Source organism: Pseudomonas sp. H2_D02 (genome assembly GCF_054677635.1).
This window is the reverse complement of the sequence record NZ_CP162816.1, coordinates 4,943,702-5,854,047: the sequence shown is the minus strand read 5'-3', so window position 1 is coordinate 5,854,047 and position 910,346 is coordinate 4,943,702. Positions and strand designations below refer to the sequence as shown.

The 910,346-nt window shown below is 60.6% G+C and carries 771 protein-coding genes, 16 tRNA genes, 3 rRNA genes, 2 other RNA genes, 56 pseudogenes and 2 riboswitches (2 of these 850 running past the window's edge); of the genes and pseudogenes, 480 read left to right on the top strand and 368 right to left on the bottom strand.

Annotated features, from left to right (window positions below; all coding sequences use genetic code 11):
- Together AB4N42_RS26795 and zapE are read left to right on the top strand one after the other, a co-directional pair.
- On the top strand, nt 1–446 hold the 3' portion of the coding sequence (locus tag AB4N42_RS26795) for a tryptophan--tRNA ligase (RefSeq protein ID WP_030138571.1). The gene continues 910 nt to the left of window position 1, outside the view; only the last 446 of its 1,356 coding nucleotides appear in the window; its start codon lies off the left edge, out of view; it ends in the stop codon at nt 444–446.
- Between the two features lie 100 nt (nt 447–546).
- Nucleotides 547–1,641 carry a cell division protein ZapE gene (gene zapE / locus AB4N42_RS26790; protein ID WP_217861294.1) on the top strand — a complete coding sequence of 365 codons (1,095 nt, stop codon included), beginning with the start codon at nt 547–549 and terminating at the stop codon, nt 1,639–1,641.
- A gap of 190 nt (nt 1,642–1,831) precedes the next feature.
- On the opposite strand, the gene AB4N42_RS26785 is transcribed toward zapE, so the two are convergent.
- Entirely contained in the window at nt 1,832–2,728 is an 897-nt protein-coding gene (locus AB4N42_RS26785; protein WP_187293302.1) for a GlxA family transcriptional regulator, read from the bottom strand.
- Between the two features lie 243 nt (nt 2,729–2,971).
- On the opposite strand from AB4N42_RS26785, the gene AB4N42_RS26780 reads away from it, so the two are divergent.
- Nucleotides 2,972–4,108, top strand: coding sequence for an acyl-CoA dehydrogenase family protein (locus tag AB4N42_RS26780; RefSeq protein WP_030138564.1), 1,137 nt, complete (start codon nt 2,972–2,974; stop codon nt 4,106–4,108).
- A gap of 129 nt (nt 4,109–4,237) precedes the next feature.
- Here the strand turns inward: AB4N42_RS26780 and AB4N42_RS26775 are convergent, their stop codons facing one another.
- Nucleotides 4,238–5,278, bottom strand: a complete 1,041-nt coding sequence (locus tag AB4N42_RS26775; protein ID WP_198796609.1) for an NADP(H)-dependent aldo-keto reductase — start codon at nt 5,276–5,278, stop codon at nt 4,238–4,240.
- Nucleotides 5,279–5,523: 245 nt separating this feature from the next.
- Here AB4N42_RS26775 and rplM point away from each other — a divergent pair, with 245 nt between their 5' ends.
- The 8 genes from rplM to AB4N42_RS26735 all read left to right on the top strand — a co-directional run bounded on the left by rplM (nt 5,524) and on the right by AB4N42_RS26735 (nt 10,849).
- The gene (gene rplM / locus AB4N42_RS26770) at nt 5,524–5,952 is read left to right on the top strand and encodes a 50S ribosomal protein L13 (protein ID WP_003205365.1); all 429 of its coding nucleotides are present in this window, start codon (nt 5,524–5,526) and stop codon (nt 5,950–5,952) included.
- A 14-nt stretch (nt 5,953–5,966) separates the two neighbouring features.
- Nucleotides 5,967–6,359 (top strand): 30S ribosomal protein S9, encoded by a 393-nt coding sequence (rpsI, locus tag AB4N42_RS26765; protein ID WP_003228056.1) that lies wholly within the window; start codon nt 5,967–5,969, stop codon nt 6,357–6,359.
- A gap of 256 nt (nt 6,360–6,615) precedes the next feature.
- The gene (gene petA, locus AB4N42_RS26760; RefSeq protein ID WP_030138562.1) at nt 6,616–7,209 is read left to right on the top strand and encodes a ubiquinol-cytochrome c reductase iron-sulfur subunit; all 594 of its coding nucleotides are present in this window, start codon (nt 6,616–6,618) and stop codon (nt 7,207–7,209) included.
- On the top strand, nt 7,209–8,420 hold the full coding sequence (locus tag AB4N42_RS26755; RefSeq protein ID WP_030138561.1) for a cytochrome b: 1,212 nt from the start codon (nt 7,209–7,211) through the stop codon (nt 8,418–8,420). The genes petA and AB4N42_RS26755 overlap by 1 nt, the downstream gene beginning before the upstream one ends.
- Nucleotides 8,420–9,202: a cytochrome c1 gene (locus tag AB4N42_RS26750; protein WP_030138560.1), complete on the top strand. Its 783-nt coding sequence runs from the start codon at nt 8,420–8,422 to the stop codon at nt 9,200–9,202. The genes AB4N42_RS26755 and AB4N42_RS26750 overlap by 1 nt, the downstream gene beginning before the upstream one ends.
- 152 nt (nt 9,203–9,354) lie before the next feature.
- The gene (locus tag AB4N42_RS26745) at nt 9,355–9,972 is read left to right on the top strand and encodes a glutathione S-transferase N-terminal domain-containing protein (RefSeq protein WP_030138559.1); all 618 of its coding nucleotides are present in this window, start codon (nt 9,355–9,357) and stop codon (nt 9,970–9,972) included.
- A gap of 16 nt (nt 9,973–9,988) precedes the next feature.
- The gene (locus tag AB4N42_RS26740) at nt 9,989–10,402 is read left to right on the top strand and encodes a ClpXP protease specificity-enhancing factor (RefSeq protein ID WP_030138558.1); all 414 of its coding nucleotides are present in this window, start codon (nt 9,989–9,991) and stop codon (nt 10,400–10,402) included.
- Nucleotides 10,403–10,594: 192 nt separating this feature from the next.
- Nucleotides 10,595–10,849 (top strand): nucleoid-structuring protein H-NS, encoded by a 255-nt coding sequence (locus tag AB4N42_RS26735; RefSeq protein WP_460116427.1) that lies wholly within the window; start codon nt 10,595–10,597, stop codon nt 10,847–10,849.
- A 61-nt stretch (nt 10,850–10,910) separates the two neighbouring features.
- On the opposite strand, the gene AB4N42_RS26730 is transcribed toward AB4N42_RS26735, so the two are convergent.
- From AB4N42_RS26730 to AB4N42_RS26715, 4 genes are all read right to left on the bottom strand, one after another.
- Nucleotides 10,911–11,489, bottom strand: a complete 579-nt coding sequence (locus AB4N42_RS26730; RefSeq protein ID WP_030139689.1) for a BON domain-containing protein — start codon at nt 11,487–11,489, stop codon at nt 10,911–10,913.
- Complete coding sequence (locus tag AB4N42_RS26725) at nt 11,486–12,079, bottom strand: phosphoheptose isomerase (protein WP_007928463.1); 594 nt, start codon at nt 12,077–12,079, stop codon at nt 11,486–11,488. The genes AB4N42_RS26730 and AB4N42_RS26725 overlap by 4 nt, the downstream gene beginning before the upstream one ends.
- A 99-nt stretch (nt 12,080–12,178) precedes the next feature.
- A complete protein-coding gene (locus AB4N42_RS26720) occupies nt 12,179–12,541 on the bottom strand; it encodes a YraN family protein (protein WP_030139688.1) in 363 nt (120 codons plus the stop codon).
- Entirely contained in the window at nt 12,541–14,352 is a 1,812-nt protein-coding gene (locus AB4N42_RS26715) for a penicillin-binding protein activator (protein ID WP_460115574.1), read from the bottom strand. The genes AB4N42_RS26720 and AB4N42_RS26715 overlap by 1 nt, the downstream gene beginning before the upstream one ends.
- A 355-nt stretch (nt 14,353–14,707) precedes the next feature.
- Between AB4N42_RS26715 and rsmI the strand changes: the two genes are divergently transcribed.
- The 18 genes from rsmI (at nt 14,708) to lpxC (ending at nt 34,185) form a co-directional block, all read left to right on the top strand.
- Nucleotides 14,708–15,613, top strand: a complete 906-nt coding sequence (gene rsmI / locus AB4N42_RS26710; RefSeq protein WP_460115573.1) for a 16S rRNA (cytidine(1402)-2'-O)-methyltransferase — start codon at nt 14,708–14,710, stop codon at nt 15,611–15,613.
- Nucleotides 15,614–15,687: 74 nt separating this feature from the next.
- Nucleotides 15,688–16,041: RNase P RNA component class A (rnpB, locus tag AB4N42_RS26705), an RNA gene on the top strand.
- 309 nt (nt 16,042–16,350) lie between these two features.
- Nucleotides 16,351–16,806, top strand: a complete 456-nt coding sequence (gene mraZ, locus AB4N42_RS26700) for a division/cell wall cluster transcriptional repressor MraZ (protein ID WP_003205355.1) — start codon at nt 16,351–16,353, stop codon at nt 16,804–16,806.
- Nucleotides 16,803–17,750 carry a 16S rRNA (cytosine(1402)-N(4))-methyltransferase RsmH gene (gene rsmH / locus AB4N42_RS26695; RefSeq protein WP_030139685.1) on the top strand — a complete coding sequence of 316 codons (948 nt, stop codon included), beginning with the start codon at nt 16,803–16,805 and terminating at the stop codon, nt 17,748–17,750. Before mraZ ends, rsmH begins: the two co-directional genes overlap by 4 nt.
- Entirely contained in the window at nt 17,747–18,040 is a 294-nt protein-coding gene (gene ftsL / locus AB4N42_RS26690) for a cell division protein FtsL (RefSeq protein WP_003178214.1), read from the top strand. The genes rsmH and ftsL overlap by 4 nt, the downstream gene beginning before the upstream one ends.
- A complete protein-coding gene (locus AB4N42_RS26685) occupies nt 18,040–19,779 on the top strand; it encodes a peptidoglycan D,D-transpeptidase FtsI family protein (protein WP_181287711.1) in 1,740 nt (579 codons plus the stop codon). The genes ftsL and AB4N42_RS26685 overlap by 1 nt, the downstream gene beginning before the upstream one ends.
- A complete protein-coding gene (locus tag AB4N42_RS26680; RefSeq protein WP_217861299.1) occupies nt 19,779–21,242 on the top strand; it encodes a UDP-N-acetylmuramoyl-L-alanyl-D-glutamate--2,6-diaminopimelate ligase in 1,464 nt (487 codons plus the stop codon). The genes AB4N42_RS26685 and AB4N42_RS26680 overlap by 1 nt, the downstream gene beginning before the upstream one ends.
- A complete protein-coding gene (locus AB4N42_RS26675) occupies nt 21,235–22,602 on the top strand; it encodes a UDP-N-acetylmuramoyl-tripeptide--D-alanyl-D-alanine ligase (RefSeq protein WP_323154176.1) in 1,368 nt (455 codons plus the stop codon). The genes AB4N42_RS26680 and AB4N42_RS26675 overlap by 8 nt, the downstream gene beginning before the upstream one ends.
- Nucleotides 22,602–23,684, top strand: coding sequence for a phospho-N-acetylmuramoyl-pentapeptide-transferase (mraY, locus tag AB4N42_RS26670; RefSeq protein ID WP_030139681.1), 1,083 nt, complete (start codon nt 22,602–22,604; stop codon nt 23,682–23,684). The genes AB4N42_RS26675 and mraY overlap by 1 nt, the downstream gene beginning before the upstream one ends.
- A gap of 5 nt (nt 23,685–23,689) precedes the next feature.
- The gene (gene murD / locus AB4N42_RS26665) at nt 23,690–25,036 is read left to right on the top strand and encodes a UDP-N-acetylmuramoyl-L-alanine--D-glutamate ligase (protein ID WP_030139680.1); all 1,347 of its coding nucleotides are present in this window, start codon (nt 23,690–23,692) and stop codon (nt 25,034–25,036) included.
- Nucleotides 25,033–26,250, top strand: coding sequence for a putative lipid II flippase FtsW (ftsW, locus tag AB4N42_RS26660; RefSeq protein WP_030139679.1), 1,218 nt, complete (start codon nt 25,033–25,035; stop codon nt 26,248–26,250). Before murD ends, ftsW begins: the two co-directional genes overlap by 4 nt.
- Nucleotides 26,240–27,310, top strand: coding sequence for an undecaprenyldiphospho-muramoylpentapeptide beta-N-acetylglucosaminyltransferase (gene murG / locus AB4N42_RS26655; RefSeq protein ID WP_030139678.1), 1,071 nt, complete (start codon nt 26,240–26,242; stop codon nt 27,308–27,310). Before ftsW ends, murG begins: the two co-directional genes overlap by 11 nt.
- Nucleotides 27,303–28,763 carry a UDP-N-acetylmuramate--L-alanine ligase gene (murC, locus tag AB4N42_RS26650; protein ID WP_030139677.1) on the top strand — a complete coding sequence of 487 codons (1,461 nt, stop codon included), beginning with the start codon at nt 27,303–27,305 and terminating at the stop codon, nt 28,761–28,763. Before murG ends, murC begins: the two co-directional genes overlap by 8 nt.
- Nucleotides 28,760–29,725, top strand: a complete 966-nt coding sequence (locus AB4N42_RS26645) for a D-alanine--D-alanine ligase (protein WP_030139676.1) — start codon at nt 28,760–28,762, stop codon at nt 29,723–29,725. Before murC ends, AB4N42_RS26645 begins: the two co-directional genes overlap by 4 nt.
- Before the next feature lie 3 nt (nt 29,726–29,728).
- Nucleotides 29,729–30,595 carry a cell division protein FtsQ/DivIB gene (locus tag AB4N42_RS26640; protein ID WP_030139675.1) on the top strand — a complete coding sequence of 289 codons (867 nt, stop codon included), beginning with the start codon at nt 29,729–29,731 and terminating at the stop codon, nt 30,593–30,595.
- Nucleotides 30,596–30,610: 15 nt separating this feature from the next.
- Nucleotides 30,611–31,870 (top strand): cell division protein FtsA, encoded by a 1,260-nt coding sequence (ftsA, locus tag AB4N42_RS26635; RefSeq protein WP_003205342.1) that lies wholly within the window; start codon nt 30,611–30,613, stop codon nt 31,868–31,870.
- 97 nt (nt 31,871–31,967) lie between these two features.
- Nucleotides 31,968–33,161: a cell division protein FtsZ gene (gene ftsZ, locus AB4N42_RS26630; protein WP_030139674.1), complete on the top strand. Its 1,194-nt coding sequence runs from the start codon at nt 31,968–31,970 to the stop codon at nt 33,159–33,161.
- Between the two features lie 112 nt (nt 33,162–33,273).
- Entirely contained in the window at nt 33,274–34,185 is a 912-nt protein-coding gene (gene lpxC / locus AB4N42_RS26625) for a UDP-3-O-acyl-N-acetylglucosamine deacetylase (protein WP_030139673.1), read from the top strand.
- Between the two features lie 235 nt (nt 34,186–34,420).
- On the opposite strand, the gene AB4N42_RS26620 is transcribed toward lpxC, so the two are convergent.
- The 5 genes from AB4N42_RS26620 to AB4N42_RS26600 form a co-directional block, all read right to left on the bottom strand.
- Nucleotides 34,421–35,917, bottom strand: coding sequence for a GGDEF domain-containing protein (locus AB4N42_RS26620; RefSeq protein WP_030139672.1), 1,497 nt, complete (start codon nt 35,915–35,917; stop codon nt 34,421–34,423).
- A gap of 145 nt (nt 35,918–36,062) precedes the next feature.
- The gene (locus AB4N42_RS26615; protein ID WP_198796647.1) at nt 36,063–37,430 is read right to left on the bottom strand and encodes a heavy metal sensor histidine kinase; all 1,368 of its coding nucleotides are present in this window, start codon (nt 37,428–37,430) and stop codon (nt 36,063–36,065) included.
- Nucleotides 37,417–38,091, bottom strand: coding sequence for a heavy metal response regulator transcription factor (locus tag AB4N42_RS26610; RefSeq protein ID WP_030139690.1), 675 nt, complete (start codon nt 38,089–38,091; stop codon nt 37,417–37,419). The genes AB4N42_RS26615 and AB4N42_RS26610 overlap by 14 nt, the downstream gene beginning before the upstream one ends.
- 9 nt (nt 38,092–38,100) lie before the next feature.
- Nucleotides 38,101–41,211: a multidrug efflux RND transporter permease subunit gene (locus AB4N42_RS26605; RefSeq protein ID WP_460115572.1), complete on the bottom strand. Its 3,111-nt coding sequence runs from the start codon at nt 41,209–41,211 to the stop codon at nt 38,101–38,103.
- Entirely contained in the window at nt 41,208–42,365 is a 1,158-nt protein-coding gene (locus AB4N42_RS26600; protein WP_323154179.1) for an efflux RND transporter periplasmic adaptor subunit, read from the bottom strand. The genes AB4N42_RS26605 and AB4N42_RS26600 overlap by 4 nt, the downstream gene beginning before the upstream one ends.
- 342 nt (nt 42,366–42,707) lie before the next feature.
- Between AB4N42_RS26600 and AB4N42_RS26595 the strand changes: the two genes are divergently transcribed.
- Nucleotides 42,708–42,965 (top strand): hypothetical protein, encoded by a 258-nt coding sequence (locus tag AB4N42_RS26595; protein ID WP_030139668.1) that lies wholly within the window; start codon nt 42,708–42,710, stop codon nt 42,963–42,965.
- Nucleotides 42,966–42,992: 27 nt separating this feature from the next.
- On the opposite strand, the gene AB4N42_RS26590 is transcribed toward AB4N42_RS26595, so the two are convergent.
- Nucleotides 42,993–43,961, bottom strand: a complete 969-nt coding sequence (locus AB4N42_RS26590) for a LysR family transcriptional regulator (RefSeq protein ID WP_030139667.1) — start codon at nt 43,959–43,961, stop codon at nt 42,993–42,995.
- Nucleotides 43,962–44,286: 325 nt separating this feature from the next.
- Between AB4N42_RS26590 and AB4N42_RS26585 the strand changes: the two genes are divergently transcribed.
- The 5 genes from AB4N42_RS26585 to AB4N42_RS26565 all read left to right on the top strand — a co-directional run bounded on the left by AB4N42_RS26585 (nt 44,287) and on the right by AB4N42_RS26565 (nt 54,155).
- Nucleotides 44,287–45,852, top strand: a complete 1,566-nt coding sequence (locus AB4N42_RS26585; protein WP_460115571.1) for an efflux transporter outer membrane subunit — start codon at nt 44,287–44,289, stop codon at nt 45,850–45,852.
- A 10-nt stretch (nt 45,853–45,862) separates the two neighbouring features.
- The gene (locus AB4N42_RS26580) at nt 45,863–48,043 is read left to right on the top strand and encodes an FUSC family protein (protein WP_460115570.1); all 2,181 of its coding nucleotides are present in this window, start codon (nt 45,863–45,865) and stop codon (nt 48,041–48,043) included.
- Nucleotides 48,033–48,233 (top strand): DUF1656 domain-containing protein, encoded by a 201-nt coding sequence (locus AB4N42_RS26575; RefSeq protein ID WP_003205331.1) that lies wholly within the window; start codon nt 48,033–48,035, stop codon nt 48,231–48,233. Before AB4N42_RS26580 ends, AB4N42_RS26575 begins: the two co-directional genes overlap by 11 nt.
- Nucleotides 48,234–48,243: 10 nt before the next feature.
- Complete coding sequence (locus AB4N42_RS26570) at nt 48,244–49,107, top strand: efflux RND transporter periplasmic adaptor subunit (protein WP_198796597.1); 864 nt, start codon at nt 48,244–48,246, stop codon at nt 49,105–49,107.
- 83 nt (nt 49,108–49,190) lie between these two features.
- A complete protein-coding gene (locus AB4N42_RS26565; protein WP_460115569.1) occupies nt 49,191–54,155 on the top strand; it encodes a dermonecrotic toxin domain-containing protein in 4,965 nt (1,654 codons plus the stop codon).
- A gap of 27 nt (nt 54,156–54,182) precedes the next feature.
- Here the strand turns inward: AB4N42_RS26565 and AB4N42_RS26560 are convergent, their stop codons facing one another.
- Both AB4N42_RS26560 and AB4N42_RS26555 read right to left on the bottom strand, forming a co-directional pair.
- Nucleotides 54,183–55,007: an SDR family oxidoreductase gene (locus tag AB4N42_RS26560; RefSeq protein ID WP_431146102.1), complete on the bottom strand. Its 825-nt coding sequence runs from the start codon at nt 55,005–55,007 to the stop codon at nt 54,183–54,185.
- A 34-nt stretch (nt 55,008–55,041) separates the two neighbouring features.
- The gene (locus AB4N42_RS26555) at nt 55,042–55,506 is read right to left on the bottom strand and encodes a hypothetical protein (protein ID WP_030139661.1); all 465 of its coding nucleotides are present in this window, start codon (nt 55,504–55,506) and stop codon (nt 55,042–55,044) included.
- Nucleotides 55,507–55,667: 161 nt separating this feature from the next.
- Between AB4N42_RS26555 and AB4N42_RS26550 the strand changes: the two genes are divergently transcribed.
- On the top strand, nt 55,668–58,490 hold the full coding sequence (locus AB4N42_RS26550) for an RHS repeat-associated core domain-containing protein (RefSeq protein WP_460115568.1): 2,823 nt from the start codon (nt 55,668–55,670) through the stop codon (nt 58,488–58,490).
- A gap of 143 nt (nt 58,491–58,633) precedes the next feature.
- Here AB4N42_RS26550 and AB4N42_RS26545 read toward each other — a convergent pair whose 3' ends face one another.
- The 13 genes from AB4N42_RS26545 to yaaA form a co-directional block, all read right to left on the bottom strand.
- Nucleotides 58,634–60,085, bottom strand: coding sequence for a mannose-1-phosphate guanylyltransferase/mannose-6-phosphate isomerase (locus AB4N42_RS26545; protein ID WP_198796593.1), 1,452 nt, complete (start codon nt 60,083–60,085; stop codon nt 58,634–58,636).
- Nucleotides 60,086–60,303: 218 nt separating this feature from the next.
- Nucleotides 60,304–60,969 (bottom strand): alginate O-acetyltransferase AlgF, encoded by a 666-nt coding sequence (locus AB4N42_RS26540; protein ID WP_030139657.1) that lies wholly within the window; start codon nt 60,967–60,969, stop codon nt 60,304–60,306.
- A gap of 14 nt (nt 60,970–60,983) precedes the next feature.
- On the bottom strand, nt 60,984–62,159 hold the full coding sequence (locus tag AB4N42_RS26535; RefSeq protein ID WP_030139656.1) for an alginate O-acetyltransferase: 1,176 nt from the start codon (nt 62,157–62,159) through the stop codon (nt 60,984–60,986).
- An 11-nt stretch (nt 62,160–62,170) separates the two neighbouring features.
- Nucleotides 62,171–63,736, bottom strand: coding sequence for an MBOAT family O-acyltransferase (locus tag AB4N42_RS26530; RefSeq protein ID WP_407682754.1), 1,566 nt, complete (start codon nt 63,734–63,736; stop codon nt 62,171–62,173).
- A gap of 220 nt (nt 63,737–63,956) precedes the next feature.
- On the bottom strand, nt 63,957–65,093 hold the full coding sequence (locus AB4N42_RS26525) for a mannuronate-specific alginate lyase (RefSeq protein ID WP_217861307.1): 1,137 nt from the start codon (nt 65,091–65,093) through the stop codon (nt 63,957–63,959).
- Nucleotides 65,094–65,104: 11 nt separating this feature from the next.
- Nucleotides 65,105–66,556 carry an alginate O-acetyltransferase gene (locus AB4N42_RS26520; protein WP_030139653.1) on the bottom strand — a complete coding sequence of 484 codons (1,452 nt, stop codon included), beginning with the start codon at nt 66,554–66,556 and terminating at the stop codon, nt 65,105–65,107.
- Between the two features lie 12 nt (nt 66,557–66,568).
- Nucleotides 66,569–68,158 carry a mannuronan 5-epimerase AlgG gene (gene algG / locus AB4N42_RS26515; RefSeq protein WP_198796592.1) on the bottom strand — a complete coding sequence of 530 codons (1,590 nt, stop codon included), beginning with the start codon at nt 68,156–68,158 and terminating at the stop codon, nt 66,569–66,571.
- Nucleotides 68,159–68,184: 26 nt separating this feature from the next.
- Nucleotides 68,185–69,669, bottom strand: a complete 1,485-nt coding sequence (locus AB4N42_RS26510) for an alginate export family protein (RefSeq protein WP_460116420.1) — start codon at nt 69,667–69,669, stop codon at nt 68,185–68,187.
- Nucleotides 69,670–69,674: 5 nt separating this feature from the next.
- A complete protein-coding gene (gene algK / locus AB4N42_RS26505) occupies nt 69,675–71,159 on the bottom strand; it encodes an alginate biosynthesis TPR repeat lipoprotein AlgK (RefSeq protein WP_217861308.1) in 1,485 nt (494 codons plus the stop codon).
- A gap of 15 nt (nt 71,160–71,174) precedes the next feature.
- On the bottom strand, nt 71,175–72,344 hold the full coding sequence (locus AB4N42_RS26500) for an alginate biosynthesis protein Alg44 (RefSeq protein WP_030139649.1): 1,170 nt from the start codon (nt 72,342–72,344) through the stop codon (nt 71,175–71,177).
- Between the two features lie 35 nt (nt 72,345–72,379).
- Entirely contained in the window at nt 72,380–73,861 is a 1,482-nt protein-coding gene (alg8, locus tag AB4N42_RS26495; RefSeq protein ID WP_407682753.1) for a mannuronan synthase, read from the bottom strand.
- A gap of 100 nt (nt 73,862–73,961) precedes the next feature.
- On the bottom strand, nt 73,962–75,278 hold the full coding sequence (locus AB4N42_RS26490) for a nucleotide sugar dehydrogenase (RefSeq protein ID WP_030139647.1): 1,317 nt from the start codon (nt 75,276–75,278) through the stop codon (nt 73,962–73,964).
- Nucleotides 75,279–76,088: 810 nt separating this feature from the next.
- Nucleotides 76,089–76,868 (bottom strand): peroxide stress protein YaaA, encoded by a 780-nt coding sequence (gene yaaA / locus AB4N42_RS26485; RefSeq protein WP_030139646.1) that lies wholly within the window; start codon nt 76,866–76,868, stop codon nt 76,089–76,091.
- A gap of 239 nt (nt 76,869–77,107) precedes the next feature.
- Here yaaA and AB4N42_RS26480 point away from each other — a divergent pair, with 239 nt between their 5' ends.
- The 6 genes from AB4N42_RS26480 to AB4N42_RS26455 all read left to right on the top strand — a co-directional run bounded on the left by AB4N42_RS26480 (nt 77,108) and on the right by AB4N42_RS26455 (nt 82,416).
- Entirely contained in the window at nt 77,108–78,232 is a 1,125-nt protein-coding gene (locus tag AB4N42_RS26480; protein ID WP_030139645.1) for a polysaccharide deacetylase family protein, read from the top strand.
- A gap of 334 nt (nt 78,233–78,566) precedes the next feature.
- Nucleotides 78,567–79,961: a PhoH family protein gene (locus AB4N42_RS26475; protein ID WP_030139644.1), complete on the top strand. Its 1,395-nt coding sequence runs from the start codon at nt 78,567–78,569 to the stop codon at nt 79,959–79,961.
- Between the two features lie 258 nt (nt 79,962–80,219).
- A complete protein-coding gene (moaC, locus tag AB4N42_RS26470; RefSeq protein ID WP_030139643.1) occupies nt 80,220–80,693 on the top strand; it encodes a cyclic pyranopterin monophosphate synthase MoaC in 474 nt (157 codons plus the stop codon).
- Nucleotides 80,690–80,932, top strand: a complete 243-nt coding sequence (moaD, locus tag AB4N42_RS26465) for a molybdopterin converting factor subunit 1 (RefSeq protein WP_030139642.1) — start codon at nt 80,690–80,692, stop codon at nt 80,930–80,932. The genes moaC and moaD overlap by 4 nt, the downstream gene beginning before the upstream one ends.
- 3 nt (nt 80,933–80,935) lie before the next feature.
- On the top strand, nt 80,936–81,388 hold the full coding sequence (moaE, locus tag AB4N42_RS26460; RefSeq protein ID WP_030139641.1) for a molybdopterin synthase catalytic subunit MoaE: 453 nt from the start codon (nt 80,936–80,938) through the stop codon (nt 81,386–81,388).
- A gap of 251 nt (nt 81,389–81,639) precedes the next feature.
- Nucleotides 81,640–82,416 carry an ABC transporter substrate-binding protein gene (locus AB4N42_RS26455; RefSeq protein ID WP_198796588.1) on the top strand — a complete coding sequence of 259 codons (777 nt, stop codon included), beginning with the start codon at nt 81,640–81,642 and terminating at the stop codon, nt 82,414–82,416.
- Between the two features lie 126 nt (nt 82,417–82,542).
- On the opposite strand, the gene AB4N42_RS26450 is transcribed toward AB4N42_RS26455, so the two are convergent.
- From AB4N42_RS26450 to AB4N42_RS26430, 5 genes are all read right to left on the bottom strand, one after another.
- On the bottom strand, nt 82,543–83,169 hold the full coding sequence (locus tag AB4N42_RS26450; RefSeq protein ID WP_407682752.1) for a helix-turn-helix transcriptional regulator: 627 nt from the start codon (nt 83,167–83,169) through the stop codon (nt 82,543–82,545).
- An 86-nt stretch (nt 83,170–83,255) separates the two neighbouring features.
- Nucleotides 83,256–84,383 carry an NAD(P)/FAD-dependent oxidoreductase gene (locus AB4N42_RS26445; protein WP_407682751.1) on the bottom strand — a complete coding sequence of 376 codons (1,128 nt, stop codon included), beginning with the start codon at nt 84,381–84,383 and terminating at the stop codon, nt 83,256–83,258.
- Between the two features lie 86 nt (nt 84,384–84,469).
- Nucleotides 84,470–85,417: an ornithine cyclodeaminase family protein gene (locus tag AB4N42_RS26440; RefSeq protein ID WP_460115567.1), complete on the bottom strand. Its 948-nt coding sequence runs from the start codon at nt 85,415–85,417 to the stop codon at nt 84,470–84,472.
- A 155-nt stretch (nt 85,418–85,572) separates the two neighbouring features.
- Nucleotides 85,573–87,051, bottom strand: coding sequence for an ATP-dependent RNA helicase RhlB (gene rhlB / locus AB4N42_RS26435; RefSeq protein ID WP_460115566.1), 1,479 nt, complete (start codon nt 87,049–87,051; stop codon nt 85,573–85,575).
- Nucleotides 87,052–87,149: 98 nt separating this feature from the next.
- Nucleotides 87,150–87,806, bottom strand: coding sequence for an alpha/beta hydrolase (locus tag AB4N42_RS26430; protein ID WP_030139635.1), 657 nt, complete (start codon nt 87,804–87,806; stop codon nt 87,150–87,152).
- 472 nt (nt 87,807–88,278) lie between these two features.
- Here AB4N42_RS26430 and AB4N42_RS26425 point away from each other — a divergent pair, with 472 nt between their 5' ends.
- The 4 genes and pseudogenes from AB4N42_RS26425 (at nt 88,279) to AB4N42_RS26410 (ending at nt 92,441) form a co-directional block, all read left to right on the top strand.
- The gene (locus AB4N42_RS26425; protein ID WP_030139634.1) at nt 88,279–89,310 is read left to right on the top strand and encodes an amino acid ABC transporter substrate-binding protein; all 1,032 of its coding nucleotides are present in this window, start codon (nt 88,279–88,281) and stop codon (nt 89,308–89,310) included.
- Nucleotides 89,311–89,375: 65 nt separating this feature from the next.
- Nucleotides 89,376–90,558, top strand: a pseudogene (locus tag AB4N42_RS26420) (amino acid ABC transporter permease).
- Nucleotides 90,559–90,568: 10 nt separating this feature from the next.
- Nucleotides 90,569–91,666 (top strand): amino acid ABC transporter permease, encoded by a 1,098-nt coding sequence (locus AB4N42_RS26415; protein ID WP_030139632.1) that lies wholly within the window; start codon nt 90,569–90,571, stop codon nt 91,664–91,666.
- 10 nt (nt 91,667–91,676) lie between these two features.
- Nucleotides 91,677–92,441 (top strand): amino acid ABC transporter ATP-binding protein, encoded by a 765-nt coding sequence (locus tag AB4N42_RS26410; RefSeq protein ID WP_003178331.1) that lies wholly within the window; start codon nt 91,677–91,679, stop codon nt 92,439–92,441.
- Between the two features lie 40 nt (nt 92,442–92,481).
- Here the strand turns inward: AB4N42_RS26410 and AB4N42_RS26405 are convergent, their stop codons facing one another.
- Together AB4N42_RS26405 and AB4N42_RS26400 are read right to left on the bottom strand one after the other, a co-directional pair.
- Entirely contained in the window at nt 92,482–92,982 is a 501-nt protein-coding gene (locus AB4N42_RS26405) for a type II toxin-antitoxin system MqsA family antitoxin (RefSeq protein ID WP_334596989.1), read from the bottom strand.
- The gene (locus AB4N42_RS26400; RefSeq protein ID WP_334596990.1) at nt 92,979–93,290 is read right to left on the bottom strand and encodes a type II toxin-antitoxin system MqsR family toxin; all 312 of its coding nucleotides are present in this window, start codon (nt 93,288–93,290) and stop codon (nt 92,979–92,981) included. Before AB4N42_RS26400 ends, AB4N42_RS26405 begins: the two co-directional genes overlap by 4 nt.
- Nucleotides 93,291–93,456: 166 nt before the next feature.
- On the opposite strand from AB4N42_RS26400, the gene AB4N42_RS26395 reads away from it, so the two are divergent.
- The 5 genes from AB4N42_RS26395 to AB4N42_RS26375 all read left to right on the top strand — a co-directional run bounded on the left by AB4N42_RS26395 (nt 93,457) and on the right by AB4N42_RS26375 (nt 97,370).
- The gene (locus AB4N42_RS26395; protein WP_198796581.1) at nt 93,457–94,116 is read left to right on the top strand and encodes a FadR/GntR family transcriptional regulator; all 660 of its coding nucleotides are present in this window, start codon (nt 93,457–93,459) and stop codon (nt 94,114–94,116) included.
- Entirely contained in the window at nt 94,106–95,434 is a 1,329-nt protein-coding gene (locus AB4N42_RS26390; protein ID WP_407682748.1) for a CynX/NimT family MFS transporter, read from the top strand. Before AB4N42_RS26395 ends, AB4N42_RS26390 begins: the two co-directional genes overlap by 11 nt.
- An 85-nt stretch (nt 95,435–95,519) precedes the next feature.
- Complete coding sequence (locus AB4N42_RS26385; RefSeq protein WP_460115565.1) at nt 95,520–95,990, top strand: nuclear transport factor 2 family protein; 471 nt, start codon at nt 95,520–95,522, stop codon at nt 95,988–95,990.
- A 41-nt stretch (nt 95,991–96,031) separates the two neighbouring features.
- A complete protein-coding gene (locus AB4N42_RS26380) occupies nt 96,032–96,355 on the top strand; it encodes a GIY-YIG nuclease family protein (RefSeq protein WP_460115564.1) in 324 nt (107 codons plus the stop codon).
- Nucleotides 96,356–96,434: 79 nt separating this feature from the next.
- On the top strand, nt 96,435–97,370 hold the full coding sequence (locus AB4N42_RS26375) for a glutathione S-transferase family protein (RefSeq protein WP_198796577.1): 936 nt from the start codon (nt 96,435–96,437) through the stop codon (nt 97,368–97,370).
- 142 nt (nt 97,371–97,512) lie between these two features.
- On the opposite strand, the gene AB4N42_RS26370 is transcribed toward AB4N42_RS26375, so the two are convergent.
- Nucleotides 97,513–97,869 carry a glutaredoxin family protein gene (locus AB4N42_RS26370; protein WP_030139624.1) on the bottom strand — a complete coding sequence of 119 codons (357 nt, stop codon included), beginning with the start codon at nt 97,867–97,869 and terminating at the stop codon, nt 97,513–97,515.
- Nucleotides 97,869–98,873 (bottom strand): nucleoid-associated protein YejK, encoded by a 1,005-nt coding sequence (gene yejK / locus AB4N42_RS26365; RefSeq protein ID WP_030139623.1) that lies wholly within the window; start codon nt 98,871–98,873, stop codon nt 97,869–97,871. Before yejK ends, AB4N42_RS26370 begins: the two co-directional genes overlap by 1 nt.
- A 394-nt stretch (nt 98,874–99,267) precedes the next feature.
- On the opposite strand from yejK, the gene AB4N42_RS26360 reads away from it, so the two are divergent.
- Nucleotides 99,268–99,549, top strand: a complete 282-nt coding sequence (locus AB4N42_RS26360; RefSeq protein ID WP_030139622.1) for an HU family DNA-binding protein — start codon at nt 99,268–99,270, stop codon at nt 99,547–99,549.
- 190 nt (nt 99,550–99,739) lie between these two features.
- On the opposite strand, the gene rlmF is transcribed toward AB4N42_RS26360, so the two are convergent.
- From rlmF to AB4N42_RS26335, 5 genes and pseudogenes are all read right to left on the bottom strand, one after another.
- Nucleotides 99,740–100,765 (bottom strand): 23S rRNA (adenine(1618)-N(6))-methyltransferase RlmF, encoded by a 1,026-nt coding sequence (gene rlmF / locus AB4N42_RS26355; protein WP_198796575.1) that lies wholly within the window; start codon nt 100,763–100,765, stop codon nt 99,740–99,742.
- 832 nt (nt 100,766–101,597) lie between these two features.
- Nucleotides 101,598–104,444 carry a valine--tRNA ligase gene (locus AB4N42_RS26350; protein ID WP_460115563.1) on the bottom strand — a complete coding sequence of 949 codons (2,847 nt, stop codon included), beginning with the start codon at nt 104,442–104,444 and terminating at the stop codon, nt 101,598–101,600.
- A gap of 232 nt (nt 104,445–104,676) precedes the next feature.
- Complete coding sequence (locus AB4N42_RS26345; RefSeq protein ID WP_030139619.1) at nt 104,677–105,042, bottom strand: hypothetical protein; 366 nt, start codon at nt 105,040–105,042, stop codon at nt 104,677–104,679.
- Nucleotides 105,043–105,049: 7 nt separating this feature from the next.
- On the bottom strand, nt 105,050–105,478 hold the full coding sequence (locus AB4N42_RS26340) for a DNA polymerase III subunit chi (protein WP_460115562.1): 429 nt from the start codon (nt 105,476–105,478) through the stop codon (nt 105,050–105,052).
- 60 nt (nt 105,479–105,538) lie between these two features.
- Nucleotides 105,539–107,030: pseudogene (locus AB4N42_RS26335) on the bottom strand (leucyl aminopeptidase).
- A 313-nt stretch (nt 107,031–107,343) separates the two neighbouring features.
- On the opposite strand from AB4N42_RS26335, the gene lptF reads away from it, so the two are divergent.
- The 8 genes from lptF to pdxJ all read left to right on the top strand — a co-directional run bounded on the left by lptF (nt 107,344) and on the right by pdxJ (nt 115,830).
- A complete protein-coding gene (gene lptF, locus AB4N42_RS26330) occupies nt 107,344–108,465 on the top strand; it encodes an LPS export ABC transporter permease LptF (protein WP_030139616.1) in 1,122 nt (373 codons plus the stop codon).
- On the top strand, nt 108,458–109,519 hold the full coding sequence (lptG, locus tag AB4N42_RS26325; RefSeq protein WP_030139615.1) for an LPS export ABC transporter permease LptG: 1,062 nt from the start codon (nt 108,458–108,460) through the stop codon (nt 109,517–109,519). The genes lptF and lptG overlap by 8 nt, the downstream gene beginning before the upstream one ends.
- A 236-nt stretch (nt 109,520–109,755) precedes the next feature.
- Nucleotides 109,756–111,555 (top strand): translation elongation factor 4, encoded by a 1,800-nt coding sequence (gene lepA / locus AB4N42_RS26320; RefSeq protein ID WP_030139614.1) that lies wholly within the window; start codon nt 109,756–109,758, stop codon nt 111,553–111,555.
- A 5-nt stretch (nt 111,556–111,560) separates the two neighbouring features.
- Nucleotides 111,561–112,415 carry a signal peptidase I gene (gene lepB / locus AB4N42_RS26315; RefSeq protein WP_217861321.1) on the top strand — a complete coding sequence of 285 codons (855 nt, stop codon included), beginning with the start codon at nt 111,561–111,563 and terminating at the stop codon, nt 112,413–112,415.
- 184 nt (nt 112,416–112,599) lie between these two features.
- Nucleotides 112,600–113,289, top strand: coding sequence for a ribonuclease III (gene rnc / locus AB4N42_RS26310; RefSeq protein WP_030139612.1), 690 nt, complete (start codon nt 112,600–112,602; stop codon nt 113,287–113,289).
- Nucleotides 113,282–114,184 carry a GTPase Era gene (gene era / locus AB4N42_RS26305; protein ID WP_030139611.1) on the top strand — a complete coding sequence of 301 codons (903 nt, stop codon included), beginning with the start codon at nt 113,282–113,284 and terminating at the stop codon, nt 114,182–114,184. The genes rnc and era overlap by 8 nt, the downstream gene beginning before the upstream one ends.
- A 168-nt stretch (nt 114,185–114,352) precedes the next feature.
- Nucleotides 114,353–115,036: a DNA repair protein RecO gene (gene recO, locus AB4N42_RS26300; protein ID WP_030139610.1), complete on the top strand. Its 684-nt coding sequence runs from the start codon at nt 114,353–114,355 to the stop codon at nt 115,034–115,036.
- A 50-nt stretch (nt 115,037–115,086) separates the two neighbouring features.
- Nucleotides 115,087–115,830 (top strand): pyridoxine 5'-phosphate synthase, encoded by a 744-nt coding sequence (gene pdxJ / locus AB4N42_RS26295; RefSeq protein WP_460115561.1) that lies wholly within the window; start codon nt 115,087–115,089, stop codon nt 115,828–115,830.
- A gap of 189 nt (nt 115,831–116,019) precedes the next feature.
- On the opposite strand, the gene mltF is transcribed toward pdxJ, so the two are convergent.
- A complete protein-coding gene (gene mltF, locus AB4N42_RS26290) occupies nt 116,020–117,480 on the bottom strand; it encodes a membrane-bound lytic murein transglycosylase MltF (protein WP_460115560.1) in 1,461 nt (486 codons plus the stop codon).
- 287 nt (nt 117,481–117,767) lie between these two features.
- Between mltF and purL the strand changes: the two genes are divergently transcribed.
- The gene (gene purL / locus AB4N42_RS26285; protein WP_460115559.1) at nt 117,768–121,664 is read left to right on the top strand and encodes a phosphoribosylformylglycinamidine synthase; all 3,897 of its coding nucleotides are present in this window, start codon (nt 117,768–117,770) and stop codon (nt 121,662–121,664) included.
- A gap of 4 nt (nt 121,665–121,668) precedes the next feature.
- Complete coding sequence (locus AB4N42_RS26280) at nt 121,669–121,980, top strand: NGG1p interacting factor NIF3 (protein WP_460115558.1); 312 nt, start codon at nt 121,669–121,671, stop codon at nt 121,978–121,980.
- Nucleotides 121,981–122,224: 244 nt separating this feature from the next.
- Here AB4N42_RS26280 and nagE read toward each other — a convergent pair whose 3' ends face one another.
- The 7 genes from nagE to AB4N42_RS26245 all read right to left on the bottom strand — a co-directional run bounded on the left by nagE (nt 122,225) and on the right by AB4N42_RS26245 (nt 131,239).
- On the bottom strand, nt 122,225–123,934 hold the full coding sequence (gene nagE / locus AB4N42_RS26275) for an N-acetylglucosamine-specific PTS transporter subunit IIBC (protein ID WP_460115557.1): 1,710 nt from the start codon (nt 123,932–123,934) through the stop codon (nt 122,225–122,227).
- Between the two features lie 33 nt (nt 123,935–123,967).
- Nucleotides 123,968–126,481, bottom strand: coding sequence for a phosphoenolpyruvate--protein phosphotransferase (gene ptsP / locus AB4N42_RS26270; RefSeq protein WP_460115556.1), 2,514 nt, complete (start codon nt 126,479–126,481; stop codon nt 123,968–123,970).
- A 52-nt stretch (nt 126,482–126,533) separates the two neighbouring features.
- Complete coding sequence (locus AB4N42_RS26265) at nt 126,534–127,556, bottom strand: SIS domain-containing protein (protein WP_030139603.1); 1,023 nt, start codon at nt 127,554–127,556, stop codon at nt 126,534–126,536.
- Nucleotides 127,537–128,643: an N-acetylglucosamine-6-phosphate deacetylase gene (nagA, locus tag AB4N42_RS26260; RefSeq protein WP_217861323.1), complete on the bottom strand. Its 1,107-nt coding sequence runs from the start codon at nt 128,641–128,643 to the stop codon at nt 127,537–127,539. Before nagA ends, AB4N42_RS26265 begins: the two co-directional genes overlap by 20 nt.
- A 17-nt stretch (nt 128,644–128,660) precedes the next feature.
- Nucleotides 128,661–129,392, bottom strand: coding sequence for a GntR family transcriptional regulator (locus AB4N42_RS26255; protein ID WP_030139601.1), 732 nt, complete (start codon nt 129,390–129,392; stop codon nt 128,661–128,663).
- A gap of 604 nt (nt 129,393–129,996) precedes the next feature.
- A complete protein-coding gene (locus tag AB4N42_RS26250) occupies nt 129,997–130,503 on the bottom strand; it encodes a L,D-transpeptidase family protein (protein ID WP_030138556.1) in 507 nt (168 codons plus the stop codon).
- A 184-nt stretch (nt 130,504–130,687) separates the two neighbouring features.
- Entirely contained in the window at nt 130,688–131,239 is a 552-nt protein-coding gene (locus tag AB4N42_RS26245; protein ID WP_030138555.1) for an NUDIX hydrolase, read from the bottom strand.
- 146 nt (nt 131,240–131,385) lie between these two features.
- Here AB4N42_RS26245 and AB4N42_RS26240 point away from each other — a divergent pair, with 146 nt between their 5' ends.
- From AB4N42_RS26240 to AB4N42_RS26230, 3 genes are read left to right on the top strand one after another with little or no spacing between them, the layout of a single operon-like run.
- Nucleotides 131,386–131,985: a CoA pyrophosphatase gene (locus AB4N42_RS26240; protein WP_030138554.1), complete on the top strand. Its 600-nt coding sequence runs from the start codon at nt 131,386–131,388 to the stop codon at nt 131,983–131,985.
- Between the two features lie 16 nt (nt 131,986–132,001).
- Nucleotides 132,002–132,526, top strand: coding sequence for a gamma carbonic anhydrase family protein (locus AB4N42_RS26235; protein WP_198796568.1), 525 nt, complete (start codon nt 132,002–132,004; stop codon nt 132,524–132,526).
- Nucleotides 132,523–132,732, top strand: coding sequence for a DUF1289 domain-containing protein (locus AB4N42_RS26230; RefSeq protein WP_030138552.1), 210 nt, complete (start codon nt 132,523–132,525; stop codon nt 132,730–132,732). The genes AB4N42_RS26235 and AB4N42_RS26230 overlap by 4 nt, the downstream gene beginning before the upstream one ends.
- 173 nt (nt 132,733–132,905) lie before the next feature.
- Here the strand turns inward: AB4N42_RS26230 and AB4N42_RS26225 are convergent, their stop codons facing one another.
- Both AB4N42_RS26225 and AB4N42_RS26220 read right to left on the bottom strand, forming a co-directional pair.
- Nucleotides 132,906–133,523: a Pr6Pr family membrane protein gene (locus AB4N42_RS26225; protein WP_030138551.1), complete on the bottom strand. Its 618-nt coding sequence runs from the start codon at nt 133,521–133,523 to the stop codon at nt 132,906–132,908.
- Between the two features lie 30 nt (nt 133,524–133,553).
- Nucleotides 133,554–133,784, bottom strand: coding sequence for a VF530 family protein (locus tag AB4N42_RS26220; protein ID WP_030138550.1), 231 nt, complete (start codon nt 133,782–133,784; stop codon nt 133,554–133,556).
- A gap of 507 nt (nt 133,785–134,291) precedes the next feature.
- Between AB4N42_RS26220 and AB4N42_RS26215 the strand changes: the two genes are divergently transcribed.
- A complete protein-coding gene (locus AB4N42_RS26215; protein ID WP_198796566.1) occupies nt 134,292–136,706 on the top strand; it encodes a glucose/quinate/shikimate family membrane-bound PQQ-dependent dehydrogenase in 2,415 nt (804 codons plus the stop codon).
- A 300-nt stretch (nt 136,707–137,006) separates the two neighbouring features.
- Here the strand turns inward: AB4N42_RS26215 and purT are convergent, their stop codons facing one another.
- From purT to AB4N42_RS26195, 4 genes are all read right to left on the bottom strand, one after another.
- Nucleotides 137,007–138,188, bottom strand: coding sequence for a formate-dependent phosphoribosylglycinamide formyltransferase (gene purT, locus AB4N42_RS26210; RefSeq protein ID WP_030138548.1), 1,182 nt, complete (start codon nt 138,186–138,188; stop codon nt 137,007–137,009).
- Nucleotides 138,189–138,277: 89 nt separating this feature from the next.
- Complete coding sequence (locus AB4N42_RS26205) at nt 138,278–138,745, bottom strand: preQ0 transporter (protein ID WP_030138547.1); 468 nt, start codon at nt 138,743–138,745, stop codon at nt 138,278–138,280.
- 261 nt (nt 138,746–139,006) lie between these two features.
- Entirely contained in the window at nt 139,007–139,792 is a 786-nt protein-coding gene (locus AB4N42_RS26200) for a siderophore-interacting protein (protein ID WP_460115555.1), read from the bottom strand.
- Entirely contained in the window at nt 139,789–140,358 is a 570-nt protein-coding gene (locus AB4N42_RS26195; protein WP_030138545.1) for a PadR family transcriptional regulator, read from the bottom strand. Before AB4N42_RS26195 ends, AB4N42_RS26200 begins: the two co-directional genes overlap by 4 nt.
- A 429-nt stretch (nt 140,359–140,787) precedes the next feature.
- On the opposite strand from AB4N42_RS26195, the gene AB4N42_RS26190 reads away from it, so the two are divergent.
- The 8 genes from AB4N42_RS26190 (at nt 140,788) to AB4N42_RS26155 (ending at nt 149,091) form a co-directional block, all read left to right on the top strand.
- Nucleotides 140,788–141,279, top strand: a complete 492-nt coding sequence (locus tag AB4N42_RS26190; RefSeq protein ID WP_198796563.1) for a CS1 type fimbrial major subunit — start codon at nt 140,788–140,790, stop codon at nt 141,277–141,279.
- 113 nt (nt 141,280–141,392) lie between these two features.
- Nucleotides 141,393–143,927: a CS1-pili formation C-terminal domain-containing protein gene (locus AB4N42_RS26185; RefSeq protein WP_030138543.1), complete on the top strand. Its 2,535-nt coding sequence runs from the start codon at nt 141,393–141,395 to the stop codon at nt 143,925–143,927.
- Between the two features lie 139 nt (nt 143,928–144,066).
- The gene (locus AB4N42_RS26180; RefSeq protein WP_198796561.1) at nt 144,067–145,314 is read left to right on the top strand and encodes a hypothetical protein; all 1,248 of its coding nucleotides are present in this window, start codon (nt 144,067–144,069) and stop codon (nt 145,312–145,314) included.
- 39 nt (nt 145,315–145,353) lie between these two features.
- Nucleotides 145,354–146,598 carry a hypothetical protein gene (locus tag AB4N42_RS26175; protein ID WP_030138541.1) on the top strand — a complete coding sequence of 415 codons (1,245 nt, stop codon included), beginning with the start codon at nt 145,354–145,356 and terminating at the stop codon, nt 146,596–146,598.
- A gap of 60 nt (nt 146,599–146,658) precedes the next feature.
- Nucleotides 146,659–147,402 carry a molecular chaperone gene (locus tag AB4N42_RS26170; RefSeq protein ID WP_334596997.1) on the top strand — a complete coding sequence of 248 codons (744 nt, stop codon included), beginning with the start codon at nt 146,659–146,661 and terminating at the stop codon, nt 147,400–147,402.
- A 38-nt stretch (nt 147,403–147,440) separates the two neighbouring features.
- Nucleotides 147,441–147,923 carry a CS1 type fimbrial major subunit gene (locus AB4N42_RS26165; RefSeq protein ID WP_030138539.1) on the top strand — a complete coding sequence of 161 codons (483 nt, stop codon included), beginning with the start codon at nt 147,441–147,443 and terminating at the stop codon, nt 147,921–147,923.
- Between the two features lie 41 nt (nt 147,924–147,964).
- Nucleotides 147,965–148,456, top strand: coding sequence for a hypothetical protein (locus AB4N42_RS26160; RefSeq protein WP_030138538.1), 492 nt, complete (start codon nt 147,965–147,967; stop codon nt 148,454–148,456).
- 164 nt (nt 148,457–148,620) lie between these two features.
- The gene (locus AB4N42_RS26155; RefSeq protein ID WP_410002279.1) at nt 148,621–149,091 is read left to right on the top strand and encodes a CS1 type fimbrial major subunit; all 471 of its coding nucleotides are present in this window, start codon (nt 148,621–148,623) and stop codon (nt 149,089–149,091) included.
- A gap of 19 nt (nt 149,092–149,110) precedes the next feature.
- Here the strand turns inward: AB4N42_RS26155 and AB4N42_RS26150 are convergent, their stop codons facing one another.
- Nucleotides 149,111–152,218: a transglycosylase domain-containing protein gene (locus tag AB4N42_RS26150; protein ID WP_460115554.1), complete on the bottom strand. Its 3,108-nt coding sequence runs from the start codon at nt 152,216–152,218 to the stop codon at nt 149,111–149,113.
- Nucleotides 152,219–152,618: 400 nt separating this feature from the next.
- Between AB4N42_RS26150 and AB4N42_RS26145 the strand changes: the two genes are divergently transcribed.
- The 6 genes from AB4N42_RS26145 to AB4N42_RS26120 all read left to right on the top strand — a co-directional run bounded on the left by AB4N42_RS26145 (nt 152,619) and on the right by AB4N42_RS26120 (nt 158,543).
- Nucleotides 152,619–153,077: an REP-associated tyrosine transposase gene (locus AB4N42_RS26145; RefSeq protein ID WP_407682731.1), complete on the top strand. Its 459-nt coding sequence runs from the start codon at nt 152,619–152,621 to the stop codon at nt 153,075–153,077.
- Nucleotides 153,078–153,637: 560 nt separating this feature from the next.
- Nucleotides 153,638–155,059 carry an amino acid permease gene (locus AB4N42_RS26140; protein WP_323154213.1) on the top strand — a complete coding sequence of 474 codons (1,422 nt, stop codon included), beginning with the start codon at nt 153,638–153,640 and terminating at the stop codon, nt 155,057–155,059.
- A 150-nt stretch (nt 155,060–155,209) separates the two neighbouring features.
- On the top strand, nt 155,210–155,584 hold the full coding sequence (locus tag AB4N42_RS26135; RefSeq protein ID WP_198796557.1) for a GtrA family protein: 375 nt from the start codon (nt 155,210–155,212) through the stop codon (nt 155,582–155,584).
- On the top strand, nt 155,581–156,531 hold the full coding sequence (locus AB4N42_RS26130) for a glycosyltransferase family 2 protein (protein WP_217861334.1): 951 nt from the start codon (nt 155,581–155,583) through the stop codon (nt 156,529–156,531). The genes AB4N42_RS26135 and AB4N42_RS26130 overlap by 4 nt, the downstream gene beginning before the upstream one ends.
- Complete coding sequence (locus AB4N42_RS26125; RefSeq protein WP_460115553.1) at nt 156,528–158,063, top strand: glucosyltransferase domain-containing protein; 1,536 nt, start codon at nt 156,528–156,530, stop codon at nt 158,061–158,063. Before AB4N42_RS26130 ends, AB4N42_RS26125 begins: the two co-directional genes overlap by 4 nt.
- 123 nt (nt 158,064–158,186) lie before the next feature.
- Nucleotides 158,187–158,543 (top strand): polysaccharide synthesis protein GtrA, encoded by a 357-nt coding sequence (locus AB4N42_RS26120; protein WP_217861336.1) that lies wholly within the window; start codon nt 158,187–158,189, stop codon nt 158,541–158,543.
- A gap of 577 nt (nt 158,544–159,120) precedes the next feature.
- On the opposite strand, the gene AB4N42_RS26115 is transcribed toward AB4N42_RS26120, so the two are convergent.
- From AB4N42_RS26115 to AB4N42_RS26090, 6 genes are all read right to left on the bottom strand, one after another.
- The gene (locus tag AB4N42_RS26115) at nt 159,121–160,740 is read right to left on the bottom strand and encodes an FMN-binding glutamate synthase family protein (RefSeq protein WP_198796553.1); all 1,620 of its coding nucleotides are present in this window, start codon (nt 160,738–160,740) and stop codon (nt 159,121–159,123) included.
- Between the two features lie 238 nt (nt 160,741–160,978).
- Nucleotides 160,979–162,385, bottom strand: coding sequence for an ATP-binding protein (locus AB4N42_RS26110; protein WP_030138528.1), 1,407 nt, complete (start codon nt 162,383–162,385; stop codon nt 160,979–160,981).
- Nucleotides 162,382–164,181 carry a DAHL domain-containing protein gene (locus AB4N42_RS26105; protein ID WP_460115552.1) on the bottom strand — a complete coding sequence of 600 codons (1,800 nt, stop codon included), beginning with the start codon at nt 164,179–164,181 and terminating at the stop codon, nt 162,382–162,384. Before AB4N42_RS26105 ends, AB4N42_RS26110 begins: the two co-directional genes overlap by 4 nt.
- Nucleotides 164,178–165,137: a cytochrome-c peroxidase gene (locus AB4N42_RS26100; RefSeq protein ID WP_460115551.1), complete on the bottom strand. Its 960-nt coding sequence runs from the start codon at nt 165,135–165,137 to the stop codon at nt 164,178–164,180. The genes AB4N42_RS26105 and AB4N42_RS26100 overlap by 4 nt, the downstream gene beginning before the upstream one ends.
- A 40-nt stretch (nt 165,138–165,177) precedes the next feature.
- Nucleotides 165,178–167,052 carry an EAL domain-containing protein gene (locus tag AB4N42_RS26095; protein WP_217861339.1) on the bottom strand — a complete coding sequence of 625 codons (1,875 nt, stop codon included), beginning with the start codon at nt 167,050–167,052 and terminating at the stop codon, nt 165,178–165,180.
- Nucleotides 167,049–169,340, bottom strand: a complete 2,292-nt coding sequence (locus AB4N42_RS26090; protein WP_460115550.1) for an EAL domain-containing protein — start codon at nt 169,338–169,340, stop codon at nt 167,049–167,051. The genes AB4N42_RS26095 and AB4N42_RS26090 overlap by 4 nt, the downstream gene beginning before the upstream one ends.
- Nucleotides 169,341–169,567: 227 nt before the next feature.
- Here AB4N42_RS26090 and AB4N42_RS26085 point away from each other — a divergent pair, with 227 nt between their 5' ends.
- The 4 genes from AB4N42_RS26085 (at nt 169,568) to AB4N42_RS26070 (ending at nt 172,724) form a co-directional block, all read left to right on the top strand.
- The gene (locus tag AB4N42_RS26085) at nt 169,568–170,935 is read left to right on the top strand and encodes an HD domain-containing phosphohydrolase (RefSeq protein WP_460115549.1); all 1,368 of its coding nucleotides are present in this window, start codon (nt 169,568–169,570) and stop codon (nt 170,933–170,935) included.
- Between the two features lie 215 nt (nt 170,936–171,150).
- Nucleotides 171,151–171,567: an NUDIX hydrolase gene (locus AB4N42_RS26080; RefSeq protein ID WP_030138427.1), complete on the top strand. Its 417-nt coding sequence runs from the start codon at nt 171,151–171,153 to the stop codon at nt 171,565–171,567.
- 24 nt (nt 171,568–171,591) lie between these two features.
- On the top strand, nt 171,592–172,230 hold the full coding sequence (locus tag AB4N42_RS26075) for a LysE family translocator (protein WP_047230397.1): 639 nt from the start codon (nt 171,592–171,594) through the stop codon (nt 172,228–172,230).
- A complete protein-coding gene (locus AB4N42_RS26070) occupies nt 172,227–172,724 on the top strand; it encodes a GNAT family N-acetyltransferase (protein WP_217861341.1) in 498 nt (165 codons plus the stop codon). Before AB4N42_RS26075 ends, AB4N42_RS26070 begins: the two co-directional genes overlap by 4 nt.
- A 159-nt stretch (nt 172,725–172,883) precedes the next feature.
- On the opposite strand, the gene metR is transcribed toward AB4N42_RS26070, so the two are convergent.
- The gene (gene metR / locus AB4N42_RS26065) at nt 172,884–173,801 is read right to left on the bottom strand and encodes a transcriptional regulator MetR (protein ID WP_060740854.1); all 918 of its coding nucleotides are present in this window, start codon (nt 173,799–173,801) and stop codon (nt 172,884–172,886) included.
- Nucleotides 173,802–173,910: 109 nt separating this feature from the next.
- On the opposite strand from metR, the gene metE reads away from it, so the two are divergent.
- Together metE and AB4N42_RS26055 are read left to right on the top strand one after the other, a co-directional pair.
- The gene (gene metE, locus AB4N42_RS26060; protein ID WP_460115548.1) at nt 173,911–176,223 is read left to right on the top strand and encodes a 5-methyltetrahydropteroyltriglutamate--homocysteine S-methyltransferase; all 2,313 of its coding nucleotides are present in this window, start codon (nt 173,911–173,913) and stop codon (nt 176,221–176,223) included.
- A 267-nt stretch (nt 176,224–176,490) separates the two neighbouring features.
- A complete protein-coding gene (locus tag AB4N42_RS26055; RefSeq protein ID WP_460115547.1) occupies nt 176,491–177,510 on the top strand; it encodes an alpha/beta fold hydrolase in 1,020 nt (339 codons plus the stop codon).
- Nucleotides 177,511–177,543: 33 nt separating this feature from the next.
- On the opposite strand, the gene AB4N42_RS26050 is transcribed toward AB4N42_RS26055, so the two are convergent.
- Nucleotides 177,544–178,425, bottom strand: a complete 882-nt coding sequence (locus AB4N42_RS26050) for a LysR substrate-binding domain-containing protein (RefSeq protein WP_431146041.1) — start codon at nt 178,423–178,425, stop codon at nt 177,544–177,546.
- Nucleotides 178,426–178,585: 160 nt separating this feature from the next.
- On the opposite strand from AB4N42_RS26050, the gene AB4N42_RS26045 reads away from it, so the two are divergent.
- From AB4N42_RS26045 to AB4N42_RS26020, 6 genes and pseudogenes are all read left to right on the top strand, one after another.
- Entirely contained in the window at nt 178,586–180,223 is a 1,638-nt protein-coding gene (locus AB4N42_RS26045) for a 5-guanidino-2-oxopentanoate decarboxylase (protein ID WP_460116419.1), read from the top strand.
- On the top strand, nt 180,220–181,668 hold the full coding sequence (locus tag AB4N42_RS26040; RefSeq protein WP_460115546.1) for an aldehyde dehydrogenase family protein: 1,449 nt from the start codon (nt 180,220–180,222) through the stop codon (nt 181,666–181,668). Before AB4N42_RS26045 ends, AB4N42_RS26040 begins: the two co-directional genes overlap by 4 nt.
- A 216-nt stretch (nt 181,669–181,884) precedes the next feature.
- Complete coding sequence (locus AB4N42_RS26035; protein WP_030138436.1) at nt 181,885–182,988, top strand: extracellular solute-binding protein; 1,104 nt, start codon at nt 181,885–181,887, stop codon at nt 182,986–182,988.
- Nucleotides 182,989–183,686: 698 nt separating this feature from the next.
- Entirely contained in the window at nt 183,687–184,595 is a 909-nt protein-coding gene (locus tag AB4N42_RS26030; RefSeq protein WP_460115545.1) for an ABC transporter permease, read from the top strand.
- A pseudogene (locus tag AB4N42_RS26025) lies at nt 184,592–185,441 on the top strand (ABC transporter permease). The gene AB4N42_RS26030 and the pseudogene AB4N42_RS26025 overlap by 4 nt, the downstream one beginning before the upstream one ends.
- A 15-nt stretch (nt 185,442–185,456) precedes the next feature.
- Nucleotides 185,457–186,513, top strand: a pseudogene (locus AB4N42_RS26020) (ABC transporter ATP-binding protein).
- Nucleotides 186,514–186,689: 176 nt separating this feature from the next.
- Here the strand turns inward: AB4N42_RS26020 and AB4N42_RS26015 are convergent.
- A complete protein-coding gene (locus AB4N42_RS26015; RefSeq protein ID WP_030138440.1) occupies nt 186,690–187,619 on the bottom strand; it encodes an AraC family transcriptional regulator in 930 nt (309 codons plus the stop codon).
- Between the two features lie 329 nt (nt 187,620–187,948).
- On the opposite strand from AB4N42_RS26015, the gene AB4N42_RS26010 reads away from it, so the two are divergent.
- Nucleotides 187,949–188,302: a putative quinol monooxygenase gene (locus AB4N42_RS26010; RefSeq protein ID WP_030138441.1), complete on the top strand. Its 354-nt coding sequence runs from the start codon at nt 187,949–187,951 to the stop codon at nt 188,300–188,302.
- A 41-nt stretch (nt 188,303–188,343) separates the two neighbouring features.
- Entirely contained in the window at nt 188,344–188,577 is a 234-nt protein-coding gene (locus AB4N42_RS26005) for a hypothetical protein (RefSeq protein ID WP_030138442.1), read from the top strand.
- A 66-nt stretch (nt 188,578–188,643) separates the two neighbouring features.
- Here the strand turns inward: AB4N42_RS26005 and AB4N42_RS26000 are convergent, their stop codons facing one another.
- From AB4N42_RS26000 to AB4N42_RS25955, 10 genes are all read right to left on the bottom strand, one after another.
- Nucleotides 188,644–189,264 (bottom strand): flavin reductase family protein, encoded by a 621-nt coding sequence (locus tag AB4N42_RS26000; RefSeq protein ID WP_258649175.1) that lies wholly within the window; start codon nt 189,262–189,264, stop codon nt 188,644–188,646.
- Between the two features lie 289 nt (nt 189,265–189,553).
- Nucleotides 189,554–190,003: a heme utilization protein gene (locus AB4N42_RS25995; RefSeq protein ID WP_460115544.1), complete on the bottom strand. Its 450-nt coding sequence runs from the start codon at nt 190,001–190,003 to the stop codon at nt 189,554–189,556.
- 301 nt (nt 190,004–190,304) lie between these two features.
- A complete protein-coding gene (locus AB4N42_RS25990; protein ID WP_030140849.1) occupies nt 190,305–191,624 on the bottom strand; it encodes an MFS transporter in 1,320 nt (439 codons plus the stop codon).
- A gap of 425 nt (nt 191,625–192,049) precedes the next feature.
- Nucleotides 192,050–193,375, bottom strand: a complete 1,326-nt coding sequence (locus AB4N42_RS25985; RefSeq protein WP_334597011.1) for a sigma-54-dependent transcriptional regulator — start codon at nt 193,373–193,375, stop codon at nt 192,050–192,052.
- A complete protein-coding gene (locus AB4N42_RS25980) occupies nt 193,368–195,134 on the bottom strand; it encodes a sensor histidine kinase (protein ID WP_407682714.1) in 1,767 nt (588 codons plus the stop codon). Before AB4N42_RS25980 ends, AB4N42_RS25985 begins: the two co-directional genes overlap by 8 nt.
- Before the next feature lie 76 nt (nt 195,135–195,210).
- On the bottom strand, nt 195,211–196,707 hold the full coding sequence (locus AB4N42_RS25975; RefSeq protein ID WP_460115543.1) for an RHS repeat-associated core domain-containing protein: 1,497 nt from the start codon (nt 196,705–196,707) through the stop codon (nt 195,211–195,213).
- Nucleotides 196,688–198,022 carry a hypothetical protein gene (locus tag AB4N42_RS25970; RefSeq protein ID WP_460115542.1) on the bottom strand — a complete coding sequence of 445 codons (1,335 nt, stop codon included), beginning with the start codon at nt 198,020–198,022 and terminating at the stop codon, nt 196,688–196,690. The genes AB4N42_RS25975 and AB4N42_RS25970 overlap by 20 nt, the downstream gene beginning before the upstream one ends.
- A gap of 1 nt (nt 198,023) precedes the next feature.
- A complete protein-coding gene (locus AB4N42_RS25965; RefSeq protein WP_460115541.1) occupies nt 198,024–200,855 on the bottom strand; it encodes a toxin TcdB middle/C-terminal domain-containing protein in 2,832 nt (943 codons plus the stop codon).
- A 31-nt stretch (nt 200,856–200,886) separates the two neighbouring features.
- Nucleotides 200,887–202,443 carry a SpvB/TcaC N-terminal domain-containing protein gene (locus AB4N42_RS25960; protein WP_460115540.1) on the bottom strand — a complete coding sequence of 519 codons (1,557 nt, stop codon included), beginning with the start codon at nt 202,441–202,443 and terminating at the stop codon, nt 200,887–200,889.
- 341 nt (nt 202,444–202,784) lie between these two features.
- Entirely contained in the window at nt 202,785–204,308 is a 1,524-nt protein-coding gene (locus AB4N42_RS25955; RefSeq protein ID WP_217861355.1) for a fumarate hydratase, read from the bottom strand.
- Between the two features lie 541 nt (nt 204,309–204,849).
- Here AB4N42_RS25955 and AB4N42_RS25950 point away from each other — a divergent pair.
- Together AB4N42_RS25950 and AB4N42_RS25945 are read left to right on the top strand one after the other, a co-directional pair.
- Nucleotides 204,850–205,956, top strand: a complete 1,107-nt coding sequence (locus AB4N42_RS25950; RefSeq protein WP_030140844.1) for a GGDEF domain-containing protein — start codon at nt 204,850–204,852, stop codon at nt 205,954–205,956.
- The gene (locus AB4N42_RS25945) at nt 205,949–206,896 is read left to right on the top strand and encodes an iron-sulfur-binding ferredoxin reductase (protein WP_217861356.1); all 948 of its coding nucleotides are present in this window, start codon (nt 205,949–205,951) and stop codon (nt 206,894–206,896) included. The genes AB4N42_RS25950 and AB4N42_RS25945 overlap by 8 nt, the downstream gene beginning before the upstream one ends.
- 174 nt (nt 206,897–207,070) lie before the next feature.
- Here AB4N42_RS25945 and pyk (AB4N42_RS25940) read toward each other — a convergent pair whose 3' ends face one another.
- The gene (pyk, locus tag AB4N42_RS25940; RefSeq protein ID WP_460115539.1) at nt 207,071–208,522 is read right to left on the bottom strand and encodes a pyruvate kinase; all 1,452 of its coding nucleotides are present in this window, start codon (nt 208,520–208,522) and stop codon (nt 207,071–207,073) included.
- 357 nt (nt 208,523–208,879) lie between these two features.
- On the opposite strand from pyk (AB4N42_RS25940), the gene AB4N42_RS25935 reads away from it, so the two are divergent.
- Together AB4N42_RS25935 and AB4N42_RS25930 are read left to right on the top strand one after the other, a co-directional pair.
- Entirely contained in the window at nt 208,880–209,254 is a 375-nt protein-coding gene (locus tag AB4N42_RS25935) for a tetratricopeptide repeat protein (RefSeq protein WP_030140841.1), read from the top strand.
- Nucleotides 209,255–209,525: 271 nt separating this feature from the next.
- Entirely contained in the window at nt 209,526–209,885 is a 360-nt protein-coding gene (locus AB4N42_RS25930) for a PilZ domain-containing protein (protein WP_323155568.1), read from the top strand.
- A 278-nt stretch (nt 209,886–210,163) separates the two neighbouring features.
- Here AB4N42_RS25930 and AB4N42_RS25925 read toward each other — a convergent pair whose 3' ends face one another.
- Entirely contained in the window at nt 210,164–210,529 is a 366-nt protein-coding gene (locus AB4N42_RS25925) for a DUF6124 family protein (protein WP_460115538.1), read from the bottom strand.
- Nucleotides 210,530–211,064: 535 nt separating this feature from the next.
- On the opposite strand from AB4N42_RS25925, the gene AB4N42_RS25920 reads away from it, so the two are divergent.
- Nucleotides 211,065–211,436: a hypothetical protein gene (locus AB4N42_RS25920; RefSeq protein WP_030140838.1), complete on the top strand. Its 372-nt coding sequence runs from the start codon at nt 211,065–211,067 to the stop codon at nt 211,434–211,436.
- A 461-nt stretch (nt 211,437–211,897) separates the two neighbouring features.
- On the opposite strand, the gene AB4N42_RS25915 is transcribed toward AB4N42_RS25920, so the two are convergent.
- Nucleotides 211,898–212,113 carry a DUF6124 family protein gene (locus AB4N42_RS25915; RefSeq protein WP_309475713.1) on the bottom strand — a complete coding sequence of 72 codons (216 nt, stop codon included), beginning with the start codon at nt 212,111–212,113 and terminating at the stop codon, nt 211,898–211,900.
- Nucleotides 212,114–212,851: 738 nt separating this feature from the next.
- Between AB4N42_RS25915 and AB4N42_RS25910 the strand changes: the two genes are divergently transcribed.
- The 5 genes from AB4N42_RS25910 to AB4N42_RS25890 all read left to right on the top strand — a co-directional run bounded on the left by AB4N42_RS25910 (nt 212,852) and on the right by AB4N42_RS25890 (nt 228,295).
- Nucleotides 212,852–215,980 carry a hypothetical protein gene (locus tag AB4N42_RS25910; protein ID WP_460115537.1) on the top strand — a complete coding sequence of 1,043 codons (3,129 nt, stop codon included), beginning with the start codon at nt 212,852–212,854 and terminating at the stop codon, nt 215,978–215,980.
- Nucleotides 215,981–216,137: 157 nt separating this feature from the next.
- The gene (locus tag AB4N42_RS25905) at nt 216,138–219,782 is read left to right on the top strand and encodes a Tc toxin subunit A (RefSeq protein ID WP_460115536.1); all 3,645 of its coding nucleotides are present in this window, start codon (nt 216,138–216,140) and stop codon (nt 219,780–219,782) included.
- A gap of 5 nt (nt 219,783–219,787) precedes the next feature.
- Nucleotides 219,788–223,840 (top strand): Tc toxin subunit A-related protein, encoded by a 4,053-nt coding sequence (locus tag AB4N42_RS25900; RefSeq protein ID WP_460115535.1) that lies wholly within the window; start codon nt 219,788–219,790, stop codon nt 223,838–223,840.
- A gap of 5 nt (nt 223,841–223,845) precedes the next feature.
- A complete protein-coding gene (locus tag AB4N42_RS25895; protein ID WP_460115534.1) occupies nt 223,846–225,780 on the top strand; it encodes a hypothetical protein in 1,935 nt (644 codons plus the stop codon).
- The gene (locus AB4N42_RS25890; protein ID WP_460115533.1) at nt 225,698–228,295 is read left to right on the top strand and encodes a hypothetical protein; all 2,598 of its coding nucleotides are present in this window, start codon (nt 225,698–225,700) and stop codon (nt 228,293–228,295) included. Before AB4N42_RS25895 ends, AB4N42_RS25890 begins: the two co-directional genes overlap by 83 nt.
- Before the next feature lie 9 nt (nt 228,296–228,304).
- On the opposite strand, the gene AB4N42_RS25885 is transcribed toward AB4N42_RS25890, so the two are convergent.
- The 6 genes and pseudogenes from AB4N42_RS25885 to AB4N42_RS25860 form a co-directional block, all read right to left on the bottom strand.
- A complete protein-coding gene (locus AB4N42_RS25885) occupies nt 228,305–229,636 on the bottom strand; it encodes a DUF58 domain-containing protein (RefSeq protein WP_460115532.1) in 1,332 nt (443 codons plus the stop codon).
- Nucleotides 229,637–229,820: 184 nt separating this feature from the next.
- Nucleotides 229,821–230,825, bottom strand: coding sequence for an AAA family ATPase (locus tag AB4N42_RS25880; RefSeq protein WP_030140831.1), 1,005 nt, complete (start codon nt 230,823–230,825; stop codon nt 229,821–229,823).
- Nucleotides 230,822–231,986, bottom strand: a pseudogene (locus tag AB4N42_RS25875) (DUF4350 domain-containing protein). Before AB4N42_RS25875 ends, AB4N42_RS25880 begins: the two are co-directional and overlap by 4 nt.
- On the bottom strand, nt 231,983–233,518 hold the full coding sequence (locus AB4N42_RS25870; protein WP_431146004.1) for a DUF4129 domain-containing protein: 1,536 nt from the start codon (nt 233,516–233,518) through the stop codon (nt 231,983–231,985). Before AB4N42_RS25870 ends, AB4N42_RS25875 begins: the two are co-directional and overlap by 4 nt.
- The gene (locus tag AB4N42_RS25865; RefSeq protein WP_217861367.1) at nt 233,505–234,479 is read right to left on the bottom strand and encodes a stage II sporulation protein M; all 975 of its coding nucleotides are present in this window, start codon (nt 234,477–234,479) and stop codon (nt 233,505–233,507) included. The genes AB4N42_RS25870 and AB4N42_RS25865 overlap by 14 nt, the downstream gene beginning before the upstream one ends.
- A pseudogene (locus AB4N42_RS25860) lies at nt 234,476–235,200 on the bottom strand (RDD family protein). The gene AB4N42_RS25865 and the pseudogene AB4N42_RS25860 overlap by 4 nt, the downstream one beginning before the upstream one ends.
- Before the next feature lie 184 nt (nt 235,201–235,384).
- Between AB4N42_RS25860 and sbcB the strand changes: the two are divergent.
- Nucleotides 235,385–236,812 carry an exodeoxyribonuclease I gene (gene sbcB, locus AB4N42_RS25855; protein ID WP_198797903.1) on the top strand — a complete coding sequence of 476 codons (1,428 nt, stop codon included), beginning with the start codon at nt 235,385–235,387 and terminating at the stop codon, nt 236,810–236,812.
- A gap of 119 nt (nt 236,813–236,931) precedes the next feature.
- Here sbcB and mvaT read toward each other — a convergent pair whose 3' ends face one another.
- Nucleotides 236,932–237,309 (bottom strand): histone-like nucleoid-structuring protein MvaT, encoded by a 378-nt coding sequence (gene mvaT / locus AB4N42_RS25850; RefSeq protein WP_030140826.1) that lies wholly within the window; start codon nt 237,307–237,309, stop codon nt 236,932–236,934.
- A 305-nt stretch (nt 237,310–237,614) separates the two neighbouring features.
- On the opposite strand from mvaT, the gene purU reads away from it, so the two are divergent.
- On the top strand, nt 237,615–238,463 hold the full coding sequence (purU, locus tag AB4N42_RS25845; RefSeq protein ID WP_030140825.1) for a formyltetrahydrofolate deformylase: 849 nt from the start codon (nt 237,615–237,617) through the stop codon (nt 238,461–238,463).
- Between the two features lie 71 nt (nt 238,464–238,534).
- Nucleotides 238,535–238,714, top strand: a complete 180-nt coding sequence (locus AB4N42_RS25840; RefSeq protein WP_030140824.1) for a hypothetical protein — start codon at nt 238,535–238,537, stop codon at nt 238,712–238,714.
- Nucleotides 238,715–238,718: 4 nt separating this feature from the next.
- On the opposite strand, the gene AB4N42_RS25835 is transcribed toward AB4N42_RS25840, so the two are convergent.
- Genes AB4N42_RS25835 through AB4N42_RS25825 form a run of 3 tightly spaced genes read right to left on the bottom strand, consistent with a single transcriptional unit; the run spans nt 238,719 to nt 241,616 of the window.
- Nucleotides 238,719–239,714: a lysylphosphatidylglycerol synthase transmembrane domain-containing protein gene (locus tag AB4N42_RS25835; protein ID WP_030140823.1), complete on the bottom strand. Its 996-nt coding sequence runs from the start codon at nt 239,712–239,714 to the stop codon at nt 238,719–238,721.
- Nucleotides 239,711–240,484, bottom strand: a complete 774-nt coding sequence (locus AB4N42_RS25830) for a DUF2334 domain-containing protein (RefSeq protein WP_431145997.1) — start codon at nt 240,482–240,484, stop codon at nt 239,711–239,713. Before AB4N42_RS25830 ends, AB4N42_RS25835 begins: the two co-directional genes overlap by 4 nt.
- 10 nt (nt 240,485–240,494) lie before the next feature.
- Nucleotides 240,495–241,616, bottom strand: coding sequence for a glycosyltransferase family 4 protein (locus AB4N42_RS25825; RefSeq protein WP_030140821.1), 1,122 nt, complete (start codon nt 241,614–241,616; stop codon nt 240,495–240,497).
- A 310-nt stretch (nt 241,617–241,926) separates the two neighbouring features.
- Between AB4N42_RS25825 and AB4N42_RS25820 the strand changes: the two genes are divergently transcribed.
- Complete coding sequence (locus AB4N42_RS25820; RefSeq protein ID WP_030140820.1) at nt 241,927–243,414, top strand: helicase HerA-like domain-containing protein; 1,488 nt, start codon at nt 241,927–241,929, stop codon at nt 243,412–243,414.
- A gap of 139 nt (nt 243,415–243,553) precedes the next feature.
- Here AB4N42_RS25820 and AB4N42_RS25815 read toward each other — a convergent pair whose 3' ends face one another.
- Nucleotides 243,554–244,009 (bottom strand): DUF721 domain-containing protein, encoded by a 456-nt coding sequence (locus AB4N42_RS25815; protein ID WP_030140819.1) that lies wholly within the window; start codon nt 244,007–244,009, stop codon nt 243,554–243,556.
- A gap of 308 nt (nt 244,010–244,317) precedes the next feature.
- Here AB4N42_RS25815 and secA point away from each other — a divergent pair, with 308 nt between their 5' ends.
- The 3 genes and pseudogenes from secA (at nt 244,318) to AB4N42_RS25800 (ending at nt 249,491) form a co-directional block, all read left to right on the top strand.
- Nucleotides 244,318–247,059, top strand: coding sequence for a preprotein translocase subunit SecA (gene secA, locus AB4N42_RS25810; RefSeq protein ID WP_030140818.1), 2,742 nt, complete (start codon nt 244,318–244,320; stop codon nt 247,057–247,059).
- 120 nt (nt 247,060–247,179) lie between these two features.
- Nucleotides 247,180–248,398: pseudogene (gene argJ, locus AB4N42_RS25805) on the top strand (bifunctional glutamate N-acetyltransferase/amino-acid acetyltransferase ArgJ).
- A 148-nt stretch (nt 248,399–248,546) separates the two neighbouring features.
- Nucleotides 248,547–249,491, top strand: a complete 945-nt coding sequence (locus AB4N42_RS25800; RefSeq protein ID WP_030140816.1) for a Nudix family hydrolase — start codon at nt 248,547–248,549, stop codon at nt 249,489–249,491.
- Nucleotides 249,492–249,608: 117 nt separating this feature from the next.
- Here the strand turns inward: AB4N42_RS25800 and AB4N42_RS25795 are convergent, their stop codons facing one another.
- The 3 genes from AB4N42_RS25795 to AB4N42_RS25785 are packed head-to-tail and all read right to left on the bottom strand — an operon-like array spanning nt 249,609 to nt 253,193.
- Complete coding sequence (locus AB4N42_RS25795) at nt 249,609–250,190, bottom strand: cob(I)yrinic acid a,c-diamide adenosyltransferase (protein WP_217861369.1); 582 nt, start codon at nt 250,188–250,190, stop codon at nt 249,609–249,611.
- Nucleotides 250,191–250,192: 2 nt separating this feature from the next.
- Entirely contained in the window at nt 250,193–252,229 is a 2,037-nt protein-coding gene (locus AB4N42_RS25790) for a sensor histidine kinase (protein WP_030140814.1), read from the bottom strand.
- A gap of 46 nt (nt 252,230–252,275) precedes the next feature.
- The gene (locus AB4N42_RS25785; RefSeq protein ID WP_030140813.1) at nt 252,276–253,193 is read right to left on the bottom strand and encodes a putative 2-dehydropantoate 2-reductase; all 918 of its coding nucleotides are present in this window, start codon (nt 253,191–253,193) and stop codon (nt 252,276–252,278) included.
- A gap of 142 nt (nt 253,194–253,335) precedes the next feature.
- Here AB4N42_RS25785 and AB4N42_RS25780 point away from each other — a divergent pair, with 142 nt between their 5' ends.
- Both AB4N42_RS25780 and AB4N42_RS25775 read left to right on the top strand, forming a co-directional pair.
- The gene (locus tag AB4N42_RS25780; protein ID WP_030140812.1) at nt 253,336–253,821 is read left to right on the top strand and encodes a YajQ family cyclic di-GMP-binding protein; all 486 of its coding nucleotides are present in this window, start codon (nt 253,336–253,338) and stop codon (nt 253,819–253,821) included.
- Nucleotides 253,822–253,950: 129 nt separating this feature from the next.
- Nucleotides 253,951–254,793 carry a mechanosensitive ion channel family protein gene (locus AB4N42_RS25775; protein ID WP_030140811.1) on the top strand — a complete coding sequence of 281 codons (843 nt, stop codon included), beginning with the start codon at nt 253,951–253,953 and terminating at the stop codon, nt 254,791–254,793.
- A 166-nt stretch (nt 254,794–254,959) separates the two neighbouring features.
- Here the strand turns inward: AB4N42_RS25775 and AB4N42_RS25770 are convergent, their stop codons facing one another.
- Entirely contained in the window at nt 254,960–256,216 is a 1,257-nt protein-coding gene (locus AB4N42_RS25770; RefSeq protein ID WP_030140810.1) for an OprD family porin, read from the bottom strand.
- 819 nt (nt 256,217–257,035) lie between these two features.
- Here AB4N42_RS25770 and AB4N42_RS25765 point away from each other — a divergent pair.
- Nucleotides 257,036–257,461 (top strand): HIT domain-containing protein, encoded by a 426-nt coding sequence (locus tag AB4N42_RS25765; protein WP_198797896.1) that lies wholly within the window; start codon nt 257,036–257,038, stop codon nt 257,459–257,461.
- Between the two features lie 3 nt (nt 257,462–257,464).
- On the top strand, nt 257,465–257,671 hold the full coding sequence (locus AB4N42_RS25760; protein WP_217861372.1) for a SlyX family protein: 207 nt from the start codon (nt 257,465–257,467) through the stop codon (nt 257,669–257,671).
- A gap of 69 nt (nt 257,672–257,740) precedes the next feature.
- Here AB4N42_RS25760 and AB4N42_RS25755 read toward each other — a convergent pair whose 3' ends face one another.
- Entirely contained in the window at nt 257,741–258,346 is a 606-nt protein-coding gene (locus AB4N42_RS25755) for a cold-shock protein (protein ID WP_030140807.1), read from the bottom strand.
- Between the two features lie 394 nt (nt 258,347–258,740).
- Between AB4N42_RS25755 and AB4N42_RS25750 the strand changes: the two genes are divergently transcribed.
- The 18 genes and pseudogenes from AB4N42_RS25750 (at nt 258,741) to AB4N42_RS25665 (ending at nt 272,545) form a co-directional block, all read left to right on the top strand.
- Nucleotides 258,741–259,214 (top strand): Dps family protein, encoded by a 474-nt coding sequence (locus tag AB4N42_RS25750; protein ID WP_460115531.1) that lies wholly within the window; start codon nt 258,741–258,743, stop codon nt 259,212–259,214.
- A gap of 206 nt (nt 259,215–259,420) precedes the next feature.
- Entirely contained in the window at nt 259,421–259,762 is a 342-nt protein-coding gene (locus AB4N42_RS25745; RefSeq protein ID WP_407682695.1) for a ribbon-helix-helix domain-containing protein, read from the top strand.
- Between the two features lie 208 nt (nt 259,763–259,970).
- Nucleotides 259,971–260,192 (top strand): FmdB family zinc ribbon protein, encoded by a 222-nt coding sequence (locus AB4N42_RS25740; RefSeq protein WP_003178589.1) that lies wholly within the window; start codon nt 259,971–259,973, stop codon nt 260,190–260,192.
- 75 nt (nt 260,193–260,267) lie between these two features.
- On the top strand, nt 260,268–262,043 hold the full coding sequence (gene aspS, locus AB4N42_RS25735; RefSeq protein ID WP_181288678.1) for an aspartate--tRNA ligase: 1,776 nt from the start codon (nt 260,268–260,270) through the stop codon (nt 262,041–262,043).
- 119 nt (nt 262,044–262,162) lie between these two features.
- Nucleotides 262,163–262,909, top strand: coding sequence for a YebC/PmpR family DNA-binding transcriptional regulator (locus AB4N42_RS25730; RefSeq protein WP_030140803.1), 747 nt, complete (start codon nt 262,163–262,165; stop codon nt 262,907–262,909).
- Between the two features lie 152 nt (nt 262,910–263,061).
- A complete protein-coding gene (gene ruvC, locus AB4N42_RS25725; protein WP_030140802.1) occupies nt 263,062–263,586 on the top strand; it encodes a crossover junction endodeoxyribonuclease RuvC in 525 nt (174 codons plus the stop codon).
- A 113-nt stretch (nt 263,587–263,699) separates the two neighbouring features.
- Complete coding sequence (ruvA, locus tag AB4N42_RS25720; protein WP_053213395.1) at nt 263,700–264,308, top strand: Holliday junction branch migration protein RuvA; 609 nt, start codon at nt 263,700–263,702, stop codon at nt 264,306–264,308.
- Nucleotides 264,309–265,370, top strand: coding sequence for a Holliday junction branch migration DNA helicase RuvB (ruvB, locus tag AB4N42_RS25715; protein WP_109753807.1), 1,062 nt, complete (start codon nt 264,309–264,311; stop codon nt 265,368–265,370).
- 127 nt (nt 265,371–265,497) lie between these two features.
- A pseudogene (gene ybgC / locus AB4N42_RS25710) lies at nt 265,498–265,969 on the top strand (tol-pal system-associated acyl-CoA thioesterase).
- Nucleotides 265,959–266,654, top strand: a complete 696-nt coding sequence (gene tolQ, locus AB4N42_RS25705) for a protein TolQ (RefSeq protein ID WP_030140798.1) — start codon at nt 265,959–265,961, stop codon at nt 266,652–266,654. Before ybgC ends, tolQ begins: the two are co-directional and overlap by 11 nt.
- 23 nt (nt 266,655–266,677) lie before the next feature.
- Nucleotides 266,678–267,130 carry a protein TolR gene (gene tolR, locus AB4N42_RS25700; protein WP_161796096.1) on the top strand — a complete coding sequence of 151 codons (453 nt, stop codon included), beginning with the start codon at nt 266,678–266,680 and terminating at the stop codon, nt 267,128–267,130.
- The gene (gene tolA, locus AB4N42_RS25695) at nt 267,130–268,209 is read left to right on the top strand and encodes a cell envelope integrity protein TolA (protein ID WP_030140797.1); all 1,080 of its coding nucleotides are present in this window, start codon (nt 267,130–267,132) and stop codon (nt 268,207–268,209) included. Before tolR ends, tolA begins: the two co-directional genes overlap by 1 nt.
- A gap of 53 nt (nt 268,210–268,262) precedes the next feature.
- Nucleotides 268,263–269,507, top strand: coding sequence for a Tol-Pal system beta propeller repeat protein TolB (gene tolB, locus AB4N42_RS25690; protein WP_407682692.1), 1,245 nt, complete (start codon nt 268,263–268,265; stop codon nt 269,505–269,507).
- A 52-nt stretch (nt 269,508–269,559) separates the two neighbouring features.
- A complete protein-coding gene (gene pal / locus AB4N42_RS25685; protein ID WP_030140795.1) occupies nt 269,560–270,057 on the top strand; it encodes a peptidoglycan-associated lipoprotein Pal in 498 nt (165 codons plus the stop codon).
- A gap of 6 nt (nt 270,058–270,063) precedes the next feature.
- Nucleotides 270,064–270,897, top strand: a complete 834-nt coding sequence (gene ybgF / locus AB4N42_RS25680; RefSeq protein ID WP_030140794.1) for a tol-pal system protein YbgF — start codon at nt 270,064–270,066, stop codon at nt 270,895–270,897.
- A gap of 167 nt (nt 270,898–271,064) precedes the next feature.
- Nucleotides 271,065–271,712, top strand: a complete 648-nt coding sequence (gene queE / locus AB4N42_RS25675; protein ID WP_030140793.1) for a 7-carboxy-7-deazaguanine synthase QueE — start codon at nt 271,065–271,067, stop codon at nt 271,710–271,712.
- 1 nt (nt 271,713) lies between these two features.
- Nucleotides 271,714–272,406, top strand: coding sequence for a 7-cyano-7-deazaguanine synthase QueC (gene queC, locus AB4N42_RS25670; RefSeq protein ID WP_030140792.1), 693 nt, complete (start codon nt 271,714–271,716; stop codon nt 272,404–272,406).
- 63 nt (nt 272,407–272,469) lie between these two features.
- Nucleotides 272,470–272,545: transfer RNA gene (locus AB4N42_RS25665), tRNA-Lys, on the top strand.
- A gap of 188 nt (nt 272,546–272,733) precedes the next feature.
- On the opposite strand, the gene AB4N42_RS25660 is transcribed toward AB4N42_RS25665, so the two are convergent.
- From AB4N42_RS25660 to AB4N42_RS25635, 6 genes are all read right to left on the bottom strand, one after another.
- The gene (locus tag AB4N42_RS25660; protein ID WP_030140791.1) at nt 272,734–274,167 is read right to left on the bottom strand and encodes a hypothetical protein; all 1,434 of its coding nucleotides are present in this window, start codon (nt 274,165–274,167) and stop codon (nt 272,734–272,736) included.
- A 91-nt stretch (nt 274,168–274,258) separates the two neighbouring features.
- On the bottom strand, nt 274,259–275,446 hold the full coding sequence (locus AB4N42_RS25655) for a cyanate transporter (RefSeq protein ID WP_460115530.1): 1,188 nt from the start codon (nt 275,444–275,446) through the stop codon (nt 274,259–274,261).
- Nucleotides 275,447–275,726: 280 nt separating this feature from the next.
- Entirely contained in the window at nt 275,727–276,638 is a 912-nt protein-coding gene (gene copD / locus AB4N42_RS25650) for a copper homeostasis membrane protein CopD (RefSeq protein ID WP_460115529.1), read from the bottom strand.
- Between the two features lie 3 nt (nt 276,639–276,641).
- Nucleotides 276,642–277,028, bottom strand: a complete 387-nt coding sequence (copC, locus tag AB4N42_RS25645; RefSeq protein ID WP_198797890.1) for a copper homeostasis periplasmic binding protein CopC — start codon at nt 277,026–277,028, stop codon at nt 276,642–276,644.
- A 59-nt stretch (nt 277,029–277,087) separates the two neighbouring features.
- Nucleotides 277,088–277,990, bottom strand: coding sequence for a copper resistance protein B (locus tag AB4N42_RS25640; RefSeq protein ID WP_460115528.1), 903 nt, complete (start codon nt 277,988–277,990; stop codon nt 277,088–277,090).
- A 10-nt stretch (nt 277,991–278,000) separates the two neighbouring features.
- Nucleotides 278,001–279,800, bottom strand: a complete 1,800-nt coding sequence (locus AB4N42_RS25635; protein WP_460115527.1) for a copper resistance system multicopper oxidase — start codon at nt 279,798–279,800, stop codon at nt 278,001–278,003.
- A gap of 494 nt (nt 279,801–280,294) precedes the next feature.
- Here AB4N42_RS25635 and nadA point away from each other — a divergent pair, with 494 nt between their 5' ends.
- Nucleotides 280,295–281,353 (top strand): quinolinate synthase NadA, encoded by a 1,059-nt coding sequence (gene nadA / locus AB4N42_RS25630; RefSeq protein WP_030140785.1) that lies wholly within the window; start codon nt 280,295–280,297, stop codon nt 281,351–281,353.
- Nucleotides 281,354–281,535: 182 nt separating this feature from the next.
- Here nadA and AB4N42_RS25625 read toward each other — a convergent pair whose 3' ends face one another.
- The 8 genes from AB4N42_RS25625 to AB4N42_RS25590 form a co-directional block, all read right to left on the bottom strand.
- A complete protein-coding gene (locus AB4N42_RS25625; RefSeq protein ID WP_460115526.1) occupies nt 281,536–282,024 on the bottom strand; it encodes an RDD family protein in 489 nt (162 codons plus the stop codon).
- A 93-nt stretch (nt 282,025–282,117) separates the two neighbouring features.
- Nucleotides 282,118–282,330 carry a cold-shock protein gene (locus AB4N42_RS25620; RefSeq protein ID WP_003175786.1) on the bottom strand — a complete coding sequence of 71 codons (213 nt, stop codon included), beginning with the start codon at nt 282,328–282,330 and terminating at the stop codon, nt 282,118–282,120.
- A gap of 393 nt (nt 282,331–282,723) precedes the next feature.
- Nucleotides 282,724–283,848, bottom strand: coding sequence for a glycine cleavage system aminomethyltransferase GcvT (gcvT, locus tag AB4N42_RS25615; RefSeq protein WP_030140783.1), 1,125 nt, complete (start codon nt 283,846–283,848; stop codon nt 282,724–282,726).
- Between the two features lie 32 nt (nt 283,849–283,880).
- On the bottom strand, nt 283,881–285,257 hold the full coding sequence (locus AB4N42_RS25610; RefSeq protein WP_030140782.1) for an L-serine ammonia-lyase: 1,377 nt from the start codon (nt 285,255–285,257) through the stop codon (nt 283,881–283,883).
- Between the two features lie 186 nt (nt 285,258–285,443).
- Nucleotides 285,444–288,293, bottom strand: coding sequence for an aminomethyl-transferring glycine dehydrogenase (gene gcvP, locus AB4N42_RS25605; RefSeq protein WP_460115525.1), 2,850 nt, complete (start codon nt 288,291–288,293; stop codon nt 285,444–285,446).
- A 10-nt stretch (nt 288,294–288,303) separates the two neighbouring features.
- Nucleotides 288,304–288,687 (bottom strand): glycine cleavage system protein GcvH, encoded by a 384-nt coding sequence (gene gcvH, locus AB4N42_RS25600; RefSeq protein WP_323154695.1) that lies wholly within the window; start codon nt 288,685–288,687, stop codon nt 288,304–288,306.
- Between the two features lie 428 nt (nt 288,688–289,115).
- Complete coding sequence (locus tag AB4N42_RS25595; RefSeq protein ID WP_460115524.1) at nt 289,116–290,624, bottom strand: sigma-54-dependent transcriptional regulator; 1,509 nt, start codon at nt 290,622–290,624, stop codon at nt 289,116–289,118.
- Nucleotides 290,625–290,833: 209 nt separating this feature from the next.
- Nucleotides 290,834–291,739, bottom strand: a complete 906-nt coding sequence (locus AB4N42_RS25590; protein ID WP_080628572.1) for a LysR family transcriptional regulator — start codon at nt 291,737–291,739, stop codon at nt 290,834–290,836.
- Between the two features lie 112 nt (nt 291,740–291,851).
- On the opposite strand from AB4N42_RS25590, the gene AB4N42_RS25585 reads away from it, so the two are divergent.
- Together AB4N42_RS25585 and AB4N42_RS25580 are read left to right on the top strand one after the other, a co-directional pair.
- The gene (locus tag AB4N42_RS25585) at nt 291,852–292,730 is read left to right on the top strand and encodes an MBL fold metallo-hydrolase (protein ID WP_460115523.1); all 879 of its coding nucleotides are present in this window, start codon (nt 291,852–291,854) and stop codon (nt 292,728–292,730) included.
- A 209-nt stretch (nt 292,731–292,939) separates the two neighbouring features.
- Nucleotides 292,940–293,554 carry an NAD(P)-dependent oxidoreductase gene (locus AB4N42_RS25580; RefSeq protein ID WP_460115522.1) on the top strand — a complete coding sequence of 205 codons (615 nt, stop codon included), beginning with the start codon at nt 292,940–292,942 and terminating at the stop codon, nt 293,552–293,554.
- A gap of 9 nt (nt 293,555–293,563) precedes the next feature.
- On the opposite strand, the gene AB4N42_RS25575 is transcribed toward AB4N42_RS25580, so the two are convergent.
- The 11 genes and pseudogenes from AB4N42_RS25575 to AB4N42_RS25525 all read right to left on the bottom strand — a co-directional run bounded on the left by AB4N42_RS25575 (nt 293,564) and on the right by AB4N42_RS25525 (nt 306,106).
- Nucleotides 293,564–293,893, bottom strand: coding sequence for a GlpM family protein (locus tag AB4N42_RS25575; protein ID WP_187293334.1), 330 nt, complete (start codon nt 293,891–293,893; stop codon nt 293,564–293,566).
- A 27-nt stretch (nt 293,894–293,920) separates the two neighbouring features.
- A pseudogene (gene aauR, locus AB4N42_RS25570) lies at nt 293,921–295,202 on the bottom strand (two-component response regulator AauR).
- Nucleotides 295,203–295,246: 44 nt separating this feature from the next.
- Nucleotides 295,247–297,148 (bottom strand): two-component sensor histidine kinase AauS, encoded by a 1,902-nt coding sequence (gene aauS / locus AB4N42_RS25565; RefSeq protein ID WP_030140773.1) that lies wholly within the window; start codon nt 297,146–297,148, stop codon nt 295,247–295,249.
- Between the two features lie 214 nt (nt 297,149–297,362).
- Nucleotides 297,363–298,097, bottom strand: a complete 735-nt coding sequence (locus AB4N42_RS25560) for an amino acid ABC transporter ATP-binding protein (RefSeq protein WP_018614195.1) — start codon at nt 298,095–298,097, stop codon at nt 297,363–297,365.
- A complete protein-coding gene (locus AB4N42_RS25555) occupies nt 298,094–298,765 on the bottom strand; it encodes an amino acid ABC transporter permease (RefSeq protein WP_030140772.1) in 672 nt (223 codons plus the stop codon). The genes AB4N42_RS25560 and AB4N42_RS25555 overlap by 4 nt, the downstream gene beginning before the upstream one ends.
- On the bottom strand, nt 298,765–299,511 hold the full coding sequence (locus AB4N42_RS25550) for an amino acid ABC transporter permease (RefSeq protein ID WP_018614191.1): 747 nt from the start codon (nt 299,509–299,511) through the stop codon (nt 298,765–298,767). Before AB4N42_RS25550 ends, AB4N42_RS25555 begins: the two co-directional genes overlap by 1 nt.
- Before the next feature lie 191 nt (nt 299,512–299,702).
- A complete protein-coding gene (locus AB4N42_RS25545; RefSeq protein ID WP_030140771.1) occupies nt 299,703–300,617 on the bottom strand; it encodes a glutamate/aspartate ABC transporter substrate-binding protein in 915 nt (304 codons plus the stop codon).
- 444 nt (nt 300,618–301,061) lie between these two features.
- The gene (gene glpD / locus AB4N42_RS25540) at nt 301,062–302,600 is read right to left on the bottom strand and encodes a glycerol-3-phosphate dehydrogenase (RefSeq protein WP_198798040.1); all 1,539 of its coding nucleotides are present in this window, start codon (nt 302,598–302,600) and stop codon (nt 301,062–301,064) included.
- Between the two features lie 230 nt (nt 302,601–302,830).
- Complete coding sequence (locus AB4N42_RS25535) at nt 302,831–303,586, bottom strand: DeoR/GlpR family transcriptional regulator (RefSeq protein WP_003204973.1); 756 nt, start codon at nt 303,584–303,586, stop codon at nt 302,831–302,833.
- A gap of 85 nt (nt 303,587–303,671) precedes the next feature.
- Nucleotides 303,672–305,178 (bottom strand): annotated as a pseudogene (glpK, locus tag AB4N42_RS25530) (glycerol kinase GlpK).
- A gap of 76 nt (nt 305,179–305,254) precedes the next feature.
- Entirely contained in the window at nt 305,255–306,106 is an 852-nt protein-coding gene (locus tag AB4N42_RS25525) for an MIP/aquaporin family protein (RefSeq protein WP_198798038.1), read from the bottom strand.
- A gap of 314 nt (nt 306,107–306,420) precedes the next feature.
- On the opposite strand from AB4N42_RS25525, the gene ybaK reads away from it, so the two are divergent.
- Together ybaK and AB4N42_RS25515 are read left to right on the top strand one after the other, a co-directional pair.
- Nucleotides 306,421–306,891, top strand: coding sequence for a Cys-tRNA(Pro) deacylase (ybaK, locus tag AB4N42_RS25520; protein ID WP_460115521.1), 471 nt, complete (start codon nt 306,421–306,423; stop codon nt 306,889–306,891).
- 184 nt (nt 306,892–307,075) lie between these two features.
- Nucleotides 307,076–307,858: a PhzF family phenazine biosynthesis protein gene (locus AB4N42_RS25515; protein ID WP_460115520.1), complete on the top strand. Its 783-nt coding sequence runs from the start codon at nt 307,076–307,078 to the stop codon at nt 307,856–307,858.
- 105 nt (nt 307,859–307,963) lie between these two features.
- Here AB4N42_RS25515 and AB4N42_RS25510 read toward each other — a convergent pair whose 3' ends face one another.
- Together AB4N42_RS25510 and argF are read right to left on the bottom strand one after the other, a co-directional pair.
- Nucleotides 307,964–309,070, bottom strand: coding sequence for an ABC transporter ATP-binding protein (locus tag AB4N42_RS25510; protein ID WP_460115519.1), 1,107 nt, complete (start codon nt 309,068–309,070; stop codon nt 307,964–307,966).
- Nucleotides 309,067–309,987 (bottom strand): ornithine carbamoyltransferase, encoded by a 921-nt coding sequence (gene argF, locus AB4N42_RS25505; RefSeq protein ID WP_030140764.1) that lies wholly within the window; start codon nt 309,985–309,987, stop codon nt 309,067–309,069. Before argF ends, AB4N42_RS25510 begins: the two co-directional genes overlap by 4 nt.
- Nucleotides 309,988–310,389: 402 nt before the next feature.
- Between argF and AB4N42_RS25500 the strand changes: the two genes are divergently transcribed.
- The 3 genes from AB4N42_RS25500 to grxD all read left to right on the top strand — a co-directional run bounded on the left by AB4N42_RS25500 (nt 310,390) and on the right by grxD (nt 313,358).
- Nucleotides 310,390–310,677, top strand: coding sequence for a hypothetical protein (locus AB4N42_RS25500; protein WP_030140763.1), 288 nt, complete (start codon nt 310,390–310,392; stop codon nt 310,675–310,677).
- A 131-nt stretch (nt 310,678–310,808) separates the two neighbouring features.
- Entirely contained in the window at nt 310,809–312,917 is a 2,109-nt protein-coding gene (locus AB4N42_RS25495; RefSeq protein WP_460115518.1) for a molybdopterin oxidoreductase family protein, read from the top strand.
- A gap of 99 nt (nt 312,918–313,016) precedes the next feature.
- Nucleotides 313,017–313,358 carry a Grx4 family monothiol glutaredoxin gene (gene grxD / locus AB4N42_RS25490; protein WP_030140761.1) on the top strand — a complete coding sequence of 114 codons (342 nt, stop codon included), beginning with the start codon at nt 313,017–313,019 and terminating at the stop codon, nt 313,356–313,358.
- A gap of 224 nt (nt 313,359–313,582) precedes the next feature.
- On the opposite strand, the gene bfr is transcribed toward grxD, so the two are convergent.
- Together bfr and AB4N42_RS25480 are read right to left on the bottom strand one after the other, a co-directional pair.
- Nucleotides 313,583–314,056, bottom strand: a complete 474-nt coding sequence (gene bfr, locus AB4N42_RS25485) for a bacterioferritin (protein WP_003178701.1) — start codon at nt 314,054–314,056, stop codon at nt 313,583–313,585.
- A 199-nt stretch (nt 314,057–314,255) separates the two neighbouring features.
- On the bottom strand, nt 314,256–314,474 hold the full coding sequence (locus AB4N42_RS25480; RefSeq protein WP_003178704.1) for a bacterioferritin-associated ferredoxin: 219 nt from the start codon (nt 314,472–314,474) through the stop codon (nt 314,256–314,258).
- A gap of 305 nt (nt 314,475–314,779) precedes the next feature.
- On the opposite strand from AB4N42_RS25480, the gene AB4N42_RS25475 reads away from it, so the two are divergent.
- The gene (locus tag AB4N42_RS25475) at nt 314,780–315,382 is read left to right on the top strand and encodes a peroxiredoxin (RefSeq protein ID WP_030140760.1); all 603 of its coding nucleotides are present in this window, start codon (nt 314,780–314,782) and stop codon (nt 315,380–315,382) included.
- A gap of 212 nt (nt 315,383–315,594) precedes the next feature.
- On the opposite strand, the gene rnt is transcribed toward AB4N42_RS25475, so the two are convergent.
- Together rnt and pyrC are read right to left on the bottom strand one after the other, a co-directional pair.
- Nucleotides 315,595–316,272, bottom strand: coding sequence for a ribonuclease T (gene rnt, locus AB4N42_RS25470; protein WP_030142532.1), 678 nt, complete (start codon nt 316,270–316,272; stop codon nt 315,595–315,597).
- On the bottom strand, nt 316,269–317,315 hold the full coding sequence (gene pyrC, locus AB4N42_RS25465; protein WP_181288626.1) for a dihydroorotase: 1,047 nt from the start codon (nt 317,313–317,315) through the stop codon (nt 316,269–316,271). Before pyrC ends, rnt begins: the two co-directional genes overlap by 4 nt.
- Nucleotides 317,316–317,501: 186 nt before the next feature.
- On the opposite strand from pyrC, the gene AB4N42_RS25460 reads away from it, so the two are divergent.
- Nucleotides 317,502–318,503: a flagellar protein MotY gene (locus tag AB4N42_RS25460; RefSeq protein WP_030142530.1), complete on the top strand. Its 1,002-nt coding sequence runs from the start codon at nt 317,502–317,504 to the stop codon at nt 318,501–318,503.
- Nucleotides 318,504–318,631: 128 nt separating this feature from the next.
- On the top strand, nt 318,632–319,849 hold the full coding sequence (locus tag AB4N42_RS25455) for an argininosuccinate synthase (RefSeq protein ID WP_024779511.1): 1,218 nt from the start codon (nt 318,632–318,634) through the stop codon (nt 319,847–319,849).
- A 166-nt stretch (nt 319,850–320,015) separates the two neighbouring features.
- On the opposite strand, the pseudogene AB4N42_RS25450 reads toward AB4N42_RS25455, so the two are convergent.
- A pseudogene (locus AB4N42_RS25450) lies at nt 320,016–320,256 on the bottom strand (hypothetical protein); the annotation flags it as partial.
- A gap of 478 nt (nt 320,257–320,734) precedes the next feature.
- On the opposite strand from AB4N42_RS25450, the gene AB4N42_RS25445 reads away from it, so the two are divergent.
- Nucleotides 320,735–321,361 carry a response regulator transcription factor gene (locus tag AB4N42_RS25445; protein ID WP_030142528.1) on the top strand — a complete coding sequence of 209 codons (627 nt, stop codon included), beginning with the start codon at nt 320,735–320,737 and terminating at the stop codon, nt 321,359–321,361.
- Nucleotides 321,362–321,415: 54 nt separating this feature from the next.
- On the opposite strand, the gene AB4N42_RS25440 is transcribed toward AB4N42_RS25445, so the two are convergent.
- The 8 genes from AB4N42_RS25440 to metG all read right to left on the bottom strand — a co-directional run bounded on the left by AB4N42_RS25440 (nt 321,416) and on the right by metG (nt 328,205).
- Complete coding sequence (locus AB4N42_RS25440) at nt 321,416–321,598, bottom strand: PA3496 family putative envelope integrity protein (protein WP_030142527.1); 183 nt, start codon at nt 321,596–321,598, stop codon at nt 321,416–321,418.
- 107 nt (nt 321,599–321,705) lie between these two features.
- Entirely contained in the window at nt 321,706–322,344 is a 639-nt protein-coding gene (gene nth, locus AB4N42_RS25435) for an endonuclease III (protein ID WP_030142526.1), read from the bottom strand.
- Nucleotides 322,341–322,871, bottom strand: a complete 531-nt coding sequence (locus tag AB4N42_RS25430; protein ID WP_460115517.1) for an Rnf-Nqr domain containing protein — start codon at nt 322,869–322,871, stop codon at nt 322,341–322,343. Before AB4N42_RS25430 ends, nth begins: the two co-directional genes overlap by 4 nt.
- Nucleotides 322,864–323,475 carry an RnfABCDGE type electron transport complex subunit G gene (locus AB4N42_RS25425; protein WP_460115516.1) on the bottom strand — a complete coding sequence of 204 codons (612 nt, stop codon included), beginning with the start codon at nt 323,473–323,475 and terminating at the stop codon, nt 322,864–322,866. Before AB4N42_RS25425 ends, AB4N42_RS25430 begins: the two co-directional genes overlap by 8 nt.
- A complete protein-coding gene (locus AB4N42_RS25420) occupies nt 323,472–324,458 on the bottom strand; it encodes an RnfABCDGE type electron transport complex subunit D (RefSeq protein WP_460115515.1) in 987 nt (328 codons plus the stop codon). The genes AB4N42_RS25425 and AB4N42_RS25420 overlap by 4 nt, the downstream gene beginning before the upstream one ends.
- Complete coding sequence (gene rsxB, locus AB4N42_RS25415; RefSeq protein ID WP_460115514.1) at nt 324,445–325,461, bottom strand: electron transport complex subunit RsxB; 1,017 nt, start codon at nt 325,459–325,461, stop codon at nt 324,445–324,447. Before rsxB ends, AB4N42_RS25420 begins: the two co-directional genes overlap by 14 nt.
- A complete protein-coding gene (locus AB4N42_RS25410; protein ID WP_460115513.1) occupies nt 325,458–326,030 on the bottom strand; it encodes an Rnf-Nqr domain containing protein in 573 nt (190 codons plus the stop codon). The genes rsxB and AB4N42_RS25410 overlap by 4 nt, the downstream gene beginning before the upstream one ends.
- 129 nt (nt 326,031–326,159) lie before the next feature.
- Nucleotides 326,160–328,205 (bottom strand): methionine--tRNA ligase, encoded by a 2,046-nt coding sequence (gene metG / locus AB4N42_RS25405; protein ID WP_460115512.1) that lies wholly within the window; start codon nt 328,203–328,205, stop codon nt 326,160–326,162.
- 271 nt (nt 328,206–328,476) lie between these two features.
- On the opposite strand from metG, the gene apbC reads away from it, so the two are divergent.
- Complete coding sequence (gene apbC, locus AB4N42_RS25400; RefSeq protein WP_030142519.1) at nt 328,477–329,571, top strand: iron-sulfur cluster carrier protein ApbC; 1,095 nt, start codon at nt 328,477–328,479, stop codon at nt 329,569–329,571.
- A 126-nt stretch (nt 329,572–329,697) separates the two neighbouring features.
- Here the strand turns inward: apbC and AB4N42_RS25395 are convergent, their stop codons facing one another.
- Complete coding sequence (locus AB4N42_RS25395; protein ID WP_030142518.1) at nt 329,698–330,456, bottom strand: SDR family oxidoreductase; 759 nt, start codon at nt 330,454–330,456, stop codon at nt 329,698–329,700.
- Between the two features lie 164 nt (nt 330,457–330,620).
- On the opposite strand from AB4N42_RS25395, the gene AB4N42_RS25390 reads away from it, so the two are divergent.
- From AB4N42_RS25390 to groL, 4 genes are all read left to right on the top strand, one after another.
- Entirely contained in the window at nt 330,621–331,352 is a 732-nt protein-coding gene (locus AB4N42_RS25390) for a HugZ family pyridoxamine 5'-phosphate oxidase (protein WP_030142517.1), read from the top strand.
- Nucleotides 331,353–331,418: 66 nt separating this feature from the next.
- Nucleotides 331,419–331,895 (top strand): FxsA family protein, encoded by a 477-nt coding sequence (locus tag AB4N42_RS25385; RefSeq protein ID WP_460115511.1) that lies wholly within the window; start codon nt 331,419–331,421, stop codon nt 331,893–331,895.
- A gap of 242 nt (nt 331,896–332,137) precedes the next feature.
- Entirely contained in the window at nt 332,138–332,431 is a 294-nt protein-coding gene (locus AB4N42_RS25380) for a co-chaperone GroES (protein WP_030142515.1), read from the top strand.
- A 50-nt stretch (nt 332,432–332,481) separates the two neighbouring features.
- Complete coding sequence (gene groL / locus AB4N42_RS25375) at nt 332,482–334,125, top strand: chaperonin GroEL (RefSeq protein WP_030142514.1); 1,644 nt, start codon at nt 332,482–332,484, stop codon at nt 334,123–334,125.
- A gap of 198 nt (nt 334,126–334,323) precedes the next feature.
- Here the strand turns inward: groL and AB4N42_RS25370 are convergent, their stop codons facing one another.
- The gene (locus AB4N42_RS25370; RefSeq protein ID WP_030142513.1) at nt 334,324–335,067 is read right to left on the bottom strand and encodes a phosphatase PAP2 family protein; all 744 of its coding nucleotides are present in this window, start codon (nt 335,065–335,067) and stop codon (nt 334,324–334,326) included.
- A 231-nt stretch (nt 335,068–335,298) separates the two neighbouring features.
- On the opposite strand from AB4N42_RS25370, the gene colR reads away from it, so the two are divergent.
- The 5 genes from colR (at nt 335,299) to AB4N42_RS25345 (ending at nt 338,982) form a co-directional block, all read left to right on the top strand.
- Nucleotides 335,299–335,982 (top strand): two-component system response regulator ColR, encoded by a 684-nt coding sequence (colR, locus tag AB4N42_RS25365; protein WP_030142512.1) that lies wholly within the window; start codon nt 335,299–335,301, stop codon nt 335,980–335,982.
- Nucleotides 335,972–337,249: a sensor histidine kinase gene (locus tag AB4N42_RS25360; protein ID WP_030142511.1), complete on the top strand. Its 1,278-nt coding sequence runs from the start codon at nt 335,972–335,974 to the stop codon at nt 337,247–337,249. Before colR ends, AB4N42_RS25360 begins: the two co-directional genes overlap by 11 nt.
- 110 nt (nt 337,250–337,359) lie before the next feature.
- Complete coding sequence (locus AB4N42_RS25355; protein ID WP_030142510.1) at nt 337,360–338,028, top strand: class I SAM-dependent methyltransferase; 669 nt, start codon at nt 337,360–337,362, stop codon at nt 338,026–338,028.
- A gap of 4 nt (nt 338,029–338,032) precedes the next feature.
- The gene (locus AB4N42_RS25350; protein WP_460115510.1) at nt 338,033–338,740 is read left to right on the top strand and encodes a lipopolysaccharide kinase InaA family protein; all 708 of its coding nucleotides are present in this window, start codon (nt 338,033–338,035) and stop codon (nt 338,738–338,740) included.
- A gap of 2 nt (nt 338,741–338,742) precedes the next feature.
- Nucleotides 338,743–338,982 (top strand): hypothetical protein, encoded by a 240-nt coding sequence (locus AB4N42_RS25345; protein WP_030142508.1) that lies wholly within the window; start codon nt 338,743–338,745, stop codon nt 338,980–338,982.
- Nucleotides 338,983–339,047: 65 nt separating this feature from the next.
- Here the strand turns inward: AB4N42_RS25345 and AB4N42_RS25340 are convergent, their stop codons facing one another.
- The 11 genes from AB4N42_RS25340 to AB4N42_RS25290 all read right to left on the bottom strand — a co-directional run bounded on the left by AB4N42_RS25340 (nt 339,048) and on the right by AB4N42_RS25290 (nt 351,511).
- Nucleotides 339,048–342,074, bottom strand: coding sequence for a multidrug efflux RND transporter permease subunit (locus AB4N42_RS25340; protein WP_030142507.1), 3,027 nt, complete (start codon nt 342,072–342,074; stop codon nt 339,048–339,050).
- Between the two features lie 13 nt (nt 342,075–342,087).
- Nucleotides 342,088–343,236, bottom strand: a complete 1,149-nt coding sequence (locus AB4N42_RS25335) for an efflux RND transporter periplasmic adaptor subunit (RefSeq protein WP_217861393.1) — start codon at nt 343,234–343,236, stop codon at nt 342,088–342,090.
- A gap of 144 nt (nt 343,237–343,380) precedes the next feature.
- On the bottom strand, nt 343,381–344,478 hold the full coding sequence (locus AB4N42_RS25330; RefSeq protein WP_460115509.1) for a DUF1513 domain-containing protein: 1,098 nt from the start codon (nt 344,476–344,478) through the stop codon (nt 343,381–343,383).
- A 2-nt stretch (nt 344,479–344,480) separates the two neighbouring features.
- Nucleotides 344,481–345,542, bottom strand: coding sequence for an imelysin family protein (locus AB4N42_RS25325; RefSeq protein WP_460115508.1), 1,062 nt, complete (start codon nt 345,540–345,542; stop codon nt 344,481–344,483).
- A gap of 27 nt (nt 345,543–345,569) precedes the next feature.
- Nucleotides 345,570–346,997: a di-heme oxidoreductase family protein gene (locus AB4N42_RS25320; RefSeq protein ID WP_460115507.1), complete on the bottom strand. Its 1,428-nt coding sequence runs from the start codon at nt 346,995–346,997 to the stop codon at nt 345,570–345,572.
- A gap of 241 nt (nt 346,998–347,238) precedes the next feature.
- Nucleotides 347,239–348,591 carry a sensor histidine kinase gene (locus AB4N42_RS25315; protein ID WP_460115506.1) on the bottom strand — a complete coding sequence of 451 codons (1,353 nt, stop codon included), beginning with the start codon at nt 348,589–348,591 and terminating at the stop codon, nt 347,239–347,241.
- 68 nt (nt 348,592–348,659) lie between these two features.
- Complete coding sequence (locus AB4N42_RS25310) at nt 348,660–349,097, bottom strand: Spy/CpxP family protein refolding chaperone (RefSeq protein WP_030142502.1); 438 nt, start codon at nt 349,095–349,097, stop codon at nt 348,660–348,662.
- 304 nt (nt 349,098–349,401) lie between these two features.
- Entirely contained in the window at nt 349,402–350,079 is a 678-nt protein-coding gene (locus AB4N42_RS25305) for a response regulator transcription factor (protein WP_030142501.1), read from the bottom strand.
- A gap of 7 nt (nt 350,080–350,086) precedes the next feature.
- Nucleotides 350,087–350,497: a translation initiation factor 2 gene (locus tag AB4N42_RS25300; RefSeq protein WP_030142500.1), complete on the bottom strand. Its 411-nt coding sequence runs from the start codon at nt 350,495–350,497 to the stop codon at nt 350,087–350,089.
- A gap of 116 nt (nt 350,498–350,613) precedes the next feature.
- Nucleotides 350,614–350,913: a YciI family protein gene (locus AB4N42_RS25295; protein ID WP_460115505.1), complete on the bottom strand. Its 300-nt coding sequence runs from the start codon at nt 350,911–350,913 to the stop codon at nt 350,614–350,616.
- Between the two features lies 1 nt (nt 350,914).
- Nucleotides 350,915–351,511: a septation protein A gene (locus tag AB4N42_RS25290; RefSeq protein ID WP_030142498.1), complete on the bottom strand. Its 597-nt coding sequence runs from the start codon at nt 351,509–351,511 to the stop codon at nt 350,915–350,917.
- 87 nt (nt 351,512–351,598) lie between these two features.
- Between AB4N42_RS25290 and AB4N42_RS25285 the strand changes: the two are divergent.
- The 5 genes and pseudogenes from AB4N42_RS25285 (at nt 351,599) to rluB (ending at nt 356,353) form a co-directional block, all read left to right on the top strand.
- Nucleotides 351,599–352,463: pseudogene (locus AB4N42_RS25285) on the top strand (PHP domain-containing protein).
- 13 nt (nt 352,464–352,476) lie between these two features.
- Complete coding sequence (locus AB4N42_RS25280) at nt 352,477–353,106, top strand: L-threonylcarbamoyladenylate synthase (protein WP_030142496.1); 630 nt, start codon at nt 352,477–352,479, stop codon at nt 353,104–353,106.
- Nucleotides 353,107–353,238: 132 nt separating this feature from the next.
- Nucleotides 353,239–353,937 carry a segregation and condensation protein A gene (locus AB4N42_RS25275; RefSeq protein WP_167352838.1) on the top strand — a complete coding sequence of 233 codons (699 nt, stop codon included), beginning with the start codon at nt 353,239–353,241 and terminating at the stop codon, nt 353,935–353,937.
- 11 nt (nt 353,938–353,948) lie between these two features.
- A complete protein-coding gene (scpB, locus tag AB4N42_RS25270) occupies nt 353,949–354,881 on the top strand; it encodes an SMC-Scp complex subunit ScpB (RefSeq protein WP_460115504.1) in 933 nt (310 codons plus the stop codon).
- Nucleotides 354,882–355,117: 236 nt separating this feature from the next.
- Nucleotides 355,118–356,353, top strand: a complete 1,236-nt coding sequence (gene rluB / locus AB4N42_RS25265; protein WP_030142493.1) for a 23S rRNA pseudouridine(2605) synthase RluB — start codon at nt 355,118–355,120, stop codon at nt 356,351–356,353.
- 273 nt (nt 356,354–356,626) lie between these two features.
- Here the strand turns inward: rluB and AB4N42_RS25260 are convergent, their stop codons facing one another.
- Both AB4N42_RS25260 and AB4N42_RS25255 read right to left on the bottom strand, forming a co-directional pair.
- Nucleotides 356,627–357,592, bottom strand: coding sequence for a leucyl aminopeptidase (locus AB4N42_RS25260; RefSeq protein WP_460115503.1), 966 nt, complete (start codon nt 357,590–357,592; stop codon nt 356,627–356,629).
- Nucleotides 357,593–357,676: 84 nt separating this feature from the next.
- Nucleotides 357,677–357,814 carry a hypothetical protein gene (locus tag AB4N42_RS25255; RefSeq protein ID WP_003178782.1) on the bottom strand — a complete coding sequence of 46 codons (138 nt, stop codon included), beginning with the start codon at nt 357,812–357,814 and terminating at the stop codon, nt 357,677–357,679.
- A gap of 938 nt (nt 357,815–358,752) precedes the next feature.
- Between AB4N42_RS25255 and AB4N42_RS25250 the strand changes: the two genes are divergently transcribed.
- Together AB4N42_RS25250 and arfB are read left to right on the top strand one after the other, a co-directional pair.
- Nucleotides 358,753–360,171 carry an amino acid permease gene (locus AB4N42_RS25250; protein WP_030142490.1) on the top strand — a complete coding sequence of 473 codons (1,419 nt, stop codon included), beginning with the start codon at nt 358,753–358,755 and terminating at the stop codon, nt 360,169–360,171.
- 218 nt (nt 360,172–360,389) lie between these two features.
- On the top strand, nt 360,390–360,803 hold the full coding sequence (gene arfB, locus AB4N42_RS25245; protein ID WP_030142489.1) for an alternative ribosome rescue aminoacyl-tRNA hydrolase ArfB: 414 nt from the start codon (nt 360,390–360,392) through the stop codon (nt 360,801–360,803).
- On the opposite strand, the gene AB4N42_RS25240 is transcribed toward arfB, so the two are convergent.
- From AB4N42_RS25240 to AB4N42_RS25230, 3 genes are all read right to left on the bottom strand, one after another.
- Nucleotides 360,800–361,999 carry an MFS transporter gene (locus tag AB4N42_RS25240; RefSeq protein ID WP_460115502.1) on the bottom strand — a complete coding sequence of 400 codons (1,200 nt, stop codon included), beginning with the start codon at nt 361,997–361,999 and terminating at the stop codon, nt 360,800–360,802. The two genes, arfB and AB4N42_RS25240, sit on opposite strands and share 4 nt — an antisense overlap.
- 83 nt (nt 362,000–362,082) lie before the next feature.
- Nucleotides 362,083–362,295: a hypothetical protein gene (locus AB4N42_RS25235; RefSeq protein ID WP_217861398.1), complete on the bottom strand. Its 213-nt coding sequence runs from the start codon at nt 362,293–362,295 to the stop codon at nt 362,083–362,085.
- A 217-nt stretch (nt 362,296–362,512) separates the two neighbouring features.
- Nucleotides 362,513–362,656, bottom strand: a complete 144-nt coding sequence (locus AB4N42_RS25230; protein ID WP_187293363.1) for a hypothetical protein — start codon at nt 362,654–362,656, stop codon at nt 362,513–362,515.
- Between the two features lie 286 nt (nt 362,657–362,942).
- On the opposite strand from AB4N42_RS25230, the pseudogene AB4N42_RS25225 reads away from it, so the two are divergent.
- Both AB4N42_RS25225 and AB4N42_RS25220 read left to right on the top strand, forming a co-directional pair.
- Nucleotides 362,943–363,683: pseudogene (locus tag AB4N42_RS25225) on the top strand (HAMP domain-containing protein); the annotation flags it as partial.
- 117 nt (nt 363,684–363,800) lie between these two features.
- The gene (locus AB4N42_RS25220; protein ID WP_410002310.1) at nt 363,801–364,568 is read left to right on the top strand and encodes a methyl-accepting chemotaxis protein; all 768 of its coding nucleotides are present in this window, start codon (nt 363,801–363,803) and stop codon (nt 364,566–364,568) included.
- Nucleotides 364,569–364,751: 183 nt separating this feature from the next.
- On the opposite strand, the gene AB4N42_RS25215 is transcribed toward AB4N42_RS25220, so the two are convergent.
- The 3 genes and pseudogenes from AB4N42_RS25215 to AB4N42_RS25205 all read right to left on the bottom strand — a co-directional run bounded on the left by AB4N42_RS25215 (nt 364,752) and on the right by AB4N42_RS25205 (nt 367,502).
- On the bottom strand, nt 364,752–365,774 hold the full coding sequence (locus AB4N42_RS25215) for a transporter (RefSeq protein WP_198797929.1): 1,023 nt from the start codon (nt 365,772–365,774) through the stop codon (nt 364,752–364,754).
- Nucleotides 365,775–365,946: 172 nt separating this feature from the next.
- Nucleotides 365,947–366,252 (bottom strand): PepSY domain-containing protein, encoded by a 306-nt coding sequence (locus AB4N42_RS25210; RefSeq protein ID WP_030142484.1) that lies wholly within the window; start codon nt 366,250–366,252, stop codon nt 365,947–365,949.
- Between the two features lie 121 nt (nt 366,253–366,373).
- Nucleotides 366,374–367,502: pseudogene (locus tag AB4N42_RS25205) on the bottom strand (glycerophosphodiester phosphodiesterase).
- Between the two features lie 243 nt (nt 367,503–367,745).
- Here AB4N42_RS25205 and AB4N42_RS25200 point away from each other — a divergent pair.
- A complete protein-coding gene (locus AB4N42_RS25200) occupies nt 367,746–368,072 on the top strand; it encodes a DUF2025 family protein (RefSeq protein WP_030142482.1) in 327 nt (108 codons plus the stop codon).
- Nucleotides 368,073–368,248: 176 nt separating this feature from the next.
- Here the strand turns inward: AB4N42_RS25200 and AB4N42_RS25195 are convergent, their stop codons facing one another.
- The gene (locus AB4N42_RS25195) at nt 368,249–368,566 is read right to left on the bottom strand and encodes an antibiotic biosynthesis monooxygenase family protein (RefSeq protein ID WP_460115501.1); all 318 of its coding nucleotides are present in this window, start codon (nt 368,564–368,566) and stop codon (nt 368,249–368,251) included.
- Nucleotides 368,563–369,273, bottom strand: coding sequence for a CTP synthase C-terminal region-related (seleno)protein (locus AB4N42_RS25190; RefSeq protein ID WP_460115500.1), 711 nt, complete (start codon nt 369,271–369,273; stop codon nt 368,563–368,565). Before AB4N42_RS25190 ends, AB4N42_RS25195 begins: the two co-directional genes overlap by 4 nt.
- Before the next feature lie 14 nt (nt 369,274–369,287).
- Here AB4N42_RS25190 and AB4N42_RS25185 point away from each other — a divergent pair, with 14 nt between their 5' ends.
- Nucleotides 369,288–370,235 (top strand): LysR family transcriptional regulator, encoded by a 948-nt coding sequence (locus AB4N42_RS25185; protein ID WP_460115499.1) that lies wholly within the window; start codon nt 369,288–369,290, stop codon nt 370,233–370,235.
- 92 nt (nt 370,236–370,327) lie between these two features.
- Nucleotides 370,328–370,861, top strand: a complete 534-nt coding sequence (locus AB4N42_RS25180; RefSeq protein WP_460115498.1) for a DUF1003 domain-containing protein — start codon at nt 370,328–370,330, stop codon at nt 370,859–370,861.
- A gap of 26 nt (nt 370,862–370,887) precedes the next feature.
- Here AB4N42_RS25180 and AB4N42_RS25175 read toward each other — a convergent pair whose 3' ends face one another.
- The gene (locus AB4N42_RS25175) at nt 370,888–371,496 is read right to left on the bottom strand and encodes a TetR/AcrR family transcriptional regulator (RefSeq protein WP_030142477.1); all 609 of its coding nucleotides are present in this window, start codon (nt 371,494–371,496) and stop codon (nt 370,888–370,890) included.
- A 188-nt stretch (nt 371,497–371,684) separates the two neighbouring features.
- Here AB4N42_RS25175 and AB4N42_RS25170 point away from each other — a divergent pair, with 188 nt between their 5' ends.
- On the top strand, nt 371,685–372,725 hold the full coding sequence (locus AB4N42_RS25170) for an MBL fold metallo-hydrolase (RefSeq protein ID WP_460115497.1): 1,041 nt from the start codon (nt 371,685–371,687) through the stop codon (nt 372,723–372,725).
- 10 nt (nt 372,726–372,735) lie between these two features.
- On the opposite strand, the gene AB4N42_RS25165 is transcribed toward AB4N42_RS25170, so the two are convergent.
- Nucleotides 372,736–373,053, bottom strand: a complete 318-nt coding sequence (locus AB4N42_RS25165; protein ID WP_198797924.1) for a helix-turn-helix domain-containing protein — start codon at nt 373,051–373,053, stop codon at nt 372,736–372,738.
- An 80-nt stretch (nt 373,054–373,133) separates the two neighbouring features.
- Entirely contained in the window at nt 373,134–373,910 is a 777-nt protein-coding gene (locus tag AB4N42_RS25160) for an AraC family transcriptional regulator (RefSeq protein WP_030142474.1), read from the bottom strand.
- Nucleotides 373,911–374,023: 113 nt separating this feature from the next.
- Between AB4N42_RS25160 and AB4N42_RS25155 the strand changes: the two genes are divergently transcribed.
- From AB4N42_RS25155 to AB4N42_RS25145, 3 genes are read left to right on the top strand one after another with little or no spacing between them, the layout of a single operon-like run.
- Complete coding sequence (locus tag AB4N42_RS25155; RefSeq protein ID WP_198797922.1) at nt 374,024–374,839, top strand: sulfite exporter TauE/SafE family protein; 816 nt, start codon at nt 374,024–374,026, stop codon at nt 374,837–374,839.
- 45 nt (nt 374,840–374,884) lie between these two features.
- Entirely contained in the window at nt 374,885–375,235 is a 351-nt protein-coding gene (locus AB4N42_RS25150) for a hypothetical protein (protein ID WP_217861404.1), read from the top strand.
- Nucleotides 375,236–375,262: 27 nt separating this feature from the next.
- Nucleotides 375,263–375,958 (top strand): DUF6933 domain-containing protein, encoded by a 696-nt coding sequence (locus AB4N42_RS25145; RefSeq protein ID WP_460115496.1) that lies wholly within the window; start codon nt 375,263–375,265, stop codon nt 375,956–375,958.
- A gap of 18 nt (nt 375,959–375,976) precedes the next feature.
- Here AB4N42_RS25145 and AB4N42_RS25140 read toward each other — a convergent pair whose 3' ends face one another.
- Nucleotides 375,977–376,963: a hypothetical protein gene (locus AB4N42_RS25140; RefSeq protein ID WP_460115495.1), complete on the bottom strand. Its 987-nt coding sequence runs from the start codon at nt 376,961–376,963 to the stop codon at nt 375,977–375,979.
- 312 nt (nt 376,964–377,275) lie between these two features.
- Between AB4N42_RS25140 and AB4N42_RS25135 the strand changes: the two genes are divergently transcribed.
- The gene (locus AB4N42_RS25135; RefSeq protein ID WP_460115494.1) at nt 377,276–378,148 is read left to right on the top strand and encodes a LysR family transcriptional regulator; all 873 of its coding nucleotides are present in this window, start codon (nt 377,276–377,278) and stop codon (nt 378,146–378,148) included.
- 27 nt (nt 378,149–378,175) lie between these two features.
- Here the strand turns inward: AB4N42_RS25135 and AB4N42_RS25130 are convergent, their stop codons facing one another.
- A complete protein-coding gene (locus AB4N42_RS25130) occupies nt 378,176–378,796 on the bottom strand; it encodes a LysE family translocator (protein WP_460115493.1) in 621 nt (206 codons plus the stop codon).
- Between the two features lie 333 nt (nt 378,797–379,129).
- On the opposite strand from AB4N42_RS25130, the gene AB4N42_RS25125 reads away from it, so the two are divergent.
- Together AB4N42_RS25125 and AB4N42_RS25120 are read left to right on the top strand one after the other, a co-directional pair.
- A complete protein-coding gene (locus tag AB4N42_RS25125; RefSeq protein WP_460115492.1) occupies nt 379,130–379,555 on the top strand; it encodes a helix-turn-helix transcriptional regulator in 426 nt (141 codons plus the stop codon).
- Nucleotides 379,556–379,568: 13 nt separating this feature from the next.
- On the top strand, nt 379,569–379,808 hold the full coding sequence (locus tag AB4N42_RS25120) for a type II toxin-antitoxin system Phd/YefM family antitoxin (protein ID WP_460115491.1): 240 nt from the start codon (nt 379,569–379,571) through the stop codon (nt 379,806–379,808).
- A gap of 332 nt (nt 379,809–380,140) precedes the next feature.
- Here AB4N42_RS25120 and AB4N42_RS25115 read toward each other — a convergent pair whose 3' ends face one another.
- The 4 genes from AB4N42_RS25115 to AB4N42_RS25100 form a co-directional block, all read right to left on the bottom strand.
- Nucleotides 380,141–380,650: a BRO-N domain-containing protein gene (locus AB4N42_RS25115; protein ID WP_460115490.1), complete on the bottom strand. Its 510-nt coding sequence runs from the start codon at nt 380,648–380,650 to the stop codon at nt 380,141–380,143.
- A 390-nt stretch (nt 380,651–381,040) separates the two neighbouring features.
- Complete coding sequence (locus tag AB4N42_RS25110) at nt 381,041–382,291, bottom strand: ribonucleotide-diphosphate reductase subunit beta (RefSeq protein WP_030142465.1); 1,251 nt, start codon at nt 382,289–382,291, stop codon at nt 381,041–381,043.
- A gap of 490 nt (nt 382,292–382,781) precedes the next feature.
- Nucleotides 382,782–382,997 carry a hypothetical protein gene (locus tag AB4N42_RS25105; protein ID WP_198797915.1) on the bottom strand — a complete coding sequence of 72 codons (216 nt, stop codon included), beginning with the start codon at nt 382,995–382,997 and terminating at the stop codon, nt 382,782–382,784.
- 29 nt (nt 382,998–383,026) lie between these two features.
- Entirely contained in the window at nt 383,027–383,290 is a 264-nt protein-coding gene (locus tag AB4N42_RS25100; RefSeq protein ID WP_030142463.1) for a DUF2790 domain-containing protein, read from the bottom strand.
- Between the two features lie 430 nt (nt 383,291–383,720).
- On the opposite strand from AB4N42_RS25100, the gene acs reads away from it, so the two are divergent.
- The 13 genes and pseudogenes from acs to astE all read left to right on the top strand — a co-directional run bounded on the left by acs (nt 383,721) and on the right by astE (nt 398,903).
- Nucleotides 383,721–385,676: an acetate--CoA ligase gene (gene acs / locus AB4N42_RS25095; protein WP_030142462.1), complete on the top strand. Its 1,956-nt coding sequence runs from the start codon at nt 383,721–383,723 to the stop codon at nt 385,674–385,676.
- A gap of 789 nt (nt 385,677–386,465) precedes the next feature.
- Nucleotides 386,466–387,239 carry an ABC transporter substrate-binding protein gene (locus AB4N42_RS25090; RefSeq protein ID WP_217861409.1) on the top strand — a complete coding sequence of 258 codons (774 nt, stop codon included), beginning with the start codon at nt 386,466–386,468 and terminating at the stop codon, nt 387,237–387,239.
- A 90-nt stretch (nt 387,240–387,329) separates the two neighbouring features.
- Complete coding sequence (locus AB4N42_RS25085) at nt 387,330–388,019, top strand: ABC transporter permease (RefSeq protein WP_003178836.1); 690 nt, start codon at nt 387,330–387,332, stop codon at nt 388,017–388,019.
- The gene (locus AB4N42_RS25080; protein WP_030142460.1) at nt 388,016–388,714 is read left to right on the top strand and encodes an ABC transporter permease; all 699 of its coding nucleotides are present in this window, start codon (nt 388,016–388,018) and stop codon (nt 388,712–388,714) included. Before AB4N42_RS25085 ends, AB4N42_RS25080 begins: the two co-directional genes overlap by 4 nt.
- A gap of 56 nt (nt 388,715–388,770) precedes the next feature.
- Nucleotides 388,771–389,535: an ABC transporter ATP-binding protein gene (locus tag AB4N42_RS25075; RefSeq protein ID WP_030142459.1), complete on the top strand. Its 765-nt coding sequence runs from the start codon at nt 388,771–388,773 to the stop codon at nt 389,533–389,535.
- Nucleotides 389,536–389,648: 113 nt separating this feature from the next.
- Nucleotides 389,649–390,630: pseudogene (gene argR, locus AB4N42_RS25070) on the top strand (transcriptional regulator ArgR).
- A gap of 405 nt (nt 390,631–391,035) precedes the next feature.
- A complete protein-coding gene (locus AB4N42_RS25065) occupies nt 391,036–392,256 on the top strand; it encodes an aspartate aminotransferase family protein (RefSeq protein WP_460115489.1) in 1,221 nt (406 codons plus the stop codon).
- A gap of 234 nt (nt 392,257–392,490) precedes the next feature.
- A complete protein-coding gene (aruF, locus tag AB4N42_RS25060) occupies nt 392,491–393,510 on the top strand; it encodes an arginine/ornithine succinyltransferase subunit alpha (RefSeq protein WP_431145922.1) in 1,020 nt (339 codons plus the stop codon).
- A gap of 47 nt (nt 393,511–393,557) precedes the next feature.
- The gene (gene astA / locus AB4N42_RS25055) at nt 393,558–394,583 is read left to right on the top strand and encodes an arginine N-succinyltransferase (RefSeq protein ID WP_217861412.1); all 1,026 of its coding nucleotides are present in this window, start codon (nt 393,558–393,560) and stop codon (nt 394,581–394,583) included.
- Nucleotides 394,580–396,049 (top strand): succinylglutamate-semialdehyde dehydrogenase, encoded by a 1,470-nt coding sequence (gene astD / locus AB4N42_RS25050; protein WP_217861970.1) that lies wholly within the window; start codon nt 394,580–394,582, stop codon nt 396,047–396,049. Before astA ends, astD begins: the two co-directional genes overlap by 4 nt.
- Nucleotides 396,050–396,179: 130 nt before the next feature.
- On the top strand, nt 396,180–397,526 hold the full coding sequence (gene astB / locus AB4N42_RS25045) for an N-succinylarginine dihydrolase (protein WP_460115488.1): 1,347 nt from the start codon (nt 396,180–396,182) through the stop codon (nt 397,524–397,526).
- A gap of 69 nt (nt 397,527–397,595) precedes the next feature.
- Nucleotides 397,596–397,883, top strand: coding sequence for a hypothetical protein (locus AB4N42_RS25040; protein WP_030142452.1), 288 nt, complete (start codon nt 397,596–397,598; stop codon nt 397,881–397,883).
- 12 nt (nt 397,884–397,895) lie between these two features.
- Nucleotides 397,896–398,903: a succinylglutamate desuccinylase gene (gene astE, locus AB4N42_RS25035; protein WP_460115487.1), complete on the top strand. Its 1,008-nt coding sequence runs from the start codon at nt 397,896–397,898 to the stop codon at nt 398,901–398,903.
- 122 nt (nt 398,904–399,025) lie between these two features.
- On the opposite strand, the gene AB4N42_RS25030 is transcribed toward astE, so the two are convergent.
- Entirely contained in the window at nt 399,026–399,535 is a 510-nt protein-coding gene (locus AB4N42_RS25030; protein WP_030142450.1) for a 6,7-dimethyl-8-ribityllumazine synthase, read from the bottom strand.
- Nucleotides 399,536–399,633: 98 nt separating this feature from the next.
- Nucleotides 399,634–399,801: riboswitch (FMN riboswitch) on the bottom strand.
- A 252-nt stretch (nt 399,802–400,053) separates the two neighbouring features.
- Between AB4N42_RS25030 and ltaE the strand changes: the two genes are divergently transcribed.
- The 7 genes from ltaE to AB4N42_RS24995 all read left to right on the top strand — a co-directional run bounded on the left by ltaE (nt 400,054) and on the right by AB4N42_RS24995 (nt 406,013).
- On the top strand, nt 400,054–401,058 hold the full coding sequence (gene ltaE / locus AB4N42_RS25025; protein WP_334597055.1) for a low-specificity L-threonine aldolase: 1,005 nt from the start codon (nt 400,054–400,056) through the stop codon (nt 401,056–401,058).
- Between the two features lie 146 nt (nt 401,059–401,204).
- Nucleotides 401,205–403,826 carry an alanine--tRNA ligase gene (alaS, locus tag AB4N42_RS25020; protein ID WP_030142448.1) on the top strand — a complete coding sequence of 874 codons (2,622 nt, stop codon included), beginning with the start codon at nt 401,205–401,207 and terminating at the stop codon, nt 403,824–403,826.
- Nucleotides 403,827–403,911: 85 nt separating this feature from the next.
- Nucleotides 403,912–405,153: an aspartate kinase gene (locus tag AB4N42_RS25015; RefSeq protein ID WP_030142447.1), complete on the top strand. Its 1,242-nt coding sequence runs from the start codon at nt 403,912–403,914 to the stop codon at nt 405,151–405,153.
- A gap of 185 nt (nt 405,154–405,338) precedes the next feature.
- Complete coding sequence (gene csrA, locus AB4N42_RS25010) at nt 405,339–405,527, top strand: carbon storage regulator CsrA (RefSeq protein ID WP_003178872.1); 189 nt, start codon at nt 405,339–405,341, stop codon at nt 405,525–405,527.
- Between the two features lie 62 nt (nt 405,528–405,589).
- Nucleotides 405,590–405,680 (top strand) — tRNA-Ser (locus tag AB4N42_RS25005).
- A gap of 107 nt (nt 405,681–405,787) precedes the next feature.
- A tRNA-Arg gene (locus tag AB4N42_RS25000) sits at nt 405,788–405,864 on the top strand.
- A 72-nt stretch (nt 405,865–405,936) separates the two neighbouring features.
- Nucleotides 405,937–406,013, top strand: a tRNA-Arg gene (locus tag AB4N42_RS24995).
- Between the two features lie 19 nt (nt 406,014–406,032).
- Here AB4N42_RS24995 and AB4N42_RS24990 read toward each other — a convergent pair.
- Nucleotides 406,033–406,546, bottom strand: a pseudogene (locus AB4N42_RS24990) (cell envelope protein SmpA).
- A 323-nt stretch (nt 406,547–406,869) separates the two neighbouring features.
- Between AB4N42_RS24990 and mgtE the strand changes: the two are divergent.
- Nucleotides 406,870–408,312 carry a magnesium transporter gene (gene mgtE / locus AB4N42_RS24985; protein ID WP_030142446.1) on the top strand — a complete coding sequence of 481 codons (1,443 nt, stop codon included), beginning with the start codon at nt 406,870–406,872 and terminating at the stop codon, nt 408,310–408,312.
- 122 nt (nt 408,313–408,434) lie between these two features.
- Here mgtE and AB4N42_RS24980 read toward each other — a convergent pair whose 3' ends face one another.
- Nucleotides 408,435–408,761: an Arc family DNA-binding protein gene (locus AB4N42_RS24980; protein ID WP_030142445.1), complete on the bottom strand. Its 327-nt coding sequence runs from the start codon at nt 408,759–408,761 to the stop codon at nt 408,435–408,437.
- 525 nt (nt 408,762–409,286) lie between these two features.
- Between AB4N42_RS24980 and AB4N42_RS24975 the strand changes: the two genes are divergently transcribed.
- From AB4N42_RS24975 to AB4N42_RS24965, 3 genes are all read left to right on the top strand, one after another.
- Nucleotides 409,287–409,363: transfer RNA gene (locus AB4N42_RS24975), tRNA-Arg, on the top strand.
- Between the two features lie 441 nt (nt 409,364–409,804).
- Entirely contained in the window at nt 409,805–411,130 is a 1,326-nt protein-coding gene (locus AB4N42_RS24970) for a serine/threonine-protein kinase (RefSeq protein ID WP_460115486.1), read from the top strand.
- A 3-nt stretch (nt 411,131–411,133) separates the two neighbouring features.
- Complete coding sequence (locus AB4N42_RS24965; RefSeq protein ID WP_460115485.1) at nt 411,134–411,853, top strand: PP2C family protein-serine/threonine phosphatase; 720 nt, start codon at nt 411,134–411,136, stop codon at nt 411,851–411,853.
- Between the two features lie 202 nt (nt 411,854–412,055).
- Here AB4N42_RS24965 and AB4N42_RS24960 read toward each other — a convergent pair whose 3' ends face one another.
- Entirely contained in the window at nt 412,056–412,520 is a 465-nt protein-coding gene (locus AB4N42_RS24960; RefSeq protein WP_460115484.1) for a hypothetical protein, read from the bottom strand.
- A gap of 82 nt (nt 412,521–412,602) precedes the next feature.
- Nucleotides 412,603–413,424, bottom strand: a complete 822-nt coding sequence (locus tag AB4N42_RS24955) for a hypothetical protein (RefSeq protein WP_460115483.1) — start codon at nt 413,422–413,424, stop codon at nt 412,603–412,605.
- A gap of 265 nt (nt 413,425–413,689) precedes the next feature.
- Between AB4N42_RS24955 and AB4N42_RS24950 the strand changes: the two genes are divergently transcribed.
- The 3 genes from AB4N42_RS24950 to AB4N42_RS24940 all read left to right on the top strand — a co-directional run bounded on the left by AB4N42_RS24950 (nt 413,690) and on the right by AB4N42_RS24940 (nt 416,314).
- Nucleotides 413,690–413,908: a helix-turn-helix domain-containing protein gene (locus AB4N42_RS24950; RefSeq protein ID WP_267268750.1), complete on the top strand. Its 219-nt coding sequence runs from the start codon at nt 413,690–413,692 to the stop codon at nt 413,906–413,908.
- A gap of 255 nt (nt 413,909–414,163) precedes the next feature.
- On the top strand, nt 414,164–415,099 hold the full coding sequence (locus AB4N42_RS24945) for a hypothetical protein (protein ID WP_460115482.1): 936 nt from the start codon (nt 414,164–414,166) through the stop codon (nt 415,097–415,099).
- 93 nt (nt 415,100–415,192) lie between these two features.
- Nucleotides 415,193–416,314: a DNA cytosine methyltransferase gene (locus tag AB4N42_RS24940; RefSeq protein WP_460115481.1), complete on the top strand. Its 1,122-nt coding sequence runs from the start codon at nt 415,193–415,195 to the stop codon at nt 416,312–416,314.
- Here the strand turns inward: AB4N42_RS24940 and AB4N42_RS24935 are convergent.
- The gene (locus AB4N42_RS24935; RefSeq protein WP_460115480.1) at nt 416,269–417,468 is read right to left on the bottom strand and encodes a PP_RS20740 family protein; all 1,200 of its coding nucleotides are present in this window, start codon (nt 417,466–417,468) and stop codon (nt 416,269–416,271) included. The genes AB4N42_RS24940 and AB4N42_RS24935 overlap by 46 nt on opposite strands.
- Nucleotides 417,461–419,443: an ATP-binding protein gene (locus AB4N42_RS24930; protein ID WP_460115479.1), complete on the bottom strand. Its 1,983-nt coding sequence runs from the start codon at nt 419,441–419,443 to the stop codon at nt 417,461–417,463. Before AB4N42_RS24930 ends, AB4N42_RS24935 begins: the two co-directional genes overlap by 8 nt.
- Nucleotides 419,444–419,773: 330 nt before the next feature.
- Here AB4N42_RS24930 and AB4N42_RS24925 point away from each other — a divergent pair, with 330 nt between their 5' ends.
- The 4 genes from AB4N42_RS24925 to AB4N42_RS24910 all read left to right on the top strand — a co-directional run bounded on the left by AB4N42_RS24925 (nt 419,774) and on the right by AB4N42_RS24910 (nt 421,939).
- Nucleotides 419,774–419,989 (top strand): hypothetical protein, encoded by a 216-nt coding sequence (locus tag AB4N42_RS24925; protein WP_460115478.1) that lies wholly within the window; start codon nt 419,774–419,776, stop codon nt 419,987–419,989.
- A 137-nt stretch (nt 419,990–420,126) separates the two neighbouring features.
- Nucleotides 420,127–420,786 carry a recombinase family protein gene (locus tag AB4N42_RS24920; protein ID WP_460115477.1) on the top strand — a complete coding sequence of 220 codons (660 nt, stop codon included), beginning with the start codon at nt 420,127–420,129 and terminating at the stop codon, nt 420,784–420,786.
- 105 nt (nt 420,787–420,891) lie between these two features.
- Nucleotides 420,892–421,452 carry a hypothetical protein gene (locus AB4N42_RS24915; RefSeq protein WP_460115476.1) on the top strand — a complete coding sequence of 187 codons (561 nt, stop codon included), beginning with the start codon at nt 420,892–420,894 and terminating at the stop codon, nt 421,450–421,452.
- A gap of 79 nt (nt 421,453–421,531) precedes the next feature.
- Nucleotides 421,532–421,939, top strand: coding sequence for a hypothetical protein (locus tag AB4N42_RS24910; RefSeq protein WP_460115475.1), 408 nt, complete (start codon nt 421,532–421,534; stop codon nt 421,937–421,939).
- A 270-nt stretch (nt 421,940–422,209) separates the two neighbouring features.
- Here the strand turns inward: AB4N42_RS24910 and AB4N42_RS24905 are convergent, their stop codons facing one another.
- Nucleotides 422,210–422,410 (bottom strand): helix-turn-helix domain-containing protein, encoded by a 201-nt coding sequence (locus tag AB4N42_RS24905; protein WP_460115474.1) that lies wholly within the window; start codon nt 422,408–422,410, stop codon nt 422,210–422,212.
- A gap of 154 nt (nt 422,411–422,564) precedes the next feature.
- On the opposite strand from AB4N42_RS24905, the gene AB4N42_RS24900 reads away from it, so the two are divergent.
- The gene (locus AB4N42_RS24900; RefSeq protein WP_460115473.1) at nt 422,565–423,113 is read left to right on the top strand and encodes a hypothetical protein; all 549 of its coding nucleotides are present in this window, start codon (nt 422,565–422,567) and stop codon (nt 423,111–423,113) included.
- Here AB4N42_RS24900 and AB4N42_RS24895 read toward each other — a convergent pair.
- Nucleotides 423,110–424,321 carry a phage integrase gene (locus AB4N42_RS24895; protein ID WP_460115472.1) on the bottom strand — a complete coding sequence of 404 codons (1,212 nt, stop codon included), beginning with the start codon at nt 424,319–424,321 and terminating at the stop codon, nt 423,110–423,112. The two genes, AB4N42_RS24900 and AB4N42_RS24895, sit on opposite strands and share 4 nt — an antisense overlap.
- Before the next feature lie 391 nt (nt 424,322–424,712).
- On the opposite strand from AB4N42_RS24895, the gene AB4N42_RS24890 reads away from it, so the two are divergent.
- The 4 genes from AB4N42_RS24890 to AB4N42_RS24875 all read left to right on the top strand — a co-directional run bounded on the left by AB4N42_RS24890 (nt 424,713) and on the right by AB4N42_RS24875 (nt 430,014).
- On the top strand, nt 424,713–426,320 hold the full coding sequence (locus AB4N42_RS24890) for a tetratricopeptide repeat-containing response regulator (RefSeq protein WP_030142444.1): 1,608 nt from the start codon (nt 424,713–424,715) through the stop codon (nt 426,318–426,320).
- A complete protein-coding gene (locus AB4N42_RS24885; RefSeq protein ID WP_030142443.1) occupies nt 426,313–427,005 on the top strand; it encodes a sensor histidine kinase in 693 nt (230 codons plus the stop codon). Before AB4N42_RS24890 ends, AB4N42_RS24885 begins: the two co-directional genes overlap by 8 nt.
- Nucleotides 427,006–427,335: 330 nt before the next feature.
- Nucleotides 427,336–428,577 carry a glutamine synthetase family protein gene (locus AB4N42_RS24880; protein WP_431147399.1) on the top strand — a complete coding sequence of 414 codons (1,242 nt, stop codon included), beginning with the start codon at nt 427,336–427,338 and terminating at the stop codon, nt 428,575–428,577.
- Between the two features lie 69 nt (nt 428,578–428,646).
- Complete coding sequence (locus tag AB4N42_RS24875) at nt 428,647–430,014, top strand: MFS transporter (RefSeq protein ID WP_460115471.1); 1,368 nt, start codon at nt 428,647–428,649, stop codon at nt 430,012–430,014.
- A 61-nt stretch (nt 430,015–430,075) separates the two neighbouring features.
- Here AB4N42_RS24875 and AB4N42_RS24870 read toward each other — a convergent pair whose 3' ends face one another.
- From AB4N42_RS24870 to flgA, 4 genes are all read right to left on the bottom strand, one after another.
- Nucleotides 430,076–430,822, bottom strand: a complete 747-nt coding sequence (locus AB4N42_RS24870; protein WP_460115470.1) for a flagellar brake protein — start codon at nt 430,820–430,822, stop codon at nt 430,076–430,078.
- Nucleotides 430,823–430,914: 92 nt separating this feature from the next.
- The gene (locus AB4N42_RS24865) at nt 430,915–431,382 is read right to left on the bottom strand and encodes a flagella synthesis protein FlgN (protein ID WP_181288537.1); all 468 of its coding nucleotides are present in this window, start codon (nt 431,380–431,382) and stop codon (nt 430,915–430,917) included.
- 49 nt (nt 431,383–431,431) lie between these two features.
- A complete protein-coding gene (gene flgM / locus AB4N42_RS24860) occupies nt 431,432–431,746 on the bottom strand; it encodes a flagellar biosynthesis anti-sigma factor FlgM (RefSeq protein ID WP_030142438.1) in 315 nt (104 codons plus the stop codon).
- 161 nt (nt 431,747–431,907) lie between these two features.
- A complete protein-coding gene (flgA, locus tag AB4N42_RS24855; RefSeq protein WP_030142437.1) occupies nt 431,908–432,672 on the bottom strand; it encodes a flagellar basal body P-ring formation chaperone FlgA in 765 nt (254 codons plus the stop codon).
- A gap of 77 nt (nt 432,673–432,749) precedes the next feature.
- Between flgA and AB4N42_RS24850 the strand changes: the two genes are divergently transcribed.
- The 6 genes from AB4N42_RS24850 (at nt 432,750) to flgE (ending at nt 437,827) form a co-directional block, all read left to right on the top strand.
- Nucleotides 432,750–433,676, top strand: coding sequence for a chemotaxis protein CheV (locus AB4N42_RS24850; RefSeq protein ID WP_030142436.1), 927 nt, complete (start codon nt 432,750–432,752; stop codon nt 433,674–433,676).
- Between the two features lie 56 nt (nt 433,677–433,732).
- Nucleotides 433,733–434,560, top strand: coding sequence for a protein-glutamate O-methyltransferase CheR (gene cheR / locus AB4N42_RS24845; RefSeq protein WP_460115469.1), 828 nt, complete (start codon nt 433,733–433,735; stop codon nt 434,558–434,560).
- A gap of 347 nt (nt 434,561–434,907) precedes the next feature.
- Nucleotides 434,908–435,315 (top strand): flagellar basal body rod protein FlgB, encoded by a 408-nt coding sequence (gene flgB, locus AB4N42_RS24840; RefSeq protein WP_030142434.1) that lies wholly within the window; start codon nt 434,908–434,910, stop codon nt 435,313–435,315.
- Between the two features lie 3 nt (nt 435,316–435,318).
- A complete protein-coding gene (gene flgC, locus AB4N42_RS24835; RefSeq protein ID WP_030142433.1) occupies nt 435,319–435,762 on the top strand; it encodes a flagellar basal body rod protein FlgC in 444 nt (147 codons plus the stop codon).
- Nucleotides 435,763–435,777: 15 nt separating this feature from the next.
- A complete protein-coding gene (flgD, locus tag AB4N42_RS24830) occupies nt 435,778–436,500 on the top strand; it encodes a flagellar hook assembly protein FlgD (RefSeq protein ID WP_030142432.1) in 723 nt (240 codons plus the stop codon).
- A 28-nt stretch (nt 436,501–436,528) separates the two neighbouring features.
- Nucleotides 436,529–437,827 (top strand): flagellar hook protein FlgE, encoded by a 1,299-nt coding sequence (gene flgE / locus AB4N42_RS24825; protein ID WP_030142431.1) that lies wholly within the window; start codon nt 436,529–436,531, stop codon nt 437,825–437,827.
- A 275-nt stretch (nt 437,828–438,102) separates the two neighbouring features.
- Here flgE and AB4N42_RS24820 read toward each other — a convergent pair whose 3' ends face one another.
- Complete coding sequence (locus tag AB4N42_RS24820) at nt 438,103–440,994, bottom strand: ribonucleoside-diphosphate reductase subunit alpha (protein ID WP_217861417.1); 2,892 nt, start codon at nt 440,992–440,994, stop codon at nt 438,103–438,105.
- An 873-nt stretch (nt 440,995–441,867) separates the two neighbouring features.
- Here AB4N42_RS24820 and AB4N42_RS24815 point away from each other — a divergent pair.
- Together AB4N42_RS24815 and AB4N42_RS24810 are read left to right on the top strand one after the other, a co-directional pair.
- Nucleotides 441,868–442,590 (top strand): response regulator, encoded by a 723-nt coding sequence (locus AB4N42_RS24815; RefSeq protein ID WP_198798085.1) that lies wholly within the window; start codon nt 441,868–441,870, stop codon nt 442,588–442,590.
- Nucleotides 442,587–444,197, top strand: a complete 1,611-nt coding sequence (locus AB4N42_RS24810) for an ATP-binding protein (RefSeq protein ID WP_198798084.1) — start codon at nt 442,587–442,589, stop codon at nt 444,195–444,197. Before AB4N42_RS24815 ends, AB4N42_RS24810 begins: the two co-directional genes overlap by 4 nt.
- A 118-nt stretch (nt 444,198–444,315) precedes the next feature.
- On the opposite strand, the gene AB4N42_RS24805 is transcribed toward AB4N42_RS24810, so the two are convergent.
- Together AB4N42_RS24805 and AB4N42_RS24800 are read right to left on the bottom strand one after the other, a co-directional pair.
- Nucleotides 444,316–445,041: a 4'-phosphopantetheinyl transferase family protein gene (locus AB4N42_RS24805; protein ID WP_187293362.1), complete on the bottom strand. Its 726-nt coding sequence runs from the start codon at nt 445,039–445,041 to the stop codon at nt 444,316–444,318.
- Between the two features lie 189 nt (nt 445,042–445,230).
- Nucleotides 445,231–446,019 carry a dienelactone hydrolase family protein gene (locus tag AB4N42_RS24800; RefSeq protein ID WP_181288525.1) on the bottom strand — a complete coding sequence of 263 codons (789 nt, stop codon included), beginning with the start codon at nt 446,017–446,019 and terminating at the stop codon, nt 445,231–445,233.
- 142 nt (nt 446,020–446,161) lie between these two features.
- Between AB4N42_RS24800 and AB4N42_RS24795 the strand changes: the two genes are divergently transcribed.
- The 3 genes from AB4N42_RS24795 (at nt 446,162) to AB4N42_RS24785 (ending at nt 448,874) form a co-directional block, all read left to right on the top strand.
- Nucleotides 446,162–446,761, top strand: a complete 600-nt coding sequence (locus AB4N42_RS24795; RefSeq protein ID WP_030142425.1) for a membrane protein — start codon at nt 446,162–446,164, stop codon at nt 446,759–446,761.
- 92 nt (nt 446,762–446,853) lie between these two features.
- Nucleotides 446,854–447,531 (top strand): response regulator, encoded by a 678-nt coding sequence (locus AB4N42_RS24790; RefSeq protein ID WP_013694070.1) that lies wholly within the window; start codon nt 446,854–446,856, stop codon nt 447,529–447,531.
- On the top strand, nt 447,528–448,874 hold the full coding sequence (locus AB4N42_RS24785) for an ATP-binding protein (protein WP_217861418.1): 1,347 nt from the start codon (nt 447,528–447,530) through the stop codon (nt 448,872–448,874). The genes AB4N42_RS24790 and AB4N42_RS24785 overlap by 4 nt, the downstream gene beginning before the upstream one ends.
- 100 nt (nt 448,875–448,974) lie before the next feature.
- Here AB4N42_RS24785 and AB4N42_RS24780 read toward each other — a convergent pair whose 3' ends face one another.
- Nucleotides 448,975–449,973 carry an AraC family transcriptional regulator gene (locus tag AB4N42_RS24780; protein WP_198798081.1) on the bottom strand — a complete coding sequence of 333 codons (999 nt, stop codon included), beginning with the start codon at nt 449,971–449,973 and terminating at the stop codon, nt 448,975–448,977.
- A gap of 331 nt (nt 449,974–450,304) precedes the next feature.
- On the opposite strand from AB4N42_RS24780, the gene AB4N42_RS24775 reads away from it, so the two are divergent.
- Together AB4N42_RS24775 and AB4N42_RS24770 are read left to right on the top strand one after the other, a co-directional pair.
- Complete coding sequence (locus AB4N42_RS24775) at nt 450,305–451,636, top strand: dicarboxylate/amino acid:cation symporter (RefSeq protein ID WP_198798080.1); 1,332 nt, start codon at nt 450,305–450,307, stop codon at nt 451,634–451,636.
- A 327-nt stretch (nt 451,637–451,963) separates the two neighbouring features.
- Nucleotides 451,964–453,145, top strand: coding sequence for a CaiB/BaiF CoA transferase family protein (locus tag AB4N42_RS24770; protein WP_217861420.1), 1,182 nt, complete (start codon nt 451,964–451,966; stop codon nt 453,143–453,145).
- Between the two features lie 119 nt (nt 453,146–453,264).
- Here the strand turns inward: AB4N42_RS24770 and AB4N42_RS24765 are convergent, their stop codons facing one another.
- Together AB4N42_RS24765 and AB4N42_RS24760 are read right to left on the bottom strand one after the other, a co-directional pair.
- On the bottom strand, nt 453,265–453,759 hold the full coding sequence (locus tag AB4N42_RS24765; RefSeq protein ID WP_030142420.1) for a SprT family zinc-dependent metalloprotease: 495 nt from the start codon (nt 453,757–453,759) through the stop codon (nt 453,265–453,267).
- Nucleotides 453,760–453,918: 159 nt separating this feature from the next.
- A complete protein-coding gene (locus AB4N42_RS24760; RefSeq protein WP_030142419.1) occupies nt 453,919–454,521 on the bottom strand; it encodes a Yip1 family protein in 603 nt (200 codons plus the stop codon).
- 430 nt (nt 454,522–454,951) lie between these two features.
- Here AB4N42_RS24760 and ttcA point away from each other — a divergent pair, with 430 nt between their 5' ends.
- Both ttcA and AB4N42_RS24750 read left to right on the top strand, forming a co-directional pair.
- Nucleotides 454,952–455,776 (top strand): tRNA 2-thiocytidine(32) synthetase TtcA, encoded by an 825-nt coding sequence (gene ttcA / locus AB4N42_RS24755; protein ID WP_030142418.1) that lies wholly within the window; start codon nt 454,952–454,954, stop codon nt 455,774–455,776.
- Between the two features lie 67 nt (nt 455,777–455,843).
- Nucleotides 455,844–456,518, top strand: coding sequence for a DNA-3-methyladenine glycosylase I (locus tag AB4N42_RS24750; protein WP_407682664.1), 675 nt, complete (start codon nt 455,844–455,846; stop codon nt 456,516–456,518).
- Nucleotides 456,519–456,617: 99 nt separating this feature from the next.
- On the opposite strand, the gene AB4N42_RS24745 is transcribed toward AB4N42_RS24750, so the two are convergent.
- From AB4N42_RS24745 to arsC, 3 genes are read right to left on the bottom strand one after another with little or no spacing between them, the layout of a single operon-like run.
- On the bottom strand, nt 456,618–457,043 hold the full coding sequence (locus AB4N42_RS24745) for a DUF2069 domain-containing protein (protein ID WP_431145891.1): 426 nt from the start codon (nt 457,041–457,043) through the stop codon (nt 456,618–456,620).
- Complete coding sequence (gene wrbA, locus AB4N42_RS24740) at nt 457,036–457,641, bottom strand: NAD(P)H:quinone oxidoreductase (protein ID WP_045156686.1); 606 nt, start codon at nt 457,639–457,641, stop codon at nt 457,036–457,038. The genes AB4N42_RS24745 and wrbA overlap by 8 nt, the downstream gene beginning before the upstream one ends.
- Nucleotides 457,638–457,991 (bottom strand): arsenate reductase (glutaredoxin), encoded by a 354-nt coding sequence (arsC, locus tag AB4N42_RS24735; RefSeq protein WP_198798077.1) that lies wholly within the window; start codon nt 457,989–457,991, stop codon nt 457,638–457,640. Before arsC ends, wrbA begins: the two co-directional genes overlap by 4 nt.
- A gap of 104 nt (nt 457,992–458,095) precedes the next feature.
- Between arsC and AB4N42_RS24730 the strand changes: the two genes are divergently transcribed.
- Complete coding sequence (locus AB4N42_RS24730; RefSeq protein ID WP_460115468.1) at nt 458,096–458,563, top strand: TlpA disulfide reductase family protein; 468 nt, start codon at nt 458,096–458,098, stop codon at nt 458,561–458,563.
- Between the two features lie 170 nt (nt 458,564–458,733).
- Here the strand turns inward: AB4N42_RS24730 and AB4N42_RS24725 are convergent, their stop codons facing one another.
- The 4 genes and pseudogenes from AB4N42_RS24725 to AB4N42_RS24710 form a co-directional block, all read right to left on the bottom strand.
- Complete coding sequence (locus tag AB4N42_RS24725) at nt 458,734–459,138, bottom strand: META domain-containing protein (RefSeq protein ID WP_030142412.1); 405 nt, start codon at nt 459,136–459,138, stop codon at nt 458,734–458,736.
- Nucleotides 459,138–459,572 (bottom strand): hypothetical protein, encoded by a 435-nt coding sequence (locus tag AB4N42_RS24720; RefSeq protein WP_030142411.1) that lies wholly within the window; start codon nt 459,570–459,572, stop codon nt 459,138–459,140. Before AB4N42_RS24720 ends, AB4N42_RS24725 begins: the two co-directional genes overlap by 1 nt.
- Before the next feature lie 188 nt (nt 459,573–459,760).
- The gene (locus AB4N42_RS24715; RefSeq protein WP_258649701.1) at nt 459,761–460,750 is read right to left on the bottom strand and encodes a 2-hydroxyacid dehydrogenase; all 990 of its coding nucleotides are present in this window, start codon (nt 460,748–460,750) and stop codon (nt 459,761–459,763) included.
- A 111-nt stretch (nt 460,751–460,861) separates the two neighbouring features.
- Nucleotides 460,862–463,613, bottom strand: a pseudogene (locus AB4N42_RS24710) (response regulator).
- A gap of 278 nt (nt 463,614–463,891) precedes the next feature.
- Between AB4N42_RS24710 and cysM the strand changes: the two are divergent.
- The 5 genes from cysM to AB4N42_RS24685 all read left to right on the top strand — a co-directional run bounded on the left by cysM (nt 463,892) and on the right by AB4N42_RS24685 (nt 470,047).
- Nucleotides 463,892–464,794 (top strand): cysteine synthase CysM, encoded by a 903-nt coding sequence (gene cysM, locus AB4N42_RS24705; protein ID WP_030142408.1) that lies wholly within the window; start codon nt 463,892–463,894, stop codon nt 464,792–464,794.
- Nucleotides 464,794–466,164: a 23S rRNA (uracil(1939)-C(5))-methyltransferase RlmD gene (gene rlmD / locus AB4N42_RS24700; RefSeq protein ID WP_460115467.1), complete on the top strand. Its 1,371-nt coding sequence runs from the start codon at nt 464,794–464,796 to the stop codon at nt 466,162–466,164. The genes cysM and rlmD overlap by 1 nt, the downstream gene beginning before the upstream one ends.
- Nucleotides 466,165–466,265: 101 nt before the next feature.
- Entirely contained in the window at nt 466,266–468,512 is a 2,247-nt protein-coding gene (gene relA, locus AB4N42_RS24695; protein WP_030142406.1) for a GTP diphosphokinase, read from the top strand.
- A 135-nt stretch (nt 468,513–468,647) separates the two neighbouring features.
- Nucleotides 468,648–469,481, top strand: coding sequence for a nucleoside triphosphate pyrophosphohydrolase (mazG, locus tag AB4N42_RS24690; RefSeq protein WP_460115466.1), 834 nt, complete (start codon nt 468,648–468,650; stop codon nt 469,479–469,481).
- 26 nt (nt 469,482–469,507) lie between these two features.
- On the top strand, nt 469,508–470,047 hold the full coding sequence (locus AB4N42_RS24685; protein WP_030142404.1) for a DUF2058 domain-containing protein: 540 nt from the start codon (nt 469,508–469,510) through the stop codon (nt 470,045–470,047).
- Between the two features lie 137 nt (nt 470,048–470,184).
- On the opposite strand, the gene AB4N42_RS24680 is transcribed toward AB4N42_RS24685, so the two are convergent.
- The 4 genes from AB4N42_RS24680 to purM all read right to left on the bottom strand — a co-directional run bounded on the left by AB4N42_RS24680 (nt 470,185) and on the right by purM (nt 473,225).
- Nucleotides 470,185–470,379: a hypothetical protein gene (locus AB4N42_RS24680; RefSeq protein WP_030142403.1), complete on the bottom strand. Its 195-nt coding sequence runs from the start codon at nt 470,377–470,379 to the stop codon at nt 470,185–470,187.
- Between the two features lie 403 nt (nt 470,380–470,782).
- Nucleotides 470,783–471,496: a DUF3108 domain-containing protein gene (locus AB4N42_RS24675; protein WP_030142402.1), complete on the bottom strand. Its 714-nt coding sequence runs from the start codon at nt 471,494–471,496 to the stop codon at nt 470,783–470,785.
- A gap of 8 nt (nt 471,497–471,504) precedes the next feature.
- Nucleotides 471,505–472,155: a phosphoribosylglycinamide formyltransferase gene (purN, locus tag AB4N42_RS24670; protein WP_030142401.1), complete on the bottom strand. Its 651-nt coding sequence runs from the start codon at nt 472,153–472,155 to the stop codon at nt 471,505–471,507.
- An 11-nt stretch (nt 472,156–472,166) separates the two neighbouring features.
- Complete coding sequence (gene purM, locus AB4N42_RS24665) at nt 472,167–473,225, bottom strand: phosphoribosylformylglycinamidine cyclo-ligase (RefSeq protein ID WP_003204658.1); 1,059 nt, start codon at nt 473,223–473,225, stop codon at nt 472,167–472,169.
- A 364-nt stretch (nt 473,226–473,589) separates the two neighbouring features.
- On the opposite strand from purM, the pseudogene AB4N42_RS24660 reads away from it, so the two are divergent.
- The 5 genes and pseudogenes from AB4N42_RS24660 to AB4N42_RS24640 all read left to right on the top strand — a co-directional run bounded on the left by AB4N42_RS24660 (nt 473,590) and on the right by AB4N42_RS24640 (nt 478,163).
- Nucleotides 473,590–474,644, top strand: a pseudogene (locus AB4N42_RS24660) (DUF2066 domain-containing protein).
- A 31-nt stretch (nt 474,645–474,675) separates the two neighbouring features.
- Nucleotides 474,676–475,749, top strand: coding sequence for an AI-2E family transporter (locus AB4N42_RS24655; RefSeq protein ID WP_181288503.1), 1,074 nt, complete (start codon nt 474,676–474,678; stop codon nt 475,747–475,749).
- 169 nt (nt 475,750–475,918) lie between these two features.
- On the top strand, nt 475,919–476,623 hold the full coding sequence (hda, locus tag AB4N42_RS24650; RefSeq protein WP_003178999.1) for a DnaA regulatory inactivator Hda: 705 nt from the start codon (nt 475,919–475,921) through the stop codon (nt 476,621–476,623).
- 213 nt (nt 476,624–476,836) lie between these two features.
- The gene (locus tag AB4N42_RS24645) at nt 476,837–477,463 is read left to right on the top strand and encodes a C40 family peptidase (protein ID WP_460115465.1); all 627 of its coding nucleotides are present in this window, start codon (nt 476,837–476,839) and stop codon (nt 477,461–477,463) included.
- 166 nt (nt 477,464–477,629) lie between these two features.
- Nucleotides 477,630–478,163: a C40 family peptidase gene (locus tag AB4N42_RS24640; protein WP_030142395.1), complete on the top strand. Its 534-nt coding sequence runs from the start codon at nt 477,630–477,632 to the stop codon at nt 478,161–478,163.
- 144 nt (nt 478,164–478,307) lie between these two features.
- On the opposite strand, the gene AB4N42_RS24635 is transcribed toward AB4N42_RS24640, so the two are convergent.
- Nucleotides 478,308–479,618, bottom strand: coding sequence for a PQQ-dependent sugar dehydrogenase (locus AB4N42_RS24635; protein WP_460115464.1), 1,311 nt, complete (start codon nt 479,616–479,618; stop codon nt 478,308–478,310).
- A gap of 196 nt (nt 479,619–479,814) precedes the next feature.
- Nucleotides 479,815–480,399, bottom strand: a complete 585-nt coding sequence (locus AB4N42_RS24630; protein ID WP_198798111.1) for a hypothetical protein — start codon at nt 480,397–480,399, stop codon at nt 479,815–479,817.
- Nucleotides 480,400–480,558: 159 nt separating this feature from the next.
- A riboswitch (cobalamin riboswitch) is annotated at nt 480,559–480,768 on the top strand.
- An 80-nt stretch (nt 480,769–480,848) separates the two neighbouring features.
- On the opposite strand from AB4N42_RS24630, the gene cobO reads away from it, so the two are divergent.
- From cobO to AB4N42_RS24565, 13 genes and pseudogenes are all read left to right on the top strand, one after another.
- Nucleotides 480,849–481,460, top strand: a complete 612-nt coding sequence (cobO, locus tag AB4N42_RS24625; RefSeq protein WP_030142392.1) for a cob(I)yrinic acid a,c-diamide adenosyltransferase — start codon at nt 480,849–480,851, stop codon at nt 481,458–481,460.
- Between the two features lie 11 nt (nt 481,461–481,471).
- Nucleotides 481,472–482,869 (top strand): cobyrinate a,c-diamide synthase, encoded by a 1,398-nt coding sequence (locus tag AB4N42_RS24620; protein ID WP_407682845.1) that lies wholly within the window; start codon nt 481,472–481,474, stop codon nt 482,867–482,869.
- Nucleotides 482,866–483,516: a 5,6-dimethylbenzimidazole synthase gene (bluB, locus tag AB4N42_RS24615; RefSeq protein WP_030142390.1), complete on the top strand. Its 651-nt coding sequence runs from the start codon at nt 482,866–482,868 to the stop codon at nt 483,514–483,516. Before AB4N42_RS24620 ends, bluB begins: the two co-directional genes overlap by 4 nt.
- Nucleotides 483,513–484,421, top strand: a complete 909-nt coding sequence (gene cbiB, locus AB4N42_RS24610) for an adenosylcobinamide-phosphate synthase CbiB (RefSeq protein ID WP_460115463.1) — start codon at nt 483,513–483,515, stop codon at nt 484,419–484,421. Before bluB ends, cbiB begins: the two co-directional genes overlap by 4 nt.
- Entirely contained in the window at nt 484,414–485,406 is a 993-nt protein-coding gene (gene cobD / locus AB4N42_RS24605) for a threonine-phosphate decarboxylase CobD (protein WP_198798107.1), read from the top strand. Before cbiB ends, cobD begins: the two co-directional genes overlap by 8 nt.
- Nucleotides 485,403–486,855, top strand: a pseudogene (locus AB4N42_RS24600) (cobyric acid synthase). Before cobD ends, AB4N42_RS24600 begins: the two are co-directional and overlap by 4 nt.
- A gap of 123 nt (nt 486,856–486,978) precedes the next feature.
- On the top strand, nt 486,979–487,500 hold the full coding sequence (cobU, locus tag AB4N42_RS24595; RefSeq protein WP_030142386.1) for a bifunctional adenosylcobinamide kinase/adenosylcobinamide-phosphate guanylyltransferase: 522 nt from the start codon (nt 486,979–486,981) through the stop codon (nt 487,498–487,500).
- Complete coding sequence (cobT, locus tag AB4N42_RS24590; protein WP_460115462.1) at nt 487,497–488,552, top strand: nicotinate-nucleotide--dimethylbenzimidazole phosphoribosyltransferase; 1,056 nt, start codon at nt 487,497–487,499, stop codon at nt 488,550–488,552. The genes cobU and cobT overlap by 4 nt, the downstream gene beginning before the upstream one ends.
- Nucleotides 488,549–489,124: an alpha-ribazole phosphatase family protein gene (gene cobC, locus AB4N42_RS24585; RefSeq protein ID WP_030142384.1), complete on the top strand. Its 576-nt coding sequence runs from the start codon at nt 488,549–488,551 to the stop codon at nt 489,122–489,124. Before cobT ends, cobC begins: the two co-directional genes overlap by 4 nt.
- 2 nt (nt 489,125–489,126) lie before the next feature.
- Nucleotides 489,127–489,858, top strand: a complete 732-nt coding sequence (locus AB4N42_RS24580) for an adenosylcobinamide-GDP ribazoletransferase (RefSeq protein WP_198798105.1) — start codon at nt 489,127–489,129, stop codon at nt 489,856–489,858.
- Nucleotides 489,859–489,930: 72 nt separating this feature from the next.
- Nucleotides 489,931–490,335 (top strand): MarR family winged helix-turn-helix transcriptional regulator, encoded by a 405-nt coding sequence (locus AB4N42_RS24575; RefSeq protein ID WP_030142382.1) that lies wholly within the window; start codon nt 489,931–489,933, stop codon nt 490,333–490,335.
- Between the two features lie 52 nt (nt 490,336–490,387).
- Nucleotides 490,388–491,597 (top strand): annotated as a pseudogene (locus AB4N42_RS24570) (MFS transporter).
- 183 nt (nt 491,598–491,780) lie between these two features.
- The gene (locus AB4N42_RS24565; protein ID WP_030142380.1) at nt 491,781–492,332 is read left to right on the top strand and encodes a glutathione peroxidase; all 552 of its coding nucleotides are present in this window, start codon (nt 491,781–491,783) and stop codon (nt 492,330–492,332) included.
- A 90-nt stretch (nt 492,333–492,422) separates the two neighbouring features.
- On the opposite strand, the pseudogene AB4N42_RS24560 reads toward AB4N42_RS24565, so the two are convergent.
- The 3 genes and pseudogenes from AB4N42_RS24560 to AB4N42_RS24550 form a co-directional block, all read right to left on the bottom strand.
- A pseudogene (locus AB4N42_RS24560) lies at nt 492,423–493,698 on the bottom strand (OmpP1/FadL family transporter).
- 144 nt (nt 493,699–493,842) lie between these two features.
- Nucleotides 493,843–494,325, bottom strand: a complete 483-nt coding sequence (locus tag AB4N42_RS24555) for a hypothetical protein (RefSeq protein WP_431145870.1) — start codon at nt 494,323–494,325, stop codon at nt 493,843–493,845.
- A gap of 274 nt (nt 494,326–494,599) precedes the next feature.
- On the bottom strand, nt 494,600–494,824 hold the full coding sequence (locus AB4N42_RS24550) for a hypothetical protein (RefSeq protein ID WP_030142377.1): 225 nt from the start codon (nt 494,822–494,824) through the stop codon (nt 494,600–494,602).
- 899 nt (nt 494,825–495,723) lie between these two features.
- On the opposite strand from AB4N42_RS24550, the gene AB4N42_RS24545 reads away from it, so the two are divergent.
- Together AB4N42_RS24545 and AB4N42_RS24540 are read left to right on the top strand one after the other, a co-directional pair.
- Nucleotides 495,724–496,047, top strand: coding sequence for an SEL1-like repeat protein (locus tag AB4N42_RS24545; protein ID WP_030142376.1), 324 nt, complete (start codon nt 495,724–495,726; stop codon nt 496,045–496,047).
- Nucleotides 496,048–496,222: 175 nt separating this feature from the next.
- Nucleotides 496,223–497,605 (top strand): DNA recombination protein RmuC, encoded by a 1,383-nt coding sequence (locus tag AB4N42_RS24540; protein WP_187293364.1) that lies wholly within the window; start codon nt 496,223–496,225, stop codon nt 497,603–497,605.
- Between the two features lie 154 nt (nt 497,606–497,759).
- Here the strand turns inward: AB4N42_RS24540 and AB4N42_RS24535 are convergent, their stop codons facing one another.
- Together AB4N42_RS24535 and AB4N42_RS24530 are read right to left on the bottom strand one after the other, a co-directional pair.
- The gene (locus AB4N42_RS24535) at nt 497,760–501,230 is read right to left on the bottom strand and encodes a hybrid sensor histidine kinase/response regulator (RefSeq protein WP_198798102.1); all 3,471 of its coding nucleotides are present in this window, start codon (nt 501,228–501,230) and stop codon (nt 497,760–497,762) included.
- A gap of 242 nt (nt 501,231–501,472) precedes the next feature.
- On the bottom strand, nt 501,473–502,012 hold the full coding sequence (locus AB4N42_RS24530; protein ID WP_030142373.1) for a TetR/AcrR family transcriptional regulator: 540 nt from the start codon (nt 502,010–502,012) through the stop codon (nt 501,473–501,475).
- 103 nt (nt 502,013–502,115) lie between these two features.
- On the opposite strand from AB4N42_RS24530, the gene AB4N42_RS24525 reads away from it, so the two are divergent.
- From AB4N42_RS24525 to AB4N42_RS24515, 3 genes and pseudogenes are all read left to right on the top strand, one after another.
- On the top strand, nt 502,116–503,309 hold the full coding sequence (locus AB4N42_RS24525) for an MFS transporter (RefSeq protein ID WP_217861435.1): 1,194 nt from the start codon (nt 502,116–502,118) through the stop codon (nt 503,307–503,309).
- Nucleotides 503,310–503,412: 103 nt separating this feature from the next.
- Nucleotides 503,413–504,561, top strand: coding sequence for a TDT family transporter (locus AB4N42_RS24520; RefSeq protein WP_334597074.1), 1,149 nt, complete (start codon nt 503,413–503,415; stop codon nt 504,559–504,561).
- Between the two features lie 81 nt (nt 504,562–504,642).
- Nucleotides 504,643–506,518 (top strand): annotated as a pseudogene (locus AB4N42_RS24515) (MFS transporter).
- Between the two features lie 108 nt (nt 506,519–506,626).
- Here the strand turns inward: AB4N42_RS24515 and sugE are convergent.
- The 3 genes from sugE to rdgC all read right to left on the bottom strand — a co-directional run bounded on the left by sugE (nt 506,627) and on the right by rdgC (nt 509,092).
- Nucleotides 506,627–506,941, bottom strand: coding sequence for a quaternary ammonium compound efflux SMR transporter SugE (sugE, locus tag AB4N42_RS24510; protein ID WP_003204587.1), 315 nt, complete (start codon nt 506,939–506,941; stop codon nt 506,627–506,629).
- 121 nt (nt 506,942–507,062) lie between these two features.
- Nucleotides 507,063–508,028, bottom strand: coding sequence for a bile acid:sodium symporter family protein (locus AB4N42_RS24505; RefSeq protein WP_030142369.1), 966 nt, complete (start codon nt 508,026–508,028; stop codon nt 507,063–507,065).
- Between the two features lie 143 nt (nt 508,029–508,171).
- Entirely contained in the window at nt 508,172–509,092 is a 921-nt protein-coding gene (gene rdgC / locus AB4N42_RS24500) for a recombination-associated protein RdgC (protein ID WP_030142368.1), read from the bottom strand.
- A 159-nt stretch (nt 509,093–509,251) separates the two neighbouring features.
- Between rdgC and AB4N42_RS24495 the strand changes: the two genes are divergently transcribed.
- The 4 genes from AB4N42_RS24495 (at nt 509,252) to AB4N42_RS24480 (ending at nt 509,768) form a co-directional block, all read left to right on the top strand.
- A tRNA-Val gene (locus AB4N42_RS24495) sits at nt 509,252–509,327 on the top strand.
- A gap of 19 nt (nt 509,328–509,346) precedes the next feature.
- Nucleotides 509,347–509,423: transfer RNA gene (locus AB4N42_RS24490), tRNA-Asp, on the top strand.
- Between the two features lie 175 nt (nt 509,424–509,598).
- Nucleotides 509,599–509,674: transfer RNA gene (locus tag AB4N42_RS24485), tRNA-Val, on the top strand.
- Nucleotides 509,675–509,691: 17 nt separating this feature from the next.
- A tRNA-Asp gene (locus AB4N42_RS24480) sits at nt 509,692–509,768 on the top strand.
- A gap of 93 nt (nt 509,769–509,861) precedes the next feature.
- On the opposite strand, the gene AB4N42_RS24475 is transcribed toward AB4N42_RS24480, so the two are convergent.
- Together AB4N42_RS24475 and AB4N42_RS24470 are read right to left on the bottom strand one after the other, a co-directional pair.
- Complete coding sequence (locus AB4N42_RS24475) at nt 509,862–510,998, bottom strand: catalase family protein (RefSeq protein WP_460115461.1); 1,137 nt, start codon at nt 510,996–510,998, stop codon at nt 509,862–509,864.
- Nucleotides 510,999–511,029: 31 nt separating this feature from the next.
- Complete coding sequence (locus AB4N42_RS24470) at nt 511,030–512,835, bottom strand: di-heme-cytochrome C peroxidase (RefSeq protein WP_030142017.1); 1,806 nt, start codon at nt 512,833–512,835, stop codon at nt 511,030–511,032.
- A 269-nt stretch (nt 512,836–513,104) separates the two neighbouring features.
- Here AB4N42_RS24470 and AB4N42_RS24465 point away from each other — a divergent pair, with 269 nt between their 5' ends.
- From AB4N42_RS24465 to AB4N42_RS24435, 7 genes and pseudogenes are all read left to right on the top strand, one after another.
- Nucleotides 513,105–513,818: an FKBP-type peptidyl-prolyl cis-trans isomerase gene (locus tag AB4N42_RS24465; RefSeq protein WP_030142016.1), complete on the top strand. Its 714-nt coding sequence runs from the start codon at nt 513,105–513,107 to the stop codon at nt 513,816–513,818.
- Between the two features lie 294 nt (nt 513,819–514,112).
- A pseudogene (locus AB4N42_RS24460) lies at nt 514,113–514,565 on the top strand (YkvA family protein); the annotation flags it as partial.
- 118 nt (nt 514,566–514,683) lie between these two features.
- On the top strand, nt 514,684–515,025 hold the full coding sequence (locus AB4N42_RS24455) for a helix-turn-helix domain-containing protein (RefSeq protein ID WP_249875755.1): 342 nt from the start codon (nt 514,684–514,686) through the stop codon (nt 515,023–515,025).
- Entirely contained in the window at nt 515,022–515,393 is a 372-nt protein-coding gene (locus AB4N42_RS24450) for a hypothetical protein (protein ID WP_003179080.1), read from the top strand. The genes AB4N42_RS24455 and AB4N42_RS24450 overlap by 4 nt, the downstream gene beginning before the upstream one ends.
- On the top strand, nt 515,394–515,795 hold the full coding sequence (locus AB4N42_RS24445; RefSeq protein ID WP_030142013.1) for an SEL1-like repeat protein: 402 nt from the start codon (nt 515,394–515,396) through the stop codon (nt 515,793–515,795). It abuts the gene before it with no gap.
- Between the two features lie 213 nt (nt 515,796–516,008).
- Nucleotides 516,009–520,654: pseudogene (locus AB4N42_RS24440) on the top strand (RHS repeat-associated core domain-containing protein).
- Nucleotides 520,655–520,657: 3 nt separating this feature from the next.
- Nucleotides 520,658–520,963: a hypothetical protein gene (locus tag AB4N42_RS24435; RefSeq protein WP_198798094.1), complete on the top strand. Its 306-nt coding sequence runs from the start codon at nt 520,658–520,660 to the stop codon at nt 520,961–520,963.
- A gap of 201 nt (nt 520,964–521,164) precedes the next feature.
- Here AB4N42_RS24435 and AB4N42_RS24430 read toward each other — a convergent pair whose 3' ends face one another.
- A complete protein-coding gene (locus AB4N42_RS24430) occupies nt 521,165–522,952 on the bottom strand; it encodes a bifunctional diguanylate cyclase/phosphodiesterase (RefSeq protein WP_030142364.1) in 1,788 nt (595 codons plus the stop codon).
- Between the two features lie 130 nt (nt 522,953–523,082).
- A complete protein-coding gene (locus tag AB4N42_RS24425) occupies nt 523,083–525,161 on the bottom strand; it encodes a carboxy terminal-processing peptidase (protein ID WP_460116418.1) in 2,079 nt (692 codons plus the stop codon).
- A 139-nt stretch (nt 525,162–525,300) separates the two neighbouring features.
- Here AB4N42_RS24425 and AB4N42_RS24420 point away from each other — a divergent pair, with 139 nt between their 5' ends.
- The 3 genes from AB4N42_RS24420 to AB4N42_RS24410 all read left to right on the top strand — a co-directional run bounded on the left by AB4N42_RS24420 (nt 525,301) and on the right by AB4N42_RS24410 (nt 527,922).
- Nucleotides 525,301–526,263, top strand: coding sequence for a zinc-binding dehydrogenase (locus AB4N42_RS24420; RefSeq protein WP_217861441.1), 963 nt, complete (start codon nt 525,301–525,303; stop codon nt 526,261–526,263).
- Nucleotides 526,264–526,495: 232 nt separating this feature from the next.
- Nucleotides 526,496–527,131, top strand: a complete 636-nt coding sequence (locus tag AB4N42_RS24415) for a DUF1326 domain-containing protein (RefSeq protein WP_030142361.1) — start codon at nt 526,496–526,498, stop codon at nt 527,129–527,131.
- Between the two features lie 2 nt (nt 527,132–527,133).
- On the top strand, nt 527,134–527,922 hold the full coding sequence (locus tag AB4N42_RS24410) for a DUF2182 domain-containing protein (protein ID WP_030142360.1): 789 nt from the start codon (nt 527,134–527,136) through the stop codon (nt 527,920–527,922).
- Nucleotides 527,923–528,138: 216 nt separating this feature from the next.
- Here the strand turns inward: AB4N42_RS24410 and AB4N42_RS24405 are convergent, their stop codons facing one another.
- The 6 genes and pseudogenes from AB4N42_RS24405 to AB4N42_RS24380 form a co-directional block, all read right to left on the bottom strand.
- A complete protein-coding gene (locus AB4N42_RS24405) occupies nt 528,139–528,792 on the bottom strand; it encodes an HAD family hydrolase (RefSeq protein WP_198798093.1) in 654 nt (217 codons plus the stop codon).
- Nucleotides 528,793–528,826: 34 nt separating this feature from the next.
- Nucleotides 528,827–529,818: pseudogene (locus tag AB4N42_RS24400) on the bottom strand (ABC transporter ATP-binding protein).
- Nucleotides 529,815–530,615, bottom strand: coding sequence for an ABC transporter permease (locus AB4N42_RS24395; RefSeq protein WP_030142357.1), 801 nt, complete (start codon nt 530,613–530,615; stop codon nt 529,815–529,817). The pseudogene AB4N42_RS24400 and the gene AB4N42_RS24395 overlap by 4 nt, the downstream one beginning before the upstream one ends.
- Nucleotides 530,602–531,438 (bottom strand): ABC transporter permease, encoded by an 837-nt coding sequence (locus tag AB4N42_RS24390; protein ID WP_217861974.1) that lies wholly within the window; start codon nt 531,436–531,438, stop codon nt 530,602–530,604. Before AB4N42_RS24390 ends, AB4N42_RS24395 begins: the two co-directional genes overlap by 14 nt.
- Before the next feature lie 5 nt (nt 531,439–531,443).
- Nucleotides 531,444–532,250, bottom strand: a complete 807-nt coding sequence (locus tag AB4N42_RS24385) for an alkaline phosphatase family protein (RefSeq protein WP_460115460.1) — start codon at nt 532,248–532,250, stop codon at nt 531,444–531,446.
- 180 nt (nt 532,251–532,430) lie between these two features.
- The gene (locus AB4N42_RS24380; RefSeq protein WP_198798091.1) at nt 532,431–533,498 is read right to left on the bottom strand and encodes an ABC transporter substrate-binding protein; all 1,068 of its coding nucleotides are present in this window, start codon (nt 533,496–533,498) and stop codon (nt 532,431–532,433) included.
- 350 nt (nt 533,499–533,848) lie between these two features.
- Between AB4N42_RS24380 and AB4N42_RS24375 the strand changes: the two genes are divergently transcribed.
- Nucleotides 533,849–534,574, top strand: coding sequence for a UTRA domain-containing protein (locus tag AB4N42_RS24375; RefSeq protein WP_030142353.1), 726 nt, complete (start codon nt 533,849–533,851; stop codon nt 534,572–534,574).
- A 7-nt stretch (nt 534,575–534,581) separates the two neighbouring features.
- Here AB4N42_RS24375 and AB4N42_RS24370 read toward each other — a convergent pair whose 3' ends face one another.
- The 6 genes from AB4N42_RS24370 to minC all read right to left on the bottom strand — a co-directional run bounded on the left by AB4N42_RS24370 (nt 534,582) and on the right by minC (nt 539,317).
- Complete coding sequence (locus AB4N42_RS24370) at nt 534,582–534,764, bottom strand: hypothetical protein (protein WP_030142352.1); 183 nt, start codon at nt 534,762–534,764, stop codon at nt 534,582–534,584.
- A 220-nt stretch (nt 534,765–534,984) separates the two neighbouring features.
- Nucleotides 534,985–536,274 carry a M18 family aminopeptidase gene (locus AB4N42_RS24365; protein ID WP_030142351.1) on the bottom strand — a complete coding sequence of 430 codons (1,290 nt, stop codon included), beginning with the start codon at nt 536,272–536,274 and terminating at the stop codon, nt 534,985–534,987.
- 223 nt (nt 536,275–536,497) lie between these two features.
- Nucleotides 536,498–537,133 carry an RluA family pseudouridine synthase gene (locus AB4N42_RS24360; RefSeq protein ID WP_018612476.1) on the bottom strand — a complete coding sequence of 212 codons (636 nt, stop codon included), beginning with the start codon at nt 537,131–537,133 and terminating at the stop codon, nt 536,498–536,500.
- 181 nt (nt 537,134–537,314) lie between these two features.
- Nucleotides 537,315–537,569, bottom strand: coding sequence for a cell division topological specificity factor MinE (gene minE / locus AB4N42_RS24355; protein WP_003179111.1), 255 nt, complete (start codon nt 537,567–537,569; stop codon nt 537,315–537,317).
- The gene (minD, locus tag AB4N42_RS24350) at nt 537,569–538,381 is read right to left on the bottom strand and encodes a septum site-determining protein MinD (protein WP_025214989.1); all 813 of its coding nucleotides are present in this window, start codon (nt 538,379–538,381) and stop codon (nt 537,569–537,571) included. The genes minE and minD overlap by 1 nt, the downstream gene beginning before the upstream one ends.
- A 201-nt stretch (nt 538,382–538,582) precedes the next feature.
- Entirely contained in the window at nt 538,583–539,317 is a 735-nt protein-coding gene (gene minC, locus AB4N42_RS24345; protein WP_030142350.1) for a septum site-determining protein MinC, read from the bottom strand.
- 118 nt (nt 539,318–539,435) lie between these two features.
- Between minC and AB4N42_RS24340 the strand changes: the two genes are divergently transcribed.
- Together AB4N42_RS24340 and AB4N42_RS24335 are read left to right on the top strand one after the other, a co-directional pair.
- Nucleotides 539,436–540,368, top strand: coding sequence for a lipid A biosynthesis lauroyl acyltransferase (locus AB4N42_RS24340; protein WP_030142349.1), 933 nt, complete (start codon nt 539,436–539,438; stop codon nt 540,366–540,368).
- 36 nt (nt 540,369–540,404) lie between these two features.
- Complete coding sequence (locus AB4N42_RS24335) at nt 540,405–541,559, top strand: patatin-like phospholipase family protein (RefSeq protein ID WP_030142348.1); 1,155 nt, start codon at nt 540,405–540,407, stop codon at nt 541,557–541,559.
- A 216-nt stretch (nt 541,560–541,775) separates the two neighbouring features.
- Here AB4N42_RS24335 and AB4N42_RS24330 read toward each other — a convergent pair.
- The 6 genes and pseudogenes from AB4N42_RS24330 to puuE form a co-directional block, all read right to left on the bottom strand.
- Nucleotides 541,776–542,562: pseudogene (locus AB4N42_RS24330) on the bottom strand (outer membrane protein OmpK).
- A 495-nt stretch (nt 542,563–543,057) separates the two neighbouring features.
- Entirely contained in the window at nt 543,058–544,350 is a 1,293-nt protein-coding gene (locus AB4N42_RS24325) for a urate hydroxylase PuuD (RefSeq protein WP_198798324.1), read from the bottom strand.
- A 51-nt stretch (nt 544,351–544,401) separates the two neighbouring features.
- The gene (locus AB4N42_RS24320; protein ID WP_030142345.1) at nt 544,402–544,905 is read right to left on the bottom strand and encodes an ureidoglycolate lyase; all 504 of its coding nucleotides are present in this window, start codon (nt 544,903–544,905) and stop codon (nt 544,402–544,404) included.
- 121 nt (nt 544,906–545,026) lie between these two features.
- Nucleotides 545,027–546,022 carry an allantoicase gene (gene alc, locus AB4N42_RS24315; protein WP_030142344.1) on the bottom strand — a complete coding sequence of 332 codons (996 nt, stop codon included), beginning with the start codon at nt 546,020–546,022 and terminating at the stop codon, nt 545,027–545,029.
- Nucleotides 546,023–546,088: 66 nt separating this feature from the next.
- Nucleotides 546,089–546,604, bottom strand: a complete 516-nt coding sequence (gene uraD, locus AB4N42_RS24310; RefSeq protein WP_030142343.1) for a 2-oxo-4-hydroxy-4-carboxy-5-ureidoimidazoline decarboxylase — start codon at nt 546,602–546,604, stop codon at nt 546,089–546,091.
- Nucleotides 546,601–547,527 carry an allantoinase PuuE gene (puuE, locus tag AB4N42_RS24305; protein ID WP_030142342.1) on the bottom strand — a complete coding sequence of 309 codons (927 nt, stop codon included), beginning with the start codon at nt 547,525–547,527 and terminating at the stop codon, nt 546,601–546,603. Before puuE ends, uraD begins: the two co-directional genes overlap by 4 nt.
- A 413-nt stretch (nt 547,528–547,940) precedes the next feature.
- On the opposite strand from puuE, the gene uraH reads away from it, so the two are divergent.
- Nucleotides 547,941–548,294, top strand: coding sequence for a hydroxyisourate hydrolase (gene uraH / locus AB4N42_RS24300; RefSeq protein ID WP_217861449.1), 354 nt, complete (start codon nt 547,941–547,943; stop codon nt 548,292–548,294).
- Between the two features lie 203 nt (nt 548,295–548,497).
- On the opposite strand, the gene AB4N42_RS24295 is transcribed toward uraH, so the two are convergent.
- From AB4N42_RS24295 to AB4N42_RS24285, 3 genes are all read right to left on the bottom strand, one after another.
- Complete coding sequence (locus AB4N42_RS24295) at nt 548,498–549,124, bottom strand: LysE family translocator (protein WP_030142340.1); 627 nt, start codon at nt 549,122–549,124, stop codon at nt 548,498–548,500.
- Between the two features lie 61 nt (nt 549,125–549,185).
- Nucleotides 549,186–550,535, bottom strand: coding sequence for an NCS2 family permease (locus tag AB4N42_RS24290; protein ID WP_030142339.1), 1,350 nt, complete (start codon nt 550,533–550,535; stop codon nt 549,186–549,188).
- A gap of 333 nt (nt 550,536–550,868) precedes the next feature.
- Complete coding sequence (locus AB4N42_RS24285) at nt 550,869–551,306, bottom strand: MarR family winged helix-turn-helix transcriptional regulator (RefSeq protein WP_030142338.1); 438 nt, start codon at nt 551,304–551,306, stop codon at nt 550,869–550,871.
- Between the two features lie 82 nt (nt 551,307–551,388).
- Between AB4N42_RS24285 and AB4N42_RS24280 the strand changes: the two genes are divergently transcribed.
- Nucleotides 551,389–552,555 (top strand): aminotransferase-like domain-containing protein, encoded by a 1,167-nt coding sequence (locus AB4N42_RS24280; protein ID WP_030142337.1) that lies wholly within the window; start codon nt 551,389–551,391, stop codon nt 552,553–552,555.
- A gap of 143 nt (nt 552,556–552,698) precedes the next feature.
- Here AB4N42_RS24280 and AB4N42_RS24275 read toward each other — a convergent pair whose 3' ends face one another.
- From AB4N42_RS24275 to AB4N42_RS24255, 5 genes are all read right to left on the bottom strand, one after another.
- A complete protein-coding gene (locus tag AB4N42_RS24275; RefSeq protein ID WP_030142336.1) occupies nt 552,699–553,070 on the bottom strand; it encodes a glutathione S-transferase N-terminal domain-containing protein in 372 nt (123 codons plus the stop codon).
- A 101-nt stretch (nt 553,071–553,171) separates the two neighbouring features.
- Nucleotides 553,172–553,717, bottom strand: coding sequence for a GTP cyclohydrolase I FolE (folE, locus tag AB4N42_RS24270; RefSeq protein ID WP_030142335.1), 546 nt, complete (start codon nt 553,715–553,717; stop codon nt 553,172–553,174).
- A gap of 77 nt (nt 553,718–553,794) precedes the next feature.
- The gene (locus tag AB4N42_RS24265) at nt 553,795–554,352 is read right to left on the bottom strand and encodes a Smr/MutS family protein (protein ID WP_025214971.1); all 558 of its coding nucleotides are present in this window, start codon (nt 554,350–554,352) and stop codon (nt 553,795–553,797) included.
- Nucleotides 554,353–554,426: 74 nt separating this feature from the next.
- Entirely contained in the window at nt 554,427–554,747 is a 321-nt protein-coding gene (locus AB4N42_RS24260) for a hypothetical protein (protein WP_030142334.1), read from the bottom strand.
- A 131-nt stretch (nt 554,748–554,878) separates the two neighbouring features.
- On the bottom strand, nt 554,879–555,469 hold the full coding sequence (locus tag AB4N42_RS24255; protein WP_030142333.1) for a cysteine hydrolase family protein: 591 nt from the start codon (nt 555,467–555,469) through the stop codon (nt 554,879–554,881).
- 254 nt (nt 555,470–555,723) lie between these two features.
- On the opposite strand from AB4N42_RS24255, the pseudogene prmB reads away from it, so the two are divergent.
- Nucleotides 555,724–556,633, top strand: a pseudogene (prmB, locus tag AB4N42_RS24250) (50S ribosomal protein L3 N(5)-glutamine methyltransferase).
- A gap of 173 nt (nt 556,634–556,806) precedes the next feature.
- On the opposite strand, the gene AB4N42_RS24245 reads toward prmB, so the two are convergent.
- Nucleotides 556,807–557,595 carry a hypothetical protein gene (locus tag AB4N42_RS24245; RefSeq protein ID WP_030142331.1) on the bottom strand — a complete coding sequence of 263 codons (789 nt, stop codon included), beginning with the start codon at nt 557,593–557,595 and terminating at the stop codon, nt 556,807–556,809.
- A 109-nt stretch (nt 557,596–557,704) separates the two neighbouring features.
- On the bottom strand, nt 557,705–558,670 hold the full coding sequence (locus AB4N42_RS24240) for an alpha/beta hydrolase (RefSeq protein ID WP_030142330.1): 966 nt from the start codon (nt 558,668–558,670) through the stop codon (nt 557,705–557,707).
- Nucleotides 558,671–558,798: 128 nt separating this feature from the next.
- On the opposite strand from AB4N42_RS24240, the pseudogene aroC reads away from it, so the two are divergent.
- The 5 genes and pseudogenes from aroC (at nt 558,799) to mtnC (ending at nt 562,945) form a co-directional block, all read left to right on the top strand.
- Nucleotides 558,799–559,891: pseudogene (aroC, locus tag AB4N42_RS24235) on the top strand (chorismate synthase).
- A 34-nt stretch (nt 559,892–559,925) separates the two neighbouring features.
- Nucleotides 559,926–561,071 (top strand): MFS transporter, encoded by a 1,146-nt coding sequence (locus AB4N42_RS24230; protein WP_030142328.1) that lies wholly within the window; start codon nt 559,926–559,928, stop codon nt 561,069–561,071.
- On the top strand, nt 561,068–561,688 hold the full coding sequence (locus AB4N42_RS24225; RefSeq protein ID WP_030142327.1) for a methylthioribulose 1-phosphate dehydratase: 621 nt from the start codon (nt 561,068–561,070) through the stop codon (nt 561,686–561,688). Before AB4N42_RS24230 ends, AB4N42_RS24225 begins: the two co-directional genes overlap by 4 nt.
- Before the next feature lie 17 nt (nt 561,689–561,705).
- Nucleotides 561,706–562,251 carry a 1,2-dihydroxy-3-keto-5-methylthiopentene dioxygenase gene (locus tag AB4N42_RS24220; protein ID WP_217861452.1) on the top strand — a complete coding sequence of 182 codons (546 nt, stop codon included), beginning with the start codon at nt 561,706–561,708 and terminating at the stop codon, nt 562,249–562,251.
- Nucleotides 562,252–562,255: 4 nt separating this feature from the next.
- Nucleotides 562,256–562,945, top strand: coding sequence for an acireductone synthase (mtnC, locus tag AB4N42_RS24215; RefSeq protein WP_030142325.1), 690 nt, complete (start codon nt 562,256–562,258; stop codon nt 562,943–562,945).
- Between the two features lie 65 nt (nt 562,946–563,010).
- Here the strand turns inward: mtnC and AB4N42_RS24210 are convergent, their stop codons facing one another.
- Nucleotides 563,011–563,289: a DUF3509 domain-containing protein gene (locus AB4N42_RS24210; protein WP_030142324.1), complete on the bottom strand. Its 279-nt coding sequence runs from the start codon at nt 563,287–563,289 to the stop codon at nt 563,011–563,013.
- Between the two features lie 356 nt (nt 563,290–563,645).
- Here AB4N42_RS24210 and AB4N42_RS24205 point away from each other — a divergent pair, with 356 nt between their 5' ends.
- The 4 genes from AB4N42_RS24205 (at nt 563,646) to AB4N42_RS24190 (ending at nt 567,115) form a co-directional block, all read left to right on the top strand.
- Nucleotides 563,646–565,472 carry a long-chain-acyl-CoA synthetase gene (locus AB4N42_RS24205; RefSeq protein WP_217861453.1) on the top strand — a complete coding sequence of 609 codons (1,827 nt, stop codon included), beginning with the start codon at nt 563,646–563,648 and terminating at the stop codon, nt 565,470–565,472.
- Between the two features lie 92 nt (nt 565,473–565,564).
- Complete coding sequence (locus AB4N42_RS24200; RefSeq protein WP_217861454.1) at nt 565,565–566,083, top strand: ankyrin repeat domain-containing protein; 519 nt, start codon at nt 565,565–565,567, stop codon at nt 566,081–566,083.
- A gap of 238 nt (nt 566,084–566,321) precedes the next feature.
- On the top strand, nt 566,322–566,852 hold the full coding sequence (locus AB4N42_RS24195) for a hypothetical protein (protein WP_030142321.1): 531 nt from the start codon (nt 566,322–566,324) through the stop codon (nt 566,850–566,852).
- Between the two features lie 71 nt (nt 566,853–566,923).
- Nucleotides 566,924–567,115 (top strand): PLDc N-terminal domain-containing protein, encoded by a 192-nt coding sequence (locus AB4N42_RS24190; protein WP_030142320.1) that lies wholly within the window; start codon nt 566,924–566,926, stop codon nt 567,113–567,115.
- A 77-nt stretch (nt 567,116–567,192) separates the two neighbouring features.
- Here AB4N42_RS24190 and AB4N42_RS24185 read toward each other — a convergent pair whose 3' ends face one another.
- The 9 genes from AB4N42_RS24185 to gcl all read right to left on the bottom strand — a co-directional run bounded on the left by AB4N42_RS24185 (nt 567,193) and on the right by gcl (nt 578,113).
- Entirely contained in the window at nt 567,193–568,395 is a 1,203-nt protein-coding gene (locus AB4N42_RS24185) for an MFS transporter (RefSeq protein WP_431145829.1), read from the bottom strand.
- Between the two features lie 289 nt (nt 568,396–568,684).
- Nucleotides 568,685–569,683 carry a sulfate ABC transporter substrate-binding protein gene (locus AB4N42_RS24180; RefSeq protein ID WP_030142318.1) on the bottom strand — a complete coding sequence of 333 codons (999 nt, stop codon included), beginning with the start codon at nt 569,681–569,683 and terminating at the stop codon, nt 568,685–568,687.
- A 92-nt stretch (nt 569,684–569,775) separates the two neighbouring features.
- Nucleotides 569,776–570,600: an ion transporter gene (locus tag AB4N42_RS24175; RefSeq protein WP_198798312.1), complete on the bottom strand. Its 825-nt coding sequence runs from the start codon at nt 570,598–570,600 to the stop codon at nt 569,776–569,778.
- 21 nt (nt 570,601–570,621) lie between these two features.
- Nucleotides 570,622–571,524, bottom strand: a complete 903-nt coding sequence (locus AB4N42_RS24170; RefSeq protein WP_460115459.1) for an urea transporter — start codon at nt 571,522–571,524, stop codon at nt 570,622–570,624.
- 124 nt (nt 571,525–571,648) lie between these two features.
- The gene (pyk, locus tag AB4N42_RS24165) at nt 571,649–573,064 is read right to left on the bottom strand and encodes a pyruvate kinase (protein WP_198798310.1); all 1,416 of its coding nucleotides are present in this window, start codon (nt 573,062–573,064) and stop codon (nt 571,649–571,651) included.
- Nucleotides 573,054–574,334 (bottom strand): glycerate kinase type-2 family protein, encoded by a 1,281-nt coding sequence (locus AB4N42_RS24160; protein WP_030142314.1) that lies wholly within the window; start codon nt 574,332–574,334, stop codon nt 573,054–573,056. The genes pyk (AB4N42_RS24165) and AB4N42_RS24160 overlap by 11 nt, the downstream gene beginning before the upstream one ends.
- A gap of 149 nt (nt 574,335–574,483) precedes the next feature.
- Entirely contained in the window at nt 574,484–575,374 is an 891-nt protein-coding gene (locus AB4N42_RS24155) for a 2-hydroxy-3-oxopropionate reductase (protein ID WP_198798359.1), read from the bottom strand.
- Nucleotides 575,375–575,416: 42 nt separating this feature from the next.
- Nucleotides 575,417–576,199 carry a hydroxypyruvate isomerase gene (gene hyi / locus AB4N42_RS24150; RefSeq protein ID WP_198798358.1) on the bottom strand — a complete coding sequence of 261 codons (783 nt, stop codon included), beginning with the start codon at nt 576,197–576,199 and terminating at the stop codon, nt 575,417–575,419.
- 138 nt (nt 576,200–576,337) lie between these two features.
- Nucleotides 576,338–578,113, bottom strand: a complete 1,776-nt coding sequence (gene gcl / locus AB4N42_RS24145) for a glyoxylate carboligase (RefSeq protein WP_460115458.1) — start codon at nt 578,111–578,113, stop codon at nt 576,338–576,340.
- 268 nt (nt 578,114–578,381) lie between these two features.
- On the opposite strand from gcl, the gene AB4N42_RS24140 reads away from it, so the two are divergent.
- Together AB4N42_RS24140 and AB4N42_RS24135 are read left to right on the top strand one after the other, a co-directional pair.
- A complete protein-coding gene (locus tag AB4N42_RS24140; protein ID WP_030142310.1) occupies nt 578,382–578,822 on the top strand; it encodes a GlcG/HbpS family heme-binding protein in 441 nt (146 codons plus the stop codon).
- A 232-nt stretch (nt 578,823–579,054) separates the two neighbouring features.
- Nucleotides 579,055–579,513 (top strand): REP-associated tyrosine transposase, encoded by a 459-nt coding sequence (locus tag AB4N42_RS24135; protein ID WP_030142309.1) that lies wholly within the window; start codon nt 579,055–579,057, stop codon nt 579,511–579,513.
- Nucleotides 579,514–579,693: 180 nt separating this feature from the next.
- On the opposite strand, the gene AB4N42_RS24130 is transcribed toward AB4N42_RS24135, so the two are convergent.
- Nucleotides 579,694–580,302 carry a TetR/AcrR family transcriptional regulator gene (locus AB4N42_RS24130; protein WP_198798355.1) on the bottom strand — a complete coding sequence of 203 codons (609 nt, stop codon included), beginning with the start codon at nt 580,300–580,302 and terminating at the stop codon, nt 579,694–579,696.
- 131 nt (nt 580,303–580,433) lie between these two features.
- Between AB4N42_RS24130 and AB4N42_RS24125 the strand changes: the two genes are divergently transcribed.
- On the top strand, nt 580,434–581,348 hold the full coding sequence (locus AB4N42_RS24125) for a DUF808 domain-containing protein (protein WP_198798354.1): 915 nt from the start codon (nt 580,434–580,436) through the stop codon (nt 581,346–581,348).
- Between the two features lie 139 nt (nt 581,349–581,487).
- Here the strand turns inward: AB4N42_RS24125 and AB4N42_RS24120 are convergent, their stop codons facing one another.
- Both AB4N42_RS24120 and AB4N42_RS24115 read right to left on the bottom strand, forming a co-directional pair.
- Complete coding sequence (locus AB4N42_RS24120; protein ID WP_030142306.1) at nt 581,488–582,276, bottom strand: MlaA family lipoprotein; 789 nt, start codon at nt 582,274–582,276, stop codon at nt 581,488–581,490.
- Nucleotides 582,269–583,567, bottom strand: coding sequence for a serine/threonine protein kinase (locus AB4N42_RS24115; RefSeq protein ID WP_030142305.1), 1,299 nt, complete (start codon nt 583,565–583,567; stop codon nt 582,269–582,271). The genes AB4N42_RS24120 and AB4N42_RS24115 overlap by 8 nt, the downstream gene beginning before the upstream one ends.
- Nucleotides 583,568–583,994: 427 nt before the next feature.
- Here AB4N42_RS24115 and AB4N42_RS24110 point away from each other — a divergent pair, with 427 nt between their 5' ends.
- The 3 genes from AB4N42_RS24110 to AB4N42_RS24100 all read left to right on the top strand — a co-directional run bounded on the left by AB4N42_RS24110 (nt 583,995) and on the right by AB4N42_RS24100 (nt 587,044).
- Complete coding sequence (locus AB4N42_RS24110; protein WP_030142304.1) at nt 583,995–584,849, top strand: glycine betaine ABC transporter substrate-binding protein; 855 nt, start codon at nt 583,995–583,997, stop codon at nt 584,847–584,849.
- A gap of 228 nt (nt 584,850–585,077) precedes the next feature.
- Complete coding sequence (locus tag AB4N42_RS24105; protein ID WP_030138324.1) at nt 585,078–585,389, top strand: DUF485 domain-containing protein; 312 nt, start codon at nt 585,078–585,080, stop codon at nt 585,387–585,389.
- Nucleotides 585,386–587,044 (top strand): cation acetate symporter, encoded by a 1,659-nt coding sequence (locus AB4N42_RS24100; RefSeq protein ID WP_030138325.1) that lies wholly within the window; start codon nt 585,386–585,388, stop codon nt 587,042–587,044. Before AB4N42_RS24105 ends, AB4N42_RS24100 begins: the two co-directional genes overlap by 4 nt.
- A 302-nt stretch (nt 587,045–587,346) precedes the next feature.
- On the opposite strand, the gene gltA is transcribed toward AB4N42_RS24100, so the two are convergent.
- Nucleotides 587,347–588,636: a citrate synthase gene (gene gltA, locus AB4N42_RS24095; RefSeq protein WP_003172803.1), complete on the bottom strand. Its 1,290-nt coding sequence runs from the start codon at nt 588,634–588,636 to the stop codon at nt 587,347–587,349.
- A gap of 366 nt (nt 588,637–589,002) precedes the next feature.
- Here gltA and sdhC point away from each other — a divergent pair, with 366 nt between their 5' ends.
- The 11 genes and pseudogenes from sdhC (at nt 589,003) to AB4N42_RS24040 (ending at nt 603,128) form a co-directional block, all read left to right on the top strand.
- A complete protein-coding gene (gene sdhC, locus AB4N42_RS24090) occupies nt 589,003–589,377 on the top strand; it encodes a succinate dehydrogenase, cytochrome b556 subunit (protein WP_003179220.1) in 375 nt (124 codons plus the stop codon).
- Nucleotides 589,371–589,739 (top strand): succinate dehydrogenase, hydrophobic membrane anchor protein, encoded by a 369-nt coding sequence (gene sdhD / locus AB4N42_RS24085; RefSeq protein ID WP_030138327.1) that lies wholly within the window; start codon nt 589,371–589,373, stop codon nt 589,737–589,739. Before sdhC ends, sdhD begins: the two co-directional genes overlap by 7 nt.
- Before the next feature lie 3 nt (nt 589,740–589,742).
- Nucleotides 589,743–591,516, top strand: a pseudogene (sdhA, locus tag AB4N42_RS24080) (succinate dehydrogenase flavoprotein subunit).
- Nucleotides 591,517–591,527: 11 nt separating this feature from the next.
- On the top strand, nt 591,528–592,232 hold the full coding sequence (locus AB4N42_RS24075) for a succinate dehydrogenase iron-sulfur subunit (RefSeq protein WP_039594133.1): 705 nt from the start codon (nt 591,528–591,530) through the stop codon (nt 592,230–592,232).
- 262 nt (nt 592,233–592,494) lie between these two features.
- Nucleotides 592,495–595,326 carry a 2-oxoglutarate dehydrogenase E1 component gene (locus AB4N42_RS24070; RefSeq protein WP_030138330.1) on the top strand — a complete coding sequence of 944 codons (2,832 nt, stop codon included), beginning with the start codon at nt 592,495–592,497 and terminating at the stop codon, nt 595,324–595,326.
- Between the two features lie 44 nt (nt 595,327–595,370).
- Nucleotides 595,371–596,594 (top strand): 2-oxoglutarate dehydrogenase complex dihydrolipoyllysine-residue succinyltransferase, encoded by a 1,224-nt coding sequence (gene odhB, locus AB4N42_RS24065; protein WP_030138331.1) that lies wholly within the window; start codon nt 595,371–595,373, stop codon nt 596,592–596,594.
- 107 nt (nt 596,595–596,701) lie between these two features.
- Nucleotides 596,702–598,138, top strand: a complete 1,437-nt coding sequence (gene lpdA / locus AB4N42_RS24060) for a dihydrolipoyl dehydrogenase (protein WP_460115457.1) — start codon at nt 596,702–596,704, stop codon at nt 598,136–598,138.
- Between the two features lie 196 nt (nt 598,139–598,334).
- Nucleotides 598,335–599,501, top strand: coding sequence for an ADP-forming succinate--CoA ligase subunit beta (sucC, locus tag AB4N42_RS24055; protein ID WP_003179235.1), 1,167 nt, complete (start codon nt 598,335–598,337; stop codon nt 599,499–599,501).
- Nucleotides 599,501–600,385 (top strand): succinate--CoA ligase subunit alpha, encoded by an 885-nt coding sequence (gene sucD / locus AB4N42_RS24050; RefSeq protein ID WP_003179236.1) that lies wholly within the window; start codon nt 599,501–599,503, stop codon nt 600,383–600,385. Before sucC ends, sucD begins: the two co-directional genes overlap by 1 nt.
- 414 nt (nt 600,386–600,799) lie before the next feature.
- Complete coding sequence (brnQ, locus tag AB4N42_RS24045) at nt 600,800–602,113, top strand: branched-chain amino acid transport system II carrier protein (protein WP_030138333.1); 1,314 nt, start codon at nt 600,800–600,802, stop codon at nt 602,111–602,113.
- A 276-nt stretch (nt 602,114–602,389) separates the two neighbouring features.
- Nucleotides 602,390–603,128 (top strand): annotated as a pseudogene (locus tag AB4N42_RS24040) (DUF599 domain-containing protein).
- 77 nt (nt 603,129–603,205) lie between these two features.
- On the opposite strand, the gene AB4N42_RS24035 reads toward AB4N42_RS24040, so the two are convergent.
- The gene (locus tag AB4N42_RS24035) at nt 603,206–603,457 is read right to left on the bottom strand and encodes a hypothetical protein (protein WP_030138335.1); all 252 of its coding nucleotides are present in this window, start codon (nt 603,455–603,457) and stop codon (nt 603,206–603,208) included.
- Nucleotides 603,458–603,594: 137 nt separating this feature from the next.
- Here AB4N42_RS24035 and AB4N42_RS24030 point away from each other — a divergent pair, with 137 nt between their 5' ends.
- The 4 genes from AB4N42_RS24030 (at nt 603,595) to AB4N42_RS24015 (ending at nt 607,320) form a co-directional block, all read left to right on the top strand.
- A complete protein-coding gene (locus AB4N42_RS24030; RefSeq protein WP_030138336.1) occupies nt 603,595–604,071 on the top strand; it encodes a PaaI family thioesterase in 477 nt (158 codons plus the stop codon).
- On the top strand, nt 604,068–604,529 hold the full coding sequence (locus AB4N42_RS24025; RefSeq protein ID WP_030138337.1) for a PaaI family thioesterase: 462 nt from the start codon (nt 604,068–604,070) through the stop codon (nt 604,527–604,529). The genes AB4N42_RS24030 and AB4N42_RS24025 overlap by 4 nt, the downstream gene beginning before the upstream one ends.
- An 87-nt stretch (nt 604,530–604,616) precedes the next feature.
- Nucleotides 604,617–606,521, top strand: coding sequence for a molecular chaperone HtpG (gene htpG, locus AB4N42_RS24020; RefSeq protein ID WP_030138338.1), 1,905 nt, complete (start codon nt 604,617–604,619; stop codon nt 606,519–606,521).
- Between the two features lie 70 nt (nt 606,522–606,591).
- Nucleotides 606,592–607,320, top strand: coding sequence for a dienelactone hydrolase family protein (locus tag AB4N42_RS24015; RefSeq protein ID WP_460115456.1), 729 nt, complete (start codon nt 606,592–606,594; stop codon nt 607,318–607,320).
- Between the two features lie 182 nt (nt 607,321–607,502).
- On the opposite strand, the pseudogene AB4N42_RS24010 reads toward AB4N42_RS24015, so the two are convergent.
- Nucleotides 607,503–608,364 (bottom strand): annotated as a pseudogene (locus AB4N42_RS24010) (pirin family protein).
- 144 nt (nt 608,365–608,508) lie between these two features.
- On the opposite strand from AB4N42_RS24010, the gene AB4N42_RS24005 reads away from it, so the two are divergent.
- Together AB4N42_RS24005 and AB4N42_RS24000 are read left to right on the top strand one after the other, a co-directional pair.
- Complete coding sequence (locus tag AB4N42_RS24005) at nt 608,509–609,504, top strand: amidohydrolase family protein (RefSeq protein ID WP_460116417.1); 996 nt, start codon at nt 608,509–608,511, stop codon at nt 609,502–609,504.
- Between the two features lie 226 nt (nt 609,505–609,730).
- Nucleotides 609,731–610,195: a DUF3859 domain-containing protein gene (locus tag AB4N42_RS24000; protein ID WP_030138342.1), complete on the top strand. Its 465-nt coding sequence runs from the start codon at nt 609,731–609,733 to the stop codon at nt 610,193–610,195.
- 231 nt (nt 610,196–610,426) lie between these two features.
- On the opposite strand, the pseudogene fabB reads toward AB4N42_RS24000, so the two are convergent.
- The 5 genes and pseudogenes from fabB to AB4N42_RS23975 form a co-directional block, all read right to left on the bottom strand.
- Nucleotides 610,427–611,648: pseudogene (gene fabB / locus AB4N42_RS23995) on the bottom strand (beta-ketoacyl-ACP synthase I).
- 11 nt (nt 611,649–611,659) lie between these two features.
- The gene (fabA, locus tag AB4N42_RS23990) at nt 611,660–612,175 is read right to left on the bottom strand and encodes a 3-hydroxyacyl-[acyl-carrier-protein] dehydratase FabA (protein ID WP_030138344.1); all 516 of its coding nucleotides are present in this window, start codon (nt 612,173–612,175) and stop codon (nt 611,660–611,662) included.
- A gap of 249 nt (nt 612,176–612,424) precedes the next feature.
- Complete coding sequence (locus tag AB4N42_RS23985) at nt 612,425–614,326, bottom strand: ATP-binding protein (RefSeq protein WP_030138345.1); 1,902 nt, start codon at nt 614,324–614,326, stop codon at nt 612,425–612,427.
- Nucleotides 614,323–615,255, bottom strand: coding sequence for an ABC transporter substrate-binding protein (locus AB4N42_RS23980; RefSeq protein ID WP_030138346.1), 933 nt, complete (start codon nt 615,253–615,255; stop codon nt 614,323–614,325). The genes AB4N42_RS23985 and AB4N42_RS23980 overlap by 4 nt, the downstream gene beginning before the upstream one ends.
- On the bottom strand, nt 615,256–617,379 hold the full coding sequence (locus AB4N42_RS23975) for a TonB-dependent receptor plug domain-containing protein (RefSeq protein ID WP_030138347.1): 2,124 nt from the start codon (nt 617,377–617,379) through the stop codon (nt 615,256–615,258).
- Nucleotides 617,380–617,578: 199 nt separating this feature from the next.
- Between AB4N42_RS23975 and AB4N42_RS23970 the strand changes: the two genes are divergently transcribed.
- The 8 genes and pseudogenes from AB4N42_RS23970 to AB4N42_RS23935 all read left to right on the top strand — a co-directional run bounded on the left by AB4N42_RS23970 (nt 617,579) and on the right by AB4N42_RS23935 (nt 623,891).
- On the top strand, nt 617,579–618,604 hold the full coding sequence (locus AB4N42_RS23970; protein ID WP_030138348.1) for an NAD(P)H-dependent glycerol-3-phosphate dehydrogenase: 1,026 nt from the start codon (nt 617,579–617,581) through the stop codon (nt 618,602–618,604).
- Between the two features lie 29 nt (nt 618,605–618,633).
- A pseudogene (locus AB4N42_RS23965) lies at nt 618,634–618,982 on the top strand (DUF4389 domain-containing protein).
- Entirely contained in the window at nt 618,979–619,431 is a 453-nt protein-coding gene (sixA, locus tag AB4N42_RS23960) for a phosphohistidine phosphatase SixA (protein ID WP_217861465.1), read from the top strand. Before AB4N42_RS23965 ends, sixA begins: the two are co-directional and overlap by 4 nt.
- Before the next feature lie 46 nt (nt 619,432–619,477).
- On the top strand, nt 619,478–619,921 hold the full coding sequence (locus tag AB4N42_RS23955; RefSeq protein WP_198798373.1) for a hotdog fold thioesterase: 444 nt from the start codon (nt 619,478–619,480) through the stop codon (nt 619,919–619,921).
- 279 nt (nt 619,922–620,200) lie between these two features.
- Nucleotides 620,201–620,995 carry an alpha/beta fold hydrolase gene (locus AB4N42_RS23950; protein ID WP_030138352.1) on the top strand — a complete coding sequence of 265 codons (795 nt, stop codon included), beginning with the start codon at nt 620,201–620,203 and terminating at the stop codon, nt 620,993–620,995.
- Nucleotides 620,992–621,843 carry an alpha/beta hydrolase gene (locus tag AB4N42_RS23945; protein ID WP_460115455.1) on the top strand — a complete coding sequence of 284 codons (852 nt, stop codon included), beginning with the start codon at nt 620,992–620,994 and terminating at the stop codon, nt 621,841–621,843. Before AB4N42_RS23950 ends, AB4N42_RS23945 begins: the two co-directional genes overlap by 4 nt.
- A 129-nt stretch (nt 621,844–621,972) precedes the next feature.
- Complete coding sequence (locus AB4N42_RS23940) at nt 621,973–622,791, top strand: DUF4892 domain-containing protein (protein WP_323154576.1); 819 nt, start codon at nt 621,973–621,975, stop codon at nt 622,789–622,791.
- Between the two features lie 62 nt (nt 622,792–622,853).
- Nucleotides 622,854–623,891 carry an AI-2E family transporter gene (locus AB4N42_RS23935; RefSeq protein ID WP_030138355.1) on the top strand — a complete coding sequence of 346 codons (1,038 nt, stop codon included), beginning with the start codon at nt 622,854–622,856 and terminating at the stop codon, nt 623,889–623,891.
- A gap of 197 nt (nt 623,892–624,088) precedes the next feature.
- On the opposite strand, the gene xopAW is transcribed toward AB4N42_RS23935, so the two are convergent.
- From xopAW to AB4N42_RS23920, 3 genes are all read right to left on the bottom strand, one after another.
- Nucleotides 624,089–624,817, bottom strand: a complete 729-nt coding sequence (gene xopAW / locus AB4N42_RS23930; protein ID WP_431145808.1) for a XopAW family type III secretion system calcium-binding effector — start codon at nt 624,815–624,817, stop codon at nt 624,089–624,091.
- Nucleotides 624,818–624,964: 147 nt separating this feature from the next.
- Nucleotides 624,965–626,002 carry a sensor histidine kinase gene (locus AB4N42_RS23925; RefSeq protein ID WP_460115454.1) on the bottom strand — a complete coding sequence of 346 codons (1,038 nt, stop codon included), beginning with the start codon at nt 626,000–626,002 and terminating at the stop codon, nt 624,965–624,967.
- Entirely contained in the window at nt 626,002–626,760 is a 759-nt protein-coding gene (locus tag AB4N42_RS23920; RefSeq protein ID WP_198798372.1) for a response regulator, read from the bottom strand. The genes AB4N42_RS23925 and AB4N42_RS23920 overlap by 1 nt, the downstream gene beginning before the upstream one ends.
- A 274-nt stretch (nt 626,761–627,034) precedes the next feature.
- Between AB4N42_RS23920 and pyrF the strand changes: the two genes are divergently transcribed.
- Entirely contained in the window at nt 627,035–627,733 is a 699-nt protein-coding gene (pyrF, locus tag AB4N42_RS23915) for an orotidine-5'-phosphate decarboxylase (protein ID WP_160893102.1), read from the top strand.
- A 153-nt stretch (nt 627,734–627,886) separates the two neighbouring features.
- Here the strand turns inward: pyrF and AB4N42_RS23910 are convergent, their stop codons facing one another.
- Complete coding sequence (locus tag AB4N42_RS23910) at nt 627,887–628,891, bottom strand: NADP-dependent oxidoreductase (protein WP_198798370.1); 1,005 nt, start codon at nt 628,889–628,891, stop codon at nt 627,887–627,889.
- A 224-nt stretch (nt 628,892–629,115) separates the two neighbouring features.
- Between AB4N42_RS23910 and AB4N42_RS23905 the strand changes: the two genes are divergently transcribed.
- From AB4N42_RS23905 to AB4N42_RS23890, 4 genes and pseudogenes are all read left to right on the top strand, one after another.
- Complete coding sequence (locus AB4N42_RS23905; RefSeq protein WP_198798369.1) at nt 629,116–629,877, top strand: SDR family oxidoreductase; 762 nt, start codon at nt 629,116–629,118, stop codon at nt 629,875–629,877.
- Between the two features lie 207 nt (nt 629,878–630,084).
- Nucleotides 630,085–631,480: pseudogene (locus tag AB4N42_RS23900) on the top strand (aminotransferase-like domain-containing protein).
- Between the two features lie 110 nt (nt 631,481–631,590).
- Nucleotides 631,591–632,697 (top strand): annotated as a pseudogene (locus tag AB4N42_RS23895) (HAMP domain-containing protein); the annotation flags it as partial.
- Nucleotides 632,677–633,558 carry a methyl-accepting chemotaxis protein gene (locus AB4N42_RS23890; RefSeq protein WP_431147395.1) on the top strand — a complete coding sequence of 294 codons (882 nt, stop codon included), beginning with the start codon at nt 632,677–632,679 and terminating at the stop codon, nt 633,556–633,558. The pseudogene AB4N42_RS23895 and the gene AB4N42_RS23890, both read left to right, overlap by 21 nt.
- Before the next feature lie 276 nt (nt 633,559–633,834).
- Here the strand turns inward: AB4N42_RS23890 and AB4N42_RS23885 are convergent, their stop codons facing one another.
- Nucleotides 633,835–634,593, bottom strand: a complete 759-nt coding sequence (locus AB4N42_RS23885; protein WP_030138365.1) for a hypothetical protein — start codon at nt 634,591–634,593, stop codon at nt 633,835–633,837.
- Between the two features lie 369 nt (nt 634,594–634,962).
- Between AB4N42_RS23885 and AB4N42_RS23880 the strand changes: the two genes are divergently transcribed.
- The 4 genes from AB4N42_RS23880 (at nt 634,963) to AB4N42_RS23865 (ending at nt 635,375) form a co-directional block, all read left to right on the top strand.
- Nucleotides 634,963–635,038, top strand: a tRNA-Glu gene (locus AB4N42_RS23880).
- 2 nt (nt 635,039–635,040) lie between these two features.
- A tRNA-Gly gene (locus AB4N42_RS23875) sits at nt 635,041–635,116 on the top strand.
- A gap of 104 nt (nt 635,117–635,220) precedes the next feature.
- Nucleotides 635,221–635,296: transfer RNA gene (locus AB4N42_RS23870), tRNA-Glu, on the top strand.
- Between the two features lie 3 nt (nt 635,297–635,299).
- Nucleotides 635,300–635,375 (top strand) — tRNA-Gly (locus tag AB4N42_RS23865).
- Nucleotides 635,376–635,432: 57 nt separating this feature from the next.
- On the opposite strand, the gene AB4N42_RS23860 is transcribed toward AB4N42_RS23865, so the two are convergent.
- On the bottom strand, nt 635,433–636,293 hold the full coding sequence (locus tag AB4N42_RS23860; protein ID WP_460115453.1) for a response regulator transcription factor: 861 nt from the start codon (nt 636,291–636,293) through the stop codon (nt 635,433–635,435).
- A 300-nt stretch (nt 636,294–636,593) separates the two neighbouring features.
- Here AB4N42_RS23860 and AB4N42_RS23855 point away from each other — a divergent pair, with 300 nt between their 5' ends.
- From AB4N42_RS23855 to AB4N42_RS23790, 14 genes are all read left to right on the top strand, one after another.
- The gene (locus tag AB4N42_RS23855) at nt 636,594–636,785 is read left to right on the top strand and encodes a Flp family type IVb pilin (protein ID WP_030138367.1); all 192 of its coding nucleotides are present in this window, start codon (nt 636,594–636,596) and stop codon (nt 636,783–636,785) included.
- Nucleotides 636,786–636,917: 132 nt separating this feature from the next.
- Nucleotides 636,918–637,109 carry a Flp family type IVb pilin gene (locus tag AB4N42_RS23850; RefSeq protein WP_030138368.1) on the top strand — a complete coding sequence of 64 codons (192 nt, stop codon included), beginning with the start codon at nt 636,918–636,920 and terminating at the stop codon, nt 637,107–637,109.
- Nucleotides 637,110–637,136: 27 nt separating this feature from the next.
- Nucleotides 637,137–637,667, top strand: coding sequence for an A24 family peptidase (locus AB4N42_RS23845; RefSeq protein ID WP_030138369.1), 531 nt, complete (start codon nt 637,137–637,139; stop codon nt 637,665–637,667).
- Between the two features lie 2 nt (nt 637,668–637,669).
- Nucleotides 637,670–638,998, top strand: coding sequence for a P-loop NTPase family protein (locus AB4N42_RS23840; protein WP_198798365.1), 1,329 nt, complete (start codon nt 637,670–637,672; stop codon nt 638,996–638,998).
- Between the two features lie 15 nt (nt 638,999–639,013).
- Nucleotides 639,014–639,829, top strand: coding sequence for a Flp pilus assembly protein CpaB (cpaB, locus tag AB4N42_RS23835; protein WP_030138425.1), 816 nt, complete (start codon nt 639,014–639,016; stop codon nt 639,827–639,829).
- A 69-nt stretch (nt 639,830–639,898) separates the two neighbouring features.
- Nucleotides 639,899–641,236: a Tad domain-containing protein gene (locus AB4N42_RS23830; RefSeq protein WP_460115452.1), complete on the top strand. Its 1,338-nt coding sequence runs from the start codon at nt 639,899–639,901 to the stop codon at nt 641,234–641,236.
- Nucleotides 641,237–641,244: 8 nt separating this feature from the next.
- Nucleotides 641,245–641,724, top strand: a complete 480-nt coding sequence (locus AB4N42_RS23825; RefSeq protein ID WP_460115451.1) for a TadE/TadG family type IV pilus assembly protein — start codon at nt 641,245–641,247, stop codon at nt 641,722–641,724.
- Nucleotides 641,724–642,218 carry a TadE family protein gene (locus AB4N42_RS23820; protein WP_264427281.1) on the top strand — a complete coding sequence of 165 codons (495 nt, stop codon included), beginning with the start codon at nt 641,724–641,726 and terminating at the stop codon, nt 642,216–642,218. The genes AB4N42_RS23825 and AB4N42_RS23820 overlap by 1 nt, the downstream gene beginning before the upstream one ends.
- Nucleotides 642,212–643,432: an AAA family ATPase gene (locus AB4N42_RS23815; RefSeq protein WP_460115450.1), complete on the top strand. Its 1,221-nt coding sequence runs from the start codon at nt 642,212–642,214 to the stop codon at nt 643,430–643,432. The genes AB4N42_RS23820 and AB4N42_RS23815 overlap by 7 nt, the downstream gene beginning before the upstream one ends.
- Before the next feature lie 3 nt (nt 643,433–643,435).
- Entirely contained in the window at nt 643,436–644,878 is a 1,443-nt protein-coding gene (locus AB4N42_RS23810; protein ID WP_030138420.1) for a CpaF family protein, read from the top strand.
- On the top strand, nt 644,875–645,861 hold the full coding sequence (locus AB4N42_RS23805) for a type II secretion system F family protein (protein WP_198798362.1): 987 nt from the start codon (nt 644,875–644,877) through the stop codon (nt 645,859–645,861). The genes AB4N42_RS23810 and AB4N42_RS23805 overlap by 4 nt, the downstream gene beginning before the upstream one ends.
- Before the next feature lie 26 nt (nt 645,862–645,887).
- Nucleotides 645,888–646,853, top strand: coding sequence for a type II secretion system F family protein (locus AB4N42_RS23800; RefSeq protein ID WP_030138418.1), 966 nt, complete (start codon nt 645,888–645,890; stop codon nt 646,851–646,853).
- A gap of 842 nt (nt 646,854–647,695) precedes the next feature.
- Nucleotides 647,696–648,001 (top strand): transposase, encoded by a 306-nt coding sequence (locus AB4N42_RS23795; RefSeq protein WP_181286468.1) that lies wholly within the window; start codon nt 647,696–647,698, stop codon nt 647,999–648,001.
- Entirely contained in the window at nt 647,998–648,834 is an 837-nt protein-coding gene (locus tag AB4N42_RS23790) for an IS3 family transposase (protein WP_431145802.1), read from the top strand. The genes AB4N42_RS23795 and AB4N42_RS23790 overlap by 4 nt, the downstream gene beginning before the upstream one ends.
- Before the next feature lie 367 nt (nt 648,835–649,201).
- Here AB4N42_RS23790 and AB4N42_RS23785 read toward each other — a convergent pair whose 3' ends face one another.
- The 5 genes and pseudogenes from AB4N42_RS23785 to AB4N42_RS23765 form a co-directional block, all read right to left on the bottom strand.
- A complete protein-coding gene (locus AB4N42_RS23785) occupies nt 649,202–649,471 on the bottom strand; it encodes a DUF3613 domain-containing protein (protein ID WP_030137680.1) in 270 nt (89 codons plus the stop codon).
- A 20-nt stretch (nt 649,472–649,491) separates the two neighbouring features.
- Nucleotides 649,492–650,205 carry a tetratricopeptide repeat protein gene (locus AB4N42_RS23780; protein ID WP_030137681.1) on the bottom strand — a complete coding sequence of 238 codons (714 nt, stop codon included), beginning with the start codon at nt 650,203–650,205 and terminating at the stop codon, nt 649,492–649,494.
- Between the two features lie 56 nt (nt 650,206–650,261).
- Nucleotides 650,262–651,485, bottom strand: coding sequence for a type II and III secretion system protein family protein (locus tag AB4N42_RS23775; RefSeq protein ID WP_030137682.1), 1,224 nt, complete (start codon nt 651,483–651,485; stop codon nt 650,262–650,264).
- A 472-nt stretch (nt 651,486–651,957) separates the two neighbouring features.
- A complete protein-coding gene (locus AB4N42_RS23770) occupies nt 651,958–652,365 on the bottom strand; it encodes a PA2817 family protein (RefSeq protein WP_030137683.1) in 408 nt (135 codons plus the stop codon).
- 88 nt (nt 652,366–652,453) lie between these two features.
- A pseudogene (locus AB4N42_RS23765) lies at nt 652,454–654,903 on the bottom strand (acyl-CoA dehydrogenase).
- Nucleotides 654,904–655,197: 294 nt separating this feature from the next.
- Between AB4N42_RS23765 and AB4N42_RS23760 the strand changes: the two are divergent.
- From AB4N42_RS23760 to AB4N42_RS23750, 3 genes are all read left to right on the top strand, one after another.
- Nucleotides 655,198–655,821 (top strand): glutathione S-transferase family protein, encoded by a 624-nt coding sequence (locus AB4N42_RS23760; RefSeq protein ID WP_030137685.1) that lies wholly within the window; start codon nt 655,198–655,200, stop codon nt 655,819–655,821.
- 134 nt (nt 655,822–655,955) lie between these two features.
- Nucleotides 655,956–656,888 carry an ABC transporter ATP-binding protein gene (locus AB4N42_RS23755; protein WP_030137686.1) on the top strand — a complete coding sequence of 311 codons (933 nt, stop codon included), beginning with the start codon at nt 655,956–655,958 and terminating at the stop codon, nt 656,886–656,888.
- Nucleotides 656,885–657,664 carry an ABC transporter permease gene (locus AB4N42_RS23750; RefSeq protein WP_030137687.1) on the top strand — a complete coding sequence of 260 codons (780 nt, stop codon included), beginning with the start codon at nt 656,885–656,887 and terminating at the stop codon, nt 657,662–657,664. The genes AB4N42_RS23755 and AB4N42_RS23750 overlap by 4 nt, the downstream gene beginning before the upstream one ends.
- A 166-nt stretch (nt 657,665–657,830) precedes the next feature.
- On the opposite strand, the gene AB4N42_RS23745 is transcribed toward AB4N42_RS23750, so the two are convergent.
- The gene (locus tag AB4N42_RS23745) at nt 657,831–658,346 is read right to left on the bottom strand and encodes a DUF2062 domain-containing protein (protein ID WP_030137688.1); all 516 of its coding nucleotides are present in this window, start codon (nt 658,344–658,346) and stop codon (nt 657,831–657,833) included.
- 144 nt (nt 658,347–658,490) lie between these two features.
- On the opposite strand from AB4N42_RS23745, the pseudogene AB4N42_RS23740 reads away from it, so the two are divergent.
- From AB4N42_RS23740 to AB4N42_RS23685, 12 genes and pseudogenes are all read left to right on the top strand, one after another.
- A pseudogene (locus tag AB4N42_RS23740) lies at nt 658,491–660,739 on the top strand (DNA internalization-related competence protein ComEC/Rec2).
- A gap of 96 nt (nt 660,740–660,835) precedes the next feature.
- Complete coding sequence (locus AB4N42_RS23735) at nt 660,836–661,471, top strand: MotA/TolQ/ExbB proton channel family protein (RefSeq protein ID WP_030137690.1); 636 nt, start codon at nt 660,836–660,838, stop codon at nt 661,469–661,471.
- On the top strand, nt 661,468–661,896 hold the full coding sequence (locus AB4N42_RS23730) for an ExbD/TolR family protein (RefSeq protein WP_030137691.1): 429 nt from the start codon (nt 661,468–661,470) through the stop codon (nt 661,894–661,896). The genes AB4N42_RS23735 and AB4N42_RS23730 overlap by 4 nt, the downstream gene beginning before the upstream one ends.
- Nucleotides 661,896–662,906: a tetraacyldisaccharide 4'-kinase gene (gene lpxK, locus AB4N42_RS23725; protein ID WP_030137692.1), complete on the top strand. Its 1,011-nt coding sequence runs from the start codon at nt 661,896–661,898 to the stop codon at nt 662,904–662,906. Before AB4N42_RS23730 ends, lpxK begins: the two co-directional genes overlap by 1 nt.
- 23 nt (nt 662,907–662,929) lie before the next feature.
- A complete protein-coding gene (locus AB4N42_RS23720; protein ID WP_003179363.1) occupies nt 662,930–663,115 on the top strand; it encodes a Trm112 family protein in 186 nt (61 codons plus the stop codon).
- Nucleotides 663,112–663,876 (top strand): 3-deoxy-manno-octulosonate cytidylyltransferase, encoded by a 765-nt coding sequence (gene kdsB, locus AB4N42_RS23715; protein ID WP_460115449.1) that lies wholly within the window; start codon nt 663,112–663,114, stop codon nt 663,874–663,876. Before AB4N42_RS23720 ends, kdsB begins: the two co-directional genes overlap by 4 nt.
- Nucleotides 663,876–664,340 (top strand): low molecular weight protein-tyrosine-phosphatase, encoded by a 465-nt coding sequence (locus AB4N42_RS23710; protein ID WP_249875655.1) that lies wholly within the window; start codon nt 663,876–663,878, stop codon nt 664,338–664,340. Before kdsB ends, AB4N42_RS23710 begins: the two co-directional genes overlap by 1 nt.
- Nucleotides 664,337–665,356, top strand: coding sequence for a UDP-N-acetylmuramate dehydrogenase (gene murB, locus AB4N42_RS23705; RefSeq protein WP_460115448.1), 1,020 nt, complete (start codon nt 664,337–664,339; stop codon nt 665,354–665,356). Before AB4N42_RS23710 ends, murB begins: the two co-directional genes overlap by 4 nt.
- 269 nt (nt 665,357–665,625) lie before the next feature.
- Nucleotides 665,626–666,096: a (2Fe-2S)-binding protein gene (locus AB4N42_RS23700; RefSeq protein ID WP_030137696.1), complete on the top strand. Its 471-nt coding sequence runs from the start codon at nt 665,626–665,628 to the stop codon at nt 666,094–666,096.
- Nucleotides 666,093–668,408 (top strand): xanthine dehydrogenase family protein molybdopterin-binding subunit, encoded by a 2,316-nt coding sequence (locus AB4N42_RS23695; RefSeq protein WP_030137697.1) that lies wholly within the window; start codon nt 666,093–666,095, stop codon nt 668,406–668,408. Before AB4N42_RS23700 ends, AB4N42_RS23695 begins: the two co-directional genes overlap by 4 nt.
- Nucleotides 668,408–669,379 carry an XdhC family protein gene (locus AB4N42_RS23690; RefSeq protein ID WP_460115447.1) on the top strand — a complete coding sequence of 324 codons (972 nt, stop codon included), beginning with the start codon at nt 668,408–668,410 and terminating at the stop codon, nt 669,377–669,379. The genes AB4N42_RS23695 and AB4N42_RS23690 overlap by 1 nt, the downstream gene beginning before the upstream one ends.
- 20 nt (nt 669,380–669,399) lie before the next feature.
- Entirely contained in the window at nt 669,400–669,990 is a 591-nt protein-coding gene (locus AB4N42_RS23685) for a nucleotidyltransferase family protein (protein ID WP_460115446.1), read from the top strand.
- 616 nt (nt 669,991–670,606) lie between these two features.
- Here AB4N42_RS23685 and rne read toward each other — a convergent pair.
- The gene (rne, locus tag AB4N42_RS23680) at nt 670,607–673,804 is read right to left on the bottom strand and encodes a ribonuclease E (protein WP_030137700.1); all 3,198 of its coding nucleotides are present in this window, start codon (nt 673,802–673,804) and stop codon (nt 670,607–670,609) included.
- A 700-nt stretch (nt 673,805–674,504) separates the two neighbouring features.
- Here rne and rluC point away from each other — a divergent pair.
- From rluC to AB4N42_RS23665, 3 genes are read left to right on the top strand one after another with little or no spacing between them, the layout of a single operon-like run.
- Nucleotides 674,505–675,461: a 23S rRNA pseudouridine(955/2504/2580) synthase RluC gene (rluC, locus tag AB4N42_RS23675; RefSeq protein ID WP_030137701.1), complete on the top strand. Its 957-nt coding sequence runs from the start codon at nt 674,505–674,507 to the stop codon at nt 675,459–675,461.
- On the top strand, nt 675,451–676,113 hold the full coding sequence (locus tag AB4N42_RS23670) for an HAD-IA family hydrolase (RefSeq protein ID WP_030137702.1): 663 nt from the start codon (nt 675,451–675,453) through the stop codon (nt 676,111–676,113). Before rluC ends, AB4N42_RS23670 begins: the two co-directional genes overlap by 11 nt.
- A gap of 20 nt (nt 676,114–676,133) precedes the next feature.
- Nucleotides 676,134–677,123, top strand: a complete 990-nt coding sequence (locus tag AB4N42_RS23665; RefSeq protein WP_198798208.1) for a S49 family peptidase — start codon at nt 676,134–676,136, stop codon at nt 677,121–677,123.
- A 77-nt stretch (nt 677,124–677,200) separates the two neighbouring features.
- Here AB4N42_RS23665 and AB4N42_RS23660 read toward each other — a convergent pair whose 3' ends face one another.
- Nucleotides 677,201–677,779, bottom strand: a complete 579-nt coding sequence (locus AB4N42_RS23660) for a Maf family protein (RefSeq protein WP_323155164.1) — start codon at nt 677,777–677,779, stop codon at nt 677,201–677,203.
- 105 nt (nt 677,780–677,884) lie between these two features.
- Here AB4N42_RS23660 and AB4N42_RS23655 point away from each other — a divergent pair, with 105 nt between their 5' ends.
- The 23 genes and pseudogenes from AB4N42_RS23655 (at nt 677,885) to araH (ending at nt 698,325) form a co-directional block, all read left to right on the top strand.
- The gene (locus AB4N42_RS23655) at nt 677,885–678,412 is read left to right on the top strand and encodes a YceD family protein (RefSeq protein WP_003204262.1); all 528 of its coding nucleotides are present in this window, start codon (nt 677,885–677,887) and stop codon (nt 678,410–678,412) included.
- A gap of 13 nt (nt 678,413–678,425) precedes the next feature.
- Nucleotides 678,426–678,608 (top strand): 50S ribosomal protein L32, encoded by a 183-nt coding sequence (rpmF, locus tag AB4N42_RS23650; RefSeq protein WP_003179396.1) that lies wholly within the window; start codon nt 678,426–678,428, stop codon nt 678,606–678,608.
- A 4-nt stretch (nt 678,609–678,612) separates the two neighbouring features.
- Nucleotides 678,613–679,623 (top strand): phosphate acyltransferase PlsX, encoded by a 1,011-nt coding sequence (plsX, locus tag AB4N42_RS23645; RefSeq protein WP_258650020.1) that lies wholly within the window; start codon nt 678,613–678,615, stop codon nt 679,621–679,623.
- A 123-nt stretch (nt 679,624–679,746) separates the two neighbouring features.
- Nucleotides 679,747–680,685 (top strand): ACP S-malonyltransferase, encoded by a 939-nt coding sequence (gene fabD / locus AB4N42_RS23640; protein WP_217861483.1) that lies wholly within the window; start codon nt 679,747–679,749, stop codon nt 680,683–680,685.
- A 15-nt stretch (nt 680,686–680,700) separates the two neighbouring features.
- Nucleotides 680,701–681,444: a 3-oxoacyl-ACP reductase FabG gene (gene fabG / locus AB4N42_RS23635; protein ID WP_030137707.1), complete on the top strand. Its 744-nt coding sequence runs from the start codon at nt 680,701–680,703 to the stop codon at nt 681,442–681,444.
- Between the two features lie 191 nt (nt 681,445–681,635).
- Nucleotides 681,636–681,872, top strand: coding sequence for an acyl carrier protein (gene acpP, locus AB4N42_RS23630; RefSeq protein ID WP_003175607.1), 237 nt, complete (start codon nt 681,636–681,638; stop codon nt 681,870–681,872).
- A 108-nt stretch (nt 681,873–681,980) separates the two neighbouring features.
- Nucleotides 681,981–683,225 carry a beta-ketoacyl-ACP synthase II gene (gene fabF, locus AB4N42_RS23625; protein ID WP_030137708.1) on the top strand — a complete coding sequence of 415 codons (1,245 nt, stop codon included), beginning with the start codon at nt 681,981–681,983 and terminating at the stop codon, nt 683,223–683,225.
- Complete coding sequence (gene pabC / locus AB4N42_RS23620; protein ID WP_323155163.1) at nt 683,225–684,040, top strand: aminodeoxychorismate lyase; 816 nt, start codon at nt 683,225–683,227, stop codon at nt 684,038–684,040. Before fabF ends, pabC begins: the two co-directional genes overlap by 1 nt.
- A 3-nt stretch (nt 684,041–684,043) precedes the next feature.
- A complete protein-coding gene (gene mltG / locus AB4N42_RS23615) occupies nt 684,044–685,204 on the top strand; it encodes an endolytic transglycosylase MltG (RefSeq protein WP_198798202.1) in 1,161 nt (386 codons plus the stop codon).
- Nucleotides 685,205–685,223: 19 nt separating this feature from the next.
- A complete protein-coding gene (gene tmk, locus AB4N42_RS23610; protein ID WP_198798201.1) occupies nt 685,224–685,856 on the top strand; it encodes a dTMP kinase in 633 nt (210 codons plus the stop codon).
- A complete protein-coding gene (locus tag AB4N42_RS23605; protein WP_258650028.1) occupies nt 685,849–686,835 on the top strand; it encodes a DNA polymerase III subunit delta' in 987 nt (328 codons plus the stop codon). Before tmk ends, AB4N42_RS23605 begins: the two co-directional genes overlap by 8 nt.
- A gap of 40 nt (nt 686,836–686,875) precedes the next feature.
- Nucleotides 686,876–687,232 (top strand): PilZ domain-containing protein, encoded by a 357-nt coding sequence (locus tag AB4N42_RS23600; protein ID WP_030137713.1) that lies wholly within the window; start codon nt 686,876–686,878, stop codon nt 687,230–687,232.
- A gap of 11 nt (nt 687,233–687,243) precedes the next feature.
- Entirely contained in the window at nt 687,244–688,038 is a 795-nt protein-coding gene (locus AB4N42_RS23595) for a TatD family hydrolase (RefSeq protein WP_030137714.1), read from the top strand.
- Between the two features lie 384 nt (nt 688,039–688,422).
- On the top strand, nt 688,423–689,061 hold the full coding sequence (locus AB4N42_RS23590; RefSeq protein ID WP_030137715.1) for a TetR/AcrR family transcriptional regulator: 639 nt from the start codon (nt 688,423–688,425) through the stop codon (nt 689,059–689,061).
- 138 nt (nt 689,062–689,199) lie between these two features.
- Nucleotides 689,200–690,168 carry a GTP 3',8-cyclase MoaA gene (locus AB4N42_RS23585; protein ID WP_030137716.1) on the top strand — a complete coding sequence of 323 codons (969 nt, stop codon included), beginning with the start codon at nt 689,200–689,202 and terminating at the stop codon, nt 690,166–690,168.
- Nucleotides 690,169–690,399: 231 nt separating this feature from the next.
- On the top strand, nt 690,400–691,005 hold the full coding sequence (locus tag AB4N42_RS23580) for a DUF4823 domain-containing protein (RefSeq protein ID WP_030137717.1): 606 nt from the start codon (nt 690,400–690,402) through the stop codon (nt 691,003–691,005).
- A gap of 15 nt (nt 691,006–691,020) precedes the next feature.
- Nucleotides 691,021–691,581: a DUF1285 domain-containing protein gene (locus AB4N42_RS23575; protein ID WP_217861486.1), complete on the top strand. Its 561-nt coding sequence runs from the start codon at nt 691,021–691,023 to the stop codon at nt 691,579–691,581.
- Nucleotides 691,582–691,872: 291 nt separating this feature from the next.
- Nucleotides 691,873–692,619, top strand: a complete 747-nt coding sequence (locus tag AB4N42_RS23570; RefSeq protein ID WP_030137719.1) for a FadR/GntR family transcriptional regulator — start codon at nt 691,873–691,875, stop codon at nt 692,617–692,619.
- On the top strand, nt 692,616–693,491 hold the full coding sequence (locus tag AB4N42_RS23565) for an SMP-30/gluconolactonase/LRE family protein (RefSeq protein ID WP_198798200.1): 876 nt from the start codon (nt 692,616–692,618) through the stop codon (nt 693,489–693,491). The genes AB4N42_RS23570 and AB4N42_RS23565 overlap by 4 nt, the downstream gene beginning before the upstream one ends.
- Nucleotides 693,492–693,727: 236 nt before the next feature.
- On the top strand, nt 693,728–694,546 hold the full coding sequence (locus AB4N42_RS23560) for an SDR family oxidoreductase (RefSeq protein WP_217861487.1): 819 nt from the start codon (nt 693,728–693,730) through the stop codon (nt 694,544–694,546).
- A gap of 174 nt (nt 694,547–694,720) precedes the next feature.
- A complete protein-coding gene (locus AB4N42_RS23555) occupies nt 694,721–695,725 on the top strand; it encodes a substrate-binding domain-containing protein (protein WP_030137722.1) in 1,005 nt (334 codons plus the stop codon).
- Between the two features lie 75 nt (nt 695,726–695,800).
- A complete protein-coding gene (gene araG, locus AB4N42_RS23550; protein WP_407683847.1) occupies nt 695,801–697,345 on the top strand; it encodes an L-arabinose ABC transporter ATP-binding protein AraG in 1,545 nt (514 codons plus the stop codon).
- A 10-nt stretch (nt 697,346–697,355) separates the two neighbouring features.
- Nucleotides 697,356–698,325 (top strand): annotated as a pseudogene (gene araH, locus AB4N42_RS23545) (L-arabinose ABC transporter permease AraH).
- A gap of 405 nt (nt 698,326–698,730) precedes the next feature.
- Here the strand turns inward: araH and AB4N42_RS23540 are convergent.
- Together AB4N42_RS23540 and AB4N42_RS23535 are read right to left on the bottom strand one after the other, a co-directional pair.
- A complete protein-coding gene (locus AB4N42_RS23540; RefSeq protein WP_030137725.1) occupies nt 698,731–699,111 on the bottom strand; it encodes a Rho termination factor N-terminal domain-containing protein in 381 nt (126 codons plus the stop codon).
- Between the two features lie 30 nt (nt 699,112–699,141).
- Nucleotides 699,142–699,486: a hypothetical protein gene (locus tag AB4N42_RS23535; RefSeq protein WP_198797946.1), complete on the bottom strand. Its 345-nt coding sequence runs from the start codon at nt 699,484–699,486 to the stop codon at nt 699,142–699,144.
- A gap of 168 nt (nt 699,487–699,654) precedes the next feature.
- Here AB4N42_RS23535 and AB4N42_RS23530 point away from each other — a divergent pair, with 168 nt between their 5' ends.
- The gene (locus AB4N42_RS23530; protein ID WP_030137727.1) at nt 699,655–700,137 is read left to right on the top strand and encodes a GNAT family N-acetyltransferase; all 483 of its coding nucleotides are present in this window, start codon (nt 699,655–699,657) and stop codon (nt 700,135–700,137) included.
- Nucleotides 700,138–700,140: 3 nt separating this feature from the next.
- On the opposite strand, the pseudogene AB4N42_RS23525 reads toward AB4N42_RS23530, so the two are convergent.
- A pseudogene (locus AB4N42_RS23525) lies at nt 700,141–700,774 on the bottom strand (glutathione S-transferase family protein).
- 190 nt (nt 700,775–700,964) lie between these two features.
- On the opposite strand from AB4N42_RS23525, the gene AB4N42_RS23520 reads away from it, so the two are divergent.
- The 5 genes and pseudogenes from AB4N42_RS23520 to AB4N42_RS23500 all read left to right on the top strand — a co-directional run bounded on the left by AB4N42_RS23520 (nt 700,965) and on the right by AB4N42_RS23500 (nt 706,193).
- Complete coding sequence (locus AB4N42_RS23520; protein WP_407683849.1) at nt 700,965–701,948, top strand: 2-dehydro-3-deoxygalactonokinase; 984 nt, start codon at nt 700,965–700,967, stop codon at nt 701,946–701,948.
- Nucleotides 701,949–701,966: 18 nt separating this feature from the next.
- On the top strand, nt 701,967–702,587 hold the full coding sequence (locus AB4N42_RS23515; RefSeq protein WP_030137730.1) for a 2-dehydro-3-deoxy-6-phosphogalactonate aldolase: 621 nt from the start codon (nt 701,967–701,969) through the stop codon (nt 702,585–702,587).
- A 49-nt stretch (nt 702,588–702,636) separates the two neighbouring features.
- The gene (gene dgoD, locus AB4N42_RS23510; RefSeq protein WP_030137731.1) at nt 702,637–703,785 is read left to right on the top strand and encodes a galactonate dehydratase; all 1,149 of its coding nucleotides are present in this window, start codon (nt 702,637–702,639) and stop codon (nt 703,783–703,785) included.
- A gap of 233 nt (nt 703,786–704,018) precedes the next feature.
- Nucleotides 704,019–705,330, top strand: a pseudogene (locus AB4N42_RS23505) (MFS transporter).
- Nucleotides 705,331–705,389: 59 nt separating this feature from the next.
- The gene (locus tag AB4N42_RS23500; protein WP_030137733.1) at nt 705,390–706,193 is read left to right on the top strand and encodes an IclR family transcriptional regulator; all 804 of its coding nucleotides are present in this window, start codon (nt 705,390–705,392) and stop codon (nt 706,191–706,193) included.
- Nucleotides 706,194–706,199: 6 nt separating this feature from the next.
- On the opposite strand, the gene AB4N42_RS23495 is transcribed toward AB4N42_RS23500, so the two are convergent.
- A complete protein-coding gene (locus AB4N42_RS23495) occupies nt 706,200–707,252 on the bottom strand; it encodes an NAD(P)-dependent alcohol dehydrogenase (protein WP_030137734.1) in 1,053 nt (350 codons plus the stop codon).
- A gap of 180 nt (nt 707,253–707,432) precedes the next feature.
- On the opposite strand from AB4N42_RS23495, the gene AB4N42_RS23490 reads away from it, so the two are divergent.
- Entirely contained in the window at nt 707,433–708,323 is an 891-nt protein-coding gene (locus AB4N42_RS23490) for an AraC family transcriptional regulator (protein WP_323155156.1), read from the top strand.
- Between the two features lie 184 nt (nt 708,324–708,507).
- On the opposite strand, the gene AB4N42_RS23485 is transcribed toward AB4N42_RS23490, so the two are convergent.
- On the bottom strand, nt 708,508–710,172 hold the full coding sequence (locus tag AB4N42_RS23485) for an electron transfer flavoprotein-ubiquinone oxidoreductase (RefSeq protein WP_030137736.1): 1,665 nt from the start codon (nt 710,170–710,172) through the stop codon (nt 708,508–708,510).
- A 545-nt stretch (nt 710,173–710,717) separates the two neighbouring features.
- Between AB4N42_RS23485 and AB4N42_RS23480 the strand changes: the two genes are divergently transcribed.
- The 14 genes and pseudogenes from AB4N42_RS23480 to AB4N42_RS23415 all read left to right on the top strand — a co-directional run bounded on the left by AB4N42_RS23480 (nt 710,718) and on the right by AB4N42_RS23415 (nt 722,103).
- Nucleotides 710,718–711,467 carry an electron transfer flavoprotein subunit beta/FixA family protein gene (locus AB4N42_RS23480; protein ID WP_007908338.1) on the top strand — a complete coding sequence of 250 codons (750 nt, stop codon included), beginning with the start codon at nt 710,718–710,720 and terminating at the stop codon, nt 711,465–711,467.
- Nucleotides 711,468–711,469: 2 nt separating this feature from the next.
- The gene (locus AB4N42_RS23475) at nt 711,470–712,399 is read left to right on the top strand and encodes an electron transfer flavoprotein subunit alpha/FixB family protein (protein WP_460115445.1); all 930 of its coding nucleotides are present in this window, start codon (nt 711,470–711,472) and stop codon (nt 712,397–712,399) included.
- A gap of 74 nt (nt 712,400–712,473) precedes the next feature.
- Nucleotides 712,474–713,299: pseudogene (locus AB4N42_RS23470) on the top strand (substrate-binding periplasmic protein).
- A 9-nt stretch (nt 713,300–713,308) separates the two neighbouring features.
- Entirely contained in the window at nt 713,309–713,668 is a 360-nt protein-coding gene (locus AB4N42_RS23465) for a DUF4398 domain-containing protein (RefSeq protein ID WP_030137739.1), read from the top strand.
- A complete protein-coding gene (locus AB4N42_RS23460; RefSeq protein ID WP_030137740.1) occupies nt 713,665–714,474 on the top strand; it encodes an OmpA family protein in 810 nt (269 codons plus the stop codon). Before AB4N42_RS23465 ends, AB4N42_RS23460 begins: the two co-directional genes overlap by 4 nt.
- Nucleotides 714,475–714,669: 195 nt before the next feature.
- Complete coding sequence (locus AB4N42_RS23455; protein ID WP_181287978.1) at nt 714,670–716,112, top strand: aminotransferase-like domain-containing protein; 1,443 nt, start codon at nt 714,670–714,672, stop codon at nt 716,110–716,112.
- 85 nt (nt 716,113–716,197) lie between these two features.
- A pseudogene (locus AB4N42_RS23450) lies at nt 716,198–716,670 on the top strand (translation initiation factor 2).
- A 147-nt stretch (nt 716,671–716,817) separates the two neighbouring features.
- The gene (locus AB4N42_RS23445) at nt 716,818–717,072 is read left to right on the top strand and encodes a YkgJ family cysteine cluster protein (protein WP_030137743.1); all 255 of its coding nucleotides are present in this window, start codon (nt 716,818–716,820) and stop codon (nt 717,070–717,072) included.
- Nucleotides 717,073–717,127: 55 nt separating this feature from the next.
- Nucleotides 717,128–717,736 (top strand): START domain-containing protein, encoded by a 609-nt coding sequence (locus AB4N42_RS23440; RefSeq protein WP_460115444.1) that lies wholly within the window; start codon nt 717,128–717,130, stop codon nt 717,734–717,736.
- A gap of 137 nt (nt 717,737–717,873) precedes the next feature.
- Nucleotides 717,874–718,110 (top strand): hypothetical protein, encoded by a 237-nt coding sequence (locus AB4N42_RS23435; RefSeq protein ID WP_334597138.1) that lies wholly within the window; start codon nt 717,874–717,876, stop codon nt 718,108–718,110.
- Between the two features lie 202 nt (nt 718,111–718,312).
- Nucleotides 718,313–718,654: a ribonuclease E inhibitor RraB gene (locus AB4N42_RS23430; RefSeq protein WP_030137746.1), complete on the top strand. Its 342-nt coding sequence runs from the start codon at nt 718,313–718,315 to the stop codon at nt 718,652–718,654.
- Between the two features lie 278 nt (nt 718,655–718,932).
- Nucleotides 718,933–720,342: a circularly permuted type 2 ATP-grasp protein gene (locus AB4N42_RS23425; protein ID WP_323155154.1), complete on the top strand. Its 1,410-nt coding sequence runs from the start codon at nt 718,933–718,935 to the stop codon at nt 720,340–720,342.
- Between the two features lie 10 nt (nt 720,343–720,352).
- Nucleotides 720,353–721,303: an alpha-E domain-containing protein gene (locus AB4N42_RS23420; RefSeq protein WP_030137748.1), complete on the top strand. Its 951-nt coding sequence runs from the start codon at nt 720,353–720,355 to the stop codon at nt 721,301–721,303.
- The gene (locus AB4N42_RS23415) at nt 721,300–722,103 is read left to right on the top strand and encodes a transglutaminase family protein (RefSeq protein ID WP_407683850.1); all 804 of its coding nucleotides are present in this window, start codon (nt 721,300–721,302) and stop codon (nt 722,101–722,103) included. Before AB4N42_RS23420 ends, AB4N42_RS23415 begins: the two co-directional genes overlap by 4 nt.
- A gap of 180 nt (nt 722,104–722,283) precedes the next feature.
- On the opposite strand, the gene AB4N42_RS23410 is transcribed toward AB4N42_RS23415, so the two are convergent.
- Nucleotides 722,284–723,096, bottom strand: a complete 813-nt coding sequence (locus tag AB4N42_RS23410; RefSeq protein ID WP_030137750.1) for a c-type cytochrome — start codon at nt 723,094–723,096, stop codon at nt 722,284–722,286.
- 609 nt (nt 723,097–723,705) lie between these two features.
- Between AB4N42_RS23410 and AB4N42_RS23405 the strand changes: the two genes are divergently transcribed.
- The 3 genes from AB4N42_RS23405 (at nt 723,706) to AB4N42_RS23395 (ending at nt 727,897) form a co-directional block, all read left to right on the top strand.
- Entirely contained in the window at nt 723,706–724,911 is a 1,206-nt protein-coding gene (locus AB4N42_RS23405; RefSeq protein ID WP_460115443.1) for an acetyl-CoA C-acetyltransferase, read from the top strand.
- A 25-nt stretch (nt 724,912–724,936) separates the two neighbouring features.
- A complete protein-coding gene (locus AB4N42_RS23400) occupies nt 724,937–727,078 on the top strand; it encodes a 3-hydroxyacyl-CoA dehydrogenase NAD-binding domain-containing protein (RefSeq protein WP_460115442.1) in 2,142 nt (713 codons plus the stop codon).
- Nucleotides 727,079–727,162: 84 nt separating this feature from the next.
- Complete coding sequence (locus tag AB4N42_RS23395) at nt 727,163–727,897, top strand: amidotransferase (protein WP_030137753.1); 735 nt, start codon at nt 727,163–727,165, stop codon at nt 727,895–727,897.
- A 93-nt stretch (nt 727,898–727,990) separates the two neighbouring features.
- Here the strand turns inward: AB4N42_RS23395 and AB4N42_RS23390 are convergent, their stop codons facing one another.
- From AB4N42_RS23390 to AB4N42_RS23380, 3 genes and pseudogenes are all read right to left on the bottom strand, one after another.
- Nucleotides 727,991–728,962: a magnesium and cobalt transport protein CorA gene (locus tag AB4N42_RS23390; protein ID WP_030137754.1), complete on the bottom strand. Its 972-nt coding sequence runs from the start codon at nt 728,960–728,962 to the stop codon at nt 727,991–727,993.
- 136 nt (nt 728,963–729,098) lie between these two features.
- Nucleotides 729,099–729,822, bottom strand: a pseudogene (locus AB4N42_RS23385) (lysophospholipid acyltransferase family protein).
- A 349-nt stretch (nt 729,823–730,171) separates the two neighbouring features.
- Nucleotides 730,172–730,861 (bottom strand): crotonase/enoyl-CoA hydratase family protein, encoded by a 690-nt coding sequence (locus tag AB4N42_RS23380; protein WP_030137756.1) that lies wholly within the window; start codon nt 730,859–730,861, stop codon nt 730,172–730,174.
- A 307-nt stretch (nt 730,862–731,168) separates the two neighbouring features.
- Between AB4N42_RS23380 and AB4N42_RS23375 the strand changes: the two genes are divergently transcribed.
- The 3 genes from AB4N42_RS23375 to AB4N42_RS23365 all read left to right on the top strand — a co-directional run bounded on the left by AB4N42_RS23375 (nt 731,169) and on the right by AB4N42_RS23365 (nt 733,124).
- Nucleotides 731,169–731,258, top strand: a tRNA-Ser gene (locus AB4N42_RS23375).
- 226 nt (nt 731,259–731,484) lie between these two features.
- The gene (locus tag AB4N42_RS23370; RefSeq protein WP_030137765.1) at nt 731,485–732,507 is read left to right on the top strand and encodes a UV damage endonuclease UvsE; all 1,023 of its coding nucleotides are present in this window, start codon (nt 731,485–731,487) and stop codon (nt 732,505–732,507) included.
- A gap of 119 nt (nt 732,508–732,626) precedes the next feature.
- On the top strand, nt 732,627–733,124 hold the full coding sequence (locus tag AB4N42_RS23365; protein WP_236010397.1) for a nuclear transport factor 2 family protein: 498 nt from the start codon (nt 732,627–732,629) through the stop codon (nt 733,122–733,124).
- 58 nt (nt 733,125–733,182) lie between these two features.
- Here AB4N42_RS23365 and AB4N42_RS23360 read toward each other — a convergent pair whose 3' ends face one another.
- Both AB4N42_RS23360 and AB4N42_RS23355 read right to left on the bottom strand, forming a co-directional pair.
- The gene (locus AB4N42_RS23360; RefSeq protein WP_030137767.1) at nt 733,183–734,097 is read right to left on the bottom strand and encodes a hypothetical protein; all 915 of its coding nucleotides are present in this window, start codon (nt 734,095–734,097) and stop codon (nt 733,183–733,185) included.
- A 316-nt stretch (nt 734,098–734,413) separates the two neighbouring features.
- Nucleotides 734,414–735,346 (bottom strand): helix-turn-helix transcriptional regulator, encoded by a 933-nt coding sequence (locus AB4N42_RS23355; protein ID WP_030137768.1) that lies wholly within the window; start codon nt 735,344–735,346, stop codon nt 734,414–734,416.
- A gap of 545 nt (nt 735,347–735,891) precedes the next feature.
- Here AB4N42_RS23355 and AB4N42_RS23350 point away from each other — a divergent pair.
- From AB4N42_RS23350 to AB4N42_RS23315, 8 genes are all read left to right on the top strand, one after another.
- Nucleotides 735,892–737,241: an MFS transporter gene (locus AB4N42_RS23350; RefSeq protein WP_198797956.1), complete on the top strand. Its 1,350-nt coding sequence runs from the start codon at nt 735,892–735,894 to the stop codon at nt 737,239–737,241.
- A 102-nt stretch (nt 737,242–737,343) separates the two neighbouring features.
- Nucleotides 737,344–738,039: a fumarylacetoacetate hydrolase family protein gene (locus tag AB4N42_RS23345; protein WP_030137770.1), complete on the top strand. Its 696-nt coding sequence runs from the start codon at nt 737,344–737,346 to the stop codon at nt 738,037–738,039.
- A 42-nt stretch (nt 738,040–738,081) separates the two neighbouring features.
- Nucleotides 738,082–738,840 (top strand): SDR family oxidoreductase, encoded by a 759-nt coding sequence (locus AB4N42_RS23340; protein ID WP_030137771.1) that lies wholly within the window; start codon nt 738,082–738,084, stop codon nt 738,838–738,840.
- Nucleotides 738,841–738,870: 30 nt separating this feature from the next.
- Nucleotides 738,871–739,827 carry a 2-hydroxyacid dehydrogenase gene (locus AB4N42_RS23335; RefSeq protein ID WP_030137772.1) on the top strand — a complete coding sequence of 319 codons (957 nt, stop codon included), beginning with the start codon at nt 738,871–738,873 and terminating at the stop codon, nt 739,825–739,827.
- A gap of 218 nt (nt 739,828–740,045) precedes the next feature.
- Entirely contained in the window at nt 740,046–740,378 is a 333-nt protein-coding gene (locus AB4N42_RS23330) for a type II toxin-antitoxin system HigB family toxin (RefSeq protein ID WP_460115441.1), read from the top strand.
- The gene (locus AB4N42_RS23325) at nt 740,375–741,016 is read left to right on the top strand and encodes a helix-turn-helix domain-containing protein (RefSeq protein ID WP_460115440.1); all 642 of its coding nucleotides are present in this window, start codon (nt 740,375–740,377) and stop codon (nt 741,014–741,016) included. Before AB4N42_RS23330 ends, AB4N42_RS23325 begins: the two co-directional genes overlap by 4 nt.
- Nucleotides 741,017–741,277: 261 nt before the next feature.
- Nucleotides 741,278–741,859 carry a hypothetical protein gene (locus tag AB4N42_RS23320; protein ID WP_407683859.1) on the top strand — a complete coding sequence of 194 codons (582 nt, stop codon included), beginning with the start codon at nt 741,278–741,280 and terminating at the stop codon, nt 741,857–741,859.
- A gap of 45 nt (nt 741,860–741,904) precedes the next feature.
- Nucleotides 741,905–742,483, top strand: a complete 579-nt coding sequence (locus AB4N42_RS23315; RefSeq protein ID WP_030137776.1) for a GNAT family N-acetyltransferase — start codon at nt 741,905–741,907, stop codon at nt 742,481–742,483.
- A gap of 225 nt (nt 742,484–742,708) precedes the next feature.
- Here the strand turns inward: AB4N42_RS23315 and AB4N42_RS23310 are convergent, their stop codons facing one another.
- The gene (locus tag AB4N42_RS23310; protein WP_033864397.1) at nt 742,709–743,284 is read right to left on the bottom strand and encodes a nucleotidyltransferase family protein; all 576 of its coding nucleotides are present in this window, start codon (nt 743,282–743,284) and stop codon (nt 742,709–742,711) included.
- A gap of 97 nt (nt 743,285–743,381) precedes the next feature.
- Here AB4N42_RS23310 and AB4N42_RS23305 point away from each other — a divergent pair, with 97 nt between their 5' ends.
- The 3 genes from AB4N42_RS23305 to AB4N42_RS23295 all read left to right on the top strand — a co-directional run bounded on the left by AB4N42_RS23305 (nt 743,382) and on the right by AB4N42_RS23295 (nt 745,653).
- Nucleotides 743,382–743,870, top strand: coding sequence for a GNAT family N-acetyltransferase (locus tag AB4N42_RS23305; protein WP_030137778.1), 489 nt, complete (start codon nt 743,382–743,384; stop codon nt 743,868–743,870).
- A gap of 123 nt (nt 743,871–743,993) precedes the next feature.
- The gene (locus tag AB4N42_RS23300; protein ID WP_460115439.1) at nt 743,994–745,037 is read left to right on the top strand and encodes a sterol desaturase family protein; all 1,044 of its coding nucleotides are present in this window, start codon (nt 743,994–743,996) and stop codon (nt 745,035–745,037) included.
- Complete coding sequence (locus tag AB4N42_RS23295) at nt 745,030–745,653, top strand: SMI1/KNR4 family protein (RefSeq protein ID WP_030137780.1); 624 nt, start codon at nt 745,030–745,032, stop codon at nt 745,651–745,653. Before AB4N42_RS23300 ends, AB4N42_RS23295 begins: the two co-directional genes overlap by 8 nt.
- Here the strand turns inward: AB4N42_RS23295 and AB4N42_RS23290 are convergent.
- Nucleotides 745,541–746,311, bottom strand: a complete 771-nt coding sequence (locus AB4N42_RS23290) for a phytanoyl-CoA dioxygenase family protein (RefSeq protein ID WP_460116416.1) — start codon at nt 746,309–746,311, stop codon at nt 745,541–745,543. The genes AB4N42_RS23295 and AB4N42_RS23290 overlap by 113 nt on opposite strands.
- A gap of 179 nt (nt 746,312–746,490) precedes the next feature.
- Complete coding sequence (locus tag AB4N42_RS23285) at nt 746,491–746,769, bottom strand: short-chain dehydrogenase (RefSeq protein ID WP_323156009.1); 279 nt, start codon at nt 746,767–746,769, stop codon at nt 746,491–746,493.
- 399 nt (nt 746,770–747,168) lie between these two features.
- On the opposite strand from AB4N42_RS23285, the gene AB4N42_RS23280 reads away from it, so the two are divergent.
- The 6 genes from AB4N42_RS23280 to AB4N42_RS23255 all read left to right on the top strand — a co-directional run bounded on the left by AB4N42_RS23280 (nt 747,169) and on the right by AB4N42_RS23255 (nt 752,444).
- The gene (locus tag AB4N42_RS23280) at nt 747,169–749,358 is read left to right on the top strand and encodes a GAF domain-containing hybrid sensor histidine kinase/response regulator (RefSeq protein ID WP_460115438.1); all 2,190 of its coding nucleotides are present in this window, start codon (nt 747,169–747,171) and stop codon (nt 749,356–749,358) included.
- Between the two features lie 649 nt (nt 749,359–750,007).
- Entirely contained in the window at nt 750,008–750,418 is a 411-nt protein-coding gene (locus AB4N42_RS23275; protein ID WP_030137786.1) for a hypothetical protein, read from the top strand.
- A 12-nt stretch (nt 750,419–750,430) separates the two neighbouring features.
- Nucleotides 750,431–750,715 (top strand): hypothetical protein, encoded by a 285-nt coding sequence (locus AB4N42_RS23270; RefSeq protein ID WP_033864399.1) that lies wholly within the window; start codon nt 750,431–750,433, stop codon nt 750,713–750,715.
- A gap of 39 nt (nt 750,716–750,754) precedes the next feature.
- Nucleotides 750,755–750,958, top strand: coding sequence for a hypothetical protein (locus tag AB4N42_RS23265; protein WP_198797963.1), 204 nt, complete (start codon nt 750,755–750,757; stop codon nt 750,956–750,958).
- Between the two features lie 90 nt (nt 750,959–751,048).
- The gene (locus AB4N42_RS23260) at nt 751,049–751,420 is read left to right on the top strand and encodes a hypothetical protein (protein ID WP_030137788.1); all 372 of its coding nucleotides are present in this window, start codon (nt 751,049–751,051) and stop codon (nt 751,418–751,420) included.
- 328 nt (nt 751,421–751,748) lie between these two features.
- Nucleotides 751,749–752,444: an HAD-IA family hydrolase gene (locus tag AB4N42_RS23255; protein ID WP_030137789.1), complete on the top strand. Its 696-nt coding sequence runs from the start codon at nt 751,749–751,751 to the stop codon at nt 752,442–752,444.
- A gap of 69 nt (nt 752,445–752,513) precedes the next feature.
- On the opposite strand, the gene AB4N42_RS23250 is transcribed toward AB4N42_RS23255, so the two are convergent.
- Nucleotides 752,514–753,260 (bottom strand): 3-oxoacyl-ACP reductase family protein, encoded by a 747-nt coding sequence (locus tag AB4N42_RS23250; RefSeq protein WP_030137790.1) that lies wholly within the window; start codon nt 753,258–753,260, stop codon nt 752,514–752,516.
- A 125-nt stretch (nt 753,261–753,385) separates the two neighbouring features.
- On the opposite strand from AB4N42_RS23250, the gene AB4N42_RS23245 reads away from it, so the two are divergent.
- Nucleotides 753,386–754,309 (top strand): LysR family transcriptional regulator, encoded by a 924-nt coding sequence (locus AB4N42_RS23245; protein WP_030137791.1) that lies wholly within the window; start codon nt 753,386–753,388, stop codon nt 754,307–754,309.
- A gap of 147 nt (nt 754,310–754,456) precedes the next feature.
- Here the strand turns inward: AB4N42_RS23245 and AB4N42_RS23240 are convergent, their stop codons facing one another.
- The 3 genes and pseudogenes from AB4N42_RS23240 to AB4N42_RS23230 form a co-directional block, all read right to left on the bottom strand.
- Nucleotides 754,457–755,185 (bottom strand): aspartate/glutamate racemase family protein, encoded by a 729-nt coding sequence (locus tag AB4N42_RS23240; RefSeq protein WP_030137792.1) that lies wholly within the window; start codon nt 755,183–755,185, stop codon nt 754,457–754,459.
- Between the two features lie 62 nt (nt 755,186–755,247).
- Nucleotides 755,248–755,499 (bottom strand): annotated as a pseudogene (locus AB4N42_RS23235) (NCS1 family nucleobase:cation symporter-1); the annotation flags it as partial.
- A 167-nt stretch (nt 755,500–755,666) separates the two neighbouring features.
- Nucleotides 755,667–756,410, bottom strand: coding sequence for a phosphoadenylyl-sulfate reductase (locus AB4N42_RS23230; RefSeq protein WP_198797966.1), 744 nt, complete (start codon nt 756,408–756,410; stop codon nt 755,667–755,669).
- Nucleotides 756,411–756,584: 174 nt separating this feature from the next.
- Here AB4N42_RS23230 and thrH point away from each other — a divergent pair, with 174 nt between their 5' ends.
- Nucleotides 756,585–757,202 carry a bifunctional phosphoserine phosphatase/homoserine phosphotransferase ThrH gene (gene thrH / locus AB4N42_RS23225; protein ID WP_198797967.1) on the top strand — a complete coding sequence of 206 codons (618 nt, stop codon included), beginning with the start codon at nt 756,585–756,587 and terminating at the stop codon, nt 757,200–757,202.
- Nucleotides 757,203–757,269: 67 nt separating this feature from the next.
- Here thrH and pabB read toward each other — a convergent pair whose 3' ends face one another.
- The 4 genes and pseudogenes from pabB to rloA all read right to left on the bottom strand — a co-directional run bounded on the left by pabB (nt 757,270) and on the right by rloA (nt 761,961).
- Nucleotides 757,270–758,613 (bottom strand): aminodeoxychorismate synthase component I, encoded by a 1,344-nt coding sequence (gene pabB, locus AB4N42_RS23220; RefSeq protein ID WP_460115437.1) that lies wholly within the window; start codon nt 758,611–758,613, stop codon nt 757,270–757,272.
- A gap of 286 nt (nt 758,614–758,899) precedes the next feature.
- Nucleotides 758,900–759,886 (bottom strand): alpha-L-glutamate ligase-like protein, encoded by a 987-nt coding sequence (locus tag AB4N42_RS23215; protein ID WP_030137797.1) that lies wholly within the window; start codon nt 759,884–759,886, stop codon nt 758,900–758,902.
- Complete coding sequence (rloB, locus tag AB4N42_RS23210; RefSeq protein WP_030137798.1) at nt 759,886–761,418, bottom strand: osmotic stress tolerance membrane protein RloB; 1,533 nt, start codon at nt 761,416–761,418, stop codon at nt 759,886–759,888. Before rloB ends, AB4N42_RS23215 begins: the two co-directional genes overlap by 1 nt.
- 5 nt (nt 761,419–761,423) lie before the next feature.
- Nucleotides 761,424–761,961: pseudogene (rloA, locus tag AB4N42_RS23205) on the bottom strand (retropepsin-like aspartic peptidase RloA).
- 279 nt (nt 761,962–762,240) lie between these two features.
- Between rloA and AB4N42_RS23200 the strand changes: the two are divergent.
- The 5 genes and pseudogenes from AB4N42_RS23200 (at nt 762,241) to prpF (ending at nt 769,046) form a co-directional block, all read left to right on the top strand.
- Nucleotides 762,241–762,955 (top strand): annotated as a pseudogene (locus AB4N42_RS23200) (GntR family transcriptional regulator).
- Complete coding sequence (gene prpB / locus AB4N42_RS23195) at nt 762,952–763,842, top strand: methylisocitrate lyase (RefSeq protein ID WP_217861513.1); 891 nt, start codon at nt 762,952–762,954, stop codon at nt 763,840–763,842. Before AB4N42_RS23200 ends, prpB begins: the two are co-directional and overlap by 4 nt.
- 41 nt (nt 763,843–763,883) lie before the next feature.
- Nucleotides 763,884–765,011: a bifunctional 2-methylcitrate synthase/citrate synthase gene (prpC, locus tag AB4N42_RS23190; protein ID WP_030137802.1), complete on the top strand. Its 1,128-nt coding sequence runs from the start codon at nt 763,884–763,886 to the stop codon at nt 765,009–765,011.
- Between the two features lie 197 nt (nt 765,012–765,208).
- Nucleotides 765,209–767,800, top strand: a complete 2,592-nt coding sequence (gene acnD / locus AB4N42_RS23185; protein ID WP_460115436.1) for a Fe/S-dependent 2-methylisocitrate dehydratase AcnD — start codon at nt 765,209–765,211, stop codon at nt 767,798–767,800.
- A 53-nt stretch (nt 767,801–767,853) separates the two neighbouring features.
- Nucleotides 767,854–769,046: pseudogene (prpF, locus tag AB4N42_RS23180) on the top strand (2-methylaconitate cis-trans isomerase PrpF).
- Between the two features lie 273 nt (nt 769,047–769,319).
- On the opposite strand, the pseudogene AB4N42_RS23175 reads toward prpF, so the two are convergent.
- The 11 genes and pseudogenes from AB4N42_RS23175 to soxR all read right to left on the bottom strand — a co-directional run bounded on the left by AB4N42_RS23175 (nt 769,320) and on the right by soxR (nt 776,732).
- Nucleotides 769,320–770,215, bottom strand: a pseudogene (locus AB4N42_RS23175) (metal ABC transporter substrate-binding protein).
- Nucleotides 770,216–771,115, bottom strand: a complete 900-nt coding sequence (locus AB4N42_RS23170; RefSeq protein WP_460115435.1) for a metal ABC transporter permease — start codon at nt 771,113–771,115, stop codon at nt 770,216–770,218.
- Nucleotides 771,112–771,867: a metal ABC transporter ATP-binding protein gene (locus AB4N42_RS23165; protein ID WP_460115434.1), complete on the bottom strand. Its 756-nt coding sequence runs from the start codon at nt 771,865–771,867 to the stop codon at nt 771,112–771,114. Before AB4N42_RS23165 ends, AB4N42_RS23170 begins: the two co-directional genes overlap by 4 nt.
- Nucleotides 771,864–772,793, bottom strand: coding sequence for a metal ABC transporter substrate-binding protein (locus AB4N42_RS23160; RefSeq protein ID WP_460115433.1), 930 nt, complete (start codon nt 772,791–772,793; stop codon nt 771,864–771,866). Before AB4N42_RS23160 ends, AB4N42_RS23165 begins: the two co-directional genes overlap by 4 nt.
- Before the next feature lie 34 nt (nt 772,794–772,827).
- A complete protein-coding gene (locus AB4N42_RS23155) occupies nt 772,828–773,403 on the bottom strand; it encodes a DUF6162 family protein (protein ID WP_460115432.1) in 576 nt (191 codons plus the stop codon).
- Nucleotides 773,400–773,726 (bottom strand): hypothetical protein, encoded by a 327-nt coding sequence (locus AB4N42_RS23150; RefSeq protein WP_030137810.1) that lies wholly within the window; start codon nt 773,724–773,726, stop codon nt 773,400–773,402. Before AB4N42_RS23150 ends, AB4N42_RS23155 begins: the two co-directional genes overlap by 4 nt.
- Nucleotides 773,723–774,265: a thiamine pyrophosphate-binding protein gene (locus AB4N42_RS23145; RefSeq protein ID WP_460115431.1), complete on the bottom strand. Its 543-nt coding sequence runs from the start codon at nt 774,263–774,265 to the stop codon at nt 773,723–773,725. The genes AB4N42_RS23150 and AB4N42_RS23145 overlap by 4 nt, the downstream gene beginning before the upstream one ends.
- Nucleotides 774,262–775,308: a PepSY-associated TM helix domain-containing protein gene (locus AB4N42_RS23140; protein ID WP_460115430.1), complete on the bottom strand. Its 1,047-nt coding sequence runs from the start codon at nt 775,306–775,308 to the stop codon at nt 774,262–774,264. Before AB4N42_RS23140 ends, AB4N42_RS23145 begins: the two co-directional genes overlap by 4 nt.
- Complete coding sequence (locus AB4N42_RS23135; protein ID WP_460115429.1) at nt 775,214–775,474, bottom strand: PepSY domain-containing protein; 261 nt, start codon at nt 775,472–775,474, stop codon at nt 775,214–775,216. The genes AB4N42_RS23140 and AB4N42_RS23135 overlap by 95 nt, the downstream gene beginning before the upstream one ends.
- 242 nt (nt 775,475–775,716) lie before the next feature.
- On the bottom strand, nt 775,717–776,175 hold the full coding sequence (locus AB4N42_RS23130; RefSeq protein ID WP_460115428.1) for a VOC family protein: 459 nt from the start codon (nt 776,173–776,175) through the stop codon (nt 775,717–775,719).
- Nucleotides 776,176–776,276: 101 nt separating this feature from the next.
- Nucleotides 776,277–776,732, bottom strand: a complete 456-nt coding sequence (soxR, locus tag AB4N42_RS23125; protein ID WP_030137814.1) for a redox-sensitive transcriptional activator SoxR — start codon at nt 776,730–776,732, stop codon at nt 776,277–776,279.
- 92 nt (nt 776,733–776,824) lie between these two features.
- On the opposite strand from soxR, the gene AB4N42_RS23120 reads away from it, so the two are divergent.
- The 5 genes from AB4N42_RS23120 (at nt 776,825) to AB4N42_RS23100 (ending at nt 781,463) form a co-directional block, all read left to right on the top strand.
- Nucleotides 776,825–777,229, top strand: a complete 405-nt coding sequence (locus tag AB4N42_RS23120; RefSeq protein WP_460115427.1) for an antibiotic biosynthesis monooxygenase — start codon at nt 776,825–776,827, stop codon at nt 777,227–777,229.
- A gap of 68 nt (nt 777,230–777,297) precedes the next feature.
- Entirely contained in the window at nt 777,298–777,564 is a 267-nt protein-coding gene (locus AB4N42_RS23115) for a hypothetical protein (protein ID WP_030137816.1), read from the top strand.
- 98 nt (nt 777,565–777,662) lie between these two features.
- On the top strand, nt 777,663–778,277 hold the full coding sequence (locus AB4N42_RS23110) for a LysE family translocator (protein WP_334597185.1): 615 nt from the start codon (nt 777,663–777,665) through the stop codon (nt 778,275–778,277).
- Between the two features lie 162 nt (nt 778,278–778,439).
- Complete coding sequence (locus tag AB4N42_RS23105; protein ID WP_460115426.1) at nt 778,440–779,606, top strand: cysteine desulfurase family protein; 1,167 nt, start codon at nt 778,440–778,442, stop codon at nt 779,604–779,606.
- Nucleotides 779,607–779,654: 48 nt separating this feature from the next.
- Nucleotides 779,655–781,463: an aminopeptidase P family protein gene (locus AB4N42_RS23100; RefSeq protein WP_460115425.1), complete on the top strand. Its 1,809-nt coding sequence runs from the start codon at nt 779,655–779,657 to the stop codon at nt 781,461–781,463.
- A 7-nt stretch (nt 781,464–781,470) separates the two neighbouring features.
- Here AB4N42_RS23100 and AB4N42_RS23095 read toward each other — a convergent pair whose 3' ends face one another.
- Together AB4N42_RS23095 and AB4N42_RS23090 are read right to left on the bottom strand one after the other, a co-directional pair.
- Entirely contained in the window at nt 781,471–782,061 is a 591-nt protein-coding gene (locus tag AB4N42_RS23095) for a 2-hydroxychromene-2-carboxylate isomerase (RefSeq protein ID WP_460115424.1), read from the bottom strand.
- Nucleotides 782,062–782,092: 31 nt separating this feature from the next.
- The gene (locus tag AB4N42_RS23090) at nt 782,093–782,821 is read right to left on the bottom strand and encodes an SDR family oxidoreductase (protein ID WP_460116415.1); all 729 of its coding nucleotides are present in this window, start codon (nt 782,819–782,821) and stop codon (nt 782,093–782,095) included.
- Nucleotides 782,822–782,910: 89 nt separating this feature from the next.
- On the opposite strand from AB4N42_RS23090, the gene AB4N42_RS23085 reads away from it, so the two are divergent.
- Complete coding sequence (locus tag AB4N42_RS23085; protein WP_264427873.1) at nt 782,911–783,480, top strand: TetR/AcrR family transcriptional regulator; 570 nt, start codon at nt 782,911–782,913, stop codon at nt 783,478–783,480.
- Nucleotides 783,481–783,487: 7 nt separating this feature from the next.
- Here AB4N42_RS23085 and AB4N42_RS23080 read toward each other — a convergent pair whose 3' ends face one another.
- Both AB4N42_RS23080 and rhtA read right to left on the bottom strand, forming a co-directional pair.
- Nucleotides 783,488–783,769 (bottom strand): hypothetical protein, encoded by a 282-nt coding sequence (locus AB4N42_RS23080; RefSeq protein ID WP_181288040.1) that lies wholly within the window; start codon nt 783,767–783,769, stop codon nt 783,488–783,490.
- A 168-nt stretch (nt 783,770–783,937) separates the two neighbouring features.
- Nucleotides 783,938–784,825 carry a threonine/homoserine exporter RhtA gene (gene rhtA / locus AB4N42_RS23075; RefSeq protein ID WP_030137824.1) on the bottom strand — a complete coding sequence of 296 codons (888 nt, stop codon included), beginning with the start codon at nt 784,823–784,825 and terminating at the stop codon, nt 783,938–783,940.
- A gap of 683 nt (nt 784,826–785,508) precedes the next feature.
- On the opposite strand from rhtA, the gene AB4N42_RS23070 reads away from it, so the two are divergent.
- The 5 genes from AB4N42_RS23070 to rrf all read left to right on the top strand — a co-directional run bounded on the left by AB4N42_RS23070 (nt 785,509) and on the right by rrf (nt 790,719).
- Nucleotides 785,509–787,045 (top strand): 16S ribosomal RNA (locus tag AB4N42_RS23070).
- Nucleotides 787,046–787,126: 81 nt separating this feature from the next.
- Nucleotides 787,127–787,203: transfer RNA gene (locus AB4N42_RS23065), tRNA-Ile, on the top strand.
- 30 nt (nt 787,204–787,233) lie between these two features.
- Nucleotides 787,234–787,309, top strand: a tRNA-Ala gene (locus tag AB4N42_RS23060).
- 246 nt (nt 787,310–787,555) lie between these two features.
- Nucleotides 787,556–790,447 (top strand): 23S ribosomal RNA (locus AB4N42_RS23055).
- Nucleotides 790,448–790,603: 156 nt separating this feature from the next.
- A 5S ribosomal RNA gene (gene rrf, locus AB4N42_RS23050) occupies nt 790,604–790,719 on the top strand.
- Together the 16S, 23S and 5S rRNA genes with 2 tRNA genes alongside form the textbook arrangement of a ribosomal RNA operon.
- A gap of 92 nt (nt 790,720–790,811) precedes the next feature.
- On the opposite strand, the gene AB4N42_RS23045 is transcribed toward rrf, so the two are convergent.
- Complete coding sequence (locus AB4N42_RS23045; protein WP_030140852.1) at nt 790,812–791,213, bottom strand: lysozyme inhibitor LprI family protein; 402 nt, start codon at nt 791,211–791,213, stop codon at nt 790,812–790,814.
- 121 nt (nt 791,214–791,334) lie between these two features.
- On the opposite strand from AB4N42_RS23045, the gene AB4N42_RS23040 reads away from it, so the two are divergent.
- The gene (locus tag AB4N42_RS23040; RefSeq protein ID WP_030140853.1) at nt 791,335–791,793 is read left to right on the top strand and encodes an SRPBCC family protein; all 459 of its coding nucleotides are present in this window, start codon (nt 791,335–791,337) and stop codon (nt 791,791–791,793) included.
- Between the two features lie 510 nt (nt 791,794–792,303).
- On the opposite strand, the gene AB4N42_RS23035 is transcribed toward AB4N42_RS23040, so the two are convergent.
- On the bottom strand, nt 792,304–792,513 hold the full coding sequence (locus AB4N42_RS23035) for a hypothetical protein (RefSeq protein ID WP_431145769.1): 210 nt from the start codon (nt 792,511–792,513) through the stop codon (nt 792,304–792,306).
- 174 nt (nt 792,514–792,687) lie between these two features.
- Nucleotides 792,688–793,635: an AraC family transcriptional regulator gene (locus AB4N42_RS23030; RefSeq protein WP_460115423.1), complete on the bottom strand. Its 948-nt coding sequence runs from the start codon at nt 793,633–793,635 to the stop codon at nt 792,688–792,690.
- A gap of 199 nt (nt 793,636–793,834) precedes the next feature.
- Here AB4N42_RS23030 and AB4N42_RS23025 point away from each other — a divergent pair, with 199 nt between their 5' ends.
- Nucleotides 793,835–794,572: an SDR family oxidoreductase gene (locus tag AB4N42_RS23025; RefSeq protein WP_198797605.1), complete on the top strand. Its 738-nt coding sequence runs from the start codon at nt 793,835–793,837 to the stop codon at nt 794,570–794,572.
- Between the two features lie 65 nt (nt 794,573–794,637).
- Here the strand turns inward: AB4N42_RS23025 and inhA are convergent, their stop codons facing one another.
- Nucleotides 794,638–795,324 (bottom strand): isonitrile hydratase, encoded by a 687-nt coding sequence (inhA, locus tag AB4N42_RS23020; protein ID WP_030140857.1) that lies wholly within the window; start codon nt 795,322–795,324, stop codon nt 794,638–794,640.
- Between the two features lie 99 nt (nt 795,325–795,423).
- Here inhA and AB4N42_RS23015 point away from each other — a divergent pair, with 99 nt between their 5' ends.
- Entirely contained in the window at nt 795,424–796,410 is a 987-nt protein-coding gene (locus tag AB4N42_RS23015; RefSeq protein ID WP_030140858.1) for a GlxA family transcriptional regulator, read from the top strand.
- On the opposite strand, the gene AB4N42_RS23010 is transcribed toward AB4N42_RS23015, so the two are convergent.
- The 4 genes from AB4N42_RS23010 to AB4N42_RS22995 all read right to left on the bottom strand — a co-directional run bounded on the left by AB4N42_RS23010 (nt 796,379) and on the right by AB4N42_RS22995 (nt 800,463).
- Nucleotides 796,379–797,281, bottom strand: a complete 903-nt coding sequence (locus tag AB4N42_RS23010; RefSeq protein ID WP_407684364.1) for an alpha/beta fold hydrolase — start codon at nt 797,279–797,281, stop codon at nt 796,379–796,381. The genes AB4N42_RS23015 and AB4N42_RS23010 overlap by 32 nt on opposite strands.
- 28 nt (nt 797,282–797,309) lie before the next feature.
- The gene (locus AB4N42_RS23005) at nt 797,310–797,687 is read right to left on the bottom strand and encodes a hypothetical protein (protein ID WP_030140860.1); all 378 of its coding nucleotides are present in this window, start codon (nt 797,685–797,687) and stop codon (nt 797,310–797,312) included.
- A 159-nt stretch (nt 797,688–797,846) separates the two neighbouring features.
- The gene (locus tag AB4N42_RS23000; RefSeq protein ID WP_258650141.1) at nt 797,847–799,670 is read right to left on the bottom strand and encodes a glycoside hydrolase family 15 protein; all 1,824 of its coding nucleotides are present in this window, start codon (nt 799,668–799,670) and stop codon (nt 797,847–797,849) included.
- Nucleotides 799,663–800,463, bottom strand: a complete 801-nt coding sequence (locus tag AB4N42_RS22995) for an SDR family oxidoreductase (RefSeq protein WP_198797601.1) — start codon at nt 800,461–800,463, stop codon at nt 799,663–799,665. Before AB4N42_RS22995 ends, AB4N42_RS23000 begins: the two co-directional genes overlap by 8 nt.
- Nucleotides 800,464–800,620: 157 nt before the next feature.
- Here AB4N42_RS22995 and AB4N42_RS22990 point away from each other — a divergent pair, with 157 nt between their 5' ends.
- On the top strand, nt 800,621–801,793 hold the full coding sequence (locus tag AB4N42_RS22990; RefSeq protein WP_030140863.1) for an MFS transporter: 1,173 nt from the start codon (nt 800,621–800,623) through the stop codon (nt 801,791–801,793).
- A gap of 180 nt (nt 801,794–801,973) precedes the next feature.
- Here AB4N42_RS22990 and AB4N42_RS22985 read toward each other — a convergent pair whose 3' ends face one another.
- Nucleotides 801,974–803,107 carry a cupin-like domain-containing protein gene (locus AB4N42_RS22985; RefSeq protein WP_460115422.1) on the bottom strand — a complete coding sequence of 378 codons (1,134 nt, stop codon included), beginning with the start codon at nt 803,105–803,107 and terminating at the stop codon, nt 801,974–801,976.
- Nucleotides 803,108–803,309: 202 nt separating this feature from the next.
- Here AB4N42_RS22985 and AB4N42_RS22980 point away from each other — a divergent pair, with 202 nt between their 5' ends.
- Nucleotides 803,310–803,762 (top strand): carbohydrate binding domain-containing protein, encoded by a 453-nt coding sequence (locus AB4N42_RS22980; RefSeq protein ID WP_217861531.1) that lies wholly within the window; start codon nt 803,310–803,312, stop codon nt 803,760–803,762.
- Nucleotides 803,763–803,896: 134 nt separating this feature from the next.
- On the opposite strand, the gene tam is transcribed toward AB4N42_RS22980, so the two are convergent.
- A complete protein-coding gene (gene tam / locus AB4N42_RS22975) occupies nt 803,897–804,667 on the bottom strand; it encodes a trans-aconitate 2-methyltransferase (RefSeq protein WP_460115421.1) in 771 nt (256 codons plus the stop codon).
- A 131-nt stretch (nt 804,668–804,798) separates the two neighbouring features.
- Here tam and AB4N42_RS22970 point away from each other — a divergent pair, with 131 nt between their 5' ends.
- Nucleotides 804,799–805,533, top strand: coding sequence for a thioesterase II family protein (locus AB4N42_RS22970; protein ID WP_217861532.1), 735 nt, complete (start codon nt 804,799–804,801; stop codon nt 805,531–805,533).
- Between the two features lie 51 nt (nt 805,534–805,584).
- On the opposite strand, the gene AB4N42_RS22965 is transcribed toward AB4N42_RS22970, so the two are convergent.
- The 4 genes from AB4N42_RS22965 to AB4N42_RS22950 form a co-directional block, all read right to left on the bottom strand.
- The gene (locus tag AB4N42_RS22965; protein ID WP_460115420.1) at nt 805,585–807,255 is read right to left on the bottom strand and encodes a protein kinase domain-containing protein; all 1,671 of its coding nucleotides are present in this window, start codon (nt 807,253–807,255) and stop codon (nt 805,585–805,587) included.
- 9 nt (nt 807,256–807,264) lie between these two features.
- The gene (locus tag AB4N42_RS22960) at nt 807,265–808,476 is read right to left on the bottom strand and encodes a nitrate/nitrite transporter (RefSeq protein ID WP_334597194.1); all 1,212 of its coding nucleotides are present in this window, start codon (nt 808,474–808,476) and stop codon (nt 807,265–807,267) included.
- 466 nt (nt 808,477–808,942) lie between these two features.
- The gene (locus AB4N42_RS22955; RefSeq protein WP_025212689.1) at nt 808,943–809,518 is read right to left on the bottom strand and encodes an ANTAR domain-containing response regulator; all 576 of its coding nucleotides are present in this window, start codon (nt 809,516–809,518) and stop codon (nt 808,943–808,945) included.
- Nucleotides 809,519–809,532: 14 nt separating this feature from the next.
- Nucleotides 809,533–810,744, bottom strand: coding sequence for a CmpA/NrtA family ABC transporter substrate-binding protein (locus tag AB4N42_RS22950; RefSeq protein WP_198797595.1), 1,212 nt, complete (start codon nt 810,742–810,744; stop codon nt 809,533–809,535).
- Between the two features lie 234 nt (nt 810,745–810,978).
- On the opposite strand from AB4N42_RS22950, the gene AB4N42_RS22945 reads away from it, so the two are divergent.
- Complete coding sequence (locus tag AB4N42_RS22945; RefSeq protein ID WP_460115419.1) at nt 810,979–811,998, top strand: quinone-dependent dihydroorotate dehydrogenase; 1,020 nt, start codon at nt 810,979–810,981, stop codon at nt 811,996–811,998.
- Nucleotides 811,999–812,304: 306 nt separating this feature from the next.
- Here AB4N42_RS22945 and rmf read toward each other — a convergent pair whose 3' ends face one another.
- Nucleotides 812,305–812,520, bottom strand: a complete 216-nt coding sequence (rmf, locus tag AB4N42_RS22940; RefSeq protein ID WP_003223300.1) for a ribosome modulation factor — start codon at nt 812,518–812,520, stop codon at nt 812,305–812,307.
- A 532-nt stretch (nt 812,521–813,052) separates the two neighbouring features.
- On the opposite strand from rmf, the gene rlmKL reads away from it, so the two are divergent.
- Both rlmKL and AB4N42_RS22930 read left to right on the top strand, forming a co-directional pair.
- A complete protein-coding gene (gene rlmKL, locus AB4N42_RS22935; RefSeq protein ID WP_460115418.1) occupies nt 813,053–815,323 on the top strand; it encodes a bifunctional 23S rRNA (guanine(2069)-N(7))-methyltransferase RlmK/23S rRNA (guanine(2445)-N(2))-methyltransferase RlmL in 2,271 nt (756 codons plus the stop codon).
- A gap of 141 nt (nt 815,324–815,464) precedes the next feature.
- Nucleotides 815,465–817,852: a sensor domain-containing diguanylate cyclase gene (locus AB4N42_RS22930; RefSeq protein WP_460115417.1), complete on the top strand. Its 2,388-nt coding sequence runs from the start codon at nt 815,465–815,467 to the stop codon at nt 817,850–817,852.
- A gap of 129 nt (nt 817,853–817,981) precedes the next feature.
- On the opposite strand, the pseudogene dacB reads toward AB4N42_RS22930, so the two are convergent.
- Nucleotides 817,982–819,450: pseudogene (gene dacB / locus AB4N42_RS22925) on the bottom strand (D-alanyl-D-alanine carboxypeptidase/D-alanyl-D-alanine endopeptidase).
- Nucleotides 819,451–819,683: 233 nt separating this feature from the next.
- On the opposite strand from dacB, the gene AB4N42_RS22920 reads away from it, so the two are divergent.
- Nucleotides 819,684–820,028 carry a YggL family protein gene (locus AB4N42_RS22920; RefSeq protein ID WP_039589030.1) on the top strand — a complete coding sequence of 115 codons (345 nt, stop codon included), beginning with the start codon at nt 819,684–819,686 and terminating at the stop codon, nt 820,026–820,028.
- 165 nt (nt 820,029–820,193) lie between these two features.
- On the opposite strand, the gene AB4N42_RS22915 is transcribed toward AB4N42_RS22920, so the two are convergent.
- Nucleotides 820,194–821,384: a benzoate/H(+) symporter BenE family transporter gene (locus tag AB4N42_RS22915; protein ID WP_198797590.1), complete on the bottom strand. Its 1,191-nt coding sequence runs from the start codon at nt 821,382–821,384 to the stop codon at nt 820,194–820,196.
- A 243-nt stretch (nt 821,385–821,627) separates the two neighbouring features.
- Here AB4N42_RS22915 and AB4N42_RS22910 point away from each other — a divergent pair, with 243 nt between their 5' ends.
- Nucleotides 821,628–822,392: a GntR family transcriptional regulator gene (locus tag AB4N42_RS22910; protein WP_030140875.1), complete on the top strand. Its 765-nt coding sequence runs from the start codon at nt 821,628–821,630 to the stop codon at nt 822,390–822,392.
- A 122-nt stretch (nt 822,393–822,514) separates the two neighbouring features.
- Here AB4N42_RS22910 and guaD read toward each other — a convergent pair whose 3' ends face one another.
- The 4 genes from guaD to xdhA all read right to left on the bottom strand — a co-directional run bounded on the left by guaD (nt 822,515) and on the right by xdhA (nt 828,638).
- Complete coding sequence (gene guaD / locus AB4N42_RS22905) at nt 822,515–823,819, bottom strand: guanine deaminase (RefSeq protein ID WP_460115416.1); 1,305 nt, start codon at nt 823,817–823,819, stop codon at nt 822,515–822,517.
- A gap of 21 nt (nt 823,820–823,840) precedes the next feature.
- Nucleotides 823,841–824,677 (bottom strand): xanthine dehydrogenase accessory protein XdhC, encoded by an 837-nt coding sequence (xdhC, locus tag AB4N42_RS22900; protein WP_460115415.1) that lies wholly within the window; start codon nt 824,675–824,677, stop codon nt 823,841–823,843.
- Nucleotides 824,678–824,791: 114 nt separating this feature from the next.
- Nucleotides 824,792–827,191 (bottom strand): xanthine dehydrogenase molybdopterin binding subunit, encoded by a 2,400-nt coding sequence (gene xdhB, locus AB4N42_RS22895; RefSeq protein ID WP_407684354.1) that lies wholly within the window; start codon nt 827,189–827,191, stop codon nt 824,792–824,794.
- Nucleotides 827,184–828,638, bottom strand: a complete 1,455-nt coding sequence (gene xdhA, locus AB4N42_RS22890) for a xanthine dehydrogenase small subunit (RefSeq protein WP_460115414.1) — start codon at nt 828,636–828,638, stop codon at nt 827,184–827,186. The genes xdhB and xdhA overlap by 8 nt, the downstream gene beginning before the upstream one ends.
- 369 nt (nt 828,639–829,007) lie before the next feature.
- On the opposite strand from xdhA, the gene AB4N42_RS22885 reads away from it, so the two are divergent.
- From AB4N42_RS22885 to ffs, 6 genes and pseudogenes are all read left to right on the top strand, one after another.
- The gene (locus AB4N42_RS22885) at nt 829,008–829,667 is read left to right on the top strand and encodes a GntR family transcriptional regulator (protein ID WP_030140880.1); all 660 of its coding nucleotides are present in this window, start codon (nt 829,008–829,010) and stop codon (nt 829,665–829,667) included.
- A gap of 2 nt (nt 829,668–829,669) precedes the next feature.
- A pseudogene (smc, locus tag AB4N42_RS22880) lies at nt 829,670–833,160 on the top strand (chromosome segregation protein SMC).
- Between the two features lie 255 nt (nt 833,161–833,415).
- Nucleotides 833,416–834,261: a cell division protein ZipA gene (zipA, locus tag AB4N42_RS22875; RefSeq protein WP_030140882.1), complete on the top strand. Its 846-nt coding sequence runs from the start codon at nt 833,416–833,418 to the stop codon at nt 834,259–834,261.
- Nucleotides 834,262–834,375: 114 nt separating this feature from the next.
- Nucleotides 834,376–836,735 (top strand): annotated as a pseudogene (gene ligA / locus AB4N42_RS22870) (NAD-dependent DNA ligase LigA).
- Between the two features lie 128 nt (nt 836,736–836,863).
- Complete coding sequence (locus AB4N42_RS22865; RefSeq protein WP_030140884.1) at nt 836,864–838,024, top strand: zinc-binding metallopeptidase family protein; 1,161 nt, start codon at nt 836,864–836,866, stop codon at nt 838,022–838,024.
- Between the two features lie 316 nt (nt 838,025–838,340).
- An RNA gene (ffs, locus tag AB4N42_RS22860) (signal recognition particle sRNA small type) lies at nt 838,341–838,437 on the top strand.
- A 182-nt stretch (nt 838,438–838,619) separates the two neighbouring features.
- Here ffs and AB4N42_RS22855 read toward each other — a convergent pair.
- Nucleotides 838,620–838,934: a helix-turn-helix domain-containing protein gene (locus AB4N42_RS22855; protein ID WP_460115413.1), complete on the bottom strand. Its 315-nt coding sequence runs from the start codon at nt 838,932–838,934 to the stop codon at nt 838,620–838,622.
- Between the two features lie 339 nt (nt 838,935–839,273).
- Between AB4N42_RS22855 and AB4N42_RS22850 the strand changes: the two genes are divergently transcribed.
- Complete coding sequence (locus AB4N42_RS22850; RefSeq protein ID WP_198797581.1) at nt 839,274–841,016, top strand: putative bifunctional diguanylate cyclase/phosphodiesterase; 1,743 nt, start codon at nt 839,274–839,276, stop codon at nt 841,014–841,016.
- Here the strand turns inward: AB4N42_RS22850 and AB4N42_RS22845 are convergent.
- Entirely contained in the window at nt 840,968–841,735 is a 768-nt protein-coding gene (locus AB4N42_RS22845; RefSeq protein ID WP_030140887.1) for a substrate-binding periplasmic protein, read from the bottom strand. The two genes, AB4N42_RS22850 and AB4N42_RS22845, sit on opposite strands and share 49 nt — an antisense overlap.
- A gap of 143 nt (nt 841,736–841,878) precedes the next feature.
- Here AB4N42_RS22845 and dnaX point away from each other — a divergent pair, with 143 nt between their 5' ends.
- The 4 genes from dnaX (at nt 841,879) to recR (ending at nt 846,369) form a co-directional block, all read left to right on the top strand.
- Nucleotides 841,879–843,954 carry a DNA polymerase III subunit gamma/tau gene (gene dnaX, locus AB4N42_RS22840; protein WP_460115412.1) on the top strand — a complete coding sequence of 692 codons (2,076 nt, stop codon included), beginning with the start codon at nt 841,879–841,881 and terminating at the stop codon, nt 843,952–843,954.
- 64 nt (nt 843,955–844,018) lie between these two features.
- The gene (locus AB4N42_RS22835; protein ID WP_003183512.1) at nt 844,019–844,357 is read left to right on the top strand and encodes a YbaB/EbfC family nucleoid-associated protein; all 339 of its coding nucleotides are present in this window, start codon (nt 844,019–844,021) and stop codon (nt 844,355–844,357) included.
- Nucleotides 844,358–844,671: 314 nt separating this feature from the next.
- Nucleotides 844,672–845,700 carry an NADP-dependent oxidoreductase gene (locus tag AB4N42_RS22830; RefSeq protein ID WP_030140890.1) on the top strand — a complete coding sequence of 343 codons (1,029 nt, stop codon included), beginning with the start codon at nt 844,672–844,674 and terminating at the stop codon, nt 845,698–845,700.
- A 66-nt stretch (nt 845,701–845,766) separates the two neighbouring features.
- The gene (gene recR, locus AB4N42_RS22825; protein WP_460115411.1) at nt 845,767–846,369 is read left to right on the top strand and encodes a recombination mediator RecR; all 603 of its coding nucleotides are present in this window, start codon (nt 845,767–845,769) and stop codon (nt 846,367–846,369) included.
- 138 nt (nt 846,370–846,507) lie between these two features.
- On the opposite strand, the gene AB4N42_RS22820 is transcribed toward recR, so the two are convergent.
- The 22 genes and pseudogenes from AB4N42_RS22820 to ccoN (AB4N42_RS22715) form a co-directional block, all read right to left on the bottom strand.
- Nucleotides 846,508–847,056 (bottom strand): adenine phosphoribosyltransferase, encoded by a 549-nt coding sequence (locus AB4N42_RS22820; RefSeq protein ID WP_003183509.1) that lies wholly within the window; start codon nt 847,054–847,056, stop codon nt 846,508–846,510.
- A 75-nt stretch (nt 847,057–847,131) separates the two neighbouring features.
- Entirely contained in the window at nt 847,132–847,866 is a 735-nt protein-coding gene (gene fnr, locus AB4N42_RS22815; RefSeq protein WP_030140892.1) for a fumarate/nitrate reduction transcriptional regulator Fnr, read from the bottom strand.
- Nucleotides 847,867–847,961: 95 nt separating this feature from the next.
- Complete coding sequence (gene hemN / locus AB4N42_RS22810; RefSeq protein WP_030140893.1) at nt 847,962–849,344, bottom strand: oxygen-independent coproporphyrinogen III oxidase; 1,383 nt, start codon at nt 849,342–849,344, stop codon at nt 847,962–847,964.
- A gap of 310 nt (nt 849,345–849,654) precedes the next feature.
- A complete protein-coding gene (locus tag AB4N42_RS22805) occupies nt 849,655–850,338 on the bottom strand; it encodes a sulfite exporter TauE/SafE family protein (RefSeq protein ID WP_030140894.1) in 684 nt (227 codons plus the stop codon).
- Nucleotides 850,331–850,549 carry a cbb3-type cytochrome oxidase assembly protein CcoS gene (ccoS, locus tag AB4N42_RS22800; protein WP_030140895.1) on the bottom strand — a complete coding sequence of 73 codons (219 nt, stop codon included), beginning with the start codon at nt 850,547–850,549 and terminating at the stop codon, nt 850,331–850,333. Before ccoS ends, AB4N42_RS22805 begins: the two co-directional genes overlap by 8 nt.
- Before the next feature lie 24 nt (nt 850,550–850,573).
- Nucleotides 850,574–853,018, bottom strand: coding sequence for a heavy metal translocating P-type ATPase (locus AB4N42_RS22795; protein WP_217861547.1), 2,445 nt, complete (start codon nt 853,016–853,018; stop codon nt 850,574–850,576).
- Nucleotides 853,019–853,175: 157 nt separating this feature from the next.
- On the bottom strand, nt 853,176–853,715 hold the full coding sequence (locus AB4N42_RS22790) for a FixH family protein (protein WP_030140897.1): 540 nt from the start codon (nt 853,713–853,715) through the stop codon (nt 853,176–853,178).
- An 11-nt stretch (nt 853,716–853,726) separates the two neighbouring features.
- Nucleotides 853,727–855,142: a cytochrome c oxidase accessory protein CcoG gene (gene ccoG / locus AB4N42_RS22785; protein WP_030140898.1), complete on the bottom strand. Its 1,416-nt coding sequence runs from the start codon at nt 855,140–855,142 to the stop codon at nt 853,727–853,729.
- A gap of 301 nt (nt 855,143–855,443) precedes the next feature.
- On the bottom strand, nt 855,444–855,920 hold the full coding sequence (locus AB4N42_RS22780) for an SMI1/KNR4 family protein (RefSeq protein WP_198797758.1): 477 nt from the start codon (nt 855,918–855,920) through the stop codon (nt 855,444–855,446).
- Nucleotides 855,921–855,951: 31 nt separating this feature from the next.
- Nucleotides 855,952–856,767: a suppressor of fused domain protein gene (locus AB4N42_RS22775; protein ID WP_460115410.1), complete on the bottom strand. Its 816-nt coding sequence runs from the start codon at nt 856,765–856,767 to the stop codon at nt 855,952–855,954.
- Nucleotides 856,743–857,102, bottom strand: coding sequence for a hypothetical protein (locus AB4N42_RS22770; protein ID WP_460115409.1), 360 nt, complete (start codon nt 857,100–857,102; stop codon nt 856,743–856,745). The genes AB4N42_RS22775 and AB4N42_RS22770 overlap by 25 nt, the downstream gene beginning before the upstream one ends.
- Nucleotides 857,103–861,462 (bottom strand): annotated as a pseudogene (locus tag AB4N42_RS22765) (RHS repeat-associated core domain-containing protein).
- A 95-nt stretch (nt 861,463–861,557) separates the two neighbouring features.
- Nucleotides 861,558–861,969, bottom strand: a pseudogene (locus AB4N42_RS22760) (PIN domain-containing protein).
- Nucleotides 861,970–862,224, bottom strand: coding sequence for a type II toxin-antitoxin system Phd/YefM family antitoxin (locus AB4N42_RS22755; protein ID WP_030140903.1), 255 nt, complete (start codon nt 862,222–862,224; stop codon nt 861,970–861,972). It lies immediately after the preceding pseudogene.
- A gap of 151 nt (nt 862,225–862,375) precedes the next feature.
- A complete protein-coding gene (gene ccoP, locus AB4N42_RS22750) occupies nt 862,376–863,359 on the bottom strand; it encodes a cytochrome-c oxidase, cbb3-type subunit III (protein ID WP_030140904.1) in 984 nt (327 codons plus the stop codon).
- A complete protein-coding gene (locus AB4N42_RS22745; protein ID WP_003183474.1) occupies nt 863,356–863,541 on the bottom strand; it encodes a CcoQ/FixQ family Cbb3-type cytochrome c oxidase assembly chaperone in 186 nt (61 codons plus the stop codon). Before AB4N42_RS22745 ends, ccoP (AB4N42_RS22750) begins: the two co-directional genes overlap by 4 nt.
- A 5-nt stretch (nt 863,542–863,546) precedes the next feature.
- Nucleotides 863,547–864,155, bottom strand: a complete 609-nt coding sequence (gene ccoO, locus AB4N42_RS22740; RefSeq protein ID WP_003199605.1) for a cytochrome-c oxidase, cbb3-type subunit II — start codon at nt 864,153–864,155, stop codon at nt 863,547–863,549.
- Nucleotides 864,155–865,597 carry a cytochrome-c oxidase, cbb3-type subunit I gene (gene ccoN, locus AB4N42_RS22735; RefSeq protein ID WP_030140905.1) on the bottom strand — a complete coding sequence of 481 codons (1,443 nt, stop codon included), beginning with the start codon at nt 865,595–865,597 and terminating at the stop codon, nt 864,155–864,157. The genes ccoO (AB4N42_RS22740) and ccoN (AB4N42_RS22735) overlap by 1 nt, the downstream gene beginning before the upstream one ends.
- Nucleotides 865,598–866,078: 481 nt before the next feature.
- On the bottom strand, nt 866,079–867,032 hold the full coding sequence (gene ccoP, locus AB4N42_RS22730) for a cytochrome-c oxidase, cbb3-type subunit III (RefSeq protein WP_198797754.1): 954 nt from the start codon (nt 867,030–867,032) through the stop codon (nt 866,079–866,081).
- Complete coding sequence (locus AB4N42_RS22725; RefSeq protein WP_030140907.1) at nt 867,029–867,229, bottom strand: cbb3-type cytochrome oxidase subunit 3; 201 nt, start codon at nt 867,227–867,229, stop codon at nt 867,029–867,031. The genes ccoP (AB4N42_RS22730) and AB4N42_RS22725 overlap by 4 nt, the downstream gene beginning before the upstream one ends.
- A 3-nt stretch (nt 867,230–867,232) precedes the next feature.
- Complete coding sequence (gene ccoO, locus AB4N42_RS22720; protein ID WP_003183469.1) at nt 867,233–867,841, bottom strand: cytochrome-c oxidase, cbb3-type subunit II; 609 nt, start codon at nt 867,839–867,841, stop codon at nt 867,233–867,235.
- Between the two features lie 10 nt (nt 867,842–867,851).
- Complete coding sequence (ccoN, locus tag AB4N42_RS22715; protein ID WP_030140908.1) at nt 867,852–869,276, bottom strand: cytochrome-c oxidase, cbb3-type subunit I; 1,425 nt, start codon at nt 869,274–869,276, stop codon at nt 867,852–867,854.
- Nucleotides 869,277–869,372: 96 nt separating this feature from the next.
- On the opposite strand from ccoN (AB4N42_RS22715), the gene AB4N42_RS22710 reads away from it, so the two are divergent.
- Nucleotides 869,373–870,065: an alpha/beta family hydrolase gene (locus AB4N42_RS22710; protein WP_460115408.1), complete on the top strand. Its 693-nt coding sequence runs from the start codon at nt 869,373–869,375 to the stop codon at nt 870,063–870,065.
- Nucleotides 870,066–870,235: 170 nt separating this feature from the next.
- On the opposite strand, the gene AB4N42_RS22705 is transcribed toward AB4N42_RS22710, so the two are convergent.
- From AB4N42_RS22705 to acnA, 3 genes are all read right to left on the bottom strand, one after another.
- Nucleotides 870,236–871,801 (bottom strand): methyl-accepting chemotaxis protein, encoded by a 1,566-nt coding sequence (locus AB4N42_RS22705; RefSeq protein WP_460115407.1) that lies wholly within the window; start codon nt 871,799–871,801, stop codon nt 870,236–870,238.
- 75 nt (nt 871,802–871,876) lie between these two features.
- Entirely contained in the window at nt 871,877–872,665 is a 789-nt protein-coding gene (locus tag AB4N42_RS22700; protein WP_030140911.1) for a CPBP family intramembrane glutamic endopeptidase, read from the bottom strand.
- A gap of 116 nt (nt 872,666–872,781) precedes the next feature.
- Nucleotides 872,782–875,523: an aconitate hydratase AcnA gene (gene acnA / locus AB4N42_RS22695; protein ID WP_407684163.1), complete on the bottom strand. Its 2,742-nt coding sequence runs from the start codon at nt 875,521–875,523 to the stop codon at nt 872,782–872,784.
- 172 nt (nt 875,524–875,695) lie between these two features.
- Here acnA and rlmM point away from each other — a divergent pair, with 172 nt between their 5' ends.
- Nucleotides 875,696–876,769 carry a 23S rRNA (cytidine(2498)-2'-O)-methyltransferase RlmM gene (rlmM, locus tag AB4N42_RS22690; protein ID WP_334597208.1) on the top strand — a complete coding sequence of 358 codons (1,074 nt, stop codon included), beginning with the start codon at nt 875,696–875,698 and terminating at the stop codon, nt 876,767–876,769.
- 188 nt (nt 876,770–876,957) lie between these two features.
- Nucleotides 876,958–877,209 (top strand): sulfurtransferase TusA, encoded by a 252-nt coding sequence (tusA, locus tag AB4N42_RS22685; RefSeq protein ID WP_030140914.1) that lies wholly within the window; start codon nt 876,958–876,960, stop codon nt 877,207–877,209.
- On the opposite strand, the gene AB4N42_RS22680 is transcribed toward tusA, so the two are convergent.
- Nucleotides 877,206–878,609 carry an MATE family efflux transporter gene (locus AB4N42_RS22680; protein WP_460115406.1) on the bottom strand — a complete coding sequence of 468 codons (1,404 nt, stop codon included), beginning with the start codon at nt 878,607–878,609 and terminating at the stop codon, nt 877,206–877,208. The genes tusA and AB4N42_RS22680 overlap by 4 nt on opposite strands.
- Nucleotides 878,610–878,902: 293 nt before the next feature.
- Here AB4N42_RS22680 and pdxB point away from each other — a divergent pair, with 293 nt between their 5' ends.
- The gene (pdxB, locus tag AB4N42_RS22675) at nt 878,903–880,045 is read left to right on the top strand and encodes a 4-phosphoerythronate dehydrogenase PdxB (protein WP_198797749.1); all 1,143 of its coding nucleotides are present in this window, start codon (nt 878,903–878,905) and stop codon (nt 880,043–880,045) included.
- A 210-nt stretch (nt 880,046–880,255) separates the two neighbouring features.
- Here the strand turns inward: pdxB and AB4N42_RS22670 are convergent, their stop codons facing one another.
- Nucleotides 880,256–880,435: a PA1571 family protein gene (locus AB4N42_RS22670; protein WP_003199629.1), complete on the bottom strand. Its 180-nt coding sequence runs from the start codon at nt 880,433–880,435 to the stop codon at nt 880,256–880,258.
- Nucleotides 880,436–880,693: 258 nt separating this feature from the next.
- Between AB4N42_RS22670 and AB4N42_RS22665 the strand changes: the two genes are divergently transcribed.
- On the top strand, nt 880,694–882,466 hold the full coding sequence (locus AB4N42_RS22665) for an ABC transporter transmembrane domain-containing protein (protein WP_030140917.1): 1,773 nt from the start codon (nt 880,694–880,696) through the stop codon (nt 882,464–882,466).
- A gap of 204 nt (nt 882,467–882,670) precedes the next feature.
- Here AB4N42_RS22665 and AB4N42_RS22660 read toward each other — a convergent pair whose 3' ends face one another.
- Complete coding sequence (locus tag AB4N42_RS22660) at nt 882,671–884,599, bottom strand: transglycosylase SLT domain-containing protein (RefSeq protein ID WP_030140918.1); 1,929 nt, start codon at nt 884,597–884,599, stop codon at nt 882,671–882,673.
- 214 nt (nt 884,600–884,813) lie between these two features.
- Between AB4N42_RS22660 and AB4N42_RS22655 the strand changes: the two genes are divergently transcribed.
- On the top strand, nt 884,814–886,733 hold the full coding sequence (locus AB4N42_RS22655; RefSeq protein ID WP_460115405.1) for an ATP-binding cassette domain-containing protein: 1,920 nt from the start codon (nt 884,814–884,816) through the stop codon (nt 886,731–886,733).
- A 132-nt stretch (nt 886,734–886,865) separates the two neighbouring features.
- Here the strand turns inward: AB4N42_RS22655 and AB4N42_RS22650 are convergent, their stop codons facing one another.
- Nucleotides 886,866–887,306, bottom strand: a complete 441-nt coding sequence (locus AB4N42_RS22650; protein ID WP_030139946.1) for a universal stress protein — start codon at nt 887,304–887,306, stop codon at nt 886,866–886,868.
- Between the two features lie 102 nt (nt 887,307–887,408).
- Between AB4N42_RS22650 and AB4N42_RS22645 the strand changes: the two genes are divergently transcribed.
- The 7 genes and pseudogenes from AB4N42_RS22645 to AB4N42_RS22615 all read left to right on the top strand — a co-directional run bounded on the left by AB4N42_RS22645 (nt 887,409) and on the right by AB4N42_RS22615 (nt 895,826).
- Nucleotides 887,409–887,846 (top strand): hypothetical protein, encoded by a 438-nt coding sequence (locus AB4N42_RS22645; RefSeq protein WP_323154142.1) that lies wholly within the window; start codon nt 887,409–887,411, stop codon nt 887,844–887,846.
- A gap of 481 nt (nt 887,847–888,327) precedes the next feature.
- The gene (gene fadB, locus AB4N42_RS22640; RefSeq protein WP_030139948.1) at nt 888,328–890,475 is read left to right on the top strand and encodes a fatty acid oxidation complex subunit alpha FadB; all 2,148 of its coding nucleotides are present in this window, start codon (nt 888,328–888,330) and stop codon (nt 890,473–890,475) included.
- Between the two features lie 30 nt (nt 890,476–890,505).
- Nucleotides 890,506–891,681 carry an acetyl-CoA C-acyltransferase FadA gene (gene fadA / locus AB4N42_RS22635; protein ID WP_030139949.1) on the top strand — a complete coding sequence of 392 codons (1,176 nt, stop codon included), beginning with the start codon at nt 890,506–890,508 and terminating at the stop codon, nt 891,679–891,681.
- Between the two features lie 106 nt (nt 891,682–891,787).
- On the top strand, nt 891,788–892,024 hold the full coding sequence (locus AB4N42_RS22630) for a DUF1653 domain-containing protein (RefSeq protein WP_025212748.1): 237 nt from the start codon (nt 891,788–891,790) through the stop codon (nt 892,022–892,024).
- A gap of 115 nt (nt 892,025–892,139) precedes the next feature.
- Nucleotides 892,140–894,753: pseudogene (gene topA / locus AB4N42_RS22625) on the top strand (type I DNA topoisomerase).
- A 208-nt stretch (nt 894,754–894,961) separates the two neighbouring features.
- A complete protein-coding gene (locus AB4N42_RS22620; protein ID WP_460115404.1) occupies nt 894,962–895,486 on the top strand; it encodes a DUF6586 family protein in 525 nt (174 codons plus the stop codon).
- A gap of 106 nt (nt 895,487–895,592) precedes the next feature.
- Nucleotides 895,593–895,826 (top strand): hypothetical protein, encoded by a 234-nt coding sequence (locus AB4N42_RS22615; protein WP_122568400.1) that lies wholly within the window; start codon nt 895,593–895,595, stop codon nt 895,824–895,826.
- 72 nt (nt 895,827–895,898) lie between these two features.
- On the opposite strand, the gene sulA is transcribed toward AB4N42_RS22615, so the two are convergent.
- On the bottom strand, nt 895,899–896,372 hold the full coding sequence (gene sulA / locus AB4N42_RS22610) for an SOS-induced cell division inhibitor SulA (RefSeq protein ID WP_030139953.1): 474 nt from the start codon (nt 896,370–896,372) through the stop codon (nt 895,899–895,901).
- 10 nt (nt 896,373–896,382) lie between these two features.
- Complete coding sequence (lexA, locus tag AB4N42_RS22605) at nt 896,383–896,991, bottom strand: transcriptional repressor LexA (protein WP_030139954.1); 609 nt, start codon at nt 896,989–896,991, stop codon at nt 896,383–896,385.
- Between the two features lie 240 nt (nt 896,992–897,231).
- Here lexA and AB4N42_RS22600 point away from each other — a divergent pair, with 240 nt between their 5' ends.
- From AB4N42_RS22600 to AB4N42_RS22590, 3 genes are all read left to right on the top strand, one after another.
- Complete coding sequence (locus tag AB4N42_RS22600; protein ID WP_198797746.1) at nt 897,232–897,939, top strand: TetR/AcrR family transcriptional regulator; 708 nt, start codon at nt 897,232–897,234, stop codon at nt 897,937–897,939.
- Nucleotides 897,940–898,121: 182 nt separating this feature from the next.
- Entirely contained in the window at nt 898,122–899,120 is a 999-nt protein-coding gene (gene nagZ / locus AB4N42_RS22595) for a beta-N-acetylhexosaminidase (protein WP_187293324.1), read from the top strand.
- A gap of 10 nt (nt 899,121–899,130) precedes the next feature.
- Entirely contained in the window at nt 899,131–899,871 is a 741-nt protein-coding gene (locus AB4N42_RS22590) for an S-methyl-5'-thioinosine phosphorylase (RefSeq protein WP_030139956.1), read from the top strand.
- Between the two features lie 122 nt (nt 899,872–899,993).
- On the opposite strand, the gene AB4N42_RS22585 is transcribed toward AB4N42_RS22590, so the two are convergent.
- From AB4N42_RS22585 to mfd, 3 genes and pseudogenes are all read right to left on the bottom strand, one after another.
- On the bottom strand, nt 899,994–902,687 hold the full coding sequence (locus AB4N42_RS22585) for a DEAD/DEAH box helicase (RefSeq protein ID WP_460115403.1): 2,694 nt from the start codon (nt 902,685–902,687) through the stop codon (nt 899,994–899,996).
- An 11-nt stretch (nt 902,688–902,698) separates the two neighbouring features.
- Nucleotides 902,699–903,236, bottom strand: a pseudogene (locus tag AB4N42_RS22580) (CsiV family protein).
- A 40-nt stretch (nt 903,237–903,276) separates the two neighbouring features.
- A pseudogene (gene mfd / locus AB4N42_RS22575) lies at nt 903,277–906,727 on the bottom strand (transcription-repair coupling factor).
- Nucleotides 906,728–906,895: 168 nt separating this feature from the next.
- Here mfd and AB4N42_RS22570 point away from each other — a divergent pair.
- Nucleotides 906,896–908,359 (top strand): glyceraldehyde-3-phosphate dehydrogenase, encoded by a 1,464-nt coding sequence (locus AB4N42_RS22570; RefSeq protein ID WP_030139960.1) that lies wholly within the window; start codon nt 906,896–906,898, stop codon nt 908,357–908,359.
- 170 nt (nt 908,360–908,529) lie between these two features.
- Here AB4N42_RS22570 and tcuC read toward each other — a convergent pair whose 3' ends face one another.
- Nucleotides 908,530–909,828, bottom strand: coding sequence for an MFS transporter (gene tcuC / locus AB4N42_RS22565; protein WP_198797742.1), 1,299 nt, complete (start codon nt 909,826–909,828; stop codon nt 908,530–908,532).
- A gap of 227 nt (nt 909,829–910,055) precedes the next feature.
- On the opposite strand from tcuC, the gene AB4N42_RS22560 reads away from it, so the two are divergent.
- Nucleotides 910,056–910,346: the beginning of an FAD:protein FMN transferase gene (locus AB4N42_RS22560; protein ID WP_323154174.1), read on the top strand. It continues 702 nt past the right edge of the window; the window shows 291 of its 993 coding nt (coding positions 1–291); it begins with the start codon at nt 910,056–910,058; its stop codon lies off the right edge, out of view.

The following is a 910,346-nucleotide window of genomic DNA, read 5'->3' as shown; positions in this document are numbered from 1 at the left end:
CATCGGACCTTGAGGACATCCTGCAACTGGGCGCCAAGAAAGCCCGGGCCGTGGCCACGCCGTTCCTCAACGAACTGCGCGAGGCGGTTGGCCTGCGCTCGTTTGTCAGCCAGGTCCAGGTGACGACCCAGACCAAAAAGAAAGCGGCCAAGGCAGCCCGTTTTGTCAGCTTCCGCGACGAGGACGGCAGTTTCCGCTTCCGCCTGCTTTCCGCCGAGGGCGAGCAGCTGTTGCTCTCGAACAACTTTGCCGACGGCAAGACCGCCGGGCAGGTGACCAAGCAATTGCAGTCCGGCCAACCCTTGGACGTGCGCAGCGACGACCTGGGTTTCAGCGTCTGGCTCGACGGCGCATGCGTGGCCCAGAGCCCTGCGTTCGCTGACAGTGCCGCCCGGGATGCAGCCATCGACGCGTTGCGCGTGGCACTGACGCCTGCCCAGGACTGATCGAAGCGTTACCCGACCATCGGCCCGAATAAGGGCCGATTGCCATTCTTCTGGGCCATCGCTACAGTGACGGCCCGTTTTTGTTGCCTTGCTAACGAATATGACGCCCCTAGAACGATATCAAGCTGATCTGAAACGCCCGGAATTCTTCCACGACGCAGCCCAGGAAACGGCCGTGCGGCACTTGCAGCGCCTGTACGACGACCTGATCGCCGCATCGAACAACAAGCCGGGCTTGTTGGGCAAACTGTTCGGCAAGAAAGACCAGGTGCCGGTCAAGGGCCTGTATTTCTGGGGCGGCGTCGGCCGTGGCAAGACCTACCTGGTGGACACCTTCTTCGAAGCGCTGCCGTTCAAGGAAAAGACGCGGACGCACTTCCACCGCTTCATGAAGCGCGTGCACGAGGAAATGAAAACCCTGGGCGGCGAAAAGAACCCGCTGACCATCATCGCCAAGCGTTTCGCCGCCGAAACCCGGGTGATCTGCTTCGATGAATTCTTCGTTTCCGACATCACCGACGCCATGATCCTCGGCACGCTGATGGAAGAACTGTTCAAGAATGGCGTGACGTTGGTCGCCACCTCGAACATCGTGCCCGATGGCCTCTACAAGGACGGCCTGCAACGGGCGCGCTTCCTGCCAGCCATCAAGCTGATCAAGGAGCACACCGAAGTCGTCAACGTCGACAGCGGCGTGGACTATCGCCTGCGTCATCTTGAGCAAGCGGAGCTGTTCCATTTCCCATTGGACGCTGCCGCCGAAGAAAGCCTGCGCAAGAGCTTCCGCGCGCTCACGCCGGAATGCACCCAGGCGATCGAAAACGACGAGCTGATCATCGAAAATCGCAAGATCCGCGCCATCCGCACCTGCGACGACGTCGCCTGGTTCGACTTCCGCGAACTGTGCGACGGCCCGCGTAGCCAGAACGACTACATCGAACTGGGCAAGATCTTCCACGCCGTGCTGCTGAGTAATGTCGAGCAGATGAGCGTCACCACCGACGACATCGCCCGTCGCTTCATCAACATGGTCGACGAGTTCTACGACCGCAACGTGAAGCTGATCATTTCGGCGGAAGTCGAACTCAAGGATCTCTATACCGGTGGTCGCCTGACGTTCGAGTTCCAACGGACCTTGAGCCGGTTGCTGGAAATGCAATCCCACGAATTCCTGTCGCGGGCGCATAAGCCCTAGCGAGTCTGGAACACAAAAAAAGGCCTGCGATTGCAGGCCTTTTTTGTGTGCGAGATTTAGCAGCCCATCGCATAACCCTGTGGGAGCGAGCCTGCTCGCGAAGGGGGACGGCATGTCCAGCGTAGATGCAAGCTGACCCACCGCCTTCGCGAGCAAGCCCGCTCGCACCTGGACTGTATTGCGCCCTGGCTCACGCCGCCTGCTGAAACTGCTGCCGATACTGGTTCGGCGACAGGTCGGTGTGTTGCCGGAACAATCGCGCAAAAAAGCTCGCATCGTCGTAGCCAACTTCGTAGCTGATGGTCTTGATGCTCTTGCGGCTGCCGGAGAGCAGGCCCTTGGCGGTTTCGATCCGCAGCCGTTGCAGGTAATGCAGCGGTTTATCGCCGGTGGCGGTTTGGAAGCGACGCATGAAATTGCGGATGCTCATGCCATGTTCACGGGCGACGTCCTCGAAGCGGAACTTGTCGGCGAAGTGCTCTTCGAGCCACTGCTGGATCTGCAGGATGATCACGTCCTGGTGCAGTTTTTGCCCGCCGAAACCAATGCGTCCCGGTGAATAGCTGCGCTGTACTTCGTAGAGAATGTCTCGCGCCACGGCTTGGGCGACGTTGGCGCCGCAGAAGCGTTCGATCAGGTAGATGTAGAGATCGCACGCCGAGGTGGTGCCGCCGGCGCAGAACAGGTTGTCGGCATCGGTCAGGTGCTTGTCCTGGTTCAGGTGCACCTTGGGGAAGCGTTCCTTGAAAGCATTGAAGAAACGCCAATAGGTGGTGGCCTCCTTGCCGTCGAGCAGCCCGGCCTCGGCCAGCCAGAACACCCCGGTGGCTTCGCCGCAGAGTACCGCGCCGCGCGCATGTTGTTCGCGCAGCCAAGGCAGGACTTGTGGGTAACGTTGGCAGAGGGTCGCGAAGTCGTCCCAGAACGCCGGCAGGATGATGACGTCGGTGTTTTCCAGGCCACCGTCCACCGGCATGATCACATCGCTGAAGCTGTTCACCGGTTTGCCATCGGGGCTGACCAGGCGGGTTTCAAACGCCGGGGTCAGGCCGCGGCCCAGTTGTTTGCCATAGCGCAGGCTGGCCAGGTGGAAAAAATCCTTGGCTTGCATGAGGGTGGAAGCGAAAACCCGGTCGATGGCCAGGATGCTGACGCGCCGCAAGGGCGTGGAGACGTGCATGGGCATAATTCATCTTTATTTTTATAGGGGATAGTGGTCATCAAACGGCTGGATCGTCTTATTTTTTGGCGCAAGTGTCCAGTGTCCCGTTGTGCGCCGCAGGCTTAGGCTCTTTCGGATGACCTGTTCAACAATAACCAAAGGTGCGCCATGATCCCAAGAACCCTGTTCAGTCCCGAGCACGAATTGTTCCGAGACACTGTACGAACCTTCCTTGAAAAAGAAGCCGTGCCGTACCACAGCCAGTGGGAAAAACAGGGGCATGTCGATCGTAAGCTCTGGAACAAAGCGGGGGAGGCGGGCATGTTGTGCTCGCACCTTCCAGAGGCCTACGGCGGGCTGGACGCGGATTTCCTCTACAGCGCCGTGGTGATCGAGGAGATCGGCCGCCTGGGGCTGACCGGGATCGGCTTCTCGTTGCACTCCGATATCGTCGCGCCGTACATCCTGCATTACGGCAGCGAGGCGTTGAAACACAAGTACCTGCCGAAACTGGTGTCCGGTGAAATGGTCACGGCCATCGCCATGACCGAGCCGGGCGCGGGATCGGACCTGCAGGGGGTGAAGACCACGGCAGTGCTGGACGGTGACGAATACGTCATCAACGGCTCGAAGACGTTCATCACCAATGGCTTCCTTGCGGACCTGGTCATCGTCGTTGCCAAGACTGACCCGAAGGCGGGCGCCAAGGGCACTAGCCTGTTCCTGGTGGAAGCGGGCACGCCGGGCTTCGAGAAAGGCAAGCGCCTGGAAAAAGTCGGGATGAAGGCCCAGGACACATCCGAATTGTTCTTTCAGGACGTGCGGGTGCCGAAGGAAAACCTGTTGGGGCAGGCTGGAATGGGCTTCGCCTACCTGATGCAGGAACTGCCCCAGGAGCGCCTGACCGTCGCCATCGGCGGCCTGGCCTCGGCCGAAGCGGCGCTGCAATGGACATTGGATTACACCCGCGATCGCAAGGCGTTTGGCAAATCCATCGCGGATTTCCAGAACACCCGCTTCAAACTCGCGGAAATGGCCACCGAGATCCAGATCGGCCGGGTTTTCGTCGACCGCTGCCTGGAACTGCACCTGCAAGGCAAGCTTGATGTACCGACGGCGGCGATGGCCAAATACTGGGGCACCGACCTGCAGTGCAAGGTGCTCGACGAATGCGTGCAGTTGCATGGCGGCTACGGTTTCATGTGGGAATACCCGATTGCCCGGGCGTGGGCGGATGCGCGGGTACAGCGGATCTATGCCGGGACCAATGAGATCATGAAGGAGATCATTGCGCGGTCGCTTTGATAAGGGGGTGGGTCTGAGTCGGCTATCGCGAGCAAGCTCGCTCCCACAGGGGATTTGTGCCTGATCGTATATTCGTGATCAGCACAGCCCCCCTGTGGGAGCGAGCTTGCTCGCGATGAGGCCTATGGATCAGGGCGCCGGGTTCGGCTGGTCCTTGTGAATCGCCTCGATCCCCGCCAACACTTCATCCGACAGTTTCAGGTCGAAGCTGGCGATGTTGCTGTCCAGTTGCTCCAGCGTGGTGGCGCCGATGATGTTGCTGGTCACGAACGGCTGCTGGGTGACGAACGCCAGGGCCATCTGCGCCGGGTCCAGCCCATGTTCGCGGGCCAGGGCGACATAGCGACTGCAAGCCGCTTCCGACTGCGGGTTGAAGTAGCGCATGAAGCGGCTGTACAGCGTCAGGCGGCCCTTGGCGGGGCGTGCGCCGTTCTCATATTTACCCGACAGGAAGCCGAACGCCAGCGGCGAATAAGCCAACAGGCCACACTGTTCGCGGATGGCAATCTCCGCCAGGCCGATTTCAAAGCTGCGGTTGAGCAGGTTGTACGGGTTCTGGATCGACACCGCACGTGGCCAGCCACGGGCTTCGGCCAGGGCGAGGAACTTCATGGTGCCCCACGGCGTTTCGTTGGACAGGCCGATGTGGCGGATCTTGCCTGCGCGGACTTGTTCGTCGAGGGCTTCGAGGGTTTCCTCCAGCGGCGTGAAATCTTCGTCGGCCTTGTGGGTGTAGCCCAACTGGCCAAAGAAATTGGTGCTGCGCTCCGGCCAGTGCAGCTGGTAAAGATCGATCCAGTCGGTCTGCAGGCGCTTGAGGCTGGCGTCCAGGGCTTCGACGATGTGTCGGCGGTTGTGCTTGAGGTTCTTGTCGCGGATGTAGTCGATGGTGTTGCCGGGGCCGGCGATCTTGCTGGCCAGGATCCAGTCGGCGCGGTCGCCACGGCTCTTGAAGTAATTGCCGATGTAGCGCTCGGTAGTGGCGTAGGTCTCGGCCTTCGGCGGCACAGGGTACATCTCGGCGGTGTCGAGAAAATTGATCCCGGCCCCCTTGGCGCGTTCGATCTGGGCGAACGCCTCTGCCTCGCTGTTCTGCTCGCCCCAGGTCATGGTTCCGAGGCACAGGGCGCTGACGTTCAGATCGGTACGGCCTAGCTTGCGATAGTCCATCGGGGACTCCTTGGGCAAAACAATCATAAAAGCAGGTTGAAATATTTTTCGCAATCTGCATAATTGCGCACCTCTTTCTGCAGTGGAAGTGATGCGCCGCCGCCGAAGAATCTTGCCGTTGAACGGACGCGCCGACCCGAGCCCCCGAAAGCGTCTGTATCCGGCTGCCTTTGACTTGTCAAAGTACGCACTATTCAGTAAGATCCGCCGTCTAATTTACAGGGCGGCCCCTGAGGCTATAAAGAATGAAAACTTTTACTGCTAAACCGGAAACAGTAAAGCGCGACTGGTTTGTCGTCGACGCTGCTGGTCAGACCCTGGGTCGTCTGGCCACCGAAATCGCGAGCCGTCTGCGTGGCAAGCACAAGCCTGAGTACACCCCTCACGTTGACACCGGTGACTACATCGTCGTGATCAATGCCGAGCAAGTACGTGTTACTGGCGCTAAAACCACTGACAAAATGTACTACTCCCACTCCGGTTTTCCTGGCGGCATCAAGTCGATCAACTTCGAAAAGCTGATCGCCAAAGCCCCTGAGCGCGTGATCGAGACCGCGGTTAAAGGCATGCTGCCTAAGAACCCACTGGGTCGCGACATGTATCGTAAGCTGAAGGTTTATGCGGGCGCTGCTCACCCTCATACTGCTCAGCAGCCCCAAGAACTGAAGTTTTAACGGAATAGTTCATTATGTCGGCGACTCAAAATTACGGCACTGGCCGTCGCAAGACTGCAACCGCACGCGTTTTCCTGCGTCCGGGCACTGGTAACATCTCCATCAACAACCGCTCCCTGGATAACTTCTTCGGCCGCGAAACTGCCCGCATGGTAGTTCGTCAGCCGCTGGAACTGACCGAGACCGTCGAAAAATTCGACATCTACGTCACCGTTATCGGTGGTGGTGTAAGTGGCCAGGCTGGCGCAATCCGCCACGGCATCACTCGCGCCCTGATGGATTACGACGAAACTCTGCGCAGCGCCCTGCGTAAAGCTGGCTTCGTAACTCGCGATGCTCGCGAAGTTGAACGTAAGAAAGTCGGTCTGCGTAAAGCGCGTAAGCGTCCGCAGTACTCGAAGCGTTAATTTCGCTTCCGCGTTCAAAAGGCGCCCAGTTCCTCACGGAGCTGGGCGTTTTTTTATGTGCGAAATAATTGCTCTGTGACAACTTGCCACATTCGTAGAGCCCCTATACTACAAGGCTTGGCGGTTTGGCCGCATGGTAATTACCTTGTCAGAATTGGGGCTTTTCATTACCATTCGGCAAAATTTTTATAAGTTCAGATTTTTACTTAGTAGACGCCTGATCTAACAGGCCACAAAGCTGATGGGAGAGGACTGAATGAGCAATGACGGCGTGAATGCAGGCCGGCGTCGCTTCCTGGTAGCAGCCACATCCGTGGTGGGTGCTGCAGGAGCGGTGGGGGCTGCGGTCCCGTTCGTGGGGTCATGGTTTCCCAGCGCCAAGGCGAAAGCCGCAGGTGCACCGGTGAAAGTGAATGTCAGCAAGATCGAGCCAGGCCAGCAGATGATTGCTGAGTGGCGCGGTCAGCCGGTGTTCATCGTCCGCCGTACAGAGGAGATCCTGGGGAATCTGAAAAAGATCGAGGGCCAGCTGTCCGATCCCTCTTCCAAGAACTCGGTCCAACCGGAATACGTCAACCCTGAAACGCGATCGATCAAGCCGGAAGTCCTGCTGCTGATCGGGATCTGCACGCACCTGGGTTGCTCGCCAACGTTCCGTCCCGAAGTGGCCCCTGCCGACCTGGGCAAGGATTGGGTAGGTGGCTATTTCTGCCCATGCCACGGCTCCCACTATGACCTGGCGGGTCGCGTCTACAAATCCCAGCCTGCACCCCTGAACCTGCCAGTTCCCCCGCATTCCTATGAGTCGGATGATGTCATCGTCATCGGCGTCGACACGGAGAAAGCGTGATGAGCAAACTTATGGATTGGGTTGATGCGCGCTTTCCCGCGACCAAGATGTGGGAAGACCATCTCAGCAAGTATTACGCCCCGAAGAACTTCAACTTCTTCTACTTCTTTGGTTCCCTCGCATTGCTCGTTCTGGTCAACCAGATCGTTACCGGTGTCTGGCTGACCATGAGCTACACCCCGTCGGCGGAGGAAGCGTTTGCCTCCGTCGAATACATCATGCGCGACGTCGAGTACGGCTCGATCCTGCGCCTGCTGCACTCCACCGGCGCTTCGGCGTTCTTCATCGTGGTCTACCTGCACATGTTCCGTGGCCTGCTCTACGGTTCGTACCAGAAGCCGCGTGAGCTGGTGTGGGTCTTCGGCATGCTGATCTACCTGGCGCTGATGGCTGAAGCCTTCATGGGCTATCTGCTGCCTTGGGGCCAGATGTCCTACTGGGGCGCCCAGGTGATCATCTCGCTGTTCGGTGCGATCCCGGTCATCGGCGACGACCTGACCCAGTGGATTCGTGGTGACTATCTCATCTCGGGTATCACCCTGAACCGCTTCTTCGCCCTGCATGTCGTGGCGCTGCCGATCGTGATCCTCGGCCTGGTGGTGCTGCACATCCTGGCGCTGCACGAAGTGGGTTCGAACAACCCGGATGGCGTGGACATCAAGAAGCACAAGGACGAGAACGGCGTACCGCTGGACGGCATTGCCTTCCACCCGTACTACACCGTGAAAGACATCGTCGGCGTGGTGGTCTTCCTGTTCATCTTCTGCTCCATCGTGTTCTTCTTCCCGGAAATGGGCGGTTACTTCCTAGAGAAGCCGAACTTCGAGCAGGCGAACGCGTTCAAGACCCCAGAACACATTGCGCCGGTCTGGTACTTCACACCGTTCTACGCAATCCTGCGGGCGATTCCGGACAAGCTGCTGGGTGTGATCGCCATGGGCGCAGCCATCGCCGTGCTGTTCGTCCTGCCGTGGCTGGACCGCAGCCCCGTCAAGTCGATGCGCTATAAAGGCTGGCTGAGCAAGATCTGGCTGGTGGTGTTCTGCATCTCGTTCGTGATCCTGGGGGTGCTGGGCGTACTGGCGCCGACACCGGGGCGCACGTTGCTCTCGCAGGTTTGCACGTTCCTTTACTTCGCCTACTTCATTCTGATGCCTTTCTATACCAGGCTCGAGAAGACCAAACCGGTTCCGGAAAGGGTGACTGGCTGATGAAAAAGCTATTTGCTGTACTGATTCTTGCTGCCATGCCTGTACTGTCCTTCGCGGCTGAACACGGTGGTCCGGAGCTGGAAAAGGTCGACATCGACGTTTCCGACAAAGCAGCCATGCAGGACGGCGCGCGTACGTTCGCCAACTACTGCATGGGTTGCCACAGTGCCAAGTTCCAGCGCTACGAGCGTGTGGCTGATGACCTGGGCATCCCCCATGAAATGATGCTCGAGAAGCTGGTGTTCACCGGTGCCAAGCTGGGTGACCACATGACCATCGGCATGCAGCCTGCGGACGCCAAGACCTGGTTCGGTGCAGCGCCGCCCGACCTGACCCTGGTGGCGCGCGTGCGTGGCACCGACTGGCTCTATGGCTACTTGCGCTCGTTCTATGAAGATCCTGCGCGTCCATGGGGCGTGAACAACAAGGTCTTCCCGAACGTCGGCATGCCGAACGTCCTGGTCGGCCTCCAGGGTCGCCAGGTGGTAGGCTGCAAACAGGTTCAGATCGTCGAACACGGCAAGAAGCAGTATGATCCGCTGACCGGCACGGCCTTGACCCATGAAGCCTGCGACCAGCTGACCATCGTGCCGAACTCCGGCACCCTGACGCCTGAGCAGTTTGACGAGAAGGTCAAGAACCTTGTGACCTTCCTGGCCTACTCGGCCAACCCGGTGAAGCTGGAGCATCAGCGCATCGGTACGTATGTCTTGCTGTACCTGGCGTTCTTCTTCGTATTCGCATATCTGCTCAAGCGTGAATACTGGAAAGACGTTCATTGATAAAGCTGTAAGCCGTTGCTGTTAATCGTGCGCGCCCAAGGGCGTCTCTGAAGGTGTAACGAGCCTGGTCGGCCAGGTGGTTACGGGAGACGCCCTCTGGGCGCGCTCGTTTTTCCGTTTTTCGATAATTTCAACAAGCGAGGAGGATCGCCATGGGCGTGACCAATCGGTTGGCCTGTTACTCCGACCCCGCCGACCACTATTCCCACCGGGTACGTATCGTACTGGCCGAGAAGGGTGTCAGCGCCGAGATCATTTACGTCGAAGCGGGCCGTCAGCCGCCGAAGCTGATCGAGGTGAACCCTTACGGCAGCCTGCCCACCCTGGTCGATCGCGACCTGGCGTTGTGGGAATCGACTGTGGTGATGGAATACCTGGATGAGCGTTATCCACATCCGCCTTTGCTGCCGGTGTACCCCGTTGCGCGTGCGAACAGTCGTTTGCTCATTCACCGCATCCAGCGTGACTGGTGCGGGTTGGTGGACCTGATCCTGGATCCTCGAACGAAGGAGCCGGCACGGGTCGTGGCGCGCAAGGAGCTGCGCGAAAGCCTGACGGGCGTGTCGCCGCTGTTTGTCGACAAGCCGTTTTTCCTCAGTGAGGAACAAAGTCTGGTGGATTGCTGCCTATTGCCCATACTCTGGCGTTTGCCGATCCTGGGTATCGAACTGCCGCGGCCCGCCAAGCCGCTGCTTGATTATATGGAGCGCCAATTTGCGCGTGAGGCTTTCCAGGCGAGTCTGTCTGGCGTCGAACGCGACATGCGCTAAGGCTTAGGGAGCCGCTATGAACTCCAGTCGACCTTATCTGGTCCGCGCGCTCTACGAGTGGATTGTGGACAACGATTGCACCCCGCACATGCTGGTTAACGCCGAGTATCCATCGGTACAGGTGCCGCAGGGTTTTGCCAATGACGGGCAGATTGTCTTGAACGTGTCGCCGGCCGCTGTGCGTCATCTGCACATGGACAACGATGCGGTCAGCTTCGAGGGGCGTTTTGGCGGGGTACCGCATACGCTTTATGTGCCGATTGCTTCGATCCTGGGGATTTATGCTCGGGAGAACGGGCAGGGCATGGTGTTCGAGTTGGAAGTGCCGTTGGATGGCGAAGAAGAGTTCGAGGCGGATGATGACATGCCGCCACCGGATGACGAACCGCCACGGCCTACCGGGCGGCCGAGCTTGAAGGTGGTGAAGTAGGCTACAGATATGTGCCAGTCATTGAGTGTGCGATAGCCTGCAACTTGGTGAAGAAAATGCCTGTATCGTGAGATGCGGGCATTTTTTTGTCGTAGTCGGTGTGTATATCCGTTGCTGCGGTAACGGCGGCTTATGGTTCCGCCCTTACGGCGGCTCACTTTTTTCAGACGCCAAAAAAGTAAGCAAAAAGGCTTGCCCCACCACTCGGCACCTCGCCCAGGCTCGGTGTGCCCTCACTCCGGCATTGCTCCGTGGGCCCGCCGCGAAGGGCCGTCCCTGGCCCAGCGCGGCTATCCCGGCATCCATGCCGGGATGTCCACTGCGCAATGCCTGCGTTCGGCCAGCGTGGTTAACGGGGCGTCGAAGATCAAAGTCCAAAGCAAGATCAAGATCAAGATCAAGATCAAGGGCAAGAGCGGGGTGCGCGCCGATCCAAGTCTCAAATGATACATAAAAAAACGGCGCTTTCCTTTTCAGGAAAAGCGCCGTTTTTTTACGAGCACTTATATCAATCAATGTACTCAAACAACTTCACAATCTTCTGCACCCCAGACACACCCTGCACCAGGTTGGTCGCCTGCGCAGCCTCCTGTTTGGTCAGCAGCCCCAGCAGATAGACGATCCCGTTCTCGGTTACAACCTTGATGCGCGATCCTGGAATGCTGGCGTCGGTCAACATCTGCGTCTTGATCTTGGTCGTCAGCCAGGCATCGTTCTGGCGCGCCAGCAGGGAGGAGGGCTGGAGGACCTGCAGTTCGTTATGCACGGTCTTGACCCGCTGCACGGCGCTGGCTTCCTGTTCGGCCTTGGCCTTGAGGTCGGCGCGTGGCGTCTGGCCGGCCAGCAGTACGACACCGTTGAAGCTGGTGACGACGATGTGCGAGTTGTTGTCCAGGTCCGGGTCGGCCTTGGCGATGTTCACGCCAACTTTGGTTTCGATCAGCGAGTCATCGATCTTGCTGCCGAAGGTGCGGGTGCCGCGGTCATCTTCAATCGGCTTTTCCCGGCTGGCGTTAACCACCGATGTGCAGCCGCTGATGCCGAGGCACAGGGTCAGGGCCAGAAGGCCTAGGCGATTAGGGGTCATTCTTCACTCCCGAACAGTTGGCTGTCGATCAAGTCGCAAAGGCAGTGGATCGCCAGCAGGTGGACTTCCTGGATACGTGCGGTGACATTGGCTGGTACGCGAATCTCGACATCTTCGGGCAAGAGCAGGGATGCCATGCCGCCGCCGTCGCGACCGGTCAATGCTACGACAATCATTTCGCGATCATGTGCGGCCTGGATCGCTTGAATAATATTGGCCGAGTTACCGCTGGTGGAAATCGCCAGAAGCACATCGCCGGGCTGGCCGAGGGCGCGGATCTGCTTGGAGAAGACTTCGTTGTAGCTGTAGTCATTGGCAATCGAGGTGATCGTCGAGCTGTCGGTCGTCAGCGCGATGGCCGGCAGGCTCGGGCGCTCGCGTTCGAAACGGTTGAGCAGCTCCGAGGAGAAGTGCTGGGCATCGCCGGCGGAGCCGCCGTTGCCGCATGAGAGCATCTTGCCCTCGTTGAGCAGGGCGTTGACCATCACTTGGCTGGCTTGCTCGATGTGCGGTGCAAGTACGTCCATCGCCTGTTGCTTGGTGTCGATGCTGGCCTGAAAAAGCTGGCGGATTCGCGATTGCATGTCCATCTGTGTGACCTTAAGTAGCGCGACTTATCGGCACAGGCATGTGCGGCGCGCAAAGCAAAGAGCAAAAAAGTTAAGTGGGGGTGTCCGGCTCGGCTGGGCTCAACTGTCGAAGGCATTCTGCAGCCAGTTCAACTGGTCGACGCTGCTGTCGATGGCAACCACGTCGAAGCGGCAGGGATGATCGGCCCAGCGAGACTCGCTTTGCAGGAAATACTGCGCGGCGAAAACCAGCTTTCGGCGTTTGCGCTCGTCAACGCTGTCGAGCGCGCCACCCCATTGGGTATTTTTCCTATAGCGGACCTCGACGAATACTACTGTATCGCCGTCAAGCATGACCAGATCCAGCTCGCCGCGCTTGCATAACCAGTTCTGCGCCAGCAGGCGCAGGCCTTGTTGCTGCAGATGCGCGAGGGCGTGGCCCTCGGCATCCTTTCCGCTTTGCAAGTGTGATCGATCGGGCATCAGCGCTGGGTGTCCGGCAGGCGCTGCACCTGGCCATTGACGAAATGGGCCCACGGCAATTGACGTTGCACGCGCTGGGTCGGCGAGATCGCCAGGCTGCCTGAAAGGCCTTCGATGCGGCTGTCCGGAAGCGTCTTGAGTTGGCCCAGGCGCGGAGCGAGGCGATAGGCGTCGGCTCCCATCGCATACAATCGGCCCAGGCTGCCACCGGCCTGGGGCCATTGTGCAGTCACTTGTTGGCGCAGTGGGTCGTTGGCGTCGAGCAGCCATGGTGTTTCGCAGAAGCGCACGCCATTCATGTCGTTGTACTGGTTCTGGTCGCCGCTGACGCTGAACACCGAAGACGTTGCATAGACTGGCACGTCGCCAGCGTACTGGAAGTTCAGGGTTGGCTTGATCTGCTGGGCCTGCTGTGGCGTCGATGCGAGGAAAATGAACTCGATGTCCTGGCGACGAGACGGCTGGGCAGCGACCGTGGTGCCTACCGTGTTCTGCAGGCTCTTGGCGCGACCTTCACTCTGGCGCAGTTGGAACATGTCGGCGATCTGCTGGGCCAGTTGCACGGGTTGGTCGACACGCTCGATCGCAACGATGGTCCCGCCGTTGGCCTGCCAATCCTGGCTGAAGGCCTTCAATACACGATCGCCCCATTCGCCTTTCGGCACCATGGCGGCGGCACGATGCAGGCCGTCGGCGCGGGCGCGACGGGACACTTCGCGGGCTTCGTCTTCCGGCGCCAGGCCGAACTGGAACAGTTGGGGTGGGCCTTGTTCGCCTTCGCTGTAGTTCAAGGCCAAGGTGGTGATCGGCAGTTGTGGGCGCGTGCTGATCTGCTTGACCAATGGTTTTTCCAGCGGGCCGACTACCAACTGCACGCCATCAGCCTGGGCCTTGCGATAGAACTCATCCATGGAGGTCAGGCTGGAGCTGTCATAGATCTGGATGCTTGGCGGCTTCTGCCCGGCCGTTTGGGCCTGGTAGTGCGCGGCCATGAAGCCATCACGCAAGGCCTTGGCGACCGAGGCCAGCGGGCCGTTCTGCGGCAGCAGCAAGGCGATCTTGCTCAATGGCTGGCTCGCCAGCTCCTTGAGCTTGACCAGTGGCGTCGGCAATTGAAGCGCGGCCGGATGTTTCGGGTTCTGTTCGCGCCAGCTATCGATCGCCGCCTGTTGCTGTTCCAGGGTGCCGGCGGTTTTCACGGCCTTGGCCAGGCTCAACCAGCCGCCGAGGTCATCGGTGGTGGTCGGCTGCAGTTGATCGGTAGGCAGCGAGGCGATCAGGGTCCAGATCGCCTCATGGTTTTTTGCCGCCGCTTCGCCTTCCAGCAGTGGGGCGATAAAGATCCGCTCCTTGGCAGCGGCCAGGGTCTGGCCATCGGCTTCAAGGGCGCGAGCACGGACGGTGCCGGTGCGGACCTGCTGCTCCACCGGCATTTCGCTCAGGTGTTGCAGGCTCGGATGGTTCAGCGAAGCCAGGGCAGCCTTGGGCTGGTTGCGTGTCATGGCCAGTTCGGCCGACAGCGTGCTGGCGAAGATCTGTTGGCCGGGCTTGAGTGACTCCATCGGCACCTGTTGCAGGATCTGTGCGGACTGGCCAGCATTGCCTTGACGGTAGGCCAGGTCTGCGGCACTCAGGCGCAGCAGGGCAGCTTTTTCCGGGTTTTTGCTTTGGGTGGCCTGTTCGAGCAATTGCTCGATACTGGCATCCGGGGTCCGTGGAAGTTCGCCAAGGCTGGACGAGGGCGAGCTGGCGCAAGCGGCCAGGAGGGCAGCGAGGCAGAGGGCGGAGAGCAGCCGCAGGCAAGCGATCATGTAAATGTTCCTGATACGAGATCAAATTAGCGTCGAATTGTACCCAAGCGCTGGCCGGGGCGCGATGTTAGTGGTGTGAATCGATCAATTTAGGTATTTCAAAGAGTGCGGCGCAGCATAAAAGACTGGCATTGACCCCTGTGGCGAGGGAGCTTGCTCCCGCTGGGCTGCGTAGCGGCCCCAAAACCATCCAACGCGGTACATCAAGATTTGGCTGTCAGATTTTTACGACTGCTGCGCAGCCGAGCGGGAGCAAGCTCCCTCGCCACAATGGCTTGCGTACATTCTCACGTAAGCAGTACTGCCCCAGGCTACCCGGTACTGCGAACAGCCGAGACCGCCGCTACACGCTACAATGGCGGTTTTTACCGATCATGAGGTACGCGTTTTGACTGCTCCAGGTGCTTTGAATTCCGCTGCTGGCTCGCTTTACGTGGTGGCGACCCCCATCGGCAACCTGGACGATATCAGTGCCCGGGCGCTGAAAATTCTGCGGGAAGTCGCCCTGATCGCAGCTGAAGACACGCGTCACTCCCAGCGCCTGATGCAGCATTTCGGGATTTTCACGCCATTGGCGGCATGTCACGAACATAACGAGCGGGACGAGGGCAGTCGTTTCATCACCCGTCTGCTGGCAGGCGATAACGTGGCGCTGATTTCCGATGCGGGCACGCCGCTGATTTCCGATCCGGGTTATCACCTGGTACGCCAGGCGCGTGCTGCTGGTATCAATGTGGTGCCGGTGCCCGGGGCTTGCGCATTGATCGCGGCGCTGTCGGCGGCCGGCTTGCCGTCGGACCGTTTCATCTTCGAAGGTTTCCTGCCAGCCAAGGCGGTCGGGCGGCGGGCGCGCCTGGAGGCTATAAAGGAAGAACCGCGCACGCTGATCTTCTATGAGGCGCCGCACCGCATTCTGGAGTGCCTGCAAGACATGGAGCAGGTGTTCGGTCCCGAGCGCCAGGCGCTGCTGGCCCGGGAGTTGACCAAGACGTTCGAAACCCTCAAGGGCCTGCCGTTGGCGGAGCTGCGAGCCTTCGTCGAAGGCGACAGTAATCAACAGCGTGGTGAGTGTGTCGTGCTGGTGGCGGGCTGGACTCCGCCTGAAAGCGAAGACGCGGTCAGCGCCGAGGCAATGCGCATTCTCGACCTGTTGCTGGAGGAAATGCCGCTCAAGCGGGCCGCAGCCCTCGCGGCGCAGATCACCGGCGAGCGCAAGAATGTGCTGTATCAGGTCGCGCTGGAAAAACAGAAGGGCCAATGAAACCGGCGCATCGGGCTGGCCATGGGCTTTTATCGCTTGTTCTTGAGCCGCTCTACCGTTAACCTTCGCGGCGGAGAGTCGATCGGACAGTCGCTGCCCTCTATGAAAATTAGGGGGGGGAGGAAAGTCCGGGCTCCATAGGGCGAAGTGCCAGGTAATGCCTGGGAGGCGTGAGCCTACGGAAAGTGCCACAGAAAATAACCGCCTAAGCGCTTCGGCGCCGGTAAGGGTGAAAAGGTGCGGTAAGAGCGCACCGCACGGCTGGCAACAGTTCGTGGCTAGGTAAACCCCACTTGGAGCAAGACCAAATAGGGTCCCAAGGCGTGGCCCGCGCTGGGACCGGGTAGGTTGCTAAAGATGTCCAGTGATGGCCATCGTAGACGAATGACTGTTCAAGACAGAACCCGGCTTACAGATCGACTCTCCACCTTTTTCCCTCCCTGCCGGAATCACTGGCAGAAGCCATTCCTAATACCAAAAAAATCTTACTCTTAACAAATCACTTTAACTTGTGCGCGCAGCCTCCTGTGCTGCTTTGAGTTGAGGCGAATTTTCCTACGTCAGATTCTTGTTACCCCTCCTGAAACGCTCCTAAATCTCCGATCTATAAGGCTTTTCCTTCATTACGCGCCTTGACGGTGCGGTGGGCGCATTCCTATAGTGTGCGCAAGTGGCGGAAAGTGGCATGAAGTGGGTTTTTTTGAAGGTAAAACGCCAAAAAGTGGAGAAACGCTGACGTGTTTCGCGGAGCTAACGCAATCAGTCTCGATGCAAAAGGCCGGCTCGCCATGCCCAGCCGGTATCGTGACGAGCTCGTTTCGCGAAGTTCCGGGCAGTTAATCGTCACGATCGACGCTGTTGATCCATGTTTGTGCGTTTACCCTCTGGATGAGTGGGAAATCATCGAAACCAAACTGCGCGCATTGCCTTCGTTGCGAGAAGAAAACCGCCGCCTGCAACGCTTGCTGATCGGTAATGCCGTCGACCTCGAACTCGACGGCAGCGGTCGTTTCCTGGTGCCGCCGCGCCTGCGCGAATACGCCAAGTTGGACAAGCGCGCGATGCTGGTGGGCCAACTGAACAAGTTCCAGCTGTGGGACGAAGATGCCTGGAATGCGGTTTCCGCCGCTGACCTTGCTGCTATTCAACAACCGGGCGCCATGCCTGATGAACTGCGTGATTTGATCCTGTGACTATTGATAGCGGCTTTAACCACATCACCGTACTGCTTGACGAAGCCGTCGAGGCTCTCGCCGTACGTCCTGATGGCTGCTATCTGGACGGCACGTTCGGACGTGGCGGACACAGCCGGCTGATCCTCAGCCTGCTCGGGCCGGGCGGTCGGTTACTGGGGTTCGACAAGGATCCTCAAGCGATTGCCACCGGGCAAGCGCTGGCGGCCGAAGACGGCCGCTTTGTCGTTGTGCAGCGCAGCTTTGCCGAGCTGGGTGCGGAAGTCGAACAGCGCGGCTTGGCCGGCAAGATCAGCGGCGTGCTGCTGGATCTCGGCGTCTCTTCGCCGCAGCTGGACGATCCTGAGCGCGGCTTCAGTTTCCTCAATGACGGTCCGCTGGACATGCGTATGGACCCGTCCCGCGGCATCAGCGCTGCTGAATTCGTCAATACCGCCCCGGTGGAAGAAATCGCCCGTGTCTTCAAGGAGTACGGCGAAGAGCGTTTCTCCGGTCGCATGGCCCGTGCCGTGGTCGAGCGTCGTGACATCAAGCCGTTCGAGCGTACCGGTGACTTGGCCGAAGTATTGAAAGTGGCCAACCCGGCCTGGGAAAAAGGCAAGAATCCGGCAACCCGAGCTTTCCAAGGCCTGCGCATTCACGTCAACAACGAGTTGGGTGATCTCGAGGCTGGCCTTGATGCCGCCCTTGAAGCGCTGGAGGTGGGTGGTCGCCTGGTGGTGATCAGCTTCCACTCCCTGGAAGACCGTATCGTCAAACTGTTCATGCGCAAGCTCACCAAAGGCGAAGCCGATAACCTGCCGCGCAACCTGCCGGTGCGTTTCGAAGCCTTCGTACCGAAAATCAAGATTCACGGCAAAGCGCAGTTCGCCTCCGAGGCCGAGCTCAAGGCCAATCCACGTGCCCGTAGTGCGGTCATGCGCGTCGCGGAGAAGTTGCGGTGAGCAAGCTCTTCGCCAAGCCCCTGCCGGGCGGCAGCTTTTTCATGCTGCTGCTGTTTATCGGCGTGCTCGTGTCGGCCATTGCCGTGTCTTACAGCGCGCACTGGAATCGCCAGTTGCTCAATACCCTTTACAACGAGCTGAGCGTGCGCGACAAGGCGCAGGCCGAGTGGGGTCGGTTGATCCTGGAGCAAAGCACCTGGACTGCCCACAGCCGTATCGAAGTGTTGGCCACTGAACAATTGAAGATGCGCATCCCCGGCGCCGCCGAAGTGCAGATGGTGGCGCCATGATGAAGCTCGAAGGGGCACTGTTCCCGTGGCGGTTCCGCCTGGTCCTGGGCTTGCTCGGCATCATGGTCGCGGCGATTTCGTGGCGCATCATCGACTTGCAAGTGGTCGACCGTGATTTCCTCAAGGGCCAGGGCGACGCCCGTAGCGTGCGTCACATTCCGATCCCGGCCCACCGTGGCCTGATCACCGACCGCAACGGCGAACCGTTGGCCGTGAGTACGCCGGTGACGACCTTGTGGGCGAACGCCAAGGAAATGCAGCAGGCCAAGGAGAAATGGCCGGCGCTGGCTGCCGCTCTCGGCCAGGATCCAAAGGCCCTGGCTGAACGGCTTGAAGCCCAGGCCAATAAAGAATTCATCTATCTGGTGCGCGGGTTGACCCCCGAGCAGGGCCAGAGCGTGCTCGATCTGAAAGTGCCGGGCGTTTATGGCATTGAAGAGTTCCGGCGCTTCTACCCGGCCGGTGAAGTCACTGCCCATATGGTCGGGTTTACCGATATCGATGATCGAGGGCGGGAAGGGGTCGAACTGGCCTATGACGAATGGCTTGCCGGGGTCGCCGGCAAGCGCCAGGTCATCAAGGACCGGCGCGGCCGGTTGATCAAGGATGTCCAAGTCACCAAAAACGCCAAGGCCGGCAAGCCCTTGGCGTTGTCCATTGACCTGCGCCTGCAATACCTGGCCAACCGCGAGTTGCGCAATGCCATCGTCGAGAACGGTGCCAAGGCCGGCAGCCTGGTGATCATGGATGTGAAGACCGGCGAGATCCTGGCCATGGTCAACCAGCCGACCTACAACCCGAACAACCGCCGCAACCTGCAACCGGCGATGATGCGCAACCGCGCCATGATCGACGTGTTCGAGCCGGGCTCGACCATGAAGGCGGTGTCCATGGCCGCCGCCCTTGAAACCGGGCGCTGGAAACCGAGCGACACCGTCGAGGTGTACCCCGGCACCCTGCAGATCGGCAAGTACACCATTCGCGACGTGTCCAAGACCGAAGGGCCGGTGCTTGACCTGACCGGTATCCTGATCAACTCCAGTAACGTCGGCATGAGCAAGATCGCCTTCGATATCGGCGGCGAAACGATCTATCGCCTGGCCCAGAAAATCGGCCTTGGCCAGGACACCGGCCTGGGCTTCCCGGGCGAGCGCGTCGGCAACCTGCCGAACTACCGTGACTGGCGCAAGGCTGAAACCGCCACGTTGTCGTACGGCTACGGTGTTTCCGTAACCGCGATCCAGCTCGTCCACGCGTTTTCCGCGTTGGCCAACAACGGGCGTATCGCACCGCTGACGCTGATCAAGACTGACAAGGCGCCGCAGACGACCCAGGTCATCCCGGAAAACGTCGCCAAGACCATGCAGGGCATGCTGCAACAGGTGATCGAGGCCCCGCGCGGTGTCTATCGCGCCCAGGTGCCGGCCTATCACGTCGCCGGGAAGTCGGGTACGGCCCGCAAGACGTCCGTGGGCACCAAGGGCTATGCCGAAAACTCCTATCGTTCGCTGTTCGCCGGCTTCGGCCCGATGAGCGACCCGCGCTACGCCATCGTGGTGGTCATCGACGAACCGAGCAAGGCCGGTTACTTCGGTGGCCTGGTTTCCGCTCCGGTGTTCAGCAAAGTGATGTCCGGAACCCTGCGCCTGATGAACGTTACCCCGGACAACCTGCCGCCGACCCAGCAGGCGAGTACCGCCCCGGTCGTTCCCTTGAAAGCTGACGGAGGGCGTGGCTGATGTCCCTGAGCCTGAACAAGATTTTTGCCCACGCCGGTCATGACCTGCTGATTCGCGAATTGGCCCTCGACAGCCGTGACGTGCGCGCCGGTGACCTGTTCCTGGCCGTGCCGGGAGCCCGTTTCGATGGCCGCGACCACATTGCCGACGCGTTGAAACGCGGAGCGGCCGCCGTGGCCTATGAAGTGAACGGCGCAACCGTGCTGCCGATCACCGACGTCCCGCTGATTCCGGTCAAGGGGCTGGCGGCGCAGTTGTCGGATATTGCCGGACGCTTTTATGGCGAGCCGAGCCGTCACCTGAACCTGATTGGGGTGACCGGCACCAACGGCAAGACCAGCGTGACCCAACTGGTGGCGCAGGCGCTGGATCTGCTCGGGCAGCATTGCGGCATCGTCGGGACCCTGGGCAATGGTTTCCACGGCGCCCTGCAAAGCGGGCTGCACACCACGCCGAATCCGATCGCTGTGCAAGCGACCCTGGCAGACCTGAAGAAGGCCGGGGCCAAGGCCGTCGCGATGGAAGTCTCTTCCCACGGTCTCGATCAAGGCCGGGTCACCGCGCTGGCCTTCGATGTAGCGGTGCTGACCAACCTGTCCCGCGATCACCTGGATTACCACGGCACGATGCAGGCCTACGGCGAGGCCAAGGCCCGGCTGTTCGCCTGGAACAACCTGAAGTGCCGGGTCATCAATATCGATGACGAGTTCGGTCGGCAACTGGCCGCCGAGCAGCGCGAGTCCCGGTTGATTACCTACAGCCTGGAAGACGCCAGTGCCTACCTTTATGTACGCCAGGCACAGTTCGATGACGAAGGCGTGCGCGCCACGCTGGTTACCCCTCAGGGTGAACACCATTTGCGCAGCACCCTGCTGGGTCGCTTCAATCTGAGCAACGTATTGGCCGCCGTCGGCGCCTTGCTCGGGTTGGACTACGCGCTGGATGAAATTCTCAAGGTCTTGCCGAAGCTTGAAGGCCCGGCCGGGCGCATGCAGCGCTTGGGCGGTGGCACCCAGCCGCTGGTGGTGGTCGATTACGCCCACACCCCTGACGCATTGGAAAAAGTCCTTACGGCGTTGCGCCCTCACGCCAAGGGTCGGTTGCTGTGCCTGTTCGGCTGTGGCGGTGATCGTGACCGTGGCAAGCGTCCGTTGATGGCTGAGGTCGTAGAGCGGCTGGCCGATGGTGTCCTCGTCACTGACGACAACCCGCGCAGCGAAGACCCGTTGCGGATTTTCGACGATATCCGTGCCGGTTTCTCGGCGGTGGATAACGTCACCTTCGTGGCCGGACGCGGCCAGGCCATTGCCCAATTGATCGCCAGTGCGTCGGCGAATGACGTCATTGTCCTGGCCGGCAAAGGGCACGAGGACTACCAGGAAATCAACGGTGAGCGCCACGCGTTTTCCGATCTGGTGGAAGCCGATCACGCGCTGACCGCATGGGAGGTGGCCCATGCTTAAGGCCTTGAAGCTCAGCGAACTGACCAACGCCCTGGGCGCGCGCCTGATCGCAGCGGACGCCACGTTCAACGGCGTCAGCATCGACAGCCGGGCGATCGCCCCGGGCCAGTTGTTCATCGCCCTGGCCGGGCCGCGTTTCGACGGCCACGATTATCTGAACGAAGTGGCGGGCAAAGGCGCGGTCGCGGCGTTGGTCGAGCGCGAGGTGACCAACAGCACGCTGCCACAATTGCTGGTCGGCGACACCCGCCAGGCCCTGGGCCAGCTCGGTGCGTTGAATCGCGCGGCATTTGCCAACCCGGTCGCGGCCATTACCGGCTCCAGCGGCAAGACCACGGTCAAGGAAATGCTCGCCAGTATCTTGCGCACGCGCGGTCCGGTGTTGGCGACCCGTGGCAACCTGAACAACGACCTCGGCGTACCGTTGACCCTGCTTGAACTGGCGCCGGAGCACAGTGCCGCCGTCATCGAGCTGGGTGCTTCGCGGGTCGGCGAGATTGCCTACACCGTCGGCATGACCAAGCCCCACGTGGCGGTGCTCAACAACGCCGGGACCGCTCACGTCGGCGAGTTCGGCGGCCCGGAAAAAATCGTCGAGGCCAAGGGCGAGATCATCGAGGGGCTGGCTGCCGATGGCGTCGCCGTGCTCAATCTCGACGACAAGGCATTTGAAATCTGGAAGGCCCGGGCGGGCGAGCGCAAGGTGCTGACCTTCGCCCTGAGCAACCTCGCGGCGAATTTCTACGCCAGCGACCTGGACCGCGATGCCCGCGGCTGCCCGGCTTTCAACCTGCACAGCCCTGACGGCGCCGAGCGCGTGCAGTTGAACCTGCTCGGCACCCATAACGTTGCCAATGCCCTGGCCGCCGCTGCGGCCGCCCATGCGCTGGGTGTTTCGCTGCCAGGCATCGTCGCTGGATTGAACGCGGTGCAACCGGTCAAGGGCCGCAGCGTCGCGCAACTGGCGAGCAACGGCATGCGCGTCATCGACGACACCTACAACGCCAACCCGACATCGATGTGCGCGGCCGTGGATATCCTTGCAGGCTTCTCCGGTCGCACCGTGCTGGTGCTCGGCGATATCGGCGAGTTGGGCGAGTGGGCGCAACAAGGCCACCATGATGTCGGCGCGTATGCGCGCGGCAAGGTCGACGCGCTGTACGCCGTTGGGCCAATGATGGCCCACGCCGTGGCGGCGTTTGGCGAGCACGCACAGCATTTCACCACCCAGGCCGAGCTGATCCAGGCCCTGGGCGCCGAGCAAGATCCGAACACCACCTTATTGATCAAGGGCTCACGCAGTGCGGCGATGGAAAACATCGTGGCGGCTTTGTGCGGCACCCGTATGGAGAAACATTAATGCTGCTGCTGCTAGCGGAGTACCTGCAACAGTTCCACAAAGGCTTCGCGGTCTTCCAGTACCTGACCCTGCGCGGGATCCTGGGTGTGCTGACCGCGTTGTCGTTGTCGCTGTTCCTGGGCCCGTGGATGATCCGCACCCTGCAGAGCCTGCAGATTGGCCAGTCGGTCCGTAACGACGGCCCGCAATCGCACCTGTCCAAATCCGGTACGCCGACCATGGGCGGCGCGCTGATCCTGTCGTCGATCGGCATCAGCACCTTGCTCTGGGCCGACCTGGCGAACCGTTACGTCTGGGTCGTGCTGCTGGTGACGCTGTTCTTCGGCGCCATCGGCTGGGTCGACGACTACCGCAAGGTCATTGAGAAGAACTCCCGTGGTCTGCCAAGCCGCTGGAAATATTTCTGGCAGTCGGTGTTCGGCCTCGGCGCGGCGATCTTCCTTTATATGACCGCCGCCTCGCCGGTGGAAACCACCCTGATCCTGCCGATGCTCAAGGACTACAGCATCCCGCTGGGCGCTGGCTTCATCGTGCTGACCTACCTGGTGATCGTCGGTTCGAGCAACGCGGTCAACCTCACCGATGGCCTCGACGGCCTGGCGATCATGCCGACGGTGATGGTCGGCGGTGCACTGGGGATCTTCTGCTACCTGTCGGGTAACGTGAAGTTCGCCGAATACCTGCTGATCCCTTACGTGCCGGGCGCCGGTGAGCTGATTGTGTTCTGCGGTGCGCTGATCGGTGCCGGCCTGGGTTTCCTGTGGTTCAACACCTACCCGGCGCAAGTCTTCATGGGCGATGTCGGCGCGCTGGCGCTGGGCGCGGCCCTGGGCACCATCGCGGTCATCGTTCGCCAGGAAATCGTCCTGTTCATCATGGGCGGCGTGTTCGTGATGGAGACCCTGTCAGTCGTCATTCAGGTTGCCTCCTTTAAATTGACCGGCCGCCGTGTATTCCGCATGGCGCCGATCCACCACCACTTTGAACTCAAGGGCTGGCCCGAGCCGCGCGTGATCGTCCGTTTCTGGATCATCACCGTGATTCTGGTGCTGATCGGCCTTGCCACCCTGAAGCTGAGGTAGAACGAGTGTCCCTGATCGCTTCTGACCACTTCCGCATCGTTGTCGGCCTCGGCAAGAGCGGCATGTCCCTGGTTCGCTTCCTGGCGAGCCGGGGCGTGTCGTTTGCCGTGGCCGATACGCGGGAAAATCCGCCTGAGCTGGCCACGCTGCGCCGTGACTATCCGCAGGTGGATGTGCGTTGTGGCGAATTGGACGTCGAGTTCCTGTGCCGCGCCGACGAACTCTACGTGAGCCCCGGCCTGGCGCTGGCGACCCCGGCCTTGCAGGCTGCGGCCGCCCGTGGCGTGAAGATGTCCGGCGACATCGAGCTGTTTGCGCGCAACGCCAAGGCACCGATCATCGCCATCACCGGCTCCAACGCGAAGAGCACCGTGACCACCCTGGTCGGCGAAATGGCTGCCGCCGCCGGCAAGCGTGTCGCCGTGGGCGGCAACCTGGGCACGCCGGCGCTGGACTTGCTCAATGACGATATCGAGTTGTACGTCATGGAGCTGTCCAGCTTCCAGCTTGAAACCACCGACCATCTCGGCGCCGAAGTGGCGACCGTGCTCAACATCAGCGAAGACCACATGGACCGCTACAGCGGCCTGCCGGCTTATCACCTGGCCAAGCACCGGATCTTCCGCGGCGCCCGCCAAGTGGTGTTCAACCGCCAGGATGCGTTGACCCGTCCGCTAATGGGCGAAGGCCTGCCGTGCTGGACCTTCGGCCTCGGTGTCCCTGATTTCAAAGGCTTCGGACTGCGCGAAGAGAACGGCGAAAAATACCTCGCCTTCGAGTTCCAGAACCTGATGCCGGTGCGCGAACTGAAGGTTCGTGGCGCTCACAACCAGGCCAACGCCCTGGCGGCGCTGGCCCTGGGGCATGCGGTCGGCTTGCCGTTCGACGCCATGCTCTCGGCCCTGCGCAACTTCGCCGGGCTCGAACATCGCTGCCAGTGGGTGCGCGATCTTGATGGCGTGGCCTGGTACAACGATTCCAAGGCCACCAACGTCGGTGCCGCGCTGGCGGCCATCGAAGGCCTGGGCGCGGACATCGACGGCAAGCTCGTGCTGATCGCCGGTGGCGACGGCAAGGGCGCCGACTTCAAGGACCTGCGCGATCCGGTGGCCGCAAACTGCCGTGCCGTGGTGCTGATGGGCCGCGACCGCGAGCTGATCGCTGCTGCAATCGGCGATGCCGTGCCGCTGGTGCGCGTCGCTTCGCTGGACGAAGCCGTGCAGCAATGCCGTGCCCTCGCACAACCCGGCGATGCTGTCCTGTTGTCGCCGGCCTGCGCCAGTTTCGACATGTTCAAGAACTACGAAGAGCGCGGGCAATTGTTCGCCCGGGCCGCGGAGGACTTGGCATGAGCCTGATGAACATCATCAAGCCGTATCCGTCGCCGTTGATCACCGGGCGCGGCATCGACCTGGATTTCCCGATGCTCGCCGGTTGCCTGGCCTTGCTCGGCCTCGGCCTGGTCATGATCACCTCCGCCTCGTCGGAAGTGGCTGCCGTGCAGTCGGGCAACACGCTTTACCACATGATCCGTCACCTGATTTACCTGGTGATCGGCCTGGGTGCCTGCGTCGTCACCATGATGGTGCCGATCGCCACCTGGCAACGCCTGGGCTGGATGATGCTGCTCGGTGCCTTTGGCCTGTTGGTCATGGTGCTGGTGCCGGGCATTGGCCGCGAGGTCAACGGCTCGATGCGCTGGATCGGCTTCAGCTTCTTCAACGTTCAGCCTTCGGAAATCGCCAAGGTCTTCGTGGTGATTTTCCTGGCCGGTTACCTGGTGCGTCGCCAGAAGGAAGTGCGCGAGAGCTGGATGGGCTTCTTCAAGCCGTTCATCGTGTTGCTGCCGATGGCGGGCTTGCTGCTGATGGAGCCGGACTTCGGCGCCACGGTGGTGATGATGGGCGCGGCGGCGGCCATGCTGTTCCTCGGTGGCGTGGGGCTGTTCCGCTTCATCCTGATGGTGGCGCTGGCGGTGGCGGCGGTGACGGTGCTGGTGCAGGCGCAACCGTATCGGATGGCGCGCCTGATTACTTTTACCGATCCGTGGGCCGACCAGTTCGGTTCCGGCTATCAATTGACCCAGGCGCTGATCGCCTTCGGTCGTGGCGAATGGCTGGGTGTGGGCCTGGGCAACAGCGTGCAGAAGCAGTTCTACCTGCCGGAAGCGCATACCGACTTCGTATTCTCGGTCTTGGCCGAAGAGCTGGGCGTGGTGGGTTCCCTGTGCACCGTCGCCCTGTTCGTATTCGTTTGCGTACGCGGCATGTACATCGGCTTGTGGGCCGAGAAGGCCAAGCAGTTCTTTGCCGCCTATGTGGCGTATGGCCTGTCGTTCCTGTGGATCGGCCAGTTCCTGATCAACATCGGCGTGAACGTCGGCCTCTTGCCGACCAAGGGCCTGACGCTGCCGTTCCTCAGTTATGGCGGCAGCTCCCTGGTGATCTGCTGTGCCTGTCTCGGCCTGTTGTTGCGCATCGAATGGGAGAGTCGCACCCACCTGGGCAGCGAAGAGATGGAATTCCAGGAGAGCGACTTCGCCGAGGAGCCGACTCATGGGCGCTAACGTGCTGATCATGGCCGGCGGTACCGGTGGACATGTGTTCCCGGCGCTGGCTTGTGCCCGGGAATTCCAGGCGCGCGGCTACACCGTGCACTGGCTGGGTACGCCACGGGGCATCGAGAATGAACTGGTGCCGGCCGCTGGCCTGGAGCTGCACCGGATCGATGCCAGCGGTTTGCGAGGCAAAGGCAAGCTGTCGCTGCTCAAGGCGCCGCTGATGTTGCTCAAGTCGATCTGGCAGGCGCGGGCGATCATTCGTCGGCTGCGGCCGGTGTGCGTCGTCGGCTTCGGTGGCTATGTGACCGGTCCGGGTGGCGTTGCGGCAAAACTGGCCGGTGTGCCGGTGATCGTCCACGAGCAGAACGCCGTGGCCGGTACCGCCAATCGGTTACTGGTGCCGTTGGCCGCTCGGGTCTGTGAAGCCTTTCCCGACACCTTTACCCTGTCGGGCAGCCGTCGCACCACCGGGAATCCGGTGCGCACCGAGCTGTTCCTCGATACACCGCGCCCGGCCCTGGCCGGACGCAAGGCGCGTTTGCTGGTCCTGGGCGGAAGCCTGGGGGCAGAACCGTTGAACAAATTGCTGCCCGAAGCCCTGTCGCAGGTCGTTCCCGAACTGCGCCCGGAAGTGTTTCACCAGGCTGGCAAAAATCACGATGAAGTGACCGCCGAGCGCTACCGCGCCGCAGGCGTCGAGGCGCAAGTGCAGCCTTTCATCAAAGACATGGCCCAGGCCTATGGCTGGGCCGACCTGGTGATCTGCCGCGCAGGCGCGCTGACCATCAGTGAACTGGCTGCCGCCGGTCTGCCCTCGATGCTGGTGCCTTTGCCCCACGCCATCGACGATCACCAGACTCGCAACGCCGATTATTTGGCCCGTGAAGGCGCTGCCTTCCTGATGCCACAAAGAACGACTGGCGCCGCGGATCTTGCTGCGCGCCTGACAGAGGTCCTGATGCAGCCGCAAACACTCGAAGACATGGCCCGCGCCGCGCGCCGCCTGGCCAAACCCGATGCCACCGCCCAAGTGGTCGATAGCTGCCTGGAGGTGGCCCATGGTTGAGAATCGCAAAGCCATGCCGCAACCGGAAATGCGCCGCATCCGTCGCATCCACTTCGTCGGGATCGGCGGCGTGGGCATGTGCGGGATCGCCGAGGTGTTGCTGAACCTGGGTTACCAGGTCTCGGGCTCCGACCTGAAGGCTTCCCCGGTGACTGAGCGCCTGGAGTCCTTTGGCGCGCAGATTTTCATCGGCCACCGCGCCGAGAACGCCGCCAACGCCGACGTGCTGGTGGTGTCCAGCGCCGTGAACACCTCCAACCCGGAAGTCGCCACTGCCCTGGAACGCCGCATTCCCGTAGTGCCGCGTGCCGAAATGCTGGCCGAACTGATGCGCTATCGCCACGGCATCGCCGTCGCCGGTACCCACGGCAAGACCACCACCACCAGCCTGATCGCTTCGGTGTTCGCGGCCGGTGGCCTGGACCCGACGTTCGTGATCGGTGGTCGCCTGAATGCTGCTGGCACCAATGCCCAGCTGGGCACCAGTCGCTACCTGATCGCCGAAGCCGACGAGAGCGATGCGAGTTTCTTGCACCTGCAACCGCTGGTCGCCGTCGTTACCAACATCGACGCCGACCACATGGCGACCTACGACGGCGACTTCAACAAACTGAAGAAAACCTTCGTCGAGTTCCTGCACAACCTGCCGTTCTACGGTCTGGCGGTGGTGTGCCTGGACGACCCGGTGGTGCGTGAAATCCTGCCGCTGGTCAAGCGTCCGACCGTGACCTACGGCTTTGGCGAAGACGCCGACGTTCGCGCAATCAATGTGCGCCAGCAGGGCATGCAGACCTACTTCACCGTGCTGCGTCCTGATCGCGAGCCGTTGGACGTGTCGGTGAACATGCCCGGCAACCACAACGTGCTCAACGCACTGGCGACCATCTGCATCGCCACCGACGAAGGCGTCAGTGATGAAGCGATCGTCCAGGGCCTGTCCGGGTTCCAGGGCGTGGGCCGGCGCTTCCAGGTCTACGGCGAACTGCCGGTGGACGGCGGCAACGTGATGCTGGTCGACGATTACGGTCACCACCCGACCGAAGTCGCGGCGGTGATCAAGGCCGTGCGTGGCGGTTGGCCGGAGCGCCGCCTGGTGATGGTCTACCAGCCGCACCGCTACAGCCGCACCCGCGACCTGTATGACGATTTCGTCCAGGTCCTGGCCGACGCCAACGTGCTGCTGTTGATGGAAGTCTACCCGGCCGGCGAAGAGCCGATCCCCGGCGCCGACAGCCGCCAGCTGTGCCACAGCATTCGCCAACGCGGCCAATTGGACCCGATCTACATCGACCGCGGCGTGGACCTCGCGCCACTGGTCAAGCCGCTGCTGCGCGCCGGCGACATCCTGCTGTGCCAGGGCGCTGGCGATATCGGTGGCCTGGCCCCGAAACTGTTGAATAGTCCGTTATTCGCCGGCGCCATCGTGGCCTCCAGCGAGGGGAAACTGAAATGACTGCTGCCTACGCCAACCTGGTCTCGACCCTCGAGCCGAAAGCCTTCGGCCGCGTTGCCGTGCTGTTCGGCGGCAAGAGCGCCGAGCGCGAGGTGTCCCTCAAGTCCGGCAACGCCGTGCTGCAAGCCTTGCAAAGCGCTGGTGTCGACGCCTTCGGGATCGACGTGGGCGATGACTTTCTGCAGCGCCTGCTGAGCGAAAAGATCGACCGCGCCTTCATCATTCTTCACGGTCGCGGCGGCGAAGACGGCAGCATGCAAGGCCTGCTCGAATGCCTGGGCATTCCCTACACCGGCAGCGGCATCCTCGCGTCGGCCCTGGCGATGGACAAGCTGCGCACCAAGCAGGTCTGGCACAGTCTCGGCATCCCGACGCCGCGTCACGCCGTGCTGGCGTCCGAGGCCGATTGTATTTCGGCGGCGACGGAACTGGGCTTCCCTTTGATCGTCAAACCGGCCCATGAAGGTTCCAGTATCGGCATGGCGAAAGTGAATTCGCTGCCTGAGTTGACCGCAGCCTGGAAGGACGCCAGTTCCTACGATTCGCAAGTGTTGGTCGAGCAATGGATCACCGGTCCCGAGTTCACCATCGCCACCCTGCGTGACCAGGTGTTGCCCCCGATCGCGCTGGGCACGCCTCACACGTTCTACGACTACGACGCCAAGTACATCGCCAATGACACCCAGTACCGCATTCCCTGCGGGCTGGATGCTGCCAAGGAAAAACAACTGATGGACCTCACGGCCAAGGCCTGTGAGGCGCTGGGTATTGCCGGTTGGGGCCGGGCAGACGTGATGCAGGACGCCGATGGGCAGTTCTGGTTCCTGGAAGTCAACACCGCCCCCGGCATGACCGATCACAGCCTGGTGCCGATGGCGGCCCGCGCCGCCGGCCTTGATTTCCAGCAGCTGGTGCTGTCGATTCTCGCCGCCAGTGTCGGCAAACAAGAGCCAAGAGGTTAAGCCATGCAAGGCGCATCGCTTCGTCATCAGCCCTCCGCACCCGGCCGCAAGCCGGTGCCGCGGGGTGCCAGCCGAATGGTGGCCAAGGAGCCGATGTCGGCGCGCTTGCCGAAAGCCAATTTTGGTTTTCTCAAGAGCCTGTTCTGGCCGGTGCTGCTGGTGGCGTTGGGGTTCGGTACCTACGAAGGCGCCCAACGGCTGCTGCCTTACGCCGATCGGCCGATCGCCCGGATCAACGTCCAGGGCGACCTGAGCTACATCAGCCAGCAGGCGGTGCAGCAACGGATCGCCCCGTTCGTCGCGTCGAGCTTCTTCACCATCGACCTGGCGGGCATGCGCACGGAGCTGGAGCAGATGCCCTGGATCGCCCATGCCGAAGTCCGGCGGGTGTGGCCTGACCAGGTGTCGATCCGCCTGGAAGAGCAATTGCCGGTGGCCCGTTGGGGCGACGAGTCGCTTTTGAACAACCAGGGCCAGGCGTTTACGCCACGGGAACTGGCCAATTATGAACATTTGCCACAACTGTTCGGTCCACAACGGGCCCAGCAGCAAGTGATGCAGCAATACCAGGTGTTGAGCCAGATGTTGCGGCCATTGGGCTTCTCCATCGCGCGCCTGGAACTGCGTGAGCGCGGCAGTTGGTTCCTGACCACTGGCGCGGGCAGCTCGGGGCCGGGCATCGAGCTGTTGCTCGGGCGCGGCAACCTGGTGGAAAAGATGCGCCGCTTCATTGCCATCTATGACAAGACGCTCAAAGAACAGATTACGAACATTGCGCGCATCGACCTGCGCTACGCCAACGGCCTCGCTGTTGGCTGGCGGGAACCTGTAGCGCCGACGACGGCCGTACCCGCCGTCGCGAAGAATTAAGAAGAGGCTGGACCCATGGCAAACGTGCAAAGCGGAAAAATGATCGTCGGTCTTGATATCGGCACTTCCAAGGTGGTGGCGCTGGTAGGCGAAGTCGCGGACGACGGCACGCTGGTCATCGTCGGGATCGGTACACACCCGTCCCGCGGCTTGAAGAAGGGCGTGGTGGTGAACATCGAGTCCACCGTGCAATCGATCCAGCGCGCCATCGAAGAGGCGCAGCTGATGGCCGGTTGCCGGATCCACTCGGCGTTCGTCGGCGTCGCGGGCAATCACATCCGCAGCCTGAACTCCCACGGCATCGTGGCGATTCGTGATCGCGAAGTCAGCTCCGCCGACCTCGAACGCGTGCTCGACGCGGCCCAGGCCGTGGCGATCCCGGCTGACCAGCGTGTGCTGCACACCCTGCCGCAGGACTACGTGATCGATAACCAGGAAGGCGTGCGCGAGCCCCTGGGCATGTCCGGCGTGCGCCTGGAAGCCAAGGTCCACGTGGTCACCTGTGCGGTGAACGCTGCGCAGAACATCGAGAAATGCGTGCGCCGCTGCGGCCTGGAAATCGACGACATCATCCTCGAGCAATTGGCCTCGGCCTACTCGGTGCTGACCGACGACGAGAAAGAGCTGGGCGTGTGCCTGGTGGACATTGGCGGCGGCACCACCGACATCGCGATCTTCACCGAAGGCGCGATTCGCCACACGGCCGTGATCCCGATTGCCGGCGACCAGGTGACCAACGACATCGCCATGGCGTTGCGCACCCCGACCCAGTACGCCGAGGAAATCAAGATCCGCTATGCCTGCGCCCTGGCGAAGCTGGCCGGTGCCGGCGAAACCATCAAGGTGCCAAGCGTCGGCGACCGTCCACCGCGCGAACTGTCGCGCCAGGCCCTGGCCGAAGTGGTCGAGCCGCGCTACGACGAGCTGTTCACGCTGATCCAGGCCGAACTGCGTCGCAGCGGCTACGAAGACCTGATCCCGGCCGGCATCGTGCTGACCGGCGGTACGTCGAAGATGGAAGGCGCGGTCGAGCTGGCCGAAGAGATTTTCCACATGCCGGTGCGCCTGGGCGTGCCCCATGGCGTCAAGGGCCTGGATGACGTGGTGCGCAACCCGATCTATTCCACCGGCGTGGGCCTGTTGATGTATGGCCTGCAAAAGCAGTCCGACGGGATCTCGTTCTCGGGGATAGGCAGCCGCGACAGCTACAGCAGCGACGAGCCGAAGGCACCGTTGTTCGAGCGGCTGCAGGCTTGGGTGAAAGGCAATTTCTGACTGATTCAAGCTTCAAGCGCCGGGTTTCAGGCTCGGCGTGCAAGACGGCAACAAACGCAGTAGGCGAAAAAAACTAGAGAATGTAAGGAGAGGGAACATGTTCGAACTCGTAGACAACATCCCCGCTAGCCCGGTTATCAAAGTAATCGGTGTCGGCGGTGGCGGCGGCAACGCTGTCAACCACATGGTCAAGAGCAACATCGAAGGCGTCGAGTTCATCTGCGCCAACACCGATGCTCAAGCGCTGAAAAACATCGGCGCGCGGACCATCCTCCAACTGGGTACCGGCGTGACCAAGGGCCTGGGTGCCGGCGCGAATCCTGAGGTCGGCCGTCAGGCTGCCCTGGAAGACCGCGAGCGCATCGCTGAAGTCCTGGCCGGCACCAACATGGTGTTCATCACCACTGGCATGGGCGGCGGTACCGGTACCGGTGCAGCACCGATCATTGCCGAAGTGGCCAAGGAAATGGGCATCCTCACCGTTGCGGTGGTGACCCGTCCGTTCCCGTTCGAAGGCCGCAAGCGTATGCAGATCGCCGACGAAGGCATCCGCGCGCTGAGCGAAAGCGTCGATTCGTTGATCACCATCCCCAACGAGAAGCTGCTGACCATCCTGGGCAAAGACGCCAGCCTGCTGTCGGCTTTCGCCAAGGCTGACGATGTACTGGCCGGTGCCGTTCGCGGTATCTCCGACATCATCAAGCGTCCTGGCATGATCAACGTCGACTTCGCCGACGTCCGCACCGTGATGTCCGAAATGGGCATGGCGATGATGGGCACTGGCTGCGCCAGCGGTCCGAACCGTGCGCGCGAAGCGACCGAAGCGGCCATCCGCAACCCGTTGCTGGAAGATGTGAACCTGCAGGGCGCCCGTGGCATCCTGGTGAACATCACCGCCGGTCCGGATTTGTCCCTGGGCGAATACTCCGACGTCGGTAGCATCATCGAGGCGTTCGCTTCCGACCACGCGATGGTCAAGGTCGGCACCGTGATCGATCCGGACATGCGTGACGAGTTGCACGTGACCGTGGTTGCCACTGGCCTGGGCGCGAAAATCGAGAAGCCGATGAAGGTGATCGACAACACCGTCCAGACTGCCATGGCCTCCCAGCCACAACAGCAACCGGCCGCTCGTCAGGAAGCGCCAGCGGTGAACTACCGTGATCTGGACCGCCCGACCGTCATGCGCAACCAGGCCCAGGCCGGCGCTGCGACTGCCGCGAAGATGAATCCGCAAGATGATCTGGATTACCTGGACATCCCGGCATTCCTGCGTCGCCAGGCCGATTGATGGAATGTATCAGGGGTATACGGGTGATTGGTGTTCAGCAAAGGTCTGGTCTGCTATCATCGCCAGCCTTTGTTGATACCAGTTCGCAATTTGCGCTGAAGCGGCCCATGCCATGATTAAACAACGCACCCTGAAGAATATTATCCGTGCCACAGGTGTCGGCCTGCACTCCGGCGAGAAGGTCTACCTGACCCTCAAGCCAGCGCCTGTCGATACCGGCATCGTGTTTTGTCGTGCCGACCTCGACCCTGTGGTGCAGATTCCTGCTCGCGCGGAAAACGTTGGTGAAACCACTATGTCGACCACGCTGGTCAACGGTGACACCAAAGTGGACACGGTGGAGCATCTGCTCTCGGCCATGGCTGGCCTGGGCATCGATAACGCCTACGTCGAGCTCTCCGCGTCCGAAGTCCCGATCATGGATGGCAGCGCCGGACCTTTCGTATTCCTGATTCAATCGGCTGGCCTGGAAGAACAGGACGCGGCCAAGAAGTTCATCCGCATCCTGCGGGAAGTGACAGTGGAAGACGGCGACAAGCGCGCCACTTTCGTCCCTTTCGAAGGTTTCAAGGTGAGCTTCGAGATCGATTTCGATCACCCGGTTTTCCGTGACCGCACCCAGAGTGCAAGCGTGGATTTTTCCAGCACTTCGTTCGTAAAAGAAGTCAGCCGCGCCCGTACCTTTGGCTTCATGAGTGACATCGAGTACCTGCGCAAGCACAACCTCGCACTCGGCGGCAGTGTTGAAAACGCGATCGTGGTCGATTCCGATGGCGTGTTGAACGAAGACGGCCTTCGTTATGAAGACGAATTCGTCAAGCACAAGATCCTCGATGCGATTGGCGACCTCTACCTGCTGGGCAACAGCCTGATTGGTGAGTTCAAGGGCTTCAAGTCCGGCCATGCACTGAACAACCAGCTGCTGCGCAAGTTGATTGAGCAGAAAGATGCTTGGGAAGTCGTGACGTTCGAAGACGCCAGCACCGCACCAATCTCTTACATGCGCCCTGTCGCGGCCGTGTAAGCAAAAAACCTCTCTAGTTTTTTAAAGGCTGCCTTCGGGTGGCCTTTTTTTATGGCCGGCTTTTAAAAGTTTGAGTGGAGTTTTTTGTGGCGAGGGAGCTTGCTCCCGCTGGACTGCGGAGCAGTCCTTAAGCTGGCAATGCGGCGTTCCAGGGCGAGTGTACTACTGTTTTTTGGGGCCGCTTCGCGGCCCAGCGGGAGCAAGCTCCCTCGCCACGGAGAACGCACCTCGGTCTTTACATCGCACAAACCACACGATTGCGTCCACTGGCCTTGGCCTGGTACAGCGCCTTGTCCGCAGCAAGCAAGAGTTGTTGCAGTTCCCCGTATGGCCCGTTCAGCCAAGTGGCAATACCGATACTCACCGTCATGGGCGCTTCACCCTCGACGACAGGTAGCAACTGCTCTACCGCGTCGCGAATGTTCTGGGCCATGGTGAAGGCGCCGGCGGTGGTGGTCTCTGGCAGCACCACCGAGAATTCTTCCCCGCCATAGCGCGCCGCCAGGTCGGCAGGGCGTCGGACATGTTGGCCGATCAACTGGGCCAAGGTTCGCAGGGCTTCGTCGCCCTGTTGATGACCATGGCGATCGTTGAACGCCTTGAAGTGATCCGCGTCGATCATCAGCACAGACAGCGGTTGGCCCGAACGTTGGGCACGCTGCCATTCCTGATGCAACGTTTCGTCCAGCGTTCGGCGATTGGCCAGGCCGGTAAGGGAATCGACGGACGCCAATTTTGCCAGCTCCCGCTCGGCGCTGTGGCGGCGTCGCAGCTCACGGCGCAGCAACCAGGTGAGCCAGAGCAGGCTGATGCACAGCGCGACCGTGGCGCCACTGATCAGGAGCGCCGTACGTTGCCACGATGCGAAGACTTCTTGGGATGAGAGCGCGACCACGACGATCAGCGGCAAGTTACCGACCCGGGAAAAGGTATACAGGCGCTGTGTCTGATCGACGCTGGATACGCCGGAGAAGCTGCCGTTGCCTTCGCGCAGGATGCGCACGAAGTTCGGTCGATTGCTGAAATTCTTGCCGATCATGTCGTCAGCCAAGGGCGGCTCCTGGGCCAGCAGCGTTCCGTCGCCGCTGACCAGGTTGACCGTGCCGCCGCGACCGATGTTCAGGCTTTTGAACAGTTGGCTGAAATAGCTCAGGCGCATCGCGGCCTCGGCCACGCCCATGAACTCGCCCCGGTCGTCATCCAGGCGGTAGCTGAAGCTGATGCGCCAGTCATGCGGCTCGCTTCGAGCCCGGAACGGGGGACTGATCATCATGCTCGGGCTTGGATCCTGGAGATGTGACTGGAAATATTCCCGTTCGGCGTAGTTGCCTGTGCGGGGCTCGACAGAGGCCGAGTCAGCAATCACATCGCCGCGTTTGTCGAGCAGAAGGATGTCGCCTTTATAGGGCGCTGCGGTGGCGCGATCGAACAGGGCGAGGTGGCGGATCGTTGGCGAAACGTCTTTGAGGTCCTGGCGTTTTGCCGCGGCAATCAGGCCCTGCAATGAAACATCGTAGAGTTCTACGTTGCGCAGCACATCGGCGTCGATCAGTTGCACGATATTGCTTGCCGCACGCGTTGCAGCCTGCTCGGCGCTGGCGTGTTCACGGATCAGCAGGAACGTCACGATACTCAGGATGGCAATGACAACCAGCGAGCTGGCCAGAACGAGAACCCGTTCCGAACGTATCGAAAACGGGATATTGCCGGGTGTTGCACTGCTCGCGCTCATGGTTCCGATCTGCATTGTCATGTGGCTGGGATCCTTCCCATAGGCTGCTCATCTACAACTGCCGATGACCGGCAGAGACAATACTGGCCTTTTGCAAGATTGTGCTCGGGACACTGGAATTGAGCAATCCACATCGTGGCTTATTTCAAGCCGGCAAACGGATTCCGAAGGTGTTTGCGCCGCAGTCGCTGCGCACGAATACATCGCCGCCATGCATCAACGCGATCGCCTTGACGATGGCGAGCCCTAATCCGTGGTTGGCGCCGCTGTTGCTGCGTGATGCATCCACCCGATAGAAGCGTTCGAACAGTCGCGGCAAGTGTTCGCCGGCGATCGGTTCGCCGGGGTTGGTGACGCCGAGGGTGATCTGGTCGCCAACGGCTTCGATGCGCACGTCGATCACCTGGCCGGGCGCGGTGTGCTGGACCGCGTTGCTGAGCAGGTTGATCAGGGCTCGGCGCAGGTGGGCGATTTCGATGGTGGCTTGGGCATCGCCGCTGACGTGAACCTCGACCTGGGCGTCCTCCAGGATGAAATCCAGGTAGTCGAGGGTGGTTGCCACTTCGTCGGCGAGGGACGTCGTGGTCAGCTTGGTGGCCTTGCTGCCCTGGTCCGCGCTGGCGAGGAACAGCATATCGTTGATGATGGAGCGCAGCCGCTCCAGCTCCTCGAGGTTCGATTGCAGCACTTCGAAGTAATGCTCCGCCGAACGCCCACGGGTCAGCGCCACCTGGGTCTGGCCAATCAGGTTGGTCAATGGGGAGCGAAGCTCATGGGCCACGTCGGCGTTGAACGATTCGAGCCGGGAGTACGCCTGTTCGACCCGATCGAGGGTCGCATTGAACGAATTGACGAACTGGCTGAGTTCCGGCGGCAATGGCGAGATTCGCAAGCGCCCGGAAAGGCGAGGCGGGGCCAGGCGTTGGGCTTCGTCGGACAGCTTGATGAGCGGCTTGAGACCGATGCGCGCGACCCAATAACCCAGCAGCGATGCCAGCAACACACCGATGCAGGCCAGGCTCACCAGCGCCACCAATAAATGATGCTGGGTCTGATAGAAGGTCTCGGTGTCGATGCCGATGATGAAGCGCAGGGGCGGGCGTTGGTCCTTGGCCGGGAACTGGCTCACCAGGACTTTCATCGGAAAGTGCCGATCAGGCAACGTCAGGTCGCGCTTGCCCAACGGGCCTTGGGCAACGGTGCGAACCTGCGGATCGGGGTTGCCGTATTCAAAGCGCGGGTCGCCGCTGACGATCCAGAAATGGATGCGCTTGTCTTCTTCGCCCAGCAACCGCAGCTTGTTGTTGATCTTCACCCAGTGTTCGGACGTGCCATAACGACCCACGGTGGATTCGAGCACGCTGTAGCGGGCATCGAGTTCCGCTTCCGGCAACAGGCCCAGGCCTTTTTCGACCTGCTGGTACAAGGCGCCGCCAATCAGCAGGAACACCAGCGCCGCCACCAGGGTGAACATGCCGCTCAGGCGCAGCGCAATGCTGTTACTCACCTCGATTCTCCAGCACGTACCCCATCCCTCGGATGGTGTGCAGGAGCTTGTGCTCGAAGGGCCCGTCCAGCTTGGCCCGCAGGCGCTTGATCGCCACCTCGACGACGTTGGCGTCGCTGTCGAAATTGATGTCCCAGACCATTTCGGCAATGGCCGTCTTCGACAGGATTTCGCCCTGGCGGCGGGCCAGGACGCTGAGCAGCGAGAACTCTTTGGCGGTCAGGTCCAGGCGCTGCCCGGCCCGGGTGGCCTTGCGGCTGATCAGGTCGATCCACAGGTCGGCAATGCTGACCTGCACCGGTTCGTGACCGCTGCTGCGGCGGGTCAGGGCTTGCAGGCGCGCCACCAGTTCGAGGAAGGAAAATGGCTTGCCCAGGTAATCGTCGGCACCGTCGCGCAGGCCCTTGATGCGGTCTTCGACCCGTTCGCGGGCGGTGAGCATGATGACCGGCGTCTGCTTGCGGGCGCGCAAGGCACGCAACACGCCAAAACCGTCCAGGCCCGGCAGCATGACGTCGAGCACGATCACCGCGTAGTCATTTTCCAGGGCCAGGTGCAGTCCCTCGACGCCGTCGGGCGCCACGTCCACGATGTAACCCTGTTCGGTGAGGCCGCGGTGCAGGTAGTCCGCGGTTTTTTCTTCGTCTTCGATGATCAGGATACGCATGGCCCGGCCTCAGTCTGCATTCGCCAGCGCCGCCGGCGCGGGGCCGGGCTGAAGGGCGTGTCGATGGAACAGTCGCTCCAGCCACAAGTATATGACCGGTGTGGTGAACAAGGTCAGCGCCTGGCTGACCAGCAGGCCGCCCACGACCGCGATGCCCAACGGCTGGCGCAGTTCGGCGCCGGGGCCGTAGCCGAGCATCAGCGGCAGCGCGCCGAGCAGGGCGGCGAGGGTGGTCATGATGATCGGGCGGAACCGGGTCAGGCAGGCCTGGAATATTGCCTCCTGAGGCGCCAGGCCACCGTTGCGCTGGGCATCGATGGCGAAATCGATCATCAGGATGCCGTTTTTCTTGACGATCCCGATCAGCAGCACCAGGCCGATCAACGCCATGATCGAGAAATCCTGGCCCAGCAGCCAGAGCATGATCAGGGCGCCAAGGCCGGCCGAGGGCAGGGTGGAAATGATGGTTAGCGGGTGCACGAAACTCTCGTAGAGCACGCCGAGGATGATGTACACCGCCACCAATGCGGCGAGGATCAGCCAGGGCTGGCTCTTCAGCGAACTCTGGAACGCCTGGGCCGCGCCCTGGAAACTGCCGGTGATGGCGGCGGGCATGCCGATTTCGTTCTTGGCCTGGTCGAGCAGGCGCACCGCATCCCCCAACGCCACGCCTGGGGCCAGGTTGAACGACAGGTTGGCGGCCGGGAACATGCCGTCATGGGCAATCGACAGCGGGCCGTTGGTCGGCGCATCGAAGCGGGCCAGAGCCGAGAGCGGCACCATTTCCCCGCTCAGCGGCGAGCGCAGGTAGAAATACGCCAGGCTCTCGGCCTTGCCACGCTGTTGGGTGTCGAGCTCGAGAATCACGTTGTACTGGTTGGTCTCGGTCTGGAATTCGTTGATCTGCCGCTGGCCGAACGCGTCATACAGGGCCTGGTCGACGTCGGTGGCGGTGAGGCCGAAGCGGGCTGCTGCGCTGCGGTCGATGTTGATGTGGGTGATGCTGCCGCCCAGTTGCAGGTCGTTGGAAATGTCACGAAACGCCGGAATGCTGCGCAGCTTGTCGGTGAGTTTCTGCGTCCAGGCATTGAGGGTCGGCCCGTCATTGCTCTTGAGCACGTACTGGTATTGGGCGCGGCTGGGGCCGGAGCTGAGGTTGATATCCTGCCCGGCCCGCAGGTACAGCACGACACCGGGGATCTTCTGCAATTTCGGGCGGATCCGATCGATGAAGCCGCTGGCTGATACATCACGCTCGCCCCGGGGCTTCAGGGCGATCCAGAAGCGGCCATTGGCGATGGTCTGGTTGTTGCCCGAGACGCCGACGGAATGGGAGAAGGTCTGCACCGCCGGATCGGCGGCGACGATCTCGGCCAGGGCCTTGTGCTTGGCCACAATGTCCGGGAACGACACGTCGGCGGCGGCTTCGCTGGTGCCCAGCACCAGGCCGGTGTCCTGTACCGGGAAGAACCCCTTGGGAATGAACACGTAGCCCACCACGGCAAGCGCCAGGGTCAGGCCGAACGCGCTGATCATCAGCTTCTGGTGAGCGAGGGCCCGCCGCAGGCCTCGCTCATAGCCGCCCAGCAGGCGCTCGCCGAAACCTGGACGAGCGTGGGCATGGTGTTTCGGTGCGCGCATGAACAGCGCGGCCAGGGTCGGCGCCAGCGTCAGGGACACCACCACCGAAATCAGGATCGTCGAGGTGGCAGTCAGCGCGAATTCCTTGAACAACCGTCCGACCACGCCGCCCATGAACAAGAGCGGAATGAACGCCGCCACCAGCGAGAAGCTGATGGACACCACGGTGAAGCCGATTTCCCCGGCGCCCTTGATGGCCGCCTCGCGCATGCCATCGCCAGCCTCCAGGTGCCGGTGGATGTTCTCCACCACCACGATGGCGTCGTCCACCACGAACCCCACCGAGATGACGATCGCCACCAGGGTCAGGTTGTTCAGGCTGAATCCCATCACGTACATCAGGGCGAAACTGGCGGTCAACGACACGCCCAGCACCGCCGAGACAATCAGCGTCGCCGAGAGCTGGCGCAGGAACAGCGCCATCACCGCCACCACCAGCAACACCGCAATCAGCAGGGTGATTTCCACTTCATGCAACGAGGCGCGGATGGTCTGGGTGCGATCGATCATCACCTTGACTTGTATCGCCGCGGGCAGCATGGCCTCCAGGGTGGGCAGGGCGGCCTGGACGCGATCGACGGTCTCGACGATGTTCGCGCCCGGTTGGCGGAAGATGACCAGGTTGACGCCGGGTTGATCATCGGACCACGCCTGGACGTAGGCGTTTTCCGAACCGTTGACGACCTTGGCGATGTCCTTGAGATGAACCGGCGCGCCGTCCCGGTAGGACACGATCAGCTCACCGTACTCCTCGGGCTTGAACAATTGGTCGTTGGTGGACAGCGTTGAAATGCTCGACTCACCGTAGAGCGCGCCCTTGGCGAGGTTGAGGCTGGCCTGCTGGAGTGACAGACGAATATCGGCCAGGGTCAGGCCGATCGCCGCGAGTCGGTCGGCAGACGCCTGGACTCGGATCGCCGGGCGCTGCTGGCCGGTGATGTAGATTTGCCCGACGCCATCGATCTGGCTGATCTGGCGGGCGAGCAGGGTCTCGACGTAATCACTCAATTCGGTGCCTGGCATCAGGTCGGAGCTGATGCTGAGGATCAGTACCGGGCTGTCGGCCGGGTTGACCTTGCGCCAGGTCGGCAGGTTCGGCATGTCATTGGGCAACTTGCCGGCGGCGGTGTTGATGGCCGCCTGCACTTCCTGGGCGGCGGTGTCGATGCTCTTGTCGAGGCTGAATTGCAGGATCAGGTTGGTCGAGCCCAATGCACTGCTGGAAGTCATCTGGGTGATGCCGGGGATGGCGCTGAACTGGACTTCCAGCGGGGTTGCCACCGACGACGCCATGGTTTCGGGGCTGGCACCGGGCAACTGCGCATTGACCTGGATGGTCGGGAATTCCGCCTCGGGCAACGGCGCGACAGGCAGCCGCGGAAAGGCGATCAACCCCAGCAGCACCAGGGCGAACGTCAGCAGCACCGTGGCGATGGGGTGATTGATGCACCACGCCGATATCGAACCGCGGCCCTTCATGGCTGTGCCTGCCCGGTCTTGGCGAGGGCGGGCGGATCTCCAAGTATCTGGATGCTGGCGCCAGGCTTGAGGCGTGACTGGCCGTCGCTCACCAACTGGTCACCGGCGTTGACGCCTTTGATGATGTGCATGCCGCTGTCCTGGTACACCATTTCCACCGGCACGCTTTCCACCTTGTCGCCCTGGACCCGGTACACGAAGTGTTGCTCCAACCCGCGCTGGACCACGGTCGGCGGTACCACCAGCGCACCCTTGTCGATCGCAGTCTGGATCTTCAGTGTCACCAGTTGTCCCGGCCACAGTCGTTGGGCGGCGTTGTTGAATTCGGCCTTGGCGCGCAGGGTTCCGGTGTTGGTGTTGATCTGGTTGTCGATGAGACTGAGGCGCCCTTCGCCCAGCAGTTCCCCGGTGGCGCCGTCGGCACCGATGTAGGCCTTGACCAGGGCCTGGTCAGGGGCGGCGATCAGGCGCTGCAGCGTCGGCAGCATCTGTTGCGGCAACGAGAATTCCACCGCGATCGGGTCGATCTGGGTCACGGTGAACAAGCCTTCGGCATCGCTGGCACGCAAGAAGTTGCCTTCGTCCACGTTGCGAATGCCGACGCGACCGGTCACCGAAGAGCGGATCTGGGTATAAGAAAGCTGGACCTGCGCAGAGTCGATGGCCGCCTGGTTGCCCTGGGCCGTGGCCTTGAGCTGATTGACCAGCGCCTGTTGCTGGTCGTAGGTCTGCTTGGATACGCCGTCATCGACGCTCAGCAACTTGTAGCGCTTGAGATTGACCTGGGCCACGGCCAACTGCGCCTGGCTCTCGCCGAGCTGGGCGCGGGCCTGGTCGAGACTGGCGCGGATGGAGCGGTCGTCGATGGTTGCCAGCAGGTCGCCCTTCTTGACCAGTTGTCCTTCCTTGACCAGCAGCTTGGTGAGAATGCCGTCGATCTGCGGACGGATCACCACGCTGTGCAGCGACAGTACCGTGCCGATGCCGCTGGCAAAGCGCGGCACATCCTTTTCGACCACGCTCACGACTCTTACCGGTACGGCGCTCGCAGCACTGGGTTTGGTGGCGACGGGCTTCATCGAGAACCACAGGACCAGCGCCCCCAAGGCGACCAACAGTGCGACGAGCAGGAACGTTTTTTTCTGAATGTGCATGGATGCGAAGAGCCGGTTCGGGACGGTGGGATTTCTATCTGTCTTATATAGCGTTGCGAGGCGGTCAGGAAGGTGACGGCTAGCTGTCAGGGCTGTCAGTTTCGTCCCGGTTTTCCGTCAGACGGAACTCCACCCTTGCATCTGCTCCGTGGCACCGCGATTTCGTGCAGGTATACTGCTGCGTTTCGCGGCTCGGTTACCGAGCCACGCATACTCAATTGTGGCGAGGGAGCTTGCTCCCGCTTGAGTGCGAAGCGCTCACAGAAATGGGCCCGCTTCGCAGCCCAGCGGGAGCAAGCTCCCTCGCCACGGTTTGTTGTCCCACTCAAGTGAATAACTCAAATGACTTCCCCAATACCATCGCCCGCGGACGAACGCTTGCCCGGCGAATCGTCTGGCCAGACGGACAGCGATGTTGCCAACGCCGACGACAGCAAGGCGGCGATCCCGGCCTTCAAGTTCCCGTTCAAGCCCGGTGAACTGTCGGCGGCCAAAGGTGCCGGGCAACAGCCCTGGTACAAGAACGGCGCGAAGAACGGCCACACCAAGACTCCGGGTGCCGCGCCGCCCGGTACCCGTCGTTCGATGGGCAAGCGCTGAGATCGTCCTCCGTACGCGGTCGCGGATTCAGTTCGCGACCCGTGCCCCGGTCAGGCTTCCACTCAATTCATAAGCCGTCAGTTCGGCCTGGTGCGCCGCGAGGATTTCCGGCAACGAGCCTCGCAGGTACTCGACCCACGTCTTGATCTTCGCATCCAGGTATTGGCGCGATGGGTAGATGGCGTAGAGGTTCAGCTCCTGGGAGCGATAGTTGGGCATGACCCGCACCAGCGTGCCGTTGCGCAAGCCTTCGATGGCGGCATACACCGGCAACACCCCCACACCCATGCCGCTGGTGATCGCGGTTTTCATCGCATCGGCGGAGTTCACCAGGAACGGTGAGCTGTTGATGGTGACCATTTCCTGGCCTTCCGGGCCGTCGAACACCCATTTCTCCAACGGAATGACCGGACTGACCAGGCGCAGGCAGGCGTGGTTGAGCAGGTCGCTGGGTTTCTGCGGGCAGCCGCTGGCTTTCACATAGCCAGGCGATGCGCAGACGATGCTGTAGGTGATCCCCAGGCGCTGGGACACGAAGCCTGAATCCGGCAATTCGCTGGCGAGCACGATGGAAACGTCGTAGCCCTCGTCGAGGATGTCCGGCACACGGTTGGCCAGGGTCAGGTCGAAGGTCACGTCCGGATGGGTCTTGCGATACCGGGCGATGGCGTCGATGACGAAGTGCTGGCCGATGCCGGTCATGGTGTGGACCTTCAACTGCCCGGCCGGGCGCGCGTGGGCGTCGCTGGCCTCGGCTTCCGCTTCTTCGACATACGCCAGGATCTGTTCGCAACGCAGCAGGTAGCGTTTGCCGGCCTCGGTCAGGGCGATGCGCCGGGTCGTGCGGTTGAGCAGGCGGGTTTGCAGATGAGCTTCCAGGTTGGAAACCGCGCGCGAGACATTGGCTGTAGTGGTATCGAGCTGCGCGGCGGCAGCGGTGAAGCTTCCGGCTTCGGCAACACAGCTGAACGCGCGCATGTTTTGCAAAGTGTCCATGGAGGGCTCTCTTGGAAGGTGGCAAATTGTGACATGAAGTTACAGCGCTACGGGACCCCGACTAATGGATTATCGCGTTAACGGTAACAAAGATTCGCAGAAAGGTCGGCTTATCGCCGTTGGGGTCGGTCCCTAGAATTGCTGCCACTGCAGGATCGGTCTGGCTTCAGAGAACCTGTGGGAGCGAGCTTGCTCGCGATGAGGCCTTCACTGACGACACGTGAAGTGAATGCCAGGACGCCATCGCGAGCAAGCTCGCTCCCACAGGTTTGCCGTCATCCGCAGACCGTCGTCATGCCCTTTATTTTTCAGGAATTTAGCGCCAGTGCCGCGTTGCATCAGCAGAGAGCTGAAGACTCTCAGTGTTTGGGTTTTGACGTTGACCATCAGCGGTTGCATCGGCACGGGGGGGATTGCACCGCAAGGCGAGGCATTGTCGCCCAACCAATTGGCAACCGACGAAGCGATTCGCGAGGCCGCCCGCGACGCCCATTGGCCGAGCCGCCAGTGGTGGAAAGCCTATGGCGATCCGCAACTCGATCGCTGGATCGAGCAGGCCGTGCAAGACAGCCCGAGCCTGGCCATGGCCACCGCCCGGGTGCGGCAGGCCAGGGCCATGGCCGGTGTCGCCGAGGCGGCCGAGTCGTTGCAGATCAATGGCGAGGCAACCCTCAAGCGCCACAACTGGCCGACCGATCAGTTCTACGGCCCGGGCGAGTTGGCCAATACCACCACCTGGGACAACAACGCCGGCCTGGGCCTGAGCTACGCCCTGGACCTGTGGGGCCGCGAGCGCAACGCCAGCGAGCAGGCTGTCGACCTGGCCCATGTCAGCGCTGCCGAGGCGCGGCAGGCGCAGCTGGAATTGCAGAACAACATCGTGCGCGCCTATATCCAGTTTTCGCTGCACTACGCCCAGCGCGATATCGTTGCCGCGACGCTCCGTCAACAGGAGCAGATTCTCGAACTGGCGCAGAAGCGCCTGGACGGTGGCATCGGCACCCACTTCGAGGTCAGCCAGGCCCAGGCGCCGCTGCCCGAAACCCATCGTCAACTCGACGCCCTTGATGAAGCGATTGCCTTGAGCCGCAACCAATTGGCTGCGCTGGCGGGCAAGGGGCCGGGCGACGGCGCGGGCCTGCAACGTCCCACCCTGGCGTTGGGAACCCCATTGAAATTGCCGTCCGCGTTGCCCGCCGAACTGCTCGGCCAGCGCCCGGATGTAGTGGCCGGACGTTGGCAGGTGGCGGCCCAGGCCCGGGGCATCGATGTCGCCCGGGCCGGTTTCTATCCCAACGTCGACCTGGTGGGCAGCCTGGGCTACATGGCCACCGGCGGCGGGGCGCTGGAGTTCCTGACCGGCAAGAAACTCACCTACAACGTCGGCCCGGCGATCTCGCTGCCGATCTTCGATGGCGGGCGCCTGCGTTCGCAGTTGGGCGAGGCGGCCGCCGGTTACGACATCGCCGTGGCCCATTACAACCAGACGTTGGTGACCGCGCTCAAGAGCATTTCCGACCAGTTGATCCGCCGCGAGTCGATGGACAAACAACAGGTTTTCGCCGCCGAGTCCGTCGCCGCTGCCCAGCGCACCTATGACATTGCAATGGTAGCTTTCCAGCGCGGGCTGACCGACTACCTCAATGTGCTCAACGCCCAGAGCCTGTTGTTCAAGCAACAACAGGTGCAACAACAGGTGGAAGCGGCGCGCCTGAGCGCCCATGCCGATCTCGTGACGGCGTTGGGGGGCGGGCTGGAGGCTGGCAACGATACCGCTGACTTGAGCCATGCCCCGTGGCGAGGGAGCTTGCTCCCGCTGGACTGCGCAGCAGTCCCTTCAGGTGGGTGCTGCGCACCCAAGCGGGAGCAAGCTCCCTCGCCACGATGCTGAGTATCCTTGCGTGACGTATCTACTCTGGCTGTATCGCCTCGAATGGCGCCGTGGTTTCTTTGATTGGGCCCGCAGCGATGGCGTGACCTGGGTCTATATCTTCAAGGTCTTGCTGGCCGCGTTCCTGACGTTGTGGCTGGCGATGCGCCTGGAATTGCCCCAGCCGCGTACGGCGATGATCACCGTGTTCATCGTCATGCAACCCCAGAGCGGCCAGGTTTTCGCCAAGAGCTTTTATCGCTTGCTCGGCACCTTGGCCGGCTCGGCGGTGATGGTTGCGTTGATCGCCTTGTTCGCCCAGAACACCGAGCTGTTCCTCGGCTGCCTGGCGATCTGGGTCGGCATCTGTTCGGCGGGAGCGGCGCGTTATCGCAACTTCCGGGCCTATGGTTTCGTGCTGGCCGGCTACACCGCAGCGATGATCGGCCTTCCGGCCTTGGCCCATCCGGAAGGGGCCTTCATGGCGGCCGTGTGGCGGGTGCTGGAAATTTCCCTGGGGATTCTCTGTGCCACCGCCGTCAGTGCCGCGATCCTGCCGCAAACCGCCAGTGCCGCCATGCGCAATGCGCTCTACCAGCGCTTTGGTGTGTTCGCCCTGTTCGTCACCGATGGCTTGCGCGGGCGCAGCCAACCGGAGGCATTCGAGGCGCGCAACGTGGGGTTCATCGCCGAGGCGGTAGGGCTGGAGGGCTTGCGCAGCGTGACCGTGTTCGAAGACCCGCACATGCGCCGGCGCAACGGTCGGCTCAGTCGCTTGAACAGCGAGTTCATGAGCCTGACCACGCGTTTCAACGCCTTGCACCAGTTGCTCGAACGGTTGCGCACCGGCGCGGCGGACTCGGTGGTGAGCGCCATCAAGCCCGGATTGCAGAACCTGGCCGAACTGCTGGATGGCTTCAGCGCAAGGGCCTTGACCGATGCCGATGCGGCACGGCTGGCAGCGGCGTTGGCTGATTACAAGGCCGACTTGCCGGCCCAGGTGCGCCGATTGCGGGCGCAATTCCAGGAGACGGAACCCAGTGACGCGCAGCAACTGGATTTCCACACCGCTTATGAGCTGCTGTATCGCTTTGTCGAGGACCTGCATGGCTACGCCCAGACCCATGCTTCCCTGGCCGAGCATCGCCATGAACGGGAACGTTGGGATGAGCCGTTCGTGTCGCAGACCAACGGCCTGGCGGCCGCCGCTTCCGGTTTTCGCGCAGCCTTCATCCTGCTGGTGCTGGGCAGCTATTGGGTCGCCACGGCCTGGCCGAGCGGCGCGACCATGACGATGATCGCCGCCGCCACCGTCGGGCTATCCGCGGCTACGCCGAACCCCAAGCGCATGGCATTCCAGATGGCCTGCGGCACATTGGTCGGGGCATTGGTCGGCTTCGTCGAGATGTTTTTCGTCTTTCCCCTGATCGACGGTTTCCCCTTGCTCTGCGTAATGCTGGCGCCGGTGATCATGCTGGGTTCGTTTCTCAGTTCTCGACCGCAGCATGCCGGGGTCGGGCTGGGTCTGCTGATTTTTTTCAGCACCGGTTCCGTGCCGGACAACCTGGCGGTCTACAACCCCTACACCTTCATCAACGATTACATTGCAATGATCCTCGGCATGCTGGTGTGCGCCGCCGCTGGCGCGATCATCCTGCCGCCCAACAGCCGCTGGATGTGGCGCCGGCTCGAACAGGACCTGCGCGAACAAGTGGTGTTCGCCATCAGCGGCAAGCTCAAGGGCTTGGCCTCGGGTTTCGAGAGCCGCAGCCGGGACTTGCTGCACCAGGCCTATGGGCTGGCGGCGGGGCAGCCCCGGGTGCAACGGAATTTGCTGCGCTGGATGTTCGTAGTGCTGGAAATCGGCCACGCGATCATCGAGTTGCGCAAGGAGCAGGCGACGCTGCCGGTGCATCCGGCCTATGCCGAAAGCCAGCCATGGCGCCAGGCGATCCGAGTGATGGGACGCGCGCTGGTGCGGCTGTTCCGCCAACCGAACCAGAGCAATCTGGAGCGCGCACTCGTGGCGGTGGACCACGCCATTGGCCGCGTGCAGGCCACTGACGAGCCTTTCGCCCCGCACTTCGATACCTCGGCCCTGCGTCGGGTGAAAAGCTACCTGCACTTCATCCGCACCTCGCTGCTTGACCCGCAATCGCCCTTGGCGGCTTACACCACGCCGCCTCCCCAGGAACTTGAACATGCCCCGTGAAATCGCCTTCCACGGCGTTTACATGCCCACCATGACCCTGATGTTTTTCATCGCCGCCGGCCTGGCCTGGGCGTTGGATCGTTTCCTCTCGGGGTTGGACCTGTACCGTTTTTTCTGGCACCCGGCGCTGCTGCGCCTGAGCCTGTTCACCTGCCTGTTCGGCGCACTGGCGCTGACGGTCTACCGTTGAGATCGACACAATGAAAAAGCTTTTCAGCCTGCTGGCGACGTTGCTGGTGCTGGCCTTGGCACTGTGGATCGGCCGTACGCTATGGGTGCATTACATGAACACACCCTGGACCCGCGATGGGCGGGTGCGGGCCGACATCATCAATGTCGCCGCCGACGTCAGCGGCGAGGTGGTCGAGGTGCCGGTGCGCGACAACCAGTTGGTGAAAAAGGGCGACTTGCTGATGCGCATCGACCCCGAGCATTACCGCATCGCGGCGAAGCAGGCACGCTCCCTGGTGGCGTCGCGCAAGGCCACCTGGGAAATGCGCAAGGTCAATGCGCACCGACGTGCCGACCTGGACAGCCTGGTGATTTCCCGGGAAAACCGTGACGACGCCAGCAACATCGCCGACTCGGCCCTGGCCGATTACCAGCAGGCCCAGGCGCAACTGGAGGCGGCCGAACTGAACCTGGCCCGCACCGAGGTTCGCGCGGCGGTGGACGGCTACGTCACTAACCTCAACGTGCACCGTGGCGACTATGCGCGCATGGGCGAGGCGAAAATGGCGGTGGTGGACATGAATTCGTTCTGGGTCTACGGCTTCTTCGAAGAAACCAAGTTGCCCAAGGTGCGGGTAGGCGATTCGGCGCAGTTGCAACTGATGAGCGGTGAGGTGCTCAAGGGCCATGTGGAAAGTATTTCCCGAGGGATCTACGACCGCGACAACCCCGAGAGCCGCGAGTTGATCGCCGACGTGAACCCGACGTTCAACTGGGTACGCCTGGCCCAGCGGGTGCCGGTGCGCATTCATTTGGATGAGGTGCCGGATGGCGTGCTGCTGGCGGCGGGGATGACCTGTACGGTGGTGGTCGAGCCGCCCGTTGGGCGCTGAGGCCCTTCGAATGTAGTACATATTTACCACCTTGCCTCTCCCAGGCCCGTTCAAGCTGGCGTCCTCGACTGAAGGAACTCTCGATGACCCAGCTGACTCACCACCACTTTATTCGCCAGCAACTGCCCCGTTGGCTGCTGGATGCGAACCAGAGCGAACAGGCAAGGCTGCTACAGGCCGCCTTGGACTTGGCCGAGGCCGCGCATCGCTTCAATGTGACAAATGCGGTTATCCCGTCATTGCGCGACTTTGCGCTGTCTCGTATACAAGCCCACATGGATCGCCTTTTCGGCACGCGCATTGACCTGGAGCGCTCTCGACTGATCAGGCATTTTCGGGATGATTGCGCGACTTATCCGGTCCCTGGAGGCGGTCCCGCTACGCTGGTGTGCAAGCCACATCTCCCTGAAGAGCGATCATTGCTGGAACACGCGCTGATCAATTTCCCCCGTGCCGACACCGAGGCTCAGGCTTTCATCCGAGGCAGCCAATTCGAGCTTTATCCTGACCGCGCCAAGGCGTCTGTCGTGCAGATGAACGACTTCGCCGGTTTGTGTCGTGACCTGGATACCGGAGCCGCTTACGCTGCCGAGTTGCGACGCCAGATTCCGCAGCTTTCCCATGACGCAATCTCGTTGCCTGCCTTCGCGTCGGATTACATCCAGTTTCGGAAAACGCAGCTGCGACACGACGCCCTGCAAGCCCGCATGCAAGGGTTGCTGGATGTCACGGGTGAACGCATCCTGGCGGCTTTTGGCGTGCAGCTCGATGCCACCGTGAAGGTTCAGCCGCTGCCCGCGGCGTTCGCCAGCGGCCTTGAGCTGGGCGAACGCTGGCGGGCGGAGCATCGCATCGTCCTGCCTGGCGTGCGGGTCTTTTGGGGGGATCGGCAAATCGTGGGGCAGTGGGTGCCGATCGTGGTCCATATTCCGGACGATCCTGTCTCGCCCCTCAAGCAATACGCCAGTTCGGCAGCTTTCCAGGCTGATCTCGTCATGCGCCTGGGTGACCTTCGATATGCAGCGTTTTTTTCCCGACTGTTGCCGCTGCCTGACAGAAACTGGAGTGATCGGGTGCTGGTAGGCCTGCTGCGAAGAGGGGAGAAAAACCTGGTCGAGGTTCATGAACTGCGCGGAGATGTCTGGCAGGGCCTCTACCGTGAATGGCGTAGCGTCGTGTTGAGTAGCGCGTCGAGCCAGGCCCGTTCAGTGGCTCATATCGACGCCGGTGTACTGATCGGAGAAACCTGGATGTGGCTGGGCGCAGGGCTGCAATTTCTTGGCGGCATCAGCATGTTCCTGCCCGGTGTCGAGCCACTGGCCTGGGCGGGTGTTGCCCTGGGAATGGGGCAATTCATTCTGGATGTCTATGAAGGCGTCCATGCGCTCAACCTGGGGGAGAGGCTCGAGGCGATCCAACACCTGTTCAGCGCCGCAATGAGTGCCACGACGTTTGCGGTAGGCGCTTTCGGGGCCAATCATCTGTTGGGCGAGATGACCCCCGTGGTGACGAACGATGGCAGTGAGCGGCTTTGGCACGGTCGCACCCGGCCGAGCGCCAGCCTGCGCGTGCCGCCTGAATATTCGACCGCCGATCGATACGGCGTCTGGCGCGCTGCGGATGATGCCTGGGTGGACGTGGAAGGCGTTTTTTATGAGGTCGTTGGCGACGGACGCGATCTGCGCCTCAAACTGCCTCCGAACTACCGTGGTGTTGTACCGGCCCTTGAATGGGAACGTTCAACAGGGTGGCGTTGGGTGCATCGGGATCCCTTGGGCATGCAAGGCGCACGGCTGCTGCGGGAAATCGACCCGCAACTGCGAACGTTAGCGAACGCAAGCCTTGACGATGCCCAGCGACTGATCGGGATCAGCGATGATCGGCTGCGCTATCTCGCCGTGAATGGCGAGCCTCTGCCGGTGCACTTGCCCTACATGGCCCGACGTCTTGCAGCTCGGGCGCAAGTGTCGGATGCAGTGACCCGGCTACGTGCCAATCACCCCCTGCCACAAGTACCCCGGGGCGTGGTGCAATTGCTGACAGAGTTGCCGGGGTGGCCGGTCCGGCGTGCGTTCCGCTACATGGATGGACAAAACTCTTTCTTCAGATCAGGAGCAGGCCCCGAGCTGCACCTCGATGCTTCTGCATTTCACAGTGGGCAATGGCAAGAGCGGTTGCTCTTGCAGCTCGATGCCCGAGAGCAACGCGCTTTGTTGGGCGCCGAGACTCCGTGGGAAAGCCCTGCTGTCACCTACCGACGCTTCGCCAACCTGTTGGCTGATAGCCTTGAAAACGATGGCTACCGCCTGGTGGAGAACTTCGCCAATCGCCCGGCGCAGCATCCGAACGCGGCGCTGTTGTGTCGAGACTTTCCGAGCTTGCCGGAGCCCGTGGCGGATGCTCTGCTGGCGGACATGACGATAGAAGAAGAACGCGGCTTGAGCACCGGCCGCGTGCCGCAGAGCCTGGCGCAGAGAACCGTCGAGGCGTTGCGTGAGCTACGTGTATCGCGGGCGTTGGAAGCCTTGCAAGCTGGCGTCTCGGGCAACGATCGGGACCGCTTGGTCATGAGCCTGCTTGCCCTTGAGCTGGCGAGGCTGGACGAGCCGGTACGGGTGCAATTGTTGCTTGAGGAGCATTCTTTCGGTCCTCTGGAAGCGGGTGGAACCGGGCCGTTGAAAACCATTCGCCGCCGCGACGATCGCTATGAGCCTTTTGACGAGACAAATAACGAACTCGGCCCACCCACGAGCCTGGAAGATGCCTTGTTGCGGGCTTTGCCTGACTCGGCACGCCATCGCTTGGACCTGGACATTTGGGAACACGACAAGCTGCGCGGACAACTGTTGGACATTGCCTTGGGAAGTCGCGACCAGTTGCGCTCTGCATTGGGGATCCATGCATCGAAACCTGCCAATGTCCGTTTTCCGGAGCGAGTGGGCGAAACGCCGGGTTATCCGTTGAGTGGCCGAGGGGTTGCCTTTTGGCAGCGCGGGGCAACCCCACAGTCACGTCTTCAGTCGCTCTATCCGCACGCAGACATCAGCGTCCGGGTGATGGCCGAACTCCAGGAACGCAGCGCTCAGTCGGGCAGACCCCTTGACCTGCTGATCAATGAAAAAGAGGCCGAATGGAAAACCCTCGACGAAAGCTTGGAGGTATGGGAGCAAGCTGCGGACAAACACCATGCGGTGGAGCTTGACGATCCGGCGCAAAGGTCGGTGATTCGTCGAAAGGTAGGCAGGGCGCTGCGCCGCGGTTGGCGTCGGGAAACCCGCTTTACCGCCGGGGACAGCTCGGTGCTCGGTTTGGAAGTGGCGGCCGGCCCGATAGGGCGACTGCCGATTCTTACGGCTGATTTCAGCCATATTGAAATGCTCACGCTCCGTGGACTGGCGCTCAGTGACGTGCCTTCGGGTTTCTTGAGCCGTTTTCCCAGGGTCGTCGAATTGTCGCTGGTCCATAATCGCCTCACGCGCTGTCCCTCCGCCATCGCGGGCATGCCACGGCTGCGGTTCCTTTTCCTGGACGAAAACCCCCTTGTGTTCAATGACGAAGTATTCGCTTCCCTGCTGGGGCCCACGCCCCATGCCACGCTGGAGTGGTTGGAGCTTTCTGGCGTATCGGGTGTCACGGAGCTGGTGCCGGGCCGAATCGGCGCCCGAGCTATCGAGGCGCTGGGCGGATTGCCGCGGCTTAAACATTTGGTATGGAAGAACAACCCGGCGTTCACCCCCGAGCTGCTGCAAGCAATCGGCGGCCTGAGGCAATTGGAAAACCTGAGCCTGGGTGATAGCCGGTTGGTATTGGACGAGCAAAACAGCGCGTTCCTGGGGGAACTGAAGCGTCTGGTCGCGCTGGACCTGAGCGGCAATCGTGTGATCGGTTTGACGAGCCTGTCGGGATTGCCTCGACTGAAATTTGTGAACCTGGCTCGCACCCGACTCAAGGAAATTCCGGCGGCACTGATTCAATTGATCCAGCGCACGCCCGTGAGCCAGCTCTACCTGACGTTACTCGGCAATGCCATTACCCATGTCGATCCCATACTGTCCGTGTTGCCCCGAAACGAGGGGAACCGCAGATTGCTGGGCATCAACCTGGATGACAATCCGCTGCCGGTGAGCCAGATCTCCAGGCTGCGAGAGGCCAATTTTCGCTTTGCCTATACCCGCGATGCCTGGACCCGGGATGCGGGGTTGCGCAGGGAATTCGAAAAGCTGCGCGAAAACCCCTCCGCTTCAGCGTTTTTGGACTGGCTCAGTGACGAAATCACACGACTTGGAGAGGCGCAAAATAGCGGATTTCAGAGGAGTGGCGAGGATGCCGTCGGACGTCTTTTCAATCTAGAGGGGCGTATGGACGCGATGCGTCCGCGTATAGCTAATCTTGACGAGCGACTCATGGCACTGCAGTCGCGTGTGTATTCGCGACTGGGCGCCAGCTTGCGCCATCAGCCATTCACATTGGCCGAATTGGAAACGCACATCTCCCTGTTCTTTGACTTTTGCATCGACTTGTGGAGCAACGCTCCTTTCACCCGATTCATTCAACGTCATTATTTGAATTGGGCGCGTGTACAACGGGCTCAGGAAGGATGGACCCGACAGGTATTAAATACCCACGCAACCGAGGCGCTTTTTACAGGATATCTATTACAAGACATGACGGAGGGAGCCCCGTTGTTTGAGACGCTTTCCTGGGCGCCTTACCTCAACGAAATGTCCCCCATTTGGCGCGCGTTCGAGGGGAAATGGGAAGGGATCTCCGAAAGCCTGGATGACATAGCTTTCAGGGGAACTTTGAATACATCCCAGTGGCCGGTGGAACTGCTCGCCAAAATGACCCATCCCCCCCAGGCACAGCCTCATTTGGAGCCGGTAGAAGGGGTCGCTTGGGGAACTGACGGCATCGAACTCAATTCCGAACAAGTACGTCGGACGTGGTTGATCATTAAACACATCCAGACCATTGAAGCGATACAGGCCTCAACCCAGGCTACCCAGACGTTGGTGACAAACTGGTGGGATCGCAGGCCCTTGATCTGAACGTTTGAGGGCGGGCCTGCTATCAGACTACAACGGCCGCTTCAATCCAAACCGCCTCATCAACCCCTTCTGTAGCAAACCGGCAGGAAGCCAGGTTGCCATCAACGGCAATGCGCGACTGCCATTGCCCAGGCGCAGCAGGCGGGGTGGCTTGGGTTGCTGAATGGCCTTGAGCAACGCGGCGGCGAACTCGCGGGTAGGGGTCGGGTTGTCCTGGGATGCCTTGGCGCGGGCTCGGATGCCATCGCGCAGGGGCCACCAGGGCGATTGTTCGCTGATCAACTGCTCGGCTTCATGGCCGGCATTCTTGGCGAAACTGGAGGCAATGGCGCCGGGCTGCACCTCCATGACGCGGATGCCGAACGGCGCCAGTTCCATGCGCAATGCGTCGCTCAGGGCATGCACGGCTGCCTTGGAGGCGCAGTAGGCGCCGGCAAATGGCGTGACCAGCACACCGGATACGCTGCCGATATTGACCACCAATCCCTTGGCCCGGCGCAGCACAGGAAAGAGTGCGCGGGTCACGCCGACGATGGCGAACACGTTGGTTTCGAACTGGCGCTGCATGGCCGGCACGCCGCCATCCAGCAGCGGGCCCATGGCGCCGTAACCGGCGTTGTTGACCAGCACGTCGAGGCCGCCGTGTTGCTGGTTGATTCGTTCGCCTAGCTGTTCCAGCGCCGGGCCGTCGTTAACGTCCAGTTGCACGGCGGTGAACCCGGCGGCGTTGAGTTGCGCCACGTCCTCGGATTTTCGTGCGCTGGCCCAGACCTGGTAGCCGGCGGCCTTGAAGGCGTCGGCGAGGGCGCGGCCGATGCCGCTGGAACATCCGGTAATCAACGCAACGGGCATGGCGTGTTCCTTGTGCAAGCAGGTGGGAGGAAGATCAGTTGGCGAAGCTACCTTGCAATCGCTCGGCGCGAAACTCCAGGGTTTGCGGACGATAGCCGGGACGCAGCGGCGGGATTGGCAAGCAGTCCTGCCAGTCGGCACCGGGCTGCAGGTCGCCCGGGCCGCGATAACGCGGTGAACTGTAGAGATTGTCGGCCAGGTTGATGCTATCGCCGGGCGCGTAAGCTGCGATGCGCCAGCGCAGCTCCGTCAACGGAGCGTCGTTGCCATTGCGGATTTTCAGGCGCAACGGCCGATCAGCAGGGCAATGTTCGGGGGCGTAGGCAATCTGCAGGTCCAGGCGGGCCAGTTGCCGGGTCTCGCGGCTTTCTTCCCAGAGCACCCACGCCGCCACCAGGCCCAGCCCGACGAAGGCCGCCAGGGACACCGGCAAGGCCTTGGCCGGGTAGCGCAACAGCAGGATGAGCCAGGTGATGACCAGCACGACGCCGATAAGCATGTTCGAAACCTCCGTTCCGGTTGCCACATCCTACCGAAGGGCGCGGGCGATGGATATTCATGCGCCCAGCACCGTCCGTCGTGACTGTCATCTATGACAGTAGGCAATTGCGTCTTCCGCTTATTACATGGGCAAGTGACCCCCACGCAAAAGGCTTACCGATGGGCATGGACCATAGAACTCCTGGATTGATCGCCTTTGATCCGCGTAGCTTGGCGGTCCGCTCGATCGACTATTGCCGAAACCTTGAAGATGGCCTCGCGCAGCGGCGCACAAATCGAAGCCTCTTTGACATGGCGGGGCGCGCGACCAAGCAGTGGGACCCGCGGTTGTGGGCCTTGCAGGAAAGTGACGAATCGACGCCCGCCAACCTTTCGGCGATTTATTCGTTGTCCGGGGCTGAGCTGCACACGGTCAGCGTCGATGCGGGTACACAAACCATTCTGCCAAGTCTCGCCGGCGAAAATATACGTGGCTGGGATGGCCGAGGGACGCGGCGGGATCACCTATACGATGCCTTGCTGCGCCCCATCGCAGTTTTTGAACAGGGCGCAGGGGAGTCGCGGCGGTGCACCGAGCGCTTGACCTATGGCTATTCGGGCCAAGGCGATCAGGATCACAACCAGTACGGGCGATTGATCCGCCACGACGATACGGCGGGTACGTTGTTGCTGTCGTCCTTTGCCTTGACCGGACAAAACCTTACGCAGGATCGCCGTTTCATCTTCGATGTGGCGTTGCCCGATTGGCCGGAATCCGAGGCCGATCGCGAACACTTGCTGGAGCCGGGCGACGGCGCCGTTTCGACGTGGCGCTTTGGGCCGTTAGGCGATGTGCTGGAGCGGATCGACGCCAGGGGCAATCGACAACGACAAGACCTTACGCTCGATGGCCGGCTGTCCGGCAGCCAATTGCTGTTGAAGGGGCAAGACGATTGGCAGGTGCTGGTGAGCGATATTCGCTATAGCGCCCAGGCGCAGATTGAACAGGAAACAGCCGGGAACGGCCTGCAGACCACGCTCAAGTACCGACCCGAAGACGGGCGATTGATGGAACACCAGGCCATGCGCGCCGGCGACGTGCTGCACCACTTGCTTTACGACTACGACCCGATGGGCAACGTATTGAGCATCGAGGACCATGCCCTGCCGGTCCGTTACTTCGCCAACCAACGCATCGATCCGCTCAGTCGTTTTGTCTACGACAGCCTCTACCAATTGATCGAAGCCACTGGCTGGGATGCCAGACCGGTCAGCCAAGGCCCCGATTCGGTGGGGCGCAACGATCCCGCGGCGGTGGGCAATTATCGACAGACCTACCGCTATGACGAGGGCGGTAACCTGTTGGAGCTGGTTCACTTCGGTGCGCAAAGCCATGGTCGACAAATCCAAGCGGCGCGCTACAGCAATCGCTGCCTGCCTTACCGCGACGGAGTGCCGCCCACCGAGGAGGAAATCGCTGCCGCCTTCGACGCGCGGGGTAACTGCCTGGCGCTGGACGCGGGTCGATTCCTGGCCTGGGACCTGCGTAACCAGATGGGTTCGGTCACACCCATCAAACGGACATCGGGGCTTGATGATAGCGAGGTTTATATCTACGACGGCGGCGGGCAACGGGCGCGCAAGCTTCGCACCTTGCAAACCGGCACCCGTACCCTGACCGCCGAGGTGCGTTATCTGCCGGGGCTGGAACTGCGTGTCGACAGCGGAACGGGCGAGGCGCTGCAGGTGATCGTCGCCCAGGGCGGGCTCAGCGATGTTCGGGTATTGCATTGGGAAAGCACGCCGCCGACCGGAGAAAACGACGCTTACCGATTCAGCGTTACCGATCATCTGGGTTCGGTTGGCCTGGAGCTGGCCGAGGACGGGCGGATCATCAGCCGGGAGCATTTCTATCCCTTCGGCGAAACGGCCTATCTGACTGGAAATGACGTAATCGAAGTGGGTTACAAGACAGTGCGCTACTCGGGCAAGGAGCGGGATGCGACGGGGCTTTATTACTATGGGTTTCGGTATTACGCCCCGTGGTTGCAGCGCTGGGTGAATCCGGACCCGGCGGGGACGGTGGATGGTTTGAATATTTACCGGATGGTCAGAAACAATCCAATGTCTTTCATTGACGATAATGGCTCCATAACTACGAAAAAACGTTCCAATGGATTACACCAACCGGTCATTGCAATAGGTGCTGAACGCAACATTTCTGGGGCCAAGCGGGCTGATGTCGGAACATATATGCGGAATCTGCCGGCGGTCGCAAAACCGACCAGTATCCACAGCGCGCTTAGCGAAACTGAACTCAAGGAAGTGGAAGTCAGCACGTTTATATTAAGTGATGTCCGTGCACTCCCTCCCGAGTTCATTAACCTGCAAGGCGGAGGTAAGCTGCTGTTTACAATGGAAAAATTTAGTTACGGCGGGGCGGCTAGTGGAGTTTTCAACGCCTTGAGGGTTTTGAGAAGTCCCACGGATATTCCTCAAGGAAACAACGCAGTATTAGCCTATTGGGCGCCGCAGGGGGGCTTTGTCGACATTCCCGTAAATCCCGGTCGGCGGGACGCGGATCATGTCTTCACTCCTGGATTCAGTGGTTGTTCGTTGACTGTTGATCAGCTCAACGACAATGTTCTGCGGGTCCGGCATGTGCAAGGAGGAAAGGAAGACGTCGAATACAACGACCTGGCTGTTATCGACCATGGTCTAGGACTCAGTGCGGCAATGGAGTACAAGGATTACGGTTATATCTTGAATTCCGAAGGCCAACAGGAGGAAGTCACTACCGCCTTCGCTTTTATGAGATTCAACCGAGAGGATGGCGTCTGGAGCATTTTTCAACAGAGCACGCAGGGCACGGCTGCGATCAATCAGTATTCGCCGGATAAAAAACCATCCTTGTTTAATCGCTCGAACGCGTCAGTCAGTGTTTATTCGAAGACACGCGTTCGAAAAGTGCAATCCAAACAGGTACTGGTGGCTAACCGTTGATAGCCGAAAGCTGATTTTCGAGTGTATAGACGCGTCAGTAAGGCTGTTGGATTCATGAAAAAAAGCCCCCACCCAACCCGCTGCGGATAGGGGACGCAGTGGGCTGGATGGGGGCTTCTTGTACGGCTGATCGTTACTGACGCTTATTGGGCGATGGTCTTCACCGACACGCCGCGCTCAAGCGGGGTGGAACGACCGTAGATATCTTCGAAGCGCTCGATGTCGTCTTCGCCCAGGTAGCTACCGGACTGCACTTCGATGATTTCCAGCGGGATCTTGCCCGGGTTGCGCAGGCGGTGGACCGACGCGATCGGGATGTAGGTCGACTGGTTTTCAGTGAGCAGGAACACGTTCTCGTCGCAGGTCACTTCGGCGGTGCCGCTGACCACGATCCAGTGTTCGGCGCGGTGGTGGTGCATTTGCAGCGACAGGCACGCGCCCGGCTTGACCGAGATGTGCTTGACCTGGAAACGACCACCCATGTCCACCGAGTCATAGGAGCCCCACGGACGATAGACCTCGCAGTGGTTCTGGGTTTCGGTGCGGCCCTGGGCGTTGAGGGTGTTGACCAGTTGCTTGACGCCTTGGACCTTGTCCTTGTGGGCGATCATCATGGCGTCCTTGGTCTCGACCACGACGATGTTGTCCAGGCCGATCACCGACACCAGCTTGCCGTTGCCGTGGATCATGCAGTTGCGGCTGTCCTGGATCACCACGTCGCCCTTGGTGACGTTGCCGTTGGTGTCCTTGGCGTTGACTTCCCACAGCGATGCCCAGCAACCGACGTCGCTCCAGCCGGCCGACAGCGGCACCACGCAGGCGCGCTGGGTTTTTTCCATCACGGCGTAGTCGATGGAGTTGTCCGGGCAGCAGGCGAAAGTGGCTTCGTCGAAAGTGATGGTGTCGTTGGTCTGCTCGCTGCGCTCCAGGGTCAGCAGGCAGGTGTCGTAGATGTCCGGATCGTGCTTTTTCAGCTCTTCGAGGAAGCGGCTGGCGCGGAACAGGAACATGCCGCTGTTCCAGAAGTAACCGCCGGCTTCGACGAACTCGGTGGCGCGCTTGACGTCGGGTTTCTCGACGAAGTGCGACACGCGGCTCACGCCTTCAGGCAGCAGGGCGTCGTTGGTCGACTTGATGTAGCCGTAGCCGGTTTCCGGCTTGGTGGCCGGTACGCCGAACAGCACCATTTCGCCACGCTCGGCCGCCACGGTGGCCAGGGCCAATGCGCGTTGCAGGGCTTTCTGGTCTTCGATGACGTGGTCGGCTGGCAGTACCAGCATCAGTTCGTCGCGGCCTTCGTTGACGAGCATCATCGCGGTCAGGGCCACCGCCGGCGCAGTGTTGCGACCGAACGGTTCCATCAGGATGCGCTGGGCTTCCAGGTTCCGGGCGGACAGCTGCTCGTTGACGATGAAGCGGTGCTCTTTGTTGCAGACTACGATCGGCGTGTCCATGCCTTCGAACACCAGGCGCTCGAGGGTCTGTTGGAACAGGGTGTGTTCACCGGTCAGGGCCAGGAACTGTTTAGGGAATTGCTTGCGCGAAAGCGGCCAAAGACGTGAGCCACTACCACCTGACAAGATCACCGGAATCATGTTTGTTACTCCTTTGAAGCGAAATGGTTTTAGAGCTACTGCGTTCTGTCGTTTCACTCTCTTGTTTTTGTTCCGTACCCGACTGACACCCCGATTCAGGGTGGGAGCGGGCTTGCTCGCGAAAAGCGGTGGTTCAGCCAACATCAATGTTGAATGTGAGACCGTATTCGCGAGCAAGCCCGCTCCCACAGGGGTACAACGTCAATCAGGTGAATTCATCAGCGGGTGGAAACCGGGCGCTTGACCCACACTGGCGACAGGCTGCTGCCCGAACCAGTCACGTACAGCACGGCCGCTTCGCCGCGCTCCAGGGCCACTGGTTTCAGATCGCCGACTTTCTTGTCGCCTTCGAACAGGGCCAGGGACACTTTCACCGGGTTGATTTCACGCTCGCCACGACCCTTGGCCGCTACGTTCGGTACCACTTCGGTCTTGCCGTCGGCCGTCTTGAGGGTCAGCGCCTTGTCGGTGAGGTTCTGTACGCGTACCAGAGATTTCTGCTTGTTCTTGAACGGTGGTTCTTCGATCAGTTGTGGCTGGCCGCTGGCGTTGTTGACCAGGGTGTAATAGTGATCGGAGGCCAGTTTAACCGGTACGGTCTGGCTGCCCACCTTGGCGCTGTAGTCGCCGCCAGGCATGAAGCTGAAGTCGCTGCTGGCCAACGGGGCCACGTCGCTGATGTTGGTGCTGCCGACGGTGGCGCTGACTTCGGCGTTGCTGGCGTTGTAGATCCGCACGAAGCTGGAACCTTTTGGCGCGACCGGGCCGTACAGAGCCGAGTCACCGGCGAAGGCGGACAAGGAAAGGGCGCTCATGCTGGCGACCAGGGCAACGGCCTTGAAGGAGCGAGCAGCGAGACGGCGAGGAGTAGTGTTGAAAGTCATGGTGGACCTCTCTTTCAGTTTTGCGCCCGATCGGGCGTCTCGGATTGTGTGTTAGCAGCTACGTTCTGTTGGCGGGCGCCGGCTTGCTTGAGCTCGGCGACCCACTGCGGATCGGCGTCGCCGATCTCGTTGTTCACGGGCAGATAACGTTCAGGAAACTCCCAGATCAGCACCTGTGGCGGGCTGTTCTTGAAGGCGTCGCTCTTGAGGTAGCTGAGCATTGGCAGAATCGGGCCGTGGCCGTCTTCGGCGTAGTTCACGACGTCGCTGTGCAGGGCTTGCTTGAGCGCACCGACGAAGTTCCAGTTGGGGTTGGCGCTGTAGCTGGTACCGATCAGAGCCACGGGCACCTGGGCATCGGCGAACAACGCGTCATCGCTGGCCGGCTGGTCATCGGCTTCGCGGGTGTTGCGCTTGACCAACGGTTCCTGGGCTGGCATCAGGTTTTCGAACAGGGGATCGAGCGGCAGGAACTGACGCAGGTCGCCCTTGTGGATGATTTTCTCCGCAGGCTCGGTGACGAAACGCTGTGGTTCGCCATTCAGTGGTGTGCGTTCGGCAATGGCCTTGGCCAGATGTTCCGCAGCAATTTGTGCGCCTTCAGGCGTCCAGTGGGTGTCGGTGCGCAGGAACACTTGCTGGCCGCTCTGCTTGGCCTGTTGCAGCGGGCCGAGCAGGTCAGGGGCAAGGATCTTGTCCGTGGCCACGCGGGCATGGAAATCCTGGTACAGGTTGGCGTGAATGCTCGAAGGCTTCACTTCACCCAGGTGCTCGGGATACAGGCGCGCCTTGGCCGGCACGATCGCCATGACCAGGGTGATGCCTTGTTCCTTGAGCTTCTGGCGCACGCCTTCGATCAGCGCGTAGTTGCCTTGCAGGTTCTGGTCTTCATTGACGATCGGGTTGAACTCTTCGTCGCTGTACAGCCACTGGTCGCGGCCCAGGACCACGCCTTTGCGGCCTTCGTTGAACAGCTTGTAGTCCAGCGCCGCCCAGATGTTGGTGCCCAGGCGCTTGATCGGGAACTCGTCGTCGTAGTGCGTTTCCACGGCCTTGGCCCAGCGACCGTTGAGCACGGTCGCATCGGGATTGGTGCTGAAGCCGAAGAAGCTGCGCATCGACCAAATACCCAGTGCTGTCAAAATCAGCATGAACAGCACGACGTAGAAGATGCGTAATGAGCGGGTCATGTCCGGATCCCTCAGAACTGGAAGTAAAGGAATGGCGAAAAGCTTTGCGCCGACAGTTTGAGAATCGAGGCGATGAACAACAGCAATACCAGGGCGCGCATCACGTAGCGCGACCAGTCCACGGTCCAGTAGGCCGGTTGCACCTGGGCCTCGACGCCGACGGTGTAGCCAGGTTCGTGGATGGTCGACGGGTTGTCGCCCGGTACTGCCTTGATCATCCCCGGTTGCGCGGTGGCTGGGCCGTTGGCTTCGGTGTTCACCTCAGGCTTGGTCTTGGCTGGCGGACGGTTGGTGTAGAAGTCGCGCAGGCCGAAGAAGGCGAGGGTGACGTAGGCCACCACCAGCGTGGCGATCTGCAGGCCGGTGAGGTTGGCGCGGGTCAGTTCCGACAGCGACCAGTCGCCGAAGCTGAACATTGCGCTGTACATGCGGCCGGCCACGTGCAGGTTCTCGGCACGGAAGATCACCCAGCCCATCACCACCAGCAGGAAGGTCAGCGCCCAGCGGATCGGGTTGATGCTGCGTGGCGTGGTGTTGATGCCCACCGCTTTTTCGATGGCCAGCCACATGCCGTGCCACGCACCCCAGATCACGTAGGTGATGTTCGCGCCGTGCCACAGACCACCGAGCAGCATGGTCAGGAACAGGTTGCGATAAGTCATCAGCGTGCCTTTGCGGTTACCGCCCAGGGTGATGTAGAGGTAGTCACGCAGCCAGGTCGACAGGCTGATGTGCCAGCGGCGCCAGAACTCGGTGATCGATTGGCTGATGTAGGGCTGCTTGAAGTTTTCCATGAAGCGGAAACCCATCATCAGGCCCAGGCCGATGGCCATGTCGCTGTAGCCGGAGAAGTCGAAGTACAGCTGCGCGGTATAGGCCAGGGCGCCGAGCCAGGCGTCGCCGGTGGTCGGGTTCTGCAGGGCGAAGCAATGGTCGGCCACCACCGCCAGGGTGTCGGCGATGAACACCTTCTTGATGAAGCCCTGCATGAAGCGCGTGCAGCCTTCGGAGAATTTGTCCAGCGTGTGGGTGCGGTTGTTGAACTGGTCGGCCAGGTCGCGGAAACGCAGCACGGGGCCGGCGATCAGGTGCGGGAAGATCGCCACGAACGCCGCGAAGTCGATCAGGTTGCGGGTCGCCGGCGTATCACCGCGATACACGTCGATGATGTAGCTGATGGACTCGAAGATGTAGAACGAGATCCCGATCGGCAGCAGCACGTGGGTCAGGATGAACGGGTTGAGCCCGAAGCTGGTGATGATTGCGTTGAGGCTGTCCACGCCGAAGTTGGCGTATTTGAAATAGCCCAGGATGGCCAAGTCCACGCCCACGCCGAGCAGCAGCCAACGCTGGGCCGGTTTGGTGCGCACGCCGGCGGCACCGACTTTCAGGCCGATCCAGTAGTTCCACAGGGTGACGCCGGCGAACAGGGCCAGGAAGTCCACCCGCCACCAGGCATAGAACACATAGCTGGCGATCAGCAGCAGCAGGTTGCGATAGCGTTGCCCGCTCAGGTAGTACAAGCCGAGAAAGATCGGCAAGAACAGGAACAGGAACACATTGGATGAAAATACCATCCCGATCTCTCCTTGTTGAATCAACAGTCAAGGGCCAGAGCCCCCCCAAACCCCCCCATGAAAACCGGGGGGCATTGCATTTGAAACAGACCACTTTCCCTTGTGGGAGCGAGCTTGCTCGCGATAGCAGTGGATCAGCTTGCATCGCAGTGGCATGTGCCGCCGTCATCGCGAGCAAGCTCGCTCCCACAGGGTTCCCTTTCAGGCAGGGAGAACGGTGTCAGCTTCCTTTCTCGCCTTTCTCCCGCGAAGGGTCGTACACCCGGGTCAAGTCGCCGCCGAGGCGGAAGGTCTTGAACGGCTGCATTTCGTGCTTGCGTTCAAGCACGTCTTCGGAGCAGGTGTAGAGGCTGCAGAACGGTTCGAGCCAGGCGAATTTCGAATCGATCTTCAGATCCTTCATGTCCTGTTCTTCGCCGTTCTTCTCTTCGAAGATGTCCGGGTCTTTCACCCCGGCCAGCACTCGGTCACCCAGTCGCTTGAGGGCGCCGTTGTTTTCCTGGCGCAGGTCCACGCCATTGACCTGGGCGAAGCTGGCGATCATGGCCAGCGGCGGCAGGGCATAGTTGTGGTAGGACAGGGCGCGTTGCTTGCGCTTGAGTTCGTTGGGCAGGTAGCCCTCGGCATCGACCTGGTTGACGCCGACCTTGTATTCCTTGACGGCCCAGTCGAACAGGTCGCGACGGTTGGTCGCCACGGACGTGGCCATTACCGACCAGGCGGCCCAGTACGAGTGGTTGTTGGTCTTGTCCAGCGGCAGGTTGTCCCAATCGCTGACCACCTGGTCGGCCATCTTGCTGAACCAGCCTTCGATCAGTTGCGCCTGGTCCTGATGATTGGCCAGCGGACGCGACTCGGAGAACTTCAGGCGGACATAGGCCGAAGCCATGCTGCCCAGCGCCCATTTGCGCATGGACTTGCCGGTGTGGTTGAAGTCCTTGGACATCAATGCATCGGCCTTGGCCCAGGCGGTCAGCCAGTTCAGGGTGCATTCCAGTTGCTCGGGGCGACCGTCGCGCATGAACTGCATGACTTGCTTGCTGATGCCGCGCTCGATCTTGGTGATGTCGGCGGTGCTGTCACGGAAGGCTTTTTCCGATTGCACGTTCAGCGTGGCGCGAGCCTTGTCGGAGCCTTCGTACTTGCTGCGAAACTGCAACGAGCCGGTGTACGGCGTCGGCACGGCTTCGCAGCCCTTGCCGCCGTCGCCTTCCTTGACCTTTTCAATCGGTGCGAAGTAGCCCTGTGGCGGGCGCAGTGGCGCCGCGGCCTGCGTGGCCCCGGCGAACATCGCCAGGGTCAGCAGCGACGGCGCCAACAGCGTTTTCAACGTTCGGGTGCGCATGGTTCTGGTCATGAGACGAGACCTCATTGTCCGATTTGAGCCGTTTGTTGCTCGGCTTGCGGAGATGCGTTGCGTTTGCAGACTTTCGCTTCCACTTGCAATGGCTCCTTGCCGGCTTCAGGCCCTTGGACTTCTAGAGCCAAGAGGTTCTGGGAAGCCCAGTCCTCGTCGGTGCGCAATTGGAAGGCGAAACGCCCGTCGGTTTCGGAGGTGTTCGGTTTTTCGATCTTGATGTCCTCGTGGCGCCCATTCATGTACCAGAGGGTGGCTTGCAAGGTTTTCACCGACGTGTCGGCGAATTGGATGTCGACCTGGTGGCTGCCGTTACGCAGATCCATGTTCTTGCTGTTGACCATCAATTCGTTCTTGCCCGGCTTGAGCTTGGCCTTGCTGCTCATCAATGCCGGCTTGCCTTCGCAACCGTTGTTGTCCAGCAGCGCCATCATCTGGCGGTAGATGGTTTCCTGGTCCAGGCGATACAGCGGCGAGAATTCCCAGATGAGAATCTTCGGTGGGTTCTTCTGGAACTCTTCGCTGCCCAGGTACTGGATCATCGCGCCTTCGAAACCGCCGCCCGGGAAGGCCACGTTGAGGATGTCGGCGCCGATGGCTTCTTCCAGGAAACCGGCGAAGTTGTAGTTCTTGCCGCTGTGGCTGGTACCCACGAGGGTGATCTGCGGGTTGCCGGAATCGCCGAACAGGTCGCCATCGCCAGCCTCGCCCTTGGGCTCGGTGGTGAACTGGTCCATGTACTGGATCGCGTAGCTGGTGCCGCACAGTTGCCCGGCCATGTTGTGCAGGGTGCCGGTCTTGCCCATGCGGCCGGACTTCTTGGTTTCGAATTCACGCTTGGGAATGTCGGCGAAGGCCGGGATCTGCTTGACCTTCTCGGCCACGATCTTCGCCGTGCGCTGGGCACCGTACGGGGTCCAGTGCTGGTCGCCACGGAAGTAGAAGTCGTGGGCCGGCAGGGTGTCGGGCAGGTTTTCGTTGGTCAGCGGTGACAGGTCCGGCACGACGTAACCCATCTGCGCGAAACGACCCAGCATGGACTTGTAGTTGGTCAGGGCCTTTTCGTAGTCGAAGGCAGCCTTTTCCTGGGGGTTGAGTTTGTTGCGGTTCACCAGGCCACGGGTCGGCTGGTAGACGATCACCAGCTCGACGCCTTTTTTCTTGAACGCATCGTGCAGCTGCTGCATGCGCTTGTAGCCGGCCGGCGTGGTGTTGAACTCCGTGCGCAGGTCTTCCTGGGTACGGAACAGCCAGTCGCCCTGGGCCTGTACCAGCGTGGTGAAGTTTTGTTGGTAACGCGTGGTGTAGTTCTTCGCGTCGTGGGCAGCCGGGCACAGGTTGCAGCACGGTTCGGCAGTGAACGTTGGTGCCTTGATTTCATCGGCGCGAGCGCCGCTTGCGGCGGCGAGAATGCCGGCAGTCAGGGCGGAAAGGCCCAGAAGTTTGATCATCTGTGGGTTCATAAAGGTCATTCCTCAGTCCCGCATTTCGGTCTGGCGTTCAACGGGGTCGATCAGCACGGCTTTTTGCTGGCGCACCAGCAGGTCGAGAATTTCGTCCTGGCGTTCGCCAAGGATTCCCGTGAAGCTGATGCCGCTGGATTTGGTCGGCGCGAGCATGGACACGCGGTACAGCTCGACGCTCAACGGCGAGTCGATGGACAGCGGGCCACTGCCGTTGCCGGCCAGTTCGCCACCGACCACGATCAGCGACACTTCGGCGTCGAACGGGTCGAGCTTGATGTCCCGGTCGGTGTCCGACAGGTCCTTGATGTGGCCGTACAGACCGGTCAGGCCGTTGGCCATGGACAGGTTTTCGTACAGGCGGATGTTCACGCTGTTACGAATCCGGATGCCGTGGCGCTGGTTGCTGATCACCTTGTTGCCCCACAACAGGTTGTCGGCACTCTCGTAGAGCGTGATGCCGTCGGTGTGGTTCTTGTAGATCTCGTTGTAGGCGATCAGGTTGTTCACGCTGTTACGGTCGATCACCAGGCCCGAGAGTTTGTTGTCGTAGCTTCGGTTGTTGATGATGAAGCTGTCGTTGACCTCACGGGAAACGATGATCCCGTGCTTCTTCTTGGTCCCGTAGACGGTGTTGTCGGCGATGATCAGCCGGTGCGAACGGTCGTGGGGGTCGATGCCGTAGACGATGTTGTCTTTGTAGGTGTTGCCCTTGATGACAAAGTCGCGGGTCTCGTAGCAGTAGAAGCCGTACCACATGTCCGAGAACTCGGAACCGATGATCCAGCCGGTCGGTTCCGGGCGCTTGAGGACCTTGGCCATGTTCGGCGTGTATTGGGAAATACTCACCCCGTACGACTTACTGTTGGCATAGCCGAAGCTGGCCATCTTGGTGTTGACGATGTAGGTCTCGGTGCCGCCCCAGGACAGCAGGAACGGACGGAACTCCTTGGGCGAGCGGAACGTGGCGGGGCCATTGTCCTTTTCGCGCCAGCCGGTGACCTTGGTGTCGCGGATGAACATCTGGCCATCGTTGACCAGGAACGACCCGCCCTCCTGGGACAGGCGCAGTTCCTGGGTCTGTTTGTCGATCTCGAGGATGCCCTTGCGACCGACGACGATCGGGATCTTCGCCAGGTATACGCCTGGCGAAGTCTCGATGACGTACTTGGGCACTTTCTTGACCAGGTCCTTGAGGTTCATGTAGCCGTCGTCAAGAAAGATGGCCTGTGGGATACCGTGCTGGCGCACCACCCACTCGGCCATCTTGTTGTCGCCGCCGATGAAGTCCTTCAAGGCGTCTTCTTGCATCATCCGTCGAACGCTGACCTTGCCTGCCTTGGTCCGTACGATCTTGGCTGCAGCCGCTTCGGCGGTGTAGCCCTTGAGGTCGGGCAGGGTAGGCGTGGCCAGCTCCAGCGGCGCGGTCGGCGCGCTGCTGACGGTGTAGGTCTTGGCGCGTTGCAGTTCCTTGACCACGTTGCCCGGCTTGGCCACCGGTTCAACGTTGGCGAACGCCGACGAGCCGGCCAGCAGCATCGCTGCGGCCAACAGGCTGATCGAACCTTTCATCGCCTGGCTGTTCCTGAGGTAGCGGTTCATATCGGGCACTCCCATGGTCGTTTGCATCAGAAGCGCCAGATCACGTCGACAAAGGCCCGATGCATGTACGAATCGACCTCTTTGCCGTAGGCGTCGCCTGGCTTGAACACGCCGCCACGAAAGCGCACCAGCGCCGACGGCTCATCGATGGACTGACTCAGCGCAGCCGGCAGCAGGCCTTGCTTGAAGTATTTGGTGACGACCAGGTCGACTTCCTGGCCCAGGTCCTTGTCACCGTCGCGCAGCGGCAACGACGAGGTCGACAGGATGGCGCCGGTCACGTCGTCGGTGTTGTTTTCCACCGCATTGATGCCGTTGCTGCCCACCGGCTTGTTGCCGTCCACGCGCCAGAACTTGTGGTACACCAGGCTGGCGTCGTATTCGTCGCGCAATTGCCAGGAACCGAACAGGCTGGCGCTCTGGGTGTTGGCCATTTCGCCGCGGAAAGCCTCGCCGAAACGGTGGACCCGCGAGCGGGTGCCGGTGAAGTTCGAGCGGTTGCTTTGCAAGCCGTTCTGTTCGTAGTCCTCGCTGGCCCGGGCATACGCTGCACCGACTTGCCATTGCGGATCGAGGCGCAGGCGGACACCCAGGTCGGTGGCCCAGCCGTCGACGTCGTCACTGCGCTTGGCTTGCGCCGGGCGCGTGCCGTCGGCGTTCAGCGCGTTGACGGTGTCGCGGTCGCCGGTCATGCCGGTGAGGCTTGCCCAATAGTTGACGGTGTTGGTGTTGCGCCAGTTGTAGGCGTCGCTGGTGGCCTCCAGGCCGAGCCAGGTCAAGTCACCGTTCTGGGTCTTGTCCAGGGTGTCGGTGGGCTCGCCCGGGGTCGGGTAGTCGAGGCTGCCGCTGTCGTGGCTGTGGTGGGCACGGATACTGGCCCACTGGCCTGGCATCCACTGATAGCCGACGTCGCCATAGACGTGCATGCGGTCCTTGTCTTTTGGAGACAATTCCTTGAGGTCGGTACGGTATTCGCTGAAACGCTCGGCCACGCCGAGGTTGGCCCGCAGCAAGGTGGTGTCGAAGGTCCAGTTCAGGGCTTCGATGTTGGTGTCGCGCCATTGGCCGTCGTCGTTGCGCAGGCGCTGGCGGCCGAACTTCAAGAGTTCGCCCGGATAAGGGGTCAGCCCGCTGTAGCCAATCCAGAATTCGCGCATGGCCAGGTAGCTTTTCTTGGCTTCGCGGTCGCCGCTGTCGGTTTCTTGGGTCGCGCCGTCGGACTGCTGCAGGGTGTCGGTTTCGATGATGTCGGTAGACGTCACGGCCTGGGCCATGGCGTAGGCACTCCACGCGCCACTTTCCCCGTAGACCCATGGGCGCAGGTCCAGGCCGACGCCGTTGACATCGCCACCGCGTTGGGTGCCGAGGTCGCGGTCATCTTCGGACTGGCCGGTGATCTTTACTTCCAGGCCGAAATTCTTGCTTTCGGTCAGCGCCGCCAGGGTCGGGCAGGACCACAGCAGGGCAAACGACAGGCCAATACCAGCCTGCACAAAAGGGTTGAGCTTCAAAAGCTTCATAGAGGTTCCTCGCCGTCATCTTCTTTTAGGGCTTGCAGTTCAAGCGTATCGGGGCTCATTGCGCCGCGAATGGCCTGCTCTTGTTGTAGCAGGCGTTGCGCTTGTGCAAGTTGTTCCGGCGGTAATTGTGCTTCGAGGGTCTGGGCAAGCTCGGTGGCCTGCGGGGTGTTCTGCGCCTTGGCCAACTGGCTGAACACATAGGCGTTGACCGGGTTGGGCTTGGTGCCCTTGCCCTGGGAAAACAGCTGGGCAATGGCGTAGTCGGCGCTGTTCTGGCCGTTGCGGGCGGCCTTGAGCAGGTGGTCCAGGGCTTTTTGCGAGTACACCTGGCCCAGGTAACCACGGCGATAGATCTGGCCGAGGTAGTAATCGGCAGCCACTTCCCGGCCCACGGCTTTCTGGAAATGTGCCTCGGCGACCTTGGCGTCGGCCGGTACCCACTTGCCTTCGTAGTACAGCTTGCCCAGCAACAGCTCGGCACGAGGCTGGTCGGCGGCGCGGCCGTTTTCCAGGTATTGCATCATCTTGTCGACGTCACCCAGTTCCGGGAAGTCGTAGAGCAGTTGCGCCAGGCTGACCCAGGAAGCGGGGTTGCCGGGAGCGATGCCTTCGAGCAACGACTGGGCGGTTTTCTCGTCAGTCTTGCCCAGGCTTTGATCGGCCAGGACGCGGGCGACGCTGTCCACACGCTGGGCCGAGACCACGCCGCGGGCGTGACCGGCTTGCATTTGCTTGATCAGCTCGGCCTGCTGTTCCGGTTGGCCGCGTTTCTGATAGACCGTGGCCAGTTCGACGTAGCATATGTCGGTGGTGGCCAGGGCGGCCTTGCAGACCTTTTCCACTTCGTCCAGGTGCTGGTCGTAAGTGCCTTGGGTGCGATAGAGCAGGATCTGCGCCAGGCCCGCTTCCGGGTAGCCGGCGCTGCGCCATTGGCTGATCTGCTGCTGGGCGTTGACGTTCGGGAAGCTGTGGGGATATTGCAGATACAGCATCGCCAGCGGGATCAGGGTGTTGCCTTCACCGTTGGCGAAGGCTTTTTTCAACAGGCCTTCGGCTTCGTGTTTTTCAGCCTCGGTGGAACCGGGCTTGGCCACCAGCAGGCGACCCAGGCGAGCCTGGGCGCGCGGCGAGATATCGGCGGCGGCGCGGTAGGTCGCCTCGGCCTTGCGCATCTGCTCGGGGTCGCGGCTGTCCACCTGGATATCGGCCAGGCCGACCTGGGCTTCGCTGTAGCCCAGGTCTGCCAGTTGCTGATAGTTCTGCTGCGCCAACGCCGTGTCGCCGCGCTTGAGGGCTTCGTTGGCCAGGCGTTGGTCGGGCAGGCCGGCGCAACCGGCCAGGCTCACTGCCAATGCCAAGGCACAGAGGGTTCCCACTTGGGAACGAGCTTGCGGCGCATCGTCCTGACCGCGTTGATCCTTTCGCGAGCAGGCTCGCTCCCACAGGGTCTGTGGGCTGTTCAGGATTTTTATAATGGTCACGGGCATATCCTCGACTTAAAGACCAACGGCCATGGCTTTGTCGATCAGCCAGTTCAGGCTTGGGCCACGATCGCTGACGACTTCCACCGGACGGCCGGCCAGCGCGCTGTCGAGGGCTTCGTCAGGTTGGATCAGCACACGGATGTCGGAGGACAGGTCGGCACTTTTCAGGCTGGTGCTGCTGACAATCTTGCCGGTGCGGGTGGTGTCTTCGCCGGCAACCTGGAAGCTGACCGGGGTGCCTGGACGCACGTCGCCGAACTGGCGATAGGAGAAGCGTGCCTCAACGTTGGCCTCGGTGCCCCGTGGTACCAGTTGGAAGATCACGTCACCCTTGCTCGCGTACTGGCCGTTGGAGACCAGTTGCTGGGTGACGATGCAATCGCATGGCGACGTCAGGGTGCCGGTCATCTGCTTGCCGAACAATTCCTCGACCTTGGCTGGTTGCAGTTGGTTGTCGTCCAGGTGGCCCTTGAGCACGTCGAGCATGCTGGTGCTGAAGGTCGCCAGCGGGGCACCCTTGGCGGCTACGCCGTCGGCCTTGACGAGGCTCTGCACGGTGCCGTCGCGCGGCATGGTGATGGCCATGCCCGGTACGTTGACGATGCCGGCCTGCGCGTGGCTGACGAAGTACATGCCGTACACCGACTTGAAGATGAAACCGAACGCCGCCAGGCCAACGACGAATACGCCCAGGCTGAAGGTCACGGCGCGCAGGCGACCGAAGGCGGTCATGCCACCGTTGTCATCTTTCTGCTTGCGGGCCTTGGTGAAGTTGTCGCGCTGCAGGGTCGCCAGCACATCGCCGACGCCGACGATGTCGCCGGCCAGGTGCGAGGTGATGATGTGACGCAGTGTCGAGATGTCCCGCGGCTCCAGGTTCTGGAACTGGCAGCCGGTGCGGCCGGTCTGGCGGTCGTAGGAACGGATCTGCAATTCGACGTCCATGGCCAGGCCGAGGTTGTCGATCACGAACTGCAGGCGAGCCTTGTAGGTCTCGCCAACCTTGAGCGGCAGTTGGCCGGCGTTGAAGCACAGGCCGCCGGCCGACAGGTCCAGGACCTTGACTTCCATGGGCGTACGGTCAGGGCCGAAGAAACGCAACTTGGCCGGGATTTTGACCCGGGCGTGTTGGCGTTGGGCTTCGGATTCATGCACTACGTTGACATTCACGGCGGTGTTCATAGGGGCGATTTCCTAGTTAATTCATTCAAGTCCGGTCAGACCATCGTCAGCAGCACGGCGACAAAGATGCTGCCGGCGGAGAAGGTCATGGTCCGAGACGACCAAGTGTTGAACCAACGTTGAAAGCTGGCGAGATCACGGGTCAGGTGGGTGGGCTGGCGGGTCCAGGACTGTTGATCAAGGCGGAAGAACACGTAGATCTTCACCAGGGCACCGACGATCTGGTTGTAATAGAGAATCGCCGGGTAGGCCGGGCCGATCCGGTGTCCGGAGCACGACAGCAGCAAGGTCAGGATCAACCGCGTGATGCCGATCCACAGCAGGTACACCAGGATGAACGCGGTGCCGTACTTGAAGCTGGCGATGATCGCCACGGTCAGGCCCAGCAGCGACGTCCACATCGATACGCGCTGGTCGAACAGCACCACCGAAGTGAACAGGCCCAGACGCCGCAGACCCAGGCCCAAGGCCCGGGAGTTCTGCCGCAGGTTGTTGCCGTACCAACGGAACATCAACTTGCGACTCGCCTTGATGAAGCTCTTTTCCGGTGGGTGCTCGACCGTATTGATCGCCGCATCCGGCACGTAGAAGGTGTCGTAGCCCAGGCGCATCAGGCTGAACCAGCTCGATTTGTCGTCGCCGGTGAGGAATTTGAAGCGGCCCAGGCGCCAGTGTTGCAGCGAGTCGCTTTCCACGTCGGCGATGAAGTCCGGGTTGGTGACCACGGTCGCGCGGAACACCGACATGCGTCCGGTCATGGTCAGGACGCGCTTGGACAACGCCATCGAGCACATGTTGATGTGGCGTTGGGCGAAGCGCAGCTTGTGCCACTCGCTCATGATGTAGCCGCCGCGCACTTCGCAGAACTCGTTGGTGGTCAGGCCGCCGACGTTGCCGAACAGCTGGAACCACGGCACGGTCTTGCGCACCACGCCCTCGGCGAGGACGGTGTCGCCATCGATCACCGCGACCACTGCGCGATCGTCCGGCAGGTGGCGGGAGATGGCGCGGAAGCCGTAGGCCAGGCCGTCGCGCTTGCCGGTGCCGGGGATGCGCACGAAGTCCAGCTTGACGTGCTCCGGCGGGTTCATGCGGGCCCAGAGGCTCTTGACCAGCAGTTCATCGGACATTTCCACGATGGAGCAGACCACGGTGGTCGGCAGCCCGCACTCAATGGCTTCGCGAATCACCGAGCCGTAGACCTGGGCGGTGGTCAGCGCGTCGATGCGGAAACTGGTGACCATCAGGTACACGTGGGACGGGTCCGCCGCCTTGCCCAGCTTGCGTACCTTGCGGCGCAGGTGGGGGTAGACGATGTACAGGAAGATCATGCCGCGCACGAAATGCGTCGCGCCCATGGAGTAACGCCAGATGCCCACGGCGCCGATCAGGAAGATGAAATCCTTGGATTCGGAGTCGAACGTGGACGTGGGCAGCGCCATGGCGATGCCCATCAGTAAACTCAAGTAAAACAGCCAACCGGCGGCCTGAAGCAGGCCGTGCTTTAGCCTGTGCATAATCTGCATCCGTCTCTATCTCGGGCGGGCCTTGTGGGCGGCCCGATGGGTTAAGGCAGGCGAAAGGCCGGCCAGGGCGAGCCCCGGCCGGCTAACAGACTTACCAGCAGATGCCTTCGGTCCGGCCACTCGGGGAGGTGGCCTTGGACATGAAACCAACCAGGTCGATGACCTGCTTGCCTTCCGGTACGTTCTCGGTCAGCGCACGGAACTTCTCGTCGCGGTTGCCGAGAATGATGATGTCGGAGCTGTCGATCACCGCGTCGAAGTCGGAGTTGAGCAAGGACGAGACGTGAGGAATCTTCGACTCGATGTAATCCTTGTTCGCACCGTGGACACGGGCGTATTCGACGTTGCTGTCGTAGATGCGCAGGTCATAGCCCTTGCCGATCAGCATTTCCGCCAGTTCTACCAGTGGGCTTTCACGCAGGTCGTCGGTACCGGCCTTGAAGCTCAGGCCCAGCAGGGCGACTTTGCGCTTGTCGTGGCTGGAGACGATGTCGAAAGCGTTCTGCACCTGGGATTCGTTGCTGCGCATCAGCGAGTTGAGCAACGGCGCTTCCACGTCCAAGGAGCTTGCGCGGTAGGTCAGGGCGCGTACGTCTTTAGGCAGGCACGAACCGCCGAAGGCGAAGCCTGGGCGCATGTAGTACTGCGACAGGTTCAGGGCCTTGTCCTGGCAGACCACGTCCATCACTTCGCGACCATCGACGCCGACGGCCTTGGCAATGTTGCCGATCTCGTTGGCGAAGGTGACCTTGGTGGCGTGCCACACGTTGCAGGTGTACTTGATCATCTCGGCAACGGCGATGTCCTTGCGGATGATCGGTGCGTCGAGCTCTTCGTACAGCGATTGCAGGACGTCGCCCGAGGCGGTGTCGAACTCGCCGATGACGGTCATTGGCGGCTGGTCGTAGTCCTTGATCGCGGTACTTTCACGCAGGAACTCCGGGTTGACCGCGACGCCGAAATCGACGCCGGCTTTCTTGCCGGAGCAGTCTTCGAGGATCGGGATGACCACATTGGCCACGGTGCCTGGCAGTACGGTACTGCGCACCACGATGGTGTGGCGGGTGGTCTTGTCGCGCAGGACAAAACCGATCTCGCGGCACACGGCTTCGATGTAGTTCAGTTCCAGGTCGCCATTCTTCTTACTTGGCGTGCCAACGCAAATCATCGACAGGTCAGTATCGCGAATGGCTTCGGCGAAGTTGGTAGTGCCGCGCAGCCGACCCGTTTGAATGCCCTGCGCCAACAGCTCGCCAAGACCCGGTTCAACGATCGGAGACTTACCAGCATTGATCATGTCGATCTTGTCTTTGGCGACATCTACGCCAACTACATCATGGCCCCGTGCAGACAGGCAACCGGCACATACTGCACCGACGTAACCCAAACCAAATATGCTAATGCGCATCGCATTTACCTCTGTTTTCACGCCATTAAATGGCCGGAGTTAATAGTGTTCAGCGGTCATCGTGCACTCGGAAGTGTGGAAATGCAGGCGCCACAGTGCCGTGTGCAGGCATACAAAGTTCCGAGTGTCTAAATAAGTGCACTCAAGTTGTGCGCAAAGCGGCCTAGTTGTTATGACCTGCCCTGTTATGCAGCCAGTCCTCGTTGGCGGGACGCTCGTGCAAAAGATCTTTCACTTCAGACTCCTGGCAAAAAGCCCACAAAATCAGAAGGTTGGGTGCTCGGGTGAGCACGTTAATAGGGGCGCAGCCTTGGCCTTGTAGGGGATAGTAATGGTGCGTTATCTCCCGTCCTTTAAGGGTGGATCCAATAAGACGACCGTTTCGCTAAGTTGTCGTTACAACTCCGTTACTTCGGACGACGTGCCTTGTAAGTTATCTCGTACACGCTCGGCGAGAATCGTTACGGGTGGTATGAGCCGTGCAATTTCACATAGTTCCGATCCGCTCATCGTGATTTTCGAAATTTTTCGAAATATTTGCCTAGATGGCACTGCTCTCATATTGATAGCACCACCGATTTCGCCCTTTAGTTTCGGGGAGTTAAAGGGGGTAGATAGTTTTGTGCCAGTACTGAAGAAAAAAATCGGTGCCACTACGGAAAAATCTGACATTTGTCGAGTGAAAGAAAAGTTAGCGCGGGGAGTGTTTGTTTTGTTGACGCCAAGAAAGTGGCGAATAGGGCGGGGAAGTTGGATGACAAATTCGGCTTTGATCGAGGCCCCTTATCGGGGCCCGGAAATGACGCTGCGTTATTGCGGGGCGTGGTCGCGCAGGAAAACCAGCTTGTCTGAAGAAGATTGCTCGGCGCTGTAGCGATACCCCTGCACATCAAATTGCTTGAGTGCCGTTGGATCGTTGATGCGTTGTTCAATGACAAACCGGCTCATCAAGCCTCGGGCTTTTTTTGCGTAGAAACTGATGATCTTGTACTGGCCATTCTTGAGGTCCTTGAACTCGGTATCGATGATGCGGGCCTTCAGTGCGCTGCGTTTGACTGCGCTGAAGTATTCATTGGAGGCCAGGTTCAACAACAGGTCGTCGCCCTGGTCGGCCAGCGCCTCGTTCAGCCATTCACTGATGCGGATGCCCCAGAAGGCGTACAGGTCCTTGCCCCGGGCGTTGGCCAACTTGGTGCCCATCTCCAGGCGATACGGCTGCATCAGGTCCAGCGGGCGCAGCAGGCCGTAAAGGCCCGAGAGCATGCGCAAGTGTTGTTGCGCATAGTCGAAGTCGGCTTCACCAAGGCTTTGTGCGTCGAGGCCGGTATAAACGTCGCCCTTGAACGCCAGCAGCGCCTGCTTGGCGTTGGCCGGGGTGAACGCCGGGGTCCAGCTGCCGAACCGCGCGGCATTGAGGCCGCCGATCTTGTCGGAAACGTGCATCAATTCACTGATCTGGGCAGGCGAGAGTTCACGCAATTGCTCGACCAACTCCTGGGAATGATCCAGGTATTGGGGCAGGGTGAAGCGCTCGGTAGCCGGCGGTGTTTCGAAGTCGAGGGTCTTGGCGGGGGAAATCACCATCAGCATGCAAACGTCTCCTTTAAGGGTGCGGCGATTCTAGGGGGTTGTCGGGGTGGACTCCAGCTATTGGGGTGATAGGGGATGGATGGTGAGGCGCGAATTGCCGAGTTTTGTGTGGCGAGGGGATAAATCCCCTCGCCACAGCAAGCTCCCTCGCCACAGAGGCTTATTCGCCAGTTTGCGAAGAGGTGCCACACCAGGATCAGCTATCATGCCGCGCGGGTTTCGTTATGGAGACATCCCTTTTGCGTATCGTCCTTCTACTGTCGGTGTGGTTGTTGAGTTTCGGTGCCATCGCCGCGCCCAATGACGTCGCCACCCTGGACCGCAGCACCTGGCCCGAGCAGCTCACCAACCCGACGCTGTTCGATGTGGCCTCCCGGGCCGAGGTGCTGATGTTTGCCCGGGTGTTGCTGGACACCGATGCCATGGACGAAATCGCCCTCAAGCAATACCTGGGGCTGCGCACGGTCAACATGGCGGCGGTCAATGCCCTGCGCGCGCGGCTGTGGCAGCGATTGCTGTCCAGCTACAACTTTGCCCAGCGAAGCTGCGAACTGGACGCGTCGTTCTGCTATCTGGTGGAAAACATGGCGACCTTGCGGGAAGAGGCGGGCAGGTTTCAGCTCGACGACAACTCGTATTACATCAAGTGGGCCGAGCCAAGCCGGATCTTCCACACCCGGTATCGGGACGAACTGCTGCGCAAGGCGGCGCTGTTTCCCCAGGTCACCAGCGAAATCGAGCGTTTCGGCGATTACGAGCGCAACGGCGAGCAGATGAATGACCGGCTGTTCCTGTTGACCTTCGACAGCGGGGCCAACGTCGCGCCGGACAACACGCCGTGGCTGACAGATTACCTGCGCAAGTCGAACATGAGCGGGACGTTCTTCGTGTTGGGCAAGGACATCCAGGCGCGCCTCGCGGATCGCTCGGTCAATGATCTCCAGACGGTCTATTCCGGGCAGTGCGTCGGTGTGCAGGGTTGGGAGTTTCGTTCCCACAGTTACTGGCAGGATTGGCAGGACTCGGTGCGGCGCAGTGTCGACCTGGTCAAGGGCAAGCTGCCGGAGAATTTCGTGCCGCTGTTCCGTCCGCCCCAGGGGCAGCGCCGGGGTGACGCGCAGTCGTTCTTCCGGAACCAGGGCCTGCAAGTGGCGCTGTGGGATATCGATCCCCAGGACAGCACCAACCGCCTCAAGCCCGAGCAGAGTGCCCAGCGTGTGCTGACCCTGATGCTGTTGTGGCGTCACGGCGTAATCAATTTCAACGCCAAGCAGGATGCGGTCAAAACGGCTATGCCGTGGCTCATCGCGCAAACAGCGCAAAGCGGGATCGGTTGGGAAGATTGCCAGGACGCGTTTCGCTGAATGCGAAAGGCCTGTAAACGTTGGGCTGGAGGTAAATTCGATCGGGCTTTCATGGCGACCGGACTTCCGACTTTAACGGTGCAGCAACGGTACGCCAAGGGTTATTCGTCACTCTGAAAAATAAACTTCAAAAAACCGTCAAAGTGCTTTTTCCTGTCATGTGTTTTGGAGTATCAAGAAGACAGACCGCCGAAACCTGCAACACAGGTGGCGTCTTCCAAGACCCAGTTTGTGTGCAGTTCACCCGAATCGTCGCGGGTGAATTCGGTGGCTACCTCGAGGCGCAGCACTGTCACGGTATTGCGTCGAATGGCCCCCACAAAGGTGACCGAGTATGGATGACCACGGACGTAGCCCTTCCTCCAACCAGCCAATCCTGTATGTACTCGATACCAACGTATTGATCCACGATCCAAACGCGCTGCTGAATTTCGAAGAACACCACGTTGCCCTGCCGATGACCGTCCTTGAGGAGCTGGACAAGCTCAAGAGTGGCCATCACAGCGTAGCGGCCGAATGTCGCCAGGCGATCCGCCTGATCGACAAGACCCTGGGCGACGCTTCTCCCGAAGACGTCGAGCTGGGCGTACCGATCCAGCGCGGCAAAAGCGGTCCCAAGGGCCTGCTTTCAATCCTGATGAGCAAGCGCACCGAACCCAACCTGGTGCTGCCTGAACACCTGAACGACAACATCATCATCAACCAGTTGATCGACCTGCACGCGCGCAACAAGGATCAAGCCGTGGTGCTGGTGACCAAAGACATCAACATGCGCCTCAAGGCCCGCGCCTGCGGGATCGCGGCGGAGGACTACAGCACCGACCAACTGGTCGACGACGTTTCGCTGCTGCCCAACGGCTACCACACCATGACCGGCTCCTTCTGGGACCGCGTGAGCAAGGTCGAAACCCGCCAGGACCATGGTCGCACCTGGCACCAGGTGCAACTGATCGACAACCTGCCGGCGGTGCACATCAACGAATTCATCATCGACGAACAAGGCTTCGTCGGCTGGATCAAGGAAATCCAGGTCGACAAACTGCTGATCCTCGATTTGCATCAGGAACCCTTGCTGCACCAGGAGGCGTGGGGCCTCAAGCCTCGGGACATCTACCAGAGCCTGGCGCTGTTCGCCTTGCTCGACCCGGATATCCACCTGGTCAACCTGTCCGGCGCCGCCGGTTCCGGCAAGACCATCCTGGCCTTGGCCGCCGCCATCGAACAGACCATGGTCAGCAAGCGCTACCGGCGCATCATCGCCACCCGCAGCGTGCAGGGCCTCGACCAGGAGATCGGCTTCCTGCCCGGCACCGAAGCGGAAAAAATGGAACCGTGGCTGGGTGCGATTACCGACAACCTCGAAGCGTTGCACATGGACGACGAGAGTACCCATGGCAGCGTCGACTACATCCTCAGCAAAGTGCCGTTGCAGTTCAAATCCCTCAACTACATCCGGGGCCGCAGCTTCCAGCAGAGCCTGATCCTGATCGACGAATGCCAGAACCTGACCCCGCACCAGATGAAAACCATCATCACCCGTGCCGGCGCCGGTTCCAAAGTGGTGTGCCTGGGCAACCTGGCACAAATCGACACCCCTTACCTGTCCGCGACCAGCTCCGGGCTGACCTACCTGACCGAACGCTTCAAGGATTTCCCCAACGGGGTCCACATCACCCTGCAAGGCGTACCGCGCTCGATCCTGGCCGAATACGCTGAATCCCACCTGTAACTCCAGCCAAACCGGGCGACCACAAGTCGCCTGGTTTTTTTATGGCGATACGAAACCTCTTGTGGGAGCGAGCTTGCTCGCGATAGCGGTGTATCAGATAAAAATAAGTACCTGACCCACTGTCATCGCGAGCAAGCTCGCTCCCACAAGGGTTTTGCTGTGACTTCAGAATCCAAGATGGAAGCAGGTGCGACAATCAGCCCTGCCGGAATCTGACCCACGGGTTTACAATCGACGCTCCTGATCAGGAGTAACCCTGTGCTGACTCATCTCGATTCCCAAGGTCGCGCCAACATGGTCGACGTGACCGACAAGGCCGTGACGTTCCGTGAAGCCACGGCTGAAGCTTTTGTGCGCATGTTGCCCGATACCCTGCAAATGATCGTCAGCGGCGGCCATCCCAAGGGCGATGTGTTCGCCGTTGCGCGCATTGCCGGTATCCAGGCGGCGAAGAAAACCAGCGACCTGATTCCGCTCTGCCATCCGCTGATGCTCACCAGCGTCAAGGTCGAGCTCAATGCCGAAGGCGAGGACCGGGTACGCATCGTTGCCCGTTGCAAGTTGTCGGGCCAGACCGGTGTGGAAATGGAAGCGCTCACCGCCGCCAGCGTCGCCGCGCTGACGATCTACGACATGTGCAAGGCCGTGGACCGTGGCATGACCATCGAAGGCGTGCGGGTGCTGGAAAAGCTCGGCGGCAAGAGCGGCCATTTCCAGGCGGATGCCTCATGAAAATCACCGTGAAATTTTTTGCTCGCTACCGCGAAGCGCTTGGCGTGGACTCGGTCAAGGTGGAAGGCGATTTTGCGACGGTCAACGACGTCCGTGCGTTGCTCGCGCAGCGTGACGGCGCCGAGGTGCTCACCGAGCAAAACCTGATGTGCGCACGCAACGAAGACCTGTGCCAACTCGACGAGCCTTTGGCCGACGGCGATGAAGTCGCGTTCTTCCCGACTGTGACAGGAGGCTGAGCCATGGCGATTCGGGTGCAGGCCGAGCCGTTCGATCCCGGGACCGAAGTCAACGCGATGCACGCGGCGAATGTCGGCGTGGGAGCGGTGGTGAGTTTTGTTGGCTACGTGCGCGACTTCAATGACGGCCTCGATGTGTCCGGGATGTTCCTGGAGCATTACCCAGGCATGACCGAGAAGGCCCTGGGCAAGATCGCCATCGAGGCCGAGCAGCGCTGGCCATTGCTCAAGCTCGAGGTGTTGCATCGCATTGGTGCCCTGGAACCGGGGGAGCCGATCGTTTTTGTCGGTGCTGCCAGCGCCCATCGCCAGGCAGCGTTCGACGCCTGCGCCTTTGTCATGGACTACCTCAAGACCCGCGCACCGTTCTGGAAAAAGGAAAACACCGTCGATGGCCCGCGCTGGGTGGAAGGGCGGGACAGTGATCATGCAGCGGCGGATCGCTGGAAGCAGTAGGTAATCTGTTGTTTTTTCGCAAGGCATAAGTCGCTATCGCGAGCAAGCTCGCTCCCACACTGGATCTTTGTTGTACACAGGTCCCTTGTGGGAGCGAGCTTGCTCGCGATGAGGCCTGCAGCCTCCCATCACTTTCCACTATTTCCCCAATTGACGATATGTACATTAAAGTCCAGTATGGATTTATAAGTACAAAGTAGTCGCGTTCACCTTTCTCTGCCAAACCAACAACAACCCGCGAGAGAACGACCATGAAAAAACTCCCCCTTATCACCGGCCTGGCCTTGAGCCTGTTGGCCTCCAGCACTCTGTTTGCTGCCGATAAAACCTTGCGCATCGGCATCGAGGCGGCTTATCCACCGTTTGCCTCCAAGACTTCGGAAGGCAAGATCGAAGGTTTCGACTACGACATCGGCAACGCCTTGTGCGCGCAGATGCAGGTCAAGTGTGAGTGGATCGAGGGTGAGTTCGACGGGCTGATCCCGTCCCTCAAGGTGAAGAAGATCGACCTGGCGCTGTCGTCCATGACCATCACCGAAGAGCGCAAGAAGTCGGTGGATTTCACCCACAAGTACTATTTCACTTCGTCGCGGCTGGTGATGAAGGAAGGCGCTGTAGTCGATGATCAGTACGCCAGCCTCAAGGGCAAGACCGTGGGTGTGCAGCGCGCTACCACCACGGATCGTTTCGCCACGGAAGTCTTCGAGCCCAAAGGCGTGACGGTCAAGCGCTACAGCAATAACGAAGAAATCTACATGGACCTGGCGTCGGGGCGCCTGGACGCGATTTTTGCAGACACCATCCCGCTGGAAGACTTCCTGTCGATGCCTCGCGGCAAGGGTTACGCGTTTGTCGGGCCGGAGCTCAAGGATCCGAAATACGTCGGTGAGGGCGCCGGGATCGCGGTGCGCAAGGGCAATACTCAATTGGTGGCGGATTTGAACAAGGCCATCGATGGGATTCGGGCCAATGGCGAGTACCAGAAGATCCAGGCCAAGTATTTCAAGTCGGATATCTACGGTGACTGATTAATCATCTTCGCGAGCAAGCCCGCTCCCACAGTGGCTCTTCGTTATACACAATGTTTGTGTCCGACACAGATCCCCTGTGGGAGCGAGCTTGCTCGCGATGAGGTCAGGCCAGGCAACAAAACCTCAGCCCTTCAATTCCTTCAAATGCTTGTACACCGTCGCCCGCCCCATGTTCAGCACATTGGCCACATAGTTGGACGCGCTCTTGCCCTTGAACGCGCCTTCGGCGTGCAGCGCCAGCACCAGTTCGCGTTTGTGGTCGCGGGTCAGCAGGTTCAGGCTCAATTGACGCTCGCGCATCCAGGCGTGGAGGAAGGTGTTGATCCGCTCCTGCCAATCATCGCGAAACAGCGAGTCGGGCTGCGCAATCAATTTGTTCGGTGACAGGAACAGGTCCAGCGCCGCCTTGGCGTTTTCGAACAGCGAAATGTTCAGGTTGATGCACAAGACTGCCAATGGGTGGCCCTTGGCGTCTCGCAGCACGCTGCTGAGACTGCGGATCTTTTGCCCGTCCCAATTCAACTTCTCGTAAGGCCCGATGTTTCGTTCGCTGACGTCTTCGCTGAGCATGTCTTCCAGGGATGAGTCATCGCCAATTTCGCGCTTGGACAGGTTGTTGGCGATGTAATCGACCCGTTGCGTGCGCAGGTCATGCAGCACCACTTCGGCGTGGGGGTAGAAAAGCGTGGCGATGGCATCGGCGATGGTGCGGAAGTTATCCAGCGCCGGATCGGCTAGCGGGGCATTCATGACAGACTCCAGGCGGTCAGCGCCCCGTGGAGCAGGGGCGCGAGGGAGTGTGCCGCAATCTTGGCGATGCGTCACCTCGGTAAAAGTCAGCCCAGGCGCGCGGGCGATAGCATTGCGGCGTTCAAGCCGAAACGGGCGAGGCCGTCGGGCAGCGGTTCTTCGCGTACCAGCGCCGCGCTGGCCTGGCCCATGGCCGGGGAGGTCTGGATGCCATAGCCGCCCTGGGCCGCGACCCAGAAAAAACCGGGTACCTGCACATCAAAACCGGCCAGCAGATCTCCGTCATGCACAAAGCTGCGCAACCCGGCCCAGGCGCGGGTCGGGCGGCGGATGGTCAGCGTGGTGGCTTCTTCGATCTGGTAGATGCCCATGGCGATGTCCAGCTCTTCGGGCTGCACGTCGTGGGGCTCGACCGGGTCGGCATTGGCGGGTGAGCCGAGGAACATGCCGGCGTCCGGTTTCATGTAGAAGGATTCGTCGAGGCTCACGAGCATCGGCCAGTCATGAATGTCCACGCCCTCGGGGCCGGCAAAAATGAACGCTGCCCGCCGCTTTGGTTGCAGGCCCAGCTTGCGTGCGCCGGCCATCTCAGCCACTTGGTCGGCCCAGGCGCCGGCTGCGTTGACCAGCACGGGTGCGCGGAAGGTCTGGCTGGCGGTCCTGACCTGCCATTGCCCTTGATCGTCGCGGATCAAGTCGAGCACTTCGCTGTCGGTGTGCACTTCGCCGCCGCTGCGACGAATGCCTCGCAAGTAACCCTGGTGCAGCGCATCGGTGTCGATGTCGCAGGCGGTGGGGTCATAGATCGCGCCATGGACTTTATCTCGGCGCAGGATCGGTAGCCGCACGCAGGCTTCTTCGGCATTGAGCAGCTGCATCTGCGGTACCGTGGCCTTGGCACTGAGGTATTGGTTGTTCAGTTCGGCCGGGTCACCGGTGAAATCAACGGTCATTTCGCCGCGCGGTGTGAGCAACGGGTGCTCGCAGAAGCCGGTTGGCGGGGCGTCGAAAAAATCCCGGCTGGCTTGGGTCAGCGCGCGCACCTGTGGTGTGCCATAAGCGGCGGTGTACAGCGCCGCCGAACGGCCGGTGGAATGGTAGGCCGGGTGCGATTCGCGTTCAAGCACGATGACCCGGCCGTGGGGCGCCAGCCAGTAGCCGGTGGAAGCACCGGCGATGCCGCCGCCGATGATGATGAAGTCTGCTTGTGTCATGAAGCTCTCCTGTCGAGCGCAGTGCCGGGAGTTTCCGAGAACCTGTGGGAGCGAGTCTGCTCGCTCCCACAAGGGAAATGGGCGTCTCAGTTATGAAGTCGATACAGCGCATTCGCCAGCGCAACATCCTCCAGCCCCAACCCAATGGAACGGAAGAACACATGGCGTTCAAAGTTCGGTCGCGCCACCCGTTCGCTCAGCAGCTCGGGCAAGTCACCCACAATGCTTGAAGATTCCCAACCATGCTGTTCAGCGGCGATCAACATCTCGCCAGCCGAGCCCGGGGTGGTCTGACGATAATCGCAGAACACGTCCATGTCGTTGAGGCTCGGGGGCGGCACTTCATGGGCGCGCGGGGCGTTGGTGCTGATCGATGTGATCAACGCCGGTTTGCCGAGTGTCTGCGGGTCGAGCACTGCCTTGCCGGATGAGGTGCAGAGCATCACCACATCGGCGTCGTGCAGTGCCGCTTCAAGGGTGTCGGTGATTTGCAGGCGCGGGTCCAGGTCGGTGAGCGAGGCCAGTACTGCTGGCGACTTGGCCTTCAGGCCCGGCGAATAGAGACTGATGGCTTGCCAATCCCGCAGCCCCTTGACGTATTGCACATGGGCCCGCGCCACTGCGCCGCTGCCGATCACTGCCAGGCGCTTGGCCTTGAGTGGGGCGAGGGCGTCGACGGCGACGGCCGTGGTGGCGGCGGTGCGGACCGTCGTCAGCTCGGCGGCATCGCACAACAGCAGCGGTTGGCCGGTGCGCATCGACATCAGCAACGTCCAGGCGGTGACCAATGGACCCTGTTCGCGGACGATATAAGGTGATGTCTTGACACCGTAGACCTGGTCTTCAGCCAGCACGCCCAGGTAATTGATGAAATCCCCGGCGCCTTGGGGGAACTCCACCCATTGCTGGGGCGGCTGCACGGCTTGCCCGGCGGCGAGACCGCGGAACAGCTTGCGAAGGATTTGCAGCACATCGACGTTTTCGAGCAGCGCTCGGGCCTGGGCTTGGGTCATGACATGAGGCGTGCTGGTCATCGTGTGCTCCGGATGCCTGAGTTAAACTAATTTGTCCATTATGGACTTTTAGTTTATTCGAGCAATATCCCAAGGCAAAAAAAAGCGCAGCCTGTATTGGCTGCGCTGATCGTTCCCGCGCTCTGCGTGGGAATGCCTCAATGGACGCTCTGCGTCTAAGGCCGTTTGCGCTCGACCGGTCGCAACAGATGAGTCGGTGGCATCTCGCAGCTGATCTTGCGACCCAGCAGCGCTTCGATCGACGGCAACTGGTAGGAGTCGTCTTCGCCGACGAAGCTGATCGAAACCCCCGCGGCTCCGGCACGACCGGTGCGGCCAATGCGATGCACGTAGTCGTCCGGCACTTCCGGTAAGGTGAAGTTGATCACATGGCTGATGCCATCGATATGGATGCCGCGACCGGCCACGTCGGTGGCGACCAGCACGCGGATCTTGCCTTCGCGGAAACCTTCGAGGGTCTTGATGCGCTTGTGCTGCGGTACGTCGCCGGAGAGCTGGGCGGCGTTGACGCCATCGCGCACCAGGCGTTCTTCGATACGGCGTACTTCGTCCTTGCGGTTGGCGAATACCATCACCCGCTCCCAACCGTTGTCGTTGACCAGGTTGTAGAGCAGCTTGTACTTATCGGCACCGGCAACGGCGTAGATATGCTGCTCGACGTTCTCGCTGGCGACATTCTCGGCTTCGATCTCGACGATGGCCGGATCGGTGGTCCACTGCTTGGCCAGGTTCATCACGTCTTCGGTGAAGGTGGCGGAAAACAGCAGGGTCTGGCGTTCGCTTTTCGGTGGGGTCTGGCGAATGATCTGGCGCACCTGCGGGATGAAGCCCATGTCGAGCATGCGGTCGGCTTCGTCCAGCACCATCACCTCGACCATGTCCAGGTGCACGTCGCCGCGCTGGTTGAAGTCCAGCAGGCGACCGGGCGTGGCCACGAGGATGTCGCAGTGGCGGGCTTCGAGGTGCTTGAGTTGCTTGTCGAAATCCATGCCGCCCACGAACGTCATCACGTTCAGGCCGGTGTACTTGGTCAGGTCGGCGGCGTCCTTGGCGATCTGTACCACCAGTTCGCGGGTCGGCGCGATGATCAATGCCCGCGGTTCGCCCATGTAGCGTTCCTTGGGCGGCGGAGTCTGGAGCAACTGGGTGATGATGGAGATCAGGAACGCGGCGGTCTTGCCTGTACCGGTCTGGGCGCGGCCGATGGCGTCTTTGCCGGCGAGGGTGTAACCGAGCACCTGCGCCTGGATCGGCGTGCAATAGGGGAAACCCAGGTCCTGGATGGCGTGCATCAGTTCAGGGGCGAGCTTGAAATCGTGGAAGCGGGTCTTGCCTTCCTGGGGTTCTACGACGAAATCTTCAAGCTTCCAGGCAACGACGGGCGGTTTTGGTGCGCGTTCGCGGCGCGGCCTTGGCGTTTCGCTACGTGGCTTTTCCTGGGCCGGTACGGCGACAGGCTGGCCAGCGGGTGAGGTCGTCGGCGTTGTCATGGCCTGCGCAACCGGCGGAGCGGTCCGGCGCGGTTGTTGCGCATCGGTGCGGCTCTGGGCTTGGACTGGCGCGCTGGAAACGGGCGCGAGCTGCTCGGCCTCGCTTTTACCGAACATCTTCTTGAGTGCTTTGAGCACGGTCATCTCATCGATTGGTTAAGGAATGTACGCCGGCCAGTGTAATGCAAGAAACGGGCGCGGCGTAGTGTGATCATCAAAGCGCTGGCGTGGCGATTTGCCTCTTAGCGCAGCCGTTCGGCCAGCCAGGTGCCGATGTCGCGAATCTCCTCGGGTAACACTTCGTGGCCCATTGGGTATTCCTGCCATGTCACGGTGACACCATGGAGCTTCAAATACTCCTGGGCGGTCCTGCCCATGGGGTTGAGTACCACTTCATCGTATTGCCCGTGCAGCGCCAGGACCGGGATGCGTTGTTGACTGGCAGACAACTGCAGCTCTTCGCTGAACGTTGGCGCGTAGGTGGACAGGGCGATCACGCCCCCCAGCGGCCCCTGCCATTTCACAAAAGCGGTGTGATAAACCACCGCGCCGCCCTGGGAAAACCCCGCCAGGAAAATCCGCGAGGCGTCTATTCCGCTGGTTCGCTGGGTGTCGATGAGGTCGATGACTCGCTGCGCCGAGGCCTCCAACTGATCTTCGTCAATGGCTCGGGCCGGGCTCAGGGCGCGGATGTCATACCAGCTGGGCATGGCATAGCCGCCGTTGATCGTTACAGGCTGGGTCGGTGCCTGGGGCAGAACGAAGCGCGTCGTGAGCAGGCTTTCCTGCAACATTTCTGCGACCGGCAGGAAGTCAAAACGATCGGCGCCCAGGCCGTGGAGCCAGATAACGCACGCATCGGCGGTGCGGGAGGGCTCGAGAATCAAGGGGTCGGTCATGGTGTGCTCCAAAAATGTGCGGGCGCGCTCAATCAGTGCGTGATTACGGTGCAGCCCTGGTGTCTCAGTTAATTAGATGTCGCAATACTACAACTTTTTGTCTTGACCTCTTCAGTAAGGGGCAAGCGCAGCGGTGTGGTACGGGCTTTGCTATGGGTGTAGCTGAGTGATGATTCTTACGCTGCGCGGTAACACTATCAGCTCGACGCGACGCATGGGATATCAGAAATCCGGTGATGGATGTTCGCCAATAGCCGCTACGGGCTTCGCGAACGTGAAGGGCTACAGCCCGTTCGGCCGATTGGTGAGAAGTGAGCAGCCCCACTGTTTATTGGCGCTCTCATTAATAGACTCATAGCGAAGGCCCAGACGTCGGTTGACCCTAAAAAAAGCCAACAAGGGTCGGCAATGCCTCAAAAGGGTGCGACAGGGCTCGAGCTCCGACACAACAAGAGCAAAACTGGAGGTTTGAATGAAGTTACTGAAATCCACCCTGGCAGTCGTGACTGCAGCAGCAGTCCTCGGTGTCAGCGGGTTCGCTCAGGCGGGTGCAACCCTGGATGCCGTGCAGAAGAAAGGTTTTGTGCAATGTGGTGTAAGTGACGGCCTGCCGGGTTTCTCGGTGCCTGATTCCACCGGCAAGATCGTCGGTATCGATGCTGACTTCTGCCGTGCCGTTGCCGCAGCAGTGTTCGGCGATGCAACCAAGGTCAAGTTCAGCCAGTTGAACGCCAAGGAGCGCTTCACCGCGCTGCAGTCCGGCGAAATCGATCTGCTGTCGCGCAACTCCACCATGACCAGCTCCCGCGATGCGGGCATGGGCCTGAAATTCCCAGGCTTCATCACCTATTACGACGGCATCGGCTTCCTGGCCAACAGCAAACTGGGCGTCAAGAGCGCCAAGGAACTGGACGGTGCAACCATCTGTATCCAGGCCGGTACCACCACCGAGCTGAACGTTTCCGACTACTTCCGCGCCAATGGCCTGAAGTACACCCCGATCACTTTCGACACCTCCGATGAAAGCGCCAAGTCGCTGGAATCCGGTCGTTGCGACGTGCTGACCTCCGACAAGTCCCAACTGTTCGCCCAGCGCAGCAAGCTGGCTTCGCCGAAGGACTACGTGGTGCTGCCGGAAACCATTTCCAAGGAGCCACTGGGTCCGGTCGTGCGTAACGGCGACGACGAGTGGCTGGCCATCGTTCGTTGGACTGGCTACGCCATGCTCAACGCTGAAGAGGCAGGCGTGACTTCGGCAAACGTCGAAGCCGAAGCCAAGTCCACCAAGAACCCAGACGTCGCTCGTATGCTGGGCGCTGATGGTGAATACGGCAAAGATTTGAAGCTGCCGAAAGACTGGGTCGTGAAGATCGTCAAGCAAGTAGGTAACTACGGCGAAATGTTCGAGCGCAACCTGGGCAAGAAGACTCCGCTGGAAATCGATCGCGGCCTGAACGCTCTGTGGAACGCAGGCGGCATTCAATACGCACCACCAGTGCGCTGATGGTTCTATCACCCGGTGGGCCAACCACCGGGTGATGTTCTGTTCCATTCTTTGCGGGGCACTTCATGCAAAATTCAATCGGCGCACCTAAGCAGAGGCTCAGCCTCAGCGATCCACGAGTGCGTGCGTGGGTATTTCAGATCGTCACCATCGTGGCGGTCATCGCGCTGGGCTGGTTTCTGTTCGATAACACGCAGACCAACCTTGCACACCGGGGCATCACTTCCGGTTTCGGCTTTCTGGAGCGCAGTGCCGGTTTCGGCATCGCCCAACACCTGATCGACTACACCGAAGCGGACAGCTATGCCCGCGTCTTTGTCATCGGTCTGCTCAATACTCTGCTGGTAACCTTCATTGGCGTGATCCTGGCGACCATCCTGGGGTTCATCATCGGCGTCGCACGCTTGTCGAAGAACTGGATAATCTCCAAGCTGGCGACCGTCTATGTGGAGGTCTTTCGTAACATCCCACCGCTGTTGCAAATCCTGTTCTGGTATTTCGCGGTCTTCTTGACGATGCCGGGACCACGGGCTGCCCACAACTTCGGCGACACCTTCTTCGTCAGCAGCCGAGGCCTGAACATGCCGCACGGCGCTGGTGGCCGACGGGTTCTGGCCGTTCGTGATCAGCATCGTGCTGGCGATTGTCGCGATCGTGCTGATGACCCGCTGGGCCAACAAGCGTTTCGAAGCAACGGGCGAGCCGTTCCACAAGTTCTGGGTGGGCCTGGCGTTGTTCCTGGTGATCCCGGCGCTGTGCGCGCTGATCTTCGGGGCGCCTGTGCATTGGGAGATGCCGGAGCTGAAAGGCTTCAACTTCGTTGGCGGCTGGGTGTTGATCCCTGAGCTGCTGGCGTTGACCCTGGCCTTGACCGTGTACACCGCGGCGTTCATCGCCGAGATCGTGCGTTCGGGTATCAAGTCGGTCAGCCATGGCCAGACCGAGGCGGCTCACTCCTTGGGGCTGCGCAACGGTCCGACGTTGCGCAAGGTGATCATCCCGCAAGCCCTGCGCGTGATCATCCCGCCGTTGACCAGCCAATACCTGAACCTGGCGAAGAACTCTTCCCTGGCTGCCGGTATCGGTTACCCGGAAATGGTTTCGCTGTTTGCCGGCACGGTGTTGAACCAGACCGGCCAGGCCATCGAGGTGATCGCGATCACCATGAGCGTGTACCTGGCGATCAGTATCAGCATTTCCTTGCTGATGAACTGGTACAACAAGCGCATTGCGCTGATCGAGCGGTGAGGAAAAGCGCATGACATCCCATACTTTCAAACCTGATATGCCGCCACCGAGCAAAGTGTTCGGGCCGATGGCATGGATGCGCGCGAACATGTTCTCCAGCTGGATCAACACGCTGCTGACGCTGTTCGCGTTCTACCTGATCTACCTGATCATCCCGCCGATCCTGGAATGGGCGATCCTGGATGCCAACTGGGTAGGCACCACGCGCGCCGATTGCACCAAGGAGGGCGCCTGCTGGGTGTTCATCCAGCAGCGCTTCGGCCAGTTCATGTATGGCTACTACCCGACGGAGCTGCGCTGGCGCGTGGACCTCACCGTGTGGTTGGCCGTGATCGGCGTGGCGCCGCTGTTCATCTCGCGCTTCCCGCGCAAGGCGATCTACGGCCTGAGTTTCCTGGTGGTGTACCCGATCGTCGCCTGGTGCCTGTTGCACGGTGGCGTGCTGGGCCTGGCCGCTGTAGCGACCAGCCAATGGGGCGGCCTGATGCTGACCCTGGTGATCGCCACCGTCGGCATCGCCGGCGCCTTGCCACTGGGCATCGTCCTGGCGCTGGGTCGTCGCTCGAACCTGCCGGCGATCCGCGTGGTCTGCGTGACGTTCATCGAGTTCTGGCGCGGCGTGCCGTTGATCACGGTGCTGTTCATGTCCTCGGTCATGCTGCCGTTGTTCCTGCCTGAAGGCATGAACTTCGACAAGCTGTTGCGTGCGCTGATCGGCGTGATCCTGTTCCAGTCGGCCTACGTGGCCGAAGTGGTGCGCGGTGGCCTGCAAGCGATTCCCAAGGGGCAATACGAAGCGGCCGCGGCGATGGGCCTCGGTTACTGGCGCAGCATGGGCCTGGTGATCCTGCCACAAGCCCTGAAGCTGGTGATCCCGGGTATCGTCAACACCTTCATCGCGTTGTTCAAGGACACGAGCCTGGTGATCATCATCGGCCTGTTCGACTTGCTCAACAGCGTGAAACAAGCTGCCGCCGACCCGAAATGGCTGGGCATGGCCACCGAAGGCTATGTATTCGCCGCCCTGGTGTTCTGGATTTTCTGTTTTGGTATGTCCCGCTATTCCATGCATTTGGAACGCAAGCTGGACACTGGCCACAAGCGTTAGGAGTTGACTCATGAGTGAAGCGATCAAACAGCCTGTGAGCCCTGAAGGCATTATTCAGATGCAGGGCGTGAACAAGTGGTACGGCCAGTTCCACGTGTTGAAAGACATCAACCTGAACGTCAAGCAGGGCGAGCGTATCGTGCTGTGCGGCCCGTCGGGTTCCGGCAAGTCCACGACCATCCGCTGCCTCAACCGCCTGGAAGAGCACCAGCAGGGTCGCATCGTGGTCGATGGCGTGGAACTGACCAACGACCTCAAGCAGATCGAAGCGATCCGCCGTGAAGTCGGCATGGTGTTCCAGCACTTCAACCTGTTCCCGCACCTGACGATCCTGCAGAACTGCACCCTGGCGCCGATGTGGGTTCGCAAGATGCCCAAGCGCAAGGCCGAGGAAATCGCCATGCATTACCTGGAACGCGTTCGCATTCCAGAGCAGGCGCACAAGTACCCGGGCCAGCTCTCCGGTGGACAGCAGCAGCGCGTAGCGATCGCCCGTGCCCTGTGCATGAAGCCGAAGATCATGCTGTTCGACGAGCCGACCTCGGCCCTCGACCCGGAAATGGTGAAAGAGGTGCTCGACACCATGATCGGCCTGGCCGAAGACGGCATGACCATGCTCTGCGTGACCCACGAAATGGGCTTCGCCCGCACCGTGGCCAACCGTGTGATCTTCATGGACAAGGGTGAAATCGTCGAACAGGCCGCGCCGAACGACTTCTTCGACAACCCGCAGAACGACCGCACCAAGCTGTTCCTGAGCCAGATCCTACATTGATCGGCGTCAGGCAGTGAAATAAACCCGGACTTGTCCGGGTTTATTTTTGTCCGTAGGTCAGATCCTCCGTGTCGCGTTCGGGATGACGACTCGACAACAGTTGCTGCAAATCGGCTCCGTCACTCAGCGCATGGACCTCGGCCATCAAATGCGGGTGACGATCAAGCAATCGCATCAGCACGAATAGCGATTGAGCCGGGGCGACTTCTCCGCGTTCATAGCGGGAAAAAGCGTTATGTCCGCCTCCGGACAACAGCTTCACTGCGTCTTTTTGCGTCAGATGCAGTTTGCGCCGGATGCGTTTGATCTCAGCACCTATTGCCAGCGCGTAATCTTCGAGCAACCGGTCGCTGGCTTTGGAATAACGCTCGGCACTGTCAGTGTCATGATCGAATTCGATCTCACCGCAGATCCGGCATTCCCATCCGCAGATATCGTGTACTTGCCGAGCCACCTGCTTATAGTCGACCGTAAAGGTACGACCGCTGAAGTGATGCATCGCTTCGTGGCTGCCGCAGCTGACACATTGCTGGGTTTTCACTGGTTCTTCTCCTTGAAGGAAACCACCGGATGCCCACCGCCGGGACGGTAAGACACTTTGATGTAAATCTCCCTATCTTGAAATGTGGCGTGATAGACGTCTTGCCAGATTCGGTGATCGGCATAGGTAGTCATCGATTTATGCAACATCCTGTATTCGAGCAAGTGAATGACCCGTAGCATCTGGGCAAGACTCAGCGACATCCTTCGTCCTCCCTCTCGCGCACTAAGCGTGAACGCCTTGCTTCCTAGCCTGCGAGTTTCGGCCTTGACCACTGCCAGGTCGTAATGGGCTGTGCTCTTTTCCATAGAGAAGTCATTTACTCCGTTTTTAAAACTACCCTAAAAGGGTAATTCCATCCAATCGAAAATTCAGATTTCTTGTCTCCAGTACAACGTAGGCGGTTGCCGTCCTACACGAAGCTGACTAACATGTCAGAAAATTCATCCTATGATTGGATGAAAAGGCGAATCCATGTCCGATATTTCTCCATTGATAAAGCGCTCCTTGGTCGACCAGGCCTTGGAGCAATTGCGCCGCCGCATCAGCGACGGCGTCTGGCCCGTAGGCCAGCGCTTGCCCACCGAGCCGGAGCTGGTGGCCGAGCTGGGCATCAGCCGCAACACCGTGCGGGAAGCCATGCGCGTGCTGGCGTTCTCCGGGTTGATCGAGATTCGCCAGGGGGACGGCAGTTACGTGCGGGCAGTGGTCGATCCGCTGGACACGCTAAAGGTGCTGTCGCGCTGTTCGTTGGAACAGGCTCGGGAAACCCGCCACATCCTGGAGGTGGAGGCCATCGGCCTGGCGGCACTGCGGCGTACCGATGAGGATTTGCTTGCGTTGCGCCAGGCGCTGAAAACCAGCGGCGAGCATTACCACGGCGACTTGGAGCACTACATTGCCTGCGATCTGATCTTCCATCGTCTGTTGGTAGATGCCGCCCACAACCCGGCCCTCAGCGAGCTGTATCGCTATTTTTCCAGCGTAATCGGCGCGCAATTGCGCCATAGCCTCAACATCATTCCCCGCCATCAACACGTGTTCGATCTGCACATCGAAATCCTCGAAGCCGTCGAGCGACAGGATCCGGAGCGGGCCAAGGCCCTGTGTCGGCAGTTGATCAATGAACCCTGAACCAGAGTTTTCCATGTCCCGCGATTCGCTTGACCGCACCCCGGTGACGACGCACAAACGCGCCGCCGAACTCGAAGAACTGCTGATCGACGCCGAAGCGGACGATGAGCAAACCCAGCAGGACCACCCGTTGGTGCGCCGGCCCTGGCTGTTGTTGCTCGGGTTGATCCTGGTGGCGTTGAATTTGCGTCCGGCGCTGTCGAGCATGGCGCCGCTGCTCAGCGAGGTTTCAAAGAGCCTGGGGCTGTCGGCTGCGCAAGCGGGTTTGTTGACGACGCTGCCGGTGCTTTGCCTGGGCCTGTTCGCGCCGTTGGCGCCGGTGCTGGCGCGGCGTTTTGGTGCCGAGCGTGTGGTGCTGGGGATCTTGCTGACGTTGGCCGGTGGAATCGTCCTGCGCAGTTCGTTCGGCCAGATCGGCTTGTTCGCCGGCAGTATCCTGGCGGGCGCGAGTATCGGGATCATCGGCGTGCTGTTGCCGGGTATCGTCAAGCGCGACTTCGCCAAGCAGGCTGGCACCATGACCGGTGTCTACACCATGGCCCTTTGCCTGGGCGCCGCGATGGCGGCAGGGGCCACGGTGCCGCTGAGCGAGCAGCTCGGCGAAAACTGGGCCTTGGGCCTGGGGTTCTGGGTGGTCCCGGCGCTGCTTGCTGCGGTGTTCTGGCTGCCGCAAGTGGGGCAGAAACACGGCGCCCACCAAGTGGCGTACCGGGTCCGTGGCTTGCTGCGCGATCCGTTGGCCTGGCAAGTGACCTTGTACATGGGGCTTCAATCGTCCCTGGCCTACATCGTGTTCGGCTGGCTGCCCTCGATTCTCATCGGTCGAGGGCTGAGTCCGACCGAGGCTGGGCTCGTGCTGTCTGGCTCGGTCATCGTGCAACTGATCAGTTCACTGAGTGCGCCTTGGCTGGCAACGCGTGGCAAGGACCAGCGCCTGGCCATCGTGATCGTCATGCTCATGACCCTGGGCGGTTTGTTCGGTTGCCTCTACGCGCCCATTGACGGTTTGTGGGGCTGGGCGATCCTGTTGGGGCTGGGGCAGGGCGCGACGTTCAGCCTGGCGCTCACCCTGATCGTGTTGCGTTCGCGGGACGCCCATGTGGCCGCCAACCTCTCCGGCATGGCCCAGGGCTTTGGTTATACGCTGGCGTCGCTGGGGCCGTTCGCGGTCGGCGTGGTCCATGACTTGACCGGCGGCTGGAATGCCCTGGGCTGGATCTTCGGCCTGGTTGGCGTGGGGGCGATCATCGCCGGCGTGGGGGCTGGACGGGCATTGTATGTGGGCGTGGTCAGCGAACGAGTCACGGATCGTCGTTGATATCATTTTCATGGCGAATGACGGTGGTCTTCCCCGCAGCGGCAGATTATCGTGCAGGCCTACTGAAACGTTTCGGAGCCTGCCCATGAGTGATGCCCACAACGCCTTGATCACCCGTTTTTATCAGGCCTTCCAGCGCCTGGACGCTGAAGCCATGAGCGCTTGCTACACCGATGACGTGGTGTTCAGCGATCCGGCGTTTGGCGAACTGCGCGGGCGCGATGCTGGTGACATGTGGCGCATGCTGACAACCCGGGCCAAGGACTTTTCCCTGACCTTCGACAACGTGCGCAGCGACGAGCGCAGCGGCGGTGCGCACTGGGTGGCGACCTACCTGTTCAGCCAGACCGGCAACATTGTGATCAACGACATCCAGGCGCGCTTCGTTTTCCGTGACGGCAAGATTTGCGAGCACCATGACAGCTTCGATCTGTGGCGCTGGTCTCGCCAGGCGTTGGGCACCAAGGGCCTGTTGTTGGGTTGGACGCCGTTGGTGCGCAACGCCGTCAGGACCCAGGCGCTGAAGGGGCTGAGGGCGTTCCAGGCCAGTCGCTGATAAGATCGCGGCTTGTTTTTTACACGTTTGCAGAACATTTCGTGACGACCGCCAACGAATCTTCAGATCTATGCGTGCCCGAGGCGACCGAGCCGGACAAGCCCTGGTTCGTCTACCTGGTGCGGGCCGCCAACGGCTCGCTGTACTGCGGCATCAGCGATGACCCGGTGCGGCGCTTCGCCAAGCATCAGAGCGGCAAGGGCGCGCGCTTCTTTCTGTCCAGCCCGGCGGTGGCCCTGGTGTATACCGAGGCCTGTCGCGACAAGGGCGAGGCCCTTCGCCAGGAGCGGCTGATCAAGAAGCTCAGGAAGAGTGCCAAGGAATGCCTGGTGGCCAGTGCAACGGTGCTCGATCAACCGTACTGATAGTCCTTCATCAGGCGGGTAGGCTGCTGCTTCTTGGCGCGCTAAAGTGCGGGACTTCCTACCTGCATTGGCGAATCTCATGTCAGAGCTGATCCTTCACCATTATCCGACATCTCCTTTCGCGGAAAAGGCCCGCCTGCTGTTGGGCTTCAAGGGCCTGGCCTGGCGTTCGGTGAGCATCCCGCCGATGATGCCCAAGCCCGACCTGACGGCATTGACGGGCGGCTATCGCAAGACGCCGGTGTTGCAGATCGGCGCGGATATCTATTGCGACACGTCGCTGATGGCCCGTCGGCTGGAACAGGAAAAGGCCTCGCCAGCGCTGTTCCCTGAAGGCCGTGAAATGATCGCAGCGTCTTTCGCGGCGTGGGCTGATTCGGTGGTGTTCCAGCACGCGGTGAGCCTGGTGTTCCAGCCTGAATCGGTGGCGGTGCGTTTTGCCAGGCTGACGCCTGAAGCCATCAAGGCGTTCATCCGCGACCGCGCCGGGTTGTTCAGTGGCGGCACGACCACGCGTCTGTCTGCCGAGCAGGCCAAGCATCAGTGGCCGACGATCATGGCGCGGCTCGAGCAGCAGTTGCAGCGCGAAGAGGGCGATTTCCTCCTGGGCGATCCGTCGATTGCCGATTTCGCCATGGCGCATCCGCTGTGGTTCCTCAAGGGCACACCCGTCACTTCACCGTTGGTGGATGAGCATCCGGCTGTGTCGGCTTGGCTCGCGCGGGTGCTGGGCTTTGGTCATGGCGCGCCGAAAGAGATGAGCTCCGAAGAGGCGTTGGACGTGGCCCGGAACACTGCACCAGCAGCGCTGCCGGATGAATTGTTCAATGAGCCGAATGGCTTTGCGATGGGGCAGCAGGTCACCATCGCCGCGACGGACTATGGTGTCGATCCGGTGGTCGGTGAATTGCTGTTTGCCGGGCGCGAAGAACTGATCCTGCGCCGTGAAGATGAGCGCGGCGGCGTTGTGCATGTGCACTTTCCGCGATTCGGGTTTCGGATCGAGGCAGTCTGACCTTCCCGGAGGCGGTGACTGAGCCATCGCTTTCGCGAGCAGGCTCGCTCCCACAGAGATCGCGCCGGATACCATGAACACCGCAGATCCAATGTGGGAGCGAGCCTGCTCGCGAAGGGGCCGTCACTGTTGGCGGGTCGTCTTAAGTCGCGGACAACGCCCTGAGGATATTTTCCGGCTCATACCCGCGAATCAACGTGCCGTTCACGTCGAGGATCGGAATCCCCCGGCCGCCCAGCGCCTCGTAGGCCTTGCGCGCCTCGGCGTCTTTCTCGATATCGAACTCGCGAAACGGTACGCCTTTCTCATCCAGGAAACGCCGGGTGGCCTTGCAGTAGCCGCACCAATCGGTGGCATACAGCACGACGCGGGCGCTGCTGCGAATCTGCTCTGAAACCATCTGCGACGGGTTGAACACCCGCTCGATCTTGCCCCAATTCTGGTAAGCCACCACCACCAGAAGAACCAGCAGGCATTTCTTCAGCACACCACTGAGCATCAATTGCGGCGCTTGAGCTGATCGGTCAGCGACGTCGGCAACCCCTTGATGATCAGCGTGCCCGCTTCTTCGTCATACTCGATCTTGGAGCCCAGCAGATGCGCTTCGAAGCTGATGGACAAGCCTTCGGCGCGGCCGGTGAAACGACGGAATTGGTTGAGGGTGCGTTTATCCGCCGGGATCTCCGGCGACAGGCCGTAATCTTTGTTGCGTATGTGGTCGTAGAACGCTTTCGGGCGCTCTTCGTCGATCAGTTCGGACAGTTCCTCCAGGCCCATGGGTTCGCCGAGCTTGGCCTGGCTGCTGGCGTAATCCACCAGGGTCTTGGTCTTTTCCCGGGCATCGTCTTCGGGCAGGTCTTCGCTTTCGACGAAGTCGCTGAAGGCCTTGAGCAGGGTGCGGGTCTCGCCGGGGCCGTCGACGCCTTCCTGGCAACCGATGAAGTCGCGGAAGTACTCCGAGACTTTCTTGCCGTTCTTGCCTTTGATGAACGAGATGTATTGCTTGGATTGTTTGTTGTTCTGCCATTCCGACACGTTGATCCGCGCCGCGAGGTGCAACTGGCCCAAGTCCAGGTGACGGGACGGGGTGACGTCCAGTTCGTCGGTGACGGCAACGCCTTCGCTGTGGTGCAACAAGGCGATGGCCAGGTAGTCGGTCATGCCTTGCTGGTAATGGGCGAACAGCACGTGGCCGCCCACTGACAGGTTGGATTCTTCCATCAATTTTTGCAGGTGTTCCACCGCCACGCGACTGAACGCGGTGAAATCCTTGCCGCCATCCAAGTACTCCTTTAGCCAGCCGCTGAACGGATGCGCCCCGGACTCGGCGTGGAAGAAACCCCAGGCCTTGCCTTGTTTGGCGTTATAGCTTTCATTGAGGTCGGCGAGCATGTTCTCGATGGCCGTTGACTCTGCCAGTTCGGAGTCGCGGGCATGGAGTACAGCAGGGGTGCCGTCGGGTTTTTTGTCGATCAGGTGGACGATGCAATGACGGATCGGCATGGATTTCTCGGCTGATGAAAGAGGGGAGGGCGCGCTCCCCGAAAAGGGCCCAGTGTACCGCAATCACTGGTTTTGCGACGCGTCGAAGGCCCTTTCAGACCCTTCCGACACCCAGCGGGCGTTTTTTTACCGATTTAGCGCAATAAAGCTGACCAAATGGGTAGGTAGAGGCGGATATTTCACAGGCGTTGTGCTAGTTTTGCCCGGTCTTACGCGATGTCACTGCGTTAAGCGTGCATTCAGCATTTGTCAGGTCGAACCAAACCCGGATTTCGGCATCTATTACCCCGATCCGTCGTGGTGATGACCGAGGGCGGCTGATCAGATAGATCGGGCTCGATGGCTGACACTGCACTCTGCAATCCATATGAATTTGATAGGGAAGGAACACTACATGGCTCTTACTAAAGACCAACTGATCGCTGATTTGGCTGAATCTGTAGACGCACCAAAAGCTACCGTGCGTGCTCTGCTGGACCAACTGGGCCAAGTCGTTGCCGATCAGCTGGAAAACGGCGGCGAACTGACCTTGCCAGGCGTTGGCAAGCTGAAAGTCACCGAGCGTCCTGCCCGCACCGGTCGCAACCCTTCGACTGGCGCAGCCATCGAAATCCCGGCCAAGAAAGTGATCAAGCTGGTTGTGGCCAAAGGCCTGACCGACGCGGTCAACAAGTAAGACCGCTGTAAAAAAAACCGTGCCTCGGAGCGATCCGGGCACGGTTTTTTATTGCCTTGAAAACCACCCGTAGGAGCTGTCGAGCGAAGCGAGGCTGCGATCTTTCCCCTGGCAGTTGAATCTCCAGTGAAAGATCAAAAGATCGCAGCCTCGCTTCGCTCGGTAGCTCCTACAGTAGAACAGCGTCTTTCTAATCCTTGCGAACCCAGCGGGCTTGGCGCCACGCCTGTTGCTGGGCCTCGGTCTGGAAGGTCCAGGCCACGAATCGACTCTGCTTCTGGCCCTGAGACATCTCCACCACCTGGCTGTGCAGTGCCCCGGCCTTTTTCAATGCGGCTTGAATCGCCGGCAAGTTCGACGCCTTCGACACCAGAGTGCTGAACCACAGCACCTGCCCGGCCACTTGTGCGCTCTCATTGATCAATTGCGTCACGAACCGCGCCTCGCCACCCTCGCACCACAACTCCGCAGCCTGACCGCCAAAATTCAGCACCGGCAGCTTGCGCTTCGGATCGGCCTTGCCCAACGCCCGCCACTTGCGCTGGCTGCCCTTGGTGGCTTCGTCCAGGGAGGCGTGGAACGGCGGGTTGCACATCGTCAGGTCGAACCGTTCGCCGTCCTCCAACAGGCCCAGGAGGATCTGCTTGCGGTTGGCTTGCTGGCGCAACTGGATGGCCTTGTTCAAGCCATTGGACTGGACGATGGCTTTGGCCGAGGCAATGGCGGTCGGGTCGATCTCCGAACCGAGGAAGTGCCAGCGGTAGTCGCTGTGGCCGATCAACGGATAAACGCAGTTGGCGCCGGTGCCGATGTCCAGCACCTTGACTGCCGCCCCGCGGGGGATTTCACCGGCGTTGTGGCTGGCGAGCAAATCGGCGAGAAAGTGCACATAGTCCGCACGACCTGGCACCGGCGGGCACAGGTAATCGGCGGGAATATCCCAGTGGGCGATGCCGTAAAAGGATTTGAGCAGCGCCCGATTGAACACCCGCACGGCTTCGGGGCTGGCGAAGTCGATGCTTTCCTTGCCATAGGGGTTGATGATCACGAACTTTGCCAGTTCCGGTGTGCTCTTGATCAACGCCGGGAAATCATAGCGACCCTGGTGGCGGTTGCGCGGATGCAGGCTGGCCTTCTCACGCGGTGCCACGGCTTTGGCCTCGGTGGCGGGCTTGGGCTTCTGGCGGGCTGGTTTGGGTGTGCGGGGGGCGGTCATGGGCGGGTCGATTCGGGGATGGCTCAAAAAGTGGCGGGCATTGTCCCACATCTGGCCCGGTCTTGATGGCTGCGCGGTTTAAATGTGGGGGCGTTCGTAAGAAGGTGATGGACAAGGCCGGCGGCTTCAGTTGTTGTGAGGTGGACAGACCGTTTGTGAAAAATCCGACTTCGCGAAATGTTACAACTCCCTCTCTGTGCGCCGTTCCTTCGATGGGCTAATTCGGAAGTTTACTCGCTATATCTGCGCTCGGTATACCCTGGCGTAATTAGATATAGCGCAGGCTTTTTTTAATAAATATAAATATAAAAAACTGTCAGGAATGACAGTAGACCAAGTGTCGGGCGAAAAATAATATCCAACCTCCACCCATAAAGGAGGTCCTACCATGTCAGATGATAAGTTTCACTATGGAGGTGCTACCCCCAGCCCGTTCAGCGATGTTGATCCTGGTACAGGCACCACCAGCGGAGAAGGCGCTCCACCAGCCAGCGATAGAGTCGGTGTCTCTGTGAAGGGCGGAGAATACCAATATCAGTGGCCAAAAGAAGAGGGAGGGGACGATCGGTGGTATAAACAACCCCATTAGCCAGGCCCGTTATATGATTGGCTTATATTGAGAGGTTTGAATTGGCGCGCTATAAGAGAAATGTCACTCACCTAAACGATTGATGTTTTTATAGTGAGGTGTGTCGAAGTTTGAAAGGATGGACATAAAAATCCGACGCTTTTATACCAGCGTCGGATTTTTATTTGTTGTTGGCAAAGGCCAAGCGAAGAGACTTAACGGCGTGGCGCCATCCGCTAAGGTGCATTCAGATGCGAACCGCCGTTACAGGCTGGCAATCCGCGCGTGCTGCTCAGCCAGCTTGCCCAGGGCCTGTTCGGCCTCGACCAGCTTGGCCCGTTCCTTCTCGATGACCTCGGCCGGCGCCTTGTCGACGAAGCCGGCGTTGGACAGCTTGCCGCCGACCCGCTGCACTTCGCCTTTGAGGCGCAGGATTTCCTTGTCCAGGCGCGCCAGTTCGGCGGCCTTGTCGATCAGGCCGGCCATTGGCACCAGCACTTCCATTTCGCCAACCAATGCGGTGGCGGACAGCGGCGCTTCTTCGCCCGCCGCCAGCACGGTCACCGATTCAAGCTTCGCCAGCTTCTTGAGCAGTGCTTCGTTCTCATTGAGGCGACGCAGGTCCTCGGCGTTGGCGTTTTTCAGGAACAGGGTCAATGGCTTGCCCGGGCCGATGTTCATTTCGGCGCGGATGTTACGCAGGCCGAGCATGAAGGTCTTCAGCCATTCGATGTCGTCTTCCGCTGCCGGATCGATGCGGCTTTCGTTGGCCACCGGCCACGGTTGCAGCATGATCGTCTTGCCTTGGATGCCCGCCAGCGGCGCGATGCGCTGCCAGATTTCCTCGGTGATGAACGGCATGAATGGATGCGCCAGGCGCAGGGCCACTTCCAGTACGCGCACCAGGGTGCGACGGGTGCCGCGCTGGCGCTCGACCGGCGCATTTTCGTCCCACAACACAGGCTTGGACAGTTCCAGGTACCAGTCGCAATACTGGTTCCAGATGAACTCGTACAACGCTTGTGCGGCCAGGTCGAAACGGAACTGGTCAAGCTGGCGGGTCACTTCGGCTTCGGTGCGTTGCAACTGGGAGATGATCCAGCGATCAGCCAGGCTCAGCTCGTGGGCTTCGCCGTTCTGGCCGCAGTCCTCGCCCTTGTCGAGCACGTAGCGCGCGGCGTTCCAGATCTTGTTGCAGAAGTTGCGATAGCCTTCGACGCGACCCATGTCGAACTTGATGTCACGACCGGTGGACGCCAGCGAGCAGAAGGTGAAACGCAGTGCATCGGTGCCGTAGCTGGCGATGCCCTCGGCGAATTCTTCGCGGGTGGCTTTCTCGATCTTCTTCGCCAGTTTCGGCTGCATCAGCCCGGAGGTGCGTTTCTGCACCAGGGTTTCCAGGTCGATGCCGTCGATGATGTCCAACGGGTCCAGGACGTTACCCTTGGACTTGGACATCTTCTGGCCCTGGCCGTCGCGCACCAGGCCGTGGACGTAGACCGTCTTGAACGGCACTTGCGGCGTGCCGTCCACGTTTTTCACCAGGTGCATGGTCAACATGATCATCCGGGCGACCCAGAAGAAAATGATGTCGAAGCCGGTGACCAACACGTCGGTGGAGTGGAACTTCTTCAGGAACTCGGTCTGTTGCGGCCAGCCCAGTGTGGAGAAGGTCCACAGGCCCGAGCTGAACCAGGTGTCGAGGACGTCGTTGTCCTGCGCCAGCGCCACGTCCGGACCGAGGTTGTGCTTGGCGCGGACTTCGGCTTCATCGCGGCCGACATAGACCTTGCCCGACTCGTCGTACCAGGCCGGGATGCGATGGCCCCACCACAGCTGACGGCTGATGCACCAATCCTGAATGTCGCGCATCCACGAGAAGTACATGTTCTCGTATTGCTTGGGCACGAACTGGATGCGGCCATCTTCGACGGCGGCAATTGCAGGTTCGGCCAACGGCTTGGTGGACACGTACCATTGGTCGGTCAGCCATGGCTCGATGATGGTGCCGGAGCGGTCGCCTTTCGGGACTTTCAGGGCATGATCGTCGACGCTGACCAGCAGGCCGGCGGCTTCGAATGCCGCGACGATCTGCTTGCGTGCTTCGAAGCGGTCCAGGCCGGCGTACTCGGCCGGAATCTGGCCGTCGATGCTCTCGTTCAGCGTGCCGTCGAGGTTAAACGCCTGGGCCGCTGGCAAGACATTGGCGTTCTTGTCGAAGATGTTCAGCAGCGGCAGGTTGTGGCGCTTGCCGACTTCATAGTCGTTGAAATCGTGGGCCGGGGTGATCTTCACGCAGCCGGTGCCGAATTCAGGATCGCAGTAATCGTCGCCGATGATCGGGATGCGCCGGCCAACCAGCGGCAGCTCGACGAACTGACCGATCAGCGCCTGATAGCGCTCGTCGTTCGGGTTCACCGCCACGGCGGAGTCGCCCAGCATGGTTTCCGGACGGGTGGTGGCGACAATCAGGTAATCCTTGCCTTCAGCGGTTTTCGCGCCGTCGGCCAACGGGTATTTCAGGTTCCACAAGAAACCTTTCTCGTCGTGGTTCTCCACTTCGAGGTCGGAAATGGCCGTGTGCAACTTGGTGTCCCAGTTGACCAGGCGCTTGCCGCGATAGATCAGGCCGTCTTCATGCAGGCGGACGAAGGCTTCTTTCACCGCCTCCGAAAGGCCGTCGTCCATGGTGAAGCGCTCGCGGCTCCAATCCACGGATGAGCCGAGGCGACGGATCTGGCGGCTGATGTTGCCACCGGACTCGTCTTTCCATTCCCAGACTTTCTCGAGGAATTTCTCGCGACCCAGGTCATGACGATTCTGGCCCTGGGCTTCGAGGCGGCGTTCCACCAGCATCTGCGTGGCGATACCGGCGTGGTCGGTGCCCGGTTGCCACAAGGTGTTGCGACCTTGCATGCGACGGAAACGGATCAGGGCGTCCATGATCGCGTTGTTGAAGCCGTGGCCCATGTGCAGGCTGCCGGTGACGTTCGGCGGCGGGATCATGATGGTGTAGGAATCGCCCGCGCCTTGCGGAGCGAAATAATTCTCGGACTCCCAGGTGTTGTACCAGGAAGTTTCAATGGCGTGCGGCTGGTAGGTCTTATCCATGCGCGGCGGGACCCTATTGGCATTTATTCAGGAAAAGCCGGGAAGTATAGCGGGCGGGGCTGGTGCAAGCCACAAGCTGCGAGCGAGAAGCCGAATGGGAGCGCAGTTGAACCCTGTGGGAGCGAGCTTGCTCGCGATAGCGGTGGTTCAGCCTGCACTGATATTGGATGTGCCGGCCCCATCGCGAGCGAGCTCGCTCCCACAGGAAGTGCAATCAGTTGAGTGTTGGATGCTACTCGTACTGACTCAACAGCCGTTCCATCCGCGCTTCCAGCCGGCGCTTGATCTCGGTCTCGATGTGCGGGGCGAAGTCGTCGATGACGTCTTGCATGATCAACTGCGCGGCGGCGCGGAGTTCCCGGTCCAGGTGCAACAGGGCATCGGGGCCCTTGGGTTCAGGCTGGGGGGCTGGCTGGGGTTCGGGCTGGCCGTTGATCGGGTCGAACAGCAGCGGGATCTGTTCGTCATGCACCGGCTCGTGTTCCACCGTATCGGTCAACAGCGGCGGTTGCAGGTTGTCGTCGCCGAGCAACTGGCGGATCGACTCGAGGTCATCCAGCAATTGGGCGGGTTTTTGCGGCGGTTTAGGAGTGTCCATCGTAGGCTCAGAGTCGCTGTAAACGGTGGTCTTGCAGAGGATAGCCCTGTTCGCGGTAGAAACGGAAACTCTCCCGCGCGGCTTGCCGGATGGTCGGATCCTCCACCACCACTTCCGCCACGCGGGCGAAGCGCTGGACGAAGGCCGGCACTTTCAGGTCAAGGTTGACCAGCAGGTCCTGATGTTGCCCGCAGTCATTCCCCAGGCCGAGCACGATCAAGCCCTCGGGCTCGCTTTCTGCCGGGCCATGGGGCACGAAGCTTTCGCCCTTGAAAGCCCACAGCCGTGCGTCGAGGTCTTCGCGCTGGGCGGCATCGCTGCAGTGCAGGTAGATGCGATGGCCCATTCGCCAGGCCTTTTCAGTCAGCTTGCAGGCGAAATCCAGCCGCGCCGAGGGATCGGCGCTGGGCAGGATATAGAAATCGACTTTGGTCATTGCGGTTCCTGAACAGCCGCTGGCGCCACCCGAGGGCGACGCCAACGGCAGTCATTGGTGTCAGGCCTTGGCGCGGTCCAGCAGGTATTGGGTCAACAGTGGAACCGGACGGCCGGTGGCGCCCTTGTCCTTGCCGCCGCTGGTCCAGGCCGTGCCGGCGATGTCCAGGTGCGCCCAGTTCAGGTTCTTGGTGAAGCGCGACAGGAAGCACGCCGCCGTGATGGTCCCGGCTTTCGGGCCGCCGATGTTGGCGATGTCGGCGAACGGGCTGTCCAGTTGTTCCTGGTACTCGTCGAACAGCGGCAATTGCCAGGCGCGGTCATCGGCTTGCTGGCCGGCGCTGAGCAACTGGCCGATCAGTTCGTCGTTGTTGCCCAGCAGGCCCGAGGTGTGGGCGCCAAGTGCGACGACGCAAGCGCCGGTCAGGGTGGCGATGTCGATCACCGCTTGCGGCTTGAAGCGCTCGGAATAGGTGAGGGCGTCGCACAGGACCAGGCGGCCCTCTGCGTCGGTGTTGAGGATTTCGACGGTCTGGCCGCTCATGGTGGTGACGATGTCGCCAGGACGCGAAGCCGTGCCGCTGGGCATGTTTTCAGCGCAGGCGAGAATGCAGACCAGGTTGATCGGCAGTTGCAGCTCGAGCACGGCGCGCAAGGTGCCGAGCACGCTGGCGGCGCCGCCCATGTCGTATTTCATTTCATCCATGCCGGCTGCCGGGCTTGAGGCTGATGCCCCCGGTGTCGAAGGTGATGCCCTTGCCGACCAGTGCGTACGGCTTCTCGGCTTTCTTGCCGCCGTTGTATTGCATGACGATCAGGCGTGGCGGCTGGGCGCTGCCCTGGCCGACGGCATAGAACGAGCCCATGCCAAGGTCCTTGATTTTCTTCTCGTCGAAGACTTCGACCTTGAGCCCTTTGAATTCCTTGCCCAGTGCCTTGGCCTGTTCGCCCATGAACGTCGGGTGGCAGATGTTCGGCGGCAGGTTGCCCAGGTCGCGGGTGAAGGCCATGCCGTTGGCAATCGCGGTGGCATGGGTCACGGCGCGCTGGACTTCGGCCTGGGCGGCCTTGATGGTCAGCAGGGTGACTTTCTTCAGGGCGCGGGGTTCGGCTTTCTGGCTCTTGAATTGGTCGAATTGATATTCGCCGTCCACCAGGGTCTCGGCCAGCAGGCGGTTCTTGCCATAGCTGTCGCGGCCCTTGACCACCAGCTCGTCCAGCGCCAGTGCTGCGTCGCCACCGCCGAGGTTTTTCAGGGTGCCCAGCACGCCGGCAATGATCTTGCGGAACGGACGGTCGCCCAGTTCAGCTTCCTTGCCCACGCCGACCAGCAGCACACGCTCGGCCTTGAGGTTGGGCAGGCTGTGCAGCAACAGGCTTTGGCCGACCTTGCCGGCCAGGTCGCCGCGCTTGAGTACGGCGCTGATCGCGCCGCCGCTCAAGGCGTCAAGCTGGGTGGCGACGACGCCGAGCTTGCGGTTTTCACCAACGGCAACCACCAGCGTGGCGGTCTTCAACGTTTCTGGGCTGACGCTTTTTACAACCAGTTCCATGTCCGGATCCCTGAATGAATGGTCAAGAGGCCAGGCGCCGAGACAGTGGCGCGCTGAACAGCTGTCTTCTATATAAAAGAAGCGCCGGGCTTGCCGGCGACAAAGGCCGCAGTTTGAACCTCGGCGCCCGAGCCTGACAACCCTCGCAGTCGTTAACTTTTTGGCCATGAAGCGTCTGGTTAAAGCGTGCGCAGTGACAGGCGCGTCCAATCACAGGATAATGCGGCTCTTTTTTCGGCGGCTCGCTGCGTGAGCTGGCTCGATACGTTTCCTTGTTTGGCCGCCATAGCCTGACAATCGTGGAGTGTCTGGTTTGATCGTCTTTCGTTATCTGTCCCGCGAAGTCCTGCTGACCCTGAGCGCGGTCAGCGCCGTGCTGCTGGTCATCATCATGAGCGGGCGCTTCATCAAGTACCTCGCGCAGGCGGCCTCCGGCGCCCTGGACCCGGGCTCGTTGTTCCTGATCATGGGATTCCGCCTGCCGGGCTTCCTGCAACTGATCCTGCCGCTGGGGTTGTTCCTCGGCATCCTGCTGGCTTACGGTCGCCTGTACCTGGACAGCGAAATGACCGTGCTGTCCGCCACGGGCATGAGCCAGCAGCGACTGTTTCGCATCACGTTGTTCCCGGCAACGCTGGTGGCGCTGGTGGTGGCCTGGCTGAGCCTGAGCCTGGCGCCCCAGGGAGCCAACCAATTCCAGCTGCTGATCAACCAGCAGGACGCCATGACCGAATTCGACACCCTGGTGCCGGGGCGCTTCCAGGCCCTGCGTGACGGGACGCGTGTCACCTACACCGAACAGCTTTCGGATGACCGGATCAACCTGGGGGGCGTCTTCATCACCCAGAAAAACCTGTCTTCGGATGCCAAGAAAGACCGCGGGATCTCCGTGCTGGTGGCCGAGAAGGGTCGGCAGGAAATCAACCCGGACGGTAACCGCTACCTGATTCTCGAGAATGGCTACCGCTACGACGGCAAGCCGGGCCAGGCCGATTATCGCGCTATCAAATACGACACCTACGGCGTGTTGCTGCCCAAGCCCGAGGCCAGCGACGAAGTCACCGATCGCGATGCGATGCCGACTTCAAGCCTGCTGGGCAGCAATGACATCCGCGCCCGTACCGAGCTGCAGTGGCGCTTGTCGCTGCCGCTGCTGGTGTTCATCGTGACGCTCATGGCGGTTCCGCTGTCGCGGGTCAACCCCCGCCAGGGCCGTTTCCTCAAGCTATTGCCAGCGATCCTTTTGTACATGGCTTACCTGACCATCCTGATTTCCGCCCGCAGCGCCCTGGAAAAAGGCAAGATCCCGCCGGCGCTGGGCCTGTGGTGGGTGCATTCGATATTCCTCGCCATTGGGCTCGGGTTGCTCTATTGGGAGCCCATGCGCCTGAAGCTCGCCAGCCGTCGCAGTGCGCTGGAGGTGGCCCGTGGTTAAACTCGACCGCTACATCGGCAGCAGCGTATTCATGGCGATCCTTGCTGTGCTGGGGATCATTCTTGGCCTGGCGACCTTGTTCGCGTTCATTGATGAAATGAGCGACGTCAGCGACACCTACACCCTGGCGGACGTCCTCAGCTACGTGTTGCTGACCGCGCCGCGGCGCCTGTATGACATGTTGCCGATGGCTGCGTTGATCGGCTGCCTGATTGGCTTGGGCAGCCTGGCGAGCAACAGCGAATTGACCATCATGCGCGCGGCTGGCGTGTCCATCGGTCGGATTGTCTGGGCAGTGATGAAGCCGATGCTGGTACTGATGCTGGTCGGTGTGCTGATCGGCGAATATGTTGCCCCGGCCACCGAGAACACCGCCCAGGCCAACCGTTCCCTGGCCCAGGGTGGCGGCGATGCGCAAAGCGCCAAGCACGGCCTTTGGCACCGCCAGGGTGATGAGTTCATCCATATCAACTCGGTCCAGCCGAACGGTACCTTGTATGGCGTGACTCGCTATCGTTTCGACGATCAGCGGCACATGCTGTCCTCGAGTTTCGCCAAACGCGCCAAATTCGCCGAAGATCACTGGCAACTGAGCGACGTCACCACCACTCTGTTCCACGACAAACGCACCGAAGTGGTCGCCGCTCCAACGGAGCGCTGGGACGTGGCGTTGAGCCCGCAACTGCTCAGCACCGTCGTGATGGCGCCAGAATCGCTGTCGATCACCGGCCTGTGGGGCTACATCCACTACTTGGCAGACCAGGGCCTGAACAACGGGCGCTACTGGCTGGCTTTTTGGGTCAAGGTGTTGCAACCGCTGGTGACCGCTGCCCTGGTGCTGATGGCGATTTCCTTCATCTTCGGTCCGCTGCGTTCGGTGACCCTCGGCCAGCGGGTGTTCACCGGCGTGCTGGTGGGCTTTACCTTCCGTATTGCCCAGGACTTGTTGGGGCCATCGAGCCTGGTGTTCGGTTTCTCACCGCTGTTTGCGGTGCTGGTGCCGGCCGGTGTTTGCGCGTTGGCCGGCCTCTGGCTGCTGCGTCGGGCGGGTTGATCCCATTTTCTTGTGGCGGGGGAGCTTCTGTGGCGAGGGAGCTTGCTCCCGCTGGACTGCGCAGCAGTCCCCTGCAGCCTGCCTGGCACATCGCCATGGCGGATAATCGAGGGGCCGCTTCGCAGCCCAGCGGGAGCAAGCTCCCTCGCCACACGTGACGCTTGCTCAATGGATCAGGTACAATTCCCGGCTATTTTTCGGCGGGCCTTGCCTGCAGCCTTTTTGAGTGTTGATCCGTGAGTGATTTGAGTCATATCCGCAATTTCTCCATCATCGCCCACATTGACCATGGCAAGTCGACGCTGGCTGATCGCTTCATCCAGATGTGCGGCGGCCTGGCCGAGCGTGAAATGGAAGCCCAGGTCCTGGACTCCATGGACCTCGAGCGTGAACGCGGGATCACCATCAAGGCCCACAGCGTTACCCTCTACTACAAGGCCAAAGACGGCATTACCTACCAGCTCAACTTCATCGATACCCCGGGCCATGTCGACTTCACCTACGAAGTCAGCCGGTCCCTGGCGGCCTGTGAAGGCGCGTTGCTGGTGGTCGATGCCGGCCAGGGCGTCGAGGCCCAGTCCGTCGCCAACTGCTACACGGCCATCGAGCAAGGCCTGGAAGTCATGCCGGTGCTGAACAAGATCGACCTGCCACAGGCCGATCCGGAACGCGTGAAGGAAGAAATCGAGAAGATCATCGGCATCGACGCCACCGACGCGGTCACCTGCAGCGCCAAGACCGGCCTGGGCGTCGACGAAGTGCTCGAGCGCTTGGTAACGACCATTCCCGCACCGACCGGCAATATCGAAGATCCGCTGCAAGCGTTGATCATCGACTCCTGGTTCGACAACTACCTGGGCGTGGTCTCCCTGGTTCGCGTGCGCCACGGCCGCGTGAAGAAAGGCGACAAGATCCTGGTCAAATCCACCGGCAAGATCCACCTGGTGGACAGCGTCGGTGTCTTCAACCCGAAACACACCGCCACCGTCGACCTGAAGGCCGGTGAAGTGGGCTTCATCATCGCCGGTATCAAGGACATCCACGGTGCGCCGGTCGGCGACACCCTGACCTTGAGCACCACCCCCGACGTCGAAGTGCTGCCCGGTTTCAAGCGTATCCAGCCGCAGGTCTACGCCGGCCTGTTCCCGGTCAGCTCCGACGATTTCGAGGACTTCCGCGAAGCCCTGCAGAAGCTGACCCTGAACGACTCGTCCCTGCAATACACCCCGGAAAGCTCCGACGCCCTGGGCTTCGGTTTCCGTTGCGGGTTCCTGGGCATGCTGCACATGGAAATCATCCAGGAGCGCCTGGAGCGCGAGTATGACCTGGACCTGATCACCACGGCGCCAACGGTGATCTTCGAACTGCTCCTCAAGAACGGCGAGACGATCTACGTCGACAACCCGTCCAAGCTGCCGGACCTGTCGGCCATCGAGGACATGCGCGAGCCGATCGTGCGCGCCAACATCCTTGTGCCTCAGGAACACCTGGGCAACGTCATTACCCTGTGCATCGAAAAACGCGGCGTGCAGCACGACATGCTGTTCCTCGGCACGCAGGTCCAGGTGACCTACGACTTGCCGATGAACGAAGTGGTGCTGGATTTCTTCGATCGGCTGAAATCCACCAGTCGCGGCTATGCTTCGCTGGACTATCATTTCGATCGCTACCAATCGGCTAATCTGGTGAAGCTGGATGTGCTGATCAACGGCGAGAAAGTCGATGCCCTGGCATTGATCGTGCACCGTGACAACGCGCACTACAAAGGTCGCGCGTTGACCGAGAAGATGAAGGAACTGATTCCGCGGCAGATGTTCGACGTGGCAATCCAGGCCGCCATTGGCGGTCAGATTGTGGCGCGTACAACCGTCAAGGCGCTCAGAAAGAACGTATTGGCCAAATGCTACGGCGGCGACGTCAGCCGTAAGCGCAAGCTGTTGGAAAAGCAGAAGGCCGGTAAAAAACGCATGAAGCAGGTCGGTAACGTGGAAATTCCACAGGAAGCCTTCCTTGCGGTGCTCAGGTTGGATAGTTAGGTCCTATGTCGCTAAATTTCCCGCTGTTGCTGGTTATCGCCGTGTTTGTCTGCGGCCTGTTGGGGTTGCTCGATCTATTGTTCCTGGCGCCCCGGCGCCGGGCCGCCATTGCCTCTTATCAGGGCAGCGTCAGCCAGCCTGATGGCGTGGTCATTGAAAAGCTCAACAAGGAACCGCTGCTGGTCGAGTACGGCAAGTCGTTCTTTCCAGTGCTGTTCATCGTGCTCGTGCTGCGCTCGTTCCTGGTGGAGCCGTTCCAGATCCCGTCCGGCTCGATGAAGCCGACCCTGGATGTGGGCGACTTCATCCTGGTGAACAAGTTTTCCTACGGGATCCGGTTGCCGGTGATCGACAAGAAAGTCATCGAGATCGGCGACCCGCAACGCGGCGATGTGATGGTGTTCCGCTACCCAAGCGATCCGAACGTCAACTACATCAAGCGCGTGGTCGGCCTGCCGGGCGACAAGATCCGCTACACCGCCGACAAGCGTCTGTTCGTCAATGGCGAGCTGGTAGCCGAGCAACTGATCGGCTCCGAGCCGGGCACGCTGGGCAGCGCCGAGCTCTACAAGGAAAAACTCGGCGAAGCCGAACACCTGATCCGCAAGGAAATGAGCCGCTACCGCGCCACCCCGGACCATTCGTGGACCGTGCCGGCGGAGCACTACTTCATGATGGGTGACAACCGCGACAACTCCAACGACAGCCGCTACTGGGATGATCCGAGCATTCCCAAGGACCTGCTGGGCATGGTCCCCGACCGCAACATTGTCGGCAAGGCCTTTGCGGTCTGGATGAGCTGGCCGGAACCCAAACTCAGCCACCTGCCGAATTTCTCGCGGGTTGGCCTGATCAAGTAATCACACACGGCGCTGTTGAACACAGCGCCGAATGCTTTTCTGGAGCCTGCACAAGGTTGCCCGAAGGCATGAAGCCAACGATAGTCAGGACGTCATTTTTGAACACAGCGTTAATTGTCCCAAGCCAGCGGCGCCTCGTCGCCGTGGCGGTGGAATCCAGCCACGAACTCAGCGTGGGTAAACCGTGAGCGTTTCTCTAAGCCGCCTCGAGCGTCAGCTCGGCTACACTTTCAAGGATCAGGAGCTGATGCTCCTGGCCCTCACTCACCGCAGTTTTGCCGGGCGCAACAACGAACGCCTGGAATTCCTCGGCGATGCCATCCTCAATTTCGTCGCCGGCGAGGCGTTGTTCGAACGCTTTCCCCTGGCTCGCGAAGGCCAATTGTCGCGTTTGCGCGCACGATTGGTAAAAGGTGAGACCCTGGCCGTACTGGCCCGTGGTTTCGACCTGGGCGATTATCTACGCCTGGGGTCGGGTGAGCTGAAAAGCGGCGGTTTCCGTCGCGAGTCGATCCTCGCCGATGCCCTGGAAGCATTGATTGGCGCGATCTACCTGGATTCGGGCATGGAAATGGCGCGCGAGCGTGTGCTGGCCTGGCTGACGTCCGAGATCGACAGCCTGACGCTGGTGGACACCAACAAGGATCCCAAGACCCGCTTGCAGGAATTCCTGCAATCGCGCAGTTGCGAACTGCCACGCTATGAAGTGGTGGATATCCAGGGTGAGCCGCATTGCCGAACCTTCTTCGTCGAGTGCGAAGTGGTCCTATTGAATGAAAAAAGCCGAGGCCAGGGCGTCAGCCGTCGTATTGCCGAACAGGTCGCGGCCGCTGCAGCACTGATCGCCTTGGGCGTGGAGAATGGCAATGACTGATACAACCGTCACCCGCTGCGGCTATGTCGCCATTGTCGGTCGGCCGAACGTGGGCAAGTCCACGCTGTTGAACCACATCCTGGGCCAGAAGCTGGCGATTACCTCGCGCAAGCCGCAGACCACCCGCCACAACATGCTGGGCATCAAGACCGAAGGCGACGTGCAGGCGATCTACGTCGACACCCCGGGGATGCACAAGGGCGGTGAAAAGGCCCTGAACCGCTACATGAACAAGACTGCTTCGGCGGCGCTGAAAGACGTCGATGTGGTGATCTTCGTGGTCGATCGCACCAAGTGGACCGAAGAAGACCAGATGGTCCTCGAGCGCGTCCAGTACGTGACCGGTCCGCTGATCGTGGCGCTGAACAAGACCGATCGCATCGAAGACAAGGCAGAACTGATGCCGCACCTGAGCTGGTTGCAGGAGCAGTTGCCGAATGCCCAGATCATCCCGATCTCCGCCCAGCATGGCCATAACCTCGACGCGCTGGAGCGGGTGATTGCCGAGCACCTGCCGGAAAACGATCATTTCTTCCCCGAAGACCAGATCACCGACCGCAGCAGCCGCTTCCTCGCCGCTGAACTGGTGCGCGAGAAAATCATGCGCCAGATGGGTGCCGAGCTGCCATACCAGATCACCGTCGAGATCGAAGAGTTCAAGCAACAGGGGAAGACCCTGCATATCCATGCCTTGATTCTCGTCGAACGTGACGGCCAGAAGAAGATCATCATTGGCGACAAGGGCGAGCGCATCAAGCGCATCGGCACCGAGGCGCGCAAGGACATGGAGCTGCTGTTCGACTCCAAGATCATGCTCAACCTATGGGTCAAGGTGAAGGGCGGCTGGTCCGATGACGAGCGGGCGTTGCGTTCGTTGGGTTACGGCGACCTCTGATTAGCTGGATATACCGAGAACCATTGTGGGAGCGAGCTTGCTCGCGATGAGGGCCTGATATTCAACATGGACGTTGACTGACAGACCGCTATCGCGAGCAAGCTCGCTCCCACATTGGTTTCGGGTTGTTTATAAAATTTTGCTCGCCCAGTGAGAACTGCGACTTTAATGTCCCAACCCATCGCCCAACCCGCCTACGTCCTCCACAGCCGCGCCTACCGCGAAAGCAGCGCCCTGGTGGATTTCCTCACGCCCCAAGGGCGGCTGCGGGCGGTGTTGCGTGGGGCGCGGGGCAAGGCCGGGACGCTGGCGCGGCCGTTCGTGCCGCTGGAGGTCGAGTTTCGCGGGCGGGGCGAGTTGAAGAACGTCGGGCGCATGGAAAGCAACGGCGTCGCGGCCTGGCTCAACGGCGAGGCGTTGTTCAGCGGCTTGTACCTCAATGAGCTGTTGATCCGCCTGCTGCCCGCCGAAGATCCCCATCCCGCCGTTTTCGATCATTACACCGCGACGCTGCTGGCCCTGGCCGAAGGCCGGCCGCTGGAGCCGTTGCTGCGCTCCTTCGAATGGCGCCTGCTGGACGACCTGGGCTATGGCTTTTCCCTCGACACCGACCTGCACGGCCAGCCCATCGCCGCTGACGGGCTGTACCGCTTGCAAGTGGACGCGGGCCTGGAGCAGGTCTACCAGTTGCAACCGGGGCTGTTCAATGGCGTTGAGCTCTTGGCCATGGCCGAAGCCGACTGGACCGCGCCCGGTGCGTTGGCGGCCGCCAAGCGTTTGATGCGCCAAGCGCTGGCGGTTCACTTGGGTGGCCGGCCGCTGGTCAGTCGCGAGCTGTTTCGCAAGCCCTGATCTCCCCGTATGCTGTGGGCCGAATCTCTGTCCATTCAGGAGCGCTTTTCGTGAGCACCAGCAATCGCATTCTTCTCGGTGTGAACATCGACCATGTCGCCACCCTCCGCCAGGCCCGTGGTACGCGCTACCCGGATCCGGTCAAGGCTGCGCTGGACGCTGAAGAGGCGGGTGCCGACGGCATCACCGTGCACCTGCGTGAAGACCGTCGCCACATCCAGGAGCGCGACGTGTTGCTGCTCAAGGATGTGCTGCAGACCCGCATGAATTTCGAAATGGGCGTGACCGAGGAAATGATGGCGTTCGCCGAGCGCATCCGCCCGGCGCACATCTGCCTGGTACCGGAAACCCGGCAGGAACTGACCACCGAAGGCGGCCTCGACGTCGCGGGGCAGGAATCGCGGATCAGCCTGGCGGTGGAACGCCTCTCGAAGATCGGCGCCGAGGTGTCGCTGTTCATCGACGCCGACGAGCGGCAGATCGAAGCCTCCAAGCGGGTTGGCGCCCCGGCCATCGAACTGCACACCGGGCGTTACGCCGATGCCGAGACGCCCACCGACGTGGCCGATGAACTGCAACGAGTGGCCGACGGCGTCGCTTTTGGCCTGGCCCAAGGCCTGGTCGTCAACGCCGGCCATGGCCTGCATTATCACAACGTCGAAGCCGTCGCGGCGATCAAGGGCATCAACGAACTGAACATCGGCCATGCGCTGGTGGCCCGTGCGTTGTTCGTCGGGTTCAAGTCGGCGGTGGCGGAGATGAAGGCGCTGATCCTGGCGGCTGCCAGGTCCTGAGCCCACCACAAAACTTCTAAACGCCCCGATCAAAACTGTGGGAGCGGGCTTGCTCGCGAAGGCGTCAGGTCAGTCACCATTGAAGTGGCTGACACACCGCTTTCGCGAGCAAGCCCGCTCCCACAGGGGATCTTGGCTGGATACAAAGTATGTGGGTAGTCCAAGCAAAGCTGTGGGAGTGGGCAGCTGTCAGAGCTGCGGGGATTCCTGGTTTGGCTTGCTCTTGTCCACGCCCGGCACATGCAGGTTGCCTTCGGCCACCTGGTTACCTTCGAGCTGCGGCTGCGTCACCCAGGTGAGGATGTCGTAGTAGCGACGGATGTTCGCCACGAAATGCACCGGCTCGCCGCCCCGGGCGTAGCCGTAGCGGGTCTTGCTGTACCACTGCTTCTGGGAGAGGCGCGGCAGGATTTTCTTCACATCCAGCCACTTGTTCGGATTCAGCCCTTCCTTGGCAGCGAGCTTGCGCGCGTCGTCGAGGTGGCCACTGCCCACATTGTAGGCGGCGAGGGCGAACCAGGTGCGGTCCGGTTCTTCGATGCTCTCGTCCAACTGATCCTTCATGTAGGCCAGGTATTTGGCGCCGCCCATGATGCTCTGCTTCGGATCCAGGCGATTGGACACGCCCATGGCCTGGGCGGTGTTCTGGGTCAGCATCATCAGGCCGCGCACGCCGGTCTTGGACGTGACCGCCGGTTGCCAGAGTGATTCCTGGTAACCGATGGCGGCCAGCAAGCGCCAATCGACTTTTTCTTTCTTGGCGTAGGCCTTGAAGTGCTGCTCATACTTGGGCAGCCGTTGCTGCAGGTGTTGGGCAAAGGTTGTCGCGCCCATGTAGCCGAGGACATCGACGTGCCCGTAATAGCGGTCCTTGAGGCGTTGCAGCGTGCCGTTCTTCTGCACCTTGTCCAGGTAGGCATTGATTTCGTTGAGCAGGCTGTTGTCTTCGCCGGGACCGACCGCCCAACTCTGGCTGCGCGCGTCGCCCAGGTCGAACGCCACGCGCACGTTGGGGAAATACACCTGGTTCATCGCCACTTCGTTGGAATCGACGAGGGTCAGGTCGATCTGGCCCTCATCGACCATGCGCAGCAGGTCGACGACTTCAACCGCGTCGGACTCTTCGTATTCGATGCCTGGGTATTGCAGCTTCAACTGCGCCAATTGCTCGGCGTGGGTGCTGCCCTTGAGCACCATGATCTTCTTGCCGGCCAGGCCTGCCGCGTCGGTGGGGCGTGACTGGCCGTTGCGATAGATGATCTGGGGGGTGACTTCCAGATAAGGATGGGAGAACCGCACCTGCTGCTTGCGCGGCTCGCTGCTGACCAGGCCCGCGGCGGCCAATACCGGGCCATTCGGCTTGCCGACCTGGCCGAACAGGTCATCCAGGTTGTCGGCGGTCTCGATTTTCAGCTCGACCCCCAAATCCTCGGCGAAGCGCTTCACCAGCTCGTATTCGAAGCCGGTCTCACCATTGCGATCCTGGAAGTAGGTGGCGGGGCTGTTCCGGGTAACGACCCGCAGCACGCCATCCTCCTTTACGCGCTCCAGTGTGTTGGGTTTCTCAACACAACCACTGAGCACCAGGAAGAGTCCGGTTGCGATCAGCCATCTGGCGTACCGCGGACGCAAAGCCGTTGGGGAAAACATCTGCGCAGTATACGCAAACGGCCTCGACCGCCATATATCGACAGCAAAAGGCCAGTCTGCTAGAGGTTGCAAAACATGTCCGCGAGCCAGGCGGGCCGGCGCCCGGCGGGGTTCCTTGCGATAAAAAATAACTCCGGGGCGCGCGCCGGATGGCCGCGCCAGCGAGCGGCCGGCGGCACGACCGACGTTCGGCTGGCATCACACGTACCGTTTCGGGTGCCGTCGCCAGCGGTTTAGGCTAGAATGCACGGCCTCAAAGCACACCCCTTCCCGAGGCTGTCCCGAAGATGTTGATCCTGCGCGGCGCTCCTGCCCTTTCTGCCTTTCGCCACAGCAAACTTCTTGAGCAACTGAGCCAGAAAGTCCCGGCTGTCAGCGGCTTGTATGCTGAATTCGCTCACTTCGCCGAAGTCACCGGCGGTTTGACCGGCGACGAACAGCAGGTGCTCGCGCGCCTTCTGAAGTACGGTCCAAGTGTTCCGGTCCAGGAGCCAACCGGTCGCCTGTTCCTGGTATTGCCGCGTTTCGGCACCATTTCGCCATGGTCGAGCAAGGCCAGCGACATCGCCCGCAACTGCGGCCTGGCAAAAATCCAGCGCCTGGAGCGCGGCATTGCCTTTTATGTCGCCGGTGAGTTCAGCGAGGCCGAGGCCCAACTGATCGCCGATGGCCTGCATGACCGCATGACCCAGGTCGTCCTGGGCAACCTGGAACAGGCTGCCGGCCTGTTCAGCCACGCCGAACCCAAGCCACTGACCGCCATCGACGTGCTGGGCGGTGGCCGTGCCGCGCTGGAAAAAGCCAACGCCGAGCTGGGCCTGGCCATGGCCGAAGACGAGATCGATTACCTGGTCAACGCCTTCCAGGGCTTGAAGCGCAACCCGCATGACATCGAACTGATGATGTTCGCCCAGGCCAACTCCGAGCACTGCCGCCACAAGATCTTCAACGCCAGTTGGGACATTGACGGCCAGAGCCAGGAAAAAAGCCTGTTCGGCATGATCAAGAACACCTACCAGATGCACAACGAAGGTGTGCTGTCGGCCTACAAGGACAACGCCGCAGTCATCGTCGGCAACGTTGCCGGTCGTTTCTACCCGAACCCTGAGACCCGCCAGTACGGTGCGGTCCAGGAGCCGGTGCACATCCTCATGAAGGTCGAGACCCACAACCACCCGACGGCCATTGCCCCGTTCCCGGGCGCGTCCACCGGTTCCGGTGGCGAGATCCGCGACGAAGGCGCCACCGGTCGCGGTGCCAAGCCCAAGGCCGGCCTGACTGGCTTCACCGTGTCGAACCTGCAGATCCCGGGCTTCGAACAGCCGTGGGAAAAGCCGTACGGCAAGCCTGAGCGCATCGTCAACGCCCTCGACATCATGATCGAAGGCCCACTGGGCGGCGCGGCGTTCAACAACGAATTCGGTCGCCCGGCCCTGACTGGCTACTTCCGTACCTTCGAACAATCCATCACCACTCCACGTGGCGAAGAGGTTCGCGGCTACCACAAGCCGATCATGCTCGCCGGCGGCATGGGCAACATCCGCGCCGAACACGTGCAGAAAGGCGAGATCGTGGTCGGCTCCAAGCTGATCGTCCTCGGCGGCCCGGCCATGTTGATCGGCCTGGGTGGCGGCGCGGCTTCGTCCATGGCCACCGGCACCAGCTCGGCAGACTTGGACTTCGCTTCGGTCCAACGGGAAAACCCGGAAATGGAACGCCGCTGCCAGGAAGTCATCGACCGTTGCTGGCAGTTGGGTGAGCACAACCCGATCAGCTTCATCCACGACGTCGGTGCGGGCGGCCTGTCCAATGCCTTCCCGGAGCTGGTCAACGATGGTGGCCGTGGTGGTCGCTTCGAATTGCGCAACATTCCGAACGACGAGCCGGGCATGGCCCCGCACGAAATCTGGAGCAACGAATCCCAGGAACGTTATGTCCTGGCGGTCGGCCCGGCCGACTTCGAGCGCTTCCAGGCCATTTGCGAGCGCGAGCGTTGCCCGTTCGCCGTGGTCGGTGAAGCCACCGCCGAACCGCAACTGACCGTGACTGACAGCCATTTCGGCAACAGCCCGGTGGACATGCCGCTGGAAGTGCTGCTGGGCAAGGCCCCGCGCATGCACCGTTCGGCCGTTCGCGAAACCGAGCTGGGCGACGATTTCGATCCGTCCACCCTCGACATCGCCGATTCCATCGAGCGCGTGCTGCATCACCCGGCCGTGGCGAGCAAGAGCTTCCTGATCACCATCGGCGACCGCACCATCACCGGCCTTGTAGCCCGCGACCAGATGGTCGGCCCGTGGCAGGTACCGGTGGCCGACGTGGCTGTGACCGCCACCAGCTTCGACGTCTACACCGGCGAAGCCATGGCCATGGGCGAGCGCACGCCGCTGGCGCTGCTGGACGCCCCGGCGTCGGGCCGCATGGCGATCGGCGAAACCCTGACCAACATCGCGGCTTCGCGCATCGGCAAGATTTCCGACATCAAGCTGTCGGCCAACTGGATGTCCGCCGCCGGTCACCCGGGTGAAGACGCCCGCCTGTACGACACCGTCAAGGCTGTCGGCATGGAGCTGTGCCCTGAGCTGGGCATCACCATTCCGGTGGGCAAGGACTCCATGTCCATGGCCACGCGCTGGAATGACGAAGGCGTGGACAAGAGCGTGACCTCGCCGCTGTCGCTGATCGTGACCGGTTTCGCCCCGGTCACCGACATCCGCCAGACCTTGACCCCGCAACTGCGCATGGACAAGGGCACCACCGACCTGATCCTGATCGACCTGGGCCGTGGCCAGAACCGCATGGGCGCCTCGATCCTGGCCCAGGTGCATGGCAAGCTCGGCTCGCAAGCGCCGGACGTCGACGATGCCGAAGACCTGAAGGCGTTCTTCGCCGTGATCCAGGGCCTCAACGCCGACGGTCACCTGCTGGCCTACCACGACCGTTCCGATGGCGGCTTGCTCACCACCGTAATGGAAATGGCCTTCGCCGGTCACTGCGGCCTGAACCTGACCCTGGACAGCGTCGCCGAATCCGCCGCCGAGATCCCGGCGATCCTGTTCAACGAAGAGTTGGGTGCGGTGATCCAGGTTCGCCAGGACGCCACCCCGGACATCCTCGCCCAGTTCAGCGCCGCCGGCCTGGCCGAGTGCGTCTCGGTGATCGGCCAGCCGATCAACAACGCCCACATCAACATCACCTTCAACGGCGACACCGTCTTCGAAGGCCAGCGCCGCCTGTTGCAGCGCCAGTGGGCCGAGACCAGCTACCAGATCCAGCGCCTGCGTGACAACGTCGAATGCGCCGAGCAGGAATTCGACGCGCTGCTGGAAGAAGACAATCCGGGCCTGAGCGCCAAGCTCAGCTACGACGTCAACGACAATGTGGCCGCGCCGTACATCAAGAAAGGCATTCGCCCACAAGTGGCCGTCCTGCGCGAGCAGGGCGTCAACGGCCAGGTGGAGATGGCGGCAGCGTTCGACCGCGCCGGTTTCAACGCGATCGACGTGCACATGAGTGACATCCTCGCCGGTCGTGTCGATCTGAACGACTTCAAGGGCATGGTCGCCTGCGGCGGCTTCTCCTACGGTGACGTGCTGGGTGCCGGTGAAGGCTGGGCCAAGTCGGCGCTGTTCAACAGCCGCGCCCGCGATGCGTTCCAAGGCTTTTTCGAACGCACCGACAGCTTCACCCTTGGCGTGTGCAACGGTTGCCAGATGATGTCCAACCTGCACGAGCTGATCCCGGGCAGCGAGTTCTGGCCGCACTTCGTGCGTAACCGTTCCGAGCAGTTCGAAGCCCGTGTCGCGATGGTTCAGGTGCAAGAATCGAACTCGATCTTCCTGCAGGGCATGGCCGGTTCGCGCATGCCGATCGCCATCGCCCACGGCGAAGGCCATGCGGAGTTCCAGAGCGAAGAAGCGTTGCTCGAAGCCGACCTGTCCGGTTGCGTGTCGCTGCGTTTCGTCGACAACCACGGCAAGGTCACTGAAACCTACCCGGCCAACCCGAACGGCTCGCCGCGCGGGATCACTGGCCTGACCAGCCGCGACGGCCGCGTCACGATCATGATGCCGCACCCTGAGCGGGTGTTCCGCGCGGTGCAGAACTCGTGGCGTTCGGACGACTGGAACGAAGACGCGCCATGGATGCGCATGTTCCGCAACGCCCGCGTCTGGGTGAACTGAGGCGGTGTACAAGCTCTGCTTATTCGTCCCGGCCAGTCATGTGGACGAGGTCAAAAGCGCCGTATTCGCTGCCGGTGGCGGACGAATCGGCGACTATGACCACTGCGCCTGGCAGGTGCTGGGCCTGGGTCAGTTTCGCCCCTTGGACGGCAGCCAGCCGTTCATCGGCGAGGCCGGGCAGGTCGAGCAGGTCGAGGAGTGGAAGGTAGAGCTTGTTGTCGCCGATGAGTTGATCCGCCCCGTGGTGGAGGCGCTGAAACAGAGCCATCCCTACGAGACACCGGCGTATGAGGTGTGGCGGTTGGAGGAATTCTGATTCTCCCGCTGTTGTAATAAAAAACCCGCTGATCGATTCAGCGGGTTTTTTATTGCCCTCCATTTCTGTTTACATATAACTGTGGCGAGGGGATTTATCCCCGCTGGGCTGCGCAGCAGCCCCAAATATTGACTCCCGGTTTGTCAGGCAGATGGGGCTGGTTGCTTAGGGGGCCGCTTCGCGGCCCAGCGGGGATAAATCCCCTCGCCACAAATTGTGTCCTGTTAGGGATTATTGTGGGGCTCTAAGCCTTGATCCCAGCCCTCGGGCTCAGCATCACCGTCTCCAACGCCCGCCACAACCCCGGCGCTTTCTCCCCTAGCAGCAAGTGCCAGACGCCACCCTCCAATGAACTAACCCCCTGACAACCCAGCGCCTTGAGCTGGTTTTCCGACAATCCCTTGCCATCGGCCAGTTGCACCCGCAAACGGCTCATCGCCACGCAATCAAGCTGCAATACATTCCCGCCACCGCCCAGGGCATCGAGCCATTGTTGCGCTTCGGCAGTGGATACGCGTGGCGATTCTTCGATAGTTTCCGGTTCGGGCGTTGGGGCAGCCTGATCGGAAGAGGGCAACGCCAAGCGAATTTCATCCGCAATGCTATCCGCCATCGGCCCCACCACCACTTGCAAGCTGCCGCCATTACCCGGTCTGACCACGGCCATCGCGCCGAGGGCCTTGAGCTGCGCGTCGGACGCCTTGCCGCGATCCACCATGTCCAGGCGCAGGCGGGTGGTGCAGGCGCCAACAGTGATCAGGTTGTCGGCACCGCCCAAGGCTTGGATATACGCAGCGGCGCGTTGGTTTTCGGCGATGACCGGTTTGTCGCGCACCGGTACTTCCTCACGCCCCGGCGTCTTCAGGTCGAAGCGGCGGATGCAGAAGTCGAACACCAGGTAATAAATCGCCGCGTAGGCCAGGCCCACCGGGATGACCAACCAACCGTTGGTGGATTTGCCCCAGCCCAGGACCATGTCGATGAAACCGCCCGAGAAGGTAAAGCCCAGGTGGATATTCAGCAGGTTCGTCACCGCCATCGACAGGCCAGTGAGCAGCGCATGGACCAGGTACAACAGCGGCGCAAGGAACATGAACGCAAATTCGATCGGCTCGGTGACGCCGGTCAGGAACGAAGTCAGCGCCATCGACAGCAGGATCCCGCCCATGACCTTGCGCCGCTGGGGCAGGGTGTTGCGGTACATCGCCAGGCACGCGGCGGGCAGGCCGAAAAGCATCACCGGGAACATGCCGGTCATGAACTGGCCGCCCTTGGGGTCGCCGGCGAAATAACGGGTCAGGTCACCGGTCACCACCGCGCCGGTGGCGGGATCGGTGAAGCTGCCGAAGATAAACCAGGCCATGTTGTTGAGGATGTGGTGCAGGCCGGTGACGATCAGCAATCGATTGAATACACCGAAGACGAACGCACCGAAGCTACCGCTGGCCATCAGCAGCTCGCCGAAGCTGTTGATGCCGTGCTGGATCGGCGGCCAGACCAGGCCGAACACCAGGCCCAGGCCGACGGCGCTGAAACCGGTGACGATCGGCACGAAGCGCCGGCCGCCAAAGAACGCCAGGTACTCCGGCAGCTTGATGTCCTTGAAACGGTTGTACAGCGCGCCGGCCAGCAAGCCACTGATGATCCCGGCGAGCATGCCCATGTTGATGGTCGCATCGAGCACCTTCAGCGTCGCGATCATGACCAGGTAGCCGATGGCCCCGGCCAGTCCGGCGGTGCCGTTGTTGTCCCGGGCGAACCCCACGGCGATGCCGATGGCGAAGATCATCGGCAGGTTGGCAAAAATCGCTTCGCCAGCGTCGTGGATGATCGCGATGTTCAACAGGTCCGTGTCACCCAGGCGCAGGAGCAGGCCGGCGATCGGCAGGATCGCGATCGGCAGCATCAGCGCCCGGCCGAGGCGTTGCAGCCCTTCGATGAAATGCTGGTACATGGCGTCTCTCCTTTTATTGTTCTTCGACGGGCTTCAGCCCAGGGGCCAATGTTGATGACAGGCCTGGCGCACGGCGGCGGCGCTGGCCAGGTTCAGCAAGTCGGTACTGATGCGCTGGCACTGGGCGGCATCCAGGTGGCGTACGCGGTCCTTGATCTCACCGACCTGCGGCGGGCTGACCGACAGTTCCCGTACACCCAGCCCGATCAGCACCGGCGTCGCCAGCGGATCGGAGGCCAGGGCCCCGCACACCCCGACCCAGCGCCCATGCCTGGCCGCACCGACGCAGGTCTGGGCGATCAGCCGCAACAGCGCCGGGTGCAGGGCATCGACCCGGGCGGCGAGACCGGCGTGGTCGCGGTCCATGGCGAGGGTGTACTGGGACAGGTCGTTGGTGCCGATGGACAGGAAATCTGCGTGTTCGGCCAGCTGTTCGGCGAGCAGTGCGGCGGCTGGCACTTCGATCATCACCCCAAGCTGCGGGCGCTCCTCCAGGCCGAGTTCGGCGGCCAAGGCATCAAGGCGCTGGCGGATGTGCAGCAGTTCGTCAACCTCGGTGACCATCGGCAACAGAATGCGGCAGTGCTGCAGTGGACGGGTTTGCAGCAGTGCCCGCAATTGCTGATCCAACAGTTCCGGCCGCACCTGGGCCAGGCGAATGCCTCGCAGGCCGAGCACCGGGTTGGCTTCGGCCGGCAGCGGCAGATACTCCAATTGCTTGTCGCCGCCGACGTCGATGGTGCGGATGATCACGGGCCTGTCGCCCATGGCATCGAGCACGGCCTGATAGGTCTCGCGTTGTTCTTCGTCGTCGGGGGCGGTGTGGCGGTCGACGAAGAGAAATTCGGTGCGCAGCAAGCCGATGCCATCGGCACCGTTGGCGAAGGCCTCGCCCGCTTCGACGCTGGAGGCAGCGTTGGCGGCGACTTCGATCCCTATTCCATCAACCGTTCGCGCCGGCGTATGGGCGAGGGTCTGTTGCTGGGCGCGCAAGGCGACGCGTTGACTGTGCACTTGCTGCACTTGTGTCAGTCGCTCGGCGCTTGGCGTGAGTTCGAGGCGGCCGCCGTCTGCGTCCAGCACCACCGATTGGCCCGGCGCCTGTGCAAGCAGGGCCTCGCCCAACGCCACCAGGCAGGGCAGGCCTTTGCCCCGGGCCAGGATCGCCACGTGGGAGGTCGCGCCGCCTTCGGCCATACATACGCCGGCCACGCCTTGGGCGCTGAGTTGCAACAGGTCTGAGGGGGTCAGCTCTCGCGCGGCGACGATCGCGCCTGTCGGTACGTCGAACTTACAGGCTTCACCCAGCAACACCCGCAGAACCCGCTGGCGCAGGTCGTGCAAATCATTGGCGCGCTCGGCCAGCAGTGCACTGCCCAATTGCCGTAGCACCTGGCACTGCATGTCGATGGACTGGCTCCAGGCATGGGGCGCGGCACGGCCCTGATCGATCGAGAGGTCAGCGGCGTCCAGCAGGACCGGGTCTTCCAGCAACGCCAGATGGGCGCTGAAAATGGCCTGCTCATCGATGTGGCGCCGGGCCTTGGCGTGTTCCAGCGTGATCTGGATGTCGCGACTGACGTGGGCCAGGGCTTGGCGCAGTCGTTGACGTTGCTCTTCGACGTCATGTCCACCGACATCCTCGGGCAATTGAATGCCCTCCAGCCGGACCAGCGTCCCGCTGACCAGTCCGGGGGCGGCGCAGACGCCGTGCAGCACACCCTCTTCAGCGGCCCGGCTCGGTGCCTTGGCCTGGGGCGCCTGGGTATGAGCCTCTTCGGCCAGGGCCGTGGACAGGGTGGTCAACAGCGCTTGCAACGCCGCTTCGGCATCGCTGCCGCGACAACTGACATGCACCTCAGCCTGTTCGTTGATCGCCAGGCCCATCATGCCCATGACGCTGTCGCAGGACGCCGACCGACCGCCAAAGTGCAGCTGCGAGCGACTCTTGAACCCTTGCGCGGTCTGGCGGACCAAGGCTGCCGGTCGGGCGTGCAGGCCTCCCCGATGGGCGATACGGATCTGGCCGAACACCTCGATGCCGACGTCCAACTCATCGTCACGTGTTTCATTCGGTGTCTTGCTGACGATGTGCAGCAACGGTTCGCCGACCTTGACGCCTTTAAGTGTGATCGGCCGTGCCTGGAAGTGTTCGCCGTTGGTGATGACCAACAGGCTGACCAGGCTTTTGCAGCGCTGGGCCACGTTGTCCAGGTCATAGCGCAGCAGCGCCTGGCCGTTGCTGACTCGCGCACCTTCCTTGACCAGTATGGAAAAACCGTCGCCCTGCAACTCGACGGTGTCCAGCCCGAGGTGCAGCAGCAATTCGGCGCCGTTGTCGGCCCGCAGTGTTACGGCGTGGCCGGTACGAGCGACGTGGATCACCTCGCCGTCGCAGGGGGCGTAGAGGGTATCGTTCAGTGGATCAATGGCGATCCCATCGCCCATCGCACCGCTGGCGAACACCGCGTCCGGCACGTTGGCGAGGGTGAGCACCGGACCGCTGAGCGGGGCGCTGAGGATCAGCTCTTTATTGTTGTTGGGCATGGGCTCGCTCTCTTTGGGATCATTGGCCTTGCATGAAAAGAACGCTGGCGGTTCAGTGGGTCCGGGTGACCTTGCTCAAGTGCCGTGGCTGATCGGGGTCCAGGCCTCGGGCCACGGCCAATCGGGCGGCCATGCCGTAAAAGCTCTGGATCGCCAGGATCGGGTCCAGGGCCGGATGCCCGGCGCGACTCAGCGTCAAGTCGCGCTCGGCGATGTCATCGGGGGCGGCCAGCAGTACCCGGGCGCCGCGCTCGCGCATGTCGGCGGCCAGGCTCAACACGCCAGCCTGCTCGGCACCGCGCGGAGCAAAAACCAGCAGCGGATAGTTTTCGTCGATCAGGGCCATCGGCCCGTGACGGACTTCGGCGCTGCTGAAGGCTTCGGCCTGGATCGCCGAGGTTTCCTTGAACTTGAGTGCCGCTTCCTGGGCGATGGCAAAACCGGCGCCACGACCAATCACCATGAGCCGTTGGCAGTCACGCAGCGCTTCGACGGCGGCGCTCCAATCCTGGCTCGCCGCGTCGCGCAGGCCTTCGGGCAGCGCATGGCCGGCTTCGAGCAACTCGGTGTCGTCCTTCCAGTGGGCCACCAACCGCGCACTGGCGCTGAGGGTGGCAATGAAACTCTTGGTCGCGGCTACACTGCTCTCGATGCCGGCGCACAACGGCACGCTGAATTCGCAGGCCGCCTCCAGCGGAGAATCCTCTGCGTTGACCATCGCCACGCTCAACGCGCCGCGCTTGCGCAACAGGCGCAGGCTGTTGACCAGGTCCGGGCTCTGCCCCGACTGCGAGAACGCGAACGCCACCTGGCCGCTGACCTTCAGCGGCGCCTGTTGCAGCGTGACCACCGACATCGGCAGCGATGCCACCGGCAAGCCCAATTGCTGCATGGTCAGGTAAGCGAAATAACTGGCGGCGTGGTCGGAACTGCCCCGAGCCACGGTCATCGCCACTTGCGGCGGTTGACGACGCAAGCGTCCGGCGATTTCCGCCAGCGTCGGATCCAGTCGCTGCAATTGACGCTCGACGGCTTCGGCTGAGGCGAGGGCCTCTTCAAGCATTTTGGAAGTCAACGGCTTCTCCTTCGACCATTACGTCGATCAGGTTCAGGGCACGGTCAAGGCGCACGCAGTCGGCCCAGGCTCCGGGATGCAGGCGTCCGCGCTCGGGCAGGCCGAGGTAGTCGGCGGGGAATTGCGACAGGCGTCGGGAGGCGTCGTCGAGGGGCAGGCCGATCTTCACCAGGTTGCGCAGGGCCTGGTCCATCGTCAGGGTGCTGCCGGCCAAGGTGCCGTCGGCCAGCCGCACGCCGCCCAGGCATTTGGTCACGGTGTGGCTGCCCAGCTTGTATTCGCCATCGGGCATGCCGGCGGCGGCGGTGGAGTCGGTAACGCAATACAGGCACGGGATCGAACGCAACGCCACGCGCATGGCACCGGGGTGCACGTGCAGCAGATCCGGGATCAGCTCGGCGTATTGCGCATGGGCCAGCGCCGCACCGACGATGCCCGGTTCGCGGTGATGCAGCGGGCTCATGGCGTTGTACAAATGGGTAAAACTGCTGGCCCCGGCGGCCAGTGCCGCGACGCCTTCTTCGTAGCTGCCGAGGGTATGGCCGATCTGCATGCGCACACCGCGAACGCTGAGGGCACGGATCAAGGCATCGTGGCCGGCGATTTCCGGTGCGATGGTAATCACCCGGATCGGCGCCAGGGCCAGGTACGTTTCCACCTCGGCCATTAACGCGGTGTGGGCGAAATTCGGTTGCGCGCCGAGTTTGCCGGGGTTGATGTAAGGGCCTTCCAAGTGAACACCGAGGACACGTGCGCTGCCGCTGGGCCGCCGTTCGCAGAACTCACCGAGGGCCTTGAGGACGCTGGCGATTTCTTCGCTTGGCGCGGTCATGGTGGTGGCGAGCAACGCCGTGGTGCCAAAGCGCACGTGGGTACGGGCGATGGTTTCGAAGGCTGGGGCGCCTTCCATGATGTCCTTGCCGCCACCACCGTGCACATGCAGGTCGATGAAACCGGGCAGCAGGTAGGGCAGGTCGTTGCTCGTCGGGTCGCAGGGCTGGCCTTCGACGGACACGACCTTGCCGTGTTCATGGATCAGGCGGCCGCGTATCCAGCCGTTGGCGGTGAGGATGTTGTCTTCGGACATTGGAATTCTCTGGTCGTCTAGCGCCGCAGCTCTGCGACAAAGTCGTAGTAGTCGTTGCGGCAATAGGTGTCGGTGACTTCGATGGGCGTGTTGTCTTCCAGGTAGCCGACCCGCGTCATCAGCAACATCGCGGTGCCGGGGGCGATGCCCACCAGGGCGGCGAATTCGTCCGAGGCGTTGATGGCCTGGATGTGTTGCAAGGCTCGGACAACCGGTTTGCCGATGCCATCGAGAAATTCATAAAGCGAATCGCCCACCGCCTGCGGCTTGGGAATGATCGACGCCGGCAGGGTGCTCATCTCGATTGCCATGACCGTGTCGTCGGCCTTGCGCAGCCGTTTGAGGCGGGCGACTTTGTCGGTGGGTGACAGGCCCAGGCGGATCAGTTCTTCGTGGGTCGGCGGGGTGATTTCCCGCTCCAGCCATTGGGAACCGGGCACGAAGCCCTTGAGGCGGAGCATCTCGCTGAAGCCACTGAGGCGCGAGAGCGGTTGTTCCAGGCGCGGGGTGATGAACGTTCCGGAGCCTTGGTTGCGGCGGATCAGGCCTTGTTCGAAGAGTACTTCCAGCGCCTTGCGGGCGGTGACCCGGGAAATGCCCAGTTGCTCGCTCAGGCTGCGCTCGGACGGCATCGCTTGTTCGGCTTTCCACTGGCCGGCGTGGATGGCCGCTTCGAGGTTGCGGGCCAGTTGCAGGTAGAGCGGGGTGGGTTGGGTGTCGTCGGGGCGCAGGGCCAGGATGTCGTTCATGTGCGGTGTGTCCGATGCGGTTGTTGTGGGCGTTGTCGCTCGGTGATTGGGGTGGAAGCTAATACCACTTGAATACCATGTCAACGCTGCTTCTGGCGCTTGATATGAGTTCATGGGGCATTTTTGGAAGGTTGGCTTTAAGTGGTATTAGTGTGGTGGAGGTGGTGCGTGGAGTTACGGTGTCGAGCTGATGTTTTTGAGGGCAGTGGTATGCACCGAGGGCAGGTTACGCAATTTGATTTTTATTTCTGGGGCACCGAGTTTCTCCTGTGGGAGCGAGCCTGCTCGCGAAGGCGGCAACACAGTCGATGAAGATGCTGAATGTGCCGGCCTCTTCGCGAGCAGGCTCGCTCCCACAGGGGCAGGTGTCGATCACTGGTTCTGTGAACAACAAAAATCCATTGTGGAGCGAGCTTGATCGCGATAAATCGAAAGACGGACACAAAAATTCCGGTGGAACACCGAACCTGTGGCGAGGGAGCTTGCTCCCGCTGGATGCGTCAGCATCCCCTGCGGTGTGATGGCTGGTAAAGCAGGGGGCCGCTTCGCAACCCAGCGGGAGCAAGCTCCCTCGCCACAAGAGCTCCTCGCCGCGAAAATGGGGCTACGGCCGAATCTCGATCATCGTCCCATCCGGCACCAGGTTCCACACCTCGCGCATGTCCACATTGCGCATGGCGATGCAGCCGTCGGTCCAATCCAGGGTATGGAACAACTGCTCGGGGTTTTCTTCCGTATCGGGCGTGCCGTGGATCATGATCATGCCCCCCGGCTCCACGCCTTCGCGGCGGGCGCGGGCGGCGTCGCTGATGTTGGGGTAGGAGATGTGCATCGACAGGTAGAACTTGTCGCTGACCTTGCGCCAGTCAATCCAGTAGAAGCCCTCGGGGGTGCGCTTGTCGCCCTCGATCAGCTTGGGGCCTTTCTTGGCGCCCTTGCCCAGGGAAATGCGATAGGTCTTGAGGGGCTTGCCGTCGTTGATCAATTGCAATTGATGGGCGGACTTGAGCACCAGGACTTTTTCGATGACTTTGCCGTTGTAGGTTCCCACGGCAGCGGCTTGGGACACGGCGGTAAACGACAAGCAGAACAGGACAAGCAACCAGCGCATTGAAACGATATCCCTAGAGGTGTCGCGGCTATATTGGATTTTCTAGGCTCTGTACGAAATGTATCCGCACTTGCCCATACTGCGTTGAAACGAGGCTCGGAATGCTCATGTACTCCAGTACACTGCGCTTCCTCGCCCCGTTTCGCCTTGTCTGGCCTTCGCGCGAACACATTTCGTACAGAGCCTACGTATTGGCAGGCTGAGCCAGCGGCGGTATCGACTCGGATCGCACCGGGTAGTCCTCGGCCCGCCGGTCAGCGTAGAAGTATTCTAGGGTACGGCCCACCGTGCGGAAAGCCAGCTCGTCCCACGGTATATCGGCTTCTTCGAACAGCTTCACTTCCAGGCTTTCCGGCCCGGCGGCGAAATCCTCGTCCACCAGCTCGGCGCGGAAGAATACATGGACCTGGCTGATATGCGGGACGTCAATCAGCGTATAGATACTCAGGTTGCGTACCCGGGCGCAGGCTTCTTCGGCGGTTTCACGCGCGGCGGCCTGCTCGACAGTTTCGCCGTTTTCCATGAAGCCCGCCGGCAGTGTCCAATAACCGCGCCGCGGCTCGATGGCGCGCCGGCACAACAGGACTTTGCTGCCCCAGGTCGGTACGCAACCGGCCACGATGTTGGGGTTCTGGTAGTGAATGGTGTGACAGGTGTCGCAGACAAAGCGCAGTCGCGAGTCGCCCTCGGGTATGCGCTGGGTTACCGGGTTACCGCACTGGCTGCAGAATTTCATGCTGGGATTCCTGGAGGCTGCGCCTATCTTGGCGTGTACTGGGCGGTATCGGCAAGTTGTCGTTTCGCGACATGACGCGGTCCGGGGCTTGGGCCGCTTGCCTGATTGGTGCATGATGCTAGGCAGCGAATAAATCGAGAAGTCTCATGCTGGACGAGCTACTGCATCGAGTAAGCAACCATACGCCGCGCGATCTGGAGACCGATCGGCGTTTCCCTGAAGCGGCGGTGCTGGTGCCGATCACGCGCAGTGATGAACCGGAGCTGGTGCTGACCCTGCGCGCCAGCGGTCTCTCGACCCACGGCGGCGAAGTTGCGTTCCCCGGCGGACGTCGAGACCCGGAAGACCCAGACCTGATCTTCACCGCCCTGCGCGAAGCCGAAGAGGAAATTGGCCTGCCCCCTGGCCTGGTGGAGGTGATCGGTCCCCTCAGCCCACTGATCTCATTGCACGGTATCAAGGTCACGCCTTACGTCGGTGTGATTCCGGACTATGTCGAATACCAGGCCAACGATGCCGAGATCGCCGCGGTGTTCAGCGTGCCGCTGGAGTTTTTCCGCAAGGATCCGCGCGAACACACCCATCGCATCGACTACCAGGGCCACAGTTGGTACGTGCCCAGCTACCGTTTCGAGGGGTACAAGATCTGGGGGCTGACGGCGATCATGATCGTGGAGTTGGTCAACTTGCTGTACGACGCCGGTATCGACCTGCACACGCCGCCCAAGACTTTCATCAATACATGATGCCCCGAGGACTCCCATGAAATACCGCCTGGGCGATGCCCGTGTCGAAACCCACCCACAAAGCTGGGTCGCGCCCAACGCCACGCTGGTGGGCAAGGTCCGCCTCGAAGAGGGCGCCAACGTCTGGTTCAACGCGGTGTTGCGGGGTGACAACGAACTGATCCTGATCGGCAAGGACAGCAACGTCCAGGACGGCACGGTGATGCACACCGACATGGGCTATCCATTGACCATCGGCACCGGCGTGACCATCGGCCACAACGCCATGCTCCACGGCTGCACAGTGGGGGACTACAGCCTGATCGGCATCAACGCGGTGATTCTCAACGGCGCGAAGATTGGCAAGAACTGCATCATCGGCGCCAACTCGCTGATCGGCGAAGGCAAGGAGATCCCGGACGGTTCGCTGGTGATGGGCTCGCCGGGCAAGGTCGTGCGGGAACTGACCGAGGCCCAGAAGAAAATGCTCGAGGCCAGCGCGGCGCATTACGTTCAAAATTCGCAGCGTTATGCCCGCGACTTGGCCGAGCAAGAACAATGAACGCACCTGAACGTCCGGTTCCTTCGCCCTGCGTGAACATCTGCTCGCTGGATGATGACGATACCTGCACCGGTTGCCAGCGCACCGTGGCGGAAATCACCCGTTGGAGCCGGATGGACAACGATGAGCGCCGCGGCGTGTTGGCGTTGTGTCATGAGCGGGCGAAGGCGAGTGGGTTGGTGTGGATGTTGCCGGCAAAACGATGATTGTGAACACGCCCCTGTGGCAGAGGATTTATCTGTGGCGAGGGGATTTATCCCCGCTGGGCTGCGTAGCAGCCCCCAAATTCGGCGCCTCGGTGTGTCAGGCGGAATGAGTTGAATGCTTTGGGGCTGCTGCGCAGCCCAGCGGGGATAAATCCCCTCGCCACAGGGGCATGTCACAAGGCTTTAACCGATCGTCGCCCCAACCATCGATCCAACCCCACCACCCCCAGCGCAATCCCGACAAAACCGGCCAATACCCCCCCTGCATTGATGAACACCTGTGGATAACCCAGGCTCGCCACGTCAATGAATGGGTAGGGGTAGGCCGCCAGCAAATCCCCGCGCAGCAGGATGTAGGCGAAGTACACCAGCGGATAAATCATCCACAGCCCGATGTGACCCAGGCGCAATGTGCCTTTAGGCACCCACAGCCCCCAATAGATGATGAACAGTACAGGCATGACGTCATGCAGCAATTCATCGGCGACAAACTGCCAGCCTTCCGGTTGCCAGAGGTGGCGCAGCAGCACGTTATAGGCCAGGCCGACCAGGGCGATGCTCACCGCGATGCCGCTGCGTACCGCAGGTAGCAGGAACCAGCGCCGGACGGCGGATTCACGCTGGGTCAGTTCCCAGGTCAGCACCACGGCGGCGAGGGTATTGGTCAGCACCGTGAAAAAACTGAAGAAGTTGACCAAGCCGCCCAACAGGCTCGCGCCCAATTCCCAGCGACCCAGCAGGATCAGGTAAAGCTGGACGCTCAACCCAACCCAGCCGAGCAACGCCAGCATCGACACGAAACCGGTTCGCACGTCCACGGTTCAGAGGGGCCGCTTGGTGCGCATCAGCTTGATGTACAGGCGCTCGACTTTTTCCCGCGCCCACGGCGTCTTGCGCAGGAACGTCAGGCTCGACTTGATGCTCGGATCGCTTTTGAAACAACGAATATCAATGCGTTCGGCCAGGCCCGACCACTCGTAGTGCTGCACCAGGGCGTTGAGGATCTGCTCCAGCGTCACGCCGTGCAGCGGGTTGTTGTTCGGTTCGGTCATGGCGGGCCTTTGCATGAAGAAGTCTAAAGCCGCGCACCTTAGCCGAGGTGCCCGTTGGGTGGAAGTATGGCTTTCATCCTGGCTTCGTGAAGCTGGGCACACTGTTACCGAATCCGAGATGATCCATGTCAACAAAAGCGCTTTCTCTATTTGTAACAGGACATTATCCTTGCGCCGCTTGCTGAAACGCTTCTTCTGTTGTGACAGAGCCTCTGCGTACAGCCTGATCCGATAGAAAAATCAAAGAAAACCCAGCGTTCAGACTTGAGAGATAGCGCTGTCTCTTGGCGTATGACGATCGACTTTCTGTGGGAGCGGGCTTGCTCGCGAAGACGATTTCACATCCGGCCTTAATGTCGCCTGACACGTCGCTTTCGCGAGCAAGCCCGCTCCCACAATGGTCCGCGTCCACCCAATTACCTTTTTTACTGAACCATGCCCCGCCAGGATCGTCATCTAAAGTGACACCTTGCGCGGGACTCCTTAAAACGTCACGGAGATACAACTATGAGCACTGAGGGTGCTTTGAGTCGAAGCCGTCTGTTACCGAGCCTGCTCGGCATTCTGCTTCTATTGATGGGGCTGGCCTTGTTGGCCGGTGGGATCAAACTGAGCACGCTCGGCGGCTCGCTGTATTACTTGCTGGCCGGTATCGGCCTGGCGATTACCGGCGTACTGCTGATCATGGCCCGCCGTGCGGCCCTGGGATTGTATGCGCTGGTGCTGTTCGCGAGTACCGTCTGGGCGCTGTGGGAAGTGGGCCTGGATTGGTGGCAACTGGTGCCGCGCCTGGCAATGCTGTTTGCCTTGGGCATTGTCCTGCTGCTGCCATGGTTCCGCCGTCCGTTGCTGACCGCCGATGCATCGCCCATGGGCACCCGAGCGCTGGGCGCCGCGGTGATCATCGCCGGTATCGCCGCCCTCGCCAGCCAGTTTACCAACCCCGGTGAAATCAAGGGTCAACTGGACCGCGACAGCGTGCCGGGCATGGCCAACACCGCACCGGCCATGCCGGACGGGGACTGGAACTCCTACGGCCGCAGCGCTCACGGCGACCGTTATTCGCCGCTGGCACAAATCACCCCCCAGAACGTCGGCAAGCTGAAGGAAGCCTGGACGTTCCGCACCGGTGACCTGCCAGGGCCGAACGACCCGGGCGAGACCACGGCGGAAAATACCCCGCTGAAGGTCAACGGCATGCTGTATGTGTGCACACCTCACAGTCAGGTGATCGCACTGGAGCCTGAAACCGGCAAGGAAATCTGGCGTTTCGATCCGAAGCTTTCCACGCAAAAAGCGGAAAACTTCAAGGGTTGGGCCCACATGACCTGCCGTGGCGTGACCTACCACGACGACGCTGTCTACGCGTCCGCTGAGCAGAGCCCGACCGGCACCGCCAGCACCACGCCGGCCAGCACCGTGTGCCCACGGCGGATCTTCCTGCCGACCGCCGACACGCGCCTGATCGCCCTCAACGCCGACACCGGCAAGATGTGTGAAGACTTCGGCGACAAAGGCCAGGTCGACCTGACCGCGAACATCGGCGGCTTCACGGCCGGCGGTTACTACTCCACCTCGCCACCGGCGGTCACCCAGAACCTGGTAGTGATTGGCGGCCACGTCACCGACAACGTCTCCACCGACGAGCCAAGCGGCGTGATCCGCGCCTACGACGTACACACCGGCAAGCTGGTATGGAACTGGGACAGCGGCAACCCGGACGACACCACGCCGATTGCCGAAGGCAAGACCTACACCCGCAACTCGCCGAACATGTGGTCCATGTTCAGCGTCGATGAAAAACTCGGCATGCTCTACCTGCCGATGGGCAACCAGACCCCCGACCAGTTCGGTGGCATGCGTACCCCGGAATCGGAAAAATATTCCGCTGGCCTGACCGCATTGGACATAGCCACCGGCAAGGTGCGTTGGTACTTCCAGTTCACTCACCACGACCTGTGGGACATGGACGTCGGCGGCCAACCAACCCTGATGGACATGAAGACTGCCGATGGCGTGAAACCGGCCGTACTCGCATCGACCAAGCAGGGCAGCATCTACGTGCTGGACCGCAGCAATGGCCAGCCGATCATTCCGATCAAGGAAATCCCGGTGCCGCAAGGCGCGGTGGAGGGCGACCACACCTCGCCCACCCAGCCGATGTCCGACCTGAACTTCGTGCCGCCGGTCCTCAAGGAGCGCGACATGTGGGGCGTGACGCCGTTTGACCAGATGTTGTGCCGGATCGACTTCAAGTCGCTGCGTTACGACGGCATGTTCACGCCACCGTCGCTGCAAGGCTCGATCGTCTACCCAGGCAACTTCGGCGTGTTTGACTGGGGCGGTATTTCGGTCGATCCGGTGCGCCAGATCGCCTTCGTCAACCCGAGCTACATGGCGTTCAAGTCGAAGCTGGTTCCAGCAGCGGAAGTGGCGGGTGGCCCGGGTCGCAAGAGCGAAACCGAAGGCGTGCAGCCGAACAAAGGCGCGCCATACGGGGTGATCCTCGAAGCGTTGCTCTCGCCCATGGGCCTGCCGTGCCAGGCACCTGCGTGGGGTTATGTCGCCGCCGTGGACCTGACCAACAACAAGACCCTGTGGAAGCACAAGAACGGCACCGTGCGCGACAGCTCGCCAGTGCCGATCCCGCTGAGCATGGGCGTTCCAAGCCTGGGTGGTACCTTCACCACCGCCGGTGGCCTGGCGTTCCTGAGCGGTACGCTTGACCAGTACTTGCGCGCCTACGATGTGAAAAACGGCAAGCAATTGTGGGAAGGCCGCCTGCCCGCAGGCGCCCAGACCACGCCGATGACCTACACCGGCAAGGACGGCAAGCAGTACGTGCTGGTCGTTGCAGGTGGTCACGGTTCCCTGGGCACCAAGCAGGGTGACTATGTGATCGCCTACAAACTGCCGGATTAAATCCAAGCAGCGCTCATGAAAAAGGCGACACCCTTGCGGGTGTCGCCTTTATTTTAATACCCGATTTCACGCTGGCTTCTGTGAATACAACGAGCCTTTGGCTTTTGTGAACACAACAAGCTTTTGTGGCGAGGGGATTTATCCCCGCTTGGGCTGCGAAGCAGCCCTAAACCCAACAACTCGGGGTGTCAGGCAGATTGGGTTTGCTGCTTTGGGGCTGCTGCGCAGCCCCAGCGGGGATAAATCCCCTCGCCACAGATAAATCCCTTCCCTACAAGGATTGTGTTCAGCCTTGGGCTTTTACAGTTCGATTTTCACGGCCTGCGAAGCCCGGGTCGCCTTGGCGCGGGCGGCTTCGATGGATTCATCGCGGGCCAAGGCCACGCCCAGGCGACGCTGGCCGTTGACTTCCGGCTTGCCGAACAGGCGCAGCGCGGTGTCCGGTTCGCTCAGGGCGGCGCCGAGGTTGGCGAACGCGGTCTGGGTCGACTGGCCTTCTACCAGGATCACCGCCGAAGCCGATGGGCCGAACTGGCGGATCAACGGGATCGGCAAGCCAAGAATGGCGCGGGCATGCAGAGCGAACTGCGACAGGTCCTGGGAGATCAGCGTCACCAGGCCGGTGTCGTGCGGACGCGGCGAGACTTCGCTGAACCACACCTGATCACCCTTGATGAACAGCTCGACGCCAAACAGGCCACGGCCGCCCAAGGCCTCGGTCACCGCCTTGGCAACGCGCTCGGATTCAGCCAGGGCCGCCGGGCTCATGGCCTGTGGCTGCCAGGATTCCTGGTAGTCGCCCTTTTCCTGACGGTGGCCGACCGGCGCGCAGAACGTGGTGCCGCCGACATGACGCACGGTCAGCAGGGTGATTTCGTAATCGAAGTCGATGAAACCTTCGATGATCACCCGGCCTTTGCCGGCGCGGCCGCCTTCTTGGGCGTAGTCCCAGGCCTTCTGTACGTCATCGGCGCTGCGCAGCAGGCTCTGGCCCTTGCCCGAGGAGCTCATCACCGGCTTGACCACGCAGGGGAAACCCAGGGTTTCCACAGCCTTGCGGTAATCTTCCACGGTGTCGGCGAAGAAATAGGGGGAAGTCGGCAGCCCCAGCTCTTCGGCTGCCAGGCGACGGATGCCTTCGCGGTTCATGGTCAACTGCGCGGCGCGGGCCGTAGGGATCACGGTGAAGCCTTCGGCCTCCAGTTCCACCAGGGTGGCGGTGGCGATGGCTTCGATTTCCGGCACGATGTAGTGCGGCTTCTCGGCCTCGATCACCGCGCGCAGGGCGGCGCCGTCGAGCATGTTGATCACATGGCTGCGGTGGGCCACTTGCATGGCCGGCGCGTTGGCGTAGCGATCCACGGCAATCACTTCAACGCCCAGGCGCTGCAGTTCGATCACCACTTCCTTGCCCAGCTCACCGCTGCCACACAACAAAACGCGGGTCGCGGTGGGCGACAATGGAGTTCCGATACGGGTCATCTGAAGGTCCTCAAACAGGAGCGGGTCATCGGGGCGCGCGCCGGGCGAGCTTCCCAGGGGAGAAAGCGCGGCATTTTACATGAACCGCGTCAGCCGGCGATGGCCTGTTTGCGCAGACGCCAGGCCATGATCAGCCAGACGGCGGTGACCCCGGCGAATTTCGAAAGCAGGGCGGTCGTCACCACGGCGGGTGTCAGGGCATCGATCAGACCGAAGAAAATGAAGGTGTCCAGGGGAATGCTCAGGGCCGAGCTTATCCACAGGCGATCGTGCAATGGGCGCTTGGTGACGGTGAACACCAGCCAGTCGATGCATTCGGACACCGCGAATGCCGTGGCGCTGGCCAGGGCGATGGACGGGTCGGAGGTGACATAGGACAGCACCAGCGCTGCCAGCATCGCCACGATCGCGCCGTGACCGAAACGGGTCTGCACCATGTCCCGCAGGATAAACACCAGGCCACCCCAGGCCGACCAGATGATGTCCAGGTGTGGCGCGGCCGAGAAGGCGAAGTTGATCAGCACGACGCTGCTGATGTAGGCGAGCAGGAAAAGCATGGGGCCGGGTACCTGGTGATGACGGATAAGGTGTTAAAGGACAGCGATAGCCCTGTGGTGAGGGGATCTATTTTGTGGCGAGGGGATTTATCCCCGCTGGGCTGCGCAGCAGCCCTAAAATCAGGCAACTCGGTGGATCAGACAGATTGAGGTGACTGTTTTGGGGGCTGCTTCGCAGCCCAGCGGGGATAAATCCCCTCGCCACAGGGGTTATGTACAGTCCCTCAGTGGATGCAGGGTACTTCAGCCACCGCCCGTCCCTCAATCCTCCTCACTGTCATCCAGCTTCCAATACCCCACCGCCTTCACGAAATCCTGGTCCAACCCTTTCTCTTCCAGCAACACCTTGCGAATCTGCCGAGACACTTTGCTTTCGGTCGCGACCCAGGCATACAGCTTGCCTACCGGCATTTCCAATTGCTGCACGGTGCGCAGCAGGCTGTCGTGGCGGCCTTCGCGCAATACCCAGATCACATGCACCTGCGCCGGGCTTTGGAGCACTTGCTGTTCGGCGCCATTTTCAACTTCCACCACCACCAGGGCCCGCCGGTTGGGCGCCAGGCCTTCGAGGCGGCGGGCGATGGCGGGCAGGGCGGTTTCGTCGCCGATCAACAGGTAACTGTCGAAGATGTCCGGCACGATCATCGAGCCCCGTGGCCCGGCGATGTAAAGGTGTTGCCCCGGTGCCGCCTGCGTCGCCCAGGTCGCGGCAGGGCCGTCGCCGTGGAGCACGAAGTCAATGTCCAGCTCCAGGGTTTCCAGGTCATACCGGCGCGGGGTGTAGTCGCGCATCTCGGGCATCGGTCCCTGGGCCTTGCCGGCGGTGGGGTTGAAGTTTTCCAGGGCGGCGTGTTCCTCGGCGTTCTGCGGAAACAACAGCTTCACATGATCGTCGGTGCCCAGGCTTGCAAACCCGGCCAGTTCCGGCCCGCCGACGGTGATGCGGCGCATGCGTGGGGTCAGGTCGACGACGCGCAGCACTTGCAGGCGGCGGCGCTTGATCTCGTGGTTGACGCGGTGGATGGTGTTTGGATCGACTTCAGTCATGGGTTTGACTCCGAAACAGGTGGACGGCCCGGGCCGTCGGTGATGGCTTTGGCGGTGTCGTCGAGCAGGCCGCGCACCCGTTGGACTTCTTCCGGGCTCCAGCGGCCAGGGTGCTTTTGCAGCGCATGGCGCAGGTTATACACCGCTTCACGGATTTCAGGGGGACGATCGGGGCCACGCAGCATGCGCTTGCTGGTTTCGATTCGCTTGCGCACCTCATTCAGCGCGTCGGCCTGCTCTACAAGGGATAGACGTCCGGCATCGGTCACGCTGTAACTCTTTTTCCCATCTTCGACACCGCAAATGACCATTGCACTCATTTCCAGAAAGGCCAGCGTCGGATAGATAACGCCGGGGCTGGGGCTGTAGGCGCCATCGAACATTTGCTCGATCCGGCGCATCAGGTCATAGCCGTGGCAAGGCTGCTCGGCCAGCAGCGCCAACGACAGCAACTTCAGATCACCGGCAGCGAAGATGCGAGGTCCTCGGCTGTTACGTCCACGGCCCGTCGGGGCTCGTTCAAAACAGTCATGTTCGTCTTCAGGGGAAGAGTAAGAGGAGGTCATAGGCTGTTCTCCGTTCTGCCTAGATGTTGAGATATAACTTTTTGCATAAGATATATTTTGACGTGCGCGAAATTTCGAAACTAAGATATATCTAACTTGCCGTTCGTTATTTACAGTGAGGCAAGACCTTACCTGATTGCGATATAGAGGCCGAGTTTGATTTTTCCGGGCTTTTTTTCTTGACATCATCAAGCCCGCTTTATTGCTGGCGTTGTAAGTTCTTTCTGACATCCAAAATCTGTTTTTAACAGAATCCGAGTCTTTTTCTCGCACGCGTATGCCGGATTTACTACGTGCATATAGGAATCTGCCTGCTTTTTTTTGTTTCAATAGCGTTGATCATGCCCGGCGTTGGAAGTGCAGCCAGAATGATTGTCTGGCGGCAACTTCAACTCTTCTATCTATTGCAAAAGAACAGGTATGAACAACATGCTCAAACAACTCGTAACCGGTGCTTCCCTAGCAGCTGCCGCCCTGACTTCTTCGCTGGCATTCGCCGCCGACGACGCGCGCTCTTCCATCCACATCACTGCCAACATCCCGACCCAGCAGTTTCATGTGCAGCCTCGCAATCCGGACTTCGGTAAGGATGAGACCATGAGCTACAACACGGTCAGCGGCACCTTGACTTCGTTGCGCCAGACCTACGACGTGAAAAACACCGAAGGTTCGGTCCATGCCTATATCGAAGGCGGCCCTGCTGCGCTGTACAACGGCAGTAACTCCATTGCCCTGACCACCGCCTTCAACGGCGTCACCCTGAGCGCCCTGCCTCAGGAAGTGGTGGACGATGCCACCTCCACCCCAGGTACCCAGGCCGACATGACCATCGTCGCGGCCCGGCCTCTCGATACCCAGAACGGCCTGTACACCGCCGACATGACCGTCATCTTCGACGCGGTGCCTCGCGCTACGCCGTGATGCCATCCGATGCCCGTTGATTTGCACGGGCATTCGCAGGCCGGCCGGCACTCCCCAGCCGGTCGGCCTGTACCTGAAACGCCTTGAACGCTCGCTGATTAGAGAATCCGTTGATGTTTCCGATGACACCCATCGCGGGTGCGCTCGCGCTGTTGTTGTGCGCGAACGCCTCGGCCGCGCCGACTGCCCCCGGTACAACGCCCAAAAGCCTGTTGTCCCAGGCCAAGGGACTGCCGGCGGAGTTTGAATCCCACTTCTTCGATGTGCCACTGGCGGTTCGTGTTGAACTCAATCAACAGTACCTTGGCGAAGCCATGGTGGTATTGACCCGGGACGATCGTATTACGTTGCTCGAATTCACCGACACGCAAGACAGTCCGATCAGCAACCTCGAACGTGAGAAATGGGAACAACTGCTCAAGCAAGGACAGTCGCTGGGCGCATGCGAAGCCAATTGTTCATCAGGGCTGCTCGCCATGCATTACAGCCTCGAGAATTCGTTGGTGACGATCCTGACTCGGGATGTGGAACGCGGCACTGAAACCAAGCGTTACCACGATCAGCCAGAAGGTGGCAGCCTGGGTCTGATCTTCAACAACCAGCTCAATATCAATGGTGGCCAAGAGCAGGACACCGGCGGGCGCTATGGCCTGAATGCAAGTTCCAGCCTGGGCAACTGGAGTCAATCGCTCGACCTTCAACTCTCGCGTCTCGGCGGACCGGACGACAAGATCTACCACGCCGTCCACGAGCTCTATACCCAACGAGAACTGGAAGGCACTTTTTTTCGCCTGGGTTATTTCACGCCCAGCTCCGATGGCCTGAATCGACAGATCCGTTCGTTCGGTGCCAACCCGGACACTGCCGTGGGCGTGATGTATGGCAGCTCCGACAGCCTGGTCATCGATAATCCCCGGCCCAGCGTCTACCCCATCTACGTCACCGCGAGCCGACAGGCTTCGGTGGAGATTTATCGCAACGGCCTGTTGATCAATACGCAGGCGGTCAGCGCCGGCTTGCAGAGCCTGGACACCCGGCCCTTGCCCGGCGGCATTTATGAAGTGGAAGTCCGCTTGGTCGAGGACGGGCAAACCAGCGCCACCAGCCAGGAGCTGGTCTACAAGCCCAACAACTGGAGCAGCACCGAAGACCGCTGGCGCTACAACCTGTTTGCCGGCCGCGAAACCCGGCTCTGGAGCAACTGGGAAGACCAGCCTTCCGGCTTCACGACAGCCGGGGTCGGCTTGAATTACCTGCTGCACCCGCGGGTCATCCTGGGAGCCTCCACGCGCCAGGTGCAGGACAAGCTGCAAGTGGGCACCTCGGTGGATTGGACGCTGGCGAGCAACACCAGCCTCTACGCCAACGTCTATCAAACCCAGCAGTATGGCACCGGCATGGATCTGCAAGGTTTGTACAGCTACCTCAACGGCAGCGTGGTGGCCAGTCACAACCGCAGTTGGCTGGACACCCGCAACACATACGAAACGTTGCAGGACGGCACGCGTATTCGCCAGCGCCAAGTGTATGTCGGCCACACCAGCAATTCCTCGCTGTCGGTCAACCATCGCTTGAGCAACAAGACCTCCGTCAATGGGCGACTGGCCTACAGCGAAGGCAACATCCAGGGCACGGGGTTGGACCTGGGCTGGACCCAGCGTGGCCAACTGCGCGGCAGCGATGCCAACTGGCGGGTGTCGGTATTCGATCGCCCTGGCACCACCAGCACGGGGGACAAGCGCAATCGGGGCGTGGACCTGAGCGTCAGCGTGGCCTTGGGCGGGCCGGGGGAATACTGGTCGGGCAGCATCGGGACCCGCACCTCCCGCGATGGCGCGCGAGACAACAATGCCTCGCTCTCGTATCGCCGCAGCCTGGAAGACCATGTGCTGCAAAGCGTTTCCGGCACGGTGTTGGCCGACACCTATGGCGTGGGCCTGTCCAGTATTGCCAGTTTCGAAACCGATTCGCTTTTCGGCGATGGCTTCGTCCAGCGCTCGTCCTATAACGATAACCTCACCGGCGGCCTGAACCTGAGCAGCACGGTGGCGGTGGGTGGCAGCAAAGCGGCCGTTACCGCTACGCCTCATGGACGCGGCGCGGGCATGATCGTCGACGTCGAAGCCGACGTGGATGATGTTGTCCTGCGCGCCGACGACTTGACCGGCGGCAGCACCACGTTACGCCCCGGTCGCAACTTCGTGCCCATCACTGCCTACAAGAACAGCCAGGTGACCTTCGACTTCGAAGGCGTGCACCCGCCGGCGGCGAATATCCAACCTTCGCGCACCCGCTATCACCTGAACAAGGGCGGGGTGGACTACCGCAAGATCAGCGTGATGAGGACGGTGACCGTGCTCGGACGCCTGGTGGATGGGCAGGGCCAACCGCTTCGAGGCCACCACGTGATCAACCATGCCAGCCGCGGCATCAGCGAGGCGGACGGATTCTTTTCCATGGAAATGAATGCCGGCTCGCCGACCCTGGAAGTGCGCCACGCAAACGAATTGTTCTGCCGGTTCCGCCTCGACCCGGAGACTGCCAACCGCGAAGGCGATGTGTTGATGATCGGGGACTTGCGTTGCACGCCGGACACCTTGGCCGATACGGCAGTCGCCGAGGCTGGTGGGGTGAAGCAGCGTTCATGAAGCACCTTATTGGTAATGCCGTTCACCCGGGAAAAACGATGAAACCGTGGCTGGGAGAACCCGTGAGGGAGCAAGCTCCCTCGCCACGGGGCTTCTGGTTTTCTCGCAGTGATTTGTCTTCAAGTATGAGGTTGTATAAATGAAACCCTTATCGGTTGCAGTGCGCAGCGTGGTCTCGGTGTTGCTGTTTGCGTGTGTGCCTGTGGCCAATGCCTTGGAGCGGGACATCACTGCAATATTCAGGCCTGACCCTTCCAAGCCCCAGGAGAATACGTTTCTCAATACCACGCCGGTGAGTGGTTACTGCGCTGACCATCCCGCGGAATGCGGAACGGCAAAAATGTTCAGCCTCACGTTGCCTATTACCTTCGACTCGATCCGCCCCATCCAGGCGAATCATGGCGATGTTCGGCAAGGGGCGATGTTTCACGCGCCCGTCAATTGGCGCACGGTACAAGTCACCCATTCAGGAACGGGCGAAACGGAAATCGTTGAAGTGCGCTGGTCCGGTGTAGGCCTGACCTACCGTCTTCCAACGAGTGCAGTCAACCTGGTGGGTGGCGGCGTGAGCAACCTCACCGCGCATAGTATGTTGTGGGGCAACTCCTCTTGGGTAAATGCCCCTTCGCCATGTCGATACAGTGGTGTGGGTTATCTGAGTAGCGTGGATTACACGTTTTTCTGGAAAACCCCGGTAGCAGGTGTATGTGCCAAGAAGGCCAGCTACCTGATTCCCAGCATGAAGTACCTTTCGCTGAATTTTGCCTATGAGTTGCGCACCCCCAACCCCTTGAAAATGTCGTCCGGGCTATACACCGGTTCGCTGACCTATACCGTTGGCCCGGGGCAGGATTTCGATGTGGGCGACGTCATGCTCCCGGATGATTCAACACTGACGCTCAACTTCAAACTCAACGTCGAGCACACCCTCAAGGTCGAAGTCCCCCCCGGCGGCAACCGCGTGGAGTTGGTACCCCAGGAAGGCTGGCAATCCTGGCTGAACAGCGGTCGCAAGCCAACACGATTGTTTCGCGACCAGCGCTTCCATATCTCGGCGTCCTCGCGTTTCAAGATGGAACTCGAATGCCAATACGTCAGCGGCAATACCTGCGCAATTTCCGAAACCGGCACCGGTCATGCCGTGCCGGTGGATGTCAGCGTCACCCTGCCCGACGGCTTGACTGACGGCGCCGGGCAGCCGGTCAACCGTCGACGGTTACTGCGTGACGGCAGCGGTACCGAACTGTTCCAGCCGGGGCTTTATGTCGATCGCCGGTCGGGCACCCTGCACTTTGAAGTGGGCCGCGGCAGCGTCGAAGAGATGCTGGACAGCGGCGCCAAAGCCTACACCGGAAACATCACGGTGATCTGGGATTCAGAAGTTTAAAAACACCTATTCAACGGATTTGAATATGAGGTCATACCCATGAAAGGAACACCGGTAGTCGCGAACTGTGTGGTTTCAACGGTTTTGTTTGCGAGCATGCCCATGGCCAACGCCTTGACCCAGGACATCAGCGCTGTGTTCAGGCCAGACCCGTCGAAGCCTCAGGAAACCGGGTTTCTCAACACCACGCCAATGAGTGGTTATTGCGCCGAAGCTCCGTCGCAATGCCAGGCATGGAAAATGTTCAGCATCCGGCTGCCCCTGAGTGTGAATTCCATCAGGCCTATCCAGGCCGGGCACGCCGACGTTCGACAAGGGGCCATGTTTCAAGTACCTGCCAACTGGCGCACGGCGCAGATCGTTCATTCCGGTACGGGCGAGACCGAAATCGTCCAGGTGCGGTGGGTCGGCATTGGTGCTCGCTATCAAGTCCCTGGCAGCGTGATCGAACTGGTCGGTGGCGGGGTGGAAGCGGGCACTGCGCATACGATGCTGTGGAACGACAACTGGGGCCAGGCGCCTTCACCGTGCAACTCCAGCGGGTTCAGTCGTTTCGGCGACAACCATTACGAGTTTTTCTGGCGGACCCCGTCGGAAACCGAGTGCGCAAAAAAGGCCAACTTTGTGATCCCCAGCATGGCGTATCCCTACGTGGACTTTGCCTATGAGCTGCGCATGCCGAACCCGATGAGAATGTCGGCGGGGCAGTACACCGGGGATCTGACCATCGGCGTTGGACCAGGGCGGGAGCTGGACATGGGCGACGTCATGCTGCCCAGCGATTCGGCCATCACGCTCAATTTCAGGCTCGATGTCGAGCATACCTTCAAGGTCGAGGTGCCTCCCGGCGGAAACCGGGTGGAGCTGGTGCCCGATGGGGGCTGGCAAGCCTGGCTGAATGGCGGCAGCAAACCGAGCCGGCTGGCGCGCGATCAACGCTTCCATATCTCCACATCGTCACGCTTCAAGATGGCGCTCGATTGCCAATACATCAGTGGTAATACGTGCGCGATCGGCGAAGCCGGCTCGGGCCATTCCGTACCGGTGGACGTCAGGGTGACGCTGCCTGAGGGGCTGACCGATTTTGGCGGACAACCCATCAACCAGCGTCGCCTGTTGCGAGATGGCAGTGGCACGGAGCTGATCCAGCCCAGTGTCTATGTGGATCGCAGGCCTGCAAGCCTGCATTTCGAAGTGACTCGGCAAAGCATCGAAGAAATGCTCGACGGCGGCGCCAAAGTCTATTCCGGCAACATCACGGTGATCTGGGATTCGGAAGTTTGAGCGGCCTGATCGCCGGCGGTATCCAGTGAGTTGCGCTTAAAGCATGAGGTTGAGAAAACAATGAAACACGTATTGGCATGGGTGGGTTTGTACCTGTTTTGCGGCGTGGTCCAGGCCGGGCCGCAAATCGGTGTCGGGGTGGTCTACGACTACCTTGACGGTGATAAAAGCACTTACATGAAGCGGGTGTTCAATGGCGGAACGTCCACGGCATTCATCAAGGTCAATGTCCTGGAAATTCTCTATAACGAGGACGGCAGCTACCGCGAGGAGCCGGTGCAGAGCCAGCCTGGCGGGCTGGCCAAGGATGGCTTGATGGCCAGCCCGGCCCGGCTGATCGTGCCGGCCAACGGCATGCAGGGCACGCGATTGCTGTTCCTGGGTAACCGCGACAAGGAGCGTTATTTCCGGGTGCGCTTCGTGCCTGTGGTGCCGGAAGCGGAGGACGAGTTCGCCGTCAGCGAGGAGGAACGCGAGGCCTATAAAAAGGAACGGGTGGCGGCCGGGGTCAAGGTGCTGGCGGGCTACGGCACGGTGTTCTTCGTTCGACCCAAGAACACCCGTTTCGAGACCGTGATCGAGGACAACGCCAGCCGCTACGTGATGCGCAACAACGGCAACAGCGTGCTGGTGATCGATGAGTTTAAGGATTGCGTGGCGAAGAAGGAAAACGACTGCCGGCCGACCACCAAGCACCACGTCATGGCCGGCCGCACGTTCTCGTTCGACAAGGAGTCGGGACGTGAATACCGCTTCACGTTGATCGAAGGCAGCCAGAGCAAACCCATCCAGATCAAGGGTTGACGGTCGCCGTACCGTCCTTGACGCCACAGGTATCCACTATGTTCAAGACACTGGCATGCCCTCTCGCCGTCGCCGCGCTGACCTTGCCCTGGGCCCCGGCCTGGGGCGCGGTCGAGCGGGAAACCTTCGAGCTCTACGTGACCATCCCCACGGTCGAGTTCTTTGTGTTGCCGCTCGACCCGCAGTTGGTCCAGCGCGAACAGCGCTTGCCCTTCAACACGATCATCAATGACCTCAGTCCGCTGCGCGCGACCTACGAGGTGAAAAATACCAACGGTTCCATCGACGCCCGCCTCGGGGAGGAGGCGTATCTGTCCAACGGCCGCGAACGCATCGACCTGCGGGTGAGGTTCAACGGCGTCGAATTGACCTTGGATTCGGCCCAGGTGGTATCGGCCAGCGAGGCCCGGCCAGGACGCCAGGTCCCGTTGGAAATCGCCGCCATCCGGCCCGATGACGACTACAAGCCCGGCGATTACTACGGCACGGTACACATGGTGTTCGATGCCGTTGCGCCTTAAGGCTTGGTCTTTGTTTCTATCAACCATCAACAGGTAACGACATGTACAAAACAATAATATCTGCCGTCGCGCTGGGGGCTGCAGCCCTGAGCCCTTTACTGGCCGGGGCGGCTGACGATGCGCGTTCAGCCATCCACATCAGTGCGAACATTCCGAACAAGCAGTTTCATGTGCAGCCGCGTAATCCTGATTTCGGCAAGAACGAGGTCATGCACATGGATCCAGTGAGCAGGAAATTGACCTGGCTGCGCGAGACCTTCGATGTGAAGAACACCGACGGTTCGGTGCATGCCTACATCGATGGTCCAGCCTGGTTGTACAACGGCGTTCATTCGATCCCTCTTTTTATCACGTTCAACAACGTTGGCCTGGGTAGTACTCCGACGGAGGTGGTAGATGACGCAACGTCCACGCCAGGTATGCAGGCCGAGATGGTCATCTTCAATCCGTGGGCGGTTTCAACCAGACTGTCAGGCCAATTTACTGCCGATATCACCGTAATTTTCGACGCGGTCCCTCGAGTCAGCCTGTAAACCACCGAGCCACGCCGTGACTCATTGCCCCGCCACCGTGCCTCGCAGGGCGTACCAATGGCGAATTGAGCTTCAGCACACAACCCTTCGGCGAGGGAACAAACTCCCTCGCCACAGGTTTTTTAATAGGAAAGGTGTCAAGTATGTTTAAAAAGAGGGTGTCAGTGACTGCCCTGGCTATCGCGGCCTTGAGTGCTTCGTGGGTGTTCGCTGCCAATGATGCACGCTCTTCCATTCATGTCACTGCAAACATTCCGAACAAGCAGTTTCATGTGCAGCCTCGCAATCCGGATTTCGGTAAAGACGAGTACATGAATTACAACCCTGTCAGCTACGAGTTGAGTTCCATACGCCAGGCCTTTGATGTAAAGAATACCGACGGCTCGGTCCATGCCTACCTTGATGGGCGCTCTATTTTATCCAATGGTGTCGTGCTCATACCGCTGCGAGTCAGGTTCAACGACGTCTTGTTGGACGAGATGCCTCGAGAAGTAGTCGATGACGCCACATCCACGCCAGGGACCCAGGTGGAGATGTTCATCCATGCCAATCATTGGCCCATTCCTCGTGATCCTGGCCTGTACACCGGGAACTTCACTGTCGTCTTCGATGCGGTGCCTCGTGTAACCCTGTAAACCAAGGTCCCGGTGCAGGTTATTGTCCCGCCACCAACGGCTTGCACTGGGTATGAGTCCCCGGTTGCAAGTACGGCGTGAGAAACGGTGCCATGCCCTTGAGCACCTGCACCGGCAAGGCTGAGGTGAATTTGAAGTTCTGTGCCGAGGCCCCCGGGACGTAGGCGGTGAGGGTGCCGAAATGGCTGTCGCCGATGTAGAACACGAACGTCGCCGTGCGGTTGATCGACTTGGAGCTGAGGATTCGGCCGCCGGCACCGATGGCTTCGATGCGGTTGTCACCGGTGCCGGTCTTGCCGCCCATCGCCAGCGGCGTGCCATCGGCGAGCTTGAAACTCCCCGCCACGCGTTTCGCGGTACCGGCGTCGACCACTTGGGACAGCGCGCCGCGCAGCGCCTGGGCGACTTCCACCGGCATCACCCGCTTGCCGTTTTCCGGATTGCTGACCAGTCGCGTTTCATAGGGTGTGCCCACCGCGAACTGCAAACTGTCGACGCGCAGGGCGGGGCGACGCACGCCGTCATTGAGGATCGTTCCCACCAGTTCCGCCAACGCGGCCGGGCGGTCGCCGGAGCTGCCGATGGCGGTGGCCAGCGAAGGCACGAGGTGATCGAACGGGTAGCCGACTTGCTGCCAGCGCTGGTGAATATCCAGGAAGGCTTCGATCTCCAGGATGGTGCGGATGCGACTGTCGCGGGCGCTCTTGTGCCGGCTCTTGAACAACCAGCTATAGACTTCCTGGCGCTCGAACTGGCTGGCCTTGACGATCTGGCTGAACTTGGCGTCGGGGTTGTTCAACAGGTAACCCATCAACCACAGGTCCAGCGGGTGGACCTTGGCGATGAAGCCCTGGTCCGGCAGGTCATAGGCGCCGGGGCCATAGCTTTGGTAGAGCCGTTCCAGGCGTTCATCAGTGAGTTTTTCCGCGCTTTTTGCCGTCTTCAAGTGCGCACGCACGAAGCGATTGAAGCTCTCCTGGCTGTCGTTGGGAAAGAAATAGCGGTGCACGGCGGCCAGGCGAATTGCGGTGGGACGCATGCCGTCGAGGAAGGTTTCCAGGCGCTGGCCGGTGTCCTTCTTCTGATATTTCTTCCAGAACCTGAGCAGGAACGACGTGCCCTCGCGATCGGCGAATTGGGCCAGGTATTCCTGGCGGCGCGGGTCCTTGTCGTCCTTGAGCAGCTCGGAACTATTGTTGGGGCCGGCATAGGTGGCGTAGCGCACCAGGTCGCGCATCAGGCGAATGAACGGCAGGTTGATGGATTCGCGCAGGGCGTCGCGCAGCGTCGGCAGGCGGCCGTCGTCTTCCTTGCGGAAGTTATGGAAGGTGTGCAACCCGCCGCCAGTAAAAAATGCCTCGCCGGGGCTGGCCGAATAGGTGCGATCCAGCGCGGCTTCGAGCATCTTCGGCAGGCTGCGGTCGGTGTTTTCAATCAAGTAGTCCACCGCCCAGCGCGACAGGCGATCCTGCTCGGCGATCTCGGTTTTCTTCAACGCCGCCGGGGCCTGCTGGGCATAACGCTCGTGCAGTTCGGCAATGATTTGCAGGTAGGTGGTCAGCACGCGCAACTTGGCGGTGGAGCCCAGCTCCAGCTTGCTGCCTTCGTTGATGTCGAAAGGCTGGTCGGTGCTGTCGGTTTGAACGCGCACGCGGGAGCCATCCTGGGTCAGTTCCAGCAGGGTGAAGCTGTAGCGCACCTGCGTGGTGCTGGTCGGGGTCAGCAGGCGTTCTCCCATCAGGCCGATCTCGGTCGCGAAGGCCGGGTCGGCCAAGCGCTTGAGGTACTCGGTGGCCTGGGCCTGCAAGTCGCTCTGCAAGGTGCTGGTGGCGGAGAGGTCGAGGCGATCGAGGTCGTACAGCGGACGGTTGAGCAGCGCCGCGAGGCGACTGCGGGCGGCACTGATGCCCTTGTTTGTTTCGTTGGGCTGGACGGTCGGGTCCTGGACCCAGTCACGGTAGGAAACCTTGCTCGCCAGCGCGGCCTCGGACAGTGCGGCGTCGATCACACCGTTCTGCGCCAACAAGCGGATGTGGCTGTCGGTCAGGCGCGCGAGTTCGTCATGGCCCTTGGAAAGGTAATGGGACGGCCGTCGCTGGGCGATCATCAACGACAGCATTTCCCGCAGGGCCAGGCCCTTTTCCGCCAGGCTCTTGGGATCGGTGGCGGTGCTGAACAAACGTTCATTGGCCCGTTTGAAATCCGCGCCATACCAGACCCTCAAACCTTCCGCCATGCCGTGGACTTCGCCATGCCCCGGCACGGCCGAGAGGGGGACGCTGTTGAGGTAGTCGCGGACGATCCGCTGGCGCGCCTCAAGGGTTTGCGGGCCGGCCTGGTAAGCGCGCACGCTGGCGGAAATCATCTGGCGGATCTTCTCCGCGCCCGACACGGTCAGGCCTTCGGGGGAGTGCCGGTATTTCTCAAGCTGTGTAGCCAGCGTGCTACCGCCGGCCGACTGTCCCGGCAGGCTCAACAGCTTGGCCACCTGCGACCAAGCCGCCATGCCGAAGCGCGGCCAGTCTACCGCCGGGTTGGCCAGTGGCTGCTTGGGGTCGAGCAGAAAGCGGTTCTCGATGAACAACAGGCTTTGCACCACCACCGGCGGGATGGCGTCAAAGCTCGCATACAGCTGCTGCGGGTACTTGAACTGATACACCGGCGCGGCGCGGCAATCGGTGAGGGTCAGCCCCGCCTGGATCTTTTCCGCGTAGGGCACGAACAAGCCCTTGTGGACGTAGTCCATCAAGGCCGGCGAAAACCGTGCCTGGGCCTCGACCACATAATCACGCTTGAGCAGCCGCGGCAGGAATTCTCCCAGCGAGCTATACCCCAACCGCTGATCGAACGGGCCGGCCCCGGGATAGACGATGGCATCGCTCGGACCCGGTTGCACCGAATAGGTCAAGGATGCGGCGTACTTGCTGACCTCCTGGGCCTGGAACCGGGAGGTGCGCATCTCCTTGGCCACGGCCAGGCCGACCACCACCACGATGATCAGCAACAACAACCAGAACGCCCGCCAGCCATGCCGGGCGCGGCGAGTTTTTTTGGGTAAAGGCGCTTCTTCCATACGTTCAGTCGGGACCACAGGTTTATTCGAATCGGTTTGCCACAAAGCGCCCATAGTCGACTGATCCATTCACGCAGATTGATCGGACTTGCTTGAAGCTTAGACGGTGGTTGGCGTGGGGGGAGGGGAAATTGTCGGCATCAAAGTGAGACCGGCAAGGGGTGAGGTTCCTGTGGCGAGGGGATTTAGCGAAACGTCGCACCGCCCCGCTGGGCTGCGCAGCAGCCCCCCAAACAGTCACCTCAATCTGTCTGATCCACCGAGCTGTCAGGCTTTAGGACTGCTTCTCAGCCCAGCGGGGCGGTGCGACGTTTCGCTGAATCCCCTCGCCACAGATAAATCCTTCTCATCAAAGGGATTACGCGAGTTTCGGAAATTTCACTCGACGTTTGCGGCGTTGACATCACATCGGCGTGGCTACGCTGCGTTCAAGCCCATTCAAAGGAAGCAAGGAATGCATCCACGCCCAAATTCCCATCGCTTGCGTCGAGGTCGTTATTCGGAGCCAGAACGAGCTTATCTGGTGACTGCTGTCGTTCATCAGCGGCGACCGGTTTTTTCAGATTGGAAGATCGGACGGCTATTGGTCGCTGAATTCAAACGTGCTCATGATTCCGGTCAGGTGAATTCTTTGGCTTGGGTGGTGATGCCGGATCATTTCCACTGGTTGCTGCAGATTATTGATGGTCATCTCAGTCACGTCGTAGGCGTTACCAAAGCTCGATGCACCCATAGCGTCAATAAAAAGATCGGACTGTCTGGTCCACTTTGGCAAAGCGGCTTTCATGACCGCGCGATTCGAGATGATGAGGATGTGCGGCACTTCGCGCGCTACGTCGTTGCCAATCCGCTTCGCGCGGGACTGGTGAGTCGCATTGGCGACTATCCGCTGTGGGACGCTGCGTGGCTATGAGCCACTTGGGTTTAGCAATGAGCCCCGGTGGCGAAACATTCATCCGTGGCGAGGGGATTTATGCCCGCTGGGCTGCGCAGCAGCCCTTCCAAACATTCACCTCAATCTGTCTGATCCACCGAGCTGTCAGGCTTTAGGACTGCTTCGCAGCCCAGCGGGGATGAATCCCCTCGCCACAATCAGATCCCTTAATCACAATTAGATCCCCTAGTCACGATGGTCTGAAAGCCTTGAACCAGAGCCATCACCCCATGCCAGGACATGACGCTGCACCATCACTGTGCAATACTCGTCGTCGCTTCAAAAAGGCCCTTGGTTCAGATAATCCCTCTTGATAAAGCCATCATCGGCTTAGGCATTCCCTGAATTAACCTGCTTTTACAGTGAAACTTTCTGTTCCCGGCTTTTTATACTGCACGACCCGCTGATCCTGAGGTTGTTGTCCCACAGGACGGCCTGCCCACAAGGCAGGCCCGGTTTCGGCAAGGCTTGCAGGCCCACCCGCCTGCGGCTTTGGAGACTCGGTGGTCAATCCAATAACAAGACGAGGTTGTATCCCTATGCCAGTCGGCAATCCTCTGCCCCATGGCGAGACCGCGCAGGGTGGTCCGCTCAAACGTGAGCTCGGCGAGCGGCATATCCGCTTGATGGCGCTCGGCGCCTGCATCGGTGTCGGGCTGTTCCTCGGTTCGGCCAAGGCCATCGAAATGGCCGGCCCGGCGATCATGCTGTCCTACATCATCGGTGGCCTGGCGATCCTGGTGATCATGCGCGCCCTCGGCGAAATGGCCGTGCACAACCCGGTGGCCGGTTCGTTCAGCCGCTACGCCCAGGATTACCTCGGCCCGCTGGCCGGCTTCCTGACGGGTTGGAACTATTGGTTCCTGTGGCTGGTGACCTGCGTGGCGGAAATCACCGCCGTGGCGGTGTACATGGGCATCTGGTTCCCCGATGTACCCCGTTGGATCTGGGCCTTGGCGGCGCTGGTCAGCATGGGCTCGATCAACCTGATCGCGGTGAAGGCCTTCGGCGAATTCGAGTTCTGGTTCGCCCTGATCAAGATCGTCACCATCATCGCCATGGTCATCGGTGGCGTCGGCATCATCGCCTTCGGTTTCGGCAATGACGGCGTGGCCTTGGGCATCTCCAACCTGTGGACCCATGGCGGTTTCATGCCCAACGGCGTCTCCGGCGTGTTGATGTCCTTGCAAATGGTCATGTTCGCCTACCTGGGCGTGGAGATGATCGGCCTGACCGCCGGTGAAGCGCGCAACCCGCAGAAAACCATCCCCAACGCCATCGGCTCGGTGTTCTGGCGGATCCTGCTGTTCTACGTCGGCGCGTTGTTCGTGATCCTGTCGATCTACCCTTGGAACGAAATCGGCACCCAGGGCAGCCCCTTCGTCATGACCTTCGAGCGCCTGGGCATCAAGACCGCCGCCGGCATCATCAACTTCGTGGTGATCACCGCCGCGCTGTCGTCCTGCAACGGCGGGATCTTCAGCACCGGGCGGATGCTCTACAGCCTGGCGCAGAACGGCCAGGCCCCGGCCGGCTTCGCCAAGACCTCCAGCAACGGCGTTCCACGCCGCGCGCTGCTGCTGTCCATCGCCGCCTTGCTGCTGGGCGTGCTGCTCAACTACCTGGTGCCGGAAAAAGTCTTTGTCTGGGTGACTTCCATCGCCACCTTCGGCGCGATCTGGACCTGGGTGATGATCCTGCTGGCCCAGCTCAAATTCCGCAAAGGCCTGAGCGCTTCCGAGCGTGCCGCACTGAAATATCGCATGTGGCTGTACCCGGTTAGCTCCTACCTGGCGCTCGCTTTCCTGGTGTTGGTAGTGGGCCTGATGGCGTACTTCCCCGACACCCGCGTGGCGCTGTATATCGGCCCGGCATTTCTGGTGCTGCTGACGGTGTTGTTTTACACCTTCAAGTTGCAGCCGACCGGGAATGTGCGGGGAGCCGTGCGTTCGGTTTCCTGAGTCGATAGCGATGTAAACCAGAGCCCCGGTCCACGACCGGGGCTTTCTTTTTCCTGAACTGTGGAGCGCCTGTTACTTCTAACGATAGTCCGCGTGCTGACGGGGCCCTGGATTCAACGTAGTCCGACAGCACGGCCGTTGGAGGGGCTTATGAAAGCGATATGGAACGGTTTTTTCAGCTATTCGCTCGTCGGGTTGGCCAATACGCTGATCCATTGGCAGATTTTCTTTGTGCTGCGCGTGGCGTTCGGCCTCGACCAATCGACGAGTAACTTCATCGCTTTCTGCGTGGCCGCCTCCTTTTCTTTTTATGCCAACGCGCTCTACACCTTTGAGGCCAAGCTCTCCGTGCCGGGTTATGTGCTTTTCCTATGCGTCATGGGCGCGCTCAGCTTCATCGTCGGTCACTTGGGGGATCGCTGGCACCTCCATGGCCTGCTGACCGTGGCGGCGTTTTCGCTGTTGAGCCTGGTACTTGGTTTCCTGTTTTCCCGGTTCGTCGTGTTTCGCGGACATCGGCCATGAAGATCTCGCTGATTGTCCCGGTGTACAACGAAGAACAGGCCATCGGTCTCTTCTACGAAAGTGTCCGTCAGCATCCGCAGCTCAAGGATCATTGCGTCGAGATTGTCTTCATCAACGACGGCAGCAACGACCAGACCGCCGGCCTGGCGCGAGAGATAGCGTTGACGGACAGCGAAGTCCTGCTGATCAACTTCTCCCGTAATTTTGGCAAGGAGCCGGCCTTGTTCGCCGGCATCGAGCACGCCAGCGGCGATGTGGTCATCCCGATGGACGTGGATTTGCAGGACCCCATCGACGTGATTCCGCGCATGGTCGAGCAATGGCTAAAAGGCGCCGAAGTGGTGCTGGCCAAGCGTCGCGATCGTTCGTCCGACAGTTACCTGAAGCGCCGAGGCGCGGCGCTGTTCTACCGTTTGCTCAATCGCATTGCCTATCCCCATATCGAACAGAACGTGGGGGACTTTCGCTTGATGGACCGCAAGGTCGTGGAAGTCATCAAGACGCTTCCCGAGTATCAGTTGTTCATGAAAGGCGTGTTGTCGTGGGCGGGTTTCAATACCGTCATCATCGAATACGACCGCGCGGGCCGCGCGGCGGGCAACAGCAAGTTCAACGGCTGGAAATTGTGGAACCTGGCCCTGGAAGGCATCACGTCGTTCAGTACCGTGCCGTTGCGGTTGTGGACTTACGTGGGCAGCTGCATTTCGTTGATCTCATTGCTGTATGCCGCCTACCTGATCCTGGACAAGTTGATCTTCGGAAGCGATCTGCCAGGTTATCCATCGCTGATGACCGCGGTCCTGTTCCTCGGCGGGGTGCAACTGATCGGCATCGGTGTGTTGGGTGAATACATCGGGAGAATTTATCTGGAGACCAAACATCGCCCCCGATACGTCATCAAGGAAATGATCCGGGGCGGCCAACCCAAGATGCGAGATGAGCCGTGAGCCAGTTCCTGTGGGCAAGAACCTTAATGCCACGGGAAGTGTTGCTGTATTTCCTGGCGGCCAGTTTTCTTTTCATCTTTCCCTTGGTGCAGGCTGATTATTTCTACAACGACGACAACTGGCGGGCGCTGATGGCCGGAGGAGGTTGGCGCGAGGAGGGGCGCGTTGTCATCGAGTGGTTCTACAACGTCCTCTCGTTCGGCTCGACATCAGCGGATCTGTTTCCCTTGCCATTGTTCATCGCGACGACCGCTGTTTCGTTTGCGTTGAGATCGCTGGTTTTTTTCTATTTCGAACGACCGACGTTAGTTCATTGCCTGGTCGTCCTGCCCATCTGGTACAACCCTTTTCTCTTGCAGAACCTGTCTTATCACTATGACGGGCCGGCCATGGCGTTGGGATTGGTGGCGCTTATTCATGCCGTTATCTGGTCATCTGACAGGACCTGGCGAAACGTCCTGGTTCCGGCATTGTTATTGGCGCTGGCACTGTCCATCTACCAAGTGCTTATCGGTTTTTTTATCGCGGTGTGCTGTGTTGAGGTGATCCGCCTGGTTTGGCAGGGCAAGCCTTCGCAGCAAGTGTTGCGGTTGATCGGCTGCAAGCTGGTGGCAATCGGTGTCGGCGTATCGGTTTATTACCTCACGGCTTATCAACTCATGACGGGAGCGCGTCAGGTGTTGTTGCCGTTGGGCATCAGCAGCCTGCTGGAAATTGGAAATCGCCTTTCGTTTCTGGCGCGCATGTTCGATGGCTGGGTTACCGAAGGCGCCCAGGCATTGGTGTGGGGCGGTGCGTTGCTGACGCTGGTTGGGTACGTGTGGGGAGGCATCGGGTTAGTTCGTCGTGCGGAATCTCCCTGGCGAGAAGCACCGCTGTTGTTTTGTTATCTGCTGGCCCCTGCGGTGCTCTTGTTCTGTATCCCTGGCATCACGCTTTTTTTCGCCGAGTTCAACTACGGCGCCAGGACGCTGGTGGCTTTTTCGGCGTTGTTGTTGCTGGTGTTTTTTCTGAGTCTGCAAATACTCATGCGCCTTCATGCACGCTTGGGATTGGTCCTGTTGATTCCATTACTGGCGATGTTGTCGTTTTCGTTCGGACACGGGCGCGTCCTCTCGCTGCAAAAACAACAGGAGGCCGTTGTGTTGGCCTCGCTGGCCTACGACATCAACCATTCGCCGCTGCGCGATAAGGATCGCATCTACATGATCCCCGAGCTGAAAGCCAACTGGCTCCCGGCAGCCAGCGGTTTATTCGCGGCGATGCCGGCTCAGCAATATGTGCTGGGCGTGGGCTATGTATTACTTCCTGAAAGCTTGCCGCGAGCGGGCGTTACCAATGTGTACCTGGCCAAGGATCCCACGGTGATTGCATCGATTCGACGGGGGGATTTTTCGCCGATTGTTTCCACTCGTTTTTATGACCTCTTCGTCATCCACGACAGCGGATATATCTCGATGAAAAAGCCCCAGGGCGATCCTGATGTCGTGTCCAAGTTGTGTTTGTTCGTCGATGTCGAACGTTGTCGCTGACACGCCGGATAAGAACGACCGTCCGTCGGAATCAGTGCCCGACCTGTAAGACCTGACAGTAGATCGCCGTGTGACCCTGGCCTAGTTTGGAAACCCCTGACGGTAAATGACAAGGCAGATACGATGAAGGATTTCTCTGCGTTGACGATGATCGTCCTGGTCAATGGGTTGATTCATGGCGAGATTTTTTTCCTGCTGTATGGCGCCGTTGGACTGACCCAGGCAACCAGTAACTTCGCAGCGTTTTGCGTCGCTGCGGTGTTTTCGTTTTACGTGACGGCGCTTTATATCTTTGAGCCTGGGAAGTCATGGCGCGGCTATCTGCTGTTCCATTGCTCGATGGGTGTTGCGAGCTATGGCATCGGCTCGATCGGCGATGCGTTGAGTTCGCCTGGATGGGTGGCGGTCGCTTTGTATTTCTTGCTGAACCTGGCGACGGGCTACAGCTTGTTCCGGTTCCTTGAATGCCGCGTCTTGTAGTTTCTGCGACTGTTCATCGGCGTGGAGCATCGACTCAAGCCATGTGAAGAGGATCAAGGTACCCAGAAGGGTTGCCGAGGCCAGGCGAGTCCGGTCCATGGCGTCAACCCCTCGATCCGCTTGGCGAGGGCTGCCTGGCAGCCGTATCGACAACCTTGAATGCCTCCAATACCCCAAAAAGCGAAGCAAAACCAACCAGATCGCGCCGGGTCAACATAAGCACCTTCCGTGACGAGTGAGCCGTTGGGGTGAATGGTCAATCGCTGGGAAGTCGTCGTCTACTGTCAGAACCTACAGGTAGGACGTGGAAGCGGGGCATCCGGAAGAATGATGCACCCGTGGCGAGGGAGCTTGCTCCCGCTCGGCTCTGAAATTGGATGGCGAAGCCTGCGATCTTTTGATCTTGATGTTTCGCTCTTGATTCAAATGTAGGAGCCGGCGATCTTTTAATCTTGATGTTCGCTCTCGATTCAATTGGCGGTGGAAAGATCGCAGCCTCGTTTCACTCGGCAGATCCTACACAGCTCCTACATAGCTCCAGCGCCTACTGGCCCAGCGGGAGCAGTGTGTTTACGAGCTATGCGGCCACGATTTCCTGCGGCTCAAAACTGTCCGCCCGCGCCAGTTGCCACATCCGCGAATAGAACTGTCCATTCACTTCGCCGGTCAGCAATTCCCCAGGTTTCAGGAACACGTGTAACTGCGAAAACAGCTTGATCTCGGTCGCCGACATGCGCCTTACCAAATGCTTGGGCTGCAATTGCGAAGGATGCTCCAGCCCCGCGGCGGCGAGCATTTCGGCAAGGGCCTTGAGGGTGTTGCGGTGGAAGTTGTAGACGCGCTGGGCCTTGTCCGGGACGACCAGGGCGCGTTGGCGCAGGGTGTCCTGGGTGGCGACGCCGGTGGGGCATTTGTTGGTGTGGCAGCTTTGCGACTGGATACAGCCGATGGCGAACATGAAGCCGCGCGCGGCGTTGGCCCAGTCGGCGCCGATGGCCAGGACGCTGGCGATGTCGAAGGCGCTGACGATCTTGCCGCTGGCGCCGAGCTTGATCTTGTCGCGCAAGTTCAGGCCCACCAGGGTGTTGTGCACGAACAGCAGGCCTTCGCGCAGCGGCACGCCGATGTGGTCGGTGAATTCCACTGGCGCGGCGCCGGTGCCGCCTTCCTTGCCATCGACGACGATGAAGTCGGGCAGGATCCCGGTTTCCAGCATGGCCTTGGCAATGCCCATGAACTCCCACGGATGCCCGAGGCAGAACTTGAAGCCCACCGGTTTACCACCGGACAGTTCGCGCAATTGCTGGACGAATTGCATCAGTTCGATCGGCGTGGAAAACGCGCTGTGGCGGGACGGCGATACACAGTCCTCGCCCATGAGGATGCCACGGGTCTCGGCGATTTCCCGGGTGACCTTGTGCTTGGGCAGGATCCCGCCGTGGCCGGGCTTGGCGCCCTGGCTCATCTTGATTTCGATCATCCGCACCTGCGGGTTCCGGGCTTGGACGGCAAAGCGCTCGGGGTCGAAGCGCCCGTCGCTTGTACGGCAACCGAAATAGCCGCTGCCCAACTCCCAGGTCAGGTCGCCGCCGTGTTCGCGGTGGTAGGGGCTGATGCTGCCTTCGCCGGTGTCATGGGCGAAATTGCCGAGCTTGGCGCCCTGGTTCAACGCCCGGATGGCGTTGGCGCTCAGGGAGCCGAAGCTCATCGCCGAGATGTTGAACACCGAGGCTGAATAGGGTTGGGTGCATTGCGGGCCGCCGACCGTCACGCGAAAGCCGCTGGGGTCGCTCAGCGGCGCCGGGCGCATGGAGTGACCGATGAATTCGAAGCCGGTCTGGTAGACGTCGATCAGAGTGCCGAAGGGTTTGTCGGCGCTTTCGTTCTTGGCCCGGGAGTACACCAGCGAGCGCTGGGCCCGGGAGAAGGGCAGGGCGTCGCTGTCGGATTCCAGCAGGTACTGGCGGATCTCCGGGCGGATGCCTTCGACCAGGTAGCGAATGTTGCCCAGGATCGGGTAGTTGCGCCGCACGGCGTGGCGGCTTTGCAACAGGTCGAACAGCCCCAGCAGGCTCAGCAGCCCGGTCACCAGCGCAAATGGCCAGAGCCAGTCGTGTTGCAGGAACGGCAGGCTGGCGAGGGTGAAGATCACGCAGCCGGCGAAGAAGGCGTAGCGGCTCAGCAACGATAGGCTCATGCGGGTTCCTTGGGGGAGGGCGATTGGCGAGACATTAGCGTGGAATGCCACCCCGTGGCGAGGGAGCTTGCTCCCGCTCGGCTGCGCAGCAGTCGTAAAACCGGCTGGCGCGGTCTGACTGTTGTAGCGCGGCGCCACTCTTGGGGCTGCTGCGCCCGAGGCGTCGGACCGTCCCAGCGGGAGCAAGCTCCCTCGCCACAAAAAGCTCTCCCTCGCAGCAGCTATGCGGTGGGGTAACTCACCCCGCCAACTTCATCTGCCGCACCGGCAGCTCCACCCGGAACGTCGTCCCCACGCCCACTTCGCTGCTCACCGTGATTTCGCCGTTGTGTTTCTTCACGATGCCATAGGACAACGACAACCCAAGCCCCGTGCCTTGGCCGATGGGTTTGGTGGTGAAGAACGGGTCGAAGATTTTCTGCAGGGTTTCCGGTGGGATGCCCGAGCCGTTGTCAGCGACTTCGATCCAGACGTTGTCGCCTTCGACACCGTTGCGCAGGGTGATGGTGCCGCGCTCCGGGCCGATGGCCTGGGCGGCGTTGACGATCAGGTTCATGATCACCTGGTTGATCTGCGAGGGCAGGCATTCTACTTCCGGCAGCGGGCTGTATTGCTTGACCACATCGGCCTTGTACTTGATTTCGTTGGCGACGATGTTCAACGTCGAATCCATGCCCTGCTGCAAATTCGCCATCTGCCATTCCTGGCTGGAGTCCACCCGGGAAAAGTCCTTGAGGTCCTTGACGATCTGCCCGACGCGGGCGATGCCGTCCTTGGATTCCTTGATCAGGACCGGAATGTCTTCCACCAGGAAATCCAGTTCCACCTCCTGGCGCAGGCTCTTCAGGTTCATCACCAGCTCCGGCGAGGCAATGGCTTGCTCGGCGCTGCCATAGGCCTGGAGCATTTCCTCGAGCTTGCTGAAATAACCACCCAGGGCGCCAAGGTTGGACGAAATGAAGCCGATCGGGTTATTGATTTCGTGGGCGACGCCAGCCGCCAGTTGACCCAGGGAGGCGAGTTTTTCCGACTGCACCAGTTGGGTCTCGAGCAGCTTGCGCTCGTCGATTTCCATCTGCAGCAGCTCGCTGGCCTGCTTGAACGCCAGGGTGCGTTGTTCCACCAGGTCTTCGAGCTTGTTCATTTTCAAACGGGCGCGGGAGGTCATTTCCCATTTGGTGGTCAGGGTGTTGGCCATCTGCTGGACTTCGATGTTGTCGAAGGGCTTTTTCAATATCAGCAGCCGGTCGTGGCCGTTCAGGCGGTCGAGCAATTCGTCCCAGGAATAATCCGAGTACGCGGTGCAGACCACCACTTGCAGTTGCGGGTCGACCTTCCACAGCTCCTCGATGGTCTTGGCGCCGTCCCAACCTTCGGGCATGCGCATATCGACAAACGCCAGGGCATAAGGGCGCTCCTTTGCCAGGGCCTGCTGCAATTTGGCCAGGCCCTCCTGGCCGCCGTAGGCCGAATCCAGTTCGAACACCGTGGTGACGGCCTTCGGTGCTTCGCCGAACAGTGCGCTTTCCATGTCCTGCAGTTCGGCGTTGCTTTCCTCTTCTGGCGTCAGGATCTTTCGGAAGTCGTCATGGATGGCGGGCGTATCGTCGATCAAGAGGATGCGCCGGTTACTCATGCTGTTCATGGCTCACCTTCTGCGAGTTTCAGGGGCAGTTGCAGTACGAATGTCGCCCCGGTCCCGGGCCCCTCGCTGTGTACGGTGAGGTGGCCGTTCATTTCAATCGCCGCCAGTGCGCAACTGTGCAGGCCGAACCCGTGGCCGTCCTTACGGGTGGTAAAACCATGGGCGAAGATGCGCGTCATGTTTTCCGCCGGGATGCCTTCGCCTTCGTCCTTGACACTGATCTGCAGCTCTTCGTCTACGACCGTGGCCTTGAGGGTCATGTTCCGCGCATGGTTGGAAACCCCGGCCATGGCGTATTTGGCATTGCTGATCAGGTTGATCAGGATCAGCAGCAGGCGGTGCTTGTCGCCCATGATCCGTGGCACCTCGCCGTACTCCTTGATCACCGTCACATGGTGGCGGGTCAGGGCGCCGGAGTTCATGCGCAGGGCATCTTCGAGCAGTTCGCTGACCACCAGCGGTTCCATCAAGGTGTTGGCGCCCGCGTAGGACTGCTGCGTGGAAACGATGTCCTTGATGTGGTCGACGCTCTTGCTCAGTTGCGCCAGTTCGTCGGTCAGGCCTTGTTGTTCCACCGCGATGGCTTCCACCAACTGGTTGAGGTAGCCGGGCAGCAGCTTGCCTTTTTCGTCCTCGGTGAGGAAATGCCCCAGGTCGTGGCTGTGCTCGTTGATCAGGTTCATCGCCTTGCCCAGCCCCAGGGCCTTGCTGCTGCGCAGCTTGCGGCTGACCAGGTCGGCAGAGATATTCACGCTGTTGAGCACGTTGCCCACGTTGTGCAAGACGTTGGTGGCGATCTCCGCCATGCCGGCCTGGCGGGCGGTGTCCATCAGTTCGCTCTGGGTGTCCTTGAGCTGGCGGGTCCGTTCCTCGACCCGTTGTTCGAGTTCGTCGTTGGCGGTTTGCAGGGCAGTGTTGACCCGCTTGATTTCGCTGAAACTGCGCACCAGCCGGACGGCCAGCCAGATCAATATCAGCACCAGGAAGGTGGCGAACACCAGCAGCAGAATGTGGTTGCGCTGGTGCTTGGCGGCGGCGACCTCCTGGTCCTTTTCCAACAGGTTGGTGATGGTATCCAACCGAGGAGCGAGAGGGACTGCGTCGAAATCGTGCATCAATTGATTGACCAACGGTTGCTCGCGAAGGATCAGCGCGATATGTCGGCGAAGAATATCGACGGAGCCGACGAGCCCCGCGGGCAGTCGCTCCTTGTTGATGTCCAGCTGGTTGAGACCCATCAGGATTTCGGCAGCCTGGTCCTGGGTGGTGACCTGGGCGAACTCCAGCGTGCTCAGCAACAGGTCGTAGGTGTCGATGATGGCGCTTTGCAGCCGGAGCTTGTCTTCGTCGGACAGTTGGGCGAATTGCCGCTGGATGTCGTCCTCGGCGGTGGGCAGGAAGGCCAGGGAGTTGCGCAGCACCGCGTTGTGGGACTTGAACTGCTCCACCAGGCGGGTTTTTTCCTTGACTGCCTTGAGGTACTCGTCGCGCTGGGTTGACCAGAGCGAGGGCGCGTGACGTCCCGTTTCCGACTCGATCGCATCCAGGCGCTGCCATAGGCGTGCCATTTCATTCAAGGGTGAAACCAGCGGATCGTAATTGCGGCTCAGGGCAACCCGGGACTTGAGCACTTCGTTATCCCAGATCGCATCCTGCTGTTTGAGCAGGCGGATCAGGTCCCTTGATTCAATGTGCGAGGCGGCCTGCTGGGCACCGGATTCGATGTACATAAACAGCAGGATCGAGGCCAGCAATACACCGATGAAGGCCAGGCCGAGGCGGCGGGAGAGGCTCATAGCGGCTTGCCCTCCCATTCACCCGTGAGGGTCTTGAGGAACTCGACGATCAGCTCCGTATCGTTTTTCAGGGGCTCGCGGCCCAACTGGTACTTGAACATCACCTCGACCGCCTTCTCCAGGGTCGGCGCGGAACCGCCATGGAAATACGGCGCGGTGACAGCCACGTTGCGCAGGCTCGGCACCTTGAATACCTGGCGGTCGGCTTCGTCGCCGGTGACGTTGAAGCGCCCTTCATCCGCCCGGGTGGGGTTGCCGCGGTCTGCGATGTAATCGCCCATGACGCCGAACTTCTGGAACATGTTGCCGCCGATGTTCACGCCCTGGTGGCAGGCGATGCAGCCGTATTCCTTGAAACGCTGGTAACCGAATTTTTCCCGAGGCGTGAGGATGTCGGTGTTGCCCAGCAGATACTGGTCAAAGCGCGAGTTGGGGGTCAGTAGGGTGCGCTCGTAGTCGGCGAGGGCGTTGCGAATGTTGGGTTCGTTCACCCCGTCGGGATACGCGTTGGAAAACGCCTTGGCATAGTCCGGATCATCGGCGATCCGCTTGACCACCGTTTCCCAGGTACTGCCCATTTCCGTCGGGCTGATGACTACCATGTGCACTTGTTCTTCCAGGCTGTCGACGCGGCCGTCCCAGAACTGATGGAAGTTCAGGCTGGCGTTGAACACGGTGGGCGTATTGACTTCCACCGGCTTGCCGTCGAAGCCCAGGGAAAACGCCTTGTCGTCGGCACCGCCCTTGTCCAGGCGATGGCAGCTGGCGCAGGACAGCGTGTTGTTGACCGACAGCCGCGGGTCATTGAACAGCCGTTGGCCCAACTGGACCCGCTTGGGGTCCAGGTTCGGAACGGCAGGCAGCGGCTTGAGCGGTTCGTCCAGTGGCTCGGCGTGAGCGGCCGTGCTCAATCCCACGAGCAGGCCGAGAGCCAGAATCAATCCGTGTGACGCCATGGGGTGCTTTCCTTGAAACTGGGTTTATGAACTCTGGCGCTTACGAAAACGGGTTCGGGCGTTGTTCCCATTCGGCCATCCATTGGCTGAACGCTTGCGGCTCCACGGCCTTGCTGAAGTAATAGCCCTGCACCTCTTCGCACTGGTGGATCTTCAGGAATTCCAGTTGGTCCCGGGTCTCTACGCCTTCGGCGATGATGTGCAGGTTCAGGCTCTTGCCCAGGCTGATGATGGTGCTCACCAGTTTGGCGTCGTTACTGTCGATGCTCAGGTCACCGACGAACGACTGGTCGATCTTCAGCACGTCCACCGGAAATTTCTGCAAGTAACTCAGGCTTGAATAACCGGTGCCGAAGTCATCGATCGCCAGCCGGATACCCAGGTGCTTGATGGCCTTGAGGGTGGCAACGGTGGCGTCGATGTTCTGCATGAGCACGCTTTCGGTGATCTCCAGTTCTAACTGTGTCGGGTCCAGGCCGGTTTCCTTGAGGGTGCGGGCGATGCCGTCGACGAAACCGCGCTGGCGAAAATCGATGGCCGAGACGTTGACCGACAAGTACAGCGGCCGCATGCCCTCGGCCTGCCAGCGACACGCCTGCTGGCAGGCTTCCTGGAGCACCCATTGGCTCAGCGGCACAATCAGACCGCTGTCCTCGGCCACCGGAATGAAATCCGACGGGTAGACGAGACCGTGGTCGGGCCGGTTCCAGCGCACCAGCGCCTCGACGCCGACCACCTTGCCGCTCGCCAGGTCGAGCTTGGGCTGGTAATGCAGTACGAACTCCTTGCGCTGCAGGGCCAGGCGCAGGCCGGACTCGATGGTCTGCTGCTGCCGCGCCCGGCGGTTCATGTCCTCGGTGAAAAAACGGTAATCGTTGGGGCCGTTTTCCTTGACGTTGCGCATCGCCGTCTCGGCTTTCTTGATCAGCGCCACGGCGTCGAAGCCGTCGGCTGGATACACGCTGATGCCCAGGCTCGCCGTGACCGTCAGATCGTGGCCATCGATGGGGTGCGGGGAGTTGATCGCCGCCAGCAGTTTTTCCGCCACGCCCTTGGTCATCTGCGGGTCGGTGATATCGCCCAGGATCACCACGAACTCGTCGGAACCGTAGCGAAACACCGAGTCGGACTCACGCACCACGGTTGCCAGCGTTCGCGCCACGCGCTTGAGCATTTCATCGCCCACCGGGTGCCCCAGCGCATTGTTGATACGCTTGAAACGGTCGAGGCCGATGAACATCACCGCCAGTTGCCGATCATGGCGGCGGCATTGGGCCAGGGCCTGGGTCAGGCGATCACCGAGCAGCATGCTGTTGGGCAGTTCGGTGAGCACGTCGTATTGCAGCAGGTGGGACACCTTGAGCAATTCCTGGACCCGCTCTTCGATCGTCCGTTCCAGGGTGCGCATCTTCCGGGCCGCGTCCTGCGCCAGTTGCCATTTCCAAGTCATGGCACTGGCCATCTGGCGGATTTCCAGGGTGTCGAACGGCTTCTTGAGGATCAACAACTGGTCGTCGAACTCGATGCGTTCGGACATGGTTTCCCACGAATAGTCGGAAAACGCCGTGCACAGGGCGATCTGCAGGCGCGGGTCGGCTTTCCAGAGTTGTTCGATGGTTTGCAGGCCGTCCCAGCCCGGCGGCATGCGCATGTCGGCGAACACCAGCGCATAAGGCTGGCCTTCGGCCTGGGCGCGCTTGACCAGCTCCAGCGCCTCTTCGCCCTGGTAGGCCGAGTCGATCTGGAACTGCAATCGATTGACCTGGGGCGTGCCGAACAACAGGCTCTCGGTGTCGTCCAGCGAGTCGTCATTGCCGGCGCTGGGGCTGAGGATCTTGCGAAAGTCCTGGTGAATGGCGGGTGTGTCGTCCACCACGAGGATTCGCCGGTTGGCGGGTACCGACATGGGGTTCATGGATTGCTCTCCGATAGCTGGCTGGCCGGCCGGGTCCAGTGATCCGCCACGGGAATGATGGTCCCGGCCTTGAGCAGTTCGGCGGCCTGGCCGCTGTCCACCACGGTGCTGAAATAATGTCCCTGGGCCTGCATCGAGCCGCCGCTGGACATCAGTGTGGTGCGTTGCTCCTGGGTCTCGACACCTTCGGCAATGATGCCGATGCCCACGTCCCGGGCGAAATTAAGGATCGCGCGCAAGGTCGAGGCGTTTTCCGGGTCGTCACTGGCGCTGTCGAGAAACCGCTGGGCGAGCTTGAGATGGTTGACCCGGTACGTCTTCAGGTAATCGAACGACGAATACTCGGTGCCGAAATCATCGATGGCGACCTGCACGCCCAGTTCGCACAGGCGTGGCAACACGTCGTTGTGGGTCCATTTGGTCTGGGCCAGGGTCGCTTCGGTGACGTCGAAGCGCAGGTCCCAGGGCGCCAGCTCCCAGCGTGCGGTGGTGCGCAGTACGTCGTAAATCAGCTCGGGGCCGGTCTTGAGCTGGGTCAGGGACAGGTCGATGGCGATCACCGGCGGCGCCATGCCCTGGTCGCGCCATTGGCGCATCTGTTGGCAGGCCTGGTCGAGTACCCAGTGGCCGAGGCCGATGATGATCCCGGTTTTCTCGGCGGCGGGCATGAACGCCGCCGGTTCGAGCCAGCCGCGTTCGGGATGGTTCCAGCGCACCTGCACGCCCATGCCGAGGATCTTGCCGGTGCCAAGGTCGACTTCCGGCAGGTAGTGCAGTTGAAGCTCGTTATTCTCGATGGCCTGGCGCAGGTCATTGGCCAGGGCGACCCGGTCGGTCACTTCCTGGTTAATTTCCTCGTTGTGGAAGTGATACTGGTTGCGGCCCTTTTCCTTGGAGCGATAGAGGGCCATGTCGGATTGCGCCATCAGGCTGTCGGCACTCGGGCTCTGCGAGGTGTACAGGCTGATGCCGATGCTCACGGAAATGCGCACGTCATTGCCGTCCAGGGAATAGGGCGCCACCAGCGTGTCGCGGATCTTCGCCGCCAGCGCGGCGCAGTGGGTCGCTTCGTGGACGTCCAGTTGCAGGATGGCGAATTCGTCGCCGCCCAGGCGCGCGACCACATCGTTCTCCCGGGTACAGGCCTTGATGCGCGCGGCGACTTCCTGCAACAGCAGGTCGCCGATCGGGTGGCCGAGGGTGTCGTTGATGCGCTTGAAGTGGTCCAGGTCCAGGTAGAACATCGCGAACGGCGCCGCGCCCCGGCGTGCCGCGGCGAAGGCCTGGTGCAGGCGCTCGATCATGGTGGCGCGGTTGGCCAGCCCGGTCAGGCCATCGGTGCGCGCCAGCAGGGCGATCTTCTCCTCGGCCAGCTTGCGCTCGGTGATGTCGAGGATGATGCCTTCGACTTCCAGCAGCAGGCCTTGCTCATTGCGCACCGGAATGTAGCGGTTCTCGACCCAGCGGAACGTGCCGTCGCCGGTGCGCATGCGAAATTCGATGGAGGCGCCGGCGTTGTCGCGGTCCAGCACGCGGACCATGGCTTCGTCGACCTTGGCCTGGTCGTCGGGATGGATCAGGATTTGTGCCCAGTCCGGCGAGTCGATCAGTTGCGCCGCGACATGGCCGAACTTGGTGATGTTGTGGGAGATGTACATCAGTGGGAACGGCGGTTCGCCGCGCAGGCGATAAAGGATGGTCGGGCTGTTCTGCACGATGATGTTGGCGTCGGCCAGCTCCCGGGTGCGTTCTTCCACGGCCCGTTCGAGCATGTCCATTTTCAGCGCGGCGTCTTCGGTCATCTGCCATTTGACGGTCAGGGTGCTGGCCATCTGGCGGATTTCGATGGCATCGAAGGGTTTCTTCAGGATCAGCAGCCGGTCGCCCAATTCGAGGCGATCGGCGATGTCTTCCCAGGAATAATCCGAATAAGCCGTGCACAGCGCCACTTGCAGCTTGGGGTCGACGCGCCACAGCCGCTCGATGGTTTCGAGGCCGTCCCAACCTGGCGGCATGCGCATGTCGATAAAGGCCATGGCGAAGGGCTTGCCCTGGGCCAGGGCCGTTTCGACCTTGTTCAGGGCTTCCATGCCCTGGAACGCCGAGTCGAGTTCGAAACTCTGGCTGGAAACCGCCACCGGTGCGCCGAACAAGGCTTCTTCAGCGCTGCTCAGGTTGTCTTCAGGGGCTGCGTCGGGGCTGAGGATCTTTCGAAAATCCTCATGAATGGTTTGCGTGTCGTCGACAATTAATATTCGCCGATTGGATCGTTCCGACGACAGGCTCATGGCCGTGCACCGTCGAAATGCGGACTACAGAACCGTGGGAACATCGGATATCCCTTTCGCTAGCATGAGTATTCGGCCTGTACTTGGCCCTTCATGGGGTACAGCATAGTCGGCTCATCGGAAGCGCGAGGTGAGTGATGGCGAATTGTGTCTAAATATTCGCGATCTACTAGCCTGTCTCTCAGGGGTGATGTAGAACGGTGGTCGTCAATGGGGAGGGGATATCAATGGAAGATCAATCGTCGAACGTTCCGGTTACGAAGCCGACGGTGTTGTTGGTCGATGACGAAGAATCGATCCTCAACAGCCTGCGTCGGCTGTTGCGCAGCCAGCCGTATGAAATCCTGCTGGCCGACAGCGGCGCCAAGGCGCTGGAGATCCTCAAGGAGCGGCCAGTCGACCTGGTCATGACCGACGCGCGCATGCCCAATATGGACGGTGCCACGCTGCTGTCAGAAATCCGCAAGCTGTATCCCTCGACGTTACGCATCCTGCTCACCGGTTATGCCGACGTGGACATGATGACCAAGGCGATCAACGAGGGGCAGCTCTATCGCTACCTCAGCAAGCCCTGGAACGATGAGGAGCTGGTGCAGGCCCTGCGTCAGGCCCTGGCCCACCAGCATTCGGAAAGCGAGCGCCAGCGCCTCGAAGCCCTGAACCGCGAGCAGAACCAGCAACTCAAGACCCTCAACGCCACGCTGGAAAAACGCGTGGCGTCGCGCACTTCCGAGCTGCAGCAGACCGCCGACATGCTCGACCTGGCCTATGAAGAGCTCAAGCGCAGCTACGTAACCGGCACCGAAGTGTTCTCGCTGATCGCCAACCTGCGCCTGCCCAAGGCCAAGCAGACCAACCGGCAGATCATCGAGCTGCTCCGGGTCTATAGCCGGCTCAACTTCCTCGACGAATCCACCGACCGCGACCTGACCATGGCCGGGGCGCTCTACAACATCGGCAAGCTGAGCTGGACCGACAACATGATGGTCACGCCTGCCGACATGCTGCACCACAGCGAACTGGAGCTGTACCGCGCCTATCCGAAGCAGAGCGAATCGCTGCTGATGACGCTCGACCCGATGAAGGACGCGGCGCGGATCATCCTTCATCACCAGGAGCGTTGGGACGGCAGCGGTTTCCCCGATCACCTGCGCGGCGAGGCCATTCCGTTCGGCTCGCGGCTGCTGAAGCTGGCGGTGGATTTCATCGAGTTGCAGCGCGGGTTGATCCTGGAACGGCAGATGAACAGCGACGAAGCGCTGGTCTACATCCGCAAATACGCCGGCAAGTTGTACGACCCGGACCTGGTCGAGGACTTCATCAAGGCGTGTGCCGAATACCTGGAAGACGTGACCCTGTCCGACCCGACGGTGAAGGTCGTGACCACCCGCGAGCTGGCGGCCGGCATGGTCCTGGCGCGCAACCTCAACGCCGACAACGGCATGCTGCTGCTCAACGCCGGCAAGGTCATGAGCGGCCCGCTGATCGAAAAGCTCATCGCTTTCGAAGCGATGGAAGGGGCGCGGTACAGCGTGTTCGTCAAGATTCCGGAAGAAGAGTCGGACCCTTCGGCGCCGAAGCCGATGTTGGGGTGATGAAAGTCTGACAGGCGATTCGGTTCCCCTGTGGGAGCGAGCTTGCTCGCGATAGCGGAGTATCAGTCAGATATTTTTCGACTGACACACCGCTATCGCGAGCAAGCTCGCTCCCACAAAGGACTGCGGTGGGTTGTGGAATGGCGCCAGGCTTTGCTCCCCGCCGCCGCGATCTGTAGTCTCCCCGGCATTTTCCGCCTGAGGTTCTGTAAAACATGACCACCCCCCTGATCCGCATCGCCGCCGCCCTGCTCATCGGCCCGGACGGCCGAACCCTGCTGGTGCGCAAGCGCGGAACCCTGGCCTTCATGCAGCCGGGTGGCAAGATCGAAGCCCATGAGCAACCGGTCCAGGCCCTGGCTCGGGAATTGGACGAAGAACTTGGGCTCAAGATCGATCCGGAGCAGGCCCGTCATCTGGGGCAGTTCAGTGCGCCGGCTGCCAATGAGCCGGGGTTCATCGTGCAGGCCGAAGTTTTTTTGCTGGACATCGACGCCCCGGTTTTTCCCGCCGCTGAGATCGAAGAAATCTGCTGGGTCGACACGATTGGCGACATTGATCTTTTCCTGGCGCCGTTGACAACCGAGGTGATCCTGCCGTTTTATCGTGCCACTTGCCTCGCGACCTGCTGATCCAAGACTCAAGGACTGATACCCATGATTCCATTGCCGGACCTGCTGATTTTCGCCGCCGCCGCGTTGTTGATGGTGCTCACGCCCGGCCCGAACATGATCTACCTGATTTCCCGTTCGATCTGCCAGGGCCGCAAGGCCGGCGTCACTTCTTTGCTCGGAGTGGTGGCGGGCTTCTTCGTGCACATGTTTGCCGCTGCGGCGGGGCTGACGGCGGTGTTCCTGGCGGTGCCCATGGCCTATGAAGTGCTGAAATGGGCCGGTGCGCTGTACCTGTTGTGGCTGGCCTGGCAAGCCGTGAAACCCGGCGCGCGTTCGCCGTTTCAGGCCCAGCAATTGCCGGCTGACTCGACCCGCAAGCTGATCACGATGGGCTTTCTCACTAGCGCCCTGAACCCGAAGATCGCGGTGTTCTACCTGTCGGTGTTCCCGCAGTTCATCAGCCCGGAACACGGTTCGCTGTTCACCCAGAGCATCATCCTCGGGCTGACGCAGATCAGCGTGAGTTTCAGTGTCAACCTGCTGATCGCGCTGTTCGCCGCCGGGATTGCCTCGTGGTTCGTCCACAACCCGACCTGGCTGGCGGCGCAACGCTATTTCATGGGCTTTGTGCTCGGTGCGCTGGCCCTGCGACTGATGCTTGAGCAACGGCGTTCGGCGTGAGCATCCGACGGCTGAAGGCAGGTGATGCCGAGGGCTATCGCGAGTTGATGCTCCAGGCTTATGAATTTCATCCACAGGCCTTCACCTCCAGCGCCAGCGAACGAGCGGCGCTGCCCATCAATTGGTGGGAATCGCGCCTGACCAGCCGGCTCGAAGTGATCCTCGGCGCGTTCGTGGCGGATGAACTGGTCGGTATCGTCGGCCTGGCCCTGGAGCCCCGGCTGAAGGCCCGGCACAAGGCGACGTTGTTTGGCATGTACGTCGTCGAGCCCCATCGTCACACCGGGTTGGGTGAACGCCTGATGCAGGCCGCCCTCGACGAAGCCCGTCGCCATGCCTTCCTGCGCCTCGTGCAACTGACCGTCACCGCCGGCAACGAGCCGGCGATCAAGCTCTACCAACGCTGCGGTTTCGTGCTGTATGGCCTTGAGCCGATGGCGATCCGCGTGGGGGACGAATACCTCGACAAGGTCCATATGTGGCTTGAGCTCTGAACTCACCGAAGATTTGAGTGATGGAGCTTTTTGTGGCGAGGGAGCTTGCTCCCGCTGGGCCGGTCCGACGCTTCGGGCGCAGCAGACCTTTCGTGTGGCCGCTTCGCGCCCAAGCGGGAGCAAGCTCCCTCGCCACAAAGGCATTCAGCACAAAAGCGATCAGCGCACCGCGCTGACACCGTCGAGGGTGGAAAACGATGTGTCTTTCGCCGTCAGCAGGAAATCGCGCATATACGGCGCATCCAGCATGTCGGTCCGCACCGCCGCGTAGAGCGTGGCGAACAAGCCTTTCTCCCCCAGCCGCTTGGCCTTCACGTAGCCCCGCGAGCTGTATTCATGCAGCGCCCAATGCGGCATGCCGCAGACGCCTCGGCCGCTGGCGACCAGTTGCATCATCATCACCGTCAGCTCGGAGGTGCGGACCTGGGCCGGTTCGATGTCGGCTGGTTCGAGGAACCGAGTGAAGATGTCCAGGCGATCGCGCTCCACCGGATACGTGATCAAGGTTTCGCTGATCAAGTCTTCGGGCACGATGTACGGCTTGCCTGCCAGCCGATGCTGGTTGGCAACGGCGAGCATCGCTTCGTAGGTGAACAGCGGCACGTAGGTGATGCCAGCAAGTTCCAGCGGGTCGGAGGTCACCACCAGGTCCAGGTCGCCACGGGCCAGGGCCGGCAGCGGGGCGAAGGCAAAGCCCGAGGCGAGATCGAGTTCGACTTCGGGCCAGGCATCGCGGAACTGGTCGATGGTCGGCATCAGCCACTGGAAGCAGCTATGGCATTCGATGGCCATGTGTAGGCGTCCGGCGGTGCCGCCTGCCAGCCGTGCAATGTCCCGTTCGGCGCTGCGCAGCAGCGGCAAGGCGGCGTCGGCCAGTTGCAGCAGGCGCAGGCCGGCACTGGTGAAACGGACCGGTTTGGTCTTGCGCACGAACAACTGCATGCCCAGGCGCTCTTCCAATTCCTTGAATTGGTGGGACAGCGCGGATTGGGTCAGGTGCAAGCGTTCGGCGGCTTCCACCAGGCTGTCGGCTTCGCGCAAGGCATGCAGCGTCTTCAGATGACGGAGTTCAAGCACCGGGATTGCTCCATGAATAAAACTTGTGATCAACACGAAAAGGTTGAGTTTGTCTCATGTGGGGCTGGCTGTCGACAATGGCGCCATCTTTTACAGAAGGACATTCACCATGGCCCTGGCCCATACCCTCGGTTTTCCCCGCATCGGCGCCGACCGTGAACTGAAGAAAGCCCTCGAAGCCTATTGGAAAGGCGACCTGGCCCCGACCGCTTTGCAAGCCGTTGGGCGTGAATTGCGGGCCCGGCACTGGCAATTGCAGAAAGACGCCGGCATCGACCTGCTGCCGGTGGGCGACTTTGCCTGGTACGACCAAGTGCTCAGCCACAGCTTGACGCTGGGCGCCGTCCCGCCACGTTTCCACGGCACCTTGGATGATCAGGGCAAGCCGACGCTCGACACCTTGTTCGCCATGGCCCGTGGCGCCACGACCCGTTGCTGCGGCGCCGGTCACGGTCAGGCGCCGTACGCCCAGGAGCTGACCAAGTGGTTCGATACCAACTATCACTACCTGGTCCCGGAGTTTTCCGCCGACCAGACCTTCGCCCTGAGCTGGGAGCAGCTGTTCGACGAAGTCGACGAAGCCCACGCCCTCGGGCATCGGGTCAAACCGGTGATCATCGGCCCGCTGACTTACCTGTGGCTGGGCAAGGCCAAGGGCGACGACTTCGACAAGCTCGACCTGCTGGAGCGCCTGCTGCCGGTCTACGGTGAGATCCTCAATCGCCTCAAGGCCCAAGGCGTGGAGTGGGTGCAGATCGATGAGCCGATTCTTACCCTTGACCTGCCACTGGCCTGGAAAAGCGCCTTCGAGCGCGCTTATCACATCCTCCAGTACTCGCCGCTGAAAAAACTGGTGGCGACCTATTTCAGTGGCCTGGAAGACAACCTCGGCCTGGCGGTGAGCCTGCCGGTGGACGGCTTGCACATCGACGCGGTGCGCGCCCCGGAACAATTGGGGCAAGTGCTGGACCGCCTGCCGACCTACAAGATTCTCTCGGTGGGCCTGGTCAACGGTCGCAACGTCTGGCGTTGTGAGTTGGAGCAGGCGCTGGCGCAGTTGCGACCGGCCCAGGAACGCTTCGGCGATAACCTGTGGGTCAGCACGTCCTGCTCGCTGCTGCACAGCCCGGTGGATCTGGAGCGCGAAGACAAACTCGATCCCGAACTCAAGAGCTGGCTGGCGTTCGCCGTGCAGAAGTGCGGCGAAGTCGCGGTGTTGCGCGATGCGCTGAACGATCCGCAGGCGCCTGGCGTACAGCAGGCGTTGATCCACAGCCGAGCAGTACAGGCCCGCCGCGCGGCCTCGGCGCGTATCCATAAACCCCACGTCCAGGAGCGTCTGGCGGCGATCCGGCCACAGGACAGCCAACGGCGCTCGCCGTTTGCCAAGCGCATCGAGCAACAGCGTGTGCGGCTCCAGCTGCCAGCGTTTCCCACCACCTCCATTGGCTCCTTCCCACAGACACCGGCGATTCGTCTGGCGCGCCAGGCCTACAAGCAAGGCACGCTGTCGGCCAACGATTACCAGGACGCGATGCACACCGAGATCCGCCACGCGGTGCAGATCCAGGAACGCCTGGGCCTGGACGTGCTGGTGCACGGTGAAGCCGAGCGCAACGACATGGTCGAATACTTCGCCGAGCAACTGGACGGCTACGCTTTCACCCGTTTTGGCTGGGTACAGAGCTACGGCTCGCGGTGTGTGAAACCGGCGATCATCTTTGGTGACATCAGCCGGCCCGAGGCGATGACGGTCGATTGGATTCGCTACGCGCAAGGTCTCACCGACAAACCCATGAAAGGCATGCTCACCGGCCCCGTGACCATGTTGATGTGGTCGTTCCCCCGGGAGGACGTGTCACGCAAGACCCAGGCCCGACAGTTGGCCCTGGCCTTGCGCGACGAGGTGCTGGACCTGGAAAAAGCCGGGATCGCTATTGTGCAAATCGACGAAGCGGCCTTTCGCGAAGGCTTGCCGCTGCGGCGCGGGCAATGGCAGGAATACCTCGATTGGGCCGTGGAAGCGTTCCGCCTGAGCGCCTCGGGCGTGAGCGATGAAACCCAGATTCACACCCACATGTGCTACAGCGAATTCAACGACGTGATCAAGGCCATCGCCGACATGGACGCCGATGTCATCACCGTCGAAACCTCGCGTTCGGACATGGAACTGCTCGATGCATTCGAGGCGTTCGACTACCCCAACGACATCGGCCCGGGCGTCTACGACATCCACTCGCCGAGGGTGCCGGACACCGCCGAAATGGTGGCGCTGATGCGCAAGGCCGTGCAGCGCATCCCCGCCGAACGGTTGTGGGTCAACCCCGATTGCGGGCTGAAGACCCGGGCATGGCCGGAGACGGAAGCGGCGCTGGTGAACATGGTGGCGGCAGCGCGGCAGTTGCGGGGGCAGGTTGCCTGAACCACCACCGCCCCCGTGGCGAGGGAGCTTGCTCCCGCTGGGTTGCGCAGCAACCCCAGAACATCTCCCCGCCACCACGGTGCGTCAGACAAACCCAAAGGGCTGCTACGCAGCCCAGCGGGAGCAAGCTCCCTCGCCACGGGTGATCATGGCTTCAGATAACCACTCGGCAATCTTCATCAAACTGTCACGCAACTGTGGCAGCGCGCTTGAACAAACTTCATCAGACTCGCGCTCTACTGGGGTTCTGCGTTTTGGTGTTTCTTCATGCGTGTATTCATTTTCCTGGCCGCGTTGTTGTGCGGCTTGCCGTCGTTGGCGGCTTCTCGTTGTGATGTCAATGTCGCGACCCAACGGGTCGACCTGGACCAGGTAAGCCTGGCGTACCAGAGCATCGGGCGTGCCTCCGACCCGGCGCTGTTGTTGGTGATGGGCTTGGGCGGGCAGTTGATCCACTGGCCGGACGAAGTGGTGGTCGCGCTATGCGAACAAGGTTTCCGGGTGATCCGCTATGACAACCGCGACGTCGGCCTGTCCGCCTGGCGCCAGGCGCCCGGCAGCGCCAACCTGACGTTCGAGGCCTTGCGCTACAAACTCGGCCTGCCCGTGGCGGCGCCTTATTCACTGACAGACATGGCCGCCGATGGCCTGGGCTTGATGGACGCTCTGCACGTGCAAAGCTTCCATGTATTGGGCGTCAGCATGGGCGGCATGATCGCCCAGCACATGGCCGCCATGGCGCCCCAGCGGGTCGAGAGCCTGACGTTGATCATGACCACTTCAGGCGCGCAAGGCTTGCCGGCGCCCAGTGAAACCCTGGTGCAATTGTTATCGCGGCGCAGCGCACCGAATCGCGAGGTGGCGCTGGAGCAGCAGGCCGACTTGCTCGCTGCGCTGGGCAGCCCGATGGTGGTGGATGATCGGCAGGTCCTGCTGCACCAGGCGGCGGTCGCCTACGACCGGGCCTTCAACCCCGAGGGTGTGAAGCGCCAGATCATGGCGATCATGGCCGAGCCGAGCCGGGTGGCGCTGCTGAACCAACTGCAGGTGCCGACCCTGGTCGTCCACGGCACTGCCGATCCGTTGTTGCCGGTGATGCATGGCGTGCACCTCGCGGCGCATATCCGCGGCAGCCAGTTGAAGCTGATCCCGGGCCTGGCCCATCGCTTTCAGGAAGCCTTCAAGGAACCGTTGCTGGGGGCGGTGTTGCCGTATCTGCAGCAGCATCGCGAAGACACCTCGCACTGGGCGCAGATCGAGCCGGCGCAGGCGCCGAATCTGCTTTGATTAACCGAGGCCTCCCTCGCCACAAAAGAACCCTCAGCGCGCCCGGGCCTGCGCCACCAACCACCCCATCAATTCCTGCAACGGCCCCGACACCTCGGGTTTGCGCGGGTACACCAGGTGATAACCCAACCCCGTCCTGACCTTCAAATCGAACGGCATCACCAGCCGGCCGGCGCTGAGGTCTTCGCCGATCAGCGACCAGTCGCCAATCGCCACGCCCGTGCCTTGGGAGGCCATGGACATCGCCAGGTCCAGGGTTTCGAAATGCTGGCCCTTGCTGACGTTGCTCAGGTGCACGTCGGCCGCCGCCAGCCAGGCATTCCAGTCGCGCTCGTCGGCGGTGGGGTGCAGGAGCAAATGTTGTTGCAGATCGATGGGTGAATCCAAGGGGACCGGACCTTCCAGCAAGGGGCGCGAGCACACCGGTGTCAGCTGTTCATCGAACAAGTGCAGACAGTCAAGCGAGGCGTCGGGCGGCGGGCCGTAGACCACCGCCGCGTCGAACGCCTCACGCTGGAAATCCACGCCGTGGCGGACCGTGGTGGTCAGTTCCACCGGCACGTCCGGGCGCTCCTTCTGCCATTGCAACAGGCGCGGCAGCAGCCAGCGCATCACACAGGTCGGGGCCTTGAGCTGGAGGGTCTGGCGCTTCTCGCCGATCTGCTCGACCGCTTCGCCGATCAGGCTGAACACCTGCTGCACCCGAGGCAGCCACGCCTGGCCCTCGGCGGTCAGGCTCAAGCCGCGTGCCTGGCGCTGGAACAGCGCATAACCCAAATGATCCTCCAGCCCGGCGATCTGCCGGCTCACCGCGCCCTGGGTGATGTGCAGTTGTTCGGCGGCGCGGGTGAAGTTGCAGCATTGGGCCGTGATTAGAAACGTGTGCAGCGTCGGCAGCGGTGGGAGGCGTTTCATTTGGGATCCAAGCCATGACGTGAGGACATGGCTAGTATGACTTTTTATCCATTGTTGCCGCTACGGCCTGACCGTTCCAATAACGCCATTCCCTCAGAACAAAAGGGGCCCGCCTGGTGACGTGCGGGGCTCTTTTGAAGACAAGAAAAAGGCAATGGCAATGGCGACGTGCGGCGAAGTATTGGTCAAGTTACTCGAAGGCTATGGCGTGGAGCAGGTGTTCGGCATTCCCGGCGTGCACACGGTCGAGTTGTACCGCGGGCTGGCGCGCTCGAGCATCCGCCATGTGACGCCGCGCCATGAGCAGGGCGCCGGTTTCATGGCCGACGGTTACGCCCGGGTCAGTGGCAAGCCGGGCGTGTGCTTCATCATCACCGGTCCTGGCATGACCAACATCACCACCGCCATGGGCCAGGCCTACGCCGATTCGATCCCCATGCTGGTGATCTCCAGCGTGCAGTCGCGCAGCCAGTTGGGCGGCGGGCGCGGCAAGCTCCATGAACTGCCGAACCAGGGCGCGCTGGTGGGCGGTGTGGCGGCGTTTTCCCATACGCTGATGTCGGCCGGCGAATTGCCGGCCCTGCTGGCCCGGGCCTTTGCGTTGTTCCAGGCCGGGCGGCCGCGACCGGTGCACATCGAGATACCGTTGGATGTGCTCGTGGAGGAGGCCGATGACTTGCTTGGCAGCACGCCGGTGAATATCAGCCGTGCCGGGGCCGCGCCCAGTGCGGTGGAGCAAATGGCAGCCCTGCTGGCGACGGCGCGGCGGCCGTTGATTCTTGCCGGAGGCGGGGCGCTGGACGCCGGGGCTGAATTGACCGAACTGGCCGAACGCCTCGGCGCTCCCGTGGCGTTGACCATCAATGCCAAGGGCCTGCTGCCGTCGCGCCATCCGTTGCTGATCGGCTCTACCCAGAGCCTGGTCGCCACCCGTGCGCTAGTGGCCGAAGCCGACGTGGTGCTGGCGATCGGCACCGAGCTGGCCGAGACCGATTACGACGTCACTTTCGCCGGTGGCTTCGAGATTCCCGGCGCGTTGTTGCGCATCGACATTGACCCCGACCAGACCGTACGCAACTACCCGCCAAAACTGGCGCTGGTGGCCGACGCCCGCAGTGCCGCCCAGGCATTGCTCGATGCATTGAACCGTCGCGTGTCCGGCGCGGGCGACGACCATTGGGGCGCGGTTCGTGTCGAACGGCTGCGGACTGAACTCGATCAGCAATGGGACGCTCCGACCCGCGCCCAGTCCCTGTTCCTCGACACCGTCTTGCAGGCATTGCCCGAAGCGGTTTTCGTCGGCGATTCCACCCAGCCGGTCTACACCGGCAACCTCACCTTCAATCCCGAACGCCCGCGCCGCTGGTTCAATTCGTCCACGGGCTACGGCACGCTCGGCTACGCGTTGCCGGCGGCGATCGGTGCCTGGCTTGGCGGTGTCGACAACGGTCATGGTCGCCCGCCCGTGGTGTGCCTGATCGGCGATGGCGGCTTGCAGTTCACCCTGCCGGAACTGGCCAGCGCCGTGGAAGCGCGCACGCCAGTGATCGTGTTGCTGTGGAATAACCAAGGCTACGAAGAGATCAAGAAATACATGGTCAACCGCGCCATCGAGCCGGTGGGCGTGGACATCTACACGCCGGATTTCATTGGTGTCGCCAAGGCCTTGGGCTGCGTTGCCGAAGCTGTCGATGGCGTGGCGCAACTGCATACCGCTTTACTCGCCGCTTGCGACCGGCAGGGTCCGACGTTGATTGAAATCGACCAGGCAAACTGGATGGCGCAGGTGGCGAAATGAATTTCCCTACGACGCAAGACGGGCTGTACATCAATGGCGAATGGTTGGCGGGCGATCAACCGTTGCGAGTGATCAACCCGGCGACCGAGGCACTGCTGACCACGGTATATAGCGGCGCCGAGCATGCCGTTGATCAAGCCTTGGCGGCCGCTACCCAGGCATTCGGCCCATGGTCAAGCACCTCGGGTGCCGAGCGCGGCGCGTTGCTGCGCCGTATCGCTGCCGGCGTGCGGGGTGCTCGTGAGCGGCTGATGCATGTGCAATCGAGCAACAACGGCAAGCCGCTTTTCGAAGCAGCCATCGATGTCGACGATGTGGTCGCGACCTTCGAGTATTACGCCGGGTTGGCCGAAGAACTGGACGTCCGCCAGGACAGCCCATTGGCGTTGCCCAGCGATGATTTCAGCGCACGCATCCGCCGCGAACCCTGCGGCGTGGTCGGCTTGATCGTGCCGTGGAATTTCCCGATGGTCACCACCGCCTGGAAACTCGCCCCGGCCCTGGCCGCCGGCTGCTGCGTGGTGCTCAAGCCTTCGGAAGTCACGCCGTTGCCGGAGCTGGAACTGGCCTCGATCATCGCCGGATGCGGCTTGCCCGATGGCGTGTTCAACCTGGTCTGTGGCACGGGCCTGGCCGTTGGTGCGCCGCTGGCGTCGGACCCGCGGGTGGCGAAGATTTCCTTCACCGGCAGCAACGCGGTGGGCGTGCAAGTGATGCAACGGGCGGCGGAAACGGTGAAGGGCGTGAGCCTGGAACTGGGGGGCAAATCGTCCTTGCTGGTACTGGCCGACGCGGACTTGGACCTGGCGGTGGAGCTGGCCTGCGGCGGTGGTTTCTTCAATGCCGGGCAGATGTGTTCGGCCACCACTCGGGTGTTGGTGGCGGATGAGCTGGCCGATGAATTCCTGCAACGGCTCAAGGCGCGCGCCGAGGCGATTCGCGTAGCCGATCCGTTTGACCCGGACGTGGAAATGGGCGCGCTGGTCAACCAGGCGCAATACCAGCGGGTGCTGGGACACATCGACCGCGGCTTGAGCGCTGGGGCGACGCTGGTGTGCGGTGGTCAGCGACCTGCGCATCTGTCGCGCGGCTTTTTTTTACAGCCGACTCTCTTCACCAACGTGCCCCTGGACAGTGCGTTGTGGTGTGAAGAGATTTTTGGGCCGGTGCTGTGTGTACGCAGTTTCAGCTCCCAAGCGGAGGCAATTGCCCTGGCCAACGACAGTCGTTTCGGCCTGGTCGCCAGTGTGGTCAGCCGCGATGCCGAGGCGGCCGGGAAGGTCGCCGATGCCTTGCAGGCCGGGCTGGTGTGGATCAACGCACCGCAAGTGATTTTTCCCCAGGCCGCTTGGGGCGGTTACAAGCAGAGCAGCCTGGGCCGTGAATTAGGCCCTTGGGGACTGGCGGCGTTCCAGGAAATCAAGCATGTGATCCGGGCCGTCTGACGGCCCGTTATTCGGTCATGCATGCCTCGAAAAAAGGCATGCGCCACGGACATGGCTTCAATGAGTTTTTTTCGATAGTCAGGGATTTTGCACAACCTCAGGATGGCCGCAGACAGCGGCGAAGCCCTTGCAATACGGGGCTTTGGCCGTCGTTGAACGGTGCGGGCGCTACAGGTTTTACCCACCTCATACCTAGAAGAACAAAGGGAGTCCTCCATGGGCGAGCATGATCTGAACAGACGTCAATTCATCAAGACCGCGAGTGTGGTGTCGGTCGCGGCGGCCGCCATGAGCGTGCCTTTCATCAGCGCCCGGGCCAGCGACACGCGGTTTGTCGGCAAGACCCTGCGCCTGTTGACCTGGTCCGATGACACCGGGTTGGCCGCACTGCGCAATATCGCCGCGACGTTCGAGGCCAAGACCGGGGCCAAGGTCATCGCCGACCGCACCGGCAGCACCTCGGAAATGGTCGCCAAGCTCAAGGCCGGTGGCGACCGCCCGCAGTACGATATCATCACGCTCGCGGGCGTCGGCGCCGAAGGCCTGGCCGCCGCCGGGTTGCTGGAAAAACCTGATCTTAATCGCATTCCCAACCTGGTCGATGTGCCGGCGCAATACCGCACGGGCGCAGGCGGCCACGGCATCGGTTATCTGTTGTGGTGCAACAGCCTGGTCTACAGCACTCGCACCTTGAAACAGGCGCCGGACAGCTACGCCGCGCTTTGGGATGGGGAGTTGGCGCCGAATATCTTCCTGCCGCCGCCGAACTGGACCGAGGCCATGGACCTGATCATCATCGCCGCGAAACTGGCCGGCGGTGACGAACACAACATCGAACCTGGGTTCAAGAAGCTCGCCGAGCTCAAGGATCGGGTGATGACCCTGGGGGAAAACCCCAACCAGATCGCCGAACTGTTCCGCACCGGTTCCCTGGACATGGGCGGGTTGTACGCGCCGGCGTTCTTCCCCAAGCAGATCCGCGATCCGGCCTATGGCCTTGGCGCGACGTTCGGCATGAAGGAAGGTTTCTACACCGACCTGATGCTCTCGGTCATGCCGAAAAATCGCCCAGGCGATACCGACCTGGCCTACGCCTTCATCGACCACTCCCTCGACCCGCTGGTGCAGGGCAAGATGGCCGAGGACATCTTCAACGGCCCGGTCAACGCCAAGGCCATCATCTCTGCCGAAGCGCGCAAGAGCCCGTACATCCTCACGCCCGAGCAAATCGCCGACAAGGCAATCATGCACGACAACGCCTTCCTGGCGACGGTGCATGACCAGTGGATCCGCCGGTACACGGAAATCTTCTCTTCCTGAATTTCCCTGGTGTGGGAGCGAGCTTGCTCGCGATAGCGGTGGTTCAGTTGCTGGAGACGTTGACGGTGCTGACGTCTTCGCGAGCAGGCTCGCTCCCACAGGGAATCGGGGGTGTATGCCGGATTTGTGAGCAACCGAAATCCAGTGTGGGAGCGAGCTTGCTCGCGAAAGCGGAGGGTCAGTTGACGAGGATGTTGGCTGTGCCGCCGTCATCGCGAGCAAGCTCGCTCCCACAGGGAATCGGGGGTGTATGCCGGATTTGTGAGCAACCGAAATCCAGTGTGGGAGCGAGCTTGCTCGCGAAAGCGGAGGGTCAGTTGACGAGGATGTTGGCTGTGCCGCCGTCATCGCGAGCAAGCTCGCTCCCACAGGGAATCGGGGGTGTATGCCGGATTTGTGAGCAACCGAAATCCAGTGTGGGAGCGAGCTTGCTCGCGAAAGCGGAGGGTCAGTTGACGAGGATGTTGGCTGTGCCGCCGTCATCGCGAGCAAGCTCGCTCCCACAGGGAATCGGGGGTGTATGCCGGATTTGTGAGCAACCGAAATCCAGTGTGGGAGCGGGCTTGCTCGCGAAAGCGGAGGGTCAGTTGATGGGGATGTTGGCTGTGCCGCTATCTTCGCGAGCAAGCTCGCTCCCACAAGGAACTGGGTATTTGAAGATTTTTTGTTCTGTCGTTTTCCACTGACGAGACCTTGCCATGGAACACCAACCGTTGATCCATCCGCTAAGCGCCGCGCCGGCGCGTTCTCGGCGCGGTCTTTCGCCGACTGCGCGCGCGTGGTTCTTTCTTTCGCCGTCGATGCTGTTTCTCGGTGTGCTGATCGCTGCCAGCCTGTTGGTGCTGCGCATGAGCGTCGGCACCAAGGGCGCGGAATGGAGCGGCTTCAGCCTCGCCAGCTACGGGCAGTTGCTGGAGCCTTATTACCTCAAGTCCCTGCTGCTGACCTTGCGACTGGCGCTTATCAGCGCGGTGATCGCCGTGCTGCTGGCGATTCCCGTGGCCTACACCATGTCGCGCCTGGCCTCGCCGTTGTTGCGACGGGTGTTCCTGGCGGCGGTGCTGTTGCCGTTGCTGGTCAACCTGTTGCTGCAAAGCTATGGCTGGCTGGTGATCCTCGGTCCTGCCGGCATGCTCAACCAGGCGCTGATGGGCCTGGGCTTGATCAAGCGGCCGATCATGTTGCTTTACAACCAGAACGGTGTGCTGATGGGCCTGGTCCAGACCGCATTTCCGCTGGCCGTTTTGCCCATCGCCAGTGCCATGCGCGGTGTGGCCCGCAGTTACGAAGAGGCCGCCGCCACCCTCGGCGCCAGCCGTTCCCAGGTATTCCGCCAAGTGGTGCTGCCGATGAGTCTGCCGGGAATCATTACCGGCGCGACATTGGTGTTTGCCTACAACGCCAGCAGCTTTGTCGTGCCGCTGTTGTTGGGTGGTCGACGGGTGCCGATGCTGGCGGTGATGGTCCACGATCAGATTGCTCCGCTGATGAACTGGCCCGCCGCTTCTGCCGCCGGTGTGGTGTTGATCGTCACCACGCTGCTGATCATGACCCTTTCCGAGTATTTCACTGGCCGTCGTCGGCGGATGCTGGAGGCTTCGCAATGAGCGTAACGAGTAAAAAACGCCAGGCGTTGTTGCCCGGTGAAACCGGACGCGTGGCGGGGCTGCTGTCAGGTTTCATCCTGCTGCTGGCGGTGCTGCCGATCCTGACCATGATCGTCATGTCCTTCAGCGGGGCGGCGAACCTGGACTTTCCACCGAGCAGCTACAGCCTGCAATGGTATCGGGCGGCCTGGCACACCTTCGTCTCGCCGGACGCCAGCGATGTGCTGAGCCTGGGCCAGGCCATGGGCACCAGCCTGTTGGTGGCCTGCCTGACGATGATCTTCGCCACGCTGATCGCCGTGCCGCACGGCCTACGCCCTGACCCGTTGCGAGTTCCGTGGCAAGGCCGTGGCGCTGCAGCTGATGTCGCTGCCGCTGGTGTTTCCCATGGTGGTGCTCGGGTTGGCGTTGCTGCTGGTGTTCGACAGCCTGCCGTTCCAGATGACCACCTCGCGGCTGGTGATTGCCCACGTGATCCTCGCCCTGCCGTTCGTGGTGAAGAACTGCACCGCCGCCATGCTCGGCATCGGCAGCGAAGTCGAAGAGGCCGCCCGTATGCTCGGGGCAACACCGCGACGAGCGATCGTCGACGTGGTGGTGCCGTTGATGAAGTCGGGGATTCTCGCCGGGATGCTGCTGGCGTTCATCGTCTCGTTCAACGAATTCACCGTGACCTATTTCCTCTACACCATCGATGTCATGACCGTGCCGATCTGGATGTACAGCCGCACCGTGTCGTCGCTGGACCCCACCGTTTTTTCGTTTGCCGTGCTCATCGTGCTGATCGACTTCGTGCTGATCTGGGCGTTGGAGAAACTGGTGGGCGAGGGCGGCGTTTCCTTTTGATTTCGAGGTGAAGACATGACTGGACTGATACTGGAAAACGTCGAGAAACACTACGGCTCGGCCTGCGCGGTCAGGGACGTGAACCTGCATCTGCCCGAGGGCAAGCTGGTGTGTTTCCTCGGGCCTTCGGGCTGTGGCAAGACCACCCTGCTGCGCATGATCGCCGGCCTGGAAAGCCTCAGCGGCGGCGAAATCCGCCTGGACGGCGAAGACATCGGCCACACCCCGGCGCACCTGCGCAACTTCGGCATGGTGTTCCAGTCGCTGGCGCTGTTCCCGCACATGACCGTCGGCGAGAACATTGCCTATCCGCTGAAACTGCGAGGCGTGGGCAAGGCCGAGCAACAGGCGCGGGTGGTGGAGTTGCTGGAGCTGATCCAGCTCCAGGCAATGATCGACCGGCCGGTGGCGAAACTCTCCGGCGGCCAGCGCCAACGCGTGGCGATTGCCCGGGCCATCGCCGCCCGCCCGAAAATCCTGTTGCTGGACGAACCGCTGTCGGCCTTGGACGCCAAGTTGCGCGAGTCGATGCAAGTGGAAATCCGTCAACTGCAACAGCGCCTGAACATCACCACCATCCTGGTGACCCATGACCAGCGCGAAGCCATGACCATGGCCGACATCGTCGTGGTGTTGGGCGAGCATCGCGTGCAGCAGGTCGGCACGCCGATCGAGATCTACCGGCACCCGGCCAATGAATTCGTCGCTGATTTCATCGGTTTCGGCAATATCTTTCCCGCGACTTCCCTGGGCAACGGGCGGGTCGGGCTGCCGGGCGGGGACACGCTGGAAGTACCGGCCAGCCTTGGCGTCAACCCAGGGGAAAGGATCAAGTTGCTGGTGCGTCCCGAAGACGTGCAGCTGTCATCGCCCCAGGCCTCGGCGGGTAACCGCTTGCTCGGAAAAGTGCTGTTCGTGCGGGACATCGGCGCGACGATCGAGACCACGGTGGAATGTTCCGGCGTCTCGTTCACGGCGCTGAACACGCCGTGCCAGGGCATGGACCTGGGCATTGGGCAGCCGGTGTCGGTGACCGTGCTCGGCGCAGGCGTGTCGGTTGCTGGGGACCTGAGCTCATCGTCCTGAGAGATGAGTTGTCTTGACTGGCGCTTTCGCGGGCAAGCCCGCTCCCACAGGAGATCTTCAGCGAACACAAATTCTCTATTCACAACCGATCAACTGTGGGAGCGAGCTTGCTCCGGGCGGCGATCCGACGATGAGGCCGGCCCAGTCAGCACAAAGTCTGGATCAAACAGTCATCCGCAACCGCGCCAGATCCCGCAACGGCGGCGCGCCAAACAACCGGCTGTACTCACGGCTGAACTGCGACGGGCTTTCATACCCCACCCGATAACCCGCCGCCGACGCTTCCAGCCCTTCGGCCAGCATCAGCCGGCGGGCTTCCTGCAAGCGCAGTTGCTTCTGGTATTGCAGCGGGCTCATGGCGGTCATGGCCTTGAACCGATGATGCAAGGTCGAGACGCTGAGGTTCACTTCCCGAGCGAGGTCATCGATGCGCAACGGCTGTTCGAAATGGCCGTTGAGCCATTTGATCGCCTGGCTGATGCGATGGCTCTGGCTATTGGCGATGGCGATTTCATACAGCCGATAGCCTTGCGGGCTGCGCAACAGGCGATAAAGGATTTCCCGGCGCACCAGGGGCGCGAGCATGGCGATGTCCTTCGGCGCATCGAGCAGGCGCGCCAGGCGCAGCACCGCATCGAGCATCGGCGTGTCCAGGCGTTCGACATACAGGCCGCGACCGGCCGGGCGAGTCGGCACGCCGAGGGGGCCGGCATCGGCGATCAGAGCGGTGATTTCCGCCGGGTCGATGTCCAGGCGCAGCGCCAGGATCGGCTGCTCCGGCGAGACGTTGGCGATGCAACCGCTCAACGGCATCGACACCGAGACCACCAGGTAATGCAGCGGATCGTAGTTGAACAATTCATCCGCCAGCCGCACCTGCTTGCTGCCTTGGGCCATGATGCACAGGGCCGGTTGCGCCAGCACCGGGGCGAATTTGTGCGGCTGGCTGTGGCGCGACAGATGCAACGAGCCGATGGCCGTGGCGTAGCTGCCGTCTTCGCTGGTGTTGCGGTCGATGATCGACGCCAGTTCGGCGCGCTGTTGTTCCAGATACGTGTCCAGCGGGACGTGGGCGTGATCGAGTGGCGACATGCCGGAATCCTCAACGAATACAGGGGCGATGTAACAAAGCTTATGTTTGTGCAAGGCGCGGCGGTAGTCACATCCTGTTGAAAGCTTGCCTGATCCTGCACGACTGGCGCCTGCAGAACTGTACAACGCGGTTGAAACTTGCTTGAAACCTTTTGTTTCAACTTCCGCTGTTCAACTCATGTCGAGGCCGGATTCGGGGTTGGCGAGGGGCAGGATTGTGCAATGGGTCGGCAGGAATCGACTAACGAAGCTGGCGTCGGGACGCTTAACCTTTGATCCTGTCGCAGCCTGTCCCCGGCTGCACAACGGATTACCTGGGAGGGTTGAACATGACTACACACATCCCCGTCAGTCACATGGCTTTCGTCCGGGCCCGCACTGGCTGTTCCAAGCCGTTGGGTGCACGCCTCAGCACACTGATCGCGCCCTCGCGCCAGGCGCCCGGTTGCCTGCACTTTGCCTTGCAGCAATCGCAATGCGACGCCGATTTGTGGCTGGTGTCCGGGCTGTGGGTCAACCAGCAGGCGATGGACGCTTACTTCAACTCACCGGCCATGGCGATCTTCGCCGAGCTGGTACAGGACCTGGTGGTGAGCAGCCTGGATTTTCACACCTTCCGGGAAGTGTCTGCCGTCCAGGCGACCGAAGGGTGCATGGCGAAGGTACACAAACTGGCCGGTTGAAGGTTTAATGACGGTCATTTTCCATCGCCAGGATGCGCACTATGGCACGCAAAGCCTTTGAAACGTTTGAAGCTGTTTCCGCTGTTGTCCCCAAGGAAGGTGGCGGCTATTACGCAGCCATCGCCACCAAGGCCATCGGTGGCTCAGGTGCGCCGCGCTTCAACAAGGTACTTGAAGAGCAAGTGTTCGAAACCGCTACCAAGGCCGATGAAGCGGCTGCCGTGCAGTTGACTCACCTGCAGGGTGTCGACGACGAGGGTGGGTTGGTCTGGTAATCAGCATCGTGGGGATCGCTTTTGTGGCGAGGGAGCAAGCTCCCTCGCCACAGGGGTACGCTGCTGTTATCGCGGGCGATGCATCTTGAACAACGCCTCCGGCCCCAGTTGGAAATAATCCGCCGGCCCGCCACCGCGCAAGATCGGCTCGGCGGCTGCGGTGTCGTACACCCCATCCTTCAACAGCCATTTGGCGATATGCACGGCGACCACTTCGCCGAGGATCAGCCAGCTCGGCACCAGCCCTTTGTCCGCCCGCTGCAATTGAATGATCTGCGTGACCTTGCACTCGAAGGACACCGGGCTTTCAGCGACACGCGGCACCTGGATCACTCGCGACGCCACCGGCGTCAGGCCCGCCAATTCGAATTCGTTGACCTCTGGCGCGACCATCGCGCAGCTCTGGTTCATCTGCTCGGCCAGCGGGCGCGTGGCCAGGTTCCAGGCGAATTCGCCGGTCTGTTCGATGTTGTTCAGGCTGTCTTTGCGCCCGACACTGGAGAACCCAATGATCGGCGGAACGTAGTTGAAGGCGTTGAAGAAACTGTAGGGCGCCAGGTTCAGGCGACCTTCGCCATCCTGCGAAGAAATCCAGCCGATGGGCCGTGGGCCGACGATGGCGTTGAACGGGTCGTGGGGCAAGCCGTGGCCGTGGGCGGGTTCGTAGAAATGGATGTCGTCGGGCATGGCTGGAGAAGGTCCTGCGATGGAAGTTCAAGGGATTCGAGGATAGTGCAGGGCCCCGCCGTTTTTGTCAGCACCCTGGAACCTCGTGGGAGCGGGCTTGCTCGCGAATGCGGTGGTTCAGACAGATGGATGTTGACTGACACACTGCCTTCGCGAGCAAGCCCGCTCCCACATTGGATTTTTGCAGTCAGGAAAATCGTGCTCCGCTGTTATCGCTGTGCTGGTTTCGTTTGCCCCACAAACAACTAAGCCCGGCCGAAGCCGGGCTGTAAGAGTGTCGTTGTGGTTATTAGCTGATGGCGGCACCGTTGGTGCGATCGAAGCCATCTTCAGCGACGGTGTTGCCGTTGGTGCGATCGAAGCCATCTTCAGCGACGGTGTTGCCGTTGGTGCGATCGAAGCCATCTTCAGCGACGGTGTTGCCGTTGGTGCGATCGAAACCATCTTCAGCGACGGTGTTGCCGTTGGTGCGATCGAAGCCATCTTCAGCGACGGTGTTGCCGTTGGTGCGATCGAAGCCATCTTCAGCGACGGTGTTGCCGTTGGTGCGATCGAAGCCATCTTCAGCGACGGTAGCGCCGTTGGTGCGATCGGAACCGTCAGCAGCGAGAGTGGCGGCGCCAGTGCGCTCATAACCATCAGCGGCGATGGCCGAGCTGGTGCGGTCGAAGCCATCGGCAGCAAAAGTGTTGGCGGCCAGTACGGACAGGGTCAGGGCGATGATCAGTTTGGTTTTCATGGTCGTGCTCCAGAATGTTTAACGTTAAGTGCCTTGGGTGTGGAGTTCATATTACGCTTGTTAAATTGATTAAAAAGCGCAAAAAAATGCTAAAACCTATCGATTAAATCGATTTGTTTGCGACTGCCACAATACGGTCAATGAGGCCCATTACCGGCGTATCCAATGGCGTTCTGTTGAGGATGAGGATGGGGGGCGGGCATTAACTAGAAATTAATGTCAGATAAGTCTTTGGACATGCAGAACGAAAAAAGGGGCGAACCTGTCAGGTCCGCCCCTTTTTTCTATACGTGTCGAGAGGTCAGTCGGTCACGATCCGCGAATGCTTGCGGGTGTCCTTCATGGTGATGTAGACCAACAGCGACACGGCGATGCAGGCCGTCACGTACCAGTAGTAGCCGGTTTCCATGCCGATGCTCTTGAACCACAGCGCGATGTATTCAGCGGTGCCGCCGAAGATCGACACGGTGAGTGCGTAGGGCAGGCCGACGCCCAGGGCGCGGATTTCGGTAGGGAACAGCTCGGCTTTTACCACCGCGTTGATCGAGGTGTAGCCGCTGACGATGATCAGCGCCGCCATGATCAGGAAGAACGCGCCCCACCAGGTCTGGATGGTGTGCAGGGTGGTGAGGATCGGCACGGTGAACAACGTACCCAGGATGCCGAAGGCAATCAGGATCGGCCGACGACCGATCTTGTCCGACAGCCCACCGATGACTGGTTGCAGGCACATGAACAGGAACAGCGTGGCGGCGGAAATGGTGGTGGAGTCGGAGATGCTCATGCCGACGGTGTTCACCAGGTATTTCTGCATGTAGGTGGTGTAGGTGTAGAACGCCAGCGTGCCGCCCATGGTCAGGCCGACCACGGTCATCAGTTCCTTGGGATGGCGCATCAAGGTGCGCATCGCGCTTTCCTTGGCCTTTTCCTTCTTGGTGAACGACTCGGTTTCTTCCATGCCACGTCGCAGGTACAGCGCGACGATCGCACACAGCGCGCCGATGGCGAACGGGATGCGCCAGCCCCAGGCGTACAGTTGCTCGGTGGTGAGGAATTGTTGCAGCACGATCAGCACGCCGAGGGCGATGAGCTGGCCGGAGATCAGCGTGACGTACTGGAAGCTGGAGAAGAAACCACGGCGTTCCTTGGTCGCCATCTCGCTCAGGTAGGTCGCCGAGGTGCCGTACTCGCCACCCACCGACAGGCCTTGGAGCAAGCGGGCAAACACCAGCAGGATCGGCGCGCCGACGCCGATGGTTTCGTAGCTCGGGCTCAGGGCGATGATCAGCGAGCCGAAGCACATCAGGTACACCGAGGCCATCAATGCACGTTTGCGACCGGCGCGGTCGGCGTACAAGCCCATCAGCCACCCGCCGATCGGGCGCATCAGGAAGCCCACGGCGAAGATCGCGGCGGTATTGAGCAGTTGGGCGGTGGTGTCGCCCTTGGGGAAGAAGACTTTGGCGAAGTACAACGAGAATGCGGCGTAGACGTACCAGTCATACCACTCGACCATGTTGCCGACCGAGCCGCTGAAGATCGACTTGATCCGGCTGGCGGTGGTTCTTTCACGGGCGGGCACGGCAGCCGACCCGATGGGCAGGGCGTTGGAGTTATCCATTGAAGGATCCTTCGTTTAATTGTTTTTGTGGAGCGCGTGGGAACGCAGCCTGACAGGGCTATAGCAGGAGCTGTGCCAGGTGGCGAAAGGCCGGTCTAGAGGGGGGCGGGGTATTGCGTCGGCGGAAATCCGCTCATTGTGGTTGGGGGTGTGGGCGGGAATCCGCTTATGCAGGAAGATGTGTGTCGTCAGTACCGGCCTCATCGCGAGCAAGCTCGCTCCCACATTTTTGTCCGGTGTGTACACATGCCCCTGTGGGAGCGAGCTTGCTCGCGAAAGCGGTGTGTCAGCCAATTCAATATCGACTGACCTGACGCCTTCGCGAGCAAGCCCGCTCCCACATTTTTTTCCGGCGTGTACACATGCCCCTGTGGGAGCGAGCTTGCTCGCGATGAGGCCAGTACAGCCGCCAAAAAATAGCGACCTTACAAAAACATCTCCCGACTCAACCCATGTCGCTGCATCTTCTCATTGAAGGTGCGGCGCGGCAGTTGCAGCTCTTCGAGCACGGCTTTCACGTCACCCTTGTGCCGGGTCAGGGCGGCGCGCAGGCATTGGGCCTCGAAGGCTTCCTGTTGGGCCGCGAGGGACTGGCCCGGTTCGGTGTCCAGGGTGGGCAGTTGGTCCAGGCCCAGTACCTGGCGCTCGGCGACGTTGGCCAGTTCGCGCACATTGCCCGGCCAATCGTGGCTGAGCAGATGGCTCAGTTGTGGGCCGCTCAAGGGGACGGCGGGGCGGCCGAGGCGTTCGGCGGCGCTGTGGGTGAAATGCTCGAACAGCAGCGGAACATCTTCGCGCCGTTCCCGCAACGGCGGCAGGCGCAGCTCGGCGATGTTCAGGCGATAGGCCAGGTCTTCACGAAAACGCCCGGCCCGCGCTTCGTCCAGCAAGTCGGGCTTGGTGGCGGCGATGATGCGCAGGTCGACGTTGATGCTCTGGTTGGAACCCAGGCGTTCGAGTTTCTTTTCCTGCAACACGCGCAGCAACTTGGCTTGCTGGGCCAGCGGCATGCTTTCGATTTCATCGAGGAACAACGTGCCGCCATCAGCGTATTCGAGCTTGCCGATGCGCTTGCCCTGGGCGCCGGTAAAGGCGCCGCTTTCATGGCCGAACAGTTCGGCCTCGAACAGCGGCTCGGGGATGGCCGCGCAGTTCAGGGCCACGAACGGTTTGCTCGCCCTTGGCCCGAAGTCGTGCAGGCAACGGGCAACCAGTTCCTTGCCGCTGCCGGTTTCGCCGCGGATCAACACGTTGACCGGCAACGTCGCCAGGTCCAGCACCTGGCGACGCAGGTTTTGCAATGCCCGCGAGACGCCAAGCAGGGTGGCGTCGAGCTTGGCGCGGGCATCGGCCTGTTCGTGCAGCCGGCGGTTTTCCAGAATCAGGAAGCGCTTGTCCAGCGCCCGGCGCAAGCTGCCCAGCAGCGCTTCGGGGCTGAAGGGCTTTTCGAGGAAGTCGTAGGCCCCGTCGCGCATGGCCTCCACGGCCATCGGCACGTCACCATGGCCGGTCAGCAGAATCACCGGCAGGTCCGGGTCACGCCTGCGCACTTCGGCCAGCAACTCCAGGCCGCCCAGCCCGGGCATGCGCACGTCGCTGAGGATTACCCCGGGAAAATTGTCCGGCAGATGCGCCAGGCATTCTTCGGCGCGACTGAACAATTGCACCTGGAATCCCGACAGGCTCAGCCACTGCTCGACAGCCGTGCGGATGCTGCTCTCGTCATCGACGACCATGACCGAATCAAGCATGCAATTGCGCCTCCTGATCGATGGGCAAGGTCACGCAGAATACCGCGCCATGTTCATGATTGTCCGCCGTCAACCGCCCGCCGGATTCATGGATGATCGCAAACGAAACCGCCAGCCCCAGGCCGAGGCCATCGCCTACGGCCTTGGTGGTGAAGAAGGGGTCGAACACTTGCGCCAGATGTTCTTCGGCGATCCCGGTGCCGCTGTCGCTGACGCTCAGGCGCCACAATTGGTCATCGGCCTCCAGGCGCACTTCCAGGCGCTTGAGGGGTTGGTCGGCCATGGCGTCGAGGGCGTTGCGCAACAGGTTGATCAGTACCTGTTCGAGGCGGATCGCGTCGCCACGAACCCACGCCGGACGGGTCAGGTGCAACACGGTACTGACGTTTTCGTCCCGCAGGCGCGTTTCCAGCAATTGCAGGGCTTGATCTACTACCGCCGCAAGGTCCAGGCGTTCGCGCAGGCCGCTGGGGCTTTTGCGCGCGAAGGTTTTCAAGTGGCCGGTGAGGGCCGCCATGCGCGTCAGCATGTCGTCCACCGGCTTGAGGGCTTTGTAGGCGTCATCGACGCGGCCATGGTCCAGCAGCAGGCGCAGGGTGGCCAGTTGCATGCGCTGGGCGGTCAACGGCTGATTGATCTCGTGGGCCAGCGCGGCGGACATCTGCCCGAGGGCGGCGAGCTTGGCCGACTGCACCAGGCCGTCCTGGGCCGTGCGCAACTCGCGCGTGCGCTCGTCCACCAAGCGTTCAAGTTCCTCGCGGCTGCGTTGGCGCAACCTTGCCAGGCGCCAGCGCTGGTTGAGAAACAGCAGGAGGAACACCAGCGCCAGCCACAACCCGGCGGCGGCGAGGCCGGCGTTGCGCAAGTCTTCGAAGGCGATCTGAGGGCGCCGCAACAAATGCAGGGTCCAGCCTTCGGCGGTCAACGGCAGGGACTCCCACAAGTAGTCCGCGGCGCCATCAGGCGCCTCGACCCGGGCCAGGTGGCTGTTATCGTCGAAGCGTCGCAGCGGTTCATAGGCCAGCGGTTGCAACGGTTGCTTGTCGTATTGGCGCGTGGCCTTGAGCTCGGCAAGGTCGCTGTCGGACAGAGCGTGCAAGTGGCGATAGCGCCAGCCCGGACGATTGGCGATGAAAATGATGCCCCGCGCATCGCTGACCAGCAACGTGTCGCTGCCCTGGCGCCACTCTCGCTCCAGCTCCGGGAATTCGAGCTTCACCACCATGGCCCCGAGGAATTCGCCGTCGTCGCCGGTCACCGCGCTGGACAGGAAATAGCCGGGGATGCCACTGGTCACGCCCACCGCATAAAACCGCCCGGTGCCATGGGTGCGTGTCTGGATGAAGTAGGGGCGAAACCTGTAGTTGTGACCGACATAGCTACTGGGCAGGCGCCAATTGCTGGCCGCCACGGCCAGGCCGGTACGGTCCATCAATTCCAGCGTGGACGACTGCGCGGCGCCGTTGATCTTTTCCAGCTTGCGATTGAGTTCATCCTGTTGTGCCGGGCTGATCGGCCCCTTGAGGGCGTCCCGCAGCTGCGGGTCCAGGGCGAGCACGACGGGCAGGGCGCGATAGCGTTCGATCAGGGTGTGCAACGAGTTGGCGTACAGCGCCAGTTGCTGGCTGGCACGGCTGGCGTCTTCTTCCAGGGCCTCGCGTTCGGCATGGCGCACGGCCAGGGTGGCGGCAAGGGCGGCGCCGGCGAGGATCGAGGCGATGACAAGAAGCAGGCGCAGGGGGCGCGGCATTGCGGACATATAAATGTTCAAGGACCGGGCAGGGATGGGCACGATAGCACGCCGCCACCCCTTCGTGATGCGCCTCGATGCGTGGTTATCTAAGCATCCTCTGCGTCTGTTTCAAACGCCCGACGGTGGCCTCCATTTCTCTGTGCATGCTTCGACGGGTGATTCCAGTCGATTGTCCAAATATTTTGCTCAAAGGCACGTAAACATCGAAGGTCTCAACGCCCGCTTTGTCGTACAGCCTGTCGACGACAGTAATTTCCTGGGTTAATAAAGTGATCAGCTCGTTGATGTATTGATCGGCACGGTCTATTTTTTCTTCGGAAATTTCCTGCCCCGCGCCGATGATCTCATGGGCGATTTCAACGGTGCCTGTTGCAGTTTTCACCACGGCAGAAATCGCGCTGCCACCTGCCACATCCGCTGCTTTCAACGCAGTCGATGTGCCCGTGTTCACCGCTTCCCTTGCCAGGTTCAATGCATCCTTTCGAGACGGAGATTGCAGACTCTCAGCGAAGCCCTCGGCTTTCTTCAGCAGATAGGTGGCTGGACTTTTCTTGGCGTCGACCCCCTTGATGATTTCGCTCGGTTCCAAGGCAGAACTTTTGAATTTGACTGACGCGTCCAGCCCCGCTTTCTCTATGCCCTTGTCCAGTCCCACGGACACTCCCTTGGCTACTGCAAAACCTACTGCGACGCCTATGATCATACCGGGCGGGCCTGCCACGGCGCCTAACGCCGCTCCTCCCACGCCTAACCCAGCGCCCACTGTCAAGTTGATCGAGTTCTTGGCTACCTGGACGCCGACCCTTGACGCTGCCGATTGGGCACGGGTCGATGCTGAGCGATGATTATCCAGTTGCGCTTGAGCCTGGATAGCCCTCGCTGAGATTGCCCCCAGGAGATCTCTGAACCTGTAGATGCCTTCGCGTAATTCGGAGCGAGCCCGGTCCTGCTGCTGGTGTTTCCTCGCTGCAGCCTTCCGGTCATCTCTCTCCGTTCGCTTCTCTCTTATGAACCCGCCTACATCGACATAGGTCATCGGATTGTTGGTGACGAACCCATATAGGTTCAACCCGTCGATATCTCCCTCCGGGTCGGCACTCACCCAGCGTGCCAGCCACGGCGCGTAATAACGTGCACCGTAGTAATAGAGCCCGCTGGCGTCCATCTCCTTACCAGAGTAGCGAACGGTCTTGTAGCTTGCTTCCAGGGCGGAGCGGCCCGCGTACCAGGCGGTTCCGCCGAAAGGATAATAATGCTCAAGGCTGATCAGGCCGCCGGCGCGGTCCAGCTCCAGTGTGCTGGAACCCAGGTGATCATCGAGGTTGTAGCGCAACTGATCGGCTTCGATCCCCACAGGTTGGCCGGCTTCCCAATGCAGGCAGCGGACACTGCCGTGAGCCAACCCGAGGGTGAGTACGTGGAGACGTTCGCCATCGCTGGAAGTGCGTATTTCAATGCCCGGCAAATAACGTGTCTGCTGGACTGTGCCTACGGCAGTGTGGGTTTTGCCGACCCGCTCGCCCTGGCTGTACAGATAGGTTTCGTTATCGTCGCTCAGATCATCTTCCCGCTTGATCACCGTGACAGTGCTGAGCTGGTCGCGAGAGTTCCAGGTCAGCGCCGAGCGTACCGCTCTGCAGGAACAGCTGGTTACCATGGGCGTCGAACTGCGTGTCGAAATCCGGCTCGGGTTCGCCTTCTGTCCATCGCACGCCGCGGTTGCTGTTGGGGTCGATGCGCGTGATGTGCGTGTGATTGTTGCCCTCGCGAATATGGCGCAGACGGGTCAAGTTGTTGCCGCTGTCGTATTCGTATTGTTGGGCATAGTTGAAGCGGCGGTTCGGGTCGATGGGGATGATGGGGGCCGGCAAGCCGGGTTGCAGGTGCGGTGTGTCGCCCTCGAAGCCGCTGGCGGTGATGAGCCGATAGAGCGAGTCGTAGGTAAACTCGCGATGGCCGTCCACGCGTTGGTTGGCAAAATGGACGGTGGCGACTGTGTGGTCTTCGATGCGCGTTATGTTGCCTACACGATCGTAGAAGTAGGCCAGGTCCTGGCGCAGGTCTGCACCGGGTTTTCCTGCCTGGACTGTGCTCAGCCGGCCGTCGACAGGGTTATAGGTCCAGCGGCTGATGATGCCGTTTGCCGCCTCCTGACGCTCGATCTGGCCGGCAGCGTTGTACTGGGCCGCCAGCATGATCGGTTGCGACGCGGTATCGAGCTTGAGCTGCAAGTCGACTGCCTTGAGCTGCCCGGCGACGTCCAGGCGCAGGTACTGGCGATGACCACCTGCATCGGTCTGGCCGATGAGCGCACCGAGGGCATCGAAGGTTTGCTCGGTCGTATGCATGTCGGCGTCGGCGAACGTGCGGGCCTGACGCAGGGGCAAGCCGGACAGGCTATAACTGTCGCAACGCACAGTGCCGGACGGATCGACTTGTTCCAACAATTGCCCACGCACGTTGCGGCCGGCGTCTTGAGTGGCGTCGCCATAGGTGAAGGTTTCGACATTCAAGTCGCTGTTCTCGTCCAGTGCCACCGGGCGCAACTGGCTGTCATGGTGCATGCGCCATCGATTGCCACGTGCGTCCCAGCGTTCCAGGGTTTCACTTGCCAACCCCGGCAATATCAAGCGCCAGCCGGCGTCGACGCTGTCGATATGCAGCGCCTCCCCCATGAGATCGTAGATCGTGGATTGGTTGGCTTTCGGGGCATGGCCGAACAGACGGGCATCCCATTGTTCGGCGAGGCGCCCGGCTCCGTCGAACCGTTGACGGGCGATGAGGGCGACAGCGGCGACCGAAGCCTCGCTACGCAGGTAAGCGACTTGCCGCACGGGCAAGCCTCGTCCATCGACGGCGACGACGTTTGGAGTGCGAGCGTGGACATTCGTCATATCAGTCCTTCGACAATGGGCCAGTCGATGGCGGGACGGTATCGTTGTAATCATGATCGCACTGATACCACGGATGATAGACATGCCAGGCTTGATCAAGCTTGGCATTGATGACCTTGATCAAGCGCCCTGGCGGGTCGTAGAACTGCTGGTCGTGGTAACCGTGTTCTCGCAGCGAGACGTCATTGATGTAGCGCCAGGTATCGGCGAAATAGGGGCGATACACCCGCGTGACCAAGCCTTTGTTGTTGTACTCGACCCGTTCGCTGACGCGCCAGCGCGGGTCGGCTTCGCGCTGTACCGGCTTGCCATCCCCGCCTAACTCCAGCGAGCCCTCTTCAGTCACGGCATAGGCGTTGCCTGCCTCGACCAACTGTTTGGTTTGCAGGGCGCGGCCAAAGCCGTCGACGGCGCTGATGGCGATGCGGATCTTTTGCAGCGGGTCGTCCGGGTAACGATCGGCGCTCAACACGACGCTGTGCACCGGTTCCCGAGGCGTGGCGCGGATCAGCGTCCAGAGTCGCTCCTCATCGACGGTACGCACGGCCAGTCGGGCCAGGCGAACCCGTGCCGAGGCCCGGACATGACCGCTGGACAATAAGTATCGAGCTCGGACCCACTCGTCACGTTGTGCCGCCGACACCTGCGCCAGGTCGGGCAAACTCATCCAACTCATATCTTCGACACGCACGGCGCAGGCGATGTTGCCCAGGGTTGCCTTGGGGTTCGCAATCGCATAGGCCGGCGACAGGTCGGCGGGGGGCTCATAATCCTCAATGCCATGGAAGCCTGCCGGAACGCCATTTTCAGTGCCATGGAAGGTAACGCCCAACGGTACGCCCGCCGGTCCGTAAAGCGCTTGCTGGATGTTCTCGTTGGCGTCGGTGATCTTGCTTGGCAACAGCGAGTGGTAGTTGTATTCGACGCGGGTGGTGCAACCGTCCGGAAGCTGTACGGCGATGGGCATCAAATGAAATTCGTCGTAACTGACCGAGGTGACGCCATGGCTCTGGGTCTCCTGTAATTGGCTGATGTGGAAGAAGCCGTCCAGCGACAAGTATTGGGGAAAGCCGATTTTCTTGGACCAGAGGTTTCGGGCCTCGTCCTTTTTCGAATCTTCAAGTAGGAACAGCGCCATGGGCTCGAAGCCGATCGTTTCCAGTTGCTCGCGAATGTCGAACGGTTCAGGCACCGCGTCGTAGGCGCTCAGCGCCTGCTCGTCGAATTCGGCGATTTCCAAGGGACCGCGCAAGGCCTGGAACAGGATCTCGCCTGATCCATCGCGCATGTAGGTTTGTTCCTCAAGGGCGATCAGCTCTCGGGCGGCCGTCCAGGCCGGCGAACCTTGAAGCTCAAGGACGCTTTCGTAGCTCACCTGTTGCGGTGTGAGTCCGCCCGGCAGTGGGGCTTTGGGGCGTTGCAACCCGTTGGTCCGGGCGCGCCAGGGCGAGCCCAGTCGCTGGCGCAGTCCTTCCTCGTCGATCAGGTGTTGATAGTCGGCCAGGCTTTCGGTCAGGTGGTACACCTGTTGTTGATCGTCGTGAGCGTCGCGCCACCAGGTGTTTTCATCCTCATCCTCAAAGGGTGGCTCGTCGTCCGCTGTCAGGCGTCGCGCGTAATTGACCAGGAAACCGTGAGTCAATTGGCCGTAGCGGTTCCAGGCCAGGTTGATGGTGTGCTGGACTTGTGGGTCGTTGATGAAACCGTCGTATTGATAACTGACCGTTTCCAACGCCAAAACCAGCAAACTCTTTTGGCCGTCATGGGGTTGGCGCAGCAGGTAACGCTGTTGCGTCACGGTGTAGGGCTCGAGCATGGCGATCGATTCGGCGTGATGGGTTTCGCCGCGCAGTACCTGGCCACTCAAGGCATAGGCCATTTCCCGGGCCGTGTCCGGGTCGGGCGTGATGATTTCGTCGACGTTGTCCGGTTCGTGGAACCGGGCCAGCAGCGTGGGCCCCAGCGGCGAGGCATCGCCGTCGATGTCAAAACAATCCTTGAGCGGCTGATCGACGGTGCGGCCGGTGTGAAACCAGGTCTTCACCAGCACTGGCGCGGTGAAGCTGTCGTCTGTGTCACCGGCGGGGATTTCGCTGTCGAGCTGATACAGCCGGCCGAAGCCACGGAACTCGCGGTGATAGCTGTCGTAGTCGCCTTCAAAATAGCTGAGGTGTTGGGTCAGGTAGTTACCGGTGATCTCGTCCAGTTGTTGCTGGTGCGCCACCAGTGGAAGGGCCATGGGCAGGTAGCAATCCAATGGTTTTCCCTGTGCCACGCGCTGTGCTTTTTCATCCAGCCAGAACTGAGCACTGCTGCGGTAGGCCAGCGTACTGCTGCAACCCATGTTGTTGTTCGTGGCGCTGAGCACGTAGGGCCTTGAGGCGACGAAATCGTAGCGCCAATGCCGGGGTTTCATATCCGGCATGGCATGGGGCACGCTCAGGATCAGGCTCGCACAACCCAGGCCTTGCAGGTCGGCCAGTGTGACCTGGCAAAGATGGTCATAACGCAGACCTTCGGGCCACGGCACCTGCACGGGGATCTGATCCACCTTATTGCCGCCGTGGTTGAAATAAATCTCAAAACAATCGCTTTGCAGGTAAATCAACGCCGGCGCTCCGGAGCCATCCAGGTCGGCAATCCGCACCCGCTCGGCATTGAACTCGTCATAGGTGAAGGGCAGGATGCTCATGACGAAACCTTTGCCGAAACGCCCATGACCCAGGTTCGGCCAGCATTTGATTTCATTGAAGCGAATACGGCACAGCTCGGTGCTATCGCTCCCCAGCATATTGCCGAACAACACCAGCTCGCTGCGTATATTGCTGAACAACGGCAGGTCGCTGTCCGGTTCATGGGGAACGTCAACGCCGTGCGGCGAAGCCTAGTTCACGAAGGTTGGCGTAGAGTCGCACGCTTTTCGGGCCGATCATGGCCAGCGAGCGCAAGCCGTCGCCAGTCAGGTCGCTCAATTGCGCGGCGGGGTGCACGAACTCCGTGGGGAAACGCTTGAAGTCGGTGAAGGTCGACCAGCTGCGGTCAGGGTTCAGCGTGTAGAAGCCGTTCATGCCGGGCTGGGCGATGACCCAATTGAGGCGGCCGCTGCCAGTCAGGTCGGTGAGCAGTTGCATGACTCCCGGGTTTTCGGCGGCGATCGGAATGCTGGGAAGAAGCGACCAGGCACCGTAACCGATTTCTTCACTGTCGCCGGTCGTGGCGCGCTCGGGTTCGCGGTAATACCAGCCATTGGTGTAGCGGCACAAGAAGCCTGGGACGCCTTCGCCATACAGGTCGACGCATTGATAGCGAACGCCATCTTCCAGGGCGGGCATTGTCTCGAGGGCGAAGAATGTCTTGGGTTCCAGGTTCGGCTCGAAGTCGCTGTAATGCAGTTCGACGGGCGGGCTGTTTTCGACCCGGCCGTCCGCGTCCCAATCTTGATAATGGGCAGCGGTCAATGTGCTATAGCGCAGCTCGGTAGTGGTGTATTCCAATAGCAACCGTCGCACCAGCGCGGGTTCGGTGTCGGCGTCGGCGGGGAAGTGGTGGAACATCAATACTTGATGACACAAGCGCCGTGTGCCGACTTCGAAACCGTATCGGTACGCGTGGAGCGGGTCGGTGCGCGTTTGCCAGGCGGCTTCGTCGTCGGCAGTCCAGGCCGGCTTTTCATCGAGCTGGACGGTGCGCTGGCCGTAGTCGAACAACAGATGGAAGTGCCAGGGCAGGTTGGCGGGGTTCTCTTCCTCGAAACAATAAAAGGTTTCGCTGGCCGTGGCATTGCCATAGCACACCCGGCGCAGGTAGCGCTGGGCGCTGTAGTCGTGGTCATCTTCGGACTCGGCGGGATCGGCGGTGTATTCGTAGTAGATGTGCTCGCCCAGCGGGCTGACTTCTTCCAAGAGCAGCCATTCGGCAATGCGTAGCGGATTTTCCGGATCAGCAATGCGCGACTCGCCGCTGTGCCCATAGCAATACAAATTCCCGTCGCTACCTTGTACGCGCCAGAACGGCGGCTGGCCGCCGTCGGGCATCCACAGCTCATGGATTTCGAATGCGCTTTCCAGCCTGGGGTAATAGCGCACCACCGTGTAGGTCATATCGCTACGCCCTGGAAGCATGCGCGTGACATGCGCCCCGTGGTCGGCCCAACGATCCACCCCGTCGGGACCGACCATGACATCGTCTTCGAGGTAATGCGGCACGCCTTTACTGGTCTTGCGCGCAATGCTGGGGATCGGCAACTGCATGCCGATGCCAAACGGGCCATTGCCGCTCTGGCTGTTGTACTGAAGGGTCATGGCCGGCGTCAGGTAACGAGCGCTCGACACCGGCAGCGGCAATTCAAACGAGGCGGCGCCCCGCGTGCCCACCGGGCCGAGGCTGTTGCCAATAGTCGCGATCGACGCGCTGCCGAGCAATGGAGGGTGTGATGATCTGTAGGGGCGCTTGCTCTGCCATGGACGTTTATCCCTTTGATCAGCGCCAGGGCTGATTCCTGGCCAGGATGAGGATGCCAAGGGGGAGCGGGGATGTAACCTGTCAGATCTTACAGGTGGGCGGGTTTGGCCGATGAATGGCTGTGCGCATGCCTTTTGTGGGAGCGAGCTTGCTCGCGATAGCGGTGTGTCAGTCAACGTCCATGCTGAATGATCCAACGCTATCGCGAGCAAGCTCGCTCCCACAGGTTTTTGCTGCGGGCATGAAAAAAGGCCGGTGGGTTTGCCGCCCACCGGCCTTTTTCACAGCGCTGGAGTGCCTGTTATTGCACTTCCACCGCCAGGCTCTCGCTGATCTTCTGCTGCCAGATCGCCGGGCCTGTGATGTGCACCGACTCGCCTTTGCTGTCCACGGCGACGGTCACGGGCATGTCCTTGACCTCGAACTCGTAGATCGCTTCCATCCCCAGTTCGGCGAACGCCAGGACCTTGGATTTCTTGATTGCCTGGGCCACCAGGTAAGCGGCGCCGCCGACGGCCATCAGGTAGACGGCCTTGTTGTCCTTGATCGCTTCGATGGCGGTCGGGCCGCGCTCGGATTTGCCGATCATGCCCAACAAGCCGGTCTGCTCGAGGATCTGGCGGGTGAACTTGTCCATCCGCGTGGCGGTGGTCGGGCCGGCTGGGCCCACCACTTCGTCACCGACCGGATCGACCGGGCCGACGTAGTAGATGAAGCGCCCCTTGAGGTCCACCGGCAAGGTTTCGCCCTTGTTCAGCATTTCCACCATGCGCTTGTGCGCCGCATCGCGACCGGTGAGCATCTTGCCGTTGAGCAGCACGGTTTCGCCCGGCTTCCAGCTCTGCACGTCTTCCGGGGTCAGGGTGTCGAGGTCCACGCGACGGGCCGACGGGCCGGCTTCCCAGACGATTTCCGGGTAGGCGTCCAGCGGTGGCGCTTCCAGCGAGGCCGGGCCGGAACCGTCGAGCACGAAGTGGGCGTGACGGGTGGCGGCGCAGTTGGGGATCATGCACACCGGCAGCGAGGCGGCGTGGGTCGGGTAGTCCATGATCTTCACGTCGAGCACGGTGGTCAGGCCACCCAGGCCCTGGGCGCCGATGCCCAGTTGGTTGACCTTCTCGAACAGCTCCAGGCGCATCTCTTCGATACGGTTCTGCGGGCCGCGGGCCTTGAGCTCATGGATGTCGATGGATTCCATCAAGACTTCCTTGGCCATCACCGCGGCTTTCTCGGCGGTACCGCCGATGCCGATGCCGAGCATGCCCGGTGGGCACCAGCCGGCGCCCATGGTCGGAACGGTCTTCAGGACCCAGTCGACGATGGAGTCGGACGGGTTGAGCATGGCCATCTTCGACTTGTTCTCGGAACCGCCGCCCTTGGCCGCCACGTCCACTTCCACGGTGTTGCCCGGGACGATGGAGTAGTGGATGACCGCCGGGGTGTTGTCCTTGGTGTTTTTGCGCGCGCCTGCCGGGTCGGCGAGGATCGATGCACGCAGGACGTTTTCCGGCAGGTTGTAGGCGCGACGCACGCCCTCGTTGATCATGTCGTCCAGGCTCATGGTCGCGCCATCCCAACGCACGTCCATGCCCACGCGCACGAACACGGTCACGATGCCGGTGTCCTGGCAGATCGGCCGATGGCCGGTGGCGCACATGCGCGAGTTGATCAGGATCTGCGCCATGGAATCACGGGCCGCCGGCGATTCTTCGCGCAGGTAGGCCTCGTGCATCGCCTGGATGAAATCCACGGGGTGGTAATAGGAAATGAACTGCAGGGCGTCGGCAACGCTCTGAATCAGGTCGTCTTGCTTGATCACGGTCATGAGTCGCGCTCCTCTCTAAAGACGGGAACATTTTATGAGGCAGCTTCAAGCGGCAAGCTTCAAGTGGCAAGCTGAAGCAGTACGCGTACTGCTCGGAACTTGCCGCTTGAAGCTTGGAGCTTGGAGCTGACCCCAGGTCAAGGCACGCCGGGCATGCTGGCGCGACGCTAAAAAGGCGCGGCAGTATATCGCAGGCTGGGGGCCTGTGGGAGCGAGCTGCCTTTGTGGCGAGGGGATTTATCTGTGGCGAGGGGATTTATCCCCGCTGGGCTGCGAAGCAGCCCTAAAATGACTGAAGGCGAACACCCTGACACTCCGAGGTGACTGGTTTTCAGGGCTGCTCCGCAGCCCAGCGGGGATAAATCCCCTCGCCACAGGGGGATCGGCGGAGCCGGCAGATGCGTCAATCTGGGCCATTGCTTTGACGCCATTTTTCTGCTTCAGAATTGAATGGTCATTTGTCGAGCACGCCACTAAAGTGGCGTCTGGCCTATAGCGTAGGACACCTCTGTCAGTCTCCTTTCCCATGGTGAGTCACCGATTGACCCATAACGCCATTCAACGTCTTCTGCTTAAACGTTTCGCCCTCGCAGCCACGACCTATGCGCTGGCGCTGGTGTTGCTGTGGCTGGCGTTTTTCAGTGGCCATTATCTCGACTCATTGCGTGGCGTCATCATCGGCACCTTGTTGGTGGTGCTGTGCCAGGGCGGGTTGTTCGCGTTGTTCATCACCGACCGCAACCTGCGGTTCGCCGACCCCAGCCTCACGGAAATACAGGTCTGGATCGGCCTCGGCTGGCAGACCTGGATGATGGCGCACCTGGACCAGGCTCGCGGCGTGTTCCTGGTGTTTTATGTGCTGATCCTGCTGTTCGGGCTTTTTCATCTCACGCGGCGGGCCTTTGTGCGCTGCGCGACGCTGGTGTTCATCAGCTTCACCGGCATCACGCTGTGGGACGGTTATTTCTTCCGGCTTCCCGACCCGACGCTGGCCGGCTTGCAAGTGTGCGTGCTGTTCATCGTGCTGGTCTGGCTGGTCCTGTATGCCCGCTACGTCCAGACTTCGCGCCAACGCATGCGCCAGCGCCGGTTCGCCTTGCAGGCGCACCAGGACACGTTGCGCGGCATGATGCGCCAGCTTGAAGACCTGGTCGCCACCGACGAACTCACCGGCCTGTTCAATCGCCGGCATTTCCTGCGCCTGGCAAGCCGCGAACTCAATACCCTCAGGCCCGGCATCGCCCATGGCCTGGCCTTGATCGACCTGGACCATTTCAAGCGCATCAACGATCTGCATGGCCACGCGGCAGGGGATCAGGTGCTCCAGGCCTTCGCCGGCGTCGCCACGGCCTGCCTGCGCGAAGGTGACGTGCTGGCCCGATACGGCGGCGAAGAATTCGTCATGCTGCTGCCCGCCTGCGATCCCGCACGCCTGACGGCCTGTTGCGAGCGCTTGCGGCTGGCGTTCACCGAGGTTCAGTTGACCGAATTGCGCGTGGGCAGCCTCAGCCTGTCGGTGGGCATGACGATGCTGGAAATGGGCGATGACCTGGACAGCGCCTTGCAGCGCGCCGACCAGGCCTTGTACCGTGCCAAGCGCGATGGCCGCAATCGGTGTGCCGCCGCTTGGGAGAATGTCGATGCCTGAGTTGAAAGTCGCCGACCGACAATGGACGGTGGCGGCGGGCGATAACTTGCTGGACGCGCTCAACCAGTCCGGCGTGCCGGTGCCCTACAGTTGCCGTGCCGGCAGTTGCCATGCGTGCCTGGTGCAATGCGTGAGCGGCGATGTGCGTGACAACCGTCCCGATGCGCTGACCCCGGCGCAGCGTGATCAAGGTTGGCGGCTGGCATGCCAATGCCAGGTCATCGAAGACGTGCAGATCCACACCTTCGACCCACGGCGCGACGGCCAGGCCGCCGAGGTGGCGGCGCTGGATTGGCTCGGCGCCGACGTGCTGCGCCTGCGCATTACGCCGCAGCGACCGTTGCGCTATCGGGCCGGACAACATCTGGTGCTGTGGGCCGGCGACGTGGCCCGGCCGTATTCCCTGGCGAGCCTGCCCGAGGACGACCGCTTCCTGGAGTTTCACCTCGATTGTCGCGCGCCAGGGCAATTCGTCGATGCGGTGCGACAACTCAAGGCCGGCGACCCGATCCGCCTCGGTGAGTTGCGTGGCGGCGCGCTGCATTACGATCCCGATTGGCATGCAAGGCCGCTGTGGCTGCTGGCCTCCGGCACGGGGCTGGGGCCGCTGTTCGGTATCTTGCGCGAAGCGTTGCGCCAGCAGCATCAAGGGGCGATTCGGTTGATTCATGTGGCCCGCGATGCCGCTGGGCACTACTTGAATAAACCCCTGCAGGCGTTGGCGGCCAAGTATCCGAACCTGAGCGTCGAGCTGCTGACGGCTGCCGAGGCCCCAGGCGCACTCGCGCAGTTGCGCCTGGCTTCGCGTCAGACCCAGGCGTTGGCCTGTGGCCATCCGGATTGGGTCGAGGCGTTTGCCAAGCGTTTGTACCTGGCTGGGTTGCCGCGTAATCAGTTGCTGGCGGATGTGTTTCTTACGCGTGGGAATGGCGGCGTCTGACAGATCGTCATCGCGAGCAAGCTCGCTCCCACATTGGATTTGCGGCGTACACAGAACCCCTATGGGAGCGAGCTTGCTCGCGAAAGCGCCAGCCCAAACACTGCATTCCCCAAAGCACAAACCAAAAAGCCCCGCCATTCACATGGCGGGGCTTTTGTTTTCAGCAACCGATCATCAAACCATCGGGTCGCCAACGTGCAGGATCTTCATCCCGTTGGTGCCGCCGGTGGTGTGGTAGCTGTCGCCCTTGGTCAGGATGACCCAGTCGCCTTTTTCCACGACGCCGCGCTTGGTCAGTTCATCGATGGCTTTCTGGCTGACTTCGTGCGGCTCCAGCGAAGCCGGGTCGAACGGAATCGTGTACACGCCACGGAACATCGCTGCGCGCGCCTGGGCTTCGCGGTGCGGGGTGAAGGCGTAGATCGGCACCGAGGAGCGGATGCGCGACATGATCAGCGGGGTGTAGCCACTTTCGGTCAAAGCGATGATCGCCTTCACGCCCGGGAAGTGGTTGGCGGTGTACATGGTCGCCAGGGCGATGCTTTCGTCGCAGCGGCTGAATTCCTTGCCGATGCGGTGGCTGGAGGTCTTGCCGGTCGGGTGCTTCTCGGCGCCGATGCAAATGCGCGCCATGGCCTGCACCGCTTCGAGCGGGTAGAGGCCGGCGGCGCTTTCCGCCGAGAGCATCACCGCGTCGGTGTAGTCCAATACGGCGTTGGCTACGTCGGACACTTCGGCGCGGGTCGGCATCGGGTTCTGGATCATCGACTCCATCATCTGGGTCGCGACGATCACCGCTTTGTTGTGGCGGCGTGCGTGCAGGATGATCTTCTTCTGGATGCCCACCAGCTCGGCGTCGCCGATTTCAACGCCCAGGTCGCCACGGGCCACCATCACGGCGTCGGACGCCTTGATCAGGCCGTCGAGGGTTTCATCGTCGGCCACGGCTTCGGCGCGTTCGATCTTGGCCACCAGCCAGGCAGTGCCGCCGGCTTCGTCGCGCAGTTGACGGGCGTGTTCCATGTCCGCCGCATCACGGGGGAAGGACACGGCCAGGTAATCGACTTCCATTTCCGCGGCCAGCTTGATGTCGGCCTTGTCTTTCTCGGTCAGGGCCGGGGCGGTCAGGCCGCCACCGCGACGGTTGATGCCTTTATGGTCCGACAGCGGGCCGCCGATGGTCACGACGCAGTGCAGTTCGGTAGCGGTGGCGGTTTCGACGCGCATCACCACGCGGCCGTCGTCGAGCAGCAGCTCGTCGCCCACGCCGCAATCCTTGACCAGGTCCGGGTAGTCGATGCCGACCACTTGCTGGTTGCCTTCGGTCAGCGGGTGACTGGTGGAGAAGGTGAACTTGTCACCAATCTTCAATTCGATGCGCTTGTTGGCGAATTTCGCGATGCGGATCTTCGGGCCTTGCAAGTCGCCCAGCAGGGCAACGAAGCGGCCGTGCTTGGCGGCGAGGTCGCGCACCAGCTTGGCACGAGCCTTGTGCTCGTCGGGGGTGCCGTGGGAGAAGTTCAGGCGGGCAACGTCCAGGCCAGCCAGAATCAGCTGTTCGAGAACTTCCGGCGAATTACTGGCCGGGCCAAGGGTAGCGACGATTTTGGTGCGACGGACGGACATGCAGGACTCCTCAAGTTCAAGCGCCAGCGAAGGCTACTATGGTCTTTGGGTGTAGTCATTGTTCAAGTGCACTACTTATTCGTTTCTTTTTCGAAATGAACATTCCTGAAAATTTTTGCGCCTCTACGACTTTCACATTCCTTCTGTGGCGAGGGGATTTATCCCCGCTGGGCTGCGAAGCAGCCCTAAAATGGCAAATGCACATTAGCCTGACACACCCAGGGGTTGGCTTGGGGGCTGCTCCCCAGCCCAGCGGGGATAAATCCCCTCGCCACAAGAGCACTGCCTAGCTGAGCTTTCAGGTTGAAGATTTTTCCACCCAGGTCGATAAAGAACTCAAGACAGGAGAACCTCCCCATGCGATTCGTGCTTTTTATTGCCCTGGCCCTGAGTATCACGGGCTGCACCCGTTGGTCGATGAACCACCACATGAACCTCGCCTACACGGCCTACGAGCGGGGCGACTGCGACCAGGTCATGCTCGAGCTGTCCAAGGTCGACCGCGCCAGCCGCGCTCGCCGCTACATGCAGCCGGAAGTCTCGATGATGCGCGGCCAATGCCTGGAACGGCAAAAGCTGTTCGTCGACGCGGCGCAAACCTACCAGTTCATCCTCGCACAGTACCCCAACAGCGAATACGCTTACCGCGCCCGCGCACGGCTCGAAACCCTGCAGAGCCTGGGCCATTACCCGACCCGCAGCGCTGCGGCGATTCGCCCTACGTCATTCTGATTGCGTTGAATTGAAACCTTTGGACCGAGCCGCTTGTCGACCGATAACAGGTCTCGCATTCGGCTGGCCCTTGTCCATGCTTGGGCTATATTTGTACAAGGTATGAATAGGTTCCTGGGTTTCAATTTGAAGCGTCACCTGTGACCGGCAGAAGTTGGCCAGCATGCTTGGATGCGTCTGGCACCGGGATCGGGGAGAGCGAGCTGACTCAGGCTCGTTCCGAATCGACCGATGGCCGTGCACACGGCTGTCCAGAAAAGCGATGCAAGCCATGTACAAAGGACGTCGAATTGAACGGCATCAATTGCCGTATTTCCTCCAGGTCTTCAATGGCACCAACCAGAACCCTATCGGGTTCCTGGGTAATGTGTCTGAAAACGGCCTGATGCTCATCAGCCATTTGCCGTTGATGGTGGGCGCAAATTTTGACCTCTGCCTGAAAATACCTGCCGACGAAGGGCCGCAGCAACATATCCTGCTGAGAGCCAACTGCCTGTGGTGCCACGAAGATGTGACGCCCCAACACTTCGACGCCGGCTTCAGCCTGCTCCGGGCGTCACCGGAATATGGCGTTTTGGTGAGCGCGTTACGGCAGTATTTCAGCTTCCATCCGGTGTCGGCCTCGGCCTGAAGCCCCGATTTTTTACTGGATGCCCCCAGCTCAAAACCGCCCCATAACCCGTGGCGAGGGAGTCCCCCCGCGTCGTCGACAGCAGCGCTGTGGCAACGTGAGCTTGGTTCTGTGGCGAGGGGATTTATCCCCGCTGGGCTGCGCAGCAGCCCCCAAACCAAACAACTCGGTGTGCCAGTAAGGTCGAAGTTGTTGCTTTTGGGGCTGCTGCGCAGCCCAGCGGGGATAAATCCCCTCGCCACAAGGACGTCTAACTCAACGCGTTGCTCACGCCGCTCTCAACGCTGCACCTTCGCCTCGCCATCCATCAACTTCTCCAGCAACAACACCCCCATCTCGCCCATCTGGTGAATCGCCAGGGCCAGGTTGCGCGGGGCGCCTTCCAGGTCTTCCGATAAATCCAGGATCAACGTGCTCACCGAGCAGAAGGTTTCGTACGTGTGCGCCAGCAGGCCTTCGGGGTCGGCATCGGGGGCGACGATGAAATAGTCCAATTGGCGTGGGGTTTTGTCCGGCTTGCCGGCGTTGGGCTTCAGGTAATGGTCCAGGGCTTTTTGCGCGGCTTTGTCGAGCTTTTGCTCGTCGAGGGTTTTGCGGGTGGAGCGTGGGGCGGGTTTTGGGGGATTTGGGGTTGGTTTGATCATGGTGAACTTCCTTCCAGTGATGCCTTGACCTCCTCGCGACTAAACGAGGGGTGGCGGCTGTACGCAGGTTAGTCGACCGGGGAAGTGTCACCAAAAACCGGCGCGCCGAAGCGCCCTGCGCACAGCCACCATCGAGTGCAGGGTAGGAAACCTGACTGATGGAAGCGCAATGCACCTGATGACATACCCCGAGCGACTAAACCCGATCGCTGAGGTGTCAGCGACGCGAATCACGTTACGGGGCAAGGCCAAGGTGCACAAGTCGGCGGATTCTGGCGGATCTGTAGTCCATTGCGCAAGGAGGTGTAGTCAGGTTCGGGGCATTCCTACAAAGGTGGTAGGACCGTTGGTCGGGACTGTCGGAGTTGACAGGTGCGCGGCAATTGGTTCCGACGTTTATTGGTACCACGTCCCAGTCGTTATATGGCTAATAGAGATGTTCAGGAGCCCATAGGGGCGCGCTCTGTTACTTCTTAATCAAACATTGCCCTGCGAGTGCTGCCGGGCAATATGTTCGTTAAAACGAGGTGCAGTCATGAATGTTGATAAGACCCCAAAAGCAGTAATAGTGGAAGCGGAACGAGACGGTCAATGGGCGCAACTAAGTTTGGAGTATTCGTGGTCGGAGAATGGCACTATGTTTACTGTTAGAACCATTAACTATATAGCCTCGAATAATGGCCGCTCAGAAGGTAATATTAAGTTGGCGCTTGTTTCAGCTGGCGACACCGGCTGGAGGCAGTTGACAGGCAGCGGGATTCAAGACGGAAAATGGCACGAGTTTGGACACACTGTTTCTGTGCAAGGTAATAATCGAACGGCGGTTATACATTTTAATTGGATATATGACCAGGCGTGGCCGCGCAACGATATTAATATGACGGGGGCTTGGGATGTGACGAAATAAACTGTCCTGTCGATGCATAAATACTAACTTTATAGATGTTCGCAAGTGGCTCGTGGTGGCTAACGTTGACGCGGGAAAGATACCTGACAGTAAATATGAGGTGGAAGAATTTCCACATTACGCTTGAAGCCAATTTCGGCCTGCGATGGACGTCGCCGGGATGCAGAAAATGTGAGTGCGTCGCCGATATCTACATCAGCTTCTATCCGATGTAGATATCGCGTGGGCCTTGGTTTTTACTGGGCAGCTCTAGTCTCAAAGACGCCCAATAGTTCAAAGTTACCCATAACTCCGTGGCGAGGGAGCTTGCTCCCGCTGGGTCGCGAAGCGGCCCCAAAACGCCTGAATGCGGAGCAACAGTTACTGCATTCGCCAGTTTTCCGGCTGCTTCGCAGCCGAGCGGGAGCAAGCTCCCTCGCCACAGCGCTGGCGTCTAATTCATTGCGCCGCTCACGCCGCCCTCAACGCTGCACCTTCGCTTCGCCATCCATCAACTTCTCCAGCAACAACACCCCCATCTCGCCCATCTGGTGAATCGCCAGGGCCAGGTTGCGCGGGGCGCCTTCCAGGTCTTCCGATAAATCCAGGATCAACGTGCTCACCGAGCAGAAGGTTTCGTACGTGTGCGCCAGCAGGCCTTCGGGGTCCGCATCGGGGGCGACGATGAAATAGTCCAACTGGCGTGGGGTCTTGTCCGGCTTGCCTAGCGTTGGGTTTTAGGTAATGGTCCAGGGCTTTTTGTGCGGCTTTGTCGAGTTTTTGCTCGTCGAGGGTTTTGCGGGTGGGACGTGGGGCGGGTTTTGGGGGATTTGGGGTTGGTTTGATCATGGTCGGTCTCCGTTAATGGTGCTGCCACCTTGTTCGCGACTAAACGAATGTGGGTGGCGGCTGGACGCAGGTTAGTCGACCGGCGGAGACACGAAATCCGGCGCGCCCGAGGGCGCCCTGCGAACAGCCACCATCAAGTGCGGGGCAGGGGAGCCCGACTGGATGACGCTTGTGCACATCGTATCTACCGCCGAGCGACTAAACCCGATCGCTGAGTTGTCAGCGACGCGAATCACGTTACGGGGCAAGGCCAAGGTGCACAAGTCGGCGGATTCTGGCGGATCTGTAGTCCGTTGCGCAAGGAGGTGTAGCCAGGTTCGGGGGATTCCTACAAAGGTGGTAGGGCCGTTGGTCGGGACTGTCAAAGTTGACAGGTGTCGAGATAGAGCATTTGGCGTTTATTAATTGAACGCTCCATCAATTTTGTCGTGATTTTTGATAAAAAATGAGATCCGAACATTAAGAGTGATGCGAAGAATTACATGTCCAAATTATTCCAATTTGGTTGCTTACGGTGTAAGTCGTAACTCGTTTGCGCGGCGCAGTTTTTGAAGGCGTCTCGACATAATTAACGGTGGAGTTCAAATATGAAGTCTGTCAGCGATATTGAAGATGTCGATTCTGAAGTCGGAAAAAAATACACCATCAGAGCTCAGGATGGAACTTTATGGGCGGACCTTGAGGTGAGGTGTTGGTGGTCGAGTGAGTCGAAATTTTATGCGCAGCCTCTGCGGTATAAAGCAAGAAGTAACAGTCGCAACAGCGGCAATGCAGAGCTTAGGCTTAAGTCAGTGAACGAAGGGGGGTGGAGTAGCTTAATCGGTGATAAAGGGATACAAGACGGTGCATGGCACGATATGAGTGGTTCGACACATGCAGCTACGGGTAACGGTATTTCAGCAGTCGTTAATTTTCACTGGATATACGATATAAATGATGGCCCGGATAGGGATCTGTATGGAGCGGTGGAGGTGCGTTATGTCGCCCCTCCACGAATTACAAAGCCCACGAGTGGACTTGTGGTGCTACCCGACCAAGCCCTAAATTTTGAAGGTACAGGCACGAATTCGGCGAAAGTCACTGTTTACCGCGCCGATTCGGGGGAGGCATTATCCGAGCCTGTCGACGTAAAGGGTGGCATTTGGGCAGCGCCTTTAATCAAACCGCTGTTGTCGGGGGCAAACCGCATTACCGCGAAGCAGGTTCTTGATGGTATGCCTTCGGATGAGGCGGCGAGTGTCACCGTAACACTGTTGACCAAGCCAGTCATTCTAAAGCCTAAACCAGATACGACAGTTGGACGCTGGCCAGCGTTTTCTGGTACAGGTGTGCCCGGAGCAAAGCTACAACTCCACGTGAGTGGTACGGGTGAAATAGTCCCTCATCTAGATAGATTGGTTGATAAGTTTGGCGAGTTCTCTATTTCGCGCTTAACCAATATATTGGCTACGGGTAACCACTCTTTCACTGCCAAACAGACCCTGAACGGTCAGGAGTCGGGCTGGGCAGAAAATATTGCTATAAAAGTTGTTTCATCCACGCCGCCAGAAATTACCGATCCGCCAGCCGGTTCGGTTCAAGACAGGAACTTTTGGTTGAAGGGCATAAAGGGCCGTTTAGGTTTTAGTGTTAAAGTTTTCAGGGACGGCGGGGAGGATTTGTTTGGGACAAACCTGACGATACTGGATGACTGGACTTGTGCTGTCATAATTCCGGCAGGTCCAGTTTCAGTGGTGGCGATCCTCGCAAATAGCCAGGAGGAAACGGATCGTAGCCCTGCCCGAGCGTTCAAAATCCGTCCTCCCAAGTTGTCCGGCATCAGTACCTATCCATCCAACACCACCATTAAATTCTCAGGCCTCGGCTATTTCGGTGCCACCATCGAAATCACGGTAGACAGTGGCCCAACTGTCAGGCCCCCACCACTGGCGGACGTGAAGGACGGGGAATGGGAAACGACAGCGACCGATTGGCCGTTTGGCAACTACCGCTTGCAGGCGATTCAAAAGGTACCCGACAGAGCAAGTGGTTGGATCGAGTCTGAACCCTATTACTTTTACATTGATGTGGGCTTGCCTGATGTAAGCGAGGTGTCCTACACGCCGGAGTATCGACCGGAATTTTCAGGCAAAGGTTTCAATGACGCGATGGTGAGACTGGTTGATGTTCCTGGCGGCACCAACAAGGTTGCCCCAGATGCTCAAGTGTCCGGCGAAAAGTGGCGGAGCCCGGCCTCTGAAGTCTGGGGACCGACGCTCAGGCGCAAAATCTATATCAAACAGTTTTTGTCGGAAGAGTGGTCACCCAACTGGGTCGAGGTCGAGGTCACCATCCCTCCACTGGCACCCGGCATGGGTGATCCGGTGGATAACGGCCTCTCGCCCAACTTCAGCGGCACTTGCTGGTCGGGTGCTACGCTCAAGCTTACGTTCAATGACGACGGTGTTATGCACACAGTCATCGATGACGATAACGATGGTCGCTGGGCTTTCCGGCGCGATACTCCGTTCGAGCCAGACATTTCTCACACCGCGACGCTTATCCAGACCGCCGCCGAACAAGACTCACCAGAAATCTTCAAAGTGTTTTCGGTTTCCCTGCCCATGCTCAAACCGGTGATCACCTATCCCGGTCCCGACGATATGGTGGGCCGCGATGTGATCGTCCGAGGGGACAACGGCATGGTCGGGGCCACGATGCAACTGCACGATGTTCAGTTCGGAAGGCCGTTGGGTGAGCCCAAGTTGCTCACCGCCGACGGCGAGTGGTCCATCGAGCTCTCTGGACTTGAGTTCCGTAAATATTTCATCCATGCGCAGCAAGTATTAAATGGACAATCATCGGAGCTCAGTGAACAACGGGTGTTCAACGTGGTGCTGCTGCCCCCGGAATTCGTGAAACCACAGCCCGGCGGGAGCTTACCGCGCACCTCGGAGTTGTCAGGCCGCGGTATACCCAATGGGCGAGTCACCGTCTGGCTACAAGGCCAAGCCGACCCGTTACGTGAAAACATCTTTGTGAACTCGATCGGCGATTGGAAAACAGAAGTGACTTTGCCGATTGGCAGCACCACTGTCCGGGCCAAGCAATTTTTTATAGACGAGAAAGGAAACGAGCAAACCTCCGACTTCAGTTCGTGGCTCACTTATAACATTGTCCCTGCCGCACCCTTCATCGAAACCCCTGCCACAGGCGAGCACATTGGCTCCAACGTCGTGGTGTCGGGCTTCGGCATACCGGGGGACACCGTGACGGTCAGGTTGAACGATGCCAGCCGCACAGCGCTGGCGAGCGGCCCGGTGCTGGAGGACCGCACTTGGTCGGTGACCGTAACGCTCGAAACACCCGGCGGCGCCCACGAGCTGCTGGCCGTGGCGAAATGCGAGGGTTTCGAGTCCGCCGACTCGCCGCGAGCGGTGGTACTGGGGACCTACCTGCCTTCAATCGATAGGCCGGCGGCGGGACGTTGGGTCGATAACCCGGTCACGTTCGAAGGCCGGGGCAGGGCGGGCAGCGGGCGTGTCGTGAGTTGGTACAACCCCGAACTGGACTGGGCCGCGGCCCTTGGCGTGACTGCCGGCCAATGGCAGGGCGAGGCGACGCAGACGCTGGTCAGCGGCGGCCAGTGGTGCCGATTCAAGCAGACCCTCACGAGCGATGCGGATGGCGCGACGGTTTCCGATTGGGTTGAGAGTGGGCGCTTCGACGTGAAGTAATGCGGTCCTCGCCGCAGTCCTGGCCCGATGGGCGGTCTTGTGAACTGTCAGATCTGACAGTAGCCGACCAGGGTTTATTAGCGCGTAATTCAACCCACGCAAGGCCTGGCCGACTCGTCGGGCCGTACAAACCGTTTTCGACTCAAGGAAACTGGCCATGGCGCAATCCCGACCTGCCGTGCAACTGATGAAGCAGATTCTCAGTCCGGAGCAACTCGTCCGATACCCTGCACTTGGCAAATACATCGAGGACGGGGGCTCGATCTTTCCGCTGGTTGAAAAAGGCGCGCAAGGACTGGTGAGGGAATTTAACTTGCCCCTTGATGATGCCCGCCGATTTTTACGACGGTGCAACAGCATGGCCCTGTATGTACGCCGTCAGTTCATAGAACACAGCTTGTACGGTATCGGGACCGATACGAGGGCGGCGGGTGCGCGGGACGGATTGTTGTCAATGGTCAAGGGCCCCAGCTTTGACGAACTGTTTACACCCAAATTCGACGCCATGTGCCCGCCACAGGCGCTGGAGTCGCTGACTTCACCGGTGGCTTATCTGATCGAGCTGATGAAGTGGATAGAAGAGCGGATCGAGTCGGTTTCAGACGAGGAGTCCATGCTTCTGCACGACCGACGCAAGGATTTGAAACGGCTGAGCGTAGATTTCAATGCGGTGCATCGCCCCGTATCTGCGGTGGATGTCATCCTCTTGGTGCTGGAGACCTTCATTAAGGAACACCCAGCTTCCGAGGATAAAGCTTCCGTGGATCTTGAAGAAGCCATGGTTCAGGCGCGCTATCCCAATGGTTTGCCTTATTACCAGCACTGGGTCTCCGTGGACACTGTTACACGCCATCATGGTCTTTCGGTGGGGGATTTCGCCCACAAGGTGGATGGCTCGTTTCCGTATTTTTTGCAACCTCAAGCTTGGGATAACGACGCGGGGCGTGCCCTGGCCCATGCGTCGCGGCTGGGCCCTTATCAACGGAAGTTGCTGACGGAGGATCCAGCCGCCCTAGATGTTAAGGAAAGTTTTTATGCCGAGAACTTCGGAACTGATAACACCTATAAATATGAAAACCTCAACCAAGTCCAATTCTTCGGCGAACGAACCAAACTCGACACCCTTGGGCTCGAAGCCTTGTTGTCGGTGCGCCGCTTCGCACCCGTTCGCTCCGCCAACGTCTCGGTGTATCCGACAGCGAATGCAGAAGAGCCGGAAAGTTACCGCTCCGGTTCGGTTTACCTCCACGCCAATATGCTCCCGGTTGTGGAAATCACCGGCAGCGCCGATAGCGAATCGTTTCTTCATCGCCTGACGCTGGACCCCAACGTCGTCGATGGCTTTAAGCGATTTGACCGGATGAACCGAAAGGTGCGTCTGGACCAATGGCTGGCGTTGCCGAGCGAGCAAGTCGACGCACTGCTGGCGGCGGCGATCAACGCCGAGGCGCGTGGGGATGAGTCGCAAGAAAAGTCGAAAGAAGACTGGTGGATCACCCCGCAAGTCGAGCACGCGCTGGGGCTGTTTCAATCGCTACGGGAACGTTACGGGTGTACCGCACCCGACTTTGCTGTGTTTATCGACGCGTTGTCGATTTACGGACGCGGTGAAACGCTTTCGCAATTCGATCAGATCTTCAACCTTCAGGATGACTACCGCGAGCCTTTGAAACTTGACGGAGGACTCTTTGCGGTCTTGCCCGAACCCGAAGAGCTGGACCTGACAGTCGCCCAACTGTGCAGCGCGTTGAATATTGATCTGAAAACCTATGCCTACCTGGCTCAGGCCGTTGCGGGGGCCTATGGCATCGAAGATGGCAAGCTGCCCCGTAGCCCCCAGGTCCTGTCCAGCTTCTACCGTTTGGTGAAGTTTCCCAGGCTGTTGGGTATCACGCCGGTCGAAGGCGTGCTGCTGCTGTCGTTGTTGGGCGAGGAAGCTTGGCTCAACGGCGTCGCGGGTGTACCTCGAATCGGTTCGGCAGACGGCATGCCTGATGTGCTTAATCTGCTGTATGCCATGCAAGAGTGCACGCAATGGTGTACTGATCGCGACATTCCAGTGAGTTGGATACTGCAACAGCTTTTGCCGCCACGCGTCTTGACCGCCACCAACGCTGAAGGCGAGCTTTTCAAACAAATACTCAATTTATTGCCTGGCGCGCTATTCACCGATTCGGCGTTTTTGATGGCGGGTGTACCCGCGCTGGTGGGTGGCAGTTGGGTGGATTTACTGACGGTCCTGGTCGATGCCGATGGGTTGGTGATCGCTTCTGCCCTAACCGAGGCCGATTACTTGGCCTTTGCACGGGAAAAACTCGACGATGCGGTGAGAGATGGCCTTGGCGAAGCGTTTGAGCCCGAGCGTCCTGCCATTGTCGAGACAATGCTCAGCGTGCTGCTGCAGATCAGAGAGAACCAGGTATCGGTGGTCAAGGAGAGCCTGGCGGCTTACGCAGGCGTCGATTCGGGACGAATGATTCATTTGCTGACGTGGGCCAATACAACAGTGCATCAATTGCTGCGCCTGGTGCTCGGGCACGTCGATTTGCAGACCGAAGATTTTCATACCTGGCGCAATGTGCAACCGGACCCTTTGCTTTTTCTGCTGGCTGATATTCGCCGTCGCGGTGCGGTGGTGCAGAAACTGGCGCTTGGCGAAGAGCTTTTGCAGGACTATCTGGAGTATGGCTACATGGCCTGGCTGCCGGGGTCAGTCGACAAGTATGCGCTCACGATTCGGACAGTTTATTACCTGGCGTCGCTCACCCATGCCTTTGAGCTCAGCGAGCAGCCTCCCCAGAAGCTCCTCGATTACCTGCGGGAGGTCAACGCATTGCGTCTCGAGTCAATAGGGACAGCCGCACTGAAATTGGCCCAAGAGGCATCGTCGATCAGGCTGGCCGAATTCTTTAACTGGAGCGTCCAGGAGGTGCGTGAATGCGTGAGCCGCATCGAACCGAGCAAGAAAGTCCTGAAAGACCTGGTCCAACTGGATTGGCTGTTGCGCGTTCGGGAGTTGGCTGCGCGTACGGGCATGGATGCCTTGACGATTTTCCTGATAGGAACTTTGCCAGAGGAATTGAAAAAGTCGGCCTACAAGGAAGCCGCCGACCATGCCTTGCTCAGCATGTCCGAGTCCAATGCACCCGCGGTTACGTTCAGCGAGGATCTGAAGCAGCTCGCGACCTTGACCATTACCGTGGATAACACCGAGGCAGTGCCTAACAAAGATGACGAGAAGATTATCTTCACCCTCATGTTGAAGGACCGCTCCGGGGAACCATTGAGCGGCGTCCATATTAATTGGAGCGCCACGCTGGGCACCTTTCAAGGCAGCGCCGCAACGGACCCCGACGGCAAGGTCGAGATGGAGTTTACGCCGGGCAAAGTGATGGGCACGGACACCCCGCAATTTTGGGTGGATCTGTTTGAGCCGCAATACGGACCCACCGTCAATCTCGTCGCCGACGTTTCAACCCTCACCTTTGCGCTACGGCTCAAGTCACCGGTGCCGCTCTCAGAAGTGCCGTACGGCCAGGAAGTCGAGCTTTACGCCACGCTGATAGACCGTTACGCAAACCTCGGTAAAAACGCCCTTGTGCAATGGTTCTCCGAACCGGTTGATTCTGCGCAAAAAACGGCGCTGCTTATTCGGCCCCGGCAGGGCTTTACCAACGAGGACGGGCAGACGCGGGTATTCGTCTCCAGCCCGACCGGTGGAACGTTCAACGTCAGTGTCTTGAGTGAAGCCAGTTCAGCCCAGGCACATTTCGAGCCCATTACGTTTGCTTCTGAGGAATGACGATCATGGCAACGAACAATATGGGTGAGCTGCTCGAAAAACGTCGTAACGCCCTGGTCGAATACTGCATTGGTCAAATCAAACCGGCAGGGGATGCCTATGGTTTCGTGCGAACCCCGGCAGACTTGTTTGAATTGCTGCGCATGGACCCATTGGACAACTACCCGGTGCAAAGCTCTTGGGTCGGCGAAGCCGCCAGTTGCGCCCAGCAGTTCATTCATGCCGCTTACCGGAAATTGGAGCCCGGCTACGCAGAGGTCGAGTTCGACAAGGGCGATCTGGCCACATGGGAGCTTTATAGCAACTATCCAGATTGGGCGGCGGTGCAGCTGATCGCTCTTTACCCGGAGAACTTCATCAACCCCTTTGTTCGCCTGCGCAAGACCAGTCTGTTCAAGACCCTGGAGAACAACCTCAACCAGACACGCCTCAGCAGCGATTCCGTCCAGCTTGCTCTGAGAGACTACCTGCAGTCCTTCGAGCAAATCTGCAACCTGGATGTGATCAGCGCCTATATGGACGGCGTTACGCCTGACCGTACCGACTATTACTTTGTCGGTCGGCAGCGGGTACCGCCTTTCCAATACTTCTGGCGTAAGGCTGAGGTTGAACTCTCTCCTTCCTGTGTCGCGATCAATCCAACAGCTTGGAGTGAATGGCAGCCTGTGGATATTCCACCTGCCACGACGGTGCTGGACATTCGTCCGGTGTTCTGGAGCGGTCGACTTTGCCTCGTATGGGCGCAATGGCAAGACGCACTTCCGGCGCAGGCAGGCGGCGAGGGGTTGCCGCCCAGGTTGGACATCAACGTCTCTTTCATGTCCCAGAACGGTAACTGGTCGGCGCCTCTGAGCCTGCATCATTCCACGCAGGACGGAGACCCACCAGCCGATGCCCGGCTGATTGCAACCCTGTGGGCTGATCGCCAGCATCCCAAAGGTCGGCTCGGGGTGATGCTGACCTTTGGTGCCAAGAAGATTTTTGCGGTGCGTGACGTGTTGTTTCGTCCGGTGGACACGGATGATGGCCGCTGGTTGGAGGAGGCAGCCAAACATCGCTTCAAGACTGCCGAGACGGTCCAGCATCCGCTGGCGAACCAACCGGCCGTGGTGGTTTCCGATGATCCAGCGGGCACCTTGACGCCTTACTTGGGCTTGCAGGCTGTGGCGTTTCGCGTCGGTAGTGACGACAAATTGTTTGTACAGGGTTATTGCAGGCCGACAGGGAATAAGACTGACGATAAGGTTACCCTGAAATTGGCATTGCAAAGTCCGGCTGGCGGAGATCCGGCGCCGATTGAAAAAGAGTTCCCAATCGCTGGCGGTTGGAGTACTGAATGGCTTGAATTCAGTCGCAGGGAAGGTTCCTGGCCGGATCCGGTCTTTCTGTTCGGCGCTGACTCAGGCGGCCATGGGCGTAAGAAATTTACGCTGACGATCAAAAACGTTACCGGCTTCGAGCCCGTGACTCTTCATAAAAACACCTTGGACGCGGCGCAATTTCTTTCTTTCAACCAGACTGGGCTGGACCTTGAGTACACTCGGTTGAACTCGCTGTTTGGTCCCGAGTTGGTGCAGCGTTCCAATATTTCCGTCGATGCGGTATTGGATTGGGATACGCAATTTCTAGAGGAGCCGCTTCCCCAGGTGGCGACTGAGTTTCTGGAACCCAACGGTGCTTTTAACGGCGCCAACGGCTTGTTCTTCTGGGAGCTGTTTTTTCATGTGCCCCACCTGGTGGCGGCGCGGTTGCGTGCCGAGGACCGTTTTCTCGATGCGCAGAAATGGTTGCATTACCTGTTCGATCCACAAGCACCCGCTGAGTCTTCGGCTGAGAAACCAAAGCCTTTGTATTGGCGCTGTCGGCCGTTGAGTGTTCCCGGCAACTCGGGATTTGAAATTGATGAGCCAACCGATCCCGATGCCATTGGCTATTCGACACCTCGGCATTTCCAGATACTGGTGTTCACCGAGTACGTCAAAAACTTGATCGCTTGGGGGGACTGGTATTACCGCCAGCTCACCCGCGACAGTCTGGTGGCGGCCAAGCTCTGTTATGTCCAGGCCCAGTTTTTGATGGGAAAGGCTCCCGTGGTTCGGACGGTCAACCGTTGGGAAACCGAGACGGTGGGAAACCTGATGAACAAAGCCAACGTGCGCCCGGCACTGGAACGGTTTGAAAAAAACCTGGTGTTCAGCCTGGCGGACTTTCCGGCGGCCGCCGAGGCTGCGCCTTTGATGGGGTTGCTGGCAAACGAGCCCTTCAAGCTGCCGATGAACGAGCAATTACTCGAGCTGTATGGGCTACCCGGTCAGCGTCTGTACAACCTTCGCAACAACCTGACCCTGGATGGCAAGCCGCTGGACATTCCGCTGTTCAGCCCCCCTACCGACCCCAACCAGTTGTTGCGTGATCTGGCGGCCGGTGGCGTGGGAGGAACAAGGCCCATGGGCGGACGCCTGGTGGTGGGGGCCTTTCGTTGGCGTACGACCTTCGAGGTGGCGTTGCGCGCCGTGCAAAGCTTGCAAGACCACGGGGGCCAGGTGCTGCGCTTGCTTGAACAGCGTGATCGGGCCGAACAGGAGGAAATGCAACAAAGTCATCTGGTTGAATTGGGGGCTTACGCTCGGACCGTTCAGGAGCAAAGTATTGCCCAGCTACAAGCAAGCATGGTCGCGTTGGAGCAAAGTCGCGCCGTGGCGCAAGAACGAGCCGAGGAGTATGCACGACGCTATGACGAAAATATTTCGTCGGCGGAATACAGCGTCATGGAAATGCTGCAGGTTTCCAAAACTCTGCAATTGGCCGGGGCGTCTCTCAAACCGGCTGCCGCGGTAGTAGCTGCCATCCCGACCATATTTGGTCTTGCCAACGGTGGCCATCGTCTGGACAAGGCTATTGATGCGGTGAGTTTCGTGCTGGGAACCGCCGCGTCGGTCATGCAGATCGGCGCGGATAAACAGGCCACGACTGAGGGCTATCGTCGTCGCCGGGAAGATTGGCAATTGCAACGGGACCAGGCGCAAGCGGAGGTTCGGGCGATCGACGCGCAAATCACCGCACAGGCCCATTCCCTGCAAGCCGCGCAAACCACCCTGGAGCAAACCCTGAGGGCCAACAGCCAAGCGGTGACGGTTTATAACTTCATCAAGAAGCGCTCGACCAATGCCGAACTGTTCGGCTGGTTGCTGGGCCAGCTCAAGGCGCTGCATTACCAAGCCTATGATGCGGTGATCAGTTTGTGTCTCAGCGCTCAGGCCGCGTTAAGCGCCGAGACCGGCGACTACGACACGCAGGTTGCGTTGCCTCAAGTATGGCTGGACAACCGCCACGGCCTGACTGCAGGCGAGCATTTACATGGATATCTGCTGCGCATGGAGCGTGAATACTTGCAGCGCTATGAGCGACGATTGGAGTTGATCAAGACCGTCTCCCTGCGCCGTCTGTTCGAGGACAAGATTGAATCCCAAGCCGGCGTGAAGAGCTGGAAAGATGCATGGGATGGGTTGAAAGACACCGGGGTCTTGGAGTTCGAACTCACCCAACTGCTGTTCGATCGCGATCATCCCGGGCATTACTGTCGGCAAATCAGCTCGATCGAGGTCGACCTGCCTGTCGTGATGGGACCGTTCGAGGACGTGCGAGCCACCTTGATGCAAGTCGGCAGCAAGATTGCTACAAAAGCGTCGCTTCAGTCCGTGATCTATCTGCACCATCCGGAGGAGTCCGTGGCGCCTTCCGATGTCCAGATCAATCTACGCAGTGGGCAGCAGATCGCCTTGTCGACGGGCCTTTCCGCCAACGGAATAACCGCGATGAAGCCTGATGAAGGCTTGTTGAATCCGTTTGAAAACACGGGAGTGGTCTCTCGCTGGGTGTTGAAGTTCCCCTGGCCGATAAAAAACCCGCTTCAGAAGCAAATGCTCGCCTCCTTGACTGACATCATCGTGCGCATTCGCTACACGGCGAAAGCTGGCGAGTCGACTTTCGCACGTGCTGTTGAAGATCGGGTTACCGAGGCTGAGTCCACTGGACTTAAGCAGAACTCAAAGGGGTGATGGCCATGGGTAGCGTGATCAAGGCAGATGAGAGCTTGGTGATAAATGGTGAATTCGAGGACGGCTTGAAGGGATGGAACAGACGTGGGAGCGCGCTCGGTACCGAATCCGACATGTACAACGGCGTTTACATTCGTCTTCTGGCGGCCAGCCATGGCGCTTCTGTCAACCAGACAATAAGTGCTCCGAAGACGCCGAGTGATAAAGCCCGCTATGTGATCTCTTTCCTGTATGAGTTGTGGCATACCCGAGCGGGCGAGGTGTTGCTGGAAGTCGAAGGACAAGCAGGAAAACAGCCGATTGAGTTGTTGCCAACCAAATTGCGCGGTACGCCGGAAGAACAGGCAAGGCTGAAGAAAGAGGGGCCATTGGAGTTCAACCCGACGGAGTGTGAAATCCCGCTGGAGCTACTCTTTACTGATAGGGACACGCTGAAGGTCACCGTACTCAGCCCTCAAAACGACCCTGGAGACGAGTTTTCCAAGCTTCGTATCACGCGCATCAGGCTTCAGTTGCACTTGGAGCCTGCCGCGATGGAAGGGCTCCTGCTCGACGAACAATCCATCGGGCCAACGGACCCTTTATATGTATGCCTTGGGACAGAGGGTGCCTTGGCGCATCGACTCGAGTTCGTGGCTGAGCCCGACAGTGTCTGGCTGGGCACAAAGGCGGCGTTGACCATTGTCGATAATCCATTGGAGGCGATTGTCACGACGCCGGATTGGGGCGTGGATCAACCAGTGGAATCACCTTGGTTACTCGAATGCCCGTTGATCGGCGATGAGGATTATGTGTTTTCCATGAATTTGGTTAACCAGTACACCGCAGAACCCTATCCCCTGCAGGTTTCGCTCGGGCATCATCGGCTCAACTTTCTCCAGGTGCATGAAGCGGCCTATTACCCGGTGCTGGAGTACGAACAGAGTGTGCGCGTGGGGGTTCAGGTCGCCTCGTATTACACCAACCAGCCTATGAGCGGGCGTACGGTTACGTGGACGGTCACGGATGGGCGGGTAAAAAAGGTGGCCACTACCGACGTCCAGGGTTGGGCTTATCTCGACTATGAGCCGTCCCTGGCCGGTCAGTTCCAGATAGAGGCGTCAGTCGAAAGCCTCTATTACGCGGCAGGTGTCGTGTCGCAAATCCTGGAGGTCCGGGTTCTTGAAACAGACCCCTGGAAAGACGTGATGGCGGTCGTCGAGGGGGCGCAGGCACGGTGGGAGGAGAAAACCGGATATCCTAATCGAGGTTCGGATTACGCTCTGGAGTTGAGGCTGCCATCGGACAGTCCGCTGCTGGAGACGAAACTGTCACTGCGTTGGAGCGGCGATTCTCCGGAACAACTGGGGGTGACGGTTTCCCCGGCGCTTGACTTCGGGGTCCCGGTGACCGGCACCGGACTCACCTGGACCCTGACAAGTGCGGACGATCTGGACGGTCGGTTCGACCTGGACCTGGTCTGCTCGAAGCTGTTGCGCCCTTCGCCGAAAAAAGCCATGTCACTGGCTCGCAACCTGGTCAGGATCGGCGACGTGCGAGAGGCCAACAAGTTTCCGATCGTGGACGAAAACGAAAGCGTGTTGCTAAGGGTGCAGGTGGTGCACGTCGTCATCGCCGGTGATGGGGACCCGGTCGTCAATGCGTTGGTGGAATGGCGGTCTGAGGAAGGACTGATCTTCGCCGGTCCCACGGGGAATGATGGGTGGGCGAGCGTGCTTTATCAGCCGAGCAGTGCCGGGGACAAAACCATTACTGTCAACGTCAAGGCCCATGCCGATGCCATCGCGGTGGAACACGTATTCAACGTGAAGGCCATTGCGACCAGCCCCTGGAAGAACGAAGTCAAGATCTTCCTGGATGGGGTGGAAGTCCAACGCAATACCCTCGGTTTGCTTTGTCGAGCGTGGTCAAACCCATCCGCTGAAAGTCGTGCCGAATGATGGCAGCAGTTGGATTGGTAAAAATATCAGCTTGCATTGGCGCGGGGCCGAACCGGATATCGGGTTGGTGCCGAGTGATCTTGGCATTGCCAAGCCGCTGCTGGGAGGTGGTGCGGAGTGGAGCTTGGCGTCAAGCGCTTCAAGCAGTATCAGCAGCCTGTTCGAGCTGGAGCTACGTCTTGAAAGTGTCACTGTCGCCAGGGAATTGTCTGGACGATTGGTGTCGGAGGACCTGGCGGAAGAAGTCAATCTGAGGCTTGATCAGGTCGTCGCGGAGCTGGATGAGCAGTCGCTGTTTCCCTGCTTGGGCGCACGGCACCGTTTCAGTGTCTTGCCCAACGCATTGAGTCCGTTGGTGGGGCTGGAGTCGAGGCTGGTTTGGTCCGGAACGCCTGCCGCAGACTTGGATGCAACCGTTGAACCCGCCTTGGCCGTTGCGCAACCCGTCACTGACGGCGGCGTGATCTGGATGCTCGACTTTACCGCCAGCGAGCAATCGGGACAGTTTGCCTTGGCGTGGACGATGCCACAGTTGGACTTCGTCTCGACCGCCAAGCCGATGAAACTGGCGCACAACAAAGTCCGGATTGAAGACTGGCGTGATACACCAATCGATCCTGTGGTTGGCCAGGATTCTGCGTGGCTATGGGTGCAGGTTTTTTCTCATTTCACCGACCTCGCTGTCGATCAGGTGCCTGTGAATTGGACGGCAGGGGGAGGTGCGGAAGAGGAAATCACCGATGCCACGGGCTGGTGTGGATTTGCGCTGGCACCGTCCAACAGTGATGCGCTTGAAGTGACGGCATCGGTCCTCAGCCCTTATGACGGCTTCGAGGATAAGCGTGCCCTGCAGGTCACCCCACTGGCTGATGATCCCTGGTCGGGACTGACCGTTCAATTTGACGAGCAGCCGCCGCAGCGTTGGGGCGAAAAGACGTATTTTCCCCGTCGCAATGGCACCCACCACTTGAAGTTGCAAGCCCCGGAAACAAGCCCCTTGCTCGATCATGAGGTGACACTGGGGCTGACCGGTACCGGGCCCGTTGCGTTGGGCCTGGGCTTTTCGCCGCCCGCGCTTGGCGTGCCGAAAAAACTGACTCGGGAGGGTTTGAGTTACACCTTTAAGGTGAACGACATCAAAGACGGCAGTTTTGCCTTGCGTTTATCGGCAACGAGACTGGCGAACCTCTCCCCGGCCAATGCGATGTCCGTTGGAGAGGGCGCACAGGTGCTGAACCTTGTCTTGAGCAGCAGTACCCACCGGATCCTGGATTGGGGAAGTGAGCTTTACACCGAGGTCAAATTGCTTTCGGCAATCACTGGTAAGCCAATGCAAGGGTGGACCGTGACTTGGCGCAGCCCTGATCTTGGCGAAGTGACCTCGGTGACCAACTATTACGGGGTGGCGAGCGTGCGCTTTGTTCCTGCCACGCCGGGCGAGGCTCGACTGACAGCGACGGTGGGCGAAAAGGAATATTCAAAAACAGTGGAGTTGTCGTACGCCTTGAACGAGCCGCGGGAAATCGCGTCACTCACCAGCCCCAAGCCAAGTGGTCATCTGGGGGAGCAGGTTTCAGCGGTCGTTACCGTTGTGTCGGCCTTGACTGGCGAGCCTTTGCAGGGCGTCGAGGTGATGTGGGATTACCCCACCCTCACGCTTGCTCCAACGAGTACGGATGGTGAAGGGCAGGCACATGTGGAGTTCAGGTTGCCTGGGGTGAGACGAGGGCTTTTGGGGGCTACCGTGCGGGGTGGGTATGCTGGATGGGAGGTCAAACTTCTGGAGTTTGAACTGCTGCCTAATGAGTTGACTTGGCAACAGGACTTCAAACCTAACTTCACAGGTAGTCCCGCAGGGTGGTCCGACGTTAGGTTGAGGGTCTTCGCAGGAAAGGTTTACACGTTGAAGCTGGATTACAGAGACAGCTGGTTGATCGGTGACCCAGATGCCCAGCTTCTTCTTGAATATAAGCCGGGCGAAGAGGCGCAGGGGGTGGTCGTCGACCCGCCGCTGGGCCAGCTTGTTGCGATGGAGGAAGGGACTACTTCCTTGAGTTGGACGCTGACGACCGACCCCGACTACACGCCAGACCATGCTTTTGCGTTGCAGTTCGACATGCCTTTGATCAGCGAAATGCCAAAGTCGCCACCTTTGCCTGGGATTATCCGGGATGAAAATAGCTGGCTGGAGGAATTCACGTTCTACTTGAATGGCGAGGAGTTTGAGCTGGCTTATAGGGACCTGCACCTGGTGGATGGAACCGATTATACCTGGGAGTTGAGAGTCAAGGAGGGCAGCAGCCTGATCGGCACGACCACTGTTGCTTTGGGGGCGTCGTTAGGAAATCCTAATGTGGAATTCGCTCCGCCATTGTTCCAACCACAACCGGTGACGATGACGACCCCCTTGATTTGGTCCATATCGACCAAGGAATCGAATTACGGAACATTCATGGTGGAGTTACGCTGCCCAGATCTGCCCGTGCGGGAGATTTCTACAGAGGTGAAACCCTAGGCCTCACCCCTACAAATCCCCCGCCTTCTTCCACCCCAGATACAACGTCACCAGCTCGGCCCCCAACTCCCCGGGCCGAGCTTGCAGCAGCGTTATCCCATGGGCGCTCAGTCGCTCATGCAACGCGGCCCGCGCATTCAAATATTCCACCGTCCCGCAATAAGCCAGCGCCTCGGGCAGGGCTTGCACTGGCGCCTGGCGCAAGCGGTCGAGGGCTTCTTCGCGCAGGCTCGCCACCAGCACCCGATGCCGCTGGCCCAGGCGTTTTACGGCGACCAGCAGTTCTTCATCGTCCTCATCCCGCAGGTTGGTCACCAGCACCACCAGGGCGCGGCGTTTTTGCCGGGCCAGCAGTTGCGTGACGGCGGCGGGGTAGTCGGCGGGGTGTTGGCTGCTGTCGAGGTCGTAGACGGTGTTGAGCAATACGTTGAGTTGGCCGGTGCCTTTGACCGGGGCGAGGTAGCGCGGCTGTTCGCTGGCGAAGGTGCTCAGGCCCACGGCATCGCCTTGGCGCAGCGCGGTGTAGCTGAGCAGCAGGCAGGCGTTGAGGGCGTGGTCGAAATGCGCCAGCTCGTCATCCTGGCTGCGCATGCGTCGACCGCAGTCGAGCATGAAGATGATCTGCTGGTCGCGTTCGTCTTCGTATTCCCGGGCAATCGGCGTGCGATGGCGGGCGGTGGCTTTCCAGTCGATCTGGCGCAGGCTGTCGCCTTCGCGGAACTCGCGCAATTGGTGGAATTCCTGGCCCTGGCCGCGTCGTTGGCGTTGACGAATCCCGAGCTGGCTGAGCCAGTTGTCCACGGCCAGCAGTTGACCATCGTAGAGCCGGGCGAAGTCCGGGTAGACGCGGGTGTCGTCGGCGGCGGGGAGCAGGCGCTTGGCGGTCCACAGGCCCATTGGGCTCGGGAGGTTGATTTCGCAGTGTTCGAAGCTGAAGTGGCCGCGCTTGAGCGGGCGAACGCGGTAGCCGAGTTGGGTGAGCTGGCCGGGTTGTAGGTCCGCTGAAAGAGGGAGGTGTTCGAAGTCCAGGCCATCGGGCACATGATCGAAGAGCTGGATCTCCAATGGTTGGGCCAGGTCGTGGCTGATTTCCAGGCGTACTTCGCTCCAGCGACCGAGTGCCAGGCTGCCGGGCAGTTGCCGTTGGACGCGGGGCGAGGGCAGGCGGCGGACGCGCACGGCGTCGAGAACCGACAGGGCCAACAGCGCAAGTAGCAAACCCCAGTGGATCGACAGCAAAGTCGAGGGCACGGCGATGCCCAGCGCTCGCAGGGCGCCCAGGGCAATGCCGACGGCCAGCAGGATCGCGAGCCAGATCAACAGCAGGCGAGAAGGCTTCATGGCTGCAACTCAATGGTAGGGTGACAACCCAGTGTGGCGAGGGGATTTATCCCCGCTGGCCGCGCAGCGGCCCCTTGCGGTGTGTCAGGCAAAACCAGGGGGCTGCTGCGCAGCCCAGCGGGGCGGTGCGACGTTTCGCTAAATCCCCTCGCCACGATGAGCACCAGCATCAGGGATTTTTTGCTCACAACCGTGGCGCCGACACTTGATCGAGCAACTGCCCCAGCACCTGATCCACCGAAAGCCCTTCGATATCCAGCTCCGGCGCCAGCCGCACGCGATGGCGCAGCACGGCCAGGGCGCAGCCCTTGATGTCGTCCGGCACCACGAACTCGCCGCCGCGCAACAATGCCCGGGCGCGGGCGCAACGCACCAGCGCGATCGAGGCGCGGGGCCCGGCGCCGATCGTCAGGCCTGGCCAGGTACGAGTGGCGCGGGCCAGGCGCACGGCATAATCGAGCACCTGGTCGTCCATCGGCAGGTCGCTGGCTATGCGTTGCAGCGCTTGCACGTCCTTGGCCTGCAACACCGTGCGCAATGGTTGCACATCGAGCATGTCGGCGCGGGTCGAGCGGCTGACCTGGCGCACCATATTCAGTTCTTGATCGGCGTCGGGGTAGTCCATGCGCACCTTGAGCATGAAACGGTCGAGCTCGGCCTCCGGCAGCGGGTAGGTGCCTTCCTGTTCGATCGGGTTCTGGGTGGCGAGCACCATGAACGGCTGGGCGATCGGCAACGCGCGACCCTCGAGGGTGACCTGGCGCTCCTGCATGGCTTCGAGCAGCGCCGCCTGGGTCTTGGCCGGCGCGCGGTTGATCTCGTCGGCCAACAACAGGTTGGTGAACACCGGGCCCTTGCGCAGCTTGAACTGCTCGGTCTGCAAGTCGTACACCGCGTGGCCGGTGACGTCGCTGGGCATCAGGTCGGGGGTGAACTGGATCCGCGCGAACTCCCCGCCAAAACAGCGGGCCAGGGCGCGCACCAGCAGCGTCTTGCCCAGCCCCGGCACGCCTTCGAGCAGGACATGACCGCCGGCGATCAGCGCCGTGAGCACATCGTCGATCACCGCGACCTGGCCGACCACGGCCTTGTGCAGTTCGGTGCGGATCGCCTGGGCCAGTTGGCTGGCGCGCTGGCGTTGCTGGGCGGCGTGGGCCTGGCTGTCTGAGGGTTCGTTCTGTTCAGTCATAAGGCATTCCTGAGGGTTTGCAAAAGGGCGACCTGGCGGCAGAACTCGGCGCTGGACAGGCGTTGTTTCGGTCGAGGGCTGAGGGCCTGGCTGATGGCGCGTGTAGGCTGCCGGGTCAGGCGGGCAAGCACTTGCCATTGTTCGGCGACGACCAGTTGTTCGAAACCGGGATGAAGCTGACGGGCCCGGCGCAGTACGTCTTGCTGCAGGCTGTGCAGCAGGTGCTGCTGGCCGTTATGGCGTAGCTGGAAGGCGGCGCTGGCTTGCAGGTGTTCCTGCAATTGGCGTCGGGCCTTGGGCGCGGGTTGTTGCAGCGGACCATGACGCACCGCCGAGCGCCAGAGCCAAAGGGCGATCAAGGCCAGCAGTGCCACGATGGCTTGGGGAAAGTAGCGCAACAGCAGGGTCAGCAGGTTGTCGTGGTCGGTGTTGAACAGCAGCGTCACGTCCGTGTCGGCGCTCAGGTACCAGAGCAGCCAGGCATTGTCATACTGGTCGATGTGATCGTTTTTCCACAGCTCGGCATCGGTGAGCACGGTGATGGTGCCCTGGCCGTAGTTCAGTTGCATCAGATGGGTCGCGGCCTCGCTGTTGGCCCACGCCTGGGCGAGGTTCAGCGGGTCTTCGAGGTGGAAGTCCGTGTCGAAGCCGAGGTAGGCCGGCGCCTCTTCGTCTTCCAGGTACAGTTTGGTCAACTCGGGATAAGGATCCTTGATCAGCTCCGGCTCCGGTGCCTTGAGGTCCTTGCTCAGCAGTTGGCGCAGCCGCACGCGGTCCAGCAGCAGGTCACCGCTGCTGTTTGTGCTGTCGTCCCACAAGGCTTCGGCGACAAACAGCAGTCGGCCGCGCGGCGCGGGTCCAGTTCATCACTTGGTCGACGCTCCGTGGCGTCATGTTGCTTCGCTCACCCAACAGCAACAGGGTACGTTGGCGAGGCTCCAGCGTCGGCAGGACGTCCAGGCTGTTGGCGTGCTCGACCTTGATGCCTTGCTGGCGCAAATAATGTTCGGCGGCCAGGTAAGGATTGGCCTGTGCTTCAGGGGCCGGGCCGTGCTCGATGACCTCTTGATACGGCACGGCTTTCATGTGCAGGAAGATCGCCAACACGCCACCCAGTGCGGCAACCACGGCGCCGACCAGCCATCCCGCGCGCCGGTTCATTGGGAAGCTCCCGGACCGAACAAGCCACGCCAGCCGTCGCACAGTTCCTGTTGCAGATGGGCCGGTGGTGGACGGTGTCCGTAGGCAATGTTCTGCCAGTGCAGGGTCAGGTTTTTGCTGAAGGCCAACAGCTGTTCCTGCTGGAGTTGCTCTACACGGTGCAGCACCTGGCCTTCGGTGTCGGACGGTTTCAATGGGATGCCGAACCCATGGTGCAAGCGGCTGAGCAGGGCCCGATAGAGCAGGCCCAACGCCTCTCGGGGAGCGCTGGACCACAATTGTTCGGCGCTGGACGCGACATCGTCCGGCAGGCTTTCTTCGCGGATATCCAGGCCGAACATCCGTGCTGGCGTCGGCCGCTCCATCACCTGGCCCTTCGCCGGCCGGCGGTTCACCAGGGCGTTGAGCCTTTCCCGATAACGCCAGGCCAGCCAGGCGACCGCACCCACCAGGGCGGCCCAGAGCAATACCTGGATCAGCGCAGCGATGGTTTCGAAGCGTTTGGCACCCCAGTTGAACATCGATTTGAGCCAACCCGGGGCTTCGTCGGTCTCGGCCGGCTCCGGGGCTTCTTCGCCAAAGCGATAGCGCGTCACGGTTTCCGGGTTCTTGAAGGGCGGGGCGTCGAGGATGGCCTTGATGCTTTCGCGAGAGGCTTGGCTGGTGACGGGTTGGTTGAGCAGGCGAGGGCTGTCCGGTGCAGTGCCATCTTCGGCGGCCCAGGCGGGTGGCACCAGCGGCAGCAGCATCACCGCCGCCAGCAGCAGCAGGGGGGCGACCGCACTCAGGCGCTGGCGCAGGCGGCGGAACACCAGTTCGATGTCCCAGGCTTCGAGAATCGTGCGTCGATTCAAGTAGAGGCTGAAGCCGCAGGCGACGTAGATCGGCTCCCAGATAATCAACAACAGCGGATAGAGGAAATTGAGCAGGTGTTCGAGCCACAGCCAGTCGTGCTCGGCGACGGCGACCAGGGTTTGCCAATCCCATTCCAGTTCGACTTGTTGCGGCACGAATAGATAGAACAGGGCCATCAGGCCAAACCACAAGGCCGTTTCCAGATGCACGCCAATGATGGTCAACCACTGCGCCGCGCCGCCGTTGCGTTGCAGCAATACGCGCAAGCGTTGTTCCCGTGCTTCCCCGGCGAGCCCTTCGAGTTGCACGACGGGCATCAGGAAGCTTCGGCTCAGGCTCAGCCGGCGCCAGGTCAGGCTCGCCAGCAGCTGCGGCTTGAGCAGCGCCGGCCATTGGCGCAAGGCCTGTTTCAAGGTGGGGGTCTCGCCAAACAACGCCTTGGACACGATGTACAGGGGCAGGCGGTCAAACGCTGGTTTCAGCCACCAGAACAGAAACACTACCAGGGACGGTGAATCCCACAGCAGCAGGCTCAGCAACGCATACACCGGCAGTGTGACGATGGCCCAACTGGTCATCATCAGCCGTCGATGCTGCTGTGCCATCAGGACACCGAGGTCCATGGCTTCCCACGTGGTGCGCGGTCGGATGGTTACGGTGACGTCACTCAGGCGCATGCTGGCCTCGCCCGGCAAACAGCAGGTAGCCCAGCACCAACAGCCACAACAGCGTACCGACGGTGTACTTGGTGGCGGTGGTCACTGCGCTGGAGGACCAATAGGCTTCGATGAACGCGGCGATGAGCAGGAAGAGGATCACGCCGCCGATCATCAGCACGCTTTTGCCGGCGGCGAGTCGCAAGGCTTCGCCCCGGGTGAGGCGTCCCGGCGCGATGAGTGACCAGCCCAGTTGCAGGCCTGCGGCGCCGGCCAGGGTAATGGCGGTGAGTTCGAAGGCGCCGTGGCCGATCACGAATGACCAGAACGTCCCGCCCGAGCCGATCTGGGTCAGGTGCCCGGCCACCGCGCCAATGGTCAGGCCGTTGAAGAACAGGAAGAACGCGCTGCCCAGGCCAAACAGCAAGCCGCTGGCGAAGGTCTGAAAAGCGATGCCGATGTTGTGCATGATGTAATAGCCGAACATGACCCAGTCTTCGCTGGCGGCCCGCTCGATCGAACGCCCCAGATGCCCGGCCGCCGGGTCGTACATGCTACGGATCTGGCTGATCTCCTCGACGCCCAGCAGGCTGTAGACCAGCTCCGGAAACAGGTAGACCAACAGTCCGATGGCGGCCAGGCTGCCCAGGAACATCAGGCCGGCCGCGAGTACGAATCGCCATTGTTCGCGGACCAGGCGCGGGAAGCCTGCAAGGATGAACGCCGACAAGCTCGCCGTTGGCCGACTGCGGTCGCGGTAGAGCTGTTGGTGGCCGCGCAGCGCCAGTTGTTGCAAGGTGTCCACCAGCAAGCTGCTGTAGCCTCGCGCCTGGGCCAGCGCCAGATGATGGCAAAGCCGTCGATAGACGTGGGGGAAATCGCTGCTCTGGGCAACGTTGCTGTTGCGCTCCAACTGGTCGAGCAGGCGGGACAGGTGTTCCCATTCCCCATGGTGGCGACTTTCGAAAAGGCTTTGCTTCATGTCGGCCCCAGCAGGCCGCGGGCGATGCCATTCAGTTCAGCCACGGCGCCGGTGGGGTGCACCTTCAGCGGGACGGCCAGGATCGTTGCCAGTTCAGTGACCCGTGCTTCGGAAAGTTCGCCCTGGCGTTCGGCAAAACCCAGCACGGCGCGCTGTTCGGCCAGGCCCAGGGCAAAGGCGAACGCAACGCCCGGGCCGATGGCAATTCGGGGCGCTTGACCGGTTGCTCGCGATAGACCACCAACGTGCCGGCCGCCAGGTCGCCGAGGCGTTTGAAGGTTGGATGTTGCAGGCAACTGATCGCGCCAAAGGCGTAGCCAAAGGGCAGCATGTCGACGAAACGCAGCAGGTTGCGGATCAACGAGGCGGACCAGCCGATCGGCCTGCCGTCGTCCTGCACCACGCGCAATCCCATCATTTGCTTGCCCGGCGAGCGGCCCTGGTTGAACAGTTCGAACAGCACCATGTACCACCAGCTGATGACGAACAGCAGGATCGATCCCAGGCCGATGCCCAGTTCGCCGAAAAACGCCAGGACGAAAAACAGCAACCCCAGCACCAGCCCGCGTATGCCCAGGTCGATGGCGAAGGCCAGCGCACGGGGCATCAGCCCCGCCGGGCGCAGTGGCAGGTCGATGCCTTCGGGCGTTTCGACCTGGTAGCGCGTGTCCAGTGGTGGCGGCAGCGGCGCGTTCCTTTGCAGTGCTGGTGTCTCGAGCATGGGCAACCTGTGATGGGCCGTTCGAACGTTCGATCTCGGCCCAGATGCTAGCAGTCTTCGTGCGGGCGCACGATACAACTGTTTGTGTCATTTCATGCGCTGCAACAGGATCGCTGGCGGAAACGGTGGCGGCTGTCGGGTTCGAACGCCTAGACTTCGCCAGTCTTCAGCTCAGGAACCTACCGTGACTTCCATCTTCTGGTACGACTACGAGACCACCGGCATCAATCCGCGGTGCGACCGCCCCTTGCAAGTGGCGGGGATCCGTACCGATTTCGAGCTCAACGAAATCGACGCGCCGGTGAACCTCTACTGCCGGCCGAGCGATGACATCCTGCCGCATCCGGCCGCCTGTGCGATCACCGGCATTACGCCGGCGCAACTGGCGGAAAAAGGCTTGAGCGAAGCCGATTTCATGACCCGAGTCCACGCGCAGTTGGCAGCGCCCGGGACCTGTGGCGCGGGCTACAACACCTTGCGCTTCGATGATGAAATGACCCGCTACAGCCTGTATCGGAATTTTTTCGACCCCTATGCCCGGGAATGGCAAGGCGGCAACAGCCGCTGGGACTTGATCGACCTGGTGCGCGCCGCCTATGCCTTGCGCCCCGAGGGCATTGTCTGGCCACAAGAGGATGGCCGCGTCACCCTCAAGCTCGAACGCCTGACCGCGGCCAACGGCATCGACCATGGCCAGGCCCATGATGCGTTGTCGGATGTACGCGCGACGATTGCCCTGGCCCGGTTGATCCGCGAGAAACAACCCCGGCTCTATGACTGGTTGTTCCAGTTGCGCAGCAAACAGAAGGTGCTGGACCAGATACGCCTGTTGCAGCCGATGGTGCACATCTCCGGGCGTTTCTCGGCGGCGCGAAACTACATCGGCGTGGTGCTGCCGCTGGCCTGGCATCCGAAGAACCGCAACGCCCTGATCGTCTGCGACTTGCACTTGGATCCCCAGGGCTTGCTGGATCATGATGCGCAGATCCTGCGTCAACGGTTGTACACCCGCCGCGAAGAGCTGCTCGACGGTGAGCTGCCGGTGCCCCTCAAACTTATTCACATCAACAAGTGCCCGGTGGTTGCACCGCTGGCTGTCTTGCGTGCCGAGGACCAACTACGGCTGCAGCTGGACATGGCGGGCGTTCAGGAGCGGGCGCTGCGGCTAACTGACGCACAACACGTCTGGCAGGGCAAACTCCAGGCTATTTATGGGCCGGAAGATTTCACCGCCAGCGAAGATCCCGAGCAGCAGTTATATTCGGGATTTCTGGGGGATCGAGATCGTCGTTTATGTGAGCAAGTTCGCATGGCGGATCCGGCTCAATTGGCGCAGGGGCATTGGCCTTTTGACGATGAACGACTGTCGGAATTATTGTTTCGATATCGTGCGCGCAACTTCCCGGACACCTTGGATCCAGAAGAACAGGCGCGCTGGAAACTATTTTGCCAGCAACGCCTGTCTTCCCCGGAGTGGGGCGCACCCAATACGTTGAACAGTTTCGATGAGGCAATGGCAGAGTGGATGGGGCTTTCTACATCATTGCAGCAAGAGGTGCTGATCCAGTGGCAAGGCTACAGCCAACAATTACGTAAGCGTTTCAGTCTTTGAATTGCCACGCTGCGATTCACGCCCTAGGGGGTTAAACGAAGGCATAAAAAAACGCCAGCAAATGGCTGGCGTTTTTTGCTTTGCAGCTCCGCGTAAAGCGCGGCGCCGGCTGGCGAGGCTTAGCCCAGCAGGGTTGCCCAGCCTTCTACCACGTCACCGCCCCACTTGGCTTTCCACTCTTTCAGAGTCTTGTGGTTGCCACCTTTGGTTTCGATGACTTCGCCGTTGTGCGGGTTTTTGTACTGCTTAACTTTGCGAGCGCGTTTGGTGCCAGTAGTTTTTGCAGCGCCACGAGGGGCTTTGGCCGATTTGGCTTCTGGGTCCAGGAGGGCAATGATATCGCGCAGGGACTTGGAGTATTCGCCCATCAGAGTGCGCAGTTTGCCTTCGAATTCCAGTTCTTTTTGCAGTTTGTCGTCTTCGGACAGGTTTTTCAGGCGAGCTTGCAGTTCTTTGATGGCTTCTTCTGTAGCGCGGTATTCGTTGATCAGGGACATGGGGACTACCTTATGTAGGACGCGGGTGACAAGGACACAGTGGAGCAATAGTAATCAGACAGTTTCATCAAGTAAACATTTAACCCGTGTTTATTTAGTTAAATAGTGCAGTGTCACAAAATGGTCGGTGCAATAAGTAACGTGATGTGCGCTCACATCTGTTCACACATATAGCGATGCCACCGCAGGCCAGGCCATTCCCAGCCTCGGCTGACCGCGGAGAGGGCGCTGGTGTCATCAGTACTGCAGTTTTGCCGCACAGTGGCTAGAATGGCCGCCTTTGCGAAAGTTCTGGAGTTTCCCTAATGCGCACTTTTCGGCTGGTGATCGCTTGCCCGGACCGCGTCGGTATCGTTGCTAAAGTCAGTAACTTTCTGGCGTCCCATAACGGTTGGATCACTGAAGCAAGCCATCATTCGGACAATCAGAGTGGCTGGTTCTTCATGCGCCACGAGATCCGCGCCGACTCGCTGCCCTTCGGCATCGAAGCCTTTCGCGAGGCGTTCGCCCCCATTGCCGAAGAGTTCTCGATGGACTGGCGCATCACCGATACCGAACAGAAGAAACGCGTGGTGCTGATGGCCAGTCGTGAGTCTCACTGCCTGGCTGACTTGCTGCACCGCTGGCACAGCGATGAGCTCGATTGCGACATCGCCTGCGTGATTTCCAACCATGACGACTTGCGCAGCATGGTGGAGTGGCATGGCATCCCGTACTACCACGTGCCGGTCAATCCGCAGGACAAGCAACCGGCGTTCGCCGAAGTCTCGCGCCTGGTCAAGCAGCATGATGCAGAAGTGGTGGTGCTGGCCCGCTACATGCAAATCCTGCCGCCGTCCCTGTGCAGCGAATACGCGCACAAAGTCATCAACATCCACCACAGTTTCCTGCCATCGTTCGTGGGTGCGAAGCCGTATCACCAGGCTTCGATGCGCGGCGTGAAGCTGATCGGCGCGACATGCCACTACGTGACCGAGGAGCTGGACGCCGGCCCGATCATCGAGCAGGACGTGGTACGCGTCAGCCACAGCGACAGCATCGAAGACATGGTGCGATTCGGTCGCGATGTGGAGAAGATGGTGCTGGCGCGCGGCTTGCGTTATCACCTTGAAGACCGCGTGTTGGTGCACGGCAACAAGACCGTCGTGTTCTGATTCAACGCCAAACCCCGTGGCGAGGGAGCAAGCTCCCTCGCCACGATTAGCCTTGAGGAGCAAGTTAAGTCATGACCGATCCCTTGGACAAAGCCACCGCCAAAGCTCCGCCCACCGTGGGCGAGGGCTGCCTGAGCCGGTACGATCCCGAAGCGTTGAGCCCTGAAGATGGCACCGAGTTTCCGGATGCCGCAAAGCTCTGGGAAGACTTGCACCCGCAACCCCAGGACGACTCCGAACCCAAGCGGTGAACGGTCACGCCTGCCGCAGCCTGATCAGCTTCTTGATCAACGGTCGCCCGACCATCATGAAGAACACCGGCCCTCCGGCCAGTAGATAGAAGTAATACGTCACCGCCCGCCAGATCAGAATCGCCGCCGCCGCAGTGGATTTACCCACCATGGGCGCGAGCAACGCCGCTGAGGTCAACTCCGCCGCTCCGGCGCCGCCCGGTAGCAGGCTGAACTGTCCTGCGCTCAGGGACAGCATCTGGATCAGGAAACTCCAGGCCCATTGCAAATCCGCCCCCAGCCCTTTCAACGCCAGATAGAGCACGCTGTAGCGCAGCGCCCAATGCAGGCAGGTCAGGCCGAACACCTGGAACAACGTCTGCCGAGGCAGCTTCAGCGTGTCGGTGAAAGCCGCCAGGAAATGCAGGATCTTGCGTCCCCAGCGCCGGCGCGTGCTGGAGCCTACGCGCAGGTGGCGCAGCAACCGCGCGCCCAACAGAATCAGCCGACGATGGTAGCGCGCCACGAGCCCGCAGCAGAGCAGGCCACCGAACAATGACACGGCGCTCAGCGCCAGCATCCATTCCAGGCGCTGGCTGAGATTCTGGAACAGCGCGTAGAACAGGATGCCCAACAGGGCGCAAAGGAAAAACAGCAAGTCGCTCAACTGATCCATGGCAAACACGGCGCTGCCATGGGCCGGGCGCACACCGTTGCGCGCCAGCAAGGCCATCAGGGTCAACGGTCCACCGCTGCCGCCGGGCGTCGCGCACATGGCGAACTCGGTGGACATCACCACGCCCATGCTTTTGAGGCCACCGATGCGTTCGCGATGTTCCCCCAGCAGCAAGCGCAGGCGCACTGAATTCAAGCCCCAGCAGAGTACGATCATGCCGAGCATGACCAGCAGCAGGGACAAGGGAAAACGCTGCACCCGCGCCCACATCTCCCCGCCGCCCACCAGCATCGGCACCAGCAATGCGATGAGCAGGGCGGCGACCAGCCAGACCAGGCGCTTCATGCGGCGTGACTGACCCGCAGGCCCTGGGTTGCCAGCCAGCCGGCCTTGGTCATGGGCATGCGGCCATCCTCGAGCAGGCGTGCCAAAGTGCGTAGCCAATAATCCCGGGAGAAGTCGTGGCGCATGTCCACCGGGTGCAGGCCCAGGCGGATCACCGGTGCCTGGCGCCAGCGCTGTTCCCGTTGGTCGCAGATGATTTTCGACAGTCCCCGACGCCAGGGGCTGCGAGCGCTCCACACCAGCCCCGGGGCATCGATAGGAGTGAAGTCCGGCAAGCGATAGAGGTGCTGGGTATCGCTGGTGTAACGCAAGGGCAACTGGCGCAAAGCCCGGCGAGTGCCTTCGCTCATCAACCAGGCTGGGGCGACGAAACCCTCCAGCGGCCATTGGTAACGCTGGAAAAGCTCGGTGCCCGCATGCAGGCGGGCGAGGGCGGCCTCCTCGGACAGATCATAGAATTCGCCTTCGTGGGTGTAGACCCGGCGCATGAACCAATCCTTGGGGTGAAGGGTGGGCGGCCCATCATCGCAATGGTAATAACCGTGCAGGACCAGTTCGTCACCGCGCTCGACCCGGCCGTCGAGCAGGCGCCGGAAACCGGGGTGATCGTCCAGCGCATTGGTGTGGTGAAAGTCCGGCACCACCAGCCAGGTCATCGGGACCTGGCCAAGGGCGTCGACGGCCTCGACGAACGGCTGGTAATCGGGCCAGGTCTGCGGCGCGACGTCGTGAAGCACCAGCAACACGCTGGGGGAGGGATTCATCGTCATCGGTTGCGCCTCAGCCATTGGCCAGCATGGGCATCTCTGCGCCAAGCACGCTGTAGTAATGGCCCAACAGGCTGTTGACCACCGAATCCCAGGCGTAATGCCGTTCCACATGCCGGCGTGCCCGGGTGCCGCGCTGCTGGCAGCCTTCGGCGAACAGTTGCCGCACGGCGTTCGCCATCGCCTGGGGATTGTTCGGCGCGCACAACAGGCCACAGTCTTCGTGGACGAGCTCGCTGAACGCGCCCGCGGCGACCGCCACCACCGGGATGCCGCTGGCCATGGCTTCAAGGATCACCAGGCCGAACGTCTCCTGGTCGCCGGCATGCAAGAGGGCGTCGGCGCTTGCCATCAGCCGGGCGACTTGTGGCGCGGGGCAGAACTCATCGATCACGGTGACGTTGTCCGGTACCACGGCAGGCATGGAAGAACCCACCAGCAGCAGGTGGTAGCGCTCGCCCAGGCGCTTCATGCACTTGAGCAGCACCGGCAGGTTTTTTTCCTTGGAGCCGCGCCCGGCGAAAATCAGCAGGCGGGCATCTTCGGCGATGCCGAGCTCGGCGCGCAGCTCGGGATCGCGAGCGGCGGGATTGAAGGTCTGCAGGTCCACGCCCAAGGGCTGCACGTAGACATTTTTGACGCCCAGCCCGGTCAGCTTGTCGGCCATGACCTGGCTCGGCGCCAAGACCCGGTCGAAGTTGCCGTACAGCTTGCTGACATAGGCTTCGATGTTGGGCGTGAACCAGTTGCCCATGCGGTTGCTCACCAGCAATGGCAGGTCGGAGTGATAAAAACCGATGACGGGCACATCAAGCTGGCGACGGGCATCGAGGGCCGCCCAGGCGGTGAGATAAGGGTCGCCGACTTCAATCAGGTCCGGCTGCAGATCGCGCAGGACATTGCGCCAGGGCGCCAGGCGAAGCGGGAAGCGATAGCCCTTGCCAAAGGGCAGCGGAGGGGCCGGAACCTTGTAGATCCCGTCCTGCTCACTCAGGTGAGCGCCGGGAATCAAGAGGCTGTGGCGGATACCGGGCCGATTGCCCAGGCGCCGGTGCTTGGCATCCAGATAAGTGCGCACGCCTCCACTGGCGGGGGCGTAGAACATGGTTATGTCCGCTATATGCACGATGAACATCCCTCCGGTCTGTGTTCTCCAGTGTTGACCTTTAGTAAGAATAGATGTTCGGTTGGGGTTGCGGTGGCGTAGTCGTGATGCAGATTCCCGTGGCGAGGGAGCTTGCTCCCGCTGGGCTGCGCAGCGGCCCCAAAATCTTGGGAGCGCTTCGCTCTGGAGCGCCAGCCCGGTCCAGCGGGAGCAAGCTCCCTCGCCACATGAGAGCGGTCAAATGCGGTTTTTATTTCCAGCACCAGGGTCTTAATACGCTGGGCATGCTTTTATATAAGCGCGCAAAATGGCGTCATATCGCAAACCCACAGGTGACCAAATGCCTGATTCATCGCAACTCATTATCGGGGCCGACCTGGCCGGCCAACCTGTCGCCCAGGCCATGCGCCTGGCGAACCGTCATGGTCTGGTGGCGGGTGCCACCGGCACAGGCAAGACCGTTACCCTGCAACGCCTGGCCGAAATGTTCAGCGATGCCGGCGTGGCGGTGTTCGCGGCGGACATCAAGGGCGACCTGTGCGGCCTCGGCGCTGCCGGTGCTCCCCAGGGCAAGGTCGCCGAGCGCATCGCCGGCATGCCCTGGCTCGGCCACAAGCCCCAGGCTTATCCAGTGACCTTGTGGGACATCCACGGTAAATCCGGTCATCCGTTGCGCACGACCTTGAGCGAAATGGGCCCGTTGTTGCTCGGCAGCCTGCTGGAGCTCACCGATAGCCAGCAGTCGGCGTTGTACGCGGCGTTCAAGGTGGCCGATCGCGAGGGCCTGTTGCTGCTGGACCTCAAGGACCTGAAAGCACTGCTCAATCACCTCAAGGACAATCCCGAGTTGCTCGGCGACGACGCGGCCTTGATGACCACCGGTTCCAGCCAGGCGCTGATGCGGCGCTTGTCGACGCTGGAGCAGCAGGGCGCCGACGCCTTGTTTGGTGAGCCGGCGTTGCAGCTCGAAGACATTCTTCACCCGGCCAGCGATGGTCGTGGTCGCATCCATTTGCTGGACGCCAGCCGCCTGGTCCATGAGGCGCCGAAGGTCTACGCTACGTTCCTGCTCTGGCTGCTGGCCGAGCTGTTCGAGCAACTTCCCGAGCGCGGCGATGCGGACAAGCCTTTGCTCGCGCTGTTCTTCGACGAGGCTCATCTGTTGTTTGCCGGTACGCCAAAGGCATTGCAGGATCGCCTGGAGCAAGTGGTGCGGTTGATCCGCTCCAAGGGCGTCGGGGTGTATTTCGTCACCCAGTCGCCAGGCGACCTGCCGGACGATGTGCTGGCGCAGTTGGGGTTGCGCATCCAGCACGGTTTGCGGGCCTTTACGGCCAAGGAGCAGAAATCCTTGCGGGCGGTGGCGGAGGGGTTCCGACCGAACCCGCAATTCGATGCCTTGGCGGTGCTGACGGAGCTGGGCATCGGTGAAGCCCTGGTTGGCACCTTGCAGGAAAAAGGCACGCCGGAAATGGTCCAGCGCGTGTTGGTGGCGCCGCCGCAGTCGCGCATCGGGCCGCTGAGCGAGGCTGAGCGCGCCGGGTTGATCGCCAGTTCGTCGTTGCAAGGGCGCTACGATAAGCCGATTGATCGCGAGTCGGCTTATGAAGTGTTGATGGGCCGCAAGGGACTGGAACCCCAGGCCGAAGCGGCGCCGGGCAAGCCGGCGGCGGACGAGCCGAGCTTCACCGAACAGGCTGGGGAATTCCTCGGCACCGCGGCGGGCCAGGCCTTGAAATCAGCGATGCGCCAGGCGGCCAATCAATTGGGCCGGCAGTTGGTGCGTGGGTTGATGGGATCGTTGCTGGGGGGTAGCAAGCGGCGGTAGGTCAAAGACCGAGTCGCCCCCTTCGCGAGCAAGCTCGCTCCCACAGGAGATCTTTAGCGGACACAGATTTTGTATCCACCACGAATCCACTGTGGGAGCGAGCTTGCTCGCGATAGCCAGTTAACAGGCGACGAGAATTTCAGCCCTTGGGCCGCGCATGCGCCGCCAATCGTTCCAGCGCCGCCTTGAGGTTGGGGTCGCTGATGCCTTCGGCGGTGGCCTGGATGGTCGCGGCCGCGTCGGTCGACAGGTCGAGGGTATGTCCCTTGGCGCCGGCCTGTACGGTCGGCGGCTGGACCTTGAACAGGATGCGCGTCAGGTTGGCGAATTCTTCGAAAGCCTGCAGTTGACGCAGCAAGCGTTTTTGCTGGTAGCGCAAGCGCGTGGCCCAATGGCCGTCGGTGACGATCAGCAGCAAGCTGCCTTCGCGCCAGGACGCCACATGACAATGCTCGCGCGCGGCGGGCTGTAACTGGCTGTCCAGCAGGCGTTGCAGATGACCCAGGCGCCGGGCGTGGCCGAAGATGGCTTTCAGCGGCTTGGCTTCGCGCAGCAGAACGGCGGGTGCCTTGGCTGGAAGAGGGCGGAAGGCCATGAACTGATACCGCAAATGACAGGAGCGCCATGGTAGCAGAAAGCGCCGGATGCGCCTCGATCCGCTCGTCCTGCGTCCTTTTATCCATACAATCAAAAGGTAACTTCTGCACCTTGTGGCTTGAAGTTCGCGCAAAAGCCCTTATTTTAGGGAGGCCCCGTCACAGCGCTGTGCCAGCATCGTGGAATAACGCCACTTTCCTCACCATCGTTTCCGGGTAGAATGCTCGTTCGCATGCGGCCATGAGGGCTGCACGGGCGACTCACGGGGCCGCCCTCCATCCCTTTAGTGTGGAAGATCCTGCCGATATGTTTGCGCCTTTGTTAAAGAAACTTTTTGGAAGCAAGAACGAGCGTGAAGTCAAGCGCATGCTCAAGACGGTACAGATCGTCAATGCCTTCGAAGAGCAAATGGTGGCCCTTTCGGACGATCAGTTACGCGCCAAGACTGCCGAATTCAAGGACCGCATCGCCAAGGGTGAAACCCTTGACCAGATCCTGCCCGAAGCCTTTGCGGTCTGCCGCGAAGCCGGCAAGCGGGTGATGGGCATGCGCCACTTCGACGTCCAGTTGATCGGCGGCATGACCCTGCACGAAGGCAAGATCGCCGAGATGCGTACCGGTGAGGGCAAGACCCTCGTGGCCACCCTGGCGGTGTATCTCAACGCATTGTCCGGCAAGGGCGTGCACGTGGTGACGGTCAACGACTACCTGGCCCGCCGCGACGCCAACTGGATGCGCCCGCTCTACGAATTCCTCGGCCTGACGGTCGGCGTGGTCACGCCGTTCCAGCCGCCGGAAGAGAAGCGCTTCGCCTACGCTTCCGACATCACCTACGGCACCAACAACGAATTCGGTTTCGACTACCTGCGCGACAACATGGCGTTCAGCATGGAAGAAAAATTCCAGCGTGAACTCAACTTTGCCGTGATCGACGAAGTCGACTCCATCCTCATCGACGAAGCCCGTACCCCGCTGATCATTTCCGGTCAGGCCGAGGACAGCTCCAAGCTGTACATCGAGATCAACAAGTTGATCCCGCAGCTCAAGCTGCACGTCGAGGAAGTCGAAGGCGAAGTGACCCAGGCCGGCCACTACACCGTCGACGAGAAGACCCGCCAGGTCGAGCTCAATGAATCCGGTCACCAGTTCATCGAAGAGATGCTGACCCGCGTCGGCCTGCTGGCTGAAGGCGAAAGCTTGTACTCGGCCCATAACCTCGGCTTGCTGACCCACGTCTATGCCGGCCTGCGTGCCCACAAGCTGTTCCATCGCAACGTCGAATACATCGTGCAGGACGGCCAGGTCGTGCTGGTGGACGAGCACACCGGCCGTACCATGCCGGGCCGCCGCCTGTCCGAAGGCCTGCACCAGGCCATCGAAGCCAAGGAAGGCCTGAACATCCAGGCCGAGAGCCAGACCCTGGCCTCGACCACCTTCCAGAACTACTTCCGCCTGTACAACAAGCTGTCCGGCATGACCGGTACCGCTGACACCGAAGCGTTCGAATTCCACCAGATCTATGGCCTGCAAGTGGTGGTGATTCCGCCGAACAAGCCGCTGGCGCGCAAAGACTACAACGACCTGGTGTTCCTGACCGCCGAAGAGAAATACGCGGCGATCATCAACGACATCAAGGAAGGCATGGCCCAGGGCCGTCCGATCCTGGTGGGTACCGCCACCATCGAGACCTCCGAGCACATGTCCAACCTGCTCACCCAGGAAGGCATCGAGCACAAGGTCCTGAACGCCAAGTTCCACGAGAAGGAAGCCGAGATCATCGCCCAGGCCGGTCGTCCGGGTGCGCTGACCATCGCCACCAACATGGCCGGTCGTGGTACCGACATCCTGCTGGGCGGCAACTGGGAAGTGGAAGTCGCCTCCCTGGAAAATCCGACCCCCGAGCAGATCGCACAGATCAAGGCCGACTGGCAGAAACGTCACCAGCAGGTGTTGGAATCCGGCGGTTTGCAGGTGATCGCTTCCGAGCGTCACGAATCCCGTCGTATCGACAACCAGCTGCGTGGCCGTGCCGGCCGCCAGGGGGACGCCGGCTCCAGCCGCTTCTACCTGTCGCTGGAAGACAGCCTGATGCGCATCTTCGCCTCTGACCGGGTGAAGAACTTCATGAAGGCCCTGGGCATGCAGCCGGGCGAGGCGATCGAGCACCGCATGGTGACCAACGCCATCGAAAAGGCCCAGCGCAAGGTCGAGGGCCGCAACTTCGATATCCGCAAGCAGTTGCTGGAGTTCGACGACGTCAACAACGAGCAGCGTAAAGTGATCTATCACATGCGCAACAGCCTGTTGGCTGCCGACGACATTGGTGAAACCATCGCCGATTTCCGCCGCGAAGTGCTCGACGCCACCGTCAGCGCCCACATTCCGCCGCAGTCGTTGCCGGAACAATGGGATATCGCGGGCCTGGAAGCTTCCCTGCGCAGCGATTTCGGCGTGTCCTTGCCGATCCAGCAGTGGCTCGACGAAGACGATCACCTGTACGAAGAAACCCTGCGGGAAAAACTGCTGGCCGAGCTGATCGCCGCGTACAACGAGAAAGAAGACCAGGCCGGTGCCGAAGCGCTGCGCTCCTTCGAGAAGCAGATCGTATTGCGTGTGCTGGACGACCTGTGGAAAGACCATCTGTCGACCATGGATCACCTGCGCCACGGCATCCACCTGCGCGGCTACGCCCAGAAGAACCCGAAGCAGGAGTACAAGCGCGAGTCCTTCACGCTGTTCTCCGAGCTGCTGGATTCGATCAAGCGCGACTCGATCCGTGTCCTGTCCCACGTCCAGGTGCGCCGCGAAGACCCGGCCGAGGAAGAAGCTCGCCTGCGTCAGGAAGCCGAGGCGCTGGCCGCGCGCATGCAATTCGAACACGCCGAAGCGCCAGGGCTGGAAGTGGCTCAGGCGATGGAAGAGGGCGTCGATGTGGATGTCGCCCTGGCCACCGCGCCGGTGCGCAACGAGCAGAAGCTGGGCCGTAACGAACTGTGCTACTGCGGTTCGGGCAAGAAATACAAGCATTGCCACGGGCAGATCCAATAAACCCGTTTCAACGCTGAGCGACCCGCGCCGCGACAAGAGTCTCTTGTCGCGGCGTTTTGCCATTTGATCCGTCGTCTTGATAAGGGCGATGACGAACACATTTATTTAAGGAGCGCATTCATGGCTGTTGGTCTTGGTCCGTTGCCAACGTTGCACCCGGTTGCCGGTTTTGAACTCGGTATTGCCTCGGCCGGCATCAAGCGCCCCGGGCGCAAGGATGTCGTGGTCATGCGTTGCGCCGAAGGCTCGACGGTGGCGGGCGTGTTTACGCTCAACGCGTTTTGCGCCGCGCCGGTGATCCTGGCCAAGCAACGCGTGCAGGGGCCGGTGCGTTACCTGCTGACCAACACCGGTAACGCCAACGCCGAGCACCGGCGCGCCAGGCCTGGCCGCCGCCGAGCGTACCTGCGCCAAGCTGGCCGAACTGATGGGCGTCGATGCCAACCAGGTGCTGCCTTACTCCACCGGTGTGATCGGCGAGCCGCTGCCGGTCGAGAAGATCGAAGGCGCGTTGCAAGCCGCCCTTGATGACCTGTCGGAAAACAACTGGGCCGCCGCCGCCACCGGCATCATGACCACCGACACCTTGCCCAAGGGCGCGAGCCGCCAGTTCCAGCATGACGGCATGACCATCACCGTCACGGGCATCAGCAAAGGTGCCGGGATGATCCGGCCGAACATGGCGACCATGCTTGGCTACATCGCCACCGACGCCAAGGTATCGCGCCAAGTGCTGCAGGACCTGATGCTCGACGGCGCCAACAAGTCGTTCAACCGCATCACCATCGACGGCGACACCTCTACCAACGACTGCTGCATGCTGATCGCCACCGGCAAGGCCAACCTGCCGGAAATCACCGAAGCCAGCGGCCCGCTGTTTGCGGCCCTGAAGCAGGCCGTATTCGAAGTGTGCATGGAAGTGGCCCAGGCCATCGTCCGTGACGGTGAAGGCGCGACCAAGTTCGTGACCGTGCAGGTCAACGGCGGTGGCAATCACCAGGAATGCCTGGACGTCGGCTACACCGTGGCGCACTCGCCGCTGATCAAGACCGCGTTGTTCGCTTCCGACCCGAACTGGGGCCGGATCCTCGCCGCTGTCGGCCGTGCCGGCGTGCCGGACCTGGACGTGAGCAAGATCGACGTGTTCCTCGGCGAAGTCTGCATCGCCAGCCAGGGCGCCCGCGCCGCGACCTACACCGAAGCCCAGGGTGCGGCAGTGATGCAGCAGGAAGAGATCACCATCCGCATCGAGCTGGGCCGGGGTGATTGCAGCGAAACCATCTGGACGACCGACCTGTCCCACGAGTACGTCAAGATCAACGCTGAATATCGGACTTGAGACCGAGTCGCTCCTATCGCGAGCAAGCTCGCTCCCCCAGTGGAACTGCGTTGTGAACACGTTTGATGTCGCTCAACAAATCCCTGGGGGAGCGAGCCTGCTCGCGATGGTGCCGGTACCGACTCCATGAACGCTGAGGAATAGCGCGGTGAAACGAATTCATGTGGCGGCGGCGGTCATTCGTGACGCCGCTGGTAAAATCCTGATTGCCCGTCGGGCCGACACCCAGCATCAAGGTGGCCTGTGGGAGTTTCCCGGCGGCAAGGTCGAGGCCGATGAGTCCGTCGAAACCGCCTTGGCCCGGGAGCTGAACGAGGAACTGGCTATCGTCGTCGAAGCCGCCCGGCCCTTGATCAAGGTGCGCCACGATTACCCGGACAAACAGGTCTTGCTGGATGTTTGGGAGGTGTCCGCCTTCAGGGGCGAGCCCCATGGCGCCGAAGGTCAACCGCTGGCGTGGGTGACGGCCCGTGAGTTGACGAGTTACGAGTTTCCGGCGGCCAACCAGCCGATCGTCGCGGCGGCCCGTTTGCCGGGCGAATATTTGATTACGCCCGAAGGCCTCGAGACGCCGGCCTTGCTGCGCGGCATGCAGAAGGCAATTGCCGGCGGGATAAAGTTGGTCCAGCTCCGAGCGCCCAACGGCTACGACCCGCAATACCGCGACCTGGCGGTGGACGCGGTAGGGTTGTGTGCCGGCAAGGCGCAGTTGATGCTCAAGGGACCGTTCGAATGGCTGGGGGATTTTCCCTCCGCCGGCTGGCACATCACTGCCGCGCAACTGCGCAAGCATGCGGCGGCCGGTCGCCCGTTCGGCAAGGACCGCTGGCTCGCGGCCTCGTGCCATAACGCCGAGGAACTGTCCCTGGCGCAGCAGATGGACGTGGATTTCGTCACGCTTTCGCCTGTGCAACCGACCCAGACCCATCCCGATGCCAAGCCGTTGGGGTGGGATGAGGCGGCGCGGTTGATCGAAGGTTTCGACAGACCGGTTTATCTGTTGGGTGGGGTGGGTCCCGGAGAGCGGCAAAAAGCCTGGGAAGCTGGTGCGCAGGGTGTGGCGGGGATTCGGGCGTTCTGGCCTGAGGTTTGATTTTGTGGTGTAACCGCTGACGCCATCGCGAGCAAGCTCGCTCCCACAGGGGTTTTGTGAACGCCGAAAATCCCGTGTGGGAGCGAGCTTGCTCGCGATGGCGGCCTCAAGAACGATTCAGCCCTCAGGCTTGGCCGCCGCCTCCCAAAGCACCTCCGCCACCCCCTGCCGCCGGGCAATGACCCGTGCGGCCACGAACAACAGGTCCGACAACCGATTGATATAGGCCAGCCCCGGCCCGGCCAACGGCTCCACCGCGTTCAGTTGCTGGCAACGACGCTCGGCACCACGGGCCAGCGCTCGGCAGACGTGCGCTTGCGCGATCAAGGAAGAGCCACCGGGCAGGATGAAGTTCTCCAGCGGTCCCAGCTCCTCGTTCCACAGATCGATCGCCGCTTCCAACCGCTCGATTTCCGCCACGTTCAAGGCTTGGTAAGCCGGCATCGCCAGTTCACCACCCAAGTCGAACAGCCGGTGCTGACAAGGCGCCAACACCGCGATGACCTCCTGCAGCGCGGGATGCCGGGTTGTTTCTTCGGCTAGACCGGCCAGCAATAACCCTAGCTGGCTGTTCAGCGTATCCACTTCGCCAATCGCCTCGACCCGCGGGTGATCCTTTGCCACGCGGCGGCCATCGCCCAGCCCCGTTTCACCTTTGTCACCGGTGCGGGTGTAAATCTTCGACAGGCGAAAACCCATGTTCAGCGCTCCACTGGCTTGTTTTCCTGGGCCACCATCGAAGTGCCCGCCAGGGGCAGGCGCAGGGTGAAGCATGTGCCCTGGCCTGGCGCGGATTGCACTTCCATCTGGCCCTTGTGATTGTTGGTAATGATGAAATACGAGACCGACAGCCCGAGGCCCGTGCCCTGGCCGATTTCCTTGGTGGTGAAGAACGGCTCGAAGGTGCGTTTGCGCACGTTCTCGCTCATGCCGATGCCGTTGTCCTCGACCTGGATTTCCGCCCATGGCGGATTCAGGCGAGTACGCAGGATGATTCGGCCGGGCTCGCTATCGTCCTGGCGTTGATGAATGGCCTGGGCAGCATTTTTCAGCAGGTTGAGCAGCACCTGTTCCAACTCGTTGGCCGTACCGGGCACCGGCCCCAGGTTCGGGTCGAACTGGCGGGTGATCGCCTGGCCCTTGAAGTCGAAGCCGATCGCCAGGTCGAAGTCGTTACCGGCAATTTCGACGGCCTGGTCGATCAGCGCCGGCAGGTCGCAAGGCGCCATTTGCCGCGTGCTGCGCCGGCTGAAACTGAGCATGTGAGTGACGATTTTCGCCGCCCGGGCGCCGGCCTGCTGGATGCCGTCGAGCAATTGCGGGATCTCGCGGCTTGCCAGGTAACGGTTGACCACTGGCAAGTCGATACCCAATAGCTCGGCCTGTTCCAGATTCTTCGGCAGTTCCGCCGACAGGCGTCGGCGGATGTTCTGCACGTTGTGCAGGATCGCGCCGAGCGGATTATTGATCTCATGGGCCATGCCTGCCGCGAGGCCACCGACCGAGAGCATTTTCTCCGACTGCACCATCATTTCCTCCAGCGACAGGCGCTGGGTGATGTCGTCGATGCGGATCACCACGCCCCGCCCGGCGCCGCCCATCAGTGGATAGAAAGTCAGGGCGTAGTGCCGGGCTTCGTCGTCCTTGGTCCAGGTGACACGCTCGATTTTCGCCACCGTATGCTGTTCGACCGTTTGCTTGAGTTGGGGCAGGTACGGCTTCAGGGGTTCGAAAGCGAGGAATATCGGCTGGTTCAGCGCTTCGTCCAGTCGTGTGCCGGAGAGCGCGCTGGCTTCCTGGTTCCATTGGGTGACGTAGAGCTGCTCATCGAGGGCAATCAGCGCCGATGGCATGGAGTCGATGATGCTGTTGAGGTAGTTCTGGAAGCCGGTGAGTTTTTTCTCGATCTTGCTGCGCACCTGGACTTCCAGCTCCAGCTTGCGGTTGGTGTGGCGGGTTTCTTCCGCCAGGCCCTGGGCTTGGTCATAGGCCGCCTGGGAGTCGTCCCGCGCACGCTTGAGTTGCTGCTCGCGCGCTTCGATCCGCGACAGCATGGTATTGAACGCCTCGGCCAGGCTGCCGATCTCATCATGATTGCCACGGGCGGCGCGCAAGGCGTAATTCTCCTCGCGGGTGACCTGGCGCGACAGCTCTTCGAGTTGGTGGATCGGTTGCGTGATCAGGCGTTTGATCTGCTGGGCAATGACCAGCCACAGCAGCACGCTGAAAATCAGGATGCCGAGGCTGGCGGTCAGGGTGCCGGTGTAGAACGCCGTGGGCAATTCACTGCTGGCCACCAGCAACAGATGGCCGGGCGCAGTGCCGGGACGGGGCAGGGTGATGATCTGGTTGCTGCGAAACTCACCGGCCTGCCAGGCATGTATGTTGCGGTAATGGTCCGGCAGCTTGAGCTTTTCGCCCTGTTGCAACTGTGCCAGGCGTTCGCCTTGGCCGTCGTACAGCGCTGCCGCCCTTAGCGGTGCGTAGCTGTTGAGTTCGTCGAGCAGGCGCTGGGCGCTTTGGGGTGATTGCAGCGCGTCGGCGATCAGGCTCGGGTTGGCCACCAGTCGGCCGATGGTCTGCAACGCCTGGGGCGCCATGCTTTCCTGGGAAATGTAATAGGCCGCGCTGATGAAGGTCAGGTTGGCCACCAGCAGGACGGTGGTCAACAGCACCAACAGGGCCGCCAGCAGTTTCTGGCCGACCGGGAGATTTTCAAGACGCTGGCGCAATGGCATCGGACTCGTCGCTAACAAGGAACACGAGGGCCAGCGTAGCCGCTGCTCAGTCGCTGGGCAATCCGAGGTTGTCCAGGTGGGTAATCAGTCGTTGGCGCATTTGTTCAAGGTGCGGCACCGCCACGCCATGCCGCTCGGCGACTGCGCAGGCGTGGCCGAGCAGGTAGCTGATTTCGGTGCGCCGCTGGTTGGCGACGTCTTGGTACATCGAGGAGTAATTGGCGGCGGTGGCCTGGATCACCCGCTCGACTTCTGTCTGCAAATCTTCGGCGGCGGCGGGCTGGCCGCAGCGTTCGAGCAGCTCGATGAGTTCGGCGCAGAGAGTCGCGACTTCGCAGCGATGCGCTTGCAACTCACCGTTCTTGCAATGATGAAGTACGGTCAGTGGGTTGATCGCACAATTGAGGGCCAGTTTGCGCCACAGGCGGGTGAGGATATCGGCGCTCCATTCGTGGGGGATACCCGCCGCCGCCAGGTCGTCCAGCCAGATCGGCGCGACGGGGTGGGCGGGATCCCCCAGCCAGGTGTAGCCATGGCCGGCGAAGACCACGCGCCAGTCACCGTCGCGGAACGCGCCCTCGGTGCTGGAGGCGCTGATACAGCGCGCCCGAGGCACGCAGTTGGCCACGGCGTCCTGGCTGCCGAGGCCGTTCTGCAACAGGATCAGTTCCGAGTCGCTGTCCAGGCGATGGGCGACCGAGGCAACGGCGGCTTGCGCATCGTAAGCCTTGCAGGCCAGGAGCAAGCGCTTGATCGGCTCGGGGTTGTGCACGGTTTCGCCTGGCACCGGGTAGCACTGCGCCTGGCCCTGTTCCACCAGCGTCAGGCCGCCGGCGGCGAGGTAATCCTGCAGCCGCTGTTCATTGCGCAGCACCAGCCGCACCGGCAGGCCTGCGCGGGCCAGGCGCGCGGCCCATAGCGTGCCGAGGCTGCCGGCGCCCAGGACATGCCAGGTGGTGGACATCAGTTTTTTACTCGGTTTGGTGCTGGCATCTGCGGGGCTCGCGGTAACGGCGGGGAAAGACCCGTTATAATGAGCCCGATTTTAACCACAAGCCAAGTGCGCGCCGTTTCATGAGCGCGCCTTTTTATTTGGAGAACACTACATGCCGTCATTCGACGTGGTATCCGAACTGGACAAGCACGAAGTCACCAACGCCGTTGAAAACGCCGTCAAGGAACTCGACCGTCGGTATGACCTCAAGGGCAAGGGCAGTTTCGAGTTCAAGGAAAAGGACCTGACCGTCAACCTGACCGCCGAGGCCGATTTCCAGCTCGAGGCAATGATCGAAATCCTCAAGCTCGCGCTGGTCAAGCGCAAGATCGACGTACAGTGCCTTGAAGTGAAGGACGCCTACGCCTCGGGCAAGGTGATGAAGCAGGAAGCCGTGCTCAAGGAAGGCATCGACAAGGAATTGGCCAAGAAGATCGTTGCCCACATCAAGGACGCGAAGCTCAAGGTCCAGGCCGCCATCCAGGGCGAGCAGGTGCGGGTCACCGGCAAGAAGCGTGACGACTTGCAGGAAGCCATTGCGGCACTGCGGGGCAAGGAGTTCGGCATGCCGCTACAGTTCAATAACTTCCGCGACTGACCCCTCAGTTATAGGGAACACTGTGGCGGCCGCTGGGCTGCGTAGCGGCCCCTTTGGTGGGTGCTGCGCCCCCAAGCGGGAGCAAGCTCCCTCGCCACAATTGCGTGCAACGGAAACAAGGAGAACACGATGGATTTGAACGCTGAAGTGGACCATCTGGTCAAGGCTTCCCAGGCCTGGATCCCGATGATCATGGAATACGGCAGCCGGGTGCTGCTGGCGCTCGTCACCCTGGTCATTGGCTGGTGGCTGATCAACAAGGTGACGCAGAAACTCGGGGCGCTGCTGGCCCTGCGTAACGCCGACCTCGCGCTGCAAGGGTTCATCAGTACCCTGGCAAACATCATCCTGAAGATTCTATTGATCGTCAGTGTCGCTTCGATGATCGGTATTGAAACCACCTCGTTCGTCGCGGCCATCGGTGCGGCAGGCTTGGCGATCGGCCTGGCCTTGCAGGGCAGCCTGGCGAATTTCGCCGGTGGCGTGCTGATCCTGCTGTTCCGTCCGTTTCGCATCGGTGACTGGATCGAAGCCCAAGGCGTGGCCGGTACGGTCGATAGCATCCAGATCTTCCACACCGTCATCCGTACCGGTGACAACAAGACCGTCATCGTGCCCAACGGCAATCTGTCGAACGGCATCATCACCAACACCAACCGCCAGCCGACCCGCAAGGTCGTGTTCGACGTCGGTGTGGATTACCAGGCCGACCTGCAAAAGGCCCGGGAAGTGTTGCTTGAGTTGGCCAAGGATGAACGCGTGCTGGCGGATCCAGCGCCTGAAGCAGTGATTTCCACCTTGGGCGACAGTGCGATCACGGTGTCGTTGCGTATTTGGGTCAAGACCGCAGATTACTGGAACGTCATGTTCATGCTCAATGAGCTGGCGCGGGATCGCTTGAAGGACGCGGGCATTGATATTCCGTTTCCACAACGAGTGATTCGGGTGGTTCAGGAAGGACCGGCGCAATAACGACTTGAATATAACTTGGCACTGGAGTCAGGTTATATTTAGCTAGCTTGCTATTTAATAAGTTGTGTTAAAGCTGACATTGCAACGGACATAAAAAAACCGCTCACCTGGATCAGGTGAGCGGTTTTTTGTTTGTTGCGGGTGCAGCTATCGAACTAGCACTGAATTACAAGATGCTCAGTGGGTATTCGACGATTACGCGGAAGTCGTTGTTGTCTCGGTTGCCACTGGCGGTGGTGTAAGAGGTGTTGGTGCGGTAGAAAGCGCTACGAACACGGAACGACAGGTCTTTGGCTGGACCGCTTTGCATAACGTACTTGGTTTCGAAGTCCCATTCGTGCTCTTTTGCTTCGCCATCAGCGGTGGAAATGTTGTCACCGGTAACGTAACGAGTCATGAAGCTCAGGCCAGGAACGCCGTAGGTTTTCATGTTCAGGTCATAGCGAGCCTGCCAGGAACGCTCGTCCTGACCGTTGAAGTCGGAGTACTGGATGGAGTTGGCGAGGAAAATGGTACCGCCGCCGTCAACGCCATACACGTAGCCGGTATCACCGGTGGAGCGCTGGTGAGCCAGGGTGAACTTGTGGGCACCGATGGCATAGGCTGCTGCGAGGGACCAGATGCGGTTGTCAACGTCGCCGCTGAGCTTCTGGCCTTGGTCCTGGCTGTCATAACCGTTGAAGTCGAAGTTCAGGGACTGATCTTCGTTGATCGGCAAGGTGTAGTTCAGGTTCAGGTATTTCTTTTTGTAGTGGTCTTCAACATCGGAAGCCGCTACGCCACCGACGAAATTGTCGGTGAACTGGTAGGTTGCGCCAACGATGTCAGCGGATTTCAGGCCAAGACCGTCATCACCCATGCCAGTTTGCGAGCTGATGGCGTTGAAACGACCTGCGGTCAGCTCCAGGCCTTTGATTTCTTTACTGGTGAGCAGGGTACCAGTGGCAACTTCCGGCAGCAGACGGCTGTCGTCAGTGGAGAAGACCGGGCTGGTAGTGAACTGGTTACCGTATTTCAGGACGGTGTCGGACAGACGGAATTTAACCGCGCCACCCACTTTCGATTGTGTGTCTTCCAGGTTGCCGTCGCTGTCACTAGCGAACAGACCGTTACCGGCACGACCGCTGCCGCCATCGAGGCGAACGGTGCCAAATGCGAAGCCGTCAACGCCTACACCAACGGTGCCTTGAGTGAAGCCCGACTCGTAAATGGCACGAGCGGCAACACCAGACTCTTCACGATAACTTTGACGAGTGTTTGGTTCGTTCTTGAAATCACGGTTCATGTACAGCGCACGGGTCAGAACGGTCAAGCTCTGATCTTCGATAAAACCCTTGGATTCCTCTTGGGAGGACGCCATTGCGAACTGCGAGGTACCGGCCGAAACAGCCAGTGCGATCATGCTCCACTTCATCACGCGCATCGTGATTTGCTCCTTTGGTTTTTAGAAGAGTACTGCCGTCCCACCTGTTTTTTTATCTGGGCGGCTCTTTCTTTTTGTGTCGGCGCAAACTTATATCACGTCGACATTCTTTGGCGATACTTGCCCATTCAACCTTTCAGCTTCTTTACGACCATGTCGCCAATGGCTCGATCCATGTCGCATTTCAGCTGAGCCGAGGTGTGCGGAATGACAACTTCAAGTTGTTCTTTGATTGCACGCTTCGGTGTAAAGAGTCCGTAAGTCCAACCTTGAAGCTCCTGAGGGCAGCCTTGCCACTTTAATTCTCAGGCCTGCAGGTTCCGCTTCCGGCGGCTCCTGTAGACGATATGGGCATGAATGCAACAAGCATGCACAAACCCGGATTTCGTTGACATTTTTTTCACAATTTAGCTGCGGTTGCGGTGAAACCTCATGAAACCGGGCTCCAAAGGCCTTGTTTTAAATGGGGTTGACTGTCAGGCAGCTGTCATGTTTGAAACCGTTGGAACTCACGCGACAACCAAAAACGTTACCGGTTCACCCCTTCAGTGGGTAAAACGCGGATGTCACGTGGACTGAGCGTAGACGCATTGTGCTGTTTTGGTGCAGAAAATCTTCAAGCTGTGCGAAAAGCGGACAGTCCTTACACCTGCTCGACGCAAAATGCGCCGTTACGGCACTCGGCGCACGGCATTGGTGCGCCGGGGCGGTGTGCAGTGAACGTTCCGTCGTTCACGGGTATGCTGGTCGCATGTGTCCAAGGTCGGCCGGTAGCGCCGCCAAATCGGCACAATCATCAATGAGCGAGGAGTACGCGCGGTGTTTGCCTTAGATCCACGATTGCAACAAGACACATTGCCCATCGGCGATTTCCCGCTTTGCCGGTTGCTCTTGTCCAACGACTCGAACTACCCGTGGTTCATCCTCGTGCCGCGGCGGGACGATATCAGTGAATTGTTTCAATTGGATGACGCTGATCAACAGCAGCTGTGGAAAGAAACCACGACGCTGGCCGAGACGCTCAAGGACTCGTTCGACGCCGATAAACTGAACGTTGCAACCTTGGGTAACGTTGTCAGTCAATTGCACATGCATGTAATCGTGCGCAAGCGGGACGATGCCGCCTGGCCGGCGCCGGTGTGGGGCAAGCATCCGGCACAGCCTTATGATGCAGGGCAGGTCGCGGCCATTCGCGAACGCTTGCGAGCGGTCCTGACCGATGATTTCAAGTTCCTGGAGGGCTGAACCATGAACCTTGAAGAGCGTGTAACCGACCTTGAAAGCCGCCTGGCATTCCAGGACGACACCATCCAGGCGTTGAACGACGTGCTGGTGGAGCAGCAGCGAGTCGTCGAGCGCTTGCAGCTGCAGATGGCGGCGCTGCTCAAGCGCCAGGAGGAGATGGCCGGGCAGTTCGAGTCTTTCGAGGAAGAAGCGCCGCCTCCCCACTACTGACGAACCCGAACGACGGGCACAAAAAAACCGCGAGCAGCCAGGCTGCATCGCGGTTTTTTTACACTTGGATCAGCGGCGCGGTAGCGCGGCGATCACGTCTTCGGCTTGCAGGCCCTTGTCGCGATGCATGACCGAGAACTCCACGCGCTGGCCCTCGACCAGGACGCGGTGGCCTTCGCCACGAATGGCCCGGAAATGGACAAAAATGTCATCGCCGGAATCACGGGAGATGAAACCGAACCCCTTGGACGTGTTGAACCACTTCACCGTGCCGGTATCGCGGTTGGACATGTCGTAGTTTTGCGGTGCGGCGGACGGCGACGACTTCTTGTAGAAGCTGACGGCCAAGTGCAGCAGTACGGCGAGCAATGCCGCCGCCAGGCTGGACAGGATGGCGGGTTGGCCGCCGATTTCCGGCATGGGCGCCAGCAGGGTCAGGGTTTGCAAGGCAACGGCCAGTACCAGCAGGGCACTGACAAGGTTTTGCAGTTGATGACGTGGACCTTTGTTCCAGTAAGGGATAACGGGTGCCAGTGTCAGGTTGAGCAGGCCGAAAAAGGCCAGGTAAAGCGCGTCGGGATGTTGCAGGTAAGGTGTGGCTTCGGAACCCAGGCTAGGGATGAAGGACAGCAGCAGGGCAGCTGCGCCCATTAGCAAGTGGACGATTTTCAACATTTTGATTGGCTCACGGTTAAGACAGATCACAAGGAAGAGCTGATCGGGGGCGGTTCGCTCCAGAACAATGAGAGGCGTAGTAATACGTACCCGAATCAGCCTATGCGCGACGCCCGGAAAAATAGGCGTAGCGACACACTGCCTATTTAACAGCAAAGCCCGAGCCTTCTCAAACGTGTTGCTGGCGTGCCGGACGCTGTTCGTCGGCGGAGCGGCTGCGGGCTCCAGAAGATGCCACGTGAATAAGGATTCGATTTCAGGTTTTTCCGGAACCGCCCGCCATCCCGGCTTGTCGGTTCAGGACGGCTGGCGATTTGTCGCAGGCCTCAGGCGGCGACACCCGCTAGAGTGAAATGACCGCTGTCGAATTCATCACGTCAGGAGATCAAACCACATGGCCATTGATATCGGTATCAGCGAAGAAGACCGCAAGTCCATTGTCGACGGGCTTTCACGCTTGTTGTCTGACACCTATGTGCTGTACCTCAAGACCCACAATTTCCACTGGAACGTTACCGGTCCGATGTTCCGGACGCTGCACCTGATGTTCGAGGAGCAATACAACGAGTTGGCGCTGGCGGTTGACCTGATCGCCGAGCGAATCCGTGCGCTCGGCTTCCCAGCACCCGGTTCTTACTCGGTATATGCGCGCTTGTCGTCCATAAAGGAAGAAGAGGGTGTGCCTGGCGCCGAGGACATGATCCGGCAATTGGTCGAAGGGCAGGAAGCAGTGACTCGCACGGCCCGTGGCATCTTTCCTTTATTGGACAAGGTCAGCGACGAACCCACCGCCGACCTGCTGACCCAGCGCATGCAGGTCCATGAAAAAACCGCCTGGATGCTGCGTTCGTTGCTGGAGGATAAGTAAGCCACGCCCAGGCGATGGTGTTGCCGTTGGCATCATCGCCTGGGCGTCAGGTTCCAGGGCTGCGTAATTTGTCGCCAGTCTTCTGTCGGCTTGTCCTACGTTGATGGTCAAAAAGTCATCTGGAACTGGCGAGCCCGTTGAGCTTCCATAGAGCCACAGATCGGTTGTTCCGACTGAGGCTCGTATGGCAAAGGAGTGTCAACGGTATGATTCAAGGAAAAGAACCCCGGGAAGATGGGGGTGGACGCTTGCAGTCTATCCGCGTCGACCCGTTCGTCAGGGGTTTCAATATGCAACTGGCCCGTCCCCTGGCCCGCTCTATCCGGCTCAATGGGTTCGCCACCTGCCTGCGGCTGGAGCAGGTCTATTGGGATATTCTCGGCGACATGGCGCACCTCAACAGTTGCTCCATCAGCACCTTGCTGTCCCATGTGGACAGGGAGGTACACCTGCGCCATGGCGGCGTGCGCAATTTCAGCGGGCTGGTGCGTGTTGTCTGCGTTGTTCACAGTTTGAAGGACGCCGGGATGGAGCATGGTGGGGCGTAGGAGCTGCCGAAGGCTGCGATCTTTTGATCTTGATCTTGACTCTTCGCTTTTGACTCAAGTGTCTGGGGCAAGATCGCAGCCTCGTTGCACTCGTCAGCTCCTACACGCGGTCTTACGGCTGCACAGGCCGCATTTAATGGATATAATCCCGCTCTTTGCCGCAAAGCCCCGCTTTTGCGCGAGTAACCTGATCGCCGAGACAACCCCCATGCCGATGTACGACTATCAATGTGCTTCCTGTGGTCATCAGATGGAAGCCATTCAAAAGATCAGCGCGGCACCGCTGGTCGACTGCCCTGCCTGCCAGGCACCAGAACTGAAAAAGATGCTATCCATGCCTGGTTTCCGCCTCGGTGGCACCGGCTGGTATGAAACCGACTTCAAGACCGGCGCCAAGAAGAACCTGGCCGGTGGCGACAAGGCTGATTGAGTTGAATACGCGCGAGTTCTTGCACGGGCAGGGCCTCCAACCGAATGTCGAATTACGAGAAGTGAAACCACTACCATGATGCGCAGCCATTATTGCGGCCAACTGAACGAAAGCCTGGAAGGCCAGGAAGTTACTCTTTGCGGATGGGTTCATCGTCGCCGTGACCATGGCGGGGTGATTTTCCTCGATATCCGTGATCGTGAAGGCCTGGCCCAGGTGGTGTTCGATCCGGACCGCGCTGAAACCTTCGCCACCGCCGACCGCGTGCGCAGCGAATACGTCGTCAAGATCACCGGCAAGGTGCGCCTGCGCCCAGCCGGCGCCGGCAATGCCAACATGGCGTCCGGCATGATCGAAGTGCTGGGTTATGAGCTGGAAGTGCTGAACGAAGCGGAAACCCCGCCGTTCCCGCTCAATGAATACTCCGACGTCGGTGAAGAAACGCGCCTGCGCTACCGCTTCATCGATCTGCGTCGCCCGGAAATGGCCGAGAAGCTGCGCCTGCGTTCGCGCATGACCACCAGCATCCGTCGCTACCTGGATGAAAACGGCTTCCTCGATGTCGAGACGCCGATCCTGACCCGCGCCACGCCGGAAGGCGCCCGCGACTACCTGGTGCCGAGCCGTACCCACCCCGGCAGTTTCTTTGCCTTGCCGCAGTCGCCGCAGCTGTTCAAGCAACTGCTGATGGTGGCCGGGTTCGATCGCTACTACCAGATCGCCAAGTGCTTCCGCGACGAAGACCTGCGTGCCGACCGTCAGCCTGAGTTCACCCAGATCGACATCGAGACCAGCTTCCTCGATGAAAAAGACATCATGGGCCTGACCGAAGGCATGATCCGCAACCTGTTCAAGGAAGTGCTGGACCTGGAATTCGGTGAGTTCCCGCACATGACCTTCGAAGAGGCCATGCGCCGCTACGGTTCCGACAAGCCTGACCTGCGTAACCCGCTGGAACTGGTGGACGTGGCCGACCAGCTCAAGGATGTCGAGTTCAAGGTGTTCAGCGGTCCTGCAAACGACCCGAAATGCCGTGTTGCCGCCCTGCGCGTACCAGGCGGTGCGAGCATGCCACGCAGCAAGATCGACGATTACACCAAGTTCGTGGGTATCTACGGTGCCCGCGGCCTGGCGTACATCAAGGTCAACGAGCGCGCCAAGGGCGTTGAAGGCCTGCAGTCGCCAATCGTGAAGAACATCCCCGAAGCCAACCTCAACGTGATCCTCGATCGTGTTGGCGCGGTCGATGGCGACATCGTGTTCTTCGGCGCCGACAAGGCCAAGATCGTCAGCGAAGCCTTGGGTGCGCTGCGGATCAAGGTCGGTCACGACCTGGAGCTGCTCACTTGCGAGTGGGCGCCGATGTGGGTCGTGGACTTCCCGATGTTCGAAGAAAACGATGACGGCAGCTTCTCCGCGTTGCACCACCCGTTCACCGCGCCGAAGTGCTCGCCTGAAGAGCTGGAGGCCAACCCGGCCGGCGCACTTTCCCGGGCCTACGACATGGTCCTGAACGGCACCGAGCTGGGTGGCGGTTCGATCCGTATCCACCGCAAGGAAATGCAACAGGCGGTGTTCCGTCTGCTGGGCATCAGCGAAGCCGAGCAGGAAGAGAAGTTCGGCTTCCTGCTGGACGCCCTGAAATACGGCGCCCCGCCCCACGGTGGCCTGGCCTTCGGCCTGGATCGCCTGGTGATGTTGATGACCGGCGCCCAGTCGATCCGCGAAGTGATCGCGTTCCCGAAAACCCAGAGCGCGGCCGATGTCATGACCCAGGCGCCTGGCGTCGTGGACGCCAAGGCGTTGCGCGAGTTGCACATCCGCCTGCGTGAACAGCCAAAGGCTGAGTAAGGCTGGCACCTGAGAGGGCGCATCTTCGGATGCGCCTTTTCGTTGGGGTCGATATTTCTGATTGCCGCCACTGCGCAAGCGCAGGGCGGGCAATGTTCCAGAGCGAAACGGAGCGAGTTATGGCAGGTCATTCCAAGTGGGCGAACATCAAGCACCGCAAAGAACGTCAGGATGCCAAGAGAGGCAAGATTTTCACCAAGTGGATCCGTGAGCTGACGGTCGCGGCCCGCCAGGGTGGCGGTGATCCGGGTTCCAACCCGCGCTTGCGCCTGGCGCTGGATAAGGCGCTGGGCGCGAACATGAGTCGCGACATCATCGACCGGGCCATCGCCCGTGGCGCTGGCGCCACCGAGGCCGACAACGTTGAAGAGCTGACCTATGAAGGCTACGGCCCAGGCGGCGTGGCGGTGATGGTCGAGTGCATGACCGACAACCGCAACCGCACCGCCGCGGCCGTGCGTCACGCCTTCAGCAAATGCGGCGGCAACCTGGGCACCGATGGCTCGGTAGCCTACCTGTTCGAGCGCAAAGGGCAGATCAGCTTTGCGCCGGGCGTCGACGAGGATGCGCTGACCGAAGCGGCCCTCGAAGCCGATGCCGACGACGTGGTCAGCCATGAAGACGGTTCGTTCGACGTGTTCACCTCGTTCGCCAGCTTCTACGCCGTGCGCAACGCCCTGGAGGCGGCCGGTTTTGCGCCTGCGGACGCGGAAATCGTCATGCAGCCGACCACCAGCGCCGAACTCGACCTGGAAGGCGCCGAGAAGGTACTCAAGCTGATCGACATGCTGGAAGACCTGGACGACGTGCAGAACGTTTATTCCAACGCCGATATTCCTGAATCGGTCGCTGAACAACTCGGTTGATGGTCTTTATCGAATAGCATGAGTGCCAGGGTGGGAGCGAGCCTGCTCGCGAATGCGGTGTATCAGCCGACATTTATGTTGAGTGTGATGGCCTCTTCGCGAGCAGGCTCGCTCCCACAGGTCCAGGTAACCCCCTTCAAACCGCAGGCGTTATGACTTTAATCCTTGGTATCGACCCCGGTTCGCGCATCACCGGCTACGGTGTGGTTCGCGATACCGGGCGCGGCTGCGTGTACGTCGCCTCCGGATGCATCCGCACCGGTGCGGGTGAGCTGCATGAACGCTTGCAGATCGTTTATCGCGGCGTGCGCGAAGTCATCCAGACCTACGGCCCCGTGACCATGGGCATCGAAAAGGTCTTCATGGCCCGTAACGCCGATTCAGCCTTGAAACTTGGGCAGGCCCGAGGCGCGGCGATTGTGGCTGGGGCCGAGGAAAACCTGGAGATCGCCGAGTACACCGCGACCCAGGTCAAGCAGGCGGTCGTCGGAACCGGTGCGGCGAACAAGGAGCAGGTGCAAATGATGGTGATGCACTTGTTGAAATTGGTCAGCAAGCCGCAGATCGACGCCTCCGACGCCCTGGCCATCGCCATTTGCCATGCCCATACCCGCTCCAGTCTGTTGCCCCATGGCTTGGGAGCCGCACGCAGTCGTGGCGGGCGCCTGCGTCTCTGATAGCATCAGCGCTTCATTCATGAGCCCGAGCCTGTTGCGCCTGTATCGTCGGCCTTTATGCTCGGGTTGTTATTCGCCAGCCGGTGGCTGGACAACGCCCAAGGATCTGAAACGTGATTGGACGATTGCGCGGCACCCTGGCTGAAAAACAGCCGCCGCACCTGATTCTGGATGTAAACGGCCTGGGCTATGAGCTCGAAGTGCCGATGACCACGCTGTATCGCCTGCCGTCGGTCGGCGAGCCGCTGACCCTGCACACCCATTTGGTCGTGCGCGAGGATGCGCAGTTACTCTATGGGTTCGTTGGCAAGCGCGAGCGGGATTTCTTCCGCGAGTTGATCCGTCTCAATGGCGTCGGTCCTAAACTGGCCCTGGCCTTGATGTCGAGCCTGGAAGTCGATGAACTGGTGCGCTGCGTGCAGTCCCAGGACACCTCGGCCCTGACCAAGGTGCCGGGCGTGGGCAAGAAAACCGCCGAGCGCCTGCTGGTAGAACTCAAGGATCGCTTCAAGGCCTGGGAGGCGGTGCCCGCGATGTTCGCGTTGGTACCAAACCAGCCGGATGCGCCTGCGCCTGCGATTAGCGCTGAAAACGATGCGGTCACCGCGCTGATTTCCTTGGGCTATAAACCGCAGGAAGCCAGCAAGGCGATTTCCGCGATCAAGGAAAAAGGCTTGAGCACCGAAGACATGATTCGCCGCGCCCTGAAGGGAATGATTTAAGTGATTGAAGCTGATCGTCTGATCGCCGCCACGGGCGCCCCCCGTGACCGCGAGGAAATCCAGGACCGCGCGATCCGGCCTGTCAGCCTGGCCGACTACATCGGCCAGCCGACCGTGCGCGAGCAGATGGAGCTGTTCATCCAGGCTGCCCGTGGGCGCAGCGAGTCGCTGGACCACACCTTGATCTTCGGCCCGCCGGGCTTGGGCAAGACCACCCTGGCCAATATCATCGCCCAGGAAATGGGGGTGTCGATCAAGAGCACGTCCGGGCCGGTGCTCGAGCGACCGGGCGACCTGGCGGCGCTGTTGACCAACCTTGAACCTCATGACGTACTCTTTATCGACGAAATCCATCGGCTGTCGCCGATCGTCGAGGAAGTGCTGTACCCGGCCATGGAAGATTTCCAGCTCGACATCATGATCGGTGAAGGGCCGGCGGCACGCTCCATCAAGCTCGACCTGCCACCCTTCACCCTGGTGGGTGCCACCACCCGCGCCGGCATGCTGACCAACCCGCTGCGGGACCGCTTCGGTATCGTCCAGCGCCTGGAGTTCTACAGCAATGCCGACCTGGCAACGATCGTCAGTCGCTCGGCCGGCATCCTCGGCTTGCCGCTGGACCCGGACGGCGCCTACGAAATCGCCCGTCGGGCCCGCGGTACGCCGCGGATCGCCAACCGTCTGCTGCGCCGGGTCCGGGATTTTGCCGAAGTCCGGGCCAAGGGCCATATCACCAAGCCGATCGCCGACCTGGCGCTGAACCTGCTGGACATTGACGAACGCGGTTTCGATCACCAGGACCGGCGCCTGCTGTTGACCATGATCGAGAAATTCGACGGTGGCCCGGTGGGTGTGGACAGCCTGGCGGCGGCCATCAGCGAAGAACGCCACACCATTGAAGATGTACTGGAACCGTACCTGATCCAACAGGGCTATATCATGCGCACCCCGCGCGGGCGCGTGGTGACGCGGCATGCTTATCTGCACTTCGGCTTAAACATCCCGACACGAATGGGCGAGATGCCGGTGGTAGACGAGTTCCTTGATGCGGTAGACGATTGAACGCGCTTTGTACGACGACTTTTTTCCGGTTGGTGCTGTCCCAGACCACGCCTGGAGCGTCAATGCGTTCGAGAATGAAAAAACAGTTGCCTGGCCGATTGGCAACCTGAGGAGTAAGCACTAGAGTATGCGCGCGCAAAACGGGCTGGAGTCGTTCGCACATCGCTGTCGCGTTTATTACGAGGACACCGATGCCGCAGCGGCATCGTTTACTACGTCAATTACCTCAAGTTTATGGAACGGGCTCGAACCGAACGGCTGCGGGAACTGGGTTTCGCCCAATCCGCGCTGGCAGGGGAGGACCTGTTATTCGTCGTGCATTCCAGCGAAGCGCGTTATCACGCGCCTGAGCGCGACTGGACGACGAGCTTGTGGTGAGTGCCGATGTCATCGAGTTGAACCGCGTCAGCCTGCGCTTCAAGCAGCAGGTCAGGCGCGCTGCGGATAATGTGCTGCTCTGCGAAGGGCAGTTTTTGGTGGCCTGTGTGCGCACCCATAGTTTGAAACCCCGGGCCATTCCCGAAGCTCTACGCGCGGCTTTTGCCGGCGTGAGCGGCGCGGGTACACACTCAGAGCAGGAGATAAAGCGTGGAAGCTAACGTCGTCGACCATTCCTCCATGTGGAGCCTGGTCAGCAATGCCAGCGTCGTGGTGCAACTGGTAATGCTGACCCTGGTAGCCGCATCGGTGACCTCATGGATCATGATTTTTCAGCGCAGCAACATGCTGCGCGCCGGTCGCCGTGCCCTGGAGAGCTTCGAAGAGCGCTTCTGGTCCGGCATCGACCTGTCCAAGCTGTACCGCCAGGCCGGCAGCAACCCGGACCCGGATTCGGGCGTCGAGCAGATCTTCCGCGCCGGTTTCAAGGAGTTCTCCCGTCTGCGCCAGCAGCCCGGTGTGGATCCTGAAGCGGTCATGGAAGGCGTGGCCCGTGCCATGCGCGTCGCCATTTCCCGCGAGGAAGAAAAACTTGAACAGGGCCTGCCGTTCCTGGCGACCGTCGGTTCGGTCAGCCCGTACATCGGCCTGTTCGGTACCGTGTGGGGGATCATGAACTCCTTCCGTGGCCTGGCATCCGCCCAGCAAGCGACCCTGGCTACCGTGGCCCCGGGTATCGCCGAGGCGCTGATCGCCACCGCCATCGGCCTGTTCGCGGCGATCCCGGCCGTTATCGCCTACAACCGCTTCGCTGCCCGCAGCGAAACGCTGACCAGCCGCTACTACACGTTCGCCGATGAATTCCAGGCGATCCTGCACCGCAAAGTGCACACCAGCGAAGAATAAGCAGGTATTTCCCGATGGCTTTAATCGCTCGAGCCCGAAACAAGCGCAAGCCGGTTGCCGAGATGAACGTGGTGCCCTACATCGACGTGATGCTGGTACTGCTGGTCATCTTCATGGTGACCGCGCCGATGCTCAATCAGGGCGTGAAGGTCGATCTGCCCAAGGTTTCCAGCGAAGCCTTGCCGCAGGACAACAACACCCAGGTCCTGACCATTTCGATCAAGGCTGACAAGACCTATTACTGGAACCTTGGCAGCGAAGTCGACACCGAGAAACAGCAGGACCGGGCCATGACCCTGCCGCAGATGACCGACGCGGTGACCAAGATCATTCGTGTTGGCAACGATGCCGGCAAGCGCACCCAGGTGTTCATTCGCGGCGACAAGACCGTCGACTACGGTGCCGTGATGGGCGCCATGGGCGGCCTGCAGAAAGCCGGGGTTGGTAACGTTGGCTTGATCACTGAGGCGCCCTGATGCAGCAACAGCGAGAGCCGTCCGCCTCGGAAAGCTACTTCTGGCCTAGTGTCCTTGCCATCGGCCTGCATGTGCTGGTGTTCGGCATGCTGTTCGTCAGCTTTGCCATGACCCCGGAATTGCCGCCGGCCAAGCCGATCGTGCAGGCGACCCTTTACCAGCTCAAGTCGAAGAGCCAGGCCACGACGCAGACCAACCAGAAGCTTGCCGGCGAAGCGAAGAAATCCGCCGCGCGCCAGACTGAAGTCGAGCAGATGGAGCAGAAGAAGGTCGAGCAGGAAGCCGTGAGGGCCGCGGAACAAAAGAAAGAAGAAGCTGCTCAAAAGGCCGAAGAAGCGAAGAAGGCCGACGAGGCGAAGAAAGCGGACGAGGCTAAAAAGGCAGACGAAGCCAAGAAAGCCGACGACGCGAAGAAAGCCGCCGAAGCCAAGAAGGCAGAAGAGAAACAATTGGCTGATATAGCCAAGAAGAAAGCCGAAGAAGAAGCCAAGAAAGCCGCTGAAGAAGAGGCCAAGAAAGCGGCCGCTGAAGAAGCGAAGAAAAAGATTGTCGAGGACGCGAAGAAAAAAGCGGCCGAAGACGCCAAGAAGAAAGCTGAAGCTGAAGAGGCGAAAAAGAAAGTCGCCGAAGACGCGAAGAAGAAAGCCGCCGCCGACGCCGCCAAGAAAAAGGCCCAGGACGCAGCGCGTAAGTCCGCCGAAGAGAAAAAGGCCCAGGCCTTGGCAGATTTGCTTTCCGACACGCCGGAGCGCCAGCAGGCATTGGCCGACGAGCAGGGCGATGAAGTCGCCGGCAGTTTCGACGATCTGATTCGTGCCCGTGCGGCGGAAGGCTGGGCTCGTCCACCTTCGGCGCGCAAAGGCATGACAGTTGTATTGCAAATCGGCATGTTGCCCGACGGTACGGTTACCTCGGTCAGCGTGGCCAAGTCCAGTGGCGATGGTCCGTTCGACGCTTCGGCGGTCGCGGCGGTCAAGAACATTGGGCGGTTGACGGAAATGCAAGGAATGAAGCCGAGCGATTTTGCTCCCTATCGTTCGTTCAAGATGACATTCACACCTGAGGATCTAGCCTTGTGAGAAACCTTCTTCGATCAATGCTTGTCGTTATCTGCTGCCTGGCAGGGATAGCGATGGCAGAGGAAAAGAACATCCTGGTCACCAGCGGCAGCGACCGGGCCACCCCGATCGCCGTCGTACCGTTCGGTTGGCAGGGCGGCAGCGTCCTGCCCGACGACATGGCGGAAATCATCGGCAACGACCTGCGCAACTCCGGTTACTATGCGCCGATTCCGAAGCAGAACATGATCGGCCTGCCAACCCAGGCCAGCGAAGTCATCTACCGTGACTGGAAGGCCCTGGGCGCCCAGTACATCATGGTCGGCAGCATCGTTCCGGCGGGCGGTCGCCTGCAGGTGCAATACGCCCTGTTCAATGTCGCCACCGAACAGCAAGTGCTGACCGGTAGCGTATCGGGCAGCGTTGACCAACTGCGTGACATGGCGCATTACATCGCCGACCAATCGTTCGAAAAGCTCACCGGCATCAAGGGTGCGTTCTCTACGCGCATGCTTTACGTGACGGCTGAGCGCTTCTCCGAGAACAACACCCGCTACACCCTGCAGCGTTCCGACTATGACGGCGCCCGCGCAGTGACCCTGCTGCAATCGCGCGAGCCGATCTTGTCGCCGCGTTTTGCACCTGACGGCAAGCGTATCGCCTATGTCTCGTTCGAGCAGAAGCGTCCACGTATTTTCGTGCAGCACATCGACACCGGTCGTCGTGAGCAGATCACCAATTTCGAAGGCCTGAACGGCGCGCCAGCCTGGTCGCCGGACGGTTCGCGCCTGGCGTTCGTACTGTCCAAGGACGGTAACCCGGACGTCTACGTGATGAACTTGGCGTCTCGTTCGATCTCGCGCGTGACCAACGGCCCGGGCATCAACACCGAACCGTTCTGGGGCAAGGATGGCTCGACCATCTACTTCACCTCCGACCGTGGCGGCAAGCCGCAGATCTACAAGACCAGCGCTGGTGGCGGTGGTGCCGAACGCGTGACTTTCGTCGGTAACTACAACGCCAACCCTAAACTGTCGGCGGACGAAAAGACCCTGGTCATGATCCATCGCCAGGATGGTTTCACCAATTTCAAGGTGGCGGCCCAGGATTTGCAGCGCGGAAGCGTAAAAATCCTCACTGATAGCACTCTGGACGAGTCACCTACTGTTGCGCCCAACGGCACCATGGTAATCTACGCCACCCGCCAGCAGGGCCGGGGAGTCTTGATGCTCGTGTCCATTAATGGACGCGTGAGGCTCCCGCTTCCTACCGCTCAAGGCGAAGTCAGAGAACCGTCCTGGTCCCCTTACCTGAACTGACGCGGCGCAATACGTTTTACTTAACACACTGGGGTTCATTAGGAGTTTCACGATGGAAATGCTGAAGTTTGGTAAATTTGCTGCGCTGGCTCTGGCCATGGCTGTAGCTGTAGGTTGCTCGTCCAAAGGCGGCGACAACGCCGGTGAAGGCGCTGTTGATCCAAACGCTGGTTACGGCGCTAACACCGGTGCAGTTGACGGCTCCATGAGCGAAGAAGCTGCTCTGCGCGCAATCACCACCTTCTACTTCGAATACGACAGCTCGGACCTGAAGCCAGAAGCCATGCGCGCTCTGGACGTTCACGCCAAAGACCTGAAAGCAAACGGCGCTCGCGTTGTTCTGGAAGGCAACACCGACGAACGTGGTACTCGTGAGTACAACATGGCACTGGGCGAGCGTCGTGCGAAAGCCGTTCAACGCTACCTGGTACTGCAAGGTGTTTCCCCAGCTCAGCTGGAACTGGTTTCCTACGGCGAAGAGCGTCCAGTTGCTACCGGCAACGACGAGCAGTCCTGGGCTCAAAACCGTCGCGTCGAACTGCGTAAGTAATTCGTCATGCGAACGTGCCGTCGTGCTGTAACTGTTCTGGCTCTCAGCCTCGCGCCGCTTGCGGCGTGGGCTGCGGTTCCTGTGGTCGATAACGATGCCGGCTATAACAATAGCGGGAGCAGTTATCCGCCTGCAGGTTACGGTACGAACGGCGCCTATGCCGGGGGAGGGGTTTCGGCCCCTGTCTCGGCACAGGGCCAGCTGTTCAACCAACTGCAGCAAATGCAGGATCAGATCTCGCGCCAACAGGGTGTGATTGAAGAACTGCAAAATGATATTTCGCGCATGAAGCAGGAAAACCTGGAGCGATACCAGGATCTTGATCGGCGCATAGGAACCGGCGTTGCACCTGCCGCGACTCCTGAGAATTCTCCAGCCGGTGGCGATCTGAACGCCCCCGGTGCAGCCGCAGGCGCTGGGGCGAGTGCTCCAGCAGCACCTGCTGCCGGTGGCGAGCCGGCTGATCCGGCGAAGGAAAAGCTCTACTACGATGCTGCCTTCGACTTGATCAAGGCCAAGGATTTCGACAAGGCCAGCCAGGCCTTTGCCGCTTTCCTGCGCAAATACCCAAACAGCCAGTACGCGGGCAACGCCCAATACTGGCTGGGTGAGGTGAACCTGGCCAAGGGTGACCTGCAAGGTGCCGGCCAGGCATTCGCCAAGGTTTCGCAACTGTATCCCAAGCACGCCAAGGTGCCGGATTCGCTGTACAAGCTGGCTGACGTAGAGCGCCGCCTCGGTCACACCGACAAGGTAAAGGGCATTCTGCAGCAGGTGGTGGCCCAGTATCCGGGGACATCCGCCGCTCAGTTGGCCCAGCGCGATCTGCAGCGCATGTAAGGCTGTTTGAACCCGCTTGGAAGAAACCCGCGCCTGTCGCGGGTTTTTTCGTTAGAATTCACGCCCTTTTTATGAAACACGCTTCTTGGGATCTACGCGTTGGCGGGGTTCCTTGAGGTGCCTGACGGAGGCGGACAGCCTGTTTAGCTGTTACGCCCGTGGCGACTATGCAAGACACATTGAGAATTACCGAAGTTTTTTACTCGTTGCAGGGTGAAACGCGAACGGCCGGGCTGCCCACTGTTTTTGTGCGCCTTACCGGTTGCCCATTGCGTTGCCAATACTGCGACAGTGCCTACGCCTTCAATGGCGGCACCTTGCGCACCCTCGACGATCTCCTCGAACAAGTGGCCGGCTTCCGTCCGCGTTATGTTTGCGTCACGGGGGGTGAGCCATTGGCGCAGCCCAATGCCATCCCCTTGCTCAAGCAATTGTGCGATGCAGGCTATGAGGTTTCCCTGGAAACCAGTGGCGCGCTGGATATATCGGCGGTCGATCCGCGGGTCAGCCGCGTCGTGGACCTCAAGACTCCTGGTTCGAAAGAAGCCCACCGCAACCGCTATGAGAACATCGAGCTGCTGACGCCCAACGATCAGGTCAAGTTCGTCATCTGTTCGCGGGAAGACTACGACTGGGCGGTGTCCAAGCTGATCCAGTACGGTCTGGACCAACGGGCTGGCGAGGTGCTGTTTTCCCCTAGTCACCACGACCTGAATGCTCGGGAGCTGGCGGACTGGGTGGTGGCGGATAACTTGCCGGTGCGCCTGCAACTGCAACTGCACAAATATCTTTGGAACGACGAGCCGGGGCGCTGACATGACTGAACAATTAACCACTCCAGAAAAGCGCGCGGTCATCCTGCTGTCGGGCGGCCTGGATTCGGCCACGGTCGTAGCCATGGCCCGCGCCGAAGGCTATCGCTGCTACACAATGAGTTTCGACTATGGCCAGCGCCACCGTGCCGAGTTGCACGCCGCCGAGCGGGTCGCCCGAGACCTGGGCGTTGTCGAGCACAAGGTGATCGGCCTGAACCTCAACGGCATCGGCGGTTCCGCCCTGACTGACAGTTCCATCGATGTTCCCGAGGCGCCGAGTGAAGGCATTCCGGTGACTTATGTGCCGGCGCGCAACACGGTGTTCCTGTCCCTGGCGCTGGGTTGGGCCGAAGTGCTGGGTGCCCGTGACATTTTCATCGGTGTCAACGCGGTGGATTATTCCGGCTATCCGGATTGCCGTCCGGAGTTTGTCGAGGCCTTCGAACGCATGGCGAATCTGGCGACCAAGGCCGGCGTAGAGGGGCAGGGTTTCCGGATCCAGGCGCCTCTGCAGAACCTCAGCAAGGCTGACATCGTCAGGGCAGGGGTGAAGCTTGGGGTGGATTATGGCCTTACTGTTTCGTGTTATCAGGCCGACGATCAGGGCCGCGCTTGCGGCAAATGCGACAGCTGCCGCCTGCGTGCCGAAGGCTTCGCGGCGGCGGGTGTGAGCGATCCAACCCCTTATTTTTGATTTATTTCAAATTAAGTGTTGAATAGTCCTTAGAAATCAGTATTATACGCGCCACCACACAGCGGGTCGTTAGCTCAGTTGGTAGAGCAGTTGGCTTTTAACCAATTGGTCGTAGGTTCGAATCCCACACGACCCACCATTTTCTGTAGTTTTAAAAATCTGGAAGGCCCACGAAAGTGAGGATTTCCGGATTTTTTTTTGCCTGAAATAAAGTGCGCCCGCCCGTGCACGAAAAGCCAGCAGCCTGTCGGGGGCAGTTGCAGAGCGACCGTACGCCAACTCTGCTACCTGTCGAAGGAAGCCGCGCTCTCGATTTGATCGAGTCTTTTAGCCCCTTTTCTCGCCCGACGCAGAGCGGTGAACGCTCGGGATCAATGCTTCCCATGCGAGCCAGCGCCCTGCGTGGATCTGCCATGAGGGTACCCGGCAGCTCCACTCCTCTTGTGGTTTCCTGGCGAATATGGGTAACCGGGGTTTCCGTGCAACTTTGCTATTGAGCGTGCTGACGCAGAACTTCGAGTAACTCTTCAGCTCCTTGAGTTCGAGTGAGAGCATGTCTTTTGGGCATAACAACAGCACGTCTCCAAAGGAATACAACTGGAACGCCTCGATTTCTATTTTTTGCGAATCAAGCTGACGCGTTTTCCACATCGTGGCATCCAAGTCTTGCAGCTTGATATCGTCTGGCAAGGCGTAGCGCTCCACCGTTTGTTGGCGAACCGATAATCCTCCTGCCGCGATGTAGGTTATCTGGCTCAAACTGCCTGGCGAGAGCAATGTGAAGGCGCAAAAAGCGAAGACCATCGCCACCAGGCCATTAAAGGTCCGCCGGTAGATATCCCCCTTGAAACAATAAAATACGATGACCGGTAACAGAGTGAAGATGAGTGTCATCCAGGACAGGCCCGCTACGTAGGGAACTGTGTCGGGCGTTTCCCTCTCCATGTGCGAACGTATCGTCAAAAGGATTGGAAAGGCTGCGAAGATCACCGTCAGGAATATGGAAAGCGAGAGCACGGTGACGAGTCCGAATTCTTTGCGAGCCTGTACCCACGACAGTAGTCGTTGCCATTTTTCTTTTACGCAGCGCCGTGCGGACGCGGTCTTTTTTCCGCATTCGTGCACTAAGGCGTGCCATTTTTTCATCCAGGCTTTCGGCGGGCGGGTTGCCTTATGCGTTGAAAGCCTCTTCTTTTTTGCCTGTTTGCTGGCTTCCAGACGTTTCAAGCGGGCACGATCCAGCCTGGCTTGGACAAGTGTGCTTTTTCTGACAATTCGCTTGAATGGTGTGACGGCGTACATGAGCCAGCACACCACGAAGACGATCAGGAGCAACGCGATGAAAGTCTCCCAGGCGCCCAATGGTATGGGCGGGAAAAAGGTGGCCCAGATGAAGGCGCTAAACCCCACCACGGTCAGGACCGTCAGATAAAACAGAACCCTCGGTTGGTTGTCCTTCAAGTTAGAAAAAAGCAGAACGGAGCAGCCGAACATCCACGTGGTTCCCCCGAGGATGAATAGATATGAAAGCATCAGTAGCAGGACCAGCACGACCCAGACCAATAAAGCAGACTTCACATCGATCGACGGCATGAAGAGATCGATACGTCCAATCGTGCGGGTGTAAAGATACAGCGTGACGAACCCTAAACCTGTCGCGAGCAGGCCGAAAGTGACTGTAATTTGAGTCCAGTAGTCAAGAATGCGTTTGACGGTTTGCTTGAGCACTTCAGCGAAGGTTCTGTCAGGTGTGACGGACAAGGCGTAGCTCCCTTACGAGGTAAAAATTCCTGGCAGGTATAGTAGCGCCAAGACTCGCCAGTTAACGCTCCGGGGTTTAACTAGCCTCAATTCAACGGATGTGCTGTGCGTAATGTTTCGGATTCAGGCGCAACACCATTCCCATCATCAACACCATGACCGCCATGAGCGACCACCAGGCCCACTCGAAGCTCCCCAATCGATCGCGGATCATTCCGGCAACCAGTGGCGAAAGCCCGGCAATGAGATAGCCAATTCCCTGCACGAACGCTGTAAGGCCACCGGCCCGGCGTGGGTTGTCCACGTGGTCGAGGGATACGATCAGGCTCATGGGGAACAGGCCGCCGATACCCAGCCCCAGCAGGCAGGGCCAGAGCAGGCTGAAGCGTTCCGGGCTGAGGATCAGGCCGCAGAAGCCGCTGATGATCAAGGCCAGCAGGACGGCAAGGATCAGGCGCTTATCCCGGCTGCGGTTGGCTATCGCCGGGGTAGTCAGGCCGGACAACACTTCCATTGCCGTTAGCAATCCCAGCAGCAGGCCAGCGTGCTGTTCGCTCCAGCCTTTTTCTACGTAGTACGGCGCCAGCCAGGCCAATACGCACGTGTAGGAGGCGGTGCCCAAGCCAAAGAAAATCGCCAGGAGCCAGGCCCGGGCGTTGCTGGCAAACGCTTCGTGATGCCGGGACGCTGCTTCGGGCAAAGGGATGATGCTCGCTCGCTGAGCGTACCAGCAGCCCAGGGCGACCAGTGATAACGATGCCCAAATGGCCAGGCTGACGCGCCAACTGCCGGTCTGCACCAGGACCAAAGGTGAAAACGATGCGGCAATTGCTGCACCGCCCATGATGGAAGTGACGTACAAGCCCATGAGCAGTGATACGTGATCGGCGAAGCGCGACTTGATCAGTGCCGGCATCACAGCCTGGATCAAGGCTATCCCGAGCCCGGCAACGACCGCACTGGCGATCAACCCGGCGGCACTGTCCAGATACAGGCGCGAGGCTGTGGCGATACCAACAATCAACAGCGACAGCACGATGGTGCGGTGCTCGCCGATACGCAGGGCGATGCGCATGCCGAGGAACATTGCCAAGCCCATCGCCATGACAGGCAACATGGTCAGCAGCGACGCCGCGCTGAAACTCAAGGGGACTTCGCCGCGAATCGCTGGTAACAACGGCCCGACGGCTGCCATCGAAGGCCTTAGATTCAGCGCTACCAATACGATGCTGACCATTAGCCAGCCGGCATGGGTGCTTGAGGTTCGAACGTTTTCCATAACAGAGCCTTGGTTGGAACAAAGCGCTATTTAGGCTGGGGCACGCTGCCTTGGGCAAACTGAAAACTGGCGGGGCCTATCGAAAAACTAAATCCAGCGCCAATCGTTGAAGGCTCGCTTTTGTGGCGAGGGGATTTATCCCCGCTGGGCTGCGAAGCAGCCCCAAAAAAAGCACGAATGCCATTTCGCCTCGTGCAGTGTGGACTCATGTTTTGGGGTCGCTTCGCAACCCAGCGGGGATAAATCCCCTCGCCACAATGTAGTTCGCAATCTGTCCTGTTTATCCCATCACCGGACTCAACGTCCCCAACCACGCCACCAGCCCCAGGATGATCACTGCCACGGAGAATTCCAGGACCATGCTGCGCCGCAAGGCAGTCACCGCGACGCCATGTTCGCCGGTCTGTCTGGTCTGTTCCAGCAATGGGCTCAGATGGAAGCGGTTCAGCGCCGCGAACACCAACATGGCGGCGAACAGGATGAGCTTGAGTGCCAGCAATTGACCGTAAGTGCTGTCGAGCAGCCCATCGACATTCGGGCCGACAATGAACAGGTAATTCACCACGCCGGTCACACCGATGATCGCCACGATCAGCGCCCCGGCGGTTTCGAACCCGGTCAGTGTCCGGGCCAATACCGCCAACTGCGGCTCGGCCTGGCGAAGCAACAGGGCAAACGCAGCCAAGGCGCCCACCCAACCACCTGCCGCCCACAGGTGCAGGAAATCGGTGATGAAGTGCCAATTGCGACGCGAGCCTTCGTCCATGGCGCCGTGGCCTGCCCAGGCGAGTGTTGCCAAGGCCACGGCACCGCAGAGCGTGGCCAGGCCGAGGCTGGCGGTCGACCAACGTTGGCTGAACATTACGGCGAAACCGGCCAGCAGCAGCGCAGCCATGCGCAGCATCCAGGCCCAGCCGACATCCGTCTCGAACACCATCATTTCAATGTGCGGCCACAGCTCGGTCCAATCCGCGACGCCGCTCATGGCCCAGGCCATGCACGCCATCGCGGCCAGGGAAAGCAGGCCGCCAAGCACCACTGTGATCGCCAGCAGCGACCCGAAAGGCAATACGGCGCCCGATACTCGCTCCTGCCCTCGCAAGCTATAGAGGCCAAAGGCGGCCAGGCCGAACAGCAACATCAGGTCCACGTACAGGGCAAAGCGCAACGCAATATTGATCGAGTCGCTCACGAGTCACTTCACCTTGAACGTGACGTTGCCGGTAATCGGATGAGTGTCGGATGACACCGCGCGCCACTGGACCTGATAGGTGCCAGCGGAGAGCGGCGCGTTCGGCACGATGACCATGGTTTTCGGATCGTCGCTGCCGGACACTTTGGCCGGCATGGGCATTGGTGAGTGCGCCGACATGCCGGGCATCTCGGTCATCATCAGCTTGGCACCGGAAAACTTGGTCATCAGGTTTTCGGAAAAATGCAGCTCGATCTTTGTCGGCGCTGCCCCCTCGGCGCCTTCTGCCGGGGTTGAGGACAGCAGTTTCGGATGGGCCTGGGCCAGGCCACTGACCAACAGGCCGGTGGACAGCGCGGCGGCGATGACAGCGTTTTTGATGAATGACATGCAAGGACTCCTACAGCACAGGTTTTCTAGGTTTTTTAAAAGGAATAATGGTGACGCCGTCAGAACCACAGGCGCACGCCGAGTACCAGGCGTGCCTCGCTGCGGTCTTCGCCTTCTTCCCGGGCATAATCGGCGGTGTTGCCATAGACGCGGTTCCAGGTGACGCCGATATAGGGCGCAAACTCGCGGCGGATTTCGTAACGCAGCCGCAGGCCGACTTCAGTCTCCGACAGGCCCGCGCCGACGCCGCGGTCGGGGTCGTTCTTGCCGTAGAAGTTGGCTTCGGCGGTCGGTTGCAGGATCAGGCGATTGGTCAGCAGGATGTCGTAGTCGCCCTCCAGGCGCGCCGCACTCTGGCCGCCTTCACCGATATAGGCGGTGGCCTGGGCTTCGAAGTTGTACAGCGCCATGCCTTGAACGCCGAGCGCCGCCCAGGTCTGCGGATCACCGGGCTTGAAGTCCTGGCGCACGCCAGCCACCACGTCCCACCAAGGGCTGACTGCGTGGCCCCACAAGGCTTGGAGTTCGGCTTCTTCGGTCTTGCCGTTGGTGCGTTCGCCTTCGGAGCGCAGCCACAAGCGGTCGATGTCGCCGCCGATCCAGCCAGAGGCGTCCCAGCTCAGGGCGCTGCCGTCATCGGCGTCTTGCCATTCCAGTTGGTTGATGAGGAAAAACGAATTGATGGCGCTGTCATGCACCATATGGCCGTTGTGGTCTTCATAAACGGCGGCGCGGTCGGCAGCGGTCAGTTCAGGAATGGGCGTGCGGCTGCTGGTCGGCGCGGCTTCCATCGAATCCATGCCCTGCATCGAATCCATGCCTTGCATCTGGCTGTGGTCCATCCCCTGCATCTGGCTGTGATCCATGCCTTGCATATCATTGCTTGCGGCCCAGGCCGACAGGCTGATGCCCAGGAAAAGAACTGCGAGGGGCACGCAACGGTATTGAAAAACAATGCTCATGGTCGGCTCCTTATTCCTGTACCCGGACTTCACGGAACATGCCCATTTCCATATGGAAGAGCAGGTGGCAGTGATAAGCCCAGCGTCCGAGTGCATCGGCGGTCACCCGGTAGCTGCGTTTGGAACCCGGTGGTACATCAATGGTGTGCTTGCGGACCATGAACTGGCCGTTCTCATCTTCGAGGTCGCTCCACATGCCGTGCAGGTGGATGGGGTGGGTCATCATGGTGTCGTTGATCAGCACGATGCGCAGGCGCTCGCCGTACTTGAGCAGCAACGGCGCGGCGTCGCTGAACTTCACGCCGTTGAACGACCAGGCGAATTTCTCCATGTGCCCGGTCAGGTGCAGCTCGATGGTGCGCCCTGGCTCGCGCCCGTCGGGGTCGGCAAAGGTACTGCGCAGGTCCGCGTAGGTCAGCACCTTGCGACCGTTGTTGCGCAGGCCCATACCCGGGTCGTCGAGCTTGGGCTTGACGCTCATGGCCTGCATGTCTACCAGCGGGTTGTCTTTCTCCGTGGCGGGATGGGCCTGCATTCCACCCATGCCTTGCATGGCGCTGTGATCCATGCCTTGCATGGGGTTATCGTCCATGCCCTGCATCTGGCTGTGATCCATGCCCTCCATGCCTTGCATCGAGCCATGGTCCATGCCGCTCATTTCGCCCATGCCAGCCATGCCGCCGTGATCCATGCCACCCATGCCCATGTCGTCCATCGTGACCAAGGGGCGAGGATCAAGGGGCGGCACTGGCGCCGACAGTCCTGCCCGGCTGGCGAGGGTGCCACGGGCATAGCCGGTGCGGTCCATCGACTGGGCGAACAAGGTGTAGGCCTCTTGCGTCGGCTCGACGATGACGTCGTAGGTTTCAGCCACGGCGATGCGCAATTCGTCGACGCTCACGGGCTTGACGTGTTGGCCATCGGAAGCCACGACGGTCATTTTCAGGCCAGGGATGCGTACGTCGAAATAGCTCATGGACGAGCCATTGATGAAGCGCAGGCGAATCCGCTCGCCAGGCGTGAACAGGCCGGTCCAGTTCATGTCCGGCGCCTGGCCGTTCATGAGGTAGGTGTAGGTGGCGCCGCTGACGTCGGCCAGGTCGGTTGGGTTCATCTTCATCTCGGCCCACATCTTGCGATCGGCCACGGTGGCGCCCCAGCCGTTCTTGCCCACGTCATCGATAAAATCGCCGACGGTGCGTTTGTTGTAGTTGTAATAGTCCGATTGCTTCTTGAGCTTGCGGATGATGTCGGTGGGGTCTTCGTCGGTCCAGTCGGTGAGCATCACCACGTAGTCCCGTTCGTACTGGAAGGGTTCGGGCTCCTTGGCGTCGATGACCAGCGGCCCATAGACGCCGGCCTGCTCCTGGAAACCGGAGTGGCTGTGGTACCAGTAAGTACCGTTCTGCCGGACCTTGAATTGATACACGTACAGGCCGCCGGGTTCGATGCCCTTGAAGCTCAGCCCGGGCACGCCGTCCATGTTGGCCGGCAGCAAGATGCCATGCCAGTGGATAGACGTGGTGTCGTGCAGGCGGTTGCGCACCCGCAGGGTCACGGTGTCGCCTTCGCGCCAGCGCAGCAGGGGCCCCGGGATGCCGCCGTTGATGGTCTGGGCGGTGCGTGGGTTGCCGGTGAAGTTGACCGGGCTTTCGCCGATGAACAGGTCGAATTCGGTGCCGCTCAGTACGTTGGGCTGACCGGGGCTGGTGACGGCCCAGACGGGCGGGCGCCACAGGCCGAAGCCCCCCAGAATGCCGCCAGCGGCGAGGCCTTTCACAAAGGTTCGCCGGGAAGTTTTTGTTTGCATGCGGTGAAAGTCCGTCAGTCGATTCGCTGCGTGCAGGAGGTGGGCCTCCTGCGTAGGTCTGAGCAAAAGATGACACAGGCGGAGGCGGCGAGTGATTACATTTCAGTCAGCTTGGTGGGGGTGGGAAGTCAACAATTTCTTGGCGAACACAAGTTTGTGGCGAGGGGATCTATCCCCGCTGGGGCGCGAAGCGGCCCTAAAGCCTGACACCGAAGTGCATCAGGCATAGTTGCATTCATCATTTCGGGGCTGCTGCGCAACCCAGCGGGGATAGATCCCCTCGCCACAGGTTTGTGTTCGGCCTATATGTCGTGATACGCCTGGCCGGGCACAGGTCAGAATGATCTTTTGCAACGGCGGGATATTCTGTAGCCTTGCCGGCTTCACGCTGTCCCGTGCCTGATGGACACTCACTTTCCCGGCGGTACCCGAGTGGTCCGGAGCCGGGTGTATACTCGACTTTCGCGCAAAACGCGCCCATAGGTCTTGCGAACATGACGCAAATTTCCGAACGCCTTCTGGTCCAGGCTCACCTCGACGCCAAGCAGCCCAAGCCGCTGTCGGCCGAGCAAGAGGCCTGGTACCGCGCCGCCATCGCCGCCGAGCTCAAGGCTCAGGACGCGGTGCTGGTCGCGCACTTCTACTGTGACCCGATCATCCAGGCCTTGGCCGAAGAGACCGGAGGCTGCGTCTCCGACTCCCTGGAAATGGCCCGCTTCGGCAATGCCCACCCGGCCAAGACCGTGGTGGTGGCCGGCGTCAAGTTCATGGGCGAGACCGCCAAGATCCTCAACCCCGAAAAGCGCGTGCTGATGCCGACCCTGGAAGCCACCTGCTCCCTCGACCTGGGTTGTCCGGTGGATGAGTTCTCGGCGTTCTGCGACCAACATCCGGAGCGCACCGTGGTGGTGTATGCCAACACCTCGGCGGCGGTCAAGGCTCGGGCCGACTGGGTGGTGACGTCCAGCTGCGCACTGGAAATCGTCGAGAGCTTGATGGACAACGGCGAGACGATCATCTGGGGACCGGACAAGCACCTGGGCACTTATATCCAGCGCAAGACCGGTGCCGACATGCTGCTCTGGGACGGCGCCTGCATCGTCCACGAAGAGTTCAAGTCCAAGCAGTTGGAAGACATGAAGGCACTGTACCCGGACGCCGCGATCCTGGTTCACCCGGAGTCGCCGACCTCGGTGATTGAACTGGCCGACGCCGTGGGCTCCACCAGCCAATTGATCGCCGCCGCCCAGAGCTTGCCGAACAAGACGCTGATCGTCGCCACCGACCGCGGCATCTTCTACAAGATGCAGCAGCTGTGCCCGGACAAGGTCTTCATCGAAGCCCCCACCGCCGGTAACGGCGCGGCGTGCCGCAGTTGCGCGCATTGCCCGTGGATGGCGATGAACACCCTGGAACGTACGCTTCAGGCGTTGAAGGATGGCAGCAACGAGATATTCGTCGACCCGGCGCTGATCCCCCAGGCGATTCGCCCACTCAAGCGCATGCTGGACTTCACCCAGGCGGCGCGGATGAAGTTGGCGGGGAATGCCTGAAGCTGAAGAATATCTTCAGGCTTGCGGGGCTTTCTGTGGCGAGGGGATTTATCCCCGCTGGGTCGCGAAGCGGCCCCATTTGGTCATTCTGACACTCTGTGGTGTCAGGTTCAGGGCCGCTTCGCAGCCCAGCGGGGATAAATCCCCTCGCCACACTGTATTCCAAGCATTATTTGGTGTCCCTACTTGGTCTTCTTGGGAATCCGCACCAACTGCGTATCCGAGTAGATGTCATGCCAGCCACGCTTGCGCTTGTCGAACAGTGCCCAGATGAAGCCTGCGCCGACCAGCAGCAGTGATGCAATCGACACCACGAACCGCAACAGTGCCTGCCACAGGCTGATGGCCGTGCCATCGGCGTTCTGCACGCGGATGCACCACACCTGCATGCCCAGGGTCTGGCCGTTGTGGGTCCAGAACTTGGCGAAGAAACCGAACAGTACGAACAGCAACACAGTGGACAGCAGTGGATCGCCGTCCAGCGCCCCGGCGTCGGTGAGGGCGCGCATCTTTTCTTCGCCGATGATCGCCATCTGGATCATCTTGTACACGCCACCGGTGACGATCAGCAGTGCCGTGCATAGTAGGAAGTCATAGAACATCGCGGCCAGGCGACGGCCCAGGCCGGCGGGAGGGAAGTCACCCTGGGGGATGAGCAGGTGTTTCGACATGACGGCCTCGAGCCAAAAAGAAGCCATTTTACGGATTTGCGGCCATAAAAAAGCCCCTGATATCAATCAGGGGCTTTTTAGTTTGCGAAAGCCTTAGGCTTCGGCTTGGACCTCGTCAGCCTGCATGCCTTTCTGGCCTTGCACGGCGACGAAAGTGACTTTCTGGCCTTCTTTCAGGCTCTTGAAGCCGTTGCCCTGGATGGCGCGGAAGTGTACGAACAGATCCGGACCGCTTTCAGGGGTGATGAAACCAAAACCTTTTTCGTCGTTGAACCACTTGACGGTACCGCTCTGACGTTGGGACATTTTCTTATTTCCTTGACGCTAAATTAATGACAGCCTCTTTCCACACGAAAGAGTACTGGGGCTGGGTTGCAGGAAAGTAAGATGACGTCGAACGGGTTGTAGCTAACTTCGTAGGCTACTGCCCAGGTCACGATCCAAGCGACCCATGCAAACACAGTGATCAAACTCTACGCCAACTTCCAACGAAAAAACAACCCCCCTCAAGAGCCCGGATTTGCTCAGCTTGCCGGTGTTTTAGATGCTTCGCCGGGGAAGGCTTATTCAAAAGGCTATTCCGATTGTTCTGTGGCGTTATAAGCCCGGTTGAATATCACTACATGCACCTTTTTATGGCGGTTGCGTTACACATTAGTGCACGTTTAACGCAACCGCGTTACTTATAGAAACAAGCAATCAACCTCGGTAGTAGCGCTGTGGAACGAATGGCATTTTGCTTACAAGCAGAGGCACTTTTTTCCCACGCACTATGGCCCAGACTGGTGTATCCAAGGCGACGTAGGCGCTGTCCAGATAACCCATCGCCAACGGACCGCCCAGTGTCGGCCCGAAGCCGCCGCTGCACACCGTACCGATGGTCTCGCCGGCTTCGTTGACGATCTCCGCGCCTTCGCGCACTGGTGTGCGTTCCTGGGGCAGCAAGCCGACGCGTTTGCGGCTTACGCCGCTCTGTTGCTGGGCAAAGACGGTTTCAGCCCCCGGGAAACCCCCGGCACGAGCGCCATCGGCGCGGCGCGCCTTGGAAATCGCCCACAGCAGGCTGGCTTCGATCGGCGTGGTCTCGGTGTTCATGTCATGGCCGTAGAGGCACAGGCCGGCTTCCAGACGCAGGGAGTCTCGGGCGCCAAGACCGATGGCGGCCACCTCTGGCTCGGCCAGCAGGGCGCGGGCGAGTTTCTCCGCATCGGCCGCCGGCACGGAAATTTCGAAACCGTCCTCACCGGTGTAGCCCGAACGGCTGACAAAGCAGTCCACGCCCAGCAGGGTGACGCGCTGGAATTGCATGAAGGTCATTTTCGCCACGTCCGGCGCCAGGCGTGCGAGTACGGTGACCGCGGCCGGGCCTTGCAGGGCGAGCAGGGCGCGGGCTTCGAACAGCGGCTCGATGCTGCACTGGCCGCCGATTTTCCCTTGCAGGTGAGCCAGGTCTTGATCCTTGCAGGCGGCGTTGACCACCAGGAACAGTTCGTCGTTGCCCAGGTTGGCGACCATCAAGTCGTCGAGGATGCCACCGTTGTCGTTGGTGAACATCGCGTAGCGCTGCATGCCCACGGGCAGATCGATGATGTCCACCGGCACCAGGGTTTCCAGTGCCTTGGCAGCATCCGCGCCGGTCAGGCGGATCTGGCCCATGTGGGACACATCGAACAAGCCGGCCTGATCACGGGTGTGCTGGTGTTCTTTCATCACGCCCAACGGGTATTGCACCGGCATGTCATAGCCGGCAAACGGCACCATGCGGGCGCCGAGTTCGAGGTGCAGCGCGTGCAGCGGGGTTTTCAACAGTTGTTCGGTGGACATATCAGCTCCTGGAAAAATGAAAGTGGCACGCATCAGCATTCGATGATGTTGACCGCCAGACCGCCGCGGGCGGTCTCCTTGTATTTGCTTTTCATGTCGGCGCCGGTCTGGCGCATGGTGCGGATGACTTTGTCGAGGGAGACGAAGTGATGGCCGTCGCCACGCATGGCCATGCGCACCGCGTTGATGGCCTTCACCGAACCCATGGCGTTGCGTTCGATGCAGGGCACCTGGACGAGGCCGCCGATGGGGTCGCAGGTCAGGCCGAGGTTGTGTTCCATACCGATTTCGGCGGCGTTTTCTACTTGCTGCACGGTACCGCCCAACACTTCGCACAATGCGCCGGCAGCCATGGAACAGGCCACGCCGACTTCCCCCTGGCAACCGACTTCAGCGCCGGAGATGGAGGCGTTTTCCTTGTACAGGATGCCGATGGCGGCGGCGGTCAGCAGGAATCGCACCACGCCATCTTCGTTGGCCCCGGGAATGAAGCGCATGTAGTAATGCAACACGGCCGGGATGATGCCCGCCGCACCATTAGTGGGCGCCGTGACGACACGGCCGCCGTAGGCGTTTTCTTCGTTGACGGCCAGGGCATACAGGTTGACCCAGTCCAGCACTGACAGCGGGTCTCGCAAGGCCGCTTCGGGGTTCTTGCACAGCTGGCGATGCAACGCGGCGGCCCGGCGCTTGACCTTCAGCCCGCCCGGCAGGATCCCTTCGTTGCGACAGCCCGCCGCTACGCAATCCTGCATTACCTGCCAGATCTTCAGCAGGCCGGCGCGCGTTTCGGCTTCGGGGCGCCAGGCGCTTTCGTTGGTCAGCATCACCTGGCTGATGGACAGGCCATAAGTGCTGCAATGGGCCAGCAAGTCTTTTGCGCTCTTGAACGGGAAGGTCAGGGGCGTGGCATCTTCGACGATACGGTCGGCGCCGGCCGCGTCTTCATCGACGACAAAGCCGCCGCCCACCGAGTAGTACTCGCGGCTGCGCACTTGCAGGCCCGCCGCATCGAAGGCGCGGAAGATCATGCCGTTGGGGTGGTAGGCCAACGGCTTGCGGATCATCGCCAGATGCAATTTTTCGTTGAATTCGATGGTGTGTTCGCCAAGCAGGTTCAGGCGACCGCTGCTGCGGATCTCCTGGAGCCGGGCGGTCACTGTTTCGGTGTCCACGGTGTCGGGATGCTCTCCTTCGAGGCCCAGCAGCACGGCCTTGTCGCTGCCGTGGCCTTTGCCCGTGGCACCGAGGGAACCGTACAGCTCGACTTTGACGCTGGCAGTGGTATTGAGCAGCTCATCACGACGCAACCCTTCGACAAAACGGGCCGCGGCACGCATCGGGCCGACCGTGTGTGAGCTGGAGGGGCCGATGCCGATCTTGAACAGGTCGAACACGCTTAACGACATGGTGTTTCTCCGGTTTCTTTTTATGGGATCGACTTTGAAGATGTGACTCAGGCCCCTTGTGGGAGCGAGCTTGCTCGCGATAGCGGTGTGGCAGTCACTCAAATGACAACTGACAGTCCGCTATCGCGAGCAAGCTCGCTCCCACAAGGGATATTCGGAGGGCGGATGGACCGCCCCCCTTCATCGTCAAGCGTAGCTTTCGATCGACGGGCAGGCGCAAACCAGATTGCGATCGCCGAACACGTTGTCGACCCGGCCTACTGGCGGCCAGTACTTGCCGTCGATCAACGACGCCACCGGGTACACCGCCTGTTCGCGGCTGTAGGGGTGAGTCCACTCGCCGACCAGTTCCGCCGCGGTATGCGGGGCGTTTTTCAGCGGGTTGTCGTCCTTGTCGAGGCTGCCGTTTTCCACCGCGCGGATTTCTTCGCGGATGCAGATCATGGCGTCGCAGAAGCGGTCCAGTTCTTCCTTGGATTCGCTTTCGGTCGGCTCGATCATCAACGTGCCGGCCACTGGGAACGACATGGTCGGGGCGTGGAAGCCGAAGTCGATCAGGCGCTTGGCGACGTCATCGACGCTGATGCCGCTGCTGTCCTTGAGCGGACGCAGGTCGAGGATGCATTCGTGGGCCACCAGGCCGTTGCTGCCGGAGTAGAGCACCGGATAGTGCTCTTCCAGGCGACGGGCGATGTAGTTGGCGTTGAGGATCGCCAGTTGCGAGGCGCGCTTGAGACCCGCGCCGCCCATCATGCGGATGTACATCCAGGTGATCGGCAGGATGCTCGCGCTGCCGAACGGCGCCGCGCACACTGCGCCTTCCTTGCGTTCCATGTTGGCGTGGCCTGGCAGGAATGGCGCCAGGTGTGACTTGACGCCAATCGGGCCGACGCCCGGGCCGCCACCGCCGTGGGGAATGCAGAAGGTCTTGTGCAGGTTCAGGTGCGAGACGTCGCCGCCGAACTTGCCTGGCGCGCAAAGACCGACCATCGCGTTCATGTTGGCGCCGTCGATGTACACCTGGCCGCCGTTGTCATGGATGATCCCGCAGATTTCGCGGATGCCTTCCTCGAACACGCCGTGGGTGGACGGGTAGGTGATCATCAGCGCGGCGAGGTGCTCGCGGTGCTCGATGGCCTTGGCGCGCAGGTCTTCGATGTCGACGTTGCCACGGGCATCGCAGGCGGTCACGACCACGCGCATGCCAGCCATGTTGGCGGTGGCCGGGTTGGTGCCGTGGGCCGATGACGGGATCAGGCAGATGTCGCGACGGTCTTCGCCACGGCTCTGGTGATAGGCACGGATCGCCAGCAGGCCGGCGTATTCACCCTGGGAGCCGGCGTTGGGTTGCAGCGACACCGCGTCATAACCGGTGGCGGCGCAGAGCATGGCTTCCAGTTCGTCGGTCAATTGCTGGTAACCGGCGCTTTGCTCGGCCGGGGCGAACGGGTGCAGGGCGCCGAACTCGGCCCAGGTCACCGGGATCATTTCGCTGGCGGCGTTGAGTTTCATGGTGCAGGAACCCAGCGGGATCATGGTGCGATCCAGGGCCAGGTCCTTGTCGGCGAGCTTGCGCAGGTAACGCATCAGCTCGGTTTCGGAGTGGTAGCGGTTGAACACCGGGTGCCCGAGGATCGCCGATTGGCGTACCAGTTCGGCGGGGATGCGGCTTTGCACGCTGGCGGCCAGTGCCGCGAAGTCTGGCAGGGCCTTGCCGTCGGCCAACAGATTCCACAGTGCTTCGACGTCAGCCTGGCTGGTGGTCTCGTCCAGGGACAGGCCCAGGCGTTCTGCGTCCACTGCACGCAGGTTGATGCGCTGGGCACGGGCCTTGTCGTGCAGGGCGGCGGTTTGCGCGCCGGTGTGCAGGGTCAGGGTGTCGAAGAAGCTCTCTTGCTCGACGCTCAGGCCCAGCGCGCCCAGGCCCTTGGCGAGGATCGCGGTCAGGTGATGGATGCGGTTGGCAATCTGCACCAGGCCCTTGGGACCGTGGTACACGGCGTACATGCTGGCGATGTTGGCCAGCAGCACCTGGGCGGTGCAGATGTTGCTGGTGGCTTTCTCGCGGCGGATGTGTTGCTCGCGGGTCTGCATCGCCAGGCGCAGGGCCGGCTTGCCGAAGCGGTCCACGGAGACGCCGACCAGGCGGCCCGGCATGTCGCGCTTGAACGCATCCTTGGTGGAGAAGTACGCCGCATGCGGGCCGCCGAAACCCAGCGGCACGCCGAAGCGCTGGGCGCTGCCGATGGCGACGTCGGCACCGAATTCTCCCGGAGGCGTCAGCAGGGTCAGGGCCAGCAGGTCAGCGGCGACGGCCACCAAGGCGTTGGCGGCGTGGAAGCGTTCGGTCAGTTCGCGATAGTCGAACAGGTCGCCATTGCTGGCCGGGTATTGCAACAGCGCGCCGAAGAAGGCGCTGACGTCGCTCAGTTCACGCTCATCGCCCACGACTACGTCGATGCCCAGGGGCTCGGCACGGGTGCGCAGCACGTCGAGGGTCTGCGGGTGGCTGTGCACGGAGGCGAAGAAGGCGTTGCTGCCCTTGTTCTTGCTCAAGCGCTTGCAGAAGGTCATGGCTTCGGCGGCGGCGGTGGCTTCGTCGAGCAGGGAGGCGTTGGCGATCGGCAGGCCGGTGAGGTCGCTGATCAGGGTCTGGAAATTCAACAGTGCTTCGAGACGGCCCTGGGAAATCTCCGGCTGGTACGGGGTGTAGGCGGTGTACCAGGCCGGGTTTTCCAGCAGGTTGCGCAGGATCGGTGCCGGCGTGTGGCAGTTGTAGTAGCCCTGGCCGATGTAGGTCTTGAACAGTTGGTTCTTGCCGGCGATGGCCTTGATCGAGGCCAGTGCATCGGCTTCGCTCTGGCCGTCGCCCATGTCCAGCACGCTGGTGCCCTTGATGCTTTCCGGGATGACGCTGGCGCTCAAGGCTTCCAGGGAGTCGTAGCCCAGGCGCTCGAGCATGGCTTGCTCGTCGCTGGCACGCGGGCCGATGTGGCGGGCGATGAATTCGTTGGCGGTGCCGAGATTAACGGTCATGGTGCGCTCCTCAGGCTTCGGCGTTGGCTTTGATCAGGCGGTCGTAGGCGTCTTGATCCAACAGCTTAGCCACTGCGTCGACGTCGGTCGGTTTAAAACGGAAGAACCAGCCTTCGCCCATCGGGTCCTCGTTGACCAGTTCCGGGCTGCCGTCGAGTTTGTCGTTCACTTCCAGCACTTCACCGTCCAGTGGCATGTACACGCCGCTGGCGGCCTTGACCGATTCCACGGTGGAGGCTTCGGCGCCTTTTTCGTAGGACTGCAATTCAGGCAGTTGCACAAACACCACGTCGCCCAACGCGTTCTGCGCAAATGCGGTAATGCCTACGGTGACGGTGCCGTCGGCTTCGGCGCGCAGCCATTCGTGATCTTCAGTAAAACGCAACTCGCTCATGGAAACTCCTGGGGCCAGATTTCGTCTGGTGGACGCGAAGAAGGCGCGGGGCTTGGCCCGGCCGAATGGCTATACCCGTAGCAAGAACGTGGCCAATGTTTAAAAGTCTTTGTATATCAATGGAATGGCGGTTTTTCCAAGGCGCTCGGCATCTCAAGCTGTAGCGAAATCGCTACAGCTTGGAGGCTGGAAAAAATCGTTGTGGGATCAAAGCCTTGCACAGTGCTGGTTAGCGCCGGGTGTAGCGATATCGTTCCGCTGTAGCGCTTTCAGTACAGGTGGAGGTCGTTTTTGACGCTACTTTCGAATGCAACACAAGAATCCCTGTGGGAGCGGGCTTGCTCGCGAAGACGGTGTGTCAGCTAATTGGATGTCGACTGGCACACCGCTTTCGCGAGCAAGCCCGCTCCCACATGGACCGAGTAAAACTAGGGCTTGTTGGAGATCCCGTACTTGCGCAACCGATGGGCAATCGCCGTATGAGAGGTTTGCAGGCGGCTGGCCAACTGGCGTGTGGAGGGGTAGTTGGCATAGAGACTTTCGAGCAAGTGTTTCTCGAAGCTTTCCACAGCCTGCTCCAGGCTCTCGACCTCCACATCGCCCTGGCGCGCCACGGAGGTGCCGGCGATGTCCAGGTCGCCGATGTCCACCAGGCTGCTTTCACAGATGGCGGCGGCGCGGAAGATCACGTTCTGCAATTGCCGTACATTGCCCGGCCAGCGGTTGCCCAGCAACGCCGGGTAAGTGCCGGGGGCGAGGCGGCAGACCGGGCGCTGGATCTGCGCGCAGGCCTGCTGCATGAAATAACGCGCCAGCAGCAGGATGTCCTGGCCGCGTTCACGCAGCGGTGGGACTTCGACGTTGAGCACGTTCAGGCGATAGAACAAGTCTTCGCGGAACGAGCCTTCGCTGACCATCTTCTCCAGGTTGCGGTGGGTGGCGCTGAGAATCCGCACGTTGACCTTGATCTCTCGGTCGCCACCGACCCGACGGAAGCTGCCATCGTTCAAGAAGCGCAACAGCTTGGCTTGCAGATACGGCGACATCTCGCCGATTTCATCGAGGAACACCGTGCCCTGGTTCGCCAGTTCCATCAGCCCCGGCTTGCCACCGCGTTGGGCTCCGGTGAAGGCGCCGGGGGCGTAGCCGAACAGTTCGCTTTCGGCCAGGTTTTCCGGCAGCGCGGCGCAGTTCAGGGCCAGGAACGGTGCGCCGTGGCGGGCGCTGATGGCGTGGCAAGCCCGGGCCACCAGTTCCTTGCCGGTGCCGGTTTCGCCCTGGATCAGCAGCGGCGCGTCCAGCGCCGCGACCCGTTGTGCCCGCGCCTTGAGGGTGCGGATCGCCGGGGATTCGCCCAGCAATGCGTCAAAGCCTTCGGCGTGATCGTGATGCAGCGCCGACAGGCGTTCACCGATGCGGTTCGGCTGGTAGAGCGTCAACAGCGCGCCGGCATCGGTGATGGGGGTGGCGTCCAACAACAAGGTCTGGCCGTTGAGGGTGATTTCCCGCAGCGGCAAGCGAAAGCCGTTTTCCAGCAAGGCGTCCAGCAGCGCGGCGTCGCCGAACAGCTCGGCCACGCTTTGCCCGGCCGGTTCGCGTCCGTACAGGGCGATCAGTGCCGGGTTGGCCAACAGCACCTTGCCGGCGCTGTCGAGGGCCAGCACCGGGTCGGTCATCGCCGCGAGCAAGGCATCGAGCTGCAAGTGCCGACGCTGGCCCGGCAGGATGTCCACCACGGTGACCGACTCCACGCCGCGCACACTGAACAGTGCCTCGCGCAACTCGTCGAGCACCTGTGGGCTGAGGGTCGGGGCGTCGATGTAGACGTTGGGCGGCACCATCTCCACTGCATCCAGGTTGAGATTGCGCCCACCGAGCAAGGCCAGGACTTCCTGGGTGATGCCGACGCGGTCGATGAAGCTGACGTGGATACGCATGGGGCGGTTCTGGGTTCTGGAGTGCGGAGAGGGGCAAGTATGCCTTGGGGCGGGCTGTTGGTGAAATCCCGGCGCAGCCTTGAGGCTGTACAGAGATCCCCTGTGGGAGCGAGCTTGCTCGCGATGGCTGAGTGTTAGCCACCCTTTTATTAACTGATACACCGCTATCGCGAGCGAGCTCGCTCCCACAAAGGTTCCTGCAGAGGTAGCTACAACCCTACATCCCACTCCGGCGTTTCGGGAAACCTGAGCACCAGGAAATCCAGCAGGCTGCGCAGCGCCGAGGGCATGTGCTTGCGTGAGGCGTACACCGCGTACATGTTCATCCGGCGCGGTTCGGCGTGGGCCAGCAGGCGTACCAGTTCGCCGCTCTGGATATGAGGGCCGGCCTGGTAGCTGGGCAGCATCGCCACGCCCGCGCCGGCTATCGTTGCCTGGAGCAAGGTGCTGGCTTCGTTGGCGCTGATGTTGCCTTGCACCGGCACCGAGACCTGTTCGCCGTCCTGCTCGAAATGCCACAGGCTCTTGCCGACGTAGGAATGGGTCAGGCAGTTGTGCCGGCTCAGGTCTTCCACTCGCTGCGGTGTCGAGTGTTCCCGCAGATAGCGCGGGGCGGCGCAGATGACTGAGCGGCAAACCGTGAGGCGCCGGGCAATCAGGTTCGGGTCGAGGTCGTTGCTCATGCGGATCGCCAGGTCGATGCGTTCGTCCACCAGGTTGACGGTGCGGTCGAGCATTTGCAGGTCAACGCTCACGCCTGGGTAGCGCTGGACGTATTCGGCAATCGCGCTCGCCAATTGCGACTGACCGAACGAGGGGCTGGCGCTGATGCGCAGCATGCCCCGTGGCGCGTCTTCCGGCGTGCTGACGGCCGCTTGCATGTCGCCGGACAGCTCCAGCATCTGTCGGCAGCGCGGCAGGATCTCCGTTCCAGCGGCCGTCAGGCTCAGCTTGCGGGTGGTGCGGTGCATCAATCGGGCGCCGACCCAATCCTCCAGCTCCGCCAGGTAGCGCGACACCACCGGCCGCGACAGGTCCAGATGCTCGGCCGCCGCCGATTGGCTACCCAGGTCCACCACGGTGACGAACACCCGCATTGCTTGTAGACGATCCATGATTTGCCCGATTTCAGAAACAAACTATGTTCCAGCATCGCATTTTTTGTAATGAGTTTGGCAACTAAGCTCCGTTCATTCCCTTGCGGGCCTTTGCACAACGGAGCACCTCATGACTGGTTTCACCCCCATCAAACGCTTGTTGCTGGCGACCGCGGCGCTGGCCTTCACGGCCCAGGCCTGGGCCGCCGACTTGACGTTGGATGTCTATAACCCCGGCGCGGCGGCAATCTTCCCGGTGACTTCGGTATTGGTCAGCGGTAAAAAGGAGGCGATCCTTGTCGACGCGCAGTTCGGCAAATCCCAAGCCGAACAAGTCGTCGAAAAAATCCGCGCCAGTGGCAAGCGGTTGACCGCGATCTACATCAGCCATGGCGACCCCGACTACTATTTCGGCCTGGAAACCCTGGTGGCCGCTTTCCCTGAAGCCAACGTCCTTGCTTCCGCGCCGACCGTGGAGCACATCAAGGCAACTGCCGACGGCAAGTTGAAATATTGGGGGCCGATCCTGAAGAGCGATGCGCCGTCCAAGACCTTCGTGCCCCAAGTGCTCAAGGGCGACAACCTGACGCTGGAAGGCAAGCGCTTGCAGATCGTCGGCCTCGAGGGGCCGCAGCCAGACCGCAGCTTCGTGTGGATTCCATCGATCAAGACCGTGGTCGGCGGCGTGGTGGTGGCGGAGAACATTCATGTCTGGATGGCTGATACCCAGACGCCCAAGTCCCACAAGGATTGGTTGGCGACGCTGGACAGCATTGAAAAGCTGCAACCGGCCACTGTGATTCCCGGCCATTACCTGGGCGAAAGTGCCCGCTCCCTGGTTCCGGTGCGCTTTACCGCCGGTTACATCAAGGCCTTCGACGAAGAAACCGCCAAGGCCAAGGATTCCGCCGCGCTGATCAGCGCCATGAAACTACGCTATCCGGACCTGGGGGAAGACAGTTCCTTGGAACTGAGTGCCAAGGTGGCAAAGGGTGAGATGAAGTGGTGACAGCCGAACTTTGATCTGAACACTTTTGTGGCGAGGGGATTTAGCGAAACGTCGCACCGCCCCGCTGGACTGCGCAGCGGTCCCCTGATCCATCAATCGCTGCGATTTATCAGGCCGGACGCAGGGGGTTGCTTCGCAACCCAGCGGGGATAAATCCCCTCGCCACAAGAGCTTGTATTTCTGATATCGCTAATTCACTGGAGAATCACATGAGCAAAATCGCAATCATCGGCGCCACCGGCCGCGCTGGCAGCCAACTGTTGGAAGAGGCCCTGCGCCGTGGTCACAGCGTGACGGCCATCGCTCGCAACACCGCAAAGATCGGCGAACGGGCCGGCGTGGTCAGCAAGCAATTGGACGTACTGGACAGTGAGGCGTTGACCGCAGCCATCGCCGGTCACGACGTGGTGATCAGCGCCGCGCACTTTGCCACCGTGCCGGCCGACAAAATCATCGCTCCTGTGAAGGCCGCCGGGGTCAAGCGCTTGCTGGTGGTCGGCGGCGCCGGTTCGTTGCTGTTGCCGGATAACAGCCGTGTGATCGACAGCGATGGCTTCCCTGAGGAATACCTGGCCGAAGCCACGGCCGGTGCCTTGTTCCTGGATGTGCTGCGAAACGAACAGGACCTGGACTGGACGTTTCTTTCACCCTCGGCGGAGTTCGTCGAAACCGAACGCACCGGCGAGTTCCGCGTCGGCAAGGACCACCTGCTGTTCGATAATACCGGGCGCAGTTGGATCAGCTTTGCCGACTATTCCATTGCGATGATCGACGAGGTCGAGACACCGCAGTTTTCGCGGACACGGTTTACCGTCGGTTATTAATCACAAGGATCAGCCGTGAAGCCGCACCCAGACGCTGACCAGCACCGTCGCCGCCATCAGCCAGGCCACGGCAGCGACGGCCAATGAGGCTTCGAGGCGCATCCGGTCGACCATCACGTACAGCGTCGCGAGATAGACGAAGTACGGAATGATCGACCACATGCCGAACACGATCGTGGTCTTCAGGTCATCGACCGAACGGCCCTTGCCGACGATGTAATGGGCGATCAGCGCAAAGGTCGGGAACAGGGGCACCAGCCCGGCAATGTAGTAATTCCTGGTCTTGGCCAGCATTGCCAGGATGACCACCACGGCTGCACCTAGCGCCGCTTTGAAAATCAGATCCACTGGTTACCGTCCGGTTGATTAATGGCTCAGGCCATATTTTTTGACTTTGTCGAACAGCGTGGTCTTGGCCATGCCCAATTCCTGGCTGGCCTGGGTCAGGTTGCCACCGCTGCGTTGCAATGCGTCCACCAGCAGGTTGCGTTCGAAGGCCTCCACTGCTTCGGCGAAAGCCAGGCCCTGGGTGCCACTGCTGGCACCTGATTTCTTGAAGGCCGGCAGGCCAAGGGCGTAGCGTTCGGCGACGTTGCGCAGTTCTCGCACGTTGCCTGGCCAATCGTGGCTCATCAGGTTCGACAGTGTCTGGTTGTCCAGCTCCGGCACGGTACGGTCGAAGCGCAGGGAGGATTGGCGCAGGAAGTGTTCGAACAACTGCAGGATGTCCTCGCGTCGCTCGCGCAGGGGCGGCAGCTCCAGCGTCACGACGTTGAGACGGTAATACAGGTCGCTGCGGAACTGTCCGGCCCGACCCATTTCGTCGAGGTCGGACTTGGTGGCAGCGATCACTCGGCAATCCACGGCCACGCTCTGGTTCGAACCCAGGCGCTCGAGGGTGCGTTCCTGCAAAACACGCAGTAGCTTGATCTGCAGGGGCAGGGGCATGCTTTCCACTTCATCGAGAAACAGCGTGCCGCCGTCGGCGTGTTCGATCTTGCCGATCCGACGCTTGCCGGCCGCCGGTGAAGGCGTTGGCCTCGTGGCCGAAGATCTCGCTTTCGAACAGGTTTTCCGGCAGCCCGCCGCAGTTCAGCGCGACGAACTGTTTGTCGTGGCGCCGGCTGAAGTCATGCAGGCAGCGGGCGACCAGTTCCTTGCCGGTACCGGTTTCGCCTTCGATCAGCACATTGGCCGAGGTGTCGGCAACGTTGGCAATCAACGCCCGCAGGTGTTGCATGGCCGGCGAGCGACCGATGATCCGGCCTTCGAGGGAATCGCGTTCGGCCAACTGCCGGCGCAACGATGAGACTTCCCGGGCCAGGCCGCGCTGTTCAAGGGCTCGACGGGCGACATCCACCAGGCGTTCGGGAGAGAACGGTTTCTCCATGAAGTCATAGGCGCCTTTCTGCATGGCGTCGACGGCCATGGAAATGTCGCCGTGACCGGTGATCAACACCACCGGCAGGCGACTGTCCCGCGCCTTGAGGCGGGTGAGCAATTCCAGGCCATCGATGCCCGGCAAGCGGATGTCGCTGATGACGATACCGGCGAAATCATCGCCGACTTGTTCCAGCGCCTCTTCGGCACTGCCCACGCCGATGCACGGAATGTCTTCCAGGCTCAAGGCCTGCTGGCAGCCCAGCAGGACATGGGGATCGTCCTCGACGATCAGTACGCTCAGGTCATTGTTCATAGCGGCTCGGCAGGAGGAAGGCTTACCAACGGCAAACTGAGGATGAACGTGGTTCCACCGCCATCCGGATGCTCGACGCCCAGGTGTCCGCCCGCGGCGGCGCACAGGCTCGCCGAAAGCGTCAGGCCCAGCCCCAGGCCTTGTTCGCCGGGTTTGGTGGTGAAAAACGGTTCGAAAAGATGCTTGCGGGCCTCCGGGTCGATGCCATGGCCATTGTCCCGTACCCGCAGGCGATATTTGCCGTCGCTGGTCTTGCCTTCGAGCCATAGCGTCGGCTCGGGCTGGGCTTGCATGGCGTCCAGGGCGTTGCCGATCAGGTTCACCAGGATCTGTTCCAGGCGCGTCTGGTCGATTTGCACCTGGACGTCATCGAAACCGGAATGTATCTGGATCGCCCGGTTTTCCAGGCGTCCGCCCAGCAGTTGCAGCGCGGCTTCGACAGCCTTGCCCAGGCTCGCGCGGCCCTTGTCATCGCCGCGCCGGGCAAAGGCGCGCAGGCTGGCGGTGATGCGGCCCATGCGGTCGATCAATTCATTGATGGTCTTGAGGTTGGCGCTGGCAACGTCCAGCTGGCCGCGCTCCAGGAAGCGCACGGTGTTGCCTGACAAGGTGCGCAGGGCGGCCAACGGCTGGTTGAGTTCATGGGCGATGCTGGTGGACATCTGGCCGATGGCCGCCAGTTTCCCGGCCTGTACCAACTCGTCCTGGGCCCGGCGCAACGTCTCTTCGGCCTGCCGTCGTTCACGGATCTGACCCTTGAGCCGTTCATTGCTGGCCCGCAGGTCGGTGGTGCGTTCGGTAATCCGACGTTCGAGCTGGTTGTTCGCCTCTTGCAGCGCCTCGCGGGCGGCGAGGCGGGTGGCGATGACTTTGCGCCGCTCGTTCCAGGCGATCAACAAAAAGGCCACCAGGGCAAAGGCAACGGCCACCAGGATGCCTTGGTTGATCGCTTGGCGGCGCAGGTCGTCGAGTGGGGTCAGCAGGGTGAAGTTCCACGGTGTGTCGCTCAACGGCCGGGTTTGCGAGAGATAGCTGGTGGCCTGCTGGTCGGCCTTGATCTCGGTGTTGGCGGGGAAGGTCAGTTTCTCCATCCCTTCGGTGAGGTGTTCTCGTGCCAGGGGAATCAGCTCGTTCAGCGGGAACCAGTAATATTGTAGGCTGCGAGCCAGGCGTTCCTTGGTTTCGTCGCTCAGAGGACGCACCGACTTGAGCCGTCGCGCCGGGTCGCTGGACAGGATGATGATGCCGTTTTCGTCGCTGACGAAGGCTTCCAGGCGTGCTCGCTGCCAGCGTTCTTCCATGGCTTCGAGGCGAACCTTGACCACAGCCACGCCGATGATCTTGCCTTGTTCCTCCAGGCCATGGGCCAGGTAGTAACCCGGTTCGCCATTGGTGCTGCCGATGCCATAGAAACGCCCTGGCTGGCCACGCACGGCGTTCTGGAAATAGGCACGGAAGGACAGGTCTTCACCCAGGTAACTGTCGACATCGCGCCAGTTGCTGGTGGCCATGACCCGGCCGGTGGTGTCCATCACGTAGATGGCCCGGCTGCGGCTGCGCCGGTTGAGGCCTTCGAGGTATTCGTTGACGGTCTTGCGATGCTCAGGCGTCGGGTCGTCGAGCAGTTGCGAGACACTCGATTCAAGCTCCAGCAGGCTGGGCAGGTAGGTGTACTTGCTGATCTCGCTCTCGACTGCGCGGGCATGCAGCTCCAACTGGCGTTCGCCATTCTCGGCCAGGCCGCGAATGCCGTAGCGCTCGCTGATCCAGAAGCCGAGGTAGCCCAGGCCGACCATCAGGGCGATGATCAACGGCGGCAGGAACAGATGGCGGATCAGACGGGGTTTCACGGCGAGTGATGGCGGCGCGGCGCGATAAAGGGTGGGGTCGCATTTCATCACAGAAGCCTTGGGTCAACCAGTGTGGCGGCGGTCGTCCTTCGAACGCGGTCCTGTGGCGAGGGAGCTTGCTCCCGCTCGGCTGCGAAGCAGTCGCAAAACGGTTCATGCGGTATGCCAGATACATTGCATTTGCCGGTTTTGGGGCCGCTGCGCGACCCAGCGGGAGCAAGCTCCCTCGCCACAAGGACAAGCGCCTGAAGAGGGCGACGCTTTAGTGCTGCAGGATCTTCTCGAGGAAATGCTGCGCACGTTCGGAGCGGGCACTGATGTCGCCGAAGAACTCTTCTTTAGGGCAGTCTTCGATGATCTGGCCCTGATCCATGAAAATCACCCGGTTCGCCACTTTGCGGGCGAAGCCCATTTCGTGGGTCACGCACATCATGGTCATGCCTTCGTGGGCCAATTGCACCATCACATCGAGCACTTCGTTGACCATTTCCGGGTCGAGGGCCGAGGTCGGTTCGTCGAACAGCATCACCACCGGGTCCATCGCCAGCGCCCGGGCAATCGCCACGCGCTGCTGCTGGCCGCCGGAGAGCTGGCCCGGGTGCTTGTGGGCGTGGGCGGACAAGCCTACGCGTTCAAGCAATTGCAGGCCTTTCTTGGTGGCTTCTTCCTTGCTGCGGCCCAGCACCTTGATCTGCGCGATGGTCAGGTTCTCGGTGATGGTCAGGTGCGGGAACAGTTCGAAATGCTGGAACACCATGCCCACGCGTGAACGCAGTTTCGGCAGGTTGGTCTTCGGGTCGGCGATCGACGTGCCATCGACCACGATGTCGCCTTTCTGGAACGGTTCCAGGGCGTTTACGCACTTGATCAGCGTGGACTTGCCCGAACCCGACGGCCCGCACACCACCACAACCTCGCCTTTGCTGACCTCGGTGCTGCAATTGGTCAGTACCTGGAAGTCCCCATACCACTTGTTGATGTTCTTGATAGAGATCATACGGCGAACCTTTTTTGCAGACGCTTGACCAGCAGCGAGGCGGCAAAGCTGATTGTGAAGTACACGAGACCTGCGATGATCAGGAACTCATTGGAGCGGCCGATGATGTCGCCATTGGCCCGCGAAGCATTGAGGAAGTCCACCAGGCCGACCGTGTAGACCAGCGAGGTGTCCTGAAACAGGATGATGCTTTGTTGCAGCAACAGCGGGGTCATCTTGCGAAACGCCTGGGGCAGGATGATCAGGCGCATGACCTGGCCATAATTCATGCCCAATGCCTGTGCCGCGCCCATCTGGCCCTTGGGGATCGACTGCACGCCGGCCCGGACAATTTCACAGAAGTACGCCGCCTCGAACATCATGAACGCCACGACGCAGGAGCCGAACGCGCCGATGGGAGTGTCCTCGCCGGTGATCCAGCGCAGCACGAACGGCACCGCCAGGTAGAACCAGGTGATGACCAGCAGCAACGGGATCGAGCGGAAGTAGTTGACGTAGGCGCCAGCGATGTTGGAGATCAGCTTGTTGTGGGACAGGCGCATCAGCGCCAGGATCGTCCCCAGGATGATCCCGCCGACGACGCCCAGGGCCATCAGCTTGAGGGTCATCACCATGCCGTTCCACAAGCCGGGAATGGCCGGGATGATGCCTGTGAAGTCGAATTCCATTATTTACCCCCCACGGAGATCAGGCCGGGCACCGCGACTTTCTTCTCGACCATGCGCATGAGCAGCATCAGGCTCATGTTCAGGGTGAAGTAGATCAGCGTCGCCAGGGTAAAGGCTTCGAACAGGTTGGCCGAGAACTCGGCGGTCTGCTTGGTCTGCGCGAGCAGCTCCATCAGGCCGATCAGCGAGGCCACGGAGGAGTTCTTGAAGACGTTGAGGAACTCGGAGGTAAGCGGCGGAATGATGATCCGGTAGGCCTGGGGCAGCAGCACGTTCCAATAGATCTGCGGCAGCTTGAAGCCCATGGCACGGGCAGCGGATTCCTGGCCGCGTGGCAGCGCCTGGATACCGGTGCGTACCTGTTCGCAGACCCGTGCGGCGGTGAACAGGCCCAGGCAGACGACAACGCTCAGGTAGGCCGAGGTGGTCGGGTTCAGGTCCTGTTTGTACCACTCCTGCATATCGGCGGGCAGCAGGTCCGGTACCAGGAAGTACCAGATGAACAGCTGAACCAGCAGCGGCACGTTACGGAAAAGCTCCACGTAGCAAGTGGCGATACCCGACACCAGCCGGTTCGGCACGGTGCGCATCACACCCAGGATCGAACCCAGCAGAAGGGCGATGATCCAGGCGACGACGGCGATGGCGATGGTCCAGCCCAGGCCGGCCACGTACCAGTCGAGATAAGTCTCGCTGCCCACGCCGGTGGACTTGAAGAACACGCCCCAGTCCCAGTTGTAATTCATTAGGGTCTCCCCTCAGATCGTTCGATATACAAATGCCCGCCTGGGGAAACTCCGTTCCCGCCCGGCTTGGAGGGCCAGGCACACGCGATCGGCTCGACAGCCACCGGTTCGAGTGTTTCCAGATTTGCCAGCAGGGAATGACCATCCCCTGAAAGGGCCGGGCCCCTTCAGGAGATAAGGTTAGTCAGAAATCAGGATTTCTTTTCGTCAGCCGCTTTGTCGGTCGGGTTGGCGATCAGCTTCTTGAGTTCTTCGCTCATCGGGAAGTTGAGGTTCAGGCCTTTTGGCGGGATAGGTTGCATGAACCATTTTTCGTAGATCTTGTTGATCTCGCCCGAGGCGTAGGTGGCCTTGATGGCGTCATCGACAGCCTTTTTGAACGGCTCGTCGCCCTTGCGCACCATGCAGCCGTAGATTTCGTAGGACTGTGGAGTACCGGTAACGGCCCAGTCATCGGCCTTCTTGGCCTTGGCGGCTTCGCCAGCGAGCAGGGCGTCGTCCATCATGAACGCGACGGCCCGGCCCGATTCCAGCATCTGGAAGGACTCGCCGTGGTCTTTGGCCGAGATGACGTTCATGCCCATTTGCTTGTCGGCGTTCATCGCCTTGAGCAAGCGCTCGGACGTGGTGCCGGCGGTGGTCACGACGTTCTTGCCCTTGAGGTCGTCGAAATCCTTGTACTTGGAATCTTTCTTGGACAGCAGCTTGGTGCCGATCTCGAAGATGCCAACGGAGAAGGCGACTTGCTGCTGGCGCTCGACGTTGTTGGTGGTGGAGCCGCACTCCAGGTCCACGGTGCCGTTCTGCACCAGCGGGATACGGGTTTGCGAGGTGACCAGGTTGTACTTGACCTGCAGGTTCGGTACGTCGAGCTCTTTCTTCAGGGCTTCGACGACTTTCAGCTGGATGTCATGGGAGTAGCCGACCGGCTTGCCGGAAGCGTCCGCGATGTAGGAAAACGGAATGGAGGCGTCGCGGTGACCGAGCGTGATGACGCCGGACTCTTTGATCTTTTTCAACGTGCCGGTCAGTTCGGCTGCGAAAACCGGAGTGCTGATCAGAGCGGCAGCAATGGCTGCGCCCAGGAGATGGGGAACGATGCGCATCGATGTTTCCTCGACATTGTTTTTTTTGTATTTGGCCGGTTCACCGGCCCTGAGTGCGTCGAATGCCTGGCAGCTCCTGTTGTGTTGGCGTAACAGGCGTTCGTCTCGAGGAGTGTAGAGCATGAGTCGTGCCAAGCCAGTGGCTTGGTGCTATCTGGCTGTTTTTAAAGGAAATTAATGTTTTGTTTCAGCTTTTTTAAGCGTTGTTTATCCGGTTTGCCGAACTGACTGCCGGGTCGTGTTCGGAAAACCGAATTCCTCACGGGCTTCTCGATCCTTGTGGGAGCGGCCTTGCTCGCGAAAGCGGTCCATCTATAACGATGATGTAGAAGGTGCCGCCGTCTTCGCGAGCAAGCCCGCTCCCACAAGTCCATGACGGATTACAGACAATAAAAAGCCCCTGAATCGCCGGATTTCAAGGGCTTTTGGTTTAGCGGGTTACGTTCAGGCCGCTTCGATCTTGCGGCGGTTGTGCTCGACCTTGTCCAGGTACTGCTGAAGCTTCCCCTGCTCGGCCGCAGTGGTGAACAAGCCCAGCTTGCTGCGGCGCCACAGGATGTCCTGGGCATCGACTGCCCATTCATCGCTGCACAGGTAATCGACTTCCCGGGTGTAGAGGCCGGCGCCGATGTGTTCACCCATATCGGCCAGGCTGTGCACGCCCTCGAGCATGCGCCAGGTTCGGCTGCCATAGGTCGTGGCCCAGCGGCGGGCGATGTCGGTTGGCAGCCAGTCGAACTTGTCGCGGATCGCCGAGCACAGCGCCTGTGGCGTGGTCATGTTTTCACCGCCGGGGAGGGCCTCGACGGCGGTCCAGCTTGGGCGCATCTGTGTGAAGTAAGGGGCCAGTTGCGCCATGGCCGATTCGGCCAGTTTGCGGTAGGTGGTCAGTTTGCCGCCGAACACCGACAGCAACGGCGCCTCTTCGCCGCCCCCGGACAGTGCGAGGGTGTAGTCCCGGGTCACGGCGGAAGGGTTGTCGGACTCGTCGTTGCACAGCGGGCGGACGCCGGAATAACTGTGCAAGATATCCTCGCGGCTGAGCTGTTTCTTGAAGTGCGCATTGACCACTTTCAACAAGTAGTCGGTTTCGCCTTCGGTAATCGTTACTTTCGCCGGATCGCCCGTGTACTCGCGGTCAGTCGTGCCGATCAAGGTAAATTGGTTCAAGTAGGGAATGGTGAAGACGATGCGCTGGTCCTCGTTCTGGAGAATGTGCGCGTGCTCGCCTTCGTAGAGTTTCGGCACGATCAGGTGGCTGCCCTGGATCAGGCGGATGCCGTAGGGCGACTCCATCTTCAGGTCATCCCGAATGAACTTGGCCACCCACGGGCCGGCGGCGTTGACCAATGCCTTGGCGTGGATCGAAAACAGGCTGCCGTCGGCACGTTCCAGGTGCAAATGCCACAAGCCCTTGCTGCGGCGAGCGTTGATGCAGCGGGTCCGGGTATGGACATGCGCACCTTTCTCCCGGGCGGCCATGCCATTGAGCACTACCAGCCGTGCGTCGTCGACCCAGCAGTCGGAATATTCGAAGCCTTTGGTGATCTCGCTTTTCAAGGCGCTGTCGGCGCCGAACTTCAAGCTCTTGGAGCCGGCGAGTTGTTCACGCTTGCCCAGGTGATCGTAGAGAAACAAGCCGGCGCGAATCATCCAGGCCGGACGCAGGTGCGGGCGATGGGGCAGGACGAAGCGCATCTGCTTGACGATGTGCGGGGCCTTGGCCAGCAGCACTTCGCGTTCGGCCAGGGCTTCACGCACCAGACGGAATTCATAATGTTCGAGATAGCGCAGGCCGCCATGAATCAGCTTGCTGCTGGCCGATGAGGTATGGCTGGCCAAGTCGTCCTTTTCGCAAAGGAACACCGAAAGACCGCGACCGGCAGCGTCCGCGGCAATCCCCACGCCATTGATCCCGCCGCCAATGACGGCGATGTCGTAGATCTCGGCGATAGGGGGCGTAGGCAAGGTGGAAGTGGGCATCGGCTGGCCTCGGGCTCTTTTCGAAATATTTGAATTCGAACATTTATGTTCATTTGCGAAAATACTAGCCCATAAGCACGGCCGCAGCCAGTCGAATTCGATTGAAAATACTGATCGAAGGGGGCTGAAAGGAAAATTTTCGAACACGAAGGGTGGGGATGTGGGTGGAAGTGCTTTTGTGGCGAGGGGATAAATTCCCTCGCCACAGGAACTGGATACAGGGGGCGGAGCTAGACCACTTCCAGCCGAATCTTGTGCTGGCTCAACAACTGCGCCAGGGCTGGCACCGGTTGCTGGTCGGTCACCAGGCAATCGATCAGGCTGATCGGGCCCAGGCGAACCATGGCGTTGCGCCCGAATTTGCTCGAGTCCGCCGCCAGCAATACCTGTCGGGCATTGGCGATGATGGCTTGGGATACCCGCACTTCCTGGTAGTCGAAGTCCAGCAGGCTACCGTCTTCATCGATTCCGCTGATGCCCACCAGGGCGAAGTCGACCTTGAACTGGTTGATGAAATCGACGGAGGCCTGGCCCACCACGCCGCCGTCGCGTCGTACATTGCCGCCGGCGATCAGGACTTCGAAGTCGTCCTTGGCGCTGAGGATCGACGCTACGTGCAGGTTGTTGGTGATGACCTTGAGATGATTGTGATTGAGCAGCGCCCGAGCGATGGATTCGGTGGTGGTGCCGATGTTGATGAACAACGAGGCGTGGTCGGGAATCTGTGCAGCGATCGCCTCGGCGATGCGTTGTTTCTCATCGCGCATCTGATCGGCGCGCATGGCGTAGGCGGTGTTTTCCACGCTTGAATCATAGGCGGCGCCGCCGTGGTAGCGGCGCAGCAGGTTCACTTCCGCCAGTTGATTGATGTCGCGGCGAATGGTCTGTGGGGTAACGACGAATAATTGCGCCATTTCCTCGATGCTGACATAGCCGCGTTCGCGGACAAGCTCGAGGATTTGTTGCTGGCGGGGAGGCAGATTCATGGGGCTTCCTTTGGGCTGCCATACAAAATTTGCCCATGATGCCGCAGGAACGCCCTCCCGACCAGTTTCAGAATTTTATCGGGCCTTATTCAGCGTCTTCGTGAGGTTCCCAGTCGCGGGTGCGGCTGACGGCTTTTTTCCAACCGGCGTAGAGTTTTTCCTTCGCTTGTTCATCCAGTTGCGGTTCGAATTCGCGCTCGATGACTGCCTTGCCGCGCAACTCTTCCAGGCTGCCCCAGAAACCGCACGCCAGGCCGGCCAGGTACGCAGCGCCAAGGGCCGTGGTTTCGCGCATCTTCGGGCGTTCGACGTGAGTGCCGAGGATATCGGCCTGGAATTGCATCAGGAAATTGTTGGCCACCGCGCCGCCATCCACGCGCAGGGATTTGAGGCGTTCGCCGGCTGTCTTGCTGCATGGCGTCAAGCAAGTCGCGGGTCTGGTAGGCGATGGATTCCAGCGTGGCGCGAATGATGTGATCGACTCGCACGCCACGGGTCAGGCCGAACAGTGCGCCGCGGGCGTAGGGGTCCCAATACGGTGCGCCCAGGCCGGTAAAGGCCGGCACCAGGTAGACGCCGTTGCTGTCCTTGACCTTGTTGGCGAAGTATTCGGTGTCGAGGGCATCGTTGATGATTTTCAGCTCGTCGCGTAGCCATTGCACGGTGGAGCCACCATTGAACACCGCGCCTTCCAGGGCGTAGGCCACTTCGCCGCGAGGGCCGCAGGCGATGGTGGTGAGCATGCCGTGGTTGGATTTGACGGCCTTGTTGCCGGTGTTCATCAACAAGAAGCAGCCGGTGCCGTAGGTGTTTTTTGCCTGGCCCGGCTCCACGCACATCTGGCCGAAGAGGGCGGCCTGCTGGTCGCCGGCAATGCCGCCGATGGCGATGCCACTTTTGGTACGACCGTAGATCTCGGAGGAGGATTTGACTTGCGGCAACATCTCTCGAGGGATGTTGAGGATGTCGAGCATCTTCGCATCCCACTCCAGCGTGTGGATATTGAAGAGCATGGTGCGCGAGGCGTTGGTGTAGTCGGTGACATGGACCTTGCCGCCAGTGAATTTCCAGATCAGCCAGCTATCCACGGTGCCAAACAGCAGTTCGCCGTTGCGCGCTCGCTCACGGCTGCCCTCGACGTGGTCGAGGATCCATTTGAGCTTGGTGCCGGAGAAATACGGATCGGTGACCAGGCCGGTGGCTTCGCTGATGTATTGCTCGTGGCCGTCACGCTTGAGTTGCTGGCAGATCTCGGTGCTGCGTCGGCATTGCCAGACGATGGCGTTGTAGATCGGGCGCCCGGTGTTCTTGTCCCAGACCACGGTGGTTTCGCGCTGGTTGGTAATGCCGATGGCGGCGACCTGGTCGTGATGCAGGCCGGCCTGGGCCAACGCCTCTACCATGACTGCGCTCTGGGTAGCGAAGATCTCCATCGGATCATGTTCGACCCAGCCAGGCTGCGGATAATGCTGGACGAATTCCCGTTGGGCGGTACCGACCACGTTCGCGTCACGGTCGAAAATAATCGCACGTGAGCTGGTCGTGCCCTGGTCGAGGGCAATGATGTAGTTCTTATTCTCAATGTCGGTCATGTCGATTGCCTTGGGACGTAAATAAGGGGTGGAGCCATGGTGCGCGCAGTGAGGGGCAGGCGGCGCACCCGTTGTTTCATGACGTTCTGGGTTTGCCGTCGATGGCAGATCCTGCATCCTTTCCCGTAGCCAAGGGGCTTGGCAAGTGGCGCGCGATCAAGCCGCGGTACGCGGCGGCGCCCAGGCATGCCCCGACAATCGGCGCAAAGATCGGCACCAGGAAGTACGGAATGTCGCGTCCGCCGGTGAGGGAAATTTCACCCCAGCCAGTAAGGAAAGTCATCAGTTTAGGACCGAAGTCTCGCGCTGGATTCATTGCGAAGCCCGTCAAGGGGCCCATCGAGCTGCCGATCACCGCGATCAACAGGCCGATCAGCAGCGGTGCCAGCGGCCCTCGGGGCAAGCCATTATTGTCATCGGTGAGGGACATGATCACGCCCATCAGGATAGCGGTAATGATCACCTCCACCAGGAACGCCTGGCCAGTGGATAGCGCGGAGTGAGGGTAGGTGGAGAATACCGAAGCCAGCTCGAGGCTCGCTTCTGTGCCACGAACCATATGACGGGACTGTTCGAAATCGAAGAAAAGGTTGCTGTACAGCGTATAGACCAGCAGCGCGCCGCAAAAAGCGCCGGCCACTTGGCAAATGATATAGAAGGGCAGTTTACGTTTTTCGAAGTCAGTGAAGAGGCTCAGGGCGATGCTGACGGCGGGGTTCAGGTGCGCGCCGGAAATGCCAGCGCTGAGGTAGATCGCCATGCTGACGCCGACGCCCCAGATGATACTGATTTCCCATAGTCCGAAGCTGGCACCCGCGACCTTGAGCGCCGCAACGCAACCCGTGCCGAAAAATATCAGCAGGGCCGTCCCCAGGAATTCTGCCAGGCACTGGCTGGAGAGGGACGGTTGTTCTAAAGCAGTAGCCATTCAAACCTCAATTCTTTTTCTTGTCTTGCGCCGCCGATAAACCTGGTTGCGCGTTCTTCGCCAGGGGACCTGATGTTCAGACTGCCCTCGGGTTGTTTCTTGAGACACGTGTTTCTGCTTTCAGTTTCGAAAAAATATAGACAAGAAACGCTGCTGTCAAAGGTCGAAAGTGAACCGTTGGTCACATTTGGATTATTCGTGCTGTGAATGATTCTTTGACGCAGGGCGTCTTGACACTGGAAGCAATGTCCTCAAAGCCTTTTGCTCGCTGATCGCATAGAATTTTGCCATTCGTTTCCCTGTAAGGAATGGTCATGACCCCTGCGTTGGATCTGCTTAAGAAAGTGCGCGCCGAACATCGCATTCATAGCTACGAACACGATCCCAAGGCCGCGTCTTATGGCTTGGAGGCGGCGGAAAAGCTCGGACTGGACCCGGCGCAGGTGTTCAAGACCTTGCTGGCGGCCAGCGAAAAAGGCGAGCTGCTGGTGGCCGTGGTGCCAGTGGCGGGGAGCCTGGACCTGAAAGCACTGGCTCATGCTGCCGGGGTGAAGAAAGTCGAGATGGCCGATCCGTCCGCCGCACAGCGCTCGACCGGCTATTTGCTGGGGGGCATCAGCCCTTTGGGACAGAAAAAGCGCCTGCGCACGTTTATCGACAGTTCCGCGCAGCCGCTCACCCAAATGTTCGTCAGCGCGGGGAGGCGTGGCCTGGAAGTCGAATTGGCGCCTGAGGTATTGGCGGAGCATACCGGGGCGAAGTTTGCTGATATTGGACGTGCCTGACTGAAGGTTTGTAGCAACTGCGCCACCCGGCAGGAGCGCGCGCCTCACAATGGAGGGAGTCTTCAAGGCTGAAAGGATGTCGGATTTTTTATGCGCTGTAGGGCGAAAATTCTGCGGATCTGTCACTGGTTAAACGGTGCCGTGACCGATCATGCTCGCGCATCAATAAAAAAGGAGAAGTGCCATGCAGCTTGCGTTTCCTCAGGTCGATGCGTTCAGTGACCGGCCTTTCGGCGGTAACCCTGCGATGGTCTATCGCCTCGATGCCTGGCTCGCCGATGAGTTGATGCAGAAAATAGCCGCTGAACACAACCTGGCTGAGACCGCGTTCCTGGTGCGAGAGAACCAGCAATGGCACATTCGCTGGTTTACCCCAACCACTGAAGTTCCGTTGTGTGGTCATGCCACGCTGGCCAGCGCCTATGTGTTGTTCGAGATATATAAAGAAGCTTCGGAGCGACTGGATTTCATCTGTAAATCCGGTGCCCTGAGCGTGACCCGGGAAGGTGATCGGCTGTGGTTGGATTTTCCGGCCATCGTGCCCGTTGAATTGGGCGCGTCACTGGCGGTCCAGAATGCCTTGGGTGTCGAGGCGGTGGACGTGCTGAGCTCGAACGAACTGTTCGTGGTGTTGGAATCGGAACAGGCTGTCCTTGAATGTAAGCCGGACATGACGGCCCTGGCGAAACTGCCGTGGCCGGGCGCGATCGTTACCGCACCGGGAAGCAAGCACGATTTTGTCTCGCGTTATTTTGCTCCGGCGATTGGTATCAACGAGGACCCGGTGACCGGATCGACCCATTGCAGCCTCATTCCATACTGGTCCAAACGCCTGAGCAAGCTGGGGCTGACGGCTTATCAATGCTCGGCCAGGGGCGGGGCGTTGTTTTGTCGGTTGGAAGGCGAGCGAGTGAAGATCGGCGGCAATGCGACGTTGGTGGCCAGCGGGACGTTGTCGCTGGGCTAATGCCCGATACATCTGGTAGGAGCTGTCGAGCGAAGCGAGGCTGCGATCTTTTTCAGGCCCACTGAATCAAACAGAAGATCAAAAGATCGCAGCCTTCGGCAGCGCCTACACAGTGCTGAACCGCCGCACACCGCTTTCCACCGGCGGCAAGTGTGCCGCCGTGCTACCCGAGGCCTGGAACAGCACCAAGTGCTCGGCCGCCACGCGAATACCGACAGTGGCGCCGACCAGATGGTCGGCATGGCTCGGGAAGATCGATTCCAGTTGCGCACCCGTCGGCAATTGCAGGCGATACAAGGTTGAAGCGCCCTGGAAGGTCTTGCCGACGATGGTGGCCGTCAGCGGGCTGTCTGGCGCGTAGACGATGTCGTCAGGGCGCAGCAACACATCCACGGCACAGCCAACCGGCAAGGTGTAGGCCCGGTTGCCGCGCAGTGCGCCCAATTCTGTTTGCACCGATTCCGGGCTATCCAGCTGTCCCCGGATGAAATAGCCCTGGCCAATGAAGCTGGCGACATAGGCCGTGAGCGGTTCGTGATACAGGTTGTAAGGCGTGTCCCACTGTTCCAGGCGACCTTCCCTGAACACGCCGACATGATCACTTACGGCAAACGCTTCTTCCTGATCGTGGGTGACCAGGATCGCACTGGTGCCCCGGGCCTTGAGAATGTCCCGGACTTCATGGCTGAGCTTGCGTCGCAGCTCGCCGTCCAGATTGGAGAAGGGTTCGTCGAGCAGCAGCAATTGCGGTTCGGGCGCCAGTGCCCGGGCGAGTGCGACGCGTTGTTGCTGGCCTCCGGAGAGTTCATGGGGGAAGCGTTTCCCCAGGTTCTTCAGATTGACCAGCTCCAGCAGTTCGTCGACTACGCGGTCCTTTTCAGGGTGCTTGCGGATACCAAACGCCAGGTTCTCGGCGACGCTCAAATGCGGGAACAGCGCGTAATCCTGGAACACCATGCCGATGCGGCGTTTTTCCGGTGCCAGGGTAAAACCCGCGCGGGAGATGGTTTCCCCGGCCAACTGGATCTCGCCTTCGTGTACGGGCTCGAACCCGGCGATGGCCCGCAGGGTCGTGGTCTTGCCGCATCCGGACGAGCCGAGCAGGCAACCGATGTCGCCCGCATTGAGGTGCAGGTTGAGGTTTTGTACGACCCGCTGGTCCTTGTAGCCGCAGGCCAGGTTTTGCAGGTTCAGCAGCAATGAATGGCTCATGCGTGGTGGTACGCCGGCTCGACTAGGAATTCCAGCAGGGCTTTCTGCGCATGGAGACGGTTTTCCGCCTGGTCCCAAGCCACGGAGCGCGGGTCATCCAGCAAGTCGAGGCTGATCTCTTCGCCACGGTGGGCCGGCAGGCAATGCATGAACAGCACCTCGGCGTCCGCCAGGTCGAGCAGGGCGCGGTTGACTTGCAGCGGGGCAAACAGCTTCAGGCGCTTGGCGGTTTCCTCTTCCTGTCCCATGGATATCCAGACGTCGGTGCTCACCAGGTGCGCACCGGCCACGGCCAGCTTCGGATCACGCACGATGGACACCCGGTCACCGGCCTTGGCGAGCAGTTCGGTATTGGGGTCATAACCTTCGGGGCAGGCAATGCGCAACTGGAAGTCGAATTGCATCGCCGCTTCTATATAGCTGTTGCACATGTTGTTGCCGTCACCGACCCAGGCCACGGTCTTGCCTTGGATGGAGCCGCGGTGCTCGAGGAATGTCTGCATGTCGGCAAGCAGTTGGCAAGGGTGCAGGTCATCGGACAAGCCGTTGATCACCGGCACGCGGGAGTGGGCCGCGAACTCTGTCAGGGTGCTGTGTGCAAAAGTACGGATCATCATGACGTCGAGCATGCTCGACATGACGATGGCGCAATCGCTGATCGGCTCGCCACGGCCCAACTGTGTGTCGCGGGGCGAGAGGAAGATCGCCTGGCCACCGAGTTGGATCATGCCGGCCTCAAATGAAATGCGCGTGCGGGTCGATGACTTCTCGAAAATCATCCCCAGCACACGGTTTTTCAAGGGCTCGAACAGTACGCCGCGCTTACGCAGGTCCTTGAGCTCCACGCCTCGACGGATGACGCCGAGCAACTCTTCGGGCGTGAAATCCATCAAGGAGAGAAAGTGCCTTGCGCTCATGATTGACTACCTTTTTGTTACTGACCGCAGATGCTCAAAGCCTTGTTTAACGAAAAAACGGGCGAGACCTGCGGCAAAAGCCGCACGGGGCGACGAAAATAGGGGAAGGCGCGATATTGACATTAAATGTCGCGTCTTACCAATAGGGCTACGGTTTTAAGGGATTTCAGCGAAGCCATCACAGAGTTGCAATGGCATGGTCGAGGCCGGTTTCCTGACAGCAGCGACCCATTTGTACACTGGCGTCGAGTCCCTTGGCAATCAAGCTGGGCGGGTGGCTGTCTATCTGGCGAGCGATTGTGGAGGCCAGTCTTTGGCGCGCCTGTCTGTTGTCTGACGTGAAATATTTCCTAATGCAGGGGGCTGGGTTATAAATGAATCCCGAGATGCAGGAGCCCCGAAATGGATTTGAAAGAGCAACAACTGATGGAATTGCTGGGGCTGACGGCACGCTCCCTGACGCACCTCACCGCTTCGGTGACGTCCATGTCATTCGAATTGTTGCGCAGTGATGACGAAGTGACCAAGGCCGCTGGCCGGCGAATGATCGACCGCATGGCCACCATCAGCAGTGGGCTCGACGAACATTGGCGATTGATCGGCGAATTGACCGGGGTGCCCATCGCCCAGGAGCAGGTGGAGACCATCGAGGAAATCCAGTTGCTGGCGCCGCCGCCCGAACAGCCCTGACGCCGCTTCATCGGCGGGCCTGATGCCCGGCGATTCACGGGACGAACGTCGCTGGCGCTGTGGAGGATCACGGGCCATAGTTTTGCTCCCGCGGCCAACAATGCCCGCCACGAATAAAACAGAGACTGGCCATGACCAAGACTCTTCACCACCGTGCGTGCCACCTGTGCGAGGCCATCTGCGGCCTGACCCTCGAAACCACTGAAACAGAAGGCCAGGGCCTGGCGATCACTTCGATCAAGGGCGATCCGCTGGACAGTTTCAGCCGTGGCCACATCTGCCCCAAGGCCGTGGCCCTGCAGGACATCCAGAACGATCCGGACCGGTTGCGCCAGCCGATGCGGCGGGTCGGCAGCGAGTGGCAGCCGATTGCCTGGGACGAAGCCTTCGCATTGGTGGCTGATCGCCTCGCGAGCATTCAAGAGCGTCACGGCCAGAACGCGGTGGCGGTCTACCAGGGTAATCCCAGCGTGCACAATTATGGGCTGATGACCCACAGCAATTATTTCCTGGGCCTGTTGAAGACCCGCAGCCGCTTCTCGGCGACCTCGGTGGACCAGTTGCCCCATCACCTCACCAGCCATCTGATGTATGGGCATGGTTTGCTCCTGCCCATCCCGGACATCGACCACACCGACTTCATGTTGATCCTGGGCGGTAATCCGCTGGCCTCCAATGGCAGCATCATGACCGTACCGGACGTGGAGAAGCGCCTGAAGGCGATCCAGGCCCGTGGTGGCCAGGTTGTGGTGGTTGATCCTCGGCGCAGCGAGACAGCGGCCATCGCCAACCAGCACATCTTCGTACGTCCTGGTGGCGACGCCGCGCTGCTGTTTGGCTTGCTCAACACACTGCTCAGCGAAGGCTTGACCCGCGACAGCCATTTACCGGTGGATGGCCTCGACGAAGTGCGCCAGGCCGTTGCAACCTTTACCGCCGAGGCGATGAGCCCTCTCTGTGCCGTTCCGGCCGCACAGATCCGTCAGTTGGCCCGGGATTTCGCCTCCGCGCCGTCGGCGGTGTGTTACGGGCGGATGGGGGTTTCAACCCAGGCTTTCGGCACGCTGTGCCATTGGCTGATCCAACTGATCAACCTGGTCACCGGCAACCTCGATCGAGTGGGCGGTGCGCTGTGCACCGAGCCGGCGGTTGACCTGGTGGCGACCACCTCGGGCGGCCATTTCAATCGCTGGCAAAGCCGGGTATCCGGGCGCCCCGAATATGCTGGCGAGCTGCCCGTCTCGGCCCTTGCCGAAGAAATGCTCACCGACGGCGAAGGACAGATCCGCGCACTGGTGACCGTGGCCGGCAATCCGGTCTTGTCCACGCCCAACGGGCGACAGCTCGAACAGGCGTTGGACGGACTTGAGTTCATGGTCAGCATTGACCTGTACATCAACGAGACCACGCGCTACGCCGACTTGATCCTGCCATCGACTTCAGCGTTGGAAAACGATCATTACGACACCACCTTCAATCTGTTCGCGGTGCGCAACGTCACTCGTTTCAACCGAGCGATCCTGCCCAAGCCCGAAGGTGCATTGCACGATTGGGAGATCTTCGTTGGCCTGGCAAAAGCCTTTGCTGGCCGGACTGGCAAGGAACTCAAGCCGACCATGCCGCCCGCGCAGATGATCGATTTCGGCCTGCGGGCGGGTGCGTACGGGGATGCATCGCCGCACAAATTATCCCTGGCGACGCTGTTCGATCATCCCCACGGCATCGATCTCGGTGCGCTCAAGCCCAACCTGGCTTCCCGGTTGAAAACCGAAAACGGCCGGGTACAGGCGGCGCCAGCGGTGATCCTCGCCGACCTGGCACGTTTTGCCGCGTTGCCGCCGCCAGCGTCCGACGAGCTATTGATGATTGGCCGTCGTCATGTGCGCAGCAACAATTCCTGGATGCATAATTTTCATCGGCTGGTGAAAGGCAAGCCGCGCCACCAGTTGCTGATGCACCCGGACGATCTTGCCAGCCGAGGCCTTGTCGATGGGCAGCGGGTGAAGGTCAGTTCTCGCGTAGGCATGATTGAAGTGGAAGTGCAGGGCAGCCAGGACATGATGAAAGGCGTGGTCAGCCTGCCACACGGCTGGGGCCACGCCCGCCCGGGTGTACAGATGACCATCGCCAGCGGGCAACCCGGTTCCAGTGCCAACGACCTGACGGATGACTGTCAGCTTGATGAGCTGTCCGGGAATGCGGCGCTCAACGGGGTTCCGGTGAAGGTCGCGGCTGCGTAAAATTGTCCCTGGGGCGGACCGAGCAGGGTGCTCGGCTTTCCGTTACAATGCGCCACCGTGTCGACATCTGTAGTCGCAAAGTTCAAGCCGAGGTGCTCCGTGGATATCATCGAAACGATCAAAGACCAGATTGCCAACAACACTATCCTGCTTTACATGAAAGGCTCGCCGAATGCCCCGCAATGCGGCTTCTCGGCCAAGGCTGCTCAGGCGGTGATGGCGTGTGGCGAGAAGTTCGCCTACGTGGACATCCTGCAGAACCCGGAAATCCGCGCCAACCTGCCAAAGTACGCCAACTGGCCAACCTTCCCACAGCTGTGGGTGGGTGGTGAGCTGATCGGTGGTAGCGACATCATGACCGAGATGGCGGCTGACGGTTCTCTGCAAACCACGATCAAGGCAGCTGTTGAAGCAGCAGCGGCGAACAAGTCCGAAGCCTGATCATGAGGTTCTGTTCATTACCCCGGTTGTGGTGAACACGAACCCTTGTGGGAGCGAGCTTGCTCGCGATACCGGTAGGTCAGTCAGTATTTTTTTGCCTGATCCACCGCTATCGCGAGCAAGCTCGCTCCCACGATGGATTTCAGTGGTTTGAAATTCGGGCAACAAAAAGCCCCGCGCCTCGAAAGAGGGCGGGGCTTTTTAGTGGCTTGCTTCTGGGAAGCTTATTCTTCGCCCATCTGCGATTGCAGGTAGTTCTCAAGACCCACTTTGTCGATCAGGCCCAGTTGGGTTTCCAGCCAGTCGATGTGTTCTTCTTCGGATTCGAGAATATCTTCGAGCAGTTCGCGGCTGCCAAAGTCACCGACGCTTTCGCAGTGGGCGATGGCGGCTTTGAGGTCGGCGTGGCCAGTGCGTTCGATACGCAGGTCGCATTCAAGCATTTCGCGGGTATGTTCACCGATGTGCAGCTTGCCAAGATCCTGGACGTTTGGCAGGCCTTCGAGAAACAGGATGCGCTTGATCAGCTTGTCCGCGTGTTTCATCTCGTCGATCGATTCGTGGTATTCGTGCTTGCCCAGCTTGTTCAGGCCCCAATCTTCATACATGCGCGCATGCAGGAAGTATTGATTGATCGCGACCAGCTCATTGGCGAGGATCTTGTTGAGATGCTGGATGACTGTGATGTCGCCTTTCATGGTAACGGCCTGCCCTATAATAGCTGTGTATAAGGCAGAGTTTGAGCCGCGCATTTACCGGTGTCAAACCTAAGTATTTGAATAATAAATGAAAATTAATCGGAATAAGAATGTTTGAGTTCCGCGTCTGGCACCTAACCATTTGATTTACAGGCATAAAAAAACCGGACATTGAGTCCGGTTCTTCAAAAAGCTGGATTTATGCGGCAGTAAATTCTACCGGATAAGGGATCGAGGCCTGGGCGGTCTGTACTTTGGCGAGGGTTTCACGCACCACTTCCTTGGCGAGGCAGGCGCATTTACCGCATTGGCTGGCTACGCCGGTGGCTTGGCGGACTTCGCGATAGCTGCAGCAACCTTCATAGATCGCTTCGCGGATTTGCCCGTCGGTGACGCCAGTGCAGAGGCATACATACATAAGTGAGAACCGTCGCTGGTTGTGACTCAATTGAGACGGATCTTAATGTTAACGAGAATGATTGTCAAAGTGGTTTCTAGGACTCTTTCATCACCTTTGCTTCGGGCTGACGAACGGTTTTCGGTTGGAGAGTCGATCATGCGCAACAGATTTTCGATGCCGTGGAAAAACCGTTGAGGACAGTCCAAACGTGCGGTGTATGATGGTCGGTCCTTGCGAAGCGGGTTCGTGTCACAGGGCTGTCGCCTGGAGGTGGCAGGCTGGCGCGGACCTTGTTTTCACGTTACTACACCAGGAGATATCCAATGAGCGTACTCGTAGGCAAACAAGCCCCTGACTTCACCGTTCCCGCCGTCCTCGGCAACGGCGAAATCGTCGACAGCTTCACCCTGTCCTCGGCCATCAAAGGCAAATACGGCCTGGTGTTCTTCTACCCGCTGGACTTCACCTTCGTCTGCCCGTCCGAGTTGATCGCCCTGGATCACCGCATGGACGACTTCAAGGCGCGCAACGTGGAAGTGATCGCTGTTTCGATCGACTCGCATTTCACCCACAACGCCTGGCGCAACACCGCTATCAACGCCGGTGGTATCGGCCCGGTGAAATACACCATGGCTGCCGACATGAAGCACGAAATCGCCAAGGCCTACGACGTTGAGTCCGAAGGCGGCGTGGCCTTCCGTGGCGCGTTCCTGATCGACGACAAAGGTGTCGTTCGTTCGCAGATCATCAACGACCTGCCGCTGGGCCGTAACATGGAAGAGCTGATCCGCCTGGTCGACGCCCTGCAATTCCACGAAGAGCACGGCGAAGTCTGCCCGGCCAACTGGAAAAAAGGCGACAAGGGTATGACTGCATCGCCTGAAGGCGTAGCCGCTTACCTGGGTGAGCACGGCGACAAGCTGTAAGCACAACCGCGGCATAAAAAAACCGGCCCTCGATGGGCCGGTTTTTTTATGGGTGGCTGAATACATACTGTGGCGAGGGGATTTATCCCCGCTGGACTGCGCAGCAGTCCCAAAAAGGTGAGTCCGCCACACCCAGTTGGCAGGTTTGGGGCCGCTTCGCGACCCAGCGGGGATAAATCCCCTCGCCACAAAGAGCTAAGCCTAGCTCTATATCAGTCGTCGAAATCCTGCCAGCCACCCATCTCCTTCCACCGGTTGACGATGCCGCAAAACAGCTCGGCGGTCTTTTCGGTGTCGTAGCGGGCCGAGTGGGCTTCGCGGCCATCGAAATCGATGTCGGCCGCCTGACAGGCCTTGGCCAATACCGTCTGGCCGTATGCCAGGCCCGCCAGGGTCGCGGTGTCGAAGCTGGAGAACGGGTGAAACGGATTGCGCTTCATGTCCAGGCGTGCAACGGCGGCGTTGAGGAAGCCCAGGTCGAAGCTGCTGTTATGACCGACCAGGATCGCTCGCTTGCAACCGTTGGCTTTCAGCGCCTTGCGCACGCCACGGAAGATGTCGGTCAGGGCGGTTTCTTCGCTGACCGCCATGCGCAACGGGTGATCGAGCTTGATCCCGGTGAACTCCAGGGCGGCTGCTTCAACGTTGGCGCCTTCGAACGGTTCGACCCGGAAGAAATAGGTGTGGTCGGGGAAGACAAAGCCTTTCTCGTCCATGCCAATGGTCGTCGCGGCGATTTCCAGCAGCGCATCGGTGGCTGAGTTGAAACCACCGGTTTCTACGTCGACCACAACCGGCAGATAACCCCGGAAGCGGGCAGCCATGGGGTGGCGAGGGCCGCCCGAGCCGCCATTGCCGTCCAGTTCGTCGTCGAAATGATCTTCACTCACGCGTTTTCCTCCAGCAGGCGCCAGCGCAGTTTTTCACCGGCGCGCAGCGGGATGACAGTCTGCTCGCCAAACGGCAGGCTGGCAGGGGCGGTCCACTCGTCGCGGACCAGGGTAATACGATCGGTGTTCACCGGCAGCCCATAGAAGCGTGGGCCGTGCAGGCTGGCGAAGCCTTCGAGCTTGTCCAGGGCGTTGCGCTGCTCGAACGCCTCAGCGTACATCTCGATGGCGGCGTAGGCGGTGTAGCAGCCGGCGCAACCGCAGGCCGCTTCCTTGGCATGGCGGGCGTGAGGCGCCGAGTCCGTGCCGAGGAAAAACTTGGCGCTGCCGCTGGTGGCCGCGTCCAGCAAGGCTTCCTGATGGGTATTGCGCTTGAGGATCGGCAGGCAATAGAAGTGTGGCCGGATCCCGCCCACCAACATGTGGTTGCGGTTGTACAGCAGGTGATGGGCGGTGATGGTTGCGCCAACGTTGGCCGGGGCCTCGTTGACGAACTGCACGGCATCGCCCGTGGTGATGTGCTCGAACACAACCTTGAGGGTCGGGAAGCGCTCGACGACGCGGCGCATGTGCTCGTCGATGAAGATTTTCTCGCGGTCGAACACATCGACATCGCCCCGGGTCACTTCGCCGTGGATCAACAACGGCATGCCGACTTCGGCCATCGCCTCCAGCGCCGGGAAGATCTTGTCGATGCTGGTGACGCCGGAATCCGAATTGGTCGTAGCGCCGGCCGGGTACAACTTGGCCGCGTGCACGAAACCGCTGGCCTTGGCCTCGCGTATTTCCTCGGGCTGGGTGCGGTCGGTGAGGTAAAGCACCATCAGCGGTTCGAAGCGGCTGCCGGCCGGGCGCGCGGCCAGGATGCGCTGGCGATAGCCATCGGCCTCGGCGGCGTTGCGCACGGGCGGAACCAGGTTGGGCATGATGATGGCGCGGCCAAAAGTGCGCGCGACATCGGCGACGGTATGGGTCAACACAGCACCATCGCGAAGATGAATATGCCAGTCGTCGGGACGCAGCAGGGTCAGGCGGTCGGACATGGGGGCTTCCAGGCGGGTAAATCTCCGGGGAATGCTACCGGAAAAGACTGATCCGGGCACCCGCTATCAAGTTTTGCCGCAAGTTACCGATAGCCCCTTCAGGTGTGCCGCGATTTTGTGCCCTGTCTCGGCCAAACGGCATGCCCAGCGTTTTCGATTTCCGTATAAAAGCCAGTGGAGCCTCCCGTGCGCCAGCGTTATCTAGCCTTGCTCAGTGTGTTTGCCAGCCTTCCTGCGATGGCGCTCACTTTCCAGACCCGTCTGGAGAGCATTGAGTGGACGGTCGAAGGTGACAAGTTCGAGTGCCGGCTGAGTCAGCCGATCACCGATTTTGGCAGCGGCGAATTCGTGCGCAAGGCGGGCGAGCAGGCTACGTTCCGGCTCAAGGCGTATAACCCGATGCTCGGTGGTGGCTCCGCGACGTTGTTGGCGGCTGCGGCGCCGTGGCAGCCGGGACGGGGCGACATCAATCTGGGCTCGGTCCGGATCGGCAGTGGCGACGTGTTGTTCAATAGCTCCCAAATACAGGCGGGCCGTCTGATCAGCGGGCTGATGGAGGGACGCAGTCCGGTGATTCGACGCAATACCGAGGATGGGCGCGTATCCGAAGTCCGGCTGCTGCCTGTGCGCTTCAACAAGGCGTTCAACGATTACCAGGGCTGTGTAGCGAAACTGTTGCCGAAGAACTTCGAGCAGATCAAGCAGACCCAGATCGGTTTTCCGGGCGAGGGGGTTGAGCTCGACGCCCAGGCCAAGGCCCAGTTGCAGGTCATGCTCGACTTCATCAAGGCTGACCCGAGCGTCAATCATGTCGAGCTTGATGGCCATTCCGACAACAGCGGCAATCGTCTGACCAACCGGGAGTTGTCACGTCGTCGTGCGCTGGCGGTCATGGATTTCTTCAAGGCCAACGGTTTCCAGGAGTCCCAGTTCACCGTGCGTTTCCACGGCGAGCGCTATCCGCTGGTTCCCAACACCAACGCAGCCAATCGGGCCAAGAATCGCCGTGTCGTCGTTCAGCTCGAGCGTGTAGCGGCTACCCAGGCCCCGGCTCCTCAGCCACCAACAGCCGCGCCAGCGCCAGCTACTCCTGCCGTGGCGCCCGCTGCTGCGCCGGGCAAGGCACCGACGCCGGTTGCTCCGGCCAAGACGGCTGCGCCTGCCGCGGCAACTGCACGCACTTCCTGACCCCGTCCTGATCGTCGCTCAATCGACATAATCTGTCGCTTCGTCGTCATAAGCTGTCGCGCCTCTGTAAATTATCCGCGCTGGACGTTAGACTTCCCGGCTTTCCGTACAACCCGTGGAGTGATGGCATGGCGGACGTAAACAAGGTCGTTCTGGCGTATTCCGGCGGCCTGGACACTTCGGTGATCCTCAAGTGGCTGCAGGATACTTATAACTGCGAAGTGGTGACCTTCACCGCGGACCTGGGGCAGGGCGAAGAAGTCGAGCCTGCACGCGCCAAGGCCCAGGCCATGGGCGTCAAAGAAATCTACATCGATGACCTGCGCGAAGAGTTCGTCCGTGACTTCGTGTTCCCGATGTTCCGCGCCAACACCGTTTACGAAGGCGAGTATCTGCTAGGTACCTCCATCGCCCGTCCGCTGATTGCCAAGCGCCTGATCGAAATCGCCAACGAAACCGGCGCTGACGCTATTTCCCATGGCGCCACCGGTAAAGGTAACGACCAGGTGCGTTTCGAACTGGGTGCCTATGCCCTCAAGCCCGGCGTGAAAGTCATCGCCCCGTGGCGTGAGTGGGACTTGCTGTCCCGTGAAAAACTGATGGACTACGCCGAGAAGCATGCGATTCCGATCGAGCGCCACGGCAAGAAGAAATCGCCGTACTCGATGGATGCCAACCTGCTGCACATCTCCTATGAAGGCGGCGTGCTGGAAGACACCTGGACCGAGCACGAAGAAGACATGTGGCGCTGGACCGTCTCCCCTGAGAAGGCTCCTGATACCCCGCAATACCTGGAATTGACCTACCGCAACGGTGACATCGTCGCGCTGGACGGCGTGGAAATGAGCCCGGCCACCGTGCTCGCGACCCTGAACCGTATCGGCGGCGAGCATGGCATCGGTCGCCTGGACATCGTCGAGAACCGTTATGTCGGCATGAAGTCCCGTGGCTGCTACGAAACCCCAGGCGGCACCATCATGCTGCGCGCTCACCGGGCGATCGAATCGATCACCCTGGATCGCGAAGTGGCTCACTTGAAGGACGAGTTGATGCCCAAGTACGCCAGCCTGATCTACACCGGCTACTGGTGGAGCCCGGAGCGTCTGATGCTGCAACAGATGATCGATGCCTCCCAGGTCAACGTGAACGGTGTCGTGCGCCTGAAGCTGTACAAGGGCAACGTGATCGTGACCGGGCGCAAGTCCGACGATTCGCTGTTCGATGCCAACATCGCGACCTTCGAAGAAGACGGCGGTGCCTACAACCAGGCCGACGCGGCCGGTTTCATCAAGCTCAACGCCTTGCGCATGCGTATCGCGGCGAACAAGGGTCGCAAGCTGTTCTGATCTGATCCGGTTCAATGAAAAACGGCCTGCCATGAGCAGGCCGTTTTTTTGTCCGTCGAACAGGATCACGGTTTTCTTCTCCGACGAAGACGCATCAAATGACGCTGGTTTTTCCTTCCTCGGCGTAATGCATGGCCGCGTCGGCCGGCGGAGCCGTTCGTGGTCTTTTTGAGGTGTTTGCTTTTATGAAGGTCCGAAGGGGTATACAGAGAACGGTAATTAAAGTTGAGTGTGAGAAAAAACAGCAGCGACAAGTAAAAGGGAAAACCGATCAGGAACCAGATATAGCATTCACGATCTTCATCATCCAGGAAGGGCAAGGCTATCGCTGCGGATGTTTCTGATAACGTTGCCAGTATGGCAATCAACGTCATGGGGTTGGTAATGGTTCTTTGAGTGTTGTTCATGATAAGTGCTCATGGATAATTTTATGCTCGGTGATTGAAGTTTTAATCGAGTGGGTTTGATGCGTTGGCTCTAAACAAAACAGCCTGGCCAAAAAAGCGCAATGATGTCTTTTAAGTCGAGGGTGTTGAGCCATTCTTTTTATACAGAAGCTGATTCGATTGAGTGAAATTTTTACCGTTTGTCTATAAATAAATCAGTTACTTTTTATGAGTGTGTTGTCGATGTGAACTGAAATGTGTTTTGTTGTGCAGGAAAAGTCGCGTCATTCATAGGAGGGTCGGTGCGTCAGATTCGCCGCTTCGATTTTTTCGGAAAATTCATGCCACATTATTTCGCGGATTATTTGTAGGAATTTTCTGTGATGTTTGTAGGTTATGTCTTTCGCTGCGAGCGCTCAGGGGGAGCGGCATGCCAAGGGAAAATGACTAGGCTATTGTGCATGCTCTAAAAATTCGAACAGCGAAATTGGATTTGCCCATGAATAAAGTGCTGATCGTGGATGATCACCCCGTCATTCGTCTTGCTGTACGTTTACTAATGGAGCGTCATGGATATGAAGTTATCGCCGAAACGGATAATGGCGTTGATGCATTACAGATTGCCCGGGAACAAATGCCCGATATCGTTATCCTGGATATTGGAATTCCGAAGTTGGATGGGTTGGAAGTCATCGCACGCCTGACCGTCAATCCTTCACCCTTGAAAGTATTGGTATTGACGTCCCAGGCTCCCGGGCATTTTTCGATGCGTTGCATGCAGACGGGGGCAGCGGGCTATGTTTGCAAACAACAGGACCTGACCGAGTTGTTAAGTGCAATAAAGGCCGTGCTGTCGGGTTACAGTTACTTTCCCAACCAGGCGCTGCACACGGTACGTTCAAGTCTTGGCAATGCCAGTGAGTCCGAGATGGTGAACCGTTTGTCCGGGAGAGAAATGATGGTCCTGCAGCAACTGGCTCGCGGAAAAACCAATAAGGAAATAGCGGACGCGATGTTCCTGAGCAACAAGACCGTCAGCACCTACAAGACCCGCCTGTTGTTGAAACTCAACGCCCGCTCGCTGGTCGACCTGATCGAATTGGCCCAGCGAAATGGATTGGTCTGAGTTCAGGGCCACAGGCACACGGTAAAAAGCCTCCACCAGGGAGGCTTTTACGTGTCAGAGGTCAAAATCGTAATCGGCCAGTTGCTTCTGCAAGCGACGCTCTTCCAGGAGGTTATCGATGGTGCGGCGTTTGCTCAGGTTGGTTTTTGCCACTTCCACCACCACCGGTTCCGCGTCGTCAGCCTCAACGGCGATGAAATCGTCTTCTACATCCAGTTGTTCTTTGCCAGTACTCATGGGTTCGGCTCCAGGCTAAGACTGCCATTCGCGCTCCTTATAGCGATAAACCACCGGCGGGTAAAAAAGATTTTTTCAATCGACGGATAAACAAAAGCAATAGCGCATCAATCGTCGGATGTCTTGTGCTTGTACTCGCACAGGTCTTCGATCCGGCAGCTCCCGCAACGGGGCTTGCGCGCCAGGCAGACGTAACGTCCATGCAGGATCAGCCAGTGATGGGAATCCAGGAGGTATTCCTTGGGAACGAATTTCATCAGCTTCTTTTCCACTTCCACTACGTCCTTGCCCGGGGCCAGTCCAGTCCGGTTACTGACGCGGAAAATGTGCGTGTCGACTGCCATCGTCAATTGCCGGAATGCGGTATTGAGCACCACGTTCGCAGTCTTGCGGCCGACGCCCGGAAGGGCTTCCAGCTCTTCGCGGGTCTGGGGGATCTCACCGCCGTGGCGCTCGATCAGCAGGCGACAGGTTTCGATCACGTTTTTTGCCTTGCTGTTGAACAGCCCGATGGTCTTGATGTATTCGGACAGCCCTTCGACGCCCAGGGCATGGATCGCTTGTGGCGTATTGGCCACAGGAAACAATTTGGCCGTGGCCTTGTTGACGCCAACATCGGTGGATTGGGCCGACAGAATTACCGCGATCAGCAGCTCGAACGGAGAGGAGTAGGCCAGTTCGGTCTTCGGCTCCGGGTTGTCTTCATGAAAGCGACGAAATATTTCCAGGCGTTTGGCGGCGTTCATGGGCGCGGCTTTTCCTTTAGGGGTGAACGGGGCGGAGTGCAAGTCCAAGCTTGGTAGGCGGCGAGCAGCAGGCCGAGCAGGATGAATCCGCCGGGGACGAGCAGGGCCAATGGGACGCTCGCGCCGATCATCTCGCGCAGAGCGCCCAGGCTGGTGATCAGCAGGCCGAATTGTCCCGCCAGCCTGAGATAAGCAAGCATGCGGGTCTCGACGACTGTCAGGCGTTCCAGTGTCACGCAGCTCAGCGCGATCCATCCGATATACAAACTCAACGCGTCGTGCCGTTCCAACATCCAGGCTTGTGCCAGCAAGTCTGCGCAAGCGGTCATTGTGGCTGCCAGGACGATGGATGCGAGGAGTTGCTGGCGGACTGAGAGGCGTGTCCTTAAAAATGTCATTGCCGAGCCGTGGGCGAGGCTGATCAAAACCCAGGCAACCCATAGGGCCAGCGCATTGACCAACGAGTCGCTGGCGCCTACCAGGGGAACGAGCACGAGGCCGCGGGGCCAGGACGCAGGCTTAATCATGCTCTATCGCTCCGGTCAATTGAACCGTGTGCTCGTCGAAGTAACGCAGCGCATCGTGGACCGCTTCAAGGACTGCCCGGGACGTCACCGTCGCGCCAGCCAGTTGATCGAATTGGCCCTGGTCCTTCTTCAAGGCCCAACCTTCATCCGTGGGCGCCTGGCGCGTCTTGCCCTGGAACATCTGTAGCCAGCTGTTCGGCCAACCGGCGATCGCCGCGCCCAGGCCGGGGGTTTCCGACTGGCGCAGGGTTTTCACGCCCAGCAGTCGGCCGGTGGGGTCGATGGCGACCAATAATTCGATACTGCCTTCATAACCCAGTGCCTGACTGCGCAAGAGCACAGCCGTGGGCTGGCCGCCGCGGGTCGCCAGGTAACCGTTCAGCAGCGTGCTGTGGGGCAATACCACAGGGGCTGCGACAACAGACTGCGCGAGTGGCTGGTTGTCATATTGGCCGGCTGGCAACACGTCGAGCAACGTTCTGTTGGCGATGATTTGCCGCTGGGCTTCGATGCGCGCGGTGGTATTGATCTGCACAAGGTACGTGGCGCCGATACCGAGGCCGGCCAGCAAGGTCAGGATCGCAATGCCCGCGGTTTTCCTCATGTCGGCGACCGTCTTTGCCGCGCCTCGACGAAGCGGTCCAGTGCCGGGACACCGAGGTTCATCAACAGCACCGCAAACGCCACGCCATCCGGGAAGCCGCCCCAGGTGCGAATCAGATAGACCAGCAACCCCGCGCCCGCGCCGAACAACAACCGCGCAAGCGGCGTCCTGGCCCCGGACACAGGCTCGGTCACGATAAAAAACGCGCCCAGCATGGTCGCGCCGGTCAGCAGATGAAACAGCGGCGAGCCGTGGGAGTCGGAGCCAGACCCGTTCCAGCACAACAAGCTCACAATAAACAGGCTGACAAGCATGCCCACCGGGGCGTGCCAACTGAACACGCGTTGTTGCAGCAGAAACAGGCCGCCAGCGAGGAAGGCCAGGTTGACCCACTCGACACCACGCCCACCCCAACGACCGAACGCCGGGTCACTGGCAAACAGTTCGTCGATGGTCAGGCTTCGATTGATTTGCAGGCTGTCCAGCGCAGTGGCGCCAGCCCATCCGTCGGGTGCCTGGGCAATGCCAGCAACGTGCCGCAACCCATCGCCCAGGCCGATGCCATGAAGCGTCGGCCATTGGCTCATGTGTTGGGGGAATGCCAACAGGACCAGGGCGTATCCCAGCATGGCCGGATTGAACGGATTGCTGCCGACCCCGCCCCACACATGTTTGCCAAACAACAAGGCGCAGGCGGTCGCTGTGACCGTCAGCCACCACGGGCAATAGGCCGGCAGGGCAACGGCCAACAAGGTGGCGCTGACCAGTGCGCTACCATCGCCCAGGGCCGGTTTGAGTGGGCGGCGTCGCAAACGCAGTGCCAACGCCTCGACCGCCAGTGCGGTGAGGCCGGACAGTAGCAGATTGAATATCACGCCCCAGCCATAAACCCACATCAAGGCCAGCACGCCCGGCAGGGTCGCCAGTAATACCCGGCCCATCGCCTGTCGCAGTCGCTCATCCAGCGGCTCAGGAAGCGGCATGGGCGGCCACCTGCCGTTCGGCGTCTTCCACGGCTTGCTCCAGCGCTTTCAATTGCTCATCCGAAGCGGCGGCGGCCCGGGCCTTGGCGAGCTCGGCGCGACGCATCGCCAGTTGGATCTTGGCCCGCTTGAGCTCGGCGTCGTTTATCGGCGCAGGCGCAGGCGCTGGGGCAGCGGCTGGCGGCGTAGTGCTCTCCAGTTGGGCCAACGCCTGTTCCGCCGCTTCGAACTGGCGTTGCAGGACGATCAATTGCGACTGCTGCTCGAACGTGGGCGGATGGCCGAACGCTTTCAAGGATTTGTTCAGTTGTGCCCGGCTCATGGCCAGGTCGATCTTGGCCTTCTTCAACGCGGCATCGGCACTGGCGGCTTTTTGCGCGCGCACTCGCTCCAGCGCGGCTTGCACCGGATCCAGGGGCTGGGCTTGAACCTGAGCGTTGCGCTGGAGCCGCGCCAGGCGCTCGGCCTGACGCTGCTCCTCTTCGCGACGCAGACGCGCGTTGCGCTGTTCGAAGCGCTGGCGGGCGTGGTTGCGCTTGGCGGCACGCGCTTGCAGCGCTTCGATGCTGCGGGCCAGGCCGCCGACGACCGGCAGCACGGTCTCCATCGGCAGTGGCCGCATTTCAATGCAGTCCACCGGGCAAGGCGCCACGCAGAGATCGCAGCCGGTGCATTCGTCGATGAGGACGGTGTGCATCAGTTTTGCCGCGCCGACAATCGCGTCCACCGGGCAGGCCTGGATGCATTTGGTGCAACCGATGCACTCGGCCTCACGGATAAAGGCGATCTGCGCCGGCGCTGAGCCGCGACTGGCGTCCAGTTCCAGCACGGGCACTTTCATCAGCTCGGCCAGGGCCGCGATGGTTTCATCGCCGCCGGGGGGGCATTTGTTGATCGGCTCGCCTTGGGCGATGCCTTCGGCGTAGGGCTTGCAGCCGGGATGGCCGCATTTGCCGCATTGGGTCTGCGGCAGCAGGGCGTCGATACTTTGGATCAGGTTCATGTCTTGACCAGCCCGCGTAATCCGAGGAAGGCCACCGCCATCAATCCGGCGCTGATCAACTGAATCGGCAGGCCCTGGAAGGGCAGGGGAATATCATTGTTGAAGGTACGCTGGCGCAAGTCGTCGAACAGGCTCAGCACCCACCAGAAGCCCAACCCGGCGCCCAAGCTGAAAGCCATCGCAGGCCCCAGCCCCTGATCACTTCGTCCGTTGAGCAACGCGACACCGAGGACACCGGCATTGCCGAGCAACAGCGGCCACAAGCCATCGAACGGCAGTGAGGGCAGCCAGCGCGCCAGCAGGCGCAGCAACGGCGCGATCAGCAGCACGCTCAGCGGCAGCCAGGCGAATAACCGGAGCGATGTCAGGTGTGTCGGAGCCAACAGCCACGCGTCGACCATATAACCGAAGGTCCCGACCATTAGCATCAGGCACGCCGTCGCCAGACCCAAGGCGTGGACTTGGCGCCTGCCCTTGGCCTCTAGCAGCGGATCGATGCCCAGCGGCCATTGCAACACAAGGTTGTTGATCAGGGCGGCGCTGAACAGGGAGAGGAGAATGTCGGTCATGGTCCGTTGGTGACGAGGAGCCTGTAGGCAAGGTTAGGCATTATCCGGTACGCCGTGAGGGTGGGCCAGATATGAAAATCCCACAGTCGCTGGGAGGCGACTGTGGGATCGGTGCCGTACGCGATCGGATTATTTGATCCGTTGGCCCGGCTTGGCGCCGCTGTCCGGACTCAGCAAGTAGATCTCTTCACCGCCGGGGCCCGCCGCCATCACCATGCCCTCGGACATACCGAAACGCATTTTGCGTGGCTTGAGGTTGGCGATCATCATCGTCAACCGGCCTTCGAGCTTGGCCGGGTCCGGGTAGGCACTCTTGATACCGGAGAACACGTTGCGTTGCTCGTCGCCGATGTCCAGGGTCAGGCGCAGCAGTTTGTCGGCCCCTTCCACGGCCTCGGCCTTGACGATCAGTGCCACGCGCAGGTCGACCGCAGCGAAGGCGTCGAAGTCGATTTCCGGCGACAGCGGGTCCTTGGCCAACTCACCGTTGCCGCTCGGGCCGCCGGTATCGGTCTGGCTGGCGGCCAGGTCTTCCTTGGACGCGTCGATCATGGCCTGGACCTTGGTGGCGTCGATGCGGGTCATCAACGGCTTGAACTCGTTCAACTGATGGTTGCTCAGCAGGGTCTGGTGATCGGTCCAGGTCAGCGGCGCAACGTTGAGGAACGCCTCGGCATCGGCGGCCAGCAACGGCAGCACCGGCTTGAGGAAAATCACCAGCTGGCGGAACAGGTTGATGCCCAGGGCGCAGATGGCCTGGACTTCGTCCTGCTTGCCTTCCTGCTTGGCCAGCGACCACGGTGCCTTGTCGGCAATCCAGGCATTGGCGCGGTCGGCCAGGGCCATGATCTCGCGCATGGCACGGGCGAAGTCGCGGTTCTCGTAGGCGTCGGCGATGCCTGGCGCGGCGGCCAGGAAGGCGTCGGTCAGTTCCGGCGCGGCGTTCCCGGCCACCAGTAGACCGGCGTTGCCCTTATGGATGAAGCCGGCGCAACGGCTGGCAATGTTGACGACCTTGCCCACCAGGTCGGAGTTGACCTTCTGCACGAAGTCTTCGAGGTTCAGGTCCAGGTCGTCGACGCCACGGCCGAGCTTGGCCGCGTAGTAGTAGCGCAGGTATTCCGGCGACAGGTGATCCAGGTAGGTGCGCGCCTTGATGAAGGTGCCGCGGGACTTGGACATTTTCTGGCCGTTGACGGTCAGGTAGCCATGGACATTGATACCGGTCGGCTTGCGGAAACCGGCACCTTCGAGCATGGCCGGCCAGAACAGCGCGTGGAAGTTGACGATGTCCTTGCCGATGAAGTGATACACCTCGGCGGTGGAGTCCTTGGCCCAGAACGCATCGAAATCCAGCTCCGGTGTACGGTCGCAAAGATTCTTGAAACTGGCCATGTAGCCGATCGGCGCGTCCAGCCACACGTAGAAATATTTGCCGGGTTCGCCGGGAATCTCGAAGCCGAAGTACGGCGCATCGCGGGAAATGTCCCACTCCTGCAAGCCCGAATCGAGCCACTCGGCGAGCTTGTTGGCGACCGCGTCCTGCAGCGTGCCGCTGCGGGTCCAGGCCTGCAGCATCTGCTGGAAGTCAGGCAGCTTGAAGAAGAAATGCTGGGAGTCCCTGAGCACCGGGGTAGCGCCGGAAATTGCCGACTTCGGGTCTTTCAAGTCAGTCGGGGCGTAGGTGGCGCCGCATTTTTCGCAGTTGTCGCCGTACTGGTCTTCGGTGCCGCATTTCGGGCAGGTGCCCTTGATGAAGCGGTCGGCCAGGAACATCTTCTTTTCCGGGTCGAAATATTGGGTGACCGAACGGGTGGAAATATGCCCGGCGTCACGCAGCTTCAGGTAGATCTGGCTCGACAGCTCACGGTTTTCTTCGGCGTGAGTGGAGTGGAAGTTGTCGAAATCCACCAGGAACTCGGCAAAGTCGGCGCTGTGTTCAGCCTGGACATTGGCGATCAGTTGTTCCGGGGTAATGCCTTCCTTTTCCGCGCGCAGCATGATGGCCGAACCGTGGGCGTCGTCGGCGCAGACATAAATACATTGGTTGCCGCGATGTTTCTGGAAGCGCGTCCACATATCGGTCTGGATGTATTCCAGCATATGGCCAAGGTGAATCGAACCATTGGCATAGGGCAGGGCGCTGGTGACGAGGATCTTGCGTGGCTCGGACATGGGGCTCGGCTACTTGATGAAACGGAGGTCGGCCACTATAAAGCGCCGGGAAATATATTTCACCCCGCTGGGTTGCGAAGCGACCCCAAAACCTGGCGCCTCGGTGAGTCAGGCTGATCGGGATCGAATGTTTTGGGACTGCTGCGCAGTCCAGCGGGCATAAATCCCCTCGCCACAAAAGGTGTTCGCACTGCTGTAATCGGGTCGCCACGCGGGAGCGTGCGGCGTAGGATAGCGGCCTGTTTTTCAAGTCTTGCTATCGGAGTTGCCCATGAGCGCCGTCAATCGCGCAGCGGTGGAAGCCGTCCTTCGCCAGTACACCGACCCTTACCTGAACCAGGACCCGGTCAGCGCCGGATGCGTGCGTGCCATCGACATCCAGGGCGATCGCGTCAGTGTCCAGCTGGAAATCGGCTACGCCGCCGATCTGTTCAAGAACGGTTGGGCGCAAATGCTGCAGATGGCCATCGAAGGCCTGGACGGCGTGGCAGCCGCCAAAGTCGAGATCAACAGCGTGATCGCCGCGCACAAGGCCCAGGCCCAGGTGCCGGGGCTGGCGAACGTCAAGAACGTGATTGCCGTGGCGTCGGGCAAGGGCGGCGTGGGCAAGTCCACCACGGCCGCCAACCTGGCGCTGGCACTTGCCCGCGAAGGGGCAAAGGTGGGGATTCTCGATGCGGACATCTACGGTCCGAGCCAGGGCATCATGTTCGGCATCGCCGAGGGTACCCGCCCGCAGGTCAAGGACCAGAAATGGTTCGTGCCGCTGCAGTCCCACGGCGTCGAAGTCATGTCCATGGCCTTCCTGACCGACGACAACACGCCGATGGTCTGGCGCGGGCCGATGGTGTCCGGGGCCTTGCTGCAATTGGTCACGCAAACCGCCTGGGGCGACCTGGATTACCTGGTGATCGACATGCCCCCGGGCACCGGCGATATCCAGTTGACCCTGGCGCAGAAAGTCCCGGTGGCCGGCGCGGTGATTGTCACCACGCCCCAGGATCTCGCCCTGCTGGACGCGCGCAAGGGCGTGGAGATGTTCCGCAAGGTGAACATCCCGGTGCTGGGCGTGGTGGAAAACATGGCAGTGCACATCTGCTCGAACTGCGGGCACGCCGAGCACCTGTTCGGCGAAGGTGGCGGGGAAAAACTGGCGACCCAGTACGGCGTCGAGCTGTTGGCCTCGCTGCCGCTGTCGATGGTGATCCGCGAACAGGCCGACGGTGGCAAGCCGACCGTCATCGCCGAGCCGGACAGCCAGATCGCCATGGTCTACCAGGAACTGGCCCGCCACGTCGGCGCGCGGATCGTGTTGCAGGAAGCCGCGTCACCGGCGATGCCGAACATCACCGTCAGCGACGATTGATGCTTTGAAACACAATCCCCTGTGGGAGCGAGCTTGCTCGCGATGGCGTCGGTTCAGTCAGCCTTGATGTGACTGATACTCTGCCATCGCGAGCAAGCTCGCTCCCACATGGGTTATGCGGTGGGTTTAGATGCGCATCCCGCCATCCATCTCCAGGATCCGACCGGTGTAGTAGTCGTTCTCGAAGATATAGGCGGCCGAATGGGCAATTTCCTCGGGTTTGCCCATGCGCTTGAGCGGGATTGCGGAGGTCATTCTTTCCAAGGCGTCGGGCTTCATGCCCAGGGTCATTTCGGTTTCGATGAAACCTGGCGCGATGCCTGCCACTCGGATGCCATAACGCGCCAGTTCCCTGGCCCAGGTCACGGTGGCGGCGACGACGCCGGCCTTGGCGGCGGAATAATTGGTCTGGCCGATATTGCCCGCGCGGGAGATCGACGAGATATTGATGATCGCGCCGCTGTTCTTCAGCTCGACCATTTTTGCCGCCACTTCACGGGTACACAGGAATACACCGGTGAGGTTGACGTCGATCACGGCTTGCCATTGGGCCAGGCTCATCTTGGTCATTTCGCCGTCCTTGACCTTGAGCAGCAGCCCATCACGCAGAATGCCTGCGTTGTTGATCAGGCCGTGAATCGCGCCGAAATCCTCTGCCACCCGGGCAACCATGTCGCTGACCTGCTCCTCGTTCGCCACGTTGCACACATAGGAACGGGCCTCGACACCCTTGGCGGCACAAGCGGCGACCGCCTGGTCGAGCTTTTCCTGATTGAGGTCGACCAGGGCGAGCTTCGCGCCCCTGCCAGCCAGATACTCCGCCATGGAGCGGCCCAGGCCCTGGCAACCGCCAGTGATAATGATTACTTTGTCGGTGAGTTGCATTCGCATGTCCCGGTGGCAGAACGTTAGAGGATTACCTTCATGGAGGCCTCTCGATCTGCGACGGTGTAGCCCGGCTGCACATGAGAACTGCCCCGACGGCGCACTGAAACATCCATCAGTCGCCTGTCCGTTTTTTAAACGGATTTCTTCAAAGGAGTCATAAATTGAGCGTTGACGTTGCCAAGCATGCCCGAGAATTGCTGCTCAAGGAATACCGGGGGATGCTCTCCACCCATTCCAAGTCGATGCCGGGTTTTCCGTTCGGCTCCGTTGTGCCGTATTGCCTGGACGAGCAGGGCCGGCCGTTGATCCTGATCAGCCGCATCGCCCAGCACACCCACAACCTGCAGAAAGATCCCAAGTGCTCGATGCTGGTAGGGGAGCGGGGCGCTGAGGATGTGCAGGCGGTGGGGCGCCTGACCTATCTGGCCGAGGCCCGCAGACTCGAAGACAGTATCGCGATCGAGGCCGCAGCCGAGCGTTACTACCGCTATTTCCCTGAGTCGCAGAACTACCACAAGGCCCACGATTTCGACTTCTGGGTCCTGGACCCGGTGCGCCATCGCTACATTGGCGGTTTCGGCGCCATTCACTGGATCGACCACCTCACCCTGGCCAATCCTTTCGCCGGCAAGGCCGAAGCCAGCATGATCGAACACATGAATGCCGATCACGCCAAGGCAATCGCCCATTACGTGGCGCTGACGGGGCTGCCGAAAACAGAACCGGCGCAATTGGTCGGCATCGACAGCGAAGGCATGCACCTGCGCATCGGGCAGGGATTGCATTGGCTCGCGTTCCCGAACCCTTGCAACACGCCGACACAAGTTCGCGAGGCCTTGGTTTATCTGGCCCACGCCGAGCAATGGCCAAAAAATGCCGAGGTTGGTGCTTGAATTCACGAAAGGGCGACGTCATCTAGGTTTTCATAGCAAGGCATTCTTGCGTTGAGGAACCTTTTGATGCGCCCTTTTTTGTTGCTCTTTCTGCTGTTCCCGGTGTTGGAGCTGTTCGTATTCGTCAAGGTCAGCGGTGCGATCGGGTTCTTCCCGGCGCTGTTGCTGGTCATTCTCGGTTCGATGCTCGGCGTGTTCGTGCTGCGCATCGCCGGTCTCGCCACGGCGCTGCGGGCCCGTGAAAGCCTGAGCCGTGGCGAGCTGCCTGCCCAGACCATGCTTGAAGGCCTGATGCTGGCCTTGGGCGGCGGCCTGTTGATCTTGCCAGGTTTCATCAGCGACGTGCTGGGCCTGGTCCTGCTGTTGCCGTTTACCCGCCGGTTGCTGGCCAGCAAGATGCGCCAGCGCGCCGAAGATCAGGCGATGCGTCAGCGAGCGTTTGCCGATGATCTCCAGCCTCGCGGCGGCCCGGCTCCGCGTGAACCCGTGGGCCGCGAGCCTAACGTGATCGAAGGCGAATTCGAACACCGGGATTCCAAGTAGACCCTACGCACGGCGCCTTCGGGCGCCGTGTTCGTTTTGCCGCCATCAAGCAAAAAATTCTACCCCGCCCCTTGTAATCCACTTGCGCGCCCTTATGTATGGGTCACCGCAAGGTTTCCGGTGGCGACACTGGACAGACTTCCGCGGTTCGCTTGACGAACCGCACCCCGGCTCCGCCGGCTTTTGTTAAACCCGCCGGGACTACACCGGCCGATGAAAACCAAAATTAGGAGAGATCGACAATGAAGCTTCGTCCTCTGCATGACCGCGTCGTCATCCGTCGCAGCGAAGAAGAGAAGAAAACCGCTGGCGGTATCGTCCTGCCAGGTTCGGCTGCCGAGAAAGCCAACCACGGTGAAGTTCTCGCTGTAGGTCCAGGCAAGGCACTGGAAAACGGTGAAGTACGTGCGCTGGCCGTGAAAGTGGGTGACAAGGTTGTGTTCGGCCCTTACTCCGGCAGCAACACTGTGAAAGTCGACGGCGAAGACCTGCTGGTAATGGGCGAGAGCGAAATCCTCGCCGTTCTCGAAGGCTGATTCCCCCGCTCATTTTCCCGCTACTAAAAAGTATTTAAGGAATATCGATCATGGCTGCTAAAGAAGTTAAATTCGGCGATTCCGCCCGCAAGAAAATGCTCGCCGGTGTCAACGTCCTGGCTGACGCAGTAAAAGCGACCCTGGGCCCGAAAGGCCGTAACGTGATCATCGAGAAGAGCTTCGGCGCTCCGACCATCACCAAGGACGGCGTTTCCGTAGCCAAGGAAATCGAGCTGAAAGATCGCTTCGAAAACATGGGCGCGCAATTGGTCAAAGACGTTGCCTCCCGTGCCAACGATGACGCCGGTGACGGTACCACCACCGCGACCGTACTGGCCCAGTCGATCGTCAACGAAGGCCTGAAAGCCGTCGCTGCCGGCATGAACCCGATGGACCTCAAGCGCGGCATCGACAAGGCGACCATCGCCATCGTCAAGGAACTGAAAGGCCTGGCCAAGCCTTGCGCTGACTCCAAGGCAATCGCCCAGGTGGGTACCATCTCGGCCAACTCCGACAACTCCATCGGCGACATCATTGCCGAAGCCATGGAAAAAGTCGGCAAGGAAGGCGTGATCACCGTTGAAGAAGGCTCGGGCCTGGAAAACGAACTGTCGGTTGTAGAAGGCATGCAGTTCGACCGTGGCTACCTGTCGCCATACTTCGTCAACAAGCCAGACACCATGGTTGCCGAGCTGGACAGCCCGCTGATCCTGCTGGTCGACAAGAAGATCTCGAACATCCGCGAAATGCTGCCAGTGCTGGAAGCCGTTGCCAAAGCCGGTCGCCCACTGCTGATCGTGGCTGAAGACGTCGAAGGCGAAGCCTTGGCGACCCTGGTCGTGAACAACATGCGCGGTATCGTCAAGGTTGCTGCCGTCAAGGCACCAGGCTTCGGCGACCGTCGCAAGGCCATGCTGCAGGACATCGCCGTACTGACCGGCGGTACCGTTATCTCCGAAGAGATCGGCCTGAGCCTGGAAAGCACCACCCTGGAGCATCTGGGTAACGCCAAGCGCGTGATCCTGTCCAAGGAAAACACCACCGTGATCGACGGCGCTGGCAACGATGCCGATATCCAGGCGCGTGTGACCCAGATCCGCGCCCAGGTGGCCGAGACTTCGTCCGACTACGACCGTGAAAAACTGCAAGAGCGCCTGGCCAAGCTGTCCGGCGGTGTTGCGGTGATCAAGGTTGGTGCCGGTTCCGAAGTTGAAATGAAAGAGAAGAAAGCCCGCGTTGAAGACGCCCTGCACGCAACCCGCGCAGCCGTCGAAGAAGGCGTGGTACCTGGCGGTGGCGTGGCACTGGTTCGTGCCCTGCAAGCCATCAGCGAGCTGAAAGGCGACAACGATGACCAGAACGTCGGCATCCAGTTGCTGCGTCGCGCTGTTGAAGCACCGCTGCGCCAGATCGTTGCCAACTCCGGCGACGAGCCAAGCGTCGTGGTCGACAAGGTCAAGCAGGGTTCGGGTAACTACGGTTACAACGCTGCTACCGGCGAATACGGCGACATGATCGAAATGGGTATCCTGGACCCAGCCAAAGTGACTCGTTCGGCTCTGCAAGCAGCTTCGTCGATTGCCAGCCTGATGATCACCACCGAGGCGATGATCGCTGAAATCAAGGAAGACGCTCCAGCTGGCGGCGGCATGCCGGACATGGGCGGCATGGGTGGCATGGGCGGCATGATGTAAGCCAGCCTTACCCCTGTAGCGAAAAACCCCGCCTGCGAAAGCAAGCGGGGTTTTTTATTGCCCTGGATTCATGAAGCAACACCCCATTCCCCTGTGGGAGCGAGCTTGCTCGCGATGGCGGAGTATCAGTCGATGCTTGATTGACTGACCCACCGCCATCGCGAGCAAGCTCGCTCCCACAGAGTTACTGCACCATGTTCAGGCGTTGGCGGGTTGGCTCAGCGCTACGCGATCAGCCCTGGCGGCCGGCCGGTAGAGAATGAAGTAATAACACCCCAGGCAAATCAGCCAGCAGAACACCGCTGTCCACACATTGTGGGAAAAGAAATGCGCCCCCTGCATCATCCGGCCCACGGAGAAAACGGTGCCCAGTGAGAAGGCAAATATCAGCGATTGACGGGCCAGGCGCGGACGGCGGTCGCGCAGCACGAAAAACAGCGCAAACAACGTGAAACCCGTGGCGGCGTGTCCACCGGGCCAGCATCGGCCAGGCTTGTCGGTGGCTGGACGTGGGCTCAGCAATTCACTGTAGGTTTCCTTGCCACCGAATTCTTTCAGGCTCCAGGGGCATTGCACCGCGGTGACCGCCTTCAGGGGCGTGACAAAGGCCGTTGCCAGCGCGAGCGACAAGACCAGACAGCCCAGCTCGCGTTTGAAAGGTTTGAGTCGGGCGATAAAAAAAGAAGCGATGAACCCCAGGACGGCCAGAAGAGAGAATGCGATAACGAGCTGTTTGGCCCGGTCGTGCAGGATATCTTCAAGGAAAAAACTGTGCCGGCCGATGAATCCCCCGCCAGCGGAGTTGTAGAACAGACGGGCCAGGTCCATGTCCAGCGTGGTCAGTTCCAGTAACACCAGAATGACCGCGACCACGGCGGGAATACCCAGGGCGACCGGCACGTTCAGCGGTCTGGAAGCGGGGCGCAGGAGGGTGGAAACCATGGCGGTACCTTTAAGGGAATGTTCGTGAACAGCGCGTCGCGCGAAGTGTGGGCCGCGCAGCGTTGGCGAGGTGTGAATGTTCGGTGAAAAACTCGTCAATGCGGTCCAGTCCGTTCAATGCGCTCTACTGGTTCGCCCCGACACAGGCAGATACAACCCTAGCCGCGAGACACGCTTGGCCTTAAGCTGCGCGGGCCACGACGATTGCCTACGTGTGCAGAGGAGATGCCCATGCGAATTCTATTGGTCGAAGACAACCGTGACATCCTGGCCAACCTGGCCGACTACCTGGGGCTCAAGGGCTACACCGTCGATTGTGCCCAGGACGGTTTGTCGGGGCTGCACCTGGCCGCGACCGAACACTATGACTTGATCGTGCTCGACATCATGCTGCCGGGCATCGACGGCTACACGCTGTGCAAGCGTCTGCGCGAAGATGCCCGGCGAGATACGCCGGTGATCATGCTCACCGCGCGCGACCAATTGGATGATCGTTTGCAGGGCTTCAAATCCGGGGCCGACGATTATCTGGTCAAACCTTTCGCCTTGTCGGAGCTGGCGGCGCGGATCGAAGCGGTCATGCGTCGCGCCCAGGGCGGTGGTCGGCGCGCCTTGCAGGTCGGCGACCTGAGCTACGACCTCGATACCCTGGAGGTTACCCGCGAAGGCAAGCTGCTCAAGCTCAACCCCGTAGGGCTGAAGTTGCTGGCGGTACTGATGCAGAAAAGTCCTCATGTGCTGCGTCGCGAGATACTCGAGGAAGCCTTGTGGGGCGATGATTGCCCGGACAGCGACAGCCTGCGCAGCCACGTGCATCAACTGCGACAAGTGATCGACAAACCATTCGAAAAACCGCTGCTGCATACGGTGCACGGCGTCGGTTACCGCTTGGCCGAGGGCCGCGATGGAGTTTAAGCAAAGCCTTGCCCAGCGGATCATCATCGCGTTCGCGTTGATGAGCGCGTTGGTGGCGGGGGCCTTCGCCCTTGGCATCGTGGCAACGGTCCATCTGGTGGAAGAAAAACTGATTTCCGCCGGGCTCGGCGGCGACTTGCAACGCTTGCTGTTGATGGACAGCGTTTCCGACTGGAGTCATCGGCCCGAACCCGACCAGTTGTTCTATTTCAGCGGCGGCCCGGGTGACTTCGAGCTGCCCAAGGATCTCCGTCACCTCGACCGTGGCTTTCATGAGGTGTTTCGCGAACAACTGTCCTACCACGCCATGGTGGAGATCGTAGACGGTCGGCATTACGTGTTGCTGCAGGACCAGAGCGATTTCGAGGAGCGTGAACGGGTCCTGTTCGCCGTGGTGTTGGTGGGCTTCGTGCTCAGCCTCGCATTGGCAGTGTTCCTGGGGTGGGTGTTGGCCCGTCGGGTGATGGCGCCGGTCGTGCGCCTGGCCCGCCAGGTTCGGCATCGCGACCAGCTCCTCGGACTCGCGCCACCGCTGGCCCCGGACTATGCCGCCGACGAAGTGGGCGAGCTGGCCGTGGCGTTCGACGCTACGTTGGGCCGACTGCGCCAAGCCTTGACCCGTGAGCGGCTATTCACCAGTGACGTCAGCCATGAGTTGCGCACGCCATTGATGGTCTTGGCCACGTCCTGCGAACTGTTGTTGGAGAATCCGGCACTCGACCAGCGGGGGCGTACTCAGGTCGAACGCATCAACCGGGCCAGTGAAGAAATGCGCGAATTGGTGCAGACCTTCCTGATGCTTGCCCGGGCCCAGCGCGAAGACAACGGAATGGCACCCCGGCTGACGCTTGGTCAGGTCGCGGAAAACCTGCTCGGTGTATGGCGCGCTCCTATCGAATCCAAAGGTCTGGCGTTGATCTTCGAACCGGGGCAGCCCCTTGATACACCGTATAACGCCACCTTCCTCACAGCTGTCATGGGCAACCTGTTGCGCAATGCCTTGCATTACACCGATCAGGGGTTCATTCGTGTTTCGCTGACCGCGACAGGTTTCGTGGTCGAAGACAGCGGCGTGGGCATCCCCGAGGAGAAGCGCGAGGCGATGTTCGAACCTTTCGTGCGAGGGAACGAAAAGCGCGGCGAAGGCCTGGGGCTGGGGCTGTCGTTGGTGCAACGGATTTGCGAGAACCAGGGTTGGACGGTCAGCCTCAGCACAATGGAACCCAATGGCTGCCGTTTCGAGGTAGAACTGAATCCGAAGGGCTGACACTGGTACTTGAAAAACCTTGAAACGATTCGTCAATTTTCGCGACGGATTTTTCACAAAGAGATGACATGCCGGTTCATAAGGTTGGGCATTCGTAACGGAGTGCCCCCATGTCGAAGACCGTCAAGCTGGATTTTTCCGAGAAATACGACGAGCAGCACGCCAAGCAATATTTTCTCAAGCATCGCAGTGGATTGAGCCGTCGTCTCTCCCACCATCGCGACCAACAACTAGCACGCCGCGCCCTGACCCTGGCGGGTGAGCCTGGCTTGGTGCTGGACCTGCCATGCGGAGCGGGGCGTTTCTGGCCCTTGCTGGCCGAAAAACCGAACCGGGTCATTATCGGTGCGGACAATTCCGAAGCCATGCTTCAAACCGCAATGAGCGCTCAGCCCGCCGATGTCGTAAAACGGGTACAACCTTTGCAGACTTCTGCGTTCGACATCGCCTTGCCTGATAACGCCGTCGATAGCATTTTTTGCATTCGCCTGCTCCACCACATCGGTGAACCCGCGCACCGCCTGGCGATTCTGCGGGAATTCGAGCGTGTCAGCCGGGACAGCGTGATCGTTTCATTGTGGGTCGATGGCAATTTCAAGGCCTGGAAACGCAAACGCGCGGAGCGAAAGCGTGGGCAGAAAGGCTACCAAAACCGATTTGTGTTACCTGCTGTTACGGTGGAGGAGGAATTTCGACAGGCCGGGTTTCGGATCCAGGAACAATTGGATTTCCTACCGCTTTATGCCATGTGGCGAGTTTATGTATTGCGCAAGGGGTAACGGGATGGCAGTGCAGGCAGCAGGAGCCCCAACGGCTTCTCATAGTTGCTTCGATCATTTTTGGAATCAGCGCGGCGAATGGGTGGAAGAGCCCAATACGCGCCGTGGCGGTGAAAGTGGCGTACAACGGATCAGCAGTAATGGCGAACTGTTGTATTCCAAGCGTCAGACGGGGCACATCTACCGCAGCCTGATGCATCCGTTTGGTCGCCCGACTGTGCTGCGTGAGCAGCGTGCGTTGTCGGCTCTGAGCGAGCTCAACGTCACGGTTCCCCAGATTTTTTTCTGCGGCGCCCAAAGAGACCCGGTGCATAAGTGGCGTGCGCTATTGGTGACTCACGCGATGGATGGCTTCCAGGAAATCGAATACTGGTATGCCGGAGGCGGACGCGAACGTCATGGCGAAGCAGTGCATGACCGTATTCTCCAGTCGTTGGCTGAAAACCTGGCTCGTATGCACAAGGGCCGCTGGCAACATGGATGCCTCTACATCAAGCATGTGTTTGTCCGCGTGACCGGAGAAGGCGAGTCGGCGAAGGCCGAAGTCGCCCTGTTGGATTTCGAGAAATGCCGACAACGCCTGACTGCCCGAAGCGCGGCCTCCCACGACATGAAGCAACTGCGGCGCCATTCGTCGTTTCGTGATTCCGACTGGAAAAAACTGGTCTACTTTTATGAGACGGCGTTTGGCAGCGCTATCAAAGGTTTATAGCGATGAAACTAGAAATTGCTAGAGGTTTGTTTCTAGTCGGAGCCCTGGCAGTTGCATCAATGGCGGTCGCGGTATGGGAGCAGCCCCGATCACAGATCCTCAGTGCCTCCAACCATACTTCCACCGTTGGCGCGCATTGCCCTTTGCCTCGAGTAGCAAAGGCGACGGATGCTATCCGACCGGATAACGATCTGTTGCTGTTCATGTTTGGCCTGTCCCAAGGCATGAAGCCTCAGAGTTGAGCGTCCTGATTCAAAACAAAGGCCTCGCATTTGCGAGGCCTTTGTTTTTTGCACCGTCACAGGTCTCAGTGTTTGTCGGCTTTGGCCAGCAAGGTGTAGACACAAGGCAATACGAACAACGTGAACAGGGTGCCGATCGACATGCCCGTGGCGATGACCGTGCCGATGTCGAAGCGGCTGACCGCTCCGGCGCCGGTGGCCAGGATCAACGGCACCATGCCGAATACCATTGCCGCGGTTGTCATCAGTACGGGCCGCAGTCGTATCGACGCGGCCTGCTCAACGGCATCGCGCGGGCTCAGGCCTTGTTCCTTGCGCAATTGGTTGGCGAACTCGACGATCAGGATACCGTGCTTGCTGATCAGTCCGATCAGCGTCACCAGCCCGACCTGGGTATAGATGTTCATGCTCGACCAGCCGAGGAACAGCGGAATCAGCGCGCCGCAGATGGATAACGGCACCGTGACCAGGATGACCAGTGGATCCCGGAAACTCTCGAACTGCGCGGCCAGCACCAGGAAGATGATCGCAAGCGCCAGGCCAAAGGTCACCCACAGCGCACTGCCTTCCTGTACGAATTGGCGCGAAGCTCCGGCGTAATCGAAGGCGAACCCCACCGGAGCTTCCTCGCGGGCAATCTGGCGGACGGTTTCAATGGCCTCGCCCATGCTCACGGTTGGAAAGCCTGAAATCGTCACCGCATTGAGCTGCTGGAACTGATTCAATTGGCGCGGTCGTGCCCGGTCGCTGACCTTGATCAGCGTCGACAGCGGGAGCGATTCGCCCTGGGTATTCTTTACGTAGTAATTGTTCAGCCAGTCCGGATTGTCCCGAAACGGTCGTTCGACCTGGGCAATTACTTTGTAGCTGCGCCCTTCCAGAGTGAAGCGGTTTATCTCGGACTCACCCAGCAGTGTTGCCAGGGTTCCGCCCAGGTCCTGCATCGACACGCCCATCTGGGCGGCCTTGGCGCGATCGATATCCACCACGACTTCGGGTTTGTCGAAGGCCAGGTCGATGTCCATGAAAGCGAATTTGCCGGACTCCAGCGCGCGTTTCTTGACCCGTTCGGCAATCTGCAGCAGCGTCGTGTAGTCCTTCGGCGAATTGATGACGAACTCGAAGGGCAAGCCTTCGCCGGTGCCTGGCAGCGAGGGCAGGTTGAAACCGAAGATCTGCAGGCCCGGGATGCCTTCCAGCTTGGCCTGGACCTCGGGCAGGATTTCCATCTGGGTGCGGCTGCGTTCGTTCCAGGGCTTGAGCAAGAAGCCGCCGATGCCTGACTGGACGCCGTTATAGCCGTTGATCTGGAAAGAGGAGTAGTACTCGGGGAACTCCTTGAAGATCGTGATGAAGTGATCGGTGTAGGCGTTCAGGTAATCGAGGTTGGTCGTCTTCGGCGCGTTGGCCATCATGAAGATGATGCCTTGGTCCTCGTCGGGTGCCAGCTCGGACTTGGTGAACATGATCAGCACGGGAATGAGCAACAGCACGATCACCGCGAATACCAGCACCACGGGCCGACTGTTGAGCGTGCCATGGAGCAGGCGTTGGTAACGGTTTTTCAGGCGTTCGAAAATCACGTCCAGTCGATGGGCCAGCCCCGTGGGATTCTCGTCATGGCGCAGGAGCATCGCGCACATCATGGGTGACAAGGTCAGCGCGACGATGCCTGAAATGACCACGGCGCCAGCCAGGGTCAAGGCGAACTCCTTGAACAATGCCCCCGTCAGGCCTTCAAGCAAGCCGATGGGCGCGTACACCGCCGCGAGGGTTATGGTCATCGAGACCACCGGCATGGCTATTTCCCGCGCGCCTTCAATGGCGGCGTCGAATGGGGTCTTGCCTTCCTCCATGTGTCGGTGGATGTTTTCCACGACCACGATGGCATCGTCCACCACCAGGCCGATGGCGAGCACCATGGCCAGCAGCGTCAGCAGGTTCATGGAGTAGCCCATCAACTGCATGAAGAACATGACGCCGATCATCGACAGTGGAATGGTCACTACCGGGATGAGCACCGAGCGCAAGGCTCCGAGGAACAGGAAGACCACGACGATGACGATCAGTACCGCCTCGAACAAGGTCTTCACTACCTCGTCGATGGAGGCCTGGATGAACAAAGTGGCGTCATAGGCGATCTCGGCCTTGAGGTTGGTCGGAAGCTGGGCTTCCATCTCCGGCATGATCTTGCGCACTTCCTTGATCACGTCCAGTGGGTTCGCGCCGGGCGTGGCCTTGATCCCGATGTATACCGAAGGCGTGCCGCCAAAGGAGCTGATGGTGTCGTAGTTTTCGGCGCCCATTTCCACGCGAGCGACGTCCCGCAGCAACACGCGGCTGTCCCCGGCGGTCTTCAGGGGGATCGCGGCGAACGCTTCGGCGGACTTGAGTTCGGTGTTGGCGTTGATACTGGTAACGACGTACTCGCCTTTCACTTCGCCGGCGGCAGAAAGAAAGTTCTGCTGGCGCACCGCATCGGTCACGTCGGCAGCCGTCAGCCCAAAGCCTGCGAGCTTGACCGGGTCCAGCCAAAGGCGCATGGCAAAGACCTGGTTGCCGAGAATCTCCGCCTCAGCCATGCCGGGCAGGGTTGCCAGTTTGGGCTGGATCACCCGTGACAGGTAGTCGGTGATCTGCGGATTGTTCAATTCCTTGCTGAAGAAACTGATGTACATCAGCGCCGAGGCGTCGGCAGCCTCTCGGCTGAGAACGGGGTCCTCGGCGTCCTGGGGCAGCTGGTTCTTGACCTCGTTGGCCTTGGCCAGCAGTTCGGTAAAGAGCCGGTCGCTGTTGGAGCCGATACGGGCATAGACCGAGATCACCGAGAAATTCTGTCGGCTGACCGAGGTCATGTAGTCGATGCCTTCGGCACTGGCCAGGCTTTGTTGCATTGGCTGGGTGATATAGCCCTGGATAGTCTCGGCATTGGCGCCGGGGTAGGCGGTGGTCACCGTGATCAGGGCGTTTTCCATCTGCGGATACTGGCGCAGGGGCAACTTGCTCCAGGCCTGGAAGCCCAGCAGCACGATCAACAGGCTGACCACGGTGGCGAGCACCGGGCGGCGGATGAACGGATCGGTAAAAGCCATGGGGGTTCCTTGATCAGTCCGCGCGCGGCGTGCTGTTCTGTTCGGTCAGGGTCTTGTCGTCGCTGATGGCGATGGACGTGCCGTTGTCGAGCTTGAGCTGGCCGGCAATCACCACGTCTTCACCGCTGTGCACGCCCTTGGTCACCAGGACCTGCCCGTCGCGACGCTCACCCGTCTCGACGAAGCGCCGCTCGGCGATCAGGACCGGCTGGCCCTTGTCATCTTTCTCGACGCTGCCATCGGCGGCTTTCTTCTGGGTGACCACGTACATCGAGTTGCCGTAGAGCGTGTAGGTCACGGCGCTCTCCGGCACGACGATGCCGGCGGCCACGTCTGGCAAGACGACCTGCAGGTTGGCAAACATGCCGGGCAACAACTTGCCATCGGGGTTGGCAAGGGTGGCGCGCACCAGCACATTGCGGGTGCTGTCCTCGACCTTGGGGTTTATGGCGCTGATGGTGCCGACGAATGTCTGGCCTGGGTAGGCCGAGACACTGACGTTGACCGTTTGGGCAACGGCGAGCCGAGGCACCGTCTGTTCCGGGACATAGAAATCCACGTACAGGCTACTGAGGTCCTGCAGGGTGGCGATCACCGTGCCGCTGGCCAGGTAATCGCCAACGTCCACCTGACGAATGCCGATGGTGCCGCTGAAAGGCGCGACGATGTGTTTCTTCGCCAGCGATGCCTTGAGCTGGTTGACCGTGGCCTGGTTCTTCTTCAACTGGGCCGCAAGCCGATCGAACTCGCCTTTGGAAATCGCCTGGCTGCCGACCAGTTGTCGACCCCGGCCGAAATCCAGCTGCGACAGGCCAAGGTCGGCCTGGGCGGTTTCCAGCAGGGCGCTTTCGACTTCGCTGTCCAGTTGCAGGAGCGGTTGGCCGGCCTTGACCTTTTGCCCCGATTCGAACTGCAGCTTTTGCACCGTGCCGGCGATCTCCAGGCTCAGGTCAACGCCTTGCAAGGCCTTCAGGCTGCCGACGGTGGGCAGGCGAGACTGCCAGGGTTGCTCGGTGGCCTTGGCCACGGCAACGCTGACGGGCGGTTTCGGGACAGAAAACATCTGGATCTGCTGGTAGATGGAGAAGGCCTTGTAGCCTGCCAGCAACAGCACCACCAGCAGGACAACACCCAACATGATCAGCATGCGGCGTCGCAGCATGTTCCACTTCCTTGGAAAAGAGCTGAGAGAAAATACAGATAGGCGGGCACATTACCCTGTGCGCTCGGGGTATTCCAGATGCTGGCGGGACGGTGGGGCGTAGGACTCTTCTGAAAAGTCATAGCGCCCGGCACCGCCCCCCGCTCAGACCAGATGCAGATGGTTGTCCCAGAGCCCCGCCGGCAGGTCCAGCGGTTTTGCAACCAATTGTGATTGCCGGCAATCGTAATAGCGGCAACGCCCCTGGCCCGATGTCACGACGAAACCGTCGGCCACCGCGCCCACCCCGGCGCAATCCGGCAAAGGCGCGTCCAGGCGAACTTCGCCGCTGTCCAGGTCCCAGATGAAAAAGCGATTGCCCCGTGGCGCCGTCAGGGCCACCAGGCGCAGTTCGCTGTGCACGGCGACGCTGGCGGTGTAGTGCCCCATGGCCTGCAACTGATGTTCGGGCACCGGGAACGCCTGGAAAGGTTGGCCCGGTCGCTTGATTGCCAGCAGTTCCGACGGCTCATGTGCGGCGCCCATGAATTGCTGGCCGGAGACGATGGTCCCGTCGCTGGCGATGCCCAAATGGCGCACGCTGTTCATCTGCTGGGCGAGGGTTTCCTTGCTCAGCAGCGTGCCATCGCGCTGCATCAACACCAGGCTCGGCTCCATGGCGTCAAGGTTCATTTCGACCCGACTTTCGGCCTCGGTGCGAATGCCGCCGTTGGCAACGACCAATGTCTCGCCATCGGGCATCCATGACACTTGATGAGGGCCAATGCCGTGGGTGGAGATTTCGCCGCTGTGGACCAGCCGCTCGCCTTCGAAACGATACACGCCCAACAGGCCGCGCCCCGGGTCGCTGGTGTCGTTCTCTGTGGCGTACAACCACTCGCCACTCTTGTGGATCACCGCGTGACCGTAGAAATGCCGGTTCGGTAACGAGGCGATGGTCTGCAACAGTGTCCCGTCGCGCAGGTCGATCAGATAGCTTTCGGTGCCTGGACGGCGGGCAACGAACAGCGCGATCGGCAGCGTCGGGTGGTTGATGATGTCATGGCAACGCTGGCCGACCCGGGTGGCGAACACCCGGGTGCCGTCCAGTCGATAGCCGACGGCGAAGTGATTGCCATCGCCATCGTCCCGTGCCGAAAGCAGTAGCGCACGCTTGTCCTTTTGCTTGAACAGCGTCCAGCCGCCCAGGGTAACGGCACCCAGCAGCATACTGCCGAGTGCCAGAGCCTGACGTCGAAACATGATCAGTCACCGTCGTTGGCGTTGAAGCCCAGTTGAATGCCCAGCGCCTTGGCCAGTTCGCCCTCGTGCAGGCGGTGGACGACGTTGAGGCTGTCGTACAAATCGTTGAGTTGCTGGCGCCCGGCGTCGTCGTTGAGCATGTCGGTCAGTGAGCGCTGGCTGCTGGCGAACAGCTTCAACGAGGCATCGTAGGCAGCATCGATCTTGTCCGCCAATGGCTTCTGGTCGCTTGGCAGCAGACCGCGCAGGCCTTTGTTGTCGACGCCGACCCACACGGTCCTGGCGGCGCTCAGGCTGGCTTCCAGACCTTGCAGTGACGATTGGCTGCGCCAGGCATCGGCCTGGAACGGTTGCGGCACGCCCTTGCTCTGGCGGCCCATTGGCGTGCCGAGTTTTTTCAAGGTGTCCAGGGCAGTGACCTGGACCCGCAGCAGATCAGCGATTGCCTCGTGGGAATCGGCGTAGCGCTGGTTAGGAAACTTGCTCATCTGGGCGAGCATGCCGTCGTTGGTGTTCCAACGAGACAGGATCTCTTCGGCCAGTTGCTTCTGGCGTTCACCAATGGCGGTAAGCAGTGGGCAATACTTGGCTTTCTGGGCGCTGTCGGCCATGTCGATCTTGGCGTCGAACAGCAGGTATTCGTAGGCGGAGAGCCCTTGCACGACAACACTGGATTTGGCCAGGCCGGCGGCGTCGATCTGCGGCTCGCTGTTGACCAGTTGCTCGACCTGGCGGCCGACCAGGTTTTTCTTGTCCGGCCAGAATTGCACTTGCCAGGCACGGTTGCCCTCGGCCAGTGGACCGATCAGCAGCGGTTGCAGTTCGGCCCAGGCTTTTTGTGCCTTGAGAAAGTCGGCGCGGGCGGTCTCCAGGGTTTCCTTGCCTTGGCAGAACGCCAAGGCACTGCTCGCCAATTGCCGGTCTGCCTCGACCCAGCGGCTGTAGGTCGGCAGGATCACTTGCTTGGCAATGGCAGCCGACGTGACCGCCTGGGGATCCTGGGGCGAGCAGGCGCCGAGGGCGATGGCGGCGAGGCTGGTGAACAACAGCTTGGGACGGAACATGTCGGGCTCCCGTTTCAGGAAATAACGTTAAAGGGAATTCAGGAAAGCCAACAGCGCAGCGCGCTGCTCGGCGTTGAAAGCCAAGACCTGTCGCTGCGCCGCCTGGGCCTCGCCGCCATGCCAGAGCACGGCTTCGAGGAGGTTGCGGGCGCGACCGTCGTGCAGGAACTGGGTATGACCGCTGACGGTTTCGGTCAGGCCGATACCCCATAACGGCGGAGTCCGCCAGTCGCGGCCGCTGGCCTGGAACTCGCTGCGGTTGTCAGCCAGCCCTTCACCCATGTCGTGCAGCAGCAAATCGGTGTATGGGCGGATGACCTGGTTCGCCAGCTCCGGCTCGGCAGCGTTGGCGGATGTGGTGTATTGGGGGGTGTGACAGGACTGGCAACCCGCCTGGAAAAACAGATTCTTGCCCGCCAGCACTTGGGGCGAGTTCACGTCGCGACGGGCCGGCACGGCGAGGTTGCGGCTGTAGAACAACACCAGGCGCAGAATGTTATCGCTGACTTCCGGCTCGCCCTTCGGACCGTTGCCGTTGGGCGCGCGCTTGCAATCGACCTGGGCCTCGGTGCAATCGTCGAACGGACGCAGGCTGGTCGTCAGGCCCATGTCGCCGGAAAACGCATGGACGTTCTGTTGATTGAGGTTCGGCTGCCCGGCCTTCCAGCCGAAACGCCCCGGCACGGTCTTTTGCTGGATATCGTCCCAGACCCTGTTCGGACGGCCAGCAATACCGTTTTTGTCCCGTGCCTGAGCCTGCGCATTCGCCAGGATGGCGTCGTCGGGGATGGCCTCAAGCAAACCCAGGCCGATCATCGGCGGTGCGACGCGGGCCGAAAAACGCGTGTCGGGGTGCATCGGGCCATACCCCAATTGGCTGATCTGCAAGGTCGGCTTGCGCAGTTCCACGACGGTGCCGTCGTTGAAACGCACCGGGACTGGCGAGTAATCGACCCGCACCTTGCCTTCCGGCGCAACGCCTGGCACGGACATGTCCTGCAATTGTCCGCCGTAGACAGGCTCTGGCACGACGCCGAGTTGTTCGATGACCTTGGCGTACGGCGCTGCATCGGGAATCGACAGGCGCACCAGCATCGATACCGCGCTGGTTGCATCGGGTGCCGGCGGGTGGCCGCGACCGTCCTTGATGTGACAGTTCTGGCAGGCATTGGTGTTGAACAAGGGACCGAGGCCATCGCGGGCAGTCGTCGTCGAAGGAGCGATCACCCAAGGGCTGCGGAAGAAACTGTTGCCGACGCTGAAATCCACGCGCCGCGAGGGCGGCAGGTTGGCCGAAGGCAGGGAAAAGGCATTCTGGTCGGCCTTGCGTACCGTCGCGTTGCCACCGGACTTGGCTTCGCCGGGCTCGGCCTGGGTAAAACGCGGGGCGTCATCGCAGGCACTCAGGCCCAAGGCCAACAGCAGAGCGCATAAGCGAAGAGGCAACGACGGCATTGGAAATCCTGCGGGACGAGTGAAACGCGGGCGCAAAGTCTAACAGGGCGGGGCGGTTTGAATAAGAGGAATTATCGTTTGGTTTGATCGGGGCGCTTGATTTCCTGTGGCGAGGGAGCTTGCTCCCGCTGGGTTGCGAAGCAGCCCCAAAACCAGGCGCCGCGGTGCAACAGGTAAATCCCGCCAACCAGTTTGCGACTGCTGCGCAGCCGAGCGGGAGCAAGCTCCCTCGCCAGGGGGTTCACTGTTGGTCTGTAGGGGGGACTACTGCCCCCGGCACCAACGGCAATTCCAGCGTCGCGATGAACCCGCCCTCGGGATGGTTGGCCAATACCAGCGCTCCGCCGTGGCGTTCGGCTGCGCGGCGGGCGATCGCCAGGCCCAGGCCATGACCGGCAGTGGTCTGGCCGGGCGCGCGATAGAACGGTTCGCCCAGTTGGCCCAGATGCTCGGCCTCGACGCCCCGCCCGTGATCGCGCACGCTGACCAGGATTCGCTCCCCCTGGCGCACCGCGCGCATTTCGACGGGCTGCCCGTCCGGACTGAAGCGCTGGGCGTTGCGCAACAAATTGTCCACGGCACGCTCGATCATCGTCGGCCAACCCTTGAGGGTCAGGTCCGGCTCGGTTTCCAACTGCACGTTTTGCTCCGGCGAAGCCATCTGGGCATCTTTTTGTAGATTGATCAGCAGCCCGTTGAGATCGACCTCTTCGGCACTGGCGTTGTCGGCATCGACGCGAGCCAGGACCAGGATTTCACTGATCAGCGCTTCCAGTCGATCACACTCACGCGTCAGTCGCGGCCAGAGTTTTTCGCGCTCCTCGGGGCTCGCGCGCTCCGCCAGTGCCAGGGCGATGCGCAGCCTGGCCAGGGGCGAGCGCAATTCGTGGGAAACGTCGCGCAGCAGTTGGCGCTGGCTGGCGATCAGGCTTTGCAGGCGCGCGCCCATGCGATTGAAATCCGTGGCCAGCACACCAAATTCGTCCCGTCGGTTGGCCAGCTTGGCTAGGCTGTTCTGCTGATAGGCCGCTTGCCCCAGGTCATGCACCGCGCCGCGCAGTCGGCTCAGCGGACGGGTGATGGAAAGGGTCACCAACAGGCTGAACAAGGTCAGTACCACCAGGGCAATCGCTAGGGCACTGAGGGGCCAGAGCAAGCTGCCGCGGTGCCAGGCGTCCAATTCGGGGTGGGGGATGCGGTAGATGAACAGGTACGTGTCGCCGGTCTTGGCGCTGGTGAACTCGTCGGTCAGGCGCCGCCAGGGCAGGCGTCGGTCGTCGTTGTTCTGGCGCGCCTCGAACGCGGCGGCACGGTGCGGAAAGGTGCCGCGCACCACCGGGTCGCCACTTTCGTTGAGCACTTGGACGTCGATGTGATACTGGCGCTTGCGCTGTTGGAGGATGGCCTGCGCGGCGTCTTCGCCCTGGCTTTCGTAAGTCTGCGTCCACTCTTCGGCCAGGGTATTGAGGCCTGGATGACGGCTGAGGATCCAGGCGTCCTGGTTCAGCATGTGGCCCATCAGAATCGAAAGTCCCGCCACCAGAGCGATGGCCAGCCAGAAACTGGCCAGGACGCGCCAGAACAATGAACGCACGGATTTATCCTCGAAAACAAAGAAAGCCCAACGGCGGTGTGCCGTTGGGCTGGTGGTACTTCAGGGCATTATTGCGCTTTTTGCGGCTGTTGCGCTTTCCAGGCCTTGAATTCGGCCCACTCGGCCCGACGTTCGGCCTGCTTCTTCTGGATCGCGTCGAATTCTTTCTGTTGTTCCGGCTTCAACAGTGCGCGGATCTGCGCATCGACTTTTTGGTGCCGAGCCTCCCTTTCGTCCTGCATGGCTTTCTGGTCGGCTGGCGACAGCTTGGCCAGGTATTTGTCCACCAGTTCACGTTGTTCGTGGCGTTGTTCGCCCATGATCCGACGGATCTGCTGGCGTTGCTCGTGGCTCAGGTCCAGTTGGCTGTAGGGACCTCTGTCATGCATCTGGCCACCGTGGCGCGGGCCGTCCATCGGGCCCATCGGGCCAGGACCTTCGGGCATGGCCATGGCGACGGTCGGCAGGGCTGCGGCGAACATCAGGGCGGTGAGGGTCTTGCGCATGGTGTTTCTCCTTGTCTCGTTCCCGGTCAGTTCCGGATGTGTCCAGATTACGGAGATCAAGGTCAGCGGCGGTCAGGGGTGGGTAAAGCTTGGGTAAAGACGGTTTGGTGCGGACCTGACAAATCCAGCGGGCGAAGACTAATCCCCGTGGCGAGGGAGCTTGCTGTGGCGAGGGGATTTATCCCCGCTGGGGCGCGCAGCGGCCCCCACGGCTTCAACTGATATACCTTAATGGCAGCAATAGGGGGCGCTTCGCACCCCAGCGGGGATAAATCCCCTCGCCACAAGAGATCGGCGCAGTGCCTTAAAGGCTGTAGTAATAACCCCGGCTACGCAGCGCCACGATCCGTGGCCGGCCATCGGGGTGGGGGCCGATTTTCTTGCGCAGGTTGCTCACGTGCATATCGAGGCTGCGGTCGTACAGGGTCAGCTTGCGGCCCAGGGCGAGCTGCGCCAGCTCCTGCTTGTCCAACGGCTCGCCCGGTTGCTTGAGCAGCGCTTCGAGCAGGCGGCTTTCGGACACCGTGAGGGTTTGTTCCTGCTCGTCGATGCTGACGACGCCGCGTACCGGGCTGAAGGTCAGGTCGCCCAGTTCGATCTGGCTGGACACGGCCGTCGGGTGGCTGCGCCGCAGCACGGCGCGCAGGCGGGCGGTCAGTTCCCGTGGGTCGCAGGGTTTGGCCAGGTAATCATCGGCGCCCAATTCCAGGCCGAGGATGCGGTCCAGCGGCTCGCCACGGGCCGAGAGCATCAATACCGGCAGCTCCGGATGATCGTTGCGCAATTGCTTGAGCAATTCCAGGCCGCTGCCGTCGGGCAGCATCACATCCAGCACCACCGCCGCCGGGGCGGTTTCGGCCAGGGCCTTGCGGGCGCTCAGGCCATCGTGGCAAGCGCGGACCTGGAAACCTTCCTGGCCCAGCCAACTGCCGAGGAGCTCACACAGCTCCTGGTCATCATCTATCAGTAACAGCTCGCTCATGACTCACTCAATTTAGCCATTGCCGACGTTGTCTACGTCCACCGCTGGCAAAGATACCGCAGAGCAGGGCCAATAGCGCTACCCCGGCGCCCACCACGAACCATTGCTGCTGATCGGTCAGCAGGCGTGGCAGGGGATTGGCCTGGGCTTCCTTGAGCTGCAATTTCAAGCGCTGGTTTTCCTGGCGCAACCGTCCCACCAGCGCGCTTTCGCGTTCGCCGTTGGTGTTCTGTAATTGTTGGGTGAGCTCTTCACGCATGCGCTCGCTGTCTTTCAAGCGTTGCTGCAATTCGGCGATCTGGCCGCCTGCGCTCAGCGACAAGGGCGTCGAATGGCCGGCTTCGGAGGTTTCCTCGCCATGGGCGGGCGCCCCGATCGCCAACGTGACCAACAACAGGCACAACGGACCTTTGCGCATTGCAGCTCCTGAATTCCAATCGAGATTTAGCAGATTAGACAGGTTGTCGGCAGGCGGACGAGAACAATGAGCCATTGAGCGCAATGAGCCAGGAAGGCTCATCGCGCCGGGGAAATTTACGGCAGGACTTGCTTGAACGGCTTGACCTCGACATTGGCATAGACGCCAGCTGTCACGAACGGGTCGGCCTTGGCCCAGGCTTGTGCGGCGGCCAGGGACTCGAACTCGGCCACGATCAGGCTGCCGGTAAAACCGGCGGCGCCTGGGTCGTTGCTGTCCACCGCCGGATGGGGACCGGCCAGCACGATGCGGCCTCCGGCCTTGAGCTGTTGCAGGCGCTCCAGGTGCTCAGGGCGGGCAGCCAGGCGTTTTTCCAGGGAGTTGGCGACGTCGGTGGCGATGATGGCGTAGAGCATGTCAGTCCTCGGTTTTTGGCGTGGTGGGGTCGGCATCGTGCAGGTGACGGGACAGGTAGATGCCCTGGCCAATCAGGAACAGCAACGTCATGCCCAGGCTGCCGAACACCTTGAAGTCGACCCAGTATTCCTGGAACGTGAACGCAACGAACAGGTTGGCGGCGCCACAGAACAGGAAAAACGCTATCCAGGCGATGTTCAGGCGGGTCCAGATCAGCTCGGGCAGGTTGATGGCGTGGCCCATGATGCGCTTGATCAGCAGGCGGTCGCCGATGAAGTGGCTGCCGATGAAGGCCAGGGCGAACAGCCAGTTGACCACCGGGGCTTTCCATTTGAGGAACGTCTCGCTATGGAAGGCCAGGGTCAGGCTACCGAATACAAGGCAGGCGATCAGGGTCAGCCACTGGCTCTTCTCCAGCTTGCGCTGGGAGATGAACAGCGCGCCGTAGACCACCAGGGAACTGATGATCAGCACCGCGGTGGCGCTGTAGATACCGCCTACAGTCAAGGAGTGGCCGGCGATATCGACGGTCCGGGGATCAAGTTTGTAGACGATGAAAAACAGCAGGAGCGGGATGAAATCGATGAATTGTTTCACAGTGGCAGCCAGGAGCAGGATGTGGCGGCATAATAACAAACATCCTTGGCCGCGATAGGGCCAGCTGATTTGAGGTAACAAAGTCCCGTGAATGTTGATTTGCACTGCCATAGCACGGCCTCCGATGGGGCCCTGGCGCCTGCGGTTCTGGTGGCGCGGGCGTTCGAGCACGGCGTGCGAGTCCTGGCCCTGACCGATCACGATACCCTCGAAGGCCTCGACGAGGCCCGCAGTGCCGCGACCGCGCTGGGCATGCAGTTGGTCAACGGGGTCGAGCTGTCCTGTACCTGGGGCGGGGCGACCATTCATGTACTGGGCTACGGTTTTGATGTGACGGCACCGCCCTTGGTCCAGGCCATCGCCGAGTTGCGCGATGGTCGTTGGCTGCGCTCCGAGGAGATCAGCCGCAAGCTCGCCCTCAAGGGCATGCCCGGTGCGCTGGAAGGGGCCCGGCAGATCCAGCAGGAATTGGGCGACAGCGGCAACGCGCCGGCCCGGCCGCATTTTGCCGACTGGATGGTGCGCGAAGGTTTCGTCAAGGACCGCGCCGAAGCCTTCCGCAAATGGCTGGGGGCCGGCAAGCTGGGGGACGTCAAGCAGCACTGGCCGACACTCGAGGAGACGGTCGGGACACTGCGGGCCGTGCGGCGCCTGGATCAGCCTGGCGCATCCCTGGCACTACGATTTCACCCGCAGCAAGCGCCGCCGCCTGATAGCCGACTATATTCAAGCAGGGGGCCATGCCATCGAAGTGGTCAATGGCCATCAGCCGGCCGAGCAGGTCGGCAGCCTGGCGATCCTCGCCCGGGAGTTTGGATTGCTGGTGAGCGCTAGCAGCGATTTCCATGGCCCGGGGGGCTGGTCCGAGATAGGCGAATATCGCCCGTTGCCGGAAGATCTGCCACCACTATGGTGTAGATTCAAACATGATCCCGTTATCGCCGCCGTCTGAACAGGTAGAACACGTGAGTCAATTTTTCCAGATTCATCCGGAAAACCCGCAAGCGCGCCTGATCAAACAGGCCGTGGAAATCATCCGTGGCGGTGGCGTGGTGGTTTATCCCACCGACTCGTCCTACGCCATCGGTTGCCAGATCGGCGACAAGAATGCCGTCGAGCGAGTCAGACGCCTGCGTCAGCTGGATGACAAGCACAACTTCGCACTCATCTGCAGCGATCTTTCGCAGTTGGGGCTGTTCGCCAAGATCGATACCGGCACTTTCCGCCTGCTCAAGGCCCATCTACCGGGCCCTTATACTTTTATCCTGAATGCCACCCGGGAAGTCCCGCGGCTGTTGTTGCATCCCAAAAAACGCACCATCGGCCTGCGCGTGCCGAGCCACCCAATTGCCTTGGCGCTACTGGCGGAGCTGGGTGAGCCTTTGATGAGCGTGACGCTGATCATGCCCGGCGAGACCGATCCGCTGACTGACCCCTACGAAATCCGCCAGATGCTCGAACATCAGGTCGACCTGATCATCGACGGCGGTTTCGGTGGCATGAAGGCCTCCACGGTGATCAATCTGGCCGACGGGGAGCCGCAGGTGGTGCGCGTCGGCTGCGGCGACCCGACGCCGTTCATGGTCGAGGCCTGAATGTCCGTTGTGGAGACCGCCGTCGACAGCGTGGACAGCCAGGCTGGCGCGCAACAGGAGCTGCCCTTCGCGATGGTCTATGGCCAGGCGGTCATGGAGATGCCCCTGGACCTGTACATTCCGCCGGATGCGCTGGAGGTTTTCCTTGAAGCCTTCGAAGGTCCGCTCGACCTGCTGCTGTATCTGATCCGCAAACAGAACATCAATATCCTCGACATTCCCGTGGCGGAAATCACCCGCCAGTACATGGGCTACGTCGAGCTGATGCAGTCGGTGCGCCTGGAGCTGGCGGCGGAATACCTGGTGATGGCGGCCATGCTTGCCGAAATCAAGTCGCGCATGCTGCTGCCGCGCTCGGCCGAAGTCGAGGAGGAAGAAGACGATCCTCGGGCGGAGCTGATCCGCCGCTTGCAGGAATACGAGCGCTTCAAGGTGGCCGCCGAGGGCATCGACGGCCTGAGCCGGGTCGGGCGCGATGTGGTGGTGCCCAAGCTCGATGCCCCCGAGGCGCGGGCACGCAAGTTGCTGCCGGACGTGAGCCTGGAAGAGTTGCTGATGTCCATGGCCGAGGTCCTGCGCCGGGGCGATATGTTTGAAAGCCACCAGGTCAGTCGCGAGGCACTGTCCACCCGCGAGCGCATGAGCGATGTGCTGGAACGGCTCAAGGGCGGCGGCTTCGTCCCCTTCGTCGAGCTGTTCACCGCCGAGGAAGGGCGGCTGGGCGTGGTGGTGACGTTTATGGCGGTCCTGGAATTGGTCAAGGAATCCTTGGTCGAGCTGGTGCAGAATGAGCCGTTCGCAGCGATCCACGTGCGAGCCCGAGCCGAATAACGAGCAAATCAATGAATCTGACTGAACCCCGCGAGCTGGCCCCCTTGCTTGAAGCTTTCCTGTTGGCCTCGGGAAAGCCGCAATCGATGGAGCGTCTGTTCGAACTCTTCGAAGAAGGCGAGCGGCCCGAGCCGGCCGTGTTCAAGAAAGCCCTGACATTGCTGGGCAAATCCTGCGAGGGTCGGGCTTTCGAGCTCAAGGAAGTGGCGTCCGGGTACCGCCTGCAAATCCGTGAGAAGTTTGCCCCGTGGGTCGGACGCCTGTGGGAAGAACGGCCGCAGCGCTATTCTCGGGCGCTGCTCGAAACCATGGCGCTGATCGCTTATCGCCAGCCGATCACTCGCGGCGAGATCGAGGATGTGCGCGGCGTGGCGGTCAACAGCAACATCGTCAAGACCTTGCTGGAGCGCGAGTGGATTCGCGTCGTCGGTTATCGCGACGTACCGGGCAAGCCGGCGATGTTCGCCACCACCAAGGCCTTTCTCGATCACTTCAACCTGAAGAACCTCGATGATTTGCCGCCGCTGGCGGAACTGCGGGAGTTGGAACCCGAGCCGATGCTGGAATTCGACGACGCTCCGGTGCCCCAGGGCTTGCAGGAACTGGCCGACGCCAGTGCCGAGCCTGAGGAGCCGAAGGAAGAGACCAGTTTCCATTCGTTGCTGCTGGAGCTGGACACGATGGAGGAGGGCTTGAAGACCGACTTCGACGACCTGCTGCGTGAGGAGCCGGGCCTCGAAGACGAAGCGGATGAACCGACGCCGCTCAGTGAAATCGAGCCCGAGCCGGAGGAGGACATCCTTGGCGTCGCCGAAGCCCGGGAAAAATTGCTGGCCGCCGTCGCCGCCCTTGCGCCGCCTGAGCCCGAACTGAGCGATGAAGAGGCCGAGGCCCGCGCCCTGGCTGAAGCGATCGAAAACGAACGGCGCCAGTTCGACGACTGACTCAACTGGTTTGCAAACACTGGCTGATCCACCGCCGTCCCACAGGGGCCTTCATTAAGTCGGGTGCCACCGATCGGCGGAAAAAGCACCAAGGGCATTTCGATCAGCTAGTCTCTGATGCGCAATCACCTCAACGAGCGTATGATTCGCGACCCTTTGGCGATCCCTTCGCCGAAAGACCTGTTTTCAAAGTGTCAGGCCAAGCCTGGCTCGACCACACCGGGAGGTGCCCAGAAATGAACGACCAAGACCAGAACGACAGCCAGGAAATCGGCCCAGCAGGCGAAAAACTGCAAAAAGTCCTCGCCCGCATCGGCGTCGGTTCGCGCCGTGACGTGGAAGCCTGGATTACCCAGGGCCGCATCAAGGTCAACGGCAAAGACGCCACCTTGGGCCTGCGCGTCGACATGCATGACGCCATCACCATCGATGGCAAGGTGATCAAGCGTGAAGAGGCCGCCGAAACGGTGCGCCGCGTGATCATGTACAACAAACCCGACGGCGAGATCTGCACCCGTGACGACCCGGAAGGCCGTCCGACTGTGTTCGACAAGATGCCGCGTCCGAAAGAAGGCCGCTGGATCAACATCGGTCGCCTGGACATCAACACCACCGGTTTGCTGATGTTCACCACCGACGGTGAGCTGGCGAACCGTCTGATGCACCCGTCCTACGAGATGGACCGCGAATACGCCGTCCGTGTGCGTGGCGAAGTCGATGACGAGATGATCGAGCGTCTCAAGGCCGGCGTCGTGCTGGAAGACGGCCCGGCGCGTTTTACCGACATCAAGCAGGCGCCGGGCGGTGAAGGTTTCAACCACTGGTACCACTGCGTGGTGATGGAAGGTCGCAACCGTGAAGTGCGGCGCCTGTGGGAATCCCAGGGTCTGGTGGTCAGCCGCTTGAAGCGTGTGCGTTTCGGCCCGGTGTTCCTCAACTCCGACCTGCCGATGGGCCGCTGGCGTGAAATGACCCAGCAGGAAGTCGACATCCTGGCGGCCGAAGTGGGCCTCAAGCCTGTGGCAATGCCGCAGATGACCGCCAAGAGCAAGGACAAGCTGGAGCGGATGCAGCGCAAGTCCTCGCGTCCGATGGGCAAGACCGAGCGCGTGCGTACACTGCGCCCGGCGGCCGACGGCGTAGCGACCGGCCCGCGTCCTTCCCGCGAGCCGCAGATCGAAGGCGAACGTCCGGCCCGCAAGCCTGCACCGCGTCAGGACGGCGAGCGTGGCCCGCGTGCGCCACGTCCGGCCAATGGTCGTACCGAGCGTGGCGAAGGGCGTGGAGCCCCGGCTGGTCGCGGTACGCCAGTGGCGGATCGCCCGGCCGACACCAAGCGCCCGGCCAAGCCTGCGCCGAAAAAGCGTCCGGGCATCATCCTGGCTGACCGCGATGCACCGTCGGGCAAGCGCCGTGGTGCCCCGGCAGGTTCGGGACAGCGTCCGGGGTTTGGGCGTCGTAAGCCGGAGTGAGGCAGCTGTGAGTTTCTAGCTGCAAGCTGCAAGAAAAAACGCCGACCGTTGGGTTGGCGTTTTTTTTTGGCCTGGCTTTAGTGATGCAGTGCCTTTGAGTCCGTCTTCGCGAGCAGGCTCGCTCCCACAGGATTCGTGTCGTACTCAGATTTTGAACTCACTGAAGATCGAGTGTGGGAGCGAGCCTGCTCGCGAAGAGGCCAGTCATACCTCCGCTATCGGAAGGTTGCCGGCCCTTTCTTGCCGCTTGAAGCTTGCCGCTCGAAGCTGCCCCTAAAGCACAAACCGCCCATCAAACATCGGCTCTTTGTCCAGCGCCAGCACACCGCTTTCGAAAATCAGATCCAGGTGATGGCTGCCCTTGGCGCCGCCACCGAGCCCCAGGTGCAGGCCGCAATGGCGCTCTTCGAAACCGGCGTTGCGAGCGTACAGGCTCTTGACCCCTTCGTTGGTGCCGATCCCCAGTTCTTCGATGCGCCGGTTGGACGGGTTGGCGTCCAGGTACCGGTTGAAATCGTGTTCCAGACCCGGGACATCGGTGGCGATTTTCTGGATCGTGGAGTCTTCGATCCACAGCTCCAGCGGCGACTGCAGCACGCCATATTTGCGTGCGAAGGGAATCGTGCTCAGGAAAGTCCCGACGAATTTCACCCGGCCATTGATGGTGTCGCTGTGGGTGGCGATTTCGCCGGGAGCCAGATCGTAGTTGCCGACGCCATTGATGTCGGTCCACTTCTTGACGTTGTGCAGCGCGGTGTCGAAATACGAGCCGTGCTCATCTTCGAAGCTCAACGTCGTAGCCTGGGACATGCGGCGGATCAGGTGGCTATTGAGCCCGGCGATCCGTTGGGGAATGACGCTGAAAGTGTCGTAGAAATAGTCGCCATAGTCTTTGAACAACAGCGATTTTTTCCAGTTGTCCGCCATTACGCCCTGCAGCGCGCGGACAAAGTCCGGGCCATCGGGGCGTGGGTTGGGAAGGGTGGATGAGTCGTAGAAGAAAATGTACAGATCGCTGTCGGCAATGGCCTGGGACAGGCGTTCCGTGGGTTCGAGGTCCAGGCGCATGGCGTTGAACCTGAACGGCGAAGTGCTCCCGGCTTGTTCTGCAATGCTGCCGGCCAACGCTTCGTAATCGGCGGTGTGGCCGAGCAATACCTTGGCGGACTGGATGCCGGCCAGGGCAGGATGATGTTCGAGGTAGTAAAGGAAATGTGAGATGGCTCGTTGTGTGTCCATGCTTATTCTTCCCTGACGATTGATTTGGCTTCCTGGCAGCAGGATGCGGAGCCGACCGGCCGGATCAGCTCCGCCGGGTATCGCTTACAGAGGCCACATCGCCGTGCCGAACGGAACGACGGCGTCGGCTTGCATCATTTCAACGGCGGCTTCATGGGTCGGTGCCTCGAACCATTCGTCCAGTTGCAGTTCGGTTTCCAAGTCTTTGTCCAGTGCTTGCATAGTGAATCTCCTAGATGACTTTTGCGGAAAACGCGGGCCGATTCGGCGAGTGGAACCCGGCTGAATCGGCACCGCAAAAACTCGCCGGCACGATGCCTGGGCAAGTGGCTGAAAACCTAGTCGAGGGTTTTTTGGAATGCAAAAAATTATTTTATTTTTTTTGTTTGAACTTTTTGTTCCATTTTTTCATGGGCAAATTAGCTGTTTAAAAACAGTCGCCTGGTGGGTTGTCTTCGTTAGGTAGCTACCTACCGTCAATTTGTGGTCAGGGTCTGCAAACACCCTTGATGGAAAGTCTGCTTTACGCGCTGTAAAGAATTGATGACGAAAAAAGCCTTGCGTGCGGGTTGCAGAGGCAGGTTTTCCCGGTTGTAAGAAAAAGCTTCCGCATGGCCCCGACGTGGACTGGTTCTGGAGCTCTGGCCCGCTTGTTTCAGCGCTTCTTCAAGGGTGAGATGCGCTCCATGCCTGTCGTGCAGGTGAATAACAAAAAGGAGGCGCAATGAACGCCGTAGCTCCGTTTCCCTTCTCCCGTGGTTGTGTTTTTCGCACTCCACACTTCAACGGCTCGCAAGAGCCCGGACCTGTTTTCGCAGCCGCCCGAGATGTTCGAGGCGGCCCCGTGCGATCCCGGCAAACGACACGCTGATCCGGTGGTGTCTGGCAGCAGGGGGGCAGCGGTGTACAATGCGCCGCGTTTTACTGTGACCCTTCGCGTAGCCACGCACTTTCAAGGTTATCCGCCTTGTTCACTCCGCCACGCCACAAGCGTGTCGGGTTCGATTTCGTCACAGATAAAAACAAACAGGTGACGCATGACCGTTGTAAAAACGCTGAATTCCTGGTGCCTGCGCTGGGGTTTGATCGGCGCTGCTTGAGATCCGATTCGAGCGGCAACGTCTAACGAATATCATCAAACCTTGCGTGAGACCCTTTTCATGAGTGGACAAAACTCGCATTCAGGCGAGCTGAAGCGCGGCCTGAAAAATCGCCACATTCAACTGATCGCCCTTGGCGGCGCGATCGGCACCGGCCTGTTCCTCGGCTCGGCGGGGGTGCTGAAATCAGCCGGCCCGTCGATGATCCTCGGCTACGCCATCTGCGGCTTCATCGCCTTCATGATCATGCGCCAGCTCGGCGAGATGATCGTCGAAGAGCCGGTGGCCGGCTCCTTCAGTCATTTTGCCCACAAGTACTGGGGCGGTTTTGCCGGGTTCCTGTCGGGTTGGAACTGCTGGATCCTCTACATCCTGGTGGGCATGTCCGAGCTGACTGCGGTCGGCAAGTACATTCACTATTGGGCGCCGGACATTCCGACCTGGGCCTCGGCGGCGGCGTTCTTCATCCTGATCAATGCGATCAACCTGGCCAACGTCAAGGTCTTCGGCGAGGCCGAGTTCTGGTTCGCGATCATCAAGGTCGTGGCGATCGTCGGCATGATCGCCCTGGGCAGCTACCTGCTGGTCAGCGGTCACGGCGGCCCGCAAGCGTCAGTCAGTAACCTGTGGTCCCACGGTGGGTTCTTCCCCAACGGCGTGAGCGGCCTGGTGATGGCGATGGCGATCATCATGTTCTCCTTCGGTGGCCTGGAAATGCTCGGTTTCACCGCCGCTGAAGCCGACAAACCGAAGACCGTGATCCCCAAGGCCATCAACCAGGTGATCTACCGGATCCTGATTTTCTACATCGGTGCCTTGGTGGTGTTGTTGTCCCTGACGCCTTGGGACAGCCTGTTGGCCACCCTTAACGCTTCCGGCGATGCCTACAGCGGCAGCCCGTTCGTGCAGGTGTTTTCGATGCTGGGCAGCAATACAGCTGCGCACATCCTCAACTTCGTGGTGCTGACTGCCGCACTGTCGGTGTACAACAGCGGCACCTACTGCAACAGCCGCATGTTGCTGGGCATGGCCGAGCAGGGCGATGCGCCCAAGGCCCTGGCGAAAATCGACAAGCGCGGCGTGCCGGTTCGCTCGATCCTCGCCTCGGCGGCGGTCACGCTGGTGGCGGTGCTGCTCAATTACCTGATTCCCCAGCATGCGCTGGAGCTGCTGATGTCGTTGGTGGTCGCGACCCTGGTGATCAACTGGGCGATGATCAGCTACTCGCACTTCAAGTTCCGCCAGCACATGAACCAGTCTCGCCAGACGCCGCTGTTCAAGGCGCTGTGGTACCCGTATGGCAACTATGTCTGCCTGGCGTTCGTGGTGTTCATCCTCGGCGTGATGTTGCTGATCCCAGGCATTCAAATCTCGGTGTACGCGATTCCGGTGTGGGTGGTGTTCATGTGGGTGTGCTATGTAATCAAGAACAAGCGCGAGGCTCGGCATGAGCTGGCGGTGGCTGCTGCTGCCAAGTAAGCGTTGCTGAACGGACAAACCCGGCCGAGTGCCGGGTTTGTTCTTTCAGGCCACATACAAATCCCCTGTGGGAGCGAGCTTGCTCGCGATAGCGGTGGATCAGCAGCATTGATGTTGACTGACACACCGCTATCGCGAGCAAGCTCGCTCCCACAAGGGGTTAAGTGTTGTCTCTGGGATTCGCGGTATCCTGTGGGCCCTGACACCGGACACATTTCATGCTGGTCATTTCCAACACCGTGCACATCCCGGACGCCGAGATCGAGCTGACGGCCATTCGCGCTCAGGGCGCCGGGGGGCAGAACGTCAACAAGGTTTCCAGCGCTGTGCACTTGCGCTTCGATATTCCTGCGTCGTCGCTGCCCGAGTTCTACAAGGAACGGTTGCTGGCGCTGCGCGACAGTCGCATCACTGGCGACGGTGTGTTGATCATCAAGGCCCAGCAATACCGCACCCAGGAACAAAATCGGGCCGATGCGCTGGAGCGCCTGGTCGAACTGATCCTCAGCGCCACCAAGGTGGAAAAGAAGCGGCGCCCGACCAAACCGACCCTCGGCTCGAAAAAACGTCGCCTCGAATCGAAGACCAAGCGCGGCTCGATCAAGGCCGGGCGCGGCAAGGTGGATTTCTAGAGTTTCTCCCGCGCCTCACGGTAGCGAGGCGCCTGACGGTACAGGTAGACGCTCAATGCCAGCCCACCCAGTGCCGCCAGCGCAGCGAACAGAAAGATCGAGGCAAAGCCGAAACCGGCGGCTATCGCCCCGGCCAATGGGCCGGTGATCCCCAGCGACAAATCGATGAACAGCGAATAAGCCCCCACCGCCGCCCCACGGCTGGAAGCCGGCACCAGGTTGACCGCCTCCACGCCCAGTGCCGGGAACACCAGCGAGAAGCCGAAACCACTCAATGCCGCGCCCGCCAGGGCCCACTGCGCATCGGGCGCCAGCCATAACAGCAGCAAGCCCAGGGTTTCCACCGACAGGCACGCAATCGCGACCCTGAACCCTCCGAGACGGTTGATCAGGTTGCCGAACAACAGCCGCGCACCGATGAAACAGGCGCCGAACAGGCTCAGGCAGAGCACGGCGTTGTCCCAGTGCTGCGTGGCGTAGTACAGGGTGATGAAGGTCGCGATGGTGCCAAACCCGATTGAACCCAAGGCCAAGCCGCAGCCGTGGGGCAATACGCGCCCCAGCACATGCATGAACGGCAGGCGCTCGCCGACGACGATGGGCGCGGCGGTTTTCGGCCAAGCCAATGCCAGCCCGAGCACGGCCAGCAGGATGATGCTGGCGCCCATGCTCCACAGCCCGAGGGATTTCACCAGCCACACCCCCAACGGCGCGCCGATCGCCAGCGCGCCGTAACTGGCGATGCCGTTCCACGAGATGACCTTGGCGGTATTCGCCGCGCCGACCCGGCCGATGCCCCAGCCGATCGAGCCCGAGCCGACCAGGCTTTCCGCGCTGCCCAGCACCAGTCGTCCGATCAACAGGCTGGTCAGGCTCAGGACCGGCATGCCCGCGGTCCAGGCAGAAACCAGCATGAACACGCCGCTCAAACCACACCCGGCCAGGCCGAACATGACCGCGCGCTTGCTGCCCAGGTTGTCGATGATGCGTCCCGCATAAGGACGGCTAAGCAGCGTGGCCAAGTACTGGACGCTGATCACCAACCCGGCGATTACCGCGCCGAACCCCAGCTCGCCATGGACGAACCCGGGCAGCACGGCCAAGGGAATACCGATGTTCAGATAGCCGATAAAGGTAAACAGGACGATGGAAACGACTTGCAGCGTGACCGCCATGGGGCGCTGGGGATCTGGCATGGGAAGAGGGTCCACGGGGCAGCAGGATAGATAGGCTGCTTATGATAGCGGCGACCGCAGCGGTGGCGCGTGGAAAAGTAAAACTATTTGCCGGACGGCGGTTCGGTTGTGGTCTTGCCAGCGATCAAGTGTGTGGTGACCAGCGCGGCCAGGGCATTCTCTTGCGTGCCGAACCGAGCCAGCAGGGTGGCTTGTTTTTCGGGAGAGAGGCGGGTCCAGATCTCGACCATTTTCTCGGCGGTGCCGATCAGCACGCTGGCCTGGGCCGGGCTGAAGGAGGAAGTGTCGTCGGTCATGGCGTGGGGCTCGGATTCAGGCGGTGTGGAAAGCGCATCTTAGGCTCTGTACGAAATGTGTTCGCGCGAAGGCCAGACAAGGCGAAACGGGGCGAGGAAGCGCAGTGTACTGGAGTACATGAGCATTCCGAGCCCCGTTTCAACGCAGTATGGGCGAGTGCGGATACATTTCGTACAGAGCCTTGCGCTTTCCACACAGTCTGGTGCTGCGGGTGGATCAGTCTTCGTTGTCGGCCTGGCGGCGTTCAGTGGTTTGCTGCTGCTCGGGTTGCTGGGCGTCGGGTTGCCCTCCGGCTTGCAGCGGGGTCGTCTGCTCAGGTTCGTGCAGGCTTGGGAAGGGGAGATTAGGGATCTCGTGCATTTCGCGCTCCTCGCAAAGTCTGTTGATTGATCGGGTAGATCCGCGCTTCTACAAAGCGTGGGCAGGATACCCCAGGAGAAATGACAAAAAGACTTTCAATCCTGGTGGGGCGACCGGTGGGCTTGTCTGGACAGGTCATGTCCAGCAGCGAAAACGCCGTCGCTACCGGTGGTCGGCAGGGCTCAAGAACAGGGCCTGGGGGCCGACCCTGTGTACATATCCTCCACATTCAGTAGCGAGAGTGGACCCTGGACATGGAGGTCCTTTCTTCGAAGAGATCGACTCCATGTTTCTACAAAAATCCCTGAGAGCGCAGATTCTGGCCCTGCTGAGCGGCAGCCTGTTGGCGATGCTGCTGATCGCCCTGGCCTCCTTTCATTTCCTTTCCGATGGCATCCAGAATTATCGCAGCCTGATTGATGGCCCGTTGCGTGCGTCGCAATTGATCGACGAGGCCAATCTGCAATTCAAGGTACAAGTCCAGGAATGGAAAAACGTCTTGCTGCGCGGCAAGCAGCCCGCGGACCTGGAAAAATACTGGAAGCAGTTCGATGATCGCCAGCGCGATGTCCAGAACCTCCTGGGTGAGTTGATCAAGCACGAAGGTGTCCCGGCGTCGATCAGGACGCGCATCGAACGCCTGCGGGGCGAGCACGCGCAATTGGGTGCCGCCTATCAAAAGGGGCGTGATGCGTTTGTCTCCGCTGGTGCAGACGCCGCGGCAGGGGACGCGGCGGTCAAGGGTGTTGACCGTGCCGCCAGCGAGCAGATGAGCGAATTGGTGGTGGAGCTGCACAAACTGGGCGATGAACAATCGGCGCTGATCAGTGCCGGTGCGGATCGTACGATCCTGTTGGGCACCGTGATCATGCTGCTTTCGGGATTGCTGGTCGGCTTGCTGAGTCTGTGGCTGGTCAACCGCAACCTGGTGCAGCCAATCCGTAGCCTGATCGAATACGTGACTCAACTGAGCCGTGGGCGTTTCGCCGAGCGCGTAACCAGCACACGTCAGGATGAGTTGGGCGACCTGGCCCTGGCGGCGAATACGTTGCGTGACTTCCTCGCTGAAACCTTCACCCGGCTGCAACGCAGCGCCACGGAACTGGACAGCGCCAGCGGCGAGCTCAACGCGATTGCCAGCCTGATGAGCCAAGGCACCAGCGAGCAATTCGAACGCACCGATCAAGTCGCAACGGCGATGAACGAGATGTCCGCCACCGCCCAGGAAGTTGCCCGTCATGCCGCCGACGCGGCGCGGGCCGCTGATGATGCCGATCATTCCGCGCAGTTGGGCGAAAAGGTCATGCAAGGCACCATCCACACGATCACCCAAATGCGCGGCGAGATTGCCAACACGGCCACGGTGATCCGCCGCTTGGAAACCGACAGCGGTCGCATCGGCAAGGTCCTGGAAGTGATTCGCGGGATCGCCGAGCAGACCAACCTGTTGGCCCTCAACGCCGCCATCGAAGCCGCGCGGGCCGGTGAGGCCGGGCGCGGTTTTGCGGTGGTGGCCGATGAAGTGCGCAGCCTGGCCCAGCGCACTGCGTCGTCGATCATCGAGATCAACCAGATCATCCAGACCGTTCAGACAGGCGCGGTGGACGCGGCCCAGGCCATCGAGAGCGGGCAGTCGCGCAGCGAAGAAAGTGTCGAGCAGGTGACTCAGGCCGGCGAGATGCTCGAACGTATCACCCAGGCTGTCGAAGCGATTCGCGACATGAATCGCCAGATTGCCACGGCGGCGGAGGAGCAGACCTCCGTGGCCGAGGATATCTCGCGCAACCTGACTGAAATCACCTGCATCGCCAGCACCAACCTGGACAATGTGCAGCGTACTGAAGCGGCCAGTCGGGATCTGCACGGGTTGTCGGGGCAGCTGAACGAAGTGACGGCGCGGTTGAGTGCCTGATGGCATTGATCGGTTTTGAATAGGGCTTGGTAACACCCGTGGCGAGGGAGCTTGCTCCCGCTGGGCTGCGCAGCAGCCCCATAGCTATTCAGTGCGGTGCGACAGCTTTTACGACTGCTGCGCAGCCGAGCGGGAGCAAGCTCCCTCGCCACAAGGTTCCATGCAAACTTGAAGTGATCAGGTTCAATAATCGCGCCGCTTGCGAAACGCCCATCGGCCTGCAATCACGGTGAAGGTGGCGACCAGCGCCACCAGGATCCAGAAGCCCTCGGGATCACTGGCCAGCGGCACGCCGCCGACGTTCATGCCGAAGAAACCGGCAATGATGTTGATGGGCAACGCCAGTACCGTGACCACCGTCAGGGTGAACAGGGTACGGTTGCTTTGTTCGTTGAGGTTGGCGGCGATTTCTTCCTGCAGCAACTTGATGCGCTCGCCCAGGGCCGTGAGATCGTTGATGATCAGGGCGAACTCCTCGGTGGATTTGCGCAGTTCCTTGACGTCTTCTTTCTGCAGCCATTGCGGCGGGCGATTGAGCAGACGCAGCAGCGAACCCGGCTCCAGGGCCAGCAGACGTTGCAAGCGCACCAGCACCCGGCGTTGGCTGCCCAGTTCGGCGCGGTTGGTGGACAGGCGTGAAGACAGCAACTGATCCTCGATCTGGTCGACGCTGAGGCTGGTCTTGCGCACGATCTGGGTCAGCACCTCGCCTTGGTCGCGCAGCAGATGCACGAGCAACTCCAAAGGTGACCGAAAGCACTCGCCGGCCTTGACCGATGAGCGAAGCTTGTCGACCGAGTGCAGCGGTTGCAGGCGTGCGCTGACAATCAGCCGACTGCTCACGCAAACCCACAACGTGGACACATCCGAGGACACCAGGTTGCTGAGGTTGAACACCACATCGTTGACCACGGCGAGCAAGGCCGAGTCCACGTGCTCGATGCGGGTCGAGCGCGAGCCCTCGTGCAAGGCTTCGAAGAATTCCTGGGGCAAGGCCAGCCGGCTTTTCATCCAGCGCTCGCACGCGGCGTGGGCCAAATTCAGGTGCAGCCAGAGGAATTCGTCGGGATCTTGCGGTTGTTGCAGGCTTTGCAGGGCCTGGGCCGAATCAATTTCTCGTCCGCGCTCGCCAGGCAGGAAGCGAAACCCGTAAAGCAGGCCGAACAGGTCCGGGTCGCGATGGCTTTGGTCGATGCTGTGGTTCATGAAGGCTCGCTGGCGGGAGTGCCTGTCGCGGCGATGACAGGTTCACTTGTGCGGCATCATTGCAGGGTTCTTTGAAGGTTTTGTGACGGTTGGGCTGCGGCGAAGGCTTGGTCAGCGTTCACGAAAAAGCCGCGCAACTTTCAAGTTGCGCGGCTTCTTTTATTTCCTTGGATCAAGTGTCTTGTTTGTTCGACAAGACTTTGCCAGTGGTGGCGTCGAAATCAACGTCAAATTCCTTGCCATCGGCAGTTTTGAGTTCCACTTCATATTCGTAGCCGTTGAAGTGGTTATCCAGGTCGGTGTCGGTGATGGTGGCGCCCGGGTGCAACTTCAGGGCTTCGGCATTCATCGACTCGAGGGATTTGATCTTGCCGTCCTTGACCAATTGAGGAATCTGGTCGATTCGTACATCCGCCTGGGCCAGGCCAGCGGTGAGAGTCAGGGCGGCAGCGGTGAACAGGGCAGTCAAAGTTTTCATATGTCTTTCCTTGGTGTCGTTAAAGGGTGATTCGTTTAAGTGGGGCCAGATTATCTCTGGCAACTTAATTCACCCTTAATTCGGAAAACTTGCGCCGACCGCACCGATCCGCCCCCGATTCTTAATAACCGTTCTTCTCCAATAGTTGCACCACACTGCCGGTTTCGGGACGCTTGAAGTACTTGAGCAACTCACTGGAGCGGTTGGTGAAAATGCCATCTACGCCGGCATCCATCACTTTCTTGAAGTCCACCGGTTCATCCACGGTGTAGACATGTACCAGCAGACCCTGGTCATGGGTGTACTGGTTCATCCACGGTTTCACCAGGTCCGAATAGCTCTGGCTGCCACCATGGGTCAGTGCCGCTGAAGGTCCGGTGCCGATGGCGCCGTGGGCCTTGGCGTACTGGATCCATTGCTCGAACTCGGCCTTGTCCTTGGGCTCCTGTCTGGCGTAGTAGGCGGCCTTGTCGGTTTCGCCGGACTCGGCGAATGTCACTTTTGATTTAGGCTCGATGTTGCCTTCACCCACCCACAGCAGCAGGATTTTCGGCACCTTGGGCATTTCCTGATGAAGCAGTTCCAAGCTGCTCTTCTCGAACGTTTGCAAGACCACTTTGCCTTTGCCCTGGCCCACGCCGGTGGCGCGTTTGGCCAGCTTGGACCCGGACGGACTCAGCCAGCCACGGTCCTGCAATTTGTCCTTGAGGTCACGTTCGATGCCGGGAAACAGCTTGGGCTCCTTAGTCTCGATGTACAGCCCTGGTTTCTGCTGGGGGTTGCCCTCGGCGATGTTGATCACCTCGTCCAGCGTCAGGATCTTCAAGCCCACAAAGGAAGGCCGAGCACGGTCCGGATAAGCCGCGTTGAACCAACTGCTCGGCGTCCAGCGTCTTGAGTTCGGCCATGGTGAACGCGTTGGCGCTGCTGTCCTTGCGCTCGGGAAACTTGGTCGCGACATCGGTGGTGCGCAGCAGGTTGTCGTCATGCAAGACGAACAGGACGCCGTCCTTGCTGCGTTGCAGGTCGAGCTCCAGGTAATCCGCTCCCAGGTCCCTCGCCAGCTTGTAGGCTGCGGCGGTCGATTCCGGGGCGTCGAACGAGGCGCCGCGGTGGGCGATGACCGCTGGATGGGGAATCCCCTGCTGGGTTGCCAGGGCCTTCGGACTCGGCGTTTCGAGGGCGTGTGCCTGGCCGAGGCCGAGCAACAGGCCGAGCATCAGGGCGCTACGGGTAAAGGTGACAGGCATGCTCGAGATCCTTTCGTGGTTTCTGTAAAACCTCTCTTTTAACAATTGAACGCTGCGGACGCTATCGCCATACCGACATTGACCTGCTTAAAGCAGATTTTCCCACGCACTTTCGAACCACTTTGCAGTACCCTTGGCCGCACCAGTTTCCCCGGCAGAGGGAAACCTGAACATCATCATTCGCTTGCCCTGCGTGTAAACCATCGATCAGACGTCCCTCGGGACGCATCCATGAGGTTTACCATGCGCATCACTTCGACACTCATCTGCCAGGCCGCCGACCAGCTAAAAGGTTTTGTCGGCCTGAACCGCAAGACCGGCCGATACATCGTGCGTTTCAGCGAAGACGCTTTTGGCATGGATGTCGCCGATGACGGCATCATCCCCACCAGCGAATTTGCCTGGGCCCCGGCGGCAGGCGGCACCATGGCGCTCAAACGCGAGCGAATCCAGTTGCTGTTGGACCAGAACGTCGACGACCGGATCAACCTCACCGAGCCACTGCGTGTGTACATGGCCCGCAGCGATCTGCCGGAAATTGTTGCGGTGCGGCAGTTGGTCGAAGGCTGAGCCCTTGATCCTGAATTGAAAAAAACCGGTAGGGCCCACCAGGATTTTTGGAACGGCACGGTCCTGTGGCGAGGGAGCTTGCTCCCGCTGGGTCGCGCAGCGGCCCCCCCAAAAATGAGCGCTGCGCACTCAAGCGGGAGCAAGCTCCCTCGCAACAAAAGCATCCCGGTTAGACGTCAGATTGGGCGGTGGAAGGCGTATTCCCGTTCGACCTTGCACACCCTCGTCTGGAACTGGGCATACCAGGTTGATCGGCCACGTTCGCGGATCGCGACGTGTTCGGGATGTTGCTTCCAGGCCAGGATGGCTGCTTCGTCGTTCCAATAGGAAACAGTGATCCCCAGGCCGTCGTCGCCACGGGCCGATTCGACGCCCAGGAATCCGGGCTGCTCCCGGGCAAGGGCGAGCATGCGCTCGGCGGCTTCGGCGTAGCCTTGGTCCCCCTCGGTACGCAGGGAGGTGAAAATCACGGCGTAATAATGAGCGGCGCTCATGGCGTGTTCCTCGCGCAGGCTTCGACAAAAGCGCTGACCAGTGGCGGCACGCGGCCTTCCAGTGCGGCGCGTTCTGGCTGGAACAATGTTGCGACAAAGAAAGGATGATCCTGCAGCTCCACCGCCCGCAGGTCGCCGGCCGAATCCCTCGCAACGGCGTTCAGACGTTGGCTCAGCAAGTCTTTTTCAAAATCTGGATTAACCCCGAAGCGGCAATGGTAGCCCTCGAACGCGGTCTGTCGGCCGTAGGCCTTGGCAATCAGCGAGCCCGCATCAAGCTGAAGGCTGTCGATGGTCTCGACCAAGGCACAGCTCAGCGGCGTCAATAATGCCCGTTCAGCATTCGGGGTCGTTTCGCCATGGGCAGCGTCAACCCAGCCCATCACGGTGCGGGCATATTCCAGCACGGCATGCTGAAAGCCGCCGCAGGTGCCGAGGAAAGGCCGACGTTGTTCGCGGGCAAAACGAATGGCTCGCAAGGCGCCTTCTTCATTCTGGTAGGGGCTGCCGGGGACGCACCAGACACCGTCGAAGTCATTCAACAACGTAGCGTCGACAAGCCCGTTGGTGGCCAGCCACTGGAAGCGAATGTCGTGGCCCGTTTGCCTGCCGGCCAGTTCAAGTGCGAGGGGGATCGCTCGGTGAGCGGTGATTTGCGGGTCATAATCGCCGACCAGGGCGATGTTGAGGGGGTGCTGTTTTTCCATGGGTGGCTCGCCGCTTGTTGATTCCTGGTTGCCACTATAGATTGGCGTTCACGCAATCAATATTGGCGTTTACCCAAGTGATCAATGCAGCCACGCACTATCGTCTGGACTATCCCGACCTGTCCCTGATCCTCGCGCTGGTCCGTGGCGGCTCTCTGGCACGGGCGGCTCGACTGCTGGCGGTGGATGTCTCCACCGTCTTTCGCTCGGTGCGTCGTTTGGAGGCCGCCCTCGGCCAACCCTTGTTCGATAAAAGTCGTTCGGGTTACTTGCCCACGAGCCTGGCCCAGGCGTTGGCCGAACAAGCCGAAAGGGCAGAGCAAGCCTTGGAGGCGGCGCGGGTGGGCGTGGAGCAGGGCGGTGAAGTTATCAGCGGGACGGTGCGCCTGACCTGCAGTGACTCAGTCCTGCAAGCGTTGTTGTTGCCGGCACTTGCGCGTTTCATGCCGGCTTATCCGGCGTTGAGCCTTGAACTGAGCACCTCGAACGACTTTGCCAACCTGAGCCGCCGCGATGCCGACGTTGCGTTGCGATTGACCCGGACGCCGCCGGAGCACCTGGTGGGGCGCAACCTGGGGAATGTGGCTTATCGGGTATGCGCTAGCGCCACGTATCTGCACTCTGTGGATGCGGATGACCTGGCTACCATGATCTGGATCGCGCCAGACGATTTCCTCCCCGACCACCCCACCGTGGCTTGGCGTCGCCAATATCTACCCGGCGTGGTGCCGGCCTATCGTTGTAACAGCATGCTCTCGGTCACCGAGCTGGTGCGGGCCGGCCTGGGGGTTGCGGCACTGCCGGACTTCTTGATTGATGAAAGCAAGGGCCTGATGCCTTTGGGCGAACCGCTGGAGGGTTACGACACGGCGCTGTGGCTGCTGACCCGTCCGGACTGCCGGGCCTTGCGCTCGGTGGTGACCTTGTTCGACGAGTTGGGGCGCAATCTGCGCTGGGGGTGATTTTTAACGGACCGAGGGTGCATGACTCAATGGATGACGTTCTTCAACGGTTATAGTGCCTTGAGCACCCGCCCTTGGCAGAGAGCATCACGATGACGAAGTCTTCCCAGCCCACGCCCTCCGTACCCGTTGACCACTTGCGCTTTCATCGCCCTCACGCTCATCTGGCGCCGACCTTTGGCAATGATCGCTTCGCGCTGAGGGCGGAAGCATTCGCGCGTTTTTTCGGGACGCCAATGTTCCTCGGCGCGCAAACCTTGATCGTCCTGATATGGGTAACCCTGAACCTGCTGGGCGTGTTTCATTTCGATGCCTACCCGTTCATCCTGCTGAACCTGGCGTTCAGCCTGCAGTCGGCCTATGCCGCGCCGCTGATTCTGCTCGCACAAACCCGCCAGGCCGCCCGGGACAAAGCCCAGGCGGAAGCCGATGCCCAGCATCGCGAAGCCTTGGCCATCGCCAACAGCGAACGGCAGGCCCAAGCGGCCCAGAACACGGCGCAGCTGCTCGAATTGCTCGAGCAGAACACCCACCTGACGGAAATGACCAAGGCATTGACCGAGCGTATCGACAGCTTGACCACTGAAATGCACCGGAAAGTCGTAGGCAATCCTTCCATGCAATAAGCCCTGCACAGAAGTGCACCGGTCGATCAGGCCTGGTAGCGACTCAGGAACATGTCGAGGGCCGACTCGATCACCCGGGTCTGCTCCTCCTGGGTCAGGCTCGGCTGGCCCATCGAAACCTGCGGCCAGAACGCGAATGTCTTGAGCAGCCCATGCATCTGTTGGGCGGCGAAGGCTGGCTCAACGGGCTTCAACCGACCATCGGCCTGGGCCTGGCGAATCCAGGCCGTCAGACCTTCTTCGCGTTCACCCATGCGCGACACCATGTCTTGTGCTCGCTCCGGGGAGTGAATCGTCGCGGCGATGGCAATGCGTGCCAGGTCGAGGAAATTCTCGTCCGCCAGCAGCTGCAGTTTGGCTTGCAACAGCGTTTGCAGTTGCTTGCGTAGTGGCGCCTGAGAGCGGTAGGGCATGTCCTGTTCCGCAGTGATGCTGTTCCATAACCGATTCAGAATTTCGGCAAACAGTTCTTCCTTGCTCGGGAAATGGTTGTACACCGTGCGCTTGGATACACCGGCAGTCGCGGCGATCCTGTCCATGCTGGTGACCTCGAAACCGCTGCTACGGAATTCAGCAATCGCAGCTTGGAGGATGGCTTCGCGTTTTCGCTCGGTGAGGCGTTGCGGTGCGGTCATGGGCATTCGTCGGTTGAAAGATAGAATTTACACTCGGCAGTTTACTTGGCTGGCGGATTCATGCAATGTAGAAACTACACCGAGTGGTGTAGTTTTCTGAATCAAGCGGCTGAGCGTGTACGTAGCGGCCATCCAGCGTCCACAACGGCGAAGCGCAACAGCGCTGGCGCCCTTGGAGTTATCGCATCATGACCATTTCTTCTCCGGATAACCCTGCATCGCGACATGAACAGGGCAAGTATCGCAATCATGCCTTCACACCGCGCGAAGGCTTTGGCACCACCCTGCGCATCATCTGGAACATGATCTTCCACAAGCCGCACTCCACCCGTCCTGCGGGTGCCATCGACGTTCGACCGTTGACACGTGCCGCGTTGCTGGCCGCGCCGAACCACAGCGTCTTCCGCCTGGGCCATTCCACCGTGCTGCTCAAGCTGCGGGATAAATTCTGGCTCACAGACCCCGTTTTCTCCGAGCGCGCCTCACCTGTGCAATGGGCCGGCCCCAAGCGTTTTCACCAACCGCCCATCAGCCTGGAAGAATTGCCGCCCATCGAAGCGGTGATCCTTTCCCATGATCATTACGACCACCTCGACCATCAGGCCATTCTCAAGCTGGCGACCAAGACCCGCCACTTCCTGGCGCCCCTGGGCGTAGGCGACACCCTGATCAAATGGGGTGTCGACGCCAGCAAGGTGCGCCAGTTGGACTGGTGGCAGGGCACCGAGGTTGACGGCATCGAATTCATAGCCACGCCCTCCCAGCATTTTTCCGGACGCGGCCTGTTCGACAGCAACAGCACCCTGTGGGCCTCGTGGGTCATGATCGACGGCGCCACACGAATCTTCTTCAGCGGCGATACCGGTTACTTTGACGGTTTCAAGCGCATCGGCGAACGATACGGCCCGTTCGATCTGACGCTGATGGAAACCGGCGCCTATAACGTCGATTGGCCTCATGTCCACATGCAGCCGGAGCAAACCTTGCGGGCCCATATCGATCTCAAGGGCCGTTGGCTGTTGCCAATCCACAACGGCACGTTCGACCTGGCGATGCATGCCTGGTATGAACCCTTCGATCGCATCCTGGCCCTGGCCTGGGAACGCAACGTCTGCATCACCACGCCCCAAATGGGCGAAGCTTTCACACTGACGCAGCCGCAATCTGGCCGCGCCTGGTGGCTGGACGTGGAATCCCCGGCATATCAGGACCAGGCCGGAATCGCCTAGTCTGTGAGTTTTACTCGATCATTGCGTAATCGGGGCGCCCCATCGGGTCCGGCGTAGCACCCTTGATGTTCATGCCGCGCCCCGGTGCAAAGCCGGGGAAGAACACCAGGCCCTCGGCCTCCAGGCGAAACGCCAGGGCCAGGCGGGTCACGTCGAGCAAGTCGCCACCGGCTTCGAAGCGCCGGATAGCCTTGACCGAGACGCCGGACTGCCGGGACAGCTCCTCGACACTCCAGCCCAACATGGCGCGGGCCTGCGCACTGTGGGCGGGGGTGAATTGATAGACAGCGATGCGTTCCAGGGTGGTTTTGATTGCGAGAGAGGCCATGAGCAGCTCCAAAGCGGCGGATTATAAGTACTGTGTTTTTGTACAGTTGTTTTGAGGCCGCTTCAATCTCATTTTTTTGATCAACGACCAGCGGTCATCTCCAACCAGGTGCTCGGTGCATGGCCGAGCGTGCGGCGAAACATGGTGGAAAATGCCGCTGGGCTGTCATAGCCCAAGTCCAGGGCGATGCGCGTCACCGAGTCCCCGCCAGCCAGGCGAGGCAGCGCCGCCATCACGCACGCCTGTTGACGCCATTGACTGAAACTCAGGCCAGTGTGCCGACTGAACAGCCGATTGAATGTACGTAAGCTGATGTGCAACTGCGCCGCCCATTTCACAGGCGAGGCATGGGCGTCAGGGTGTGTCAGGAACGCCTGGCATAGTTCGAGCAGCTGTGGATCCCGTGGCATGGGAAGGTGCAGCGGCAGATGGGCGCTGCGCAGCAGTTCATGCAATAGCAGACCTATCAGTGCACCGTCCCGTCCCGCCTCGTCGTATTCCGGCGCAAGCTCGACGGCTTCCATCAACAACTGACGCATCAAGGGCGACACGCTGATGACTTGGCAGCGCGAATCCATGGCCGTTACCGTGGCCGGTTCGATGTAGAGACTGCGCGTACTCACGCCCAGCATCAATACTTCATGATCGACCCCCGGCGGAATCCACACTGCCCGTTGCGGTGGCACCACCCAGTTGCCATCCGCCGTGCTGACCTGCATCACCCCGGTGGCGCCATAGAGTAACTGCGCGCGGCGATGCCGATGCAACGGCAACATTTGGCCGTGGGCGTAGTCGGTGCCGATGGCGACGACGGCCCTGGGGGTCGCATCCTGTAAATCGATCGAGCTGTTGCGCATCGACGGGGTACTCGCGAATGGCGTAAACGCGAATATTGTTGGCCTATTTGCTACGGCGAGCCAAGCGTGGCGTGTTTATCGTAGGCGTCTCCCCATTTCACGGATTCGCCTCGATGTTCTACGTATTACTTGCCTGTTTTGGCTGCCTGAGTGGCGTGACGGCTGTGTTGTTCGGCTTCGGCGGCGGCTTCGTCGTGGTGCCCTTGCTATACCGCATGCTCACCGCCAGCCACGGTACCGACGACCCAATCGGCCAATCGGCGATGCACATTGCCGTGGCCACCTCGACCTGCGTGATGATCGTCAACGCGCTGATCGCCACCGTGAAGCATCACCGCGCCGGTAATCTTATTTGTCATTATGTATGGCCGTTGGGCGGCTTCATTGGCCTGGGCGCTATCATCGGAGCCGTTGTCGCGATGTGGTCGAACAGCGAAGTCATTCGCTATGCCTTTATCGTTTACCTGGGCGTGACCATTCTGGACTGCTTGTTCCGACGCGGTTTTCTGACACAGTCTGACGCTGCAGTCCCACGGAGATTGAGCAGCACAGAGGTCTCGGCAGGCGGGATCAGCATCGGTGTCATTGCCACTTTTCTGGGCGTGGGTGGCAGCGTCATGACGGTGCCCTTGCTGCGCCGTTGCGGGCTGAACATGTCCCGCGCGACGTCCATGGCCAACCCGTTGAGTTTGCCGGTTGCGGTGGCCGGGACGTTGACTTACATGCTCATGGCTGGGTTTACCGAGTTTGATTTGGGGGCTTGGTTTGTTGGGTACGTCGACTTGATGGCCTTCGCTGTGCTGACACTTGGCGCGCTGCTGGGTATCCGTCTGGCAACGCCATGGATCGGACGGATACCGGATAGGCTTCACGCCTGGGTCTATATTGGATTGTTGGTCGTTGTGATGCTGGGCATATCGATAAGATAAAATCTCCGTGCAGCGTTGCTCCATGTCTTGTTGAAGGAGAGTGGCATGTCGATATCCGACAGTGATTGGAAGCGTTACAACGAGCTCAGCGAGCTGGCGTTGGAACGCTTCTGCCAAGGCGTTCTTTCGGATGCCCAGACAGTGGCTCAGAACGAAGCTCTATCCGCTCACGCTCGATATCGCACGCTCTACCGGCTCATGCGAGATCGTGACAAGAGCTTGGCGATGGCGTTCAACGTAGGTCGACGTCGAGACATTTCCTTATCGTTGAGATTGCTGATTGCGTACGACCTGTTGAGCGATCAGGAATTGACGATTCTGAATGAGGAGCTTCGTGAAAGAGTTTCCGACGCTGTTCGCCAACCGTTCGAGATTGAATGGGCCGACGACGCCTAGCGTCTCTCATATTTTCCGAGAGTTTAAATGCTGATCTTCAACTGCACCGAAGCGGCCAGTAATTTTTTCAGCCGCGTGAGCAAAGGTAAGAAAGTCACCCCGATAGAGAAACCGCCATCCCCTGTTATCGAGGACGATGAGCTGGGTGAGCTCGACGAGCAATGGCTGGTTCATGTAATCACTGTGCAGCGCAAACACGTGTTGTTCGTCATCCACGTGCGAACCCGTTATTGCATGATTTTCGCCGGTGCTAAAAAAGCGGAAATTGAAGGTTTTGTTCGCCGGTTTTCCGAACGATGGATCAATGGCCTGATGCGTCACGCGGGGCAGCATGATCTTCTTCGCTGGGTCGATGATGAGCCGATGATGGAGCGCTTTGTGAAATGTTGCGGTGAGTGCGTCTTTTACAAGCGTGGTCATCGAGGCGCGCAAAAGCACATTAACGAAATTTCCTGGACGTTCGAGGACTGCGCCGCGGAGTGGGGAACGTTACCCTCTGATGAGTTCTCCGCGGGCCGCTTCGATGGCAGCATGAACGACGTCCCAAGAAGCACTAAGGAATGCAAGGGCTACCAGTATCCGGACGAAGAAATGGTTATTCACTGGTTGCGACGTTATGCCGGCTTGGATGAGTCGGCCGCCCAGGCAGCGCGTGACCGGCGCATGGAAGTGAAACGGGAAATATGGGCGTTCGAACGCCTGCTTGCCCAAGAGGCGCAATGAAAAGAGTGGTACTGCAAGTTACTTCTCAGCCAACCCCGGCGCCTCCCGAATAATGAAGTGATCCAGATTCTCGATATTGGCACTGAACACCCCGAACGTTTCTTCGGGGTTCTTCTTACTCGGTACTTGTTTGAACTCCGGCGTCACGCCATAAAAGAAGCAATACAACGGCGCATCACTGTCGATGGCGTGCTTGATCTCTGCCAGGAACGCCTTGCGCTTGCGGTAGTTATCGATCAGCTTCTTGCTCAGGTAAACGTTGACCGAGTAAGGCTTCTTCTTCGCCTCGTCCGGCTGCTTGAACCAGACCTTTGCTTCGAAATCGATGCGAAAGCTCAGTGTGTAATCCTTGATTTCCTTGATCTTGCCCCAGTAAATCAAGCCCCTGTTGTCCTGCAAATACTCGATCTTCTTGAAGAACGATGCATAGGGCGCCGTGTGCTCGCCAATCTTCAGCGGCATGCGCTTGAGCAGATCCTTGTCCGCGAAGTTCGAGACGAAACATTCCACTGGATGGGCGAAGACGCTGGTCTTGTCCGGTGTCGAGTCCTGGGCGGAATGAGCGTTATCACCGTGGGACGATAGGGTGGGCGACGTAGGCCGAGTCTCTGCCTCAACGTCCTTCGACGGATCGGACGGCTTGCGCACGTACTGACGCCGAGTCAGCAACAGCTCCGACGGAAAATGCTCCTCACGGTCGTCATCTGCTTCAACGCTTTGCGCATCAAGCCCTGGCGTTTTCGGACTGGCATAAGGGCAGCCTTCGATATGCTGGGTCGTTGGCTGATTCTTGAAATGCGGCGTGCGGATGTAATTGACGTTCTTGGCATTGAATGTCGTCAGCCGATTCCCCTCATCAAACGCCGCCCGACAGGCATCGTTGGGGCACTGAAAGCGCTCCTTGGCCGAATCGAAGGCCATGGTCTCGTCGAAATTCAGGTCCCGAACGTCATAGATCGAAAGCTTGGCATCGAGGCTGAGGCAATAGGCGGTGTCGAATTTCATCGGGGCTCGGGTCCGTGAGAGGAGGTGTATTAATACCGAAGGGCAGGGCGGGATGCACCTGAAGTTTCAACACACCAAAAACTCCTGTGGGAGCGAGCCTGCTCGCGATTCCCAAACCCAACCCCGCCATCAAGCCCGCCACCCGTGGCGAGGGAGCTTGCTCCCGCTGGGCTGCGAAGCGCCCCCGATCCGCAGTTTCTTACTCAGGGAAATCGATATCATAATGCCGGTTTTTCTCGATAACGTGGCCTCTAGTTATTTCGAATAGAAATAGGAAGAGATCGATTTTCCATTTTTGGGTATGTCATCAACATGGATTGGGATGATCTGAAGGTCTTTATCTTCGTGGCTAAATCGAACAACGTGACCGAGGCCGGAATCTCGCTCAAGGTTTCGACCTCGACGGTGTCGCGCAAGATCGCGGCACTTGAGGAATCGCTCGGTACGGTATTGTTTTCGAAGAACACGAACGGCTACTTCCTGACTGAGGCGGGAAGGGTGATGCTGCCATTGGCACTGGAAACGGAGGAGCGTTTCAAACTGATCGAGCGGCAGATGTCGCAGCCGGGTGATCGGATGGCGGGGCAGGTGCGCATCGATTGCCCGGAGCTCATGGGCACGCACTTGATCATTCCGCAACTCGCTGTATTTCAGGATCAGCACCCAGAGATCAGCTTCGACTTCATTAACTCGGCGGTGTCGTCGAAACTCACACAGAGCCACAGCGACATCATTATCCGCTTGCGCAGGCCCGAGAATGGAAACTTTACCATGCGCCGGGTCGGGACACTGACGCAGGGGCTTTTCTGCTCCCAGGCGTATGCCGATGCCAACGGTCTGCCGGCCGAACCCGCCGACCTCAAGCACCACAGCCTGATCGGCTGGACCGAAGAAATGTCGTATATGCCGCTCGCCCAATGGTTGAGCGAGATGGCCGGGGACCCGAGGCTGTGGATGCGCGTTTCAAACCTGAATGCGCAGCTCAAGGCCGTCGAAGCCGATCTGGGGATTGCCGCGTTACCCGTCTATGTCGGACATCAGTCCGGTCTGTGCCAGGTGTGGGCCGATCGCCCTGGGCGCAGCTCGGAAATCTGGTTGCTGCGCAACCAGGCTACCCAGGGTGTGAGTCGCGTTGATCGAGTGGTGGAGTATCTGACGGAGCTGTTTCACGGCGATATTGCATGAACAGTGGGTCTGGCCATGGGAACCTCCTTAAAGCGGACCGATGCGCAGGAAAATCCAAACAGCAACCGCTATCAACATCAGGCCGAACGCAGCGTTCTGAAACATCAACCATTTGGGGCGCGATTGGATCAGTTTCTGCACGGTCGACCCCATCGACACCCAGATGACGTGCGAGAAGAAGTTCAGCGAAATCAGCGCCGCACTGAGGATCAACACGACCGTGCTGCTGGTCTCTCCGGAAGGCATGAACGTGGAAAACATCACCAGCAACATCACGATCCCTTGCACGTTGCCCAGTTGCACAACAATGCCGTCCCGAAATTGCAAATGCATGGCCTTGTCGGTGGGCGCCTTCAGTGGCCGACGCAGTATGCGCACACCCCGCCAAAAGATGTAGAAACTGCCCACCACTTGCAGCGCCCATACCAGTGTCGGGTTGTCCGTCAGCGTGTGATAAAGGCCTAGGCCGACCAGCACGGCGATCAGGAAGTAAGTCATGTCGAGCCCAACGATAAACCGCACCGAGCGACGCACACCGCTTTGCGCACCCGACGTCGCCACCATCAAGTTGCCAGGGCCTGCACTCAGGGTCAGCGGCACCATGGTCGATAGCCAAAGCAACCAGTTGATGCTGGAGATTTCTTGCATGTTGTCTTCCTTGATCACAACGCGGACTTGATTCCGGCAAGTCTAATTTGCGGTTGCTTCTAGGGTTATAGCGAAGAACGCAAGGCGGTTTTTCATAAATGGGGGAAGGGTGGTGGGGAGGAGGGCGCTCGCGACTACCACAAACAATTCAGCCATCAAGCCTGCCACCTGCATGTGGCGAAGTGATTTAGCGAAACGTCGCCCCGCCCCGCTGGGTTGCGAAGCGGCCTCTTTTCCGGTCCCAGATTGACGTAATCGGTATCATAATGCCGGTTATGGCCTGACCTTCCAGATAACCGGCAATATAATGCCGAAACAACAAATAGAATTTCGATGAAAGAGAACACGGGTGAACGACGCAGGGCGATCATTGACGACATCGTCATGCAACATATGACAGGGACCCAAACCTTGGGAACCTCTATCCGCCGGCTGAGACTTGAGGTTACTGGGCTCGACCAAGAGACCTTCGCAGTTATGTGCAAGATGTCGACAAAGGCTCTCTACCAGATCGAAAAGGACAAGGGTAATCCGAGCATCAGCACCCTCGATGCGATCCTGAGAAAGTTTGGATTGCGCTTGGGGTTGATGGCTGCTGTACCTCTTTACACGCCGCCACCCCGACCGCAAAAAATCGACCCCAAAGCGCCCGCTCGCGGCGCTAACCCTAAACGAAAGCCCACAAAGCAGCCCGGTAGAGTTGCTACTCTCAGATCCACTAAAAAGGTAAAGGATGGCGACAATGGCCCAGGCGAATGAGCGGAGACGGTGTATGAGCGAACAGGTTCAAGTAACCCTGCGCGAAGCAAAGTCCCAGCTCTTACAACTGGGTGCACGTGCATGGCAGGGCGACAGGGTGGTGATCACCAAGGCCGGCAAGCCTTATCTGGAACTGCTGCCTCATGTCGCTACACCGCAGGCGCGCAAGCCTGGTCGATTGAAGGGGAATATTCGGATGCTGGCGGATTTCGACCGCACTCCCGAGGACGTCATCAAGGGGTTTGAGGGCTAGCTCTGAGTTCAGGCGAATCTTCTTGATCTGAGAGTTCAGCAGATACCTCAGCCATGCAGGCCTCGTCGAACTCTCGCATGGTGGCCTCGTCGATAGCGCCTACTTTCAGCAACGCTTCGGCCGAGCTGTGAATCGACTCGAAGGCCTCACTTCTTATTTTTTTCGTCATTACATATCTCCATAAATTCTTTTCTATCAACAGACGCTGAAGTTCTTCAGAGCCTACACCCGTGGCGAGGGAGCTTGCTCCCGCTGGGCTGCGCAGCAGCCCTCATTCCATATGACCAACAAAAAACGTCGCTCGAACACGGACGACGGCCTCTGATTGAATCTCAAGACCCTCGCAAAATCCGAGAAGCTTTCCGCCACCATGACTCATGCTGCCCAAACGGATCATCCACCAGCAGCGCCGGCATATCCCGCAAGCGAATCCATGGCTCATCCTGCCAGTGCAGCATGCAGAGCGACATCTTCGGCCAATCCAACACGCTCAATTTAGGCCGTTCCACCTTATGCGAATAGCGCTCATCCCGTAGGGTAGGCACCACCTGATGCGTGATCCACTCACGCAGCAACCGATATTCAGGACAGTAGTGATAAACCAGCAACGCATAAACGCCCGATTCGCTCAGCATCAGACGCTCTTCGGTCAAGCCGTGGACATGCACGAGCATCATCCGGCGCTGGTCAGGGTCAAGCTTGCGGGTCATGCGTTCATCGAGGTGTTTGCTCATCAAGCGCCCCAAATCGGAGGCGCTGAACCAAGCTTGGTTTTCAAGCAGAAGGGCATGAAAATTAACGTTATGACGGGTAAAAACCGCCGGACTGTAAGCGTCAGGCATGACGGTTCTCCGAGACATACGGAAAGCAGAGCTGCATTCTTGTGGGCATAACTACCTCTACGTTTGAAAGTTAGTGGCGCGAGCCCGACGTAGAGGATGTAAGAAAAATCCCAACTGGCTATTTTCCCCCCACGGAATTGCACGTGTCCTCGGACAGTACGCGATTCCATGTTCGGCGATTAGCTACTACGTTGGGCGTTTCTTAGGCACCTGCGACTAAGATAGGTAACGAGGCGATACGGGGTCAATACGGAAAAAATCTGAGTTTGTCGTAGGGCAGAGGTGGTATGCCTGTCCTGAAGTTAAACGCGGTTTGGGTCCTGTAGAAATGCAAAAACCCCGTTTCACGGGGTTTTAGTTACGCATGCAGCCTAGGATCTGTCTTTCGAATCAATCCCAGCTCAAAGCCCCACCCGTCTGATACTCAATCACCCGAGTCTCAAAGAAGTTCTTCTCTTTCTTCAAGTCCATGATCTCGCTCATCCAAGGGAACGGATTCGTCGTCCCCGGATACTCTTCTTTCAAGCCAATCTGCGACAAGCGACGGTTAGCGATGAACTTGAGGTAGTCCTCCATCATCGCCGCGTTCATCCCCAATACACCGCGAGGCATGGTGTCGCGGGCGTATTCGATTTCCAGTTGGGTCCCTTGCAGGATCATCTGGGTCGCTTCTTCCTTCATCTCGGCATCCCACAAGTGTGGGTTTTCGATTTTGATCTGGTTGATCACGTCGATGCCGAAGTTCAGGTGCATGGATTCGTCGCGCAGGATGTACTGGAACTGCTCGGCGACGCCGGTCATCTTGTTGCGGCGGCCCATGGAGAGGATCTGGGTGAAGCCGCAGTAGAAGAAGATGCCTTCCAGGACGCAGTAATAGGCGATCAGGTTGCGCAGCAGCTCTTTGTCGGTGTCCGGGGTGCCGGTTTCGAACTTCGGATCGGAGATCGAACGGGTGTATTTCAGGCCCCAGGCGGCTTTTTTCGCGACCGATGGGATCTCGTGGTACATGTTGAAGATTTCGCCTTCATCCATGGCCAGCGATTCGATGCAGTACTGGTAGGCGTGGGTATGGATCGCCTCTTCGAAGGCCTGGCGCAGGATGTACTGGCGGCACTCCGGGTTGGTGATCAGGCGGTACACGGCCAGGACCAGGTTGTTGGCAACCAGGGAGTCGGCGGTGGAGAAGAAGCCCAGGTTGCGCATCACGATGCGGCGTTCGTCGTCGGTCAGGCCTTCCGGGTTTTTCCAGAGGGCGATGTCGGCGGTCATGTTGACTTCTTGCGGCATCCAGTGGTTTGCGCAGCCGTCCAGGTACTTCTGCCAGGCCCAGTCGTATTTGAATGGCACGAGCTGGTTGAGGTCGGCGCGGCAGTTGATCATGCGCTTTTCATCGACGGCGACACGGGCGGAGGCGCCTTCGAGTTCGGCGAGGCCTTCGGCGACGTCGAGTTTGTCGAGGGCGGCCTTGGCGCGAATGATCGCGGCCGAGTCGCTGGCCGTCACGGCCCGGGCTTCGAGGGCGGCGGCACCGCCGGCGCTGTCGAGGCGGTCCATGTTGGCTTCAGAAGCGTGGCCGGCGTTGGCGCCTTTTACAGCGACTTCGCCACTGTCTTCTTTGTCGAATTCGTCCCAGCTCAGCATGACGTGTCGTCTCCTGCGTGAGGGCCAGATGCCCAATGAAGGCCTACTGGCCGCGGTGGATCTTGAAAAATCGTTTGTTGCAGCAGCTGACGCAGGCAATAAACAGAAAAATGTACGGGTCATTCCGGAGCAGCGGTGAACGCGGGGAGGCGATGGGCCCCTGCGTGGGCTCCAGGCTGGCGTGATCCCCTGTAAGGGAATATTGCAGGCCCGTTTAAGGCGGCATTATAAGGACTTTTTTGCCTACGTGGTGTGGCGAAATAGCTCACAGAAGGGGCGGCGGGGGGTATATCCGCGTGGGAGCGAGGGTTTACAAGGCTTTGGCCGTTGAAGATTTTTTTTGCAGGGTGCGGATCGCGGTTTTTTTTTGATCAAAAAATCAGCGTTTTTTGCGGTTTTGCACTACATGTTGTGTTTGTGAAGGGTTTTCGGCGGTTCCAGACACAACCTGGCCCGATCGAAATCGAGCCATGGAAGTTGCCAGTAATGATCAGTCGGTACGCGCCGAATCGGCATGGTCGCGGTCATCGGTGGCGACGGTCGCGGTGTGTGTGCGGTCGTGATCGTCGGTGGCAATCGTGGCGGTATCCATCAGGTCGTAGCGCTTGATTGCGGCGGCGGAACCGGTGCGATCGAATCCGTCGGCGGCGAAGGTGCTGGCAGCCAGTACGGACAGGGTCAGGGTGAGGATCAGTTTGCTTTTCATGAGGGTTGGTCCTGGTTCGATTAGGTTGATCAGCCGTTGGAGCAACCGTTGCCCATGACGCTGTAGCGCAGGATGTGGCGTTGGCCCTTGGAGTCGTCGTATTCCATCTTCGCCGGGACCACTTCGCAGACATTCGGGATGTCGCTCATGTAGATAACTTTGGCGATGTCCAGGTGGGTGGAGTAGGTGTACTCCTCGATTGCCGGTTTTTGCTGTGCAACATCGGTCGGGGCCTCGTCCGCCATCGCGGTGGCGCACAGGCTGCCGAGGACCAGAACCCATAAAGCTTTCATCTGTATTTCACCTTTTTTGAGGTCGAGTGGGGTCACGCAACCTTTTTGGGGTTGCGTGTGGAGCAAGTGTTGGAAGTTGGATCAACGGCCTTCGTGGGGGCTGTGTTGCGTCAATCGTGTTTGCCGGTTGGCGAGGTGGATTTTAGAAGGAGGGGGTGGGGGTAAACAGACTCGGTTTTGATAAACACTGTTGGTTGATCTGGTAATAATCGGCGTGGGGGCTAGGGGATGCCTGCTATATCTATGTGGGATTTACCGCCGTCTTCGCGAGCAGGCTCGCTCCCACATGAAGATATCTTCAGGTGGCTTTGCGGGTTAGTACCGACATTTTGTAGGGACTTGTTACTACCATCGTCGAATGGTTCTATAGGCCCGCCCCAAGCTACAACGGAACCATACAAAAACAACTATTGTCACCGAGGTAAGAAAGATGAGTGCGGCTTCTGTGTATCCCGTTCGTCCCGAGGTTGCGGCCAACACGCTGACTGACGAGGCGACCTACAAGGCCATGTACCAGCAGTCGGTCGTCAACCCCGATGGCTTCTGGCGCGAGCAGGCCAAGCGCCTCGATTGGATCAAGCCTTTCACCACGGTGAAGCAGACTTCTTTCGACGATCACCATGTCGACATCAAATGGTTTGCCGACGGCACCTTGAACGTGTCCTACAACTGCCTCGACCGTCATCTGGCCGAGCGCGGTGATCAAATTGCGATCATCTGGGAAGGCGATGACCCATCCGAGAGCCGCAACATCACCTATCGCGAGCTGCATGAAGAAGTCTGCAAGTTCGCCAACGCCCTGCGCGGCCAGGACGTACACCGCGGCGACGTGGTGACCATCTACATGCCGATGATCCCCGAGGCCGTGGTCGCGATGCTGGCCTGTACCCGCATCGGTGCGATTCACTCGGTGGTGTTCGGTGGTTTTTCCCCTGAAGCCTTGGCCGGTCGGATCATCGACTGCAAATCCAAAGTGGTGATCACTGCTGACGAAGGCATTCGCGCCGGCAAGAAGATCCCGCTCAAGGCCAACGTCGATGACGCGCTGACCAACCCGGAAACCAGCAGCATCCAGAAGGTCATCGTGTGCAAGCGCACGGCGGGCAACATCAAGTGGAACCAGCACCGCGACATCTGGTACGAAGACCTGATGAAGGTGGCCGGTACCGTTTGCGCGCCGAAGGAAATGGGCGCCGAAGAAGCGCTGTTCATCCTCTACACCTCCGGTTCCACCGGCAAGCCCAAGGGCGTGCAGCACACCACTGCCGGTTACTTGCTGTACGCGGCGCTGACCCATGAGCGTGTGTTCGACTACAAGCCGGGCGAGGTCTACTGGTGCACCGCCGACGTGGGTTGGGTCACCGGTCACAGCTACATCGTCTACGGCCCGTTGGCCAATGGCGCGACCACGCTGCTGTTCGAAGGCGTGCCGAACTACCCGGACATCACCCGCGTGGCCAAGGTTGTCGACAAGCATAAGGTCAGCATCCTCTACACCGCGCCGACCGCGATCCGCGCGATGATGGCCTCGGGCACTGCCGCTGTCGAAGGCGCCGACGGCAGCAGCCTGCGCCTGCTGGGTTCGGTGGGTGAGCCGATCAACCCGGAAGCCTGGGACTGGTACTACAAGAATGTCGGCAAGGAGCGTTGCCCGATCGTCGATACCTGGTGGCAGACCGAGACCGGTGGCGTGTTGATCAGCCCGCTGCCAGGCGCCACGGCGTTGAAACCGGGTTCCGCAACCCGCCCATTCTTCGGTGTAGTGCCGGCGCTGGTGGACAACCTCGGCAACCTGATCGAAGGCGCCGCCGAAGGCAACCTGGTGATCCTCGACTCGTGGCCGGGCCAGGCGCGTACGCTGTACGGCGACCATGACCGTTTTGTCGACACCTACTTCAAGACCTTCAGTGGCATGTACTTCACGGGTGACGGTGCCCGTCGCGACGAGGACGGCTACTACTGGATCACCGGTCGAGTGGACGATGTGCTCAACGTGTCCGGCCACCGCATGGGTACGGCCGAGATCGAAAGCGCGATGGTTGCCCACCCGAAAGTCGCCGAAGCGGCGGTGGTGGGCGTGCCGCACGACATCAAGGGGCAGGGCATCTATGTCTACGTCACCCTCAATGCCGGCGAAGAAACCAGCGAAGCCTTGCGCCTGGAATTGAAGAACTGGGTGCGCAAGGAGATCGGTCCGATTGCTTCGCCGGACGTGATCCAGTGGGCACCGGGGCTGCCGAAAACCCGCTCCGGCAAGATCATGCGCCGCATCCTGCGCAAGATCGCTACCGCGGAATACGACGGGTTGGGTGATATCTCCACCCTGGCCGACCCGGGTGTGGTGGCGCACCTGATCGAGACGCACAAGACCATGAACGTTGCCTGACGGTCGCGTGTAACACTGAAAAGCCCCGCCCGGCGTTTGCCGGGCGGGGCTTTTTTATATAGGCCTGCGGCGCTCACTTTTGTGGCGAGGGGATTTATCCCCGTTGGGCTGCGAAGCAGCCCCAAGGCAGTCAACTCAATTTGTCTGGCACACCGAGTTGCCTGGCTTTAGGGCCGCTTCGCAGCCCAGCGGGGATAAATCCCCTCGCCACAGGTTCGTTGTAGAACGACCCCGGTGCCTGGCTTTTGGGGCTGCTTCGCAGCCCAGCGGGAGCAAGCTCCCTCGCCACAGGGGCTGGCGTTTGGCTGACAGGTGGGTGAATAAATATCGGCGTTCAATGTAGGACGCGTCTGAACGTTACCGGTGTTTCGAAATGTGTAACCAAAGGCGCCACAACGGGGCGATGTGAAACGCCAAGCCCCGTTGCAGGGCGTTTTCAAGCGTTTCGAAAAACAAGCCGACACGCTGTGCTTGCCGGATTAGAAGGGTTTGCGAATAATGGGCCCGCTATTTGCAGCGATGATTGGTTCCCTTTCTGTTGCTCTTGCATGAATTTGCGAGACTGTCAATGTGCTCGAACAGCTTTCTCGGTGCTTCTGTAATTTGTTGTCGCATTGAAGAAATATCGACTTCGGGCCTGTCGTTAGAATGCCGATCACTCGCTCGTCGTGACCTGCGTTGACTAAAATGCGCGCTTGTCGGACGCAGCACCAAAGTTCGTTTCACCCATTCGCATATTGGGCTGTTGCTCACTCTGCCGTTTTTGCCCTTTACCGATGGAGTCCCAAGATGAAGAAACTTGTGCTGCTTGGCGCCCTGGCACTGTCCGTGCTGTCCCTGCCAACCTTCGCTGACGAGAAGCCCCTGAAGATCGGTATCGAAGCGGCTTACCCTCCGTTTGCCTCCAAGGCTCCGGATGGCAGTATCGTCGGTTTCGACTACGACATCGGCAACGCGCTGTGCGAAGAGATGAAGGTCAAGTGCGTGTGGGTCGAGCAAGAGTTCGATGGCCTGATCCCGGCGCTGAAGGTGCGCAAGATCGACGCGATCCTGTCGTCCATGTCGATCACTGAAGATCGCAAGAAGTCCGTGGACTTCACCAACAAGTACTACAACACCCCGGCCCGTCTGGTGATGAAGGCCGGCACCCAGGTCAGCGACAGCCTGGCCGAGCTCAAGGGCAAGAACATTGGCGTGCAGCGCGGTTCGATCCATGAGCGATTCGCCCGCGAAGTCCTGGCCCCGCTGGGCGCCGAGATCAAGCCGTACGGCTCGCAGAACGAAATCTACCTGGACGTCTCCGCCGGCCGCCTCGACGGCACCGTGGCAGACGCTACGCTGTTGGATGACGGTTTCCTCAAGACCGACGCCGGCAAGGGCTTTGCGTTCGTCGGCCCGGCCTTCACTGACGTCAAGTACTTTGGCGACGGCGTCGGTATCGCGGTTCGCAAGGGCGATGCGCTGAAAGACAAGATCAACACGGCCATTGCCGCCATTCGCGAGAACGGCAAGTACAAGCAAATCCAGGACAAGTACTTCGCCTTCGATATCTACGGCAAGTAACCACGTCCCGCCACTGCGGCGAAATGGCGCAAGCAACAGGATCTCTGCGGTTTGCGCCATTTTTTCATCCCATTTTCGAGGACCTGAATCATGTTGAAAGGCTACGGGGCTGTCATCCTCGATGGCGCATGGTTGACGCTTCAGCTCGCCTTGTCGTCCATGGCCCTGGCCATCGTCCTGGGGCTGATCGGTGTTGCCTTGCGCCTCTCGCCGGTGCGTTGGCTGGCGTGGCTGGGCGACCTGTATTCAACGGTTATCCGCGGCATTCCCGACCTGGTGCTGATCCTGCTGATTTTCTACGGCGGCCAGGACCTGCTCAACCGCGTCGCGCCGATGCTTGGCTATGACGACTACATCGACCTGAACCCGCTGGCGGCCGGTATCGGTACCCTGGGCTTCATTTTCGGTGCCTACCTGTCGGAAACGTTCCGCGGTGCTTTCATGGCGATCCCCAAGGGGCAGGCCGAGGCGGGCATGGCGTACGGCATGAACGGCTTCCAGGTGTTCTTCCGGGTGCTGGTGCCGCAGATGATTCGCCTGGCGATTCCGGGCTTCACCAACAACTGGTTGGTGTTGACCAAGGCCACCGCGTTGATTTCGGTGGTGGGCCTGCAAGACATGATGTTCAAGGCCAAGCAGGCGGCGGATGCTACTCGCGAGCCTTTCACCTTCTTCCTCGCGGTGGCGGCGATGTACCTGGTGATCACCAGCGTCTCGTTGCTGGCATTGCGTCACCTTGAGAAGCGCTACTCGGTAGGCGTAAGGGCGGCTGATCTATGATCTTCGACTACAACGTCATCTACGAAGCCTTGCCGCTGTACTTCAGTGGCTTGCTGACCACCCTCAAATTGTTGGCTTTGTCGCTGTTCTTCGGCCTGTTGGCGGCGCTGCCCCTGGGGCTGATGCGGGTGTCGAAACAGCCGATCGTCAACATGACGGCCTGGCTCTACACCTATGTGATCCGCGGCACGCCGATGCTGGTGCAGCTGTTCCTGATCTACTACGGGCTTGCGCAGTTCGCCATCGTGCGCGAGAGCTTCCTCTGGCCATGGCTGTCCAGCGCAACGTTCTGCGCCTGCCTGGCGTTCGCCATCAACACCAGCGCCTACACCGCTGAAATCATCGCCGGCAGCCTGCGGGCCACGCCCAATGGTGAGATCGAAGCAGCCAAGGCCATGGGCATGTCGCGCTACAAGCTGTATCGCCGGATCCTGTTGCCGTCGGCCCTGCGCCGGGCACTGCCGCAGTACAGCAACGAAGTGATCATGATGTTGCAGACCACCAGTCTCGCGTCCATCGTGACCCTGATCGACATTACCGGTGCCGCGCGCACGGTGAACGCGCAGTATTACTTGCCGTTCGAGGCCTACATCACCGCCGGTGTGTTCTACCTGTGCCTGACCTTCATCCTGGTGCGCCTGTTCAAGCTGGCCGAGCGCCGCTGGCTGGGTTACCTGGCGCCGCGCAAGCACTGATAACGCATCGATCCGATCGACTGCTCAACGACTGACGTTTTGTGAGAACCGACCGCATGTACAAGCTTGAAGTCCAAGACCTGCATAAACGCTATGGCAGTCACGAAGTGCTCAAGGGCGTGTCCCTGAAAGCCGCGGCTGGCGATGTGATCAGCATCATCGGCTCCAGTGGTTCCGGCAAGAGTACTTTCCTGCGTTGCATCAACCTGCTTGAGCAACCCCACGCTGGCAAGATCCTGCTCAACAACGAAGAGTTGAAACTGGTCGCCGGCAAGGACGGCGCGATGAAGGCTTCGGACCCCAAGCAACTGCAGCGCATGCGTTCGCGGTTGTCGATGGTGTTCCAGCATTTCAACCTGTGGTCTCACATGACCGCGCTGGAAAACATCATCGAAGCGCCGGTCCATGTGCTGGGCGTGCCCAAGGCCGAAGCCCGCGAGAAGGCCGAGCACTACCTGAACAAGGTCGGCGTGGCCCATCGCAAGGATGCCTACCCAGGCCACATGTCCGGCGGCGAGCAGCAACGCGTGGCGATCGCCCGTGCGCTGGCAATGGAGCCTGAGGTGATGCTGTTCGATGAGCCGACTTCGGCCCTTGATCCGGAATTGGTCGGCGATGTGCTCAAGGTCATGCAAGCCCTGGCCCTGGAAGGCCGGACCATGGTGGTGGTGACCCACGAAATGGGCTTTGCCCGTGAAGTGTCGAACCAGTTGGTGTTCCTGCACAAAGGCATCGTCGAAGAAAGTGGCAACCCGCGCGAAGTGCTGGTCAATCCGCAATCGGAGCGCCTGCAGCAATTCCTGTCGGGCAGCCTCAAGTAATCGCTCCCGTTACGCACCTGATTTGGGTCATGCTGCGCACCGCGCGCCAGATGGTCTAATTTGGTTGCAGCCGCTTTTGGCTTTAACACTGTTTTCGCTTCGGATCGCCCGCCATGACTGCCCATCGAATAGGTTTCCTGATTTGGCCCAGCACTAAAGCCTTGACGCTGGCGCTGGCCGAGGAGGCCTTGCGTGTCGCTCAGCGAGTGCATCCGGACGTGGTCTACGAGCTGTCGTTTCTTCAAGCCGAGCCTCCGACCGAGGGCGCCTGGCAACTGCCGGGCGAACCGTGGGCGGGCAAGCTCGAAGGTTTGCAGAAACTGTTCCTGGTGGCCGATGAGCCGCCGACTGCGCTGGCTTCGCCGCTGAGCAGTGCGCTTAAACAATTGGTGCGGGCCGGTTGCGTCATTGGTGGTTTGTCCGCTCGGCGTCTATCCACTGGCCCAGTTGGGTTTGCTCGATGGCTATCGGGCTGCCGTGCACTGGCGCTGGCAGGATGATTTCTCCGAGCGCTTCCCCAAAGTCATCGCCACCAGTCATCTGTTTGACTGGGATCGCGATCGCCTGAGTGCCTGCGGCGGAATGTCGGTGCTCGATTTGCTGTTGGCGGTTCTGGCCCGTGACCACGGTGCCGAATTGGCCGGCGCGGTGTCGGAAGAACTGGTGGTCGAGCGCATTCGCGAGGGCGGTGAGCGCCAGCGCATTCCGTTGCAGAATCGCTTGGGGTCCAGCCATCCGAAGCTCACCCAGGCCGTGCTGCTGATGGAGGCCAATATCGAGGAGCCGCTGACCACCGACGAAATCGCCCAGCATGTGTGCGTGTCCCGTCGGCAGCTGGAGCGGATCTTCAAGCAGTACCTCAATCGTGTGCCGAGCCAGTATTACCTGGAACTGCGCCTGAACAAGGCGCGGCAGATGTTGATGCAGACCAGCAAGTCCATCATCCAGATCGGCCTGTCCTGCGGTTTCTCTTCCGGCCCTCATTTTTCCAGCGCCTATCGCAACTTCTTTGGTGCCACGCCGCGAGAAGACCGTAACCAGCGGCGTAGCAGCAGCCCGTTCGAATTGTCCTCGGTGCCGTCCGAACGGGGCTAAAGCTGGCGCAACCCCTTATATGGGTAGTGCATGTAACCCTGTGGCGAGGGGATTTATCCCCGCTGGGCTGCGAAGCAGCCCCAAGACAGCCAACCCAATCTATCTGGCACACCGAGCAGCCTGGCTTTAGGGGGCGCTTCGCACCCCAGCGGGGATAAATCCCCTCGCCACAAGGTGTGTTTTGCATGGCCGAGGGAAATGTAGATGCAGGGACCTCAAATACACCGGCAACGTTTAAACTGCGCCTTTGCGACGCTATTTGTCGCATTGCCGTAAACCCGCGAAAAACGTGGGTTGGCGCTATAAGAAGTTGTCGCTTGGCGGCAAGGCCGGGCTGAAAACTGTCCTTACAATCCTTACCAAGCCCGCCAGTTCCAGGTGGGTGTTCCTCTTCAGGAGACTCCGATGTCCGTTGAGCAAGCCGCGGTACAACGCGCCGATTTCGACCAGGTGATGGTTCCCAACTATGCACCTGCTGCCTTCATCCCTGTGCGTGGTGCCGGTTCCCGCGTGTGGGACCAGTCCGGTCGCGAGCTGATCGATTTTGCTGGCGGTATCGCAGTCAACGTGCTGGGCCATGCCCACCCGGTTCTGGTCGGAGCCTTGACCGAACAGGCCAACAAGCTGTGGCACGTATCGAACGTTTTCACCAATGAGCCGGCCTTGCGCCTGGCCCATAAGCTGGTCGACGCGACCTTCGCCGAGCGTGCGTTCTTCTGCAACTCCGGTGCCGAAGCCAACGAGGCCGCTTTCAAGCTGGCCCGTCGCGTCGCGTTCGATCGTTTTGGCAGCGAAAAATACGAAATCATCGCTGCGCTCAATAGCTTCCACGGTCGCACGCTGTTCACCGTCAACGTCGGCGGGCAGTCGAAGTACTCCGACGGTTTCGGTCCTAAAATCACCGGCATCACCCACGTTCCTTACAACGACCTGGCCGCTTTGAAAGCGGCGGTCTCGGACAAGACCTGCGCCGTGGTGCTGGAACCGATCCAGGGCGAGGGTGGTGTGTTGCCGGCCGAATTGGCTTACCTGCAAGGCGCCCGCGAACTGTGCGATACGCACAACGCGCTGCTGGTGTTCGACGAAGTGCAGACCGGCATGGGCCGCAGCGGCCACTTGTTCGCCTACATGCATTACGGCGTGGTCCCGGACATCCTCACCAGCGCCAAGAGCCTGGGCGGTGGTTTCCCGATCGCGGCGATGCTCACCACCGAAGCACTGGCCAAGCACCTCGTCGTCGGCACCCATGGCACCACCTACGGCGGCAACCCGCTGGCCTGCGCGGTGGCCGAGGCGGTGATCGACGTGGTCAACACGCCTGAGGTGCTCAATGGCGTCAAGGCCAAGCACGACAAGTTCAAGACCCGCCTGGAGCAGATCGGCGTGAAGTACGGCCTGTTTACCCAGGTGCGTGGCCTGGGCCTGCTGATCGGTTGCGTGCTGAACGACGCCTGGAAGGGCAAGGCCAAGGACATCTTCAATGCCGCCGAACAGGAAGGCCTGATGATCCTGCAAGCCGGCCCGGACGTGATTCGTTTCGCCCCGAGCCTGGTGGTGGAAGACGCCGACATCGACGCCGGCCTGGACCGCTTCGAACGGGCTGCGGCGAAGTTGACCCAAGCCTGAGGCTGGACCGAATCCCTTGTGGGAGCGAGCTTGCTCGCGATGGCGGCGGATGAGCCAGTATCAATGTGACTGATACACCGCTATCGCGAGCAAGCTCGCTCCCACAGGAGTCTTGCAGCGGCTGAGAAATCGAAGACCGCCGCAGATTTGATAGATGCCTGGGTGTTCGTTTAGTTTTTTTCTGTGTATCGACCCAATGGTCGAACCGTTTATTTCAAGTTAAGGAGTGACACCATGCTGGTGATGCGCCCCGCGCAAATGGCTGATCTGGGCGAGGTACAGCGTCTGGCTGCGGACAGCCCGATCGGTGTCACTTCCTTGCCGGATGACGTGGAACGCCTGAGCGATAAGATCGCCGCAAGCGAAGCCTCGTTCGCCGCCGAAGTCAGTTTCAACGGCGAAGAGAGCTATTTCTTTGTCCTCGAAGACACCGCTACCGGCAAGTTGGTGGGCTGTTCGGCCATCGTTGCGTCGGCGGGATACTCCGAGCCGTTCTACAGCTTTCGCAACGAGACCTTCGTCCATGCGTCCCGCGAGCTGAAGATCCATAACAAGATCCACGTACTCTCCCAGTGCCACGACCTGACCGGCAACAGCCTGTTGACGAGTTTCTACGTCGTGCCGGAACTGGTCGGGTCGCCTTGGGCCGAACTCAATTCCCGTGGGCGCCTGCTGTTCGTCGCCAGCCATCCGGAGCGCTTTGCCGATTCGGTGGTGACCGAGATCGTTGGCTACAGCGATGAAAATGGTGACTCGCCGTTCTGGGACGCCATCGGTCGCAACTTCTTCGACCTCAACTACGCCGCCGCCGAGCGTCTGTGCGGGCTGAAAAGCCGGACCTTCCTCGCCGAGCTGATGCCGCATTACCCAATCTACGTGCCGCTGTTGCCCGATGCCGCCCAGGAAGCCATGGGCCAGGTCCATCCACGTGCACAGATCACCTTCGATATCCTGATGCGCGAGGGTTTCGAGACCGATCACTACATCGACATTTTTGACGGTGGCCCGACCTTGCATGCTCGCGTCTCGGGGATCCGCTCGATCGCCCAGAGCCGCGTGGTGCCGGTCAAGATCGGCGAAACCGTCAAGGGCGCCGGTCGCCAATACCTGGTGGCCAACGCCCAATTGCAGGACTACCGCGCCGTGCTGCTCGACCTCGACTACGCGCCAGGCAAGCCTGTGACGCTGGACATGGAAGCAGCCGAAGCCCTGGGCGTCGGTGAAAGCGCCAGCGTGCGCCTGGTGGCGGTTTAACAGCAGTGTTTCGCGGGTGGCGTGAGCGGCCCGTCTGAGGAGATAGCATGATCGTTCGTCCCGTACGCAGCAGCGATTTACCCGCTCTGATCGCCCTGGCCCGCAGCACCGGCACCGGCCTGACCACCTTGCCGGCCAACGAAGAGCGCCTGGCCCATCGGGTTGGCTGGGCCGAGAAGACGTTTCGCGGCGAAGCCGGGCGTGGTGACGCGGACTACCTGTTCGTGCTCGAAGACGATGACGGTCGCGTGGTGGGTATTTCCGCCATAGCTGGCGCCGTGGGGTTGCGTGAGCCTTGGTACAACTTCCGGGTCGGCCTGACGGTCAGTGCTTCCCAGGAACTGAACATCTACCGGGAAATCCCGACGCTGTTCCTGGCCAACGACCTGACGGGCAATTCCGAGTTGTGCTCGTTGTTCCTCCATGCGGACTACCGCAACGGCCTCAATGGCCGGATGTTGGCCAAGGCGCGGATGCTGTTCATCGCCGAGTTCCCGCAGCTTTTCGGCAACAAGATCATTGCCGAAATGCGTGGCATGTCCGACGAAAATGGCCGCTCGCCGTTCTGGGAAAGCCTGGGCCGGCATTTCTTCAAGATGGAATTCAGCCAGGCCGATTACCTGACCGGCGTGGGCAACAAGGCGTTCATTGCCGAACTGATGCCCAAGTTTCCGCTGTACACCTGCTTCCTGTCGGAGGACGCCCGGGCCGTGATTGGCCAGGTTCATCCCGACACCGAGCCGGCGCTGTCGATGCTCAAGAGCGAAGGCTTCAGCTACCAGGGCTACGTCGACATCTTCGATGCCGGCCCGGCCGTCGAATGCGAGACTGGCAAGATCCGTGCGATCCGCGACAGCCAGGCGCTGGTGCTGGCCGTCGGCACGCCGGGCGATGACGCCACGCCATTCCTCATCCATAACCGCAAATGCCAGGACTGCCGCATCACGGCGGCGCCGGCGCGCTTTGCCGCGGGCACCCTGGTGGTCGATCCGCTGACCGCCAAACGTCTTCAACTCAACGCTGGCGACCAGGTGCGTGCCGTGGCGTTGTCCGCTGCTCGGGAGTCGAAATAATGAAATCGTTGTACATCGCTGGAAGTTGGCTGGAAGGCCAGGGCGACGCCTTCGAGTCGTTGAATCCGGTGACCCAGCAAGTGCTGTGGTCTGGAAGAGGCGCCACGGCGGCCCAGGTGGAATCCGCCGTGCAGGCTGCGCGCCAGGCGTTCCCGGACTGGGCTCGGCGCCCGCTGGACGAACGTATCCAGGTACTGGAAGCATTTGCCGGCACCCTGAAGACTCACGCTGACGAATTGGCCCGCTGCATCGGTGAGGAAACCGGCAAGCCACTGTGGGAAGCGGCCACCGAAGTCACCAGCATGATCAACAAGGTCGCCATTTCGGTGCAGAGCTACCGCGAGCGTACCGGCGAAAAGAGCGGGCCCCTGGGCGACGCCACCGCCGTGCTGCGCCACAAGCCCCACGGCGTGGTGGCGGTGTTCGGCCCTTACAACTTCCCCGGCCATTTGCCCAACGGCCACATTGTGCCGGCGCTGCTGGCGGGTAACTGCGTGTTGTTCAAGCCCAGCGAGTTGACGCCGAAAGTCGCCGAGCTGACGGTCAAGTGCTGGGCCGAAGCGGGCCTGCCGGCGGGTGTGCTGAACCTGCTGCAAGGCGCGCGTGAAACCGGTATTGCCCTGGCGGCGGAGCCGGGCATCGACGGGCTGTTCTTCACCGGGTCCAGCCGTACCGGCAACCTGTTGCACCAACAGTTCTCCGGTCGTCCGGACAAGATCCTCGCGCTGGAGATGGGCGGCAACAATCCGCTGGTGGTGGATGAAGTGGCCGATGTCGATGCGGCGGTGTACACCATCATCCAGTCTGCGTTCATCTCCGCCGGCCAGCGCTGCACGTGCGCACGCCGCCTGCTGGTGCCGGAAGGCCCGTGGGGCGATGCCTTGCTGGCGCGCCTGGTGCAAGTCAGCTCGACCATTGAGGTTGGGCCGTTTGACCAGCAACCGGCGCCGTTCATGGGCTCGGTGGTTTCCCTGGCCGCCGCGAAAGCCTTGATGGATGCGCAGAATCATTTGCTGGGCAAGGGGGCCGTGCCGCTGCTGTCCATGACCCAGCCACAATCCCAGGCGGCGTTGTTGACGCCGGGGATCCTCGATGTCACCGCCGTGGCCGAGCGCCCCGACGAGGAATTGTTCGGGCCGTTGCTGCAGGTTATACGTTACAAAGATTTCGCCGGCGCGATCGCCGAAGCCAACAATACTCAATATGGCCTGGCCGCCGGCTTGCTCTCGGACTCTCAGGAGCGCTACGAGCAGTTCTGGTTGCAAAGCCGTGCGGGCATCGTCAACTGGAACAAGCAACTGACCGGCGCCGCCAGCAGCGCGCCGTTCGGCGGTGTCGGCGCCTCGGGGAACCATCGCGCCAGCGCTTATTACGCGGCGGATTATTGCGCGTATCCGGTGGCTTCGTTGGAGACGCCGAGCCTGGTCATGCCTGTGAGCCTGACGCCTGGCATAAAAATGGTTTAAGCCCTAATCGCGAGCAAGCTCGCTCCTACAAGGACAGTGCAAGGCCCTGTGGGAGCGAGCCTGCTCGCGAAGACCGCGCTGCGGTCTTAACTGATGCCTATAAAAAACAGATTCTCGTGGAGCCTCGCTGATGAAATCCTATGAAGTCAACTTTGACGGTCTAGTGGGGCCGACCCATAACTACGGCGGGCTCTCCTACGGCAACGTCGCCTCCCAGAGCAACAGCCAGCAATGCTCCAACCCCAAGGAAGCGGCGCTGCAGGGCCTGGCGAAGATGAAAGCGCTGATGAACATGGGGTTCAAGCAAGGTGTGCTGGCGCCACAGGAACGTCCGGACGTGGCGGCCTTGCGCCGCTTGGGCTTTGCCGGCAGCGACGCGCAGGTCATCCAGCAGGCCGCGAAAGAAGCGATGCCGCTGCTGGTCGCCAGTTGCTCGGCGTCGAGCATGTGGGTCGCCAACGCCGCCACCGTCAGCCCGAGCGCCGACACGGCTGACGGCCGCGTGCATTTCACCGCCGCCAACCTCAACTGCAAATACCACCGCAGCATCGAGCATCCGACCACCAGTCGCGTGTTGGGGGCGATGTTCGCCAACCAGCAACACTTCGCGCACCACGCCGCGCTGCCAGCCGTGGCGCAATTCGGTGACGAAGGTGCAGCCAACCACACGCGTTTCTGCCGCGCGTATGGCGAGGCTGGCGTCGAGTTCTTCGTGTTCGGCCGCAGTGCGTTCGACAGTCGTTTCCCGTCGCCACAGAAGTACCCGGCGCGCCAGACCCTCGAAGCCTCCCGCGCCGTCGCTCGCCTGCATGGCTTGAGTGAGGAGGGCGTCGTGTACGCCCAGCAGAACCCGGCGGTGATCGACCAGGGCGTTTTCCACAACGACGTGATCGCGGTGGGCAACGGCGAGGTGCTGTTCTACCACGAGGATGCATTCCTCGAGACCGAGAAGATGCTGGCCGAGCTGAGCGACAAACTCGCCAAGGTCGGTGGGAAATTTCAATCGGTGTGCGTACCGCGTTCGGCGGTCACCGTCGATGACGCGGTCCGTTCCTACCTGTTCAACAGCCAATTGCTGTCGCGTCCCGACGGCTCGATGCTGTTGATCGTGCCGGAAGAATGCCGTAGCAATGAACGCGTCTGGCAATACCTGCAAGGCCTGACAAGCTCTGGCGGCATCATCCGTGAGGTGCAGGTCTTCGACCTCAAGCAAAGCATGCAGAACGGTGGCGGCCCGGCTTGCCTGCGGTTGCGCGTGGCGCTGAACGAAACCGAGCTGGCGGCCGTCAACCCAGGGGTTATCATGACCGCGCCGCTGTACGATTCGCTGACCCAATGGGTCGAGACTCACTACCGCGACCGCATGACCGAAAACGACCTGGCGGACCCGCAATTGCTGCTGGAATGCCGGTCGGCCCTGGATGAGCTGACACAAATCCTTAAACTTGGCTCGGTCTATCCTTTCCAGATCAATTGAAAGCGCGCGCGACCTGACTACAGTCAAAGCAGGGCGCGTTGCCTTATCCCCAGACGAGAATGTAAAAACATGAGCGATACCCTGCAGCTGATCCTTGAAGACACCGACGGCACCCAACTGGAAACTTCCTGCACCCGTGTCGCGGTGATGTGGCAAGGCAAGGAGCTGTGGATCCAGCAGGACGGCCGCGGCCAACTGCTGATCGGCGTCGATGTCGAGGAAGGGGACGAGGAATACGCCAACCTGCTGTTGCGCCCATTGGCGACCAACCTGGTCAGCCTGCAGCTGGAAATGGAGCCGGCTGACATGAGCGATGACGACCATGTCCATGGCCCGGATTGCGGCCACGACCATTAAGGAAATCGCACTATGCTCGCCCTCGGCAAACTGCTTGAACTGACCCTCGCCGGCCGTGAACCGGCGGAGAAGACTCAACTGACTGTCGAAGGCGTACGGATGCGCTGGTTGAGCGAGGGCGCGCTGGAGGTCAAGCCGCCCGAGGCACGGGATAACGGCCTGGACCTGCTGCTCTCGGCCGGTATCCACGGTAACGAAACCGCGCCGATCGAATTGCTCGATCGCCTGCTGCATGACATCGCCCGTGGCGACCTGAAGCCACGGGCACGCATCCTGTTCCTGTTCGGCAATCCCGAGGCGATCCGGCGCGGCGAGCGTTTTGTCGAGCAGGACGTCAATCGCCTGTTCAATGGTCGCCATGAGCTGAGCGGCGGCCCCGAGGCGTTGCGCGCCTGTGAGCTGGAACGGCTGGCCGCGAGTTTCTTCAGCGTGCCGGACCGCAGCCGCTTGCATTACGACCTGCACACCGCCATCCGCGGCTCGAAGATCGAGCAGTTCGCCCTCTATCCATGGAAAGAAGGTCGCCAGCATTCACGCCGTGAACTGGCGCGCCTGCGTGCTGCGGGGATGGAGGCGGTGTTGCTGCAGAACAAGCCGTCCATCGTGTTCAGCGCTTATACCTACGATCAGCTCGGTGCCGAGTCCTTCACCCTGGAGTTGGGCAAGGCCCGGCCATTCGGCCAGAACGACGGCGTCAATGTCAGCCAGCTGGAAACGCGCCTGCAACAGATCATCGAAGGCAACGAGCCGGAGATGGAAGACAGCCTCGACGGCCTGCAACTGTTCAGCGTCGCGCGGGAAATCATCAAGCACAGCGACAGCTTCCGCCTGAACCTGCCGACGGACATCGAGAACTTCTCCGAGCTTGAAAAAGGCTACGTGCTGGCCGAAGACATCGCCCATACGCGCTGGGTGATCGAAGAAGAGGGCGCGCGGATCATCTTCCCGAATCCCAAGGTGAAGAATGGCTTGCGGGCTGGCATCCTGATCGTGCCGGCAACCGACGAAAACCTGATCTAAAGCCCCATCATTCCAGTGTGGGAGCGGGCTTGCTCGCGAATGCGGAGTGTCAGACAACTTATTTGTTAACTGACACACCGCATTCGCGAGCAAGCTCGCTCCCACAGGTTCTTTAGCGGCTTTTAAACCGCTACCGCCCGCTGCTCACTGCGACGCAGCGCCCGGGTCTTGTGCAGCGTATCGGCGCAGGTCTTCGCCGCTTCCTGGCCCTTGTGCACGAAATGCTCGAAGAAGAACTTCTGATGTTCTTCCCCAGCATGGAAGTGATGCGGCGTCAGCACGACCGAGAACACCGGCACTTCGGTTTCCAACTGCACCTGCATAAGGCCGCTGATCACCGATTGGGCGACGAACTCGTGGCGGTAGATGCCGCCGTCTACTACCAGGCCGGCCGCGACGATGCCGGCGTAGCGGCCGGATTTGGCCAGCAGTTTGGCGTGCAGCGGAATCTCAAAGGCACCGCCGACTTCGAAGAAGTCGATGTCACTTTCCTGATAGCCCTGGCTGATCATCTCGGCGACAAAGCCTTTGCGGCTCTGGTCGACGATTTCCTTGTGCCAGCAGGCCTGGATGAACGCGACGCGCTCGCCCGGATGGTTTTTGGTCTTGCTGTCGATTGCGGTGGGTTGCATGTTCTGGTTCCTGTTTGTGTGAAAAACAGGGCGTCATGAATCGAAGGGGATTCGAGGGTACGCCGCGCACAGAGTCGCAGTCGGCCCTTGGGTGTCAATCCCGTTCTCTCTTCATCCGGACTATGACCGTCGGCCCCGGGATCACACCGGGTCTGCTGACCTTGTCGCTGCACCGCAAAAGCCGTGTAGTGCCAAGCGCTCGCGGGCTATGCGCATTGCGCGCAATTACCGCCGGTGGGGAATTGCACCCCGCCCTGAGAACGTTTTGCCGACACGGCATGTGACGGCGGAGAATTTTTAACACATAAACTACTGTGGGAGCGAGCTTGCTCGCGATAGCGGTGGTTCAGCTTGCATCGATGCAGGATGTACTGCCGCCATCGCGAGCAAGCTCGCTCCCACAGGGATTTGGATAATCTGTTGGGTTAGTGTGGTCCTGGGCTTGATTATTCTTCGCCATGCCCGCAGTAATTGCCCTCCGAAAGGGAATTCCCCCACCAGAACCCGAGGCCAGATTCATGAGTGTTATCGATCTTCGCAGCGACACGGTCACCCAACCCACAGCCGGTATGCTGGATACCATGGCCAGCGCGCCGACCGGCGACGATGTGTATGGCGAAGATCCGACCGTTAATCGCCTCGAAGCCGAGCTGGCCCAACGACTGGGTTTTGCCGAGGCGTTGTTCGTGCCCACGGGCACCATGAGCAACCTGCTGGGGTTGATGGCCCATTGTGAGCGCGGCGACGAATACATCGTTGGCCAGCAGGCCCACACCTACAAATACGAGGGTGGCGGTGCGGCGGTGCTCGGCTCGATCCAGCCTCAGCCTCTCGAAGTGCAGGCGGATGGCTCCCTGGATCTCGCGCACGTCGCGGCGGCGATCAAGCCCGACGACTTTCACTTTGCCCGTACCCGGCTGCTGGCATTGGAAAATACGATGCAAGGCAAGGTCCTGCCGCTGGAATACCTGGCCCGGGCTCGGCGCTTCACGCGGGAACATGGCCTGGCCCTGCACCTGGACGGCGCGCGGGTGTATAACGCAGCCGTCAAATTGAATGTCGATGCGCGAGAAATCACCCAGCATTTCGATTCGGTGTCGGTGTGCCTTTCCAAGGGCCTGGGCGCTCCGGTGGGCTCGGTCCTGTGCGGTACGACCGAACTGATCGGCAAGGCACGCCGGCTGCGCAAGATGGTCGGTGGCGGCATGCGTCAGGCCGGGATCCTTGCGGCGGCGGGGCTGTATGCCCTGGAGCATAACGTCCAGCGCCTGGCGGATGACCACGCCAATGCCCAGCGGCTCGCCGAGGGCTTGCGGGCGGCGGGCTACGAGGTCGAGCCGGTGCAGACCAACATGGTCTATGTGCAAATGGGCGAGCGGGCCGAGGCGATCAAGGCGTTTGCCGGTGAGCGGGGCGTCAAGCTCAGCGCGGCGTCGCGCCTGCGAATGGTGACGCACATGGACGTCAGCGCGGCGCAAATTGATCAGGTAGTCGCCACTTTCGTCGAATTTTCCCGCCAATGACCCGCCAACCGCGCCAATTGACAGTTTCTATCGCATAAACACGCTGTACCCCACGCAAAGGGCCGATATAATGCGGCCCTTTGCCGTTGCTTCGTCTGTTGACGTTATGCACAGGCCTTTGGCCGCAGCCTCCGTGGAAGAACCTAATGAAAAGCGCAGAAATCCGTGAAGCCTTCCTTCGCTTCTTCGAAGAGCAAGGCCACACCCGAGTAGCCTCCAGCTCTTTGATTCCGGGCAACGACCCGACCCTGCTGTTCACCAACGCGGGGATGAACCAGTTCAAGGACTGCTTCCTGGGCCAGGAAAAACGTGCCTACACCCGTGCGGTGAGCAGCCAGAAATGCGTGCGCGCCGGCGGCAAGCACAACGACCTGGAAAACGTCGGCTATACCGCTCGTCACCACACCTTCTTCGAAATGCTGGGCAACTTCAGCTTCGGTGACTATTTCAAGCGCGACGCCATTACCTTCGCCTGGACGTTCCTGACGTCTGACAAGTGGCTGAACCTGCCCAAGGAAAAACTCTGGGTAACGGTCTACGCGACTGACGATGAAGCCTACGACATCTGGACCAAGGAAGTTGGCGTCCCGGCTGAGCGCATGGTGCGCATCGGCGACAACAAGGGCGCGCCTTACGCCTCCGACAACTTCTGGACCATGGGCGACACCGGCCCGTGCGGCCCTTGCACCGAGATCTTCTACGACCACGGCGCCGACATCTGGGGCGGCCCACCCGGCTCGCCGGAAGAAGACGGCGACCGTTACATCGAGATCTGGAACAACGTCTTCATGCAGTTCAACCGCACCGCCGATGGCGTGTTGCATCCGCTGCCAGCGCCGTCTGTGGACACCGGCATGGGCCTGGAGCGGATCAGTGCGGTGCTGCAGCACGTCCATTCCAACTACGAAATCGACCTGTTCCAGAGCCTGCTGACCGCGTCGGCCAAGGCCATCGGTTGCACCAACGACAACCAGGCTTCGCTGAAAGTCGTGGCCGACCACATCCGCTCCTGCGGCTTCCTGATCGCCGACGGCGTGCTGCCGTCCAACGAGGGTCGCGGCTACGTGCTGCGCCGGATCATCCGTCGCGCCTGCCGTCACGGCAACAAACTGGGCGCCAAGGGCAGCTTCTTCTATCAGATCGTCGGGGCACTGGTGGCCGAGATGGGCGAAGCCTTCCCGGAACTCAAGTCCCAGCAAGCGCACATCGAGCGCGTGCTCAAGGCTGAAGAAGAGCAATTCGCCAAGACCCTGGAGCAAGGCCTGAAGATCCTCGAACAGGACCTGGCCGAACTCAAGGGCAACGTGGTCCCTGGCGACGTGGTGTTCAAGCTGTACGACACCTACGGCTTCCCGATGGACCTGACCGGCGACATCGCCCGCGAACGCAACCTGACCCTCGACGAGGAAGGTTTCGAGCGCGAGATGGAAGCCCAGCGTGTGCGTGCACGCTCCGCGAGCTCCTTCGGCATGGACTACAACAGCCTGGTCAAGGTTGACGTGGCCACCGAATTCACCGGCTACAGCGCAACCACCGGTTCGGCCAAGATCGTCGCCATCTATAAGGACGGCCAGTCGGTCGACATCCTGAGCGAAGGCCAGGAAGGCGTCATCGTGCTGGACAAGACCCCGTTCTACGCCGAGTCCGGCGGCCAGATCGGCGACTGCGGCTACCTGCAGGCCGGCAACTCGCGCTTCGACGTGCGTGACACCACCAAGACCGGCGGCGCGTTCCTGCACCACGGCGTGCTGGCCTCCGGCAGCCTGATGATCGCTGCCCCGGTGGCGGCCCATGTCGATGCCGAGGTTCGTCACGCGACGTCGCTGAACCACTCCGCCACGCACTTGCTGCACGCAGCCTTGCGTCAGGTGCTGGGTGAGCACGTCCAGCAGAAAGGTTCGTTGGTGGACAGCCAGCGCCTGCGTTTCGACTTCAGCCACTTCGAAGCCATCAAGCCTGAACAACTCAAGGCGCTGGAAGACATCGTCAACGCCGAGATTCGCAAGAACTCCCCGGTAGAGACCGAAGAAACCGACATCGAGACCGCCAAGCGCAAGGGCGCGATGGCGCTGTTTGGCGAGAAGTACGGCGACAGCGTGCGCGTGCTGAGCATGGGCGACTTCTCCGTTGAACTGTGTGGTGGCATCCACGCCAATCGCACCGGCGACATCGGCCTGCTGAAGATCGTCAGCGAAGGCGGCGTGGCCTCCGGCGTGCGGCGTATCGAGGCGGTCACTGGCGCTGCGGCGCTGGCGTATCTCAATGCGGCGGAAGAACAACTCAAGGAAGCGGCAAGCCTGATCAAGGGCAGCCGTGACAACCTGATCGACAAGCTGTCGGCTGTGCTGGAGCGCAACCGCCTGCTGGAAAAGCAACTCGAGCAGTTGCAGGCCAAGGCTGCCAGCGCCGCGGGCGACGATCTGTCGGCCCAGGCGGTGGACGTCAAGGGCGTCAAAGTGCTGGCCGCGCGTCTCGACGGCCAGGATGGCAAGGCGCTGCTGGCGCTGGTCGATCAACTGAAAAACAAACTCGGCCGCGCAGTGATCCTGCTCGGCGGTGTCCATGAGGAAAAGGTCGTTCTCGTCGCAGGCGTGACCAAAGACCTGACTGGCCAACTCAAAGCCGGTGATTTGATGAAGCAGGCCGCTGCAGCAGTGGGCGGGAAGGGCGGTGGTCGTCCGGACATGGCGCAAGGCGGCGGTACCGACGCCGGCGCATTGGACGCGGCACTGGCCCAGACCGTTGCATTTGTAGAGCAGGGTATTTAAGACGGCGCTCCGGGCTCGCCAAGGTGGGCCCGGCCGCTGTTGATTGATTATTTGGGCGCCCTTCATGGGCAGAGGCGGCTTTGAAATGGCTTTGATCGTACAGAAATTTGGAGGCACCTCGGTCGGCACCGTCGAGAGAATCGAACAAGTCGCCGACAAGGTTAAGAAATTCCGTGAAGCGGGCGACGACCTGGTGGTCGTGCTGTCGGCCATGAGCGGCGAGACCAACCGTCTGATCGATCTGGCCAAGCAAATCAGCGGCGACCAGCAACCGGTTCCCCGCGAGCTGGACGTGATCGTTTCCACCGGCGAGCAGGTGACCATCGCCTTGCTGGCCATGGCGCTGATCAAGCGTGGCGTGCCGGCGGTGTCCTACACCGGCAACCAGGTTCGGATCCTGACGGACAGTGCGCACAACAAAGCGCGTATCCTGCAGATCGATGACCAGAAGATTCGCGGCGACCTGAAGGCCGGTCGCGTCGTGGTGGTCGCCGGCTTCCAGGGCGTGGACGAACACGGCAACATCACCACCCTCGGCCGTGGTGGTTCCGATACCACGGGCGTGGCGCTGGCGGCGGCCCTCAAGGCTGACGAGTGCCAGATCTACACCGATGTCGATGGCGTCTACACCACCGATCCACGGGTCGTGCCCGTGGCTCAACGCCTGGACAAGATTACCTTCGAAGAGATGCTGGAAATGGCCAGCCTCGGTTCCAAGGTATTGCAGATCCGTGCGGTTGAATTCGCTGGCAAGTACAACGTTCCGCTGCGCGTCCTGCACAGCTTCAAGGAGGGTCCGGGCACCCTCATTACTATTGATGAAGAGGAATCCATGGAACAGCCGATCATTTCCGGCATCGCTTTCAACCGCGATGAAGCCAAGCTGACCATCCGTGGCGTGCCAGACACCCCCGGCGTGGCGTTCAAGATTCTCGGCCCGATCAGTGCCGCCAATATCGAAGTCGACATGATCGTGCAGAACGTCGCGCACGATAACACCACCGACTTCACTTTCACCGTGCACCGCAACGACTATCAGTCCGCCGAAGCCGTGTTGAAGAAAACGGCCGGCGAGATCGGTGCCCGCGAAGTGGTTGGCGACACCAAGATCGCCAAGGTCTCGATTGTCGGTGTCGGCATGCGTTCCCACGCAGGAGTGGCCAGCCGCATGTTCGAATCCCTGGCCAAGGAAAGCATCAATATCCAGATGATCTCCACGTCGGAAATCAAGGTTTCCGTGGTGATCGAAGAGAAGTACCTGGAGCTGGCCGTGCGCGCCCTGCACACGGCGTTTGAACTCGACGCTGCGGCCCGACAGGGCGAGTAAGGCGTTGCCTTGAGGGCGCGGTTTTTACCGCGCCCTTTGTTTTTCTGAATGGCGTGTCCCAAAACTGTTCTTTTGCGCGCGCTGGTCAATACTAGGCCTGTAGGCTGCGACCGTTTCGGTTGTAGGTCCCATGCCTTTTTTTTGCAGACGGTTGTCCCTTAAGTGAATTGCGTGAGGAGAAAGGTATGCTGATTCTGACCCGTCGGTGTGCAGAAAGCCTGATTATTGGCGATGGCGAAATCACCGTGACCGTGCTCGGCGTCAAAGGAAACCAAGTGCGTATCGGCGTCAACGCCCCGAAAGAGGTCGCTGTGCACCGCGAGGAAATTTACCTGCGTATCAAGAAAGAGAAGGACGACGAACCAAGCCATTAATTTTTATCGATTTTTATGTTTGCAAACGGGGATGAAGGTGGTTAATATACGCCCCGTGTTGCGGAGAGCTGGCCGAGTGGCCGAAGGCGCTCCCCTGCTAAGGGAGTACACCTCAAAAGGGTGTCGGGGGTTCGAATCCCCCGTTCTCCGCCATTATTCGTTTAGTGCGCTGTAATCTGGCTTGATCGGTAAGTGTTTGAAATTACTGAAAAAAGCGCTTTACAAAAAGATTTGGCGACCTATAATGCGCGGCAACAAATGCACTCGTAGCTCAGCTGGATAGAGTACTCGGCTACGAACCGAGCGGTCACAGGTTCGAATCCTGTCGAGTGCACCATTTAAGAGTTGCTTGCAGCAATGCAAATAACTTGGCTTCAACCAGTTGTGATCTGGTATAAAACCACAACTTGCACTCGTAGCTCAGCTGGATAGAGTACTCGGCTACGAACCGAGCGGTCACAGGTTCGAATCCTGTCGAGTGCACCAAACACCAAAAAGCCTGCGTTTAACGCGGGCTTTTTGCTGTCTGCGATTCAGGTTTTCACACATCCTTTCTCATCAAATACCACCTCTGCACTGCGACCCTTCTTGGTTTTGTAGGTATACCGCGTGCTCGAATTCCGCACCTTGATCGTGTCGGGCTTGCCAAGCGCGCTCTCGACGTCTTGCTGGCTCATGCCAGCGATGATCCGACGGTTGATGATCGCTTCGCGGCGCTGGCCGGCGCTGATCAGGTTCCCGCAGCGGTCTTCGAGGCGACCGACGATGGTCGGTTCCCTGCGCCTGGTTTTGTTGCTGGATGTTTGATGGCTCTCGGCTTCGGGCAGCATCGGCTCGATGTAGCCTGGGTTGAACGAATGGATCGGTTGCAGCGTCAGGGTTTCTCCCGGGCCGCAGCTCAAGGTCGTGAAGGTGACCTGTCCATCGAGATCTTCGCAGCGATGCACAACGTGGTCAGCAGCCCAGAGCGGCAGGCAGGGCAGGGCGTAGAGCCAAAATAGACAGCGAAATCCAGGCATCCTGGCGTCCCTCCTTGACGGTGAATAGAGCAAGGGTAGCTGCTGCACTTTTGCCAGGCGGTGTGTTTTCTTTTCAGAATAAGTCGTCGTAGATACGGAGGTTCAGCCTGTGTTCAGGTTTGTCTCGCAAGCGCTTGTTCTTGCCATGATTTTTTAACGTTTTACAGCGCCAAGCGGTGTATGATTGCGCCCGTCAGCCCCGCCGGGGCTTTGGAATATCTTCATGGACTTACCCAGTAGTTACTCAACAGCTTGTTTTGCCAATCATGAATTAACTGATTGATCCTTCCGGCGTGCTCCACTGCTGGGAGTGGAGTTCGCCTATGACTGAAATCGAAGTAAAAAAAACGCAGGAAAGCCTTCAGGATCGCCTCGCTCAAGTCGTTGAGCTGCTGCATCGCCAGCGGGTCGTGGAAGACCTGACGCATCGCCAGGAAGGGCCGCATCATGACCGGGTCGAGAATCTGGTCCACCGGCAGAACCTCGTCGAGTTGCAACGCAAGCTCGATGACCTGCACTCCGCCGACGTCGCCTACATTCTTGAAGCCTTGCCGCTGGAAGAGCGCCTGACGGTCTGGCAACTGGTCCAGGCTGATCGCGACGGCGACATCTTGCTTGAGGTGTCCGACTCGGTTCGTGAGACCCTGATCGCCGACATGGATGATCATGAGCTTCTCGCTGCGGCCAAGGAAATGGACGCCGACGAACTCGCCGACCTTGCCCCCGAATTGCCCCGCGACGTTGTCCATGAACTGATGGAAGCCCTCGATGGCCAGCAGCGCGAGCGTGTGCGCTCGGCGTTGTCCTACGACGAGGAGCAGGTCGGTGCGCTGATGGACTTCGAGATGGTGACGATCCGTGAGGACGTCAGCCTTGAAGTGGTCTTGCGCTACCTGCGTCGTCTGAAGGAGCTGCCGGGGCATACCGACAAACTCTTCGTCGTCGATTATGACGGCGTGCTCAAGGGCGTACTGCCCATCAAGCGCCTGCTGGTCAACGACCCGGAAAAGCAAGTGGCCGAGGTGATGGCCAGCGATCCCGTGAGCTTTCACCCTGACGAGAATGCCTACGATGCGGCGCAGGCGTTCGAGCGCTACGACTTGATCTCGGCGCCGGTGGTGGACAAGAACGGCAAGCTGATCGGCCGTCTCACCATCGACGAAATGGTTGACCTGATTCGTGAGGAAAGCGAAAGCGAAGTCCTCAGCATGGCGGGTCTACGGGAAGAAGAAGACATTTTTGCTTCTGTCTGGAAATCCCTGCGTAACCGCTGGGCCTGGCTGGCGATCAACCTGATCACGGCGTTTGTCGCATCGCGAGTCATCGGCCTGTTCGAAGGCTCCATCGAGAAGCTGGTAGCGCTGGCGGCGTTGATGCCTATCGTTGCCGGCATCGGCGGTAACTCCGGCAACCAGACCATCACCATGATCGTTCGCGCCATGGCGCTGGACCAGGTCAGTACGGGTAACACGTCGCGGTTGATGCGCAAGGAACTGGCGGTGGCCTTGATCAACGGCGTCATTTGGGGCGGCGTGATTGGCGTTGTGGCCTATCTGCTTTATGGAAGCTGGTCGTTGGGCGTGGTCATGACTGCTGCGATGACCCTCAATCTGTTGTTGGCAGCATTGATGGGGGTACTTATTCCCATGACGCTGGCTCGCCTGGGTCGCGACCCGGCGATGGGGGCCAGCGTGATGATCACCGCCATGACCGACAGCGGCGGGTTCTTTATCTTCCTGGGCTTGGCGACGATCTTCCTGCTCTGAATGGCTTATCAAGAAGCCCGCCCTGCCGCGCGGGCTTTTTTCTGGGCGATTGCTTTTCACCGCGGCCATATTTCGGGCAAAAAAAAGCCAGCACGAGGCTGGCTTTAATATCTTGGACGCGATCAGGACGCGTCTGCGGCCATTTCGGCGTCGTGGGCGATCAGCGAAACAAGGGCGTTCTGCTGACGATGGGAAAGTTGTCGGAAGCGTTGAAGCAACTCGCGCTCATGCAGCGAAAGCTCCGGGCTGTCCAGGCGCATGCTCAGCTCTTCGCCCAATGCACCTTCCTGAATCAGGCTTTGCTCCAGGCGCGCAATGATTTCGGAGTTCATGCTGCGGTGATGATTACGAGCCACCTCGGCAATGCGTTCGCGCATTCCGTCTGGCAGACGTACGACGAACTTGTCAGCCGTACGGCTGGAATAAATTGGCTTTGTCATTGGGCGCATATTTATTAACCGGTTAGTTCAGGGGAGCGGTTCTCGGGATTGGCCGCAGGATGTCGATAGGACAAGGCGCGCAGCCAAATGTTCAACCTGAATTGTTATGAGGCCCGCATCATGCCTCAAAATTGCCAGATCATTGGCGCCAATTCTGTGACAAATTCTGATCCGGGTAAAGGCGTTATGCCAGCACCTTTCATCAAAAAATGCGGACTGGTTTGAAAAAACCGTCAGGTTCCGCATTTGTGACCACTGCATCGTGTCGTTGTGCCATACCGTTGGGCGGATAACCGGTGCGGAACAAGACGGCTGCTTTCCTTGTTACGTATAGGATAGTGGCAATTGGCCGATTTACTAGATCGACAAGCCTGGGACAGATGAGCGGCGGCAGGAGTCACGGGCTATTCGCTTGACGAGACGGTGGGCCGTACCATTTGCCTACACTTAATAGGCGGGGATGCATGACAAAAGCGGGGCTGGCCGTTAACATGCTCGCCGTCCAACGCACCGCGTTTCTCGTGGTCGTCCCGTGTCTCAGTAGCTCAATTGGATAGAGCATCCCCCTCCTAAGGGGAAGGTTGGCAGTTCGAACCTGCCCTGGGACACCATATTATTCGAGGCTTCTAGCGATTTCAAACCATGAATAAAATATTCATGGGTGCAGGGCGGGTGCAGTCACTTGCCCCTGATCGGTGATCGGAGAAGGTTTTTGCTCAACCCTACCCCTGGAAGGGAAGCGAGCATCATGTCTATTCATTCAGAGTTGGTCGCAGTAGAGCCCATTTTGAAGCCAGCCCCATAATTTTTAGGCTGCAAAGAGCGTACTGGTAGCATTCGCTTCCCCGTCGTAGCTCCAAATACCTGTCGCGTTCGGCAATCCAATCGCAGGCGACAGGTCATCTGCATGACTCCCCATGGCCTAACAAAGGTCATAGAGGGCTGACCGATGGAATCACGAGATAACTATTCACATCTCACTTCCTCATGGTCGATGAAAAGTCCTCCTCAGGCAGGTATATTGTGCAAACTACTCTGGGGGGGAGCCCAAAATGTTGAATTTTGAGAGTCGCATAGGAAGCGGTGGGTTTGGTAACGTCGACCTCGTTAGGGACCTAAACGGGAACGCCTTTGCTAGGAAAACCTTCAGCAATAATCAACCTGCCAGTTTTCCTGATGAACTAGTTCCTAATATTAGGAGTCGCTTCATTCGGGAGGCTAGCGTCCAAGCTAATCTACAACATCGTAACATCATGCCAGTGCTGCGCTCTCAGTTGGCAGATAACCCTCCTTGGTTTTTGATGCCGGTGGCCGCTTCCACCCTTGACAAAGATCTACGCTTAGATCAAACGTTGGGCGGTAATCCGATAGCCGTTATGATGGATATACTTGCTGGGCTAGAGTATTTGCACAGCGTGGGAATTACGCATAGGGATCTGAAACCACAAAACGTACTGAAGCTTAATTTCAACGATGGTGCTGCTTATGTGATTAGTGATTTCGGTCTCATATCCTTGAGAGATACTCAGTTGTCTGTACTTACACAGACTGGGATGAGGATGGGGTCGGATTACTACACGGCGCCAGAAATAGTTGCTGACTTGCGTCGTGCATCTCCGATGTCAGACATATATTCGGCTGGCTGTATACTTCACGACCTTTTTGGTGTCGATGATCGGATTCCGTGCTCTGAAATTCAAGAAATCGGTCCCTACGCAGATATTATGCGTTGCTGTACTAGACGAGAGCCCAATCGACGCTTTCAAAGTGTAGCTGCTTTGAGGGATGCCATTCTCTCTGTAGGGCAAGCGCCAGTAGTGGTTGCTCAAGCACAAGTCGCCGCATTGATAGACCTTTTGAAGAATAACTCCCCTTTGACTCAGCAGACGTGGAGAACTATTGTCGAGAAGGTCGAAGATGAATCTTCTTCAAGTGATATGCGTGCGCTACTTTCCACTATTTCAATAGATCGTATTGATGAATTAATTCTGCTTAGCCCAGATCTTGCTAGTCGGCTTGGCGTTGAGTATGCAAAGTGGGTCAAGGATAGTTACTTTGACTTCAATGAGTGTGACGGTATCGCAAATCGTCTGTCACGTTTTTTCACTACGGAAAATATCGACTGCCAAGTTGAAGTTCTTTTGGCATATCTCGAAATGGGAACGAGCCACAATCGTTGGTATGTTGAACAAAAGTTTCACAACGTATGTAAACCAACACTTGATGCTCGCATTGCTAATCGTCTCGCTTTAGAACTACGTGTGCTTGGTCATAAGGCGTGCCGAATGATAGCTCACATGGAAAACTCCATTGGAGTGGAAAGAGCGTCTTTGCATCCGAGCATTGTATCTACGCTAACACAAATCTGCCCGGTGTAATTTATGATGGTATTTTCCCAGACAGATAAGGGGCCCAGGGAACAAAATCAGGACTTTTTCCTGGTTGAAAATGTTTCTGACAGCCTCTATCTTGTTGTCGCAGATGGTGTGGGTGGCAATAAGGGAGGGCAAACTGCATCACGAAAAGCCTGTGAAAATTTCATGGCCGCAGTAAAGAATGGTTCTTCGCCGAAAGATGCCATAATTAGTACGCATGACGTGATACTTGATCTAGCTTCGAAAGATCCAGACTTGACCGGGATGGCAACGACGCTTACTTGTTTGGTACTCTGTGGAAATAAAGCCTACGGAGTGCATAGTGGTGATAGCAGAGTTTACCTTCTCAGGAAAAACGGAGTGCAACAAATCACCCAAGATCACTCGGAAGTTGCAAGGCTTCTTCTATCGGGTAAACTTACTAAGTCGGAGGCAAGTACGTATCCCCGACGGAATGTGCTCTATAGTGCGGTCGGAACCATGGCCAAATTTGTTTTTCAGGAGTTTGAGCTGGAAGTGGCTAATGGTGATCGCCTCTTAGTTATGACAGATGGGGTTTATTCTGTGATCCCCAAAAAATACTTCAGAGACTTGTCTTTGTCATATTCTAGTCTCCAAGAATATTGTGACGCTATCATAAAATGCGTTATCGAGGGGCACACTAAGGACAACTACACCCTTGTCGGAGTGGAGGTGTCTGGTGCAAAGGATGAGGCGTCAGTTTAAAGAGTTTTGGTGATAAGCAGAACTGGTTCATAAGTGTATATAAATGGCACTATTGATCGCGTACAGAGCATGCTTCGGTGAAACTAATATTAATGCTCTAGAAAGGCCCTGCTCTGGAAATTTCAGGCGGGGCCTTTTACGTTATCGTTGGTTAGCTAACACGTAGTCGATTGGAATTTTCTATATCGGGGTCGCCGACTACTCACAATGCATCTTGCTCGCTTTCGGGTTCACCTTCCCCGGTGCCGTCCTCTTGAGTGCGTACCCAATGGCCGGAAAAGGTTCCCGAAACGCCGCAATACTCACTTGGAGCGGAAGACGTAATTACTGCTGCTGACTCTCCGATTACAACTTCAAAAGTCTCGCCAGTAGCTTTTTTATTGTTATCTACAACTCGCATTGAGGTGGATAGCTTTCCATTTGACTGGATTCTAGCTACGGTATTTTCCATAGCCCAAACATCACATTCGTGATGAGTGCTAGTATCTACAGTTTGAATATGAACAGCGATAGGCTGCAAGGGGCTGCCATGCGTTAATTCGTTCGCAACAAGCATTTTTCCAGCATATCCGCCTTCTTGGAATGAGAAGTAAGTAAACTGCTGAGAAGATGCAAAAGTGGAAACGCTTGAAACTGCTACAACAGTGAGACACCTTAATATGTACATAGACACTCCATTTTTTGAAAAGAGCCACAAAAGGCCTTGTTCTGGATTCCTCAGATGAGACCTTTAGCTTTGGTTCTGATTGTTAGAGTATTTTGAATAACAACTTATGGCTTAGATCAAAAAATCTTGGGTCGATGGCTATGACTCTGGAATCAAGCTCGCCCATCTGTTGTCCTTTAGCCATAAAATAGGTACCCTCCATTTTTACTCTTTTACCATTCAGGGCTTTCAATACCTCTAACTCCTTCCCATCAACACCAGAAACTTGTACTAGTCCAATTCCGTATTGTTCACCCGTGCGACCTTCTGATTCAAAATACAGCCAGTCTTTCCAAGGGCCAGTACCCAGCTTTATGTATCCGATGAACCGGCCATCTTCTCGCTTGTATTTCTCAAGGCCCTGTATCGCATACCCAGGAGTTGCATCGATTACATAATCACTATTGGTTATTGGAACGTCTATCGCAACATCCTTTGCATACGATATTGTTCTTTCAGAAACAGCGTCGGCCTTAATAAATGCATTTGCAGTGCCTGCGCTCTTGAGGGCAATGGCATATTGTGTAAGGTTTAATTTTTGCATGAATAAAACATTCGGGTTGCCGCCAGTGCCACCAGATATGCCTCCTGTTTTGAAGAACTCGTACAAAGTTGCGTCTAAGCTATAACCAGCCTTGGCGAAGGCTTTATTCATATATTTTGCATACACATATGACTGTTCTGGAGTCGGGAATGCGGATTTTGCAACTCTGGACATATCGTATTTGAAGTCATCTTCATAGCGGTCCCTGAATTCGTTTAATACCTCCTGAGCCGCCGAAATAGTCAGTGGTGCAGCCGGCAAAGCAGCATTAGCTAATGAACATAGCAGTGTGAAACAGAGAATGGCAAAACCCCTGAGCATATCCAGATTCCTTTCAGTATTAAAATTTAATGTTTATGTAGCAGCGAAGTGGCACGTAAAGCAATTAGGTGTAGATCTAACTGCCTCGACTGCCTGACACCAACGGTTCTGGCGAAAAAATCCACTTTTGCAAGCAGAGAGCCTGGGCACCTGGTTACGACTGAAAAGACCTGGGTGCATGGTTTCGTCAGAATATTGCTCATAAAATAACCAATGTCACGATTAGTGTGTTCACGATTAGATCACATAAGCCCACGATGTGGGAATGCCTTCTTCCTCTCTACGCCATCGCTTCGGTCATCGAGTACGTGAGCTTCGTCTTGCCACCGGCATGACTCAAGAAGCTTTCGCGGACAAGTGCGGGTTCGCACGGACCTATATGTCTAGGATTGAAACTGGCGGTGCGAACCCGAGCCTGGATGCGATAAAGGTGCTCGCTGACGCTCTCAAAGTAGATCTTTCAGAGCTGTTTTCGGAAATTTGATAGTCGCATATCCGAAACGTAATATGAGCGATGTCTATTAATTAGTTGCTATGGACCATAGCCGACTCGATGTAGTCAGGATATGGGGACGGCTTCCTTAAAACTGTAAATAATGACTACACCTATAGAGTGCTAGTCATGATTAAGTATTGCCGTTACTGCGATATAGTGATCCCTAATAAGTCTGGGCAATGGTCAAGCCAGATTTACTGCACCGCGAGATGCAGGAAATACGACCATAGAAAGAATAAGTCCTTGCTTACACGCGTGGAGAGAAAGCGAGCCAATCTACTCCAGAATGATGAGATGTTATATCTAATAAAGCAGTGTAAGAGAGCTAAAACAGTTGAGATTTTGAAAGGGCATACACTGGACTCATTTATAGAAACGATAGACTTGGTTAAGAATCGGCCTGCCGGTGATGTTATGCTTTGCCATATTGTTCCTGTAAAAGGGGAGGGAGTGACGGGTTTGTTTCACTGCCGCAACCTGTTTTATGGCGGTTCCTATCAAAATAGAAAGCTTAGCCAAAAATATTTCTCAGGTGGATTGTCTATAAGTAATAATAAGCTTTTACAAAAGTGGAAAGTGACAAGTGGCATGAAAAATAACGAAGTGCTTCTCATGATCGAAGAGTACTTAAAGGATGTGATATCAGAATATATTCTAGTTCGTCCGGTTAGAAAGTCTAAAAAAGTTAAAGTTGTTGAAAAAATAATCAGCTTGGACGAGTCTGTCAGATTTGATGAATTGATCACCTACAGTTACTCCTCTTTGCAAAAGCAGTGGGCGGCGATTAGCAGGTCAAATAATTATGCGATTGGTCCGGCAATAGAGTCTAAGTATCTTGCATATATGGATGGCTTGACTCGATTTATTTCATATGGTGGTGAAAGAGCTGTAATGCTTAAGCGCTTGAGGAGAATAATGGTAGTAGGATACATGTCTCTCGAGCGTGTAAAGCGGAGCCAGACTTATAATAAATATTTCTATGTTAAGTATGAGCCTCTCATAAATAAAAAATATGGTCAGGCGATGCTGAGGGACGCTGATGACTGGGCAGTGCTCAAAGATATTATATATAACTGCGCATTTAATGTGCTGCAAGGAGATGTAGTAGATATTAAGCGATTTAGGAAGCTGGTAATGTCCTTTCTAGTGTTTCCAGAGAAGGCATATTCCATTTGGTAGTTATTTTTGAGAGGCGTTGGTACTAGTTGTAATGCTCGTGCGATATAGCGCGATGTCGAAAGTGGTGGAAGAGAAAACTATAATCGAGTAAGATTGCGTCATTTGGCAGCTCCTGCGGAAGATGCCTCACTGGTCGAGAATTTTATGCTACTAAGTTTGTTTTGCGGTGCCGGCGGTCTCGACCTGGGTTTTGAAAGGGCTGGATTTGATATTGGCCTCGCTTTTGACATACGTAAGGACAGCATTGCTTCCTATAATCATAATCGTGTTGGTCCTCACAAAAATGGTCACTGTTTGGATGTAAGAGACCTAACGTTAGATAAGCTAGATCAGTTGCATGGGGGGCAATTCAATCCTATAGGTATAATTGGCGGGCCGCCATGTCAAAGTTTTAGTCGTGCAAATAAAAACCCAAAAGATAACGACCCGCGACATGACTTGCCTTTCGTGTATGCTGACATTATTAAAAGTTTAAATGATAGGTCGCCTATTCATTTTTTCGCTTTTGAGAATGTTCCAGGGTTGAACGAGGGGGAGCATAAAGAGCACTTTGAAAGTATAAAGGCATATCTGAAAGATATTGGATTTAATGTCCGAGAAACTATCGTAAATGCAACGGACTTTGGTGTTCCACAAAGTCGTGAGCGCCTACTTATGGTTGGGATTAATACTGATCTTTATCCAGATGTTGTTTGGAAGCAACCTCAAAAAGTAGATTGTGATCCAATAACACTCACAGTGGGTCATGCTATTGGTGATTTGCCTGCTCCGACTTTTTACAAGCGAAATCTGGTCAAGTCCGAAATTGCATATCATCCCAACCATTGGTGTATGCAGCCGAAGTCTAAAAAATTCACGACGCCTGGCGCTCTTTCACCAGGTAAGCGTGCAAATCGAAGTTTCAAAACACTTGAGCTACATAAGCCAAGTATCACTGTTGCGTATGGTAACAGAGAAGTCCATATTCACCCGAATTGTCTACGTCGACTCAGTGTACTTGAAGCAATGAGGCTTCAGGGATTTCCTGATGAGTACGAGTTGCTTGGAACGCTCTCATCCCAGATTACGCAGGTTAGTGAGGCCGTACCCCCGCCGATGGCAAGGGCTCTAGCAGAATCAATACAGTTGACACTGCTAGAGGAGCCTCCTATCGATTTAGTAGCGGGTTTTCATGCAGGCACGGCAGTTTCTACTGCTAATGAGATTATGTCTTGAGCGTAATTAGCTGATCTCAGCAATGCATGTGTCTCCAAGGTTAAGTCCTCAAGTAACTGAGGCTCCGTTGCCATTTTATTATCAATATCGCACAGTAATAGGGTTTTCCGAACTGCGGTCAGTCCGGAATCTATTTCTACCTCTCGCGTGCTTCGAACAGGATTGGGATCTGCTGGTTTTCTGAGTATTGGTGAACATTTATATACTAATGAAAGCATATCCTTTGAACCTTGTTCTACCGAGTATATATGACTTCCCTGCATCGAAAGCTCGATTACAGGATACGCTGTGCATAAATGTCCTATAAGCCACTTAGTAAACCCTAAGCAAAAGAACTTTACAAAAGCGTCTGTAGATAGCTTTTTGGGTTCGTTAAGCGCGTCTTCATAAGCGATGCCTTCTTGCTGGCAGAGCTGAGAGAACTCTGCGCTGAACTGTTCAGAGTCTTTTATATTCGAGTTGATCGCCTTGAGGAAGTCCGCAACTCTGCTGTCAGGGGTATTTAGCGGCTCTATTTTTGTTGTTATAAACAAAAGCCAGGATCCAGTGCCTCCCGCAGATTGAAAGCTGATTAGTTTAATTAGGGCATCTAGAATGCTTGGAGCTCCGGCCTTTGTCTGCGTAATATTTTGGCAAAGATCGAAATTGATAGCATGGTATGGGCCATGACTTTCTACTGCTCTCATGGCTGTAGATTTTTCTCCGGCAGCGATATCTTCCAAACGATACCATAGAGTGTCTGAATTTCTATCTATCCAGTCGTAACTTCGCATCTGGTTTTGAGCAAGAATGATCTCGGCCTCGTCCTTGGAGCCTCTTGGACTGAAACCTACATATTTCAACTTAAAACCTGCTTTTACAGTTACATCCTCTAGATGTCTAATATCCAGCATGTCTGGACCCGCTAGAGTTAGATATCTAAATATACGTGATGAGTCGGCTGGAATGTGGAGTGATCGCATTAACGAGCGTATGTGATGACTCCAGCTACGTCTTACAAGCTGCTTTCTTGGCTTATGCCAAGGCCTTAGTTGTTTGACAACTGCAACTGTGCGGTTCTCAATCGCAGGAGTTGGAGGAGGGACGATTGCTTCAACAAAGTCATCGTCTAAATTGTCGTCCACTTGAACATCTTTGACTTCTAATTTAGTCATTGTTCAACTCCGGCGACAGCGCGTTAACAATATCCATAAACAGATCTTGTTGCCGACTGTATGCTATGTCGTCGAGAAGACTATAAGCTGATAATACTACCATCACGGCCTTTGCTTGTTCGATAGTAGTCAGGGGCGCTTGTGTGGACGGCTTTGATAGGACAGCTAGCCGTTCTTTATCTAAACTAAAAGTCAGCTCTGCATCTTGATAGGCTATTTTATTTTGATCAATTAAGTCAGCGGTATTAGAAGACGGAAGGATAACAACGTCCGGTCTATTAGTTAGCGAGTCGCCCTTTCTTTCCCATACGCTGTTCAAATGGCTTTCGACAGCAGTCAGGGCGGTAGCGCGTACGCTGGTTTTTTCCTCGTCTCTAGACTTTTTGCCTACATCCTTAAGTTTGTTGGTGACTTGTCTTAACGCGGCGTGGACCCACTTTGTGAGATATTGATAATGCGGGTGGCTTACGTTAAAGGATTCACGGTCGATATTTAACGCAGGATCTAGGCCTCGCATAATGAATATTTCAGCGGTAATCTGAGATAGGCGATTTAGCTCGGAAATTTGATACTCCATAAAGCGATCATCATAGAGTACACCACTTGCGTTATTTATCCGAACCAATACACCTCTGTTCTGTTTTGGAACTATAAGGGAGTTCCAATAAAAATAAGCTTCAAACTCTAGTCCGCCGCCACCTCTGTCCGCAGGGATCGTACCGAGAGAGGTTTTTACTTTACCAACAAACATCATTGGATTCGTTGCTCGAACTTTTTTTCTGTTGCCGAGCAAAGTCTCGGGCAGAATTACGGGGCGCTTTAGTTCTATTCCGTCGATTACAACTGTAAAACCTCCGCATGGGTCTTCAGCATTCGACTCAAGATCCATAGCTTCTGTTAAGGTTTGATTTTTGTCTAAGATTAGAGGGATAGCCTGGCTTTTTGCCCTGTTTTGGATTTTATAAAAATCAATTTTCTTTTCTGAGGAGAACAGCAGAGGATTGCTATCAATATATTTTAAAGGTGCAGCTAGGCTTAATAGCCAAATCATGCCTAGATAAGTGTCTAGGTATTCGTCAATATCTGGGTTTTTCGTTGTAGTGCCTGTGCCCGCTACAACTTGGTCATACAGTTTTTTAAATTTTACTAGGTCTTCATCGATGTCGTCCCAAGGCATTTGCGGTGGGATGGTAAATTCATCATCTTCTTTTCTGACGTAGCCAATATGGAACTGAGGCGGTGATCTTTCAGTTTTTTTATCTATTGGGTCAGTAGCGTCTCTTGTTTCTAAGTAGTTTTCCCAGAAGTCAGCAGACTTTAAGTTGTTTCTTGTTTGATCACGTATCTCTAGAAGTACAATCTCGGTTCCATGGCTTTCTGGATCTGACGCAGGCTCTACAGAAAAAACTACGTCTCCGGTGATAAATTCTCCGTCGTCTTCTGGAGCATTGCGAAGATTTTCTTCGGTCCAAGTCTTCATCCAAACTTCGGCTATCAGTCGATGCGTTTGGTTCTTCTTTTTTGTAATTACCCTGAAGTGTGTAGTGAGATGAGTTACAGCAAACATGCCGATACCGATTTTACCTATGAGCTTTCGTCCCATTGGGGTTAAATCAGGGTTATCGCTATGCACTGTTCCTAGCTCAATACCTTTGTGAGTACGCTTTGAACTGCCGCCGATATGCTTAAATAGGTTGGCTAATGACTTTTCGTCCATGCCTCGACCGTTATCTCTAACTGAAATATATTCGAAGCGGGGGGCATCAGTATCAATAACTACTTCTGTTGCGTCGGCGTCATATGCGTTGAAAATCAGTTCGCGTAGTGCTGCCGAAGGTCGTCTATATATCCCATCAGTTATCCTGGCTAGAACTCGGTCATCTACAGTTAACTGTGATGGCAGGTCTCCACCATGTTCCTTTAGGCTGCTAATCTGCTCCGCTAATACTAACGCGTCGTCAATTTTTTCAACCATCACAACATCCTTTTTTTTCGTGATCGTGCAAGCGTCGTATAATTTTAAGCGAGCTAAGCTCGATAGTGAGTTAGGGTATAATTTGCACAACACTAATTCTATCTGACTGTTCCAGCAAGAAAATTCTGTGGAGGCTGAACCTTCGGCTAACCGGGCCTTTCAAAAGGCAACGTGCGTCTTCCATACCACCCACGAAGGAAGCCGCCTTGTTGATTGCAGGCACCGGTTTTCGAGGGGATATTTGGGGCGTGGCCAGGATGAGAGCCGTCTATCAAAGGCGTGGGTTCATTCGATCCTGGCATCCATCACTCTGTCCAAGGATGAAAACGCATGCCGAACGATACAGATGCCAACATCGCCACAGCTGACGTACTAACTTTGCTGCTGCACAACCAGCACGCGCTAGCCGCAGCGATCGAGGAGATTGCCTTGTGGGCACGGTCGACTGGTTCTCCTGAAACGATGAACAATGCCGTCGCGGCTTTGGGAGTTCTCGATATTAATGCCTCTGCCATCACCGCTGGCATTCTCAGTCTGCGGCAATAGCCTTCTATCAAAGAGGTCTACCGCTACGAGAATGGTAGGGGCAGAAAGGGTGACTATCACATAGGTATTGATGTATATTCAAATGATAGATTATCATTGGGCTATACGTTTATATGTCTTAATGAGAGTTTTCTTCTATGGTCTTTGCACACCTCTATCTCCGAGCGTCAACACAAGACCAGGATGCGAACCGGGCCCGCGCTGCTTTGCTGGCTTTTGCAGCCAGCCGAAATTATGAGGTGGCAGGGATCTATGCCGACAATTTCTCCGGCACCAAATTGCAACGGCCTGAACTCCACAGGCTGCTGACCAGTGCAGAGTCTGGACAAGTTTTGTGTGTTGAATCGGTGGATCGTCTTTCTCGGCTCAGCCAAGTGGATTGGGAAACCCTCAAAGGAACGATCAATTCAAAAGGTTTGAGGCTGGTAGTGGCTGACTTACCCACTAGTTGGGAACATCTGGACAGTCCTCCCAGCGGGCGCAGTGACATTGCGGGTTCTGTCATGCACGTGATCAATAACATGCTCATTGATCTGATGGCGACGATGGCCCGCCTTGATCAAGAAAAGCGTGTCGAGCGAATCAGGCAGGGCATCGCCAACAAGAGGGCGGCTGATCCTTCCTGGAAGGCTGTAGGGAAACGAAAGAACACCGAGAAATGGCAACGGGTAGAAAAGCTTCTCAAAGGTCAAACTGCCTCGAACATGACCATCAAAGAGATTGCCCAAGCTGCAAATGTCGGCGAAGCCACAGTTTACAGAATCAAAAAAGAGCTTGGCGCCATCATGCTGTCGTAAGGGCGGCATGTGCTTAACCTCGCTTCTCCTTCCCCATAGATCTTTGGTTGCGGGATTGGGTGTACCATCGCCTTCTCAGCGCGTGCTAACAGGGGTATGGCAAGGATGAATAAAGCTACAGCGTCTTTTCTATGGATTTTTTTCTGCGCTGCGTCTCAAGCTCAAGAATTTGACTTCAATGGTGCTATGTTAGGAATGAAGCTCACTGAGTTTCAGGCCCTTCCTGTAATCAATGGAAAACTGACTCCTGACGGCAAGGCAGGTTGGTGTGACCAGGGAGCGGGAAAACTGGTTTGTCATCGGGTTGGTGATGATCCATTCGGGCAAATCTACGGTCCTGCATTGGGCAACTATCATTTTGACAAAGACAAGAATGGCGAGCTTCGTCTTTACATGATTATGCTCATGGCTGACCGTAGAAATTATACTATTGCCGAGGCAGGTCTCACCCAAAAATGGGGAGCTGGTAAATCGGTCGTTTCAATGGCAACAAACGGGCTAGGACAAGAAATCAAGGCTACCACTCTGAGTTGGAACAAGCCGGATTCCTCCATCACGCTTGAGGCTCCGTGTGGGAACGTCAAGTACCTTTGCCTGACGTACATACATAAATCCCTTTCTAAAGAAGTGGCGGGTTCTGTACCGCCTTCAGGTTCTGGTTTCTAGGAATCAATCCAAAACTCATGCAGCGGGCTTTCTATATTTTCTGATTTCTTCTAGAAAGCTCTTCTTATAAAGGTGATTGATGAGCAAAATATCTATCGGCAAACGAAATGAATTTTTAGTCTGGGCAAAACTAATTGAGGCTGGGTTGGACGTATATCCTTCGTTGGTTGACGACAAAGGCATCGATGGCATTGTCGGTTCAAATGGTAGGTATTTCGAAATTCAGGTAAAAAGCGGAGCGAATTGGGTCAACCAACGTGGGTTTAAAAAAGAGGTGTTAGAGGAAAATCCCACACGAATTTATCTCGTGTATAACTATACAGCTAGCCAATTCAGATACTTCACAGCACAACAAATACTTGAAGAGGTTTTTTGGGCTCATTCTATTTCATGGAAAATGTCTCAAATTAACCTTAACAAAACCATGCTGGAAAAATATAAAGCTCATGACTGGGATGGGTTTATATCCTATCTAAAAGCAGCTTGAGTTTGGGTGGCCAGCAAATATTACCTAACCTCATTCTTCTGCTAGCCTCCCAGTTACTCATGCCAAAGGCGATTCTAATCTTAGAATCGCCTTTCACGTCTCCGTCATGATCCTGCCTCTAATCAGACGAACCTTCAGTAATCTTAATGGTTACCAACTCAACTCTGTGAACTCCGAGGCGACGAAGGGCTTCCAAATCCGCTAAAAGAACCGTTCCTGGCAGCACCAGTATGCCAAGCACGTTTCCAGCGAGATCTACTATGCGAAGACTCACCGGCTGTTTTCCTGAGCTTGTCGCTTGACGAAGGCTTCTAGGGTTTTCACTCTTACCAACCTTCGTCTCCCTAATTTGAATGTCTGAATCTCCCCGTTTTTAATCATTTCAAAGAACATGGATCTGGCAACGCCAATCAAGCGTGCGGCATCTTCTACCCCGACAGAGATAGGCGCTAAGGAGTTGGTTTGGTTCATAAAGGGGGCCTCTGCTGCTTCATGACGCAGCGACTGCTGTGTCTGTGGCGCCACAATAAATGTGGTGCCACATTCATGTCAACACGTTTTCGTTGTGTGTCTGCCGGGAATGTGGCAACCTTTCTAGGATCCATAGACGTCTGGGAATGAAACGATGGCCGTAAGGAAGAAAGTAGAAACCATTCACCTGCGCGTTAGCGCGAACTCAAAGGCTTGTCTCGAAGGGCTGGCGAATGCAAACAAGAAGACATCAACGCGTGTACTGGAAGATCTAATAGCCGAAGCGGCGGCAGAATTTCAGGTTCAGGGCGTTGATGCAGCTGTTGATGAGCGTTTTTGGTCTGGCGGGAGTTGGACCTTGCTGGCGGCTTTGCAATTGGCTCACGTGCCTGATGAGCCGATTCTCAAAAAACTCAGGACGTATTTTTTGGCAGAGGAGGCGTTGAGTCCAAAAGATTACATTCTTGTCGAAGCGATTCTGTGGTCTTCAGATTTCTTTTCTGGCGATACAGATATTTTTCTTGAGTCGGAGGGGGTTATCACAAACCCCGACGAGCATCGAATTTTCAAAGTTGATTTGGATGCAATCAGTCGGCAGATGTCATCGCTCGAAGACTACGCTGAGTTTCGATTGAAAAATAAAGCGGTGGCACCCAAGTACGTGGACTACCTAAGGATGATAGAGGCAAAACTAGAAAACTAGATCAGCTCTACGGCTGCCGCTTTGGTTCCGGGGGCCAAGTGCGCGTAACGCAATGTCATTTTGATGTCTCCATGCCCCAATAGGTCTCGTACCGTGTTGAGCGGTACTCCGGCCATTACTAGTCGGGATGCGAAGTCGTGACGCATATCGTGCCAGCGGAAGCCGATCACCTTGGCCCTTTCGAGTAGTTTGAGCCATGCGCTTTTCACGTCTTCAAAGCGGCCGCCTTCTTGGTTTGGAAACACATAGAGGGCCGTCGCTGATTGCTTTTTCCATTCTTCAAGTACGGCTACGACTTCCTTATTCATAGGAATGTGTCGGGTTTCGCTGGTCTTTGTTGTGTCACCAGCGACGGTGATGGTCTTTGTAACGAAGTTTACCGATGACCATTTGAGGTCAAACAACTCTCCACGCCTCATGCCGGAATTCAGCGAGACGAGCACCATTGGTTTAATGTGATCAGTGAAGTGTAGACCCAGCAAGCTTTGCTTCTGTACTTGGCTCCGATCTGCGCGCCATTTGTTCGCGCTTTCACGTTCGGCCCGCATTTCGTCTTGTCGTGCATCCAGAGCTGCGCGTAGGCGCTTGTTCTCGTCTTCATCCAAGTAGCGCACCAACCCCATGGAATCGACCTTAAGTTGCTTTACTTTTGCCATTGGGTGGGCGGTGATGTATTCCCATTCTACCGCCCGACTAAACACGCCGCTGATAGAGCCCATCTTGCGGTTGACGGTCGAGGGCTTGTTGCCGGCCTGCATCCAGGTGGTGCGGATCTGGTCGAGGTCGCGACCGGTGATTGCGTCTATGCGCTGAGCCATGATCGTGTCGAAATTGTTGTCCAAGGTATGCAGCGTTTTTTCGTGGCCCTTGTGGTGAGTTTTGAACCACGGCATATAGGTGTCGTCGATGAACTCGCGTAGCGAGGGGAGGGCAGTACCTTTTCGGCCGTGGGTGACTGCCAGAGGCTCGCCGTGTTTACGCGCTTCATATAAGTACTGAGTCGCTTCCTGGCGGGCTTGGTCGAGCGTAAGGATACCGACTCGTCCCAACGCTTTTTTGCGCGCACGCCCCCACCTGACAATGTACGACTTGGCTCCGGCTGCCGTGACACGCACGTATAGGCCTATTACGATGGTGTCGTGGACCTCGTACTCCTTACCGGTGACTTCCAGGGAAGACAGTAGTTTGCCGGTTAGCTTTTCTTTCACCTGATCTCCGTGGGTGCAATATGGGTGCAAAAAAGACTATACGGATCTGTCTTGTCGGACGCAATCGGACTGAGGGTCCTGTAATTACTGGGGTTTCCCTTTGCTTGCTAGGCTTAAATTGGCCCTCCTAAGGGGAAGGTTGGCAGTTCGAACCTGCCCTGGGACACCATTTCCTGTGCAAATCCTCCCAAGCCCTTCCACGAATCCTTAACGGATCGCTGTTTGCGGCCGATAACCCAATGAGGCCCCTTTCCTGACGTCGCGGCGTCCCGGAGCGGCTCGCGGTGGGTGTCGCGGTTGTCTATCATCTGCGCGCCTCGCCCAACCGCGGGGCGGTGTTGTGTTGTTTTTTGCCATTGAGCTCATTTTCTTATTTGCCTGGACATCCTCGATGCTGGCGTACCACCAAAAAAGTTTTCTGATCGTCGATGATTTCTCGGACTTCCGCAGTTCCGTCCGGTCTATGCTGCGTGAACTGGGCGTCAAGGACGTGGACACCGCCGATACGGGTGAAGTAGCGCTGCGAATGTGCTCGCAGAAGCGCTATGACTTTATCCTGCAGGACTATCACCTGGGTGATGGGCGTAAAAATGGTCAGCAGGTCCTGGAGGACCTGATGATCGAGAAATTGATCAGCCATGAAAGCGTCTTCCTCATGGTGACCGCCGAGACCAGCCAGGCGATGGTGCTCAGTGCCTTGGAGCATGAGCCCGATGCATACCTGACCAAGCCATTCAATCGCTCCGGCCTGGCCCAGCGGTTGGAGCGCCTTGAGCAACGCAAGACGCTGCTCAAGCCGATCCTGCAGGCCCTCGATCGTGGCAAGCCGATGGAAGTGCTCAATGCCTGTATCGCCCTGTGCAAGCAGGACCCGCGCTACGGGCCGCTGTGCCTGCGCTATCGGGCCGATGCGCTGCGCGACCTGAATCAGAACGAGGCCCTTGAGCGGTTGTACAATTCCATCATCGCGGATCGCCCGTTGCCGTGGGCGTACGCGGGGTTGGGTAAATTGCTCTTCAAGCGTGGGCAGATAGGCGAAGCCAAGGCTGTCTATGAAAAAGCCCTGAAAGTCTTTCCGATGATGCCGGCGTTGTACGACGGCATGGCCGATGTGCTGGTGGCCGAAGGCGACACCAAGCAGGCTCAAAGTGTGCTGGAAGAGGCCGTCCGCCTGTCGCCCCTGGCGGTGCGCCGACAAGCGTTGTTGGGCAAGTTGGCGATGACCAACGAGGATTACGACACCGCCTCAAAAGCCTATCGTCAAGCGGTGGGGCAGGGCGCGCAGTCGCGCTTCAAGGACCCGGAAACCAACCTTGGACTCGCCCATGCGTTGATCAGCAAGGGCAGCGAGAAGGGCCTGGATACTCGGACCCGCCTGGAAATCAACACGACGCTCAGCGCCGTGGCGAAGGAAAACCCCAGCGATCCGGGGCTGCAGGTGCGGGCGCGCCTGATGAAAGCCACGAGCCTGCTGCTCAACGATGCCGAAACTGCCGAGAAGTTGACCGAGCAAGCCTTGCAGCGTCTCGACGGCATGGAGCAGTTCATGAGCGCCGAAGCCGCCTTGCTGGTGGCCAAGCAACTGCAAATGCTCGGACAAACCAGCGCCGGCGAGTCGATGCTCAAGAATTGCGCGGAGATCTACGGTGATGATCCGGCGGTCATGCAAGGCATCGCCAAGCTTACCGATGACCCGAACATTCTCAACCAGGGCAATGCCGCTGCCGAGCTGAACCGCGAAGGCGTGCGCGTCTACAAGACTGGTGCGTTGCCCGAGGCGCGGGAATTGTTCCGACGGGCCCTGAAGATGCAACCGAAAAACATCAGTATTGCTTTGAACATGGCGCAATCCCTGCTGCATGGCACCGATACCAGTGTGGAGTCGGAGCTGCTGCAGGAATGCCGCGCCTGCCTGAAACTGGTGGGCATGATGCCCGACACCGATGCGCGTCATGCGCGCTATCAAAAACTGCGAAGCAAGGCATTTGGCGATGAATGACAGCGAACAGGCACTCGATTTTTCCACGGTGATCGCGTCTACCGTGCATGACATGAAAAACTCCCTGACCTTGCTCATGCAGGCGCATACGCAATGGCTCGAGCGCTTGCCGGAGCGCGAGCGGCAGACATCGGAGCAGGGCGTGATGGGCTTCGAGTTCGCTCACCTCAATGGCCTCCTGGTGCAATTGTTGGGACTTTATAAACTCGGGGTGAATCAACTGCCGCTGCATCCGGCCTATCACGAGCTGGATGACTTCATCGAAGCGCAACTGGCCGGCCACCAGGACGTGTTTCGTAGTCGCGGGATCATGGCCACATATGAAGTCGATCCGCTGAGCCCGCTGGGTTTCTTCGACCGTGAGCTGATTGCTTCGGTGCTCGATAACACGATCAACAACGCCATTCGCCATGCCCGGCAGGCATTGCTGATCAGCGTGAGCGACGAGGCTGGGCAACTGGTGTTGACCATCAACGACGACGGCGAAGGTTACCCGCCTGAGATGATCGAGCGTCAGGCCGAGTACGTGCAGGGCATCAACCACAGCAGCGGTAGCACCGGGCTGGGCCTGTACTTCGCCGCCCGAATTGCCGGGCTGCACCAGCGTGGCGGCTTGAGCGGGCGTACCGAGATTGCCAACGGCGGTGTGCTGGGCGGTGGGGTGTTCAGGCTTTATCTGCCCTGAGCCAATCTCCGGGTCGGTACAGAACCCTGTGGGAGCGAGCTTGCTCGCGATAGCGGTATATCAGCTTGCATCAATGCTGCTGACCTGACCCTATCGCGAGCAAGCTCGCTCCCACAGCGCATTCCAATGGCAGATCTTTATTGTCGCTGGGTGCTTGATATTCCGAACAGCCGGAGCCTATTTTGTACGGGTTGCCGTTCGCGGCTCGCACATAACAAGGATTGCGTCATGACGACCGATGGCCAGTGTTCACTCGCGCAGCGATTGACGGGCATTGATGAGATTGAATGTGTCACGCCGGATTTGAATGGCGTGCCCAGGGGCAAGGTGATGAGCGCCGAAGGCTTCCTCGAGGGCCGGCGGTTGCAACTGGCGCGAGGTGTGCTGCTGCAATGCATCATGGGCGGCTATCCGCCATCGCGCTTTTATGGCAGCGATGACGGCGACCTGGCGCTGGTGCCCGATCCACAGCAGATTCATCGCTTGCCATGGAGCCATCCGCCCCGTGCCTTGGCGATTTGCGATGCCGACGAGCTCAGCGGCGAAAGCTCGCCACTTTCGACGCGCGGCCAGCTCAAGGCTGTCGTCGCGCGATACGCGTCCCTCGGACTGGCGCCGGTGGTGGCGACGGAGCTGGAGTTCTTTGTGTTTGCCCCTAATTCGGACCCTACGCAGCCGTTCCGGCCGCCGGTGGGCCTGGACGGGCGTCGCGAAGACGGCCAGTCGGCGTTCAGTATCAGTTCCAATAACGGCTTGCGACCGTTCTTCAATGAAGTCTACGAATGCATGGCGACGCTGGGGTTGCCGCGCGACACCTTCATGCACGAAATGGGCGTGAGCCAGTTCGAAATCAATCTGCTCCATGGCGATCCTGTGCTGCTGGCCGACCAGACGTTCCTGTTCAAGCACTTGCTCAAGGAAGTGGCGCTCAAGCATGGCCTGATTGTGGTTTGCATGGCCAAGCCGCTGGCGCAAACGCCGGGCAGCTCGATGCATATCCACCAGAGTGTTGTCGAGTTGGGCAGCGGACGGAATGTGTTCAGCGACGAGGCAGGCGAACCGACGGCAGCGTTCCGGCACTTCATTGGCGGGCAGCAGGCCGGCATGGCGGATTTCACCGCGCTGTTCGCGCCCAACGTGAATTCCTACCAGCGCCTGTGTCATCCGTTCGCATCGCCAAACAATGCGTGCTGGTCCCATGACAATCGCTCGGCCGGGTTGCGCATTCCCGCCAGTTCACCAGTGGCCCGGCGTGTCGAGAACCGCTTGCCAGGGGCCGATGCCAACCCTTACCTGGCGATTGCCGCGAGCCTGGCGGCGGGGCTTTATGGCATCGAAAATCACTTGGAACCGGGCGCGGCGATCCAGGGCGAGTTCGAGGTGCCGGATAATCTGTCCTTGCCATGTACCTTGCACGCTGCCCTCGAGCGTCTCAAGCGTAGCCATTTGGCGAAGGAACTGTTCGGGGCCGAGTTCATCGAAGGTTACATTGCGTCGAAGACCCTGGAACTGACCAGTTTCTTCGACGAGATCACGCCCTGGGAACGGCGTGTACTGGCGGCCCAGGCATAACGAACCCGTTGCATAGGGGCTATCTTCAAGATGGCCCTCACTTACCTCAAGGAGCCGCTCGGAACGCCGATGCGCCAAATCTGGAAACCTTTTCGAGCGCTTTATTTCGCCTCGCTGATGATGCTCATCGGCTCGGGCCTCTTGAGTACTTACCTGGCGTTGCGCCTGGCTGCCGATCATGTCGACAGTCTGTGGGTCGGTGCGCTGATGGCCGCCAACTATTTCGGCCTGGTGCTGGGCGGCAAGATCGGCCATCGGCTGATTGCCCGTGTCGGGCATATCCGTGCTTATTCAGCTTGTGCCGGGATTGTCGGCGCGGCGGTGCTGGGCCATGGCCTGGTGGACTGGCTGCCGGCCTGGATCGTGCTGCGGATGATCGTCGGCCTGGGCATGATGTGCCAATACATGGTCATTGAAAGCTGGCTTAACGAGCAGGCTGATGCCAAGCAGCGCGGGGTGGTATTCAGCGGCTACATGATCGCCTCGTACCTGGGGCTGGTGCTGGGCCAGTTGATCCTGGTCATGCACCCGGCCCTTGGGCTGGAGCTGCTGATGCTGGTGGCGTTGTGTTTTGCCCTGTGCCTGGTGCCCGTGGCGTTGACCCGACGGATTCACCCTGCACCGCTGCATCCGGCGCCGATGGAGCCGCGCTTCTTTATCAAGCGTGTACCGCAATCGTTGACCACCGTGCTGGGCTCCGGGCTGATCGTCGGCTCCTTTTATGGCCTGGCACCGCTATACGCCTCCCAGCAAGGGCTCACCACCGAACAGGTCGGTCTGTTCATGGGCTGCTGCATTTTTGCCGGGCTGTTGGTCCAGTGGCCGTTGGGCTGGCTATCGGATCGTTATGATCGTGCGTTGCTGATCCGCTGCTTTGCGCTGGCCCTGGCGGTCTGTGCGTTGCCGTTGGCTATCTGGTCGCAGGTGCCGCTGGAAGTATTGTTCGTTGCGGGGTTCTGCTGTTCGCTGGTGCAGTTCTGCCTGTATCCGCTGGCGGTGGCGTTTTCCAACGACCACGTCGAAGGCGATCGCCGGGTGTCGCTGACGGCGATGCTGTTGGTGACCTACGGCGTGGGCGCCAGCATCGGCCCATTGGTTGCCGGGGTGCTGATGAAGTTGTACGGCAGTCAGATGCTCTATGGCTTTTTCGCCCTGTTTGCGTTGGTCCTGGTGTGGCGGATCCGGCCGAAAGCGGTCACCAACCTGCACCAGGTCGACGATGCACCGCTGCACCACGTGGCCATGCCGGACAACATGACCAGCTCGCCGCTCGTGGCGTGCCTCGATCCTCGGGTAGACGAGCAGGTCGTGCAAGACCAGATGCAGGCGTCGCCCAATCCAGACGTCGAGCCAGAGCCGGAACCTGAATTGCAGCCAGTCACCGAAGGCGCGGACGACGAACCGCCATCCTCCGATTTCACCCAGGCCAGGCCTTGAGCCGGGCATAAAAAAACGGGCAATCCTTGCAAGGGATTGCCCGTTTTTTACGCCCGCGAAATCAGAAGTCGTCTTTATCGAACCGACGGGCTTCACGCTGCAACTGATACACGAAGCGTTCGACCTGGCGCTGCACCAGGCCGCTGATGTTGTGGAAGCGTACACCGGCGAACGTGGTATTGATCCGCTCTTCAAAATGCAGGTAACGCAATTCCACCGGCGCGGTCATGTTGCCGAATGGCAGGGCGGCGATGAAGCGTTCATAAACCTGGCCCAGTTGCAGCCGTTCGGTGATGTCGCCATCGAAGCGCAGCTTGCAGCCGGTGGCGGAGATATCCAGCAGTTGGCCATTGACCGGTGATTTGAGCTTGTCGCCACCCAACTCCACGCTCACCAGTTGCGCCAGTTTCAACGCAGCCCGAAAGGCGTTGCGACGTTGGTGATAGACCACTTCTTCGGGCAGGGCGCCGCGGTAGCAGCGGCCGTCGTTGGAATCATCGATGGTCAGCGGACCATTGCCTTCCCACGCGATACGCACGCCGTCATGGAAGCCCTCGACACGAAACGGCTCGCCCGCCAACAGGAAGCGTTCGCCGTCCCGGGGGATCATCTCGTCCAGGGCCATGGTGTTTTTCTCGCGATCAACATCCACCAGGTAGCTCTGGAAGCGCTGGCTGCGCTCGTGGAAAGTAATGATCAGCGGATCATGACTGTCTTGCAGCATCCGCAGGTTGCCGGAGATTTCCAGGGGCGTGGTAAGGACCTTCGGTGGCTGCGGAGCATCTTCCGCGTTTGAGGCATTGAACACGGTGGGTCAATCTCCAAGCAAAATACGACTACAAAGAGCCAGCATTTTGCCAGCATGTTTCGCGCGTTGATAGTGCGCAGGCATCGTTCGCGTCACGCCTGGCTGAGCGGACGGTGCTTGACCAGTTTCGCGGTCGATCCGCGAGCGTCATACAGCGTCGGGATTTCGCCGCCATTGAGGATGCGCAACTGATTGGCGGTGGCGGCCTGTTGCATTTGGATGGATTGGCCGTTTCGAGCGTTGGCGGCCTGGCATTGGCTGAGCAGGTCGTTGAGCACTGCGCTTTGGGACAATAACTGATCGCCAACCGACGATTGGCTGGCCAATTGTTCAAGGCCGTTGTTGTCTGCGGGCAGGTTGAGGCTGGCGAGAATCTCGCTGCGCTTGCGGCCATGCTGGTCGAGCAAAATGATCAATGCCTGTTTCTGCGCCAGAATATTTTCCAGCAGAGGCATGTCCCGCCCATGGAGTGCCAGGGCTTCGGTCTGCAACAGCTCCAGCAATTGTTGTGCTGGAGCGAAGTCGTCGGTGATCAGTTGCAACAAATTAGTGTCGTGCATGGCTGGCCTTGGGTCTTGAGCGTCCAAAAGCCTGGCGCCGACGGACGGCCTAGCGCTGGGCTTCGAAGTTGAGCAGCTTGCTGGCTACGCGGTTGCTGTCGACTTGATAGCTGCCATCGGCGATTGCTGCTTTCAACGCGGCCACGCGGGCGTTGTCGACGACAGGTTGATCGCGCAGCTTGTCAGTGACCTTCTGCAACTGCTGAGCCTCATTGCTGAGGTGTACCGATTCCCCATTGCTGACAGTGGCGGCCTGTTCGGCTGGCTTGGATTTGCCGGTTTCGGCGGTTTCCTTGCTGGCGCTGGTACGCGCAGTCCCTGTCACAGGTGAGGAGCTGTTTAAACGATTGAAATCGATGACCATGGTAAAAAACCTCTGGGTATTTGGACGCTTGCCATGTTTTCGGCCATCCCCAAAAAAACTTTAGGCTCATTTTTCAATGAACGAGCGCACGTCTGCGCTTGCCTTTGCGTAAGGCACAGTCTAGGGAACACCGAGGTCAAGCGCCAGCCTGTCTACCCTCCTTACATAGCCACTTCCACCTGGCCAGGCGCCATTACTTGCGCCTTGATGACTCGTTGGGAGTTGAGGTTCTTCACCCGAATCTGTTCGCGCATGCCGCCGTTGGACAGGGCCTCGCCCGGCATCCGCACGGCTAATGTGCCACTGCGGGCGGTGATGACCACCTGGTCGCCCTTGCGAACCACTTCGGCCTGTTCCAGATGTACCTGCGTGATCACTTGGTCAGCGACCATTGGTCGGACAAGTTTCTGACCAATGGCTTCATCAACGGAAGTCAGGAAGCCCTGGCTGATCTGGCTGACGTCGCGTTCACGCAGCACCACGTCCTGGGGTTCGACAATCCCGGCGCGCTTGAGCGGGCGAGTGGTGGTGACAATTTCGCGATACAGGCGCACTTGAGCGGGCACGAACACCGTCCAGGGGGCCGCGCTGTCGCAACGAACCTTCACCGTGACGCGGCCCAGCGGCCTGGCCGGACTCTCCAGCGAGGCAGTCAATTCCTTGTCGCACATTGGCATCCGCAGGCGCGGGTCGAGCTGGTTGACTTCGATCTCGTAGCGACCTTCGGTTTGACTGGTTGCCAGATAGTCTTCTACGGTGAACTCAAGAAAGCCCTGAGTGACGCCGATAAGGAGATCAGGCAAGGTTACTTCAGCAGCACCGACGGCAGGACCGCCAGAAGCGAGCAGGCAGGCAGCCAGCAGTGCACCGAGCCAGTGGCGGCAGTGAGTGGTCAGGCGTCGAGAAAATGTCGTTTGTGCGTTCATGCCGGTTCAATAGCAAGCCCCGTGCCGTTTAGTGATGAATGCGCGACGGACACATTAGCGTGATTAGGAGTCAGGGCATGGCGGGAGTGATGGATTCGGTAAACCAGCGCACACAGCTGGTGGGTCAGAATCGCCTGGAGCTGTTGTTGTTCCGTCTCGATGGCCAACAGTTGTATGGAATTAACGTATTCAAGGTTCGCGAAGTGCTGCAATGCCCTAAGCTGACCCTGATGCCTAAATCCAGTCCCGTCGTGTGCGGTGTGGCGAATATCCGGGGAGCGACGATCCCGATTCTCGACCTGGCGATGGCGACCGGTTCCGGTCGGTTGCTGGATCAGAGCAATCCGTTTGTGATCATCACCGAGTACAACACCAAGACCCAAGGGTTCCTGGTGCGGTCGGTGGAGCGCATCGTCAACATGAACTGGGAAGAGATCCATCCGCCACCCAAGGGGACGGGGCGCGACCACTACCTCACGGCGGTGACGCGGGTCGACAACCAGTTGGTGGAGATCATCGACGTGGAGAAAATCCTCGCCGAAGTCGCGCCAACGCCGGAGACCATTTCCGTCGGCGTGGTGGATGCCGAGACGCAGCACAAGGCGGTTTCCCTGCGGGTGCTGACCGTCGATGATTCGTCGGTGGCACGCAAGCAGGTCACGCGTTGCCTGCAGACGGTCGGCGTCGAGGTGATCGCCCTGAATGACGGACGGCAAGCGCTGGATTACCTGCGCAACCTGGTCGACGAGGGCAAGCGGCCGGAAGAGGAATTCCTGATGATGATTTCCGACATCGAGATGCCGGAGATGGACGGGTACACGCTGACGTCGGAGATCCGCAGCGACCCGCGCATGCAAAAATTGCACATCATCTTGCATACTTCGCTGTCCGGGGTATTCAACCAGGCGATGGTCAAGAAAGTCGGCGCCGATGACTTCCTGGCCAAGTTCCGGCCCGATGACCTGGCTTCCCGGGTCGTCGAGCGAATCAAGACAGCAGGTTAAAAAGGTCGGGCGCATTGTGCGCCCGGCAAGTCAACACAGTGAAAAGAGGCGGTATCTTGTCTACGGGTAATTTGGATTTCGAACAGTTCCGGGTCTTCCTGGAAAAAGCCTGTGGCATCTTGCTTGGTGAGAACAAGCAGTACCTGGTGTCGAGCCGTCTCAATAAAATGATGGAACAACAGGGCATCAAGTCATTGGGCGAACTGGTCCAGCGTATCCAGAGCCAGCCGCGCAGTGGCTTGCGTGAGATGGTCGTGGATGCCATGACCACCAACGAAACCCTGTGGTTTCGTGATACCTATCCCTTTGAAGTCTTAAAGAACAAGGTGTTGCTGGCGGCTATCAAAGCCAGCCCGGGCCAACGCTTGCGGATCTGGTCGGCGGCGTGTTCGTCGGGCCAGGAACCCTATTCGCTGTCGATGTCCATCGATGAGTTCGAGCGGACCAACCTCGGCCAGCTGAAGGCAGGCGTGCAAATTGTCGCCACCGACCTGTCCGGGACCATGCTCAATAACTGCAAGACCGGCGAGTACGACAGCCTGGCCATTGGCCGTGGGTTGTCACCCGATCGTCTGCAGCGTTATTTCGACGCGAAAGGGCCGGGCAAGTGGGTGGTCAAGGCGCCCATCAAGAGCCGAGTGGAGTTCCGTTCGTTCAACTTGCTGGACAGCTACGCCAGCCTGGGCAAGTTCGACATCGTGTTCTGCCGCAACGTGCTGATCTACTTCTCCGCGGAAGTGAAGAAGGACATCCTGATGCGTATCCACAGCACCCTGAAGCCGGGCGGTTATCTGTTCCTTGGCGCGTCGGAAGCGTTGAACGGCTTGCCGGATCATTACCAGATGGTCCAGTGCAGCCCGGGGATCATCTACCAGGCGAAGTGATTGGCTTGTAAAAGAACGGGAGCCCCAAGGGCTCCCTTTTTTTGCCTGATGATTTCCACTTGCCACCGTCCCCTTGTGGGAGCGGGCTTGCTCGCGAAGGCGGTGTTTCAGTCAAGACAACTTTCACTGTTACACCGCTTTCGCGAGCAAGCCCGCTCCCACAGTTTGGATCTCATTGCGCCTGAGAAGCGGCAGAAAAGCGGCAGCCGGCGGAAACCGATTGCCGCTTTTCTGGCATTGCCGCTTTGCCGATCCCCGCAAAGCCCCGGTTTACGGGCTTTTTCAAAGTGGCACGGCACTTGCTAAAGCCATCGTACGTACATTCTGGTCACCCAAAGGTTTCCGACATGAGCATCAGCTTCGATAAAGCGCTCGGTATCCACGAACAGGCCTTGAGCTTCCGCGCCCAGCGTGCCGAAGTCCTGGCCAACAACATCGCCAACGCCGACACCCCGAACTACAAGGCGCGTGACCTGGACTTCTCCAAGGTCCTTGCCGAGCAGAACGAAAAAGCCAAGAACGGCCACTTCGCCTTGAACATGACCAACAACCGTCATATCGAAGCCGAAGGCGTGGGCAGCGGCGACGAGTCGCTGATGTACCGCACGCCGATGCAACCGTCGATCGACCAGAACACCGTGGACGCTCAACTGGAACAGTCCAACTACGCGGAAAACTCCGTGAACTTCCAGGCCAGCTTCACCCTGCTCAACAGTAAATTCAAAGGGCTGGTATCAGCCCTGCGTGGAGAGTAAGCCATGTCGATCGCGAGCGTTTTCAATATCGCCGGCAGTGCCATGAGTGCCCAGACCACTCGCCTGAACACCGTCGCCAGTAACATCGCCAACGCCGAGACCGTCTCGTCGAGCATCGACCAGACCTACCGCGCCCGTCATCCGGTGTTCGCCACCATGTTCCAGGGCGGCCAATCCACCGGCGGCGACTCGCTGTTCCAGGAGCAGGACGCGGCCGGGCAGGGCGTGCAGGTGCTCGGCGTGGTCGAGGACCAGAGCAACCTCGAAGCCCGCTACGAGCCCAATCACCCGGCGGCCGACGCCAAGGGCTACGTCTACTACCCGAACGTCAACGTCGTTGAAGAAATGGCTGACATGATTTCCGCCAGTCGTTCTTTCCAGACCAACGCCGAAATGATGAACACCGCCAAAACCATGATGCAGAAGGTCCTGACCCTCGGTCAGTGATAAGGGGCGAGTCACATGAGCGTCACTAACACCACCGGCGGTTTGAGCCTCAACGAGATCCTCGCCAACTCTTCGGTCAAGACCAACACCACGACCGATGGCCTGGGCGCGGCAACCAGTGCGGCGACCGGCAAGAAGGAGCTGGGCAAGGACGCGTTCCTGCAATTGCTCGTGACCCAGCTGAAGAACCAGAACCCGCTGGAGCCCCAGGACAACGGCGAATTCGTGGCCCAATTGGCGCAGTTCAGCAGCCTGGAAGGCATCACCACGCTCAACGAAACCGTGAGTGGCATTGCGGGCAACTACAACTCGTCCCAGGCCTTGCAAGCTTCTTCGCTGGTCGGTCGGTCGGTGATCGCGCCCGGTGACAAGGCTGTGGTCGACACCTCCAAGAGCCTCAACGGCACCGTGGTGGTACCGGCGGCAGTGTCTTCCCTCTCGGTCAAGATCATGGACAAGGATGGCAAGACTGTCCGCACTATCGACCTGGGTAGCCAGAAGGCTGGCAACTCCGCCTTCATCTGGGATGGCAAGAACGACGCGGGCACGACGGTCGAGTCGGGCACGTACACCTTCGCGGCCTCGACCACCATCGACGGCCAGGCCACGTCGCTGATCACCAACCTGCCGGCCACGGTCAGCAGTGTGACGATCAGCCAGACGGGCGGTGAGCTGATGCTCAACCTGGCCGGGCTGGGCAGCATTGCCCTGTCCAAAGTACAAACTATTGGTATGTAGAGCCGACTAACCGGCAAAAGGAGTCAACATGTCTTTCAACATCGGCCTTAGCGGTCTCTATGCAGCCAACAAACAGCTGGACGTGACCGGCAACAACATCGCCAACGTGGCGACCACCGGTTTCAAATCGTCCCGCGCGGAATTCGAAGACGTCTACTCGGCCACCAAGCTGGGTTCGGGCAGCAAGACCGTCGGCAACGGCGTGCGCCTGGCCAACGTTTCCCAACAGTTCGGCCAGGGTGACGTGAACAACACCGGCAACGTGCTGGACATGGGTATCCAGGGCCAGGGCTTCTTTGTCCTGGATAACGACGGTTCGTTGAGCTACACCCGTGCCGGTACCTTCAAGACCGACAAGGAAGGCTACGTCACCAACAGCGATGGCACTGCACGCCTGCAGGGCTACGGCGTGGACGCCAACGGCAAGATCCTCAACGGGATCCTGACCGACCTGCGCATCGACACCTCGAACCTGCCGCCGCAAGCCACCAGCCTGGTTTCGTCGACCATCAACCTGAACTCGACGGCGACGCCGATCACTGCCGCGTTCAACCCGGCCGATACCGCTACTTTCACCAAGCAGTTCACCACGCCGATCTACGACACCCAGGGTAACCAGCACTCGATGGACCAGTACATGGTCAAGACTGCCGGTAACACCTGGAACGTCTATACCTTGATCGATGGTCGCAACCTGAACGGCAGCTTGCCGACCACGACCGGTGCCACCGCGCCAGTCCCCTCCACCATGAACTTCGATTCGAGCGGCAAGTTGACCTCGGTCACCACTCCGCCAGCGACGGTCAACAGCGATCTGGTATTGACTGGCTGGGTTCCTGGCACCGTGACCAACGGAACCTGGACCGCTAACGGCGCCGCCAGCGCGCCGACCATCACGATTTCCATGGGCAACACCACCCAGTTCAACGCCGACACCGCGCGGTCGATCCCGACCCAGAACGGTTACGCCACTGGCCAGATCACCAACCTGACCATCGATGGCAGCGGCGTGATGCTCGCCAACTTCAGCAACAACCAGACCAAGCCGATCGGTCAGATCGCCCTGGCGAGCTTCACCAACGAACAAGGCCTGCAGCCGGTAGGCGGCACGAGCTGGAAGGAAACCTTCGCCTCGGGCATCCCGGGCTACGACGCGCCACAAACCGGCACCCTGGGTTCGATCGTCTCCAACTCCCTGGAAGAGTCCAACGTCAACCTGACCAACGAACTGGTCGAGCTCATCAAGGCGCAAAGCAACTACCAGGCGAACGCCAAGACTATCTCCACCCAGAGCACCATCATGCAGACCATCATTCAGATGACCTGATATCGATGGTTGCTTGAACGCTGCACAAGGAGCCCCTCGAAAGAGGGGCTTTTTTATGAGCTTCAGTTTTGTATTGCCTGGACCGGCCTCATCGCGAGCAAGCTCGCTCCCACACTGGATTTTCGGCGTTCACAAATCCTTGTGGGAGCGAGCTTGCTCGCGATGGGGCCGGCACAGGCGCCGACTTTCCTCCAGACAAAAGAAAGCCCCCGATAAACCAATGGCCTATCGGGGGCTTCTTTCAGCGGGCGCCTTTACGCGCCCGCCCGCTCAGCTTATTGGCAAGCTTCGCAATCCGGCTCGTCGATCGCGCAAGCCTTTGGCACGGGTGCCGGGCCGGCTGGAGCAGCCAGGACCGAATCGTCACCGTGGTTGCCGCCGCTGGAAACCGCGTTCAGCTTGCCGGTGTTGATGGTCGACTTCTCGGTGCTGGTGGCGGCCAGGGCGCGGAGGTAGTAAGTGGTTTTCAGGCCACGGTACCAAGCCATGCGGTAGGTCACGTCCAGCTTCTTGCCCGAGGCGCCGGCGATGTACAGGTTCAGCGACTGAGCCTGGTCGATCCACTTCTGGCGACGGCTGGCAGCGTCGACGATCCACTTGGTGTCCACTTCGAACGCGGTCGCATAGAGCTCCTTGAGTTCTTGCGGGATGCGCTCGATCTGCTGCACCGAACCGTCGTAGTACTTCAGGTCGTTGATCATGACCGAGTCCCACAGGCCGCGGGCCTTGAGGTCGCGGACCAGGTACGGGTTGATCACGGTGAACTCGCCCGACAGGTTCGATTTCACGTACAGGTTCTGGTAGGTCGGTTCGATCGACTGCGACACGCCGGTGATGTTGGCGATGGTGGCGGTCGGTGCGATGGCCATGATGTTCGAGTTGCGGATGCCTTTCTGCACACGGGCACGAACCGGTGCCCAGTCCAGGGTTTCCTTCAGGTCGACGTCGATGTACTTCTCGCCACGCTGGGCGATCAGGATCTGTTGCGAGTCCAGTGGCAGGACGCCCTTGGACCACAGCGAACCCTGGAACGTCTCGTAGGCGCCGCGCTCGTCGGCCAGGTCGCAGGAAGCCTGGATCGCGTAGTAGCTGACCGCTTCCATGGACTTGTCGGCGAACTCGACCGCAGCGTCCGAACCGTACGGGATGTGCTGCAGGTACAGCGCGTCCTGGAAGCCCATGATGCCGAGGCCGACCGGACGGTGTTTGAAGTTCGAGTTCTTCGCTTGCGGCACCGAGTAGTAGTTGATGTCGATCACGTTGTCGAGCATGCGCACGGCGGTGTTGACGGTGCGTTGCAACTTGGCGGTGTCCAGCTTGCCGTCGACGATGTGGTTCGGCAGGTTGATCGAGCCCAGGTTGCAGACCGCGATCTCATCCTTGTTGGTGTTCAGGGTGATCTCGGTGCACAGGTTCGAGCTGTGGACCACGCCCACGTGCTGCTGCGGGCTGCGCAGGTTGCACGGGTCCTTGAAGGTCAGCCATGGGTGGCCGGTCTCGAACAGCATCGACAGCATCTTGCGCCACAGGTCCTTGGCCTGGACGACTTTGAACAGCTTGATCTTGTTGTACTCGGTCAGGGCTTCGTAGTACTCGTAGCGCTCTTCGAAGGCCTTGCCGGTCAGGTCGTGCAGGTCCGGCACTTCGGACGGCGAGAACAGGGTCCACTTGCCGTCATCGAAGACGCGCTTCATGAACAGGTCAGGGATCCAGTTGGCGGTGTTCATGTCGTGGGTACGACGACGGTCATCACCGGTGTTCTTGCGCAGCTCGATGAACTCTTCGATGTCCATGTGCCAGGTTTCCAGGTAGGCACAGACCGCGCCCTTGCGCTTGCCGCCCTGGTTGACCGCAACGGCGGTGTCGTTGACCACTTTGAGGAACGGCACGACGCCCTGGGATTTGCCGTTGGTGCCCTTGATGTACGAGCCCAATGCGCGAACCGGGGTCCAGTCGTTGCCCAGGCCGCCGGCGAATTTCGACAGCATGGCGTTGTCGTGGATCGCGCCGTAGATGCCCGACAAATCGTCCGGCACGGTGGTCAGGTAGCAACTCGACAGCTGTGGACGCAGGGTGCCGGCGTTGAACAAGGTCGGAGTCGAGGCCATGTAGTCGAAGGACGACAACAGGTTGTAGAACTCGATCGCACGGTCTTCACGCTGCTTCTCTTCGATCGCCAGGCCCATGGCCACGCGCATGAAGAAGACCTGCGGCAGTTCGAAGCGCACGCCATCCTTGTGGATGAAGTAACGGTCGTACAGGGTCTGCAGGCCCAGGTAGGTGAACTGCTGGTCGCGCTCGTGGTTGATCGCCTTGCCGAGTTTTTCCAGGTCGAATTCGGCCAGGACAGGGTTCAGCAATTCGTACTCGATACCCTTGGCGACGTAGGCCGGCAGGGCCTTGGCGTACAGGTCGGCCATTTCGTGGTGGGTGGCGCTCTCGGCGACTTCCAGGAAGCTCAGGCCTTCGGCGCGCAGGGTGTCCATCAGCAGGCGCGCGGTCACGAACGAGTAGTTCGGCTCGCGTTCCACCAGGGTCCGTGCGGTCATCACCAGGGCTGTGTTGACGTCCTTGAGGGCGACGCCGTCATAGAGGTTCTTCAGGGTTTCGCGCTGGATCAGGTCGCCATCGACTTCTTCCAGGCCTTCGCAGGCCTCGGTGACGATGGTGTTCAGGCGGCCCATGTCCAGCGGCGCGAGGCTGCCGTCGGCGCGTGCGATGCGGATCGAAGGGTGGGCCTGGACCGGTGCGTCGGCCGGGGAGCGGGTGGCACGCTCCTTGGCACGGGAGTCACGGTAGATCACGTAGTCGCGAGCGACTTTCTGCTCGCCGGCACGCATCAGGGCCAGTTCGACCTGGTCCTGGATTTCTTCGATGTGGATGGTGCCGCCCGAAGGCATGCGACGCTTGAAGGTCGCGGTGACCTGCTCGGTCAGGCGGGCCACGGTGTCGTGGATTCGCGACGAGGCGGCAGCGGTGCCGCCCTCAACTGCGAGGAACGCTTTGGTGATGGCGACGGTGATCTTGTCATCGGTGTAGGGAACGACAGTGCCGTTACGCTTGATCACACGCAGTTGGCCCGGCGCGGTGGCGGACAGATCCGGGCTCGAATCGGCGGCCAGCGGCGCGGTGCCCTGCGGGTTCTCGCGAGTTGTGTCGGTGTGCATGGGTGTCTCCACGTTCTCTATGTTTATTTGGGCACCATCACGGTGCCCACCGTTCCGTCCTGAAGCACTACAACCGACTGGCGCCGGGTATAACAACTTCGGGACAGTAGGACGCGGGCCACGGGCACCGCCTCCATCCGAAGTTCTTGGGTAACGGGCCTGGGCTCGAAACCGGGTTTGCCAAGGTGGCAGCAAAGGACTGCAACACCCGTACCGTTTCGGTCGTTTTCGACCGTTCGAAACGGTTGCCATCCGCAGGGGCGGTCTGGACTTGGAAACTGCGGTGTTGCAGAAGGACAGAGGCAAGAAAAGCGCTTGAATTCTCTATCCGACTTGTGTTGGGTTTTTTTGGCCTGAAACCCTACATGTAGGGTTTTTTACGCGGCGGGCTACAAGATAATGCGTTTTCAGGCGTGAATCAACGTGCTACCTGTGGATAAGCCTGTGCGTAATTTGTGTGCGAAACGTGGAACTGCTCTGTAGGCCGCGACCTAGCTGGAGCGAGCCTTTTTTCGATGTTTTTGACGACTCGAAAACAGCCCGAGGTTTTTTGCGGGCGCGGACGTTACCACACAAATCCAACCCGACCGAACGCATTTGTCCGCTTGTTTTCTGCGAAGGTGGCGTTTATACAATCGGCCGGTGCATGGGCGTGTTTATCCTCCTTTAACATGACAAAAAGATGGGAAGGATGCAGGTTTCAAGCGGGCACCGTTGTGGCGAGGGGATTTATCCCCGTTGGGCTACGCAGTAGCCCCAAATGGGTGACGGTGGTGTGTCAGACAGGATGCAGGGGGCCGCTTCGCTGCCCAGCGGGGATAAATCCCCTCGCCACAGAGTTTAATGTGCACCTACAACAAGACGAGGCCCCCAGTGGAACAAGAAGCCTGGCAGATTTTGATCGTCGAGGATGACCAGCGTCTCGCCGAGCTGACCCGCGAATACCTGGAAAGCAACGGCCTGCGCGTCGCCATCGAAGGCAACGGCGCGGTGGCGGCGCAGCGGATCATCGACGAGCAGCCGGACCTGGTCATTCTCGACCTGATGCTGCCCGGCGAGGACGGCCTGAGCATCTGCCGCAGGGTGCGCGAGCGCTACGACGGACCGATCCTGATGCTGACGGCGCGTACCGACGACAGCGACCAGATCCAGGGCTTGGACCTGGGCGCCGACGATTATGTCTGCAAGCCCGTGCGCCCGCGCTTGCTGCTGGCGCGCATCCAGGCCCTGCTGCGGCGCAGCGAACCGGAACCTGCCGTGCCACCGAAGCAGAGGCGCCTGGAGTTCGGTCCGTTGGTGGTGGACGACGCCTTGCGCGAAGCCTGGCTGCAGGGCAATGGCATCGAACTGACCAGCGCCGAGTTCGATTTGCTCTGGCTGCTGGTCTCCAATGCCGGGCGCATCCTGTCCCGCGAGGAGATCTTCACTGCCCTGCGCGGTATCGGCTACGACGGCCAGGACCGCTCCATTGACGTGCGCATCTCGCGCATCCGTCCCAAGATCGGCGACGACCCCGACCATCCGCGCTTGATCAAGACCATCCGCAGCAAAGGCTACTTGTTCGTCCCTGAAGCTTGCGTAGACACCGCTCCGTGAACTCAATCTTCCTGCGCATCTATGGCGGCATGTGCGCGGCACTGGTGTTGGTGGCGGTGCTTGGCGTACTGGCGCTGCACCTGCTCAACCAGACGCGCGGCGAGCAATACCGCGAGCGCCTGGCCCACGGTACGTTTTCCTTGATGGCCGATAATTTGCGGCCGATGAATGACACCGAGCGTCGTCGGGCCCTGGCAGTGTGGGCGCGCCTGCTGGGCATCCCGCTGGAACTGCAGGTGCTCAGTCAGGCGGAGCTCGACCTGGGCCAGCGCACCCGCGTCTTGCGTGGGCAGGTCCTGGTGGAACAGATCGGCCCCCATGCGGCGAAGGTCTATCGGCTGGTCAGCGATGGCGAGCAGTTGGCGTTGGTAGGCGAAGTTCGCCAGATCAGCGAGCAGTTGGCCCGGGCGACGATCTACTTGTTGGCCGACGAGCTGGTGCGCTACCCCGTGGCCGAGCAGCCCGAGCGGCTTGCACAACTCAAACAGGAAAAGGGCTTCGGTTTCGACTTGCGCCTGATGACCGTCGACCAGGCAGACATGGACGAAGACCAGCGCCGTCGAGTCTCCGAGGGCGATACGGTGATGGCGCTGGGCAAGGGTGGCGATTCGATCCGCGTGTTCGCCGGGATGGTCGGCACACCGTGGGTCCTGGAAATAGGCCCGCTTTACCAGATGAATCCTTACCCGCCCGAATGGCTGGTGCTGATCGCGGCGTTGGGGTTGAGCCTGATCGGCTTGATCGTCTATCTGCTGGTGCGCCAGTTGGAACGACGTTTGCGCGGCCTGGAGTCGGCCGCCACACAGATCGCCCAGGGCAGCCTGGAAACCCGCGTCCCGGCGCGCGGCGCCGACTCGGTGGGGCGGCTGGCCTCGGCGTTCAATGGCATGGCCGAGCATCTGCAGCAATTGCTGGCGATCCAGCGGGAGCTGGTGCGTGCGGTGTCCCACGAATTGCGCACGCCAGTGGCGCGCCTGCGGTTCGGCCTGGAAATGCTCGGAAGCGCCAGCACGCCCCAGGCCCGGGACAAATACCTGGCCGGCATGGACCACGACATCGAAGACCTCGACCGGCTGGTGGATGAAATGCTGACGTATGCGCGTCTGGAGCAGGGCTCACCGGCGTTGAATTTCCAGCGATTGGACCTGGACGCGTTGGTCAGTCAAGTCATCGAAGAATTGGGCCCTCTGCGGGCCGGGGTTACCGTGGAGCGTGGCCTTTGCCTGTCCGCAGCCGATTGCGATGGCGCCTGGGTCGAGGCCGAGCCGAGATTCCTGCATCGCGCCCTGCAGAACCTGGTGGGCAACGCGATGCGCCACGCCAGATCCCGGGTGACGGTGAGTTACCAGGTGGGCCAGTTGCGCTGCCGGATCGATGTCGAGGATGACGGACCGGGCGTGCCAGAGGCGGCCTGGGAGCGAGTCTTCAAGCCGTTCCTGCGCCTGGACGACAGCCGCGCGCGTGCCTCGGGTGGCCATGGATTGGGGCTGTCGATCGTGCGGCGGATCATCCACTGGCATGACGGCCGGGCATTGATCGGCAAGAGCAAAAGCCTGGGCGGGGCGTGTTTCAGCTTGAGCTGGCCGAGGCATCAGGATCGGTCTTGAGATAAGCGCTGAATGATATTCCGCTTTCGCGAGCAAGCCCGCTCCCACATTTTGAAAATGCATACCACCTGTGGGAGCGGGCTTGCCCGCGAAGGCGGCACTCCAGGCAATACAAATCTCAGGCCTCGATCCCCACCAGGCTCAACAACTGCCCATCCTTCACCCCAAACTGCCCTTGCAACTCACTGCCATGACGCCATTCGGGCGACAGGTCGGTCAGCAGCCGCAGGCGCACTTGCCCACCATGGGACCATTCCAGCACCTCGGCATGTTCGAAATAGAAACGCTTCCCGACGATTGGATACAGCGCCTTGAACAGGCTTTCCTTGATCGAGAAGGTCAACGTCACCAGTAGCGCCCGGTCCTCTCGCGAAGTGGTTGTCATGCGCAGCAGTTCGGCGGGCGTGAGGATTTCCCCGGCCAGGCGCTCGGCGCGCTCCGGGTCGAGCAGGTTTTCCAGGTCCATGCCCAGGCCTTGCCAACGCTGTTTCTGCGCGACGATGGCCGCTGCCCGGCCGGTGCTGTGGGTGATCGAACCGCTGATGTGGGCTGGCCAGACGGGGGCGCGGTCTTCGCCGATGGGAGGAATACAGGCGATCCCATCAAGCCGATGCAAGGCCGCCCGGGCGCAGATCCGCCCGGCGAGGAATTCCGCCTGGCGCTTGGCCACCGAGCGCTGGATGCTGTCCGGCTTTTCGATGGCGCTGTTGGGGAAATCAGCCGCGACGAGCAGCAGCGGATCGAAGCGAGTGCTGAGCAGCACCGTATCGGGCAGGGCGTCGGGCAGCAGCCAATGTTCATCCAGAGGCGAGCAGCAGGCGGGCAGGGCGGGGAGTGGGTTCATACCCGGCATTTTGCCGGGTTGGCTTGAGGCTGGGTAGTGGGAAGACGTTTGAGCGGGATCGCTTTTGTGGCGAGGGAGCTTGCTCCCGCTCGACTGCGCAGCGGTCGCCGACAATCTTGGGGCCGCTTCGCCCGAAGCGTCGGACCGTCCCAGCGGGAGCAAGCTCCCTCGCCACAGGAGCAGTATGTATCAGAAAATCTTCTTGAAGAACTTCTGCATGTCCGCCCAGGACTTCTGATCGGCTTCCTTGTTGTAGCCAATGTCCGGCCCGCCGTGTTCGCCATGGCTCAATCGGTCGGCGTCGGGGTTGCTGAAGCCGTGCTTGGCGCCTTCGAGGCTGACGAATTTGTAGTCGGCGCCGGCCTTGTCCATTTCGCTCTTGAACGCAGTGACGTTGTCCTCGGTGACCATGCTGTCCAGCGCGCCGTGTTCCACCAGGATCTTGGCCTTGACGCTGCCAGGAGTGGCCGGCGTGTTGGTGACCAGGGCCCCGTGGAAACTCACCACGCCGGCCAGTGGCACGCCTTGGCGCGCTGCGTCCAGCACCACCTTGCCACCGAAGCAGTAGCCGATGGCGGCGAGTTTGTCCGGATCGGTCTGGGGTTGTTTCTTCAAGAGGTCGAGCCCGGCCTGGAAGCGTGCGCTGGCCGCCTGGCTGTCCTTGAGCGCTGCCTGCATGAACGCCATGGCGTCCTTGGGATGCTCGGTGTTCTTGCCATCGCCGTACATGTCGATGGCCAGGGCGCTGTAGCCAAGACCGGCGAGGTCACGGGCGCGGCGCTTGGAATAATCGTTCAGTCCCCACCATTCATGCACCACCACCACGCCCGGGCGCGGGCCCTTGACCGCGTCGTCGTAGGCGTAATAGCCGATCAGCTTCGTGCCGTCGGCACTGGTGTAGGGAATCTCCTGGGTCTGGATGGCGGCGTGGCTGGCGCCGCTCAAGGCCAGCAGTACAACAGCAAGCAACCTGCGCATGATCGATCTCCTTAAAAAGTGGTGCACACAGACTAGCCGATTCATTCAGCCGAGGTTCAGAGAACATTCAAGGGGTGTTCAGGGAGCGATGGCTATCGTGGCTGCGACTTCACACAACCATTGCTTCACAAGGAACCTGATCATGACTGCTATGAAAAAACTGTTGCTGGCATTCACTGTACTGGGCGCCAGCGCCATGGCCCACGCCGATGACAACTTCGCCAGCCTGACCCTCGGCCAGACCAGCGACAAGGTCAAGAAATCCAACGCCCTGGACCAGAACCTGAACCATCCGAACGCCGACGGCGCGATCGCCAAGGACACCACCTACGGCCTGCGCCTGGGTCGGCAGAATGATCAAGGTCGCTACTACGCCACCTACGACAACGTATCGGGCAGCCACAACGGCATCAAGCTGCGCCAGGAAAACCTGCTGGGCAGCTATGACTTGTTCTATCCGGTCACCAGCAGCACCAAGCTGTTCGGCGGTGGCACGGCGGGCCTGACCAAATTGACCCAGGACTCGCCAGGCTTCAGCCGCGACACCGACATCGGCTACGCGGTGGGCTTGCAAGGCGGCGTCCTGCAACAGATTTCACAAAACACCTCGGTGGAACTGGGGTACCGTTACCTGCGCAGCAATGCCAGCACCGAAATGAGTCCGCACGGTGGCGCCAAGGTTGGCTCGCTGGACCTGACCAGCAGCGCCCAGACCTATCTGTCGGCGAACTACACCTTCTAGACGGCAGGAGATGGAAACGTGCAGCCGGGTCGGCCCAAGACGATCCGGCGCGTTGTTTGACATGGCTGTTCTGAATCGCCTGGGAGAGGCCCATGAAACTATTGGTTGTCGAAGACGAAGCGCTGTTGCGTCATCACCTGCAAACCCGGCTCACTGACAGCGGCCATGTGGTGCAGGCCGTGGCCAATGCCGAAGAGGCCCTGTATCAGGTCCGCGAGTTCAATCATGACCTGGCGGTGATCGACCTCGGCTTGCCAGGCATCAGCGGCCTGGAGTTGATTCGCCGGCTGCGCTCACAGGACAAGACTTTTCCGATCCTGATCCTCACCGCCCGCGGCAACTGGCAGGACAAGGTCGAAGGCCTTGCCGCCGGGGCGGACGATTATGTGGTCAAGCCGTTCCAGTTCGAAGAGCTGGAGGCCCGGCTCAATGCCTTGCTGCGACGTTCCAGTGGCTTCACCCAGTCGACCATCGTCGCCGGGCCATTGCTGCTGGACCTCAACCGCAAGCAGGCGTCCCTCGGCGAAGAACCACTCGCATTGACGGCTTATGAATATCGCATCCTTGAATACCTGATGCGCCACCACCAGCAGGTGGTCGCCAAGGACCGCTTGATGGAGCAACTGTACCCGGATGACGACGAGCGCGATCCCAATGTCATCGAGGTATTGGTGGGCCGCTTGCGCCGCAAACTGGAAGCCCCGGCCGGCTTCAAGCCGATCGACACCGTGCGGGGCCTGGGTTATCTGTTCAACGAGCGCTGCCAGTGATTCGTTCGCTGCGACTGCGGTTGATGCTGGCCGCCATGACCCTGGCGGCGCTGTTCATGCTGGCCTTGTTGCCGGCGATGCAGGGGGCGTTCAGCCTGGCCCTGCAGGAGTCCATCGAACAACGCCTGGCATCGGATGTGACCACGCTGATTTCCGCCGCCCGGGTGGAAAATGGTCGATTGAAGATGCCGGCGCAATTGCCGGATGAACGCTTCAACCTCGCCGATGCCCGATTGCTGGGCTACATCTATGATCGCGACGGCAACCTGGTCTGGCGCTCGAAGGCGACCCAGGAAGAACACATCAACTACACGCCGCGGTATGACGGCCAAGGCAACCAGTTCGCGCGTATCCGCGAGGACAACGGCCAGGAATTCTTTGTCTATGACGTCGAGGTCAAGCTGCTCGGCGGCCAGAGCGCGGCGTTCAGTATCGTCACCTTGCAGCCGGTGCGTGATTACGAACTGACCTTGCAAGGGCTGCGGGACAATCTCTACCTTGGTTTTGGTGCGGCCTTGGTGGTGCTGCTGGCGCTGTTGTGGATCGGCCTGACCTGGGGGTTGCGCGCCTTGCGACGCCTGAGCCAGGAATTGGACGAAATCGAAGCGGGTACGCGGGAAAGCCTGAGCACTGCACACCCTCGGGAGCTGTTGCGCCTGACGGGCTCGCTTAACCGGTTGTTGCACAGCGAGCGTGAACAGCGCAGCCGCTATCGCGACTCCCTCGATGACCTGGCCCACAGCCTGAAAACCCCGCTGGCCGTGTTGCAGGGCGTCAGCGAAGACATGGCCCGGCGCCCGCAGGACCGTGGGCAGGCTTGGGTGCTGCAGACCCAGATCGAACGCATGAGCCAGCAGATCGGCTACCAGTTGCAACGGGCCAGCCTGCGCAAAAGCGGGCTGGTGCGCCACCAGGTGCGTCTGCGCCCGGTCCTGCAGAGTCTGTGCGACACCCTCGACAAGGTCTATCGCGACAAGCGTGTCCAGGTCCATTTCGATTTGCCGGAGCACTGCCAGGTGCCGATCGAACAGGGCGCCCTGCTGGAGATGCTTGGCAATTTGCTGGAAAACGCTTATCGGCTGTGCCTGGGTGAAGTGCGGATCAGCGTGCACCAGACCCTCGGCGGTACGGAGTTGAGCGTCGAGGACGATGGCCCAGGCGTACCGCCGGACCAGCGTGCGCGGATTCTCCAGCGAGGCGAACGGTTGGATCGCCAGCATCCGGGGCAAGGGATCGGGCTGGCGGTGGTCAAGGACATCATCGAGAGCTATGGCGCGCGGTTGACCTTGGGGGATTCGGAATTGGGCGGGGCGGCGTTCCGGATTCTGTTTCCGGTGGTTTGACTGGAATATTTCCAGTGTTTTTTACGGGCCCCTGTGGCGAGGGAGCAAGCTCCCTCGCCACGGGAATCGGTACATGCAGCAAAGATGCTGGATGCCCCCATCAGTTTTCCAACTCCCGATACGCCCCCGGCGTCACCCCCGTCCACTTCTTGAACGCCCGATGAAACGCCGACGGCTCCGAGAACCCGAGCTGCTCGGCAATCTGCTGCAACGACAGATCCGCCCGGCCCAAATGGTAGATGGCGATATCCCGCCGCAGTTGATCCTTGAGTTCCTGGAAGCTGGTGCCTTCTTCGCGAAGGTGTCGGCGCAGCGTCTGGGAACTGATGTGCAGATGCGCGGCGACGGTGTCCAGGTCGGGCCAACGCGCTGTGTCGCGGCTGAGCAGGCGGCGCAGTTGGCTGCTCAGGCTGTGGCCATCGTCCGGGCGCGAGAGCAGGTCGGCGGGTGAGCGTTCGAGAAAATGCTTGAGCGTTCGCTCGTCCTGGAGCAGCGGCATGTCCAGGTAGCGCCCGTGAAACAACAGGCTGGTCCGTCGAGCCTCGAATACCAGCGGGCAGGGGAACAGCAGGTCGTACTCCGCGCCGTGGGCAGGCTTGGCATAGCTGAAGGTCGCCTGCTCCAGACCGATCCGCTGGCCGATCAGCCAACTGCCGAGGCGATGCCAGATGACCAGCAGGCTTTCTGTCAGGAAATGATCGGGATCGCGCAGCGTCGACTCATCCAGGTTCAACCGTACCCGGTCGCCTTCGGTTTCCAGGGTCAGGCTCGGCGCATCGGGAAACAGGCTGTAAAAGAGCAGGCCGCGTTGCAGGGCTTTGCCCAGGGTCCGACAGTGGATCAACGTGTGACACATCATGGCAAACGTCCCGGGTTTACTCGCGGCCCGGCCAAATCCGAGGAATTCATCCTCCAGATCCGCCCATAGCGCCTGCAACAGCCGGGCGAACTGCTCCGGGGCGATTCGCGCTCGCGGTTCGTCGAGCAGCTCGGGGCTGATGCCCAATTGTTGCAGCAGAGGGAGATAGTCAAACCCGTGCCGGCGCGCGCCGCCCAGGGCTGCGCGGGCGAAGTGGCTGGCAATCGTGCGTTGGCGCATGGCTCAAATCCGTCCGTTAAGCCGGCGATGGTAGCAGGGCGTCCGGGCTGGACAAGGCGGATATCCGCCAAATCCAGGAGTGAGAAACGGCGTCTTGGCGGAAATCCGCCATCCTTCGCCGCCTGTTTAACCGGCGACAAATAAACAAAAGCGTTCTGCAACACGGGTTGTAGGGCATTTCCTCAAAATGGCACGGGCCTTGCGATGCCCTGTGCAGGTCTGCCGCGTGCAGCCGACAAAACAAATCCCTCCAGTGCAGGAGGGTTCGCAATTGAGGTGTCGTGGACAACAGGTGGATGTTGCCCCACGGGACTCTTGAGGAAGGTTTGCCATGACGACTCGTCAGCCACTGTACAAATCCCTGTATTTCCAGGTGATCGTAGCCATTGCCATCGGCATTTTGCTCGGTCACTTCTACCCGCAGACCGGCGTTGCCCTCAAGCCGTTCGGTGACGGGTTCATCAAGTTGATCAAGATGGTCATCGCCCCCATCATCTTCTGCACCGTCGTCAGCGGTATCGCTGGCATGCAGAACATGAAATCGGTCGGCAAGACCGGCGGCTACGCGCTGCTGTACTTCGAAATCGTTTCCACCATCGCTCTGCTGATCGGCCTGGTCGTGGTCAACGTCGTGCAACCGGGCAACGGCATGCACATCGACGTGTCGACCCTGGACACCAGCAAGATCGCCGGTTTCATTTCTGCCGGTAAAGACCAGAGCATCATTGCCTTCATCCTCAACGTGATCCCGAACACCATTGTCGGTGCGTTCGCCAACGGCGACATCCTGCAAGTGCTGATGTTCTCGGTGATCTTCGGTTTTGCCCTGCATCGCCTGGGTGCCTACGGCAAGCCGGTGCTGGACTTCATCGATCGCTTCGCCCACGTGATGTTCATCATCATCAACATGATCATGAAGCTGGCTCCGCTCGGTGCGTTCGGTGCCATGGCCTTCACCATCGGCGCCTACGGTGTCGGTTCGCTGGTGCAACTGGGCCAGCTGATGATCTGCTTCTACATCACCTGCGTGGTGTTCGTGCTGGTGGTGCTGGGCGCCATCTGCCGCGCCCACGGCTTCAGCGTGGTCAAGCTGATTCGCTACATCCGTGAAGAACTGCTGATCGTGCTGGGCACTTCCTCCTCGGAATCGGCCCTGCCGCGCATGCTGATCAAGATGGAGCGCCTGGGTGCCAAGAAATCCGTGGTTGGCCTGGTGATCCCGACTGGCTATTCGTTCAACCTCGACGGTACCTCGATCTACCTGACCATGGCCGCAGTGTTCATCGCCCAGGCCACCGATACCCCGATGGACCTGACTCACCAGATCACCTTGCTGGCGGTGCTGTTGCTGTCCTCCAAAGGTGCGGCTGGCGTGACCGGTAGCGGCTTCATCGTGCTGGCGGCCACCCTGTCGGCCGTGGGCACCTTGCCGGTTGCCGGCCTGGCGCTGATCCTGGGCATCGACCGCTTCATGTCCGAAGCCCGTGCGCTGACCAACCTGGTGGGCAACGCCGTTGCCACGATCGTGGTCGCCAAGTGGGTCAAAGAGCTGGACGAAGACCAATTGCAGACCGAACTGGCTTCCGGTGGTCGCGGTATCTCCGATGTCCGTGAAGAAGACGACGTGGTTGCAGCGGCTGATACCGCAGTGCCTGTGAAGTGATCTTCGGCCTGTGACGAAAAACCCGCTTCGGCGGGTTTTTTGTTGGACGCAATTATCGGCAGACAGGCTTTTGTGGCGAGGGGAGCTTGCTCCCGCTGGGCTGCGCAGCAGCCCCCCGACCACTTGAATGCTGTCTACCTGATACACCGCGGCGGTTGGTTTGGGGTCGCTTCGCCCGAAGCGTCGGACCGTCCCAGCGGGAGCAAGCTCCCTCGCCACCATGAAGTTGTGCTGAGCATAATTGTCAGCCCAGACAACCCCTTCGGTAATTGCCCCACCGCCAACCCCTGCCTAGTCTTGGATGCACATTCAAAGCGGAGATCTTCCATGCAGGGGCCACTGGCATCGCTCAAGGTTCTGGATTTCTCGACCCTGCTGCCAGGGCCGTTCGCCTCGCTGTTGCTGGCGGACATGGGCGCCGAGGTGCTGCGCATCGAATCGCCGGACCGTCCGGATCTGCTGAGGATCCTGCCGCCCCACGACCAGGGCGTCTCGGCCAGCCATGCGTACCTCAATCGCAACAAGCGCAGCCTGGCACTGGACCTCAAGCAGCCGGCGGCGCTGGAGATCATCAAACGGCTATTGGCCGACCATGACATCCTGTTGGAGCAATTTCGCCCCGGCGTGATGGAGCGGTTGGGCCTGGGCTATGAAGCGCTGAAGGCGATCAATCCCCGGCTGATCTACGTGTCGATTACCGGCTACGGCCAGACGGGGCCCTACAAGGACCGCGCCGGCCATGACATCAACTACCTGGCCCTGGCGGGGCTGGCCAGCCACACCGGCCGTGCCGACAGCGGCCCGTTGCCGCTGGGGATCCAGGCGGCAGACATCGCTGGCGGTTCGCTGCATGGGGTGATCGGGCTGTTGGCGGCGGTGATCGCCCGTCAGCAGAGCGGGCAGGGCCAGCACTTGGACGTGAGCATGACCGATTGCGTTTTCAGCCTGAATGCCTTGGCCGGCGCCGGTTACCTGGCTTGTGGCGTGGAGCCGGCGCGGGAAAATCACGTGCTGAACGGCGGCAGTTTTTATGACTACTACCGCACCCGCGATGGCCGGTGGATGTCGGTGGGGAGCCTGGAACCGGCTTTCCTGCAGGCATTGTGCGAAGTGTTGGGGCGACCGGAGCTGGCAGCGCAGGGATTGTCGTCCGAGCCTGGGCAACAACACCTGCTGAAACGGGAGCTGCAGAGCGAATTCGAAAAATACGATTTCACTGAGCTCCAGGCGATGTTCGCCAAGGTCGATGCCTGCGTCGAGCCGGTGCTGGGGCTGGACGAGGCGCTTGAGCATCCTCAGTTGAAAGCTCGGGACCTGGTCACCCAAGTGCCCCGTGGTGATGGCTCGCGACAGCCGCAGATCGCCTGTCCATTGAAGTTTTCCGAAGGGCTGCCCGAGCCGCGGCATATCGGCGCGAGGCTGGGGGAGCATACGGACCAGGTATTGGGGGCGTTGGGGTTCAGTGCGGAGCGGATCAATCAATTGCGCAGTGACAGGGTGGTTGTGTAGCGACCGTCAGGGCCCTATCGCGAGCAAGCTCGCTCCCACAGGGGATTAATGTCGTTCACGGATCTAGGGTGGGAGCGAGCTTGCTCGCGATGAGGCCAGTCCAAACACTACAAAAAGCACTATTCGACCCGCGTCTCCCCACTGAACACCAAAGTATTGCGACAACTGCGGCACAAATACCGCCGCCCCTGACGCACCAGGCGATGGCGCTGGGCCGTGAACGGGAAATCGCTGCCGTCGCACGGGCATTTATAAATGTAGCGGGTCGCGGTGCGGCGTTTGATCTCGTAGGTGTGGCAACGGTTGGGTGGCAGTTCGTAGACTCCACGCATGATCAGTTGCCATTCCTCGCCATGGGCCTGGATACGGTCGCCAAATAACTGATGGGCAATCAGGTGCGCCACCTCGTGGGCCACCGTCTGCTTGAGGAAGTCTTCGGCGTTTTCCTGGTACAGCTGCGGGTTGAAGCGCAGCAGGTTTTCATGCAAATGCGCGACGCCGGCTTTCTGGCCGCGCAACTTGAGGCTGACCACCGGGCGTTTGAAAGGACGTTTGAAAAAGGATTCGGCTTGTTGGTAACACTCTTCGACGCGGGTATTGAGTTGCTCGAGCATGCTTTACGGGTCTCCAGAAAGGCGAGTATGCCGCAAGCGCTGGCCGTTGCGAATCGCCCAGGTGCCCAATGGTCGTCCCGGCAGATCCAGAGACAGAGGAAGGCCGCCTTGCGGCGGCCTGTGGTGGCAGATCGTTTTTTGTTGGAGAGCCTCAATCCTTCAATTGGTATAGACCGGACCAACGCCCAGCCCCCAGACAATCACCGTGAACGCCATGATCGCCACCAGCACCACCAGGCCGACGGCAAGCACCGAGCTGGAAAACAGGAAGCCTTCGTCCTGGGGAATGTTCATGAACGTCGGCAGGCCCACGTACAACAGGTAGACCGTGTAGCAGATCGCCGCAGTGCCGACGATCATCCCCAGCCACATGTGTGGATAGAGCGCCGCCAGGCCGCCAATGAACAACGGGGTTGCGGTGTAGGTGGCAAACGCGACACACCGGGCCAGGCTCGGGCTGGCGTCATAGGTTCGGGCCATCCAGTGAATGAACGCACCCATCACTGCCACGCCGCCCAACATGGCCAGGTAGGACATGATGGTCATCCACAGCGCGCTTTCCTGGGTGAGCATGACCGGTGGGCGATTACCAATGACCCATCCCACCTGCGTGGTACCGATGAACGCCGACACCGCCGGGATGGCCGCCAGGATCAGCGTGTGGGTGAGGTACATGTGGCTGATGCTTTCCTCCTGATCGCCACGGATTTCTTTCCATTCTTGATCAGGGTGGGTAAAGAGCCCCACGACATGATGGATCATAGTCAGTCACTCCTTTGTTATTGCCATCGCCCCCCAACGGAGCGCCTACGGGCCAAGTGGCCGGGTAAGTTAAGGTCTGTAAGTGTGTGCGACCTTATGCCGCAGTATAGAAAGGAGTGACGGCGAGGGGGATGGGGGGCTTAGAGCAAATCGCGCTGTAGCCGGGAGCACTAATCGCCGTTAGGTCTGTGCGCGAGGTTTCTGGCGCGCCGGATTTTACTGTGGCGAGGGGATTTATCCCCGCTGGGCTGCGCAGCGGCCCCAATTATTCCCATACCACCGCGCAGTGTCAGGCTAAACGCAGGGGTTGCTGCGCAACCCGACGGGGATAAATCCCCTCGCCACAAAAGTGCCTGTCATCAGCCTTCGCCGACGGCGGATTTTTTGCGTAAAATGCCGGCCTTTCGTCACACCTCACGGATTTCGCGTCATGGGCACTCTTACGGTCAACCAGAACAAACTGCAAAAGCGCCTGCGCCGCCTGGCCGGTGAGGCGGTCGCCGACTACAACATGATCGAGGATGGCGACAAGGTCATGGTCTGCCTGTCCGGCGGTAAGGACAGCTACACCTTGCTCGACGTGCTGATGCATTTGCAGAAGGTTGCCCCGATCAAGTTCGACATCGTCGCGGTGAACATGGACCAGAAGCAGCCCGGGTTCCCCGAGCATGTGCTGCCGGCCTACCTCGAGTCGCTGGGCGTGGAATATCACATCGTCGAGAAAGACACCTATTCGGTGGTCAAGGAACTGATTCCCGAGGGCAAAACCACCTGCTCGCTGTGCTCACGCCTGCGCCGTGGAACGCTCTATACCTTCGCCGACGAGATCGGCGCTACCAAGATGGCCCTGGGTCATCACCGCGACGACATCGTCGAGACGTTCTTCCTGAACATGTTCTACAACGGCTCGCTCAAGGCCATGCCACCCAAGCTGCGGGCCGACGACGGGCGCAACGTGGTGATTCGCCCACTGGCCTATTGCAACGAGAAGGACATCCAGGCCTATTCGGATTTCAAGCAATTCCCGATCATCCCCTGCAACCTGTGCGGCTCCCAGGAAAACCTGCAGCGCCAGGTGGTCAAGGAGATGCTCCAGGAATGGGAGCGCAAGACTCCGGGGCGTACCGAGAGCATTTTCCGAGGCCTGCAGAACGTCATTCCGTCGCAACTGGCGGACCGCAACCTGTTCGACTTCACCAACCTGCGCATCGATGAAAACGCCACGCCGCGGTTCGTCAATGTGGTGAATCTTTGACGATTGCAGCGACATTTTCTTGCGGCGCTTGCGAGCGCCGTTTTCGTTTCCGACCCCAGGAGAGGGCATGCGCGATTACAAGTGGCTGCACGAGTATTGTCTGAACCGCTTCGGTTCGGCGGCTGAACTGGAAGCCCGTCTGCCGGTGCCCAAGACCCCGGCGCAACTGCGCAAGATCAGCGACGACCGCTACCTCTCGACCCTGGCGCTGCGGGTCTTTCGCGCCGGGCTCAAGCACAGCCTGGTGGACGCCAAGTGGCCGGCGTTCGAAGAGGTGTTCTTCAAGTTCGACCCGGAGAAAGTCGTGCTGATGGGTGCCGAACACCTGGAGCGATTGATGCAGGATACGCGGATCATCCGCCACCTGGGCAAGCTCAAGAGTGTGCCGCGCAACGCGCAGATGATATTGGACGTGGCCCATGAAAAGGGCAGCTTTGGCGCGCTGGTCGCCGACTGGCCGGTGACTGACATCGTCGGCCTGTGGACCTACCTGAAAAAGCACGGCCATCAACTGGGCGGCCAGTCGGCACCGCGTTTCCTGCGAATGATGGACAAGGACACCTTTTCGACCAGTTATGACGTCGTGGCGGCGCTCAATGCCCAGGACATCATCGACAAAGTCCCCACCAGCCAGCGGGACCTGGCGACGGTGCAGAATGCTTTCAACCAGTGGCATGAAGAGAGCGGTGGGCGGCCGATGTCGCAGATTTCGATGATGCTGGCTTACACAGTGAATCATTGAGACCGCGTAGCGCCCATCGCGAGCAAGCTCGCTCCCACAGGGGATTTTCAGCGTTCAAAAACCCAGTGTGGGAGCGAGCTTGCTCGCGATAGCGGTGTATCAGGCGACGGAGGGTTCGCCTTCGCCGGCCAACCTTCGATTCAACTGAAACCGCCAGCGCACATACAGCAACGCCGAGCAGAACACCGCCACGCTCGCCGCCATTTCCAGCACGCCGAACCACTGCCGGTTCGGGTCGTACGCGGCCAATGCGCCCTTGATGAAATACAGGTTCACCACGAAACACATCCAGGAATGCCCGCGGGCGCTGCCGATGAGCATGCCCGGCGCGAGGATCAGCAGCGGCACCAGCTCGATCAGCAGGATCACCCAGGGCCGGGCGCCATGCAGGTCGGCGATCAGCAGGTAGTACGCGCTGAGCAACCCCACCAAACCGAAGAAGCACAGCAGGCTGAGGATGCGGGCGAGACGTACGCGGGGTTCCAGCCATTGGATGGAAGGCAGGATCTTCGGCTTCTTAGCCACGACCGTTCTCCAGCAGCAGGGCGGTTTTCGCCAGGCGCAGGCCCAAGGCTCGGCACAGCTCGACTTCATGCGTGTTCAAGCCGCTTTTACCGTCGGCGCCGGCGTGATGGCTCGGGCCGTAGGGCGTACCGCCACCCTGGGTGTCGATCAGGGCTGATTCGCTGTAGGGCAGGCCGGTGATCAGCATGCCGTGGTGCAGCAGGGGCAGCATCATCGACAACAGCGTGGTTTCCTGACCGCCATGCAGGCTGGCGGTGGAGGTGAACACGCCGGCTGGCTTGCCCACGAGGGCGCCGGTCAGCCAGAGGTTGCTGGTGCCGTCGAGGAAATATTTGAGCGGCGCGGCCATGTTGCCGAAACGGGTCGGGCTGCCCAGGGCCAGGCCAGCGCAGTTCTTCAAATCATCGAGCGTGGCGTAGAGCGGGCCCTGCTCCGGGATATCCGGCGACACCGCTTCGCATTCCGTGGAAATCGCCGGCACCGTGCGCAACCTGGCTTCCAGCCCGGCCTGCTCGACGCCCCGGGCGATTTGCCGGGCCATTTCGTTGGTGGAGCCGCTGCGGCTGTAATACAGGACCAGGATGTACGGCGTGGTCACGGCAGGATCTCCAGGATCTTTTCCGGCGGACGGCCGATAATGGCTTTTTCCCCGGCTTCGAGGATCGGCCGTTCCATGAGTTTCGGGTGGGCGACGATGGCGGCGATCAGATCGTCCTCGGCCAGGTTTTCGTCGGCCAGGTTCAGGGTCTTGTACTCGTCCTCGCCCGTGCGCAGCAACTGCCGCGCGCCGATGCCGAGCTTGCCCAGCAGGCGCTTGAGCTGCGCGGCGTCCAGCGGGGTTTCCAGATAGCGGACGACGGTGGGCGCCAGGCCGCGGGCTTCCAACAGTTCCAGCGCACCGCGGGATTTCGAGCAGCGCGGGTTGTGATAAAGCGTCAGATCAGTCATGAGCGGGTCGCATCTTGCGTAAGGTGGCGGCTATTCTACTGTGCAGCGAGGCGCCTAGCACCTGATGGGCGGCCAGCGTTCACATTTCAGGCAAGGATTGGCACATGACAAGGCGATTGGCGGCGGCAATGACATTCATCGGCATTTTATTGCTCGCCGGCTGTGGAAACGATTACGGCGTGGATCAGAACGGCCAGCCGATTGCGTCGCAACGGTTGGACAAACAATGGGTGGTGCTCAATTACTGGGCCGAGTGGTGCGCGCCATGCCGCACGGAGATTCCAGAATTCAATGCCTTGGCCGAACAGCTCAAGGGACGGAACGTGGGCGTGTTCGGCGTCAACTTCGATCAGGTGCAAGGCGAGGAGCTCAAGAGTGCCAGCGACAAGATGGGCATTCATTTCACCGTGCTGGCTCGGGACCCGGCCGAGATCTTCGACCTTCCACGCAGCGAGGGATTGCCGGTGACCTACATCATCGATAACCAGGGCAAGGTGCGCGAGCAGTTGCTCGGGGAGCAGACGGCGGCGGGGGTAATGGCGAAGCTCGAGGCGTTGCAGGCACCGAAATAATGGGGCTTTTGTGGCGAGGGAGCTTGCTCCCGCTTGGCCGCGAAGCGGCCCCCTTGGATCTGCCACTGCGGTGTGTCAGGTAGAAAGCAGGGGCCTGCTACGCCCGACGCGTCGGACCGGTCCAGCGGGAGCAAGCTCCCTCGCCACAGAGTTAACCCGAACAGCTGTTCTCAGCCTTCTTCCAACCACCAACGCAGCGGCTTGCCTTGGGCGGGCCAGAAACGCATCTGTTCGATGGGCGAAACGTCCCAGCGCTCTACCTTCTCCAGCGCCTGCAGGAAACGCGTCTCCTGCTCCATCACTGCCGGGGCGCAGAACTTACGGGTGCTGCCGACCTTGCCGAAACTCAACCGATGGCCTTCCAGGGTATACGGCGCAAACCAATGGTTGCAGCCGGCATTGCCATAGGCCCGGCCATCATCGCCCAGGGTGATGGTCAGGTGGCTGTAATCCATCAATGGTCGCTCACCAATCCATTCAAGGATGTAGCTGCGGTTTTGTTGCAGTTGCACCGGCTCACCGGCACAACCCAGCAGGCCGGCGCCGATCAGCGCGGCCAGGACCAGGCGTTTCATCAAGCGGCTTCCTGGCATTGAGGGCACAGGTGTTTTTCACCGACCGTCGTCCAGCCCAACTCGGCGATGCGTGCGGTGGCGGCTGGCTTCTGGGCCTTGGTGCCAAGCTTGGCATCGACGGCGAATTCGAAGCTCAGCTCCTTGGCGCAGCGGTCGCAATTGACCTGCCAGGTGTGGATCGCCAGTTCGCCGAACACCGGGCCGGTGGTCATGGCGGTCCATTGGCCCATCGGCTTGAGCAGATGGCGAACGGTGTCCACGGTCAGGCGCATGGACAAATCCTTGCTGCCCTTGAGGGTGACGAGCAATACATCGTTGGCCTGGATCGAACCGCCGTTGCCGGTGACCTGGTAACGACCCGGTGCCAGCGCGCGGACCTCGGTCAAGGTGTGCTGTGGGTTCATCAGGGTGTAGCGGAAATCGTGTTCGGCCATGGGTCCTCCAAATAGGCGCGACATGCTAGCACGGGGCACCGCTTGGGATGATCCAGATGGAAGGCAGGCCGACGAAACTCCATCCATCCCCTGTGGGAGCGAGCCTGCTCGCGAAAGCGGTCTATCCATCAGTAATGATGTCAGCTGACACACCGCATTCGCGAGCAGGCTCGCTCCCACAGGAGGGGTTAGTTGATCACCAGGTTCTGCGGCGCGCCGGCGGCCCAGGCCGCGATATTGTCCAAGGTAGTGGTGGCGATCGCCGCCAAGGCTTCCCGAGTCAGGAATGCCTGGTGGGCGGTCACGACGACATTGGGAAAGGTCAGCAGTCGTGCGAGAACGTCGTCCTGCAATGGCAGGCCGGAGCGGTCCTCGAAGAAGAGTTGGGCTTCTTCCTCATAGACATCGAGTCCCAGATACCCCAACTGGCCGCTTTTCAACGCTTCGATCAGTGCCGGTGTGTCCACCAGGCCGCCGCGACCGGTGTTGATCAGCATCGCGCCGCGCTGCAGGGTTTCCAGGGAGCGGGCGTTGATCAGGTGTCGGCTCTGTTCGTTGAGCGGGCAATGCAGGCTGATGATCTGCGCATGCGCCAGCAGATCGGCTAGCGGCACATAACGGGCGCCCAGGGCTTCGACCTGGGGATTGGGATAAGGGTCGTACGCCAGCAACTGGCAGCCGAAGCCGGCCATGATCCGGGCGAAGGTCGCGCCGATCTGGCCGGTACCGATCACGCCCACCGTCTTGCCCACCAGGTCGAAGCCGGTCAGCCCGTTGAGGCTGAAGTTGCCATCCCGGGTGCGGTTGCAGGCCCGGTGCAGGCATCGGTTGAGCATCATGATCAACGCCACCGCATGTTCGGCCACGGCATGGGGCGAATAGGCCGGCACCCGGACGATGCTCAATCCCAGGCGTTTGGCGGCGAGCAGGTCGACATGGTTGTAGCCGGCCGAACGCAAGGCGATCAGCCGCGTGCCGCCTTCAGCCAGTCGTTCGAGCACCGGGGCGCTGAGATCGTCGTTGATGAAGGCGCACACCACCTCGTGCCGTTCGGCCAGGGCCACGGTGTCGAGGTTCAGGCGTGCAGGTTGAAACTGCAGTTCCAGGTTGGCAGGTACGGGCGCGTTGCTGAAACTGTCACGGTCGTAGGTCTGGCTGCTGAAAAGAATGGCGCGCATGACGGCTTCCTGGCAAAAAGAAAAGCCTGTAGGAACTGCGTAGGAGCTCCTACAGTCCGGGGGCGGAGCGGGGATTTTCAGTGATTCCGATTTCCAGGGTATTGCCCTGGATCAGGCACTGATACGCGCCTCGCTGGCCAGGCGATCGATGGCGCGCTCCAAGTCCTCAAGGGCCGCCGCCGCTTTGGGATCCTGCTGCTTGAGCAGGGTTTCGCTGCGCTGGCAGGCCGCGCGCAATTGCGGTACGCCGCAATAACGCGTGGCACCGTGCAGGCGGTGGACCCGTTCGATCAGGGCGTTGTGATCGTTGGCTTCGCTGGCCTGGCGAATGGCTTCGCGGTCGGCTTCCAGGGAGGCCAGCAGCATTGCCAGCATGTCCGCTGCCAGATCGGCCTTGCCTGCGGCCAGGCGCAAGCCTTCTTCGTGATCGAGCACCAGCAGCTCTCCGCTGCCATGGCCGTCCCAGCCTCGGTCCGGCACTTGGTTGCGCAAGGCCAGGCCGGTCCATTTGAGCACGACCTGGGCCAGTTGCCGCTCGCTGATGGGCTTGGTCAGGTAGTCATCCATGCCGCTTTGCAGCAAGGCGCGTTTCTCGTTGGCCATGGCGTGGGCGGTGAGGGCGACGATCGGCAGCGGCGAGCAGTGGCGCTCGCTTTCCCACTGGCGAATCGTCTCGGTGCTCTGGCGACCGTCCATGCCGGGCATCTGCACGTCCATCAAGACCAGGTCGAAGGTTTCCTTCTGCACGGCCTTGACCGCTGCGTAACCACTTTCAACCGCAAGCACCCTGGCGCCCATGTCCTCGAGCAAGGTCTGCACCAGCAGCAGGTTGGCCGGGTTGTCGTCCACGCACAGCACTTTGGGGGCACGGCTGGGCGCCGGTTCGTTGGGTTCGTTGCGCAATGGGCGCGGATTGACCAGGTCGGACAGCGAGCGGCGCAACTTGCGGGTGCAGGCGGGCTTGGCCTGGAGCTGGCTGTGGGGGTTGGGAACAGAGAGGTGATACAGCGTCTGCTCGGTGGTCGGGCAAAGCACGAGGACTTTGCAGCCCAGGTGTTCCAGGTCCCAGATGTGCTGGTTGAGGCGTTCCGGCGGCATGTCGTTGCTGGTAATGCCGAGCACAGCCAGGTCGATGGCCTGGTCGGTCTGGTGGGCGACGGTGACACCGTTGGTCAGGTTTTCCAGCGAATTGAACGGCGTGACCTGCAGGCCGCAATCTTCAAGCTGGTGCTGCAAGGCCTGGCGGGCCAGCTCATGATTTTCCAGGACGGCGACGCGTCGACCCAGCAGCGGTGGGCCGGGCAAGTCCTCGGCGTCGTCCCGGGTCCTGGGCAGGCGCAGGCTGATCCAGAACTCCGAACCTTCGCCGGGCGTACTGTCCACGCCGATCTCGCCGCCCATCTGTTCCACCAGCCGCTTGGAAATCACCAGGCCCAGCCCGGTGCCGCCAGGTTGCCGGGACAGCGAGTTATCGGCCTGGCTGAAGGCCTGGAACAGCGCCCGGACGTCCTGGGCGGAGAGACCGATGCCCGTGTCCTGGATGCTGATGCGCAATTGCACGCTGTCTTCATGCTCGTCTTCGAGCATGGCGCGGGCGACGATGGTGCCTTCGCGGGTGAACTTGATCGCGTTGCTCACCAGGTTGGTGAGGATCTGCTTGAGGCGCAGCGGGTCGCCCACCAGCGACAAAGGCGTGTCGCGGTAGACCAGGCTCACCAATTCCAGCTGCTTGGCATGGGCGGCGGGGGCGAGGATGGTCAGGGTATCCTGCAACAGGTCCCGCAGATTGAACGGGATGTTGTCGAGTACCAGCTTGCCGGCTTCGATCTTCGAAAAATCGAGGATCTCGTTGATGATCCCGAGCAGGCTGTCGGCGGATTTTTCGATGGTGCCCAAGTAGTCGAGCTGGCGCGGAGTCAGCTCGCTTTTCTGCAATAAATGGGTGAAACCCAGGATGCCGTTCAGCGGCGTGCGGATTTCATGGCTCATGTTTGCCAGGAATTCGGATTTGATCCGGCTCGCCTCCAGGGCTTCCTTGCGTGCCAGGTCCAGCTCGATGTTCTGGATCTCGATGGTTTCCAGGTTCTGGCGCACGTCTTCAGTGGCCTGGTCAATGCTGTGCTGCAATTCTTCCTGGGCATTCTGCAACGTGCCCGCCATGCGATTGATGCCCGACGCCAACTCATCCAATTCCTGGCTGCCCAGCGGCGGCAGGCGGGTTTCCAGGTGGCCATCCTTGAGCTGCGCCACGGCCTGCTTGATCTGGCTCAGCGGGCGATTGATGGTGCGACCCATGCGCAAGGCCAGCAGCCCGGTGCATCCCAGGCCGGCGGCGATCAGCAACAGGCTGGCGAACAGGCTGCGATAACCGCGCAGCAACATGCCACTGTGGGACAACTCCAGCTCGACCCAGCCCAGCAGGCGGTCGGCTTCCTCGGGAATCAGTTCACCCGCCAGGTTGCGGTGCTTGCCGAACACCGGCAGCAAGTAACGCGTCGCGTCGTTACCGGTGCGTTGCAGCAACTGCGTACTGTTGCCGTCGGGCGCGCGGTTGAGCATGGTCGGGCCGGCATGGGCCAGGGGCGAGCGGTCGGGGGCGAGGAAGGTCACGGCGCGTACGTCCGCTTGTTCGAGGGACTGGGTGGCGATGCGCTCCAGCAGATCGGTGTCGTGCTGGCTCATCGCCGAGCGCAACCAGCGGGGCCAGCTGTTCGGCGATCATCTCGCCCCGTTGCAGCAACTGGGCGTGCAGGTCCGACTGCTGCATCCAGGTGAAATAGCCGCCCAGAACCAGCGCCATCAGGCTGGTCGGCAACAGGGTCAGCAACAGGACGCGGCCTTTGATTCCCAGTTTCTTGAGCACACTTGTCTCCTGCATCCAGCGGTCTGATTGAGCTTTGCGCGCATCCGGCACGCAATACCTGCGCAGTGTAGCGATTTGCGGGCAGGTGATCTTCGTAAAAATTCACGGACGCCGGGTTCGTGATCCATGGGCACCGCAACCAAGGGAAGTCGGGTGTGGGGGGCTGGGTATGCGCTCGCTTATTCCCATAAGCCATAACCCCCTTACTTTGCGTGATATGGCCTGGCGGGGTTTGCCGGTATGATAGGCGCCCCCGCAGCCCGGATTGCGAATACGCCATGACTTTGCAGTACCCAACCATCGCCGATTGCGTCGGCAACACTCCGCTGGTTCGTTTGCAGCGCCTGCCCGGCGCGACCAGCAATACGCTTCTGCTCAAGCTCGAAGGGAACAACCCGGCGGGTTCGGTCAAGGACCGCCCGGCGCTGTCGATGATCACCCGTGGCGAGTTGCGTGGGCAGATCCAGCCCGGCGATACGCTGATCGAGGCGACGTCCGGCAACACCGGCATTGCCCTGGCGATGGCTGCGGCGATCAAGGGCTACAAGATGATCCTGATCATGCCCGACAACTCCAGCGCCGAGCGTAAAGCCGCGATGACGGCTTATGGCGCCGAGCTGATCCTGGTGACTCAGGAAGAGGGCATGGAAGGTGCTCGCGACCTGGCCGAGCGCATGCAGGCCGAAGGCCGTGGCAAGGTGCTGGATCAGTTCGCCAACGGTGACAACCCCGAGGCCCACTACACCACGACGGGCCCGGAGATCTGGCGCCAGACCGACGGCACGATCACCCATTTCGTCAGCTCGATGGGCACCACTGGCACCATCATGGGCACCTCGCGCTATTTGAAAGAACAGAACCCGAACGTACAGATCGTCGGATTGCAGCCGATGGAAGGCTCGGCGATCCCCGGCATTCGCCGCTGGCCCCAGGAATACCTGCCGAAGATCTACCAGGCCGAGCGCGTGGACCGGATCATCGACATGGCCCAGAGCGAAGCCGAGGACGTGACCCGTCGCCTGGCTCGCGAAGAAGGCATCTTCTGCGGCGTGTCTTCCGGCGGTGCCGTGGCGGGCATGCTGCGCTTGTCCAAGGAAGTTGAGAATGCAGTGATCGTCGCGATCATCTGCGACCGTGGCGACCGTTACCTGTCGACCGGCATTTTCGACGCGCCCAACTGATGGCCAAGCAAGAACGAGGCTTGCGCTTCCAGCCCAGCGGCGGAAGCCGGGCCCCGCAAGTGCCCACCGGCAAAAAGCAGCGCCTGACCATCGAGCGCCTGGCCAACGATGGCCGTGGCATTGCCTTTGTCGACGGGCGCACCTGGTTTGTCATCGGTGCGCTGGCCGGCGAAGAAGTCGAGGCGCGGGTGCTCGGGGCCCACGGCAAAGTGGTCGAGGCCCGCACCGAACGGGTGTTTTCGCCCAGCGAGCTGCGTCGTGCCGCGCCGTGTGTCCATGCCGGTCGCTGCGGCGGCTGCAGCGTCCAACATTTGCCCCACAACGAACAACTCGCCCTGAAACAGCGCATGCTCGCCGAGCAACTGTCACGGGTGGCGGGCGTCGAGCCGGAGGAATGGGCTGAGCCTTTGAGCGGGCCGGAATTCGGTTACCGGCGTCGCGCCCGGGTGGCGGTGCGTTGGGACCAGAAAGCAAAAAAACTCGAAGTGGGTTTCCGTGCCGTCGGCAGCCAGGACATCGTCGCCATCGACGAATGCCCGGTGCTGGTACAGCCCTTGCAGCCGATCATGAGCCGCTTGCCGGAAATGCTTCGCCGCTTGGGCAAGCCCCAGGCATTGGGCCACGTGGAATTGTTCGCCGGCTCGTCCCTGGCGCTGTTGTTGCGGCACATGGCGCCGCTGTCGGACGCCGACCTGACGCTCCTCAAGGATTTCTGCGCCCTCCACGAAGCCCAGTTATGGCTGCATGGCGAAGGCGAGCCGCAACCGGTCGATCCGGGATTGTCCTTGGGCTATCGCCTGGAAACCTGGGACCTGGACCTGGCTTACCGGCCAGGGGATTTCATCCAGGTGAATGCCGCCGTCAACGAGGCGATGGTCGCCCAGGCCTTGCAATGGCTGGCGCCTCGATCCGAAGAGCGCGTGCTGGATCTGTTCTGTGGCCTGGGCAATTTTGCCTTGCCGCTCGCCAAAAGCGTGCGCGAGGTGGTCGCGGTGGAAGGCGTGCAGACCATGGTCGACCGTGCCGCGGCCAACGCCCTCAGCAACAATTTGCATAACACTGCTTTTTTTCAGGCCGATTTATCCCAGCCTTTGGTGGGTGCCGAATGGATCGGCGAAGGCTTTTCTGCGGTACTCTTGGACCCACCCCGTGACGGTGCTTTCGAGGTGGTACGCAAGCTGTCGTCCCTGGGTGCCAGACGGTTGGTTTATGTATCGTGCAACCCGGCAACTTTGGCCCGGGATACGGTCGAACTGATCAAGCAGGGCTACCGGTTAAAACGTGCCGGGATTCTCGATATGTTTCCTCAAACGGCGCATGTCGAGGCCATGGCGTTATTTGAAGCGAGCCAGGATGGCTTGTCCGACTGACCCGTTCGTGCCAATCCGCCACGGCCCTGGGCGGAAACACGGGCAACGAAGGTCAGCGATGTTGACGCATTGAATCTGCGTCGTAGGGAAGGTAAGTAAAGATGGTACAGGTGAGAGCACACCAGCCGATCAACACCGACGGCAGTATCAATCTCGAGGCTTGGCTCGATCACGCGGTCAGTATCGACACGGCACTGGATCGCGAAGCCTTGAAGGCCGCCTGCGAGTTCGCTCGCGAGGCGGAACAGCAGCACAACGCGGCGAAGAACCTGTGGTCCGAAGGCACGTCGAGTTTCCAGACAGGCCTTGAGATCGCCGAAATCCTCGCTGACCTCAAGCTGGACCAGGATTCGCTGGTCGCCGCGGTGCTGTACCGCGGCGTGCGCGAAGGGCAGATCCAGTTGCCAGTGGTCAGCCAGCGCTTCGGCACCGTGGTCGCCAAGCTGATTGACGGCGTGCTGCGCATGGCGGCGATCAGCGCCAGCCTCAGCCCGCGCCAGTCCATGGTGCTGGGCACCCAGGGCCAGGTGGAAAACCTGCGCAAGATGCTTGTCGCCATGGTCGATGATGTGCGCGTCGCACTGATCAAGCTGGCCGAGCGCACCTGCGCGATCCGCGCCGTGAAATCTGCCGACGACGAGAAGCGCAATCGCGTTGCCCGAGAAGTTTTCGACATTTATGCACCGCTGGCCCATCGCCTCGGTATTGGTCATATCAAGTGGGAGCTGGAGGATTTGTCCTTCCGCTACCTGGAGCCCGACCAATACAAGCAGATCGCCAAGCTGCTGCATGAGCGACGCCTGGATCGCGAGCGCTTCATCACCGATGTGATGACCCAGTTGCGCGAAGAACTGCAGGCCACCGGCGTCGAAGCCGATATCAGTGGCCGCGCCAAGCACATCTATTCGATCTGGCGAAAAATGCAGCGCAAGGGGCTGGAATTCAGCCAGATCTACGACGTTCGCGCCGTTCGCGTGCTGGTTCCGGAAATGCGCGACTGCTACACCGCGCTGGGGATCGTCCACACCTTGTGGCGGCACATCCCGAAGGAATTCGACGACTACATCGCCAACCCCAAGGAAAACGGCTATCGCTCGTTGCACACCGCAGTGATCGGTCCCGAGGGCAAGGTACTGGAAGTGCAGATCCGCACCCACGCCATGCACGAGGAAGCCGAGCTGGGTGTGTGCGCCCACTGGAAATACAAGGGCACCGACGTCAAGTCCGGCTCCAACCATTACGAAGAGAAAATCTCCTGGTTGCGCCAGGTGCTGGAATGGCACGAGGAACTTGGCGATATCGGCGGCCTTGCCGAACAGCTGCGGGTGGATATCGAACCTGACCGGGTCTACATCTTCACGCCCGACGGCCATGCGATCGACTTGCCGAAGGGTGCGACGCCGCTGGACTTCGCCTATCGGGTCCACACCGAGATCGGCCACAACTGCCGTGGCGCCAAGATCAACGGGCGGATCGTGCCGCTCAACTACAGCCTGCAGACCGGTGAGCAGGTCGAGATCATCACCAGCAAGCACGGTACGCCGAGCCGCGACTGGTTGAACCCGAACCTGGGCTACATCACCACCTCGCGGGCGCGGGCGAAAATCGTCCATTGGTTCAAGTTGCAAGCTCGCGACCAGAACGTCGCGGCCGGCAAGACCTTGCTCGAACGCGAGTTGAGTCGCCTGGGCCTGCCGCAGGTGGACTTCGACAAGCTGGCCGAAAAAGCCAACATGAAGACTGCCGAGGACATGTTCGCGGCCCTCGGTGCTGGCGACCTGCGCCTGGCGCAATTGGTCAACCTCGCCCAGCAGTTGGTTGAGCCGGAGCGCGGCAATGAACAACTGGAGTTGATCCCACGCAAGGCCACGGGCTACAAGCCCGGCAAGCGCGGCGACATCCAGATCCAGGGCGTGGGCAACTTGATGACGCAGATGGCCGGCTGCTGCCAGCCGTTGCCGGGGGATGCGATCGTCGGCTACATCACCCAGGGCCGCGGCGTGAGCATTCACCGCCAGGACTGCGCCTCGGTGCTGCAACTGGCGGGGCGCGAACCGGAACGGATCATCCAGGTCAGTTGGGGCCCGGTGCCGGTGCTCACCTATCCGGTGGACATTGTCATTCGCGCCTACGACCGCTCCGGCCTGCTGCGTGATGTGTCCCAGGTGTTGCTCAACGAGCGGATCAACGTGCTGGCGGTCAACACTCGTTCGAACAAGGAAGACAACACCGCGCTGATGTCCCTGACCATCGAGATTCCGGGGCTGGATGCATTGGGGCGGTTGCTGGGGCGGATTTCCCAGTTGCCGAACATCATCGAGACGCGGCGTAACCGGACGCCAGGTTAAGCGCTGGTTGTCTTGGTTTATGTGGGAGCGAGCTTGCTCGCGATAGCGGTATATCAGACGCATCAAGGTTATCTGACCCACCGCAATCGCGAGCAAGCTCGCTCCCACAGGGCTTTTTTGTGACGGGATGGATTGATGTACAGCCTCGAAGACCTGCTCCACCTGATGAATCGCCTGCGGGACCCGCAATACGGGTGCCCGTGGGACATCAAGCAAACCTACGCCACCATCGTCCCCCATACCCTGGAAGAAGCCTATGAAGTGGCCGATGCGATCGAGCGCGGCGATTTCGATCACTTGCAGGGCGAATTGGGCGACTTGCTGTTCCAGGTGGTGTATTACAGCCAATTGGCGCGGGAAGAGAACCGTTTCGAATTCGCCGGCGTGGTCGATAGCATCACGCGCAAGCTTGTTCGTCGCCATCCCCACGTGTTTCCTACCGGTGACTTGTATGCACCGGTGGATATCCCGCGATTGAGCGAAGAGCAGGTCAAGCAGCGCTGGGAAGAAATCAAGGCCGAAGAACGTGCCGAGAAGGCTTCGGCGCCCGAGCAGCTGTCGTTGCTCGACGACGTCCCGGCGGCGCTGCCGGCCTTGTCCCGTTCGGCAAAACTGCAGAAGCGTGCTGGCCAGGTGGGTTTCGACTGGCCGGGGCCATTGCCGGTACTCGATAAGGTCAGGGAAGAGCTGGACGAAGTGCTTGAAGCCATGGCAGACAACGATCCCGCAGCCATCAGCGATGAGGTGGGCGATCTGTTGTTCAGCGTGGTCAACCTGGCGCGACACCTCAAGGTGGACCCCGAGACAGCCCTGCGCGGCGCCAACGCGAAGTTCGAGCGCCGTTTCCGATTTATCGAACAGGCATTGCGCGACACCCACCGTCCCATGGAAGATTGCACCCTCGAAGAGTTGGACGCCTTGTGGGGCGAAGCCAAACGTCAGGAAAAGAATTTGCCCAGCTGTGGCTGAGGCCGTTGCCTAAGTGAGTAAGCACCATGAGCCTTTCCCTTCGCGACCAGTTGCTCAAAGCAGGGCTGGTCAACCAAAAGCAGGCCAAGCAGGTCGGCAAAGAGAAACAGAAACAGCAACGCCTGGCCCACAAAGGCCAGATCGAACTGGATGATTCCCAGCAGCGTGCTGCCCAGGAAGCCATGGCCGAGAAGGTCAAGCGCGACCAGGAACTCAATCGCCAGCAGCAGGAAAAGGCCGAGCAGAAAGCCCGGGCTGCGCAGATCAAGCAATTGATCGAAGTCTCGCGCCTGCCGAAGCTGACCACTGAGGACTACTACAATTTTGTCGACGACAAGAAGGTCAAGCGCATCTCGGTCAATACGCTGATGCGCAACAAGCTCAGCAGCGGCTCCCTGGCGATCGTTCACCATGCCGGCGGCTACGAAGTGATCCCGCGCGAAGCGGCGCTGAAGATCCAGGAACGCGACCCCAAGCGCATCGTCCAGCTCAACACCCAGACCGAAGAAGTCGATGCCGATGATCCGTACGCGGCCTATCAGATTCCTGATGATTTGATGTGGTAAGCGGGACAATGCTATTGAGTTGAACACAAACCCTGTGGGAGCGAGCTTGCTCGCGATAGCGGTATATCAGTGACAGAAATATTGACTGATACGATGCTATCGCGAGCAAGCTCGCTCCCACAGGTGTTTTGTGTGGTTCAGGATTCAGCTGTCTCACGCAAACGCTGCCGCTCCTCGCGCTCCAGCTCGGCCTTGTAGCTGTGGGCGTCCGTCTCGGAGTGGAACATCCCTACCAGCATGTCCTGTTGATGCACGTCCCAGATCCGGATACCGGCGGCAATCCCTTCGTGGGACATGTGGGCGTCGTCTCGTTCAGTTACTTTCACAGTCATCTTGCAAGCTCCAATCTCTGTTATCTGCAGCAAGGCGTGTGCAGGGTTTTGTTATAGATTTTGGTAGCGTGCTAAGTAAATGCCCTGGTCTGTTAAGAAGTTTTCATGAAAAGCGCAACAATCCTGCAGGCCAGGCAGGGCGCGGCATTCGGTCGCAGGTAGTGTTCATGAAAAAGATTTCATGTTGCCAGGCGTGAGCGCAAATAAAACCTGTGGGAGCGAGCTTGCTCGCGATAGCAGTGTGTCAGTTGATAGTGGAGTTGGCTGATCCGGCGCTATCGTCGGATCGCCGCCCGGAGCAAGCTCGCTCCCACAGGTTTACTCCCAAAGGCCCATTGGGTGGGTTTGAAATCCGGGCAACAAAAAGCCCCGCATTTGCGGGGCTTGGTGTTATCGGCGTCGATCAGCTGCCTTTCACAGCCTTGCCGTTGACCGTGCCGTCCTGGAGCATGATGTTGTACTCCTTGCCGTCGGTCTCGACCTGTTGCAGGCGTACCAGCAGGTAGTCCCAGTCCTTGGCGAACCAGAGCACGGTGATGCGCTTGCTCTGTGTCGGGTCGCGCACGCGCTCGACCTTGATCGCGTCGATCTGGCCAGCCTTGGTGTCGACTTTTTCCGAGCCCAGCACGCGGAAATCATAGGTATCGATTTCGCCATCATCGACGACCTGATAGCTCATGCTTTTCTTGCCGGCCGCCACGTCATGCTGCAGGGCAAGCTGATAGGTCGATTTGTCGACCATGCCCCGGTTCAGCGGGATCTTGACCGCGTCACCGCGATCGGTGCCGGTGACCATCTTGGTGTTCCAGTCGAAGTCCAGGTCAGCCTTCTTGGCCTTGCCCAGGCCACCGCGCTCGAAGTGGTAGGACTGCGGAAGCAAGGTGTCCTTGTCCAGCGTCAGGGTGCTTTCTTCGGTCAGGCTGGCGATCATCATCGAAGCCTTGAAGCTCAGCTTCCAGGTACCGTTTGCCTCCTTGGTCAGGCTGCGCTCGGCGGTGCCGCTCATGGGCAACTGTTTCCAGTCGGCGGTGTAGCTGGCGGAGAACGGTTGAAGGTCTGCGGCCTGTGCCAGGGGCAAGGCAAGCAGAGCGCAAGCGAAGAGCAGGGCGCGACGCATAAAATCTCCTAGTATCGAATCAAATGGCCGCTGGCGGCGAGCAACTGGCCGTCCAGTGAAGCACCGCGATCGTCGAGGGTCAGCCGTCCTTCGGCAAACCAACGCACGGCCATCGGGTAGATCTGGTGCTCGCGGGCATGGACCCGTTGCGCCAGGCTTTGCGGCGTGTCGTGCAACTCTACCGGTATTACTGCCTGTACGACCAGTGGTCCGCCATCGAGTTCCTCGGTGACAAAGTGCACCGAGCAGCCATGCTCCGTGTCTCCGGCCTCCAGCGCTCGCTGATGAGTGTGTAACCCTTTGTATTTGGGCAGCAGCGAGGGATGGATATTGAACAGGCGTCCCTGGTAGTGCCGCACGAAGCCAGCGCTGAGAATGCGCATGAAGCCGGCGAGTACGACCAGTTGCGGATTGAAGGTGTCGATCTGTTCGATCAGTGCGGCGTCGAAGGCTTCGCGGCCCTCGAACGCCTTGTGATCCAGGACGCGGGTGTCGATTCCCGCATCCTTGGCGCGTTGCAGGCCGTAGGCGTCGGCGCGGTTGGAGATCACCGCGCGGATGCGGACCGGGCTGTCGCCGGTCCGCGTACTGTCGATCAGGGCCTGCAGGTTACTGCCGGTGCCGGACAGCAGCACCACGACGTTACAGGTTGCAGGCATCTGCTCGTGCATCAATGTGCCTTAAGATTTTTCAGCTCGACTTGTGCAGCGCCTTCCGCCGCAGTGGCGATCTGGCCGATGACCCAAGGCTGTTCGCCGGCTTCACGCAATACGTTCAGGGCGGTTTCGACGTGCTCCTGGGCCACGCAGATGACCATGCCCACGCCGCAGTTCAGCACGCGGTGCATTTCGGTTTCATCGACGTTGCCTTTTTCTTGCAGCCAGTCGAATACCGCTGGGCGGGTCCAGCTCGCCACGTCGACCACGGCCTGGGCACCTTTTGGCAGCACGCGCGGGATGTTGTCCAGCAGGCCACCGCCAGTGATGTGGGCCATCGCCTTGACGGCGCCGGTGTCCTTGATCAGCTTGAGCAACGGCTTGACGTAGATGCGGGTCGGGGCCATCAGCAGGTCGGCCAGCGGCTTGCCGTCGAGCTGGGTGTTCTCGATGTCGGCGCCGGACACTTCGATGATCTTGCGGATCAGCGAGTAGCCGTTGGAGTGCGGGCCGGAAGATGGCAGGGCGAGCAGGGCATCGCCAGCCGCGACTTTCGAGCCGTCGATGATTTCGGCTTTTTCCACGACACCGACGCAGAAGCCGGCCAGGTCGTAGTCTTCGCCTTCGTACATGCCAGGCATTTCAGCGGTTTCGCCGCCGACCAGGGAGCAACCGGACAGCTCGCAGCCGGCGCCGATGCCGGTCACGACCTGGGCAGCGGTGTCGACGTTCAGCTTGCCGGTGGCGTAGTAGTCAAGGAAGAACAGCGGTTCGGCGCCGCAGACCACCAGGTCGTTCACGCACATGGCCACCAGGTCGATGCCGATGCTGTCGTGCTTGTTCAGGTTCAGGGCCAGGCGCAGCTTGGTGCCGACGCCGTCGGTGCCCGAGACCAAGACCGGTTGCTTGTAGCCGGCCGGGATCTCGCAGAGGGCGCCGAAACCGCCCAGGCCGCCCATGACTTCCGGGCGCGCGGTGCGCTTGGCGACGCTCTTGATGCGTTCGACCAATGCTTCACCGGCGTCGATGTCTACACCGGCGTCCTTGTAGCTCAGGGAGGGTTGCTTGCTCATGATCCAGGCCTTTAAAGGGGGATTTCTGGGTAACGACCGATCGCCGGGGCCGTTGAATAACCGTTGTACGAATTATTCCGGGTGCCCAGCCATTGCCGGTCTGCGAAGGCGCGCGATTTTATCAGGCTTGTGGAGCAGCGGCCATCCTCGCGCCGACGGGCAGGGACATATCCGCCAAAAAAAACCGATATTTCTTGTATTGGTACTGTGCGACGCGTCTGTATAAGGTGTAGCGGTAAGCGACTATGGTTATGACCGTGGAAACTTGCATCGGGCAGGTGAATGTTTTGCCTGGTGCCTTGTCACAGCCATGCTCAATCTTCTCCACACGGCCGGTGCCAGCCGTTATGTCCGGGAATCTTCCATGCGTTTGTTCAAATTCTTGTCTGTTGGCTGCTTGTCGCTGATCAGCCTCGCGAGCCATGCCGAAACCCTCAATAACCTTTACCAGGTGCGTGAGCCGGTCAGCAGCCAGGCGCCGGACGAGCGTAACCAGGCGACATTGCGAGCCCTGGACACCTTGGTGCTGCGCCTGACCGGTGACACCAAGGCCGCGCAGAACCCAGGCCTGGCGGCGATCCGCAAGGACCCGCAGCAAATCATTCTTCAATACGGCTACGATGCCGGTCCGCCTGAGAGCCTGCAGGTGGACTTCGATCCCGCCAGCACCGATCGCGCGTTGCGCTCGGCGGGTCTATCGCTTTGGGGAGCGAATCGTCCTTCGATCCTGGCCTGGTGGCTGAATGATTCGGCGGAAGGTTCCAGCCTGGTGGGGGATGGGCAAGGCAGCGCTACGCCGCTACGCCGTGCCGCTCAGCACCGGGGTTTGCCGTTGCACTTGCCGCTGGCTGACCTGAGCGAGCAGATTGTCGCGACGGCACCCAGCCTGGAAGGCAATGATCCGGCCCCGTTGCGTAATGCTTCGGAGCGTTATGGCTCCGACGCCTTGCTGGCTGTCCACGCGAAAGAAGAGGGCGGCCAATGGCAAGCGACTTGGCGCCTGTGGTTGGGCGACCAGCGCGAACAAGGCAGCGCGCAAGGGGCTGATCCGGCGGCATTGGCCGATGCCGTAATGTTGGCGGTGAGCCAGCGCCTGGCACCACGTTTCGTGGCCAAGCCGGGCGTGGCGACCGAGCAGTTGCTGGAAGTGCAGGGCATGAATCTTGAGCGTTACGCGGCGCTGGGGCGGTTGCTCGAACCGTTCGCTGGGCAGTTGCAGCGGGTCGAGGGTGACATGAGTTTCTACAAGGTCAACGGCAGTGCCGAGCAGTTGAAGGCGCAGTTGGCCCTGGCGAAGCTGCAGGAAATCCCCGCCGGTGAGGCTGTTGCGCCACCGCCTGCGGCCCAGCCCGCCGTCGATGGGACCGTTGCGCCCGCCCAGCCAGCGTCGCAGCGGCCAATCTGCGGTTCCGCTGGTAGTTTCTTCTTTATATAGGATCAGGAGTGGTTCATGGGCGATACGCGGCGTTGGTTCTGGTTGGGTGGGGTCGCCCTGCTGATTGCATTTATCTACTTGCTGCATCCGATCCTCACGCCGTTCCTGGTTGCGCTGCTGTTGGCCTATCTGTTCGATCCGGTGGTGGATCGCCTGGAGAAGCTCGGGCTGTCCAGGACCTGGGGCGTAGTGGCGGTGTTCGCTCTGTTTACCTTGATCGTCAGCGCCCTGTTGCTGGTGCTGATTCCCATGCTCGCCAAGCAACTGTTTCGCCTGTATGAACTGGCGCCACAGATGCTCGACTGGCTCCAGCACAGCGCGGTGCCATGGGTGCAGTCGAAGCTGGGGTTGGCGGACGGCTTCTGGAAATTCGACAGGGTCAAGGCTGCCATCAGCGAGCACATGGGCCAGACCACCGATATCGTCGGCGTTGTGTTGAGCCAGGCCACGGCTTCAAGCCTGGCGTTGATCGGTTGGCTGGCGAACCTGGTGTTGATCCCAGTGGTGAGTTTCTATCTGCTGCGCGACTGGGATTTGATGATGGCCAAGATCCGCAGCCTGCTGCCGCGTCATCGCGAAGAGCGCATCATGACCCTGACCGGCGAATGCCATGAGGTGCTGGGCGCCTTTGTGCGCGGGCAGTTGCTCGTCATGGTGGCGCTGGGCTTCATCTATGCGGCCGGGTTGATGCTGGTGGGGCTGGAGCTTGGGTTGTTGATCGGGATGATCGCCGGGTTGGCGGCCATCGTGCCTTACATGGGGTTTGTCATCGGCATCGGCGCGGCTTTGGTCGCCGGGCTGTTCCAATTCGGCGGCGACTTGTACCCCATGGTCGGCATCGTGGCGGTGTTCATGGTTGGACAGGCCCTGGAAGGCATGGTACTGACGCCCCTGCTCGTAGGCGATCGCATTGGCTTGCATCCGGTGGCGGTGATCTTCGCGATCCTGGCCGGTGGCGAGTTGTTCGGTTTCACCGGGATTTTGCTGGCGCTGCCGGTGGCAGCGGTGATCATGGTGCTGGTGCGTCACGTGCACGATCTGTACAAGGATTCGGACATCTATAGCGGCGTCGAAGACCCCGACCTGTAAGGCCAAGGGCGCGCGCGGTGTCAGGGAAACTGACGCTGCGCGCCCTTGTCGCTGCAAACCTTTGATTTTCCTCGTGGTCCGGCGCATTGTGCGGTCCGCGTCACGGGTATAAACTTTGCGAACTTTACACAGAGGCCACTAATGGTTCCTTTGGAACTGTTCAGTCAGCATGAAACCGATTCAGCTGCCCCTTGGTGTGCGTCTGCGTGATGACGCCACCTTCATCAACTACTATCCAGGCGCCAATGCCGCTGCACTCGGCTATGTCGAGCGGCTTTGCGAAGCCGACGCTGGCTGGACCGAGAGCCTGATCTACCTGTGGGGCAAGGATGGAGTAGGGCGCACGCATCTTCTGCAGGCTGCGTGCCTGCGATTCGAACAACTGGGCGAGCCGGCGGTTTACCTGCCGCTGGCCGAGCTGCTTGATCGCGGTGTTGAAATTCTCGACAACCTTGAACAATACGAACTGGTCTGCCTGGACGATCTCCAGGCCGTGGCCGGCAAGGCTGATTGGGAAGAAGCGCTGTTCCACCTGTTCAACCGGTTGCGCGACAGTGGGCGGCGCTTGTTGATCGCGGCATCCACGTCGCCGCGAGAGCTGCCGGTTAAACTGGCTGACTTGAAATCCCGCCTGACCCTGGCGCTGATTTTCCAGATGCGCCCGCTCTCCGATGAAGACAAGCTGCGGGCGCTGCAACTGCGCGCGTCCCGCCGTGGCCTGCACCTGACCGATGAGGTCGGGCATTTCATCCTCACCCGAGGCACCCGCAGCATGAGCGCGTTGTTCGAGCTGCTCGAACGCCTCGACCAGGCCTCCCTCCAGGCGCAGCGCAAGCTGACTATTCCTTTTTTGAAAGAAACCTTGGGCTGGTAGGACCGGCGCAAATAGTGGCTTATAGCCTGCTCTGGGCGCGGCGAAACCCGCGGTCCTGCTGGGTTGCAGGCTGCGTGACGTTCTAAATGGGGCTTAAGCGCTTAGATGTAAACGTAAAACCGAGAAGTCACATTTGCATCGATTGAATTTGCAAATGAGGACGATAGAAGGCATAGTCTCGCCATCTTTACTACTTCAGCCACGGTCGTGCCCATGCTAAATCGCTTCGCACCCCTCGTGCCTCTCGCACTCGTTAGCCTGTTGTTCGGTTGCGCTGCCCACTCCCCAGTGTCCCAGCAAGCGCCGCAAGTACAGGTCAAGAATTCCGTAACCGCCCAGTCTTCCTCCGTTGCGTTCCAGGAAGAAATGGCCACCGACAAAGAGCTGGCAGAGTTCGCCGACAGCAAGCCTTATCAGCTTCCAGTGCTGGCAGACAGCATCCTGGAACGTGGCATGTCCTTGATCGGTACTCGTTATCGTTTTGGCGGTACGTCTGAAGCCGGCTTCGATTGCAGCGGTTTCATCGGTTATCTGTTCCGCGAAGAGGCCGGCATGAACCTGCCGCGTTCCACTCGCGAAATGATCAACGTGAACGCCCCACTGGTTGCACGCAATCAGCTGGAACCGGGTGACTTGCTGTTCTTCAGCACCAACGGTCGTCGCGGTCGTGTCAGCCACGCCGGTATCTACCTGGGTGACAACCAGTTCATCCACTCCAGCAGCCGCCGCAGCGGTGGGGTGCGAATCGACAGCCTGGGCGACAGCTACTGGAGCAAGACCTTCCTCGAAGCCAAGCGCGCCCTCGCCATGGCACCGACCGTGGTCACCGCTCGCAAGTAAGCGCACAGTTTGTAGGGCAAACTTAAAGTCTTACTTGAAGTTTGCCCCATAGCCGCTAGAATCCTTGATCATTGATTGATGGCAATCCGCCTGCGTATTACGCGGGCGGATTTGTTTCCATCTCCACGGCAGAAAAAGCCGCATCCAGATCAGGATTGTTCTGCATATGTCGACGTCGGCCCGCCTCGCTCTCATGCTCCTTGCCGCGCTGCTCAGCGCATGTGCCAGTCGTACTCCGCCACCCGCACCCGTGCGGGCTCCGGTGGTATTCGCTCCCTCCCAACCTTCGTCTCCGGCCGCTGAAGACGTGCTGTTCCGCGCGCTGGGGCTCGTGGGAACGCCCTATCGCTGGGGTGGCAACACGCCGGATTCAGGTTTCGATTGCAGTGGCTTGATCGGCTACGTGTACCGTGACGCCGCCGGTATTTCCCTGCCGCGTTCCACCCGGGAAATGATCAGCATGCGAGCGCCGGAGGTCGGCAAGGATGCGTTGGAGACCGGCGACCTGGTTTTCTTCGCCACCAATGGCGGCTCCCAGGTCAGCCACGCCGGGATTTATGTCGGGGAAGGGCGTTTCGTCCATGCGCCGGCCACGGGCGGGACGGTCAAGTTGGACAGCCTGTCCAAGGCCTATTGGCAGAAAGCCTACCTGGGCGCCAAGCGCGTGTTGCAGCCTGAGCATCTGGCGCGTAATCCCTGACGATTAAGAATATCGACTCTGCTGGAGAGGCTCTTGTGGCGAGGGAGCTTGCTCCCGCTCGGTTGCGCAGCAACCGCTAAAAGCTTGGGGCTGCTACGCAGCCCAGCGGGAGCAAGCTCCCTCGCCACGGTTCGGTTCCGGTTCTTAGTTCTTCGAAACCCGCCAGACCTTGTTCCCCACGTCATCCGCCACCAGCAGCCCGCCCTGTTTATCAATCACTACGCCCACCGGCCGGCCCTGGGCTTTTTCGTCTGCGTTGAGAAAACCGGTCAGTACATCCACCGGTTGTCCCACCGGTTTGCCTGCGCTAAACGGGACGAAGATCACTTTATAACCACTGTGGGGCTTGCGGTTCCAGGAGCCGTGCTGCCCGACGAAGGCCCCTTCGGTGAAGGGCGCGGGCAAGGTGCTGCCTTCGGCGAAGGCCAGGCCCAATGACGCCGTGTGAGGGCCGACGGCATAGTCGGGGGCAATGGCCTTGGCCACCCGCTCGGGGTTTTGTGGCTCGACCCGGATATCGACGTTCTGCCCGTAATAACTGTAGGGCCAGCCATAGAAGCCGCCATCCTTCACCGAGGTGATGTAGTCCGGCACCAGGTCACTGCCAATCTCGTCCCGTTCGTTTACCGCGGTCCACAACGCGCCACTGCGGGGCTCCCATGCGAGGCCGTTGGGGTTGCGCAAGCCCGAGGCGAAAATGCGATGAGCGCCGGTGGCCCGGTCCACCTCCCAGATCGCCGCGCGGCCTTCTTCCGCCTCCATGCCATTTTCCGCAACGTTGCTGTTCGAGCCCGTGGTGACGTACAGCTTGCTGCCGTCCCGGCTGGCGATCACGTTCTTGGTCCAGTGGTGGTTGAGCGTGCCGCCCGGCAAATCGGCCACTTTGGTCGGCTGTGCCGTGATCTTCGTGTCGCCTTCCTTATAAGGGAAGCGAATCAACCGATCGGTATCGGCCACGTACAGCTCATTGCCTACCATCGTCATGCCGAACGGTGAGTTGAGATTTTCCAGGAAGATCGTCCGGGTTTCAGCAACGCCGTCATGGTTTGCATCGCGCAGCAACGTAATGCGGTTGGGGCTTGGCACCCCAGCGCCGGCGCGTCCCATGACTTTTTTCATGACCCAGCCACGAATGCCCTTGGCATCGTCGGGCTTGGGCGGTGCGTTGGTTTCCGCCACCAATACATCGCCATTGGGCAGGACATAGAGCCAGCGTGGATGATCCAGCCCCTCGGCGAACGCCACTACCTTCAGGCCTTGGGCCGGGGTTGGCTTGGCGCCGTCCGGCCAGCCGACGGCTTCGGCGATATTCACCGTGGGGATCAGGGTCTTGTTCGGCTCGGGCAGTTTCGGCGACGGGCCGATCCCATCGGAAACCTGCAAGGTGGAAGACTCGCCGCAAGCGACTAGCCCTGTAGCAAGGGCGACGATCAAAAGATGAGAGGGCTTGAGCATGCGGGCTTCCCTATGAATGCATGGTGTTATTCATAGAGAAGCGTAGACGTGGGATGGTTCAATGGCGGGCGGCCGCTTAGCCAAGTGAAATCTGGGTGGGAGCGGGCTTGCTCGCGAATGCGGTGGGTCAGTCACTATTTATGCCTACTGGCCCACCGCATTCGCGAGCAAGCCCGCTCCCACAGGTTCCACTAGATCAACCATGGGCCTGCTTTAACAGCACCGCGACGCCAGGGTGATAGTGCCCGGTTTCGTTGCGCAATTTGCGATAGGCATAGGGGAAATACCAGGCCACGGCGCAGGTGTTTTCTTTCTGCAGGTCATCGATCATGTCCTGCAGTTCTTCGGGCGTGGCGCTCTGCTGGGCTTTTTGCGGGGCGACGAACAGGCAGCCGAGCTTCAAGTCGCTGGCATAGCTGATGCGCTTGGCGTCGCTGGTGGCTTCCAGCAGCGGTTGGGTCAGGTTCAGGTTGTTGACCTTCGGCCAGCGTTGGGTCGCCTGGATGAAGGCGCGTTCATCGGTACTGGCAATCAACAGGTCGGCGCGGGCGTTGCGTTCGCCTTCTTCGTTCTGTTTGCGCGTGGACGCGTCCTGCAGCGTGACCATCTCAGCCATCCAGGCGGCGGCCGACAGCAACCCGAGGTTGGCTTTTTCATCGTGCCAATAAGGTGTGTCGCTATCGCCGCGCACGGCGTTGTAGCGGTCGATACAGTCGAACCAGCGTTCCAACACCGGGCGCAGGAATTCCAGCTTCGGATTGCTGATGATCATGCCTTGCATGCGTTTGCCCTCTTGTTCTTGTGATATCGGGTCATGGTGTCTCTTTGATATCACTTGCCGCAGCATCACACAAGATTGACGTCAGTTTATTGATCCGGGCCAATGTCCCAGGTGATGGCCGTCGCGGCTTTAATTGACGCTCCACCCCCAACCCTCTAACCTTCGCGGCTTGTTTCAGGTGCTCTATGGCAATGGCCGATAGGGTGAAACAGGGAAGCCGGTGCGTGCACACAAACCCGGCGCTGCCCCCGCAACGGTAAATGAGTCAACGCTGTGCCTAAGCCACTGTGTTCCAGGACATGGGAAGGCGCGCAGCCAGGCGTTATGCCGCTCATGAGCCCGGAGACCGGCCTGATTCATCCAACGGCATCACGGTGGGCGATGCCAGGCTCATTGCCGTCCTTTTTTTGCCCGCCCGCCGTTATCCAGTCCCAACGGAGAGCTCCCCCATGACCGACACGCCCGATCGCGACGAACGCCACCTGGCGCGCATGCTGCGCAAGAAAGCCGTGATTGACGAGCGCATCGCCAACTCGCCGAACGAGTGCGGCCTGCTGCTGGTGCTGACCGGCAACGGTAAGGGCAAGAGCAGTTCGGCATTCGGCATGCTGGCCCGGGCCATGGGCCATGGCATGCAATGCGGCGTGGTGCAGTTCATCAAGGGGCGCAACAGCACCGGCGAGGAGCTGTTCTTCCGCCGCTTCCCCGAGCAGGTGCGCTTTCATGTCATGGGTGAAGGCTTCACCTGGGAAACCCAGGACCGCCAGCGCGACATCGCCGCCGCCGAAGCCGCCTGGGCTGTGTCGCGTCAGTTGCTCAGCGACCCGGCCATTGGCCTCGTGGTACTCGATGAGCTGAACATCGCCCTCAAGCACGGCTACCTAGACCTCGATCAAGTCCTGAGCGATCTGCAAGCCCGACCGCCCATGCAGCATGTGGTGGTGACCGGTCGCGGCGCCAAGCCCGAGATGATCGAGTTGGCCGATACCGTGACCGAAATGGGCATGATCAAGCATGCGTTCCAGGCCGGCATCAAGGCGCAGAAAGGCGTCGAATTGTGAGCGATGCGCCGATGACCAGCCGCCATTGTCCGGCGGTGTTGATTGCCGCCCCGGCTTCCGGCCAGGGCAAGACCACCGTCACCGCCGCCCTCGCACGGTTGCACCGCAACCAGGGGCGCAAGGTGCGGGTGTTCAAGTGTGGTCCGGACTTTCTCGACCCGATGATCCTTGAGCGAGCCAGTGGCGCGCCGGTCTATCAATTGGACATGTGGATGGTCGGCGAGCAGGAAAGTCGCCGGCTGTTGTGGGAGGCTGCCGCCGAAGCGGACCTGATCCTGATCGAAGGCGTGATGGGGCTGTTCGACGGCACGCCGTCCAGCGCCGACCTGGCGCGGCATTTCGGCGTGCCGGTACTCGCGGTGATCGACGGCACGGCCATGGCCCAGACCTTCGGCGCTTTGGCCCTGGGCCTGGCGCGTTATCAACCGGACCTCCCGTTCGCCGGGGTCTTGGCCAACCGGGTCGGGACCTTGCGTCATGCGCAATTGCTCGAAGGCAGCCTGACCGAGGGCTTGCGCTGGTATGGCGCGTTGTCACGGGAAACCGGCATCGAGTTGCCAAGCCGTCATCTCGGGCTGGTCCAGGCCAGTGAGTTGAACGACCTGGACGTTCGCCTGGACGCTGCCGCCGAGGCGTTGGCCAGCAGTTGTGAAGTGGCTCTGCCGCCCAGCGTTGAATTCGCGGCTCCGGAGATGACCGTTGTCGAGCCGTGGCTCGACGGTGTGCGCATCGCTGTCGCCAGGGACGAGGCGTTTGCCTTCACTTACGGCGCGAGCCTCGATCTGCTGCGGGCCATGGGCGCGCAGTTGAGTTTCTTTTCGCCGATTCACGATACCCAATTGCCAGAGGCGGACAGTCTTTATCTGCCTGGCGGTTATCCCGAACTGCACCACGTCGCCCTGGCGCAGAACGCGCCGATGCTGGCAGCGATCCGTGCCCACCATGCGGCCGGCAAACCGCTGCTCGCCGAATGTGGCGGCATGCTGTATCTGCTTGATTCGTTGACCGACGTTGAAGGCGTCCGCGCCGAACTGCTGGGTTTGCTGGCCGGGGATGCGCAGATGCAGAAGCGCCTGGCCGCCCTCGCGCTGCAATCGGTGGATTTGCCGGAAGGTACCCTGCGCGGGCATACCTACCATCATTCGCTGACCAGTACCGAGCTTGAGCCGATTGCCCGTGGGCACAGCCCCAATGGCGGACGGGGAGCGGAGGCGGTTTTCCGACAAGGACGAATGACGGCTTCCTACGTCCATTTCTATTTTCCGTCCAATCCGAGGGCGGTTGCCGCGTTGTTTGCGCCTGATCTTCAGGTCGCTATCGCGAGCAAGCTCGCTCCCACAGGGGATCGTGTGATCTCAAGTACAACGCCTACCGGTGTGGGAGCGAGCTTGCTCGCGAAGAGGCCATGACTGACAACGATTTCTCCCTGGCCGAACGCGAAGCCGTCTACCGCGCCATCGCCGAACGCCGTGACATGCGCCATTTTAACGGCGGCACCGTCGAGCCGCAATTACTGCGCCGCCTGCTGGAAGCCGCGCACCAGGCCCCCAGCGTCGGGCTGATGCAACCGTGGCGATTCATCCGTATCAGCAATCGCGCCTTGCGGGGCGAGATCCAGCACTTGGTGGAAGAAGAGCGCATCCGCACCGCCGAAGCCCTGGGCGAGCGCAGCGATGAGTTCATGAAACTCAAGGTCGAAGGCATCAACGACTGTGCCGAAGTTCTGGTGGCGGCGCTGATGGATGACCGCGAGCGGCACATTTTCGGGCGTCGGACGTTGCCGGAAATGGATTTGGCCTCGCTGTCCTGTGCCATCCAGAATTTATGGCTGGCGGCTCGCGTCGAAGGGCTGGGGATGGGCTGGGTGTCGTTGTTCGAACCCCAGGCGCTGGCGGATCTGCTGGGGTTGCCCACAGGCGCCAAGCCCCTGGCGATTCTGTGTCTTGGCCCAGTCGAAGGTTTCTATCCGGCGCCAATGCTCGCCCTGGAAGGCTGGGCGCAACCGCGTCCGCTCAATGAACTGCTTTATGAAAATCACTGGGGAGTGCGCCCATGAGCGTAGCGTTGCTCAGCGCCGCCGCAGTGGCGCTGGATGCGTTGCTGGGCGAGCCCCGGCGCTGGCATCCGCTGGTGGCATTCGGCGGTTTCGCCAGCCGTATCGAACAACGTTTCAATTCCGGTGGGCGTGGCTGGCGCAGTCACGGTGTTACGGCGTGGATCATCGCCGTGCTGCCCTTGACCTTGCTGGCCACGGCCTTGTCCTGGGCACCCTTGGTGGGCTGGCTGGTGGACATCCTCGCGTTGTACTGCGCCCTCGGTTTGCGCAGCCTCGGCGAGCATGTCGAGCCGGTGGCCAGGGCGTTACGCAGTGGCGATCTGGACGAGGCGCGCCAGCGGGTCAGTTATCTGGTCAGTCGCCAGACGGCTGAGCTGGACGAAACCGCGGTCGCCCGTGCCGCCACCGAGTCGGTGCTGGAAAACGGCAGCGATGCGGTATTTGCGGCGTTGTTCTGGTTCGCGGTGGCCGGTGCGCCCGGCGTGGTGCTGTACCGCTTGAGCAATACCCTCGACGCCATGTGGGGCTATCGCAACGAGCGCTTCGAGCGTTTTGGCTGGGCGGCGGCAAAGATCGACGATGTGCTCAACTACATTCCCGCGCGCCTGGTGGCGTTGACCTACGCCGTCCTCGGCAAGACCCGCCTGGCGCTCAAATGCTGGCGAACCCAGGGGCCGACCTGGGACAGCCCCAACGCCGGGCCGGTGATGGCCGCCTGCGCCGGTGCGCTGGGCGTGGAACTGGGGGGCGCGGCGGTGTATCACGGCGAACTGCATCAGCGTCCGCCGCTGGGCGAAGGTGTGCCGGCGAGTGCTGATTCCATTGATCGCGGCTGGCAATTGGTGCAGCGCGGCGTATGGTTATGGCTGCTGATTCTCTGCCTCGGAGCCGAGTTCTATGCTTGAGCATGGTGGACGACTGCGCAACGCTTCCCGGCAATACGGCATTGCCGAGGCCGATTGGCTCGACCTGTCCAGCGGCCTGGCGCCCTGGCCGTTCGACATTCCGCCAATCCCGCCGCGAGCCTGGGCGCGCCTGCCCGAGGCCGACGATGGATTGGAGCAGGCCGCTTGCGACTACTACGAAGCGACGCATGCGTTGCCGGTGGCCGGTTCGCAGATGGCCATCCAACTGTTGCCGCGCCTGCGCCGGGCCGGCAAGGTCGGTGTCTTGTCGCCCTGCTACGCCGAGCACGCCGAAGCCTGGCGCCGCTGTGGTTACATCGTGCGCGAAGTGTTGGAGACGGAAGTGGACTTCTTCCTCGACAGCCTCGACGTGCTGGTGGTGGTCAATCCGAACAATCCCACCGGCCTGAGCCTGAGCCCGGAACGCTTGCTCGATTGGCATGCGCGTTTGGCCCAGCGCGGCGGCTGGTTGGTGGTGGATGAGGCGTTCATGGACATCACGCCGCACCTGAGCCTCAGCGCCCATGCCCATCAGGTCGGGCTGATCGTGTTGCGCTCGTTCGGCAAATTCTTTGGCCTGGCCGGGGTTCGCCTGGGGTTCGTCCTGGCCGAGCGCCGTTTGCTGAAGCTACTCGCCGAGCAAGTCGGGCCGTGGGCCATCAGCGGGCCGACCCGGGTTTTGGGTGAAGCTTGTCTGCTCGACACCGAAGCCCATGCACGGCAGCGCGAGCGTTGCGTAGAAACCAGCCAGCGCCTGGCCATGACGCTGGAACGCCACGGCTTCAAGCCCCAGGGCGGTTGTGCATTGTTCCAGTGGCTGGTCACCGAACATGCCCAGGCGCTTTACGAATTCATGGCCCATCGCGGCATTCTCCTGCGGCTCTTCACCGAGACCAGCAGCCTGCGCTTTGGGCTGCCGGCTGACGACGCGCAATTCCTGCGCCTGGAACAGGCTTTCGAAGCCTACGCCAAGGACATTCAATGACGACCTTGATGGTGCAGGGCACCACCTCCGATGCCGGCAAAAGCACCCTGGTCACGGCGCTGTGCCGCTGGGTCAAGCGCCAGGGCGTGCGCGTGGTGCCGTTCAAGCCGCAGAACATGGCCCTCAACAGCGCAGTGACCGCCGACGGCGGCGAAATCGGCCGGGCCCAGGCCGTCCAGGCCCAGGCTTGCGGCCTCGAACCGCACACCGACATGAACCCGGTCCTGCTCAAGCCCAACAGCGACACCGGCGCGCAAGTCATCATCCATGGCCGCGCCGTCACCACCATGAACGCGGTGGCTTATCACGATTACAAATCCATCGCGATGCAGGCGGTGCTCGCCTCCCACGAGCGATTGAGCGCGGCGTATCCAGTCGTCATGGTCGAGGGCGCTGGGTCGCCGATGGAGATCAACCTGCGGGCTGGAGACATCGCCAACATGGGCTTCGCCGAAGCGGTTGACTGCCCGGTATTGCTGATTGCCGACATCAATCGCGGGGGGGTATTCGCCCATCTGGTCGGCACCCTGGAACTGCTTTCGCCCAGCGAGCAGGCGCGGGTCAAGGGCTTCGTCATCAACCGCTTTCGCGGTGATCTGGCCTTGCTTCAGCCCGGCCTGGACTGGTTGGAAGCGCGCACCGGCAAACCGGTGATCGGCGTGTTGCCCTACGTGATGGACCTGCATCTGGAAGCTGAGGACGGCCTCGACCGGCGTCAGGCCGACAAGGCCGAACAAGTGCTCAAGGTGGTGGTGCCGGTCCTGCCGCGCATCAGCAACCACACCGATTTCGATCCGCTGCGCCTGCATCCGCAAGTCGATTTGCAATTCATCGGCCCCGGCCAGGTCATCCCGCCGGCTGGACCTGATCATCCTGCCCGGTTCCAAAAGTGTGCGCAGCGACTTGGCCTTTCTACGAGCCAATGGCTGGGAAACGGCGATCCATCGACACCTGCGCTACGGCGGCAAGTTGTTGGGTATTTGTGGCGGTCTGCAGATGCTTGGCCAGCACGTCCATGACCCGCTCGGCCTGGAAGGCGCGGCGGGCTCCAGCGCCGGGCTGGGCCTGTTGGATTTCGAAACGACTCTGGAACGCGAGAAGCAACTGCGCAACGTCCGCGGGCGGTTGGCTTTGGAAGACGCCGAGGTCAGCGGCTACGAGATCCATGCGGGCGTGACCCTCGGCCCCGCTCTGGAACATGCTGCGGTGCATCTCGATGACGGCCGTTGCGATGGCGCTCGGAGCCTGGACGGGCAGATTGTCGGGACTTATCTGCACGGGCTGTTCGAGTCGCCGGCGGCCAGCAGCGCGTTGCTGCGTTGGTCGGGTCTGGAGGACGTACAGGCGGTGGATTACCACGGCTTGCGCGAGCGAGATATCGAACGGTTGGCGGACCTGGTGGAGCGGCATCTCGATACCGGGTTGCTGCGTGAACTCTGTGGGATCTAGGTTGGCTAGGCTGGCCTCATCGCGAGCAAGCTCGCTCCCACAAGGGAATGCATTTCAAACTGTGGGAGCGAGCTTGCTCGCGATGAGGACAGTCGCCATACGCCAAACAAAAGGTAATGCCCCATGCTTCAATTGATCTTGGGCGGCGCCCGCTCCGGCAAGAGTCGCCTGGCCGAAAAACTCGCGGCAGATACACGCTTGCCGGTGACCTACATCGCCACCAGCCAGCCCCTCGACGGCGAGATGAACCAACGTGTCGCCCAACACCGCGCCCGGCGTCCGGCCGAATGGGCGTTGGTGGAGGAACCGTTGGCGCTGGCGCAGGCGCTGCGGGAAAACGCCGCGACCGATCGATGCCTGCTGGTGGACTGCCTCACCCTGTGGCTGACCAACCTGCTGATGCTCGACGATCCCGAACGGTTGATCGCCGAGCGTGAAGCGCTGCTGGACTGCATCAGCGCGCTCCCCGGCGAAGTCATATTCGTCAGCAACGAGACCGGCATGGGCGTCGTGCCGCTGGGCGAACTGACCCGTCGTTACGTCGATGAAGCCGGATGGCTGCATCAAGCCCTGGCCGAACGTTGTCAGCGCGTCGTGCTGACCGTTGCAGGCTTGCCCCTGACTCTGAAAGGAACTGCGTTATGAATCATCGCTGGTGGCTGGATCCGTGCAAGCCCGTTGACACCCTGGCGCTGGAGCAGGCCGCGGCCCGTCAGCAACAACTGACCAAGCCGGCCGGCTCCCTCGGGCGCCTGGAAGCGGTGGCGGTGCAACTGGCGGGCCTGCAAGGGCAGCTCAAGCCAAGCCTGGATCGGCTCTGGATCGCTATTTTTGCCGGAGACCATGGGGTCGTGGCCGAAGGGGTCTCGGCGTATCCACAGGAAGTCACCGGGCAGATGCTGTTCAATTTTGTCAGCGGCGGCGCGGCCATCAGCGTGCTCGCACGGCAACTGGAGGCTTCGCTGGACGTGGTGGACCTGGGCACCGTGACACCTTCGCTGGACTTGCCCGGCGTGCGCCATTTGAACCTTGGCCCTGGCACCGCGAACTTCGTCCAAGGGCCGGCGATGACCCTGGATCAAGGCGAACAGGCCTTGCAAGCCGGGCGTGACAGCGTGATGCGTGCCGTGGCGAGCGGGACGCAATTATTCATTGGCGGCGAGATGGGCATCGGCAATACCACGGCGGCCAGTGCGCTGGCCTGCGCCTTGCTCGATTGCGCGGCGGCGCATCTGGTCGGTCCGGGGACGGGGTTGGATGCGGCGGGAGTCAGCCGCAAGGCGCAAGTGATCGAGCGCGCCCTGGCGCTGCATGGCGCCCAAGGCAACGACCCGTTGCAGACGCTGTTCAACCTTGGCGGTTTCGAGATCGCGGCATTGGCCGGCGCTTATCTGGCCTGTGCCCAGCAGGGCATCGCCGTGCTGGTGGATGGGTTCATCTGCAGCGTTGCGGCGCTGGTGGCGGTGCGCCTCAATCCCGAATGCCGGCCATGGCTGCTGTTCGGTCACCGCGGCGCCGAACCAGGCCACAAGCACGTATTGGAAACCCTCGGCGCGGAACCGCTGCTGGACCTGGGCCTGCGCCTGGGCGAGGGCAGTGGCGCGGCGCTGGCGGTGCCGTTGTTGCGCCTGGCCTGTGATCTTCACGGGCAGATGGCGACGTTTGCCGAAGCGGCCGTGGCGGATCGCCCGGCATGACCTTGCGCCTGGACCTGTTGCGTCACGGCGAAACCGAACTGGGCGGCGGATTGCGCGGCAGCCTCGACGATGCCTTGACGGCCAACGGCTGGGAACAAATGCACGCGGCAGTGGCGCAGCGCGGGCCTTGGGATCGCCTGGTGTGCTCGCCGTTGCAGCGCTGCGCGCGTTTCGCCGAACAACTCGGCGCTCGGCTGGGTGTTCCGGTGCATCAGGACAAGGACTTGCAGGAGTTGCATTTCGGTGCCTGGGAAGGCCGCAGCGCGGCGGCGCTGATGGAAACCGACGCCGACGCCCTCGGTCGCTTCTGGGCCGATCCTTATGCCTTTACCCCGCCCGACGGTGAGCCGGTGCTGGCGTTTTCGACGCGGATCCTGGCGGCGGTCGAACGCTTGCACGTGGGGTATGCCGGGCAGCGCGTCCTGCTGGTCAGTCATGGCGGTGTGATGCGCTTGCTGCTGGCCCGGGCTCGCGGTTTACCTCGCGAGCAATTGCTGAATGTCGAAGTCGGCCATGGAGCGCTGTTTTCCCTGACCGTGTCGTCCGGTCCCGTGCTCGAAGAGGCGGTTTGACGATGTTGCCGTTTTGGATCGCCCTGCAATTTCTCAGCAGCTTGCCGGTTCGCCTGCCGGGCATGCCCGAGCCTGAACAATTGGGTCGTTCGTTGTTGTTCTATCCCGTGGTGGGGCTGTTGTTCGGGGGGCTGCTGTGCTTGCTCGATGCGCTGTTGTCGGGCGCGCCCGCGTTGCTGCATGCCGCGCTGCTCCTGGCGGCGTGGGTGCTGCTCAGCGGCGGTTTGCACCTGGACGGCCTGGCCGACAGCGCCGACGCCTGGCTCGGCGGTTTCGGCGATCGCGAGCGCACGCTGCTGATCATGAAGGACCCGCGCAGCGGGCCGATCGCCGTAATTACGTTGGCGCTGGTGTTGCTGCTCAAATGGACCGCGCTGGTGGCATTGATCGAACAAGGGCAGGCGCTGGCCTTGCTCATCGTGCCGATGTTGGGGCGTGGCGCCTTGCTGGGTCTGTTCCTCACGACGCCGTATGTGCGTGCCGGCGGCTTGGGCCAGGCGCTGGCCGATCACCTGCCGCGCCGCTCGGGTTGGCAGGTGCTGTTGGCCAGCGCCCTGGTTTGCGTTCTGGCGATGGGCTGGGCAGGGCTGTGGGCACTGGTGGTCGCCGCAATGGTCTTCATTGGCTTGCGGCAGCTGATGTTGCGCAGGCTGCAGGGCTGCACCGGCGACACCGCGGGCGCCTTGCTGGAACTGCTGGAAATGGCCGTTCTGGTGGCGTTGGTCTTTAACTGAATCGGCATGTTGCCGATGGGCCAGCGCTGATTTAAATTTGCATTCATTTAGTCGCGGGTATATACACGCATCATGCTTCCTTCCCAATGTCTGTGCATCAACCTGCGTCGCGCCGCCCGTGGCGTCAGCAGGTATTACGACGGCGCTCTCGATGGCTTCGGGATCAACGTTGCCCAGTATTCTCTGCTCAATAACCTGGCGCGCCTGGACCAGCCGAGCATTTCCTCTCTGGCCGAGGCCATGGGCCTGGACCGCAGCACCCTCGGGCGCAACCTGCGGGTACTGGAAGGCGAGGGGTTGGTGAAGCTGGCTGAGGGCGACGATTTGCGCAACCGCATCGTCGTGCTCACCGAGGCGGGAAATGCCCGGTTGGCGGCGGCGCTGCCAGCCTGGGAAGCGGCGCAACAGAAATTGATCGATAAGCTCGGTGCCGAAAAACGCGCCACCTTGCTGGCCTTGCTGGATGAGCTGGCGTAATGCCGGTTCGTCCGATGATAAGTGGGTATATACCCGCGACCGGAGAATAAGAATGACATCGATGTGGCGTACCTGTGGTTGGGTCCTGGTGGGTAGCGCGCTGATATTGGCGTTGTCCCTGGGCGTGCGGCATGGCTTCGGGCTGTTCCTGGCGCCGATGAGCGCCGAATTCGGCTGGGGGCGCGAGGTGTTTGCCTTCGCCATTGCCTTGCAGAACCTGATCTGGGGCCTGGCGCAGCCTTTTACTGGCGCACTGGCCGACCGCTTCGGTGCGGCGAAAGTGGTGTTGATCGGTGGCGTTCTCTACGCACTTGGCCTGGTCTTCATGGGCATGGCCGACTCGCCCTGGTCGCTGTCGTTGAGCGCCGGGCTGTTGATCGGCATCGGCCTGTCCGGCACTTCGTTCTCGGTGATTCTTGGCGTGGTCGGGCGGGCCGTCCCTGCGGAAAAACGCAGCATGGGCATGGGCATCGCCAGTGCGGCCGGCTCTTTCGGCCAATTCGCCATGCTACCCGGCACGCTGGGCCTGATCGGCTGGCTCGGCTGGTCCGCCGCGTTGCTGGCACTGGGATTGCTGGTGGCATTGATCGTGCCGTTGGTCAGTATGCTCAAGGATGCGCCTAGCGCCACTGAGCGGCAACGAACAGACCTTGTCCGAGGCGCTGCGCGAGGCGTGCAGTCATTCCGGTTTCTGGTTGCTGGCGGTCGGCTTTTTTGTCTGCGGTTTCCAGGTGGTGTTCATTGGCGTGCACCTGCCGGCCTATCTGGTGGACCAACACCTGCCGGCCAGCGTTGGCACCACCGTGTTGGCGCTGGTCGGGCTGTTCAATATCTTCGGCACCTACACCGCCGGCTGGTTGGGCGGGCGCATGTCCAAGCCGCGCCTGCTCACTGGTCTGTATCTGGTGCGTGCGGTGGTGATCGGCTTGTTCCTGTGGCTGCCCGTAACGACCACCACGGCCTATCTGTTCGGCATGGCGATGGGTTTGCTGTGGTTGTCGACGGTGCCGCTGACCAACGGAACGGTCGCCACGTTGTTCGGTGTACGAAATCTCTCGATGCTGGGTGGGATCGTGTTCCTGTTCCACCAGTTGGGTTCGTTCCTGGGCGGCTGGCTGGGCGGGGTGGTGTACGACCGGACTGGCAGTTATGACTTGATCTGGCAAGTCTCGATCCTGCTCAGCCTGCTGGCGGCGGCATTGAACTGGCCGGTGCGTGAGCGCCCGGTGGCGCGCCTGCAAGCCCAGGTCGGTGCGGCATGAGTCTCGTCGGTCCCTGGTTGATCGTGGCTGGCGCTGCTGCGCTGCTGGCGCTCGCCTGGTGGGGCTGGCACCAGGGCGGGTTGGCTTTGATGCAACTGGGCATGGGCAACTGCTGACGTGTGGACGGCACTGGGCATGGCGGAGTAACGTCTTGGTCTGACAGGCTTACAAGGAAAATCCGAGATGCTGATGCGCTGGCTTGCTGTTCCCGCCCTGTTGCTCGCTGTGACCGGGCAAGTATGGGCGGCTGATTGCCCGCCGTTGCTGGAAGGCAAATTACCCAAATTGCGGGCCAAGGAAACCATCGATCTTTGCCAGCGCTTCGCCGGTAAGCCATTGGTGGTGGTCAACACCGCCAGCTTCTGTGGGTTCGCCCCACAGTTCAAAGGGCTCGAAGCCCTGAACCAGCGTTACAAAGGCGAAGGGCTGGAAGTGCTGGGCGTACCGTCCAATGATTTCAAGCAGGAATCCAAGGATGGCGCAGAGACCGCCAAGGTCTGCTACGTCAACTACGGCGTGACCTTCACCATGACCGAGCCGCAACCGGTGCGAGGCGCGGACGCCATACCGTTGTTCAAGCATCTGGCTGAGCAATCCAGCGCGCCGAAATGGAATTTCTATAAATACGTCGTTGATCGCCAAGGCAAGGTGGTCGGCAGTTTCTCCAGCCGGATCAAGCCTGATGATCCTGATTTCATCAAGGCGGTAGAGGCGGCCATCGCTTCCAAACCCTGATCTTCAGCTACGAAAAAAGCCCCGCCTCTTTGCAGAGTGCGGGGCTTTTTTCGCTTCAACGGGTGAGGTGTTCAACCTCGCCGTGAATCATCAGAAGCGATAGGTTGCACCGACACCGAAGCCGTTGGCGCTGTTTTCGTATTCAGCGCTGTAGGCTTGACCCAAGGCGTTGGTCCTGTTGACGTTGACTTTTTCTTCCTTGAGGTAGGAATACGCCACGTCGATGGTCAGGTCTTCGGTTGGGCTCCAGCCGGCACCGAGGCTGAAGATGGTCCGGTCACCGGTAGGGATACGTGGCGAGCGGTCGGTGTTGTTGGTCGGCGACTGGTCGAAGGACAGGCCGGTGCGCAGTACCCACTGCTTGTTCAGCTGGTAGGAGGTACCGATGGCGTAGGCCCAGGTGTCGTGCCAGTTCTGTTCTTCGGTGATGGTGCCGAAGAGGGTTGGGTTCAATGCGCCGCCGCCCGTGACGTCATTGTTCACGGTGATGTCTTTCAGGCGGCTCCAGCGAGTCCAGGTGCTGCTTGGCGTAGACGGTCCAGGCATCGTTGATTTCCTGGGTGACGGAAAAGTCCACCGACTCAGGCGTGGTGATGTCCAGCGAGGCGTCGTAGCGCGCGCCACTCAGCAGGAAGCCAGGCGTACCAGCACCAGGGCTTACTTCGGTGTGGCCTTCGAGCTTGTACTTGACCTTGGAGTGGTAGGTCAGGCCGACGCGGGTAGTGTCGGTGGCCTGGACCAGCAAGCCGATGTTATAGCCGTAGCCGATGTCGTCGCCCTTGATTTTGACATTGCCGTCGTTAGGCGAAAACGGCGTATTCAGCGCCGACTCCAACGAACCCGAAATCCGGTTGATGGTCGGGCCGAAACCGATCGATACCTTGTCATTGAAGGCATAGCTGACGGTTGGCTGGAAGGTCACGACCTTCACTACGCTCTTGCTGCCGAAGTTGCGGCCCTGGAAGCTGTTTTCATAGTCGGTGATCAGGCCGAACGGCGCGTACACGCCCAGGCCGAATGCCCACTGATCATCGATAGGCTTGACGTAATAGCCCATCGGAACACCGGTGAGCGGAACCATGTCGCCATCGTTGGTGCCGGAGCGGCTGCCGCTGGCATCGTTGATATCGGTGGAGGCGTCGATGGCAGCGAAACCGCCGGTGACTTGTTGACGCTTGAGGCGCGACATGCCGGCAGGGTTGCCGAACACGGTGCTTGCATCATCGGCAGAAGAAGAACGACCCGCGAAGCCAGTGCCCATGCCACTGATGCTTTGTTCGTTCAAGGCAAAGCCACTGGCAAAAAGTTGGGTGGATGCCAAGGTCACGGCAAGGCCAAGGGTGGTTTTGAGCATCATTTTTTTCATTGTTAGAACTCCAGGTGATCACCGAGGCGAAAATTACCAACATTTTCGTGCAAGCGCTATAGCTTGTATCGCTTGTTTTAGAGGGGTTTTGTAGGACAATCCGACCAAATTCATGACATTTGTAGGAAGTTTCCATTTTTCCGTTCAGCAGGCGACCTGATTCACAGGTGAGACACAATTTTGCCAGGCGCAGGTAAAGTCCCTTAGGCGGCCTGGAGGGTGGAAAACCTGGCGCCAGATCCGGGCCATGCCCAGCAGATCGTCGGCGTTGGGGAGCGGGGTGGCGTGTTCTTCCACCAATAACCAGGCGATGGCCGTGGCGTAGCGCAGGTTGACGGTGAGTTCCAGATGAGGGCCGCTGAGGAAAGCGTGCTGGCTCGCCAGGCCACGCACCAGGCTGGCACGTTCCGGGTCGAGGGCGAGGTAGTCGTCCCAGAGGGCTTGATGGCGAGGTTCGGTGATCCGGTACAAACCGTGTCCGCGGCGATCATGCAAGGCGGCGCCCAAGCCTGACTGGCTGGCGGCAATCCCCAGCAACAAGGCTTCCGCCGTGGTGCTATGGCTCCCCAGGTACAGGAGCGTCGGGCGGATCACATATCGACGCAGTTCGCTGGCAGCGATACCCATAAGACCCTCGGATCGGGAAAATGGGCGAAGCCTGAAGGTATGGGCTTGGCAGCGGGTGGATCGGTTCAGGCTCCGCCGAAGCGGATCATGCCGCTCGAGTTGAAGTGTAGTGTCATATCTGCGCTGTAAAGGCCTGTTTTTAAACCATGTTCGCCGAACGGTTATGACTGTTATAGCGATACGTACTTACGCCGCTGCGCTTTATCGAGAAACGCCGGGCAATAAAAAGCCCCGCTTTTCGGGCGGGGCCTTTGGGTTTCAGCGCTTCGGCGTTTCAGGCAACCAATGCCTGGCGGGTACGCTTGATCACGGCCTGCAGCGGTTCTTCGCTGGAGTACTGGTCGGGATACAAGCGTTCGCTGTGACGAGCGATACCGTGTTCGTTGACCAGCGTGAAGCTGAAGCAGCCTTTGCGAGCGGCCATGATCAGGCAGTTCATTGGAGCAAAAGCGTTGGTTAGGGTGCGAATGGCATCCTGTGTCTGGATTTGATTAGACATGTTATGGGTGTTCCTGCAAATGACACGGTTAAGAACCGTGCAGCGTTAAAACGTTCCAGTAACGTCGACCACCATTGGTCGAACGAAGAACCCGACTGGAACAAAGCAGCCAGTTTGAGCGCTATATAAAGGGCGCGCTTGGGCTGGCAGGTAGGTACTTAGGAGGGCAGGCAACACGACAAGGGCAAAGGTTCTGGGCCCAGGGTGAAGATCCTGATCAATTTTGCAGGTTGGTTCGGTCAGAGTAATGAGCCTGGCATCACACCTCGCATTCGTGCGAAAAGCGTGTCGGTGCAAGGGTTACCTGGAAACCATCGAGGGGGGCGGTCCCTTTTTTCGGTGAGGCGTCCCTTGGGGGATGGCTGACCGCAGAGATGTTTCCGACCCGGAATTGACTTTCAGCTTGGTACTAACGCCGCGGATACTAACGGATCGAATCGTTGAAGGGAAGGGCGTTGGTCAAAAAGAAACAGTCCCGCCGACGACCGGCAGCTGGCGGTTTGCCTTCATTGATCAGATTTGTCCACAGGATGCAAGCCCTGATGAGCCAAAAAAGCGCGGCGATATAACCGTTCGGATGTTACTTGTACACACCGGTGCACCGAGTTGTCACCTAACTGTCACGTTGAAACATTCCGGGGTAGGTGCCTGTATCCAAAATTTAAGTCAATGAAAAACATCGCTTTTTTTTACTGGTGAAAAAATCGTCAGTTTGAGCGCAGGCCCCGTTCCACAGGGCTTGCGGCGGGTTCAGGGTGGGTTGTCCACTGAGTTATCCACAGCTTCTGTGGATTGTCCCGCGCGCTTGCTCTAGGACGGGCGTGCTGGATTTTTTCGACTTTACCCGTACGAAAAAAGGAGTAGAGTGGCGCGCCTTCCGATCTGTCCCGTAGTGCGTCATGAAGTTTCGCTCCGTATCAAATCCTGTTACCGCCGCACCCTCCGGTGTTACCCCACCCAAACGCATATCGATGCGCGTCGCCGAGTGGCTGCTGGACAGCCCGCGCCTGGGCGAACGCCCTAGCGTCAAGCACTTGGCCGGTCGCCTGCTCAAGCAGCCGGCGCGTGAAGGCGTGGTGGCTGCGCAAAGTCGCCTCGGCCAGTTGATGTGCCGCGAATGTGGCAACGCGCGAGACCGCCGCATCGGCCAGGACTTGCTGCGCCAAGCCGCGCGGGCCGGCGATCATCGAGCCCGCCAGGCATTGGGCGAAATCGAAGACTGAGCTGGGCAACGCTTGGCGGCTTGGTTAACCTTCGGCCTTTATTTCTTGCGCGGGAATTGTCATGGCGATGGATTTGACCAGCCTGTTGCTCGGCCTGGCAGGCGCTGCGGTGCCGCTGTTGGCGCTGGCCTGGCACCTGCAACGCCAGGCCAGCGCGGCGCAGACCGAACTGGCACTGCTGGAAGAACGCCTGGCCACCGCCCACATGGCCCACGATGGGTTGAACGCCCAACTCGATGCTTGCCGCGACGAAATCAGCGACCTGAGCCAGGCCAATGCTGCCAAGCAGGCCGAGCTCGCCGCTGCGTGTCGCGAGGTCGAGTTGCTGCAGATCGAGCGCGACAACGCCAGGGACGCAGCTCATGCCTGGAACCTGGAGCGCGCCAATAAAGAAGCGGAACTGCGCCGCCTCGATGCCCAGGCGGCCTCGTTGCATGCCGAATTGCGCGAGCAGCAGGAAAGCCATCAGCAGCGCCTGGACGACCTGCAAGGCTCGCGAGACGCATTGCGCGCCCAGTTCGCTGAGCTGGCGGGGAAAATCTTCGATGAGCGCGAACAGCGCTTCGCCGAAACCAGCCAGCAGCGCCTCGGGCAATTGCTCGATCCACTGAAGGAGCGCATCCAGTCCTTCGAAAAACGCGTCGAAGAAAGCTATCAGGCCGAGGCGCGGGAGCGATTCTCCCTGGGCAAGGAGCTGGAGCGGCTGCAACAACTGAACCTGCGCCTGAGCGATGAAGCCACCAACCTCACCCGGGCGCTCAAGGGCCAGAAAACCCAGGGCAACTGGGGCGAATTGATTTTGGAGCGTGTCCTGGAACATGCCGGCCTGGAGAAGGGCCGCGAATACCAGACCCAAGTCAGCCTCAAGGGCCCGGATGGTGAACGTTTCCAGCCAGACGTGTTGATCTACCTGCCCGGCGACAAGCAAGTCGTCGTCGATTCAAAAGTCAGCCTGACGGCTTACCAGCAATACGTGGCCGCCGAGGACAATGCCATCGGCCAGCTCGCCCTCAAGCAACACGTGGTGTCGTTGCGGGCCCACGTCAAAGGCTTGGCCGGCAAGGACTACAAGCGCCTGGACGGTTTGCACAGCCTGGATTTCGTGTTGCTGTTCGTGCCGATCGAAGCGGCATTTTCCGCGGCCCTGCAAGCCGAGCCTAATCTGTTCCAGGAAGCCTTCGATCGCAACATCGTCATCGTCAGCCCGACTACGCTGTTGGCGACCTTGCGGGTGATCGACAGCCTGTGGAAACAGGAACGCCAGAGCCAGAACGCCCGGGAAATCGCCGAGCGGGCGGGGTGGCTGTATGACAAGTTCGTCCTGTTCATCCAAGACCTGGATGAAATCGGCAGCCGCTTGCAGCAGTTGGACAAAGCCTACGCCGCTGCACGCAACAAGCTGACGGAAGGGCGCGGCAACCTGGTCAGCCGCAGCGAACAACTGAAGCTGCTGGGCGCCCGTGCGAGCAAGAGCCTGCCTGCGGAACTGCTCGAGCGCGCAATGGCGGATGTGGATGGGTTGCCTGAAGAGACCGGCGAAGAAAGCCAGGGTCAGTAGCCTTCAAGGTTTGCACCGCCCCCCTTGTGGCGAGGGAGCTTGCTCCCGCTTGAGTGCGCAGCGCTCACAAATAAGAGGGCCGCTACGCCCGAGGCGTCGGACCGGCCCAGCGGGAGCAAGCTCCCTGGCCACAGGGGGTTACCTTTTCCCTGGATTACAACGGCAAATGCCGGCTCAACAACGCTCTCAACGCCGCCGGTTTCACTGGCTTGGCCAGGTAATCCAATCCCGCCGCATGCACCTGGGCCACGGTCTCGGGCCGGCCGTCGGCGCTGATCACCACGCCCGGCACCGGTTCGCCCATCCGCGTGCGCAACCAGGCCATCAACTCGGTACCCGTTTCGCCGTCGTCCAGATGAAAATCCACCAGGGCCAGTTGCGGGCGGCCACCCTGGGTCAGCCAGCGCTCGCATTCCTCGCGGTTGCGCGCGGTCCACACCCGGCAACCCCAGCGGGTCAGCAGGCTGTCCATGCCAATCAGGATGCTGTCTTCGTTGTCCACGCACAGCACCTGCGCTCCGCTGGGCAAGTGACCGTTGGGCTCGACCACGACAGTGGGCGCCACGACTTGCGTGCTGGCCAGCGGCACGCTGACGCTGAACACACTGCCGCGCCCCGGCCAGGAGCGTACGCGCAATGTATGGCCAAGCACGCGGCACAGCCCATCAGCGATCGCCAGGCCGAGGCCGAGGCCTTTTTCGGCGCGGGTCTGATGGCTGTCGAGGCGTTTGAACTCTTCGAAAATCACTTGCTGTTTGTCTTCGGCGATGCCCGGCCCTCGATCCCAGACCTCCAAGCACAGCTCACCGTCGCGGCGGCGTACGCCCAGCAGCACCGGCCCCTTGGCGTAGCGGAAGGCGTTGGTGAGGAAGTTCTGCAGAACGCGCCGCAGCAACTTGATGTCGCTGTCGACCCGCAGCCGCGAACCACGAACCCGAAATTTCAGGCCTTGCTCCTGGGCCAGCGCCGTGAATTCGGCGCCCAGCGTGTCGAACAAATCGTTGAGGGCGAACGGCTTGCGGTCGGGGTTGATCTTGCCGTTTTCCAGCCGGGAAATGTCCAGCAGGTCAGTGATCAGGTCCTCGGCCGAGCGCAATGAGCTGTCCAGATGCTGGACCAACTGCCGGGCCTCGCCCGGCAAGCCGTCGTGCTGGTGGGACAGCGCGGCGGAGAACAGTCGCGCGGCGTTGAGCGGTTGCATCAGGTCATGGCTGACAGCGGCGAGGAAGCGGGTCTTGGATTGGTACGCGGATTCGGCCGTGCTCTTGGCTTCGGTCAGGGCCAGGTTCAGTTGCGAGAGTTCGCGGGTGCGTTCGGCCACCCGTTGTTCCAGCCCTTCGTTGGCTTCGGTCAAGGCCTGGGCGGCTTCGCGGAACGCGGTGATATCGGTGAAACTCATGACAAAACCGCCGCCTGGCATCGGATTGCCGATCAGCTCGATCACCCGGCCGTTGGGGAATAGCCGTTCCGAGGTGTGCGCGCGGCCCTGGCGCATCCAGTGCAGGCGCCGGGCGACATGGACTTCCGCCTCGCCCGGACCACAGAGGCCGCGCTCGGCGTTGTAGCGGATGATGTCGGCGATCGGCCGACCGACGCTGATCAAGCCGTCGGGGTAGTTGAACAATTCCAGGTACCGGCGGTTCCACGCCACCAGCCGCAGGGACTGATCGACCACGCTGATGCCTTGGGTGATGTTTTCAATGGCGCCTTGCAGCAGGGCCCGGTTGAATTGCAGCACCTCGGACGCTTCGTCGGCGATCCGCACGACGTCTTCCAGTTGCATCTCCCGGCCTTCGATCGCCGCCTTCACCACCGCTCGCGTCGAAGAGGCCCCCAGGACGCCGGCCAGCAGGCGCTCGGTGTGGGCGATCCATTCGCTGTCGGCGTTCTGGCTTGGGTTGAAGCCCTTGCCTTGGCGATAGGCAAAGCGGATGAAGCTCTGGCGCGCGCGTTCTTCGCCGACGAAGCGGGCGGCAAGTTGCAACAGATCATCGATCTGCACCGCCAGCATCGAGCGAGGATTGGGGCGGGCGCTGATCTCCTGGCCGATGAAGCGTCCAGCCTGCCAGTGCTCCGACACCCGGGTGCGCGACAGCACCGAGACCCAGGCGAACAATATGAAGTTGCCGGCGAGGGACAGGACGACGCCTTGGGTCAGCGGGGTGATCGGCAGGTTCAGTGGGTTGCCATGCAGCCAGGCCAGGCCTGGGAAACTGCCCAGCGACCAGCCCAGGCTGTGGGCGGCGATCGGCAGCACCAGGGTGTAGAACCAGAGGAATATGCCCATGGCGAGGCCGGCAAACACACCGCGCCGGTTTGCCTGTTTCCAGTACAGCGCGCCGAGCATGGCGGGCGCCAGCTGCGTCACGGCGGCGAAGGCGATCTGGCCGATGGTCGCCAGGCTCGCTGTCGAACCCAGCAATCGATAGCTGACGTAGGCCAGCAGGAGGATCACGACAATACTCACCCGGCGTACCGACAGCATCCATTGGCGGAATACTTCGAACGGCCGCTCGGCATTGTTGCGGCGCAGCAGCCAGGGCAACAGCATGTCATTGGAGACCATGGTCGACAGCGCGACACTCGCGACGATCACCATGCCGGTGGCGGCCGAGGCGCCGCCGATGAAAGCCAGCACCGCCAGCGCCGGATGGGCCTGGGCCAGTGGCAGGCTGATGACGAACGAGTCCGGCAACACCGAGCTGGGCAACATCATTTGCCCGGCGAGGGCGATCGGCACGACGAACAGCGCCGCCAGGGCCAGGTAGGCGGGGAACACCCATTTGGCCAGGCGCAGGTCCTGGGGTTCGATGTTCTCGACCACGGTGACGTGGAACTGCCGCGGCAGGCAAATGATCGCCATCATCGCCACCCCGGTCTGCACCACCATGGACGGCCAGTTGATGGTTTCTTTCCAGTACTGCTCCAGTCGCGGCGCCAGCATCGCCTGGTTGAAGAGATCGTCGAAGCCGTCATAAAGGCCGAACGTGACAAACGCGCCGACCGCCAGGAAGGCGAACAACTTGACCAGGGATTCAAAGGCAATCGCCAGCACCATGCCGCGGTGGTGCTCGGTGGCGTCGAGGTTGCGGGTGCCGAAGACAATCGTGAACAGTGCCAGGATCAGCGAGACGATCAACGCCGTATCCTGCGCCCGGGTGCCCATGGCGTCGGCTCCGGCGCCGATCAACAGGTTCACCCCGAGCACGATCCCCTTGAGCTGCAAGGCAATGTAGGGCAGCACGCCGACCAGGCAGATCAGGGCCACCACCACCGCCAGGGATTGGGACTTGCCATAGCGGGCGGCGATGAAGTCGGCGATGGAGGTGATGTTCTCCTGCTTGCTGATCATCACCATCTTCTGCAGGACCCACGGCGCCAACACCATCAACAGGATCGGCCCGAGGTAGATCGGCAGGAAGGCCCAGAGTTGTTCGGCGGCCTGGCCCACTGCGCCAAAGAACGTCCAACTGGTGCAATACACTGCCAGCGACAGGCTATAGACCCACGCCCGCACGCGCGGCGGCAGCGGCGTGCTGCGTCGGTCGCCGTAGAAGGCGATGGCGAACATGATGGCCATATAGGCCAGGGCGACAACGGCGATCAGCCCGCTGGACAGCGACATGGAAACTCCCAGACAAATACGCCCGGGCTTGAGCCCGGCAAGACAGTCTCGCATGCCCGCTCGGGTTCGTCAGTGTCGACCAAGGTCGAGGCGCGGCGGGGTGTCGCGGGTGGGGAATTATTTAGTGTTCTTTCGGGCCGCTTTCGCGAGCAAGCCCGCTCCCACAATGGCTATTTATCGAATACAAGATTTGTGGCACACCGAAATCCAATGTGGGAGCGAGCTTGCTCGCGATGGCATTTTCACTGATCCAACGCCATATCCACCAACCGATACAACTCCTCGACCTCCAGCGGCGCCGTGGCGAAGAGGATGCGAAACACCGTCGGCGCGACGATCACGTTCACCAACCGCTCGATCCCGGGATTCGGCTCATCGGGATAACGGTCCAGGATGATCTGCAGTTGGCCGCTGATAATGCCCACGCAATACCCCGGCGTGGCGCAGGCCTGGATGTCGCGCATCATGTTGCGGCCGGGCTCGGAAGTCATTTCGTCCAGGTATTGCTCGGCCCAGGCGCGCAAGTCGCCGCGCAGGCTGCCGGTGTTGGCCGGTTCGCCGTCGGGGCGCATGCGCTCGATGGCGACGTCGGCCAGCAGCGCCGGCAGATCGCCCCAGCGCCGGTAAATGGTGGACGGCGTGACGCCCGCGCGCGCAGCGATCTGCGGCACGGTCAGGGTGGCGCGATCCTGCTCCTGGAGCAGGGCGCGCACCGCCGAATGAATCGACTCTTGGACCCGGGCGCTTCTGCCGCCGGGGCGTAAACCTTCTTTGATAGCCATGTGTCGGACCTTAACACAAAGAATTTGCTTTAAGCACACACCGGTAGCACACTCGGCAAAAGCAAAAAATTAGCTTTTATGAATGTCCTTGTGGAGCGTGCCCATGTCTCGTCCAGCTTCGACCCGCGTCAGCCTGATATTTCTGGCGATCACCTTGCTCGGTTTTCTGGCGGCGTCCAGCGCGCCGACGCCGTTGTACCACCTCTACCAGGAGCACATGCAATTCTCCCCGGCGATCCTGACACTAATCTTCGGCGTGTACGCGTTCAGTCTGTTGGCGGCCCTGTTGGTCGTCGGCTCGTTGTCTGATTACCTCGGCCGCAGACCGGTGATTTTCGTCGCGTTGCTGCTCAACGTGCTGGCGATGCTGCTATTTATCAATGCCGAGAGTGTCGCCTGGTTGATCGGCGCGCGGTTGATCCAGGGCTTCGCCACGGGCATGGCCACCAGTGTCTTGGGCGCAGCGTTGCTGGATTTCGATCGCCAGCAGGGCCCGCTGATCACCAGCGTGGCGCCTCTACTGGGCATGGCATGTGGCGCGATGGGGTGTGGCTTGTTGGCAGAATTCGCGCCGATGCCGTTGCAACTGACCTACTGGATTCTGTTGGCGTTGTTTGTCTTCCAAGCCATTTACCTCTGGCGCCTGGCGGAAAGCGTCAGCCCACAACCCGGGGCCTGGCGATCGCTGCGCCCGACCTTACATGTGCCGGTCCAGGCGCGGCGCGCATTGTGGCTGATATTGCCCTTGGACTTGGCGGCCTGGGCGGTCGGTGGATTCTATCTGTCCCTGGCCCCGTCTTTGGTTCGGGCCGCGACCGGCTCGACGTCGAACCTGATCGGCGGTGCGCTGGTGGCCGTGTTGACGCTCACGGGGGCGTTGTCGATCTATGCCCTGCGTAACCGCGCGGCGGACATGATGCTGCGGCTTGGCGCCAGCCTGCTGGTACTTGGCCTGGCCCTGGTGCTGATCGCCGTGCACACGGCCAGCCTGCCCTTGTTTTTCATTGGCACGCTGATTACCGGCAGCGGTTTCGGTTCGGGATTCCTCGGTGCCCTGCGCAGCATCATGCCGCTGGCCTTGCCCCACGAACGGGCGGGGTTGATGTCGGCGTTCTATGTGCTCAGCTACTTGGCGTTCAGCTTGCCGTCGCTGCTGGCTGGGAACCTGACGCGTCTCTACGGTCTGATTCCGACCACCAATGGTTTTGGTGCAGTGCTGATCTTAATGGCCGTCGGCGCGCTGGCAGGCTTGCTGCGCCAACCCGCGAAACCGTTGGCTGATGGGCTTCGTTCTTGATCGTATATCTGCAAAACAGATTAGATATAGAGAAATTACCCGTTATATAGATATTCTTTCTGGTTCTAGCATGGCGTCACCTTATCCGAGGAGAGAAGTGACCATGACGTGCCGTGCTGAAAGATATCGCCTGCGCCCCCTGAGCCATCTGCCGAGTCCGCTGGAAGTCGTTCGGCAATTCACCCCGAATTGGTTCGCCGCCACTATGGGCACCGGTGTGCTGGCGCTGGCCTTGGCGCAGTTGCCCGGGGCGACCCCGGGCTTGCACCGGGTGGCTGAAGGGCTGTGGTTGCTCAACATTTTGCTGTTCATTGTGTTTGCCGGGCTCTACACCGCTCGCTGGGTGCTCTTCTTTGATGAGGCCCGGCGGATTTTCGGACATTCAACCGTGTCGATGTTTTTCGGTACGATTCCGATGGGGCTGGCAACCATCATCAACGGTTTCCTGCTGTTCGGCGTACCGCGCTGGGGGGAGGGCGTGCTGTCGCTGGTCGAGGTGTTGTGGTGGATCGACGTGGCGATGTCATTGGCCTGTGGCGTGTTGATTCCGTACCTGATGTTTACCCGCCAGGAACACCGCATCGACCAGATGACGGCCGTGTGGCTGTTGCCCGTGGTGGCCGCCGAAGTCGCCGCCGCCAGCGGTGGGTTATTGGCACCGCACCTTGGGGACGCCCATTCGCAACTGGTGATATTGGTCACCAGCTACATACTCTGGGCATTTTCCCTACCGGTGGCATTCAGCATTCTGACGATCCTGCTGTTGCGCATGGCCCTGCATAAACTGCCCCACGAAAACATGGCTGCTTCGAGCTGGCTGGCCCTTGGCCCGATCGGTACCGGCGCCCTGGGCATGTTGTTGCTGGGCGGTGATGCGCCCATGATTTTCGCCGCCAATGGTCTGCCGGGCATGGGCGAGGTCGCTTCAGGCCTGGGATTGGTCGCCGGCATCACCTTGTGGGGCTTCGGTTTCTGGTGGATGTTGATGGCGCTGTTGATCACCGCGCGCTATTTACGTGAAGGCATCCCGTTCAACCTTGGTTGGTGGGGCTTCACCTTTCCCTTGGGCGTGTACGCGCTGACGACCCTGAAGCTGGCGAGCCTGCTGGGCCTGGCGTTTTTCAGTGTGTTCGGCTGGGGGCTGGTGGCGCTGCTGGTGGTGATGTGGCTGATCGTTGGCTGGCGCACGCTGGTCGGCGCCTGGCACGGTGAGTTGTTTGTGTCGCCGTGTATATCGGGGTTGGCGAAATAATCGGCAAAGACAGGTAATGTGTGGCCTGGATCGAAAAAGCGTCATTCCAATAAGCGTCCACGCCACTCAGGAACATGGAAGATGAGTCACCCTTCGCAGTTCAATTTGCTTCGCACGCGGCGCTTCCTGCCGTTCTTCATTACGCAGTCCCTTGGCGCGTTCAACGACAACATTTTCAAGCAGTCGCTGATTCTCGCCATCCTCTACAAACTGACCATCGAGGGTGACCGCTCGATCTGGGTCAACCTCTGCGCGCTCTTGTTCATCTTGCCGTTCTTCCTGTTCTCCGCCTTGGCGGGCCAGTTTGGAGAAAAGTTCGCCAAGGATGCGTTGATTCGCCTGATCAAGCTGGGCGAGATCGCGATCATGGCGGTCGGTGCGTTGGGGTTCCTGTTCGATCACCTGTGGCTGATGCTGGTGGCGCTGTTTGCCATGGGCACCCACTCGGCGCTGTTCGGGCCGGTGAAGTATTCGATTCTGCCGCAGGCCCTGCGCGAGGATGAACTGGTTGGCGGCAATGGCCTGGTGGAGATGGGGACGTTCCTGGCGATCCTCGCCGGCACCATCGGCGCAGGAATCATGATGTCGTCGGCGCACTACGCGCCAGTCGTGTCAGTGGCGATTGTCGGCATTGCCGCGGCCGGCTACCTGGCCAGTCGCAGCATCCCACGGGCAGCGGCCGCTTCGCCGCAGATGCGCTTGAACTGGAACATTTTCAGCCAGTCCTGGGCCACGCTGAAGTTGGGCCTGGGGCAGACGCCGCATGGTATCCCGTTCCATCGTTGGCAACTCATGGTTCTGGTTTGTCGGGGCGATCTACCTGACGCAGATTCCCGCCTATGCCAAGGAATGGATGCACGGCGATGAAACCGTCGTGACCCTGATCCTTACGGTGTTCTCGGTGGGGATCGCCTTGGGCTCGATGCTCTGCGAAAAGCTGTCGGGGCGCAAAGTCGAGATCGGCCTGGTGCCGTTCGGCTCGTTCGGGCTGACCGTGTTCGGCCTGCTGCTGTGGTGGCATTCCGGTGGGATCCCCGACAGCGTCGACGGCCACGGCTGGCTGCAGATTCTCGGGTTCGGCCACGCCTGGCTGGTGCTGATCGATATTCTCGGCCTGGGCATCTTCGGTGGTTTCTACATCGTGCCCCTGTATGCACTGATCCAGTCGCGTACCGTCGAAAACGAGCGGGCGCGGGTCATCGCCGCCAACAACATTCTCAATGCCTTGTTCATGGTGGTCTCGGCGATTGTCTCCATCGTCCTGCTGAGCCTGGCCAAGCTGTCGATTCCGCAGTTGTTCCTGGTGGTGTCGCTGCTGAACATTGGCGTCAACGCCTACATCTTCAAGATCGTCCCCGAGTTCAGCATGCGTTTCATGATCTGGCTGCTCAGCCACTCCATGTACCGCGTGGAGCATCGCAACCTGGACGCGATTCCTGACGAAGGCGCCGCGCTGCTTGTGTGCAATCACGTGTCGTTTGTCGATGCCTTGTTGATTGGCGGCGCGGTGCGTCGGCCGATTCGCTTTGTCATGTACTACAAGATCTACAACCTGCCGGTGCTGAACTTTATCTTTCGCACCGCCGGGACGATTCCGATTGCCGGGCGCCAGGAAGACATCCATATCTACGAAAAAGCCTTCAGCCGCATCGCCCAGTATCTGAAAGACGGTGAGCTGGTGTGCATCTTCCCTGAAGGAAAGTTGACCGCCGACGGTGAGATCAATGAGTTCAAGAGTGGCTTGACGCGCATCCTCCAGGAAACCCCGGTGCCGGTGATCCCGCTGGCGCTGCAAGGGTTGTGGGGGAGCTTCTTCAGTCGCGATCCGAGTAAAGGAATGTTCCGTCGTTTTTGGTCGCGAGTGACTTTGGTGGCGGGGACGGCGGTGGCGGTCGAGGCGGCTGAGCCTGCGAAGTTGCAAGCGCTGGTGGGGGAGTTGCGCGGGGCTGTGAGATAAGCCGAAACCCTGTGGGAGCGAGCTTGCTCGCGATAGCGGTCTGCCTGTGACATCGACGCCAGCAGGCTGATTGTAATCGCGAGCAAGCTCGCTCCCACAGAAACGGATCTAAGCGCTGACCTTGAGCCCGATCAGCCCGGCAACGATCAACGCGACGCTGGCCAACCGAACCAGCGCCATTGACTCACCAAACAGAATGATCCCGGCGATCACCGTGCCCACGGCACCGACCCCGGTCCAGATCGCGTAGGCCGTGCCCAGCGGCAATTCCTTCATTGCAAGGCCAAGCAGGCCGAGGCTGATCGCCATGGCGGCAATGGTCAGCGCAGTGGGGAGCGGGCGGCTGAAGCCGTCGGTGTACTTCAGGCCGACAGCCCAGCCGACTTCGAACAGGCCGGCAAAAAACAGAATGATCCAGGACATCACACACCTCATCAATGGATGGGGTCGTCCCCGGACAAGAAAAACTCCAATGGAGCAGCGGGGTCGTCCCCGCATTGGGCAGAAGGATGCCCAATGCTGACCGTTTGATCAAGTCGCTCGCTCAGTCCGCCGCCTGCCGGGCCAATTGCTCACGGTCCTGTTTTTCGCTCATGCGGCGGAACCAGGTCGAGAGCAGTGCCCCGGAAATATTGTGCCAGACGCTGAACAGCGCACTGGGCACCGCCGCCAATGGCGAAAAGTGCGCGCTGGCCAGCGCCGCGCCCAAGCCGGAGTTCTGCATGCCGACTTCCAGGGACAAGGTCTTGCGCTGGGCCAGCGGCAGTCCGAACAGCCGACCGGTGAAATACCCCAGCAAGTAGCCGAAGCTGTTGTGCAGGACGACAATGGCCATGATCAGCAAGCCGGATTCGGCGATCTTCGCCTGGCTGGCCGCGACCACTGCGGCGACGATAATCACGATGCTGACCACCGAGACCAGAGGCAGCACTTCAACAGCATGACGAACCCGCGCGCCCAACAGTCGCTGGGCAATGATGCCCAGAGCGATGGGCAACAACACAATCTGCAGGATCGACCAGAACAACGCGGAGAACGACACCGGCAGCCAGGCCGAAGCCAGCAGCCAGATCAGTGCCGGGGTCAGCAAAGGGGCGAGCAGGGTGGTGATGGCGGAAATCGCCACGGCCAGGGCCAGGTCACCGCGTGCGAGCCAGGTCATGACATTGGAAGAGGTGCCGCTCGGGCAACAGCCCACCAGGATCACCCCGACGGCAATTTCCGGCGGCAGGCTGAATACTTGGCAAAGCAACCACGCCGTACCCGGCATGATCACGAACTGGGCAATCACGCCCAGGGCCACGCGTCCCGGACGACGCGCCACTTCGGCAAAGTCTTCAAGTTTGAGTGCCAGGCCCATGCCGAACATCACCAGCCCCAGCAGGGGCACGATGGCGACCTTCAGGTCGACGAACCACTGCGGTTGCATGAATGCCAGCACCGCAAAGAACAACACCCAGTAAGCGAACGTATTGCCGACAAAGCGGCTCAATGCAGCCAGTGCACGCATGACCTGATCCTTATTATTAAGAACACCACAAACCCAATGTGGGAGCGGGCTTGCTCGCGAAAGCGAAGTGTCATTCAACATCATCGTTGAATATCAGTCAGCCTTCGCGAGCAAGCCCGCTCCCACATAGAGACCAACAGTCTTTAGATCCCCTGCGGAATCTCTTCCCCGCCCAGCGCTTCCACCAGCGCCGGCAGGAACTCGCCAAACGTCAGCATCATCAGCGTGAAACTGGCGTCCAACTGGCCAAGAGCCTCGTCGCCGCCATCCTGCTCCGCCTGGTCTTGCAGCAGGTCTTCGAATTTCAGGCGCTTGACCACCATCTTGTCGTCGAGCACGAACGACAACTTGTCCTGCCACGCCAGCGACAGTTGGGTCACCACCTTGCCGGTGTTCAGGTGCAGCTGAATTTCGTCGCTGGTCAGGTCCTGACGCTTGCAACGCACGATCCCGCCGTCTTCATGGGTGTCGCGCAGTTCACATTCGTCCAGCACGTAGAAATCGTCAGCAGCTTTCTGCGTCTTGACCCAGTCGGTCATGATCGCGGTCGGTGCGGTCTTCACGGTGAGCGGACGCACGGGCAGCGTGCCGATGACTTCGCGCAGCGTGGAGAGCAAGTCTTCGGCGCGTTTCGGGCTGGCGGAGTTGACCAGGATCAGGCCCTGTTTTGGCGCGATGGCGGCAAAAGTGGACGAGCGACGGATAAACGCGCGAGGCAGGAAGGCCTGGATGATTTCATCCTTGATCTGGTCCCGTTCCTTTTTATAGACCTTGCGCATTTGCTCGGCTTCGATTTCCTCGACCTTTTCCTTGACCGCGTCGCGCACGACGCTGCCAGGCAGGATGCGTTCTTCCTTGCGCGCGGCGATCAACAGGAAATCCTGGCTGACGTGCACCAAGGGTGCATCTTCGCCTTTGCCAAACGGCGCGACGAAACCGTAAGTGGTCAACTCCTGGCTTGCACAGGGGCGCGCCAGTTTGCTCGCCAGTGCAGTTTCCAACGCCTCGGCATCAACAGGCAGATCTTGGGTCAGGCGATAGATAAGCAGGTTCTTGAACCACATGGGGTGAGTCTCTCCTTTATACAAAGGGGGGCATTATTCTCTTCGCGGCGCCATAGGCCAACCCTTCGCTAAGCCTTTGGAAGGCCTGAAAAATTAATTTAAAAAGTGCTTGCCAGCTCAGGGGCTGCTCCGTAGAATGCGCGCCACACCGAAAGTGAAGGGTGATTAGCTCAGCCGGGAGAGCGTCTGCCTTACAAGCAGAATGTCGGCGGTTCGATCCCGTCATCACCCACCATTCGCTTCCAGTGTTACGCGCAGCGGTAGTTCAGTCGGTTAGAATACCGGCCTGTCACGCCGGGGGTCGCGGGTTCGAGTCCCGTCCGCTGCGCCATATTCGGTTACCTGGAACACTGAACGCCAGGTCACCACGGAAAGCCCGCTAACGCGGGCTTTTTGCTGTTTGCAGTTCCTGCGGTGTGCGTCGCTCATGTTTTTTGCTGGATTTGTTAATTAAATCAGCACGTTACAAAAAACTGTGAGAGAATGCGCCCCGCATCGAAAGTGAAGGGTGATTAGCTCAGCTGGGAGAGCGTCTGCCTTACAAGCAGAATGTCGGCGGTTCGATCCCGTCATCACCCACCAAACTTTCAATGTTACGCGCAGCGGTAGTTCAGTCGGTTAGAATACCGGCCTGTCACGCCGGGGGTCGCGGGTTCGAGTCCCGTCCGCTGCGCCATATTCGGCACTTGGAATACTGAACGCCAGGTTGCCAACAAAAAGCCCGCTCATTTGAGCGGGCTTTTTTGTTGCCTGTCTTTTTGCCTCTGTCCTACTGCTCGGCATTGCGGCTATGACGGTAATCGCTGACCGCCTCATAAACCGCCTTGCGCAAACGGTTGATACCGCCAATCGGACGATGGGCCTCGATACCGAACCACGGGTTGAACGACTGGTTATCACACGCCAGGTTCAGCTTGGGCGTATCGAAGTCCTGGGCCGGTACCTTGATGCGCGCCACCGTCTCGAACGGTGCATCGCTTTCATTCCATTCAATGCTGGTGTCTTCGATCGGCATGTACTTGCTCGGATCCTGACGCTGGATCTGCAAGACAAAACAGGCCGGCACGCGATCGGTGGATAACTGCTGATTCAGCGCGCTACGCAAGAAATTCGGCAAATCCTGGTTCTGCGGCGGCAAGGTGTAGCCCGGACAGCTGTCCGGGTCCGGTGCGACGCGAAACTTGGCATTGGCCTCGCCGAATTTGTAAGGCGATACCGAGAAATAAGTGGTCTGGGTCGGGCTGGCCGGTGGTGGCGAAAGTGTCGCCAGGGCGATGAACAAATGCCGGATCTGCCAGGTGCGTGGGTCGAGGCTCGGAAAGAACGCCATTGCCTTCTTTCCGTCAGCCTGAGCGGCCACATTCTGACGGTACTCGGCGACATCGCTGACAAAGAAATTCGGATGATTAAACATCACGAAATCCTGCTCACCCTGGGATTGCCGATCGGCCAGCAGTTGCTTGCCAGGCACATCCAGCAACTTGATGGCCATCCCCCGGGCATCGCGCAAGCTGTCGAATTGTGGATAGGCGTTGCCGTTGGAGAGGCGGATCGTTGCTTGCCAGGTCTTGCCCGGTTCGGCGAATACACCCTGGCGCAACGGCGCAGGCAAGTCACCGGGCACCTGGACTTCGGCCATGACGCAACCGTGTGCCTTGGCATGGGCGTCGCGCAGGTAACGCGTGCCTTCGCGGTGCTGATCAACGATGCGGATCGCGGTCTGGATGATGTCCTGGGTCATGGCGCTTTCGCCGGGCGGTATCTGTTCCTGGTCCGGGACCGGCCCGTTGTGCTGCCAGGCAAACCAGGCTGTGGCCAAGGCCCAGCCGAGGAGCCCGAAACCCAGCAGCCACAGGAGCGTCTTGCCCAAAAAGGCGCCGAGGCGCAGCCAGAGCGTGATCAACATGCAAACATCCTTTTACTTATGAGGTTCATCATTACAGTTGCGACTCCAGCGGCCCGCCAAGCACCTTCAGATATTCCAGCAAGGCCCAGCGTTCCTGCGGTTGCAGCAAGCGCCCGATGACGCCGTTGCCTCGTTCGCCAGCGCGGAATTCATGACCGCTGTTGTGGTTGCCGGTGATCTTGGTGTCGAAGAGGAAGCCGTTGGCAAAGGCTTCGGTGCGATAGCCCAGATGTCGCGGATCGTATTCGAAGGTGCCTTTATAGAAGGTGGTCGCCCGTTCATCCTGCGGCGACAGCAATTGATAGATCGTCGGAACCGAGCCGTTGTGCAGGAAGGGTGGCGTGGCCCAGACGCCCGCCAGTGGTCGCGCTTTGTAGGCGCGCAATTCACGAACGCCGATGGGCAGCCCGAAACCATCCAGGGCCGGGCGCTCGACGGGGGTGACGCCGGCGTCGCGATAGGCGCGGTTTTCGACGAATGCGGTGACGTAGGCCAGGCCCTTGGCGACCGATACCTGACTCAGATCCAGCGGTTCCGTCGGGGTGGGGTGCAGTTGCACGTCGAGTTTGGCCAGCTCGGCCGGGTCCCACTGCAGGCTGGTCAGGTTGAAGCGATGGTCGGCGATGTTGTTGGCCGTGCCGGGATCAGTACCGATCACTTGCACCGGCAGCATGTGCAGTTGCTGGACTGGCCTGTCAGGGCCTTGTACGACTTTAGGAACATGGCAACCGGCGCAGTTCTCGGCGAACAGTGCCCGGCCCTTGGCGGCCAAGGGCTTGTCGATCGAGCCCAGTAGCGCTTCCGGCCACGCGGGAGGCTTGAGCAGTTGCAGAGTTTCTTCGATCTTGTTCAGGTCGCGCACGCGCACACTGGAAGGGTAGCGGGCGTCACCTTGCAACGGCTTGCCCTGGGCATCGAAGAAATTCAAGGTAGCACCGACCCCTAACGCTTCGCCGACGTTACGGGCCATCGGTTGCTGGGCCGAACCGTTCCACTGCACCCAGTCAAAGGTCCAGATTTCCCACAACTGAGGGTAATCCACCGGTGCGTTGGCGACCCGGTAGTTTTCCGCCGAAATGGCATCGCCGAAACTGGCATTGGCGATACGGCCAAAGGCGTCGGTACGGCCCGGGCCTTCCTGGGTGGGGTAGAGGCCGCGGTGCGTGTCATTCCAGGCCGTGCGCAGGAAAGTGTCCAGGGAAACCTTGAATGCCTTGCGCAACGCTTCGTGGCGGGCGTCATAGTCCTTGCCCAGCACTTGGCGGGCGAAACGTTCGAATTTCCATGGGTTGTAGTAGGTCGAGGCGAGACTGGCGACCATGGCCTGTCCGAAACTGCCCCCGCGTAATGTCGGAACGGTCGACGGCAGGACGTGTTGGGCGGAACCGCCATCGATCCGTATCGCCTGGCCCTTGAAGTGCAGTTCGCCGGTGTGGCAGGCGGCGCAAGTGATGTCCAGATATTGCTCGCTGCTGCCCGCGTTCTGGTGTCGTGTGAAGCCTACCGGCAAGTTGCCGGGATTGTCCGGCGTGGCTTTTTGCGCCGGATCGACCAGGAAACCGAAGCGCGCCAGGTACTCCGGCGACGCGAAGCGCTGCTGCGAAAACGGCAGTTCAAGCGCGGTGAACCAGTCGTAACGCAGGCCTTTGACCTGGGTACCCTGGGGCGTGAAATAGTAAGTCTGGCGCTCGCTGGCGCTCCATTGGTCCAGGTAATGCACCTGTTCGACAGGTGTGTAGACCGGCAGGCGTGGGTTGGCGACGTAATAAAGCACTACGGCCACGATCACGATGAGCAATGCGAGGATCAGCAAGAGGAGGCGAGAGAGGAGGCGCACGGTAACGTCCTTGTTTTTTTGATATGTCCTTATGCCTCAGTGCCGCCTGGCCGGCAAGTGGCCATTACCCTTGGGCTGCAGGGGGGCGGCAATCCGTCTCTGTACGAAATCGATGACAGATGCTTCATCTACCTGGGATTAAAAAGCGTTTGCCGACCTGAACTTATCATCGGTTTGCGGCTCACATGCCGGTAGCCATTGGTCGTGGCCGCCTGATAAGCTCGCGGCTTTACTCGATTGCCCTTTAGGCGCATGAACAAGGAAATAGCATGAAACAGCATCGGTTGGCGGCGGCGGTAGCCCTGGTTGGCCTGGTACTCGCGGGTTGCGACTCGCAGACCAGCGTAGAGCTGAAAACCCCGGCGCAGAAAGCTTCCTACGGTATTGGCCTGAACATGGGCAAGAGCCTGGCTCAGGAAGGTATGGATGACCTGGACTCCAAAGCGGTTGCCCAGGGCATCGAAGATGCCGTCGGCAAGAAAGAACAGAAGCTGAAAGACGAAGAATTGGTCGAGGCCTTTGCCGCACTGCAAAAGCGTGCCGAAGAGCGCATGGCCAAGATGAGCGAAGAGTCGGCAGCTGCCGGCAAGAAATTCCTCGAGGAAAACGGCAAGAAGGCCGGCGTGACCACCACCGCTTCCGGCTTGCAGTACGAAGTGGTCAAGAAAGCCGACGGCGCACAGCCCAAGCCAACCGACGTAGTGACCGTTCACTACACCGGCAAGCTGACCAACGGCACCGTGTTTGACAGCTCCGTTGAGCGTGGCAGCCCGATTGACCTGCCGGTTAGCGGCGTGATCCCGGGTTGGGTCGAAGGTCTGCAACTGATGCACGTCGGCGAGAAATACAAGCTGTACATCCCGAGTGATCTGGCATACGGCGCCCAGAGCCCGAGCCCGGCCATTCCTGCCAACTCGGTCCTGGTGTTTGACCTGGAACTGTTGGCTATCAAGGATCCGGCAAAAGAAGACGCAGCCAAGTAATCGCGTCTGCTATAAAGACAACGCCTCGCTTATGCGGGGCGTTGTTGCATTCGGCTTTCGGTAGATGATGAAAAAAACCGAACGCCCGGCGCAGGCCATAGTCATAGGCAATACGGGCGCTGTGCTAGACGCAGTCGACCCATCAAGTCAATGAAATATTGGGTTTTTTTATGTGAGTAAAAAACGCCCGATCTAAGCCGGGCCCTTATAAAACGGGGGCTTCAGCGGTGAAACGCAGCTCTGTTCACAAGGTTATCCACAATTTGTGTGGATAACATTTCAGCGGGAGAAAAAATGAAGGCGCCGTGGAATTTCACGCGATTCCTGCCCTTGGCGGGACGGCTGCTGGCCCGCGGCAGATTGCCGACGTTGCTGTTTGCCGTTGCCAGCAAGGGTGCCCGGGAAGGCGGTCGACTGGGCAAGCTCAAGGACGACCTGCGCTTGTTGCAGGCGCTGTGCCTGGCCTACTGGCGTGGCGAATACCGGGCGGTGAGCGCCAAGTCGTTGCTCTCGGTGGTGGCGGGGCTCATGTACTTCCTCAGTCCCCTGGATGCGATTCCAGACTTGCTGCCCATGTTTGGCATGTTTGACGATATCGCCGTGCTGGCGTGGATCATGAAAACCCTCGACGACGAGCTGAGTGCGTTCCGTGCCTGGCGTGACCGGCAATCCCCCGAGAAACTCGCGCTGGTCGAAAGACTCCCCTACACCCCGGAACAGCTGCAGCTCCAAGGTCCAAAAAAAGACCTGATTCAGTCCGTTTCCCTTCAGAACTTCATCGCCCCGCGACCTTGGCTGCTATTTAGGATTACACTTCCTAGGAAAAAAGCTGACTCGCAAAGTGTTGTTGTCCTACGGGGTGTTCATGGATATTCAAATAATCACACGCGACGGAGAGCCCGAGTACGCGGTTTTACCGTGGGATCAGTACCAGTCGTTATTGAAGGCAGCCGGCATCAATCAAGCTCCGTCGCGTGAGGCAAACGTCTCGCATGCGGCGGCACCCGGCCAGGTTCTCCCTGGTCTGGATCAACTGCGCAGTCTGCGCGAAGGGAAGGGCATCGCCATCGAGGCGCTGGCCCGCACGGTAGGCATCAGCCCGTCTTATCTGGCCATGATCGAAAGCGGTGAGCGTCAACCCGACGCCGCGATCAAGCGCAGTCTGGCCTGGGAACTGACGGTGCCGGGTTGGAGGGATGAATCGTGAGTGTACGGATCAGTCGGCAACATTGGGACGGGTTGTTGGGTGAGTTGGACCAGGCGCGTCGCCAGCGCCATTTATTGACATACCGCGCCTTGCTGGAGCGCTTGCAACTTCCCAGCCCGGCCATGCAGACCTTGACTGCGGCGCTTGAACATCTGGCGGCGCTGGATGCGCGGGCCGAGCAACCGCTGCGCAGTTCGCTGGTCATCAGCCAGGGTGCCAGCCGACTGCCACGTACGGGCTTCTTCGAGTGCGTTGAACGTCTTGGACGTTTTTCCGGCCCCTCCGACGGTGTGGCCGCCGCGTCCTGGCATGCTTCGGAAGTGGTCCGCGTGTTCGAATACGAGTACCCCGAATCGGCGGAGGCCTGAATGCTCTGGCGTATTAAGGCCCGGGCCGGTTATTGGCTCGCGCGCCGGTTGTTTCATTGGTCATGGTTCGTTCGGCAGCCACGCGGGTGGGCCTGGCTCGAAGGTCAATTTGCCCGCATGGCGAACCTGGGCGACGTCAGTGCTCAAAGCTTTTATGGCCATATCCTGACGTTTCGCGGCCAAGGCCTCGGCGCCAGGGAAGAGGGCGTTCGTCTGCTGCGATTGGCTGCATTGGCCGGTGATGGCAAGGCCGCCTATCAAGTGGGTGTCATCAGCCTTGCTGGCTCCACCACCAAGGCGCCCGATCCGGCCGAAGCGGCGCGTTGGTGGACCCTGGCGGCAAAGGCTGGGCACCCATTGGCCGACATCAAGCTCAAGGGGCTCGACGACCAGAATCCGTAGCGTTATCCACAGGCTGTCTGGCCAGTGTTGTTCCCCGTCTTGTGGGCCGGTCCTGTAGGGCCAATTAAAGAACGATCCTACGAGCTGCGTCTCCTTATCTGACTTATTTTTCCTGCCGTCCCCGGCAAAGTCTCGCGCTTCCCGATTTCTCGCGAGATGCTCCTCCATGTCCGACCGTTTTTTCCTGCTGCCTCATGGCCGAGCCCCGTCCTGATGGATCAGGTGCGCCGCATCGAGGAGGCACTCGACGACTTCAAGGACACCCTCCCTCTCTACCGCGAGCAGCTCGAAAGTTGGTACAGCCGGGCTGCGGACCGGGCCAGCCAAGCAACCGACCTGCCTTCACTGATGGGTATGGAGCGGCTGATTCGTTTCGGCGACGGCATTACCGCTGTCAGTATCGAAGACAAGGATTTTCTCTCTTCCGTCGCCCAGTGCCCGCAAGGCGGGAGCATGACGATCGAGAGCAAGCTCGAGTCTGTGTATGACATCCCGCTGGGCGACATCGTGGTCGATGTGGTGTCGGTGGACACGGGCGAAGTCACTCCAGTCACGCTTGACGCCCAGGGTATCGGGACTTTCAAGGGCGAGGCGGGGCGGTCCTATCGGGTTCACGTCCAAGGCGACGTATCCCCCAAGCAAATTGATGATCTGTTTTCTTCCTACGACGGCTTGAGCTCCGATCTGACGGACTGGCTGCGCGGCGAGTGGCAGGGTTTCAAGCCGCAGTGGGCCCAGCAGTCGTTGGCGACTTCGGCGGCAGCGGTGGGCAATGGCTTGCTCGCTGGCGGTTGGGCGGCGATCGAAGGCGTGTGGGACAGCATCGGTTTGCTGTCGGACATCCTCAAGGATCCCAGCCAATTTGGCGACCGGTTGGGCAGCAGTGCGGACGATTTGGTCAAGCTTGCCAAGTCGGCACCACAGGTCATGGCGAAGCTACAGCTACTCGTCAGTGACGAAGCGGCGCTCTGCCTGCTGGTGCGAACCGCCATGCTTTGGCTGGAGATGCTGCCACCCAGCGAATTAGCGGGCGGGACAGCGGCGGCAGTCGCCACGATGGTTGTGCAATTGGCGATTGATCTGCTGATCGGCGTGGTGCTGACCTTTGTCGGTGTGGGGGCGGGCATTGCCTATTTGACGATGCGCTTGTTCCGGTACGGCGCACGGCTGTTGGACGCGGTGAAGCGTTTTATCAGCGCCATTTTCGCGCTGGTGAACGGCTTCATGGGCTACGTCGACCGTTATAAAACCGTGGCGGCGCGAGGCATCGCCGTTGGTGTCAAGAAGGGACGGATGCAGTTGCGCTGGGACGCGCAGCGCAACACCACGCTGAAAAAGCAGGAACACCACGACGACGTCCCCACCCAATCGACAAACCCCAACGGCGACCCGGCCGACAGCGCCGCCCAGACCCGCACCCACGGCTGCCCGGTGTCGATGGTCACCGGCGAAGAACTGCTGACCTTGGACGACGGCATCCTCGACGGACGCTTGCCGTTTACCTTCACCCGCCTCTATCGCACCAGCGCCGCCGAGCTGGACATCGGCCTCGGCCGCGGGTGGAGCCATGCCCTGGCCCATCGCCTGCTGATCGAAGGCGAGCAGGTCATCTGGCTCGACCAGGAAAACCGTCGCACCACCTTTCCCCGGCCCAGCCTGCAACGCCCGGCCATCCACAACAGCCTGGCCCGCGCGGCAATCTACCTGAGCAATGAGCCGGACGAACTGATCATCGCCCAGCCCGGCGAAGACGCCCCTTTCCTACACTTTCGCGACGGTTGTCTGATCGCCCTGAGCGATCGGTACGACAACCGCCTGACGATCCAGCGCAACATCTACGGTGACATCAGCCGGCTGGACAACGGCGCCGGACGCTGCCTGCGTTTACGCTACGAACACCGCCACCTGGTCGCCATCGATTACCAGAGTTTTCACCCGGCGCCGACCCGCGACGAAAGTTGGCGCACTGAACAAACGCTTGTTTCCTACCGCTACGACGGCCGTTTCCGACTCATCGAAGCGACCAACGCGGCTGGCGAAAGCGAGCGCTACGACTACGACGACCAGCACGTCATCCTCCAGCGGCAACTGGCCGGCGGCGCGAGTTTTACTGGGAGTGGCAGGGCTCCGGTCCAGCGGCGCGCTGCGTGCGGCACTGGGCGTCGTTCGCGCAGATGGACAGCCGCTACACCTGGGGCGAGGACGGCAGCGTCACCGTTCATAACCTCGATGGCAGCCAGGAAGTCTACGTCCACGACGATCGCGCGCGACTGGTGCGCCAGGTCGATCCCGCCGGCGGCGAGCACCTCAAGGCCTATGACGAACAGGGCCGGCTGATCGCCGAGCAAGACCCGCTCGGCGCGGTGACCGAATACCGCTACGACGAAGTCGGACGGCTGGTGGCGCTGATTCCGCCTGAAGACGAGCCCACGTCCTACGAATACCGAAACGGTTTCCTGCACACCCGGCAGCGCGGCAAAGCCGTGTGGACCTACCGCCGCAACGACCAGGGCGATGTCATCGAGGCCATCGACCCGGACGGCCAAAGCACCTGGTATCACTACGACGGCCAAGGGCAACTGAAAACCATCAGCTACCCGGACGCCAGCGCCCATTATTTTGTGCGCAACCGCCTGGGCCAGTTGACGGAAGAAACCCTGCCTGATGGCAGCCAGCGGTGTTTTTCCTACGACGCCCAAGGGCGTTTGCTGACCCGCCAGGACGAACACGGCGCCATCACCCATTACCAATGGGACGCCGTGGGCCGTTTGCTGCAAACCACCTTGCCCGGTGGCGCCACCCGCACTTGGCGCTACAACGCCTACGGCAAGGTCATCGCCGAACGGGACGAACTGGGCCGCACCACCCGCTACGAATACGCCGACGACCTGCACCTGATCAGCCGTCGGCTCAACCCCGACGGCAGCGAGCTGAAATATCGCTACGACTCGGCGCGGCTGTTGCTGACGGACATCGAGAACGAATCCGGCGAACACTATCGGCTGGACTACACGCCCAACGGACTGATCCGACAGGAAACAGGCTTCGACGGCCAGCGCACCGGTTATGCCTACGACCTCAACGGCCACCTGCTGGAAAAGACCGAGTTCGGCGCCGATGGCAGCCAACTGATCACCGGCTATCAACGCGACAGTGCCGGCCGCCTGGTGCGAAAAACCTTGCCAGATGGCGAGGCGGTCGATTACTGCTACGACGCCCTTGGCCGTTTGGTCAGCGTCGACGACGGCCATTGGCCGCTGGCCTACGAGTACGACGCCCAAGACCGTCTCGTCGCCGAACACCAGGGCTGGGCCACCCTGCGCTATCGCTATGACAGCGTCGGTCGTTTGATCCACTGCCGACTGCCCGACCGCAGCACCCTCGACTACCGCCACGCCCGCGGCGGCGCGCTGATCGCCATCGACCTCAACGGCACCTGCCTGACCGAACACCGCTTCAAGGGTGGCCGCGAAACCCAACGCCAGCAAGGCCTGCTGCTCAGCGACTACCGCTACGACGAACAGGGTCGCCTCAAAGCCCAAACCGTCTGGCAGACCCAGCAGCACCAATTGTTCTGGCGTGATTACTCCTACAGCGCCAACGGCAACCTCGCCGCGCTTTCTGACAATCGAAACCGCCGCAGCTACCAGTACGACGCGCAAGATCGCCTGCTCCGCATCGACTATGCCCACAGCCAAGGCCCCGAACGCTTCGCCCACGACCCGGCCGGCAACCTGTCGCTGCAAGACCGCCCCGGCCCAACCACCCTCAAGGCCAACCGCCTGCTCATGGAGGGCGACCGCCACTACGACTACGACGCCTACGGCAACCTCATCCGCGAACGCCGCGGCAAAGCCCAATGCCTCGTCACGCACTACCGCTACGACAGCCAACACCGCCTCATCGGCGTCACCAGCCCGGACGGCAACGAAACGTCCTACCGCTACGACGCCTTCGGCCGACGCATCGAAAAGACCGTGGCCGGCCAGACCACGGAATTTATCTGGCAAGGCGAGCAAGTCATCGCCGAAAGCAGCGACCGCCACTACCAAAGCTACGTCTACGAACCCGGCACCTTCCGCCCATTGGCCCTGCTCGAAGGCGAGGGCCCGGACAACGCCACGCCGTTCCACTACCACAACGACCACCTCGGCACACCGCAGGAACTGACCAGCCACCAGGGTGAAATCGTCTGGGCGGCGCGCTACAACGGCTACGGCAAACTCACCGAACTAAGGCATGGCGACAGCAAGCGCCTGGAACAACCGCTGCGCTTCCAAGGCCAATACCACGACCAGGAAAGCGGCCTGCACTACAACCGGCACCGGTACTACAATCCGGAGACGGGACGGTATCTGACGCTGGATCCGAGCAAGCTCAAGGGCGGGCTCAATGGGTATCGATACACCCTGAACCCGACGGGCTGGGTGGATCCGTTGGGGTTGGAGGATTGTCCAGGAAAAGGTAAATGCGCTCCTGAACAGGGCGATCAAGCTCCTGGACACAAAACGAGTGTCAACAAAGGTACACCCAAGCTTCCAGATGTCGAATGGACAAATCACGGTAATAAGCATGTTTCTCCAAAAGCGCCTTGGCCCGCCGTTGTAAAATCTACTGCCAACGGTGGTGCTGCCAGATATTTACCGGGTACTGATATTGAAGCACTGGAGCGTTATGTTTTTGCAAACGGACAAAGTGTTAATAATGGGAAGCCATGGAAAATTATGGATCTGGGACGAACGGTCGGAGCAAACGACGGCAAAGAAACTCGATATATGAGAGTTGAATTGAGCGCCCGCACAATACACGGGCACCCGATATCCGAAGAATCGTTTAAAAAATTCACCAAGAAGAAGTAATTGATGAACACTCAGAAAATAAACGAGCTTGGCGGAAAAATAACATTTGATGATATTTCGCATTTAAACCAAACAGCGGAGCCAACGCTGCTTATAGATGACCTGAAAGAGGACCTGTTTCAAGTCAGCTTCCCCTTGGATCAAATTTTAGATATCGGTTGGTACCCGGAATTTTGTAAGGATGGCCACTTTAGAGTCGTTCTGATATCAGAATCTAACTGGGATACTCCAATACACTGTGAATACGCAAAGAACTGGGCGGAGCTGGAAGAAGTACTAACGAACGCGCTAAATAAACTAAAAAAGTAGGACTTGGCAATAGGGTCAGATGATTTGAGTTGATGCTGCCTGCTAAACCGCTTTCGCGAGCAGGCTCGCTCCCACAACGGATCAGCTAAAAGCCTGACACAGGCTACTCGGCCAACGGGGCTGTACGCAGCCCAGCGGGAGCAAGCTCCCTCGCCACAGGATTTGTAGCTGCCATTCCGTTGGGGTGAAGGCAACCCACTTTCACACCGATAGCCCCAACTCCAGGACCGGTGCCTGCTCGATCGCACCATTAATCAAGTACACACTCCCGCCCACAATCTCCTTGGCATGATGCTTCGCCTGTGAAGCCATCTCCGCCAACTGGCTGGCATCCAGCTCTCCGCAGGCCTCGGAACGCAGGTGCACCACCCCAATCGACAGCGACAGCAACGCAAACTCCTGCCGCACTCCCTGGCGGTTCAGCGCGGTAAAACATCCAGCCTCGAGATGTTCGGGGCGGTAGAAACGGCGGCAGTGGGTTTGGAAGTCGTTGAGGAGTTGGGTCAGGCGTTTGCGCCAGTCATCCGGGCCGAGGACCAGCAGGAAGTCGTCGCCGCCGATGTGGCCGACGAAGTCGCGGCTGGGGTCGATGCGTTCGTTCAGGCATTGCGCCAGGCAGAGTAGGACTTCGTCGCCGCGGCCATAGCCATAGATGTCGTTGAAAGGTTTGAAGCTGTCGATGTCGACGTAGCAGATCACCGATTCCTGCCGTTGCTGCAACAGGCGGGTCAGGCATTGCTGGATCGGCACGTTACCGGGCAGCAAGGTCAGGGGGTTGGCGTAGCGGGCTTGCTGGATTTTCAGCTCCGTGATGAGTTTGAGCACGTCGATGACCCGGCCCAATCCCATGTAGTTGCCGTTGAGGGTGATGATGAAATCTTCTTCGATGCGTTGCCGGGCGCGGCTGGTAATGAGCCGGCTGACTTGCTGCAGGGACTGGTTGAGTTCCACCGCGAGGAAGTCGTCGCTCATCAGGCGGCTGATGGGCTTGCGCGCGAACAGGTCGGTGGCGAAGGGTTTGAGCAGGGCGTCCGAGAGTGAATGGCGATGGACGATGCCGCACGGTTGGCCACGGTCATCCAGTACCGCCAGGGAGTTGAGGTTGGCCTGGCGGCGGAACGCGTCCAGGACTGCCGCCGTCGGTGTGTTGTGGGTCACTGCCGGTTGTTCGTTGAGCAATGCGCCAAGGTCGTTGACTTCGTCGCCCAGTGGCGTCGTGCCGCTGTCTGAGCGAGGCATCAGCGCCTTGGCGTCGTGGGATGGGTATTCCTGGGGCCGGGCGAGCAGGTAGCCCTGGACCAGATCGACGCCCATCTCGATCAACACGGCCAGTTCTTCCGGCAGTTCGATCCCTTCGGCGATCACCTGGGCCCGTGAGGCCTGGGCAATCTTCAGGATCGAACCGACGAACTCGCGCTTGAGCGCGTCCTGGTGAATGCCGTCGATGAAGTGGCGGTCGATCTTCACATAATCCGGCCGCAGTTCCGACCAGAGCCGCAAGCTCGAATAACCGGCGCCGAGGTCATCCAAGGCAATCGAAAAACCCATGGCCCGATAGTGATGCAAGGCGGTTTGCAGGAGCTGGAAATCATCGATCGGGGTTTGTTCGGTCAGCTCGATGACGACCTGGCTGGGCGAAATGCCGAAATCTTGCAAGAGCTGCAAGGTACGACCGGTCTGGTGCGCCGCTTCGAGCAAGGATTCGGGCGACACGTTGAGGAACAATTTGCCCGGTAGCTTTTGCTCATTGAAGCGCTGGCAGGCACTGCGTCGGCAGGCCAGTTCCAATTCGGTGAGCCGTCCGGCCTGGCGGGCCACGGACAGTAATGCGATGGGGGAGTGCAGCGGGCTGTTGGACGGGCCGCGTGTCAGGGCTTCGTAGCCAACGATACGTCGCTCGGAAAGGCAGATGATCGGCTGGAACAGACTGTGCAAACCGCTTTGAGTCAGGATTGAGCTCAAGGCACTCAGCTGTTCTATCGTGGTCATGGCGATCTCTGGCGATAAAAAAAGGACTGGGCGCAACCCCTGCTGGGGTGCACCCGGTCCTGTATTTCACGACAGACTGATGTCAGTTTGATGACACTCCGACGAGCGTCACCATTAAATGGCCATCATCTCAGTGCTTGGCGACCGCCGTGTTGAGTTTCAGGTAATCCAACAGGATCCGCCCGGTTTCGCTCAGGTAGGCATCGTCCTCCGGCTTGGTCTTTTCCGGTTCGGTGATGAGGTCTTCGTCTTCTTTCTTCAGCTCTTTGAGCGGCTCTTCGCCCTTGGCCTTGCGACGCAGGTTTTCCATCGCCAGTTGCTTGGCCTCGATGTCGGCATGCTGCGCCCGGCGATCGGCTTCGTTGAGGCTGACGGTTTTCTCGGTCATCAGCTTTTGCGCCAAGGCCAGCTTGTCGCGAATGAACACAAACTCCGCGTCCTGGGCCGTGCGGGCGTCATGCTCGGCTTTCAGCTGGGCCAGGTACGGCTTGAACGGGTCCACGGCTGGCTTGATCGCAGGTCGGATGGTGTCCCACGGCATGGCCTCGGGCAGGGCGCTTTCACCGATTTCCTTGGTGTCGATGATCGACGGGTAATCGATGTCAGGCAGCACGCCCTGGTGCTGGGTGCTCTGGCCGGAGACCCGGTAGAACTTCGCCAGGGTCAGCTTCAGTTCGCCGTGGTTCAGCGGCTGGATGGTCTGCACGGTGCCTTTGCCGAAGGTCTGGCCGCCGATGATCAGCGCGCGGTGATAGTCCTGCATGGCGCCGGCAAAAATCTCCGAGGCCGAGGCCGACAGGCGATTGACCAGCAAGGCCATTGGCCCTTTGTAGAACGCGCCCGGATTTTCATCTTCCAGCACATCCACCCGGCCATCGGCGTTACGCACCAGCACGGTCGGGCCTTTGTCGATGAACAGGCTGGTCAGCTCGGTGGCTTCCTGCAAGGAACCGCCGCCGTTGTTGCGCAGGTCGATCACCACGCCGTCGACTTTTTCCTTCTGCAATTCGGTCAGCAGTTTCTTCACGTCGCGGGTGGTGCTCTTGTAGTCCGGATCCCCGGCGCGGAAGGCCTTGAAGTCGAGGTAGAACGCCGGGATCTCGATGATGCCGAGCTTGTAGTCCTTGCCGTCCTGCTTGAGGTTGAGGACCGACTTTTTCGCGGCCTGCTCTTCCAGCTTCACCGCTTCACGGGTGATGGACACGACTTTACTGGTCTGGTCGTTCGGCGCATTGCTGGCCGGAATGACTTCCAGGCGAACCACCGAGCCTTTCGGGCCACGGATCAGCTTGACCACTTCGTCCAGGCGCCAGCCGACCACGTCGACCATTTCCTTGCTGCCCTGGGCGACACCGATGATCTTGTCTGCCGGGCCGACCTGCTTGGTCTTGTCTGCCGGGCCAGCTGGCACCAGGCGCACGATCTTGACCTGGTCGTTGTCGCTCTGCAGTACCGCGCCAATCCCTTCGAGGGACAGGCTCATGTTGATGTCGAAATTTTCCGCGTTATCCGGCGACAGATAATTGGTGTGCGGGTCGTAGGACATAGCGAAGGTGTTGATGTAGGCCTGGAAGACGTCCTCGGCGCGGGTCTGGTCCAGGCGCGCCAATTGGTTCTTGTAGCGCTTGGTCAGGGTTTCCTGGATCTGCTTGGAATCCTTGTCGGCGATCTTCATGCGCAGCACTTCGTCCTTGACGCGTTTGCGCCAGAGGTCGTCGAGTTCGGCCGTGCTTTTGAGCCAAGGCGCATCCTTGCGGTCGACCAGCAAGGTTTCCTTGGCATTGAAATCGATCTTGTCGACGCCCTTGTTCAACTCCGCCAGGGCGTAGTCCAGGCGCGCCTTGACGCGATCCAGGTAGCGCTTGTAGATGACGAAGCCGGCGTTCAGGTCGCCGCTCTTGAGGAAGTCGTCGAACTGGGTCTTCCACTTGTCGAATTCGGCAATGTCGCTGGCCAGGAAATAACTGCGCGACGGATCAAGCAGCTTCAGGTAGCTGTCATAGATGATGACCGAGCGTGCGTCATCGAGCGGCGGCTTGCTGTAGTGATGGCGCTTGAGCAGCTCGACGACGTTGAGGCTGGCGATCACCTCGTCGCGATCGGGCTGAAGCTTGTCCCAGCTGTTGGCCGCAAACGTATTGCTCGAAAGCGTCGAAACGCCGAGGCCAATGAAAAGGGCAAGTGCAGTACTGGGGAACAAGTGCTTCATGCTGATTCGACGCAGGGACAATTGATAACGCATATTAGGCCGTCTTTGAAGTCGCCGGTTCCATGTGGCCCGGGCGCATAATGCAAGAAAGCCCGGCGTTGAAGCAGCGGGCCCAGTCGAGACTCACTATGGAGGCACCGTGAAAGCATTGCAAGGCGTTGAAGGTCAAGTGGTATGGGCAGATGAGCCGAGTCCGGCCTGCGATGCGGGGCAAGTTCGCATCCGTGTGGCGGCCGCCGGCCTGAACCGGGCCGATTTATTGCAGAAAGCCGGGCATTATCCACCGCCTCCGGGCGCCAGCCAGGTGCTGGGGCTCGAGTGTTCCGGGGTGGTCAGCGAAGTCGGGCCTGGCTCTTCCTGGCAGGTCGGCGACCGCGTCTGCGCCCTGTTGGCGGGCGGTGGGATGGCCGAAGAAGTGGTGGTCGACGGCCGCCACGTGCTGCCGGTACCTGAAGGCCTGTCGATGGCTGAAGCGGCCGCGCTGCCTGAGGTCTACGGCACCGCGTGGCTGAACCTGTTCCAGCTTGCCGGGTTGCGGCCGGGTGAAAAAGTGCTGCTGCACGCCGGTGCCAGTGGCGTCGGCTCGGCGGCAATCCAGCTCTGCAAGGCGTTTGGCAACCCATGCTGGGTGAGCGTCGGTTCGGCGGATCGGCTGGCCTATTGCGAGGCGTTGGGGGCCCAGGGCGGCGTGGTGCGCACCGACGATATCAACAGCCTGAACGACTTCGCGCCGTTCGATGTGATCCTCGATCCGGTCGGCGCGAACTACGCCAGCCTCAACGTGAAACTTTTGTCAGTTGACGGCCGCTGGGTATTGATCGGCCTCATGGGCGGCCGCACGACCGAACTCGACTTGGCCCAGGTGCTGGGCAAGCGCATCCAATTGCTCGGCTCGACCCTGCGCAGTCGCAACGATCAATTCAAGGCCGATCTGATCAGCGAACTGGGGCAGCAGGTATGGCCGTTGTTCGCTGATAAACGCTTGAGCCCTCAGTTGGCCCGGACGTTTGCGGTCACCGATGCCGAAGCGGCGTTTGCGGAACTGGCGACGAACACGGTGTCCGGGAAGTTGGTGCTGGTGGTCGATGAAAGCTTGAGCTGATGCAGATCCTGTGGGAGCGAGCTTGCTCGCGATAGCGGCGTGACAGTCAACAAGGCTGTTGAATGCTCGACCGCCATCGCGAGCAAGCTCCCACACAGGAGGCAAGGGCGACTCCGGCACGCTGACCTTTGGTCGGCAGCCCGTATCCGATGCGCGCGCCCTGCTAGCGTTAATCAATGAGGGGATGGGGTAACCGCAGCTTTTATTTCACCGCCAGGTGAAGAGAGTGATCATGGCCATCGCCGAATGGCGCATGCAGGGCGTCGAGTTCATAGCCTGCAACTGCAATTGGGGCTGCCCGTGCCAATTCAATGCGCCACCGACCCATGGCCACTGCCAGGCAGTGGCGTCGATGCGGGTGGAACGCGGGTATTTCGAGCAAGTCACGTTGGACGGCTTGTGCTGGGCCGCCACCTTCGCTTGGCCGGGCGCTATCCATGAGGGCAAAGGCAGTTGCCAGGTGTTCATCGATGAACGCGCCGACGAGGCGCAACGCCAAGCCCTGCTGACTATCCTCTCTGGCCTGGAGAGCGACCCCGGGGCCAACGTGTTCCAGGTGTTCAGCAGCACCATGAGTGAGGCGTTCGAACCACAATTCGTGCCCATCACCCTGTCCATCGATGTCGACCAGCGCCTGGCGCACCTGGACATTCCAGGCGTGCTGCAGGCCAGCGGCGAGCCGATCCGCAGCCCGATCGACGGCTCGCCTCATCGCGTCCGCCTGTCCCTGCCCGAGGGCTTCGAGTTCCATGAGGCCGAAGTCGCCAGCGGCAGCTACCAGACGCATTCAGCCCTCAAGCTGCAATCCCAGGGCAGCCATAGCCACCTCGCCCACGTGCACTTCACTGGCCACGGCATAGAGCCGTAGCGATGGAAGCACCTCAGGCAGTGACCCAGGGCAGGCGACTGACTGGCGAGCAGTGGTTATTGGTGTTCTGCCTGCTCGCGCTGACCGCCCTGGCCTGGCTCATGCTGCTGCGCATGGCCCGCGACATGAGCGCGCCGGGTGGCATGGCTGATGCGGCAATGGCCGGTATGGTCATGCCTTGGAGCCTGGCCGATGCGCTGCTGATGTTTGCCATGTGGGGGGTGATGATGCTGGGCATGATGCTGCCCAGCGCATTGCCCATGTTGCTGATCTATCAGCAGATGCTGCGCAAGTGCATGCCGTCACCGAAGCGACACTTGGCCTTGCTGCTGTTCTGCAGCGCCTATGGCCTGGTCTGGGTCGGCTTCGCCTTGGGCGCCACGGCGCTGCAATGGGCTCTCGAACAACTGGCCTTGCTCAGTCCGGCGATGCGCAGCAGCAGTACTGCGTTGGGCGCTGGCCTCCTGCTGGTCGCGGGTGTCTATCAGTGGCTGCCCAGCAAGGCGGCCTGCCTCGAACATTGTCGCGGGCCGTTGCATTTTCTTCTCAGCTACTGGCGCCCCGACGTGCTCGGCGGCTGGCGCATGGGCCTGGCCCATGGCGCTTATTGCCTGGGCTGCTGTTGGGCGCTGATGGGGCTGCTGTTCGTAGTCGGCGTGATGAACCTGTTCTGGGTGGCAGTGATCGGGGCCTTCATCCTGCTGGAGAAAAACCTGCCCCAGGGGCTCTGGCTCAGTCGTATCTGTGGTGTGTTGTTGATCGGCTGGAGTTTTTGGCTGCTGCTGGGTTGAACCTGTGGGCGAGCAAGCTCGCACAGGTCTTGTATTCGCAGGCTTGGATCGCCCCCGTGGCGAGGGAGCTTGCTCCCGCTGGGTGGCGCAGCCGCCCCAATCGGGACGGCGCAACTATCCAGGTAGACCGCGTCAGCCGGTTTTACGACTGCTTCGCAGCCGAGCGGGAGCAAGCTCCCTCGCCACGGGGACCGCAGTGTTTTTCTCGTCCGGGGATTATTTCCAACTATGAATCGGCCACCCAGCCAACTCAGCATGAGCTTTCAACACCTGGTCCGGGTTCACCACATGCGGGTAATCCACCCGCAGCAACAACGGCAGGTCATTGCGCGAATCGGAATAGAAACTCGCGCCTTCAAGGTTCTCCTCTTCGGCATCCAGCCAATCCAGCAACCGGGTGATCTTGCCTTCGCGGTAGGTCAGGGTGCCCACGGTCTTGCCGCTGTACACCCCGTGGGCCACTTCAAGTTCGATCGCCAGGATCTCATCGATGCCCAGGCGTTCGGCAATCGGCTTGACCAGGTGCGTGCCCGACGCCGAGATCACCAGGATCCGGTCGCCGGCCTTGCGGTGTTCGGCGATGGCCTTGGTGGCGTCGCTGAAGATGATCGGCTCGATGAAATCCTCCACCCACGGTGCAACCAGATGCTCGATCTCCTCCGGAGTGCGGCCGATCATCGGCTCCAGGCTGAAGTCCATGTACTCTTCCATGCGCAGCTTGCCATGGCTGTAGGCGTCCATCAGCTCGTTGTTGCGCCGCATGAACGACTCCGGATCGACCCAGCCCAGGCGTCCCATCTGTTCGCTCCAGAGGGTGGCGCAGTCGCCGTGGATCAGGGTTTCGTCCAGATCAAAAATTGCCAGGGCCATCAGCGCGTTTTCCTTCTCAAAATCAACAAGGCCGTCAGGCTACCTCACACAGGGCCGACGGATCGATGGAAAGTGCCAACCGGGCACCGTCAGGATGCAGGTCGGCGGCCGAGCGATTGAGCACATCCACCACCAGTTCCACGCCACGGGCCTCGACCCGGTAGCGGATCACGTTGCCCAGCAGGCTGTGGCTGCGGATCAGCGCATCGGGTTCGCCGTTGCGACTCAGTTCGATGGCTTCCGGGCGAATCGCGATGCGACCGTTCACCGGGCGTTGCAGCAGTTTGGTGGCGCTGTCGGCGTCCAGCAGGTTGTAGTTGCCAATGAAACCGGCGGCAAACACATCGACTGGTGCCGTGTAGAGGGTCTCGGCATCGCCGCTCTGTACGATCTTTCCCTGGTTCATCAGGAAAATCCGGTCAGACATGGTCAGGGCTTCTTCCTGATCGTGTGTGACAAAGATCGTGGTCAGGCCCAATTCGCGCTGGATCTGTCGGATCTGTTCGCGCAGGTGCTTGCGAATCCGTGCATCGAGGGCCGACAGCGGCTCGTCCAGCAACAACAGGCGGGGCCGGGTCACCAGGGAGCGGGCCAGGGCCACGCGCTGGCATTGGCCTCCGGAAAGTTGATGGGGGTAGCGCGCGGCAAAGTCGTGCAGCTCCACCAGGCGCAGGATCTCCAGCACCCGCTGGCGGCTGTCCGAGGCGTCGACCTTTTGCATGCGCAGGCCAAAGGCGACGTTCTGCTCCACGGTCATGTTGGGGAACAGGGCGTAGCTCTGGAAGACCATGCCGATCCCGCGTTTTTGCGGGCTCAAGGGGACGATGTCCTGGCCGTCCAGCAGGATCTTGCCGTCATCCACCGCCGTCAGGCCGGCAATGCAGCGCAACAGCGTGGACTTGCCGCAGCCGGAAGGGCCGAGAAGGGTGACGAATTCGCCCTTGTGGATCTCACAGTTGATGTCGCTGAACACCGGCGTGCCTAGGCGTAGCTTTTTTGCAGGTGTTGGACGCTGACGTAGCTCATTGGCTTTTGTCCTTGTTCAAGATGTTGGCCGCCCAGGTCAGGACCAGTACGAAGAAAAAGTAGGAAATCACCAGCGCACTGGTGAAGTGACCGCTGCTGTTGCGCATGTTGTTCAGGTACACCTGTAACGTTTCATAGCGGGTGCCGACGAGGATGTTGGCAAACACGAACTCGCCAAACAGGAACGAGAAGGACAGCAGCAGCGCCACCATCAGGCCCTTGCGCAGGTTTGGCAGCACCACCAGCAACGCGGCCTGGAAGGTGCTGGCGCCGAGCAGTTGCGCGGCGTCCATCAGGTCGCGCAGGTTGATGGCTTGCAGATTGTTGGTGATCGCCCGGTACATGAACGGCAGGGCAACGGTGAAGTAACAGCCGATCAGGATCCACGGCGTGCCGACCATCGCCAGCGGCCCGGAACCATAAAGTTGCAACAGTCCCACTGACGACACCACTGGCGGCACCGCGAAGGGCAGCAGGATGAGAATGTTCATCAGCGCATCGAGCTTGGGAAAGTGGTAATGCACCACGAACAGCAACGGCAGGATCAGCACCACCGACAGCACCAGCGCCCCCACACAGACAATCAGGGATTGGCCGAAGGCATGGAGAAAACGCGGATCGCTCCACAACTGCACATACCATTTGAAGGTGAAGCCGCTGGGCAGCACGGTGGCCGACCAACTGCTGGCGATGGAGTAAATCAGCGTGCCGGCCAGGGGCAGCAGCAAAATGGCGAATAGCAGGTAAACCACTGCCCGATGATAGAGCCCGGCGGGGCCCGATTCAGCGCGAGACATGGTAGCTCCTCTTGAGCAGCAGTTGATGGACGATGGTTACCAGGGTCATCAACGCCACCAGCACCACGGCCAATGCACTGGCCATGTTCGGATCCAGGGAGATGTCGCCGGAGACCATGGCCGCGATGCGTATCGGCAACACGTTGAAGTTGCCGGTGGTCAGCGCATAAACCGTCGCGTAGGCGCCGAGGGCGTTGGCCAGCAGGATCACGAACGTGCCCAGCAGCGCCGGGGTCAGCACCGGCAAGCCGATGTGCCGCCAGAACTGCCAGCCGCTGGCGCCGAGCAGGGAGGCGGACTCGCGCCAGTCTTCACGCAGCGCGTCGAAGGCCGGGTAGAGCAGCAACACGCCCAGGGGAATCTGGAAATAGGTGTAGAGAATGATCAGCCCGGTTTTCGAATACAGGTTGAAATCCTCGATGATCCCCGCCTGCTTGAGCATGATCGTGATGCTGCCGTTGAACCCCAGCAGGATGATGAAGGCGAAAGCCAGGGGCACGCCGGCGAAGTTGCTGGTCATGTTTGCGAAGGCGTTGACGAAGTTGCGCAGGCGCGAGTCGACGCGGCGCAGGGAATAGCTGCCGAGCACGGCGATGACGATGCCGAACACGCTGGACCAGAAGCTGATTTCCAGGCTGTGCTGGATCGCCTGCCGGTAAAACTTCGAACTGAAGATTTTGCTGAAGTTGGCGAGGCCCCAGCCGAACTCTTCCGATTCCAGGCTGTTGACCAGCACCCACAGCAGCGGGGCGATCTGGAACACGATGAAGAAAATCGCGAAGGGCACCAGGCACAACGCTGCCAGCCATTTGCCGCGCGTCATGGCGTTCACTTGAGCAACTCCTGGCAATAGGGTTTGTCGTGGGCGATGCCGAGCAATTGGCAAATCGTGCCGCACAACTCGGTCTGCCGAGGGGCAGCGTTGGCGTCCAGGCTGAAGCCGTTCCCGAGGACAAACAGCGGCACTTCCCGTTCTTCCGCCAGTAGGCCGTTGTGGGAGCGGTCGTTGTTCATGCCATGGTCAGACGTCACCAGCACCTGATAACCGGCGTCGAGCCAGGCTTGCAGGTAGACCGCCAGGTTGATATCGGCCGAGCGGGCGCTGTTGCGGTATTGCGGCGTATCGAGGCCATGTTTGTGCCCGGCGTCATCGATGTTCATCGGATGCACCAGCAGGAAGGCCGGCGAGTAGCGCTGGCGCAGGTGCTCGGCGTCGGCGAACAGATGGGAATCGGGGTAGTGGTCATTCCAGTAGAAATGCCCGTACTGAATCGGCAGGTCGGGGTTCTCGGTGTGACGATCACGACCGGCGACGAAGGGTGAAACGTTGTAGAGCTCACTGACCCAATGATAGGCAGCGGCTGCCGTACTCAGGCCGGCCTCGGTGGCGTAATGGAAAATGCTGCGCTGGTTCGAGAGGCGCGAGACATTGTTGTGCACGATCCCGCTGTCGATGGGCCCGACGCCGGTAAGGATGCATTCGTAGAGCGGGCGGGACAGGGCGGGCAGTTCACATTCCAGTTTGTAGAGCGCCGCGCGTCCTGCGCCGACATACGCCTGCAAATGTCCCATGGCGTGCCGGGCGACCTCGTAATTGAGGCCGTCGAGCACCACCAGGATGACGTTGTGCTTCATGGGGACCGGGACTCCGGACAAGAACCAAAAAAACCGGTTCACCAAGCGCCCAATGTGGGAGCGAGCTTGCTCGCGATTGCGGTGTGTCAGCCAATACTCATGTCGACTGATACTCCCTCATCGCGAGCAAGCTCGCTCCCACAATGGATCAGCGGTGATCCGGGAGCGGGAGCTAGCGCCTCACTTCATCTCGACGATGACTTCTTCGTTCCACTTCTGCGGCAGTGCCTTGGAGGTCTTCTCCCACGCATCCGCATCCTTGATCGGGGTCACGCCTTTGTACTGCTCGTTCGGCAGCAGCTTGGCCTTGACCTCTTCCGGCAGCTTCAGGTGCTCGGCGCGGATCGGGCGGGCGTTGCCCTTGGCGAGGTTGATCTGGCCAGCGTCGCTGAAGATGTATTCGCGGGTCAGCTTGGCGGCGTTCGGGTGCTTGGCGTATTTGTTGATGATGGTGGTGTAGCCGGAGATCACCGAACCGTCGGATGGGATCAGCACCACGTAGTCATCCGGGTTGGCCATCTTGGCCTTGTAGCTCAGGCCGTTGAAGTCCCAGACCACGCCGACCTCGACTTCACCTTTTTCCATGGTCGCGATGGTCGGGTTGGCCATGGACAGGCGCCCTTGCTTGGCGATGTCAGCGAACATCAACAGCGCTGGCTCGATGTTCTTCTCGTTGCCGCCGTTGGCCAGGGCTGCGGCCAGTACGCCGTTGGCAGCCTGGGCCGCGGTGCTCACGTCACCAATCGAGACTTTATATTTACCCGATTTCAGGTCGGCCCATTTGGTCGGCACTTCGGAACCGTGCAGCAGTTTCTTGTTGACGATGAATGCGATGGTGCCGGTGTAGGCCAGGGCCCAGTTGCCATCCTTGTCCTTGGCCCAATCCGGCACTTGTTCCCAAGTGCTCGGTTTGTAAGGCTGGACCACGCCTTGCTTGACCGCGATCGGGCCGAAAGCGGCGCCGACGTCGCCGATGTCGGCGCTGGCGTTGTCTTTTTCAGCGGCGAACTTGGCGATTTCCTGGGCCGAGCTCATGTCGGTGTCGATGTGCTTCAAACCGTAGTTCTTGGCCAGGTCTTCCCAGGTGCCTTTCCAGTTTGCCCAGTCATCGGGCATGCCGACGCTGTTCACGGCGCCTTCCGCTTTCGCAGCGGCTTCCAACGTTTTCAGATCGGTATCAGCGGCCATGGCGGCGGTGCACATGGCAATGGTCGAGCCTAACAGTGATGCCAGGAAAAGCTGTTTCATCCGAAGCTCCTATGGGCGTTTTCAACGCTGCGATTGCGGTTGTGTTGGTCTAGGTCAGCAATACCTGAGCCAATGTAGGCGGGTCCCATGACATTTTGATGTCGGTGGGACGTTCGCCAGCAATCATCGGGCTCACGGAGGGTCGCTGTGGGATAAGCGTAGACCATGAGTAACCGCCTGATCTGCAAGGCCTTGGCCGTTTATTTGCAAGCGCATGTGTTGACCGTTCGGCGGTTGTGTCATCTATCAGTCATGCGCAGTGCCTAGGCTTGCAGGCATGAGACGTGGATCGATGCAGCATCGAATCCTGCCCCGAAACAGTGCTGGTCTAGTCCAGATAGGTAACGTTGATGCGCGTTGAAACAACCAAAGCGGTGACAACCATCGGGCAGGTCCTGCAGGAGCAGCTTGACCACGGCTTGCTGGCGCCGGGCAGCAAGTTGCCGGCCGAGCGCAAGTTGAGCGAGTTGTTCGGGACCACCCGGATCACCGTGCGTGAGGCTTTGTTGCAGCTTGAAGCCCAGGGACAGATTTATCGGGAAGAGCGCAGGGGCTGGTTTGTCTCGCCACCAAGGCTGGCCTACAACCTGATGCAGCGTAGCCATTTCCACGCGATGGTCGCTGCCCAGGGCCGAGTGCCTTCGACCCAGGTGATCTCGGCCCGCCTGCAACCCGCTTCGGCGGCGGTCTGTGCCTGGCTGCAATTGCCGGCGCTGTCCAGCGTCATCCAGATCTGTCGCACCCGGCGCATCGATGAGCGATTGGTGCTGTACGTCGAGCACTACCTGAATCCGGCGTATTTCCCGGGCATCCTCGACTTTGACCTCAACCAGTCGATGACCGAGCTGTATGCCCGCCATTACGACCTGCATTATGGCCGGGTGAAATTCGAGATCGTGCCTACGTCGCTACAGCCGGAAGCGGCAGCGGCACTGAAAGTATCGGTCGGCAGCCCCGGGCTTCGGATTGCGCGGGTCAACTATGACCAGCATCAACGGCTGATCGATTGTGACCTGGAGTTCTGGCGGCACGACGCGATTCACGTGGGCGTGGATGTGCCGGAGCAACCCGCCTGAGGCGTGTTCAGGAGGACTCGTTGAGTTTCGCCAGGATCCTGAACAACACCGTCGCGAGGATCAGCAACATGCCGATCCACATGGCGAACACCCCGACGTTCTTGTCGCGGAAATTGAAGCCGATGGCCAGCAGGATCATGCCGGCGATGATGGGCACCAGCATGGCGTTGAACGAGGACATGGAGATCATGGCGACAGCCTTGTCGGGGGGATAAGGTCAGTCTAGTTGGGGTTTGGCTGGGGTGGGCTGATGTATGTCACAGCCTCCCCAGAATTTGAGACGGGCACTGTTGTGGCGAGGGGATTTATCCCCGCTGGGTCGCGCAGCGGCCCTAAATTCTACGGTCGCTGCGCAACCGAGCGGGGATGAATCCCCTCGCCACAGGAGGCTGCATGAACAGGTTCAGCGGTTAGGGCAACTCGCGAGAAGCGTAGAACGCGCTCAGCACTTTCACCAGGTGCGCCAAGTCATGGCTGCCGCACAGTTCGCGGATCGAATGCATGGCGAAGGTCGGCAGGCCGATGTCCACCGTGCGCACACCCAGCTGGCTGGCGGTGATCGGGCCGATGGTCGAGCCGCAGCCCATGTCGCTGCGCACGACGAAGCTTTGCACCGGTACTTCCTCGGCCATGCACAGGTGGCGGAAGAATCCGGCAGTTTCGCTGTTGGTGGCGTAGCGCTGGTTGCTGTTGACCTTGATCACCGGCCCGGCGTTGAGCTTGGGACCGTGGTTGGCGTCGTGTTTGTCGGCGTAGTTGGGGTGAACACCGTGGGCATTGTCCGCCGAGACCAGCAAGGATTTCTGGATGGCGCGCACGAACTCTTCACCTTCGGGCAACAGGCGGCGCAGGGTCTGTTCGAGCATCGGACCGTCGGCACCGCAGGCCGAGGTCGAGCCGACTTCTTCGTGGTCGTTGCACACCAGCACGCAGGTTTCTTCGGTGTCGGCGGTCAACAGGGCCTGCAGGCCGGCGTAGCACGACAACAGGTTATCCAGGCGCGCGCCGGCGATGAAGTCGCCATGCAAACCGACGATGGCGGCACTTTGGGTGTCGTAGAAACTCAACTCGTAGTCGAGCACCACGTCGGCATTCAAGCCGTGCTCCCGGGCCAGTTGATCGGTGAGCACGGCGCGGAAGTCGACGCGCTCGTCGCCGGCGAACTGGGCGAGTATCGGTGGCAGTTCATTCTGAGCGTTGATTGCCCAACCTTGATTGGCTTCACGATTGAGGTGGATGGCCAGGTTCGGAATGGTGGCGATCGGTGCCTTGAAATCGATCAACTGGCTCTCGACCTTGCCATCACGGCGGAAGGTCACGCGGCCGGCCAGGGACAGGTCGCGGTCGAACCACGGCGCCAGCAACGCGCCGCCATAGACTTCCACGCCCAGTTGCCAGAATCCGTGGCGTTGCAGTTCCGGCTGCGGCTTGACCCGCAGGCAAGGGCTGTCGGTGTGGGCGCCGACCAGGCGGATGCCGTCGTGCAGCGGTGAGTTGCGGCCCAACTTGAAGGCGATGATCGAGGAATCGTTGCGCGTGATGTAGTAACGACCGTTGGCCTCTGTGGCCCAGGTCTCGCGCTCATCAAGCCGCTGGTAACCCGCCGCCTCCAGGCGTTGGGCAAGGCTGGCGGTGGCATGGAACGGGGTAGGGGAGGCCTTGAGGAAGTCGATCAGGCCCTGGTTCAACTCTGCGCGCATAAGTAACTCCAGACAGCGATGGGCGGGAGTTTACCGTATTAGCAGCGTTGGTGATCATTCCAGGCGGAACAGGGAGCTGGCTTCCGCTGGGTTTGTAGGAGCTGGCGAAGCCTGCGATCTTTTGATCTTTTGATCTTTTGATCTTTCGCTGGAGATTCAAATACCTTTGGAAAGATCGCAGCCTCGTTGCACTCGACAGCTCCTACAGCAACGGTGATGTTTTTCAGAACGGTGCCGGGCACTCGAAGCGCAGGCGTTCGCCGCTCTGCGGATGGGTGAAGCTGAGCATGCTGGCGTGCAGGCACAGGCGTGGCCAAGCGGCCAGGGCTTGCGGGTGGGCATAGAGCCCGTCGCCCAGCAATGGGTGACCGATGGAGAGCATGTGCACGCGCAATTGGTGCGAGCGTCCAGTAATCGGTGTCAGCTCGACTCGGCACCAGTCGCCACAGCGTTCCAGCACGCGCCAGAACGTCAAGGCGTGCTTGCCCTGTTCGTGATCCACCACGTGGCGGGGCTTGGTCGGCGGGTCATAGCGCAAGGGTAGGTCGATGCTGCCGCTGTCCAGTTCCGGTTGGCCCCAGCACAATGCGGTGTAGGCTTTTTCGGTTTCTCGATCATGAAACTGCCGGGACAGTTCGCGATGGGTGTCGGGGTCGCGGGCCAGCAGGATGATGCCGGAGGTTTCCCAGTCCAGCCGGTGCACGATCCGTGCTTCCGGATAGCCGTTTTCCTGCAGGCGAGTGATCAGGCAGTCCTTGTTATCGTCGGCCCGGCCGGGCACGGAGAGCAGCAGGGTCGGCTTGTCGACCACCAGCACGGCGGCGTCCTGGTGAATGATGCGGATGTTGGACAGGGGCATTGAAAACAGTCTCGTTACAAACGCCAACGGCGGCTCGGCCCCCACAGCCTTATCGTGGGAGCGGGCTTGCTCGCGAAAGCGGTTTTTCAGGCACATTGATCTTGAATGTGCCACCGTCTTCGCGAGCAAGCCCGCTCCCACAAAAGCTGGGGCCGAGCCGCCGTGGCTCCAGCCGGATCGATCAGCGATCCGGCAGGGTGATGTTGAGTTCCAGGATCGAGCAACTGCCCTGGCTTTCCAGCGCCACGTGCACGTCATCGCTACCGATGTTGACGTACTTGCGGATCACCTCGACCAGTTCCTTCTGCAGGGCAGGCAGGTAGTCGGGTGTGCTGCGTTGGCCGCGTTCGTGCGCCACGATGATCTGTAGACGCTCTTTCGCGACCGAGGCGGTACTGGGCTTTTTGTTGGCACGAAAGAAGTCAAAAAGGTTCATTACCTACCTCCAAACAGGCGCTCGAAGAAACCTTTCTTCGTGACGTCGAGGAATCGATGCTCGACGGTTTTGCCCAGCAGGCGATCGACAGCATCGCTGTATGCCTGGCCGGCGTCGCTCTGGTCGTCAAGAATGACCGGCACACCGGAGTTCGAGGCCTTGAGTACGGCTTGGGATTCTGGAATCACGCCCAGCAGGGTCACCGCGAGGATTTCCTTGACGTCTTCGACGCCAAGCATTTCACCGTCGCTGACGCGTTGCGGGTTGTAGCGGGTCAGCAGCAGGTGCTCCTTGATCGGCTCTTCACCTTGCTCGGCACGGCGGGATTTGCTCGCCAAGAGGCCCAGCATGCGATCGGAGTCACGGACCGAGGAGACTTCCGGGTTGGTCACGACGATCGCTTCGTCAGCGAAGTACATGGCCAGGTGGGCACCTTTCTCGATACCGGCCGGGGAGTCGCAGACCACGAACTCGAAGTCTTCCTTGAGCTGCATCAGGACCTTTTCCACGCCTTCCTGGGTCAGCGCGTCTTTGTCGCGGGTCTGGCTGGCGGCCAATACATAGAGGTTCTCAAGGCGCTTGTCCTTGATCAGGGCCTGTTGCAGGTTCGCTTCGCCATTGACCACGTTGACGAAGTCATAGACCACGCGGCGCTCGCAACCCATGATCAGGTCGAGGTTACGCAGGCCGACGTCGAAGTCGACGATGACTGTTTTGTGGCCGCGCAAGGCGAGGCCGGTACCGATAGCGGCGCTGGTGGTGGTCTTACCCACACCACCCTTGCCGGATGTAACCACGAGAATCTTGGCCAAGGTGTTTCACCCCTAAGGAAAAAGGACTTTGTCAGCCCCTGAAAAACATCTCTGGAAAACTGCTGCAATTGGACAGGCTTGGCTGGAATTGGGGATTGGGCGGGGTCTACCTCCGGTAAACGCTGCCTGATCCTTTTTCCTACGTCGTATAAGCCGTATTCGCTAGGTTTTAGAGATGCTTGGAAAATGCGGCAGTATCCGTTAAAGCCGAATGATGTTCAACACGTCGCCCGACAGGCTGACCTGGACGCCGGCCCCCCATAACGGGTCGCGCCGCAAATCCTCGGAAACCTTGTATTGCCCGGCGATGGAGACCAGTTCAGCGCTCAACTGCTGACAGAAGATCCTTGCCTTGGTGTCGCCCTTGACACCGGCCAGCGCACGGCCGCGCATCGGGCCGTATACATGGATGTTGCCATCGGCCAGAAGTTCCGCCCCCGGGCTGACCGAGGACACGACGACCAGATCGCCACCCTGGGCATAAATCTGCTGTCCGCCGCGCACCGGCGAGGTGATGACCCGGGTGGGCTTGATGGTGGGCTCGGGTGGTTTTTCCGGTTTTTTCGGTTCGGCCGGGCTCAGTTCCAGCACCCGCTCACGGGCGCCGGAGGGTGGCAGCACCGGAATATCCACGGCAATGGCGGCGGCGATATCTTCGATACGGCTGGCGCGGATCGCCAGGGTGCGCAGGCCGTGCTGGCGGCAAACGCGCATCAGGCCTGGCAAATCCACCGAGCCTTCGCCGGCCGGCAGCTTGTCCAACGCCAGCACCAGCGGGGCATTGCTGAAAAAATTCGGGGCCTGGGCGACTTTTGCCGCCAACTGCCGGTCAAGACCTTCCAGGTCGTTACGGGCCAGTTCCAGCACCGTAATGGCGAGCATGCTGCCCTTCAGCTGGAACACGGGATCTTGGTCTAGCGGTTCGGTTTGGCTCATGGTCGGCGTACAACGACTTGTCACTAAAAGTGCCGAGACTTATAACGAGATCGCCCGTCAGCCGCAACCCGGGTCGAACAATGTAGAATGCGCGGCCCATGTCTTAATGGAAGCTGTAATGGATCGCCCGCGTTTTCGAGCTGCATTTTTTCATCCGCGTTTCTGGCTGCTGTGGTGCGGCCTGGGGCTGTTGTGGCTGATCGTTCAGTTGCCCTATCCGCTGCTGCTGCGGATCGGCCGTGCGCTGGGCGTGCTGATGTACCGGTTGGCCGGCGACCGGCGGCGCATCGCCAGTCGGAATCTGCAGCTGTGCTTCCCCGAGAAGTCCGCCGCCGAGCGCAAGCGTCTGCTCAAGGAAAACTTCGCCTCCACCGGTATCGCTTTCTTCGAAATGGCCATGAGCTGGTGGTGGTCGCGTCCGCGCTTGGCGAAGCTGGCCCATGTCGAAGGGCTGGAGCACCTCAAGCAGGCCCAGCGCGACGGCAGGGGCGTGATCCTCATGGCACTGCATTTCACCACGCTGGAAATCGGCGCGGCGCTGCTCGGCCAGCAGCACACCATCGACGGCATGTACCGCGAGCACAATAATCCGCTGTTCGACTATATCCAGCGCCGGGGACGCGAGCGGCACAACCTCGATTCCCTGGCGGTGGAACGCGATGACGTGCGTGGCATGCTCAAGTTGCTGCGCGCCGGTCGGGCGATCTGGTACGCGCCGGACCAGGACTACGGTGCCAAGCAGAGTGTGTTCGTGCCATTGTTTGGCATTCAGGCCGCAACGGTTACCGCAACCAGCAAGTTCGCCCGCCTGGGCAAGGCGCTGGTCGTGCCGTTCGTCCAGGAACGGCTGGCCGATGGCAGCGGCTATCGCCTGGTGATCCAGGCGCCGTTGGAAAACTTTCCCGGCGAGACCGATGAAGGCGACTGCATTCGGATCAATCAATGGGTCGAGCGCTCGGTGAGCGCCTGTCCCGAGCAATATCTCTGGGCCCATCGGCGTTTCAAGACCCGTCCACCGGGTGAGCCGAAGTTGTACGAAAAACGCGGTTGAGTATGTAGTCCAATTGACTGAGCACGGAGCATCGCGATGACCCCAGCTGAACCGGTGACAGGATTGATTCTTTCCGGCGGCGGGGCTCGGGCGGCGTATCAGGTGGGCGTATTGGCGGCCATCGCCGAGCTGTTGCCGGACGGGGCGCGAAACCCGTTTCCGGTGATCGTCGGCACGTCGGCTGGCGCCATCAACGCGGTCAGCCTGGCGAGTGGGGCGACCGATTTCAAGACCGCCATCGAGCGGCTGACGGCTTTCTGGCAGGCGGTGCGCAGCCATCAGGTGATGCGCAGCGACTGGCGCGGCGTGCTTGCCCAGGCGACGCGTTTCATCAGCCACAGCCTGCTGGGCCTGGGGGCCAAGTTGCCGGTGGCGCTGATCGACAGTTCGCCACTGCGCGAGTTGCTCCAGGCGCAATTCCACGCGTCGGGTATCGAGCAGGCGATTGCCGAGCACCAATTGCGGGCGGTGGCAGTCACCGCGTTCGGCTACGAGTCCGGACAGGCGGTAACGTTCTATCAAGGGCGCGGCACCATTGATGCCTGGTTGCGACATCGGCGCATCGGTGTGCCCGCGCAATTGTCCGTCGAGCACCTGCTGGCCAGCTCGGCGATCCCCTTGTTATTCGCGCCGGTCAAGATCGGTCCCCAGTACTTCGGCGACGGTGCGGTGCGCCAATCGGCGCCGATCAGCCCAGCCTTGCACCTGGGGGCCAATCGTGTGCTGGTCATCGGTGTCAGTGGCAACCCCCGCGGTGCGGGTGGGCAAACGCCCCAGGAGCGCAGCTACACCGGTTTGCAACCGACGCTCGCGCAGATTGGCGGCCACATGCTCAACAGTACGTTCATCGACAGCCTGGAAAGCGACATCGAGTTGCTCGAGCGTCTTAACCAGTTCAGTCACCTGCTGCCCGACGATGTACCGGCCCATGCGCTTGGTGCGGCTGCGGTGGAAGTGTTGGTGATCTCACCGAGCCAGCCGATCGATGAAATCGCCGCCCGTCATCGCCAGGAACTGCCGCGCGCGTTGCGGGTGTTTTTGCGTGGGCCGGGCGCGACCAAGACCAGCGGTGCCGGCGTGTTGAGCTATCTGCTGTTCGAGGCGGGATACTGCGGTGAATTGATCGAGCTTGGGCGTCAGGATGCGCTGGCGCAGCGTGAGGCGTTGAGTCGGTTCTTGGGATTGTCCTGAGGCGTGATGCACGCAGGTGTTACCCCTATAGCGAGCAGGCTCGCTCCCACAAGGAGTTTGCGGTGGACGCTAAATTCTGTGGCCTCCACGAAGCCAATGTGGGAGCGAGCTTGCTCGCGATGACGGCGGCACATCCAGCATCTGGGCAGGCTGACCCACCGCCATCGCGAGCAAGCTCGCTCCCACAGGGTATTGCTGCGGATTTGGAACCCGGGGTTAGAAATGGTACTTCAGCAAGAAGCTGGTATTGCTCTGGTTGGTCTTGAACCCATCGCTGTCTTCAATCGCGTATTTGTTCTTCCAGTAGTCGTATTCCACGCCGACATACAGCTGCTTGGCGCCCAGCTTCAAGGCCTTGCCCAAGTCATATTTGATCTGCGGGACGATGTGCAGGTTGGCGTGGTAGGTGCCCTTTGAGTTGGCGTCGTTGTCCACCACCCAGTCGATGAAGCCGTCGATGAGAATGTCGGACGAACCCACCGGCACGGTGTAGGCCCAGACCGGGGTGATCTGCCAGACGTTGTCGCTAGGCGCGAGCCCCCTGGGTCTGGCGGTTATAGAAATTCAGCTGGAAATAATCGAAACCGGGAATCGCCAGGTCGAAGCCCGGGCCGATCAGGTACGACTCGTTGTCGCCTTCGCCGAACTCGTAGGTCATTGCCAGCAGCACGTCCTTGACCGGGCCCATTTCCAGCTTCTGATCAAAAATCTTGCCGAACGACAAGCGTGGGCTGAACTCGCCGTAGTACGTGTTCGGGCCGGACTGGCTGTCGTCCTGGCCGTTATAGAAGATGCGGTCGAGGAAGAAAAAGTTGTCGCCGTATTTCCACGCATCGGCGTGCTCGAACGTCACGGTTTGCTGGATGCGTGGATTGATCTGGAAATCCTTGCCGTAGAGGTAGCTCAGGCTGTTGTTCTGCCATTGGAGCAGATCGCCTGCCAGGGCCTCTCCCCCGGCCAACAAAGATCCCGCAACGATCAGGCTGGTGCACGTACGTTTCATTCGGTTTGCTCCCAAAGGTAAGTGGTACCGCGTTTCTTTTTTCAAGTCAGCGCTCTGGTGTGGCGCCTTTTTCCATGGATGAAAAACATCCGTTCGGTCAGCTTTTTGAGCGTGGCGAATGCTGATAGCAAGCGCTGAGCCAAGTTCGGCAAAAATTGGAAATGGCTTGCCCTGCAGTAATGGAACAGTCGGAACGTTGTGTTCAGGGGCGCGTTCAGGTCCGCCAGCGCCGCAATAAGCTGGCGGTCCGGTCAGGATCGGAAGGGATTTTGTTGTCGGCCCGCGTCGAACGGCCGCGCAGGATACGGACTTGCCTTGAAGGGCTCAAGTGCCCTGCAACGGCGCATGCGCGGCGAATCCTGGGCGTGATGGCGGGGCTGGATCATCTGATGCTTTCCTCTTGTTTTTATTGTTGAGGCGCAGACAGTCGCTGACGGGCGACCGGTAGTTGCCGGTCGGCCTGTCAGCGGTATGACATTTGTCGAAAAAAGTGGCTCAGTTGGTTTGCGCGCCCTGGTTGATCCAAGCGCCGATCAGATCGCGTTCTTGCTGGGTCATCTGGGTGATGTTGCCCAGTGGCATGATCTGGCTGGTCACGGCCTGGGCCTGGATGCGCGCGGCCTGTTGCTGGATCTGCTGCGGGGTGTCGAACATCACTCCGCCCGGCGCCGCGCTGAACAGGGGGCTGGTGGGCTTGGCCGAGTGGCAGACCGAGCAGCGTTCCTGGATCACGCTGTGGACTTTTTCGAATGACGGCCCCTGGGCATTGGACGCCTGTGCTGGCGCGGGTGCCTGCGCCGGTGCCGCCGGTTTGGCGCCGCCCACGGCAGTCTCGGGCAGTGGTTGATATTCGATCGCACCCGGGACCTTGGCGACTTCCGGCGCGGTGGGCATCGGCTTGGGCCCGGTGACATACGCCAGGCAGATCATCGCCAGGGCGCCGACCGGCAGCGTCCAGGCGAACCGGTTGCTGTCATGGCGCGTGTTGAAATAGTGCCGCACCAATACCGCCGCCACGGCGATCCCGGCCAGGATCAGCCAGTTGTATTGGCTGCCGTAGGTGCTCGGGAAATGGTTGCTGATCATGATGAACAGCACTGGCAGGGTGAAATAGTTGTTGTGGCGCGAACGCAACAGACCCTTGGCTGGTAGCGCCGGGTCGGGCGTGCGGTTTTCGGCGATGGCTGCTACGAGCGCGCGCTGGGCCGGCATGATGATGCGGAACACGTTGCCGACCATGATCGTGCCGATGACGGCGCCGACGTGCAGGTAGGCACCGCGACCGCTGAACACCTTGCTGAACCCGTAGGCCGCGGCGATCAACAGCACGAAAAGGATCAGGCCGAGCAGGGCGGGGCGCTTGCCCAGGGCTGAATCGCAGAGCGATGAATAGACAAACCAGCCGACGAACAACGAGCCGATGCCCAGGGCGACGCCTTCAAGGCCGCTCAGGCTGCTGCCGGGCGCCAGCAGGTAGACGGTCGGGTTCCAATAGAACACCACGCACAACAGCGCGATGCCCGACATCCAGGTGAAATAGGCTTCCCACTTGAACCAGTGCAGGTTGTCCGGCATGGACGGTGGTGCGAGCTTGTATTTTTCCAGGTGGTAGATGCCGCCACCGTGGATGGCCCAGAGGTCGCCGGCCAGGCCGCTCCTGGGGTTGACGCGATTGAGGTTGTTTTCCAGCCAGACGAAGTAGAACGACGCGCCGATCCAGGCAACGCCAGTGATCATGTGAACCCAGCGAATGCTCAGGTTCAGCCATTCCAGCAAATGTGCTTCCACAGTCTTTACCTCTCGCCCGTCACGCTTGTTTTCGCGTGATCGGACCTTCTCTTATTGGTGGGGGGCGAGGATCAGAAACTCATCCTCTTGGAAAAAATGCTCATCGCAGTTATTGCCTGTGCCACTGCGATCAACCACCAGGAAGTCATCCCGCTTTTCGATCGTCAGCACCGGGTGGTGCCAGACGCCGCGATGGTAATTGATGCCCTGCCTGCCGTTGGTGACGAAGGCGCGGACCAAACCTGATACAGGTGCATCGCCAAGTGGCGCGACCACGATCAGAAAGGGGTTGCCGAGCAGCGGAATGAAGGCCTGGCTGCCCAGCGGATGGCGCTCCAGCATGCGCACGGTCAGCGGCATGTCCAGCGCGTCGGCGCGGAAAATGCTGATGATCGCCTTGTCGTCCGGCGTCGCGGTTTCAACCGTCGCCAGGCGATGGAAGCGCATGGTCGAACCGTTATTGATCATGAAGTGATCGCTGCCGTCGGTTTCGATCACGTCACCGAACGGGGCGAAGGCTTCTTTGGTCAACGGTTCGATCTTGAGTGTGCGCATGCTGGTCTTCTTACCTTGGATTCTGTGTTGTTTATTCTGCCGCCATCGCGAGCAAGCTCGCTCCCACAGGGGAATGCATTTCAAATGTGGGAGCGAGCTTGCTCGCGATTTGGGTTCACCCTTATTTCGATACCTTGCCGAGCACGCGCAGGCGACTTACGCCACCGTCTGGGAACACGTTCAGGCGGATATGGGTAATCGGCCCCAGTTCCTTGATCTGCTCGGCAAAGGTGTGTTCGGCGTGCATCTCCAGCTTCTGGCTCGGCAGCAATTCGCGCCAGAACAGCGACTGGGTTTCGATCTGGCTGTCGGTGCCGCCCTTGACGAATGCGCCCTGGATCGAGCAACTGTCCGGGTAGTTGCCTTTGAAGTGCAGCGTGTCGACGACGACTTTTTCAACGATACCGGCATGGCCCAGGGCGACGATCACCCAGTCATTGCCAGGTGTGCGACGACGGGCGGTTTCCCAGCCATCGCCCATGTTCACGCCACGGCCTGGGTTGAGGATGTTGCTCATGCGACCGAAGTGTTCATCGGAGCAGGCGAGGGCGCGTCCGCCATTGAGGGCGGCGGCCAGGTCGATCTGTTCGTTGTCGCCCACGGCCGACCAGTCGCGATACGGCACACCATAGACCCGCAGCCGGGCCACGCCGCCATCGGGGTAGATGTTGAAGCGCAGGTGGCTGAAGGCCTGGTCGTTGCTGATCTCGTGGTAGTGATGGCTGTTGCCCTGCAGCTCGACGGCCGACAGCACTTCAGTCCACTGGGTGTTTTCGTCCGGCTCGCCGTCCGCCAGGAAACACGCTTCCAGGGAAGCCGACGGTGGGTAGTTGCCGGTGAAGAATGAAGTGTCGATGTCCACGCCCTTGATCGAGCCCGGCACGCCCAGGCGGATGACCGCGCTGTCGTAGCCTTCGAAGCGCTTGCGGCGCGACTCCCAGCCGTCCATCCACTTGCCGTTGTCGTCGAACACGCCCTCCTTCCACACGGCCGGAGTCGGCTGGAACAGGCGATTGGCGTCGGCAAACCAGTCATCGGTTACCGAGATGATCTTGGTGCCCAGGCGGGCGTCGGCCAGGTTGACGAACTTTTCGAACGGTACGGCGTAAGCTTTCATTCTTCTTGTCTGCCTTTGATAAGTTGGCTGGGGATGCTTGCAGGACCTGGTGTCAGGGGCCGCTCGCTAAAGGGTCAGTAATCGGAACAACGCGATCTTGTTGATCTCCGCCAATGCGCACTTGAATTCGGCGTCTGCCGAGTGGTGGATGCGCGTTTCGAACGCGGCGAGGATCTGGTGCCGGTTGCTGCCTTTTACCGCCATGATGAAGGGAAACTTGAACTTGGCTTTATAGGCCTCGTTCAGCTCGGTGAAGCGCTGGAACTCTTCGGCCGTGCATTGGTGGATACCGGCGCCAGCCTGTTCGTTGGTGCTGGCTTCGGTCAGTTGGCCCTGGACGGCGGCTTTGCCGGCCAGGTCCGGGTGAGCGTTGACCAGGGCCAGCTGGCTGGCATGATCGGCGCTCAACAGGATGTCGCTCATGCGCTGGTGCAGGGTCTCGATCTCGTCGATCGATGCATCCTGGCCCAGGTCGAAGGCCTTTTCGGCCACCCATGGCGAATGTTCGTAGATATCGGCAAAGGCCCGGACGAACGCTTCGCGGCTCAAGGTGGAAGGCTTGAGTGTCTGGAAAGCGGTCATTTGGACGCTCCCTGATACGGATGGGTCTGCTGCCAATGACGGGCGATGTCGACGCGACGACTGAACCAGACCTGTTCATGGCCCTTGGCGTATTCGAGGAAACGCTTGAGGGAGGCCAGGCGTGCAGGGCGGCCGATCAAGCGGCAATGGAGGCCGATGGAAAGCATCTTCGGGGCTTCGGCGCCTTCGGCGTACAACACGTCGAAAGCGTCCTTGAGGTATTGGAAGAAGTCGTCGCCCTTGTTGAAACCCTGCACCTGGGTGAAACGCATGTCGTTGGTGTCGAGGGTGTAGGGGATCACCAGGTGCGGCTTGCCGGTGGGGTTGTTCGGCTCCCAGTAGGGCAGGTCGTCGTCGTAGGTGTCGCTGTCGTAGAGGAAACCGCCTTCTTCCATCACCAGGCGCCGGGTGTTTGGGCCGGTGCGGCCGGTGTACCAGCCCAGCGGACGCTCGCCAGTGATTTCGGTGAGGATGCGGATCGCTTCGAGCATGTGCTCGCGCTCCTGGGCCTCATCCATGTATTGATAGTCGATCCAGCGATAGCCGTGGCTGCAGATTTCGTGACCGGCGGCGACCATGGCGCGGATCACGTCCGGGTGGCGCTGGGCGGCCATCGCCACCGCGAAGATAGTCAGCGGAATGTCAAATTCCTTGAACAACTTGAGGACCCGCCAGACGCCGGCACGGCTGCCATACTCGTACAGCGATTCCATGCTCATGTTGCGCTCGCCCTGCAGCGGTTGCGCCGCGACCATCTCGGAAAGGAACGCTTCGGATTCCTTGTCGCCATGAAGGACGTTGCGCTCGCCGCCTTCTTCGTAATTGAGCACGAAGGACAGGGCGATGCGGGCATTGCCCGGCCAGTGTGGGTGCGGAGGGTTATTGCCGTAACCGATCAGGTCGCGTGGGTAGTCAGCGCTCACTGCAGTTTTCCTTCTTGTTCGAACCATGTGGGTGGCGCCCTGGCGATGAGTCTCAGGCTGGCGTCACGACGATGGAGTGATTGTATACAACTTTATGCGCGATTTGTAAGCCTGATTTTTTGCATTTTTCACCGTGTCCCCCACAATGTCTACACTGCAAGAAACCTGCCCATTTGGTCAATTTATCGCCTGGAGGGTCACGTATCCGTTGGTTTGGCTTGAACACGACGTTGAGCTGTCGTCGCGTGACCTGGGGGTAAAATAAGTATTTTTTATTGTGTACAATTTGCGTTTAAAGTGTCTTAATTCGCTCATCGCCGTAGCGTTTCGTGCTCCGAAACGGTGCGGCCTGTCTTTCAACTGATTCAGGAGGCGTCGGGCCGGACTGTTCTGCAGCGAGGCGCGCACAATCAATGGGACGTTTGACTACTCATGTTTTGGATGCAGCGCACGGCTGCCCTGGAAGCTCGATCAAGATCGAGCTGTACCGTGTCGAGGGTTCGCAATTGCGGTTGGTTGCCAGTGCTTTGACCAATGGCGACGGCCGTTGCGATGTGCCGCTGCTGCAGGGGGATGATTACCGCAGCGGGGTCTACCAGATCCAGTTCCACGCCGGTGACTACTACCGCGCCCGTGGCGTTCAACTGGCCGAGCCGGCGTTTCTCGATGTGGTGGTGCTGCGCTTCGGTATCTCGCAAGAGCAGGAGCATTACCACGTGCCGTTGCTGATTTCGCCCTACGCCTATTCAACCTATCGAGGCAGTTGATCCCCCAACAGCTGCCTTGCCCTGGAGGCGACTGCGCATAGAGCTTCTTTGGTTTTTAGCCCGCCCACACTGCGGGCTTTTTTTCGCCCATGAGAATACGGTGTCTGGGAGGGTGCCTTCACGAGCAAGCCCGCTCCCACACTGGATTTTTGTCGTTCACAAAAACCTGTGGGAGCGGGCTTGCTCGCGAAGCTTTTGCTTTTTTAGCGGCTCAACAAGGATGCGGCCCCCGCGCCACCAAACAAACCGGCGCTGACCCGGTTGAACCAGCTCTGGCCCTTACCGGTGCGCAGATACCGGGCAGCGCCATGGGCACCCAGCCCATAAGCCAGCTTGCATAGCAGGTCCAGCACGGTCCAGGTCGCAATCATGACCAGCAACTGCGGCAGGAATGGCTGTCCGGCGTTCAAGAATTGCGGCAGGAACGCGGCGAAGAACAAGATGTCCTTTGGATTGCTGGCACCCAGGACGAACGCCCGGCCGAACAAGGCGCGAAAGCGCGGAGTGGCGGCCGCTTGTGGTACCTCGGCGCCCTGGGAAGGCTGGCGCGATTGCTGCCAGCTCTGCCAGGCAAGGTAGAACAGGTATAACGCACCGACGATCTTCAGGGCACTGAACAATTGCTCCGACGCCATCAACAACGCACCAAGCCCCAGCGCCGAAGCGCTCAACAGGCAGATCGACGCGATCACGCCACCCAGGAACGCCGGATACGAGCGGCGCAGGCCATAGTTCAGGCTATTGCCGATCATCAGCAATGACAACGGGCCGGGGATGAGGATCACCACCAAGGCGGCGCCACTGAACAATAACCAGGTTTCCAGATTCATTGCTTGCTCCTGATGTACAAAAGCCTCACCCAAGGGGTGAGGCGGGTGGATACGGCAGCGCTTACAAGAAGATGAACTTGGCGATGAAGATCGCGCAGAGCACCCACAGGCTAACGGAAATTTCCTTGTGTTTACCGGTACCGGCCTTGAGCACCACGTAGGTGATGAAACCCAGCGCGATGCCATCGGCGACCGAGAAGGTCAGGGGCATCATGATGGCCGTGACGATGGCCGGGATGCTGTCGGTGGGTTCGTCCCATTCGATATGGGCCATGCCGCCCATCATCAGCATGGCGACGTAGATCAAGGCGCCGGCCGTGGCATAGGCCGGGATCATCCCGGCCAGCGGTGCGAAGAACATGGCGGCAATAAATAGCACACCGACAGTCACGGCGGTAAGCCCCGTGCGGCCACCGGCGGCGACACCGGCGGCGCTTTCCACGTAGCTCGTCACCGGCGGCACCCCGACCATGGCGCCGAATACGCTGGAGGCGCTGTCGGCTTTCAGGGCGCGGGACAGGTTCTCGATCTTGCCATCGGCCTTCACCAGGCCGGCGCGCTGGGCGACGCCCATCAGGGTGCCGGCGGTGTCGAACATGTGCACGAACAGGAAGGCCAGCACCACGCTGATCATGCTGATGTTGAACACACCGGCCACGTCCATCGCCATCCAGGTCGGGGCCAGGCTTGGCGGTGTCGACATGACGCCGTTGTACTGCACCAATCCCAGGCCCCAGCCGGCCAACGTCACGGCGATGATGCTGATCAGGATCGCGCCGAACACGCGGTGATAACTGAGCACGGCGATCATCAGGAAGCACACCGCGGCCAACAACGGACCGGGCTCACGCAGCGAGCCGAGCTTGATCAGGGTAGCGGGGCTGTCGACGATGATGCCGGCGGTCTTCAGGCCGATCAGCCCGAGAAACAACCCGACCCCTGCACCCATGGCGAACCGCAGGCTCACGGGAATGCTGTTGAGCAGCCATTCACGCACCCGCGACAAGGTCAGGATCATGAACAGCACACCGGATATAAACACCGCGCCCAGCGCGGTTTCCCAGTTGTAGCCCATGGTGCCGACCACGGTGTAGGTGAAGAAGGCGTTCAGGCCCATGCCCGGTGCCAGGCCCACCGGCCAGTTCGCATAGAGCCCCATCAACAGGCAACCCAGGGCGGCGGCGATGCAGGTGGCGACGAACGCTGCACCATGATCGATGCCCGCGTCGGCCATGATGTTGGGGTTGACGAAAATGATGTAGGCCATGGTGATGAAGGTCGTCAGACCGGCGATCAGCTCGGTCTTCACCGTGGTGCCATGCAAGCTGAGTTTGAAGAGGCGCTCCAGCCAGCCACTGCGTAGTGGCGGCGAGAGGTCCAGGGTCTGGGCTTCGGGTTTGCGGCTTTCCACAGCGAGTACTCCTCAAGAGTTTTATTGTTATTTCCAGCCCCGCACGCCCCCTGAGGGTGACGGCGAAGCTTTGAGGCAGGTAAGGCTGGCGTAGTAGTTGACCTGATGGTCAGGAACTCGCACGAAGCGAATTATGCTTTTGTATACAAATAATGCAAATAATGTTTTCTGTTTTGTCGACGAAATTTATGGAGATGGGGATATATCGGCCATGCGGATGCCTTCGCGAGCAGGCTCGCTCCCACAGCGGACTGTGATGAATGCAAGATTTGTCTTCACCACTGAACCCCTGTGGGAGCGAGCTTGCTCGCGATAGCGTCTGATCAGACGCCTTCAATCACTGGATTTCCCCAGTGCCAGGTTCACCGCCAACCACCCATCCACCGCCGCTTCCCCGGCTTCGGCAAACACCCGCTCCAGCAATTTCACCTGTTCACGGCGCAGCGCCTGTTCGAATCGCTGGCCCTCCGCCGTCAATTCCAGCAGCCGCTTACGCTTGTCGGTTTCGGACGCGACGCTGCTGACCAGGTGCATCTCCATCAATTGCCGCAAGGGCATGTTCAATGCCTGCTTGGTCACGCCCAGCAATGCCAGCAGTTCCTTCACGCTCAAGGAGGGGTAGCGGGCGATGAAAAAAACGATGCGCTGGTGCACCCGGCTCAGCCCGCGACGCTCGAGCATTTCATCGGCCTTGGCGGTGAACGCCTGGTAACCGAAGAAGAATGCTTCCATGGCCATTTGTTGGGAGGACGGGTTTTTAAGGTCAAGCATATTGACGTTTCCAAGGGCGGCGAGGTAATTTCGGTCAAACAGTTTGACTCATTTTTCCAAGGCCTCGCTACAGGTGACCCCCATGGCTTTTTCCGAACGTGTCTCGCGCCTCAAAAGTTCTTTGATTCGAGAAATCCTCGCTGCGGCGCAGCGCCCGGAAGTGATGTCGTTCGCCGGTGGCCTGCCGGCCGAAGCCATGCTGCCCAAGGTGGAGTGGGGCGCGATGCCGCTGTCCATGGGCCAATACGGCATGAGCGAGGGCGAGCCGGCCCTGCGCGAAGCATTGGCCGCCCAGGCGCGGTCGTTGGGCCTGGCTTGCGAGGCGAGCCAGGTGCTGGTGGTCAGCGGTTCCCAGCAAACCCTCGACCTGGCGGCCAAACTGCACATCGACGTCGGCACCGAAGTCATGCTCGAAGCGCCGACGTATCTCGCGGCCCTTCAAATCTTTCAGCTGTTCGGCGCCGACTGCATCACTGTCCCCCTTGAGGCGGACGGCCCGGACCTGGAGCACATGCGGGCCCGGCTGGAGCGGCATCGACCGGCCTTCATCTACCTGATTCCAACGTTCCAGAACCCTTCGGCGGTGCGCTACAGCGAGGCCAAGCGCGATGCGGTGGCGGCGCTGCTGGATGAGTTCGGCGTGACGCTGATCGAAGACGAACCTTACCGCGAGCTGACCTTCGACGGCGGCAGCGCCACGCCTATTGCCAGTCGCTTGAAGAAGGCCAGTTGGATCTACACCGGCACTGTGTCGAAAACCCTGTTGCCGGGCCTGCGGGTGGGTTATCTGATCGCCAGCCCGGACTTGTTCCCACACCTGCTGCGGCTCAAGCAATCGGCGGACCTGCATACCAATCGCATCGGCCAATGGCAGGCGCTGCAGTGGATTGGCACCGAGCAGTACCGCAGCCACCTGCAAGCGCTGCGGGATTTCTACCGGGATCGGCGCGATCGGTTCCAGGCTGCGCTACAGCGGCATTTTTCCGATATCGCGGATTGGAACATGCCACAGGGCGGGTTGTTTTTCTGGCTGACGCTCAAGCAACCGCTGGACACCCGGACTTTGCTTGCCGAGGCGTTGGCGGTTGACGTGGCGTTCATGCCGGGTGAGCCGTTCTTTCCAGAGCCGGACAAGCACCTGGGGCACTTGCGCTTGAACTTCAGCCATATCGATCCGGCGCGACTGGACGAGGGCCTGAAGCGATTGGCCGGGGTGGTGCGGGGCGCTTTGGCGGCCAAGGCGGCTTGAAATATCCGGCGGCTGGGCCGATCCCATCGCGAGCAAGCTCGCTCCCACAGGGAACCGTGCGTGATTGCAGATTTATAATCAGCATTGGCCTCCTGTGGGAGCGAGCTTGCTCGCGATGAGGCCCTCAGCCCACCATCAAATCCTCAGACGGCAGAAAACCGCTTATCCAGATAATCAATGATCACCTTGGACTCATACATCCAGGTGGTCTCGCCATTCTCTTCAATGCGCAGGCACGGCACCTTGATCCGGCCACCCTGTTCCAGCAGCGTCTGGCGATCCTGTTGGTTATTTTTTGCATCGCGCAGGGCTACCGGTACGTTGAGGCGACGCAGGGTCCGGCGCGTCTTCACGCAGAACGGGCAGGCATGGAATTGATACAACGTCAGGCCGCGAGCTGCCTGTTCGACTTGCGCCTGGGCGTCGGCCGGACGCTTTTTCTTGCCGGGGCGGGTGATGAAGTCGATGAAGATGATGAGCTGGCCCAGGCCAACTCGAAGCGCTTTGACGATCACGTTATAGCCTCACGGCGGAAAGAAGAGGGCGCGCAGCTTACCTGATTTTTCGCGGGCGAAAAAAAACCGGCGATCAATGCCGGTTTTCTTCGCGAGACGCTTTACTTGATCAGGCTGAGGAATTCCATGCGGGTTGCCGCATTTTCCCGGAACTCACCGAGCATCACCGAAGTGATCATCGAGGAATTCTGCTTTTCCACGCCGCGCATCATCATGCACATGTGCTTGGCCTCGATCACCACCGCCACGCCCAGGGCGCCGGTCACCTGCTGGACCGCGTCGGCGATCTGGCGGCTGAGGTTTTCCTGGATCTGCAGGCGACGGGCATACATGTCAACGATGCGCGCGACCTTCGACAGGCCCAACACCTTGCCGCTCGGGATGTAGGCCACGTGGGCCTTGCCGATGAAAGGCAGCAAATGGTGCTCGCACAGAGAGTACAACTCGATGTCCTTGACCAGCACCATCTCGCTGTTGTCGGAGCTGAACAAGGCACCGTTGGTGACCTCTTCCAGGGTCTGTTCATAACCGCGGCAAAGGTACTGCATGGCCTTGGCAGCGCGCTTGGGCGTGTCGAGCAGGCCCTCGCGGGAAACGTCCTCGCCCAGTTGGCCGAGAATCGCGGTGTAATTCTGTTCCAGAGACATGAAACTACCTGTGGGGATTTACGCAAAGGGCAAGGGTACGGTGGCGGACACGGCGCTGCAAGCTCGGCAATCAGGGGCTACTCGTCGCGGCCTTCCATCATGGTGCGCTTGAGCATCACGTAGACCGCCCCGGCGCCGCCGTGCTTCGCCTGGCAGGAGGTGAAGCCGAGCACTTGTGGGTGTTGGCGCAGCCAGGTGTTGACGTGGCTCTTGATCATCGGCCGCTTGCCGTCCAGCCGCACGGCCTTGCCGTGGGTGACGCGCACGCAGCGGATTTCGAACTTGGTGGCTTCGGCGAGAAACGCCCACAGGGTCTCGCGGGCCTTTTCGACGGTCATGCCGTGCAGGTCGAGGCTGCCTTCGAAGGGAATCTGGCCAACCTTCAGCTTGCGCATCTGGCTTTCCTGGACGCCGTCGCGCGCCCACATCAATTCGTCTTCGGGACCGACGTCAATGACGAACTGATCGGACAACCCGTCCACGGTGGTGGCGTCGGTGCGTACGGTGGCGGCCTGGCGCAGCTTGGCGATCTGTGCGCGATCGGCCTTGGGTTTGCCCGTTTCGGCGCGATCGTGTTTGATTGGTTTTACGCCCTGGATCGCACTTTTGAACAGGGAAAAGTCGTCGTCTTGCATGTCAGCCTCCGCGAAGGCCGGCCAGTTTACCCAACTCCGGTAGGATAGGGCGCGACAAAACGTCGGATGGCGGATCAGTCGTGCTTTTTCATCAGGTGCGGAGCCATGGCCAGCTCCAGGGATTGGCGGGCGCGTCGGCGGCAACGGCGCCAGAGCCAGACGCCCAGCAGCAGTACCAACAGACCGATTGCCAGGATGACCGCCGAACCCAGCGGGGTGGCATTCAACTCGCCCAGTGCGGGCGGACGACCAAGCAGGCTGGCGGCACCTGCCATTGCCAGCAGCACACCCAGTGTTGCCAGCAGCGCCGCGATGCCCGCGCCGATACGAAATCGCCAGTTGCTCGGGCCTTTGGGCCGCAAGCGACGTGCGTCAAAACCATCGGATATCTTCATTCCGACCTTCCTCAATGGGTATCGGCCCTTCGACCGGAAGATGTTCGGGTTGTTCCTGAAGCCAAGCCTATTGCGGCAAATGAGAGGCTTTTGCGGATGAGCGGCACAGCGATCGCTCATCCAGGGCGGGATCAGGCGAAGTCGCGGGTCATGGCCAGCGTGGCGAAGTTGTCCGCCATGATTGCCATTTCGGTCTGGTGCACGTGTTCGGCGCTGAGGACGCCGCCCTTGTGCGGCAGGTCGCGCGTGGCGCAGGCATCTTCCACCAGGGTGCAACGGAAACCCAGGTTCTTGGCGGCGCGCACGGTGGTGCTGACGCTGGAATGGCTCATGAAGCCGCAGACGATCAGGTCCAGTGGACCCAGCTCTTCCAGCCGCTTCTTCAGGTCGGTGCCGTGGAAAGCGCTGGGCAGCAGCTTTTCGATCACGGTTTCGTCGCCTTGTGGTTCAAGGCCTGGAATGAATTCCCCGCGTTCACCCTGTGGATCGAACAGCCCGCCATGGGTGCCCAGGTGGCGCACGTGCACGATCGGCCGTCCGGCGGCGCGGGCTGCACCGAGCAGTTGCTTTATGTTCGCGACCGCCGCATCCATGCCGCTCAGGGCCAGGGGGCCGGCGAGGTATTCTTTCTGGGCGTCGATGATGATCAGGGTCGCTTGACTCAGGTTGGCCGCCGCATAACCACGACCACTGAGTTGAAACATCGTTTTTGGAACGGACATTCTGGGGCTCCTTCGAGTGGGGCTTTTGCGACATTCTCCTCTGGCTGAGCGGTTCTGTGAATCGCTTCCATCGCAAGGGCCGTCATTGCTGGCCTACAGCCTTGTCAAGATCTGCGCTTTGTTCAATGGGCCGCGCATAAAACGGAAGAATCCTACAGTTTGTCCGGCATATTTCGTCCTGACTTCAGGCACGTTTGGGTGACCGCGTGTTTGGCTGATAGACTCGCCCGTCGATTTTTCTGGAGTTTGCCGCCGTGATCACTTCCCGCCTTCGCACCCTGCGCGACCATATCCGTTGGGCCGTCAGCCGTTTCCATGGGGAGGATCTGTTCTTTGGCCATGGCACCGACAACGCCTGGGACGAGGCACGCCAGTTAGTGTTGGGCGCGCTGCACCTGCCATGGGAAATTGCCGACAGCTACCTGGATTGCCGCCTCGAAGACGAGGAGTTGGTGCATGTGCAACGTCTGCTGCGCCGAGCGCATCGCGGAACGCATTCCGACCGCGTACTTGTTGGGTGAGGCCTGGTTCTGCGGAATGTCCTTCATCGTCGACGAGCGCGTGCTCATTCCGCGTTCGCCCATCGGCGAGTTGATTGAAAAACGTTTCGAGCCTTGGTTGGGCCAGGAGCCTGCACGAATCCTTGACCTGTGCACCGGCTCCGGTTGCATCGGGATCGCTTGCGCCTATGAATTCCCCGAAGCCGAGGTGGTGCTGGCGGACTTGTCGTTCGAAGCGCTGGAAGTCGCCAATCAGAACATCGAGCGCCACGGTGTCGATGAGCGTGTATTCACGGTCCAGGGGGATGGTTTCGATGGGCTGCCGGGGCAACGTTTCGACCTGATCGTGTCGAACCCGCCCTACGTCGATGCGGAAGATTTCGCCGACATGCCCCAGGAATACCAGCATGAGCCGGAGCTAGGCCTGGCCTGTGGCGATGATGGCTTGAACCTGGTTCGGCGGATGCTGGCCGAGGCGGCCGATCATCTGACCGACAAGGGACTGTTGATCGTTGAAGTGGGCAACAGCCAAGTGCACGTCGAAGCGCTGTACCCGGAAGTCGACTTCGCCTGGCTGGAGTTCGAGCGCGGCGGCCACGGTGTGTTCATGCTCAGCGCCGAGCAGTGCCGTGAGCACCAGGCGTTGTTTGCGTCCAGGGTTTGATCCCGGCGGTGTTGGCGACCGCTTTCGTGGCGAGGGGATTTATCCCCGTTGGGGTGCGAAGCGCCCCTAAATCTAACGCCGCGGTGTATCAGAACGAGTGTCGGGGGCTGCTGCGCAGCCCAGCGGGGATAAATCCCCTCGCCACCGGGTGCGTCAGACACTTCTGATAGCCGTCAATGCCGCGTCGCAATCCAGATCAACAGCCCCGCCTGGAACATCGCAAACGCCACCAGGCAAGTGATGGTGAAGCGCAACCCGGTGTCTTCGCGCTTGAACTTGTTGACCTTCTCTTCCTGCTGCTTGAGCTTGACCTCCTGTTCCGCCAGGTTCTGCTCGGCTTGCTGGAGCATCTGTGCGGCTTCGAGGATTTCAACGAATTGCAGTTTTTCGGTGTTCCAGTCGCCCGTTAGATCGCCGACCTGGGCTTGTTTCACGCTGCCCTTGAGGTGCTGCGCGTCGGCGTAGACCACTTCGAAACCGTGGGCCTTGAGGAAGTGATCACGGCGCAGGCGCGTGTCTTCGTTCAGTGCGTCCTTGTTGTTCAAATCGGTGCCGTCAACCCGATAGCTCGACCAACGCTTCTTGGCCCAGGTGATGCCCTGGGCGGCGAGGAAGCGGCCGATGCCCCGATTCAGGGGCTCGACTTGCAAACTGTCGGGCGAGAAGAACAGGCGTTTCTCGACGTGGTCGGCCCAGACGTCGAGGTGGTTCTGTTCCTTGCGCACCCGCTGGCCCGGCAACTTGATGCTCATGCGCAGCAAGCTGCGTTCCTTGCTATGGCGTTCGGCATAGCTGAACTCGACAAACCGCAGGGGCCGCACGCCAGTGGCGCGATCGGTCTTGAGCGGGGCCAGCCGGAGCATTTTGTGATGCTCGGCCTGCACGTCCGCCCATGGCAGTTCCGCCGCGGCTGGGGTGGCCGTTTCGGCGGTGGTGTCGGGTGAAGTTTCAGTCTCAGTCATAACGGCAAAATCCTGTCCGGGCCGGCTTGTCGGCAGCCGTTGCGCTGTCCGACACCGGTTTATCGGCCGGATTTGCCAAGACTGGAGGGCTATAGGCCACCAAATCCGCTTAACGGGCAGCCAACGTGCCTATAAAACCCAGGATGCGAGTACTGAGTTCGGCTGCCAACGGCAGATTGGGATCCTTATACGAAGCCAATTGTCGCTTCACATCGTTGGGCACGATGCGCATTACATGGTTCATGCCCTCGATCAGCGCCAGTTCGGCGTCAGGCTTGGCGGCTTTCAACTGTCTGGCGTCGTCGACGCTGACCTGGATATCGTGGCTGCCCTGGATGATCAAGGCCGGCATCTTCAATGCCGCGAACGCCTGGGCCGGGTCCTGGCGGAACAGCGAAATCAGATACGGCTGCACGCTTGGCCGGAAGATGACCTGCAGTTGCGGCGGAACGTTGGGGGCGGGGCGACCGGCCTTGAGGCTGTCGAGCAACTCGTTGCTGCGCAGCATCAGCGGCGGTGGCAAGCGGTTACCGAGCTGCTGACGCAGTACCTGGTCAATCGGACGGGCGCTGCCGGCCAACGAGATGACCGCCGCCGCGTTGGCCTGGGGCGCGGCGAGGCTGGCGATCAGTGCACCTTCGCTGTGGCCCAGCAGAATCAACGGGCCCAGTCGCGGATCGGCGGCCAGCTTGTGGCTCCAGGCCACGGCATCGGCAACGTAGGCTTCGACGCTCAGGTTGCGCTCGTTCGGTGTCGCCGCAAGGCTGGCGGCCACGCCGCGCTTGTCGTAGCGCACGCTGGCGATGTTGTGCTTGGCCAGCACCCAGGCCAGGCGCTTGAGACTGTCATTGCGCCCGCCCTCGGGGTTGTTTCCGTCACGATCCGTAGGACCTGACCCTGAAATGATCAGGACAACGGGCACCGGTGTGTCGGACTTGGGCAACAACAGCGAGCCGAAAAGTTCACCGTTGCCGGTGTCGAGGCTGATGGGGCGTTGCAGCACGGTGGCCTGGGCGAAGCCCGAAAGCAGGCCGGTCAACAGGGTAAGGCTCAAGGCAAACGCTCTTAACATCATGACGCCATTAGTTACGAAGGTGCCGGTTGGACTGGCGGGCACCGATAAGGTTCGAGGATGAACTACTCGGGGAGCCTGCGTATACTGGCGCCCATCTCGACTCTCAGCGATTTCACGGAGCGCCCTGCATGTCCGGCAATACCTACGGCAAGCTGTTCACCGTCACCACCGCGGGCGAAAGCCATGGCCCGGCGTTGGTCGCCATTGTCGACGGCTGCCCGTCGGGCCTGGAGATTTCCCTGGAAGATCTGCAGCGTGACCTGGACCGCCGCAAGCCCGGCACCAGCCGCCACACCACCCAGCGCCAGGAAGCCGATGAAGTCGAAATCCTTTCCGGCGTGTTCGAAGGGCGCACCACCGGCTGTGCGATCGGGCTGCTGATCCGCAATACCGACCAGAAGTCCAAGGACTACTCGGCCATCAAGGACCTGTTCCGCCCGGCCCACGCCGACTACACCTACCACCACAAATACGGCGAGCGCGACTATCGCGGCGGCGGGCGCAGTTCGGCCCGGGAAACCGCGATGCGCGTGGCGGCCGGGGCGATTGCCAAGAAATACCTGGCCAGCCAGGGCATCGTCATCCGTGGCTACATGAGCCAGTTGGGCCCGATCGAAATCCCGTTCAAGACCTGGGATTCGGTGGAACAGAACGCCTTCTTCAGCCCCGACCCGGACAAAGTGCCGGAGCTGGAAGCCTACATGGACCAGTTGCGCCGGGACCAGGATTCGGTCGGCGCGAAGATCACCGTGGTCGCCGAAGGCGTGATGCCTGGCCTGGGCGAGCCGATCTTCGACCGCCTCGACGCCGAACTGGCCCACGCGCTGATGAGCATCAATGCCGTGAAGGGCGTGGAGATCGGCGCCGGTTTCGCCTGTGTGGCCCAGCGCGGCACCGAGCACCGTGATGAACTGACCCCGCAAGGTTTCCTCAGCAACAATGCCGGCGGGCATCCTCGGCGGCATCTCCTCGGGCCAGCCGATCGTCGCGCACCTGGCGTTGAAGCCGACCTCCAGCATCACCACGCCGGGACGCTCCATCGACGTTCATGGCAACCCGGTCGACGTCATCACCAAGGGCCGCCATGACCCCTGCGTGGGCATCCGCGCCACGCCGATCGCCGAAGCGATGATGGCGATCGTGCTGATGGATCATCTGTTGCGCCATCGCGGCCAGAACGCCGACGTGCAAGTCGGTACGCCGGTGCTGGGTCAGCTTTGATGGCTGGCCTGCCGACCGCCCTGGCCTGACGCGCATGGCGGCGTTGCCGTACTGGCGGCTTTCCAGTTTCTACCTGTTCTATTTCGCGTTGCTCGGTTCGACCGCGCCGTTCCTGGCGCTGTACTTCGATCACTTGGGGTTCAACGCGGCACGCATTGGCGAGCTGGTGGCGATCCCCATGCTGATGCGCTGCGTGGCGCCGAATCTCTGGGGCTGGCTGGGGGACTATACCGGCCGGCGCCTGGCGATCGTGCGGTTCGGCGCGATCTGTACGCTGTTGAGCTTCTCGCTGATCTTCATCGACAAGAGCTACGCCTGGCTGGCGATGGTCATGGCGCTGCATGCGTTCTTCTGGCACGCGGTGCTGCCGCAGTTCGAAGTCATTACCCTGGCCCACTTGAGTGGGCAAGCCTCCCGCTACAGCCAGATTCGCCTGTGGGGCTCCATCGGTTTCATCATCACCGTGGTGGTCCTTGGCCGCTTGTTCCAATGGCTGAGCCTGGACATTTATCCCGTCGCCCTGGCCTTGATCATGGGCGGCATCGTACTGAGCAGCTTCTGGGTGCCCAACGCCCAGCCGGTCCAGGGGCCGCGAGTGGCCGGGGACGGTTTCCTGCGGCAATTGCGCAACCCGGGGGTGCTGGCGTTTTATGCCTGTGTCGGCCTGATGCAGATGAGCCATGGGCCGTATTACACCTTCCTGACGTTGCACCTGGAGCGCCTGGGTTACAGCCGTGGATTGATCGGCGTGCTCTGGGCCGTCGGCGTGGTGGCCGAAGTGTTGGTGTTCCTGTTCATGAGCCGGATCCTGGCGCGGTTCTCCGTGCGCCGGGTGCTGATGGCGAGTTTCCTGCTGGCGGCGCTGCGCTGGTTGCTGCTGGGGTCGCTGGCCGAGTTCCTCTGGATACTGTTGTTTGCCCAGGTGCTGCACGCGGCGACGTTCGGCAGCTTTCACGCCGCTGCCATCCATTTCGTGCAACGTAGTTTCGGCCCGCGCCAGCAAGGCCAGGGCCAGGCGCTGTACGCCGCGCTGGCCGGGACCGGCGGGGCGTTGGGCGCACTGTATTCCGGCTACAGCTGGAATGCCTTGGGCGCCGGTTGGACATTCAGCATCGCCAGCCTCGCAGCCTTCGCTGCAGCCGTTATCATTGCCACACGCATGCAAGAGGACAGGCCATGAGCCTTACCCGTGAACAGCTCGCCCAGCAGATCATTGACGCCGGGCGTTTTTTATACGGTCGCGGTTGGTCGCCGGCCACCAGCAGCAACTATTCGACCCGGTTGTCCGCTGACCAGGCCTTGCTCACCGTGTCGGGCAAGCACAAGGGACAGTTGTGCATCGACGATGTGCTCGCCACCGACCTGGATGGCAACAGCCTGGAGCCAGGCAAGAAACCGTCGGCCGAAACCCTGCTGCACACCCAGTTGTATCGCTGGCGTCCGCAGATCGGTGCGGTGTTGCACACCCATTCGGTGAACGCCACGGTGCTGTCGCGCCTGACCGGCGAAGCGTTCATTGACTTTGAAGACTATGAACTGCAAAAAGCCTTCAGCGGTGTAACCACCCATGAATCCCGCGTCCGTGTGCCGATTTTCGACAACGACCAGGACATCGCCCGCCTGGCCGCCAAGGTCCAACCCTGGCTGGAAGCGCATCCCGATTGCGCCGGTTACCTGATCCGCGGCCACGGCCTGTACACCTGGGGGCCGGGCATGAACGATGCGCTGCGCCAGATCGAAGCGTTTGAATTCCTGTTCGAGTGCGAGCTCAAGACCCGCGCACTCCTGAACCGATAATTGCTGGAGCCATTGCCATGAGCAGCCTGTCCGTCTACCACGTTTCGAGTCCCGATATTCCGAACAAGGTCCTGACCCACTTCGAGGACATCGCCTCGACCCTGGCCGAAAAAGGCGTGCGGTTCGACCGTTGGGAAGCCGCGACGAAAATCCAGCCCGGCGCCAGCCAGGATGAAGTGATCGCCGCCTACAAGACCCAGATCGACCAGCTGATGACCGAGCGCGGCTACGTCACGGTCGATGTCATCAGCCTCAACAGCGACCATCCGCAGAAAGCCGAACTTCGCGCCAAGTTCCTTGATGAACATCGGCACGGCGAGGACGAAGTGCGATTTTTCGTCGCCGGTCGTGGGCTGTTTACCTTGCACATCGACGATTACGTCTACGCGGTCCTGTGCGAAAAGAACGACCTTATTTCCGTGCCCGCCGGTACGCCGCACTGGTTCGACATGGGCGAACACCCACATTTCGTTGCCATTCGCCTGTTCAACAACCCGGAAGGCTGGGTCGCCAAGTTCACCGGCGACGACATCGCCAGCCGCTTCCCGCGCCTGGAGGACTGACTTCGTGACAATCAAAGCCATCCTCACCGACATCGAAGGCACCACCAGCGCGGTGAGTTTTGTCTTCGACGTGTTGTTTCCCTATGCCGCCGAGCACCTGCCGGATTTCGTCCGGCAGAACGCCGGTCGCGCCGACGTGGCGGAACAATTGGCCGCTGTGCGTCGCGACAGCCATGAGCCGGACGCCGATGTGGAGCGGGTCATCACAATCCTGCTGGGCTGGATTGCCGAGGACCGCAAGGCTACGCCGCTCAAGGCGTTGCAGGGCATGGTCTGGGAGCAGGGCTACCAGGCCGGGCAGTTGAAAGGTCATGTTTACCCGGATGCGGTGCAGGCACTGAAAGATTGGCACCAGCAAGGCTATCGGTTGTTTGTGTATTCCTCGGGCTCGATCCAGGCGCAAAAACTGATTTTTGGCTGTTCCGAGGCGGGCGACTTGTCGCCGTTGTTCAGCGGTTATTTCGACACCACGTCCGGGCCCAAGCGGGAGGCGCAGTCCTACCAGCGCATCAGCGAGGCGATGGGCATCGCGCCAGGGGAGATTCTTTTCCTGTCGGACATCGTCCAGGAACTGGACGCGGCCCGTGACGCCGGGATGGCCACCTGTGGCCTGGCGCGTGAAGGTGGCGAACTGGCCGGTCACGAAACCCTGGCAAGCTTTGCGGACATCGAGCCGTCCCGGTTCGGCGCCTGAACGGCAGGCAAAAAAAATCAGGCCATGGAACCGTAAGGCTCCAGGCCTGATCCCAACACAGCGTGTCAGGCGCTGTGGTAGGTCGGTAGCGCGAAGCGGTGCTGGCTTTGCAGCATCGCCACGGGCGGCAACTCGCTGGCTTGCTCAGCCAGATCGCGGCGAATCGCACTGATGGCCCAAGACAACTGGTCCCCGGCGTGCAATTGCGCGTAGGAAATCGTGCGCTTGAACAGTTTGCCGTCGCTGTTGCGCAAGGTCAGCAGGATGCCGCCATCCGGGCGTGCCTGGGTGGTGACTTCGTAGTTGGAAAACAGCGATGCAAACTTCTCTTGAATCATATTCATCGTTCATTGCTCCATGGTGTGGCAAACCGTGGAGGGGTAGTTGCAGTGTCTGTGCCAGCATTCGATTAATTTAAAAACCATTAAAAAACAACGAGATACGGATTTCGCGTATTTTTGCTTTCGTGCAACTTGCATGAACGGCCATCGTGCATCCTGCATTTTGCGTGGTCGGGCGTTTATTTATGGAACCAAACCGTGTCCTCGCGCTCACGCCTCGCCTGTGCCGGGCCGTGGATACAAAACATTGCAAAAACCGCATGTACAGCCGTCAAACGGCTGGGTACTTTCGAGCCGAAATCCGCACACGCCCATGACAAGAACCACGGCCCACGAGGTCGAGCGGGGAAGGATCACCCATGAGTCGTACACCCAGCGACGCCATTACCTGGGGCATGATGCTGCGCAAGCTGCCCACCATCGCCAGGGCGGTTCCCCGCATTGTCAAAGGCATGAAACTCGCCAACGTCCAGGACCCGACGCAGCCCTGCGGCCTGGGCTGGTGCTTCGAGCAGGCCACGCAACGCAATCCCCAAGGCCCGGCGCTGCTGTGCGGCGACGCGGTGCTGAGTTATGCACAGGTCAACGAGCAGGCCAATCGCATCGCCCATTACCTGTCGGCGCAAGGCGTGGGCAAGGGCGATTGTGTAGCGATCTTTATCGAGAACCGTCCACAGTTGCTGATCACCGTGCTGGCCGTGGCGAAGGTTGGTGCGGTCAGCGCGATGATCAATACCGCGCAGACGGGCGATGCCCTGGTGCACAGCCTTGCGTTGGTCACGCCGGTGGCCGTGGTGGTCGGGGACGAACGGGTTGCGGCGTTCGACGACGTGCGTGGCCGGGTCGGGCTATCGCACGGGCGAACCTGGTGGGTGGCGGATCAGGAAAACGTCCCTGCGCCGTCCGGATTCGTCGACTTGATGCGTGCAAGCGAGCAATACCCGGGCGAGAACCCGGCCAGCAGCCAGCACGTATTCTTCGATGATCCCTGTTTCTATCTGTACACCTCCGGCACCACCGGGCTGCCCAAGGCCGGGGTCTTTCGCCATGGCCGCTGGATGCGCACCGCCACCAGTTTCGGCCTGATTGCCTTGGACATGCAGCCCGAGGACATCGTCTATTGCACGCTGCCGCTGTATCACGCCACCGGCCTGTGCGTGTGCTGGGGCGCGGCGGTATGCGGTGCTTCGGGTTTCGCCATGCGCCGCAAATTCAGCGCCAGCCAGTTCTGGAGCGACGTGCGACGGTATCAGGCAACCACGCTGGGTTACGTCGGTGAGTTGTGCCGTTATCTCGTTGATCAGCCCGCCAGCACCACGGACCGGGCGCACAGCGTGACGAAAATGATTGGCAACGGCCTGCGTCCCGGCGCGTGGGCTGCGTTCAAGACACGTTTCGGCGTTGACCATATCTGTGAACTCTACGCGGCCAGCGACGGCAATATCGGTTTCACCAACATCCTCAACTTTGACAACACGGTCGGGTTTTCCCTGATGGCCTGGGCGCTGGTGCGCTACGACCACGACAGCGGCGCGCCATTGCGCAACCTGCAGGGACGCATGCAGAAAGTCCCCAGGGGTGAGCCGGGCCTGCTCTTGGCTCGCATTGATGACAAGGCGCCGCTGGACGGCTACACCGATCCGACCAAGACTGAGAAAATCATCTACCGGGACGTCTTTATCCCGGGCGATCGCTACTTCAATACCGGTGATCTGCTGCGCAACATCGGTTTTGGCCATGGGCAGTTCGTCGATCGCCTTGGCGACACCTACCGTTGGAAAGGCGAGAACGTTTCCACCACCGAAGTCGAGAACGTGCTGCTGCAACATCCGCAGATTGCCGAGGCGGTGGCCTATGGCGTTGAGATCAACGGCACCAATGGCCGTGCCGGCATGGCCGCGATTACGCCGGCCGAATCCCTGGCGACCCTGGACTTCAGCGAGCTGCTGCGGTTTCTGCAATGCAAGTTGCCTGCTTACGCGGTGCCACTGTTCTTGCGCATCAAGGTGAAGATGGACACCACCGGCACCTTCAAATACCAGAAGACCCGTCTCAAGGCCGAGGCCTTTGACCCCTGCCTCACGGGTGATGAGCCGATCTACGCCTGGCTGCCTGACAGCTCGACCTATGTGCGTGTGGACCGGCAATTGTCGACAGGGATCCAGGGCGGCCAGTACCGCTATTGATTCTGGCTATGACCGCTGCAGATAAAAAAGGGATGACAGGCCCCGGGTCCCTCGGGAAACTAGCGGCTTTGCAACGAACCGATGGAGTTTCCATGTCCGATACAAGCCGCCAGATGACCCCTGAAGAGGCTGCGGAGTTTGCCGAGCAGGTCTTCAACGTTGCCCGCCAGGGCGACGCCGCGATGATGGCCGCGCTGCTGAGCAAGGGCTTGCCGCCGAACCTGCGCAATCACAAGGGCGATACCTTGCTGATGTTGGCCGCATACCACGGGCATGTTGAAACGGTGAAAGTCCTGCTGGAACACAAGGCCGATCCGGAGATCCGCAACGACAACGGCCAGAGCCCGATTGCCGGGGCGGCGTTCAAGGGTGACCTGGCGGTGGTTTCAGCCTTGGTGGACGGTGGCGCGCAAGTGGAAGGTTCCTCGTTCGATGGCCGCACGGCGTTGATGATGGCGGCGATGTTCAACCGGGTGGAAATCGTCGATTACCTGATCAGCAAAGGCGCCGACCCCAAGGCCAAGGATGCCAACGGCGTCTCGGCACTGGATGCGGCCAGGACCATGGGCGCGGTGGACACCACGGCGCAGTTGGAAAAATTGTTGAGCTGACAATGAAGCTTTTTGTGGCGAGGGAGCTCTTGTGGCGAGGGGATTTATCCCCGCTGGGGCGCGAAGCGGCCCTAAATCTGGCAACTCGGTATGTCAGATTAATCGGGGGCCGCTTCGCAGCCCAGCGGGGATAAATCCCCTCGCCACAGCAAGCTCCCTCGCCACGGGACCCTGACTTGGCCTGGGGGATGCGCTATCCTTCGCGGCCGCAAAAATACATCGCCACAGGAATAGCCCCATGAAAGCCGCACTCGTCGAACTCATCAGCAAAATCAGCTCCGGCTGCCTGGGCGAGGCGGACATCGAGAAGATCGCCGATGAAGCGGCCCAGGCCTACGCCGACCCGGTGGCTTTCCTGGCGGCCAACCCGGACATCAACTACGACGACACTTTCCCGATCCCGCTGGGCGAATGGGTGGTGGTCGGCAGCCTGCCGGACACCGTGTTGTTCCAGGCCGATACCTACGTCGAATTGTTCGAACAGATCGTCGCCTCGTTCGGCCCCGGCGTTGCGTTCAACCTCAAGCCCAAGCAACTGGCAAAGACTGAAGCCCTGACCGCGCTCAACCGCATCCAGATCCAGATGAGCAGCCTGAACAAGGAAAACGGCGGCTATGTGCTGATGAACATCAGCCAGTTGCTCGACGATGAATTACAGATGGTGCTGGTGTACGGCAATGACCTGCCACGCGTGCTGGAGTTGTGTGCCGAAGTCGGCATCGCTGCGGCGCCGGCCCTCGAAGCCCTCAAGGTTGCGGTCCACGTCTGAAGCAATAAAACGGAACCCTTGCCCAGGCCCCGCTATCCTAAGTGGGCATGTCACCATTTGGGAGCGACACCATGGGTTCCACCTTCAACGGCCTGATCGGCCTGATTATCCTGGCGCTCGATATCTGGGCGATCATCAACGTACTCAAAAGTGGCGCGGAAACCGGGATGAAAATCCTCTGGGTGCTGCTGATCCTGCTGTTGCCGGTGTTGGGCCTGATCATCTGGGCGATTGCCGGGCCGCGTGGCAACGTGCGGGTCTGACCGTTCGCCAATAACTCCCTGATAAAAAGAATGCCCGACAGGTCGTGACCTGTCGGGCATTTTTTTGCGCGACGGTTTCAGGCGGTCGCCAGCGAAGCCTTCTGCGAAGCGCTCAGGAAGCGCAGCAATGCCAGCAGCGGGAAGGCGCTGCCAACGATCACCACCCACAGCCAGCCGCCGTGTTCATAGACCGCACTGGCGATCGATGAGCCAAATGCACCGCCGATGAAAATGCTGGTCATGTACAGCGCATTCAGTCGGCTGCGGCTTTTCGCGTCGAGGGCGTAGATGGTGCGTTGGCCCAGGACCATGTTCATCTGTACACAGAAATCCAGGACCACGCCGGTCACTGCCAGGCCAATCACGCTGTAGATCGGGTGGATGAACGCCGGCAGGAAACTCAGGCTGGCGAACAACATGGCCAGCAGCGAAGCGATCCGGGTGTGTCCGGCGTCCGCCAGGCGGCCGGCAATGGGCGCGGCGATGGCGCCGATTGCTCCGACCAGGGCGAACAGCGCGATCTCCGTCTGGGACAGGCCATGGTTACGCGCCAGTTCCAGCGGTACGGCGGTCCAGAACAGACTGAATGTGGCGAACATGCAGGCTTGGTAGAAGGCCCGTTGCCGTAGCTGCGGCTGCTGGCGCAACAAGGTGCCGAGCGAACCCAGCAGTTGGCCGTAGGACGCGCTGTGGTCGGGCTGGCGCTTGGGCACGGTCAACGCCAGGACGACGCTGATGGCCGCCATCAGCGCGGCGGCGATGATAAACATGGCCCGCCAGCCGAAATGATCGGCCACCACGCTGGACACCGGCCGCGCCAACAGAATCCCCAGCAACAGGCCGCCCATGATCCCACCGACGACCCGTCCCCGGGATTCCTCCGGCGCCAGGTGCGCGGCCAGCGGAATCAGGACTTGTACCGAGACGGAACTGAAACCCACCAGCAGCGAGACCAGCAGGAACACATTCGGCTGATCGGTGAAAGCCGCCCCCAGCAGGCTGGCAATCGCGACCACGGTGGTGAGGATCATCAAGCGCCGGTTTTCCAACAGGTCGCCCAGCGGCACGAGGAAAAACAGGCCCAGGGCATAGCCGATCTGCGTCAGCGAGACGATCAGGCTGGCCATGGTGCTGCTCAGGCCGACGTCGGGTGCGATCAGTTCGATAATGGGTTGGGCGTAGTAGATGTTGGCAACGATGGCGCCGCAACAGAAAGCGAACAACAGGACCATGCCGCGGGTCAGTGCGCTGCCGGGCGAGGTGGGTGGATGAGCACTCATGGCAATCTCGTCGATCAATTGAAAGGATGGCGTGAGGCTAAAGACTTGCAGGGCTCTGGAACAGGGCTTTGTGGCTGATATCAGTCATGCCTGTTGTTAATGATGGATCTCAATATGTAGGAAAGCTGTGTGGCGAGGGGATTCATCCCCGCTGGGCTGCGCAGCGGCCCCAAGAGAGCGGCTCAATGCAATCAGTCTGATACACCGGAGCTTGCGCTTTCAGGGCTGCTGCGCAGCCCAACGGGGATGAATCCCCTCGCCACAGGACCGCGCGCAGCTCATTGTTCCTTTATTGCCCGCTATAGATCTGGTCGAAAACCCCACCGTCATTGAAGTGCGTCTTCTGCACGGTGCGCCAGTCGCCGAAGGTCTTCTCCACCGACAGGAAGTCAACTTTCGGGAAACGGTCGGTGTACTTGGCCAGCACCGCCGGGTCCCGTGGACGAAGGTAGTTGGCGGCGGCGATTTCCTGGCCTTCAGGCGACCACAGGTATTTGAGGTACGCCTCGGCGGCTTCGCGGGAGCCTTTCTTCTCGACCACTTTATCCACAACGCTCACCGGTGGCTCGGCTTCGGCGGACACGCTTGGGTAGACCACTTCGAACTGGTCGCGGCCAAACTCGCGGGCGATCATTTCCGCTTCGTTTTCAAAGGTCACCAGCACGTCGCCGATCTGGTTGGTCATGAAGGTCGTCGTCGCTGCGCGGCCACCGGTGTCCAGCACGGGGGCTTGCTTGAACAGCTTGCCGACGAAATCCTTGGCCTTGTTCTCGTCGCCACCGTTCTTGAGCACATAGCCCCACGCCGACAGGTAGGTGTAGCGGCCGTTGCCGGAGGTTTTCGGGTTGGGCACGATTACCTGCACGCCATCCTTGAGCAGGTCGGGCCAATCCTTCAGCGCTTTCGGATTGCCCTTGCGCACGATGAACACCGTGGCCGAGGTGAACGGCGCGCTGTTGTTCGGCAGGCGGGTGACCCAGTTGTCCGGAACCAGCTTGCCGTTGTCCGCCAAGGCGTTGATGTCGGTGGCCATGTTCATGGTAATGACATCCGCCGGCAGGCCGTCGATGACCGAACGCGCCTGCTTGCTGGAACCGCCGAACGACATTTGCACGGTGATGTTCTCGTTGTGTTCGGCTTGCCAGTGTTTCTGGAACGCGGCGTTGTAATCCTTGTAGAAGTCGCGCATCACGTCATAGGAAACGTTCAGCAGGGTCGGGGCGGCGTGGGCCAGGCTGCCGAAGGTCAGGCCAGCGGCAAGAAGAGAGGCGCCAAAGAATTTCTTCACAGCGAATTCCTTTTTATTGGAAAGGGGGCGGGCGATAAGCCAGCACACTAGCGATAAGCTTATAAGCCTTCAAGCACTAAAAAGTGCTTTGCTTATTCCATTTTCTTGAACAGCGCGTTGCCACAACGGGAGCAGAAAGCCGCACCGTGCTCATGGTTGTTTTTGCTGCACACCGGGCAGTCATGCTGGAGTTGATCGCCGCGCATGGCCGTGGCGAGTTCCGCAGTAAAGATACCCGTCGGCACGGCGATGATCGAATAGCCGGTGATCATCACCAGCGACGAAATCACCTGGCCCAACGGCGTCTTCGGCACGATGTCGCCGAAGCCTACGGTAGTGAGTGTCACGATAGCCCAATAGATCCCCTTGGGGATGCTGGTAAAGCCATGCTCGGGCCCTTCGATGACATACATCAGCGTGCCAAACACCGTCACCAGGGTCGATACGCTGACCAGGAACACAATGATCTTCTGCTTGCTGCCCCGTAGCGCGGCCAATAGGTAATTGGCCTGCTTGAGGTACGGGCTGAGCTTCAGCACCCGGAAGATCCGCAACATACGGATGATCCGCACGATCAGCAGGTATTGGGCATCGCTGTAGTACAGCGCGAGGATGCCCGGCACGATCGCCAGCAGGTCTACCAATCCGTAGAAGCTGAACGCGTAGCGCAGCGGCTTCGGCGAGCAGTACAGGCGCAGGCCGTATTCGACCAGAAAGATGAAGGTGAAGCCCCACTCGATGTAAGCCAGCAGGGCCGCGTAGTTCTTGTGAACGCTGTCGATGCTGTCGAGCATCACGATCACCAGGCTGGCCAGGATGATCAGCAACAGGGTGCTGTCGAAGCGTCGGCCCGCCACGGTATCGGTCTGGAAAATAATGACGTAGAGGCGTTCCCGCCAGTTGTTGCTGCTGTCCATGACTTTCGCCTGAATCAATAATCAGCGAAGCCTAGGGCGATTGCCCTGCGCAGTGCAAGGCGCGGTATCGAGGATTACCTGATGCCAGAGCCGCCCAGTCGCCTGAACCAGCCAGCAGGCGAGGATGAACGGTGCCGTCAGCGGCGCCACGCCTAGCGCTGCGAAACCCGGCGCGAGAAAGACTGCCAGAGCAATGCCCGTCAGTGGCGGCCATGGTTTGCGGGTGTGTTGGCCGAGGGCCAGGGCCACCAACGCCGGGTTATAGCCGCCCAGTCCCGACAGGGCCAGGTTGCCGTCGTGATGCAGCCAGGCGAATGCAACGCCGACGATGGACCCGAACAGCGCCCAGCCAGCGGCGCGACGATTGGCGACCAGCAGGCCGATTGCAATCAGCGCGCCGGCCAGTGGGTGGTCGAGAAACATCACTTGGCCCAGGCTGTTCAAAGGGGCGAGCAGCAGATTGGGCAAACTGATCTCCACCGACGCGGGCGGTGGGGAGAGCGGGGCGAAACCCAGCAGCAACCAACCCAGCCCCACGAATGGCGCGGTGTAGGCGGGCAGGCAGCGAGGGCCAGGGGTTCGCTTGAGCCATTGCTGGGTCAGCATCGCACTGATGCCGCCGCCGGCAATGATCAGCGGTGGCAACAAGGGCGACCAGGGCAGCTTCAGGCTCAACATCAATCCCAGCAGGATCCCGTTATAGCTGAAGAGGCCGGCTTGCCGATGCTCCTTGGCATAACCGCGTCGCTGCGCCGTCAGCAATCCCGCCACGCCGCCCAGCAGCGCACCGCCGAGCAAGGCTGGCGCGGTGAGCAGGATTGCCAACAGGCACAGCAAGCCGCACAGCGGATGGCGCTGGAGGAAAATCTGGCTGAAACCGTTGAGCAGGGCGGTGGCCCAGTCGGGGCAGTGGGTGTTGGACATGATAGGTGAGTGTCAGAGGGACCGGGTCGACTTCATCGCGAGCAAGCTCGCTCCCACACTGGGTTTGCGGCGTTCACAAAACCCTGTGGGAGCGAGCTTGCTCGCGATGAGGTCAGTACAGGCGCTAGATCAACGTCTCGATACGCAGCGAATTGGTCGACCCCGGCTGCCCGAACGGCACGCCCGCGGTGATCAGCAAAGTGTCGCCACGCTGGGCCATGCCTTGGGCCTGGGCGATTTCCAGCGCCGTGGAGCACACCTCATCGACCTGCTTCAAACGGTCATTGACCACCGAATGCACGCCCCAGGCTACGGTCAGTCGGCGGGCGGCCTGCAGATTTGGCGTCAGGTTGAGGATCGGTACCGTCGGCCGTTCCCGCGCCGCCCGCAGGCTGGAACTGCCCGACTCGCTGTAGTTCACCAACACCGCCACCGGCAGGACGTTGCTGATCCGGCGGATCGCGCAACTGATGGCGTCCGACACCGTGGCCTCGGCTTTCGGCCGGCTGACGTCCAACTGCGCCTGGTAGTCCGGGCCGTTTTCTACCTGGCGGATGATCTTGCTCATCATCTGCACGGCTTCGAGGGGGTAGTCGCCGGAAGCGGTTTCCGCCGACAGCATCACCGCATCGGCACCTTCGGCCACGGCGTTGGCGACGTCGGTGACTTCGGCGCGGGTTGGCGCCGGGGAGAAGCGCATCGATTCGAGCATCTGCGTGGCCACCACCACCGGTCTGCCGAGGGCACGGCAGGTGCCGATGATGGTCTTCTGGATCTGCGGCACGCTCTCGGCCGGGACCTCGACGCCAAGATCCCCGCGGGCAACCATGATCGCGTCGCTCAGTTCAGCGATCTCGCGCAGTTGGGTGACGGCCGATGGTTTTTCGATCTTGGCCATCAGGAACGCCTTGTCGCCGATCAGCGCGCGGGCTTCGCGGATGTCCTCGGGACGCTGCACGAACGACAGCGCCACCCAGTCCACGCCAAGCTCCAGGCCGAAGCTCAAGTCGCGACGATCCTTGGCGGTGAGTGGGCTCAGGTCGAGCACGGCCTGGGGCACGTTCACGCCCTTGCGGTCCGACAGCTCGCCGCCGTTGAGCACCTCGGTGTCGATGGCGTCGCTGTGCCTGGCGGTCACGCGCAAGCGCAGCTTGCCGTCGTCCAGCAGCAAATCCATGCCCGGCTCCAGCGCCGCGATGATCTCCGGGTGGGGTAGGTTGACCCGGCGCTGGTCGCCGGGTGTCGGGTCCAGGTCCAACCGCAGGGCCTGGCCGCGCTGCAGCAGGACCTTGCCGTCGGCGAATTTGCCCACCCGCAGTTTCGGTCCCTGCAAGTCCATCAGGATGCCCAAGGGGTAATTGAGCTGCTGCTCGACTTCGCGGATCCACTGGTAGCGCTGGGCGTGGTCGGCATGGTCGCCGTGGCTGAAGTTCAGGCGAAAGATGTTCACACCGGCCTGCACCAGTTCGCGGATGTCATCGATGCCACGGGTGGCGGGGCCGAGGGTCGCGAGGATCTTGACCTTTTTATCAGGCGTCATTTTTCGGGTTCTCGAGGATCAGGATGGCGCGAAAGTCGTTGACGTTGGTGCGGGTCGGCTCGGTGACGATCAACGCATCCAGCGCGGCGAAGTAGCCGTAGCCATTGTTGTTATCCAACTCGTCGCTGGCGCACAGGCCCAGCTCGGCGGCGCGGCGATAGCTGTCCGGGGTCATGATTGCTCCGGCGTTGTCCTCGGAACCGTCGATGCCATCGGTGTCGCCGGCCAGCGCGTGGATGCCGGGATGGCCCTTGAGGCTGTCGGTCAGGCTCAGCAGGAATTCGGCGTTGCGTCCGCCACGGCCATTGCCGCGCACGGTGACAGTGGTTTCGCCGCCAGACAGGATCACGCACGGCGCCGCCAAGGGTTGGCCATGCAGGGCGATTTGCCGGGCGATGCCGGCGTGGACCTTCGCCACTTCCCGGGATTCGCCTTCCAGGTCACCGAGGATCAACGGGCTGAAACCGGCCTGGCGTGCTTTCACGGCTGCGGCTTCCAGGGATTGCTGGGGGCGGGCGATCAGTTGGAAATGACTGCGGGCCAGGCTCGGGTCGCCGGGCTTGATGGTTTCCGATTCCGGGCTTTGCAGCCAGGTGCGCACCGTGGCCGGGATCTCAATGTCATAGCGCTTGAGAATCGCCAGGGCCTCGGCTGAGGTGCTGGGGTCGGCCACGGTGGGGCCGGACGCGATGACTGTGGCCAGGTCGCCGGGCACGTCGGAAATCGCATAGGTGTAGACCGTCGCCGGCCAGCAGGCTTTGCCCAGGCGTCCGCCCTTGATCGCCGAGAGATGCTTGCGCACGCAATTCATCTCGCCGATGGTCGCGCCGGATTTGAGCAAGGCTTTGTTGATCGATTGTTTGTCGGCCAGGGTAATGCCGGCCGCCGGCAAGGCCAGCAACGCCGAGCCCCCGCCGGACAGCAGGAAAATCACCCGGTCGTCTTCATTCAGGTTGCTGACGAGTTGGAGCACCCGTCCAGCCACTTCCAGGCCGGCGGCGTCCGGCACCGGGTGAGCGGCTTCCACTACTTCGATTTTCTGGCAGGGCGCGCCATGGCCGTAGCGGGTCACCACCAGGCCGCTGACCTCGCCCTGCCAGCAACGCTCGACCACTTGCGCCATCGCGGCCGCCGCCTTGCCGGCACCGATGACGATTACCCGGCCGCTGCGGTCGCTGGGCAGGTATTGTTCGAGGACGTGCTGCGGATGCGCCGCGTCGATGGCTGTGGCAAACAGCTCGCGCAGCAGTTGTTGCGGATCGACCGACATGGCGGGCTCCCAGGATTCTTGTTATTTGAAGGGCAACGCAGACCCCTGTGGGAGCGGGCTTGCTCGCGAAGGCGGTGTGTCAGTCAACACTTCATTGACAGGAAGATCGCCTTCGCGAGCAAGCCCGCTCCCACAAGGGGTGTGGTGTGTCAGTTATCGCGGATCGAGAAATTCGCCATGTGCTCCAGCCCCTTGATCAGCGCCGAGTGATCCCAGTTGCTGCCACCGATGGCCGCGCAGGTGCTGAACACCTGCTGGGCGTTGGCGGTGTTGGGCAGATTGATGTTCAGTTCCTTGGCGCCTTGCAGGGCCAGGTTCAGGTCCTTCTGATGCAGGCTGATGCGGAAGCCGGGGTCGAAGGTGCCCTTGATCATGCGCTCGCCATGGACTTCGAGGATCTTCGACGAGGCGAAACCGCCCATCAGCGCCTCGCGAACCTTCGCCGGGTCGGCGCCGTTTTTCGCGGCGAACAGCAGCGCTTCGGCCACGGCCTGGATATTCAGGGCGACGATGATCTGGTTCGCCACCTTGGCGGTCTGGCCGTCACCGTTGCCGCCCACCAGGGTGATGTTCTTGCCCATGGCCTGGAACAGCGGCAAGGCGCGCTCGAAGGCGGCACTGTCGCCACCGACCATGATGCTCAGCGTCGCGGCCTTGGCACCGACTTCACCGCCGGACACCGGGGCGTCGAGGTACTGGGCGCCTTTTTCGTTGATTTTCGCCGCGAAGGTTTTGGTGGCGGTCGGCGAGATCGAACTCATGTCGATCACCACTTTGCCCTTGCCCACGCCAGCTGCGACACCGTCGGCGCGGAACAGCACGTCTTCGACCTGCGGAGTGTCCGGGACCATGACGATGATGAACTCGGCTTCCTGGGCCACTTCCTTCGGATTGGCCAATGCCACCGCGCCACCGGCCAGCAGGTCGGCCGGGGCCGGGTCGTGGTGCTGGGACAGGAACAGGCTGTGACCGGCTTTTTGCAGGTTCAGTGCCATTGGGTGGCCCATGATGCCGGTGCCGATGAATCCGATTTTAGCCATGAAAAAATCCTCTCTTATTAAAGTGCCCGCGGACGCTTGTGGTCAGATCGCGTTATGGGTTTTCAGCCAGCCCAGTCCCGCTTCAGTGGTGGTCAGCGGCTTGTATTCGCAGCCGATCCAGCCCTGGTAGCCGATGCGGTCCAGGTGTTCGAACAGGAAGCGGTAGTTGATCTCGCCCGTGCCCGGCTCGTTGCGGCCCGGGTTGTCCGCCAGTTGCACATGGTTTATCTCGCCCAGGTGCGCCGACAGGGTCCGGGCCAGGTCGCCTTCCATGATTTGCATGTGATAGATGTCGTATTGCAGGAACAGGTTGGCGCTGCCCACCTGCTCGCGGATCGACAGGGCCTGGGCCGTGTTGTTCAGGTAGAAACCAGGAATGTCGCGGGTATTGATGGCTTCCATCACCAGCTTGATGCCTTCGCCTTGCAGCTTTTCGGCGGCGTACTTCAGGTTGGCGACGAACGTTTTTTCCGCCAGAGCCTCGTCGCACTTCTGCGGACGAATCCCGGCCAGGCAATTGACCTGGGTATTGCCCAGCACTTTTGCGTAGGCAATCGCCAAGTCGACCCCGGCGCGGAATTCTTCGACCCGATCCGGCAGGCAGGCGATGCCGCGCTCACCCTTGGCCCAGTCGCCGGCCGGCAGGTTGAACAGCACCTGGGTCAGGCCATTGGCGTCGAGCAGGGCCTTGAGTTCGGCGGAGCTGTAGTCGTAGGGGAACAGGTATTCGACGCCACTGAAACCGGCCTTGGCGGCCGCTTCGAAACGGGCGAGGAAATCCTGCTCAGTGAACAGCATGGACAGGTTGGCGGCGAAACGCGGCATGGTGGTCTCCTGTAAATAGTTGGCAGGCCTCCCTTGTGGAAGCGAGCTTGCTCGCGATAGCGGTGTGCCTGCTTGCATTCCTATTGAATGTAGCGCCGTCATCGCGAGCAAGCTCGCTTCCACAGGGACGCCGGTCGGTCAGTCGAGTAACGAAATGGCGGTCGGTGCATCGTTGCCCACCAGCGCCAGGTCTTCAAATTCATTGACGGCGTTGATCTCGGTGCCCATGGAAATATTGGTCACCCGTTCGAGGATGATCTCGACGATCACCGGTACCTTGAACTCTTCGATCATCTCCTGGGCCTTGCGCAGCGCCGGTTGGATGCCGGACGGTTCGAACACCCGCAACGCCTTGCAGCCCAGGCCTTCGGCCACGGCGATGTGGTCCACGCCGTAACCGTTGAGCTCCGGTGCGTTGAGGTTGTCGAACGACAACTGCACGCAGTAATCCATGTCGAAGCCGCGCTGGGCCTGGCGGATCAAGCCCAGGTAGGAGTTGTTCACCACGACATGGATGTACGGCAGCTTGAACTGCGCGCCCACCGCCAATTCCTCGATCATGAACTGGAAATCATAGTCGCCCGACAACGCGACGACCTTGCGGTTCGGATCGGCCTTGACCACCCCGAGCGCGGCCGGAATGGTCCATCCCAGGGGACCGGCCTGGCCGCAATTGATCCAGTGGCGTGGCTTGTAGACGTGGAGGAACTGCGCGCCGGCGATCTGCGACAGGCCGATCGTGCTGACGTAGCAGGTGTCCTTGCCGAACACCTGGTTCATTTCCTCATAAACGCGCTGCGGCTTGATCGGCACGTTGTCGAAGTGGGTCTTGCGCTGCAGGCTGGCCTTGCGTTGCTGGCAATCCTGGAGCCAGGCGCTGCGGTCCTTCAGCTTACCGGCGGCTTGCCATTCGCGGGCCACTTCGATGAACACGGTCAAGGCCGAAGCCGCGTCGGAAACGATGCCCAGGTCTGGAGTGAACACGCGGCCGATTTGCGTCGGCTCGATGTCCACGTGAATGAACGTGCGGCCTTCGGTGTAGACGTCCACCGAACCGGTGTGACGATTGGCCCAACGGTTGCCAACGCCCAGCACCACGTCGGATTTAAGCAGCGTTGCGTTGCCATAGCGGTGGGAGGTTTGCAGACCGACCATGCCGACCATCAACGGGTGATCGTCGGGGATCGTGCCCCAGCCCATCAAGGTAGGGATGACCGGGATACCGGTCAGCTCGGCGAACTCCACCAGCAGTTCGCTGGCATCGGCATTGATGATGCCGCCGCCGGCCACCAGCAACGGGCGTTCAGCCTGGTTGAGCATCGCCAGGGCTTTCTCGATCTGCACACGGTTGGCCGCGGGTTTGGCCAGGGGCAGCGGCTGGTACGCGTCGATGTCGAATTCAATCTCGGCCATCTGCACATCGAACGGCAGGTCGATCAGCACGGGGCCGGGGCGGCCGGAGCGCATTTCGTAGAAAGCTTTCTGGAAGGCATACGGCACCTGGCCCGGTTCCAGGACGGTGGTCGCCCACTTGGTCACTGGCTTGACGATGCTGGTGATGTCCACGGCCTGGAAATCTTCCTTGTGCATACGGGCGCGGGGCGCTTGCCCGGTGATGCACAGGATCGGGATCGAATCGGCAGAAGCGCTGTAGAGCCCGGTCACCATATCGGTACCGGCCGGCCCCGAAGTACCGATGCACACACCGATATTGCCGGCCTTGGTGCGGGTGTAGCCCTCGGCCATGTGCGAGGCGCCTTCAACGTGCCGAGCGAGGACATGATCGATGCCGCCAACTTTTTGCAGGGCGGAGTACAGCGGGTTGATCGCAGCACCCGGGATGCCGAAGGCAGTGTCCACGCCTTCACGGCGCATCACCAGGACGGCGGCTTCGATTGCTCTCATTTTGCTCATTATTTTGTGCCTCTTACGTTTTGTAATTGTATACAAGTGGCTTTGCGGCAGAGTGTATTCATGGCGAATGGCGCAGGTCAATCCCTTTCCTCAAGCACGCGTTTAATTCGTTGGGAACCTGATTCTACTGCGGACTTTTGTCGCTGAAGGTGATTTGCGTAAATTATTGTATACAAAAATATATATTGTTGTGTTCTATTTGTGGCGTTCGGTTTTTCTGAAAGTGAAGCCGCCAAGGCTTTCCCATAACAAAAGAAGGACAGCATCCATGAGCGTTCTAACCTTGAAAATTGCCATCAACCTGGCGGGGCAGGCCCTCGCCGCAGGTCGCGAAATCAGCGCGGCACCCTTGACCGTCGCGGTCCTGGACAGCGGCGGGCACCTGGTGGCCTTGCAGCGTGAAGACGGCGCCAGCCTGCTGCGCCCACAAATCGCCATCGGCAAGGCATGGGGCGCCATCGCCCTGGGCAAGGGCTCCCGCCTGCTCGCCCAGGACGCCCAACAGCGCCCGGCGTTCTTTGCGGCTTTGAATGGTCTGGGGCAAGGCAACATCGTGCCGGCGCCGGGCGGGGTATTGATCCGGGATCAGGAGGGCAGGGTCCTGGGGGCGATCGGGGTGAGTGGGGATGTTTCGGATGTGGATGAGCAGGTGGCGGTGAGGGCGGTGGAGGCGGTGCAGTTGAGGGCGGATGTGGGGGTTGCTGTTTGATTTTGCGGTGAATTGACGGGCGTCTTCGCGAGCAAGTCGGAGCGCACCGCACCGCCGCTCCCACAGGTTTTCGGTGCTCGACACAGCATGTATGAACACAGCAAGTCCCTTGTGGGAGCGGGCTTGCTCGCGAAGGCGATCAACCATACACATCCGGCAAAAAGACTAATTCCGATGTGGCATTCACCGAAGCTAGCCTTTCCAGACTTCATCAAAAAGGGGGGGCGACGGAATGCCTGCACGCTCAGCTTCACACCGCCTGCGTATCGGTCGCTATGCAGAGCAGAACCGCATCTATTTATTGACCGCCAATACTCTGGAGCGCGAACCAGTCTTCAAAGACTATCGCCTGGGAAGGGTCGTCATTCATCAGTTCAGGGCGGTCCATGAGCAGGGGATTGCGGACTCCCTGGCTTTTGTCGTCATGCCTGATCATGTCCATTGGTTGATTCGACTGCATCGAGGGTCGTTGGGGCAGTTGATGTGCCAGGTGAAGTCCATCAGTGCCAAGGGGGTCAACGAGGCGGCTGATAGGGCTGGTAGCCTATGGCAGCAGGGATATCACGATCGAGCGCTACGGCGGGAAGAGGACTTGGTAAAGCTGGCTCGCTATGTTGTGGCAAATCCACTGCGGGCAGGCCTGGTAGAGCGGCTTGGCGACTATCCGCTGTGGGATGCCATTTGGCTTTGACTTGAAATCGAGTCGCCGCCTTCGCGAGCAAGCCCGCTCCCACAAAGGGATCGTGGCGAACATTGGATCAGTGAACACTGGGGACCCTGTGGGAGCGGGCTTGCTCGCGAAGACGGCGGCATGTTCAGCATATGCACAAACTGACCCACCGCTTTCGATAAAGGCGATGGGGTTCCAAACCTAGCGATCCACCTCACACCCCTTCAAAACCAACCGAATAATCGTCTGCGCCGCCGCTTCGTAATCCGCCTCATCCAGCTTGGCCTTGCCGGTCACGGCGCTGATCTGCCAGTCGAAGTCGGCATAGGTCTGGGTGGCGGCCCAGATGCTGAACATCAGGTGGTTGGGGTCGATGGGGGCGATCTGGCCGCGGTCGATCCAGGTCTGGATGCAGTCGATGTTGTGCCGAGCCTGGGCGTTGAGCTGTTCGACGAGGTCGGCGCTCAGGTGCGGGGCGCCGTGCATGATTTCGCTGGCGAAGACTTTCGAGGCGAAGGGCAGGTCGCGGGAAATGCGGATCTTGGAACGGATGTAGTGGCTCAGCACTTCGCCCGGCTCGCCGTCGGCGTTGAAAGGGGTGGAGGCCTGGAGAATCGGTTCGATGATGCTTTCCAGCACCTCGCGATAGAGGTTTTCCTTCGACTTGAAGTAGTAGTAGACGTTGGGTTTGGGCAAGCCCGCCTTGGCCGCGATGTCGCTGGTTTTGGTCGCGGCGAAGCCCTTGTCGGCAAATTCTTCGCTGGCGGCACGCAGGATCAGTTCTTTGTTGCGCTCGCGGATAGTGCTCATAAACCCTGGGGTTCCTTGCCGATTATGGCGGTGGCGCATGGTAGCACCGGCCTCGCGCGGCGCTCAAGAATGCCCCTAGGACGCGTCGCTCGCGCTATGCTGCGCAGCATTATTGTTCAAGGAGTCCCTCCATGGCTGGAAGCAGTTTGCTGGTTCTGATCGACGACATTGCCACGGTACTCGACGATGTGGCGTTGATGACCAAGATGGCCGCCAAGAAAACCGCCGGTGTGCTCGGTGATGACCTGGCGCTCAATGCCCAGCAAGTCTCGGGCGTGCGTGCCGAGCGGGAATTGCCAGTGGTCTGGGCAGTCGCCAAGGGCTCGTTCATCAACAAGCTGATCCTGGTGCCATCGGCGCTTGCCATCAGCGCGTTCGTCCCTTGGCTGGTGACGCCGTTGTTGATGGTCGGCGGCGCCTACCTGTGTTTCGAAGGGTTCGAAAAACTTGCCCACAAATTCCTTCACAGCAAGGCTGAAGACCAGGCCGAACACGCACAACTGGTCGAGGCGGTAGCGGATCCGGCGGTCGATCTGGTGGCCTTCGAGAAGGACAAGATCAAGGGCGCGGTGCGCACCGACTTTATCCTCTCGGCGGAAATCATCGCCATCACCCTCGGCACTGTCGCCGATGCGCCGCTGACTCAGCAGGTGATCGTGCTGTCGGGCATCGCCATTGTCATGACCGTCGGTGTGTACGGCCTGGTGGCGGGGATCGTAAAGCTTGATGACCTGGGCTTGTGGCTGACCCAGAAGCCAGGGCAGGCCGCCAAAAGTATGGGTGGAGCCATCCTGCGCGCGGCGCCCTACATGATGAAAAGCCTGTCGGTGATCGGTACGGCGGCCATGTTCCTGGTCGGCGGCGGCATCCTCACTCATGGCGTTCCGGTGGTTCACCATTGGATTGAAGGTGTCGCGGCGAGTGCCGGCGGTGCAGGGTTCATCGTGCCGATGCTGCTCAATGCGGTGGCGGGGATTGTCGCGGGGGCGGTGGTGTTGGCGAGTGTGCTCGTCGTGAGCAAAATCTGGAAAGCGCTGAAAGGCTGAGTCTGCCAACGCATTACAACTGTGGGAGCGAGCTTGCTCGCAATGACGGTCTGACATCCAACATTAATGTTGCCTGACAGACTGCTATCGCGAGCAAGCTCGCTCCCACAATGGTTTCTTGGGGGGGGGGGGGCGAACGTTACTCGGCGATCTGCAACTTGCGCGACTCGGTGTACACGTAGCGCACCTTTTCATACTCGAACGGCGAGTTTAGCTGGCCGTAGCGGAAGCTGGTCTGGTAGCGCTTGTCCACGCCGCGCAGGAGCAGCAGTTCCGGGTGGTTGGCGCTGACTTCGGAGACGTTCAGGAAGTTGATCGCCGATTCAGCGGTGTAGTCCACCAATAGCCCCGAGGTGTCGCGCAGGTTCGACGGGCCGAAGATCGGCAGTACGAAATACGCGCCGGCCGGTACGCCATAGAAGCCCAGGGTCTGGCCGAAGTCTTCGCTCTGGCGCGGCAGGCCCATGGCGGTGGCCGGGTCCCACAAGCCGGCGACGCCGACGGTGGTGTTGAGCAGCAGCCGAGCGGTGGTTTCCATCGAACGCTTGCCCTTGAATTGCAGCAGGCTGTTCATCAGGTTCGGCACGTCGCCCAGGTTGTTGAAAAAGTTGCTCACACCGGTGCGCACGAAGCCCGGGGTGACATAGCGGTAGCCATCGACCACGGGCAGGAATACCCATTGGTCGAAGCGGTAGTTGAAGTGATAGACGCGGCGGTTCCAGGATTCCAGCGGGTCGTAGACGTTCAGCGCGTTGAGCGTCGAACGTTCGAATTCGCGTTGGTCCAGGCCCGGGTTGAACTTGAGTTTGGTCAGCGGCTCCTTGAAGCCGTCCGAGTCCACCACTACGGGCGCGTCGGCCTTGCTGTTGTCGGCATGGACCATGCCCGCGCTCATTAACGCGGCGATCAGCAGGAGATATTTAGCCACGGAAGAACTCCAGCATGGCGTCGCTGTTGACGCGGTAGTTAAGGTTGCCGCAATGGCCGCCCAATGGATAAACCGTCAGGCGATCACCAAAGGTCTTGCGCAGGAAGCCCAGGTCACCCGGGCCCAGGATCACATCGTCGGCGTTGTGCATGACTGCAATCTTGGAGCTGCCCTGCAGATAATCCTTCAGCGCGTACAGGCTGACCTGGTCGACCAATTGCAGCAGGCTGCCGCCGTCGGTGCGCGCGCGCCACATCGGGATTACTTGTTCGGTGAGGTAGCAGTCGAAATCGCATTGCAGCGCACGCTTGAGGAACGGTGTCAGGCTGGTGCTTTCGGTGATCGGGAACTTGGGTGGGATGATCAGGCCGCGACGGTTGATCAGGTCCGACGTGAAGGCGATGTCGGCCGCCGAGAAGCGGAACGAGGTGCCGATCAGCATCGCCATCTGCTCGTTGCTCAAGTGTTGCTTGGACTGCTGGAAGTCATAGAGCAGGGCATCGTTGAGGTCGATGTAGCCTTTTTGCTGGAAGTAGCGGGTCAGCTTGTTCAGCACCAGCTCATAAAAGGTGGTGGTGCTGTTGATGCCCTTGACCTCGGTCTGGACCAGTTTGTCCAGGTTGGTGATCGAGGTGTAGAGATTCACCGGCGGGTTCAGCAGCAGGACTTTCTTGAAGTTGAAGCTGCGGCGGGTTTCGTCCAGGTGCGCGACGAAGGCAGCGTCCAGTGCGCCGAGGCTGTAGCCGGTCAGGTAGTACTCGGTGACGGGCACTTTCGGATTCTGCGCGCGTACGGCCTGCATCACCCGGTACATGTCTTCGGCGTCTTCCTTGGTGATGCCAGGGGTGGCGAAGCGCGAGGCGGCGCTCATGAAGTCGAAGCTAGTGGGCGAAGACAGCTGCACCACGTGATATCCGGCCTTGTAGTAGAGGCGCTTGAGGTACTCGTTGAGGGTGCTGTCGTAGCGCGCACCGGTGCCCGCGATCAGGAAGATCAGCGGTGCGGGTTTGTCTTGGGTGGCCATGCGGTAAGTGAGGCTTTTCACCGGCCAGAAATTGTCTGGCAGGATGAATTCGCGTTCCGGGCGCAGGGTCAGGCTGTGGTCCGATTGATTGATGTCCTCGATCAGCGGCAGCTCCGGACGCAGGTCCGGCGGCGTGGTGGCGATGGTCGCCTCGAACGGGTTGGTCAAGGGGTAGCCATAGCTGGCGGCGTCAATATCTGCCGCCAGCGCGGACGCACTCAAGATAAGGCCGCCGAGTAGGGCAGCGAAGCGCAAGGAACGGAGCATGACTGGATCCCTTAGAGGAAGGTGCCGAATGAGGTTCGCAGCCTATGACCACCGCAGCGAAGCCAAGTGCCATGACGGCTGCAAAACAAGCGCGAATGGGGCGCAATAGTAGCGGGACAATACACGTTGGGGCGTGGTGGCGGCTAGTGACCTGGCGGCTTGGCTGGGTCGTGCATGCAAGATTTGATCGAAATCTACGGACTCGGGCGCCGGGAATGGCTTGCTGGCTTTCTGATGTCGTTTCTCGTTGCTTCGGCGTCGCAGACAGAGCAGGTTCCAGATCGGCGCAGGTTGATGATCAGTCGGTCAGTACTCCACTGGCGTTCCGACCGGTTTGCAGGCGAGCGTGATGGGGGCGCTGTGCACCATAACAATACGTTGAAGCCGCTCGGCATCCGTCGGGCGCAGCACTTTCGGGGAAGTAACGATGAAGATGCGACGAATCTTGGGCGCAGGTGCCGCACTGGTACTGGCGATCAGCTCCACCCTGGCAAGCGCCGAGACCAAAACCTTGAGCATTGGCTACGTTGACGGCTGGTCCGACAGCGTCGCGACTACCCACGTGGCTGCCGAGGTGATCAAGCAGAAACTCGGCTATGACGTGAAGCTGCAAGCCGTCGCGACCGGAATCATGTGGCAGGGCGTTGCCACCGGCAAGCTCGATGCGATGCTATCGGCCTGGTTGCCGGTGACCCATGGCGATTACTGGACCAAGAACAAGGACCAGGTCGTCGACTATGGCCCTAACTTCAAGGATGCGAAAATCGGCTTGATCGTGCCGGAGTACGTCAAGGCCAAGTCGCTCGAAGACCTGAAGACCGATGACTCCTTCAAGAAACGCATCGTCGGCATCGACGCCGGTTCAGGCGTGATGCTCAAGACCGAACAGGCGATCAAGGATTACGACCTGACCGGTTATCAACTCAAGGCCAGTTCCGGCGCCGGCATGATCGCCGAGCTGACCCGTGCCGAGAAAAAACAGGAATCCATCGCCGTCACCGGTTGGGTGCCGCACTGGATGTTCGCCAAATGGAAACTGCGCTTCCTGGAAGACCCGAAAGGTGTCTATGGCGCGGCTGAGACTGTGAACAGCATCGGCAGCAAGGGCCTGGAAGCCAAGGCGCCGGAAGTGGTCGAGTTCCTGAAGAAGTTCCAGTGGGCGTCGAAAGACGAGATCGGCGAAGTCATGCTGGCGATCCAGGAAGGTGCCAAGCCGGAAGCGGCTGCCAAGGATTGGGTTGCCAAGCACCCGGACCGCGTGAAGGAGTGGACCGGCAAGTAATCGACCTGGTCTGGCTGTTTCGAAAGCCGCATGACGTTGTGTCATGCGGCTTTTTTGTGCCTGCAATTCTGCGCGCAACGCAAACCCCTGTGGGAGGGGCTTGGGTTTTTTTGCGGGAAACTGGCAAAGCCGTCATGTCGTTCTAATACTAAGGTCGTCTGGAACCTGGCCTCGAGCCGCATAGAGTAGAGCTGTTCCAAATAAATCTGTGCTGCGAGGATAAAAACAATGAACGACAGCATTTACCTCTCGATTCAAAACAGCCCGCGCTTCAAGGAGCTGGTGAAGAAACGAGAAAAATTCGCCTGGATTCTCTCGGCGATCATGCTTGGGCTGTATTCCGGCTTCATCCTTCTGATCGCCTACGGGCCGCATATTCTCGGGGCCAAAATGTCCCCCGGATCCACCATCACTTGGGGTATCCCTATCGGGGTCGGCCTGATTCTCTCGGCCTTCGTCCTGACGGGCATTTACGTGCGACGTGCCAACGGCGAGTTCGACGACCTGAACAATGCGATTCTCAAGGAGGCTCAGCAATGATCCGGCGTCTACTGGCTCTTCTGAGCATTGCAGCATTTGCACCGGGCGCCTGGGCGGCTGAAGCGCTGACCGGTGCCGTGCAGAAACAACCCCTCAACGTTGCCGCTATCCTGATGTTCGTGGCCTTCGTTGGCGCGACCCTGTACATCACATACTGGGCGTCGAAGAAAAACAACTCGGCGTCCGACTACTATGCGGCCGGCGGCAAGATCACTGGCTTCCAGAACGGCCTGGCAATCGCCGGTGACTACATGTCGGCGGCGTCTTTCCTGGGGATTTCCGCGCTGGTGTTCACTTCGGGCTATGACGGCCTGATCTACTCCATCGGCTTCCTGGTAGGCTGGCCGATCATCTTGTTCCTGATCGCCGAACGCCTGCGCAACCTGGGTAAATACACCTTTGCCGACGTGGCGTCCTATCGCCTCGGGCAAACCCAGATCCGCAGTCTGTCCGCCTCCGGCTCATTGGTGGTGGTGGCGTTCTACCTGATCGCGCAAATGGTCGGCGCCGGCAAGCTGATCCAACTGCTGTTCGGCCTGGACTACCACGTTGCGGTCATCCTGGTCGGCATCCTGATGTGCCTCTATGTGCTGTTCGGCGGCATGCTGGCCACCACTTGGGTGCAGATCATCAAGGCTGTGTTGTTGCTGTCGGGTGCGTCGTTCATGGCCCTGATGGTGATGAAGCACGTCAACTTCGACTTCAACATGCTGTTCGCCGAAGCGGTCAAGGTCCACCCTAAAGGTGAGGCGATCATGAGCCCTGGCGGCCTGGTGAAGGATCCGATCTCGGCCTTCTCCCTGGGCTTGGCCCTGATGTTCGGTACCGCTGGCCTGCCACACATCCTGATGCGCTTCTTCACCGTGAGCGACGCCAAGGAAGCTCGCAAGAGCGTGCTGTATGCCACTGGCTTCATCGGCTATTTCTACATCCTGACCTTCATCATCGGCTTTGGCGCGATCCTGCTGGTCAGCACCAACCCCGCCTTCAAGGACGCGGCAGGTGCCTTGCTGGGCGGCAACAACATGGCGGCGGTGCACCTGGCCAACGCGGTGGGCGGCAGCATCTTCCTGGGCTTCATCTCGGCGGTGGCGTTCGCGACCATCCTGGCGGTGGTAGCGGGCCTGACCCTGGCCGGTGCCTCAGCGGTGTCCCATGACCTGTATGCCAGCGTGATCAAGAAAGGCAAGGCCAACGAGAAGGATGAGATCCGCGTCTCGAAGATCACCACCATTGCCCTGGCAGTGCTGGCGATCGGCCTGGGCATCCTGTTCGAGAAGCAGAACATCGCGTTCATGGTGGGCCTGGCGTTCTCCATCGCGGCGAGCTGCAACTTCCCGGTGCTGCTGCTTTCGATGTACTGGAAGAAGCTGACCACCCGTGGCGCCATGATCGGCGGCTGGCTGGGCCTGGTCAGTGCCGTGGGCCTGATGATCCTCGGCCCGACCATTTGGGTACAGATCTTGGGTCACGAGAAGGCTATCTTCCCGTATGAATACCCGGCGCTGTTCTCGATGATCATCGCGTTTACCGGCATCTGGTTCTTCTCCGTCACTGACAAGTCGGCTGAAGGTGCCAACGAGCGGGCGCTGTTCTTCCCGCAGTTCGTGCGTTCGCAGACTGGCCTTGGGGCGAGTGGGGCGGTTAACCACTAATGCAGCGATAAGTGCTTGAAGAAATACCCCGGTCGAGAGGCCGGGGTATTTTTTTGTGCCGGGTTCGTGGGTGGCAGGCCTGCCGCCATCGCGAGCAAGCTCGCTCCCACAGGGGATCTCCAGTGAGCACAAGTTTGGGTTTCACAACAGGCCAACTGTGGGAGCGAGCTTGCTCGCGATGGCGTCGGTTCTGCCAATGCAGTTTCTGGATCGGATAAAAGAGGCATAAACAAAACAGCCCCCGCTTATATAAGAAGCGGGGGCTGTTTCGGTGCAGTCAGGAACCTAGCGCAAGGCAAGCCTTACTTGCGGTCTTCCAGCTTGGTGATGTCGCGCGACTCGTAGCCGGTGTACAGCTGGCGTGGACGGCCGATCTTGTACGGGCTGGAGAGCATTTCCTTCCAGTGGGAGATCCAGCCGACGGTCCGCGCCAGGGCGAAGATCACGGTGAACATGCTGGTTGGAATACCGATCGCCTTGAGGATGATCCCCGAGTAGAAGTCGACGTTCGGGTACAGCGAGCGCTCGATGAAGTACGGATCGGTCAGGGCGATCTCTTCCAGGCGCATGGCCAGTTCGAGTTGCGGATCGTTCTTGATTCCCAGTTCCTTGAGCACTTCGTCGCAGGTCTGCTTCATGACGGTGGCGCGCGGGTCGCGGTTCTTGTAGACCCGGTGACCGAAGCCCATCAGCTTGAACGGATCGTTCTTGTCCTTGGCCTTGGCGATGAACTTGTCGATGTTCGAGACATCGCCGATTTCATCGAGCATGGTCAGCACCGCTTCGTTCGCACCGCCGTGGGCAGGGCCCCAGAGTGCGGCGATACCGGCGGCGATACAGGCGAACGGGTTGGCACCCGACGAACCGGCCAGGCGCACGGTGGAGGTAGAGGCATTCTGCTCGTGGTCGGCATGGAGGATGAAGATCCGGTCCATGGCCTTGGCGAGCACCGGGCTGATCGGTTTGATCTCGCACGGGGTGTTGAACATCATATGCAGGAAGTTCTCTGCATAGGTCAGGTCGTTGCGCGGGTACATCATGGGCTGGCCCATGGAGTACTTGTAGACCATGGCTGCCAGGGTCGGCATCTTCGCCACCAGGCGGATCGCGGAGATTTCGCGATGCTGAGGGTTATTGATGTCCAGGGAGTCGTGGTAGAAGGCCGAGAGAGCGCCGACAACGCCGCACATGACGGCCATCGGGTGGGCATCGCGACGGAAGCCGTTGAAGAAGGTCTTCAACTGTTCGTGAACCATGGTGTGGTTCTTCACGGTGCTGACGAACTGGGCCTTCTGCTCTGCGGTCGGCAGTTCGCCGTTGAGCAGCAGGTAGCAGGTTTCCAGGTAGTCCGATTTTTCAGCCAGTTGCTCGATCGGGTAGCCGCGGTGCAGCAGGATGCCGTTGTCGCCGTCGATATAGGTGATTTTCGATTCGCACGAGGCGGTCGACATGAAACCCGGGTCAAAGGTGAAACGGCCCGTGGCCGTCAGGCCCCGTACGTCGATTACATCGGGACCAACGGTGCCGGTTAAAATGGGCAGCTCGACGGGGGCTGCGCCCTCGATGATCAACTGCGCTTTTTTGTCAGCCATGTGGCCTCCTATTAATGCTTGGAATCATCAGACAGACCCCCCACGCAGGGCCCGCACCACTATAGTGAGATAAATCCGAATGTCAATTTGCCTAAAGTCTTGCTCCAGAAGGCTTTAACCGGACTTTTTCCGCGAAATTGCCTGCCGTTTACGCCTTTTGCGCCATATGTGCAATGCGCTATTAGGGGAAGGTGAACGCGTTGTCATTAGTAGCCTAACTGTCTATACTCGGCCACCGACCGCCAGGGGCTTTTTGGGCCTGCTTTCTTGGGGGTCGTCACTCCCTGGGTGGTGAGTACCTGACCAGTGCGCGCCCCAACAACTTTGCCCTGATTGTTAGGGGCTCTTCAGTGTGAAAAAAAAGCCGTGAAAAGCCAACGACCTGTAAACCTAGACCTAAGGACCATCAAACTCCCAGTCACTGCTTACACGTCCATTCTTCACCGTATTTCCGGTGTCATCCTCTTCGTCAGCCTGGCCATCATGCTTTATGCATTGGACAAGTCGCTCGATTCGGAAGAAGGCTTCGGTCAGGTGAAAGCGTGTCTGACCAGTCCGCTAGCCAAGCTAGTGATTTGGGGCATCCTGTCCGCCTTGCTGTATCACTTGGTTGCCGGTGTGCGCCACTTGATCATGGACATGGGCATCGGTGAGACGCTGGAAGGCGGCAAGCTGGGCTCGAAAATCATTATCGCCGTGTCTGCGGTGCTGATCGTTCTGGCAGGAGTCTGGATATGGTAACCAACGTCACGAACCTTTCGCGTTCGGGCCTCTACGACTGGATGGCCCAGCGTGTGTCTGCGGTCGTTCTCGCGGCTTACTTCATTTTCCTGATCGGATATGTCGTGGCAAACCCTGGCATTGGCTACGCCCAATGGCATGAACTGTTCGCAAACAACTGGATGCGTATCTTCAGTCTGCTGGCACTTGTCGCACTGGGCGCTCACGCCTGGGTCGGCATGTGGACCATCGCGACCGACTACCTGACGCAAATGGCGTTCGGCAAGTCGGCGACTGCCGTACGTTTCCTTTTCCAGGCGGTATGCGGCGTTGCGATGTTCGCTTACTTCGTCTGGGGTGTGCAGATTCTCTGGGGTATCTGATCCATGGCTAACATTCCAACGATTTCTTTCGACGCCATCATTATTGGTGGTGGCGGTGCTCGGCATGCGCGCTGCGCTGCAACTGGCACAGGGCGGTCACAAGACTGCCGTGATCACCAAGGTTTTCCCGACGCGTTCGCACACGGTTTCCGCCCAGGGTGGCATCACCTGCGCCATCGCTTCGGCCGACCCGAACGATGACTGGCGCTGGCACATGTACGATACCGTCAAGGGTTCCGACTACATCGGTGACCAGGACGCTATCGAATACATGTGTCAGGAAGGCCCGGCCGCGGTGTTCGAGTTGGACCACATGGGCATGCCATTCTCCCGTACCGAGCAAGGTCGCATCTACCAGCGTCCGTTCGGTGGCCAGTCCAAGGACTACGGCAAGGGCGGCCAGGCTGCGCGTACTTGCGCGGCGTCCGACCGTACCGGTCACGCCCTGCTGCACACCCTTTATCAGGGCAACCTGAAAGCCGGTACCACGTTCCTGAACGAGTACTACGCCGTTGACCTGGTGAAGAACCAGGACGGCGCGTTCGTCGGTGTGATCGCGATCTGCATCGAAACTGGCGAAACCACCTACATCCGCGCCAAGGCCACCGTACTGGCGACCGGCGGTGCGGGCCGTATCTACGCATCCACCACCAATGCCCTGATCAACACCGGTGACGGCGTTGGCATGGCCCTGCGTGCTGGCGTGCCGGTACAAGACATCGAAATGTGGCAGTTCCACCCGACCGGCATCGCCGGCGCCGGTGTACTGGTCACCGAAGGTTGCCGTGGTGAAGGCGGTTACCTGATCAACAAGCACGGCGAGCGTTTCATGGAACGTTATGCGCCGAACGCCAAGGACCTTGCTGGTCGTGACGTCGTGGCTCGTTCGATGGTTAAAGAGATCATCGCCGGCAACGGCTGTGGCCCGAATGGCGACCACGTGATGCTCAAGCTCGATCACCTTGGCGAGGAAGTGCTGCACAGCCGCCTGCCAGGTATCTGCGAACTGTCCAAGACCTTCGCTCACGTCGACCCTGTTGTCGCGCCGGTTCCAGTGGTTCCAACCTGCCACTATATGATGGGCGGCGTTGCCACCAACATTCATGGCCAGGCAATGACCCAGAACGCCGAAGGCGTGGACGAAATCATCCCTGGCCTGTTCGCGGTGGGTGAAGTGGCTTGCGTATCGGTCCACGGTGCCAACCGCCTGGGCGGCAACTCGCTGCTCGACCTGGTGGTCTTCGGTCGCGCCGCCGGCCTGCACCTGGAGAAAGCGCTGTCCGACGGTATCGAATACGACGATGCCACCGACGCCAACATCGAAACCGCCCTGGCGCGCCTGTCTGCTCTGAACGAGCGTACCGAAGGCGAAGACGTGGCAACCCTGCGTCGCGAGTTGCAAAACTGCATGCAGAACTACTTCGGTGTGTTCCGTACCGGCGAATACATGCAGAAGGGTATTGCCCAGCTCGCACAATTGCGTGAACGAATCGCCAACGTGAAGATCAACGATAAGTCGCAGGCGTTCAACACTGCCCGTATCGAAGCGCTGGAATTGCAGAACCTGCTGGAAGTGGCCGAAGCCACCGCCATCGCCGCAGAAGTGCGCAAAGAGTCCCGTGGTGCCCACGCCCGCGAAGACTTCGAAGACCGTGACGACGAAAACTGGCTGTGCCACACCTTGTACTTCCCGGGTGAAAAACGCGTCGCCAAGCGTGCCGTGAACTTCTCGCCGAAGACTGTTCCGACTTTCGAACCAAAAGTCCGGACTTATTAAGGGTGACCGCTATGTTGCAAGTCAGTGTTTATCGCTACAACCCTGATCAGGACGCCGCGCCGTTCATGCAGGACTTCCAGGTCGATACCGGTGGTAAAGACCTGATGGTGCTGGACGTGCTGGCCTTGATCAAAGAGCAGGACGAAGGTTTCTCCTATCGTCGCTCGTGCCGCGAGGGCGTTTGCGGCTCCGACGGCATGAACATCAACGGCAAGAACGGCCTGGCCTGCATCACGCCGCTGTCGGCCGTGGTCAAGGGCAACAAGCTGATCGTTCGCCCGTTGCCAGGTTTGCCGGTCATCCGTGACCTGGTCGTCGATATGAGCATCTTCTACAAGCAATACGAGAAGGTGAAGCCATTCCTGCAGAACGACACGCCGGCTCCGGCCATCGAGCGTCTGCAGTCCCCTGAAGAGCGTGAAAAGCTCGACGGTCTGTACGAGTGCATCCTGTGCGCCTGCTGCTCGACCTCGTGCCCATCGTTCTGGTGGAACCCGGACAAGTTCCTGGGCCCGGCCGCCCTGCTGCAAGCGTACCGCTTCCTGGCAGACAGCCGTGATACCAAGACGTCCGAGCGTCTGGCCGCACTGGATGACCCGTTCAGCGTATTCCGCTGCCGCGGGATCATGAACTGCGTCAACGTCTGCCCGAAAGGCCTGAACCCGACTAAGGCCATCGGTCACGTACGTAACATGCTGCTGCAAAACGGCGTGTGATTCAGCTGCTGTACCCGTAGAACCGCTGTACCCGTAGAGGCGAGGGCGTGGGCTTCAACCCACGTCCTGGCTATAACCAGAACAGCCGCTTACAAAGCGGCGGTTCTTATTTTGAAGAAATGAGACAAGCAGGGGCATCCGGGCTGGTACCCGGACTATCAGCGTGATCCTAAGTGGCTTGTTTTAGTCGCTGCACTCGGACTTCTGCAAGTTTGCTCGGTGTTTTCGCCGGTGGTGTTCCCCTAATCGAGGGTGACCAAGCATGCAAGAAAGCGTGATGCAGCGCATGTGGAACAGTGCCCACCTCTCCGGTGGTAACGCTGCCTATGTGGAAGAGCTCTACGAGCTCTACCTGCACGACCCTAACGCTGTGCCAGAAGAATGGCGCACCTACTTTCAGAAGTTGCCGGCTGACGGTAACTCTGCCACCGATGTTTCGCACTCGACGATTCGCGATCATTTCGTGCTGCTGGCAAAGAACCAGCGCCGCGCTCAACCGGTGTCTGCCGGCAGCGTGAGCTCCGAGCATGAGAAGAAGCAAGTTGAAGTGCTGCGACTGATCCAGGCCTACCGGATGCGTGGCCACCAGGCAGCCCAGCTTGACCCGCTGGGGCTGTGGCAGCGTCCTGCACCTGCAGACCTGTCGATCACTCATTACGGCTTGACCAATGCCGACCTTGATACGACCTTCCGTGCCGGCGACCTGTTCATCGGCAAAGAGGAAGCGAGCCTACGCGAAATTCACGAAGCGTTGCAGCAGACATATTGCCGCACCATCGGCGCTGAATTCACGCACATCACCGATTCCGAGCAGCGCCAGTGGTTCCAGCAGCGTCTGGAAAGCGTTCGTGGCCGTCCGACGTACTCCGCCGACATCAAGAGCCACTTGCTCGAGCGCGTCACTGCCGGTGAAGGCCTGGAGAAATACCTGGGTACCAAATACCCGGGCACCAAGCGTTTCGGCCTGGAAGGCGGCGAAAGCCTGATTCCGATGCTCGACGAGCTGATCCAGCGTTCCGGTTCCTACGGCACCAAGGAAGTCGTTATCGGCATGGCCCACCGTGGCCGCCTGAACGTACTGGTCAACACCTTCGGCAAGAACCCGCGCGAGCTGTTCGACGAGTTCGAAGGCAAGAAGAAGGTCGAGCTGGGCTCCGGTGACGTGAAGTACCACCAGGGCTTCTCGTCCAACGTGATGACCACCGGTGGCGAAGTCCACCTGGCCATGGCGTTCAACCCATCCCACCTGGAAATCGTTTCCCCGGTGGTCGAGGGTTCCGTCCGTGCCCGCCAGGATCGTCGCAACGATCCGACCGGCGAGAAGGTGCTGCCGATCTCCATCCACGGTGACGCGGCATTCGCCGGTCAAGGCGTGGTCATGGAAACCTTCCAGATGTCGCAGACCCGCGGTTTCAAGACCGGCGGTACCGTGCACATCGTGATCAACAACCAGGTCGGCTTCACCATCAGCAACCCGCTGGACTCGCGTTCCACCGAGTACGCAACCGACGTCGCGAAAATGATCCAGGCGCCGATTCTCCATGTGAATGGCGATGACCCGGAAGCCGTGCTGTTCGTGACCCAGTTGGCCATCGACTACCGCATGCAGTACAAGCGCGACGTGGTCATCGACCTGGTCTGCTACCGTCGTCGCGGCCACAACGAGGCCGACGAGCCAAGTGGCACCCAGCCGCTGATGTACCAGCAGATCGCCAAGCAGCGCACCACCCGTGAGCTGTATGCCGATCGCCTGACCCAGAGCGGTGTTCTGGATGTCGCGCGCGTCCAGGAAAAAGTCGATGAATATCGCAACGCCCTGGACAACGGCCTGCACGTTGTAAAAAGCCTGGTCAAAGAGCCGAACAAAGAGCTGTTCGTGGACTGGCGTCCATACCTGGGCCACGCCTGGACTGCTCGTCACGACACGCGCTTCGACCTCAAGACCTTGCAGGAACTGTCCGCCAAGCTGCTGGAAATCCCGGAAGGCTTCGTGGTCCAGCGCCAGGTCGCGAAAATCTACGAAGACCGTCAGAAGATGCAAGCCGGCGGCCTGCCGATCAACTGGGGTTACGCCGAAACCATGGCGTACGCGACCCTGGCGTTCGAAGGTCACCCGATCCGCATCACCGGCCAGGACGTAGGCCGCGGCACTTTCTCGCACCGCCACGCGGCGTTGCACAACCAGAAAGACGCCAGCACCTACATCCCGCTGCAACACCTGTACAAAGGCCAGCCACGTTTCGACCTGTACGATTCGCTGCTGTCCGAGGAAGCCGTCCTGGCGTTCGAATATGGCTATTCCACCACCGAGCCGAATGCGCTGGTGATCTGGGAAGCCCAGTTCGGCGACTTCGCCAACGGTGCCCAGGTGGTTGTCGACCAGTTCATCACCAGCGGCGAGCACAAGTGGGGTCGTCTCTGCGGTCTGACCATGCTGTTGCCACACGGTTATGAAGGGCAGGGGCCGGAGCACTCGTCGGCACGTCTGGAACGCTACCTGCAGCTGTGCGCCGAGCACAACGTCCAGGTTTGCGTACCGACCACCCCGGCGCAGATCTACCACCTGCTGCGTCGCCAGGTCATCCGTCCGCTGCGCAAGCCGCTGATCGTGCTGACACCGAAGTCGCTGCTGCGTCACAAACTGGCAATCTCCACGCTCGAAGACCTGGCCGAAGGCTCGTTCCAGACCGTCATTTCGGAAATCGATACCCTGGAAGCGGCGAAAGTGACTCGCCTGATCCTGTGCAGCGGCAAGGTCTACTACGACTTGCTGGAAAAACGTCGTGCCGAAGGCCGCGAAGACATCGCCATCGTGCGTATCGAGCAGCTTTATCCGTTCCCGGAAGAGGACCTGATGGAGGCCATCGCGCCTTACACCAACCTCACCCACGTGGTGTGGTGTCAGGAAGAACCGATGAACCAAGGCGCGTGGTACAGCAGCCAGCATCACCTGCGTCGCAGCATCGGCAACCATAACAAGGCCCTGGGCCTGGAATATGCCGGCCGTGATGCTTCCGCTGCACCTGCGTGTGGTTATGCGTCGATGCACGCCGAGCAGCAGGAAAAACTGCTGCAAGATGCTTTCACTGTTTAACGCCTTCGCGCTGACTGAAACCGAATTTTAAGGACCCACAGATAATGGCTATCGAAATCAAAGCCCCGTCATTCCCGGAATCGGTTGCCGATGGCACCGTTGCCACCTGGCACAAGAAACCAGGCGAGGCCGTCAAGCGTGACGACCTGATCGTCGACATCGAGACCGACAAGGTCGTGCTGGAAGTATTGGCCGAAGCTGACGGCGTATTGGGCGCAATCGTTGCCGAAGAAGGCGCTACCGTTCTGTCGAACCAGGTCCTGGGCTCGATCGAAGAGGGCGGCGCTGCTGCTGCCGCTCCAGCCGCCGCTGCTGCACCGGCTGCCGCTCAGGCCGCTGCGCCTGCTGCTTCGGGCGAAGACGATCCAGTCGCCGCTCCAGCTGCTCGCAAGCTGGCTGAAGAGAATGGCATCAACATCGCTTCCGTTGCCGGCACCGGCAAGGGTGGTCGTGTGACCAAGGAAGACGTGGTTGCAGCCGTTGCCGCCAAGAAAGCCGCTCCAGCCGCCGCACCGGCCAAGCCAGCCGCGCCTGCCGCTTCCGCGCCAGTGTTCGCTGCCGGTGACCGCGTCGAGAAACGCGTTCCGATGACCCGCCTGCGTGCCAAGGTTGCCGAGCGTCTGGTTGAAGCCCAGTCGAACATGGCGATGCTGACCACGTTCAACGAAGTCGACATGACCGAAGTCATGGCCCTGCGTTCGAAGTACAAGGACCTGTTCGAGAAGTCCCACAACGGCGTACGCCTGGGCTTCATGTCGTTCTTCGTCAAGGCTGCCACCGAAGCGCTGAAACGCTTCCCGGCCGTCAACGCGTCGATCGACGGTTCCGACATCGTCTACCACGGCTACGCCGACATCGGTGTCGCGGTTTCCAGCGACCGTGGCCTGGTGGTTCCGGTCCTGCGCAACGCCGAGCTGATGAGCCTGGCCGAAATCGAAGGCGGCATCGCCACCTTCGGCAAGAAGGCCCGTGACGGCAAGCTGTCCATCGAAGAGATGACCGGCGGTACGTTCACCATCACCAACGGTGGTACATTCGGTTCGATGATGTCGACCCCGATCGTCAACCCGCCACAAGCGGCTATCCTGGGCATGCACAACATCCTGCAGCGTCCGATGGCGATCAACGGTCAGGTCGTGATTCGTCCGATGATGTACCTGGCACTGTCCTACGATCACCGCCTGATCGACGGCAAAGAAGCCGTGACGTTCCTGGTCACCATCAAGAACCTGCTGGAAGATCCGGCTCGTCTGCTCCTGGATATTTAAAAAAGCAGCTGCAAGCTGCAAGTGGCAAGCCGCGAGCTCAGAGCGAGCGAGTACGGCTTTCAACTTGCAGCTTGCGGCTTGAAGCTTGCAGCTAAAAGGAATCTTTTATGACTCAGAAATTCGACGTGGTAGTGATTGGTGCGGGCCCTGGCGGCTACGTAGCGGCCATCAAGGCTGCGCAACTGGGCCTCTCCACTGCCTGCATCGAGAAATACACCGACAAGGAAGGCAAACAGGCCTTGGGCGGTACTTGCCTGAACGTCGGTTGCATTCCATCCAAGGCGCTGCTGGACAGCTCCTGGAAATACAAGGAAGCGAAAGAAAGCTTCAACGTTCACGGTATCTCTACCGGTGAAGTGAAGATGGACGTAGCCGCGATGGTTGGCCGCAAGGCTGGCATCGTCAAGAACCTGACCAGCGGTGTTGCCACCCTGTTCAAGGCCAACGGCGTCACCTCCATCGAAGGCCACGGCAAGCTGCTGCTGGGCAAGAAAGTCGAAGTGACCAAGCCTGACGGCTCGGTCGAAGTGATCGAAGCCGAGAACGTCATCCTGGCACCAGGCTCGCGTCCGATCGACATCCCGCCTGCTCCAGTCGACCAGAACGTCATCGTCGACTCCACTGGCGCCCTGGAATTCCAGTCCGTGCCAAAACGCCTGGGCGTGATCGGCGCTGGCGTGATCGGTCTCGAGCTGGGTTCGGTATGGTCGCGCCTGGGTTCGCAAGTGACCGTGCTCGAAGCCCTCGACACATTCCTGATGGCCGCTGACACCGTGGTTTCCAAGGAAGCGCTGAAGACCCTGACCAAGCAAGGCCTGGACATCAAGCTGGGTGCCCGTGTGACCGGCTCCAAGGTCAACGGCGAAGAAGTCGTGGTGAACTACACCGACGCCAACGGCGAACAGACCATCACCTTCGACAAGTTGATCGTTGCGGTCGGCCGTCGTCCAGTGACCACTGACCTGCTGTCCGCCGATTGCGGCGTGGAAATCGACGAGCGTGGTTTCATCGCGGTCGATGACCATTGCGCAACCGCCGTACCGGGCGTGTTCGCCATCGGTGACGTGGTTCGCGGCATGATGCTGGCCCACAAGGCCTCCGAAGAAGGCATCATGGTTGTCGAGCGCATCAAGGGCCACAAGGCCCAGATGAACTATGACCTGATCCCATCGGTTATCTATACCCACCCGGAAATCGCATGGGTTGGTAAAACCGAGCAGGCCTTGAAAGCCGAAGGCGTTGAAGTTAACGTCGGCACCTTCCCGTTCGCCGCCTCCGGCCGTGCCATGGCAGCCAACGATACCGGTGGTTTCGTGAAAGTCATCGCCGACGCCAAGACGGATCGCGTGTTGGGCGTTCACGTCATTGGCCCAAGCGCTGCCGAGCTGGTACAGCAAGGCGCGATCGGTATGGAATTCGGCACCAGCGCTGAAGACCTGGGCATGATGGTTTTCTCCCATCCGACCCTGTCCGAAGCCTTGCACGAAGCGGCCCTGGCCGTGAATGGCGGCGCCATCCACGTGGCCAACCGCAAGAAGCGTTAACAGATAATAAGAAACCACGGCGGTATGGCCCGTCGTGAGCCTTGCGAGCAAGACTCACCGCGGAATATCCGCTGGACGCAGCCTTGCGTAGTGGTACCGGTACACCGGAACGCTACGCAAGCAGCAGTCACAGGTGGTGCGGCACCACAACGGTGCAGCACCGAATGCGCAGTACCTAACGAAGACGGTAATAAGCATGAATCTTCACGAGTATCAGGGTAAGCAGCTGTTCGCTGAGTACGGCCTGCCAGTATCCACCGGCTACGCTGTAGACACCCCGGAAGCGGCAGCAGAAGCTTGCGACAAAATCGGCGGCAGCGAATGGGTTGTCAAAGCCCAGGTTCACGCCGGTGGTCGCGGTAAAGCGGGCGGCGTCAAGCTGGTTCGCAGCAAAGAAGACGCCAAAGCCTTCGCACAGCAGTGGCTGGGCAAGCGTCTGGTGACTTACCAGACCGACGCCAACGGTCAGCCAGTCACCAAGATCCTGGTTGAATCGTGCACTGATATCGCTAAAGAGCTGTACCTGGGCGCTGTCGTTGACCGTTCGAGCCGCCGCATCGTGTTCATGGCTTCCACCGAAGGTGGCGTGGACATCGAGAAAATCGCTCACGACACCCCTGAGAAAATCCTCAAGGCCACCATCGATCCACTGGTTGGCGCACAGCCATTCCAGGGCCGCGAGCTGGCATTCCAGCTGGGCCTGGAAGGCAAGCAGGTCACTCAATTCGCCAAGATCTTCGTAGGTCTGGCCAAGCTGTTCCAGGACCACGACCTGGCACTGCTGGAAGTGAACCCGCTGGTGATCAAGGCCGACGGCGACCTGCACTGCCTCGATGCCAAGATCAACATCGACGCCAACGCCATGTACCGTCAGCCTAAGCTGAAGACTTTCCACGATCCGTCGCAAGACGATCCGCGCGAAGCGCACGCTGCCAAGTTCGAACTGAACTACGTAGCCCTGGAAGGCAACATCGGTTGCATGGTCAACGGCGCTGGCCTGGCCATGGGTACCATGGACATCGTCAACCTGCACGGCGGCAAGCCAGCCAACTTCCTCGACGTGGGCGGCGGTGCTACCAAGGAACGCGTTACCGAAGCGTTCAAGATCATCCTGTCCGACACCAACGTCGCTGCAGTACTGGTCAACATCTTCGGCGGCATCGTTCGCTGCGACATGATTGCCGAAGGCATCATCGGCGCCGTGAAAGAAGTCGGCGTGAAAATCCCGGTTGTTGTTCGCCTCGAAGGCAACAACGCTGAGCTGGGCGCTAAAGTACTGGCAGAAAGCGGTTTGAACATCATCGCTGCTACCAGCCTGACCGACGCTGCTCAACAAGTCGTTAAAGCTGCGGAGGGCAAATAATGAGCGTCCTGATCAACAAAGACACCAAGGTTATCTGCCAGGGTATTACCGGTTCGCAAGGTAGTTTCCACACCCAGCAAGCCATCGAATACGGCACCAAGATGGTTGGCGGCGTAACGCCAGGCAAAGGCGGCACCGAGCACCTGGGCCTGCCTGTCTTCAACACCGTGAAAGACGCTGTAGCTGCCACTGGCGCCACCGCCAGCGTGATCTACGTTCCAGCTCCGTTCTGCAAGGACTCCATCCTTGAAGCAGCGTTCGGCGGCATCAAGCTGATCGTTTGCATCACCGAAGGCATCCCGACCATCGACATGCTGGAAGCCAAGGTCAAGTGCGACGAGCTGGGTATCACCCTGATCGGCCCTAACTGCCCAGGCGTGATCACTCCAGGTGAATGCAAGATCGGCATCATGCCAGGTCACATTCACTTGCCAGGCAAGGTCGGTATCGTTTCCCGTTCCGGCACCCTGACCTACGAAGCTGTCAAGCAGACCACTGACGCCGGTTTCGGTCAGTCGACTTGCGTCGGCATCGGCGGTGACCCGATCCCGGGCTCCAACTTCATCGACATCCTGAAGCTGTTCCAGGAAGACCCGAAGACCGAAGCGATCGTCATGATCGGTGAAATCGGCGGTTCCGCTGAAGAAGAAGCCGCTGCCTACATCAAGGCAAACGTGACCAAGCCGGTTGTTTCCTACATTGCAGGTGTGACTGCTCCTCCGGGCAAGCGCATGGGCCATGCTGGCGCAATCATCTCCGGCGGCAAGGGCACTGCAGACGAGAAATTCGCTGCACTGCAAGACGCAGGCGTGAAAACCGTGCGTTCGCTGGCAGACATCGGCAAGGCCCTGGCCGAGCTGACTGGCTGGGAAATGAAGAAGTAAGCTTCGGCTGACTTTTTTGTTCCAGCAACAAAGGCCACCTTCGGGTGGCCTTTGTCGTTCCTGGCCCTATGCCTGTGCAGCCGCCGAGGGCTTTTGTGGCGAGGGAGCAAGCTCCCTCGCCACAAGGGCATGAATGCATTTCATTGTGGGAGCGAGCTTGCTCGCGATGACGGAATGACAGTCGCCAACCATTTACATGCAAAAACGCGACACAGATACGTCGTGTATCGGATAGTTCGCCCTGTAACAGTGCGTTTTGCGCGCAAATTCGTTAGTCTGGCGGCCAATTTTGCGACCGCGGCCCACAAGGCAGCGACGCGCTAAACGGGCCGGTCCCATACGGATCGGCAGCATTTCCCTCACCCATAAGGGAAATCCCTCTCTAAATTCCGATTCAGTAGTGTGGTTTCCTTAATGAAAGTGTTGAAAGGCCAGGACATCCTGGCGCTTGGTTTCATGACATTTGCCCTGTTCGTCGGGGCCGGCAACATCATCTTCCCGCCTATCGTCGGTTTGCAGTCCGGGCCTCATGTCTGGATGGCGGCGCTGGGCTTCTTGATCACAGCGGTAGGGTTGCCGGTGATCACGGTCGTCGCACTGGCCAAGGTCGGTGGTGCGATGGACGCCTTGAGCAGCCCGATCGGCAAGATTGCCGGTGGCTTGCTGGCCGCCGTGTGCTACCTGGCGGTCGGCCCGCTGTTCGCCACGCCTCGAACCGCCACCGTATCGTTCGAAGTCGGCCTGGCGCCATTGACCGGCGAAAGCCCGCTGGCGCTGTTCCTCTACAGCGCGGTGTACTTCCTCCTGGTGTTCTTCATCTCGCTCTACCCGGGCCGCTTGCTGGATACCGTCGGACGTTTTCTCGCGCCGCTGAAAATCATCGCCCTGGCCGTGCTCGGTATTGCCGCTTTTGCCTTGCCAGCCGGCGATATCGGCGTGGCGACCCCCGAATACGTGGCGGCACCGTTCTCCCAAGGCTTCATCAATGGCTACCTGACCATGGATACCCTCGGCGCCCTGGTGTTCGGCATCGTCATCGTCAACGCCATCCGCTCCCGTGGCGTCGAGTCGCCGGCCTTGATCACCCGTTACGCGATCATCGCCGGGCTGATCGCCGGGGTAGGGCTGGCCCTGGTCTACGTCAGCCTGTTCCGCCTGGGCTCGGGCAGTCATGAAGTGGCTGTGGGCGCGACCAACGGCGCCGCCGTGCTGCATGCCTACGTGCAGCACACGTTCGGCAGCCTGGGCAGCGGTTTCCTTGCGGTACTGATCTCCCTCGCATGCCTGGTAACGGCGGTCGGCCTGACCTGCGCCTGCGCGGAATACTTCAGCCGCGTCCTGCCGCTGTCCTACAAGACCCTGGTGGTGATCCTGGCGGCGTTCTCGCTGTTGGTATCCAACCTGGGCCTGACCAAGCTGATCGCGTTCTCGATTCCGGTCCTCACCGCGATCTACCCGCCATGTATCGCCCTGGTGGCCCTGAGCTTCTGCAAGGATTTCTGGCACGAGCAAGGGCGCATCGTCGGCCCGGTGATGCTGGTGTCGTTCCTGTTTGGCCTGATCGATGCGCTCAAGGGCGCGGGCCTGGCGGACTGGATGCCAGCGCAACTCGCTCACCTGCCGCTCAGCGAGCAAGGCCTGGCGTGGCTGGTGCCTTCGGTCATGACCCTGGCGGTCGCGGTGGTGTGTGACCGCCTGCTGGGCAAGCGCAGCGAGGCCTTGGCATAAGCCGCTCGCCGTCAGTTCGCCGACAAAACGAAATGCCCCGTGTCGATCGATACGGGGCATTTTTTTTGAGTGCGGTGTCTTTTTTCGTGGGCTAACGTCGAAGCAGTGTCCTGAAAGCCTGCATGGAACCCTGTGGGAGCGAGCTTGCTCGCGATAGCGGTCTATCAGCCACCTCATCTCTGACTGATCCGACGCCATCGCGAGCAAGCTCGCTCCCACAGGTCCGCAAGGCAGTCTGGCTTTAGACGTCATGTTTTTAGACACACAGGAAATCGAATGTCATTCATCCAAGCCAACCTGATCCATCTCCTGGCCGCGATCTGGTTCATCATCTGCTGGGCCGGCTACACCCGTTACGCCTCATGGAAAGCCCGCGACACGGCCTGCCTGGCCAGTGTCATGCACCTGTACCGCGAAGACTGGATGCGCCGCATGCTGCTGCGCGACAACCGCATCGCCGATGCCAGCGTGATCGGCAACCTGGAGCGCAACGCATCGTTTTTTGCCTCCAGTACGTTGATTATCCTGGCGGGCATCCTGACGGTACTCGGGGCGTCCGACCGGGCGGTGTCGTTGCTGGCGGACCTGCCACTGGTGCAGCAGGCCTCCCAAGGCATGGCGGAACTGAAGCTTCTTTGCCTAGCGCTGGTGTTCGTCTACGCGTTCTTCACGTTCAGTTGGTGCATGCGCCAATACAACTTCGCGGCGGTCCTGGTGGGGTCGGCGCCGATGATCGGTGAGCGGCATGTGTCCGAGCAGGAGCGCAAGGCTTTTGCTTCAAGAGCCGCGCGGGTTATTTCAATGGCGGCCAACCAGTTCAACTTCGGCCTGCGTTCGTATTATTTCGGCATGACCATGTTGGCCTGGTTCGTCAGCCCCTGGTTATTCATGTTGATGAGTGCCGCGCGTGGTCTTCGTGTTGTATCAGCGCGAGTTTCATTCGGATGTACTGGATGTGATGGTCTATACGCCTACCGAAGCGCCAGCGCCCGAGGCGGGCAAGGAAGCGGCCTGACGGCGCAGCAACTTTCCTGGATGCCAGATACAAGAAAACCCGCACCAGGCGGGTTTTCTTTTGCTGCCAAAACCGTATCAGTTGGTTTTAGGCGCGGTGGCAGGTGCTTGTTCCTGCTGGGCGGCGCTGTTCGATTCAGACTGAGCTTTGGCAGCTTCGGCGTTTTCTTTCGCCGCGTCGTTCACTTTATCCTGTGCTTTGTTCATGTCTTGCTGAGCTTGTTCAGCGTGTTGGTTGGCATCTTGAGCTTTGTCCTCGGATTTTTTATCGCAGGCGGCGAGACCGAGGGAGGCGGCCAACATCAAGGCAATAGCAAAAGTCTTACGCATGGGGTGTTTCTCCTTATGGATATAACTACTGGCCGTTTGAGCCGCGCCCCCGGGGTTAAGTTCCTCCTGATCCCATAGATATATAACTTGCCGGCGGATGGAACTTTATCGCGTACCTTGAGGGGAGTATTGGACCGATGGCTGAAGATTCCGTTTTTGACCGCGCGACACGCTTTTTATCTGCGCTCAGGCACTGTCAGGTGTTGGGCTTGAAACTCCACAGCGCCAGTCGCGATGGATTAACCGTCGTGTTGCCTTACAGCCCGCAGATCGTTGGCAATCCCTTGACGGGCATTGTCCATGGCGGGGCGTTGACCACCTTGATGGACACCGCCTGCGGCATGTCGACGTTGTGCGTGTTACCGCAGTTTGAAGTCTGTCCGACCCTGGACCTGCGTATCGACTACATGCACGCCGCCATGCCCGACAAAGCTATCTATGGCTTTGCCCAGTGCTATCGGATCACGCCGGACGTGATCTTCAGCCGTGGGTTTGCCTACCAGGACGATCCGGAGCACCCCATTGCCCATGTGGTCGGCACCTTCATGCGCCTGGGTGACAGCGCCCGCGGAATGAAAAAGGGCGGCCTGGCGGCTGCGGCGCAAAAACCATGACCGACATCACTGAGGCGCAACTGCGCCAGGCGTGTGAGCAGGGCGACGTCGGGCGACTGCTGTCCTTGATTCCCTATGCGCAACTCATCGGCGTCGAATGCACGCGCCAGGGCGATGAATGGCTGTTTTGCCTGCCAGCCAATAAGGACAACATTGGTAACCCTTTACTGCCTGCTATCCATGGTGGGGTCATCGCCGGATTCATGGAGCTATCGGCCGCCGTTCATCTGCTGATCGCCACACATGCGGCCAGTGTACCCAAGATCATCGATTTTTCCCTGGATTACCTGCGAGCCGGGCAGTTTCGCGATACTTATGCGAGGTGCCAGGTCTGGCGCCAGGGGCGGCGTGTGGCCAACGTCGCGATCACTGCCTGGCAGGAAGCTGAAGCCGAACCCATCGCCACTGCCCGGGCCCATTTCAAGATCCCGGCGCCCTCCAAGCCGGCCGGCTCTTGAAATCACCCGAGTTGCCCCCACCTTGAGGACATCCCGCCGCCAATCTCTGCGAGGCGGACACCACCATCCACTTGGAGTTTGATGACCATGAGCGTGGAAACTCAAAAGGAAACCCTGGGCTTCCAGACCGAGGTGAAGCAACTGCTGCACCTGATGATTCACTCGCTGTATTCGAATAAGGAAATTTTCCTCCGCGAGCTGATTTCGAACGCCTCCGACGCTGTCGACAAATTACGTTTCGAAGCGCTGTCCAAGCCAGAACTGCTGGAAGGCGGCGCCGAGCTGAAAATCCGTGTGAGCTTCGACAAGGACGCGAAAACCGTCACCCTCGAAGACAACGGTATCGGCATGAGCCGCGACGAGGTGATCACGCACCTGGGCACCATCGCCAAGTCCGGCACCGCCGATTTCATGAAGAACCTGTCCGGCGACCAGAAGAAGGATTCGCACCTGATCGGCCAGTTCGGCGTCGGTTTCTATTCCGCGTTCATCGTCGCTGACCACGTCGAAGTGTTCAGCCGCCGTGCCGGCCTCGCTGCGAGCGAAGGCGTGCACTGGTCGTCCAAGGGCGAGGGCGAGTTTGAAGTCGCGACCCTCGACAAGGCTGATCGCGGCACCCGCATCGTCCTGCACCTCAAGTCTGGCGAAGAAGAGTTCGCCGATGGCTGGCGCCTGCGCAACATCATCAAGAAGTACTCAGACCACATCGCGCTGCCAATCGAGCTGCCGAAGGAAGTCACCGCTGCCGAAGGCGAAGAAAAGCCTGAAGTGGAATGGGAAACCGTCAACCGCGCCAGTGCCCTCTGGACCCGTCCTCGCACCGAGATCAAGGACGAGGAATACCAGGAGTTCTACAAGCACATCGGTCATGACTACGAGAATCCGCTGAGCTGGAGCCATAACAAGGTTGAAGGCAAGCTGGAATACAGCTCGCTGCTGTACGTGCCGGCCCGTGCGCCGTTCGATCTGTACCAGCGCGAAGCGCCACGCGGCCTGAAGCTGTACGTGCAGCGTGTGTTCGTGATGGACCAGGCCGAATCGTTCCTGCCGCTGTACCTGCGCTTCATCAAGGGTGTGGTGGACTCCAACGACCTGTCGCTGAACGTTTCGCGGGAAATCCTGCAGAAAGATCCGATCATCGATTCCATGAAGTCGGCACTGACCAAGCGCGTGCTGGACATGTTGGAAAAATTGGCGAAGAACGAGCCTGAGCAGTACAAGGGCTTCTGGAAGAACTTCGGCCAGGTGATGAAGGAAGGTCCGGCCGAAGACTTCGCCAACAAGGAGAAGATCGCTGGCCTGCTGCGCTTTGCCTCGACCCAGGGCGACGACGGCGAGCAGATCGTTGGCCTGGCCGATTACCTGGCCCGCGCCAAGGAAGGCCAGGACAAGATCTATTACCTGACCGGCGAGACTTATGCACAGGTCAAGAACAGCCCGCACCTGGAAGTCTTCCGCAAGAAAGGCATCGAAGTGCTGCTGCTCACCGATCGCATCGACGAGTGGCTGATGAGCTACCTCAACGAATTCGACGGCAAGAGCTTTGTCGACGTGGCTCGTGGCGACCTGGACCTTGGCAACCTGGATTCGGAAGAAGACAAGAAGGCCGCCGAGGAAGTGGCCAAGAGCAAGGAAGGCCTGGTGGAGCGGATCAAGACTGCGTTGGGCGATGCCGTCAGCGAAGTACGCGTTTCCCACCGCCTGACCGATTCCCCGGCGATCCTGGCCATCGGCGAGCAGGACCTGGGTCTGCAAATGCGCCAGATCCTCGAAGCCAGCGGCCAGAAAGTCCCGGATTCCAAGCCGATCTTCGAATTCAACCCGGCTCACCCGCTGGTGGAGAAGCTCGACAACGAGCAGAGCGAAGAGCGTTTTGGCGACCTGTCGCACATCCTCTTCGACCAGGCGGCCCTGGCGGCCGGCGACAGCCTGAAAGACCCGGCGGCCTATGTCCGTCGCCTGAACAAGCTGTTGGTTGAATTGTCAGCTTAATCACGTTGTAGGAAAAACCCGCTTCGGCGGGTTTTTTCATTTCCATTGTTCCGCCAAGGGGAAGTCGACTATGAGTCAGATTACGGTTCGTTCGGTGGTGTATCAGCTCGATGGCCAAAGCTATGAAAGCCGCCTGGCCTTCGATACCCACCAGCAGGGGCCGCGCCCGGGTTTGCTGATGGCACCGAATTGGATGGGCGTAGGGGCAGGAGCCGAGGAGATCGCCAGGTCAGTGGCGGCGAACGGTTACGTGGTGCTGATTGCCGATCTGTATGGGCAAACCGTGCGCCCGTCCAATGCCGACGAGGCCGGTGCGGCGATGATGCCGCTCAAGAATGACCGGGCGTTGTTGCGCAAGCGCATGCAGGCCGCGTTCGAACAATTGCAAAGCCAGGGCGAAGCGCAGGTCGACGTTTCGAAACTGGCCACGTTTGGCTTTTGCTTTGGCGGTTGCTGTTCCCTGGAACTGGCTCGCACCGGAGCGCCGCTCAAGGCCGCGATTTCGTTCCACGGCACCCTGGATACGCCCAACCCGGACGATGCGCAGAACATCAAGGGCGCCGTCCTGGTCATGCACGGCGCCTCCGACCCGTTGGTGCCGAAAGAACAACTGCCGGCCTTCGAAGATGAGATGAACGCGGCCGGGGTGGATTGGCAACTGCTGAGCTACGGCGGTGCGGTACATTCGTTCACCGACCCGCAGGCCAATGTGCCGGGCAAGATGATGTACAACGCCAAGGTGGCGGGGCGGGCGTTCCGCTCGATGCACAATTTGCTCGATGAAGTGTTCAAGGGCTGATGGTCTGACACATAGCCCCGTGGCGAGGGAGCTTGCTCCCGCTGGGCCTGTAGGAGCTGTCGAGCGGAGCGAGGCTGCGATCTTTACAGACAGGTTGAATCTCAAGCGAAAGATCGCAGGCTTCGCCAGCTCCTACAGAGTCGAGCGGGAGCAAGCTCCCTCGCCACGGGATGTGTATAACGCTAGGGCAGTTCGATCCGTTCGCTTTCCCCAGGTACGCTCGGCCAATCCCCAGCCGCCCAGCGCCGGCGGGCTTCGTCTATCCGGGCCGGGTCGCTGGAGACGAAGTTCCAGTTCATCCGCCGAGGTCCGTCCAGGGGGGCGCCGCCGAACAGCACGGCATGGCAATCGCTGTCGGCCGACAGCGTCATCTCTTCTCCGGCTGGCAATATGACCAGCGCATGAGGCTCCAGCGGCTCACCGTCCAATTGTGCTTCACCCTCCAGGACATACAGTGCGCGCTCTTCATGTTCCGTGGGGATCAGCAAGGTCGTCGCGGTCTGCAGGTGCAGTTCGGCATACAACGTAGGCGACAGCACCGGCACCGGCGATTCCAGGCAAAAGCCTGACCCGGCGATCATGCGGATGCTGACGCCCAGGTTCTCGCTGACTGGCAGGCTGTTGGCCGGATGATGACTGTAGTGCCCAGGGCCTTCTTCGTGCGATTGGGGTGAGGCCAGCCAGACTTGCAGCCCATGCATGACAAAACCTCGTTCCACCAATGCCTGTGGAGTGCGCTCGACATGGGCAATGGCGCTGCTCGGCAGTCATCCAACTGACGTCCCCGGCGTTGACCACCTGATCGGAACCGAGGCTGTCCTTATGCTGGATCTGGCCCTCGAACAGGTAAGTGAGGGTGGACAGGCCGATATGTGGGTGCTGGCGGATGTTCATGCCTTTACCCGCCGGGTAGGACGTTTGCAGCATATGGTCGAAAAACACGAAAGGTCCGACGCTGCGACATTTGGCGGACGGCAACGGCCGAAGAATCGGCTGGCCTTCCACGTCTTCTGCACGGGGGCGAACGATCAGGGGAGCGGTCATGGTGTCTTCCAGGTTGAACGACGAATCGGCAAAGCATAACCCGAGGTTGCAACGGACGGCAGCGACGGCTTGAACCCAGGCGGGACGGCGGGGGTCTATGCTGCTCATGGCTTCTGGAGAGTGCCCGTGTCGTCTGTCCGTCTGATGTTCGCTTGTCTGCTGGCCGTTGCGAGCAGCGCCGCCGTGGCCCGCGAATATGCCTACAGTGATGCGCACCTGCATTACGTCGATTTCTTCCAGGAAACCGCTGGCATGCCCAAGCTGCTCAAGGCGATGGCGGAAAATCGCATCGAGCACGTCATGATTTCCGGCGTGCCCGTGGCGAAGAAGTGGCACGAAGACGAACCCAAGCGCCCGCGTTATTACGCCGGTGACGATGCGGACGCCTACTGGTACAGCGCCACCGATGTGATTGTCGCTGCGGCAGTCTCCAAGCTCCCTGCCGAACAACGCCAGCACTTCCATCCGTTCCTGTCAGGCTTCAACCCCAACGACAAGAACTCCGACGCGCATATCCAGCGCATGCTCGATCTCTATCCGGGGCTGTGGCAAGGCATTGGCGAAGTATTCACGCGCCACGACGACCTGACGGCGCTGACCTCAGGCGACACGCCGCGCGCCAACAACGAGGCCATGACGCGGATCTATCACCTGGCGGCGGAGAACGACCTGCCGGTGATGCTGCATTCCAATATCACTTCCAAGCGTGAGAAAAATCCGCTGTACCTGGCGGAAATCGAAGAGCCGTTGCGTAATCATCCACACACACGCTTCATCTGGGCTCATGCTGGCACGAGCATGGAGATTCACCGGCACCAGACCCAGCTGGATTTTCTGCTGCCTACTCTGACGCGGATGCTCGAGTCATACCCCAATCTTTTCATCGACCTGTCCTGGAGCCTGCTCACGCCGTATTTGCTGGATGAGGCGGGCGAGCCCCGGGATGAATGGTTGAAGCTGGTAGAGCGCTTCCCGGAGCGCTTCATGGTGGGATCGGACGTGGTAGGGCGATTCAACAAGTTGGGTAAGGAACTGCACAGCTTCGATCCGTTCCTCGATGCCTTGCCTGAGGACGTAGCGAGGAAGGTGGCGCGGGATAACTTTTTGGCGGTGTTGCCTCGCTCAGTGGCAATGGAATAGCCATTCTGTGTGGCGAGGGGATTTATCCCCGCTGGACTGCGCAGCAGGCCCAAAACTGACGAGCATGTTCGGTCTGACACACCGAAGTGACAGGTTTTAGGGGCCGCTTCGCGACCCAGCGGGGATAAATCCCCTCGCCACAAGAGCATCAGGGTGCATTGGCTTTGTCATCAGCCTGTCACCCCCGCGTCATACCCTCGCGCTCATCTCAATCAAGGAGCGCACCATGCACCTCACCCGTTCAAGCGCACTGCTCGCGTTGTTGTTGACCTGCGGCCTGGCCCAGGCGGAAGTCCGTGTCGAAGGCCCGGTGGAATATGGGGTCTTCGAAGGGCCGAAGGCCGAGTTGCAGTCGGGCGAGCGGGTCCTGCGTCGCAGCAATGAGCAGATCCGCCAGACCGAAAGTGTTCCGGCCAAGCTGGGCACCAAGTTCGGCATGCGCTACCAGTTGGCGGGCAAGATCGAGAATGACCAGCCGCTGACCTTGCTGTATTTCACGCCGGGCATCCGTACGCCCGATGGCGTGCGTCACGACAAGTTCGAGGTTATCCAGAAACTGGTGCCCGGCGCGCCGCAAGATGTCATGGCCTACGAATTCACCGAAAGCCACGAAGTGGTGCCGGGGGAGTGGCGGTTCATGGTGTTCCAGGGCGATCGGCTGCTGACGCAGCAGCGGTTTGTCGTGCGCTAAGTTGAAATTAACTGTGGGAGCGAGCTTGCTCGCGATGGCGTCGGATCAGTCAGTATCAAGGTTGGCTGATCCACCGCTATCGCGAGCAAGCTCGCTCCCACAAAGATTTCCATCGCTTTTGAACGGACAAAAAAACGCCCCGAACCAGTCGGGGCGTTTTTGTTGGCTCCTGTAGGAGCTGGCGAAGCCTGCGATCTTTTCGCTTTAAAAGATCGCAGCCTGCGGCAGCTCCTACGCGCCCTGCCAGCGCTTCATCACCAGGGTGGCGTTGGTGCCACCGAAGCCGAAGCTGTTGCTCATCACGGTGTTGATGGTGGCATTTTCGCGAGTCTTGGTCAGGATTGGCAGGTCGGCCACTTCCGGGTCCAGCTCGTCGATGTTGGCCGAACCGGCCATGAAGTTGCCTTCCATCATCAGCATGCAATAGATCGCTTCGTGGACTGCCGGCGGCGCCCAGGGAGTGACCCGAGAGGCTCTTGGTGGAGCTGATGGCCGGGGCCTTGTCGCCGAACACTTCACGCACACCTTTCATCTCCGCGACGTCGCCGACCGGGGTCGAGGTGCCGTGGGTGTTCAGGTAGTCGATCGGTGTGTCGACAGTGGACATGGCCATCTGCATGCAGCGCACGGCACCTTCACCGCTCGGCGCGACCATGTCGTAGCCGTCGGAAGTGGCGCCGTAGCCGACGATTTCCGCGTAGATCTTCGCGCCACGGGCGAGGGCGTGTTCCAGCTCCTCGACCACGACCATGCCACCACCGCCGGCGATGACGAAACCGTCACGGTCGGCGTCGTAGGCGCGGGAAGCGGTTTGCGGTGTGTCGTTGCGTTTGCTGGACAGGGCGCCCATCGCATCGAACAGGAACGACTGGCTCCAATGTTCTTCTTCACCGCCGCCGGCGAACACGATGTCTTGCTTGCCCATCTGGATCTGCTCGACCGCGGTGCCAATGCAGTGGGCACTGGTGGCGCAAGCGGAGGAGATCGAGTAGTTCAGGCCCTTGATCTTGAAAGGGGTGGCCAGGCAAGCCGAAACGGTGCTGCCCATGGTCCGCGTGACGCGGTACGGGCCGACGCGCTTGACGCCTTTCTCGCGCAGGATGTCCAGCGCTTCCATCTGGTTCAAGGTCGACGCGCCGCCGGAACCGGCGATCAGGCCGGTGCGCACGTTGGACACCTGCTCGTCGGTCAGGCCGGAGTCAGCAATGGCGTCTTTCATGGCCAGGTAGGCATAAGCCGCCGCGTGGCCGACGAAACGGTAGATCTTGCGATCGATCAGCTCTTCGAGGTTCAGGTCAATGGAGCCGGAAACCTGGCTACGCAGACCCATTTCGGCATATTCCGGGTTGTACCGGATGCCAGGGCGACTTGCACGCAGGTTAGCGGAGACGGTCTCTTTGTCATTGCCCAGGCACGAAACGATGCCCAGACCAGTGATAACGACGCGGCGCATGCGGATAACCCTTAGAAGTTGTCAGTGGAGGTGAAAACGCCGACCCGAAGGCCTTCGGCGGTGTAGATCTCGCGACCATCCACGGCAACCGAACCATCGGCAATGGCCATGTTCAGCTTGCCCTTGAGGACGCGTTTGATATGAATGTTATAGGTGATCTTCTTCGCAGTCGGCAGTACCTGACCGAAGAACTTCACTTCGCCCGAACCCAGGGCGCGACCGCGGCCTGGCAGGCCCTGCCAGCCGAGGAAAAAGCCGACCAGTTGCCACATGGCGTCGAGGCCCAGGCAGCCGGGCATCACCGGGTCACCTTCGAAGTGACAGGCGAAGAACCACAGGTCCGGAGTGATATCCAGCTCGGCGACCAATTCACCTTTGCCGTACTTGCCACCCTCATCGCTGATATGGGTGATGCGATCCACCATCAGCATGTTCGGGGCGGGCAGTTGCGCGTTACCTGGGCCGAACAGCTCACCGCGACTGCAGCGCAGCAGATCTTCCCGAGTAAAGGCGTTTTGTTTGGTCATGCGAGCTCCTCAATAGTCCCATGCGGCAGGGTGGGGCAAATCTTCCCGGCCGATCGAAGCGTTCATGCCTCGAGTCGGCAGCCTACTCATAGACTATTGCGTTGTAGTGAAAGTCACAGCACACGGGAAATGAATGTACACCTGTGCACTGAAATTGTTATTCCTGTCCCGCTCGAGGCGTGTCCGGGTGCTTAAGACTGCCGCACTTTCGCCTTTCACGCCAGTCGCAGATAGTCCAACGCCCCGTATTTACCCTACCCAGCGTTGGAGAGTCTGCTGCAAGTCAATTCGCTTGAAGGGTTTGGCCAAGTAATCGTTCATGCCTGCCGCCAGGCAGGCTTCCCGGTCGCCCTGCAATGCATTGGCTGTCAGGGCGATGATGGGCACCTCGGTACAGCCCGGCAATTGGCGGATCTGCCGGGTGGCTTCGTAGCCATCGATGACCGGCAGCCGGCAGTCCATCAGGATCGCTTCGAAAATCAGGCTCTCGGCGCTGCGTACGGCCTGGGCGCCATCGGTGGCGACGCTGACCTTGAAACCCAGGCTGCGCAGCATGGCTTCGATCACCGTCTGGTTCACCGGGTTGTCTTCTACCAGCAGGACATTGCGGCCTTCTCCATCACGGCTTCCGCCAGGCAGGCGTGGAGGCAACGGCGGTGGGGCCAGGCGCGACAGGGCCAGGGGGATCTCCAGGGTAAACACCGAGCCCTGGCCTTCCTCGCTCTGGGCGCGCAGCGTGCCGCCCATGCGTTCGGCCAGGGTGCGCGCGATCGGCAAGCCCAGGCCCGTGCCGCCGTAGCGCCGGGAAATCGAACTGTCGGCCTGCTGGAACGCGTCGAACATCCGCTCCAGGCTCTCGGCCGGGATACCGATGCCGCTGTCACGTACCGTGCAGGTGAACCAGAGTAGTTCGTGGTCCAGGGCTTGCCATTGGCATTGCACGGTAACGCGGCCCTGGTCGGTGAACTTCAGCGCGTTGCCGATCAGGTTCACCAGGATCTGCCGGATCCGCGTCGGGTCGCCTTGTACCTGCAGCGGCTTCAGGTCGTCGGGGATAAGTAGGTCCAGGCCCAGCTTGCGTTGCGCGGCGCTGTGTTGGAACGACTGGGCGCAACTGCCCACCAGCTCCGCCAGGTTGAACGCAATGTGTTCCAACTCCAGTGCGGAGCGTTCGATACGCGAGAAATCGAGGATGTCGTTGATCACCTTCAACAGGTGCTCGGTGGACTCCGAGGCCAGCGCGGTGTACTCGTGCTGCTCGTCGGTCATGTGGGTGGTTTCCAGCAGTTGCAGCATGCCCAGCACGCCGTTCATCGGCGTGCGCAGCTCATGGCTCATCATCGCCAGGAATTCGGACTTGGCGCTGTTGGCCTTTTCCGCTTCTTCCCGGGTCTTGATCAACTGGGCCATGGCCTGGTGCTGTTCACGGCTGGCCTGCTCGAGGCCGTCGGCGAGGTTGTTGATGTGCCGCGACAATGCCCCCAGTTCGCCGTCGTCGACGATCGGCAGCGGGGCGTTGTAGTCGCCTTGCTGGATCGCCTTGACCGCGTTGCCGATGTCGCGGATCGGCCGTGACAGGTCGGCCGCCAGGCGCCGCGCCACCAGGAACGTGAACAGCAGGGCGAACAACGCCAGGATCGCGGCCTTGAGCAGGATTTCCTGCTGACGCTGGCTGAAGGCGTCGCTGGACATGCCGACGATCACCCGGCCCAGGTAATCCTCGCCGGGCGTTTCGGTGGTCGGATTATTGCCTTGCAGGAAGTCATTGTTCAGGGCAATGCGCTGCAGGCGAACCGGGGCCTGGAACACTTCCACCTGTTGTGAATGGTTGCGGGCCTGGGCCGGTTGCTCGACGTACACCAGGACTCGCTCCGTGCGGTCCTGGACCTCGAGGAAACGCACGTGGGGCGTGGCCAGGGTCGCGGTGAGCAGGCTTTCCAGCACTTCGTTGTTGCCGGAAATGACCCCGTATTCCGCTGCCGGCGCCAGTTGGTTGGCGATCAGTTGCCCGGTGTGGTTGAGTTCCTGGCGCAAGTCCTGGATCCGCACGAAGGTGAAGAAGCCGATCAGCAACACGGTCAACAACAAGGCCGGGCCGAGGGCGATGAGCTGGGTGCGGGTGTGGATATCCCAACGACGACGCAAGGTCATGGGCGGTGTTCTCCTTCTGCCAACTGCGCAGCGACGGATTCGGCATCGATCGGTTCGATCCCCAGGGAACGGGCGACCTGTTGATTGCTCAGGACTTTGAAGCGGGGCGGGTACAGGGTGCGCGGCCAGGTGGTGGCGGGGCGGTCGAGCAGATCATCGAGAATCGCCAGCCAGTCTTCCTGGTCGCTGTATGTGCTGGCCAGGCTGCCCGCCTTGACGAAGGCCGGGCTCGGGCCGATCAGCGCGCGTTGCCGGGCATAACTGCTGAGCAGCAGGTTCTTCACCGTCTTGGGGTTGTACAGGTCAGGATCATCCAGGCCGAGCAACACGTCGCTCTGGCCCAGCAGGTTCTGTAACGGGCGGCTGTCGCTGCTGTCGTCCCAGCGCTCGCCGACAATTTCCAGGCCCAGGGCAAGCGCCGCCTGATGAGCATCCTTGAGCAGGAACTCGCTGTGCTTGTCGAAGAGTATGCCGACCCGTCGCACTTGCGGCAGGACCTGGCGAATCAGGCGCAATTGCCGCGCCATCGGCGGATCGCTCCAGAGCAGGCTCAGGTGCTCGGGCGTTGCATCGCCCAAGCGATCGCGGGCTTGCTGGCGGCTGATCCGCAGCACCAGGGTCGCCGGGCCGTGGATCTTTTGCAGGCGCCAATCCAGGCTCGGTAAATCCAGCAGCACCAGGCGCAGGTCGCCGGGTAACCGGTCCGGCGCCGGCAGGTCGGCCACGGGGGCAAACCGAACATTGTCGTAGGGGCGTCGGGCCTGCAAGGCCTGGGTAAACGACTGCACGCCGGGGCTATCCTGGGCGCCGGTCAGCAGGATCTCCGCAGCGCGGGCGTCAACGACGCTCAGCAGACTGGCAAACGCCACCCACAGCAACAGCCAAAGGCGGCCACGGGATGGCGTCTTGCGGGGTTGGCGCCGAGACATCTAGAAGGACAACTCTGCGCTGAAATACAGGACGTGACGGGAGTCGTAGCGATTGTCGACGTAAGTGGTGGGTTGATCGTCGAGGCGCTGTTGCATCACCCCCGCCAGCTCCAGGCTGGCCTTGCCCAAGGGGATTCGCCGGGCGAGGCGGGTGTCGACCCGCTCGTAGCGATAACCATTGAGGGCATCGGCGGCGTAATAGAAGACCGCGCTGTTCCAACCCCGGCCCCAATCGCGCAACCAGCCGGCGGAACCGCTGTTGCGGGCGGTCAGTTGTTCGTCGAGGGGGTTGCTCGCCAGGGCATCGACGTAGGCGTAAGTCAGGCGCAGCCGATCGGCAAGGGTCACGCGCCAGTCCAATTGGGTCTCGGCACCGGTGAATTGCGATTCGTTGCTGTTGCTGGCGATGTATTGGTTGTTGCGCAGCGGCTCGCTGATCATGCCGGTGATTTCGTCATGGAACAGCTTCACATCCATCGTCAGGCCAAGGTCCATGAAATAGCCGTTGTAACCCAGCTCTCGGGAGCGCATGTGCTCTTGATCCAGGTTCCCCGGGCCGCGCGTGCGTACGAAATAGCGTGCACTGTCCTGGCCGAACGCGGACGGCTGCAGGTTGGAGACTTGATAGCTCCAATTGACGTTGTTCTCGAACATGTCCGGCGAACGCACCGCCTCGGAATACACCGCCCGCAGGCCATGTCGCGGGGTGATCAGGTAGTTCACCGCCATCCGCGGTGTCAGCGAACTGCCGGTCAGGCGCGTGTCCTCGAACATCGCGCCGCCCTGCAGCAGCCAGTGTTCGCTGGCTCGCCATTCGAGCTGGCCGAACAAACGGTAGGTGGTGTCGTCCAGGGTACCGTTGAAGTAGGTCTCCGAGTCGGCCCGGTCGTAGCGATAATTCGCCCCGGTGACCAGCCGCAGGCTGTCGGACAGGCTGAGGGTGTCCTGGATCTCCAGGTCATAGCGCGACTCGCGGGCGCTTTGGTCGATGTCGCCGCACAGTGTCTGGGAAGCGCCGTTGCGCCACTGATCGAGCACCTGATTGGCCAGTGCCTGTTCCTGTGCGGTACCGGGCGGCGCGCCCGAGCCGAGGAAGCTCGGAATGTTGCGGGCCAGCTTCTCGGCGTAGTTGGGGTTGAGCTGCCAGAGGTCGGTCAATTGCGGGCTGAAGGACACCTCGGCATCACAGGCGCGCCAGGTTTGCTGGCGATCCCAATGCTGGATCGAGCCTTGTACATAGAGGCTGTGATTGGGGTTCAGGTCCAGGTTCCAGCGCAGCGAACCGGCGTAATCCTTGGCGATGACGTCAGAATTATCCCCAGCCGCTGTAATCCCGGCGAACACAGGGCGATAGGTGTAGGGCCGCTGATTGGTCCCGTCCTTGGCGTTCAATTGCCAATCGATGCTCTGGGATTCGTCCAGGATTTGGCTGACGGACAGGTTGAAGCGGTCCAGTCGCCGGCTGTCGCGGTAATCGGCACCGTTGCGGTCGCTGTCGAAACCGTCGTCTTCCTGGCCGGACAGCGAGAGTCGGAAATCGCCGTTTTCCCAACCACTGCCCTGGCTGGCGTACCAGTCGCCGATCCCTCGCTGGCCCCGGGTGATCTTCAGTCGGGTGCCGTGGCTGTCGGCCGGGGCGCGGGTAATGATGTTGACCACCGCCATCAGCGCGTTGGCACCGTAGCTGACGGTGTTCGGGCCCCGGAAGACTTCGATTCGGTCGATGTCTTCCATGGCGACCGGAATATCGCTCCAGTCCACTGTCGCCAGGCCGGCGCGATACACCGAACGGCCATCGATCAGCACCTGCATGCGCCGCGCTTCGCTGGCGTTGGTCCCGTGGTAATTGACGGTGGCCTGGTTGCCGCTGAGATTGCCGACCATCATGCCCGGCACCAGGCGCAACAGTTCGCTGATGTCCCGGGCGCCGCTGGCCTTGATCAATTCACGATCGAGCACGGTCATGCTGCCCGGCACTGCGGCCGGCGACTGTTTCAGGCGCGTGGCGGTCAACACCTGGGGCACGGCCTGGCTGTCCACGAACAAGTCGTCGGCCACTACCGGCGGACTGATGATCAGCGCCAATAGCAGTGAAGAACCTGGACGGGAGGGGCCAACGAACACGGCACAGCCTTGGATAATGAAAGGAAGGCAGGCATGTTAACCGAGCCGAACGACTTTTCCATTCACGTTGACAGCATTTTCCTAGGAATTGATGGTCAGCTTCCTACAGCTATGGGTAATTACTGACGGGGCTGGTCGCGGTCCGGCTGCTCCGTATAATGCCCCGCATTGCCACTTGGTACGGAAGAGCGGATTGCATATGACTGAACAGCGCCCGATTGCGGTCCTGGGAGGCGGGAGTTTCGGCACTGCCGTGGCTAACCTGCTGGCGGAAAACGGCCACGCGGTGCGCCAATGGATGCGTGACCCCGAACAGGCCGAGGCCATCCGGGTCAACCGGGAGAATCCGCGTTACCTCAAGGGCATCAAGGTCCGGCCTGAAGTGGAGCCGGTCACTGACTTGCAGGCCACACTTGAAGGCAGCGACCTGTTCTTCGTGGCCTTGCCTTCCAGCGCCTTGCGCTCGGTATTGGCGCCCCATGCCGAACGCTTGAGCGGCAAACTGCTGGTGAGCCTGACCAAAGGTATCGAGGCGCAAACCTTCAAGCTGATGAGCGAGATCCTCGAAGACATCGCCCCCAAGGCGCGAATCGGCGTGATCTCCGGGCCGAACCTGGCGCGCGAGATTGCCGAGCATGCCCTGACCGCCACCGTGGTCGCCAGCGAAGATGAAGAGTTGTGCCAACGGGTCCAGGCCGCGTTGCATGGCCGCACTTTCCGCGTCTATGCCAGCGCGGATCGTTTCGGCGTGGAGCTGGGCGGGGCGCTGAAGAATGTCTACGCGATCATCGCCGGCATGGCGGTCGCCTTGGGCATGGGCGAGAACACCAAGAGCATGCTGATCACCCGGGCGCTGGCGGAAATGACCCGATTTGCCGTCAGCCAGGGCGCCAATCCGATGACTTTCCTCGGGCTGGCCGGGGTGGGCGACCTGATCGTTACCTGCTCTTCGCCCAAGAGCCGCAACTACCAGGTCGGCTTCGCCCTCGGCCAAGGCCTGAGCCTGGACGAGGCCGTGTCGCGCCTGGGTGAAGTGGCGGAAGGGGTCAACACCCTCAAGGTGCTCAAGGCCAAGTCCCAGGAGGCCGGCGTGTACATGCCGCTGGTCGCCGGTCTGCATGCGATCCTGTTCGAAGGGCGCACGCTGGAACAGGTGATCGAACTGTTGATGCGTGGCGAACCCAAGACCGACGTCGATTTTATTTCCACCAGCGGTTTCAACTGATTCCCTTTGACCGCAAGCAGGAGCGAACCATGAACGATCCGAAAGGGCAGCCTCAATACGAATCCATCCTGCTGCGCGTGCTGTGGATGGTGATTTACCTGCTGGTCTGGCAGGTGGCGCAATTCATCCTCGGCGCCGTGGTGCTGGTGCAGTTGATCTACCGGCTGATCTACGGCGCGCCCAGCGCCAGCCTGATGAATTTTGGCGACAGCCTGAGCCAGTTCCTCGCGCAGATCGGCCGTTTTGGCACCTTTCACAGTGACCAGAAGCCTTGGCCATTCGCCGACTGGCCGACCCCACGCACGCCGGAAGGCGAAGCGCCCCACACCGTGGCGCCAGGCACCGCACCCGGTCCGGGACGAGGAGCCGAAGCTATGAAACTGTGGGTATTGCGTCATGGCGAGGCCGAGCCCCACGGAGCCCGTCCCGATCCGGAGCGGGTGTTGACGATTCATGGGCGCGAGGAAGTGCTGCTCAGCGCCGGTCGATTGATAGGCGAGCCGTTGCGGGCCATTTATGCCAGCCCTTACGTGCGCGCCCAGCAGACCGCGCAACTGGTACGCGAGGCCCTCGGATTCGAGCCTGAGTTGATCACCGTGAACTGGTTGACGCCGGAGACTCGCCCGGCTGAAGTGTTGAAACACCTGGACGATCAGGGCAACGTTCTGCTGGTCAGCCATAACCCATTGGTGGGCAGCCTGCTGGGCTTTTTGCAGCACGGTCACTTGCAGCAACCGGAACAGGTTTCGACGGCTGGCTTGGCCGAGCTGGAAGGTGATCTGCCGCTGGCCGGTGCGATGAAGCTCAAGAGCCTCAAGCATCCCTGAAACGAACGGTCCCAAGGCAAAATAAAAATCACAAGGAACGGCAACGATGAGTCTGTGGCGCACCACCCCGAATATTGAACAACTGAACGCCGCTGGTAAAAACACCATCAGCGAAGTGCTGGACATTCGTTTCGAGTCCTTCGACGACGAGTCCCTGACTGCGAGCATGGTTGTTGATCACCGCACCCACCAGCCGTTCGGCCTGCTGCACGGCGGCGCGTCGGTGGTGCTGGCCGAAACGGTCGGCTCCATGGCCGCCTACCTGTGCGTGGACACCAGCAAGTTCTACTGCGTGGGCCTGGAGATCAACGCCAACCATTTGCGGGGCGTACGCAGCGGACGGGTCACGGCCACGGCCCGCTCGGTTCACCTGGGGCGCACCACCCAGGTCTGGGACATCCGGTTGGTCAACGATGACGGCAAGGTCAACTGCGTATCGCGCCTGACCATGGCGGTGGTGCCGTTGGGTGAGCAGCCGCCGGCGCGTTGATGCCTGCGGGGTGGAGCAGTCCATTGTGGCGAGGGAGCTTGCTCCCGCTGGGGCGCGAAGCGGCCCTCGGTCTCGTGACTCGATCAGCCGGGCACACCGTGTTGCCCATCTTCGGGCCTGCTGCGCAGCCCACCGGGAGCAAGCTCCCTCGCCACGGGGCAGTGGGCACGAGCCCATATCCCAACCCCGACTGTCATCATTCCTGTCAGTTACGGTCATTGCCGCGCCGCCGGGTTCTGCGCAGAATCGATCGCAGTTCTCGCAATGGATCGGCCCAACATGTCGCAACAGGTGTTTTTCGCTCACGCCAATGGTTTCCCCTCGGCCACGTACGGCAAGCTGTTCGCCGCACTGGCGCCGCAGTACCAGGTCGCGCATCTGGAATTGCACGGGCACGACCCGCGCTTCCCCGTCGATGACAACTGGAACAACCTGGTGGACGAGCTGATTCATCATCTGGAGCAGCAACCGGAACCGGTCTGGGGAGTGGGGCATTCCTTGGGGGGCGTGCTGCATCTGCACGCGGCGTTGCGCAGCCCTTGGTTGTATCGGGGCGTGGTCATGCTCGATTCTCCGGTGCTGACCCGTGTGGATCGCTGGCTGATCCTGGCCGCCAAGCGCCTGGGCTTCATCGATCGCCTGACGCCGGCGGGGCGAACCCTGGGGCGGCGGGAGGAGTTCAGCGACCTGGAATCGGCGCGGACTTATTTTGCTGGCAAGACGCTGTTTCGCGGTTTCGACCCAGAGTGCTTCGAAGCGTACCTGCAACATGGCTTGCAGCCGGTCGGCGATCGGTTGCGACTGCGCTTCGACCCGGCCACGGAAATCAGCATCTACCGAGGTGTGCCGCACACCAGCCCCGGAAGGGCTCGAAAACTCGAAATCCCGCTGGCCGTGGTGCGGGGGCGGCAGAGTCGGGTGGTGATGCGTCATCACGCCCGGTCGGTGGGACGCATGCCCTTCGGCGAGTCGCTGAGCATGCCGGGCGGCCACATGTTTCCTCTGGAGCGCCCACTGGACACCGCCAATCTGCTCAAGGACCTCTTCCAGCGCTGGGAAGGACGCCGCCCATGAGCGTCGTTGAAGAAGTCCGCCTGAGCCTGTCCCATATCGAACTGGCGGCTCATCTGTTTGGCCCGGAAGACGGCCGACCGGTGATCGCCTTGCATGGCTGGCTGGACAACGCCAACAGTTTCGCCCGACTGGCGCCCCGGTTGCAGGGCGTGCGGGTGATCGCCCTGGACATGGCCGGCCACGGTCATTCCGGGCATCGTCCGCCTGGCGCCGGCTATGCCCTGTGGGACTTTGCCCACGATGTGCTGCAAGTGGCCGAGCAACTGGGATTGAAGCGTTTTGCCCTGCTGGGCCATTCCATGGGGGCCATTGTCTCGCTGGTGCTGGCCGGGTCGTTGCCGGAACGTATCACGCACCTGGGCCTGATCGATGGTGTGATTCCTCCTACGGCGAAAGGCGATAATGCGGCGGAGCGCATGGGCATGGCCTTACAGGCGCAGTTGGAGTTGCAGCAAAAACGCAAACCCGTCTATAAAACCCTTGACCGGGCCATCGAAGCCCGCATGAAGGGTCTGGTGGCGGTCAGTCGCGAGGCCGCCGAGTTGCTGGCCCAGCGCGGCTTGATGCCGGTGCCGGGAGGCTACACCTGGCGCACCGACAATCGCCTGACCTTGCCCTCACCGCTGCGCCTGACCGACGAACAGGCCATGGCCTTCGTGGCGCGGATCGCTTGTCCTGCTCATCTGGTGGTGGCGGCGGACGGTATGCTGGCCCACCACCCCGAATTGCTGGAACGTCTACCCTTCAGTCATGAACAGTTGCCCGGCGGCCATCATTTGCACCTGAACGATGAGTCCGGGGCGGCGCTTGTAGCAGACTGTTTCAATCGGTTCTTCAGCGTTTCTTGACTTGCGCCGGGCAAGTGTCGAGGCTGGGCGGGTTGAAAGGGAGCCAACCATGACTGATAACCGTCCACTCGCCTTGCTGCGCATTGACGAACGCCTTTGCGTCGCGCGGATCCAGGCGAAGCCGATCCAATGAAATCATCCGTCCACTCATTCGTCCTGCTGACGCTGGCCTGTTTCGCGCCGGCAGTGCTGGCCGCCGATGTGCCTGGCAGCCAGGACCTGGAGCGTGTGCCACGCATGCCCGACGCGCAAATCGTCGACTATCGGCAAACCAGCGACCTGGAGCGGATCTACCCCATGGGTTCGATCCGCAAGATCAGCGGCCAGTTGCGTTTCGACGGACAAATCGATGCCCGGGGCAACGCCACCTCGGTGACCTACGAGCTGCCGCCCGAGCATTCCGCCACACAGGCCTTTACCGCTGCCCGCGAAGCGCTGCAGAAACAGGGCGCCGAGCTGCTGTTCTGGTGCCAGGCCCGCGACTGCGGCGAAAGCAGCCTGTGGGCCAACGAAGTGTTCGGCAATGCCAAGCTCTACGGCGCCGACAACGGCCAGGCCTATCTGCTGCTGCGCCTGGCGCCGCCAACGGACAACACGCTCATCGCGCTGTATGCCATCACCCGTGGCAATCGCAAGGCCTACCTGCACGTCGAACAGTTCGAAGCCAATGCGCCGCTGGGCGATGTCTTGCCGACCTCGGCGACCCTGCTGCGCCAGCTCAAGGACACCGGCGTGCTGGACCTGCCGCGCCTGGCCGGTGAACCGGACGATACCTGGCTGCGCCTGCTGTCCCGGGCGTTGAACCTGGACACTGGGCTGCGAGTCAGCATCGCCGGGCCGCAAGCCGAGGCGTGGCGTCAGGGCTTGATCGGCCAGGGTGTGCGCGCCGCTCGAATGGAGGCGGCCAGCGCTGAGGCGGCGGGCCTGCATCTTGAATTGCTGCGATAAGCTGTTGCGGGGGCGGCGCTTGAATTGGTTACCCCCGTATCTTTCATTTTCCGAGATCTTTCATGCTCAATAACGATCGGCTATTGGTGCAGATCCTGCTCCTGGTGTTGTTCGGTGCAAGCCTCTGGGTGATGGCTCCGTTCTGGTCGGCGCTGTTCTGGGGCGCGGTGCTGGCGTTTGCCAGTTGGCCACTGATGCGCCTGCTGACCCGTTGGGTCAACGGGCGCGAATCCCTGGCGGCGGGCTTGCTGACGGTGGGCTGGATGTTGCTGGTGGCGGTGCCGCTGGTATGGCTGGGATTCAACCTGGCCGATCATGTGCGCGACGCCACGGCGTTCATCCGGGATGCACAGGTCGACGGCTTGCCCGAGGCGCCCGACTGGCTGGCCGGCGTGCCATTGGTGGGCGGGCGCCTGGTCGGTATCTGGAACAGCATCGACCAGCAGGGCGCGGCGATGATGGTGTCCATCAAGCCGTACCTGGGGCAGGTCGGCAACTGGTTGCTGGCCCGCAGCGCCCAGATCGGCGGCGGCATCCTCGAACTGACCCTGAGCATCGTATTCGTCTTCTTTTTCTATCGTGACGGCCCGCGGCTGGCCGCGTTTGTCCAAGGGCTGCTGGAACGACTGATCGGCGACCGTGCCGGTTATTACGTCGAGCTGGTGGCCGGGACGGTGCAGCGGGTGGTCAATGGCGTGATCGGGACCGCGGCGGCCCAGGCGGTGCTGGCGTTGATCGGCTTCCTGATCGCCGGGGTCCCCGGAGCGCTGGTGCTGGGTATCGTCACCTTCCTGCTCAGCCTGATCCCGATGGGCCCGCCACTGGCCTGGATCCCCGCCACGGCGTGGCTGGTCTGGAAAGGTGAATACGGGATGGCAGTGTTCCTGGGCATTTGGGGCACCTTCATCATCAGCGGCGTGGACAACGTGCTCAAGCCCTATCTGATCAGCCGTGGCGGAAACCTGCCGCTGGTGATCGTGCTGTTGGGGGTGTTCGGCGGGTTGATTGCGTTCGGCTTCATCGGGCTGTTCATCGGCCCGACATTATTGGCAGTGGCGTACAGCTTGCTGACGGATTGGAGCAAGAGCCAGGCGCGATAATTGAAAGCCGTCCATCCCGCTGGGGCCTGTAGGAGCTGCCGAGCGAAGCGAGGCTGCGATCTTTTGATCTTTCGCTTGGGACTCAAGCGTCTGGGGAAAGATCGCAGCCTCGCTTCGCTCGGCAGCTCCTACGGTCCAGCGGGAGCAACCTCCCTCGCCACGAAAGCTGGCCAGCCTGGCCCCGGCTGGCCGGCGAATCAGGTCGCCACGTTCAGGTGTTTGCCCACGGTGGCGACGTTAGCCAGCGAATACTGCCGGCTGAGGTTGGCAATCATTTTGTCCAACGCCTGGCTGGCATCGATGCGCTCGGAGGCGCTGTCGTTTCGGCGTCCGGCCTGCAAGGCGCTGTCCAGTTCGCTGGCGCTGATGCTGGCGTCGCCATCGGTGTCGAGCTGGCTGAACAGCGTTTCACTGGAGGACTGCTGGGAGGGCGGGGGCGGTGCGAGGCTGGCGGTGAGCTCGTCGAGGCTGACTGTGCCGTCTTCATTCGCGTCCAGGGCAGAGAACACCTGGTCGCTGTCGGCGCTGCTGCCGGCGCTGGCGAGGCCGCTGCTCAGCTCGTCGCTGCTGATCACGCCATCGCCATCGGCGTCCAGGGCACTGAGCAACGCGTCAGCCAGTTCGGTATCCGGCGCCTGGTCCCGTGGCGGCGGGGGAGGCGGCGCCATAGCGGCCATTTCTTCACCGCTCAGGTCACCGCTGCCGTCACTATCCAGGTCAGCAAAGTTGTCGCTCAGGCTGACGAGAATGCCGTCGCCGCTTTTTTGCGACAGGGCCGTGCTCAACTCATCCTGATCGACCGAGCCGTCGCCATTGGTGTCGAGCTTGTCGAGCAATTGTTTTTGAAATTGTTGGCTGCGGGCATTGCTGGTCACGGTATTGCTGGTGCTGCTGTAGGTCGAGTAACCGCTGATGCTGCCGATCATGGGCATGCTCCTTGAGGTGTGATGACCGGTGGGTGCACCGGTTCATGCAGCCTCGACGGGGCAGTTGTCGTGGGTGTTTCGAGTGTGTACCGAGGAACATACACAGCAATCCAACAATGCCGAATCCCACAGGGGAATCGAAGGGACTCAGAGGCGAGGCAAGCTGATCACCGCCGTCAATCCACCCCCCGGCGTTTCTTCCAGGCTCAAGTGCCCGCCCAGGCGCTCGGCGGCCTCCCTGGCGATGGTCATGCCCAGGCCGACGCCACCGGAGTTACGGTTGCGCGAGCCCTCCAGGCGAAAGAATGGCTCGAATACCGCTTCGCGTTTGTCCGCCGCGATGCCGGGGCCATGGTCAATCACCCGGATCAGCAATTGGTCCTGTTGATCTTCCAGAACAATCGACGCGTCGCCCGCGTAGCGCAGGGCGTTGTCGATGAGGTTGTTAAGGCACGAACGCAGGGCCATCGGTTGCACCTGCATAGGCCCACAGGTGCCGCTGGCCTGCACGTTGGCGCCCTGGTCCTGGGCGTTTTCGCTCAATGACTCCACCAGGGCCTGCACGTCCATCCACTGCAACGCCTCGCTGGTGCGTTGTTCGTGCAGATAAGTCAGTGTCGCGTCGAGCATGCCGATCATATCGTCCAGGTCCTGGCGCATCTGATCCTGCAACCGGGTGTCGTTGATCTGCTCCAGGCGCAGCTTGAGCCGCGACAGCGGGGTGCGCAGATCATGGGATACAGCCCCCAGCATGCGCGAGCGCTGCTGCACCTGCTCGCGGATCCGCCGTTGCATCAGGTTGAAGGTATGGGCGGCCTGGCGGGCCTCACGCGGACCGTTTTCCTCCAGTGGCGGACTATCGAGGTCCTCGCTCAGCCGTTCGGCGGCGTCGCTCAGGCGTTGGATCGGCCGGGTCAACAGCTTGGCGCCGTACCAGGCGGCGACAATCAGGAACACGAACTGAAACGTCAGCGGTACCACGGGGCCGCCGAACCAGGGGCGTTGGCCCGGTGGCGGGCTGGAGCGCGGGGGACCTGCGGTTTGATGGGAGAACGCCGGGGGCGGCCCAGGAGGTGGCTTGTCGTAATGAAAGAACCAGGCAAAGGCCAACAGATGCGCCAGGATGATCGCCAGCAGCAGCACGCCGAACAGGCGGCCGAACAGGGAGTCGAAGCGCAGGCGCATCAGCCGATATCCCGCGCGTCGAACAGGTAGCCTTCACCGCGCACGGTCTTGATCAATTGCGGGGCCTTCGGATCGTCACCCAGTTTCTGGCGCAAGCGCGAGACCAAAAGGTCGATGCTGCGGTCGAAGGCCTCGATGGAACGACCGCGCGCGGCGTCCAGCAATTGTTCACGGCTGAGCACACGGCGCGGTCGCTCGATGAACACCCACAGCAGGCGGAATTCGGCGTTGGACAGGGGCACTACCAATCCAGTGGGGGAGACCAGCTGGCGCAGCACGCTGTTGAGTCGCCAGTTATCGAAGCGAATGTTGGCGCGCTGCTCGCTGCGGTCATCGCGCACGCGGCGCAGGATGGTCTGGATTCGCGCCACCAATTCCCTGGGTTCGAAGGGCTTGGCCATGTAGTCATCGGCGCCCAGTTCCAGGCCGATGATGCGGTCGGTGGGCTCGCAGCGGGCCGTCAGCATCAGGATGGGGATATCCGACTCGGCCCGCAGCCAGCGGCACAATTGCAGACCGTCTTCGCCTGGCAACATCAGGTCCAGCACGACCACGTCGAAATGCTCGGCCTGCATCGCCTGGCGCATGGCCGCGCCATCGGTCACGCCACTGGCGCGAATGCCGAAGCGGGCGAGGTAGTCGATCAGCAACTCGCGGATCGGTACGTCGTCATCGACGATCAGGGCGCGGGTGGTCCAGCGCCGATCATCGTCAGGCACTTTCTGATCGCCAGCATTTGCAATGGGGGTGTTCTGCATGGGTGCGTCATCTGCCAGTTGGGTTGCCAACCGCATGGAGGGCGGCGAGGGCGTGGTTTGAGCATAAGCTTCGGACGGTGGGCCGTGAAGCGCTGGAATAACCGGTTGCGGCGGCGCAGGGTAGCGTCCTGCCGTATTGTGCGCGTGTCATGAATGTATCGGCTGCGACACAAACGGGAGCAGGGCGATTGATGATTTACCGATCATCGGGTCCCGCAAGGGCGCTGGTTCCGCTACAATGCGCGCCGATTTCGACTTGCCTGAGAGCCCGCTCATGTCCGCCTGCCAGACGCCTATCATCGTCGCCCTGGATTTCCCTACCCGTGACGCCGCCCTGAAGCTGGCCGACCAGTTGGACCCCAAGCTGTGCCGGGTCAAAGTCGGCAAGGAACTGTTCACCAGTTGCGCTTCGGAAATTGTCGGGACCCTGCGCGACAAGGGGTTCGAAGTGTTCCTGGACCTTAAATTCCATGACATCCCCAACACCACCGCCATGGCCGTCAAGGCGGCTGCGGAGATGGGCGTGTGGATGGTCAACGTGCATTGTTCCGGCGGCCTGCGCATGATGGCGGCCTGCCGTGAAGTGCTGGACCAGCGCAGCGGCCCGAAACCGCTGCTGATCGGCGTGACCGTGCTGACCAGCATGGAGCGCGAGGATCTGGCGGGGATTGGCCTGGACATCGAGCCTCAGGAGCAAGTGCTGCGTCTGGCGGCGCTGGCACAAAAGGCTGGCCTGGACGGCTTGGTCTGCTCGGCGCTGGAAGCCAGTGCCCTGAAAGCGGCGCACCCATCGCTGCAACTGGTGACACCGGGGATTCGTCCGGCGGGCAGCGCCCAGGACGACCAGCGGCGCATCCTGACTCCGCGCCAGGCGCTGGACGCGGGCTCCGATTACCTGGTAATCGGCCGTCCGATCAGCCAGGCTGCCGACCCGGCCAAGGCGTTGGCAGCGGTCGTGGCCGAACTGGCCTGACCGAGACGCTGTAAAACGTGTGGGAGCGAGCTTGCTCGCGATAGCGGTATCTCAGTCGATTCAAACGTGACTGATGAACCGCCATCGCGAGCAAGCTCGCTCCCACAGTTGTTTTATGTCAGGCCGTGGCATCAGCACTCACAGTGATGTGTGTCAGACCTTGAGCACGAGCTTCCCGAAATTCTCCCCACTGAATAATTTGGTCAGCGTCTCGGGGAACGTCTCCAGCCCTTCGACAATATCTTCCTTGCTCTTGAGCTGCCCCTTGGCCATCCACCCGGCCATTTCCTGCCCGGCGGCGGCGAACTGCGAGGCGTAGTCCATGACCACGAAACCTTCCATGCGCGCGCGGTTGACCAGCAGCGACAGGTAGTTGGCCGGGCCCTTCACCGCTTCCTTGTTGTTGTATTGGCTGATGGCGCCGCAGATCACCACGCGGGCCTTGAGATTCAGGCGGCTGAGCACGGCATCGAGGATATCGCCGCCGACGTTGTCGAAATACACGTCCACGCCTTTGGGGCACTCGCGCTTGAGACCGGCATGGACGTCTTCATGCTTGTAGTCGATGGCCCCGTCGAAGCCCAGCTCCTCGACCAGGAACTTGCATTTGTCGGCACCACCGGCGATGCCGACCACGCGGCAGCCCTTGAGCTTGGCAATCTGCCCGGCAATGCTGCCCACGGCACCGGCGGCGCCTGAAAGCACGACGGTTTCGCCAGCCTTGGGCGCGCCGACATCCAACAGGGCGAAATAAGCGGTCATGCCGGTCATGCCCAGTGCTGATAAATAACGTGGCAGCGGCGCCAGTTTTGGATCGACCTTGTAGAAACCTCGTGGCTCGCCGAGGAAATAATCCTGCACGCCCAGGGCGCCATTGACGTAGTCCCCCACCGCAAACCCCGGGTTATTCGACGCAATCACCTGACCGACGCCCAATGCCCGCATGACTTCGCCGATACCGACCGGTGGGATGTAGGACTTGCCTTCGTTCATCCAGCCGCGCATCGCCGGGTCGAGGGACAGGTACTCGTTCTTGACCAGGATCTGGCCCGCCGCCGGTTCGCCAACCGGGACTTGTTGATACGTGAACGTCTCGCGGGTCGCGGCACCCACCGGGCGTTTGGCGAGCAGGAATTGGCGGTTGGTCTGGGCGGTCATGACAGGCACTCAAGATGAATGAAGCCTTGTTGATAGACCTTCGACGCGCTTACCGCAAGGTTTGCCGATCCAGCGAATGCAGGTTGATCCAAGCCAGTGATGGTGTGGTGGGTGGTGTTATCACGGGCGTTCATGCAGCGCCAACCGGCCACTGGATAGTGCTGCCGTGCCGTTGCGGTCGGTGGCTATAGTGCGGCGGTCAGTAATTCTTCGAGGCAGTGACAATGAGCATGACGTTTTCCGGGGAAGTTGCCGTGGTGACGGGCGGCGCGGCGGGTATTGGCCGCGCCACGGCCCAGGCGTTCGCGGCGCAGGGGCTCAAGGTCGTCGTTGCCGACCTGGACGTGGCGGGCGGCGAGGGGACGGTCCAGTCTATTCGCGACGTCGGTGGCGACGCCGTATTCGTGCGCTGCAACGTGACGCTCGACGGTGACGTGCAAAACCTGATGAATGAAGTGATCAACACCTACGGGCGCCTCGACTACGCCTTCAACAACGCCGGCATCGAGATAGAGAAGGGCAAGCTGCCGGACGGCACCCTTGATGAGTTCGACGCGATCATGGGGGTCAACGTCAAAGGGGTCTGGCTGTGCATGAAGTACCAGTTGCCATTGCTACTGGCCCAGGGCGGCGGTGCCATCGTCAACACGGCCTCGGTGGCGGGGCTTGGGGCGGCACCGAAGATGAGCATCTACGCAGCGTCCAAGCATGCGGTGATTGGCCTGACAAAGTCGGCGGCCATTGAATATGCCAAGAAGAAAATCCGCGTCAACGCAGTGTGTCCGGCGGTGATCGACACCGATATGTTCCGTCGGGCCTATGAAGCGGACCCGAAAAAAGCCGATTTCGCCAACGCAATGCACCCGGTCGGGCGTATCGGCAAGGTTGAGGAGATCGCCAGCGCGGTGCTGTATTTGTGCAGCGATGGCGCGGCGTTTACCACCGGGCATTCATTGGCGGTGGACGGCGGCGTTACGGCGTTCTGACGGAAGCGGCTGCGATATTTTGTAGGACGAAGCCCGCATTGACTGCGGGCTTTTCCTTCCGTCTGTGAAGGTTCCCTTGCTTGAGCCATCAATGTATTTCAAGGGATGAGAATGGGGCGTTTTTACAGGGTTGTCATACATCGTCCGGCATCGGCCTGTGCTTAACTGTTTGCGGATTCAAAACAATGCTTAGGAGCTTGATTACTCATGGAGTTGAGAATCGACCGGCAGGCCCTTGTGCCTGTCGTGCAGCAAATCGTCGATGCGCTGGTCAGTTGGGTTCGACAGGATACGGTGCAACCGGGGACGCGCCTGCCATCGGTCCGGCAGTTGGCGCGGGAAAACCTGCTTAGCCAGGCCAGTGTCCACGAAGCGTGTCAGCGCCTGGTCGCCCAGGGTTTGCTGGCGTCTCGTAACGGTTCGAGCTTTTTCGTCACCGCCGCTCTTCCACCCAGGCACGAGTCCGCCGGAAGCGGCGGCCTGCAAGGCGCCCTTTTCGATTCCGACGCGGTAGAAGGTTCGCAGCGGGAGCTGAAGCTGGGCTGTGGCGGGCTGCCCGAAAGTTGGCGAGAAAGCGATGACCTGGGGTACGCGATACGGCAGGTTAGCCGAACCGACATGGCCGGTTTGTTCAACTACAGTACCGCCCTCGGCTTGCCGAGCACTGCGTCAGCAACTGTCCAGGCGGCTTAAGCAGTTCGATATCGAGGCTGATGAAAACCGGATACTGACCACCTCGGGGGCGACCCATGGACTGGACTTGATCGTGCGGACACTATTGCCGCCGGGATGCTGCGTCGTGGTGGAGAGCCCCGGTTATTCGAAACTGTTCGACCTGCTCAGGCTGCACGGGATTGACATGGTCGAACTGCCCAGGACGCCACGGGGGCCTGACGTCGATGCTCTCCAGTGTTTGCTGATGACTCATCGCCCCTGTGCTCTTTTCGTCAACAGTGCCTGCCATAACCCAACCGGCAGCAACCTGGCTCCGACCGTGGCCCAGCGGTTGATGGAGCTGGCGAAAGAGCATGCGTTGCTCGTCATCGAAGACGATGTCTATGCGGATTTCCAGAGTCCAACACGAGCCCGGCTGGCGGCGCTGGACGACGAAGTGATTTATTTGGGCAGTTTCTCGAAAACCCTGAGCAGCTCGCTGCGAGTCGGTTTCGTGGTGGCGTCGCCGCCCATCATCGCGCGCCTGAGCGAAGTCAAGGAAGTGACCAGCATGGGCGCCTCGCGCTTCTGTGAATCGGTGTTGGCCAATCTCCTGGCCAATGGTGCCTACCGCAAACTGGTCCAGCGTCAGCGCCAACGTCTGAATAGTGACATGACGGTGACGCTGCAGGCGCTGGAGGATGCCGACTGGAGCGTTTTCGGTAAGCCGACCGGCGGGCTTTTCATCTGGGCACGTCCACCGTTACGTGACTATGCTGGGTTGCAGCGCCTGGCAGAGCGGTGCGGCATCCGACTGTCGTCGCGCACCGCATTCAGCCCTCTGGGCCTGGACACTGACTGGCTGAGGATCAACGTGGCCTACGCCAGGGATCCCAAGGCCCTGGCGTTCTTCCGCGCTACGGCTCTGGATCGACCTCAAGTGTCCTGAAAACGACGCGGCTGTAGCTTTTTGCCATTATTCCGACGCCAGCATCTTGTGTTGCGGGGCGTCTCGTTGCGAATCTGCAATCAACACACACTGGCAGAGGACTGGGCGCAATGATTTCGGCCGTGCAAGGACGTTTTGCCAACCTCGGTATGGCAAAGAAACTGGGTATCGGGTTTGTCCTGGTGCTGCTGCTCACCGCAGTGGTGGCGGCCATAGGCGTCTGGTCGCTGCAGACCATCAGTTATCGCTTCGATGGCTTGAAGCAGATGTCGTCCCTCAACAGCGGGCTGCTCAAGGTTCGCCTGCTAGAGCAGGAATACGCCTCGCGTTCCGACCCCAAGACAGCCGATGCGTTGCGTCAAGGCGTCGATGGGTTGATTGCGTTGGCGAACGAACTCAAAGGCCAGTCGGCGGCCAATGTGCCGGTGATGAATGACGTTGATCTGGCCCTGGCGGCTTACCGCAAGGCATTTGATGAATTCGTCGAACTGAGCCAGAGCAAGGACCTGGCGCTGGAGATGGCCAGTTGGTCGGTTTCCAGTGTCGCCAACAACCTGGACGTGTTGCAGGCCGGGCTAGCGGATGACGGCGCCTATACCTTGAAGGACTCCGAGGGCAAGGAGGGGGCTGAATTCATCGAGCAGGCCAACCAGGTCAGCGAAGTGTCGCGACTCATGCTGCAGTCGATGAACGAGGCACGGGTTCGCCTGGACCAGAGTCGCAAGGGCAATGACGAGGCTGCCGGGCAAGGCAATATCGAACAGGCCGAGCAGGCCATGAAACTGGCTGAAGCGCTCAAGAGCGCCGTCAAGGATCCCGGCTACCAGACCGTGCTCAACGAAGTGGCCGGGCATATTGGTGGATTCAACCAGCAACTGGCCGAATACACCGGCCTTTTGGCCAAGGAAAAGATCGTCTACCAACAATTGCACGAGCGCGCCGACCAGGTCGTGGCGCGGGTTGACCAGGCGTACACCTCCGAAGACGCCGCCATGCAGGCGGAGCTGAAGAAAAACTCGTTGATGATCATCGGTTCGTCGGCCCTGGCCCTGCTGGTGGGACTGGTTGCAGCCTGGGTCATCACCCGGTTGATCGTCTCGCCGTTGCGCAGTGTCATCCGCGTCGCCCAGCAAATTGCCGCCGGAGACCTGAGCGCTAAAGTCGACGTGACACGCCGGGACGAGATCGGGCAACTGATGCTCGCGATGCAGCAGATGGGGGCGGGCTTGAGCAGCATCGTCAGCGGTTTGCAGGCGGGCATCGAGCAGCTTGCCAGTTCGGCCCAGTCACTGTCCTCCGTGACCGAGCAAACCAACCTGGAAGTCAGCAGCCAGAAAGAGGAAACCGAGCAGGTTGCCACGGCGATGAACCAGATGACCGCCACGGTGCACGACGTGGCCCGCAATGCCGAAGAGGCGGCGCAAGCGGCCCAGACAGCCGATGACAAGGTCGAAACGGGTCAACAAGTGGTGCGCCAGAGCATGGTGCGCATCGAGCAACTGGCCGACTCGGCCACATCGGCCAGCACCAGCATCGAGAGCCTGAGCGCCGAAATACAGAACATCGGCACTGTCTTGAGCGTGATCAAGAGCGTGGCCGAGCAAACCAACCTGCTCGCCCTCAACGCCGCGATCGAGGCGGCTCGGGCAGGTGAGCAGGGTAGGGGATTTGCAGTAGTGGCCGATGAAGTCCGCGCCTTGGCGAGACGCACGCAACAGTCCACCGAAGAAATCGAGCGACTGGTGAGCGCGCTGCGTTCAGCGGCCCAGACCTCCGTACAGCAAATCCAGGCCAGTGGCGAACTGGTGAAAATGGCCGTCAGCGATGCGCTGCAGACCGAAAGCGCACTGGGCAGCATCGCGGCGGCCGTGTCGTTGATCCAACAGATGAACCAGCAAATCGCAGCGGCCGCCGAACAACAGAGCTCAGTGGCTGAAGAAATCAACCGCAGCGTCACCAGCATCCGCGCCAGCGCCGATCAATCGTCCGTGGCCATGCAAGGCAACGCCGCGTCCAGCATTGAATTGGCGCAGTTGGGCGTTGAGTTGAAAGGGATGGTGGGGCATTTCAGGTTGTGAATGGGTGGGCTGCTGCTATCGCGAGCAAGCCCGCCCACAGTAGGGGAAGAGTGTTCAGAGATCCATGTGGGAGCGAGCCTGCTCGCGAAGAGGCCAGTACCCTCAGCCTCTTCATCGACTGCTATAGAGCCTTCGCGAGCAGGCTCGCTCCCACAGGAGATGCGCGGTGCGTCACCAGAGCCAGGTCGGCCCGGAAGCTCTTCAAAAGTGACCCGCTGTAAGAGCGGAACCGCCAGTTGCCGTTACCGAAGAAACGGATATGCACCCAAACCCAACTCAGTCGTAAACCTTCTTCTTCTTCCACTCATCGTTCGCTTCGTCTTCCTTCAACCCTTCAGTCAACTGGTTCACCTCACCCTCTACAGGCTGGGTGCTGGCCAGGACCTGGGCGTTGGCCCGAGCCAGAAGCTTCTCGAGATAGGCCAACTGCTCGGCGTAGACCTGCGGCTCCTGCTGCTTGCGCAAATATTGCACGCCACGCTCGAACGCCAGGCGAGCCTGCCCAGGCTGTTCCTGCTGCAAGGCCTGCTGGCCGAGGTTGTTGAAAAACTCGATGTGCAGCAACACCAGGAGATGCCGCACTTCGCGAATCCAGCGCTTGGCCTCGTTAGGCGGCAGGAATCCGTCCTGGGCGGCGCGGGTGATCTGGCCGTGCAAGGCTTCGAGCAGGAACCGCACATCCTTGGCCTTGGCTTCGGTCTGGATCGGTGCCGGCGGGTTGTTGACCGGAATCGACTCACCCTGGGCGGCCAGCGCAGACAGTTCGTCCAGGCGTGCCTTGACCGCGGCGTTGGATTTGTCGAGATTGAGCAAGCGCTGGCAGACGTTGAGCTCAAGGCGTGTCATCAGCAACTTCAGGGCCGGGGTCATCAACTGGCCAGGGAAGGTTTCGGTGAGCTCGCCACAACGACGCAGGCGGTCGTTGAGTTCAACCTTGGTGCGGGCCTTTTCCAGCTTGTTGTTTTCCACCACATGGTTCATGTAGCCAATGGCGATCAACAGTGCGATCCCGGCTACGACGAGCAGGGTGATCATGAGTGGTGTCACCGGTAAGACCTCTTTATTGGGGTACGCATGTCATGAGTGTAGTGGCTTGGCTTTTATGCGCATAGTTCCACGCCGTGCGATTAGACGGGCGTCATGCTGTTTATGGGTGTGCAACACCATGGATGCACATTGCCACTATTTGCCCGCCGAGACTATAACGTCTTGGCGGGCGACAGAATATAGACGCCAAGGACCGGACGGGTAAAATCCGCAGATCCTCCCAAATTGGGCGAAGTCATTGATTTAAATAAATTTATATCTGGGGGTTGACGACCCTCCAATCCATCCATAGAATGCGCGCCACTTACAGCGTAAAGCACTCAGCCAAACGCGATAAGCAGTGAATGTTGTACGTGTGTCCCCTTCGTCTAGTGGCCTAGGACACCGCCCTTTCACGGCGGTAACAGGGGTTCGAGTCCCCTAGGGGACGCCAATGCGGGAATAGCTCAGTTGGTAGAGCACGACCTTGCCAAGGTCGGGGTCGCGAGTTCGAGTCTCGTTTCCCGCTCCAATTTAAACAGCGTTGCTTTCGGGCAGGGCTGAGTGAAGCCAGAGCCGACATCTTCGGATGCGGATTTGGGCACTGGAATACACACCATGTGTTTCAGTTAGTGTGTCCCCTTCGTCTAGTGGCCTAGGACACCGCCCTTTCACGGCGGTAACAGGGGTTCGAGTCCCCTAGGGGACGCCATTTGCGGGAATAGCTCAGTTGGTAGAGCACGACCTTGCCAAGGTCGGGGTCGCGAGTTCGAGTCTCGTTTCCCGCTCCAAATTCAAGAAAACGCCGCTCATTCGAGCGGCGTTTTTTTATGCGCGTTAAAAATGCTTTAGCCCTCCAGACTGTGCACCAGGCTTTCCAGCGCCTCCTCATCGGCAGGCGGCGGAGCCAGACTGGAGCAGCGCACCTGATAAGCAAGCCGGTACTCGCTGGGCGTACAGTTGGCGTACTGCTTGAAGGCGCGGGCGAAATACGACGGATCCTTGAAGCCGGCCTCGTAGCCAATGCTGGTGATAGGCATCTGGCTGTTGTCGAGCAAGTCCTTGGCAAAGCTCATGCGCTTGTTCAATACGTAATCGGTAAAGCCCAGCCCGTTGGCCTCCTTGAACACCCGGCTGAAGCGAAACGTGGTCATGCCGCAACGCTTGGCGAGGTCGCGCTGGTCGATGCTGTCGCGAAAATGCTGGTCGATGTACAGCATGATGTGGCTGAGGGCCTGGTGTTTCTGGTGCCCGGAGGTCAGGCGGATGCTGTCCGGCAGGGTCGGGGAGTGGTCGATCTGCGAGGTCGAGCCCCGGCCACCGGCCTGGCGGCGCAACTCGCACAACTGTGTCACTGCGGTCAGGTAACGCTTGCGTTCGGTGGTTGCGAGGGGAAGCACCATGTATTCCCAGACGCTTGAGCGCATGGCCCAGACGGCGAGCTCCTCGGAATGTTGCACCGTGAACATGGTGATGGGGATGGCCGGGACCGTGCGCTTGATGTCCAGCAACCGCCTCAGGCCCTGCGTATCCGGGCGATCGAAATGGATGCAGATCATGTCGGCCTGCACGCCACTGAGCAGCAAGGCGTTTTTCGCCACGGCGCAGTCGCACGCTTGCTCGAACTGGCTGATGAGTTCCTGGGTGGAATGATCATGAGTCAGATCAAACCATAACAGCTTTGGCTTGCCAGTCAGATTCGACGCCATAGGACGACTACTCGGTGGTTCTTCCTGCCCGTTAGCTAGCAGTATTGCCAATGTGCTATCAGTTTGCCGAATTAATTTTTATAAGCCGCTCGTTCTTTAGTGCCGGGTCTTTGCGGGTGCCGTTTCAGCGGTCAAAAACCTGGAAATACTGGCAGCCTGGACAATTTCGCGGCTGGCGCAAAAAAATCCTAGCGATGTGCAAAATCCTCCTAACGACAATACCGGCCTCCTGACTAGGGTTGCATCAGGCAGTTCGCAATGTACTGCCTCTTTGAAAACAACCCCGATGAGGTGTGCGAAATGACTCTTCAAACTATCAAGGCTTCGGTACTGAAGTTCGCCAAAGATGAAGATGGCCTGACCATTGTGGAATACGCCGTTGCCGGCGGGTTGATCACCGTGGCCGTGGCCGCGATGTTCGTTTTGCTGGGCGGCGCCGTGAACACCCGGATTACCGCACTGTGCGCCGCCGTCAAGGGCGCTGCCTGCTGACAACCGCTAGGGGTGAGGCCCATCGAAGCGCCGGTTTCAGCTTTATTCGATAAAGCTGTGGAGTACCTGCTTAGTGGGCTTCGCGTTGTTCTTCGCAAGTCGTTTTATTACCGCTGAAGTGAGGTAAATAAGATGAAACTTCAAACAGTCAGAACTTCGATAGCCAAGTTCTTAAATGATGAAGACGGCCTGACCATTGTGGAATACGCGGTGGCCGGTGGCCTGGTAACGGTGGCGGTTGCCGCGATGTTCGTTCTCTTGGGCGGTGAGGTGAACACTCGAATCACTGCCCTCTGTGCCGCGGTTAAAGGCGCTGCCTGCTAACCATAACCACCCTTAGGGAGACGCATCATGTCCATGGAATTGCTGATGTCGACGGTACTGCTGCTAGGACTGCTGGGCGTGGCGGTGGTGAGCGATTTGCGTCGCCACCGCATCCCCAACACGCTGGTCTTGTTGGGCCTGGCCCTGGGATTGGCCAGCCAGGTCTATACCGGCGGGATCGGCGGCCTGGGCGACGGCCTTCTGGGGATGCTGATCTGTTTCGCGCTGTTCCTGCCCATGTACGCCGTCGGTGGCATGGCCGCTGGTGACGTCAAGCTGATGACCATGGTCGGCAGCTTCCTGCCCTTTCATTTCGCACTGTGGGCGGCGCTGTTCAGCCTGATTGCCGGCGGCGTGTGCGGTTTCCTGATTGTCCTGGCCCGTGGCCAGTTGCTCCAGACCTTGCAGCGCTACTGGTTGAGCGTCCGCGCCCAGGCTTATCTGGCGCCGGCGTCGGATGAAGTGGCCGGCAAACCCTTTCCTTATTCGATTGCGATCCTGATCGGCACTTTGAACAGCGTTTACTGGCAGTTGGTTGCCGGTGGCTGGGGAGTCTAGTCATGCACGTCATCAACGATAGCGATGCCTACCCCAGCGAACGGGAAGCCGTGCAACGCCTGGCGCCTCAACCGAGCTCGATTCGCGACACCGGCCTGACTGACAGCTTCCTCGGCGAACTGGTGTGCAAACACCTGCATGACGCCGGCGTGCTGGACATGACGCGGCTGGTGGAACGCCTGGCCCTGACCGGCGCGGTGCTCGAAGAAGTGCTGGCGTTCCTGCGCAAGGACGGGCGGGTCGAAGTCCTTGGCCAGATGGGCCAGTCCGGTGGACAAACGCTGCGCTATGGCCTCACGGAACGCGGCCGCAGTTCCGCCCGCGACGCCTTGGCTCGCAGCGGCTACATCGGCGCCGCGCCGTTTCCGGTCAGCACCTACCGCTCGCTGATCAAGATCCAGACCATCCACCACGGTCGCATCACCGCCAAGGACATGAACCAGGCCCTGGCCGGCATGGTGCTCAGCCAAGGCATGCTCGATCAACTCGGCGTCGCGCTCAATTCCGGCCGGGCGATCATGATCTACGGCCCGGCGGGCACCGGCAAAACCTACGTCAGCAGCCGGTTGATCCGGTTGTTCGCCGAGGCCATCTGGGTGCCTCATGCGATTGTGATCAACGAATCGGTGATCGAGATCTACGACCCGCAGGTGCATCAACGCCTGGATGACAGCAGCCAAACGAACAACCTGATGCTCAACGAAGGCATCGACCGTCGACTGTTGTGCTGCAAACGCCCGATCGTCATCACTGGCGGCGAGTTGAGCATGGAACAGCTGGACGTGCGCTACGACCCGTTTACCCGGCAATACCAGGCGGCCCTGCAACTCAAGGCCAGCAACGGCCTGTTCATCATCGACGACATGGGTCGCCAGCGCATGGCCCCGGCCGAGCTGCTCAATCGCTGGATCGTGCCGATGGAAGAAAAACGCGACTTCATCAACCTGGGCGGCGGGCGCCATTGCGAGCTGCCGTTCGACCTGGTGCTGGTGTTTTCCACCAACCTCAATCCCCTCGAACTGGCGGATGAGGCCTTCCTGCGGCGCATCGGCTACAAGGTCCAGTTCGGTTATCTCAAGCCCGACGAATACGAACGCATCTGGCGCCAGGAGTGTGAACGCCTGGGCATCCCTTATGACCCGCTGCTGGTGCGCTATGTGCTGCAGCGGCTGTATGCAAGCGAAGGCATGCCGCTGGTGCCTTGCCATCCCCGCGACCTGTTGAACATGGCGCTCGACCGCCAGCGTTACCTGGGCGGTTCCGGGCCCCTGTTGCCGCAAGAGCTGGAATGGGCCTGGCACAACTACTTCGTTCAGCTCGACTTCCTTTGATCTGGAGATACCGACATGAGCTCTCGTACGCTTCCGCTGATAGGCGTTTCCCTGGTAATGGGCCTTGGTGCCGCATGGATGGCTGACTCCTGGCTGAGCGCGCGACTCAACGCGACTCCCGATGATCACTTGCGAAGCGTGGTGGTCGCGACGGTGGAAATTCCCTTCGGGCAAATGGTCGAGGCCCAGCAGGTCACGACCGTGCGCATGCCCATGGACACCATTCCAGACGATGCTTTTGACAGCAGCGACAAGGCCGTGGGCAAGATCGCCACGTTCGACATCCTGCGCGGCGACATCGTGCGCGGTGCCCGTCTGAGCGAGCACCTGGGCGGCAGCACCCTGGCCTCGCTGATCGCGCCGGACAAACGGGCGATATCGGTGCGCGTGGATGATGTGGTTGGTGTCGGCGGATTCCTGTTGCCGGGCAACCGGGTCGATGTCCTGGCGACCAAGACCACCAATGCAGGGAGCAACAACGCGACGTCCCGGACCCTCCTCGAAAATCTCCGGGTGCTGGCGGTAGACCAGACCGCGGGCACGGACAAGACGCAACCGGTGGTGGTGCGGGCCGTAACCCTGGAGATGTCCGCCAGCGAGGCGGAACTGCTGGTCACCGCGCAGACCGAGGGCAAGCTGCAACTGGCCCTGCGCAACCCCCTGAACCTGGAGAAAAAAGCCGTGGCCGTCGCGCCGCCAGCCCCTGCGCCGGTCATGGCGGTGGCCGCCGCTCCGATGCCAAGACCCGTGGTACAGCGCAGTGCCAAGCCTCAGGGCGGCGCGATCACGTTGATCCGTGGCGTTGAAAGCAGCGTGATCAATGTCCGCTAGGTGACTTTCCCGTGCCGGGCCCCATAGGGCAGGGCGATACCGATCCTCAACGTTGTAGATGAGGGCTCGATGATGAATGCCAAGATCCGGCAGCCGTTGACGCTGCCACGACGCCAGGGAGGGGCGGTGAGTGTACTGATGGTGATCGCCATGGCGGCCATCGCCATGACGGCGGCGTTGGCCCTGGACGGCGGGCATATGCTGCTGAACAAGACCCGCCTGCAAAACGCCGTGGATGCCGCGGCCCTGGGGGGCGCCAAGACCCTGAGCCAGGTCAAGGGCAGCATGAACATGGCCAGCACGACCCGCACGGCGGCCCTGGACACGCTGAGCAGAAATGCCAGCGCCGCGGGCAACACGGAACTGGCCACCGCTGTCGCTGGCAACCCGGGCTCGTTTGCCGTGGTTGAATTGTCCAGCAGCGTCTACGGCCCATTCTCTTACCCCGGCCCGAGCGACGCCAAGTACGTGCGGGTGTCGGTGGCCAACTATCAACTCAACGGTTTTTTCTGGAGCTTCGTCCAATCGATGGGCAGCGGCAGCCTGGGCAGCAAAGCCGTGGCGGCCATCGCCACCGCCGGACCCAGCCCTACCTCGCCCTGTGACGTAGCGCCGCTGATGGTCTGTGGCGATCCTGGCCAATATGACCCGTCCGCCGGGAATTTCTGGAGCTATCACTTCGGCGACCTGGTGGTGCTGAAGACCGCAGCGGGAAACAGCTCACCGATCGGGCCGGGCAATTTCCAATTGCTCGATTTTGGCTCCGGCGGCAGTTCGGTGCGTGAGGACCTGGCGGGTGGCGGTTCGGTCTGCCGTACGGTCGGGGATAACGTCCAGACTTCCCCCGGCAACACCGTCGGTCCGGCGTCCCAAGGCTTGAACACGCGCTTCGGCATCTACAACGGCCCGGTCAGGGCTTCCGACTATCCGCCGGACTTGGTCACCTCTTCGAGCTCGCCAGCGATGACCTACAACGGCACGCTCGGCCAGGCGCAATACAAAGGCCAGCCTGTCACCTCGAGCGGTGGCGATCTCTCGGCGGGCGGCGAGGCGATACCGGACTACAACGATTGGCGCACCCAGGTCGCCGCCTGCGTGGGCGGCAGCGGCAGCGGCTGCCAAAGCAACGGCGTCTTCGAGCGCCGGATGCTGAAAATCGTGGTGGGCAACTGCACCGGCAAACAGGGCGGTTCGAGCACCATCCCCGTGTTGGGGTTCGGCTGCTATTTCGTCGTGCAACCCATGAACAGCGGTGGCACCCAGGCGCAGATATTCGGCCAGTTCGTCCGCGAGTGCGAAGGCGACAACGTGCCTGGCCCGACACCCAGCAGCGACGCCGGTCCGCAGATCATCCAGCTCTACAAGACCTATATCAATGGCAGCGGCACGCCGAGCACAGACTCGTAGGAGGCGTCATGAAACTTGCCCCGTTCAAATCACCCCGGGCCCAGCAAGGCGTCGCGCTGGTGGAGTTCACCCTGGTGCTGCCGGTGTTGCTGCTGCTGTTGCTGGCCTTCGGTGAGTTCGGCCGCATGCTGTACCAATACAACGTGCTGTTGCAGGCCAGCCGCGATGCCGACCGCTTTGTCGCCAGCCAGGCCTGGAGTTCCACCCTTGGCGCGGTCGTCCTGAGCAGCACGCTGCAGACCCAGACGAAAAACGTCGCGGTGTATGGCGTGCCCAGCGCTTCCGGCACGGCCGTGGTGTCGGGCCTGACCACGGCGAACGTGCAGGTTGTCGCCGAGGGCACCAGCCATGTGCGCGTCACCATCACCTACACCTTCTGCCCGGTGATCGGCGCGGGCAGTTGCAACGGGTCGATCCCCGGCTTCTTCGGCAGCGCCATTGCGCTGGGCATCCCGCTGGTGGCGACCACTGTCATGAGGGCGCTGTGATGAATCGCAAGCAGATGCACGGCACCTACATCGTCGAGTTCGCCTTCGTCGGCCTGCTGGTGTTCACCCTGCTGTTCGGTGTGCTGGAAATGGGCCGGTTGTATTTCACCGTCAACGCCCTCGATGAAGCCGCGCGGCGTGGAGCGCGTCTGGCGGCGGTGTGCAACATCAGCGATCCGGTGATCCTGCGCCGGGCGATTTTCAATGCCGCGACGGATTCAGGCACCAGCCAACTGATCAGCAGCCTGACCACCGCGAACCTGGCGCTGACTTACCTGGACGTCGACGGGGCCGTGGTGGCGAACCCGAGCGATACCTCCGGCAGCACGGGATTCCGGGCCATCCGCTATGTCCGGCTGAGCCTGCAGAATTTCGTTTTCAACCTGTTCATTCCCGGACTGGGCGTGCCCATTACCTTGCCCACTTTCAGGGCGACGTTGCCACGCGAAAGCCTAGGGCGTCATTCCGATTCAGGGGAGATCACACCATGCTGAACACCCGGGAAACTCCGCTCACAAGCGCCACCGGCAAGGCCGGGCTGCGAATATTGATCAGCAGCCGCGATGCTGGGTCCCTGCGCGATCTGCAGTGCGTCTGCCAGCGCATGCCCGGCCTTGAAGTGAGCACGCGCCTGGTCAGCAATGGCCATGTCGATCCGCTCTACGGCCTGGACCGGATGCCCGATCTGCTGCTGTTGCGGGTCAGCCATTTGTGGCGCGAGGAACTGTCGGCGCTGCTGCAACGGCCGGCCCATGAGCGTCCGGCGATGCTGGTGTGCGGTCTGTTGGGCGAGCAGGAAGGCATGCGCCTGGCGATGCAGGCGGGTGCGCGAGACGTGTTGCCCGAGCCTTTCGCCGATGCCGAACTGGTGGCGGCCCTGAATCGCCTGGTGGCGGAAGTGCGCCTCGGCAATGGGAACGAGGGCAAGTTGGTCGCGGTGATCAGCGCCAAGGGCGGCTCCGGCGGCACGCTGGTGGCATGCAACCTGGCCCAGCAACTCAGCGCCCGTTCAGGCAATACCTTGTTGCTGGACATGGACCTGCAGTTCGGCAGCGTGACCCATTACCTGGATGTCGCCCAATCCCACAGCCACCTGGAAGTGCTGCAACAAGTCGAAGACATGGACAGCGTGGCATTGCGAGGCTTCTGCAGTCACTTCAGCCCGACGTTGCATGTGTTGGGTGGCCGCGCCGGTGAATTGTGCCTGCCCCAGGATGCCCAGCCGGAACAGCTCGACGCACTCTTGCAACTGGCCCGCACCAGCTATGACTGGATTGTGGTGGACTTGCCCCGGCAGATCGATCACCTCACCGGCTCCGTCCTTGAACAGGTGGACCGGGTCTACGTGGTGGTGCAACAGAGCGTCAGTCATCTGCGTGACGCCAGCGCCCTGGTGCGGATCCTTCGCGAAGACCTCGGCGTACGCGGCGACCAGTTGCAAATCGTGGTCAACCGCTACGACAAGACCGCCGCGGTCAGCCTCAAGGACATCGGCGAGGCCCTGCGCTGCCCGAATATTTCGAAATTGCCCAATGACTTCAACCTGGTCAGCCAGAGTCAGAACACTGGTGTGCCGTTGGGACTGCATGCGCCAAAGGCGGCCATCACCGCCGCGTTGCGCGATTTGACCGAAGACCTGGTCGGTCACCAGATGGCGGCAGGCAAAGGCCTGCTCAAACGCGCCTTCAACCGTTTCTTCGGGGGATGACCCATGATCAGCGACTTCCGCAACCGCTTGCGCAAACAGCCCGGCAAAACCGGTGCTTCAATGGCCGCCCAGCCCGGTGACGGCCAGTCAGACTCGGCCGAAGCGTTGATGGCCTGGGAGCACGCCGTTCCCGATGTGCCTTATGAAACCCGCACCCAGGTCACCCCGGTGGAAGCCGAGTGGCGGGAAAAAATTTATCAGCAGTTGCTCAAGGTGATGGACCTGTCCTTGCTCGATGCCCTCGAACAAGTCGAGGCCACGCGGCAGATCCGTGATATTTGCCAGCGCTTGCTTGAAGAACACTCGGCGCCGGTGAGTACAGTCAGCCGGCAGTTGATCATCAAGCAGATCACCGATGAAGTGCTGGGGCTCGGCCCACTTGAGCCACTGCTGGCCGACCACAGCGTGTCCGACATCCTGGTCAACGGTTTTGCCTCGGTCTACGTCGAGCGCTTCGGCAAGCTGCAACGCACCGACGTGCGCTTCCGGGATGACCAGCATTTGCTGAACATTATCGACCGCATCGTTTCCAGCCTGGGGCGGCGCATCGATGAGTCCTCGCCGTTGGTGGACGCCCGGCTCAAGGATGGTTCGCGGGTCAACGCGATCATCCCGCCGCTGGCCATCGACGGCCCGAGCATGTCGATCCGGCGTTTTGCCGTGGACCTGCTCAACACCGACAGCCTGATCCAGGTAGGCACCATGACCCCGGCCATTGCCTTGCTGCTCAAGGCCATTGTCCGCGGGCGCTTGAACGTGTTGATCTCCGGTGGGACCGGCAGCGGCAAGACCACCATGCTCAACGTGCTGTCGAGTTTCATCCCGCATAACGAACGGATCGTCACCATCGAGGATTCGGCCGAACTGCAACTGCAACAACCCCACGTAGTGCGCCTGGAAACCCGGCCCTCGAACATCGAGGGGCGAGGCGAGGTGAGTCAGCGCGAACTGGTGCGCAACAGCCTGCGGATGCGCCCGGACCGCATTGTCATCGGCGAGGTGCGTGGCGCCGAAGCGCTGGACATGCTCACGGCGATGAACACCGGCCACGACGGTTCGCTGACCACCATTCACGCCAACACCGCCCGCGATGCGTTGGGTCGTGTCGAGAATATGGTGTCGATGACCGGGGCGACCTTTCCGATCAAGGCCATGCGTCAACAAATTGCCTCGGCCATCGATGTGGTGATCCAGTTGGAGCGTCAAGAAGACGGCAAGCGTCGCGTCACCAGCATTCAAGAGATCAACGGCATGGAGGGGGAGGTCATCACCATGACCGAAATCTTCTCCTTTGCGCGCCACGGCATCGGTGAGCACGGCGAGGTCCTCGGTGAATACAAGCCCAGTGGCATGATCCCGGCCTTTCGCGATGTACTGGCCAAGCGCGGCATCGAATTGCCGCTGAGCATGTTCCGTCCTGAATGGATGGAGGGCCGGCAGTCATGAAAGGGATCCCGGGCGAATTCATCCTGATCTTCCTTGGCATGGTGTTCATTGCCGTGTTCCTGCTGTCCCAGGGCGTGGTGGTGCCGGTGTTCGGCGAGGCCGGGAAAATGCGCAAGCGCATTCGCGGTCGCTTGCTCGTCCTGGAGAAAGCCAACCACCTGCCGAACATGCAGACCGTACTGCGGCAAAAATACCTGACGCGCCTGTCTCCCCTGGAAGCCCGGCTGGAACAGCTGCCGTTCATGGCCAACCTGACTCAGTTGATCGAGCAGGCCGGCCATGAGTACCGCGCCTATCGGGTGATGTTGCTTGGCCTGGCCATTGGCGCGGCGGTGGGTGCCTTGGTGTTGATGGTCTGGCCGATCTGGTGGGTGGCGCTGTTGGTGGCGTTTGCCGTGGCCTGGTTGCCGGTGCTGAAAATCCTGCGCGATCGCAACAAGCGTTTTGCCGCGTTCGAGGAAGGTTTGCCGGACGCCCTGGATGCCATGTGCCGGGCCTTGCGCGCCGGCCATCCCTTCAACGAAACCCTGCGCCTGGTCGCCGAGGAGCATAAGGGGCCGGTCGCCCAGGAATTCGGCATGACCTTCTCCGACATCAACTATGGCAACGACGTGCGCAGAGCCATGCTCGGCCTGCTGGAGCGCATGCCGAGCATGACCGTGATGATGCTGGTGACGTCGATCCTGATCCACCGCGAGACCGGCGGCAACCTGACCGAAGTGCTGGAACGCCTGAGCCGCCTGATCCGTGGGCGTTTCCGTTTCCAGCGCAAGGTCCGGACGCTGTCGGCCGAAGGGCGCATGTCCGCCTGGGTGCTGGTGGCGATTCCTTTCGTGCTGGCGATCGCCATCGTGGTGACCAGCCCCAGTTACATGCCGGTACTGGTCAATGACCCCATCGGCCACAAGCTGATCTTCGGCGCGTTCTGCGCCATGTTGGTGGGGATTTTCTGGATCCGGAAGATCATTCGGATCCAGGTCTAACGCTGTTGCGCCCAGAGGTATCGGTCATGGACTTTTTGCTCGGGTTGTTCAGTCGATTCACCGGGAACGAGGAGCTTGCGCGCCTGCTGTTCGTCACCGTGATTGGCGTCAGTACGGTGTTGGCGGCCGGTGCCGTGCTGTTGATGATGCTGGGTCTGCAAGACCCGGTGCAGCGTCGGCTGGCGTTGATCAAGCGCGGTTATGCCGGTAGCGCGACGGGGCAGGAGGCGCCCGGTAATCTGCAACTGCTACTGGAGCGAGTCGGCCAGCGCTTCGCCTCGACCGACACGACCCAGACGTCCGCGACCCAGACGTTGCTGACCCATGCCGGTTATCGATCCGCTTCGGCGGTGCAGATGTATTGGGCCGTGCGCCTGATGCTGCCCCTGGTGATGATCGGCGTTGCCTTGTTGTTGCTGCCGATGGTCAAGGTCTCACTGGCCATCGGCCTGCTGGCGGTGGTCCTCATGGCGGGCATTGGTTGGCTGGTGCCGGCGCTCTATGTCGGCAAGCGCAAGAACGCACGGCAAGGTCGGCTGCGCGCCGCATTTCCGGATGCGCTGGACCTGATGGTGGTCTGCGTCGAGTCGGGCCTGGCCTTGCCCACCACCATCGAACGGGTGGCTGAAGAAATGTCCGTCAGCCAGGTCGAGCTGGCCGAGGAACTGGCGCTGGTCAACGCGCAGATCCGCGCGGGCATCACCAGCACCGAGGCGCTCAAGCAACTGGCCGTGCGCACCGGCCTGGAGGACATCCAGGGCCTGGTCAGCCTGTTGGCGCAAAGTATCCGTTTCGGCACCAGCGTGGCCGATACCCTGCGGATCTACGCCGATGAGTTCCGCGACCGGCGGACCCAGGCTGCCGAAGAAATGGGCGCCAAAATCGGCACCAAACTGATCTTCCCGCTGATCTTCTGCCTATGGCCAAGCTTCTTCCTGGTCGCCATCGGCCCCGCCATGATCGGCGTGTTCAGGGCTTTCGGGAACATGTAGCAAGGCCGGCTTGCCGAATATGCTGTGGGAGCGGGCTTGCTCGCGAAAGCGGTGGGTCAGTCAATGAATATGTTGGCTGTGATTCCGTCTTCGCGAGCAAGCCCGCTCCCACAGGTTTTTGTGTTGTTGCATGTGCCTCATGTCCACCCCGGATCCAGTGTGGGAGCGAGCTTGCTCGCGAAAGCGGTGGGTCAGTCAATGAAGATGTTGGCTGTAATTCCGTCTTCGCGAGCAAGCTCGCTCCCACAGGTTTTTGTGTTGTTGCATGTGCCTCATGTCCACCCCGGATCCAGTGTGGGAGCGAGCTTGCTCGCGAAAGCGGTGGGTCAGTCAATGAAGATGTTGGCTGTAATTCCGTCTTCGCGAGCAAGCTCGCTTCCACAGGTTTTTGTGTTGTTGCATGTGCCTCATGTCCACCCCGGATCCAGTGTGGGAGCGAGCTTGCTCGCGAAAGCGGTGGGTCAGTCAATGAAGATGTTGGCTGTAATTCCGTCTTCGCGAGCAAGCTCGCTCCCACAGGTTTTTTGTGTTGTTGCATGCGCCAGATGTCGCCGCAGAACCGATGTGGGAGCGAGCTTGCTCGCGAAAGCGGTGGGTCAGTCAATGCAGGTGTTGACTGTGATTCCGTCTTCGCGAGCAAGCCCGCTCCCACAGGGTTTTGTGTTGTTGCATGTGCCTCATGTCCACCCCGGATCCAGTGTGGGAGCGGGCTTGCTCGCGAAAGCGGTGGGTCAGTCAATGAAGATGTTGGCTGTGATACCGCCTTCGCGAGCAAGCTGAACTGGCCTAATAATTCCGGACACCTCTTAAGGGCGATATGATTTCGCCAACTTGGAGGTTCCATGAACGAAAGAAAGGTCTATACCCGCGAGTTCAAGCTGCACGCTGCCAGCATGGTGCTTGATGATAACTGCCCGGTTCTAGATGTGTGTGCATCACTGGATATCGGGCCCACTGCTTTGCGACGCTGGGTTGATCAGGTTCGCAAGGAGCGTGAGGGGCAGCCAGTTAAAGGCACCAAGGCGATTACCGAAGATCAACGCCAGATTCAGGAATTGAAGGCCAAGATCAAGCGCATGGAAATGGAAGCCGAAATATTAAAAAAGGCTACCGCTCTCTTGATGTCGGATCCCGATCGTTTCCGATGATCGCAGAGCTAAGAGAGTCATTTCCGACGGCCGTGGTGTGTCGTGTTTTCGGTGTGAAGCGCAGCAGCTTTTATGAGTGGATTCAACGGCGGGCCAAGCCGCGGATCAGACGTGAAGAACTCAGGTTGAAAGTCGTTGAGCTGCACAGCGAAAGCCGCGAAGCCATGGGCTCCAGAATGATTAGCAAAGGCCTGAAGGCTCAGAAAATAACAGCTGGAAGGAGCCTTGTTCGAGCGCTGATGAGGGAGGCCAACATTGTCAGTAAACAACGTCAGCCCCACCCCTTCAGATCCAGAGGCGTGGAGGCATTTGTCGCGCCCAATCGGCTAAAACGCAACTTCAAACCGGCGGCAATCGATCAGGTTTGGTGTGGCGACGTGACCAGTCTGATGGTGGGCAAACGCTGGCTTCATCTGGCCATCGTGATTGATTTGTATGCTCGCAGGGTCATTGGCTGGGCTTTTTCTCTGGTTAATGACGCCAACTTGGTCAGCAAAGCGCTACGCATGGCGACAGAAGTACGAACGTGTCCTCCTGGGCTGATGTTTCACTCAGATCAAGGATGTCAGTACACCAGTCGCAAGTTTCAAGAAGAACTGACGCGCCACGGCATTTTGCAAAGCATGAGCCATCGAGGGCAGTGCTGGGACAACGCTCCAACTGAGCGCTTTTTTGGCACGCCAAAGTCAGAGTGGGTACCTCGCAACGGCTACGGCCTGATCGAGGAGGCAAAAACGGTCATGGTGCGTTTCTTCATGTACTACAACCGCACTAGGCTCCACAGCTACAACAACTACCTGTCGCCAATAGCCATGGAGCAAAAAGCGGCATAAACACCGTAATCGGTGTCCGGGATTACTTGACCAGTTCAAGCTTGCTCGCGAAAGCGGTGGGTCAGTCAATGAAGATGTTGGCTGTGATACCGCCTTCGCGAGCAAGCTCGCTCCCACAGGTTTTTGTGTTGTTGCATGTGCCTCATGTCCACCCCGGATCCAGTGTGGGAGCGGGCTTGCTCGCGAAAGCGGTGGGTCAGTCAATGCAGGTGTTGGCTGTGATACCGCCTTCGCGAGCAAGCTCGCTCCCACAGGCGGCCCCGGCTTGCTTTAGTCAATGCCTTCAGCCAAAAGACCGCAGCCCCCGGCAACTCCCTACATCAAGCGTAGGGGTGTCGGAGGCTGCGGTCTTTATGCTTGCAACGCTTCACTCACTCTTGCTGACGTCTCCCCCCATGTCCTGGTCGAAGAACATCGGGATCGGGTAAGTAAAGCTGTTGAGCCAGCGCTGCATGGCCAGCTCGCGTTCGGCGGCCGAGGCGGTTTGCAGGTTGGTGGAGGCCACCACGCCGCGGATTTGCAGTTGCATCCAGCTCTCGGTCCCTTGCTGCGCCGCCGAAGACGGGCCTGGGTCGATCGCCCAGGCGGAAGTGGACAGGCAAGTCAGGCATACGATCAACAATTGTTGGGTCTTCATCTCTCGGACTCCTCGAAACGCTACTTGACCGCGCCGGTAGAGGCATCGACGACCTCGGTCAGGCGGTTCGATTGTGAGGTCGTTGCATTACCGGCAGAGCCGCGGATTTTTTCCGCACGGGCTTGTGCATCCGCCACCTGTTGGGGGCTCAGCTTGGCCATGCTCGCCAGTTCCGCCGCCTGCTTCCAGTTGTCCTGGTAGATCAGCAGGGTCACCATGTTGAGCGCAGCCAGCGTGTTTGACTGCTGCAGTTCCATGGCCGTCATGAACTCGAAGCGGGCTTGGGGAATCCGCTTTTGATTGAGGTAGACAACCCCCAGGTCATTGCGGATTTTTCCTTCGGTGGGCGCCATCTTTGCTGCACGTTCGAGGTGTTCCGTGGCGTTGGCGTTGTCATTCTTGGCAGCGGCCAATTGACCAAGACCATGTTCACCATCGGCAGCCAGGCAAGTTCCAAGCAGGCTTTTATACAAAGGCTCGGCCTCGCTGCGTCCCATCAGGCGCAGCACCCGGGCCTTGCGCAAACGGACCTGGACCAAGTCCTCGGGCAAGCGTTCGAGGTTCGCCAGGCTGGCATACAAGCGACCTTCATTGGCCATGTCATCGGCCAGGTTAAGGGCCAATTCCTGATCGGCGCCGGGCTTGGCGCAACTGGCCGCGCTCGACGCCACGGTGCCATGGCTGGCACAACCGGCGAGCATCAAGGTCGCCGTTATCGCAATCATTGCTTTCATCCCATGCCCCTTGGAAACCGGTTGAATGGCCGACGCTTCGCACAGCAGGTAGCGGCTCATTGGGACAGCCCGCTGCGGTTATCGAACTCGCCATGTTCAAGGAAATACATGCGGTAGAAATTCGGGTCGTAATTGCGCAGTTGCTCGCCCGGCAAAGTAGGCAGTTGCGCGTCGGCGGCCAGCGGTTGGACCAGGTGCGGGGTGACAATCATCAACAGCTCGCGCTCTTCGCGGTTGATGGAGTTATCGCGAAAGAACGCGCCGAGAATGGGTATATCCCCCAAACCGGGAAACTTGTTCACCTGTGAGCTGTTGCGGGTACTGATCAGGCCGCTGATGACGAAGCTTTCGCCATCGGCCAAAGCGATGCTGGTATCGGTGCGGCGCACGGTCAGGGCGGGTACCAGCGTCCCGGCGATGTTCACGGCGTTGGTGAAATCCAGCTCGCTGACTTCTGGCGCGACTTTCAACGCGATGCGGTTTTTGCCGATCACGGTGGGCGTCAGGGTCAGGCGGATGCCGAATTCCTTGTACTCGATGGACACGTTGTCGCTGCCGGCACTGGGCACGGGAATCGGCACTTCGCCACCGGCCAGGAAGCTGGCGCTCTGCCCGCTGAGGGCCACCAGGCTTGGCCGCGCCAGGGTGTAGGCGAAGCCGCTGCCTTCCAGGGCGTTGATCATCAATAGCGTCTTGCCGGTGGCGAACGACAGATTGAACATATCGTTATTGACCGGCAAGGAGGGCCGGACGATACCGCCGACGGTGGGCAAGGTTCTCGGCGAGCCAAACAGGAAATTGCCTCGTGTGCCGAGAATGGAGGTCGAGGCCTCCTTGAGTTTGGTCCGGCTGACTTCGACGAAACGGATGTCGGTCTGCACTTGGGCGAGCAGCATCGGGTCGTCCGACGGCACGCTTGCTGCGCTGGTCAGTGCGGTGGTGGCTCGGCCTGTCACGAAAACCATGCTTTGACGGGGAATTTTCGAACAGGCCGTCCACACCATCAGGCTGGTGGCGCCGGGCATGAGGCCCGTAAGAATGAAGGCATCGTTGCCGCTGGGTTGCACATCGGCGATTTTCGGATCGCCCACCGCCAGCTTTGTGACGGGAGCAAGAATACGCAGCTCGCTCTGCAGGCCCTGGCCAACCTCGAAGGTGGCGGGCAAATTGTCCAGTTGGGAACAACTGTCCGCCGCAGCGTAAGCCGCATCCAGGCCGAGGCCCATCCAGAACAAACCATGAACAAGGTGTTTCAACGCGGGCACAGTACGATAGCTCATAAAATGATCCTCGACAGACAGGCCGTCCCTAGGCTAACCAGTGCCTCGGATCATTTATGGGGCCCGGGCAGCCCCCCCATTTTCATCAAATCACTCAATGTCGCCGGCAATTGGCCTGGGGCACATTGGACGTCCTGACTGGATGGCACGCGGTACTCAGCACATCTTGAAACGCCCTTGATAGCCGGGCTGGCGAGCAGAACGACGGTTGCCAATCAGGTCGGCTATGGATCGGTTCGCCTGTTCCCTGCTCGCTTCTGATTGACAGTAGTTCAACGCTGGCAAAGCGCCACGGCGTTTGTGAAAAAAACGTCTAAAAAGTGACGGGGGCGAAAAGCATGGGGTTGAGTGCGTCAATAATTTGTCTTTCGCTGTTATTCAGCAGGACAAATCCCAGGCGCCGCCATCAACAAAAAGCCGCAAAAAAGCCCGCAGGGTTAAACCGTGCGGGCCTTTGCATTGCTGCTTGCGATCAGTGCTTGCTGTCCTGATCCGACATTGCCAGCAATTGTTTTTCCTGGTTCCAATCGAAGGGCTCGTCGTTTTGTTCTGCTTCGAAACGACGCTCCTCCAGGGCCTGGTACAGACTGATTTCTTCGTCGGGCATGTAGTGCAGGCAATCACCGGCGAAATACCACAGCAGGTCGCGGGGGACCAGGTGGGCAATCTGGGGATAACGGACGATCACCTGGCACAGGAGATCCTGACCCAGGTACTGGCTTTCGATCGGGTCGACGGGCAGTTGCGCGCGCAGGTCATCAAAGCGCTCCAGGAACAGCGCATGGCTTTCTTCGGGAACCTGTTCGGCCTCACCCACAGCGACCAGGATGCTGCGCAAGTGGTCAAGCAAGACAAGGTGATCGGCAACGACATTGGACACGAGATAAGTCCTCAAGAGCAAAACGGGCGCAGGAGTATAAAGTGCCTGCGCCTGCTTTTACATGCTAGTGATCAGATCGCCGTCCGGATCACCGGACTTTGTCCTCGGCGAGCGTCAAGGCTTCCTTATCGAAGTCATCCACGTCGATGACCTTGCGCCGTGCCGCCTCGGCCGCCCGCAGGGTCTGTGCTTCACCGGCTTGCAACACGCCTGCTTCCAGGGCAGCATCGATGAGGTGTTCTCCGGGGGGCGGATTGAGCTGGCCCTGCTTGAGGGCAGCATGGATTTTTTTCTGCAGCGGATGGGCTGCGGCCAGCAGGTCGGCAGCGTGTTGCAGCGCGCCCACCGGATCGTCGGTGGATTGCGGGCGATAGCAGCCCTGTAGCAACTCTTCCAGGGTCGGGTCGCCCTTGGAACGTCCGATAACAGCCGCGACCTCGGCATCGAGCCTGTCGCTCGGTCCCCTGTGGCGACGACCCAAGGGGAACACCACCAGGCGCAACAGGCAGCCCAGCACCCGGTTGGGAAAGTTGCCCAGCAGTTCGTCCAATGCGCGCTCCGACTGGCCCAGGCTTTCTTCCATGGCCCACTGGAACAGTGGCGCCATGTGGTCCGGCGAATCGAGATCGTGATATCGCTTGAGGGCAGCCGAGGCCAGGTAAAGGTTGCTCAACACGTCACCCAGTCGGGCAGACAAACGCTCGCGGCGCTTGAGCTCACCGCCCAGCAACATCATGCTCAGGTCCGCCAGCAGGGCGAATGCTGCCGCCTGCCGGTTGAGTGCGCGGAAATAACCTTGGCTCAGGGCATTGCCTGGCACGTTGTCGAAATGCCCCAGGCCCAGGTTGAGCACCAGCGTACTGGCGGCGTTGCTGATGGCGAAACCGATGTGCTTGAGCAGCAGCCCGTCGAATTCGAGCAACGCCTGGTCCTTGTCTTCGCGGGTGGCCAGGGCCATTTCCTTGAGCACGAACGGATGGCAGCGGATGGCGCCCTGGCCGAAGATCATCAAGTTGCGCGACAGGATATTCGCGCCTTCCACGGTGATGAAAATCGGTGCGCCTTGCCAACTGCGCCCCAGGTAGTTGTTCGGCCCCATGATGATGCCCTTGCCGCCATGCACGTCCATGGCGTGGCTGATGCATTCGCGGCCGCGTTCGGTCAGGTGGTATTTGAGGATCGCCGACAGCACCGAAGGTTTTTCGCCGAGGTCCACCGCGTTGGCGGTCAGCATGCGCGCGGCGTCCATCAGCCAGGCGTTGCCACCGATCCGCGCCATGGCTTCCTGGATGCCTTCGAACGCCGACAATGGCACGTTGAATTGTTCACGCACCTGGGTGTACTGGCCGGTGACCAGGCTGGTGAACTTCGCCGCGCCGGTACCGACCGCTGCGGCAGGGAAATCGAGCGGCCGACCGACAGGCAGTTCATCAGCATCATCCAGCCCTTGCCGAGCATGGCCTGGCCGCCGATGAGGAAATCCAGGGGGATGAAGACGTCCTTGCCCCAGTTCGGTCCGTTCATGAAGGCGGCGCCGAGGGGCAGGTGGCGACGGCCGATGTGGACGCCGGGCGTATCGGTAGGAATCAGTGCCAGGCTGATCCCCAGGTCTTCTTCGTCGCCGAGCAAGTGGTCCGGGTCATAGGCCTTGAAGGCCAGGCCAAGGAGCGTGGCGACCGGGCCAAGGGTGATGTAGCGCTTTTCCCAGTTCAAGCGCAGGCCGAGGGTTTCCTCGCCTTGCCATTCGCCTTTGCAGATGATCCCGGTGTCTGGCATCGCCCCGGCGTCGGAACCGGCCAATGGACCCGTCAATGCAAAGCAGGGGATGTCGTCGCCACGGGCCAGTCGCGGCAGGTAGTGGTTGCGTTGTTCGTCGGTGCCGTAATGCAGGAGCAGTTCCGCCGGACCGAGGGAGTTGGGGACCATCACGGTGGAAGCCAAGTCGCCGCTGCGGGTCGCGAGTTTCATTGCCACCTGGGAATGGGCGTAGGCGGAGAACCCCTTGCCGCCGTATTCCTTCGGAATGATCAGGGCGAAGAAACCGTGCTCCTTGATATGTGCCCAGGCTTCTGGCGGCAGGTTCATGGCCTGGCCGATCTGCCAGTCGCTGACCATCGCGCAAAGCGCTTCGGCTGGGCCATCGAGGAATGCCTGTTCTTCTTCGGTCAGTTTTACCTTGGGATAGGTCAGCAGCAGGTCCCAGTCCGGCCGGCCGCTGAACAGTTCGCCATCCCACCACACCGTGCCCGCGTCGATGGCATCGCGCTCGGTCTGCGACATGGGTGGCAGGGTCTTCTGGAACCAGTCGAACATCGGTGCGCTGAAATATTTGCGGCGCAGGTCCGGCAGCAGCAGCGGCGTCGCGATGGCGGCGAGCACCAGCCAGAGAAGGAGCATCAGCCAGTCGGGCGCATGGCTGGCGACACCCATCGCCAGCAGGTAGACCGCGACAATACCCAGCGCCGGTAGCGGGGCGGTGCGCCGATGCGCCAGCCAGGCGACTCCGATGACCAGAACCAGTATCCACAACAACAGCATAAGTGATCCTCCGTGAACCAAGGCAAAACCGACCTTCAGAGCGTAGACGGCCCGTGCAAAATCGGCGGTAGGCGCAATGGGACTGATTTCGTGGGAAACCCTCCCTGTATTGCGCCAGTCTGGTTGGCAACAGCCGTGGGAAATCGTTCGTTGCCGAAGTGAGAAAACGTCATTGTTTGGCGTAAATGCCCTGGCGGCTCAGGAAGGTTTGGCGGTGCGCTCTCGCTCGGTGATTTGAGCCATTGCTGATCCGGCGTATGCTGCTGCGGCATTTATCCATCGAGGGAAGCCGTGATGCTGAAGATCTGGGGCCGGAAGAATTCATCGAACGTGCGCAAGGCGTTGTGGTGCGCCGAAGAACTAGGGCTCATCTATGAGTCTGTTGATGCAGGCGGCGCGTTCGGTGTGGTGGACACGCCCGAATACCGCGCGAAGAACCCCAACGGCCGGGTTCCGATGATAGAAGACGACGGCTTCGTGCTCTGGGAGTCGAACACCATCGTCCGGTATCTGGTTGCTCGCCACGCCCCGGATTCCGCCTGGTACCCCGCTGACGTACAGGCCCGGGCCACGGCGGAAAAATGGATGGATTGGACGACGTCGAGTTTTGCCGCACCGTTTCGCACGGTGTTCTGGGGCGTCTTGCGCACCCCAGCCGAGCAGCAGGATTGGGCCGCCATCAAGGCTGCGATCAAGGAATGCGAAGACCTGCTGGCAATGGTGGAGCAGACCCTGGGCCAACAGCCTTACCTTAGCGGCAATGAAATCGGCATGGGCGATATCCCCCTGGGCAGTTTCATTTATGCCTGGTTCGAGATGCCCATCGAGCGTGCCGCGCTGCCCAATGTGCAAGCCTGGTACGCACGGCTCCAGCAGCGTCCGGCCTATCGCAAAGCCGTGATGACCGCGTTGACTTAATACTTACTATCGACACGCTTCACTGTACTTGTGCGGCGACGCCACGCACCATTGCCTTCGTGCGGGTGGTTGCATTGCTCGTCGCACGCCCTTATCTATTCTTCTCTTTTCCCCTTCTTGGTGCGTAATCCGATATGAGTTCCGCTCTGTCCATACGGCAGTTAACCAAAACCTACGGCAACGGTTTCCAGGCCCTGAGTGGTATCGATCTGGACGTCGCCGAAGGTGATTTCTTCGCCTTGCTTGGCCCTAACGGCGCCGGCAAGTCCACCACCATCGGCATTCTTTCCACCTTGGTGAACAAGACCAGCGGCACGGTCAACGTGTTCGGCCATGACCTGGACCGCGCTCCCGCCGCGCTCAAGCGCTGCATTGGCGTGGTGCCCCAGGAATTCAATTTCAACCAGTTCGAAAAGACCTTCGATATTGTCGTGACGCAGGCCGGCTACTACGGCATTCCGCCGAAAATCGCCAACGAACGCGCCGAGCAATACCTGACCCAACTGGGGCTGTGGGACAAGCGTGATGTGCCGTCCCGCTCGTTGTCCGGCGGCATGAAGCGCCGCCTGATGATCGCCCGTGCGTTGGTGCACGAACCGCGCCTGCTGATCCTCGACGAACCGACCGCGGGCGTGGACATCGAGTTGCGCCGTTCGATGTGGACCTTCCTGACCGAATTGAACCAGAAAGGCATCACCATCATCCTCACCACGCATTACCTGGAAGAGGCCGAACAGCTGTGCCGCAACATCGGCATCATCGACCATGGCACCATCGTCGAGAACACCAGCATGCGGCAGTTGCTGAGCCAGTTGCATGTGGAGACCTTCCTGCTCGATCTCAAGCATGACCTGAGTGTCGCCCCGCAGCTCATCGGCTACCCGGCTCGGTTGCTCGACGGCCATACCCTGGAAGTCCAGGTCGACAAATCCGCCGGCATCACCGGGCTGTTCACTCAACTGGCCCTGCAAAATATTGAAGTGCTGAGCCTGCGCAACAAGACCAATCGCCTTGAGGAGTTGTTCGTGTCCCTGGTGGAAAAAAACCTGGCGAAGGTGGCGGTATGAGTTCCGAACTGCGACCCAACCTGATCGCCCTCAATACCATTGTCTACCGTGAAGTCCGGCGCTTCATGCGGATCTGGCCGCAGACCCTGCTGCCCCCGGCCATCACAATGGTTCTGTACTTCGTGATCTTCGGCAACCTGATCGGTCGGCAGATCGGCGACATGGGCGGCTTCACGTACATGGACTACATCGTGCCGGGGCTGATCATGATGTCGGTGATCACCAACTCCTACGGCAACGTCGTGTCGAGTTTCTTTGGCAGCAAGTTCCAGCGTTCGATCGAAGAACTGATGGTCTCGCCGGTTTCGCCCCATACAATCCTGATCGGCTTCACTTTGGGCGGTGTGTTGCGAGGGTTGGCGGTGGGCCTGATCGTGACGCTGCTGTCGCTGTTCTTCACCAATCTGCAGGTGCATCACCTGGGGGTGACGATCCTGGTGGTAGTCCTGACGGCCACGATCTTTTCGCTGCTGGGGTTCATCAATGCCGTGTTCGCGCGCAACTTCGATGATATCTCCATCATCCCGACCTTCGTGCTCACGCCGTTGACTTACCTCGGTGGCGTGTTCTATTCGATCTCGTTGCTGCCACCGTTCTGGCAGACCGTGTCCCTGGCCAACCCGGTGCTGCATATGGTCAACGCGTTTCGCTATGGGATCCTTGGGGTTTCGGACATTCGGATCAGTATTGCGATTACGTTCATGCTGGTGGCGACTGTTGTGCTTTATGTGGGCTGCGCGCGGTTGCTGGTCAGCGGCCGCGGGATGCGCACCTGACAAGACGCATCGCCTTCTTCGCGAGCAAGCCCGCTCTCACACTGATCTATGTCGAACGCTGATCTGGCGTTCACTGAATATCGAATGTGGGAGCGGGCTTGCTCGCGAAGAGGTCCATCAGAACACCACAATAAAGGCCTCCATTCCCAGGAGGCCTTTATGCATCTCACTTACGGCTTTTTTTGCGCCGCCGCCACTGCCGCGCCACCCACCAGCGCCAGTAACTCATGGTCACGAAGTAGGCCAAAGCCCCAAGCACCAACCCAGTCACCACCGAACCCAGCAGAAACGGCTGCCACAACGTTGACAGTTGATTGGTAATCCACTCCCAAGTCAATTCGTCCGGCAGCGTACGGGCGGGCACGTCCATTAGCCAGGCGCCGGTTTGATAGGTACAGAAAAATACCGCAGGCATCGTGATGGGATTGGTCAGCCAGACCAGGCTCACGGCAATCGGGATGTTGCCGCGAACCATGATGGACAGTGCGGCGGCCAGCAACATCTGCAAAGGAATGGGTAAAAAAGCGGCAAACAATCCGACAGCCATTGCCCGCGCCACTGAATGGCGATTGAGGTGCCAGAGGTTGGGGTCGTGCAGCAGGGTGCCAAGAAAGCGTAAGGATTTGTGTTCCCGAATGCTCGCAGGGTCAGGCATGTAGCGTTTGAATAGGCGCCGGGGCATAAGGCTTCTCGGTCGGGTCAAAGCAGTCAGGCCGCAAGTATGTCCGGATTCTACGGCCGGCAGATTCAGACTTTGTGACAATTGATAACGTTCGCGGTGCCGCAGACCGGCTAAGCCTTAGAGGGAACTCTCAAGGATGGGCTTATGCGCACAGTGATGATCGCGCTCGCACTCGGGTTGCTGGTCCCGATTTTCTTACCGGCGTTGCCGCCACCGTGGCTGATCGTGGCGATGGCGATAACAGCGCTGGTCATGCTGCCGTTTCGCACCTGCCCGGCCAGTTTTTTTCTTCTCGGATTGGCCTGGGCCTGCGTTGGGGCGCAGCTTGCGCTGGATGACCGGTTGCCCGCTGCCCTGGACGGTGAAACCCGCTGGGTCGAGGGAAACGTCGTCGGTTTGCCGCAATACGGTGAGGGCATGGTGCGTTTCGAGCTTGCCGATGCCCACTCCCGACGCACGCGCTTGCCTGCGTTGATGCGCCTGGCCTGGTATGGCGGGCCGCCGGTCAGGAGCGGTGAAAAGTGGCGCCTGGCAGTGAAGCTCAAGCGGCCCGTCGGGTTGCTCAACCCCCATGGTTTCGACTACGAATCGTGGCTGCTGAGCCGTGGCATCGGCGCGACCGGCACCGTCAAGGAGGGTTTGCGGGTGCAGCCGACGCAGGGCGCTTGGCGCGATGGGGTGCGCCAGGCGTTGGCAAAGGTCGATGCCCAAGGGCGTTCCGGTGCGCTGATGGCGCTGGTGCTTGGCGACGGGGCTGGATTGAGCCGCGGAGATTGGCGAGTGCTACAAGACACCGGCACGGTCCATCTGCTGGTGATTTCCGGCCAGCACATCGGCCTGTTTGCCGGCTTGGTGTACCTGCTGGTGGCTGGCGCGGCGCGTTATGGCGTTTGGCCGGCGCGTCTGCCGTGGTTGCCCTGGGCCTGCGCCTTGGCTTTCGTCGCCGCTGTGGGCTACGGCTTGCTCGCCGGATTTGAAGTGCCGGTGCGGCGGGCCTGCACGATGATCGGTCTGGTGTTGCTGTGGCGCTGGCGTTACCGCCAAGCCGAACCTTGGTGGGCCTGGCTGCTGGCCTTCATCGGCGTGTTGATGTTCGATCCGCTGGCGAGCCTGCGCCCCGGGTTCTGGTTGTCGTTTGCCGCCGTCGCGATATTGATGTTCACCTTCGGCGGTCGCCTGGGCCCTTGGCGCTGGTGGCAGACCTGGACCCGAGCCCAGTGGCTGATTGCGCTCGGCCTATGCCCGTTGTTATTGATCCTTGGCTTGCCGGTCAGCCTGAGCGGTCCGTTGGTCAACCTGGTGGCGGTGCCCTGGATCAGTTTGCTGGTATTACCGGCGGCACTGCTTGGCACGGCGTTGCTGCCGGTTCCGGGCGTCGGGGAAAACCTGTTGTGGGTCGCCGGTGGGTTGCTCGATCTGCTGTTCAAAGGCCTCGAACTGGTTGCAGGGCGAATGGCGGCCTGGATGCCTCCCGCTGTCCCGTTGTGGGCGCTGTGTATCGCGGCGCTCGGCGCTGTGCTGTTGTTGCTGCCCAAGGGCCTGCCACTGCGTGTCCTGGGTTGGCCGATGTTGATGCTGATCGTGTTTCCTCCTCGGGAACAGGTGCCCCACGGACGCGCCGAAATCTGGCATTTTGACGTCGGCCAGGGGCTGGCAGTCCTGGTGCGTACCCATCGGCATGCGTTGCTTTATGACGCGGGGCCACGCTTTGGCGAGGCCGATGCAGGCGAGCGCGTGGTGGTTCCGACCTTGCGCAAGCTTGGTGTGGGACGGTTGGACCTGATGCTGCTCAGCCATGCCGACGCTGATCATGCCGGCATGGAGCACAAGCGGTGCGCAATGGGTTGGCGACGACTCGGGTCATCAGCGGCGATCCTGATGCGCTGCCCGCCGATCTGCTGGCGGCGCCGTGCGACAGCGGCGAGAGCTGGGAATGGGATGGGGTCCGGTTCGAGCTGTGGCGCTGGGCGTCAGCGGTCGAAAGCAACCAGAAGTCCTGCGTCTTGCTGATCGAAGCCGACGGCGAGCGCTTGCTGTTGACCGGAGATATCGATGCCCACGCCGAGCGAGCCATGCTCGATGGCCCGCTGGGGGCGCCGATTCATTGGCTGGCCGCGCCGCATCATGGCAGTCGCAGTTCGTCGTCGATGGCGCTGCTGGCGCGTCTCAAGCCGCATTCGGTATTGATTTCCCGAGGGCGAAACAACGCATTCGGCCACCCGCATCCCTGGGTCATGCAACGCTATAGGAAATTCGGCATGGCAATCCACGACAGCGCCGAGCAGGGCGCCATTCGTCTGCAACTGGGTGCATTCGAACCCGCGCACACCGAGGCTGGGAATCGCCGCTACTGGCGCGAGCCGCCGTCCGCTGGGCCGTCGCCCCGGCATTGACCTGCCTCAGTGTTGTGGGTTGCGTTGTTGGCTGGGCGGGCCTGCACGGCGAGTCTGTATGATAAAGTGGCGCACTTTTTCGAGGGGGCTGTCACTGTGTGGGAATTGGTCAAATCCGGCGGCTGGATGATGTTGCCGATCATTCTGAGTTCCATCGCGGCACTGGGTATCGTTGCCGAACGCCTGTGGACCCTGCGGGCCAGTCGCGTAACCCCGGAGCATTTGCTCGGGCAGGTCTGGGTCTGGATCAAGGACAAGCAACTGAACAAGGACAAGCTCAAGGAACTGCGGGCCAGTTCGCCGCTGGGAGAAATCCTTGCCGCAGGCCTGGCCAACTCCAAGCATGGTCGCGAGATCATGAAGGAATGCATCGAAGAGGCGGCGGCCCGGGTCATCCATGAACTGGAGCGCTACCTCAATGCATTGGGCACCATCGCCGCCATGGCCCCGTTGCTGGGTTTGTTGGGCACGGTGCTGGGCATGATCGATATTTTCAGCGCCTTTACCGGTACCGGCATGACCACCAATGCGTCGGTGCTGGCGGGCGGTATTTCCAAGGCCTTGATCACCACCGCCGCCGGTTTGATGGTGGGGATCCCCTCGGTGTTTTTCCATCGTTTCCTGCAGCGCCGCGTCGACGAGTTGGTGGTCGGCATGGAGCAGGAAGCCATCAAGCTGGTCGAGGTGGTGCAGGGCGACCGTGATGTGGACCTGGCCGGGGGCAAGAAGTGAAATTCCGCCGCAAACCACGGGAAAACATCGAGATCAATCTCGCGTCGCTGATCGACGTGGTATTCATCCTCTTGCTGTTTTTCGTCGTGACGACCACGTTCACCCGGGAAACCCAGCTCAAGGTCGAATTGCCGGAGGCCGTCAGTGGTTCGCCGGCTGAAGACCAGCAATTGAAGAGTCTCGAAGTCACGATCAGCGCCGAAGGGACGTTCTCGGTGAACAACCATTTGCTGCCAAAAAGTGACCTCGCCAGCCTGATCGAGGCCTTGCAGAAGGAATCCGGCGGAGACACCAGCCTGCCGCTGTCCATCAGCGCCGACGGCAAGACGCCCCATCAATCGGTCATCACTGCCATGGACGCAGCCGGCAAGCTCGGCTTCAGCCATCTGCGCATGACGACGGTCGAGGCGGCGCCTGCACCTTGATGGCCATGTCCGATCGATTGCTTGCCGCCTGGTATGAAGGGCATCCCGCCCTGGCGCTGCTGCGACCGCTGGAGTGGCTGTACCGCCGCGTCGTGGTCGGCAAGCGCGAGCGTTTCCTGGCGGGCGAGGGTGAGATCTACCAGCCGCCCGTGCCGCTGGTCGTGGTCGGCAATATCACGGTAGGTGGCACTGGCAAGACGCCGTTGATCCTGTGGATGATCGAGCATTGCCAGCGCAGTGGCCTGCGGGTCGGCGTGGTCAGTCGGGGCTATGGTGCCAAGCCGCCGCAATTGCCTTGGCGAGTCGAGGCCAGCCAAGGCGCCGATGTCGCGGGCGACGAGCCGCTGCTGATTGTCCAGCGCACCGGTGTGCCATTGATGATCGATCCCGATCGCAGCCGGGCTGTCCAGGCTTTGCTGGAGGCCGAGCCGCTGGACCTGATCCTGTCCGACGACGGCATGCAGCATTATCGGCTGGCCCGCGATCTCGAGTTGGTATTGATCGACAATGCCCGTGGCCTGGGCAACCGGCGGTGCCTGCCCGCCGGCCCGTTGCGCGAGCCGGTCGAGCGCCTGCAATCGGTCGACGCCGTGCTGTTCAACGGCGCTGCCGCTGATCGCGACGACGGCTTTGCCTTCGAATTGCGGCCCACCGCGCTGGTCAACCTGGCCAGCGGTGAACGGCGCCCCATCGACCATTTTCCAGCGGGCCAGGCCCTGCACGCCGTGGCCGGTATCGGCAATCCCCAGCGTTTCTTCAAGACCCTCGAAACGCTACACTGGCGGCCCATACCGCACGGGTTTGCCGACCATGCCGAATACAGCGCCCAGGCCTTGAGCTTCACGCCGTCCCTGCCGGTGGTCATGACGGAAAAGGACGCAGTCAAATGCCGCGCCTTCGCCGCGCCCGACTGGTGGTACCTGGCGGTGGACGCAGCTCCGTCGCCGGCCTTCGCGGACTGGTTCGATACGCAGCTGATGCGCCTGTTGCCGGATCGACTCTTGCCTTAACACGTTTTATCCAGGGGAATTACATGGACACCAAACTGCTCGATATCCTGGCTTGCCCGGTCTGCAAAGGCCCGCTCAAGCTCAGCGCCGACAAGACCGAGCTGATCAGCAAGGGCGCCGGATTGGCCTATCCGATTCGCGACGGCATCCCGGTGATGCTCGAGAGCGAAGCCCGCACCCTGACCACTGACGAGCGCCTGGATAAATGACCACTGCCTTTACCGTTGTCATTCCGTCGCGTTTTGCCTCGACGCGTTTGCCTGGCAAGCCGCTGCTGTCGATCGTCGGCAAGCCGATGATCCAGCATGTCTGGGAGCAGGCCAGCAAGAGCAGCGCCCAACGCGTCGTGGTCGCGACCGATGACGCGCGCATCGAGGAAGCCTGCAAGGGCTTCGGCGCCGAGGTGGTAATGACCCGTGAGGATCATAATTCCGGTACCGATCGTCTGGCGGAGGTGGCCGTTAAGCTCGGTCTCTCGCCCGACGCCATCGTGGTCAACGTGCAAGGTGACGAGCCGATGATTCCGCCCAGCGTGATCGATCAGGTCGCGGCCAACCTGGCGGCTCACCCCGAAGCGCAGATGGCTACCCTGGCCGAGCCGATCGAGGACGTGCAGACCCTGTTCAATCCCAGCGTGGTCAAGGTCGTCAGCGACCTCAATGGCCTGGCGCTGACCTTCAGTCGGGCGACCTTGCCATGGGCCCGGGAGGCATTCGCCAAGAACCCGGACGTGTTGCCCGAAGGCGTGCCGTACCGTCGTCACATCGGCATCTATGCCTACCGCGCCGGTTTCCTCCAGGACTTCGTGGCATGGGGCCCGTGCTGGCTGGAAAACACCGAATCCCTGGAACAACTGCGTGCCTTGTGGCACGGCGTGCGAATCCATGTTGCCGATGCGCTGATCGCCCCGCCCACCGGTGTCGATACCATTGAAGACCTTGAGCGCATCCGTCGCCTGTTGGAGGCTTGATGCGGGTTTTGTTCGTCTGTCTGGGCAACATCTGCCGGTCGCCCACTGCCGAAGGCATCTTGCGCCACAAGTTGCGCGAGGCCGGGCTGGAGGGGCAGGTGGAAGTCGCTTCCGCCGGTACTGGCGACTGGCACGTCGGCAAGGCGCCGGACAAACGCAGCATGGCCGCGGCCCTGCGTCGCGGCTACGACTTGTCGGCCCAACGTGCCCGGCAGGTGACGCGGGCCGATTTCGCTGCCTACGACCTGATCCTGGCGATGGACAGCAGCAACCTGCGCAATCTCAAGGCCCTGCAACCGGCCAATGCCCGCGCGGAACTGGATCTATTCCTGCGTCGTTACGAGGCCGAACTCGACGACGTACCAGACCCGTACTACGACGGTGAGCAAGGTTTCGAGCAGGTGCTGGACCTGATCGAGCGCGCCACGGATCGTCTGGTGATCGAATTGAAGGGGCGGCTATGAGTTTGCAAGTCCAGGCGGACGTCAGCCTCAAACCGTTCAACAGCTTTGGCGTCGACGTAAAAGCCCGGCTGTTCGCCGAAGCCCATAGCGATACGGATGTTCGCGAGGCCCTGGCTTACGCCGCGGGTCACGACGTACCGTTGCTGGTCATTGGCGGCGGCAGCAACCTGTTGTTGACCGGTGACATCGACGCCTTTGTGCTGCGTATGGCCAGCCAGGGAATCCGCATGCTCAGCGATGACGGTGAGCGCGTGGTGGTCGAGGCCGAAGCAGGGGAGCCGTGGCATCCATTTGTCCAGCACACGCTGGCCCAAGGTTGGGCGGGCCTGGAAAACCTCAGCCTGATTCCCGGAACGGTGGGCGCGGCGCCGATGCAAAACATCGGAGCCTACGGCGTTGAGATAAAGGACGTCTTCGCGGGCCTCACCGCGCTGGATCGCTACACCGGCGAGCTGCGCGATTTCACCCTCGATGAATGTGCTTTTGCCTACCGTGACAGCCTGTTCAAACAGCAGGCCGATCGCTGGCTGATCCTGCGGGTGCGTTTCGCCCTCAGCCGTGTCGCGCATCTGCACCTCGAATACGGCCCGGTGCGCCAGCGCTTGACCGAACAAGGCATCGACCAGGCAACGCCTACTGATGTCAGTCGGGCTATCTGCAGCATCCGCAGCGAGAAACTTCCAGACCCGACCGTGCTGGGCAACGCTGGCAGCTTCTTCAAGAACCCGTTGGTGCCAGCCGCTCACGTGGCGCATCTCAAGGAGCAGTACCCCGACCTGGTGGCTTATCCACAGCCTGGCGGCCAAATGAAAATCGCCGCCGGCTGGTTGATCGAACGGGCCGGCTGGAAAGGTTTTCGTGAAGGCGACGCCGGGGTGCATAAGTTGCAGGCGCTGGTGCTGGTCAATTACGGCGATGCCACGGGGCTGGAGTTGCTGGACCTGGCTCGGCGGATCCAGAAGGACATCGCGGAGCGGTTTCAGGTTGATCTTGAGATGGAGCCTAATCGGTACTGACAGGCACCTCGCAACCGCGAGAAGAAAAACGCCCTGCATGACCTGCACAACGTGATTCGTGCAGGATTGTGCAGGGCGTTTTGCTTGTTCCTGGGTTAATTTAATTGGCTGACGATGCGAGCATTCGCATCCACAAGGCCCGGTGCAGACGCTTGCTTGCGTGTGCACAAGAGAGCCCGATTTAGCCTGAGCCAGTCTGCGATACCGAACCGATAACCCAACGGCAGATGGCTCGACCCACATAACTCGATAACGATGCGGGCGTGCCCATGATTACCCTGAAACTCAATGGAAAAGACCACTCACTGGATGTGACCGAGGACATGCCGCTGCTGTGGGCGATCCGAGACGTGGCCGGCTACAACGGCACCAAGTTCGGCTGCGGCATGGGCTTGTGCGGCGCGTGCACCATTCATATCGACGGCGCCCCGGCGCGCAGTTGCATCACGCCGATTGGCTCGGTGAAAGGCCAGGAGATCAGCACCATCGACGCACTTCACGTCGACCCGGTCGGGCAAGTGGTCCAGAAGGCCTGGTTGGATACCGCGGTGGCCCAGTGCGGTTACTGCCAGGGCGGGCAAATAATGTCCGCCACGGCGTTGCTCAAGACCAACCCCAACCCCAGCGACGAGCAGATCGAAGAAGCCATGGCTGGCAACATTTGCCGCTGCGGCACGTATAACCGGATCAAGACCGCGATCCGCCAGGCTTCCACCCACTTGAAGGAGGCCAAGGCATGAGCCGTCTGCCCAATGATTTCGTGCTGAGCAACCTCAGTCGTCGGGGTTTCCTCAAGGGCGCCAGCGCTACCGGCGTGCTGGTGTTGGCGGCCACCTGGGGGTTGCCGGATGCCTTCGCCGAAGAGAAGAAATACGGCGCCGAGGGGATGCCCCATGGCGCGGTCGATGACCCTAATATTTACGTAAGCATTGCCGCCGACGGCAGCGTGACGGTGATCTGCAACCGTTCGGAAATGGGCCAGGGTGTGCGCACCAGTCTGAGCATGGTGGTGGCCGACGAACTGGATGCCGACTGGGCGCTCGTCAAGGTTCGGCAAGCACCGGCGGACGAGGCGCGTTTCGGCAACCAGGACACTGACGGTTCACGCAGCATGCGTCACTGGTACGAGCCGATGCGTCGCTGCGGTGCCGCCGCCCGGACCATGCTCGAACTGGCCGCCGCTGCCCAGTGGAAGGTGCCGGTGGGCGAATGCCGCGCGCAACTGCACAAAGTGGTGCACCAGCCTTCAGGTCGAGAGTTGGGTTATGGCGAGTTGGCCTCCGCCGCCAGTGCCTTGCCAGTGCCGGGGCGTGACAGCCTGCGTCTCAAGCAGCCGTCGGAGTTCCGCTATATCGGCAAGGAAGCGAGCCGCGCCATCGATGGTGCGGACATCGTCAACGGTCGCGCGGTGTTCGGCGCCGACGTGCATTTTGATGGCATGCTCTACGCCGTCGTGGCGCGTCCGCCGGTCTATGGCGGCAAGGTCAAGTCCGTTGACAGCAGTGCAGCGCTGAAAGTACCGGGGGTGGTCAAGGTGCTGCAGATCGAGGGGCGTCCGTTGCCCTCCGAATTCCAGCCCCTGGGCGGCGTCGCCGTAGTGGCGAAGAATACCTGGGCGGCGATCAAGGGGCGCGAAGCACTGAAGATCCAGTGGGACGATGGCCCGAATGCCGGTTATGACTCCATTGCCTACCGCAAGGAACTGGAAGCGGCCGCCCGCCAGCCGGGAAAAGTCCTGCGCAGCACCGGCGACCTCGACGACGCATTGGCCAAGGCCGACTCGACGTTGGAGGCTTCGTACTACCTGCCGCACCTGTCCCAGTCGCCCATGGAACCCATGGTCGCTGTCGCCCGGTTCAAGGACGGTCAATGCGAAGCCTGGGCGCCGAGCCAGGCACCCCAGGTTACCCGTGAGCGCGTGGCGGAACGCCTGGGCATTCCTTTCGAGAAGGTCACGGTCAACATCACGTTGTTGGGTGGCGGTTTCGGGCGCAAGTCAAAGCCCGACTTCGTCGTCGAAGCGGCCGTGCTGGCCAAGGAGTTCCCCGGCCAGGCAGTACGGGTGCAGTGGACCCGTGAGGACGACATCCATCATTCGTATTTCCATACCGTCTCGGCGGAATACCTGAAGGCCAGCCTGAACCAGGACGGGTTGCCCTCCGGTTGGCTGCACCGCACCGTGGCCCCAACCATCACCGCGCTGTTCGCGCCGGGCATGACCCACGAAGCACCGTTCGAAGTGGGGATGGGCGTGACCAACATGGCCTACGCCATTCCCAACATGCGCCTGGAAAACCCCGAGGCGGTAGCCCACACCCGGGTTGGCTGGTACCGCTCGGTGTCGAACATTCCCCATGGGTTCGCGATCCAGAGCTTCATTGACGAACTGGCCCACAAGGCCGGCCAGGATCCGCTGAAATATCACCTGAAGCTGCTCGGCCCGGACCGCAAGATCGATCCGAACAGCCTCAATGACAGTTGGAACTACGGTGAATCTCCCGAGCGCTATCCCATCGATACGGCGCGGATCCGCACCGTGCTGGAAACCGCCGCGAAGGCTGCCGGTTGGGGGCGAGAGTTGCCCAAGGGCCGCGGGCTGGGGCTGGCGGTGCATTACAGCTTCGTCACGTATGTCGCGGCGGCGATCGAAGTCGAGGTCAAGGACGACGGTACGGTGATCGTGCACAAGGCTGATATTGCCGTGGACTGTGGCCCGCAGATCAACCCCGAACGCATCCGTTCGCAGTTCGAAGGCGCCTGCGTCATGGGCCTGGGTAACGCGATGGTCGGCGAAATCAGTTTCAAGGACGGCAAGGTCCAGCAGGACAATTTCCACATGTACGAAGTCGCGCGCATGTCCTTGGCTCCGAAGGAAGTGGCGGTGCACCTGGTCACACCGCCGGGCGAGGTGCCGTTGGGCGGTGTTGGCGAGCCGGGCGTGCCGCCGATTGCGCCAGCCCTGTGCAACGCCATCTTCGCCGCCACCGGCAAGCGTATCCGTGATCTGCCCGTGCGTTATCAGCTGCAAGGCTGGCAACAGGCCAAAGCCTGATGGACAGCGTTGACCTGAACGTATTGCGCAGCGTGCTGGAATGGCGCCGCGCCGGGCAGCGAGTGGTGTTGTTTACCGTGGTTCAGACCTGGGGCACCGCGCCAAGGCCTCCGGGGGCCATGTTGGCCTTGCGCGAGGATGGCGTGGTGATTGGTTCGGTGTCGGGCGGCTGTGTCGAGGATGACTTGATCGCCCGGTTGCACGACGGTCGGATTCCGGCGGAGGGGCCGCCGGTGCAACTCATTACCTACGGCGTCACCCGCGAGGAGGCGGCGCGCTTTGGCCTGCCGTGTGGCGGCACCTTGCGCCTGACGGAGGAGCGGGTGGGCGATCCATACTGGGTTGCCGAGTTGCTGGAGCGTTGCGAGGCCCATGAGATCGTCGCCCGTGAGCTGACGGTGGCCAGTGGTCGCGTGACTCTGGTTCCGGCGAGCAAAACCGACGCCCTGGTGTTCGATGGGCAGGTGCTGCGCGCCATTTATGGGCCGCGATGGCGGCTGTTGCTGATCGGCGCCGGGCAACTGTCTCGCTACGTGGCGGAAATGGCTCGCTTGCTGGATTTCGAGGTGTTGATCTGTGACCCGCGCAAGGAGTTCGTCTACGGTTGGGAAGAGCAACATGGCCGCTTTGTCTCGGGTATGCCCGACGAAGCGGTGCTGAGTATCCAGACCGACGAGCGCACGGCCATCGTGGCCCTGACCCATGATCCACGCCTGGACGACATGGCGCTGCTCACGGCCCTGGACTCCAAGGCTTTTTATGTGGGTGCCCTGGGGTCGCGGGTCAACAGCCAGAAGCGCCGGGACAATCTGGCTCAGCTAGGCTTGTCTGCGGAGGCGATTGGACGCCTGCATGGACCGATCGGCTTGCACATCGGCAGCCACACCCCGGCGGAAATCGCCTTGTCGCTGCTGGCGGAAATCGTGGCCATCAAGAATGGCGTGGAACTGCGGCAGAAAAAATCGCTGTAGGCCGTGGGCGAGGAGGGCGAATGGGAAAGTCGATAGGCGTGATTATCCTGGCGGCGGGATCGGGCAGCCGTTTCCGTCAGTTGGCCGGTGCGGAAAAGGATAAGTTGCTGGCCGATTGTGCGGGCCGAGATGGCGCCGTCAGATCGGTGATCGAGCATGTACTGGTCAACCTGCCGGCCTCGTTGGAAAAGCGTGTGCTGGTGACAGGCAAGGGGCGGCCGCAAGCCATTCGCATGGCCCAGGCTTACGGGTGCGACTTCGTGGAACTGGACTCGCCCGGGTTGGGCGACAGCATTGCCGCGGGCGTCCAGGCCTGCCCGGACCTTGATGGGTGGCTGATGATCTTGGGCGATATGCCTTTTATCCTGCCGTCGAGCATCGAGCAGGTCGTTGCAGGAATACGTGAGGATGGCATCAGCGTGCCAGTCCTGGCTGGCGAGTACGGGCATCCGGTGGGATTTGGTCGGGAGTTTGGGCCGAAACTGATGGCGCTGACCGGGGATCGTGGTGCCAAGGTGTTGTTTGCCGGGGCGCAGGTGCTTGAAGTGCCGGTGGATGATCCTGGCGTGACCTGGGATGTCGATGTGCCAGAAGCACTGGCCTTCAAATAACAGGCGACTCAAAACCTGTGGGAGCGAGCTTGCTCGCGAAAGCGGTCTGACATTCATTATTGATGCAAGCTGACCCGACGCCATCGCGAGCAAGCTCGGCTCCCACAGTGGATCTTCAGTGGTGCATAAATCTTGTACCCGACCCCGGCCCCCTGTGGGAGCGGGCTTGCTCGCGAAAGCGATCTGACATTCATTATTGATGCAAGCTGACCCACCGCCTTCGCGAGCAAGCTCGGCTCCCACAGTGGATCTTCAGTGGTGCATAAATCTTGTATCCGACCCCGGCCCCCTGTGGGAGCGAGCTCGCTCGCGATAGCGGTCTGACATTCATTATTGATGCAAGCTGACCCGACGCCATCGCGAGCAAGCTCGGCTCCCACAGTGGATCTTCAGTGGTGCATAAATCTTGTATCCGACCCCGGCCCCCTGTGGGAGCGGGCTTGCTCGCGAAAGCGGTCTGACATTCATTATTGATGCAAGCTGACCCACCGCCTTCGCGAGCAAGCTCGCTCCCACAACGATCTTCGATGGGCATTAGCTCCCTGTGGATAAGTCTGAAGGCATAAAAAAGCCCCGCCTGGCATCACCAGGCGGGGCTTTTTACTGGGCGATGGAATCAGGCGTGAGGTTTAGGCTCGTGCTCTTTTTCCAAGGCTTCAGTGTGACGTGGCGCGACTTCGACTTCTTCAGCGGTGTGCTGGGGTTCGTCGAGCGCCGAGGCTGGTTCGGCTGGGGTTTCAGCGACCGGGGCAGGGGCTGCCTCGGTGACTTCTTCCACGACCGGAGCCGGTTCGGCAGCAGGCGCTTGAGCGGCGGCAGCGGCGGCTTGTTCAGCTTCCTTTTGCAGGCGCTCGGCTTCACGCTTGCGGCGACGCACTTCACGTGGATCGTTCGGTGCGCGGCCATTCGCGGTCAGGGCACTGGCAGGGGCAGGCTCTTGCGCGGGGGCAGGCGCTTCGACAGCCACCGGTGCTTCGATCACTGGAGCAGGTTCGACCACTTCTGGCTCGACCGCTTGCACGGGCTCTGGCGTTGGCTCAGGCTCGACAACAGGTGCCGGTGCGGCGGGCTCTGCGGTCCAGTTGAACGCAGTCTGCTCCTCGCGGGCAGGCTCTGGCGCCTTTTCCTCTGCCGGTGCTTCGACAACCGGTTCGGCAGCGACGATGGGCGCTTCAACAACGGGCGCAGGCTCGGCGGCGACTTCAGCTTCAGGCTGGGCTTCACGTACCGGCGCGAGTTCCACTTCTGGCGAAGCGGTGACTTCTACCGGGGCAGTGGATTCGACGACAGGCGCTTCAACCGGCGCGTTCTCCACCGCAGCGGTGGCGCGCTCAGCCTGCTCGTTTGCCTGGGCTTCGGCTGGGGCGCTGATCGCACTGCTGGCAACGGCCGCAGTGACGGCCAGGCCGGCGGCCAGGTCAGCGGCGCTTGGCGCTTCGGCGTTCTCGGTGGACTCGGATTCTTCCGAACCTTCGATCACGTTGCCGTTGGCATCGCGCTGACGCTCACGACGGTTGCTGCGACGACGCTGGCCGCGGGAGCGGCGACGTGGACGATCGCCTTCGGCGGTGTCCTGGCCGTCTTCCTGCAACGGCTCTTCGGCGTTCAGCACTTCTTCTTCGCTGGCAGCGGCGGCGGCTTGCTCGGCGCGTGGCTGGCGTTCCTCACGTGGCGGACGCGGTGCGCGTTCTTCACGAGGCTGGCGGGCCGGACGCTCTTCAGCGGTGGCGGCAGCAGCGGCCGGGGCGGCATCCAGTGGCTCGCGCAGTTCGCGAACACGTTCCTCACGCTCGCCACGCGGCTTGCGATCTTCACGCGGTGCGCGAGGCTGACGCTCTTCACGCGGCGGACGCGGTGCGCGTTCTTCGCGGGCTACGGCTGGCACTTCCTCACGGACTTCGCGAGGCTGGCGTTCTTCACGCGGCTCGCGTGGCGCGCGCTCTTCACGCGGTGCACGTTCTTCGCGGGGCTTGCGCTCTTCGTCGCGACGACCGTTGCGGTTGCGGGTCTGCTGGCGACCGTTGCGGCGTTCTTCGTTGCGGGCAGGGCGCTCGGTGGCGGCCGGCTTGGCGACGACGGCCGGGGCGGCAGGTTCTTCCTTGGTGGCGAACAGGCTGACCAGGGACTTCACCAGGCCTTTGAACAGGCTTGGCTCTGGTGCTGCGGCCGGAGTGGCAACCGGAGCGGCCACTTCGGTCGGAACCGGTGCGTTGGCGCGGGCCGGAGCGGTCTTGACCGCTGCTTCCTGGCGAACCAGGGTGCGAGTGGCGGCAGCTGGCTGGACGTCTTCCACTTCGGCAGCGGCAGCAGCGATTTCGTAGCTGGACTGGTTGGTGTGGGCTTCCGGGCTGTCATCGCGCAGGCGCTGCACTTCGAAGTGCGGCGTCTCGAGGTGATCGTTCGGCAGGATGACGATGCGGGCACGGGTGCGCAGTTCGATCTTGGTGATCGAGTTGCGTTTTTCGTTGAGCAGGAACGCGGCCACCGGGATCGGCACTTGGGCGCGGACTTCGGCGGTGCGGTCTTTCAGGGCTTCTTCTTCGATCAGGCGCAGGATCGCCAGGGACAGCGATTCGACGTCACGGATGATGCCGGTGCCGTTGCAACGCGGGCAAACGATGCCGCTGCTTTCGCCCAGGGATGGACGCAGGCGTTGACGGGACATTTCCAGCAGGCCGAAGCGCGAGATGCGACCGACCTGTACGCGGGCGCGGTCGGCTTCCAGGCATTCACGGACCTTTTCTTCCACGGCGCGCTGGTTCTTGGCCGGGGTCATGTCGATGAAGTCGATGACGATCAGGCCGCCGATGTCACGCAGGCGCAACTGACGGGCGATTTCTTCGGCGGCTTCAAGGTTGGTCTGCAGGGCGGTTTCTTCGATGTCGCTGCCTTTGGTGGCGCGGGCCGAGTTGATGTCGATGGACACCAGGGCTTCGGTCGGATCGATGACGATGGAACCGCCGGACGGCAGCTCGACGACGCGCTGGAAAGCGGTCTCGATCTGGCTTTCGATCTGGAAGCGGTTGAACAGCGGGACGCTGTCTTCGTAGAGCTTGATCTTGCTGGCGTACTGCGGCATCACCTGGCGGATGAAGGTCAGGGCTTCGTCCTGGGCTTCGACGCTGTCGATCAGCACTTCGCCGATGTCCTGGCGCAGGTAATCGCGGATGGCGCGGATGATCACGTTGCTTTCCTGGTAGATCAGGAACGGCGCGGAACGATCCAGCGAGGCTTCTTTGATGGCGGTCCACAGTTGCAGCAGGTAGTCGAGGTCCCACTGCATTTCTTCGCTGCTGCGGCCCAGGCCGGCAGTGCGAACGATCAGGCCCATGTCGGCAGGTGCGACCAGGCCATTGAGGGCTTCACGCAGTTCGTTGCGCTCTTCGCCTTCGATGCGGCGGGAAATGCCGCCGGCACGCGGGTTGTTCGGCATCAGGACCAGGTAGCGGCCGGCGAGGCTGATGAAGGTGGTCAGGGCGGCGCCCTTGTTGCCACGTTCTTCTTTTTCGACCTGGACAATGACTTCCTGGCCTTCGCTCAGGACGTCCTTGATGTTGACGCGGCCTTCTGGGGCCTTCTTGAAGTATTCGCGGGAGATTTCTTTGAGGGGCAGGAAGCCGTGGCGCTCGGAGCCGAAATCGACAAAGGCAGCCTCAAGGCTTGGTTCGATGCGAGTAATCCGGCCTTTATAGATGTTGGCCTTCTTCTGCTCGCGTGCACCGGATTCGATATCCAGGTCGTAGAGGCGCTGGCCGTCTACCAGTGCAACACGCAACTCTTCGGGTTGAGTTGCGTTAATCAGCATTCTTTTCATGTAGTACCGTCGGTTTCCGGGCTGCCGGAAACGGCGTTCGGCACACACGACTTCTCACGGTCGGTGTCAGGTGCGTCCTGGAGATGGCAGTGCCATTCCAGTGTCCAGCGAGTTCGACCCAAATGGCGGTGAAGTCGCGACGGACGCGTCCTGCTTGCTGGTACTCAAGCACTCAGTCAGGAGGAGGAATCAACCGGCGCCTGTGGACGAGATGAAGCGTCTAAATATAAGCCTAGTGCTACACAGTCCGACGGTTGTACATCTCCACCCTACACGTATCCCTGATAATTCGGGTGCTGCCGCGCGCAGAATCCGCAGCGGGTTGGCATTTACCGTGAGCTCCGAAAGGGGAGGTCACGCATCATGGCTAATTTAGGCGTTGTTTCCGAAGCTCTCGCTCGGGGTCGTTTCCGGGTGACTGCACTTTGTGAACTGGCCGTGAATGTGGCGCGCAAGGCGAGTCAGAACTCTGCTTTGCGGCGTATTTCAGGCCTCATGTCACCTGCGCTCGTTACACCTGCAAACTCTGCCGTTACGTAGCAAGAACCCCGTAGGACGGCCTCTCGTCCTCGTGAATTGCGTTGGTCAGGGCCGGTTTTTGACCGCTAGTCCGCTGTCCAGCCACTTTTGGCGGCGTTCGCGACTATAGCAGCAATGATTAAGTGCTTCAATTCCATAAAAAATTGTTATGATCGCCGCCATGACGACTACTGCCCCTTCGACCCCTGGCGTTCAACTGCTCGAGGTCTCGCCGGAATATGCCGGCCAACGAATCGATAATTTCCTGCTGGCCCGGCTCAAAGGCGTGCCCAAGACCTTGATTTACCGCATCTTGCGCAAAGGCGAAGTGCGGGTGAACAAAGGTCGGATCAAGCCCGAATACAAGCTGCAGGCCGGCGATGTCGTGCGCGTACCGCCGGTTCGCGTGCCTGAGCGTGATGAGCCGGTGCCTTTGGCCCAAGGCCTGCTGCAACGCCTGGAAGCCTCCATCGTCTACGAAGACAAAGCGCTGATCGTGGTCAACAAGCCTGCGGGCATCGCGGTCCACGGCGGCAGCGGCCTGAATTTCGGCGTGATCGAAGCCTTTCGTCAGTTGCGTCCGGACGCCAAGGAGTTGGAGCTGGTCCATCGCCTCGACCGCGATACTTCCGGTCTGCTGATGATTGCCAAGAAGCGCAGCATGCTGCGCCACTTGCACGAGCAATTGCGCGGCGATGGTGTCGACAAGCGCTACATGGCGCTGGTGCGTGGGCGTTGGGATACCTCCATCAAGCAAGTCCGCGCACCGTTGCTCAAGAGCAACCTGCGTTCAGGCGAGCGCATGGTGGAGGTCAACGAGGAAGGCAAGGAGGCGCTGACCGTGTTCAAGGTGCTTCGGCGTTTCGGCGACTTTGCCACCATGGTCGAGGCCAAGCCGGTCACCGGGCGTACCCACCAGATCCGCGTCCACACGCTGCATGCCGGACACTGCATCGCCGGCGACAGCAAATACGGCGATGATGATTTCACCAAGGAAATCCGCGACCTGGGTGGCAAGCGCCTGTTTCTGCATGCCTACATGTTGACCGTGCCACTGCCCGATGGCGGCGAGCTGAAGTTGCAGGCTCCCGTGGATGACATGTGGGCCAAGACCGTGGAGCGGTTGAGTGCATCCTGACTACAAGCTGCTGATATTCGATTGGGACGGCACTCTGGCGAACTCCATCGGTCGGATCGTGGACGCGATGCACGTGGCTTCGGATCGTACGGGGTTTGCCCGGTGCGATGATCTGGCGGTAAAGGGCATCATCGGTCTCGGCTTGCCGGAGGCGATTCGCAGCCTGTACCCGGAAATCGAGGAGGGTGAGCTGATCGTTTTTCGCCAGCATTACGCCGACCACTACATCGCCTTGGAAGCCGAGCCGTCGCCGCTGTTTGACGGCGTGGTGGAAACGCTCGATGCCTTGCGCGAAGAGGGGTATCACCTGGCAGTCGCAACCGGCAAGGCCCGGCGTGGGCTGGATCGGGTATTGAAGGCCCATGGCTGGGAAGATTATTTCGATATCACCCGTGCGGCGGATGAAACCGCGAGCAAGCCACACCCGCTGATGCTTGAGCAGATTCTCGCCCATTGCGATGTATCGCCTGGGCAGGCGCTGATGGTCGGCGACTCATCGTTCGACCTGCAGATGGCCCGCAATGCAGGCATGGGTTCGGTGGCTGTCAGCTACGGCGCGCAGACGATCGAGGCGTTGAAGACCTTCGAACCGTGCCTGGCGATTGACCGCTTTCCTGAATTGCACGCCTGGTTGAGCCGGCGTACCGATTAAGTTTTGATGGAGTGGCATGCATGACGGACGAATGGAAGGCCCCGGCCAAGGCGAATGCCGAAAGCGGTGACGATAAAAGCTGGAAACTGCTGGAAAAGACCCTGCTGGCCAGTGTGCAGGAGCAGCGTCGTTCACGCCGCTGGGGTATTTTCTTCAAATTGCTGACTTTCGTGTATCTGTTCGGCGCGCTCATGCTGTTTACACCGCTGATGAGCATCGAAAAAAGCGCCGTGAGCGGCTCGGCTTACACTGCGTTGATCGACATCGAAGGCATGATTGCCGATAAGGAGCCTGCGAGCGCGGACAATATCGTCGGCAGCCTGCGGGCGGCGTTCGAGGATCCAAAGGTCAAGGGCGTGGTGCTGCGCATCAACAGTCCTGGTGGCAGTCCGGTGCAGTCCGGTTATGTCTACGACGAGATTGTCCGATTGCGCGGCTTGCACCCGGACATCAAGGTCTACGCGGTGATCGCCGATCTCGGCGCATCAGGCGCTTATTACATTGCCAGTGCGGCGGACCAGATCTATGCCGACAAGGCCAGTTTGGTCGGCTCCATTGGCGTGACGGCGGCCGGATACGGGTTTGTCGGGACCATGGAAAAGCTTGGTGTGGAGCGTCGGGTCTATACCTCCGGCGAGCACAAGTCGTTTCTTGACCCGTTCCAGCCGCAGAAGCCTGAGGAAACCGCATTCTGGCAAGGCGTGCTGGACACCACCCACAAGCAGTTCATTGCCAGCGTCAAGAAAGGGCGGGGCGACCGTCTGAAGGACAAGGAGCACCCGGAGCTGTTTTCCGGACTGGTCTGGTCTGGCGAGCAGGCCTTGCCCCTGGGCCTGATCGATGGCTTGGGCAGTGCCAGCTCTGTGGCGCGGGATGTGATCGGCCAGAAGGATCTGGTGGATTTCACCATCGAAGAATCGCCGTTTGATCGCTTCTCGAAGAAGCTGGGGGCTAGCATCGCCGAGCACCTGGCGATGTGGATGGGCTTCCAGGGGCCGGCGTTGCGCTGATTTTTGAAAGGCTGCGCACCTGAAGGGTGATGCGGTCCCTGTGGCGAGGGGGCAAGCTCCCTCGCCACGGAGGCGGTTCAGGGAACCTGCACGCCCTCAGCCAGCAACATATCCACAAGACGAATCAGCGGCAGGCCAATCAGGCTCGTGGCGTCCGGGCCTTCAGTGCTCTGGAACAGGCTCACACCGAGGCCCTCGGCCTTGAAGCTGCCGGCGCAGTCGTACGGCTGTTCGGCGCGCAGGTAGCGCTCCACGCGGGCCGGATCCAGGGTTCGCATATTCACGGTGAACGGAACGCAGTCGACCTGGCATCGGCCTGTCTGGCTGTTAAACAGCGCCAGGCTGGTCAGGAACGTCACCCTGGCGCCACTGGCGGCCATTAGCTGCTCGCGGGCATTTTCGAATGTGTGGGGCTTGCCCAGGATGCGCTCGCCGAGCACGGCGACCTGGTCCGAGCCGATGATCAGGTGCGCTGGGTGTCTGTCGGTCAATGCCAAGGCCTTTTCCCGGGCCAGGCGCTTTACCAGCTCGACCGCGGATTCGTCGGGGTGGCGGCTTTCGTCGATGTCTGGCGAGCTGCAGACGAATGGCAGCCCCAGGCGGGCGAGCAGTTCCCGGCGATAAACCGAGCTTGAGGCTAATAATAAAGGCAGCATGGCTCTCTCCGATGGGCAGGGGAGGATTCTAGCCAGGCGCGCAAGTGACGGACAGGGCTGAATTTCCTTTGACATGGCCCGGTGCATCCCTATAATGCTGCGCCTATGTTGAATGACCCGATTCCACCTCACGTTGACCCGCGCAAATTGGCTGACCGTGGCACCACCCTTCAAGGTGAACTGCTGCTGGCCGATTTGAAGAGACTCTGCGACCCGCTTTCCGACGATGTCGGGACGGTCCAGGCCAAATTCGTTTTTGAACGAGATGAACGTAAATCTGTGGTGATCCACAGCTTTATCGACACTGAAGTCAAAATGGTTTGCCAGCGTTGTCTTGAGCTGGTCACCCTGCCGATCCACAGCGAATGCAGTTACGCCGTGGTGAAGGAGGGTGCGAATACCCAGTCGTTGCCGAAAGGTTATGACGTGCTGGAACTGGGCGAAGATCCATTGGATCTGCAGTCACTGATCGAGGAGGAGCTTCTGCTCGCCTTGCCCATTGTGCCTGCTCATCATCCGGAAGAATGCCAGCAGCCGGCGGGAGCAGATGAGCCCGAACCGAGCGAGGACGAGGTAACGCGGTCCAACCCGTTCAGTGTATTGGCGCAGTTAAAGCGTGACCCAAACGTTTAGGAGTTAATCAATTATGGCTGTTCAGCAGAACAAAAAATCCCGCTCCGCCCGTGACATGCGCCGTTCGCACGACGCTCTCGAGGCTAGCACCCTGTCTGTAGAAAAAACCACTGGTGAAGTTCACCTGCGTCACCACGTATCGCCAGAAGGCGTATACCGTGGCCGTAAAGTGATCGACAAGGGCGCCGACGAGTAATCACTTGTCCGCTCAAGTCATCGCGATTGACGCAATGGGCGGGGACTTCGGTCCCCGCAGCATTGTTCAGGCCAGCCTTGCTTGCCTGAATGCTACGCCCTCGCTGCACCTGACCCTCGTCGGTCAACCCTCTCTCCTTGAAGAACTGCTCAACGGCCAGTCGGCTGTCGATCTTGCGCGCCTGACAATTGCGCCAGCGTCCGAAGTCATCACCATGGACGAAAAGCCGGCACAGGCCCTACGCGGCAAGCCTGACGCGTCGATGCGGGTAGCCCTTGAGTTGCTGCGCGACGGCAAGGTCCAGGCCTGTGTCAGTGCGGGTAATACCGGGGCGCTGATGGCGCTGTCGCGCTATGTCCTGAAGACGTTGCCGGGGATCGATCGTCCGGCAATGGTCGCGGCGATCCCGACCCAGCGCGGGTTCTGCCAACTGCTCGATTTGGGTGCCAACGTCGATTGCAGCGCCGAGCACCTTCTGCAATTCGCCGTGATGGGCTCGGTTGCCGCGCAGACACTCGGCATTGCGCGACCTCGTGTTGCGCTGCTGAACATTGGCACCGAAGACATCAAGGGAAACCAGCAGGTCAAGCTGGCGGCGACCTTGTTGCAAAATGCGCGGGGCATCCATTACATCGGGTTCGTCGAAGGCGATGGTCTCTATCGCGGCGAGGCCGATGTGGTGGTCTGTGATGGTTTCGTTGGCAATATCCTGCTCAAGTCCAGCGAGGGGCTGGCGACCATGATTGGCCAGCGCATCGAGACACTGTTCAAGCAAAGCCTGGCTTCGCGGGTGGTGGGTGCCCTGGCGCTGCCATTGATGCGGCGGCTGCAGGCAGACCTGGCGCCGGCGCGGCACAACGGTGCGAGTTTCCTCGGGCTGCAAGGTATCGTTATCAAGAGCCATGGTTCGGCGGGCGTGCAGGGCTTTCAAAGCGCTATCAACCGGGCGGTGATCGAAGTGCAGGAAAACCTGCCGGAACGCTTGCACGGTCGTCTCGAGGATTTGTTAACTTAGGCGTTTTCGTCTGACAATGCTTAAATGTGACCGGTCGGTTCAAGCCGCCATCCAACTGTCAGTTTCCTAGCGCCCCCAGGGGCGTCAATTTTTGACGACAAGATCATTAGGGGCTTTGTTTTCATGTCTGCTTCCCTCGCATTCGTCTTTCCAGGACAGGGCTCGCAGTCCCTCGGCATGCTGGCCGAGCTGGGCGCGCAATACCCGCTGGTCCTCGAAACATTCAAAGAAGCGTCCGACGCGCTCGGCTACGACTTGTGGGCACTGACCCAGCAAGGGCCGGAAGAGCAACTCAATCAAACCGATAAAACCCAACCGGCCATCCTTACCGCCTCGATTGCCTTGTGGCGCCTGTGGCTGGCTGAAGGCGGCGCGCGCCCGGCGTTTGTCGCCGGTCATAGCCTGGGTGAATACAGCGCACTCGTGGCCGCTGGCAGCCTGAGCCTGGCTGATGCGGTGAAACTGGTGGAGCGTCGTGGCCAGTTGATGCAAGAAGCCGTTCCGGCCGGGCAGGGCGGCATGGCCGCGATCCTCGGCCTGGAAGATGCCGATGTGTTGGCTGCCTGCGCCGAAGCGGCGCAAGGCGACGTGGTCAGCGCCGTCAACTTCAACTCCCCGGGCCAGGTGGTTATCGCCGGAGCCAAGGCTGCCGTCGAGCGTGCCATCGAAGGCTGCAAGGCCCGTGGCGCCAAGCGCGCCATGCCGCTGCCGGTCAGCGTGCCGTCGCACTGCGAACTGATGCGTCCGGCCGCCGAGCGTTTTGCCGAGTCCATCGCCGCCATCGACTGGCAGGCTCCGCAGATTCCTGTTGTGCAGAACGTCAGCGCCAACGTGGCGCCTGATCTCGAGACCCTCAAGCGCGACTTGCTGGAGCAGCTCTACAAGCCGGTTCGCTGGGTCGAATCGGTGCAGACCCTGGCGGCCAAGGGCGCGACCGAGCTGGTCGAATGCGGCCCTGGCAAGGTGCTGGCAGGCCTGAACAAGCGCTGCGCCGAAGGCGTGTCCACTTCCAACCTCAACACCCCAGACGCTTTCGCTGCCGCTCGCGCAGCGCAAGCCTGAACAGGAGAAGCTTGCATGAGTCTGCAAGGTAAAGTTGCACTGGTGACCGGTGCAAGCCGCGGCATCGGCCAGGCCATTGCCCTGGAACTGGGTCGCCAAGGCGCCATCGTTGTCGGCACCGCGACGTCCGCTTCGGGCGCCGAGCGTATCGCCGCGACCTTGAAGGAAAACGGTATCCAGGGCACCGGGCTCGAGCTCAACGTGACCAGTGATGAATCCGTTGCCGCCGTGTTGGCAAGCATCCAGGAGCAGTTCGGTGCACCGGCGATCCTGGTGAATAATGCCGGCATCACCCGCGATAACCTGATGATGCGCATGAAAGATGACGAGTGGTTCGACGTGGTCGACACCAACCTGAACAGCCTCTACCGGCTGTCCAAGGGCGTCTTGCGCGGCATGACCAAGGCACGTTGGGGCCGAATTATCAGTATCGGCTCGGTTGTGGGTGCCATGGGCAACGCAGGCCAAGTAAACTATGCTGCGGCGAAAGCCGGTCTGGAAGGTTTCAGCCGTGCGCTGGCACGAGAAGTCGGTTCGCGCTCGATTACGGTAAACTCGGTTGCACCGGGTTTCATCGACACCGACATGACCCGTGAACTGCCGGAAGCACAGCGTGAAGCCTTGTTGACCCAGATTCCGCTGGGTCGTCTGGGGCAAGCTCAAGAAATCGCGTCCGTGGTCGCTTTTCTTGCTTCGGACGGTGCGGCATACGTGACCGGGGCTACAATCCCGGTGAACGGCGGGATGTACATGAGTTAAATGTGACGGATTGCTTCAAAAAAATGTCATACGAGCTGTCTAAAATCCGTTATAAAGCTGCAATCTATTTATAGGCGGCGGGCCCCAGGGTTCGAGGAGTGAAGCTTTCGGTTGAAAAACCGAAAAGTCTTTCTATACACTTACCCACCGGCCAGCTGCCTGAATTTGTCCATTAGGAGTGAAAACAAGGTATGAGCACCATCGAAGAGCGCGTCAAGAAAATCGTTGCCGAGCAACTGGGCGTTAAAGAAGAAGAAGTTGTGAACACCGCTTCCTTCGTTGAAGACCTGGGTGCCGACTCCCTTGACACTGTTGAGCTGGTGATGGCTCTGGAAGAGGAATTCGAGACCGAGATTCCTGACGAAGAAGCTGAAAAGATCACTACTGTACAAGCTGCTATCGACTACGTTACCAGCCATCAGGCGTAATCGTTTTTAGTCGTCGCTAGCTGTCATGGAAAAACCGCACTGCCATCACGGCGTGCGGTTTTTTCTTTAGGCCTGATGCAAAGTCGTCATTTGAAAAAGGAGAGTGCTGTGTCGCGTAGACGCGTCGTAGTCACCGGTATGGGTATGTTGTCGCCACTGGGCACGGATGTGCCAAGCAGTTGGCAGGGCATTCTGGCTGGCCGTAGTGGCATTGGTCTGATCGAACACACCGACCTTTCTGCCTATTCCACCCGTTTTGGCGGCTCGGTAAAAGGCTTCAATGTCGAGGAATACTTGTCGGTCAAGGAAGCTCGCAAGCTTGACCTGTTCATTCAATACGGCTTGGCAGCCGGGTTCCAGGCGGTGCGCAACGCCGGGCTGGAAGTGACCGATGCCAATCGTGAACGCATCGGCGTGGCCATGGGCTCGGGTATTGGCGGCTTGACCAATATCGAAGAAACCAGCCGCACGCTGCACGATTCGGGGCCGCGACGGATTTCTCCGTTCTTCGTGCCGGGCTCGATCATCAATATGATTTCCGGTTTCCTGTCCATCCACTTGGGTGCACAGGGGCCTAACTACGCCATCGCTACGGCGTGCACCACCGGCACCCACTGCATCGGCATGGCCGCGCGCAACATCATGTACGACGAAGCCGACGTGATGATTGCCGGTGGCGCCGAAATGGCCGCTTGCGGCCTGGGCATGGGCGGTTTCGGCGCGTCCCGTGCGCTGTCGACCCGCAACGATGAGCCAGCACGTGCCAGCCGACCATGGGACAAGGGCCGTGACGGCTTCGTGCTGTCCGACGGTGCCGGTGCGCTGGTGCTCGAAGAGCTGGAACACGCCAAGGCCCGCGGCGCGACCATCTATGCCGAGCTGATCGGTTTTGGCACCAGTGGCGACGCGTACCACATGACGTCGCCACCGGCCGATGGCGCCGGTGCCGCCCGTTGCATCGCCAACGCCTTGCGTGACGCGAAGATCAACGGCGACCAAGTGCAATACATCAACGCTCACGGCACTTCTACTCCGGCGGGTGACTTGGCCGAAGCCCAGGCGATCAAGACGGTGTTTGGCGAACACGCCTACAAGCTGGCGGTCAGCTCCACCAAGTCCATGACCGGTCACTTGCTGGGTGCGGCAGGGGCCGTGGAAGCGATCTTCAGCGTCCTGGCGATCAACAGCCAGACAGCGCCGCCGACCATCAACCTCGAGGAGCCTGACGAAGGGTGCGACCTGGACTTCGTGCCGCATACAGCCCGTGGCATGGACATCGATGTGGTGTTGTCCAACTCCTTCGGTTTTGGCGGGACCAATGGTTCGCTGGTGTTCCGCCGGTTCGCAGGTTGATGGAGAGCTGGGTCGACGGTCAACCGGCTGACGTCCTGTCGCTGAAAGATCGCGGCCTGGCTTATGGCGATGGGTTGTTCGAGACCATCGCCGTGCGCAATGGCAGGCCACTGTTGCTGGAGCGTCACTTGCAGCGCCTGGAAACAGGCTGCCAGCGACTGGCGCTCAGGGTCGACATGACGGTGGTGAGCGCCGAGCTGAGCGCTTACGCCCGGTGTCAGGGTGACGGCGTGATGAAATTGATCGTGACCCGTGGCGACAGTCAGCGTGGTTATGCCGCCGATCCCTCGGCCACCGCCCGACGCATCCTGCAGGGCAGTGCTCCTGTTGCTTATCCCGCTGCCCATGCCGAGCAAGGCGTGTTCCTGTTTCCCTGTTCAGTGCGCTTGTCCGAGCAGCCTTTGCTTGCCGGTCTCAAGCACCTCAATCGCCTGGAACAGGTGCTGGCCCGTGCTGAGTGGACTGATTCGCGGTATGCCGACGGCTTGATGCAGGACGCGTCCGGGCGGGTGATCGAAGGTGTGTTCAGTAACCTGTTCCTGGTGCGCGATGGGGTCTTGTCTACAGCGGACCTGAGCCGTTGTGGTGTCGCCGGGGTGATGCGCGCAGAATTGTTGTTTCAAGCCAATTCCCAAGGTATCGCTACGCAAATCATGGATATCAGCCTCGAACAGCTGCACCAGGCCGATGAGGTCTTTGTCTGCAACAGCGTATATGGCGTGTGGCCGGTACTCGGATGCGGTTCGGCACGCTGGTCGGCTGGCCCACTCACCCGTAAACTGCAGACCCTTGCCCGTGCGCTATTGGATGCCTGATTCGTGAGACGTAAATTCTTGCTGCTGCTGGAGACCGGACTGGTTCTGGCAGGGCTGTTGTTGGGCGCTTCAGCCTGGAAGATTCATTCGGCGCTGCAACAGCCGCTGAACATCACCCAGGAAGAGTTGCTGGACGTACCCAACGGGACCACCCCGACCGGAACCTTGAAGCGCCTCGAAGCCGACGGCCTGATCAAGGACGCCTTCTGGCTGCGTATTTATTGGCGCTTCAATCTAGCCGACCAGCCATTGCACTCCGGTGAATATCGGATGGTGCCGGGCATGACCATGGAAGCCTTGATCGGCGTCTGGAAGCGCGGAGATGTGGTGCAGTACAGCGTGACGCTGGTGGAGGGCTGGAATTTCCGTCAGGTGCGCGCGGCATTGGCCAAGGACGAAAAACTCCAGCAGACCCTTGCTGGCCTGAGCGACAGCCAGGTCATGGACCGCCTTGGTCATTCGGGCGTGTTCCCCGAAGGCCGGTTCTTCCCGGATACCTACCGCTTCGTGCGGGGCACCACGGATGCCGATCTGTTGAAGAAGGCCTACGATCGGCTGGACGACGTGCTTGCCAAAGAGTGGGCACAGCGTGCCGCCGACGTCCCGTACAGCCAACCCTATCAGGCCCTGATCATGGCCTCCCTGATAGAAAAGGAAACCGGGGTGCCCCAGGAACGTGGCCAGATCGCTGGAGTGTTCGTGCGTCGCCTGCGTCTGGGCATGCTGCTGCAGACCGACCCGACCGTGATCTATGGCCTCGGCGAGCGCTACACCGGCAAGCTCACCCGTGCCCATCTGAAAGAAGAGAATCCCTATAACACTTACCTGATCCCGGGTTTGCCGCCGACACCGATTGCAATGGTGGGGCGCGAAGCGATCCACGCGGCGTTGAACCCGGCCGACGGCAACAGTCTTTACTTCGTTGCCCGTGGCGATGGCAGCCATGTTTTTTCCGATGATCTGGAGACGCACAACAACGCGGTGCGTGAATTCCAGCTCAAGCGCCGTGCCGATTATCGCTCCAGTCCGGCCCCGGCGGCCCCGGATGATTCGGCACCGATTCCCGCAGCGTCACCGGACACGGCGCCTGAAGCCGTGCCTCAGGTGCCGCCACAAGAGCCTGCCCCCGAACCGAATGCGAGCGAGCCGCCGAGCTCGCAATGACTTTGACTAAGGATCGCCCGTGACTGGCTTGTTTATCACACTGGAAGGCCCGGAAGGCGCCGGCAAGAGCACCAATCGCGAGTACCTGGCCGAACGCCTGCGGGCTGCCGGCATCGAGGTGGTGCTGACCCGCGAGCCGGGCGGCACGCCACTGGCCGAGCGGATTCGCGAGGTGCTGCTGGCACCGGCGGATGAAATCATGAATCCCGATACCGAATTGTTGCTGGTGTTTGCCGCGCGGGCGCAGCATTTGGCCGAGGTGATTCGCCCGGCGCTGGCTCGCGGCGCTGTCGTGTTGTGCGACCGCTTTACCGATTCGACTTATGCCTATCAGGGCGGCGGGCGTGGCTTGTCCCTTGAGCGCATCGCGACGCTGGAAACCTTTGTCCAGGGTGACCTGCGTCCCGACCTGACCCTGGTTTTCGACCTGCCAGTTGAAATCGGCCTGGCACGGGCAAGCGCTCGTGGCCGGCTGGACCGCTTCGAGCTTGAAGGGCAGGGGTTCTTCAACGCCGTGCGCAATGCCTTCCTGGGGCGCGCCAAGGCTGATCCGGCGCGTTACCTGTTGATCGATGCCGCTCAGCCGTTGAGGCAGGTCCAGCAATCGCTGGAGGATTTGTTGCCGCGCTTGCTGGAGCGTGCCCGTGGCTGAAGCTTATCCCTGGCAGGACGGCCTTTGGCAACAACTGGCCGGCCGTGCCCAGCACGCCCATGCCTACCTGTTGCATGGCCCGGTCGGAATCGGCAAGCGAGCGCTGGCCGAACGCCTGATGGCCAGCCTGTTGTGCCAGGCCCCGGCGGCCTCGAATGCCTGTGGTGAATGCAAGTCCTGCCTGTTGCTCAAGGCCGGTAGCCATCCTGACAATTACGTGCTGGAGCCGGAAGAGGCGGACAAGGCGATCAAGGTCGACCAGGTTCGTGACCTGGTCAGCTTCGTGGTCCAGACCTCGCAAATGGGCGGGCGCAAAGTGGTGCTGATCGAGCCGGTGGAGTCGATGAACATCAACGCCGCCAACGCCTTGCTCAAGAGCCTCGAAGAGCCTTCCGGCGATACCGTGCTGTTGCTGGTCAGCCATCAGCCGAGCCGTTTGCTGCCGACCATCAAGAGCCGTTGCGTTCAGCAGGCCTGTCCGCTGCCCAGCGAGGCAATGAGCCTGCAATGGCTGGCAAAGGCCTTGCCTGACAGCTCCGATGAAGAGCGCGTCGAACTGCTGACCCTGGCCGCCGGCTCGCCGCTGGCGGCGGTCAGCCTCCAGGCCCAGGGCGTGCGCGAGCAGCGGGCCCTGGTCGTGGACGGCGTGAAGAAGCTGCTCAAGCAGCAGCAATCGCCGACACAACTGGCCGAGGGGTGGAACGCCATCCCCTTGTTGCTGTTGTTCGACTGGTTCTGCGATTGGTCGAGCCTGATCCTGCGTTATCAGCTCACCGAGGACGAAGCCGGCCTCGGATTGCCGGATATGCGCAAGGTGATCCAGTACCTGGCGCAAAAAAGCAGCCAGGACAAAATCTTGAACATTCAGGACTGGATTCTTGCCCAACGTCAGAAGGTGCTGAGCAAGGCGAACCTCAATCGCGTGTTGCTGCTGGAGGCGCTGTTGGTGCAATGGGCGAGTTTGCCTGGTCGTACCTGACAGAGGCACTAGACTCAGCTCAATCGCAGCGGAGATCAGCATGAACGAACCTGTCAGTCCCGGGCCACGCAACGGCATCCTGTCCCTGACCATCAAGGACAAGTCCGTGCTTTACGCAGCCTACATGCCGTTTATCAAGAACGGTGGCCTGTTCATTCCCACCAACAAGAATTATCGCCTGGGCGACGAGGTGTTCATGCTGTTGAGCCTGATGGACGAAGCGGAAAAGATACCGGTCGCCGGCAAGGTCATCTGGATAACCCCCAAGGGCGCCCAGGGTAATCGGGCCGCCGGCGTTGGCGTGCAGTTCAACGAGGGTGACAACTCGGCCCGCAATCAGATCGAAACCCACCTGGCCGGATCGCTCAAGTCCGACCGTCCTACCCATACGATGTAGCCTGGCCCCTTATGCTCGTAGACTCTCATTGCCACCTCGATCGCCTCGACCTTGCCGCCCACGGCGGTTCCCTGGATGCCGCGCTGGATGCCGCGCGCCAGCGGGGCGTCGGACACTTCCTGTGCATCGGCGTCAGCGCCGACAACGCTGCCGACGTCAAGGTCCTGGCCGAACGTTATGAGGATGTCGATTGTTCGGTCGGCATCCACCCGCTGGACGTACAACCCGATGCTACGCCCGCCCTGGACTGGCTGCTGCATGAACTCGACCACCCTCGAGTCGTCGCCATCGGCGAAACCGGTCTCGATTATCACTACGAGCCGGAGGCCTCCGAGGTACAGCAGGCGTCGTTCCGCTTGCACTTGGAAGCCGCAAGACAGACCGGCAAGCCGGTGATTATCCACACCCGTGGGGCACGGGCCGATACTTTGGCCCTGTTGCGCGACGCGGCGCTGCCCCAGGCCGGTGTGTTGCATTGCTTCACTGAAGATTGGGACATGGCCAAGGCTGCGCTGGACATGGGTTATTACATTTCCTTGTCCGGTATTGTCACGTTCCGCAATGCCGACGCCTTGCGCGACGTTGCCAGCAAGGTGCCGGCCGATCGCCTGTTGGTCGAGACCGACTCGCCTTACCTGGCGCCAATCCCGTATCGCGGCAAGCCAAACCTTCCGCAATATGTGCGGGAAGTGGCGGAGTTCCTGGCGATGTTGCGGGGGGAATCCTATGGCCGGTTCGCGGAGCAAACCACGGAAAACTTCAAGCGCCTGTTCCCATTGGCGCGCGTCCGTTCGCCGATGGCCTGAAACCGAGACAAAAAAAACCCGGGTTCTGGGGGGTGAATCCGGGTTAAGACCATTAGGAGTAAAACAAAGGCACGCGGTCCGTTGGCACCTTTATCGGCGCGTCACTTGGGGGAGATGTCGCGCCGACAGTTCAAGTATTGATCACTATGGCAGTGCGTCCAGTTTCACCGGGTTGGTTTTTAAACAAATTTGGAATACGTTCGCTTCGGATAGGTTCTCATTGTGCCTGACGCCTGCGCTGCGATAAGGCATCAGTTGAAACGGAGGAGCCGGATTTGCGCGGTTTTGTTGAGATCTGTGGCCCAGAACGGATGATCCGTGCATTTTTGCGTAAGTTAGGCATAATACCGGGCTTCGAATTTTGACCCTTCAGACCTTTTTCTTATGCACAAAGAACCCCGTAAGGTCCGTGAGTTTCGTCGCCGCGAGCAGGAAATTCTCGACACCGCGCTCAAGTTGTTCCTCGACCAGGGCGAAGACAGCGTCACCGTCGAGATGATTGCGGATGCCGTGGGTATCGGCAAAGGCACGATCTATAAACACTTCAAATCCAAGGCTGAGATCTACCTGCGCCTGATGCTCGATTACGAGCGCGATTTGAACGAGCTCCTGCATTCGGCCGATGTCGACAAGGACAAGGAAGCCCTGTCCCGGGCCTACTTCGAGTTCCGTATGCGCGACCCGCAACGTTATCGCTTGTTCGATCGCCTCGAAGAAAAGGTGGTCAAGGGCAACCAGGTGCCAGAGATGGTCGAGGAGCTGCACAAGATTCGCGCTTCGAACTTCGATCGCCTGACCCTCTTGATCAAGGGCCGGATCAGCGAAGGCAAGCTCGAAGACGTGCCGCCGTATTTCCATTATTGCGCTGCCTGGGCATTGGTACATGGCGCGGTGGCGCTGTATCACTCGCCGTTCTGGAGCAACGTGCTCGAAGATCAGGAAGGTTTCTTCCAGTTCCTGATGGACATCGGCGTGCGCATGGGCAACAAGCGCAAGCGCGACCCGGAAGTCCCGAGCAGTTGAGGCATTCAGCTACCTGATTGCGCCATGTCCGCTTACATGGCGCAGTGCCCGAGGAATATACTCAGGCTTGGGTCTTGCGAAAACTTGATTTCTAGGTCAATTTTCTCGGACTCGATTCTTCTTTCGCCGGAGTGATCCATGATCGTTGACCGTCAAGGCAGGCGTTTTCGCAATTTGCGGATCAGCCTGACTTCAGCCTGCAATTACGCCTGTACCTACTGCGTGCCTGACGGCAAGCGGCTGGTGGCTGCGCAGGATGAACTGTCGGCCGAGGCCATGGCGCGAGGCGTTGCTTATCTGATCGAAGCCGCCGGTATCGAGCGGTTGCGCATCACCGGTGGCGAGCCGCTGGTCAGCCCCAAGCTCGAAAGTTTCATGACGGCGGTGGGGCAGATGGGGTTGGAAGACATCAGCCTGACTACCAACGGTCAGTTGCTGGCGAAGAAATTGCCGTTGTTGGTAAACGCCGGTATCCGTCGCATCAATGTTTCCCTCGACACCCTCGACCCTGCTGCGTTTCGCAGCATCGCCCGTGGCGGCGACCTGGCGACCGTGCTGGACGGCATGGAGCAAGCCCGGGCCGCCGGGATGAAAATCAAGGTCAACATGGTGCCGTTGCGCGGGCAGAACCTCGATCAGGTGATGCCGTTGCTGGAGTATTGCCTGGAACGTGGCTATGAACTGCGGTTCATCGAGTTGATGCGCATGGGCCACCTGGCCAGCGATTCCAATGCGTTCCTGCAACAGTTCGTCAGCCTCCAGCAACTGCTGGGCCTGATTGGCGAGCAATACGAATACCTGCAGGCCGATGCGCCTGTCGATGCGACAGCCGTGCGCTACGAAATTCCGGGGTTAGGCCATTTTGGCGTGATCGCCAACGAGAGCGTGCCGTTCTGCCGGACCTGTTCGCGACTGCGCTTGTCGTCCACCGGCTGGCTGCATGGCTGCCTGTCGTCGAGCAACCGTCACTTCGTCGGCGATCTGCTGGACAAGCCTCGTCACCAAGCCTTGCCGGCGCTCCAGCGTCTGCTGGTCAAGGCGCTGGGGGACAAGCAGGAAGTGGCGTTTTCCGGTGGCGCAACCATCATGAAAATCATCGGTGGCTGAATAAGGCTGTTGTGGCGAGGGGATTTATCCCCGCTGGGTTGCGCAGCCACCCCGGAACTATCGCCTCGGAGAATCAGGTCGAACATTTCTGTCCTTTGGGGGCGCTTCGCACCCAGCGGGGATAAATCCCCTCGCCACAGGAATAATGAACCATTCCCCCATCAAGCTGGCGCAAAAGCTGCATCCCACGGCCATTCGCCGGTTTTCCGTCACCGGTTTTTGGAGGATAGGATGCGTAGCCTGTTTTTGCTGCTGACCGTTTTGACGCTTGGTGGCTGCATGAATGTCAGCGACATGGGGGAGGGCGTTCGTTATCACATGAGCGATGCCGGCCTGCTGGACCATAGCGACAGCCGCCGCGTGAACAACCTGCGCATCCAGCCGGATTCCTTCATCTACATCGCCCAAGGCGCTTTTGCTCCGCCGGGCAGCGCCTATCCTCGGCCCAACGTCGTGGCTGAAGAAGCCTTCAACGGTTTCATCGAATATTTCCCGATGGTTCGTCGCGCCCGAGTCCCGGAAGGCCTCGACCAGGCGATGGGCGAAGCGCGGGCTGCTGGCGCCCACTACCTGCTTTACACCCGCTTCGCCAAGGCCGACAACCGCATCGGCAATACTGACGAATGGCTGGATGAGGAGGCCGTGGATCGCCTGGGCGTCGACACCAGCGTGATTCAAATCATGTTGATCGAGACCAGCACCCAGTATTTGATTGATACTGCACGCATCAAGAGCCGTGGCGGTTTGCTGACGTTGCACGACAAGCAGCCACAAGACCTCATCGCCACGCCGTTGCGTGAGTACGCCCGCAGCCTGCTGGGGATGAGCGACGAATAAACAGAAGGAGACACCATGAGCGGACCGCAAAAAGCCAATGACCTGCTGGGGCAGATCCCCAAGACCAAAGGCCTGCCTCCGGTCCACTTGTGGAACCCCGACTTCTGCGGCGACATCGACATGCGTATCGCCCGGGACGGCACCTGGTATTACCTGGGCACGCCCATCGGGCGCAAGCCGATGGTCAAGCTGTTCTCCACCATCATTCGCCGCGACGGCGATGATTATTTCCTGATCACTCCCGTGGAAAAAGTCGGCATCAAGGTCGATGACGCGCCGTTCGTGGCGGTGACTCTTGAAGTCGAAGGGCAGGGTGAAGCGCAGTTGTTGCGCTTCACCACCAATGTCGAGGAAATCACCGAAGCCGGCCCGGAACATCCGATGCGCGTCGTGATCGATCCCCAGACCCAGGAACCGGCGCCCTACGTGCATGTGCGCAGCAACCTCGAGGCCTTGATCCATCGCAACGTGTTCTACCAACTGGTGGAGCTGGCGGTCAGCCGCGAGATCGACGGGCAGAGTTGGTTGGGCGTGTGGAGTGGTGGCGAGTTCTTCCCCATCGGCCTGGAACCCTGATCCTTGTGGAAGTGAGGGTTGATCCAACATCCGCGTCGGCTGAAGGATCGCTATCGCGAGCAAGCTCGCTCCCACAGTGGATTTGGGGTGCCTGCAATATCTGTGTGCGCCACCAAACCCTGTGGGAGCGAGCTTGCTCGCGAAGGCGTCGGTACATCCAACACCTTCACAACTGACCCACCGCTTTCGCGAGCAAGTCCGCTCCCACAGTGGTATGCAAAATTCAAATTGACACCCAATCGTATGATGATTAGCGTGGGCGCCTAACAAAAAATCGCCCACGGGGTATTCATGTCCAGCAGTTTTCACGCATCGACCGTCGATTGGCTGGGGGGCTGGATTGCCGCCGGCCAGGTCAAGCCTGGGCAAACCATCAAGGTCGAAGCAGACCTTGGCGAGCAACTGGGCGTCAGCCGCACGGTGATTCGCGAGGCCATCAAGACGCTGGTTGCCAAAGGCATGCTGGAGGTCGGGCCGAAGGTCGGCACGCGGGTGCTGCCGGTGCGCCGCTGGAATCTGTTTGATCCGCAAGTAGTCGGCTGGCTGTCACGCAGTGGCCTGCCGGAAAACTTCGTCGACGACCTGCTGGACCTGCGACGCACCATCGAACCCATGGCCGTGAGATGGGCCTGCGAACGGGCGACGGCCGAGCAGGTGCAGGCGATCCGCGTGGCCTATCATGCCTTGGAGCGGGCGGTGGACAGCGGCGCGGATTACAACCGCGCCGACCAGTTCTTCCACGAATGCATTCTCGCCGCCAGCCACAATCAATTCATCGAACAAATGGTTCCGGCCTTGGGCGCGTTGCTGGCGGTTTCGTTCGAGGTGTCGGCGGCCGACCCGGACGAGCTGCGCCGCACTTTGCCGATCCACAAGGACATTGCCGAGGCGATCGCCGCACGGGATGCGACGCGGGGCGTCTGGGCCTGCATGACCCTGATCGATAACGCAGACCTGGCCATCAAGCGTTTTTATCCCAATGTCATGGCCGGTCGACCAGATAACGCCGGGGCACCCGGGGACAGGAGGTTTCAATGAAGTGGACGGCTTTGACAGAACACCGCGCGAAGCTGGGCGAGGGGCCATTCTGGGATGAGCCGACGCAGGCGTTGTATTGGGTCGATATCATCGGCAAGCAAGCGCTGCGGCTGATTGGCGCGAACGTGCAGATCTGGCAGATGCCCGAACACGTCTCGGCGTTTATCCCGACCCAGAGCGGCGACGCGTTGGTGACGCTGAGCAGTGGTGTCTATCGGTTGGATCTCGATTCGCCAGGGTTGGAGCCGCGCCTGAAGCTGCTGTGCATGGCCGATCCACAGCCTGGCAACCGCGCCAACGAAGCCCGCTGCGACGCGTTGGGCCAGCTCTGGCTCGGTACCATGCAGAACAACATCGGTGAACATGGCGAAGACCTGCCTGTCGAGCGGCGTTCCGGCGGCCTGTTCCGTGTCGGGACCGATGGCCGTGTGATGCCGTTGCTACGCGGCCTGGGTATTCCCAACACGCTGTTATGGAGCCCCGATGGCACGACGGTGTATTTCGGCGAAAGCCTGGACGGCACGCTGTACCGTCATTTCATTTACCCCGATGGCAAGCTGGCGCCGGCTGAAGTCTGGTTCGGACCCCATTCCCGTGGCGGCCCGGACGGTTCGGCCATGGATGCACGGGGTTATGTCTGGAACGCTCGCTGGGACGGCAGTTGCCTGCTGCGGTTGCATCCGGACGGCCATGTCGATCGGGTGATAGAACTGCCGGTCAGTCGCCCGACCAGTTGTGTATTCGGCGGGGAAGATCTCAAGACGCTGTACATCACCAGTGCGGCCAGTCCGCTCGGTCATCCGCTGGACGGTGCGGTGCTGTCGATGCGCGTCGATGTGCCGGGCATGCCTTGTACGCGGTTCGCTGGTTAAATCCCAAAATATGGGATGTAAATATATATATTGAGATTATTTGGCGGTCGGGTTTATAGTCGGCTCCATCAGCAATACGCACTCACACTAAAAAAACAAAACAGGTGAAGCGATGCATCAATCTTTTCCCGGACGCCCTGGCGGCGTCCGCGAACAACTCCTCGTTCAGGCTCTGTCAGGCCGGCCATCAACGGATGTCCGGTTTTTGTCGTGCCTGCCTGCGGGAGTCATGATTCATGGCTGACGTGCTGTGCTTGCCGCCCGTGCCCGAGCCTCCCAAAGGGCAGCGACTGAAAGACAAGGTCGTGTTGCTGACCGGCGCGGCCCAAGGTATCGGCGAAGCAATCGTGGCCGCATTCGCGTCGCAACAGGCACGACTGGTGATCAGCGATATCCAGGCTGAAAAAGTCGAAGCCGTCGCCGCCCATTGGCGCGGACAAGGCGCCGATGTGCAGGCGCTGAAGGTCGACGTTTCGAACCAGCAGGATCTGCACGCCATGGCCCGCCGGGCTGTTGAACTGCACGGTCGCATCGATGTGCTGGTGAACTGCGCTGGCGTCAATGTGTTCCGCGATCCGCTGGAAATGACCGAAGAGGACTGGCGCCGCTGCTTCGCCATCGACCTGGATGGCGCCTGGTACGGTTGCAAGGCGGTATTGCCGCAAATGATCGAGCAGGGCGTGGGCAGCATCATCAACATTGCCTCGACCCATTCGTCCCACATCATTCCTGGCTGTTTCCCGTATCCCGTCGCCAAGCATGGGCTGCTGGGCCTGACCCGCGCCCTGGGCATCGAGTACGCGCCCAAGGGCGTGCGCGTGAATGCCATCGCGCCGGGCTACATCGAGACGCAACTGAACATCGACTACTGGAACGGCTTCGCCGATCCCCATGCCGAACGCCAGCGCGCGCTGGATCTGCACCCGCCACGGCGTATCGGGCAGCCGATCGAAGTGGCGATGACGGCCGTATTCCTGGCCAGTGACGAAGCACCGTTTATCAATGCTTCATGCATCACCATCGATGGTGGACGTTCGGTCATGTACCACGACTGAACATTCTTGGATTGCGGTAGGAAACTTCGCCTGTAATCCAATCATCATACGATATGACTATTTAGACCTATGCTGTGCAGTAACACGATTTGAGCGACCAGCCTGCGCGTTTCCACCCACGTGGAGCAGATCCCTGGACGTTTGGCTTTCAATAAAAAAAACAAGGAGTCAGCTATGAAACATCGTCGTGGGATCCGTTCCCTGTGTCGCGCCGCCCTGGCGGTGACCGCGGTCAGCCTCAGCAGCCACTTGCTGGCGGCCGATCCGGTAAAAATCGGTTTCCTGGTCAAGCAGGCCGAGGAGCCCTGGTTCCAGACCGAGTGGGCGTTCGCTGAAAAAGCTGCCAAAGACAAAGGCTTCCAATTGATCAAGATCGCCGTGCCCGACGGCGAGAAAACCCTCTCGGCCATCGACAGCCTGGCCGCCAACGGTGCCAAGGGCTTTGTGATCTGCCCGCCGGACGTGTCCCTCGGCCCGGCCATCATGGCCAAGGCCAAACTCAATGATCTCAAGGTGATTGCCGTGGACGACCGTTTTGTCGATTCCAAGGGCAAGTTCATGGAAGACGTGCCGTACCTGGGCATGGCTGCGTTCGAGGTGGGCCAGAAGCAAGGCGCCGCCATGGCGGCCGAAGCGAAAAAACGTGGCTGGGACTGGAAAGACACCTACGCGGTGGTCAACACCTTCAACGAACTGGACACCGGCAAGAAGCGCACCGACGGTTCGGTCAAGTCTCTGGAAGATGCAGGCATGCCGAAAGACCACATCCTCTTCGCGGCCCTGAAAACTCTCGACGTCCCCGGCAGCATGGACTCCACCAACTCGGCGTTGGTGAAGCTGCCAAGCGGCGCGAAAAACCTGATCATCGGCGGCATGAACGACAACACCGTGCTGGGCGGCGTGCGTGCCACCGAAGCGGCCGGGTTCAAGGCGGCCAACGTGATCGGTATTGGTATCAACGGCACTGACGCCATCGGCGAGCTGAAGAAACCGGAAAGCGGCTTCTTCGGTTCGATGCTGCCGAGCCCGCACATCGAAGGCTACAAGACTGCCGAAATGATGTACGAGTGGGTCACCACCGGCAAGGAGCCGCCGAAGTACACCGCCATGGACGAGGTGACGCTGATCACCCGGGAGAACTTCAAGCAGGAGCTGGAAAAGATCGGCTTGTGGAATTGATGGCCGGTTGATTCAAAAGCGGCCCCGGTCACACACGTGACGGGGTCGCTTGATCTCTGTAAGTTCGAGGTGGTTATGCAAGCGCAAACAGCGGCACAGCAACAGAACATCGGTGGCAGCTTGCGATTCAACGGGATCGGTAAATCGTTTCCCGGCGTGCAGGCGCTGGCCAATATCAGTTTCGTCGCGCATCCGGGGCAGGTGCATGCCTTGATGGGCGAGAACGGCGCGGGCAAGTCCACCTTGCTCAAGATCCTCGGTGGCGCCTACATTCCGAGCAGCGGTGATCTGCAGATCGGCGAGCAGACGATGGCCTTCAAAGGCACCGCCGACAGCATCGCCAATGGTGTCGCGGTGATTCACCAGGAGTTGCACCTGGTGCCGGAAATGACCGTCGCGGAGAACTTGTTCCTCGGTCACTTGCCGGCGCGTTTCGGCCTGGTCAATCGTGGCGTGCTGCGCCAGCAGGCGTTGACGCTGCTCAAAGGCCTGGCGGACGAAATCGACCCACAGGAAAAAGTCGGTCGCCTGTCCCTGGGTCAGCGCCAATTGGTGGAAATCGCCAAGGCGTTGTCCCGTGGCGCCCATGTCATCGCCTTCGACGAGCCGACCAGCAGCCTGTCGGCCCGGGAAATCGACCGGTTGATGGCGATCATCGCCCGTCTGCGGGACGAGGGCAAAGTGGTGCTGTACGTCAGCCATCGCATGGAGGAAGTGTTCCGTATCTGTAACGCAGTGACGGTCTTCAAGGACGGGCGTTATGTCCGTACTTTCGAGAACATGAGCGAGCTGACCCATGATCAGTTGGTCACGTGCATGGTCGGTCGCGATATCCAGGACATTTATGACTATCGTCCCCGGGAGCGCGGCGATGTGGCGTTGCAGGTAAAGGGCCTGCTCGGGCCGGGCTTGCGCGAACCGGTGAGTTTCCAGGTGCACAAGGGCGAGATCCTCGGGTTGTTCGGGCTGGTCGGCGCCGGTCGTACCGAGCTGTTTCGCTTGCTCAGTGGCCTGGAGCGCCAGAGCGAGGGCAGCCTGGTGCTGCACGGCAAGGAATTGAAACTGCGTTCGCCCCGCGATGCCATCGCCGCTGGCGTGCTGCTCTGCCCGGAAGACCGCAAGAAGGAAGGCATTATCCCGTTGGGCAGCGTGGGCGAGAACATCAACATCAGCGCTCGTCCGGCTCATTCCGCGCTCGGCTGCCTATTGCGTGGTGACTGGGAGCGCGGCAATGCCGACAAGCAGATCAAGTCGCTGAAGGTGAAGACCCCGGCGGCGAGCCAGAAAATCATGTACCTGTCCGGCGGCAACCAGCAGAAGGCGATTCTGGGTCGCTGGCTGTCGATGCCGATGAAAGTCCTGCTGCTGGATGAGCCGACCCGTGGCATCGACATCGGTGCCAAGGCCGAGATCTACCAGATTATCCACAACCTGGCGGCGGAGGGCATCGCGGTGATTGTGGTGTCCAGTGACCTGATGGAAGTGATGGGCATTTCCGACCGAATCCTGGTGCTCTGCGAAGGGGCCATGCGTGGCGAGCTGCCGCGCGACCAGGCCAACGAATCCAACCTGCTGCAACTGGCGCTGCCGCGCCAACGCGTTGCCGACGCGGCGAACTGAGAGGTAAATCATGACCATTCAAAACAATGCACTGCCAACGGCACGCAAACCCCTGGACCTGCGCCGCTTCCTCGATGACTGGGTCATGTTGCTGGCGGCCATCGGCATCTTCGTGCTCTGCACCCTGATGATCGACAACTTCCTGTCGCCGTTGAACATGCGGGGCCTGGGCCTGGCGATTTCCACCACCGGCATCGCCGCGTGCACCATGTTGTATTGCCTGGCGTCCGGGCACTTCGACTTGTCGGTGGGGTCGGTCATTGCCTGCGCCGAGCGTGGTTGCGGCAGTGGTGATGCGCGACACTGACAGCGTCTTCCTCGGGGTCAGCGCGGCGTTGGTGATGGGGCTGATCGTTGGCCTGATCAATGGCATCGTGATTGCGAAACTGCGGGTCAATGCACTGATTACCACGCTGGCGACCATGCAGATCGTCCGTGGCCTGGCCTATATCTTTGCCAACGGTAAAGCGGTTGGCGTTTCCGAAGAATCTTTCTTCGTCTTCGGCAACGGCCAGTTGTTCGGCGTGCCGGTGCCGATCCTGATCACCATTGCCTGCTTCCTGTTCTTCGGCTGGCTGCTGAACTACACCACCTACGGGCGCAACACCATGGCCATCGGTGGCAACCAGGAAGCGGCGTTGTTGGCAGGGGTGAACGTTGATCGCACCAAGATCATCATCTTCGCCGTGCACGGCATTATTGGTGCGCTGGCGGGTGTGATCCTGGCCTCGCGCATGACGTCGGGCCAACCGATGATCGGCCAAGGCTTCGAGCTGACCGTGATCTCGGCCTGCGTGCTCGGTGGGGTTTCGTTGAGCGGCGGCATCGGCATGATCCGCCACGTCATCGCGGGCGTGCTGATCCTGGCGATCATCGAGAACGCGATGAACCTGAAGAACATCGACACCTTCTACCAATACGTCATCCGCGGCTCGATCCTGTTGCTGGCGGTGGTGATTGACCGGTTGAAGCAGCGCTGAAGATTCTGTCAACCAATACACCGCCTTCGCGAGCAAGCCCGCTCCCACAGGTTGTTGTGCCAGGCTCAGAACTTCGGCGCAGCACAGAACCAGTGTGGGAGCGGGCTTGCTCGCGAAGGCGTCGGCACATCCAACACTTCCTTAGCTGACCCACCGCTTTCGCGAGCAAGCTCGCTCCCACAGGGTTTTGTGCCAGGCGCAAAACTCAGGCATACCGGAGATTCAATGTGGGAGCGAGCTTGCTCGCGAAGGCGTCGGCACATTAACACTTCCTTAGCTGACCCACCGCTTTCGCGAGCAAGCCCGCCCCCACAGGTTTTTGTGCCAGGCTCAGAACTTCGGCGCAGCGCAGAACCCGTGTGGGAGCGAGCTTGCTCGCGAAGGCGTCCTCCCTGACGCCAACCATCACCCGGCCTTGCGCAACGCTTCGACCAGTTCCTGCTTGCGCATCTTCGAACGCCCGGGAATGTTTTTCGCCCGGGCTTCCTTCATCAGGCTGTCCACCGTCTGGGCCTCGTGGGAGGCTTTGCTGGTGCGCGGATGACCCTCGCGGGACTTGGCGGCGCGGCGGGCTGATTCCTTGCGGTCGGACTGTTTCGCTTCGGCGGGTTTTTTCTTGCCGGAGCCACCGGAGCGCTCACCGCCGCCCGACTGCTTGTTGACGGTGGCCCAGGCCCGAGCCTCGGCCTCGCCCTCCGACACACCTTTGTGTTCATAGCTCTCTTCGATGTGCTCAGCCTTGCGCTTTTGCTTGTCGGTGTATTTGTCTTTGCTTCCACGAGGCATGGGATGTCCTCCTCAGTGTCCGAGTAGAGCCTACTGGCTGGCGGCGCCACCTTCGGAGCCCGAGCCTCCGGTAGTGGTTTTCGAACCCACGCCGGTCTCGGCGTTGTCGGGGGCAGTGGAGTCGGGGGTGTTCATGCCGCCCTGACGCCCCGTGTCGTTGCCTTGGACCCGTGGATCGGTGCCCGTCGCGGGTGGCTGGCCATTGTTCAGCGTGCCGCCGGTGCCGTCGGTGTTCAATTTGGGCAAGCCTTGGGTGGCGGGCGAGTTCGGTGCCTGAACCGGGTCGGTCGGCCCGGTCCCCGAGGTCGTGGCCGCGAATGCCGCCGAGGACAACAATGCCGCGAAGGTGAATGCTGTCAGCCTTGAATTGATCATGGTGTCGCCTCCATTTTTTGGAATGCTTGCCAGATTTTTGGCCGCGCTGGAGCGGGGTTGGTGCCTGAGGGGCGACGAACGGCACCGTGGAAGTTTGTCTGTAGAAGATGTGACGAGCGGCGCCTGGCGGCTTAGTATGGCGCTTTCAATTGGCTACAAGGCCCGTTCATGTCGATCGAGATCCGTCCCGCGCAACCCAGCGATGCGCCGCAAATCCTTGCGTTCATCACCGAGCTTGCCGATTACGAAAAAGCCCGCCACGAAGTCATTGCCAGCGTTGCGGACATCGAGCGCAGCCTGTTCAGCGAAGGCGCGACCGCCCACGGCCTGATCTGCCTGCGCGATGGCGTACCGATAGGTTTCGCGGTGTTTTTCTTCAGCTATTCCACCTGGCTGGGCAGCAATTGCCTGTACCTCGAAGACTTGTACATCACACCTGAACAGCGCGGTGGCGGGGCGGGCAAGACACTCTTGCGGCATCTGGCCAAGATCGCCTGCGACAACGATTGCGGTCGCTTCGAGTGGAGCGTACTGGACTGGAACACCCCGGCCATCGACTTCTATAAGTCCCTCGGCGCGCAACCCCAGGAAGAGTGGGTGCGCTATCGAATGGATGGCAAGGTGCTCCGGGACTTCGCTAACGGCAACTGAAGTTCATGAGTACGCGTCGGACGCGTATTCGGCAAATCCCGGCCGTTGTTCGAGCCGCTTGCAATAAGCGGCCACCGCAGGGTAGTCCGGACGCTCCATGGGCGTCTGGCGCCAGCGATGTGTGGACAGGCCGATGAGCACGTCCGCGAGGGAAAAGTCCGCGCCGGCCACGTAAGCGCCGGTGTGGTTCAGCTGTTGTTCCAGCAAGCCCATCTTGTCGTTCCAGCGTTTGACGCCGAGCGGCGATGAGTTGTGGGTCCTGGAAATCCGGGTGCTTGCGCACCAGTCCGTGAAACGCATCGCCCCATGACGGGTTGAGCTCGGTGGCTTGCCAATCCATCCACTGCTCTACACGCGCCCGTGCGGCAGGTTCGGCGGGTAGCAGATCGTCGCGCCCATGCTTGCCTACGAGGTAGCGGCAGATGGTGTTCGACTCCCAGAGCACGCCGTTCTCATCGATGATCACCGGCACCTGGGCGTTGGGGTTGAGCGCCAGGAACGCCGGGTCGTGGGTCGAGGCAAAACCGATGCCCCAGTCTTCACGCTCATAGTCGATGTCCAGTTCCTGACAAGTCCACAAGACTTTTCTGACGTTGATCGAGGAAGTGCGTCCGAGGATTTTCAGCGTTTGTCCCATCACTTTTTTCCCTGAGTTGTTTGGCGTCCGGTCAGAAAACGTAGCAGGGTCTTGGCTGGATGGCGATGGTTTTGCGGTTATTACGAGAATCCCAATATATGGGAGTGATATTTATATATTGAGATTTTATTGCCCGCGGGTTTATAGTCCGCCTCACTCACTGCCCAATAAAACAAAACAGGTGAAGCGGATGCAGGCGCAATTGATCGCGCTCGATTGGGGGACCACCTCATTACGGGCTTATAAACTTGCCGCTGGAGGCGAGGTGCTCGAACAGCGTTCGCTGTCGTCGGGGATCATGCAGTTGCCGTCCGGGCCGCGAACCGTGGCCGGCCAGGTCTGCACCGATGGTTTTGAGCTGGCCTTCGATGAAGCCTGCGGCGACTGGCTGGATGCGCAGCCAGGCTTGCCCGTCATTGCCTGCGGCATGGTCGGCAGCGCCCAGGGTTGGCGGGAAGCGCCTTACTGCGACACGCCGGCAAACGTCGCCAATCTCGGACATTCCCTACAAGTCATTCGGAGCCTTCGTGGTGTCGATGTTCACATCGTGCCAGGAGTGATCCAACACTCCCGGCTGCCCAATGTGATGCGCGGCGAAGAAACCCAGGTGCTCGGTGCGTTGCACAGCCTGCCGAACGAAGCGGTGCTGATCGGCTTGCCTGGCAGCCATTCGAAATGGGTGGAAGTGACCGAGGGCTGCATCGTCCATTTCGATACCTTCATGACGGGCGAGATCTTCGCCGTGCTCAGTGACCACAGCATTCTCGGCCGCACCCAGCAGCGTGGCACGGCGTTCGACGGCGTGGCTTTTGATCGCGGCGTGCAGGTGTCGCTGTCGGCGGATGGGGAGATCGGTCCGTTGTCCACCGTGTTCAGCGCTCGCAGCCTGGGCCTGACGGGTGAGCTCGGCGCGAGCGCCCAGGCCGATTATCTGTCGGGCGTCCTGATCGGCCATGAGCTGACGGCCCTGGCCGCCGTGCAACGTCATCGGCGCAACAGCGTCCACCTGCCGACCGTGGTGCTGATCGGCAACTCTCAACTGTGTGCCCGTTACCAGCGGGCCCTCGACGCCTGCGGTTTCGCCCGGGTGACCCTGGCCGAACAGGCCACCGAACGCGGTTTGTGGCAACTGGCCGTGGCGGCCGGGCTGCTGGAAACCAGCGCATCGCGTTAAACCTACTGGAGACCTGACATGCTCACACAAGCGCTGGCGCACAACGGGCTGATCGCGATTCTGCGCGGCCTGCGCCCCGAGGAAGCGGCATCTATCGGTGAAGTCCTTTATGCCGCTGGATTTCGCGTCATCGAAGTGCCGCTCAATTCCCCCGAACCGTACGAAAGTATCCGCATCCTGCGCAGTACTTTGCCCGCTGATTGCCTGATCGGCGCAGGTACCGTGCTGACGCCGGAACAGGTGGAGCAGGTCAAGGCCGCGGGCGGCCAAGTGATCGTCATGCCTCATAGCGATCCGAAGGTCTTGCGGGCGGCGAAAGCGGCGGGGCTGTACCTGTCTCCCGGCGTTGCCACGCCCACCGAAGCCTTTGCCGCGCTGGCCGAAGGCGCCCATGTGCTGAAGATGTTTCCCGCCGAGCAAATGGGCCCGGCGGTGGTCAAGGCCTGGCTCGCGGTGCTGCCGGCCGGGACAGTGCTGGTGCCGGTGGGCGGGATTACCCCGGACAACATGGCGGTGTTCGTCGAAGCCGGCGTGAAAGGTTTCGGCCTCGGTTCCGGGTTGTTCAAGCCGGGCCTGACAGCGGATGAAGTGGCGGAGCGCGCCAAGGCCTACGTAGCCGCATGGAATGCCTTGAACTGAAGACTTTTCCAGCGCCCCGCGCGCTGCATCTGACAAGAGAGACAACAAGATGAAAATCACCAAACTGACCACGTTTATCGTTCCGCCGCGCTGGTGCTTCCTCAAGGTCGAGACCGACGAAGGCGTGACTGGCTGGGGCGAGCCCGTGGTCGAAGGCCGTGCCCACACAGTGGCGGCCGCCGTTGAAGAACTGTCCGACTACCTGATCGGCAAAGATCCACGCAATATCGAAGACATTTGGACCGTGCTCTATCGCGGCGGCTTCTACCGTGGCGGCGCCGTGCACATGAGCGCCCTGGCCGGTATCGACCAGGCCTTGTGGGACATCAAGGGCAAGGCCCTGGGCGTGTCTGTCAGCGATTTGTTGGGCGGCCAGGTGCGCGACAAGATCCGTGTCTACTCCTGGATCGGCGGCGACCGTCCGGCGGACACCGCTCGGGCGGCTAAAGAGGCCGTCGGACGCGGCTTCACGGCTGTGAAAATGAACGGCACCGAAGAGCTGCAGTTTCTCGACACCTTCGAAAAAGTCGACCTCGCCTTGGCGAACGTGGCGGCGGTGCGCGATGCGGTCGGGCCGAACGTCGGCATTGGCGTGGACTTCCACGGCCGTGTGCACAAGCCGATGGCCAAAGTGCTGATGAAGGAACTCGATCCGTACAAACTGATGTTCATCGAAGAGCCGGTGCTCAGCGAAAACTACGAAGCCCTGAAGGAATTGGCGCCGTTGACCAGCACCCCGATTGCCTTGGGCGAGCGGTTGTTCTCGCGTTGGGATTTCAAGCGGGTGCTCAGCGAAGGCTACGTCGACATCATCCAGCCGGATGCGTCCCACGCCGGCGGCATTACCGAGACTCGCAAGATCGCCAACATGGCCGAAGCCTATGACGTGGCGCTGGCGCTGCACTGCCCGCTGGGCCCGATTGCCTTGGCGGCGTGCCTGCAACTGGACGCGGCTTGCTACAACGCGTTTATCCAGGAGCAGAGCCTGGGTATCCATTACAACGAGAGCAACGACCTGCTGGATTACATCAAGGATCCTCAGGTGTTCGACTACGACAAAGGCTTCGTGAAAATCCCGAACGGTCCTGGCCTGGGCATCGAGATCAACGAGGAATATGTCATCGAGCGCGCGGCCATCGGCCATCGCTGGCGCAACCCGATCTGGCGTCATGCCGATGGCAGTTTTGCCGAGTGGTGAGTCACGCCTGACTCACCCGAGATCCCTGTGGGCCTGTGGTGAATGCAAAACGCATGAGCGCCCCAGATCCCCTGTGGGAGCGAGCTTGCTCGCGATGGCGATGTATCAGTCACACATGCGTCAACTGACACCGTCATCGCGAGCAAGCTCGCTCCCACAGTTTGTTCTTCGCAGACAGGGAGATCTTCTTCGGTACGCCCGTTCCTCAATAAACATAAAAAGAGGCACCTCACATGCAAGCGCACACCCTGAGCGCGCAGGCGTCGTTGGTGACGCCCAGCCGCAAGCGTTTTTTCATCATGGTCCTGCTGTTCATCACCGTGGTGATCAACTACCTGGACCGCAGCAACCTCTCGATTGCCGCCCCCGCACTGACCAGCGACCTGGGCATTGACCCGATCCACGTCGGGCTGATTTTCTCGGCGTTCGGCTGGACCTATGCAGCCATGCAGATCCCCGGTGGCTGGCTGGTGGACCGGGTGCCGCCGCGCATCCTGTATAGCGTGGCGTTGTTGCTGTGGTCGGCGGCCACGGTGATGCTCGGTTTCGCCGCCAGTTTCATCGCCTTGTTCGTTCTGCGCATGGCCGTCGGTGCGCTGGAAGCGCCGGCTTATCCGATCAACAGCCGCGTGGTGACGACTTGGTTTCCTGAGCGCGAACGGGCCACGGCCATTGGTTTCTATACCTCCGGGCAATTTGTCGGCCTGGCATTCCTGACGCCCGTGCTGGCGTGGCTGCAACACGCGTTTGGTTGGCACATGGTGTTTGTCGCCACGGGCGCGGTCGGTATTCTCTGGGCGGTGATCTGGTACGCGGTGTATCGCGAGCCACGGGATTTCAAAGGCGCCAACGCCGCCGAAATCGAGCTGATCCGCGAGGGCGGCGGACTGGTGGATATCCAGGCCGAGACTGCCAAGGCCAAGGCTAAATTCAACTGGAGCGACCTCGGCATCGTCCTGACCCAACGCAAGTTGTGGGGCATTTACCTGGGCCAGTTTTGCCTCAATTCCACGCTGTGGTTTTTCCTGACGTGGTTCCCGACTTACCTGGTGAAATATCGCGGCATGGACTTCATCAAGTCCGGCCTGCTGGCATCGTTGCCGTTCCTCGCAGCGTTTATCGGCGTGCTGTGTTCCGGGTTTTTCTCCGACTGGCTGATCCGTCGCGGCGCCACGGTGGGGTTCGCGCGCAAGCTGCCGATCATTGGTGGCTTGCTGATTTCCACCTCGATCATCGGCGCCAACTTCGTCGAGTCGACGCCGCTGGTGATCGCGTTCCTGGCCCTGGCATTCTTTGGCAATGGCCTGGCGTCCATCACCTGGTCGCTGGTATCGACCCTGGCGCCTGGCGCGGCTGCTCGGCTTGACCGGCGGGGTGTTCAATCTCATCGGTAACCTGGCGGCCATCGCCACGCCGATCGTCATTGGTTTCCTCGCCAGTGGCGACTCGTTTGCCCCGGCCATCACCTATATCGCCGTGCTGGCCTTGATGGGCGCGCTGTCCTACATCCTGCTGGTCGGGAAGGTCGAGCGCATCGAGTTGTAGTCCGACGGGGCGGGCGACCATAATGCCGCCCGTTCCCCGCTCACTGTTGAAGGCTGGCCATGCAGCAAGACGATCAAAAAATCATCAAGGATGCCGCTCCTACCGGCACGCAGACGCTGCTGCGTGGCCTGGGCGTGGTCCAGGCGGTTGCCAGCGGCGCCCGCGACTTGAAGGAAATCGCCCGGCTGATCGGCACCACCCGCAGCACCACCCATCGCCTGGCCAGTTGCCTGGTGGACGAACGTTACCTGCGCGTGGTGCCGCAAGTGGGCTATCTGCTGGGGCCGAAGTTGATCGAACTGGGTTTCCAGGCCCGGGAAGAATTGCCATTGGTGAGCCTGGCGGGGCCGTACCTGGACGAGCTGTCGGCGCTGACCGGGGACACCGTGCACTTGGCGATTCGCGAGGGCGACGAGGTTTTGTACTTGTTGAAGAATCCGGGGCGAAACGGCCCGGAGATGCGCTCGCGTGTGGGCCATCGCATGCCGTTGGCGCGGACCGGGATCGGCAAGGCGCTGATGCTTGATGACTCGCAGGAACAATGGAAGCGGCTGTATGAAATCAGCCTGCCGGCGGGTGGGAAAAATCAATTCTGGCCACAACACCAGGAGCAATCCTGGGAGCAGTTCCAGCAACGGATGGTGGAGTATGTGGCGGGGGGCTATGCCTTCGACCTGGAGGACAACGAGCCGTCGATCCGATGTGTGGCGGCGCCGATCCGCGACGCCGGCAAGCGCATCGTCGCTGGTATCAGCATCGCCAGCACCGTGCCGTACATGCCGCTGGAGAAAATGGCCGAGCTGATTCCCCTGGTCAAAGGGGTCACAGCCCGGCTGTCGGCGGAGTTGGGTGCCAAGGTCTGACGAGCGTCAGGCCTTGAGCGTCGCCATGTCGATGACGAAGCGGTACTTCACGTCCCCTGCGATCATGCGGCTGTAGGCCTCGTTGATCTGGCGGATGTCGAGCATTTCAATGTCGCAGCTGATGTTGTGCTCAGCGCAGAAATCCAGCATCTCCTGGGTTTCTGCGATACCGCCGATCAGCGAGCCGGCGAGCACTCGGCGGCCCAGGATCAGTTTTGCCGCGTGTACCGGTGGATCGACCGGCTCGACCAGGCCCACGATGATGTGCACGCCGTTGAAATGCAGCGTGTCGAGGTAGGGGTTGAGGTCGTGCTGCACCGGAATGGTGTCCAGTAGGAAGTTGAAACGTCCGGCCGCGGCGGCCATCTGTTCAGCGTCGGTAGACACAATCACATGGTCCGCGCCTTGGCGACGGGCTTCTTCAGCCTTGCTTGCCGAGCGGGTAAACAGCGTCACTTCCGCGCCCATGGCCTTGGCGAACTTGATGCCCATGTGGCCCAGGCCGCCCATGCCCAGCACGCCGACCTTGTCACCGGCCTTCACGCCGTAGTGCTTGAGCGGCGAGTAAGTGGTGATGCCGGCGCAGAGCAGCGGTGCGGCGCTGGCCGGGTCGAGCGTTTGTGGGATGCGCAGTACAAAGTGCTCGCTGACCACGATGCTGTCGGAATAGCCGCCCATGGTGTGGCCACCACTTATGCGGTCCGGGCTGGCGTAGGTCTGGGTCATGCCTTCCAGGCAGTATTGCTCAAGATCGGACCGGCAAGCTTCGCACTCGCGGCAGGAGTCGACCATGCAGCCCACGCCTACCAGGTCGCCGACTTTATGGCCGGTGACATTCGCACCGACCGCGGTGACTTTTCCGATGATTTCATGGCCGGGCATCAATGGGTAAACAGCGATGCCCCATTCATTGCGGGCCTGGTGGATGTCGGAGTGACAGACCCCGCAGTAGAGAATGTCGATCGCCACATCGTCGGCGCGCGGGCTGCGACGCTCGAACTTCATCGGGGCGAGGGGAGTGGTGGCCGATTGGGCGGCATATCCGATGGCTGTGTACATGATGGACCTCGCTAAGCAGTGAACGGTGAGGGGTTCCATTCTGGGAGTCCTGGCGGCAGGCGGCGATGGCGATTCCTACGCCTGTCATGCCTAATCCTCCGGCGTTGGCCAGGATTTGATTTCTTGTGACGCCAGACCTGCGATGATGGTTTCATCCCTTTTTTCGTGAAGTTTTTGCCCATGTTGTTGACCCGCCATCTCGATGCGAACGCGACGCTGGTTTCACTGATAGAACCCTTGGCGACCCGTGACGGTTTCGTCCCTACGCGCCTGCCTGGCGTGCACGTGCTGCGCGCCAGTCAGGACGTCGCTCGTGGCCCGCAGCTCTACGAACCGAGCCTGGTGATCATTGCCCAAGGCAGCAAACTGGCCTACCTGGGGCCACGCACGCTGGAATATGGCGCCGGTCATTATCTGATCCAGGCGTTGCCGGTGCCGTTCGAATGCGAAACCTACGCCATGCCCAATGCTCCGCTGTATGGCGTTTCCGTTGCAATCGATCGGGCGATGCTGGGGGAGCTGGTGCTGACCATGGGTTTGATGCCCGGTCGGAACCTGCCGCCGCAGACACCGGAGTCGATGACCAGCGCGGTGCTCGACGACGCCATGCGTGGGGCTGTCGAGCGGTTGTTGCGCTGCTTGCACGATCCATTGGAGTGTCAGGTCATGGGCCAGGTGCGGCTCCGGGAGTTGCTGTTCGTCGCGTTGCGCGGGCCCCAGGCCGATGTGTTGCGGGCGCTGGTGGAACAGCAAGGCCAGTTCGCGCGGATTGCCGTGGCCCTGAACCATTTGCATGCGCACTTCACCGAGCCGCTGAACGTCGAGACGCTGGCCAGTTGCGCGAACATGAGCGCTTCGACCTTTCATGAGCATTTCAAGCGCAGTACATTGTTGTCGCCGGTGCAGTATCTCAAGCGCTTGCGGCTGCTCAAGGCCCAGCGGCTGCTGCTGATCGAGGGCATGGGCGTGGCCCAGGTTGCGCATCAGGTGGGGTATCAGAGCCCGTCGCAGTTCAGCCGGGAGTACAAGCGTTACTTCGAGCGCAACCCTGGGGAAGAGCGCGTCGCCTGATCCATTCAGGATTCCTTGTGGGAGCGAGCCTGCTCGCGAAAGCGGTTTATCATTCAGAACAAATGTCGACTGAGACACCGCTTTCGCGAGCAAGCTCGCTCCCACATTGGTTCGGTGTGGTTGTCAGGATCGCAGGCAACAAAAAGGCCCCCATTGCGGGAGCCTCGATGTCCAGCGTGTTGGCTTACATGTTCGGGTAAGTCGGTCCGCCAGCGCCTTCCGGCGTGACCCAGGTGATGTTCTGCGCAGGGTCCTTGATGTCGCAGGTCTTGCAGTGAACGCAGTTTTGGGCGTTGATCTGGAAGCGCTTTTCACCGTCTTCCTTGGTGATCACCTCGTACACGCCGGCCGGGCAGTAGCGCTGCGCCGGTTCGTCGTACAACGGCAGATTCTTGCTGATCGGGATGCTCGGGTCAGTCAGCTTCAGGTGGCAAGGCTGTTCTTCTTCGTGGTTGGTACCGGAGATGAACACCGAGCTGAGCTTGTCGAAGCTGATCTTGCCGTCCGGTTTCGGGTAGTCGATCTTCTTGCATTCGGCCGCCGGCTTGAGGCAAGCGTAATCCGGCGTGGTGTCGCGCAGGGTGAACGGGATCTTGCCGCCGAAGATGTTCTGGTCGAGCCAGTTGAAGCCGCCGCCGATGATTGCGCCGTACTTGTGGATCGCTGCACCGAAGTTGCGGCTGGCGAACAGTTCTTCATACAGCCAGCTGTTCTTGAAGCTGTCGACGTAAGCGGTCAGTTCATCACCGCCTTCGGATTCGGCGAACAGGCGATCGGCCACGGCCTCGGCGGCAAGCATGCCGGACTTCATCGCGGTGTGGCTGCCCTTGATCTTGGCAAAGTTCAGGGTGCCGAGGTCGCAACCGATCAGCGCGCCGCCCTTGAAGACCATTTTCGGCAGCGAGTTCAGGCCGCCCTTGGCGATTGCGCGAGCGCCGTAGCTGACGCGTTTGCCGCCTTCGAGGTACTGCTTGAGCACCGGGTGATGCTTGAGGCGCTGGAATTCGTCGAAGGGCGACAGGAAGGTGTTGCTGTAGGACAGGTCAACGATCAGGCCGACCACCACCTGGTTGTTTTCCAGGTGATAGAGGAAGGAGCCGCCGGTGTTCTCGGTGCCCATGATGTCCAGCGGCCAACCGGCGGTGTGGACCACCAGGCCGGGTTGATGCTTGGCCGGATCGATTTCCCAGATTTCCTTCAGGCCGATGCCGTAGTGCTGGGTGTCGGCTTCGCTGTCTAGGTTGAAGCGCTTGATCAGTTGCTTGCCGATGTGGCCGCGGCAGCCTTCGGCGAACAGCGTGTATTTGCCACGCAATTCCATGCCAGGTGTATAGAGGCCTTCCTTTGGATGGCCTTCGCGGTCGACACCCAGGTCGCCGGTGATGATCCCGCGCACCACGCCGTTCTCGTCGAACAGCGCCTCCTGGGCGGCGAAGCCCGGGTAGATTTCCACGCCCAGGTTCTCGGCCTGCTGGGCTAGCCAGCGGCACAGGTTGCCCAGGGAAATAATATAGTTGCCTTCGTTGTGCATGGTCTTGGGCACAAAGAAGTCAGGGATTTTGCTCGCGGCGTCGGCGTTTCTCAGGACATAAATGTCATCGCGAACGACGGGCGTGTTCAACGGCGCGCCGAGCTCTTTCCAGTCCGGGAACAGTTCGTTCAGGGCGCGGGGCTCGAACACCGCGCCGGAGAGGATGTGCGCACCGACTTCGGAACCTTTTTCGACCACGCAGACGCTGATTTCCTTACCGGCTTCGGCGGCCTTCTGTTTCAGTCGGCAGGCGGCAGACAGGCCAGCGGGGCCGGCACCGACGATGACCACGTCGAATTCCATGTATTCGCGTTCCACAGGCTATCTCCTACTCAAGGCTCACAGTTTTTTCTAATTGGAGGTTTGGCGTTGCATCCGTTGTTTCCTTCGCGAAGCGACGAAAGCGACAATGGATGAGACGCGGCTCTCTCTCTAAGCGGCGCATTATATCTACACCACTCTCAGGGTCCAATACAAACGTTTGTTTGAAATCGTCGGAGCCCAGATAAATCACTGACGTACGGCTTATGACTGACCATTTTGCCGTATTGACCGGAATAGGCGTTCCGGTCAAGATACGGGCGGTTTTGCGCTCGCCGTAGGCTGACTGTTGGTTTCAAGAGCACCTCTAAAGACAGGGCGAAGGCAGCACAAAGTGACGAATTGCGAGGTTTGGACGCGCAGTTTACACGCCGCGATAATGAATGACTCATCGGTCATCACTGACGAATGGTCTTCACTCCCGTGAGCAAGGTCATGTGTGGTTCATGCCGGCGTTTTTAGAGGTGCCCTTGCGCCCATGATCATCAACCGCCAGGTTCGCCCGGGCGACTTTCTTTTCACCGGAGAGTAACGAGGAATCCATGAAGGTTCTTGTAGCTGTCAAACGAGTGGTCGACTATAACGTCAAGGTTCGCGTCAAGGCGGACAACTCCGGCGTCGACCTCGCCAACGTCAAGATGTCGATGAACCCTTTCTGCGAAATCGCCGTAGAAGAAGCCGTACGCCTGAAAGAGAAAGGCGTGGCGACTGAGATCGTCGTCGTTTCCATCGGCCCGACCACTGCCCAGGAGCAACTGCGCACTGCGCTGGCGCTGGGTGCCGATCGCGCCATCCTCGTCGAATCCGCCGAAGACCTGACTTCCCTGGCCGTTGCCAAGCTGTTGAAAGCCGTTGTCGACAAGGAGCAGCCACAGCTGGTGATCCTCGGCAAGCAGGCCATCGACAGCGACAACAACCAGACCGGCCAGATGCTCGCTGCGTTGAGCGGCTACGGCCAGGGCACCTTCGCTTCGAAAGTCGAAGTGTCCGGCGACAGCGTTGCCGTGACCCGCGAAATCGACGGCGGCGCGCAGACCGTTTCCCTGAAACTGCCGGCCATCGTCACCACCGACCTGCGTTTGAACGAGCCGCGCTACGCGTCCCTGCCAAACATCATGAAAGCCAAGAAGAAGCCGCTTGAAGTGCTGACTCCTGACGCTTTGGGCGTTTCCACCGCCTCCACCAACAAGACCCTGAAAGTCGAAGCGCCGGCTGCACGCAGCGCGGGCATCAAGGTCAAGTCGGTGGCTGAACTGGTCGAGAAACTGAAAAACGAAGCGAAGGTAATCTAAAAATGACTATCTTGGTAATCGCCGAACACGATAACAAAGCGCTGGCTCCGGCCACGCTGAACACCGTTGCTGCCGCCGCCAAAATCGGTGGCGATGTCCACGTCCTGGTAGCCGGTCAGGGCGCTGGCGCCGTTGCCGAAGCCGCTGCGAAAATCGCTGGCGTGAGCAAAGTCCTCAACGCCGACAATGCCGCCTACGCGCACCAGTTGCCGGAAAACGTTGCGCCGCTAGTGGCCGAGCTGGGCAAGGGCTACAGCCACATCCTGGCTGCCGCGACCTCCAACGGTAAAAACATCCTGCCTCGCGTCGCCGCTGCTCTGGACGTCGACCAGATCTCCGAGATCATCTCGGTCGAAAGCGCCGACACCTTCAAGCGTCCGATCTACGCCGACAACGCCATTGCCACCGTGCAATCGACTGCCTCGGTCAAAGTCATCACCGTTCGCGCCACCGGTTTCGACCCGGTTGCCGCCGAAGGTGGCTCGGCTGCCATTGAAGCCGTAGGCGCTGCCCATGACGCCAGCATTTCCAGCTTCGTCAACGAAGAACTGGCCAAGTCCGACCGTCCTGAACTGACCGCTGCCAAGATCGTCGTTTCCGGCGGCCGTGGCATGCAGAACGGTGACAACTTCAAGCACCTGTACGCCTTGGCCGACAAGCTGGGCGCCGCCGTCGGTGCTTCCCGCGCCGCGGTCGACGCCGGTTTCGTACCCAACGACATGCAGGTCGGCCAGACCGGCAAGATCGTTGCGCCACAGCTGTACATCGCCGTCGGTATCTCCGGCGCGATCCAGCACCTGGCCGGCATGAAAGACTCCAAGGTGATCGTTGCGATCAACAAGGACGAAGAAGCGCCAATCTTCCAAGTGGCCGACTACGGCCTGGTCGCGGACTTGTTCGAAGCCGTACCTGAGTTGGAGAAGCTGGTCTAATCCAGCATCTTCACTTATAAAGAGCCCGGCCCTTTGGCCGGGTTTTTTATTTCTGCGGACGGGAGTGTGGTGCGATGGATCTTCGCCGTTTGGCTGGCTGGTCGTTGCTGTTGGCGCTGGGGTGCGCGCCAGGCCTGTCGGTCGCCGCTGGCAAATGCGAGCGCCTGATCGCCACCGGCAGCCCCGATGCGCCGCCGTATCTATGGCAAGACCCCCAGGATCCCAAGCATTTGATTGGTGCCGGCGCCGATCTGCTGGAGCAAGTGGCGAAAGCGCTGGGCATCAAGATTGAAATTCTATACGCCTAGCAAGCGCGCCCAGGCGCTGGACGAAGTGCGCAGCGGACGCATGGACCTGCTCACCGACGCCCCGTTGACCACGACTGGCCTGGAAGTGCTGGATTACGTGCATCCGCCGCTGCTGGAGAACGATTACCTGGTCTGGACCCGCAAGGATTCGACATTGGTGATCGAGCGGCCAGAGGATCTTCACGGGCATCCCGGCGCCTTGTCGGAGAAGGTTCGAATGACACAGGGATTTGGCGTCTTCGCTGAGCAGAATCTAACCCTGACCCGCACGCCCAACCTGACCCAGGCCTTTCAGAAATTGCTCCTGGGCGAAGTGGAATATGTACTGGCTGGGCGCTACTCAGGCCTGGCGATGGCGCAGACCTTGGGAATGGCGAATGACCTGCAAGCTGCGCCGCAACCGGTGGACAAGCCGGGCCTGTTCCTCGCGGTTTCCCATAACTCCGCCTGCAACGACCCATGGTTACGCGGACAGCTGGCGCAAAAGATGACAGAATTGGCCGCGTCCGGCCTGACAGAGGCTGTGTTGCAGCGCAATCTGGAGCGTTGGCGAACACAGTTGCAACCAACTGTCAGTGCCCCAAAACAGTAGGGAACATTAGTGACTATTCGACCTCTTTTCGCTGCCCTGGCCGTTCTGGCTCTGGCGGGTTGTGCAGCCGATCCGGCGCCGAATGAACAGATCCGCTTGACTGAGCAAGCCATCGAGCAAGCCCACGCAGTAGGCGCCACCGCCGATGAAGTGCCTGAATTGAAACTCGCCGAGGAAAAATTTGCCCGCGCCAAAGGCAACATGGCCGACGAATCCTACAAAAAGGCCCGCATGCGGGCCGAACAGGCCGAACTGGATGCACGCCTGGCCGAAGCGAAGGTGCTGACTCTCAAGAGCCAGGAGAAACTGAACGTGCTCGATACGCGCATCAAGCGCTTGCGCAAACAGTTGAGGGAGGATGCCCAATGAAGCCCTCCCATGTATTCGGCGGTTTGGTTCTCGCAGGACTGGCCAGTTTGTACGGCTGCGCGGGCCAGCGTAGCGAAGCGACGCTGGAACAGGCGAGCGCCGATTTCCAGAAGGTCAAGGAAGATTCCAATGTATTGCGTGCCGCCCCCAAGGACGTGATTCGCGCCGGCGAGTCGCTGGCCCGTGCCGACCGCTTGTCCACGTATTGGGGCAGTGGCGAGGATGTGCAGCATTACGCCTACCTGAGCCAGCGCTACAGCCAGATCGCTCGTGAACACAGCAACCAGGTGCTCAACGAGGAGCGTGCGTTGAAACTCGAGCTGGAACGTCAGCGCCTGCAACTGGCCTTGCGCGAATCCAAGCTGCAAAGCGTCCAGCAGCAGGGCAAGTTGCTGGAAGAACAGATCCTGGCGATGGCCACCACCCAGACTGACCGGGGCCTGGTGATGACCCTCGGTGACGTTCTGTTCGATACGGGTGAGGCCGAGTTGAAGAACTCGGCCAACCGTGTGGTGCTCAAGATCGTGCAATTCCTGCAGCTCAATCCCAAACGCGTGGTGCGTATCGAAGGCTACACCGACAGCACCGGCGGCAAGCAGGAGAACCTCAAGCTGTCCCGTGATCGCGCGCAGGCCGTGGCGGACGTGCTGGTGGACCTGGGCATCGACGAGAAGCGCATCCAGGTCGAAGGCTACGGCGATCAGTACCCGGTCGACGTCAATGCAACCGAGCGCGGCCGGGCACAGAACCGACGCGTTGAGATCGTGTTCTCCGACGAAAAAGGCCAGCTCGGCGCCGCCCGCTGAGGGCCGCGTCGCTGGAAAACCCGGCCCCTCAAAGGCGCCGGGTTTTTTTTGCCTGGAGATTGGCGGCGAGTGAGTACAGTTGGGCTGTCACTGCACTGTACTGTCGGGTAATCTGGCAACTGTCCCAGTACACTTCTAAACTGTTCCGGTAAAGTCCGACAAGAATAAAATGCCCGTGAAATCGAGTGCTGCGTCATGACCAACCTCCTGCTCTATCAACGTATTGCTCAACAACTGGCCGAAGACATCCGGCGCGGTGTGTATCAACCCGGCGAACGGGTGCCTTCGGTGCGCAAGATGAGCTCGCAGCTCAACGTCAGCCATGCCACCGTGCTGCAGGCGTACGCCAATCTCGAAGACCAGGGGTTGATTCGTGCGCGGCCGCAATCGGGCTATTACGTGCATCAGACGCCAGCGTTGACCGCGCCGACGCCGGACATCGCCCGGGTCGAGCGCCCCGGGCTGGTAACGCGCAGCAGCATTATCCAGCAGGTATTGGTCGAGTCGCGTCGCGAAGGTGTGTTTCCGCTGGGGGCAGCGGTTCCCAGCGTCGACTACCTGCCTGTCCGGGCGCTGCATCAGCAACTGGCCAAGGTCACGCGTTTCCACAGCCCGCGGGCGTTCAGCTACATGTTCAGCCCCGGTTTCGAGCCGTTGCGCCGCCAGGTGGCGATTCGCATGCGTGACGCCGGTGTCGTGGTGGACCCTTCCGAAGTGGTGATCACTCACGGCTGCGTGGATGCGCTGCAAATGTCCTTGCGCGTGCTGACCCGGCCAGGGGACCTGATCGCTGCGGAGTCGCCGACCTATTACGGTTTGCTGCAGTTGGCAGATCTGCTGGGCCTCAAGGTCATCGAGATTCCCAGCGACCCGGTCACCGGCATGAGCCTCGAGGCCCTGCAGTTGGCGGCCAACCAATGGTCGATCAAGGCGCTGGTGCTGACCACACGCCTGAGCAACCCCCTTGGCGGCACCATGCCGGAGGAGCGGCAAAAGCAACTGCTGCGCCTGGCATCGGACTTCGATATCCAGATAGTCGAGGACGACATCTATGGTGAGTTGATGTTCGAGCAGGGCCGCACCAAGGCGCTGAAAGCCTATGATCGATTGGACCGGGTGATCTACTGTTCGAGTTTTTCCAAGACCTTGTCCCCAGGGGTACGCATCGGTTGGATGATTGCTGGCAAGTTCCAGCAGGAAATCCAGCGGCTCCAGACGTTCAGCACTCATTCGGCCTGCAGCGTCACGCAGATGGGCATCGCGGCGTATCTGGAGAATGGCGGCTACGATCGGCACTTGCGCTACATCCGTCAGGAGTACCGCAAGAACCTCAGCGCATTCCAACTGGCGGTCCAGCAGTATTTCCCGGAAGGCACGCAAATGAGCCGTCCCACCGGCGGCTTCATCCTGTGGGTCAGCCTGCCGGGGCGGGTCAATACCCAGGAATTGCATGTACAGGCGTTGCAGCAAGGCATCAGTATTGCGCCGGGGTTGATCTTCAGTAATACCGAACAGTTCAACCATTGCATTCGTCTGAACTGCGGCACACCCTGGAACCGTGAGGCGGAGCGGGCCCTGATGACGCTGGGGCTGCTGGCGAAGCAGTTATGCCAGGAGACCGCCAACGGATACCTGTAGCAGGCCTTGTGTCGCTTCGATGTGCTTGTCAGCGCCTCATTATCAGGCCAGCATTAGGGTCTCTGCCGTAAGTGCCGTTGTGTTTATGAAAACCATTGTTCCTGCTGTCTGGGTTTTGATCGGCCTGTTGAGTGCCTTCCACATGGGAGGCGTCGCCGTGGCGGCTTCAGCGCAGGAGAAGCCGGCCGCCAGTATTACCAAGGACACGCCGAAGAGCGCAGCGGCCAAGAAGGCTCCCGCCAAGAAAACAGCACCCGCGAAAAAAAGCGCGCGCCTATCGCTTCCAAGAGCAAATCCGCCCACGAAGTCGCCAAGACGCCACTGCCTCCGGCCAAGCTGGATCTGAGCCTGCCCCATGGCATGGTCGAAGAGCTGCAACCTCCGGGCAAGGCGCCATTACCCAAGCGCGAGCCAATGCTGCCGGCGATGTTCGGAGAGAAGCCCGGTCCGTTCCAGCTTAACGGCCGCCTGTTGAGCAACGAGATGCAATTGCCGCTGCGCAATCAGGAGCGCAACGAGGTGGAAGGCGCCGCGCTCGAGTTCGAATTCAAGCAATAGGCCGGGCGCAGTCCTGCTGTTCGTCGTTGACTGCCCAGTCATCGCACCTTCTGCGAAAAAACACGGGGACGGTAATTTAAAACACCTGTTTTAGCCGTTACTCTGTTGTTGTTACCAATCATTACCTGTCGTGAGGTATTCCTCGTCATGAAGTGCCGTGAGGGCTGTGGCGCCTGTTGCATCGCCCCTTCCATCAGTTCGCCCATCCCGGGCATGCCCCAGGGCAAGCCGGCGGGAGAACGTTGCGTACAGTTGTCGGTCGATAATCTGTGCCAGATCTTCGGCCAACCGGAGCGCCCGGCGGTGTGCTCGGCGTTTGTGGCCGACATCGAGGTCTGCGGCAGCAGCAGCGACGAAGCCATTCGGTTGATTGGATGGTGGGAGCAGGTCACGGCAGCGTAGTGGGGCAATCGTCAAGACTGACATGAACGAACTTGGACAATAAGGAAAACAACCTATGGGTTCGCTGCATCGTATGGCTGTGTTGTGTGGTTTGACCGTGTTGTTGGCGACGGCTACCGCACAGGCAGAGGACTGGCAGGTCGCCAAGGACAAGGAAGGTATCCAGGTGTCACTCAGTGAAGTGACCGGTTCCAAATACAAGGCCTACCGTGGCGTGACCGTCATGAAGACCACCATGGCGAAATTGCGAGCCCTGCAGGAAGACGTGCCTGGTGCCTGCGCCTGGATTCATGAATGCAAGAGCCAGAAGCTGCTCAAGCATGAAGGCAACAAGAGCTGGACCTACACCCAGTTCAATACGCCGTGGCCGGTGACGTCCCGTGATTCCGTATTGGAAGTCACCACCGAGGAGGGCGCCGATGGCAGCCTGACCCGTCAGCTCAAGGGCTTGCCTGAGTACTTGCTTGAGGAGAAGGGCTTTGTGCGTGTGACCAAGGTCGACGGTTTTTGGAAGTTCACCCCCAAGGGCGCGGATCAGGTCGAAGTGATCTATCAAGTCCATACCGAGCCGGGCGGTAGCGTACCATCCTTGGTGGCCAACAAGTTCGTGGTGGACGCGCCGTTCAATACGCTGAAAGCGTTGAAAGAGCGCGCCGAAAAATGACGGCTACCGCCACGTGAAGAAACCGCCCTCGAGGCGGTTTTTTCATCTATGCCGTTGGCAACTCAGCGGAACGATTGTTTCGCCGTCAATGTCGAGATGAAGGCAAGCCCTGCCATGAATTGATCAAGGAGACACCGATGCAAAAGTGGGAAATCACTTTCGTTGACGATCACGGCGAAGCCATCGCCGAGCAGTTCGATTACGACCAGGAGCCCACCATGGAGCAGGCTGCCCAGTTGATCCGGCAGAAGCTGCTGCCAGTCCCCGCCAAGCTTGACCTCAACGACCTGGAAGGTCGCACCGAAGACCCTACGCTCAAAAGTCTCAAAACCCAAAACAGCATTGAAATCATCAGCATTAAACCGATTTCATGAAAATCCTTGTCTGGTCCCGCTTGGCAGCGGCGATGACTTGAAGCTACTCTGCAATCGAGATCAGCGAAAGGATCGCCAAGGTCCGGTCTTGTCAGCTACATGCTTGTGTCCCGACGGTCAGTTGATGCCGTACTGCTTGTAACCGCAGGTTGCACGCACGGGAAGACGGAAAGTCTATCCATCGGTCTGAGGAGGACGTTTCATGAGCACAGCCTATCAAGAAGACATCAGCACCAGCGTGCTGCGCCGCATGAAAGAGGGCGGTTTCGATTTCTCCCAATTCCATCCCATCGAGTTCTACGCCATTTTCCCCGACGAGGAGCGGGCGCGCAGGGCGGCGGGTCATTTTCGCGGCGAATCGTTGAATGCGCAGATCAGTGCTCGCGAAGATGGAGCCTGGTCGTTGGAACTGAGCCGGGTGATGTACGCCACCTATGATGACATCGGCGACTTCGAGCTGAACTTCGAAGCCGTGGTGGAGCCCCTGGGTGGCATCATCGAAGGTTGGGGCGTCAAGCAGGAGATCCGGCGCCTGCAGGCCTGACATTTTCCTTGTGCCTCACAGCAACGGCTGACCTTTGTGTCGGCCGTTTTCATGTCTGGCATGTCCGCTGTTCATCACTGTGCCCTCTCTATCTTGACTATGCTCAGGGATAGCGACGTCCTGCGTCGCAATGAAGCGAGGCAAGCCGGATAGGGATATCCGCTGCACCACAAGGGTGCCCGGCCTGTCGAGGGATAAACCAAGCTGTTGATCATAAAGCGTTTATGCCGCTGGCACGGGCCTTGCGACGCCTGAGCCGGGGTGACAAGGAGTACGGCATGATCCGCACTGGTTTTGATGAAATGTACGATGCCGACGGCCAGGTCCGCCCACATTATCGAGCGTTCGCCCAATGGCTGGCCGAAACGCCCGACGAGCTCCTGGCACAACGGCGACGCGAGGCCGACCTGTTGTTTCATCGCGCCGGCATCACGTTCACGCTTTACGGCGATGAGCAGGGAACGGAGCGCCTGATCCCTTTCGATACCATTCCGCGCAGCATTCCCGCCAGTGAATGGCGAATGGTCGAACGTGGATGTATCCAGCGGGTCAAGGCGCTGAACATGTTCCTGGCCGACCTTTATCACGAACAGCGGATCATTCGGGCCGGCATCATTCCGGCCGAGCAGGTCCTGGCCAACGATCAATATCAACTGGCGATGCAGGGGCTGGATCTGCATCGCGATGTCTATGCCCACATTTGCGGTGTCGATCTGGTGCGCGACGGTGACGGCACGTACTACGTGCTCGAGGACAATCTGCGTACGCCCAGCGGCGTCAGCTACATGCTCGAAGACCGCAAGATGATGATGCGCCTGTTCCCCGAACTGTTCGCCGCCCAACGCATCGCACCGATCGACCATTATCCGAACCTGCTGCTCGATACGCTGAAAAGCGCCAGTCACTTGGACGACCCAAGCGTCGTGGTCCTGACCCCCGGGCGTTTCAACAGTGCGTTTTTCGAACACGCCTTCCTCGCCCGTGAGATGGGCGTCGAGCTGGTGGAGGGCGCGGATCTGTTCGTGCGTGACGACAAGGTCTTCATGCGCACCACGGACGGACCGAAAGCCGTTGACGTGATCTACCGTCGCCTCGATGACGCCTTCCTCGATCCGCTGGCCTTCAATCCGCAGTCGATGCTCGGCGTGCCGGGGCTGCTGTCCTCCTACCGTTCGGGCAACGTGGTGTTGGCCAACGCCATCGGCACAGGTGTGGCGGATGACAAATCGGTGTATCCGTTTGTCACCGACATGATCCGGTTCTACCTGGACGAGGAGCCGATCCTGAGCAACGTCCCCACCTGGCAATGTCGTAACCCCGCTGAACTTTCCCATGTGCTGGCGAACCTTGCGGACCTGGTCGTCAAGGAAACCCAAGGCTCCGGCGGTTACGGCATGCTGGTGGGGCCAGCCTCGACGACGGCGCAGATCGACGCCTTCCGCGAGCGGATCAAGGCCAAGCCGCATGCGTACATCGCTCAACCAACGTTGTCCTTGTCGACGTGCCCGACCTTTGTCGAAAACGGCATCGCGCCGCGCCATATCGATTTGCGTCCGTTTGTCCTGGCGGGGCGAGAAACCCGCGTGGTGCCGGGTGGCCTGACCCGCGTGGCGCTGCGCGAAGGTTCCCTGGTGGTGAATTCTTCACAGGGCGGAGGCACCAAGGACACTTGGGTGGTCGAGGAATGAAGGAGCTGCCATGTTAAGCAGGACCGCCTCGGACTTGTATTGGATGTCGCGTTATCTGGAGCGCGCGGAAAACCTCGCGCGGATGCTCGACGTCAGTTATTCGCTGTCATTGATGCCCCAGGATGGGCGCGGCGACGGCTTGCATGAACTGGCCATGCCATTGCTCATTACCGGCACGCTGGATGACTACCGGGACAGGCACGGCGATCTGCACGCCGAGCGCCTGCTGCATTTTTTCGCCCTGGAGGCGGCCAACCCCGCCAGTATCTACAGTTGCCTGGGTTCCGCACGTGCCAGTGCCCATGCGGTGCGTGGCCGAATCACCGCCGACATGTGGGAAAACGTGAACGCCACCTGGCTGGAAATTCGCCAGATCGCCGAGCTGGGCCTGGGTCGCTACGGCATGAGCCGTTTCTGCGAATGGATCAAGGAGCGGTCCCATCTGTTTCGCGGCGCCACCTACGGCACCATCATGCGCAACGATGCGTTCAGGTTCATACGCCTGGGAACGTTCATCGAAAGGGCCGACAACACCCTGCGCCTGCTCGACGCCCGCTACGAAATGGCCGGCGACCAGGCCCATGCTGTCAACGACGGCACCGCCCACGCCTACTATCAATGGAGCGCGTTGTTGCGAGCGCTGTCTTCCTTCGAGGCCTACACCGAAATCTACCGTGACGCCCCCGGTGCCCGGCATGTGGCTGAACTGCTGTTGTTGCGTGCCGACGTCCCGCGCTCCTTGCGGGCCTGCACCGAAGAGATCGACCAGATTCTCGCCAGCCTGCCCGGCAGCAACGGTCGGCAGGCCCAACGCCTGGCGGCGGAGATGGACGCACGCCTGCGCTATACCGGCATCAATGAAATCCTCGACGGTGGGCTGCACGCCTGGCTCACCGAATTCATCCCACTGGTCCGTGAACTGGGCAATGCCATTCACAGTTCCTACCTGGAGGTCATATGAGACTCTCGATCAGCCACGAAACGGCCTACCACTATGAAGACCAGGTTCGCGCAAGCATTCAGTACCTGCGCCTGACGCCGCACGACAGCGAACGCCAGCACGTGCTGAGCTGGCAGCTGGACCTGCCTCGACCGGTGCGGTCGCAGCTCGATCCGTTCGGCAACATCCTTCATGTGCTGACGCTGGACGAGCCCCACGAAACCATCATCATCGGTGCCCGTGGCCAGGTGGATATCGACCCGTCGCGTGAAGCCGAGCACGAAAGCCAATCGGCGCTGCCCTTCCTGCGTTTCACCCGGCTCACCGAAGCGGACGAAGCCCTTCGCGCCTTCGCCCAGGCGCAGTGCAAGCAGCGTCGCGATCGTGTGGCGCTGATCGATTTGATGCACGGGCTCAACCAACATATGACCTACACACCGGGCTCCACCGAAGTGGAGACCAGCGCGGCCCAGGCGTTTGCCGGTCGCAGCGGAGTTTGCCAGGACCATGCCCATGCGTTCCTGGCGTGCGCCCGCAGCCTGGGCGTGCCGGCGCGTTATGTGTCGGGTTATCTGTTCAACGAAGACAGCGAACACCTGGCGAGCCATGCCTGGGCCGAAGCATGGCTCGATGACGCCTGGTACAGCTTCGACGTGACCAACCAACTGGCCCGTCCGGAGCGACACTTGAAATTGGCGGTAGGCCTGGATTACCTGGACGCCTGCCCGGTGCGTGGCATGCGCCGTGGCGGCGGGTTTGAACAGATGCACGCCAAGGTGCTGGTGACGCCGGCTCCGGTGATTACGGCGCAGCAGCAGTAAACGATCCAGCTCTTGTGGCGACGAGCTTGCTCCCGCTGTGTAGGAGCTGCCGAGCGAAGCGAGGCTGCGATCTTTAGATCCTTGGCTTGGAGCTCAAATGTCTGGAAAAGATCGCAGCCTCGCTTTGCTCGACAGCTCCTACAAGGGCCAGCGGGACTGGCTTAGACAAAACAAGCTGATCTATTGACCCAACGGCTGCTTGCGCCCCGCCATATGCTTCAAATACCCCACCAGCAAATCCAGCTCCGAATCCGGCAGCACTGTCGCCGAGAATCCGGGCATTTTCCCCTGGGGCCAGTGACGCATGCCCTGCGGGTCACGGATGTAGCGCTTGAGGAAATCCCCCGAGAAATATTCCGTAGGGTTGAAAGGAATGTTCAGGTCCGGACCGAACTGCGCATCCCCCGCGCCGTTGAGGCGGTGGCAGGCCAGGCAGTTCTTCTGGAACAGTTCGAACCCCTTGTTCACCGGATCATCCTTGGCCAGGTCGGGCGAGGGCAGCAGGGCAGGGAAGCGATCGGCCACCGCTGACAGGCGCTTGATGCTTGCCACCGCGTACGGCCATTGTTCAGGGCTGATATGGCCGGCTTGAGGATCGGTCCAGACCAGATAGAACGGTCCGGCGCTTTTCTTGCCGTCCCCGAGCGGCGGCCATGGCTTGGCCGGGTCTTCGATGGCCAGCCACGCCCTCGCGCCGGTCTTGTTGAGCAACGGTGCGGCGGGCAGTTCGGCGGCAAAGCCGTCCAGCGCCACGGCCTGGAGATGGTCGTTCGCCTGGACACCGGTCAACAGCGCGGCCAGCGGCACGGCGCGATAATTCATCGGCTTTTTGTAGGAGACATCTTCGGCAATCTGGACCGTCCGCGCTTCAGGATGCTTGAGCAGCGCCTCGGTTTGCCACGTACGCGTATTCGCGCCCAGCTCCAACACCAGCTGTGCGGCATAAAGGGGCGAGCTGAGCAGCAGCGCCCCCATCACGATGAGGACTTTCAAATGAGTCGCCTTCCATGTCGAGAGGGAAGCGCAAAGGGTGGCACAACCACCGTCGCTGGAACAGCGTTCGCTTACCGGCGTGGATGATGCAACTCATGAATGGTGTAGACACCATGCGCCTGTCAGCCGATGACCTTGGTGATATTCGGCAAGATCAACAGCAGTGTCGTGGCGAAGAGAATGAGTCCGGCTTGGCGAACTTTCGAATGTTTGAACATGGCTGACCCGCCTTTTTTGTTATTTCCTGAGGCCAGCCTGCATAACTCCATGACGGCTGGCGTTGCACTTCCTGTCTGACAAGCGCCCCGGCAAAACCCGACGACTTTTCTTGTACAAGCTTTACATTAGGGGCCGCAGCCGACTTGGCTTAGATCCAATTCATATGGACTTCTTGCTGAACGCTATAAAAAAGACATGAGGCCTATTGCCACCTTCCTGCCGGCCCTTTTGCTAGACAGCTTGCTTACCTGAATCGGTTAACCCGATAGCACGCTACCGTTCGTCTGAGCGTGGCTGTCAACGTCGTTGAGCAATGGCGTCATTGAATCCAGCGCCGCTGGGCTTATGGTTGCAGGTGTGGTTTTGTCCCAACGGCGGTTCGAGGATGTCATGACCGAAGCTTTTATTTTTGACGCATTACGCACGCCGCGTGGCAAGGGAAAACCTGACGGCGCCCTGTATACCGTCAAGCCGGTGAACCTGGTCAGCGGCCTGTTGACCGCGTTGCGCCAGCGTATGAGCCTGGACACGGGCCATGTGGACGACATCGTGCTCGGCTGCGTGACGCCGACAGGTGATCAAGGCGCGGATATCGCCAAAACCGCTGCCCTGGTGGCCGATTGGGATGTCAGCGTGCCCGGCGTGCAGCTCAACCGCTTTTGCGCCTCGGGCCTGGAAGCGGTGAACCTGGCTGCGATGAAAGTGCGTTCCGGTTTCGAAGACCTGGTGGTGGCTGGCGGCGTCGAGTCCATGTCACGGGTGCCGATGGGCAGCGATGCCGGCGCCTGGGCGTTGGACCCGCAGTCCAACCTGCATGGTCATTTCGTTCCCCAGGGCATCGGCGCCGACCTGATCGCTACCCTCGAAGGTTTCAGTCGCGAGGACGTCGACACCTTTGCATTGCAGTCCCAGCATAAAGCCGCGCGGGCGCGGGAAAACGGTTCGTTCGATAAATCCCTGGTGGCGGTGCGGGACCAGAGCGGCATCGTGCTGCTGGACCATGACGAGTTCATTCGCGCCGACTCGACGCTGGAAGGCCTGGGCAAACTCCGGCCGAGTTTCGAGGCGATGGGGCAGATGGGCTTCGACGCGACGGCGTTGCGGGTCTACAGCCATGTCGAACGGATCCATCACGTGCACACCCCAGGCAACAGCTCGGGCATCGTCGACGGCGCGGCGCTGATGCTCATCGGTTCCGAGGCAAAGGGACGCGAGCTGGGCCTGCAACCCCGGGCCCGAATCGTCGCTACCGCCGTCATCAGCACCGAGCCGACCATCATGCTCACCGGCCCGGCCCCGGCCACCCGCAAGGCCTTGGCGAAAGCCGGGCTGCGGGTCGAGGACATCGACTTGTTCGAGGTCAACGAAGCCTTCGCCTCGGTGGTGCTCAAATTCATCAAGGACATGGTCATCGACCCCGCCAAGGTCAACGTCAACGGCGGCTCCATCGCCATGGGCCATCCGCTGGGCGCCACCGGGTGCGCCATCCTCGGCACGCTGCTGGATGAGCTGGAGGCGCGTCGCCTGCGTTATGGCCTGGCGACGCTGTGTGTCGGCGGTGGCATGGGCATCGCCACCATCATCGAACGCCTCTGAGCCTGGATTTCAAGGAACATTTTTCATGACCGATGCCATTCGTTACGAAACCGGCCCGGACCGGATCGTCGTCCTGACGCTGGATATGCCAGGCCAGAGCGCCAACACCATGAACGCGATGTACCGCGAGGCGATGGCGGCCTGCGTTGCGCGTCTCGCCGTCGAGAAAGACTCGATCGCCGGCGTGATCATCACGTCGGCCAAGCAAACCTTTTTTGCCGGTGGCGACCTGAACGAGCTGATTCAGGTCGGACCATCCCAGGCCAAGGCCTTCTACGAAACCGTGCTGGGTCTCAAGGCACAACTGCGCACACTGGAAACCCTCGGCAAACCGGTGGTTGCCGCTATCAACGGTGCGGCCCTGGGCGGTGGCTGGGAAATCTGCCTCGCGTGTCATCACCGCGTGGCGCTGGATCACCCGTCGGTGCTGATCGGCCTGCCGGAAGTGACCCTTGGCCTGTTGCCGGGCGGCGGTGGCGTGGTGCGGATGGTGCGCTTGCTTGGTTTGGAAAAGGCATTGCCGTATCTGCTCGAAGGCAAGCGGATTCGACCGCAACAAGCACTGCAGGCCGGCCTGATCGATGAACTGGCGGCGGACCGCGACGACCTGCTTACCAAGGCTCGCGCCTGGATTCTCGCGAACCCGAGCGTAGTGCAACCTTGGGATACGAAAGGCTATCGGATTCCGGGCGGGACACCGTCCGATCCTGCCGTCGCCCAGACGCTGGCGATCGCACCTTCGATCCTGCGCAGCAAGACCCAGGGTTGCCTGCCGGCCCCGGAGAAAATTCTCTGCGCCGCAGTGGAAGGGGCGCAGGTGACGTTTGACGCGGCCCATCTGATCGAAACCCGTTACTTCACCGAACTGGTGACCGGCCAGGTGGCGAAGAACCTGATCGGCACCTTCTGGTTTCAACTCAACGAGATCAAGGCTGGCGGTTCCCGCCCACACGGTTTTGCGCCTTTTCTGACAAGAAAAGTCGCGGTGCTCGGCGCCGGGATGATGGGGGCGGGTATTGCCCATGTCAGTGCCGCAGCGGGCATAGAAGTGGTGCTCAAGGACATCGACCTGGCCGCCGCGCAAAAAGCCAAGGCTCGTTGCGCGACGCTGCTGGACAAGCAAGTCGCACGCGGCCAGCTCACCGCTGCTCAGCGTGACGCCACGTTGGCGCGAATCCACCCCACCGACAGCGATGCCGACCTGACCGGTTGCGAATTGATCATCGAGGCGGTCTTTGAGGACCGTGCCCTGAAGGCCAACGTGACTGCCGCAGCCCAAGCGGTGGCAGGGCCTGATGCGGTGATCGCGTCGAATACGTCAACTCTTCCCATCACCGGCCTGGCCAAGGCCATACCAGATGAAAGCAAATTTATCGGCCTGCATTTCTTCAGCCCGGTGGAAAAGATGCCCTTGGTCGAAATCATCCGGGGGGCTCGTACCAGCGATGAGACGCTAGCCCGAGCCTTCGATTTCGTCCGGCAAATCGACAAGACGCCCATTGTCGTCAACGACAGCCGTGGTTTTTTCACGTCGCGGGTGTTCGGTACCTTCATCCATGAAGGCATCGCCATGCTCGGCGAAGGCGTGAGTGCGCCGATGATCGAAACCGAGGCGCAAAAGGCCGGTATGCCGGTTGGGCCGTTGGCTGTTTCCGACGAAATTTCCCTCAGCCTGATGAGCCGTATCCGCAAGCAAACCGCCCAAGACTTACAAGCGGAAGGGAAAACGCCGACGGAGCATCCCGCATTCGCCGTGATCGACCTGCTGCTCGAATACAAGCGACCGGGCAAGGCGGGCGGGGCCGGTTTCTACGAGTATCCAGAGCAAGGGCAGAAGTACCTCTGGCCGGTGCTCAAGGAGCGTTTCGAGAACACCGCCGGGCAAATCCAGGCTCAGGATATACGTGATCGACTGTTGTTCATCCAGGCCCTGGAAACCGTGCGTTGCGTGGAGGAAGGCGTCGTCACTTCAACGGCAGATGCCAATATTGGCTCGGTCCTTGGCATCGGATTCGCGTCTTGGACGGGAGGCGCGTTGCAGTTCATCAACCAGTACGGCTTGCCGGCATTTATCGCCCGCTGCCAATACTTGGCTGAACAATATGGCCAACGTTTCTCGCCGCCGGCCTTGTTGTTGGAAAAAGCCGCCAGGCACGCGCGGTTCTGACGGCGGGGGGGCTTGCCTTGGGACGGTGTTTCAAGGCAGGCTCTGGGGTGTGCAATATTCCCATCATCGTGTCAGGTATTTTTTATGTCGCTACGCATCTGCATACTGGAAACCGATATCCTGCGTCCGGAACTGGTCGATCAATATCAGGGTTACGGGCAGATGTTCCAGCGCCTGTTCTCGCAACAGCCCATCGCGGCTGACTTCATCGTCTACAACGTGATGGAAGGGCAATACCCCAGCGATGACGAACAGTTCGACGCGTACCTGGTGACCGGCAGCAAGGCCGACTCCTTCGGCACTGATCCGTGGATCCAGACCCTCAAGACCTACCTCATGGACCGCTACCAGCGTGGCGACAAGTTGCTGGGCGTCTGCTTTGGTCATCAACTGTTGGCGTTGCTGCTGGGCGGCAAGACCGAACGGGCCAGCCAGGGTTGGGGTGTGGGCACCCATCGCTACACACTCGCGGCCAAGGCGCCTTGGATGAGCCCGGTGATGGAAGAGTTGACCCTGTTGATCAGTCATCAGGACCAAGTGACTGAGCTGCCGGAAAATGCCACGGTCATCGCCTCGAGCGATTTCTGCCCGTTCGCGGCCTATCACATCAATGACCAGGTCCTGTGCTTCCAGGGTCACCCGGAATTCATCCACGATTATTCCCGGGCCTTGCTGGAAATCCGCCAGCAGCACCTCGGCGAGAAGATCTACAGCCAGGGCGTGGCAAGCCTTGAACAGGAACACCACGGCACGACGGTGGCTGAATGGATGATGCGTTTTGTTGCGCACAAGCCGCAGGCCGAAGCGGCTCAGGGCTGATCGTCAGGGCGATCCCACACTCCATGATGGTTGATCAAGTGTGGGAGCGAGCTTGCTCGCGATGAAGGTCGCGCAAATCCCACTGGAAAACACCTACAACCACCCCGACCGCTTGAAACTCCCCCACAACGCTGTACATCCCACAGCGATAAACCCGAGCACGGCGAAATACCCGTAATGCCAGCCCAACTCCGGCATGTTCTGGAAGTTCATCCCATAGATCCCGGCCACTGCGGTGGGAAACGCCAGGATGGCCGCCCAGGCCGCGAACTTGCGTTGCACCACGCTCTGGCGTGAAGCTTCGAGCAGCACGCCGATTTCGATGGTCTGGCTGGCGATGTCCGCCAGGGTCGCCAGGTCTTCCATCTGCCGCGTGACGTGGATCTGCACATCGCGGAAATACGGCCCCATGTTCTTGTCGATGAACGGAAAATCCAAGCGCTGCAGTTCTTCGCTGATCTCCACCATCGGCGCCGCGTAGCGACGCAGGCGCAGCACGTCGCGGCGCAGGCTGTGAAGGTTCTGGATGTCGCGCTCGTTCAGGGCGCTGCAGAGCACGTTGCGCTCAAGTTCATCGATCTCGGCATGAATGGCTTCGCCTACCGGCTGGTAGTTTTCAATGACGAAATCGAGAATCGCGTAGAGCACGAAATCCTCCCCATGTTCCAGCAGGAGTGGACGTGCCTCACAGCGCTGCCGGACATGGGCGTAGGAAGCCGAGTGACCGTTGCGGGCGGTGATGATGTAGCCCTTGCCGGCGAATATGTGGGTTTCGATGAACTGCAGCTTGCCGTCCTTGCGCACCGGCGAATACGTGACGATGAACAGCGCATCGCCAAAGGTCTCCAGCTTCGGACGACTGTGTTTCTCCATGGCGTCTTCGATCGCCAGCTCGTGCAGGTTGAACTGGCGTTGCAGGTTGGTCAGTTCCAGCGTGCTGGGCTCTTCGAGGCCGATCCAAACGAAATGTCCTGGTTTCGCAGCCCAGGCGCTGCCTTCGTCGAGGGTTATATTGGTGACTTTCTTACCGGCGCTATAAACCGCAGCCGCAACGACTCTACCCATGATGATGGTTCACTTCTTCTTGGAAATTGGCAGTGATACAGGCACCGTCCAGCTTAGCGCGCCATGTTGCTTGAGAGTCAGTGAAATTCGCTGGGTTCGCCGCAAAAGAAAACCCGCCGTATGGGCGGGTTTCCTGTCAGGCGACCTGCAACTGCCGGTCCATCGTGTCGATGCACGCTTGCATCTGCTCGCGGCATTGGGCGATGAGGCGGGGCATGTCCTCCATGCTCAGACCTGTTGTAGGAATCGCGCGGCAGCGAGCGTATGAGAATGTCACCACTGCGCCAGCGATTAAGGCGCATGTGCTTGATATAGGTGCTGACACACACAGGGATAATCGGCACCCCGGCGGCAATCGCCATCTGAAATGCGCCTTTCTTGAACGGCAGCAACGCTTCGCCCAGGTTGCGCGTGCCTTCCGGGAATACCCAGATGGAGGTGTCCTCATGCTGCAGCGTATGGGTGGTGGTGAGCATCGCCTTGCGCGCCTTGATCGCATTGCCGCGGTCAATCAACACATTGCCCGCCAGCCAGAACAACTGACCGAACAGCGGCACCCATTTCAGGCTTTTCTTGCCAATGCACACCGTGCGGCGCGGCACCACATTACCGAATACGAACAGATCGTAGTTGGATTGATGATTGGCGATGATCACGCAGCTCTGGGATTTGTTTACCAGCGTGTCGACCTCGGCCTTGACCCGCAGGCGCAGGAACCACATGGCAGGCAACGCATACAGCCGGGCGCATAAACGGCTGTTGTCAGGGTTGAACGGCCGGCACAGGCCAAGAATCACACCCACCACCCCCGCCAGGACAAAATGCAGGCCCATCAAACACATACGCAACGTAAACAACATCAACAAGCCCCGCCGGGACAAAAGGTGGCGCAGTGTACGGATGTGCACTGTTTTCGGCAATTGCCCCTGTAGAGGTAGGAGATAGGCGATGTTTAAGCGTATGTTTCTAAATAGCGCGTAGAAAGCGGGTTAGAGCGGCCGCAGGGTCAGGTCCACCTTGGGTGGAAAAAGATCCGGTTGACCCGTGGCGGGGCGCCTGCTTTCACTTGGCCTGTAGGAGCTGACGAGTGCAACGAGGCTGCAATCTTTCACCTGACATTGGAATTTCAAGCGAACGGAAGACCAAAAGATTGCAGCCTTCGGCAGCTCCTACATGCCGCCGAACGGGAGCAAGCGCCCTCGCCACGGTTCAGCCCATATGCTCCTGATCCAGCAGAATCGCGCTGTCCAACGCATCCAGCAGCGCCTTGCGGACCTTGAGCTTGGTGTTCTTGTGGGCGGTCATGTTGATTTTCTTCAACTGACGCGCGGCTTCCAATGCCGCCGCCTGCAGCTCATCAGGCGAGACCACCTTGTCGAGGAAACCCGCGTCCACGGCGCTCTGCGGATTAAACATCTCGCCATTGATCACCGAACGGTGGAACGCCGACTTGCGCAAGCGATCGCGGGCCAGCTCGATACCGGCGTGGTGCATGGTCATGCCGATCTGCACTTCGTTCAGGCCGATGGTGAACGGCCCCTCGACACCAATGCGGTAATCCGCCGACAACAACAGGAACGCACCCTTGGCCACGGCATGCCCAGGGCACGCGACGACGACAGGGAAGGGGTGCGACAACAGGCGGCGGGCCAGGGTCGAGCCGGACGCCACCAGGCTTACCGCTTCCTTCGGGCCGGCAGTCATCACTTTCAAATCGTAACCGCCCGACAGAATCCCCGGCTGCCCGGTAATGATCACCACCGCGCGATCGGCCACCGCCTGGTCCAGCGCGGCGTTGAACGCGACGATCACATCAGGCGAAATGGCATTGACCTTGCCATTGTTCAAGGTCAGGGTCGCGATACCGTCTTCGAGATGGTAGGCAATCAGGTCGCTCATGACGCTATTCCTTGTAAGAGAAGTGGAGCAGACGTTACCCACCGTCGCAGGCCAGGTAAAGCGCCGTGACTGACTCACCGGTCAGCCCTGCCTTCTATAAACAGCCCGCCCCGCCCCAAGGGCCGCGCCTGTTTCCGTCGCGCGGCCCACAGACCAGGCCAGAGTTTGGCCGGTTTGCCATCCCCCAGCCGGTTTGAAACCCGGGCCAGCCTTAACCGCATGAAAATTCTGAAAAAAACCTTTGCCATCGCAAAGGCTTTCGACTACATTAGCGCGCCTCGACAGACTGAACAGTTTGCCGAGACACGGTGAAGTGTCCGAGTGGCTTAAGGAGCACGCCTGGAAAGTGTGTATACAGGAAACTGTATCGAGAGTTCGAATCTCTCCTTCACCGCCACATTCTACAAACACAAACCCCTGATTTTCCTAGAGAAAGTCGGGGGTTTGTGGTTTTTGGTGTCTGGAAAAGGGCGATATGGGAACAATCTGGGAACGGAGTCCTGACTTAGCGAAAACCGGCGCAACAGGCAAATTAGCTTCGTCACCCAATAGCCAATCCAAAAACGACAACTCAATCACCAGGATGTCTACCGCCGACACGGACTCAACGGCCAGGACCTCCCATGACCCACCCCCGCATCGGCTTCGCCTGCCAATACCGCCACCCTGATCGCGGCCTTTCTGCGGCTGCGTTAAAGACCATCGAAGCTCCCTTCAACCCCCGCACCACGACATTACGCTGGATGGACAGCGTCTCCGTGCAAATCGCCCGCGACAAGCTTCTGGAAATCGTCACGCACAATCTCGACGCGCAGTTGCGCCTCATCGCCTACGTCGCCGAGCTGCCACCGACCCTGCGCATGCTTCGACTGAGCAGCGACCTGTTGCCGTTCTACAGTCATCCGAAGGTGAGCGCTTTCTATCAAGACCCCGGCATCCAGCGCGAACTTGCCAAACGCTTCGCCGCCATTGGCGAGCTGGCGCGTTCAGCGGATATCCGGCTGTCCTTTCATCCCGGCCAGTACTGTGTGCTGGGCTCGGATAAACCGCCGGTGGTGGAAAACAGCCTCGCCGAGTTTGAATACCACGCCGACATGATCCGGATGATGGGCTTCGGTCGGCGTTTCCAGGATTTCAAATGCAACGTGCACATTGCCGGGCGGCTGGGGGGCGAGGGGATTCGTTCGGTCTGGCCGCGCTTGTCGGAGGTGTCGCGCAACTGCATCACGTTTGAAAACGAGGAAAAGGCCTACGGCGTGGATGATTGCCTGCAACTCGCCGACCTCGCCCCCGTCGTGCTGGACATTCATCACTGCTGGATCAATGAGAACGACTACATCGCGCCGGATTCCCCGCGAGTCCAACGCGTTATCGACAGTTGGCGCGGCGTTCGGCCCACGATGCATTACTCCCAGCCACCAGAGCGGCTACAGGAGTTGGGCTTCGATGCAGGCGACAAGCTTGAGATGGAGAACTTGTTGAAGGTCGTGTCCAAACGAGACCTGTACGGCCACAGCGCGCAGATGTGGAATCACTGGACGAACCAGTACGCCCTCGGTTTTTTGGACCGCTTCGACATCATGTTGGAAGCGAAGGATAAGAACGTGGCTGCGCTGGCGTTCTATGAAGACGTCCTGAATGGCTAAGACCAGGCTCGAATAGCATCAGGCAAGCGTCGAGCAGTATTAAGCAAAGGTTTCTGCGCGCATATCGTTAAGGTTCTTTTTAAAGAGCCTTAATCCATAGCATTGCTGCGAGAGACATCATGAAACTATCGATGAGTTCAGTCTTACATCTTCATGCCATTGTCCTGTGCCTGGCACTTTCGACATCGATCGCTGGAGCGTTGCCAACTTCAACCCAGCAAACCAATGCGACGCTGGTGCGCGAGGCATTCACAAATTGGCAGCAAGGCAAAGGCACGGTGTTCGATCTGCTTGCGCCCGATGCCAGATGGACCGTGGCGGGGACGAGCCCCGTTTCCGGTGTGTACGCCAGCAAGGCTGAGTTGGCCCAAGTCGTCCGGTCAATCACTGCGCGACTGGCAACGCCGATTGTCCCCACGGTGCAAAGCATCATTGCCGAGGATGACGTCGTGGTTGTTCTTTGGCATGGAAGGGCCACGGCGCTGGATCAGAAACCCTACAACAACACCTATCTGTGGCATATGACGTTCAAGAATGGGCAAGTCATCGAAGTGACCGCCTTCCTGGATACCTATGCTCTCGACGATCTCATGCACCGGGTCAAACTTGTCCCCTAGGGCTCTTCAGTGAAGTGGGAAGTCCGTTATTTATTATCAGTTCGATAGATAGGCCCGTTCATTGGGTCGCAGATCCGGATCCGGATCCAGATTGAATGCTCCTTGGGTCCAGATTTGTATAGGCTTTATCACAACGCGCCCTTAGCGCAGCGGGGAGGTCTTTTTTGAGGTTTGCATAAGTTTGATCCATGTCCAGACATACGTAAAACAGGTCATTTTGGCTCAAGATTTCAATAGCAATCTCTTTCACTTTTTCTGCGATAGCGCCTATCGTGGCCGCATCAGGTCGTCCGCCCTGCGCTGAATTCTCGGCGTTAGCGGTGGCTGCAACGATCGCGTTCTTGGCTCTTTCGATGGACGCGGTATATTCATCGATCTGTTTTTTTAATCCTTGACCTTCAGTCTCCGTTTTTTGAGCAGCTGTGAGTGCGTTGTACTTCGTTTCCGCCTCGACCTTGAGTTTTTGGTTCAGGGCGATAAGTTCCTGGTTTGCACCTATTGATGCCGAGCCCGACAACTTCACTGCTGGCGTTTGCAGAACGCCTGTGAGTTGTTCAATAGCCATGAGGGCGACGGTATTTCGTTGGTTGCGAGTCAACATCATTTGATAGGCAGGGCCGGAAATCCCTTTATTCGCATAACCTTGGCAGATGGCAAAAAGCTGATCGCGAAGGAGCTGAATCGAATGGGTTCTCAAGCCAATATTTGCACCTGCTTCTGAATAGGCGGCCGCCAGTTTTGCTACTTCCTGTTTCTCCACATTCATGGACGCAGCCAAGGTTTTCAAGGCATCGGGACTCGGTTCGGAGCACATGACCTGTATTTTTTTGGGATTACTGTCCACGGAGTCAATTTCTGAGTAAATAATGACTCTCTCTTCCGCTTCGAGCACTCTTGTGTGGGTCCATGTCGCGCAACCGGAAATTGTGCTGGCCATCAGTATGGTCAACGCCGTTATCGTGAATGAACTCATCAGACTCTTCCCTTTTGTCGTTAGTGCAACAGGTTGTTGGCTGGGCCGGGGGCGCAGCCAACTGGAGCTAATTGGTAGTCGTTACGATCGCCCGTGGTCGGTGTTTTTTCCGGGTGGGCTAAAGGGAAAACCAGAAAAGAGAACGGCGTCGCTCGATCCCGGTGTGAGCATTTGATATAGCAGCCGTGCTAGCGCAGTAATGCTCATCGTCGATCCCTCTTGGCGTGGAGGAATGTATAGTTCAGGTGGCGGCAATCTGCCAGTAGGTCGGGCGCAAATTAAATACTGGTGGAGACATCGCTTGATTAGCGTTTGATCAAGTATTCAACGGCAACTGCGGACTGTCCGGGTTCAACTGCTGCCGCCTGAACTGCCCTGGCGGTTGGCCGTGTATCTGGCGAAAACGCCTGGAGAAGTAAGCCTCGTCGGCGAAGCCACATAACCTCGCCACTTCGCCCACTGGCCGTGTTCCGTTGAGCAAGTAGTTGCGCGCCGCATGCATCCGGCGTTCGAGCACCAGTTCAGTGAAGGTCTTGCCGATTTCCTTGCGCAGCCAGTGGGTCAAGTACGTCGGCGACAGGTAGGTCGCCGCTGCCACTTTGATCAGGTTCAGGTCGGGGTCGGCGATGTTCTTGCGCAAATATTCGGACATCCTGCCCAATGCATCGCGTCGGCTGACTTCGGCGGCGTTCTCTTCGGCCAAGCGCTTGAGTGGTTCGGCATACAAGGCGCAGACGCTGCCGATCAGTTGCAGCAGCAAGCCCTTGAGCATCTCGCGTGTGCCGAACTGACGGTTCTCGTCCAATGCACGCATCTGTTCGATCAACGCACGTATCTTGGCAAATGCCTCGTCGCTCAGGACGAAGTCCAGGTGTTCCTGGAAGCGGAACGGCGACAGTTCAGGCGCCAGCAGAATCGAGACTTCTTCCAGGTCCATCGGGTCGCATTGCAAATGCGGAAGAAGGAAGGTCTGGGAAAAATTGATCACCACGAAATTGCTGTCCACCGGGTGCGGAATCACATGCACCCGGTGGGGCAGGATGAAGGCCAGGGTGTTGCGTGGGAACGGCCGCTGGACGTTGCCGATGTGTTGCACGGTGTCGCCGCCAAGGTTGATCTGGATCTGGAAATATTCGTGGCGGTGCGGGCTGGTTTCGGCGCGTCGTCCTTTTTTGTCGCGGATATAGAAGTCCGTCAATTCGCTGCGTTGTTGCATGACGTAAGTGGGGACTCGGTTCGGTAATGACATCGCCTTGGAATCCTCGACAAGCGCTTGATGACCGGATTGTGGCCAAGGGGACGTGGGATTTACAAGTGGTTATACGATGACATCAGGGAGGGGGCTTTTTTGTAGAGGGAGGCAATTGGAGAAGCTGTCCAAAATGACTGCGTTCATAATGGTTGGATTTTTTACTTAAAAAACAAAAGCTTATTATGAGAATAGAACACTGTCGGCAGTTACCGTATGCGCCGATTTTTTTGGACAGGTTTGTCCAACGTTGTTTTTGCAGGAAAAAATGATCTAACGCTCAGGTTGATTTCGATTGGTTGTACGACCACTGTTGGGCAACGCAACCCGACCCATCCAAAAACAACCCAAGGTGCGCCCATCATGAACGTCCTTTCACTGCTCCCCGATCCTCCTGGCCAACGCTGTCGCCTGGCCGCTGCGAACGCCTGACAACGGCTGACCAAGCCCCCATCACGTTGTGATTGTCCTGCCCCGGAGATCGAGGGCAATGGCTTCGGCTGTCCGCAATATCTCGACCCTTCTAACAATAACGAGGTCCCCTCATGTCGAATTCACACACCTCCCAGACCACTGCGCCGCCAGGTATTGCCGACGCCCGGGATGCCGTGGCGTCCGAGCGTCTGCCGTCGCGGCGGCGCTGGTTCATGCTGTCGTTGCTGTTGATTGCAACGATCATCAACTACATAGACCGGGTGAATATTTCGATTGCCGCGCCATTCCTGGCCAAGGACCTGGGGCTCGACAAGATCGAAATGGGCCTGGTCTTCTCCGCGTTTGCCTGGACCTACGCGCTGGCCTTGGTACCCGCCGGCTTCATCGCCGATCGCTTCGGTTCCCGGTTCACCTACGGGGTGTCGCTGATCAGTTGGTCGACCGTCACCGTGTGCCAGGGGTTCGCCACGGGTTTTGCGTCGCTGTTCGGCTTGCGCCTGGCTGTCGGTGCGATGGAAGCACCGGCATTCCCAGCCAACAGCCGGGCGGTCACGGTGTGGTTTCCGGCGCGGGAAAGGGGCCTGGCCAGTAGCATCTACGTTTGTGGCCAGTACTTGGGGACGGCGCTGTTTACCGGTGCGCTGCTGTGGCTGGCGACGACCTACGATTGGCGGCACGTTTTCTACAGCACCGGTGCGCTTGGCATCGTCTTCGGCATCGCCTGGTTGTACCTGTACCGCGACCCGATGAACTGCAAGAAGGTCAGCAAAGAAGAACTCAAGTACATCGAAGCCGGGGGAGGGCTGGTCAAGAGCAGCCAGGAGCGCACCCGGTTCAACTGGCGGCAGATCGTCGAGCTGTTCAGCTACCGCCAGGTCTGGGCGATTTGCATCGGCAAGTTCGCCAGCACGTCGGCGTTGTATTTCTTCCTGACCTGGTTCCCGACGTACCTGATCGAGGAGCGCCACCTGACCATGATCAAGGCCGGGATCTTCGCGGTGCTGCCGTTCGTGGGCGCGACGGTGGGCATCTTGCTGGCCGGGATCATTTCCGACTTGTTGATCCGCCGCGGCTATTCGTTGTCGTTCGCCCGCAAGTTGCCGCTGGTGGTGGGATCGATGCTGGGCATGTCCATCGTCTTGGTGAATTTCACCGACTCGAACGTGATCTGCATTGCGGTATTGACCGTCGCCTTTTTCGCCCAAGGGATCGCGTCCTCCTCGTGGGCGGCGGTGTCGGAAGTCGCCCCCAAGGAGTTGATCGGGCTGACCGGTGGGATAACCAGCCTGGCCGCCAACATCGGCGGGATCGTCACACCCATCGTGATTGGCGCGATCGTCCACAAGACCGGCTCGTTTGCCTTGGCCTTCTGGTTCATCGGTGGCGTGGCGCTGGTCGGCACCTTGTCTTATTCCTTGCTGCTCGGCCGTTTGTATCGCATCGAATTGAAGGCGCGCTGAGCACAGGAAAAAACTGTTTTTTTCCAATACGAGGCGGCATTCGTCCAACTTTGTCGGGAAATGCCGCCATACGCTGATGCTTCCAACAGGACTTTCAACAGGATGAACATGCCCGAATACGTCTTTACTCCGGATTTGCCCGTCGCCCTGCCGGTGATCGGCACCTCTCAGCGTTTTCCCGTTGGCCGGGTGTTTTGTGTCGGTCGCAATTATCCGTGGCCAGACGCCCAGGGCGGCCAGGACCGCCTGCCTCCGGTGTTTTTCATGAAACCGTCCAGCTGTGTGATCGATGCGGTCGGGGAGGTGCCTTTTCCGACGATGACAGAAGCGTTCGTCCACGAAATCGAATTGGTCGTCGCCATCGGCGAGGGCGGTGCGAATATCCCGGAGAGCCAGGCCCTGGCGTATGTCTGGGGGTACGCGGCCGGGCTTGACCTGACGCGACGCGACGTCCAGCTGGCGGCCAAGCGCGACGGCCTGCCCTGGGAAGGGGCCAAGGTGTTCGATGGCGCTGCGCCAATGACCGCCATCGTGCCGGTCTCCAGGGCAGGGCATCCGGATGGCGAACTTTGGTTGAGCGTGAACGGCCAGGAGCGCCAGCGTGACAGCCTCGACAACCAGATCTGGTCGGTCAGTGAAATGATCAGCAGGATTTCCCAATCGGTGGCGCTGCGGGCCGGCGACCTGATCATGACGGGCAGCCCGTCCGGTGTTGATGTGTTGCATCCAGGCGACGTGATCAACGCCGGCATCGATGGCGTCGGGCAGTTGGAAGTGCGCGTCGGCCCGCGCCTCTGAACCCGGCCTCGCCGTACCGATTTTTTAAAAGGAATACACGACATGTCGAACACTTTGAAAGTTGCCCTGGTGACCGGCGCCGGTAGCGGGATCGGCCGCGCCGTGGCCTTGGGGCTGTTGCAGGATGGGTACACCCTGGTCCTGGCGGGACGCCGCGCGGAACCGTTGCAGGCGTTGGTCGACCTGGCGGCAACCGAGGGGCGCGTAGCGCTGGCGGTACCGACTGACGTGCGGGATCCGGCCAGCGTAGATGCGCTGTTCGCCACCGTCGAAGAGGTCTACGGACGCCTGGACGTCATCTTCAATAACGCCGGGGTCAATGCCCCCGCCGTGCCGCTGGATGAACTGACGTTCGAGCAGTGGCGAAACGTGATCGATACCAACCTCAACGGTGTTTTCCTGTGTGCCCGTGGCGCCTTCGGCCTGATGCGCCGACAGCAACCACAGGGCGGACGCATCATCAACAACGGTTCGATTTCGGCGCACACCCCACGACCGTTCAGCAGCGCCTACACCGCGAGCAAACATGCGGTGCTGGGCCTGACCAAATCCCTGGCCTTGGACGGGCGCGAGTACAACATCGCCTGCAGCCAGATCGACATCGGCAACGCCCTCACCGAAATGTCCGAGCGCATGACCAGGGGCGTACGCCAGGCCAACGGGAGCATCGCGGTGGAACCCATGGTGGACGTCAAGCACGTGGCTGATGCCGTTCGTTATATGGCCGGCCTACCGCTGTCGGCTAACGTCCTGAACATGACCGTCATGGCCACGGCCATGCCGTTTGCCGGTCGCGGTTGAGCCCGCCTTCCAATTCGTCACGAGGTCACTATGAAGCCAGAAGTCTTGCAACTCAGCCCGATCCTGATTCCCGAAATTAATGCCCGGCTCAATGAGCTGTTCACTGTTCGACGCTATTTCGAACAGGCCGACAAACCCGCCTACTTGCGCGAGCACGGCGGCAACATTCGCGGCGTGATCACTGGTGGGCACACGGGCATCAGCCAAGCGCTCATGGCACAACTGCCCAGGCTGGAAATCGTTGCGGTCAACGGCGTGGGCACTGATGCGGTGGATCTGGCCTATGCCCGGGATCGCGGAATCCGCGTGACAGCCACCATTGGTGCGCTGACGGAAGACGTTGCCGACCTGGCCATTGGCTTGTTGATTGCCGTGTGTCGCGGGGTATGCACCGGTGACCGCTACGTGCGCTCCGGCCAGTGGCCCCAGAGCCCGACGCCACTGGCCCCGCTGCCGTTGGCGCGGCAGGTGTCCGGCATGCGCATCGGCATCGTCGGCATGGGGCGGGTCGGTCGCGCCGTGGCAACCCGAGCCGCCGCGTTCGGTTGCCCGATCAGCTATACCGACCTGCGGCCCATGGGCGACGTGAACCACACCTTCGTGGCTGACCTGGAGCAACTGGCCCGCGACAGCGACGCCCTGATCCTCGCGGCGGCCGCCGACAAGGCTGAAGCCATCATCGATGCCAAGGTGCTGCGTGCCTTGGGCAAGGGCGGCTACCTGATCAACGTTGCACGCGGGAAACTGGTCGACGAGGCCGACCTGGTGGCAGCGCTGGCCGCGGGAGACATCGCCGGTGCGGCGCTGGATGTGTTTGTCGAGGAACCGCACGTGCCTGAGGCGTTGTTCGGTAATGAACAGGTCGTGCTGCAACCCCACCGCGCCAGTGCGACATTGCAGACCCGCACGCGGATGGGGGAGATGGTGGTGGCGAGCCTGGTGGACAGTTTTGCGGGAAGAGTGCCGCAGGGGTGTGTGACGGAGTAAAAGGTTTGCCCCTTCAGGGGCGCTGGTTGCCAGATTTTCAGGCGGGTTGGGTCGGCAGGGTTCATTTTGTCTCTGGATGTGTAGGCGATAACCCGCTGACCCCAATGCAGCCGGCGCGAATCGCCTAAGTGTCACAGCATGCGTCCCACTACTGCCAATCAATCAGAGTTGTTAAAAAACACAACTAGAGTACCATCGGCCCAAAGACAAGGACGCCCATGGATATACTCACGCCATCACGTTTTGACGACGCTGCGATTCGGTACCCCAACGACAAGGCCGGTCTTGATCGTTGCCTGCGCATTTTGAGGATGGCGCGCCCCAAGGCGTTCGCGGACCTGCAAAAGCTTTTCGGTACCCACGGCGTTGACTTGTTCAAGCCCAGGGCCGCAATGAATTGGGTGGTGATCGACGTAGGCGGCAATAATCTCAGGGTGATAGGCGGCGTCAACTATGCCCGGCAGAAGTTCTACGTCAAACACATTTACACGCATGCCGATTACGACGTTGCCAACGGTTGGTATGCAAGAAACAAAGGGACAAGACGATGAGCGCAGCCCGGAACGACTTCCAAACCCTGATCGCGACGCTTGGCGAACTGCACGCGGTACTGGATCGCCTGCGCGGTGAGTTTGTACACGGCATCAGGACCCCCGCCGACTATGAACGCGCGACGGACTTGCTCGATGAACTCACCGACGGGCGCGAGCTGAGCAAGGTCGAGGAGCGGATTCTCGTTGAGCTTGAGGACGAAATCCTGGCCTACCAGCGCGACTCCGCCCAGTTTCGTGAATCGAATGCTGCTTTTGAGGCGACTTGCACGCCTGTGCAACTGATCAAGGACCTGATGGAGACGCACGGACTCACCGGTTCCGACCTTCCTGAAATCGGTGACAAAACAGCGGTGTCCAAAGTGCTCAATGGCGATCGGCCGATCAGTCACAAGATGGCTTATGCGCTGTCAGAGCGGTTTGGGATGGAGCCGGGTGCGTTCCTGTCGGCGACCTCGGCAAAGCTGGCGGCTCATATTGAAACTGTCTCTCTATCTGTCAATAAAACCTCAGGTCATTACGTCTTGCATGAGAACCCTTTGCCCGCCTATTCAGTGGAAGAGGCCGGTGCCGGTGAATACAAAGTGATGACCCCGAAGGGCCGCACGAAGGCAGCCAAAAAGCCGAAAAAGGGGTAGGGCAATCGTCTGCTGATCAAGAGGCAGGGAAGTTTGTCGAGCCCGTGTCGTCAGGATGACCCGCACCGGCCAGCTCAGCGTCGCTACTACCGCGAGGACCAGCCCAGAGATGAGGTTCAATGAGCGTGGGGCATCACGCATGCGCCCCGATACATCGGCCATTGCGGCGCGTCCCCGAACCCTCTATAAAATCCCGCGCTGGCATCGCGTTCCTCTCGACCGTCGTCGGCCCTGGATATCTGACCTGCATGGAGCATCATCGTGAGCCAAGCGCCGCGCCCCCTCAACCTCCGAATCAACAATTACCCGCGCAATACGCTCTGCGTCCTGCGACATACTTGGAGCCTCACCTTACTGACCCTGCTCGCCGGCTGCGGAGCGCTGTCGGATGTCCGCTCTTTCTCCACCCCTTACTCAACACCCGGCGGTGGCGAGACAGCACGCTTGCGAGTGATCAGCGACGGCATGGTCAGGGCGGTACCCAAATCCGATTGCGTGGACTTCCGGCTGCCGGGCGCCGGGGTCATGGTGGCGTTCCGGGATGGCTACGCCAATCGCAATGGTGAAAGCCTGGGCATGCCAGCCGTTGACAAGCACCCAGCCTCGACGGTGATGACCGAGCTACTGGTGCCGGCCGGGCGCCCCGTCGCTTTTCATTACATCGGTGCTCAATGCTACAACATGTTCAGTTTTGTTCCTGAGGCAGGGAAGGATTACCAACTGGAGGCCGCAGGCCGTTACACCTGCGGGGTTACCCTCAGGAAAATCTCGGCGGGGATGAAGGAGCTTCCTCCTTCTTCATTGAAAGACAGCAAACTGTGCAGGGTGACGGACAATCTTTAGGGTGCCCCCCAGGATAGCCATCGGTATTGAAAAGGAATCTTCATCGTGGAATCTACCCCCACGTTCCAAACCCGCCGCCTCATTCTCACGCCCCTTGAACTGACGGACGCACCGGCAATTCAAAGGCTATTCCCACATTGGGAAGTGGTCCGCTACCTCGACAGTCGCGTGCCCTGGCCTTACCCGGATGACGGCGCGCTGACCTACGTGCGTGACCATGCGCTGCCTGCTGTCGCCGCCGGAAGCGAGTGGCACTGGATGATCCGTATTACCGAAGATCCCGCGCAATGCATCGGCAGCATCAGCCTGTACGACCAGCCAGGTAACAACCGAGGCTTCTGGCTGGCGCCGCAATGGCAGGGAAAAGGCTACATGCGCGAGGCTTGCGAGGCGATCAATGCCTATTGGTTCGAAGCGCTGGAGCGTCCGGTCATGCGAGTGCCGAAGGCGGTGGGCAACCTGGCTTCGCGCAGGATTTCGGAGCGCGAGGGGATGCGCAGGATCGGGACGCAGCAGGGGGATTTTGTTTGTGGGTCGTTGCTCAAGGAGGTTTGGGAGCTGACGCATGAGGAGTGGTCCAGGAACGAAGCTGCGCAAAAGATACGCCCGATTTTATCCGAATGAGCCCAGGTGGGAGCGGCTATCCGCCGCCGATCTGCCGTGGGAGCGAGCCTGCTCGCGAAGGCGGCAGCAAGTACATGCGTAGTCTTAATAGATACACACTCCGTGGCGAGGGAGCTTGCTCCCGCTCGGCGGCGTCGCCGTCGGCAGACCGTTGAAGCTGTTTTTCTGAAAAAACGTTTTGGGACGGCTTCGCCACCCAGCGGGAGCAAGCTCCCTTGCCACGGATTATGGAGATTTGCATCCTTTCTCCAGAATCCTGAGCCACGGCCAGCGAGCCTGATAACTCTTCGCCTTTTCATCGAACAAATCTGGCTGTGGATTCTTTGGATTGATACGAAGAACGCCTTGCTCCACGTCATCCAAGCCGTAAGGCGCATAAACTTCGCCTGTTCCTACATCCAGTCCAATACACGTACCCGCAACCAGATAGCGATCAACGCCGTCCTTGGCCGACTGAAGTTGAGGGTAGGGCTTGCCAAACCGCTGGCCGTACCAAAGGTGAACGCGAGCCTGGTTCTTGACCTCGATGTTGACGTCGAGATCCTGGAAAAGACGTTGGGCGGTGTTGATCACTTCATTCTCGGCTTCCCAGGACAGGTCAGCGTCGAAGTAGAAAACATCGTAATCCTTCACGCCCCAGGCCGTTGGCCGCTGCGACTGATGATTCCAAACGGCCTGGAACAGGCAGCCTGCGGTGAGCATGCATTGGTTCAAACCGAGCGAAGGCAGGCGCGCGGTGATGCAGGCGTTGATTGGATTGGTCATGGCTATGCTGACCAAGCGTTCGACGGTCAATGTCATATCTATCCTTGGAATCGATCTGGTCCTGGCACCCCGAGAGACGGTTGAGCAAAATCAGCTGAGCTAAAATCCCAGCACATGACCTCAAGGACGCCCGATGAAATTGCAAAGTAGGCCAGTGACGGCTGATGACATCAAGACTATCTGTAGCTTTGCGCTGGATGCCCGGGAACTGTTTTATATGTTCCCGAAAGCCCAATACCCTCTGACTGAAGTTCAGTTGGCTGACGCTATCGCTCAACGACTCGATTCGACGGTCGTCGAGGTCGGCAACCGTATTGTCGGTTTTGCTAATTTCTATCGGGCTGAAACAGGTGGAGCCTGCTGTATCGGCAACGTCATCGTTGCCCAAGATGCCCGAGGTCAAGGCGTTGCAACTTTCCTCGTGAACACGATGACAGCCTTGGCGTTCGACCACTATGACGCCACTGAGGTGCGCATATCCTGCTTCAACGAAAATACGGCAGGCCTGCTACTTTATCCAAAGCTGGGTTTCTTGCCCTTTGCTGTTGAAGAGCGAGTTTCTCCAGATCATCGTAGGACCGCACTCATCCACATGCGTCGTGGTAGAGGGGGCCAAGCATGATTTTTTTCTCTGCCGCGTCCTGCATTTTGCTTTGAGCAGCCAACTCTGGAAAAAGACTGAAAACTCAAGCTCGCCCAACGCGACTGATTTACAATACCGCTCCTTCGGCAGAGGCTTGCGTTCGTGGATGCGTTTTCCCTTGTGTATCACCACCTGAGCGCATGGGTAATCGCACCCATCACCCAGCAGTTCCTCAGCATTTTCAACCTGAACGGCCGGTTCGGAATTCTGTTTCTCTGCGCCTCGTACGGCGTCGCCTATAGCCTGTTTCGTTATAGGAAGCGCCGTCGCCTGACCGAGGCTTGTTCGTTCTGGCAATTCATAGGTGGTAGCCGAGTGAATCTGCATCGCTCGGCGCTGCTGGACTATCGGTACTACTTCGTCCAGGCGATTCTCAAGGTTGCCTTGGTGCTGCCCATTGTCCACTTGGTCGATCCGTATATCCTGCGCTCTGGAGATTATTCGGCTTTTTTCAATAATCTGTGGGGCGCGCGTCCGCACCTGGGGGAAAACCTTTCGCTTGCATTGCTCTATGGGCTGGGGGTGTTCCTGGTGAAGGATTTCGTCCATTACTGGGTGCACCGGGCGTTTCACTCTCGCTGGCTCTGGGCGTTTCACAAGGTGCATCATTCGGCACCCGTGCTGGTACCGGCCACGGCGAGCCGGGTGCATTTTGTCGAGAAGATCGTCGAGAAGCTTGGCGTCACTGCCTGCCTGGGCCTCTTCGCGGGTGCTTTCTGGTACGCCTGTGGTGGTGAGGTCAGCCGTTACACGTTGTTCGGCGTGACGTACCTGGTGTTTATCTTCAATAGCCTGGCGGCGAATCTGCGTCACACCCATGTCTGGCTGTCCTTCGGCCCGGCGCTGGAACATGTGCTGAACAGCCCGGCGCAACACCAGATCCACCACAGCGATGCACCGCGTCATTTCAACCGCAATTTCGGCGTCAACCTGTCGCTGTGGGATTGGATGTTCGGCACGCTCTATGTCACCAGCACTCGGCCCGAGCCCTTGCGTTTCGGTATTGGAGGACAAGATCATCACCGGTACCTGACGGTTTATGGCCTGATTGTCACGCCTTTCTTCGAAACTGCTCGCAAGCGCCTGCGCGCGCTGAGGGCGACTGATAGCGGGTCCTCAACACCGTTGCGAGATATTAATGACTGACTACCGTGGACTCATCCTCGACGACACCCGTGAAGGCGCCACCGAACATGCCATTGCGCAACTGGAGGCCAGCCTGGGTGCCCGCTTGCCGGGCGACTATCGCGAATTTCTCAAGACCTGCAACGGCGCTTACCTGGAATACGATGTGCTGGCCAGGTTGGCCAATGGCGATGAGGAGTTGCTCAGTTTTTCGCTGTACGGGCTGGATCCGGACAAAGGGTATGAATCCAATCCCTTTGAACTGGAGCAACTGCGCACCCAGCCCGGCTTCCCCGCGACGGGATTGTTGCCGATCGGTCGCGACGGCGGCGCGAGTGTCTTGCTGCTGGATCTGCGGGAGGGGCGCCAGGACGTGGCGGCGATGGTGGCGGGCTTGCCTGCCTGGACTGGGCGCCGTCAGCAAGGTGATGAATACGTGGTGCTGGCCGATTCTTTCAATGGTTACCTGGACTCGCTGTTTCTCTCGCAAGAGCGGATCGAGGAGCACATCAATCATTTCATGATCAGTCCTGAGAGCATCGAGGCGACATTGGAGTGGCTGGACAAGGGGAGTCCAGGGTGGCGGGAGCGATGTCGGGCGTTGTGGAATGCGAGGGTCGTGGATCGGCTGATTTGAAGCCTGGTTCGAATCGATCCCGGGTGTCCATGCGAATATTGCGCAGCCCCACGGTTTCCAGGTGTGACGCGTATAATGCCTCTGAGAAATAGCTGATCAGAATGGAGCGTCGGCGTTTGCCGGTCAGGTTCAGGCTGCCCGCATGCACCAGATCGACATCGAATACCAGGATGTCACCGGCACGGCCGCAAAGCTGTATGGAGCGTGACTCGTCGTGGAAGTCGAAAGGTAGTGCGTCCGACACGGGGCGATGGCTGCCAGGAACGAGCCGTGTCGCGCCGTTCTCGGGGCCGTAATCGTCAAAAAAAGCCAGGGCGACGGCGATGTCGCCTGGCCGCTGGGCCGACAAGTCGCGGTGCAACTGCTGGTGGCCGCCATTGGCAACGGGCTCGCGTCCTTCCACTTGCGAAAGGAAGAACCGCTCGCCGATCAACTCGCCCGCGACCGCCAAAAGCTGGGGCAACCGACACACGGCCTGGATCTTCGGGTCGTCGTCCAGCATCGAATAGCGCCAATCCCTGTCACGCGGCACGGGCCATTGCTCCGACGGCCTCACACCTGCATCGAACACGGCGCGAAGATGGTCCAGCCATTCGGCCGGGATGGCTTGGTGGAGCAGGGCGTAGCCCTCTCGGTGGAGTTGTTTGCGGTCGGGCATGGTTTTCGAGACGTCCATGTGTGGGCATCTGGAAGGTTAGTATTCCGATCAGGAAACCGCTGAACCCCCGTGGCGAGGGAGCTTGCTCCCGCTTGAGTGCGAAGCGCTCACAAAAGGGGCCGCTACGCAGCCCAGCGGGAGCAAGCTCCCTCGCCACGGGGGTGGGGTGTTGGGCAGGTTTACAGAGTGGAACCTACCGGTGCCGCATCCAATCTTCGGGCAATCACATCCATCACATCACACCCATCACGCAGCGGGATGCAGCAAAGCTGTGCCAGATCTTGCAAGGTTGCGGGATCGATGGTCAGTTCATCACGCATCGCCAGGTTCTCGAGGAATTGGGTGGCGGCGCGGATTCGGTAGGCGGCTGAGTCAAGCAGGATGTGTAGCGGGGCGGTAGTGTCGACGTAGAGAGGTTGGTCGTCGGCGTTGCTGGTAAGGCTCATGTATTGGTTCATCAGTAAGCTCCACTGGATACTTGTGCCTACTTCGGGTCGCCAAACCCGGTCGCCATTTGGGCGACGCCAAGACTATAGACGTCACCGCAAAAAATACGCAAGGGATTGATGGAGAAGGGGATTCCCAATCATATGTAGGATAATGCGATCGTTTTAAGGATCCGACCCTAGCGTCTTACAACTCAACATGACCCCCACCTACATCAGGGCTATCCCCAACGCCGCTTAGAAAGTTGCCGCAGTCCTTCCGCCCATTTTTACCCATGCCGGTTAAATGCGACCTGGCACTTCCCCCAAACCCAATCGCGAATTCCAACTAAGCTCGGGATAATACGCGTTGGCTTGAGGTCACAAGCGTTCCCCCTCCATTGTTTTTGGCGGCTGAGAAGGATCGAACGCATGACAGATTGGCTCCAGAGCTATGGAGAAATGGCTGAACGGGTGCGACGCCATGATTGGGAAGGCACCCCGCTGGGGCTGCCTGAACAATGGCCCGATGTGCTGAAGACGACGGTGGCGCTGAGCATGGCCTCGCATTTTCCCCAGGCGATCGTGTGGGGGCCGGACTTGATCACGTTGTACAACGATGCGTTCCTGCCCATTCTCGGAAGCAAGCCCGAGGCGTTGGGTCGGCCGTTCAATGAGGTCTGGCGGGAGGTCTGGAGCGATATCGGTCCAATCGTACAGGCGGCTTTCGAAGGGCAAGCGACTTATATCGAGAATTTCCCCTTGATCATCGAGCGGGGCGGCGGCCCGGAGCCGGCATATTTCACGTTTTGCTACAGCCCCATTCGGGATCAGTTCGGCAAGGTCGTGGGCATGCTCGATACGGTTACCGAGACCACTTCCACGGTGCTCATGACCCAACGCCTGGCCGTGCTCGATGCCATCGGCAGCGCCGTGGCGAATGCCACCGATCCGCAAGCCATCATGGCGACCACTGCGCGGATCCTCGCGGCGCATCTCAACCTGTCCAACTGCGCCTATGCGGACATGGACGAGGACGAGGACGGCTTCACGATCCGCGGCGATTGGGCCTGGGCCGGGTCGCCCAGTATCGTTGGGCATTACCAGTTGGCGGATTTCGGTCGGCTTGCGGTCAACAACCTTCGAGCCGGCAAGCCCTTGGTGATCAACGACAACCTGGCGGAGCTGGTGCCGGAGGAGGCGGCGGCGTTCCAGTCCATCGGTATCGCGGCCACCATTTGCGTCCCGTTGATCAAAGACGGACGTCTTACCGCCCTGATGGCCATCCACGATAAAACCCCCAGGACCTGGACTTCGAACGAGCTGGCCTTGCTGATTGAAGTCAGGGAGCGATGCTGGGCCCATATCGAGCGTGCCCGAGCCGACGCCGCGGTGCGTGAAGGCCTGGCGGCCCTGGCTGAACTGAATTCGACGCTGGAACAACGCGTCGAGGAGCGCACCACACGGCTCAAACAGACCGAAGCGGCGCTGCGCCAATCGCAGAAGCTCGAAGCCATCGGACAGCTGACCGGCGGGGTGGCCCACGATTTCAACAACCTGCTGACGATCATCCGTTCTTCGGTGGACTTCCTGCGCTTGCCCAGCCTGTCTGACGAGCGCCGACAACGCTATATGACGGCTGTCTCCGAAACTGTGGAGCGGGCTTCCAAGCTGACCAGCCAGTTGCTCGCGTTTGCCCGGCGCCAGCCGCTGAAGCCGGAAGTCATCGACGTTGGCAAGCAAGTGCAGAGCCTGGGCGACATGCTGCAAACCGTCACGGGGGCGCGGATCCAGGTCATCGTCGAATTGGGCGATCGACCTTGTTACATCCGTGCCGACTTGAGCCAGTTTGAAACGGCGCTGATCAACATGGCCCTCAACGCCCGGGACGCGATGAATGGCCAGGGCACGCTGTGGCTTCGGCTCACATGCGGTAATGGCATGCCGCCGATCCGCGGCCATGCCGGCGCAGGGCAGCACTTCGCGGCCATCGCCCTGGAGGACACCGGCACAGGCATATCGCCGCAGGATCTCGAGCACATCTTCGAGCCATTCTTCACCACCAAGGAGGTGGGGAAGGGAACAGGCCTGGGATTGTCCCAGGTGTTTGGCTTTGCCAAGCAATCGGGCGGCAACGTTGACGTTTCGACCGTGCTTGGCGAGGGAACCGTCTTCACCCTGTACCTGCCGGAGGTCGAGCATGAGACAAGGCATGAGCCGATAAAGGAAGAGATCCCCTCACTGGTGTTGGAGCAGGGCAAGCGTCGGGTACTGGTCGTTGAAGACAATCTGGAGGTCGGGCGCTTTGCCAACCAGATTCTTCAAGACCTTGGCTATGAAACGGCCTGGGCAACCAACGCCGAAGAGGCGTTGGAAATGGTCGGCGTGGATGCGATGGCCTTCGACGCGATATTTTCCGACGTGGTCATGCCGGGCATCAGTGGTATCGCCCTGGCTCGGGAGCTGCGTCGGCGTCGCCCGGATCTGCCGGTGGTGCTGACTTCCGGGTACAGCGAGGAGCTGGCCCACAGTGGGCATGAGGGGTTCGAATTTCTTTCCAAACCTTACTCGGCCGACCAGGTTTCCCGGGTGTTGAGCCGGACGATGCTGGGCGTCGAGTGAGTGTTTCCTTTTTGAAACAGTGGGTTCCATTCGTCGGCGAAGGCTTTGGTGAATGTGCGGTCCGTTGATGACCAGCTAGTCTCACTTTCGTGAGGGCCAATATTTTCAGGCAATCGGTTGTTGCCGGTATCGGCCTTGGCAAAAAGGGGAAAGACGATGGGAGCACCGTACAGCGAGGAGAACGGAGCCGCGTACCCGATCAACGAAGGTTTGCAGTGTGGTCAGGCCGCTTATCGATCGGACTTTGGCGACGAGCCAATCAAGTCCATCAGGACGAAGGTGTCCAAAGTGCAGCGAGGGGAAAAAGCCAAGTTTTTACCCAGGATTCCGCTCAGGAAATAATGCAAGCGCAGCCCCGTCACCGAACGGGGCTTTTTTTCGGACTTGGGAAAAGCGGAGTTTTGTAAATATTTTTAATCTTTTTCCTACAGACAATTGCTTTCACGTTTCTTTCACACTCGAGTAAGTAGTCTGAGCTCATCCGTTAGAAAGCAGTACCTGCCCGTTTCCCCAGCGGGCTTTTTTTTGCCTGTTATAAAACTACCGTTGCGTTTGTGGTCCAACCGTCAAGGCTGACGCGGTTTGGCGTACACTCGCGCCCGCGCGCACCGACTCTATTTCCCGATGCGGCATTCTTGAGGTTTCTATCATGCGTTTGACTTTGTCCACCTTGGTGCTTGGGCTTGTGGTCGCTCAGGGCGCGATGGCCGCTGGCGACGGTACCGCAGCGGTTGGCGGTGGTCTTGGCGGTGTCTTGGGTAATGTGGTCGGCCAGCAAATGGGTGGCAGCACCGGCGCCGCGATTGGCGCCGGTGTGGGTGGCGCCGCCGGCAGTGCGGTGGGCGCTCGCAAGGGCAGCCGTACGGAAGCGGCCATTGGTGGCGGGCTGGGTTCGGCCGGTGGTTCGATCGTTGGCAACCGCTTGGGCGGTTCGACGGGCTCTACCATTGGTGCGGGCATCGGCGGGGCGGCGGGTGGTGCCTTGGGCAGCAACCTGTCCAATGATGGTGATGGGCATTCGGGTGGCAAGAAGCATAAGCACAAGAGAAAACACCGCTAAGCGCATGCATGCATGAACAAACCCGGCCTTGTGCCGGGTTTGTTCTTATTGGGCATTTCCCCGGAACGTTTAACGCTCCACCTCCTCGAATCCATACACCCACTTGCGATTGCGAGGTATGCCATGACGCCGGAAACCGAAGGAAAGGAAGAAAAAGGCCCCTCGGGCGTGCCCTTCATCAACGATCCGGGTGTCAACGACCCGGGCAATGAAGACCCCGGCTCGCTAATGGACGACGCCCAGGTTCCCTTGATCGAAGATGAAGACGCGGAGCTTGAGGACGAGTCCTACAAGTAATCGCGCTTGTTCCTGAAACGGCATCACCAGGAGGCCATCATGTCAGCTGATTCGCCTGTTCCCGACGACGATGAAACCCCGGAATACCCGCTGCCTTCGCCCACCGATTCGCTGAGTCGCGATCAGCGACCACCCGATGACGATAGCGGCATCGAGCAAGTCCCAAGCGACGATCAGGACGTCGAGGCGACGCCGGACGACCCGGATATCGCGGGCGACGATGCGTCCGGCAAGCCAAGCTGACCCTCACCCCCCCGTCCGTCGATTTTGCGGCACCATCGGCGCGCCATGGTTGCCAGACATCAGGTAGTTATCTTGAAAAGGAGACTTACCATGATGAAGACAAACGTCACGGCCCTGGCGCTGGCCGGGATTCTTTCGGCCAGCGCAGGGACGGCTTTCGCACAATCCTCGGACGGCGCGCCGGTCGACAAGGGAGGCATGCCGCCTTCGACCCAGATGGACGCCGGGTCCACCACCGATGCCAGTGGCAATGCGTTGCCGCCAGGTTCGGTGAGTGGAGGAAATGGCGGCGATGCCAGCGGCAGCAGCACCAGCCCCGGCACCGGAAGCGGCTCGACCAGCGGTGGTAGTTCGATGGGCGGCGATTCTTCCAGTGGAGGTGGAACCGGTACCAGTGGCAGCGGTGGCAGCTCGGGCGGCAGTGGCTCGGGGTCGAGCGGCTCCGGCAGCTCGGGTCAATAACCGCTGCATCGTCATCCAAACCGATTCCGCTTTTGTGGCGAGGGAGCTTGCTCCCGCTGGGGTGCGTAGGAGCTGTCGAGTGCAACGAGGCTGCGATCTTTCCAAAGACACTTGAATCTCAAGCGAAAGATCAAAAGATCGCAGGCTTCGCCAGCTCCTACAGAACCGAGCGGGAGCAAGCTCCCTCGCCACAAAAACCGTCCATGGATTTCCCATTGCCGGTTCCAAGCCTCCTTAGCTATTCTGCTGAATCCTTTAAGGCGAACACGCTACGCTGGCCGCACCTGAGCCATCCCTGGAATGTTGTGTTGATAACGGATCAGATGCGATGAATGCACCACTGAAAAAGTTTGGCCCCATCAAGGCTGTGATTTTCGACATGGATGGCTTGTTGCTCGATACCGAGGGCATCTACACCGAGGTGACCTCCATTATCGCCGAGCGCTACGGGCGCACGTTCGATTGGAGCGTCAAGCAGAACATCATCGGGCGTGGGGCCACGGATCTGGCCAATTACGTCGTCCAGGCGCTGGAATTGCCGATCACCCCTCAAGAATTCCTGATCATCCGCGAGCCCCTGATGCGCGAGCGTTTTCCCCACGCCATGGGGATGCCTGGCGCCGAGGAGCTGGTGCGGCATCTGAAGGCCCACGACATTCCGATTGCGGTGGGAACCAGTTCGTCGAGCCCTACCTTTGCGCTGAAAACCACGTTGCACCGGGACTGGTTCGCGTTGTTCGATTGCATCGTGACGGCGGATGACCCAGAAGTCGGGGCGGCGAAACCGGCGCCCGATATCTTCCTCACCGCCGCCCGGCGCCTGGGTGTCGAGCCTCGCGACTGCCTGGTATTCGAAGATTCACCGTTCGGCGTGACTGCTGCGAAAGCCGCTGGCATGACCGCCATCGCCATTCCGGATTCGGCCATGGCGGACGAAAAATACGCCCACGCCGACGGGATCATTCGCTCCTTGAGGATGTTCCAGCCAAGCCTGTGCGGTTTGCCGGAATTGGAGTGGGCATGACAACCGCTTCGACATAATGGAAAAAGCCGGTCAGGGTCCAGCCCTGACCGGCTTTTTTACGAGTTGATGTCAGGCGCCAAAACCACCGTCGATGGTCAGGCTGGCCCCGGTGATGTATGCCGCTTCAGGGCCTGCCAGATAAGCGACGAAGCTGGCAATTTCTTCCACCGTGCCGTAACGACCGACTGCCATGAGGTCCATCAGGCTGGAGGCGAAGTCGCTGTTGGCCGGGTTCATGTCGGTGTCCACCGGGCCGGGCTGCACGTTGTTGACGGTGATGCCGCGCGGGCCGAGGTCACGGGCCAGGCCTTTGGTCAGCCCCACCAGCGCAGATTTACTCATGGCGTACGCGGCGCCGCCGGCGAAGGGCATGCGGTCGGCGTTGGTGCTGCCGATGTTGATGACCCGACCGCCCTCGGTCATGTGCCGCGCGGCGGCCTGGGTGGCAACGAACACGCTGCGCACGTTGATCGCCAGGGTCTGGTCGAAATCTTCGAGTTTGAATTCTTCCAGTGGCCCCATGGCCAGCACGCCAGCATTGTTGACCAGGATGTCCAGCCGGCCAAAAGCTTCGACGGTGGCGGTGACGGCGTTACGGACGGCGTCGGCATCAGCGCTGTCGGCCTTGATTGCCAAGGCTTTGCCGCCGGCTGCGGTGATGCTGTTCTGCAGTTCTTCGGATTTTGTACCGGAGCTGACGTAAGTGAACGCTACGGCAGCGCCTTCTGCGGCGAGGCGTTTGACGATGGCGGCGCCGATGCCGCGGGAACCGCCTTGGATCAAGGCGACTTTACCGTTCAGTGCTTGAGTACTCATGTATTTCTCCAAAGGTGCCGGGGCGAAATGCCGCGGTTGATGGGGCGAGTATCAAGACTAGGCTATCGGCTGGGTAGACCTTCGTTGATATAGTCTGTGTAAACCAAAAGTTTATAGTGGGCGCCATGGAGAGTTTCAGCAGTATCGAATGTTTTGTTCGCAGCGCCGAGGTCGGCAGCTTCGCCGAGGCTGCGCGACGCCTGAGCCTGACACCCGCGGCGGTGGGCAAGAGCGTGGCCAAGCTTGAGGCGCGCCTGGGCGTGCGGCTGTTCCAGCGCAGCACTCGCAGCCTGACCTTGACCGAGGCCGGGCAGCTATTCCTGCGAGAAGTAGGCAGCAGTTTCAATACGATCCAGAACGCTGTCGCCAACCTCGCCAGCGCCGGGGGGCAGCCAGCCGGCACGCTGAAGGTGAGCATGGGCACGGCGTTCGGGCGTTTGTTTGTCGTGCCGTTGCTGGGGGAATTCCTGGGACGGTACCCGGCGATCAACCCGGACTGGCATTTCGATAATCGCCAGGTTGACCTGATCGGCCAAGGCTTCGACGCGGCCATTGGCGGCGGTTTCGAACTGCCCCAAGGCGTGGTGGCGCGCAAGTTGACGGTGGCTCATCGCGTGTTGGTTGCATCCCAAGCGTATCTGCAGAGTCACTCCGCCATCTTTGAGCCGCAAGACCTGGCGCCACATCACGGCATTCTGATCCGCTCACCGCAGACTGGGCGGATCCGTTCATGGCAACTGACCAGCCGCAACCGGGAACACAGCCCGTTGACGCTCAAGGCGCAGATGACAATGAGTGACTCGGAAGCCGCTTGCATCACCGCAGCCCAAGGGTTGGGCATCGCCATGGTGAGCATGCCGTTTGCCGTGTCGTACCTGGACAGCGGCGAGTTGCAACGAGTGCTGCCAGACTGGTATGTCGATGACGGCAACATCTCTATCTATTACGCCGAACACAAACTGCTGCCAGGCAAGACCCGGGCGTTCGTGGATTTCATCATCGAGCGGTTTGCCGAACTGGGGTTGGCCAAGCGGTTCAGTGCGGTTTGAGTTGGGCGCTGGATTGAGTTGGCTCTAATCGCGAGCAAGCTCGCTCCCACAGGATTTTGCAATAAACACACTTTGTGTGGACGCTGGAAATCCATGTGGGAGCGAGCTTGCTCGCGATTCGGCGCGCCACGGTCTAAAGCTGTGAACTCACCGCCCAAACCGCCCCGGCCAGCCAACGATGTTTTTCGGCCGAGGCGTCGCATAAGTCCGCACCTTGGACGTTGACAGCCCCAGCCGCACCAGCGATTCGGCAATCGTCACCGCCGCCGTCACCCCATCGACCACCGGCACGCCGGTGCGCTGGCGGATCTGCTCATCGAGCCCGGCCATGCCGCCGCAGCCCAGGCAGATCACTTCGGCCTTGTCCTGGCTGACCGCCAGTTCGGCTTGCTGCACGATGGCTTCGACGGCCCGTTGCGGGTCTTGCTCCAACTCCAATACCGCCAGGCCGCTGGCCCGCACCGAGGCGCAGCGGTCGAACAGGCCGGACAGCTTGAGCCGGTCTTCGATCAGCGGCACGGTGCGGTCCAGCGTCGTCACCACCGAGTAGGCATGGCCCAGGAACATCGCGGTGCTGGCGCCAGCATCGGTGATGTCCACCACCGGCACATCCAGCAGTTCCTGCAGGCCTTCACGGCCATGTTCGCCATAGCCGGCCTGGATCACCGCGTCGAACGGCTGGTCGTAGGACATCACCCGGTCCATGACCGCAATGGCCGCAAGGTAGCTTTCAAAGTTGCCTTCGATGGAGTCGGCACCGAAATGCGGCGTGAGCCCGATGATCTCGGTACCCGGCGCGGCCACTGCTTGGGCTTGTCGGGCAATGGCCTGGGTAATGGACTCGGTCGTGTTGACGTTGACCACTAGAATTCGCATGAGCTGTCCTTTTTTAAATGAAATACCAGGCGACCCGCACCGGCCGGGCCGCTTTCCCTGGGTTAATGGCTGACGTTATCCACAGCGATGGACTCGCCGCTGACGTCCTCGTAGTAAGCCTCGCGCTTGGCAATGATCAGGTACAACAGCCCTGCAATCGAAGCGCCAATCAGCCAGGAAAACGGTGAAACGCTGTCGAAACCGGGCACCAGCGCCAGGATAATCGCAATCAGCGCCGCCGGAATGAATGCAGCCACCGCACGCAGGTTGACCCCGTTGCTGTTGCTGTAGAAATACGCGCCGTTTGGGTCCTCGCCAATTGACCGATTAAACAGGTATTTATTTGTCCGGCGGACGCCAGTGGAAGGGGGGACGGTTAGGTGGGAGGGGATGTGTAACTTTTAGGGGCAGGCATATCTAAAACGCACACAAAAATGCCACCTGGGGATGACATTTTTTGTGTACAGGGTTCGTCTGTCGCTTAAACGGTCTTGGACTTGGCGATGATATTCCCGGCATGCAGCCCGCATTCCTTCTGCGTAGCTTCTTCCCACCACCAACGACCTTCGCGCTCGTGCTGGTTCGGCAACACCGGGCGGGTGCAGGGCTCGCAGCCGATGCTGATGAAGCCGCGCTCGTGCAGGCTGTTATAAGGCAGCTCAAGCATGCGGATATAACCCCAGACTTCTTCGCTGGTCATCTGCGACAACGGGTTGAATTTGTACAGCGTGCGCTCCGGGGTGGAAAACGCGGTGTCGATTTCCAGTACCGCCACCTGGCTGCGGGTGCCAGGGCTCTGGTCGCGGCGCTGGCCGGTGGCCCAGGCGCGAACGTCGGTCAGCTTGCGTCGCAACGGCTCGATCTTGCGGATGCCACAGCATTCGCCATGACCGTCCTTGTAGAAGCTGAACAAGCCTTTTTCCTTCACGAAAGGGTCCAGTTTCGTATGGTCGGGCGAGATCAGCTCGATGTCGATCTTGTAGTGCTCGCGCACCTGATCGATAAAACGATAGGTTTCCGGGTGCAGGCGACCGGTGTCGAGGCTGAATACCTTGACGTTCTTGTTCAGTTTCCAGGCCATGTCCACCAGCACCACGTCTTCGGCGCCACTGAACGATATCCACAGCTCGTCGCCGAACTCGGCGAAGGCCAGCTTGAGGATGTCCTGCGGGGACTTGTTGGCATAGGTCGTGGCGAATTCCACGACGTCGAACGATGGGCTCATCAGGGCGGTTTCCTACAGGTCGGTGGCGCTGGGCGCTCTATAGGGGGCTGATGGTAACAAAAGCTGCCGGGACTGGCGCGTTCCTGTGCGTTGCGCGGGCTTCGACGAATGGCTAGAGTCGGCAGGCCTTTTGTTCGCTCAACCGATAAACATCAGAAAAAATGGGAGTGTCTTGTGGAAATTGCCTGTCTCGACCTGGAAGGTGTGCTGGTCCCGGAGATCTGGATCGCCTTCGCTGAAAAAACCGGGATTGAATCCCTCAGGGCAACCACTCGGGACATCCCCGACTACGACGTGCTGATGAAGCAACGGTTGCGCATCCTTGATGAACACGGGCTAAAGCTCTCCGACATCCAGGAAGTCATCGCCACCCTCAAGCCGCTGGACGGCGCCATCGAATTCGTCGACTGGCTGCGCGAGCGGTTCCAGGTGGTGATTCTGTCCGACACGTTCTACGAATTTTCCCAGCCATTGATGCGCCAGCTGGGCTTCCCGACATTGCTTTGCCATCGTTTGATCACCGATGACGGCGGGCGAGTGACCGGCTACCAGTTGCGTCAGAAAGATCCGAAGCGCCAGTCGGTCCTGGCCTTCAAGAGTCTGTATTACCGGGTGATTGCGGCGGGGGATTCCTACAATGACACCACGATGCTGGGTGAAGCCGACGCCGGGATCCTGTTCCATGCGCCTGAAAACGTGATCCGCGAATTCCCGCAATTCCCGGCAGTGCATACCTTTACCGAGTTGAAGCAGGAATTCATCAAGGCCTCGAACCGCTCCCTGAGCCTGTAAACACACAACCCTGTGGGAGCGAGCTTGCTCGCTCCCACAGGGTTGTGTGTCAGGCCGAGGGGATTGTTCAGAGATTCTGCAAGGTATCGAGCAACACCCGAACCTTGGTCATCGATTCCTGATACTCCGCCTCCCAATCCGAATCCGCGACAATCCCCCCGCCGCCCCAGCAGCACACTTGCCCGTCCTTGACCAGCAAACTGCGGATGGCGATTGAGCTGTCCATTTCCCCGCGCACGTCCAGGTACAACAACGAGCCGCAATACAGCCCGCGTCGGGTCGGTTCGAGTTCGTCGATGATTTGCATGGCGCGGATTTTCGGCGCGCCGGTGATCGAGCCGCCGGGGAAGCTGCCGGCAATCAGGTCCAAGGCATCTTTGCCCTCCGCCAGCTCGCCGGTCACGCTGCTGACCAGGTGGTGCACGTTCGGGTAGCTTTCAAGGCTGAACAGCTCCGGCACCCGCACCGAGCCGACACGGCACGTGCGGCCCAGGTCGTTGCGCAGCAGGTCGACGATCATTAGGTTCTCCGCCCGGTCCTTGGGGCTGGCCAGCAGCTCGGCGGCGTGGGCGGCGTCTTCGTCGGGCGTTGTGCCACGGGGCCGGGTGCCCTTGATCGGACGGGTTTCGACGCGGCCTTCGCTGACCTTGACGAAGCGCTCCGGCGACAGGCTCAACACCGCATCGCCTTCCGGCAGGCTTTGGAAGCCTGAGAACGGCGTCGGACACGCCGTCCGCAACGCCTGATAAGCGGTCCAGGCATCGCCGTGGCATTGGGCGCGGAAGCGCTGGGCAAAGTTGACCTGGTAACAATCGCCGGCCTGGATATACGCCTGGATGCGTTCGAATGCCTGTCGATAGGCGTCGGCGCTAAGGTCGGGTGCCATCGGGCCTGCAAGACTGAATGCGGTGGCAGGCGCTGCGGATGGCCAGCTGAACAGCTCGATCAGTCGTTGCCGTTCACTCTCGCCGCAATGGGGATGGAAGACCAATTGGCTGGTGCCGGCCTGGTGATCGGAGATCAACGCCCAGTCGTACAGGCCGAAACGCGCGTCGGGCAATTGCAGATCATCTTGTGCCTGTGAAGGCAAGGCCTCGAGGTGTCGGCCGAAGTCGTAGCTCAAGTAGCCGATCAAGCCGCCGACGAAGGGCAATTGCACCGTCGTTGGGAGTTCCGCATGGCCCAGTTGCGCCAGATGCATCCGAAGACGTTGCAGGAAATCGCTGCCAGTTTCGTCAGGCCGTACCGCCAGTTGTTCCAATGGCCAGGCGCTGAGCAGGTCGTAGCGTCCGCGTTCGGCGCTCGGTCGGCCACTGTCGAGCAGGACGCTGCCGGGGGCATGGCGGATCGCCGCGAAATACTCGGCGGGGTTGGCGCGGTAGGGCAATGGGTGTACGGAGCAGGTTGGCATGGGCGGGGTGGGTCAGCCGTTCAGGCGGGGGAGCGATTGTAATCCCCTGTAGGATTTGCTCCTAGGGGGATGTCGGAGATGAGCACGTCTGTGGTTATCGAAGCTACTTGTGGCGAAGCTTTAACTGTGGCGAGGGGATTTATCCCCGCTGGGTTGCGCAGCAACCCCCAAACAGGCAGATGCAGTCAGCCTGGTATACCGAGGTTGGTAAGTTTTAGGGTTGCTTCGCAACCCAGCGGGGATAAATCCCCTCGCCACAAGGTTCGTCATATTCAAGTTGACGGCCTCACCCCTCAACCGGCGGAATATGCCCAAACAGTTCCTGGGCAAACGCCACGCGCTCTTCCACGGTTTCGGTCACGCCGCGGGCCTTGAGCTCTTCCAGGTGGGCTTCCACCGCGTGGGTACGCAAGGTCAGGCCGCAGTCGTTGGCGATCTGGATGTTCAGCCCCGGGCGGGCGTTCAGTTCCAGGATCAACGGACCCTTTTCCTGGTCCAGCACCATGTCGACGCCGATGTAGCCCAGCCCGCACAGTTCATAGCAACCGGCGGCCAGTTTCATGAAACCGTCCCAGTAGGGCAGTTGCACGCCGTCCACCGCATTGGTGGTGTCGGGGTGCTTGGTGATGATGTTGTTCAGCCAGGTGCCGCGCAGGGTCAGGCCCGTGGCAAGGTCGACGCCCACGCCGATGGCGCCCTGGTGCAGGTTGGCCTTGCCGCCAGACTGACGGGTTGGCAAGCGCAGCATGGCCATCACCGGATAACCCATCAGCACGATGATGCGGATGTCCGGCACGCCTTCGTAGCTGATGCTCTTGAAGATCTGGTCCGGAGTCACGCGGTACTCGATCAGCGCCCGGTCACGGTGCCCGCCCAAGGAATACAGGCCGGTGAGGATGCTGGAGACGTGGTGCTCGATTTCCTCGTGGCTGATGATCTTGCCCGACACCGTCCGATAGCGGCCTTCGAAGCGGTCGGCGATGACAATGATGCCGTCGCCGCCGGCACCCTGGGCCGGCTTGATCACGAAGTCGGTACGCCCGCCGATGATCTCGTCGAGCTTGTCGATTTCCTTCTCGGTGGAGATCACCCCGTACAGTTCCGGCACATGAATGCCGGCGGCGATGGCCCGTTCCTTGGTGATGATCTTGTCATCGACGATGGGGTACAGGCTGCGCTTGTTGTACTTGAGCACGTAGTCGGCGTTACGCCGGTTGATGCCCATGATGCCCCGGGCCTCGAGGGCCTTCCACGTCTTCCAGAAGCCGAACATCAGGAGTCAGCCTTGAGGAAGGCCTTGAACCGAACCAGCTCGGTCAGGCGGTAGCCGCGATAACGACCCATGGCCAGCATGAAGCCCACCAGGATCAGCAGGATCGCCGGGAAAGTGAACACGAAGTACACCAGCTCCGGCACGCTCATGATCAGATGCGCCAGGGACGCGGCGAACAAAGTGCCGATGGCGACTTTCATCGCATGGCCACCGCCACGTTCTTCCCAGGTGATGGACAGGCGTTCGATGGTCATGGTCAGGATCACCATCGGGAACAGCGCCACCGACAAGCCGCGCTCCAGGCCGAGCTTGTGGCTGAACAGGCTGATGGCGGCAATCAGCACTACCACGAAGGTCAGCACCACCGAGAGCCTCGGCAGCATCTGCAGCTTGAGGTGTTCCAGGTAGGAACGCAGCGACAGGCCCAGCGCGGTAATGACCGTGAACAGGATGATGCCGAAGCCCAGTTGCGTCTCGCGGAAGGCCAGGGCGATCAGTACCGGGGTGAACGTACCGAGGGTCTGCAGCCCGATCAGGTTGCGCAGCACCAGGATCACCAGCACGCCGATCGGGATCATCACCATGATCATGAAGGTCTGCTGGGTTTGCAGCGGCAGGCCGTAGAGCGAGTATTCGAGGAAATTGGCGTCGGTGTTCTCGTCCGTCAGCTTGGCCAGGCGAATGGCGTTCATTTCGCTGTTGTTCATGCTGAAGGTGACGGTGGCTTTCTTGCCGCCATCGACGGTGATCAGGTTTTCATCGCCGGTCCACCACAACAGGCGGTCGGTGGGCAGGCCCTGCTCGCCGGTGTCCGGGTTGAAATACAGCCAGTCGGTGCCGTTGAAACTGCGCAGCCACAGCTCGGGCATCTGCGGCTGGTCGGCGACCAGGCGGATGGTGTGGACTTTTTCCACCGGCACGTGGGCGATGGACAGCACGAGCTCGACGATCCGCGCCTTGTTGCTTGAAGACGGATCACCGGCCAGCAACAGCTTGACGTTGTCGTCGTTGAGATTGTTGACCCGCTTGATCGCTTCGCTGATGAACGTCTCGACATCGGCCGAGTGTTGGCGGATCGGCGCGAGCAGGGCTTCGGCGGCCAGTTTCTCGGGGCCTTCGACGGCGATGCTGTCGCGGAACGTCGGGCCCTTGACCTTGGTTTTCTCGGCGCTGTAGCGCTTGGTCAGTACCAGGCGGTAATAAAGGGTCTGGTTGCCCTTGGCGCGACGGGCCGACCACGTCACCTTGCGATTGCCGTCGACCCGGTTCACCGCCACGCCGTAGTTGTTGGAAATGAAACTCTCGTTGAGGCTCACATAGTCGCGGCTCAACGGCGGCACGAACATCTGGATCTTCACCGGATCCTTGGCGTTGGGCACGAACTCGACCTTGGCGTCGATGTTCCACAAATCGTCGGTGGCGTCTTCGGTGACCGGGATGCCGAGCACGAAAATCTGATAGGCCGTTACCGACAGGCCCAGCACCACCAGGATGGCGATCAGCATTTTCAGATGGAGGGTAAGGGAGCGCATTGGAATTACTCTGCGGTATGAGCGGCATTGGCGCAGGCGGGTTTGCCTGACAGCGTATTTGAGACTGGGGTCGACCAGCGCATCGAAACGCTTGAGCGCTTCGGAGCCGATCAGCAACGGGTATTGGAAGGCGCTGCGGTCGGTCAGGTTCACTTCGATGCTGCGCAGGGCAGAGCCCATGCAGATGTCCAGTTCGATGACCGGCCGGGCCGTGTATTTCTTGCCTTCTTCCGGATCGTAGTCACCGGCGCGGCGCTTGATCTTGCTGACACGGGCCAGCGGGCGTTCGATGGGGTGCGAATGGGCGGCGTCGATGGCCAGGTAGAAACGCACCCAGGATTCGCCATTGCGCTTGAAGCGCTTGATGTCGCGGGCACTGAGGGAGGCGGTCTTGGCGCCGGTGTCGAGCTTGGCGGCGACCTCCAGGTCAATGCCTTGCAGCGCCGCGTATTCGTTGAGGCCGTACACGGTTTTTTCGCCCGCCACGGCAAGCCCCGGCAGGCACATGAAATACAGAGCGGCAGAAAAGGGCTTGAGTGTCATAGATCCTGGTGCGCAGCGTTCCGTTTATCGGTTCAGGCCATGGCATTACTGCACAAGCTCCCTGGGCAGCCTTCCCTATAAAAGGAGAGCGGCAAATCGCGCGGCATTCTAGCACGGTGGTTTTCTGACGCCACCGCTGCCCGGACGCTGCGCGTCACCATTCGCCCGGTTATGGCGCAGGCGATTATTAGACGATTGTCGACAATGTTGATTTTTCTTTTGACGTATGGCGGGTTGTTGGTTAGTTTTTGCCATATTGAATTTCAAGGTGTCGACAATATGCTCGATCAGCTCGAAACACCGCTGATGGCTCAAGACGATTCGGAGACGCTGTCCGAGAACGTCTTCCGGCGTATCCAGGCCGCCATCGTCAAAGGCGAGATCGCTCCAGGTAGCAAGATCTCCGAACCCGAGCTGGCGCGTACCTATGGCATCAGCCGCGGGCCGTTGCGCGAGGCGATCCATCGCCTGGAAGGCCAGCGCCTGCTGGTGCGCGTGCCCCACGTCGGCGCTCGGGTGGTTTCGCTCAGTCACGCCGAATTGCTCGAACTGTACGAGATCCGTGAGTCCCTGGAGGGCATGGCTTGCCGTCTGGCGGCCGAGCGCATGACCATCGAGGAAATCGACGAACTGCGCCATGTCCTCGAAACCCATGAACGCGATGCGGCGTTCCAGGCCGGTGTCGGCTATTACCAGCAAGAAGGCGATTTCGACTTTCACTATCGGATCATCCAGGGCAGCGGCAATCGCACCCTGACGCAGATGCTTTGCGGCGAGCTATACCAATTGGTGCGCATGTACCGCATCCAGTTTTCCACCACGCCCAACCGTCCGCGCCAGGCCTTTGCCGAGCACCACCGGATTCTCGACGCCATCGCCGACCGTGACGGCGAACTGGCTGAATTATTGATGCGCCCGGCACATCGGCGCTTCCAAACGCAACATCGCGCGTCATTTCCAGGACAGCGCCGCCACTGAACGAGGTGAGTCATGAGTTCCAGCAAGAGCACGCCAGGCCAGCGTTTCCGCGACGCGGTCGCCACCGAGCATCCGCTGCAAGTGGTCGGCGCCATCAACGCCAACCACGCCCTCCTGGCCAAGCGCGCCGGTTTCAAGGCGATCTACCTGTCGGGTGGCGGCGTCGCGGCCGGTTCCCTCGGCGTGCCGGACCTGGGCATCACCGGCCTGGATGATGTGCTGACCGATGTGCGCCGCATCACCGATGTCTGCGACCTGCCGCTGCTGGTGGACGTGGACACCGGTTTCGGCTCCTCGGCGTTCAACGTGGCGCGCACGGTCAAGTCGATGAGCAAGTTCGGCGCGGCGGCGATTCATATCGAGGATCAGGTCGGCGCCAAGCGCTGCGGCCACCGCCCGAACAAGGAAATCGTCTCGCAGCAGGAAATGGTCGACCGCATCAAGGCCGCCGTCGATGCCCGCACCGATGACAGTTTCGTGATCATGGCGCGCACCGATGCCCTGGCCGTTGAAGGTTTGGAATCGGCGCTTGACCGCGCCGCCGCATGTATCGAGGCCGGTGCCGACATGATTTTCCCCGAGGCCATCACCGAGCTCGAGATGTACAAGCTGTTCGCCAGCCGCGTGAAGGCGCCGATCCTGGCCAACATCACCGAATTCGGCGCGACCCCGCTGTACACCACCGAACAACTGGCCGGTGCCGACGTGTCCCTGGTGCTGTACCCGCTGTCGGCGTTCCGGGCCATGAACAAGGCAGCCGAAAACGTCTACACCGCGATCCGCCGCGACGGCACGCAACAGAACGTCATCGACACCATGCAGACCCGCATGGAGCTTTACGATCGCATCGACTACCACACCTTCGAGCAGAAGCTCGATGCGTTGTTCGCGGCGAAGAAGTAAGGCGCGACTCCCTACAAATTCAAGAAAATGGAGACAGCAACATGGCCGAAGCAAAAGTACTCAGTGGCGCCGGGCTCCGTGGCCAGGTGGCCGGGCAAACCGCATTGTCCACCGTAGGCCAGTCGGGTGCCGGCTTGACCTATCGCGGCTACGACGTTCGCGACCTGGCGGCAGACGCCCAATTTGAAGAAGTGGCGTATCTGCTGCTGTACGGTGAGCTGCCGACCCAGGCCCAACTGGACGCCTACACCGGTAAATTGCGCCAGTTGCGCGATCTGCCTCAAGCCTTGAAAGAAGTGCTGGAGCGCATTCCCGCCGACGCCCACCCGATGGACGTGATGCGCACCGGTTGCTCGTTCCTGGGCAATCTGGAGCCCGAGCAGGATTTCTCCCAACAGCACGACAAGACCGACCGCCTGCTGGCAGCGTTCCCAGCGATCATGTGCTACTGGTATCGCTTCAGCCACGAAGGCCAGCGCATCGAATGCGTGACCGACGAAGTCTCCATCGGCGGCCACTTCCTGTACCTGTTGCACGGCAAGAAACCAAGCGAGTTGCACGTCAAGGTGATGAATGTCTCGCTGATTCTCTACGCCGAGCACGAGTTCAACGCCTCGACTTTCACCGCGCGGGTCTGCGCCTCTACCTTGTCTGACCTGTTCTCCTGCATCACCGCCGCCATCGGCTCGTTGCGCGGCCCGCTGCATGGCGGCGCCAACGAAGCGGCGATGGAAATGATCGAGCGCTTCAGTTCACCGCAGGACGCCATCGAAGGCACCCTCGGCATGCTGGCGCGCAAGGACAAGATCATGGGCTTCGGCCACGCTATCTATAAGGACAACGATCCGCGCAACGAGGTGATCAAGGGCTGGTCGAAAAAGCTCGCCGACGAAGTGGGCGACACGGTGCTGTTCCCGGTCTCCGAAGCCATCGACAAGACCATGTGGGAGCAGAAGAAACTGTTCCCTAACGCCGATTTCTACCATGCCTCGGCGTACCATTTCATGGGCATCCCGACCAAGTTGTTCACGCCGATCTTCGTCTGTTCGCGCCTGACCGGCTGGGCCGCCCACGTGTTCGAACAACGCGCCAACAACCGCATCATCCGACCGAGCGCCGAATACACTGGCGTCGAACAGCGCAAGTTCGTGCCAATCGAACGACGCTGAGCTGGAGGGTTCTAGCCGCCGGAACTGGATACCCCCGAAACCCTGTGGGAGCGAGCTTGCTCGCGATTGCGTACTGACATTCAACATCCATGTCGACAGATACACCGCTATCGCGAGCAAGCTCGCTCCCACAGTGGTCGGGGGTGCTTCAAGTCCGGCGCCAACCCTCTGAAACCACCGTGACCCGAGTCCTGACGATGAACACAGAATTTCGCAAACCGCTGCCCGGCACCTCGCTGGATTACTTCGACGTTCGTGGCGCAGTGGAGGCCATCCGCCCCGGCGCCTATGACGGCCTGCCGTACACTTCTCGCGTATTGGCGGAAAACCTCGTGCGCCGCTGCGACCCGGCCACGCTGCGTGAATCGCTGCTGCAACTGATCGAGCGCAAGCGCGACCTGGATTTCCCATGGTTCCCGGCGCGGGTGGTGTGCCACGACATTCTCGGCCAGACCGCCCTGGTGGACCTCGCCGGTTTGCGCGACGCCATCGCCCAGCAAGGTGGCGACCCGGCGCAGGTCAACCCGGTGGTGCCGACCCAGCTGATCGTCGACCACTCGCTGGCGGTGGAAAGCGCCGGTTTCGATCCCCAGGCCTTTGCCAAGAACCGCGCCATCGAAGACCGCCGCAACGAAGACCGCTTCCACTTCATCAACTGGACCAAGAAAGCCTTCAAGAACGTTGACGTGATTCCGCCAGGCAACGGGATCATGCACCAGATCAACCTGGAAAAAATGTCGCCGGTGATCCAGCAGCGGGACGGCGTTGCCTTTCCTGACACCTGCGTGGGTACCGACAGCCACACGCCTCACGTCGACGCCCTGGGCGTGATCGCCATTGGTGTCGGTGGCCTGGAAGCCGAAAGCGTCATGCTTGGCCGCGCCTCGTGGATGCGCCTGCCGGAAATCGTCGGCGTCGAACTGACCGGCAAACTGCAACCGGGCATCACCGCCACCGACATGGTGCTGGCGCTGACCGAGTTCCTGCGCAAGCAGAAAGTCGTCGGTGCCTGGCTGGAATTTTTCGGCGAAGGCGCCAGCGCCCTGACCTTGGGCGACCGGGCAACCATCTCCAACATGGCCCCGGAATACGGCGCCACGGCGGCGATGTTCCATATCGATCAGCAGACCATTGATTACCTGAAGCTCACCGGCCGCGAAGACCAGCAAGTGCAGTTGGTCGAGAACTACGCCAAGACCACAGGCTTGTGGGCCGACAGCCTCAAGGGCGCGCAATACGAACGCGGCTTGAGCTTCGACCTGTCCTCGGTGGTGCGCAACATGGCCGGCCCGAGCAACCCGCACGCTCGCGTCGCGGTGTCGGACCTGGCCGCCAAAGGCATCTCCGGCCAGTGGGACGATGTGCCGGGGCAGATGCCCGACGGCGCAGTGATCATCGCCGCCATCACCAGTTGCACCAACACCAGCAACCCGCGCAACGTGATCGCCGCCGGCCTGCTGGCGCGCAACGCCAACCGCCTGGGTCTGGCGCGCAAGCCGTGGGTCAAGTCGTCCCTCGCGCCGGGTTCGAAAACCGTGGCGCTGTACCTGGATGAAGCGGGCCTGACGTCCGAGCTCGAAAAGCTGGGCTTCGGCGTTGTCGCGTTTGCCTGCACCACGTGTAACGGCATGTCCGGCGCGCTGGACCCGGTGATCCAACAGGAAATCATCGACCGCGACCTGTATGCCACCGCCGTGTTGTCGGGCAACCGCAACTTCGACGGTCGCATCCATCCGTACGCCAAGCAGGCGTTCCTGGCATCACCGCCGCTGGTGGTCGCTTATGCCATCGCCGGGACCATCCGCTTCGACATCGAGAAGGATGTGCTGGGCGTGGTGGACGGCCAGGAAATCCGCCTCAAGGACATCTGGCCGAGCGACGAAGAAATCGAAGCCGTGGTCAAGGCGTCGGTGAAGCCGGAGCAGTTTCGCCAGGTGTACATCCCGATGTTCGCCATCCAGGAAGACACCGGTCCGAAAGTCACGCCGCTGTATGACTGGCGCCCGCAAAGCACCTATATCCGTCGCCCGCCGTATTGGGAAGGTGCGTTGGCCGGTGCGCGACCGCTCAAGGGCATGCGCCCGCTGGCGGTGCTGCCGGACAACATCACCACCGACCACTTGTCGCCGTCCAACGCCATCATGCTGGACAGCGCCGCCGGGGAATACCTGGCGAAAATGGGCCTGCCGGAGGAGGACTTCAACTCCTACGCGACCCACCGTGGCGATCACCTGACCGCACAACGCGCCACCTTCGCCAACCCGAAACTGTTCAACGAAATGGTCGTCGAGAACGGCAATGTCAAGCAGGGCTCCCTGGCCCGGGTCGAGCCGGAAGGCAAGGTCATGCGCATGTGGGAAGCCATCGAGACCTACATGGAGCGCAAGCAGCCGCTGATCATCATTGCCGGCGCCGACTACGGCCAGGGCTCGTCCCGCGACTGGGCGGCCAAGGGCGTGCGCCTGGCCGGTGTCGAGGCGATCGCTGCCGAAGGCTTCGAGCGCATCCATCGCACCAACCTGGTGGGCATGGGCGTGTTGCCGCTGGAGTTCAAGCCCGGCACCGATCGCAAGACCCTGGGCATCGACGGCAGCGAAATCTATGACGTGATCGGCGAGCGCACGCCGCGGGCGACGCTGACTTTGGTGATGACTCGCAAGAGCGGCGAGCGCGTCGAAGTGCCGGTAACCTGCCGCCTCGATACGGCAGAAGAAGTGTCGATCTACGAAGCCGGGGGCGTGCTGCAACGCTTCGCCCAGGACTTCCTCGAGTCGGCGATCGCCGTTTAAATCGCTTGGGTAGCCGGTTTTCTGGCCGCCCATTTTTCAAGGAGTTAGAGCACATGGCTCACTCGCCTCAAATCAAGATCCCCGCGACCTACATGCGTGGCGGCACCAGCAAAGGCGTGTTCTTCAGCCTGCAAGACCTGCCCGAAGCCGCCCGCGTCCCCGGCCCGGCCCGGGATGCCCTGTTGCTCCGGGTGATCGGCAGTCCCGATCCGTACGAAAAGCAGATCGATGGCATGGGCGGCGCGACGTCCAGCACCAGCAAGACGGTGATCCTGTCCAAGAGCACCCGCGCCGACCACGATGTCGATTACCTGTTCGGCCAGGTGTCCATCGACAAGCCGTTCGTGGACTGGAGCGGCAACTGCGGAAACCTGTCGGCGGCGGTAGGGTCGTTTGCCATCAGCAGCGGTCTGGTGGATGCCAGCCGTATTCCGCAGAACGGCGTGGCCGTGGTGCGCATCTGGCAGGCCAACATCGGCAAGACCATCATTGCCCACGTGCCCATCACCGATGGAGCGGTGCAGGAAACCGGTGACTTCGAGCTCGACGGCGTGACGTTTCCGGCGGCTGAAGTGCAGCTGGAATTCATGGACCCGGCGGCCGAGGAGGAGGGTGGTGGCGGCTCGATGTTCCCTACCGGCAATCTGGTGGATGACTTGGAGGTGCCTGGTGTCGGCACTTTGAAGGCGACGCTGATCAACGCCGGGATCCCGACGATTTTCATCAATGCTCGTGATGTGGGCTACACCGGCACCGAACTGCAGGGCGCTATCAATGGCGATCCCAAGGCGTTGGCGATGTTCGAAACCATCCGCGCACATGGCGCCTTGCGGATGGGCTTGATCAAGCACTTGGACGAAGCCGCGCAGCGCCAGCACACCCCGAAAGTCGCGTTTGTCGCGCCGCCGCAGCGGATTACCTCTCGTCCAGCGGAAAAGCCGTGGCGGCTGGCGACGTCGATTTGCTGGTGCGGGCGTTGTCCATGGGCAAGCTGCACCACGCCATGATGGGCACCGCAGCGGTGGCCATCGGCACGGCCGCGGCGATCTCCGGCACGCTGGTAAACCTGGCAGCCGGCGGTATCGAACGCAACGCCGTGCGTTTCGGCCACCCGTCCGGCACCCTGCGCGTCGGCGCCGAGGCCAGCCAGGTCAATGGAGAATGGACCGTGAAAAAAGCCATCATGAGCCGCAGTGCGCGGGTGTTGATGGAAGGGTTCGTGCGGGTGCCGGGGGATGTGTTCTAACGCGATACTTCAGGAGTAACACAAAACCTGTGGGAGCGAGCCTGCTCGCGATGGCGGTGTATCAGTCGACGCCAATGTTGAATGTGCCGATCCTTTCGCGAGCAAGCCCGCTCCCACAGTGGATTTGTGGTGAACACAGAATCTTCGAACATCCACGATCAAACCTGTGGGAGCGAGCTTGCTCGCGAAAGCGGAGTGTCAGTCCACATCAATGTTGAATGTGCCGACCTCATCGCGAGCAAGCTCGCACACAGGTTGATCGTATTTCTTCCGTCAGTCCGCCGTCAGTGCGGTGACCACCAGTCCTACATTGCTTTCCAGTTCCGCCACCGGATCGGCGCCATCGGTGCTCAACACCAGCAGTTGGCTACCGCCTTCGGTGATGGCTGCCTTCAGCGCATCCGAGGGCTGGCTATGATGCAGCACCAGCGCCACGTCGTTGTCTTTCAATATGGTCGTCAATTGTTTGAGGGCCTCGGGCGTCCACTCGGTGTCAGGGCGGGCGTCGGTGCTGATGCCATCCAGATTCAATCCACTGATCAAGTAACCGAAATGCTCGCTCAGGCTGACCACGCTCAGGTTGTCAGCGCCGGCATGAGGCGTTTTTCGCTGTCGGCGCTGAGTTTGAGCAGGCGCTGCTTGATGGCCGCCAGGTTGGCGTCGATTTTCGCTTTGTCCGCCGGGGCCAGGCGCACCAGGTCGGCGGCGATCACGTCGGCCATGCGCCCCAGGTTATGGCTGGCCATCCACGGCTGGCTCGCCAACCCATCGGCCATGCCCGGTTGCACGGCGATGCCGGGCAGGGCACCGTCCACCGGGCGCGCGGCGTCGACTTCGACGATGCGGATATTGCTGCGTCGAGCCATGGGATACAGCGGGTCGTCCGGCCATAACGAGCGCAGGCCGATCACGGCGTCGGCGTCGCTGGCCAGTTTGCCCAGGGCCGGCGCGCCACGACCACTGAAGTAGGCGCTCTGGCGGGTGCCGGGCAGATTGGCGGGCGCCGCTCGCTCCAGGCTGACCTCGGTCCCCTTGAGCAAGGCCTCGCCCAACCCGTAGGTGACCGGCAACGACGCCAGCAGGCGGACCTTTTCAGCAGCGAATGATGAAGTGACGGCCACGCCGCACAACGCGACGGCCAACGTCAGTTGTCGCAATGAAAAAACCATTTATCCAAGATTCCCTTTGAGGCTGGGGATGACGCCACGGGCGATGGCGCTCAGGACGAAGGCGATGCCGGCTACCAGAATGATCGCGGCACCGGACGGGATCGGCAGGTCGAACACAATCGGCGCGAGGATCCCGCACAAGGTACTGACAGTGGCGATCAGCACCGAGCACCAGAAAAAGCCTTTCAACGATTGGCTGAGCAGGCGCGCCGCTGCCGCCGGAATCACCAGCAACGCCCCCACCAGGATGGCGCCGATGACTTTCACCGCCGCCACGGTGATCAACGTCACCAGGACCACGAACAGGTAGTCCAGCGTCTTGACCGCCACCCCGCGCACCGCCGCCAGTTGCGGATTGAAGCTGGCGAGCATGATGCGGTTGTACAGCGGCAACGCCAGCGCCATCACCAACGAGCCGACCACGGCGAGTACCAGCAGGTCGTTGCCGTTCACCGTCAGCACCGAGCCGAACAGCACGTTCTCCAGGATGTGCACGTTGATCTTGCCTGCCAGGATCAACAGCAGGCTCGCGCCCAAGGCCAGGGACACCGACAGGAAGACGCCGATCAGCGTGTCGGGCGCCAGGCCGGTGCGGTTGCGCAGGTAATTGAGCAGGATGCCGAACAGCAGGCAGTAGCCGAACAGGCTGCCGTATGGCCCGGTGTAGGGTTCGCCGAGCAGGATACCGATGGCCACGCCGGTCAGCGCCGCATGGCCCACGGCTTCGGAGAAAAACGCGAAGCGCTTGACCACCACCAGCGTGCCGAGGCCACCCAGCACCGGGCCGATCAACAGCCCGGCCAGCAACGCATTGACCACAAAACCGTAGGCCAGCGCTTCAGGCAGATAGCCGGCCGACGCCCAGCCCTGGACCATCAAGCGAAAGGCTTCATAACTCATCGGGCCGCGCTCCCGTTCGTGCGTGGATGGGTGGAAAACAGCGTCAGCAGTCGCTCCGGGGTCAGGGTCTGGCGTGGCGGGCCGTCGAACAGTACCCGGCGATTCAGGCCGGTGACACGGTCGGCCAGGCGTCCGACGGCTTCCAGGTCGTGTTCGATCCACAGCACGGTGATCCCGGCCTGGCGCCAGTCCTGCAGCAACCGTTCAAACACCTGGATGCCGGCCTCGTCGAGGGCTGACATCGGTTCGTCCAGCACCAGCAGTAGTGGTGAAGGAATCAGGCCTTGGGCGAGCAATACCCGCTGGCGCTCACCGCCAGACAGCGCGCCCATGCGTCGCTTGCGCTTGTCGTGCATGCCGACCCGCTCCAGGGCCCGGCCGATGGCACCCGCGTAATGTCTGCTCAAGCCGAGAAAGGCTGGCCGTCGCTGACACATCGCCGCCATGAAATCGTCCACCGTCATGGGCAGGCCCCGATCGAATTCCAGTGCCTGAGGAACGTAGCCGATGACGCCGGGCTCACCTGGCCATTGCAAGCTCAGGCGTCCCTGGTGCGGCATTTGTCCGAGCAAGGTCTTGATCAGCGAACTCTTGCCGCCGCCATTGGGGCCGACCAAGGCATGGACGCTGCCGGGTTGCACCTGGAAGCCCACGTTGTCGAGAATCGTGGTGCGCCCCAGCTCAAGGCTGATGTCGGCGAACTCGATCAACGGACCGGCCGGTTGCTGGATAAGGGTTTCCTGTACGGTCATGCGCCGGCCTCCTGGATCGCGCGGACCACGGTATCGAGGTTGCCGGTCATCTCTTTTTCGTATTTCTCGGCGCTGTATTCACCGTAGGAAATGTGCGAAAGCGGGTACAGCTTTACGCCCGATTCACGTTGGATGGTGTCGACGTAGGTTGAAGGGAAATCCATCTCCGAAAAAATCACCTTCACGTCCAGCTCGCGCAGTTGGTCGATGGTCTTTTTCAACTGGCTGGGGCTCGGCTCGATGCCATGGGCCGGCTCGACCACGGCGGTCACTTCCAGGCCGAATTCGCGCAGCAGGTAGTCATAGGCGGCATGGACCGTGGCGACTCGCAGCTCGGCATTCGGTGCCTGGGTCAGCTTGGCCAAGGCGTCGGCGCGCATTTGCCGCAGGCGCTTGCCGTAGGCGCGGGCGTTTTGCGTGTAGGTCTTGGCGTTGTCCGGGTCGAGCTTGCCCAGCTCCCGGGCGATATTGTTGACCTGGGCAATGGAGGCGCTGATGGACAGGAAGGTGTGGGGATTGACGACCTTGCCCGCGCCCCGGGCGGCGGTGCCAGTGGCGGCCAGCAAGGGCACGTTTTCGTTGGCTTCGATGACCTTCACGTTCGGCGTTTCGCTGGCAGCGATCATGCGGTCGGCGAAATCGTCATGGCCGACGCCGTTGAGCACGATCACATCCAGGCCGCTGATGCGCTTGATGTCTTCGGCCCTGGGCTCGTAGGCGTGGGGGTTGAAACCGGCCGGGATCAGCGGCACCACTTCGGCCTTGTCGCCGACGATATTGGCTACGTAGCTGTAATAGGGGTGCAAGGTGATGCCGATGCGCAGGCGCTTGGCTGTATCGGCGTTCACCTGTGATGTGAACAGGCAGGCGAGCAGGCCGATCAACAGCAGGCGCAGCAAGGGGCGGCGTTGGGAGGCGATAGACATGGGCAAGCAGTCTTCTCTTGAATGAGGGCGGGGGTCAATGCCGGTGCTGGCGGGTTACGCCGGCATCGAACTGCGCGACGATCTGTTGCCAACCAGCGGCGGACAATGCAGCCTCGTCCAATGCGGTGGGCGCGGTCGCAGGGTGGCTGCGGTTGAGCCAGATGTCCGGGGGCGCGTCGGATCTTTCACTGATGCGCATCAGAAAGGAGCCCGCAACGGACCGGTTGCTGCTCGCGCCGAAGTAGGCGCGTTCGCCCAGCAGTTGCCAGGCGTGCCCGCCGCGACTGACCGAACTGGCGTCCTGTGCGAACGGGGCAAAGCCTTCATCGGCCAACGCCTCCGGGACGGGAAGGGCTTGCTCGCTTTCGCGCAGGATGCGGATTTCGTCCAGCGTCACCCGCAGGTCGGCATAAATACCTTGCTCGGCGGCGCTGAGGTCGCGGCGGGCGTCCAACTGGTTGCTTTCCAGGTGGGCGACCTCCTGGGTTTCGCCATGCCAGGCCACCACCGAACCGGCGCCCAAGACGATGATCAGGCACAACAGCAGGACGTAAAGGGTTTCATGGCCGGCGCCCGCGGGGCGGATGACTTGAGTGGTGGGAGCGCTCATGGGGCCTCGATGTCGGCTTGGTCGATCTCCACCACGTGGCCGGGGCCGGCGTCGAAGAGTACGTAGAATTCAGCGTTCGGTTTCTTGAAAGTCAGCTTCGAGTCGGCGCCGAGCTTGCCGGGGACCAGGATGGTTTCGTCGTAGCCGATCACATCCAGGGTCACCCCGGGGGCGCCGCTGCCGTCGGAAAAGCCGCCGGTGCATTGGATCTGTTCGGCGTCGATGGCCTTGCATTCGCACATGGGGTTGTGGGCCAGTGCGCTGGTGCTCAAGCCTGCGCACAGCAGCAGCGCCAGGCTGTTGAGGGGGGCGCGGAAGGTCATGGTCGGGCTCCTTGGGTTTTCAGCCAGGCGACGGTGGCCGGGGAGGCCTGGTCCAGGGGAATGGAGGCTTGATGCATCGAGCCATCCCAGCCTTCGAGGGTGATCCACAGCTCGGCGTCTGGCTGAGTCTTCTTTGGCACCGGCAACATGGCGCCCATGCGATAGGGCGACCCGAAGAAAATCACCCCGGCGGCCCGCAGGCTGCGAGGCTTGCCGATGCGCAGGTAGGTGGCTTTCACCTGGCTGATGCAGCGTTGGCACAAAGCGGCATTGAAGTGCTTCATGGGGCCGGCAGGACCTTGGGTACGGGGCGCTTCGTTGCGAAACTCCGCCAGGCGCAGGCTCCACGGCCCGACCTGGATTTCGCCGACTTCCCGCTCACCGAGCCCGCCGTCACCCCGGAACAACGCCGCTTCCGAGAGGTACTTGGGCATGAAGCCCAAGGGGATCAGCAGCAACAGCACATTGAGATGGAAGCGCCATTTATGCCAGAACCGGCCCAGGCTTGAAGGTGCTGTGGTTGTGGTGGACGGGTTCACAGGCTGCCCTCCGGTGAGTCACGGTGAAGGGGCTGCAACGACGACGCAACCCGAGCTGGCCGGGCAGGTTTCTGGCTGCGCTTGACGGCGTTGGCGGTGGCCAGGGCGGTGCGTTTGGTCCAGATCAGCAATCCACTCAGGACCATCATGCTCAGGATCAGGCCAAAGAAAAACCAGATGAGCTTGATCCAGATCCCGCCAAAATCCCCGGTGTGCAAGGGCCGCATGGATTCGGTGACGAACTCCAGTGCCGTACGGTCCGACAACAACCGCGAGGCGTCCACCTCACCGTTATAGGGATTGATTGTCGCGGTCTGGAACATCAATGGGTACCAGCCGCGTCCGCCGACCTCCAGATGGCTGTAGGCATTGCCCGGCAGGCTGACGAAACTTGCTTCCAGCCCGGGAATTTGCTGCCGGGCAATCTCGATGGCACGGTCCAGGTTCAATTGCGCTGGAGCAGCACCATCGGCAGACAACGGAACGCTTTCACGGGCCACCACCGGTACGACCGGGGCGCTGGAGATGGAAATGCCGTTGTCGGCCAGCGCGGCTTCGATCAGGAACCAGGTACCGGTCACGGAAATCACCGCGATGAACCAGATCGACCAGATGCCACTGAGCCGATGGAAATCGCCCCAGAAAATACGGGCGCCGTGGCGGATACGCAGGGTCGGGCGCAGGAAACCTTTCCAGAAACGCTTGTAGACGACAAGCCCTGTCACCAGCGACGCCAGCATCGGCAGGCCGAGAAACGATACCAGGTACCAGCCCCAGCTGTAGCCGTTGGTGAACGGCACCAGCCACCAGCCATGCAGGGCGCGGGTGAAGCCTCGGAAGTTGAACGCCGGGGCCGATCCCTGGATAACGCCGCTGTACGGATTGACATAGACAGTATCCGGCCGCCCGTCGGGGTAAGTGACCTTGGCTTCCAGGGCAAAATGCGACTCATCCGGACGCACGATACTTTGCACCTGGGTCAGCGGCTGGGCTTGCTCTGATGGCGGCGATGACCTGATCGTAGCTGAGCAACGGGGCGTCATCGGTGGGCTTGCTGGCGCGCATTTCGGGGTTGACCAGCCAGACGATCTCCTGGCTGACCACGGCCAAGGTGCCGGTGACGCAGACGATCAGCACGAAGAACCAGATAGGCAGCGCCAACCAGCTATGGACGAGGAACCAGAGTTTGGAGCGGGACTTCTTGGACATGATTGAACGTCTTGATTCGATGAAAGGTTCCGTGTCACGGGCTTCGTAACACTGAGAACCCTGAAAAGCAGGCCGTGGCTTTGCCGACGCGGCCTGCTGCATCTAATTAAGACGAACGAGCAAGTGAAATCCTGAAGGAGAAGATGAAAGAAAATGTTTCGCGTTTGCGATGGGGGCGACTTTATTTTTTGCGGCGAGGGAGCAAGCCCCCTCGCCAGGGTTAACGCTGTCTTCTAACCGCGTCAGCCTTGTTGGAACATTTCCCTGGCACGCTGCTCGATCTGTTCCTGAGTCAGGTCCTCCTTGCGCGTAGCCAGGAACCACAAATGCCCGTAAGGATCTTTCAGGGTGCCCGAGCGATCACCATAGAACTGATCCTTGACCTCGGAAATCACCGTGCCTCCGGCCTCGATCGCCTGGGCGAATGCGCTGTCCACGTCGTTGACATATAAATGCAGGCCTACCGACGGCGATTGATCCGGATTGCTCAGCGGGCCTTGGTCGCAAGGCGTGCCAAGCATGATCGGGCAATCGCCGATCCGCAGTTCGGCATGGCCGATGCCGCCGTCGGGCATGCTCAGGCGCATGACCTCGGTTGCGTTGAAGGCTTTCTTGTAGAAATCGATGGCTTCGGTGGCTTTCTGGATGCCCAGATAAGGCGTAATGCTGTGATAACCATCAGGAATGGCTTTGACGCCCATGACCGTTTCTCCTTGTTGTTATGGGAGGACGACTTTCGTCGATTTTCGCTCACCCACTATAGAACGCCGCCCATGGGAGGGCTCACGCCCCGACGAACGTCTCACGGCTCGTCCAACAAATGCGCCCCCGGTCCTCGCTTGCCAAGCACGTCGCCCTGATTGCGCAGGGGGCAATGTTCCATCGACAGGCAACCGCAGCCGATACAGCCGGTGAGCCGGTCGCGCAGGGCGATCAGTTGATCGATGCGCTCATCCAGATTCCGGCTCCATTGCGCAGATAAGGTCTTCCAGTCGGCCGCTGTCGGGGCGCGATTCTGCGGCAGATTTTTCAGCGCTTCGCCAATTTCCGCCAAGGGGATGCCCAGGCGCTGGGCGACTTTGATCAGCGCCACGCGCCGCAGGACTTCTCGGGGGTAGCGACGTTGATTGCCCTGGTTGCGAGTGCTTTTGATCAGCCCCTTGGTTTCATAGAAGTGCAGCGCCGTGACCGCCACGCCACTGCGAGCGGCGACTTGGCCGACGGTGAGCTCCTTGTGAAAGTTGATGGGCGTCGTCATTCCAATCACCGCTTGACCTTGACTTAACTAGAGGTTTTACCCTGCTGGCCTTCGGATCGCAAGATTCGCCTTACCTCAACGGGGGACCTTTCATGCAACCGCCAATCAGCTTCACGCATTTGATTGAATTCGACATCGAGCCTCAAAGGCAGCAGGCGCTGGTGAACGCCCTGACAGAACAGACCGAGCGCCTGGCGCGGGATTTCCCGGGCTTTCTCAGCGCCAGTGTCCAGGCCAGCGAGGACGGGCGACGGGTCCTCAACTGCTTGCAATGGCAAACCCGCGAAGCAGGGGAAGCGGCGTTTCGAAGCGTTGAAAATGGCGAGGAAAATTTCTGGCGGCTGATCCAGAAGCATCGGGCCAAAGCGGTGACGTTCGGCTCTTTTCAGGTACTGCGCAACATCGAGCGCAGCCTGGACGGTGCGCTGCATTGCCCGTGGGTCAACCCAGCGCAACGGGGGATCCGAGAGGGCGATACCCACTATCAAAAGCGTTGATTTCTGCCGTTTCACGTCGGCGGGTAGCCTTTGTTCATCGCCCAACTTCAGAACATCGGACACCCGCCATGAACCGTATCCTTGCCGTCTTGCTGCTGTTGACTGCCACCGTATTGAGCGGTTGCGCCTCGTCGTCTCCGGAGCTGCGTCCGTACACGGCGGAAGAAACCCGCGAGCTGGCCCTCGAAGCCTTGAATCGCCGGGGTCTTTCGTTCGAGGAATATCACGCGAAGAAAGCCGAACTGCTCGGCCCATCACAGAAGAACGTCGGCTTCGATGAGCGCGGCGAAATGAACGCCGAACAGACCGTCCAATTGCCTGGCCGGCCAAGCTGAAGGACTGTACCGCTCGAAGTTTTGCCTAACTGTCCATGGGCGTGTGCCGGGACGTGGGGTAGGGTCATCACCTGACTGCCTCGACGGATTGACCTGCCATGACCCTCTCGCTTGACCTGCTGCTGGGCTTCGCCCTGTTTGCCCTGGTGACCTCGATTACACCTGGCCCCAACAACACGATGTTGCTGGCCTCGGGTGTCAATTTTGGTTTCAACCGTACCATCCCGCATATGCTGGGTATCACCTGCGGATTCTTTTCCCTGGTGCTGGCGGTGGGCCTCGGGCTGGGTGCGGTGTTCCAGACCTATCCTTTGCTCTACACCTTGTTGCGCTACGTTGGCGCGGCATACCTGATGTACCTGGCATGGAAAATCGCGCATTCCGGTCCTGTCTCGGACAGCGCAGCGGGCAACAACAAGCCGATCAGCTATTGGGGCGCGGCAGCCTTCCAATGGGTCAACCCAAAGGCCTGGATCATGGCCATCGGCGCCATCAGCACCTATACCCCCCTGCAAGGCTACTTTTTCAATGTGGTGGTGATCGCGGCAGTGTTCGCCCTGATCAATCTGCCAAGCGTCAGCCTGTGGGTGGTCTGCGGCAGCCTGTTGCGCAACCTGCTGCGCGATCGTCGATGGCTGCGCCTGTTCAATTGGGGTATGGCACTGCTGTTGGTGGCATCCCTGTATCCGTTGTTGCTGGAAAGCATGAGTTGAGGGCTGAGCTTCGACGCGATGCCTGCTAAGCTCGCTGTTTCCAGGAGCGTTCCTACGCACTTTTAAATGGAGTCCGACTTCTTTAAGGTCTTGATCAGGTAAAGCTTGTCTCGAACCCAACGAGGGCACCCTGGTCCCGGAACAGGCTCTGCGAGTTTTCTTATGAATAAGCGTCCTTTATATTTTGATTATGCCGCCACCACGCCGGTGGATGAGCGGGTCATCCAGGTCATGGTCCAATGCCTGGGTTTCGACGGTAACTTTGGCAACCCGGCCTCCAGCTCCCATGCCTTCGGCCAGGAGGCTCGACGCGCCGTGGAGCAGGCGCGCCGGCAGGTGGCCCAACTCGTTGGAGCCCAAGCCGGACAGATTGTCTGGACGTCCGGGGCTACCGAATCCAACAACCTGGCAATCAAGGGCGTGGCCCAGGCGCTCGGCGTGCGCAAGGGGCACCTGGTGACCAGCCTGATCGAGCACAAGGCGGTTCTCGATACCGTCAAGCAATTGGAGGAGGGCGGTGTCGCGGTGACCTGGCTGGCGCCGGATGCCGATGGCCTGATCAGCCCGCAAGCTGTTCGCGAGGCGCTGCGCGAAGATACGTTCCTGGTGTCGCTGATGCTGGTGAACAACGAGTTGGGCACCGTCAACGACGCCGTTGCCATCGGTGAGATCGTTCGCGAGCATGGCGCGCTCTTCCATATGGACGCGGCCCAGGGTGCCGGGAAAGTGAGGATCGACCTGACCCGGTGGCCGGTGGACCTGATGTCTTTTTCCGCGCACAAAATCTATGGCCCCAAGGGCATCGGTGCACTTTACGTCGGTGACCGCGCGCGGCCGCGCCTGTCGGCGCAGATCCACGGCGGAGGCCATGAAGGTGGGTTGCGTTCCGGTACCCTGGCGACCCATCAGATTGCAGCCATGGGCGCGGCGTTCGAGCTGGCGGCGCAGTCGTTTGACGAGGAACTCGCCCATATCGCCCGGTTGCGCAATCGTTTGCTTGAGCCGTTGTTGGCATTACCTGGCGTGTGTATCAATGGCAGTGCCACCCAGCGCATCGCGCATACGCTGAGCCTTACCTTCAACGAAGGCGAGTTCAATCCGGCCGCGCTGGGCGCTTCGATTGCTTTTTCCGCCACATCGGCCTGCAACTCCGCGAATAACGCACCCTCCCACGTACTGTTGGCCCTCGGGCACGACGAACGGGCGGCGAGCCGCACCATTCGCTTGAGCCTGGGACGTTTCACCCATGAACAAGACATCGACGAGGCGGTGCGGTTGATCAAGGCGGCCTGTGCCGCTGCGCCAGCATTCTGGGCGACACCCACCTGAGCCGAACCTATCGGCATCGAACAACAATATTGATTAGCAGGAGTGATGATGAGTACCCAGCCTTTGACCCCAGGACAGGTTCCGCAGCGCCTGGCTCGAATCCGCCAGTTGATGAGTGACGAGGGCATCCACGCATTGCTGGTGCCTTCGGCCGACCCGCATCTCTCGGAGTACCTGCCGGGCTACTGGCAAGGGCGCCAGTGGTTGTCCGGTTTCCATGGCTCGGTTGGGACCTTGATCGTCACTGCGGATTTTGCCGGGGTTTGGGCTGACAGCCGTTATTGGGAGCAGGCCACCAAGGAATTGGAGGGCAGTGGTATCGAGCTGGTCAAGCTTGTTCCGGGTCAGCCCGGCCCGCTGGATTGGCTCGGCGAACAGACGCCCGAGGGAAGCGTGGTTGCGGTTGACGGTGCGGTGATGGCCGTCGCATCGGCGCGAACGCTGAGCGGCAAGCTTGAGTCTCGCGGTGCGCGGCTGCGTACCGACATCGACCTGCTACAGAAGGTTTGGAGTGATCGCCCAAGCCTGCCTGATCAACCCGTCTACGCCCACCTGCCACCGCAAGCGACGATCAGCCGTGTCGAGAAGCTCGCGAAGCTGCGCGAATCCCTCAAGGAACGTGGCGCCGATTGGCATTTCATCGCCACCCTTGATGACATTGCCTGGCTGTTCAACTTGCGTGGCGCGGATGTGTCCTTCAATCCTGTGTTCGTTTCCTTTGCCTTGATCAGCCGGCAACAAGCAACGCTCTTCGTGGCTCTGGACAAAGTTGACGCACCGCTGCGCGCGGTTCTTGAACGGGATGGTGTGACGCTACGCGACTACAGCGAGGCTGGCGCCGCGCTGCGTGAAGTGCCCAATGGCATGAGCCTGCAGATCGATCCGGCGCGGGTCACGGTCGGCTTGCTGGATAATCTTGGCAGCGGTGTGAAGTTGATCGAGGGACTCAATCCCACGACGTTGGCAAAATCGCGGAAGAGCTTGGCGGATGCCGAACATATCCGTAAGGCCATGGAGCAGGACGGGGCGGCGCTCTGTGAGTTTTTTGCCTGGCTGGAAAGTGCCTGGGGGCGCGAACGTATCACCGAGCTGACCATCGATGAGCACCTCACCGCAGCCCGAAAGCGTCGGCCGGATTTTGTTTCCTTGAGCTTCAATACCATCGCTGCATTCAATGCCAATGGCGCGATGCCTCATTACCACGCCACGGAAGAGGCGCACGCCGTTATCGAAGGCGATGGCTTGCTGCTGATCGATTCGGGCGGGCAGTATCTCGGTGGAACCACGGACATCACCCGCATGGTGCCGGTCGGAACGCCGACGTCAGAGCAGAAGCGTGATTGCACCCGAGTGCTCAAGGGCGTGATTGCCTTGTCCCGGGCCAGATTCCCCCAAGGCATTCTGTCGCCTTTGCTGGATGCTATCGCCCGCGCGCCGATCTGGGCCGAGCAGGTGGATTATGGCCATGGCACGGGTCATGGGGTCGGTTATTTCCTCAATGTCCATGAAGGACCGCAGGTCATTGCCTATCAGGCCGCCGCTGCGCCACAAACCGCGATGCAGCCAGGGATGATCACGTCGATTGAGCCGGGCACCTATCGTCCAGGTCGCTGGGGCGTGCGCATCGAGAACCTCGTCATCAATCGCGAGGCGGGCAGCAGCGAGTTTGGCGCGTTCCTGGAATTCGAAACGCTCACGCTGTGCCCGATCGACACCCGCTGCCTGGAGCCGTCTCTACTGACCCAGGATGAAAAAGACTGGTTCAACGCTTACCACGCCGAGGTTCGGCGTCGATTGAGCCCGTTGCTGGAAGGCGACGCGTTGCAATGGCTGAACACGCGAACGGCGGCCATCTGACAAAGGATCAGGCGAGGGCTTCACGGACGAAGTCCAGTCGATCCTGCCCGAAGAACAGCTCATTGCCGACAAACATGCTCGGAGCGCCGAACACGCCCCGGCGAATAGCTTCTTCGGTCGTGCTTTTGAGCTGCTCCTTGACCAACTGATCGGTCGTCAGGGCGAGTACATATTCAGGGTCGAAACCACCTTCGCTCAGGACCGCCGCGACGGTTGCCGGATCGTTGAGGTTGCGCGCGTTTACCCACAGCGCTTGGAACAGGCAATCAATAAAAGACTGGAAACGGTCAGGTTGATGTAATTGCATGCCGGTCACGGCACGCATCAGCAGCAGTGTATTGATTGGGAAGTAAGGGTTGAGCTTGAACTCGACACCGTAGCGCTTGGCGAAACGATTCAAGTCCTGAAATAGATAGGGGCCCTTGGCTGGCACGGTAACAGGGGATGCATTACCCGTTGCCTTGAAGACGCCACCGAGCAACATGGGACGGTAAAGCAGCGCACTGCCGGCTTGTGCGCAAAGCGTGGGCAACTGGGTATAGGCCAGATAGGTAGTCGGGCTGCCGAGATCGAAGAAAAATTCCACTGATTTGTTCATGAGCATTGCTCTCTTATTGGTAGGAGGCGGCTTACCAGCGTTCGCTCCAGGGACGCATGTCCAGCTCGAATGTCCAGGCGTCACGGGGCTGGGCGTGCAGGTACCAATAATTTTCGGCAATGTGTTCGGGGTCGAGGATGCCATCCTCATCCTTGGTTGCGTATTTTTCCGGGAAGTTGTCGCGGATGAAGTCTGTGTCGATGGCGCCATCCACCACCACGTGGGCGACATGAATATTCATGGGGCCCAATTCGCGCGCCATGCTCTGGGCCAACGCGCGAATGCCATGTTTGGCCCCCGCAAATGCTGCGAATCCGGATGCTCCGCGCAACCCCGCCGTAGCCCCGGTAAACAGGATCGTCCCGCGGCGACGCGTGGCCATCCGCTTGGCCACTTCCCGGGCATTGAGAAAACCTGAGAAGCAGGCCATTTCCCAGATCTTGAAATATTTGCGTGCGGTTTCCTCAAGGATGCTACAGGGAACATTCGCGCCAATGTTAAAGACAAAGGCTTCGATCGGACCGATCTGATTCTCGATCTGCTCAATCAGCGCGATTACATCTTCTTCCCTCCGCGCGTCGCAGGCAAAACCGTGAGCTTCCCTGCCTTGGGCCCTTATATCGTCGACCAATGGCTCAAGCTTGTCGGCACTTCGACGCGTAACGCAAGCCACGAAACCTTCCCGGGCGAAACGCCTGGCGATCGCGCCACCCGTGGCGTCACCAGCACCTACAACCAGTACGACCTTCTTATTATTCATGGCTAGCTCCATTGCTAAACGATCGTTAACTAAACGGACGTTATGCTAAGATCCGGCCAGCGTCAAGGTGATGATCAAGAGGCAAGACAATGCGCTATTCGGCCAATCACAAGATGGAAACCCGCGAGAAACTGCTCGCCAGTAGTGCCGTATCGGCCAAGACGTCAGGTTTTTCGACGGTAGGGGTTGATGGCCTGATGAAGGCGATCGGGTTGAGCGGCGGGGCGTTTTATAGTCACTTTTCGTCCAAGGACGAGCTTTTCCAGGCTATCGTCGAGCGCGAGCTGGCTCATAGCCTGGATCGCTTGAGTGGTAATGGGGTCATGGACTCAGCGAAGCTGGAACGCTGTCTCAAGCAATACCTGAGCATGAGCCATGTCGAGCATCCGGAGGCGGGGTGTGCCTTGCCGGTATTGGGCGCTGAGATTGCGCGTTCGGATGTGCAGGTACGCGAGGCAGCGCAAACGTGGATATGTCGTTTGCATGACGGCTGGGCAAAAGTGTTGGGCAGCGATAGCTTGGCCTGGGCGATCCTGTCGCAATGCGTTGGGGCGCTTGTCGTCGCACGCATGCTCGTCACGCCGGAAGTCCAGCGTGATGTTCTCAAATCCAGTCATGAGGAAATCAGCCGTCGGCTGGCTGAGCGGCAATCTGACTGACCTGCCGCTATTTGCAGATCACGATCATGCTGCGACTGGTGTAGCCGGCTGGGTTGAGTCCGAAAGGGTAATCTCCCGGCTCCTCGACTGCATCACCCGATTTGGCAATGACCTTGTAGTTTTTTGGGGCGCATGAGTTCGCGGCGGTGGCGGCGCACTGGTCCCAGGATGACGTCAGGCCAGAACAATTGATGTGCAGGCCTTTTTTACCACGCTTGATTTCGGTTTTCGATGTCGCTGCGCAGCCTGCAATTGCAAGTACCGCGATCAGTATCAGAATTCGTTTCATTCCCGTCCTTATGCCGTCGCGGATCTTTTGCCTGCGTACGGCTGCTTTCGCTTTGGTCTTAAGCGTACATGACGTCCTTGTATGAAAAAATTCCATGCCGACCATTAGGTTACGGCTCTAAACATGGCCTAAATACGCGGCAAATACCAGAGCTACGTAAAAAGCTGCTCAATCTGCTGCGATGGCCGGCTTCGCGGTCTCCCCCATGGTCAACGTCGCGCCGATCGAAGCGAGAATAATGCAGGTAATGGCAGCCCATTGGGACAGTGAAAGGTATTCATGAAGGAATATCAGTCCTGACAACGCACCGATCGCGGGCTCTACGCTCATCAGCGTCCCGAACGTACGGGCTGGAATGCGGGTGAGGGCAATCATTTCCAAGGTATAAGGCAGGGCAGTGGACAGGATGGCGACACCAACGGCGATTGGAATCAGGCTTGGTGTCAGCAGTGTGGCCCCAGCGTGAACGATGCCAATAGGGGCTACAAACAGTGCTGCGATCATGACCCCCAAAGCTGCGGTCTGCACGCCATTGTCCGCTCCAGCTTTCTGGCCAAACAGGATGTACAGCGCCCAACAAACTCCGGCGCCCAGGGCATAGGCAGCACCGATCAGGTCGATGCCGGTGCTGGTGGCCCCGGAGGGTATGAGCAGCAACAAGCCAATCACCGCCAGGGCAATCCAGAGAAAATCAATCGCCCGGCGTGACGCGTAGATAGCGACCGCCAGGGGGCCGGTGAATTCCAGTGCCACGGCAATGCCCAGCGGAACGGTGCGCAGTGACATATAGAAGAGGAAATTCATTCCACCCAGAGCCATTCCGTAGATCACTACGGTGCGCAAGGATTGGGCGGTGAGTTTGGCTCTCCATGGACGTAGCAACAACAGCATGATGATGCTGGCGAAAATGAGGCGTAGCGTCGTGGTGCCTTGTGCACCCACTACCGGGAACATGCTCTTGGCGAGTGACGCGCCGGACTGGATCGATGCCATGGCGATCAGTAGTAGGGCAACCGGGTATAAAGAGGATGCCAGGCTGCGATTTGGTGGGGTCATTACAAGGTTTCATCCATTGCGAAGGCTGGAGAAGTGGTTTTTGAGCAATATAGTGCGCATTTCACGCGACGCAGTCTATATATAAGACGGGCTTGCACCGTTTCGGCCAGAAAAATGGAGAAAGAGGAAATAACGGTTGACGGCAGATTCCAGGTGTCTATAATTCGCCCCACTTCCGGCGCAGTCGAAACGGAAAACTTCTTGAGTTTCAATGAGTTAAGTAGGTTTCGATAGGTCGGGCGCTTCAGTTCATCGAAGCGTTGAAGGAGTTGATAGAGCGGTGTTGTTTGGCTCTATTGGCGATTCGATCCTCTCGGTCGAAAGCGGTGAAAAAGAGGTGTTGACAGCAGCGAACAACGCTGTAAAATTCGCCTCCCGCTAACGAGAGATCGAAAGCGCAAGTGGTTGAAGTTGTTAAGGATTTCCAAGCGAAACTTTGAAAACTTCTTAAAATAACCGCTTGACAGATACACGGGGCGCTGTAGAATGCGCGCCTCGGTTGAGACGAAAGGCTCAACCCACCGCTCTTTAACAACTGAATCAAGCAATTCGTGTGGGTGCTTGTGGAGTCAGACTGCTAGTCAACAGATTATCAGCATCACAAGTTACTCCGCGAGAAATCAAAGATGTAACCAACGATTGCTGAGCCAAGTTTAGGGTTTTCTCAAAACCCAAAGATGTTTGAACTGAAGAGTTTGATCATGGCTCAGATTGAACGCTGGCGGCAGGCCTAACACATGCAAGTCGAGCGGTAGAGAGGTGCTTGCACCTCTTGAGAGCGGCGGACGGGTGAGTAATGCCTAGGAATCTGCCTGGTAGTGGGGGATAACGCTCGGAAACGGACGCTAATACCGCATACGTCCTACGGGAGAAAGCAGGGGACCTTCGGGCCTTGCGCTATCAGATGAGCCTAGGTCGGATTAGCTAGTTGGTGAGGTAATGGCTCACCAAGGCGACGATCCGTAACTGGTCTGAGAGGATGATCAGTCACACTGGAACTGAGACACGGTCCAGACTCCTACGGGAGGCAGCAGTGGGGAATATTGGACAATGGGCGAAAGCCTGATCCAGCCATGCCGCGTGTGTGAAGAAGGTCTTCGGATTGTAAAGCACTTTAAGTTGGGAGGAAGGGCATTAACCTAATACGTTAGTGTTTTGACGTTACCGACAGAATAAGCACCGGCTAACTCTGTGCCAGCAGCCGCGGTAATACAGAGGGTGCAAGCGTTAATCGGAATTACTGGGCGTAAAGCGCGCGTAGGTGGTTCGTTAAGTTGGATGTGAAATCCCCGGGCTCAACCTGGGAACTGCATTCAAAACTGTCGAGCTAGAGTATGGTAGAGGGTGGTGGAATTTCCTGTGTAGCGGTGAAATGCGTAGATATAGGAAGGAACACCAGTGGCGAAGGCGACCACCTGGACTGATACTGACACTGAGGTGCGAAAGCGTGGGGAGCAAACAGGATTAGATACCCTGGTAGTCCACGCCGTAAACGATGTCAACTAGCCGTTGGGAGCCTTGAGCTCTTAGTGGCGCAGCTAACGCATTAAGTTGACCGCCTGGGGAGTACGGCCGCAAGGTTAAAACTCAAATGAATTGACGGGGGCCCGCACAAGCGGTGGAGCATGTGGTTTAATTCGAAGCAACGCGAAGAACCTTACCAGGCCTTGACATCCAATGAACTTTCCAGAGATGGATTGGTGCCTTCGGGAACATTGAGACAGGTGCTGCATGGCTGTCGTCAGCTCGTGTCGTGAGATGTTGGGTTAAGTCCCGTAACGAGCGCAACCCTTGTCCTTAGTTACCAGCACGTTATGGTGGGCACTCTAAGGAGACTGCCGGTGACAAACCGGAGGAAGGTGGGGATGACGTCAAGTCATCATGGCCCTTACGGCCTGGGCTACACACGTGCTACAATGGTCGGTACAGAGGGTTGCCAAGCCGCGAGGTGGAGCTAATCCCACAAAACCGATCGTAGTCCGGATCGCAGTCTGCAACTCGACTGCGTGAAGTCGGAATCGCTAGTAATCGCGAATCAGAATGTCGCGGTGAATACGTTCCCGGGCCTTGTACACACCGCCCGTCACACCATGGGAGTGGGTTGCACCAGAAGTAGCTAGTCTAACCTTCGGGGGGACGGTTACCACGGTGTGATTCATGACTGGGGTGAAGTCGTAACAAGGTAGCCGTAGGGGAACCTGCGGCTGGATCACCTCCTTAATCGACGACCGCAGCTGCTTCATGAGCTCCCACACGAATTGCTTGATTCATTGAAGAAGACGAAAGAAGCAGCCCGGAATTGGGTCTGTAGCTCAGTTGGTTAGAGCGCACCCCTGATAAGGGTGAGGTCGGCAGTTCGAATCTGCCCAGACCCACCAATTTTGTGTGGGAAACGCCTGTAGAAATACGGGGCCATAGCTCAGCTGGGAGAGCGCCTGCCTTGCACGCAGGAGGTCAGCGGTTCGATCCCGCTTGGCTCCACCACTACTGCTTCGATTGTATAAAGCTTAGAAATGAGCATTCCATCGGTTCGATGGTGAATGTTGATTTCTAGTCTTTGACTAGTTCGTTCTTTAAAAATTTGGGTATGTGATAGAAAGATAGACTGAACGTTACTTTCACTGGTAACGGATCAGGCTAAGGTAAAATTTGTGAGTTCTCTTAATTGAGAAATTCGAATTTTCGGCGAATGTCGTCTTCACAGTATAACCAGATTGCTTGGGGTTATATGGTCAAGTGAAGAAGCGCATACGGTGGATGCCTTGGCAGTCAGAGGCGATGAAAGACGTGGTAGCCTGCGAAAAGCTTCGGGGAGTCGGCAAACAGACTTTGATCCGGAGATGTCTGAATGGGGGAACCCAGCCATCATAAGATGGTTATCTTGTACTGAATACATAGGTGCAAGAAGCGAACCAGGGGAACTGAAACATCTAAGTACCCTGAGGAAAAGAAATCAACCGAGATTCCCTTAGTAGTGGCGAGCGAACGGGGACTAGCCCTTAAGCTTCTTTGATTTTAGCGGAACGCTCTGGAAAGTGCGGCCATAGTGGGTGATAGCCCTGTACGCGAAAGGATCTTAGAAGTGAAATCGAGTAGGACGGAGCACGAGAAACTTTGTCTGAATATGGGGGGACCATCCTCCAAGGCTAAATACTACTGACTGACCGATAGTGAACTAGTACCGTGAGGGAAAGGCGAAAAGAACCCCGGAGAGGGGAGTGAAATAGATCCTGAAACCGTATGCGTACAAGCAGTGGGAGCCCACTTTGTTGGGTGACTGCGTACCTTTTGTATAATGGGTCAGCGACTTATTTTCAGTGGCGAGCTTAACCGAATAGGGGAGGCGTAGCGAAAGCGAGTCTTAATAGGGCGTCTAGTCGCTGGGAATAGACCCGAAACCGGGCGATCTATCCATGGGCAGGTTGAAGGTTAGGTAACACTGACTGGAGGACCGAACCGACTACCGTTGAAAAGTTAGCGGATGACCTGTGGATCGGAGTGAAAGGCTAATCAAGCTCGGAGATAGCTGGTTCTCCTCGAAAGCTATTTAGGTAGCGCCTCATGTATCACTGTAGGGGGTAGAGCACTGTTTCGGCTAGGGGGTCATCCCGACTTACCAAACCGATGCAAACTCCGAATACCTACAAGTGCCGAGCATGGGAGACACACGGCGGGTGCTAACGTCCGTCGTGAAAAGGGAAACAACCCAGACCGTCAGCTAAGGTCCCAAAGTTATGGTTAAGTGGGAAACGATGTGGGAAGGCTTAGACAGCTAGGAGGTTGGCTTAGAAGCAGCCACCCTTTAAAGAAAGCGTAATAGCTCACTAGTCGAGTCGGCCTGCGCGGAAGATGTAACGGGGCTCAAACCATACACCGAAGCTACGGGTATCACGCAAGTGATGCGGTAGAGGAGCGTTCTGTAAGCCTGTGAAGGTGAGTTGAGAAGCTTGCTGGAGGTATCAGAAGTGCGAATGCTGACATGAGTAACGACAATGGGTGTGAAAAACACCCACGCCGAAAGACCAAGGTTTCCTGCGCAACGTTAATCGACGCAGGGTTAGTCGGTCCCTAAGGCGAGGCTGAAAAGCGTAGTCGATGGAAAACAGGTTAATATTCCTGTACTTCTGGTTATTGCGATGGAGGGACGGAGAAGGCTAGGCCAGCTTGGCGTTGGTTGTCCAAGTTTAAGGTGGTAGGCTGAAATCTTAGGTAAATCCGGGGTTTCAAGGCCGAGAGCTGATGACGAGTTACCCTTTGGGTGACGAAGTGGTTGATGCCATGCTTCCAAGAAAAGCTTCTAAGCTTCAGGTAACCAGGAACCGTACCCCAAACCGACACAGGTGGTTGGGTAGAGAATACCAAGGCGCTTGAGAGAACTCGGGTGAAGGAACTAGGCAAAATGGCACCGTAACTTCGGGAGAAGGTGCGCCGGTGAGGGTGAAGCACTTGCTGCGTAAGCCCACGCCGGTCGAAGATACCAGGCCGCTGCGACTGTTTATTAAAAACACAGCACTCTGCAAACACGAAAGTGGACGTATAGGGTGTGACGCCTGCCCGGTGCCGGAAGGTTAATTGATGGGGTTAGCTAACGCGAAGCTCTTGATCGAAGCCCCGGTAAACGGCGGCCGTAACTATAACGGTCCTAAGGTAGCGAAATTCCTTGTCGGGTAAGTTCCGACCTGCACGAATGGCGTAACGATGGCGGCGCTGTCTCCACCCGAGACTCAGTGAAATTGAAATCGCTGTGAAGATGCAGTGTATCCGCGGCTAGACGGAAAGACCCCGTGAACCTTTACTATAGCTTTGCACTGGACTTTGAATTTGCTTGTGTAGGATAGGTGGGAGGCTTTGAAGCGTGGACGCCAGTCTGCGTGGAGCCATCCTTGAAATACCACCCTGGCAACTTTGAGGTTCTAACTCAGGTCCGTTATCCGGATCGAGGACAGTGTATGGTGGGTAGTTTGACTGGGGCGGTCTCCTCCTAAAGAGTAACGGAGGAGTACGAAGGTGCGCTCAGACCGGTCGGAAATCGGTCGTAGAGTATAAAGGCAAAAGCGCGCTTGACTGCGAGACAGACACGTCGAGCAGGTACGAAAGTAGGTCTTAGTGATCCGGTGGTTCTGTATGGAAGGGCCATCGCTCAACGGATAAAAGGTACTCCGGGGATAACAGGCTGATACCGCCCAAGAGTTCATATCGACGGCGGTGTTTGGCACCTCGATGTCGGCTCATCACATCCTGGGGCTGAAGCCGGTCCCAAGGGTATGGCTGTTCGCCATTTAAAGTGGTACGCGAGCTGGGTTTAGAACGTCGTGAGACAGTTCGGTCCCTATCTGCCGTGGACGTTTGAGATTTGAGAGGGGCTGCTCCTAGTACGAGAGGACCGGAGTGGACGAACCTCTGGTGTTCCGGTTGTCACGCCAGTGGCATTGCCGGGTAGCTATGTTCGGAAAAGATAACCGCTGAAAGCATCTAAGCGGGAAACTTGCCTCAAGATGAGATCTCACTGGGACCTTGAGTCCCCTGAAGGGCCGTCGAAGACTACGACGTTGATAGGCAGGGTGTGTAAGCGCTGTGAGGCGTTGAGCTAACCTGTACTAATTGCCCGTGAGGCTTGACCATATAACACCCAAGCAATCTGCAGACTCGAAAGAGGCCAGATTGCGGTGTGTGAAGACGAAAAGAACCGAAAGTTCGAAATTCACCAAGCACCGAAAGCTGTCACATACCCAATTTGCTGAAGCGAGGCCATGAGGCCACGACTCAGTACCCGAATTTCTTGACGACCATAGAGCATTGGAACCACCTGATCCCATCCCGAACTCAGAAGTGAAACGATGCATCGCCGATGGTAGTGTGGGGTTTCCCCATGTGAGAGTAGGTCATCGTCAAGATTAAATTCCGAAACCCCTATCTGCTGACGCAGGTAGGGGTTTTGTTTTTGAGAAAAAAAGGATGACCAGGTCATCCCTCCAATATCCATCCATCAAGCCTCGGGTACCGGGCAGCTCAAATCTCCCTCCTTGCACTTTAGGTAGGTCTTGAGCGCCTCGACCCGTGCCTTCGTCAAGTTTGTAATGCACTCGTCGTGAATCATGGGATAGACGCTACCGCCTTCGACTCCGGACGCGGAAAAGCTGCATTCAGCGTCACGGAATTCGATCCATGCACGCTGGGCCTTGACCAGCAACTGCTTGGCGTGGGCATTGTCCATCAAGCGTGCTGTGATTTGTTTGTACAAGCTGTTCAGTTCCTTGTCGGCAGCTTTGTTCTCCTGGGCTGCGCATTGATTCATATCACCTTGAGTGGTGGCATTGGCGCAAGCATCAGCCTGAACAGTGCTGATGAACAGCAGGGGAATCAGGGGCAGCAGCAAACGGGTGGACATTATCGATGTCTCCTTGAAGGGTGAAACTGGCGCGGGAGTGTACCCAAACGATGGTCCGATACAACTTTCCGGTTGGACTCGTGGTCTTACAAGCCTACTGTTGAACACAGGAGGTGACCCCATGCATTTATCCGATCGTATAGAAAGAAAGATCTTACTCAAGGCGCCGCGTTCACAAGTCTGGCGAGCCTTGGCCAATGCCGAGGTCTTTGGCCAATGGTTTGGCGTGAATCTGGTGGGGAAACGATTCGTTGCGGGGGAGCGGACCCAAGGAAAGATTACCTACCCTGGCTATGAGCACCTTACTTGGGATGTGGCGGTGGAGCGGGTCGAGCCCGAGCGGGTATTTTCGTTTCGTTGGCATCCTTATGCCATCCAGCCAGAGATGGATTATTCTTCGGAGTCCGAGACGCGCGTGCAATTCGAGCTTGAGGATATGAATGGAGGCACCCTGCTGAAGGTAGTGGAGTCGGGATTCAACGATATCCCCGAGGCGCGCCGACTCAAGGCCTTCCGTATGGACAGTCGTGGCTGGGATGAGCAAATGGCTAATATTGAAGAGTTCTTGAACAAGGCATGAATTCCAGGTTGACGTTCCTCGGCAGGGCGTGGGAAACGGTGGTATCCCAACGGTCCCCTTAAGAGGCTAAGGGTTTACGGAGGGGTGGGTATGGCGAATGTCTTACACGCGTTGGTTGCTATCTCTTCTATTCCACTTTGGATCCGACGCGTATTCTGACCCCATCCACTGAAGCACAGGGAGTGCTCAGGATCAGGGATGATCGGCCTTGCAAGGAAAGCTATCGACAGGGAGTCGTAATGGTCTTGGAAAAACCCGCTTCGGCGGGTTTTTTTTCGTCTGTTGAAAAGTTGTCGAAAACGCTACATGGCGAAAAACTTACACGCCATTGCTGCTTTATCGTCTTTGCCCTCGTTCGCGACGGGACTAATCTATGTACAACCGTTGAGTACAGGGAGTGCTCGGGGTCACGGATGATGGGACCAGGCATGGAGTGCCGGACAGGAGTCTAATAGGTCCTCAAAAACCCGCCTAGGCGGGTTTTTTTTCGTCTGCAGCAAAGTAGGTCTCTCATGCCAGACGTCGGGCCAGTACTCGATCCGAACCATCAGCAGCCAGTGCGCGGCCACCGGCGGTACGCTCCGTACCGTCTGCTGCTACGGACTGCTGTTGATCAAGCGCTTGGGTAAAGAAGCGGTCCTGTTGCTGGCTTGGCAGGGCAACTGCCGTGGTGCTCAATACGAAGGCAACAATGGCGAGCGACGAATTGAAAGTTTTCATAGCATGACTCCGGTATCAATGGGGTGAGTGCCGGGTCGTTCAGATATCGAGATCTGCTGAACCCGTTGCAGCTGGACGGTTGTCTTGCTGCATGGGTTCAGAATAGGAATGAGGAGGGGGACGTCGTTAGTCGGAAACTGCCTTGCGTTTGCCTGATCCTGTTTGCATGTCGCATCAGGCGCTGCTGGCCTGTAATGCCATGGCTCGCAGACGAGCGATGTCTTTGCTGGGCGAGGCGCCAAATAAACGGCTGTACTCTCGGCTGAACTGGGAAGGGCTTTCATAGCCCATCTTGTAGCCGATTGACGAAACGTCGCTGTTCTCGGCCAACAATAACCGTCGGGCTTCCTGCAGGCGCAGTTGTTTCTGGTATTGAAGCGGGCTCATGGCGGTCACGGCCTTGAAGCGATGATGCAGGGCCGAAGGGCTGAGATTGATCATTTGCGCCAGGCTCTCAATGCTCAACGGTTCGGCGTAGTGGCTGTTGAGCCACTCGATGGCCCGGCTGATGCGGTGGGTCTGGGTGTCAGGAATCGCGATTTCATGCAGGCGCCGGCCTTGGGTACCGCGCAACAGTCGGTAGAAAATCTCCTGCTGGGCCAACGGCGCAAGGGTGGCGATGTCTTCCGGGCTGTCGAGCAACCGCAGCAAGCGCAGCATTGCGTCGAGCAAGGGTTCATCAATGCGATCCAGGAACAATCCACGATTGGCCCTTTCGGTCGGTACGCCGATGGGGCTGGCATCAGCGATCAATCTACAGATCTGGGCCGGATCAATGTCCAGGCGAATGCACAGGTACGGTTGCTCGGGACTGGCCTCGATCACTTGGCCGGCCAGAGGCAGCGTCACCGAGACTACCAAATAATTGAGCGGGTCATAGACATAGCGTTCATCCGCCAGCGTGACTTCTTTGCGCCCTTGGACAATGACGCAGAGCCCCGGCTTGTGTACGACATGCAGGGCTTCGGTGGGTTGGTCGCTGCGGATAAGGTGCAGCGCCTCGATGGCCGTGGCGTGAGCGCCATATTCCGGGGCGAAGCGCTTCATCAGGCTCGCCAGTTCGGCGCGACGCAGGTCTACGCGGTTATCGGGCGTGATGGTGATGGACGTGGATACCGACATGCCGATCAATCTCCCTGGCCAATTCAATGGATCGCGCTAGTAAAGCTGATTGCAGCCGCGACGGCCAGAGGCGTTATCGTTACAGGATCGTGCAAATGCGCAGGAGAATCCGGCTAACCGAAGCGCAGAGCGAATCCCTAATCTGGACCTGTCGAAACGCTCCACCCAGGAGCCAACACATCCAGACGAGGGATTCATCATGTCCGATATTCAGAACAAAGTCGTGGTCATCACTGGCGCTAGCAGCGGGATAGGTGAGGCGGCAGCACGCTTGCTGGCGGCCCGGGGGGCTTGCGTCGTATTGGGTGCCCGACGCGTGGACCGTTTGCAGACGCTCGTGCAAGAAATTGAGGCCGCTGGCCAGCGAGCCGCTTGCAAAGCCGTGGACGTGACCCGTCGCGATGACGTCCAGAACCTGATCGATTTCGCCGTCGAAAAATTCGGCCGACTCGATGTGATCATCAATAACGCCGGCGTCATGCCCCTCTCCAAGCTCGAGGCCCTCAAAGTCGATGAGTGGGACCGGATGATCGACGTCAACATCCGCGGCGTCCTCCATGGTATTGCCGCAGGCCTGCCACTGATGCAGCGCCAACGCAGCGGCCAGTTCATCAATATTGCCTCCATCGGTGCCTACGCGGTCAGCCCAACGGCCGCGGTTTACTGCGCCACGAAATTTGCCGTGCGGGCCATTTCCGAAGGCCTGCGCCAGGAGGTGGGTGGAGACGTTCGCGTAACGGTAATTTCCCCGGGCGTCACCGAATCGGAACTGGCCGAGAGTATTTCCGACGAAGGCGGACGCGCCGAGATGCGCGAGTTCCGCAGGATCGCCATCCCCGCTGAGGCCATTGCCCGGGCCATTGCCTACGCCATCGAACAGCCGGCGGACGTGGACGTCAGTGAGCTGGTGGTACGGCCAACGGCCAGCCCGTACTGAGGCGTACCGGTTCGACATCCGTTTCAGCCAGGCAGAACATCCGCTTGCCTGGCTGAAATTTACCGCTACGCCTTTTCCAACCGCGCCGCAGCCCGCTGAGTGATCTGCGAACGCACCCGGAGCGACTCCGCCGAGCGCCGGTTGGCCTCTTCCAGCACTTTAGCTGGCGCAGTGTCCGGACTCCCTGAGACAAACGGCGGGGCGGGGGCGTACTCAAGCTGCAATTGCACGAGCTCGGCGGTGTCCCGGTCGAACAGTTCTGCCGCCAGGGTCAGGGCAAAGTCGATGCCCGCCGTGATGCCACCGCCCGTGAACAGATTGCCATCGCGTACCACGCGGTCCTTGATGGGGGTCGCGCCCAACGGTTGCAGCAGGCTGTGGAAAGCCCAATGGGTGGTGGCGCGCTTGCCGCGCAACAAACCCGCCGCGCCGAGTACCAGCGAACCGGTGCACACCGAGGTGATGTACTTGGCGTGGGCTGCCTGGCGCTTAATGAAAGCCAGGGTCTGCTCGTCTTCCATCAGCGGACCGACGCCGCTGCCGCCGGGGACGCAGATCACGTCGAGCGTCGGGCAATCTTCGAACGTAGTGGTCGGCAGCAAGACCAGCCCGGTGCTGGCGGTAACGGGTGCCAGGTCTTTCCAGATCAGGTGGACTTTCACGTCGGGCAGGGAGGCCAGCACGTCATAAGGGCCGGTGAGATCCAGTTGCTGCACCTGGGGGAATAACAGAAAACCAATCTGTAATGTCATGTCGCTTTCTCCTGTGGATGGTCCCCGAGGGGTGGACGGTTTCACTGTAGGCTCGTAGGATCTGGCGTATTCGCCAATCAGCCCACGAATCACGCCAATATGCCAAATACGCCGAAATCCATTCATGTGCTGGCCTTTGCCAACGTTCAGGTGCTGGACGTCACAGGGCCCTTGCAGGTGTTCGCGTCGGCCAACGATCTGGCCCGTGCGCAAGGCTTGCCGATGCCGTATGCGCCGACCGTCGTCGCTGCCGGTGGCGGGGCGGTGATGTCTTCGGCAGGGTTGGCGCTGATGGCCGATCCGCTCCCCGACGAAGACAGCGACACGTTGTTGATCGCCGGTGGTTGGGGCGTATACGAAGCCGCCGAGGATCCGGCCCTGGTGGCCTGGGTCAAACACCAAGGAGTGCGCTCGCGAAGGGTCGCGTCAGTGTGTACCGGCGCGTTCCTGTTGGCGGCAAGTGGTTGGCTGGACGGGCGCCGGGTGGCGACTCACTGGACCCGCTGCGAACAACTGGCCAAGCAACACCCGCAATTGCAAGTCGAACCCAATCCAATTTTCATCAAGGACGGCTCGGTCTGGACGTCGGCCGGGGTCACGGCCGGGATCGACCTCGCACTGGCGTTGGTCGAAGAGGACCTTGGTCGGGCGATGGCCCTGGAGGTTGCGCGGCACTTGGTGGTGTTTCTCAAGCGTCCTGGTGGGCAATCGCAGTTCAGCGCTACCTTGGCGCTACAAAAACAGGGCGGTCGCTTTGATAAATTACATGCTTGGATCGCCGAGCACCTGACGCGGGACCTGGGCTTGTCGAGCCTGGCTGCCGAGGCGGGCATGAGTGAACGCAGTTTTGTCCGTCATTACCGCGCCGAGACCGGCCAGACCCCGGCCCGCGCCGTGGAACTGATCCGCGTCGAGACCGCCCGCCGCCTGCTTGCCGACAGCGCGGTGCCGGTCAAGCGCGTCGCCCTGCAATGTGGCTTCGGTAGCGAAGAAACCCTGCGCCGCAGCTTTTTGCGAGCCGTGGGCGTGACGCCCCAGGCCTATCGGGAGCGATTCAACGCTCAAGCAGATCCAGTAACGCCTTGACCGTAGCCTCGGGGGCTTCCTGAGGAATGTTATGGCCGACGCCGGCTAGCACGCGGCGTTCGTAGTGGCCGGTAAAATGCCCGGCATCTTCGTCGTGTTCGGACGGCGGTCCCACACCATCATCGGCCCCGCGCAGGGAAATGCTCGGCACGCTGATGGCCGGTTGCGCCGCCAGTTGCTCCTCCATCCACTCAAGCGTCGGATCTCCCGGCGCGTACATGAAGCGATGCCGGTAGGAATGAATCACCACGTCGACAAAGTCCGGGTTCTCGAATGACGGGGCGGTGAGCGGATACAGCTCGGCGCCGCGTTTCCAGGTTGGCGACCAGAGGCGCCAGAGCAATTGGCACAGTTCACGCCGATTCTGCGTCAGGCCTTCGACGCCCCGGGCGGTGTGAAAGTAATACTGGTACCACAGGCGATGTTCATCTTCGGGACCCAGCGGTTGGGTCGAGCCAGGAATGTCCTGCACGATATAGCCGTCGCCCGCGACCAGGCAGCGCACGCGTTCGGGCCACAGGGCGGCGACGATGCAGGCGGCGCGGCCTCCCCAGTCATAGCCGCACAGCGCCGCTTGGGGAATGTCGACCGCGTGCATCAGGTCCAGCAGGTCCTGGGCCAACGCCGCCTGTTGCCCGGAGCGGGCGATGGCTGGGTTGTTGAACCGGGTTGGGCCGTAGCCGCGCAAGTACGGCACGATGACTCGATAGCCGCGTTGGGCCAGGACCGGGGCAACTTCATCGAAGGTACGCGGATCATAGGGGAAGCCGTGCAGCAGGATGATCGGGTCGCCGCTGGCAGGGCCGTGTTCTTCGTAGGCGATGCGCAGCAGTGGCGTCACCGCGAAATTGACCTTGGGCGCAGATGTCATGTCGGTCTCCGGCTTCAATCGGTTGGGGTCAGGCGGGCTCCTGGTTCAGGTATTTGGCCCGGTCCGGTGTGAACGTCACGACCATGTTCGTGCTGGAGCAGGTCAGGGTGCGCTCCTGGGTCAGGTCGATGTCGAGGTCTTCGCCGCGCAGGCCCTGCCATTGGGCCAGGTACTTGAGACAACCGAACTTGGCGGTTTTCTTCAGGCTGCGGCTGACTCCGCCTTTCCAACCCAGCACCGGCAGTTCACCGGCCAAACAGCGTTGCGCCAGTTCGGGGAACCTCGCCGCCCGGTCGCGACCGATTTCCCAGCATTTGATAAGGCCCTTGTCCTGTTCGTCCCAGAGTTCTTCGCGGGTCAGCCCTGATCGGGGCTCGGTGGTGATTGAGCGTTTGATATGGGTCATGTCGGGTCCTTGAATCGGGTTTTAGGGCAGCTCCGCTGCACCCTTGCGTGCATCGATCTTAGGAGAGGGATGCGGGGCTGGCAACCTGGCACAGGCATAAGGATGAAATGTGGACGGTCGCCACAAAAGGAACATTTCCACTACTAGTCCGAGCGCAGCTCACGGCTGCCAATGATTTTTCTCTCCACTCAACTTGCGATCCAGGAAGGTCGCCGCGCTGATCAGCGCCAAATGGCTCAACGCCTGGGGAAGATTGCCGAGGTGATAACCGTGGCTGTCGAATTCCTCGGCATACAATCCCAGCGGATTGGCGTAGCGCAGCAACTGCTCGAATTCCAGTTGGGCTTTTTCCACGCGGCCAGCGCGGGCCAGGCATTCGACGTACCAGAACGAGCAAGCGACGAATGAACCTTCGGTGCCAATGAGGCCGTCGATAGGGTCGTCGTCGGTGCGGTAGCGATAGACCATACCGTCGCGCACCAGGTCCTTTTCGATGGCGTCCAGCGTCGACAACCAGCGCGGGTCGCGGGCACTGACGAAGCGCACCAGCGGCATCAACAGCATCGAGCCGTCGAGGGCGGTGCTGCCCAGGCGCTGGACGAAATGCTGATGCTCGTCGTTCCAGAAGTTCGTCCAGATGTCTTCGTAGATGGCCTGGCGCGTCTCATCCCAGCGGGCGAACGGGGCGGGCAGGGAGCGTTTGCTTGCCAGGCGAATGGCGCGGTCCACGGCGACCCAGCACATCAGCCGCGAATGCAAAAAATGCTGCTCCTCGCCGCGCATTTCCCAGATGCCGACATCCTTGTCCTGCCAGATCGTGCACACCTGGTCCACCACATCGACCGTGTGTTTCCAGCCCTGATGGGAAATGGCTTCGCCGTATTTGTTGACCAGGTACACCGCGTCCATCAACTCACCGAAGATGTCCAACTGCACTTGCTCGTACGCCAGGTTGCCGATGCGCACCGGCCGCGCGTTGCCGTAGCCGCTCAGGTGTGTCAGTTCGGTTTCGGGCAGCTCAAGCCGACCGTCCAGGCCGTAGAGGATGTTGAGTTTGGTCGGTTGATCGCGGCAGTCGCTGACCCGGCCACGCAGCCAGCGCATGTAGGCGTTGGCTTCATCGACAAAGCCCAGGCGCATGAATGCGTAGACGGTGAACGAGGCGTCGCGGATCCAGGTGTAGCGGTAATCCCAATTGCGCTCGCCACCGCGTGTTTCCGGCAGGCCGAAGGTGGCGGCGGCGAGGATGGCGCCTTGTTTACGTGACGTCAGCAGTTTCAGCGCCAGCGCGGAGCGGTTGACCATTTCTCGCCAGCGACCGCGGTAGTTGGATTGGCTGATCCAGCCGCGCCAGAACGCCAGGGTTCGCTCCAGGCACAGCGTGCTGGTGTTATCCACCAGGCGCGTGTCGTCGATGCCTCCGAGAAGAAACTCCGCCGTCTGGCCTTGCGCCAGGGTGAACTCGGCCACCGCCGCCTGGCCGTCCAGCGTCATGGGCTGGTCGGCGCACAGGCGCAGGCTCGGTTGTTGCGCGGCCTCGAAGATGACGTGGTCGCCGTCCTGGTGCGCCGTGGTCGCGGCACGGGAATAGTCATGGCGCACCGCGCAACGCATGCGAAATGTCGCACTGCCGACCGTCATGCGCACCCGCCGCATCAGCACGGGCAGGTCATCCTCGCTGTCGCCGATGGGCAGCAGGTCGGTAATCTCCACCACAACGCCGTCGCTTAGCCAGCGGGTCTGCAGGACGTTGGTGTCGGGTAGGTAGATTTGCTGGCGACGGGCATCCGGCAAGTCCGGCGCGAGTTGAAAGATACCGGCCTCGGCGGTGTCCAGCAGCGAACAGAAGATCGACGGGCTGTCGAATTCCGGCCAGCAGAAAAAATCTACGCTGCCACGATCGTTGACCAGCGCGGCAGTGCGCATGTCGCCAATGATCCCGTGGTTCTCGATGGGGCTTTGCGGTTCGTCATGATCAGCCATTGCCGCGGAACCCCGGATAGAGGCTCATTCCGCCATCGATGAACAGCGTGGTGCCCACGACATAATCGGACAAATCCGACGCCAGCCAGACCACCGCGTTGGCGACATCTTCCACATCGCCGACCCGACCGTAGGGGATGAGCTCCAGGATTTTCTGCTCATTGTCGCCCTCCATGGCCTCCCGGTTGATCGCCGTGCGGATGGCGCCGGGGGCGATGCTATTGATGCGGATGCGCTGGTGACTGGTTTCCTGGGCCAGGGTCTGCATGAGCTGGTCGATGCCGCCCTTGGATGCTGCGTAGTTGACGTGGCCGGCCCAGGGAATGCGCTGGTGCACCGAACTCATATGGATGATCTTGCCAGCGGCGCGGGACACGCCTTGGCGAATGCCCTGGCGGTTGAAGATTCGCAGGGCGGCGCGGGCGCAGAGGAACTGGCCGGTGAGATTGACGCCGATGACGGTGTTCCAGTCGTCCAGGCTCATGTCGACGGCGGCAGCGTCTTTTTGCAGGCCGGAGTTGGCGACGAGAATGTCCAGCGTACCGAAGGCGTCGAGGGCCTGGGCGAACAAGCGTTCAACGTCCTGCTCCTTCGACACGTCGGCGCCGATGGCGATGGCGCGGCCGCCACTGTCGTTGATCTCGCGGGCCAGCTCTTCGGCCGGGCCGGCGCTGGAATGGTAGTTGAGGACCACGGCGGCACCGGCCGCCGCCAGCGCCTTTGCCGAGCCAGCGCCAATGCCGGAGCTGGCGCCGGTCACCAAGGCTACTTGTCGGGCGAGGGAAATCTGCATGGGTAGCACCTTGAACTGAGGGCCTTACTTGCTGACTGGCGCCACGTGCCGAGAGTTCATTTGCGGGAAACAGTCTTCACATTTCACCCACAGTTTTGCGCTTTCCCCGGCCCGGTCGTTTATGGCAAGTTGCAGGCCCTTGTTGAGGCCGCGTCCCATGGCAAACCCCTATCGTGAATTGTTCACAGCCCCCGGCAGCCGCGGCTTCGTGCTGGCGGGGATGGTCGCGCGCATGCCCATATCAATGACCGGCATCGGCCTGATCACCATGCTTGCGCAACTCAAGGGCGGCTATGGATTGGCCGGCGCGGTGGCGGCAACGTTTGCCCTGGCGACCGCGTTCTGCGCGCCCCAGGTGTCGCGGCTGGTGGACCGTTTCGGCCAGGGGCGGGTGTTGCCGGTGTCAGCGTTGCTGGGCGGCGGGGCGTTGTTGATGCTGTTGTTGTGCACGCGATTGCAGGCGCCCCATTGGACGCTGTTCCTGTTCGCCGCGCTGGCCGGTTGCATGCCGAGTATGTCGGCGATGGTGCGGGCGCGCTGGACCGAGGTGTATCGCGGCCAGCCGCAATTGCGCACCGCTTATGCGCTGGAGTCGGTGCTGGACGAGGTCTGCTTCATCGTCGGGCCGCCGTTGTCGGTGGGTTTGTGCGTGGTGGCGTTTCCCGAGGCGGGGCCGCTGGCCTCGGTGTTGCTGCTGGCGATCGGCGTCACGGCGTTTGTCCTGCAGCGTGGCACCGAGCCGCCGGTGCATCCGCACCAGGCGCATCATCAGGGCTCGATCATTGGTTCAGTCGATGTGCTTTTGCTGCTGTCGTTGATGGTCGCCATGGGGGTCATCGTCGGGGTGGTGGACGTGGTCAGCGTCGCGTTCGCCCAGCAGCAGGGGCAGCCCGCGGCGGCGAGCATCGTGCTGTCGGTCTATGCGATCGGTTCGTGCCTGGCCGGGCTGGCGTTCGGCGCGCTGCGCTCGAAACTGCCATTGCCGCGGCTGTTCCTGTATGGCGGCGTAGCGACGGCAGTCACCACGCTGCCGTTGCTGTTGGCGAGCAATATCCTCGGCTTGTCCCTGGCCGTGTTCGTCGCCGGGTTGTTCTTCGCGCCGACGCTGATCGTCGCCATGGCCCTGGTGGAGCGTATCGTGCCGCCGGCCCGGCTGACCGAAGGCCTGACCTGGCTGGTGACCGGCCTGAGCATCGGCGTGGCGATCGGCGCGGCCGGTTCGGGGTGGCTGGTGGATACGTTTGGCGCACGCAGTGGGTTCTGGCTGGCGATTGCGGCCGGGGCGGTGGTGCTTGGGTCGGCGGTGCAGAGTTATCGCCAGCAAAGGTGAGCGCAAAGCGCTGTGGCGAGGGGATTTAGCGAAACGTCGCACCGCCCCGCTGGACTGCGCAGCAGTCCCAACCCTTCTACTTGATATACATCAAGCTAAACGCGTTGTCCTTTTGAGGGGCTGCTACGCAGCCCAACGGGGATAAATCCCCTCGCCACAAGGTCGGCTCCGCTAGTGTTGTCACCAACCCCGCCCCGAATTCACCCAGAAATTCACCGACAGCGAGGTGGACACCGACTCCACCTGGTGAAACCAACCCTCCGGCAAAAACAGCAGGTCCCCGGCCTCCAGCGTCACCCGCATGAACGTCACGTTCCGGGCGCTGGGGAAACGCTCGTAGTCCGGCGCGTCCGGGTTGAAATCACAGCCGTCCAATCCGCCTTGGGGCGCGGTCGACCAGGTGCCCAGTGCCTCGCGGTGATGGGGCGCGGCGAGGGTGAAGGTTTTCTGGCCCCAGACCTGGGCGAACAGGTTGTCGGTGTCGTCGCGGTGCAGCGGCGTGAGGGTGCCCTTGGGGCCGATCCAGATGCGCGGCGGAATGAACAGCGACGGATCGAAATAGGGCGGATATTTGATCAGCTCCATCAACTGCGCCGGCAAGATATTGTTGCCCATGTAGGCCGGTGGTTCGCCGTCGGCGCGCTTGGGCGCCGGGCTGTCGAGGGAGGCGATGAAGTCCGCCATGGAGGTGGAGCGAAAGTCCCGCTCGGTGGAAAAGGTCTTCTTCACATAATCGCCATGGCGGGTGATGCCTTGCAGCTCGGCGAAATGCACCAGGGTTTGTTCCCGGCTGAGCTTGAACAAGGGCCAGTCCTGCAGCGCATCGCTGATGATCACCGGGATGCCATGGGGCAGATAGCGCGCCTGGAAGTCTTGCACCGATAACTCGCTGCGCGGCTGACGCTCGATGGTGCGTTGGATTGGCAGGCTGGCGGTGAGGGTTTCGCTGAAGCGCGATGGGGTCGGGTAGCGCTTGTTCATGTCGACCTTTTCCACCGGCCGATTGCCGTGGCGCGCATGGTCGATGATCTGCGGCAATAACGTCGCCAGGCCCATGTTGCCGCCGATCTTCAGGCGACCGCTGGCGAACAGTTCCTCGACGTTGGCCAGGCCGGCCATGATCCCGAGAAAGTCCTTTTCCGCCACTTCGATGGTCACGTCGGGGCTGGCGTGGCGGCCAGCCTGGGTATGGCTGCTGGCCTTGACCTCGGACCAGAACGCCTGGTGCGGGCCGAACACGAATTGGAAGACGCCTTCGATGCCAACGGCGCCGGCATTGGCGAACAGCTTGCCCAGGATGGTTTGCAGGTCCACGGCGATCACTCTTGCGGGTTTTGGTCTTAGCAGGTAACGAGGGCCTGGATCAGAAATTTAGCCCTCGCCACCCGACCATCGCCTAAGTAAATGACTCTCTGGCCATCCGTCGGGAAAGGCCCCGTACCTGTAAAGTTTGACAGTAGCCAGTAATTCAGGAACGGGATTGAATAACACTTCAATACACAGAGGACGTTCAACCATGACTACTTCAAAATCAACCGGAATAAATAAACTCGATCACTATACTGATTTTTCAGGTCGAAACACCAACGGTTGGGTGTTAGTGCAAAACGCATCCATCAAAGAGGGGCAAAAGGGTAACTATTACTGTGAACTGGTCGCGGTTGGTAAATTTCCCAGATTGGCTCATACAGGAATTTCTTTCGTCTTAGGTAAAAGTTATGAGATGAGCGTTCTGGCTCGAGGAACCTCTGAAACTTATGGGCGTGCGTATCTGGCTATGACTGTCTATGGCGCTGCAGAAGAAGGGAACGAAAACTTTAAAGTAACACCTCATTGGGAGACCTATAAGTTCACGTTTACTATGACGAGTGAGGACGCGGGTGCTGGAGAAATCTGGATCCGTCAAGCACTTGTTGATTTTGGTGATCCAATTGTTGATGTTGATAATATTCATATTCGAGAGCTTTAGCAGTTCTACGTGTTTGTAATTTTTTAACTTGTTTGAGATTAGAGCTGGGAATGGTTTCGCACTATTCTCAGTTCTTTTTCCTTTTGTTGCGACCGGTTCGGCCTGGTGTTTTGTCCTCATTCCCGACCATCGCCCTAGCGCGTCGCGACGATGAACAACCTTGGAAACGGCAGCAGGACCGAGCCATCGTCCAGGGCTGGATAAGCCTGTTCGATGGCCTTGTGGTACTGCGTCAGATAGTCCTCGCGTTGCGCTTCGTCCAGGGGTTCGAGGAACGGACGCAGGCCGCTGCCCTTGAACCATTCCACGATCCCCGTGGCACCACCGGCCAGCGGATGGTGGTAGGTGGTGCGCCACACATCGACGCGAGTGCAATGGGGTTTGAGGATCTTGAAATAGGTGGCGGCATCCTCCACCTCGGTCCGAGAATCGGCCGCGCCGGCCAGTTGGCTGGCCCAGGGGCCGCTGGCAGCGATGTCTCGCATCAAGCGATGGGACGGCTGGTGCAGGGTGTCGGGCATCTGGATCGCCAGGCTGCCACCTGGCGTGAGCTTGTCCACCAGCGATGGCAGCAGAGTGGCGTGGTCCGGCAGCCATTGCAGCACGGCGTTGGCGAAGATCACGTCGAAGGGACCGTTTTCGTTCCATCGGCCGATGTCTGCCGTGTCGAATGACACGTTGGGCAAGCGCTTGCGGGCGGCTTCGACCATGTCGGCGGAACTGTCCAGGCCACGCACCGTTGCGCCGGGAAAATGGTCCACCAACAATTCGGTGGAGTTGCCGGGGCCGCAGCCCAGGTCGATCACCTGGCGCGCCTGTATTTGCGGGATCGCTGCCAGCAGATCGCGGGAAGGGCGGGTGCGTTCCTGTTCGAAAGCAACATATTGTTGGGCGGACCAGCTCATTGTGTTCTCCTTGGGCAGACCAAAGCCATGGGGCGGGCATTATAAGCCGCATCCGGACGTGGGGCCGGTGACTAATTTTCCACGGCCCGGCCTCGTTATTCTTTTTATACAAACGATCGGAGAAAACCGCAGTGACCCAACTGACCCTGCTCTGCCTGCCGTATTCAGGCGCCAGTGCGATGGTTTACAGCCGCTGGCGGCGCAAGGTGCCACAGTGGCTGACGGTGCAACCGGTGGAATTGCCAGGGCGCGGGGCGCGTTTTGCCGAGCCGCTGCACACCGACATGGGGCCGTTGGCGAGGCAACTGGCACGAGAGCTGTTCCCGACGCTCCGGGCTCCTTACGCTCTGTTCGGTCACAGCCTGGGGGCGTTGCTGGCCTGCGAAATCGCCCATGCCTTGCGTGAACTGGGTTGCCCGGAACCGGTGGCGCTGTTTGCCTCGGGTACGGCGGCGCCGACGATGCGCGCCGATTACGATCGCGGCTTCGCCGAGCCGAAAACCGATGCGGAACTGATCGACCAGTTGCGCACCCTCAATGGCACCAGCGAAGAAGTGTTGGCCAACGAAGAATTGATGGCCCTGACCTTGCCCGTGCTGCGGGCGGATTTCCTGCTCTGCGGGCGCTACCAACCCAAGCTTCGATCACCGCTGAACTGCCCCGTGCATGTGCTCGGCGGCGCGGCCGACAAGGCCACCACGGAACAACTGATTGGCTGGAGCCGGGAAACCTGCGGCAGTTTCTCCGTGGACATGCTCGCGGGTGGGCATTTCTTCATCCATGAGCACGAAGCCCGGGTGCTGCGACTGATCAAGGATCAGTTGAGCGTGCATCATCGCCGGCATGGCCTGGCGATCAGCGCTTGAGCTGATTTCCAGGCTTGCCGCAAGACAATCCCTTGCGGGGAGCGGCCGATTTCAGCCGTGGAATACCAGGAACAACAGCACGATATTCACGACCAGCGACACCAGCGCCAACGTTCGCCACACCTTCAGCGGTTCTCTCTCCAGCAGGGGCCGGGGCCTTACGCTCAAGCTGCGGCGCTCGCCCTGTTCCAGCAACAGCAACCATTCCTCGGCGGTTTCAAAGCGCTGGTCCGGGTCCGCGGCGACGGCACGTTCGAGGCTTTGCCCGAGCCATTCGGCGAGGTCCGGTCGATAGCGGCTGGCGCTGACCGGCACGCCGAAGCGCGGGCGCTGGAAGGCTTCGACTTCACCGTAGGGATAGTGCCCGGTCAGCAGGAAATACAAGGTCACGCCGACCGAGTACAAATCCTGTTGAGCGGTCGGCGCGGCACCGCCGAAGGCTTCCGGAGCAATGTAGCTGGGCGTGCCAGGCAAGACGTTGGCCTGGTCCTCGGACAAACCTGGGCAATACGCCAGGCCAAAATCCAATAGGCGAAGTTCACCGTCGTCGCCCAGGTGCAGGTTTTCCGGCTTGATGTCGCGGTGGTAGATCTGCCGTCGATGCAACAGGCCCACCGCCCGCACCAGCCGTTGTGCGAGGTCCTGCCATTGCGCCAGGGGCAGCGTGCCGGTCCGGTCGAACATCTCGGCCAGGGTCATGCCCGAATATTCGCGCATCACGTAGTACAGATGCTGGCGCTGGGGCACGCCATGCACTTCGGGAAATTGCCTGCCGGCGACTCGCTTGAGAAACCATTCTTCCGACAACAAGGCCTGCCCGGCCCGAGAATCGTCCCGCAGTTGCGCAGGCAAGGTTTTCAGTAGCCAGGGTTGGCCCTGGCCGTCGTGGACCCGGTAAAGCAACGATTGCTGGCTCTGGCCGAGCAAACTTTCGATCTGCCAACCCTCGAAGGCCTGGCCGGGCTTCAGCGTCGGCGGCAACGGCCACTGCTGGAGCTGGATCAACGCATCGCCGATGCTGGCTTCGCCCAAGGCATCGACGCGCACCAGCAACGCACTGGCGTTGTCCTGGCTGCCGGCCAGGTGGGCGGCGTTCACCAATGTCTGGGCCGCGAGTTCGAGGTCTGGCTGGTCACGCAGAATGCCGGCGATGGCGGTGTCGCCGAGTACTGCCCACACGCCGTCACTGAGCAGCACGAAAGTTTCGTCCTCGCGCAGTTCCCCGTCGAGGAAATCCAGGATCAGGTGTTGATCCAGCCCCAGGGCACGCTTGAGCACGTGTTGCATGCCCTGTTGTTCCCAGACGTGATCTTCGCTGATCCGTTGCAGATGATCGGCTTGCCAACGGTAGACCCGGCAATCACCGACATGGGCCAGGGTGAAGCGCCGGCCCCGCAGCACCAGCGCGCTGACGGTGGTGAGCAGCGGTTGCCCGCCACCGTTGGCTTGCAACCAGCGGTTCTGTGCCAGTAACAGCCGGTCCAGCGCCTGGGCCACGCCCCAGGTTTGCGGCGTGGAGTAGTAATCCAAGGCCAGCGCTTGCAAGGTCGAGCGGGCGGCCAATCCGCCATCGGCGCATTGGCTCACGCCGTCGGCGATGGCGAACAGGTAACCCTTGCTGGCGGCCAAGGCCGGGGCGGGGGTGACCAGGCGCAGGGCGTCCTGGTTTTCTTCCCGGGGGCCGATGGCGCTGGCCTCGGCGAAACTCAATTGCAGGCTCATGGTTGCAGGTTATACCCGAGCGGCGGTGACGGCGGCCGAACCCCAGGTGGTTCTCCAGCGACGCTTGACGCCGTGCAGGCCGAACCAGGCCAGGACACCGAGGCTGGCAAACAACCACAACGCCAGTTGATAGCTGCCAGTGCTCTGCTTGATCGCACCCATGCCCGCCGCCAGGGCGAAGCCGCCGATGCCGCCGGCCATGCCGATCAAACCAGTCATCACGCCGATTTCGCGACGGAAACGTTGTGGCACCAGTTGGAACACCGCACCGTTGCCTGCACCCAGACCGAGCATGGTGCACACGAACAGTGCCAGCGCCGCGTAGGAACTTGGCAGGTTGAAACCCACGGCAGCGATGCAGATAGCCGCCACGGTGTACATGCCCAGCAGGGTGCGGATGCCGCCGAAACGGTCTGCCAAGGCGCCGCCCAGTGGGCGCATCAGGCTGCCACCGAAGACGCAGGCGGCGGTGTAGTAGCCGGCGGTGACCGGGCTCAGGCCGTATTGGTCGTTGAAGTAGCCGGGCAGGGCGCTGGCCAGGCCGATGAAGCCGCCAAAGGTCACGCTGTAGAAAAACATGAACCACCAGCTGTCGCGATCGCCGAGGGCCTTGAGGTAGTCAGCCATGGATTTGGCTTTCGGCCGCTCGGGGGCGTTCTTGGCCATCAAGCTGAAGGCGATCAGGGTCAGGACCAGCGGGATCAGCGCGAAGCCGAACACATTGGTCCAGCCAAAGGCCACGGCCATGACCGGTGCGATCAATGCAGCGAGCACGGTGCCGGAGTTGCCCGCACCGGCGATGCCCATGGCCTTGCCTTGGTGCTGGGGCGGATACCACTGGGACGCCAGTGGCAGGGCGACGGCGAACGAAGCACCGGCCACGCCCAGGAACAGGCCCAGCAGCAACGCTTGTTCATAGCTGTGGATGCCGAGTTTCCAGGCGCAGAACAGCGCACCGATGACGATCACCTGGCCGACCATGCCGGCGGTCTTGGGTGAAATCCGGTCGGCCAGCAGACCCATGAACAAGCGCAGTACGGCGCCGGCGAGGATCGGCGTGGCGACCATCAGGCCGCGCTGTTGAGTGGTCAGGTGCAGGTCGGTGGATATCTGCACCGCCAATGGGCCAAGCAGGTACCAGACCATGAAACTCAGGTCGAAATAGAGGAAGGCCGCGAACAGTGTCGGGGTATGGCCGGATTTCCAGAAGCTTGAATTCATCGCGCACCTCAGCTGTAAAAGTCTCGAGAAATGAGTCAGTGCTTTGAGCAGTGCGCCGCCTGTGGTCGCACCACCGGTCCCGCAGGACCAAAACAAAAAAACGCCGCAACCCGGATTGCTGGAGGGCAATGGGGTATGCGACGTCTTTGTCGTAGGTGGGGCAACCGCCGTTGGTTACCTGTGGGGTGGGTTAAGCGAGATCTGTGCCAACCTGATAATTCGGGGCGAGCCCTTCGCGAGCGGGCTCGCTCTCACAGTGGATCGGGAGCGTTCGCAAATGCTAGTGCTCACCCTGAGATCAATGTGGGAGCGAGCTTGCTCGCGATGACGGTGGGTCAGTCGATTGCGATGTTGAAGGCTAGATAGCTATCGCGAGCAAGCTCGCTCCCACAGGGGCCAGAGGTGTGCTCGGACCTGTGGGAGCGAGCCTGCTCGCGATGGCGGCAGGCCCTGCGCTACAAGGCTTTCAGCCCAGCAGCTCATTCATGGCAATGATCTGCTCCGCCACCTGGATCAGCTTCTGCTGGCGGCTCATGGCCTGGCGGCGCATCAGGGTGTAGGCCTGTTCCTCGTTGCACTCCTTCATCTTCATGAGCATGCCCTTGGCCAGTTCGATGCGCTTGCGTTCGGCCAGTTGCTGGTCCCGGGCCAGGAGTTGGGCGCGCAGGGCCTGGTCGCTTTCGAAGCGGGCCATGGCGACGTCGAGGATCGGTTGCAGGCGCGCGGCATGGATGCCTTCGACGATGTAGGCGCTGACGCCCGACTTGATCGCCTGGCGCATTACATCCGGGTCGTGCTCGTCGGTAAACATGACGATCGGTCGCGGCTGGTCACGACTGACCAGCACCACTTGCTCCATCACATCGCGTCCGGGTGACTCGGTATCGATCAGGATCACGTCCGGACGCACTGTTTCGACGCGCGCCGGCAGGTCGATGGTCAGGCCGGATTCGTCGATCACTTCGAAACCGGCTTCAATCAGGGCGGCTTTCAGGCGACCGACTTTTTTCGCGGTGTCGTTGATCAGCAGGATACGCAGCATGGTCGTGGCTCCTGTCAGCGGCTGGCGAGAAGGGGAGCCGCATCGCTCAAGGCGTGCAGTTTGAAGCTGCGGGCGTACCCGGCCGGATCAGTGCCGTCCCAGGTGGTGCCGTCGATCAGTTGGCTGCTGCGCATGTCCTGGCCTGGGGAGATTACGCCCAGCGCCGCGGCGGCTTCACGGTACAGCTTGAGCTGCTGGACCTGGCGCGCGACGGCCAGGTAGTCCGGGTCTTCACGCAGCAGGCCCCAGCGACGGAACTGGGTCATGAACCACATGCCATCGGACAAGTATGGCAGGTTCACCTCGCCGCCTCCGTGGAAGCGCATGGCATGGGGGTCCTGCCAACTGTTGCCCAAGCCGTCGGCATAGATGCCCAGCAAGCGCGGCTCGATGCAGTCCAGCGGCGCGTCGAGGTATTCGGGTGCGCTCAACAGTTGTGCGGTGCTGCGACGGTTTTCAGTGCTTTGCTCGATGAAGCGGCTTGCTTCCAGGATCGCCATTACCAGCGCCCGGGCGGTATTGGGGTATTGCTCGACGAACGCGCGGGTGCAGCCGAGGACCTTTTCCGGGTGGTCGGGCCAGATGGTCTGGGTGGTCGCCAGGGTAAAACCGAGGTTTTGCTTTACCGCACTGGCGCACCAGGGCTCGCCCACGCAAAAACCGTCGATGCGCCCGGCTTGCAGGTGGGCGACCATCTGCGGCGGCGGCACCACGACGCTGTCGACATCCGATAGCGGATGGATGCCCTGGGCCGCGAGCCAGTAATAGAGCCACATGGCATGGGTGCCGGTGGGGAAGGTCTGGGCGAAGGTCAGTTTCGGGCGAGTTTGGTGCACGTGCCGTTCCAGTGCTTCAGGACTGGTCACGCCTTGGGCCTGGAGGCCGTGGGAGAGGTTGATGCTCTGGCCGTTCTGGTTCAACCCCATCAGCACGGCCATGTCCGTCGGTGCGACGCCGCCAATGCCCAGATGCACTGCGTAGATCAAGCCATAGAGGCTGTGGGCGGCATCGATTTCACCGCTGACCAGCTTGTCCCGCAGGTTGGCCCAGGATGCCTGGCGCTTGAGATTCAGGGTCAGGCCGTAGGGTTGGGCGAAGCCTTGGGTGGCGGCCACCACCACCGGGGCGCAGTCGCTCAAGGCCATGAAGCCGAGGTTGATCGCGCTCTTTTCCGGGGCATCGCTGCCATTGACCCAGGCCAGGGGCGTGGCTGGAACTTCATTCATCGATATCACCTTCCACATGAAAAGGCGCCGTGTCCTGGCCAGGAGAGGCCGGACGCCGACGCCGTTGTCCTTTGAAACAGTGCGGCACTCATTCCGTCGTTGGCATGGGGCGCTGATGACCAAAAAGGTGCAAGGCATATGCCAGCGCTGCGGTTTTGTGCGAGCGCCTCGCTTGCGACGCCGTTGCGCGGCTATAATCGCCGCCTCATTTCGTCGCCCGAGTCAAAGCCGCCCATGTACACCCTGGCCCGTGAACTGCTGTTCAAATTCTCCCCGGAAACCTCCCACGACCTGTCCCTGGACTTGATCGGCGCGGGCGGGCGCTTGGGCCTTAACGGTCTGCTGTGCAAGGCCCCGGCGAAACTGCCGGTGACGGTCATGGGGCTGGAGTTTCCCAACCCGGTCGGGCTGGCGGCGGGCCTGGACAAGAATGGCGCGGCCATCGACGGCTTCGCGCAATTGGGTTTCGGCTTCGTGGAAATCGGCACCGTGACGCCGCGGCCGCAGCCGGGCAACCCCAAGCCACGACTGTTCCGTCTGCCCCAGGCCGAGGCGATCATCAATCGCATGGGCTTCAACAACCTGGGCGTCGATCACCTGCTGGCCCGTGTCGCGGCGGCCAGGTACAAGGGTGTGCTGGGCATCAACATCGGCAAGAACTTCGACACCCCGGTGGAGCGTGCCGTCGACGATTACCTGATCTGCCTGGACAAGGTCTACGCCCACGCCAGCTATATCACCGTGAACGTCAGTTCCCCGAACACCCCGGGGCTGCGCAGCCTGCAGTTCGGTGATTCGCTCAAGCAACTGCTGGCCGACCTGGCCCGGCGCCGTGCGGAGCTGGCGGTCACCCATGGCCGACATGTGCCGCTGGCGATCAAGATTGCCCCGGACATGAGCGACGAGGAAACCGCCCAAGTGGCCCAGGCGCTGATCGAGACAGGCATGGACGCGGTGATCGCCACCAATACCACGCTGGGCCGCGAAGGTGTCGAAGGGCTGGAACACGGTGATGAGGCGGGCGGCTTGTCTGGCGCGCCGGTGCGTGACAAGAGCACCCACACCGTAAAAGTCCTGGCGGGTGAATTGGCGGGACGTTTGCCGATCATCGCGGCGGGCGGGATTACCGAAGGTCGGCACGCCGCCGAGAAGATCACCGCCGGGGCGAGCCTGGTGCAGGTTTATTCGGGGTTCATCTACAAGGGGCCAGCGTTGATTCGCGAGTCGGTGGATGCGATTGCGGCGTTGGGGTGATTCCTAAGGTTGGTGAGGTCCATTTGTGGCGAGGGGATTTATCCCCGCTGGGCGTGAAGCGGCCCCTGTAAGCTGCTCTCGGTGTGTCAGGTTTATTGTGTGATCTTTTTGGGGTTGCTGCGCAGCCCAGCGGGGATAAATCCCCTCGCCACAGCAGTGTTTGCAGCTCAAGTCCAAGAAACCCGGGCATTAAAAAGGGCTCCTTGAAGGAGCCCCCTGGGCCGCAGCCCGCCGTCCGGATGGGACGTGCGTGGTTAAATCGGTTTGGATGTCAGATTGTCGAGTTCTTGAGTAATAGGCCCTGTGTCAGCCGACGGCGTGAAGTTCGTTGAGTCTGTGGATACCCGCAGTGCCGGTCATACCGTCCCAGTTGTCGCCGCGTCCTTCCCGCCAGCCATTGATCCAGGCTTGACGTACCGACGGTAGAGTAAAGGGGCAAAGCTCACGGGATTTACCACCAACGCCATATTGGTAACCGCGTAAAAAAGCTCTTTCCAACGGATCACGCTTAAGTCTTCTCATAGGGTGTTGCCCTCACTTGTTGACTGTTGCTTAGCGTCGACCTCTATCGAGGCCGGGGCAGAATCATTCTGCCGTTGGTGGCTCGTTGCTAAGCGTGACGAGCCAAGGTGTTGACGCCGTTGCGACGTCAACCTGTGGTGAGTTCTAACCAAAGCGTCACACGGATGGAATGATCGTTTTGTCATAAGCACGTAACAATAAAGATGTTAGTGCGATAAGTAACATGATGTTCGACACCCGCTTTCGAGCAAGACCCCTGTATGATCAGCCCTGCGCTGAAAGGCGGTCGCCGGAATCGAATGAGAATGTCCCCCTGTTGCACTCGGGTACTATTCGACGAAAGGGACGACTTTTCACAATTTGTTGCACAGAATTTTTTATCTGCCCTCGCATCTAAGCTCTTTGAACCTGAGCGGCGAGGACGGAGCGGCACACTTTCGTGCCACGCGGGTGCTCTTGAGAAAAGCACCTGATTGAACCCGGCCCGGCAATGCGTTGCCCGGCCCACTTAGCCAAAGGCTCTGGAAATCCCATGTCCGACCGTTTCGAACTCTTCCTCACTTGCCCCAAGGGCCTCGAAGGCCTGCTTCTTGAGGAAGCCGTCGGGCTTGGCCTTGAAGAGGCGCGAGAGCATACCTCGGCCGTTCGCGGCAGCGCTGACATGGAGACGGCCTATCGGCTCTGCCTCTGGTCCCGCCTGGCCAACCGCGTGTTGCTGGTGCTCAAGCGCTTCCCGATGAAGGATGCCGAAGACCTTTACCACGGTGTGCTGGATGTCGACTGGCAAGACCACATGCTCGCCGACGGCACCCTGGCGGTGGAGTTCAGCGGCCACGGCTCGGGCATCGACAACACCCATTTCGGCGCCTTGAAGGTCAAGGACGCCATTGTCGACAAACTGCGTACGCCGTCGGGCGAGCGCCCGTCCATCGACAAGCTCAACCCGGACCTGCGCATCCACCTGCGCCTGGACCGCGGCGAAGCGATCCTCTCCCTGGACCTTTCCGGCCACAGCCTGCACCAGCGCGGTTATCGCCTGCAGCAAGGCGCCGCGCCGCTGAAGGAAAACCTCGCCGCCGCGATCCTGATCCGCGCCGGTTGGCCGCGCATTGCCGCCGAAGGCGGGGCGCTGGCCGACCCGATGTGCGGCGTCGGCACATTCCTGGTGGAAGCCGGCATGATCGCCGCCGACATGGCGCCGAACCTGCGTCGCCAGCAATGGGGCTTTACCGCCTGGCTCGGCCATGTGCCGGCGTTGTGGAAGAAGCTTCATGAAGAAGCCTCTGAACGCGCCGCTGCCGGGCTGGCCAAGCCGCCGTTGTGGATCCGCGGCTACGAGGCCGATCCACGGCTGATCCAGCCGGGTCGCAACAACGTCGAGCGCGCGGGCCTGAGCGAGTGGATCAAGATCTACCAGGGCGAAGTCGCCACCTTCGAGCCGCGCCCGGACCAGAACCAGAAAGGCCTGGTGATCTGCAACCCTCCGTATGGCGAACGCCTGGGCGATGAAGCCAGCCTGCTTTATCTCTACCAGAACCTCGGCGAACGCCTGCGCCAGGCCTGCCTGAACTGGGAGGCCGCGGTGTTCACCGGCGCGCCGGACCTGGGCAAGCGCATGGGCATTCGCAGCCACAAGCAGTATTCGTTCTGGAACGGCGCCTTGCCCTGCAAGCTGCTGTTGATCAAGGTGTTGCCGGATCAGTTCGTCACGGGCGAGCGTCGGACCCCGGAGCAACGCCAGGCCGAGCGTGAGCAATCCGCCTACGACCAGACCCCGGATGTCCCGCAGGAGCGTCAGTACAACAAGAACGGCAACCCGATCAAGCCAGCGTCGGCACCGGCCCCCGTGGTCGAACAGGCGCGCCTGAGCGAAGGCGGGCAGATGTTCGCCAATCGCCTGCAGAAAAACCTCAAGCTGCTGAGCAAGTGGGCCAAGCGTGAAGGCGTGGACTGCTATCGCGTCTACGATGCCGACATGCCGGAATACTCGATGGCCATCGACCTGTACCACGATTGGGTTCACGTGCAGGAGTACGTCGCGCCGAAGTCCATCGATCCGGAAAAGGCCTCGGCCCGCTTGTTCGATGCGCTGGCGGCGATCCCCCAGGCCTTGAACGTCGACAAGAGCCGCGTCATCATCAAGCGCCGCGAGCGCCAGAGCGGCACCAAGCAGTACGAGCGCCAGAGTGCCCAAGGCAAGTTCACCGAAGTCAACGAAGGCGGCGTGAAGCTGCTCGTCAACCTCACGGATTACCTCGACACCGGGCTGTTTCTCGATCACCGGCCCATGCGTCTGCGAATCCAGAAAGAAGCGGCCGGCAAGCGCTTCCTCAACCTGTTCTGCTACACCGCGACCGCCAGCGTCCACGCTGCCAAGGGCGGTGCCCGCAGCACTACCAGCGTCGATTTGTCGAAAACCTACCTGGATTGGGCGCGGCGCAACCTGTCGCTCAATGGCTTTTCCGACAAGAACCGCCTGGAGCAGGGTGACGTGATGGCGTGGCTGGAAGCCAGCCGTGACGAATACGAGCTGATCTTCATCGATCCGCCGACCTTCTCCAACTCCAAGCGCATGGAAGGCGTGTTCGACGTGCAGCGCGATCACGTCCAGTTGCTGGACCTGGCCATGGCGCGCCTGGCGCCGGGCGGCGTGTTGTATTTCTCCAACAACTTCCGCAAGTTCCAACTCGAAGAGAACTTGGCCGAGCGTTACGCGGTGGAGGAAATCACCGCGAAGACCATCGATCCGGATTTCGCCCGAAACAGCAAGATTCACCGCGCATGGAAAATCACGGCACGCTGATCTCGTTGATTGGATCCACCCAAGCCTTGAAATTCAAGGCTTCCGGGTGTTTTTGGGGCTGGCTAAAATAGTGGCAAATAGCTATAACTTAGCTGTGATCGGGGCGGTTCAAAATGCCTGGTCCTTTTCTGAGTTATGGGTATGGCATTTTTACATCCGGTGCGTCCCAGGATCCTGGGTTTTATCAGCGAAGATGTTTCAGCGTGGCTGGTGGCTTCACTGGTCCTGGTGGCGGGGGGCTTGCTGACCGGCTTGTTGGCCTGGGGCACGTTGAATCTGTTCAATCAGCAACTGCGCCAACGTTTCGCGCTGCAAGTCGACGAGCGCTACAGCCGCATCGAAGAGCGCTTTCAGGACCAGGTCCAACGCCTCGACAGCCTGAGGCGTTTCTTCGCCAACTCCGATGGGGTTTCCAACACCGAATTCCATGGCTACACCGAAGCCATGCTGCGCCATACCCGGGCCTTCGCCTGGGCGCCCCGGGTGCTTCGGGACGAGCGGCAGGCATTCGAGCACCAGGCGCGCGCCGAAGTCTCCGGTACGTTTACCATTCGTGAGCCGGACGAGGCGGGCCTGCTGCGAGAGGCCCCCGAGCGGGACGAATACGTACCGGTGCTGTACGTCCAGGGCCAGCCCTCCTATGGCGCACCGCTGGGCCTGGATCTGCTTTACCAACCCACGCGCCGCGCCACGCTGGAACGGGCCCGCGAACGTAACGCCATGACAGTGTCCAAGCCCCTGGACCTGGTCGGCGTCGATCCGATCTTTTCCAGGGGAATCATGCTGGCCGCGCCAGTGGTGCGGCATTCCGGAAGTGAACTGTTGGGTTTCGTCGTGGCTGCGGTCAGCATGCGCCAACTGATGTCTGATGGCCTGCCGGATTCCGGTCATGACAACTTGTCGATGCGGGTGCTGGACCTGTCCAGCGACGATCATCAAGAAGTGCTGTACGAGAGCCCTGACCGCCCGGGCAAAAGCGAGTTGTCGGCGACCCGGCTGTTGCGCCTGGCCGATCGTGACTTCCGGGTTGAGCTGCGACCCAGCCACTTGTTCCTGTCGAGCAATCATTCCAGCGTGATGAGCCTGACGGTGCTGGGCGGGTTACTCAGCCTGATGCTCAGTGTCTTGTTCTACACGCTGGTCAGCCAGCGGCAACGGGCCCTGGCGCTGGTGGAGCAACGGACCCAGGAACTGCGGGCCCGGGAAACGGAATTGCGCGGGACCCATGGCCAGTTGAGGGGCGTGCTCGACGCCGCGACACAGGTTGCGATCATTGCCACTGATTTGCGCGGTGTCATCACCACTTTCAATGCCGGTGCCGAGCAGATGCTCGGTTATCGGAGCTGCGATGTCTTGCAGAGCATGACCCTGGAAAGCCTCCATGTCCCGCGCGAGCTGCAGGAGCGGGCAGCCCAGCTCGCCGCTCGCTTTGGCAAACCGATCCCCACCTGCCACGCCATGTTGCTGGAAGGCGGCGAGCAGGGTGGCCAGCAGGCGCGGGAGTGGACGCTCGTACGCCGCGACGGCAGCTATCTGACGGTGAACATGCTGGCGACTCCGGTGCTGGACGACCAGGGGCTTTGGGTCGGGCACCTGGCGATCTGCATCGACGTCACCGAGCGCAAGCGCGTCCACGAAGCATTGGCCGCCAGGGATCTGTTGTTGAAGAAACTCAGCGCCCATGTGCCCGGCGGTATCTATCAGTTCAAGATGGATTTCAACGGCAGCTTCAGCGTGATCTACGCCAGCGATGGCATCCGGGATATCTACGAACTGGAGCCGGACGTCCTGGTGCGGCACGCCGAAGCGATTTTTTCCCGCATTCATCCCTTGGACAGTGCGCGGGTTCGCGCGTCGATCCGCACCTCGGCCGATACCCTGAGCCCATGGCGCGAAGAGTATCGGGTGCAGTTGCCACTGCGGGGCCTGCGTTGGGTCCGCGGCGAGGCAACGCCCGAGCAACTGCCGGGCGGCGGGGTGCTGTGGCACGGTTATATTTCGGATATTTCCGATCTCAAGCGTGTGGAAGAAGAGCTGCGGGCTCTGTCCGTGACCGACACCCTGACCGGGATTCGCAACCGGCGTTATTTCCAGGAGCGGCTGACCTCGGAGTTGGCCCGGGTCGAGCGCGGCTCTGGGGAAATGGCGGTCATCATGCTCGACATTGATCATTTCAAACGCATCAACGATCAATATGGGCACGCGATGGGCGACCGAGTCTTGCAAGCGGTCTGCGAGCGCATCACCCAGCGACTGCGACGCACCGATGTGTTCTGCCGGCTGGGCGGGGAAGAGTTCGTGGTGTTGTGCCCGGACACCGACGGTGAAAGCGCCTACGCGCTGGCCGTGGGATTGTGGGACGGCCTGCGCGGGGCGCCGATCGAGGAGGTGGGGGTCATCACTGCGAGTTTTGGCGTCGCCAGCCTCCGTCCCGGCGAAGGCGCCGATGCGCTGCTGCTACGAGCTGACTCGGGGGTCTATGCGGCCAAGCAGGCCGGGCGCGATCGGGTCGAGGCGCCGTTGGGATAGTGCCTTTTACGCTAACCACTGTGGGAGCGAGCTTGCTCGCGAAAGCGGTATTTCATTCAGCATCGATGTGTGCTGACCTACCGAATCGCGAGCAAGCTCGCTCCCACACTTGATCTCTGTCGTCCCGGCTCAGAGCACCGAAGCCGCCTGCGGGAGCTTCGGCTGGCGATACAGGTCAAGCAATACCTGGTCCAGCACCGAAGAGGCACCCCATGGCTTCGGATCGTTGAGGATCGCCACGACCGCCCAGGTGTTGCCATTGATGTCGCGGCTGAAGCCGGCGATGGCGCGGACGGTGTTCAGCGTGCCGGTCTTGATGTGGGCTTCGCCGGCCATGGCGGTGGTCTTGAGGCGCTTGCGCATGGTGCCGTCGGTGCCGGCGATGGGCATCGAGCTGACGAACTCCGCCGCATAGGGGCTGTGCCATGCCGCTTGCAGCATCGCCGCCATTTCCCGGGCACTGACCCGTTCAGCGCGGGACAGGCCCGAGCCGTTTTCCATCACCAGGTGCGGCGCGGTAATGCCTTTCTTGGCCAGCCACTGGCGTACGACCCGCTGCGCAGCCTTGGCGTCGTCGCCGTCGGCCTCGTTGCGAAACTGCGCACCGAGGCTGAGGAACAGTTGCTGGGCCATGGTGTTGTTACTGTATTTGTTGATGTCGCGGATGATCTCCGCCAGGTCTGGCGAGAAGGCCCGGGCGAGCAACTTGGCGTTGCCCGGGGTCGCGGCCAGGCGATCGTTGCCCTGGATGCTGCCGCCCAGTTCTTTCCAGATCGCCCGCACGGCACCAGCGGTATAGGTGGCGTGATCGAGCAATGACAGGTAGGTCTGGGAGCTGCATCCATCGCCGAGTTGGCCACTGACGGTGACGGTCATGCTGCCATCGGCGTTCGCCACCGGGTTGTAGCGAACGCCGCTGCGGCGCACTGCTTGCCATTGGCGGCCTTGACCACGTTTTCGATGCGGATGCTGGCAATCGGCGGCTCGACCGATACCAGCACCCGGCCGCCGTCGTTGCGGGCGACGAAGCGCAGGGCCTTGAGGTTGACCAGCAGCGAGTCGGGCTTGACCAGGAAGGGTTTGTTCTCGTCGTTGCCGTCGTCGTTGAACTCGGGCAATTGTGGCTGGATGAAAAAACTCCGATCCAGCACCAGGTCGCCGGTCACCTGCTGCACGCCGTTGGCCCGCAGGTCGCGCATCAACAGCCAGAGTTTTTCCATGTTCAGCTTGGGATCGCCGCCACCCTTGAGGTACAGGTTGCCGTTGAGGATCCCGCCGCTGAGGGTCCCGTCGGTGTAGAACTCGGTTTTCCACTGGTGGTTCGGCCCGAGCATCTCCAAAGCAGCGTAGGTCGTGACCAATTTCATGGTGGACGCCGGGTTCACGGAGACATCGGCGTTGTACAGCGTCGGGGTGCCAGGGCCATCGAGCGGCACCATGACCAGGGACAGGGCGTTGTCTTGCAGCTTGCTGTTCTTGAGGGCCTTTTGCACATTCGGCGACAGGGCGGTGTTGATGGTGGCGGCGTGGGTGGTGACAGGAAGGGCCAGGGGAAGAAGAAGGCTGGCCAGGAGCAATGGACGCAAAGATTTGATCATGTGAAGTAAAACCCTGCAGGCGAGGGGGAAAAAGACGAGGACATGAAAATGAACGCCCTCAACGGTCATGAAAGTTCGGCATTATGCCCCAAGGCGCAACGGCTTGTGCCGTGCCCAAGCCCGTCGAAGCGGTATTTTTTTACCGGCGGTAGCGCGACATGCCCGATGAGTCGGGCAATCGACGCACCAAACTGGTAAAGTGCCGGCCGTTATTACTTATGAGGATTGTTCCAATGGCGACTAACCGTTCCCAGCGTCTGCGCAAAAAGCTGTGCGTGGATGAATTTCAAGAGCTGGGTTTCGAACTGAACCTGGATTTCAAAGAAGATCTGGCCGATGAGGCTATTGACGCTTTCCTCGACGCTTTCCTGAAAGAAGCCATGGAAGCCAACGGCCTGGGTTATGTCGGCGGTGACGACTACGGCCTGGTTTGCCTGCAGAAGCGTGGCTCGGTGACCGAAGAGCAGCGCGCTGCCGTTGAAGCCTGGCTCAAGGCCCGTCCTGAGCTGACCAGCGTTGAAGTCAGCCCGTTGCTGGACGTGTGGTACCCGGAAAAGCCGATCAACCCGAAGGCTTGATGGTGTAAAAAAAACCGGCGACCTTTACAGGTGCCGGTTTTTTTGTGCCTGCCATTTGTGCGGCGCTTGCCAGGCCGCCTTCGCGAGCAAGCCCGCTCCCACAGAGGTGATATGAACGACACATATCCACTGTGGGAGCGGGCTTGCCCGCGAAGCTTTTAAGTTTCAGGCGTTGCGCCAGTTCAGGATCAGCAACGTCAACACCCCCGCCACAATCCCCCAGAACGCCGAACCGATGGAAAACAGCGTCAGCCCCGACGCCGTGACCATGAAAGTGACCAGTGCCGCCTCCCGTTCCTTCACTTCGCTCATGGCGATGCTCAGCCCATTGATGATCGACCCGAACAGCGCCAGGGCCGCGATGGACAGCACCAGTTCCTTGGGCAATGCCGCGAACAGTGCGGCCAGCGTTGCGCCGAACACTCCGGCAATCCCATAGAAAATCCCGCACCACACGGCGGCCGTGTAGCGCTTGTTGCGATCTTCATGGGCGTGCGGCCCGGTGCAGATCGCTGCGCTGATCGCCGCCAGGTTGATCCCGTGGGAGCCGAACGGCGCCAGCAGCAGCGAGGCGACGCCGGTGCTGGTGATCAACGGCGACGCCGGTACGTTGTAGCCATCGGCGCGTAGCACGGCAATGCCAGGCATGTTCTGCGAGGTCATTGCCACGACGAACAGCGGGATGCCGATGCTGATGGTGGCCGCCAGGGAAAAGTGCGGCGTGGTCCAGACCGGTGTCGCGACTTCCAGGGCGAAACCGCTGAAATCCAAAAGTCCCAACAGGCCCGACAGCGCGGTGCCGACCAGCAGCGCCGCCAGCACCGCGTAACGCGGCGAGAGGCGCTTGACGATCAGGTAGGTGAAGAACATGCCCAGCACCAGGCCGGTGCGGTGCTGGGTGGCGACAAAGATTTCGCTGCCGATCTTGAACAGGATGCCCGCCAGCAACGCCGCCGCCAGCGAGGCCGGAATGCGCTTGACCAGGCGCTCGAAACTGCCGGTCAGGCCGCAGATTGTCACCAACGCCGCGCACGTTATATAGGCACCGATGGCCTCGCCATAACTCACGCCGCCCAGGCTGGTGATCAGCAACGCCGCGCCGGGAGTCGACCAGGCAATGGTAATCGGGGTGCGATAGCGCAGCGAAAGGCCGATGGAGCACACGGCCATGCCGATGGAAATCGCCCAGATCCACGAGGAAATCTGCCCGCTGGTCAGGCCCGCCGCTTGCCCAGCCTGGAACATCAGCACCAGGGAACTGGTGTAGCCCGTCATCATGGCGATGAAGCCGGCGACGATGGCCGAGGGCGATGTATCGGCCAAGGGACGAAGTGGCGCGGTCGTGACTTCGGTCATGGTGGGCGGTGTTCCTTGTTGTAGATTGGCTGGCCTTGATGGGCCACGGGTTTCGTGGTTTAAGCCTAAACTCAACACCGTGGTCGATTGCAATACAGCCATGTCCGCAAAGAGCCGTACAGTCGTGTTGCCATCAGAGGTTGTGTACAATCGCCGTGTTTTTTACGCGATACTTGCCAGCGACCCGCTGTGCCGTATTACAGTCACGGTTAAATCGCCGCAGTTCTCCCGACTCGAGTGCCCATGAACGAACAGTTGCAGCCCCTCAAGAAACAACCGCGAGCAGGCAAAGCCGGCCGCAGCGGAACCCAGGACGATATTGTCTATGCGCACATTTTCGAGGCCATCCTCGAGCAGCGCCTGGCGCCCGGTACCAAATTGAGCGAAGAGGCACTTGGGGAGATTTTCGGGGTGAGCCGCACCATCATTCGCCGTGCGCTGTCACGCCTGGCCCATGAAGGCGTGGTGCTGTTGCGGCCCAATCGCGGCGCGGTCGTCGCCAGCCCGAGTGTCGAAGAGGCACGCCAGGTGTTCTTCGCCCGGCGCATGGTGGAGAAGGCGATCACGGAACTGGCGGTCCAGCACGCCACCGCCGAGCAGCTTGCCGAGCTGCGGCAGATGGTCAGCGACGAGCGCGACAGTTTCTCCCGCGGCGATCGTGGTGCCGGCATCCGCTTGTCGGGCGAGTTCCACTTGAAGCTGGCCGAGGCGGCGAAGAATGCCCCGCTGATCAGCTTCCAGCGCAGCCTGGTATCCCAGACTTCGTTGATCATCGCCCAGTATGAAAGCGGCAACCGATCCCACTGTTCCTATGACGAACACACCCAACTGATCGACGCCATCGAGGCCCGCGACGCCAAGCTGGCGGTGGACCTGATGATGCACCACATGGACCACATCGACAGCAAACTCAACCTCGACGAGGAAAGCGCGTCGGATGACTTGCACGCGGTGTTCTCGCATCTGTTGCAGAGCAAGAAGCCGGGGCGTACGCCTGCCAAGCTCTGAGGGTTGAATCAGTCATACCGCCAATCGCGAGCAAGCTCGCTCCCACAGGGTTAGTGTGAACAACACATATCCCCTGTGGGAGCGAGCTTGCTTGCGATGGCGATCCAACATGCGCTGAAGTTTTATCGCTGGTGAACCAACCTCCCAGCCGCATAAGTCTGCGCGACCGTCCGGTCATCCCCCAGCGTCATCAACACGAACAACCGCTCGGCAATGTCCTTGGCCTGCTTGAGGCGATAGCTCAACAGCGGCGTCGCGTTGTAGTCCAGCACCAGGAAATCCGCATCGGTTCCTGGCTGCAACGTCCCGATCTTTTCCTCCAGGCGCAAGGCCCGGGCGCCGCCGAGGGTGGCCAGGTACAGCGACTTGAACGGACTCAGCCGCGCGCCTTGCAACTGCATGACCTTGTAGGCTTCGTTCAAGGTGTGCAGCAGCGAAAAACTGGTGCCACCGCCCACGTCCGTGCCCAACCCTACGTTCACCTTGTGCTTCTCCGCCATCGGCAGGTTGAACAGCCCGCTGCCCAGGAACAGGTTCGAGGTCGGGCAGAAGGCAATGGCCGAACCGGTCTGCGCCAGGCGCGCGCACTCGTCGTCGCACAGGTGCACGCCGTGGGCGAACACCGAGCGTTCGCCGAGCAGTTGGTAGTGGTCGTAGACGTCCAGATAACCCTTGCGCTCCGGGAACAGATCCTTGACCCATTGCACTTCCTGCAGGTTTTCACTGATGTGGGTCTGCATGTACAGGTCCGGGTATTCGCTGAGCAATTGGCCGGCCAGGCTCAGTTGTTCCGGGGTGCTGGTCGGTGCGAAGCGCGGGGTCACGGCGTAGTGCAGGCGGCCCTTGCCGTGCCAGCGCTCGATCAGCGCCTTGCTCTCGGTGTAGCTGGATTCGGCGGTGTCGACCAGATAGTCGGGGGCGTTGCGATCCATCATCACTTTGCCGGCGATCATCCGCAGGTCGAGTTTCTCGGCCACTTCAAAAAACGCGTTCACCGATTGCGGGTGCACGCTGCCGAACACCAGGGCGGTGGTGGTGCCGTTGCGCAGCAGTTCCTTGATGAAAATATCCGCCACTGTCTCGGCATGGGCCTTGTCGGCGAATTGGCTTTCGCAGGGGAAGGTGTAGGTGTTGAGCCAATCCAGCAGTTGCTCTCCATACGCGCCGACCATGCCGGTTTGCGGCAGATGGATGTGGGTGTCGATGAAGCCCGGGGTGATCAGCGCGTCCTGGTAATGCGTGATCTCGATGTCCGCCGCCAGGGTCGGCAGCAGGTCGCTGGCGTGGCCGATGGCACTGATCTGGCCGTTTTCCACCACCAGCAGGCCGTCTTCGAAATACTCATGGGACGCCTCGATGCCCACCTCGGCCGGGTCGGCGAGACTGTGGAGCAGGGCGGCGCGGTAGGCTTTGCGTGTCAGGGGCATGGTTTGTCTCGTTAAAAAAGATTAACGCTGGCTGCGGCGCGAAACCGGCAGCAACTTGGCAATCGGTTCGGCGCGTGAGGTGTGCTGGCCGAAATCCGCGTTATAGGTGGCGATGATTTCGCCAGCGATGGAGATGGCGATTTCCACAGGCAACTTGCCTTTGACTTCGCCGATGCCCATCGGGCAACGCATGCGTTGCAGGGTGCCGCTGTCGAAGCCGCGATCCCGCAGGCGGTGTTCGAACTTGACCCGCTTGGTCTTCGAGCCGATCAGGCCGAAGTAGGCAAAGTCGTTGCGCTTGAGGATCGCGGCGCTCAGTTCCAGGTCGAGTTGGTGATTGTGGGTCATGACGATGCAGTAGCTGCCGGTGGGCAACTCGTCGACTTCATCCAGCGGGTCTTCGGTGATGATTTTGCGCACGCCATGGGGCAGGTGCTCGGGAAACTCGGCTTCCCGCGAGTCGATCCAGCGCACCCGGCACGGCAGGCTCGCCAGCAACGGCACCAGGGCGCGGCCGACGTGGCCGGCGCCGAACACGGCGATCTGCGCCTGGACCTGGCCCATGGGTTCGAACAGCAGCACGGTCACGCCGCCGCAGCACTGGCCAAGGCTGGCGCCGAGGCTGAAGCGCTCCAGATGGGTGTTCTGCTGGCCGCTGGCGAGCATCCGCCGAGCGATCTCCATAGCCTTGTATTCCAAGTGTCCGCCACCAATGGTGTCGAACGCCTGGCTGGCGCTAACGACCATCTTCGAGCCGGCGTTGCGCGGCGTGGAGCCGAGCTCCTCGATGATTGTCACGAGCACGCAGGATTCACCGCGGGTCTGCAGGTCGGCGAGGGCGCTGATCCAGTTGTACATATTCACCTCGACATCTCTCTTGTCTGTCCGGCCGCTTTCGCGAGCAAGCTCGCTCCCACATTGGATTGCGGTCCCCTGTGGGAGCGAGCTTGCTCGCGATAGCAGCGCCGCGGTCTAAAGCGAAGCCAACTCGGTTTCAGCTTCCCCTACCTGCACCACCCTCAACCCGCGCATCTGCTCACACCCCCACAACACCCGCTCCGGCGTCGCCGGCGCGTCGATCTTCGGTTGATGCTGGTAATCCCCGAGGCTCGCCACGGCGTCCTTGATGGCGCACCACGCGGCGATGCCGAGCATGAACGGCGGCTCGCCGACGGCCTTGGAGTGGAATACCGTGTCTTCGGGGTTCTTGCGGTTTTCCACCAACTTGACCCGCAAATCCAAAGGCATGTCAGCGACGGCGGGGATCTTGTAGCTGGCCGGGCCGTTGGTCATCAGCTTGCCCTTGTCGTTCCACACCAGCTCTTCCATGGTCAGCCAGCCCATGCCCTGGATGAAACCGCCCTCGACCTGGCCGATGTCGATGGCCGGGTTCAGCGAGGCGCCGACGTCGTGGAGGATGTCGGTGCGCAGCATCTTGTACTCGCCGGTGAGGGTGTCGACGATCACTTCGGCACACGCCGCGCCGTAGGCGTAGTAATAGAACGGCCGACCACGGGCCTGGCTGCGGTCGTAGTAGATTTTCGGGGTCTTGTAGAAGCCGGTGCTCGACAGCGAGACCTGGGCGAAATACGCCTGTTGCACCAGCGCCTCGAAGGTCAGGATGTGATCGCGCACCCGCACGTGGCCGTTGTGGAATTCCACGTCTTCTTCACTGACCTTGTACTGTCGCGCGGCGAATTCCACCATGCGCCGCTTGATGGTTTCGGCGGCATTCTGCGCAGCCTTGCCGTTCAGGTCGGCACCGCTCGAGGCCGCGGTCGGCGAGGTGTTCGGCACCTTGTCGGTGTTGGTCGCGGTGATCTGCACACGGTCCATTTCCACCTGGAACACCTCGGCCACTACCTGTGCGACCTTGGTGTTCAAGCCCTGGCCCATTTCCGTGCCGCCATGGTTGAGGTGGATGCTGCCGTCGGTGTACACGTGGATCAACGCGCCGGCCTGGTTGAGGAAGCTGGCGGTGAACGAAATGCCGAACTTCACCGGCGTCAGCGCCAGGCCTTTCTTCAGGATCGGGCTGTTGGCGTTGTAGCGGCGGATCGCTTCGCGGCGCTCGGCGTATTGGCTGCTTTGTTCAAGCTCGGCGGTCATCTCTTCGAGCATGTTGTGCTCGACGGTCTGGTAGTAATGCGTGACGTTGCGCTCGGTCTTGCCGTAATAGTTGGCCTTGCGCACCGCCAGCGGATCGAGCCCCAGGTGGCGGGCGATGGCGTCCATCACTTCTTCGATGGCGACCATGCCTTGGGGGCCGCCGAAACCCCGGTAGGCGGTGTTTGACGCGGTGTTGGTCTTGCAGCGATGGCCGTTGATGGTCGCGTCGCCCAGGTAGTAGGCGTTGTCGGCATGGAACATCGCCCGGTCGACGATCGAGGCCGACAGGTCCGGCGAGCAGCCACAGTTGCCGGCCAATTCAAGAGCGATGCCATGCAGGCGCCCGGTGCTGTCGAAGCCGACGTCATATTCGATGTAGAAGGGGTGGCGCTTGCCGGTCATCAGCATGTCTTCGACCCGGGGCAGGCGCATCTTGGTGGGCTGGCCGGTGAGGTGCGCGATGACCGCGCACAGGCACGCCGGGCTGGCGGCCTGGGTTTCCTTGCCGCCAAAGCCGCCGCCCATGCGGCGCATGTCGACCACGACCTTATTCATCGACACACCGAGCACTTCGGCCACCAGCTTCTGCACTTCGGTGGGGTTCTGGGTCGAGCAGTAGACGATCATGCCGCCGTCTTCAGTCGGCATCACCGAAGAAATCTGGGTTTCCAGGTAAAAGTGCTCCTGGCCGCCGATGTGCAGCGAGCCCTGGATGCGATGCTCGGCACTCGCCAATGCGGTGGTTGAATCACCGCGCTGGTGGGTGTGGCTGTCGAGCACGAAGTGCCGCTTGCGCAGCGCCTCGACCACGTCCAGCACCGGTTCGAGGTCTTCGTATTCGATGATCGCGGCCATGGCCGCCTTGCGTGCGGTCTCAAGGTCCTTGGCCGCGACGGCTAGCACCGGTTGGCCGACGAACTGCACGTCATCGATCGCCAGCAGCGGGTCGCCGGGCAGCAACGGGCCGATGTCCTTCAGGCCGGGAATGTCCTGGTGGGTAATGGCGATGCGCACGCCTTCGAAGGCGTAGCAGGGCGCGGTGTCGATGCGCAGGATTCGCGCGTGGGCGCGGTCCGACAGCCGCGCATAGACGTGCAACTGGTTCGGGAATTCCAGGCGGTCATCGATGTACTGCGCCTCGCCAGACACGTGCTTGGCAGCGCTGTCGTGCTTGACGCTGCGGCCCACGCCGGTCGTCAGGTCGCGGGCGAACAGCTCCGCGAGTTCAGCTTGGCTCTTCTCTACGGCGTGATGATTAGACATAAGCGGTCACCCGAGTCTCGATGTGCGGGGTTTGCAGTTCGATGAAGTATTTGCGCAGCAGGTTGCGGGCGCTGAGCAGGCGGTATTCCTTGCTGGCGCGGAAGTCCGAGAGCGGCGTGAAGTCCTCTGCCAGGGCGAGGCAGGCGCGTTCGACGGTGCTGTTCTTCCATGGCGCGCCGATCAGGACGGCTTCGCAATGCTTGGCGCGCTTGGGTGTGGCTGCCATGCCGCCGAAGGCGACGCGAGCGTCCTGGACTACGCCGTTTTCGATGCGCAGATTGAATGCCCCACAGACGGCGGAAATGTCATCGTCCAGCCGTTTGGAAACCTTGTAGGCGCGGAACGCCTGCTCGGCGCTGGCCCGGGGCACGATGATCTTTTCGATGAATTCGCTTTCCTGCCGGGCGGTGACCCGGTAATCGAGAAAATAGTCTTCCAGGGCCAGGGTGCGACGGACCTGGCCTTTGCACAGGATAATCTGCGCGCCGAGGGCGATCAGCAGGGGCGGCGAGTCGCCAATCGGCGAGGCGTTGCCGATGTTACCGCCCAGGGTGCCCTGGTTGCGGATCTGCAACGAGGCGAAGCGCTGGAGCAATTCGCCGAAATCCGGGTATTCGGCTTGCAAGGCTTCGTAGCAATCGGAAAGCGGGGTGGCGGCGCCGATTTCCAGGCGATCGTCGAAACGCTCGATGCGCTTGAGTTCGGCGACGTTGCCGACGTAGATCATCACCGGCAGGGTGCGATGAAATTGCGTGACTTCCAGGGCCAGGTCGGTGCCGCCGGCCAGCAGCCGCGCTTGCGGATAGGCGTCGTAGAGATCGGCCAGGTCCGCCACGGTCAGCGGCACCAGGCAGCGCTTGTCGCCGCTGTTGAGTTCGCCGGTTTCGGTCGGCGCGATGGCTTTCAGGCGGGCAATGGTCTCGGCCTCACGGGCGTCGAACTGATCTGGCTGCTTGCCGCAACAGGCCTGCTCGGCGGCCGCCAGGATCGGCCGGTAGCCTGTGCAGCGGCACAGGTTGCCGGCCAGGGCTTCGTGGGCCTTGTGAGCGTCGGCTTGCTCGCTGTTCTTCTGCAGGGCGAACAGCGACATGACGAAGCCCGGCGTGCAGAAACCGCATTGCGAACCATGGCAATCGACCATCGCCTGCTGGACGCTGTGCAGTTGGCCGTTGTGCTTGAGGTCTTCGACGCTGATCAGTTGCTTGCCGTGCAGGGACGAGACGAATGTCAGGCATGAATTGAGGCTGCGATAGCGAACGCATTCGCGGCCATTCGCATCCGTGTCCAATTCGGCCACCACCACCGTGCACGCACCGCAGTCGCCGCTGGCGCAGCCTTCCTTGGTGCCGGGTTTACCAACGTGTTCGCGCAGATAGTCGAGCACGGTCAGGTTCGGGTCCAGGGCATGCTCGCTACGGAGTTCCTGGTTGAGTAAAAACTGGATCACGGAAGGCCTCGCAGATTCATTATTGTTGTATCGACGTGGGCTGAATTTAGCAGTTCTGACTTTTCGGTCAATGATTTTCTGACTTAAGGGTCAAGAAAATCCATTCGGTCGATGAACAACGATCTATGGACACTGTAGAACCCTGTGGGAGCCGAGCTTGCTCGCGATGGCGGCGATACATTCAGTATGGATGCAAGCTGACAGACCGCTATCGCGAGCAAGCTCGCTCCCACGGGTTTCGCTTCAGGGCAAACTCCTTAACTTTTTTGCTTATATCGTGCCAAAAACCCGGTGCAGGCCCTGCGCCATGACGTATCGAGTGCGCTACACTGCGCCGCTTGTGCAGATCTAAGAGTTTGAAGGACAACCATGACGTTCAAGGCCCCGGACAGCCTCGCCGAGCAAATCGCCCACCATCTCGCCGAGCGCATCATTCGCGGCGAAATGAAGCCGGGAGAGCGCATCCAGGAGCAGAAGGTCACGCTGGCGCTCAATGTCAGCCGTGGTTCGGTCCGTGAGGCCTTGCTGATCCTGGAGCGACGCCATTTGATCGCGATCCTGCCGCGCCGTGGGGCGCATGTCACCGAGTTGACCGAACACAACGTGCGTAGCCTCTGTGCGCTGATGAGCGAGCTGTACATCCTGCTGGGCAACGCCGTGGCCCATGGTTGGAAAGAACAGGCCGACATGGCACCGTTCGTCGCGATCCAGCAGCGCCTCAACGACGCCTACGCGCGTCAGGACATCCGCACCTTCGTCGATGAAAGCTTCAGCGTGATGCGCGCCGCGTATCCCTTTGCCAACAATCCATACCTGCAGGAAACCGTCGAGAACCTGCAGCCGGCCATGAGCCGCGCCTACTTCCTGGCCCTGGAGCAGCGCAAGGCTGAAATGAGCGAATTCCTCGACCTGTTCCAGCGCCTGCTCGTCGCGGTGCTGGCCCGTGATTTGCCACAGATCCGCATCGTGCTGACGGCCTACGCCCAGCGCAGTTGCGATCTGGTGGTTTCAGCCCTGACGAAGGCCTGAACATGCGCCTCAAGTGCATCAAGCTGGCGGGGTTCAAATCTTTCGTCGACCCGACCACGGTGAACTTCCCCAGCAACATGGCGGCAGTGGTCGGGCCCAATGGCTGCGGCAAGTCGAACATCATCGATGCCGTGCGCTGGGTGATGGGCGAAAGCTCGGCGAAGAACCTGCGCGGCGAGTCGATGACCGACGTCATCTTCAATGGCTCCACCAGTCGCAAGCCGGTAAGCCAGGCGAGCATCGAGCTGGTGTTCGATAACTCTGACGGCACGCTGATTGGCGAGTACGCGGCCTACGCGGAAATTTCCATTCGGCGCAAAGTGACCCGCGACAGCCAGAACAGTTATTTCCTCAACGGCGCCAAGTGCCGACGTCGGGACATTACCGACATCTTCCTGGGTACCGGCCTGGGCCCGCGCAGCTATTCGATCATCGAACAGGGCATGATCTCCAAGCTGATCGAGGCCAAGCCCGAGGACCTGCGCAATTTCATCGAGGAAGCCGCCGGAATCTCCAAGTACAAGGAGCGGCGCCGCGAGACCGAAAACCGCATCCGTCGAACCCACGAAAACCTCGCCCGCCTGACCGACCTTCGCGAAGAACTCGAGCGCCAACTCGAACGCCTGCACCGCCAGGCCGAAGCCGCGAAGAAATACCAGGAATACAAAGGCGAGGAGCGCCAGCTCAAGGCCCAGCTATCGGCCCTGCGCTGGCAGGCGTTGGACGAGCAGGTTGGCCAGCGCGAGGCGATCATTGGCAACCAGGAAGTCAGTTTCGAAGCGCTGGTGGCCGAACAACGCAACGCCGATGCCGCCATCGAGCGCCTTCGCGATGGGCACCACGAACTGTCCGAACGCTTCAATCTGGTGCAAGGGCGTTTCTATTCGGTGGGCGGTGACATTGCCCGGGTCGAACAAAGCATCCAGCACGGTCAGCAACGCTTGCGCCAGTTGCAGGATGATTTGAAGGAAGCCGAGCGCGCGCGCCTGGAAACCGAATCGCACCTGGGCCATGACCGCACCTTGTTGCTGACCCTTGGTGAAGAACTGGAACGGCTCACCCCGGAGCAGGAACTCACCAGCGCCGCCGCCGAAGAGGCGGCCGCAGCGTTGGAGGAAGCCGAGCTGACCATGCACGGCTGGCAGGAGCAGTGGGACAGCTTCAACCTGACCTCCGCCGAGCCACGGCGCCAGGCTGAAGTCCAGCAGTCGCGCATCCAGCAATTGGAAACCAGCATGGAGCGCCTGGCCGAGCGTCAACGGCGTCAGTCCGAAGAGCGTGCATTGCTCGCGGCAGATCCGGAGGACGCCGCCATCCTGGAGCTGGGCGAGCAACTCGCCACCAGCGAAGCCACGCTCGAAGACTTGCAGGCCAGCGAAGACGCCCAGGTCGAACGCCTCGAACAACTGCGCCAAGCCTTGCAACTGGCCCTGCAGAACCAGCAACAGGCCCAGGGCGAATTGCAGCGTCTCAACGGCCGCCTGGCCTCGTTGGAAGCCTTGCAACAGGCAGCGTTGGACCCGGGCACCGGCACTGCCGAATGGCTGCGCGACCAGCATCTGGCCGAGCGTCCGCGCCTGGCCGAAGGGTTGAAGGTCGATGCCGGTTGGGAGTTGGCGGTGGAAACCGTACTGGGTGCCGACCTTCAAGCGGTGCTGGTCGATGATTTCGCCGGCTTCGACCTTTCCGGCTTCAGCCAAGGCGATCTGCGCCTGCTCAGCCCGGCCGGCGACGGCGTGCGGGTGCCGGGCAGCCTGTTGGACAAAGTCGAGGCCCAAGTCGATCTGTCGCCCTGGCTGGGGCAGGTCAAGCCAGTGGACAGCCTGGAGCAGGCCTTGGCCTTGCGCGGGCAACTGGCGGTCGGCGAAAGCCTGATCAGTCGTGACGGGTATTGGGTCGGCCGGCATTTCCTGCGTGTGCGCCGGGCCAGCGAAGCGGAGAGCGGCATGCTCGCCCGCGGACAGGAAATCCAGCGCCTGGGCGCCGAGCGCGAAGAGCGCGAGGCCAGCGTCGAAGCGCTGGAAACCGAATTGCAGAACCTGCGGGCGCAACAGCGTCAACAGGAAAACGGTCGCGAACATTTGCGTCGGCTGTTACAGGACGAAGCGCGCCAGCAGGGCGAACTCAAGGCGCAGCTGTCCGTGCCGGCAAGGCCAAGGTCGAACAATTGGCCCTGCGCCGCACCCGTCTGGACGAAGAAATCGCCGAGTTGGGCGAGCAGCGGGCGCTGGAACACGAGCAGATCGGCGAGGCGCGCCTGCAATTGCAGGAAGCCCTTGATGCGATGGCGCTGGATACCGAGCAGCGTGAATTACTGCTGGCCCAGCGCGACAGCCTGCGCGAACGCCTCGACCGCGTGCGCCAGGAAGCGCGCCAGCACAAGGATCATGCTCATCAACTGGCGGTACGCCTGGGCTCGCTCAAGGCGCAATACGATTCCACCCGCCAGGCCTTGGAGCGCCTGGAAATGCAGTCCGAGCGCCTGACTGAAAAGCGCGAACAGTTGAGCCTCAACCTGGAGGAGGGCGAGGCGCCGCTGGAAGAGCTGCGCCTCAAGCTTGAAGAATTGCTCGACAAACGCATGAGCGTCGACGAAGAGCTCAAGACCGCGCAGATCGCCCTGGAAGACGCCGACCGCGAATTGCGCGATGCCGAGAAGCGCCGCAGCCAGGCCGAGCAGCAATCGCAACTGATCCGTGGCCAGATGGAACAGCAGCGCATGGAGTGGCAAGCCCTGACCGTGCGCCGCAAGGCCTTGCAGGACCAACTGCTGGAGGACGGCTACGACCTCAACGGCGTACTCGCGACCCTGGTGGCGGGGGCGAACGAGAAGGACGCCGAGGAAGAGCTTGAGCGCATTGCCCAGCGCATCCAGCGCCTGGGCGCGATCAACCTGGCCGCAATCGACGAATACCAGCAGCAGTCCGAGCGCAAGCGCTACCTGGATGCCCAGAACGACGATCTGGTGGAGGCGCTGGAGACCCTGGAAAACGTCATCCGCAAGATCGACAAGGAAACCCGCAACCGCTTCAAGGATACCTTTGATCAGATCAATGGCGGTTTGCAGGCACTTTTCCCAAAAGTTTTCGGTGGCGGCAGCGCCTATTTGGAACTGACGGGCGAAGATCTACTCGATACTGGGGTGACAATCATGGCGCGTCCTCCCGGCAAGAAGAACAGCACCATTCATTTGCTCTCCGGCGGTGAAAAAGCGTTGACGGCACTGGCCCTGGTCTTTGCCATTTTCAAACTGAACCCGGCGCCGTTCTGCATGCTCGACGAAGTCGACGCGCCGTTGGACGACGCCAACGTAGGCCGTTACGCACGGCTGGTGAAGGAGATGTCTGAAACAGTGCAGTTCATCTACATCACCCACAACAAGATCGCCATGGAGATGGCTGATCAACTGATGGGGGTGACCATGCATGAGCCAGGTTGTTCGCGACTGGTGGCGGTGGATGTGGAGGAGGCCATGGCCATGGTGGACGCCTGAACAAGGTTGTAGGGCTTCTACTTCGAACGCCGTAGGTGTTTTTACCCTTGGGGCTGATGTTCAATTCACAGATTGGGCACAAGCCTATGCGACAGACGGTGTAAAGTTGTCTTTGGTCGTGCTAGTTTAATGTCAATTTTTCGTATGCGTGGGCAAAACGCCATTCAGAACATAGAGTTGGCGCCACGTTTTAAAGCGGTTTGCAAATAGCTAAGCCCCTTATTTTTCAGCATTTTTATAGAGGCACGGGATTACATGGAAATCGGTCTGCGCGAGTGGCTGATCGTCATCGGCATCATTGTCATTGCCGGTATTCTTTTCGACGGCTGGCGTCGCATGCGCGGCGGCAAGGGGAAACTCAAGTTTCGCCTGGATCGCAGCCTGTCGAACCTGCCGGATGAAGATGACAGCGCCGAACTGCTTGGCCCGCCCAGGGTGCTCGACACCCACAAGGAGCCCCAGCTGGACGAGCATGACCTGCCGTCGATGAGCGCGCCTGCACGTGAGCCACGAGAGTCGGGTTCCAAGCGCGGCAAGCGCAACAGCGAGCCTTCCCAGGGCGACTTGAACCTGAACCTGGACTTGGATGGCGGCCCGGGCTTCAGCAGCCGTGATGGCGATTTCCCGGACGAGAGCAAGCCTTCCAGTGCCGACAAGGAACAGGCCCAGGCCGAAGAAGTGCTGGTGATCAGCGTGATCTGCCGCGACCCGGCCGGCTTCAAGGGCCCGGCGCTGCTGCAGAACATCCTCGAGAGCGGCCTGCGCTTTGGCGAAATGGACATTTTCCATCGCCACGAAAGCATGGCCGGCAATGGCGAGGTGTTGTTCTCCATGGCCAACGCGGTCAAGCCTGGGGTGTTCGACCTCGACGACATCGACCACTTCAGCACCCCGGCGGTGAGCTTCTTCCTCGGCTTGCCAGGCCCTCGCCATCCCAAGCAGGCCTTTGACGTGATGGTCGCCGCGGCGCGCAAGCTGTCCCAGGAGCTCAACGGTGAATTGAAGGATGACCAGCGCAGCGTGCTGACCGCCCAGACGATCGAGCATTACCGCCAGCGCATCGTCGAATTCGAGCGCCGCGCGCTGACCCAGAAGCGCTGAGGCCAAAGATCGCTGGCTCCTACGGCAGCTCCTACGGCTCCTACGGGGCCCGCAGCGACCTAAGTATTGAGAATGAGCAGCCCAGGCTGCTCTTTTGCTTTATGAGAGAACACCATGAACGCCGTTGAAACCCGCATCCTAGAGCTGCGCGCCGAGCTGGATCAGCATAACTATCGTTACCATGTACTCGATGAACCGAGCATCCCGGACGCCGAATACGACCGCCTGTTCCACGAACTCAAGGCCCTGGAAGAGCAGCACCCGGAACTGGTGACCAGCGACTCCCCGACCCAGCGAGTCGGCAGCATGGCGCTGTCGGCGTTCAGCCAGGTGCGGCATGAGATCCCGATGCTCAGCCTGGGCAACGCGTTCGACGAAACCACCCTGCGTGAATTCGATCGGCGCGTGACAGAAGGCCTTGACCTGCCCCTGGGCGATTTGCTCGGCGGCGGTGCGGCGGTGGAATACAGTTGTGAACCGAAGCTCGATGGTTTGGCGGTCAGCCTGTTGTACCAGGACGGCATGTTGGTGCGCGGTGCCACGCGCGGTGACGGCACCACGGGCGAGGACATCAGCGTCAACGTGCGCACGGTGCGCAATATTCCCCTCAAGCTGCAGGGCAGCGGTTGGCCGCCGGTGCTGGAAGTGCGCGGCGAGGTGTACATGTCCAAGGCCGGTTTCGAGCGCCTCAATGCCACGCAACTGGAAGCGGGCGGCAAGACGTTCGCCAATCCGCGTAATGCGGCGGCGGGTAGCCTGCGCCAGCTCGACTCGAGAATCACGGCCAACCGTCCCCTTGAGTTCTGTTGCTATGGCATCGGCCAGGTGACATCGGACATCGCCGACACCCACATCGGTAACCTCAAGCAACTCAAGGCCTGGGGCATGCCCATCAGCCGTGAGCTGAAGCTGGCCCACGGCATCGACGAATGCCTGGATTACTACCGCGACATCGGCGAGCGACGCAATTCGCTGCCCTACGAAATCGACGGCGTGGTGTTCAAGGTCAACAGCATCGCCTCCCAGCGCGAGTTGGGTTTTCGTGCCCGCGAGCCGCGCTGGGCCATCGCCCATAAATTCCCCGCCAGCGAAGAACTCACCGAATTGCTCGACGTCGAGTTCCAGGTCGGCCGTACCGGTGCTGTCACACCCGTGGCGCGGCTCAAACCCGTCAAGGTGGCTGGCGTGACGGTGGCCAATGCCACGTTGCACAACATGGACGAAGTGGCGCGCCTGGGTCTGATGATCGGCGACACGGTGATCATTCGCCGCGCCTAGGCGACGTGATCCCGCAGGTGGTGCAAGTCGTCACCGAGCGCCGTCCGGACGATGCTCGCCCGGTGGAGGTGCCGCGGCTGTGTCCGGTTTGCGGTTCCCATGTCGAACGTACGCAACTGATCAAGCGCAGCAAGGGACGTGAGACCGTCAGCGAAGGCGCGGTGTACCGCTGCGTCGGTCGCCTGGCTTGTGGCGCGCAACTCAAGCAGGCGATCATCCATTTCGTCTCGCGGCGGGCGATGGATATCGAAGGCCTGGGCGAAAAAAGTGTCGAGCAGTTGGTGGATGAAGGGCTGGTGGGGTCGCCTGCCGACCTGTATGCGCTGACGTTCGAGCAAGTCGTCGACCTGGAAGGCTTCGCCGAGCTATCGAGCAAGAATTTGCTGGCGGCCATCGTCGACAGCAAGCAGCCGAGCCTGGCGCGCTTCATCTACGCCCTCGGCATCCCGGACGTGGGCGAGGAGACCGCCAAGGTCCTGGCCCGCTCCCTCGGTTCGCTGGAGCGCGTGCAGGCGGCGTTGCCCCAAGTGCTGACGTACCTGCCGGATGTGGGGCTGGAGGTCGCCCATGAGATCCACAGCTTCTTTGAGGACCCGCACAATCGCCAGGTCATCAAGGATCTGCTGCGCCATGGCTTGGAAATTCAGGATCAGGGCGAGTTGGGCGCGGAGTTCTCTGCCAGCACGACCCTGGGCGGCTTCCTCGACAAGCTGCACATTCCTTCAGTCGGCCCGGGCGGCGCGCAGAAACTGGCGGACAAGTTCGGTTCCCTCGAAGCAGTCATGAACGCCGACTGGCTGGACATGCGCCAGGCGCTTCCGGAAAAACAGGCCAACGCCGTGCGCGAGTTCTTCGCTGTCGCTGCCAATCGAGAGCAGGCCTTGGCCGCAGAGAAGCAACTGCAGGATTTCGGCATGCACTGGCTGAGCGAGAAAAAGGTTGTCGAAGGCTTGCCCGAAGCAGGGCACACCTGGGTATTGACCGGTTCGTTGGAGCTGATGAGTCGCGACATAGCCAAGGACAAGTTGGAGAGCCTGGGGGCCAAGGTGGCTGGTTCCGTGTCGGCAAAGACCCACTGCGTGGTGGCCGGGCCGGGGGCGGGGTCGAAGTTGACCAAGGCTAATGAGCTGGGGCTCAAGGTGCTCGACGAACAAGCGTTTGTCGACTTTCTGAAGGGCCATGGCATCCCGGTCTGAGGGCGCTCGGCTTTTGTGGTGAGGGAGCAAGCTCCCTCGCCACGGTTTATCGGCGCTATGACCCAGTGTTTTGGAACGATCATGAACCTAAGGTGATCTAGTCTTGCAGGCTCCAGGGAGAGATCGCCATGTACCGCTTCTTCGAACAATTGAGCTCGCGCATCGCCGCGCCGTTCCTCGGTGACCGGTCACGCAACAGCAAGGTCTGGCCGTGCCGTTGCGGCCAGTCATTGTTCTTTCGCAACAGCCAATGCCTGGCTTGCCTGGCGGCGCTGGGCTACCAGCCGGAGCAGAGTCGCCTATCGTCCCTCCAGCCCGGCGAGCAGCCTGATACCTGGACATTGGATGCCGACCCGCAGGCCGGGCTGTTCCGCCGCTGCGCCAATCTCGATACCCCTGCGGCCTGCAACTGGCTGCTTCCCGCCAACGGACAAGACACGCTGTGCATCGCCTGCAGCTTGAACCGCACGATTCCTGACCTGTCGCTCCCGGAAAACCCCGAGCGCTGGGGCAAGGTTGAAACGGCCAAGCGCCGTCTGGTGGCGCAGTTGATCACCCTCGGCTTGCCGGTCATTCCCAAGACTGTCGACGACAACATCGGCCTGGCCTTCGATTTCATCGGCGTCGATCCCGACGGAAAACCGCCGACGACCGGGCACGCCAGTGGGCTTATCACGCTCGATATCAAAGAAGCCGACGATGCTCATCGCGAGCACGTGCGCCAGCAGATGCACGAGCCGTATCGCACCTTGCTCGGGCACTTTCGCCACGAGGTCGGCCATTACTATTGGGATCGGTTGATTGCCAACAGTCATTGGCTGGAACCGTTTCGCGCGTTGTTCGGCGATGAACGCGCCAGTTATTCCGAAGCTTTGGAGCGGCACTACCAACAAGGTGCGCCGCTGGATTGGCAAACCCACTACGTCAGTGCCTACGCCACCATGCATCCTTGGGAGGATTGGGCCGAGACCTGGGCTCATTACCTGCACATGATGGACGCGGTGGACACGGCGCTGGGCTTCGGCATGAGTGCGCGGGAAATGGATTTCGACTATCAGCCGTTCCCGCCCGACACCCTGTTTGACCCGGGGCATGCGGGTGGCACGGCGTTCCTGTCATTCGTCAACGCCTGGATCGAACTGGCGGGCATGCTCAACGAGCTGTCGCGCAGCATGGGCCAGCCGGATTTCTACCCGTTCGTCGTGCCGGCTGCGGTGATCACCAAACTGCATTTCATCCATCTGGTGATCCAGGAGGAGGGCGGTCGGGCGGATGAGGTGTTGTTGTAAGTGTCTGTGGAGGCCGGCTGCATCCTCGTTGAATGTGCCGACGCTTTCGCGAGCAGGCTCGCTCCCACACTGGCTGGCGGTTGTCCGCAGCTCTGACGTCCGGGCACAGAACCCCTGTGGGAGCGAGCTTGCTCGCGATAGCGGCCGGTCAGCCAACGTCATGCTGAACGTGCCGACACCCTCGCAGGCAAACCGGGATCCCATAGCAAGTGCTTGAACATCTTCAGTTTTTAATCCGCCACGAACGGTTGTAACTTCTTGTCAGATAGGTACAATGGCGCGGCTCGCCGTCAGGCGGGCGTCGTTATGGTGACCCCATCGGTCCCCCCGCAACGATTACCCGTGAACCTGGTCAGATCCGGAAGGAAGCAGCCACAGCGGGAACATTGTGTGCCGGGGTGTGGCTGGTGGGGTTGCCTCCATAACGCTCCAGGCCTTCGTTCGCAAGGTTTGCCAAACTCAAAATTTCTTGTTGTTTTGCTGATCGACACTGATCGGTGCTTTCTGCTGCCCTGGTTTTCGCGGACAAGGCAGCCGAGCGCCAACAAGGAGACCGAGACTTGCCGTTGGCACCCCCTGCTTCTATTTCACTGCATCAAGGCTTGGACAGCGCCTGGTCAACCGCCACGATCAGCTTCCCGAGGTCCTTCGGGGTGGCTTTGTGAATAATGTTGAACAGGTACGCCCGCTGCTCGTCTTCGTCGCCCATGTCGGCGAAGAATGCCTTGAGCGGGACATCCAGTGCGTCGGCAAACAGGAACAGGGCTTCGACACTCGGAGTGTAGGCGCCGGTTTCGAAGCGGCTGATGGTTTTCGGGTCGAAACCGGTTTTTTCGCCAAGTTCAGCCTGAGTGAGCCCCGCTACTTTGCGGTAGCGTCTGATGGCCGGACCCAGACTTGAAATTCGCATCGCTTAATTCCCATTCAGAATCAAGAACTTAACGATAGATCTTCGCATTAGGCAACCGCTCGTTCCATCACCTTGCTTTGCAAAATGTGATGCGTTTCGTAGAATCGGCCTTTGGCATGGGTATTTTAGTGACCTGCTTCAGGAGCCGGTGTGCAGGAAAGACCGGGGCTCGCGCTTCTTTTGCAGCGACACAGGGCGGGGCCTGGAGCTTTTCAGGTCGCACCGCCAGCGTCCATGCTCCAGCTTTCTCAAGGTATTTGAGCCTAGTTGATTTTCGCCTCTGCGGGGGCGGTGCAACCGTGCGCGACAAACGAGCCTGACTCATGGATGACTGCTTCGATGGATAAGAAGTACCGCAGGGCTGTTGACGCCGCCGCGATCTTTTCCGAAACCGATTTGAGCGGGCGCATCACTTACGTCAATGATCAATTCTGCAGCCTGTTTGGCTACGGTCGGGATGAGTTGCTGGGGGCAGACCACCGCGTGCTCAACTCGGGCCAACATCCCAGTGAGTTCTTCAGCGCCATGTGGCGCACCATCGTCTTGGGCAAGATCTGGAAGGGCGAGATCTGTAATCGGGCCAAGGATGGGGCGTTGCATTGGGTCGATACCACCCTGGTGCCGGTGATCGACGAAGCGACAGGGAAGATCAAGCGTTATCTGGCGATTCGTTTTGACGTCAGCGAGAAGCGTCGGTTGCTGCATTCCTTGCAATGGCGTGTCGGTCACGACGTGCTCACCGGCTTGCCCAATCGCACCTATTTATCCGAACTGCTGGACCAGGCCCTGGCGTTTTCCCGGGTGGAAAACCTGCCCTTGGCCGTGTGCATGCTCGACCTCGATGGCTTCAAGGCCGTCAACGACGGGTATGGCCATGCCAGTGGCGATCGGCTGCTGGTGGAAGTCGCCAGGCGCCTGCGCAGCATCGTGCGTGGCGAAGACGTCGTGGCGCGGCTGGCCGGGGATGAGTTCGTCCTGGTGTTGCGCCATGTGCGAGGGATGGACGAATTGCATGCGGCCTTGAACCGGGTCCTGATCGCGGTTTCCATGCCTTATGTCATCGACGGCAAGGCCATCAACGTCTTTGCCAGCATCGGCGTCACGCTGTCTCCGTGGGACAACGAGGACGCCGACACGCTGCTGCGCCACGCCGACCAGGCGATGTACGTGGCCAAGCAGAGCGGTCGCAATCGCTTCCATCTGTTCGACGTTTCCAGGGACAAGGAAGTGCGGGCCACGTACCAGACCGTAGAGCGGGTGCGGCAGGCGCTGGCCGACAATGAGTTGCGGTTGCATTTTCAGCCAAAGGTCAATATGCGCGATGGTGTGGTGGTCGGGCTCGAGGCCTTGTTGCGCTGGAAGCATCCGCAGCGAGGCCTGGTGCCGCCACGGGAATTCCTGCCGTTGGTGGAGGAAACCGATCTGATCGTCGACATCGGCGAATGGGTCATGGAACAGGTATTGACCCAGCTTCAACAATGGCAACGGACGGGACCGGGCTGGCCGGTCAGCATCAATATTTCGGCGCGGCATTTTCAGCGGGCGGACTTTGTCGAGCGGCTGCGGCAGGTACTGGAACGGCATCCGGCGGTGTCGCCGCGCATGCTCGACCTGCAAATCGTCGAGTCGGTGGCCGTGGAAAACCTGGCGCATGTCAGCGCTTGCCTCCAGGCGTGCCAGGCCTTGGGCGTGGGCTTTTCCCTGGGCGGCTTCGGTACGGGGAATTGTTCGCTCAACGACCTCAAGCACCTGCGCACGCAAACCATCAAGATCGACAAGACGTTCGTGCGCGATATTCTCAATGACCGGGACGACCTGGCCTTGACCGAAGCGGTGATCGGCCTTGCCCGGGCATTTGGTCGACAGGTGGTCGCGGAGGGATTGGACAGCCTGGAGCATGGGCAGCTCCTGTTGGACCTGGGTTGTGAAGTGGCCCAGGGTTATTTCATCGCCCGACCGATGCCCGCCAGGCAGATACCGGGCTGGGTCAAGACGTTTATTCCACCGTTCCAATGGCAGGCCCGGCCAGCCGATCAGAGCGAAGCGGCGCTGGCCTGCGACCCGTCACCGCGGCCGGTATAAAGCTGGATGATTGCGTCGATTTCCCCGGATGCCTTCATCTCCTGCAAGGTTTGCAGAATGCGTTGCACCGGGATGTTCGGGTCATTGCGCAGGTAACAGCTCAGTTGCTGTTCCTGGAGGACCGCGACTTCGTGCAATTGCCGGTCAGCGGTGTGGCGTTGGTTGAACCAGTCCAACGCCCATTGATTGCTGACCGCATAGTGATAACGTCCCGCCAGCAGCTTTGCCAGCACCTGGTCCTGGCTGCGTGCGTCGTCCCGCCGGAGATGGCCGTTGTCGAACAAAGGCTGAAGGGTAGGATACCTATAGCTGAGCACGGTGCCGATCGATTGCTGTGCCAGCGCCGCGGGGTTGATTTTCACCGGAGCGCTGGACGAGCCGACCAGTACATCGCGCTGAAAAAACAGCGGGACACTCCAAAGGTAGTCGGGCGCTTCGTGGTCCACCCAATCAGGCGAGACGTAACACCGCATGTCTATTTCACCGTGCTCCATGGCGCCATCGAGTCTCGCGCGGGAAAGCACGTGGAATTGCGCCGGCATGCCCACTCGGGTCGCCAGGCTGGTCATGATATCCGGCAGGATGCCCTGGGTTGGACGGCCCCTCTCTATCTGCACCATGGGCATGGCCCAGCCATCGGTAATGGCGAAGCGCAAGGGGACCTCTTCTGCGAAACATCCCGTTCCCAACAACAGCAAAGCCCCCATGGCCGAACGCATAAACTCTCCTGACTATACAAAAACGTGCCGACAATCGAGCTGCTCAACCTAGCTTAGCCAGATTAGACGAGCACACCGGATGCAATTTCGCCCCTGCTCCGCTAGCATTAGCCGCTTATGTTCCTTCGTTGCGACGGTTTTCGATGAGTTATCAGGTTCTTGCACGTAAATGGCGTCCGCGCTCGTTCCGCGAAATGGTCGGCCAGACCCATGTGCTCAAGGCTCTGATCAATGCCTTGGACAGCCAGCGGCTGCACCACGCCTATCTGTTCACGGGCACCCGTGGCGTGGGCAAGACCACCATCGCGCGGATCATCGCCAAGTGCCTGAACTGTGAAACCGGCATCACCTCGTCGCCCTGCGGCGAATGTTCGGTCTGCCGGGAAATCGACGAAGGCCGTTTTGTCGATCTGATCGAAATCGACGCCGCCAGCCGCACCAAGGTCGAGGACACCCGCGAACTGCTCGACAACGTGCAGTACGCGCCGAGCCGTGGGCGCTTCAAGGTCTACCTGATCGACGAAGTGCACATGCTCTCCAGCCATTCCTTCAATGCGCTGCTCAAGACCCTCGAAGAACCGCCGCCCTACGTCAAGTTCATCCTGGCGACCACCGATCCGCAGAAACTCCCTGCAACGATTCTGTCGCGGTGCTTGCAGTTCTCCCTCAAGAACATGACGCCGGAACGCGTCGTCGAGCATTTGACCCACGTGCTGGGCGTCGAGAACGTGCCCTTCGAAGACGACGCGCTGTGGCTGTTGGGCCGCGCCGCCGATGGTTCGATGCGCGACGCCATGAGCCTGACCGACCAGGCCATCGCGTTCGGCGAAGGCAAGGTCATGGCCGCCGATGTGCGGGCCATGCTTGGCACGCTTGATCACGGCCAGGTCTATGACGTCTTGCACGCATTGATCGAAGGCGACGCCAAGGCGCTGCTGGAAGCGGTGCGTCACCTGGCCGAGCAGGGACCGGACTGGAATGGCGTGCTCTCGGAAATTCTCAACGTGCTGCACCGTGTCGCCATCGCCCAGGCCCTGCCTGATGGCGTCGACAACGGTCATGGCGACCGTGATCGCGTACTGGCCCTGGCCCAGGCGCTGCCGGCCGAGGACGTGCAGTTCTATTACCAGATGGGCCTGATCGGCCGTCGCGACCTGCCCCTGGCGCCGGACCCGCGAGGCGGTTTCGAAATGGTCTTGCTGCGGATGCTTGCGTTCCGGCCCGCCGATACGCCGGATGCGCCGAGACAAGCGCTAAAGCCAGTGGGGATCAGCCAGGCCACAGCTGATTCCGCCAAGCCAGTGGCTGCCGCGCCCGTGGTTGCGCCGGCAGCGGCTCCTGTTCCGGCAGTGGTGGCGCCCGTAGCCCAGCCGGTGCCGGCGCCTGCCGTCGCGACACCCGAGCCGGAACCTGAGCCGCGCGCCGAGGCGCTTCCCGAGCCGGTTGCCGAAGCCGTCATCGACCTGCCTTGGAACGATCCGGTCGAGCCGGAAGTTGTCCAGCAACCGGCCGTCGAGCCCGTTTTGGAGACCGTTGCCGAGCAGCCTGAATTGCCGCCGATGCCCATGCCGACGCCGGACAGCGCAGTGCCTGACGCGCCGGAGTGGGTGGCTGCACCGATGCCGGAGCCAACGGTGGCCGACGTCGATGTCGCCACGCCGGGCATCGACCTGGACGACGAGCCGCCGCTGGACGAGGACTACATCGAACCGGACATGGATTCGGCCTACAGCTACCTGGATGACCTGGCCAGCGAGCATGCCGCCGAGCCGGCCCCGGAGCCCGAGCCGGAACCGGCGGCGATGCCGGCCACCGGATTGGCCCTGCAATGGCTGGAGCTGTTCCCGAAGCTGCAGATCAGCGGCATGACCGGCAGCATCGCCGCCAACTGTACGCTGATCTCGGTGGAGGGCGACCATTGGTTGCTGCACCTGGATCCGGCCCACAGCGCGCTGTTCAACGCGACCCAGCAGCGTCGCCTCAACGATGCGCTGAACCAGTACCATCAGCGCACCCTGACGTTGACCATCGAGCTGATCAAGCCCGAGCAGGAGACGCCGGCCCAGGCCGCGTCCCGGCGCCGTGCCGACCGGCAGCGTGAAGCCGAGGATTCGATCCACAACGATCCGTTCATCCAGCAGATGATGCAACAGTTCGGCGCCGTGGTCCGTCACGATACTATCGAACCTGTCGAGGCCCCGGTCCCCCAGGGCTCATAACTGAAGGCGCCGGGCCGTGCAGGCCGGGCGCGTTGTTTATCCAAGTACTTTCGAGGTGATTCCCATGATGAAAGGTGGCATGGCCGGCCTGATGAAGCAGGCGCAGCAGATGCAGGAAAAAATGGCCAAGATGCAGGAAGAGTTGGCCAACGCCGAAGTCACCGGCAAGTCCGGTGGCGACATGGTGACCGTGGTCATGACCGGTCGCCATGACATCAAGCGCGTCAGCATCGATCCGAGCGTGGTCGAAGGCCTGAGCGAAGACGACAAGGAAATGCTCGAAGCCCTGTTCGCCGCTGCCGTCAACGACGCGGTGCGCAAGATCGAAGCCAACAGCCAGGACAAGATGTCCGGCATGACCGCGGGCATGCAATTGCCGCCGGGCATGAAACTGCCGTTCTGATTCGCCATCCCGGTCGGGATGGGCTACACACAATGCCAGGCATCGCGCCTGGCATTTTTGTTTCTGCTTCAGAGATAGCAGTGGATGCCAGATCGCTATCGTCGGAACGCCGCCCGGAGCAAGCTCGCTCCCACAGTAGATTGTGATGAATACAAGATGTGTGTTCACCCATGAACCCTGTGGGAGCGAGCTTGCTCCGGGCGGCGTTCCGACGATGCGGCCACTGCGGTCCAACCGAACAAACATCGAACGCCGCCCCCTCGGCAATGGTCTGCTCCCTATACGTGTCCGCTCAACGAACAAGGAGACGCCCCATGTCATCGATTTCCAACCAGCGCATCGTCCTGGCCTCGCGCCCCACCGGCGCGCCAACCGCTGAAAATTTTCGCCTTGAACACATGACGCTGCCGGATCTGGCCGAAGGGCAGATCCTGCTCAAGACGCTGTTCCTGTCCCTGGACCCCTATATGCGCGGGCGCATGAGTGACGCACCGTCCTACGCGGCCCCGGTACAAATCGACGAAGTGATGACCGGTGGTGCTGTCAGTCGCGTGGAGCGCTCGATGCACCCGAAATTCCAGGAGGGTGATCTGGTGGTGGGCGCCACGGGTTGGCAAAGCCACTGCATCAGCGATGGGCGCAATGTCATTCCAATCCCTTCAGGATTGCCCAGCCCTTCGATGGCGCTGGGTGTTTTGGGCATGCCCGGCATGACCGCCTACATGGGGTTGATGGACATTGGCCAACCCAAGGCGGGAGAAACCCTGGTCGTGGCGGCGGCCTCCGGCGCGGTGGGCTCAGTGGTCGGCCAAGTGGCAAAGATCAAGGGCCTGCGGGTGGTGGGCGTGGCCGGTGGCGGTGAAAAATGCAAATACGTGGTCGATGAGCTGGGGTTCGACGCCTGCATCGACCACAAGAGCGCGAATTTTGCCGAAGAGCTGGCTCGGGCCTGCGACAAGGGCATTGATATCTATTACGAAAACGTCGGCGGAAAGGTTTTTGAGGCAGTGCTGCCATTGCTCAACGCCAAGGCGCGCATCCCGCTTTGCGGTTTGATCGCGTCCTACAATGATCATCAGCCGCCAAGTGGTCCGGATCGCCTGCCGCAGCTACAGCGCACCCTGTTGACCAAACGCGTGCGCATCCAGGGTTTCATCGTGTTCGATGACTACGGTGACCGCCAGCCGGAATTCATCAGCGCCATGGCGCCTTGGGTGCGCGACGGCCGGGTCAAGTTCCGCGAAGACGTCGTCGACGGACTGGAGAATGCACCACAGGCGTTCATCGGCCTGCTGGAAGGGCGCAATTTCGGCAAGCTGGTCGTGCGGGTGGCGCGCGATTGAGTATTTGACGCTAATCGGAGGCGCGGGTATAAACCGCGTCTCGTTGTTATGTCGGACGTTTCCTCGATGAGCTTCAGCCCTTTGATCCGCCAACTGATTGATGCCCTGCGAACCTTGCCGGGCGTGGGTCAGAAAACCGCCCAGCGCATGGCGTTGCAATTGCTCGAGCGTGATCGCAGCGGCGGCTCGCGCCTGGCCCAGGCCTTGAGCCAGGCCATGGAAGGGGTAGGGCACTGTCGCCTGTGCCGGACCCTGACCGAGGACGACCTTTGTCCGCAATGCGCCGACCCGCGTCGGGACGACAGCCTGCTTTGTGTGGTGGAGGGGCCGATGGACGTCTATGCGGTGGAGCAGACCGGTTTTCGTGGCCGTTACTTTGTGCTCAAGGGGCACTTGTCGCCGCTCGACGGCCTGGGGCCCGAGGCGATTGGCATTCCACAATTGATGGCGCGGATCGAGGAGGCGGGCACGTTTACCGAAGTCATCCTCGCCACCAACCCGACGGTCGAAGGCGAAGCTACCGCCCATTACATCGCCCAGTTGCTGAGCTATAAAGGCCTGGTGGCCTCTCGCATCGCCCACGGCGTGCCGCTGGGTGGGGAGCTTGAGCTGGTGGACGGCGGGACGCTGGCGCATTCGTTTGCGGGGCGTAAGCCGATCGCCTTATAACCGCCACACAACCCCCACACAACCCCCTGTGGGAGCGAGCTTGCTCGCGATAGCGGTGTGTCAGCCAGTATAAGTATCAACTGATCCACCGCCATCGCGAGCAAGCTCGCTCCCACAGGGTTATTCGTTGTTTGGAGGTTATTTTTCGCTGAGCGAAAACTGCGTCAGGCAGAACGTCGGGATGCCCATGTCTTCCAGGCGCTGGGACCCGAGCAGCTCCGGCAGATCAATGATCGCGGCCGCTTCGTGGACCTTCGCACCCATGCGGCGGATCAGGTTGGCGGCGGCGATCAACGTGCCGCCCGTGGCGATCAGGTCATCGAACATCACCACCGAATCCCCTTCGCACAGGCTGTCCGCGTGGACTTCCAGGAAGGCTTCGCCGTACTCGGTCTGGTAACCCTCGGCCAATACGTCGGCCGGCAGTTTGCCTTGCTTGCGAAACAGCACCAGAGGCTTGTTCAACTGATAGGCGAGGATCGAGCCAATCAGGAAGCCGCGTGCATCCATCGCGCCGATGTGCGTGAACTCGGCCTCGACATAACGGTGGGCGAAACTGTCCATGACCAGCCGCAGGGCCGTGGGTGACTGAAACAACGGTGTGATATCGCGAAAGATCACGCCTGGCTTGGGGAAATCGATCACGGGGCGGATCAGGGATTTGATGTCGAAGGAGTCGAAGACCATCGTTGAGGTGTCCTGGCTGGCTGCAAACGCGGCAGTATAGCGCGGCGAGGCGAAAGCCTCAGCCGCGCAAGCGCATCAGCCGTCGACCGAGCCGCCAGCCAAAGCGCAGAGCTGGATCGGATCAAGGATATGGATCTCCTTGCCCTCGGCGGCAATCAATTCATTCTGCTGGAACCGGGTAAACACCCGGGACACGGTTTCCACCGCCAGGCCCAGGTAGTTGCCGATTTCGTTGCGCGACATGCTCAAGCGAAACTGATTGGCCGAAAACCCACGGGCACGGAAGCGCGCCGAGAGGTTGACCAGGAACGTCGCAATGCGCTCATCGGCGGTCTTCTTCGAGAGCAACAGCATCATTTGCTGGTCGTCGCGGATCTCCCGGCTCATCACCCGCATCAACTGGCGGCGCAGCTGCGGCAGCTGTATGGCCAGTTCATCCAGGCGATCGAAGGGGATTTCGCACACGGAAGTGGTTTCCAGCGCCTGGGCCGAGACCGGATGGCTTTCGGTGTCCATGCCGGACAGGCCCACCAGTTCACTGGGCAGGTGGAACCCGGTGAGCTGTTCTTCGCCACCGTCGCTCAGGTTGAACGTCTTCAGGGCGCCCGAGCGCACGGCGTAGACCGAGTCGAAGGCATCGCCCTGGCGGAACAGGAACTCGCCTTTTTTCAAGGGACGTCCCCGCTTGACGATGTCGTCCAGCGCGTCCATGTCCTCCAGATTCAGCGAAAGTGGCAGACAGAGAGGGGCCAGGCTGCAATCCTTGCAATGAGCCTGGTTATGAGCGCGCGATTTGACTGGCTCGGACATTTCTTAAATCCTTGTGGGAAAAACACACATTAGACGTAAGGGTAACCCAGCGCACACACTCCGGCCAGTGCAGCGTTACCGTCAAATTGTCGCGCTCAGATGACTCGGGAAAAACGCTGCCGGTTTTGCTGCTCCAGATAGGCATCGAACACCATGCAGATCGAGCGCACCAGCAGGCGCCCGGCAGGCAAGACCTGGAGATGCGTGTCCGTCAATTCGATCAGGCCATCGTCGGCCATGACCTGCAACTGCGGCCATGACGACGCAAAATAGTCACGGAAATCGATGTTGAAGCGTTGCTCGATTTCGGCGAACGCCAGGATGAAGTGGCAGATCAGTTGCTGGATCACCGCTCGACGCGCTCGGTCGTCGGCGTTGCACACCAGCCCGCGACTGGTTGCCAGTTGCCCATCGGCCAATGTGTTCTGGTAATGGTTCAGGTCGCTGCTGTTTTGGCAGTACAGGTCGCCGACCTGGCTGATGGCCGACACCCCTAGGCCGATCAGATCGCAGTGGCCATGGGTGGTGTAGCCCTGGAAGTTACGCTGCAATGTCGCCTCTTCCTGAGCGATCGCCAGTTCGTCGTCGGGCAGGGCAAAGTGGTCCATGCCGATGTAGCGGTATCCGGCGGTGGTCAGTTGTTCAACGGTGCCTTGCAGCATGGCGAGTTTCTGCTCGGGGTTTGGCAGGTCCAGGCTGTTGATGCGCCGCTGGGGCATGAAGCGTTCCGGCAGGTGGGCGTAATTGAACACCGAGAGGCGGTCCGGTTGCAGGTTGATGACTTCCTCGACGGTGCGCGCGAAATTGTCCGGGGTCTGCTTGGGCAGGCCGTAGATGAGGTCGATGTTGATCGAGCGAAACTGCAAGGTCCGCGCCGCTTCGATCACGGCACGGGTTTCTTCCAGGCTTTGCAGGCGATTGACGGCGCGCTGGACGGCCGGGTCGAGGTCTTGCAGGCCGACGCTGACCCGGTTGAAACCCAATTCCCGCAACAGGCCCATGGTCGACCAGTCGGCTTCGCGAGGGTCGATCTCGATGCTGTAGTCGCCGGAATCGTCGTCCATCAGGTTCAAGTGCTGGCGCAGCTTGGCCATCAACTGGCGCAGCTCGTCGTGACTGAGGAACGTCGGGGTGCCACCGCCCAAATGAAGTTGTTCGACGCGCTGGGCGGGGTCGAGATGGCAGCCGATCAGCTGGATTTCCTGCTCCAGGCGTTGCAGGTAGGCATGGGCGCGACCGCGGTCCTTGGTGATGACCTTGTTGCAGGCGCAGTAGTAGCAGATGTTCGCGCAAAACGGCACGTGCACATACAGCGATAGCGGCTTGAGCGCCTTGCGGCTATCGCGCAGGGCGTGAAGCAGGTCGAACGAGCTCACCTGGCTGCCGAACTGTGCCGCGGTCGGGTACGAGGTGTAGCGTGGTCCCGCCAGGTCGTAGCGGCGGATCAGGTCTGAGTCCCAACGAATGGCGTCGAGCATGCGGGCGTTCCCCGGATAGGCTGGCATGGTCGGGAGTCTATGGGGGCGTGGGGAGGGGGGTGTTGATTTGCGTCAACGGCGCATCAGCAGTCGTCGAGGGGCGACGTCTGTCCAGACCACTCAAGACCCGTGGCGAGGGAGCTTGCTCCCGCTCGGCTGCGCAGCAGACGCAATATCAGCTAGATGCGTTCTGCCTGAAGATCGTAGGGGCCTGCTTTGCAGGCCAGCGGGAGCAAGCTCCCTCGCCACGGGGGCTGTTGCGGTGGTTGAGTTCATTCTCTCTGAATGGCTGGCGAAGATGGCGATTCGCTCAGTGCCCCATGAGCCAATGCTGATGCGGCCCTGGCAGCGTCCAGATACCGAAGACAATCACCAACAATCCCCCGGCCATGCGTACGCTGCGTTTGCGCAGCAGCGCGGTGACGCGCTCGGCCGCCAGGCCGGTGGCGAGCAGCACCGGCCAGGTGCCGAGGCCGAAGGCGAGCATCAGCAGCGCACTGTCCAGTGCATTGCCCTGGCTGGCGGACCACAGCAGGGTGCTGTAGACCAATCCGCACGGCAACCAGCCCCATAATGCGCCGAGCAGCAAGGCCCGAGGCACGCTCGACACTGGCAGCAAGCGGTTGGCGACAGGCTGGATATGTCGCCACAAACCACGACCGATACTTTCGATGCGGGTCAGGCCGCTCCACCATCCGGCGAGGTACAGGCCCATGGCGATCAGCAGCAAACCGGCCAGCACGCGCATGATCATCGCCGCCGGGCTGTTGGCGACGGCCCAGCCGGCCAGGCCGATCAGCAAGCCTGCGGTGGCGTAGCTCAGGATCCGTCCGAGGTTGTACGCCAGCAACAGCCGAAAGCGGCGGCTGCGTTGGTCCTTGGGAATCGCCAGGGTGAGGGCGCCCATCAGGCCGCCACACATGCCCAGGCAATGGCCGCCGCCCAACAGACCCAGGATGACGGCTGAAACCAGCAGCGGTGCCAGGTCAAGCATGGGGCGGCGCCTTGTCGTCCGGTTTCTGGACCTCGCCGCTGGCTTCGTCCACCGCCGCCTTGTGGTTCGGGTCCTGGTCGTCGAACAGGATGCTGTGGGCCGGACCGTCAAGGTCGTCGTACTGTCCGCTGTCCACGGCCCAGAAAAAAATGTACACGGCGATGGCCACGATCAGCAGCGCGGCCGGGATCATTACGTAGAGAGCTGGCATGTCGGAACTCCATGCCCGCGCGGCTCAGGCCGGCAGCGGGCGGGTATCGGGTGTGGCGTCGAGCGCCTGCGGTTGACGGGTCAGCCTCAGCGCATTCAGCACCACGGTCAGCGAACTGATGGACATGCCGACCGCGGCCCACACCGGCGTGATCCAGCCGAGGGCGGCGAACGGCAACATGAGCCCATTGTACAGCCCTGCCCAGACCAGGTTCTCGATGATCACCCGACGGGTGCGCCGGGCCAGGCTGAAGGCATGGATCAAGGCATCGAGGCGATTGGACAGCAGCACCGCGTCGGCGCTGGTCTTGGCCAGGTCGGTGGCCGAACCCATGGCGACGCTGATGTCCGCCGCCGCCAATACCGGCACGTCGTTCACACCATCGCCGAGCATCAGCACCTTGCGGCCTTGCTGATGCAATTGTTGGAGCACTGCCAGCTTGTCGTCCGGACGCAAGCCGCCGCGGGCTTCATCGATGCCCAGTTCGGCGGCGACGCTGGCAACCATCGGCGAGCTGTCGCCGGACAGCAGCAGTGTCCGCCAGCCCCGCGCCTTGCAGGCGGCCAGCAGCGCCGGGGCATCCGTGCGCAAACGATCGTCGAGGACAAACCAGGCCAGGGGGCCGACATCATCCCCCAACAGCAGCCATTGCCCGGGTTCGTCCGGCATCAACGGTACCGCGGCGCCACTCGGTTCGCAGACGAACACTGGATGGCCGATGCGCAGTCTCTGCTCGCCCACTGAACCCTCCAGGCCCAGGCCCGGGAAGCTTTGGACGTGCTCGGCGGCCAGCGGGGCGCGACCGAAGGCACGGGCAATAGGATGTTCCGAGCGATTTTCCAACGCCGCGGCCAAGGCCAGGCACTGGTCGCTGTCGAGTGCGGCGAGCGGTCGAATGGCGCGCAACGCCAGGCGGCCTTCGGTCAGGGTCCCGGTCTTGTCGAAAATCACCGTGTCGATCTGGTTCAGGCCCTCCAGCACATGACCTCGGGTCAACAGCAGTCCGAGTTTGTGCAAGGTCCCAGTGGCGGCGGTCAGGGCAGTCGGCGTCGCCAGCGAGAGCGCGCAAGGGCAGGTGGCGACCAGCATTGCCAAGACGATCCAGAAGGCGCGGGATGCGTCCAGGTACCACCACAGCAGGCCGATGGCGACTGCGGCAATCAAGGAAAACAGCAGGAACCATTGGGCTGCGCGGTCGGCGATTTCCGCCAGTCGTGGCTTTTCGGCCTGGGCCCGTTCCAGCAGCCGCACGATGGCTGACAGCCGGGTGTCATGGCCCAGCGCTTGCACTTCGACGGTCAGGGCGCCGTCGACATTCAGCGTACCCGCAGTGACCGCGTCGCCGACCTGGCGGGGTTGTGGCAAGTATTCGCCGGTCAGCAGCGATTCATCGACGCTGGACTGGCCGTCGAGAATTCGGCCGTCGGCCGGCAGGATCGCGCCGGGCTGGACCAATACCCGGTCGCCCGTGCGCAGTTCGCTGAGCAGGATGCGCTCGCTCTGGCCGTGATCATCCAGGCGCAGGCACGAGGCGGGCAGCAGGTTGACCAATTGCGCGGTGGCGGCAGCGGTGCGTTCCCGGGCCCGCCGTTCCAGGTAGCGGCCGGCCAGCAGGAACAGGGCGAACATGCCGACGGCATCGAAGTACAACTCGCCGGCACCGGTGATGGACGTCCAGATTCCGGCGATGTAGGCACTGCCAATGGCCAGGGACACCGAAACGTCCATGGTCAGGTGGCGGGTGCGCAGGTCGCGCATGGCGCCTTTGAAAAACGGTGCGCAGCTGTAGAACACGATCGGCGTCGTCAGGAACAGCGCGACCCAGCGCAGGATGGTGTGCATCTCAGGGCTCAGGTCGATGTTGAATTCCGGCCAGGTGGCCATGGTCGCCATCATCGCCTGGAACCACAACAACCCCGCCACCCCTAATTGGCGCAGGGCCAGGCGGTTCTGCGCAGCGAGCTGTTCGCTGGCCTGATCGGCCTGGTAGGGGTGCGCGGCGTAGCCGATCTGGCGCAGTTCGGCGAGCAATGTGCTCAGCGGCAATTGAGCATCGGCCCAGCGGACGTGCAGGCGATGGTTGGACAGGTTCAGCCGCGCCTCGGCCACGGCCGGCAAGGTGCGCAGGTGTTTTTCGATCAGCCAGCCGCAGGCCGCGCAACTGATGCCTTCCATGAGCAGGGTGGTCTCGGACAGGTCGCCTTCATGGCGGACGAACGATTGCTGCACGTCCGGGCGATCGTACAGTGCCAGCTCATCGGTCAACTGGACGGGCAAGGTCTCGGGGTTGGCCGACGCTTCACTGCGATGTAGGTAGTAACTTTCCAACCCGCCGGCGACGATCGCCTCGGCTACCGCCTGGCAGCCCGGGCAGCACAGCTCGCGGGTCTCGCCGAGGACAACGGCGGTGAAGCGGCTGCCGGGAGGGACGGGCAGGGCGCAGTGGTAGCAGGGTTGTGGGGTGGTCATGGTTGTCGGGTGAAGGCCTTTTGTGGCGAGGGAGCTTGCTCCCGCTCGGCTGCGCAGCAGTCGTGTTTCAATACGTAATATGCCCGAGGAATGTCGGATCAAAAACAGGGCCGCTTCGCGACCCAGCGGGAGCAAGCTCCCTCGCCACAAAAGCAGCTTATTTCTTCAGGTCTTCAGCGCCTTGCAGCGGCTCATCGCCCAGCAGGATGTCCTGGTTGTGATTGACCTGCTCTTCTTCGAACAGCCGCCAGGTCTTGTCGTTCTCCACACCGAGCAATTCGACAAAGCGCCGACCTTCGATCTTGTCCGCCAACTGGCCAACATAGCGCCCCGGTTCGCTGTCGTTGCGGGTCAGGACAATCTTGCGGTCCTTCTCCGGCTGCGTCGGCGAGATCAGGCTCAGTTCCACGGTCTGGGGCCGGCTGTTGCCGTTCAGGCGCAGGTTGACTTCACCGGTAAGGTCGTCCAATTGCACATTGGCATGCAATTGCAGGGTCTGGGCCAGCAGTTCGCGCTCCAGCGAGCGATTGATGCCTTTGCCAGCCTCGTAATAGTTGTCGTTGACCAAGTTGTCCGGATTCTTCACCGCAATGGTCACCATGGTCAGGCTCAGCGTTACCGAGCAGGCGAGGATCCCGATGATGATCCACGGCCAGAGGTGCTTGTACCAAGGGCTGGTGGCGGTTGCTGCAGGCATGGGCATTTCTCTCAACGAGTCTGTGGGCCGATGAACCGGCTCTTGGCTTCAACATGGACGCTGTCGTCATCGGCATCCTTGAGGATGAACGTCACCTCGTTGGTGCTCGACGGCAGTTGTTCCGGTGCGCTGGACAGTTCAACCGGCTGGCTGTAGATCTCGCCTGCGGCAACCTTGATTTCGCGACGGCCTTGCAGCTTGAGATCAGGCAAGCCGGCGGCTTCCAACACGTACGTATGGTCGCGTTGGTCCTTGTTCATGATCTTCAGGCTGTAGACGTTCTCGATCCGGCCTTCGGCGTTTTCTCGATACAGCACGCGGTCCTTGCTGACGTCGAAACCCACCAGCGAACGCATGAAGAACGCCGTGACCAGCAGGCTGATCATCGCCAGCAGCACCAAGGCATAACCGATCAGGCGCGGGCGCAGTTTATGGGTTTTCTGCCCCGAAAGGTTGTGTTCGGTGGTGTAGCTGATCAGGCCACGCGGATAGTCCATCTTGTCCATGATGTTGTCGCAGGCATCGATACAGGCTGCACAACCGATGCATTCGATCTGCAAGCCGTCGCGGATGTCGATGCCGGTGGGGCAGACCTGGACGCACATCGTGCAGTCGATACAGTCGCCGAGGCCCAGGGCCTTGTAGTCGATACCTTTCTTGCGCGGGCCACGGCTTTCACCGCGACGTGGGTCATAGGAAACGATCAGGGTGTCCTTGTCGAACATCACGCTCTGGAAGCGGGCGTAAGGGCACATGTAGATGCACACTTGTTCACGCAGCCAGCCGGCATTGCCGTAGGTGGCGAGGGTGAAGAAACCGACCCAGAAATACGACCAGCCATCGGCCTGGCCGGTAAAGAACTCGAAGACCAGCTCGCGGATCGGCGTGAAATAGCCGACGAAGGTCATGCCGGTGACGAAACCGATCAGCAGCCAGAGGCTGTGCTTGGCGAATTTGCGCAAAAATTTGTTGGCGCTCATGGGCGCCTTGTCGAGCTTGATGCGCTGGTTGCGGTCGCCCTCGGTGACCTTTTCGCACCACATGTAGATCCAGGTCCAGACGCTTTGCGGGCAGGTGTAGCCGCACCAGACCCGACCGGCATACACCGTGATGAAAAACAGGCCGAAGGCGGCGATGATCAACATCCCCGACAGCAGGATGAAATCCTGGGGCCAGAAGGTGGCGCCGAAAATAAAGAATTTGCGTTCCGGCAGGTTCCACCAGACAGCCTGGTGACCGCCCCAATTCAACCAGACCGTGCCGAAATACAGCAGGAACAGGAAGGCTCCGCCAACCATTCGCAGGTTGCGGAACAGGCCCGTGAAGGCGCGGGTGTAGATTTTTTCCCGAGAGGCATACAGGTCGACGCTTTTGTTGGCGTCCTTGGCAGGCGGGGTAACGTCATGTACCGGAATCTGGTTGCTCATCAAATGCATCCCACGGCAGTGGAAAAACGCCGAGGCCAGTACGTGCCGGCTACGGTCAGAAAGGGTGTTGCAGTGGCGCAATGATACGCCTGTCGCTCTAGGTCAAGGGTGCGACCTTTGGTCGCGTTGGGTGTCTGGGCCGAATGGTGTAGCGGATGTAACAAGTCATGACCTGGATCAATTGACTATAGACAGGGTATGGCGTTGGCAGAGATTGGATGGGGGTGGCTTCGCCGCCCAGCGAGAGCAAGCCCCCTCGCCACGGGACTTTCCGTTTTGGATCAAACGTTGTGGTATTGGCTCATTCTTCCTCGTCCAGGTCATCTTCATGGATCAGGCCTTGGACGAAACGGAGGAAATTGGAACAAACAGGTCTCTCGGAGTGAGTCTGGTTCTCTTCAGGGCTCCGGCCGCTATCAAAGCTATCAGTTGTGAAATAGCTAACGGCTTCGGTATCAAGGTTCAGGCAAAAGAAGTTGCCACCCCAGTCATTTGCGAAAGGTAATAAATTCGCAGGAAGTAGCTGTTTCTTCAGCATTAGCTGGTAGGTGGATAACACCGTGGAATCACTACCAGCAATTGGCTTGAAGGCAGCCACTTCCAATGGCTCGTCGAAATCGTCGCCGAGCCAGTAGGTGCGCTCCGGTACGCCACCGTTGTACTTGAGGTAATGGCTCCGAAAGGGAGCCGGTAGACGCTTGCCAATGATAGATTCCAAACGATCCAGGTCCATCGAGGTAACGGCCGTTTCAGGGTCTGGAAATTTATTTTCAAGCATCACTGCCCTCCGGAGATTCATCCTCTACGCGTTAACTTTGTAGCGGAGAAGTCAACGCGATACTTTTCCAGCTCGCCTTTCGTTTTTTTTCCAAGAGCGAGGCTAAAGCGTCACCCTCAGGCAGCCCTTTCTTCGGCAGCTTGAAGGGAACCAGAACGTAGAGCTTTACCGAGTCCTCATGGTGTTCATCCACGGGTTCTTCGGTGGTGTTCCAAATTTTGTCCACGACCAACAGCGCGTCGGTATCGCTCGGCCAGCTGAGCTGGGCGAAGTCTTTATCTATTTTTGAAATGATCTGGCCTTCCGACAAGGGGCCGTTATCGAACGTGTGGCGAGCGAGCAGGGACAGCAACTCAACCGGGAAAACCCAAGGACTGTGCGGGGGAAAACCTTGCTGCGTGAGAGGCCAGTCACCGGGCAAACATACGAATAATTCGGTATGAGGGCTTTTGGCAAAAAGTCCGATGGTGAAGAGTAACTTGAACTTGTTCTTACCCTCGATGCAGCTGATACGCAGCTCCAGCCCCGCTTCATTACTGAAGGGACTTAGCTGCGCGGGTAAAACCCAACCTGCTGTGTTGTGCACGAAAGTGGCTATAGGTCCGCCGAATTCTTCGGCCGGGTTCTCAATAACGTCCATGATACTGACCGCCCCGGCTTTTCTTAAGACGGCCGCAATGTCTGTAAATCCCCACGTATTGGCGATGTCCAACGGCGCGTTATTCAGCCGGGTGTGCAGTCGATTGATGTCGGCATGGTGTTCTATAAGAAGATTGACGATGTGCTGGTGCCCGGAGGTGATCGCGTCAATCAGCGGGGTGGTTATGCTGTCAGGCCAACCGTCCACCAAGGCACCTGCCTCCAGAAACCATTGGCATGTTTGTAGATGTCCGTTGCCGCGGCGGCGGCGGCAAGGGGGGTGCTGTTACCAGAACTCGGGGCAGGCTGGTCCAGTGCAATACCTAAAGCCACCAATAAGCGGCAAACTTCGGTTTGACCCTGTTCGGCAGCCATGTGCAGCAACGTCTCCTGCCCCTCAAGGCCATACAGGGGTAGGTGCAATAGAGCGGGATTTTCCTCCAGGCGCTTTTTTAGCGAGGCTTCATTTCCCGAGGCGATGTCGGCATGAATGGCGGATAAAGCCTTGATGTTCTTTTCATAAATTTCTTCTGGGTTGGTCATTTAAAAAATTCCTTTTGCCATTTGATCACCCATTTTTTTCAATGCGTTTTCGACACTGGCCGTCCCACCGATGTCCGCTTTCTGAAGAATTTCATAAACTTTTTTCGCGCTGGCTACCGAGTGATTTCCCCCACCATTTTGGGCCCAAGTGAAGTTGCGCGGATCGTCGTTCAGGCCGATTTTGTGTTTGGTCAGAATTTTTTGCGAGTCGGTAATGTATTTTCGATTTTGCGCTCTCCAGCTTTTCGGAGCTTTTTCGCGGACGATATGATGGTAATGCGGCTTCACCATACCCTTAGGCGCAGGCCCCATCGCTCTCTTCTGTGAGGCGCTGAGTCGACAAACTTCCCAACCCCACGGATCCACCCACCCAATAGGATTCGGTGCGTATTGATAGAGGTTGAACCCACCTGCCAAGCCAATCGGATCCGGCGTAGTAAACCGCCCCACATCCGGATCATAAAACCTGAACGTATTAAAATGCAGCCCCGTTTCCCGATCCAGGTATTGCCCCTGGAACCGCAAATTCTGCTCTTCGATGTAGTACGGCTCGCGCACCTCTTCCAGCGTGTTGCCCCATACCCGATACGCAGCCTGCCAAACGTTGTGCCCGTCGGCTTCGGTGAGTTGTTCCGGCAGGCCGTTGAGGTCGTTGTGGTAGTAGCGGATCTTTTGCAGCGGGCCGCTGCCGTCGACGCGGGCCAGGGGTTCGTAGCCGTCGTCTTCGTAGAGGTACAGGCTGGTTTGCTGGTGGCGGTGTTCCTGCAACAGGCGCAGGCCATCCCAGGTGAAGCGAGTTTCGCCCAGCGGGTAACCATTGTTGTCGTGCTCGGCCTTGGCGATGCGCCGGCCCAGCGGGTCGTAGGCCATTTCCACCACGCTGCCGTTGTCGCTGCGCACCTCGATCAAGCGGCTTTCGGCGTCGTAGGCAAAGTGTTGCACGCCGCGTTTGGCGCTGCGTTTTTCGATCATCCGGCCGAAGGCGTCGTAGCGGTAGCGCTTGTCCTGGTAGGTCAGCAGTTTGTTGTGCACCACCAATCCGGCGCCGGGGGCTGGGCCGTCCAGCAGGTTGGCGGCGGCGTCGTAGGTGAAGGTCTCGCGCTGGCCGTGCAGGCTGTCCTGGCTGGCGATGATGCGGCCGGTGGCGTCGTAGTGCAGCAACTGGCGCTGTTGCGCGGCGGGTTGCTGGTCGAGTTTGCCGATGAGGTTGTCGGCGGGGTCGTACTCGAAGTGTTTTTGCACCGCCGCCGGCAGCAGCTGAGGGTTGGCTGCTGTGGCGGCGTTGTCGCGTGCGTAGGCGGCCGCTGCGGTCGTATTCACTGCGGGTGCTGATCTGCCCTTGGGTGCGCAGCACTTCGCGGTGCAGGCGGTCGCGCTCGAAGTCGCTGATGACCTGGCCGTCGAGGTTGATCTGGTGCAGGTTGCCGCTGCCGTAGTACAGGCGGTTGACCCAGCGGCCATCGGGCAGTTGGGTCTGGATCAGGTTGCCGAGTTCGTCGTAGTGATGTTGCAGGCTGCCGGCGCTGCTGTTTTCGGCGAGCAACTGGCCGGTGGCGTCGTAGGCGAAGCTCAGGGTCTGGGCGTTGCCCTGCAGGTCGGTGAAGGTGACGGCGGTGAGTTGGTCCAGCGGGTCGTAGCGGTATTCGGTGCGGCCGTCGTCGGTGACTTTGGCGATCAGGCGGCCCACGGCATCGCGTTCCAGGCAATGGACGATGGGCGCCGGCGGTATTTCGGGAATGAGCGCCAGGCCCGTGCCGTACGGTGCAGGCATCGCCGTCACTGCCGCGACGTTGTCGAGGCGGTCGTAGTCGTAGCGTTTGGCGCTGCCATCCAGGTCTTGTTGCTCGCTCAACCGATCCCCAGCGTCCCAGGCAAACCGGTAGCTCTCGCCATTCTCGTTGACCAGCGCTTGCAGCCGGCCGAAGCTGTCGTAGGCGAACTGCACTTGCCGGCCCTGGGCGTCGGTGCGTAGGCGGACCTGGCCGCGGCGGTTGTGCTGGTAGTGCGTGGTGTGCCCGACCGGGTCGGTGTAGCCGGTGAGCTGGCCGGCGCTGTCGCGCTGATAATGCTCGGTGCGGCCGTCCGGCAATTGGCTGCCCAGCAGCCGGCCTTGGGCGTCGTAGCTGAATTGGGTGCGCTCGCCGAGGGCGTCAGTGATGGTTTGCAGGTAACCGCGCGCGTCATAACTAAAGCGTGTCGGGTAACCCGAGCAATCAACGTGTTCGACCAGTTGGCCGAACGGGTTCCAGCGCAGCTTCTTGCTTTTGCCGGTCGCATCGATGATTTCTACCACCTGGCCGTGGGCGTCGTAGCGGTAGCGGGTGCGATGGCCCAGCGGGTCGGTTTGCGCCGTGCAGTTGCCGCGTTGATCGTAGCTGTACGTCCAGCTATTGCCGGCGGCATCAGTGTCCACCAGCGGCAGGGCCCAATGTTCGAGCCAGAGGGTGGACTCGCTGCGGCCCAACGGGTCGGTTTCGCTGATCAGGTTGCCGGCGTCGTCGTAGCTGAATGAGTACTGGCCGCCTTGTGGATCGGTAGCACTGAGCAACTGGCGCTCATCGTTCCATTCGAACAGCCACGTCTGGCCGAGGTTGTCGCTGAACCGGACGATCTGGTGCTGGCTGTTCCAGTGCCGGATGCTGGTGCGTTGCAGGCTGTCGCTGATGCGGGTGATGCCGGCTTGCAAGTCATAGTCGAACTGGTAGGCATCACCCTCATCAGTCCAGTGCCGGACCACGCGCCATTCCTGGTCATCGATCAAGGCCCATTCGTAGAGGCAGCGCAGGCCGGTGGGCAGTTGGTGCTCGACCATCCGCCGTCCAGCGTCATAGCTGAAGCGCCGTTGCATCTGGTTGCCAGCGTCGCGTACTTCGGCGAGATTGCCCGATGCGTCGTAGGCGTAGCTGACCAGCACTTCCCGCGATTGATCAGGGTAGAGCCGTTGAATCTGGCTGACGCGTTCGCCTTCTCGAATCAGCTCGACCTGCACCAGATCGAAGGTGTCGCGCAGCCGCACCAGGCGCCCGCCCTCGTCATAGTCGAGGTGGATACGGTTGTCGTTGCGGTCGCCCAGTTGGCTCAGGCGCAAGTGGGATGGGTTGGCCGGCGTGGGTTCGAACAAACGGTACAGGCCGTCATCGCTTTCGATCAGCAATTGCCCACTCACATGGCGGCGCACCGCCAGGCCTTCGCCGGCACTGAACACCGCGCCGCCCAACGGGATCGATCCCATGTCGATGGCGCGCGCCTGTTCGTCGGTGTAGACCAGGGTTTCGCCGCCGTCGGGGTGGGGCAGGATGTCGACCCGTACCTCATAGGTCACGCTCCAGCCGGCACCGAACAGGCTGTCGCGACGCTCGTCACGGCTGTTGTAGAAGCGTTGCCAGTCGATCGGCAGGATGCCGGGCAAGACGAAATCCAGCTCTTCACCACCGCCAAGCACCTTGGCGCCCGTGGCGGCGTGCACCGGATTGGATGAGCCCAGGGCCGCGTTGGCGGCTGCGTTCGCCGCGCTGCTGGCGGCCATGGACACCGCGCCGCCCACCAGCATGCACGGCAGCTTGCTGAAGAATTTGCCCTTGCCGCCCTTGAGCATCAACAGGGCTGTGACCGCCAGGCCAACACCCGGGGTCTTGCCGCTGCGGATCTCGCGCACCACCACCGAACCGCCGCCAATGGTCACGTTGGACGAAATCAGCCCGGCCGACACCACCGTTGCATCGCAGGTGCTGCGGTCGCCGCTGCGTACGGCGGGCTGGCCGTTGATGGTGACCTTGTCCGAACCTTCGGCCATGAACTGCGGTGGCATCGGCGGATGCTTCATGCAGATGACCAGGTCCTCCGGCTTGGGCACGGCGCCGGGGGCGGGCGTGGCGACGGTGGGGCGCCACATTTGCGAGAAGAACTCCCCGGCCATGTCCAGGTAGCTGGGTTCTTCTTCAGGCTCGGGCGCTTCAAGCTCGGTGCCGGCCGGGGCGACGTGGGACGGAATCGCCCCGGCGGCGCGGGCTGCGGGGATGTTATTGGTGAGGGTGTCAGTGGAGCCGGTGAGGATGTTGGCCTGGACCGTGGGCGGAAAGAGGGCGTTGCCGATGCCCTCGCATATATTGCTCAACCCTTTGTCGGCCCCGGTCTTGCTCATGGCAAGCCCGACCACCGTTCCCACCACCAGTCCGAGCACGAAGCAGCCCAGGCCGCCGGTGACCACGGTAATGCCCGTGGCCGCGACCACCGCGGCGGTCGCCACGGCAGTAATCGCAATGTTCGCCGCCACTTCCAGCACGCCGCCAAGGACGTCGGCCATCATCGAAGTGTGGTTGAGTGCATCGCCCAGGCGGGCAGCCCAGAGTGCGTCAGACATGCGCGAAGCCCAGGCCGATGCCTGTGTGCTGGAATGGTTCGATGCGTTTCATTGCGCCTGTCTCCCTGGCGGTAAGTTACGGGTCCGTCGTGATGTCAGCTTGACCAAGGGTTGAGCAGCGCCACGCCGCTGCTCTGGAAATCCGTCACGTTGCGCGTCACCACGGTCAACCCGTGGACCAGCGCGGTGGCGGCAATCAACGCATCGCATTCGTTGCTGCGATCGGGAACATGAAGACGCGCGCAGCGAAGCGCCACGGCGCGGTCGACTACGAGAATCCCTGCCGGCAAACGTGGGCATGACGTGGTTGTCCAGCCACGCACGCAGGCGACTGCCTTGCACCGGATCCTTGCGCTCGAAGCGCAAGACGCCGGTTTCCAGTTCCAGTACGGTAATCGCCGAGACGTAGAGGCTGGGGGCGGGCACGCTGCGCGCCCAGGCCTGCACGTTTTTATCGGCCTGGGGTTTGCGCAGCTCCGAGATGACATTGGTATCGAGTAGAAACATTCAGGACAGGTCCACCGAGCGGGGCGTAATGACGGCACGCTCGGCATCGAAGTCGATATCCGGCGCATCGGGCATGACCAGCAACTCGACAATGCTGGCGCCAACGCCGGTCAGTTTCTGGTACTCCTCAATGCTTAGCAGCACATGGGCCGGCTTGCCACGGTCGGTGATGATGACCGGCCCTTCACGGGTGGCTTTTTTGGCACCACTTGTGTCGTGGTTGAATTCGCGGCTGGAAATAGTGGTGACGGACATGCTGGCGTCCCCCAAGAAAATCGAATGTAGGCACGTTACTACTGGCGCCAGGGTGCAGGCAAGGGGAAACAGGCTCGTGATGTTTCGACGGTCGAAAAAAAAGGCCCCGCCAATCAGATTGGCGGGGCCTTCCGTGTACCAGTGACTCGCCTTACTGAGCGTCAGCGGCCGGAGCCTTTTCGCCGTGCGACAGGCTGTAGACATAGGCTGCCAGCAGGTGGACCTTGTCGTTGCCTTGCAGGTCAGCCTGGGCCGGCATCTGGCCCTGGCGACCGTAGCGGATGGTCTGCTGCAGCTGGGCGAAGCTCGAACCATAGATGAAGCCGGCCGGGTGCGTCAGGTCGGGAGCGCCCATGGCGGGCGTGCCCTTGCCGGCTGGACCGTGGCAGGCCACGCAGTTGGCTGCGAACAGTTTCTGGCCATTGGCTGGATCGGCCTTGGCGCCTTCGGGCAGCTTGCGACCGTGCAGGCTGGTCACCAGGTAGGAAGCCACGTCAGCCACGCCTTGCTCGCCGACCACGGCGGCCCAGCCCGGCATCACGGCGTGACGACCGCCCATGATGGTGGTCTTGATGGTCTCCGGCTCGCCGCCCCAGCGCCAGTCGGCGTCGGTCAGGTTGGGGAATCCGTAGGCACCCTTGGCGTCGGAACCGTGGCAGACCGAGCAGTTGGAAGCAAATAGGCGACCGCCCATTTTCAACGCTTGCGGGTCCTTGGCGACTTCTTCGATCGGCATGGAGGCGAATTTGGCGAAGATCGGACCGAACTTGGCGTCCGAGCGAGCCATTTCCTTTTCCCACTCGTGCACGCCGGTCCAGCCGGTCTGGCCGTTGGCGAAGGCGGTCTGCTTTTCGGTGTCCAGGTAGTTGTAGCCTGGCAGCAGGCCTTTCCAGTTGCCCAGGCCAGGGTAGAGGACCAGGTAGCCAAGGGCGAAAATGATGGTGCCCACGAACAGCATGAACCACCATTTCGGCAGCGGATTATCGTACTCCTCGATCCCGTCGAAGGAGTGGCCGACCGTCTCTTCGGTGGCTTCGCTGCGCTGGCCCTTGCGGGTCGACAGCAGCAGCCAGGTCAGGGAGAAGATCGTTCCCAGGCTGAGGACTGTGACGTACAGACTCCAGAATGTAGTCATTCTTTGTTACTCCTAGAAGCTTGCTCGACGTGCTTGATGGCTTCGGGATCATCCGCGAACGGCAGCAAGGTCGCGTCGTCGAACTCCGACTTGCGCTTGGGGCTGAATACCCACAGCGCCAGGCCGATGAAGGCCACCATCACGACGACGGTACCCAGGCCACGAATCATCCCGATATCCATCCAAATCACCGTTTGCTTTTGATGATGGTGCCCAGGCCTTGCAGATAGGCCACCAGCGCGTCCATTTCGGTCTTGCCCTTGACGGCATCCTTGGCACCGGCGATGTCTTCATCGGTGTAAGGCACGCCCAGGGTACGCAAGACTTCCATTTTCTTGGCGGTGTCTTTGCCGTCGAGCTTGTTTTCTACGAGGAACGGGTAGGCCGGCATCTTCGACTCAGGCACGACGTTGCGCGGGTTGTACAAGTGCGCACGGTGCCAGTCGTCGGAGTAGCGGCCGCCAACGCGGGCCAGGTCCGGGCCGGTACGTTTGGAACCCCACAGGAACGGGTGGTCCCAGACGCTTTCGCCGGCAACGGAGTAGTGGCCGTAGCGTTCGGTTTCGGCACGGAACGGACGGATCATCTGCGAGTGGCAGCCGACACAGCCGTTGGCGATGTAGATGTCCCGGCCTTCCAGTTCAAGGGCGGTGCGCGGCTTCATGCCCTCGACCGGCTTGTTGGTCACGTCCTGGAAGAACAGCGGAACGATCTGGGTCAGGCCGCCGATACTGACGGCGATGACCATGAAGAAGGCCAGCAGGCCGATATTCTTCTCTACTGCTTCGTGCTTCATCAGTGAGCTCCAACTACGGCGATCTTGGCGGCGGCTTCAGCTTCAGCCGGGTCAGAGGCACGAACGGTGCGATACACGTTGTAGGCCATCAACAGCATGCCGCTGGCGAAGAACGCGCCGCCCAGGGCACGCACGATGAAACCAGGATGGCTGGCTTGCAGCGCTTCGACGAACGAGTAGGTCAGGGTGCCGTCGTCGTTGATCGCACGCCACATCAGGCCCTGGGTAATACCGTTGACCCACATCGAGGCGATGTAGAGCACGGTGCCGATGGTCGCGAGCCAGAAGTGCGCGTTGATCAGGCCGGTGCTGTGCATCTGCGCACGGCCGAACAGTTTCGGGATCATGTGGTAGATGGCGCCGATGGAGATCATCGCTACCCAGCCGAGTGCACCGGCGTGTACGTGGCCGATGGTCCAGTCGGTGTAGTGGCTCAGGGAGTTGACGGTCTTGATGGCCATCATCGGGCCTTCGAAGGTCGACATGCCGTAGAACGCCAGCGATACCACCAGGAAGCGCAGAATCGGGTCGGTGCGTAGCTTATGCCAGGCGCCCGAGAGGGTCATCATGCCGTTGATCATGCCGCCCCAGCTTGGCGCCAGCAGGATGATCGACATCGCCATGCCCAGGGACTGCGCCCAGTCCGGCAGCGCGGTGTAGTGCAGGTGGTGCGGACCGGCCCAGATGTAGAGGGTGATCAGCGCCCAGAAGTGGACGATGGACAGGCGATAGGAATAGATCGGACGCTCGGCCTGCTTCGGCACGAAGTAGTACATCATCCCCAAAAAGCCGGTGGTCAGGAAGAAGCCCACGGCGTTGTGGCCGTACCACCACTGGATCATCGCGTCGGTCGCGCCCGAGTAGGCCGAATACGACTTGAAGAAGCTGACTGGCAGCGACGCGTGGTTGACGATGTGCAGCATGGCGGTCACGACGATGAAGGCACCGTAGAACCAGTTGCCGACATAGATGTGCTTGGTCTTGCGCTTGACGATGGTGCCGAAGAACACCAGACCGTAGGTCACCCAGACGATGGCCAGCAGGATAGCCAGGGGCCATTCCAGCTCGGCGTATTCCTTGGTGGTGGTGAAACCCATTGGCAAGGTCACGATCGCGCCGACGATCACCGCTTGCCAACCCCAGAAGGTGAAGGCCGCGAGGCTGTCGGAAATCAGTCGCGTCTGGCAGGTTCGCTGCACGACATAGTAAGAAGTGGCAAACAACGCACAACCACCGAAGGCGAAGATCACCAGGTTGGTGTGCAGCGGGCGCAGGCGTCCAAATGTCGTCCATGGCAGATCGAAGTTCAACTCCGGCCAGACCAGTTGCGAGGCGATGAAGACACCGAGCCCCATGCCAAGGATCCCCCAGACCACCGTCATGATGGCGAACTGGCGGACTACCTTATAGTTATAAGCAGTCGGACTGATTGCTGTGCTCATTCTAAGGTTCCACGGTTTGGGTGTTTTATTAGGATAAAAATCGGTCGCAAGTATGGAGAAAGCGGGGGGGCATTGCAACGCGCCATGACCTGGGTCAATGCTTTCCAAAGCTGATTCTGCGGCCTTTCCATGTTCTCTGTAGGGACAAAATTGGCCCACGGCAAAATGTCTCGACGAAGGAAGGAGGCGAGGGGGTCAGGTCGGTTGTAACGGGGTGTGTTCAAACACGGCGTTCGGGGGATGCCAGGCAACTGTCGCAACAGCCGGTATTCACCTGCGTTTGCGGCCTCTTGAACGAACGATTGTCGAACGCATCGGGTCGGATTGACCTGAAACCGGCAGTCGCCAGTGCACGCAAAGGCAAGCTTAGACCCGATTCCAGAGAATCGAAAGGAAGACGATGGGAGGGTGCGACAATGCGTCGCGCAGGGGAACGGAACAGCCGCATCCAGATGAATGCGGCTGTTCGTGTGGTCAGGATTTATTCGCTTTTGTGTTCAGCTTGCAGGCGTTCGGTGCTGGCGTTGTGGGACAGGCTGTAGACGTAGGCCGCGAGCAGCTGCACCTTGTCATTGCCCAGCAGCTCATTTTGCGCCGGCATGTGGCCTTGGCGCCCATGGCGAATGGTCTGCTGCAACTGGGCCAGGCTGGTGCCGTAGATGAAACCGGCCGGTTGCGTCAGGTTCGGCGCGCCCATGGCTTCGGTACCTTGGCCATTGGCGCCATGGCAAGCGACGCAGGTGGTGTTGAACGCTTGCTGGCCGGCTTGCAGGTCGGCACCGCTGTCCGCCGGCAAGGGCAGGCCCGCCAAGTCGTGGCGCACATACGCGGCCACGTTCTTGACCCCGGCGTCCCCCAGCACTTCGCCCCAGGCCGGCATCGCCGCCATGCGGCCACCCATGATGGTCGTCTTGATGGTGTCGGCCGCGCCGCCCCAGCGCCAGTTGCTGTCGGCCAGGTTCGGGAAGCCGAAGGCACCCTTGGCGTCCGAGCCGTGGCAGACCGAGCAGTTGGAGGCGAACAGGCGACCGCCCATCTTCAAGGCTTGTGGGTCCTTGGCGACTTCCTCTACAGGCATCGCCGAGAACTTGGCGAAGATCGGCCCGAACTTGGCGTCGGCCTTGGCCATTTCCTTTTCCCATTCATGGGCGCCGGTCCAGCCGTTGTCGTAGCCGGGCAGGATGCCTTTCCAATTGCCCAGGCCCGGGTAAAGGACCAGGTAGCCAACGGAAAACACCAACGTGCCGGCGAACAACAGGAACCACCATTGCGGCAGCGGGTTGTCGTATTCCTCGATGCCGTCGAAGCTGTGGCCCATGGTCTGGTCGACGCTGCCCTTGGTCTCGCCCTTGCGGGTGCCGATCAGCAGCCACGTCAGGCCGATCAGGCTGCCAATGGTCAGTACGCAGATCCACGTACTCCAGAAAGTGGTCATGACCGGGTACTCCTTGGTGCGGGGTCTTGGGGGGTAATGTCGGCGGGCGGTTCGTCGGCGAACGGCAGCAGGCGCGCCTGGGCGAATTCCGGCCCGCGCTTGCTGCTGTACACCCACAGGATCAGGCCGATGAAGGCGATGAACACCACGACGGTGCCCAGGCCGCGGATCATGCCAGTACTCATTTCAAGCACCATGGCTCACCTCTTGCTCTTGATGGCAGTGCCGAGCACTTGCAGGTAGGCGACCAGCGCGTCCATTTCGGTCTTGCCTTTGAGCGAGGCGACACTGCCCGCGATATCGTCATCGGTGTACGGCACGCCGAGGGTGCGCATGGCGCGCAGCTTGCCTTCGGTGTGGCTGCTGTCGACTGCCTGTGTCACCAGCCATGGGTAGGCCGGCATTTTCGACTCGGGCACGACGTTACGTGGGTTGTACAAGTGCGCGCGGTGCCAGTCATCGGAGTAACGCGCGCCGACGCGGGCCAGGTCCGGTCCGGTGCGCTTGGAGCCCCACAGGAACGGGTGGTCCCAGACGCTTTCGCCAGCCACGGAGTAGTGACCGTAGCGCTCGGTTTCGGCGCGGAACGGACGAATCATCTGCGAGTGGCAGCCGACGCAGCCTTCGCGGATATAGATGTCGCGGCCTTCCAGTTGCAGGGCGGTGTAGGGCTTCATGCCGTCCACCGGTTTGTTGGTCACGTCCTGGAAGAACAGCGGCACGATCTGGGTCAGGCCGCCGATGCTCACGGCCAGGACCATCAACAGCATCAGCAGGCCGACGTTTTTTTCGATTGTTTCGTGTTTCATGGCGGACTCCTCAAGCCATCTGCGCGGCAGCGGCGGCTTCGGCAGGCTGGTAGGCCCGCACGGTGCGCCAGGTGTTGTAGGCCATCAGCAGCATGCCGCTGAGGAAGATCGCCCCGCCTACCAGTCGCACGATGAAGCCAGGGTGGCTGGCCACCAGGGTTTCGACGAAGGAGTAGGTGAGCGTGCCGTCCTCGTTCACCGCACGCCACATCAGGCCTTGTGCGATGCCGTTGACCCACATCGAGGCGATGTAGAGCACGGTGCCGATGGTCGCGAGCCAGAAATGCGCGTTGATCAGGCCAATGCTGTGCATCTGCGCCCGACCGAAGACCTTCGGAATCATGTGATACAGCGCACCAATGGAAATCATCGCCACCCAGCCGAGCGCGCCGGCGTGTACGTGGCCGATGGTCCAGTCGGTGTAGTGGGAGAGGGCGTTGACGGTCTTGATCGCCATCATCGGACCTTCGAAGGTCGACATGCCGTAGAACGCCAGGGACACCACCAAGAAGCGCAGGATCGGGTCGCTGCGCAACTTATGCCAGGCGCCCGAGAGGGTCATCATGCCGTTGATCATGCCGCCCCAGCTTGGCGCCAGCAGGATCAGCGACATCACCATGCCCAGCGACTGTGCCCAGTCCGGCAGCGCGGTGTAGTGCAGGTGATGTGGGCCGGCCCAGATGTACAGGGTGATCAGCGCCCAGAAGTGGACGATGGACAGGCGATAGGAGTACACCGGGCGTTCGGCCTGTTTCGGCACGAAGTAGTACATCATCCCCAGGAAGCCGGCGGTGAGGAAAAAGCCCACGGCGTTGTGGCCGTACCACCATTGCACCATTGCATCCGTGGCCCCGGCGTACACCGAATAGGACTTGGTGAAGCTCACCGGCAGTTCCAGGTTGTTCACAATGTGCAGAATCGCCACGGTCAGGATGAACCCGCCGAAGAACCAGTTGCCGACGTAGATGTGCTTGGTGTTGCGCTTGGCCACGGTGCCGAAGAACACGATGGCGTAGGCGACCCAGACGATGGTGATCAGGATGTCGATCGGCCATTCGAGCTCGGCGTATTCCTTGGAACTGGTGTAGCCCAGCGGCAGGCTGATGGCCGCCAGCAGGATCACCAACTGCCAGCCCCAGAAGCAGAATGCGGCGAGTTTCGGCGCAAACAGCTGGGTCTGGCAGGTGCGTTGCACCGAGTAGAACGAACTGGCGAACAGGGCGCAGCCACCGAAGGCGAAGATCACCGCGTTGGTGTGCAGCGGGCGCAGGCGGCCGAAGCTGGTCCAGGGCAAATCGAAGTTGAGCTGTGGCCAGACCAATTGGGCGGCGAGAAAAACCCCGAGCCCCATGCCGACGATGCCCCACACCACCGTCATAATGGCGAATTGGCGGACCACCTTGTAGTTGTAGGCGGTACTGATAGAAGTGTTCATGGTTCCCCATCCACGGTTCAGCCGAAGTGAGCGCCTGCGCAAGGCAAGGCGGCGTTCTTCGCCTGGAGTTATAGGCAGACTAAAAGCGAGGCAAGCATGGACAAACAGCACAAGGCCAGTATTGACGGGGATCAATGGGCGCGATGCGTGGCGGAACGTGGCTGGTTGTGGACGGCGGCGAAACCGGGCGCTGACGCCGAGTCGCCGATCCTGATCCTGGCCCATGGTGCCGGTGCACCGATGGACAGCGGTTTCATGGAGGAAATGGCCGCGCGCCTTGCCGTACATGGCGTCAGTGTGTTGCGCTTCGAGTTTCCCTACATGGCCCAGCGGCGCCTGGACGGCGGCAAGCGCCCACCCAATCCGGCCCCCAAACTGCTCGAATGCTGGCGAGAGGTGTACGCCACGGTGCGGCCTTATGTCGCTGGGCGGCTGGCCATTGGTGGCAAGTCCATGGGCGGGCGCATGGCGAGCCTGCTGGCCGATGAGCTGGGCGCCGAGGCGCTGGTCTGCCTGGGCTATCCCTTCTATGCGGTGGGCAAGCCGGAAAAACCACGGGTCGAGCATTTGGCGGCATTGAAGACGCGAACCTTGATCGTCCAGGGCGAGCGGGATGCGTTGGGGAATCGAGAGGCGGTGCAGGGCTATCCCTTGTCACCGAGCATCGAGGTGATGTGGCTCGTGGCGGGGGATCATGATCTGAAACCGCTGAAGGTTTCGGGGGTTAGCCATGAGCAGCATTTGGACGCGGCGGCGCAGGGAGTGGCTGGGTTCTTGTCTCAAGATTGATGGCGCTCGTGCGGGCCTCTTCGCGAGCAGGCTCGCTCCCCACAATTGGAATGCATTTCAATGAGCCGCCTAGAACCCCTGTGGGAGCGAGCTTGCTCGCGATAGCGGCCTGCCAGACGACAAAAAACCCGGAAGCTTTCGCTATCCGGGTTTTCAGTTGCCAATTGAAATCAGCGGTTGAACCGCTCCACCAACGAATACTGCGTGTTGGCCGTGCGGGTCAGCTCCTCGCTGAGCAGCGCCGAGCTGTGGGCCTGGCCTGAGGTCTGGTCGGCCAGTTCCGAGATGTTGCTGATGTTGCGGCTGATCTCCTCGGCCACCGAACTCTGCTCCTCGGTCGCGGCAGCAATCTGAGAGGTCATGTCGGTGATATGCGCCACCGCTTCGCTGATCCCCACCAGCGCCTGGTCGGCTTCCATGACCCGCGCCACGCCTTCTTCAGCCTGGCGGTGACCGGCGTCCATGGTCTGCACGGCATTGTTGGCGGTCTGTTGCAGCTTGGCGATCAAGGCATGGATTTGCCCGGTGGACTCACTGGTGCGTTGGGCCAGTTGACGCACTTCATCGGCGACTACGGCAAAACCGCGTCCCATCTCGCCGGCCCGGGCCGCTTCGATGGCGGCGTTGAGGGCCAGCAGGTTGGTCTGGTCGGCGATGCCCTTGATCACATCAACCACGCCACCGATTTCATCGCTGTCCTTGGCCAGTTGGGTCACGGTCTGTCCAGTCTCGCCTACCACGACCGACAGGCGCTCGATGGCCTCGCGGGTTTCCCCGGCGATGTCGCGACCACGCCCCGTGAGGCGATTGGCCTCCTGGGTGGCATCGGCGGTGCGCTGCACATGGCTGGCGACTTCCTGGGTGGTGGCGGCCATCTGGTTGACGGCAGTGGCGACCTGTTCGGTTTCCACGCGCTGGCGTTCCAGGCCGCTGGAGCTGTCGTGGGCCAGGGTATTGGATTGCCGGGCTTGCGCATTGAGATGCTCGGCGGTGTCCTGCAAGCGGGTGAGGCAGGTTTTCAGACGGGCTTCCTGGCTGAGGATCGACATTTCCAGGCGTGCCTGGGCGCCGCGGCTGTCGGTGTACATCTGCGCGATCAGCGGATCGGAAGTGGTTTGCTCGGCCAGGCGCAACAGGCGCTTGATCCCACGTTGCTGCCATTGCAAGCCCAACAGCCCCAGCGGCACGGATAGCAGGGCGGCCAGGGCAAAGCCCCAGGAAGAGTCAAGGAAAGCACCGACGACGAAGCTCAACTGGCTGACGAGGATGAATGGCAGCCAGTCTTGCAGCATGGGTACCCATTTATCGCTGCTCGGAACCGCGGACTTGCCCTGGTTGATGCGTCGATAGAGTGCTTCGGCCCGGGTGATCTGCTCGGCCGTCGGCTTGACCCGTACCGACTCGTAGCCGACCACCTGGTTGCCCTCGAAAATCGGCGTGACGTAGGCGTTGACCCAGTAATGATCGCCATTCTTGCAGCGATTCTTGACGATGCCCATCCAGGGTAATCCCTGTTTCAGGGTGTTCCACATGTGTGCGAACACGGCTGACGGGACGTCGGGGTGGCGCACCAGATTGTGCGGTGCATGGATCAGCTCTTCCTTGGAAAACCCACTGATTTCAACGAACGCGTCGTTGCAGTAGGTAATCACACCCTTGGCATTGGTGGTGGAAATCAATCGCTGCTGGGCCGCGAAAGTCCTTTCGCGTTGTGTGACAGGCTGGTTGTTACGCATGGTATGTAGTCCGCAAGGCTTTGAGAGGTTGTCGGCACCGTCAGCTTTTAATTGAAATAATTCTGCCCGGCGGTATCACGCCAGCATCGGGTAGGTAAATAGGGCGAAATGAAGCAGGTTCAAGCCAAAGTGCGTGGCAATCGCGGCGCCCAGGCCGCCGAATCGGTAGGCCAGTCCATAACCGATCCCGGCCAGGCCCGACAACAACACCCAGTGCCATCCCGCGCCAGCATGCACCAGGCCGAACAACAACGAGGACAGGATCAGCGCCAGGGATTCGCCATGACGTAGAAGCTTGAAGCACCGGCTCAGGCCTCCTTGAATGTAGCCACGAAACAGCGCCTCCTCCACCAAGGTCACCAATAAAAGATTATTGAGTACCCAGAGCCAGGCCTGGTCCGGCCACTTCGGCGCCCATTCGATCATGCCCAGCAGCAGGGCCCCACCCAAGGCCAGCGTGGTGCTCAAGCATAGCCCGAGCACCGTGGCGTAGACGAACCCGCGAAACGGCCGCCGGCCGACGATCCACGGGCAGGCCAGCAGCAGCCAGAAGCCGATCAGCGGCTTGTCCTGGTTCAAATACATGGCAAACCGTGTGGCGTCATCGGTCAAACGTTGTGCTGCGATGGCCCGCCCGTTGAAAAAACCCGGCATCCAGTGCAGCGCCAGCGCGATCGCCAACACCAGGAACAAACAATGCCCGAGAAACTGCCCGACGGGCATCTTTTGTTGGCGAACCGCATACCCGGCGAACAGCAACAGCGCGATTGAGATGGCTGCAGTCCAGGTGAGATGACCATAGGCCAGGGCCATGGCATAGCCGGCCGAGAGAAGGGCCAGGTACGGCCAAGGTAGGGCGGGCATATCAAATCCTTTGAGGCGGAAAACTGTCGAGGCTTGTCGACGCCGAATGGGATTATAGGCAGACCCATACGAAAACACCGCCCAAATGAGACGGTGTTTTCGTAAGACGCTTCTTTTTATCCTGTAATTAATTGCCGTAGGACAAAGTGCAGGATCCCGCCGGCCTTGAAATATTCCACCTCGTTCAAAGTATCAATCCGGCACAGCACTTCGATCCGCTCCTGGCTGCCGTCTTCGCGGGTAATGACCACGGGCAGGTTCATGCGCGGCGTCAGCTCGGTGTCGCTCAGGCCGAGGATGTCCAGGGTTTCCTTGCCGGTGAGGTTCAGGCTCTTGCGATTCTGATCAAGCTTGAACTGCAGTGGCAATACGCCCATGCCCACCAGGTTGGAACGGTGGATGCGCTCGAAACTCTCGGCGATCACCGCCTTGACCCCGAGCAGGTTAGTGCCTTTGGCGGCCCAGTCCCGGCTCGAGCCGGTGCCGTATTCCTGTCCGGCGATCACCACCAATGGCGTGCCGGTCGCCTGGTACAACATTGCGGCATCATAGATCGACATGCGTTCGCCGTTGGGGATATAGACCGTGTTGCCGCCTTCTTCCCCGCCGAGCATCTCGTTGCGGATACGGATATTGGCAAAGGTACCTCGCATCATCACCTGGTGGTTGCCCCGTCGCGAGCCGTAGGAGTTGAAGTCCCGAGGCTCCACGCCCTGTTCGCGCAGGTAACGGCCGGCGGGGCTGTCGGCCTTGATGTTACCGGCCGGGGAGATATGGTCGGTGGTCACCGAGTCCCCCAGCAGCGCGAGTACCCGCGCCCCTTCGACATTCTTGACGGTGGGTGGTGGCCCGCCAATGTCATCAAAAAACGGTGGATGTTGAATATAGGTCGAGTCGGCTTGCCAGACGTACGTGGCGGCTTGTGGCACCTCAATCGCTTGCCATTGTTCGTCGCCGGCGAACACGGCGGCATATTCCTTGTGGAACATGCCGGTGTCGACTTTGGCCACGGCGTCGGCGACTTCCTTGCTGCTCGGCCAGATGTCCCGAAGGTAGACAGGGTTGCCGTCGCGATCATTGCCCAGCGGTTCGCTGCTGATGTCGATGCGCACGGTGCCGGCCAGGGCGTAGGCGACGACCAGCGGCGGTGAAGCCAGCCAGTTGGTTTTCACCAGCGGATGCACACGGCCTTCGAAGTTGCGGTTGCCCGACAGCACCGACGCCACGGTCAGGTCTGCTTTCTGGATGGCTTTCTCAATCGGGTCGGGCAGGGGCCCTGAGTTGCCGATACAGGTCGTGCAACCGTAACCCACCAGGTCGAAACCGAGCTTGTCGAGGTATTCGGTCAGGCCCGCGGCGTTGTAGTAATCGGTGACCACCTTCGAGCCCGGCGCCAAGGAACTCTTGACCCAAGGCTTGCGGACCAGGCCTTTTTCCACGGCTTTTTTCGCCAGCAACCCGGCGGCCATCATCACGCTGGGGTTAGAGGTGTTGGTGCAGGACGTAATCGCCGCGATGACCACCGCGCCGTTTTTCAGCCGATGGGTCTGGCCTTCGAATTCATACTCCGCTTCACCCACCTGATCGGCGTTGCCCACCGCGACGCCTCCGCCGCCCTCGCTTTCCAGGCGACCTTCTTCCTTGCTGGTGGGTTTGACTTGCAACCCGAGGAAGTCGCTGAAGGCCTGGCCGACATTCGGCAGTGCCACTCGGTCCTGTGGACGCTTGGGGCCGGCGAGGCTGGCTTCGACGCTGCCCATGTCCAATTCCAGCGTGTCGGTGAACACCGGTTCCTGACCGGGCAGGCGCCACAGCCCCTGGGCCTTGCAATAGGCTTCCACCAGCTTCACGGTTTCCGTCGGACGGCCGGACAGGCGCAAGTAGTCCAATGTCACATCGTCCACCGGGAAAAAGCCGCAAGTGGCACCGTATTCCGGGGCCATGTTGGCAATGGTGGCGCGGTCGGCCAGGGGCAGGTCGGCCAGGCCATCGCCATAGAACTCGACGAATTTGCCCACCACGCCTTTCTTGCGCAGCATCTGCGTGACGGTCAGCACCAGGTCGGTGGCGGTGATGCCTTCGCGCAGCTTGCCGACCAGTTTGAAGCCGATGACTTCGGGGATCAGCATCGACACCGGCTGGCCGAGCATCGCCGCTTCCGCCTCGATCCCGCCGACACCCCAGCCCAGCACGCCGAGGCCGTTGATCATGGTGGTGTGGGAGTCGGTGCCTACCAGGGTGTCGGGGAAGGCGTAGGTGCGGCCGTCTTCTTCTTTGGTCCAGACGGTGCGGCCCAGGTATTCGAGATTGACCTGGTGGCAGATACCGGTGCCAGGTGGCACCACGCTGAAATTGTCGAAGGCGCTCTGGCCCCAGCGCAGGAACGCGTAGCGTTCACCGTTGCGCTGCATTTCGATGTCGACGTTCTGCTCGAACGCCTGTCGGCTGGCGAACTTGTCCACCATCACCGAGTGGTCGATCACCAGGTCAACCGGTGACAGCGGGTTGATCCGCTGGGGATCGCCGCCGGCCTTTTCCACGGCGGCGCGCATGGCGGCCAGGTCGACCACCGCGGGGACGCCGGTAAAGTCCTGCATCAGCACCCGCGCCGGGCGGTATTGGATCTCGCGGTCGGAACGACGCTCTTTCAGCCAGCCCGCCAGGGCCTTGAGGTCAGTGCCGGTGACGGTTTTTTCATCTTCCCAGCGCAGCAGGTTTTCCAGCAGCACCTTGAGGGACATGGGTAATTTGTCCAGGTCGCCCAGGCTTCGCGCTGCATCCGGCAGGCTGAAATAATGGTAGGTCCTGGCATCGACTTGCAGTGTCTTAAGGGTTTTCAGGCTATCAAGGGACGGCATTGAAATCACTCCTTTGAGTCCGCACGGCTACGGACTGACGGAACGGACAGAGCCTTTAACCTAGCCCTGTTTTGAGCGTATGACTAATCACTGGACTCTATAGGAAGGTTCGCGGTTCCGAACTCCGCTATCATGCGCCGGTTTTCGTGACAGGCTTTGCTACGGGGTTTCAATGAATACGCTTTTTATGCACTGCCGGCCGGGCTTCGAAGGCGAGGTCTGTTCCGAGATCGCCGAACATGCCGCGCGGCTCAACGTGGCCGGCTACGCCAAGGCCAAGCCGGCCAGTGCCTGCGCCGAATTTGTCTGCACGGAAGAGGATGGCGCCGAGCGGCTGATGCGCGGGCAGCGTTTTGCCGAGCTGATTTTCCCGCGCCAGTGGGCCCGCGGCACGTTCATCGAGTTGCCGGAAACCGACCGCATCAGTGTCATCCTGGCCAACATGGCGGCGTTCCCGACGTGCGGCAGCCTGTGGCTGGAAGTGGTTGACACCAACGACGGCAAGGAGCTGTCGAACTTCTGCAAGAAATTCGAAGGCCCGCTGCGCAAGGCCTTGATCGGGGCCGGCAAGCTGGTGGACGACCCGCATAAGCCGCGTCTGCTGCTGACTTTCAAGAGCGGTCGCGAAGTGTTCCTCGGCCTGGCGCAAGCGGATAACTCGGCCATGTGGCCGATGGGCATCCCGCGTTTGAAGTTCCCCCGGGAAGCGCCGAGCCGCTCGACGCTCAAGCTCGAAGAGGCTTGGCATCATTTCATTCCCAAGGACCAGTGGGACGAGCGTTTGCACAGTGACATGACCGGCGTGGACCTCGGCGCCGCGCCGGGTGGCTGGACCTGGCAACTGGTCAACCGTGGCATGTTGGTCACGGCCATCGATAACGGCCCGATGGCAGAAAGCCTGATGGACACCGGCCTCGTGCAGCACTTGATGGCGGACGGTTTCACGTTCAAGCCCAAGCAGCCGGTGGACTGGATGGTCTGCGACATCGTCGAGAAGCCGGCGCGCAACGCGGCGATGCTGGAGGAGTGGATTGGCGAAGGGCATTGCCGCGAGGCCGTGGTCAACCTCAAGCTGCCGATGAAACAGCGTTACGCCGAGGTCAAGCGCCTGCTCGAACGCATCGCCGAGGGCTTCAAGGCCCGGGGCATCAAGGTCGAAATCGGCTGCAAGCAGCTGTACCACGACCGTGAAGAGGTGACGTGCCATCTGCGGCGGTTGGATACCAAGAAGCCGAAGTCCCGCTAATCCTTTGAAGCCAGTGAAATCCTCTGTGGGGGCGAGCTTGCTCGCGATAGCGGTGGGTCAGCTTGCATCAATGTTAAATGTGTCGACGCCATCGCGCGCAAGCTCGCTCCCACAGGGTGCAGTGTCGAACCAGGGGTGACCGAGCGCCGACATTGCGCGACAATGCCGGCCAGTTCCAGGAGTAGAGCATGAGTGAAATGAACGACACGCCGGTCGACGGTACGCTGGATGCCACGGGCCTCAATTGCCCGGAGCCGGTGATGATGCTGCACCAGCACATCCGCGACCTGGCCCCCGGTGGCTTGCTGAAAGTCATCGCCACGGATCCCTCGACGCGCCGCGACATCCCCAAGTTTTGCGTGTTCCTGGACCACGAACTGGTGGCCCAACAGGAGAGCGCCGGCACCTATCTCTACTGGATCCGCAAGAAGCTCGCTTAATCCGTCGAGCGGCTGAGGCGGATCTGCTTGCGCGCGCTGCGTGCCAGGCGGATCGACAGCATCAGCGCCGCGCAGCTCAAGCCTGCAATCAAGCCTTGCCATAATCCGCTCGGGCCGCTGGGGGCGCCGAGCCAGTCGGTCAGGCCCAGGGCGTAACCCACCGGCAGGCCGATGCCCCAATAGGCGAACAGGGTCAGGATCATCGTCACCCGGGTGTCCTGGTAGCCGCGCAATGCACCCGCCGCCGTGACCTGGATCGCATCGGAAAACTGGAACAGCGCCGCATACACGATCAGCATCGACGCCACTTCGATCACTCTCGGATCGGCGGTGTAGATCGCGGCGATAGGCTCGCGCAGGGCGAACATCAGGCTCGCTGACAGGCAGGCGTACGCCAGGGCCGTGCCCATGCCGACGCCTGCGGCGAAACGCGCTTCCCGGGGCTGGCTGCGCCCCAGCGCCTGGCCTACCCGTACTGTCACGGCCATGCCCAGGGAGTAGGGGATCATGAACACCAGCGAGCTGAAGTTCAGCGCGATCTGATGCCCGGCCACCACCGTGGCGCCGAGGCTGCCGATCAGCAGGGCGATCACAGCGAAAATGCTCGATTCGGCGAACACCGCGATGCCAATCGGCAGGCCGATGCCCAGCAGACGCTTGATCACCGACCATTGCGGCCAGTCGAAACGAGTGAACAAGCGGCTCGACTGATAGGCCGGGGCCCGGAATGTCCAGACCGCCATGCCCGCCGCCATGAACCACATCACGATGGCCGTGGCCCAGCCACAACCGACCCCGCCCATGGCCGGGACGCCCAGATGTCCATAGATGAAGACGTAATTGAGCGGAATGTTCAGGGCCAGTCCGCAGAGTCCCAACACCATCGCCGGTCGCGTGCGGCCCAGGCCGTCGCTGAAACAGCGCAGCACGTAGTAGAGCGCCACCGCTGGCAGACCGGTGCCGATGCCTCGCAGGTATTCCATGCAAGGGCCGATCAGTTCCGGATCGACTTTCATGATGTGCAGGATCGGCTCGGCGCTGAACAGTGCCAGGGTCGCGATCAATCCCACCACCAGCGCCAGCCACAGCGCCTGGCGCACCAGCGGTCCGATCTCGTCGAACGTACCGGCGCCGAAGCGCTGGGCCACTTTCGGTGTGGTTGCCAGCAGCGTGCCGGTCATCAGCAGGAACACCGGCACCCAGATCGAATTACCCAGCGCCACTGCCGCCAGGTCCCGTGGGCCGACGCGGCCGGCCATCACCGCATCGACAAAACCCATGGCGGTGGTCGCCAATTGCGCCACCATGATCGGCAAGGCCAGGGCGAGCAGCGTCTTGAGCTCCAGGCGAACCCGGGCCGGGCGGGAGAGGGCGTTGGGGGTATCGATGACGGGATTCACAGGCGCAGCGTCCGAAAGATTGAACACAAGGCGGCGAATTCTACGCCTTGACGCAGTGGTCAGGAAAAAACCTGTGTTGGGGATTTGTAATCACTCTCTCTTGGGAGGATTTGGCGGCTGAATACCTTGTGGCGAGGGAGCTTGCTCCCGCTGGACTGCGAAGCAGGCCCGATTACCTTGACGACTGCTGTGCAGCCGAACGGGAGCAAGCTCCCTCGCCACAATGAAGCAATGGGCTGGCCCATCGAGGCGAGGAACGCCTACACTGCCCATCCCGCCAAAGGAGCTCCGCCATGCTGATCGTTGCCGACGAAAATATTCCCTTGCTCGATGCGTTTTTCCAAGGCTTCGGTGAGATCCGCCGGGTGCCGGGCCGAGGGATCGATCGGTCGATGGTCGAGCACGCCGATGTGTTACTGGTGCGTTCGGTCAGCCAGGTCAATCGGGCGCTGCTGGAAGGCAGCCAGGTGCGTTTCGTTGGCACCTGCACGATCGGCACTGATCATCTGGACCTGGATTATCTGGCCGAGGCTGGTATTCGCTGGGCCAGTGCCCCGGGCTGCAACGCCCGTGGGGTGGTGGACTATGTGCTGGGCAGCCTCATGACCCTGGCGGAAATCGAAGGCGCGGATCTTGCGCAGCGAACTTTTGGCGTAATCGGCGCGGGGCAGGTGGGTGGGCGGTTGATCGAAGTGCTCAAGGGCCTGGGCTGGACTGTGAAAGTCTGCGATCCGCCTCGCCAGGCCGCGGAGGGCGGTGATTATGTGAGCCTGGAGCAGATCGTCGAGCAGTGTGATGTCATCAGCTTGCATACGCCCTTGACCCGCGATGGCGAGCAACCGACCTGGCACCTTTTTGACGAGCAACGATTGAACCGCCTCAAGCCGGGCACTTGGCTGATCAATGCCGCGCGCGGGCCGGTCATCGACAACAGCGCGTTGCGCGAGGTACTGCTGGAGCGTGAAGACCTGCAGGCCGTGTTGGATGTGTGGGAGCAGGAGCCGACGGTGGATGTCGACCTGGCCGACCTCTGCGTGATCGCCACCCCGCACATCGCCGGCTACAGCCTTGACGGTCGCCAGCGCGGCACGGCGCAGATCTACCAGGCCTTGTGCGATTTTCTTGGGCAGCCAGTCGAAGTCAGCCTGGCCGATCTGCTGCCCAGGCCCTGGCTTGGAGGCATCACCCTTGACGCCGACACCGACCCGGCCTGGGCGCTGGCGGCGCTGTGCCGGAGCGTGTACGACCCACGCCGTGACGATGCAGATTTTCGCCGCAGCCTGATCGGTACGGTGGCCGAACAGCGCAGTGCTTTTGATGCGCTGCGCAAGCATTACCCACCACGTCGGGAGATCGACAGCTTGAAGGTGCGTATCGAAGGGCAATCGGCGGCCTTGCAGCAGATCGCGACGGCGCTGGGCGCTACTGCCATTTAAGCGTGGAGCGCTCTTGTGGCGAGGGAGCTTGCTCCCGTTCGGCTGCGAAGCAGTCGTCGCTTTTCGGCGCTCGTCCAGGCAATGGGGTTGCTTCGCCCGAAGCGTCGGACCGTCCCAGCGGGAGCAAGCTCCCTCGCCACAAGAATCTGCAACATCAGCAGGTATAAAAAACCCGACATCAAGGTCGGGTTCAATTGAAGACGGGCTGTATCACTTTTGTTCGGCAGGTTTGACCAGTCGTTTTTCCAGCTCGCTGCAGGCTTTCTGGATCATGTCTTCGGTGATCGGAACCTCGCGCCCTTGGGCATCGATGAACGAGCAGCCCAGGGACTGGTCCGGTTGCGTGCGGATCACTTGAATCTTGTCGTCGCTGCTGTGTTGCAAGGACATGGCCTGTCTCCTCATCAGGTTGCGTGCCTATCGTAGTGTCGCCAGGTGACCGAGCCATGACACTCCTTGAAGGTTCATGACGACAGCCCCACTCAACCAGAAACACGCATGCGTTTCCAGCCAGACGTTAGACCGATAACATCTAGGCATTAGTATCGGTGGTCATATTTAACCTGACTCATTTCGGTTCACGTTGGTTCCGCTGCGCTTCGGTGCTGTCGGCCGACCTCCTTTGTGCTCCATTATCGGACGATCTTGATGCTTTCTTCCCGACATCGCCGCGCCATACGCCTGGCCAGCGGCTTCATCGCTCCCTATCGCAAGCAGGTCGCCGGAGCGTTACTGGCCCTGATCGTCACGGCGGGTATTACATTGTCCATGGGTCAAGGGATCCGTCTGTTGGTGGACCAAGGCTTCATGACCCGTTCACCGCACCTGCTCAATCAGTCCATCGGCCTGTTCATGGTGCTGGTGCTTGGCCTGGCGATCGGTACGTTTGCACGTTTCTACCTGGTGTCATGGATTGGCGAGCGCGTGGTGGCCGATATCCGGCGGCAGGTGTTCAATCACTTGGTGTATTTGCACCCGGGCTTCTACGAGAACAACCGCAGTTCGGAAATCCAGTCACGGCTGACCGCCGACACGACCTTGCTGCAATCGGTGATCGGTTCTTCGCTGTCGTTGTTCTTGCGCAACGCCTTGATGGTGGTTGGCGGCATCGTGCTGCTGTTCATCACCAACCCCAAGCTGACCAGCATCGTGGTGATTGCCTTGCCACTGGTACTGGCGCCGATCCTGGTGTTCGGCCGCCGAGTGCGCAGTCTTTCGCGCCAGAGCCAGGATCGCATTGCTGACGTCGGCAGCTACGTTTCCGAAACCCTGGGCCAGATCAAGACCGTGCAGGCCTATAACCACCAAGTCCAGGATGAGCAGCGATTTTCCGTGACTGTGGAGCAGGCCTTCGAGACGGCCCGCAAGCGCATCGCCCAGCGTGCCTGGCTGATCACGCTGGTGATCGTGCTTGTGCTGGGGGCCGTGGGGGTGATGCTCTGGGTCGGCGGCATGGATGTGATCGCCGGGCGGATTTCCGGCGGTGAGCTGGCGGCGTTCGTGTTCTACAGCCTCATCGTCGGCAGCGCCTTCGGCACCCTGAGCGAGGTGATTGGCGAGCTGCAGCGGGCGGCCGGCGCGGCGGAGCGCATCGCCGAATTGCTGCGCTCGGAAAATATCATCCAGCCACCGGCTTTCGGTCTCGTGACCTTGCCCGAGCGGGTCCGGGGTGACCTGCGTCTCGAAGGCGTGCGTTTTTCCTATCCATCCCGGCCAGACAGCTATGCGGTCGATGGTCTCGACCTGAGTATCAAGGCGGGCGAGACCCTGGCCCTCGTCGGACCCTCCGGCGCGGGCAAGTCAACGGTGTATGACCTGCTGCTGCGCTTCTACGATCCTGCGCAAGGGCAGATCCTCATCGACGACGTGCCGTTGACCTTGGTCGATCCGCTGGACCTGCGTCGTCATTTCGCCCTGGTATCGCAAAATCCAGCGCTGTTTTTCGGCACGGTGGAAGAGAACATCCGCTACGGCAACCCGCAGGCGACGTCCGAGCAGGTGCGCGAGGCGGCGCAGATCGCCCATGCCCACGACTTCATCGAAAAGATGCCGGACGGCTACCAGACCCACCTGGGCGATGGCGGCCTCGGATTGTCCGGCGGCCAGCGTCAACGCCTGGCTATCGCCCGGGCACTGCTGGTGGATGCGCCGATCCTGCTCCTGGACGAGGCCACCAGTGCCCTCGATGCCCAAAGCGAACATCTCATCCAGCAAGCCCTGCCCAGCCTGATGAAAAACCGCACCACCCTGGTCATCGCCCACCGCTTGGCCACGGTGAAAAATGCCGACCGGATCGCCGTGATGGACCAGGGCAAAGTGGTCGCCGTGGGCACCCACCAGGAGTTGGTTGCCAGCAATGCGTTGTATGCGCGGTTGGCGGCGTTGCAGTTCAACGTTGGCTTGGATTCGGCAGCCGACTGAGCGCGCGTCCACACGAATCCCCTGTGGGAGCGAGCTTGCTCGCGATAGCGGTGGGTCAGCTTGCATCCATGTTTAAGGTGCCGACGCCATCGCGAGCAAGCTCGCTCCCACAAGGTCCAGCAACCGACCAAGTAACCGACCAAAAATGCCCGCATCTTTCGATGCGGGCATTTTTTCTTCTCAGGAACAGCGTCTCGCTAATACTCACTGATCATCAAAATACCGCTCATGCCAGTCCACCAGCGGCTGCGGCGAGTTGAGTTTCTGGCCGTAGATCACCGAATAGGACAGTACGTTCTGCACGTACTGGCGGGTTTCGTCGAAGGGAATGCTTTCGACCCAGACGTCGAAGCTCAGGTGGTCCGCGCCGCGCAGCCACTGGCGAACGCGGCCAGGCCCGGCGTTGTACGCGGCGGAGGCGAGGACGCGGTTGCCGTTGAATTGGCTGTGGACCTGGCTCAGGTAGGCCGCGCCAAGCTGGATGTTCTTGTCCGGGTTCAGGACTTGCTGGGGCGATGCCAGGGGGATGTTGAACTTGCGTGCGGTCTCCTTGGCGGTGCCAGGCATCAACTGCATGAGGCCGCTGGCACCGACACCGGAGCGGGCGTCGTCCATGAAGGCGCTTTCCTGCCGGGTGATGGCGAACGCCCAGCTCGGATGCAAGCCGCGGATCTTGGCTTCGCGCACCAGCGTGTCGCGGTGCGCCATCGGGAAGCGGATGTCCAAGTCATCCCAGTACTTGGCCTGGCTGATGGTGCGGATGGCCGGGAAATACCATTTCAAGTCGTAGGCCAGTTTTGCCTGGGCGACCATTTCGTCCCGGTTGAAATGCCGGCTGACGTGATACCACTCGCGACGCCCATCGACGATGTCGCCCCGGGCGTGAAACTCCAGCGCTCGGCGGACGCCGGGCGTATTGCGCACCTTGTTGATCAGCGCCTGGCTCATGACCAGTGGCTTGTTGGTCAGCGAGTAGGGTGATTGGGAGCGGTCGGCGGCCAGGAACCCATAGAAGTCCCGTTCGCGGGCCAGGTGTTTATAGAGTGTCAGCGCTTCGGGATTCTGCGGCTGCGCCAGTTCCAGGCTGCGGGCCTGCCAGTAGCGCCAGCGATTGGTGGAGGCCAGCGACTCGGGCAGGCGACGGGTCAGTTGATAGGCATCGTCCCAGCGGGCCAGGCGCAGCAACAGGCGCAAGCGCCATTCCGACACGGTGTCGTCCCGCAGTTCCGGATCGTATTTGGTCATGACGTCCAAGGCGCGACTGTCGAAGCGCTTGGCCAGGGTCAGGCCGATTTCCCGAGCAATGGCGACTTTCTCATCCCGGGAGAAACGCATGGTGCTGGCGTAGCCGTCCAGCAGCGTCATGGCTTTTTCCGGGTCCTGGCGCGCCAGGCGACGCAGGCCAAGGCTGACGATGTCGGACATCGGCTCATCGGCGGGCGTGAAGCGAGAAGGCTGGTTGAGCAACTCGGGCTTCTGCGCGACGTCGACGAGCAATTTGCCCCGGGGAGCCAGGGTGGTCAGGCCGCTGACCAGACTGTTGGCCAAGGGGTAATTGCGCGCCTGGGCGGCCAGCTTGGTTCGCTCCCAGCGTTTCTGCTCGGTCAGTTGGCCTTGTGCAGCCCACACGCCAAACAGCGCATCGCAGGTGGCTGGCTGGGATTTGCCGCTGAGCCAGAGTTTTTCCGTGGCGGCGTAGCCTTCGGCCTTCTGCCCGTGCTCGAGCTGGTATTGGGCGTTGAGGCAGTCCAGTTCGGTGAAGTTGAGCTTGGGGTCGTAGTATTTGACGAAGGTCGCCCAGTCGCCCCGTTCCGCCAGCCAGCGCAACCAGCGCAGCTTCATCCAGTTGGCCTGGGGCAGGTCGCCGTGCTCGGCGAGAAATTTCTCGATTTCGGGATTGCTCGCGCTCTTGAGGCGAGCGGTCAGTTCGTCATAGGCCAGGTACGGCTCCAGCGGATAATCGCGCAGGGCCTGGCTGTAGCGAAAATAGGGGCCTGAATCACCTTTGGCCAAGGCACGCTTGGCCTCATCGTAGTACTGGCGCTGGGTAGAGATATCCACCGCCTGGGCGGATTGAACGGCAGTGGCACACACAAATAAACAAGATAAGACACTGAAAAGGCGACTGCGCATGATACGTCCGGGCAGAAAAAAACATGACAAGCCCAAGGGGAAACCGAGGGTAACTGGCTGTAGCTTAGCCTTTTGCCAGCAACCGGCGAAAGCTTTGCGGGGCCGTTGGCAAAACTTCGCGACATTTGTTGTACAGAGTGCTTCGGCGACGAAATTGACGGACCTTTGAGGTCTCTTCTCAGGTAGAATGCGCGCCCAGTTTTTGGAGAAGCTCATGACCCTGCTCAAATTCAGCGATGTGTCCCTTGCTTTCGGCGCGATGCCGTTGTTGGACAAGGTGTCCTGGCAGATCGCCCGTGGAGAGCGGGTGTGCATCATCGGCCGCAACGGCACTGGCAAGTCCAGCATGATGAAGCTGGTCAAGGGCGACCAGAAGCCTGACGACGGCTCTGTCTGGCGCGCGCCCGGCCTGAAAATCGGCGAATTGCCCCAGGAACTGCCGGTGGCCGACGAGCGGACCGTGTTCGACGTGGTCGCCGAGGGCCTGGATGGCGTCGGCGCGTTGTTGGCCGAATATCACCACCTGAGCCAGAACATCGTCACCGATGCCGACCTGGACAAGTTGATGCACGTCCAGCACGACCTCGAAGCCCGTGATGGCTGGCGCCTGCAGCAATTGGTCGACAGCACGCTGAGCCGTTTGCAACTGCCGGCCGACAAGACCCTGGCGGAGCTGTCCGGTGGCTGGCGTCGTCGCGTCCTGCTGGCCCAGGCCCTGGTGTCCGAGCCGGATCTTTTGCTGCTCGACGAACCGACCAACCACCTGGACATCGGCGCCATCGCCTGGCTTGAAGAAGCGTTGAAAGACTTCCAGGGGGCGGTGCTGTTCATTACCCACGACCGTTCCTTCCTGCAGAACCTGGCGACCCGCATCCTCGAACTGGATCGTGGCGGCCTGATCGACTGGAACGGCGACTACGCCAGTTTCCTGGTGCACAAGGAAGCGGCGCTGGCAGCGGAAGAAACCGCCAATGCGTTGTTCGACAAGCGCCTGGCCCAGGAAGAAGTCTGGATCCGCCAGGGCATCAAGGCCCGACGCACCCGTAACGAAGGGCGCGTGCGTGCCCTCAAGGCGTTGCGTGTGGAGCGCAGCGAACGTCGCGAGCGCACCGGCAAGGCCAATATCCAGCTGGAAACGGCAGATAAATCCGGCAAGCAGGTCATGGTGCTGGAGAACGTCAGCTTTGCTCACCCGGACGGCCCGTTCCTGATCAAGGATTTCTCCATGGTCCTGCAGCGCGGCGACCGGATCGGCCTGCTCGGTGCCAACGGTACCGGCAAGACCACGTTGCTCAAGCTGATGCTCGGTGGCCTGGTGCCGACCAGTGGCGAAGTGGAAGAGGGGACGAAGATCGATGTCGCCTACTTCGACCAGTTGCGCCATCAGTTGGACCTGGAAAAGACCGTGATCGACAACGTGGCCGAAGGTCGCGATTTCATCGACATCGATGGCCAGAGCCGCCACGTATTGAGTTATCTCGGCGATTTCCTGTTCAGCCCCCAGCGTGCCCGTACGCCGGTCAAGGCGCTGTCAGGTGGTGAGCGCGCCCGTCTGTTACTGGCCAAGCTGTTCAGCAAGCCAGCGAACCTGCTGGTACTCGACGAACCGACCAACGACCTCGACGTGGAAACCCTCGAGCTGCTGGAAGAGGTGCTGTTGACCTTCAACGGCACCGTGCTGATGGTCAGTCACGACCGGGCCTTCCTCGACAACGTGGTCACCAGCACCCTGGTGTTCGAAGGTGAAGGGTTGGTTCGCGAATATGTCGGCGGCTACCAGGATTGGCTGCGCCAGGGCGGCTCGCCGCGCCTGCTGGGCGTGACGGAGAGCAAGTCGGGCAAGGCCGACCTGAATTCGGCGGTCGTCAAGGCCGAGCCGGCGCCGGTTGCCACCGCTGCCGCGCCGGTCCCGGCGAAGAAAAAGCTCAGCTACAAGCTGCAGCGTGAGCTGGAAGCCCTGCCAGGCGATATCGACGCGAAGGAGCAGCAGATTGCCGCGGTGGAGGCCGAGATGGCCGACGCGGGATTCTACCAGCGGCCTGCTGCCGAAACCGCCAAGGTTATCGCGCAGTTGGAACAGCTGCAGACCGAGCTGGATGCATTGGTCGAGCGCTGGGCCGAGCTGGACGCTTGATCTCTTGAGATAGAAATCCCGGTCCCTGTGGGAGCGAGCTTGCTCGCGATAGCGGTAGATCAGCAGCATTGATGCTGACTGTCACACCGCTATCGCGAGCAAGCTCGCTCCCACAAGGTCAGGGTCTGGGGTTTATGTGCGCTTGATCAGGTGCACAGCCAGCACATCGCAAGGCGCGCCATGCAGCACATCGTTGGCGGTGGAGCCAAGCAACAATGCCAAACCGTGGCGGCCATGGCTGCCGACGACGATCAGGTCGCAGCCCTGTTCCTTGGCCAGGTGATGGATCTCCTGGCGCGGCTGGCCGTAGGTCAGGTGGCTGTTCTCCTTTTTCAACGCAGGATATTTCACGATCAGCCGGTCAAGACGTTCCTTGGCTTGATCGAACTGTTGCTGCTGCAACTGGGAAAGATCCATCGGAACGTCACCGCCGAAGGCCATGGCCATCGGTTCGACGATGTGCACCAGCGACAGTTTGTTTTCCCGGCCTTCGCACAGGGCGAGGGCTCGCTTGACGACTGGATCGCATTCTTCAGTAAGGTCGACGGCGACCAGGATGTGTTCGTAGTACATGGAAAGCACTCCAGAGAATGGCGATACGGTAAGTATGGCTGGTTTCAAGCGCATTGACGGCGACGCAGGTCAACGGGCTCATCAGAATTCGGGAGTACAGATATGACGGTCTGGATAGTGGTGTCAATCCTGTTGGTGGTATTAAGCCCCCTGGCATGGTTGCGGCCGTCCCGTGCACAGAACGGGCGCATGGCCCTTCGCATGGAGGCGCGACGCCTCGGGCTGGCCATGCAATTGACTCCGCAGGACTGGCCTCACTGGCTTGGCCAGCAGCCGCCAAACCCGTGTGCGCAATACCACCGAGCCCGGCGGGGCAATCAGCCGGCCAGTTGGAGTTATTGGCAAAAGGCGCCTGGTGTGTGGGTGAATCAATGGCAGGAAACCTGCCAGGATGAGTCGTTGCTCCGTCATTTCAGGACATTGCCAGCCAATGTCTACAAGGTCGAGGCTGACCGGCAGATGATTGCGCTGTACTGGGGCGAAAAAGGCGATGCCAGTGTCTTGCAGGACATTTCAGCGGTGCTCAAGGCGTTGGCTTGACGCATAAAAAAGCCCGACAGATTCATCGGGCTGGGTGGCCAGGCAGGCCGGTAAACACGTCTTCAGGTCGTTCATTCGAAAGGACCTTCGCATAAAGCGCTCAAATGCTTTGTCACCAGCGTAGTCGGTTGAATCCGTTGCGGTTGGAATTAGGGCGACTTTTCTAATTATTGATTCTATGAATGGTTGCTCATGCAGCGCCGTGTTGCGGATCCGTGCGGTACGGAAATGACCGGGGAGTCCCGTTCAAACGCTTGTTTAGGGCGATTGACAATTGTCGGAAATTCCGTGAAGGTGACGTACCCAAATCAAACGGGCGTATGAATTGAGCGTTTGTATCGGAACGCTCCTACAGACCCCGACTATCGCGTTGACGGGTGTGCCTGGCGGATTGGCGTAGCATCGACGGTAATGTCAATGCCGAACCAGTGGTCAGCGTCCAACGTGTACTGTTCAGCTTCCATATCGTGGAGATCAGTTGATGATTTACGAAGGTAAAGCCATCACGGTTAAGGCTCTTGAAAGTGGCATCGTCGAATTGAAATTCGACCTCAAGGGTGAGTCCGTCAACAAGTTCAACCGTCTAACCCTGAATGAATTGCGTCAGGCCGTGGACACTATCAAGGCAGATGCTTCGATCAAGGGTGTGATCGTCAGCAGTGGCAAGGACGTGTTCATCGTCGGCGCCGACATCACCGAATTCGTCGACAACTTCAAGCTGCCCGATGCCGAACTGATCGCTGGCAACCTCGAAGCGAACCGTATCTTCAGCGACTTCGAAGACCTCAACGTACCGACCGTCGTGGCCATCAATGGCATCGCCCTGGGTGGCGGCCTGGAAATGTGCCTGGCGGCGGATTACCGTGTCATGTCCACCACGGCCAAGATCGGCCTGCCGGAAGTCAAGCTGGGCATCTACCCAGGCTTTGGCGGTACCGTGCGCCTGCCGCGCCTGATTGGTGCCGACAACGCCATCGAATGGATTGCCGCTGGCAAGGAAAACCGTGCCGAAGACGCGCTGAAGGTCGGTGCCGTAGACGCCGTGGTTGAACCAGGCAAGCTCCAGGAAGCGGCGCTTGAGACTGTCAAACGCGCCATCAGCGGTGAGTTCGACTACAAGGCCAAGCGCCAGCCGAAGCTTGAAAAACTCAAGCTCAACGCCATTGAACAAATGATGGCCTTCGAAACCGCCAAGGGTTTCGTAGCCGGTCAGGCGGGCCCGAACTACCCGGCGCCGGTCGAAGCGATCAAGACCATCCAGAAAGCCGCGAATTTCGGTCGCGACAAGGCCTTGGAAGTCGAGGCCGCCGGCTTCGTGAAACTGGCCAAGACCTCCGCCGCGCAGAGCCTGATCGGTCTGTTCCTCAATGACCAGGAACTGAAGAAAAAGGCCAAGGCCTATGACGAAATCGCCCGCGACGTGAAGCAGGCCGCCGTGCTCGGCGCCGGCATCATGGGTGGCGGTATCGCCTACCAGTCGGCATCCAAAGGCACGCCGATCCTGATGAAGGACATCAACGAACACGGCATCGAGCAAGGCTTGGCGGAAGCTGCCAAGCTGCTGGTCGGCCGCGTCGACAAAGGCCGCATGACCGCCGCGAAAATGGCTGAAGTGCTCAACGGCATACGTCCTACGCTGTCCTACGGCGATTTCGGCCATGTCGACCTGGTGGTCGAAGCCGTCGTCGAGAACCCGAAGGTCAAGCAAGCGGTACTGGCTGAAGTCGAAGACAAAGTCAAAGAGGACACCATCCTCGCCTCGAACACCTCGACCATTTCCATTTCGCTGTTGGCCAAGGCCCTCAAGCGTCCGGAAAACTTCGTCGGCATGCACTTCTTCAACCCGGTGCACATGATGCCGCTGGTGGAAGTCATCCGTGGCGAAAAATCGAGCGAACTGGCGATCGCCACCACCGTGGCCTACGCCAAGAAAATGGGCAAGAACCCGATCGTCGTCAACGACTGCCCGGGCTTCCTGGTCAACCGCGTGCTGTTCCCGTATTTCGGCGGTTTTGCCAAGTTGGTCAGTGCCGGCGTGGACTTCGTGCGCATCGACAAGATCATGGAAAAATTCGGCTGGCCGATGGGCCCGGCGTACCTGATGGACGTGGTCGGCATCGACACCGGCCACCACGGTCGCGATGTCATGGCCGAAGGCTTCCCGGACCGCATGAAGGACGACCGCCGTTCGGCCGTCGACGTGCTCTACGAAGCCAAGCGCCTCGGCCAGAAGAATGGCAAGGGCTTCTACGCCTATGAGACCGACAAGCGCGGCAAGCAAAAGAAAGTCGCCGACTCGTCGGTGCTGGAAGTGCTCAAGCCGATCGTCTACGAGCAGCGCGAAGTCACCGACGAGGACATCATCAACTGGATGATGATCCCGCTGTGCCTGGAAACCGTGCGTTGCCTGGAAGATGGCATTGTCGAAACCGCCGCCGAAGCCGACATGGGTCTGGTCTACGGCATCGGTTTCCCTCCATTCCGTGGCGGTGCGCTGCGCTACATCGATTCGATCGGTGTGGCCGAGTTCGTTGCCCTGGCTGACCAGTACGCTGATCTGGGCGCGCTCTACCACCCGACCGCGAAGCTGCGTGAAATGGCCAAGAACGGCCAGAGCTTCTTCGGTTAAGCGCCCAACGACTAGAGCGAGAGAACATTTATGAGCTTGAATCCTAGAGACGTCGTGATTGTCGACTTCGGTCGTACGCCGATGGGCCGCTCCAAGGGCGGCATGCACCGCAATACCCGCGCCGAAGACATGTCGGCGCACCTGATCAGCAAACTGCTGGAGCGCAACGTCAAGGTCGACCCCAACGAAGTCGAAGACGTGATCTGGGGCTGTGTGAACCAGACCCTGGAGCAGGGCTGGAACATCGCCCGCATGGCTTCGCTGATGACCCAGATCCCTCACACCGCCGCTGGCCAGACCGTCAGCCGCCTGTGCGGTTCGTCCATGAGCGCGCTGCACACTGCCGCCCAGGCGATCATGACCGGCAATGGCGACGTATTCGTCGTCGGCGGTGTCGAGCACATGGGCCACGTGAGCATGATGCACGGTGTCGATCCGAACCCGCACATGTCGCTGTACGCTGCAAAAGCCTCGGGCATGATGGGCCTGACCGCTGAAATGCTCGGCAAGATGCATGGCATTACTCGCGAACAGCAGGACGCCTTTGGCGTGCGCTCCCACCAACTCGCCCACAAGGCGACCGTGGAAGGCAAGTTCAAGGATGAAATCATCCCGATGCAGGGTTACGACGAGAACGGCTTCCTGAAGCTGTTCGACTACGACGAAACCATTCGTCCGGAGACCACCCTGGAAAGCCTGGCGACCTTGAAGCCGGCCTTCAACCCCAAGGGCGGCACCGTGACGGCGGGTACTTCGTCGCAGATCACCGACGGTGCCTCGTGCATGATCGTGATGTCGGCCCAGCGTGCCCAGGACCTGGGCATCCAGCCGATGGCAGTGATTCGTTCGATGGCTGTCGCGGGTGTGGATCCGGCGATCATGGGCTATGGTCCAGTACCGGCCACGCAGAAAGCCTTGAAGCGTGCGGGGCTGAGCATTACCGATATCGACTTCTTCGAGCTCAACGAAGCTTTCGCCGCACAGGCCTTGCCCGTGCTGAAAGATTTGAAAGTGCTCGACAAGATGAACGAGAAGGTTAACCTGCACGGCGGCGCGATCGCCCTGGGTCACCCGTTCGGTTGCTCCGGTGCGCGTATCTCCGGCACGCTGCTCAACGTCATGAAGCAGAACGGCGGCACGTTTGGGGTGTCCACCATGTGCATTGGCCTCGGCCAGGGCATCGCCACTGTCTTCGAACGCGTCTAAGCGTTGCGTTGATGGAAGCCGGGGCCAAGTGCCCCGGTTTTTGTTTTTCGGGTCTAGTAAAAAGATTTTGTTTTTATTTTGAAAAAATTTGAGTGAGGGCCAACGCATGCCGATACAACCTGGGCTCTACCAACATTACAAAGGTCCGCAGTACCGCGTTTTCAGCATCGCGCGGCATTCCGAGACCGAGGAAGAAGTGGTCTTCTATCAAGCCCTGTATGGCGATTACGGCTTTTGGGTGCGTCCCTTGAGCATGTTCCAGGAGTCGGTCGAGGTTGACGGCGAACAGGTGCCACGCTTTGCTTTGGTGCAGGCCGAGGAGAGCATTTTTTCCAAGCCTTGAGGCCGACCTGGGGGAGACCCCGCCCTTGACCTCACCTTGCAGCCACTATATATAGCGGTGCCGCGTCAGGCGCCAATCGCCTTTCACTTTTTAGAATTCAGGAATTTTCTGATCCATGGGCAAATCGCTGGTCATTGTGGAATCCCCGGCTAAGGCCAAGACCATCAACAAGTATCTGGGCAACCAATACGTGGTGAAGTCGAGTATCGGCCATATCCGAGACCTGCCCACCAGCGGTTCGGCTAGCGCCAGCAAGGAGCCTGCCGCCAAGCGCGGCAAGGCGGCCGCTGGTGAAGCGCCGGCGCTGTCGCCGAAAGACAAGGCGCGCAAGCAGCTGGTCTCGCGCATGGGGGTCGATCCGGAACATGGCTGGAAAGCCAAGTACGAGATCCTCCCAGGCAAGGAAAAGGTCATCGAAGAACTGCGTCGGCTCGCCAAGGATGCCGACACCATCTATCTCGCGACGGACTTGGACCGCGAAGGGGAAGCCATTGCCTGGCACCTGCGCGAAGCCATCGGTGGGGATGACAGCCGCTACAAGCGCGTGGTGTTCAACGAAATCACCAAGAAGGCCATCCAGGAAGCCTTCTCCCAGCCCGGCGAGCTGGACATCGATCGGGTCAACGCCCAACAGGCGCGTCGCTTCCTTGACCGCGTCGTGGGCTACATGGTCTCGCCACTGTTGTGGGCCAAGATTGCCCGCGGCCTGTCGGCCGGTCGTGTGCAGTCGGTTGCGGTGAAGCTGGTGGTGGAGCGCGAGCGGGAAATTCGCGCGTTCATTCCAGAGGAGTATTGGGAAGTCCACGCTGATCTCGGCACCGCCAAGGGCGCTACGGTGCGCTTCGAAGTGGCCCGCGAGAAGGGCGAAGCCTTCAAGCCGCTCAATGAAGCCCAGGCCATGGCGGCGCTGGAGAAACTCAAGGCTTCGAGCTACAGCATCGTCAAGCGCGAAGACAAGCCGACCAGCAGCAAGCCTTCCGCACCGTTCATTACTTCCACCTTGCAGCAGGCCGCGAGCAACCGCCTGGGCTTTGGCGTGAAGAAAACCATGATGATGGCCCAGCGTCTGTACGAAGCGGGCTACATCACTTACATGCGTACCGACTCGACCAACCTCTCGGCCGATGCCGTGGCGATGGCGCGCACTTATATAGAAAGCGAGTTCGGCAAGAAATACCTGCCGGAGACGCCGAACGTCTACAGCAGCAAGGAAGGCGCGCAGGAGGCTCACGAAGCGATTCGTCCATCCGATGCCAATACCGAGCCAAGCAAGCTGTCGGGCATGGAGCGCGACGCCGAGCGTCTCTACGAGCTGATCTGGCGCCAGTTCCTGGCCTGCCAGATGCTGCCGGCCGCAATACCTGTCGACCACCGTCAGCGTCGGTGCTGGCGACTTCGAGCTGCGCGCCAAAGGCCGCATCCTGAAGTTCGACGGTTACACCCGCGTCATGCCGCAAATCACCAAGCCAGGCGATGACGATGTCCTGCCGGACATGGCCCAGGGCGACGTGATGAAGCTGATCAAGGTGGATCCGACGCAGCACTTCACCAAGCCGCCAGCACGATACTCGGAAGCCAGCCTGGTCAAGGAAATGGAAAAACGTGGCATCGGTCGTCCTTCGACCTACGCTGCGATCATTTCCACCATCCAGGATCGCGGCTACGTGACGTTGCACAACCGTCGTTTCTATTCGGAGAAGATGGGGGACATCGTTACCGAGCGTCTCTCCGAAAGCTTCTCGAACCTGATGGACTACGGTTTCACCGCGGGCATGGAAGAGAACCTGGACGATGTGGCCCAGGGCGAGCGGGACTGGAAGAATGTGCTCGACGAGTTCTACGGCGACTTCAAGAAAAAACTCGAAGTGGCCGAAAGTCCGGACGATGGCATGCGTGCCAACCAGCCGGTCATGACCGATATTCCGTGCCTGACCTGCGGTCGCCCGATGCAGATCCGTACCGCCTCGACCGGCGTGTTCCTCGGTTGCTCGGGCTACAGCCTGCCGCCGAAGGAGCGCTGCAAGGCGACGGTCAACCTCGTGCCGGGTGACGAAATCGCTGCGGACGATGAGGGTGAGTCGGAATCCCTGGTCCTGCGCGGCAAGCACCGTTGCCCGATCTGCAGCACGGCGATGGATGCTTACCTGTTGGATGAAAAGCGCAAGCTGCACATCTGCGGTAACAATCCGGATTGCGCCGGCTACGAGATCGAGGAGGGCACCTATCGCATCAAGGGCTATGAAGGTCCGAGCCTGGAATGTGACAAGTGTGGCAGCGAGATGCAGCTCAAGACCGGCCGTTTCGGCAAGTTCTTCGGCTGCACCAACCCGACCTGCAAGAACACCCGCAAGCTGCTCAAGAGCGGTGACGCGGCGCCGCCGAAGATGGATCCGGTGAAGATGCCCGAACTCAAGTGCGAGAAGGTCAACGACACCTACATCCTGCGCGACGGTGCATCCGGCCTGTTCCTGGCCGCCAGCCAGTTCCCTAAAAATCGCGAGACTCGGGCGCCGTTGGTGATTGAAATCCTGCCGCACAAGGACGAGATCGATCCGAAGTATCATTTCCTCTGCGACGCACCGCAGAAGGATCCGGACGGCCGCCCCGCAGTGATTCGCTACAGCCGCAAGACCAAGGAGCAATATGTGCAGACCGAGGTCGACGGCAAGCCTACTGGCTGGAAGGCATATTACGACGGCGGTAAATGGACCATTGAAGACAAGCGCTGACTGAGCGATGTAAGGGGTTTTATGGCGAGGGAGCTTGCTCCCGTTGGACGCCGTAGCGGTCCCTTGCAATTGCAGGCAAGTAAAAGGCCGCATGACAACCCGTAGGTTTTCATGCGGCCTTTTTGTTTTTGGCTTGCAGTGGCTTTGGTTCATCCACGACACTGTCGCACCTGCGTGACGCTTTTATTTCGTTGGGGAGAATGCCGCCATGGCCCACGAACTCTATACCCGCACCAACCAGAAGATTTATTTCGCCGGCCTGTCGCTTGAAGCGCTCGCCAGGGCCGAGGAGGGGCGCACCATGAATTCCCCGGCGCTGATCCAGGCGGGGCGTGAATCAGTGCTGTTTCACCTGTATGGCGCGCTGTTGGGTCTTTGCCATGAAATCGCCGGTTTCTATCGCTTGCCCCAGGCAAGTGCTTCGCGCGCCGAGCTGATGTTGACGCGTGAGGTGCTGGAAACCGTTGCGATCCCCGAACTGGCTGAAATGGTCGAGCTGGCCCAGAACCCGGAAACCTGGCTGGCCAAGCTGCTGGCGGCCCATGCGGCACTGTTCCAGCCACCACGGGCCCCTCGCCAGCCAAAGGGGGACGTGACCCAGCCGTTGATCATGGCGGTCAATCTTGATGAACCAGAGTCCGAACAGCCGTTGAGCCGGGAAGAGCTGGAAAGCTGGCGCCAGAACCTGAAAAGCCTGGCAATTCGCTTTCGAGAGGGGCTGAATGAATGCTGAGTTTTCACTCGGCTTGCAATGTTCGCTAACGACACTTGGTCAAGATCCCGAGCGAAGCCTGACCGATGACTATATAATTCCCGCCTTTCGTGGAGAACAGACTTTTATGCCAACGTCCTTTCTAGAAATCGTCGAACTTCCTGACGGCCGCATCGAGCTGCGCAGGGCTGAAGACGAGGGTTCTCTGGTTACCCTGAACTTTTCCGAAGATGCCAAGGTGTTCCTGCAAGGCCAGCACGTTGAAGTCGCCAAGGCGATGCTTAGCGTGGGCGTGCAAATGGCGGGCCGCTTGGTTGAAGGCGAATTCAGCAAGGAAGAGGGGCCACGGGTTCTTCATTGACCCCGTTTGTCGGCTTTTTGAAGTCGATTTACCAACCCGGCTTCTCTGTCCTGGAGAAGCCCTGCGTTTGTCTTAGCCCAATCGAATGTTCAGGCTCTGCGCGTCCCCGGTACGAGCGGCGCTGATCAATTGCTGACGAGCGGTCGCAGTCAGTGGATTGAGCCAGCTAACCACCGTATGGCTACGACCCAGGCGTAACGCTTCGCAGGTTAATTGCTGCGCGCTCTGGCTGCCGCGAGGTTGCAATAACAGGATTCGCTCGCGATTAAGCCCCGCGTCCCGTAGCCAGGCCTGGGTAACGCTGGCAGGCGGCGCAATCAACGTCAACCAGCGAGCATCCTGGTCCTGGCTCAGTTCCCTCAGGATCGGAGCCAGCAGGTTCAGGCAATTCCCCGCCGCCCCACGCAACGACAGTTCGCTGAACGCCTCGGGCTCGACGCCCCAAGGCGACTCGATGACCTCTTTCAGGACTGGAGCCAGCGGTTGGGCCATGAAAGCCTCGAACAGCGGAAGTTGTGTGTGTTGTGGTGTGTGAGGAAATTGCATAAAGCCTCCTTTAGCGGCGAATGACGCCAACGCTCAAGCCTTCGATGACAAGATCCTGATCTTTCAGGTCCACTTCGATGGGGGCGAACTCCGGGTTTTCGGCAATCAGCCAGACCTTGCTGCCATCGCGCTTGAAGCGCTTGACGGTGACTTCGTCGCCGATTCGAGCTACCACGACCTGGCCGTTGCGGGCTTCGCGGGTGGTATGGACAGCCAGCAGGTCACCGTCAAAAATGCCGATGTCCTTCATGCTCATGCCATGCACGCGCAGGAGGTAGTCGGCTCTCGGATGGAAGAAGGAAGGATTGATGTTGCAGGATTCCTCGACGTGTTGCTGGGCGAGGATTGGAGCGCCGGCCGCTACACGACCAATGATCGGCAGTGTGGTTTCGTCAGCCTTGGCTTCGAAGCCCGGGATGCGAATGCCGCGCGATGCTCCCGGCGTCATTTCGATCGCACCCTTGCGGGCCAACGCCTTGAGGTGCTCTTCGGCCGCGTTGGGCGACTTGAAGCCCAGTTCCTGGGCGATTTCCGCACGGGTCGGCGGATAGCCGTTGTCTTCTAGGCAGCGTTTGATGAAGGCCAGAATCTCTGCTTGGCGTGGCGTCAGCTTTAGCATATCGATCGCTCTGTCTTTTTATACAGTGACTGGGATTATATACAGTGAACGGCGCTTGGCAATCATCCTTTTTCAGCAGGCCGCCAGACGGTTGGCTTGGCCGCTCTGACAGGCATGGCTACAGCCTGCGCAAGGTGTGGTTAAATAGCTGACCGGTCGTTCGCAAAACGTCCCGGCAGACTTGACAACGCGAAGGCTGAAACGTATGTTTCAAACAAGTGTTTGTCAGGCGGAGTAGCCATGGCCCAGTCGGAAACCGTTGAACGCATTCTCGATGCTGCCGAGCAGTTGTTCGCGGAAAAAGGTTTCGCTGAAACCTCTTTGCGTCTGATTACCAGCAAGGCCGGGGTAAACCTGGCGGCGGTCAATTATCACTTCGGCTCGAAGAAAGCCCTGATCCAAGCCGTTTTCTCTCGGTTCCTCGGCCCGTTCTGCCTGAGTCTCGATCGCGAGCTGGAGCGACGCCAGGCCAAGCCTGACGTCAAGCCAACCCTGGAAGAACTGCTTGAAATCCTGGTCGAACAGGCGCTCGTGGTTCAGCCACGCAGCGGCAACGACCTGTCTATTTTCATGCGCCTGCTGGGCTTGGCGTTCAGCCAGAGCCAGGGCCACCTGCGACGTTACCTGGAAGACATGTACGGCAAGGTATTCCGCCGCTACATGCTGCTGGTCAATGAGGCTGCGCCGCGCATACCACCGATCGAGTTGTTCTGGCGCGTGCATTTCATGCTCGGTGCGGCGGCGTTCAGCATGTCCGGCATCAAGGCGCTGCGAGCCATCGCGGAAACCGACTTCGGTGTGAACACGTCGATCGAGCAAGTGATGCGCCTGATGGTGCCCTTCCTGGCCGCCGGCATGCGCGCCGAAAGCGGTGTCACCGACGAGGCAATGGCGGCAGCGCAGTTGCGTCCCCGCAGCAAGTCGGCTCCGGCACTCGCCAAGGCATAGCAGACGGGTGGGCGTGGCTGGCTACATCCGCTAAGCTAGCCGCCCATGCCGATTCTCCTTTCAAGTTCGTTTCAATTTTCATCGCCGATGCGCGAATTGCCGGGCATGCAGCCTGGCGGTGTCGTCGTGCAGGCGTCGCCGTGGGCGCCCATCGTTATTAAGGAATTGCTATGACCGCTGGCCTGCAAGGCTCGTTGATGGTCGACGTCGCCGGTACCTGGCTGACGGCCGAGGATCGCCATCTGTTGCGCCAACCCGAAGTGGGTGGTTTGATCATTTTTGCTCGCAACATCGAACACCCGCGCCAGGTGCGCGAGCTGAGCGCGGCGATCCGCGCCATTCGCCCCGACCTGTTGCTGGCGGTTGACCAGGAAGGCGGGCGGGTCCAGCGGCTGCGCCAGGGTTTCGTGCGCCTGCCGGCAATGCGGGCCATCGCCGACAACCCGAACGCCGAATATCTCGCCGAACAGTGCGGCTGGATCATGGCGACCGAAGTGCTGGCGGTCGGTCTCGATTTGAGTTTCGCCCCGGTGCTGGACCTCGATTACCAGCGCAGTGCCGTGGTCGGCAGCCGCTCCTTTGAAGGTGATCCCGAGCGTGCCGCATTGTTGGCCGGAGCCTTCATTCGTGGCATGAACGCAGCGGGGATGGCGGCCACAGGCAAGCATTTTCCTGGGCACGGCTGGGCCGAGGCAGACTCCCACGTTGCCATTCCTACTGACGAGCGCAGTCTCGAACAGATCCGCGCCCATGACCTGGTGCCGTTTGCCAAGCTGGGCAAGCAACTGGCGGCCGTGATGCCGGCCCACGTCATTTATCCTCAGGTGGACGCCAGCCCGGCAGGCTTCTCCCGCCGTTGGCTGCAAGACATCCTGCGGGGCGAGTTGCGGTTCGATGGCGTGATCTTCAGTGATGATCTTTCCATGGCCGGCGCCCATGTGGTCGGCGATGCCGCCAACCGCATCGAGGCCGCGCTGACGGCCGGTTGTGACATGGGCCTGGTGTGCAACGACCGCGCGGCGGCCGAATTGGCCTTGGGCGCTGCCCAGCGCTTGAAGGTCAAGCCATCGGCGCGGATCGCCCGCATGCGTGGCCAGGCCTATGCGAGTACCGAGTACCGCCAGGATCCACGCTGGTTGACAGCCATCGGCGCGTTGAAAGCCGCCCAACTGATTGATTAAGGACGTTTGTATGACCGTTTACGCAATTATCGGCGGCACCGGCCTGACCCAGCTGGAAGGCTTGACCATCCGCCAGTCCCTCGCGGTAGAGACGCCCTACGGCGCGCCATCGGCCGACGTGCAGATTGGCGAGTACGCCGGGCGCGAGGTGCTGTTCCTGGCGCGTCATGGTCATCCTCACCGTTTTCCGCCGCACCAGGTGAACTATCGCGCCAACCTCTGGGCCCTGAAGCAGGCCGGTGCCGAAGCCATCCTGGCGGTCAACGCGGTGGGCGGGATCCACGCCGCGATGGGCACTGGGCATTTTTGCGTGCCCCACCAGTTGATCGATTACACCAGCGGTCGCGAGCATACGTATTTCGCCGATGACCTGGAGGCGGTGACCCACATCGACTTCAGCTATCCCTACAGCGAATCGCTGCGCCAGCAATTGATTGCGGCCCTGGCCGCCGAAGGCTGCGCTTATAGCAGCCACGGCGTCTACGCCTGCACCCAGGGGCCGCGCCTGGAAACCGTGGCCGAGATTGCCCGTCTGGAACGCGATGGCTGCGATATCGTCGGCATGACAGGCATGCCGGAGGCGGCGCTGGCGCGTGAGCTGGAGTTGGACTACGCCTGTCTGGCGCTAGTAGTGAATCCGGCGGCGGGCAAGTCCACTGCGGTGATCACCATGGCTGAGATCGAGCAGGCTTTGCATGACGGAATGGGCAAAGTGAAGTCGACCTTGGCGCGGGTGTTGAAGGCGGGCTAAAACAGCCCGGGGGATATCCAGGTGGGAGCGAGCCTGCTCGCGAAGGCGGCGGCTCAGCTCGCGAGAATGTTGACGGCTGGCGGCCTCTTCGCGAGCAGGCTCGCTCCCACACGAAAACGGTTTTAGCGCTTCTCCAGCTTGTCCGGCAGGGGGGCGAATAGCGCCTCGATGTCTTCGTTCTGCAATTTCCAATCTCCCGCCACGCGTCCGTCCAGCACGCCAGCCGCCAGGTCGGACTTCTCTTTCTGCAGCAGTTGGATCTTTTCTTCCACCGTGCCGCGGGCAATCAGTTTGTACACGAAAACGGGTTTTTCCTGACCAATGCGATAGGCGCGGTCGGTGGCCTGGTTCTCGGTGGCGGGGTTCCACCACGGGTCGTAGTGAATCACCGTGTCGGCTTCTGTCAGGTTCAAGCCTACGCCACCGGCTTTCAGACTGATCAGAAAGATCTGACGCTTGCCGCTCTGGAATTCCTTCACCGGTGTGCGACGGTCCCTGGTCTGGCCGGTCAGGATGGCGTATTCCACGCCGCGCTTTTTCAGTTCTTCTTCGATCAGCGCCAGCATCGAGGTGAACTGTGAAAACAGCAGCACCCGCCGGCCTTCTTCAAACAACTCCTCGAGCATTTCCATCAGGCTGTCGAGCTTACCCGAGCTGCTACCCCGGGCCGGCAGGGCGGCATCGCTGATCAGGCGCAAGTCGCAGCACACCTGGCGCAGCTTCAGCAGTGCCTCGAGGATGATGATCTGGCTGTGCGCCACGCCTTTGCGGGTGATCTCGTCGCGCACTTTCTTGTCCATGGCCAGGCGCATGGTCTCGTAGACGTCCCGCTGGGCGTCGCTGAGTTCGACCCAATGGATGATCTCGGTCTTGGGCGGCAGTTCGGTCGCGACTTGTTCCTTGGTGCGGCGCAGCAAGAAAGGTTTTATCCGACCGTTGAGGTGTTGCAATCGTACGTCGCTGCCGCGCTTTTCGATCGGCACGCGGTAGTCGCGGTTGAAGCTTTTGATGTCGCCGAGCCAGCCCGGCAACAGGAAATGAAACAACGACCAGAGTTCACCCAAGTGGTTTTCCAATGGCGTTCCGGACAGGCACAGCCGTTGCCGGGCATCCAGTTCGCGAGCGGCCTGGGCGGCTTTGCTGGTGGGGTTCTTGATGTACTGGGCTTCGTCGAGGATCAGTACGTGCAGCGGCTGTGCCTTGAGGCGTTCGACGTCTTTTGGCAGCAGCGCATAAGTGGTCAGGATCAGATCGTAATCGGCCAGGCGCTCGAAGTGTTTCTTGCGCCCGGCACCGTACAGGGCCAGCACCTTGAGCTGCGGGGTGAAATGCGATGCTTCATCGAGCCAGTTCGGAATCAGGCTTGTCGGCATCACCACCATGCATGGGCGGTCCAGGCGGCCTGCGTGTTTTTCGCTGAGAATGTGCGCCAGGGTCTGTAGGGTTTTACCCAGGCCCATGTCGTCCGCCAGGATGCCGCCCACCTCCAATTGCCGTAGCGACTGCATCCAGCTCAGGCCTTCGAGCTGGTAGGGGCGCAGCGTTGCATTCAAGCCCTTCGGGGCGGTGGCGGTGTAGTCCTTGATGTCGCGCAGGCGTTGGGCGAGGCTGCGTATGTGTTCGCCACCTTCCCAGCGCAGCGGCATGTCCTGCAACGGGTTCAGGCGCAGGGCGTCGGCGCTGTTGAGCCGAAGCTTAGTGGTGCCGGGCTCTTGCAGGTAGAACTCGCCGAGGGTCGCCAGCACCGGTTTCAACCGCCCGTAGGGCAGGGCCACTTGCTGCGGGCCGAATTCCGAGTTGGGACGGTGCGGCAAGTTGACCAGGATGAGTTCGTCATCGCGGCGCCTGGCCAGGCGTTCCGGGTTGAACAGCTCGATGTGCGAGCGCATCAGGTTCAACAGGATCGGCAGCAGGCTCAGTCGCTCGCCGTTGACGATGATCCCCAGCTCCAGGTCGAACCAGTCCCGCTCCGGCGTTTCTTCGACCGTTGCGTACCATTCGTCCACTGCCGTCAGGTCGAAGCCGAAATCCTCATCGATCTGCAATTCCCAGCCCTGGGTGCGCAGTTTCGGCAGGTCGTTGAGGGTAAAGGTCAGCCAGGCACTGTCGTTGACCATTTCGTACAGTTCGCCTGCGCTCTCCGGCAAGGCTTTGCTTTGTCGGGTCGCGATTTTGAAACCGAGGATTCGCAGTTGTTCGCGGTAGGATTGTTCCACATCGGTGTGGCGTTTTATCCGCAGCGTCTGGGTTTCCTGGCGAATCAGTACGTCGGTGTTGCGCTGGCCGCTGACGTATTCGTCCAGGTAGCTGAACGACAGCGCGGCGCGGTGCTGGATGTAGCGCTGCATCTTGCCGTTGCGCGGCTCGAAGGCGCTGAATTCGATGCTCGCCAGCCACAGGCGGGGCACCGGTTGCACGTTGTCCACCAAGACCTGCGGCGGCGCCTTGGGGCTGCGGCTGTCCAGCACCGCCTGGAGTTTTTCCAGCATCTGGGCGTCTTTTTCAGCGGCAGGGTAGGCCAGGGTTTCCTGGACTTGCAGCAGCACCGCCGCGCAATGCTTGCAATTGATGCGCACCGGACAGGAGCACGCCGCTTCAAGCAGGATCAACGTGCCCTTGGCTGACTCCTTGAGACGAATGGTCTGACGATAAACGCTGCCACCGGAGCCTTCGCAACTGGCAATGATCGTGCTGTCGCCGGCTTCGACGATCCTGACGCGGTTTTCCAACGCGTATCGGCGCCCACGCTCCAGGCTTTGTTCCTTGAATCGATTGACCCAGGAAGGTGCCAGGGGTTTGCTCAGGGGCGAGGGCATAGGCGCGCCGATCAGTCCGGAATGACATCAGGTGCCTGGCGTGGTGCAGGCGCGGTCAACGAGGTGATCTTGATCAGCAAGCCGAGATGGCCGTTATCGAGGAAGTTCAACTGGCCGTTCTTGGTATGGCTCTCCTGTTTCAGGCGTTCGCTGGCGGTGACCAGGCCATTGGCGTCGATCTGGTTGATCCAGAAGTCGGCGTCCACGTCGGTGAAGCGGCCGAGCTTGAGCTCTAGGGTGCCCTCGATGGGAAACTGGCCGAACTGTTCGGCGCCGTCGCTGACCGCGATCTTGCTGCCTTGTTCGCCCAGGTTCTGTTGCCAGGCCTTGTGCATCAGCACGGTGTACTGGCCGCTGGCGTTGAGTTTTTCGACGATATTGCCCATTGCCGGTGTCCGCAGGCTGTCCGCGCCCAAGCGTCGTGCGCCGGCTGTCCCAGTCTTCCGGTGCGGCGCGGCTGATGATGGTGGGCTCGGCATTCTGCCGGACCAGGATCATTTCCACCTGATACAGATCGTCGGCCAACGCCAGGGGGGCAACCAGGGTCATCAACAACATCAAGGAGTGAAACAGGCGCATTGGGCGTCCTTCAAGCAGTGGTCGGAGTGAGGCGCTCGAACAGCGCCTCTACGGTATTGAAACGCTCTTCCGGGCGTTCCATGGGCACCATGAACTTGAACATCGTGGCGCCTTCGAACTTGTAGCGTTTGGGCTGGCCCTGGATCAGCTTGATCAGCACCAGTGGATCGACCGGGGTCTGGGCTTCGAACTCGATACGGCCGCCGTTGGGCCCGCCGTCGACTTTCTTGATGCCCAGTTGCTCGGCCTTGAGCTTGAGCAGCGTGGTGCGCACCAGATTCTTGGTCGGCTCCGGCAGCAGGCCGAAGCGGTCGATCATTTCCACCTGCAGATCCTTCAAGCCTTCCTCGTCAGTGGCCGAGGCGATGCGCTTGTAGAGGATCAGGCGTGCGTGGACATCCGGCAGATAATCTTCCGGGATCAGCGCCGGCACCCGCAGGTTGATCTCCGGCCCGCCGCCCAGTGGTTGGTCGAGGTTTGGTTGTTCGCCCTTGCGGATCGACTTGACCGCCCGTTCGAGCATTTCCATGTACAGGGTGAAGCCCACTGCCTGGATCTGGCCACTCTGGCCGTCGCCAAGCAATTCGCCGGCGCCACGGATTTCCAGGTCGTTGGTGGCCAGCACGAAACCGGCGCCCAGGTCCTGGGTATTGGCAATGGCTTCCAGGCGCTTTTCCGCGTCCGGGGTGATCTGCTGGCGCGGCGGTGTCAGCAGGTAGGCGTAGGCCTGGTGGTGACTGCGTCCGACCCGGCCGCGCAACTGGTGCAACTGGGCCAGGCCGAATTTGTCGGCGCGCTCGATGATGATGGTGTTGGCGCTCGGCACGTCGATGCCGGTCTCGATGATGGTCGAGGCGATCAGCACGTTGAAGCGCTTGTGATAGAAGTCGCTCATCACCTGTTCGAGCTCGCGCTCGCGCATCTGCCCGTGACCAATGCCGATGCGGGCCTCCGGTACCAGCTCGGCCAGGTCGGCGGCGCATTTCTCGATGGTCTTCACGTCGTTGTGCAGGTAATAAACCTGGCCGCCGCGCAGCAGCTCACGCAGCAGGGCTTCCTTGACCGTGCTTTTGTTCTGCTCCATGACGAAGGTGCGCACCGACAGGCGGCGGGCTGGCGGTGTGGCGATGATCGACAGGTCGCGCATGCCCGACACCGCCATGTTCAAGGTGCGCGGGATCGGCGTGGCGGTCAGGGTCAGGATGTCGACTTCGCTGCGCAGGGCCTTGAGCTGTTCTTTCTGGCGCACGCCAAAGCGGTGTTCCTCATCGATGATCACCAGCCCCAGGTTCTTGATCTTCACATCGTCCTGCAGCAGCTTGTGCGTGCCAATGACGATGTCGATCTTGCCCTCGGCCAGGTCCGCGACGGCGGCGTTCACTTCCTTGGCGGACTTGAAGCGGCTCATCACTTCCACGGTCACGGGCCAGTCGGCGAAGCGGTCGCGGAAACTGTTGTAGTGCTGCTGGGCGAGCAGGGTGGTCGGTACCAGGATCGCCACTTGCTTGCCGCCGTGCACGGCAATGAACGCGGCGCGCATCGCCACTTCGGTCTTGCCGAAGCCTACGTCGCCGCACACCAGGCGGTCCATGGGCTTGGGCGCAAGCATGTCGGCGCGCACGGCTTCGATGGTGGTCTGCTGGTCGACGGTTTCTTCGAACGGGAAACCGGCGCTGAAGGTTTCGTAGTCGGCTTTCGGGTCGGCGAATGCATAGCCCTCGCGCGCGGCACGGCGGGCATAGATATCCAGCAACTCGGCCGCCACATCGCGCACCTGTTCGGCGGCCTTGCGCTTGGCCTTCTGCCAGGTTTCCGAACCCAGGCGATGCAGCGGGGCCAAGGCGTCGTCGCTGCCGGTGTAGCGGGCGATCAGGTGCAGGTTCGCCACAGGCACGTAGAGCTTGGCGCCCTCGGCGTATTCCAGGGTGAGGAATTCGGCGGCCTGGTTTTCGATCTCAAGGGTCGCCAGGCCCAGGTAACGGCCTACGCCATGATCGATGTGCACCACCGGCGCACCTTCGCGCAGTTCGGTGAGGTTCTTGATGACCGCGTCGTTGGCGGCGTCGGCGCGTTTCTCGCGGCGGCGACGCTGCATCACGCGCTGGCCGAACAACGGGCTTTCGGCCACCAGGGCCAGGGCGGGATCGTCAAGGACCAGGCCGTCGTTAAGCGGCGCGATGGTGATCGCCAGGCGATCCTTGCCCGCGACAAAGTCAGGCCAGCTGTCGACGGTCTTCGGGCGCAGCTTCAGGCGATCAAGCAGTTCCAGCAGTACTTCGCGGCGGCCTGCGGACTCGGCGGTAAACAGCACGCGACCAGGGGAATCCGTCGAGGAAACCGGCCAGGGCCGCCAGCGGTTGCGTGGCCTTGGCTTCGATCGCCAGGTCCGGCAAGGGCTTGGCGGGGAAGCGTTCACGACCGACGCCGGTTTCCACGTCCTGCTGGCTCGCCACCACGCGCGGCCAGCTCTTGAACCGGGCGAAGCAGTCCTCCACCGGCAGGAACAGCTCGGCGGGCGGCAATAAAGGACGGGACGGATCGACGCGACGTTCTTCGTAGCGATTGCGCACGTCGTTCCAGAAGTTTTCCGCAGCCTGCTCGATGCCCGGCAGGGAAAATACCTGGGTGTCCTGGGGCAAATAATCGAACAACGTGGAGGTTTCTTCGAAGAACAACGGCAAGTAGTACTCGATACCGGCTGGGGTGATTCCGCTGCTCAGGTCCTGGAAGATCGGGCAACGGCGGAAATCCACGTCAAAACGCTCGCGAAAACGCGCCTTGAAGCGAGTCACTGCGTCTTTTTGCAGTGGGAATTCCTTGGCCGGCAGCAGGCGGATCGACTGGACCTTGTCGATGGAGCGCTGGTTCTCCGGGTCGAAGGTGCGCAAGGTCTCGATTTCGTCATCGAACAGATCGATGCGATACGGCAATTTGCTGCCCATCGGGAACAGGTCGATCAACGCCCCGCGCACCGTGAACTCGCCGTGCTCGTACACGGTGTCGACGTAGCGGTAGCCACTGGCCTCAAGCCGAGTACGCATTTGCTCGACGTCGAGCTTCTGGCCAATGTCCAGAACCAGGCTGCTGCCCAGCAGGAATTGGGTCGGCGCCAAGCGATGTAGGGCTGTGGTGATTGGCACTACCAAAACGCCATGACTGAGCTCCGGCAGCCGATAAAGGCTGGCGATGCGCTGGGAAATGATGTCCTGGTGCGGCGAAAAAAGGTCGTAGGGCAGGGTTTCCCAGTCCGGGAAATGCAACACCGGCAAATCCGGGGCGAAGAAACCCAGCTCCTGCTCGAGCCGCTCGGCACTCTGGCTGTCGGCGGTCAACAACAGGGTGAAGCGCTTTGCAGCGCTGGCGGCCTCGGCGATAGCCAGGCTCAGGGCGGCACCGGGCAGGTTGCCCCAGTGCTGTTTACCTGCCGCGGCAGGGAGAAGCGGAAGACGCAGAACGGGCACGGAAGGTTGAGCTCCAGCGTTGCGACAAAGTCGACAATTGTAGCGGCTGAAGGGCCCGGCTGTCAGTCGCGGACTACGCTGCTAGAACGCAAAACCACGGCGCGACGGGCGCGCATTGCTCCGGCGAGGACTCGGCGGCATAATGTAGCCCCTTTTTTCAGCCCCTACATGTGGAAGGTTACCGTGACTCAGAAGCCCGACCAGTGTCTTGGTGAATGGATTGATCGTGAAGCACTCGCAGAAGCGATGATCCCTCTCATCGGTCAGCTCTACCGCAATAACAACGTGGTGAGCTCGATCTATGGCCGCAGCCTGATCAACCAGTCTGTCATCGCGATCCTCAAAGCCCACCGCTTTGCTCGCCACCGTTCTTCCGACGACAGCGAACTCTCCGTCCACGAAACATTCCCTCTGCTCAAGGCCATGAGCGAGCTCAAGCTCGGCGCGGCCTCGGTGGACCTGGGCAAGTTGGCGTTCAAATTCCGCAGCGAAGCCAATGGCCGTAGCGCCGAGCAGTTCGTTCGCGAAGAAATGGCCGATGTGGTTGGCCAGCAAAACGCTTCGCCGCGCAAAGGCACCGACGTCGTGCTGTACGGCTTTGGCCGTATCGGCCGCCTGCTGGCACGCATCCTCATCGAGAAAACCGGTGGTGGCGACGGCCTGCGCCTGCGCGCCATCGTCGTGCGCAAGGGCGCCGAGAACGACCTGACCAAGCGCGCCAGCCTGCTGCGTCGCGATTCGGTCCATGGTTCGTTCAACGGCACCATCACCATCGATGAAGAAAACAACACCATCACCGCCAACGGCAACCTGATCCAGGTGATCTACGCGAAGAATCCGACCGAGGTGGACTACACCCAGTACGGCATCAAGAACGCACTGCTGGTGGACAACACCGGTGTATGGCGTGATGCCGACGGCCTGGGCCAACACCTGGCCTGCCCGGGTGTCGACCGCGTTGTCCTGACCGCGCCTGGCAAGGGCAAGCTGAAGAACATCGTCCATGGCATCAACCACGGCGACATCACTGCTGACGACAAGATCGTTTCCGCCGCTTCCTGCACCACCAACGCCATCGTGCCGGTGCTCAAGGCTGTGAATGACAAGTTCGGCATCATCAACGGTCACGTCGAAACCGTTCACTCGTACACCAACGACCAGAACCTGATCGACAACTTCCACAAGGGCGATCGCCGTGGTCGTAGCGCGGCGCTGAACATGGTCATCACCGAGACCGGTGCCGCCACTGCTGCTGCCAAGGCCCTGCCTGAGCTGGCTGGCAAGCTGACCGGTAACGCGATCCGTGTCCCGACGCCGAACGTATCGATGGCCATTCTCAACCTGAACCTTGAGAAAGCCGCCACCCGTGAAGAGATGAACGAGTACCTGCGCTACATGGCGCTGCACTCCGATCTGCATAAGCAAATCGATTTCGTCAACTCGCAGGAAGTGGTGTCCACCGACTTCGTGGGCTCGCGCCACGCCGGTGTTGTCGATGCTGAAGCGACCATCGTCCAGGATAACCGCGTTGTCCTGTACGTCTGGTACGACAACGAGTTCGGTTACAGCTGCCAGGTGGTTCGCGTGATGGAAGACATGGCTGATGTGAATCCGCCTGCGTTCCCGCGCTAAGCCTTAGCTGCAAATGAAAGCGCCCCGACTTGTCGGGGCGTTTTTTTTGTCTGGGTTTTCTGTTGCTTGGGCTGGCCTCATCGCGAGCAAGCTCGCTCCCACATTGGACCGCATAACTCAGCAACAACTCGATCAACTGTGGGAGCGAGCTTGCTCGCGAAAGCAATCCATCAGGCGCCGCCGACCACCGAGGCCTGCGCCGTCCGCAATTCATGCCGATTGCCCTTGAACAGCACCAGGGTCGCAATCAATCCCAGCACCGCCGCGCCGCTGAGCCAGATTCCCGGTGCCGCCTTGTTGTCGAGCACATGGATCAGGTAGGTGCAGGCCGCCGGGGTAAAACCGCCGAAGGTGGCGGTGGCCAGGCTATAGGCCAGGGAAAAACCGGTGGTGCGCACTTCGACCGGCATGATTTCCGTCAAGGCGACCACCATGGCCCCGTTGTACGATCCATACAGGAAGGACAGCCACAACTCGACGATCAGCAAATGGCTGAAACTCGGGTTTGCCACCAGCCAGGACAGCGCCGGGTACGCGGTCAGGATCGCCAGGATCGTCGCACCGAGCAGCAGGGGTTTGCGGCCGATCTTGTCGGAAAACGCCCCCATCACTGGCAGCCAGAAGAAATTCGACAAGCCGATGCACACCGTGACCAGCAAGGCATCCAAATCCGACAGATTCAACTCGGCCTTGCCAAACGTCGGCGTGTAGGCCGTGATGAGGTAGAACGACACTGTGGTCATGACCACAAGCGCCATGCCGGCCAGGACGATACCGAAGTTCTGACCGATGGAACGGGTGATTTCCGACAGGGTAGGGCGATGTTTTCTTGCCTGGAATTCAGGCGTTTCCTCCAGCGAGCGGCGAATCATGAAGATGACCGGCACGATCAGGCAACCGATGAGGAACGGCACGCGCCAGCCCCATTCGCCCATCTCCTGTGGGTTCAGCCAGTGATTGAGGCCAACACCCAGCAGGCCGGCGAACACCACCGCAGCCTGTTGGCTGGCGGACTGCCAACTGACGAAGAAACCCTTGCGCCCCGGCGTGGAAATTTCCGCGAGGTACACCGATACGCCGCCCAGTTCCACGCCAGCGGAAAAACCTTGCAGCAATCGACCCAGCAACACCAGCAACGGTGCCGCCACGCCCAATGTGGCGTAGCCCGGCACGCAGGCAATCAGCACCGTGCCAGCGGCCATCATTGCCAAGGTGATGATCAAGCCTTTGCGACGGCCATGGCGGTCGATGTAGGCGCCGAGAAAAATAGCCCCCAGGGGACGCATCAGGAACCCCGCGCCGAATGTGGCCAGGGACAGCATCAGCGACGCGAAGGCGCTGTCGGTCGGGAAGAATGTCTTGGCGATGGCCGTGGCGTAGAAGCCGTAGACCATGAAGTCGAACATCTCCAGGAAGTTGCCGCTGACGACGCGGAAAATTGCCTTGCCGTTGCTCGTGTTGGAAGACATGGGTAGGTACTCACTCTGGCAAATCTTGTATGAAAACGCAGCAGCCCCTGTGGGAGCGAGCTTGCTCGCGATGGCGGTGTGTCAGTCACCTTGATGCTGACTGTTGCGCCGCTATCGCGAGCAAGCTCGCTCCCACAGGTTTTTTGCATGCGCTGTAGCCCATAATGGCTGGCGCGGTTTTGAGGGGAGATGAAGATTTGTTAACTGGACGATGGTTAGGGCTTGTGATGCTGGCGGGCGTGTTATCCGCCTGTGGCAACGGCGATACCCTCGAGCGCTTCGACGGCCCGACCATGGGCAGCCGCTATTCCATCCAGTACGTCAGGCATATCGCCACGCCCGGTCCGAAAACGGTGCAGGACGAAGTGGAACAGATCCTCGCCGAAGTGGATCGGCAGTTGTCCACCTATCGCAGCGACTCGGACATCGAGCGTTTCAACGCGTTGCCTGCCGACAACTGCCAGGTGATGCCCGGCCCGGTTCTCGAGCTGATCCGTGCGGGCGAGCAACTTTCCTCG

What these genes read in the sequence shown, in the direction of transcription:
- zapE (WP_217861294.1), top strand. Translation starts at nt 547, where the DNA reads ATGACGCCCCTAGAACGATATCAAGCTGATCTGAAACGCCCGGAATTC.
- AB4N42_RS26780 (WP_030138564.1), top strand. Translation starts at nt 2,972, where the DNA reads ATGATCCCAAGAACCCTGTTCAGTCCCGAGCACGAATTGTTCCGAGAC.
- AB4N42_RS26775 (WP_198796609.1), bottom strand. Translation starts at nt 5,278, where the DNA reads ATGGACTATCGCAAGCTAGGCCGTACCGATCTGAACGTCAGCGCCCTG.
- rplM (WP_003205365.1), top strand. Translation starts at nt 5,524, where the DNA reads ATGAAAACTTTTACTGCTAAACCGGAAACAGTAAAGCGCGACTGGTTT.
- rpsI (WP_003228056.1), top strand. Translation starts at nt 5,967, where the DNA reads ATGTCGGCGACTCAAAATTACGGCACTGGCCGTCGCAAGACTGCAACC.
- petA (WP_030138562.1), top strand. Translation starts at nt 6,616, where the DNA reads ATGAGCAATGACGGCGTGAATGCAGGCCGGCGTCGCTTCCTGGTAGCA.
- AB4N42_RS26755 (WP_030138561.1), top strand. Translation starts at nt 7,209, where the DNA reads ATGAGCAAACTTATGGATTGGGTTGATGCGCGCTTTCCCGCGACCAAG.
- AB4N42_RS26750 (WP_030138560.1), top strand. Translation starts at nt 8,420, where the DNA reads ATGAAAAAGCTATTTGCTGTACTGATTCTTGCTGCCATGCCTGTACTG.
- AB4N42_RS26745 (WP_030138559.1), top strand. Translation starts at nt 9,355, where the DNA reads ATGGGCGTGACCAATCGGTTGGCCTGTTACTCCGACCCCGCCGACCAC.
- AB4N42_RS26740 (WP_030138558.1), top strand. Translation starts at nt 9,989, where the DNA reads ATGAACTCCAGTCGACCTTATCTGGTCCGCGCGCTCTACGAGTGGATT.
- AB4N42_RS26730 (WP_030139689.1), bottom strand. Translation starts at nt 11,489, where the DNA reads ATGACCCCTAATCGCCTAGGCCTTCTGGCCCTGACCCTGTGCCTCGGC.
- AB4N42_RS26725 (WP_007928463.1), bottom strand. Translation starts at nt 12,079, where the DNA reads ATGGACATGCAATCGCGAATCCGCCAGCTTTTTCAGGCCAGCATCGAC.
- AB4N42_RS26720 (WP_030139688.1), bottom strand. Translation starts at nt 12,541, where the DNA reads ATGCCCGATCGATCACACTTGCAAAGCGGAAAGGATGCCGAGGGCCAC.
- AB4N42_RS26715 (WP_460115574.1), bottom strand. Translation starts at nt 14,352, where the DNA reads ATGATCGCTTGCCTGCGGCTGCTCTCCGCCCTCTGCCTCGCTGCCCTC.
- rsmI (WP_460115573.1), top strand. Translation starts at nt 14,708, where the DNA reads ATGGCGGTTTTTACCGATCATGAGGTACGCGTTTTGACTGCTCCAGGT.
- AB4N42_RS26685 (WP_181287711.1), top strand. Translation starts at nt 18,040, where the DNA reads ATGAAGCTCGAAGGGGCACTGTTCCCGTGGCGGTTCCGCCTGGTCCTG.
- AB4N42_RS26680 (WP_217861299.1), top strand. Translation starts at nt 19,779, where the DNA reads ATGTCCCTGAGCCTGAACAAGATTTTTGCCCACGCCGGTCATGACCTG.
- AB4N42_RS26675 (WP_323154176.1), top strand. Translation starts at nt 21,235, where the DNA reads ATGCTTAAGGCCTTGAAGCTCAGCGAACTGACCAACGCCCTGGGCGCG.
- mraY (WP_030139681.1), top strand. Translation starts at nt 22,602, where the DNA reads ATGCTGCTGCTGCTAGCGGAGTACCTGCAACAGTTCCACAAAGGCTTC.
- ftsW (WP_030139679.1), top strand. Translation starts at nt 25,033, where the DNA reads ATGAGCCTGATGAACATCATCAAGCCGTATCCGTCGCCGTTGATCACC.
- murG (WP_030139678.1), top strand. Translation starts at nt 26,240, where the DNA reads ATGGGCGCTAACGTGCTGATCATGGCCGGCGGTACCGGTGGACATGTG.
- murC (WP_030139677.1), top strand. Translation starts at nt 27,303, where the DNA reads ATGGTTGAGAATCGCAAAGCCATGCCGCAACCGGAAATGCGCCGCATC.
- AB4N42_RS26645 (WP_030139676.1), top strand. Translation starts at nt 28,760, where the DNA reads ATGACTGCTGCCTACGCCAACCTGGTCTCGACCCTCGAGCCGAAAGCC.
- AB4N42_RS26640 (WP_030139675.1), top strand. Translation starts at nt 29,729, where the DNA reads ATGCAAGGCGCATCGCTTCGTCATCAGCCCTCCGCACCCGGCCGCAAG.
- ftsA (WP_003205342.1), top strand. Translation starts at nt 30,611, where the DNA reads ATGGCAAACGTGCAAAGCGGAAAAATGATCGTCGGTCTTGATATCGGC.
- ftsZ (WP_030139674.1), top strand. Translation starts at nt 31,968, where the DNA reads ATGTTCGAACTCGTAGACAACATCCCCGCTAGCCCGGTTATCAAAGTA.
- lpxC (WP_030139673.1), top strand. Translation starts at nt 33,274, where the DNA reads ATGATTAAACAACGCACCCTGAAGAATATTATCCGTGCCACAGGTGTC.
- AB4N42_RS26620 (WP_030139672.1), bottom strand. Translation starts at nt 35,917, where the DNA reads ATGAGCGCGAGCAGTGCAACACCCGGCAATATCCCGTTTTCGATACGT.
- AB4N42_RS26610 (WP_030139690.1), bottom strand. Translation starts at nt 38,091, where the DNA reads ATGCGTATCCTGATCATCGAAGACGAAGAAAAAACCGCGGACTACCTG.
- AB4N42_RS26605 (WP_460115572.1), bottom strand. Translation starts at nt 41,211, where the DNA reads ATGAAGGGCCGCGGTTCGATATCGGCGTGGTGCATCAATCACCCCATC.
- AB4N42_RS26600 (WP_323154179.1), bottom strand. Translation starts at nt 42,365, where the DNA reads ATGCACATTCAGAAAAAAACGTTCCTGCTCGTCGCACTGTTGGTCGCC.
- AB4N42_RS26595 (WP_030139668.1), top strand. Translation starts at nt 42,708, where the DNA reads ATGACTTCCCCAATACCATCGCCCGCGGACGAACGCTTGCCCGGCGAA.
- AB4N42_RS26590 (WP_030139667.1), bottom strand. Translation starts at nt 43,961, where the DNA reads ATGGACACTTTGCAAAACATGCGCGCGTTCAGCTGTGTTGCCGAAGCC.
- AB4N42_RS26575 (WP_003205331.1), top strand. Translation starts at nt 48,033, where the DNA reads ATGCCCCGTGAAATCGCCTTCCACGGCGTTTACATGCCCACCATGACC.
- AB4N42_RS26570 (WP_198796597.1), top strand. Translation starts at nt 48,244, where the DNA reads ATGAAAAAGCTTTTCAGCCTGCTGGCGACGTTGCTGGTGCTGGCCTTG.
- AB4N42_RS26565 (WP_460115569.1), top strand. Translation starts at nt 49,191, where the DNA reads ATGACCCAGCTGACTCACCACCACTTTATTCGCCAGCAACTGCCCCGT.
- AB4N42_RS26560 (WP_431146102.1), bottom strand. Translation starts at nt 55,007, where the DNA reads ATGCCCGTTGCGTTGATTACCGGATGTTCCAGCGGCATCGGCCGCGCC.
- AB4N42_RS26555 (WP_030139661.1), bottom strand. Translation starts at nt 55,506, where the DNA reads ATGCTTATCGGCGTCGTGCTGGTCATCACCTGGCTCATCCTGCTGTTG.
- AB4N42_RS26550 (WP_460115568.1), top strand. Translation starts at nt 55,668, where the DNA reads ATGGGCATGGACCATAGAACTCCTGGATTGATCGCCTTTGATCCGCGT.
- AB4N42_RS26545 (WP_198796593.1), bottom strand. Translation starts at nt 60,085, where the DNA reads ATGATTCCGGTGATCTTGTCAGGTGGTAGTGGCTCACGTCTTTGGCCG.
- AB4N42_RS26540 (WP_030139657.1), bottom strand. Translation starts at nt 60,969, where the DNA reads ATGACTTTCAACACTACTCCTCGCCGTCTCGCTGCTCGCTCCTTCAAG.
- AB4N42_RS26535 (WP_030139656.1), bottom strand. Translation starts at nt 62,159, where the DNA reads ATGACCCGCTCATTACGCATCTTCTACGTCGTGCTGTTCATGCTGATT.
- AB4N42_RS26530 (WP_407682754.1), bottom strand. Translation starts at nt 63,736, where the DNA reads ATGGTATTTTCATCCAATGTGTTCCTGTTCCTGTTCTTGCCGATCTTT.
- AB4N42_RS26525 (WP_217861307.1), bottom strand. Translation starts at nt 65,093, where the DNA reads ATGACCAGAACCATGCGCACCCGAACGTTGAAAACGCTGTTGGCGCCG.
- AB4N42_RS26520 (WP_030139653.1), bottom strand. Translation starts at nt 66,556, where the DNA reads ATGAACCCACAGATGATCAAACTTCTGGGCCTTTCCGCCCTGACTGCC.
- algG (WP_198796592.1), bottom strand. Translation starts at nt 68,158, where the DNA reads ATGAACCGCTACCTCAGGAACAGCCAGGCGATGAAAGGTTCGATCAGC.
- AB4N42_RS26500 (WP_030139649.1), bottom strand. Translation starts at nt 72,344, where the DNA reads ATGAACACCGCCGTGAATGTCAACGTAGTGCATGAATCCGAAGCCCAA.
- alg8 (WP_407682753.1), bottom strand. Translation starts at nt 73,861, where the DNA reads ATGCACAGGCTAAAGCACGGCCTGCTTCAGGCCGCCGGTTGGCTGTTT.
- AB4N42_RS26490 (WP_030139647.1), bottom strand. Translation starts at nt 75,278, where the DNA reads ATGCGCATTAGCATATTTGGTTTGGGTTACGTCGGTGCAGTATGTGCC.
- yaaA (WP_030139646.1), bottom strand. Translation starts at nt 76,868, where the DNA reads ATGCTGATGGTGATTTCCCCCGCCAAGACCCTCGACTTCGAAACACCG.
- AB4N42_RS26475 (WP_030139644.1), top strand. Translation starts at nt 78,567, where the DNA reads ATGGATGACCACGGACGTAGCCCTTCCTCCAACCAGCCAATCCTGTAT.
- moaD (WP_030139642.1), top strand. Translation starts at nt 80,690, where the DNA reads ATGAAAATCACCGTGAAATTTTTTGCTCGCTACCGCGAAGCGCTTGGC.
- moaE (WP_030139641.1), top strand. Translation starts at nt 80,936, where the DNA reads ATGGCGATTCGGGTGCAGGCCGAGCCGTTCGATCCCGGGACCGAAGTC.
- AB4N42_RS26455 (WP_198796588.1), top strand. Translation starts at nt 81,640, where the DNA reads ATGAAAAAACTCCCCCTTATCACCGGCCTGGCCTTGAGCCTGTTGGCC.
- AB4N42_RS26450 (WP_407682752.1), bottom strand. Translation starts at nt 83,169, where the DNA reads ATGAATGCCCCGCTAGCCGATCCGGCGCTGGATAACTTCCGCACCATC.
- AB4N42_RS26445 (WP_407682751.1), bottom strand. Translation starts at nt 84,383, where the DNA reads ATGACACAAGCAGACTTCATCATCATCGGCGGCGGCATCGCCGGTGCT.
- AB4N42_RS26440 (WP_460115567.1), bottom strand. Translation starts at nt 85,417, where the DNA reads ATGACCAGCACGCCTCATGTCATGACCCAAGCCCAGGCCCGAGCGCTG.
- rhlB (WP_460115566.1), bottom strand. Translation starts at nt 87,051, where the DNA reads ATGACCGTGCTCAAAGCACTCAAGAAGATGTTCGGTAAAAGCGAGGCC.
- AB4N42_RS26430 (WP_030139635.1), bottom strand. Translation starts at nt 87,806, where the DNA reads ATGACCGACCCCTTGATTCTCGAGCCCTCCCGCACCGCCGATGCGTGC.
- AB4N42_RS26425 (WP_030139634.1), top strand. Translation starts at nt 88,279, where the DNA reads ATGAAGTTACTGAAATCCACCCTGGCAGTCGTGACTGCAGCAGCAGTC.
- AB4N42_RS26415 (WP_030139632.1), top strand. Translation starts at nt 90,569, where the DNA reads ATGACATCCCATACTTTCAAACCTGATATGCCGCCACCGAGCAAAGTG.
- AB4N42_RS26410 (WP_003178331.1), top strand. Translation starts at nt 91,677, where the DNA reads ATGAGTGAAGCGATCAAACAGCCTGTGAGCCCTGAAGGCATTATTCAG.
- AB4N42_RS26400 (WP_334596990.1), bottom strand. Translation starts at nt 93,290, where the DNA reads ATGGAAAAGAGCACAGCCCATTACGACCTGGCAGTGGTCAAGGCCGAA.
- AB4N42_RS26395 (WP_198796581.1), top strand. Translation starts at nt 93,457, where the DNA reads ATGTCCGATATTTCTCCATTGATAAAGCGCTCCTTGGTCGACCAGGCC.
- AB4N42_RS26390 (WP_407682748.1), top strand. Translation starts at nt 94,106, where the DNA reads ATGAACCCTGAACCAGAGTTTTCCATGTCCCGCGATTCGCTTGACCGC.
- AB4N42_RS26385 (WP_460115565.1), top strand. Translation starts at nt 95,520, where the DNA reads ATGAGTGATGCCCACAACGCCTTGATCACCCGTTTTTATCAGGCCTTC.
- AB4N42_RS26375 (WP_198796577.1), top strand. Translation starts at nt 96,435, where the DNA reads ATGTCAGAGCTGATCCTTCACCATTATCCGACATCTCCTTTCGCGGAA.
- AB4N42_RS26370 (WP_030139624.1), bottom strand. Translation starts at nt 97,869, where the DNA reads ATGCTCAGTGGTGTGCTGAAGAAATGCCTGCTGGTTCTTCTGGTGGTG.
- yejK (WP_030139623.1), bottom strand. Translation starts at nt 98,873, where the DNA reads ATGCCGATCCGTCATTGCATCGTCCACCTGATCGACAAAAAACCCGAC.
- AB4N42_RS26360 (WP_030139622.1), top strand. Translation starts at nt 99,268, where the DNA reads ATGGCTCTTACTAAAGACCAACTGATCGCTGATTTGGCTGAATCTGTA.
- rlmF (WP_198796575.1), bottom strand. Translation starts at nt 100,765, where the DNA reads ATGACCGCCCCCCGCACACCCAAACCAGCCCGCCAGAAGCCCAAGCCC.
- AB4N42_RS26350 (WP_460115563.1), bottom strand. Translation starts at nt 104,444, where the DNA reads ATGGATAAGACCTACCAGCCGCACGCCATTGAAACTTCCTGGTACAAC.
- AB4N42_RS26345 (WP_030139619.1), bottom strand. Translation starts at nt 105,042, where the DNA reads ATGGACACTCCTAAACCGCCGCAAAAACCCGCCCAATTGCTGGATGAC.
- AB4N42_RS26340 (WP_460115562.1), bottom strand. Translation starts at nt 105,478, where the DNA reads ATGACCAAAGTCGATTTCTATATCCTGCCCAGCGCCGATCCCTCGGCG.
- lepB (WP_217861321.1), top strand. Translation starts at nt 111,561, where the DNA reads ATGTCGCTAAATTTCCCGCTGTTGCTGGTTATCGCCGTGTTTGTCTGC.
- era (WP_030139611.1), top strand. Translation starts at nt 113,282, where the DNA reads ATGACTGATACAACCGTCACCCGCTGCGGCTATGTCGCCATTGTCGGT.
- recO (WP_030139610.1), top strand. Translation starts at nt 114,353, where the DNA reads ATGTCCCAACCCATCGCCCAACCCGCCTACGTCCTCCACAGCCGCGCC.
- mltF (WP_460115560.1), bottom strand. Translation starts at nt 117,480, where the DNA reads ATGTTTTCCCCAACGGCTTTGCGTCCGCGGTACGCCAGATGGCTGATC.
- purL (WP_460115559.1), top strand. Translation starts at nt 117,768, where the DNA reads ATGTTGATCCTGCGCGGCGCTCCTGCCCTTTCTGCCTTTCGCCACAGC.
- nagE (WP_460115557.1), bottom strand. Translation starts at nt 123,934, where the DNA reads ATGTACCAGCATTTCATCGAAGGGCTGCAACGCCTCGGCCGGGCGCTG.
- ptsP (WP_460115556.1), bottom strand. Translation starts at nt 126,481, where the DNA reads ATGCCCAACAACAATAAAGAGCTGATCCTCAGCGCCCCGCTCAGCGGT.
- nagA (WP_217861323.1), bottom strand. Translation starts at nt 128,643, where the DNA reads ATGTCCGAAGACAACATCCTCACCGCCAACGGCTGGATACGCGGCCGC.
- AB4N42_RS26255 (WP_030139601.1), bottom strand. Translation starts at nt 129,392, where the DNA reads ATGAACGACATCCTGGCCCTGCGCCCCGACGACACCCAACCCACCCCG.
- AB4N42_RS26250 (WP_030138556.1), bottom strand. Translation starts at nt 130,503, where the DNA reads ATGCGCTGGTTGCTTGTCCTGTTCTGCTTGTCGTTTACCGCCGTGTCC.
- AB4N42_RS26245 (WP_030138555.1), bottom strand. Translation starts at nt 131,239, where the DNA reads ATGAAATTCTGCAGCCAGTGCGGTAACCCGGTAACCCAGCGCATACCC.
- AB4N42_RS26240 (WP_030138554.1), top strand. Translation starts at nt 131,386, where the DNA reads ATGCTGGACGAGCTACTGCATCGAGTAAGCAACCATACGCCGCGCGAT.
- AB4N42_RS26235 (WP_198796568.1), top strand. Translation starts at nt 132,002, where the DNA reads ATGAAATACCGCCTGGGCGATGCCCGTGTCGAAACCCACCCACAAAGC.
- AB4N42_RS26230 (WP_030138552.1), top strand. Translation starts at nt 132,523, where the DNA reads ATGAACGCACCTGAACGTCCGGTTCCTTCGCCCTGCGTGAACATCTGC.
- AB4N42_RS26225 (WP_030138551.1), bottom strand. Translation starts at nt 133,523, where the DNA reads ATGCTGGCGTTGCTCGGCTGGGTTGGGTTGAGCGTCCAGCTTTACCTG.
- AB4N42_RS26220 (WP_030138550.1), bottom strand. Translation starts at nt 133,784, where the DNA reads ATGACCGAACCGAACAACAACCCGCTGCACGGCGTGACGCTGGAGCAG.
- AB4N42_RS26215 (WP_198796566.1), top strand. Translation starts at nt 134,292, where the DNA reads ATGAGCACTGAGGGTGCTTTGAGTCGAAGCCGTCTGTTACCGAGCCTG.
- purT (WP_030138548.1), bottom strand. Translation starts at nt 138,188, where the DNA reads ATGACCCGTATCGGAACTCCATTGTCGCCCACCGCGACCCGCGTTTTG.
- AB4N42_RS26205 (WP_030138547.1), bottom strand. Translation starts at nt 138,745, where the DNA reads ATGCTTTTCCTGCTCGCCTACATCAGCAGCGTCGTGCTGATCAACTTC.
- AB4N42_RS26200 (WP_460115555.1), bottom strand. Translation starts at nt 139,792, where the DNA reads ATGACTGAAGTCGATCCAAACACCATCCACCGCGTCAACCACGAGATC.
- AB4N42_RS26195 (WP_030138545.1), bottom strand. Translation starts at nt 140,358, where the DNA reads ATGACCTCCTCTTACTCTTCCCCTGAAGACGAACATGACTGTTTTGAA.
- AB4N42_RS26190 (WP_198796563.1), top strand. Translation starts at nt 140,788, where the DNA reads ATGCTCAAACAACTCGTAACCGGTGCTTCCCTAGCAGCTGCCGCCCTG.
- AB4N42_RS26185 (WP_030138543.1), top strand. Translation starts at nt 141,393, where the DNA reads ATGTTTCCGATGACACCCATCGCGGGTGCGCTCGCGCTGTTGTTGTGC.
- AB4N42_RS26180 (WP_198796561.1), top strand. Translation starts at nt 144,067, where the DNA reads ATGAAACCCTTATCGGTTGCAGTGCGCAGCGTGGTCTCGGTGTTGCTG.
- AB4N42_RS26175 (WP_030138541.1), top strand. Translation starts at nt 145,354, where the DNA reads ATGAAAGGAACACCGGTAGTCGCGAACTGTGTGGTTTCAACGGTTTTG.
- AB4N42_RS26170 (WP_334596997.1), top strand. Translation starts at nt 146,659, where the DNA reads ATGAAACACGTATTGGCATGGGTGGGTTTGTACCTGTTTTGCGGCGTG.
- AB4N42_RS26165 (WP_030138539.1), top strand. Translation starts at nt 147,441, where the DNA reads ATGTTCAAGACACTGGCATGCCCTCTCGCCGTCGCCGCGCTGACCTTG.
- AB4N42_RS26160 (WP_030138538.1), top strand. Translation starts at nt 147,965, where the DNA reads ATGTACAAAACAATAATATCTGCCGTCGCGCTGGGGGCTGCAGCCCTG.
- AB4N42_RS26150 (WP_460115554.1), bottom strand. Translation starts at nt 152,218, where the DNA reads ATGGGCGCTTTGTGGCAAACCGATTCGAATAAACCTGTGGTCCCGACT.
- AB4N42_RS26145 (WP_407682731.1), top strand. Translation starts at nt 152,619, where the DNA reads ATGCATCCACGCCCAAATTCCCATCGCTTGCGTCGAGGTCGTTATTCG.
- AB4N42_RS26140 (WP_323154213.1), top strand. Translation starts at nt 153,638, where the DNA reads ATGCCAGTCGGCAATCCTCTGCCCCATGGCGAGACCGCGCAGGGTGGT.
- AB4N42_RS26135 (WP_198796557.1), top strand. Translation starts at nt 155,210, where the DNA reads ATGAAAGCGATATGGAACGGTTTTTTCAGCTATTCGCTCGTCGGGTTG.
- AB4N42_RS26130 (WP_217861334.1), top strand. Translation starts at nt 155,581, where the DNA reads ATGAAGATCTCGCTGATTGTCCCGGTGTACAACGAAGAACAGGCCATC.
- AB4N42_RS26120 (WP_217861336.1), top strand. Translation starts at nt 158,187, where the DNA reads ATGAAGGATTTCTCTGCGTTGACGATGATCGTCCTGGTCAATGGGTTG.
- AB4N42_RS26115 (WP_198796553.1), bottom strand. Translation starts at nt 160,740, where the DNA reads ATGAGCCTATCGTTGCTGAGCCGCTACGCCTTCTTCGCCGGCTGCGTG.
- AB4N42_RS26110 (WP_030138528.1), bottom strand. Translation starts at nt 162,385, where the DNA reads ATGAACAGCATGAGTAACCGGCGCATCCTCTTGATCGACGATACGCCC.
- AB4N42_RS26105 (WP_460115552.1), bottom strand. Translation starts at nt 164,181, where the DNA reads ATGAGCCTCTCCCGCCGCCTCGGCCTGGCCTTCATCGGTGTATTGCTG.
- AB4N42_RS26100 (WP_460115551.1), bottom strand. Translation starts at nt 165,137, where the DNA reads ATGGCGTCACACGGATTGATTCTGGCTCTCGGCCTGCTCGTGGGATTG.
- AB4N42_RS26095 (WP_217861339.1), bottom strand. Translation starts at nt 167,052, where the DNA reads ATGAACCCCATGTCGGTACCCGCCAACCGGCGAATCCTCGTGGTGGAC.
- AB4N42_RS26090 (WP_460115550.1), bottom strand. Translation starts at nt 169,340, where the DNA reads ATGAGCCTGTCGTCGGAACGATCCAATCGGCGAATATTAATTGTCGAC.
- AB4N42_RS26085 (WP_460115549.1), top strand. Translation starts at nt 169,568, where the DNA reads ATGGAAGATCAATCGTCGAACGTTCCGGTTACGAAGCCGACGGTGTTG.
- AB4N42_RS26080 (WP_030138427.1), top strand. Translation starts at nt 171,151, where the DNA reads ATGACCACCCCCCTGATCCGCATCGCCGCCGCCCTGCTCATCGGCCCG.
- AB4N42_RS26075 (WP_047230397.1), top strand. Translation starts at nt 171,592, where the DNA reads ATGATTCCATTGCCGGACCTGCTGATTTTCGCCGCCGCCGCGTTGTTG.
- metE (WP_460115548.1), top strand. Translation starts at nt 173,911, where the DNA reads ATGGCCCTGGCCCATACCCTCGGTTTTCCCCGCATCGGCGCCGACCGT.
- AB4N42_RS26055 (WP_460115547.1), top strand. Translation starts at nt 176,491, where the DNA reads ATGCGTGTATTCATTTTCCTGGCCGCGTTGTTGTGCGGCTTGCCGTCG.
- AB4N42_RS26050 (WP_431146041.1), bottom strand. Translation starts at nt 178,425, where the DNA reads ATGAAACGCCTCCCACCGCTGCCGACGCTGCACACGTTTCTAATCACG.
- AB4N42_RS26045 (WP_460116419.1), top strand. Translation starts at nt 178,586, where the DNA reads ATGGCGACGTGCGGCGAAGTATTGGTCAAGTTACTCGAAGGCTATGGC.
- AB4N42_RS26040 (WP_460115546.1), top strand. Translation starts at nt 180,220, where the DNA reads ATGAATTTCCCTACGACGCAAGACGGGCTGTACATCAATGGCGAATGG.
- AB4N42_RS26035 (WP_030138436.1), top strand. Translation starts at nt 181,885, where the DNA reads ATGGGCGAGCATGATCTGAACAGACGTCAATTCATCAAGACCGCGAGT.
- AB4N42_RS26030 (WP_460115545.1), top strand. Translation starts at nt 183,687, where the DNA reads ATGGAACACCAACCGTTGATCCATCCGCTAAGCGCCGCGCCGGCGCGT.
- AB4N42_RS26015 (WP_030138440.1), bottom strand. Translation starts at nt 187,619, where the DNA reads ATGTCGCCACTCGATCACGCCCACGTCCCGCTGGACACGTATCTGGAA.
- AB4N42_RS26010 (WP_030138441.1), top strand. Translation starts at nt 187,949, where the DNA reads ATGACTACACACATCCCCGTCAGTCACATGGCTTTCGTCCGGGCCCGC.
- AB4N42_RS26005 (WP_030138442.1), top strand. Translation starts at nt 188,344, where the DNA reads ATGGCACGCAAAGCCTTTGAAACGTTTGAAGCTGTTTCCGCTGTTGTC.
- AB4N42_RS26000 (WP_258649175.1), bottom strand. Translation starts at nt 189,264, where the DNA reads ATGCCCGACGACATCCATTTCTACGAACCCGCCCACGGCCACGGCTTG.
- AB4N42_RS25995 (WP_460115544.1), bottom strand. Translation starts at nt 190,003, where the DNA reads ATGAAAACCAAACTGATCATCGCCCTGACCCTGTCCGTACTGGCCGCC.
- AB4N42_RS25990 (WP_030140849.1), bottom strand. Translation starts at nt 191,624, where the DNA reads ATGGATAACTCCAACGCCCTGCCCATCGGGTCGGCTGCCGTGCCCGCC.
- AB4N42_RS25985 (WP_334597011.1), bottom strand. Translation starts at nt 193,375, where the DNA reads ATGCTTGATTCGGTCATGGTCGTCGATGACGAGAGCAGCATCCGCACG.
- AB4N42_RS25980 (WP_407682714.1), bottom strand. Translation starts at nt 195,134, where the DNA reads ATGTCCGCAATGCCGCGCCCCCTGCGCCTGCTTCTTGTCATCGCCTCG.
- AB4N42_RS25970 (WP_460115542.1), bottom strand. Translation starts at nt 198,022, where the DNA reads ATGACGAATGTCCACGCTCGCACTCCAAACGTCGTCGCCGTCGATGGA.
- AB4N42_RS25955 (WP_217861355.1), bottom strand. Translation starts at nt 204,308, where the DNA reads ATGACCGTGATCAAGCAAGACGACCTGATTCAGAGCGTTGCCGACGCC.
- AB4N42_RS25945 (WP_217861356.1), top strand. Translation starts at nt 205,949, where the DNA reads ATGCCTGAGTTGAAAGTCGCCGACCGACAATGGACGGTGGCGGCGGGC.
- pyk (WP_460115539.1), bottom strand. Translation starts at nt 208,522, where the DNA reads ATGTCCGTCCGTCGCACCAAAATCGTCGCTACCCTTGGCCCGGCCAGT.
- AB4N42_RS25935 (WP_030140841.1), top strand. Translation starts at nt 208,880, where the DNA reads ATGCGATTCGTGCTTTTTATTGCCCTGGCCCTGAGTATCACGGGCTGC.
- AB4N42_RS25930 (WP_323155568.1), top strand. Translation starts at nt 209,526, where the DNA reads ATGTACAAAGGACGTCGAATTGAACGGCATCAATTGCCGTATTTCCTC.
- AB4N42_RS25925 (WP_460115538.1), bottom strand. Translation starts at nt 210,529, where the DNA reads ATGATCAAACCAACCCCAAATCCCCCAAAACCCGCCCCACGCTCCACC.
- AB4N42_RS25920 (WP_030140838.1), top strand. Translation starts at nt 211,065, where the DNA reads ATGAATGTTGATAAGACCCCAAAAGCAGTAATAGTGGAAGCGGAACGA.
- AB4N42_RS25910 (WP_460115537.1), top strand. Translation starts at nt 212,852, where the DNA reads ATGAAGTCTGTCAGCGATATTGAAGATGTCGATTCTGAAGTCGGAAAA.
- AB4N42_RS25905 (WP_460115536.1), top strand. Translation starts at nt 216,138, where the DNA reads ATGGCGCAATCCCGACCTGCCGTGCAACTGATGAAGCAGATTCTCAGT.
- AB4N42_RS25900 (WP_460115535.1), top strand. Translation starts at nt 219,788, where the DNA reads ATGGCAACGAACAATATGGGTGAGCTGCTCGAAAAACGTCGTAACGCC.
- AB4N42_RS25895 (WP_460115534.1), top strand. Translation starts at nt 223,846, where the DNA reads ATGGGTAGCGTGATCAAGGCAGATGAGAGCTTGGTGATAAATGGTGAA.
- AB4N42_RS25890 (WP_460115533.1), top strand. Translation starts at nt 225,698, where the DNA reads ATGGGGTGGAAGTCCAACGCAATACCCTCGGTTTGCTTTGTCGAGCGT.
- AB4N42_RS25885 (WP_460115532.1), bottom strand. Translation starts at nt 229,636, where the DNA reads ATGAAGCCTTCTCGCCTGCTGTTGATCTGGCTCGCGATCCTGCTGGCC.
- AB4N42_RS25880 (WP_030140831.1), bottom strand. Translation starts at nt 230,825, where the DNA reads ATGACTGAACAGAACGAACCCTCAGACAGCCAGGCCCACGCCGCCCAG.
- AB4N42_RS25870 (WP_431146004.1), bottom strand. Translation starts at nt 233,518, where the DNA reads ATGCGCCTGAGTGACGTCACCGTAACCATCCGACCGCGCACCACGTGG.
- AB4N42_RS25865 (WP_217861367.1), bottom strand. Translation starts at nt 234,479, where the DNA reads ATGAAGCAAAGCCTTTTCGAAAGTCGCCACCATGGGGAATGGGAACAC.
- mvaT (WP_030140826.1), bottom strand. Translation starts at nt 237,309, where the DNA reads ATGTCCCTGATCAACGAATACCGCGCTACAGAAGAAGCCATCAAAGAA.
- purU (WP_030140825.1), top strand. Translation starts at nt 237,615, where the DNA reads ATGCGCACTTTTCGGCTGGTGATCGCTTGCCCGGACCGCGTCGGTATC.
- AB4N42_RS25840 (WP_030140824.1), top strand. Translation starts at nt 238,535, where the DNA reads ATGACCGATCCCTTGGACAAAGCCACCGCCAAAGCTCCGCCCACCGTG.
- AB4N42_RS25835 (WP_030140823.1), bottom strand. Translation starts at nt 239,714, where the DNA reads ATGAAGCGCCTGGTCTGGCTGGTCGCCGCCCTGCTCATCGCATTGCTG.
- AB4N42_RS25830 (WP_431145997.1), bottom strand. Translation starts at nt 240,484, where the DNA reads ATGACGATGAATCCCTCCCCCAGCGTGTTGCTGGTGCTTCACGACGTC.
- AB4N42_RS25825 (WP_030140821.1), bottom strand. Translation starts at nt 241,616, where the DNA reads ATGTTCATCGTGCATATAGCGGACATAACCATGTTCTACGCCCCCGCC.
- AB4N42_RS25820 (WP_030140820.1), top strand. Translation starts at nt 241,927, where the DNA reads ATGCCTGATTCATCGCAACTCATTATCGGGGCCGACCTGGCCGGCCAA.
- AB4N42_RS25815 (WP_030140819.1), bottom strand. Translation starts at nt 244,009, where the DNA reads ATGGCCTTCCGCCCTCTTCCAGCCAAGGCACCCGCCGTTCTGCTGCGC.
- secA (WP_030140818.1), top strand. Translation starts at nt 244,318, where the DNA reads ATGTTTGCGCCTTTGTTAAAGAAACTTTTTGGAAGCAAGAACGAGCGT.
- AB4N42_RS25795 (WP_217861369.1), bottom strand. Translation starts at nt 250,190, where the DNA reads ATGGGTTTTCGCCTGTCGAAGATTTACACCCGCACCGGTGACAAAGGT.
- AB4N42_RS25790 (WP_030140814.1), bottom strand. Translation starts at nt 252,229, where the DNA reads ATGCCATTGCGCCAGCGTCTTGAAAATCTCCCGGTCGGCCAGAAACTG.
- AB4N42_RS25785 (WP_030140813.1), bottom strand. Translation starts at nt 253,193, where the DNA reads ATGTCCACCACCTGGCATGTCCTGGGCGCCGGCAGCCTCGGCACGCTA.
- AB4N42_RS25780 (WP_030140812.1), top strand. Translation starts at nt 253,336, where the DNA reads ATGCCGTCATTCGACGTGGTATCCGAACTGGACAAGCACGAAGTCACC.
- AB4N42_RS25775 (WP_030140811.1), top strand. Translation starts at nt 253,951, where the DNA reads ATGGATTTGAACGCTGAAGTGGACCATCTGGTCAAGGCTTCCCAGGCC.
- AB4N42_RS25770 (WP_030140810.1), bottom strand. Translation starts at nt 256,216, where the DNA reads ATGCGCGTGATGAAGTGGAGCATGATCGCACTGGCTGTTTCGGCCGGT.
- AB4N42_RS25760 (WP_217861372.1), top strand. Translation starts at nt 257,465, where the DNA reads ATGAACCTTGAAGAGCGTGTAACCGACCTTGAAAGCCGCCTGGCATTC.
- AB4N42_RS25755 (WP_030140807.1), bottom strand. Translation starts at nt 258,346, where the DNA reads ATGTTGAAAATCGTCCACTTGCTAATGGGCGCAGCTGCCCTGCTGCTG.
- AB4N42_RS25750 (WP_460115531.1), top strand. Translation starts at nt 258,741, where the DNA reads ATGGCCATTGATATCGGTATCAGCGAAGAAGACCGCAAGTCCATTGTC.
- AB4N42_RS25745 (WP_407682695.1), top strand. Translation starts at nt 259,421, where the DNA reads ATGATTCAAGGAAAAGAACCCCGGGAAGATGGGGGTGGACGCTTGCAG.
- AB4N42_RS25740 (WP_003178589.1), top strand. Translation starts at nt 259,971, where the DNA reads ATGCCGATGTACGACTATCAATGTGCTTCCTGTGGTCATCAGATGGAA.
- aspS (WP_181288678.1), top strand. Translation starts at nt 260,268, where the DNA reads ATGATGCGCAGCCATTATTGCGGCCAACTGAACGAAAGCCTGGAAGGC.
- AB4N42_RS25730 (WP_030140803.1), top strand. Translation starts at nt 262,163, where the DNA reads ATGGCAGGTCATTCCAAGTGGGCGAACATCAAGCACCGCAAAGAACGT.
- ruvC (WP_030140802.1), top strand. Translation starts at nt 263,062, where the DNA reads ATGACTTTAATCCTTGGTATCGACCCCGGTTCGCGCATCACCGGCTAC.
- tolA (WP_030140797.1), top strand. Translation starts at nt 267,130, where the DNA reads ATGCAGCAACAGCGAGAGCCGTCCGCCTCGGAAAGCTACTTCTGGCCT.
- tolB (WP_407682692.1), top strand. Translation starts at nt 268,263, where the DNA reads ATGGCAGAGGAAAAGAACATCCTGGTCACCAGCGGCAGCGACCGGGCC.
- pal (WP_030140795.1), top strand. Translation starts at nt 269,560, where the DNA reads ATGGAAATGCTGAAGTTTGGTAAATTTGCTGCGCTGGCTCTGGCCATG.
- ybgF (WP_030140794.1), top strand. Translation starts at nt 270,064, where the DNA reads ATGCGAACGTGCCGTCGTGCTGTAACTGTTCTGGCTCTCAGCCTCGCG.
- queE (WP_030140793.1), top strand. Translation starts at nt 271,065, where the DNA reads ATGCAAGACACATTGAGAATTACCGAAGTTTTTTACTCGTTGCAGGGT.
- queC (WP_030140792.1), top strand. Translation starts at nt 271,714, where the DNA reads ATGACTGAACAATTAACCACTCCAGAAAAGCGCGCGGTCATCCTGCTG.
- AB4N42_RS25655 (WP_460115530.1), bottom strand. Translation starts at nt 275,446, where the DNA reads ATGGAAAACGTTCGAACCTCAAGCACCCATGCCGGCTGGCTAATGGTC.
- copC (WP_198797890.1), bottom strand. Translation starts at nt 277,028, where the DNA reads ATGTCATTCATCAAAAACGCTGTCATCGCCGCCGCGCTGTCCACCGGC.
- AB4N42_RS25640 (WP_460115528.1), bottom strand. Translation starts at nt 277,990, where the DNA reads ATGAGCATTGTTTTTCAATACCGTTGCGTGCCCCTCGCAGTTCTTTTC.
- AB4N42_RS25635 (WP_460115527.1), bottom strand. Translation starts at nt 279,800, where the DNA reads ATGCAAACAAAAACTTCCCGGCGAACCTTTGTGAAAGGCCTCGCCGCT.
- nadA (WP_030140785.1), top strand. Translation starts at nt 280,295, where the DNA reads ATGACGCAAATTTCCGAACGCCTTCTGGTCCAGGCTCACCTCGACGCC.
- AB4N42_RS25625 (WP_460115526.1), bottom strand. Translation starts at nt 282,024, where the DNA reads ATGTCGAAACACCTGCTCATCCCCCAGGGTGACTTCCCTCCCGCCGGC.
- AB4N42_RS25620 (WP_003175786.1), bottom strand. Translation starts at nt 282,330, where the DNA reads ATGTCCCAACGTCAGAGCGGTACCGTCAAGTGGTTCAACGACGAAAAA.
- gcvT (WP_030140783.1), bottom strand. Translation starts at nt 283,848, where the DNA reads ATGTCCACCGAACAACTGTTGAAAACCCCGCTGCACGCGCTGCACCTC.
- AB4N42_RS25610 (WP_030140782.1), bottom strand. Translation starts at nt 285,257, where the DNA reads ATGTCGTTAAGCGTGTTCGACCTGTTCAAGATCGGCATCGGCCCCTCC.
- gcvP (WP_460115525.1), bottom strand. Translation starts at nt 288,293, where the DNA reads ATGACCGTTAATCTCGGCACCGCCAACGAATTCATCGCCCGCCACATC.
- gcvH (WP_323154695.1), bottom strand. Translation starts at nt 288,687, where the DNA reads ATGAGCGAGTTGCGTTTTACTGAAGATCACGAATGGCTGCGCGCCGAA.
- AB4N42_RS25595 (WP_460115524.1), bottom strand. Translation starts at nt 290,624, where the DNA reads ATGCGTATCCACGTCAGCTTCATCGACCGCGTCGGCATCACCCAGGAA.
- AB4N42_RS25590 (WP_080628572.1), bottom strand. Translation starts at nt 291,739, where the DNA reads ATGGATCGTCTACAAGCAATGCGGGTGTTCGTCACCGTGGTGGACCTG.
- AB4N42_RS25585 (WP_460115523.1), top strand. Translation starts at nt 291,852, where the DNA reads ATGACTGGTTTCACCCCCATCAAACGCTTGTTGCTGGCGACCGCGGCG.
- AB4N42_RS25580 (WP_460115522.1), top strand. Translation starts at nt 292,940, where the DNA reads ATGAGCAAAATCGCAATCATCGGCGCCACCGGCCGCGCTGGCAGCCAA.
- aauS (WP_030140773.1), bottom strand. Translation starts at nt 297,148, where the DNA reads ATGAAATGCGACCCCACCCTTTATCGCGCCGCGCCGCCATCACTCGCC.
- AB4N42_RS25560 (WP_018614195.1), bottom strand. Translation starts at nt 298,097, where the DNA reads ATGATCTCTATCAAGAACATCAACAAGTGGTATGGGGACTTCCAGGTA.
- AB4N42_RS25555 (WP_030140772.1), bottom strand. Translation starts at nt 298,765, where the DNA reads ATGGAATTCGACTTCACAGGCATCATCCCGGCCATTCCCGGCTTGTGG.
- AB4N42_RS25550 (WP_018614191.1), bottom strand. Translation starts at nt 299,511, where the DNA reads ATGAATTACAACTGGGACTGGGGCGTGTTCTTCAAGTCCACCGGCGTG.
- AB4N42_RS25545 (WP_030140771.1), bottom strand. Translation starts at nt 300,617, where the DNA reads ATGCGCATCGTTCCCCATCTCCTGGGCGCAGCCATTGCTGCCGCTCTG.
- glpD (WP_198798040.1), bottom strand. Translation starts at nt 302,600, where the DNA reads ATGCCCACTTCCACCTTGCCTACGCCCCCTATCGCCGAGATCTACGAC.
- AB4N42_RS25535 (WP_003204973.1), bottom strand. Translation starts at nt 303,586, where the DNA reads ATGAATCTGCCTCCCCGCCAGCAACAAATCCTCGAGCTTGTCCGCGAA.
- AB4N42_RS25525 (WP_198798038.1), bottom strand. Translation starts at nt 306,106, where the DNA reads ATGGCTACTGCTTTAGAACAACCGTCCCTCTCCAGCCAGTGCCTGGCA.
- ybaK (WP_460115521.1), top strand. Translation starts at nt 306,421, where the DNA reads ATGACCCCTGCGTTGGATCTGCTTAAGAAAGTGCGCGCCGAACATCGC.
- AB4N42_RS25515 (WP_460115520.1), top strand. Translation starts at nt 307,076, where the DNA reads ATGCAGCTTGCGTTTCCTCAGGTCGATGCGTTCAGTGACCGGCCTTTC.
- AB4N42_RS25510 (WP_460115519.1), bottom strand. Translation starts at nt 309,070, where the DNA reads ATGAGCCATTCATTGCTGCTGAACCTGCAAAACCTGGCCTGCGGCTAC.
- argF (WP_030140764.1), bottom strand. Translation starts at nt 309,987, where the DNA reads ATGAGCGCAAGGCACTTTCTCTCCTTGATGGATTTCACGCCCGAAGAG.
- AB4N42_RS25500 (WP_030140763.1), top strand. Translation starts at nt 310,390, where the DNA reads ATGGATTTGAAAGAGCAACAACTGATGGAATTGCTGGGGCTGACGGCA.
- AB4N42_RS25495 (WP_460115518.1), top strand. Translation starts at nt 310,809, where the DNA reads ATGACCAAGACTCTTCACCACCGTGCGTGCCACCTGTGCGAGGCCATC.
- bfr (WP_003178701.1), bottom strand. Translation starts at nt 314,056, where the DNA reads ATGAAAGGCGACATCACAGTCATCCAGCATCTCAACAAGATCCTCGCC.
- AB4N42_RS25480 (WP_003178704.1), bottom strand. Translation starts at nt 314,474, where the DNA reads ATGTATGTATGCCTCTGCACTGGCGTCACCGACGGGCAAATCCGCGAA.
- AB4N42_RS25475 (WP_030140760.1), top strand. Translation starts at nt 314,780, where the DNA reads ATGAGCGTACTCGTAGGCAAACAAGCCCCTGACTTCACCGTTCCCGCC.
- pyrC (WP_181288626.1), bottom strand. Translation starts at nt 317,315, where the DNA reads ATGTCCGACCGCCTGACCCTGCTGCGTCCCGACGACTGGCATATTCAT.
- AB4N42_RS25455 (WP_024779511.1), top strand. Translation starts at nt 318,632, where the DNA reads ATGGCGGACGTAAACAAGGTCGTTCTGGCGTATTCCGGCGGCCTGGAC.
- AB4N42_RS25445 (WP_030142528.1), top strand. Translation starts at nt 320,735, where the DNA reads ATGAATAAAGTGCTGATCGTGGATGATCACCCCGTCATTCGTCTTGCT.
- AB4N42_RS25440 (WP_030142527.1), bottom strand. Translation starts at nt 321,598, where the DNA reads ATGAGTACTGGCAAAGAACAACTGGATGTAGAAGACGATTTCATCGCC.
- nth (WP_030142526.1), bottom strand. Translation starts at nt 322,344, where the DNA reads ATGAACGCCGCCAAACGCCTGGAAATATTTCGTCGCTTTCATGAAGAC.
- AB4N42_RS25430 (WP_460115517.1), bottom strand. Translation starts at nt 322,871, where the DNA reads ATGATTAAGCCTGCGTCCTGGCCCCGCGGCCTCGTGCTCGTTCCCCTG.
- AB4N42_RS25425 (WP_460115516.1), bottom strand. Translation starts at nt 323,475, where the DNA reads ATGAGGAAAACCGCGGGCATTGCGATCCTGACCTTGCTGGCCGGCCTC.
- AB4N42_RS25420 (WP_460115515.1), bottom strand. Translation starts at nt 324,458, where the DNA reads ATGCCGCTTCCTGAGCCGCTGGATGAGCGACTGCGACAGGCGATGGGC.
- rsxB (WP_460115514.1), bottom strand. Translation starts at nt 325,461, where the DNA reads ATGAACCTGATCCAAAGTATCGACGCCCTGCTGCCGCAGACCCAATGC.
- AB4N42_RS25410 (WP_460115513.1), bottom strand. Translation starts at nt 326,030, where the DNA reads ATGACCGACATTCTCCTCTCCCTGTTCAGCGCCGCCCTGATCAACAAC.
- metG (WP_460115512.1), bottom strand. Translation starts at nt 328,205, where the DNA reads ATGTCCGAGCCACGCAAGATCCTCGTCACCAGCGCCCTGCCCTATGCC.
- apbC (WP_030142519.1), top strand. Translation starts at nt 328,477, where the DNA reads ATGAGCGCCGTCAATCGCGCAGCGGTGGAAGCCGTCCTTCGCCAGTAC.
- AB4N42_RS25395 (WP_030142518.1), bottom strand. Translation starts at nt 330,456, where the DNA reads ATGCAACTCACCGACAAAGTAATCATTATCACTGGCGGTTGCCAGGGC.
- AB4N42_RS25385 (WP_460115511.1), top strand. Translation starts at nt 331,419, where the DNA reads ATGCGCCCTTTTTTGTTGCTCTTTCTGCTGTTCCCGGTGTTGGAGCTG.
- AB4N42_RS25380 (WP_030142515.1), top strand. Translation starts at nt 332,138, where the DNA reads ATGAAGCTTCGTCCTCTGCATGACCGCGTCGTCATCCGTCGCAGCGAA.
- groL (WP_030142514.1), top strand. Translation starts at nt 332,482, where the DNA reads ATGGCTGCTAAAGAAGTTAAATTCGGCGATTCCGCCCGCAAGAAAATG.
- AB4N42_RS25370 (WP_030142513.1), bottom strand. Translation starts at nt 335,067, where the DNA reads ATGGTTTCCACCCTCCTGCGCCCCGCTTCCAGACCGCTGAACGTGCCG.
- colR (WP_030142512.1), top strand. Translation starts at nt 335,299, where the DNA reads ATGCGAATTCTATTGGTCGAAGACAACCGTGACATCCTGGCCAACCTG.
- AB4N42_RS25360 (WP_030142511.1), top strand. Translation starts at nt 335,972, where the DNA reads ATGGAGTTTAAGCAAAGCCTTGCCCAGCGGATCATCATCGCGTTCGCG.
- AB4N42_RS25355 (WP_030142510.1), top strand. Translation starts at nt 337,360, where the DNA reads ATGTCGAAGACCGTCAAGCTGGATTTTTCCGAGAAATACGACGAGCAG.
- AB4N42_RS25350 (WP_460115510.1), top strand. Translation starts at nt 338,033, where the DNA reads ATGGCAGTGCAGGCAGCAGGAGCCCCAACGGCTTCTCATAGTTGCTTC.
- AB4N42_RS25345 (WP_030142508.1), top strand. Translation starts at nt 338,743, where the DNA reads ATGAAACTAGAAATTGCTAGAGGTTTGTTTCTAGTCGGAGCCCTGGCA.
- AB4N42_RS25340 (WP_030142507.1), bottom strand. Translation starts at nt 342,074, where the DNA reads ATGGCTTTTACCGATCCGTTCATCCGCCGCCCGGTGCTCGCCACCGTG.
- AB4N42_RS25335 (WP_217861393.1), bottom strand. Translation starts at nt 343,236, where the DNA reads ATGCTGCGACGCCGCATGCTGATCATGTTGGGTGTTGTCCTGCTGGTG.
- AB4N42_RS25330 (WP_460115509.1), bottom strand. Translation starts at nt 344,478, where the DNA reads ATGTTTCGACGTCAGGCTCTGGCACTCGGCAGTATGCTGCTGGGTGCC.
- AB4N42_RS25325 (WP_460115508.1), bottom strand. Translation starts at nt 345,542, where the DNA reads ATGTTCCGTCCCAAGCTGTTGTTCACCAGCCTCGCCGCCATCGCCCTC.
- AB4N42_RS25320 (WP_460115507.1), bottom strand. Translation starts at nt 346,997, where the DNA reads ATGCCGTCGTTGCCTCTTCGCTTATGCGCTCTGCTGTTGGCCTTGGGC.
- AB4N42_RS25310 (WP_030142502.1), bottom strand. Translation starts at nt 349,097, where the DNA reads ATGCGCAAGACCCTCACCGCCCTGATGTTCGCCGCAGCCCTGCCGACC.
- AB4N42_RS25305 (WP_030142501.1), bottom strand. Translation starts at nt 350,079, where the DNA reads ATGAGCGAGCTGTTACTGATAGATGATGACCAGGAGCTGTGTGAGCTC.
- AB4N42_RS25300 (WP_030142500.1), bottom strand. Translation starts at nt 350,497, where the DNA reads ATGCGCAAAGGTCCGTTGTGCCTGTTGTTGGTCACGTTGGCGATCGGG.
- AB4N42_RS25295 (WP_460115505.1), bottom strand. Translation starts at nt 350,913, where the DNA reads ATGCTCTACGCCATCATCGCCACCGACGTCGCCAACTCCCTGGAAAAA.
- scpB (WP_460115504.1), top strand. Translation starts at nt 353,949, where the DNA reads ATGAATCTGACTGAACCCCGCGAGCTGGCCCCCTTGCTTGAAGCTTTC.
- rluB (WP_030142493.1), top strand. Translation starts at nt 355,118, where the DNA reads ATGAACGACCAAGACCAGAACGACAGCCAGGAAATCGGCCCAGCAGGC.
- AB4N42_RS25260 (WP_460115503.1), bottom strand. Translation starts at nt 357,592, where the DNA reads ATGGACACACAACGAGCCATCTCACATTTCCTTTACTACCTCGAACAT.
- AB4N42_RS25255 (WP_003178782.1), bottom strand. Translation starts at nt 357,814, where the DNA reads ATGCAAGCACTGGACAAAGACTTGGAAACCGAACTGCAACTGGACGAA.
- AB4N42_RS25250 (WP_030142490.1), top strand. Translation starts at nt 358,753, where the DNA reads ATGAGTGGACAAAACTCGCATTCAGGCGAGCTGAAGCGCGGCCTGAAA.
- arfB (WP_030142489.1), top strand. Translation starts at nt 360,390, where the DNA reads ATGCTGGTCATTTCCAACACCGTGCACATCCCGGACGCCGAGATCGAG.
- AB4N42_RS25240 (WP_460115502.1), bottom strand. Translation starts at nt 361,999, where the DNA reads ATGCCAGATCCCCAGCGCCCCATGGCGGTCACGCTGCAAGTCGTTTCC.
- AB4N42_RS25235 (WP_217861398.1), bottom strand. Translation starts at nt 362,295, where the DNA reads ATGACCGACGACACTTCCTCCTTCAGCCCGGCCCAGGCCAGCGTGCTG.
- AB4N42_RS25230 (WP_187293363.1), bottom strand. Translation starts at nt 362,656, where the DNA reads ATGCACGAGATCCCTAATCTCCCCTTCCCAAGCCTGCACGAACCTGAG.
- AB4N42_RS25220 (WP_410002310.1), top strand. Translation starts at nt 363,801, where the DNA reads ATGAGCCAAGGCACCAGCGAGCAATTCGAACGCACCGATCAAGTCGCA.
- AB4N42_RS25215 (WP_198797929.1), bottom strand. Translation starts at nt 365,774, where the DNA reads ATGAACCACAGCATCGACCAAAGCCATCGCGACCCGGACCTGTTCGGC.
- AB4N42_RS25210 (WP_030142484.1), bottom strand. Translation starts at nt 366,252, where the DNA reads ATGAAAACTTTGACTGCCCTGTTCACCGCTGCCGCCCTGACTCTCACC.
- AB4N42_RS25200 (WP_030142482.1), top strand. Translation starts at nt 367,746, where the DNA reads ATGCGCATCACTTCGACACTCATCTGCCAGGCCGCCGACCAGCTAAAA.
- AB4N42_RS25195 (WP_460115501.1), bottom strand. Translation starts at nt 368,566, where the DNA reads ATGAGCGCCGCTCATTATTACGCCGTGATTTTCACCTCCCTGCGTACC.
- AB4N42_RS25190 (WP_460115500.1), bottom strand. Translation starts at nt 369,273, where the DNA reads ATGGAAAAACAGCACCCCCTCAACATCGCCCTGGTCGGCGATTATGAC.
- AB4N42_RS25180 (WP_460115498.1), top strand. Translation starts at nt 370,328, where the DNA reads ATGACGAAGTCTTCCCAGCCCACGCCCTCCGTACCCGTTGACCACTTG.
- AB4N42_RS25175 (WP_030142477.1), bottom strand. Translation starts at nt 371,496, where the DNA reads ATGACCGCACCGCAACGCCTCACCGAGCGAAAACGCGAAGCCATCCTC.
- AB4N42_RS25170 (WP_460115497.1), top strand. Translation starts at nt 371,685, where the DNA reads ATGACCATTTCTTCTCCGGATAACCCTGCATCGCGACATGAACAGGGC.
- AB4N42_RS25165 (WP_198797924.1), bottom strand. Translation starts at nt 373,053, where the DNA reads ATGGCCTCTCTCGCAATCAAAACCACCCTGGAACGCATCGCTGTCTAT.
- AB4N42_RS25160 (WP_030142474.1), bottom strand. Translation starts at nt 373,910, where the DNA reads ATGCGCAACAGCTCGATCGATTTACAGGATGCGACCCCCAGGGCCGTC.
- AB4N42_RS25155 (WP_198797922.1), top strand. Translation starts at nt 374,024, where the DNA reads ATGTTCTACGTATTACTTGCCTGTTTTGGCTGCCTGAGTGGCGTGACG.
- AB4N42_RS25150 (WP_217861404.1), top strand. Translation starts at nt 374,885, where the DNA reads ATGTCGATATCCGACAGTGATTGGAAGCGTTACAACGAGCTCAGCGAG.
- AB4N42_RS25145 (WP_460115496.1), top strand. Translation starts at nt 375,263, where the DNA reads ATGCTGATCTTCAACTGCACCGAAGCGGCCAGTAATTTTTTCAGCCGC.
- AB4N42_RS25140 (WP_460115495.1), bottom strand. Translation starts at nt 376,963, where the DNA reads ATGAAATTCGACACCGCCTATTGCCTCAGCCTCGATGCCAAGCTTTCG.
- AB4N42_RS25135 (WP_460115494.1), top strand. Translation starts at nt 377,276, where the DNA reads ATGGATTGGGATGATCTGAAGGTCTTTATCTTCGTGGCTAAATCGAAC.
- AB4N42_RS25130 (WP_460115493.1), bottom strand. Translation starts at nt 378,796, where the DNA reads ATGCAAGAAATCTCCAGCATCAACTGGTTGCTTTGGCTATCGACCATG.
- AB4N42_RS25125 (WP_460115492.1), top strand. Translation starts at nt 379,130, where the DNA reads ATGAAAGAGAACACGGGTGAACGACGCAGGGCGATCATTGACGACATC.
- AB4N42_RS25120 (WP_460115491.1), top strand. Translation starts at nt 379,569, where the DNA reads ATGAGCGAACAGGTTCAAGTAACCCTGCGCGAAGCAAAGTCCCAGCTC.
- AB4N42_RS25115 (WP_460115490.1), bottom strand. Translation starts at nt 380,650, where the DNA reads ATGCCTGACGCTTACAGTCCGGCGGTTTTTACCCGTCATAACGTTAAT.
- AB4N42_RS25110 (WP_030142465.1), bottom strand. Translation starts at nt 382,291, where the DNA reads ATGCTGAGCTGGGACGAATTCGACAAAGAAGACAGTGGCGAAGTCGCT.
- AB4N42_RS25105 (WP_198797915.1), bottom strand. Translation starts at nt 382,997, where the DNA reads ATGAAAAGCAAACTGATCCTCACCCTGACCCTGTCCGTACTGGCTGCC.
- AB4N42_RS25100 (WP_030142463.1), bottom strand. Translation starts at nt 383,290, where the DNA reads ATGAAAGCTTTATGGGTTCTGGTCCTCGGCAGCCTGTGCGCCACCGCG.
- acs (WP_030142462.1), top strand. Translation starts at nt 383,721, where the DNA reads ATGAGTGCGGCTTCTGTGTATCCCGTTCGTCCCGAGGTTGCGGCCAAC.
- AB4N42_RS25090 (WP_217861409.1), top strand. Translation starts at nt 386,466, where the DNA reads ATGAAGAAACTTGTGCTGCTTGGCGCCCTGGCACTGTCCGTGCTGTCC.
- AB4N42_RS25085 (WP_003178836.1), top strand. Translation starts at nt 387,330, where the DNA reads ATGTTGAAAGGCTACGGGGCTGTCATCCTCGATGGCGCATGGTTGACG.
- AB4N42_RS25080 (WP_030142460.1), top strand. Translation starts at nt 388,016, where the DNA reads ATGATCTTCGACTACAACGTCATCTACGAAGCCTTGCCGCTGTACTTC.
- AB4N42_RS25075 (WP_030142459.1), top strand. Translation starts at nt 388,771, where the DNA reads ATGTACAAGCTTGAAGTCCAAGACCTGCATAAACGCTATGGCAGTCAC.
- AB4N42_RS25065 (WP_460115489.1), top strand. Translation starts at nt 391,036, where the DNA reads ATGTCCGTTGAGCAAGCCGCGGTACAACGCGCCGATTTCGACCAGGTG.
- aruF (WP_431145922.1), top strand. Translation starts at nt 392,491, where the DNA reads ATGCTGGTGATGCGCCCCGCGCAAATGGCTGATCTGGGCGAGGTACAG.
- astA (WP_217861412.1), top strand. Translation starts at nt 393,558, where the DNA reads ATGATCGTTCGTCCCGTACGCAGCAGCGATTTACCCGCTCTGATCGCC.
- astB (WP_460115488.1), top strand. Translation starts at nt 396,180, where the DNA reads ATGAAATCCTATGAAGTCAACTTTGACGGTCTAGTGGGGCCGACCCAT.
- AB4N42_RS25040 (WP_030142452.1), top strand. Translation starts at nt 397,596, where the DNA reads ATGAGCGATACCCTGCAGCTGATCCTTGAAGACACCGACGGCACCCAA.
- astE (WP_460115487.1), top strand. Translation starts at nt 397,896, where the DNA reads ATGCTCGCCCTCGGCAAACTGCTTGAACTGACCCTCGCCGGCCGTGAA.
- AB4N42_RS25030 (WP_030142450.1), bottom strand. Translation starts at nt 399,535, where the DNA reads ATGCAACCCACCGCAATCGACAGCAAGACCAAAAACCATCCGGGCGAG.
- ltaE (WP_334597055.1), top strand. Translation starts at nt 400,054, where the DNA reads ATGAGTGTTATCGATCTTCGCAGCGACACGGTCACCCAACCCACAGCC.
- alaS (WP_030142448.1), top strand. Translation starts at nt 401,205, where the DNA reads ATGAAAAGCGCAGAAATCCGTGAAGCCTTCCTTCGCTTCTTCGAAGAG.
- AB4N42_RS25015 (WP_030142447.1), top strand. Translation starts at nt 403,912, where the DNA reads ATGGCTTTGATCGTACAGAAATTTGGAGGCACCTCGGTCGGCACCGTC.
- csrA (WP_003178872.1), top strand. Translation starts at nt 405,339, where the DNA reads ATGCTGATTCTGACCCGTCGGTGTGCAGAAAGCCTGATTATTGGCGAT.
- mgtE (WP_030142446.1), top strand. Translation starts at nt 406,870, where the DNA reads ATGACTGAAATCGAAGTAAAAAAAACGCAGGAAAGCCTTCAGGATCGC.
- AB4N42_RS24980 (WP_030142445.1), bottom strand. Translation starts at nt 408,761, where the DNA reads ATGCGCCCAATGACAAAGCCAATTTATTCCAGCCGTACGGCTGACAAG.
- AB4N42_RS24970 (WP_460115486.1), top strand. Translation starts at nt 409,805, where the DNA reads ATGTTGAATTTTGAGAGTCGCATAGGAAGCGGTGGGTTTGGTAACGTC.
- AB4N42_RS24965 (WP_460115485.1), top strand. Translation starts at nt 411,134, where the DNA reads ATGATGGTATTTTCCCAGACAGATAAGGGGCCCAGGGAACAAAATCAG.
- AB4N42_RS24960 (WP_460115484.1), bottom strand. Translation starts at nt 412,520, where the DNA reads ATGTACATATTAAGGTGTCTCACTGTTGTAGCAGTTTCAAGCGTTTCC.
- AB4N42_RS24955 (WP_460115483.1), bottom strand. Translation starts at nt 413,424, where the DNA reads ATGCTCAGGGGTTTTGCCATTCTCTGTTTCACACTGCTATGTTCATTA.
- AB4N42_RS24950 (WP_267268750.1), top strand. Translation starts at nt 413,690, where the DNA reads ATGCCTTCTTCCTCTCTACGCCATCGCTTCGGTCATCGAGTACGTGAG.
- AB4N42_RS24935 (WP_460115480.1), bottom strand. Translation starts at nt 417,468, where the DNA reads ATGACTAAATTAGAAGTCAAAGATGTTCAAGTGGACGACAATTTAGAC.
- AB4N42_RS24930 (WP_460115479.1), bottom strand. Translation starts at nt 419,443, where the DNA reads ATGGTTGAAAAAATTGACGACGCGTTAGTATTAGCGGAGCAGATTAGC.
- AB4N42_RS24925 (WP_460115478.1), top strand. Translation starts at nt 419,774, where the DNA reads ATGCCGAACGATACAGATGCCAACATCGCCACAGCTGACGTACTAACT.
- AB4N42_RS24920 (WP_460115477.1), top strand. Translation starts at nt 420,127, where the DNA reads ATGGTCTTTGCACACCTCTATCTCCGAGCGTCAACACAAGACCAGGAT.
- AB4N42_RS24915 (WP_460115476.1), top strand. Translation starts at nt 420,892, where the DNA reads ATGAATAAAGCTACAGCGTCTTTTCTATGGATTTTTTTCTGCGCTGCG.
- AB4N42_RS24910 (WP_460115475.1), top strand. Translation starts at nt 421,532, where the DNA reads ATGAGCAAAATATCTATCGGCAAACGAAATGAATTTTTAGTCTGGGCA.
- AB4N42_RS24905 (WP_460115474.1), bottom strand. Translation starts at nt 422,410, where the DNA reads ATGAACCAAACCAACTCCTTAGCGCCTATCTCTGTCGGGGTAGAAGAT.
- AB4N42_RS24900 (WP_460115473.1), top strand. Translation starts at nt 422,565, where the DNA reads ATGGCCGTAAGGAAGAAAGTAGAAACCATTCACCTGCGCGTTAGCGCG.
- AB4N42_RS24890 (WP_030142444.1), top strand. Translation starts at nt 424,713, where the DNA reads ATGCTGGCGTACCACCAAAAAAGTTTTCTGATCGTCGATGATTTCTCG.
- AB4N42_RS24885 (WP_030142443.1), top strand. Translation starts at nt 426,313, where the DNA reads ATGAATGACAGCGAACAGGCACTCGATTTTTCCACGGTGATCGCGTCT.
- AB4N42_RS24880 (WP_431147399.1), top strand. Translation starts at nt 427,336, where the DNA reads ATGAGCGCCGAAGGCTTCCTCGAGGGCCGGCGGTTGCAACTGGCGCGA.
- AB4N42_RS24875 (WP_460115471.1), top strand. Translation starts at nt 428,647, where the DNA reads ATGCGCCAAATCTGGAAACCTTTTCGAGCGCTTTATTTCGCCTCGCTG.
- AB4N42_RS24865 (WP_181288537.1), bottom strand. Translation starts at nt 431,382, where the DNA reads ATGCACGACACTAATTTGTTGCAACTGATCACCGACGACTTCGCTCCA.
- flgM (WP_030142438.1), bottom strand. Translation starts at nt 431,746, where the DNA reads ATGGTCATCGATTTCAATCGTTTAAACAGCTCCTCACCTGTGACAGGG.
- flgA (WP_030142437.1), bottom strand. Translation starts at nt 432,672, where the DNA reads ATGAACGCACAAACGACATTTTCTCGACGCCTGACCACTCACTGCCGC.
- AB4N42_RS24850 (WP_030142436.1), top strand. Translation starts at nt 432,750, where the DNA reads ATGGCGGGAGTGATGGATTCGGTAAACCAGCGCACACAGCTGGTGGGT.
- flgB (WP_030142434.1), top strand. Translation starts at nt 434,908, where the DNA reads ATGAGCATCAGCTTCGATAAAGCGCTCGGTATCCACGAACAGGCCTTG.
- flgC (WP_030142433.1), top strand. Translation starts at nt 435,319, where the DNA reads ATGTCGATCGCGAGCGTTTTCAATATCGCCGGCAGTGCCATGAGTGCC.
- flgD (WP_030142432.1), top strand. Translation starts at nt 435,778, where the DNA reads ATGAGCGTCACTAACACCACCGGCGGTTTGAGCCTCAACGAGATCCTC.
- flgE (WP_030142431.1), top strand. Translation starts at nt 436,529, where the DNA reads ATGTCTTTCAACATCGGCCTTAGCGGTCTCTATGCAGCCAACAAACAG.
- AB4N42_RS24820 (WP_217861417.1), bottom strand. Translation starts at nt 440,994, where the DNA reads ATGCACACCGACACAACTCGCGAGAACCCGCAGGGCACCGCGCCGCTG.
- AB4N42_RS24805 (WP_187293362.1), bottom strand. Translation starts at nt 445,041, where the DNA reads ATGAACCCACTCCCCGCCCTGCCCGCCTGCTGCTCGCCTCTGGATGAA.
- AB4N42_RS24800 (WP_181288525.1), bottom strand. Translation starts at nt 446,019, where the DNA reads ATGCGCAGGTTGCTTGCTGTTGTACTGCTGGCCTTGAGCGGCGCCAGC.
- AB4N42_RS24795 (WP_030142425.1), top strand. Translation starts at nt 446,162, where the DNA reads ATGACTGCTATGAAAAAACTGTTGCTGGCATTCACTGTACTGGGCGCC.
- AB4N42_RS24790 (WP_013694070.1), top strand. Translation starts at nt 446,854, where the DNA reads ATGAAACTATTGGTTGTCGAAGACGAAGCGCTGTTGCGTCATCACCTG.
- AB4N42_RS24780 (WP_198798081.1), bottom strand. Translation starts at nt 449,973, where the DNA reads ATGCGCCAACGCACGATTGCCAGCCACTTCGCCCGCGCAGCCCTGGGC.
- AB4N42_RS24775 (WP_198798080.1), top strand. Translation starts at nt 450,305, where the DNA reads ATGACGACTCGTCAGCCACTGTACAAATCCCTGTATTTCCAGGTGATC.
- AB4N42_RS24770 (WP_217861420.1), top strand. Translation starts at nt 451,964, where the DNA reads ATGCAGGGGCCACTGGCATCGCTCAAGGTTCTGGATTTCTCGACCCTG.
- AB4N42_RS24765 (WP_030142420.1), bottom strand. Translation starts at nt 453,759, where the DNA reads ATGCTCGAGCAACTCAATACCCGCGTCGAAGAGTGTTACCAACAAGCC.
- AB4N42_RS24760 (WP_030142419.1), bottom strand. Translation starts at nt 454,521, where the DNA reads ATGATCCATCATGTCGTGGGGCTCTTTACCCACCCTGATCAAGAATGG.
- ttcA (WP_030142418.1), top strand. Translation starts at nt 454,952, where the DNA reads ATGGGCACTCTTACGGTCAACCAGAACAAACTGCAAAAGCGCCTGCGC.
- AB4N42_RS24750 (WP_407682664.1), top strand. Translation starts at nt 455,844, where the DNA reads ATGCGCGATTACAAGTGGCTGCACGAGTATTGTCTGAACCGCTTCGGT.
- arsC (WP_198798077.1), bottom strand. Translation starts at nt 457,991, where the DNA reads ATGACTGATCTGACGCTTTATCACAACCCGCGCTGCTCGAAATCCCGC.
- AB4N42_RS24730 (WP_460115468.1), top strand. Translation starts at nt 458,096, where the DNA reads ATGACAAGGCGATTGGCGGCGGCAATGACATTCATCGGCATTTTATTG.
- AB4N42_RS24725 (WP_030142412.1), bottom strand. Translation starts at nt 459,138, where the DNA reads ATGAAACGCCTGGTCCTGGCCGCGCTGATCGGCGCCGGCCTGCTGGGT.
- AB4N42_RS24720 (WP_030142411.1), bottom strand. Translation starts at nt 459,572, where the DNA reads ATGGCCGAACACGATTTCCGCTACACCCTGATGAACCCACAGCACACC.
- AB4N42_RS24715 (WP_258649701.1), bottom strand. Translation starts at nt 460,750, where the DNA reads ATGCGCGCCATTCTTTTCAGCAGCCAGACCTACGACCGTGACAGTTTC.
- cysM (WP_030142408.1), top strand. Translation starts at nt 463,892, where the DNA reads ATGACTTTGCAGTACCCAACCATCGCCGATTGCGTCGGCAACACTCCG.
- rlmD (WP_460115467.1), top strand. Translation starts at nt 464,794, where the DNA reads ATGGCCAAGCAAGAACGAGGCTTGCGCTTCCAGCCCAGCGGCGGAAGC.
- relA (WP_030142406.1), top strand. Translation starts at nt 466,266, where the DNA reads ATGGTACAGGTGAGAGCACACCAGCCGATCAACACCGACGGCAGTATC.
- mazG (WP_460115466.1), top strand. Translation starts at nt 468,648, where the DNA reads ATGTACAGCCTCGAAGACCTGCTCCACCTGATGAATCGCCTGCGGGAC.
- AB4N42_RS24685 (WP_030142404.1), top strand. Translation starts at nt 469,508, where the DNA reads ATGAGCCTTTCCCTTCGCGACCAGTTGCTCAAAGCAGGGCTGGTCAAC.
- AB4N42_RS24680 (WP_030142403.1), bottom strand. Translation starts at nt 470,379, where the DNA reads ATGACTGTGAAAGTAACTGAACGAGACGACGCCCACATGTCCCACGAA.
- AB4N42_RS24675 (WP_030142402.1), bottom strand. Translation starts at nt 471,496, where the DNA reads ATGCGTCGCGCCCTGCTCTTCGCTTGCGCTCTGCTTGCCTTGCCCCTG.
- purN (WP_030142401.1), bottom strand. Translation starts at nt 472,155, where the DNA reads ATGCCTGCAACCTGTAACGTCGTGGTGCTGCTGTCCGGCACCGGCAGT.
- purM (WP_003204658.1), bottom strand. Translation starts at nt 473,225, where the DNA reads ATGAGCAAGCAACCCTCCCTGAGCTACAAGGACGCCGGTGTAGACATC.
- AB4N42_RS24655 (WP_181288503.1), top strand. Translation starts at nt 474,676, where the DNA reads ATGGGCGATACGCGGCGTTGGTTCTGGTTGGGTGGGGTCGCCCTGCTG.
- hda (WP_003178999.1), top strand. Translation starts at nt 475,919, where the DNA reads ATGAAACCGATTCAGCTGCCCCTTGGTGTGCGTCTGCGTGATGACGCC.
- AB4N42_RS24645 (WP_460115465.1), top strand. Translation starts at nt 476,837, where the DNA reads ATGCTAAATCGCTTCGCACCCCTCGTGCCTCTCGCACTCGTTAGCCTG.
- AB4N42_RS24640 (WP_030142395.1), top strand. Translation starts at nt 477,630, where the DNA reads ATGTCGACGTCGGCCCGCCTCGCTCTCATGCTCCTTGCCGCGCTGCTC.
- AB4N42_RS24635 (WP_460115464.1), bottom strand. Translation starts at nt 479,618, where the DNA reads ATGCTCAAGCCCTCTCATCTTTTGATCGTCGCCCTTGCTACAGGGCTA.
- AB4N42_RS24630 (WP_198798111.1), bottom strand. Translation starts at nt 480,399, where the DNA reads ATGCAAGGCATGATCATCAGCAATCCGAAGCTGGAATTCCTGCGCCCG.
- cobO (WP_030142392.1), top strand. Translation starts at nt 480,849, where the DNA reads ATGACCGACACGCCCGATCGCGACGAACGCCACCTGGCGCGCATGCTG.
- AB4N42_RS24620 (WP_407682845.1), top strand. Translation starts at nt 481,472, where the DNA reads ATGACCAGCCGCCATTGTCCGGCGGTGTTGATTGCCGCCCCGGCTTCC.
- bluB (WP_030142390.1), top strand. Translation starts at nt 482,866, where the DNA reads ATGACTGACAACGATTTCTCCCTGGCCGAACGCGAAGCCGTCTACCGC.
- cbiB (WP_460115463.1), top strand. Translation starts at nt 483,513, where the DNA reads ATGAGCGTAGCGTTGCTCAGCGCCGCCGCAGTGGCGCTGGATGCGTTG.
- cobD (WP_198798107.1), top strand. Translation starts at nt 484,414, where the DNA reads ATGCTTGAGCATGGTGGACGACTGCGCAACGCTTCCCGGCAATACGGC.
- cobU (WP_030142386.1), top strand. Translation starts at nt 486,979, where the DNA reads ATGCTTCAATTGATCTTGGGCGGCGCCCGCTCCGGCAAGAGTCGCCTG.
- cobT (WP_460115462.1), top strand. Translation starts at nt 487,497, where the DNA reads ATGAATCATCGCTGGTGGCTGGATCCGTGCAAGCCCGTTGACACCCTG.
- cobC (WP_030142384.1), top strand. Translation starts at nt 488,549, where the DNA reads ATGACCTTGCGCCTGGACCTGTTGCGTCACGGCGAAACCGAACTGGGC.
- AB4N42_RS24580 (WP_198798105.1), top strand. Translation starts at nt 489,127, where the DNA reads ATGTTGCCGTTTTGGATCGCCCTGCAATTTCTCAGCAGCTTGCCGGTT.
- AB4N42_RS24575 (WP_030142382.1), top strand. Translation starts at nt 489,931, where the DNA reads ATGCTTCCTTCCCAATGTCTGTGCATCAACCTGCGTCGCGCCGCCCGT.
- AB4N42_RS24565 (WP_030142380.1), top strand. Translation starts at nt 491,781, where the DNA reads ATGCTGATGCGCTGGCTTGCTGTTCCCGCCCTGTTGCTCGCTGTGACC.
- AB4N42_RS24555 (WP_431145870.1), bottom strand. Translation starts at nt 494,325, where the DNA reads ATGGGTATCGCTGCCAGCGAACTGCGTCGATATGTGATCCGCCCGACG.
- AB4N42_RS24550 (WP_030142377.1), bottom strand. Translation starts at nt 494,824, where the DNA reads ATGTCTAATCAAATCCAGACACAGGATGCCATTCGCACCCTAACCAAC.
- AB4N42_RS24545 (WP_030142376.1), top strand. Translation starts at nt 495,724, where the DNA reads ATGAAGTTTCGCTCCGTATCAAATCCTGTTACCGCCGCACCCTCCGGT.
- AB4N42_RS24535 (WP_198798102.1), bottom strand. Translation starts at nt 501,230, where the DNA reads ATGTCGCTGTCCAGCGGGCTGATCGCCGTTGTCGCCCTGGCCTATATG.
- AB4N42_RS24530 (WP_030142373.1), bottom strand. Translation starts at nt 502,012, where the DNA reads ATGGCTATCAAAGAAGGTTTACGCCCCGGCGGCAGAAGCGCCCGGGTC.
- AB4N42_RS24525 (WP_217861435.1), top strand. Translation starts at nt 502,116, where the DNA reads ATGTCTCGTCCAGCTTCGACCCGCGTCAGCCTGATATTTCTGGCGATC.
- AB4N42_RS24520 (WP_334597074.1), top strand. Translation starts at nt 503,413, where the DNA reads ATGACGTGCCGTGCTGAAAGATATCGCCTGCGCCCCCTGAGCCATCTG.
- sugE (WP_003204587.1), bottom strand. Translation starts at nt 506,941, where the DNA reads ATGTCCTGGATCATTCTGTTTTTTGCCGGCCTGTTCGAAGTCGGCTGG.
- AB4N42_RS24505 (WP_030142369.1), bottom strand. Translation starts at nt 508,028, where the DNA reads ATGCGTGCACTGGCTGCATTGAGCCGCTTTGTCGGCAATACGTTCGCT.
- rdgC (WP_030142368.1), bottom strand. Translation starts at nt 509,092, where the DNA reads ATGTGGTTCAAGAACCTGCTTATCTATCGCCTGACCCAAGATCTGCCT.
- AB4N42_RS24475 (WP_460115461.1), bottom strand. Translation starts at nt 510,998, where the DNA reads ATGTTGATCACGCTCTGGCTGCGCCTCGGCGCCTTTTTGGGCAAGACG.
- AB4N42_RS24465 (WP_030142016.1), top strand. Translation starts at nt 513,105, where the DNA reads ATGAAACAGCATCGGTTGGCGGCGGCGGTAGCCCTGGTTGGCCTGGTA.
- AB4N42_RS24455 (WP_249875755.1), top strand. Translation starts at nt 514,684, where the DNA reads ATGGATATTCAAATAATCACACGCGACGGAGAGCCCGAGTACGCGGTT.
- AB4N42_RS24445 (WP_030142013.1), top strand. Translation starts at nt 515,394, where the DNA reads ATGCTCTGGCGTATTAAGGCCCGGGCCGGTTATTGGCTCGCGCGCCGG.
- AB4N42_RS24435 (WP_198798094.1), top strand. Translation starts at nt 520,658, where the DNA reads ATGAACACTCAGAAAATAAACGAGCTTGGCGGAAAAATAACATTTGAT.
- AB4N42_RS24430 (WP_030142364.1), bottom strand. Translation starts at nt 522,952, where the DNA reads ATGACCACGATAGAACAGCTGAGTGCCTTGAGCTCAATCCTGACTCAA.
- AB4N42_RS24425 (WP_460116418.1), bottom strand. Translation starts at nt 525,161, where the DNA reads ATGAAGCACTTGTTCCCCAGTACTGCACTTGCCCTTTTCATTGGCCTC.
- AB4N42_RS24415 (WP_030142361.1), top strand. Translation starts at nt 526,496, where the DNA reads ATGGCCATCGCCGAATGGCGCATGCAGGGCGTCGAGTTCATAGCCTGC.
- AB4N42_RS24410 (WP_030142360.1), top strand. Translation starts at nt 527,134, where the DNA reads ATGGAAGCACCTCAGGCAGTGACCCAGGGCAGGCGACTGACTGGCGAG.
- AB4N42_RS24405 (WP_198798093.1), bottom strand. Translation starts at nt 528,792, where the DNA reads ATGGCCCTGGCAATTTTTGATCTGGACGAAACCCTGATCCACGGCGAC.
- AB4N42_RS24395 (WP_030142357.1), bottom strand. Translation starts at nt 530,615, where the DNA reads ATGTCTCGCGCTGAATCGGGCCCCGCCGGGCTCTATCATCGGGCAGTG.
- AB4N42_RS24390 (WP_217861974.1), bottom strand. Translation starts at nt 531,438, where the DNA reads ATGACGCGCGGCAAATGGCTGGCAGCGTTGTGCCTGGTGCCCTTCGCG.
- AB4N42_RS24385 (WP_460115460.1), bottom strand. Translation starts at nt 532,250, where the DNA reads ATGAAGCACAACGTCATCCTGGTGGTGCTCGACGGCCTCAATTACGAG.
- AB4N42_RS24380 (WP_198798091.1), bottom strand. Translation starts at nt 533,498, where the DNA reads ATGAAACAGCTTTTCCTGGCATCACTGTTAGGCTCGACCATTGCCATG.
- AB4N42_RS24375 (WP_030142353.1), top strand. Translation starts at nt 533,849, where the DNA reads ATGCGCGTTGAAACAACCAAAGCGGTGACAACCATCGGGCAGGTCCTG.
- AB4N42_RS24370 (WP_030142352.1), bottom strand. Translation starts at nt 534,764, where the DNA reads ATGATCTCCATGTCCTCGTTCAACGCCATGCTGGTGCCCATCATCGCC.
- AB4N42_RS24365 (WP_030142351.1), bottom strand. Translation starts at nt 536,274, where the DNA reads ATGCGCGCAGAGTTGAACCAGGGCCTGATCGACTTCCTCAAGGCCTCC.
- AB4N42_RS24360 (WP_018612476.1), bottom strand. Translation starts at nt 537,133, where the DNA reads ATGCCCCTGTCCAACATCCGCATCATTCACCAGGACGCCGCCGTGCTG.
- minE (WP_003179111.1), bottom strand. Translation starts at nt 537,569, where the DNA reads ATGAACCTTTTTGACTTCTTTCGTGCCAACAAAAAGCCCAGTACCGCC.
- minC (WP_030142350.1), bottom strand. Translation starts at nt 539,317, where the DNA reads ATGAGCCAAACCGAACCGCTAGACCAAGATCCCGTGTTCCAGCTGAAG.
- AB4N42_RS24340 (WP_030142349.1), top strand. Translation starts at nt 539,436, where the DNA reads ATGGATCGCCCGCGTTTTCGAGCTGCATTTTTTCATCCGCGTTTCTGG.
- AB4N42_RS24335 (WP_030142348.1), top strand. Translation starts at nt 540,405, where the DNA reads ATGACCCCAGCTGAACCGGTGACAGGATTGATTCTTTCCGGCGGCGGG.
- AB4N42_RS24320 (WP_030142345.1), bottom strand. Translation starts at nt 544,905, where the DNA reads ATGCGCACACTCAAGATCGAACCGTTGACCAAAGAAGCCTTCGCCCCG.
- alc (WP_030142344.1), bottom strand. Translation starts at nt 546,022, where the DNA reads ATGAAAGCTTACGCCGTACCGTTCGAAAAGTTCGTCAACCTGGCCGAC.
- uraD (WP_030142343.1), bottom strand. Translation starts at nt 546,604, where the DNA reads ATGACCGCTTTCCAGACACTCAAGCCTTCCACCTTGAGCCGCGAAGCG.
- uraH (WP_217861449.1), top strand. Translation starts at nt 547,941, where the DNA reads ATGGGACGTTTGACTACTCATGTTTTGGATGCAGCGCACGGCTGCCCT.
- AB4N42_RS24295 (WP_030142340.1), bottom strand. Translation starts at nt 549,124, where the DNA reads ATGAATCTGGAAACCTGGTTATTGTTCAGTGGCGCCGCCTTGGTGGTG.
- AB4N42_RS24285 (WP_030142338.1), bottom strand. Translation starts at nt 551,306, where the DNA reads ATGCTTGACCTTAAAAACCCGTCCTCCCAACAAATGGCCATGGAAGCA.
- AB4N42_RS24280 (WP_030142337.1), top strand. Translation starts at nt 551,389, where the DNA reads ATGGCTTTTTCCGAACGTGTCTCGCGCCTCAAAAGTTCTTTGATTCGA.
- folE (WP_030142335.1), bottom strand. Translation starts at nt 553,717, where the DNA reads ATGTCTCTGGAACAGAATTACACCGCGATTCTCGGCCAACTGGGCGAG.
- AB4N42_RS24265 (WP_025214971.1), bottom strand. Translation starts at nt 554,352, where the DNA reads ATGCAAGACGACGACTTTTCCCTGTTCAAAAGTGCGATCCAGGGCGTA.
- AB4N42_RS24260 (WP_030142334.1), bottom strand. Translation starts at nt 554,747, where the DNA reads ATGAAGATATCCGATGGTTTTGACGCACGTCGCTTGCGGCCCAAAGGC.
- AB4N42_RS24255 (WP_030142333.1), bottom strand. Translation starts at nt 555,469, where the DNA reads ATGTCCGTTCCAAAAACGATGTTTCAACTCAGTGGTCGTGGTTATGCG.
- AB4N42_RS24245 (WP_030142331.1), bottom strand. Translation starts at nt 557,595, where the DNA reads ATGACTGAGACTGAAACTTCACCCGACACCACCGCCGAAACGGCCACC.
- AB4N42_RS24240 (WP_030142330.1), bottom strand. Translation starts at nt 558,670, where the DNA reads ATGATGTTAAGAGCGTTTGCCTTGAGCCTTACCCTGTTGACCGGCCTG.
- AB4N42_RS24230 (WP_030142328.1), top strand. Translation starts at nt 559,926, where the DNA reads ATGGCGGCGTTGCCGTACTGGCGGCTTTCCAGTTTCTACCTGTTCTAT.
- AB4N42_RS24225 (WP_030142327.1), top strand. Translation starts at nt 561,068, where the DNA reads ATGAGCCTTACCCGTGAACAGCTCGCCCAGCAGATCATTGACGCCGGG.
- AB4N42_RS24220 (WP_217861452.1), top strand. Translation starts at nt 561,706, where the DNA reads ATGAGCAGCCTGTCCGTCTACCACGTTTCGAGTCCCGATATTCCGAAC.
- AB4N42_RS24210 (WP_030142324.1), bottom strand. Translation starts at nt 563,289, where the DNA reads ATGAATATGATTCAAGAGAAGTTTGCATCGCTGTTTTCCAACTACGAA.
- AB4N42_RS24205 (WP_217861453.1), top strand. Translation starts at nt 563,646, where the DNA reads ATGAGTCGTACACCCAGCGACGCCATTACCTGGGGCATGATGCTGCGC.
- AB4N42_RS24200 (WP_217861454.1), top strand. Translation starts at nt 565,565, where the DNA reads ATGTCCGATACAAGCCGCCAGATGACCCCTGAAGAGGCTGCGGAGTTT.
- AB4N42_RS24195 (WP_030142321.1), top strand. Translation starts at nt 566,322, where the DNA reads ATGAAAGCCGCACTCGTCGAACTCATCAGCAAAATCAGCTCCGGCTGC.
- AB4N42_RS24190 (WP_030142320.1), top strand. Translation starts at nt 566,924, where the DNA reads ATGGGTTCCACCTTCAACGGCCTGATCGGCCTGATTATCCTGGCGCTC.
- AB4N42_RS24185 (WP_431145829.1), bottom strand. Translation starts at nt 568,395, where the DNA reads ATGAGTGCTCATCCACCCACCTCGCCCGGCAGCGCACTGACCCGCGGC.
- AB4N42_RS24175 (WP_198798312.1), bottom strand. Translation starts at nt 570,600, where the DNA reads ATGGACAGCAGCAACAACTGGCGGGAACGCCTCTACGTCATTATTTTC.
- AB4N42_RS24170 (WP_460115459.1), bottom strand. Translation starts at nt 571,524, where the DNA reads ATGTCCAACACCCACTGCCCCGACTGGGCCACCGCCCTGCTCAACGGT.
- pyk (WP_198798310.1), bottom strand. Translation starts at nt 573,064, where the DNA reads ATGACGCCTGATAAAAAGGTCAAGATCCTCGCGACCCTCGGCCCCGCC.
- AB4N42_RS24160 (WP_030142314.1), bottom strand. Translation starts at nt 574,334, where the DNA reads ATGTCGGTCGATCCGCAACAACTGCTGCGCGAGCTGTTTGCCACAGCC.
- AB4N42_RS24155 (WP_198798359.1), bottom strand. Translation starts at nt 575,374, where the DNA reads ATGGCTAAAATCGGATTCATCGGCACCGGCATCATGGGCCACCCAATG.
- hyi (WP_198798358.1), bottom strand. Translation starts at nt 576,199, where the DNA reads ATGCCGCGTTTCGCCGCCAACCTGTCCATGCTGTTCACTGAGCAGGAT.
- gcl (WP_460115458.1), bottom strand. Translation starts at nt 578,113, where the DNA reads ATGAGCAAAATGAGAGCAATCGAAGCCGCCGTCCTGGTGATGCGCCGT.
- AB4N42_RS24140 (WP_030142310.1), top strand. Translation starts at nt 578,382, where the DNA reads ATGAGCGTTCTAACCTTGAAAATTGCCATCAACCTGGCGGGGCAGGCC.
- AB4N42_RS24135 (WP_030142309.1), top strand. Translation starts at nt 579,055, where the DNA reads ATGCCTGCACGCTCAGCTTCACACCGCCTGCGTATCGGTCGCTATGCA.
- AB4N42_RS24130 (WP_198798355.1), bottom strand. Translation starts at nt 580,302, where the DNA reads ATGAGCACTATCCGCGAGCGCAACAAAGAACTGATCCTGCGTGCCGCC.
- AB4N42_RS24125 (WP_198798354.1), top strand. Translation starts at nt 580,434, where the DNA reads ATGGCTGGAAGCAGTTTGCTGGTTCTGATCGACGACATTGCCACGGTA.
- AB4N42_RS24115 (WP_030142305.1), bottom strand. Translation starts at nt 583,567, where the DNA reads ATGCTCCGTTCCTTGCGCTTCGCTGCCCTACTCGGCGGCCTTATCTTG.
- AB4N42_RS24110 (WP_030142304.1), top strand. Translation starts at nt 583,995, where the DNA reads ATGAAGATGCGACGAATCTTGGGCGCAGGTGCCGCACTGGTACTGGCG.
- AB4N42_RS24105 (WP_030138324.1), top strand. Translation starts at nt 585,078, where the DNA reads ATGAACGACAGCATTTACCTCTCGATTCAAAACAGCCCGCGCTTCAAG.
- AB4N42_RS24100 (WP_030138325.1), top strand. Translation starts at nt 585,386, where the DNA reads ATGATCCGGCGTCTACTGGCTCTTCTGAGCATTGCAGCATTTGCACCG.
- gltA (WP_003172803.1), bottom strand. Translation starts at nt 588,636, where the DNA reads ATGGCTGACAAAAAAGCGCAGTTGATCATCGAGGGCGCAGCCCCCGTC.
- sdhD (WP_030138327.1), top strand. Translation starts at nt 589,371, where the DNA reads ATGGTAACCAACGTCACGAACCTTTCGCGTTCGGGCCTCTACGACTGG.
- AB4N42_RS24075 (WP_039594133.1), top strand. Translation starts at nt 591,528, where the DNA reads ATGTTGCAAGTCAGTGTTTATCGCTACAACCCTGATCAGGACGCCGCG.
- AB4N42_RS24070 (WP_030138330.1), top strand. Translation starts at nt 592,495, where the DNA reads ATGCAAGAAAGCGTGATGCAGCGCATGTGGAACAGTGCCCACCTCTCC.
- odhB (WP_030138331.1), top strand. Translation starts at nt 595,371, where the DNA reads ATGGCTATCGAAATCAAAGCCCCGTCATTCCCGGAATCGGTTGCCGAT.
- lpdA (WP_460115457.1), top strand. Translation starts at nt 596,702, where the DNA reads ATGACTCAGAAATTCGACGTGGTAGTGATTGGTGCGGGCCCTGGCGGC.
- sucC (WP_003179235.1), top strand. Translation starts at nt 598,335, where the DNA reads ATGAATCTTCACGAGTATCAGGGTAAGCAGCTGTTCGCTGAGTACGGC.
- sucD (WP_003179236.1), top strand. Translation starts at nt 599,501, where the DNA reads ATGAGCGTCCTGATCAACAAAGACACCAAGGTTATCTGCCAGGGTATT.
- brnQ (WP_030138333.1), top strand. Translation starts at nt 600,800, where the DNA reads ATGAAAGTGTTGAAAGGCCAGGACATCCTGGCGCTTGGTTTCATGACA.
- AB4N42_RS24035 (WP_030138335.1), bottom strand. Translation starts at nt 603,457, where the DNA reads ATGCGTAAGACTTTTGCTATTGCCTTGATGTTGGCCGCCTCCCTCGGT.
- AB4N42_RS24030 (WP_030138336.1), top strand. Translation starts at nt 603,595, where the DNA reads ATGGCTGAAGATTCCGTTTTTGACCGCGCGACACGCTTTTTATCTGCG.
- AB4N42_RS24025 (WP_030138337.1), top strand. Translation starts at nt 604,068, where the DNA reads ATGACCGACATCACTGAGGCGCAACTGCGCCAGGCGTGTGAGCAGGGC.
- htpG (WP_030138338.1), top strand. Translation starts at nt 604,617, where the DNA reads ATGAGCGTGGAAACTCAAAAGGAAACCCTGGGCTTCCAGACCGAGGTG.
- AB4N42_RS24015 (WP_460115456.1), top strand. Translation starts at nt 606,592, where the DNA reads ATGAGTCAGATTACGGTTCGTTCGGTGGTGTATCAGCTCGATGGCCAA.
- AB4N42_RS24005 (WP_460116417.1), top strand. Translation starts at nt 608,509, where the DNA reads ATGTTCGCTTGTCTGCTGGCCGTTGCGAGCAGCGCCGCCGTGGCCCGC.
- AB4N42_RS24000 (WP_030138342.1), top strand. Translation starts at nt 609,731, where the DNA reads ATGCACCTCACCCGTTCAAGCGCACTGCTCGCGTTGTTGTTGACCTGC.
- fabA (WP_030138344.1), bottom strand. Translation starts at nt 612,175, where the DNA reads ATGACCAAACAAAACGCCTTTACTCGGGAAGATCTGCTGCGCTGCAGT.
- AB4N42_RS23985 (WP_030138345.1), bottom strand. Translation starts at nt 614,326, where the DNA reads ATGACCTTGCGTCGTCGTTGGGATATCCACACCCGCACCCAGCTCATC.
- AB4N42_RS23980 (WP_030138346.1), bottom strand. Translation starts at nt 615,255, where the DNA reads ATGTCTCGGCGCCAACCCCGCAAGACGCCATCCCGTGGCCGCCTTTGG.
- AB4N42_RS23970 (WP_030138348.1), top strand. Translation starts at nt 617,579, where the DNA reads ATGACTGAACAGCGCCCGATTGCGGTCCTGGGAGGCGGGAGTTTCGGC.
- sixA (WP_217861465.1), top strand. Translation starts at nt 618,979, where the DNA reads ATGAAACTGTGGGTATTGCGTCATGGCGAGGCCGAGCCCCACGGAGCC.
- AB4N42_RS23955 (WP_198798373.1), top strand. Translation starts at nt 619,478, where the DNA reads ATGAGTCTGTGGCGCACCACCCCGAATATTGAACAACTGAACGCCGCT.
- AB4N42_RS23950 (WP_030138352.1), top strand. Translation starts at nt 620,201, where the DNA reads ATGTCGCAACAGGTGTTTTTCGCTCACGCCAATGGTTTCCCCTCGGCC.
- AB4N42_RS23945 (WP_460115455.1), top strand. Translation starts at nt 620,992, where the DNA reads ATGAGCGTCGTTGAAGAAGTCCGCCTGAGCCTGTCCCATATCGAACTG.
- AB4N42_RS23940 (WP_323154576.1), top strand. Translation starts at nt 621,973, where the DNA reads ATGAAATCATCCGTCCACTCATTCGTCCTGCTGACGCTGGCCTGTTTC.
- AB4N42_RS23935 (WP_030138355.1), top strand. Translation starts at nt 622,854, where the DNA reads ATGCTCAATAACGATCGGCTATTGGTGCAGATCCTGCTCCTGGTGTTG.
- xopAW (WP_431145808.1), bottom strand. Translation starts at nt 624,817, where the DNA reads ATGATCGGCAGCATCAGCGGTTACTCGACCTACAGCAGCACCAGCAAT.
- AB4N42_RS23925 (WP_460115454.1), bottom strand. Translation starts at nt 626,002, where the DNA reads ATGCGCCTGCGCTTCGACTCCCTGTTCGGCCGCCTGTTCGGCGTGCTG.
- AB4N42_RS23920 (WP_198798372.1), bottom strand. Translation starts at nt 626,760, where the DNA reads ATGCAGAACACCCCCATTGCAAATGCTGGCGATCAGAAAGTGCCTGAC.
- pyrF (WP_160893102.1), top strand. Translation starts at nt 627,035, where the DNA reads ATGTCCGCCTGCCAGACGCCTATCATCGTCGCCCTGGATTTCCCTACC.
- AB4N42_RS23910 (WP_198798370.1), bottom strand. Translation starts at nt 628,891, where the DNA reads ATGACCGCCCAGACCAACCGCCAATTCCTGCTCGCCAAACGCCCGGTG.
- AB4N42_RS23905 (WP_198798369.1), top strand. Translation starts at nt 629,116, where the DNA reads ATGAGCATGACGTTTTCCGGGGAAGTTGCCGTGGTGACGGGCGGCGCG.
- AB4N42_RS23890 (WP_431147395.1), top strand. Translation starts at nt 632,677, where the DNA reads ATGCTCGCGATGCAGCAGATGGGGGCGGGCTTGAGCAGCATCGTCAGC.
- AB4N42_RS23885 (WP_030138365.1), bottom strand. Translation starts at nt 634,593, where the DNA reads ATGATCACCCTGCTCGTCGTAGCCGGGATCGCACTGTTGATCGCCATT.
- AB4N42_RS23860 (WP_460115453.1), bottom strand. Translation starts at nt 636,293, where the DNA reads ATGGCGTCGAATCTGACTGGCAAGCCAAAGCTGTTATGGTTTGATCTG.
- AB4N42_RS23855 (WP_030138367.1), top strand. Translation starts at nt 636,594, where the DNA reads ATGACTCTTCAAACTATCAAGGCTTCGGTACTGAAGTTCGCCAAAGAT.
- AB4N42_RS23850 (WP_030138368.1), top strand. Translation starts at nt 636,918, where the DNA reads ATGAAACTTCAAACAGTCAGAACTTCGATAGCCAAGTTCTTAAATGAT.
- AB4N42_RS23845 (WP_030138369.1), top strand. Translation starts at nt 637,137, where the DNA reads ATGTCCATGGAATTGCTGATGTCGACGGTACTGCTGCTAGGACTGCTG.
- AB4N42_RS23840 (WP_198798365.1), top strand. Translation starts at nt 637,670, where the DNA reads ATGCACGTCATCAACGATAGCGATGCCTACCCCAGCGAACGGGAAGCC.
- cpaB (WP_030138425.1), top strand. Translation starts at nt 639,014, where the DNA reads ATGAGCTCTCGTACGCTTCCGCTGATAGGCGTTTCCCTGGTAATGGGC.
- AB4N42_RS23830 (WP_460115452.1), top strand. Translation starts at nt 639,899, where the DNA reads ATGATGAATGCCAAGATCCGGCAGCCGTTGACGCTGCCACGACGCCAG.
- AB4N42_RS23825 (WP_460115451.1), top strand. Translation starts at nt 641,245, where the DNA reads ATGAAACTTGCCCCGTTCAAATCACCCCGGGCCCAGCAAGGCGTCGCG.
- AB4N42_RS23820 (WP_264427281.1), top strand. Translation starts at nt 641,724, where the DNA reads ATGAATCGCAAGCAGATGCACGGCACCTACATCGTCGAGTTCGCCTTC.
- AB4N42_RS23815 (WP_460115450.1), top strand. Translation starts at nt 642,212, where the DNA reads ATGCTGAACACCCGGGAAACTCCGCTCACAAGCGCCACCGGCAAGGCC.
- AB4N42_RS23810 (WP_030138420.1), top strand. Translation starts at nt 643,436, where the DNA reads ATGATCAGCGACTTCCGCAACCGCTTGCGCAAACAGCCCGGCAAAACC.
- AB4N42_RS23805 (WP_198798362.1), top strand. Translation starts at nt 644,875, where the DNA reads ATGAAAGGGATCCCGGGCGAATTCATCCTGATCTTCCTTGGCATGGTG.
- AB4N42_RS23800 (WP_030138418.1), top strand. Translation starts at nt 645,888, where the DNA reads ATGGACTTTTTGCTCGGGTTGTTCAGTCGATTCACCGGGAACGAGGAG.
- AB4N42_RS23795 (WP_181286468.1), top strand. Translation starts at nt 647,696, where the DNA reads ATGAACGAAAGAAAGGTCTATACCCGCGAGTTCAAGCTGCACGCTGCC.
- AB4N42_RS23790 (WP_431145802.1), top strand. Translation starts at nt 647,998, where the DNA reads ATGATCGCAGAGCTAAGAGAGTCATTTCCGACGGCCGTGGTGTGTCGT.
- AB4N42_RS23785 (WP_030137680.1), bottom strand. Translation starts at nt 649,471, where the DNA reads ATGAAGACCCAACAATTGTTGATCGTATGCCTGACTTGCCTGTCCACT.
- AB4N42_RS23780 (WP_030137681.1), bottom strand. Translation starts at nt 650,205, where the DNA reads ATGAAAGCAATGATTGCGATAACGGCGACCTTGATGCTCGCCGGTTGT.
- AB4N42_RS23775 (WP_030137682.1), bottom strand. Translation starts at nt 651,485, where the DNA reads ATGAGCTATCGTACTGTGCCCGCGTTGAAACACCTTGTTCATGGTTTG.
- AB4N42_RS23760 (WP_030137685.1), top strand. Translation starts at nt 655,198, where the DNA reads ATGCTGAAGATCTGGGGCCGGAAGAATTCATCGAACGTGCGCAAGGCG.
- AB4N42_RS23755 (WP_030137686.1), top strand. Translation starts at nt 655,956, where the DNA reads ATGAGTTCCGCTCTGTCCATACGGCAGTTAACCAAAACCTACGGCAAC.
- AB4N42_RS23750 (WP_030137687.1), top strand. Translation starts at nt 656,885, where the DNA reads ATGAGTTCCGAACTGCGACCCAACCTGATCGCCCTCAATACCATTGTC.
- AB4N42_RS23745 (WP_030137688.1), bottom strand. Translation starts at nt 658,346, where the DNA reads ATGCCCCGGCGCCTATTCAAACGCTACATGCCTGACCCTGCGAGCATT.
- lpxK (WP_030137692.1), top strand. Translation starts at nt 661,896, where the DNA reads ATGGCCATGTCCGATCGATTGCTTGCCGCCTGGTATGAAGGGCATCCC.
- AB4N42_RS23720 (WP_003179363.1), top strand. Translation starts at nt 662,930, where the DNA reads ATGGACACCAAACTGCTCGATATCCTGGCTTGCCCGGTCTGCAAAGGC.
- kdsB (WP_460115449.1), top strand. Translation starts at nt 663,112, where the DNA reads ATGACCACTGCCTTTACCGTTGTCATTCCGTCGCGTTTTGCCTCGACG.
- AB4N42_RS23710 (WP_249875655.1), top strand. Translation starts at nt 663,876, where the DNA reads ATGCGGGTTTTGTTCGTCTGTCTGGGCAACATCTGCCGGTCGCCCACT.
- murB (WP_460115448.1), top strand. Translation starts at nt 664,337, where the DNA reads ATGAGTTTGCAAGTCCAGGCGGACGTCAGCCTCAAACCGTTCAACAGC.
- AB4N42_RS23700 (WP_030137696.1), top strand. Translation starts at nt 665,626, where the DNA reads ATGATTACCCTGAAACTCAATGGAAAAGACCACTCACTGGATGTGACC.
- AB4N42_RS23695 (WP_030137697.1), top strand. Translation starts at nt 666,093, where the DNA reads ATGAGCCGTCTGCCCAATGATTTCGTGCTGAGCAACCTCAGTCGTCGG.
- AB4N42_RS23690 (WP_460115447.1), top strand. Translation starts at nt 668,408, where the DNA reads ATGGACAGCGTTGACCTGAACGTATTGCGCAGCGTGCTGGAATGGCGC.
- AB4N42_RS23685 (WP_460115446.1), top strand. Translation starts at nt 669,400, where the DNA reads ATGGGAAAGTCGATAGGCGTGATTATCCTGGCGGCGGGATCGGGCAGC.
- rne (WP_030137700.1), bottom strand. Translation starts at nt 673,804, where the DNA reads ATGAAAAGAATGCTGATTAACGCAACTCAACCCGAAGAGTTGCGTGTT.
- rluC (WP_030137701.1), top strand. Translation starts at nt 674,505, where the DNA reads ATGACGACTACTGCCCCTTCGACCCCTGGCGTTCAACTGCTCGAGGTC.
- AB4N42_RS23665 (WP_198798208.1), top strand. Translation starts at nt 676,134, where the DNA reads ATGACGGACGAATGGAAGGCCCCGGCCAAGGCGAATGCCGAAAGCGGT.
- AB4N42_RS23660 (WP_323155164.1), bottom strand. Translation starts at nt 677,779, where the DNA reads ATGCTGCCTTTATTATTAGCCTCAAGCTCGGTTTATCGCCGGGAACTG.
- AB4N42_RS23655 (WP_003204262.1), top strand. Translation starts at nt 677,885, where the DNA reads ATGTTGAATGACCCGATTCCACCTCACGTTGACCCGCGCAAATTGGCT.
- rpmF (WP_003179396.1), top strand. Translation starts at nt 678,426, where the DNA reads ATGGCTGTTCAGCAGAACAAAAAATCCCGCTCCGCCCGTGACATGCGC.
- fabD (WP_217861483.1), top strand. Translation starts at nt 679,747, where the DNA reads ATGTCTGCTTCCCTCGCATTCGTCTTTCCAGGACAGGGCTCGCAGTCC.
- fabG (WP_030137707.1), top strand. Translation starts at nt 680,701, where the DNA reads ATGAGTCTGCAAGGTAAAGTTGCACTGGTGACCGGTGCAAGCCGCGGC.
- acpP (WP_003175607.1), top strand. Translation starts at nt 681,636, where the DNA reads ATGAGCACCATCGAAGAGCGCGTCAAGAAAATCGTTGCCGAGCAACTG.
- pabC (WP_323155163.1), top strand. Translation starts at nt 683,225, where the DNA reads ATGGAGAGCTGGGTCGACGGTCAACCGGCTGACGTCCTGTCGCTGAAA.
- AB4N42_RS23600 (WP_030137713.1), top strand. Translation starts at nt 686,876, where the DNA reads ATGAACGAACCTGTCAGTCCCGGGCCACGCAACGGCATCCTGTCCCTG.
- AB4N42_RS23595 (WP_030137714.1), top strand. Translation starts at nt 687,244, where the DNA reads ATGCTCGTAGACTCTCATTGCCACCTCGATCGCCTCGACCTTGCCGCC.
- AB4N42_RS23590 (WP_030137715.1), top strand. Translation starts at nt 688,423, where the DNA reads ATGCACAAAGAACCCCGTAAGGTCCGTGAGTTTCGTCGCCGCGAGCAG.
- AB4N42_RS23585 (WP_030137716.1), top strand. Translation starts at nt 689,200, where the DNA reads ATGATCGTTGACCGTCAAGGCAGGCGTTTTCGCAATTTGCGGATCAGC.
- AB4N42_RS23580 (WP_030137717.1), top strand. Translation starts at nt 690,400, where the DNA reads ATGCGTAGCCTGTTTTTGCTGCTGACCGTTTTGACGCTTGGTGGCTGC.
- AB4N42_RS23575 (WP_217861486.1), top strand. Translation starts at nt 691,021, where the DNA reads ATGAGCGGACCGCAAAAAGCCAATGACCTGCTGGGGCAGATCCCCAAG.
- AB4N42_RS23570 (WP_030137719.1), top strand. Translation starts at nt 691,873, where the DNA reads ATGTCCAGCAGTTTTCACGCATCGACCGTCGATTGGCTGGGGGGCTGG.
- AB4N42_RS23565 (WP_198798200.1), top strand. Translation starts at nt 692,616, where the DNA reads ATGAAGTGGACGGCTTTGACAGAACACCGCGCGAAGCTGGGCGAGGGG.
- AB4N42_RS23560 (WP_217861487.1), top strand. Translation starts at nt 693,728, where the DNA reads ATGGCTGACGTGCTGTGCTTGCCGCCCGTGCCCGAGCCTCCCAAAGGG.
- AB4N42_RS23555 (WP_030137722.1), top strand. Translation starts at nt 694,721, where the DNA reads ATGAAACATCGTCGTGGGATCCGTTCCCTGTGTCGCGCCGCCCTGGCG.
- araG (WP_407683847.1), top strand. Translation starts at nt 695,801, where the DNA reads ATGCAAGCGCAAACAGCGGCACAGCAACAGAACATCGGTGGCAGCTTG.
- AB4N42_RS23540 (WP_030137725.1), bottom strand. Translation starts at nt 699,111, where the DNA reads ATGCCTCGTGGAAGCAAAGACAAATACACCGACAAGCAAAAGCGCAAG.
- AB4N42_RS23535 (WP_198797946.1), bottom strand. Translation starts at nt 699,486, where the DNA reads ATGATCAATTCAAGGCTGACAGCATTCACCTTCGCGGCATTGTTGTCC.
- AB4N42_RS23530 (WP_030137727.1), top strand. Translation starts at nt 699,655, where the DNA reads ATGTCGATCGAGATCCGTCCCGCGCAACCCAGCGATGCGCCGCAAATC.
- AB4N42_RS23520 (WP_407683849.1), top strand. Translation starts at nt 700,965, where the DNA reads ATGCAGGCGCAATTGATCGCGCTCGATTGGGGGACCACCTCATTACGG.
- AB4N42_RS23515 (WP_030137730.1), top strand. Translation starts at nt 701,967, where the DNA reads ATGCTCACACAAGCGCTGGCGCACAACGGGCTGATCGCGATTCTGCGC.
- dgoD (WP_030137731.1), top strand. Translation starts at nt 702,637, where the DNA reads ATGAAAATCACCAAACTGACCACGTTTATCGTTCCGCCGCGCTGGTGC.
- AB4N42_RS23500 (WP_030137733.1), top strand. Translation starts at nt 705,390, where the DNA reads ATGCAGCAAGACGATCAAAAAATCATCAAGGATGCCGCTCCTACCGGC.
- AB4N42_RS23495 (WP_030137734.1), bottom strand. Translation starts at nt 707,252, where the DNA reads ATGTACACAGCCATCGGATATGCCGCCCAATCGGCCACCACTCCCCTC.
- AB4N42_RS23490 (WP_323155156.1), top strand. Translation starts at nt 707,433, where the DNA reads ATGTTGTTGACCCGCCATCTCGATGCGAACGCGACGCTGGTTTCACTG.
- AB4N42_RS23480 (WP_007908338.1), top strand. Translation starts at nt 710,718, where the DNA reads ATGAAGGTTCTTGTAGCTGTCAAACGAGTGGTCGACTATAACGTCAAG.
- AB4N42_RS23475 (WP_460115445.1), top strand. Translation starts at nt 711,470, where the DNA reads ATGACTATCTTGGTAATCGCCGAACACGATAACAAAGCGCTGGCTCCG.
- AB4N42_RS23460 (WP_030137740.1), top strand. Translation starts at nt 713,665, where the DNA reads ATGAAGCCCTCCCATGTATTCGGCGGTTTGGTTCTCGCAGGACTGGCC.
- AB4N42_RS23455 (WP_181287978.1), top strand. Translation starts at nt 714,670, where the DNA reads ATGACCAACCTCCTGCTCTATCAACGTATTGCTCAACAACTGGCCGAA.
- AB4N42_RS23445 (WP_030137743.1), top strand. Translation starts at nt 716,818, where the DNA reads ATGAAGTGCCGTGAGGGCTGTGGCGCCTGTTGCATCGCCCCTTCCATC.
- AB4N42_RS23440 (WP_460115444.1), top strand. Translation starts at nt 717,128, where the DNA reads ATGGGTTCGCTGCATCGTATGGCTGTGTTGTGTGGTTTGACCGTGTTG.
- AB4N42_RS23435 (WP_334597138.1), top strand. Translation starts at nt 717,874, where the DNA reads ATGCAAAAGTGGGAAATCACTTTCGTTGACGATCACGGCGAAGCCATC.
- AB4N42_RS23430 (WP_030137746.1), top strand. Translation starts at nt 718,313, where the DNA reads ATGAGCACAGCCTATCAAGAAGACATCAGCACCAGCGTGCTGCGCCGC.
- AB4N42_RS23425 (WP_323155154.1), top strand. Translation starts at nt 718,933, where the DNA reads ATGATCCGCACTGGTTTTGATGAAATGTACGATGCCGACGGCCAGGTC.
- AB4N42_RS23420 (WP_030137748.1), top strand. Translation starts at nt 720,353, where the DNA reads ATGTTAAGCAGGACCGCCTCGGACTTGTATTGGATGTCGCGTTATCTG.
- AB4N42_RS23415 (WP_407683850.1), top strand. Translation starts at nt 721,300, where the DNA reads ATGAGACTCTCGATCAGCCACGAAACGGCCTACCACTATGAAGACCAG.
- AB4N42_RS23405 (WP_460115443.1), top strand. Translation starts at nt 723,706, where the DNA reads ATGACCGAAGCTTTTATTTTTGACGCATTACGCACGCCGCGTGGCAAG.
- AB4N42_RS23400 (WP_460115442.1), top strand. Translation starts at nt 724,937, where the DNA reads ATGACCGATGCCATTCGTTACGAAACCGGCCCGGACCGGATCGTCGTC.
- AB4N42_RS23395 (WP_030137753.1), top strand. Translation starts at nt 727,163, where the DNA reads ATGTCGCTACGCATCTGCATACTGGAAACCGATATCCTGCGTCCGGAA.
- AB4N42_RS23390 (WP_030137754.1), bottom strand. Translation starts at nt 728,962, where the DNA reads ATGGGTAGAGTCGTTGCGGCTGCGGTTTATAGCGCCGGTAAGAAAGTC.
- AB4N42_RS23380 (WP_030137756.1), bottom strand. Translation starts at nt 730,861, where the DNA reads ATGAGCGACCTGATTGCCTACCATCTCGAAGACGGTATCGCGACCCTG.
- AB4N42_RS23370 (WP_030137765.1), top strand. Translation starts at nt 731,485, where the DNA reads ATGACCCACCCCCGCATCGGCTTCGCCTGCCAATACCGCCACCCTGAT.
- AB4N42_RS23365 (WP_236010397.1), top strand. Translation starts at nt 732,627, where the DNA reads ATGAAACTATCGATGAGTTCAGTCTTACATCTTCATGCCATTGTCCTG.
- AB4N42_RS23360 (WP_030137767.1), bottom strand. Translation starts at nt 734,097, where the DNA reads ATGAGTTCATTCACGATAACGGCGTTGACCATACTGATGGCCAGCACA.
- AB4N42_RS23355 (WP_030137768.1), bottom strand. Translation starts at nt 735,346, where the DNA reads ATGTCATTACCGAACCGAGTCCCCACTTACGTCATGCAACAACGCAGC.
- AB4N42_RS23350 (WP_198797956.1), top strand. Translation starts at nt 735,892, where the DNA reads ATGTCGAATTCACACACCTCCCAGACCACTGCGCCGCCAGGTATTGCC.
- AB4N42_RS23345 (WP_030137770.1), top strand. Translation starts at nt 737,344, where the DNA reads ATGAACATGCCCGAATACGTCTTTACTCCGGATTTGCCCGTCGCCCTG.
- AB4N42_RS23340 (WP_030137771.1), top strand. Translation starts at nt 738,082, where the DNA reads ATGTCGAACACTTTGAAAGTTGCCCTGGTGACCGGCGCCGGTAGCGGG.
- AB4N42_RS23335 (WP_030137772.1), top strand. Translation starts at nt 738,871, where the DNA reads ATGAAGCCAGAAGTCTTGCAACTCAGCCCGATCCTGATTCCCGAAATT.
- AB4N42_RS23330 (WP_460115441.1), top strand. Translation starts at nt 740,046, where the DNA reads ATGGATATACTCACGCCATCACGTTTTGACGACGCTGCGATTCGGTAC.
- AB4N42_RS23325 (WP_460115440.1), top strand. Translation starts at nt 740,375, where the DNA reads ATGAGCGCAGCCCGGAACGACTTCCAAACCCTGATCGCGACGCTTGGC.
- AB4N42_RS23310 (WP_033864397.1), bottom strand. Translation starts at nt 743,284, where the DNA reads ATGACATTGACCGTCGAACGCTTGGTCAGCATAGCCATGACCAATCCA.
- AB4N42_RS23305 (WP_030137778.1), top strand. Translation starts at nt 743,382, where the DNA reads ATGAAATTGCAAAGTAGGCCAGTGACGGCTGATGACATCAAGACTATC.
- AB4N42_RS23295 (WP_030137780.1), top strand. Translation starts at nt 745,030, where the DNA reads ATGACTGACTACCGTGGACTCATCCTCGACGACACCCGTGAAGGCGCC.
- AB4N42_RS23290 (WP_460116416.1), bottom strand. Translation starts at nt 746,311, where the DNA reads ATGCCCGACCGCAAACAACTCCACCGAGAGGGCTACGCCCTGCTCCAC.
- AB4N42_RS23285 (WP_323156009.1), bottom strand. Translation starts at nt 746,769, where the DNA reads ATGAACCAATACATGAGCCTTACCAGCAACGCCGACGACCAACCTCTC.
- AB4N42_RS23280 (WP_460115438.1), top strand. Translation starts at nt 747,169, where the DNA reads ATGACAGATTGGCTCCAGAGCTATGGAGAAATGGCTGAACGGGTGCGA.
- AB4N42_RS23275 (WP_030137786.1), top strand. Translation starts at nt 750,008, where the DNA reads ATGCGTTTGACTTTGTCCACCTTGGTGCTTGGGCTTGTGGTCGCTCAG.
- AB4N42_RS23270 (WP_033864399.1), top strand. Translation starts at nt 750,431, where the DNA reads ATGAACAAACCCGGCCTTGTGCCGGGTTTGTTCTTATTGGGCATTTCC.
- AB4N42_RS23265 (WP_198797963.1), top strand. Translation starts at nt 750,755, where the DNA reads ATGTCAGCTGATTCGCCTGTTCCCGACGACGATGAAACCCCGGAATAC.
- AB4N42_RS23260 (WP_030137788.1), top strand. Translation starts at nt 751,049, where the DNA reads ATGATGAAGACAAACGTCACGGCCCTGGCGCTGGCCGGGATTCTTTCG.
- AB4N42_RS23255 (WP_030137789.1), top strand. Translation starts at nt 751,749, where the DNA reads ATGAATGCACCACTGAAAAAGTTTGGCCCCATCAAGGCTGTGATTTTC.
- AB4N42_RS23250 (WP_030137790.1), bottom strand. Translation starts at nt 753,260, where the DNA reads ATGAGTACTCAAGCACTGAACGGTAAAGTCGCCTTGATCCAAGGCGGT.
- AB4N42_RS23245 (WP_030137791.1), top strand. Translation starts at nt 753,386, where the DNA reads ATGGAGAGTTTCAGCAGTATCGAATGTTTTGTTCGCAGCGCCGAGGTC.
- AB4N42_RS23240 (WP_030137792.1), bottom strand. Translation starts at nt 755,185, where the DNA reads ATGCGAATTCTAGTGGTCAACGTCAACACGACCGAGTCCATTACCCAG.
- AB4N42_RS23230 (WP_198797966.1), bottom strand. Translation starts at nt 756,410, where the DNA reads ATGAGCCCATCGTTCGACGTCGTGGAATTCGCCACGACCTATGCCAAC.
- pabB (WP_460115437.1), bottom strand. Translation starts at nt 758,613, where the DNA reads ATGCCAACCTGCTCCGTACACCCATTGCCCTACCGCGCCAACCCCGCC.
- AB4N42_RS23215 (WP_030137797.1), bottom strand. Translation starts at nt 759,886, where the DNA reads ATGTTCGGCTTCTGGAAGACGTGGAAGGCCCTCGAGGCCCGGGGCATC.
- rloB (WP_030137798.1), bottom strand. Translation starts at nt 761,418, where the DNA reads ATGCGCTCCCTTACCCTCCATCTGAAAATGCTGATCGCCATCCTGGTG.
- prpB (WP_217861513.1), top strand. Translation starts at nt 762,952, where the DNA reads ATGAGTTCCAGCAAGAGCACGCCAGGCCAGCGTTTCCGCGACGCGGTC.
- prpC (WP_030137802.1), top strand. Translation starts at nt 763,884, where the DNA reads ATGGCCGAAGCAAAAGTACTCAGTGGCGCCGGGCTCCGTGGCCAGGTG.
- acnD (WP_460115436.1), top strand. Translation starts at nt 765,209, where the DNA reads ATGAACACAGAATTTCGCAAACCGCTGCCCGGCACCTCGCTGGATTAC.
- AB4N42_RS23170 (WP_460115435.1), bottom strand. Translation starts at nt 771,115, where the DNA reads ATGAGTTATGAAGCCTTTCGCTTGATGGTCCAGGGCTGGGCGTCGGCC.
- AB4N42_RS23165 (WP_460115434.1), bottom strand. Translation starts at nt 771,867, where the DNA reads ATGACCGTACAGGAAACCCTTATCCAGCAACCGGCCGGTCCGTTGATC.
- AB4N42_RS23160 (WP_460115433.1), bottom strand. Translation starts at nt 772,793, where the DNA reads ATGTCTATCGCCTCCCAACGCCGCCCCTTGCTGCGCCTGCTGTTGATC.
- AB4N42_RS23155 (WP_460115432.1), bottom strand. Translation starts at nt 773,403, where the DNA reads ATGAGCGCTCCCACCACTCAAGTCATCCGCCCCGCGGGCGCCGGCCAT.
- AB4N42_RS23150 (WP_030137810.1), bottom strand. Translation starts at nt 773,726, where the DNA reads ATGACCTTCCGCGCCCCCCTCAACAGCCTGGCGCTGCTGCTGTGCGCA.
- AB4N42_RS23140 (WP_460115430.1), bottom strand. Translation starts at nt 775,308, where the DNA reads ATGACGCCCCGTTGCTCAGCTACGATCAGGTCATCGCCGCCATCAGAG.
- AB4N42_RS23135 (WP_460115429.1), bottom strand. Translation starts at nt 775,474, where the DNA reads ATGTCCAAGAAGTCCCGCTCCAAACTCTGGTTCCTCGTCCATAGCTGG.
- AB4N42_RS23130 (WP_460115428.1), bottom strand. Translation starts at nt 776,175, where the DNA reads ATGGGCGTCAAAGCCATTCCTGATGGTTATCACAGCATTACGCCTTAT.
- soxR (WP_030137814.1), bottom strand. Translation starts at nt 776,732, where the DNA reads ATGACGACGCCCATCAACTTTCACAAGGAGCTCACCGTCGGCCAAGTC.
- AB4N42_RS23120 (WP_460115427.1), top strand. Translation starts at nt 776,825, where the DNA reads ATGCAACCGCCAATCAGCTTCACGCATTTGATTGAATTCGACATCGAG.
- AB4N42_RS23115 (WP_030137816.1), top strand. Translation starts at nt 777,298, where the DNA reads ATGAACCGTATCCTTGCCGTCTTGCTGCTGTTGACTGCCACCGTATTG.
- AB4N42_RS23110 (WP_334597185.1), top strand. Translation starts at nt 777,663, where the DNA reads ATGACCCTCTCGCTTGACCTGCTGCTGGGCTTCGCCCTGTTTGCCCTG.
- AB4N42_RS23105 (WP_460115426.1), top strand. Translation starts at nt 778,440, where the DNA reads ATGAATAAGCGTCCTTTATATTTTGATTATGCCGCCACCACGCCGGTG.
- AB4N42_RS23100 (WP_460115425.1), top strand. Translation starts at nt 779,655, where the DNA reads ATGAGTACCCAGCCTTTGACCCCAGGACAGGTTCCGCAGCGCCTGGCT.
- AB4N42_RS23095 (WP_460115424.1), bottom strand. Translation starts at nt 782,061, where the DNA reads ATGAACAAATCAGTGGAATTTTTCTTCGATCTCGGCAGCCCGACTACC.
- AB4N42_RS23090 (WP_460116415.1), bottom strand. Translation starts at nt 782,821, where the DNA reads ATGAATAATAAGAAGGTCGTACTGGTTGTAGGTGCTGGTGACGCCACG.
- AB4N42_RS23085 (WP_264427873.1), top strand. Translation starts at nt 782,911, where the DNA reads ATGCGCTATTCGGCCAATCACAAGATGGAAACCCGCGAGAAACTGCTC.
- AB4N42_RS23080 (WP_181288040.1), bottom strand. Translation starts at nt 783,769, where the DNA reads ATGAAACGAATTCTGATACTGATCGCGGTACTTGCAATTGCAGGCTGC.
- rhtA (WP_030137824.1), bottom strand. Translation starts at nt 784,825, where the DNA reads ATGACCCCACCAAATCGCAGCCTGGCATCCTCTTTATACCCGGTTGCC.
- AB4N42_RS23045 (WP_030140852.1), bottom strand. Translation starts at nt 791,213, where the DNA reads ATGTCCACCCGTTTGCTGCTGCCCCTGATTCCCCTGCTGTTCATCAGC.
- AB4N42_RS23040 (WP_030140853.1), top strand. Translation starts at nt 791,335, where the DNA reads ATGCATTTATCCGATCGTATAGAAAGAAAGATCTTACTCAAGGCGCCG.
- AB4N42_RS23035 (WP_431145769.1), bottom strand. Translation starts at nt 792,513, where the DNA reads ATGAAAACTTTCAATTCGTCGCTCGCCATTGTTGCCTTCGTATTGAGC.
- AB4N42_RS23030 (WP_460115423.1), bottom strand. Translation starts at nt 793,635, where the DNA reads ATGTCGGTATCCACGTCCATCACCATCACGCCCGATAACCGCGTAGAC.
- AB4N42_RS23025 (WP_198797605.1), top strand. Translation starts at nt 793,835, where the DNA reads ATGTCCGATATTCAGAACAAAGTCGTGGTCATCACTGGCGCTAGCAGC.
- inhA (WP_030140857.1), bottom strand. Translation starts at nt 795,324, where the DNA reads ATGACATTACAGATTGGTTTTCTGTTATTCCCCCAGGTGCAGCAACTG.
- AB4N42_RS23015 (WP_030140858.1), top strand. Translation starts at nt 795,424, where the DNA reads ATGCCAAATACGCCGAAATCCATTCATGTGCTGGCCTTTGCCAACGTT.
- AB4N42_RS23010 (WP_407684364.1), bottom strand. Translation starts at nt 797,281, where the DNA reads ATGACATCTGCGCCCAAGGTCAATTTCGCGGTGACGCCACTGCTGCGC.
- AB4N42_RS23005 (WP_030140860.1), bottom strand. Translation starts at nt 797,687, where the DNA reads ATGACCCATATCAAACGCTCAATCACCACCGAGCCCCGATCAGGGCTG.
- AB4N42_RS23000 (WP_258650141.1), bottom strand. Translation starts at nt 799,670, where the DNA reads ATGGCTGATCATGACGAACCGCAAAGCCCCATCGAGAACCACGGGATC.
- AB4N42_RS22995 (WP_198797601.1), bottom strand. Translation starts at nt 800,463, where the DNA reads ATGCAGATTTCCCTCGCCCGACAAGTAGCCTTGGTGACCGGCGCCAGC.
- AB4N42_RS22990 (WP_030140863.1), top strand. Translation starts at nt 800,621, where the DNA reads ATGGCAAACCCCTATCGTGAATTGTTCACAGCCCCCGGCAGCCGCGGC.
- AB4N42_RS22980 (WP_217861531.1), top strand. Translation starts at nt 803,310, where the DNA reads ATGACTACTTCAAAATCAACCGGAATAAATAAACTCGATCACTATACT.
- tam (WP_460115421.1), bottom strand. Translation starts at nt 804,667, where the DNA reads ATGAGCTGGTCCGCCCAACAATATGTTGCTTTCGAACAGGAACGCACC.
- AB4N42_RS22965 (WP_460115420.1), bottom strand. Translation starts at nt 807,255, where the DNA reads ATGAGCCTGCAATTGAGTTTCGCCGAGGCCAGCGCCATCGGCCCCCGG.
- AB4N42_RS22960 (WP_334597194.1), bottom strand. Translation starts at nt 808,476, where the DNA reads ATGAATTCAAGCTTCTGGAAATCCGGCCATACCCCGACACTGTTCGCG.
- AB4N42_RS22955 (WP_025212689.1), bottom strand. Translation starts at nt 809,518, where the DNA reads ATGCTGCGTATCCTGCTGATCAACGACACCGCGAAAAAAGTCGGTCGC.
- AB4N42_RS22950 (WP_198797595.1), bottom strand. Translation starts at nt 810,744, where the DNA reads ATGAATGAAGTTCCAGCCACGCCCCTGGCCTGGGTCAATGGCAGCGAT.
- AB4N42_RS22945 (WP_460115419.1), top strand. Translation starts at nt 810,979, where the DNA reads ATGTACACCCTGGCCCGTGAACTGCTGTTCAAATTCTCCCCGGAAACC.
- rmf (WP_003223300.1), bottom strand. Translation starts at nt 812,520, where the DNA reads ATGAGAAGACTTAAGCGTGATCCGTTGGAAAGAGCTTTTTTACGCGGT.
- rlmKL (WP_460115418.1), top strand. Translation starts at nt 813,053, where the DNA reads ATGTCCGACCGTTTCGAACTCTTCCTCACTTGCCCCAAGGGCCTCGAA.
- AB4N42_RS22930 (WP_460115417.1), top strand. Translation starts at nt 815,465, where the DNA reads ATGGCATTTTTACATCCGGTGCGTCCCAGGATCCTGGGTTTTATCAGC.
- AB4N42_RS22920 (WP_039589030.1), top strand. Translation starts at nt 819,684, where the DNA reads ATGGCGACTAACCGTTCCCAGCGTCTGCGCAAAAAGCTGTGCGTGGAT.
- AB4N42_RS22915 (WP_198797590.1), bottom strand. Translation starts at nt 821,384, where the DNA reads ATGACCGAAGTCACGACCGCGCCACTTCGTCCCTTGGCCGATACATCG.
- AB4N42_RS22910 (WP_030140875.1), top strand. Translation starts at nt 821,628, where the DNA reads ATGAACGAACAGTTGCAGCCCCTCAAGAAACAACCGCGAGCAGGCAAA.
- guaD (WP_460115416.1), bottom strand. Translation starts at nt 823,819, where the DNA reads ATGCCCCTGACACGCAAAGCCTACCGCGCCGCCCTGCTCCACAGTCTC.
- xdhC (WP_460115415.1), bottom strand. Translation starts at nt 824,677, where the DNA reads ATGTACAACTGGATCAGCGCCCTCGCCGACCTGCAGACCCGCGGTGAA.
- xdhB (WP_407684354.1), bottom strand. Translation starts at nt 827,191, where the DNA reads ATGTCTAATCATCACGCCGTAGAGAAGAGCCAAGCTGAACTCGCGGAG.
- AB4N42_RS22885 (WP_030140880.1), top strand. Translation starts at nt 829,008, where the DNA reads ATGACGTTCAAGGCCCCGGACAGCCTCGCCGAGCAAATCGCCCACCAT.
- zipA (WP_030140882.1), top strand. Translation starts at nt 833,416, where the DNA reads ATGGAAATCGGTCTGCGCGAGTGGCTGATCGTCATCGGCATCATTGTC.
- AB4N42_RS22865 (WP_030140884.1), top strand. Translation starts at nt 836,864, where the DNA reads ATGTACCGCTTCTTCGAACAATTGAGCTCGCGCATCGCCGCGCCGTTC.
- AB4N42_RS22855 (WP_460115413.1), bottom strand. Translation starts at nt 838,934, where the DNA reads ATGCGAATTTCAAGTCTGGGTCCGGCCATCAGACGCTACCGCAAAGTA.
- AB4N42_RS22850 (WP_198797581.1), top strand. Translation starts at nt 839,274, where the DNA reads ATGGATAAGAAGTACCGCAGGGCTGTTGACGCCGCCGCGATCTTTTCC.
- AB4N42_RS22845 (WP_030140887.1), bottom strand. Translation starts at nt 841,735, where the DNA reads ATGCGTTCGGCCATGGGGGCTTTGCTGTTGTTGGGAACGGGATGTTTC.
- dnaX (WP_460115412.1), top strand. Translation starts at nt 841,879, where the DNA reads ATGAGTTATCAGGTTCTTGCACGTAAATGGCGTCCGCGCTCGTTCCGC.
- AB4N42_RS22835 (WP_003183512.1), top strand. Translation starts at nt 844,019, where the DNA reads ATGATGAAAGGTGGCATGGCCGGCCTGATGAAGCAGGCGCAGCAGATG.
- AB4N42_RS22830 (WP_030140890.1), top strand. Translation starts at nt 844,672, where the DNA reads ATGTCATCGATTTCCAACCAGCGCATCGTCCTGGCCTCGCGCCCCACC.
- recR (WP_460115411.1), top strand. Translation starts at nt 845,767, where the DNA reads ATGAGCTTCAGCCCTTTGATCCGCCAACTGATTGATGCCCTGCGAACC.
- AB4N42_RS22820 (WP_003183509.1), bottom strand. Translation starts at nt 847,056, where the DNA reads ATGGTCTTCGACTCCTTCGACATCAAATCCCTGATCCGCCCCGTGATC.
- fnr (WP_030140892.1), bottom strand. Translation starts at nt 847,866, where the DNA reads ATGTCCGAGCCAGTCAAATCGCGCGCTCATAACCAGGCTCATTGCAAG.
- hemN (WP_030140893.1), bottom strand. Translation starts at nt 849,344, where the DNA reads ATGCTCGACGCCATTCGTTGGGACTCAGACCTGATCCGCCGCTACGAC.
- AB4N42_RS22805 (WP_030140894.1), bottom strand. Translation starts at nt 850,338, where the DNA reads ATGCTTGACCTGGCACCGCTGCTGGTTTCAGCCGTCATCCTGGGTCTG.
- ccoS (WP_030140895.1), bottom strand. Translation starts at nt 850,549, where the DNA reads ATGCCAGCTCTCTACGTAATGATCCCGGCCGCGCTGCTGATCGTGGCC.
- AB4N42_RS22795 (WP_217861547.1), bottom strand. Translation starts at nt 853,018, where the DNA reads ATGACCACCCCACAACCCTGCTACCACTGCGCCCTGCCCGTCCCTCCC.
- AB4N42_RS22790 (WP_030140897.1), bottom strand. Translation starts at nt 853,715, where the DNA reads ATGCCTGCAGCAACCGCCACCAGCCCTTGGTACAAGCACCTCTGGCCG.
- ccoG (WP_030140898.1), bottom strand. Translation starts at nt 855,142, where the DNA reads ATGAGCAACCAGATTCCGGTACATGACGTTACCCCGCCTGCCAAGGAC.
- AB4N42_RS22780 (WP_198797758.1), bottom strand. Translation starts at nt 855,920, where the DNA reads ATGCTTGAAAATAAATTTCCAGACCCTGAAACGGCCGTTACCTCGATG.
- AB4N42_RS22770 (WP_460115409.1), bottom strand. Translation starts at nt 857,102, where the DNA reads ATGACCAACCCAGAAGAAATTTATGAAAAGAACATCAAGGCTTTATCC.
- AB4N42_RS22755 (WP_030140903.1), bottom strand. Translation starts at nt 862,224, where the DNA reads ATGTCCGTCACCACTATTTCCAGCCGCGAATTCAACCACGACACAAGT.
- ccoP (WP_030140904.1), bottom strand. Translation starts at nt 863,359, where the DNA reads ATGACTACATTCTGGAGTCTGTACGTCACAGTCCTCAGCCTGGGAACG.
- AB4N42_RS22745 (WP_003183474.1), bottom strand. Translation starts at nt 863,541, where the DNA reads ATGGATATCGGGATGATTCGTGGCCTGGGTACCGTCGTCGTGATGGTG.
- ccoO (WP_003199605.1), bottom strand. Translation starts at nt 864,155, where the DNA reads ATGAAGCACGAAGCAGTAGAGAAGAATATCGGCCTGCTGGCCTTCTTC.
- ccoN (WP_030140905.1), bottom strand. Translation starts at nt 865,597, where the DNA reads ATGAGCACAGCAATCAGTCCGACTGCTTATAACTATAAGGTAGTCCGC.
- ccoP (WP_198797754.1), bottom strand. Translation starts at nt 867,032, where the DNA reads ATGACCACTTTCTGGAGTACGTGGATCTGCGTACTGACCATTGGCAGC.
- AB4N42_RS22725 (WP_030140907.1), bottom strand. Translation starts at nt 867,229, where the DNA reads ATGGTGCTTGAAATGAGTACTGGCATGATCCGCGGCCTGGGCACCGTC.
- ccoO (WP_003183469.1), bottom strand. Translation starts at nt 867,841, where the DNA reads ATGAAACACGAAACAATCGAAAAAAACGTCGGCCTGCTGATGCTGTTG.
- ccoN (WP_030140908.1), bottom strand. Translation starts at nt 869,276, where the DNA reads ATGAACACTTCTATCAGTACCGCCTACAACTACAAGGTGGTCCGCCAA.
- AB4N42_RS22710 (WP_460115408.1), top strand. Translation starts at nt 869,373, where the DNA reads ATGGACAAACAGCACAAGGCCAGTATTGACGGGGATCAATGGGCGCGA.
- AB4N42_RS22705 (WP_460115407.1), bottom strand. Translation starts at nt 871,801, where the DNA reads ATGCGTAACAACCAGCCTGTCACACAACGCGAAAGGACTTTCGCGGCC.
- AB4N42_RS22700 (WP_030140911.1), bottom strand. Translation starts at nt 872,665, where the DNA reads ATGCCCGCCCTACCTTGGCCGTACCTGGCCCTTCTCTCGGCCGGCTAT.
- acnA (WP_407684163.1), bottom strand. Translation starts at nt 875,523, where the DNA reads ATGCCGTCCCTTGATAGCCTGAAAACCCTTAAGACACTGCAAGTCGAT.
- rlmM (WP_334597208.1), top strand. Translation starts at nt 875,696, where the DNA reads ATGAATACGCTTTTTATGCACTGCCGGCCGGGCTTCGAAGGCGAGGTC.
- tusA (WP_030140914.1), top strand. Translation starts at nt 876,958, where the DNA reads ATGAGTGAAATGAACGACACGCCGGTCGACGGTACGCTGGATGCCACG.
- pdxB (WP_198797749.1), top strand. Translation starts at nt 878,903, where the DNA reads ATGCTGATCGTTGCCGACGAAAATATTCCCTTGCTCGATGCGTTTTTC.
- AB4N42_RS22670 (WP_003199629.1), bottom strand. Translation starts at nt 880,435, where the DNA reads ATGTCCTTGCAACACAGCAGCGACGACAAGATTCAAGTGATCCGCACG.
- AB4N42_RS22665 (WP_030140917.1), top strand. Translation starts at nt 880,694, where the DNA reads ATGCTTTCTTCCCGACATCGCCGCGCCATACGCCTGGCCAGCGGCTTC.
- AB4N42_RS22660 (WP_030140918.1), bottom strand. Translation starts at nt 884,599, where the DNA reads ATGCGCAGTCGCCTTTTCAGTGTCTTATCTTGTTTATTTGTGTGTGCC.
- AB4N42_RS22655 (WP_460115405.1), top strand. Translation starts at nt 884,814, where the DNA reads ATGACCCTGCTCAAATTCAGCGATGTGTCCCTTGCTTTCGGCGCGATG.
- AB4N42_RS22650 (WP_030139946.1), bottom strand. Translation starts at nt 887,306, where the DNA reads ATGTACTACGAACACATCCTGGTCGCCGTCGACCTTACTGAAGAATGC.
- AB4N42_RS22645 (WP_323154142.1), top strand. Translation starts at nt 887,409, where the DNA reads ATGACGGTCTGGATAGTGGTGTCAATCCTGTTGGTGGTATTAAGCCCC.
- fadB (WP_030139948.1), top strand. Translation starts at nt 888,328, where the DNA reads ATGATTTACGAAGGTAAAGCCATCACGGTTAAGGCTCTTGAAAGTGGC.
- fadA (WP_030139949.1), top strand. Translation starts at nt 890,506, where the DNA reads ATGAGCTTGAATCCTAGAGACGTCGTGATTGTCGACTTCGGTCGTACG.
- AB4N42_RS22630 (WP_025212748.1), top strand. Translation starts at nt 891,788, where the DNA reads ATGCCGATACAACCTGGGCTCTACCAACATTACAAAGGTCCGCAGTAC.
- AB4N42_RS22620 (WP_460115404.1), top strand. Translation starts at nt 894,962, where the DNA reads ATGGCCCACGAACTCTATACCCGCACCAACCAGAAGATTTATTTCGCC.
- AB4N42_RS22615 (WP_122568400.1), top strand. Translation starts at nt 895,593, where the DNA reads ATGCCAACGTCCTTTCTAGAAATCGTCGAACTTCCTGACGGCCGCATC.
- sulA (WP_030139953.1), bottom strand. Translation starts at nt 896,372, where the DNA reads ATGCAATTTCCTCACACACCACAACACACACAACTTCCGCTGTTCGAG.
- lexA (WP_030139954.1), bottom strand. Translation starts at nt 896,991, where the DNA reads ATGCTAAAGCTGACGCCACGCCAAGCAGAGATTCTGGCCTTCATCAAA.
- AB4N42_RS22600 (WP_198797746.1), top strand. Translation starts at nt 897,232, where the DNA reads ATGGCCCAGTCGGAAACCGTTGAACGCATTCTCGATGCTGCCGAGCAG.
- AB4N42_RS22590 (WP_030139956.1), top strand. Translation starts at nt 899,131, where the DNA reads ATGACCGTTTACGCAATTATCGGCGGCACCGGCCTGACCCAGCTGGAA.
- AB4N42_RS22585 (WP_460115403.1), bottom strand. Translation starts at nt 902,687, where the DNA reads ATGCCCTCGCCCCTGAGCAAACCCCTGGCACCTTCCTGGGTCAATCGA.
- AB4N42_RS22570 (WP_030139960.1), top strand. Translation starts at nt 906,896, where the DNA reads ATGTGGAAGGTTACCGTGACTCAGAAGCCCGACCAGTGTCTTGGTGAA.
- tcuC (WP_198797742.1), bottom strand. Translation starts at nt 909,828, where the DNA reads ATGTCTTCCAACACGAGCAACGGCAAGGCAATTTTCCGCGTCGTCAGC.